Annotated in this window: 836 protein-coding genes, 1 tRNA gene, 26 pseudogenes and 1 riboswitch (2 of these 864 only partly in view); of the genes and pseudogenes, 444 read left to right on the top strand and 419 right to left on the bottom strand. The window is 65.6% G+C overall.

Going from position 1 to position 922,746, the window contains the following annotated elements; genetic code table 11:
* The 12 genes from ACQP0C_RS27905 to ACQP0C_RS27850 all read left to right on the top strand — a co-directional run.
* A protein-coding gene (locus ACQP0C_RS27905) for a copper transporter (RefSeq protein WP_433724639.1) crosses the window boundary here: on the top strand, window positions 1-910 show its 3' portion. Its footprint begins 38 nt before the window's first position; the window shows 910 of its 948 coding nt (coding positions 39-948); the start codon falls outside the window, past its left edge; it ends in the stop codon at window positions 908-910.
* Between the two features lie 267 nt (window positions 911-1,177).
* Window positions 1,178-2,899 carry a CTP synthase gene (locus tag ACQP0C_RS27900; RefSeq protein ID WP_433724637.1) on the top strand — a complete coding sequence of 574 codons (1,722 nt, stop codon included), beginning with the start codon at window positions 1,178-1,180 and terminating at the stop codon, window positions 2,897-2,899.
* Window positions 2,900-3,562 (top strand): NUDIX domain-containing protein, encoded by a 663-nt coding sequence (locus tag ACQP0C_RS27895; RefSeq protein WP_433724635.1) that lies wholly within the window; start codon window positions 2,900-2,902, stop codon window positions 3,560-3,562.
* 6 nt (window positions 3,563-3,568) lie between these two features.
* Window positions 3,569-4,525 (top strand): site-specific tyrosine recombinase XerD, encoded by a 957-nt coding sequence (gene xerD / locus ACQP0C_RS27890; RefSeq protein WP_433724633.1) that lies wholly within the window; start codon window positions 3,569-3,571, stop codon window positions 4,523-4,525.
* 396 nt (window positions 4,526-4,921) lie between these two features.
* Window positions 4,922-5,830 carry a ParA family protein gene (locus tag ACQP0C_RS27885; RefSeq protein WP_354958099.1) on the top strand — a complete coding sequence of 303 codons (909 nt, stop codon included), beginning with the start codon at window positions 4,922-4,924 and terminating at the stop codon, window positions 5,828-5,830.
* 185 nt (window positions 5,831-6,015) lie between these two features.
* On the top strand, window positions 6,016-6,870 hold the full coding sequence (locus ACQP0C_RS27880; RefSeq protein WP_433734677.1) for a segregation and condensation protein A: 855 nt from the start codon (window positions 6,016-6,018) through the stop codon (window positions 6,868-6,870).
* Between the two features lie 472 nt (window positions 6,871-7,342).
* Window positions 7,343-7,990, top strand: coding sequence for an SMC-Scp complex subunit ScpB (gene scpB / locus ACQP0C_RS27875; protein WP_433734676.1), 648 nt, complete (start codon window positions 7,343-7,345; stop codon window positions 7,988-7,990).
* A gap of 9 nt (window positions 7,991-7,999) precedes the next feature.
* A complete protein-coding gene (locus ACQP0C_RS27870) occupies window positions 8,000-9,487 on the top strand; it encodes a pseudouridine synthase (protein WP_433724631.1) in 1,488 nt (495 codons plus the stop codon).
* A gap of 32 nt (window positions 9,488-9,519) precedes the next feature.
* A complete protein-coding gene (gene cmk, locus ACQP0C_RS27865) occupies window positions 9,520-10,230 on the top strand; it encodes a (d)CMP kinase (RefSeq protein ID WP_433724629.1) in 711 nt (236 codons plus the stop codon).
* Complete coding sequence (der, locus tag ACQP0C_RS27860; protein ID WP_433724627.1) at window positions 10,227-11,639, top strand: ribosome biogenesis GTPase Der; 1,413 nt, start codon at window positions 10,227-10,229, stop codon at window positions 11,637-11,639. The genes cmk and der overlap by 4 nt, the downstream gene beginning before the upstream one ends.
* A 321-nt stretch (window positions 11,640-11,960) precedes the next feature.
* Window positions 11,961-12,620, top strand: coding sequence for an ECF RNA polymerase sigma factor SigK (sigK, locus tag ACQP0C_RS27855; protein ID WP_433724625.1), 660 nt, complete (start codon window positions 11,961-11,963; stop codon window positions 12,618-12,620).
* Entirely contained in the window at window positions 12,620-13,345 is a 726-nt protein-coding gene (locus ACQP0C_RS27850; protein WP_433724623.1) for an anti-sigma factor, read from the top strand. Before sigK ends, ACQP0C_RS27850 begins: the two co-directional genes overlap by 1 nt.
* Window positions 13,346-13,376: 31 nt before the next feature.
* Here the strand turns inward: ACQP0C_RS27850 and ACQP0C_RS27845 are convergent, their stop codons facing one another.
* Window positions 13,377-14,207: an NAD(P)H-binding protein gene (locus ACQP0C_RS27845; protein ID WP_433724621.1), complete on the bottom strand. Its 831-nt coding sequence runs from the start codon at window positions 14,205-14,207 to the stop codon at window positions 13,377-13,379.
* 22 nt (window positions 14,208-14,229) lie between these two features.
* On the opposite strand from ACQP0C_RS27845, the pseudogene ACQP0C_RS27840 reads away from it, so the two are divergent.
* From ACQP0C_RS27840 to ACQP0C_RS27825, 4 genes and pseudogenes are all read left to right on the top strand, one after another.
* A pseudogene (locus ACQP0C_RS27840) lies at window positions 14,230-14,403 on the top strand (AsnC family protein); the annotation flags it as partial.
* Between the two features lie 30 nt (window positions 14,404-14,433).
* Window positions 14,434-15,240 (top strand): Lrp/AsnC family transcriptional regulator, encoded by an 807-nt coding sequence (locus ACQP0C_RS27835; RefSeq protein WP_433734675.1) that lies wholly within the window; start codon window positions 14,434-14,436, stop codon window positions 15,238-15,240.
* Window positions 15,241-15,325: 85 nt separating this feature from the next.
* Window positions 15,326-15,619 (top strand): ArsR/SmtB family transcription factor, encoded by a 294-nt coding sequence (locus tag ACQP0C_RS27830; RefSeq protein WP_433724619.1) that lies wholly within the window; start codon window positions 15,326-15,328, stop codon window positions 15,617-15,619.
* Window positions 15,620-15,640: 21 nt separating this feature from the next.
* Entirely contained in the window at window positions 15,641-16,648 is a 1,008-nt protein-coding gene (locus tag ACQP0C_RS27825; protein ID WP_433724617.1) for an LLM class flavin-dependent oxidoreductase, read from the top strand.
* Window positions 16,649-16,655: 7 nt separating this feature from the next.
* Here ACQP0C_RS27825 and ACQP0C_RS27820 read toward each other — a convergent pair whose 3' ends face one another.
* Entirely contained in the window at window positions 16,656-17,174 is a 519-nt protein-coding gene (locus tag ACQP0C_RS27820) for a DUF5666 domain-containing protein (protein WP_433724615.1), read from the bottom strand.
* 137 nt (window positions 17,175-17,311) lie between these two features.
* Between ACQP0C_RS27820 and ACQP0C_RS27815 the strand changes: the two genes are divergently transcribed.
* Window positions 17,312-18,064, top strand: coding sequence for an acyl-[acyl-carrier-protein] thioesterase (locus ACQP0C_RS27815; RefSeq protein ID WP_433724613.1), 753 nt, complete (start codon window positions 17,312-17,314; stop codon window positions 18,062-18,064).
* A 94-nt stretch (window positions 18,065-18,158) separates the two neighbouring features.
* Window positions 18,159-18,232, top strand: a tRNA-Pro gene (locus tag ACQP0C_RS27810).
* A gap of 98 nt (window positions 18,233-18,330) precedes the next feature.
* Here ACQP0C_RS27810 and ACQP0C_RS27805 read toward each other — a convergent pair.
* Both ACQP0C_RS27805 and ACQP0C_RS27800 read right to left on the bottom strand, forming a co-directional pair.
* Window positions 18,331-19,584 (bottom strand): site-specific integrase, encoded by a 1,254-nt coding sequence (locus tag ACQP0C_RS27805; RefSeq protein ID WP_433724611.1) that lies wholly within the window; start codon window positions 19,582-19,584, stop codon window positions 18,331-18,333.
* Window positions 19,585-19,918: 334 nt separating this feature from the next.
* The gene (locus ACQP0C_RS27800; protein WP_329406653.1) at window positions 19,919-20,104 is read right to left on the bottom strand and encodes a helix-turn-helix domain-containing protein; all 186 of its coding nucleotides are present in this window, start codon (window positions 20,102-20,104) and stop codon (window positions 19,919-19,921) included.
* A gap of 795 nt (window positions 20,105-20,899) precedes the next feature.
* On the opposite strand from ACQP0C_RS27800, the gene ACQP0C_RS27795 reads away from it, so the two are divergent.
* Window positions 20,900-21,985: an IS630 family transposase gene (locus ACQP0C_RS27795; protein WP_433724608.1), complete on the top strand. Its 1,086-nt coding sequence runs from the start codon at window positions 20,900-20,902 to the stop codon at window positions 21,983-21,985.
* Here the strand turns inward: ACQP0C_RS27795 and ACQP0C_RS27790 are convergent.
* The 4 genes from ACQP0C_RS27790 to ACQP0C_RS27775 form a co-directional block, all read right to left on the bottom strand.
* Window positions 21,950-22,306: a hypothetical protein gene (locus tag ACQP0C_RS27790; protein ID WP_433724606.1), complete on the bottom strand. Its 357-nt coding sequence runs from the start codon at window positions 22,304-22,306 to the stop codon at window positions 21,950-21,952. The genes ACQP0C_RS27795 and ACQP0C_RS27790 overlap by 36 nt on opposite strands.
* A 188-nt stretch (window positions 22,307-22,494) precedes the next feature.
* Window positions 22,495-22,959: an NUDIX hydrolase gene (locus ACQP0C_RS27785; RefSeq protein ID WP_433724604.1), complete on the bottom strand. Its 465-nt coding sequence runs from the start codon at window positions 22,957-22,959 to the stop codon at window positions 22,495-22,497.
* 21 nt (window positions 22,960-22,980) lie between these two features.
* Window positions 22,981-24,609, bottom strand: a complete 1,629-nt coding sequence (locus tag ACQP0C_RS27780; RefSeq protein WP_433724602.1) for a hypothetical protein — start codon at window positions 24,607-24,609, stop codon at window positions 22,981-22,983.
* 205 nt (window positions 24,610-24,814) lie between these two features.
* Window positions 24,815-25,096: a hypothetical protein gene (locus tag ACQP0C_RS27775; RefSeq protein WP_433724600.1), complete on the bottom strand. Its 282-nt coding sequence runs from the start codon at window positions 25,094-25,096 to the stop codon at window positions 24,815-24,817.
* 366 nt (window positions 25,097-25,462) lie between these two features.
* Between ACQP0C_RS27775 and ACQP0C_RS27770 the strand changes: the two genes are divergently transcribed.
* The 3 genes from ACQP0C_RS27770 to ACQP0C_RS27760 are packed head-to-tail and all read left to right on the top strand — an operon-like array spanning window position 25,463 to window position 27,047.
* Window positions 25,463-25,663 carry a hypothetical protein gene (locus tag ACQP0C_RS27770; RefSeq protein WP_433724598.1) on the top strand — a complete coding sequence of 67 codons (201 nt, stop codon included), beginning with the start codon at window positions 25,463-25,465 and terminating at the stop codon, window positions 25,661-25,663.
* Window positions 25,660-26,199, top strand: coding sequence for a DUF6879 family protein (locus tag ACQP0C_RS27765; protein WP_433724596.1), 540 nt, complete (start codon window positions 25,660-25,662; stop codon window positions 26,197-26,199). The genes ACQP0C_RS27770 and ACQP0C_RS27765 overlap by 4 nt, the downstream gene beginning before the upstream one ends.
* Complete coding sequence (locus ACQP0C_RS27760) at window positions 26,196-27,047, top strand: helix-turn-helix domain-containing protein (protein ID WP_433724594.1); 852 nt, start codon at window positions 26,196-26,198, stop codon at window positions 27,045-27,047. The genes ACQP0C_RS27765 and ACQP0C_RS27760 overlap by 4 nt, the downstream gene beginning before the upstream one ends.
* 24 nt (window positions 27,048-27,071) lie before the next feature.
* Here ACQP0C_RS27760 and ACQP0C_RS27755 read toward each other — a convergent pair whose 3' ends face one another.
* Complete coding sequence (locus ACQP0C_RS27755; RefSeq protein ID WP_433724592.1) at window positions 27,072-28,298, bottom strand: helix-turn-helix domain-containing protein; 1,227 nt, start codon at window positions 28,296-28,298, stop codon at window positions 27,072-27,074.
* 316 nt (window positions 28,299-28,614) lie between these two features.
* Between ACQP0C_RS27755 and ACQP0C_RS27750 the strand changes: the two genes are divergently transcribed.
* From ACQP0C_RS27750 to ACQP0C_RS27735, 4 genes are all read left to right on the top strand, one after another.
* The gene (locus ACQP0C_RS27750; RefSeq protein WP_433724590.1) at window positions 28,615-28,824 is read left to right on the top strand and encodes a hypothetical protein; all 210 of its coding nucleotides are present in this window, start codon (window positions 28,615-28,617) and stop codon (window positions 28,822-28,824) included.
* Window positions 28,825-28,829: 5 nt separating this feature from the next.
* A complete protein-coding gene (locus ACQP0C_RS27745) occupies window positions 28,830-29,432 on the top strand; it encodes a hypothetical protein (protein ID WP_433724588.1) in 603 nt (200 codons plus the stop codon).
* Between the two features lie 6 nt (window positions 29,433-29,438).
* A complete protein-coding gene (locus tag ACQP0C_RS27740) occupies window positions 29,439-29,651 on the top strand; it encodes a hypothetical protein (protein WP_433724586.1) in 213 nt (70 codons plus the stop codon).
* Window positions 29,652-29,857: 206 nt separating this feature from the next.
* On the top strand, window positions 29,858-30,133 hold the full coding sequence (locus ACQP0C_RS27735; protein ID WP_433724584.1) for a hypothetical protein: 276 nt from the start codon (window positions 29,858-29,860) through the stop codon (window positions 30,131-30,133).
* A 785-nt stretch (window positions 30,134-30,918) separates the two neighbouring features.
* On the opposite strand, the gene ACQP0C_RS27730 is transcribed toward ACQP0C_RS27735, so the two are convergent.
* The 6 genes from ACQP0C_RS27730 to ACQP0C_RS27705 all read right to left on the bottom strand — a co-directional run bounded on the left by ACQP0C_RS27730 (window position 30,919) and on the right by ACQP0C_RS27705 (window position 33,965).
* Window positions 30,919-31,371, bottom strand: coding sequence for a hypothetical protein (locus ACQP0C_RS27730; RefSeq protein WP_433724582.1), 453 nt, complete (start codon window positions 31,369-31,371; stop codon window positions 30,919-30,921).
* 35 nt (window positions 31,372-31,406) lie between these two features.
* Window positions 31,407-32,729 (bottom strand): hypothetical protein, encoded by a 1,323-nt coding sequence (locus ACQP0C_RS27725; protein WP_433724580.1) that lies wholly within the window; start codon window positions 32,727-32,729, stop codon window positions 31,407-31,409.
* A gap of 3 nt (window positions 32,730-32,732) precedes the next feature.
* Window positions 32,733-33,035: a WXG100 family type VII secretion target gene (locus ACQP0C_RS27720; protein ID WP_433724578.1), complete on the bottom strand. Its 303-nt coding sequence runs from the start codon at window positions 33,033-33,035 to the stop codon at window positions 32,733-32,735.
* The gene (locus ACQP0C_RS27715; protein WP_433724576.1) at window positions 33,032-33,376 is read right to left on the bottom strand and encodes an ESX-1 secretion-associated protein; all 345 of its coding nucleotides are present in this window, start codon (window positions 33,374-33,376) and stop codon (window positions 33,032-33,034) included. Before ACQP0C_RS27715 ends, ACQP0C_RS27720 begins: the two co-directional genes overlap by 4 nt.
* Before the next feature lie 51 nt (window positions 33,377-33,427).
* Complete coding sequence (locus tag ACQP0C_RS27710) at window positions 33,428-33,592, bottom strand: hypothetical protein (RefSeq protein WP_433724574.1); 165 nt, start codon at window positions 33,590-33,592, stop codon at window positions 33,428-33,430.
* 205 nt (window positions 33,593-33,797) lie between these two features.
* Window positions 33,798-33,965 (bottom strand): hypothetical protein, encoded by a 168-nt coding sequence (locus tag ACQP0C_RS27705; RefSeq protein ID WP_433724572.1) that lies wholly within the window; start codon window positions 33,963-33,965, stop codon window positions 33,798-33,800.
* 403 nt (window positions 33,966-34,368) lie between these two features.
* On the opposite strand from ACQP0C_RS27705, the gene ACQP0C_RS27700 reads away from it, so the two are divergent.
* Both ACQP0C_RS27700 and ACQP0C_RS27695 read left to right on the top strand, forming a co-directional pair.
* Complete coding sequence (locus ACQP0C_RS27700; protein ID WP_433724570.1) at window positions 34,369-34,668, top strand: hypothetical protein; 300 nt, start codon at window positions 34,369-34,371, stop codon at window positions 34,666-34,668.
* Between the two features lie 1,405 nt (window positions 34,669-36,073).
* Window positions 36,074-37,738, top strand: a complete 1,665-nt coding sequence (locus ACQP0C_RS27695) for a hypothetical protein (protein ID WP_433724569.1) — start codon at window positions 36,074-36,076, stop codon at window positions 37,736-37,738.
* A 217-nt stretch (window positions 37,739-37,955) separates the two neighbouring features.
* Here ACQP0C_RS27695 and ACQP0C_RS27690 read toward each other — a convergent pair.
* Window positions 37,956-38,063, bottom strand: a pseudogene (locus ACQP0C_RS27690) (SRPBCC family protein); the annotation flags it as partial.
* 535 nt (window positions 38,064-38,598) lie between these two features.
* Between ACQP0C_RS27690 and ACQP0C_RS27685 the strand changes: the two are divergent.
* Entirely contained in the window at window positions 38,599-39,699 is a 1,101-nt protein-coding gene (locus ACQP0C_RS27685) for a DUF4365 domain-containing protein (RefSeq protein WP_433724567.1), read from the top strand.
* An 884-nt stretch (window positions 39,700-40,583) separates the two neighbouring features.
* Window positions 40,584-41,057 (top strand): DUF4760 domain-containing protein, encoded by a 474-nt coding sequence (locus ACQP0C_RS27680; protein WP_433734674.1) that lies wholly within the window; start codon window positions 40,584-40,586, stop codon window positions 41,055-41,057.
* A gap of 93 nt (window positions 41,058-41,150) precedes the next feature.
* Here the strand turns inward: ACQP0C_RS27680 and ACQP0C_RS27675 are convergent, their stop codons facing one another.
* Complete coding sequence (locus ACQP0C_RS27675) at window positions 41,151-41,630, bottom strand: DUF4760 domain-containing protein (RefSeq protein ID WP_433724565.1); 480 nt, start codon at window positions 41,628-41,630, stop codon at window positions 41,151-41,153.
* A gap of 336 nt (window positions 41,631-41,966) precedes the next feature.
* On the opposite strand from ACQP0C_RS27675, the gene ACQP0C_RS27670 reads away from it, so the two are divergent.
* Window positions 41,967-42,476, top strand: coding sequence for a hypothetical protein (locus ACQP0C_RS27670; RefSeq protein WP_433724563.1), 510 nt, complete (start codon window positions 41,967-41,969; stop codon window positions 42,474-42,476).
* A gap of 14 nt (window positions 42,477-42,490) precedes the next feature.
* Here the strand turns inward: ACQP0C_RS27670 and ACQP0C_RS27665 are convergent, their stop codons facing one another.
* From ACQP0C_RS27665 to ACQP0C_RS27655, 3 genes and pseudogenes are all read right to left on the bottom strand, one after another.
* Window positions 42,491-43,027 carry an N-acetyltransferase family protein gene (locus tag ACQP0C_RS27665; RefSeq protein ID WP_433724561.1) on the bottom strand — a complete coding sequence of 179 codons (537 nt, stop codon included), beginning with the start codon at window positions 43,025-43,027 and terminating at the stop codon, window positions 42,491-42,493.
* Window positions 43,028-43,166: 139 nt separating this feature from the next.
* Window positions 43,167-43,431, bottom strand: a pseudogene (locus ACQP0C_RS27660) (thiamine-binding protein).
* A gap of 578 nt (window positions 43,432-44,009) precedes the next feature.
* Window positions 44,010-44,300: an alpha/beta fold hydrolase gene (locus tag ACQP0C_RS27655; protein WP_433724559.1), complete on the bottom strand. Its 291-nt coding sequence runs from the start codon at window positions 44,298-44,300 to the stop codon at window positions 44,010-44,012.
* A gap of 540 nt (window positions 44,301-44,840) precedes the next feature.
* Between ACQP0C_RS27655 and ACQP0C_RS27650 the strand changes: the two genes are divergently transcribed.
* Complete coding sequence (locus ACQP0C_RS27650) at window positions 44,841-45,383, top strand: HNH endonuclease (RefSeq protein ID WP_433724557.1); 543 nt, start codon at window positions 44,841-44,843, stop codon at window positions 45,381-45,383.
* 982 nt (window positions 45,384-46,365) lie between these two features.
* Here ACQP0C_RS27650 and ACQP0C_RS27645 read toward each other — a convergent pair.
* Both ACQP0C_RS27645 and ACQP0C_RS27640 read right to left on the bottom strand, forming a co-directional pair.
* Window positions 46,366-47,586, bottom strand: a complete 1,221-nt coding sequence (locus ACQP0C_RS27645) for a GTP pyrophosphokinase (protein ID WP_433724555.1) — start codon at window positions 47,584-47,586, stop codon at window positions 46,366-46,368.
* A 113-nt stretch (window positions 47,587-47,699) separates the two neighbouring features.
* Window positions 47,700-49,505: an IS481 family transposase gene (locus ACQP0C_RS27640; RefSeq protein ID WP_433734673.1), complete on the bottom strand. Its 1,806-nt coding sequence runs from the start codon at window positions 49,503-49,505 to the stop codon at window positions 47,700-47,702.
* Between the two features lie 781 nt (window positions 49,506-50,286).
* On the opposite strand from ACQP0C_RS27640, the gene ACQP0C_RS27635 reads away from it, so the two are divergent.
* A complete protein-coding gene (locus ACQP0C_RS27635; protein WP_433724553.1) occupies window positions 50,287-50,463 on the top strand; it encodes a hypothetical protein in 177 nt (58 codons plus the stop codon).
* Between the two features lie 399 nt (window positions 50,464-50,862).
* On the opposite strand, the gene ACQP0C_RS27630 is transcribed toward ACQP0C_RS27635, so the two are convergent.
* Complete coding sequence (locus ACQP0C_RS27630) at window positions 50,863-51,681, bottom strand: hypothetical protein (RefSeq protein ID WP_433724551.1); 819 nt, start codon at window positions 51,679-51,681, stop codon at window positions 50,863-50,865.
* A gap of 376 nt (window positions 51,682-52,057) precedes the next feature.
* On the opposite strand from ACQP0C_RS27630, the gene ACQP0C_RS27625 reads away from it, so the two are divergent.
* The gene (locus ACQP0C_RS27625) at window positions 52,058-52,195 is read left to right on the top strand and encodes a hypothetical protein (RefSeq protein ID WP_433724549.1); all 138 of its coding nucleotides are present in this window, start codon (window positions 52,058-52,060) and stop codon (window positions 52,193-52,195) included.
* A 549-nt stretch (window positions 52,196-52,744) separates the two neighbouring features.
* On the opposite strand, the gene ACQP0C_RS27620 is transcribed toward ACQP0C_RS27625, so the two are convergent.
* The 6 genes from ACQP0C_RS27620 to ACQP0C_RS27595 form a co-directional block, all read right to left on the bottom strand.
* A complete protein-coding gene (locus tag ACQP0C_RS27620) occupies window positions 52,745-55,354 on the bottom strand; it encodes a LuxR C-terminal-related transcriptional regulator (protein ID WP_433724547.1) in 2,610 nt (869 codons plus the stop codon).
* 788 nt (window positions 55,355-56,142) lie between these two features.
* On the bottom strand, window positions 56,143-56,355 hold the full coding sequence (locus ACQP0C_RS27615) for a hypothetical protein (RefSeq protein WP_433724545.1): 213 nt from the start codon (window positions 56,353-56,355) through the stop codon (window positions 56,143-56,145).
* 68 nt (window positions 56,356-56,423) lie between these two features.
* Window positions 56,424-56,948: a hypothetical protein gene (locus ACQP0C_RS27610; protein WP_433724543.1), complete on the bottom strand. Its 525-nt coding sequence runs from the start codon at window positions 56,946-56,948 to the stop codon at window positions 56,424-56,426.
* 565 nt (window positions 56,949-57,513) lie between these two features.
* A complete protein-coding gene (locus ACQP0C_RS27605) occupies window positions 57,514-58,212 on the bottom strand; it encodes a hypothetical protein (RefSeq protein WP_433734672.1) in 699 nt (232 codons plus the stop codon).
* A 259-nt stretch (window positions 58,213-58,471) separates the two neighbouring features.
* Window positions 58,472-58,576, bottom strand: a complete 105-nt coding sequence (locus ACQP0C_RS27600) for a 3-hydroxyacyl-CoA dehydrogenase family protein (RefSeq protein ID WP_433724541.1) — start codon at window positions 58,574-58,576, stop codon at window positions 58,472-58,474.
* A complete protein-coding gene (locus ACQP0C_RS27595) occupies window positions 58,552-59,001 on the bottom strand; it encodes a 3-hydroxyacyl-CoA dehydrogenase NAD-binding domain-containing protein (protein ID WP_433724539.1) in 450 nt (149 codons plus the stop codon). Before ACQP0C_RS27595 ends, ACQP0C_RS27600 begins: the two co-directional genes overlap by 25 nt.
* A gap of 91 nt (window positions 59,002-59,092) precedes the next feature.
* Here ACQP0C_RS27595 and ACQP0C_RS27590 point away from each other — a divergent pair, with 91 nt between their 5' ends.
* Together ACQP0C_RS27590 and ACQP0C_RS27585 are read left to right on the top strand one after the other, a co-directional pair.
* The gene (locus ACQP0C_RS27590; protein ID WP_433724537.1) at window positions 59,093-59,944 is read left to right on the top strand and encodes a 3-hydroxyacyl-CoA dehydrogenase family protein; all 852 of its coding nucleotides are present in this window, start codon (window positions 59,093-59,095) and stop codon (window positions 59,942-59,944) included.
* Window positions 59,941-60,729: a 3-hydroxyacyl-CoA dehydrogenase family protein gene (locus ACQP0C_RS27585; RefSeq protein ID WP_433724535.1), complete on the top strand. Its 789-nt coding sequence runs from the start codon at window positions 59,941-59,943 to the stop codon at window positions 60,727-60,729. Before ACQP0C_RS27590 ends, ACQP0C_RS27585 begins: the two co-directional genes overlap by 4 nt.
* Before the next feature lie 281 nt (window positions 60,730-61,010).
* Here the strand turns inward: ACQP0C_RS27585 and istB are convergent, their stop codons facing one another.
* The 7 genes from istB to ACQP0C_RS27550 all read right to left on the bottom strand — a co-directional run bounded on the left by istB (window position 61,011) and on the right by ACQP0C_RS27550 (window position 69,269).
* Window positions 61,011-61,802 (bottom strand): IS21-like element helper ATPase IstB, encoded by a 792-nt coding sequence (gene istB / locus ACQP0C_RS27580; RefSeq protein ID WP_433722103.1) that lies wholly within the window; start codon window positions 61,800-61,802, stop codon window positions 61,011-61,013.
* The gene (istA, locus tag ACQP0C_RS27575; protein ID WP_433722101.1) at window positions 61,799-63,298 is read right to left on the bottom strand and encodes an IS21 family transposase; all 1,500 of its coding nucleotides are present in this window, start codon (window positions 63,296-63,298) and stop codon (window positions 61,799-61,801) included. Before istA ends, istB begins: the two co-directional genes overlap by 4 nt.
* A 171-nt stretch (window positions 63,299-63,469) precedes the next feature.
* A complete protein-coding gene (locus tag ACQP0C_RS27570; protein WP_433724533.1) occupies window positions 63,470-64,387 on the bottom strand; it encodes an acyl dehydratase in 918 nt (305 codons plus the stop codon).
* 91 nt (window positions 64,388-64,478) lie between these two features.
* The gene (locus ACQP0C_RS27565; protein WP_433734671.1) at window positions 64,479-65,717 is read right to left on the bottom strand and encodes a CoA transferase; all 1,239 of its coding nucleotides are present in this window, start codon (window positions 65,715-65,717) and stop codon (window positions 64,479-64,481) included.
* Window positions 65,710-66,450 (bottom strand): carboxymuconolactone decarboxylase family protein, encoded by a 741-nt coding sequence (locus ACQP0C_RS27560; protein ID WP_433724531.1) that lies wholly within the window; start codon window positions 66,448-66,450, stop codon window positions 65,710-65,712. Before ACQP0C_RS27560 ends, ACQP0C_RS27565 begins: the two co-directional genes overlap by 8 nt.
* Complete coding sequence (locus ACQP0C_RS27555; RefSeq protein ID WP_433724529.1) at window positions 66,443-67,738, bottom strand: MFS transporter; 1,296 nt, start codon at window positions 67,736-67,738, stop codon at window positions 66,443-66,445. Before ACQP0C_RS27555 ends, ACQP0C_RS27560 begins: the two co-directional genes overlap by 8 nt.
* 10 nt (window positions 67,739-67,748) lie before the next feature.
* Window positions 67,749-69,269: a 3-hydroxyacyl-CoA dehydrogenase NAD-binding domain-containing protein gene (locus ACQP0C_RS27550; protein WP_433734670.1), complete on the bottom strand. Its 1,521-nt coding sequence runs from the start codon at window positions 69,267-69,269 to the stop codon at window positions 67,749-67,751.
* A gap of 80 nt (window positions 69,270-69,349) precedes the next feature.
* On the opposite strand from ACQP0C_RS27550, the gene ACQP0C_RS27545 reads away from it, so the two are divergent.
* From ACQP0C_RS27545 to ACQP0C_RS27490, 12 genes are all read left to right on the top strand, one after another.
* A complete protein-coding gene (locus ACQP0C_RS27545) occupies window positions 69,350-70,219 on the top strand; it encodes a 3-hydroxyacyl-CoA dehydrogenase family protein (RefSeq protein WP_433724527.1) in 870 nt (289 codons plus the stop codon).
* Window positions 70,216-70,983, top strand: coding sequence for a 3-hydroxyacyl-CoA dehydrogenase family protein (locus ACQP0C_RS27540; protein ID WP_433724525.1), 768 nt, complete (start codon window positions 70,216-70,218; stop codon window positions 70,981-70,983). Before ACQP0C_RS27545 ends, ACQP0C_RS27540 begins: the two co-directional genes overlap by 4 nt.
* Complete coding sequence (locus ACQP0C_RS27535; protein WP_433724523.1) at window positions 70,980-71,756, top strand: enoyl-CoA hydratase-related protein; 777 nt, start codon at window positions 70,980-70,982, stop codon at window positions 71,754-71,756. Before ACQP0C_RS27540 ends, ACQP0C_RS27535 begins: the two co-directional genes overlap by 4 nt.
* Entirely contained in the window at window positions 71,753-72,754 is a 1,002-nt protein-coding gene (locus ACQP0C_RS27530; RefSeq protein ID WP_433724521.1) for an acyl-CoA dehydrogenase family protein, read from the top strand. Before ACQP0C_RS27535 ends, ACQP0C_RS27530 begins: the two co-directional genes overlap by 4 nt.
* Window positions 72,751-74,424 carry an AMP-binding protein gene (locus ACQP0C_RS27525; protein WP_433724519.1) on the top strand — a complete coding sequence of 558 codons (1,674 nt, stop codon included), beginning with the start codon at window positions 72,751-72,753 and terminating at the stop codon, window positions 74,422-74,424. The genes ACQP0C_RS27530 and ACQP0C_RS27525 overlap by 4 nt, the downstream gene beginning before the upstream one ends.
* The gene (locus ACQP0C_RS27520) at window positions 74,417-75,679 is read left to right on the top strand and encodes a CaiB/BaiF CoA transferase family protein (RefSeq protein ID WP_433724517.1); all 1,263 of its coding nucleotides are present in this window, start codon (window positions 74,417-74,419) and stop codon (window positions 75,677-75,679) included. The genes ACQP0C_RS27525 and ACQP0C_RS27520 overlap by 8 nt, the downstream gene beginning before the upstream one ends.
* Complete coding sequence (locus ACQP0C_RS27515; protein WP_433724515.1) at window positions 75,667-76,449, top strand: enoyl-CoA hydratase/isomerase family protein; 783 nt, start codon at window positions 75,667-75,669, stop codon at window positions 76,447-76,449. The genes ACQP0C_RS27520 and ACQP0C_RS27515 overlap by 13 nt, the downstream gene beginning before the upstream one ends.
* The gene (locus ACQP0C_RS27510) at window positions 76,446-77,594 is read left to right on the top strand and encodes an acyl-CoA dehydrogenase family protein (RefSeq protein ID WP_433724513.1); all 1,149 of its coding nucleotides are present in this window, start codon (window positions 76,446-76,448) and stop codon (window positions 77,592-77,594) included. The genes ACQP0C_RS27515 and ACQP0C_RS27510 overlap by 4 nt, the downstream gene beginning before the upstream one ends.
* A 14-nt stretch (window positions 77,595-77,608) precedes the next feature.
* Window positions 77,609-78,367 carry an SDR family NAD(P)-dependent oxidoreductase gene (locus tag ACQP0C_RS27505; RefSeq protein WP_433724511.1) on the top strand — a complete coding sequence of 253 codons (759 nt, stop codon included), beginning with the start codon at window positions 77,609-77,611 and terminating at the stop codon, window positions 78,365-78,367.
* A 4-nt stretch (window positions 78,368-78,371) separates the two neighbouring features.
* The gene (locus ACQP0C_RS27500; RefSeq protein ID WP_433724509.1) at window positions 78,372-79,301 is read left to right on the top strand and encodes an HpcH/HpaI aldolase/citrate lyase family protein; all 930 of its coding nucleotides are present in this window, start codon (window positions 78,372-78,374) and stop codon (window positions 79,299-79,301) included.
* A complete protein-coding gene (locus ACQP0C_RS27495) occupies window positions 79,298-80,491 on the top strand; it encodes an acyl-CoA dehydrogenase family protein (protein WP_433724507.1) in 1,194 nt (397 codons plus the stop codon). The genes ACQP0C_RS27500 and ACQP0C_RS27495 overlap by 4 nt, the downstream gene beginning before the upstream one ends.
* A gap of 124 nt (window positions 80,492-80,615) precedes the next feature.
* Window positions 80,616-81,353 carry a FadR/GntR family transcriptional regulator gene (locus ACQP0C_RS27490; protein WP_433724505.1) on the top strand — a complete coding sequence of 246 codons (738 nt, stop codon included), beginning with the start codon at window positions 80,616-80,618 and terminating at the stop codon, window positions 81,351-81,353.
* Window positions 81,354-81,525: 172 nt separating this feature from the next.
* Here ACQP0C_RS27490 and ACQP0C_RS27485 read toward each other — a convergent pair whose 3' ends face one another.
* From ACQP0C_RS27485 to ACQP0C_RS27475, 3 genes are read right to left on the bottom strand one after another with little or no spacing between them, the layout of a single operon-like run.
* Window positions 81,526-81,831, bottom strand: coding sequence for a DUF3263 domain-containing protein (locus ACQP0C_RS27485; RefSeq protein ID WP_433724503.1), 306 nt, complete (start codon window positions 81,829-81,831; stop codon window positions 81,526-81,528).
* Window positions 81,832-81,853: 22 nt separating this feature from the next.
* Window positions 81,854-83,065, bottom strand: coding sequence for an acetyl-CoA C-acetyltransferase (locus ACQP0C_RS27480; RefSeq protein ID WP_433724501.1), 1,212 nt, complete (start codon window positions 83,063-83,065; stop codon window positions 81,854-81,856).
* Between the two features lie 10 nt (window positions 83,066-83,075).
* Window positions 83,076-83,819 carry an SDR family NAD(P)-dependent oxidoreductase gene (locus ACQP0C_RS27475; protein WP_433734669.1) on the bottom strand — a complete coding sequence of 248 codons (744 nt, stop codon included), beginning with the start codon at window positions 83,817-83,819 and terminating at the stop codon, window positions 83,076-83,078.
* 376 nt (window positions 83,820-84,195) lie between these two features.
* Here ACQP0C_RS27475 and ACQP0C_RS27470 point away from each other — a divergent pair, with 376 nt between their 5' ends.
* Together ACQP0C_RS27470 and ACQP0C_RS27465 are read left to right on the top strand one after the other, a co-directional pair.
* Window positions 84,196-84,498 (top strand): transposase, encoded by a 303-nt coding sequence (locus ACQP0C_RS27470; protein ID WP_433724499.1) that lies wholly within the window; start codon window positions 84,196-84,198, stop codon window positions 84,496-84,498.
* A 582-nt stretch (window positions 84,499-85,080) separates the two neighbouring features.
* Complete coding sequence (locus ACQP0C_RS27465; protein WP_433724497.1) at window positions 85,081-85,794, top strand: hypothetical protein; 714 nt, start codon at window positions 85,081-85,083, stop codon at window positions 85,792-85,794.
* A 462-nt stretch (window positions 85,795-86,256) separates the two neighbouring features.
* Here the strand turns inward: ACQP0C_RS27465 and ACQP0C_RS27460 are convergent, their stop codons facing one another.
* Window positions 86,257-86,823 (bottom strand): hypothetical protein, encoded by a 567-nt coding sequence (locus ACQP0C_RS27460; RefSeq protein WP_433724495.1) that lies wholly within the window; start codon window positions 86,821-86,823, stop codon window positions 86,257-86,259.
* Between the two features lie 281 nt (window positions 86,824-87,104).
* Between ACQP0C_RS27460 and ACQP0C_RS27455 the strand changes: the two genes are divergently transcribed.
* From ACQP0C_RS27455 to ACQP0C_RS27425, 7 genes are all read left to right on the top strand, one after another.
* A complete protein-coding gene (locus ACQP0C_RS27455) occupies window positions 87,105-87,548 on the top strand; it encodes a hypothetical protein (RefSeq protein WP_433724494.1) in 444 nt (147 codons plus the stop codon).
* A 477-nt stretch (window positions 87,549-88,025) separates the two neighbouring features.
* On the top strand, window positions 88,026-88,424 hold the full coding sequence (locus tag ACQP0C_RS27450) for a VOC family protein (protein WP_433724492.1): 399 nt from the start codon (window positions 88,026-88,028) through the stop codon (window positions 88,422-88,424).
* Window positions 88,425-88,753: 329 nt separating this feature from the next.
* The gene (locus tag ACQP0C_RS27445; RefSeq protein WP_433724490.1) at window positions 88,754-89,428 is read left to right on the top strand and encodes a DUF6461 domain-containing protein; all 675 of its coding nucleotides are present in this window, start codon (window positions 88,754-88,756) and stop codon (window positions 89,426-89,428) included.
* A 503-nt stretch (window positions 89,429-89,931) separates the two neighbouring features.
* Window positions 89,932-90,804, top strand: a complete 873-nt coding sequence (locus tag ACQP0C_RS27440; RefSeq protein ID WP_433724488.1) for a TIGR03621 family F420-dependent LLM class oxidoreductase — start codon at window positions 89,932-89,934, stop codon at window positions 90,802-90,804.
* A gap of 663 nt (window positions 90,805-91,467) precedes the next feature.
* A protein-coding gene (locus tag ACQP0C_RS27435; protein WP_433724486.1) for an IS3 family transposase occupies window positions 91,468-92,731 on the top strand; the annotation gives its coding sequence in 2 pieces (ribosomal slippage) (window positions 91,468-91,763 and window positions 91,762-92,731; 1,266 coding nt in all).
* 236 nt (window positions 92,732-92,967) lie between these two features.
* Window positions 92,968-93,621 carry a hypothetical protein gene (locus ACQP0C_RS27430; RefSeq protein WP_433724484.1) on the top strand — a complete coding sequence of 218 codons (654 nt, stop codon included), beginning with the start codon at window positions 92,968-92,970 and terminating at the stop codon, window positions 93,619-93,621.
* A gap of 162 nt (window positions 93,622-93,783) precedes the next feature.
* Entirely contained in the window at window positions 93,784-94,092 is a 309-nt protein-coding gene (locus ACQP0C_RS27425; RefSeq protein WP_433724482.1) for a transposase, read from the top strand.
* A gap of 310 nt (window positions 94,093-94,402) precedes the next feature.
* Here the strand turns inward: ACQP0C_RS27425 and ACQP0C_RS27420 are convergent.
* Window positions 94,403-94,927, bottom strand: a pseudogene (locus ACQP0C_RS27420) (hypothetical protein); the annotation flags it as partial.
* Between the two features lie 292 nt (window positions 94,928-95,219).
* Between ACQP0C_RS27420 and ACQP0C_RS27415 the strand changes: the two are divergent.
* The 5 genes from ACQP0C_RS27415 to ACQP0C_RS27395 all read left to right on the top strand — a co-directional run bounded on the left by ACQP0C_RS27415 (window position 95,220) and on the right by ACQP0C_RS27395 (window position 99,527).
* Entirely contained in the window at window positions 95,220-96,110 is an 891-nt protein-coding gene (locus ACQP0C_RS27415) for a helix-turn-helix domain-containing protein (protein ID WP_433724480.1), read from the top strand.
* Between the two features lie 59 nt (window positions 96,111-96,169).
* On the top strand, window positions 96,170-96,631 hold the full coding sequence (locus ACQP0C_RS27410) for an SRPBCC family protein (protein ID WP_433724478.1): 462 nt from the start codon (window positions 96,170-96,172) through the stop codon (window positions 96,629-96,631).
* Window positions 96,632-96,726: 95 nt separating this feature from the next.
* The gene (locus ACQP0C_RS27405; RefSeq protein WP_433724476.1) at window positions 96,727-97,140 is read left to right on the top strand and encodes a nuclear transport factor 2 family protein; all 414 of its coding nucleotides are present in this window, start codon (window positions 96,727-96,729) and stop codon (window positions 97,138-97,140) included.
* A gap of 561 nt (window positions 97,141-97,701) precedes the next feature.
* On the top strand, window positions 97,702-98,652 hold the full coding sequence (locus tag ACQP0C_RS27400) for a DUF1152 domain-containing protein (RefSeq protein ID WP_433724474.1): 951 nt from the start codon (window positions 97,702-97,704) through the stop codon (window positions 98,650-98,652).
* Between the two features lie 317 nt (window positions 98,653-98,969).
* The gene (locus ACQP0C_RS27395) at window positions 98,970-99,527 is read left to right on the top strand and encodes a hypothetical protein (protein WP_433724472.1); all 558 of its coding nucleotides are present in this window, start codon (window positions 98,970-98,972) and stop codon (window positions 99,525-99,527) included.
* Window positions 99,528-99,925: 398 nt separating this feature from the next.
* Here ACQP0C_RS27395 and ACQP0C_RS27390 read toward each other — a convergent pair whose 3' ends face one another.
* A complete protein-coding gene (locus ACQP0C_RS27390; RefSeq protein WP_433724470.1) occupies window positions 99,926-100,345 on the bottom strand; it encodes a hypothetical protein in 420 nt (139 codons plus the stop codon).
* A gap of 1,552 nt (window positions 100,346-101,897) precedes the next feature.
* On the opposite strand from ACQP0C_RS27390, the gene ACQP0C_RS27385 reads away from it, so the two are divergent.
* From ACQP0C_RS27385 to ACQP0C_RS27355, 7 genes and pseudogenes are all read left to right on the top strand, one after another.
* Entirely contained in the window at window positions 101,898-102,176 is a 279-nt protein-coding gene (locus tag ACQP0C_RS27385; RefSeq protein ID WP_433724468.1) for a hypothetical protein, read from the top strand.
* Window positions 102,177-102,664: 488 nt separating this feature from the next.
* Window positions 102,665-103,189, top strand: coding sequence for a hypothetical protein (locus tag ACQP0C_RS27380; RefSeq protein WP_433724466.1), 525 nt, complete (start codon window positions 102,665-102,667; stop codon window positions 103,187-103,189).
* A gap of 400 nt (window positions 103,190-103,589) precedes the next feature.
* Window positions 103,590-103,664 (top strand): annotated as a pseudogene (locus tag ACQP0C_RS27375) (hypothetical protein); the annotation flags it as partial.
* A gap of 574 nt (window positions 103,665-104,238) precedes the next feature.
* A complete protein-coding gene (locus tag ACQP0C_RS27370) occupies window positions 104,239-104,886 on the top strand; it encodes a lasso peptide biosynthesis B2 protein (RefSeq protein ID WP_433724464.1) in 648 nt (215 codons plus the stop codon).
* On the top strand, window positions 104,883-106,556 hold the full coding sequence (locus ACQP0C_RS27365) for an asparagine synthase-related protein (RefSeq protein WP_433724462.1): 1,674 nt from the start codon (window positions 104,883-104,885) through the stop codon (window positions 106,554-106,556). The genes ACQP0C_RS27370 and ACQP0C_RS27365 overlap by 4 nt, the downstream gene beginning before the upstream one ends.
* Window positions 106,537-108,225, top strand: coding sequence for an ATP-binding cassette domain-containing protein (locus tag ACQP0C_RS27360; RefSeq protein ID WP_433724460.1), 1,689 nt, complete (start codon window positions 106,537-106,539; stop codon window positions 108,223-108,225). Before ACQP0C_RS27365 ends, ACQP0C_RS27360 begins: the two co-directional genes overlap by 20 nt.
* 112 nt (window positions 108,226-108,337) lie before the next feature.
* Window positions 108,338-108,613, top strand: coding sequence for a hypothetical protein (locus ACQP0C_RS27355; protein WP_433724458.1), 276 nt, complete (start codon window positions 108,338-108,340; stop codon window positions 108,611-108,613).
* A 7-nt stretch (window positions 108,614-108,620) separates the two neighbouring features.
* Here the strand turns inward: ACQP0C_RS27355 and ACQP0C_RS27350 are convergent, their stop codons facing one another.
* Window positions 108,621-108,818: a hypothetical protein gene (locus ACQP0C_RS27350; RefSeq protein ID WP_433724456.1), complete on the bottom strand. Its 198-nt coding sequence runs from the start codon at window positions 108,816-108,818 to the stop codon at window positions 108,621-108,623.
* A gap of 82 nt (window positions 108,819-108,900) precedes the next feature.
* Here ACQP0C_RS27350 and ACQP0C_RS27345 point away from each other — a divergent pair, with 82 nt between their 5' ends.
* Window positions 108,901-109,284 carry a hypothetical protein gene (locus ACQP0C_RS27345; RefSeq protein WP_433724454.1) on the top strand — a complete coding sequence of 128 codons (384 nt, stop codon included), beginning with the start codon at window positions 108,901-108,903 and terminating at the stop codon, window positions 109,282-109,284.
* A 214-nt stretch (window positions 109,285-109,498) separates the two neighbouring features.
* Entirely contained in the window at window positions 109,499-109,852 is a 354-nt protein-coding gene (locus ACQP0C_RS27340) for a DUF4870 domain-containing protein (protein ID WP_433724452.1), read from the top strand.
* 222 nt (window positions 109,853-110,074) lie between these two features.
* Here the strand turns inward: ACQP0C_RS27340 and ACQP0C_RS27335 are convergent, their stop codons facing one another.
* On the bottom strand, window positions 110,075-110,737 hold the full coding sequence (locus ACQP0C_RS27335) for an MBL fold metallo-hydrolase (RefSeq protein ID WP_433724450.1): 663 nt from the start codon (window positions 110,735-110,737) through the stop codon (window positions 110,075-110,077).
* A gap of 89 nt (window positions 110,738-110,826) precedes the next feature.
* On the opposite strand from ACQP0C_RS27335, the gene ACQP0C_RS27330 reads away from it, so the two are divergent.
* Entirely contained in the window at window positions 110,827-111,309 is a 483-nt protein-coding gene (locus ACQP0C_RS27330; RefSeq protein WP_433724448.1) for a MarR family winged helix-turn-helix transcriptional regulator, read from the top strand.
* A 149-nt stretch (window positions 111,310-111,458) separates the two neighbouring features.
* Here the strand turns inward: ACQP0C_RS27330 and ACQP0C_RS27325 are convergent, their stop codons facing one another.
* Window positions 111,459-112,544 carry a protein kinase family protein gene (locus ACQP0C_RS27325; protein ID WP_433724446.1) on the bottom strand — a complete coding sequence of 362 codons (1,086 nt, stop codon included), beginning with the start codon at window positions 112,542-112,544 and terminating at the stop codon, window positions 111,459-111,461.
* 333 nt (window positions 112,545-112,877) lie between these two features.
* Between ACQP0C_RS27325 and ACQP0C_RS27320 the strand changes: the two genes are divergently transcribed.
* From ACQP0C_RS27320 to ACQP0C_RS27305, 4 genes are all read left to right on the top strand, one after another.
* Window positions 112,878-113,084, top strand: a complete 207-nt coding sequence (locus ACQP0C_RS27320; RefSeq protein ID WP_433724444.1) for a hypothetical protein — start codon at window positions 112,878-112,880, stop codon at window positions 113,082-113,084.
* A 184-nt stretch (window positions 113,085-113,268) separates the two neighbouring features.
* The gene (locus ACQP0C_RS27315; RefSeq protein ID WP_433724442.1) at window positions 113,269-114,468 is read left to right on the top strand and encodes a PucR family transcriptional regulator; all 1,200 of its coding nucleotides are present in this window, start codon (window positions 113,269-113,271) and stop codon (window positions 114,466-114,468) included.
* Window positions 114,469-114,581: 113 nt separating this feature from the next.
* Window positions 114,582-114,992 (top strand): hypothetical protein, encoded by a 411-nt coding sequence (locus ACQP0C_RS27310; RefSeq protein ID WP_433724440.1) that lies wholly within the window; start codon window positions 114,582-114,584, stop codon window positions 114,990-114,992.
* A gap of 83 nt (window positions 114,993-115,075) precedes the next feature.
* Window positions 115,076-116,326 (top strand): DUF4118 domain-containing protein, encoded by a 1,251-nt coding sequence (locus tag ACQP0C_RS27305; RefSeq protein ID WP_433724438.1) that lies wholly within the window; start codon window positions 115,076-115,078, stop codon window positions 116,324-116,326.
* A gap of 36 nt (window positions 116,327-116,362) precedes the next feature.
* Here ACQP0C_RS27305 and ACQP0C_RS27300 read toward each other — a convergent pair whose 3' ends face one another.
* The 6 genes from ACQP0C_RS27300 to ACQP0C_RS27275 all read right to left on the bottom strand — a co-directional run bounded on the left by ACQP0C_RS27300 (window position 116,363) and on the right by ACQP0C_RS27275 (window position 121,545).
* Window positions 116,363-117,064 carry an NAD(P)-dependent oxidoreductase gene (locus ACQP0C_RS27300; protein ID WP_433724436.1) on the bottom strand — a complete coding sequence of 234 codons (702 nt, stop codon included), beginning with the start codon at window positions 117,062-117,064 and terminating at the stop codon, window positions 116,363-116,365.
* On the bottom strand, window positions 117,043-117,222 hold the full coding sequence (locus tag ACQP0C_RS27295) for an NAD(P)-binding domain-containing protein (protein ID WP_433724434.1): 180 nt from the start codon (window positions 117,220-117,222) through the stop codon (window positions 117,043-117,045). The genes ACQP0C_RS27300 and ACQP0C_RS27295 overlap by 22 nt, the downstream gene beginning before the upstream one ends.
* A gap of 432 nt (window positions 117,223-117,654) precedes the next feature.
* Window positions 117,655-118,629 (bottom strand): aldo/keto reductase, encoded by a 975-nt coding sequence (locus ACQP0C_RS27290; protein WP_433724432.1) that lies wholly within the window; start codon window positions 118,627-118,629, stop codon window positions 117,655-117,657.
* Between the two features lie 241 nt (window positions 118,630-118,870).
* Complete coding sequence (locus ACQP0C_RS27285; RefSeq protein WP_433724430.1) at window positions 118,871-119,527, bottom strand: response regulator; 657 nt, start codon at window positions 119,525-119,527, stop codon at window positions 118,871-118,873.
* A 127-nt stretch (window positions 119,528-119,654) separates the two neighbouring features.
* Window positions 119,655-120,758, bottom strand: coding sequence for a catalase (locus ACQP0C_RS27280; RefSeq protein WP_433724428.1), 1,104 nt, complete (start codon window positions 120,756-120,758; stop codon window positions 119,655-119,657).
* 76 nt (window positions 120,759-120,834) lie between these two features.
* Complete coding sequence (locus tag ACQP0C_RS27275) at window positions 120,835-121,545, bottom strand: MIP/aquaporin family protein (protein ID WP_433724426.1); 711 nt, start codon at window positions 121,543-121,545, stop codon at window positions 120,835-120,837.
* A 372-nt stretch (window positions 121,546-121,917) separates the two neighbouring features.
* Here ACQP0C_RS27275 and ACQP0C_RS27270 point away from each other — a divergent pair, with 372 nt between their 5' ends.
* Window positions 121,918-122,427: a Dps family protein gene (locus ACQP0C_RS27270; protein WP_433724424.1), complete on the top strand. Its 510-nt coding sequence runs from the start codon at window positions 121,918-121,920 to the stop codon at window positions 122,425-122,427.
* Window positions 122,428-123,574: 1,147 nt separating this feature from the next.
* On the opposite strand, the gene ACQP0C_RS27265 is transcribed toward ACQP0C_RS27270, so the two are convergent.
* Both ACQP0C_RS27265 and ACQP0C_RS27260 read right to left on the bottom strand, forming a co-directional pair.
* Window positions 123,575-123,796, bottom strand: coding sequence for a hypothetical protein (locus ACQP0C_RS27265; RefSeq protein ID WP_433724422.1), 222 nt, complete (start codon window positions 123,794-123,796; stop codon window positions 123,575-123,577).
* A gap of 49 nt (window positions 123,797-123,845) precedes the next feature.
* Window positions 123,846-124,025 carry a hypothetical protein gene (locus ACQP0C_RS27260; RefSeq protein ID WP_433724420.1) on the bottom strand — a complete coding sequence of 60 codons (180 nt, stop codon included), beginning with the start codon at window positions 124,023-124,025 and terminating at the stop codon, window positions 123,846-123,848.
* Window positions 124,026-124,340: 315 nt separating this feature from the next.
* Between ACQP0C_RS27260 and ACQP0C_RS27255 the strand changes: the two genes are divergently transcribed.
* From ACQP0C_RS27255 to ACQP0C_RS27245, 3 genes are all read left to right on the top strand, one after another.
* Window positions 124,341-124,907, top strand: coding sequence for a hypothetical protein (locus tag ACQP0C_RS27255; RefSeq protein WP_433724418.1), 567 nt, complete (start codon window positions 124,341-124,343; stop codon window positions 124,905-124,907).
* 420 nt (window positions 124,908-125,327) lie between these two features.
* Complete coding sequence (locus tag ACQP0C_RS27250; protein WP_433724416.1) at window positions 125,328-125,975, top strand: RDD family protein; 648 nt, start codon at window positions 125,328-125,330, stop codon at window positions 125,973-125,975.
* A 98-nt stretch (window positions 125,976-126,073) separates the two neighbouring features.
* Window positions 126,074-127,189: a BTAD domain-containing putative transcriptional regulator gene (locus ACQP0C_RS27245; protein WP_433724414.1), complete on the top strand. Its 1,116-nt coding sequence runs from the start codon at window positions 126,074-126,076 to the stop codon at window positions 127,187-127,189.
* 222 nt (window positions 127,190-127,411) lie between these two features.
* Here ACQP0C_RS27245 and ACQP0C_RS27240 read toward each other — a convergent pair whose 3' ends face one another.
* Window positions 127,412-129,490 (bottom strand): serine/threonine-protein kinase, encoded by a 2,079-nt coding sequence (locus ACQP0C_RS27240; protein ID WP_433724412.1) that lies wholly within the window; start codon window positions 129,488-129,490, stop codon window positions 127,412-127,414.
* Window positions 129,491-129,824: 334 nt separating this feature from the next.
* On the opposite strand from ACQP0C_RS27240, the gene ACQP0C_RS27235 reads away from it, so the two are divergent.
* Window positions 129,825-130,073, top strand: coding sequence for a hypothetical protein (locus ACQP0C_RS27235; RefSeq protein WP_433724410.1), 249 nt, complete (start codon window positions 129,825-129,827; stop codon window positions 130,071-130,073).
* 318 nt (window positions 130,074-130,391) lie between these two features.
* Here ACQP0C_RS27235 and ACQP0C_RS27230 read toward each other — a convergent pair whose 3' ends face one another.
* Complete coding sequence (locus ACQP0C_RS27230) at window positions 130,392-130,604, bottom strand: hypothetical protein (protein WP_433724408.1); 213 nt, start codon at window positions 130,602-130,604, stop codon at window positions 130,392-130,394.
* A gap of 195 nt (window positions 130,605-130,799) precedes the next feature.
* Between ACQP0C_RS27230 and ACQP0C_RS27225 the strand changes: the two genes are divergently transcribed.
* Window positions 130,800-131,975 carry a hypothetical protein gene (locus ACQP0C_RS27225; RefSeq protein WP_433724406.1) on the top strand — a complete coding sequence of 392 codons (1,176 nt, stop codon included), beginning with the start codon at window positions 130,800-130,802 and terminating at the stop codon, window positions 131,973-131,975.
* Window positions 131,976-132,782: 807 nt separating this feature from the next.
* Here ACQP0C_RS27225 and ACQP0C_RS27220 read toward each other — a convergent pair.
* The 5 genes and pseudogenes from ACQP0C_RS27220 to ACQP0C_RS27200 form a co-directional block, all read right to left on the bottom strand.
* Entirely contained in the window at window positions 132,783-133,706 is a 924-nt protein-coding gene (locus tag ACQP0C_RS27220; RefSeq protein WP_433734668.1) for an esterase/lipase family protein, read from the bottom strand.
* 402 nt (window positions 133,707-134,108) lie between these two features.
* Window positions 134,109-134,354: pseudogene (locus ACQP0C_RS27215) on the bottom strand (NUDIX domain-containing protein); the annotation flags it as partial.
* Window positions 134,355-134,540: 186 nt separating this feature from the next.
* A complete protein-coding gene (locus tag ACQP0C_RS27210) occupies window positions 134,541-135,443 on the bottom strand; it encodes a glycosyltransferase (protein WP_433724404.1) in 903 nt (300 codons plus the stop codon).
* Window positions 135,444-135,494: 51 nt separating this feature from the next.
* Window positions 135,495-135,905, bottom strand: a complete 411-nt coding sequence (locus tag ACQP0C_RS27205; RefSeq protein WP_433724402.1) for a DUF5131 family protein — start codon at window positions 135,903-135,905, stop codon at window positions 135,495-135,497.
* 79 nt (window positions 135,906-135,984) lie between these two features.
* Complete coding sequence (locus ACQP0C_RS27200; RefSeq protein ID WP_433724400.1) at window positions 135,985-136,539, bottom strand: hypothetical protein; 555 nt, start codon at window positions 136,537-136,539, stop codon at window positions 135,985-135,987.
* Between the two features lie 446 nt (window positions 136,540-136,985).
* On the opposite strand from ACQP0C_RS27200, the gene ACQP0C_RS27195 reads away from it, so the two are divergent.
* The 7 genes from ACQP0C_RS27195 to ACQP0C_RS27165 all read left to right on the top strand — a co-directional run bounded on the left by ACQP0C_RS27195 (window position 136,986) and on the right by ACQP0C_RS27165 (window position 145,155).
* On the top strand, window positions 136,986-138,335 hold the full coding sequence (locus tag ACQP0C_RS27195) for a serine hydrolase domain-containing protein (protein WP_433724398.1): 1,350 nt from the start codon (window positions 136,986-136,988) through the stop codon (window positions 138,333-138,335).
* A 218-nt stretch (window positions 138,336-138,553) separates the two neighbouring features.
* The gene (locus tag ACQP0C_RS27190) at window positions 138,554-139,612 is read left to right on the top strand and encodes a hypothetical protein (RefSeq protein WP_433724396.1); all 1,059 of its coding nucleotides are present in this window, start codon (window positions 138,554-138,556) and stop codon (window positions 139,610-139,612) included.
* A 502-nt stretch (window positions 139,613-140,114) separates the two neighbouring features.
* Window positions 140,115-140,651 (top strand): hypothetical protein, encoded by a 537-nt coding sequence (locus ACQP0C_RS27185; RefSeq protein ID WP_433724394.1) that lies wholly within the window; start codon window positions 140,115-140,117, stop codon window positions 140,649-140,651.
* Between the two features lie 299 nt (window positions 140,652-140,950).
* Entirely contained in the window at window positions 140,951-141,418 is a 468-nt protein-coding gene (locus ACQP0C_RS27180; RefSeq protein ID WP_433722254.1) for a hypothetical protein, read from the top strand.
* Window positions 141,419-141,445: 27 nt separating this feature from the next.
* Window positions 141,446-142,318, top strand: a complete 873-nt coding sequence (locus ACQP0C_RS27175) for an alpha/beta fold hydrolase (RefSeq protein WP_433724392.1) — start codon at window positions 141,446-141,448, stop codon at window positions 142,316-142,318.
* A 112-nt stretch (window positions 142,319-142,430) separates the two neighbouring features.
* On the top strand, window positions 142,431-143,309 hold the full coding sequence (locus ACQP0C_RS27170; RefSeq protein WP_433724390.1) for a DUF427 domain-containing protein: 879 nt from the start codon (window positions 142,431-142,433) through the stop codon (window positions 143,307-143,309).
* A gap of 97 nt (window positions 143,310-143,406) precedes the next feature.
* Window positions 143,407-145,155, top strand: a complete 1,749-nt coding sequence (locus ACQP0C_RS27165) for an MOSC domain-containing protein (protein WP_433724388.1) — start codon at window positions 143,407-143,409, stop codon at window positions 145,153-145,155.
* A 265-nt stretch (window positions 145,156-145,420) separates the two neighbouring features.
* Here the strand turns inward: ACQP0C_RS27165 and ACQP0C_RS27160 are convergent, their stop codons facing one another.
* Window positions 145,421-146,161 (bottom strand): SDR family oxidoreductase, encoded by a 741-nt coding sequence (locus ACQP0C_RS27160; protein WP_433724386.1) that lies wholly within the window; start codon window positions 146,159-146,161, stop codon window positions 145,421-145,423.
* Between the two features lie 26 nt (window positions 146,162-146,187).
* Between ACQP0C_RS27160 and ACQP0C_RS27155 the strand changes: the two genes are divergently transcribed.
* Complete coding sequence (locus ACQP0C_RS27155) at window positions 146,188-146,790, top strand: TetR/AcrR family transcriptional regulator (protein WP_433724384.1); 603 nt, start codon at window positions 146,188-146,190, stop codon at window positions 146,788-146,790.
* Window positions 146,791-147,087: 297 nt separating this feature from the next.
* Here ACQP0C_RS27155 and ACQP0C_RS27150 read toward each other — a convergent pair whose 3' ends face one another.
* The 4 genes from ACQP0C_RS27150 to ACQP0C_RS27135 form a co-directional block, all read right to left on the bottom strand.
* Window positions 147,088-148,365: an ATP-binding protein gene (locus ACQP0C_RS27150; RefSeq protein WP_433724383.1), complete on the bottom strand. Its 1,278-nt coding sequence runs from the start codon at window positions 148,363-148,365 to the stop codon at window positions 147,088-147,090.
* Between the two features lie 210 nt (window positions 148,366-148,575).
* A complete protein-coding gene (locus tag ACQP0C_RS27145) occupies window positions 148,576-148,914 on the bottom strand; it encodes a hypothetical protein (protein WP_433724381.1) in 339 nt (112 codons plus the stop codon).
* A gap of 25 nt (window positions 148,915-148,939) precedes the next feature.
* Window positions 148,940-149,887, bottom strand: coding sequence for a TIGR03621 family F420-dependent LLM class oxidoreductase (locus ACQP0C_RS27140; protein WP_433724379.1), 948 nt, complete (start codon window positions 149,885-149,887; stop codon window positions 148,940-148,942).
* Entirely contained in the window at window positions 149,884-151,599 is a 1,716-nt protein-coding gene (locus ACQP0C_RS27135) for a CocE/NonD family hydrolase (RefSeq protein WP_433724377.1), read from the bottom strand. Before ACQP0C_RS27135 ends, ACQP0C_RS27140 begins: the two co-directional genes overlap by 4 nt.
* Window positions 151,600-151,841: 242 nt before the next feature.
* Here ACQP0C_RS27135 and ACQP0C_RS27130 point away from each other — a divergent pair, with 242 nt between their 5' ends.
* The 3 genes from ACQP0C_RS27130 to ACQP0C_RS27120 all read left to right on the top strand — a co-directional run bounded on the left by ACQP0C_RS27130 (window position 151,842) and on the right by ACQP0C_RS27120 (window position 156,646).
* Window positions 151,842-152,513, top strand: a complete 672-nt coding sequence (locus tag ACQP0C_RS27130; RefSeq protein WP_433724375.1) for a TetR/AcrR family transcriptional regulator — start codon at window positions 151,842-151,844, stop codon at window positions 152,511-152,513.
* Window positions 152,514-152,723: 210 nt separating this feature from the next.
* Complete coding sequence (locus ACQP0C_RS27125) at window positions 152,724-155,528, top strand: aminotransferase class I/II-fold pyridoxal phosphate-dependent enzyme (RefSeq protein WP_433724373.1); 2,805 nt, start codon at window positions 152,724-152,726, stop codon at window positions 155,526-155,528.
* Window positions 155,529-155,716: 188 nt separating this feature from the next.
* Window positions 155,717-156,646, top strand: a complete 930-nt coding sequence (locus tag ACQP0C_RS27120; RefSeq protein WP_433724371.1) for a LysR family transcriptional regulator — start codon at window positions 155,717-155,719, stop codon at window positions 156,644-156,646.
* A gap of 224 nt (window positions 156,647-156,870) precedes the next feature.
* On the opposite strand, the gene ACQP0C_RS27115 is transcribed toward ACQP0C_RS27120, so the two are convergent.
* Entirely contained in the window at window positions 156,871-157,608 is a 738-nt protein-coding gene (locus tag ACQP0C_RS27115; RefSeq protein WP_433724369.1) for an SDR family NAD(P)-dependent oxidoreductase, read from the bottom strand.
* Window positions 157,609-157,820: 212 nt separating this feature from the next.
* Here ACQP0C_RS27115 and ACQP0C_RS27110 point away from each other — a divergent pair, with 212 nt between their 5' ends.
* The 3 genes from ACQP0C_RS27110 to ACQP0C_RS27100 all read left to right on the top strand — a co-directional run bounded on the left by ACQP0C_RS27110 (window position 157,821) and on the right by ACQP0C_RS27100 (window position 161,436).
* Window positions 157,821-158,888: a CHAP domain-containing protein gene (locus ACQP0C_RS27110; RefSeq protein WP_433724367.1), complete on the top strand. Its 1,068-nt coding sequence runs from the start codon at window positions 157,821-157,823 to the stop codon at window positions 158,886-158,888.
* 140 nt (window positions 158,889-159,028) lie between these two features.
* On the top strand, window positions 159,029-159,352 hold the full coding sequence (locus tag ACQP0C_RS27105) for a GYD domain-containing protein (protein WP_433724365.1): 324 nt from the start codon (window positions 159,029-159,031) through the stop codon (window positions 159,350-159,352).
* A gap of 629 nt (window positions 159,353-159,981) precedes the next feature.
* Entirely contained in the window at window positions 159,982-161,436 is a 1,455-nt protein-coding gene (locus ACQP0C_RS27100) for an amino acid permease (protein WP_433724363.1), read from the top strand.
* A 44-nt stretch (window positions 161,437-161,480) separates the two neighbouring features.
* On the opposite strand, the gene ACQP0C_RS27095 is transcribed toward ACQP0C_RS27100, so the two are convergent.
* Entirely contained in the window at window positions 161,481-162,707 is a 1,227-nt protein-coding gene (locus ACQP0C_RS27095; RefSeq protein ID WP_433724361.1) for an IS110 family transposase, read from the bottom strand.
* 256 nt (window positions 162,708-162,963) lie between these two features.
* Between ACQP0C_RS27095 and ACQP0C_RS27090 the strand changes: the two genes are divergently transcribed.
* A complete protein-coding gene (locus tag ACQP0C_RS27090; protein ID WP_433724359.1) occupies window positions 162,964-164,388 on the top strand; it encodes an FAD-binding oxidoreductase in 1,425 nt (474 codons plus the stop codon).
* 44 nt (window positions 164,389-164,432) lie between these two features.
* On the opposite strand, the gene ACQP0C_RS27085 is transcribed toward ACQP0C_RS27090, so the two are convergent.
* On the bottom strand, window positions 164,433-164,846 hold the full coding sequence (locus ACQP0C_RS27085; RefSeq protein WP_433724357.1) for a hypothetical protein: 414 nt from the start codon (window positions 164,844-164,846) through the stop codon (window positions 164,433-164,435).
* Window positions 164,847-164,965: 119 nt separating this feature from the next.
* On the opposite strand from ACQP0C_RS27085, the gene ACQP0C_RS27080 reads away from it, so the two are divergent.
* The 3 genes from ACQP0C_RS27080 to ACQP0C_RS27070 all read left to right on the top strand — a co-directional run bounded on the left by ACQP0C_RS27080 (window position 164,966) and on the right by ACQP0C_RS27070 (window position 167,849).
* Window positions 164,966-166,456 (top strand): glyceraldehyde-3-phosphate dehydrogenase, encoded by a 1,491-nt coding sequence (locus ACQP0C_RS27080; RefSeq protein WP_433724355.1) that lies wholly within the window; start codon window positions 164,966-164,968, stop codon window positions 166,454-166,456.
* An 84-nt stretch (window positions 166,457-166,540) separates the two neighbouring features.
* Window positions 166,541-167,203 (top strand): hypothetical protein, encoded by a 663-nt coding sequence (locus ACQP0C_RS27075; RefSeq protein ID WP_433724353.1) that lies wholly within the window; start codon window positions 166,541-166,543, stop codon window positions 167,201-167,203.
* Window positions 167,204-167,525: 322 nt separating this feature from the next.
* On the top strand, window positions 167,526-167,849 hold the full coding sequence (locus ACQP0C_RS27070; RefSeq protein WP_433724351.1) for a putative quinol monooxygenase: 324 nt from the start codon (window positions 167,526-167,528) through the stop codon (window positions 167,847-167,849).
* A gap of 24 nt (window positions 167,850-167,873) precedes the next feature.
* On the opposite strand, the gene ACQP0C_RS27065 is transcribed toward ACQP0C_RS27070, so the two are convergent.
* Window positions 167,874-168,587 (bottom strand): Zn-ribbon domain-containing OB-fold protein, encoded by a 714-nt coding sequence (locus tag ACQP0C_RS27065; protein ID WP_433734667.1) that lies wholly within the window; start codon window positions 168,585-168,587, stop codon window positions 167,874-167,876.
* Between the two features lie 150 nt (window positions 168,588-168,737).
* Complete coding sequence (locus tag ACQP0C_RS27060; RefSeq protein WP_433724349.1) at window positions 168,738-169,346, bottom strand: TetR/AcrR family transcriptional regulator; 609 nt, start codon at window positions 169,344-169,346, stop codon at window positions 168,738-168,740.
* Between the two features lie 61 nt (window positions 169,347-169,407).
* Between ACQP0C_RS27060 and ACQP0C_RS27055 the strand changes: the two genes are divergently transcribed.
* A complete protein-coding gene (locus ACQP0C_RS27055) occupies window positions 169,408-170,784 on the top strand; it encodes a flavin monoamine oxidase family protein (RefSeq protein WP_433724347.1) in 1,377 nt (458 codons plus the stop codon).
* A 67-nt stretch (window positions 170,785-170,851) separates the two neighbouring features.
* Here ACQP0C_RS27055 and ACQP0C_RS27050 read toward each other — a convergent pair whose 3' ends face one another.
* Window positions 170,852-171,673, bottom strand: coding sequence for an LLM class F420-dependent oxidoreductase (locus ACQP0C_RS27050; protein ID WP_433724345.1), 822 nt, complete (start codon window positions 171,671-171,673; stop codon window positions 170,852-170,854).
* A 308-nt stretch (window positions 171,674-171,981) separates the two neighbouring features.
* Here ACQP0C_RS27050 and ACQP0C_RS27045 point away from each other — a divergent pair, with 308 nt between their 5' ends.
* The gene (locus tag ACQP0C_RS27045) at window positions 171,982-175,017 is read left to right on the top strand and encodes an alpha-mannosidase (protein ID WP_433734666.1); all 3,036 of its coding nucleotides are present in this window, start codon (window positions 171,982-171,984) and stop codon (window positions 175,015-175,017) included.
* Between the two features lie 896 nt (window positions 175,018-175,913).
* Here ACQP0C_RS27045 and ACQP0C_RS27040 read toward each other — a convergent pair.
* Window positions 175,914-177,056: an LLM class flavin-dependent oxidoreductase gene (locus ACQP0C_RS27040; protein ID WP_433724343.1), complete on the bottom strand. Its 1,143-nt coding sequence runs from the start codon at window positions 177,054-177,056 to the stop codon at window positions 175,914-175,916.
* A gap of 221 nt (window positions 177,057-177,277) precedes the next feature.
* On the opposite strand from ACQP0C_RS27040, the gene sfnG reads away from it, so the two are divergent.
* From sfnG to ACQP0C_RS27020, 4 genes are read left to right on the top strand one after another with little or no spacing between them, the layout of a single operon-like run.
* Entirely contained in the window at window positions 177,278-178,396 is a 1,119-nt protein-coding gene (gene sfnG / locus ACQP0C_RS27035; RefSeq protein ID WP_433724341.1) for a dimethylsulfone monooxygenase SfnG, read from the top strand.
* On the top strand, window positions 178,393-179,601 hold the full coding sequence (locus ACQP0C_RS27030) for an SfnB family sulfur acquisition oxidoreductase (RefSeq protein WP_433724339.1): 1,209 nt from the start codon (window positions 178,393-178,395) through the stop codon (window positions 179,599-179,601). The genes sfnG and ACQP0C_RS27030 overlap by 4 nt, the downstream gene beginning before the upstream one ends.
* Window positions 179,602-179,625: 24 nt before the next feature.
* Window positions 179,626-180,135: an NADPH-dependent FMN reductase gene (locus ACQP0C_RS27025; protein WP_433724337.1), complete on the top strand. Its 510-nt coding sequence runs from the start codon at window positions 179,626-179,628 to the stop codon at window positions 180,133-180,135.
* A complete protein-coding gene (locus ACQP0C_RS27020) occupies window positions 180,128-180,649 on the top strand; it encodes a flavin reductase family protein (protein WP_433724335.1) in 522 nt (173 codons plus the stop codon). The genes ACQP0C_RS27025 and ACQP0C_RS27020 overlap by 8 nt, the downstream gene beginning before the upstream one ends.
* A 356-nt stretch (window positions 180,650-181,005) precedes the next feature.
* Here the strand turns inward: ACQP0C_RS27020 and ACQP0C_RS27015 are convergent, their stop codons facing one another.
* The gene (locus tag ACQP0C_RS27015) at window positions 181,006-181,902 is read right to left on the bottom strand and encodes an aromatic prenyltransferase (RefSeq protein WP_433724333.1); all 897 of its coding nucleotides are present in this window, start codon (window positions 181,900-181,902) and stop codon (window positions 181,006-181,008) included.
* 77 nt (window positions 181,903-181,979) lie between these two features.
* Here ACQP0C_RS27015 and ACQP0C_RS27010 point away from each other — a divergent pair, with 77 nt between their 5' ends.
* The 4 genes from ACQP0C_RS27010 to ACQP0C_RS26995 all read left to right on the top strand — a co-directional run bounded on the left by ACQP0C_RS27010 (window position 181,980) and on the right by ACQP0C_RS26995 (window position 184,491).
* Window positions 181,980-182,486, top strand: a complete 507-nt coding sequence (locus ACQP0C_RS27010; RefSeq protein ID WP_433724331.1) for a VOC family protein — start codon at window positions 181,980-181,982, stop codon at window positions 182,484-182,486.
* A 41-nt stretch (window positions 182,487-182,527) separates the two neighbouring features.
* Complete coding sequence (locus tag ACQP0C_RS27005; RefSeq protein ID WP_433724329.1) at window positions 182,528-183,328, top strand: MerR family transcriptional regulator; 801 nt, start codon at window positions 182,528-182,530, stop codon at window positions 183,326-183,328.
* A 149-nt stretch (window positions 183,329-183,477) separates the two neighbouring features.
* Window positions 183,478-184,137, top strand: a complete 660-nt coding sequence (locus ACQP0C_RS27000; RefSeq protein ID WP_433724328.1) for a class I SAM-dependent methyltransferase — start codon at window positions 183,478-183,480, stop codon at window positions 184,135-184,137.
* A gap of 150 nt (window positions 184,138-184,287) precedes the next feature.
* Window positions 184,288-184,491: a hypothetical protein gene (locus ACQP0C_RS26995; RefSeq protein WP_433724326.1), complete on the top strand. Its 204-nt coding sequence runs from the start codon at window positions 184,288-184,290 to the stop codon at window positions 184,489-184,491.
* A gap of 154 nt (window positions 184,492-184,645) precedes the next feature.
* On the opposite strand, the gene ACQP0C_RS26990 is transcribed toward ACQP0C_RS26995, so the two are convergent.
* The 3 genes from ACQP0C_RS26990 to ACQP0C_RS26980 form a co-directional block, all read right to left on the bottom strand.
* Complete coding sequence (locus ACQP0C_RS26990; RefSeq protein WP_433724324.1) at window positions 184,646-185,176, bottom strand: DUF779 domain-containing protein; 531 nt, start codon at window positions 185,174-185,176, stop codon at window positions 184,646-184,648.
* A complete protein-coding gene (adh, locus tag ACQP0C_RS26985; RefSeq protein ID WP_433724322.1) occupies window positions 185,176-186,699 on the bottom strand; it encodes an aldehyde dehydrogenase in 1,524 nt (507 codons plus the stop codon). Before adh ends, ACQP0C_RS26990 begins: the two co-directional genes overlap by 1 nt.
* Window positions 186,700-186,780: 81 nt before the next feature.
* Window positions 186,781-188,013: a transcriptional regulator gene (locus tag ACQP0C_RS26980; protein ID WP_433734665.1), complete on the bottom strand. Its 1,233-nt coding sequence runs from the start codon at window positions 188,011-188,013 to the stop codon at window positions 186,781-186,783.
* Window positions 188,014-188,260: 247 nt separating this feature from the next.
* Here ACQP0C_RS26980 and ACQP0C_RS26975 point away from each other — a divergent pair, with 247 nt between their 5' ends.
* Both ACQP0C_RS26975 and ACQP0C_RS26970 read left to right on the top strand, forming a co-directional pair.
* Window positions 188,261-189,517, top strand: coding sequence for a cytochrome P450 (locus tag ACQP0C_RS26975; protein WP_433724320.1), 1,257 nt, complete (start codon window positions 188,261-188,263; stop codon window positions 189,515-189,517).
* A 210-nt stretch (window positions 189,518-189,727) separates the two neighbouring features.
* On the top strand, window positions 189,728-190,183 hold the full coding sequence (locus ACQP0C_RS26970; protein ID WP_433724318.1) for an SRPBCC family protein: 456 nt from the start codon (window positions 189,728-189,730) through the stop codon (window positions 190,181-190,183).
* A 54-nt stretch (window positions 190,184-190,237) separates the two neighbouring features.
* Here the strand turns inward: ACQP0C_RS26970 and ACQP0C_RS26965 are convergent, their stop codons facing one another.
* Complete coding sequence (locus tag ACQP0C_RS26965; protein ID WP_433734664.1) at window positions 190,238-191,704, bottom strand: mannitol dehydrogenase family protein; 1,467 nt, start codon at window positions 191,702-191,704, stop codon at window positions 190,238-190,240.
* 118 nt (window positions 191,705-191,822) lie between these two features.
* On the opposite strand from ACQP0C_RS26965, the gene ACQP0C_RS26960 reads away from it, so the two are divergent.
* The 6 genes from ACQP0C_RS26960 to ACQP0C_RS26935 all read left to right on the top strand — a co-directional run bounded on the left by ACQP0C_RS26960 (window position 191,823) and on the right by ACQP0C_RS26935 (window position 200,739).
* Complete coding sequence (locus tag ACQP0C_RS26960) at window positions 191,823-192,818, top strand: sugar-binding transcriptional regulator (protein ID WP_433724316.1); 996 nt, start codon at window positions 191,823-191,825, stop codon at window positions 192,816-192,818.
* Window positions 192,811-194,184, top strand: coding sequence for an ABC transporter substrate-binding protein (locus ACQP0C_RS26955; RefSeq protein ID WP_433724314.1), 1,374 nt, complete (start codon window positions 192,811-192,813; stop codon window positions 194,182-194,184). The genes ACQP0C_RS26960 and ACQP0C_RS26955 overlap by 8 nt, the downstream gene beginning before the upstream one ends.
* Window positions 194,185-194,186: 2 nt before the next feature.
* Window positions 194,187-195,146, top strand: a complete 960-nt coding sequence (locus ACQP0C_RS26950) for a carbohydrate ABC transporter permease (protein WP_433724312.1) — start codon at window positions 194,187-194,189, stop codon at window positions 195,144-195,146.
* Window positions 195,143-195,961 (top strand): carbohydrate ABC transporter permease, encoded by an 819-nt coding sequence (locus ACQP0C_RS26945; RefSeq protein ID WP_433724310.1) that lies wholly within the window; start codon window positions 195,143-195,145, stop codon window positions 195,959-195,961. The genes ACQP0C_RS26950 and ACQP0C_RS26945 overlap by 4 nt, the downstream gene beginning before the upstream one ends.
* A gap of 10 nt (window positions 195,962-195,971) precedes the next feature.
* Window positions 195,972-197,084 (top strand): ABC transporter ATP-binding protein, encoded by a 1,113-nt coding sequence (locus ACQP0C_RS26940; protein WP_433724308.1) that lies wholly within the window; start codon window positions 195,972-195,974, stop codon window positions 197,082-197,084.
* A 181-nt stretch (window positions 197,085-197,265) separates the two neighbouring features.
* On the top strand, window positions 197,266-200,739 hold the full coding sequence (locus tag ACQP0C_RS26935; protein ID WP_433724306.1) for a protein kinase domain-containing protein: 3,474 nt from the start codon (window positions 197,266-197,268) through the stop codon (window positions 200,737-200,739).
* A 20-nt stretch (window positions 200,740-200,759) separates the two neighbouring features.
* Here the strand turns inward: ACQP0C_RS26935 and ACQP0C_RS26930 are convergent, their stop codons facing one another.
* Entirely contained in the window at window positions 200,760-202,892 is a 2,133-nt protein-coding gene (locus ACQP0C_RS26930) for a putative bifunctional diguanylate cyclase/phosphodiesterase (RefSeq protein ID WP_433724304.1), read from the bottom strand.
* A 124-nt stretch (window positions 202,893-203,016) separates the two neighbouring features.
* Between ACQP0C_RS26930 and ACQP0C_RS26925 the strand changes: the two genes are divergently transcribed.
* Window positions 203,017-203,841, top strand: coding sequence for an SAM-dependent methyltransferase (locus tag ACQP0C_RS26925; RefSeq protein ID WP_433724302.1), 825 nt, complete (start codon window positions 203,017-203,019; stop codon window positions 203,839-203,841).
* 10 nt (window positions 203,842-203,851) lie between these two features.
* Here ACQP0C_RS26925 and ACQP0C_RS26920 read toward each other — a convergent pair.
* Together ACQP0C_RS26920 and ACQP0C_RS26915 are read right to left on the bottom strand one after the other, a co-directional pair.
* Window positions 203,852-204,223: pseudogene (locus ACQP0C_RS26920) on the bottom strand (alpha/beta hydrolase); the annotation flags it as partial.
* A gap of 29 nt (window positions 204,224-204,252) precedes the next feature.
* Window positions 204,253-204,534 (bottom strand): YggT family protein, encoded by a 282-nt coding sequence (locus ACQP0C_RS26915; RefSeq protein ID WP_433724300.1) that lies wholly within the window; start codon window positions 204,532-204,534, stop codon window positions 204,253-204,255.
* 112 nt (window positions 204,535-204,646) lie between these two features.
* Between ACQP0C_RS26915 and ACQP0C_RS26910 the strand changes: the two genes are divergently transcribed.
* Complete coding sequence (locus ACQP0C_RS26910; protein WP_433724298.1) at window positions 204,647-205,438, top strand: transporter substrate-binding domain-containing protein; 792 nt, start codon at window positions 204,647-204,649, stop codon at window positions 205,436-205,438.
* 7 nt (window positions 205,439-205,445) lie between these two features.
* On the opposite strand, the gene ACQP0C_RS26905 is transcribed toward ACQP0C_RS26910, so the two are convergent.
* Window positions 205,446-206,036: a helix-turn-helix domain-containing protein gene (locus ACQP0C_RS26905; protein WP_433724294.1), complete on the bottom strand. Its 591-nt coding sequence runs from the start codon at window positions 206,034-206,036 to the stop codon at window positions 205,446-205,448.
* Between the two features lie 103 nt (window positions 206,037-206,139).
* Here ACQP0C_RS26905 and ACQP0C_RS26900 point away from each other — a divergent pair, with 103 nt between their 5' ends.
* From ACQP0C_RS26900 to ACQP0C_RS26885, 4 genes are all read left to right on the top strand, one after another.
* Window positions 206,140-207,558: an MFS transporter gene (locus ACQP0C_RS26900; RefSeq protein ID WP_433724292.1), complete on the top strand. Its 1,419-nt coding sequence runs from the start codon at window positions 206,140-206,142 to the stop codon at window positions 207,556-207,558.
* A 90-nt stretch (window positions 207,559-207,648) separates the two neighbouring features.
* Window positions 207,649-209,379 carry a DUF3556 domain-containing protein gene (locus ACQP0C_RS26895; protein WP_433724291.1) on the top strand — a complete coding sequence of 577 codons (1,731 nt, stop codon included), beginning with the start codon at window positions 207,649-207,651 and terminating at the stop codon, window positions 209,377-209,379.
* The gene (locus ACQP0C_RS26890) at window positions 209,369-210,151 is read left to right on the top strand and encodes an alpha/beta fold hydrolase (protein ID WP_433724289.1); all 783 of its coding nucleotides are present in this window, start codon (window positions 209,369-209,371) and stop codon (window positions 210,149-210,151) included. Before ACQP0C_RS26895 ends, ACQP0C_RS26890 begins: the two co-directional genes overlap by 11 nt.
* Before the next feature lie 518 nt (window positions 210,152-210,669).
* Window positions 210,670-211,215: a hypothetical protein gene (locus ACQP0C_RS26885; RefSeq protein ID WP_433724287.1), complete on the top strand. Its 546-nt coding sequence runs from the start codon at window positions 210,670-210,672 to the stop codon at window positions 211,213-211,215.
* A 3-nt stretch (window positions 211,216-211,218) separates the two neighbouring features.
* Here the strand turns inward: ACQP0C_RS26885 and ACQP0C_RS26880 are convergent, their stop codons facing one another.
* Window positions 211,219-211,749, bottom strand: a complete 531-nt coding sequence (locus tag ACQP0C_RS26880) for a CGNR zinc finger domain-containing protein (RefSeq protein WP_433724285.1) — start codon at window positions 211,747-211,749, stop codon at window positions 211,219-211,221.
* Window positions 211,750-211,787: 38 nt separating this feature from the next.
* Here ACQP0C_RS26880 and ACQP0C_RS26875 point away from each other — a divergent pair, with 38 nt between their 5' ends.
* Window positions 211,788-212,741 (top strand): EamA family transporter, encoded by a 954-nt coding sequence (locus tag ACQP0C_RS26875; RefSeq protein WP_433724283.1) that lies wholly within the window; start codon window positions 211,788-211,790, stop codon window positions 212,739-212,741.
* A gap of 36 nt (window positions 212,742-212,777) precedes the next feature.
* Here the strand turns inward: ACQP0C_RS26875 and msrA are convergent, their stop codons facing one another.
* Both msrA and msrB read right to left on the bottom strand, forming a co-directional pair.
* Window positions 212,778-213,293, bottom strand: coding sequence for a peptide-methionine (S)-S-oxide reductase MsrA (msrA, locus tag ACQP0C_RS26870; RefSeq protein WP_433724281.1), 516 nt, complete (start codon window positions 213,291-213,293; stop codon window positions 212,778-212,780).
* Window positions 213,290-213,745 (bottom strand): peptide-methionine (R)-S-oxide reductase MsrB, encoded by a 456-nt coding sequence (gene msrB / locus ACQP0C_RS26865; protein ID WP_433679094.1) that lies wholly within the window; start codon window positions 213,743-213,745, stop codon window positions 213,290-213,292. The genes msrA and msrB overlap by 4 nt, the downstream gene beginning before the upstream one ends.
* Before the next feature lie 161 nt (window positions 213,746-213,906).
* Here msrB and ACQP0C_RS26860 point away from each other — a divergent pair, with 161 nt between their 5' ends.
* Window positions 213,907-214,134: a hypothetical protein gene (locus ACQP0C_RS26860; protein WP_433724279.1), complete on the top strand. Its 228-nt coding sequence runs from the start codon at window positions 213,907-213,909 to the stop codon at window positions 214,132-214,134.
* Between the two features lie 93 nt (window positions 214,135-214,227).
* On the opposite strand, the gene ACQP0C_RS26855 is transcribed toward ACQP0C_RS26860, so the two are convergent.
* Both ACQP0C_RS26855 and ACQP0C_RS26850 read right to left on the bottom strand, forming a co-directional pair.
* Complete coding sequence (locus ACQP0C_RS26855; RefSeq protein ID WP_433724277.1) at window positions 214,228-214,554, bottom strand: hypothetical protein; 327 nt, start codon at window positions 214,552-214,554, stop codon at window positions 214,228-214,230.
* 28 nt (window positions 214,555-214,582) lie between these two features.
* Window positions 214,583-216,550: a hypothetical protein gene (locus ACQP0C_RS26850; protein ID WP_433724275.1), complete on the bottom strand. Its 1,968-nt coding sequence runs from the start codon at window positions 216,548-216,550 to the stop codon at window positions 214,583-214,585.
* Window positions 216,551-217,096: 546 nt separating this feature from the next.
* On the opposite strand from ACQP0C_RS26850, the gene ACQP0C_RS26845 reads away from it, so the two are divergent.
* Complete coding sequence (locus tag ACQP0C_RS26845) at window positions 217,097-219,133, top strand: M3 family metallopeptidase (RefSeq protein WP_433724273.1); 2,037 nt, start codon at window positions 217,097-217,099, stop codon at window positions 219,131-219,133.
* A 99-nt stretch (window positions 219,134-219,232) separates the two neighbouring features.
* Here ACQP0C_RS26845 and ACQP0C_RS26840 read toward each other — a convergent pair whose 3' ends face one another.
* The gene (locus tag ACQP0C_RS26840) at window positions 219,233-220,564 is read right to left on the bottom strand and encodes an AIM24 family protein (protein WP_433734663.1); all 1,332 of its coding nucleotides are present in this window, start codon (window positions 220,562-220,564) and stop codon (window positions 219,233-219,235) included.
* Window positions 220,565-220,722: 158 nt separating this feature from the next.
* On the bottom strand, window positions 220,723-221,037 hold the full coding sequence (locus tag ACQP0C_RS26835; protein WP_433724271.1) for a hypothetical protein: 315 nt from the start codon (window positions 221,035-221,037) through the stop codon (window positions 220,723-220,725).
* 173 nt (window positions 221,038-221,210) lie between these two features.
* Here ACQP0C_RS26835 and ACQP0C_RS26830 point away from each other — a divergent pair, with 173 nt between their 5' ends.
* Complete coding sequence (locus ACQP0C_RS26830; protein ID WP_433724269.1) at window positions 221,211-222,701, top strand: alpha/beta fold hydrolase; 1,491 nt, start codon at window positions 221,211-221,213, stop codon at window positions 222,699-222,701.
* 3 nt (window positions 222,702-222,704) lie between these two features.
* Here ACQP0C_RS26830 and ACQP0C_RS26825 read toward each other — a convergent pair whose 3' ends face one another.
* Window positions 222,705-224,219, bottom strand: coding sequence for a putative glycoside hydrolase (locus ACQP0C_RS26825; RefSeq protein WP_433724267.1), 1,515 nt, complete (start codon window positions 224,217-224,219; stop codon window positions 222,705-222,707).
* Between the two features lie 214 nt (window positions 224,220-224,433).
* On the opposite strand from ACQP0C_RS26825, the gene ACQP0C_RS26820 reads away from it, so the two are divergent.
* Both ACQP0C_RS26820 and ACQP0C_RS26815 read left to right on the top strand, forming a co-directional pair.
* Window positions 224,434-225,429, top strand: coding sequence for a polysaccharide deacetylase family protein (locus ACQP0C_RS26820; RefSeq protein WP_433724265.1), 996 nt, complete (start codon window positions 224,434-224,436; stop codon window positions 225,427-225,429).
* 478 nt (window positions 225,430-225,907) lie between these two features.
* Window positions 225,908-228,460: an MFS transporter gene (locus ACQP0C_RS26815; protein ID WP_433724263.1), complete on the top strand. Its 2,553-nt coding sequence runs from the start codon at window positions 225,908-225,910 to the stop codon at window positions 228,458-228,460.
* 58 nt (window positions 228,461-228,518) lie between these two features.
* On the opposite strand, the gene ACQP0C_RS26810 is transcribed toward ACQP0C_RS26815, so the two are convergent.
* The gene (locus ACQP0C_RS26810) at window positions 228,519-229,436 is read right to left on the bottom strand and encodes an LLM class flavin-dependent oxidoreductase (protein ID WP_433724261.1); all 918 of its coding nucleotides are present in this window, start codon (window positions 229,434-229,436) and stop codon (window positions 228,519-228,521) included.
* 156 nt (window positions 229,437-229,592) lie between these two features.
* On the opposite strand from ACQP0C_RS26810, the gene ACQP0C_RS26805 reads away from it, so the two are divergent.
* The gene (locus tag ACQP0C_RS26805) at window positions 229,593-230,093 is read left to right on the top strand and encodes a hypothetical protein (protein ID WP_433724259.1); all 501 of its coding nucleotides are present in this window, start codon (window positions 229,593-229,595) and stop codon (window positions 230,091-230,093) included.
* A 108-nt stretch (window positions 230,094-230,201) separates the two neighbouring features.
* Here ACQP0C_RS26805 and ACQP0C_RS26800 read toward each other — a convergent pair.
* The 10 genes and pseudogenes from ACQP0C_RS26800 to ACQP0C_RS26755 form a co-directional block, all read right to left on the bottom strand.
* Window positions 230,202-230,411, bottom strand: a pseudogene (locus ACQP0C_RS26800) (aminotransferase class V-fold PLP-dependent enzyme); the annotation flags it as partial.
* A gap of 7 nt (window positions 230,412-230,418) precedes the next feature.
* A complete protein-coding gene (locus tag ACQP0C_RS26795) occupies window positions 230,419-231,645 on the bottom strand; it encodes a cytochrome P450 (RefSeq protein ID WP_433724257.1) in 1,227 nt (408 codons plus the stop codon).
* 140 nt (window positions 231,646-231,785) lie between these two features.
* A complete protein-coding gene (locus ACQP0C_RS26790) occupies window positions 231,786-232,205 on the bottom strand; it encodes a MarR family winged helix-turn-helix transcriptional regulator (protein WP_433724255.1) in 420 nt (139 codons plus the stop codon).
* Window positions 232,195-233,571 (bottom strand): MFS transporter, encoded by a 1,377-nt coding sequence (locus ACQP0C_RS26785; RefSeq protein ID WP_433724253.1) that lies wholly within the window; start codon window positions 233,569-233,571, stop codon window positions 232,195-232,197. Before ACQP0C_RS26785 ends, ACQP0C_RS26790 begins: the two co-directional genes overlap by 11 nt.
* A gap of 130 nt (window positions 233,572-233,701) precedes the next feature.
* Window positions 233,702-234,532, bottom strand: a complete 831-nt coding sequence (locus tag ACQP0C_RS26780; protein ID WP_433724251.1) for a hypothetical protein — start codon at window positions 234,530-234,532, stop codon at window positions 233,702-233,704.
* Window positions 234,533-234,606: 74 nt separating this feature from the next.
* Window positions 234,607-234,942, bottom strand: a pseudogene (locus ACQP0C_RS26775) (transglycosylase family protein); the annotation flags it as partial.
* Between the two features lie 471 nt (window positions 234,943-235,413).
* A complete protein-coding gene (locus ACQP0C_RS26770; RefSeq protein ID WP_433724249.1) occupies window positions 235,414-236,154 on the bottom strand; it encodes a MerR family transcriptional regulator in 741 nt (246 codons plus the stop codon).
* Window positions 236,155-236,191: 37 nt separating this feature from the next.
* Window positions 236,192-237,085 carry an alpha/beta fold hydrolase gene (locus tag ACQP0C_RS26765; protein WP_433724247.1) on the bottom strand — a complete coding sequence of 298 codons (894 nt, stop codon included), beginning with the start codon at window positions 237,083-237,085 and terminating at the stop codon, window positions 236,192-236,194.
* Window positions 237,086-237,234: 149 nt separating this feature from the next.
* Window positions 237,235-237,486: a DUF5984 family protein gene (locus ACQP0C_RS26760; RefSeq protein WP_433724246.1), complete on the bottom strand. Its 252-nt coding sequence runs from the start codon at window positions 237,484-237,486 to the stop codon at window positions 237,235-237,237.
* 10 nt (window positions 237,487-237,496) lie between these two features.
* Window positions 237,497-238,063 carry a hypothetical protein gene (locus ACQP0C_RS26755; RefSeq protein WP_433724244.1) on the bottom strand — a complete coding sequence of 189 codons (567 nt, stop codon included), beginning with the start codon at window positions 238,061-238,063 and terminating at the stop codon, window positions 237,497-237,499.
* Between the two features lie 72 nt (window positions 238,064-238,135).
* Between ACQP0C_RS26755 and ACQP0C_RS26750 the strand changes: the two genes are divergently transcribed.
* From ACQP0C_RS26750 to ACQP0C_RS26730, 5 genes are all read left to right on the top strand, one after another.
* Window positions 238,136-238,981 (top strand): helix-turn-helix domain-containing protein, encoded by an 846-nt coding sequence (locus ACQP0C_RS26750; RefSeq protein WP_433724242.1) that lies wholly within the window; start codon window positions 238,136-238,138, stop codon window positions 238,979-238,981.
* Window positions 238,982-239,147: 166 nt separating this feature from the next.
* On the top strand, window positions 239,148-239,324 hold the full coding sequence (locus ACQP0C_RS26745) for a hypothetical protein (protein ID WP_433724240.1): 177 nt from the start codon (window positions 239,148-239,150) through the stop codon (window positions 239,322-239,324).
* Window positions 239,325-239,338: 14 nt separating this feature from the next.
* Window positions 239,339-240,088 carry a class I SAM-dependent methyltransferase gene (locus ACQP0C_RS26740; protein ID WP_433734662.1) on the top strand — a complete coding sequence of 250 codons (750 nt, stop codon included), beginning with the start codon at window positions 239,339-239,341 and terminating at the stop codon, window positions 240,086-240,088.
* 325 nt (window positions 240,089-240,413) lie between these two features.
* Window positions 240,414-241,718 (top strand): IS4 family transposase, encoded by a 1,305-nt coding sequence (locus tag ACQP0C_RS26735; protein ID WP_433724238.1) that lies wholly within the window; start codon window positions 240,414-240,416, stop codon window positions 241,716-241,718.
* A 104-nt stretch (window positions 241,719-241,822) separates the two neighbouring features.
* Entirely contained in the window at window positions 241,823-242,131 is a 309-nt protein-coding gene (locus tag ACQP0C_RS26730) for a hypothetical protein (RefSeq protein WP_433724236.1), read from the top strand.
* A gap of 157 nt (window positions 242,132-242,288) precedes the next feature.
* On the opposite strand, the gene ACQP0C_RS26725 is transcribed toward ACQP0C_RS26730, so the two are convergent.
* Window positions 242,289-242,642: a YybH family protein gene (locus ACQP0C_RS26725; protein ID WP_433724234.1), complete on the bottom strand. Its 354-nt coding sequence runs from the start codon at window positions 242,640-242,642 to the stop codon at window positions 242,289-242,291.
* A 62-nt stretch (window positions 242,643-242,704) separates the two neighbouring features.
* On the opposite strand from ACQP0C_RS26725, the gene ACQP0C_RS26720 reads away from it, so the two are divergent.
* Window positions 242,705-243,679: a helix-turn-helix transcriptional regulator gene (locus tag ACQP0C_RS26720; protein ID WP_433724232.1), complete on the top strand. Its 975-nt coding sequence runs from the start codon at window positions 242,705-242,707 to the stop codon at window positions 243,677-243,679.
* 99 nt (window positions 243,680-243,778) lie between these two features.
* Here the strand turns inward: ACQP0C_RS26720 and ACQP0C_RS26715 are convergent, their stop codons facing one another.
* Complete coding sequence (locus tag ACQP0C_RS26715; RefSeq protein WP_433734661.1) at window positions 243,779-244,177, bottom strand: GtrA family protein; 399 nt, start codon at window positions 244,175-244,177, stop codon at window positions 243,779-243,781.
* Between the two features lie 241 nt (window positions 244,178-244,418).
* Here ACQP0C_RS26715 and ACQP0C_RS26710 point away from each other — a divergent pair, with 241 nt between their 5' ends.
* Window positions 244,419-244,715: a hypothetical protein gene (locus ACQP0C_RS26710; RefSeq protein WP_433724230.1), complete on the top strand. Its 297-nt coding sequence runs from the start codon at window positions 244,419-244,421 to the stop codon at window positions 244,713-244,715.
* A gap of 39 nt (window positions 244,716-244,754) precedes the next feature.
* On the opposite strand, the gene ACQP0C_RS26705 is transcribed toward ACQP0C_RS26710, so the two are convergent.
* The 3 genes from ACQP0C_RS26705 to ACQP0C_RS26695 all read right to left on the bottom strand — a co-directional run bounded on the left by ACQP0C_RS26705 (window position 244,755) and on the right by ACQP0C_RS26695 (window position 247,058).
* A complete protein-coding gene (locus ACQP0C_RS26705; RefSeq protein ID WP_433724228.1) occupies window positions 244,755-245,648 on the bottom strand; it encodes a class I SAM-dependent methyltransferase in 894 nt (297 codons plus the stop codon).
* A gap of 262 nt (window positions 245,649-245,910) precedes the next feature.
* Window positions 245,911-246,354, bottom strand: a complete 444-nt coding sequence (locus ACQP0C_RS26700) for a hypothetical protein (RefSeq protein WP_433724226.1) — start codon at window positions 246,352-246,354, stop codon at window positions 245,911-245,913.
* A 362-nt stretch (window positions 246,355-246,716) separates the two neighbouring features.
* On the bottom strand, window positions 246,717-247,058 hold the full coding sequence (locus ACQP0C_RS26695) for a putative quinol monooxygenase (protein ID WP_433724225.1): 342 nt from the start codon (window positions 247,056-247,058) through the stop codon (window positions 246,717-246,719).
* Window positions 247,059-247,122: 64 nt separating this feature from the next.
* Between ACQP0C_RS26695 and ACQP0C_RS26690 the strand changes: the two genes are divergently transcribed.
* Window positions 247,123-247,476 (top strand): ArsR/SmtB family transcription factor, encoded by a 354-nt coding sequence (locus tag ACQP0C_RS26690; protein WP_433724223.1) that lies wholly within the window; start codon window positions 247,123-247,125, stop codon window positions 247,474-247,476.
* Between the two features lie 49 nt (window positions 247,477-247,525).
* Here the strand turns inward: ACQP0C_RS26690 and ACQP0C_RS26685 are convergent, their stop codons facing one another.
* Entirely contained in the window at window positions 247,526-247,963 is a 438-nt protein-coding gene (locus ACQP0C_RS26685; RefSeq protein ID WP_433724221.1) for a GlcG/HbpS family heme-binding protein, read from the bottom strand.
* Window positions 247,964-248,096: 133 nt separating this feature from the next.
* Window positions 248,097-249,734: a pentapeptide repeat-containing protein gene (locus ACQP0C_RS26680; protein WP_433724219.1), complete on the bottom strand. Its 1,638-nt coding sequence runs from the start codon at window positions 249,732-249,734 to the stop codon at window positions 248,097-248,099.
* Between the two features lie 106 nt (window positions 249,735-249,840).
* On the opposite strand from ACQP0C_RS26680, the gene ACQP0C_RS26675 reads away from it, so the two are divergent.
* From ACQP0C_RS26675 to ACQP0C_RS26655, 5 genes are all read left to right on the top strand, one after another.
* Window positions 249,841-250,746, top strand: coding sequence for an ADP-ribosylglycohydrolase family protein (locus tag ACQP0C_RS26675; RefSeq protein ID WP_433724218.1), 906 nt, complete (start codon window positions 249,841-249,843; stop codon window positions 250,744-250,746).
* 314 nt (window positions 250,747-251,060) lie between these two features.
* Window positions 251,061-251,711 carry a winged helix-turn-helix transcriptional regulator gene (locus ACQP0C_RS26670; protein ID WP_433724216.1) on the top strand — a complete coding sequence of 217 codons (651 nt, stop codon included), beginning with the start codon at window positions 251,061-251,063 and terminating at the stop codon, window positions 251,709-251,711.
* A 41-nt stretch (window positions 251,712-251,752) separates the two neighbouring features.
* Window positions 251,753-252,562, top strand: a complete 810-nt coding sequence (locus ACQP0C_RS26665) for a class I SAM-dependent methyltransferase (protein ID WP_433724214.1) — start codon at window positions 251,753-251,755, stop codon at window positions 252,560-252,562.
* Between the two features lie 107 nt (window positions 252,563-252,669).
* Window positions 252,670-253,176 carry a methyltransferase family protein gene (locus ACQP0C_RS26660; RefSeq protein WP_433724212.1) on the top strand — a complete coding sequence of 169 codons (507 nt, stop codon included), beginning with the start codon at window positions 252,670-252,672 and terminating at the stop codon, window positions 253,174-253,176.
* 130 nt (window positions 253,177-253,306) lie between these two features.
* Complete coding sequence (locus ACQP0C_RS26655) at window positions 253,307-253,705, top strand: hypothetical protein (protein ID WP_433724210.1); 399 nt, start codon at window positions 253,307-253,309, stop codon at window positions 253,703-253,705.
* A 66-nt stretch (window positions 253,706-253,771) separates the two neighbouring features.
* Here the strand turns inward: ACQP0C_RS26655 and ACQP0C_RS26650 are convergent, their stop codons facing one another.
* The 3 genes from ACQP0C_RS26650 to ACQP0C_RS26640 all read right to left on the bottom strand — a co-directional run bounded on the left by ACQP0C_RS26650 (window position 253,772) and on the right by ACQP0C_RS26640 (window position 256,238).
* Window positions 253,772-254,206, bottom strand: a complete 435-nt coding sequence (locus tag ACQP0C_RS26650) for a hypothetical protein (protein ID WP_433724208.1) — start codon at window positions 254,204-254,206, stop codon at window positions 253,772-253,774.
* Between the two features lie 101 nt (window positions 254,207-254,307).
* The gene (locus ACQP0C_RS26645; protein WP_433724206.1) at window positions 254,308-254,823 is read right to left on the bottom strand and encodes a GNAT family N-acetyltransferase; all 516 of its coding nucleotides are present in this window, start codon (window positions 254,821-254,823) and stop codon (window positions 254,308-254,310) included.
* A 65-nt stretch (window positions 254,824-254,888) separates the two neighbouring features.
* Window positions 254,889-256,238: a helix-turn-helix domain-containing protein gene (locus ACQP0C_RS26640; RefSeq protein ID WP_433724204.1), complete on the bottom strand. Its 1,350-nt coding sequence runs from the start codon at window positions 256,236-256,238 to the stop codon at window positions 254,889-254,891.
* Between the two features lie 314 nt (window positions 256,239-256,552).
* Here ACQP0C_RS26640 and ACQP0C_RS26635 point away from each other — a divergent pair, with 314 nt between their 5' ends.
* Window positions 256,553-256,939: a hypothetical protein gene (locus ACQP0C_RS26635; RefSeq protein ID WP_433724202.1), complete on the top strand. Its 387-nt coding sequence runs from the start codon at window positions 256,553-256,555 to the stop codon at window positions 256,937-256,939.
* Between the two features lie 50 nt (window positions 256,940-256,989).
* The gene (locus tag ACQP0C_RS26630) at window positions 256,990-257,205 is read left to right on the top strand and encodes a hypothetical protein (RefSeq protein WP_433724200.1); all 216 of its coding nucleotides are present in this window, start codon (window positions 256,990-256,992) and stop codon (window positions 257,203-257,205) included.
* 25 nt (window positions 257,206-257,230) lie between these two features.
* Here ACQP0C_RS26630 and ACQP0C_RS26625 read toward each other — a convergent pair whose 3' ends face one another.
* Window positions 257,231-257,731, bottom strand: coding sequence for an N-acetyltransferase family protein (locus ACQP0C_RS26625; protein ID WP_433724198.1), 501 nt, complete (start codon window positions 257,729-257,731; stop codon window positions 257,231-257,233).
* 61 nt (window positions 257,732-257,792) lie between these two features.
* Here ACQP0C_RS26625 and ACQP0C_RS26620 point away from each other — a divergent pair, with 61 nt between their 5' ends.
* Window positions 257,793-258,437 (top strand): class I SAM-dependent methyltransferase, encoded by a 645-nt coding sequence (locus ACQP0C_RS26620; RefSeq protein ID WP_433724196.1) that lies wholly within the window; start codon window positions 257,793-257,795, stop codon window positions 258,435-258,437.
* A 90-nt stretch (window positions 258,438-258,527) separates the two neighbouring features.
* Window positions 258,528-258,920: a hemophore-related protein gene (locus ACQP0C_RS26615; RefSeq protein WP_433679047.1), complete on the top strand. Its 393-nt coding sequence runs from the start codon at window positions 258,528-258,530 to the stop codon at window positions 258,918-258,920.
* A gap of 39 nt (window positions 258,921-258,959) precedes the next feature.
* Here ACQP0C_RS26615 and ACQP0C_RS26610 read toward each other — a convergent pair whose 3' ends face one another.
* Entirely contained in the window at window positions 258,960-260,126 is a 1,167-nt protein-coding gene (locus ACQP0C_RS26610) for a sensor histidine kinase (protein ID WP_433724194.1), read from the bottom strand.
* Window positions 260,123-260,779: a response regulator transcription factor gene (locus ACQP0C_RS26605; protein ID WP_433724192.1), complete on the bottom strand. Its 657-nt coding sequence runs from the start codon at window positions 260,777-260,779 to the stop codon at window positions 260,123-260,125. Before ACQP0C_RS26605 ends, ACQP0C_RS26610 begins: the two co-directional genes overlap by 4 nt.
* A gap of 150 nt (window positions 260,780-260,929) precedes the next feature.
* On the opposite strand from ACQP0C_RS26605, the gene cqsA reads away from it, so the two are divergent.
* Window positions 260,930-262,168 (top strand): alpha-hydroxyketone-type quorum-sensing autoinducer synthase, encoded by a 1,239-nt coding sequence (cqsA, locus tag ACQP0C_RS26600; RefSeq protein ID WP_433724190.1) that lies wholly within the window; start codon window positions 260,930-260,932, stop codon window positions 262,166-262,168.
* A gap of 15 nt (window positions 262,169-262,183) precedes the next feature.
* Here the strand turns inward: cqsA and ACQP0C_RS26595 are convergent, their stop codons facing one another.
* The 7 genes and pseudogenes from ACQP0C_RS26595 to ACQP0C_RS26565 all read right to left on the bottom strand — a co-directional run bounded on the left by ACQP0C_RS26595 (window position 262,184) and on the right by ACQP0C_RS26565 (window position 269,816).
* On the bottom strand, window positions 262,184-263,716 hold the full coding sequence (locus ACQP0C_RS26595; protein ID WP_433724188.1) for a sensor histidine kinase: 1,533 nt from the start codon (window positions 263,714-263,716) through the stop codon (window positions 262,184-262,186).
* A 14-nt stretch (window positions 263,717-263,730) separates the two neighbouring features.
* A pseudogene (locus ACQP0C_RS26590) lies at window positions 263,731-263,952 on the bottom strand (DNA-binding response regulator); the annotation flags it as partial.
* A 107-nt stretch (window positions 263,953-264,059) separates the two neighbouring features.
* Window positions 264,060-265,694 carry an NTF2-like N-terminal transpeptidase domain-containing protein gene (locus ACQP0C_RS26585; RefSeq protein WP_433724186.1) on the bottom strand — a complete coding sequence of 545 codons (1,635 nt, stop codon included), beginning with the start codon at window positions 265,692-265,694 and terminating at the stop codon, window positions 264,060-264,062.
* A 266-nt stretch (window positions 265,695-265,960) separates the two neighbouring features.
* Window positions 265,961-266,338 carry a VOC family protein gene (locus ACQP0C_RS26580; protein ID WP_433679040.1) on the bottom strand — a complete coding sequence of 126 codons (378 nt, stop codon included), beginning with the start codon at window positions 266,336-266,338 and terminating at the stop codon, window positions 265,961-265,963.
* A 99-nt stretch (window positions 266,339-266,437) separates the two neighbouring features.
* Window positions 266,438-267,142: a helix-turn-helix transcriptional regulator gene (locus ACQP0C_RS26575; RefSeq protein ID WP_433724184.1), complete on the bottom strand. Its 705-nt coding sequence runs from the start codon at window positions 267,140-267,142 to the stop codon at window positions 266,438-266,440.
* Window positions 267,143-267,528: 386 nt separating this feature from the next.
* On the bottom strand, window positions 267,529-268,134 hold the full coding sequence (locus ACQP0C_RS26570) for a hypothetical protein (RefSeq protein ID WP_433724182.1): 606 nt from the start codon (window positions 268,132-268,134) through the stop codon (window positions 267,529-267,531).
* 176 nt (window positions 268,135-268,310) lie between these two features.
* Window positions 268,311-269,816: a PucR family transcriptional regulator gene (locus tag ACQP0C_RS26565; RefSeq protein ID WP_433724180.1), complete on the bottom strand. Its 1,506-nt coding sequence runs from the start codon at window positions 269,814-269,816 to the stop codon at window positions 268,311-268,313.
* A gap of 169 nt (window positions 269,817-269,985) precedes the next feature.
* Between ACQP0C_RS26565 and uraD the strand changes: the two genes are divergently transcribed.
* The 18 genes from uraD to ACQP0C_RS26475 all read left to right on the top strand — a co-directional run bounded on the left by uraD (window position 269,986) and on the right by ACQP0C_RS26475 (window position 289,213).
* On the top strand, window positions 269,986-270,498 hold the full coding sequence (gene uraD / locus ACQP0C_RS26560; protein ID WP_433724178.1) for a 2-oxo-4-hydroxy-4-carboxy-5-ureidoimidazoline decarboxylase: 513 nt from the start codon (window positions 269,986-269,988) through the stop codon (window positions 270,496-270,498).
* The gene (gene uraH / locus ACQP0C_RS26555) at window positions 270,495-270,794 is read left to right on the top strand and encodes a hydroxyisourate hydrolase (protein ID WP_433724176.1); all 300 of its coding nucleotides are present in this window, start codon (window positions 270,495-270,497) and stop codon (window positions 270,792-270,794) included. The genes uraD and uraH overlap by 4 nt, the downstream gene beginning before the upstream one ends.
* A 3-nt stretch (window positions 270,795-270,797) precedes the next feature.
* A complete protein-coding gene (pucL, locus tag ACQP0C_RS26550) occupies window positions 270,798-271,673 on the top strand; it encodes a factor-independent urate hydroxylase (RefSeq protein WP_433724174.1) in 876 nt (291 codons plus the stop codon).
* A 2-nt stretch (window positions 271,674-271,675) separates the two neighbouring features.
* Window positions 271,676-272,551, top strand: a complete 876-nt coding sequence (locus ACQP0C_RS26545) for an FAD binding domain-containing protein (protein WP_433724172.1) — start codon at window positions 271,676-271,678, stop codon at window positions 272,549-272,551.
* Complete coding sequence (locus ACQP0C_RS26540; RefSeq protein ID WP_433679032.1) at window positions 272,551-273,021, top strand: (2Fe-2S)-binding protein; 471 nt, start codon at window positions 272,551-272,553, stop codon at window positions 273,019-273,021. The genes ACQP0C_RS26545 and ACQP0C_RS26540 overlap by 1 nt, the downstream gene beginning before the upstream one ends.
* On the top strand, window positions 273,018-274,427 hold the full coding sequence (locus ACQP0C_RS26535; protein WP_433724170.1) for an 8-oxoguanine deaminase: 1,410 nt from the start codon (window positions 273,018-273,020) through the stop codon (window positions 274,425-274,427). The genes ACQP0C_RS26540 and ACQP0C_RS26535 overlap by 4 nt, the downstream gene beginning before the upstream one ends.
* On the top strand, window positions 274,427-276,760 hold the full coding sequence (locus ACQP0C_RS26530; RefSeq protein WP_433724168.1) for a xanthine dehydrogenase family protein molybdopterin-binding subunit: 2,334 nt from the start codon (window positions 274,427-274,429) through the stop codon (window positions 276,758-276,760). Before ACQP0C_RS26535 ends, ACQP0C_RS26530 begins: the two co-directional genes overlap by 1 nt.
* A 128-nt stretch (window positions 276,761-276,888) precedes the next feature.
* On the top strand, window positions 276,889-278,331 hold the full coding sequence (locus ACQP0C_RS26525) for an NCS2 family permease (RefSeq protein ID WP_433724166.1): 1,443 nt from the start codon (window positions 276,889-276,891) through the stop codon (window positions 278,329-278,331).
* Between the two features lie 4 nt (window positions 278,332-278,335).
* Complete coding sequence (locus ACQP0C_RS26520; protein ID WP_433724162.1) at window positions 278,336-279,403, top strand: XdhC family protein; 1,068 nt, start codon at window positions 278,336-278,338, stop codon at window positions 279,401-279,403.
* Between the two features lie 188 nt (window positions 279,404-279,591).
* Window positions 279,592-279,972: an allophanate hydrolase-related protein gene (locus tag ACQP0C_RS26515; RefSeq protein WP_433724160.1), complete on the top strand. Its 381-nt coding sequence runs from the start codon at window positions 279,592-279,594 to the stop codon at window positions 279,970-279,972.
* A complete protein-coding gene (locus ACQP0C_RS26510; RefSeq protein WP_433724158.1) occupies window positions 279,969-280,772 on the top strand; it encodes a hydroxypyruvate isomerase family protein in 804 nt (267 codons plus the stop codon). Before ACQP0C_RS26515 ends, ACQP0C_RS26510 begins: the two co-directional genes overlap by 4 nt.
* The gene (locus ACQP0C_RS26505; RefSeq protein ID WP_433724156.1) at window positions 280,769-281,701 is read left to right on the top strand and encodes an NAD(P)-dependent oxidoreductase; all 933 of its coding nucleotides are present in this window, start codon (window positions 280,769-280,771) and stop codon (window positions 281,699-281,701) included. The genes ACQP0C_RS26510 and ACQP0C_RS26505 overlap by 4 nt, the downstream gene beginning before the upstream one ends.
* A gap of 2 nt (window positions 281,702-281,703) precedes the next feature.
* Complete coding sequence (gene gcl, locus ACQP0C_RS26500) at window positions 281,704-283,479, top strand: glyoxylate carboligase (protein WP_433724154.1); 1,776 nt, start codon at window positions 281,704-281,706, stop codon at window positions 283,477-283,479.
* A gap of 7 nt (window positions 283,480-283,486) precedes the next feature.
* Entirely contained in the window at window positions 283,487-284,797 is a 1,311-nt protein-coding gene (locus ACQP0C_RS26495; protein ID WP_433724152.1) for a glycerate kinase, read from the top strand.
* Between the two features lie 19 nt (window positions 284,798-284,816).
* Window positions 284,817-286,196, top strand: a complete 1,380-nt coding sequence (gene allB / locus ACQP0C_RS26490; RefSeq protein ID WP_433724150.1) for an allantoinase AllB — start codon at window positions 284,817-284,819, stop codon at window positions 286,194-286,196.
* Window positions 286,193-287,359, top strand: a complete 1,167-nt coding sequence (gene alc / locus ACQP0C_RS26485) for an allantoicase (protein WP_433724148.1) — start codon at window positions 286,193-286,195, stop codon at window positions 287,357-287,359. The genes allB and alc overlap by 4 nt, the downstream gene beginning before the upstream one ends.
* A 150-nt stretch (window positions 287,360-287,509) precedes the next feature.
* Window positions 287,510-288,433: a DMT family transporter gene (locus ACQP0C_RS26480; protein WP_433724146.1), complete on the top strand. Its 924-nt coding sequence runs from the start codon at window positions 287,510-287,512 to the stop codon at window positions 288,431-288,433.
* A 207-nt stretch (window positions 288,434-288,640) separates the two neighbouring features.
* Window positions 288,641-289,213: a TIGR03086 family metal-binding protein gene (locus ACQP0C_RS26475; RefSeq protein ID WP_433724144.1), complete on the top strand. Its 573-nt coding sequence runs from the start codon at window positions 288,641-288,643 to the stop codon at window positions 289,211-289,213.
* A 30-nt stretch (window positions 289,214-289,243) separates the two neighbouring features.
* On the opposite strand, the gene ACQP0C_RS26470 is transcribed toward ACQP0C_RS26475, so the two are convergent.
* On the bottom strand, window positions 289,244-290,425 hold the full coding sequence (locus ACQP0C_RS26470) for a cytochrome P450 (protein WP_433724142.1): 1,182 nt from the start codon (window positions 290,423-290,425) through the stop codon (window positions 289,244-289,246).
* A gap of 119 nt (window positions 290,426-290,544) precedes the next feature.
* On the opposite strand from ACQP0C_RS26470, the gene ACQP0C_RS26465 reads away from it, so the two are divergent.
* Entirely contained in the window at window positions 290,545-292,080 is a 1,536-nt protein-coding gene (locus tag ACQP0C_RS26465) for a DHA2 family efflux MFS transporter permease subunit (RefSeq protein ID WP_433724140.1), read from the top strand.
* A 42-nt stretch (window positions 292,081-292,122) separates the two neighbouring features.
* Here ACQP0C_RS26465 and ACQP0C_RS26460 read toward each other — a convergent pair whose 3' ends face one another.
* Both ACQP0C_RS26460 and ACQP0C_RS26455 read right to left on the bottom strand, forming a co-directional pair.
* A complete protein-coding gene (locus ACQP0C_RS26460) occupies window positions 292,123-292,908 on the bottom strand; it encodes an alpha/beta fold hydrolase (RefSeq protein ID WP_433724138.1) in 786 nt (261 codons plus the stop codon).
* Between the two features lie 13 nt (window positions 292,909-292,921).
* Window positions 292,922-293,353: a type II toxin-antitoxin system Rv0910 family toxin gene (locus tag ACQP0C_RS26455; protein WP_433724136.1), complete on the bottom strand. Its 432-nt coding sequence runs from the start codon at window positions 293,351-293,353 to the stop codon at window positions 292,922-292,924.
* Window positions 293,354-293,817: 464 nt separating this feature from the next.
* Here ACQP0C_RS26455 and ACQP0C_RS26450 point away from each other — a divergent pair, with 464 nt between their 5' ends.
* From ACQP0C_RS26450 to ACQP0C_RS26425, 6 genes are read left to right on the top strand one after another with little or no spacing between them, the layout of a single operon-like run.
* Window positions 293,818-295,248 (top strand): sensor histidine kinase, encoded by a 1,431-nt coding sequence (locus ACQP0C_RS26450; RefSeq protein ID WP_433724134.1) that lies wholly within the window; start codon window positions 293,818-293,820, stop codon window positions 295,246-295,248.
* Window positions 295,248-295,676: a roadblock/LC7 domain-containing protein gene (locus ACQP0C_RS26445; RefSeq protein WP_354951073.1), complete on the top strand. Its 429-nt coding sequence runs from the start codon at window positions 295,248-295,250 to the stop codon at window positions 295,674-295,676. Before ACQP0C_RS26450 ends, ACQP0C_RS26445 begins: the two co-directional genes overlap by 1 nt.
* Window positions 295,673-296,023, top strand: coding sequence for a DUF742 domain-containing protein (locus ACQP0C_RS26440; RefSeq protein ID WP_354951071.1), 351 nt, complete (start codon window positions 295,673-295,675; stop codon window positions 296,021-296,023). The genes ACQP0C_RS26445 and ACQP0C_RS26440 overlap by 4 nt, the downstream gene beginning before the upstream one ends.
* Window positions 295,998-296,603 carry a GTP-binding protein gene (locus tag ACQP0C_RS26435; RefSeq protein WP_433679013.1) on the top strand — a complete coding sequence of 202 codons (606 nt, stop codon included), beginning with the start codon at window positions 295,998-296,000 and terminating at the stop codon, window positions 296,601-296,603. The genes ACQP0C_RS26440 and ACQP0C_RS26435 overlap by 26 nt, the downstream gene beginning before the upstream one ends.
* Window positions 296,604-296,611: 8 nt before the next feature.
* Window positions 296,612-297,856: a cytochrome P450 gene (locus tag ACQP0C_RS26430; protein WP_433724132.1), complete on the top strand. Its 1,245-nt coding sequence runs from the start codon at window positions 296,612-296,614 to the stop codon at window positions 297,854-297,856.
* 10 nt (window positions 297,857-297,866) lie between these two features.
* Window positions 297,867-299,087 (top strand): cytochrome P450 family protein, encoded by a 1,221-nt coding sequence (locus ACQP0C_RS26425; protein ID WP_433724130.1) that lies wholly within the window; start codon window positions 297,867-297,869, stop codon window positions 299,085-299,087.
* 13 nt (window positions 299,088-299,100) lie between these two features.
* On the opposite strand, the gene ACQP0C_RS26420 is transcribed toward ACQP0C_RS26425, so the two are convergent.
* From ACQP0C_RS26420 to ACQP0C_RS26410, 3 genes are all read right to left on the bottom strand, one after another.
* A complete protein-coding gene (locus ACQP0C_RS26420) occupies window positions 299,101-300,045 on the bottom strand; it encodes a hypothetical protein (RefSeq protein WP_433724128.1) in 945 nt (314 codons plus the stop codon).
* A gap of 59 nt (window positions 300,046-300,104) precedes the next feature.
* Complete coding sequence (locus ACQP0C_RS26415; RefSeq protein ID WP_433724126.1) at window positions 300,105-300,731, bottom strand: LysE family translocator; 627 nt, start codon at window positions 300,729-300,731, stop codon at window positions 300,105-300,107.
* Window positions 300,732-300,950: 219 nt separating this feature from the next.
* Complete coding sequence (locus tag ACQP0C_RS26410; protein WP_433724124.1) at window positions 300,951-301,694, bottom strand: TetR family transcriptional regulator; 744 nt, start codon at window positions 301,692-301,694, stop codon at window positions 300,951-300,953.
* Between the two features lie 90 nt (window positions 301,695-301,784).
* On the opposite strand from ACQP0C_RS26410, the gene ACQP0C_RS26405 reads away from it, so the two are divergent.
* A complete protein-coding gene (locus ACQP0C_RS26405) occupies window positions 301,785-303,011 on the top strand; it encodes an FAD-dependent monooxygenase (RefSeq protein WP_433724122.1) in 1,227 nt (408 codons plus the stop codon).
* Window positions 303,012-303,034: 23 nt separating this feature from the next.
* Window positions 303,035-303,278, top strand: a pseudogene (locus ACQP0C_RS26400) (hypothetical protein).
* Window positions 303,279-303,285: 7 nt separating this feature from the next.
* On the opposite strand, the gene ACQP0C_RS26395 reads toward ACQP0C_RS26400, so the two are convergent.
* Window positions 303,286-304,137, bottom strand: coding sequence for an alpha/beta fold hydrolase (locus tag ACQP0C_RS26395; protein ID WP_433724120.1), 852 nt, complete (start codon window positions 304,135-304,137; stop codon window positions 303,286-303,288).
* A 214-nt stretch (window positions 304,138-304,351) separates the two neighbouring features.
* Here ACQP0C_RS26395 and ACQP0C_RS26390 point away from each other — a divergent pair, with 214 nt between their 5' ends.
* A complete protein-coding gene (locus ACQP0C_RS26390; protein ID WP_433724118.1) occupies window positions 304,352-304,750 on the top strand; it encodes a hypothetical protein in 399 nt (132 codons plus the stop codon).
* A gap of 2 nt (window positions 304,751-304,752) precedes the next feature.
* On the opposite strand, the gene ACQP0C_RS26385 is transcribed toward ACQP0C_RS26390, so the two are convergent.
* The 3 genes from ACQP0C_RS26385 to ACQP0C_RS26375 are packed head-to-tail and all read right to left on the bottom strand — an operon-like array spanning window position 304,753 to window position 307,774.
* Window positions 304,753-305,952 (bottom strand): sugar ABC transporter permease, encoded by a 1,200-nt coding sequence (locus ACQP0C_RS26385; RefSeq protein WP_433724116.1) that lies wholly within the window; start codon window positions 305,950-305,952, stop codon window positions 304,753-304,755.
* Window positions 305,953-305,963: 11 nt separating this feature from the next.
* A complete protein-coding gene (locus ACQP0C_RS26380) occupies window positions 305,964-306,701 on the bottom strand; it encodes an ATP-binding cassette domain-containing protein (RefSeq protein WP_433724114.1) in 738 nt (245 codons plus the stop codon).
* Window positions 306,698-307,774, bottom strand: coding sequence for a sugar ABC transporter substrate-binding protein (locus ACQP0C_RS26375; protein WP_433724112.1), 1,077 nt, complete (start codon window positions 307,772-307,774; stop codon window positions 306,698-306,700). Before ACQP0C_RS26375 ends, ACQP0C_RS26380 begins: the two co-directional genes overlap by 4 nt.
* A gap of 109 nt (window positions 307,775-307,883) precedes the next feature.
* On the opposite strand from ACQP0C_RS26375, the gene ACQP0C_RS26370 reads away from it, so the two are divergent.
* Complete coding sequence (locus ACQP0C_RS26370) at window positions 307,884-309,059, top strand: ROK family protein (protein WP_433724110.1); 1,176 nt, start codon at window positions 307,884-307,886, stop codon at window positions 309,057-309,059.
* 24 nt (window positions 309,060-309,083) lie between these two features.
* On the opposite strand, the gene ACQP0C_RS26365 is transcribed toward ACQP0C_RS26370, so the two are convergent.
* Together ACQP0C_RS26365 and ACQP0C_RS26360 are read right to left on the bottom strand one after the other, a co-directional pair.
* On the bottom strand, window positions 309,084-309,275 hold the full coding sequence (locus ACQP0C_RS26365; protein ID WP_433724108.1) for a hypothetical protein: 192 nt from the start codon (window positions 309,273-309,275) through the stop codon (window positions 309,084-309,086).
* 81 nt (window positions 309,276-309,356) lie between these two features.
* Complete coding sequence (locus ACQP0C_RS26360; RefSeq protein WP_433724106.1) at window positions 309,357-310,181, bottom strand: class I SAM-dependent methyltransferase; 825 nt, start codon at window positions 310,179-310,181, stop codon at window positions 309,357-309,359.
* A 136-nt stretch (window positions 310,182-310,317) separates the two neighbouring features.
* Here ACQP0C_RS26360 and ACQP0C_RS26355 point away from each other — a divergent pair, with 136 nt between their 5' ends.
* The gene (locus ACQP0C_RS26355; RefSeq protein ID WP_433724104.1) at window positions 310,318-311,058 is read left to right on the top strand and encodes a PP2C family protein-serine/threonine phosphatase; all 741 of its coding nucleotides are present in this window, start codon (window positions 310,318-310,320) and stop codon (window positions 311,056-311,058) included.
* Window positions 311,059-311,098: 40 nt separating this feature from the next.
* Entirely contained in the window at window positions 311,099-312,091 is a 993-nt protein-coding gene (locus tag ACQP0C_RS26350; RefSeq protein ID WP_433724102.1) for a quinone oxidoreductase family protein, read from the top strand.
* Between the two features lie 139 nt (window positions 312,092-312,230).
* Here the strand turns inward: ACQP0C_RS26350 and ACQP0C_RS26345 are convergent, their stop codons facing one another.
* The 4 genes from ACQP0C_RS26345 to ACQP0C_RS26330 all read right to left on the bottom strand — a co-directional run bounded on the left by ACQP0C_RS26345 (window position 312,231) and on the right by ACQP0C_RS26330 (window position 315,697).
* The gene (locus tag ACQP0C_RS26345; RefSeq protein WP_433724100.1) at window positions 312,231-313,196 is read right to left on the bottom strand and encodes an alpha/beta hydrolase; all 966 of its coding nucleotides are present in this window, start codon (window positions 313,194-313,196) and stop codon (window positions 312,231-312,233) included.
* A 149-nt stretch (window positions 313,197-313,345) separates the two neighbouring features.
* Window positions 313,346-313,783, bottom strand: coding sequence for a helix-turn-helix domain-containing protein (locus ACQP0C_RS26340; protein WP_433724098.1), 438 nt, complete (start codon window positions 313,781-313,783; stop codon window positions 313,346-313,348).
* Between the two features lie 24 nt (window positions 313,784-313,807).
* Window positions 313,808-315,109: a carotenoid oxygenase family protein gene (locus ACQP0C_RS26335; RefSeq protein WP_433724096.1), complete on the bottom strand. Its 1,302-nt coding sequence runs from the start codon at window positions 315,107-315,109 to the stop codon at window positions 313,808-313,810.
* A gap of 27 nt (window positions 315,110-315,136) precedes the next feature.
* The gene (locus ACQP0C_RS26330) at window positions 315,137-315,697 is read right to left on the bottom strand and encodes a hypothetical protein (protein WP_433724095.1); all 561 of its coding nucleotides are present in this window, start codon (window positions 315,695-315,697) and stop codon (window positions 315,137-315,139) included.
* 94 nt (window positions 315,698-315,791) lie between these two features.
* Between ACQP0C_RS26330 and ACQP0C_RS26325 the strand changes: the two genes are divergently transcribed.
* Together ACQP0C_RS26325 and ald are read left to right on the top strand one after the other, a co-directional pair.
* Window positions 315,792-316,310 (top strand): PadR family transcriptional regulator, encoded by a 519-nt coding sequence (locus ACQP0C_RS26325; RefSeq protein WP_433724093.1) that lies wholly within the window; start codon window positions 315,792-315,794, stop codon window positions 316,308-316,310.
* Between the two features lie 491 nt (window positions 316,311-316,801).
* Entirely contained in the window at window positions 316,802-317,908 is a 1,107-nt protein-coding gene (gene ald, locus ACQP0C_RS26320; RefSeq protein WP_433724091.1) for an alanine dehydrogenase, read from the top strand.
* Here the strand turns inward: ald and ACQP0C_RS26315 are convergent.
* Window positions 317,905-318,417 carry an Lrp/AsnC family transcriptional regulator gene (locus tag ACQP0C_RS26315; protein ID WP_433734660.1) on the bottom strand — a complete coding sequence of 171 codons (513 nt, stop codon included), beginning with the start codon at window positions 318,415-318,417 and terminating at the stop codon, window positions 317,905-317,907. The two genes, ald and ACQP0C_RS26315, sit on opposite strands and share 4 nt — an antisense overlap.
* A 356-nt stretch (window positions 318,418-318,773) precedes the next feature.
* On the opposite strand from ACQP0C_RS26315, the gene ACQP0C_RS26310 reads away from it, so the two are divergent.
* Entirely contained in the window at window positions 318,774-319,631 is an 858-nt protein-coding gene (locus tag ACQP0C_RS26310) for a DMT family transporter (protein ID WP_433724089.1), read from the top strand.
* A 258-nt stretch (window positions 319,632-319,889) separates the two neighbouring features.
* On the opposite strand, the gene ACQP0C_RS26305 is transcribed toward ACQP0C_RS26310, so the two are convergent.
* The 7 genes from ACQP0C_RS26305 to ACQP0C_RS26275 all read right to left on the bottom strand — a co-directional run bounded on the left by ACQP0C_RS26305 (window position 319,890) and on the right by ACQP0C_RS26275 (window position 326,226).
* The gene (locus tag ACQP0C_RS26305) at window positions 319,890-320,459 is read right to left on the bottom strand and encodes a DJ-1/PfpI family protein (RefSeq protein ID WP_433724087.1); all 570 of its coding nucleotides are present in this window, start codon (window positions 320,457-320,459) and stop codon (window positions 319,890-319,892) included.
* Window positions 320,460-320,483: 24 nt separating this feature from the next.
* Window positions 320,484-321,914, bottom strand: a complete 1,431-nt coding sequence (locus tag ACQP0C_RS26300; RefSeq protein ID WP_433724085.1) for an amidase — start codon at window positions 321,912-321,914, stop codon at window positions 320,484-320,486.
* A 207-nt stretch (window positions 321,915-322,121) separates the two neighbouring features.
* Complete coding sequence (gene rbsD / locus ACQP0C_RS26295; RefSeq protein WP_433724083.1) at window positions 322,122-322,511, bottom strand: D-ribose pyranase; 390 nt, start codon at window positions 322,509-322,511, stop codon at window positions 322,122-322,124.
* A 33-nt stretch (window positions 322,512-322,544) separates the two neighbouring features.
* The gene (locus tag ACQP0C_RS26290; RefSeq protein ID WP_433724081.1) at window positions 322,545-323,489 is read right to left on the bottom strand and encodes a ribokinase; all 945 of its coding nucleotides are present in this window, start codon (window positions 323,487-323,489) and stop codon (window positions 322,545-322,547) included.
* Window positions 323,486-324,256, bottom strand: coding sequence for an ATP-binding cassette domain-containing protein (locus tag ACQP0C_RS26285; protein WP_433724079.1), 771 nt, complete (start codon window positions 324,254-324,256; stop codon window positions 323,486-323,488). Before ACQP0C_RS26285 ends, ACQP0C_RS26290 begins: the two co-directional genes overlap by 4 nt.
* A gap of 9 nt (window positions 324,257-324,265) precedes the next feature.
* Window positions 324,266-325,234: an ABC transporter permease gene (locus ACQP0C_RS26280; protein WP_433724077.1), complete on the bottom strand. Its 969-nt coding sequence runs from the start codon at window positions 325,232-325,234 to the stop codon at window positions 324,266-324,268.
* A complete protein-coding gene (locus ACQP0C_RS26275; protein ID WP_433724075.1) occupies window positions 325,231-326,226 on the bottom strand; it encodes a sugar ABC transporter substrate-binding protein in 996 nt (331 codons plus the stop codon). Before ACQP0C_RS26275 ends, ACQP0C_RS26280 begins: the two co-directional genes overlap by 4 nt.
* Window positions 326,227-326,391: 165 nt before the next feature.
* On the opposite strand from ACQP0C_RS26275, the gene ACQP0C_RS26270 reads away from it, so the two are divergent.
* The gene (locus ACQP0C_RS26270) at window positions 326,392-327,396 is read left to right on the top strand and encodes a LacI family DNA-binding transcriptional regulator (RefSeq protein WP_433724073.1); all 1,005 of its coding nucleotides are present in this window, start codon (window positions 326,392-326,394) and stop codon (window positions 327,394-327,396) included.
* 111 nt (window positions 327,397-327,507) lie between these two features.
* Here the strand turns inward: ACQP0C_RS26270 and ACQP0C_RS26265 are convergent, their stop codons facing one another.
* From ACQP0C_RS26265 to pruA, 5 genes are all read right to left on the bottom strand, one after another.
* Entirely contained in the window at window positions 327,508-327,861 is a 354-nt protein-coding gene (locus ACQP0C_RS26265; protein ID WP_433724071.1) for an enolase C-terminal domain-like protein, read from the bottom strand.
* Window positions 327,862-328,093: 232 nt separating this feature from the next.
* A complete protein-coding gene (locus tag ACQP0C_RS26260; protein ID WP_433724069.1) occupies window positions 328,094-328,894 on the bottom strand; it encodes an NAD-dependent epimerase/dehydratase family protein in 801 nt (266 codons plus the stop codon).
* A gap of 257 nt (window positions 328,895-329,151) precedes the next feature.
* The gene (locus ACQP0C_RS26255; RefSeq protein WP_433724067.1) at window positions 329,152-330,585 is read right to left on the bottom strand and encodes an amino acid permease; all 1,434 of its coding nucleotides are present in this window, start codon (window positions 330,583-330,585) and stop codon (window positions 329,152-329,154) included.
* 165 nt (window positions 330,586-330,750) lie between these two features.
* Entirely contained in the window at window positions 330,751-331,707 is a 957-nt protein-coding gene (locus tag ACQP0C_RS26250; RefSeq protein ID WP_433724065.1) for a proline dehydrogenase family protein, read from the bottom strand.
* A complete protein-coding gene (gene pruA, locus ACQP0C_RS26245; protein ID WP_433724064.1) occupies window positions 331,707-333,353 on the bottom strand; it encodes an L-glutamate gamma-semialdehyde dehydrogenase in 1,647 nt (548 codons plus the stop codon). The genes ACQP0C_RS26250 and pruA overlap by 1 nt, the downstream gene beginning before the upstream one ends.
* A 140-nt stretch (window positions 333,354-333,493) precedes the next feature.
* On the opposite strand from pruA, the pseudogene ACQP0C_RS26240 reads away from it, so the two are divergent.
* Window positions 333,494-334,699 (top strand): annotated as a pseudogene (locus ACQP0C_RS26240) (PucR family transcriptional regulator); the annotation flags it as partial.
* Window positions 334,700-334,789: 90 nt separating this feature from the next.
* Entirely contained in the window at window positions 334,790-335,407 is a 618-nt protein-coding gene (locus tag ACQP0C_RS26235) for a dihydrofolate reductase family protein (protein ID WP_433724062.1), read from the top strand.
* Window positions 335,408-335,480: 73 nt separating this feature from the next.
* On the opposite strand, the gene ACQP0C_RS26230 is transcribed toward ACQP0C_RS26235, so the two are convergent.
* Entirely contained in the window at window positions 335,481-336,641 is a 1,161-nt protein-coding gene (locus tag ACQP0C_RS26230; RefSeq protein WP_433724060.1) for a glycoside hydrolase family 19 protein, read from the bottom strand.
* A 74-nt stretch (window positions 336,642-336,715) separates the two neighbouring features.
* Complete coding sequence (locus ACQP0C_RS26225) at window positions 336,716-338,764, bottom strand: alkyl/aryl-sulfatase (protein WP_433724058.1); 2,049 nt, start codon at window positions 338,762-338,764, stop codon at window positions 336,716-336,718.
* 124 nt (window positions 338,765-338,888) lie between these two features.
* On the opposite strand from ACQP0C_RS26225, the gene ACQP0C_RS26220 reads away from it, so the two are divergent.
* Entirely contained in the window at window positions 338,889-339,476 is a 588-nt protein-coding gene (locus ACQP0C_RS26220) for a TetR/AcrR family transcriptional regulator (RefSeq protein WP_433724056.1), read from the top strand.
* Here ACQP0C_RS26220 and ACQP0C_RS26215 read toward each other — a convergent pair.
* Window positions 339,473-341,032 (bottom strand): amino acid permease, encoded by a 1,560-nt coding sequence (locus tag ACQP0C_RS26215; RefSeq protein ID WP_433724054.1) that lies wholly within the window; start codon window positions 341,030-341,032, stop codon window positions 339,473-339,475. The genes ACQP0C_RS26220 and ACQP0C_RS26215 overlap by 4 nt on opposite strands.
* A gap of 171 nt (window positions 341,033-341,203) precedes the next feature.
* Between ACQP0C_RS26215 and ACQP0C_RS26210 the strand changes: the two genes are divergently transcribed.
* Entirely contained in the window at window positions 341,204-342,733 is a 1,530-nt protein-coding gene (locus ACQP0C_RS26210; protein WP_433734659.1) for a phytoene desaturase family protein, read from the top strand.
* Here ACQP0C_RS26210 and ACQP0C_RS26205 read toward each other — a convergent pair whose 3' ends face one another.
* The gene (locus tag ACQP0C_RS26205) at window positions 342,734-342,997 is read right to left on the bottom strand and encodes a glutaredoxin family protein (RefSeq protein WP_433724052.1); all 264 of its coding nucleotides are present in this window, start codon (window positions 342,995-342,997) and stop codon (window positions 342,734-342,736) included.
* 486 nt (window positions 342,998-343,483) lie between these two features.
* Between ACQP0C_RS26205 and ACQP0C_RS26200 the strand changes: the two genes are divergently transcribed.
* The 5 genes from ACQP0C_RS26200 to ACQP0C_RS26180 all read left to right on the top strand — a co-directional run bounded on the left by ACQP0C_RS26200 (window position 343,484) and on the right by ACQP0C_RS26180 (window position 346,853).
* The gene (locus ACQP0C_RS26200) at window positions 343,484-344,188 is read left to right on the top strand and encodes a hypothetical protein (RefSeq protein ID WP_433724050.1); all 705 of its coding nucleotides are present in this window, start codon (window positions 343,484-343,486) and stop codon (window positions 344,186-344,188) included.
* Between the two features lie 245 nt (window positions 344,189-344,433).
* Complete coding sequence (locus ACQP0C_RS26195; RefSeq protein WP_433724048.1) at window positions 344,434-344,823, top strand: hypothetical protein; 390 nt, start codon at window positions 344,434-344,436, stop codon at window positions 344,821-344,823.
* A 44-nt stretch (window positions 344,824-344,867) separates the two neighbouring features.
* Window positions 344,868-345,773: a LysR family transcriptional regulator gene (locus ACQP0C_RS26190; RefSeq protein ID WP_433724046.1), complete on the top strand. Its 906-nt coding sequence runs from the start codon at window positions 344,868-344,870 to the stop codon at window positions 345,771-345,773.
* A gap of 150 nt (window positions 345,774-345,923) precedes the next feature.
* Window positions 345,924-346,109: a 4-oxalocrotonate tautomerase DmpI gene (gene dmpI, locus ACQP0C_RS26185; RefSeq protein ID WP_433724044.1), complete on the top strand. Its 186-nt coding sequence runs from the start codon at window positions 345,924-345,926 to the stop codon at window positions 346,107-346,109.
* Between the two features lie 42 nt (window positions 346,110-346,151).
* Complete coding sequence (locus ACQP0C_RS26180; RefSeq protein ID WP_433724043.1) at window positions 346,152-346,853, top strand: DUF1275 family protein; 702 nt, start codon at window positions 346,152-346,154, stop codon at window positions 346,851-346,853.
* 44 nt (window positions 346,854-346,897) lie between these two features.
* Here the strand turns inward: ACQP0C_RS26180 and ACQP0C_RS26175 are convergent, their stop codons facing one another.
* The 3 genes from ACQP0C_RS26175 to ACQP0C_RS26165 form a co-directional block, all read right to left on the bottom strand.
* Entirely contained in the window at window positions 346,898-349,942 is a 3,045-nt protein-coding gene (locus ACQP0C_RS26175; RefSeq protein ID WP_433724041.1) for a tetratricopeptide repeat protein, read from the bottom strand.
* 46 nt (window positions 349,943-349,988) lie between these two features.
* A complete protein-coding gene (locus tag ACQP0C_RS26170; protein WP_433724039.1) occupies window positions 349,989-351,311 on the bottom strand; it encodes a family 1 glycosylhydrolase in 1,323 nt (440 codons plus the stop codon).
* 210 nt (window positions 351,312-351,521) lie between these two features.
* Window positions 351,522-352,304 (bottom strand): IclR family transcriptional regulator, encoded by a 783-nt coding sequence (locus tag ACQP0C_RS26165; protein ID WP_433724037.1) that lies wholly within the window; start codon window positions 352,302-352,304, stop codon window positions 351,522-351,524.
* An 86-nt stretch (window positions 352,305-352,390) separates the two neighbouring features.
* Here ACQP0C_RS26165 and hutH point away from each other — a divergent pair, with 86 nt between their 5' ends.
* From hutH to hutI, 5 genes are all read left to right on the top strand, one after another.
* On the top strand, window positions 352,391-353,938 hold the full coding sequence (gene hutH, locus ACQP0C_RS26160) for a histidine ammonia-lyase (protein ID WP_433724035.1): 1,548 nt from the start codon (window positions 352,391-352,393) through the stop codon (window positions 353,936-353,938).
* A gap of 30 nt (window positions 353,939-353,968) precedes the next feature.
* On the top strand, window positions 353,969-355,621 hold the full coding sequence (gene hutU, locus ACQP0C_RS26155) for a urocanate hydratase (RefSeq protein WP_433724033.1): 1,653 nt from the start codon (window positions 353,969-353,971) through the stop codon (window positions 355,619-355,621).
* Window positions 355,618-356,829 carry an allantoate amidohydrolase gene (locus tag ACQP0C_RS26150; RefSeq protein ID WP_433724031.1) on the top strand — a complete coding sequence of 404 codons (1,212 nt, stop codon included), beginning with the start codon at window positions 355,618-355,620 and terminating at the stop codon, window positions 356,827-356,829. The genes hutU and ACQP0C_RS26150 overlap by 4 nt, the downstream gene beginning before the upstream one ends.
* A gap of 73 nt (window positions 356,830-356,902) precedes the next feature.
* On the top strand, window positions 356,903-358,207 hold the full coding sequence (locus tag ACQP0C_RS26145; RefSeq protein ID WP_433724030.1) for a formimidoylglutamate deiminase: 1,305 nt from the start codon (window positions 356,903-356,905) through the stop codon (window positions 358,205-358,207).
* A gap of 29 nt (window positions 358,208-358,236) precedes the next feature.
* Entirely contained in the window at window positions 358,237-359,412 is a 1,176-nt protein-coding gene (gene hutI / locus ACQP0C_RS26140; RefSeq protein ID WP_433724028.1) for an imidazolonepropionase, read from the top strand.
* A gap of 25 nt (window positions 359,413-359,437) precedes the next feature.
* Here hutI and ACQP0C_RS26135 read toward each other — a convergent pair whose 3' ends face one another.
* A complete protein-coding gene (locus ACQP0C_RS26135) occupies window positions 359,438-360,145 on the bottom strand; it encodes a TetR/AcrR family transcriptional regulator (protein ID WP_433724026.1) in 708 nt (235 codons plus the stop codon).
* A gap of 205 nt (window positions 360,146-360,350) precedes the next feature.
* Here ACQP0C_RS26135 and ACQP0C_RS26130 point away from each other — a divergent pair, with 205 nt between their 5' ends.
* The gene (locus ACQP0C_RS26130; RefSeq protein WP_433724024.1) at window positions 360,351-361,040 is read left to right on the top strand and encodes a hemerythrin domain-containing protein; all 690 of its coding nucleotides are present in this window, start codon (window positions 360,351-360,353) and stop codon (window positions 361,038-361,040) included.
* A gap of 6 nt (window positions 361,041-361,046) precedes the next feature.
* Here the strand turns inward: ACQP0C_RS26130 and ACQP0C_RS26125 are convergent, their stop codons facing one another.
* Entirely contained in the window at window positions 361,047-362,150 is a 1,104-nt protein-coding gene (locus ACQP0C_RS26125; protein ID WP_433724022.1) for a PQQ-dependent sugar dehydrogenase, read from the bottom strand.
* Between the two features lie 146 nt (window positions 362,151-362,296).
* Here ACQP0C_RS26125 and ACQP0C_RS26120 point away from each other — a divergent pair, with 146 nt between their 5' ends.
* On the top strand, window positions 362,297-363,052 hold the full coding sequence (locus tag ACQP0C_RS26120; protein ID WP_433724020.1) for a DJ-1/PfpI family protein: 756 nt from the start codon (window positions 362,297-362,299) through the stop codon (window positions 363,050-363,052).
* Here ACQP0C_RS26120 and ACQP0C_RS26115 read toward each other — a convergent pair.
* The 3 genes from ACQP0C_RS26115 to ACQP0C_RS26105 form a co-directional block, all read right to left on the bottom strand.
* Window positions 363,049-363,417, bottom strand: a complete 369-nt coding sequence (locus ACQP0C_RS26115; RefSeq protein WP_433724018.1) for a DUF1304 domain-containing protein — start codon at window positions 363,415-363,417, stop codon at window positions 363,049-363,051. The two genes, ACQP0C_RS26120 and ACQP0C_RS26115, sit on opposite strands and share 4 nt — an antisense overlap.
* 93 nt (window positions 363,418-363,510) lie before the next feature.
* Window positions 363,511-365,268, bottom strand: coding sequence for a protein kinase domain-containing protein (locus tag ACQP0C_RS26110; protein ID WP_433724016.1), 1,758 nt, complete (start codon window positions 365,266-365,268; stop codon window positions 363,511-363,513).
* 131 nt (window positions 365,269-365,399) lie between these two features.
* Complete coding sequence (locus ACQP0C_RS26105) at window positions 365,400-366,290, bottom strand: bile acid:sodium symporter family protein (protein WP_433724014.1); 891 nt, start codon at window positions 366,288-366,290, stop codon at window positions 365,400-365,402.
* 169 nt (window positions 366,291-366,459) lie between these two features.
* On the opposite strand from ACQP0C_RS26105, the gene ACQP0C_RS26100 reads away from it, so the two are divergent.
* Entirely contained in the window at window positions 366,460-367,005 is a 546-nt protein-coding gene (locus ACQP0C_RS26100) for an LppP/LprE family lipoprotein (protein ID WP_433724012.1), read from the top strand.
* 16 nt (window positions 367,006-367,021) lie between these two features.
* Here the strand turns inward: ACQP0C_RS26100 and ACQP0C_RS26095 are convergent, their stop codons facing one another.
* Window positions 367,022-368,542 (bottom strand): FAD-dependent monooxygenase, encoded by a 1,521-nt coding sequence (locus tag ACQP0C_RS26095; RefSeq protein WP_433724010.1) that lies wholly within the window; start codon window positions 368,540-368,542, stop codon window positions 367,022-367,024.
* Window positions 368,543-368,587: 45 nt separating this feature from the next.
* On the opposite strand from ACQP0C_RS26095, the gene ACQP0C_RS26090 reads away from it, so the two are divergent.
* From ACQP0C_RS26090 to ACQP0C_RS26080, 3 genes are all read left to right on the top strand, one after another.
* On the top strand, window positions 368,588-369,319 hold the full coding sequence (locus ACQP0C_RS26090; RefSeq protein WP_433724009.1) for a TetR/AcrR family transcriptional regulator: 732 nt from the start codon (window positions 368,588-368,590) through the stop codon (window positions 369,317-369,319).
* Complete coding sequence (locus ACQP0C_RS26085) at window positions 369,262-369,579, top strand: CocE/NonD family hydrolase C-terminal non-catalytic domain-containing protein (RefSeq protein ID WP_433724007.1); 318 nt, start codon at window positions 369,262-369,264, stop codon at window positions 369,577-369,579. Before ACQP0C_RS26090 ends, ACQP0C_RS26085 begins: the two co-directional genes overlap by 58 nt.
* Before the next feature lie 425 nt (window positions 369,580-370,004).
* Window positions 370,005-373,478 (top strand): DNA-directed RNA polymerase subunit beta, encoded by a 3,474-nt coding sequence (locus ACQP0C_RS26080; protein ID WP_433724005.1) that lies wholly within the window; start codon window positions 370,005-370,007, stop codon window positions 373,476-373,478.
* On the opposite strand, the gene ACQP0C_RS26075 is transcribed toward ACQP0C_RS26080, so the two are convergent.
* Entirely contained in the window at window positions 373,473-374,393 is a 921-nt protein-coding gene (locus tag ACQP0C_RS26075; RefSeq protein WP_433724003.1) for an LLM class F420-dependent oxidoreductase, read from the bottom strand. The two genes, ACQP0C_RS26080 and ACQP0C_RS26075, sit on opposite strands and share 6 nt — an antisense overlap.
* Window positions 374,394-374,458: 65 nt before the next feature.
* On the opposite strand from ACQP0C_RS26075, the gene ACQP0C_RS26070 reads away from it, so the two are divergent.
* On the top strand, window positions 374,459-378,403 hold the full coding sequence (locus ACQP0C_RS26070; protein WP_433724001.1) for a hypothetical protein: 3,945 nt from the start codon (window positions 374,459-374,461) through the stop codon (window positions 378,401-378,403).
* Here ACQP0C_RS26070 and ACQP0C_RS26065 read toward each other — a convergent pair whose 3' ends face one another.
* Complete coding sequence (locus ACQP0C_RS26065) at window positions 378,404-379,489, bottom strand: serine hydrolase domain-containing protein (protein ID WP_433723999.1); 1,086 nt, start codon at window positions 379,487-379,489, stop codon at window positions 378,404-378,406.
* A 328-nt stretch (window positions 379,490-379,817) separates the two neighbouring features.
* Between ACQP0C_RS26065 and ACQP0C_RS26060 the strand changes: the two genes are divergently transcribed.
* Complete coding sequence (locus ACQP0C_RS26060) at window positions 379,818-380,330, top strand: RDD family protein (RefSeq protein ID WP_433723998.1); 513 nt, start codon at window positions 379,818-379,820, stop codon at window positions 380,328-380,330.
* 300 nt (window positions 380,331-380,630) lie between these two features.
* Complete coding sequence (locus ACQP0C_RS26055) at window positions 380,631-381,155, top strand: gluconokinase (protein ID WP_433734658.1); 525 nt, start codon at window positions 380,631-380,633, stop codon at window positions 381,153-381,155.
* Between the two features lie 182 nt (window positions 381,156-381,337).
* Here the strand turns inward: ACQP0C_RS26055 and ACQP0C_RS26050 are convergent, their stop codons facing one another.
* From ACQP0C_RS26050 to ACQP0C_RS26040, 3 genes are all read right to left on the bottom strand, one after another.
* A complete protein-coding gene (locus ACQP0C_RS26050) occupies window positions 381,338-382,099 on the bottom strand; it encodes an IclR family transcriptional regulator (protein WP_433723996.1) in 762 nt (253 codons plus the stop codon).
* 102 nt (window positions 382,100-382,201) lie between these two features.
* Window positions 382,202-383,653: an aldehyde dehydrogenase gene (locus ACQP0C_RS26045; RefSeq protein ID WP_433734657.1), complete on the bottom strand. Its 1,452-nt coding sequence runs from the start codon at window positions 383,651-383,653 to the stop codon at window positions 382,202-382,204.
* A gap of 44 nt (window positions 383,654-383,697) precedes the next feature.
* Window positions 383,698-384,591: an isocitrate lyase/PEP mutase family protein gene (locus ACQP0C_RS26040; RefSeq protein WP_433723993.1), complete on the bottom strand. Its 894-nt coding sequence runs from the start codon at window positions 384,589-384,591 to the stop codon at window positions 383,698-383,700.
* A gap of 216 nt (window positions 384,592-384,807) precedes the next feature.
* On the opposite strand from ACQP0C_RS26040, the gene ACQP0C_RS26035 reads away from it, so the two are divergent.
* From ACQP0C_RS26035 to ACQP0C_RS26020, 4 genes and pseudogenes are all read left to right on the top strand, one after another.
* Window positions 384,808-385,974 (top strand): LLM class flavin-dependent oxidoreductase, encoded by a 1,167-nt coding sequence (locus tag ACQP0C_RS26035; protein WP_433723991.1) that lies wholly within the window; start codon window positions 384,808-384,810, stop codon window positions 385,972-385,974.
* An 84-nt stretch (window positions 385,975-386,058) separates the two neighbouring features.
* Window positions 386,059-386,604, top strand: a complete 546-nt coding sequence (locus ACQP0C_RS26030; RefSeq protein WP_433723989.1) for a flavin reductase family protein — start codon at window positions 386,059-386,061, stop codon at window positions 386,602-386,604.
* A gap of 8 nt (window positions 386,605-386,612) precedes the next feature.
* Window positions 386,613-387,842 carry a GTP cyclohydrolase II gene (gene ribA, locus ACQP0C_RS26025; protein ID WP_433723987.1) on the top strand — a complete coding sequence of 410 codons (1,230 nt, stop codon included), beginning with the start codon at window positions 386,613-386,615 and terminating at the stop codon, window positions 387,840-387,842.
* Window positions 387,843-387,867: 25 nt separating this feature from the next.
* Window positions 387,868-388,019, top strand: a pseudogene (locus tag ACQP0C_RS26020) (transposase); the annotation flags it as partial.
* Between the two features lie 21 nt (window positions 388,020-388,040).
* Here the strand turns inward: ACQP0C_RS26020 and ACQP0C_RS26015 are convergent.
* A complete protein-coding gene (locus ACQP0C_RS26015) occupies window positions 388,041-388,274 on the bottom strand; it encodes a hypothetical protein (RefSeq protein ID WP_433734834.1) in 234 nt (77 codons plus the stop codon).
* Between ACQP0C_RS26015 and ACQP0C_RS26010 the strand changes: the two are divergent.
* Window positions 388,161-388,976, top strand: a pseudogene (locus ACQP0C_RS26010) (phosphatase PAP2 family protein); the annotation flags it as partial. The gene ACQP0C_RS26015 and the pseudogene ACQP0C_RS26010 overlap by 114 nt on opposite strands.
* 17 nt (window positions 388,977-388,993) lie before the next feature.
* Here ACQP0C_RS26010 and ACQP0C_RS26005 read toward each other — a convergent pair.
* Window positions 388,994-389,794 carry a M50 family metallopeptidase gene (locus ACQP0C_RS26005; RefSeq protein ID WP_433723985.1) on the bottom strand — a complete coding sequence of 267 codons (801 nt, stop codon included), beginning with the start codon at window positions 389,792-389,794 and terminating at the stop codon, window positions 388,994-388,996.
* 52 nt (window positions 389,795-389,846) lie between these two features.
* Window positions 389,847-390,902: a Gfo/Idh/MocA family protein gene (locus tag ACQP0C_RS26000; RefSeq protein WP_433723984.1), complete on the bottom strand. Its 1,056-nt coding sequence runs from the start codon at window positions 390,900-390,902 to the stop codon at window positions 389,847-389,849.
* A 395-nt stretch (window positions 390,903-391,297) separates the two neighbouring features.
* Between ACQP0C_RS26000 and ACQP0C_RS25995 the strand changes: the two genes are divergently transcribed.
* From ACQP0C_RS25995 to ACQP0C_RS25985, 3 genes are all read left to right on the top strand, one after another.
* Window positions 391,298-391,747: an SRPBCC family protein gene (locus ACQP0C_RS25995; RefSeq protein ID WP_433723982.1), complete on the top strand. Its 450-nt coding sequence runs from the start codon at window positions 391,298-391,300 to the stop codon at window positions 391,745-391,747.
* Window positions 391,740-392,177: a MarR family winged helix-turn-helix transcriptional regulator gene (locus tag ACQP0C_RS25990; RefSeq protein WP_433723980.1), complete on the top strand. Its 438-nt coding sequence runs from the start codon at window positions 391,740-391,742 to the stop codon at window positions 392,175-392,177. The genes ACQP0C_RS25995 and ACQP0C_RS25990 overlap by 8 nt, the downstream gene beginning before the upstream one ends.
* A gap of 93 nt (window positions 392,178-392,270) precedes the next feature.
* Window positions 392,271-392,987: a class I SAM-dependent methyltransferase gene (locus tag ACQP0C_RS25985; RefSeq protein ID WP_433723978.1), complete on the top strand. Its 717-nt coding sequence runs from the start codon at window positions 392,271-392,273 to the stop codon at window positions 392,985-392,987.
* A 10-nt stretch (window positions 392,988-392,997) separates the two neighbouring features.
* Here the strand turns inward: ACQP0C_RS25985 and ACQP0C_RS25980 are convergent, their stop codons facing one another.
* Window positions 392,998-393,939, bottom strand: a complete 942-nt coding sequence (locus ACQP0C_RS25980; protein ID WP_433723976.1) for a tellurite resistance/C4-dicarboxylate transporter family protein — start codon at window positions 393,937-393,939, stop codon at window positions 392,998-393,000.
* 117 nt (window positions 393,940-394,056) lie between these two features.
* Here ACQP0C_RS25980 and ACQP0C_RS25975 point away from each other — a divergent pair.
* Together ACQP0C_RS25975 and ACQP0C_RS25970 are read left to right on the top strand one after the other, a co-directional pair.
* A pseudogene (locus ACQP0C_RS25975) lies at window positions 394,057-394,285 on the top strand (respiratory nitrate reductase subunit gamma); the annotation flags it as partial.
* A 1-nt stretch (window position 394,286) separates the two neighbouring features.
* Window positions 394,287-394,460 (top strand): hypothetical protein, encoded by a 174-nt coding sequence (locus ACQP0C_RS25970; protein WP_433723975.1) that lies wholly within the window; start codon window positions 394,287-394,289, stop codon window positions 394,458-394,460.
* Between the two features lie 120 nt (window positions 394,461-394,580).
* Here ACQP0C_RS25970 and ACQP0C_RS25965 read toward each other — a convergent pair whose 3' ends face one another.
* On the bottom strand, window positions 394,581-394,778 hold the full coding sequence (locus ACQP0C_RS25965) for a DUF397 domain-containing protein (protein ID WP_433723973.1): 198 nt from the start codon (window positions 394,776-394,778) through the stop codon (window positions 394,581-394,583).
* Window positions 394,775-395,665: a helix-turn-helix domain-containing protein gene (locus ACQP0C_RS25960; RefSeq protein WP_433723971.1), complete on the bottom strand. Its 891-nt coding sequence runs from the start codon at window positions 395,663-395,665 to the stop codon at window positions 394,775-394,777. The genes ACQP0C_RS25965 and ACQP0C_RS25960 overlap by 4 nt, the downstream gene beginning before the upstream one ends.
* 112 nt (window positions 395,666-395,777) lie before the next feature.
* On the opposite strand from ACQP0C_RS25960, the gene ACQP0C_RS25955 reads away from it, so the two are divergent.
* The 5 genes from ACQP0C_RS25955 to ACQP0C_RS25935 all read left to right on the top strand — a co-directional run bounded on the left by ACQP0C_RS25955 (window position 395,778) and on the right by ACQP0C_RS25935 (window position 398,542).
* Entirely contained in the window at window positions 395,778-396,050 is a 273-nt protein-coding gene (locus ACQP0C_RS25955; protein WP_433723969.1) for a hypothetical protein, read from the top strand.
* 2 nt (window positions 396,051-396,052) lie between these two features.
* Window positions 396,053-396,349, top strand: a complete 297-nt coding sequence (locus tag ACQP0C_RS25950) for a hypothetical protein (RefSeq protein ID WP_433723967.1) — start codon at window positions 396,053-396,055, stop codon at window positions 396,347-396,349.
* 36 nt (window positions 396,350-396,385) lie between these two features.
* Window positions 396,386-397,021 (top strand): LysE family translocator, encoded by a 636-nt coding sequence (locus ACQP0C_RS25945; RefSeq protein WP_433723965.1) that lies wholly within the window; start codon window positions 396,386-396,388, stop codon window positions 397,019-397,021.
* Window positions 397,022-397,176: 155 nt separating this feature from the next.
* Window positions 397,177-397,512, top strand: a complete 336-nt coding sequence (locus ACQP0C_RS25940; protein WP_433723963.1) for a hypothetical protein — start codon at window positions 397,177-397,179, stop codon at window positions 397,510-397,512.
* Entirely contained in the window at window positions 397,505-398,542 is a 1,038-nt protein-coding gene (locus ACQP0C_RS25935; protein WP_433723961.1) for a pentapeptide repeat-containing protein, read from the top strand. Before ACQP0C_RS25940 ends, ACQP0C_RS25935 begins: the two co-directional genes overlap by 8 nt.
* A 273-nt stretch (window positions 398,543-398,815) precedes the next feature.
* Here ACQP0C_RS25935 and ACQP0C_RS25930 read toward each other — a convergent pair whose 3' ends face one another.
* The 3 genes from ACQP0C_RS25930 to ACQP0C_RS25920 form a co-directional block, all read right to left on the bottom strand.
* Window positions 398,816-399,358, bottom strand: a complete 543-nt coding sequence (locus tag ACQP0C_RS25930) for a hypothetical protein (RefSeq protein ID WP_433723959.1) — start codon at window positions 399,356-399,358, stop codon at window positions 398,816-398,818.
* A 120-nt stretch (window positions 399,359-399,478) separates the two neighbouring features.
* Complete coding sequence (locus tag ACQP0C_RS25925; RefSeq protein WP_433723957.1) at window positions 399,479-400,153, bottom strand: response regulator; 675 nt, start codon at window positions 400,151-400,153, stop codon at window positions 399,479-399,481.
* Window positions 400,135-401,892 carry an ATP-binding protein gene (locus tag ACQP0C_RS25920; RefSeq protein WP_433723956.1) on the bottom strand — a complete coding sequence of 586 codons (1,758 nt, stop codon included), beginning with the start codon at window positions 401,890-401,892 and terminating at the stop codon, window positions 400,135-400,137. The genes ACQP0C_RS25925 and ACQP0C_RS25920 overlap by 19 nt, the downstream gene beginning before the upstream one ends.
* A gap of 146 nt (window positions 401,893-402,038) precedes the next feature.
* Between ACQP0C_RS25920 and ACQP0C_RS25915 the strand changes: the two genes are divergently transcribed.
* The 3 genes from ACQP0C_RS25915 to ACQP0C_RS25905 are packed head-to-tail and all read left to right on the top strand — an operon-like array spanning window position 402,039 to window position 404,774.
* Entirely contained in the window at window positions 402,039-402,845 is an 807-nt protein-coding gene (locus ACQP0C_RS25915) for an ABC transporter ATP-binding protein (protein ID WP_354958707.1), read from the top strand.
* Entirely contained in the window at window positions 402,835-403,719 is an 885-nt protein-coding gene (locus ACQP0C_RS25910; protein ID WP_433723954.1) for an ABC transporter permease, read from the top strand. The genes ACQP0C_RS25915 and ACQP0C_RS25910 overlap by 11 nt, the downstream gene beginning before the upstream one ends.
* A complete protein-coding gene (locus ACQP0C_RS25905; RefSeq protein WP_433723952.1) occupies window positions 403,680-404,774 on the top strand; it encodes an ABC transporter substrate-binding protein in 1,095 nt (364 codons plus the stop codon). The genes ACQP0C_RS25910 and ACQP0C_RS25905 overlap by 40 nt, the downstream gene beginning before the upstream one ends.
* A gap of 60 nt (window positions 404,775-404,834) precedes the next feature.
* Here ACQP0C_RS25905 and ACQP0C_RS25900 read toward each other — a convergent pair whose 3' ends face one another.
* Window positions 404,835-405,593, bottom strand: a complete 759-nt coding sequence (locus ACQP0C_RS25900; RefSeq protein ID WP_433723950.1) for a siderophore-interacting protein — start codon at window positions 405,591-405,593, stop codon at window positions 404,835-404,837.
* A 111-nt stretch (window positions 405,594-405,704) separates the two neighbouring features.
* Between ACQP0C_RS25900 and ACQP0C_RS25895 the strand changes: the two genes are divergently transcribed.
* The 3 genes from ACQP0C_RS25895 (at window position 405,705) to ACQP0C_RS25885 (ending at window position 408,569) form a co-directional block, all read left to right on the top strand.
* Complete coding sequence (locus ACQP0C_RS25895) at window positions 405,705-406,532, top strand: NADPH-dependent oxidoreductase (RefSeq protein ID WP_433723948.1); 828 nt, start codon at window positions 405,705-405,707, stop codon at window positions 406,530-406,532.
* Window positions 406,533-406,685: 153 nt separating this feature from the next.
* Window positions 406,686-408,116, top strand: a complete 1,431-nt coding sequence (locus ACQP0C_RS25890) for an amino acid permease (RefSeq protein ID WP_433723946.1) — start codon at window positions 406,686-406,688, stop codon at window positions 408,114-408,116.
* A gap of 120 nt (window positions 408,117-408,236) precedes the next feature.
* On the top strand, window positions 408,237-408,569 hold the full coding sequence (locus ACQP0C_RS25885; protein ID WP_433723944.1) for a hypothetical protein: 333 nt from the start codon (window positions 408,237-408,239) through the stop codon (window positions 408,567-408,569).
* A 241-nt stretch (window positions 408,570-408,810) separates the two neighbouring features.
* On the opposite strand, the gene ACQP0C_RS25880 is transcribed toward ACQP0C_RS25885, so the two are convergent.
* On the bottom strand, window positions 408,811-409,503 hold the full coding sequence (locus ACQP0C_RS25880; RefSeq protein WP_433723943.1) for a helix-turn-helix transcriptional regulator: 693 nt from the start codon (window positions 409,501-409,503) through the stop codon (window positions 408,811-408,813).
* A 127-nt stretch (window positions 409,504-409,630) separates the two neighbouring features.
* On the opposite strand from ACQP0C_RS25880, the gene ACQP0C_RS25875 reads away from it, so the two are divergent.
* The 3 genes from ACQP0C_RS25875 to ACQP0C_RS25865 all read left to right on the top strand — a co-directional run bounded on the left by ACQP0C_RS25875 (window position 409,631) and on the right by ACQP0C_RS25865 (window position 411,543).
* Window positions 409,631-410,143: a DUF2231 domain-containing protein gene (locus ACQP0C_RS25875; RefSeq protein ID WP_433723941.1), complete on the top strand. Its 513-nt coding sequence runs from the start codon at window positions 409,631-409,633 to the stop codon at window positions 410,141-410,143.
* A 34-nt stretch (window positions 410,144-410,177) separates the two neighbouring features.
* Window positions 410,178-410,594: a hypothetical protein gene (locus ACQP0C_RS25870; protein ID WP_433723939.1), complete on the top strand. Its 417-nt coding sequence runs from the start codon at window positions 410,178-410,180 to the stop codon at window positions 410,592-410,594.
* 295 nt (window positions 410,595-410,889) lie between these two features.
* A complete protein-coding gene (locus ACQP0C_RS25865) occupies window positions 410,890-411,543 on the top strand; it encodes a class I SAM-dependent methyltransferase (protein ID WP_433723937.1) in 654 nt (217 codons plus the stop codon).
* Here the strand turns inward: ACQP0C_RS25865 and ACQP0C_RS25860 are convergent.
* On the bottom strand, window positions 411,482-412,882 hold the full coding sequence (locus ACQP0C_RS25860) for a flavin monoamine oxidase family protein (protein ID WP_433723935.1): 1,401 nt from the start codon (window positions 412,880-412,882) through the stop codon (window positions 411,482-411,484). The genes ACQP0C_RS25865 and ACQP0C_RS25860 overlap by 62 nt on opposite strands.
* Window positions 412,883-413,061: 179 nt before the next feature.
* On the opposite strand from ACQP0C_RS25860, the gene ACQP0C_RS25855 reads away from it, so the two are divergent.
* A complete protein-coding gene (locus tag ACQP0C_RS25855; RefSeq protein ID WP_433723934.1) occupies window positions 413,062-413,271 on the top strand; it encodes a hypothetical protein in 210 nt (69 codons plus the stop codon).
* The gene (locus ACQP0C_RS25850) at window positions 413,268-414,026 is read left to right on the top strand and encodes a hypothetical protein (RefSeq protein ID WP_433723932.1); all 759 of its coding nucleotides are present in this window, start codon (window positions 413,268-413,270) and stop codon (window positions 414,024-414,026) included. Before ACQP0C_RS25855 ends, ACQP0C_RS25850 begins: the two co-directional genes overlap by 4 nt.
* A gap of 76 nt (window positions 414,027-414,102) precedes the next feature.
* On the opposite strand, the gene ACQP0C_RS25845 is transcribed toward ACQP0C_RS25850, so the two are convergent.
* Both ACQP0C_RS25845 and ACQP0C_RS25840 read right to left on the bottom strand, forming a co-directional pair.
* Window positions 414,103-415,515 (bottom strand): MDR family MFS transporter, encoded by a 1,413-nt coding sequence (locus ACQP0C_RS25845; protein WP_433723930.1) that lies wholly within the window; start codon window positions 415,513-415,515, stop codon window positions 414,103-414,105.
* Window positions 415,516-416,030: 515 nt separating this feature from the next.
* Window positions 416,031-416,792: an LGFP repeat-containing protein gene (locus tag ACQP0C_RS25840; RefSeq protein ID WP_433723928.1), complete on the bottom strand. Its 762-nt coding sequence runs from the start codon at window positions 416,790-416,792 to the stop codon at window positions 416,031-416,033.
* Between the two features lie 156 nt (window positions 416,793-416,948).
* Between ACQP0C_RS25840 and ACQP0C_RS25835 the strand changes: the two genes are divergently transcribed.
* Window positions 416,949-417,965: an NADP-dependent oxidoreductase gene (locus tag ACQP0C_RS25835; RefSeq protein WP_433723927.1), complete on the top strand. Its 1,017-nt coding sequence runs from the start codon at window positions 416,949-416,951 to the stop codon at window positions 417,963-417,965.
* Window positions 417,966-417,980: 15 nt separating this feature from the next.
* Here the strand turns inward: ACQP0C_RS25835 and ACQP0C_RS25830 are convergent, their stop codons facing one another.
* From ACQP0C_RS25830 to ACQP0C_RS25810, 5 genes are all read right to left on the bottom strand, one after another.
* Window positions 417,981-418,967, bottom strand: coding sequence for a zinc-binding dehydrogenase (locus tag ACQP0C_RS25830; protein ID WP_433723925.1), 987 nt, complete (start codon window positions 418,965-418,967; stop codon window positions 417,981-417,983).
* Between the two features lie 15 nt (window positions 418,968-418,982).
* Window positions 418,983-419,405: an organic hydroperoxide resistance protein gene (locus ACQP0C_RS25825; protein WP_433723923.1), complete on the bottom strand. Its 423-nt coding sequence runs from the start codon at window positions 419,403-419,405 to the stop codon at window positions 418,983-418,985.
* Window positions 419,402-419,857 carry a MarR family winged helix-turn-helix transcriptional regulator gene (locus ACQP0C_RS25820; protein ID WP_433723922.1) on the bottom strand — a complete coding sequence of 152 codons (456 nt, stop codon included), beginning with the start codon at window positions 419,855-419,857 and terminating at the stop codon, window positions 419,402-419,404. Before ACQP0C_RS25820 ends, ACQP0C_RS25825 begins: the two co-directional genes overlap by 4 nt.
* Before the next feature lie 80 nt (window positions 419,858-419,937).
* Complete coding sequence (locus ACQP0C_RS25815) at window positions 419,938-420,297, bottom strand: hypothetical protein (protein WP_433723920.1); 360 nt, start codon at window positions 420,295-420,297, stop codon at window positions 419,938-419,940.
* 349 nt (window positions 420,298-420,646) lie between these two features.
* Window positions 420,647-420,796: a hypothetical protein gene (locus ACQP0C_RS25810; RefSeq protein WP_433678882.1), complete on the bottom strand. Its 150-nt coding sequence runs from the start codon at window positions 420,794-420,796 to the stop codon at window positions 420,647-420,649.
* Window positions 420,797-421,087: 291 nt separating this feature from the next.
* On the opposite strand from ACQP0C_RS25810, the gene ACQP0C_RS25805 reads away from it, so the two are divergent.
* Window positions 421,088-421,363 carry a hypothetical protein gene (locus ACQP0C_RS25805; RefSeq protein WP_433734656.1) on the top strand — a complete coding sequence of 92 codons (276 nt, stop codon included), beginning with the start codon at window positions 421,088-421,090 and terminating at the stop codon, window positions 421,361-421,363.
* 432 nt (window positions 421,364-421,795) lie between these two features.
* On the opposite strand, the gene ACQP0C_RS25800 is transcribed toward ACQP0C_RS25805, so the two are convergent.
* The 3 genes from ACQP0C_RS25800 to ACQP0C_RS25790 form a co-directional block, all read right to left on the bottom strand.
* Window positions 421,796-422,278, bottom strand: coding sequence for a DUF4383 domain-containing protein (locus ACQP0C_RS25800; RefSeq protein ID WP_433723918.1), 483 nt, complete (start codon window positions 422,276-422,278; stop codon window positions 421,796-421,798).
* Window positions 422,279-422,362: 84 nt separating this feature from the next.
* The gene (locus ACQP0C_RS25795; RefSeq protein WP_433723916.1) at window positions 422,363-422,530 is read right to left on the bottom strand and encodes a hypothetical protein; all 168 of its coding nucleotides are present in this window, start codon (window positions 422,528-422,530) and stop codon (window positions 422,363-422,365) included.
* A 634-nt stretch (window positions 422,531-423,164) separates the two neighbouring features.
* Entirely contained in the window at window positions 423,165-423,767 is a 603-nt protein-coding gene (locus tag ACQP0C_RS25790; RefSeq protein WP_433723914.1) for a TetR/AcrR family transcriptional regulator, read from the bottom strand.
* Window positions 423,768-423,894: 127 nt separating this feature from the next.
* On the opposite strand from ACQP0C_RS25790, the gene ACQP0C_RS25785 reads away from it, so the two are divergent.
* Together ACQP0C_RS25785 and ACQP0C_RS25780 are read left to right on the top strand one after the other, a co-directional pair.
* Window positions 423,895-424,347 (top strand): anti-sigma factor antagonist, encoded by a 453-nt coding sequence (locus ACQP0C_RS25785; protein ID WP_433723912.1) that lies wholly within the window; start codon window positions 423,895-423,897, stop codon window positions 424,345-424,347.
* 10 nt (window positions 424,348-424,357) lie between these two features.
* Window positions 424,358-424,507 carry a hypothetical protein gene (locus tag ACQP0C_RS25780; RefSeq protein ID WP_433723910.1) on the top strand — a complete coding sequence of 50 codons (150 nt, stop codon included), beginning with the start codon at window positions 424,358-424,360 and terminating at the stop codon, window positions 424,505-424,507.
* 56 nt (window positions 424,508-424,563) lie between these two features.
* Here ACQP0C_RS25780 and ACQP0C_RS25775 read toward each other — a convergent pair.
* Window positions 424,564-424,938, bottom strand: a pseudogene (locus tag ACQP0C_RS25775) (phosphoribosyltransferase); the annotation flags it as partial.
* 384 nt (window positions 424,939-425,322) lie between these two features.
* On the opposite strand from ACQP0C_RS25775, the gene ACQP0C_RS25770 reads away from it, so the two are divergent.
* Together ACQP0C_RS25770 and ACQP0C_RS25765 are read left to right on the top strand one after the other, a co-directional pair.
* A complete protein-coding gene (locus ACQP0C_RS25770) occupies window positions 425,323-425,823 on the top strand; it encodes a hypothetical protein (RefSeq protein WP_433723908.1) in 501 nt (166 codons plus the stop codon).
* Window positions 425,824-426,981: 1,158 nt separating this feature from the next.
* Entirely contained in the window at window positions 426,982-427,911 is a 930-nt protein-coding gene (locus ACQP0C_RS25765) for a TetR family transcriptional regulator (RefSeq protein WP_433723906.1), read from the top strand.
* Between the two features lie 97 nt (window positions 427,912-428,008).
* Here ACQP0C_RS25765 and ACQP0C_RS25760 read toward each other — a convergent pair whose 3' ends face one another.
* The gene (locus ACQP0C_RS25760) at window positions 428,009-428,545 is read right to left on the bottom strand and encodes a proline dehydrogenase family protein (RefSeq protein ID WP_433723904.1); all 537 of its coding nucleotides are present in this window, start codon (window positions 428,543-428,545) and stop codon (window positions 428,009-428,011) included.
* A 28-nt stretch (window positions 428,546-428,573) separates the two neighbouring features.
* Between ACQP0C_RS25760 and ACQP0C_RS25755 the strand changes: the two genes are divergently transcribed.
* From ACQP0C_RS25755 to ACQP0C_RS25735, 5 genes are all read left to right on the top strand, one after another.
* The gene (locus ACQP0C_RS25755; protein ID WP_433723902.1) at window positions 428,574-428,912 is read left to right on the top strand and encodes a hypothetical protein; all 339 of its coding nucleotides are present in this window, start codon (window positions 428,574-428,576) and stop codon (window positions 428,910-428,912) included.
* A 291-nt stretch (window positions 428,913-429,203) separates the two neighbouring features.
* Entirely contained in the window at window positions 429,204-429,653 is a 450-nt protein-coding gene (locus tag ACQP0C_RS25750) for an SRPBCC domain-containing protein (protein ID WP_433723900.1), read from the top strand.
* Window positions 429,650-429,988: an ArsR/SmtB family transcription factor gene (locus tag ACQP0C_RS25745; RefSeq protein ID WP_433723899.1), complete on the top strand. Its 339-nt coding sequence runs from the start codon at window positions 429,650-429,652 to the stop codon at window positions 429,986-429,988. The genes ACQP0C_RS25750 and ACQP0C_RS25745 overlap by 4 nt, the downstream gene beginning before the upstream one ends.
* An 89-nt stretch (window positions 429,989-430,077) precedes the next feature.
* The gene (locus ACQP0C_RS25740) at window positions 430,078-430,434 is read left to right on the top strand and encodes a VOC family protein (RefSeq protein ID WP_433723897.1); all 357 of its coding nucleotides are present in this window, start codon (window positions 430,078-430,080) and stop codon (window positions 430,432-430,434) included.
* Between the two features lie 284 nt (window positions 430,435-430,718).
* On the top strand, window positions 430,719-431,258 hold the full coding sequence (locus ACQP0C_RS25735; protein ID WP_433723895.1) for a MarR family winged helix-turn-helix transcriptional regulator: 540 nt from the start codon (window positions 430,719-430,721) through the stop codon (window positions 431,256-431,258).
* Window positions 431,259-431,314: 56 nt separating this feature from the next.
* On the opposite strand, the gene ACQP0C_RS25730 is transcribed toward ACQP0C_RS25735, so the two are convergent.
* Window positions 431,315-431,809: a phosphoribosyltransferase gene (locus tag ACQP0C_RS25730; protein ID WP_433723893.1), complete on the bottom strand. Its 495-nt coding sequence runs from the start codon at window positions 431,807-431,809 to the stop codon at window positions 431,315-431,317.
* Window positions 431,810-431,913: 104 nt separating this feature from the next.
* Here ACQP0C_RS25730 and ACQP0C_RS25725 point away from each other — a divergent pair, with 104 nt between their 5' ends.
* Together ACQP0C_RS25725 and ACQP0C_RS25720 are read left to right on the top strand one after the other, a co-directional pair.
* On the top strand, window positions 431,914-432,498 hold the full coding sequence (locus ACQP0C_RS25725) for an NAD-dependent epimerase/dehydratase family protein (RefSeq protein ID WP_433723891.1): 585 nt from the start codon (window positions 431,914-431,916) through the stop codon (window positions 432,496-432,498).
* 119 nt (window positions 432,499-432,617) lie between these two features.
* On the top strand, window positions 432,618-432,983 hold the full coding sequence (locus tag ACQP0C_RS25720) for a hypothetical protein (protein ID WP_433723889.1): 366 nt from the start codon (window positions 432,618-432,620) through the stop codon (window positions 432,981-432,983).
* Window positions 432,984-433,137: 154 nt separating this feature from the next.
* Here the strand turns inward: ACQP0C_RS25720 and ACQP0C_RS25715 are convergent, their stop codons facing one another.
* From ACQP0C_RS25715 to ACQP0C_RS25685, 7 genes are all read right to left on the bottom strand, one after another.
* Entirely contained in the window at window positions 433,138-435,825 is a 2,688-nt protein-coding gene (locus ACQP0C_RS25715; protein WP_433723887.1) for a fumarate reductase/succinate dehydrogenase flavoprotein subunit, read from the bottom strand.
* Window positions 435,822-436,568 carry an ABC transporter ATP-binding protein gene (locus ACQP0C_RS25710; protein ID WP_433723885.1) on the bottom strand — a complete coding sequence of 249 codons (747 nt, stop codon included), beginning with the start codon at window positions 436,566-436,568 and terminating at the stop codon, window positions 435,822-435,824. The genes ACQP0C_RS25715 and ACQP0C_RS25710 overlap by 4 nt, the downstream gene beginning before the upstream one ends.
* A complete protein-coding gene (locus tag ACQP0C_RS25705) occupies window positions 436,565-437,458 on the bottom strand; it encodes an ABC transporter permease (RefSeq protein ID WP_433723883.1) in 894 nt (297 codons plus the stop codon). Before ACQP0C_RS25705 ends, ACQP0C_RS25710 begins: the two co-directional genes overlap by 4 nt.
* Complete coding sequence (locus ACQP0C_RS25700; protein WP_433723881.1) at window positions 437,455-438,882, bottom strand: ABC transporter substrate-binding protein; 1,428 nt, start codon at window positions 438,880-438,882, stop codon at window positions 437,455-437,457. The genes ACQP0C_RS25705 and ACQP0C_RS25700 overlap by 4 nt, the downstream gene beginning before the upstream one ends.
* A 29-nt stretch (window positions 438,883-438,911) precedes the next feature.
* Window positions 438,912-439,139, bottom strand: a complete 228-nt coding sequence (locus tag ACQP0C_RS25695) for a 4Fe-4S dicluster domain-containing protein (RefSeq protein ID WP_433723879.1) — start codon at window positions 439,137-439,139, stop codon at window positions 438,912-438,914.
* Window positions 439,139-439,924, bottom strand: a complete 786-nt coding sequence (locus ACQP0C_RS25690; protein ID WP_433723877.1) for a GntR family transcriptional regulator — start codon at window positions 439,922-439,924, stop codon at window positions 439,139-439,141. Before ACQP0C_RS25690 ends, ACQP0C_RS25695 begins: the two co-directional genes overlap by 1 nt.
* A gap of 158 nt (window positions 439,925-440,082) precedes the next feature.
* A complete protein-coding gene (locus tag ACQP0C_RS25685) occupies window positions 440,083-440,241 on the bottom strand; it encodes a hypothetical protein (RefSeq protein WP_433723875.1) in 159 nt (52 codons plus the stop codon).
* Window positions 440,242-440,472: 231 nt separating this feature from the next.
* Here ACQP0C_RS25685 and ACQP0C_RS25680 point away from each other — a divergent pair, with 231 nt between their 5' ends.
* The 4 genes from ACQP0C_RS25680 to ACQP0C_RS25665 are packed head-to-tail and all read left to right on the top strand — an operon-like array spanning window position 440,473 to window position 444,208.
* On the top strand, window positions 440,473-441,987 hold the full coding sequence (locus ACQP0C_RS25680; protein ID WP_433734655.1) for a hypothetical protein: 1,515 nt from the start codon (window positions 440,473-440,475) through the stop codon (window positions 441,985-441,987).
* Window positions 441,984-442,424, top strand: a complete 441-nt coding sequence (locus tag ACQP0C_RS25675; protein WP_433723873.1) for a hypothetical protein — start codon at window positions 441,984-441,986, stop codon at window positions 442,422-442,424. The genes ACQP0C_RS25680 and ACQP0C_RS25675 overlap by 4 nt, the downstream gene beginning before the upstream one ends.
* Window positions 442,425-442,478: 54 nt before the next feature.
* Window positions 442,479-443,612 (top strand): hypothetical protein, encoded by a 1,134-nt coding sequence (locus ACQP0C_RS25670; protein WP_433723871.1) that lies wholly within the window; start codon window positions 442,479-442,481, stop codon window positions 443,610-443,612.
* A 26-nt stretch (window positions 443,613-443,638) separates the two neighbouring features.
* Complete coding sequence (locus tag ACQP0C_RS25665; protein ID WP_433734654.1) at window positions 443,639-444,208, top strand: hypothetical protein; 570 nt, start codon at window positions 443,639-443,641, stop codon at window positions 444,206-444,208.
* A 45-nt stretch (window positions 444,209-444,253) separates the two neighbouring features.
* On the opposite strand, the gene ACQP0C_RS25660 is transcribed toward ACQP0C_RS25665, so the two are convergent.
* Entirely contained in the window at window positions 444,254-446,050 is a 1,797-nt protein-coding gene (locus tag ACQP0C_RS25660; protein WP_433723869.1) for an acyl-CoA dehydrogenase, read from the bottom strand.
* Between the two features lie 109 nt (window positions 446,051-446,159).
* Between ACQP0C_RS25660 and ACQP0C_RS25655 the strand changes: the two genes are divergently transcribed.
* The gene (locus ACQP0C_RS25655) at window positions 446,160-446,768 is read left to right on the top strand and encodes a QsdR family transcriptional regulator (RefSeq protein WP_433723867.1); all 609 of its coding nucleotides are present in this window, start codon (window positions 446,160-446,162) and stop codon (window positions 446,766-446,768) included.
* Here ACQP0C_RS25655 and ACQP0C_RS25650 read toward each other — a convergent pair.
* Entirely contained in the window at window positions 446,753-447,745 is a 993-nt protein-coding gene (locus ACQP0C_RS25650) for a 1-aminocyclopropane-1-carboxylate deaminase/D-cysteine desulfhydrase (protein WP_433723865.1), read from the bottom strand. The two genes, ACQP0C_RS25655 and ACQP0C_RS25650, sit on opposite strands and share 16 nt — an antisense overlap.
* A gap of 146 nt (window positions 447,746-447,891) precedes the next feature.
* Between ACQP0C_RS25650 and ACQP0C_RS25645 the strand changes: the two genes are divergently transcribed.
* Window positions 447,892-448,491, top strand: a complete 600-nt coding sequence (locus tag ACQP0C_RS25645; protein ID WP_433723863.1) for a GNAT family N-acetyltransferase — start codon at window positions 447,892-447,894, stop codon at window positions 448,489-448,491.
* Here ACQP0C_RS25645 and ACQP0C_RS25640 read toward each other — a convergent pair.
* Window positions 448,442-449,779 (bottom strand): helix-turn-helix domain-containing protein, encoded by a 1,338-nt coding sequence (locus ACQP0C_RS25640; RefSeq protein ID WP_433723861.1) that lies wholly within the window; start codon window positions 449,777-449,779, stop codon window positions 448,442-448,444. The genes ACQP0C_RS25645 and ACQP0C_RS25640 overlap by 50 nt on opposite strands.
* A 186-nt stretch (window positions 449,780-449,965) precedes the next feature.
* Here ACQP0C_RS25640 and ACQP0C_RS25635 point away from each other — a divergent pair, with 186 nt between their 5' ends.
* Window positions 449,966-450,292 carry a hypothetical protein gene (locus tag ACQP0C_RS25635; RefSeq protein ID WP_433723859.1) on the top strand — a complete coding sequence of 109 codons (327 nt, stop codon included), beginning with the start codon at window positions 449,966-449,968 and terminating at the stop codon, window positions 450,290-450,292.
* Entirely contained in the window at window positions 450,289-450,555 is a 267-nt protein-coding gene (locus ACQP0C_RS25630) for a hypothetical protein (protein WP_433723857.1), read from the top strand. The genes ACQP0C_RS25635 and ACQP0C_RS25630 overlap by 4 nt, the downstream gene beginning before the upstream one ends.
* Window positions 450,556-451,023: 468 nt before the next feature.
* Here ACQP0C_RS25630 and ACQP0C_RS25625 read toward each other — a convergent pair whose 3' ends face one another.
* On the bottom strand, window positions 451,024-453,870 hold the full coding sequence (locus ACQP0C_RS25625) for an ATP-binding protein (RefSeq protein WP_433723856.1): 2,847 nt from the start codon (window positions 453,868-453,870) through the stop codon (window positions 451,024-451,026).
* Between the two features lie 112 nt (window positions 453,871-453,982).
* Between ACQP0C_RS25625 and ACQP0C_RS25620 the strand changes: the two genes are divergently transcribed.
* Both ACQP0C_RS25620 and ACQP0C_RS25615 read left to right on the top strand, forming a co-directional pair.
* On the top strand, window positions 453,983-455,140 hold the full coding sequence (locus ACQP0C_RS25620; protein WP_433723854.1) for an epoxide hydrolase family protein: 1,158 nt from the start codon (window positions 453,983-453,985) through the stop codon (window positions 455,138-455,140).
* Window positions 455,141-455,208: 68 nt separating this feature from the next.
* Entirely contained in the window at window positions 455,209-456,297 is a 1,089-nt protein-coding gene (locus ACQP0C_RS25615; protein ID WP_433723852.1) for a MerR family transcriptional regulator, read from the top strand.
* Here the strand turns inward: ACQP0C_RS25615 and cysC are convergent.
* Genes cysC through ACQP0C_RS25600 form a run of 3 tightly spaced genes read right to left on the bottom strand, consistent with a single transcriptional unit; the run spans window position 456,195 to window position 459,884 of the window.
* Window positions 456,195-458,033, bottom strand: a complete 1,839-nt coding sequence (gene cysC / locus ACQP0C_RS25610; RefSeq protein WP_433723850.1) for an adenylyl-sulfate kinase — start codon at window positions 458,031-458,033, stop codon at window positions 456,195-456,197. The two genes, ACQP0C_RS25615 and cysC, sit on opposite strands and share 103 nt — an antisense overlap.
* Window positions 458,033-458,965 carry a sulfate adenylyltransferase subunit CysD gene (gene cysD / locus ACQP0C_RS25605; RefSeq protein WP_433723848.1) on the bottom strand — a complete coding sequence of 311 codons (933 nt, stop codon included), beginning with the start codon at window positions 458,963-458,965 and terminating at the stop codon, window positions 458,033-458,035. Before cysD ends, cysC begins: the two co-directional genes overlap by 1 nt.
* A gap of 25 nt (window positions 458,966-458,990) precedes the next feature.
* The gene (locus tag ACQP0C_RS25600; protein WP_433723846.1) at window positions 458,991-459,884 is read right to left on the bottom strand and encodes a helix-turn-helix domain-containing protein; all 894 of its coding nucleotides are present in this window, start codon (window positions 459,882-459,884) and stop codon (window positions 458,991-458,993) included.
* A 123-nt stretch (window positions 459,885-460,007) separates the two neighbouring features.
* On the opposite strand from ACQP0C_RS25600, the gene ACQP0C_RS25595 reads away from it, so the two are divergent.
* The 3 genes from ACQP0C_RS25595 to ACQP0C_RS25585 are packed head-to-tail and all read left to right on the top strand — an operon-like array spanning window position 460,008 to window position 463,118.
* A complete protein-coding gene (locus ACQP0C_RS25595) occupies window positions 460,008-461,171 on the top strand; it encodes a hypothetical protein (protein WP_433723844.1) in 1,164 nt (387 codons plus the stop codon).
* Window positions 461,171-461,947: an SDR family oxidoreductase gene (locus ACQP0C_RS25590; protein WP_433723842.1), complete on the top strand. Its 777-nt coding sequence runs from the start codon at window positions 461,171-461,173 to the stop codon at window positions 461,945-461,947. Before ACQP0C_RS25595 ends, ACQP0C_RS25590 begins: the two co-directional genes overlap by 1 nt.
* Window positions 461,948-461,951: 4 nt before the next feature.
* Window positions 461,952-463,118 carry a sulfotransferase family protein gene (locus tag ACQP0C_RS25585; protein WP_433723840.1) on the top strand — a complete coding sequence of 389 codons (1,167 nt, stop codon included), beginning with the start codon at window positions 461,952-461,954 and terminating at the stop codon, window positions 463,116-463,118.
* Window positions 463,119-463,427: 309 nt separating this feature from the next.
* On the opposite strand, the gene ACQP0C_RS25580 is transcribed toward ACQP0C_RS25585, so the two are convergent.
* Window positions 463,428-464,030: a putative immunity protein gene (locus ACQP0C_RS25580; protein ID WP_433723838.1), complete on the bottom strand. Its 603-nt coding sequence runs from the start codon at window positions 464,028-464,030 to the stop codon at window positions 463,428-463,430.
* A gap of 506 nt (window positions 464,031-464,536) precedes the next feature.
* Between ACQP0C_RS25580 and ACQP0C_RS25575 the strand changes: the two genes are divergently transcribed.
* Window positions 464,537-465,997, top strand: a complete 1,461-nt coding sequence (locus ACQP0C_RS25575) for a flavin-containing monooxygenase (RefSeq protein ID WP_433734653.1) — start codon at window positions 464,537-464,539, stop codon at window positions 465,995-465,997.
* On the opposite strand, the gene ACQP0C_RS25570 is transcribed toward ACQP0C_RS25575, so the two are convergent.
* Together ACQP0C_RS25570 and ACQP0C_RS25565 are read right to left on the bottom strand one after the other, a co-directional pair.
* Entirely contained in the window at window positions 465,978-466,649 is a 672-nt protein-coding gene (locus ACQP0C_RS25570) for a PaaI family thioesterase (RefSeq protein ID WP_433723836.1), read from the bottom strand. The two genes, ACQP0C_RS25575 and ACQP0C_RS25570, sit on opposite strands and share 20 nt — an antisense overlap.
* Before the next feature lie 71 nt (window positions 466,650-466,720).
* Complete coding sequence (locus tag ACQP0C_RS25565; RefSeq protein ID WP_433723834.1) at window positions 466,721-468,124, bottom strand: MFS transporter; 1,404 nt, start codon at window positions 468,122-468,124, stop codon at window positions 466,721-466,723.
* Window positions 468,125-468,194: 70 nt separating this feature from the next.
* Between ACQP0C_RS25565 and ACQP0C_RS25560 the strand changes: the two genes are divergently transcribed.
* Together ACQP0C_RS25560 and ACQP0C_RS25555 are read left to right on the top strand one after the other, a co-directional pair.
* A complete protein-coding gene (locus tag ACQP0C_RS25560; protein WP_433723832.1) occupies window positions 468,195-469,205 on the top strand; it encodes a GlxA family transcriptional regulator in 1,011 nt (336 codons plus the stop codon).
* Window positions 469,206-469,371: 166 nt separating this feature from the next.
* Window positions 469,372-470,034, top strand: a complete 663-nt coding sequence (locus ACQP0C_RS25555; RefSeq protein ID WP_433723830.1) for an HAD family hydrolase — start codon at window positions 469,372-469,374, stop codon at window positions 470,032-470,034.
* Window positions 470,035-470,231: 197 nt separating this feature from the next.
* Here the strand turns inward: ACQP0C_RS25555 and ACQP0C_RS25550 are convergent, their stop codons facing one another.
* The gene (locus tag ACQP0C_RS25550) at window positions 470,232-470,825 is read right to left on the bottom strand and encodes a TetR/AcrR family transcriptional regulator (protein WP_433723828.1); all 594 of its coding nucleotides are present in this window, start codon (window positions 470,823-470,825) and stop codon (window positions 470,232-470,234) included.
* 21 nt (window positions 470,826-470,846) lie between these two features.
* Here ACQP0C_RS25550 and ACQP0C_RS25545 point away from each other — a divergent pair, with 21 nt between their 5' ends.
* Entirely contained in the window at window positions 470,847-471,215 is a 369-nt protein-coding gene (locus ACQP0C_RS25545) for a hypothetical protein (protein ID WP_433723826.1), read from the top strand.
* Window positions 471,212-471,718 carry a hypothetical protein gene (locus ACQP0C_RS25540; protein WP_433723824.1) on the top strand — a complete coding sequence of 169 codons (507 nt, stop codon included), beginning with the start codon at window positions 471,212-471,214 and terminating at the stop codon, window positions 471,716-471,718. The genes ACQP0C_RS25545 and ACQP0C_RS25540 overlap by 4 nt, the downstream gene beginning before the upstream one ends.
* Before the next feature lie 3 nt (window positions 471,719-471,721).
* Here the strand turns inward: ACQP0C_RS25540 and ACQP0C_RS25535 are convergent, their stop codons facing one another.
* From ACQP0C_RS25535 to ACQP0C_RS25515, 5 genes are all read right to left on the bottom strand, one after another.
* Window positions 471,722-471,925, bottom strand: a complete 204-nt coding sequence (locus ACQP0C_RS25535; protein ID WP_433723822.1) for a hypothetical protein — start codon at window positions 471,923-471,925, stop codon at window positions 471,722-471,724.
* 81 nt (window positions 471,926-472,006) lie between these two features.
* On the bottom strand, window positions 472,007-473,221 hold the full coding sequence (locus tag ACQP0C_RS25530) for an RNA polymerase sigma factor (RefSeq protein ID WP_433723820.1): 1,215 nt from the start codon (window positions 473,219-473,221) through the stop codon (window positions 472,007-472,009).
* A 58-nt stretch (window positions 473,222-473,279) separates the two neighbouring features.
* Window positions 473,280-473,627, bottom strand: coding sequence for a YciI family protein (locus ACQP0C_RS25525; protein WP_433723819.1), 348 nt, complete (start codon window positions 473,625-473,627; stop codon window positions 473,280-473,282).
* A gap of 402 nt (window positions 473,628-474,029) precedes the next feature.
* Window positions 474,030-474,833 carry an ABC transporter ATP-binding protein gene (locus ACQP0C_RS25520; RefSeq protein ID WP_433723817.1) on the bottom strand — a complete coding sequence of 268 codons (804 nt, stop codon included), beginning with the start codon at window positions 474,831-474,833 and terminating at the stop codon, window positions 474,030-474,032.
* A 73-nt stretch (window positions 474,834-474,906) separates the two neighbouring features.
* A complete protein-coding gene (locus ACQP0C_RS25515) occupies window positions 474,907-475,578 on the bottom strand; it encodes a FadR/GntR family transcriptional regulator (RefSeq protein ID WP_433723815.1) in 672 nt (223 codons plus the stop codon).
* Between the two features lie 251 nt (window positions 475,579-475,829).
* On the opposite strand from ACQP0C_RS25515, the gene ACQP0C_RS25510 reads away from it, so the two are divergent.
* The gene (locus tag ACQP0C_RS25510; protein WP_433734652.1) at window positions 475,830-477,503 is read left to right on the top strand and encodes a 2-isopropylmalate synthase; all 1,674 of its coding nucleotides are present in this window, start codon (window positions 475,830-475,832) and stop codon (window positions 477,501-477,503) included.
* Between the two features lie 72 nt (window positions 477,504-477,575).
* Window positions 477,576-479,879: a LuxR C-terminal-related transcriptional regulator gene (locus ACQP0C_RS25505; RefSeq protein ID WP_433723813.1), complete on the top strand. Its 2,304-nt coding sequence runs from the start codon at window positions 477,576-477,578 to the stop codon at window positions 479,877-479,879.
* 6 nt (window positions 479,880-479,885) lie between these two features.
* On the opposite strand, the gene ACQP0C_RS25500 is transcribed toward ACQP0C_RS25505, so the two are convergent.
* From ACQP0C_RS25500 to ACQP0C_RS25480, 5 genes are all read right to left on the bottom strand, one after another.
* Complete coding sequence (locus tag ACQP0C_RS25500) at window positions 479,886-480,401, bottom strand: DinB family protein (RefSeq protein ID WP_433723811.1); 516 nt, start codon at window positions 480,399-480,401, stop codon at window positions 479,886-479,888.
* A gap of 114 nt (window positions 480,402-480,515) precedes the next feature.
* Window positions 480,516-481,364 (bottom strand): alpha/beta fold hydrolase, encoded by an 849-nt coding sequence (locus tag ACQP0C_RS25495; protein WP_433723809.1) that lies wholly within the window; start codon window positions 481,362-481,364, stop codon window positions 480,516-480,518.
* Window positions 481,364-482,584, bottom strand: coding sequence for a 3-hydroxy-9,10-secoandrosta-1,3,5(10)-triene-9,17-dione monooxygenase oxygenase subunit (hsaA, locus tag ACQP0C_RS25490; RefSeq protein WP_433723807.1), 1,221 nt, complete (start codon window positions 482,582-482,584; stop codon window positions 481,364-481,366). The genes ACQP0C_RS25495 and hsaA overlap by 1 nt, the downstream gene beginning before the upstream one ends.
* Window positions 482,585-482,703: 119 nt before the next feature.
* Complete coding sequence (locus tag ACQP0C_RS25485) at window positions 482,704-483,408, bottom strand: response regulator transcription factor (protein ID WP_433723805.1); 705 nt, start codon at window positions 483,406-483,408, stop codon at window positions 482,704-482,706.
* A 133-nt stretch (window positions 483,409-483,541) separates the two neighbouring features.
* Window positions 483,542-485,032 (bottom strand): FAD-dependent oxidoreductase, encoded by a 1,491-nt coding sequence (locus tag ACQP0C_RS25480; protein WP_433723803.1) that lies wholly within the window; start codon window positions 485,030-485,032, stop codon window positions 483,542-483,544.
* Window positions 485,033-485,201: 169 nt separating this feature from the next.
* On the opposite strand from ACQP0C_RS25480, the gene ACQP0C_RS25475 reads away from it, so the two are divergent.
* Both ACQP0C_RS25475 and ACQP0C_RS25470 read left to right on the top strand, forming a co-directional pair.
* Complete coding sequence (locus ACQP0C_RS25475) at window positions 485,202-487,628, top strand: PEP-utilizing enzyme (RefSeq protein WP_433723801.1); 2,427 nt, start codon at window positions 485,202-485,204, stop codon at window positions 487,626-487,628.
* A gap of 60 nt (window positions 487,629-487,688) precedes the next feature.
* Window positions 487,689-488,627 (top strand): tyrosine-protein phosphatase, encoded by a 939-nt coding sequence (locus ACQP0C_RS25470; RefSeq protein ID WP_433723799.1) that lies wholly within the window; start codon window positions 487,689-487,691, stop codon window positions 488,625-488,627.
* Window positions 488,628-488,705: 78 nt separating this feature from the next.
* Here ACQP0C_RS25470 and ACQP0C_RS25465 read toward each other — a convergent pair whose 3' ends face one another.
* On the bottom strand, window positions 488,706-489,335 hold the full coding sequence (locus tag ACQP0C_RS25465) for a maleylpyruvate isomerase family mycothiol-dependent enzyme (RefSeq protein WP_433723797.1): 630 nt from the start codon (window positions 489,333-489,335) through the stop codon (window positions 488,706-488,708).
* A 513-nt stretch (window positions 489,336-489,848) separates the two neighbouring features.
* On the opposite strand from ACQP0C_RS25465, the gene ACQP0C_RS25460 reads away from it, so the two are divergent.
* Window positions 489,849-492,110 (top strand): hypothetical protein, encoded by a 2,262-nt coding sequence (locus ACQP0C_RS25460; RefSeq protein ID WP_433723795.1) that lies wholly within the window; start codon window positions 489,849-489,851, stop codon window positions 492,108-492,110.
* A 593-nt stretch (window positions 492,111-492,703) separates the two neighbouring features.
* Here ACQP0C_RS25460 and cyaB read toward each other — a convergent pair.
* The 3 genes from cyaB to ACQP0C_RS25445 all read right to left on the bottom strand — a co-directional run bounded on the left by cyaB (window position 492,704) and on the right by ACQP0C_RS25445 (window position 495,562).
* On the bottom strand, window positions 492,704-493,270 hold the full coding sequence (gene cyaB / locus ACQP0C_RS25455) for a class IV adenylate cyclase (protein ID WP_433723793.1): 567 nt from the start codon (window positions 493,268-493,270) through the stop codon (window positions 492,704-492,706).
* An 8-nt stretch (window positions 493,271-493,278) separates the two neighbouring features.
* Window positions 493,279-494,883 carry a hypothetical protein gene (locus ACQP0C_RS25450; RefSeq protein ID WP_433723791.1) on the bottom strand — a complete coding sequence of 535 codons (1,605 nt, stop codon included), beginning with the start codon at window positions 494,881-494,883 and terminating at the stop codon, window positions 493,279-493,281.
* A gap of 235 nt (window positions 494,884-495,118) precedes the next feature.
* Complete coding sequence (locus ACQP0C_RS25445) at window positions 495,119-495,562, bottom strand: hypothetical protein (RefSeq protein WP_433723789.1); 444 nt, start codon at window positions 495,560-495,562, stop codon at window positions 495,119-495,121.
* 131 nt (window positions 495,563-495,693) lie between these two features.
* Between ACQP0C_RS25445 and ACQP0C_RS25440 the strand changes: the two genes are divergently transcribed.
* Together ACQP0C_RS25440 and ACQP0C_RS25435 are read left to right on the top strand one after the other, a co-directional pair.
* Window positions 495,694-497,130 carry a helix-turn-helix domain-containing protein gene (locus tag ACQP0C_RS25440; protein WP_433723788.1) on the top strand — a complete coding sequence of 479 codons (1,437 nt, stop codon included), beginning with the start codon at window positions 495,694-495,696 and terminating at the stop codon, window positions 497,128-497,130.
* 244 nt (window positions 497,131-497,374) lie between these two features.
* On the top strand, window positions 497,375-498,052 hold the full coding sequence (locus ACQP0C_RS25435; protein WP_433723786.1) for a phosphotransferase family protein: 678 nt from the start codon (window positions 497,375-497,377) through the stop codon (window positions 498,050-498,052).
* Between the two features lie 94 nt (window positions 498,053-498,146).
* Here the strand turns inward: ACQP0C_RS25435 and ACQP0C_RS25430 are convergent, their stop codons facing one another.
* The 6 genes from ACQP0C_RS25430 to ACQP0C_RS25405 form a co-directional block, all read right to left on the bottom strand.
* Complete coding sequence (locus tag ACQP0C_RS25430; RefSeq protein WP_433723785.1) at window positions 498,147-498,722, bottom strand: hypothetical protein; 576 nt, start codon at window positions 498,720-498,722, stop codon at window positions 498,147-498,149.
* Between the two features lie 494 nt (window positions 498,723-499,216).
* Window positions 499,217-499,399 (bottom strand): hypothetical protein, encoded by a 183-nt coding sequence (locus tag ACQP0C_RS25425; RefSeq protein ID WP_433723783.1) that lies wholly within the window; start codon window positions 499,397-499,399, stop codon window positions 499,217-499,219.
* Between the two features lie 143 nt (window positions 499,400-499,542).
* Complete coding sequence (locus tag ACQP0C_RS25420; RefSeq protein WP_433723781.1) at window positions 499,543-501,276, bottom strand: N-acyl-D-amino-acid deacylase family protein; 1,734 nt, start codon at window positions 501,274-501,276, stop codon at window positions 499,543-499,545.
* Window positions 501,277-501,363: 87 nt separating this feature from the next.
* A complete protein-coding gene (locus ACQP0C_RS25415) occupies window positions 501,364-502,962 on the bottom strand; it encodes a hypothetical protein (RefSeq protein WP_433723779.1) in 1,599 nt (532 codons plus the stop codon).
* A gap of 127 nt (window positions 502,963-503,089) precedes the next feature.
* Window positions 503,090-504,502, bottom strand: a complete 1,413-nt coding sequence (gene xylB / locus ACQP0C_RS25410; protein ID WP_433723777.1) for a xylulokinase — start codon at window positions 504,500-504,502, stop codon at window positions 503,090-503,092.
* On the bottom strand, window positions 504,502-505,518 hold the full coding sequence (locus ACQP0C_RS25405) for a zinc-dependent alcohol dehydrogenase family protein (protein ID WP_433723775.1): 1,017 nt from the start codon (window positions 505,516-505,518) through the stop codon (window positions 504,502-504,504). The genes xylB and ACQP0C_RS25405 overlap by 1 nt, the downstream gene beginning before the upstream one ends.
* A gap of 67 nt (window positions 505,519-505,585) precedes the next feature.
* On the opposite strand from ACQP0C_RS25405, the gene ACQP0C_RS25400 reads away from it, so the two are divergent.
* Window positions 505,586-506,101: a hypothetical protein gene (locus ACQP0C_RS25400; protein ID WP_433723773.1), complete on the top strand. Its 516-nt coding sequence runs from the start codon at window positions 505,586-505,588 to the stop codon at window positions 506,099-506,101.
* On the opposite strand, the gene ACQP0C_RS25395 is transcribed toward ACQP0C_RS25400, so the two are convergent.
* From ACQP0C_RS25395 to ACQP0C_RS25375, 5 genes are all read right to left on the bottom strand, one after another.
* Complete coding sequence (locus tag ACQP0C_RS25395; RefSeq protein WP_433723771.1) at window positions 506,098-507,126, bottom strand: glycoside hydrolase family 172 protein; 1,029 nt, start codon at window positions 507,124-507,126, stop codon at window positions 506,098-506,100. The genes ACQP0C_RS25400 and ACQP0C_RS25395 overlap by 4 nt on opposite strands.
* Window positions 507,123-507,578, bottom strand: coding sequence for a thioredoxin family protein (locus tag ACQP0C_RS25390; protein ID WP_433723769.1), 456 nt, complete (start codon window positions 507,576-507,578; stop codon window positions 507,123-507,125). Before ACQP0C_RS25390 ends, ACQP0C_RS25395 begins: the two co-directional genes overlap by 4 nt.
* A 68-nt stretch (window positions 507,579-507,646) precedes the next feature.
* Entirely contained in the window at window positions 507,647-509,128 is a 1,482-nt protein-coding gene (locus ACQP0C_RS25385) for an FGGY-family carbohydrate kinase (RefSeq protein ID WP_433723767.1), read from the bottom strand.
* Window positions 509,129-509,155: 27 nt separating this feature from the next.
* Window positions 509,156-510,568: an L-fucose/L-arabinose isomerase family protein gene (locus ACQP0C_RS25380; RefSeq protein WP_433723765.1), complete on the bottom strand. Its 1,413-nt coding sequence runs from the start codon at window positions 510,566-510,568 to the stop codon at window positions 509,156-509,158.
* A gap of 93 nt (window positions 510,569-510,661) precedes the next feature.
* Window positions 510,662-511,153: a hypothetical protein gene (locus ACQP0C_RS25375; RefSeq protein WP_433723763.1), complete on the bottom strand. Its 492-nt coding sequence runs from the start codon at window positions 511,151-511,153 to the stop codon at window positions 510,662-510,664.
* Between the two features lie 9 nt (window positions 511,154-511,162).
* Between ACQP0C_RS25375 and ACQP0C_RS25370 the strand changes: the two genes are divergently transcribed.
* The gene (locus tag ACQP0C_RS25370; RefSeq protein ID WP_433723761.1) at window positions 511,163-511,504 is read left to right on the top strand and encodes a hypothetical protein; all 342 of its coding nucleotides are present in this window, start codon (window positions 511,163-511,165) and stop codon (window positions 511,502-511,504) included.
* Here the strand turns inward: ACQP0C_RS25370 and ACQP0C_RS25365 are convergent.
* The 4 genes and pseudogenes from ACQP0C_RS25365 to ACQP0C_RS25350 all read right to left on the bottom strand — a co-directional run bounded on the left by ACQP0C_RS25365 (window position 511,482) and on the right by ACQP0C_RS25350 (window position 514,619).
* The gene (locus tag ACQP0C_RS25365; RefSeq protein ID WP_433723759.1) at window positions 511,482-512,363 is read right to left on the bottom strand and encodes a glycosyl hydrolase family 32; all 882 of its coding nucleotides are present in this window, start codon (window positions 512,361-512,363) and stop codon (window positions 511,482-511,484) included. The two genes, ACQP0C_RS25370 and ACQP0C_RS25365, sit on opposite strands and share 23 nt — an antisense overlap.
* A gap of 65 nt (window positions 512,364-512,428) precedes the next feature.
* Entirely contained in the window at window positions 512,429-513,697 is a 1,269-nt protein-coding gene (locus tag ACQP0C_RS25360) for a hypothetical protein (protein WP_433723757.1), read from the bottom strand.
* Between the two features lie 277 nt (window positions 513,698-513,974).
* A pseudogene (locus ACQP0C_RS25355) lies at window positions 513,975-514,180 on the bottom strand (IS1380 family transposase); the annotation flags it as partial.
* A gap of 118 nt (window positions 514,181-514,298) precedes the next feature.
* The gene (locus tag ACQP0C_RS25350) at window positions 514,299-514,619 is read right to left on the bottom strand and encodes an EthD family reductase (RefSeq protein WP_433723755.1); all 321 of its coding nucleotides are present in this window, start codon (window positions 514,617-514,619) and stop codon (window positions 514,299-514,301) included.
* Between the two features lie 87 nt (window positions 514,620-514,706).
* Here ACQP0C_RS25350 and ACQP0C_RS25345 point away from each other — a divergent pair, with 87 nt between their 5' ends.
* Entirely contained in the window at window positions 514,707-515,726 is a 1,020-nt protein-coding gene (locus tag ACQP0C_RS25345; protein WP_433723753.1) for a cupin domain-containing protein, read from the top strand.
* Between the two features lie 34 nt (window positions 515,727-515,760).
* On the opposite strand, the gene ACQP0C_RS25340 is transcribed toward ACQP0C_RS25345, so the two are convergent.
* Together ACQP0C_RS25340 and ACQP0C_RS25335 are read right to left on the bottom strand one after the other, a co-directional pair.
* On the bottom strand, window positions 515,761-516,531 hold the full coding sequence (locus tag ACQP0C_RS25340; protein ID WP_433723751.1) for a tyrosine-protein phosphatase: 771 nt from the start codon (window positions 516,529-516,531) through the stop codon (window positions 515,761-515,763).
* A 4-nt stretch (window positions 516,532-516,535) separates the two neighbouring features.
* The gene (locus tag ACQP0C_RS25335) at window positions 516,536-518,770 is read right to left on the bottom strand and encodes a pyruvate, phosphate dikinase (protein WP_433723749.1); all 2,235 of its coding nucleotides are present in this window, start codon (window positions 518,768-518,770) and stop codon (window positions 516,536-516,538) included.
* Window positions 518,771-519,143: 373 nt separating this feature from the next.
* On the opposite strand from ACQP0C_RS25335, the gene ACQP0C_RS25330 reads away from it, so the two are divergent.
* From ACQP0C_RS25330 to coaE, 4 genes are all read left to right on the top strand, one after another.
* Window positions 519,144-519,770, top strand: a complete 627-nt coding sequence (locus ACQP0C_RS25330) for a hypothetical protein (RefSeq protein ID WP_433723747.1) — start codon at window positions 519,144-519,146, stop codon at window positions 519,768-519,770.
* 82 nt (window positions 519,771-519,852) lie between these two features.
* Window positions 519,853-520,740 carry a hypothetical protein gene (locus ACQP0C_RS25325; protein ID WP_433723745.1) on the top strand — a complete coding sequence of 296 codons (888 nt, stop codon included), beginning with the start codon at window positions 519,853-519,855 and terminating at the stop codon, window positions 520,738-520,740.
* On the top strand, window positions 520,733-521,032 hold the full coding sequence (locus ACQP0C_RS25320; RefSeq protein WP_433723743.1) for a nucleoside triphosphate pyrophosphohydrolase family protein: 300 nt from the start codon (window positions 520,733-520,735) through the stop codon (window positions 521,030-521,032). Before ACQP0C_RS25325 ends, ACQP0C_RS25320 begins: the two co-directional genes overlap by 8 nt.
* A 276-nt stretch (window positions 521,033-521,308) precedes the next feature.
* Window positions 521,309-521,995, top strand: coding sequence for a dephospho-CoA kinase (coaE, locus tag ACQP0C_RS25315; protein WP_433734651.1), 687 nt, complete (start codon window positions 521,309-521,311; stop codon window positions 521,993-521,995).
* A gap of 75 nt (window positions 521,996-522,070) precedes the next feature.
* Here coaE and ACQP0C_RS25310 read toward each other — a convergent pair whose 3' ends face one another.
* Window positions 522,071-524,347: an ATP-binding cassette domain-containing protein gene (locus ACQP0C_RS25310; protein ID WP_433723741.1), complete on the bottom strand. Its 2,277-nt coding sequence runs from the start codon at window positions 524,345-524,347 to the stop codon at window positions 522,071-522,073.
* Between the two features lie 63 nt (window positions 524,348-524,410).
* Between ACQP0C_RS25310 and ACQP0C_RS25305 the strand changes: the two genes are divergently transcribed.
* A complete protein-coding gene (locus ACQP0C_RS25305) occupies window positions 524,411-525,379 on the top strand; it encodes a helix-turn-helix transcriptional regulator (RefSeq protein WP_433723739.1) in 969 nt (322 codons plus the stop codon).
* Window positions 525,380-525,382: 3 nt separating this feature from the next.
* On the opposite strand, the gene ACQP0C_RS25300 is transcribed toward ACQP0C_RS25305, so the two are convergent.
* Together ACQP0C_RS25300 and ACQP0C_RS25295 are read right to left on the bottom strand one after the other, a co-directional pair.
* Window positions 525,383-526,291: a hypothetical protein gene (locus tag ACQP0C_RS25300; RefSeq protein WP_433723737.1), complete on the bottom strand. Its 909-nt coding sequence runs from the start codon at window positions 526,289-526,291 to the stop codon at window positions 525,383-525,385.
* Window positions 526,288-526,668 carry a hypothetical protein gene (locus ACQP0C_RS25295; protein WP_433723735.1) on the bottom strand — a complete coding sequence of 127 codons (381 nt, stop codon included), beginning with the start codon at window positions 526,666-526,668 and terminating at the stop codon, window positions 526,288-526,290. The genes ACQP0C_RS25300 and ACQP0C_RS25295 overlap by 4 nt, the downstream gene beginning before the upstream one ends.
* Window positions 526,669-526,734: 66 nt before the next feature.
* Here ACQP0C_RS25295 and ACQP0C_RS25290 point away from each other — a divergent pair, with 66 nt between their 5' ends.
* Window positions 526,735-531,885 (top strand): CHAT domain-containing protein, encoded by a 5,151-nt coding sequence (locus ACQP0C_RS25290; protein ID WP_433723733.1) that lies wholly within the window; start codon window positions 526,735-526,737, stop codon window positions 531,883-531,885.
* 759 nt (window positions 531,886-532,644) lie between these two features.
* Here the strand turns inward: ACQP0C_RS25290 and ACQP0C_RS25285 are convergent.
* Genes ACQP0C_RS25285 through ACQP0C_RS25255 form a run of 7 tightly spaced genes read right to left on the bottom strand, consistent with a single transcriptional unit; the run spans window position 532,645 to window position 538,472 of the window.
* Window positions 532,645-533,232 (bottom strand): Dabb family protein, encoded by a 588-nt coding sequence (locus ACQP0C_RS25285; RefSeq protein ID WP_433723731.1) that lies wholly within the window; start codon window positions 533,230-533,232, stop codon window positions 532,645-532,647.
* Window positions 533,229-533,558, bottom strand: a complete 330-nt coding sequence (locus ACQP0C_RS25280) for a hypothetical protein (protein WP_433723729.1) — start codon at window positions 533,556-533,558, stop codon at window positions 533,229-533,231. The genes ACQP0C_RS25285 and ACQP0C_RS25280 overlap by 4 nt, the downstream gene beginning before the upstream one ends.
* Complete coding sequence (locus ACQP0C_RS25275) at window positions 533,555-534,469, bottom strand: TIGR03619 family F420-dependent LLM class oxidoreductase (RefSeq protein WP_433723727.1); 915 nt, start codon at window positions 534,467-534,469, stop codon at window positions 533,555-533,557. The genes ACQP0C_RS25280 and ACQP0C_RS25275 overlap by 4 nt, the downstream gene beginning before the upstream one ends.
* A gap of 7 nt (window positions 534,470-534,476) precedes the next feature.
* A complete protein-coding gene (locus ACQP0C_RS25270) occupies window positions 534,477-535,292 on the bottom strand; it encodes an SDR family NAD(P)-dependent oxidoreductase (protein ID WP_433723725.1) in 816 nt (271 codons plus the stop codon).
* 15 nt (window positions 535,293-535,307) lie between these two features.
* Window positions 535,308-536,039, bottom strand: a complete 732-nt coding sequence (locus ACQP0C_RS25265; RefSeq protein ID WP_433723723.1) for a glucose 1-dehydrogenase — start codon at window positions 536,037-536,039, stop codon at window positions 535,308-535,310.
* 10 nt (window positions 536,040-536,049) lie between these two features.
* Window positions 536,050-537,720, bottom strand: coding sequence for a 3-oxosteroid 1-dehydrogenase (kstD, locus tag ACQP0C_RS25260; RefSeq protein WP_433723721.1), 1,671 nt, complete (start codon window positions 537,718-537,720; stop codon window positions 536,050-536,052).
* A 14-nt stretch (window positions 537,721-537,734) separates the two neighbouring features.
* Complete coding sequence (locus ACQP0C_RS25255; protein ID WP_433723719.1) at window positions 537,735-538,472, bottom strand: glucose 1-dehydrogenase; 738 nt, start codon at window positions 538,470-538,472, stop codon at window positions 537,735-537,737.
* A gap of 170 nt (window positions 538,473-538,642) precedes the next feature.
* On the opposite strand from ACQP0C_RS25255, the gene ACQP0C_RS25250 reads away from it, so the two are divergent.
* The 8 genes from ACQP0C_RS25250 (at window position 538,643) to ACQP0C_RS25215 (ending at window position 546,237) form a co-directional block, all read left to right on the top strand.
* Complete coding sequence (locus ACQP0C_RS25250) at window positions 538,643-539,770, top strand: LLM class flavin-dependent oxidoreductase (protein ID WP_433678629.1); 1,128 nt, start codon at window positions 538,643-538,645, stop codon at window positions 539,768-539,770.
* 29 nt (window positions 539,771-539,799) lie between these two features.
* Window positions 539,800-540,588, top strand: a complete 789-nt coding sequence (locus tag ACQP0C_RS25245) for a glucose 1-dehydrogenase (protein WP_433723717.1) — start codon at window positions 539,800-539,802, stop codon at window positions 540,586-540,588.
* A gap of 10 nt (window positions 540,589-540,598) precedes the next feature.
* Window positions 540,599-541,540, top strand: coding sequence for an alpha/beta hydrolase (locus ACQP0C_RS25240; protein WP_433723715.1), 942 nt, complete (start codon window positions 540,599-540,601; stop codon window positions 541,538-541,540).
* A complete protein-coding gene (locus ACQP0C_RS25235; RefSeq protein WP_433723713.1) occupies window positions 541,537-541,932 on the top strand; it encodes a VOC family protein in 396 nt (131 codons plus the stop codon). The genes ACQP0C_RS25240 and ACQP0C_RS25235 overlap by 4 nt, the downstream gene beginning before the upstream one ends.
* A 103-nt stretch (window positions 541,933-542,035) precedes the next feature.
* Window positions 542,036-542,551 (top strand): hypothetical protein, encoded by a 516-nt coding sequence (locus tag ACQP0C_RS25230; protein WP_433723711.1) that lies wholly within the window; start codon window positions 542,036-542,038, stop codon window positions 542,549-542,551.
* Window positions 542,552-542,660: 109 nt separating this feature from the next.
* Window positions 542,661-543,077, top strand: coding sequence for a nuclear transport factor 2 family protein (locus ACQP0C_RS25225; protein WP_433723709.1), 417 nt, complete (start codon window positions 542,661-542,663; stop codon window positions 543,075-543,077).
* Between the two features lie 86 nt (window positions 543,078-543,163).
* Window positions 543,164-545,245: a TRAP transporter permease gene (locus ACQP0C_RS25220; protein WP_433723707.1), complete on the top strand. Its 2,082-nt coding sequence runs from the start codon at window positions 543,164-543,166 to the stop codon at window positions 545,243-545,245.
* Entirely contained in the window at window positions 545,242-546,237 is a 996-nt protein-coding gene (locus ACQP0C_RS25215) for a TAXI family TRAP transporter solute-binding subunit (protein ID WP_433723705.1), read from the top strand. The genes ACQP0C_RS25220 and ACQP0C_RS25215 overlap by 4 nt, the downstream gene beginning before the upstream one ends.
* Window positions 546,238-546,243: 6 nt before the next feature.
* Here ACQP0C_RS25215 and ACQP0C_RS25210 read toward each other — a convergent pair whose 3' ends face one another.
* Window positions 546,244-547,110, bottom strand: a complete 867-nt coding sequence (locus tag ACQP0C_RS25210) for a helix-turn-helix domain-containing protein (RefSeq protein ID WP_433723703.1) — start codon at window positions 547,108-547,110, stop codon at window positions 546,244-546,246.
* A 91-nt stretch (window positions 547,111-547,201) separates the two neighbouring features.
* On the opposite strand from ACQP0C_RS25210, the gene ACQP0C_RS25205 reads away from it, so the two are divergent.
* The 3 genes from ACQP0C_RS25205 to ACQP0C_RS25195 all read left to right on the top strand — a co-directional run bounded on the left by ACQP0C_RS25205 (window position 547,202) and on the right by ACQP0C_RS25195 (window position 550,705).
* Window positions 547,202-547,996, top strand: coding sequence for an SDR family oxidoreductase (locus tag ACQP0C_RS25205; RefSeq protein ID WP_433723701.1), 795 nt, complete (start codon window positions 547,202-547,204; stop codon window positions 547,994-547,996).
* Window positions 547,993-549,069 carry an NAD(P)H-dependent amine dehydrogenase family protein gene (locus ACQP0C_RS25200; protein ID WP_433723699.1) on the top strand — a complete coding sequence of 359 codons (1,077 nt, stop codon included), beginning with the start codon at window positions 547,993-547,995 and terminating at the stop codon, window positions 549,067-549,069. The genes ACQP0C_RS25205 and ACQP0C_RS25200 overlap by 4 nt, the downstream gene beginning before the upstream one ends.
* 277 nt (window positions 549,070-549,346) lie before the next feature.
* Window positions 549,347-550,705 carry a cytochrome P450 gene (locus ACQP0C_RS25195; protein ID WP_433723697.1) on the top strand — a complete coding sequence of 453 codons (1,359 nt, stop codon included), beginning with the start codon at window positions 549,347-549,349 and terminating at the stop codon, window positions 550,703-550,705.
* Window positions 550,706-551,230: 525 nt separating this feature from the next.
* Here the strand turns inward: ACQP0C_RS25195 and ACQP0C_RS25190 are convergent.
* Window positions 551,231-552,061 carry an alpha/beta fold hydrolase gene (locus ACQP0C_RS25190; protein WP_433723695.1) on the bottom strand — a complete coding sequence of 277 codons (831 nt, stop codon included), beginning with the start codon at window positions 552,059-552,061 and terminating at the stop codon, window positions 551,231-551,233.
* 63 nt (window positions 552,062-552,124) lie between these two features.
* On the opposite strand from ACQP0C_RS25190, the gene ACQP0C_RS25185 reads away from it, so the two are divergent.
* Both ACQP0C_RS25185 and ACQP0C_RS25180 read left to right on the top strand, forming a co-directional pair.
* Window positions 552,125-552,667: a helix-turn-helix domain-containing protein gene (locus ACQP0C_RS25185; protein ID WP_433723693.1), complete on the top strand. Its 543-nt coding sequence runs from the start codon at window positions 552,125-552,127 to the stop codon at window positions 552,665-552,667.
* A 68-nt stretch (window positions 552,668-552,735) separates the two neighbouring features.
* A complete protein-coding gene (locus ACQP0C_RS25180) occupies window positions 552,736-553,044 on the top strand; it encodes a putative quinol monooxygenase (RefSeq protein WP_433723691.1) in 309 nt (102 codons plus the stop codon).
* Window positions 553,045-553,085: 41 nt separating this feature from the next.
* Here ACQP0C_RS25180 and ACQP0C_RS25175 read toward each other — a convergent pair whose 3' ends face one another.
* From ACQP0C_RS25175 to ACQP0C_RS25165, 3 genes are all read right to left on the bottom strand, one after another.
* Window positions 553,086-554,135 (bottom strand): aminotransferase class V-fold PLP-dependent enzyme, encoded by a 1,050-nt coding sequence (locus ACQP0C_RS25175; RefSeq protein ID WP_433723689.1) that lies wholly within the window; start codon window positions 554,133-554,135, stop codon window positions 553,086-553,088.
* A gap of 66 nt (window positions 554,136-554,201) precedes the next feature.
* Window positions 554,202-554,684, bottom strand: coding sequence for a nuclear transport factor 2 family protein (locus tag ACQP0C_RS25170; protein WP_433723687.1), 483 nt, complete (start codon window positions 554,682-554,684; stop codon window positions 554,202-554,204).
* A gap of 44 nt (window positions 554,685-554,728) precedes the next feature.
* Window positions 554,729-555,094: a hypothetical protein gene (locus ACQP0C_RS25165; RefSeq protein WP_433723685.1), complete on the bottom strand. Its 366-nt coding sequence runs from the start codon at window positions 555,092-555,094 to the stop codon at window positions 554,729-554,731.
* 179 nt (window positions 555,095-555,273) lie between these two features.
* Here ACQP0C_RS25165 and ACQP0C_RS25160 point away from each other — a divergent pair, with 179 nt between their 5' ends.
* The gene (locus ACQP0C_RS25160) at window positions 555,274-555,570 is read left to right on the top strand and encodes a three-helix bundle dimerization domain-containing protein (protein WP_433723683.1); all 297 of its coding nucleotides are present in this window, start codon (window positions 555,274-555,276) and stop codon (window positions 555,568-555,570) included.
* Here ACQP0C_RS25160 and ACQP0C_RS25155 read toward each other — a convergent pair.
* From ACQP0C_RS25155 to ACQP0C_RS25120, 8 genes are all read right to left on the bottom strand, one after another.
* The gene (locus ACQP0C_RS25155; RefSeq protein ID WP_433723681.1) at window positions 555,518-556,480 is read right to left on the bottom strand and encodes an NAD(P)H-dependent flavin oxidoreductase; all 963 of its coding nucleotides are present in this window, start codon (window positions 556,478-556,480) and stop codon (window positions 555,518-555,520) included. The genes ACQP0C_RS25160 and ACQP0C_RS25155 overlap by 53 nt on opposite strands.
* A gap of 55 nt (window positions 556,481-556,535) precedes the next feature.
* Window positions 556,536-557,567: a zinc-binding dehydrogenase gene (locus tag ACQP0C_RS25150; RefSeq protein ID WP_433723679.1), complete on the bottom strand. Its 1,032-nt coding sequence runs from the start codon at window positions 557,565-557,567 to the stop codon at window positions 556,536-556,538.
* Window positions 557,567-558,772, bottom strand: coding sequence for an LLM class flavin-dependent oxidoreductase (locus ACQP0C_RS25145; protein ID WP_433723677.1), 1,206 nt, complete (start codon window positions 558,770-558,772; stop codon window positions 557,567-557,569). Before ACQP0C_RS25145 ends, ACQP0C_RS25150 begins: the two co-directional genes overlap by 1 nt.
* Window positions 558,773-558,797: 25 nt before the next feature.
* Complete coding sequence (locus tag ACQP0C_RS25140) at window positions 558,798-559,685, bottom strand: VOC family protein (protein WP_433723675.1); 888 nt, start codon at window positions 559,683-559,685, stop codon at window positions 558,798-558,800.
* A 13-nt stretch (window positions 559,686-559,698) separates the two neighbouring features.
* Entirely contained in the window at window positions 559,699-560,709 is a 1,011-nt protein-coding gene (locus tag ACQP0C_RS25135; RefSeq protein ID WP_433723673.1) for a 2Fe-2S iron-sulfur cluster-binding protein, read from the bottom strand.
* Complete coding sequence (locus ACQP0C_RS25130; RefSeq protein WP_433723671.1) at window positions 560,706-560,891, bottom strand: hypothetical protein; 186 nt, start codon at window positions 560,889-560,891, stop codon at window positions 560,706-560,708. The genes ACQP0C_RS25135 and ACQP0C_RS25130 overlap by 4 nt, the downstream gene beginning before the upstream one ends.
* Before the next feature lie 53 nt (window positions 560,892-560,944).
* Complete coding sequence (locus ACQP0C_RS25125) at window positions 560,945-562,090, bottom strand: Rieske 2Fe-2S domain-containing protein (protein ID WP_433723669.1); 1,146 nt, start codon at window positions 562,088-562,090, stop codon at window positions 560,945-560,947.
* A 96-nt stretch (window positions 562,091-562,186) separates the two neighbouring features.
* Window positions 562,187-562,663 carry a flavin reductase family protein gene (locus tag ACQP0C_RS25120; RefSeq protein ID WP_433723667.1) on the bottom strand — a complete coding sequence of 159 codons (477 nt, stop codon included), beginning with the start codon at window positions 562,661-562,663 and terminating at the stop codon, window positions 562,187-562,189.
* Window positions 562,664-562,904: 241 nt separating this feature from the next.
* Here ACQP0C_RS25120 and ACQP0C_RS25115 point away from each other — a divergent pair, with 241 nt between their 5' ends.
* Complete coding sequence (locus ACQP0C_RS25115; RefSeq protein ID WP_433723665.1) at window positions 562,905-563,747, top strand: IclR family transcriptional regulator; 843 nt, start codon at window positions 562,905-562,907, stop codon at window positions 563,745-563,747.
* Window positions 563,748-563,878: 131 nt separating this feature from the next.
* Complete coding sequence (locus ACQP0C_RS25110) at window positions 563,879-565,024, top strand: acyl-CoA dehydrogenase family protein (RefSeq protein ID WP_433723663.1); 1,146 nt, start codon at window positions 563,879-563,881, stop codon at window positions 565,022-565,024.
* A 56-nt stretch (window positions 565,025-565,080) separates the two neighbouring features.
* Here ACQP0C_RS25110 and ACQP0C_RS25105 read toward each other — a convergent pair whose 3' ends face one another.
* Together ACQP0C_RS25105 and ACQP0C_RS25100 are read right to left on the bottom strand one after the other, a co-directional pair.
* Window positions 565,081-566,712: an MFS transporter gene (locus ACQP0C_RS25105; RefSeq protein WP_433723661.1), complete on the bottom strand. Its 1,632-nt coding sequence runs from the start codon at window positions 566,710-566,712 to the stop codon at window positions 565,081-565,083.
* Between the two features lie 145 nt (window positions 566,713-566,857).
* A pseudogene (locus tag ACQP0C_RS25100) lies at window positions 566,858-567,081 on the bottom strand (IS1380 family transposase); the annotation flags it as partial.
* A 126-nt stretch (window positions 567,082-567,207) separates the two neighbouring features.
* On the opposite strand from ACQP0C_RS25100, the gene ACQP0C_RS25095 reads away from it, so the two are divergent.
* The 4 genes from ACQP0C_RS25095 (at window position 567,208) to ACQP0C_RS25080 (ending at window position 570,835) form a co-directional block, all read left to right on the top strand.
* Window positions 567,208-567,657 (top strand): hypothetical protein, encoded by a 450-nt coding sequence (locus ACQP0C_RS25095; RefSeq protein WP_433723659.1) that lies wholly within the window; start codon window positions 567,208-567,210, stop codon window positions 567,655-567,657.
* A gap of 90 nt (window positions 567,658-567,747) precedes the next feature.
* Window positions 567,748-568,380 carry a PadR family transcriptional regulator gene (locus ACQP0C_RS25090; protein WP_433723657.1) on the top strand — a complete coding sequence of 211 codons (633 nt, stop codon included), beginning with the start codon at window positions 567,748-567,750 and terminating at the stop codon, window positions 568,378-568,380.
* 74 nt (window positions 568,381-568,454) lie between these two features.
* Window positions 568,455-569,723, top strand: coding sequence for a bifunctional 3,4-dihydroxy-2-butanone-4-phosphate synthase/GTP cyclohydrolase II (locus ACQP0C_RS25085; protein ID WP_433723655.1), 1,269 nt, complete (start codon window positions 568,455-568,457; stop codon window positions 569,721-569,723).
* A 167-nt stretch (window positions 569,724-569,890) separates the two neighbouring features.
* Window positions 569,891-570,835, top strand: coding sequence for an expansin EXLX1 family cellulose-binding protein (locus tag ACQP0C_RS25080; RefSeq protein ID WP_433723653.1), 945 nt, complete (start codon window positions 569,891-569,893; stop codon window positions 570,833-570,835).
* 3 nt (window positions 570,836-570,838) lie between these two features.
* Here ACQP0C_RS25080 and ACQP0C_RS25075 read toward each other — a convergent pair whose 3' ends face one another.
* On the bottom strand, window positions 570,839-572,527 hold the full coding sequence (locus ACQP0C_RS25075; protein ID WP_433723651.1) for an FAD-binding dehydrogenase: 1,689 nt from the start codon (window positions 572,525-572,527) through the stop codon (window positions 570,839-570,841).
* Window positions 572,524-573,165, bottom strand: a complete 642-nt coding sequence (locus ACQP0C_RS25070) for a TetR/AcrR family transcriptional regulator (protein WP_433723649.1) — start codon at window positions 573,163-573,165, stop codon at window positions 572,524-572,526. The genes ACQP0C_RS25075 and ACQP0C_RS25070 overlap by 4 nt, the downstream gene beginning before the upstream one ends.
* Window positions 573,166-573,348: 183 nt before the next feature.
* Here ACQP0C_RS25070 and ACQP0C_RS25065 point away from each other — a divergent pair, with 183 nt between their 5' ends.
* The 6 genes from ACQP0C_RS25065 to ACQP0C_RS25040 all read left to right on the top strand — a co-directional run bounded on the left by ACQP0C_RS25065 (window position 573,349) and on the right by ACQP0C_RS25040 (window position 580,787).
* Complete coding sequence (locus ACQP0C_RS25065) at window positions 573,349-574,347, top strand: zinc-binding alcohol dehydrogenase family protein (protein ID WP_433734650.1); 999 nt, start codon at window positions 573,349-573,351, stop codon at window positions 574,345-574,347.
* Between the two features lie 183 nt (window positions 574,348-574,530).
* Window positions 574,531-575,190 carry a cutinase family protein gene (locus ACQP0C_RS25060; RefSeq protein ID WP_433723647.1) on the top strand — a complete coding sequence of 220 codons (660 nt, stop codon included), beginning with the start codon at window positions 574,531-574,533 and terminating at the stop codon, window positions 575,188-575,190.
* A 100-nt stretch (window positions 575,191-575,290) separates the two neighbouring features.
* On the top strand, window positions 575,291-576,991 hold the full coding sequence (locus ACQP0C_RS25055) for a bifunctional metallophosphatase/5'-nucleotidase (RefSeq protein ID WP_433723645.1): 1,701 nt from the start codon (window positions 575,291-575,293) through the stop codon (window positions 576,989-576,991).
* A 96-nt stretch (window positions 576,992-577,087) separates the two neighbouring features.
* Entirely contained in the window at window positions 577,088-577,546 is a 459-nt protein-coding gene (locus tag ACQP0C_RS25050; protein WP_433723643.1) for a DUF1707 and DUF4190 domain-containing protein, read from the top strand.
* 279 nt (window positions 577,547-577,825) lie between these two features.
* Window positions 577,826-579,859: an SDR family oxidoreductase gene (locus tag ACQP0C_RS25045; RefSeq protein WP_433723641.1), complete on the top strand. Its 2,034-nt coding sequence runs from the start codon at window positions 577,826-577,828 to the stop codon at window positions 579,857-579,859.
* A 223-nt stretch (window positions 579,860-580,082) separates the two neighbouring features.
* Window positions 580,083-580,787: a GAF and ANTAR domain-containing protein gene (locus tag ACQP0C_RS25040; protein ID WP_433723639.1), complete on the top strand. Its 705-nt coding sequence runs from the start codon at window positions 580,083-580,085 to the stop codon at window positions 580,785-580,787.
* A gap of 1 nt (window position 580,788) precedes the next feature.
* Here the strand turns inward: ACQP0C_RS25040 and ACQP0C_RS25035 are convergent, their stop codons facing one another.
* Complete coding sequence (locus tag ACQP0C_RS25035; protein ID WP_433723637.1) at window positions 580,789-581,550, bottom strand: ANTAR domain-containing protein; 762 nt, start codon at window positions 581,548-581,550, stop codon at window positions 580,789-580,791.
* 335 nt (window positions 581,551-581,885) lie between these two features.
* Between ACQP0C_RS25035 and ACQP0C_RS25030 the strand changes: the two genes are divergently transcribed.
* Both ACQP0C_RS25030 and ACQP0C_RS25025 read left to right on the top strand, forming a co-directional pair.
* A complete protein-coding gene (locus tag ACQP0C_RS25030; RefSeq protein WP_433723635.1) occupies window positions 581,886-582,599 on the top strand; it encodes a GAF and ANTAR domain-containing protein in 714 nt (237 codons plus the stop codon).
* A 197-nt stretch (window positions 582,600-582,796) separates the two neighbouring features.
* Window positions 582,797-583,450: a sigma-70 family RNA polymerase sigma factor gene (locus ACQP0C_RS25025; protein WP_433723633.1), complete on the top strand. Its 654-nt coding sequence runs from the start codon at window positions 582,797-582,799 to the stop codon at window positions 583,448-583,450.
* A 232-nt stretch (window positions 583,451-583,682) separates the two neighbouring features.
* On the opposite strand, the gene ACQP0C_RS25020 is transcribed toward ACQP0C_RS25025, so the two are convergent.
* The 11 genes and pseudogenes from ACQP0C_RS25020 to ACQP0C_RS24970 form a co-directional block, all read right to left on the bottom strand.
* A complete protein-coding gene (locus ACQP0C_RS25020; protein ID WP_433723631.1) occupies window positions 583,683-584,819 on the bottom strand; it encodes a glycosyltransferase in 1,137 nt (378 codons plus the stop codon).
* Entirely contained in the window at window positions 584,816-586,189 is a 1,374-nt protein-coding gene (locus ACQP0C_RS25015; protein ID WP_433723629.1) for a glutamate-1-semialdehyde 2,1-aminomutase, read from the bottom strand. The genes ACQP0C_RS25020 and ACQP0C_RS25015 overlap by 4 nt, the downstream gene beginning before the upstream one ends.
* Before the next feature lie 121 nt (window positions 586,190-586,310).
* Window positions 586,311-587,636 (bottom strand): GNAT family N-acetyltransferase, encoded by a 1,326-nt coding sequence (locus tag ACQP0C_RS25010; RefSeq protein ID WP_433723627.1) that lies wholly within the window; start codon window positions 587,634-587,636, stop codon window positions 586,311-586,313.
* Window positions 587,637-587,638: 2 nt separating this feature from the next.
* Window positions 587,639-588,967 carry a glycosyl hydrolase family 28-related protein gene (locus tag ACQP0C_RS25005; RefSeq protein WP_433734649.1) on the bottom strand — a complete coding sequence of 443 codons (1,329 nt, stop codon included), beginning with the start codon at window positions 588,965-588,967 and terminating at the stop codon, window positions 587,639-587,641.
* 134 nt (window positions 588,968-589,101) lie between these two features.
* Complete coding sequence (locus ACQP0C_RS25000; protein ID WP_433723625.1) at window positions 589,102-590,421, bottom strand: Wzz/FepE/Etk N-terminal domain-containing protein; 1,320 nt, start codon at window positions 590,419-590,421, stop codon at window positions 589,102-589,104.
* Complete coding sequence (locus ACQP0C_RS24995; RefSeq protein WP_433723624.1) at window positions 590,412-591,824, bottom strand: hypothetical protein; 1,413 nt, start codon at window positions 591,822-591,824, stop codon at window positions 590,412-590,414. The genes ACQP0C_RS25000 and ACQP0C_RS24995 overlap by 10 nt, the downstream gene beginning before the upstream one ends.
* Window positions 591,821-592,837: a CgeB family protein gene (locus ACQP0C_RS24990; protein ID WP_433723623.1), complete on the bottom strand. Its 1,017-nt coding sequence runs from the start codon at window positions 592,835-592,837 to the stop codon at window positions 591,821-591,823. The genes ACQP0C_RS24995 and ACQP0C_RS24990 overlap by 4 nt, the downstream gene beginning before the upstream one ends.
* Window positions 592,834-594,252, bottom strand: a complete 1,419-nt coding sequence (locus ACQP0C_RS24985) for a lipopolysaccharide biosynthesis protein (protein ID WP_433723621.1) — start codon at window positions 594,250-594,252, stop codon at window positions 592,834-592,836. Before ACQP0C_RS24985 ends, ACQP0C_RS24990 begins: the two co-directional genes overlap by 4 nt.
* A gap of 193 nt (window positions 594,253-594,445) precedes the next feature.
* A pseudogene (locus ACQP0C_RS24980) lies at window positions 594,446-595,624 on the bottom strand (glycosyltransferase family 4 protein); the annotation flags it as partial.
* The gene (locus ACQP0C_RS24975; RefSeq protein WP_433734648.1) at window positions 595,621-596,697 is read right to left on the bottom strand and encodes a glycosyltransferase family 4 protein; all 1,077 of its coding nucleotides are present in this window, start codon (window positions 596,695-596,697) and stop codon (window positions 595,621-595,623) included. The pseudogene ACQP0C_RS24980 and the gene ACQP0C_RS24975, both read right to left, overlap by 4 nt.
* Window positions 596,698-596,901: 204 nt before the next feature.
* Window positions 596,902-598,710 (bottom strand): hydroxysqualene dehydroxylase, encoded by a 1,809-nt coding sequence (locus tag ACQP0C_RS24970; protein WP_433723619.1) that lies wholly within the window; start codon window positions 598,708-598,710, stop codon window positions 596,902-596,904.
* A 77-nt stretch (window positions 598,711-598,787) separates the two neighbouring features.
* Here ACQP0C_RS24970 and ACQP0C_RS24965 point away from each other — a divergent pair, with 77 nt between their 5' ends.
* The 5 genes from ACQP0C_RS24965 to ACQP0C_RS24945 all read left to right on the top strand — a co-directional run bounded on the left by ACQP0C_RS24965 (window position 598,788) and on the right by ACQP0C_RS24945 (window position 604,335).
* Window positions 598,788-599,447, top strand: a complete 660-nt coding sequence (locus tag ACQP0C_RS24965) for a TetR/AcrR family transcriptional regulator (protein ID WP_433723617.1) — start codon at window positions 598,788-598,790, stop codon at window positions 599,445-599,447.
* 114 nt (window positions 599,448-599,561) lie between these two features.
* On the top strand, window positions 599,562-600,911 hold the full coding sequence (locus ACQP0C_RS24960) for a polysaccharide pyruvyl transferase family protein (protein ID WP_433723615.1): 1,350 nt from the start codon (window positions 599,562-599,564) through the stop codon (window positions 600,909-600,911).
* Window positions 600,908-601,750, top strand: a complete 843-nt coding sequence (locus tag ACQP0C_RS24955) for a glycosyltransferase family 2 protein (RefSeq protein ID WP_433723613.1) — start codon at window positions 600,908-600,910, stop codon at window positions 601,748-601,750. Before ACQP0C_RS24960 ends, ACQP0C_RS24955 begins: the two co-directional genes overlap by 4 nt.
* A 143-nt stretch (window positions 601,751-601,893) precedes the next feature.
* The gene (trpB, locus tag ACQP0C_RS24950) at window positions 601,894-603,129 is read left to right on the top strand and encodes a tryptophan synthase subunit beta (RefSeq protein WP_433723612.1); all 1,236 of its coding nucleotides are present in this window, start codon (window positions 601,894-601,896) and stop codon (window positions 603,127-603,129) included.
* Between the two features lie 39 nt (window positions 603,130-603,168).
* The gene (locus tag ACQP0C_RS24945; protein ID WP_433723610.1) at window positions 603,169-604,335 is read left to right on the top strand and encodes a hypothetical protein; all 1,167 of its coding nucleotides are present in this window, start codon (window positions 603,169-603,171) and stop codon (window positions 604,333-604,335) included.
* 54 nt (window positions 604,336-604,389) lie between these two features.
* Here the strand turns inward: ACQP0C_RS24945 and ACQP0C_RS24940 are convergent, their stop codons facing one another.
* Together ACQP0C_RS24940 and ACQP0C_RS24935 are read right to left on the bottom strand one after the other, a co-directional pair.
* Window positions 604,390-605,025 (bottom strand): MspA family porin, encoded by a 636-nt coding sequence (locus ACQP0C_RS24940; protein WP_433723608.1) that lies wholly within the window; start codon window positions 605,023-605,025, stop codon window positions 604,390-604,392.
* A 102-nt stretch (window positions 605,026-605,127) separates the two neighbouring features.
* Window positions 605,128-606,237, bottom strand: a complete 1,110-nt coding sequence (locus ACQP0C_RS24935; protein ID WP_433723606.1) for a class I SAM-dependent methyltransferase — start codon at window positions 606,235-606,237, stop codon at window positions 605,128-605,130.
* A gap of 14 nt (window positions 606,238-606,251) precedes the next feature.
* Here ACQP0C_RS24935 and rfbC point away from each other — a divergent pair, with 14 nt between their 5' ends.
* On the top strand, window positions 606,252-606,827 hold the full coding sequence (gene rfbC, locus ACQP0C_RS24930; protein WP_433723604.1) for a dTDP-4-dehydrorhamnose 3,5-epimerase: 576 nt from the start codon (window positions 606,252-606,254) through the stop codon (window positions 606,825-606,827).
* Here rfbC and ACQP0C_RS24925 read toward each other — a convergent pair.
* The 4 genes from ACQP0C_RS24925 to ACQP0C_RS24910 are packed head-to-tail and all read right to left on the bottom strand — an operon-like array spanning window position 606,790 to window position 610,548.
* On the bottom strand, window positions 606,790-607,839 hold the full coding sequence (locus ACQP0C_RS24925) for an NAD-dependent epimerase/dehydratase family protein (RefSeq protein ID WP_433734647.1): 1,050 nt from the start codon (window positions 607,837-607,839) through the stop codon (window positions 606,790-606,792). The genes rfbC and ACQP0C_RS24925 overlap by 38 nt on opposite strands.
* A 17-nt stretch (window positions 607,840-607,856) precedes the next feature.
* The gene (locus ACQP0C_RS24920; protein WP_433723602.1) at window positions 607,857-608,507 is read right to left on the bottom strand and encodes a PIG-L deacetylase family protein; all 651 of its coding nucleotides are present in this window, start codon (window positions 608,505-608,507) and stop codon (window positions 607,857-607,859) included.
* Complete coding sequence (locus tag ACQP0C_RS24915) at window positions 608,504-609,283, bottom strand: glucose-1-phosphate cytidylyltransferase (protein ID WP_433723600.1); 780 nt, start codon at window positions 609,281-609,283, stop codon at window positions 608,504-608,506. Before ACQP0C_RS24915 ends, ACQP0C_RS24920 begins: the two co-directional genes overlap by 4 nt.
* On the bottom strand, window positions 609,280-610,548 hold the full coding sequence (locus tag ACQP0C_RS24910; protein ID WP_433723599.1) for a methyltransferase domain-containing protein: 1,269 nt from the start codon (window positions 610,546-610,548) through the stop codon (window positions 609,280-609,282). Before ACQP0C_RS24910 ends, ACQP0C_RS24915 begins: the two co-directional genes overlap by 4 nt.
* Before the next feature lie 487 nt (window positions 610,549-611,035).
* Here ACQP0C_RS24910 and ACQP0C_RS24905 point away from each other — a divergent pair, with 487 nt between their 5' ends.
* Window positions 611,036-612,550 (top strand): sugar transferase, encoded by a 1,515-nt coding sequence (locus ACQP0C_RS24905; protein ID WP_433723597.1) that lies wholly within the window; start codon window positions 611,036-611,038, stop codon window positions 612,548-612,550.
* Window positions 612,551-612,593: 43 nt separating this feature from the next.
* On the opposite strand, the gene ACQP0C_RS24900 is transcribed toward ACQP0C_RS24905, so the two are convergent.
* Entirely contained in the window at window positions 612,594-613,256 is a 663-nt protein-coding gene (locus tag ACQP0C_RS24900) for a heme oxygenase (biliverdin-producing) (RefSeq protein ID WP_433723595.1), read from the bottom strand.
* 66 nt (window positions 613,257-613,322) lie between these two features.
* Window positions 613,323-614,885 (bottom strand): threonine/serine ThrE exporter family protein, encoded by a 1,563-nt coding sequence (locus ACQP0C_RS24895; protein WP_433723593.1) that lies wholly within the window; start codon window positions 614,883-614,885, stop codon window positions 613,323-613,325.
* A 178-nt stretch (window positions 614,886-615,063) separates the two neighbouring features.
* Here ACQP0C_RS24895 and ACQP0C_RS24890 point away from each other — a divergent pair, with 178 nt between their 5' ends.
* Window positions 615,064-615,918 carry a TIGR03619 family F420-dependent LLM class oxidoreductase gene (locus tag ACQP0C_RS24890; protein ID WP_433723591.1) on the top strand — a complete coding sequence of 285 codons (855 nt, stop codon included), beginning with the start codon at window positions 615,064-615,066 and terminating at the stop codon, window positions 615,916-615,918.
* Window positions 615,919-615,972: 54 nt separating this feature from the next.
* Here the strand turns inward: ACQP0C_RS24890 and ACQP0C_RS24885 are convergent, their stop codons facing one another.
* The 4 genes from ACQP0C_RS24885 to ACQP0C_RS24870 form a co-directional block, all read right to left on the bottom strand.
* Window positions 615,973-617,895: a vWA domain-containing protein gene (locus tag ACQP0C_RS24885; RefSeq protein WP_433723589.1), complete on the bottom strand. Its 1,923-nt coding sequence runs from the start codon at window positions 617,893-617,895 to the stop codon at window positions 615,973-615,975.
* A gap of 180 nt (window positions 617,896-618,075) precedes the next feature.
* Window positions 618,076-619,713 carry an ABC transporter permease gene (locus tag ACQP0C_RS24880; RefSeq protein WP_433723587.1) on the bottom strand — a complete coding sequence of 546 codons (1,638 nt, stop codon included), beginning with the start codon at window positions 619,711-619,713 and terminating at the stop codon, window positions 618,076-618,078.
* Complete coding sequence (locus tag ACQP0C_RS24875) at window positions 619,710-620,642, bottom strand: ABC transporter ATP-binding protein (RefSeq protein WP_433723585.1); 933 nt, start codon at window positions 620,640-620,642, stop codon at window positions 619,710-619,712. Before ACQP0C_RS24875 ends, ACQP0C_RS24880 begins: the two co-directional genes overlap by 4 nt.
* Window positions 620,642-621,277: a TetR family transcriptional regulator gene (locus ACQP0C_RS24870; protein ID WP_433723583.1), complete on the bottom strand. Its 636-nt coding sequence runs from the start codon at window positions 621,275-621,277 to the stop codon at window positions 620,642-620,644. The genes ACQP0C_RS24875 and ACQP0C_RS24870 overlap by 1 nt, the downstream gene beginning before the upstream one ends.
* A 231-nt stretch (window positions 621,278-621,508) precedes the next feature.
* On the opposite strand from ACQP0C_RS24870, the gene ACQP0C_RS24865 reads away from it, so the two are divergent.
* Entirely contained in the window at window positions 621,509-623,461 is a 1,953-nt protein-coding gene (locus tag ACQP0C_RS24865) for an acyl-CoA dehydrogenase family protein (protein WP_433723581.1), read from the top strand.
* An 18-nt stretch (window positions 623,462-623,479) separates the two neighbouring features.
* Here the strand turns inward: ACQP0C_RS24865 and ACQP0C_RS24860 are convergent, their stop codons facing one another.
* Together ACQP0C_RS24860 and ACQP0C_RS24855 are read right to left on the bottom strand one after the other, a co-directional pair.
* Window positions 623,480-624,166 (bottom strand): phosphatase PAP2 family protein, encoded by a 687-nt coding sequence (locus tag ACQP0C_RS24860; RefSeq protein ID WP_433723579.1) that lies wholly within the window; start codon window positions 624,164-624,166, stop codon window positions 623,480-623,482.
* A 38-nt stretch (window positions 624,167-624,204) separates the two neighbouring features.
* Window positions 624,205-624,585 (bottom strand): hypothetical protein, encoded by a 381-nt coding sequence (locus ACQP0C_RS24855; protein ID WP_433723577.1) that lies wholly within the window; start codon window positions 624,583-624,585, stop codon window positions 624,205-624,207.
* Between the two features lie 266 nt (window positions 624,586-624,851).
* On the opposite strand from ACQP0C_RS24855, the gene ACQP0C_RS24850 reads away from it, so the two are divergent.
* Window positions 624,852-627,224 carry a helix-turn-helix transcriptional regulator gene (locus tag ACQP0C_RS24850; protein WP_433723575.1) on the top strand — a complete coding sequence of 791 codons (2,373 nt, stop codon included), beginning with the start codon at window positions 624,852-624,854 and terminating at the stop codon, window positions 627,222-627,224.
* On the opposite strand, the gene ACQP0C_RS24845 is transcribed toward ACQP0C_RS24850, so the two are convergent.
* The 3 genes and pseudogenes from ACQP0C_RS24845 to ACQP0C_RS24835 all read right to left on the bottom strand — a co-directional run bounded on the left by ACQP0C_RS24845 (window position 627,209) and on the right by ACQP0C_RS24835 (window position 631,444).
* Complete coding sequence (locus ACQP0C_RS24845) at window positions 627,209-628,111, bottom strand: nuclease-related domain-containing protein (RefSeq protein ID WP_433723573.1); 903 nt, start codon at window positions 628,109-628,111, stop codon at window positions 627,209-627,211. The genes ACQP0C_RS24850 and ACQP0C_RS24845 overlap by 16 nt on opposite strands.
* Before the next feature lie 90 nt (window positions 628,112-628,201).
* Window positions 628,202-629,579: pseudogene (locus ACQP0C_RS24840) on the bottom strand (DUF2252 domain-containing protein).
* A 170-nt stretch (window positions 629,580-629,749) separates the two neighbouring features.
* Window positions 629,750-631,444, bottom strand: a complete 1,695-nt coding sequence (locus ACQP0C_RS24835; RefSeq protein WP_433723571.1) for a GMC oxidoreductase — start codon at window positions 631,442-631,444, stop codon at window positions 629,750-629,752.
* 288 nt (window positions 631,445-631,732) lie between these two features.
* Here ACQP0C_RS24835 and ACQP0C_RS24830 point away from each other — a divergent pair, with 288 nt between their 5' ends.
* From ACQP0C_RS24830 to gcvP, 7 genes are all read left to right on the top strand, one after another.
* On the top strand, window positions 631,733-632,317 hold the full coding sequence (locus ACQP0C_RS24830; protein ID WP_433734646.1) for a CDP-alcohol phosphatidyltransferase family protein: 585 nt from the start codon (window positions 631,733-631,735) through the stop codon (window positions 632,315-632,317).
* 116 nt (window positions 632,318-632,433) lie between these two features.
* Window positions 632,434-632,832, top strand: a complete 399-nt coding sequence (gene gcvH / locus ACQP0C_RS24825) for a glycine cleavage system protein GcvH (protein WP_354956476.1) — start codon at window positions 632,434-632,436, stop codon at window positions 632,830-632,832.
* Window positions 632,833-633,002: 170 nt separating this feature from the next.
* A complete protein-coding gene (odhI, locus tag ACQP0C_RS24820) occupies window positions 633,003-633,488 on the top strand; it encodes an oxoglutarate dehydrogenase inhibitor Odhl (RefSeq protein ID WP_354956478.1) in 486 nt (161 codons plus the stop codon).
* A 73-nt stretch (window positions 633,489-633,561) separates the two neighbouring features.
* Window positions 633,562-634,398 (top strand): transcriptional regulator FtsR, encoded by an 837-nt coding sequence (gene ftsR, locus ACQP0C_RS24815; RefSeq protein WP_433723568.1) that lies wholly within the window; start codon window positions 633,562-633,564, stop codon window positions 634,396-634,398.
* Window positions 634,399-634,558: 160 nt separating this feature from the next.
* Window positions 634,559-635,032 carry a bifunctional nuclease family protein gene (locus ACQP0C_RS24810; RefSeq protein ID WP_062985690.1) on the top strand — a complete coding sequence of 158 codons (474 nt, stop codon included), beginning with the start codon at window positions 634,559-634,561 and terminating at the stop codon, window positions 635,030-635,032.
* Between the two features lie 187 nt (window positions 635,033-635,219).
* Window positions 635,220-635,819 (top strand): MerR family transcriptional regulator, encoded by a 600-nt coding sequence (locus ACQP0C_RS24805; protein ID WP_330254661.1) that lies wholly within the window; start codon window positions 635,220-635,222, stop codon window positions 635,817-635,819.
* Between the two features lie 133 nt (window positions 635,820-635,952).
* Window positions 635,953-636,053, top strand: a riboswitch (glycine riboswitch).
* Window positions 636,054-636,226: 173 nt separating this feature from the next.
* The gene (gene gcvP / locus ACQP0C_RS24800) at window positions 636,227-639,031 is read left to right on the top strand and encodes an aminomethyl-transferring glycine dehydrogenase (protein ID WP_433723566.1); all 2,805 of its coding nucleotides are present in this window, start codon (window positions 636,227-636,229) and stop codon (window positions 639,029-639,031) included.
* Window positions 639,032-639,078: 47 nt separating this feature from the next.
* Here the strand turns inward: gcvP and ACQP0C_RS24795 are convergent, their stop codons facing one another.
* The 4 genes from ACQP0C_RS24795 to ACQP0C_RS24780 all read right to left on the bottom strand — a co-directional run bounded on the left by ACQP0C_RS24795 (window position 639,079) and on the right by ACQP0C_RS24780 (window position 641,680).
* Window positions 639,079-639,561 (bottom strand): SRPBCC family protein, encoded by a 483-nt coding sequence (locus tag ACQP0C_RS24795; protein WP_433723564.1) that lies wholly within the window; start codon window positions 639,559-639,561, stop codon window positions 639,079-639,081.
* Window positions 639,558-639,893 carry an ArsR/SmtB family transcription factor gene (locus ACQP0C_RS24790; protein WP_433723562.1) on the bottom strand — a complete coding sequence of 112 codons (336 nt, stop codon included), beginning with the start codon at window positions 639,891-639,893 and terminating at the stop codon, window positions 639,558-639,560. The genes ACQP0C_RS24795 and ACQP0C_RS24790 overlap by 4 nt, the downstream gene beginning before the upstream one ends.
* A gap of 470 nt (window positions 639,894-640,363) precedes the next feature.
* Window positions 640,364-641,044, bottom strand: a complete 681-nt coding sequence (locus tag ACQP0C_RS24785; protein ID WP_433723560.1) for a hypothetical protein — start codon at window positions 641,042-641,044, stop codon at window positions 640,364-640,366.
* Window positions 641,045-641,092: 48 nt separating this feature from the next.
* Window positions 641,093-641,680, bottom strand: a complete 588-nt coding sequence (locus tag ACQP0C_RS24780; RefSeq protein WP_433723558.1) for a TetR/AcrR family transcriptional regulator — start codon at window positions 641,678-641,680, stop codon at window positions 641,093-641,095.
* Window positions 641,681-641,740: 60 nt separating this feature from the next.
* Here ACQP0C_RS24780 and ACQP0C_RS24775 point away from each other — a divergent pair, with 60 nt between their 5' ends.
* The gene (locus ACQP0C_RS24775) at window positions 641,741-643,081 is read left to right on the top strand and encodes an ABC-F family ATP-binding cassette domain-containing protein (protein ID WP_433723556.1); all 1,341 of its coding nucleotides are present in this window, start codon (window positions 641,741-641,743) and stop codon (window positions 643,079-643,081) included.
* A 142-nt stretch (window positions 643,082-643,223) separates the two neighbouring features.
* Window positions 643,224-644,051 (top strand): Vgb family protein, encoded by an 828-nt coding sequence (locus ACQP0C_RS24770; protein WP_433734645.1) that lies wholly within the window; start codon window positions 643,224-643,226, stop codon window positions 644,049-644,051.
* A 102-nt stretch (window positions 644,052-644,153) separates the two neighbouring features.
* Here ACQP0C_RS24770 and ACQP0C_RS24765 read toward each other — a convergent pair whose 3' ends face one another.
* From ACQP0C_RS24765 to ACQP0C_RS24745, 5 genes are all read right to left on the bottom strand, one after another.
* Window positions 644,154-645,818, bottom strand: coding sequence for a VWA domain-containing protein (locus ACQP0C_RS24765; protein WP_433723554.1), 1,665 nt, complete (start codon window positions 645,816-645,818; stop codon window positions 644,154-644,156).
* Between the two features lie 120 nt (window positions 645,819-645,938).
* Window positions 645,939-646,208, bottom strand: coding sequence for a WhiB family transcriptional regulator (locus ACQP0C_RS24760; RefSeq protein WP_433723552.1), 270 nt, complete (start codon window positions 646,206-646,208; stop codon window positions 645,939-645,941).
* Window positions 646,209-646,235: 27 nt separating this feature from the next.
* Complete coding sequence (locus ACQP0C_RS24755; RefSeq protein ID WP_433723550.1) at window positions 646,236-646,781, bottom strand: HNH endonuclease; 546 nt, start codon at window positions 646,779-646,781, stop codon at window positions 646,236-646,238.
* Between the two features lie 239 nt (window positions 646,782-647,020).
* Window positions 647,021-647,923 (bottom strand): cutinase family protein, encoded by a 903-nt coding sequence (locus ACQP0C_RS24750; protein ID WP_433723548.1) that lies wholly within the window; start codon window positions 647,921-647,923, stop codon window positions 647,021-647,023.
* Between the two features lie 390 nt (window positions 647,924-648,313).
* Window positions 648,314-649,453 carry an acyl-CoA dehydrogenase family protein gene (locus ACQP0C_RS24745; RefSeq protein WP_433723546.1) on the bottom strand — a complete coding sequence of 380 codons (1,140 nt, stop codon included), beginning with the start codon at window positions 649,451-649,453 and terminating at the stop codon, window positions 648,314-648,316.
* Window positions 649,454-649,525: 72 nt separating this feature from the next.
* Here ACQP0C_RS24745 and ACQP0C_RS24740 point away from each other — a divergent pair.
* Together ACQP0C_RS24740 and ACQP0C_RS24735 are read left to right on the top strand one after the other, a co-directional pair.
* A pseudogene (locus ACQP0C_RS24740) lies at window positions 649,526-649,603 on the top strand (winged helix-turn-helix transcriptional regulator); the annotation flags it as partial.
* Window positions 649,604-649,714: 111 nt separating this feature from the next.
* Complete coding sequence (locus ACQP0C_RS24735) at window positions 649,715-650,065, top strand: SCP2 sterol-binding domain-containing protein (protein ID WP_433723544.1); 351 nt, start codon at window positions 649,715-649,717, stop codon at window positions 650,063-650,065.
* Between the two features lie 14 nt (window positions 650,066-650,079).
* Here ACQP0C_RS24735 and ACQP0C_RS24730 read toward each other — a convergent pair whose 3' ends face one another.
* Window positions 650,080-650,310 carry a hypothetical protein gene (locus tag ACQP0C_RS24730; RefSeq protein ID WP_433723543.1) on the bottom strand — a complete coding sequence of 77 codons (231 nt, stop codon included), beginning with the start codon at window positions 650,308-650,310 and terminating at the stop codon, window positions 650,080-650,082.
* A gap of 198 nt (window positions 650,311-650,508) precedes the next feature.
* On the opposite strand from ACQP0C_RS24730, the gene ACQP0C_RS24725 reads away from it, so the two are divergent.
* Window positions 650,509-651,120 (top strand): DUF4232 domain-containing protein, encoded by a 612-nt coding sequence (locus ACQP0C_RS24725; RefSeq protein ID WP_433723541.1) that lies wholly within the window; start codon window positions 650,509-650,511, stop codon window positions 651,118-651,120.
* 142 nt (window positions 651,121-651,262) lie between these two features.
* On the opposite strand, the gene ACQP0C_RS24720 is transcribed toward ACQP0C_RS24725, so the two are convergent.
* The 4 genes from ACQP0C_RS24720 to ACQP0C_RS24705 form a co-directional block, all read right to left on the bottom strand.
* The gene (locus ACQP0C_RS24720) at window positions 651,263-652,552 is read right to left on the bottom strand and encodes an acyl-CoA dehydrogenase family protein (protein WP_433723539.1); all 1,290 of its coding nucleotides are present in this window, start codon (window positions 652,550-652,552) and stop codon (window positions 651,263-651,265) included.
* A gap of 2 nt (window positions 652,553-652,554) precedes the next feature.
* Window positions 652,555-653,202: a TetR/AcrR family transcriptional regulator gene (locus ACQP0C_RS24715; RefSeq protein WP_433734644.1), complete on the bottom strand. Its 648-nt coding sequence runs from the start codon at window positions 653,200-653,202 to the stop codon at window positions 652,555-652,557.
* A gap of 71 nt (window positions 653,203-653,273) precedes the next feature.
* Window positions 653,274-654,323, bottom strand: a complete 1,050-nt coding sequence (locus ACQP0C_RS24710; RefSeq protein ID WP_433723537.1) for an alcohol dehydrogenase catalytic domain-containing protein — start codon at window positions 654,321-654,323, stop codon at window positions 653,274-653,276.
* Window positions 654,320-655,075, bottom strand: coding sequence for an SDR family NAD(P)-dependent oxidoreductase (locus ACQP0C_RS24705; protein WP_433723535.1), 756 nt, complete (start codon window positions 655,073-655,075; stop codon window positions 654,320-654,322). Before ACQP0C_RS24705 ends, ACQP0C_RS24710 begins: the two co-directional genes overlap by 4 nt.
* A gap of 256 nt (window positions 655,076-655,331) precedes the next feature.
* On the opposite strand from ACQP0C_RS24705, the gene ACQP0C_RS24700 reads away from it, so the two are divergent.
* Both ACQP0C_RS24700 and ACQP0C_RS24695 read left to right on the top strand, forming a co-directional pair.
* Window positions 655,332-657,557: a malate synthase G gene (locus ACQP0C_RS24700; protein ID WP_433723533.1), complete on the top strand. Its 2,226-nt coding sequence runs from the start codon at window positions 655,332-655,334 to the stop codon at window positions 657,555-657,557.
* 422 nt (window positions 657,558-657,979) lie between these two features.
* A complete protein-coding gene (locus ACQP0C_RS24695; RefSeq protein ID WP_433723532.1) occupies window positions 657,980-658,537 on the top strand; it encodes a hypothetical protein in 558 nt (185 codons plus the stop codon).
* Between the two features lie 28 nt (window positions 658,538-658,565).
* Here ACQP0C_RS24695 and ACQP0C_RS24690 read toward each other — a convergent pair whose 3' ends face one another.
* The 3 genes from ACQP0C_RS24690 to ACQP0C_RS24680 all read right to left on the bottom strand — a co-directional run bounded on the left by ACQP0C_RS24690 (window position 658,566) and on the right by ACQP0C_RS24680 (window position 661,669).
* Window positions 658,566-659,282: a hypothetical protein gene (locus ACQP0C_RS24690; RefSeq protein ID WP_433723530.1), complete on the bottom strand. Its 717-nt coding sequence runs from the start codon at window positions 659,280-659,282 to the stop codon at window positions 658,566-658,568.
* Window positions 659,283-659,444: 162 nt separating this feature from the next.
* A complete protein-coding gene (locus tag ACQP0C_RS24685) occupies window positions 659,445-660,098 on the bottom strand; it encodes a DUF305 domain-containing protein (protein ID WP_433723529.1) in 654 nt (217 codons plus the stop codon).
* Window positions 660,095-661,669 carry an LVIVD repeat-containing protein gene (locus ACQP0C_RS24680; protein WP_433723527.1) on the bottom strand — a complete coding sequence of 525 codons (1,575 nt, stop codon included), beginning with the start codon at window positions 661,667-661,669 and terminating at the stop codon, window positions 660,095-660,097. Before ACQP0C_RS24680 ends, ACQP0C_RS24685 begins: the two co-directional genes overlap by 4 nt.
* A gap of 309 nt (window positions 661,670-661,978) precedes the next feature.
* Here ACQP0C_RS24680 and ACQP0C_RS24675 point away from each other — a divergent pair, with 309 nt between their 5' ends.
* Window positions 661,979-662,440: a MarR family winged helix-turn-helix transcriptional regulator gene (locus ACQP0C_RS24675; protein ID WP_433723525.1), complete on the top strand. Its 462-nt coding sequence runs from the start codon at window positions 661,979-661,981 to the stop codon at window positions 662,438-662,440.
* 160 nt (window positions 662,441-662,600) lie between these two features.
* Here ACQP0C_RS24675 and ACQP0C_RS24670 read toward each other — a convergent pair whose 3' ends face one another.
* The 11 genes and pseudogenes from ACQP0C_RS24670 to ACQP0C_RS24620 all read right to left on the bottom strand — a co-directional run bounded on the left by ACQP0C_RS24670 (window position 662,601) and on the right by ACQP0C_RS24620 (window position 675,506).
* Window positions 662,601-663,515: a 3-methyladenine DNA glycosylase gene (locus ACQP0C_RS24670; protein ID WP_433723523.1), complete on the bottom strand. Its 915-nt coding sequence runs from the start codon at window positions 663,513-663,515 to the stop codon at window positions 662,601-662,603.
* Entirely contained in the window at window positions 663,512-664,576 is a 1,065-nt protein-coding gene (locus ACQP0C_RS24665) for a hemolysin family protein (protein ID WP_433723521.1), read from the bottom strand. The genes ACQP0C_RS24670 and ACQP0C_RS24665 overlap by 4 nt, the downstream gene beginning before the upstream one ends.
* On the bottom strand, window positions 664,569-666,017 hold the full coding sequence (locus ACQP0C_RS24660) for a hemolysin family protein (RefSeq protein ID WP_433723519.1): 1,449 nt from the start codon (window positions 666,015-666,017) through the stop codon (window positions 664,569-664,571). Before ACQP0C_RS24660 ends, ACQP0C_RS24665 begins: the two co-directional genes overlap by 8 nt.
* Before the next feature lie 279 nt (window positions 666,018-666,296).
* Window positions 666,297-667,733, bottom strand: a complete 1,437-nt coding sequence (locus tag ACQP0C_RS24655; RefSeq protein ID WP_433723517.1) for a GuaB1 family IMP dehydrogenase-related protein — start codon at window positions 667,731-667,733, stop codon at window positions 666,297-666,299.
* 167 nt (window positions 667,734-667,900) lie between these two features.
* Entirely contained in the window at window positions 667,901-668,746 is an 846-nt protein-coding gene (locus ACQP0C_RS24650) for a DMT family transporter (protein WP_433723515.1), read from the bottom strand.
* A gap of 595 nt (window positions 668,747-669,341) precedes the next feature.
* A pseudogene (locus ACQP0C_RS24645) lies at window positions 669,342-670,817 on the bottom strand (DEAD/DEAH box helicase); the annotation flags it as partial.
* Between the two features lie 45 nt (window positions 670,818-670,862).
* Window positions 670,863-671,801, bottom strand: a complete 939-nt coding sequence (locus ACQP0C_RS24640; RefSeq protein ID WP_433723513.1) for a M56 family metallopeptidase — start codon at window positions 671,799-671,801, stop codon at window positions 670,863-670,865.
* 64 nt (window positions 671,802-671,865) lie between these two features.
* Window positions 671,866-672,258 carry a BlaI/MecI/CopY family transcriptional regulator gene (locus ACQP0C_RS24635; protein ID WP_433723511.1) on the bottom strand — a complete coding sequence of 131 codons (393 nt, stop codon included), beginning with the start codon at window positions 672,256-672,258 and terminating at the stop codon, window positions 671,866-671,868.
* Window positions 672,259-672,356: 98 nt separating this feature from the next.
* On the bottom strand, window positions 672,357-673,199 hold the full coding sequence (locus ACQP0C_RS24630) for an ABC transporter ATP-binding protein (RefSeq protein WP_433723509.1): 843 nt from the start codon (window positions 673,197-673,199) through the stop codon (window positions 672,357-672,359).
* The gene (locus ACQP0C_RS24625) at window positions 673,196-674,374 is read right to left on the bottom strand and encodes a FecCD family ABC transporter permease (protein ID WP_433723507.1); all 1,179 of its coding nucleotides are present in this window, start codon (window positions 674,372-674,374) and stop codon (window positions 673,196-673,198) included. The genes ACQP0C_RS24630 and ACQP0C_RS24625 overlap by 4 nt, the downstream gene beginning before the upstream one ends.
* Before the next feature lie 58 nt (window positions 674,375-674,432).
* Window positions 674,433-675,506: a FecCD family ABC transporter permease gene (locus tag ACQP0C_RS24620; protein ID WP_433723505.1), complete on the bottom strand. Its 1,074-nt coding sequence runs from the start codon at window positions 675,504-675,506 to the stop codon at window positions 674,433-674,435.
* A gap of 109 nt (window positions 675,507-675,615) precedes the next feature.
* Between ACQP0C_RS24620 and ACQP0C_RS24615 the strand changes: the two genes are divergently transcribed.
* The gene (locus ACQP0C_RS24615) at window positions 675,616-676,329 is read left to right on the top strand and encodes a hypothetical protein (protein WP_433723503.1); all 714 of its coding nucleotides are present in this window, start codon (window positions 675,616-675,618) and stop codon (window positions 676,327-676,329) included.
* A gap of 6 nt (window positions 676,330-676,335) precedes the next feature.
* On the opposite strand, the gene ACQP0C_RS24610 is transcribed toward ACQP0C_RS24615, so the two are convergent.
* The gene (locus ACQP0C_RS24610; protein WP_433723501.1) at window positions 676,336-676,839 is read right to left on the bottom strand and encodes a nitroreductase family protein; all 504 of its coding nucleotides are present in this window, start codon (window positions 676,837-676,839) and stop codon (window positions 676,336-676,338) included.
* Window positions 676,840-677,072: 233 nt separating this feature from the next.
* Between ACQP0C_RS24610 and ACQP0C_RS24605 the strand changes: the two genes are divergently transcribed.
* The 5 genes from ACQP0C_RS24605 (at window position 677,073) to ACQP0C_RS24585 (ending at window position 681,026) form a co-directional block, all read left to right on the top strand.
* Window positions 677,073-677,528 (top strand): PaaI family thioesterase, encoded by a 456-nt coding sequence (locus ACQP0C_RS24605; protein WP_433723500.1) that lies wholly within the window; start codon window positions 677,073-677,075, stop codon window positions 677,526-677,528.
* A gap of 67 nt (window positions 677,529-677,595) precedes the next feature.
* The gene (locus ACQP0C_RS24600) at window positions 677,596-677,898 is read left to right on the top strand and encodes an urease subunit gamma (protein ID WP_063037372.1); all 303 of its coding nucleotides are present in this window, start codon (window positions 677,596-677,598) and stop codon (window positions 677,896-677,898) included.
* Between the two features lie 9 nt (window positions 677,899-677,907).
* The gene (locus tag ACQP0C_RS24595; RefSeq protein ID WP_433723498.1) at window positions 677,908-678,234 is read left to right on the top strand and encodes an urease subunit beta; all 327 of its coding nucleotides are present in this window, start codon (window positions 677,908-677,910) and stop codon (window positions 678,232-678,234) included.
* 95 nt (window positions 678,235-678,329) lie between these two features.
* Window positions 678,330-680,051, top strand: coding sequence for an urease subunit alpha (locus ACQP0C_RS24590; RefSeq protein WP_433723496.1), 1,722 nt, complete (start codon window positions 678,330-678,332; stop codon window positions 680,049-680,051).
* 294 nt (window positions 680,052-680,345) lie between these two features.
* Window positions 680,346-681,026, top strand: a complete 681-nt coding sequence (locus ACQP0C_RS24585) for an O-methyltransferase (protein WP_433723494.1) — start codon at window positions 680,346-680,348, stop codon at window positions 681,024-681,026.
* Here the strand turns inward: ACQP0C_RS24585 and ACQP0C_RS24580 are convergent.
* Window positions 681,023-681,592: an exonuclease domain-containing protein gene (locus ACQP0C_RS24580; RefSeq protein WP_433723492.1), complete on the bottom strand. Its 570-nt coding sequence runs from the start codon at window positions 681,590-681,592 to the stop codon at window positions 681,023-681,025. The two genes, ACQP0C_RS24585 and ACQP0C_RS24580, sit on opposite strands and share 4 nt — an antisense overlap.
* Before the next feature lie 137 nt (window positions 681,593-681,729).
* Between ACQP0C_RS24580 and ACQP0C_RS24575 the strand changes: the two genes are divergently transcribed.
* Genes ACQP0C_RS24575 through ACQP0C_RS24560 form a run of 4 tightly spaced genes read left to right on the top strand, consistent with a single transcriptional unit; the run spans window position 681,730 to window position 684,702 of the window.
* Window positions 681,730-682,284 (top strand): DUF3558 domain-containing protein, encoded by a 555-nt coding sequence (locus ACQP0C_RS24575; RefSeq protein ID WP_433723490.1) that lies wholly within the window; start codon window positions 681,730-681,732, stop codon window positions 682,282-682,284.
* Between the two features lie 14 nt (window positions 682,285-682,298).
* Window positions 682,299-682,664, top strand: a complete 366-nt coding sequence (locus ACQP0C_RS24570; protein ID WP_433723488.1) for a hypothetical protein — start codon at window positions 682,299-682,301, stop codon at window positions 682,662-682,664.
* 20 nt (window positions 682,665-682,684) lie between these two features.
* Complete coding sequence (locus ACQP0C_RS24565) at window positions 682,685-683,932, top strand: hypothetical protein (RefSeq protein ID WP_433723486.1); 1,248 nt, start codon at window positions 682,685-682,687, stop codon at window positions 683,930-683,932.
* The gene (locus ACQP0C_RS24560; RefSeq protein ID WP_433723484.1) at window positions 683,929-684,702 is read left to right on the top strand and encodes an ESX secretion-associated protein EspG; all 774 of its coding nucleotides are present in this window, start codon (window positions 683,929-683,931) and stop codon (window positions 684,700-684,702) included. The genes ACQP0C_RS24565 and ACQP0C_RS24560 overlap by 4 nt, the downstream gene beginning before the upstream one ends.
* On the opposite strand, the gene ACQP0C_RS24555 is transcribed toward ACQP0C_RS24560, so the two are convergent.
* A complete protein-coding gene (locus tag ACQP0C_RS24555) occupies window positions 684,693-685,673 on the bottom strand; it encodes a zinc-binding dehydrogenase (RefSeq protein WP_433723482.1) in 981 nt (326 codons plus the stop codon). The genes ACQP0C_RS24560 and ACQP0C_RS24555 overlap by 10 nt on opposite strands.
* 57 nt (window positions 685,674-685,730) lie before the next feature.
* Complete coding sequence (locus tag ACQP0C_RS24550; RefSeq protein ID WP_433723480.1) at window positions 685,731-686,402, bottom strand: TetR/AcrR family transcriptional regulator; 672 nt, start codon at window positions 686,400-686,402, stop codon at window positions 685,731-685,733.
* Between the two features lie 89 nt (window positions 686,403-686,491).
* On the opposite strand from ACQP0C_RS24550, the gene ACQP0C_RS24545 reads away from it, so the two are divergent.
* Window positions 686,492-687,958 (top strand): MFS transporter, encoded by a 1,467-nt coding sequence (locus ACQP0C_RS24545; protein WP_433723478.1) that lies wholly within the window; start codon window positions 686,492-686,494, stop codon window positions 687,956-687,958.
* 80 nt (window positions 687,959-688,038) lie between these two features.
* On the top strand, window positions 688,039-688,908 hold the full coding sequence (locus ACQP0C_RS24540) for an SDR family NAD(P)-dependent oxidoreductase (protein ID WP_433723476.1): 870 nt from the start codon (window positions 688,039-688,041) through the stop codon (window positions 688,906-688,908).
* A gap of 9 nt (window positions 688,909-688,917) precedes the next feature.
* Here the strand turns inward: ACQP0C_RS24540 and ACQP0C_RS24535 are convergent, their stop codons facing one another.
* On the bottom strand, window positions 688,918-690,024 hold the full coding sequence (locus tag ACQP0C_RS24535; RefSeq protein WP_433723474.1) for a 4Fe-4S binding protein: 1,107 nt from the start codon (window positions 690,022-690,024) through the stop codon (window positions 688,918-688,920).
* Between the two features lie 256 nt (window positions 690,025-690,280).
* On the opposite strand from ACQP0C_RS24535, the gene ACQP0C_RS24530 reads away from it, so the two are divergent.
* The 3 genes from ACQP0C_RS24530 to ACQP0C_RS24520 are packed head-to-tail and all read left to right on the top strand — an operon-like array spanning window position 690,281 to window position 692,328.
* Complete coding sequence (locus tag ACQP0C_RS24530) at window positions 690,281-690,931, top strand: urease accessory protein UreF (protein ID WP_433723472.1); 651 nt, start codon at window positions 690,281-690,283, stop codon at window positions 690,929-690,931.
* Window positions 690,932-690,971: 40 nt separating this feature from the next.
* Entirely contained in the window at window positions 690,972-691,688 is a 717-nt protein-coding gene (ureG, locus tag ACQP0C_RS24525) for an urease accessory protein UreG (RefSeq protein ID WP_433678483.1), read from the top strand.
* Window positions 691,678-692,328 carry an urease accessory protein UreD gene (locus tag ACQP0C_RS24520; RefSeq protein WP_433723470.1) on the top strand — a complete coding sequence of 217 codons (651 nt, stop codon included), beginning with the start codon at window positions 691,678-691,680 and terminating at the stop codon, window positions 692,326-692,328. Before ureG ends, ACQP0C_RS24520 begins: the two co-directional genes overlap by 11 nt.
* A 251-nt stretch (window positions 692,329-692,579) precedes the next feature.
* Here the strand turns inward: ACQP0C_RS24520 and ACQP0C_RS24515 are convergent, their stop codons facing one another.
* Complete coding sequence (locus ACQP0C_RS24515) at window positions 692,580-694,019, bottom strand: NAD(P)/FAD-dependent oxidoreductase (RefSeq protein ID WP_433723468.1); 1,440 nt, start codon at window positions 694,017-694,019, stop codon at window positions 692,580-692,582.
* A gap of 144 nt (window positions 694,020-694,163) precedes the next feature.
* Between ACQP0C_RS24515 and ACQP0C_RS24510 the strand changes: the two genes are divergently transcribed.
* Entirely contained in the window at window positions 694,164-695,624 is a 1,461-nt protein-coding gene (locus ACQP0C_RS24510; RefSeq protein WP_433723466.1) for a cytochrome P450, read from the top strand.
* Here the strand turns inward: ACQP0C_RS24510 and ACQP0C_RS24505 are convergent.
* Window positions 695,611-696,327, bottom strand: coding sequence for a tat pathway signal sequence (locus ACQP0C_RS24505; protein ID WP_433723464.1), 717 nt, complete (start codon window positions 696,325-696,327; stop codon window positions 695,611-695,613). The two genes, ACQP0C_RS24510 and ACQP0C_RS24505, sit on opposite strands and share 14 nt — an antisense overlap.
* A 704-nt stretch (window positions 696,328-697,031) precedes the next feature.
* Between ACQP0C_RS24505 and recC the strand changes: the two genes are divergently transcribed.
* The 9 genes from recC to ACQP0C_RS24460 all read left to right on the top strand — a co-directional run bounded on the left by recC (window position 697,032) and on the right by ACQP0C_RS24460 (window position 709,326).
* On the top strand, window positions 697,032-700,544 hold the full coding sequence (gene recC, locus ACQP0C_RS24500; protein WP_433723462.1) for an exodeoxyribonuclease V subunit gamma: 3,513 nt from the start codon (window positions 697,032-697,034) through the stop codon (window positions 700,542-700,544).
* A 187-nt stretch (window positions 700,545-700,731) separates the two neighbouring features.
* Window positions 700,732-704,079, top strand: a complete 3,348-nt coding sequence (locus ACQP0C_RS24495) for a UvrD-helicase domain-containing protein (RefSeq protein WP_433723460.1) — start codon at window positions 700,732-700,734, stop codon at window positions 704,077-704,079.
* Window positions 704,076-705,977, top strand: coding sequence for an exodeoxyribonuclease V subunit alpha (gene recD, locus ACQP0C_RS24490; protein ID WP_433723458.1), 1,902 nt, complete (start codon window positions 704,076-704,078; stop codon window positions 705,975-705,977). Before ACQP0C_RS24495 ends, recD begins: the two co-directional genes overlap by 4 nt.
* Window positions 705,978-706,107: 130 nt before the next feature.
* Window positions 706,108-706,587 carry an RNA polymerase sigma factor gene (locus ACQP0C_RS24485; RefSeq protein ID WP_433723456.1) on the top strand — a complete coding sequence of 160 codons (480 nt, stop codon included), beginning with the start codon at window positions 706,108-706,110 and terminating at the stop codon, window positions 706,585-706,587.
* The gene (locus ACQP0C_RS24480; protein WP_433734643.1) at window positions 706,587-707,201 is read left to right on the top strand and encodes a methylated-DNA--[protein]-cysteine S-methyltransferase; all 615 of its coding nucleotides are present in this window, start codon (window positions 706,587-706,589) and stop codon (window positions 707,199-707,201) included. The genes ACQP0C_RS24485 and ACQP0C_RS24480 overlap by 1 nt, the downstream gene beginning before the upstream one ends.
* A gap of 10 nt (window positions 707,202-707,211) precedes the next feature.
* Entirely contained in the window at window positions 707,212-707,931 is a 720-nt protein-coding gene (locus ACQP0C_RS24475; protein ID WP_433723454.1) for a 2OG-Fe(II) oxygenase, read from the top strand.
* Window position 707,932: 1 nt separating this feature from the next.
* The gene (locus ACQP0C_RS24470) at window positions 707,933-708,187 is read left to right on the top strand and encodes an Ada metal-binding domain-containing protein (protein WP_433723452.1); all 255 of its coding nucleotides are present in this window, start codon (window positions 707,933-707,935) and stop codon (window positions 708,185-708,187) included.
* 62 nt (window positions 708,188-708,249) lie between these two features.
* Window positions 708,250-708,759, top strand: coding sequence for a methylated-DNA--[protein]-cysteine S-methyltransferase (locus tag ACQP0C_RS24465; RefSeq protein WP_433723450.1), 510 nt, complete (start codon window positions 708,250-708,252; stop codon window positions 708,757-708,759).
* 54 nt (window positions 708,760-708,813) lie between these two features.
* Complete coding sequence (locus tag ACQP0C_RS24460) at window positions 708,814-709,326, top strand: mycothiol transferase (RefSeq protein WP_433723448.1); 513 nt, start codon at window positions 708,814-708,816, stop codon at window positions 709,324-709,326.
* Between the two features lie 2 nt (window positions 709,327-709,328).
* On the opposite strand, the gene ACQP0C_RS24455 is transcribed toward ACQP0C_RS24460, so the two are convergent.
* Complete coding sequence (locus tag ACQP0C_RS24455; protein WP_433723446.1) at window positions 709,329-709,895, bottom strand: TetR/AcrR family transcriptional regulator; 567 nt, start codon at window positions 709,893-709,895, stop codon at window positions 709,329-709,331.
* Window positions 709,896-710,035: 140 nt separating this feature from the next.
* Between ACQP0C_RS24455 and ACQP0C_RS24450 the strand changes: the two genes are divergently transcribed.
* Genes ACQP0C_RS24450 through ACQP0C_RS24440 form a run of 3 tightly spaced genes read left to right on the top strand, consistent with a single transcriptional unit; the run spans window position 710,036 to window position 711,157 of the window.
* Window positions 710,036-710,323, top strand: a complete 288-nt coding sequence (locus tag ACQP0C_RS24450; RefSeq protein WP_433723444.1) for an antibiotic biosynthesis monooxygenase — start codon at window positions 710,036-710,038, stop codon at window positions 710,321-710,323.
* A gap of 33 nt (window positions 710,324-710,356) precedes the next feature.
* Window positions 710,357-710,953, top strand: coding sequence for a DUF2867 domain-containing protein (locus tag ACQP0C_RS24445; RefSeq protein ID WP_433723442.1), 597 nt, complete (start codon window positions 710,357-710,359; stop codon window positions 710,951-710,953).
* Between the two features lie 30 nt (window positions 710,954-710,983).
* Window positions 710,984-711,157, top strand: coding sequence for a hypothetical protein (locus ACQP0C_RS24440; RefSeq protein ID WP_433723440.1), 174 nt, complete (start codon window positions 710,984-710,986; stop codon window positions 711,155-711,157).
* Window positions 711,158-711,302: 145 nt separating this feature from the next.
* Here ACQP0C_RS24440 and ACQP0C_RS24435 read toward each other — a convergent pair whose 3' ends face one another.
* The 9 genes from ACQP0C_RS24435 to ACQP0C_RS24395 form a co-directional block, all read right to left on the bottom strand.
* Complete coding sequence (locus tag ACQP0C_RS24435; protein WP_433723438.1) at window positions 711,303-711,884, bottom strand: DUF3558 domain-containing protein; 582 nt, start codon at window positions 711,882-711,884, stop codon at window positions 711,303-711,305.
* Window positions 711,881-712,288: a hypothetical protein gene (locus ACQP0C_RS24430; RefSeq protein ID WP_433723437.1), complete on the bottom strand. Its 408-nt coding sequence runs from the start codon at window positions 712,286-712,288 to the stop codon at window positions 711,881-711,883. Before ACQP0C_RS24430 ends, ACQP0C_RS24435 begins: the two co-directional genes overlap by 4 nt.
* Before the next feature lie 96 nt (window positions 712,289-712,384).
* The gene (locus ACQP0C_RS24425) at window positions 712,385-714,505 is read right to left on the bottom strand and encodes an MMPL family transporter (RefSeq protein WP_433723435.1); all 2,121 of its coding nucleotides are present in this window, start codon (window positions 714,503-714,505) and stop codon (window positions 712,385-712,387) included.
* Window positions 714,502-715,710, bottom strand: coding sequence for a peptide synthetase (locus tag ACQP0C_RS24420; protein WP_433723433.1), 1,209 nt, complete (start codon window positions 715,708-715,710; stop codon window positions 714,502-714,504). The genes ACQP0C_RS24425 and ACQP0C_RS24420 overlap by 4 nt, the downstream gene beginning before the upstream one ends.
* Entirely contained in the window at window positions 715,707-716,753 is a 1,047-nt protein-coding gene (locus ACQP0C_RS24415; RefSeq protein WP_433723431.1) for an NAD-dependent epimerase/dehydratase family protein, read from the bottom strand. The genes ACQP0C_RS24420 and ACQP0C_RS24415 overlap by 4 nt, the downstream gene beginning before the upstream one ends.
* On the bottom strand, window positions 716,750-717,046 hold the full coding sequence (locus ACQP0C_RS24410; protein ID WP_433723430.1) for a hypothetical protein: 297 nt from the start codon (window positions 717,044-717,046) through the stop codon (window positions 716,750-716,752). Before ACQP0C_RS24410 ends, ACQP0C_RS24415 begins: the two co-directional genes overlap by 4 nt.
* Window positions 717,043-718,710, bottom strand: a complete 1,668-nt coding sequence (locus ACQP0C_RS24405) for a fatty acid CoA ligase family protein (protein WP_433734642.1) — start codon at window positions 718,708-718,710, stop codon at window positions 717,043-717,045. The genes ACQP0C_RS24410 and ACQP0C_RS24405 overlap by 4 nt, the downstream gene beginning before the upstream one ends.
* Window positions 718,711-718,712: 2 nt before the next feature.
* Entirely contained in the window at window positions 718,713-719,627 is a 915-nt protein-coding gene (locus tag ACQP0C_RS24400) for a hypothetical protein (RefSeq protein WP_433723428.1), read from the bottom strand.
* Between the two features lie 8 nt (window positions 719,628-719,635).
* On the bottom strand, window positions 719,636-720,685 hold the full coding sequence (locus tag ACQP0C_RS24395; RefSeq protein WP_433723426.1) for a 3-oxoacyl-ACP synthase III family protein: 1,050 nt from the start codon (window positions 720,683-720,685) through the stop codon (window positions 719,636-719,638).
* Window positions 720,686-721,025: 340 nt separating this feature from the next.
* Here ACQP0C_RS24395 and ACQP0C_RS24390 point away from each other — a divergent pair, with 340 nt between their 5' ends.
* Entirely contained in the window at window positions 721,026-722,519 is a 1,494-nt protein-coding gene (locus tag ACQP0C_RS24390) for a flavin-containing monooxygenase (protein ID WP_433723424.1), read from the top strand.
* 5 nt (window positions 722,520-722,524) lie between these two features.
* Here ACQP0C_RS24390 and ACQP0C_RS24385 read toward each other — a convergent pair whose 3' ends face one another.
* A complete protein-coding gene (locus ACQP0C_RS24385; RefSeq protein WP_433723422.1) occupies window positions 722,525-723,193 on the bottom strand; it encodes a TetR/AcrR family transcriptional regulator in 669 nt (222 codons plus the stop codon).
* 105 nt (window positions 723,194-723,298) lie between these two features.
* Here ACQP0C_RS24385 and ACQP0C_RS24380 point away from each other — a divergent pair, with 105 nt between their 5' ends.
* Both ACQP0C_RS24380 and ACQP0C_RS24375 read left to right on the top strand, forming a co-directional pair.
* On the top strand, window positions 723,299-724,168 hold the full coding sequence (locus ACQP0C_RS24380; RefSeq protein ID WP_433723420.1) for a metal-dependent hydrolase: 870 nt from the start codon (window positions 723,299-723,301) through the stop codon (window positions 724,166-724,168).
* Entirely contained in the window at window positions 724,165-725,232 is a 1,068-nt protein-coding gene (locus ACQP0C_RS24375) for a PDR/VanB family oxidoreductase (protein WP_433723418.1), read from the top strand. The genes ACQP0C_RS24380 and ACQP0C_RS24375 overlap by 4 nt, the downstream gene beginning before the upstream one ends.
* Before the next feature lie 4 nt (window positions 725,233-725,236).
* Here ACQP0C_RS24375 and ACQP0C_RS24370 read toward each other — a convergent pair whose 3' ends face one another.
* The gene (locus ACQP0C_RS24370) at window positions 725,237-725,929 is read right to left on the bottom strand and encodes a TetR/AcrR family transcriptional regulator (protein ID WP_433723416.1); all 693 of its coding nucleotides are present in this window, start codon (window positions 725,927-725,929) and stop codon (window positions 725,237-725,239) included.
* 162 nt (window positions 725,930-726,091) lie between these two features.
* Between ACQP0C_RS24370 and ACQP0C_RS24365 the strand changes: the two genes are divergently transcribed.
* Window positions 726,092-727,663, top strand: coding sequence for a succinic semialdehyde dehydrogenase (locus ACQP0C_RS24365; protein WP_433723414.1), 1,572 nt, complete (start codon window positions 726,092-726,094; stop codon window positions 727,661-727,663).
* A gap of 39 nt (window positions 727,664-727,702) precedes the next feature.
* The gene (locus ACQP0C_RS24360) at window positions 727,703-728,533 is read left to right on the top strand and encodes an SDR family NAD(P)-dependent oxidoreductase (protein ID WP_433723412.1); all 831 of its coding nucleotides are present in this window, start codon (window positions 727,703-727,705) and stop codon (window positions 728,531-728,533) included.
* 69 nt (window positions 728,534-728,602) lie between these two features.
* Here the strand turns inward: ACQP0C_RS24360 and ACQP0C_RS24355 are convergent, their stop codons facing one another.
* Complete coding sequence (locus tag ACQP0C_RS24355) at window positions 728,603-729,409, bottom strand: putative protein N(5)-glutamine methyltransferase (RefSeq protein WP_433723410.1); 807 nt, start codon at window positions 729,407-729,409, stop codon at window positions 728,603-728,605.
* A gap of 133 nt (window positions 729,410-729,542) precedes the next feature.
* Complete coding sequence (locus ACQP0C_RS24350) at window positions 729,543-730,382, bottom strand: YdcF family protein (RefSeq protein WP_433723408.1); 840 nt, start codon at window positions 730,380-730,382, stop codon at window positions 729,543-729,545.
* 249 nt (window positions 730,383-730,631) lie between these two features.
* On the opposite strand from ACQP0C_RS24350, the gene ACQP0C_RS24345 reads away from it, so the two are divergent.
* Window positions 730,632-731,486, top strand: a complete 855-nt coding sequence (locus tag ACQP0C_RS24345; RefSeq protein WP_433723406.1) for a bifunctional 5,10-methylenetetrahydrofolate dehydrogenase/5,10-methenyltetrahydrofolate cyclohydrolase — start codon at window positions 730,632-730,634, stop codon at window positions 731,484-731,486.
* A 106-nt stretch (window positions 731,487-731,592) separates the two neighbouring features.
* Here the strand turns inward: ACQP0C_RS24345 and ACQP0C_RS24340 are convergent, their stop codons facing one another.
* The 3 genes from ACQP0C_RS24340 to ACQP0C_RS24330 all read right to left on the bottom strand — a co-directional run bounded on the left by ACQP0C_RS24340 (window position 731,593) and on the right by ACQP0C_RS24330 (window position 734,093).
* Window positions 731,593-732,012: a hypothetical protein gene (locus ACQP0C_RS24340; protein WP_433723404.1), complete on the bottom strand. Its 420-nt coding sequence runs from the start codon at window positions 732,010-732,012 to the stop codon at window positions 731,593-731,595.
* A 62-nt stretch (window positions 732,013-732,074) separates the two neighbouring features.
* The gene (locus ACQP0C_RS24335; RefSeq protein ID WP_433723402.1) at window positions 732,075-733,472 is read right to left on the bottom strand and encodes an FAD-binding oxidoreductase; all 1,398 of its coding nucleotides are present in this window, start codon (window positions 733,470-733,472) and stop codon (window positions 732,075-732,077) included.
* Window positions 733,473-733,634: 162 nt separating this feature from the next.
* Window positions 733,635-734,093, bottom strand: coding sequence for a MarR family winged helix-turn-helix transcriptional regulator (locus tag ACQP0C_RS24330; protein ID WP_433723400.1), 459 nt, complete (start codon window positions 734,091-734,093; stop codon window positions 733,635-733,637).
* An 81-nt stretch (window positions 734,094-734,174) separates the two neighbouring features.
* Between ACQP0C_RS24330 and ACQP0C_RS24325 the strand changes: the two genes are divergently transcribed.
* Window positions 734,175-735,935, top strand: a complete 1,761-nt coding sequence (locus ACQP0C_RS24325) for an ABC transporter ATP-binding protein (RefSeq protein WP_433723398.1) — start codon at window positions 734,175-734,177, stop codon at window positions 735,933-735,935.
* Between the two features lie 33 nt (window positions 735,936-735,968).
* Here ACQP0C_RS24325 and ACQP0C_RS24320 read toward each other — a convergent pair whose 3' ends face one another.
* Window positions 735,969-736,385, bottom strand: coding sequence for a winged helix-turn-helix transcriptional regulator (locus ACQP0C_RS24320; RefSeq protein WP_433723396.1), 417 nt, complete (start codon window positions 736,383-736,385; stop codon window positions 735,969-735,971).
* 67 nt (window positions 736,386-736,452) lie between these two features.
* Here ACQP0C_RS24320 and ACQP0C_RS24315 point away from each other — a divergent pair, with 67 nt between their 5' ends.
* Window positions 736,453-737,361, top strand: coding sequence for an NADP-dependent oxidoreductase (locus tag ACQP0C_RS24315; protein WP_433723394.1), 909 nt, complete (start codon window positions 736,453-736,455; stop codon window positions 737,359-737,361).
* On the opposite strand, the gene ACQP0C_RS24310 is transcribed toward ACQP0C_RS24315, so the two are convergent.
* Window positions 737,362-738,066 carry a hypothetical protein gene (locus ACQP0C_RS24310; RefSeq protein WP_433723392.1) on the bottom strand — a complete coding sequence of 235 codons (705 nt, stop codon included), beginning with the start codon at window positions 738,064-738,066 and terminating at the stop codon, window positions 737,362-737,364.
* Between the two features lie 577 nt (window positions 738,067-738,643).
* Between ACQP0C_RS24310 and ACQP0C_RS24305 the strand changes: the two genes are divergently transcribed.
* A complete protein-coding gene (locus tag ACQP0C_RS24305; protein WP_433723390.1) occupies window positions 738,644-738,859 on the top strand; it encodes a hypothetical protein in 216 nt (71 codons plus the stop codon).
* 542 nt (window positions 738,860-739,401) lie between these two features.
* On the opposite strand, the gene ACQP0C_RS24300 is transcribed toward ACQP0C_RS24305, so the two are convergent.
* Entirely contained in the window at window positions 739,402-740,154 is a 753-nt protein-coding gene (locus ACQP0C_RS24300) for a L,D-transpeptidase (protein WP_433723389.1), read from the bottom strand.
* A gap of 179 nt (window positions 740,155-740,333) precedes the next feature.
* A complete protein-coding gene (locus ACQP0C_RS24295; RefSeq protein ID WP_433723387.1) occupies window positions 740,334-740,966 on the bottom strand; it encodes a cyclodeaminase/cyclohydrolase family protein in 633 nt (210 codons plus the stop codon).
* Window positions 740,967-741,083: 117 nt separating this feature from the next.
* Between ACQP0C_RS24295 and ACQP0C_RS24290 the strand changes: the two genes are divergently transcribed.
* Window positions 741,084-742,121, top strand: coding sequence for an LLM class F420-dependent oxidoreductase (locus ACQP0C_RS24290; RefSeq protein ID WP_433723385.1), 1,038 nt, complete (start codon window positions 741,084-741,086; stop codon window positions 742,119-742,121).
* A 101-nt stretch (window positions 742,122-742,222) separates the two neighbouring features.
* Here ACQP0C_RS24290 and ACQP0C_RS24285 read toward each other — a convergent pair whose 3' ends face one another.
* The 7 genes from ACQP0C_RS24285 to mftR all read right to left on the bottom strand — a co-directional run bounded on the left by ACQP0C_RS24285 (window position 742,223) and on the right by mftR (window position 748,151).
* Entirely contained in the window at window positions 742,223-742,615 is a 393-nt protein-coding gene (locus ACQP0C_RS24285; RefSeq protein WP_433723383.1) for an STAS domain-containing protein, read from the bottom strand.
* 25 nt (window positions 742,616-742,640) lie between these two features.
* On the bottom strand, window positions 742,641-744,983 hold the full coding sequence (locus ACQP0C_RS24280) for a SpoIIE family protein phosphatase (protein WP_433723381.1): 2,343 nt from the start codon (window positions 744,981-744,983) through the stop codon (window positions 742,641-742,643).
* Between the two features lie 76 nt (window positions 744,984-745,059).
* Complete coding sequence (locus ACQP0C_RS24275; RefSeq protein WP_433723379.1) at window positions 745,060-745,719, bottom strand: SpoIIE family protein phosphatase; 660 nt, start codon at window positions 745,717-745,719, stop codon at window positions 745,060-745,062.
* A complete protein-coding gene (locus ACQP0C_RS24270) occupies window positions 745,712-746,137 on the bottom strand; it encodes an ATP-binding protein (RefSeq protein ID WP_330254750.1) in 426 nt (141 codons plus the stop codon). The genes ACQP0C_RS24275 and ACQP0C_RS24270 overlap by 8 nt, the downstream gene beginning before the upstream one ends.
* On the bottom strand, window positions 746,115-746,504 hold the full coding sequence (locus ACQP0C_RS24265) for an STAS domain-containing protein (RefSeq protein ID WP_159930623.1): 390 nt from the start codon (window positions 746,502-746,504) through the stop codon (window positions 746,115-746,117). Before ACQP0C_RS24265 ends, ACQP0C_RS24270 begins: the two co-directional genes overlap by 23 nt.
* A 12-nt stretch (window positions 746,505-746,516) precedes the next feature.
* On the bottom strand, window positions 746,517-747,425 hold the full coding sequence (locus tag ACQP0C_RS24260; protein WP_357319489.1) for an STAS domain-containing protein: 909 nt from the start codon (window positions 747,423-747,425) through the stop codon (window positions 746,517-746,519).
* 108 nt (window positions 747,426-747,533) lie between these two features.
* The gene (mftR, locus tag ACQP0C_RS24255) at window positions 747,534-748,151 is read right to left on the bottom strand and encodes a mycofactocin system transcriptional regulator (protein WP_433723377.1); all 618 of its coding nucleotides are present in this window, start codon (window positions 748,149-748,151) and stop codon (window positions 747,534-747,536) included.
* A gap of 39 nt (window positions 748,152-748,190) precedes the next feature.
* Between mftR and mftE the strand changes: the two genes are divergently transcribed.
* Both mftE and mftD read left to right on the top strand, forming a co-directional pair.
* Window positions 748,191-748,922, top strand: coding sequence for a mycofactocin biosynthesis peptidyl-dipeptidase MftE (gene mftE, locus ACQP0C_RS24250; protein WP_433723375.1), 732 nt, complete (start codon window positions 748,191-748,193; stop codon window positions 748,920-748,922).
* Window positions 748,919-750,112, top strand: coding sequence for a pre-mycofactocin synthase MftD (gene mftD / locus ACQP0C_RS24245; protein ID WP_433723373.1), 1,194 nt, complete (start codon window positions 748,919-748,921; stop codon window positions 750,110-750,112). The genes mftE and mftD overlap by 4 nt, the downstream gene beginning before the upstream one ends.
* Before the next feature lie 12 nt (window positions 750,113-750,124).
* On the opposite strand, the gene ACQP0C_RS24240 is transcribed toward mftD, so the two are convergent.
* Window positions 750,125-750,595, bottom strand: a complete 471-nt coding sequence (locus tag ACQP0C_RS24240; protein ID WP_433678430.1) for a MarR family winged helix-turn-helix transcriptional regulator — start codon at window positions 750,593-750,595, stop codon at window positions 750,125-750,127.
* A gap of 232 nt (window positions 750,596-750,827) precedes the next feature.
* Here ACQP0C_RS24240 and ACQP0C_RS24235 point away from each other — a divergent pair, with 232 nt between their 5' ends.
* The 7 genes and pseudogenes from ACQP0C_RS24235 to ACQP0C_RS24205 all read left to right on the top strand — a co-directional run bounded on the left by ACQP0C_RS24235 (window position 750,828) and on the right by ACQP0C_RS24205 (window position 784,069).
* The gene (locus ACQP0C_RS24235; protein WP_433723372.1) at window positions 750,828-752,510 is read left to right on the top strand and encodes a fumarate hydratase; all 1,683 of its coding nucleotides are present in this window, start codon (window positions 750,828-750,830) and stop codon (window positions 752,508-752,510) included.
* An 852-nt stretch (window positions 752,511-753,362) separates the two neighbouring features.
* Window positions 753,363-761,498 (top strand): annotated as a pseudogene (locus tag ACQP0C_RS24230) (type I polyketide synthase); the annotation flags it as partial.
* 23 nt (window positions 761,499-761,521) lie between these two features.
* Complete coding sequence (locus ACQP0C_RS24225) at window positions 761,522-767,047, top strand: type I polyketide synthase (RefSeq protein ID WP_433723370.1); 5,526 nt, start codon at window positions 761,522-761,524, stop codon at window positions 767,045-767,047.
* Between the two features lie 158 nt (window positions 767,048-767,205).
* Window positions 767,206-777,147, top strand: a pseudogene (locus tag ACQP0C_RS24220) (SDR family NAD(P)-dependent oxidoreductase); the annotation flags it as partial.
* Between the two features lie 142 nt (window positions 777,148-777,289).
* Window positions 777,290-782,488, top strand: a pseudogene (locus ACQP0C_RS24215) (SDR family NAD(P)-dependent oxidoreductase); the annotation flags it as partial.
* A 72-nt stretch (window positions 782,489-782,560) separates the two neighbouring features.
* Entirely contained in the window at window positions 782,561-783,256 is a 696-nt protein-coding gene (locus tag ACQP0C_RS24210) for a class I SAM-dependent methyltransferase (protein WP_433734641.1), read from the top strand.
* A 3-nt stretch (window positions 783,257-783,259) separates the two neighbouring features.
* Entirely contained in the window at window positions 783,260-784,069 is an 810-nt protein-coding gene (locus ACQP0C_RS24205) for a class I SAM-dependent methyltransferase (RefSeq protein ID WP_433723369.1), read from the top strand.
* 161 nt (window positions 784,070-784,230) lie between these two features.
* On the opposite strand, the gene ACQP0C_RS24200 is transcribed toward ACQP0C_RS24205, so the two are convergent.
* Window positions 784,231-784,647, bottom strand: coding sequence for an acyl-CoA thioesterase (locus ACQP0C_RS24200; protein ID WP_433723367.1), 417 nt, complete (start codon window positions 784,645-784,647; stop codon window positions 784,231-784,233).
* Between the two features lie 305 nt (window positions 784,648-784,952).
* Between ACQP0C_RS24200 and ACQP0C_RS24195 the strand changes: the two genes are divergently transcribed.
* On the top strand, window positions 784,953-785,357 hold the full coding sequence (locus ACQP0C_RS24195; RefSeq protein ID WP_433723365.1) for a hypothetical protein: 405 nt from the start codon (window positions 784,953-784,955) through the stop codon (window positions 785,355-785,357).
* Window positions 785,358-785,878: 521 nt separating this feature from the next.
* On the top strand, window positions 785,879-786,496 hold the full coding sequence (locus ACQP0C_RS24190) for a M15 family metallopeptidase (protein ID WP_433723363.1): 618 nt from the start codon (window positions 785,879-785,881) through the stop codon (window positions 786,494-786,496).
* 166 nt (window positions 786,497-786,662) lie between these two features.
* Here the strand turns inward: ACQP0C_RS24190 and ACQP0C_RS24185 are convergent, their stop codons facing one another.
* The 8 genes from ACQP0C_RS24185 to ACQP0C_RS24150 all read right to left on the bottom strand — a co-directional run bounded on the left by ACQP0C_RS24185 (window position 786,663) and on the right by ACQP0C_RS24150 (window position 804,655).
* A complete protein-coding gene (locus ACQP0C_RS24185; RefSeq protein WP_433723361.1) occupies window positions 786,663-787,982 on the bottom strand; it encodes an MFS transporter in 1,320 nt (439 codons plus the stop codon).
* Window positions 787,983-787,999: 17 nt separating this feature from the next.
* Window positions 788,000-792,211, bottom strand: coding sequence for a TIGR02680 family protein (locus tag ACQP0C_RS24180; protein WP_433723359.1), 4,212 nt, complete (start codon window positions 792,209-792,211; stop codon window positions 788,000-788,002).
* Between the two features lie 3 nt (window positions 792,212-792,214).
* On the bottom strand, window positions 792,215-793,636 hold the full coding sequence (locus ACQP0C_RS24175; RefSeq protein ID WP_433734640.1) for a TIGR02678 family protein: 1,422 nt from the start codon (window positions 793,634-793,636) through the stop codon (window positions 792,215-792,217).
* Window positions 793,636-795,123, bottom strand: coding sequence for a TIGR02677 family protein (locus tag ACQP0C_RS24170; RefSeq protein ID WP_433734639.1), 1,488 nt, complete (start codon window positions 795,121-795,123; stop codon window positions 793,636-793,638). Before ACQP0C_RS24170 ends, ACQP0C_RS24175 begins: the two co-directional genes overlap by 1 nt.
* Window positions 795,124-795,380: 257 nt before the next feature.
* Window positions 795,381-799,316, bottom strand: a complete 3,936-nt coding sequence (locus ACQP0C_RS24165) for a CHAT domain-containing protein (RefSeq protein ID WP_433723357.1) — start codon at window positions 799,314-799,316, stop codon at window positions 795,381-795,383.
* Window positions 799,317-799,384: 68 nt separating this feature from the next.
* Window positions 799,385-800,578, bottom strand: a complete 1,194-nt coding sequence (locus ACQP0C_RS24160) for an XRE family transcriptional regulator (protein ID WP_433723356.1) — start codon at window positions 800,576-800,578, stop codon at window positions 799,385-799,387.
* Window positions 800,579-801,057: 479 nt separating this feature from the next.
* Window positions 801,058-803,661 carry an AMP-binding protein gene (locus tag ACQP0C_RS24155; RefSeq protein ID WP_433723354.1) on the bottom strand — a complete coding sequence of 868 codons (2,604 nt, stop codon included), beginning with the start codon at window positions 803,659-803,661 and terminating at the stop codon, window positions 801,058-801,060.
* 100 nt (window positions 803,662-803,761) lie between these two features.
* A complete protein-coding gene (locus ACQP0C_RS24150) occupies window positions 803,762-804,655 on the bottom strand; it encodes a PAC2 family protein (protein ID WP_433723352.1) in 894 nt (297 codons plus the stop codon).
* Window positions 804,656-804,800: 145 nt separating this feature from the next.
* Here ACQP0C_RS24150 and metH point away from each other — a divergent pair, with 145 nt between their 5' ends.
* The 11 genes from metH (at window position 804,801) to ACQP0C_RS24095 (ending at window position 818,313) form a co-directional block, all read left to right on the top strand.
* Window positions 804,801-808,397 carry a methionine synthase gene (metH, locus tag ACQP0C_RS24145; RefSeq protein WP_433723350.1) on the top strand — a complete coding sequence of 1,199 codons (3,597 nt, stop codon included), beginning with the start codon at window positions 804,801-804,803 and terminating at the stop codon, window positions 808,395-808,397.
* Between the two features lie 621 nt (window positions 808,398-809,018).
* The gene (locus ACQP0C_RS24140; RefSeq protein ID WP_433723348.1) at window positions 809,019-810,755 is read left to right on the top strand and encodes a serine/threonine-protein kinase; all 1,737 of its coding nucleotides are present in this window, start codon (window positions 809,019-809,021) and stop codon (window positions 810,753-810,755) included.
* 19 nt (window positions 810,756-810,774) lie between these two features.
* Window positions 810,775-811,446 (top strand): HAD family hydrolase, encoded by a 672-nt coding sequence (locus tag ACQP0C_RS24135; protein WP_433723346.1) that lies wholly within the window; start codon window positions 810,775-810,777, stop codon window positions 811,444-811,446.
* 206 nt (window positions 811,447-811,652) lie between these two features.
* Window positions 811,653-812,516, top strand: a complete 864-nt coding sequence (locus ACQP0C_RS24130) for a HalD/BesD family halogenase (protein WP_433723344.1) — start codon at window positions 811,653-811,655, stop codon at window positions 812,514-812,516.
* Between the two features lie 10 nt (window positions 812,517-812,526).
* Window positions 812,527-813,363: a class I SAM-dependent methyltransferase gene (locus ACQP0C_RS24125; protein ID WP_433723342.1), complete on the top strand. Its 837-nt coding sequence runs from the start codon at window positions 812,527-812,529 to the stop codon at window positions 813,361-813,363.
* Complete coding sequence (locus ACQP0C_RS24120; RefSeq protein WP_433723340.1) at window positions 813,360-815,171, top strand: choline/carnitine O-acyltransferase; 1,812 nt, start codon at window positions 813,360-813,362, stop codon at window positions 815,169-815,171. The genes ACQP0C_RS24125 and ACQP0C_RS24120 overlap by 4 nt, the downstream gene beginning before the upstream one ends.
* 88 nt (window positions 815,172-815,259) lie before the next feature.
* Complete coding sequence (locus tag ACQP0C_RS24115) at window positions 815,260-815,541, top strand: phosphoribosyl-ATP diphosphatase (protein WP_354960458.1); 282 nt, start codon at window positions 815,260-815,262, stop codon at window positions 815,539-815,541.
* Between the two features lie 43 nt (window positions 815,542-815,584).
* Window positions 815,585-816,436 carry an ATP phosphoribosyltransferase gene (gene hisG / locus ACQP0C_RS24110; RefSeq protein ID WP_433723338.1) on the top strand — a complete coding sequence of 284 codons (852 nt, stop codon included), beginning with the start codon at window positions 815,585-815,587 and terminating at the stop codon, window positions 816,434-816,436.
* Window positions 816,437-816,583: 147 nt separating this feature from the next.
* The gene (locus ACQP0C_RS24105; protein WP_433723336.1) at window positions 816,584-816,718 is read left to right on the top strand and encodes a hypothetical protein; all 135 of its coding nucleotides are present in this window, start codon (window positions 816,584-816,586) and stop codon (window positions 816,716-816,718) included.
* Entirely contained in the window at window positions 816,718-817,953 is a 1,236-nt protein-coding gene (locus ACQP0C_RS24100; RefSeq protein WP_433723334.1) for a YeiH family protein, read from the top strand. The genes ACQP0C_RS24105 and ACQP0C_RS24100 overlap by 1 nt, the downstream gene beginning before the upstream one ends.
* A 210-nt stretch (window positions 817,954-818,163) precedes the next feature.
* The gene (locus ACQP0C_RS24095; RefSeq protein ID WP_433723332.1) at window positions 818,164-818,313 is read left to right on the top strand and encodes a hypothetical protein; all 150 of its coding nucleotides are present in this window, start codon (window positions 818,164-818,166) and stop codon (window positions 818,311-818,313) included.
* Window positions 818,314-818,326: 13 nt separating this feature from the next.
* Here ACQP0C_RS24095 and ACQP0C_RS24090 read toward each other — a convergent pair whose 3' ends face one another.
* Window positions 818,327-819,226 (bottom strand): RecB family exonuclease, encoded by a 900-nt coding sequence (locus ACQP0C_RS24090; protein ID WP_433723330.1) that lies wholly within the window; start codon window positions 819,224-819,226, stop codon window positions 818,327-818,329.
* A gap of 76 nt (window positions 819,227-819,302) precedes the next feature.
* Here ACQP0C_RS24090 and ACQP0C_RS24085 point away from each other — a divergent pair, with 76 nt between their 5' ends.
* Window positions 819,303-820,136 (top strand): tRNA (adenine-N1)-methyltransferase, encoded by an 834-nt coding sequence (locus ACQP0C_RS24085; RefSeq protein WP_433723328.1) that lies wholly within the window; start codon window positions 819,303-819,305, stop codon window positions 820,134-820,136.
* Here the strand turns inward: ACQP0C_RS24085 and ACQP0C_RS24080 are convergent.
* Window positions 820,133-820,621: a hypothetical protein gene (locus tag ACQP0C_RS24080; protein WP_433723326.1), complete on the bottom strand. Its 489-nt coding sequence runs from the start codon at window positions 820,619-820,621 to the stop codon at window positions 820,133-820,135. The genes ACQP0C_RS24085 and ACQP0C_RS24080 overlap by 4 nt on opposite strands.
* Window positions 820,622-820,827: 206 nt before the next feature.
* On the opposite strand from ACQP0C_RS24080, the gene arc reads away from it, so the two are divergent.
* The 4 genes from arc to ACQP0C_RS24060 all read left to right on the top strand — a co-directional run bounded on the left by arc (window position 820,828) and on the right by ACQP0C_RS24060 (window position 825,476).
* Entirely contained in the window at window positions 820,828-822,588 is a 1,761-nt protein-coding gene (gene arc / locus ACQP0C_RS24075) for a proteasome ATPase (RefSeq protein WP_433723325.1), read from the top strand.
* A 189-nt stretch (window positions 822,589-822,777) separates the two neighbouring features.
* Window positions 822,778-823,413: a TetR/AcrR family transcriptional regulator gene (locus ACQP0C_RS24070; RefSeq protein ID WP_433723323.1), complete on the top strand. Its 636-nt coding sequence runs from the start codon at window positions 822,778-822,780 to the stop codon at window positions 823,411-823,413.
* The gene (locus ACQP0C_RS24065) at window positions 823,406-824,923 is read left to right on the top strand and encodes an ArnT family glycosyltransferase (RefSeq protein WP_433723321.1); all 1,518 of its coding nucleotides are present in this window, start codon (window positions 823,406-823,408) and stop codon (window positions 824,921-824,923) included. Before ACQP0C_RS24070 ends, ACQP0C_RS24065 begins: the two co-directional genes overlap by 8 nt.
* A gap of 115 nt (window positions 824,924-825,038) precedes the next feature.
* The gene (locus ACQP0C_RS24060) at window positions 825,039-825,476 is read left to right on the top strand and encodes a VOC family protein (protein WP_433723319.1); all 438 of its coding nucleotides are present in this window, start codon (window positions 825,039-825,041) and stop codon (window positions 825,474-825,476) included.
* Here the strand turns inward: ACQP0C_RS24060 and ACQP0C_RS24055 are convergent.
* From ACQP0C_RS24055 to ACQP0C_RS24040, 4 genes are all read right to left on the bottom strand, one after another.
* Window positions 825,410-825,784, bottom strand: a complete 375-nt coding sequence (locus tag ACQP0C_RS24055; protein WP_433723317.1) for a DUF2332 family protein — start codon at window positions 825,782-825,784, stop codon at window positions 825,410-825,412. The genes ACQP0C_RS24060 and ACQP0C_RS24055 overlap by 67 nt on opposite strands.
* Window positions 825,785-825,835: 51 nt before the next feature.
* Entirely contained in the window at window positions 825,836-826,999 is a 1,164-nt protein-coding gene (locus ACQP0C_RS24050) for a lipase family protein (protein WP_433723315.1), read from the bottom strand.
* A gap of 162 nt (window positions 827,000-827,161) precedes the next feature.
* Complete coding sequence (locus ACQP0C_RS24045; protein ID WP_433723313.1) at window positions 827,162-828,034, bottom strand: LLM class F420-dependent oxidoreductase; 873 nt, start codon at window positions 828,032-828,034, stop codon at window positions 827,162-827,164.
* Window positions 828,035-828,222: 188 nt separating this feature from the next.
* The gene (locus ACQP0C_RS24040; RefSeq protein ID WP_433723311.1) at window positions 828,223-828,951 is read right to left on the bottom strand and encodes a peptidylprolyl isomerase; all 729 of its coding nucleotides are present in this window, start codon (window positions 828,949-828,951) and stop codon (window positions 828,223-828,225) included.
* A gap of 459 nt (window positions 828,952-829,410) precedes the next feature.
* On the opposite strand from ACQP0C_RS24040, the gene ACQP0C_RS24035 reads away from it, so the two are divergent.
* Window positions 829,411-831,156, top strand: a complete 1,746-nt coding sequence (locus tag ACQP0C_RS24035) for a CocE/NonD family hydrolase (protein ID WP_433734638.1) — start codon at window positions 829,411-829,413, stop codon at window positions 831,154-831,156.
* Here ACQP0C_RS24035 and ACQP0C_RS24030 read toward each other — a convergent pair.
* On the bottom strand, window positions 831,153-832,613 hold the full coding sequence (locus ACQP0C_RS24030; protein ID WP_433723309.1) for an aminotransferase class I/II-fold pyridoxal phosphate-dependent enzyme: 1,461 nt from the start codon (window positions 832,611-832,613) through the stop codon (window positions 831,153-831,155). The two genes, ACQP0C_RS24035 and ACQP0C_RS24030, sit on opposite strands and share 4 nt — an antisense overlap.
* Window positions 832,614-832,735: 122 nt before the next feature.
* Between ACQP0C_RS24030 and ACQP0C_RS24025 the strand changes: the two genes are divergently transcribed.
* The 7 genes from ACQP0C_RS24025 to ACQP0C_RS23995 all read left to right on the top strand — a co-directional run bounded on the left by ACQP0C_RS24025 (window position 832,736) and on the right by ACQP0C_RS23995 (window position 839,897).
* Window positions 832,736-833,572: a nitrilase-related carbon-nitrogen hydrolase gene (locus tag ACQP0C_RS24025; RefSeq protein ID WP_433723307.1), complete on the top strand. Its 837-nt coding sequence runs from the start codon at window positions 832,736-832,738 to the stop codon at window positions 833,570-833,572.
* Window positions 833,573-833,588: 16 nt separating this feature from the next.
* Complete coding sequence (gene hydA / locus ACQP0C_RS24020; RefSeq protein ID WP_433723305.1) at window positions 833,589-835,010, top strand: dihydropyrimidinase; 1,422 nt, start codon at window positions 833,589-833,591, stop codon at window positions 835,008-835,010.
* 74 nt (window positions 835,011-835,084) lie between these two features.
* Entirely contained in the window at window positions 835,085-836,122 is a 1,038-nt protein-coding gene (locus ACQP0C_RS24015; protein WP_433723303.1) for a TIGR03842 family LLM class F420-dependent oxidoreductase, read from the top strand.
* 73 nt (window positions 836,123-836,195) lie between these two features.
* Window positions 836,196-837,086: an ABC transporter permease gene (locus tag ACQP0C_RS24010; protein ID WP_433723301.1), complete on the top strand. Its 891-nt coding sequence runs from the start codon at window positions 836,196-836,198 to the stop codon at window positions 837,084-837,086.
* Entirely contained in the window at window positions 837,083-837,985 is a 903-nt protein-coding gene (locus ACQP0C_RS24005) for an ABC transporter ATP-binding protein (RefSeq protein WP_433723299.1), read from the top strand. Before ACQP0C_RS24010 ends, ACQP0C_RS24005 begins: the two co-directional genes overlap by 4 nt.
* A complete protein-coding gene (locus tag ACQP0C_RS24000; RefSeq protein WP_433723297.1) occupies window positions 837,982-838,758 on the top strand; it encodes an ABC transporter permease in 777 nt (258 codons plus the stop codon). The genes ACQP0C_RS24005 and ACQP0C_RS24000 overlap by 4 nt, the downstream gene beginning before the upstream one ends.
* The gene (locus ACQP0C_RS23995) at window positions 838,755-839,897 is read left to right on the top strand and encodes an ABC transporter substrate-binding protein (RefSeq protein ID WP_433723295.1); all 1,143 of its coding nucleotides are present in this window, start codon (window positions 838,755-838,757) and stop codon (window positions 839,895-839,897) included. Before ACQP0C_RS24000 ends, ACQP0C_RS23995 begins: the two co-directional genes overlap by 4 nt.
* 225 nt (window positions 839,898-840,122) lie before the next feature.
* On the opposite strand, the gene ACQP0C_RS23990 is transcribed toward ACQP0C_RS23995, so the two are convergent.
* A complete protein-coding gene (locus ACQP0C_RS23990; RefSeq protein WP_433723294.1) occupies window positions 840,123-840,833 on the bottom strand; it encodes a maleylpyruvate isomerase N-terminal domain-containing protein in 711 nt (236 codons plus the stop codon).
* A gap of 485 nt (window positions 840,834-841,318) precedes the next feature.
* Here ACQP0C_RS23990 and ACQP0C_RS23985 point away from each other — a divergent pair, with 485 nt between their 5' ends.
* Entirely contained in the window at window positions 841,319-841,804 is a 486-nt protein-coding gene (locus ACQP0C_RS23985; protein ID WP_433723292.1) for a DUF1877 family protein, read from the top strand.
* Window positions 841,805-842,076: 272 nt separating this feature from the next.
* Here ACQP0C_RS23985 and ACQP0C_RS23980 read toward each other — a convergent pair whose 3' ends face one another.
* Together ACQP0C_RS23980 and ACQP0C_RS23975 are read right to left on the bottom strand one after the other, a co-directional pair.
* Window positions 842,077-842,688 carry a hypothetical protein gene (locus tag ACQP0C_RS23980; RefSeq protein WP_433723290.1) on the bottom strand — a complete coding sequence of 204 codons (612 nt, stop codon included), beginning with the start codon at window positions 842,686-842,688 and terminating at the stop codon, window positions 842,077-842,079.
* Window positions 842,689-842,781: 93 nt separating this feature from the next.
* Complete coding sequence (locus ACQP0C_RS23975; protein WP_433723288.1) at window positions 842,782-842,961, bottom strand: hypothetical protein; 180 nt, start codon at window positions 842,959-842,961, stop codon at window positions 842,782-842,784.
* Window positions 842,962-843,742: 781 nt separating this feature from the next.
* Between ACQP0C_RS23975 and ACQP0C_RS23970 the strand changes: the two genes are divergently transcribed.
* The 4 genes from ACQP0C_RS23970 (at window position 843,743) to ACQP0C_RS23955 (ending at window position 848,045) form a co-directional block, all read left to right on the top strand.
* On the top strand, window positions 843,743-845,056 hold the full coding sequence (locus ACQP0C_RS23970; RefSeq protein ID WP_433723286.1) for an aspartate aminotransferase family protein: 1,314 nt from the start codon (window positions 843,743-843,745) through the stop codon (window positions 845,054-845,056).
* Window positions 845,057-845,151: 95 nt separating this feature from the next.
* A complete protein-coding gene (locus ACQP0C_RS23965) occupies window positions 845,152-846,687 on the top strand; it encodes a glycosyltransferase family 39 protein (RefSeq protein ID WP_433723284.1) in 1,536 nt (511 codons plus the stop codon).
* Window positions 846,688-846,925: 238 nt separating this feature from the next.
* On the top strand, window positions 846,926-847,294 hold the full coding sequence (locus ACQP0C_RS23960; protein ID WP_433723282.1) for an arsenate reductase family protein: 369 nt from the start codon (window positions 846,926-846,928) through the stop codon (window positions 847,292-847,294).
* A gap of 70 nt (window positions 847,295-847,364) precedes the next feature.
* The gene (locus ACQP0C_RS23955; RefSeq protein WP_433723280.1) at window positions 847,365-848,045 is read left to right on the top strand and encodes a TIGR00266 family protein; all 681 of its coding nucleotides are present in this window, start codon (window positions 847,365-847,367) and stop codon (window positions 848,043-848,045) included.
* Between the two features lie 214 nt (window positions 848,046-848,259).
* Here ACQP0C_RS23955 and ACQP0C_RS23950 read toward each other — a convergent pair whose 3' ends face one another.
* Entirely contained in the window at window positions 848,260-848,769 is a 510-nt protein-coding gene (locus tag ACQP0C_RS23950) for an NUDIX hydrolase (protein WP_433734637.1), read from the bottom strand.
* Window positions 848,770-848,846: 77 nt separating this feature from the next.
* On the opposite strand from ACQP0C_RS23950, the gene ACQP0C_RS23945 reads away from it, so the two are divergent.
* On the top strand, window positions 848,847-849,224 hold the full coding sequence (locus ACQP0C_RS23945) for a nitroreductase family deazaflavin-dependent oxidoreductase (RefSeq protein ID WP_433723278.1): 378 nt from the start codon (window positions 848,847-848,849) through the stop codon (window positions 849,222-849,224).
* A gap of 66 nt (window positions 849,225-849,290) precedes the next feature.
* On the opposite strand, the gene ACQP0C_RS23940 is transcribed toward ACQP0C_RS23945, so the two are convergent.
* From ACQP0C_RS23940 to ACQP0C_RS23930, 3 genes are all read right to left on the bottom strand, one after another.
* Complete coding sequence (locus ACQP0C_RS23940) at window positions 849,291-849,839, bottom strand: hypothetical protein (protein ID WP_433723276.1); 549 nt, start codon at window positions 849,837-849,839, stop codon at window positions 849,291-849,293.
* Between the two features lie 437 nt (window positions 849,840-850,276).
* Window positions 850,277-850,648: an effector-associated constant component EACC1 gene (locus ACQP0C_RS23935; protein ID WP_433723274.1), complete on the bottom strand. Its 372-nt coding sequence runs from the start codon at window positions 850,646-850,648 to the stop codon at window positions 850,277-850,279.
* A 364-nt stretch (window positions 850,649-851,012) separates the two neighbouring features.
* Window positions 851,013-851,663, bottom strand: a complete 651-nt coding sequence (locus ACQP0C_RS23930; RefSeq protein WP_433723272.1) for a caspase, EACC1-associated type — start codon at window positions 851,661-851,663, stop codon at window positions 851,013-851,015.
* Window positions 851,664-851,945: 282 nt separating this feature from the next.
* On the opposite strand from ACQP0C_RS23930, the gene ACQP0C_RS23925 reads away from it, so the two are divergent.
* Window positions 851,946-853,175, top strand: a complete 1,230-nt coding sequence (locus ACQP0C_RS23925) for a caspase family protein (protein WP_433723270.1) — start codon at window positions 851,946-851,948, stop codon at window positions 853,173-853,175.
* Window positions 853,176-853,496: 321 nt separating this feature from the next.
* Here the strand turns inward: ACQP0C_RS23925 and ACQP0C_RS23920 are convergent, their stop codons facing one another.
* Window positions 853,497-854,957 carry an alpha/beta fold hydrolase gene (locus tag ACQP0C_RS23920; RefSeq protein ID WP_433723269.1) on the bottom strand — a complete coding sequence of 487 codons (1,461 nt, stop codon included), beginning with the start codon at window positions 854,955-854,957 and terminating at the stop codon, window positions 853,497-853,499.
* Between the two features lie 521 nt (window positions 854,958-855,478).
* On the opposite strand from ACQP0C_RS23920, the gene ACQP0C_RS23915 reads away from it, so the two are divergent.
* Window positions 855,479-856,804, top strand: coding sequence for a lipase family protein (locus tag ACQP0C_RS23915; protein WP_433723267.1), 1,326 nt, complete (start codon window positions 855,479-855,481; stop codon window positions 856,802-856,804).
* 613 nt (window positions 856,805-857,417) lie between these two features.
* Here the strand turns inward: ACQP0C_RS23915 and ACQP0C_RS23910 are convergent.
* The 3 genes from ACQP0C_RS23910 to ACQP0C_RS23900 form a co-directional block, all read right to left on the bottom strand.
* Window positions 857,418-858,068, bottom strand: coding sequence for a slipin family protein (locus tag ACQP0C_RS23910; RefSeq protein ID WP_433723266.1), 651 nt, complete (start codon window positions 858,066-858,068; stop codon window positions 857,418-857,420).
* Between the two features lie 307 nt (window positions 858,069-858,375).
* Window positions 858,376-859,260 carry a membrane protein insertase YidC gene (yidC, locus tag ACQP0C_RS23905; protein WP_433723264.1) on the bottom strand — a complete coding sequence of 295 codons (885 nt, stop codon included), beginning with the start codon at window positions 859,258-859,260 and terminating at the stop codon, window positions 858,376-858,378.
* Window positions 859,261-859,356: 96 nt separating this feature from the next.
* Window positions 859,357-859,656 (bottom strand): DUF6412 domain-containing protein, encoded by a 300-nt coding sequence (locus ACQP0C_RS23900; RefSeq protein WP_433723262.1) that lies wholly within the window; start codon window positions 859,654-859,656, stop codon window positions 859,357-859,359.
* 95 nt (window positions 859,657-859,751) lie between these two features.
* Here ACQP0C_RS23900 and ACQP0C_RS23895 point away from each other — a divergent pair, with 95 nt between their 5' ends.
* Entirely contained in the window at window positions 859,752-860,204 is a 453-nt protein-coding gene (locus ACQP0C_RS23895; RefSeq protein ID WP_433723260.1) for a hypothetical protein, read from the top strand.
* A gap of 3 nt (window positions 860,205-860,207) precedes the next feature.
* Here the strand turns inward: ACQP0C_RS23895 and ACQP0C_RS23890 are convergent, their stop codons facing one another.
* From ACQP0C_RS23890 to ACQP0C_RS23875, 4 genes are all read right to left on the bottom strand, one after another.
* A complete protein-coding gene (locus ACQP0C_RS23890) occupies window positions 860,208-861,089 on the bottom strand; it encodes a sterol desaturase family protein (protein WP_433723258.1) in 882 nt (293 codons plus the stop codon).
* Between the two features lie 51 nt (window positions 861,090-861,140).
* Window positions 861,141-861,962 (bottom strand): helix-turn-helix domain-containing protein, encoded by an 822-nt coding sequence (locus ACQP0C_RS23885; protein ID WP_433723256.1) that lies wholly within the window; start codon window positions 861,960-861,962, stop codon window positions 861,141-861,143.
* Window positions 861,963-862,216: 254 nt separating this feature from the next.
* Entirely contained in the window at window positions 862,217-863,389 is a 1,173-nt protein-coding gene (locus tag ACQP0C_RS23880; RefSeq protein ID WP_433723255.1) for a PucR family transcriptional regulator, read from the bottom strand.
* A 21-nt stretch (window positions 863,390-863,410) separates the two neighbouring features.
* On the bottom strand, window positions 863,411-865,132 hold the full coding sequence (locus ACQP0C_RS23875; RefSeq protein ID WP_433734636.1) for an AMP-dependent synthetase/ligase: 1,722 nt from the start codon (window positions 865,130-865,132) through the stop codon (window positions 863,411-863,413).
* 656 nt (window positions 865,133-865,788) lie between these two features.
* Between ACQP0C_RS23875 and glnA the strand changes: the two genes are divergently transcribed.
* Window positions 865,789-867,222 (top strand): type I glutamate--ammonia ligase, encoded by a 1,434-nt coding sequence (gene glnA / locus ACQP0C_RS23870; protein ID WP_433734635.1) that lies wholly within the window; start codon window positions 865,789-865,791, stop codon window positions 867,220-867,222.
* A gap of 12 nt (window positions 867,223-867,234) precedes the next feature.
* Here the strand turns inward: glnA and ACQP0C_RS23865 are convergent, their stop codons facing one another.
* Window positions 867,235-868,011 (bottom strand): helix-turn-helix domain-containing protein, encoded by a 777-nt coding sequence (locus tag ACQP0C_RS23865; protein WP_433723253.1) that lies wholly within the window; start codon window positions 868,009-868,011, stop codon window positions 867,235-867,237.
* A 45-nt stretch (window positions 868,012-868,056) separates the two neighbouring features.
* Here ACQP0C_RS23865 and ACQP0C_RS23860 point away from each other — a divergent pair, with 45 nt between their 5' ends.
* Window positions 868,057-868,923, top strand: a complete 867-nt coding sequence (locus ACQP0C_RS23860) for an alpha/beta fold hydrolase (RefSeq protein WP_433723251.1) — start codon at window positions 868,057-868,059, stop codon at window positions 868,921-868,923.
* 37 nt (window positions 868,924-868,960) lie between these two features.
* Here the strand turns inward: ACQP0C_RS23860 and ACQP0C_RS23855 are convergent, their stop codons facing one another.
* Both ACQP0C_RS23855 and ACQP0C_RS23850 read right to left on the bottom strand, forming a co-directional pair.
* A complete protein-coding gene (locus ACQP0C_RS23855) occupies window positions 868,961-869,920 on the bottom strand; it encodes a DUF4873 domain-containing protein (protein WP_433723249.1) in 960 nt (319 codons plus the stop codon).
* Window positions 869,917-870,816, bottom strand: coding sequence for an AurF N-oxygenase family protein (locus tag ACQP0C_RS23850; protein ID WP_433723247.1), 900 nt, complete (start codon window positions 870,814-870,816; stop codon window positions 869,917-869,919). Before ACQP0C_RS23850 ends, ACQP0C_RS23855 begins: the two co-directional genes overlap by 4 nt.
* Before the next feature lie 96 nt (window positions 870,817-870,912).
* Here ACQP0C_RS23850 and ACQP0C_RS23845 point away from each other — a divergent pair, with 96 nt between their 5' ends.
* Together ACQP0C_RS23845 and ACQP0C_RS23840 are read left to right on the top strand one after the other, a co-directional pair.
* The gene (locus ACQP0C_RS23845) at window positions 870,913-871,629 is read left to right on the top strand and encodes a TetR/AcrR family transcriptional regulator (RefSeq protein ID WP_433723245.1); all 717 of its coding nucleotides are present in this window, start codon (window positions 870,913-870,915) and stop codon (window positions 871,627-871,629) included.
* Between the two features lie 139 nt (window positions 871,630-871,768).
* Window positions 871,769-873,121, top strand: a complete 1,353-nt coding sequence (locus tag ACQP0C_RS23840) for an NAD(P)/FAD-dependent oxidoreductase (RefSeq protein ID WP_433723243.1) — start codon at window positions 871,769-871,771, stop codon at window positions 873,119-873,121.
* 22 nt (window positions 873,122-873,143) lie between these two features.
* Here the strand turns inward: ACQP0C_RS23840 and ACQP0C_RS23835 are convergent, their stop codons facing one another.
* Together ACQP0C_RS23835 and ACQP0C_RS23830 are read right to left on the bottom strand one after the other, a co-directional pair.
* Window positions 873,144-873,401, bottom strand: coding sequence for a hypothetical protein (locus ACQP0C_RS23835; protein WP_433723241.1), 258 nt, complete (start codon window positions 873,399-873,401; stop codon window positions 873,144-873,146).
* Window positions 873,398-873,985, bottom strand: coding sequence for an alpha/beta fold hydrolase (locus ACQP0C_RS23830; RefSeq protein ID WP_433723239.1), 588 nt, complete (start codon window positions 873,983-873,985; stop codon window positions 873,398-873,400). The genes ACQP0C_RS23835 and ACQP0C_RS23830 overlap by 4 nt, the downstream gene beginning before the upstream one ends.
* Window positions 873,986-874,047: 62 nt before the next feature.
* Between ACQP0C_RS23830 and ACQP0C_RS23825 the strand changes: the two genes are divergently transcribed.
* Window positions 874,048-874,662: a TetR/AcrR family transcriptional regulator gene (locus ACQP0C_RS23825; RefSeq protein ID WP_433723237.1), complete on the top strand. Its 615-nt coding sequence runs from the start codon at window positions 874,048-874,050 to the stop codon at window positions 874,660-874,662.
* Here ACQP0C_RS23825 and ACQP0C_RS23820 read toward each other — a convergent pair whose 3' ends face one another.
* The 3 genes from ACQP0C_RS23820 to ACQP0C_RS23810 form a co-directional block, all read right to left on the bottom strand.
* On the bottom strand, window positions 874,663-875,190 hold the full coding sequence (locus ACQP0C_RS23820) for an NUDIX hydrolase (RefSeq protein WP_433723235.1): 528 nt from the start codon (window positions 875,188-875,190) through the stop codon (window positions 874,663-874,665).
* A gap of 19 nt (window positions 875,191-875,209) precedes the next feature.
* Window positions 875,210-875,926 (bottom strand): hypothetical protein, encoded by a 717-nt coding sequence (locus ACQP0C_RS23815; protein ID WP_433723233.1) that lies wholly within the window; start codon window positions 875,924-875,926, stop codon window positions 875,210-875,212.
* A gap of 228 nt (window positions 875,927-876,154) precedes the next feature.
* Window positions 876,155-877,366, bottom strand: a complete 1,212-nt coding sequence (locus ACQP0C_RS23810) for a DUF418 domain-containing protein (RefSeq protein WP_433723231.1) — start codon at window positions 877,364-877,366, stop codon at window positions 876,155-876,157.
* Between the two features lie 139 nt (window positions 877,367-877,505).
* Between ACQP0C_RS23810 and dop the strand changes: the two genes are divergently transcribed.
* From dop to pafA, 5 genes are all read left to right on the top strand, one after another.
* Window positions 877,506-879,005, top strand: coding sequence for a depupylase/deamidase Dop (dop, locus tag ACQP0C_RS23805; RefSeq protein WP_433678138.1), 1,500 nt, complete (start codon window positions 877,506-877,508; stop codon window positions 879,003-879,005).
* Window positions 879,006-879,354: 349 nt separating this feature from the next.
* Window positions 879,355-879,549: a ubiquitin-like protein Pup gene (locus ACQP0C_RS23800; RefSeq protein ID WP_014351559.1), complete on the top strand. Its 195-nt coding sequence runs from the start codon at window positions 879,355-879,357 to the stop codon at window positions 879,547-879,549.
* On the top strand, window positions 879,546-880,427 hold the full coding sequence (prcB, locus tag ACQP0C_RS23795; RefSeq protein ID WP_433723229.1) for a proteasome subunit beta: 882 nt from the start codon (window positions 879,546-879,548) through the stop codon (window positions 880,425-880,427). The genes ACQP0C_RS23800 and prcB overlap by 4 nt, the downstream gene beginning before the upstream one ends.
* Window positions 880,424-881,218, top strand: a complete 795-nt coding sequence (prcA, locus tag ACQP0C_RS23790; protein ID WP_433723227.1) for a proteasome subunit alpha — start codon at window positions 880,424-880,426, stop codon at window positions 881,216-881,218. Before prcB ends, prcA begins: the two co-directional genes overlap by 4 nt.
* 175 nt (window positions 881,219-881,393) lie before the next feature.
* Window positions 881,394-882,752, top strand: coding sequence for a Pup--protein ligase (gene pafA, locus ACQP0C_RS23785; protein ID WP_433723225.1), 1,359 nt, complete (start codon window positions 881,394-881,396; stop codon window positions 882,750-882,752).
* A 39-nt stretch (window positions 882,753-882,791) separates the two neighbouring features.
* Here the strand turns inward: pafA and ACQP0C_RS23780 are convergent, their stop codons facing one another.
* Window positions 882,792-883,088, bottom strand: a complete 297-nt coding sequence (locus ACQP0C_RS23780; protein ID WP_433723223.1) for a thiamine-binding protein — start codon at window positions 883,086-883,088, stop codon at window positions 882,792-882,794.
* An 88-nt stretch (window positions 883,089-883,176) separates the two neighbouring features.
* Here ACQP0C_RS23780 and ACQP0C_RS23775 point away from each other — a divergent pair, with 88 nt between their 5' ends.
* From ACQP0C_RS23775 to ACQP0C_RS23765, 3 genes are read left to right on the top strand one after another with little or no spacing between them, the layout of a single operon-like run.
* Window positions 883,177-884,172: a helix-turn-helix transcriptional regulator gene (locus ACQP0C_RS23775; RefSeq protein ID WP_433723221.1), complete on the top strand. Its 996-nt coding sequence runs from the start codon at window positions 883,177-883,179 to the stop codon at window positions 884,170-884,172.
* The gene (locus tag ACQP0C_RS23770; protein ID WP_433723219.1) at window positions 884,169-885,155 is read left to right on the top strand and encodes a helix-turn-helix transcriptional regulator; all 987 of its coding nucleotides are present in this window, start codon (window positions 884,169-884,171) and stop codon (window positions 885,153-885,155) included. The genes ACQP0C_RS23775 and ACQP0C_RS23770 overlap by 4 nt, the downstream gene beginning before the upstream one ends.
* A gap of 30 nt (window positions 885,156-885,185) precedes the next feature.
* The gene (locus ACQP0C_RS23765) at window positions 885,186-886,220 is read left to right on the top strand and encodes a 2-dehydropantoate 2-reductase (protein WP_433734634.1); all 1,035 of its coding nucleotides are present in this window, start codon (window positions 885,186-885,188) and stop codon (window positions 886,218-886,220) included.
* Between the two features lie 513 nt (window positions 886,221-886,733).
* On the opposite strand, the gene ACQP0C_RS23760 is transcribed toward ACQP0C_RS23765, so the two are convergent.
* From ACQP0C_RS23760 to ACQP0C_RS23730, 7 genes and pseudogenes are all read right to left on the bottom strand, one after another.
* A complete protein-coding gene (locus ACQP0C_RS23760; protein WP_433734833.1) occupies window positions 886,734-886,922 on the bottom strand; it encodes a hypothetical protein in 189 nt (62 codons plus the stop codon).
* A gap of 247 nt (window positions 886,923-887,169) precedes the next feature.
* Window positions 887,170-887,424, bottom strand: a pseudogene (locus tag ACQP0C_RS23755) (transposase); the annotation flags it as partial.
* Window positions 887,425-887,441: 17 nt separating this feature from the next.
* The gene (locus ACQP0C_RS23750; RefSeq protein ID WP_433723217.1) at window positions 887,442-887,879 is read right to left on the bottom strand and encodes an IS5 family transposase; all 438 of its coding nucleotides are present in this window, start codon (window positions 887,877-887,879) and stop codon (window positions 887,442-887,444) included.
* 204 nt (window positions 887,880-888,083) lie between these two features.
* Window positions 888,084-888,320, bottom strand: a complete 237-nt coding sequence (locus ACQP0C_RS23745) for a hypothetical protein (RefSeq protein WP_433723215.1) — start codon at window positions 888,318-888,320, stop codon at window positions 888,084-888,086.
* Window positions 888,321-888,530: 210 nt separating this feature from the next.
* Window positions 888,531-888,749: a hypothetical protein gene (locus tag ACQP0C_RS23740; RefSeq protein ID WP_433723213.1), complete on the bottom strand. Its 219-nt coding sequence runs from the start codon at window positions 888,747-888,749 to the stop codon at window positions 888,531-888,533.
* A 483-nt stretch (window positions 888,750-889,232) separates the two neighbouring features.
* A complete protein-coding gene (locus ACQP0C_RS23735) occupies window positions 889,233-889,985 on the bottom strand; it encodes a hypothetical protein (RefSeq protein WP_433723211.1) in 753 nt (250 codons plus the stop codon).
* A gap of 408 nt (window positions 889,986-890,393) precedes the next feature.
* Window positions 890,394-891,323 carry an NADP-dependent oxidoreductase gene (locus tag ACQP0C_RS23730; RefSeq protein ID WP_433723209.1) on the bottom strand — a complete coding sequence of 310 codons (930 nt, stop codon included), beginning with the start codon at window positions 891,321-891,323 and terminating at the stop codon, window positions 890,394-890,396.
* A 239-nt stretch (window positions 891,324-891,562) separates the two neighbouring features.
* On the opposite strand from ACQP0C_RS23730, the gene ACQP0C_RS23725 reads away from it, so the two are divergent.
* The 9 genes from ACQP0C_RS23725 to ACQP0C_RS23685 all read left to right on the top strand — a co-directional run bounded on the left by ACQP0C_RS23725 (window position 891,563) and on the right by ACQP0C_RS23685 (window position 904,255).
* Window positions 891,563-892,333, top strand: a complete 771-nt coding sequence (locus tag ACQP0C_RS23725; protein WP_433723207.1) for an AraC family transcriptional regulator — start codon at window positions 891,563-891,565, stop codon at window positions 892,331-892,333.
* Between the two features lie 94 nt (window positions 892,334-892,427).
* Window positions 892,428-894,011 (top strand): AMP-binding protein, encoded by a 1,584-nt coding sequence (locus tag ACQP0C_RS23720; RefSeq protein WP_433723205.1) that lies wholly within the window; start codon window positions 892,428-892,430, stop codon window positions 894,009-894,011.
* Window positions 894,012-894,057: 46 nt separating this feature from the next.
* Window positions 894,058-894,942 (top strand): amidohydrolase family protein, encoded by an 885-nt coding sequence (locus tag ACQP0C_RS23715; RefSeq protein ID WP_433723203.1) that lies wholly within the window; start codon window positions 894,058-894,060, stop codon window positions 894,940-894,942.
* Window positions 894,942-895,745 (top strand): SDR family oxidoreductase, encoded by an 804-nt coding sequence (locus ACQP0C_RS23710; protein ID WP_433723201.1) that lies wholly within the window; start codon window positions 894,942-894,944, stop codon window positions 895,743-895,745. Before ACQP0C_RS23715 ends, ACQP0C_RS23710 begins: the two co-directional genes overlap by 1 nt.
* An 11-nt stretch (window positions 895,746-895,756) precedes the next feature.
* The gene (locus tag ACQP0C_RS23705) at window positions 895,757-896,788 is read left to right on the top strand and encodes an LLM class F420-dependent oxidoreductase (protein ID WP_433723199.1); all 1,032 of its coding nucleotides are present in this window, start codon (window positions 895,757-895,759) and stop codon (window positions 896,786-896,788) included.
* 443 nt (window positions 896,789-897,231) lie between these two features.
* Window positions 897,232-898,376, top strand: a protein-coding gene (locus tag ACQP0C_RS23700; RefSeq protein ID WP_433723197.1) for an IS3 family transposase whose coding sequence is annotated in 2 segments (ribosomal slippage) — window positions 897,232-897,508 and window positions 897,508-898,376 — 1,146 coding nt in all. Because the reading frame shifts where the segments join, the coding sequence is not laid out codon by codon here.
* A 401-nt stretch (window positions 898,377-898,777) separates the two neighbouring features.
* A complete protein-coding gene (locus ACQP0C_RS23695) occupies window positions 898,778-902,068 on the top strand; it encodes a protein kinase domain-containing protein (protein WP_433723195.1) in 3,291 nt (1,096 codons plus the stop codon).
* 284 nt (window positions 902,069-902,352) lie between these two features.
* Window positions 902,353-903,540: a thiolase family protein gene (locus tag ACQP0C_RS23690; RefSeq protein ID WP_433723193.1), complete on the top strand. Its 1,188-nt coding sequence runs from the start codon at window positions 902,353-902,355 to the stop codon at window positions 903,538-903,540.
* Window positions 903,541-903,544: 4 nt separating this feature from the next.
* Entirely contained in the window at window positions 903,545-904,255 is a 711-nt protein-coding gene (locus ACQP0C_RS23685; protein WP_433723191.1) for a TetR/AcrR family transcriptional regulator, read from the top strand.
* Between the two features lie 60 nt (window positions 904,256-904,315).
* Here ACQP0C_RS23685 and ACQP0C_RS23680 read toward each other — a convergent pair whose 3' ends face one another.
* From ACQP0C_RS23680 to ACQP0C_RS23665, 4 genes are read right to left on the bottom strand one after another with little or no spacing between them, the layout of a single operon-like run.
* A complete protein-coding gene (locus tag ACQP0C_RS23680) occupies window positions 904,316-905,074 on the bottom strand; it encodes an SDR family NAD(P)-dependent oxidoreductase (RefSeq protein ID WP_433723189.1) in 759 nt (252 codons plus the stop codon).
* The gene (locus tag ACQP0C_RS23675; protein WP_433723187.1) at window positions 905,071-906,222 is read right to left on the bottom strand and encodes an acyl-CoA dehydrogenase family protein; all 1,152 of its coding nucleotides are present in this window, start codon (window positions 906,220-906,222) and stop codon (window positions 905,071-905,073) included. The genes ACQP0C_RS23680 and ACQP0C_RS23675 overlap by 4 nt, the downstream gene beginning before the upstream one ends.
* Before the next feature lie 35 nt (window positions 906,223-906,257).
* On the bottom strand, window positions 906,258-907,043 hold the full coding sequence (locus tag ACQP0C_RS23670; RefSeq protein WP_433723185.1) for an enoyl-CoA hydratase/isomerase family protein: 786 nt from the start codon (window positions 907,041-907,043) through the stop codon (window positions 906,258-906,260).
* A complete protein-coding gene (locus ACQP0C_RS23665; RefSeq protein ID WP_433723183.1) occupies window positions 907,040-908,872 on the bottom strand; it encodes a thiamine pyrophosphate-binding protein in 1,833 nt (610 codons plus the stop codon). Before ACQP0C_RS23665 ends, ACQP0C_RS23670 begins: the two co-directional genes overlap by 4 nt.
* Before the next feature lie 217 nt (window positions 908,873-909,089).
* On the opposite strand from ACQP0C_RS23665, the gene ACQP0C_RS23660 reads away from it, so the two are divergent.
* Window positions 909,090-909,875, top strand: a complete 786-nt coding sequence (locus ACQP0C_RS23660) for an SDR family NAD(P)-dependent oxidoreductase (RefSeq protein ID WP_433723181.1) — start codon at window positions 909,090-909,092, stop codon at window positions 909,873-909,875.
* 155 nt (window positions 909,876-910,030) lie between these two features.
* Here the strand turns inward: ACQP0C_RS23660 and ACQP0C_RS23655 are convergent, their stop codons facing one another.
* Complete coding sequence (locus ACQP0C_RS23655) at window positions 910,031-910,660, bottom strand: TetR/AcrR family transcriptional regulator (protein WP_433723179.1); 630 nt, start codon at window positions 910,658-910,660, stop codon at window positions 910,031-910,033.
* 367 nt (window positions 910,661-911,027) lie between these two features.
* On the opposite strand from ACQP0C_RS23655, the gene ACQP0C_RS23650 reads away from it, so the two are divergent.
* From ACQP0C_RS23650 to ACQP0C_RS23635, 4 genes are all read left to right on the top strand, one after another.
* Entirely contained in the window at window positions 911,028-912,668 is a 1,641-nt protein-coding gene (locus tag ACQP0C_RS23650; RefSeq protein WP_433723177.1) for a class I adenylate-forming enzyme family protein, read from the top strand.
* A gap of 428 nt (window positions 912,669-913,096) precedes the next feature.
* On the top strand, window positions 913,097-913,333 hold the full coding sequence (locus ACQP0C_RS23645; RefSeq protein WP_433723175.1) for a hypothetical protein: 237 nt from the start codon (window positions 913,097-913,099) through the stop codon (window positions 913,331-913,333).
* Between the two features lie 439 nt (window positions 913,334-913,772).
* Window positions 913,773-914,477 (top strand): hypothetical protein, encoded by a 705-nt coding sequence (locus ACQP0C_RS23640; protein WP_433723174.1) that lies wholly within the window; start codon window positions 913,773-913,775, stop codon window positions 914,475-914,477.
* Window positions 914,478-915,391: 914 nt separating this feature from the next.
* Window positions 915,392-915,748 carry a Type 1 glutamine amidotransferase-like domain-containing protein gene (locus tag ACQP0C_RS23635; protein WP_433723172.1) on the top strand — a complete coding sequence of 119 codons (357 nt, stop codon included), beginning with the start codon at window positions 915,392-915,394 and terminating at the stop codon, window positions 915,746-915,748.
* Here ACQP0C_RS23635 and ACQP0C_RS23630 read toward each other — a convergent pair.
* Entirely contained in the window at window positions 915,713-916,393 is a 681-nt protein-coding gene (locus tag ACQP0C_RS23630; protein ID WP_433723170.1) for a PAS and ANTAR domain-containing protein, read from the bottom strand. The genes ACQP0C_RS23635 and ACQP0C_RS23630 overlap by 36 nt on opposite strands.
* 973 nt (window positions 916,394-917,366) lie before the next feature.
* Here ACQP0C_RS23630 and ACQP0C_RS23625 point away from each other — a divergent pair.
* Both ACQP0C_RS23625 and ACQP0C_RS23620 read left to right on the top strand, forming a co-directional pair.
* On the top strand, window positions 917,367-917,768 hold the full coding sequence (locus tag ACQP0C_RS23625; protein ID WP_433723168.1) for a hypothetical protein: 402 nt from the start codon (window positions 917,367-917,369) through the stop codon (window positions 917,766-917,768).
* A gap of 202 nt (window positions 917,769-917,970) precedes the next feature.
* Window positions 917,971-918,144, top strand: a complete 174-nt coding sequence (locus ACQP0C_RS23620) for a CsbD family protein (protein ID WP_433723166.1) — start codon at window positions 917,971-917,973, stop codon at window positions 918,142-918,144.
* Between the two features lie 306 nt (window positions 918,145-918,450).
* On the opposite strand, the gene ACQP0C_RS23615 is transcribed toward ACQP0C_RS23620, so the two are convergent.
* The 5 genes from ACQP0C_RS23615 to ACQP0C_RS23595 all read right to left on the bottom strand — a co-directional run.
* Window positions 918,451-919,422, bottom strand: a complete 972-nt coding sequence (locus ACQP0C_RS23615; RefSeq protein ID WP_433723164.1) for an SDR family oxidoreductase — start codon at window positions 919,420-919,422, stop codon at window positions 918,451-918,453.
* Window positions 919,422-921,191 (bottom strand): glycoside hydrolase family 15 protein, encoded by a 1,770-nt coding sequence (locus tag ACQP0C_RS23610; RefSeq protein WP_433723162.1) that lies wholly within the window; start codon window positions 921,189-921,191, stop codon window positions 919,422-919,424. Before ACQP0C_RS23610 ends, ACQP0C_RS23615 begins: the two co-directional genes overlap by 1 nt.
* Window positions 921,188-921,814, bottom strand: a complete 627-nt coding sequence (locus ACQP0C_RS23605) for a UdgX family uracil-DNA binding protein (protein WP_433723160.1) — start codon at window positions 921,812-921,814, stop codon at window positions 921,188-921,190. The genes ACQP0C_RS23610 and ACQP0C_RS23605 overlap by 4 nt, the downstream gene beginning before the upstream one ends.
* Before the next feature lie 7 nt (window positions 921,815-921,821).
* A complete protein-coding gene (locus ACQP0C_RS23600; RefSeq protein WP_433723158.1) occupies window positions 921,822-922,151 on the bottom strand; it encodes a plasmid stabilization protein in 330 nt (109 codons plus the stop codon).
* A 297-nt stretch (window positions 922,152-922,448) separates the two neighbouring features.
* Window positions 922,449-922,746, bottom strand: the 3' end of a protein-coding gene (locus ACQP0C_RS23595; protein ID WP_433723156.1) for an FAD-binding and (Fe-S)-binding domain-containing protein. Its footprint extends 2,555 nt past the window's final position; the window shows 298 of its 2,853 coding nt (coding positions 2,556-2,853); the start codon falls outside the window, past its right edge; it ends in the stop codon at window positions 922,449-922,451.

Below are 922,746 nucleotides of genomic sequence, written 5' to 3'. Positions count from 1 at the left end.
GATCTTCCTGGCCCTCGCCCTGGGCGTGGTGCTCGGCTCGCAGACCGTAGCGGCGGACCTGCTGTCCGGACTGCGCGCGGATAAGTCGGATCTGCGCAAACAACTCGATGTGGCCACCGATCAGAACCGACGGCTCACGGAGGAAATGAACGCTGCGGACCGGTTCATCGCCGATTCGGCGGGCCGCATCCTCGGTGGCACCCTCACCGACCGCAGCGTCATTGTTTTCACGACTCCCGATGCCGAACCCGCCGATGTCGAGGCGGTGGCGAAAGATCTGGAAACCTCCGGCGCGACCGTGACCGGTCGGATCGCACTCACCGACCCGTTCGTCGATGCCGCCGAGGGCGATCGGATGCGCACCGCGATCACCAATGTCATTCCGGCGGGTGCGCAGCTGCGCACCGGACAGGTCGATCAGGGCAGTATGGCGGGTGATCTGCTCGGCTTGGTGCTGCTGCTCGACCCCGTGAACGCGCAACCGCGCAGCACCCCGCAGGAGCTGAGCCTGGTGCTGGAGACATTGCGTGGCGGCGGTTTCCTCGCCTATGGCGACTCCCCGGCGCGCCTCGCCAACCTCGCGGTGGTCGTCACCGGCACCGGCGCGAAGTCCAGCGAAAACGGCCAGGGCAGCAATATCGCCCGGTTCACCGGCGCGCTGCGCGGCCGCGGCGCGGGGGTAGTGCTCGCTGGCCGATCCGGTGCCGCCGATAATCCGGGCCCCATCGCGATCATCCGCTCCGACGCCGCGCTGGCCACCGCCGTCACCACCGTCGACAACCTCGACCGCGAGATCGGGCGCGTCACCACCGTCCTCGGCCTGAGCGAACAGCTCAACGGCGGCGCGGGCCGATACGGAACCGGCACCAAGGCGACCTCCCTCACACTCAACGCCGTGCCGCAGAGCTGATCCGCGCTCTGGTTAGCCCGAAACCGATCCGGATTCGGCCGACTCGACCACCGCGCGCGAGATCGTCGAGCGCCGTTCACAATCCGGCTCATTTCCGAGTGGCCGCAGCGCATCCGAGGTAAGCCGCGCGCCGCGAATGGTCGCAGCGAGGCACCATCGGGCCGCGACACACGGCACCGAATGCTCGGTCGAGCCAATGCAGCGACTCGGTGGCAAACGTGCGTGGCGGGTGATCAGACCAGCATTTTCGTGTTACCGTGAAGACCCGTGGGTCATACACGGAATCAGGCGCGAACGGCCACGAAGCACATCTTCGTCAGCGGTGGTGTCGCCTCCTCATTGGGTAAGGGTCTTACCGCCTCCAGCCTCGGTCAGCTGCTGACCGCGCGCGGACTGCGGGTGACCATGCAGAAACTCGACCCGTACTTGAACGTCGATCCGGGCACCATGAATCCGTTCCAGCACGGAGAAGTGTTCGTCACCGAAGACGGCGCCGAGACCGATCTCGATGTCGGTCACTACGAGCGGTTCCTCGATCGGGACCTGTCCCGGGACGCGAATGTGACCACCGGGCAAATCTATTCGTCGGTGATCGCCAAGGAGCGGCGCGGCGAATATCTCGGTGACACGGTGCAGGTGATCCCGCACATCACCGACGAGATCAAGAGTCGCATACTCGCCATGCAGGGCCCGGATCTGCAGGGGCAGGTGCCCGATGTGGTGATCACCGAAATCGGTGGCACCGTCGGCGATATCGAATCGCAGCCCTTCCTCGAGGCGGCTCGACAGATCCGCCACGATGTGGGCCGGGACAATGTGTTCTTCCTGCACGTATCGCTGGTGCCCTACCTCGCGCCCTCGGGTGAGCTGAAGACCAAGCCGACCCAGCACTCGGTGGCGGCGTTGCGCAATATCGGTATCCAGCCCGACGCGCTGATCCTGCGCTGCGATCGCGACGTGCCCCAAGCGCTCAAGAGCAAGATCGCGCTGATGTGCGACGTCGATGTCGATGCCTGCATCTCCACCCCGGACGCGCCGTCGATCTACGACATTCCCAAGGTGCTGCACCGCGAGGGTCTGGACGCGTATGTGGTGCGCAGGCTCGGGCTGCCGTTCCGGGACGTGGACTGGACGGTATGGGGCGATCTGCTCGACCGGGTGCATCAGCCACGGGAGACAGTCGAGGTCGCATTGGTCGGCAAGTACGTCGATCTGCCCGATGCGTACCTGTCGGTCACCGAGGCATTGCGCGCCGGCGGGTTCGCCTCGCGGGCCAAGGTGAATATCCACTGGGTGCAGTCCGACGAGTGCGAGACCCCGGCCGGCGCACAGGCCGCGTTGCGCGATGTGGACGCGGTGCTCATCCCCGGTGGATTCGGTATTCGCGGCATCGAGGGCAAGGTCGGCGCGATCACCTACGCCCGCACCCGTGGGCTGCCATTGCTGGGGCTCTGCCTCGGTTTGCAGTGTGTGGTCATCGAGGCCGCGCGCTCGGTCGGTCTGGCCGAGGCCAATTCGGCCGAATTCGAGCCGGACACACCACATCCGGTGATCTCCACCATGGCCGACCAGAAGGACATTGTGGCCGGTGAGGCCGATCTCGGTGGCACCATGCGCCTCGGCGCCTATCCGGCGACGTTGCTGAAGGGGTCGGTGGTCGCGCAGGCCTACGGCACCGAGCAGGTCTCCGAGCGCCATCGGCATCGCTACGAGGTGAACAACGCCTACCGCGACAAGATCGCCACCAGCGGGCTGAAGTTCAGCGGGACCTCGCCCGACGGACATCTGGTCGAATTCGTCGAGCTGCCCGCGGACAAGCACCCGTTCTTCGTGGCCACCCAGGCCCATCCCGAGCTCAAGAGCCGCCCGACCCGGCCGCATCCGCTGTTCGCGGCGCTGATCTCGGCGGCGCTGAAATATAAACTGGCCGAGCGGCTTCCGGTCGATATCCCGGACGAAGAGTTCGCGAACGCAGATCAGGCATCGTAGATGAGTGATAACGGGGGAGCCCGGCCGGGCAGTCACGATTTCGAGACAGTGGCGAGCCGGACCGTGTACAGCGGCGCCATCCTCGCGTTGCGGCTCGATGAGGTGGCCATGCCGGGCGGGCGAGTGGTCGAGCGCGAGGTGATCGAGCACCATGCCGCGGTCGCGGTTGCGGCCATCGATGACGCCGACAATGTGGTGTTGATCAGGCAGTATCGGCATCCGATCGGCGGGCGACTGCTCGAGTTGCCCGCGGGTCTGCTCGACGTACCCGATGAGGATCCGCTCGAAGCGGCCAAGCGCGAATTGGCCGAGGAGACCGGATTGGCTGCCCGGGAGTGGGCGGTGCTGGTGGATGTCGCGCTCTCGCCCGGTTTCACCGATGAGGCGCTGCGGGTGTATGCCGCACGCGGCCTGTACGAAACCGACCGGCCCGAACCGGAATTGGAGGAGGCGGATCTCGAATTGGTCCGCATGCCCGTCGAGGAGGCCGTGCGTGCCGCGTTGGCCGGTGAGATCGTCAATGCCACGGCGGTCGCCGGTGTGTTCGCCCTCGCCGCCGCCAGGGCGGGCGGGTCCGAACTGCGTCCTGCCGACGCACCGTGGCCGGGACAGCCGAGCGCATTCCTCCGTCGCAAGGCGGCGCGGCAACAGTCCGAAGACTGACACAGGGTGCTCGCGCGCGAAGTAGACGCCTATCTCGACCATCTCGCGGTCGAGCGCGGCGCCGCGCGCAACACCCTCGGCGCCTATCGCCGCGATCTCGACCGGTATCGGGACTTCCTGACCGGACGCGGTATGACCGCGCTCGAGCAGGTCGGCGAATCCGATGTCGCGGAATTCACCATGGTGCTGCGGGCGGGTGGGGTCGCCCACCCGCCGCTGGCCGCCAGTTCGGTCGCGCGTGCGCTGATCGCGGTGCGCGGGCTGCATCGTTTCGCCGCCGCCGAGGGGATGACGAGCACCGATGTCGCACATGCGGTGAAACCGCCCGCGCCGGGGCGCCGGTTGCCGAAAGCCTTACCGTACGACCAGGTCCTGCGGTTGCTGGAGGCCGCGGGAGGCGGGCCGATCGGCGATGCCGAGGCGAATGGGGCCGGAACCGATGCCGGGCCACGCGGATTGCGCGACCGCGCACTGCTCGAGTTGCTGTACTCGACCGGTGCGCGGATCTCGGAGATGGTCGGACTCGATGTGGACGACCTCGACACCGAGGAGCGTGCGGTGGTCTTGCACGGTAAGGGCGGCAAACAGCGCATGGTCCCGATCGGCAGGCCCGCGCTCGCCGCGGTCGACGCATACCTGGTGCGCGGCAGGCCGGTGCTCGCCGCCAATGGGAAAGGCACTGCGGGTGCGCTGTTTCTGAACGCACGCGGCGGACGGCTGTCGCGCCAGAGCGCCTGGCAGGTGCTGCAGACCGCCGCCGAGCGTGCTGGTATCGGCGCCACGGTATCCCCGCACACCCTGCGCCATTCCTTCGCAACACATCTGCTCGACGGCGGCGCCGATGTGCGTGTGGTCCAAGAACTTCTGGGACACGCCTCGGTGACCACGACGCAGATCTACACCCTCGTCACCGTGAACACGCTGCGCGAGGTCTGGGCCACCGCCCACCCGCGCGCCCGCTGACCGGCATGTTGTCCGGTGCGTTTTTGCCCGATGAATCCGGGAACAACGGACAAGTAAGGTGTGCGGGGCGCATCCGCGCACCGGGTATCGTCCGGGTTGATATCGGTGTCGACGGCAAACCGGATCGGCGTCAGGGGAGTGAACACTCGCGCAGGTAAACGTGGGTGTCGCGTGTCCGAGCGTGGGTCTTGCGCTATCAAGCGGTAGCGTCTATCGAGAGCTGGACCGTACGAAAGCGAGGTCGGGCCTGATCGGCCTCGCTACGCTCGGGCAGATGATGCCGGAGTCGGGCGAAGGCAACGGGCAGGAACGTGTAAGGAGCAGCGGATCGTGACGACAGCCGGTGCGGCAGAGCCGCCGATGGGTGCTGGGGCGCAGCCGCTTACGGGTCCCCGGATGGGTCCGTACTCGGAGGCGGCGGCGGAGACGCTGTGGGGCAACGGTGCCGAACCCGTCCCCGAAGACGCGACGCTCGGTCCCACCGGGCGTCCGCTGCGTATCGTGCCCGAACCGCCGCCGGTCGAGCGGCACGGCGATGCCCTCATCGTGGCCATGTGCAATCAGAAGGGCGGCGTCGGCAAGACCACCTCGACGATCAACCTCGGCGCCGCGCTCGCGGAGTTCGGCCGTCGGGTGCTGCTGGTCGACCTGGATCCGCAGGGCGCGCTGTCGGCGGGATTGGGTGTTGCCCACCACGATCTCGACCTGACCGTGCACAACCTGCTGATCGGATCCAAGGTCTCCATCGACGAGGTCCTCATGGAGACCCGCGTCGAGAATCTGCATCTGCTGCCGAGCAATATCGATCTGTCGGCCGCGGAGATCCAGCTGGTCAACGAGGTCGGTCGGGAGCAGACCCTGGGCCGTGCACTGGAACCGGTGCGCGACCGCTACGACTACATTCTCATCGACTGCCAGCCCTCGCTCGGGCTGCTGACGGTGAATGCGCTGGCCTGTTCCGATGGCGTGATCATTCCGATGGAATGCGAATACTTCTCGCTGCGCGGGCTGGCGCTGCTCAACGACACCGTGGAGAAGGTGCGCGACCGTCTCAACCAGCGGCTGAGCCTGTACGGCATCGTGGTGACCATGTTCGATGCGCGGCTCCTACATTCGCGCCAGGTCATGGCGCGCGTCGTCGAGGTATTCGGCGATCTGGTGTACGACACGGCGATCGCGCGGACCGTGCGGTTTCCCGATGCCAGCGTCGCGGGTGAACCGATCACCACATGGGCACCGAAATCCGGTGGGGCCGAAGCATATCGGGCGATGGCGCGGGAAGTCATCCACCGGTCCGGCCGGTGATCGGCGGTACTGAACCGGCGCCATCGACGAATGCGAATACGCTCGGCACGGAGTCCGGTGAGTTCGCCGATCAGGGCTCCGGTGCCGGGCGTGCCGTGTCGGCCGACCCTGCGGGTGAGCGTGATTCCGCTGCCGCACTAGATGATCTCCCCGGTAGACCTGGAAATGCGGGGGAGTCGGCGGTAGTGCAGGGGGATTCCGAGGCGGCATCGGCGCAGCAGTCGGGGTTTCAGCTGCGGCTGAGCAACTTTCAAGGGCCGTTCGATCTGCTGTTGAATCTGATCAGTTCGCGCAAGCTCGATGTCACCGAGGTCGCGCTGCATCAGGTGACCGACGAATTCATCGCCTACACCAAGGCTTTGACCGCGAGCATCGGGCAGCAGGACACGCTGCGCGCCGACAAGATCCTGGATCAGACCACCGAATTCCTGGTCGTCGCGGCCACATTGCTCGATCTCAAGGCGGCGCGATTGCTGCCATCGGGTGAGGTGACCGACGCCGAGGATCTCGAACTCCTCGAGGCGCGCGATCTGCTGTTCGCGCGGCTGCTGCAATACCGCGCGTTCAAGCAGGTCGCCGAACTGCTCGGTGAATTGGAAGCGGTCGCGCTGCGCCGCTACCCGCGTGCGGTCGGCCTGGAGGAGCGCTTCGTCGACCTGCTGCCCGAGGTTACGCTGGGGGTGGACGCACACGAATTCGCCGCGATCGCCGCTGCGGCCTTCCGGCCCCGACCGGCGCCCAAGGTCGGACTCGACCATCTGCACCAGCACGCCTTCTCGGTTGCCGAGCAGGCCGCGCTCGTGCTCGAACAGCTCAAACTGCGCGGACCGGGCGGCTGGACGACATTCGGCGAACTGGTCGCCGACTGCGAAGTGCCGATCCAGATCGTCGCCCGCTTCCTGGCCCTGCTGGAGCTGTACCGAGGCAAGACCATCGAGTTCGACCAACCCGACCCGCTCGGCCCGCTCTCGGTGAGCTGGACCGGCGACCCGAAGGACGAGACCGCCGACACCGTGACCATCGAGGAGGACTACGGGTGAGCGAGCGCACCATGTCACAGCGCACGACGGAACCGGGCGCTAGCGAGGTGCGGTCGTGAGCGAGGAGTTCGGCGAGCGCACCCGAGACGCCGCGGCATCGGTGGAGCACAACGGTGTCATCGCTGGCGAGGATGCGCGATCAAGTGACGTCGAGGACAGCGCGGCGATCGTGCCGGGCGAGCGCTCCGAGAACGCGGCCCCCTCTGATGACGAGACGACGAGTGCAGAGGAGTTGTCGCCGAGTGGCGTCGGCGGACGAACCGATGGCACCGCACCGTCGAGTGCGTTGGGCGCAGTGCCCTCAGATGTGGAGGGGACGAGCGCGTCCTCGTCGAGCGGCCATGGTGGACGCGCCGATGGCGACGCACCGTCGAGTGCGCCAGGTGATGAGCCGTCCGGTGGGAGCGTCGAAGGCGCGAAACCTGGCGTCGCGGCGCGATCGGGTGAGGATGAGTCGGGTTCGGACGAGACAGTGGCGGAGCTCACGCCAGAGCCGTTGGACGATGACGAATTCCGATCGGCGCTGGAGGCGATGCTGCTCATCGTGGACGCTCCGGCGCCGGTAGAACTGCTGGCCGACGCGTTGCGGGACAGTCCGGCGCGGGTGGAGCGGGCACTGCTCGCGATGTCGGCGGAACTGTCCGCGCGGGCCAGTGGCATCGACCTGCGTTTCGTGGGTGACGGCTGGCGCTTCTATACTCGCAGCGAGTACGCGCCATATGTGGAACGGATGCTGCTCGATGGTGCGCGCTCGAAATTGACGCGGGCGGCATTGGAAACACTGGCGGTGGTGGCATACCGCCAACCGGTGACCCGGACCAGGGTCAGCGCGGTGCGCGGCGTGAACGTCGACGGCGTGATGCGAACCCTGCTGGCTCGCGGACTGATCGCCGAGGCCGGGGTGGACCCGGAGACGAACGGCACGCAGTACCGCACGACCGAACTGTTCCTGGAACGGATCGGGCTCGCATCGCTGACCGACCTGCCGCCACTGGCGCCCCTACTGCCGGGCGTCGACCTGATCGACGAGATCAACGAGAGCCTGGAGACGGACCCCCGTTACACCAGGTTGAAGAAACCCGCCGAGACCGATTTGGATCTCGGTACCGAAGAAGACTGACAGGACAACATGAATACGCCCGCTCGCCGAGATGGCACACCGGATCGTAGGAACAGAAGCGACCAGCCCCGTCGGGGCGGCGCAGGCCGAAGCACACGCGACGCGCGTTCGGCACAACGGGGAGGTACGCAGCGCGGGGCCGAATGGGGCGGCTCCTCGCACGGGGGCAGTGGCTACCGCGGTTCGTCCCAGGACAGCGGCGGCGATCGCGGCTACCGCGGTTCGTCCCGGGACGACGGCGGCTACCGCGGCTCTGCACGCGGCTCGGACTACCGCGGCTCGTCGCAGGGCGATCAGCGCAGCGGCGGTCACCGCGGGACCGCGCAGGGCGGCGGATACGGTGCCGCGCGCGGTAGCGCCGATCGGCGTGGTTCGTCGCAGGGCGGCTACCGCGGCTCCTCCCAAGGCGAAAGCGGTTACCGCGGTTCGTCGCAGGGTGGTTCGGGCTACCGTGGTTCGTCCCACGGCGGCAGCGGCGATCAGCGCGGTTCCCGCGGTGACGCCTATCGCGGTGCCGCACAAGGCGGTTCGGCCTCGCGCGCCACCGGTTCGCGCGGTTACACATCGGGAAGTGCTGCGCAGCAGGGCAATCCGTCACGTCGTCCGGCTTCGGCCGCGATGTCCGCGCCGGTCGGCAAGAAGGCCAAGGCCCCGAAGCCGCAGAAGAAGGTCGTCGCCGCCCCGCTGCTGAGCAATGCCAAGCCCGCCAAGCGCCAGCATGTTGATCAGCCCGCCGAGGGCGGCCACGAGAAGATGCCGTGGGGCGAGGGCGAGCGGCTGCAGAAGGTGCTGGCCAAGGCCGGTGTCGCCTCGCGCCGCGCGGCCGAGGAGATGATCGCTCAGGGCCGGGTCGAGGTCGACGGCGCGATCGTCACCGAACAGGGCCTGCGGATCGATCCGCAGCAGGCGGTGGTTCGTGTCGACGGCACCCGCGTCATGGTGCGCGAGGAGTTGGTGCACCTCGCGCTGAACAAGCCCAAGGGCTGGCAGTCCACCATGTCCGACGATCTGGGCCGCCCGTGTGTCGGCGATATTGTCGCCGAACGCATCGCTGCCGGTCAGCGCCTGTTCCACGTCGGTCGGCTGGACGCCGATACCGAGGGGCTGCTGCTGCTCACCAATGACGGCGATCTCGCGCATCGGCTCATGCACCCGTCGTTCCAGGTGGAGAAGACCTATCTGGCGACGGTCAATGGTGAAGTCCACAAGGGGATCGGCAAGCGCCTCAGGGACGGTGTCGAACTCGAGGATGGTCCGGCCAAGGTGGACAAGTTCCAGGTGCTGGAGATCAATGAGGGACGTTCGCTGGTCAAGATCGTGTTGCACGAAGGGCGCAAGCACATCGTGCGCCGACTGCTGGACGCGGTCGGCCATCCGGTGACCCGGCTGGTGCGCACCAATATCGGTCCGATCGCGCTCGGCGATCAACGGCCCGGCACGCTGCGCGTGATCGGTCGCGATGAAGTCGGCAAACTCTATGAGGCGGTGTCGTTGTGAACGGTGTAGAGATTCCCGTGGAGGTCCCTGCGATGGTTGATGGCACCACGCCGCTGGTCGTTGCCATGGACGGGCCTTCGGGCACCGGTAAATCCAGCGTCTCGCGGCGACTGGCCACCCGGCTCGGTGCCAGCTACCTGGATACCGGTGCGATGTACCGCGTCGCGACCCTGCGTGTGCTACGTGCCGGTGTCGAGCTGAGCGACGCGGCCGAGATCAGCGCCGCGGTCAAGGAGTTGCCGCTGACCATCGGCACCGATCCCAGCCGCGAGGTGATCCTGCTCGATGGTGAGGACGTCTCCTCGGAGATCCGCGGCAATGCCGTCACCAAGGCGGTCTCCGCGGTGTCGGCGGTGGCCGAGGTACGCGATCTGTTGGTCGCGCTGCAGCGTGAAATCGCTTCCGCCGCAGCGCGAATCGTGGTCGAGGGGCGCGATATCGGCACCGTCGTGCTGCCGGAGGCGGACGCCAAGATCTACCTCACCGCCTCCGCCGAGGCCCGCGCCCAGCGCCGCAACCAGCAGAACATTGCCGAAGGCCGCGGCGACGACTACGAGGCCGTGCTCGCCGATGTGCAGCGGCGCGACACCCTCGACTCCACCCGCACGGTGTCCCCACTGCGTCCGGCCGACGACGCGGTGCTGGTCGACACCAGCGAGCTGAATATGGATGAGGTCATCGACGAGCTGTATCGCGTTGTGGTGCGGCAGGTTTCGGTTGGCCGGACGGGAAGTGCACAGTGAGTGAGGACGTGCTCGCGGGCGACGGCGTCTGGAGCGACGAAGCCGATTGGGAGATGGCCGATCTCGACGAGTTCGGTGACGAAGAACACCTTGTCATGCCGACCGTCGCGGTCGTCGGGCGCCCGAACGTCGGTAAGTCGACCCTGGTGAACCGAATTCTCGGCCGCCGCGAGGCTGTCGTCGAGGACATTCCCGGAGTGACCCGCGACCGCATCTCCTACGAGGCGAGTTGGGCGGGTCGGCGGTTCCTGGTGCAGGACACCGGTGGCTGGGAGCCCGATGCCAAGGGCCTGCAGCAGTCGGTGGCCCGCCAGGCCGAACTGGCCATGGAGACCGCCGACGCGATCCTGCTGGTGGTCGACGCCGTTGTCGGAGCGACCGCGACCGACGAGGCCGCGGTGAGGAAGCTGCGCCGCTCCAAGATCCCGGTGATCCTGGTCGCCAATAAGGTCGACGACGAGCGCGTCGAGGCCGAAGCGGCCGCACTGTGGTCGCTGGGCCTCGGCGAACCGCGCATGGTCAGCGCCTCGCACGGCCGCGGCACCGGCGACCTGCTCGATGACGTACTGGAAGTCCTTCCGGAGACGCCGCGCGAGGGCACCGGCGGTACCGGCCCACGCCGGGTCTCGCTCGTCGGCAAGCCGAATGTCGGCAAGTCCAGCCTGCTCAACAAGCTCTCCGGCGATGAACGCTCGGTGGTGCACGATGTCGCGGGTACGACCGTCGACCCGGTCGACTCGCTGGTCGAGTTGGGCGGCAGGATCTGGAAGTTCGTCGACACCGCGGGGCTGCGGCGCAAGGTCTCCCATGCCAGCGGTATGGAGTTCTATGCGTCGCTGCGCACCAAGGCGGCACTGGAGGCCTCCGAGGTCGCGATCATGCTGGTCGATGCCTCCGAGCCGATCACCGAACAGGACCTGCGGGTGATCAGCATGGTCGCCGATTCCGGTCGCGCACTGGTGCTGGCCTTCAATAAGTGGGATCTGGTCGACGAGGACCGCCGCCTGCAGTTGGACCGGGAAGTGGACCGCGACCTGGTCCGGGTGCCATGGGCGCAGCGCGTCAATATTTCCGCGCATACCGGACGCGCCGTGCAAAAGCTGGTGCCCGCCATGGAGACCGCGCTGGAATCCTGGGATAAGCGCATTCCCACCGGCCGGCTGAACAACTGGCTCAAGGAAGTCATCGCGGCGACACCACCGCCGATGCGCGGCGGTCGCCTGCCCCGCGTCCTGTTCGCCACCCAGGCGACCACCCGTCCGCCGACCTTCGTGCTCTTCACGACGGGCTTCCTGGAGGCCGGATACCGCCGCTTCCTGGAACGCCGTCTGCGCGAGGAATTCGGCTTCGATGGATCCCCGGTCCGCATCTCGGTGCGCGTCCGCGAGAAGCGCGACCGCAAGAAATAACCCGCGCACCCCTCCGACAGAACGGACGCCGCTGCGAAGCAACGGCGTCCGTTCTGGTCTCTCGCTCATGCGAAACACCTGACTTCGGCAAACCTCGAGTGAATCTCCGTACCCGGGTTTAGTTTGGTATTCGACCGATCTGCTTCGTGAAGCGATGCGAACTCCGTTGAGTTCGAATGCCGAGGCCTGCCCCGGACCGTTCGACCAGCAGGCCATCTCCGATATGGCCCCGACCTGGTCAGGAGTCGAGTTCAGAGTGTCCCCGCAGTCGATCCATCCGATATCCGCAGTGCCCCGCCAACTACCGGGTAGGAGGTGCCCATGACTCGTGATTCGGAGTTCATCGTCATCCCCCTGCGCACCGATGCCGCCGACGGGGATTCGCCGCGCGGATACTGTCAATTACATCGAGGGTCCGAACATGCCGAGCACAATCGGAAATTGATCGATCTGCTCGGGGCGATATCCGCGGGGGACCGCGACGCCTTCACCGAGTTCTATCGCGAGACCAGTCACCGCGTTTTCGGTATGGCGGTGCGCGTCCTGCGCAGCCACGCCGAGGCCGAAGAGATTGTGCAGGAGGTATATCTGCAGGTGTGGTCGCAGGCCGATCGCTACGACCACACCCTGTCCAGCCCGATGGGCTGGCTGATGACGCTGGCGCATCGGCGCGCGGTCGACCGCGTCCGACGCGAGCGCGCCGCGTCGACCCGCGACATCGTCTACGGACACACGCATTTGGGACGTGATCATGACGTCGTCGCCGAAGCGGTCGATCAGCACCTCGATGCGGAGGCCGTACTCGGCTGCCTGCAGACCTTGACCGAGATGCAGCGGGAGGCACTGGCGTTGGCCTACTACAGCGGACGAACCTATCCCGAGGTGGCCGAACAGCTGGCCGTCCCGCTGCCGACCATCAAGAGTCGGATCAGGGATGGGCTCAAGCGTCTCGCACACTGTCTTTCCGGAGGTGACAATTGATGAGCGACCACGACCGACCGGCCGCGGACTTGCTCGACCTGGCTTACCCGTATGCACTGGATTCGCTCGATACGATCGAGCGCAGACGTATCGAACGCCGTTTGGAGGGTGTGGACGAGGCCATTGCCGCCGAGTTCGCCACCACGGTGTACGACCTGCGAGAAGTGCTGGCCTCACTCACCGTTGTCGACGCCATGGCCCCGCCGCCAGAGCTCGAGACTGCACTGCTGCGGGCGCTCGACGAATCTCTGGGCGCCGATCGCCACCCCGTGCGCCACCGCTGGCGTGGGCGGTTGGGCTGGGTGACGGCGGCCGCCGCGGTGATCATTACCCTCGGTGCGGGCGTCGCGATGGTGATGCTGCACGCCGCATCTGCCCCTGCGCGCGGCATGAGCGCGGAGTTGATGCTCGCGCAGCCCGATTTGCGGACGCGGTTGGTCCCGGTGTCCTCCGGCGGCGCCCTCACGGTGCGGACCTCCGCCGGGATCGCTACCGCGATGGTGAGTTTCGACGGTATTGCGGCGCCACCGGATGGGCGCATCTATCAGGTCTGGCTGGTGTCCGCGGACGGGGTACCGCATTCGGTCGCGGTGGTCGTGTCGGCCGCCGCTCCGTCGGTGCTCACCCGCTTCGATACCGTCGATACCCTGGCCATGACGGTCGAACCCGCAGGCGGTTCGGCCACACCGACCGGCACACCGATCGCGCGCCTCGGACTCGCCTGAACTCGCCGGGGCGGGGTGCCGTGCCGAGCGGTCAGCCGAAGTCGGCGCGGTGGTCGGATACCCATTCGGCCAGCGACCGCGCCGGGCGGCCGGTGAGGTCGGCGACGGTGGAGGTGGTTCGCGGTCGCGGTGCGGCCATCATCGTGTCGTAGCCGTCGAGCAGGACCTCGACGAATGAGTCGGGGAAGGATTTGTCGGCGAGCAGCCGTTGCCGGGCCTGTTCGCGGGTGAGTTCGGCCCAGCGCAACGGTCGCCCGAGCACTTCGCCGATGACCCGCACCTGCTCGGCCTGGGTGAGCACTTCCGGTCCGGTCAACGTGTAAGTAGCTCCGGCATGGCTGTTTTCGGTGAGTGCTCTGGCCGCTACGGCGGCCATATCGGCCTCGTGGATCAGGCTCATCGGCAGCGCGCCATGGCTGCCGTGCACGATATCGCCGGTGCGGATCTGATCGGCCCACCAGAGCGTGTTGACGGCGAAGGTGCTCGGCCGGATCACCACCGATTCGATGCCGCAGCCGTGTACGAGCCCTTGCTGCTCCTCGAAGCTGAGATCCGGAATGCCGCCGGTGCCGAGGAACACGACGCGACGGGTGGACTCGGCGATGATGTCGAGCGCCTTCGGCAGTTGTGCGCCGGTATGCAGTGGCCACAACAGGAAGACCGCATCGATTTCGTCGAGGCAGCCGATCAGGGTTTCGGGTTCGGACAGTTCGGCGCGTACTACCCGCACGTCGGCCGGGAATTCGGCCGTCGCCGGGTTGCGGGTACCTGCGCGCACGTGGTGACCGGCCACCCGGAGTTGGGCGACGAGTTGGCTGCCGACATTTCCGCTGGCGGCGAGGACGAGGATGTTCTTGGCCATGCCACGATCGTGAGGACGGGGAGTGGTTTCTACCAGTGTCAGGGCTGATATCACTGGAAACCGTCAGAAATGGAGATCTGATGATGGATACCGTCGATCGGGCACAATCCACGCGCTGCAGATCGACGGCCGGACGTCCTTTCGGGCCATTGCCGAAGTTCTCGACGTCTCCGAGAACACCATCGCCCGTCGCTACCGTCAGCTCCGAAATGCCTACGCGCTCAGGGTGATCGGACTGGTCGATGGCCGTCGTCTCGGCTACGTCCAATGGACGATCCGATTGCGCTGCACCCCGGACGCCGCCGGGTCGGTCGCGAAAGCCCTTGCGGCCCGCGACGATACGTCCTTCGTCTATCTGCTCTCTGCGGGGACCGAGGTGTCCTGCACGGTCCAGACCCGCAGCACGGAAGAGCAGGAAACCCTACTGCTGCACAAACTTCCACGCACCAGTCGAATCGTTGCCATGTCCGCCCACCTGCTGTTGCGCGGATTCATGCTGCCCGACGGCTGGCAAGGCCTCGCCGCACTGACCCCCGACCAGGTCGACCAGCTGCGTCCCGCCCCGGCCGACTCCGAAGACGGCCCCGTGCACCTCGACGAAGGCGATAAGACCCTCCTGCGCGCCCTCAACCACGATGGCCGCACCCCCTACTCCGACCTCGCCACCGCCACCCGATGGTCCGAAACCAAGGTCCGCCGCCGCATGGACACCCTGCGTCGCAATGGAATCCTGCGCTACCAACTCGATATCCCCGCCGCCGCACTCGGTTTCGGCACCGAAGCCCGCCTGTGGATCGCCACCCGACCGGCCGCCGCTGTCACTGTCGGAGAAGCCATGGCCCGCCACCCCGAGGTTTCCTTCGCCGCACTCACCACCGGTGCCACCAACCTGGTAGCGGCGGTCAACTGCCGCGACCCGCACGACCTCGGCCGCTACCTCACCGAACGCATCGCCGAGCTGCCGGGGATCGCCACTGTCGAATCGGCTCCGGTCATTCGTACCGTCAAACGCGCGGGATCCCTCGTCCTCTGACACCCGGCGTGGTCTGTGTCACGGTGCCGAGTCGTCGTAGGCGGCGTAAGTTCGTTAATTAGCGAAATACCGAAGGGAGGTGGATGTGCTCGACGAGTGCAAGGCGCTGGCGAACGAGACTCGGCTGAACATCTTGGCGTGGCTCAAGGATCCCGATGCGAACTTCCCGGAACGCGGTCCGGACACGACCGAACTCGGCGTGTGCGTCGGCCTCATCCAACAGAAGGCCGGGACCTCGGCGTCGACCATCTCGGCGCATCTGGCGATCCTGCAGCGCGCCGGATTCCTCAGCGCCACCCGTCGCGGCCAGTGGACGTACTACCGCCGCGACGATGCCCGCATCCGGGCCTTCACCGAAGAACTCCACCGCGTTCTCTGACTTTTCGAAAGGCAGCGTCTTATGCCCACCGCACTGTCGATCCTCGACTTGGCGTCGATCGCACCCGGCCGCACCGCGCGCGACAGCTTCGATAACAGCGTCGCGCTGGCTCGGGTCGCCGAACGCAGCGGCTACCGACGCGTCTGGTACGCCGAACACCACAACATGCGCTCGATCGCGTCCAGCGCCACCAGCGTTCTCATCGGTCACGTCGCGGCGCATACCGACACCATTCGGCTCGGGGCGGGCGGCATCATGCTGCCGAACCATTCGCCACTGGTGATCGCGGAGCAGTTCGGCACCCTGGAGACGCTGTATCCCGGACGGATCGACCTCGGACTCGGCCGCGCACCGGGCAGTGACCAGAAGACCATGTTCGCGCTGCGCCGGGACCCGGCATCGGCGGACTCCTTCCCCAAGGACGTACTGGAATTGCAGGGGTACCTGACGGGGAACTCACGAGTGCCCGGAGTGCAGGCCGTGCCGCGGGCGGAAGGCGTAGTGCCGCTTTATATTCTGGGATCGTCACTGTTCGGTGCGCAGCTCGCCGCGCAGCTCGGTCTGCCATACGCCTTCGCATCGCACTTCGCGCCCGACGCGCTGCACCAGGCGGTGGCCGTCTACCGCGACAGTTTCCGGCCGTCGGAGCAGCTGGCCGAGCCGTATGTGATGGCCGGAGTCAATGTGTTCGCCGCCGAGGACCACGACGCGGCGGCGGAGCAGAAGGCGGTCGCCTATCGTGCGCGCGCACGGGCCATGATCAGGCGGGGTGCGGCGGGTGCCGAGTTCACCGACGAGGAGATCGACGCATTCCTCGCCTCGCCCAACGGCAGCCAGCTCAGCGCGATGACCCGCTACACCGCGGTCGGCACGCCCGCCGAAGTTCGGGACTACCTGGCGGATTTCGCGGGATCCATCGGCGCGGACGAACTCATCGTCGCGCACCACGCCACCGAAATCGACGACCGACTCCGGTCCGTCGAACTCACCGGTGCGGCCATCGCCGCGGACGAGGCGGTGATTCGTTAACCGCGTTTCACAGTTCGGCGCCGACGATCAAATTCGCGGTGATGGAGCCATCGGCCTCCTTATCGCCGTGGACGACGACCGCGGCGCCGACCTTCACATCCGACACGCTGGTGCCGCTCAGGATCAGTACCTGGGTTTTGGCGTTGATGTGCACATTGGTTTTCGCCCCGAGTAGCCCGGCCACGGTCACGGTCTTGCCGTCGTTGGCCGTGACCTCGCCGACGGTCAGCCCGCGGTTGACCTGAACCGCGTTCGCTGGCACGGCGGTGCTGGTGGCCACCGCAGACACGCTGGGGGCCGTTGCCGAATCTTCGGATCGGCCCGACAGCAGCAAGCCGACCAGCAACGTCGATGCGACCGCGAGGGTGGTTCCGGTGAGCATGCCGACATCGAGTCGGAGCGGCCGATTCGACGGAATCGTGATGGCAGTGAGTACTACCCGGTCGACTGCCAGCTCGTTGCCGCTGGACTCCTTGGCAGGCAGGCCCTCGGGCTGGTTCGACCACGGGGTGGCCGGTGGACTCATAGCTTCAACGTTAAGCAATCGAGTACGACCGCCTATCACCACTGACGGGAGCATGTGGACGCGCTGATCGCGACGCGGGCGCTCGCGACGGCGGGTCTGCGCGGACTTCGACGACCAGTACCTGGCATTATCCGTTCATGGTCATTCCCAGCGTGTTGCCGGAACGCCCCAGCACCGGAACCCCGTTCGAAACGGGCTGGCCGGTCCGCCTTGCCGACACCGACCGAGACCAACGCCTGCGTCTGGATGCCATCGCCCGCTACCTCCAGGACATCGGCTTCGAACACCTCGGCGCCGTCGAGGACGGTGACAGCCACCGCGGTTGGGTGGTCCGTCGCACCGTCATCGATATCCTCGAGCCCATCGAATTCGGCGAACACGTCACCCTGCGCCGCTGGTGCTCGGCGCTGTCCAACCGCTGGTGCAATATGCGCGTCCAAATCTGCGGCAACAAGGGCGGATTGGTCGAAACCGAGGGATTCCTCATCCATTTCGGCACCGAATCCGGCGTCCCCACCCGAATGAGCGACCGCTTCATGGCGCCCATGCTCGCCAGCACCACCGAACACCGCCTGCGCTGGAAAGCGACGCTCACCGACCCACTACCCGCCGGCCCCGGAATCCAGGAGCTATCCTTCCCGCTCCGCATCGCCGATATCGACTGGTTCGACCACGTCAACAATGCCGTCTATCTCAGCGCACTGGAAGAAATCCTGGCCGCCCACACCGACCTCGTATCCGGCCCGCACCGGACCGTCATCGAATACGCGAAACCATTGCAGTCGGAGGAGCAGGTCCGCGTCGTCGGCCGCCGCGACGACACCGCCCTCCACGTCTGGTTCGCCGTCGGCGACGAACCCCGAGCCGCCGCCCGCGTCACCCCGCGCTGACCCACCAACCCCACCCGCCACACCGATAACCAGGCGATTCGGTGTCTCGCCCACCCCTGAGGTAATCTTTTCGAGCGCCCACCGCCGGGCGCAACGGGCTGTGGCGCAGCTTGGTAGCGCACCTGACTGGGGGTCAGGTGGTCGCAGGTTCAAATCCTGTCAGCCCGACAAAGAAACCCCTTCTGACCTCGGTCGGAAGGGGTTTTCTCATGTCCGGTTCAGGCTCGGATTTGAGCTGATCGCATCAAAATGTCAGATTTTCGAGCTCATCCGCCTCGCGCCCAGCGCTCGAGGACGTCGCGATTGTCCGGCACGGTCTCCGGGATGTCGATGTAGTGGCCCTTGGCCACCGCCGTGGTGTTGCCCAGCTGGCGGGCCGCCCGCTCCGGGTCGCCGTAGGCGTTATCGACCTCGGTAGCGGCGCCCTTGCGGAAGGTGCGTGGAGTGATCCATGCGAAGGTGTCGCCGCGGGCGGCACGCCAGGTCCTGCCGAAGTTGTTCGGATTGCGCACCGTCCCGACCCGGGAAGGGAACAGCAACCCCATCGGATTCGGCTGCCCCGAGGTCTTCAGGTACTCGATGGCCTCGCGGATCGAGTCGACGGTGTGTGGCGGCAACAAGATTCGGCGCCATCCGTTTTCCGTCTTCGGAGCGGGCTTGCGGACCCATCCACCGGTGCCTTTGCCTTTCTGCTCGACCAGGGTTCCCGTGACGTCCAGATACGGGTCGGGGGCATCGAGATCAATATCGTCGAGTAGCAGCGCGAAGACCTCATGCGGGCGCATGCCTGTCCCGGTGATCACGTCGATCACCCACACCACTGCCCAGTCCCGTGCGGGCCCGGTCGTGTAGGCCGGGGTGCCGGGAATCGCCTCACCGCGAGCCCATGCGCGCACTTGTGCACGGAAGGCCGGCAACGCTTGCTGGTCTTGGACCTTGCCGCGCGCTTGCTTCTTGCGCCGGGTGAACGCGCCGACACCGTCGATCGGATTCGTCTCGACGGCACCGTGACGGACGGCGATCTGCAGCATCGCACGCAGGACGATCTTGTGCTGCTTGGCTTTGCGGCGCAGCCCCAGGCTCACGAGCCGTTTGAGGTGCCGGTCCAACTCTCCGGTGGTCGCTTGCCAGACCTGAAGATTACCCAGGGAATTCTCGATCTTGATCGTCTTCGGGTCGGCACGCTTGTCCTTCGAGACGTAGATCTCGCGACGGTAGTCCTCGATATTTCCGTCGGTGTAGGCGTCATCACCTTCCAGTTCGACGAGTAGTTCGGCGGCCAGATCCATCAGCTTGGTAGTGCGGGTGATGCGCTGAGATCCCAGTTGTTCCCGGTGATCGCGCATGGCTTCGGCGAGCCGGTTGCGTGCCTCGTCGGCGCTGGTGCCCATGCGTTGCAGCTGTGTGCGTCCTGCGGCCCCGTAGAAGTAGACGGCGGTGCGCCAGCGTCCGTTCTTCTGCTTCTTCGGCTTCGTCGGTGTGCCGAAGGTTCCTACGGGCTTGGGGAGTCTGCCGCCCAATTGTGGTTTCTCCCTTCAGTAGTCGGTGTGTGGGTTGCTGGGATGCTGCGCTGTGGTGAGCCACGGACCTCGGCGGCCCTGGCAGGTGCTCGGTGGGGTGGGCGAGATGGGTCCGCTGGACTGACCGATCGGCCGAGTCGGGGAAGCGATGCCCAGCGACGACGAGTCTCGAAGATCGGAAACGCGGTTTCAAGATCAGAAAGTTTGCCAACAGTTAGCAGTGAAGCGGAAAGGTCATGTTGGGTTGCTCGGATTCGGTGACGACTCCATCAGCGGCAACGGACATTCGGGCGAGGGCTGCCTTGTGCCGGGGCCGCAGCGGCATGGCAGCCGGTCACGTCTTGTCCAGTTGCTCTTGCTCCCAGGCGAGCAGATCGCTCAGTCGATAGCGCCGGTACCGCCCCATTCGTGCGAATCGAGGACCGCGTCCGGCGCTCGCCCAGGCGGCGAGGGTCTTCTTCGGAATCTTCAGCCGTTCGGCGACATCGTCGGTGCTGAGCCAGACCACTTCACCGGACACGGCGGTCTCCATGCGACATCGCTGCATTGCACCGGCTGTCGATGTGTTCGTCGCCAAGGACGCGGTGGGCTGAACAGGAGTGTGTTACCGGCTGATTCGGTTCTCGTCGGCGCAGAGGCCCGAAAGACTCCACCCGGAGTCGGTGCGCAGCTGTGCGCGCAACGACGAAACTGGCTGGCAGTCCATGGCAAGTGACCGAAGTGATGCAGAACGGTCGACAGGGCCAACTGGCAGCGCTATGCACTCGCTTGGAATCCCGTGCCCCCAACACAGACAGCGCTGTGGTGATTGGTGGCATGGCCGCGCTGGAAGAATCAAGGGGGAGTGGACACATGGGTTACTCATTCCTAACCCGATCCGCGATTCATCCCCAACCTCCATGAAACCCCAAATCCCAAATTTTCGCCACCGATCTTGCATCGGCGGACGGCTTTCATGTGGGCGCCAGCCTTCACGCTCGGTCGACAACTCGGGGAGCATGAGGTTGTCCGTCGACCGGAGCTGCCGCAAAGACGATCGCCGAACGAAGCTGTCGGTTCTCGGAACCGAGATCGTCACGGTGAGCTCGAAGACGCTCTTGCGTCCGGTAGGTGGGGATCCGCAGTGCGCTGAAAGTTCGAGTGCCACAGTCACATCGAGACTAAGGCACTTGTCTATGTCCAGGATTATGTTGAGGGGCAAGGGAAGTGCGCCGAACTGGAGCGAATCGGCACGCTGGCGCTGGACCACGCTCGGTATCCGTTCGGGTGCCCGTGTGGACGGTGGCGACCAATCCGCTTCTGCCTCATCGTCGCGGTGTTTAGCCGCTCGAGGCCCTGTGCCGAGGGATCGGAGGGCCTACCGGCTAGCTGGTCGCGGCGGGCGAAGTCGTCGCAGGCTCTGGCGCTGCGGTGCCGGATCGTGCTGGGCTGTGCCGAGGAAGAAGGGTTGCGGTCGAACAAGGAGGTTGCCGCCGAGCTGGGGATCTGGCCGCAGACGGTGACCAAGTGGCGGAAACGGTTCCTGGACAAGCGAATCGAGGGTTTGGGTGATGAACCACGGCCCGGGGCGCCGCGCACGATCACCGACGAGCGGGTCGAGGCGGTGCTGGTGGCGACGTTGGAGCGGCAGCCGGCCGATGCCACGCACTGGTCGCGGGCGTCGATGGCCGCAGAGAGCGGGCTGAGCCGCTCGACGGTGGGCCGGATCTGGAAGGCGTTCGGGCTGCAACCGCATCGCGCCGACGAGTTCAAGATCAGCAACGACCCGCAGTTCATCGACAAGGTCCGTGACGTGGTCGGGTTGTATCTGGATCCACCGGAGAAGGCCCTCGTCCTGTGTGTTGACGAGAAATCCCAGATCCAGGCTCTGGACCGGTCGGCGCCGGTGCTTCCGATGATGCCGGGCATGCCCGAGCGGCGCACCCACGACTACATCCGCCACGGCATCACCACCCTGTTCGCTGCCCTCGACATCGCCACCGGCGAGGTGATCGGCTCGATCCATCGCCGCCATCGGGCCAGCGAGTTCAAGAAATTTTTGATCAAGCTCGACAAAGAAGTACCGGCCGAGCTGGACGTGCACCTGATCTGCGACAACTACGGCACCCACAAGGCCCCTGTCGTGGCGAAATGGCTTGCGGCACATCCACGTTTCCACATGCACTTCACCCCCACCTACTCCTCCTGGCTCAATCAGGTGGAACGCTGGTTCGGCCTGCTCACCGACAAGAAACTCCGCCGCAGCGCACACCGGTCGATCCAAGCCCTCGAGAAGGACATCCGCGACTGGATCGACCAGTGGAACCAGAACCCGAAACCGTTCACCTGGACCAAGACCGCCGACGAGATACTCGAACGACTCGCCTCATATCTTCAACGAATTCCAGGCGCAGGACACTAGTCGGGTAATGTCGGCGCGTACCCAGCCGTCCCGATCCGCCGAGTTGATCTTCCCCCACTCCCAAATCGCGACCTGTGGAATCACAGGGGGGTGCTCATAGAGCATCTCTGGAGCTGCAAGCACGGGAAGAGTGTCCATATCTTGCGGGTCCGGGGCGGGGAACAAGACCTTCAGAGGCTGACCGCCAATCACAGTCTCGTACACCTTACCCAGGCAGTCCGGCGCTACCGCCAGTCCTTCCCGCTCCATGAACAAGCGGCCTTCAACTACGCGCGTCATCGCCTTGGTCGGCGGAGCTTCATCCCGGCCTGACTCGTTCATGCCTGCCACGATGTCATATCCACTGGCGACACCAGCTGCGAGCGTAACTCCGGCCGCACCTTTGGTACTGAACGCGTCGAGAGCTCAGGGCGCTCGCCACCTATCCATAGTCACGTTCGCGCCCATTTTGAGCGTGACGACCGCACCCGGTGCCGTGCCCGTGATGGTGGCGGTGTGTCCGAGAGCAGCTACAGCCTCGTGAGCTTCTGCCCCTTCTTCACCAGCTCGCCGATCTGCGTCGCCCACCGGACAGCAGTCGGTATGGTGTCGATCTTCGGTTCGAATGAATCCAGCTCGCCTACGGGCACCCAGGCGTAGTCCGAGTATTCCTCATTCAGTTCGATGTCGCCGCTGTCGTACTCGCCGTAGAAGTGCGGCAGAATCATACTGTTGCCGTCCTTCTTCTTGAAAAGGACGTTGTACGAGAGGTCTTCGGCGATCGCGATGATGGCCGCCTTGCCGATTTCTTCTTCCTTCTCGCGGCGTATCGCATCCAGGATGGAGCCGTCGGTGGTTTCCATCTTCCCGCCGATGAGGGAGTAGACGCCGTCGTAGTCGGCTTCTCCCTTGCGTCGGGCCAGCAGGACACTGTCGGTCGCGGGGTCGATGACGACGAGCTTCTGACAGTATTGGAAGTGAGTGGTGTCGCTCATGCGGGATATCCAATTCCATTCTTACCGTAGCTGTTTGGGCTGTGTAGTGCGGCTGCCGTCCACGTATACCGTGATCCCGCTCAAGTTTGCCTGGTAGCCAGCGAGATAGGCATCTCTGACGTCCTCGGCCGTGGAACCGGCCGGGAGGTTGATCGTCTTCGCGATGGCCTCATCGGTGTAGCGCTGCAGCGCGGCGGCCATGGCTACGTGGCCGTCCGTGCCGATGCCCTGCGCTGAGGCGAGGAGCTCCCTGACAGGCGGCGACTGTACCGCGTAGTCGCCATGGATCGACTCGCCGTACTTCGCCCACACGATTTTCTCCAGATGATCCAGGACAGCGTCATTGGCGGCGAAGGTATCGAAGTGCGGCTCCACCCCGGTGGAGGCGTCGATGACCAGGGCGCTGCGGCCAGTGGGCGGAAGCGCGATTGTCGAGACGTTACGCAGCATGCCGGTCGCGGCGATGTGTCGGGATAGGCAGCGCCAGTCGTCGGCCGCCACGGTGCCGGAGGTCAGATGCCCATACAGGTTCTCGATGTGCCCTGGGCGTACGCGGTGACGGTTGCCGACGACCATTGTGCGCATCGCGCCGCATGGCCCGCGGGTCTCGGCCAGGCGGACCGACGCCTGCTTGGAGGCGAAGTTGACGAACGAAAGGATATCTGTCATCAGTTCGCGGGCCGCGTCGGAATCGTACGGCAGACCGACGATGCTCAGCGCGTCGGCGACGCCACACAGCCCGATTCCGATCTTGCGCTTCTGGTGCGAGACATACTGTGCCCGAAGCTCGTTCAGGTTCGCTTCGCTGACCGCCAGGCAGTTGTCCAGCGCGCGGGTCATCAGGGCGGTGACCTGTTCGAGCTTCGCGAAGTCAATCACCGGCCGGTCCGCGCTGTCGGTCGAGACGAACTTGCCGACGTTGAGGTAGCCGAATTGGCAGGTCTCACCAGCGATGAGTCCCACCTCCGCGCACGGTGCCGTCGTTGTGTACGCGCCCATCCCGGGAACGGGGTTGCGTCCGTTCATCCGGTCAAGGAACACCACGCCGGGATCAGCGCATACCGCCGCGGACTGGCAGAGATCATCGAACAGGCAACCCGCGTCGATCTTGCTGCCGTCATCGAGTTCGATGCGGTCGCCCCGATGGACCGCCGCCATGAACACGTCGCCCAGGTTGACCGAGATGTTGAACTTCCAGTCGGTTGGGTCGGAGGCGGCGTCGGCCTTGGCGGTGACGAACTCACGGATCTTCGGGTGCCGGACGCTCAGGATCGCCATATTGCCGACCGGGCGATCCTCCCTACCACTGGTGGCACTCTCGACCGCGACGTGATTGAGGAAACGCAACGTGGCGACGGGATCGTCGGTCGCATCGAGGTTGAATCCGGTCCCCATGCCCTGCTCGTGCAGCACGAGGACTTCTTCGCGTAACCGCCGTGCTCGAGACGGGCCAACGTCCACGGTTGGCACCGTGCACGCTGTGAGCGGCCTGTCCGTGTGTCGGCCCGCATTCGTCATGACCGGCGTACTCATGACGATTTCCTTGTTGTCGAAGTCACATTCGAACTCGGCGGCGAAGGTCTCGGCCTGACGCCAACCGGAGAACGCTGCCTCTTGTTTTGCAAGGCAGCGCGTCATGCGCTCGACCATGGTCGCTGGCGTCTCATCTGGGCCGATGATTCTCCCGGTTCGAAGCACATGCTCGGCCGGTGCGGACGGGTGAAAACGAGACATAACCAGCTCATTTCGATCGCGCGAACGACTTATTCGTTTCTGAGGCAGCACGCGTCGACCCCGACAGCTGTCGGGGTGCACGCTGTGGATGCGTTATTTCGTGGGCTATTTCGGGGTGCTGCTACGCGGCGTCGGGCGGGCCAGTTGTGACCGCCAGGTCCCACTGCGTGGCCTGCCCGGTAGCGATGGCGAATTCCTCGATACTGTTCACTACCCGGCCGTGGGTCAGGTCAAGGCCGAACGAGGTGGGCTCGGTCCCGGTCACCGCAGCGATCATGGCGCGTGTCGTGGTCTCGATCGCCTTCTTCCGCTCGACCAACGTCCATCGGGCCACTGCCGGCACATGGACCACCCACCGGATATCGCAGCAGTGCACCGTGACGAGGTACTGGCGCAACGTCATTCGCTCCCCTCGTTCCCGTGATGAGGGCAGCTCGGCACCAGGGATGAGCAAGCCTGTTGTGCTGTCCCGAGCGGGCTTTCACCTGATGCCGAGCGCCTGATCATCGACGGTAGAAGCCCAGCTCAACGCGCTGCCAGGCTTTTGCTCGGATTTGCTTCGGGCATGCCTGGACCGTTGACCGGCCGTCCCGGGTCGAGCCACGATGACGATGTTCGAGCAAATTCGCGCATCATGAGATCAAGGACGGTCGCCATGCGTTTACGATGCCTCGGTGTTGGTAGTCAGAACGGAACGTGCCCAACGCTTTTCGCGTCTGATCACGGAACGTATGTCATCCAGGGATGGCGCAGCGGTCCTGACGGCTCCGTGATCGAGATCCCGCACATGCTGATGGGCTTTCTGGAGCCGGGCACGTGCTTGGGGGCTTCGCTCACGGATACCGGGCGCGGCACGTTCACGCTCAGCGGTACCCCCGTGACGGACCTGGAAGCCCTGCAACAGATGCAGTTGCCCGGTCACGAAACGGCCATCGAAGTGCCGATTGGAAAGGAAATCCGGCCCGTATGAAGCTGATCCAGGGCGAGGACTTTATCGGCCTGTTCCGCACTGGTGCGTGGAAGCGGGGCTTCCACCTGGAAACTCAGGACGAGTACCTCGTTGCCGATGAGCACGAGCCGTTCCGCAAGTTCCTGGCCGGAGAGCCCGACGACTACGAATGGTGCCGTTCCTGGGATGACTTGATCCGCGACGTGACCAGTCGCGGCAAGCAGGTGCACCGGGTGCGGCTGGTTAGCGTGCCGCACGTGGACTACACCCGGTTCGGCCTCACCATCGCGCCGCTGAACATCGCGGCGGGCGAGGAGATCAAGTGGCTCCCGCGGCCCCTGATCGATCCGGCAGAGTTGACCGGTGATGACTACTGGTTGTTCGATGACCGCCTGGTCGTGTTTGTCACCTTCAAAGACGATGGTGACTTCGGCGGGTTCGCCGTCACGGAAGATCCGGTGATTGCGGCCCACCTCACGGCGGTTCGAGACAAGGTGTGGGGCCTCGGCATCCCGCACGCTGACTACGTGGAGAGCGACTACGCTGCTGCCAAGTGACCAGCTCCAGCGTTCGTGATGCCAGAGAGGCATTAGGCTCCCGCCTTCGGGAGCTACGCAAAGACGCGAGCCTCTCTGGCGTCCAGCTGGCCGAGCTGGCCGGGTGGCACTCCTCGAAAGTATCGAAGATCGAAAGCGGCAAGCAGACGCCAGCCGAAGCTGACATTCGTATCTGGTGCCGTCACTGCAAGGCCCGACAGCAGATACCCGACCTGATCGCCACCCTGCGCAACGTCGAAGCCGCCTACGTCGAGTGGAAACGAATCGCCGGTATCCGGCGCAAGCAGCAACAACTGCACACCTTGGAAGAAGGCACCCGGCTGACCCGTTGGTTCGAGCCGGTCATCATGCCGGGCCTGCTCCAAACCCCGGACTACATGCGCGCGATGCTCACCAAAGTCGCTGCGTTCTACAACCACGACGAACCCGTCGACGACGGCATCGCTGCCCGGCTGGAACGGCAGCAAGTCCTTCGACATGGCAACCATCGCTTCAATTTCGTTCTTGCCGAACAGGTTTTGTACACCACCGTCGGCTCCGACGACGTGATGATCGGCCAACTCGACCACGTTCTGAGCACGATGCGTCTGCCGAACGTAGTAGTGAGCATCATTCCGCACATGTCCGACTACCAGGTGCCGACAACGAACTTCGCCATCTTCGACCGCAAGGTGGCCCACGTCGAAACGATCTCGGCTGAGCTGACTATCACCCAGCCGCGGGAACTGATCCTCTACGAGCAGGTGTTCCAGACACTCCTCGGGCAAGCCGTGGTGGGTGAGGCCGCGCGGGTCTTGATCGGCAAGGCAATGGGACGGCGACAGCCGCAGTCCACGGGTGGACCGTGACCCTCCCTTGATAGCTCTGAGGGGTCAGCGGCTCGCCACCAACCCAAGAAACTCACGAACCTCCGGCACCGCCGCGTGCGGACGAATATCCTGCACGACGCTGTCGATAGTCGACTGCAGCCGCGTCGACGTCACGCTGTTGATCTGGTCGAAGTGGTCGATCAGGATCTGGCAGCCATCCGCGATCCCGCCGCCCTGAATCTGGTTCTCGGCCAACTTGATACGCCAGCCGACATTCTCCCGTGGCCATGACATCGTGCCGTCGACTGCCTCTTGCAGATAGGCCGTCGCGGTGCGGTGGTCACCGATCCGCATGTACGACCAGCCGGTCATGCCGGCCAGGGCCGCTGGTGGCAGATACACCCAATCCGGATCGTGACCACGGCCCGATTCGTAGGCACGGTGCGCCCGGCTGATGGCGTTCGTCATCGCGCTCGCATCGCCCGTCGCACTGTGGGCGCCCGCTTCGTAGATAGCACCCACGGCGCGCAGTCTCGGCCCACCGTCGCGACGCGCGGCGGTTTGCGCGGCATCGGCCAGGTTGACCCCGTCTCTGGGACGTGCCTCCCTAGAAGGCTTCGACGGGCCGAAGCCACCCTGAAAGCTCTGCATGCTGGCGTTGAGTAGGGCGTGTGCCGCAGCGATGCCGTCGCCTGCGGCAGCTGCGGTCTGTGCCGCTTCCGCGTAGTAGCGCCGTGCGTGATCCAACCGGCCCGCGTCGTAGTGAACCCATCCCGCAGCTGTCATCATCTCGGCAGCAGCACTGGTGAGCTGGCGACCGATGGCCTCGCTGTAGCTGGCGGCACCCAGCAGCTGCTCGACGTACCGGACTTCGTTGGCAGCGAGGCGACACAGCCGATCGCCGCCAACGAGCAGGTCAAGCTCATGAATCTGATTCGTGCTGGCGTTGATCTCAGCGATATCGGCGGCACCGACATGGACGGTTCCCGTAGATGCAGCGGCTTGTCCTGCGGCACCGACAGTCACGGCAGTTCCGGCTCCGAATGCGCTGGCTCGTAGGAAATTGCGACGATTCACGTCCGCCTCCTCGTCCGACTCCACTACCAGTATGGCAAGCGGAACGTGAAGCGCCTTGGCAATTCGCCGCAGGACCCGTACGTCGTGTACGGCGGCACCATCGTGTTCGAGCTGCGAAATAACGGGCTGGGCATAGCCGAGGATGGCTCCCAGCTCGGTTTGAGTCATCCCGAGTGATTTCCGAACCCGGCGGATGACCTCGCCGGTTGTCATATGCATCCTGCTGTCTCCGCTCTCGAATGAACGTGCATTTGCAAGATCGGCTAAACGCTCGGGACCAGTTGCCGGTCAAGGGTTTTCGCCCCTAACGGCACCATATACGGTTTTCCGCATATTTTAGAGGTTTCGCCTATTTGCGCCGGTCAACCGCAAAAACCCCACCCTACGGTCGGGACCGCACCTGGCACCGGGACGACGCCTTCCGCCCCTCGGGTAGGCGCACCGGTCGCTGGAGAGGCTGGCAGTCCGGTGGCTACGAGCCCTCGGTGCCGGGTGCATCTTCAATCCCCTTACGAACCGAGGTCCGAACATGCACACCCTGGCCATGCACCAGACAATCGCGATGACCGAGCAGGAAACCCACTCCGCGCCTGAGATTCCGTTCAACGTCGACCAAGCCCATCTCGTCGTGCCGTTCCACATCGCGTGCCGCGCAAAGTGCTGCCCGCGCAAGGCTGCGGCGCTCCAGAGGCTCGCTGAGGCCGGCCGCCTGGTGCTGTCCACGACGCATCCGCGGTGAATGGCATGAACGCACAGCCCGACCACAACACGCCAGAGGATCGCCCGTCCGGCACCAGTGACTCGGAGTCCGGTGTCGAAATCCCAGAGTGGGCACCAATTGAGCCGCTTCCGTCGAGCGAGATGGTCCTGGCTGCCATCGCGGGCATGGTGCCGGTAACGGCGACTGACATCCTCGATCCCGCTGGAGAGTTTGTTGAATGCCAACGCCAGTACCGGTTGGCGCTCTCCGTGCTCAGCCAGACGAGTGCATCTGCCGAGCAGATGAAAGAGGCTGCCGCAGAGCTTGTCTCGGCGAAGTCCGATGTCGACATGCTCATCATGGTCATCGACGAATCGGTGGCGGACCGACTGTTGCAGCGTCGAAAGGACCGGCTGCACATGCGGCCGATGGCTGCTCCTGCCGACAGCGCGCCGAACGTCGTGGTGCACACCGAGTCGGTAGGAATGATTGCCGCCCGAATGGCCGAGTTGTGGGAGAGGTTGGTCGCGAAGGCATCCGACCTGGATGAGCTGCCAGAAGCGCACCAGTTGTGCGAGTTGTGTGCGGCCTACGACGTTTTCGCGGCCGAGATCGAATCCGGCCGGCGCCTGCCGCCAGGATTGTGATCCACGATGCGACCAACAAACCCACCGCGCCGCATCCGGCACATCCACATCGAATCGGGCGCGTTGAAGATGGATTACCGGGCGTCGGCGAAGCAAGCGCAGGACGTGGCCGATGAACTGACTGGCAGCGGCTACTCAGGACTCGAGCTGCGGATCACGGTCGACGACAACGTGACCGATGATCTACCCGCGCTTCCCTGCGCCGAACTCTGGGACTGACGATGTTCGCAGACTCATTTCCGCACAGAACATTTGTTCAGGCGGATGGCAAGCTGGCCGAATTCATGTGCCAGGTATCCCTACTGGAGCTGACTCCCGAACGCGCTCGGGAGCTTCGGCACATCCACCGATTCCACCACCCGGACGAGTGCATCGTGCATCTGGAGGTGGCGTATCTGCTGATTTGCGAGGATGGCCACTGAGCGATGGTGTCATTCGTCTGGTTCCTGTGGCCGGGTTCGGTGATCTTCACGGCGGTGCTGAGCTACCGCATTGGGGCCTACTGGAGTTCGGATGACAGTCCTGGGCGGCACCGGGCGGGCATGATGTCGAGCCAAGATGATCCGTGGGATGACGACTTCGTTGAGGACGAGGTTGATCGCCCCCTTCGGCCGTTGCCGCCCCTGCCGGTGCGCTGGTGGAGCGATGAGGACGATACGGAGGTGTTGCCGCAAATTGGGGACGAGTGGCCAGAGCCGTAATCCACTCGCGTGAGAGGAACGACGGTGAAAAAACTGATCTGCGCCTGCTGCTCGTAGATTTTGATGGGGTGATGAGCGACGGGCGGTTCTACGCGACCGAGGACGCGAGGCAGTCCCAGCTTGCAGCGCTGGCCGTGACTTCTTCAACGCGGATGCCCCGACACTGCTCAATGATTGGATGCGGGGCCGACGCACCTATACGGAGGTACATCGGCTTCTGGAGCCGAAAACAGGCTGTTCGGCTGGGGAGTTGGAGGAGCTACTGGTGAGTAGCGGGAAGTGTATGCCGCTCAATGGGCTCATGCTGGCGTATGTGCGGAAGCTCCGCGCGGTCGGGTGACAGTGAGCTTGCTTACGGACACCATGGTCGCGGGCCGGCCGCCCCGCTAGCAGTGGCGCGGCCGAAACCTGCCTGCGAAATGCCGTGAGGGGTCCGGCCGCCGATATGGTCTATCGCCGAAGGAGTCGGCGCCGACCATTCTCGCCGGTTCGAACGTGCCCGGAAATCATTGAGAGTCTCGGTGACCTCCGGCGATCGCACCACCCTTGAGGTGCCTACGGTGCTGCCTGGAATAGCGGGAATCGTTCCGGCATAGCTGCCGCATTTCGGCGCAAGCCGGGAGCAGATCTCCGGTGAGCCGGATGTCCTCGGTGAGCGAGACGGGATTTGAACCCGTTAGTCCGGCGAATTCGCTGGCGATGTGTGTTCGATCACATCGAATTCATGTCATTCGATGTGGGAAACAAGGGATAATCTGTGTGCGGCGGGGGATTATTTCATCGATCTAATTTCCGCTGACGCCATCAATTGCATTCAGGGCCTCTACCACTTCGCCTTCGTAAAATCCTGTTCGATAGCGTGTTTCAAGCTCTCCCAGAGCTTCAAAAGCGGCTCTCAACAGCTTCGGATACACGGCCGCGATCGACTTGGGTAAGTATCTCACGATATCGCTCGGTGATTCGGGTTCTTCCTCGGCGACAGAGGAGCGGCCCAGCGAGGTCGGATCGTTGATTTCCTCATCGAGGATAACGAGCTTGACCCGGGTGGGAGCTGTGATCTGAGATGGCACCGATCGGGCGAGTTGTTTCAGATAATCGCCGTTCTTCGGATTCCATCCCAACTTGACCATCGGTTCTCGGGGCACATTAGCCAGCTCGAATGTTAGCTGCCGAATAACCTGAAAATTTTCTGCGCTGACGAGATGCTCTCGATAACGTCCGAGGTCCGGTGCTGACATCTTCTCCGGGTCCTTCCTGTCAATCCAAGTCATTGTCACAGGCCGTCGAAGTACTCGCGTCCGTCCTTTGGCGTGAACACGGTTCCTCCATCTCCGTCCTCGATGACTACAGCACCTTTCTCCGGATCCCAATATGCCGTTCGGCCCCTGGGTAGATGCTTTACCTCCGTCGGTACCTCGCCGTCGAGGACTTTGCGAACGTACTCGGGAAGTTCCGCGGCGCCTACGCCGGGTACGTAGTGTGAGCCATCTCCCTGCGCGGCACGTCCATTTGCGTGTTCGGCGATCTTCTTCGCGATCTCTTGTGTGATCGGATCGTTCCCGCCAAGGGCTGGCGTCGCTGTAGGGCTGCTGTCGTCGATGAGGGCCTTCATGGCGATGATGGCGGCCAGTTTGGTGAGTGTGGTGGTGAGGTCGGGGACCTTGCCGAAGGCGTCGATGACGCCGACGGCGACGCTCGCAGCCAGGGTGATCTTGAGGATTTGGAAGAGCCGCTTTGTCGTGTAGAGGCCGCGAATGGTGGCGATCGTGTCCTCAACAGCGAGGGCGACACCACCGCCGGCGACCACGAGACTGCCGCCGAAGCTGAAGATCGCTCCGACGATGGCGCCGGTGACCAGCAGCCCGACGGCCCAGGCGAAGGTGGTCATCGCCGTCTTGATGCCTTCGCCGACTTCGACTGTCGAGCTGTGATAGTCCGCAACAGGGGCGGCGACATTGAGGGACGCGGAGGCCAGGAGATCGGCGCTGGACTTCAGTGTCCCGAAGTGTTCCTGGATCTTGGCGCGATTCTCTGCCGCATCCATATCGTCGAACAACGCGGAGATCCCGCCGATCTTGGCCGCAGCTCCGGTGATGGTCGCGTGGTTGGCGAAGGTTTTCCACGTGTCGGCGGCCTTGGAGAGTTTGTCGACGTCACCGTTGGGAAGTTTCCCGAAGGTACTGACGATCTTCGCAGTGAGTTCGTTGAAGAACTCCTCTACGCCACCATTGTGTTTGACGCCGTCGCCGTTGTCGTGGACGGAGGTCGGGATGGTTACCTTGTACTCGGAGACTTGGCGGAGAGTTGGTCGCTGGGGTGTGGCGTTGTCTGCGATCGCGTATTTGTAGCCATTCGCGTAGAGGACGTTGCCGAAGTTGGTGAGGGCGTCGGCCAGGTGTGTGCAGGTCTGCATAGTGTCGCGTGCGTACTGGTCGTACGCTTCGCCCCATTGCTTGCACCCGGGGGCGTCCCCGGCCATGCCTGCACATTCACCCTTGACGGCGTCGTGTACCGGTTTGTCGGTACGACGCAGCTCGGCGGCGAGATCATGGCATTGTTTACCGGCATCGAAGTACGTCTGCCAATTGACGCGCACCAGTTATGCCCCTCGGAGCATCTTCAGGTTTTCCTCGACCGCACTGGTGTAGCCGGTGTGCGCCTTGCGGGCTGCTTCGCTGATATCGCGGACACCTTCGGCGAATTCCCGCGCCCCGACCGACCACTCGCGGTGAGCTTCGGAATAGGCTTGGGCGGCAACACCTTCCCAGCCAGTACCGGCCAGCGTGGCAACCTTGTCGTCGATCGTGTCGAGGTGCTCGGCGATGACGCTCGCGAGTGCGGACAGGCGGATCACGACCTCATCGAGGTGGTCCAAGTCGACCTGGAACTCCTCGGAACTCATGGCAGGTCCAAACTCGAGCTGCTCGCGTTGTACAGGACGGCGGCGTTGCTCCCGTCGAGGTTTTCGTAGGTCGAGGCTGTGACGCCAAGCTTTTCGGCCATCTCGGACAGAGCCGTGATGATCTGGCGGCCGCCGTCACGGATATCGGTCCAGCCGTCGGCGAACTCGCTCGCCAGATTGCCCTTCCATGTTCCGTTGACCAGTGATTCGACATCCTTGGCAGCAGAGTCGAGTGCCGTCCGCAATGCCGTCGATAGCTCATAGACTTGCTCCCCGACCTCACGAACCTTCTCCGGGACCACCGAGAGATTCTGGGTCGATGGCATCCCCCCGTTGCTCATGACCGGCAGCGTACTGAACGTCCGCCCGACCTGTCGAGGGACCCATTGTGCCTATCGGAGGGTGCCGACGCCGATCTTGTGGTGGGCTACAGCTTTGCGGGAAGCGTTGGGGCTCACCAGCGTCGATTCGCCGACCGTGCCGGCATCGCGAATAGCATGGTGACGAAGTGGCGACACCTGGGCGACGCGATCGAGCTGGGTGACAAGTGCCGACATTATGGAGACGATGCTGAGCCGCGCTACACCCGAGCAGCGTGCTCGGTTCATCGCTGTGGTTGAGGCTGATCTCGCCGTTAATCCTTCAGTGGATTCCGTTCGCGTCCAATGGATTCCAAGCATGTGGACAGCTGAGTCAACCTTAGTCACGGATGATTTGATCAGAGAGGGGCTAATTTTGGACCGCCGCCGAGTCGGCCGAGCTCTAGTCGGCGTTGTTGTGGGCGCTCATCTCCTTGAACCCCTGGAACGGTGGCTGCTCCCCGCCCGCGTCACTGCCGTCGGAATCGGGCTTCAGGAGGCGATTGCCCCCAGTAGCGCAGACCAACCCATCCCAAGGCCAGCCGCGGTGCACGCCGCTGCGCAAGGTCACCTTGTGATGGCCGAGCGGTGCTGGGTACGAATCCGCCTACACCGTTTCGGCCGAATCGCTGTGGTTGTGTCGTCAGATGGCCTTGATCGCATACCTTTGGGATATGCGGAAGACCCTGACCAAACCCGCTTCGGAGACCTGCCCCGGATGTGGACAGTCCTTGTTCAGCGATACACCATTCTCAAGGACGAGCAGTTCGGGAAGAAGATCGATACAGCAGAGGTCGGCGGCCCTCATTGCGAGGAGCCCGGATGCGCTCAGCAAGTCGAATGGAAGGATGTGTAGCAACATTCGGCGCTGGACACTACTCCGGGGCTAACCGCAACTCGCGCCGGACATGGCAACTTCCCAGTCAATGCCTCTTGGCGCAAACATGTCGGCCCCCATCTCTACCCTTTTGTACGTGACCACTCCAGGGCTGCCGCACACTCCACCACCAGCAAACCCCCATTTGATTCAGATCAGCGAAGGTCCGCGCCCTGCACGGGAAGTGCTCGGAGCCGTAGCGAAACGCTTCGTCCAGGCCGCTAAGACCGTCAACAAGGCTGCTGCGGGCACCTTCCTGCTCGGTGCCTTCGTTTCCGGATGGCTCGGGCGACACAGCGGCGTGGCAATCGCCGTCGTAATCGGCATCATCCTCGTCGCGGCCGTCTTTCGTAGCCCTCTACCTGGCCGAGTCGAGCTTCCTAACCGAACGGAATGATTTCACTGCTTACCGCGATCGAGCGAACAGGCGGTTCGGCTATACCGACTACGGCCCCAGTGGTTTTGAGATCGCACCGGGCTATGGGACGCCTTTCCATGGTGGGCAGGGAGGGCATGGCGGATACGCGATGGGTAGCGGCAACGCGACAGGTGGACGCGGAGGAAACGGCGGGTTCCCGGGGGGCGGTGGAGGAAACGGCGGCAGTGCAATAGCGATGGGTGGTGATGCCACCGGCGGCGATGGCGGTCATGGCGGCATAGGCGGATTGCCCACATTCCCTCCTCATTGAGTCTGCCCCGCCCTCTCAGGCCGTCGGCAGGCCGTGGGAGGCCGGGAAACGTTCCGAACGAGTGAGAATCACGAAGAAGGTTCTGCACAGCTCAGCGGAGGTTTTGCAATCTTCGCCCAGTTCACTGGAATCCGGCTACAAGATCCTCGACATCTTCGGATTGGAGCATCCGCTATTTCGACGAACGCTCCATGCCTTCTATACGCATCATTAGATCCATGGAGGTCTCCGACCGGCGCCGTTGAAGAACGCGAGGCAGGCACCGAGTACCAACACCGCTTGGCTCCAATCAGTTAGCCATCCAGCAATGCCAGCGACAGCAACACTGATCCCCATCGCAACCGCGGGGTGAACTCTTGGAGCAGAATCAGGCTCCTCCGGCTGGGGCTGGCTCTGTACGGGAACATTCGAAGAAGGCATGATGGTCCTGTCCGTGGTTTGGAAATTGTCGTGGACGCGCTGCGCCTACCTGTTCGCTTCAGGTAGGCGCAGCACCCTCCTTGGCGGGTCATCAATTGCCAAGCAGGCCAGTGCCATTGGACCACGTCCGAGTCGTCTCGCCAATCTCCTGCCGCCTCGAACAACTCCGTGACGTGATGGGGGGAGATACATTTCTGGCGGGGGGAAACGATTCCGGTGTAGGGGGATACGTTTCCGGAAAAGGGGGAAAGCTCGCGACTTGGGATAACTCAGTTCCACTCTCGGGGGGAGTGGATTTTCGGTATGGACCTCCCCAGTGAACTATTGGGACGCTTTCAGCCGGAAAGTCCGGTCGTATTGATTCCTTCGTGGATTCGCGAAGACAAGCCCATCGACGGTAAACAGAGCACTGGTGGTTTTCCTCGAGAGCGGTACGAGAGGACTCTCTCGCGTATTCGTCCGTACGCGCCAGAGTCGGTCGTTGCTGTCTTGGCGCCCGAAATTGCCTTCTGGGGTTCGAGGACAGGCGAGATGCGAGCGGAGATTGCGGCTCATTGGGACGTGACCGCGGCCATCTATGTCGAAGGGGTCTTGCCGAACATAAGTCACCGGATGATAGTTAGCGCGATAGTTCTGCGGGCGAAGGGTGATCCGGCACCGCCGCTGAGGATGTTCCAGATCCCGAGGAACGCAGTGGCTGAAGCGGTGAGAGCGGACTTTGTACGCTTGCTCAAGCGGAGCGGGGGCCGCGGCGAGTTTGGTTACGTCTTGCGAAATGCGCCTCAGCCGCAGGTGGGGCTCGACTTCGATCGGGACGATCCGGCGATCAAGACACGCAAAGAGGGCCTGTCGGGATTTGGTGGTGTTGTCGCATTGGGTAATCTGTATCAGTTCGGGAATCCGCTGCGGCAGCGTCAGCTGATGACGGAGTGGCGTTGCGAACGCACTGATTCGGGTGCTGTCCGGATTCTCGGTGGTCGCGATGTCGGGCGGGACGGGCACGTCGCTGCTCCGCGTGAGGAGTCGATGTGGGGTCAGCCACCTGAACATTTTCACGTGGCCGTCGGCGATGTTCTGATACGCAGCATGTATGCGCCGGGTTACGACGGAGGGCTGATACTCGCCACAGTCAAGTCGGAGGACCTACCGGCTGCAGCGGTGGACTCAGTGTTGATTCTGCAGCCGCGCGAGGATCTTTCTGCCTTGCAAGCAGACTTTGCGATGAGATTCTTGCGTACCCCACTTGCCCTGACACTGTTAAACCGCAGACGTGTGACTGTCACCCGTCAAGGGCTTGCCCAGCTGGTCGTTCCGCAGCCAGATGAGGATCTGGCAGATGCATTGGACGGGTTGACGGTCGTCAAGGAGCGTCTTGAACATTGGCGTGCACAAGCAGACGACATTCTTGGGTCAGTGTTCCTCGATGAGAATCCCGTCGATGCCCGCGCCCGAGTAATCGAATCAGGTCGAACGTTGCGGATGAGAGTTGAGGCCGGCTCATTGCTGGACGACCTTGGGTATACAGTCCGCACGCGATTTCCATATCCGGTCGCTGCTCGTTGGCGGATGGCAGAGGCGCTGCAGAGCGCGGCGCCGTCGATGGAAGCTTACGGAGCGATTCTCGATACAACGGAAATTCTGCTGTGCTATGGCGCGCTGCTCGCGTTGGCACTGACCCGGGAAGCGGGAGTTGAGCTCGGTTCTGCCAACGACATCCGGACTAAGCTACGCGGGGGCCGGACCGGTCCGGGGATGGGCGAGTGGGTAGCGGTGCTGAACGAGCTCGCCACCAGTAGGAGGCTTCGGTCGTTGACACCTTCGAACCCGCTCGGTGATTTGCGGAGCATGCTCGCTGAGAAGGACGTTGAGGCCGCACGCCAACGCCTAACACAGCGTCGGAACGACGAAGCCCACATGCGTGGTGTCGATCCGATCGATCTTCCTGACGCAGTTCATGAGGCAGGGGAGGACTTGAGGCGGCTTCTCGAGGCTGCCCGCTTCCTGACGGACTGGCCGCTGGTTCATGTGACCGGGGTGCGGTGGGACTCGTTGATACGGACTTCGTATGTTGAGTATCGCGAACTCATGGGTGATCATCCGATCGTCCCAACCAGCAGCGAGCACCAGCCGAACAGCGAACTGGAGGTCGGCAGTCTCTACCTACGCGGCCACGAACGGCGGCTCCACTTGCTGAGGCCTTTCCTGGTTGGACGCCCCTGTCCCGTGTGTCGGACGTGGTCGACATTCCACATCGACCGAGCCCCCAAGGGAACGGTTGTGTTGAAAAGTCTTGAGCATGGCCACATATGTGAGGACCGAACGCTCGTCGACGCTGCACGAATCGGTGGTGTGCTGTAACAGATCAGTAGTTGATGAATTCGCCAAAATCCCTCATCGATCCAAGAGCTGAAATCCCTTGCGTTGCAATATGGTTAGACTCTTCCAGCCTCTCGAAGGGGCGTGACCCACTACACCCGCCGACTTCACCGGCGCAAGTTGCTGATCGTGGGGAGAAGCGACCATGCCTGTTGGTTTGCTATACATTAGCCTCATTGGAAATCGAACGCGAGACGCATCAATGCTCCTGTTCTGCTGGCGATTTGATCGCGGCGAGGTTGGCCTTGATCCCGGATTCGAATTCACGCAGCCGGACGAAAACGATCTTCTGTTCCTTGTCCAGCATCCAGCATCGAGGCGATCGCCATGCCCAGCCTCGACGGAGCCGGTCCGATCTGCGCTGTCGGTGTTTAGTGTCCGTGCGGCAGGCAGACAGACACCACCTCGAAAACTGTTGGTCGGTGGGCAAACCGGCGCGGACGGCCGGGTACGGACTGATGTCCGCCCCGAACTGTCCGGTACTTCCTCCATAACGCCGACGGCACATCAACCCGTCTCGCGCACCCGATTAACTGAGATAGCTAAGGATTTCACCATCTGGATGCCGACGGTCGCGTTGCTCGGCCACCCGCCTGAGTGGCTGGATCGAGATAGTGTTGGAGGCAACACCCAACCCGCCGCTGGACCAATCTATGCCTTTGCGCCCGCCGACGAGCAGCCAGGTAGTTTGGTTGAACAGCCTCGTACAATGGGGGATTCGCGGTAAACAGGAAGAAACCTGTCGGTGTTCTCGGATAAGCTGTAGGTGAGGTTTTGGCGTTAGTCGCTAATACATTCCAAGCCGCAATGCTGAAACATATGTGACGTAGGGAGGGAAGGCGGTGCCGACTCGCCGGCGCGAGCAACGGACCGGGGATGCAGGCGAGACCCTTGTCCGGGGAATTGTCGATAGTCATCGCTCGTGGGTCTGTCGCACTCAGGATCGAGACTTCGGCGTCGACTTGGAGGCAGAGTTCGCCCCGGGCGATGACGATCGCCAGAAACTGACAGGAAAGTTGCTAAAACTGCAGGTGAAGGCCAGTCAGAGCTGGAGAACCAGCTATGGTCGGCTTGCGGTTCAACTCGATCGCGACTACCTCGATTACGTTGCACAATTTCGGCTGCCGGTGATCCTGGTCGCTGTGGACCTGGCAGCAGAAACCGCATGCTGGGTGTGGTTGCAAGCTTGGCTGTTGGACAACGAATTACGGCTCGCCGCAACCCAATCCGACCAGGTCACGGTACATGTGCCCCGGGATCAGACCCTCGATACAGGCCTGCATGGTCAGTGGTGCCGGATTGCAACGGGGAGTGATCCGGTGTCCACCGTGCTGGCGCTGCGGGAAACCGTAACCGCTGCAAGAGCTTCGCGGAACAATCAGCTTCTGGAAGGAACACTCGCGTTGCTGGATCTCGTAGATCCGGCGGCGCGGACTTGGACCGTTGAGAAGGCCATCGACGCGCTGACGGCTCTCGGGTCGAATGCCGCTAGATGGCAGGCATCGGCGCTTGAGCCGCACCTTATGGCCATTGTTGACCGCTTCGGGTACGCGCTGACCGCTGATCAGGTCCTCCGTTTGGTGATGCGCGATGACCTGTACTCGCGGGCAGGCCTGGCCGGTCTCGGTCGGTTGTACGACCAATGGCCCGAGCATGCGCACAGCCTCGGCCTTCGGGACCGGTTCATCGAAGCGGGCGCCGAAGTCATCGCTTGGTACTGCGAGATGCGGCACCGCCATCACGACCGTAGGTCATTTGAGCTGGTCACTGACGCTGCGGCAGGCAGACTGGGGTCAATGCAGTTCCTAGACCTGGTTCTGAACACAGACGACCTTCTGCACACCTTCCTTAATCGCGGCGACTCGGCGTTGCTTGATCATCTAGTCCTCGTCGAACCTCCTGGTGAGTCTGGAGGCCAGGTCGAGACGTCCAGTTCGGCCTGACCTCTCTGCCCGGAGATGCGACGTTGCGGCTCCGCTGATCGCACCTGAATCGCACTGTTAGCCAACAGAAATAGCAACGGTTCGGTATTCTCGATCTATCGGGCCAGGGTGGCATCGTCGGCCCGCAGGGGTGGGGGAGGCCCGCGGCGATCTGCTCCAAGGTCACCTTGGCATCACGGTTGCGAGCGACACGGACGATGTCCCCACGGAACTCACGAGGATCCTGCTTGGGCGCAGTGACATCCTTCCAGCCCGCCCGAAGGGCAAGCCAACTCGGTTGTCACCTATCCGTGCAGCAGTCCCATCTTTGCTCACCAACCGATTTGCGCGACCTACGGTCGAGTGGCCCCGATGAGTGGTGGCCTGCATTGTGATCTCGCGCCCCTCAAGCGCCAAAGGCGCTCCTACGTCGCGTCGGCACGCCGACGGGCAGAGCCCACCCGTCACCTCCACAGCGGCAAGTGGCCTCCAGACTCCTTCTGGAGGCCAGTATCTCGCCTTGCCATCGCTGAGGCTGGTGTCGGTGAGCGGTCCCCGACGACGAGACCACCTTGATCCCGTTATCGGGGACCGGTCAGTGGGGTGGCGTTCGTTTGGGTGCTGGCCAACGAGCTCACGGATGGAAGCAGACAGTAGGCGTGGAAGTGATGACGCCAGCCTGCAGTTATGTTCTGTCGGTATGCCTGTCGTTGCCGATGTCAAATTCGATCAAGGCAAGCCGCGACGTGCGCGTCAGTGACACGGCGATCAGATAAGATCCCTCCTACATACGCGAGCCTGGCTGTGGTACTGCCAGGAGGGGGAACTGCACACTAGGATGTGAATTTAATTTGACTATTATCCTGAGTAGCGCTGCCCTGATCGTATCAATAACCGCAATCGCCGTGTCATCAGTCTTGGCCATCCGGCAACAACGTTTGTCGCGAAGGGCGAATCATATTCCGACCATGGCGAACATCATGGCCGAGTTCAGATCTGCGAAGTTCCATGAGCACCACAGACTTATTGCGACGCTTCCGCCGCCCGTCGACGTGACATCGGGTTTCTCCGACCTTCCGTCCGAAACGCGTGAAGCTTTCTTCAATATCGTCTATTTCTATCAAATGCTCGTCACGCAGATCGCCATCGGAGTTCTCGACGAGGATATAATGCTCGCGCAAGTGCGATCGCGACTAGTATCCATCTGGGATGCGTCCGAGCCGTACATTAGAGCTGAACGGGCAAATAACCCTTACGGCGACAAACATATGTTGAGCCTGCTCGAATACTATGCAAACCGTGCGCGCGAGCTTCCTGAAGCCTCCGCTCAGGCGATCCTCGTCCGAACTCTTAGAACATCTGCGGCACCAAACACATGAACACTGGTTCGTATGCTCTCAGCTGCAAGAAGGTTCGGGTCACGATCGCACCCCAATGTCTCACAAGCCGGTGCATGACCAGTCATCGACTATTCACTCGGCTGGTTTTTGAACGGCGTTTCTCTGGTCTCGCCTTTCACGCAGGTCTGCTACCAAGATATCCAGCTCTTCATAAACTGTGTTGTTGTTGAGTCGTCTCCGCTCGGTCTCCATCCACTCCCTGAAGGTTTCGTAAGCTCGAATGATTCGGCTGCCGATAGTGCGGCTTACCACCTCGCCATCAAAGATCCTCATATTCACGGCCGCTGCAAGATACTCGAGGTAGCCAAAATATGAGGTCAACTGGTGAAACTCGGCGCTGGCTACGACCGACGCCTTGGCCGCGAAGGAGGTGTCTTGGTGCATCGCGCTATACAGCTCATGCTGCCGTTGGATTGTTGACGTTATGTAATTGACGGTTGCGCGTTGCCGCTGGCGTTGGTTCTCTTCCTGGGTTTCTCGTATGAGCCTAGCCAGCCCAGCGACCGCTACCAGAAGCGTTACGGCTGGGACGATTGCAAGCAGCGCGTTCATAGTCCAATGATCGTAGGTGCGGCGCCGAAATCTGACCGGTTCCCGCAAGCCCGCTCTGCCATCTACGCACCCGCCAGGCATGCATGCGAACTCTCGCTATCCGACCGCTGCGAGCCTCGCTTCGCTGACTGGCCTGCTGGCCTTGCGAGGTAGCGGAGTGACAACGGCGAGTGGTCTTGGACCCGCTACCTCCGCAGAATCGAGTTGCACCACAGGGCGATCCGAGTTACCCAGAGGTTATCTAGTCCACCGATAGGGCCTTAGGTCACTAAGTTCGCAATCAGTTGGCAGACGATTCGCACTGCGCACCAAGGCATTTCAGCGCATACTGGTCCGGTGTCAGTTGCACTCGGGGTGGCGGCAATCGTAGTTTCACTCATTACTGTTGCGTATCAAGTCCGGAACAATCGGCGTCATGCACGTGATCGTCATCGCGCGGAACTCATTGCTGCGGCCTTCTTCGATCTTTACGGCGGCTGGGCGTTGAACCGTCGCAGTCAGATCGAACCTGTCAATCTGGATCTACTCCGGACCAGCGCGGCGCAGTTCTACCAGGCTGCGTTCCGGCTCAGCGCCTTGATCGACGGACCCGCTTTGGAACAGCTCAAGAGATTCTTGGCTGGAGGCCTCGGAGACCGCACACCGGGCGATGAGTCGATGGAGGCACTGTGGGCGTTGCACTGCACGGTCACCGAAACGCTTGGCTACCGTAGGGCTTCGGAGCGCGATGAGATCAGGGATATGTTCTGGCGCAGCGGTCGCAACGTGCCTGCTGTCCTCCTGGGCTCGATCGAGCCGACATCGTTCACGGAGCTCTTCGACGCATTGTCAGCGAGACAGCAGTAGGTGTGAGACTGCCGCTACGATCGATAGGCAGACAGCGCCCGACGAATCCGCTCAACAGGTGCAGACATTCGTAGCAGTACCTGTCCGGCATAGCTTTCGCTCATGCGCCGATGCGCGGAATACTCGAAGCCAAGATGTTCGAAGTACTGCCGCCCTTTTGAGTTGCGTTCAAACACTTCGATTTCCACCGTGTCCGCGTCGCCCAACTGTGCAATTGCACTGAGCAACAACGATGTTCCGATACCTCGGCCGGGGACGACACAGTACATGCCGGAGATCTCGGTGCTACTGTTTTCGAGCGACCGCTCGGCGATCATCCCGATGATGGTGCCGACCTGATCTTCGGCAACCAAGACAGGGCCTCTCGCACGCAACTTTCGAATGTAATTCGGCGAGCAGAATTCTTCGAGGCTGATTGAATGCTCTTCTGCCGTCCCATAGTCAGAATAGGTGGCAGTCTCGACAGCCGCCTTAAGTGCTGCAAGCCCCGCGACGTCACTGCCCGTACTGGGCCGGATCACTACGCGATGCTGCAGCTCGTGTGACGTCATACGCCAAGCTTCCCATGCGAGGAGGACTCTGCATCTCGATCGCCGTGTTGATCAGGCTGGACGTAGTCGGTGTGCCGAGTGTCGGCGCCCTTCGAAGATGTTGTTCAATTGCTCAGCGGTCGCTGAATGTATCAAACGGTCATTGGTTAGCCAGGTGTCGTTCAACTGACTCCACTTTGCCGGTCATGGCGTCTGTGACGCCAGGGCGGACGTCGCCTTGAGCACGATGCTGCATCGCGGAGCGACCGCCATGACAGCGTCGATCGCCTGCTTGATCACTGCCAAGACCTCGTCTCGCCTTCGATGGTGGTGAACAAGGTGTTGGTCTCATTCGGCAGTCCGCTGGCACGGATCACCCGGACGGCTTCAGCAACGCCTTCGCCGACGCTTTCTCCGGTGCTCATCGGCGTGACTGAGAAGGCGATGATCACAGGTGGCTCCTTGTCGGTTGGGTTGCGTAGCTATGAAGCGTGGAGCAGGTCGGCGATACCGCGTCGCAGTTCCTGCGCGCCCGCGGCGTGTACGACACGATCTGCACCGGCCGCTTTGGTACACCATCTTCAAGCCATCAAGAACGCGCGCCGAACAGGTACCGGACGCATTTTCGACCGCCTGAAGACAAAGCGCCAATCCCTCGTCGCTGTCACCGTGACGAAGCTGCAAAGCGGCCAGCCGGACCAAACTGAGTTGGCGTGACCGGGCGTGTTCGTCGGACAAGCTCAATGCCGCCCGCAACCGGTCGACTGCGTTGAAGGGGACTGCCCCGGCTTTGGCAGCCAGTCAACCGAACTCGGGGCAGTCCCACACGGCCGTGAACGACATAAGACCGCGAAATCGCCTTGACGATGGGCGCTTTCGCCCGATCGTGAGCTGCTCTCCCCAAGTTTGGCGTGATACACGCGGGTTTCGTCTCGGCCGGGATGTCAGCGCCCTGCCGCACCATCGCCGACGTCTTCGGCCCGTCGGCGAACAACGATCACGATCAGCTCAGGGCAAAGATTGTCGCAGGTGAGCCGGAGCCGTGTTCGGTGATGAATCCGCCTAGATAGCTGAGCGCGATCAGCAGATGGCCGGCACTCTCGACCACTACGATCTCGCTGTTCAGGATGGAGTCGGCCAGGCGCCGTCCGTCGTCGATCGGAACGTTGCCGTCAGCGCCTCTGTGCCAAATACGCACGGGCACACCAATATCGGCCCGATCGAAGCCCCATGGACGCGCGAACAGAGGTAAGCTGCTGCCGGCTATGTCAGCGACGTTGTCGTAAGGATTCACTCGCCACAGCTACGTCCACGGCGCAGGGCCGCTGTTAATGGAGTGGCCGACGCTGTTCGTCAAATCCGTTGGCTCCTGAGGGCCCGGACTGAAAGGCTCGGCATGTCATTGAGTACTTCCATCGGATGCATCACCAAACCCCGAATGCTTGACATTGCCGCGTACGTGGCATGCGCTCCAGGTTTTACCTGTGCAAATACCTTGTCCCAGAGGGTGTCTCGTGAACGAACTTTTCGGATACACCTGAAATATCCAGGCTGTCCAACGCTTTGAGCGATTATTCAACGTGGAGGAGCCCGTTCGGTCCGATCGTGCGGCGTTTGCCGACGATCCGACCGGTCGACTGCCGTGATACTCGGCTGGCAAGCACCAGTTCCGTGGTGCGCCTTCGGATTCGACTGAGGTAACAATGATGCTGCGCGTCATGATCATATCGTTGAGACCTGCCAGGCCAGGCTCAGCCAAACCGCTCGGGACTGCATGACAATCGAAGCAGTCACGAACACCTGACCCGCCGATCTTTGAGAAAAGGGAGCACCGATGCTGCGCCGGGTAGAGAACGTAAGGATGGAACATCGCCCCGGGGCGTTCTTCAAGACCGGGCCGGTCATCCTCCATGTCGGCCGCTCCGCCTACGAGACCATCAGCAAGATTCACGCGAGGGATTTCGCGGCGTTGTTGGCGGAATCCTATCGTCGGCCGGTCCGGTTCGGCATCATCGGCGAGCGTCGGTACTGGCGGTTCGCCGACCGCTGGTTCGTCGACAACGACGGCCTGAGCGTCGACGAAGTACAGGCACTGCTCGTTACGCGCGACCAGCGGCGGCGGGCCACCATCAACCGCGCGCAGACGACTGCGGCGATTCTGAGCCAGGCTGCCCCCGCTGTGCGCGGCGCTATTCCCGACGACCTGAAACTGCTCGTGTGGACGCGTGACCAAGGTAGATGCCGGAAATGCGGGTCCAATGTCGAACTTCAGTTCGACCATGTCATTCCGGTCTCGAAGGGCGGGGCGACCTCGGAGGCGAATCTGCAAGTGCTGTGTGGACCGTGTAACCGCGCCAAAGGCGCTTCGATCATCTAACTCCCACCTCTTGCGCTGCGTGGATGTCGAGCCGAAGCCGTATTTCCGACGGAACTATCCGCAGCGAGCAGGACCACCAGATGCGCGCCAGCCGCAGGATGTCACTGCCGGGAATACTGTTGCTGTATGGGTATTTCGCCTCGGGTGCAGCTTCGCGACTGGGATGCCTGTGATTCATCGACGCACAACACCGTGTTCGGTTGGTGTGATCACCCGGAGGTGCCGGGCGCATGCGTCACGGGGAATGGTGTTCGGGGTCCCTGATCCGGCAACTAACCCTCGCCGTCTGGCGGCCCATACTTGGGTGGCCCACCATGGCGATGAGCCGGTGGCGTTCGTCGGTGGTGACCTCGTCGCCGAATGGGTGACACCCGAACAGTTCTATCCAGCCCAGCCTTCAGCGGAGATGCCGGGACCGTTGTTGACGATATCGACGCTGGTGGCCCCTGAGCTGTGGGGACGCGGTGTTTCCGGCTGCGGCCAAGGCCGCAGTGATGGCTCACTCGGTGACAGCGGCGGTGGAAAGCTTTCATGTCAGTATCCGCGGCGACAACACCCGATCCGGTTGATCTTGACCGCGCTGGCGGCGAGCAGCGTGACATTCAGGTGCTCACCCATAAGCGGGCGGTCAGTTCCGTGAATGCGCCACTTTCATCCGCGGGACCCGGCGATCTCATCTGAATTGTGGTGCCCATCCGACGGGCGGTGACATTTGGCAGGTAAGGCAACGACATCGAGCTGTACCTGCAAGTTACCGATTCCGAAAATGATTGGAGCCCCGTGGCGATGGCCACCATGATGGTTCGATGATCGACACGGAGAACACCGCTGATCGGATCGTCTGGACCGAGTTGCCCGACCCCGTCCGTAACGAAGTCGAGCAACGCCTTCGCGGGCAGGTCCGAGCGGCACTCACCCAACCGGGGGCTTCAGTCTAACCGCAGGTAAGCGGGTCTTCTATGGACGTGCACAACCATGTAGCTTACGTTTCGCCGCGTTCGGTCGGCTCGTTCTCATCAGCGCTCAACTCCCGGACGTGCGATGCCACTCTTGCCCATGTCACCGGAACGTCCGCAATCTCTCGGCTCGACCACGATGAGCGATTTGGCAACTTGGCAACTAGATTGCCAATCTGATCGCCTGCAGATCCCAAAACACTCAACAAAGCGTAGTAGAAGCTGACGCCGCGCGGCGATATTTCCTCTGGGTCATCAACCATAAGATCTGGACGCTGTGCCCATTCGTGAGTAAATGCGACGATCTGATCGTACCTTGTCAGCATTAAGCGTTTCAGGGTACCAATATCGGATATCCCTACTGGCGGAAAAGTAAGGGCTCGATTTGAGATATACTTCAAGTCGATGTCACGTGCGAGGCTTATGTGGTAGGCATCGGCAATCTTACGGTCCAGTGCCACGACAAGCGCGTCATCCGCAAATGCGGCTAGCGTGTACTGGTCGATCGTCAGGGAGTCGTGCATACGCCCCCTCAGTTGAGTGTTCACGTGCTCAGCATATGAGCCGAGCCCATCGCGGATGTTGATGAATTGACTGTCTGCCAACTCTAAGTGTCCAGCAAGTTGAGAAAATTTTCGCCTGAACTCGTCAGGCAATGCTCTATTCGCTTTATAGCCCAGGTCATGTTCTATTTCTGCCCATGCGTGTTGCAGTATAGACCGAATCTGAATCTCGAACTTTCGACCATTGAAGCGACGGTACTCGACTAACTGACTTCGAACCGAATTTAGCCTGGCAATGTAATGCAGAGACAGGTATCCGAAACTGTCCACCCCCAGTGCCGCTCGCTTATCCACAGAATTCTCTTCGTCGATATCAAATTCTGGAACAAGCGCGGCGGCAACATTGTCGACATCGTCCGAGAAGTAGGTGATGATTCTTATGCCAAGCAAGTCGGTCAGATCCAAATATCCGGCATATTTTGCACCGCCACGAGCGAGCTTCCGCCCTGCAGAGTCGCGGCCCTTCACTCGATAGCCAAGGCTATGTACATGCAAATGCGCTTCGCGTAGCAACTCTGAAATTAATCGTATGAGGGAAACGCCAAAATCATCAAGATCTGCTGTCGCCTGTTCAAAATCTATATTCTCGTTAGCGCCCGGCACCAATCGAGCGTACTGCCAACGGGCGCATCCATCACCACGTTCCAGGCCGACTGCTACGGATTCGACCCGTTCGGCGCGCACCTGGTTGTCGCGAGTGTCGGGCGGGTGTCGGGCGGGTGTCGGGCGGGTGTCGGGCTTCAAGTGACGCTTGACGTTTTGGCTTCATCGGAAGCTTGACGTCGGACCTAGACAGGTTAATGGTTGCTTGCTCTGTGGCGGGTGACGGTATCGGTGGTGGTGCGGGGTGTGTGGGTGAGTAGGTGGGTTCCGTGGTGGACGGTGATGGTGTGTTCGTCGAGGGTGACGGAAACGATTGCGCGGGCGTGGTTTCGGCCGATTTGGATGCGTTGGCGGGCGATCATGATGCCGCCGCTGCTGGAGACGATGCGTTCGACGGTGACCGGTCCTGTGGTGGGTGGTGTGGGTGGTGGTCCGGCGGGTCGGGCTCCGCGTAGGAGGGCGGCGCCGCGGGTGGTCAGTGGGTTGGCCAGGGTGCGTAGCAGGGTGCGGTCGGTGGGATCGAGCGCGGCCAGGATTTCGCCGTCGAAGCGGAGGGTGACGCGGCGTCCGGCCAGGTTGTAGCCGATGCTGACGGTCTTGTTGGCCAGGCCGACGTAGCCGATGGCGCTGACGGTGCGTTCGACTTCGACGACTCCGGTCGCGGTCTGATGGGCGGGTTGTTCGTCGTGGTCGAGGATGCGGGCGTGCTGTGTGTGGACGAGGGCGTGTAGGTCGGAGGCGGTGAGTTTGGAGGCCACCGTTTTGATCGGGATACCGGCGAGGAGTACTCGCAGGACGGTGGTGTTGATCCGGAGTGTGATCGGGGTTCCGGCTCGGTCGGGTCCGAGCCAGATTTGCTGGCCTCGGACGAACAGGTTGCCCGAGGCGGGCACTGTCTTGTCGAGTTCGACGGTTATCGGTGCGGCGGCTGGTGCTGGTCCGATTTCCTTGCGCAGCAACAGATTCAGCGGCATGGTCGCGATCTCTGCTTCCGGTTCCGATGTCACGTCGATATTGATCGGATCGTTGGCACTGTCATTGAGTTCGGTGGGTAGCACCAGCGCCAATCCGGTGATGTCGTTGCTGTGTTCGGGTGCGGTGGTGGTGAATCTGTCGATCGGTGCTGCCATGTTCAGGGCTTGGTGGGGCCGGTCGATGTTGTAGCCGGTGACCCAGCCATCGATCACCGTTTGTGCGTGGGCGAGGGTGTCGAACGGGGGATGGTCGTCGAGCAGTTCACGGCGTAGCGAGCCGTGGAAGCGTTCGATTTTGCCGGTGGTGGTCGGTGTCCGCGGTGCGGTCAACCGGTGGGTGATGCCGTTCTCGCGGCAGATCCGGTCGAACATCACTTCACCGGCGCGTGGCCCGCCGAAGCGTCCTGTGAACTGTTTTCCGTTGTCGGTCAACACTTCTGACGGTATCCCGTAGCGTTGCAGAGCGTGGGCGAAGGCGGTGCAGACCGCTCGTCCGGTCGCGCGTGCCACGACCCGGCAGCACACGATGTAGCGGGAATGGTCATCGATGCCGGTGACGATCTTGAGTTCGGTGCCGTCGGACAGGAAGATCCCGCCGACGATGTCCATCTGCCACAGCTGCATCGGTTCGGGGCGTTCCCAGCGCCGGTAGGTATCGCGTTTCCGCTTGCGCGACACCGGTTCCAGCAGCCCGGCCCGGATCAGTACCCGATACACCGTCGACCGTGACGGCATGGGGTCGACTTCTTGGCGCGCCAGCTCGTGGACCAGTCTGCGTGGCCCCCAGCCCGGGTGCGCGCGACGCAATTCGCAGATCAACGCTGCGATCTGCGGATCGACCTGCCTGGGACTGTGTTTCGGCCGATGCGACCGGTCGGCCAATCCCGCGAGCCCCCCTTCCCGATAGCGTTTGACCCAGGTATGCACTGACTGACGCGAGACCCGATAACGGGTCGCGACCTCCACGACCGGAATCCCGGCCAGAACCTCCATCACGGCGTGATACCGCTGCTCGACCACACTCAACTCCACCAGCATCAGGCCCCAGGTCCTTCACCACGAACGATCACGTCCGGGCGATCCAACCCGCAGCCAGCGGTGTCAAGCGTCAGGTGAAGCCAGTGTGTCAAGCATCAGTCGAACCACGACAAGTCGGGCGGGACGTTGCCGAATTTCGCTATATAGGAACAAGAGCGCCCCGGCGGCGCTGCGCGCCGCCGCCGCGCTGCGACGCGCAACGCGGTTCCCTGAACGGCGGTCACCGCGGCGCGTCGGCGCGTCGGCGGCACACCGGCCGCCGGGGCGCATTCGGGTCCTGTTCGCATGTTCTGGCATCCGCTTTGGCGGCGTGGCATCACGCGGAATATTCGACTCTGGCCGCTTTCTCGATCACCGGACCGTGCTGGGCACGCAGTGAGCCGTCCCCGACCTACCTCCCGCAGCCAGGATCGAATCCGCGGGCTCTCTGCCCAGTCCACCGGCTGTGGTCACCACCAGGAACTCATCGGAGCCGAAGTCGTGCATGTCAGGTCACCAGCAGAAGTGGCCGTGGTCGGCGTCGAGAATGCGGGTCTGCCAGCCGAACTCACCTCCGTAGTAGGGGCCGGGTGCCGATCTGGCCGAGAGTCGTCAGGTGTCCTTTCCGGTGGGGCGAACGATCTGCCGAACGCATACCACACTGCCGGGGCACTCCAAAGGGCGCTTCGCGTCACTCCGTGATGGGGCATTCGCCCACCCTTTTCCGCACCCCGACAGCGCGGTACGGGACGAGCCCAGATCGATCGCCCCACTGGAAAGGACACCCATCATGGCTCTCAACTGGATCGGCATCCGCCCCTACTACTCCTGCGACCTCTGCTTCTCCGAGGCCACCGTTCTCGACACCGACCACGGCCACTTCTGCCAGGCGTGCGCCGACAAGCACGACTTCGACTCCGATGAGTTCCTGGAGCTGCTCGACCGCATGGACGCTCGGGGCTTCTGATCCAGCCTGGGGGGCTTCGGCCCCCTCCTCCGGGCACCCAGCAACGGCTCTGGGCAGCGAATCGCCAACGACGCCGATTCCCCGCCCGGACCCGGACAGCCCGCTACCCGGCACCGTCCCCGTCCTTTCCAGCGATACTGGGGTAGCGAGGCCCACCCAGCCGAGCAGCGGCAACAGACAACGAATCTCACGCTCAGAGAACCACATCCCGGCTTGGGTTCCCGCCTCCTCATGGCCCCATGATCCGACTTCAGTCCAGGTGAGTAAAGGGCGCTTCGCGTCGCTACGCGATGACCTTCGGCCACCCTTGACTAACCCTCCTTCAGCACAGGATGGCCAGTATGAGGAAGCGGGAGGTTTAGGAGGTCTCTTCGCGCTGGCGTATCGGACTCGGTGGCGCTAGACGTCGCGGTTGTCCTCTAGGAAGCCAAGCGTTGCTCTCATGTCATCGACCAGACGAGGCAGGGCACTGGGATTCATCACTGTAATGAGGGTTTGCTTCGGAAATCTGGGCCCCAGTTGGTAATTCCAGGCTACAGTCCCGTAATCGATCAGAAGGAGCTGAATTTCTCCAGAAGCGTCCAGCTTGCAATGGAGGAACGGAGCATCGACCAGAAGAACGGGAAAAACGATGGCGCGACGTATCATACGCCCCCGCGAAGAGCGGGCTCGAAGCTGTTCTGAAACCCCCGCAGCAGCTTTGGCAACCGACATCATTGCACCGTACGCAGCATCGTCATTCCCGTGGCCGAGAGCTCGAACCAGCGAGTACCCCACTGGTTCGAATCCGTCCAGAAGTGAAATTGGCCGATAAGATCGGGAAAAGCCTGTCATCTGCTGTAGCCAGCGGTTGTCTGGGGTGGTGATGTGCAGAGATCGCCGAGCATGCAGGCTGGCGACCTCTGCGTCTAAGGGCTTGTCGTCCGAAAACAACACCCACGGCTTGGCGCGGGCCGACTTGCACTCGATCACCACACAGACCTCATCAGCCGCATCGACCATGTTGCCCAGTTCGTCAGAGTGGCGAAGTTCGCGTGTAACCCGGGCGTATAGGTCTGTTTCACGTTGCTGGCCAGTGTCGATGTCCGTGTAGTAGTGACTTACCGTCACCGGGACCCGTCGTTCTCGGAGTGCACGAGCGGTCCGCATCTCCAGTGGATAGCCCTGCTGTTCCAGCCAGCTGGCGACCTTATCTGGCAACGCTCCGGATTCCGCCATCACACCTCACCAACGTTGGGATCGGAGGCAGCAGGCCCCCCAACGTCTTGAGACTCTATCGAGGAGCCGAGTACGCCGCGACTAAATTGCAAGACGTCGGCGGGCAGGAACGGACTTGAAAGCGAGCGCGAACGGATGAGTCCCGCCGCGTTCTTCGAGGTAGAAAGCGGGACCAGAACGGGACCGCACGTCGTGAACGCTCTTCGCCGACCAGCACCTTTGAAACGCGGTAGAACGGCGAAAGTTGTGCCCTCACCTGCACTTTCGCGCCTCGGTCCGACCTGGGGGTCAGGTGGTCGCAGGTTCAAATCCTGTCAGCCCGACCAAGTCAGAGGCGGTTTTTCCGCCTCTGTTCGGCGTTTTGAAACCCTCCAGCTTGCCTAGAGGTATCCACGACCGAGCAGTCCTCGACGCATTCGACTGGCTCCCCGGCACCCGACTCGGGGTCCGCTGCGGCTACGACGGAATCCTGCTCGCCTACCAATCCGACCACGGCACCGCAAACGATGGTTAACCCGGGTGTTCGGGCTGGGAGTGCTCGACTTCTGTGTGGGCCAAGGGTTTACCTCCGGATCGGGGCACTCGACTGCACGGCCCAGGTGCGATCAGCCGCACCGTCGGGTGGGTGAACGATGTCGGGACGCATTCGACCACCACGCTGAGGAGGGTGCCACGTGTATGAGCGTCCGCCGCAGGTTCGCGCCCTCGGCGGTGTTCCATGCAGATGGGCGCCGTGCCGACCAGCATGTTCTGGGTGGCCAGCTGATCGTCGAAGCTGATTTTTCGGCTCTGATCGGTTGCGTGGTCGTTTCGGTGGGCCCCCGGCGGCGTGGCTTGGTCGCCGCCAGGGTGTTGGGGGAGTTAGGTGGTGCGTTGTGTTGTTGGTAGAGCAGGAGGTCGTGGAGGACCTGGGCTTGTTGGTGTCGGAGTCGTTCGGTTTCGATGTTGTCGGCGTATCTGACTTCGAAGACAACGACCTCGAGGTCGTTGTCTTCGGTGGGATGTCGTCTGGGTTCAGGTTGGGCATGCTGCCAGCTTGAACGACGCGCCCTCAGCCGCATCTTCACCGCAGCCGTGGTCGAGGCCGTTTCTCGCCGGTCGCGAGTCGCTGCTTCGCTGCTTCGGCCCGGACCCGATCGGTCTGGTCTTCGGGAACAAGTTTGATGATGTCGCCTCGCGACGTGATCGCCAATTTTCGGAAGATCGCCGCCATCTGTGCGTCGATGGTTTTGCAAGAATTCCCTCTGCGAGTAGCAATCGCGGAGTTCGTCCACCCCGCCGCCGCTAATGTCGCCACCTGCTGCTCGGCGGCCGACAGCTCGTGCCAGTGTGAGAGACTGTCCCGCCTGGCGGGATGATTCATTGGAAGTCTGTCCACGGACAGCGTGCCCAATGCCAGCCGCTGCACCTCACTCAGTTCCGAACGCAGGAGGGAGCCCTGCCGCTGCGCGGTGGCGAATTTATCGCGCCCGAGCACCCCGCGGGCAACATCGATCGCCTTGCTAGTTTCATCGGCATAGGGCCCCAGATCGCCCTTATCGAACCCCAGCGCCGCTCGCAACGTCGCGGCCCCGCCGGCGAGTTGGGCGATTTCGGTGGCCAATGCACCGAGCTCAGTACGGTCGGTGCTTGCGGCCGTATTCGTAGCGCTGACTATTTGCGCCAACGACCACATTCGTATATGCACCGTCCACAATCCACCCCAGTGGTCGTGTGCCTGAAGGTGGTACAACAATGCGCTGCGCCCGAGGGCCAACGCCTCGATCGGATTACCGTGCTTGGTCAACGTGATTGCTCGCGCCATCTCTGCCCAAGCCTGTGCCCACTTGGCGCCGGACGCGGTAGCGCCATCGAGGTGGCGTCGGGTGATCCGCAGAGCCTGCTCCGCCGATCCTACGAACCCTGCAGCCCACGCCTCTACATCCGAGCTCCTGTCCTCACCGCCGTGGTCGCCTAGGACATGGAACTTTTCGCGGGCGCGGGCGAACGCCGTGAGCGCTCTCCGGTCTCGGCGGGCAATCGATAGTTCCGCGGCCCATAGGAATTCGACCGGAGCGGGCAGACCGTGGTCGACTTCCGGAGTCTCCCGCCAGTCGTGTCGGATTTGCGGGTCGGGGATCGAAGCGGTGACGCATTCTTCGAGGATGTGTGCGGCGTCGTTGTTCTTGCCTCTTAGCAGGTCCTGCCACCCGAGCATGGCCATGGCTTTGATCTGCAGGTCGGTGGGTTGTGGGGTCAGCGCGCGGGTCGCCTGGAGTGTGCGTTCGGTCCAGCGGCGCATTTCTCGAAATGAGCCTTTGACTATCGGCATGAAAATCAGGCTCGAGGAAATTTCCAAGCCGACCGTCGGCTCGCCGGAGGTCAGGCTTGTCTCGATCGCCCTGACAAGGTTGTCCCATGATGCGCGAACCCAGTCCAACAGTCCTTGCCCGGCGGGGCTGGACCGATCGAGCTGCGCCGCAACGATTCTCTCCCGATAGTATCGGCGATGACGCCGGGCAAACCTTTTGGATTCGTCCACCTCGCGGGTCGAATGTTCGTGCAGACGTTGCCCGGCGAACACTCGAACACTTTCCAACAGGGAGTACCGCACCGTGGTCGGCGTGATGTGGATGGTCACCAGTGACTGGTCGACCAAGCGCTCGAGCACACCTTCGACATCCTCGGTCGGCAGCCTTGCCGACGAGCTTCTACCGCTTGCCAGATCCTCCTCGTGTGAGGGGGCGTCCGCGCAGACGGCCTCGATAGCTTCTAAGTCGACGCCGACATCCGCAACAGAGTCGTCGTCGGGGTTGGTGTCGTACCCGGCAGCGAAGACCGACATCCGGTCGAGAAGCAATTGTTCTTGATCCAGGCACAGGTTATAGGACCAGGCGATGGCATCACCGACTCCGCGATGCCGCGGCTCTGCGCCGACCCGGGGCCCTTGCCATCGCAGTCGTTTGTCGGTGACCTCGCCACTGAGTTCTTGGATGATCATCGCCAGTGGCTGCCGTGACAACCGCGCCGCCGCCAACCGGATATACAGCGGATGGTTGTGCATATGACGGCAAATCAGGGTTGCCTTGGCGACGTCGTCGCTGTCGACTACAGGTCGACCGGTGAATGCTGCGCGTTGACGGAACAAGGCCAAAGCCTGCTGCTGTGACAGCGCGGGAACCGCCTCCACATGCTCGTCTACCCACCCCACTGCTTCCCGGCTGGTCGCGAGGATGGTCAACCCCGGTACCGCCTCCAGTAACTCCGCGATCACCTGACCAGCGCCTTCGAGCACATGCTCACAGTTGTCCATCACCAGCACCGATTGCAGAATTCGCCCCATCTCGTCGGTCACGGTCAACCTGTCGACCAGGGCTTCCCACCCGGACCGTCCCGAGAAGTCGGTATCGACCACCGCGTTGGCAGCTTCTTCCTCGACAGCGGCCGCGTCGGAGCCCTTGATCAGCCGTGCCAGCCGCACCCAGTAGACCGGTGTCCGCCGCGTCTTGCGGAATCGGCGGATGGCCTCGGTGGCGAGTCGTGTTTTTCCGATACCCCCGGGGCCGATCAAGGTGATCAGCCGCGTTGAGGACAGCAGCAACTCGATAACCCGGTCCAACTCCGGATCCCGGCCAACGAAACGATCCGTTGCCGCAGGTAAATCCCCCGTCCGCGCCCGGCGCTGCGCCGACATACTGCTAAAGCTTAGCCGCCCTATCCGCCATTCGCCGACAAATGCTCCGGCGAAATCCCGAGAGCCCGGAACTGCGCAAACGCCTAGGCTACATGCGGCCCGGCCGAGACCCTCGTTTCGTAGTTGCTGGATGTCAGACTCCTCAATGGCGCCCTGGCTACAGGTGAGTGGCGCCATATTCGGGGTCGCGATTGGTGAGGTCCGGCTCAGACGGAACGCCGCGGCGAAGCTGGCCGACTCCCGCATGCCTGCGTGCCGGGCCCTCACTGTGGCCGATGCGGCACTGGGCCGTACCGACCGTTTGCGGTATCCGCTTATTTTGGAGCGGGCGCATCGATCGTGGTGGGCCTATTCCGCTCCCATTTGCCCCGTGGGGGAGCTCCGGCGCGGATTGAGCCAACCGGACACAGCTTTCCAATCTGCCGAGGTCATTCGTGCGTACGACTTTTCCTTCAACCTGGCGCAGAGCATGTGCAGGCGACGATGGCGATCTATCGCCGAAAACAATACCCGCCCACATCGGAAACAATATACTAGGTTCATATCACCTCTTGATTCCGCCCTCTATCAGGCAGTCGATTTACTCTCGCCGAATGGGCGCCGACTCTTCCCGTGTCGAGGTCCACGTCGTTGTGAACTGCTCCGGCGCCGTTGCCGGCCAGCGAAGGTGGAGAACACCCTCACCTCGAGACGGACGAAAGAGATTCGGTTTCCGCGCGGGCCTAATTTAGGCGCAAACATCAACAGCACCAGCTTGTCTTCGTTGAACAAGCCTCCGGTTTGCGACTCTATTGCACCTTCGACTTGCACGTTTCGTACCAGTTTTCGCGCATTTCGTGCCAGTTTTCGGCAGCAGCAGACGTCCACTTCTCGTCCAGCTCCGCCACTCGCAATGCGGGTTTCTCTCTTTCGACTTCATTTTCGGCATGCGCAGCACGATCCACCAGTTCGATCCAGCGCTGAAAATCGGCGTTCAGCTCACCTTCGACCTTCGAGTCCATTTCCATCCTCGTTTCCCGATACTTTTTCGCTTCTTTGTGTACATCCTCGACCCTCCCGGAACACGCACTCAATCGACATGCCGTTGGACTCGACGTTCCCTGATTCCGCTCATCCCCGAAGGAAACTGGAGGCGCCGTGCTCGCATTTCTATCGCCATTTCTGCATACCCCTCACGCGCCTGACTCAGATGCAACCACGCCTGATGTCGCAGTTCAGCATCCGATGAATGCAAGACCGTCCACCATGCATCAGCGAAGGCCATGGCAAAGCGGCTTATGACATCGCCCAGCGAGTGTGTGTGCATACGCGCCCCTATCATCCGCGGCATATTGCCCGTTGCCCACGCATCTATCTCGCCCACAACTCGATCGATCTCCGCTCGCACTTTCTCGCAATCGCAGATCTTTTGCCTCGATACCGGGTCAACCTGGTGCGATATCAGTTCGGCATGCAAATCGCCGAGCTCTCGTGCCCAGCCGACAAGAGCAAGGCCGCTCTCCAGGCGACCCGAGACCGCCTGAAGCAACTGATCGGGCTCCAATAACGGCACCGTCCAGACCGGTGGCCCGGACGCATATCCGTTCAGATACATCGCACACCTCCTTGCCTCTACAGCTTGAAGCTCTAGGGGGGCGCCACACATCAGGAGGCTTCGAATCTGTTTGTAGCGAGTCTGTCGACCTATCTACCTATGGACGCGCGCAAGACGCGCCTCGAAGTCCTGACAAGTAGTAGCGGCAGAGATCGTGGCGATACTCTGCGAACAATCGGGCAGTCTCAGCCTGAGTCGCAGATCTTGTGCCGAGGTTTGTAGCTATTCAGGAAACCGGAATCACGAACTAATTCACAGACGGACGGCACACGACTCGGTTCCATCGCGATAGCGGGACCGGCGAATACTCACCCGTTCCGTTGTAGCGGGCCGCCACCACCAGCGTCCGCTCATCTGGCACACACGACGAAGTCTCCAGCGGACACCACAGTCGAACCGCGACGATTCACCCTCTCCCGCGCGGAATATCCCGAAGACGGCTGCGTTGGACCATCGTTCGCACTGCCGTCGGTGGGCGGAGTTTCGTCGCGGCGAATTGTGACCCCGCCCGGCCCGAAGGCCGAACGGGGTCTGTGTCCCTGACGAACGCGAGCGTTCCTGCTGCCTACTTCGCGGCGGCCACCGGCGGCTGGTTGATCGTGGCGAAGTACTGGATCGCAGCGCCGATCGCGACCGGCGCGGTCACCAGCAGCTGCCCGGCAACAGTGCCGAGAGCGCCGACAGCGATGGTGCCACCCAGGCAGCCGATCGCCGCGGCAGGGATGAACGCGCCGAACAGACCGACGATCGTCGCCGCCGCGACAGTCGCACCAGCGATACCGCCGAGCACACAACCGACCGCCGCGCCACCGATACCACCGACCAGAGTGCCGAGCGTGGCACCCATTGTGATCGTGGTGGTCATCCGCGACCAAGCGGCCTGCTCACGGTCGTACTCGTTCTTCCATGGCGCCTTGTCCTCGAACGGCAGCGCCACCGGTTTGTATACCGCATGCGCCATATCGAACTTCGGCGTCAACGTCGCCTTGCGATCAGCGACATCAGCGACGATTGGGAACTCGAAGTCATCGACCCGGAACGTCAACGGCAAACCCGCGAGCGCGGCACCGTTCGCGGCCCTGATCTTCAAGACCCCGTCCTCGACGATCATCGAACCAGCATTCGTCGTGACAATCGACTGGGTGTCGGTGGCATAGGCGGTGAAGTCGACCGCGCCTTCTGTATCGGGCTGTGCGCCGGCTGAGCCGGACGCGACCGAGACTGCGGCGGCGAGGCCTGCGGCCACCGTTACGATTTTCCTCATCATTGTTTCTTTCTTCTCCGGTTTTCAGGGGGAAGCGGCGACGACGAGCGCGCCGCACGCCGGCCGCTGACGCGGTCGGCAGGTCAAAAGTTGAGGGTTTCCGGCTCGGCGGCGGCGATGAGCTGGCCATCGCTGATTCGATCTGACGCCAGCAGAGTTCGGGTGAGTACTTACCTATGGCGTTGCGGACCGGCCCTGAAAAGACCGTCGCCATAGACCGATTCGAGATTGTCCAGGATCGCCGAGATCAGACCCGGCCTCACCGAACTCTCCAGTCGAGCGGCCCGAGTGGATAGTTGGTGCCCAATCTCATTGCGGTATCGATATCGGCGCTGCAGGCTATGCTGCGCGCCAGAAGGTCCATCTCATTGTTGACCAGTGCTGCGACCGTACGTGCGATGACGAGGCGCGGAACGTCATCGACGATGCTGACCGAGATTTCCGCTGCGCTACAACGAGTCTGCGTAATTCTTCCGCCTGCGCCGCCGCAGTGTGGGCGGTCGGGGACACAACCGCTGCGCTCGACCGCAATTCGATCATGGCCTCGCCATCCAACGAATCGGCCTCGAGCCACGTTCCCGCTTCCTCGGTCTCCTCGTGGCGCATTCGCCCTTTGGCTGCCTCGCACAGCAATCGTTTCCGCATCGCGTTGACCGACCTTCCCGCGCGGCCCGGTTCGGCGTCGACCAGCACTGCGTTATGTCCGGCGACCATCATTTGCGGGATCCCTGCGCCCGTCGTGCCGGCGCCGATCACGGCAACCGTCGCGCCGGCGTGGATGGCAGCCACTTTTCCCTCCTCTCTTGATCGTCGGGATTACATCTTCGCTAACTGTAAGACTTTTGATAGGATTGTCAATATGGTAAATCGAGGGGCGCGGGTGGCAGTGCTCGGCGCCGGAACCATGGGTGCCGGCATCGCCGTCACCGTCGCGAGGGCGGGGTATTCGGTACTACTCGCCGATGTAAGCCAGGAGAAAGCCGAGGCCGGGGTGCGGGCCGCGGACGTGTTCCTGTCCGAGAGTGTGCGGCGGGGCAAACTCGACTGGCCGCAATGGCAGGCGATATCGGCGCGCATCCAGCCGTGTGTGGAGACTGCCGCGATGCGGGACGCTGCGATAGTTATCGAGGCAATTCCGGAGGATCTCGATCTGAAGGCCCATACGCTGAGGACTGTCGAGGATGTGTGTGCCGATGATGTTCTGTTCCACACGAACACTTCGACATTGCCGGTCACTGCCATCGCTGGGCGGATGCGTAGACCCGGCAACGTCGTCGGCACTCATTACTGTAATCCCGCACCGCTGATGTCTTTAGTCGAGGTTGCACCCGCCCGGCAGACCAGTGCCGTGGCCCTCGAGCGTACGGAAGACTTTCTTCGCAGTCTCGGCAAGGAACCTATTGTTCTGAAGGACACGCCTGGATTGCTGACCAACTTTCTGCTCGTCCCGTTCGAAAACGATTGCGTTCGGGCGCTAGAAGCGGGATGGGGAACCGTTGAGGAAATCGACCTGGCGGTCACTGCCGGCGTCGGCTTTCCGATGGGGGCGTTCCGACTGCTGGACATCGTCGGACTGGACGTACACCGCGCAGTGTCGCTGAGCCTGTATCGGCAGTTGCGCGATCCGCGCTTCGCACCACCACCACTGATCGAACGCATGGTTGCCGCCGGCGAACTCGGGCGAAAGGCAGGGCGCGGCTTCTACCGTTATGGCGTAGGAGTTTCGGAATGACCACTGTGGGCATAATCGGTGCGGGAACGGTCGGCTCGTATTTCGCCGAGGCGTGCACGGCGGCTGGGATCGCTGTGATCGTGGCGGATCTCGATCACGATCGCGCCTCTTCCCTGGTTCGAAGCCTGCCGGCTCCCGAGCGTGCGTCGACCGTCGGATCGATCACGAATCTGGCCAGGTGCGATGTGCTGGTAGAGGCTGTGCCCGAGGTGCGCGCCGTGAAGATCGACGTCCTCACCCAACTCATCGCCTGCGGGGATGCTCTGTTGGTCACCTCCACATCGGCGTTCACTGTGACCGAATTGGGTGCCACGCTCGCCCAACCCGAACGACTGGTGGGAGTTCACGTCATGCCCGCGACGCCGCACGGGCATCTTGCTGAGATCGCGGCGGGCTCATGCAGCGGCGAGGCATATGTCGCGAAGGCGCGCATGTTGGCCACGAGTCTGGGATGGGCTCCGCTGAATGTGCGGGACCGTCCCGGGCGGCTGACCCGGCGGCTCGTCCTTCCGTTCTTCCATCAGGTCGTCCAAGCACTCGATGACGGGCTCGCCTCGGCTGCCGATATCGACCGCGTCGTCGTTCTGGGTTTGGGACATCGGCGCGGACCATTGGCCGTGCTCGACAGCACCGGACTGGACGACCAACTCGCCACTTCTGAGGCAACGTTCGATGCAGTCCACGACCCGGCAATTGCGCCCCCGCCGTTGCTCGCCCACCTGGTCGCGGCCGGCCAGTGTGGTGACAAGACTGGTGCCGGTTTCTATGTAAAGAAGCAACAGTGACCCATTCGGCATCCGCTGCGATGCTGAGCGCGGCGCTTTAGAGAACATTCGACACTCTTTCGCCAGGGTCCTCGCTGAGGCTGTGAGAACCGATGGTTTGAAAAACTCTTGAGGAAGTGGGTCGGCGGATGAGTGCTACCCCGCACACTGACGACCGGAGGTGTTGTCATCGGATCGAGGCCCGTATGTCAGCTGGGCGTGTTGTCAATGGCCATTTGTGGGTCGCCGCTGGTGGCCAGGGGTGAAGTCCCCACCCCCTTGTCGGGGGTGGGGTGGTTAGTTCAGGGGCGTTCACCTCGCTTGTCGCGGTGTTTCATGCGGTAGGAGTCGCCGTCGGTGATGATGACGGTGGCGTGGTGCAGGAGTCGGTCGAGGATGCTGGCGGCGGTGGTGTGTTCGGGTAGGAACCGGCCCCATTGCTCGAATGGCCAGTGTGACGCGATGGCCAGTGAGCGGCGTTCGTAGGCGGCCGCGACGAGCCGGAACAGCAGTTGGGTGCCGGTGTCGTCCAGGGGTGCGAACCCGATTTCGTCGAGTATCACCAGGTCCGCGCGTAGCAGGGTATCGATGATTTTGCCGACGGTGTTGTCAGCCAGTCCGCGGTAGAGGGTGTCGATCAGGTCGGAGGCGGTGAAGTAGCGGACTTTGTGCCCGGCGGCGATGGCGGTGTGGCCGAGTCCGATCAGGGTGTGGCTCTTGCCTGTGCCCGGTGGCCCGATCAGCGCGAGATTGTGTTGTGCGCGAACCCATTCCAGGCTCGACAGGTAGTCGAAGCTGGCCTGTGGGATGGACGAGGCGGCGACGTCGAAGCTGTCGAGGGTCTTGGTGACGGGGAACGCGGCGGCTCTGAGCCGGTTGCGGGCGTTGGAGGCGTCGCGGGCGGCCAACTCGGCCTCGATGAGGGTGCGTAGCACCTCTTCCGGGGTCCACCGCTGAGTCTTGGCGACCTGCAGAACTTCCGGTGCGGTGCGGCGGACCGCGGCCAGTTTCAACCGCCGCAGCCCAGCATCGAGATCGGCTGGCAGTTCCGGGATCGATTTCGGGGCAGCAGTTTTCGATCGAGTCGTGGTCATGAAGCGCTCCCGTCGCGGGTGATTTTGTAGGCGTCGAGGGAGCGGGTCGGTGCGGTGGGCAGGTCCAGCACCAGTGCGTCACCGGCCGGGCGGGGCTGCGGGGTGCCGGTGCCGGCGGCGAGGATGGAGCGGACGTCGGCGGCGCGGAAGCGGCCGAACGCCACCGCCCGCCGCAACGCTGCCACCAATACCGGCTCGCCGTGGGCGGCGCCGAGCGCGAGCAGAATCTCCAACTCCTGCCCCAGGCGGGTGTTGCCGATCGCGGCCGCGCCGACGAGAAACGCTTCGGCGTCTTCACCGAGCGCGCAGAACTGTTGCTCGGCAGTGGTTTTCGGACGCGGCCCGCGGCTGGGCGCCGGGCGGGGCCCGTCGTAGTGGTCATCGAGGATCGATGCTTCACCGGGTGCGACGAGTTCGTGCTCGGCCACGATCACCCCGGTGGCCGGTTCGAGCACCAGCAGGGCACCGACATCGATGATGATCGCGACTTTTTCGCCGATCAGCCGGGTCGGCACCGAGTAGCGGGCCGACCCGTAACGAACACACGAGAGCCGGTCGACGGTGCGGGTCACCGCTGGTGCGCCGATCTCGAGCCGCAGTGACGGCAACGGCCCCAACAACTCCCGCTCGAGGGCCAGGCGTTCGTCCGGGATCGCGCAGATCTCCGAATGCATCAGCGAGTTCACCTCCGCGCACCAGGTTTTCGCCGCTGCGTTGGCCTCGGCCAAGGTCACCGCCCGCCCGGTCATCGCGGCCTCGGTCAGCAGCGGGACCGCCAGATCCCGCTGGGCATAGCCGCATAAGTTCTCCACGATGCCTTTGGACTGCGGATCGTTGGCATGGCACCAATCTGGTGAGAATCCGTAATGTGTTGCGAACCGAACATATTCGGCGGTCGGGACGACCACGTTCGCGACGACCCCGCCCTTCAAGCAGCCCATCCGGTCGGCCAGCACCCTGGCGGGGATCCCGCCGATCGCGGCAAACGCTTCGGCGATCAAGGCCAGCGTCGTGGACTGCTTTTGATCGGCGGCGAACGCGGTGAACCGCCACCGCGAGAACGCCAGCACCGCGCAGAACAACTGCAACCCGGGCGCGACCTGCGCCCAGTCGATCACCAGATACTCACCCGGCGACCACACCGCGGGCCGACGACCCCGATGATTATCCTTGCGCCACAACGCTTTCTGTTCGGCAACCAGCCGACGGAAATTCCGCGGCGACCCCTCGTAACCGGCGGTCCGCGCCGCCGGGAGTAGTCGCTTGGCCGAGATCCGGCCCTTCGACTTCTCGACCCGCTCGGCGACCAGCTCGCGCACTGAATCGTAATTGCGGGGCCGCGGCGCCCGCTCCGGCGGCCGACCGCCGGACTCGACACGCTCGATGACCCGTTTCACAGTCTTGTGCGTAGTGCCGCACAACTCAGCGGCCCCACGATAGGTTCCGACCTCTCGATAGGCGGAAATGATATCCATTCGCTCCCTCGCAGACTTCAATGGAACTCCCTGGGTAGTGACGGATGACAGTTGGCGCTATCACCGTCACTGCCCAGGCCACGAGCTCCGGGCATGACACGACGAGCAAGGGAATGGGGACTTCTACCTGGCCGCCAGCGGCGACCTACCGGCGACCACCAGCGGGGACTCTGTCATGGCCACGGACACGTGTTATCTCGTCGCTGCGGGGAGTAAGGCCGTCCACACCCAGTTCAAGATTTCGGTTGACGTACCGGAGCGCATTGCGAACCCGCGCGAGCGGATGCTTGCCACGAGCCACCCGTCCTGCGGTTGGAGTGAGCGAATCTCGTGGTTGCTTGTGATGGTGTCGCCTTCATATACGGGTGCGACGTGGTCGCAGCGTTCCCAGGAGAGGACTGTCGCAATGTCGGGTAGGACACGCGTCGCCTGAGACAGCACGATCCCCACGGTATGGCCGCCGTACACCAAGCGGCGTCCGCCGCCTGTCCGTTCATCGTGATGAGCAGCGGCGACGTTGAGGGTGAGCCGCGCGAGTTCCGGTGCGCTCGTGACGACATCGCCTGCCTCAACACCGAGGACCGACCCAGGCGCCAATCTGGTTAGCCGCCCGGGTGCGACCATGTCCGATAGTTCGATACGCCATCGTTCGTACGGATGAAGCTGGACGCGGGTGTGCGTGGGCGATACATCCCGCAGGCCTTCGGTTCTGGCGGTTTCACTTCGGCGTGGGAGCATCGCGCACCGGTGGTACGACAAGACGAGGCTGTCTCTTTGGTCGACTGTGTCGATTCGAAGTAGCGCCATCCCGGTTGGTGCGCGATCTGGCTTAGGGGAGTTCGAATGCAGTCCGACCACTGTTGTGGTGGTCTTCAGGGTGTCCCCGATGCGTGGAACCATGTGAAACGACAGACCTCGGTAGAACAGGTTTGCCTTGACCTTCTGGGTGAAAAGCGTCGACTGGCCGATCGAGACATCCCAGACCAGTGCCGGGTGGGCGATTCGTGGGCCGCCTGTCACACGTCGAGCGAGTTCCTCGTCGAGCGCGAGGCGGAGACGGTCGCCAACTATGGCTTGGTGGTGTGCTGCGATTCCGTCGGTGATCGTCATCCCGATTGTCGGGCGCGATGTGTCGCCGATCCGGAGATCGTCGAAGGTCGGGCCGTCTGCGAATGTGAACTTGTCGGAGAGTGCGGAGTTGTCAGCAGGAGGTGTCACCGATTACACCTTTGCGTTCGAGCTCGCCGAGTTCACGATCGCCGAATCCCATGAGAGTGGTGAGTATCTCTCGATTGTGGGCACCGAGCTCCGGCGCCGGTTCGGCCGTCCGGGGCAAGTCGTTGAAGCGTATCGGTGATCCTGGTGCCAAATGTGTCGGGATTCCGGGCTGCGTCAGCATCGACAGCATGGGGTTGTTCCACACATCTGTTGACGCGGGATCGACGACTTCGTCGAATGAGCGGTACCTCGCCCACAACAATGAGGTCTGCTGCAATGCTGCTTCTGCATCGTGGGTGCTGTGGCTCTCGAACCACACCTGGAAGAGTCCGGCCAGTGCCTCACGGTATGCATACCTGTCGTCTTCTCTGGTGAAATCGACACCCAGCGACTTCTCGAGTGCGGTGACAACCTGCTTCTGTCCCGTTACGTCGAGGAGGTCGGCCCAATGGCGTTTGGTTAGTGCGACGACCATCAACTTGTGACCGTCGAGGGTGGTGAAGTCGCGTGCGAATCCACCGTAAAGGTGGTTGCCGATTCTGGGGCGGCCGGACTCGTTGATCTGGGCTTCGCTCAATAGGCCCAGGTTCCCCGCTGTGGCGAGTGCGACGTCTTCGAGCGCAATCCGCACATGTGCTCCCTGTCCTGTTGCTTGTCGGTTCAGGACGGCGGTCGTGATCGCCAGCGATGAGTAGATTCCGCAGGTCACGTCCCAGGCGGGGAGCACGTGGTTGATCGGATCTGAGAACCCATCCGGGCCGGTGACCATGGGGAATCCGACGGCGGCGTTGACTGTGTAGTCGACTGCGGCCTGCCCTTTCCAGTTTCCCTCGACACGAACGACGATGGCGTCCTCTCGGAGCGTGCGGAGCTCTTCGTAGCCGAGCCATGAGCGGCCGACCGCGTTTGTGAGCAGGATCCCAGAGGACGGCCCGTCGGTGCGCAACAGATTTCGGACGATTTCTCGGCCGGGTTCGGACTTCATGTCGATGGTGAGCGACTTCTTGCCTTTGTTGAGCCCGGACCAGTAAAGACTTCGTCCAGCGGCGGTGCGAGGCCAGCGATCTCTGTCCGGGCCCCCACCTATCGGATCGATGCGGATGACTTCGGCTCCGAGTTGAGCGAGGGTCATTCCGCCGAGGGGAGCGGCGACGAAACTCGATAACTCGATGACCCTCAGTCCCGCAAGCGGGCGATGGGTGTTCGCCTGGGTTTCAGACATCGGTGGCCTCCGGTCCCGAGCGGGTGGAGTGGATATCGTCGAGGATCTGTATTGCGATGGATGTTGTGCGTGCACCGAGGGTGCTCAGCAGGGTGAAGACATTCGCCACCTGTTGCGGCGTGGCACCGAGTTTCAGGGCGTTTCGCACATGTATTTCGATTCCGGGCCGGTAGAGGTGCGATGCCGTGGCATCGAATGCGACGTACACGAGTTCCTTCATTGCGGGGCTGAGATGATCTGTTGCCCAGGGATGCGCGGAGAAGTTCAGGTACGCCTCGAAGTAGTCCTCGTCGAGGCGCAGCAGCCCGTCCCACACGGCGTTCCAGTAGCCGCGTTTGTCGACGAAGGTCGCCTGAAGCTGTCGTTGCCTCGGCGACATCGGCGAGGCGTCGAGCGGTTCGATGGCGTCGAGGAGCGCCGGCAATCCCTCGGTGCATGCGTGCACGCCAAGCGCGCTGGTGAGCTCGATGACTTCGACGACTTGTGGTTCGGTGGCGCCGGCTTCCAGCGCCCGTGTGATGTGCAGACGAATACGCTGCGCATCCAAATCGGTCACCGCAGCCGCTGCGGCAAGGCAGATGAGGTGCTTCTCGGCAAGAGTGAGGGACGGGTTGGCCCAGGCGACGGCGTCCAGGGCGCGAAGTGCGGTCAGGTATTGGGGATCGCGCCGAAGAAGGCTCTGCTCGGCGAGTTCGCCGAGCGGAGCCATCGAGGGCGGCTCGGAATCAGGCACCGACCAGATCCTGTGTCGGCGACGGCGCGAGCCGGCGTTCACGGATCAGTGCCGCCGTGACTGCTGACAGCGCGGCCGCGAAGACGACGTACGCAGCGACCGACCACAGCGACCTTGTGCGGGAGAGCAATTCGGTGGCGACGATCGGGGCGAACGCGCTGCCGAGAACCTGGCCGAGGGTGAACCCGATCGACAGGCCGGTGTATCGGATCCGGGTGTCGAAGCAGGCCGCGAGCATGCTGCTCAACGCCGACCACGCTGCGCTGTAGGGAATGAACAGGATGAGGTATCCGACGATGGTCAACGCAATGTTGCCGGTTTGCAGTGTTGCGATGAAGACGGGGGCTGCAGCGATCATCCCCGCGGACCCGTACATAAAGACCTTACGGGAGCCGACCTTGTCGACGAGCTTGCCGAAGAGAAGGACGCCGATAATGACGGCGATCATCGCGAGGATGACGATGGCGAGCATGGTGTTGCGCGAGTAGCCCTGCTGCTTGGTGCCGTAAGTGAGGCTGTACACCGTGCCGACGTAGAACGTCACACCGACCGAGACACTGGTCAACGCCACCAGCAGGACACGCAAGGTGCTCGTGCGGAAGACCTCGACCACCGGCATCTCGGCAACCGCCCCGGAGTCGATTACCTGCTTGAACGACGGCGACTCCTCGATCTTCATCCGAATTGCCACGCCGAAGATTACAAGGACAATGCTGAGAATGAAGGGGACGCGCCACCCCCAGGTTTCGAAGGCATGAGGTGACAGCGCGGCGAGGGCGAAGAAGACTACGTTCGCGAGGATGAGGCCGAGAGGTGCACCGAGCTGGACCAGGCTCGCGCGTGATCCATGCTTGGCTTCCTCAGCGTGCTCGGTAGCCATGAGTACGGCGCCGCCGTACTCGCCGCCGAGTGCGAAACCCTGGATGAAGCGCAGCACGACCAGCAGGATCGGCGCGGCGACGCCGATGGCGGCGTGGGATGGGATGAGACCGATGAGCAGTGTTGTTCCGCCCATCGACATGAGCGTGAACACGAGCATGGATTTGCGCCCGATCCGGTCACCGTAGTGGCCTATCACGATGGCGCCGATCGGTCGCGCGATAAAAGCCACCGCGAAAGTCGACAGGGACAGCAAGGTGCCGGTCAGGGGGTCGACCGACGGGAAGAACACGGCGCTGAACACCAGCGCCGCCGCTGTTCCATAGATGAAGAAATCGTAGTACTCGATCGTGGTCCCTATCAGGCTGGCCAGCGCCACCCGTCGGGATTTGGTGGATGCGTCGGACATGGGTGTCTCCTTAGATTTGTGCTGACAGGTGCCGCGGACGAAGAGAGGGGCAATCCCGGCGTACGGAGGAACGGAGCCGCTGGCTGGCGCGATAGCGGGAGTCCCGGTACTCGTCGTGAAGCGAATCGAGTAGCGAGAGAACGTAACCCGGTGACCACCTGTCCGCCCACGCCAGGGGGCCGAGCGGGTAGTTGGTGCCGAGTTCCATGGCGGTGTTGATGTCAGCGGCCGAGGCGATTCCGAAATGGAGCGCTTCTGCCGCTTCGTTGATGATCATGCTGACCACGCGTGCAACGATCAGGCCAGGGGCGTCGCTCACGCGAATCGGATCGATTCCGGCTTCACGCAAGAGCGCAGTCACTGCGCTGGCGAGGTCGGTGGAATCCTCGGATCCCGAGTAAGCCAGGCAGGGAACGGCGTTCATGTCGAATGGACGGTCGAGCAGGACGACGGGAACCCCATCGATCGATGCCTCCTCCTGTGCGCTGATACCTCGGGTGATGCGGACCTTGCCGAACCCAGGCAGAGACAGGTATGAGTCCGGGCCGGGAAAGTGCTCAACTGTGATTCCGCCACGCAGGAGCAGCTGCTCGAGCTCGGCTGAGTCTCCGTGCAGCTCGATGACATCCGACGTAGCACCGGACGGTTCCGGTTCTGGCGACGAGGCAGTTATGGCGACTCCATCGTCATAGTCGTAGAACCCCGACCCGGTTTTGCGTCCGAGGCGGCCGGCCGCGACCAGTTCGCGCTGCAACAACGACGGCGTGAACCGGGGGTCGAAGTTGAAGGCGGTCCAGACGGTTCGGGTGACGGTCTCGTTCACGTCGTTGCCGACCAGATCCATGAGCTCGAACGGTCCCATGCGGAAGCCCCCGGCACCCCGCAGTAGGCGATCGATGACGTCGAAGGGAGCCGCGTTCTCTTCCGCGAGGCGGAGGGCTTCGCCGTAGAACGGTCTGGCGATGCGGTTGACGATGAAGCCGGGGGTTGATCGTGCCACCGTCGGCGTCTTTCCCCAAGACACCGCCAACTGCCGGATCTCGTCGACGAGCGCGGGATCGGTCTGCACGCCTGGAACAACCTCGACCAGCTGCATGACCGGCACCGGGTTGAAGAAATGCATCCCGATCACGCGGTCCGGCCGGGTCAGCCCTGCCGCGATGTCCGTGATCGAGAGCGAGGACGTGTTCGTCGCGATTCGGCACGACGGCCCGAAGTGATCAAGCGCCTCCTGGAGCACAGCATGTTTGATCGCCGGGTTCTCGACGACGGCTTCGATGACTACGGTGTTCGGCTCGGCGGAAAGGTCGCGGACAGACTGTGCGGTCAGCAGGCGTTCGGTTAGGTGCTGCAGCAGTTCGGGCGCTCGGCGGGTGAGCCGAGAACGAATGTTGGTTACTGCGGTGGCGAGTTGGTCCGGATCGAGGTCGACCAGGTCGACGTAATGCCCGGCCGTCAATGCCACCTGGGCGATCCCCTGCCCCATCGTGCCAGCGCCGATCGCGCAGATCCGCGGCGCGCTACTTGTCATTCGGAATCCTCCGGAGGAGCTTGAACTGTGTTCACGGTCACTTCTTGCGTAAACTGTAAGACATTTGTAGTCTCTGTCAAGTGACTGACAAAGAGAGTGTGGTGGCCGTTCTGGGAGCGGGCACGATGGGTCAGGGGATCGCGGTGACGCTTGCACGTGGAGGCTGCAATGTCCGGCTCGTGGACCGCGACAGCTCGCAGTTGGCGCGCGCCGCCGACATGGTTCGCGACTTCTTCGCCGAGAGCGTGCGGCGCGGAAAGATGACCGAGGCCGACTCGACATCGGCGCTGCGGCGAATCGAGCATGTCGCGAACCTCGCCGATATCGCCGGGGCCGAGTTCGTTGTCGAAGCGCTCCCGGAGAACCTGGCGCTCAAGACCGAAGTGCTGGCCCGCGTCGAGGAGATCTGTGCAGCCGACACGCGAATCCACACGAACACATCGACCCTTCTCATCGGGTCGATCGCTGACGGCCTTGCCCGACCCGAGAACCTCGTCGGCACCCACTACTGCAACCCCGCGCCGCTTATGCCGCTTGTCGAGGTCGCCCGAGGGCCGAAGACCAGCGACGACACCGTCGCCTCCGCGGCCGCTCTACTCGAGTCGGTCGGCAAGACGCCGGTGATACTCCGGGACAGTCCGGGGCTGATCACGAACTTCCTTGTGGTTGCCTTCGAGAACGACAGCATCAGGGCGCTGGAATCCGGGCTGGCCACGGTCGAGGAGATCGACCGCGCTGTCACCGCTGGCATGGGGTTTCCGATCGGGCCCTTCCGGCTGCTCGACCTCGTCGGTCTCGATGTGCACCTCGCTGTGACCAGCAGCTTGCGCAGGCAACTCGGCGACGATCGCTACCGGGCACCGGACACGGTGGTGCGGATGATCAACGAAGGACGTCTCGGTCGTAAGACCGGACGCGGCTTCTACACGTACTCGAAGGAGCAGGCATGACGCGTTATGGGATTGTCGGAGCGGGCAGTGTCGGCTCGACGGTAGCGGTAGGACTCACGCGCGGTGGCCACCGCGTGATCGTGATCGACGCGGCCGCAGACAAAGCCGGGCGTCTCGCTGACAACCAGCCCGCCATCAGCGTCGTCGACCGCGTCTCTGAACTCGGCGACTGCGAGGCAGTACTCGAGGCGATACCGGACGAGCTCGATAGCAAGATCAGCGTCCTGGGCCAGTTAGCGGAAAGTGGTGCCGCGGCAGTACTGACCGCGACGTCGTCGTTCACCGTGGCGCAGCTCGCCCGCGAGTCCGGACTCGGCGAGCGATTGGCGGGATTCCACTTCCTGCCCACTGCGGCCGGCAGCGGGCTCGTCGAGATATCCGGTGCTCCCTCGACCGGTACCGCAGCGATCGACGCGGCGATAGCGTTGAGCGACGCGCTCGGAACTCCGTGGATGCGGGTATCCGACGTTCCAGGACGGGTGACACGGCGGTTGCTCGTTCCGTTCGTCAACCAGGTGCTCGACGCCGCGGCGCGCGGTGTCGCGTCACCGCAGGACATAGACCGTGTCGTCTGTCTAGGACTGGGGCATGCCGTCGGCCCCCTGGCTGCGTTGCAACGCGCCGGCCTCGACGACCACAGACGGGTCGCTGACAACCTCCGTGGCCACTTCGGTGACCCAGCGTTCGAGGTGCCCGTCGACGTGACCGATCTCGAACAGATCATCCAGGCAATTTCGGACCTGACGGAGGAGCGAATCAAGTGAGTTACCAGGACATCACCATGGACGTGGGCGACGGCGTCGCCGTCGTGACGATCAATCGCCCTGATCGCGCCAACAAGCTGCGGTTCCAGACGGCGAGGGAACTGCTCGACGCCCTCCGGCGTGTCCGTGAGGATAGGGCGATCGACGTCGCGATCCTGACTGGAGCCGGAGACAAGTTCTTCTGTATCGGCGGCGAGCACGAACCGTTGGAGTCGCTCGATTACTCCAGTGTCATGCCCGTGATCGACCTGTACGAGTTCATCGACACCATGCCCAAACCTGTAATCGCCGCAGTCAACGGGTACGCCGTCGGCGGGGGCAACGTCCTGCAGGTGGTGTGCGACCTGTCGATCGCGGCGCCCCATGCGGTCTTCCGGCAGGTCGGACCGATGGTCGGAAGCTTCGACGCCGGATACGGGACGTGGTACCTCGAGGAGGCGATCGGGCGCCGTCGGGCCAAGGAGATGTGGTACCTGAACAAGAAGTACTCGGCGGACGAGGCACTGAACATGGGGCTGGTCAACGAGATCAGCTCCGGTGGGTCGGCGCTCGATCGAGCGCTCGAGGTCGCGGGTGATCTGCGTAAGCGCGGGCCGTTCGCCATCTCCGCGGTCAAGACCGCGTTTTCCGGTCGACACTCGGGTGTCGTGGGTCAGGCCAGAATGGCGCACGACCTGTTGCTGACCGCCTACCGCAGTACCGCGGAATGCCACGAGCTGGCCGACGCGTTCGAGGCGCGACGTGAGCCCGACCGGAGCAGGTTCAATCGATGACCGAGAACGACAGCGAACTGACGCACCTACTGCAGATGGTCCGCGAACTCGCGGCGAAGAAACCATATGCGGACGCCGACGCCGCATCGATGCTCGGCCCGCTCGACGACACCGGCCTGCTCGATCTTGCCGCGGACACATTCGAACTCGCGGGGGTCGACTCGCTCGACTGGGCGTCTCGAGTCATCCAGGAAGTGGGTCGAGAATCGGGCTCCGTCGCCTACTTCCTGGCCTCCCGGTATGTATCCCACCGTGCACAACTTCGTCGCGGAGTCGAGGTGTTCAAGCGCGAATCCGTTGCCGCAATTGCTCGCTCGGCCGACGGCGAGCTGCGATCGACGACTGCGCCGCTGGTGGTCACTCCAGCCGCTGGCGTTCTCCTAGAACCCACAGGCGCCGGCGTCCGTGCCGTTTCGACGACAGAGTTCGAAGTGGGCACCGACGCGCCGAAGCGCACCGGACTCGGCGGCGCGGCACTCGGTGGAATTCGTGCGGTCGACCGTCCCGATGACCGACTGTCGGACCCGGATGCGTCGGCAGCGTGCGCCGACTGGGACATCCTGGTTGCGTCGGCTGCTTTGGGAGTGGCCGATGCGGCCCTGTCCGTATCGGTCGACTATGCCCGGACGCGACGCCAGTTCGGCAGCGCCATCGGATCATTCGCCGGTCTCCGGGCCATTGTCGCGGAGATGGCAGACCAAATCGACTGTGCCCGTGGGCTATTGACGACAGCTGTCACTGCCGTTGCTGATCCATATGACCGTCGCGTCGCCGCGGCCGTGGTCGCGGCCCGTGCAGGCCGAGCGGCCGTCGGTGTCGCGCTTTCGGCGGTCCAGGTACACGGCGGGTACGGATACATCGACGAGTTCCCGGTCGCCGGCTACGTACGCGATGCTCTGAGCTTGCGAGCGCGTTGTTCGAGCACCCTGAACGCGCGGCGATTGGTCGCCGCTGAGCGCCTGGGTTCCGGCGACACACAAGCGAAGGAGAATCGATGACGACCGCTGAGATCGCCCGCAGAGCCCTCGAGCTTCCCGGGACGGTCCTCACTGCGAGCCTGATCGCCCAACGGTTCGAATCCGGCGCGTGGGCCGAGCGTTCCCTCGTTGCCTTCCTCGACGACGCGGTCGCCACGTTTCCCGACCGAATAGCGGCGATCACTGTCGACGAACGCGGCAATACTGTCCGCACGCTGACCTACGCGGAACTCGATGCACTGAGTCGGCAGGTGTCGGCCGGCCTGCTCGCGAACGGCGTAGGGCCCGACTCGGTGGTCACCGTGATGATGTCCAACTGCGCCGAGTTTCCGGCGGTGGTGTACGGCATCCTGCGGGTCGGCGCCACCTATTCGGGGATTCCGATCACCTACGGCTCGCACGAAATCGAGTTCATGACCAGGCGAGCCGGTTCCGACATGCTGATCGTGATGGGGTCACACGCCGGCCGCGACCTCGCCGGACTGGCCGCCACGACCCTCGCGGATCGCGATGAGGTAACTGTGGTCGTCGTCGACGGTCCCGATGGCCACCAGGGAATGCGGTTCGACGAGCTGATCGCACACGGACGCTACGACGGGCCCGCACACGTCGATCCCCTCGCGATCGCACAGTTGGCCTTCACATCGGGGACGACCGGCGAACCCAAAGCGGTGATGAACCTCCACGCCACCCTCGATGTGGTGGTACGTGGTTGGTCCGCACACGTGGGCCCGACAAACTACGGCGATCCGATGCGCAACCTCGTGATGTCACCGGTCGGGCATGCGACTGGGTTCCTGTGGGGCGTGCTACTCACCGTTCATCTCGGCGGCACTGCGGTCTACGTCGACCGGTGGTCACCGGCCGTCGGAGCCCGAGTGATCTCCGAACAGCAGATCACCTGCATGGTGGGGTCGCCGACATTCCTCATCGACCTGTTGCGGACCGCGAAGCTCACCGCCGCAGCTGCAGCGGAACTGAACCTTGTTGTCGTTGCGGGGGCGCCGATCCCGCGTCCGCTGATGCGGGAGGCGCGGGAGGCGTTGGACTGCGACGTGATCCCGGCATGGGGGATGACCGAATTCGGTATCGCGGTCTCCGGACGTCCAACTCTCGGCGGACGCAACGACGAGACCGACGGAATTCCCGTCGCGGCCTGTGAGATTCGGGTGTGCGACGACGCCCGATCCCCGCTGCCGGCAGGCGTGGAAGGCGAATTACAGATCAGAGGGGCCGGGCTGTTCGCCGGCTACTACGCTCGGCCGGACTTCACCAGGGATGCCTTCGCAACGGATGGCTGGTTCGTCACTGGTGACAGGGCTGTGGTCGACACAGACGGGTGCGTGACGATCACCGGCCGCACCAAGGACATCATCATTCGTGGTGGGGAGAACATTCCTGTTGCGGCGGTCGAGAGCTTGATCTTCCGCCATCCCTGCGTCACCGACGTCGCCGTCGTCGGCTACAGCGATGAGCGACTGGGCGAGCGCGCATGCGCATTCGTATCCCTCACCGCCGGAGCCCAACTCGACCTTGCGGACCTGTCGGTCTTCCTACTAGACGCCGGACTCTCCAAGCGCTACCTGCCCGAAAGGCTGATCGTCATCACCGACATGCCCAAGACGATGAGCGGAAAGATCCGCAAGGTCGAGCTGCGGGAACGACTTCGAAAGGATGGCGACCTTGCCTGACACATACGGTGCCGGTGTGGCGGGCAGATTCATGCGCAGCGAAGAGGCCACGAGCGCAGGACTGCCGCTGTCAGGGGTGCGAGTGGTCGACATCTCCTCCTCCTACGCCGCGCCGACCACGTCGATGTATTTGGCGGACATGGGCGCCGACGTCGTTAAGGTCGAACCGATCCGTGGTGACGACGCTCGGGGCTGGGGGCCTCCATTCCTCAACGGCGAAGCTGTTTGGTTCTTGTCGGTCAATCGCAACAAGCGAAGCATCTGCCTCGATATCACCACGCCGGCTGGCCACGCCACGCTGATGAAGCTGCTCGAGTCCGCAGATGTGTTCGTGGAGAACATGAGTCCGGCCAAGCTGGCCAAGCACGGTCTGGCGCTGGACACCCTCGCGCAGCGCTTTCCCTCGCTGGTGATCTGCGCGCTGTCCGGCTACGGGCTCGACGGGCCCGATTCGGCGCTTCCCGGTTACGACCTCATCGCGCAGGCACGGTCCGGACTGATGAGCGTGACCGGCCCCGCCGGCGGCGCACCACAGCGAGTCAGTACAGCACTGTCGGACGTCGCCGCCGGAACGATCGCAGCTTTCGCGGTATCCTCCACGTTGGTTCGGCAGCGAAGAACCGGCGTCGGGGAGATCATCGATGTCTCCCTGCTCGAATCGGATCTCGCCTTTTTGTCGCCGAGGATCGCGAGTTACCTTGCGGGCGAACCGGAACCGTACCCTAGTGGCGGAACCGACTCCGTCGTCGCCATCTACCAGTCGTTCGATACGGCTGATCGCCCGATCGTCGTCGCCGTCGGTAACGACCGGCATTGGTTGAATGCCTGCCAAGTTCTCGGTCTCGAGCATCTGTCGATGCAGTCCGACCTCGCTACGAATGCCGGGCGCCGGGACCGCCGGTTGGAGATCGTCGGACTGTTTCAGAATGCCCTCTCGACCGTCACGGCGGATTACGCCCTGACAATGCTGCAGTCCGTAGGTGTTCCGTGCTCCCGGATCCAACACCTTTCCGAGGTCGTAGCGGATCTGCAGGTGGTGGCCCGGCGTGGGATCGTCAAGCAGGACCACCCCATCGCGGGGCCTTTCGAGAGCGTTGCCAGTCCGTGGAAACTCGCCTCCGATCCGCACGCCCGCACGAATGCCACCCCGGCGCCGCTCAGGGGACAACACACCCGAGAGGTACTCGCCGAGCTGAATCTCGAGAACGAGCAGATCGACGAACTGATCAGAAAGGGAGCGGCATGGGCGCCGTGATACGCAGGCACGACGAGGGGCGCGTCAGAGTGCTGACGCTGGACCGGCCGGACAGCCTGAACGCACTCAATAGTCCGATGCTGATCGCGCTCGAGGATCACCTCGCCGGAATCCAGGCAGACGACGGCGTCGGATGCGTCGTCATCCGCGGTGCGGGTGACCGCGCGTTTTGCGCCGGTGCGGATCTCGATGAGATCCGCGGGCTGGACTATGAAGCGGCTCATCGCTTCCTGTCCCGGGGACACCGGGTAATGACCGCGATCGCCAACGCTGAGGTTCCCGTTGTCGCCGCCGTCGACGGGTGGGCACTCGGTGGCGGGTTCGAGCTGATGCTCGCCTGCCACATAGTCGTTGCCTCCGAGTCGAGCCGCTTCGGGCTGCCCGAGGCCAAGATCGGATGCATGCCCGGATTCGGTGGCACACAACGCCTCCTGCATGCGGCGGGTAGGCCGGTCGCGCTGCGGATAATGCTGTCCGGTGAGCCGATCGACGCACCGACAGCGTGGCAGGTCGGGTTGCTGTCCCAGCCGCCGGTGCCGTCAGCGGATCTGGCGGCGACTGTGCGGGCACTGAGTGAATCGATTGCATCCGGTAGCCGAACGGGAACGAAACGCATTCTCGACGCGGCCGGAGCGGCGGCCCGTCCGGCCGCGCTCGACTACGAAGCTGCCCTGGCAGCGACATCGATCGCGTCGGCCGACGGCCAGGAAGGAATCACCGCGTTCGCTGAGCGCAGGCCACCGACTTTCACGAGAGGAAGCTCGTCATGATGCTGCAGGAGTCGGATGAACTTGCGGCCGTCCGTAGTGTGATCGCGCGGATTATCGCTCCCGATGCCGAACGGGTCGATCGGACATCGGCCTTCCCCGATGCGGCCATTCGCGCGCTCGGGGAGGCTGGCGCCGGTGGACTGCTCATGCCCGTCGAGTACGGTGGTCAGGCCCGACCGACCCGCGAATACGCGGAGGCGGTGGAACTCATTTCAGCTGCCTGTGGCGCCACCGCGACGGTGTACATGACACAGATGCACTGCGCCCACCCCATCAATCTCACAGGCACGGCTCAGCAGGCTGAGAAGTGGATTCCGGCGTTGTGTTCGGGGGCGGCGATCGGGGCGATCGCCCTGACGGAATCGGAGGCGGGTTCCGATGTGGCGGCCATGCGCACAGCCGCTGTTCGGCACGGCGATCACTACATCATCAACGGAAGTAAGATTTTCATCTCGAATGGTGATGTGGCCGATGTGATCGTCCTGTTCGCCACGGTCGATCCGGCGCTCGGCAAGGACGGCATCACCGCTTTCCTGGTGGCCACCGAGAACCTCCCAGGGTTCGATGCCGGTCGCCCGATGAAGAAGCTCGGCCAGAAGGGTGCGTCAACCGTCGAGCTCACGTTCACTGACTGCGAAATATCCGCCGAGTGGCGTCTGGGAGAAGAGGGCGCCGGATATCCGCTGCTGCTCCGGTCGGTCCTCAACTCCCGGATCAGCGCCTCCGCCCAGGGCGTCGGTTTTGCGCAAGGCGCCTTCGACGCAACAGTCCGGCATCTCATGGGTGACGGACTGCTCTCGGCTCAGCGCCGGGACGCGCAAGACCTTCAGTTCGACCTTGCGCGCATCCGATCGGAGATCGCCGCGGGTCGCGCGCTCGTGCGTGCTGTGTGCGACCTCGTCGACGCAGGGGCGCCGCCTGCCGCCGTAGAGGTGTCGGTGGCCAAGTTGCACTGCACGGCGCTCGGCGTGCGGGTGGCGGCCGAATGTGTCGCGCTTCTCGGCGATGACGGTGACCGCTGTGACCTCGGTGCGGAGCGACGGCTGCGGGACGCCAAGATCACCGAGATCTACGACGGCACGAATCAGGTTCAGAGCATGCTCATCGCCCGCGAGATCCGCATCGATGCGGCCGCAGTCCAGTGATCAAGGAGAGTTCGATGCAGATTGATGTGCGTGGCAAGGTTGCGCTGGTCACGGGAAGCTCCTCGGGTATCGGCGTTGGATGTGCCCATGTGCTGAGTAGTGCTGGTGCCCGGGTGATCATCACCGGCCGCCGACGTGACCAACTCGAGCAGGTGGCCGCCAGTGTTGCCGAACTGGGGTATGAAACTCCCGCGGTCGTCGCCGCTGACGTGTCGAGCGGACACGGGGTCTCGCGCCTGCTTGATTCGGTCGCGGCGTTGGGCGAGCGCGTCGACATTCTCGTCAACAATGCCGGTGGGTCACGGCCCACTCCGCTGGATGCGGGAGACGAGTTCTGGGACGAAGCCCTCGGATTGAACTTCACGGCGGCGCGGAGGCTGACCGGGGCGCTGCTGCCCGCGATGCAGGACGCCGGCTGGGGGCGTGTGATCAACGTCAGCGGCTCTATGGAGCCCCGCTCGCTCAACGCGGCGTCTGCTGCGAAGGCAGCGCTCCACGTCTGGTCCAAGGGTCTGTCGTGCGATGTCGCCGGCGACGGTATCACCGTCAATTGCATTGCACCGGGCAGGATTACGAGCGAGCAGACGATGAACAGGCTGCATCCGGACCCTGCGGCACGGGATGAGTTCATCCGCCGGAACATTCCGGTGGGCCGCTTCGGAGAGCCCGATGAAATCGGTCATGCGGTGGCCTTTCTCGCCTCACCGCTGGCGGACTACATCACCGGCGCGGTGCTTCCTGTGGACGGCGGCATGCACTACTTCGCCCACTAGCACGATGGCAACCACCCAGCCGGCGACAGGGCTGCGATCGTGCCTGTTCGTCCCCGCGTCGAATGAACGCCTCCTGGCCTCCGCGCGCACGGCCCCGGCCGACATGATCATCATCGACTTGGAGGATTCGGTGATTCCGCAGGAGAAGAAGACTGCCCGACAGTGTGCAGTCGACGCTATCTCCTCGGGCGGTTGGTCGAGCCCGCGCCTGAGTGTGCGCGTGAACGCTTGGGAATCGCCGTGGCTTCTTACCGATGTCGCCGAACTCGTTCGTGGGTGCCGTGCGAACATCGACTCGATCATGCTGCCGAAGACCCGGTCGGCGGTCGACGTGATCTGTCTCGATCGGATCCTCGGCCAACTCGAATGCGAGGGCAGCCTCGTGCCGGGCGGCATTCGCATCGACGCGCTGATCGAGGATGCAGCGGGGTTCGCTCAGCTCGATTCCATCGCCTCCGCTGGGCAGCGCCTGCGCTGCTTGTGTTTTGGTGCGGTCGATCACCGTGCATCGATGGGATTCCGGGCCGGTGCCGCAGGGGATCTTCAGCAATCGGCGCGACTGGCGATCGTCGGCGCTGCGCGGGCGAACGACAAGCTTGCCGTTGACGGACCCTTCACTCAGGTCCGCGATGCGGAGCCGTTTCGCGTGGACATGATGCGGTGTGCCAGTGAGGGATTCGACGGACGCCTGCTCCTGCATCCCGCGCAGATAGAGATCGCCCACGCCGAATTTGTACCTACCGCAGAAGAAACGACACTGGCCACACGCATCGTCTCCGCACTCGATCACTCGGCTTTGATGGGGAGCGGCGTTGCCGTCCTCGACGGGGTGATGGTGGACGAGGCCACACAGAAATGGGCGCAGCGGATCATCGCCAGGATCGAGCCCACCACACGCGTGAATGGTGAGGCTCCCATGAAAGGAACCCCATGAGTCGACTTGTGACCACAGACGGCCTCACCGAGGACCAGCGTCAGGTACTCGAAGTCGTGCGGAAGTTCGTGGACAAGCAGATCCTTCCGGTTGCCACCGAACTCGAACACCGCGACGAATACCCCACGGCCATCGTCGACGGTCTGAAAGAACTCGGCGTATTCGGGCTGATGATCCCAGAGGAGTACGGGGGAGTCGGTGAGTCGCTGCTGACCTATGCGTTGGTGGTTGAGGAGATCGCCCGAGGCTGGATGAGCGTGTCCGGTGTGATCAACACTCACTTCATTGTCGCCTACATGCTGATGCGGCACGGAACCGAGGAGCAGAAGCGCAGGTACCTGCCGCGGATGGCGACGGGAGAGGTACGCGGTGCGTTCAGCATGAGCGAACCTGCGCTCGGCTCGGATGTCGCGGCGATCACGACGAAGGCGACCAGGCACGACGACGGTTCGTACTCGATCACCGGCCAGAAGATGTGGCTGACCAACGGCGCATCCTCGAATCTCGTTGCGGTACTGACCAAGACCGATGAGGGGGCCGAGTCGGTCTACCGGAACATGACGACCTTCCTCGTCGAGAAGGTGCCCGGGTTCGGCGAGACAGCCGAGGGCGTCACGATCCCCGGCAAGATCGACAAGATGGGCTACAGGGGCATCGACACCACGGAGATGGTTTTCGACGAGCATCGTTCGTCGAGCGATCAGATCCTCGGTGGAGTCCCCGGCAAGGGCTTCTACCAGATGATGGACGGGGTCGAGGTCGGCCGGGTCAACGTAGGTGCCCGCGCGGTGGGCATCGCGAATCGAGCGTTCGAACTTGCCATTGCCTACGCCCAGCAGCGGGAGACGTTCGGTAAGCCGATTGCCCAGCACCAGGCGATCCTGTTTCGCTTGGCAGAGATGGCCACCAAGATCGAGGCGGCCCATTCGATGGTCGTTCGCGCGGCTCGCCTGAAGGATTCCGGGAAACGCAACGATGTCGAGGCAGGGATGGCCAAGATGCTGGCATCCGAGTACTGCAACGAGGTCGTCGAGAGTGCGTTCCGGATCCATGGTGGATATGGCTACTCGAAGGAGTACGAGATCGAGCGCCTCTACCGCGAGGCAGCCTTCATGCTCATAGGCGAGGGTACGTCCGACATCCAGAAGCTGATCATCGGTCGGAGTTTGCTGAAGGAATACCAGCTCTGAACGATGAGGTCGGGGGTCATACGCACACCGTGGCCCTCGACCGGTTTCCGAACTGGTAACAGTCAGGCAATTCATCGACTGTTAAGCTTGCATCAAGGGTTACAGCGCGTGAGGGGATGGATCAATGACAGGGCCAGAGGCTGGGCCGTTCGTTGCGCAGCAGGTGCTTCGGCCACGTGAACAGGTACAGAAGCAGATCACGGACGCTATTTTGGACGGACGGTTCGCGCAGGGAGAGAAGTTGCCGTCGGAGAACGCGCTGGCCGACATGTTCGGTGTCAGCCGGCCGACCGTCCGAGAGGCACTCGGATCACTGGTGGCTGCCGGACTGGTTCGCAAGATCCCCGGCGTCAGCGGCGGGTCCTTCGTCCGTGAGGTCGACAGCAAGGCGCTGGGTCGGATGCTCCAGGACTCCATGCTGCACGTGCTGCGGCTCGGATCTCTCAACATCGAGGAAGTGAGCGAGGCCAGAGAGATCGTCGAGGTTCCCTGCGCCCGCCTCGCGGCGCGCAACCGCACCGACGAGCAGGTCGCTGCCGCACGTGCGGTCATCTCGCGGCAGAAAACAATCGACCTGTTCGACCCTCAGGTCTCGGTACTGGACCAGGAGTTCCACCGCATCATCGCAGAGTCGACAGAGAACCGTCTACTTGTGGCCTTCGTGCAGGCACTACATGCGTGCACCGCGCCGGTCAGCTACCTCGAACTGACGCCGGAGGTGGGTCACGAGACGATCCGTCAGCACACGAGGATCATCAAGGCGGTCGAGGCCCGTGACGAACAAGCGGCCGCTGAGGCGATGCACGAACACCTGACGTACGTCCGTCGGCGGAGCCGCGACTACCCCGAGACCAAATCCTGAGGCCCAACAGGGCAACGATTCGGGGAGGTTTCCACTACCGGAGCCCTCCTCGAATCGCCTCTTCATCGAAGCCACCCGTAGCGATGACGTGCCGACGCGACCCGGGTGTGGTCGACGCGTAGGCCGTCCCACCGCTTGGCCGCGAACCAGACCCGCATTTCCGGAGCGCCGGTCAGGAAGGCCGGGACAAGCGATCGATGCACTGGTCGCGGAGTTTGGCGATGGTCGAATTGCCGAGGGCGCGGGCGGCGGGGGAGCCGAGCAGGCGGATCAGGCGGGTGTGGAATTCTCTGGTGGTGAGGCCGAACCGGACGTAAGCCTCTTCGTCGTTGCCGCCGTACGGGGCCCATTCGGTGGCGAATTCCAGGATGTCGATCTCGTGCGGGCTCATCTGAATCCCTGCGGAGTCGGCGATTTCGCGGGCCTTGTGCACCAGGGCGTCGATTCGCGTGACGGTTGGGTTCCTGCGGGTACACATACAATTGCTCTTTGGTCGCCATTCACATCCGCTCGAACACGGCGGCTAGACCCTGGCCGCCGCCGATGCACATCGTCTCGATCCCGTAGCGCGCCTGCCGACGCTGCATCTCCCGCAGCAGATTCGCCATGATGCGTCCTCCTGTCGCACCGATCGGATGCCCGAGCGAGATACCTGAACCGTTCACGTTGACCCTGTCGAGGTCAGCTTCCGTGAACTTCCATTCGCGGAAGCACGCCAACACCTGGGCCGCGAAGGCCTCGTTCAGTTCGATGAGGTCGATATCGGACCACTGCAGCCCTGCGCGCACGAGCGCCGCATGTGTCGCGGGGACGGGGCCGATGCCCATTCGTGACGGCTCCACCCCGGCCAGCGACCAGCTGACCAGCCTGCCGTAGGGGCGCAGGCCGAGGGCATCGGCCCGCTCTGGTGTCGTTACGATCGCCACTGCGGCCGCATCGTTCTGGCCGCTCGAATTGCCCGCTGTGACAGTCGCTTCGGGGTCGACAGACGCGAGCAGGGGAGTCAATGCGGCCAGCTTGTCCATGGAGACGTCCGGCCGTGGATGCTCGTCGCGGACGATCACCCGCTCTGGGGTCTTCCGCGTGGCGGGGAGGATGACCGGGATGATCTCGTCGTTGAACAGCCCCTGGTCTATCGCTCCCACCGCGCGGCGGTGCGAGCGCAGCGCCCACTCATCCTGCTCGGTGCGGCTGATTCCATGGTCACGCCGGAGATTCTCTGCGGTTTCTATCATTCCGCCCGGTACCGGGAATCGCTTACCCCCAGAGTTCGTGCGAGGCTCGGCGAGCCTATCCTTCACGACAGGAGTTCCGCCTTGATTCCACCGAGCGTCCGCCAGATACAGCTCGGTCTGGCTCATACTCTCAGCGCCGCCGGCGAGGACTAAGTCCGACCCGCCGCTCGCGACCTGCATGCAGGCATAGATCACCGCCTGCAGCCCTGATCCGCACCGGCGGTCGACCTGAAGCCCTGGGACCGTGATGTCCAGCCCGGCATCCAACGCGGCAATCCGACCGAGTGCAGCTGCTTCGCCATTCGGGTAGCCCTGCCCGAAGATCAGATCGTCGACATCGGCGGAAGCGATGCCCGTCCGGTTGACGAGGCCTCTGATGACAGTGGATGCAAGCTCAGCCACCGGAACGTCCTTGAAGGCGCCGCCGTAGCGGCCGACCGGTGTCCTGACGGGCTCGCAGATGACTGCGTCGCGCATGAAAGATCTCCTAAACGCTGGATTCGCCGCCATCGACGGCGATGGTCTGGCCGGTGAGGAAGGTCGGGGCGTCCAGCGCCAGATACCGGACTACGTTGGCGACTTCCTCGGGCTCGCCCATTCGATGGGCAGGGATGCGGCGAAGCACCTTCTTCATAGCTTCGGCGTTTCCACGCAACTCGGCATTGATGTCGGTGGCGATGTAGCCAGGTGCGACCGCGTTGATCTGTGCGCCGAACCGTGCCCATTCGGCGGCAGCCGCGCGCGTGAAGTTGATCACCGCCCCTTTAGAAGCGCAGTAGGACGTGTATCCCGGTCGGCCGACGAGGCCGAACACGGAGGCAACATTCACCGCCCGCCCGGAACCGACCGACGCGAAATGTCTTGCCGCAGCACGTGAACAGTGGAACATGCCGCGGACATTGATGTCGAAGATGCGTTGCCAGTCCGCATCGGTCAGATCGACGAGATTCCGCTGCAACGCGACACCGGCGTTGTTGATCAGAATGTCGAGTCGACCGAGTTCGTTCAGGCATGTCGCGAAGAGGCGGTCAACGGAGGACTCGTCCGAGATATCGGTAACGCAGGCAAGAGATTTCACCCCGAGTGCGCTGATCTCTTCCGTCAGGGACCGGAGTTCGTCGGCGCTGCGCGCCGCAAGAACGGTCTGTACCCCCGACTCGGCGAGAGCGAGCGCCATGGCTCTGCCTAATCCGCGGCTGGCACCAGTGACGATGGCGACTGAAGGCGACATGTCCACATGTTGTCTGACAATTACCACAATGTCAATATTGAAGTGTAATGCTTTGAACCTGGCCTGACGCCGAGGCTGAGCGCGATACTGCAGCCGGAACCAACGCCTCGCAGTCCTCGAACACGTCCAGCCGCGGAGCGGGGGCCCAGGATCTACCCAGCGCCAACAGCTTTCGGTCGTGTGCCACGCGCAGCGCCATGATCAGATCAGGAGCCGGGTCGACGAAGTGCCGGTAGGTTCCTGCGCATCTGGAGCAGCGACGGTTGGAATATGACAATGCCGAGAATCAGCGCAACGATTCGGCGGTCCTGACCGGCGCGCCGAGTGAACCGCCCCGACTTTCTTGCCGCTTCCTTCTTTGTGGAGGATGTGGCCCATGCCCAAGCGTTATCCGATCGAGCAGCGTGAGCGTGCGGTGAAGATGGTGATGGACCGACTCGGCGGGTATCCGTCGGCGTATGCCGCCTGCCAGGCCCTCGCACCGAAACTCGGCGTTCACGCCGAGACGCTGCGTGTCTGGGTGAAGCAGGCCCAGATCGACACCGGCAAAGCTCCCGGGGCGACAACGGCGGAGCAGGCACGGATCAAGGAACTCGAACGAGAAGTGCGAGATCTGAAGGAAGCCAACGAGATTCTGAAAGCGGCTTCGATTTTCTTCGCGTCAATGTCAAGATCGTAAGTGCCCGGTGGGGTTCGCTCCTTTCTTCGCTGCCCCGGCTGTGAACACTGGTGGCCTGTCGCGATGTGCGGCCCCACCGGGCCCGACCGGTGGAGTTCGTGGCTTGATAGGAGCGCGCCGCAACCGCCCAATTGACGCGTGCCCTGCTACTTGTTGCCTCTCTGGTTTACGCAGCGTGCTCGACGCCGCAGGTGCCTGCGCGCCGACGGGGGATCTTTTTCCGGTGGTGCTGTCGAGAACACTCGTTACCTGGTGCGGCCGTACAGGCAAATATCAGCTCGCGCCGTGATCAGTTGGGATATTTGCTGCCGTCTGCGCAGCTCGGTGGGTCAATACTGGCCGGAATTGCGTGTAAGCGGAGACAGCGGACGGCTGCGCCCATAGCATTGCCTTCGGGTGCGACTGGTAGTGCCAACGAAGGCTCAAGCCCGGCTGTCCTACGGACAGGCAATATTCAGCCTTTCCAGGAACTATCCAAACCTTACTCTTCGGCCATCCTGGCGAAAGCCTTCAAGGGATGTGTCGGTCTGTGTGACAAAGTGTACGTCGGCGGCAATTTTGGCGATTGTGTACGGTGAAAGTTTGAACAAGAGTCTCGTTAAAAAGAATCATAATGGGCATTGGTCCAACACCGTCGAGAGCTTGAATCTGCGTGGGCTCCTGTTCGCTGGCATGACGGTCTTCATCGCCTACTTCGCAATCCGCCAATCCAGTCAAGGTCTGCCCTGGTTCTTTGTTCTGAACCCATATCTCAGCGCTGCAGCGTTCGCTATCGTCGTATGCAGAGTCCATCTTATGAGTTCAATCGAACCGGATATGGCCGAGTGGTGGGACTATACCATCGAGAACTCTCCTAAGATGCACAGAATCGCGGACTACGCGCTTGAGGGTCCTTGGTTATTCCTGCTAACGGCACTACCCTTCAGTTGTATCTCAATTACAACAATGGGGCTTACTTTTGGGCTCTGGTGTGGCCTTGAGGCGATTTATCTGCATATCGGTAGAGTTGCATTGAGCCTCGGTGATGAACAGGCCCCTGGGTGGATCGAGTCAAAGCGTCATGTTGATCGATGCTATCAAGTGCGGATACAGCACGAAATCGCCGTGGCGATACTTGTTATCATCGCTGGCTCGCTCGCTATTGTTGTGCAGAGATCTCACGGCAATCTGATCGCCGAGGTCCTATGTTGGGTGGTACTGTTGTCGGTGCTCCTTATCGAGACGTTTGTCGAGGCTGCGAGAAATCCTTGGCACAACGATTCGCTACCGCTCCCCGACTTACCGACACATGGTTGATCTAGTTGCCCTTAGCAAAGCCATGCACCAACTGCTGGATGGAGGTGTGCGACAAGGTCGGGCGGGTGCTGAAATCACACAGTTAGTTGTGGAATGCTGCGGACCTCGTCGAGAACATCGGCGAGTTCGTTTGCCGCGCTTGCGGTATCGGTGGGCGCGGCACCGATGTCCCTCATGAACGCGTCCGTGCTGGTTAGAGGTGATATCGAGCTTGCCAATATCTTGCCAAGACGGGCCGATACGACGCGGACCAGGCAATACGAACTGGACGGTGAAAAGCCTTCGACCTGGACGGGAAAGCGGCAGCCGGACACCACAGGATGAAATGCGGTTCCCTGGGGGTCAGGTGGTCGCAGGTTCAAATCCTGTCAGCCCGACAGTGCAGAACCCCTTCCGACCTCGGTCGGAAGGGGTTTTATTGTGAATCCCACTGGTGAGATTCGAGGCTACTCCACAGAAACGTCACACTTTGGCCTCCTTACCGGCCGGTGGCCCATCGTTCGAGCACGTCCCGGTGTCGGGCGCGGTCTGCGGGATGTCGATGTAGTGCTTCTTGGCCACCGCCTCGGTGTTGCCCAGTTGGCGGACCGCCCGCCCGGGGTCGCCGTAAACCCGGTCGACCTCGGTTCCCGCGCCTCGGCGGAAGGTTCGCGGAGTCACCCACGAGAACTCGGTGCCACGGGCCGCTCGCCAGACCCTGCCGAAATTGGTCGGGCTTCGCGGTGTCTCCACGCGCGATGGGAACAGCAGCCCCATCGGATTGGGCCTACCGGATGCCTTCAGCTCGGTGATCGTCTCGTTGACCGCTTCGACGGAGTGCGGGGGCAGCAGGATGCGGCGCCAACTGTTGTCGGTCTTCGGTACCGGCTTGCGCTCCCATCCGCCGCGGCCTTCACCGCGCACTTCGATCAGTGTGCCGGTGACATCGAGGTATGGATCGCCCACCTGCACGTCGATCTCGTCCAGCAGTAGTGCGAATGTTTCGTGCGGACGCATCCCGGTGCCGGTGATGACGTCGATGACCCACACCAGCGTCCAGTCTCGCTTCGGCCCCGACCTGTGGGCAGGGGTGCCTGGGATCGCTTCACCGCGAGCCCAGGTGCGAACCTGCGCCCTGAAGGCGGGCAAGGCCTGCTGGTCCTTGACCTTGCCGCGGGCCTGATTCTTGCGCCTGGTGAAAGAGGCAACCCCATCGCGATGGGGTTCGTGTCGAGTGCGCCGTGCCTGACCGCGATGGCCATCATCGCTTTCAGGATGATCTTGTGCTGCTTGGCTTTTCGGCGTAGCTTCAGCGCGATGAGCCGTTTGAGGTGTCGATCCAGTTCACCCGCTGTGGCTTGCCAGACTTGCAAATGACCAACAGAATTCTCGATCTTGATCGTGTTGGGCTTCGCCCGCTTGTCGGTCGACACATAGATCTCACGGCGATAGTCCTCGATATTCCCTTCGGTGTAGGAGTCGTCACTGCTGAGTTCTGCAAGAAGTTCAGCCGCCAGGTCGATCAGTTTGGTATTGCGCGTAATTCGCGTGCTGCCAAGGACATCTTGGTAATCCCGCATCGCCTCGGCAAGCTTGTTGCGAGCGTCGTCGGCGCTTTCGCCGAACCTGGCTATCTGCTTTGCTCCAACTGTGCCGTAGTAGCGCACCGTGGTGCGCCACGTACCGTTCTTCTGTTTTTTTTGGGGGCGCTGGGTTTGCCGAAGGTGCCAATCGGTTTGGGTAGCCTGTTCATCGAGCTATGGCCTTGGTCTTAGCTTTCCCGGTCGCTTCCACCTTCCGCAGGGCGCCGTCGAGGTCGCGAAGCCTGGTCTTCGCTACGTGTCGGATCGGTTTCCGACTGCATCCCGAACGACAGTGACTGCGATCTTCCCGTGCCGTCCGGGCTTGATTCGTTCGCGTGGCATCAGGCGTCCTTGCCGTCCGCGCGCGCAACAGCGCGATTATTCATTTGTACTCCCGTAGATATCAATTTCGGGTGCTAGCCCGTCTTGTGCATTCCAATTCTACTGGGACACAGGGTTTTATGGAGAATACACCGCAAGGATGCGGGGCACCGTCTGCTTTTCGGCCGGGTCGTTAGCCTCGATTTTCGGCGGGCCCCGCTCGGCACGACCAAGTGCCATGTCACCGGCAATGGCCCCGACCCGGAATAGCTCGCCGAACCGCTCATTCAAACGCCCGCGCGGCGGCAATTGAGGATGTTCGGATGCGGGACGTCTTAGGCTCGCGACGTGCATCTGGAACTGATCACGATTGTTGTCACCGAGTACGACCCAGCGATTGACTTCTTCGTCGGGGCTTTGGGTTTCGATCTGGTCGAGGACTCGCTCGCGCTGACCAACGACGGTCGTCCGAAGCGGTGGGTCGTCGTTCGCCCGCCGGCAGCGTCCACCGGGATCTTGTTGGCTCGGGCCGATGGCGATCGACAGCTTCCGGCGATCGGGAATCAGGTGGCCGGTCGTGTCGGGTTCTTCCTTCGTGTCGACGACTTCGATGCGGCGTATCGGCGAATGACCTCGGCGGGAGTGGAATTCGTCAGTGATCCCCGCAGCGAGCCATACGGGCGGGTTGTTGTCTTCCTGGACATATCCAGGAACCGGTGGGACCTGCTCGGCCCAGCGTCTCCGTAATCCCGACTATCGCCTGCCCGTCGAAGCCATGGACTCGATGGCGGCCAGTGCAAATGGTCGCTTCAATCAGCGCGATCAGCGGCATTTCCGTGCTTTCGGGCGGTCCCGGATGTCGATCCGATGTGCTCGGTGCCGAGGGCCACCTCGCCGCGCGGCAAGGATGGTCGCCAGTGGTAGCAAGTCCGGTGATCTGCTGACCCTGGCGGACCGGCCCGGCGAGCCTGTCGGACGTCAACGGAGCCACGGGAAGTCCGCGCTGAGGACAGTGGGTCGATCAGGCGTTCCAGACGATCGAATAGTTGTCGGTGGGGTCTGCCACCATGACCCATATGGCGACAACTGATCCCCTGGCCCCACTCCAGTGGCTCAACGCATCCGAGAGCCAAGCGGACCCGCTGGGCGAGATCTTCAGCGTCGGCTTCTTCCGAAACCTCGACCCGTCGGAGGTGGTGCGCCGCTTCAGCAAAGGCGACGACTCCGGCCAGGAGTCGGACTTCGAAGAGCTCAACGACAGGATGGTCGAGTTCCTCGGCAAGACTGGCGGCGGGCACGGAGGCGGTCACGTGGGCGTGTTTCGGGCCGGTGCATGGAGCGTGGCCATCGAACCGGTCGGGTGGTGGATGACTGACCGTAAGACGCTGGCGGAACTATCGCGAGACTGTGAGGTCCTGGCGATCACCATCCACGGCTACGCCGAGCACAGCCTCGAGTACGCGATCGACGGGACGATCGTGACCGGCCACCGACTGGAGTACCCGCATATCCGTTGGGGTTGCGACCCCGACCGGCTCAACGACTACATGCGCGAGCTGGGCATGGAGCTGGACATGACCGACGATGACTATGTTTATGACGCCGATGAAGACGAGAGCGACTCGGACGCCTGGGACATCAGCTACAGCGCCGTCGTGCCGAGAGCCTTCGCCCTGGCGGCGAAGGTCACTGGGGTGTCGTTCACGGCAGACATGCTGGACCAGCCCCTGCTCGTCGGACCTATCGCCTGATGGTCACCTCCCGACCACACCACCGCTTGACCCGGTGCGCTTGCTGGTACGGCCGGTGAAGTCGTAGAACGCATCTCGGTCCGCTCTACATCCACCTGCCGGGCGACGTAGTCGACCGCGGCGTCGGAGATCTCGGCCCGGGCACGCGGAAACCGGCCCCGCTTGGTATAGAACCGGTGACATCGTCGTCTGCGTCCTGTGTTCGGGTATTCGAGGAGTGTGTAACGGACATCTCACCCCGGCCAGATGTGTGCAGTACGTACTCCATGTCGCATGAGCAGCGCGAAGAACAGCTCAGAATTCCTCTCTCAGTTCCACCACCAACCGGGTCGGCCGATTCAGTCAGCGCCCAGGAGGCATTTCGAGTGCCAGACAGGCTGTCCGACCGCGCGATAGGCGGCATGGCAGTGCGTCGTGGTGTCCGCCTTGCCGAGTGGTCCGGGTCCGCTGCCGACGAGACGCTGGTGCGGTGTCGACTGCGCGGGTGGTGGTAGAAACGAGACATGGTTGGTTTTCGCTTCGGGGTCAACATCGCGTTCCCGAACTCGCCTTCGAAGTGGGTAAGTCAAGCTCGCCGTGCGGAGATGCTCGGTTACGACGTACTCGCGGTGCCCGATCACCTCGGTGTGCTGGCTCCGTTGCCGACGTTACTGCTGGCGGCGCAGGCTACCGAGCGAATTCGGCTGGGCACCTTTGTGTTGAACACGCCGTTCTACAATCCGGTGCTGCTCGCTCGCGATATCGCCGCACTTGACCAGTTCAGTGGAGGCAGGATCGAGCTGGGGCTGGGCGCGGGATACGTAGAGGGCGAATTCGACACCGCCGCAATACCGTTCGCGGGCGCGGGCGCCCGCATCGACCATGTCGAGCAGACTGTGCTCACCATGCGCAAGCTCTACGCCGACCCCGGCTACCGCCCGGCGCCCGCGCGTCCGGAAGGCCCGGCGGTGCTGATCGCCGGATGGGGAAAACGGTTGCTGCGCATGGCCGCTCAGCACGCCGATGTGGTGAGTCTGTCCGGTGCCGTGCCCGCGAAATCCGGGCTGCCGACCGCCGCCGACCCGGACACGCTCGCCGAACGCGCCGAGTACGTGCGCGGCTTGCTCGGTGAGCGTCGCGATCAGGTGGAAATCAACGTCGCCATCTGGGGCGTGGCCTCCCCGTCCGAACGCGACACCCTTGGCCAACAGGTGCGCGCGTTTCTGCCCGGATTCACCGACGACCAGATCGATGCCACCCCCACGGTCATGGTCGGCACTCCTCGGCAGATCGCCGAAAACGTGCGCGAATTCCGCGAGCGCCACGGAATCACGTATTTCACTGTGCAGGAACCGGCTATGGAGAGATTCGCACCGGTCATCGAACTACTGAAGTAGCCGGCCCGAGCGGTTGCAGCAGCGGGCCGCCAGCAGGACGACATCCAGCCGGATCACGGTCCCACTGGGTCGAATAGCGCGCGTTGGCCGGTTGCGCCCGCCTCGCTCCGACACCAGCGCACGTTGCCGGTCTGACCATGCGCTGGAACTCCGGTCCGGTCGAGGGCCGGGTCAATCACATCAAAATGATCAAGAGGCAGATGTTCGGCAGGGCTGGCCTTCCACTGCTACGCAAACGCGTGCTTCTCACGACCGCGCGACGATGACGCCAGATCTGTGGTTCTGCGGCACAACACCTTTCGTCACGGAAGGTGGGCCAGAACCCAATCCTGACAGCAGTTGTTCGCGAACATCAACAGCGCTGGCGTTCGGCGGTGAGCCGATGTTCACGAATGATGACAGCGACGCGTCGTCCCACCTACCGCACCGGGTTGACGCGCGCCCAGCGGCATTTGCAGTTATGTCGAAGAAGGGCCAGTGCCTCTCCTCACCATGATCTCGGCCTGCACCGATGCCGAACTTGTCGGCGGCTGGTCGTAGCGTTCATGGAATGAACTGGAGACCGTGGTTGGAGCTGTGGAGCGAGGAATGGATCGCCAGCAGAGATCCTGATGAATCGCCCCGGTGAGTCCGGGGACTTCATCTTCTGTGAAGGATGGAGTCGTGTCGTCGAGGAAGAAGTATCCTGCCGAGCTGCGTGAGCGGGCTGTGCGGATGTTCGTGGAAATCCGTGATCAGCACGAGTCGGAGTGGGCCGCGATGAAGGCGGTCGCCGACCTGCTGGGTGTGGGGACGGCGGAGACGGTCCGTAAGTGGATCCGGCAGGGCCAGATCGACACCGGTGCCCGGCCGGGCATCACCAGCGAGGAGTCCGCGGAGCTGAAGCGGTTGCGGCGGGAGAACGCAGAACTTGAGCGCGCCAACGCGATTCTGAAATCGGCTTCGATTTTCTTCGCGTCGAATTGGACCGGCCACAGCGCTGACGGTCAGGTATATCAGCGAACACCGGGGCCATCGTGACAACGGTGGCCTGCGATGTGGTGTCGAGTCGATCTGCGCCGTGCTCGCCGAGCTCGGCGTGAAGATCGCCCCATCGACCTATTACGAACACCGCAACCGAACCCCGACCACACGGGAGAACCGCGACGAGGAACTGACTGCGCAGATCCGGCGTGTGCATGCCGAGAACTTCGGCGTGTATGGCGCGAGAAAGGTGTGGCTGCAACTGAATCGGGAAGGCATCGCAGTGGCCCGCTGCACGGTCGAACGGCTCATGCGGCAGGCCGGGCTGCGTGGTGCGGTGCGCGGACAAATCAAACGCACCACCATCGCCGATCCCGCGGCGGAACGGCCGGAGGATCTGGTGCAACGCAGATTCGCGCCGTCTGCGCCGAATCGTTTGTGGGTGGCGGACATAACCTATGTCCGGACGTGGTCGGGGTGGGTGTATGTCGCCTTCGTCGTCGACGCTTACGCGCGGCGGATCATCGGCTGGCGCACTGCCACGTCGATGACCACCTCACTGGTGCTCGACGCCATCGAGCATGCGATCTGGACCCGTGAGCGGCAAGGATGGGACGTGAAAGATGTTGTCCACCATAATGATCGAGGATCGCAATACACGTCGATAGCGTTCACCGAACGCCTCGCCGAGGCCGGCATCCAGCCCTCGGTCGGGGCGGTCGGCTCGTCGTATGACAACGCCCTCGCCGAGACGATCAACGGCCTGTTCAAGACTGAGCTGATAAAGCCCCGCGCTCCGTGGCGCACGGTCGATCAGGTCGAGTTGGCCACCGCCGAATGGGTGGACTGGTTCAACCAACGGCGGCTCTACCAACACTGCGGCGACATGCCGCCCGCCGAGATGGAGACCGCCTACTACGCTCAACAACCAGCCCGGCAACCCGCCGAGCTGTCACACCAATAAGTCTCCGGACTCACCGGGCGGATTCATGGCGATTCCGAGCACCCTTCTGATTCGGCATCCAGGTCGGCCCGCGGCAGAACGGTGAATATGGCCAAATTTGATGCGCCAGAGCGTACTTGCGGGACCCGGGTTTGGTGACGCCGACCGGCTGGCGTGGCGAAGGTCTGTGGGGGAGTGACGGCGTGTGCGAGACTCGTTGCGCAGCAAGCGAGATCGGATAGAACGCGAGGAGTCAGGTGTCCTTCGAACAGTGGTGCACGCGTTGGGAATCAGTACCGTTGGCCGAGGCGGCAGAGCAGTACGACATCTGCAAAGCCAGCGACAACCATGTGGAGGACCTGGAAGACCTCTTCGGGGAGGAATCTGAGGACTTCTTCGTCCACCGCGGCGATCTCACCATTGACGGGCCGTTGTCGATAGGGAACGACCCTGGTCTGGCGCCCGACACCGTTTACGTCATCGACGGCGACCTGACGGTCAATGGGCCGATGCGCTTTCTGAACGCAGACGTCTACACACCGCTCTATGTCACCGGCTCGGTCACCGCGCGGCACCTGATGTGCCTCATGGACAGCAATCTGTTCATCGGCGGCTCACTCACTGTGGGGGGCCTGCTGATGACGGAACTCTCCGACATGGGAATGCTCGTCGTACACGGTGCTGCATCTGCGAGTGCGTGGCTCGAAACATGGGACAGGGGTGAGGTCATCTTTGTCGATGATCTGAAGGCCCGTCGGCTGCGCATGTCCGAGGGCGAATACCTCGAAGACTCCGACGCGGATGATGCGGCTGACATCCTGTTGCCTGAGTTCCTGGACGGCGACACCAACGATGTCCCGGAAAAGCTCTGGGCCGCCGCGCTCGTAGGACATCCCCTACTGCGCCCCTGATTCCTGTCGGTTCGACCGGCTGAAACCGCCTGGCGGCCATACGAACTCGGGCCGCCGAGCTGTAGCTCAGCGGCCCGAATCGGGTGATCGACTAGGTCGAGTCGCCCGATAAGGTGAATCTATCGGCCCCGTTGGCGGGGCCGGTCGTGCATCATGGCCGCCGTGGTGACCGTGATCGGCGATCGATACCAGGTACTGACCGACAAACAGTGGGAACTGCTCGAGTTGCTGCTGCCGAAATCGCAAGGGCACGTGGGTCGCAACTTCACCAACAATCGACTGATCGTGGAGGGGATGTTGTATCGGCTGCGGACCAGCGTGCCGTGGCGGGACCTGCCCGAACACTTCAGGCCGTGGCAGACGGTGCGGAAACGCTATCGCCGCTATGCCGCCGACGGCACCTGGGATCGAGTGCTGACCGCGTTGTTGGCCCTGGCCGACACGGAAGCGGGGGGAGTAGGTGTCGAATAGTTCAGTCGTACAGGTAGCGAGCCCCTGAAATCCGCAACCCACTACCGACTAGGGCCAGTCCACCGGCGGTTTACGGCTCGTCCAAATCGCTCAAAACCGTCTTGTAGTGAAGCTGCATTCCCATCTCGCCGCACCAACCATCTATAAACGCGATGCTGGTATCGCAGGCCCATTTAGCGCAGCCAGACGCGAGGCCACTGTCAGCCCGACGCACGAAACCCCTTCCGACCAGCATCGGAAGGGATTTTCTCGTTTCCGGAGATCACGCCTGAGTTGCTCGCGGTAATCGCGCATGGCCTCCGCCAGCCGGTTACGGGCGTCGTCGGCACTGACACCCATGCACTCGAGCTGCTGCGCACCGCCCGCACCGTAGTAGCGGACAGTGGTCCGCCAGCGCCCGTTGCGCTGCTTCTTCGGCTTGGTCGGTGTGCCGAAGGTTCCTACGGGCGTCCGACTCGGGACGGTGGGGAGTCGAGTCGTCCGGCGCTGCCGTCACCAGGGTGTCGAGGACGATCGGCCGACCGCTGTCCGCGGGCGGTTCGGTGTCGCCGCACAGCGCGATCGCCGCGGCCTGCGCGATGCGTGCCATTGCCGCCACGTTGGCGCTCCAGGCGGTGCGACGTCGCGGCGGAGGCGGAGGTGGCACCGGGACGGGAACCACTCCGGACCACAGGGCGCCGAGAAAGGCCGGGACGAAGATATGCGGGTCGGTGGCTTCCAGCGCAACCCGGTCACCGGGCCGCAGACCGGCCTCCCGCCATCCCGGTGCGGCCGACCGCACTCCCCGCAGCAGACCGTGTCGGCTGACCGTGATCCAGTCGCCGTCGTCTCGGAGATATTCATGGGCGGGGCATCGTCATTCTCGTAGCTGGCCAGAACTTCGGTTACCCAACCTTCGCGCATGTACCATTGCCCTTCTCACGCAGCCGATTTCGAACAGTCGACCAGTCGGCCCCGAGTTCCAGTACACGTCGAGGCCGGTTCGTCGACCATGCGCGAGATTGCGGAGTGTCCATCAATTCTTGCGGTGCACAGCGGCGAAATAGCGGGCGAAACACGGTGCGCTAGAGCAGCTTTGCGCGCTTCATCCACTGGTACGGCGATATCATGCGGGTAGCCTCGGCAATATGGTGTTCGACTCCGCGCGTCTGGATCTGCAGCCCTATGCCGGTTTCGATATGGATCGCTATGCTCGGCGGGCGTACTGCAGCTGGGAGGACGCCGGCTGGGAGTCGCTGCTCGTGCAGCGGTTCGAACACGTACCCGTCGCGGAGGACATGGCGCTGCCGGCGGCCGCGGATCTGCACCTGGTGCTGCCGGTCGCGGGACAAGGGGTGCTGCAGACGCGAAGCGGCGGGCGATGCACCCGCTTCAATTGGGCGCCGGGACGACTCGACCTGCGACTCCCGGATCAGCCGGTCCTGCGGAGCTATCGATGCGACGGGCCGATGCGCAGTCTGCAGGTCCACATCCCGCGCGGCACAATCGATTCGACCGCGGCGCAGTTGGGTGGCCGTGGTGTGGACTTCGAGGCAGTTGCCGCATCCTTGGCCGCGGGAGATCCGCTGGTCGAAGAGATCATTCGAGCGCTGGGTTCGTCCGGCGCGGAAGACGACCTCTACGCCGAGTCCGCCGCGGCCTTCCTGAGCATGCATCTACTCACTCGCCATGCCCGGTCGGCGGCTCCCCGTGCACCGATACGGGAGGACAAGCGTGTCCACGCTGTGGTGGCGATAATGCATGATCGGATAGCCGATCCGGTCACCCTGGCCGATATCGCGGGCGAGGTGCACTTGAGCGTCTTCCACCTCGTCCGGGTCTTCAAGGACGTCACCGGGATGACGCCCTACCGCTACCTCACCCGGCTGCGAATCGAGGAGGCCAAGCGGCTGCTGCGCGACACCGACCTCCCGATCGCCCAGATCGCGTCGCGCTGCGGTTTCAGCAGTCCGGGCGCGCTGTCCGCCGCCTTCGTGCGGCACGCCGGAACCCGCCCCTCGACCTATCGCAATCGTTGACCGCAGCACAGCAATCTCGAGCATGGAAGCGCTGACGGACCCGGCCATAGGGTCTTGTCATGCAATCGTATGACGTCATCGCGGCCTCGGCGGCACCACCGGCAGCGGTGTGGGGGTTGCTGCTCGATGCGCAGAGCTGGCCCGCATGGTCACGGGTGGATGCGCTGGAATCAGAGCTGTCCCAAGGCCTCTCATCTGAAGGACGAGATGGTGTCGGAGCAACCCGAGCCTTTCGCACCGGGAAGGTGGTCACCAAGGAGCGGATCACCTCCCTCGAGCCGCTACGCCTGTTCGCATACGAGGGCGTAGAAAACCCCCAGATGGCCGACTACCGGGCCGCCGTGGAACTACTGGAGACACCTGATGGCAGAACACAAATCCGCTGGCACGGAACATACTTCGCGCACCGGGGCATGCGCTGGTTCTTCGAGTGGTACCTCCGTCGCTTCATGCAGTCAATGGCGAACGGACTGGCGGAGTACGCCGCTACTCCGGACGTTCTCCGGACCCACCGCGGTTGATCAGGGGCATCGAGCGGGCGGAGATCATCCCAGTGCGGTCACGGATTCCGGCGCTCGTCGGTGATCAGGACGGGAAGAACGAGTAGGAGAACACCATGACCATAGCCACCCATCCGGCGCGTACCGCCAGCCAGGCTTTGCTGGCCGCGGTCCAGGTGCGTGACAAGGACGCCTGGCTGGATCTTTTCGCGGTGGACGCCGTCGTTGAAGACCCGGTCGGCCCTTCGGTTTTCGATCCGGAAGGTAAGGGACATCGGGGCCGTGACGCCATCGCGGCGTTTTGGGACAAGGCGATCGCGCCCAGCGAGTCGATCGAGTTCCTGTTCGAGGACTCCTTCGCCTGCGGGAATGAAATCGCCTTCACCGGCAAGGTCCGCAGCCATAACGGCGGCCAGGTGATCGATGCAGACGGTGTGTTCACCTACCGGGTGGACGAGGCGGGCAAGATCGTCGCTATGCGCGCCTTCTGGGAGACCGAGCGCACTATGCAGACCATGAGACCTGCCTGACTTCAGGCGATTTCACTGGAGAGGCGTCGCATGGATGCCCCGTCCTTCAGGCGCGGATTCCGGTCGGTTCCGTCGGCGAACCGAACGCATTCGGTCAGTCGCGCCCTACTCAGGATTCGTGCCTGATGTGCGAACCCGTCGTCGCCGAGGACCACGATCCGAGGAGTTCTTCGACAGCGCAACGACGGGATCCGCTGTGCCGGTTCGGCCTGTCGAACGCACTGCTGCGCAAGCCGACAGGAACAATCGGCGGAGACCATCGGCAGCCGGAGGCGACGACAACACCCGCGATCGGGACCTCCGAGCTGACAGTCGGAACAAACTATCCGCGTCAGGCAGTGGCAGAAGCCTGCACTTGCGCCTGGACGATGGCAATGTGTCAGGTCAGTTGGCAAAGGACATGTGCGCGAGGCACGCCGGCCATCAGAGCGGCGAGATCTTCGGGGGGAGGAGCCATGAGCGCGCGTCATGCGAGTCCGGGTGCACCGCAGGCCGGGACAACGAAAACTTATGGCGCCATGCTGCCGCCGTGGCCATGATGGCGAGGTGAGTTCGTATCGCTTGGCCGAGCCGCCGCTGTTCGCCCGCCTGCGGAATGCCTCCAGCGTGCTGATCGCTGGGGCGGGCGGCGGATTCGATGTCTACGGTGGCCTGCCGCTCGCCGTGGCACTGGAAGGGCTGGGCAAAAAGGTGCATCTGGCGAACCTGTCGTTCAGCGACCTGCGCCGGACCCCGCTTGAAGATTGGCTGGCGCCAGGGGTCGCCGCCGTTGGTCCCGAGACCGTCGGCAATGACGATTACTTCCCCGAACGCAGTCTGGCACGATGGCTGGCAACCACCGGTCGCGAGCCGGTCGTGTACGCGTTCCCCAAATCCGGTGTCCGGCCCCTGCGTACGGCCTACCGCGCGCTTGTCGAGCAGCTCGACGTGGACGCCCTCGTGTTGGTGGATGGTGGCACAGACATCCTGTTGCGCGGCGACGAGGCCGGCCTGGGCACTCCGCAGGAGGATATGACCAGCCTCGCTGCCGTGGCAGGGCTGGAGGGCATCGCCCGCCTGGTGGTGTCGGTCGGTTTCGGCGTTGACGCCTATCACGGCGTCTGTCACGCACACGTGCTCGAGAACCTCGCCGCGCTGCAACGGCAGAACGCGTTCCTCGGAGCACTGTCCATACCGCCTGACAGCCCGGAAGGCGCCGCATACTTCGCCGCAGTCGTCCACTCATTGGCCGAAACACCTATGCGCCCAAGCATTGTTCACTCCCAGATCGCCAGCGCGTTGCGCGGGGAATTCGGCGATGTCCATGCCACCGACCGCACCTGCGGCACAGAACTGTTCGTGAACCCGCTCATGGCGATGTACCTGGCCGTTGATCTCCCTGCGCTGGCGCGCACGGTCGAATACCTACCACTCCTCGAGTCGACCGATCACGCCTACGAGGTGGCCCAGGTAATCGAAGCCCATCTAACGTCACGGCCCGAGCCCCGCCCCTCCAGCCTCATCCCACACTGACCAGGTCGATGACGACGGATCCAGTCTCAGCGCCGCCCACCGGACACGTCCGGTAATCGGCCCTTCGGACAAGCCGCAACCCGGACTCACCACCATCCAGCCTAACGCTGAATTCCCAACTGCCTCTTGACATAAAGGGGAGCCAGGAGAATATCTTCGTCAAGCGGGCGGCTCGGCATACGGCCCCGTACCATGGAATGCGAACCTGTGCAGTTTCTTTTGGTTTCCGATGGCCTGTGCCGTCTCGATCTGACAGCGCTGCGGTCCCACGGTAGCTTGCTGCTGGTAGTCACACGCTCAATGAGGGGGTTCGCGCGATGCGCTGGGGTTTTATGGCAATTTCCAGCATGGCCACGGTTGCTCTGGCGGCTATGCTGAGTGGGGGAGTAGCGCAGGCGGGGGTGCCATCACTGACATCATCGTATGCCGATCCTGGATGTGCGTGTTTCGCCATGTTTCCGGCACAACCGAAAGTGGAGCAGATACCTGGAGAAGGGCGCGAGGGGCTCACCTCTACTGAAACCAGTGTGCTCGCTCCCACCACGGAAGGCGTAGCGCTCCGATTGGCGTATTGGCGTATGCCTGCAGGTGCTACGTACGATCTGAACCAGGGTATTTCGTCTGTCGCCAACTTCCTTACCTCGGATGGCATGGAGACCAGCAGCATCCAGTACGGAACCTTTCGTGGGCACCCTTCAGTGACTGGCGAGTTTCTCGACAAGGACCAGGTGCCTGGGTACGCCAAAGCTCTTATCTTCACTGTCGACGATCGGGTATTCGCGTTGCGGGTAGCCACAAGGTCAAGTTGGGGAGCGAGTCCGAGTGACGGCGTTGCCGCGTTCAACGCATTCGTCGACGCGTTCCAGGTCTTCTGATCGTCGTTCACGCCAACCGGCTGATCCGTTCTGCCCGACGTGAGTCAGGATTCCGGGGCCGTGCCAGTGGCGTCTTCCGCTAATCGGCTAGTTAGCGATCGCATCTCTCCCGATGACGATCACACTGTTTGCGCCAGAACCCTGCCGAGGGACCACTATCTTGCCAGTCGCGGGACCACCGATGACACGGAAGTGGAACGGATTATCGCACTGTCGATCGGTCGACGCCGCGTTACCGAACGGCCGGTATGCGACATTACCGGGCGTGGGGCGTTCGGGTCATTCTCATCGGCTCAGTTGTGCGCCGTTCGTCCGCATCCATCGACTCGGCAGCCGCATCACGGTACCCGTGGCGCCGGTACAGCCGGATCGTGGACACGCGCGACAGATCAGTGGCTTCATGCCGGTCGTGTCATCAGCTGAGCGAGTCGCTTCGCTTGCGACGTTCTCAGTCTCACTTCGACTCGTTCCGGCTCCCGCGGATCGGTCGTCGCCGGGTCGTAGACGAAGCAGACTCGATTGGGTCGATCGAGTCTGAATTCGATTGCCGCCCATAGTGGATGCGTCATCGACATATCGATATGTTTGAACCGGCCCGCCCACACCAGTACCCGTCCGCTGACAGTGACCGCGATCGCGCCCGAGACCTCCCGCCGCTCCCATTCCACGAGACGACCGGATGGCCGGAAACTGCGACGGATGACCGAACCGCTCAGGCCCTCCTCGAAGAACACGATTCCGCTGGAGGCGTCGAGCGACGCACGCAGGTCCTCTGGTAACCGCCCCGACCCGAACAGGAACCGCCGCAGGGCATTCACTCGTCCAGCTTAGCCGCGCATCCCCTTCGACGGTGGCCGCGGTCGCGAACTGCGCTACGACGCGATCGCCACTGGCAGCCTGAACCGCTGGGCCGACTGCATCGACATTCCCTATGTCGGCATCGGCGCCCGGCTACCGACGGCGGCCTCCGCCGCGGGCAGGCCCGAGTCCTCGGCGGCCGTCCATGACACATCGCACGCACCTCGAAAAGCATCGACTCGGCAGGCGCACCGTGCCGTGAGATCAACAGCCCACCGCATTCCCAGCTCTCTGGAATGACCGGCACGCGGCAGTACAGTGTGTCGCCGCAGACGCTACTGGTGGGCTGCATACAGGGCTTGGTACCCCGCTATAACGCCCTTAACGATCCACGAAAACCCGACAGTGACTGAGTCACTCCCTCACACAGCTGCCCGCTCGCGTTTCGGCAGGAGCGGATGCTCTGCGCCGCATCGAGTCCCGTCGCAGACCCGCCCGTTTGGCCTCGTAGCTTCGTGGATCCCTGTCGAATCAGAGCTCGTTCATTAGCCGCCGCTCGTTTCCCTCCGCCGGCACAGCAACGTCGAACAACTCATACACAGCAGCCACCGCTCCGGGAGTGAGATGTTCGACCGCCGGTCGCTGGACGAAGTAGTACGCGACCGAATCCCGCGACTTGGCGATTACTGCTTGACGACTTCGGGCTGTCGCCCGTCCCAGCCGAGGAGCCCTCGGCAGATTGCTCCGTGTCGGCCCGGCTGCCGTCGCCATGATCGGCCCGCACGGCGAATCTGGAACATGTTCCCTCAGAGCGGTCGGCCACGACAGTTGCGCCAGCTCCACCCCATATATGTTGTCCCCGATGGTCACCCAACAGTCCGGTGGTTCATTGCGGCCTGGCCCCTTGCTGACAACGGCGTGAGCGGCGGGTCCACCGAGCCTAGTCAAGAACAACTCGGCATCGTGAATCTCCAGTAGCGACTTGTCCTTCGACGGGTAGTTTGCGTCGGGCACCTCGCACAACAGGACAACTGCCGGTTCATCGTCCTGGCTCGCCCTACATCCAAAGCTAGAAGGTCGATGCCGCCGCGCTCGTCGTTCGCACGGAGTTGAAGCCGGAAGCGACTCATGTCGATCGCCGACTTGAACGGAAATCGCACGGCGTTTCGAATCAGTCGGTCGTTCACGGGCGTGCAGCGCTGGCGCGCCGACGACGTATGGTTCTCATAGCCGAACAGCAGGCCAGTAGATCCCCTTTGGTACCAGGTATTTTCGGCGCAGCGAGCTGCATCTCGTCCGTGTCTCGCCGTGTTATCCGACTCACTGCCGAATTTCGCCATACAGGAACAAGAGCGGCTGCGGCCTTACGGCCGCCGCCGCCGCGCTACGCCGCGCAACGCGATTTCCTGAACGGCGGTCACCGCGGCGCGTCGGCGCGTCGGCGGCAGCCTCCAGGCTGAAAGCCGCATAGAACCCTGATTGCTCACATTGGGCGCCAGACAGACGTAGCCGTCGGCGGGCAGTCTGCGAATATGGCGGCATGATCGACCGCTCCTCGCAAGGCTGTGCCGCATGATCCGCATCTCTGTCACGAACGAGTCCGGCACGCCACGCAGCTGGTTCGTTGAACCGTACGGCGACGAAGTTCGACTCGAATCCCAAGATGACGTGTTGTCCATCGAGTTCGAGCATCCAGCCGACCTCATCATCGATGTCACCTTGCACACCGACGGCGAGGTGATTTGGACTCACGGCGCAGACAGATACACCGTTCTGCTGCCCGATGACCTCAAACTCAACGGCAAGAGTCTCTGGCCACCGAAGGACCAAGCGCAAAGCGGACAGGCATGAAGGTGTGAGCCGAGGTCGGATCACGCGGGAATCCCCCGCTGTCCTCATGGCCCGATTGTCTCGCTCCAGCCGAACGCGTCAAGGACCACCCTTCGGGCGTCCGCTACGCGGTGCCTGGCGGCGTCCTTGACACGTCCGTCTTCCACTGAGAGATGGCCAGTATGAGGAAGGCGGGGGAGTAGGTAGGTGGCGGACAGACGACCCATCCGCAGGTATCCGGGTGACACAGGAGTGACACAAATGCCTCGGACACACGCGGACAACCGAGTATCACGCCGCCAGGACACCAGACTTCGACGTCCCTCCTGATACCCCCGGAACTGGCCCATTGCTGCCTCCGGAGCAGAAGGCGAGACCAGCAGCCAGCCCGCCTCTGGGTGCACCCCACCACACAGCAGGGCCATCGGCTGGGCGCGCTCTCTAAGTGATCTCGGCCAGATTGCCGAGCGCGCAACTGGATTCATCCCAAGCTACGTATGGTCAGCTATGTGATTACTGCCTTGATCGCCATCGCTGGCACTCTCTTCGGTGCGGCTGTCACCCACTACTTTCAGCGGGTCAACGCCGACAGGACCATGCGTCAGAACTTCGTCGAGAGGCTAAGGCAGGACCGCCTCACCGCCTATCACGACTTCGCGAACGCGGTTGTCGAGTATCGTCACCACCAGATCAAGCGATGGCACCGGCTCAACCAGGATCCCGACGCCGAAGCAAACACGCGATCCGAGGCGTACGACAAGAAGGCGGTCGCCAATTCACAGCTGCTGCGGATCAAGCTCCTGACCAGCGATGAGCGCCTGATCCAGCTGGCGCAGGCAGCAATCGAGGCATCGCTAGCCATCCAGCGAGGGGGAGTCGCCCCATCGACGCCTGAAGAACATCAAGCGCGCTACCACCAGGCAACTGCCGCGATCGACGCATTCGTTCGACATGCCGGGACCGATGTGCAGAATCACTCCCAGGCGAATCTGCCGACGCGAAGGCAAGCAAGGCTCTCTCGATACGTTTCATGAAGCAAGCGGTCCCGTCCGCAGCCCGTCCGCAGTGCATCGCCCTGGAGCCGATGCCTACCAACGCTGTCGATGCTCAAACATGCAGGTCAGACACACCGAGTCGACATCTGTCAACGCTCGCAAACGTCCAGCAGATAGTCGCCATCGGAACTTTTCGGCTTTGTCCTGGTACAGCTCGAACTTTGCGGCCACAACGGTTACCTCGTCTCTTCGAACTCGGATAACGCCTGGTCAGTGCAGAATATCCCCCAAGGATCCCTGCGGAGTCGAACACGCCGCGCCCGCCCATCAATACCATCACCCCCTCAAAGCGTTTCCGTCGGTCGCCGTGTCGATTCCGGTCCGATACTGTCCTGGTGGTTCCAGGAGATCCTTTGACCTCCCCGTAACGAATCATCAGGTGCTCAACGTGGAGGACTGGGCGGAAATCCGGCGACTGCATCGGGCCGAGGCCATGCCGATCCGGGCCATCGCAAGCAATCCCACGTGAACACCGTGTGGATCCGGCGTCCGAACCGCCGAAATCGCAGGCGCTCCCAGCGCTTTCATGCTCGTCAAACCGGGCCGATGACTACCCCTTCCGGAGTGGTCGTATCCTGCCACCGTTCGGGCGTCGGTGTATCTGCCGGGCTGGCCTGCCGAGGGGCGGGTGGACACCTTGCCGCGCGCCAATTCGGCAATGTGCGGCGGGAAGTCGGCTCGGCCGCGTTTCCGCCGCCAAGACCAACGACTAGCCAAAGGCCCGCGCAGCGCACGGCCGCCACACCACTCTCAGGCCGCGCCCCGCAAAGAGGTCACTGGACTCTCGGACTCGGATGCACCGATGCGGAGAAGGTGCTGTGGTCGGGCCAGCGGTGGTGCCGAGCGCACGAAATATTAACTGCGACAACGATGGAACCGATCAGAGCCCGGGCGCGTCAAAGTCTTCAAGAGCACTAAATGGAGAGGGGGTGAATCTGTATGGGGAACACGATCGACCTGGGTGATGCTACCGAGCTGACGCAGGGTTTCGAGTTCGACTTCGTCGTCGACCAGTTGACGTTCGATAAGTGGACCTGATCACCGGGTCCACCGTAAATGATGATCCGGCTCGACCAGGAAGGCCTCAGTCGTTGACTTCAGATGTGCTCGATACTCGCTACCACAGAGCTTGGTCGAACGGGCGTTGTGTGCAGCTTGACCTGCACGTCAATAGGTACAGCCTGGTCGAGCCGGACATCGCCGATGCCCCGCGCCAACGAGGTCCCAGCGTGCGGCGCCACCTTCGCGATGTTCGCCACGCACACGAGTCCCTGATACCGCCGCCGCGCTCGACGACTCTGTTCGCACGGTCCGCGGCTCGCGCTGCACGCATGCGCACCGTGCCGGTCCGCCATCAGCTGGCCGTCTGCCGGGACACCATCGGGCCACGGCCAACAACCAACGCTCCGACCGAAGCCCTCGAACACCACGCCCGCGTGTACAGATATCTCCGCGCATTCCGTGGACGCGACATTCTGTGTCTCGAAGACTCGATCTGCGCATACCTGTACTTCAACAGGCTCTCCGGAGTCTGCGCCGACATCGTCCTGGGTATCACAGTTCAACCGGCTTTTCAGGCCCACGCCTGGGTGGAAGCCGACGGCTATCTGCTCAACGACCTTCGCTGGCGCATCGAGTCCTACCGCGAGATCCTCCGACTATCCCCGCGCCGATGAACATCGACCTGTCCCGCCTTGCTACGCAGCAGGCCTACGCCGCGGTGACCGAATACCGAATCACCGAGTGGACGACGATCACCCAGGTCGGCGCCGCGGTCGATGCGCTGACCGGCCTGCCCGCCTGCCCAAATCCAGCCGTGCTCCGCGACAGACGCCCCCGCGAGATCGCCGAATACCTGATTCACAACCTCGCCGGTGACACCGTTTTCGTCGTACAGACCGGTGGAGTCGCATACGTGGTGAGACCAGCCTTCTCTGAGCTGGAGGTCTACTATCACTTCGACGGCGACACGCTAACGTTGTGGTCGGGAACCGCTCTGCCCGTGGACATTACCTCTCACTCGTGGTCTCTGAACTGGGAATATCTGCATGGCTCGATGATCAACTCGACGTGGGTGACGCCCCAAACGGGGTTCATCGGCGTAGAGGAATTGTTGTCCGGTGCGATCCTCGACTGCCGCGATGGTGAGGTCAACCAAACCGATCACCTGCCGGATCTGTTCGCGGCGACACCTCGGCGCACTGAATCGTCGTTCGACCGGACCCGCGACATGTGCCGCGAGCTGTTGCTGGCCAGCGTTGCGCACAAAACCAGCGGATACGAAGGCAAGGTAGGAATAGCTGCCTCCGGCGGCTTGGACTCCTCGGTGGTCGCGGTCGCGACCGCTCTATGCCATCCCGACAGCGCCCTACCGTTGATCAACACCTATCGCGACGATGACGAGAGCAGCGACGAACGTGAATACTTCGCCGCGCTCGCCCGCGCCATCCCGGGCGCCCAACCCCACTACATCGAAACCAGCGAAGGCGTGTCGCGCACCGACACCTCCGCGGACTTATTCGCCCCCGCGCCGCGACCATCCAAAATAGCCGCCGCGGGCCCACTGAACCAGCGGATCCACGCCAAGCTCGCAGAACTGGGATGCACCCGCCTGCTCAGCGGCGACGGCGGGGATCAACTCTTCCTGCGACTCTCCCGAGCCACGCTCGCCCCCGAACTGGTCGGTGAAGCCGCTACCCGCGCCGCCCGGGTCCGCGTCCTGAGCGCGCTCGCGGCGCACCAGCACAAATCGATATGGACGATGGCGCGGGCAGCTCGACGGCCCGCTGAAGACACCGAGCACTGGCGAAACATGTTCGGCGACCTCGCCTTCCGAGCACCCTCCGTCCTAGCCCGCCCTCCGCGGGAGATGGCCCTGATCCCGAGCACGGAAAAGGTGTCAACCTGGCCGCTGTCCGTGGCATTCCAATACGTCGCGTTGCGCAACGCGGAAATGAACCGAATCGCCTTGGCTGATAGCACAAGCACCGAACGCAAACCGGCGCTGTTCTGGCCATTGATCCGCTCCAGCCTGACAGCACCGAGAACCCACCACTTGCACGATGGCATCGACCGCGCGGTGGAGCGTGCGATGTTCACCCAGCTTCCCAGCGAGATCGTCCACCGCATCGGCAAGGGCGGAGGCCGAGATCTAGATACTCGCTACGATTACCGTCGGCTCGCGCAGGGCTTGCTCGACAGCGAGCTGTGCGACCGGAATCTGCTCGATCGACAGGAACTCACCCAGCTCGCCGACGGACACACACCCGACGGCGACACCAGATTCGCCCTTATCCGCGCCGCCGTCACCAACGAATGGATTGCCCATGCCTTGGCAACGACCTGATCGAATCATCAGCCGCGACCAGGCAGCGATTCTGCGACAGGGACTGCGCAACTCCCGCAAACAGATCGCCGTTTTCGTCGCGATCACACTGCTCGCCTCGATCAGCGCTATCGCGGGCCCGCTGATCTTCGTTCGCGCTGTCTCGAACATCGCCCAGCCCACAGCGGAGTTGTTCGGCTACTTCGTCATGTTCGCCGCTGCCACCGCAGCCGCGCGCTTCCTCCAGGATGCCAAGACCGTTCTGATGAACCGCGTCCAACAGGACGTCGGCAACGTCGCCAGCGACGAGCTGTTGGCCAAGATCATGAACGCTGACGGCTCGGTATTCGCCCAAGCCAACGCCGCAAAGATCTCAGCTCTGGTGCAGAGCTTCAACCTGTCGAACAAGATCTACATCCAAATGTTCATGATGGTGATCCTCGGCGCCGCGTCCGATGTGGCCATATCCATGGCCGTGATCAGCCACAGCATCAACACGGTCGTAGCCGTATTCGTGCTCGTCTACGGCACCGCGACGGTGTGGCTGACCCTGCGCAGCAACAATGTCACCGACAAATATCTGCGCGTGGCACAACGCAAAACAAACGACAACGCCAACCTTCTCGGCAACGTCGTCGCCAACATCATCTCGATCCGGGTCTACCGAGGCCAATCCTGGATCGCCGACATCAACCGCCGCAACTACGACGACGCACGCACCAACTGGAACGCTTTCTACAGCCGCCGCGTCATCTACGGCGGATTCCAAGGACTGCTCGTCATGGTGCAATATTGCGGCGCGTTCGCGGCCCTGCTCCTGCTGCACCACGACGGCTACGACCTGGCACAGATTCTGCTGCTCGTTCTCGTACTCGCCCAACTCAACCGGCCCTTCGAACTCGTCGGCACATCGCTGCGAGACTTCGCACAAGCCAAGGCCATAGCCGAACCCATGCTCGACCTCCTCAAGGACCAGCCAACGAGCCTGGCCTCCGGCCCGACCACGAACAACACGCCAGCCACGCTCACCCGAGCACCCGTCTTCGATATTGAAGCCCTCACCCAGCGATACACTCCGGGCGGCCTCCCAGTCCTGGACAGTCTCAACACCTGTTTCACCCCCGGGGCGCTCAACTTCATCATCGGCCCCTCCGGTGTCGGCAAGTCCACCTTGATGAACATCCTGCTCAGACTCAACACCACCTACACCGGTGACGTCCGGGTCAACGGACAACCACTCGATACCTTCGATGACCACACCTACTGGTCCGCCGTCGGATATGTACCCCAAGAACCGATGATGATGAACCTGCCGATCCGCGAAAACATCCTGCTGGGAAGAGAATTCGCCGACGACGAGATCATCGACACCCTGTCCGAAGTCGGACTGGCCAACAAACTCGACCAGCTGCCCGACGGTATCGACACCTGCATCGGGGAGGGCGGACGCCTACTCAGCGGTGGCGAGAAACAACGGCTCTCGATCGCCCGAGCCCTCATCGCCAAACCGAGCATCCTGTTCCTCGACGAGGCCAGCTCCGCCCTCGACAGCGACACCGAAACCGCCATCCTGAACTTGCTGCGCGCCTTGGCCGCCGACACCACCATCATCGCCATCACCCACCGCACCGACACCATCGCCACCTCCGACAACGTGCTCGATCTGACACCCACTGCGGTGCACGCCTGATATCAGCGCCCGCGGGCCGCCTTGCACGGCTGCTTAGAGCGTGTCTCATGTGGTCGCTTTCGCGAGCTTCTTGTAGCAGGTGTGTGGCCCCGAGGGTGAGGAATGCGCAGAAGTGGTTGGCGTAGCGTTCGTATCGGATGTTCAGGCGGTGGTAGCCGAACAGCCAGGCGATCGACCGCTCGATGACCCAGCGGTGTTTGCCGAGTTTCTGGCTGGATTCGATGCGTCGAACTTCGGGATCAGCGGTTCGGCCAACTCCCACAACTCATCCGGCACCAACCGCCGCGAAAGCTCCTCCACCACAACAGATCAACCAACCCAGATCAGCCAATTACAACCGCGTAAGACACGCTATAACGCGATTGCCGACCGCGTATACACACGGTAGGAAAGTGTCATGTGATGGTCGACCGGATAGGCTGGCGAACCGTGATCAGGATTCGGCATCTGGTTCTGGCCAGCATCGTGGCGACGAGTGTGACCGCGTGCGGCGTGTCGGGCTCGGATTCATCGGATTCGTCGGAGGCGACATCGGCGCCGACGACTCGTACGACGTGCAACGCCAGTGCGGCAACCGGATCCGTCTTTGCCACCGAAGAACGCCCTGATAGGCCGTTCACGATCCAGCTTCCGCAACTGACGGGCTGGCAGGTGACGCAGGCAGAAGGTGACAAATTGGAGTTGCATCGTGTCGATCAGCACGCGGGACGGAAGGACATCGCGACCGTCACCCTCCGCGCAGACCGTCCACTCCCTGCCAACACCTCAATCGCAACCGGGCTCAGTACGGGCGGACACGAATGGCGGCCGTCGCGATCCGAGACCATCGATATGTGCGGTCGGCACGCCACCCGGGTCACCGGAATTTTGCTCGCCGCCGGTATCGATGGAGTCGACCTCTACCACGAGTTCCTCAGTTCCGATTACATTGCAGGCGAAATGCTGTACCCGATCCGAATGTCGGTCGAGACCACGGCCGCCGATCGGGACATGTACCAACCCGATATTGACACCTTCGTCAACGGACTGCAGATCGTGCCGAAACCTCCGACCAGTTGAGCAGTGCTCGATTGTGTAATGAGCCATCACCCAGTCGTTTCGAGGTCGGTGGCAGTCATCTCGTCGAGACAACCACGTCCAGGATCCCGGTCGCCGGCTGGCCCGCGACCTGTGGGTTCGCGCCGAAACCTGTGATCGGTAGGTGACGCGCGCGGCATCTACTTACCCCATGACATCTTCTCAACCTCCCACGAACCAACCGCAGCCCGCCGGCTTGGACAAAAAGACCAGCGCGATCCTGTCCTACGCACTGGGGTGGCTCACCGGAATCATCTTCCTACTGGTGGGAAAGAACGATCCCGATGTGAAATTCCATGCCTCGCAATCGATCGTCTTCTTCGGAGCGGTCTCGATGGTCAATATTGTTCTGAGCATCGTCGGCTCGCTCCTCGGAGTCCTGGGGATCATCTTCAGCCTCGCCGGACTCGCAGTCGCGGTCTTCGCAGTCCTCGTCTGGATCATGGCCATGATCCAGACCAACAACACCGGCGGTGTCCGCGCAGAGCTTCCCATTGTCGGAAAATTCACTGCACCCTATGCCGACCGGGTGGCCAACTCGGTCAAGTAGCGGCATATTCGAAGTCCCCAGCTAGATTTCGTAATCGCGGATGCTGTCGGCACCCCTACCGGCCGCCAGATGCGACAGTCCGAAGATCAACGGCCCGAGGCTATCTCGGGCCGTTGGCGTCCGCGCGGAACGTTCGATAACGCCGATTTGCGAGTGCTCGCTTGCTTCGAGTGTCGGCCGCATCGGACATCGAGTTCGCCTTGGGCACAACAGGTTCGGTTGTCACTCCTCGGTGCGGCCGTCGGTGTCGAGGTCGATCGAAGTGCCCGTGGTCAAGCGTCGGTATGAGGCTCCGATGCCGGGGCCGTTGTCGCCTAGCAGGCCGCCGACCATTGCGGTTCCGATGTCGTTGAGGGCGCCGTCATGGATGGCATATGTCTGTGCGGGGGCCACTTCGCGTACGTAGTCGATCAGTTGTCCGGTGGTGGACCAGGGGCCGTGCACGGGCAGTAGCAGGGTGTCGACCGGGGTATCCGGAACGGTGTACGCGTCTCCGGGATGGAACACGGTGTCGTCGACGAGAAAGCCGATATTGCCTACCCGCGGGATATCGGGGTGGATGACGGCATGCCAGGTGCCGTAAACCTTCACCTCGAAACCGGCCGCGGTGAATGCCTCGCCCGCACCGACGGTGGTCACCCTGTTACCCAGACCGGTCAACTGTGCAGCGACAGCGGTGTTGGTCCAGATCCGCAGGGCACGATTGCGTTCGGCGGCCCGGCGCAATGTCTCCTCGGAGAAATGGTCGAAGTGCTCATGGGTGACCAGAACCGCATCGACATCGGCCAGGGCCTCCGGTTCGGTGAGCCCGCCGGGGTCGACGACCAGGCGGCAGTCGTGCTTGTCGATGCGGACGCAGGCGTGGCCGAACTTGGTGAGTTGCATTGAGGCTCTCCTCGAACATGAAGTCTATACACCTTAGTTGTACAATCTAATTGTACAACTAAGGTGTATGATCCAGGTAGGGTGAAGCCATGGCAGACGACACGCTCGCCGAGGACCTGCGCCAAGCGATCGGGGAACTGGTTCGCACCGTGCGAACCGCCGACACCATGCCGCCCGGCGAAGCGGCCATTCTCGGCCACCTCGACCGCAGCGGCCCCCAAACCACCGCCGATCTCGCGCACCGGCGCAAGGTGACCCATCAGTCGGCGGCCAAGTCCGTCAAGGAACTCCTCGGCGCCGGCCTGATCCGCACCGAGCCCCATCCCGACGACGGCCGAAAGGTTCTGCTGCACATCACCGGTACCGGCCGCGCTCACCTTCGGCAGCTGCGCGCACAGCGCGCCAACTCCCTCGACACCGCCATCCACGACACCCTCGACACCGACGAACGGCGACAACTCCGCGACTGCGTTTCCCTGCTGACGCGCCTGACCGCACACATGACAGGAAGTGAAACCGTCGGTGTCCATCAGCGGCCGGTCGGACGGACTCCCCGAAGAAAGGCACGATAATAGCCGCTGATCGGGCGGCTTGGGCGCGAAATATGCTGTGGCGCAGGATATCCTGGAATGCCGATTACGGGATGTTCAGGCTGGCTGTGATCCGCGGCATTGCGTAGCGGTGTTCTCGCGGCGTCAAGTGGCACCGAGGACGCGGCGGGTCACCTAACGGCAGGGCTCCGAATGGCCCGGCCGTCGAGCAGGCGGCGGATCTCCTCGTCCGGATATGGGGTGCTGCGGCTCTCCTGCTGGAAGGCATGCGTGAATGTGGACATCGCGGCGGCGATCGGTGCGTGCCGGGTGAGGACCGCGGCGGCCTCCTCACCGATGCCCTGCGGCGGTTTGCCCTCGGCGATGGCGCGCACCATCGCCGCGCGTGTCTCGCGGTCCTCCCGCCGGAGCCCGTACAGGGCGGTGAGCAGCCAGTTCACCAGGTAGGTGGCGGTGAAGCCGCGGTCATAGCTCTGGTGCTGGTCGAAGAACGCGGCCTCGGTCGGCGAGAGGTCGAACCCGCACGAGAGCGCGAGTCCGTAGTCGCCGAAGTAGAGGCGTTGACCGTCGGTCAGGATGTTCCCGAAGTGCGCGTCGATGTGCAGCAGCCCACGGCTGTTCATGAACGCGGTGCCGACGGCCAGTTCCCGCTCCACCATGGCGCAGGCCCGGTCGGCGGCCTCCTCGCCCGCCTCGATCTGGACGTTCAGCCACTGGTGCAGGGTCTGTGGGATGTACTCCAGGAACAGCGCGATGCTCGCCGAAGAGTCTCGCAGGGCCTCGATCCGGTGGCGTACCTGGGGTCGGTCGTCCCAGTAAGCGACGGTGCGGTCGATGTCGGCGAGCTCGCTCGGCAGCGGCGTCGTGTCCGGCAGCACCCGCCAGTGGTACATCAGCGGGAAGCCCTCACCTTCGGCGGCGAGCACCCAATTGGTCGTCATGGTGTGCACGGCGAGCTCGCGCCAAGCCCCGAAGCCCGCCCCGCCGATGAGACCGACGCCGTAGTGATAGAACAGCGGCAGGTCGAACACGTTCGCCGTGGACCGGACGTTCTCGGGCTGTCGTTCCAGGTCGGTGAGGGGTACTCGCTTCACGAAGACCGGGGTTCCAGCGATCTCCAGCAACGCTGACTTCCCGCCGATACCGGCGCCGAGCGGTGCGGCCGCGTCCACGAGCTCGCGCAACGCGTGATCGCTGTGCAGCGCCAAGGCTGTGGAGACGGCGCTGTGGACGTGCAGGCGCGCCGGGCGCGACATGTCGCGGGTCGTCGCCACGTCAGATGGCGAGGACGTCACTGCGTCAAGGGAATACGCTGCGGCCTTCATGTGGACGCCGACCTCGATTCAGCCATGGCCACGCGGTCGTGCCGGCGGCCTCCGGAGCAGGGCAGGAGGTCGGTCCGGGGCCGCACCCGACGGCGGTCCCGGCTTGTCCCCCCGAAACCGCACTCTACGTCACGATCTCCGCGCGACGACTCCACGTAGCGAGAGACGAGGAGTCGGCCTGAGACCACGAGGCCGCTGGCTTTTCGGCATGTCGCCGACCCACCGATGCGAAATGGCAGGCCAGCCTTAGTAGCAGGAACTGCGGTGAGCGACTCGCTCGTTAAGGAACAGCTGTTCCAGGTCACCGTGAACGAGGTGCTCGATCGCGGCGGCGCCCTGCTGGACAATCTGACTCAGTCATCGCAGGACCCGGCCGAGACCTTCGCATTCAGCTCGGCCGGGGCTGTGTGGCTGACCCGAACGGCGGTCGTCATGGGTGCCACCACGGGCCCCTGGCCTCGGTGGGGTTGACGCGGTCGGCGCTCTGGGCACTGTCGCAGGACAACTGCTGGTGACCGGACCGCTTGCGATCAGTGCGGCAGTTCATTAATTCACCACTTTCTCCTAGCCGCTGGGTCGAATCGGTGCCTGCGGTTGGCACGATTACGGGGCGCGTTCATTGCGATCGGCGATCACCGCTGGCAGGCTCATGTTTGTGGACCACGCACTGGGTTCGCCGAGTGCAGGCGATTCGCTCGGTCGACCACAGGAGGGCCGAGACGAACTTCTGATATTGGCGTCGAACTACCTCGAGCGCTTGGACGATCAGGTCGACTCACTGGTCGCCCGGCTGCGTGAGCGGATGCCCGAATATGCGGCGGTGCCGACCGCGGAATTGCGCGCCTACACTGCGGCGATCATCCGGTCCGCACTTGAGCAACTACCCGTAACGGATGGCGGCCTCGACGCCGGTGGTATCCGTGCATTGCAGGAACTCGCACGAAGGCGTGTGGAGCAGGGCTTCCCGTTGGAAGCGCTCACCCGCAGCATTCAGATCTCGGCACGGTTCGTGCTGGACGCGCTCGACGAGGAAGCGTCGAAACGGGGACTTTCGGATCGGGTCGTCTTGGCGGCGCACGATCTTGCGTGGAGATTCGCCAACGATGCCGCCGGAGTCATCAATGCAGTTCGGCACGACGTGGCGGTCGAGGCAGCGCGGAGAGACGCCGAACAGCGAGTGGACTTTCTGCGCGCACTGCTGCACGCGCAACTCTCTGCCGCTCGCATCAGTGTGGACGCCCGCACATTCGGGCTGGACCCGACGGCGAAATACCAACCGTTGTGCGCTCGACCCGCCGATCAAAGTGACTGGGCCGCACTGACGGCGGTGCTTCAGCGTACGTGCGCGACCCATGAACTCCTTCCCGTGGTCGCCGTTGTCGACGGTGATCTGGTGGCCGTCGTGCCGAAATGCCCTGTGGTCGGCGACCGATGGCTGGTTGCTACTGCGGAACCGGCAGGGCTCACCGACCTGGCTTATGCCTTCGATGAAGCGGTCTCGACGCTCGAAATCGCCCAGACCTTCGGGCTGACCGGGTTGGTCACAATCGCGGACCTGGGGCCGCTCCCGCTAGCGATGCTCGGTGCCGACACTGCCGCCCACCTCGAACACCGATACCTGCGCGCACTGGACGACGGCCAACCGGGTCGCCAGGACGTGGAGGACACGGTGTGGGATTTCCTCGAATACGATAGAAACCTCGACCAGACCGCGCTGGATCTGCACGTACACCGCAACACCGTGCGATACCGCCTCGCCCGGTTCCAGGAGTTGACCAACCTGGATCTGCGGTGCACCAGGGACGTCGTTCTGGCGTGGTGCTTGCTCGCCCACCGCCGAGTCCAGCGTTCGTAACCAATTTGGCTCAGCGTGCCAAATGCGCAGGTCCAGACACTGTCCGGCCGGACATGGTCTAGCCGCGGCCCGGCCATGAGCATAGAAACATGACTCCCTTCTCCCCACATGGCATGAGAGTCGGTCTATCCCAGCTGAACAGTGCCAGCAGGCCGATCCTCGACTACTACCTCGACGATTTGCACGTTACGCAGTTCAGTGTCACCAGTCCCAATTCCGCCGAGTACGCGGCCACGACTGCCGATGGAACCCGCGAAGACCGGTGGCGCCTGAGCTGGTTGCCGGGACGGGTGCTGACGCTCGAGCAGGCGCTTTGCGCGATGGTGCTGGATGAGATTCTCATTGCCCACGAACTCGACAGTGACACCATGCTGCGCGTAATGCATGACCTCGCCGCCCATCTGGCGATGCCGCTGCACCAGATCCTCACACGCCTGTCCGCCATCAAGAACGACGCACGTTCCGAACCGCGGGGTATGGCCGCATGGCAACGTCGAGGTGGCTACTACCGAGCCACCGCTTGACGGTGCCACCTGCGCGAACTCCGGTGCGAGCACAGTTGTTCGCACTGGTCGTACGCCCGGCATCTCCGACGCTTGCCGTAGGGATGGTGATCGCCGCCCTGTTCATCGGGGTCGAGACCCTCGCAGTTTGTGTACTCGATCGAACAACCGGCGCAGACGATTTCGGGGTGCTCTACCTGCTCGGCGCATTGGTGATCTCGACACGATGGGGGATCGGGCTGGCGGCCGCGACATCGATAGCCAGTGCCACAGCGTTCGACTACTTCCGTAACTGGCCCGTCGAGGAGTTCGCACCGATCGAGAACGGCATCGTGATCGCCGTCTTCTTGACGGTCGCGTTGTCGATGAACTTCGTCGCGGGTGTGGCCAGGGCACGCGTGGTCGAGGCCGATGCGCGCCGCCGCGCCGCCGACCTCACCGCTGAGTTGGCCCGTATCATGTTGCGCTCCAGTGATATCCGGACCGCACTGGATATCGCCGAGCAATGCCTTGCGCAGGCTCTCGGGCTGGGTTTCGCGGAAATCGAGCTCGCGGAAATCCGGAGCGACGACCAGCGCTGGGCGATTCCGTTGCACGACGGCACCACACCGCTCGGTACCTTGTCGGCGCCTGTCGACCTTCCCGAGCCGACCCGGCGGTGTCTGCGAGACCGGGTAGCGCCCGCCCTGGAGATATTGCTTTGTGCCGCACACGATCGCGAGGCCATCAACCATGCGCTGATCGCCTCGCGCGCCCGCATCGTTGCGGCCGCTGATGAGGCTCGGCGCCGTCTGGAGCGCGACCTGCACGACGGGGCGCAACAACGGTTGGTTTCCTTGGGACTCCAACTGCGCAAGACCCAGGCGTCCCTGCCGCCCGAACTGGTATCCTTGCGGGCCGAGCTCGACGGCATCGTGGCTGACTTGACCGGGATTTCGATGGAACTGCAAGAGTTTTCGCGCGGGATTCATCCGGCGATCGTGGCCAAAGGCGGGCTCGGTCCCGCATTGAAGACGCTGGCGCGCCGCTGCAGCGTCCCGGTGGTCCTCGAGTTGGTGATCGAACGTCGGCTGCCCACATCGATCGAGGTTGGGGTGTACTACGTGGTGGCCGAGGCGCTGACCAACACCGCCAAGCATGCCCAGGCGTCAAATGTGAACGTGCGCGCGGAAATAGACAATGAGAAACTCTCGCTGCTCATACGCGACGACGGAAGAGGCGGCGCCGACCCCACCAAAGGATCGGGGCTCGTCGGCCTGATCGACCGCGTCGAGGCGCTCGGTGGCAATATGCGGATCGTCAGCCCGCCCGCCGCCGGGACACGGCTGCATATCGCCATACCGGCGCGAGAATGAGACCGTTGCTGACGGCGGGTTCCAGCGCCTCGCCGCTCAGCCTGCCGCTCGCACCGCCGAACGATAAAGGTCTGCGACCGCTGCGATGTCGGCGTTCAGGCCGGAGGATGCCGCCGCGGCGTACCGGCGCTGGACCACCGCGGCCACCGGCAATTCCATATCGGCCTGGTGTGCGAGGTCGAGCGCCAATCCCGCGTCCTTGACTCCGAGCGCGGTGGCCCACCAGCCGTCATGTGAACCGGTCAGTACACTCTCGAATCGGTTCCGCAGCGCGGGCGCGACCGCTGGGCTGGCGCCGAGGAGATCCCGCAGTTGATCCTCCGAGACGCCTCCCGAACGGCCTACGGCAAACGATTCGGCGAGCGCGACGACTCCCGATAGCAGCAATAGGTTGGCCGTCAGTTTGGCGACGATCGCAAGCGGCGCGGTGTCGTAACGGCGGTTGTCGTCCGATAGCGAGGAAACCATCGCACCAAGGCGGTCGATAACGCTGTCACCGCCGCCGAGCAGGAACACCGCCTGCCCGGCGGTCACTGCCGCGGGGCTACCGACGACGGAAATGGCGACGAAGCGGTCAGGGAAGGACGCCGCGAGCTCGCCGCTGAGTGTCGGTGAGATCGTGGAGCTGTCGATGTAGATGGTCCTCGGATCGATCGATGACCGCAGTTCCCCCAGCGCGACCGCCCGGACCGCCGGATCGTCGGCCAGCATGGTGATCACGGCATCCGCCCCGGCCACGGCGTCGGCGATGGTCGGTTTTCTTCGGCGCCCGCGGAAAGAAGTTCCCTGGCTTTGCCTTTCGTCCGATTCCACACCGTCAACCGGTGCCCGTCCTGGAGCAAACGTTGCGCCAGCGCCCGGCCCATCCGTCCCATACCCAACACCGCGATGTCCATATCGGTCTCCTTGCTCGTGAGAGTTCTTTCGGAGCGACTCGGCGAGCCGCGCATACCAACGTTCTCGCGCGCAGGTGCGCGGGTCATTGCCGCTACCTGGCGATTAGAGGCTGCCGCTAGCTGGAGTAGCCGGCACATGCTGGCGGTCGGCCGTTTTGCTCGTTGTCGGCACAGTGGCCGGTGCTGGGCGGGAATCGGCTTCAGCAATGGAGTTGGCGGGATTGCCGATGTGACCCCCGCTCATCACTGCGCGGGGGTCACATCCGCACTGTTCGTCGTCGCTTACCTCCCGCAGTCGGTGAGGGATTGGCAACGTATACGTGGGTCTGCGGACCGTGGCGCGCCGCCTTCGCCGCCGCTGTTGCAGCGCTATCGGCCGCCGCGGCGTCCAGGCCTGGTCGGGCCGGCGCTACAAGCTCGAATGTTCGGCTGTCACACGCTCTCCGGTGACGGTCCGGAGACCGGCGTTGCCCCCGACATGATCTCGTCGATCTCGTCGAGGTCGGCATCGCTGAGTGAAACGTCCACCGCACCAAGGCTGTCTTCGACGTGGTCGACCCGCCGGGCGCCGACTATCGCGACATGGACGGCCGGGTTCGCCAAAGTCCAGGCAATCGCCAGCTGACTTACGGTGACTCCCCGCTCGGTCGCGAATTCCTGTAGCGCCTGCACCGTCATCAGATTCTGGTGGTATTCGGCACCATGGAAGACCGTGCTCGTGCTGCGCCAGTCGTCATCGGCGAATGTCGTATCCGCAGTTATAGTCCCGGTCAGCAAGCCGTGCGCCAGCGGTCCGTACACGAGAACAGCGATGTCGTTCGCCTGGCAATAAGGAAGCGGGTCTTCCTCGATGTCGCGCCGGAACAGGTCATAGGGCGACTGCAGAGTCTCGACCGGAAAGGTAGCGGCGAACTCCGCCATCTGGGCCGCATCGAAATTGGACACCCCGACGTGGCCGATTTTGCCTTGGGCGACGAGGTCGGCCAGGACACCCGCCGTTTCGGCGATCGGCACCGCCGGATCGGGCCAATGCACCTGGTAGAGGTCGATGTGGTCGACGCCGAGTGCGGCCAGGCTGGAGTCGACGCCCCTGCATTGCCAGTCCCGGCTGGCGTCGCGGACCAAGCCGGTGTCGGTCCGGCGCAAGCCGCCCTTGGTGGCCAGTACGAGTTCGTCGCGATGGCTGACGAGTTCGCTGCCCAATGCTTTGCCGAGGAGCAGTTCGGACGCGCCGAAACCATACGCCTGCGCGGTATCGAAGAAGTTGACGCCCAGATCGCGGGCACGGCGGATCGCGGCGATCGCCGCATCCTCGTCGAAGCGGCCCCAGTCGCCGCCGAGTTGCCATGTACCGAACGCGATCCGGGAGACGTCGAGTCCACTTGTTCCCAAAGTCGTTGTCTTCATATCGCTCTCCAGATCTCTCGATAGGGACGTTGTCACTGTCACTCTTCGGTGGGCGCGTTGTCGCCAACGCCAGCGCCCATCGCCACCTCCCGGCAGCAGGTATCCGAAGTACGGCCGGCAGCCCTCGATCAAGCGAGACGTCGCGGCGCGCGGAGGAAATTTGCAGGTGGCATCAAGGCGGATCTGTCCGCTGACGCTGTGAAGGAGCTTCTGCGCGACCGGGGCTTGGCGCCGGATCGGGTCAGCGCGCCTCGAGGAAGGTGATCACCGCGAGCACACGGCGGTGATCGTCTCCGGTTTCGGGCAGGTTCAGTTTGGTAAGAATGCTTCGCACGTGCTTCTCGACCGTGCCCTCGGTGACCCACAACCGCCGTGCGATACCGGCATTGGAACGACCCTCGGCCATCAACGCCAGGACTTCCCGCTCGCGTGTGCTCAGCGCCGCGAGCGGATCGTTGCGTCGTCGGGCCGACACCAGCTCGGTCACCAATACCGGGTCGACAACCGAGGCACCCTTGGCGATTCGCTGGAGTGTGTCGAGGAAATCCTCGACATCGGTGACCCGGTTCTTGAGGAGGTAGCCGACGCCACCACCGCTGGCCAGCAGCTCCATCGCGTGCTCCACGTCGGAGTGCGCCGACAGGACCAGGATGCCGGTTGCCGGAAGCTCCGCGCGGATCTCCCGTGCCGCGTCGAGACCTTCGGTGGTGTGCGTCGGTGGCATCCGGATGTCGACGATCACCAGGTCGGGCGCGTTCGTCCGAACCAGCGTCAGCAGGCCCGCCGCATCCTCGGCCTGACCGACGACATCGAGCCCCGCCTGCGTGAGCAGACTGGCCAGACCCGCGCGGAGCAGGACATCATCATCGGCCAGGAGCACCCGCAGCGCCGTCGTCACTGGATTCTCGCCTCCTCGATCCGTGGATCCGGGCCGAGCACCTGTTGCTGGGGACGGTACCGGCGTGGTGGCTGAACGCGACTACTTGGAATGAAGCTCGGCGTGGCAAGTACATCGTGCGCGGACATCAGGTCGACTCGCTTCGCACGGCGGTCTCGATCTTCTCGCCGGTCGCCTTGTCGATGTGCTTCCAATACTCGAAGGCGCGTAGCAGAACCGGCTCCGATACTCCGTTGCGCAGATGGCCCGCGACATTGGATACCAGCCGGTCGCGGGCGGCGTCATCGAGCACCTCGCGGACCATGGTGGCCGCCTGGCCGTAGTCGTCGTCCTCCGCGTGCAGCGTGTACGCGGCTCGGACCATATCGCCGTCGCTGTGCCAGCGCGCCTCGGCGGCGCGCAACGGGTCGGCCTGCGGCCCGCCGTAGGAGTTCGGCGCATAAACCGGGTCCGAGACGTTATTGATTCGCATCACGCCGTCTTTGGAATAGCTGTGCACCTCCGCCCTTGGTGAGTTCACCGGAATCTGTTTGTAGTTGACGCCGAGGCGGGCGCGATGTGCGTCGGCGTAGGCGAAGCCGCGCGCGAGCAGCATTTTGTCCGGGCTGAGGCCGGTGCCGGACACCTGATTGTTGGGTTCGAACGCGGCCTGCTCGATTTCAGTGTGATAGTCGGTGACGTTGCGGTCCAGTGTCAGGCTCAGCATGTGCGCCGATTCCGGAACCAATGTCCAGAAGTCCCACTGCATGTCGTTGTCGCGGAGGTTGTTCGCCGCGCGGCGCTTCTGGGAGCGGATGAAGTGCTGGAACTTCAACGGGTCGCGAATGAAGAAAATCGGTGTGTTGTTGCCGACGATGTCGAGATTGCCCTCCGATGTGTAGAACCGCAACGAGAACCCGCGCGGGTCGCGCCAGGTATCGGGTGTACCGCGTTCACCGGCGACGGTGGAGAACCGAATCAGCGTGTCGGTCTTGGTCCCCGGGGCGAACACCGCTGCCCTGGTATACACACCGACGTCGTTGGTCACCTGGAAATGACCGAATGCGCCGCCACCCTTGGCATGCGGTTGCCGCTCCGGGATTCGTTCCCGGTTGAAGTTGGCGATCTGTTCGATCAGGTAATGGTCCTGCAGCAGGATCGGACCGTCGGGCCCGACGGTGAGTGAAAGCCCGTCGCTGGGCACTGGGATACCGGCATCTGTTGTCGTCGGCTCGGGCACTGCGTTGCTCATGTGAATTCCTACTCGTGTTGGTCGAACGTCTCGGCGAAATGGTCGGATATGCAGGTGGAATCGACGCCCGGATCAGCTATTTGTCATCGGGGTCGAGTCCCAAGGAGGCGACCCCGGCCGCGACGCCGCCGATGACCTGCGCGACCAGATAGACCCACAGCGTCGGCCAAGCGAAGACGTTCATCACGCCAGCGCCGACGGTGACCGCTGGGTTGAACGCACCACCGGAAATGGAGCCGACCGCTATCGCGCCCGCCACCACGGTGAAACCGATCGCCAGGCCGTAGAACGAATTGACCGGATGGCTTTTGCTGGTGGCGACATTGAGCACGACGTAGCAGAGCGCAAAGGTGAACAGCAGTTCCACGACAAATGCCGCGGTCAGTCTGTGGCCAGACAGCGTCATTGTTGTGATCGGCTGTATGGGGTCGACGAATGCCCGCACCACCACGGCGGCGAGCAGTCCTGCGCCGAACTGCGATATCCAGTACGCCGTCGCATCACGCGGGCCGATTCGACGGCGCACCAGCGCCGCAAGGGTCACCGCGGGATTGTAATGCCCGCCCGAGAGATGGCCGCCTGCATAGATCATCACCATCAGGGCCGCCCCGATGGCCAGCGGGGTCAGCGGGCTGTGGCTGCCGACCGCGGATCCGACCGTGAAGACCACAAAGAAGGTCCCGATCGCTTCGACCGCGTACTTCACCGCAGACCGAGGAGTGGCGGGCGCCTCGGCGACGTCCTGGACGATAACCGGAATCGATGATTGTGCTTTGACGATATTCATGGCTATCAGAATTGCGCCGCGGGCAACGAGAGTCGCCACCGCTGACGCCCATCGCCAATTCCTGCCAGCGGTAGTCCTCGCCCGCCCGCCAGCTGTAAATCGGGTGGTCGCTCCGGTCCAGAGCAGTTCCCCGAACTGGCGGTAGCGGGTGGGCAATCTTTCCGGGTGGCAGGTGCCGCGAATGGGCGACAGCCATGGCGACATGAGTTCATCGACTGGCGATGCTGTTAGCGGACGGGGAACGAGGCACAGGTCGAAGCCACCTACCTGCGCACCACGGTGGCGGCCAAACATCATGGCCACCGCATTCCTCGGCCGTTCCGCTACCGCTTGCCCCGATCGATCGGGGCCCATCACGAAATGGGAGCAACCATGTCCACCACGTCGATCTTCCACACCTCCGCAGTCAACGGCTCGGGATTCCGCGCTTCGCCGCAGCTGCGCGTCAACCTGCAACAGGTCCTTATCGATCTCGTCGCATTGCATTTGCTGGGCAAGCAAGCGCACTGGAACGTCGTCGGCACCAATTTCCGCGACCTGCACCTGCAGCTCGACGAAATCGTGGACATCGCCCGCGAGGGCAGCGACACCATCGCCGAGCGGATGCGAGCACTGGACGCGGTGCCCGACGGACTGCCCGAGACCGTTGTCACGACGACAAAACTGAAGACATTCCCCCGCGGCGAGCAGAACACCGCTGCGGTGGTCGAGCTGATCAGCGACCGGCTCCGCACCACTGCGAGCACGATGCGCGCCGTACACGATGCCGTCGACGCCGAGGACCCGTCGACGGCGGACCTGCTGCACGCCCTCATCGACGACATCGAGAAGCAGCGATGGATGCTGAGCGCCGAGAACCGCACGGCCCAGCGGACTCGATGAGCACCGGTCCGGCCGTGCGCGTCGCGCGGTAACGCCTGGTGCGAAGCATCCGTTAGCGGGGGAATGTGCCTGTTCGTACCCGCAGTCCGAGGCGATGGTGCTGAGTTCGTCGTCGCCTTCGTATAGGCGTGTGAGGGCATGCTCGAAGCGGATCACGCGACCCCTAACCAAGCCGATGCTCAGCTCAGGCTTGTTCACCGACCGTATCCATCCGATGCCCGTCATGGCTTGGAACAATCTGACGTGCTGTCCTACTAGCTTTCGCAGCTTTGTGACAGTAGAACCGGATAAGCCCACCGCATCCGATGCGACCGCTGAAACCAGCGCCGCACGATCGGAAGAATGGAGGTGAAGTGCCTATGGCGACACCGACGTCGCGAGCGACGAACGCCGCATCGACGCTGTCGAGACTCCGGCTGGCCAGCATCGACCAGCCGCGAAAGACGTTGGCAGACCTGGCACCGTGATCCGGCCGCACCTCCCCGCCGACCGAGCACGCCGAGGATGCCCACCACGTGCCTGCCGATCCGAGTCGGCGGCAGCAGACGGAACGGGTCTCCGACCCGCTCGACACCGTCGGGGCCCGTGCGTCAGCGCCTCCCACGAAGACCGGTGACGACCGAACCCAATAGTTCGGCCGCCGAAAGGGGTATATCGCTAGGGTTGTTCGGCGGGAGCGGCGTGAAATGCATTGAAAGGCAGCTCGATTCCCCTGGTCATGTGCAGCGGATTTCGCAGACATGCCTGTCGCCGGATACGTTGGTATCCGTCAATCAACGAGCGATTTGTTGGTAGGCGCGAATACCCCTGAATGAGCCTCGAACCGTCGCAGACCGGTCCGGGGCTCATTCGGATTCTGAGGTCGGGCGGTGAATCATGAACGATGAAAGTATTGCTCAGAGTGAGATCGGCCGAATTATCGGCCCGGGCGAGAATATGCTGTGGACCGGACGGCCGAGGCGGGGGTTGGCGCCGGTAGGTGGTCGCGAGTCGTAGCGTGTGGCCACCGCCCGCCAGTGCTCGGCCTTGTTGAAGGCGCGTTCGATTACGTTGCGCCGCTTGTAGAGTTGCGCGTCGAAACGCGGTGCCCGACCGCCGGTTCGTCCCTTGCGTTTGCGGTTGGTGAGTTGATCGCGGTGTTCAGGGATCACGGCTTGAATGCGTTTGCGCCGCAACAGGGTTCGGTTCGCCGCCGCGAGTAGGCGTGGTCGGCGATCACCACCTCGGGGTTGCGTCGTGGTGGCCCGCCTTCCAGTCGTGGCACCGCGATCGCCTTCAGCAGCGGCGCCAGCATCGGCGAGTCATGGGCCTGCCCGGGCGTGAGCAGCACGGCCAAGCCGCGGCCGCCGCCGTCGGCGGCCAAGTGCACCTTGATGGTCAGCCCACCAAGGGAGCATCCGATGGCGTGGTCGGCCGGTTCATAGCCCGGTCACCGCATCGTTGCGCGCTCCAGCGGCGTGCTGGTGTGCCCGCACGATCGTCGAGTCGATCGAGGTGATCCAGTCCAAGTCGCCGGTGGTATCGGCGAGGGCGACCAAGGCGGTCAGCACCCGGTCCCAGGTGCCGTCGGCGACGTAGCGGCGGTGGCGCTTCCACACCGTCTGCCACCGCCCGAAATGCTCGGGCAGGCGGCCATGAGGATCTTGAAGTAGAGCGCCCGACCGGGTCGGTGTGGATGGTGATCACGTCGCTGCCGCGCACAGCTCGTTCCGGGTTTCTGTCAGTTGGTGATCAGCGGGCTAGTGGAACGTTGGTTCCGGAAAGTCCTATCCAGTGGAGCCGCGCACAGCTCGTTTCGGGTTGCAAGTTTTCTGTCAGCCGGTGATCAGCGGGCGAGCGGAGCTTTGGTTCCAGAAAGTCCGATCCGGTGGATCCGGAAACCCGCCTCCACCAAACCCGAAGGAGAACCAGTCATGCCGAATGTGTTTGTCGATCAGATGAAGTGCGTGGACGAGACCGGTTCCGGCGCCACCGAGTGGGGGTCGGATGACGTCTACCTGCTGTCGTTCCGGGGCAGCATCCCGGCCGGTGTCAACCTTGCCTCGCAGACGGAGTTCACGGTGACCGGACCCGGGGGCTTCTGGGACGTAATGGACGATGGCGACCGTCGCACCCGCGACGTCGCGGTCGCTGCTTACGACCCCGGGGCCGTGTATGTCGTTCAGTTGATCGAAAAGGACGACGGTCGCGATGTAGATGGCGATGTGACGGCCTTCTACCGGAGCACCCTGAATCTGGTATGGACCGGGGGTCTGGCGCGCACGGTCGGCCAGGCGCCGGACCAGCGGGCTGATGCGCTCGCCGGGAACATCTCCGATGCGCTTCGGGGCCTGAACACCGTCTACATGAATTTCCCGAAGGGCAACGACGACCCTATCGGTCGGCCGCAGCGCCTGTCTCTGCCCACGCGCCATACGACCGCGGTGCACAACTTCAGGGGCGATAGCGGTCATTACCGGGCCACGTTCAAGGTGGCCTGATGTGAATGCGGACGGCGCCGTATCGGCCTCTGAGCGATACGGCGCTGTCTGGGCGGTGCCGTTACCAGGCACTCCGGTGACAGCCGCGCTGCACCCGCGGTGACCCTCACGCCCGAGGGTGCAGCGGTCCGATCCGATCCGTACATCGAACTTCGAGGAGAAAACTATGACGACCCGATGTCGCCGACCAGGGCGCCTGAGCGAAACACGGGCGCAAGGGAGGGACCAAGTAGTGGAAACGAGTAGTCGACCACCCGTGTTCGCGGGAGCGGATTGTCGCACGATGGTCGGGCAAGCGAACGTGGTGAACCGGCCCGCGAAGTCGGTTCTCGTGTCCCTCGTGGTGGTCGCCGTTGAGGCACCCGCCCTGGTCGAAATACATGGCCAGCCGGACGCAGGCGTCGAGGATCGGGAGATGTCATGTCGAATCTGAATTCGGATCCTGGTCGACCCGGCTACTACGGGTACCCGCAGTACGGGCAGCCGCCGATGTCGCCTTCTGTTTGGCCGCAGACCCTCCCGAGGCGGGAGTATCCGTATGCGTCGTGGTGGTCTCGAGTCGGCGCGTACTGCACCGATGTCGTCGTGGCGGTGGTGCCGGCCGTGATCGTCGCCGGTGTTGGGCTCGTCATCGCCACCGAGCCGACGAGGGCCGCGCGGGAGGAGTTCGGTCCGTCCGCGGAGGCCGAACTCAACTGGCTGGGAGTGGTGATCGCGGTGCTCGGGTTGTTCATCTACCTCGCAATCGCGGTATCGAACCAGGTGATTGCGCAAGGCAGGACCGGCCAGTCCCTCGGTAAGAAGTGGCTCAGGATCGCAGTGATCGAGGAGGCCACCGGGCGACCGTTGGGGCCATCTCTCGCCCTCGCCCGATGGGGTGCCCAATTGACGATCAATATCGTCGGGAACTACTGGCTTTTGGGTATCCCGGGCCTGCTGAACAGCCTGTGGCCGCTGTGGGACGTCAAGCATCAGACCTGGCACGACAAGGTCGTTCATTCGGTTGTTGTGAGGATTCGTGCTCGCGAAGGAGGAGCTTTTGTTCGGTCCGGTGATTACAGCGGCTGATCTGGTTGCATCTGGATACATTCAGCGAAACGGCGAAGCTGGTTGCAGCGTCGACCAGTGTGGTACCCGGCACCGACGAGGTCGAGGTGGAGGTAACCATGCCGCAGATTGACGTTCGTGTCCTCGGACCTGTGCAGCTGCTCGTCGATGCGCAGCAGTTGCTGGTAGGCGGTCGCAAACCACGGGCCATGCTTGCGATGCTGACCATCAATCGGCAGCAGGTGGTGTCGACGGAAGCCCTAGCGAACGCGGTATGGGACGGCAACCCGCCCAAGGCGTACACCAATAGTTTGCAAGTGTTCGTCTCCAGACTGCGCAAACACTTGGAGTCGGCCGGGGCCGACCCCACCATCCTGCGCACCGTCGCCCCCGGTTACCGCCTCGACATCTCCGATGCCGAATGCGACGTCGGACGATACGCATCGGCCCGTCAGGCCGGCAGAGCGGCCAGCAAATCCGGCGACCCGGCCGTCGCGGCGGCGCACCTCCAGCGCGCACTCGACCAGTGGAGCGGCACGGCGTTGGCCGATCTGCTCGGTATCCGATACACCGACGATGTCTCGACCGCGATGGAGGAGGAACGCCTCAGCACGGCGTCGGAACGGATCAGTGCGGATCTGCTGTGCGGCAAGGCCTCCGACGTCGTCGGCGAACTGCGGACGCTGACCGACGAACATCGGTTTCGGGAACGGCTGTGGGGGCAGTTGATCACCGCGCTGTACCTGTCGGGCCGACAGGTCGATGCGTTGGAGGCGTGCCGCAGGGTGCGGGCGATCCTGGCCGACGAATTGGGAATCGACCCGTGCGCGGAGCTCGTCCGGTTGGAGCAGCAGGTGCGGCGGCAGGAACCGATACTTAGGTCGGAGCCAGCCGCCACGATGCAGGCCGAGACGCTGCTCACCACGGTGGCCGAGATCCCGCGTACCCACCGCAGTGGGCGGTTGCGGTTCGACGACGGCCGCATCCGCACGGTCCCTCCGAAGGGTTTGAGGATCGGGCGCGGTCCCGACAACGATCTGAAGCTGGACGATCCGAAGGTCAGCCGCCGCCCCCACGCGCAGATCATCCCCGAACGCGAAGGCCTGGCGATCAAGGACCTGCACTCGAGCAACGGTGTCTACGTCGACGGCGCACGCATCGAGCTCACCACCCCGCTGTCGACCGGCACCGTGATCCGGATCGGTTCGACAACAATGACTTTCGAAGAAACATGACCGCTGTGTAGTGCGCTGCACCCACCGCGCAACGTTGGTGCGACGGCCGTGTGCCACACGCCGTGCGGCACGAACAGCGACTCGGCAACGCCGCCGATCGTCGGTCCGAAATCAGCGAGTTCGGCGACAACGAGACCGCAGGATCTGCCCTGGCATACTGCCGGCGCGTCTCAACGCCGGATTCCGGTCCAACGGGTGATAGGAACCGGAAATGCAGGGACTTCATCGGGTATAGAGCCGCACCTGCGACTCGCCGGTCCCGTTCCTTATCGGGTCGGTGTAGTCCGGATCGATGACGAGGGTGTACTCGCCGTCGACCGGCAGGGCCGTGGTGTCGATGGAGGCGCTGCCGTGGATGCATCCGCTCGCGATCTCCTTGCCGACCGGGTCACGCAACGACAACTGGGAACACCCATAGGAGGGCAGGGTCGACAACGCAACCTCGACGGACACCTTCTGCCCCTTGGTGCCGGCGAACCGGAACCGGCTCACGGCGCCGGGGGTGTCGATCCTGCTGGTGACCGGGGTCCCGTCCGGGGAGATCGCCGCGTCCTGGTCGACAACGGTGAACAGCCGCACCTGCGACTCGCCGGTCCCGTTCTTTATCCGGTCGGTGTAGTCCGGAGCGATGACGAGGGTGTACTCGCCGTCGACCGGCAGGGCCGTGGTATCGATGAAGCCGCCGCCGTCACTGTGGATGCATCCTTCCGCAATCTTCTTGCGGACCGGGTCGCGCAACGACAAGGAGCAGCCGGACGGCAGGGTCGACGAGGCAACCTCGACGGACACCTTCTGCCCCTTGGTGCCGGCGAACCGGAACCGGCTCACGGCGCCGGGGGTGTCGATCCTGCTGGTGACCGGGGTCCCGTCCGGGGAGATCGTCACGTCCTGGTCGACGACGGTGATCACGCGCACTGTGGCTTCGCCGGTGGCGTCGTTCGACGGATTCAACACCACGGCGTATTCGCCGCTGGCCGGTAGTGCCGTGGTGTCGATGAAGCCGCTGCCGTCACTGTGGATGCATCCTTCCGCAATCTTCTTGCGGACCGGGTCGCGCAACGACAAGGAGCAGCCGGACGGCAGGGTCGACGAGGCGACCTCGACGAATACCTTCTGCCCCTTGGTGCCGGTGAATGCCAACTCGCCTGTGTCACCGGGTTTGGTAATGCTGAGCGTCTTCTCGACAACCTTGCCGTCGGGCCGCGGCTGCGGCCAGATCGTGTAAACCCCCACCCCGAGAACCAGCAGAACCACCGCGATCGCTGCGGCCGTCGAGCGCCTCCGCCACCAGGGCGTCGCCGGTCTCGAGCGCAGTGCCTGCCGCGCCGCTGCGACGAGTTGTCGACAACGCGTCGAGAAGCCATCGCCACGTTTCGTGGAAGTGTGGTCCGGTTGATCGGCCACCGTGACGGGCAGCGGTGTCGATGGTGTCGCATCAGTGGGGTGGTCGAGTACGGCCGAGTCCAGGGCTTGTCGGGCGGCCGCGGCGAGGGCGCCACAACTCGGTGGACGATCATCGGGGTTCTTCGCCAGGGCCTGCTCGATGACGCAGTCGAAGGCGCTGGACAGGCCGTTGTCGCGGGCCGCTGGCACCCGGCTGGGCTGTGGGATCGGTGCCTCGCGGTGCGCATGCGACTGTTGCTCCTTCGTACCCGGATAGGGCGGGGATCCGGTGAGCAGGTGGTACAACGTGCAGCCGAGGGAGTACACGTCCGCGCGAGCATCGACTGCGGTGAAGTTGAACCGTTCCGGCGCGGTGTAGTCGAAGGTGGCCAGCAGCATCCCTTTGCTGGTCAGCCCCTGGGTGTCCTCGAGCGTCTTCGCGATGCCGAAATCGGCGACGACCACCCGCTCGTCCTGACCGCCAGCGGGTTGGCTGAGCAGGATGTTGGCAGGTTTGACGTCACGGTGCAGGACACCGTGTGCGTGTGCGTAGTCGAGCCCCTTGGCGGCCTCGGAGATGATCCGTACCGCCCGAGCGGCTGGTAGCGCACCGTCTGTCCGCACCGCTGTGGCAGCGTCGCCGCCGTCGATGTATTGCATCGAGATCCATAGCTGGTCGTCTTCGCTGCCGCGGTCATTGACAGCGACGATGTTGGGGTGTTCGAGCTGGGCTATGTGCTCGGCCTCGCTCAGAAACCGCTTACGAGCATCTTCGTCGGCGCTCTCCAGCAGTTTGAGCGCGATGAATTTCGGCAAATTGGGGTGGCGGGCCAGGTATACCGCGCCCATGCCACCAGCGCCGAGCCGGTGTTGGATCTCGTAACCGGCGAACATCTGACCCGGGCTCAGTTCCCGCATGCATACCATTCTCGCCCATGCCGCCACCGTGCACGATGGTTGCTAGAACCAGCGTCGGCAGTGAGTGTGCACTGAACGGATGGCTTGACCAGCAGATACTTCCATATCCGTTGGATACTTCGCAATTGCTGAGGGAATCCGGATCAGCGGGCGATCCCATCCTTGGTTCCAGAAAGTCCGATCCGATGGAGCCACGCGCAGCTCTTTCCGGGGTTGCCAGCGTTCTGCCAGCCGGTGATCAGCGGGCAATCCGATCCTTGGGTCACATTCAAAAGACGGAGACGAACCGCGATCCAGGAGGCCGGTTCCGATCCCCACGAAAGGTGAAAAGAATATGTCTTGGCATCTGTGCAAGGTCGATAGCGTCGGACCTCAAGAGAACGGCGAGGTCCTCATCAAGCTGGACGATGAGGGCACTGACTGGGCGGGACCACGGTGGTTCAAGACCACCGATGCGGTCCGGAAGGACATGCTCTCGGTGGCCTTGGCGGCCATTCAGTCGGGGCTGCCGGTCCGCACCATGTTGGCGGCAACGGCGGAGTACAGCCGGATCGACCGGCTCTACATCCAGCGGCCCGCCTAGGGGCATGGGCCTCTCAGCCTCCTTCGAAGCAAGAGGCTGAGGGGCCTTGCCGGACATCGCGCGCAACTGCATCTACACGGCGGAGTCGACACAGCACCAGTTCCACACCGTCGAGATCCAGACCACCTCGGATTGGTCCGCTTCCATGGAACCGGAACGGTTGCCAACCGAATGCCCGATCCGGCCGAAGCGTCCGCACCCGGAATTGGATGTCTTTGCCCGGCGCATGCGGACCTTCGGACGGCGCCGTCCACACAACAGCCATCACCTACGCCCCCTGGAGAACGATCCGCGATGACCGATACGCACTCCGGCGAACTACCGACGATCCTCGATCACATCGTCGCCCACCTCGACCCGAGCGGATGCGGCCTCCTCCCTGGCGGGGACAACTTGCCAGGAACCGAACCAGCCGACATCAACTGGGCTTCCGGCGCCATCGATGGAATCAAGGCCCAGCATCTGGGTGCCGCGCATCCCGAAGTCACTACCGCGGAACTCATTCCGCTCATTGATGCCGCGATCAGCCATGGGCTAGGTCCCCGAGAGTATGGCCGCCTCTACGACCGCGTCCGACTGCCCAGCGTTGGTTCCTACCTCAACCCGCTGCTCGACGCCATCTACTCCTCGACACTGCTGCCGGAAGATGTCTGCGGGCTCGGTCGCCGACTGGCCACCACAGGCCGACACGCCGAGCCCGTGAAACTGGGGATCGCTCTGCTGAGCATGGTGCCGGGCACCTCGGACCGCGACCTGCTGCTCACACTCGGTCGACACGAAGAGCTGACCGGATATGTCGCCGCTGCCATCCAGCGCATCGACCCCGATCCCGAGTCGACTCTGTTCGGGTTGGCGCGAGGTGTCGACGGGTGGGGCCGTATCGAAATCGTCGAGATGTTGGCAGGAACAACGCGAGTCGACATACAGGACTGGTTGGTGCGCACCGGTTTCCGCAACACGATCATGTACGAGTACTTGGCGGGGATCGCTGCAACGACAGGCCACCTTCTCGACCGCCTCCGTGCGACCGAGCCCGACGACGAACTGATCGACTCAGCCGCAGACATCATCTCCGCGCTCATCCGCGGTGGCCCAACAATTGGCATCCATGGCGTCGCCGACGCACCACAGCTTGTGGAGGTCATGCTCGACATTCTCGAAAGGCGAGGACGCCGCCCGGCCCACTTCGTCGTCGTCGAGGAAATCGACGATTTCCTGCGCTACCTGGATGACGAGACAGGATCCGATCATGACTGGCCCCAGCAAACCTGTGACCGCCTGATGGATACGTGTCGGCGAATCATGGACCAAGGTCATTGGCCCGCCCTGGCAGCCGCCGACCTAGCGGCCCAGGATCGCCAGAAGTTCTGGGCCGCCGAACACACCGCTCGGGCTCTCGGCATGGAAACATTCGATGCCCAAATGCGCCGTCTTCGGACCGGTCTCGACTGGAGCTGGTCCGCAGTGATGGAGTTGGCTGATGACGCACGAATCGACAGCATCCTTGCCCTAGCTGAGCACTCATTCCCGCTGGACACGATGGCAACCGGTGCATTGTCGCGGCTGGACCCTGGTCCCCTCTGGCGCATGCACACCGAGCTGGGTTCCATCGTGGCCTGCCTCGGAAAATTCCACGGCCGGGGCTGGTCGCTCATAGCCGTTGGACTTCGCAGTCCCCTGCCACGGGTACGGCTTGCGACGGTCACAACATTGAATAAGTGGCCAAGTCACGACTGGCCCACCCAGGCAGCAGACCACCTCCGCGCCGCGGCATCCGTAGAACCCGACGACCGGATCCGACGGTACATGGAAGAAGTGCTCGCTCATCCGGGCCCGGCGATACTTCAACTCCGTATTCGCCCGCGTCGGCGGTCGCGTCCCCGGCAGGTCGGTTGGCAGTGAGGGGGCTCGGCGCGCAGGCTCGGGCCGCCCGAATAGATCCGCCGACCACGACAGGGACAAGGGAGAATCACCATGACGGATGAACGCATCGACAAATCCGACCTGATCCGAGGCGCTGCGAAAAGCACTCGCATCCTGACCGACTGGCAGGAGCCGTGGTTGCTGAGCACTGACGCGGTCTGTGGCCGCAAAGGCTGGAGTGTTCGGTGCCGGGTAGGTCGGGAAGCGTAAGCAGCGCAACATGATTCGCTTCGACGTGACTGCCGGACGTGGGACTGCCGCCGCGTGATGGCAACATCGCCAACGACTGTGGCGGTCGACACGGCAAAGACGGCATTGATACCGCGCCGAAACCAGCCATCCCATTGCCAGCGCTGACTCGGGCGCGATGCGCCCGCACAAACTGCTGCAGTTGGAGTTTCAGTCGGCGGACGTGACGACAACTCCGGTGGTCTGAATCTTCAATGGCGGCCGCGGATGTCGGTTAGGGATAGCAACGGGTCCACAATCGCCCACTGCGCTGTCAACAGCACGCGAATCGTGACCACTTCTCGGGGTCAGTGTTCACGTGCTGCCGACATGCACGTCGGTCATCGACGAAAATCGGTACACATTGCGTGGAAGCCCCACCGTCCCCGTGCGAGTCAGGCAAGACGAGCGCACGGCGGTAAGCGATGACGGCAATGGTCCGGGCACGAAGTGAACAACCACCTCAGGCACTCACGGAGTTCGCTTCGGGCAGAAGGTGTGCCGTCTGCCGACCTGTTTCTCGGACGCATCGCGTGCGATATCGGCCTGATCCGTCGGTCAGAACTGCGGACCGCTGCCACACTGCACCGGCACCGGCTGCCCCGGATCCAGCGCGTTGAGGATCATCGAGTCCACGCTCGGGTCGTAGGCCATGCCGCTGTGCCCGACCGGGTCGTCCGGGCACTGGTCCTGGACGACGATGTCGGTGACGCCCGGCTCGTCTATGGCCGCGGTGGAGGGCGGGGACACCATTGAGTCGTGTTCCGACACGATGGTGGTGTAGCGAATGCCGGTTCGGGCGATCGGGCCGTCGTTTAGCCGGGCCATCGCGGCCGAGTCGGGGGAGACGTCCTCGCAGATCCCGCATATGCCCGCGACCAGCGCGCGTAGCCCGAGCTGTGTCGCGTCGGCGACCACTCCGCCGGTGATTCCGTGCGTGGGTGGTGCCAAGGCGATGAGTGCGCCGATCTGGTCAGCGGCTGCGGGTTGGGTCTTGGCGAGGTAGAGCGAGACGAACGCGCCACCGGAATGGCCGACGAGGTCGACCTCGGCGGCACCGGTCTCGGCGCGCACCTTGTCGATGAAGGCGGAGACCTGCGGCACGGACACCGACATCCCGGCGAGGCCGCCGTCGAAAGCGTTGGTCCCGCCGTAATTCAGGGAGTACACGCAGTACCCGGCATTCGCCAGTTTCGGCCCGATGTGGGCGAATCCGTTGTACTGATTGGCGGGGAAGCCGTGCACGAGCACCACCGGCTGCGGATGGGCCGCCGACGGTGTGCACGGCACGTTCACCCCGGGCGGCGATTGCGCGGGGTCCTGCCCGGAGGCCACGAACCAGACTTCGCGGGCGATCATCTCCTCGAAAGTCGCCTCCGGTTGCGGACCGGCGGCTGCGGCAGTGCCGGGCGCAACGGCGTTCGGTCCCACGGCAATCAAGGCGGCGGCCAAGATGGGGCCGACGTATCCGCGTGTTCCCATATCGAGCTCCCAGGAACGAACGAACTTCTCTCTAAGTCTAGTCCTACAAAGTCCCTGGATGCTGGTTCGGGGAGGCCATCTCCGCACCGTTGACCCCGACCGCGGACCACGGTGGAAGAAGGCCAGCGTCGATCCACTGCCATGGGTGGGCCGCCGGGCGGTGGACCAACGATGGCAGGAGGAAATGAAGCGATCCGTGAGACCAACGGAAGTGCCCACGACCATGTATTGATGTGCGCCTCGTGCACGTGACCGGCGATGGCTCGGCGCCACCACAACCTGTTGGCCGGGCGGGTCCGCGACCTTGTCCCCGCCGTATAGCGCTGCGGCAGAAAGCATTCCGACAGCGGTGCCGGTGCCGAGGAGCTGCCCTGCTGACAGCAGGTCCAATGTGCGGTGCAGGGGCACCCACATGCGTTGGCCAGTCTCCTCGGCATCGGTGGGCGCGCCGAGCTGGCGTGGATCGCGGCCGATGTAGATGAAATGCCGAGTTTCGACCAGTCCCGGCATCGGTTCGGGGTCGGCCACGAGCTCGAGTTGTCCGGCCTCGAACCCGGTTTCCTCGAGGAGTTCTCGGCGTGCGCATGCCGCCGGTTCCTCGTGCGGATCCACGATGCCGCCCAGCGACTCGAATCCGACTTGTCTCACGATCCAGCGGTGTCGGCGAAGTTGCGGGCACGCCGACGCTCATCGATGAGCGTCACCGTCGCTACCGAGTTCAGTCGCACCGTGTGGTGTGAGCGATCGACGCCGTCGGGTGTGGCGATCTCGTTCCGCGAGCTCGATATCGACGAAGTGAATTTGGTGTGGTCCGCTACCTACGCCTCGGCTGGATCAGCCTGTGTAGGTTCGGTATTGGATATTCGCCTGCAAGCGGCCGAGGAGGCCGGCTGTATGCAGGATCCAGAGGCCGGTCGGGATCCACTTCCGAGTGAGCGGGTTCAACGGGTTGCACACGATCGCGATGAACAAGGTGATCAGGGTCGCATGAACGGGAATTCGCGGGCAGCCCAGGGGCCGGTGTTTGATACAGACCTGGGCGTAACTGAAGCCGTAGTTCAAGCACTGGCGCCAAGCGCCGGAGAAGTCGCGGCGGAGGCGGTAGGCGATCAGGGCACCAGGAGCGTGGCCGAACCTGAGACCGGCCTGCTGCACACGCCAGGAGATGTCAACATCGTCGGCACCGATCGTGAGGTCTTCGTCGTAGCCGCCGATCTTTTCAAAGGCGGTACGCCAATAGGCCGTATTGTTCCCATTGGCAAAGGGCATCCAATGGGTGGGAAAACCCTGCTCGGGGGGCGGTGCCGGGCGCCAGGTGGCGGAGTTCCGGTCGTTCAGCGTGAGGGTTTCGACAGCACCGCCGACGGCGTCGAAGTGGGCGGCGGCTTCCACGATTGTCCGCAACCACTGGGGGTGAACACGGTCGTCCTGGTCGACGAAGGCGAGGAAGTCGCCATCCGCAACCGCCGCCGCGTTGTTGCGGGCGAAGGGTGCGCCCGGCTTGGCAGAACTGTCGACGTATCGGAGGCGCAGTTTCTCGGTAAGCGGGTGACCCGAAATATGCTCGAAAAGGCCGTCTTTGGATCCGTTATCACTCACCAGTACCTCGAACGGGGCGCTGTAGTCCTGCTCTGCCAGCCCGCTGAGCTGTTCGTCGAGATCGGGAAGCCCGTTGTGGACGGGGATAATGATGGATACAAGCTCGGGAGTCCGAGGCGCTGAGGGGAAGTCACGCATGGGGTGGAGCATTCGCAATCTGGTCGGGCGGCCGTCCCGGTGCCGGGAGCTTTAAGGCCGGATGATGACCAGCAAAGTATCGGCGAAGCCGGTTAGCTGCGCTACCGGAACGCCACATTGAGTTTGTCGGGCGATGAACAATCCGGGCCATTGTGTATCTGCGTAAGCGGTCAGTCGGGCGGCACCCCTTACCAACGGTCCCGTTCGACCGAACGCAGCAGTCCGCGAGGCCACTCGCCGCCTTATTGCCGAACTCAGCCGACCCTGAATCATCGCAGCGCGCCGCAGGCATCTCGTCCCAGGTGCACCAGTCGAGCAGACGGCCACCGGGATTTGATTCCACCGACCTGGTTGAAAAAGAAAGTGGACGCCCAGATCATCGCAGGGATCGCGGATGTCGCGGACCCAATCGAAATTCCGAGGGCGGTATCCCCGGCCGCTTTCACCCCCACGATCTGCCATACCGGACGTGCGCGCGCCCCAAGCGGCCCCTGATCTGGCACTCTCCGATTGCGCCGCGGACGCTATCCGCGGATTCGGCTCAATTCGCGGGAGCCACGCGGAGTTTGGGATCGGCGCCGGGTGAGTGCAGCGGGGTGAGCACGGTATCCGGGTACACGACTTTCGTGCTCGTCCAACGGAAGTCCAGTTCGTCATCGGTGGGGAACCACCAGATCGCAGCCCGCAAGGGGTTCCCGCCACGAAGAAACAGGTAGTAGGCCGTTGTCGGCTTGTCGTCGTTGTATGGACCGGGCAAGTTCTGCCAGCACATTCCGGGGGTATTCGCGAGTTCGTTCAACTTGTCGGCTTTCATGCCCGGCGTAACGACCACCATGGTGTCCCACTCGTCCTGGAGACCGGCGGCTCGGGTGATCTCCACCATCTTGACCGGCACGTCACCGGAAGCCGCATTCCTCGCGGCGGTCAGCAGAGTGAAATCGCCACTTGGCGATGATCCGCCCGACCGCACGTCGAACGAAGCACGACATTCACTGCTCGCGGTCTCCCGGTTATCAGCGGACCGGTCCGGCCCGCATCCGGCAGCGAGCAGCACCGGTACCAAACCGGCGGCGAGGGCCAGGGCTGCGACTCTCATCAGATGATCACTTGCTCCCGGGTAGCGGAATGCCGACGCCAGCTGGCGATCCGGTCATCGCCTCGGTCACCCGATTGCTCCAGGTGATCTGCGGTGCGGGCAGTTGACTGCCATCGGCGTTCGAAGTCTGGATGACTGCTCTCGATGTGAGGGGTTGCGGCGACCGAGTCGTTTTCGGAGGATGTGGTCCCGTTCGGTGACGAGCTGGTCCAGTTGGTCAGCTGTGCGGGAAGCCGCAGCGGTGTTGGGGATTACGCGGCCGCGGTGTTATGCGATCCTGCGGGTGAGGGGCATGGTTCGCAGAATGGACACGACACGTCGTCGATGTCCTGCACGAGGATTCTTAGGAATATTCGACGTCGAGCGGGACGCTCGGCTTGTATCCGGCTGAACCATATTCGGCCTGTTGTCCGCTCTGGCCCTATTGGGCACGATAGCCTTTCGCTATGGGTCGCATCTACAGATTCCTGGCCGGAACTGCGGCGGTATCGCTGGTCGCGGGGAGCGTTGTCGCCGGGGGCGCGCACGCCGCGCTCGCCGAGCAGCTGTCGTGTGGAGTGTCGTCCGGGCGAGAGCCGGAACGGGCGGCCCCCGAACAGGTTGGACTGGATTCGGGAGTACTTGCGGACGCCGTGGCATTCGCGAGCGCGCGTAATCGATTGAATGTGCAGGTGTTCCGGCACAACTGCCTGATCGGTGAGGGACCGAACAACGACGCGACCGGAAATGTCGCCTGGAATATCTGGAGTGCGACGAAGAGCGTTGTGTCGTTGCTCGCCGGAATAGCCTGGGATCAGGGGAAACTCGATATAGCAGCGCCGATCGATCGGTATCTGCCGCCCGGACTCGGTGATGCGCAGCATCGGTCGATCACCGTGGAGAACCTGCTGACCGAATCGTCCGGCCTGGCGGTGGCTATAGTCTCCGAGGGTATCACCGGGGTGATTCCGATCGATCCGAATGGTGCCGTGCAGGCGCTCGGAGTGCCGTTGGAGAATCCGCCGGGCGCGGCATTCGGTTACAGCGAACGCGCTGTCGATCTGCTCGCCTATGTCATCGAGTTGGCCATGGGTGAGCCATTGCAGCAGTTCGCGCAACGTCAGCTTTTCGATCCGCTCGGCATCGAACGCAGTGATTATTATTGGGCGCGCGATCGCGCCGGTCACACCTACGGATACGCCCATCTGCTCATGCCGCCGAACAATTTCGCGAAGCTCGGCCTGCTGGTGAGCAATAACGGACGCTGGGGCACACGGCAACTCATCTCCGAGACCTATCTGCGCATGGCACGCCAGCCGTCACCAGCGAACAAGTGCTTCGGCTACCTGTTCTGGATCGGCCTCGGATGCTCTGAGAACTCCGGCTTCCAGCCCGCCGACATGTACTTCATGGTCGGACTCGGCATGCAGAACGTCTTCATCGTGCCGAGTCTGGATTTGACGGTGGTGTGGACCGGAGTCTTCGGAAGTGTCAGCAACCAGGGCATTGCGGAGTCTCTGCAGAACACCACGGAGCTGCCGCACGAATTCTTCCGCCGACTGTTCGCGGCATTCCAGGACCATCCGGTGCCCGATCCCGGTCCGTATGTCGAACCGCCGCAACGCGAGGATTTGGGCGACTACGTGGATACGAATCTGCTGATCGCCGTCTTCGGTGTCGGGCCCGCGGCATATCCGGGCTGCAATGTCTTCAGCTGCCTGAACTACCCGTTGGCGCCACCATTTGCGGATACCCCGCCGGGCTGCGTCGTTCAAGTCTGCCTCGGGCCGGATCCGCGCACGCCCGGCATCCGCTGAATCGGACGCCGAAGACGGGGCGCCCATCAGCTCGGAAATCCGGCGTCAGCGATCATGTTTCGCCACTTGCTCTTGCGATCCCGTCCTGCCGGCAGCTGCGAAGTTGATGTGTACATCAAGAGGTTTGATAATACGCATGCAGGGAACGGGGCCGCTACCGTAGGACGCGTCCAAGGTGACGAGGCCGGTGTTGGGATGGTGGGAAAGGGGACGCCGACGTGGGTTTCGGGACGCGGGTCAGGGCTGATCTGTTGTGGGCCAAGAACAATGCGGAGAGCGTGGTCGCGGTTGTCCTCGCGGTCACGATGAGTGTGCTCGGAATTGTCGATGTCATTCCCGCCGACTTGGTCGGCAAGGTGATTCCGTTGACCCTTGGTGTGGTTGCCTTCGCAATGCTGCGCGACCGGTGGCGCCAGGAGTTGTTGAACGAGAAGGTCGAACAGACCATCACCGATATCGCTGACACGCTGCACCAGTTGCATGAACGTCTGGATCGTACCGCCACCATCGACGGGCTGCTGACCAGCACGCAACGGACGCTCGATGGTCTGACAGCGATTCGGTTCGCGGTCGGCAGCGAACTGTCGGATGCGCTGGCGCAAGCCCGGTCGGGCACTGATCGCTGGATCTTCAAGGGTGGCACCGGTGCACATACGCGGGTGGTCACTCTCCCGGACTGCGTTCAGCAGGCCCTACACAATCGCCGGGAACTACTGGTGCGCATGGAGATACTCGATCCGATGAATATGGAGGTGTGCGAGCGGTACGCCGCGCTCTACCGTTCGCTGGCCGAGGGTTCCAACGACGACGCACTCACCTGGACCGGGAAGGGAACCCAAATCGAGCTGTTCGCCACGATCCTGTCGGCCTGCTGGTACAAGCAGCGCCTGCCTCACCTGCTCGACATTGAAATCGGTCTCACTTCGAAGGTGTCGATGTTCCGATGGGACCTTTCCTCACGCTATCTCATTGTGACGCAGCGTGGCCCGCGGTTCCCGGCGATGATCATCGAGCGGGGCAGGCCGTATTACGACTCGTGGAGCATCGAGTTGCGGACCAGCTTCGGTGAGACCCGCCGGATTCCCATCGATCGAGCACTGAGGGTCGAGCTGGCCGAACAACCCCGAGCCGAGGAGGTCCGAGGTTTGTTCGACGCGCTGGAGCTGAGCCTGCCCGCCGACTATGACGACGCCGATGTGGCCGATATTGTGACGAAGGCCCTGCGGGACAGCGGTCGTCCGCTACGGGGCGCGGGAGACCAGCTCGGCGTCGGATAACGCGGACCTCTCCCGACCGAGATGCCACTCCGATCGGTCGCACGGCCTACCTGTCCAAGGGTCGACATGCATCGCTGCCCTAGGTTGCGTCCGGACGGGTAGCGGCGGCCGATCTAAACGCAATTTCCTGCTCGACCTTTACTGGACTAACACATCCCACCACCAGGCTGCTGCGGATTCAATATCATCGACACCTGATGCCTGCGCACTCGCGAACCCTCGGTTCGTGGCCGGGAGCAATTGTCAAATTCTGTGGACCGGTGGAGATTCATGCCGCGAGGGTTTGGGAGCGGCCGTGTCAGTGGTGTTCTCTACCCTGCCGTGCATGACCCGGCCCTGGACTCGACTGCACGAACACCTCCACGCTCCTGCCAGCCCCTCGCCCGCGAGCTGGTCGGCACCGATCCCGATGGGGTGAACACTCGCCCCTCGTCTGGCGGCACGCTGCCCGTGGCGTCGCTACGCGACGGTAGGCCCTCGTCGGTGGGGAGGGTGTGAGGGAGTGTTCAGGCTCGATGGCGAGGTGCATGTCAGCTACGGCCAGATCTATGTTGAGAGCGACCCCGAGAGCTTCGGCCCGGACCTCGAGGAGGCGTTCGCCGGGCAGAGCGCAGGACTGTGCGGCGCCGCGATACCCGGTGCACTTTGGCTGACGACCGGGCTGCACTCCGGCGACGTCGGTTTCACCGTCGAAGTGCGCGGCCAGGCTCCACCGCTCGATCCGGCATGGGAAGACGTCGTGGAGGTCTCCTTCCACCCGGTCTCGGCTCACAGCCGGCTGATGCAGTGGGCAGGCGAGGCCTCCTGGGAACTGGACTTGAAAGAGATCGACTACCGGGTGCGGTACTGCGCGCAGGGCATGGACCAGGCACGGCAGAAGGACACCAGACTCGACGATGAGCCACTGCTGGACCGTTACCTGCTGCAGTTCTGGCCTGCCCCGCCCAAGCCGGACCGCATAGTGCGGCAGACCGCGGAGAACGCGGCCTACTGGCACGGCTATGCCCGCCAGCAACCACCGCCTCCTCCATCCGAATAACGCGCGGAAGCCGAGCTCCTGGCCCGCCTCGCCCAGGCGGGCCTATTCGCCTCGTGGCCCCGTTGGGACGATGCGATTCGGGCATCGGCTATTCCCAGCGTCGGGATAATGGGTTCTGTCGATGCTCGGCGCGGTTGGCAGACGGTGGTCGGCATCCGGATAGCTGATGGGCGAAAGGTGTGGTGCCGTCCTGGCGGGGTAGGCAATCGATCGAGAGCCCGGCATCTCGCTTTCGCCTGTCACCGCGGTGACGGCGGTTCATGCTCGAAGGGGATCCTCGCCGTAGCAAAGGAGCTGATATGTCCACCATCCATTTCACGGAGACGACGACCGCGACGCCCGAGCAGTTCGTCTCGGCGCTGACCGATTTCGGGCCGGGGCGCTCGCAGGTGTTCGGCAACAGCACCGATGAATATCTCGAGGTGCACGCCCAGGGCCGCAGCGAGGCCGATGTCACCGAGGGCTCGCGTGGTATCTGGGAACGGCTGCACTACGACTGGTCGGATCCCGATCATGTCGTCATGACGACCACCGACTCCAATGTGTGGGGCGGGCACTCGGGCCACACGTACACCTTCGCTCGTCGGCCCGACGGGAAGACCGATATGGATGTTGTGGTGGTGCGTGAGGGCAAGAACCTCAGGGGCCGGGTGCTCGGGGTGGTGGTCGGCACGGTTGGCAAGCGTGTGCTGAGGCAGGCGCTGGAAAACAGCGTCAAGGCCGTCGAGGCCCGCAACCGCGGCACCGGAACTGCGCAACGCCCATGACCTCGTAGGGAGTAAAGGGAGTCAGCAGTGACCGCTGTTCATCACCGCTTCGCGACAGTGCAGGGCCAGAGTCTGTTCTATCGGGAGGCCGGCCCCGCCGACGCCCCGGCGATCGTGCTGCTGCACGGCTTCCCGACCAGCTCATTCATGTTCCGCAACCTTATCCCCGCGCTGGCCGACCAGTACCGTGTGATCGCACCGGATCACCTCGGGTTCGGGCTGTCAGCCGCTCCCTCCATCGACGAGTTCGACTACACCTTCGACGCCTTGGCCGGCTTGACCGCCGGGCTGCTCGAACAGCTGCGTGTGACGCGCTACGCGATCTACGTTCAGGACTACGGCGCGCCGATCGGTTGGCGCCTTGCGTTGGCTGACCCGCAGGCCATCACCGCGATCATTACGCAGAACGGCAACGGCTACGACGACGGCTTCGTGGACAGCTTCTGGACCACCGTCTGGGACTACCAGCGCGCGCAGACACCGGAGACCGAGGCCAATATCCGCACCGCGCTGACCCTGGAGACCACCAGGTGGCAGTACCTCACCGGCGTCGCCGACGAGAGCCTGGTCAGCCCGGATACCTGGCAGCACGACTTCGCGTTGCTGTCGCGGCCGGGCAACGACGCCATCCAGCTGGCGCTGTTCCGCGACTATGCGACCAACCCGCCGATGTATCCGGCGCTGCACGAGTATCTGCGCCGCTGCCACCCGCCGCTGCTGGCGGTGTGGGGCAAGGGAGATGAGATCTTCGGCCCGGAAGGCGCCCGCGCGTTCGCCGAGGATGTACCAGAGGCTGAAATCCACCTGCTCGATGGCGGGCACTTTCTGCTCGAGAGTGCCGGCGACGATGTCGCCGAACTGATCCGCGACTTCATGAGTCGCGTAACCCTCACTCGCTGACCTACGCAGAATCCCTGGGGCGCTCATCAGGAGACACCGAAGCCCGGTATCGCGCGAATTCGCCTCCAGCGAGCACATCGGCCAACTCTCGACCGGCGGGAAGGAGAAAGCAATGGGTTTGGCATGGCAGCAAGGACCGTTGTCGACCAGGTCGGTAGGGCAGTTCCTGGTGGCCGAGCCGCTGCCGGAACGGCTGTTGTTCGCCGAACCACTCCGCAGACGAATGCGTGTGCAATTCGGTGGGCAGTGGATGGCCGACAGCGAGGACGTCGTCCTGCTGCATGAGCCGGGCCGCTACCCGGTCGCGTTCTTCCCGCGCGCCGAAATTCGCGAGGGTGTCCTGGTGCCGGAGACGCACACGACGACACATCGCGACCTCGGACCGACGACGTGGTTCAGCGTGCACAGCGCGGACAATCAGGCGCAGCGAGCCGCTTGGCAGTACACCGACCTCCCGGTCTACGCCACCGTGCTGCGAGACCGCGTCGCCTTCGCTTGGCGGTTGATGGACGCCTTCTACGAAGAAGACGACCGCATTGTCGGCCACGCGGCCGACCTCTACCACCGCATCGACATGCGCCGGACCTCACGGCACCTGGTCGTCCGCGACGGTGATCGGGTCGTCGCCGAGACCCGACGGCCGGTCGCGCTCTACGAATCGGGCTTCGCGCCTCGCTGGTACGTCCCCCGCGAGGACATCGACGACTCCGCCCTGACCCCGGTGCAGGGCCAGACGTTTTGCCCCTACAAGGGTCTGGCCAGCTATTACGACATCGGGCAGCGCAGGCGTGCGGCATGGTCGTACCGGGAGGCATGGCCCGAGGTTGCCGCGGTGTCGGGGTGGGTATCGTTCGAACCCGACATCGTCGATGTATACCTCGACGGTAGGAAGCTCGTCCTCGAACCGGGCCAAGTCGTCATACCGCATGGCATCGACCGAGGTCTCGACCCCGACGAGCTGCGGCAGCGGAGTCGGGTCCAGCCTCGGTAGCAACCTCGCTGATGGTGGGTCCGAACTGAACGCTGCCGGACGGGCACGGTCGACAACATCGCCGATGCCGCGCTGTGGCAGGAGGGAGGCGAGCGGGATGCCACAGCTGTTATCACTCAACATCGGGCTACCCAAGGACGTGCCGTGGCATGGCCGGACCGTCCACACCGGCATCTTCAAATACCCCGTCGCGGGGCCGCTGATGGTCCGCAAGCTCAATATCGACGGGGACGGCCAAGGCGATCTCGAAGGTCACGGCGGCGAAATACGCGCCGTACTCGTCTACCAACGTCAGTCCTACGACTTCTGGCGGCACTACCTCGGACGCGACGACCTCGAATACGGCCGGTTCGGTGAGAACTTCACCGTCGACGGCCTACCAGACGACGAAGTCAACATCGGCGACCGGTATCGCATCGGTGACGCCGAATTCGAGGTCACCCAACCCCGCGTCACCTGCTTCCGGGTCGGCATGCGCCTGGGCGAACCCGAGATGCCCGCGCTGCTCGTCGCCCATCACCGGCCCGGCTTCTACTTCCGGGTCATCACCGAAGGCCACGTCCGAGCCGGTGACGAGATCGTGCGTACCCGCCTGGGTCGGCACCGAATGAGTGTCGCCACGATCGACGCGCTGCTCTACCTGCCCGATCGCGACATCGACCAACTCCGCACAGCGGTCGACATCCCCGCACTCAGCCCGGGCTGGCAGGCATCGTTTCGCGACCTGCTCGACGCGGCGACCAGATCACCCACCAGCCCAGCACTGCCTGGTACCGAACCCGTCGGTTGGCCCGGCTTCCGGCCACTGCGTGTCTCGCGCGTGGTACCTGAGAACGCAGCCGTGACGTCGATCTACCTGGAGGGCGAGGATCACCGCCCGCTGCCCCGGCCGCAACCCGGCCAGTACCTCACCCTTCGCCTGCCCGGCGCAGCCGAACCAGCACCGGTACGCAACTACTCGCTGTCTGCGGCTCCATCCGACCGTGGGTACCGAATCAGCGTCAAACGTGAGGCGCACGGCGTTGTGAGCACCTACCTTCACACGCGCCTCCGGGCTGGCGCAGTGCTCGAAATCGCCTCCCCGCGAGGCGAGTTCGTTCTACCGGAGGGCAACGACACCAGCCCCGTGGTCCTGCTGTCCGCCGGAATCGGAGTGACCCCGGTCCTGGCGATGCTGCACACACTCGCCGCCGCCCGCAGCACACGCGATATCTGGTGGGTGCACGCTGCGCGCTCAGCTGCCGAGCACACCTTCGCCGACGAGGCCCATCAACTTCTGAGCTCCCTTGTCCACGGCCATGAGCATGTTTTCTATACCCGCGAAAGCTCTGCGGCGAACCTCGCCCCGGCGGTCACATCAGGTCGCCTCAACTACGACGCCTTGGCCGCGCTTCACCTGCCCATGGCCGCGACCGTTTATCTCTGCGGGCCCGATGCGTTCATGACTGCCATGCGTGCGGCGCTCACGGAACTCGGCTTGGACGCCACCAGCATCCGCACCGAGTTGTTCGGGTCACGGCCGGCGATCAATCCCGGCCTCACCGGTGTCACCCGCGCAGCCCCGCATCCACCGCCCGGGCCGCTGGGCACCGGGCCTCGCATCGCCTTTAGCCGCAGCGGACTCACGGTGCCATGGAGCGACGACTATGCCACTGTCCTCGAATTCGCCGAAGCCTGCGACATACCCACCCAATGGTCCTGCCGCACCGGCGTCTGCCACACCTGCCAGACGCCGATTCTCGCCGGTACGGTCCGCTACGACCCCCGGCCGCTGGAACCCCCAGCACAAGGCACCGTGCTCGTCTGTTGCTCACAACCCGAGACGGATCTCATCCTGGATCTCTAGCGGGCAGTGTCCGATCCGGTTTCCGGATCAACCGGGCCAGCCCAGATCACCGGAACCTACCGGCGTCCTCGTTCCACGGACCGGCACCGGCGTTGAGCGTCAGATTCATCAGTGAACATCAGGGCCGCTGTTAGGTGGGCGGCTTGCGACGTCGATGACCACCGCACTGGTGCTCGACGCGATCGAACATGGCAGCAGTGGTACTTCCGCGGTTTCGCGGTAGCCCGTAGGTGGCATGGAAGGCCGCGGCCTATGAACGGGTCGCTCAGCCCTGCCGAGTCGGGCGAATGGTCAGGTCGCCGATTTCGACGTCGTCGGGTTGGTCGATCGCGAATGCGATCGCCCGGGCCACCGCGATGGGGTCGATACCGAGATCGGCCATGTGCTGCTCGGCTTGCTCGCGCACGGCCGGATCGTCGACGGCGTTGTCGATGAGCTCGGTGCGGACGTAGCCGGGCGAGATCGAGGTCGTCCGCAGGACTCCGTCGGTGCTCTCCTGCCGCAGGCCCTCCAGGAGGGTGCGCACCGCGTTCTTGGTGCCGGCGTACACCGCTTGGGTGGGGACGATCTTCAGGCCGGAGGTCGAGACGACGGTGACGAGGTGGCCGCTGCCCTGACGGCGAAATACCGGCAGGGCCGCGGCGATCCCGTGCAGGATCCCTTTGACGTTCACGTCGATCATTGCCGACCAGCCCGCGACGTCCAGGTCGGCGACGGGGCTGATCCTGCTGACCCCGGCATTGCCCACCAAGACGTCCAGACGGCCGAAGCGCTCGACGGTGTAGTTGACGAGTGAGTGGAGGTCTTCAGGACGGGTGACGTCCACGCGCGCGGCGGCCGCCTCGCCGCCGGCGGCTTCGATTTCGGCGACCAGCCGGTCCAGCCGGTCGGTGCGGCGGGCGCCGAGGACGACGGCCGCACCGAGTGCGGCGAGGTGATGGGCTGTAGCTTCGCCGATTCCGCTGCTGGCGCCGGTGATGGCGACGACCTTGCCGTGAATGGTCATGACGATCCTCCGCCTATAGTGGACACATGTCCGGTTACCCCGACGACCTTAGCGGACACGTGTCCGATTCTGTCAAGAGCGGCGGAGCGCGCCGGGCGGACGCGCAGCGCAACCGCGAACGGATCCTTCGCGTGGCACGCGATCTCGTGCGCGAGCCGGGAGAGCTGAAGCTCAACGCGGTCGCGAAGGCCTGCGGCATCGGGCAGGGCACGCTGTATCGGCACTTCCCGACACGTGAGGACCTTCTCGCCGAGGTGTATCGCCATGAAGTGGACGAGCTGGTCGCCGCAGCTGCGCACCTGCTGGCAACACACCAGCCACTGGATGCGTTGGCGGCGTGGTTCGACCGGGTGGCCGCCTACGCCCGCGTCAAGCGCGACGTATTCGCCGCCGTCGAGGCAGCGACGTGGCGTGGCCTCGCCGCCCATAGCCTCGGCCCGATCGGTGAAGCGGTGGAGTTACTGCTGGCGGCCGGTCGCTCGGCCGGCAGCGTCCGCGCCGACGCCGAAGCCCGCGACGTCATCGTGCTCATCAGCTGGCTGTCGCGGCTGGACGACGCCGAACTCGACGCGCGAGGGTCGCGGTTGCTGTCGATCCTCGTCGACGGTCTCCGCGCACACCGCCCCTGAGACGAATACGCCGTGAGCGTGGCAGTTGCGGACATCGTGACCGCCGCTGGTCGCGCGGACCGAACCGGCCAATGCGGAGCACGGTCGTCGTCACGCCGAGGCCGACGAGGGTGAGCGGCTGCGCGCGGTCGTGCACGCCCGCCCTGTTCACCGATGTCGCGTCGTCGTGCTCCAGGGCGATTTTCGGCATGATCGAATCCGACGAGGACGTCGTCGATCGGGCGATCGCACGGCGCGGACTCGACCCGGACCCGGTGCCGGTGAATTTTCTGATTCCGTTCGATGAGGCGGCGGGTCTCAGAGTCTGGTGTAGTTCGCTTGGTCGTGTTCGAACGCCGTCAGGATGTCCGGTGTCAAAGTCAGGCGGGTGTTGGCAATGGCGGTGAGGTAGTCCTCGAGGTTGGCGGGTTCGTTCATTCCGTCGCGCATCGCGCGCTCGAACGCCGATTGTGCACCGGCGCGGGCGGCGTACTCGATGTCGGCGGGGGTGAAGTGGGCTGTGGTGCGCACCAGATGGTCGAGGTCGATGTGCTCGGCGGCGGGGCCGAGGTAGCGCCGCCAGATCGCTTCGCGGGCGGGTTCGTCGGGTGGACCGACCGGTATCACGTAGTCGAAGCGGCCCGGCCGCAGGAACGCCGAGTCCAGTGAACGAACCGAGTTGGTGGCACAGATCAGCAGGCGGCTGTAATCCTCCCGGAAGGCCGGAATCAGCTTGAGCAGCTCGTTCGTTACGCCATGCGCCGCGCTGGTCGCCGTTCCCTCGCGTGCGCCCGCGATCTCCTCCACCTCGTCGATGAACAACAGAAGTTCGTCGAGTTCGGCCAGGTCCGCGAACACCTCACGCAAGGACGCAGCGAGCCCGCCGCTTGCCGCCGCGGCCAACCGGGACGGGAACAACTCGACGAACGGCCACCCCAGTCTCGAGGCGACCGCTTTCGCGAAACTGGTCTTTCCGGTGCCCGGCGGCCCGAACAAGATCACGCTCTTGGGTGGCTTGACCCGATAGAGCTCCGCGACATCCGGGTTCGCCAACGGCAACACGATCCGTCGTTCGATGATTTCTTTTTCCCGATCCATCCCCGCCATCGACTGCCACAACCCGGGTGGCAGCAGCCGACCACCCAGCTCGGTCAGCAAAGAAGACTGCGCGGGTGCCAACGGCTCCAGCAGTTCGTAGTAGACCAAACCCGTCTTGCACAGATATCCGGAATTCTCGAACGCGACCGTCCCGGTGGCATCCTGTGGGAGGAGCGTGCAGATTCGCCGCACTCCATTCGACCGCAGCCGCCGCTCCAGTTCGGTCAGCAGCGCACTACCGATACCGCGCCGCCGCCAGTGGGTACCCAGCGCTACCAGCAGGACCCAGGCACGCTCGCTCTGGACCTGGGCGACCGCCATTCCGACGATTTCCTCGCCGACCTCGGCCACCACCGCCGGCTGCCCTGCTCGCGCGGACGCCAACACCTCCGCCAACGCGAACACCGGGTCCTCCCCGGTCGCCCGGCTCTGCTCCCAGATCTGGATTGCCTGATCCAGATCATCGTCACGAAATTCACGCAGTCGCCATACCGGCATACGCACCTCGAACTGCCATTGGAGGGTGGGCCAACTGAGACGCTCTTTCAGTAAACACCCACAGAGGGCGTGAGCAAGGCGGGGCGCAAACCTCGGGCAAATGCAGTCCGTCGCAGGAACCACGTGCCGCCTGTGGGGCTGGCCGGTCTCGTCCAGACCGCGCTGTCGCTCGATCGACGAAGTAGCGCAGCGGCGAGCAGCAGGTCGAGGCTAGGTCAGCTCGATCCACTCGATGACGGCGCCGTGAGCGTATGCCACCGTGGCTTGGCGGCGACCGTCCGCTTGCTGGATGCCGCGCTCGCTGTCGCCGCCGAGCGCCAGTACGGCATCCAGGTCGTCGACCACGATCGCCGCCTGTGCGCCACGCACCTTGTCGAGCTCTTCGGCGGCGCCTGCGATAACCAGGGCCGACCCCACCACGGCGACTTGCAGGTCGTATATCGGGTGGCGGTACTCGAGTTCGCGACGGCCGTAGACGGCCTCGAACAGCGCCATGGCCGACGGGAGATCGTCGACGTAGAACCGGGTGAGCGTGCGAAATACCTGCATATCTAGTCCTTTTCCGGCGGTCGCGTCAGCGCCCGCTGAGACGCTCGACGACAGGCGCGAACGCCTGCATGACAGATTGATCACTGTCCTGAACGACGATGTACGACAGGCCGTACATCTTCCGACGTTCCTCCAACTGGTCGCAGATCTCGTCGACGGTTCCGGCCAAGGTAACGGGGGCGTCCAGGATGTCCTCGGGGGAGAGACCGACCAGGGGAGCGATCGACTCGGCGAAGCCCATGCGGTCCGGACCCACGTACACGAGGTTCACGAGCACCTGCAGCTCGAGTTCCTCGAAACGTGGCCCGGCCGCGTCGCGGATCCACTCGAGGCGCTCCAGATAGTGGTGGCGCACGGCCGTCGCCGCGGTCTCGGCGCTCACCACGCCGCTCGACAGCTTCGCCGCGACACCGATGATGTCGGCATGCTGAGCGGCCAAGGTCAGCACACGTCGCCCACCTCCTCCGATGATGAGTGGCGGGCCACCGGGTGTGTGCGGCCGGGGCGTGCAGACCGCTTCCTGGAGCCGGTAATGGCTGCCGGTGAAGCTGAAGGAGTCCGCGGACCACAGCCCGCGCAGGATCTCGACCGCCTCGCCCAGCCTGGCAATGCGGACTCCCGGCGGATCCATCGTCAGGCCGGCCCGCTCGTAGTCGGCCGTCATCCAGCCTGCGCCGATCCCGAGTTCGACTCGACCTTCGCTGAGCAGGTCCAAAGCGGCGATCTCTCGGGCGAGCACCAGCGGGTGCCGGAAGTCGTTGTCGATCACCAGCGTCCCGACCTTCAGCGTGGTCGTCGCCTCGGCCGCGACCGTCAGCGGCACCAACGGTGACCAGGCATCGTGGAAGTGGTCGGGCAGGAAGAGGCTCGAGTATCCGAGATCCTGCGCCCGGCGGGCCAGCGACCGCCACGCGGCCGCGTCGGGTGCGTGGCGCTGTTGGGTGCCGAAACGGAATGGGGGCGTGCTGGTCATGACCGCTCCGGGATGACGGGAAGCAGGAGGTGGCTCGGGTACTCGCCCCCGAGGTGCAGGGTGGTTGTCCCGCCGTAAGTCGACGGAGGCCGGTCGGTCGGGTCGTCGTGGTCGAGCGGTCCGGGGCCGTCGGCCCCCGGCGGGCGGTAGTCGGTGCCGGCAACGGTGAGTGCCAGCCGGTATCCCGCAGGCGCGACGAAGCTCGTCGGCTGGATCTCGATGTCGAGGCGGTACACCTCGCCGGGAACGAGCGGTTGCATTTCGTCATGGGCGTGGAACGGTCGATACGGTAGCGAGCGCTCCTCGTCGAGCTTGCGGTGCGATGCTCGCAGCCACCCCAGACCGATCGGCACCTGCATGTGGTGGGCGCCCTCGAAGGTCACCTCGGTCCCATCGCCGTCGAAGGCGCGCAGCGCCACGAACAGGTCAGCGTCCGACGTCGTCGAGCTGACCCAAAGGACCAGGGCGACAGGGCCGGTGATCTCGACGTCGGATCCGAGCGGGCTCGTCATGAACGTCAGCGACTCGGTCAGCGCGTCGAAGCTCACGCGCCTCGGGTGGGCGTCCGCCGAGCCGGACTCGAGGTCGAGCCGGTGGTCGGCGGTGAGGGCCGCGGCCGTCCAGACCGTCCGCGGGATCGGCCAGGCTGCTTCGGCCCGGCGCTCGCTCGATTCAGGCCGTCGGATGAGGAGTTGGACGGGAGCCTCGGCGTCCCAGCCGTTGTCGACGCCGCGGAGGAAGTGGTCGAAGAACCGCCGCTGCAGCTCGACCCCATAGGAGAGGTAGAAGTCGTGAAAATGCACGCCCGAGTGCGTGAAGAGCCACTTGTGGCGCGAGCCGGCTCGAACGAAGCCCTCGATGTTGCCGCGCAGATGCAGCCCGGCACCGCCCCAGTTCGCCGCGGACAACAGCGGCACCTCGATACGGCCGAGGTCGGGTGTCCGCTCCCAGTAATACGGGCCGTCGAGCGGCCGGAACAGGGCGCTCGACGCGATCGGTGCCCGGTTGAGATCCAGCTGCGCCGGGCTGAGCGCAGGCCCCGTCGTGGGCTCGTCGCTGAACCGGTCGTGGTACGGCGTGTCGCCGTTCCCGTGCTGGTTCACCATGATCTGGTTGATCCACCACATCGCCGGATAGCGGTTCGAGAGGATCCCGCCCGGATGACTGGTGTCGCGATAGAGGTCGCAGGAGCCCTCCCACGGGATCATGGCGGCCAGGTGGGGCGGCCGCAACGCGGCGACCTGCCATTGGTTGGCGGCCAGGTATGACACACCGATCAGTCCCACACGGCCGGACGACCACTGCTGCGTCCCCGCCCACTCGATGACATCGACGTAGTCGTTGGTCTCCCTCGGCGAGTAGGGGTCGTAGTAGCCGGGTGACTTGCCCTGGCCTCGGACGTCGACGGTCACGACCACATACCCGTGCGGCACCCAGCGCTCAGGGTCGACAAACTCCCAAGCGATCAGACGACCGGACGATCCGTCCTCGACGACCTCGGGACGGCGTTGAACGAAGTCGGCCCACTCGGCGGCGTAGGCAGCGCCGATCCATGGGTCCTTCCCGTACGGCCCTTGGGCGACGAGGACCGGGTACCGGCCAGGTTCGTCCGGGCGGAAGACATCCGCGCGAACGCTTGCGCCGTCCCGCAGGGGAATCTGGATGTCGTGCTCGAACCGGATCCCGGCCGGCACGCCGTCAACGCTCGGCATTGCCGGAGTTCTCGTTGGTGATCTGGGTCGCGGCGGCGGCCTTCATGGGCCGCGTACGCGAAAACTTTGGTGCCTCGTGACCTTCTTTGGTCATACCTTCGTCCGTTCTAATGCAACTTCATGTTGCCATAAGGTTATCAGTCGCTATCCGGCAATGGCAACACACTGTTGCGTTTACGGCAGACCTTCCGCGCGGTCTGACGATTTCGCCGCAACAATCAGTTGCGTTAACGTTATTGCCCGTGAGCACGGACCAGCCCTACGACGCTGTACGTCAACGGCCGGGAGGCCGCAGCGCTCGAATACGGGCCGCGGCTCTGCACGCCGCGCTCGAGGAACTCGCCGAGGTCGGCTACGCCGCATTCTCGCTGGATGCGGTGGCCCGCCGCGCCGGCGCCCACAAGACCACGCTCTATCGCCGTTGGGGGACGCCGGACGACCTGCTCCTGGAAGCGATGACCGAGGCGGCGCAGGAATCGGTGCCGATCCCTGACTCCGGTGCGCTCCGCAGCGACCTGCTGGCCTACCTCGAGGCGATCGTGGAGAACCTACGGTCACCGTTGGTCGACGCGGTCGCTCGGGTTTACGCGGCGGAGGCGCCGCGCAACCCGCGATTCGCCGAAACGGGACGGCGGTTCTGGGCGATGAGGTTCGCCTCTGCCCGGCCCATCACAGAGCGGGCGATCGAACGAGGCGAACTTCCGGAGTCGACCGATCCGGACCGGATCATCGAACTCCTGCTCGGTCCGGTGTACCTGCGACTCCTGGTCACCAACGACGCCTTCGACCGCCCGTTCGTCGAGAACACCGTCGATTTCGTCGTGGCCGGAGCCACCGCCGGGGGAGGAAGGCGGGCCGCGGGGGTAAAGCCGGTCGACCAGAGCGGCGGCGATACCTCGGCGACGGCTCCCTGAGCGTCTGACGAGCAGCTGACGGCCGCTTCCGTTGCCGCGCCGCGACGGCCCGGTTCATGCCACAGCCCGGCCGCCACAACGAATCCGGAACGTCCGCTGGGAATTTGCTCGACGGCGCGACACAATATTTGCAGGGATGAATGTTCCAGGGTGATCGGTCGTGTTCGACAGATCACCTCGCCTGCACTGATCGGAGGCGGAACTGACGACATGCATCGAGACGGACAGCGCCCGAAAGGGCTCAGTGTTTCCGCGCTGGCGGCGGTAGCGAACCCGTCGTACTCGCGAATCGACACGTGGAATCTGCTCGACGACGCGTGCTGTCGGCTCGCCGATGTCAATCGTGCCGGGCTGGACACCACCCACGAAGCCGCCCGGGTGCGGCGCCTCCTCGATCGTCTCAGCGCCTACGAGCGGTACTGGCTGTACCCAGGTGCGGTGGGACTGGCGGAGTTTCGCGGATTTGTCGCCGATCTCGCGACGGCGCGGCTCACCGAGGAGGTGTCGCTGGCCGTACGCCTGCTCTCCGAATACGGCGACGGTGCGGTCGTGTTCGACACCTCCGTGCCGTTGGCCGATCAGGAACTCGTGGCGCGGGCCAAACAGCAGCAGTTCTTCACCATCTTGCTCGGCGACGATTCCCCGCCCGAGGCCCCTGAGAGTCTGGCGGAGAGCCTGCGGGCGCTTCGCGACCCCTCCGACGATGTGCGGTTCGAGCTGCTCGTCGTGTCGAGCATCGAGGACGCGATCACCGCGGTCGCGTTGAACGGCGAGATCCAGGCCGCGATCATCCGGCATGACCTGCCGCTTCGCTCGAGCGACCGGGTGCCGTTGATGACCACGTTGCTCGGCGCCAACGACGACGTGGTCGTGACCGACCGCACCCAGAACTGGGTCGAATGTGGCGAGTGGATCAGGCAGCTGCGGCCGCATATCGACCTGTATCTGCTCACCGACGAGTCGATCGCTGCCGAGACCGAAGACGAGCCGAACGTCTACGACCGCACGTTCTATCGGCTCAACGATGTCACCGACCTGTACAGCACGGTGCTCGCCGGCTTCCGGAGCCGGTTCGCCACACCGTTTTTCGACGCCCTGCGCGCCTATGCGGCCGCGCCGGTCGGCCAATTCCACGCCCTGCCCGTCGCGCGTGGCGCCAGCATCTTCAACTCCAAGTCGCTCAAGGATATGGGCGAATTCTATGGCCGCAACATCTTCATGGCCGAGACGTCGTCCACCTCCGGCGGGCTGGACTCGCTGCTGGACCCACACGGCACGATCAGGACGGCGATGGACAAAGCCGCGAAGACATGGTGTGCCGATCAGACGTACTTCGTCACCAACGGAACATCCACCGCGAACAAGATTGTCGTGCAGGCCCTGACGCGACCGGGCGACATCGTTCTGATCGACCGCAATTGCCACAAGTCGCACCACTACGGCCTGGTGCTGGCCGGGGCGTACCCGATGTACCTGGATGCCTATCCGCTCGAGCCGTTCGCGATCTACGGAGCCGTGTCCCTGCACACGATCAAGAAGGCGCTGCTCGACCTCGAGGCGGCCGGACAACTGGACCGAGTGCGCATGCTGCTGCTCACCAACTGCACTTTCGACGGCATCGTCTACAACCCCCGGCGCGTGATGGAGGAGGTCCTGGCGATCAAGCCGGACATTTGCTTCCTGTGGGACGAGGCGTGGTACGCGTTCGCGACCGCGGTGCCGTGGGCACGGCAGCGGACCGCGATGGTGGCTGCCGAGCAACTCGAATCGACATTGTCCTCGCCCGGGTACGCCGAGGAATACCGCGCGTGGCGCGCGTCGATGCAGGGGGTCGACCGCCCCGAGTGGAGCAACCGCCGACTGCTTCCCGACCCCGGGCGCGCGCGGGTACGCGTGTATGCGACGCATTCCACTCACAAGTCGCTGTCGGCGCTTCGGCAGGCGTCGATGATCCATGTTCGCGATCAGGATTTCAAGGCTCTCGTTCGAGAAGCGTTCGGTGAGGCGTTTTTGACCCACACCTCCACGTCGCCGAACCAGCAACTGCTGGCGTCGTTGGACCTGGCGCGTCGGCAGGTCGATATCGAGGGCTTCCAGCTGGTCCGCAATGTCTACGACATGGCGCTGGTCTTCCGTCACCGCGTCCGCAAAGACCGGCTGATCGGCAAGTGGTTCCGCATCCTCGACGAGGCCGACCTGGTGCCCGACGAGTTCCGGCCTTCCGAGGTGAGCTCGTACCGGCAGGTCAGGCAGGGTGGTTTGGCAGAGTGGAACGAGGCGTGGCGCTCCGATCAGTTCGTGCTCGACCCGACTCGGGTCACCCTGTTCATCGGCAAGACCGGCATGAACGGGTTCGAGTTCCGCGAGAAGATCCTGATGGACCGGTTCGGTATCCAGATCAACAAGACCTCGATCAACAGTGTGCTCTTGATCTTCACGATCGGCGTCACCTGGTCGAGCGTGCACTACCTGCTCGACGTGCTGCGTCGGGTGGCGACCGACTTCGAGCGCAGCAAGAGCGCGGCCGGTAAGGCCGATCAAGCCCTGCAGCAGCGCCGAGTCGACGAGATCACCAAGGATCTGCCGGCGCTGCCCGACTTCAGTGAGTTCGACAGCGTGTTTCGTCCTTCCGCCGCCAGCTCGTTCGGCGACATGCGTTCGGCGTTCTACGCCGGGTATGAGGAGTCGGACCGCGAACATGTGCTGCTCGGCGACGCCGGGCGACGGCTCGCCAAGGGCAAGACCCTGGTGTCCACCACCTTCGTCGTCCCGTACCCGCCCGGCTTCCCGGTGCTGGTCCCGGGGCAGGTGCTCTCGACGGAGATCCTGTATTTCCTGGCCGAGCTCGACGTCAAGGAAATTCACGGATACAACCCCGACCTCGGGTTGTCGGTCTTCACCGAGGCCGCGCTCGCGCGGCTGGCCGCGGCCCGGCTCGCAATTGCCGCGGCGTCCGACGGTGCGCCGGAGGCAGCTCCGGCGCGGGCACGCCACAACCGGGTAGGGATTTCGTGAGCTGTCCGGCAGCCTGTCCTGGGTAAACCCTGGAGGTTTCTGGGCAGGGGACCGGTGGAGCGGGGCCTTATGACCGGCACAAGGCGCCGTGACCGATGTTGTGGAACGACATGACCGATGTTGTGGAACGGCCAATTTTCTATAGTTGATCCTTCCAGGAATCGGCCATTGGCGTGTTGGAGTGCGGTGTGGAGCTGCGGGACATCGAGATCTTCTTGACGCTGGCCGAGGAGTTGCATTTCCGCCGCACCGCCGAACGTTTGCACATCACCCAGGCTCGGGTCAGCCAATCGATCAAGAAGCAGGAGCGCCGCATCGGCGGGCTGCTGTTCGACCGTTCGACGCGAGTTGTGCGACTCACGCCGCTCGGCGAACAGCTGCACCGGGAGCTCCGTGCCGGGTACCGGCAGATTATGGACGGTGTCGAGACTGTGTCCGCCGTAGCGCGCGGTATGGCGGGTGTGCTGACGCTGGGCAGTATGGGGCCACATCCATCGGTGCTGGTCAACGCCATCGAGCTGTTTCAAGCCCGGCATGTGTCGGTCGAACTGAACCATCGTGAGATCCAGCCACCGGCGCCACTGGAACTGCTGCGGTCCGGTGAGGTCGACGTCGCGCTGGTGTGGCTGCCGGTGCGTGAGCCCGACCTCACGGTCGGGCCGGTCACCCACACCTCGTCGGTGATGTTGATGGTCGACGCCGGGCATCGGTTTGCCGCGCGTGAGTCGATCTGCCTGGAAGACCTCGGCGAGTGCGTCATTGTGGCGGGACGGTCGATTCCGCCCTATATGGAGGAAGCGCTCAACCCTTTCCACACCCCGACGGGTCGACCGATCGCGCGCGGACCCGCGGTCTCTACTTGGCACGAGCTTCTCAATACGGTGGCCGCTGGACGGGTCGTGGCCGCGGTCGCGGCAGAGGCCGAGCGCTTCTACCCGTGGCCCGGCTTGGCATTCGTTCCGATCCGCGACGCACCGACCTGCCGGTGGGCGCTGGTGTGGCGCACAGCCGCCGAAAGCCCGCTGATCCGCGCCTTTTCCCAGGCGGTAGTCGACACCCGTGATGGTGCGCGGCAGGACGTTTCGGCGCGCGCCGGATCGCCGACAACCGTGGAGTAATTAGGCCTCGCTCGCATCGCAATGGCGTGAGTTCGGCTGGCCGACAAGTGGAACCACGATGCGGCGCGTCCGAAACGGGTCAGCAGCCGGGGGAGCGCGGTGTCGATCGAGGCAGGGCCTCGACCGCGAGAGCCTCGCGTCCTTGGTGATGACGGTGCGGAGGAGCCACATCGCTACCGATGCGCACGAGAGTGAGGTCTGCGATGGACGGTGTATCCGACACGTCACCGCAGGTACGAAGCGCCATTCACATCGAGAACGGCGCCCGAACTCCACGTCGCCTCCGGTGCGGCGAGATAGCGCACGGCTGCGGCGATCTCGGCAGGTTCGGCTACTCGCTGAAATGGGCTTTGTGCGCGTACCTCGTCGGTGACCCGATCCGCGACCCGTTCGGTGGCGACGAACCCTGGTGCGACGGAGGCCACCACAATCCCATAAGGCGCCAGCGATATTGCCAGTGATTGCCCCATTGCCTGCACCGCGGACTTCGTCGCACCATAGGCGGGATGGTCGGGCTCGCCGCGAAACGCGCCGCGCGAGCCCACATTGACGATGCGTCCGGATACGCCACGCTCGATCATGTGCCGCGCCACCCCATAGGAGACGTTGGCGGTGCCGAGCAGATTGACGTCCACCGACCGGCGCCAGACCTGCTGCCACTGTTCATAATCGGTCGACGGCAGCGGATGCGGCAGATTGACCGCCGCGTTGTTGACCAAGACGTCTATCCCTCCGAGCCCAGCCACGGACGCGTCGACGATCGCCGCGGCATCCGCCGGATTCGCGATATCTCCGCAGATCAGGACATGCCCGTCGCCGGGCAGCTCGCGCAGCGTCACCTCCGCGTCGGAGCGACGCGACGAATAATGCACCGCAACCCGATCACCGACCTCCGCGAACGCAGCCGCCACGGCTCGTCCGATTCCTCGGGATGCACCAGTTACCAATACACCGCGGCTCACTCACCAACCCCAATCGTTCTTTCGCCGGTCGTGCGCCGATAACGGCGTTCCACGATCCCGGCAGACCCAGTTAGCCTGCAGCAAGCGGGACTGACCTCGGGTTCCCAATTCTGGGGATGGATGATACTCGAATCGCGTATGTCCCTGGCGCGTAGAGGATTACGGATGGCGCTGTTCGTGGGTCGGCAGCTGAGCGACGATCGGGGGCTGCGATGAGTCCTACCGCTGATCACTATCGGATCATCCCGTCGCTGACCGTTCCCGGTTACGCATCGGAGACGCTCCAAGGCATCGTCAGGGCCACTCACGCGGCGGTTCAGGCCAACGTTGACAACCTGGGTGCGGGTACGCCGTCCAGGGCTCCGAAATTCGTGAAACTGCTGCGGGACAACAACCTTATCGACTATAAGAACCAGTCGATCTCGACCACCAACCACAACAAAACTGTGTCCACGCTGAAGGACATCGAAGCCTCGATGGAAGGCAACGACGAAGGCGTCGATAGCTCGACCTATGGGACCTACACCGTGGCGGGCGACGCATACGACGAGATCGAGAAAGCGGTGAAGAAGCTCCAAGTCATCATCGATGACGCGCCCGGACCGACTACTGATACGACAGGCAGACAATACTGGCCGGAATCGGTGGAGGGTCCACTGCGGATCGCATGCGCCTCCACCGCCGCAACGGTGGAGCAGCAGATGCTCGACGCCGTGACCGATATCCAGCGGCATGCCGACCACATCAACAACTCCGCACCCGAAAATCCGACGAGCGGCTTCTATGGCGGGATCACGACGGCCTTGACGACCGCGTGGTCCGGTCACAGCTATGTGCCGCCCGTCGATGCGAGCACCATCGACAAGATCAAAGGATTCGCCGAGAACGAACTCGGCGTCGCCGAAACCGGAACCAACCACGTGAACCGGCCGTACAACATCGACGACGCATGGTGCGCGTCCTTCGCCACCTGGGTCTGGAAACAGTCCGGCATCGACGTGCACTGGAACAACCCGAACTACGTGCCCAGCGTCTGGTCCGACGCCGCGAGCAAAGGCTTGGCCGACAGCAACATGGCGAGTGCCCGCCCCGGTGACCTCATTGTCTTCGCTGGTCAAAACCACATCGGTGTGGTGGTGGCCCGCAGCGGCAACACCATCACCACGATCGAAGGTAACTCCGGCGACGCCGTACGTCAGCACACCTACAACATCTCCAGCGGACGGTTCACCGGCGTCGTGCACCCGCCTGCGGGTTCGAACACCACGGTCGCCGTGTAGCCGGTAGGCCCGTGCGGCATCACCACTGTCACGTTGCTGCATCATTGCTACGACGCTGCTCCGACATTGCCGCCCGGCGGTCGGCGAGACCGTATGGTCGGTCACGCCGAGATCATTCTGCGAGAAGGAGGGCGACTGGAATGCCGAAGTATCTGTGGCGGGTCGGCTATTCACCGGAGGGGGCGCGCGGTGTGCTCGCGCAGGGCGGCAGCGCCCGCCGAGCGGCCATCACCGAAATGGTCGAGAGTGTGGGCGGCCATGTGGACGTTTGCTATTTCGCTTTCGGTGAGGATGATCTGTTCGTAATCGGTGATGTGCCGGACGAGGTTTCGGCGGCGGCGCTCGCCATTCGCACCGCTGCTTCCGGTGCGGCGATATCGCACACCGTGGCGCTGCTGACCCCTGAGCAAATCGACGAAGCCGTCGCTCGGGAGGTCACCTATCAGCCGCCCGCGGAGTCTTAGCGTTGTCGCGTCCGGCGCGTCCTGAGCCGGGGCTGTGGTGGCCAAGACAGCGGGTGAATCTGTTTCGCCGTCCCTCCTGACTCGCTGATCGAGGAACCGGTACGTCCGCTGGCGCACCGGTAGCAAACGTCGAACGCTGATCGTCGAGGTCTCCCGTTGGTTCACGAGCCGGTGGGTGGTATCGGCGCAACTGGTCGTCGCCGATCAATGAGGCGCACAGACACGCGACAAACCAGCCCAGGTTGTCCCGTGTCAGGTCACGCAGCAGTTGGCGAGTTCGATTCCGGCGCAGATGATTCGGTGGAAGGTCGCGTCGGGTTCGGCTGCCGGAGTGTCGGCGTCGGATCGGTCGAGGTCGGTGGGGAGGCGGTGTAGACCGATCGCCAGGTCGGGGTCGGATGTCGTTGTGCGGCAGTACCGCGGGCCATCCTGCCGTCGGGGAAGGCGCTGTGCATGCGGGTGTTTCCCGTTGGGGGCCAGCGATTTCGGTGGGCCAGCGGCGTGGATGATCCAATCTCATTGCGCGGGAAGGGCGTTCACCTGGGCGAATTCTAACCCCTATTGATTGTGCCAATATTCGACGGTACATTGATTGACGATTTATTCCCGTCACCGGAGGAGACCAACCGATGGCGACAGTTCGTCCCGATCCTGAGGTGTCGGCGCCCACGAATGCGCTGCATGCTGAGGATGCGGGCTATCACAAGGCGTTGCGCCCGCGCCAGCTGCAGATGATCGCGATCGGCGGCGCGATCGGAACCGGACTGTTCCTGGGTGCGGGTGGTCGGTTGCACACTGCCGGTCCCGGACTGTTCCTGGTGTACGCGGTCTGTGGCATTTTCGTGTTCTTCATCCTGCGGGCGCTGGGCGAGCTGGTGTTGCATCGTCCGTCCTCCGGATCGTTCGTTTCCTACGCGCGTGAGTTCTATGGCGAGAAGCTGGCTTTCGCAGTCGGGTGGATGTACTTCTTCCACTGGTGCATGAGCGGGATCGTGGACATCACCGCCATCGCCACCTACGTCCATTACTGGGGAACGTTCCACGTAGTTCCCCAGTGGTTCATCGCGTTCATCGCCTTGGCGGTCGTCGTCGCGATCAACTTGGTATCGGTGCGCTGGTTCGGTGAGCTCGAGTTCTGGGCGGCATTGATCAAGGTGGTCGCGTTGGTCGCATTCCTGATCATCGGAACCGTCTTCCTCACCGGTAGATTCACCATCCAAGGTCAGTCCACCGGATTCGGCGTGCTCACCGACCACGGTGGGTTGTTCCCGACCGGTTTGTTGCCGCTGGTCACTGTCACCACTGGCGTCGTATTCGCCTACTCTGCAGTGGAATTGGTCGGTACGGCGGCGGGCGAGGCGGAGAATCCGGAAAAGATCATGCCGCGGGCCATCAACTCGGTCATCGCCCGCATCGCGCTGTTCTACGTCGGATCGCTGGTGCTGCTCGGCCTGCTGCTGCCCTATACCGCCTTCAAGGCCGGTGAGAGCCCGTTCGTCACGTTCTTCGCGAAACTCGGTGTGGGGGGCGCTGACTCGGTCATGAATCTGGTGGTGCTGACCGCGGCTTTCTCCAGCCTGAATGCGGGCCTGTACTCGACCGGGCGCATCCTGCGCTCGATGTCGATGAACGGCAGCGCGCCCGAGGCGGCCGCGCGGATGTCGAGTGGAGGTGTGCCCTATGTCGGCATCCTCGCCACCGGTGCCATCGCGCTGACCGGCGTCGGATTGAACGCGGTGGTGCCCGAGCATGCCTACGAGATCGTGCTCAATATGTCCGCGCTCGGCACCATCACCGCCTGGGCGGCGATCATCCTGTGCCAGTTGAAACTGTGGCATTGGTGGCGTAGGGGCTCGGCCGAGCGTCCGTCGTTCCGGTTGATCGGTGCGCCGTACACGAGTATCGCGACGCTGGTATTCCTCGCCGGAGTGGTCGCTTTGATGGCCTCCAGTGACGACAGCGTGCAACGTGGCGCGGTGATCGCGGCAGGGGCCATCATGGTGCCGGCATTGGTCGGCGGATGGTTCCTGACCCGCGGCCGAGTACTCGCCATCGTGCAGCAACGCAACCACGATTCCCGATAACACTGCGCTCGTCACGGCTGAAAGACATCCCAGGAGCTTGAATGTCAAGCAGCAGTGGTTTTCTCGACATGGTGGGGCCATGCCGTGGCCTCGTTGTAGAGGGTTCCGGTTTTGAGGCAGCCGTGCAGGATGCCCACGAGCCGGTTGGCGAGTTGACGCAGGGCGGCGTTGTGGCCGACACCGCGGGCTCGCTGGCGGTCGTAGTAGGCGCGGGCCCCCGGGGACCACAGCATCGCGGTGAACGCTTGTGTGGTGAGGGCGTCGATGAGCCGGTCGTTGTGCACGAACCGGGCCAGGGCGACTTTCTTCTTGCCGGACGCGCGGGTGATCGGGGAGGTGCCCGCGTAGTTCTTGCGGGCTTTGGCGCTGGCGTAGCGGTTGGGGTCGTCGCCGAACTCTGCGAGCACCCGGGCACCGAGGACCGGTCCCAGACCTGGCTGGGACAAGATGATCTCAGCGGCCGGGTGCTTCCCAAAATGGGCCTCGACCTGCCCTTGCAAGACCTTGATCTGAGTGTTGAGGACGGTCAGAACCGCCAGCAGCGCCTGCACCGACGCGGCGTAGGCGTCGGACACGACCTCGGGCTGGCCGAGCTGGGCGCAGCGCAGTGCGGTCTGGATGGCTGCGGCTTTGTCCGCGATGTCGCGGCGGCGCGCCCGTTTCAACGCGGCGCTGATCTGGGTGATCGTCAGCCGGGCCGCCTGAGCCGGGGTAGGAGCCTTGGCGAGCAGTTCCAGGGTGTCAGCGGCGTCCAAGTCGTCGAAAGCGACCAGCGCGGCGGGGAAGTAGTCACGCAGTGCGTGCCGCAACCGCTGGGTGTGGCGAGTGCGTTCCCAGATCATCGTCTTGTGGGTACGGGCCACGACCTTCACGGCCTCGACACGTGCGGAATCCCCAGCGACAGGCCTCAATTCATGCGAGTGGGTGCGGACCATATCCGCCAGCACGTGAGCGTCGCCGGCGTCGCTCTTGGCGCCGGAGACCCCCAACCGGTCACGGAAGCGGGCCGCCTGCAACGGGTTCACCGCCAGCACCGTGTATCCGGCAGCAACCAGCGCCCCAACCCAGGGACCTCGGTCGGTTTCGATCCCGACCAGTACCTCGGCCTCGCCGGCGTCGTCGCCGACCAAGTCCCCAACGATCGCATGCAACCGCGCCATCTCGGTCACGCCCTCGGACAGGCGTGCCTTGGCCAGCCGCCGACCGGAACCGTCCATAACCTCCACATCGTGATGATCCTCGGCCCAGTCGTCCCCAACGAACAGTCTCAACAATCCTCCCGTTCTCGATGCCGATCACCGTCGAGCAGCCAGCGAGAGAACCGTCAGCGACCTAATCAAGCAGTGCTCACATCACCACGAACGGGCACGACATCCCAGCAGCGATCAACTCTCCCGGCCTACCGGCAGGGGCACGGTCTTTCAGCAGGACTCAACGTCCAGGACCACAGAGTGCTCACCCACCGGTCGGCTACCACCAAGGAGTTTGCCGGATGGCTCACTCCCAGAACTGATTAGGACCCGACGGATGAGTCCCGAGGCGACGGCACGTTTTGTCCTCGCACTGTCCGACATCGTCGGCAAGACCCACGTTTTCACCGATCCCGATATGACCGCTCGCTATGTCATCGACTGGACCGGCCGCTGGCACGGTGGCACCATCGCGGTGGTGCGTCCCGGCCGCACCGAAGAAGTAGCCGGGGTCATGCGGCTGTGCCGCGAGTTCGGAATCGGGGTTGTCGCCCAAGGCGGCAATACCGGACTGGTGGGTGGTTCCATCCCGATGCACGGCGAGATCGTCTTGAGCTCGGAACGTCTCGACGCGATCGAGGCAGTCGATCCGATCGCCCGCACACTCGCGGCCGGGGCGGGCACCACCGTCGCCGAGGCGCATACGGCCGCACAGCAGGTGGGGCTGACTTTCGGTGTCGACCTCGCCTCCCGCGACTCGGCCACGCTGGGCGGAATCGTGGCGACGAATGCGGGCGGCGTCCGCGTGATCAAGTACGGCGACACCCGCGCCCAGTTGCTCGGCATCGAGGCCGTGATGTCGGATGGCAGTGTGCTCAGCCGGTGGAAGAACTTCACCAAGGACAATGTGGGCTATCACCTGCCGGGGCTGCTCGCGGGATCGGAGGGCACGCTGGCGGTCATCACCAAGGTCCTGATGAAGCTGCACGTACCGCCGACACGCACCGAGGTGATGCTGGCCGGAGTCGAAACCGTCGAATCGGCACTGGCTTTGACAGATGCGTTCCGACGGGCGGGGCTCACCATCGAAGCAGCGGAGCTGATGACCGACGACGGGATGACGCTGGTCCTACAGCACCGACAACTCCGACATCCCCTCGGCGACAGCGCGCCTTACTATCTGCTCGTAGAGGCATCCGGATCGCCGGATGTCGCAACGGTGCTGCTCGAAACACTCGAGCAGGCAGGCGATCTCGTCGTGGGCGCAACGCTCGGGCACGGCCAGCGGCTCTGGGAATTCCGGGAAAGCCATACCGAATCCGTCAACGCCGCCTCCGCGACTGCTCCGGTCAAACTGGATGTCGCGACGCCGGTCGCGCAGTTGGAGTCCTTCATAGGTGTTCTCCGTCGTGAGATCGATTCGGTATTTCCGTCCGTCCGGCTGATCGTGTTCGGCCATCTCGCCGACGGCAACGTGCATGTAAATCTGCTCGATGTGGATCCAGAAGTCGCCCAGCGGATTACCGAGTTCGTCTTCGAGTTGGTCGTGGCCCACAACGGAAGTATCAGCGCGGAGCACGGAGTGGGCCGTTCGAAAGCCCCATGGATTCATCTGGGCAGATCCGCGGTCGATATCGATCTGATGAAAGCGATTCGGCACGGCGTGGACCCCGCGCTCATCCTCAACCCCCATATCCTGCCGGCGAACGGTGCGCCGCCGACTGCCGTCGCTCGCTCGTCGGCTCGAATTCCGCCGCGATGACCTCGAGGTTCGGCGACGCGAAAAGTGCCTCGGTACAGACCTGTTCAGAGGGCTCCTCGGTGCGCCGACTGCCACAGATCGATTTCGCCGTCGTTGTCGAGAAGTGTATCGATGTCGGCGAGTTCGGCGGCGTCGAAATCGAGATTGTCCAGCGCGGCGACGTTCTGATCGAGTTGGTCGGTGGTGGACGCGCCGATCGCCAGCGAGGTCAGCGTCGCGCAGCGCCCTTGGCCAGTGGTGCCAGTGTTTGTCCGGGCCGATCCGCGATCGTGTTCAGCTTGCGTAACCGCTCGATCATGTCCGGGGTCAGCAATTCGGTTCTGGAACGACTTACCTTGTGTGGCACGCGATTTCGGGGGGATGCCGTCGAGGTACTTCGAGGTGGGCATCCCCTGTGCAAGCGCGGTGAACCCGATGACGCCGAACCCTGGCCGAGCGAGAGCGGCGGTAGATCGCATTGTTGCGTGATCGGCGTCACTATCAGGCGATCTCACCGGTGGGGATCCGGCCTCGGTGATATTGCGACCCTCATTAGCATGGATGCGGCGAATAGATCGAGGAAATCCGAGGACGTGTGTTGACTACCGAACAACTTGACCGCTGGAACGCTCAGGAAGCCGCCGCGGAGGCGATGATTCCCATCATCGGCACGTTGTATCGGGCGAAGGGCGTGACGATCCTGCTGCACAGTCGGCCGCTGGTGAACAAGTCGGTGATCAGCATCCTGCGGACGCACCGCTTCGCGCGGCAGATCGAGGGCGAAGAGCTGTCGGTGGATGAGACCCTGCCCTTCTTGCAGGTGCTCGGGGAGCTGGATCTGGGGCCCTGCAAGATCGATCTCGGTCAGTTGGTTATGGCCTATCGCGCCGACGATCGCGGACTGTCGATCAGCGAGTTCACCGCAGCGGTCCTGGCCGACGTGACAAACGGCAACAAGGCTCAGTCACCGGGCCCGCGGGATGTCGTCCTCTATGGCTTCGGACGCATCGGTCGTCTGGTCACTCGCCTGCTCATCGAGAAGGCCGGATCCGGCAATGGGCTGAACCTGCGTGCCGTTGTGGTGCGCAAAGGCGGCGAGGACGATCTGACCAAGCGTGCGTCGCTGCTGCGCAGGGATTCGGTGCACGGCCATTTCAACGGCACGATCAAGGTCGATACCGACAATGACACGATCACCGCGAACGGAAACGTGATCAAGTTCATCTACAGCAATGATCCGACGGCGATCGACTACACCGAGTACGGGATCGACGATGCGATCCTGATCGACAACACCGGTAAGTGGCGTGATCGTGACGGTCTGTCGCAGCATCTGCGCCCCGGCATCGCGAAGGTTGTGCTCACCGCACCCGGTAAGGGTGACGTTCCGAATATCGTGCACGGCGTCAACCACCGCAGCCTGGACCTGTCGCAGCAGATCTTCTCGTGCGCCTCGTGCACGACCAATGCGATCGTGCCGCCGCTGAAGGCCATGGATGACGAGTACGGCATCATCCGCGGTCACGTGGAGACGGTGCACTCGTTCACCAACGACCAGAACCTGCTGGACAACTATCATAAGGCGGACCGTCGCGGCCGGTCCGCGCCGTTCAATCTCGTGCTCACCGAAACCGGCGCCGCGTCCGCGGTCGCGAAGGCGATGCCGGAGTTCAAGGCCAAGATCACCGGCAACTCGATTCGTGTTCCCACCCCGGACGTTTCGGTCGCGATTCTGAATTTGCAGCTCGAGCGGGAGACGACGAAGGCCGATGTGCTCGCGTACCTGCGTCAAGTTTCGCTCGCCGGGCCGTTGAGCCGAAACCTCGACTACACCGCCGCCACGGACGTGGTTTCCAGCGATTTCATCGGATCGCGCGCGGCGTCGATCATCGATGCCAATGCCACGATCGTCGAGGGCGACACCGCGATTCTGTACGTCTGGTACGACAACGAATTCGGCTACTCGTGCCAGGTGGTGCGGACGGTGCAGTACATCTCGGGCATCGAGTATCCGACCTACCCGCAGGTCGGTGCACAGCTGGACCGCGCCGACGACGCTCGCGTGCTCACTGCGGCCGACGCGGGGTAACTCGCGCGGCGGCGCGACCGGCCGAGATACCAGTGGGATGCACGGTGATCCGATCGTGTCGGTGGGTGCCGCTAATCTGCTGACATGGTCGGACCGGATTCGGCGGTGCGCCGACTGACGCGCGATGCGGGAAAGCTGCTGCAGCCGTACGGCTTTCATGGCTCGGAGGCTACGTGGGTGCGGGTGGTGCCCGATGGTGTGGCCGCGGTCGCCCGCACCCGGACTCTGCGAACCTGGACCGACGGGCAGCAGGTACTCAGCTTCGGACTGAGTCTGAGCGCGACACCCACCGCCTGGTGGGAATTCCGTAACTGGCGCAATGCGCAGCTGGGGCTTCCACATATCCCGCTCGAGCAGGCGACCGGCCCCGGCCTGATCAACGACCACGGTATGCCGGACGATCTGACCGAGTTGTGGTCTCTGCACCTCGACCCGACACAGCCGGGCCGGGCGTTGCAGGCGGACGTCGATGCCATCCGCGCCGAGTTGCCCCGGCGCGTGCACGCCTATGCGCGCCGGGCGCTGCGCCTGCTGGAGCCGGATCGCTATCTCGACGAACTGTTGGCCGCCCCGGACCCGCAGATCGCGACCTGGGAAGCGATCGTCGTCCTGCTCGCCGACCGCGGACCGGGACCGCAACTCGACGACGCGTTGATCCAACTCCGGACCTGCCTTGCGGAGCAGGGCGAGTCGGCCTATGCAGAGCAGGTCATCGCTTACGCACGGGGTCGCGCTGCCCTGGTCTGAGCAGCTACCGGGCGTGACGACCTTGCTTGTTGTCCACTCGGCTACGCCACGACATATTCGATGTTCGCGTGATCGACCCGCTGACAGACACTCGGTCGGCCCTGTACTAGCGCCGCATCCATCGCGGCATGCTGCTCGATCGTGGAAGAGATCATGGTGGACCCGGGATCGCTCCGGTTTCGGTGCTCTGGGCGAGGGCCTCGCGTTCGGCCCTGCAACACCTACTGACTGTCCGACAATGGGATGCGGCAACGATCACCGCCCGACATCAGGGGGAGTCGCGCTATGTCACAGCAGCCCGACCTACCACAGGAGGCAGGCAATGATCTTCATCGTCGTGAAATTCAAGACCAAGCCCGAATGGACCGATCGCTGGCTCGACCTCGTCGCACCGTTCACCGCGGCGACCCGTGCCGAGGAGGGCAACCTCTGGTTCGACTGGTCCCGCAGCATCGAGGACCCCACCGAATTCGTTCTCGTAGAAGCCTTTCGAGACCAGGCCGCCGGCGCGGCCCATGTCGGCAGCCCCTACTTCAAGACCGCGATGAACGAATTGCCGCAGGCGCTTGCGTCGACTCCCCAGATCATCAGCCAGACCGTCGATGCCACCGGCTGGTCCGAAATGGGGGAGATGACCGTCGAATAGCCGTTGCTCGCGGGGCCTATTCGATCAGGCGCAACGGGTGGGGACTACGGGGTTCATCTGCCATGCCTGTGCCAGGGCATCGCGCAACTGATGCTTCAGCCCGCGCACCTCGACGCTATCGGTCTGTTGTGGGTGCAGCGCCTCGTCCACCATGTGCAAGAACCGCTGACGGGTCACACCAAAGGTCACGAGCAGTTCGGCGGCCGTGGCGCCGCCGGACGGCGCCCATCGGATCGCGAAGCTGATCAGGGAATTCGCGGTCGCGTCGAGGGCCTTCGCGCCCGCCATGAGTTCGCACTGGCGAAGCGATGTGCGCACCCAGCGCGCGTCGCAGCAATGCTCGACACCGTGATGCGCGTTCGAAGCACTTGCGGGCCGTGACGTGGGATGAACGCCACCATCCGAATCGGGCGCCGCGGGGCACACAGCGAACACCGGAAAGCGATCCACCCGAGGACGCGGCTCGAATCGCACCCGGACCGGCAGATCCGACGCCGGCACGGCGTCACCTTCGATCGTCGCGTACACCCACGGACCCTCGTCGAGTTCCACGATGGCGATCATCAATGGCACCACCGGGGCCTTCGGACGGCTCACACGACGGTGTACGAGCCGCGAAGACACGATCGACCCGAGACCTGACGAAGGCGACCACTCGAGATCCCAGGACCGACACGACGAACATTCGGCGGTCAGCGGCGCGAACAACTTATCGCAGCGCCCACAACGTCGGATCATCATGGTCGTTGCGGCCCCCGTGGGGTTGTATTTGTGCTCGGACATGGGAAAACCTCGGTGTGATTGCGATGCATGCGTCCTCACCGAGCGTCCCCTTTTCGACGCCCGACCACGACCGTAGAACTACCAGGGATATACCTATTTTCTGCTTCACCTATCCCTCGGCGACTTGCCGGTGGCCAACCCGCCCATGAGGTCGTGGACGAGGCTGGCTGCCTGGGTGTGTGCCTGCTGCGGATCGTCGGTCTCCGCGATTGTCAGCGACAGTTCGGTCAGGGCGCCGTAGAAGGCGCTGGCGATCAGTTCGGCGGGATGTGGCTGGATGAGCGCGGCGTCCAGTAGATTCCGAACCGCTTCGCGGACCAAGCCGCCGAGGTGCTGCTGGTCCAGTTCGCGCCAGCGCTGCCAGCCGAGGGCGATCGGGCCCTGCTGAAGTACGACATGTCGAAAGTCTTGTTCGGCGCAGACCTCGAGAAACTTCGCGACGCCACGGTCGACACGGTCGAAGGGGTCCGAGACCGATTCGATCGCGGTCCTGATGCGTTGCGCCGCTTGCCTTTCGAGTTCCTCGAATATCGCTTCGAACAGTCCGCGCTTGCCGTCGAAGTGGTGATACAGCGCGCCGCGGGTGAGGCCCGCGCCGCGTACCAGCTCCTCTGCCGAGATACCCGCGTAATCACGGGTCGCGAACAGGCTCAGGGCGGTATCGAGCAGCGTCCGGCGGGTGTTTTCCGCGTACTTATCGCGCAGCGCTTCCATACGTCATGAATATCACATACAGTCTGTATGTCAGATACATGATGTATGAAAGCGGGTTGTGATGGACAGGGCAGTGGATGTCGTTGTCATCGGGGCCGGGATCGCGGGTCTGGTGGCCGCCCGTGACCTGGTGCGGAGCGGGGCCGAGGTGCTGGTGCTGGAGGCGCGCGACCGGGTCGGCGGGCGGCTGCGCAACGATGTGCTGCCCGGCGGTGCCCCCATCGAGGTGGGCGGGCAATGGGTCGGGCCTGGGCAGCATCACGTGCTGGCCCTGATCGAGGAACTGGGCCTGCGCACCTTTCCCACCTACACCGCTGGTCGTCACATCGCCGAAGTCGGTGCGGCCCGTTCGGAGTACAGCGGTCGGATCCCCACATTGAACCCGCTGGCTCTGGCCGATATCGCGCAGATCCAGTGGCGGCTGGACCGCGTGGCACGTCGGGTCGCGGTAGCAGAGCCGTGGCGAGCCGACCGGGCCGAGGATCTGGATGCGCAGACCTTCGCCACCTGGCTACGGCGCACCGCCCGTACCGGCGACGGTCGGTCGTTCTTCCAGCTGATCACCGAGGCCGTGTTCGCCGCCGAGCCGGAGGACATGTCCGCGCTGTGGACCGCCTTCTACGTCGGCGCTGCCGGTGGCGTCGACGCGTTGATCAATGTCACGGGCGGTGCGCAGCAGGACCGCGTCGTCGGCGGTTCGCAACGCATCGCGTTGGCCTTGGCCGAGGAACTCGGTGACCGTGTCGTCCTCGGCGCTGTGGTGACCGAAATCGAATGGGACGCCTCGGGTGTGCGGGTCGTCGCGGGCGGTAGGACAGTGCGCGCGCACCGCGCAGTGGTCGCGGTGCCGCCGCCGCTGGTCGCGCGGATTCGATTCACCCCGGATCTGCCCGGTGATCGCGGCCAGCTCGTGCAGCGGATGCCGATGGGCAGAGTGATCAAGGTCAATGTCGCCTACGACGAGACCTTTTGGCGCGCAGCGGGTTTGAGCGGTCAAGCCAACAGTGATCACCGCCCGCTCGGCACCGTCTTCGATAACACCCCGCCCGAGGGTTCACCCGGCGTGCTCGTCGGCTTTCTCGAAGGACGGCACGCCGATAGCGCAGCGCGCCTGGATCTCGCCGATCGCCGCGCTCAGGTGATCGAGGACCTCGTCGGCTACTTCGGACCACAGGCCCGCAACCCCATCGCCTACATCGAACGTGACTGGGCCGCCGAGGAATTCACCCGCGGCTGTTACGGCGCTTTCACCGCGCCCGGGACTCTGACCCGCTTCGGTCCGGCGTTGCGCACACCCGTCGGCCCGCTGCACTGGGCAGGAGCCGAAACCGCTACCCGGTGGGTCGGATACATGGACGGAGCCGCCGAATCCGGCCACCGGGTCGCCCGCGAAATCGCGCCAGCGCTCGTGCGCGGCAGCGCTCAGCGACTTCGGTGACCGGCCACGACTCCGGCGGTCGGCGGCGAGATCCGAACGATCTCGAGCCGCCGTCACGCGGCGAGCCTCAGCTCAGGTAGCCGTCCGCGGCTTTCGTGATTTCGTCGAGGGCGTGCAGTGTTTCCGGTTCCGGGAGGGTCGGCACGCTGAGGATCAATCGTTGTACCCCGGCCTCGGCGTAACTGTCGAGTAGGGCCGGGTCGGCCGCGGCGAATGCGATTGTGACCGGCAGGTCGTGTCCGTCCAGTTGGGCCAGTTGGGTCGGGATCGCTGCGGCATCGGCCACTGCGGTGGGGATCCAGCCGACACCGTGGCGGATCGCGCGTTCGGCCGCCGACTCGCCGCCGCCGATGAAGATCGGCGGGTGCGGTTGCTGTACGGGTTTCGGCCAGGCGTACATCGGGTCGAAATCGATGAAGCGGCCGTGGTATTCGGCGAGGTCCTCGGTCCAGATCTTGCGGATGGCGTCGAGTTGCTCGTCGAGCAGCGCGCTGCGGGTGCGGGGGTCGGTGCCGTGATCGGCCATTTCCTCGCGATTCCAGCCGATGCCGACGCCGAATACGAAGCGTCCGTCGGAGATTCGGTCGAGCGTGGCGACTTGTTTGGCGGTGTGGATGACGTCGCGCTGGACCAGCAGGGTGACCCCGGTTCCGAGGATCAACCGCTCGGTGACGGCCGCGACGGCGCCGAGGGTGACGAACGGATCCAGCGCGCGGTAGTACTCCCGCGACAACTCGCCTCCGCCCGGTGCGGGGGATTTCCGACTCGCGGGGATATGCGAATGTTCGGGCAGGAACAGTGACTCGAAGCCCCGATCCTCCAGTGCCACACCAAGTTTCGGACCGCTGATCCCCTCGTCGGTAACGAAGGTGGTGATGCCTATCTTCATGAACAATATGCTGAAACCTTCACATGTATGTGAGGGTCAACCAGGATATGTGTGAGGTGGAGCACAGGGGCGCATTCAGAACCGTTCATCGGCTGCTGCGCTACCACGAGGAACAGGCTGATTATCGCGCAGCGCGCTCGGACAGCTACCGCGGCCACGACGAGGCGCCTTCTCCAGATCCGGGAAGACATCAGCGTTGCGCTGGTGTCGCGGCCGAGTCGGCGGAGCGCAATATGGCCGATATGGTCGCACTGTCGGAGAATGGTTGCGGTTCGTTGATCACGCCCGGTCCGATGGGAGCCAGCGTTATGCACGATGACCGTCGGTTGGTCGAGAATCGCCTCGGGCGGGTTCTAGCGGAGCGGATCACTCCGGCGATCTATCCGGAGGCGGTGCCGCTGAAGGCATCCATCTGGGTCGCGCCGGATGAGCCGGTGCCGGTTGCCGAGGGCTTGGCCGCGCCACGGACGCCTATCGAATCCGGCGCCAGATGGGGCGCACCGTGGGGGACCAGTTGGCTCACGGTCGAGGCGACGGTGCCCGACGCGTGGGCGGGTAAGACCGTCGAGGCGATCATCGATCTCGGTTTCGACCAGAATATGACGGGTTTCCAGTGCGAGGGCTTGGTCTACCGGTCGGATGGATCGCCGGTCAAGGGTTTGCACCCGCGCAACCAGTGGGTGCGTGTGGCGTCCCCGGCGGTCGGCGGCGAGCATGTGGTGTTGCACGTCGAGGCGGCTTCGAACCCGATCATTCCCTTCTCACCGACCATGCTCGGCGACAAGTCCACCGCCGGTGATGAGCCGCAGTATCGGCTGGGTCGGATGGACCTGGCGGTCTTCGACGAAGAGGTCTGGTTGCTGGTCCAGGATCTGGAGGTGCTTGGCGAGCTGATGCACGAGATGCCCGAGGATCCCGCCCGCCGCTACGACATCGTGCGGGCGATCGAGCGCGCGCTCGACGCCGTCGATCTGCAGAACGTGAACTCCACGGCTGCTGCGGCGCGCGCGTGTTTGGTCGACGTGCTGGCCGCGCCGGCGGTGGCGTCCGCGCACAAGATCTCCGCGGTCGGGCACGCGCACATCGATACGGCATGGCTGTGGCCGCTGCGCGAGACGGTGCGCAAGGTGGCGCGCACCACCGCGAATATGACCGCATTGCTGGCCGAGGAGCCCGAGTTCATCTTCGCGATGTCCCAAGCCGCGCAATACGACTTCATCAAGCGGCACCGACCCGAGATCTACGCGAAGGTCAAGAGCGCGGTGTCGCAGGGCCGGTTCGTGCCGACCGGCGGCATGTGGGTCGAATCGGATACGAATATGCCGGGCTCGGAAGCGATGGCGCGGCAGTTCGTGCACGGTAAGCGGTTCTTCCTGGAGGAGTTCGGTGTCGAGAGCCAGGAGGCTTGGCTGCCCGATACGTTCGGATTCGCCGCCGGGCTGCCGCAGATCATCAAGGCCGCCGGGTGCAAATGGCTACTGACACAAAAGATCTCATGGAGCCAGATCAACCAGTTTCCGCACCATACCTTCCTGTGGGAGGGCATCGACGGAAGCCGGATCTTCACCCATTTTCCGCCGGTCGACACGTACAACTGCTCGATGCAGGGCCGCGAGATCGCGCACGCCGCAAGGAATTTCAAGGACAAGGGCCGCGCATCAATGTCACTGGCGCCCACCGGCTGGGGCGACGGCGGTGGTGGGACGACGCGGGAGATGGTCGCCAAGGCCGCCAGGATGCGGAACCTGGAGGGCTCGCCGAAAGTGGTGTGGGACAAGCCCGCCGACTTCTTCGCCAAGGCCGAGGCCGAATATCGGAACCCGCCGGTGTGGGTGGGGGAGTTGTACCTGGAGTTGCACCGCGGCACGCTGACCAGTCAGGCCAAGACCAAGCAGGGGAACCGGCGCAGCGAGCACCTGCTGCGGGAGGCCGAGCTGTGGGCCGCGACGGCGGCGGTGCGCAAGGACGGCGAATACCCCTATGCGGCACTGGACCGGATCTGGAAGACGGTGCTGCTGTACCAGTTTCATGACATTCTGCCCGGTTCGTCTATCGCATGGGTGCACCGAGATGCGGAGCGGACGTACGCGGCGGTGGCCCAAGAGTTGACGACGATCATCGAACGGGCCCAATGGGCGCTCGGCGGTGAGCGCACGGGACCGAATATCTTCAACCCGGCGCCGCACACCTGGCGATCTGTCCCGGCCGGAGGGGCGGCCGCGGTGGCGGCGGGGCACCCGTGCTCGGTGGCCGAGCGCGCTGGTGGTGGATTCGTCCTCGACAACGGTCTGTTGCGGGTCGAAGTGGATGCGCACGGCCTCGTCGTATCGGTATTCGACCTCGAGGCGCGGCGCGAGACGCTTGCGCCGGGTTCGGTCGCGAACCTGCTGCAGCTGCACCCGGACTTCCCGAACGCATGGGACGCGTGGGATGTCGATCTCTTCTACCGAAACCAGGCTACCGACCTCACCGAAGCGGATTTCGTTGCGGCAGAAACGGATTCGCAGGGATCGGCAATGGTGCTGGTCGGCCGCTCGTTCGGGTCTTCCAAGGTCGAGCAGTCCCTTGTGGTACGAGCGGGTGCGCGCGGCCTGGACATCAATACCAACGTCGACTGGCATGAGACCGAGAAATTCCTCAAACTGGCTTTTCCCCTGGACATCCACGCCGACCGCTATGCCTGCGAGACCCAGTTCGGGCATCTGTTCCGGCCCACCCACACCAACACCAGCTGGGAGTATGCGAAGTTCGAGGCCGGTAACCACCGGTTCGTCCATTTCGCCGAGCCGGGTTGGGGTGTGGCGCTCGTCAACGACTCCACCTACGGACATGACGTCACCCGCACGGTCCGAGCCGATGGTGCGACGACAACAACATTGCGGGTTTCGCTCCTGCGGGCACCGCGCTTTCCCGATCCGGAAACCGACCACGGCGCACACCACTTCCGACATTCGCTGATCCCGGGCGCCTCGATCGGGGACGCGGTGTGTGCGGGCTACCGGATCAACCTCACGCCGGCGCGGCCGGGTGTCGCCGAAGCCGTCGAACCGCTGTTCACCATCGACAATGACGCCGTGGTGACCAGCGCTGTCAAACTCGCCGACGACGGCAGCGGCGATGTCGTGCTGCGGGTCTATGAGGCGCACGGTGGTCGGGCCTCGGCGCTGGTGGCCGTCGGCTTCGGATTCACCGGGTTCCAGGTCTGCGATCTGCTCGAGCGGCCGCTGCCGGGGGACACCCCAGCGAGCCCGGAGGGCACGGGAGTTCGTTTGCGGCTGCGGCCGTTTCAGCTCGTCACGCTGCGGTTCGCCCGTTCCCACGATCGGACCTCGTCGCAGATCTGAGATGCTGCGGCGGGCATCAGTCCTGTTCGTTCATAGCCAGAGCCGCTGACAAGGCATGGGCCGTAGCGCTTCGCGCATATCGTGATCGATTTGAATTGTCGCCAGTCTCAATGCATACATTGCTTTTGCGAAAGTGTGCGCCGCTATGGAGTCGGCCCAGTAGTGCATCGGCGGCCAACCCGGAAATCGGACCGTGACATGGCATGGCGTTGCATTACCTTGGCCGTCCGGCGCAGTCGACTCAGGACTTCTCTGCACTGCCATTGTCTCAGCGACCGAGCCGCAGCATCTGCTCGAGGGGGCGGTATTCGCCTGTTCGCGTTTCGGGATGCGGTGTGGACCGCGCAATCGCGCTGGTCATCGCGGTTCTCCAGTCGGCCCCGCCTACGGGCCACTTGGCTTCGAAATCGGGCGTAGGGGCCAAGTACATCGTTTTCTAGGACTGTGCAGCTAGGAACAATAAGTCCAAAGATCGACCCAGTTCACGCCGATGTCTTTGTGCCTTCCTCCAATTTGACCTGCGAACCTTCCTGTTCGCCGACTACTCCGGCCCGGGTCCGACCGTGGATTCGCGGATGGTCGAAAAATGGAATAGACGTATTCGCGGGTGCAATGGAATCTCGGTATCGCGCAGCCTGGCTCGCTGCGATTCAAGTTGATTATTGAACTGCTGCTCGACGACGCCATCGTAACTCGGTTTCCGCCGCTACGCCGAGGCGCTCGAGCCCAAACAACTGACGCTGATCCCCGGCCCCCACTTCGCCGTGTATGAGGAGCAGTTCGACCGAGCATCCGGCGTCGCCCGCGACTTCCTGCTGGCCAACCTCGGTCGATGGCGGGGCACAATTCGGCGAGCTCGGATCATCCGGAGCACGGTCGATCGGGCGCCGAGCCGATCAGTTCGTCGCAGTCGCGAAAGGTGTTGCTATGGGCGCTGATTCGCTGCGATGCGGGTGCGCCCACAGATTGCGCCGTTCGAGGATCGGCAGTACACCCTCGCCGAACCAGTAGGCCTCTTCGATATGCGGGTAGCCGGAGAGGATGAAATGGGTGATGCCGAGGTCGGCGTATTCGATCAGGCGGTCGGCGACCTCGTCATGGGAGCCGACCAGTGCCGTGCCCGCGCCGCCGCGCACCAGGCCGACACCGGCCCATAGGTTCGGCGCGATTTCGAGCCGGTCGGTGCGGCCGCCGTGCAGGTCGAGCATTCGGCGCTGGCCTTCGGATTCACTGCGCGCCAGGCTGGTCTGCACGCGTTCGATTTCGGCGGGGTCGAGGCCGGACAGCAGGCGATCGGCCACGGCCCACGCCGCTGCCGAGGTGTCGCGGGTGATCACGTGAATGCGCAAACCGTAGCTGAGCTCTCTGCCCTCGGCGGCGGCGAGACCACGGATCCAATCGAGCTTCTTACCGACTGAGGCCGGTGGCTCACCCCAGGTGAGGTAGGTGTCGGCATAGCGGGCCGCGACCGGTCCGGCGGGCTCGGAGGAGCCGCCGAAGAACACCGGGGGTATCGGGTCCGGATGATTGTTGAGCAGGGCGTTGCGGATCCGAATGTGCTCGCCCTCGAAGGTGAGCGGCTGCCTGCAGCGCCACAGCTCGCGCACCACGTGCAGGAATTCGGCGGTGCGGGCGTAGCGCTGGTGTTTATCGAGGAAGTCGCCGTAGGCCTGTTGTTCGTGCGGTTCGCCGCCGGTCACCACATTCAGCAGCAGGCGGCCCCGGGAGTGGCGCTGATAGGTCCCGGCCATCTGCGCGGCCAGTGTCGGGCTGACCAATCCGGGCCGAAACGCGACCAGGAATTTCAGCGTTTCGGTGGTTTCGACCAGCATGGCGGTGGTGAGCCAGGCGTCCTCGCACCAGGCGCCGGTCGGGGTGAGCACCGCCTCGAAGCCGTTGTCCTCTGCCGCCGCGCCGATCTGGTTGAGGTAGCGCAGTGACGCGGGGCGGTCACCGGACATCGAGGTGCCGTGGCCACCGGCGATCAGGCCGCGGGAATCGCCGTAGGTGGGCAGAAACCAATGGAACGACAGTGACATCGACAGCTGCTCCTCGCGGGTTCGGATGCCGTTTCGGGCACGGATGACCGGCGATGCTGCCAGCGTCGCCGGGGCATGTCACCGGTTGAAATCCGCGTGGTTATTTCCGCCGCTGCCCCCGATCGCTACACCCATCCGATCGCACAGATTCAAACCCTGCTGCCGTTGGGCTTCCGGTGCTGGAGTGGAAGGAGCGCGCGCCGAGACCGAATGGAGCAAGCATGAGCACAGAGCAGATCGCCGATCGGATCCGGTTCGCCTACTGGGTGCCGAATGTCAGCGGTGGACTGGTCACCAGCGAAATCGAGCAGCGCACCGGCTGGGACTTCGAATACAACAAGAAGCTGGCGCGGACCGCGGAGAACAACGGCTTCGACTACGCGCTGTCGCAGGTCCGCTACACCGCGTCCTATGGCGCGGAGTACCAGCACGAGTCCACTTCGTTCAGTCTCGCGCTGCTCGGTGCGACCGAGCGGCTGAAGGTGATCGCCGCGGTGCATCCCGGGCTCTGGCATCCGGCCGTACTGGCCAAATTCGGTGCCACCGCTGACCATCTGTCCAATGGTCGCTTCGCCATCAATGTCGTATCCGGCTGGTTCGCAGGGGAATTCACCGCGCTCGGTGAGCCGTGGCTGGAACACGATGAACGCTACCGACGCAGCGCCGAATTCCTCGAGGTGATCCGCAAGATCTGGACCGAGGACAATGTGAACTACGGCGGTGACTTCTACCGCATCCGCGATTTCACGCTGAAGCCCAAGCCGCTGAACACCCCCGAGCGGCCGAATCCCGAACTGTTCCAAGGCGGTAACTCGACGGCGGCGCGCCGCAATGGTGGCCGCTATGCCGATTGGTACTTCTCCAACGGCAAAGACTTCGACGGTGTCACCGAACAATTGGACGATCTGCGCGGTATCGCGCAGGCGAACCACCGTGCGGTCAAATTCGGGTTGAACGGGTTCATTATCGCCCGCGATACCGAGAAAGAGGCGCACGACACCCTGCGCGAGATCATCGAGAAGGCGAACAAGCCCGCGGTGGAGGGCTTCCGGGACGCGGTGCAACAGGCCGGTGCGTCCACCAGGGACCGCAAGGGGATGTGGGCGGATTCGACAGTCGAAGATCTGGTGCAGTACAACGACGGATTTCGCACCGAGCTCATCGGTACGCCCGAACAGGTCGCCGAACGCATCGTGGCCTACCGGGAACTCGGTGTGGACCTGATCCTCGCCGGGTTCCTGCACTTCCAGGAGGAGGTCGAGTACTTCGGTGCGAAGGTGCTGCCGCTGGTCCGGGAACTGGAGGCCGCGCGTACGCCCGCCGGGGTCGGGCACCGATGACCGCGATCGCCGCCGACCGCATCGAATCCGCGACCCAGGCGTATTCTGTTGCTGCGCAATTGGCGTCGGAGTTCGCCGCCGGGGCCGCGGCACGTGATCTCGGGCGAGAGTTGCCATTCGCCGAGGTGGATCGACTCGCGGCGAGTGGGTTGCTCGCGATCACGGTGCCCGCGGCATTCGGGGGAGCGGATCTGCCGCCGAGCGCGGTCGCGGAGGTGGTGCGCGTGCTGGCGGCCGCCGACCCGAATATCGCGCAGATTCCGCACAGCCACTTCGTTTATCTGAACCTATTGCGGTTGGCGGGTTCCGGGGATCAGCAGCTGCGCTATTTCGGTCAGGTGCTGGCCGGTGCCCGGATCGCCAATGCGCAGTCCGAGCGTGGCGGTGCGACCGTTGCCGATATCGCCACGAAGGTGCGGCCGCTCGACAACCGGTTCCGCATCGATGGCATAAAGTTCTACTGTACGGGTTCACTTTTCGCGGATCTGCTCGCTGTGCTCACCCGGCTCGATGATCCCGAGCAGCGCAGTGGCCTGGCACCGGGGGAGTACATCGCCTATCTACCGGCCGCTACCCCCGGTGTGCGAATCATCGACGACTGGAACGGCATCGGGCAGCGCACGACCGGCAGCGGGACCATCGAATTCGAGAACGTCGTCGTGGAGCGGGATCAGTTGATCGCTCGTTCGGCGGCGGTGCACGCGCCGACCGGATACGGTGCCTACGCGCAATTGCTGCACGCCGCGATCGACACCGGTATCGCCCGTGGTGCGCTCACCGCGGCAACGGAATTCGTGCGGACATCGAGTCGTCCATGGTTCGAGTCGGGAGTTGCCAGGGCCGTGGACGATCCGCTGCTGATCCAGCGCTTCGGTGAGTTGTCCGTCGCGGTGAGTGCCGCCGAGGCCACGCTGACCGCCGCCGGTGTGGCCGTCGACGCCGCGGTTGGTGCGGCCGAATTCGTCGCTTCCGCATCGCTGGCCGTCGCCACCGCGAAGGTGCTCGCCGATCGCGCGGCCAACGAGGTATCGGCCGCGCTGTTCGAGGTGGGCGGAACACGCAGTGCCGCTGCGGATCTGAACCTGCATCACTACTGGCGCAATGCCCGCACGCATACCCTGCACGATCCGGTGCGGTGGAAGTATCAGCACATCGGCAGGGCATTGCTGCACGACACCGCGCCACCGCTGCACGGCGTGATCTGAGCTGAGCGAGAAGAGGATACGGAAGTGACAGTTACCGTCGTTGTCGGCAATCCGAAGCCCGCCTCCCGTACGCTGACCGCGGCAACGCTGGTCGCCGAGGGTTTGCGCCCGGACGTAACACCAGAGGTGATCGATCTGGTCTCCTTCGGCGCTGGCCTGCTGTCCTGGGGTGACCCGGATGTCGCCGGCGCCGTGCGCACGGTGGCCGCTTCGGATCTGGTGGTCTTCGCCAGTCCGACCTTCAAGGCCACCTACACCGGACTTTTGAAGCTGTTCCTCGAACAGTTCGAAGGCGGTACCGGCCTGGCCGATGTCGTGGCGGTGCCGCTCATGCTCGGCGCGGGCCCGACCCACGCCCTCGCGCCGGACCTGCTGCTCAAGCCGGTGCTGGTCGAACTCGGGGCGACGGCCGCATTGCCCGGTCTCTACCTATCGGACCGGACATTTCAGGAAGACGGCGCGATCGAGCGCTACACCACCCGCTGGCGGCCCGTCGCCGCGGCACTGAGTTCGAAGGCGGCCGACCGTGTATGAGCTATTCGAGTTTCCGTCCGATGGCGCCGGACTGCGTCGCGTATTCGCCAGCTTTCCCAGCGGGGTTGTCGCGGTGTGCGCCGAAATCGAAGGCACACCCTACGGTTTGGCGGTGAGTACCTTCGTCCCGGTCTCGCTCGATCCGCCACTGGTGTCGTTCTGTGTGCAGAACAGTTCGGCGACCTGGCCGAAGCTGGATACCGCCACGCACCTCGGTCTGAGTCTGCTCGGCACCGATCAGGAGGATGCGGCTCGGGCACTGAGCAACCGCAACGGCAACCGCTTCCATAATGTGGATGTGCAACGCGGCGCGGCCGACGCGATCTTCATCGAGGGCGCGACGGCGTGGATCGAGGGCGCGGTCGAAGCCCGCATACCGGCGGGCGACCACACGGTGGTCATCCTGCGGATCAACCGCCTCGCGGCCCGGGCCGACGCCGAGCCACTGATCTTCCACGGCAGCAAATTCCGCAGCCTGCACCCGCATCGCGAGATCACCGAGATCGCCAGCTGAAGTTTGGGGTTGGATGCCCGTTTCGGCACTTCGGATTATCTCGCGAACGGTGTCGAAGTGTCTGAGCTGGTCCCACTGCGTGCGCGGATCTTCGTTTCCGAAATCGTCCGCGGATAGTGCCGTAGGACATGCCCGCGGCATAGGAAACACAGAGTCGGCCAGTGTCCAGCGCGGCCTTGTCGACAGTGCTGCCCGTGCCACCGGCAGCTGACCGGGATCCGTGGGTACGTGGCGCGGGCCCGATGGCGGGCCGAGGCTACGGCAACGGCACTGGTCCGAGGTGATCGCTACGCGGTGGCCTTGGTACGTCGAACTCACGGGCAATCGCGGTGTCGGGTCGTTGACTCAGTGCAGCGCTAGGTGCGGCTGGGGGCGGTGCCGCCGGGGAAGGTGGCTTGGCGAGCCGCGGCGTATTCGGCTTGGACCTTGTAGTAGCGGGTGTCCGGGCCGTGGGCGGCGTAGAAGACGAATCCTCGGGTGTCGGGGTCGGCGAATGGTGCGCCGTCGACGAAACGGTTCAGGACCGGGTCGAGGTGGGTCGGGAAGCTCGATGCGTCGCAGCGCACCGGGAAGCAAATCCGTTGCATGCGTGGGGATGTCCAGGAAAACGTGCGGTAGAGGTTGAACGTGCGTCCCAGGAGTTCGAGTTCGGCGTCGTCGGCCGGGGCGAAGTCGAGTTCGGCCAGAATTCCGGCGATATCCGCGGGAGCGAGGGTGCCCGGCGCGAAGACGTTCGAGTAGAGATTCGTCGTGCGTGCGTCGAAATCGACTGCCAGTATGCCGATTTGGCCGCCATATCGGGTCAGGTGCTCGGCGTTGGCGCGTGCCGAGTCGGGGATGCCGGAGAATCCGAGAATCTGTTCCACCTCGAGTAGTTCGGGGAATACCAGCCAGATCTTCTGCACACCGCCGGCGAGTGCGAGATCGACACCCGAGCGCACCGGCACGGCGGCCGATATCTCGGCGAGCAACTGCTCCATCGGATGTCCGGTGTAGGTGAGAAGTCCTGCGTTACGAAGTCTTTCGATCAGATCGGTGGGAGCGCCCGGATGCATCACCCGAGCGTTGACCTCGCGTTCGGGCACCGGATGCGTCGTTGTGCGCACACCGACGACGGAATTGGTCCACAGATCGGCGAGTGTGTCCAGCACCGGGTCCACGACCGCCGGGTCATAGCGGGCCTCGGCTAGGCGCGCATACTCCCGCAGGTCTGTCCGGAGCCGATCGAGTGTGAGTGTGGCGGATGCGGTCATGGCCTTCATCGTCCCGCAAATCGCTGGCTGACGTAGCGGTTTGACCCTGACGCTACGTCAGGCTCGACGATATCGCGGTGAGTGAAACCTACCCCGCATTCGATATCAGTCCGGTTCCCGTGCCCGCCCTCGACGCCGTGGCTCCGGAGCTGTTCCGCGGCCTGTACGGGATGCCGATGTTCGTCACGGTGCCGACGCCCGATCTGGCTGCGTCGGTGGACTTCTGGGTTCGCGGACTCGGCTTCTTCGACCTGTTCACCGTCCCCGGGCGGCTGACGCATCTGCGCCGCTGGGCGTTCCAGGATGTCCTGCTCGTGACGGACGAGCACCTGGCCGGGCCGACGGCGCTGAGCGTGAGCTTCGCGTGTGTGCTCGGTCAGCTCGACGAGATCGCGGCGGTGTGTGAGCGGGTGTTGCCCGGTTGTACGGCGGGGCCGCGGATGATGCCGTGGAACTCGGTGGAACTGGAGGTCCGCACACCGGACAACACCCGGGTGATCATGACGGCGGCGCGGCCGTACGACCCGAACAGCACCGAGGCCGCGTACCTGCGGTCCATCGGAATCGAAGGGCCGGGGAAATGAGGTCGGCGGCATCGCCCGGCGCGAATGTCAGACTGGACGATGTGAATCTCGATGACGCCGCTGGTCTCACCGTCGGTGCCGCCGCATCCCGGGCGGGTGTCACGATCCGGACGCTGCACCATTGGGATGCCATTGGGCTGGTCTGCCCGTCCGAGCGCACCGACGCCGGATACCGGCTCTATACGGACGCGGACCTCTCCCGGATCCAACGCGTGCTCACCTATCGTGAGCTGGGCCTACCTCTCGAGGACATCAAATCGCTGCTGGACGAACCGGCCGTCGACGCGACGGCATCGCTGCGTGCGCAGCGTGATTCGCTGCGCGAGCGCGCTGCCCGCCTGCATCAGATGGCGGACGCCATGGACCGCCTGATCGAGGCCAGGAAGTCCGGGATCCTGCTCTCGGCCGACGAGCAGGTCGAGATCTTCGGCGAGCACTGGCAACCCGGCTGGGCCGCGCAAGCACACGACCGCTGGGGTGACACCGACCAGTGGGCCCAGTACGCCGAACGCGCCGCGGGCAGAACCGCCGAACACTGGCAGCAGATCGCCGTCGACGTCGAGGCATTGAACGCGGATCTGGCCGCGGCCCATCGCACCGGAGTGCGCCCCGGAAGCGAGCGGGCCAACGCCTTGGCCGAGCGGCACCGCGCATCGATCGACACCTACTTCGACTGCACCCACTCGATGCACGTCTGCATAGCCCGGAAATACACCGCCGACCCCGAATTCGCCGCTTTCTACGATGCCATCGAGCCCGGACTGACCAGCTGGCTCCGCGACATCATCGACGCCAATGCCCGCGCCAAGGGGATCATTCCGGAATCAGCGACCTGGGTTTGACATTGGGCGATGCCATCGCCTGCTGCCCCGGCGACCGGACCAGCCCGACTGTGCACTAGAAAGCGGCGTCGAGTTGCCCGGTTTCGCGATAATCGTCGATCGGCGTGCCACGATGAGGTGACCAGACCACTCACAGGGAGGTGATGAAGTTGTCGGAGCATTCGGGAACCCGCGCCGATGATCCGTTCGGTGGTCGGCAGCCGACCAGTCACGAACGGATGACCGGACTGCCGTGGGATGCGTCGTACCACGACGGCCCAGCGCCGTGGGATATCGACCGGCCGCAGCCAGCGATAGTGCGTGTGGCATCCGCAGGTGGATTCACCGGAGCGGTGCTCGATGCGGGTTGCGGGACCGGTGAGAACGCTTTGTACGTCGCCTCGCTCGGCTTGTCGGTGCTGGGGGTTGATGTCGCTGAGACGGCACTGGTGAACGCTAGGCGCAATGCCGAGGACCGTGGGATCGAGGCCGAGTTCGCGGTGGCCGATGCGTTCGAGTTGGCGGGTTTGGGGCGCAGGTTCGACACGGTGCTGGACTGCGGACTGTTCCACACCTTCGACGAGGACGAGCGAGCACGATATGTGGCGAGTCTGATGTCGGTGACCGAGCACGGTGGAACCCTGTATGTGTTGTGCTTCAGCGATATTGGTCCCGATACCGGCCCGCATCCCGTCGGTCGGGAAGAGCTGAGTGCGGCGTTCGATTCCGGCGCAGGATGGCATGTCGCCTCGATCGAATCGGACCGGATTCAGACGCGGTACCACGACAATGGTGCACCGGCCTGGCTCGCGACCGTCGAACGGATCTAGACACGCCGGTGCGCGATTCCGTTGCGTCACTGACTCATTGGTGTCCATGAAGCATGCGACCTCGATTGCGTCAGTGTTGCCGGACCAGTCGCACGGTGATCCAGCAAACCTGAGCGAAATAGTTGGCGGCGGCGGCGCGATCTGCTGAATATGGCCACCGACACCATGAACCTCGCCGAGCGACGTCAAGCGATCCGCAGACTTGTCGCGCTCTGTCACGTAGTGAATCGGCTGGTGGAGCTCGCCGAGACCGAATCGTCCGAACCTTTGATCGCACAGGCTCACACCACGCGCCGGGTCCTACAGGATCTGGTGCTCGATATGGTCGCTGTCGACCGGCGTTCTCAGGTCTGAACCGGAATTATCGGTGCCGCACTGGAATCCAGCTCATCGCGTATCTTTCCCCAGGGGGTGCGCGCTCACCGCACAAGAGGCAGCGAACGGTTTGCTGGATGCGCCGTAATCGCCACCCCCTGTGCGGTGTTCGACACCGATGCGCTGGGAATCGTCAGAGACTACGACCGGGAACCGGGCAGGCATCGGCCGCCTCGGCGACCACCTGTGCTTCGCTGGACGCCGCCGGACGCTCGCCACGCTCCCAGCCCGCACCGGTCACGGGCTCGATCCCGGCCAGCGCAACGAGCTCGGGATTGTCGAAAACTCTTCCGCGACTGAGGAATCGGAACCCTTCGGGCGATTCCAAACTGAATCCGGAGCCGCGGCCCGGCACCACATCGAGGATGAGCTGAGTGTGCTGCCACGCCGCGAACTGTGGACCCGAAATCCACACCGGCGCACAGTCATCCGGCTCGGGCTCGGTCGTCGGCAGTTCATCGGCTCGCAGGCGCAGATCGAGCAGGCCGAGCAGCACATCGCGATCGCCGACCACGAATTCGCCTGCGGGGTAACACATCGGCGCCGAACCGTCGCAGCAGCCGCCGGACTGGTGCAGCATCAGCGGCCCGTGCTGCCCGCGGAGGCGACGGAGCAGATCCATCGCCGCCGCGGTGGCGCGCACGCGCCGGGGGACTGTGGCCATCAGAAGAAGCCTTGCGCCTTCGATGCGTAACCGACCAGCAGGTTCTTCGTCTGCTGGTAGTGGTCGAGCATCATGCGGTGGTTCTCGCGTCCGATGCCGGACTGCTTGTAGCCGCCGAATGCGGCGTGCGCGGGGTACTGGTGGTAGGTGTTGGTCCACACCCGACCGGCCTGGATATCACGCCCGGCCCGGTAGGCGACCGCGCCGTCGCGCGACCATACGCCAGCGCCGAGTCCGTAGAGCGTGTCGTTGGCGATCTTGATGGCATCGTCGTAGTCGGCGAACGAGGTCACCGAGACGACCGGACCGAAGATCTCCTCCTGGAAGATCCGCATCGAATTATTGCCCGCGAAAACCGTCGGCTGCACGTAGTAGCCGCCCGCCAGATCGCCGCCGAGGTCGGCGCGCTCGCCGCCGGTGAGCAGGGTGGCGCCCTCGGCCTTGCCGATCTCGATGTAGGACAGGATCTTTTCGAACTGATCGTTGCTGGCCTGCGCGCCGATCATGGTGTCGGTATCGAGCGGATCGCCCTGCCGCACGGCCTTGGTCCGCACCACGGCCGCGGCCAGGAATTCGTCGTAGATATCGGCCTGGATCAGCGCGCGCGACGGGCAGGTGCAGACCTCGCCCTGGTTGAGCGCGAACATGGTGAAACCTTCCAGGGCCTTATCCTGGTAGTCGTCATTCGCGGCGAGGACGTCGGAGAAGAAGATATTGGGGCTCTTGCCGCCGAGTTCCAGGGTGACCGGAATCAGATTCTGCGAGGCGTACTGCATGATCAGGCGGCCGGTGGTGGTCTCGCCGGTGAACGCGATCTTCTTGATCCGCGGGCTGGAGGCCAGCGGCTTGCCCGCCTCGACGCCGAAACCGTTGACGATATTGACCACGCCGGGCGGCAGCAGATCACCGATGAGGCCGATCAGGAACAGGATCGAGGCCGGAGTCTGCTCGGCGGGCTTGAGAACCACGGCATTACCGGCGGCGAGTGCGGGCGCGAGCTTCCAGGTGGCCATCAGGATCGGGAAGTTCCACGGAATGATCTGGCCGACAACGCCGAGCGGTTCGTGGAAGTGGTAGGCGACGGTATCGGCATCGATCTCCGACAGCGCACCCTCCTGGGCGCGGATCGCACCGGCGAAGTAGCGGAAGTGATCGATGGCCAGGGGGATATCGGCGGCCAGGGTTTCGCGGATCGGCTTGCCGTTGTCCCAGGTCTCCGCCAGGGCGATGGCATCGAGGTTTGCCTCGATCCGGTCGGCGATCTTATTGAGGATGACGGCGCGCTCGGCGACCGAGGTCTTACCCCATGCGGGTGCGGCGGCGTGCGCGGCATCGAGGGCGAGTTCGATGTCCTCGGCGGTGCCGCGCGCGACCTCGCAGAACGTTCGACCCGTGATCGGAGTGGGATTTTCGAAGTACTGCCCCTTGACGGGCGCGACCCATTCGCCGCCGATCCAGTTGTCGTAGCGGGCCTGGAACGACATGGCGGCGGCGGGTGTTCCTGGGCGGGCGAAGACGGTCATCGAATCTCCTCGATCTGCTGATTCAGGTGTGATCCGGAACACTATGAGTGTCCATGTTGCAGCACGGTTGCAACAAACTGGTCAGTTGCCCAATTTGCGATCGAGCAGTCGCAGCTGTGCTTCTACCTGGGCATACATCGAAGACCGGCGGTCGAGCGAGGACAGATAGGCGGTCCATGCCGCCAGGTCGTCGCGTCCGTCGACCGAACCGGTCCAGCGGGCCAGCAGGCGACGATCACCCGCCGTCACCAGGGCGGCGCGCAGGCGGCCGCGCAACTCGGCGCGCAGTTCACCGATGCCGGGTGCGAGTGAGCGGGGCAGGATCGGACCCGGATAGGCGCGCAATGCCGCCGACGTGTCGCCGCGGGCGAGTGCGCGTCGAACCTCGGCGACGTCGGTGTCGAGATCCAGCAGCAGCCGATAGGGACGGGAGCTGAGTCCGTTGGCGCCCAGCAGCTTTCGCACTCGCGACATTTCCGCCCGCACCGTCACCGGATCCAGCTCCGATTCGTCGAGCAGCATGGCGAGGTGGTCGGCGCTGAGGCCCTCGGGATATTCGGCCAGCAGCAATAGGATTTCGGCATGCCGCTGCGAGAGCCGGATCGGCTCGCCGCCGCGGGTCAGCGTCGGTCGGTTCGAGCCGAGCACCCGCAGGCGGGTCGCCGGGGGAGCGAGCGGTTGCGGCGAATCGAGCATGAGCAGCCGCAGTTCGGATTCCGCGGCCAGCACCGTCGCCCGGATCAGCGACAACACCTCCGGCGCTGCGACTCTCGGGCCGCCGGTGATATCGATGGCGCCGATGATCCGGCCGTCGCGCGGATTGTGCACGGGCGCGGCCGAACAACTCCAGTCGTGCACCACCCGGCTGAAATGTTCGGCCCCGAAAATCTGCACATGATGATCGAGGGCCAATGCGGTGCCCGGCGCATTGGTCCCGACCCGCTCCTCACTCCAATCGGCGCCCTCCACGAAATTCATTGCCAGCGCCCGATCTTTGACCTTCGAATCGCCCTCGACCCAGAGCAACCGGCCCCCGGCATCGCTGATCGCGACCAGCAGTCCGGCCTCGGCGGCGTCTTCGACCAGCAACTTCCGCACTATCGGCCGGATCAGCGCGGTGGGGTGGTTGGCCCGATAGCGCTGCAGTTCCAGATCGTCGATGCCCACCGCATCGCCGAGGCCATCCGGGTCCACGCCGCTCGTGCGGCTGCGCCGCCAGGAATCCAGGACCACCGGACGCACCGAATCGCCGTCGGGGCGCACGATCGGCAGACGGTCGACGCCTTCGAGGAAGCAGCGGTGCGCCGACGACATCCGCAGTGCCAACTGCGTGAGGTCGTCATCCGGTCGAACGGCCACCCAGGGATTGCCGTGCGCTGCTGTGCTCAATCGGTTCCCTTCGTATCTGCCCATAACCACTGTAATGCCGGTCACATGCGGTATGGCCAGAGATGGTGACTGCGACGGCACCGCGGTCCACGTACGCTGACTGCTGCTCTGAGCGGGCTGCACCGATGCGCGCCCGCTCACCGTTTCTGCTCATCGACTGGAGTTACGTCACTTGACCACGCCAGAGTCGGCAACGCACACCCGTTCCTACCCGGTCGCACACGGTTCACCGATCGATACCGACGGTCCCCGAATCGCGCTGTACTCAGAGGAATTCGCCGCGGACCCGCACGCCGCGTACCGCGATATGCGCGGTAGATACGGATCTCTGGTGCCGGTGGAACTGTCGCCGGGTGTGCCGGCCACCCTGGTGATCGGTTACTACACGGCGCTGCGCATCCTCAATGATCCCGATCATTTTCCGGCCGATTCACGGACCTGGCAGCAGAGCATTCCCGACGACTGCCCGATTCGGCCGATGCTCGAATGGCGTCCGGCCGCGATTCGCAGCACCGGCCTCGAGCACACCCGCTACCGCGAGGCGACCGTTGCCGGACTCGTCGAAATCGACCTGTTCGCTTTGCATTCCACGGTGGAGCAGATCGCCGTTCCGCTCATCAACGCCTTCTGCGAGGTCGGCACGGCGGATCTGGTCAGCCAGTACGCCTTCCCACTATCCTTCGCGGTGATCAACGCGATGCTGGGTTGCCCACCGGAAATCGGTCAGCGCGCCGCCGCGGGTATGGCCGCGCTGATCGAGGGCGTGGATGCCGCAGCGGGCAATAAGATGGTCGCCGATGCCATGTTCGACCTGGTCTGTCTCAAACGTGCAGAGCCGGGCGACGATATCGTCTCGCGGCTGCTGGCCCATCCGGCGCAGCTCGATGACGGTGAGATGATCCACCAGGTGCTCAGCTTCTATGGCGCGGGCATCGAACCGACTCAGAATCTGATCATCAATACGCTGCGGTTGATGGTGACCGATACTCGATTCGCGGGCGGCATTCTCGGCGGGAGCCTGTCCACCCGCGATGCGTTGGACGAGGTGCTGTTCACCGACCCACCCCTGTCGAATTACTGCGTCACCTTCCCGAAGCAGCCGATCCTGATCGATGGTGCGTGGCTGCCCGCACACCAGCCGGTGGTCATCAGCATGACCGGCTGCAATAACGATCCGGCGATCAATACCGGGGTGTACACCGACAATCGCTCACATTTGGCGTGGAGCGCCGGTCCGCACGCCTGTCCGGCCCGATCGGTCGCATCACTGATCGTCCAGGACGCGATCGATCAACTACTCGACGCACTCCCGGAAATGCGCCTTGCCGTTCCTGCCGAGGACCTGATCTGGCGCCCGGGCCCATTCCAGCGCGCCCTGGCTGCCCTGCCGGTCAGCTTCTCCAAAACCCCTCCGCTGCAAATCCTTTGAATCCGTAACCCGGCGTAGTGGCTTCGGCCGCGACGCCGGGACAGCGCTGCGCCGCACGCAGATACCGCGCAGCACAGAGCTGCTAGCGGAATCGGTCCCGCGGTGAGCCGGCAGCGGCCGCTGATGTCCGTCGGCGAAGGGGCGATTGTCCCGGTTCGATGTCGCCGCATGTGGCTGGCGTGAGTCAGGGTCGCATGGTTCGATCGGAACATGACCGATGACACCGAAGTCCCGCGCATCGTCAGTGCCCGTCGCGATATTGCCGCCGGAGTGGAGCAGATCTTCGAGTTGATCGCCGATCCGTCGCAACAGCCGCGCTGGGATGGCAATGACAACCTGGCGCAGGCAGCGGCGGGGCAGCGCGTGCGCGAGGTGGGCGCGATGTTTCTGATGACGACCACCAAGGGGTCGGTTCGGGAGAACCATGTGGTGGAGTTCGAAGAGGGACGTCGTATCGCCTGGCTGCCCTCGGAACCGGAGCAGCAGCCACCGGGGCACCTGTGGCGCTGGGAGCTCGAACCGCTGGATCCGGCACATACCCGGGTCACGCACACCTACGACTGGTCGCGTTTGACCGACGAGAATCGGTTCCCCCGTGCTCGGGCGACCACCGCTGACAAACTGCAGGTCTCGCTCGACCGGCTCGCCGAGCTCGCTGAGAGCTAGGCCGGTAAAGCCCTGGTGCGGGCGATCATTCGCGAGCCGTGCCGGGACGCTGCGTCAGATCAGCTCGGCCACGGTGGCGTGGGATCCTTTGGTGTGCAGTGAACTCAGGGCCGCGGTATAGGCATCGACGAAGCGTGGCTCATCGATCAGGTCGCCGAATATCGAGCGATCGGTGAGGAATGCGGTGGGATCGTCGCGCTGGCGACGGGCCAGGGGTACCAGGCGTTCGCGCAGCGCGTCGACCACCTCGATCGGCGCACCGTCTTCGTCGACCCCCTCGGCGTAGCGTGCCCAGCTCGCCACCACCGTTGCGGCACAGGTGATCTCGCCGCCCGTGGCGAGCTGCCGACGGACCACCGGCAGCAGCCACTTGGGGATCCGGTCCGAGGATTCGGCGCACAGCCTGGCGATGGTGTCGCCGATCGCGGGGTTGGCGAAGCGCTCGATCAGGGTGTGCTTGTATCGATCCAGGTCGACCCCGGGCACCGGGTGCAGGGTCGGCGTCGCTTCGCGGTCCATGTAGCGCATCAGGAATCGCTGGAAGACCGGATCCTGCGCCGCCTCGTGGACGAGCCGGTAGCCGCTCAGATATCCGAGATAGGCCAGCGCCTGGTGGCTCGCGTTCAGCAGACGCAGTTTCATCAGCTCATAGGGTGCGACGTCGCTGACGAATTGCACGCCGACCTCGTCGAGCGCCGGTCGGCCGAGTGAGAACGAATCCTCGATCACCCACTGGGTGAACGGTTCGGTCACCACCGGCCAGCGATCGGTCACCCCGTGGCGCCGTGCGAGTTCCGCCGATGTCCCCGGCGGGGTGACCGGGGTGATGCGGTCCACCATCGAATTCGGGAATCGCACCGCGCGCTCGACCCAGTCGCCCAGTTCGGGATCGCGCAGCCGTGCGAAGGCGGCGAATGTGCGGCGCGCGACGTGGCCGTTGCCTTCGATATTGTCACAGGACAGCACAGTGAACGGTGCGATGCCGCGAGCGCGACGCCGCCTCAGCCCCTCGGTGATGAGACTGAATGCGGTGGCGGGCAACGTATTCGGGATGAGATCGGCGCGGATCTCCGGATTGTCGGCGATGAATTCGCCGGTGGTCGCGGCGAAGTTGTAGCCGCCCTCGGTAATGGTGAGCGAGACGATACGGGTCGCCGGGGCGGCCAGTTTCTCGATGACGGCCTCGGGGTCGTCCGGGGCATAGAGATATTCGATGATGGAGCCGACCACGCGGGTCGTCCGGCTGCCGTCGGCTGCGACGACCGACAGTGTGTACAGGCCGTCCTGTGCCGCGAGCACATCGCGCATGCGCCGATCTTCCTGCCGCACCCCGACCCCGCAGATTCCCCAGTCGCGCGCTCCGCCGCGCCGCAGCAACTCGTCGAGATAGCTCGCCTGATGCGCCCGATGGAATCCGCCGACGCCGAAATGTATTACGCCGCAGATGATTCGGGAGCGGTCGTAATTCGGTGCCGACAGCTCGGCAGGTAGGTCGCCGACGGTCGCGGCACGCAATGGGATGGATGTGGCCTCGCTCATGACAACCCCTCGACTGTTGTGTACGTCACATTACGATGGTAACCTCTGTGAGCAATAGATCACTTGCTGAGCAGATGATCAGCGTCAATGAGGAGCTCGCGTGTCCACCGAACCATCCCGGCCCGGCACGGCGGACGATGTCCGGCTCGCATTGCGGGCCGCGCAGCTCTATCACCTGGAGGGTGCGACGCAGGCCGAAATCGCGGCCAAGCTTGGTGTTTCGCGGCCGACCGCCGGGCGGCTCATCGCCCGTGCGCGAGCGCAGGGACTGGTGCGCATCGAAATCAGCGTCCCCGACGACCTGCGCTCATCCGTACACACCGATATAGAAAGCGAGATCGAGGCGGCCTTCGGGCTCACCGAGGCGGTGGTGCTCGGGGATATTCCGGACGGCTCGCCCTCGGGTCTGCAGCCCCTGGCCCGCGCCGCGGTCGGCGTGCTGACCCGTCGGCTGCAGCCGACGCATACGCTCGGATTCACCTGGGGTCCGGAGACGATCGCCGTCGCGCACGAATTGCGCACCAAATCCGCGCATTGCGCGCGCGTCGTCCAGCTCGACGGGTCGATGACGTCATTCGACTACCAGACCGGCGTGGACTACACGCTGGGCCGATGTGCGATGCAACTGCAGGCGACGCCGGTTCGCCTGCACGCGCCGCTGTACGCCGATCCGGCGACGGTCACCGCGCTGGAACAGGATTCGGTGCTCGGGCGCGCGATGGCGCTCGGCCGCACCGCCGATGTGATGATGTTCGGCGTCGGCGCGGTCTCCACCGCCACCACCCTGTTCGAGGGCAGCTATCTCGACACCGCGATCCTCGACGAACTGCGCGGGCTCGGCGCGGTCGGCGAGATCGGCGGCCGGTTTTTCCACGCCGATGGCAGCGATATCGCGGGATCGCTTGCGCAGCGGACGGTTTCGGTCGGTCTCGACGCCATCCGGCGATGCCCCGCCACGGTGCTGATCTCCGGTGGACCGGTGAAGCACGAAGCCGTTCTCGGTGCGCTGCGCGGCGGGCTGGCCAAGATCCTCGTCACCGACATCGAGTGCGCGCGGTGGCTGTTGGAAAGGAAGGAGGGCCTGGCCGATGCCTAGACCGAGCCCTGTCAGCAGGCGATTCACGAAATCCGCAGTGGCGCTGGTTGTTACCGCCCTACTCGGGGTGTCCGGTTGTGCGGGGGCCGGTTCGTTCACCTCCGGCGGCCGGGACACCGTCACCATCGCCATGGTCTCCAATTCGCAGATGCGCGATGCCATCGCGCTCTCTGGTGAGTTCGAGCGCGAAAATCCGGGCACCACATTGAAATTCGTCTCCCTGTCGGAGAACGAGGCCCGCGCCAAGATCACCGCATCGGTTGCGACGGGCGGCGGCGAATTCGACGTCGTCATGATCAGCAATTACGAGACGCCGCAGTGGGCCGCGAACGGGTGGTTGATCGATCTGTCGAGCTACGCGCGCCGGACTCCGGGTTACGACGAACAGGATTTCATTCCGTCGCTGCGAAAGTCGCTGTCCTACAACGGCGATATGTACTCGGTGCCATTCTACGGCGAATCGTCGTTCCTGATGTACCGCAAGGATCTGTTCGAGCAGGCCGGGCTGACCATGCCCGCCGAACCGACCTGGGATCAGGTCGCGCAGGCCGCGGCGAAACTCGACGATCCGGCCAACGGTCGCTCCGGCATCTGCTTGCGCGGCAAACCGGGCTGGGGAGAATCGCTCGCCCCGCTGAACACGGTCATCAACACCTTCGGCGGCCGCTGGTTCGACGAGCACTGGCACGCCCAGCTGACCAGCCCGGAGGTGGTCGCGGCCGTCGAGTTCTATATCGGCCTGGTCCGCGCGCACGGCGAACCCGGTGCGGCCACCAGTGGATTCGGTGAATGCGCGACACAGCTGTCCCAGGGCAATACCGCGATGTGGTACGACGCGACCTCGGCCGTCGGTGTGCTCGAGGATCCGGCGTCGAGCAAGGTGGTCGGCAAGATCGGCTACGTGCTCGCGCCGACGGTGCGCAAACCCGATTCCGGTTGGCTCTATACCTGGTCGCTCGGCATTCCGAAATCCAGCGACAAACCCGACGCCGCCTGGAAATTCATCTCCTGGATGACCGGAAAACCCTATATCCAGATGGTCGGCCAGCGGCTCGGCTGGTCACATGTGCCACCCGGCAGTCGACAATCCACCTACGAGATTCCCGAGTACAAGGCGGCTTCGAAGGCCTATGGTCCGCTGACACTGGCCGCGATGTCGGGTGTCGATCCGGAACATCCCACCGTGCAACCGGTTCCGTACACCGGCATCCAGTTCATCACCATTCCGGAGTTCCAGGATCTGGGAACCCGGGTGAGCCAGCAGATCAGCGCCGCGGTCGCGGGCCGGATCAGCGTGCGCGCCGCGCTCGACCAAGCACAGCAGTATGCCGAGACCGTCGGCAGGTCGTATCGAGGGAATCAGTAGTCATGTCCGAAACAATCACTGCCCCTGCGGTATCGCCGCCCGCCGGATCCCCGCCCGTCGCCGAGCTATCGCATCGGTTCTCGCGCGCCGAGGCCTGGCGACGGCGCGGACCGTTACTGCCCGCGCTGATCTTCATGATCGTCGTTACCCAGGTGCCGTTCGTCTTCACGCTGTACTACTCGACGCAGTCCTGGAATCTGGTCCGGCCCGGATCCCGGCACTTCACCGGATTGCAGAACTACGCGGATGTGTTCCGCGACAGTCAGTTTCGCCAAGTCGCGCTCAATACCGTGATCCTGATCGTCGGTACCGTCATCATCTCGGTGGTGCTGGGGTTGCTGCTGGCATTGCTACTGGATCGGGCCTTTTTCGGCCGCGGTGTGGTGCGCACCCTGCTGATCACCCCGTTCCTCGTGACACCCGTTGCGGCGGCGCTGATCTGGAAGACGACGATGCTCGATCCGGTCTTCGGGCTGGTCAATTTCGTATTGAAACCCTTCGGCGCCGATCAGACCGATTGGGTGAGCAAATATCCGCTGCCCGCGGTGATGGCGGATCTGGTCTGGCAGTGGACGCCGTTCATGATGCTGCTGATCCTGGCCGGGCTGCAATCGATGCCCCGCGACATCGTCGAGGCGGCCAGGGTCGACGGCGCCAGTTCCTTCGCGGTGTTCCGGGAACTCACGCTGCCGCATCTGCGCCGGTTCATCGAACTCGGTGCGGTGCTGGGTGCGATCTATCTGGTCAACACCTTCGACTCGGTGTACATGATGACCTCGGGCGGACCCGGCATCGCCAGTTCCAATCTGCCGTTCTATATCTACCAGCGCGCATTCCTCGGCTTCGATATCGGCCAGGCCGCCGCGATGGGTGTGGTCACCGTGATCGCCACCACTGTGATCGCCACCTTCGCGCTGCGACTGCTGTTCAAGACATTCACCGGGAAGGAGGCGGCGGCATGAACGCGCGCAAACGGTCCGGCCTGATCTGGGGTGTGCTCGCCTGGGTGGTCGGTATCGGCATGTTCTTCCCGGTGCTGTGGATGGTGCTGACGGCGTTCAAACAGGAGGGCGACGCCTATACCGACCCGCCGAAGCTGTTGTTCACCCCCACGCTGGACCAGTTCTCCGCCGTACTCGACAGCGGCATCGGCACCAGCCTGTTGAACTCCACCTTCGCGACCGTGGTGTCCACGGCCCTGGTTCTGGCACTGGGCATTCCGGCCGCCTTCGCACTGTCGCTGCGGCCGGTGCGCAAGACCCGCGACGCACTGTTCTTCTTCATCGGCACCAAGATGCTGCCGGTCGTCGCGGCGATCGTGCCGCTGTATGTGATCGTCGGCGATATCGGACTGCTCGATAATATCTGGGCGCTCGTCATCCTCTATACCGCGATGAATCTGCCGATCGCGGTGTGGATGATGCGCTCGTTCTTCCTGGAGGTGCCCGGCGAACTGCTCGAGGCCGCGAGCATGGACGGCGCCAGCCTGGTGACCTCGATGCGCGAGGTGATCTTGCCGCTGGTCGCCCCCGGTATCGCGGCCACCGCGCTGATCTGCGTCATCTTCTCCTGGAACGAATTCTTCTTCGCCGTGAATCTCACCGCGGTGCAGGCCCAGACCATGCCGGTGTTCCTGGTCGGATTCATCACCGGTGAGGGCCTGTACTGGGCGCGGTTGTCCGCGGCCGCCGTACTCGCCGCGCTGCCCGTCGTACTCGCCGGTTGGCTCGCGCAGAACAAGCTGGTGCGCGGGCTGTCCTTCGGCGCCATCAAGTAAGGAAAAGTCAATGGCCACAATCCGTTACGACTCGGCATCCTGCGTGTACCCGGGCGCCGACACGCTTGCGGTCGATGCGCTGGACCTGGCTATCGCCGACGGCGAATTCATTGTCCTGGTCGGACCTTCGGGCTCGGGCAAGTCGACCGCCCTGCGCATGCTCGCCGGACTGGAGGAGATCGACGCCGGATCGATCCGCATCGACGGCGCCGATATGGTGGGTGTGCCGTCGAAGGACCGCGATATCGCCATGGTGTTCCAGAACTATGCGCTCTACCCGAACAAGACCGTCGGGGAGAATATGGGTTTCGCGCTGAAGATGATGAAGGTGCCGTTGGCCGAACGCAAGAAGCGCGTCGCCGATGCCGCCGAATTGCTGGGCCTGACACCATATCTCGATCGCAAGCCCGCCAAACTGTCCGGCGGACAACGTCAGCGGGTCGCGATGGGCCGCGCCATTGTGCGCGAGCCGCGGGTATTCTGCATGGACGAGCCGCTGAGCAACCTCGACGCCAAGCTGCGTGTACAGACCCGCACCCAGATCGCCGCCCTCCAGCGCCGCCTGGGCACCACCACCGTCTACGTCACCCACGACCAGGTCGAGGCCATGACCATGGGCGATCGCGTCGCGGTGCTGCGCGATGGCAAGCTGCAGCAGTTCAGCACTCCGGCCGAACTCTACGATCGGCCCGCCAATGCGTTCGTCGCCGGATTCATCGGCTCGCCATCGATGAATCTGTGCACGGTGCCGGTCGTGGCAGACGGTGTCCGGGTCGCCGACACCACCATCGAATTGCCGCGCACGCGACTGGCCCGTCTCGCCGAGGCCGGGCTCGACACCGTGACCATCGGCATCCGGCCCGAGCAGCTCGAACTGCGCCGTGACGGAACCGGTTTCGGCGTCACCGTCGAGCTGATCGAGGAGCTCGGCAGCGAATCCTATGTCTACGCCCGAGTCCCCGACTCCCCGCTCACCGGTCTCGACAGTGAGCAGCTCACCTTCGTGGCGCGCTCCGCCGAGCGGGCGCCCGCCGCGTTGGGCGCATCGGTGACGATGCGGGTGCGCGACACCGCCTCGGTGCACCTGTTCCACCCCGTGCGCGGAACCCGGATCGCGGATTGAGGCGTTGTTCGCCGACGAGTAGCCCGATCGCGGTGGCCGAATGTTTCGGCGCAATGACATTCGGCGCTCCGGATCGCGTGCGCCGCCGGGAGTTGCGTCACCATCTCCGACGAGCTCGCGCACAATCGTGGCGACGGGAATATCCTCGAAGTAACTGGTTGATTGTTGTATCGAGGTCGTCGTGGCGCACATCGATCCGCTTTTCACGCAACGCGACCTGACCTCAGGGTTCGCTGCGGAATTGGACGCTGCCGGGTTCACCGATGCCGTCGAGATCGGACGCGGCGGTTTCGGGGTGGTGTACCGCTGCGCCCAGCCCGCCCTCGATCGCACGGTGGCCATCAAGGTACTCACCGCCGATCTGGAGTCGGAGAATCTGGAACGATTCGTCCGCGAACAGCTCGCCATGGGCAAACTCTCCGGACATCCCAATATTGTCAGCGTCTTCGAGGTGGGCTCCACCGCGACCGGACGGCCCTACATCGTGATGCCCTATCACTCGCACGGTTCGCTGGACGCCCGCATTCAGGAGCACGGCCCGGTCGGCTGGCAGCAGGCGCTGCATATCGGGGTGAAGATCGCGGGTGCGCTGGAAACCGCGCATCGGCGCGGCTTGCTGCACCGCGATGTGAAGCCCGGAAATATCCTGCTGACCGAATACGGTGAGCCGCAGTTGGCCGATTTCGGCATTGCCCGGCTGGTCGGTGGCTTCGAGACGACCGCGGGCACCATCACCGGTTCACCTGCCTTCACCGCACCCGAGGTGCTGCAGGGGCATGTCCCGGATGTGACCGCCGACATCTACAGCCTGGCCTCGACCCTGTTCTGCGCGAGCACCGGCCACGCGGTCTTCGAACGGCGCAGCGGCGAACAGTTGGTCGCGCAGTTCCTGCGCATCACCAAGCATCCGATTCCGAACCTCGGCGATGCGGGTCTGCCCGCCGATGTGACCGCCGCGATCGAAGCCGCGATGTCCCGCGAACGCGACGAACGGCCCACCAGCGCAGCCGAATTCGGTGAACAACTGCGCGAGATCCAGGAGCGGCACGGTCTGCCGCTCGACGAGATGCCGATCCCGCTGCCCGCCCCCGAACCCGTCGGACACCGCCCGACACCCACACCGCCCGCGACCGGTCGCCGCCGCACTTCCGGAATGCGCACGACCATCACTCCGCCCGTGCCGGCCACGCGATTGCGGCCACCGGTGGCCAACCGCCCGCTGGTCGACCGGCAGCGGCTCATCGCACTGCTGCAGCTGGGACGCAACCGCAGACTCGCGGTCATCCACGGCCCCACCGGATTCGGCAAGACCACCCTCGCCGCGCAATGGTGCCAGGCGCTGAGCGCCGAAGATGTGGCGGTGGCGTGGCTGACCGTCGACAATGACGACAACAACGTGGTCTGGTTCCTGTCCCACCTGATCGAGGCCATTCGCGCCGAACGGCCGTCGCTGGCGCGCGAACTCGGCGAACTGCTCGAAGAGCACGGCGACGAATGCGAGCGCTACGTGCTGACCTCGCTGATCAACGATATCGACCGGCGCGGTGAACAACTCGTCGTCGTCATCGACGACTGGCACCGCGCCACCGATCCCGCGACCGCCCGCGCGCTGCGCTATCTGATCGAGGGCTGCAGTCCGACACTGCATGTGGTGATCACCAGCCGCAGCCAGACCGGGCTGCCGATGAGTTCGATGCGGGCCCGCGACGAGCTGGTCGAAATCGGTCCTGACGCACTGCGTTTCGATGTCGAGGAGGCGTACACGTTCCTGGTGGAGCTGGGCGGGTTGGAGCTGGATCGCGGTGATGTCGAGGATCTCACCGAATCCACCGAGGGCTGGGTGGCGGCACTGCAGTTGGCGGCACTGTCGTTGCGCGGCAGCGATGATCCCGGCGAGCTGATCGGCCATCTGACCGGACGCCACCACGCCATCAGCGAATTCCTGGTCGAGAATGTCCTGGACACCCTGGAACCCGGCATGCTCGACTTCATGGTGGCGACCTCGATCACACCGCGGATCTGCGGCGAACTCGCCTCGGTGCTCACCGGCGTAGCGGATGGGCAGGCCATGCTGGAGCAGATCGAAGTCCAGGATCTGTTTCTGCGCAAGCTCGATGACGGCAATTGGTTCCGGTACCACCACCTGTTCCAGGATTTCCTGCAGCAGCGGCTGGAACGCGATCGGCCCGAACGGATCACCGAACTGCACCGGACGGCCTCGCGGTGGTTGGCCGAGCATCGGCATGTCAGCGAGGCGGTCGATCACGCCTTGCTCGCCGAGGATGAGCAGCGGGCCATCGAGATCGTCGAACGCGATGGTATGTCGCTGCTCGAGTACGGACAGTTCGCCACCCTCATCGGTCTGGTCAACAAACTGCCCGCCAGAATCATCGAAACCCATCCCCGGCTGCAATTGGATCTGGCGTGGGCGAATATTCTGCTGCACCGTGCCGGTCCGGCCGAACGCGCACTGCGGCTGGCCGAATCGAATGTGGACAGCGGTGAACTCGACGAGGAGACAGCGGCGCGACTGCGTGCCGAGGCCGGTGTGGTGCGTGCGGTGGTGCAGGTGCGCGCGGATGTGCTCGCCGGTATCGACGATATGTTGGCCCCCTGCTTCTTCCGTGCCGAAGAACTGTCACCGTATGTGGTGGCGATCGCGGCGAATGTCGCGACCTTCGCCGCTGGCTATCGCTACGACTTCGACGAGGCGTTGCGCATTCAGGAGTGGTCCGCGCCGTATATGCGGCAGAACAAGGGTTTCTACAACAACGTCAACGGATTGTGCTTTCTCGGACTCGCCGCGAGCCTGCAACTCGATATCACCAGGGCGGAGCAGTACTTCCGCAGGGCGATGAAGGTGGCCAAACAATCCGGCGGCAGTCACTCCTACGGCGCGCGGCTGGCCGGCTCCCTGCTGGGCGAATTGCTGTATGAGCGTGGGGAAGTCGCGGAGGCGGAACGGTTACTCGATGAGGGGTACAAACTGGGTCCCGAGGCGGGCGTTGTCGATTTCAAGTTGGCGCGCTACGTCGTCGGGGCCCGCATCAAAGCGTTGCGGGGGGATCGCGCGGCCGCCATTCGCAGGTTGAACGAGGGTGCCCGCGTCGCCCGTGCGATGTCGTTGCCGCGACTGGGTGCCGAGGTGGAGAACGAGCGGCTGCGGCTGGGCCTGCCGCCGCATCCGGAATTCGGCCCGCTACCCGTTGTCGACTATGGCAGTCGCCGCGAGCCGGTGGACCCGATCGACGAATTCACCGTACTGTACGAGGAATTCACCGCGATCCGGCTGCTGCTCACCGCGGCATCGCCGGAAAAGACCGAACTCGCGTGCACCTGGGCGCGGGAATGGGTCGACCTGCTCGAATCGGTCGAGCGTCCGAGGGAACTGCTGAAGGCGCGTCGATTGTTGATCGCCTGCCTGGCCGCCGCGAACCGCACCGATGCGGCCAAGACCCTGCTGGTGACGGTGGCCGCCCAGTGTGCCGAACTCGGATCGGTCCGCTATCTGCTCGACGGGGGCCCAAATGTCGTGGCCACGATCGCCGCGGTGCACGAGGACCAGCTCGCTGGCCGCTGGCGTCCCGAATGGCCGGAGGTACCGAGCGAATTCCTGCTCGCGTTGGTCAATGCCCATGCGGCCCAGACAATCTGACGCGACAATCATCGGCTCGATTACTCGCTCATGGGGACGCGGGTCGCGGCGAGCAGATCGGTGACCCGATGGGCGGGCATCGGGCGGTGGAACAGCCAGCCCTGTGCGGTATCGCAGCCGAGCGCGGTCAGCCGGTCGGCCTGATACCGCGTTTCGACACATTCGGCGGTCAAGGTGTAGCCGAGGGCGTGGGTGAGTTCGATGATCGATTCGAGTACGAGCAGATCGGTGGCGCCGGGGGATTCGGGGGTGCGGATGCAGCGGATGAACGGGCCGGCGAGTTTGACGACATCGAGTGGGAGTTGGCCGAGGTAGGCGAGATTGGAGTAACCGGTGCCGAAATCGTCTATGGCGATATGGATTCCGGCTTCGGCGAGGGTGCGCAGTGCCTGCAGCGGCCGACCGGTGGTGTGCATGAACGCGCGCTCGGTCAGTTCCAGTTGTAGTCGATCCGGCGCTATCCCGGTCTCGGCGATGACCCGCTGCACCCGCTCCAGCCAGGTCGGATCGGCCACCTCGGCGGCGGAGACATTGACGCTGACGATCGGCGTGTGCTCATGAAAGCGGGTGTGCCAGTCGCGGCTGTCGCGACACGCGCGCTCGAGTACCTGCGCGCCGAGCGCGCCGATATGGCCGTTGTCCTCGGCGAGGTCGACGAACTGCGCGGGGGCGAGCACGCCCAGTTCGGGATGTCGCCAGCGCACCAGGGCCTCGACCGCCACCATCCGCTGGTCGGCCAGGGCGACGATGGGCTGGTAATCGAGGAAGAGTTCGTCGCGCACCAGGGCGGCGGGCATGGCGGCCGAGAGTTCGGCGCGGGTGTGCTCGCGGCGGCCGCGGTCGGCGTCGAAGACCGCGTACCGCCCGCGGCCCGCGGCCTTGGCCCAGTACATCGTGGTGTCGGCAGCCTGCAGGAGTTCATCGGCGCTGCGGTGGTCGGCACGTCCGGCCATTACCCCGACGCTCGCGCTGACGTTCAGGTGGTGGCCCTCGATATCGAACGGCTTGGCAAAGGCGTCGAGCATGGTCTGCGCGACCTCGGCCGTCCCGTCGGAGGCGTTGGCCTGGGGGACCAGGATGACGAATTCATCGCCGCCCATGCGGGCGACGAGTTGGCCGGGCAGGGCCCGGGCGCGCAGGCGGGCCGCGGCCTGGATGAGCAGTTCGTCGCCGACCGCGTGTCCGAAGGTGTCGTTGACGAGTTTGAAATGGTCGAGGTCGATGTAGCAGAGGCCGAAGGTGGCGGCGGGATCGGCGAAGGCGGCGGTGAGCGCGTCGATGAACTTCGATCGGTTCGGCAGACCGGTCAGCTGGTCGTGGTGGGCGCGGTAGTGCAGGCGTTCGCGCAGTGCGTGCCATTCGGAGATGTCTTCCACCAGCACGAGCGTGTACTGCGGCCGACCGCGTTCGTCGCGGATGAGCGAGACATTGAGATTGGTCCACACCGTCCTGCCGTCGCGATGCCGGTAGGCCTTCTCGACCTGCACGTTATCGTGTTCGCCGCGCAGCAGTGCCAGATAGAGCTCCCACATATCCGGATCGTCTTCCGGATGCGTCAGATCGGTGACCGCGAGCTCGTACATCTGCTCGGGTTCGTAGCCGAGCATGCTGGCGAACGCGGTATTGACCTCGAGGATCCGGCCGCTCATATCCGAGAGCCCGGTGCCGATCCCGGCCTGGGTGAATACCGCCCGCAGCCGCGCGTCACTGGCGCGCAACTGTTCGGTGACGGCGCGCCGAGCGGCGATCTCGGCGGTGCGCACGCTCTCCTGTTCGGCCAGTAGCCAGGCCCGGAATGCGCGGATATATCCGTTCGCGAAGGCCCCGAGCAACTGCGCCAATCGCTCGGCGGCGATGGTGCCCGCCTCGGTGAAATAGGCGCTCAGCACGGCGAGGCTGCGTCCGAGCACCTCGTCGCCGACGAAATGCGACCGGGCCAGCTCGGCCCCCAGTTCGGCGACCTGATCGGTTGGTTCGTCGGGTTCGGCGGCGTTTTCGAAACCCCGGGCCAGCCGGGTCAACAACATACGCGCCTCGGCCGCACTCATCGGCACCACGTGATCGCGGGCACCATCACTGAGCGCGGCCGTCCAGCGGGCGGTCAGATCGGCGCTCGGGCCGTCTCCTGAACCAGGCCCCGCTTCCCAACCCATGGCGCCCGATCTTACCGGCCGGGGAGCACACGTGAAGCCCGGCGGTGTGCCGATGGCCGGTATACGATGGCGGCGAATCGCTGGTGGGCGGGCGACCGAAATATGGGCGGTACGAGAGGTTTTCATGACCAGACCGAGTTGGGCTCCCGAGGGTATCGATCTGGATCGGCCGAGCGCGTCGCGGGTCTACGACTACTTCGTCGGCGGTATGCACAATTTCGAGATCGATCGGCAGTTGGCGCGCCAGATCGAGGCGTTCACGCCGAATGTCGCCGAGACCATGCGGGCGAATCGGGATCTGCTGCGCCGGTGCGTGCGCTTCCTCGTCGACGCCGGGATCAACCAGTTCCTCGATATCGGATCCGGGATTCCGACGGTCGGCAATGTGCACGAGGTCGCGCAGTGGCGAGACCCGTCGGCGCGGGTGGTCTATGTCGATATCGACCCGGTCGCGGTCGCGCACAGTAGCGCCATTCTCGACGGCGATCCGCGCACCGCGGTCATCCAGGCCGATGTCGGCCAGCCCGATGTCATCCTGGCCGATCCGCAGGTGCGCAAGCTGATCGACTTCGACGAGCCGCTCGCGGTACTGCTGCTCGGTGTCCTGCACTTCGTCGGCGACGATGCCGATCCGCGGGGTTGTGTGGCCGCGCTGCGGGATGCGGTCGCAGCCGGCAGCTATCTGGCGATCACCCATGCCACCTCCGATGGACAACCCACCGAGGTGCTGGAGGCGCAGAAACTCTCCGGCCGCACCTCGACCGAAATCGTGCTGCGCGCCAAGGACGAGATCGCCGCATACTTCGACGGCTGGTCGCTGGTGGAACCCGGTCTGGTGCAGCTGCCGCTGTGGCGGCCCGACAATCCCGACGATATCGATGACGCGCCCGAGCAATCCGGCGCCTACGGTGGTGTCGCCCGCAAGAACTCAGTCCAGGCAGCGCCGTAGCGCCGCAACGCAATGCCGCCCACAGGGCCAGATGGCCGCCCGCCGAATGTCCGATGTACGCGATGCGGTCCTGGTCGATACGGTCCGGACGGGCATCCTCGACCGATCCGGGCAGTTCATCGAGCGCACGCGCGACATCGTCGAATGTGCCCGGCCAGCCGCCGCCATCGCCGACGCGGCGGTATTCGATACTCGCGACCACATATCCGAGCGCGGCGAGCGCCTCCGCCTCCGGGCGGGCATGCTTGCGGTCGATGGCCGCACGCCAGAATCCGCCGTGCAGAACGAATACCAGGGGTGCCGGATTGTTCGTGGTGGGCAGGTACAGGTCGGCCAGCTGGTCGGGGTGGGAGCCATAGGCGATGGTGGCGTCGATGGTCATGGGTCCATCAAACGCCGCGGCGGCCGGGGCTACAGGCCGAAGGCGATGGCGCGCAGCACCAGCGCAACGATGAAGACCACGGTGAAGGCCAGATCGATCGACAGCCCACCCAGGCGGATCGGTTGCAGATACCGGCGGACCGGCGCAATCACCGGTTCGGTCCAGGTGTGGGTCAGGTCGCGGGCACGGTTCACCCAGCTGGGGTGGTTGCCATTGGCCAGTACCCCGATCCAATCGAATACCAGCCGGGCGAGTAGCAGCAGGACGAATAGCGTCAGGGCTAACCCGAGCAAAGTTCCGATAAAGTGCATGTCGAACTCCTTCATGGTTGGCCAGCTATCAGTATCAACGTGTGAGACCGACTGGGAAGTGTCCCAATTCGTCGGGTTCTCAGCCGACTATCAGGTCGGTTAGCCTGTCCCGATGCGCCGATCGCTCCGATATCTGCCGATAGCCGTCTTGTTGATCGTGAGCTGGCTGCTCGCCACCGGGCCCATCGCGACGGCGCAGGACGCGTCCCGGTTGTTCACCGTGCAACAGTCGGGCGTGCTGCGGGTGTGCACCACCGGTGACTACCCGCCTTACACCCTGCGCGAAGACGACGGCACCTATCGCGGCGTCGACATCACACTCGCCACCGACCTCGCCGCCACCCTTCATGTTGTCCCGCAATGGATTCCGACCACCTGGTCCACCCTGACCGACGATTTCCTCGCGCACTGCGATATCGCCGTCGGCGGCATCTCCGATACCGCGGCCCGCCGCCGGGTCGCCGATTTCTCCATTGCCACATCCATCGACGGCAAGACTCCGGTCACCCGGCGCGCCGATGCCGATTCCTACGCGACCATCGAGCAGATCAACCGTCCCGAGGTCCGGGTGATCGTCAATCGCGGCGGCACCAACGAGGCCTTCGCCCGTGCCAATTTCCCCGCGGCCCAACTCACCATCTGGCCCGATAACCTCACCATTTACGACCAGATCGAACAGCGCAACGCCGATGTATTCGTGACCGATTCGGTCGAGGGGCGCTATCGCCAGCGCACCCACACCACCCTCCAGGTCCTGCACCCCGACGCCCCCTTCGACTCGGCCCCGAAGGCGTACCTCCTGCCGCAGGGCGACACCCTCTTCAACGCCGTCGTCAACACCTGGCTCGAGTCCGAAATCCGCAGTGGCAGAAGCAATCAGCTGCTGACCGACTGGATCGGCTGATACCGGGCTAGTCGTGCGCCGGCAGCACCGGCCCTCGAGCACGCACCCGCAGCTTCGCACCCTGCGGTCCGAACAGATGCAGGATCTCGACCGTACGGTCATCGGCGGGACCGAACCAGTGCGGCTCGTTGGTGTCGAACTCGGCGACCTCACCCGGGCGCAGCACAATGTCGCTATCGCCGAGGATCAGCCGTAACTCACCCGCGAGCACATAGAGCCATTCGTATCCGGCATGGGTGACGAGCTTCGGTGGTCGCGGTGCAATGACCTGTTTGAAAACCTGCAGGCGGCCGGGATATTGGGTCAGCGGCACGACAATGCTGCCGCTGCGGCGGTGTCGGCGCGGCACTAGATGGACGCGGGGATCGCCGGTGGCCGGTGCGGCGATGAGCTGGTCGAGTGCGACGCGGTGTGCCTTGGCGAGTGGCAGCAGTAGCTCGAGGGTCGGGCGTCGCTTGCCGGATTCGAGGCGAGACAGCGCGGTCACCGAAATGCCGGTCACGGCGGACAGTGCCTCGAGAGTGATGCCGCGATCGCGGCGCAGCGTGCGCAGCCGCGGGCCAATGGCGTCGAGTAGCTGAGCGAGGTCATCATCCATCCGACTATTTTGCGGTTTCCGCAAATTTACTGCCAGTTCGACGATTGCTGCCGCGATCATCGGGTGCCCGATTCCGAATCGTCCACCGGAGATGACCATGCCTATGAACGCGTTACACCAGCCCATCAGTGCGCGCAGGCGGTGGACCGTGCTGGCCGTATGCTGCCTGAGCCTGTTCCTGGTCGGGCTCGATACGACGATCGTCAATATCGCCCTGCCCTCGATCGGATCCGGATTACGCGTGGGGACACGCGATTTGGAGTGGACGGTGGACGCCTACACCCTCATGCTGGCGGGTCTGCTGATCTCGTCGGGGGCGATCGCCGATCGTTTCGGGCGACGACGAGTGTTCCGGTTCGGACTGGTCGTCTTCGGTGTGGCCTCGGCAGCGTGCGCGGTGGCACCGTCCATCGGTGTGCTCATCGCGGCTCGCGTTGTCCAGGGCATCGGTGGTTCGATGCTCAGCCCGGTGGCCCTGGCGATCGTGATCAATGCGATCACCGAGCCCAAGGAACGGGCGCGGGCGATCGGGGTGTGGGCGGCGATCTTCGGCCTGAGCATGGCCGTCGGGCCCACGCTGGGTGGTGCGCTCATCGCGGCTCTCGGGTGGCGATCCGTATTCTGGATCAATGTGCCGGTCGTCCTGGTGGCCTTGGTACTGACCACGGTATTCGTGCCGGAATCTCGTGCGGTGCAGCCGCGTCGGCTCGACGGTCCCGGCCAGGTGCTGCTGATCACCGTTGTCGGCGGGTCGGTGGCGGTGCTCATCGAGGGGCCGCGGCTCGGGTGGGGATCCGGTGCGGCGTTGGTCGGATACAGCTGCGTGGTGGCGGCGACGGTCGGTTTCGTGTGGTCCGAGTCGCGGCGGCACGAGCCGCTGATGGATCTGCACCTGTTTCGGCGGGTCCAGTTCACTGGGGCCGTCGTCGGCGCGGTGGTGCTGTTCGTCGCGTTCAGCGCGACGTTGCTGCTCAATACCCTCTATCTGCAGCATGCGCGAGGCATGAGCGCGGTCGCGGCCGGTGTGGTCACCTTGCCACTGGCAGTTGCCGCCACCGTCTGCGCGCCATTGTCGGGAGTTCTCGTCGGGCGGGTCGGTCCGCGGCTGCCGCTGCTGTTGGCCGGTGGCTTCATCACCGTCGGTGGTCTCTGCCTGGTACGCCTCGATGACCACACCAGTCTTGCGCTACTCCTGCTGGCCTACTTCCTGATCGGTGTCGGCTTCGGCTTCGCGAACGCGCCGATCACCAATACCGCGGTGAGCGGTCTGCCCGCCGACCGGGCGGGTGTCGCGGGCGGGATCACCTCCTCCGCAAGGCAATTCGGTGCGGCACTCGGTATCGCCATCGCCGGCGGCATCGTCACCGGCGTAGCGGATAGCGCGCTCGCGCACGCGTCTCGACAGGGGTGGATTGTTGTCGCGGTGTGTGGGCTGCTCGTCGTTGGTGTCGGGACAGTGTCTGCTCGGCGCGCCGAGGTGCGAACGCCGCCGAAGGTCTCGGTCGCCGGGACATCCGATTGACAGCACATGGTCGAGCTGCCAACGTATCGATGGACATCGGGGTCCTGATTCGGCTCGGTGCCTCGGTGTCGGCGAATCGGAGAGTGCTCGATGGGGTTTTTCCAACCCGACCTGCCCGTGGTCGATATGGCGGAGTGGAGCAAGGGCACTCGCGCCGAACGGATCCGCCCGATGGCCCGGCACTGGGCCGAGGTGGGGTTCGGGACGCCGGTCGTGCTGCACCTGTTCTATGTCGGCAAGATCTGTCTCTATATCCTCGGTGGCTGGCTGATCGCCCTGTGCACCAAGGGGATCGACGGATTCACCAGTGTCGGCGACTGGTGGTCCGAGCCGATCGTCTTCGAAAAGGTGGTGTTGTACACGCTGCTGTTCGAGGTGATCGGGCTCGGTTGCGGCTTCGGTCCGCTGAACAATAGGTACTTTCCGCCGCTGGGATCGATACTGTATTGGTTGCGGCCCAGGACCATTCGGCTTCCGCCGTGGCCGTCGGTGGTTCCGCTGACCAAGGGGACCGGCCGCACTCCGGTCGATATCGTGCTGTACGCGGCATTGCTGGTGCTGACCGCGGTCGCATTGTTCTCCGATGGCACCGGTCCGGTACCGGAATTGGATACGACTGTCGGGCTGCTGCCGGTGTGGCAGATCGCGGCGATTCTCGCTCTACTGGCAGTGATCGGGCTGCGCGATAAGGTGATTTTTCTGGCGGCGCGCGGCGAGGTCTATGCGACGCTGGCGGTCACCTTTCTCTTCGCCGCCGATATGGTCGTCGCGGCGAAGTTGGTCTTCGTGGTGATCTGGATGGGTGCGGCGACCTCGAAGCTGAACAAACACTTTCCGTTCGTGGTCTCGACGATGATGTCGAACAGTCCGGTCTTCCGGCGAAAGTCGCTCAAGCGCAAGTTCTTCGAGAATTTTCCCGATGACCTGCGGCCGGGACGTCTGTCGCGCATCTTCGCCCACGGCGGCACGGCCGTCGAGATGGGCGTTCCGCTGGTGCTGTTGTTCTCCCATGGTGGCTGGTCGACGGCGGTCGCCGCATTCGTCATGGTGTGCTTCCACCTGACGATCCTGACGGCCATTCCGATGGGTGTGCCGCTGGAGTGGAATGTCTTCATGATCTTCGGTGTGCTCGTGTTGTTCGTCGCGCACGCCGATCTCGGTCTCGGCAGTCTGCAGCACCCGGTGCCGGTGCTGCTGCTGTTCCTCGTGATCGCTGGCATCGTGATCGCCGGAAACCTCTTCCCACACCGGATTTCGTTCCTGCCCGGTATGCGCTACTACGCGGGCAACTGGGACACCACGATGTGGTGCATCAAGCCCTCGGCCGCCGAGAAGATCAACAAGGGCATTGTCGCGATCGCCAGCATGCCCCAGGCCCAATTGGAACGGGTCTACGGCAAGGACCGAGCAGCGATCCCGATATTCATGGGCTACGCCTTCCGCGCCATGAACACCCACGGCCGCGCGCTGTTCACCCTGGTCCACCGCGCCATGCCAGCTGGCCGCGAGGACGAATACACCATCACCGACGGCGAACGCATCTGCAGCACCGCGGTCGGGTGGAACTTCGGCGACGGCCATATGCACAATGAACAACTCATCGCCGCCATGCACGAACGCTGCCGCTTCGCCCCCGGCGAAGTCCGCGTCGTTCTCCTCGACGCCCAACCCATCCACAAACAAACCCAGTCATACCGCCTCGTGGACGCCGCCACCGGCGAATTCGAACGCGGCACAGTGAATGTCGCCGATATGGTGACCCGCCAACCTTGGGCCGACGACGTCCCCGTGCACGTCCTGGAGGGCTCCGATGAGCGGTGACCCGCTGGTCTTGTTGCATGGTGTGACGATGTCGGCGCGGGTGTGGGATCCGTTGCTACCGGCGCTGTCCGCGCGGTATCGAGTGCTCGCGCCGACGGCGTTGGGGCATCGTGGTGGGGCGGCGGTGACGCGGCGACCGGCGCGAATCGGCGACTTCGTCGATGAGGTCGAACGGCTGCTGGATGAAAATGGTTGGGGCACAGCACATCTGGTTGGGAATTCGCTCGGCGGATGGACCGCCGTCGAACTTGCTCGGCGCGGCCGGGCCCGCAGCGTCTGTGCGTTCTCACCGGCCGGATTCTGGGAGGCAGGCGGAGCCGGCCATGCGGATTCCTCGGCCACGATCGCGCGCAACGCCACCTTCGCGCGCCTGACTCGACCGCTCGCACCGCTGGGACTACGTCTGCCGCTGGTACGGCGGATGGTGTTCGGTGTCATCGCCGAGCGCGGTGACCGACTCGACCCGGCCGCGGCGGACGGAATCGTCGCGGACCTGCTCGCCTGCACGGTCACCGATGATCTGCTCAACACCGCCGACCAGATCGCCGACTTCGCCCCACTGCCGTGCCCGATCACCGTGGCCTGGTCCCGATCCGACCGAGTATTCCCGCCGGAGGTCAATGGCGCGATCGCCCAGCAGCGCCTCCCTGATGCCACATTCGAGATCCTCCCCAACGTCGGCCACGTCCCCATGATCGACAACCCAGATCTGGTCCTACAAACAATCCTGACCACCACCACCGCCGACCCGAACCCCCAAACCCCCCTGTAACGCCGCCACAGACCCCGGTACCACCCCCGCCCACAAACATCCGCAGCCTCAATCCCCAGCTCGGTGCGCGATGAAGTGGCCCGGTGGTGTGATGCCATTCCTATGCCGGGCCGTCCGAGCCGAGCGACTGCTACCAGGCATACGGTGACCGCATCGTGCTGTTCCAGGGCGATCCGGCGCGGTTCACCTGCCACGGTGACACCATCCGCGACAGCGGCCTGCCGATTCTCGAATACGGCCGGTCGTTCCGTTAGGGGGAACTGCTCTGTGAGAGCCGGACTACCGGTATGAAGTGCGCGAATACCCGCACCGGCCAGTGGTTCGAACTCGCGCGAGAGGGGTATCGGCTGGGCTGACCACGCGGCCCTGCCGGGCAACTTCGATAGGTGGCGTCGCGCCCTCACATCCGCGACTGCGGTGCCACAGTTGGCGGCTGTCCGCGGTGCGGCGGTAGGCCGCATATATGTTCGTAGGTGCCGGTCGACGAGAGAGGGCGAGGTGCGATGCACTGGGATCAGATGAGTGCCACGCCCGATGAGCTGCTCGAGCGGGCGACGCGGGGGCGGCGCAGTGCCGGGCAGCTCGGGGTGCTCGCGTCGATTGTCGAGGCGGCCGACGGTCCGTGGCTCGGTGCGTTGGATGCCGATGGGCGGGGTGCGGCGGAGCTGAGGATGCATCTGGCCGGGCGGTATCGGCTCACGGCGGTGGTGACCAGTGCCGGGAAGTTCGACATCGTGCAGATGAACTCTGCGCCGGGCGGCGAGCGGGTGCTTTCGTCGAAGCCATCGGTCCGGCGCGGGTGGGATTCCGATGCGCCCATGCCGAAGCAGCCCGAGTGGCTCGACTACGTCGTGGAGTGGGTCGAGTCGGCAAGTTCGGAGGTCGATCGTCGCGCCGTCGTCGAGTGGCGGCTGCAGGGTGCCGACCGGAAGTTGGCGGCCATGCACGACACGGTCGAGAATCTGCGCGCCAGCCTGCGAGAACGCGAACAGCTGCGCGATGAACTGGCCGCCGAGGTCGCGGCGTTGCGCACCGAGCTGGAAACCCTCACCAGCGGTGAATGAGCGTCATTTCTTCCTGGCGCGATAGGCGGCGACGGCATTGCGGTTGCCGCACGCGGTGCTGCAGTAGCGACGGGATCGGTTGCGGGACAGGTCCAGCACGATGCCGTCGCAGTCGGCATCGGCGCAGCGGGACAGGCGGCTGAGCTCGTCGGTGCGGATCAGATCGATCATTGCCATCGCGGTTTCGACGGCGATGCGGACCGGCAGCGCGGCCTGCGGGGGCACCGCATGGATGTGGTAGTCGACATCGCCGTGCCGGACCAGCTGCGGCAGGGCTCGATGCTGCGCCAGGGTTTCGTTGATCAGCCGCACCGTCGTATCGCGATCGCTGGTCAGCATCCGGCGTAGCGGCGCGCGGATGGCCCGTACGGCAGCCAGCTCCGCGGCATCGCCGGAGTGCACGCCGGTGTAGGCATGTTTGACGAAGAACTCGGCGAGCTGGTCGATTTCGGTCAGCGTATCCGGTTCCTCCGCCGAATTCACCAGCTCGACCGCGGCGACCAGCGACGCTTCGGTGTCATGAGCAAAGACCATGTTGACATATTACGCGACCGATCTTAGCGTCATTCGTCATGGCGACGATGACTCATGACAGAGCCGGCCGGCGGCTGAGATCCGGACTGATCCTCGCGGTGCTGTCCGCATCCTCGTTCGGGCTGTCCGGACCGCTGGCCCGTGGCTTGATGAACGCGGGCTGGAGCTCGGCGTCGGTGGTGGCGGTGCGGGTGCTGGTCGCCGCGGCGGTGCTGGTGCCGTTCGCGGTGCTGCGGCTGCGGGGTGACTGGGAGCTGTTGCGCCGCAACGCATCCCTGATCGTCGCCTATGGCATGCTCGCCGTGGCCGGTACCCAGCTGGCCTATTTCAACGCCGTCGCGCATATGCAGGTCGGGGTCGCACTGCTCATCGAATACACCGCGCCGGTCGCCGTGGTGGGCTGGCTGTGGCTGCGCCATCGCCAACGTCCCGGTACCACAACGGTTTTCGGCGCATTACTGGGGATGACGGGCCTGGTGCTCGTCATCGATCTGCGCTCGGGTCCGATTGCGAGCGGGGTGGGCGTCGGGTGGGCGCTGGCCGCGATGGTCGGAGCCGCCGGTTATTTCGTGCTCTCCGCCCATGGTGATGGCACGCTACCGGGCACGGTGCTCGCGGCCGGTGGCCTGCTCGTCGGCGGACTCGCCCTGCTGGCGGCCGGCGCGGTCGGCATCGTCCCCCTGCATGCCAGCACCGATCCTGTTGTCTTCCAACACTTCACCGTCTCCTGGTGGCTTCCGGTGCTGGCGCTGGGCACGGTGACCGCCGCCATCGCCTATGTCACCGGCATCGCCGCCACCCGCCTGCTCGGCTCCCGCCTGGCCTCGTTCGTCGCCCTCTTCGAAGTTCTCGCCGCGCTGGCCTTCGCCTGGTCCCTGCTCGGCGAGGCTCCGCGTCCCGTCCAGTTGCTGGGCGGCGCGCTCATCCTCATCGGAGTCGTCATCGTCCGCCAGGGTGAATCCGACCCCGATACCGCGGTAGTCGACAGGTGAACGCCCCCGGCGGGATCCGCCGAGGGCGATACGGAACTACTGAGCGGCGCTCTCGCGCTTCGGCAGCTTCCAACCCGCCCGCGGGAAGTGGCAGGTGTAGCCGTCCGGGTAGCGCTCCAGGTAGTCCTGGTGCTCGGGCTCGGCCTCCCAGAACACACTCGCCGGGGTTACGTCGGTGACCACCGGGCCCGGCCACAGTCCCGATACATCGACGTCGGCGATAGTGTCCAGCGCGATCCGCTTCTGCTCGTCATCGAGGTAGAAGATCGCCGAACGGTAGCTGCTGCCGATATCGTTGCCCTGGCGGTCCTTCGTCGTCGGATCGTGGATCTGGAAGAAGAACTCCAGCAGCGCCCGGTAGTCGGTCAGCGCCGGGTCGTAGATGATTTCGATGGCCTCGGCATGCCCCGGGTGATTGCGATAGGTGGGGCGGTCGTTGTGCCCGCCGGTGTAGCCGACGCGGGTGGACAGCACTCCCGGCTGCCTACGAATCAGATCCTGCATGCCCCAGAAGCATCCGCCCGCGAGAATCGCCTTCCGCGTGTCGCTCACGCGTCCTCCTTCGTGAAAAGAGTTCGGTACTGCCCATAACCTTCCGCCTCGAGATCGTCGAGGTGGATGAACCGCAGCGCCGCCGAATTGATGCAGTAGCGCAGCCCGCCCGCCGCGCGCGGCCCATCGGTGAACACATGTCCGAGATGGCTGTCACCGTGCGCCGAACGCACCTCGGTGCGGATCATCAGATGACTGAGGTCCCGCTTCTCGACCACATTCTCGGCATCGATCGGCTTGGTGAAACTCGGCCACCCGCTGCCACTGTCGAACTTGTCGACCGAGGCGAACAACGGCTCACCGGACACCACGTCCACGTAGATGCCCGGCTCGTGATTGTCCCAGTATTCGCCGGTGAATGCCCGCTCGGTCCCGTTCGCCTGCGTGACCTGGTACTGCTCAGGCGACAGTGCGGCGATCGCCGCAGGATTCCGGTTGTATTCCCGTGCCACATGACCTCCTCATATCGGCCCCACGTACAACGGGTGTCCAGGCTCGGAAAGTCCCCATCCGGCCGCGCGTCACACTTTGGTCATGAATCCGGCCGGGAGCGGTTCGAACTGTCATTTCCGCAGTGGACGCACACCCCGGCTTCCTGCCAAGGTTCGCGACGATGCGGCGCAGGACGTTCGTCATCATGAACTCGCCGGTGATCCGGAACGGTCCGAGTACACCAGCCGATGTCCGGCGTCCCGATCAGCGCGAATTGGTTCGCGGCTCGGGGCCCACGATGGCGGTCCACCAGGCCGGTTCCCCGGTCGGCTCACCCGCTCATCGCGACCGCGGCGATACCCTGAGCATCACGCTGCGAGCCTGCACCCGTTCGGCGCAGCTGAGCTGACGAGTCGCCCCTTCCCACAAGGAGTTTCGGCGCTTGTGAGACGTTCTTATGCGAGATGGCATCACAACTCGAATCCGCTTCGTCTCGGCTTCGTCATCCGGCAGTCTCTCCTGCCTCCCTGGCCAGGGCGATGCCGAGAGCTCGGATCTGCTGCTTCACCCGGGGGCCCGCCTCTTCGTATGCCTTGGCCGCCGCGAGCCGTTCCTCCTCGCTGTCGTACATCCAGCCGGAGATAACAGCGGTACCGCCATCGCAGTATGCCGACCTACCCAAGACGTGTCGGACCCTCTCACGCACTACCTCATTGGGCGTTCCGCGGACTTCCAGGTCCGGATCCAGTAGCGGCGAAATATTCCTGAGCAACCTCCACAGTACCCCCTGTGGTGCAACCAGAAATGCAACGAGATTGAGATTTATCATCTAATACCTCCTCTGTTGAATGGCGCAGCTATCTAGCTATCAGTGCCATTCGCAGTCGTGACATATAGCGTGAAGTACGGCTGGTATACATACCGATAGCGAGTATCAGATGGGTCGTGCACGAGAAGAGGATCAGCACCCAGGGGGTATCGCTCAATACTATGTCGGGGTGAAATATCCACGGAAAAGCATTTGGTTCACGCAAATTGAAGGTGTGGATCCTGGCGCCACCCTGAATCAATGCGGCATACGCCACGACCGCGATCGAATTGGCGACCGCCCAGGCGATCATTGCGGCAGTGATCAGCGAAGATCGCGCCGCGTTGCCGCCGACGAACCGAGACACGACCCACGCCGAGATGATGGCCGGTGTGCCAAAGATAATGACCGACCAGGGGTTGGGGCCGGTTATCTTGCTGAGGACTGTGTCGTGAATTCGGCTGATCGCCCACGCCATGCCGGCGATGTAAAGAGACAGCAGTGTGACAATTGCGATGTTACCTGGTGGACGTTCTCGAAACTCCAACTTCGCAACTGGGACGATGAACCCATAGCGGACCGTGTCATAGCGGAGTGTGAGGGAGCTGATCTGACGAGCGTAGACATGGACAAAATTCGACCCGAGGCCATTTGATATGAGCATCGGGGACGCGCCTTTGCTGGTAACTCCCAGCTTGACGCTACCGTTGAGGTCGTTCGAACTAATGGCGAGCGCAATGCAGCGGCGCTCGATTCCGCGTTTCCATCCGCCGGTGCCGCCGCGGTGTCGGTCACGTTTTTCGAGGGCAGCTAATGTTCCTCGATAGGTGCGACGTTTGCCCGTCCGTGCAGCTTTCATTTTATCTTTGATGTCCGCCGAGTTGACGAGCGCCAATTTTACATTGTACAAGTACATTCCGGGTGGTGCCGACAGATCCAAGTGATAGCTCTGTGCCTCGAGTGCGAGCGGCATCACCAAGGTGAGGTTGCGATGCTGCAGGCCGAGCCGTGTCCGCAGCCGCTCGTATACGTTGGAGGTTCGGTCATGGGCGATAATTCTGTGCTCGACCGCGAGATGCTGCCATTCCGATCCGCCGTGGTCGGGTGCGATGACCCAAATGACCCAGTCCTCGCAGAGCTCTTCCACCAGACGAATGAATTGATCGATTTCCTGAGAGGTCGCCTTCTTGCTTTGCGCCATCTGTTCTTGCAGTGCGTCGAGATAGTGGTGCAGCTGGAACTTGGACCGGCGATCCGAGTCGCTGCTTCGATACTTCGGATATTCCGAAATCACCGCACTGAGAATGCTGAGCCAAACCGTATCATTCGTATCGATAGCATTGCCCACCAACGCGGTCAACTTTCGGGTGAGCGCATAGGCGACCAGACCCTGCCCGCTGTCGAACGGAAGGGCGGAGGTCCGCTTGTCTCCGAACTTGAAAACCAGATCGTTGACCGGTGCCCCCTTGCGTAATCTCACCGCTGGGATGATTCGTTCACTGCCTGTCAGGCCGGACGGCAACTCGACGCGCTTCAGAATCTTGTGCATATAGTAGTCGCCATTCTCCATCTCGATGGCGTGACCGACGCGACGGTTGAAAGTATGTGGCGATACGAGGTGATCGATCGCCGAGGAAAGCGCTTTATCGGGTAGTTTGGTCGCAGCGGTAAGGTAGGTGTGGATTTTTCGCTTACCTTGGCACTCTGTCGGCAACATGATGCCCCACTGGCCGAAGAAACGAGCTTCGCGGCCATAGAATTTTCGTGCCCACCGCCGAACCGAACGCTCGTCGGCGAGAATGCGAATGATCACACCGATCAATGCTGCGAAAGTCAGCGTCCAAACATATCCGGCATAGGAAGAGTGTGCTTCGAAAAGTGCCGGGAAGAGGAGTAGATAAATGAATATCTGCGGAACGGTAACCGCAAGTATCACCAGGCTCGCCTGTTCGAGCAGATGAGTGATGCGGCGCGGCCAGATGCCGGCCGATATGCCGCCGACGGGATCGGTACCCAATCGAGGCTCGCGTGGCCTATCGAATGATTCGAACGGCAGAGTGCTGCCAACAGGGGGCGTCGCTGCAGTTGGAATCGTTGTTGTTCTATTGCTCATGCATAACCCGGATCGGACACCACGTGATCGCTGTGTCGACAAAGTCCCCCGTAGCGGGGCATATCGCAATGCCACCACGGCGATGCCGCAACCGGGCCTCCTCCCGTATGCCGTTCACGTTGCGCCGTCCCGATCCGGCGGGCCTTGACTTTGCTGCCGCTCGACAGGACCTCCACTGTACTTGCATCGATGGCGACACGCGCAGAACACTATGAAGAATCTACATATCGGTAACGTGTAAAGAATGCCTACCAGTAGGTAATGTTTCACCTCGCAAAATTCGGAATATTCATACTTTCTATAACTAATCTACGAATATCGGGGTTATGTGGTCCGCTGAGAAGCGAACACCCTGGGCCGTACGCGAAGCCGCCGCCTCGTTCGTAGAACGCTCAGTTGCAGTTGACCAGTCGTCTGCAGCCGAACAGGTTCCCGGCATAGGGTTCAGACATGACGAGCAACCCGTTCTTCGAGCGCAGTGCGCTGCCATGTGAACTTCCGTCGTTCGCCGAGATCGGTGAGGAGCACTATCTGCCCGCGTTCGAACGGGGAATGGCGGAGCAATTGGCCGAGGTGGCCGCCGTCACCTCGGTCGATGAGGCGCCGACCTTCGCGAATACGATTGTGGCACTGGAACGTTCGGGGGCCGTGCTGACTCGGGTGTCCAATGTGTTCTTCAATATCGTCGGCTCCGATTCCACGGCGGGAACCGACGCGATCGAGGCCGAGGTGTCGCCGCGCTTGGCGGCGCATTGGGATGCGATCTATCTCGATCCCGCGCTCTTCGGACGCGTCGATGACCTCTATCGGCGCAAGGACGAGCTGGAATTGGATCCCGAGGATACGAGGCTGTTGGAGCGGTACCACATTCGGTTCGTGCGGGCCGGGGCCCGCCTGGATGCGGTGGGACAGGCACGGCTGCGTGAACTGAATGCCGAACTCGCCACGGCGGCAACGGAATTCGGTCAGAACATGCTGGCGGCCACCAACGGTGCGACGGTGCTGGTCGAGCATGCCGAGGAGTTGGCGGGGCTGGGACCGGCGGCGGTGGCGGCGGCCGCCGAGAACGCGCGGTCGCTGGGGCAGGACGGGGCGTGGGCACTGCGTCTGCAGAACGTTTCCAATCAACCCGTTTTGGCAGAGTTGGCCGATCGGGCGGTGCGGCGACGGGTGATGGCGGCCTCGCTGGGGCGTGGGCTGGACGACAACGGCCCGCTCGCGGTGCGGATGGCAGCGCTGCGGGCCGAGCGGGCGGCATTGCTCGGGTATTCCGACCACGCGGCGTATGTGGTTGCGGATCAGACCGCGAAAACCGCTGCGGCGGTGGAGGAAATGCTGGGACGGCTGGTGTCGCCCGCAGTGGCCAATGCCGAGCGGGAGGCGACCGAACTCGCGGAGACGATGCGGACCAGCGGCGACGACGGTGAGCTCGAATCCTGGGATTGGCAGTTCTGGTCGGAGCAGGTTCGGGCCGAGCGGTTTTCGGTGGACGTGGAGGCATTGCGTCCCTATTTCGAGCTCGAGCGGGTCTTGCGCGATGGCGTATTCTTCGCCGCCGAGCAGGTATACGGGATCACCGTCCGTGAGCGCGAGGATCTGGTCGGGTATCACCCGGAGGTCCGGATCTTCGAGGTGTTCGATGCCGACGGCACCGCACTCGGGTTGTTCCTCGGCGACTTCTTCGCGCGGCCGTCGAAGCGCGGCGGTGCGTGGATGAACGAATTGGTCGGTCAGTCACGGCTTTTGGGGACACGACCGGTGGTGGTCAACAACCTCAATATCGTCAAGCCACCCGCGGGCGAACCCGCGCTGCTCACCTGGGACAACGTCCGGACGCTGTTCCATGAGTTCGGGCATGCGCTGCACGGCCTGTTCTCCGATGTGCGGTATCCGTTCTTCGCCGGAACCGCAGTGCCGCGAGATTTCGTCGAATTCCCCTCGCAGGTGAACGAGATGTGGATGTCGCGACCGGACGTGCTGGCCAACTACGCCAGGCATATCGAAACCGGCGAACCGATGCCCGCCGAACTCGTCGAACGCATGGCGGCCGCCGAGCGATTCGGCAAGGGCTTCAAAACCGTCGAATACCTCGGCGCGACGCTGCTGGACTGGGCGTGGCACCGCATACCCGCACCCGAGGCACTGGCCGGGACCGATGCCGAGACCTTCGAGGAGCAGGCACTGCGCAAGGCGGGCCTGGCCATTGATGCGATCCCACCGCGATACCGCACCGGATACTTCGCCCACATCTTCTCCGGCGGCTATGCCGCGGGCTACTACGCCTACATCTGGAGCGAGGTCCTCGACGCCGACACCGTCGAATGGTTCAACGAAGGCGACGCATCGATCCGCGAAAAGGGTGAGCTGTTCCGCCGCGAACTGCTCTCCGGCGGCGGCTCGGTAGACCCCATCGAGGCCTTCGAATCCTTCCGCGGCCGAACCCCCGAAATCGCCCCTCTCCTCATCCGCCGCGGCCTGCTCGACTGACCGGCGTCCTCGAGTGCTATACCTGGCGAATTCCGTCGCGGCGTGCGGATTCAGAGCGCTGGAACCGGCTGTGGTGCGGTCGGTTCCAGCGCCGGTCGGCTATCCGAACAAGCCGCCGAGGACGCCGCCGCTTTGACCGGCCTCCTGGCCGCCGCCGGTGCCGCCGATGAGACCGCCGGGGGGCAGTTCGGAGGGCTGGACGATGACGAAGCCGCGGCCGGAGAAGGACAGGGTCAGGCCCTCGCCGGTGCTGCGGCCGATGAGGCGGCCGAGGCCGAAGGAGTCGTTGCGTTTGATGCCGGTGGACAGGCTCGACGACCAGGCGACGGCGGCCTGCGGGTCGGCGTAGGTGGGCTGGTCGACATTGAGGACGACCGGCGAGCCGTGGGTGGTGATGGCGATGCGGCCGCGCCCGGTGAAGACGCAGTTGAAGAAGCCCGCGTTGCTGGCGAAACCGGCTGCGCCCTGCACCCTTTGGATGTTGTAGGACAGCGATGTATCGAAGGCGAGCACATTCGCGCCATTGATGGTGAGGCCGTCGGTGCCGTCGAGGTCGACGGTGTGCACATCGGCGGCGGCATTGGCCAGGAACAGATCGCCGCGGCCGGAGACCTGCATCAGCGGTACACCCTCACCGGTGAGGCGCTGCTGGATGGCGCGGCCGATGCCGCCCGAACCGAGGGCCTTGAAGTGCAGGTCACCCTGGTAGGCGACCATCGATCCGGCCCGCGCCATTGTCTCCCCATTGACGGCGACCTTGATCATCTTGCCGCCCTGCTTCTGGATGCCGATGCCGTTTACTTCGGCGTGGGTCGGATTGAACAGTTCGCTCTGCATCGGCAGCGCTCCTTGCTGAGGTGAATGCATCGGTGGGGGCGGCGGCACCGCGCCGGGCGGGGGATAGGCGGGCGGCGCGGAATATCCGGCCGCGGGCTGCGCCGGAGCAGGTGGCGGCATGGTGGGCGCGGGCGGCGTCTCGGGTTCATCGTCGATATTCACACCGAACGCGGTCGCGATCCCGGCCAGCCCATTGTCAAAGCCCTGCCCGACGGCGCGCACCTTCCACGCACCGCCGCGCCGGTAGATCTCCACGCACACCACGGCAGTCTCGGTGCTGAGCCCGGTCATCGGGAAGGTCAGTGTCCCGGTATCGGATCCGATCGTCGCGGTGAGCGAACTCGCGCCCGCGAAGGTCGGCGGGCCGTTGCCGTCGAGGCTGGCCGTGACCACGACCTTGTCGACATCGCCGGGCAGCGCGGAGGTCACCACATCCACCATGTCGCCCGCGCCGCGCCCATGCCGGTAGGTGACACCGGGGCCGACCGGCTGATTGAAGAAGACGAAGTCGGCATCGGAGCGGACCCGCCCGTCGGCCCCGAGCAGCAGCGCCGACACATCGACCGGTGCGGCACAGGTGACGGTCACGGTCATCCGATCGCCGGGCGCGGGTCGATTCTCCCCGCGAGCGAGTGCGGTCACGGCGGACCGCCCCGGTCGATATGTCCGAGTGGCATGCGATTCACGGGATCAAGTGTGTCCCGAGTCCGGTCCGCGCGCCACTATCCCCGGCGCGTTCGACGATGTCGTGGTCACCGCCGCTGCGGTCCGTAGCCCTTCAGGTCTGGCCACGGCGGTCTGCGCAGCACCGCGAGTGTGGCGATGACCGCGGCCAGCAGGCCGATCAGCTCACCGAGCAGCGTGATTCGCGTCGCATCGACCGCGGGCGTCCACATGACCTGCCCGTCGTGAACGACGAATAAGCCGACCGGGTGCGTGCCGCGCAGTAAGCCGCCGGTCCGGGTGACGGTGATGACGGTTGCGCCATCGGAAGTCTCGTATGGTTGACCGTAGACGAGCGCATCATCCTCGACCGCCGGACGCCGAATCAGCTGGTTTCGAAGCATTTACTCCACCCCTTTGTTCTGGAACCGGCTGCTGCACAAACCCCTTGGAGTATCGACGGGACGGCGGGAGGTGGCAAGCCGCGCCACGGTGTATGTCCAGCTGTGGGGCTAGGGGATGAGGTCGGATGTGGTACCAAGTTGCGGGATCGAGGGTGAGAGGCGAGTGGGTTCGGGTGGCGAGATTTGTGCGGTGGTTGGTGCTGGTGGCGGTCGGGGCCGCGCTGATCATCGTGCCGGGGGCCCAGGTCGACCCGGCCCTGCGGTTCGCGCACCAGCGGCTGCACTGGAAGTCGTGCGGTATCGAGGATTTGGACAAGGCGGGGGCCGAATGCGCCGATGTGCTCGTACCGCTGGACTATCTGCGGCCCTACGATCGCACACTGACGGTGGCGATCTCCCGGGTCAAGGCCACCGATCCGGGCCAGCGCCAGGGAATCCTGCTCGCCAACCCGGGCGGTCCTGGCGCATCGGGTTTGGACAGTGTGGATCTGCTCGGTGACGTGCTCTCACCGCAGGTGCGGGCGCGTTTCGATCTGATCGGCATGGATCCGCGCGGTGTCGGCGAGTCCGGACGAACTCCGCGCTGCGGGTGGCCCGTCGGCGAAATGATCCATTCGGCCGGTCTGGATCCGGCGGGCTTCGCGCGCGAAACCGCATTGGCGGCGAATATGGCCGCCAGCTGTGTTGCCGACGATCCGGTGAAAGTTCGCCAGCTCACCACCCGCAATACCGCCCGCGATATGGATATCATCCGAGCCTCCTTGGGCGAACCGAAGATCAGCTACTTCGGCGTCTCCTATGGCACCTATCTCGGCGCGGTATTCACCCAGATGTTCCCGGAGCGCAGCGACCGGATCGTGCTGGACAGCGCGATCGATCCGGACCGGTATTGGGAGGGCCTCGTGCAGGACTGGGGCGCCTCGGACGAGCGAGCGATCGATGACTGGTCGAATTGGGTTGCGGGACAGGACGATACCTATCACTTCGGCACTACCCCGGCCGACGTGCGTGCCACGCTGACCGAGCTCATGGCCGCGGCCGCCCGGCAGCCGATCGTGATCGACGATTTCCCGATCGATGATCATTGGCTGCCATTTCTATTGCACAACATGGTGACCGACTCCCGACGCAACCAGGCGCTGGCCGAGACGATTCGGGAGATCGCGGACGCGGTGGGCGGTCCGCCCGTGGCGGCGCGAGCGCCGCGGCTGCACATCGTGCTGCAGGCGTTGCGATCCGAGGAGAACTCCGTACTGGCCCAGATCGCCTGCGGCGATGCCGCGGCGCCAACCGATCCGGCCTGGTACTCGAGGAATATCGAAGCCAGCCGCGCCAGCCAACCGATCTTCGGGGCGCTCGCCAACAATATCCAGCCGTGCGCGTACTGGCCGAGACCCGTCGAACCAGCCACCACCGTTCGGAATTCGGTTCCCGTGCTCGTCCTGCAGGCGACCGGGGACGCCAGGACCCCGTATGACCACGGTGTTCGGCTACATCAGCACCTGACCGGATCGCGCCTGGTCACACTGCACGATGTCCGCATCCACATGACATTCCGGCCCGATCTGAGTGCCTGCGTGAACAATGCGATCAATACCTACTACGTATCGGGTGTTCTGCCCGCCGCAGATATCACCTGCCATGCCGATCGAACAGCCGAATAGGCATCAACCCGGCACCACCGCCCACGAGTGATACGTCGACGCCGCATTCCACAGGAAGAAGCTATTGGTTCCGGCGGCCGCCGCGGCATCGATCTGCGCCTTGACCTCGCCGTCACCATAGTTCACCCCGAGGCTGAAATCCTGCAGCCACGGAATGACCTTGGCCCCGGTGCCTTCGGTCTGCCCGAAGAAGTCGGCCAATGACCGGAACACGATGTCATAGGGCTGCGAGTTGGGATTGCCGACACCGTACTCACCCGGATTCCAGTGCGAGGGATAGAGCATCGGCGCCACGTAGTCCACGTACCGAGCGATCGACGGAATGTCCTGTGCGATCTCATCCGGCCGGGTCGCGGCGATACCGAATACCGCGGCGCCGAGGTTGGCGCCCTTATCGCGCACCGGATCCCGGCTCTCGTGCAGGAACTCCGCGATGGATGCGCTCGGGGTTTCGGTCAACCCGGGGAACTGCATCTGCGACAGCGGACCGTCCGGTCGCCGGACATAGTCGTACATAATGCCGTCGAATCCCAGCTCGGCCGCCTCGCTCGCGAGATCGATATTGTATTTGCGGATTTCGGGATTCGCGAAGTTGGTGAAGGCGATCGCACCGTACTTACTGGCATACGGTTGGCCGGACGGGCTCTGGATGACCCAGTCCGGATGTCCTTCGCGCCAGGCCCATCCGGCCAGGGTCGGGTCACGGAATGCGACGATCCGTCCGACCACGCGCAGATTCATCTCGTGCAGTTGCCGCAGTGCGGCGCGCACATCGTAGATCCCGGCGGCGGCACCGGTTTGCCGTGCCAGCGGCACCTGCGAGTCGTAGCCGATAATCCCGTCCTCGTCCTTGATATCGAGCTGAACGGTGTCGATTCGTCCCGCACGCGCCATATCCAGCACGGGTTCACGCAAGCCCGCATAGGCCCATCCGTACGCGGTCATATGTACGGCTTTGACCCTGGGCACGTCGACCGATGTCGTAATGGCCTGCGTCGCCTTATTTCCCGCGGCATCGACCGCGACCACCTCGCCGCCGACCGGCGCGCGGGGCAGTGTGATCTCGAACGAACCGTCCGCGGCCGGCGTCACCGACTGGGCGCCGACCGACACCCGCACGGCACCGGATTCCTTGCCGCGCACCGTGATCGGCTGACGATACGATGCGGCCCTGCCCGGCTGGGTCAGTTCGAGTTTCGGCGCTTCGGCATCCACGGTGAAGGTCGCGGTGGCCCCCGGACCGGTGCTCAACAGGCCGAGTATGCCCCCGCGCGGGATCTCGGCGATGAACCTGTGATCGCCGTCGGTGAGGTGTCCGGGGCGGTACACCACGGTGTCACCCTCGACGGTGCCGGTTACCGCTTTGCCGTCGAGTTCGAGTCGCATGGCATGGGGGTCGTGGCCGTGCGCGTCCACCCGCAACGCGAGACCGGCCAGTGCGTTCGCGTTCACCACCCCATCCGGTAGTCCGGACAGTGCCAAACCCGCGGGTTCGGCCCGATTGGCGCCGATGATCACGGATGCGATGAGAATTGATAAAGCCGCGGTAACCGCTATTGCCGCCAGCCGCCATCGTCCGGTAATTCGGACCAATTTGTCCAACGCGCACACCAACTTTCATCTGTCGCTATCGCCTAACTATCTACCTCAGATAGCGCTCGTGGGCGCACATATTCCGATTCGCAACCGAGATTCCCTGCCGCCGCGTACCGTTCCAACGGTGGTGCGACGCGTGGCTATCGGAGCTCGGGTTGTCCTGTCCGCCTTGATATTCGCGACCGTCACCGCATGCGGTTCGGCGGCCGGTCCCGTTCCCGCGGCCGTCGACATCGCCCCTGCTCCGGCGGCGACACCGATGCCCGACCCAGCTGCCGTGGGTGCCAACGAGCTGGGCCTTGTGCCGATCCTCATGTACCACCAGGTGACACCGGCACCGGCGGGCGAATACGACCAGACGCCGGAGAAGTTCCGCGCCGAACTCGAACGGCTCTACCGCGAGAACTATCGGCCGGTGACGGTCGCCGACTACATCGCCGGTCGCATCGATATCCCCGCCGGCACCCACCCGGTGGTGCTCACCTTCGACGACTCCACCCGCACGCAGCTCCGCTTCGCCGAGGACGGAAAGCTGGCCCCCGACACGGCCATCGGAATTCTGGAGGAGTTCCGCGCGCGTCATCCGGACTTCGCACCCACCGCGACCTGCTATGTCAACAATGACCCGTTCGCCGATGACGGCCGCGCACTGCCCTGGCTGGCCGCGCACGGCTACGAAATCGGCGCCCACACCGCGGACCATGCCAACCTCGCCGGTCTGGACAGTACCGGCGTCCAACGGGAACTCGCCGCGAACGTGCGCGCGATCGAATCCGCGGTGCCCGGCTATCGCGTGCGCACCATGGCGTTACCGCTCGGCATCTTCCCGCGCGAGCGCGGCCTCGCCACCGCGGGCAGCTGGGACGGTGAGCCCTACACCTTCGAGGCCGTGCTGCTGGTCGGCGCCGAGCCAGCGCCGTCTCCCTTCGGCCGGGTCGATCCCGCCGGTATTCCGCGCATCCGATCCGGTAGGAATGAGGTCGACTTCGCCGCGGCCTACTGGCTCGATCGCCTCGACCAGCATCCGGACCAGCGCTTCACCTCCGACGGCAACCCGAACAAGATCTCGGTCCCCAAACAGCTTGCCGATGAACTGGATCCGCGCTGGCGCGACCGGTCCAATCCCTATTGACAAACAGAGATGCAAGTATGCTGAGAGTTTGCGGGACCGGTCCCGGCGTACTGGACTCTCGGTCAGCTCGGGGGCGCGGTTCGGTCGGGTCGCCGCGAACAAGCGGGTGGGCCTGCTCAGTGTCGAGCAGATCTGGGGATCGGTCCGAATCACGCCGAACCGGTGATGATCTTCGGCTGCGGCCGAGCTGTGGCCGGCGATCCGGTGCAGTGTCGCCGGGATCCGCTGAGCCGCTGAGGGGTTCGAGGATCGACTATCCGATTCGGTGATGGCTCGGTGTCGGTCGTCCGGCAACCGATCACCAGCCCGTTTCGAGCTGGGTGGCCCTATGTATATTAGCCACCGCAACGAGTTACAGGCGATCAGCGAGTGGGGGCAGATCACCTGTGGCGCAGTGTGCCAACTCGCTCGACCGGCTCGACTCAGGTTTCGAGAGAACTTCCATCACGCACAGCCGATCAGAACTAGGGCTCAAAATATGACGAATGCGACCACCCAGGCACCGGCAACGCCGCCGGACCTGGATGCCGGTGAGGGTACGTCACTGTCGCACCGGCAGATCCTGACCATCCTGTCCGGTCTGTTGCTCGGCATGTTCCTCGCCGCGCTCGATCAGAACATCGTGAGCGTCGCCATTGTGCGGATCGCCAACAGCCTGGACGGATTCGATGAACAGGCCTGGGCAACCACGGCGTATCTGATCACCGCGACGATCACCACGCCGCTCTACGGCAAACTGGCCGATATCTACGGCCGAAAGCCGTTCTACCTGACCGCGATCGGGCTGTTCGTCATCGGCTCGGTGGCCTGCACCTTCGCGACCTCGATGTACGAACTCGCCGGATTCCGCGCCTTCCAGGGACTCGGTGCCGGCGGGCTGATGTCGCTGGCCTTCACCATCATCGGTGATATCGTGCCCGCCCGGGAGCGGGTGCGCTACCAGGGCTATTTCATGATGGTCTTCGGTACCGCCACCGTGCTCGGGCCGGTATTGGGCGGCTTCTTCTCCAACTACGACCAGCTCTGGGGTGTCGAGGGCTGGCGCTGGGTGTTCCTGGTCAATGTGCCGATCGGTGTGCTCGCGCTCGGTGTGGTCGCCAAGGTGCTCAATGTGCCGCATCAGCGTCAGCAGCACCGCATCGACTGGTTCGGCGCGGTCGCGTTGACCATCTGCGTGGTGCCGCTGCTGATCGTCGCCGAACAGGGCCGGGATTGGGGATGGGGTTCGCAGCGCGCGCTCATCTGCTACGGGATCGGTGCGGCCGGGTTGCTGCTGTTCGTGCTCGTCGAATTCCTGATGAAGGACGCGGCGCTGATTCCGTTGCGGCTGTTCAAGAATTCGACCTTCAGCGTGACCATCGCGGGCGGGTTCATCGTCGGTGTCGCGATGTTCGGCGCGATCGTGATGGTGCCGCAGTACTTCCAGGTGGTGCGCGGGTATTCACCAACCAAATCGGGTCTGCTGATGCTGCCGCTCGTGGTCGGCATCATGTTCGGCTCGCAACTCGCCGGGCTGATCACCAAATTGACCGGGCGCTACAAGCTCCTGCCGGTGATCGGAACCTTCGTCATCGCGGTCGGGTCGGCCCTGTACGGGCAGGTGCACTACGACAGCCCGCTATGGCAGCCGCTGGTCTACGGCGGTGTCATCGGCTTCGGCCTCGGTGGCTGTATGCAGACGCTGATCATCGCGGCGCAGAATGCGGGCCCGCGTTCGGATATGGGTGTTTCGACCGCATCGGCGACCTTCTTCCGGCAGATGGGCGGCACCCTGGGCGTCGCGGTATTCCTGACCATCCTGTTCAATCTGTTGCCGCACCGGATCATCGATGCGTTCGGCGGAACGCTGCCCGCCGGATTCGATGCCACGCAGCTGAGCACCATGCAGAGCAACACCAGTGGGATCGCGGCGCTGCCGGACGAACTGAGGGTGCCCATCCTGATCGGGTTCACCGATGCCATGCACGGCGTCTTCTATGTCGCATCGGGTGTCGCATTGCTGGCCTGTCTGGTGTTGATATTCATGAAAGAGATTCCACTGCAGGACAATCCGGTGCCCACGCCGGAGCCGATCACCTTGGATGCCGAACTCAGCTGGGCCGAGGCGCAGGTCTGGGAGGGGGCCGCGGAGGTGGTCTCCGAGCCCGAACCGGTGCTTGCGGGTGCGCTCAGCAGACATGTTTCGGTGGAGCACGATGGCAACGGTGTGTATGTGGCCGCGGTTGTGCCGCAGTCGTTTTCGAGCGGCGAATACGAAGGCCGCACGATCGGCGGGCGGATCGGGCGTGCGGACGGCAGACCGGTGCCGGGGGCGGTGCTGACCCTGATCGACCAACGCGGCAAACAGGTTTCGCGGACGACCGGCGATGCCGACGGCGGTTACCTCATCGGTGCGCCCGCGGCGGGCAACTATGTCTTGATCGCCTCGGCGACCGGACATCGACCGGAGGCGGTCAGCGTGGCCGTCGGACAACGATCGCAGCTGCTGGAGCTGACCCTCACCGGTTCCGGTGAATTGTCGGGCGTGGTCCGCTCGGCCGGTCGCGGGATTCCACTATCCGGTGCCACCGTCACACTGACCGATACGCACGGCGAGGTCGTCGGGGCCGCCATTACCGCGGGCGACGGCGCCTACTCCTGTCACGGCGTCGTCTCGGGCACCTACACCCTGGTGGCCGTCGCCGAGCACATGCGCCCGAGCGCGACCACACTCACCGTGCCCGACAGCGGTCTGCTGCACCACGATATCGATATGGCATCGATGGCCGTGCTCGCCGGATCGGCCTGGGCCGAGGGCGACCGAGCCGTTCCGGATATCCAGATCACCGTCCTCGACGCGGCCGGAGATCTGACCGCCACCGCCCGCACCGACGCCAATGGCCGATACCTGGTCACCGACCTGGCCGAGGGCCAGTACACGGTCATCGCCCGCGGCTATCCACCGATCCGCAGCCGAGTCACGGTCTCCGGCGGCGAAGTCACCCACGACGTCCGTCTCGCCTACGAGCCCGACGACGCGGAGAACGTCTAGTCCCGCGCCGCCATCAGCCGCCCGATGCTGCGCATCAGGTCGAGGTTGTCGGCGGCAGTCAGACGTGCGCCAGCACCTCCGCGGCGATCCGCTCCATCTGCGCCGCCTCGTCGAAAAGCAAGTTGATCAGGATCATTTCGGCACCGGCCGCGACCACCTCGCGCAGACCTTGCACGCAGTCCTTCGGCGTTCCGTGCACCGCGACCGGCAGCAGGGTCTTACCGAATTCGCCGTAGAAATCGATCAGGGTGGCGGCCATGCGCTGCTCGGCCCGCAGGGGGTCGTCGTCCACCGCGATGTAGACGCGCTTGGCAATGCGGAAATCCGCTGGGGCGCCGGAGGTTTCGGTTAGCGTTTCGCGCACGAACCGCACCTGCTCGGCGAACTTCGCCGTCGTGGTCGAGCCCGCACCGAAGAATCCGTTGCCGTGCCGGATCGCGCGCCGCAGCGCGGCGGGCGTGCTGCCGCCGAACCACAGTGGGGGATAGGGCTTCTGGAACGGTTTGGGTTCCATGGTGGCACCCGAGAGCTGCCAGAACTCGCCGTCGATATCGATCCGAGGCTGGGTCCAGAGCGCCTTCATGACCCGCAGGTGCTCGTTGAAGCGGGTGACCAGGTTGTCGGCGGGGTCGACGTCGAAGGCGGAGAACATCCGGTTGCGGCCGCCGATGCCGACGCCGATCTCCAGCCGTCCGCGGGTGAGCTGATCCAGGGTGCTGATGCGCTTGGCCAGGTGGACCGGGTTGTGCAGCGGCGTCACGAATACCGCGCAACCGAAGCGCAGGCGCTGGTTGAGGGCGGCGGCGAAGGTCAGCAGTTCGATCGGACTCAGATTGGGTGCCGAGCCGAGCAGTTGCTCGGTCGTCCACACGCTTTCGAAGCCGAGCGCTTCGGCTCGGTCCAGATAAGCCCGCAGGTCGTCCGGTTGGAAGGTGCCGTCGGGAATCAGCTGCGGGACCGAGATGGCGTATCGCATCATCCGAGCCTAGTCCGTGTCCTCACCACCCAGCCGAGCGATCGTGATACAGACTTGAACATGCCGGTAATTCGACTGTAACCGCCCGGCGAGCCGAAATGCCGCCCGTATGGATAATTATCCGAAAGTCGTTATCCCAGAGAGGAAATCACCGCCGTGCGGCAGATCTGCAGAGCCGTCTTCCTGGACGCTGACCACGAGTTGATCGGGTATTTGGAACCCAAGGTCGGGTTCATGAAACAGGCCTGGATCGGCGACGATTTCGTCCAGGGGGTGGAGCGCCTGTTGACGGTGCCGACCCGCGTGGTGTGGGCCGGACCGCAGCCTCATCCGCCGGGCGTACCGACCGATGAGAGCATGTATGACAAGGCCGCCTCCGTCGCCCCGCTCGTGGCGCCGCGGTTCGGCTTCATCGGCCGCTACATCCTCAACCACGACAAACGCATCTACGTGGACAAGGCAGCGGTGCTGGGCGGCGACGACCGTGAGCGCATCCACCCGCTGCCGATGCTGACCGCCGACGGCACCGGTTGCGAGGGCGGCCACACCGGCGCTGATGCCGCGCTGGTCGGTGCGTGGGCGGGGGACCGGATCTCGCTGAGCGCCACCGTGCCCACCGGATTCGAGCCGCTGAAGTACGACCTCGTGCCGAACTAGCCCATGGTCGACCACGGTCGACCATATCCGCTCGACGCGTGATACGGAGCCATCCCATGCAGGTGCGTTACAGCCCTTGGGAACCCACTCCGGTCACGCCGCGCCGACTCATCCTCGCCCGCGCGCCAACCGGGTGAGCTCGATGACCATCCGGTCGATTTCATCGCAGGTGTTATCGAACGCGAAGGACGGCCGCACGGTCGCTTCCACACCGATGCGCTCGACGTACTCGATGGCGCTGCCCGATCCGACCGCGTCCGCGATATTCCCGGTGCCCGCCTCGAATCGACCGGGCGGCGGCTGGAACAGCGAACGCTGGCAGTTCTCAATCGAATTCGACTTCCCAGCGCTTGATTCCATTGAGCCAACCGGAGCGCAGATGTTCGGGCTCGGCGACCTGGCGCAGATTGGGCATGGTGTCGGCGATCGCATTGAACATCAGGTCGATCTCGAGGCGAGCCAGATTCGCGCCGAGACAGTAGTGCGTGCCCGCGCCGCCGAAGCCGACATGCGGGTTGGGATCGCGCAGGATGTCGAAGTCGAAGGGATTCGCGAAGGCGTCCTCGTCGAAATTCGCCGAGCTGTAGAACAATCCGACGCGCTGGCCCTTGCGGATCCACTGTCCGCCGAGTTCGACATCGCGGGTCGCGGTCCGCTGGAATACCGAGACGGGCGTGGCCCAGCGGACGATCTCATCCGGTGCGGTGCGCGGGCGCAGCTGCTTGTAGAGCTCCCATTGGTCCGGATGATCGACAAACGCCTTCATACCGTGCGTGATCGAGTTGCGGGTGGTTTCGTTCCCCGCCACCGACAGCAGAATCACGAAGAACGCGAACTCGTCCGACCCCAGATGTTCGCCGTCGATATCGGCGTTCACCAATTGCGTCACGATATCGTCGGCCGGGCAGGCGCGCCGCTGCTCGGCCATGGTCCAGGCATAGCCCGTCAGTTCGAGCTGTGCGGTCGTCGCGTCGCTCGCGTACTCGGGATCATCGGCTCCGATCATCTGGTTCGACCAGGTGAACAGCTTCTTGCGATCCTGCTGTGGCACCCCGAGGAGTTCGGCGATGGCCTGCAGCGGCAATTCGCACGCGACCTGCTCCACGAAATCACCGCTGCCGGACTTCTTGGCATCGTGCACAATTCGGGTGGCGCGCTCGGTGAGTGCGGCACGCAGGCCCTCTACCGCCCGCGGCGTGAAGCCCTTGGAAACGATGCGCCGGTTCTTGGTGTGCACCGGCGGGTCCATATTGAGCAATATCAGCCGCTGCATATCGATCTGCTCGCGGGTGATGTCGGGCTGGTAGCGGATGATCGCGCTGTTCTCGGTCGAGGAGAAGATCTCCGGATGCTTCGAAATCTCTTTGATATCTTCGAGTTTCGTTACCGCCCAGTAGCCGCCGTCATCGAAACCGCTGGATCGGTCGTGTTGGGCGCACCACCAGACCGGAGCGGTCCTGCGCAGCTCCGCGAATTCCTCGGTTGGCCTGCGTTTCGCCCACAGATCCGGATCGGTGAGATCGAATCCGACGGGAATCGACGGCGTGGCCATGGCCACCTCCCAGAGGTAGAACGCGTTCTACACTCGATTGAAGCACAGTGCGTTGCCGTGCAGAGGTGAAACGCCTGTGCGTCCCCGGTGTGACGCGCGTTCGCGGCGAGGTTGTCGCAGCTCGGAGACGGTTTCGGCGGTCAGTGCTCCAGCTTGCGCAGTAGCGCGTGCAGCGTGCGCAGGTCGTCGGAGGAGAGGGCGGCGACCGCGGGCGGTGCGGGATCGGGGGTGGCCATGGCCTCGGCGAGGATGGCTCGACCGGCGGCGGTGATGGAGACCTGTTTGCGCCTGCGGTTGGTCGGATCGATCTCGCGCACCACCAGTCCGAGTTCGTCGAGGTTATTGACCGCGACCGTGGTCGCTGGCGCATCCATGCCGGCGGCCTGCGCGATCTGATTGAGCGTGAGCGGTCCGGGGCGCAGGCGGCGCAGGATGCGAATCCGGCTGAACGGCAAACCGGTTCGTTCGGTGACCGCGCGCTTCCACGAGTCGCGGGTATCCATCACCAGATGGGTGAGTTGTGCCCACACCACATCGGCGGTGGGTGCGTCATCCGGCATGCGCGGGGACCCTCTCTTCCACTATCGGGGCGACGCGATCACGGGACCGGGCGGCCCATCGGGTATTCGCGACTATGCCGAGTATGGCGATCCCTGCGGTGAACACCGCGATCAGCCACCACAGACCGGCCCCGGTCAATGCGCCGCACAATGCGACACCTACGCTCACGCCCACCTGTCTGCTGGTCGAGGCGACCGCCGCCGCGGCGCCCGCGCGATCCAGCGGCATCCCACTGACCGCCGATGTCGTGATCGGCGCGTTGACCATGCCGAAACCGACGCCGAAGATCGCGAAGACGGTCACCAGCTGCCAGACCGGTGTGGTGGCGTCGAGCCGGGTGAGCAGGACGGCGGCAATGGTCATCGCGGTGCCCGCCGCGAGCAGCGAGGATTTGGTCCCGTAGCGCCCGACCAGACGGCCGGACAGCGGCGAGAAGATCAGCGTCGCGACCGCCATTGCCAGATACAGCAGGCCGGTGTGTACCGCCGAATAACCGCGCACGCCTTGCAGATACAGCGAGCAGGTGAACAGGAATGCGCCGAGTGCCGCGAAGGCGAAGATCGCGGTCACCGTGGCCGAAGCGAACGGCACACTCCGGAAGAATCGCAGATCGATGAATGGATCGGTGCGCCGCGATTCCTGCCACAGGAAGGCCGCGAAGGTCACCGCCGATACCGCGAACACCACCGGCAACTGCTCGATCAACCCGAAGACCAACGTGAACAGGAATGCGATCGCCAGCAGTTGGCCGATCGGATCGAGCCCGCGCACCGTGGCGGACTTCGATTCCGGCACGAATAGAGTCGTCAACACCAGCGCGAGCATGCAGATCGGCAGATTGATCCAGAACACCGACTGCCACCCGAGCGAATCGATCAGCACGCCGCCGACCATCGGACCGAGCGCCATCGAAATGCCGACCACCGCGCCCCAAATGCCCACCGCGCGAGCGCGTTCCACCCGCCCGGTGAATACCTGCGTAATGATCGACATCGCCACCGGATTGAGCATGGATCCGCCGACAGCCTGCAAAAACCTTGCTCCGATAAGGGTTTCGATCGTTGGCGCGAGACTGCACGCCAGCGATCCGAGTGCGAAGACCGTCAGCCCGATCCGGAACACCCGACGCCGCCCGAACCGATCGGCGGTCGCCCCCGCGAGCATCAGCAGGCTGGCGAGCGTGAGCGTGTAGATATCGATGATCCATTGCAACCGAGTCAGTGGCGCGTCCAGATCTGCCCGAATCGCGGGTACCGCCACATTCACGATGGTCGAGTCCATCGACACGATCAGCAGGCTCGAGCAGCACGTCGCCAGGACCAGTGCCTTTCGGCGTGGCGTCAGCTCATCAACAGTTGTGTTCACACAATGATTGTGCGGTTACAACTGTTCCGAATGCAAGGATGTGGCCGGGGGTGTGATCCGTGGAACAGGGTTCGGTTGCGTTATGCCTGGGCTCCGCCCGGATCTCGGCCGTGCGTGGGCCTTGTCCGGTTCAGATCCAGACGAATTCCCAAGATTGTTTGATCCAGCTGACCACCTGGACTGCGAACAGCGCGAGCCCGCCGCACCAGGCGAGCCAGTACCAAGCCGGGTGCAGATATGGGATCGACCAGAGCAGTCCGACTGCGGGGATGAGGGGAACGATGAGGGTGAATGCTGCCCGCATGGGAAGTCGGCTGATCGAATCCTGGTAGAGCCTCGTCCGCAGATGCTGCTCCCAGCCGAAGAGTCGATGGTCCCCGGCTTGCTCGACGATGATCGGCCGGAGGTGATCGTTGATGTAGTCGCCCATGTAACGGGCATGATTGGCGTAGGTCTGGTACAGCATGCCCAGCGCGACCGAAAGGTACGGAATCACCAACAGCAATTGCGGCGCCACTCGCTGCGACAGCACAAACGCGGCAACCGCTGTATTAGCGGAGATGTTCAGACTCATGACAGCGCGCTGACCGCGCCCGATCTCATCGAGCTCACCACGCAGCGCATTGAATTCCGCCAGCGCACAATCGATGACACGTCTCGACTGCTCCGAGTCCGGTGGCTGCCCGCTCATGTTTCCCCCTCCCGCGCCGGACATAACCAGCCCCGCAACGGTGAAACGAGCATACCGGTGTTCCGTCCCTGACACCGTCGCGATTCCCCGAGATGGGGCAGTGCGCCGCCGCGGTGACAACCTCACCGGCGATGGGCGTGGCGAAAACGAGAGCATCGATGGTGCCAGCGGTCCATTTCCGCCGACCGAGAGTTGATCGGGTACGACGAACTGGCTTGCCATGCAACGGAAATACTCCGCGAGGTGCTCACCGCAGCGGGCGGCGTTCATGAGGACCGCGACGATACGTCCGTGTCATCGCTCGGTCGTATCCGCTGGACAGCTCTGCTATTTCACCGGAAAGGGCCGAGCGCTGCCGAACAACCTGCCCAAGGGCCCCAGCCCTGAGCGGCGAGTACCTGCTCGGCGATGGCGATCTGTTGTTCACGGGTGGCTTTGTCGGCAGTCGGCGCATACACGGTACCGCCGTAGGCGACCCAAGTGCCCGGCGAGAACTGTAGGCCGCCCTGAAACCCATTGCCGGTGTTGATATTCCAATTACCGCCCGACTCACATGCGGCCAGGCTGTCCCATTCCTCATCAGAGGCGGCGGAAGCTTGGCCAATGGATGCGATGCCGGCCCCGCCGATTATCACGCCAGTAGCGACGATCTTCTTGAGAGGGGTGCCCAAAGCGCTCATATCGCAGTTCCTTTCGAGTCAGCAAACCTGAAAAGGCGTCCAAGCATGAAAGGTGATCACTGGATCTTCGGCCGTTCGAGTGTGTGCCGAACGCCGTGAGCTGATGTGGCAGTCCTGCGGTATCGTGTCCACTTCGCAATACAACCGATGCCATGTCTCAACCCGCTGGCAGCCTTCGGTTGGTCGATACGGAGCCGCAATTGACCTGAATGGACGGCCCTGTGCACGCGTGGTGATGCCGCATGGCGTGCTGATCGGATCGGCCACTTCCGAGCGCTCTGGGCATCCGCCGAGCAGTTGCGGCGCAGCGGTTTCGTCGGCGCGGATTCGAGCGGCCGTCTCGCTCGATCCCGGGGACTGACTGTGACCCGCGCCATGCCTGATTCTCGGGTCCTCATCCGAGCACGCCGAATACGCTCGGGCAGGGAGGTGTCCGTGGTGGCCGGACGGAATCGGGCTGTCAGCCGGCTTTCAGCTGTCGGGTCCGGCGGTTCGGCGCCGTTCGGCGCGGTGGGTGAGCGCATCGACGATGCGTTGCCATGCCGGTGATGCCTCGGAGATCCGGGAGATGATCAGGTTCAGGTAATCTGGCTGGCCGCTGTCTCGTTCATGTTCGATCTCCCAGGCGTCCAAGTCGTCGATGAGGCGGTCCAGGCGTGGATCGTGCGGATCCCAGTCGACTGATTGATCACAAGCGAGAATCAGGCGCGTCGTCTCGGGGTCGTCGAAGCTGGCGTTCTTTTCCCGTACTCGCTGCGGCAAGGCGCGCGGATCAAGTGCCTGCATCAGGATCCACGAGTCGCGCTCGAGTCGTACCCGCCGTTCGCTGATCCCGAGACTGCGCATCCGGTTCAGGACGGCGACCACCTCAGGGGGCAGGACCAGGCTTTCGCCGCTGGCCAATTCGGCGATCCGGCGGCGGTATTCGGCGAGCTGGTCGATCTTGCGCTGCAATTCGGCGTCGATGTCGGTGATGGCCGAAGCGAACTCGGTCGGCCGTGCATGCAGCAGCGCGTCGATGCGGGCCAGCGGAACACCGGCATCGGCGAGAGTCCTGATCCGGATGAGATCGACCGCCGCCTGCGCGCGGTAGCGGCGGTAGCCGGAGGCATCGCGCTCGGGCTCGGGCAATAGGCCGACGTGGTGATAGTGGCGGACGGTGCGCACGGTCACCCCGGCGGTCGCCGCGAGCTGGCCGATCGTGAGCACCATCCTCCTCGGGTCTTCGTGAAACGTGATCGTGCCGAGTCTAGGGGCGAGCCGTCCGGTCGACGACGTCGCGAATCGCCTGGACCACGGCATCGGGGCGGTCGAAGCAGAGCCGATGGTGGAGGGTGTCGGACAGGATGCGTTGTTCCCCGTGCGAGACCGCGCTCACCAGGGCCGCGTCCATCCTCGTCTTGGCATCGTTCATGTCGTGCGACTGCTGGGCGGGGTCGGTGCCCACCACGGTGAGAGCGACCACCGGGACGTCGGGGATGCTCGGTCCGGCGCGCAGTTCGGTGGCGATATCGGTCAGCATGGTGCGCTCGGCGATGCCGGCGCGCATCCATTCGTCGCTCACCTTCGCCTCGATCAGCGGTTCCCGCACGTGCGCCGGATAGTCCGCGAGCAATGTGGTGCGTATCTCGTGCAGGGCAGAGCGCATCTGTTCGAGCCGATCCGGACCGGGCGCCATCCGCTCGGCCGCGGCCAGACTCGCCGTTGGCGGCATGAAGTCGTCCCAGTCGCGGTGCAAGCCGTCCAACCAGACCAGGCCGGCCACCTCTTGCGGGTACAACTGCGCGAACCGATGCGCGTAGAAGGCGCCGAGGGAGTGGGCCGCCAGAACGTATGGGGCGGTGATGTTCTGGGCGCGCAGCAGCTCGTGCAGTTCCGTGGCGACCGCGGCAGCGGTGCGCGGCAGCGGGAGGGGATCGCTGTAGCCCGTGCCCCCGCGGTCGTACACGACAGCAGTGGTGAATTGCGAAACCCCTTGCTGGACACCGAAATAGTCCAGACCGACCGCGCTGGCACCCGGCAAGAACACGACGGCCGGCCCGCCGCTGCCCGACCGATGCACGAAAATGCGACGGCCGTCGATCTCCTGGAACCCTCCGACCGGCGGTGCGAGCCGAGCCGAGGAAGCGCTGTTGTTCGTCATGCGACAAGGCTCCAACCCTGACGCAGGGTAAAGGTCAACCTCCGCCGCATTCCGGGCTGTCCGAACCGGACAGGCCGCAGCGAGCCGGACGCACGTCTGGCCGGAGCCGCGCTCATCCGGTCGAGGGCGCCAGCCGATCGCTCGCTACCTCATCGAACTCGGGTTTGCATGGCGTCGAGTAGGGAACGATCGAAATCGGTGACTGCTGAGACGAATTCCTCGGTGGGAACTGATGCTCGGCCGCATTCGGGTGCGGTGAAAGAGATTTCACTGTGCGGATCCGCGGCGTATCGCCAGGCGATCACAATGGTGTCGGCTTCGCGCCACCACCGCAGCGAATTGCGCTCACCCCACGGGGTGACCTCGTCGAGTGGCGTCAGCCCGAATCGGAACCGGATCACAGTGAGGTGTCTACTTCATCAGGCTCAGCAGGCCGAGGTTCGGTTCGAGCGCGCCGTCCTGACCGAGCGTCTGGAAGTCCGCCGCTACGGCCGAGCGGGTGAGTCTGCCCGCGCGCACCGCGCGGTAGCGCACGTAGGACCAGAGGAAGACATCGAGGTTGTCGAAGCGGGTGCCGCCTTCGAGGACCTCCTCTTCATGGAACCACACGGCCACTTGGCCGTTGGTGAGCACCACGTAGAGATTGCCGCCGCCGTCGGCGCCGATGGAGTAGACATCGTCGTCGGTGAGCTCGGTCGTGTAATCCGAATCGCGTATGCCGCAGTCGTTTACGGCGAAGTCGAATCCGTAGGACCAGAAGAAGATGTCGAGGAACTGCGGCAGCTGGCCCGAGCGCACCCGTCGGTCGAATGCGGCCAGCGCCGCGGCGTCCGCGGGTGCCAGGCGCGCGAGAAACGGCGCCACTGAACGGGTTTGCTCCGGTACGTGGACGGGCGTCGCATCGGGAAACCAACGCACCAGATCGGCGTCGAGGTCGCGATCGGTGTAGCCGACCAAGTCGGCGAGGGTGAGCGTCACGCGGGGATTGTAGTAGCACCCCATGACAAGTAGCCGCGATCGTGCTGTCCGGGTGGCTCGTACCATGGTGGCGTGCCCGTCGAGCCGGTTCGTGTCGCTGGGGCCGTGGTGGATATCGCGGTCCCGGCACGGTCGGGTCGCGTGCCGGGGGTCAGCATGGCCGGGTTCCGCGGTCGAGCGAACAGCCTCGTCGATCTGCAGTTGGTCCCGTACCCGGCGCTGATGGTGTTCATTGATTTCGGCGACGTGTTGCTCGTCGATGACGCCAGCGGTGCGCAGACGCAGGGCAGCGGCGTTGTCGGCCTCGGCCCCGGCAGCCTTCGAGGGTGTGGGCGAGATGTCGACCTGCTGCAGGTACGGCTGTCGCCGGTGGTTGCGCACGCGGTGCTGGGCACCGCGTCAGAGTTCGGCGGGACGGTAGTCGCCCTCGAGGAGCTCTGGGGGAGCGACACTGTGCGAATCCAAGAGCAACTACACGCCACCCGGTCGTGGGACGACCGATTCGCGATCGCGGAGACCGCACTCGCTCGACGATATGAGGCGGGCCGGGCGGTCCAGCCGGAAGTCGCCTTTGCGTGGCGGCGAATCATGATGAGCCGTGGGCGGATTCGGGTCGAGCGGCTGGCGGCCGAGGTCGGGTGGAGCCGCAAGCGATTGTGGTCCCGGTTCCGGTCCCAGATCGGTCTGACGCCCAAACGGGCCGCGCAGCTGGTCCGTTTCGACTATGCGGCGCACCGGCTCGCCGGGGGACACAGCGCCGCTCTGGTATCGGCGGAAAGCGGTTACGTCGACCAGTCCCACCTCCATCGCGATGCCATGACCTTTGCCGGGCTGACGCCCACGGCGCTGGCGGTCGCGCCCTGGCTCGCGGTCGACCCGGTGGCGTGGGCGGTCTCGGAGTACGCACCCAAGGCGTGACTCGAGCCGATGCGCTCGGCCGACGTCGCTGTCTTCGGCGCCAACGCCATAACGGGAACATTTGTCCAAGACATCCGGTGGCGAGCTGGCGATGCTGACAGTCATGTCTGCAATCGCGCGCAGACATGAGTTGCCATGCGACGCGGGGTGATCGAGGAGGAATGACGTGAACGGAGCAACCGGCATCGAGCGGCCGCCGCTCGGTATCCGACTGCTGCATGCCCTGCGAAAGGAGCCGGACTGGCCGACGATGACGGCCGAGGAGTTGATCGCTTACCGCGATGCGGCGAACCGCGCGGCGGGCTCTCGTGCGGCGGAGCCGACGAAGGCGGGAACACGATGACCACCACAGTGGATCTGCGCCGCCGCCGGGGCGACTACGGCGTCGACGGAGACTTCAGCGTGATTCCAGCGCGTTGGCAGGCCGTGATCGTTGCCGCCATCATCGCTGCGCTCATCGCGCTGACAGTGCGCAATATCGCTACTGGCGCCTTCATCGTTGCCGTGGTGACCGGCTTGCTCACGCTCGGGCTTGCGCTGTTCGTCGGCTCGTACCTGTACACGACGCGAGTCGGCAAGTTCGAGGTATGGGCGCGGATTCTCGGCGACTTCCGGCTGCGCGGTGACGAGCGGGTGCTGGACCTGGGCTGTGGTCGCGGCGCGCTGCTGCTCATGGCTGCCGAACTGCTGCCCGGTGGGCGAGCAGTCGGTGTCGATCTGTGGCACGCCGACCAGACCGGCAACAGCCCCGACGCCACCCGGCGCAATGCCGAGCGCGAAGGCGTCGCCGATCGAGTCGAGGTGCAAACCGGGGACATCACGCAATTGCCGTTCGCCGACAACAGCTTCGACCTGATCATCAGCAATGTGGTACTGCACAACATTCCGTCTGCCGCCGGTCGACGTGCCGCCATCGACGAAGCCGTTCGCGTGCTCCGACCCGGCGGTCGACTGGCCATCGCCGATCTGTTGTCCACGAATCGATACCGCGCACGGTTGCACGAGCTCGGGCTCACCGATGTGCGGCGACGCAACCTCGGCTGGCGCATGTGGTGGGGCGGCCCTTGGTTTCCCACCAGACTCGTCACGGCAACCAAGAACATCTGACCCCGCGTGCCGGATATTGTCGAATTCCGCGACATGTGCGGCGGCCCGAGCAGACACGACGGCATGAGGGGGCGGCGAGACGCCCGACGCGCGGTCGGCGCCGCCGCATGGTGGGCGTCCGCCCGCGCAACCCGTCTAGTCGCAATGCCGCTCACATAGGCCGGTGACCTGGCTGTCAAGTCGTGGTGGTGAGTGAGCAGGGGTTGCGGTGCTGGGTGTCGTGAGATGAAAACAGCGGAACTCTAGTAGAGAAGGTTCGTCGGCCAAGACAATCCTTCAAGCTGGAGTTCCGCTGTCTGCTCAGTGTGTCATCAAACGTGAATCAGTGGTAGCCACAGGGGCTTTCGCACCCGGTCACCTGGGAGAACTGACCCGGATCATCCCGTTCGAGATGGTCGACGCGGTGCTGGAGTCGACCCGGGCGGTGCAGGCCAGGGTCCGGGCACTGCCGTCGCGGGTGGTGGTGTATCTGCTGCTGGCCGCAGTGTTGTTCGCCGAGCTCGGCTACGAGCAGGTGTGGGCGCGGATGACCGCGGGCCTGGCCGGTGTGCCGGTCGCCGATCCAGTGTCCTCGGCGTTGTCCCAAGCCCGCCGCCGGATCGGCATCGCACCGCTGCGTGCGTTGTTCGACCTGATCAAGGGCCCCGCAGCGGGTGCGGCCCGGTGGCGGGGCCTGCTGGTGTGCGCGATCGACGGCACCTCGATGTTCACCCCCGACAGCCCCGCCAACGTGGCCGCCTACGGTCACGCCGGCGGCGGCAACGGCCCGTCCGGGTATCCGATGCTGCGGCTGCTGGCCGTGGTCGCCTGCGGCACCCGCACCGTGATCGACGCCGTGTTCGGGACGCCCAGCGTCGGCGAGATCACCTACACACCACCCCTGCTGGGCTGCCTGGGCAACGACATGCTGCTACTGGCCGACCGCAACTTCGCCGCCGCGGACCTCATCGGCGCCGTCGCGGGCACCGGAGCCGATCTGCTGTTCCGCTGCCGCAACAACCGGAAACTCCCCATGACCGGCCGCTGCGGCGACAACTCGTGGCTCACGCGGATCGGCACCACCACCGTCCGCGTGATCGCGGCGACCATCCTCGTCCACCAATCCGGCGGCCCTGCCCGCACAGAACGCTACCTGCTGATCACCACGTTGACCGACCACAAGCGTTACCCCGCACCCGAATTGGTGTCTTTGTATCACCAGCGATGGGAGATCGAAACCTCCTACCTGGAACTGAAATCCACCATCCTCGGTGGACGAGTACTGCGAGCCCGCACTCCCGACGGCATCGCCCAAGAGATCTACGCCCTGCTCGTCACCTACCAAGCCCTGCGCATCGCCATCACCGATGCCACCGTCACCACCGGCACCACACCCGACCGAGCCAGCTTCAGCATCGCTCTCAACACCGCCCGCGACCAGCTCATACTCGCAGCCGGAATCATCGCAGGCACCACCATCGACCTCATCGGCACGATCGGCCACGCTGTGCTCGACCACCTCCTGCCCGCCCGCCGCCAGCGAACATGCCCCCGCATCGTCAAACGCGCAATCTCCAAACACCGCGCCAAAGGCAACATCGACCGAAACAGCTACAAGATCACGATCAACATCACGATCAACAGCGGTTGACGACAGCCCAACCGGCCTATGTGAGCGGCATTGCGCCTAGTCGTCGTTCTCGCCTTCGTATTCGGCCTGGCAGCCCTGCGACGCTCTTGACCTCCCCCTGCCACATGGTTTTCGCCGCACTCCGGCGGCTTTCCACGAGCCGGTCGGGGTGCGGGCAGGGGCGCATCGAGTGGAAAGAGCGCAGAATGGAAAACAGAAAGGTCGTCATGCGAGCGATACAGGGCCTGCTCAATTTGCTGTTGGGAATCGTGACGGCCGTGCTCGGCACGGTAGTCGGGTTGCTCGCGACCGTGGTGTGGATCCTCGGTGCGGTGTTGTGCGCGACGGTCCTTCTGATTCCGCTGGGGCTTCCTGTCATCAAGCTCGGTAGCCGTCTATTCGGCCTTGCTCGCCAGCTGATGCATCTCCCCTGACGCACCTGGCGGGAGATCCTGCCGGCGAGTTCACCTATCGGAGTTCAGCCTCCGGTGGTCCCCGCATACCTGCCGCCCGTATCTGAGCATCTCTGTCGCTCTTTAGAAGACGAAGCCGCGGCGGTGGGCTCGGTCGCGCCGGCCCACCGCCGCCCCGCTACGGCACGATTGTCGGCTGGTCCGCGGCCCACAGCCACGATCCGTCCGGCTGGCGGCGGGCGATCTCGACGGTCATCTCGCCGGTGGTCAGCGTGGAGGCTGTCAGTGCCAGGTCGCCGCTGACCAGCGCCGGATGCTGCCTACCCGGCGAGAGCACCGGTGCGGCCGCGACGAACTGCTCGTATACCTTGCGGATCTCCGCATGTCCGGTCGCGAGATTGCCCGGCGGAAACGCCAGCACGGCGTCCGGCTCGTACAACGCCACCAGTCCGTCGACGTCGCCGGCGTTGGCGCGCTCGATGAAGTACCTGCCCAGGTCGTTCGGCTCAGTGGCCACTTTCTTGTTCGTCATACTGATAAGGCTCCCAACAAATCACGACATCCTGTGTCGTGTATTTCTGTGAAGGTTTCCGGATGCGCGCCGACCGATTGGTCTCGCTGGTGCTGCTGTTGCGCCGGCACGGTCGGCTGTCCGCAGCCGCGCTGGCCCGCGAGTTGGAGGTGTCCACCCGCACCGTGCTGCGCGACATCGAGGCGTTGTCCGCAGCCGGCGTACCGGTCTACGCCGAACGCGGCCGGCATGGCGGCTTCGCATTGTTGCCCGGTTTCCGGACCGAGCTCACCGGACTGAATCACGACGAGGCGCTCGCCCTGCTGGTCGCCGGATCACGGCGCGGCGCACAGGCATTCGGCCTCGGCTCGGCGCTGGCTTCGGCCATGCGCAAGGTGGTCGACGCGCTGCCCGAAAGCTATCGGGCCACCGCGACCGGCGCGGCCCAGCGATTGCTCATCGACCCGGAGACCGACCTCCTCTCGCGCCGGGTGGTCACCGAGGAGGTGCCCGACACCGTAGTGACCGAGGTCCGGCGCGCGGTGTTCGCCGGACACAAGCTGCGCATCCACTACGCGGCTGCGGACCAGACCCCGACGTGGCGCACGGTGGACCCGATCGGCCTGGTCACCGTCCGGGACCAGGGTTATTTGCTGGCCACGAGGTCCGGCGCGGACCGCACCTACCGGCTGTCCCGGATCTTGGCCGCCGAGGAACTCCCCGAACCCGCACAGCGACCGGACCGGGTCGATCTGGACCGGGCCTGGCAGGAACGCGGTACGCGGTTCCGCACCGGCGGCCACCAAGTCACCGTGCTGGTACGGGTGCACCCGGCCCGGCGGGAGGAACTGGTGGGCACCGCCCTGGCCGTCCGCGCCGAAGACGCCGACGCAGACGGCTGGCTCCGGCTGGAGGTGACCTTCCAAGATCCGACACACGCCGAATGGGCGCTGTGGCAACTCGCCACGAACGCGGAAGCCCTTGCCCCACAATGGCTGCGTACGTCCCTGCGCGACCGCGCCACCGCGATCGCCGCCAGCTACGGAATGCCGTCCTGAGAGTTGTCGCCTTCGGCGGACCGCCGAAGCTGACAAGCACCGGCCCAAGCTCGCCGAAGTTCGCGCCTACCCGTACAGGTGAATGTTGACGGCCGCTTGTCAGAAGACGAAGCCGCGCAGTGCCAGAAAGCGCATACCGCCGACCGCCGCCATGGTGGCGATCACGGCGCTCGCCTGTGCGATCTCACCGAGACCGGGGGCCCAGAACTCGAGACCGGCCAGCGCCGCCGTGCTGATCAGCAGGCCGATCAGCGCCAGCCCGCCGCCTTCCCACTGTGCGGTGAACCAGCCGACCCGTCCGGCCGCGCGGAAGGTGAGTTGCCGGTGCAGTTCGTTCGCGATCACCGTGCTGACGATCGAGCCCGCGATATTGGCGACCAGGGTGCCGATCCCGTTCATGGCCATGAACAGCAGGCCATAGGCAATGTTGCTGGAGCCGCCGACCAGGGCGAAGCGGATCAGCTGGGCGAAGGCGTGATCACTGCGCAGATACCGCATCACTTGGGCGAGTCGGTCGAGCCATTCTGTGCGCAGCACCGGGTAGGGCAGAGCACCGATAGTCAGATCGATGCCATCGAGGATCGTTCTGTCCCCGTATGCCTTTCGCGGCCCGGAAGCGGCAATTGCTGTGCTGTTCACGGGAACACTGTCGCCAGACCGGCTGATACCGACCTGACGTCGACCTGACAGGCAACGGACACGGTGGCGGTGTCCCGATCGGGCATGCCAAGCTGGCGGGGTGAAGTCGGAGGCGGCGCAGATACTCGGCATCCTCGATCAGGTCATCGCGTTGGTGCAGGCAGGGCCGCAGGATCTGAGCTGGCAGTCTCGGTATGCGGATGAGGCGGAGCTGGTGGGCGATCTCACCGATCATTCCGAGCTCATTCGGCGGGGTGACCTGAGTCGGTTGCCCGATCTGAAGTTTCTGTTCGTCGTGACCGGCCCGCTGTGCGAGATCGCTGCCAGCAGTGGGTGGTTGGATACCTACACCGTGCTCGGGAACCGGTTCGATCGGTTGCATGAGCGGTTGGCGTGATGCCAGCCTTGGGCATCATCGTCGCACTGGCCGAGCAGCTCAGGACGGCTTGATGGCTGTCAGGTATTGCGTGCTGTCGAACATTTGCGCCAGCGGCTCGGGGACCGTTGCCAGGGGACGGTCGTAGCGGGTGGCCAGTTCCCGCAGGTGCAGGCTCGAGGTGATCCAGCCGTGGGCGGTGAGCATTTCGGCCGGATCGGTGCGATCGTCGGTGTAGAACAGCGACGCCAGGTCGACCTTGCCGAACGGGGTGTCCTTCAACAGTTCCGACTCCTGATCGGCGATATGGCTGATATCGACGCTGTTGTCGATGGTCTCCACCGCCACTCTGCTACCGGGCGCCGAAAGCCGGCCGATCCTCGCGAACAAGGCATCCTGTGCGGCGCCTGGCAGATATGGCAGCAACCCTTCTGCCGACCATGCGGTGGGCGAGGTCGGATCGAAGCCTGCCGCGACGAGCGCCGCGGGCCAGTCGTCGCGCAGATCGACGGCCACCTCGCGCCGGTCCGACCTCGGCTCGGCGCCGGATTCGATGAGCACCTGACTTTTGAACTCCAGCACTTTGGGCTGGTCGATCTCGAACACGACCTCGCCACTCGGCCAATCCAGCCGGTAGGCCCGAGCATCGAGCCCGGCAGCCAGGATCACCGCCTGGGTCACTCCGGCCGCCGCCGCGGACAGGAAGAAATCGTCAAAGAACTTACTGCGATATCCGATGAACCCAGAGGTGAACGGGATCTGCGACCACAACGTCGGATCGGTGATCAGTCGGTTCATATCCGAATCGCTGGATGCCACCACGAATGGGGCGGCGTAGTAGTCATGGACAAGGGCGTCGGGCCGTTTCGTCTCGATCGCGCGCGCGGCCGCAACGCCGAGCGCGGTCATGCCGACGCTGCTCACAATGTCCCAGGTATCGCCTTCGGTACGCATAATGCCGTCCTCGGAGTGTCCTGAAGGCCATGGCCGACAAGTCGGAATCCGGAGTTGCGCTCGAGCGAGGAAGAGGGAGCCCTCTTGTCGGCGTGGCGAACATGCTGCTGTCGATGGATAGAGCTGGTTATGAACTTGATCATACGACCGAGTGGACTACGGCGTGGATACATGGACGCAGCCGCCGCGCTCTGGATCGACCTCCGAGTACCCGCAGCCGTCCCGAACTGCGGCCCGCGCCCGTTCCCAGTTGGCGGCGCGGCTAGGGCACCAGCAGATACCACTCCGCGAACGGGCCCTGGATCGGCCAGGTGTCGGCCATGATCTTGGCCGGACCCATCCCCATCCACAGGTCCACGGTCACGGTGGCGCCCGGCGCCGCGTCGGTGTGCACATACACCTCCTGCGCCCGCGCGCCCGCTGAGCCCACCCAGCCCAGCATCACGTGATTGCCGCACGGCCCGCGCTGATAGCCCAGTGGTGTTACGTGCGCCAGCACGTGGCCCGGCGCACGCGGCGCGGCCTCCACCGCCACGGCGATCGCCCCGGTGCAGAAATTCGCATCGCCGAAGGTGTAGAGCGTGGTGCCGAACGGCGCCCATTGCGGTAGCGGATCCGCCTGCGCCGGCGTCGCCGTTATTCCGCACATCAACGCACCGATCCCGGCCGACACCACGAACCCCGCCGCCGCTCGCCGCACTGTCATCAGTCGATGTCCTTCCCGCGTAACGACATTCGCGGCCGTACTGCTCGCTCCGGCAATATGGCCCGAACGGACCCCGCGACATCGCAGCGGCGTGCAGCGGAAGTCGTTCCGTCAGTTAGCGTATCGAACAAACTCGGCCGCGTGGGACGTTCAAGCGTTCTCGTAGCCGCCGCAAGTGTGGCGATCATCTCGCCGAGATCCCTTGGCCCGTATCGGTTATGCCCGATATCGGTGGCCCCGACGGGCACGTCACTGCGCAACGTGGTCGGGTGATTGATCTGGGACGCGATCAATCGGGCTGACCGGCGCGACGTCGGCCTTGCCTCGGAGCGCGATACCGAACTCCGAGGCCGACGCCGTTGCTACGGCGCGATCGGCCGGGGGTAGGGGCTGTGCATGGTCAGCCAGCGGATGTCGAGGTCCTGTTCGAGGTAGTCCATTCGATTGTTCCAGAATGCCTGCAGATGGGGCAGCGCCAGATGTCTGTCGAGGTCGGCTTTCGATCGCCATACCTCGTAGAAGACGAACGCGTCCGGGTCGTTCTTGTCCTCGTGGAAGTGGTACTCGAGTGCGCCGTCCTCGGCCCGAGTCGGTGCGACGAACGACAGCAGCAGTTCCCGGAGTTCGGCGGCGCGCTCCGGTTTGGGGCGGGCGAAACCGACCAAGGCATAGGGCGCATCTGCGGAAGGTACGAAATCTGTCATACCTCGGACGGTAACGGCCTCTGAGGTACGATGCAAGCCATACCTTGTGTGAGGAGATTTCACCGTGTCGGACAGTGACGAACCGACCTTGGAGGACATGGATCTAGGCGCCGTGTTCTCCGCATTGGCGGACCGGCACCGTCGCACGGTGGTACTCACCTTGCTGGCCGCGCCCGATGCAACCGAGCGGCATTGCAGCTCGTTCGGTCTGCCGGTGTCGAAAGCTACGCTCACGCACCACTTTCGAGTACTGCGACAGGCCGGTCTGATCCGTCAGGTGAATCGAGGCAACAGCAATATGGCCCAGTTGCGGCGGGCCGAGTTGGAGCAGCGCTTCCCGGCGCTGATCGAACTTCTCCGTACCGAGATGCAGACCTCCACGGTGTCAGGCGATCGCGACAGGAACCTGCCACATTGAGTCTGCGCAGTCGTACAGGCACTGTCCGAGCGGCTGAACGAGGTGCCGTTTAGTCTGTGCGAGAGCGGTATTCGTGCCACCGGTCGGTAGCGGTTTGCACGGCCTCCTCGTCTTCGATCGCGTGCGCCCCCGAAGCACCGGCTGCTCCGAGAACCACCCCGTTATCGGTGATCAGGACGCCACCGGCGAATGGAATGAAGTCGCCGTCGTGGAGGTGTTGGATGCTGTCGACGATCGGGCCGGGCAGATTGATCTGACCCGATGGCTGCAACGACAGCAATGCGGTGCGTGCCTTGGCCACAGCGATCCGGCTGGTCATCGGCATCCCGCCGTCGGCGCGCCGTAGGACGATCACCGCGCCGCTCACATCGATGACGGCCACCGCCAGTGGCGGAAAGCCGCGTTCGGCGCCGACTGCCAGCGCCGACGCCACCAACCAGTCGGCATCGGCCAAGGTCAGTCCGGGAAGTCGGGGAGTCTCCGTCATGGATTCGAACCTAGCCAGAGCGGAACCGAACGCAAATCACAGTGGCACCCTCCGATGTCAGGGTGATCGGATGGGGATGGGGCAGTCGGATCGAAGCCGGTGAGCAGATTCGTGCAGTCTTTATCGCCTCGGTTCACTCTTGCGGCACCGGCTCGGTGGGGCGCCGTGCGGGTGGCCAGTTCTGCGGTTCTACGTTGGGCGGTTTGGCGGCGACATTGTCGTCCCAATCGAACTTCGGCGCAGGTGGGCCCCACTGCCGAGGGGATCGGAAAGAGACATCTGACGTTCCGAAATCGGTGAGTGAGAAGTTGGTGTCGGAGGTGAACGCCGCGTGTTCGAACCAGGTTGGGCCGGAAAACCTCACGCTCCCGAACCAGGTTGGGCCGGAAAACTTCGCGTCCTCGAACTTGGCGCTGCTGGTGAATGTCGCGTCTCGGAATTCGGCGGGGCCGGAGAACGTCGCATCCCGGAACTCTGCGATGCCGGAGAATGTCGCGCCCACGAACCTGGCTGTGCCAGTAAACGCCGCGCCCCTGAACCCGGCCGTGCCAGTAAACGTCACCTCCCTGAACCCGGCCGTGCCGGTGAACGTTGTGTGCTCGAACCCCGCCGTGGCAGTGAATGTCGTGTGCTCGAACCCGGCCGTGCCGGCGAATGTCGTGTGCTCGAATCTTGCGGCGCCGGTGAATGTCGTGCGTTCGAATCTGGCGGTGCCGGTGAATGTTGTGTGCTCGAATCTGGCGGTGCCGCCGAACCTTACGTCCCGGAACCCGGCCGTGCCGGTGAAGGTTGTCTGCTCGAATCCCGCTGTGTCGGTGAACGCAGTGTGGTCGAATCCGGCGGTACCGCTGAACGTCACGCCCCTGAACTGGGCGGAGTCGGTGAACGTTGCGCCGGCGAACCAGGCGGGACCGGTGAACGTCGCGCCGACGAACCAGGCCGGACCGGTGAACGTGGTGTCGGCGAACGAGGTGGAGCCGGTGAATCTCGCGCCCACGAACCTGGTGGTGCCGGAAAATATCGCGCCCTCGAACCCGACGTCGGTAAAGGTGGCATCGGTGAAATCGGCGTTTTCGAGGTGGGCGGTGCGGAAGTCGAAATTGCTTGCCCTCCAGTTGTATTCGACATCGCGTGTGAGATGGTCGGCGATGACGCGAATGATGGTTCGGCGGACTTCGCGATCGTTGTGTCGGTATTCGATGTGTTCTTGGAATTCGCCGCGATCTCGTCCTCGGTCGACACGCGGAATGATCGTCACGAGTTTCGTGCGACCGCTGCTGCCGTGGTCGGGGTCATACGGCAGGCGCAGATAGCCGCACAGGACGTCGATGCACTGCTGGCGGCGCAGGCCGTCGGATTCGTCGGCGACACCGGCCATCGCGTAGGCACCGGCGATACGGACTGCGACATCGGTCGCGCCGAGTTGCGCGGCGGCGGCGCCGAAGCGTTCCACGAAACGGCTCTGCTCGAGGTCACGCTGACGGCGGTAGGCGATCACCAAGGCCACCACACCGCCGACTCCGGCGACGACGGTCAGCGACACGCGGGTGATGTCTATCGGCGCAGCCTTGGTGTCGCTGGTCGGGGTGATCAGTCTCAGGAACCCGTAGGCGACAAGGGCTACGACCAGACCGGCGCCGAGCGCGGAGAGGACCGCGGGTAGCAACCCGATCCGGACCGCGCGGCGGCCGATCGCCGCCCTGTTGGCCTTACCCATTCGCGCGCGCAGTGCAGTCGTCTTCGTATGTGCTTGCGCGCCAATAGCGCTCACCCACCCGAGCATTGCTCGATTCTGGCCGACGCAACCGTGCTCCGCACCACAACGCTCTTGCCGAGTATTGCGGTAGCTGGTTGCGGTTGGCATCATTGGCCGCCGTATGCCGTTGTTTTCCGATTCCGCGTACGACAGCCTCGAGGGGTTGTCGGTTGGTGATGCGCTGGGTGCTCAGTTCTTCGTGCCCGGCCGCTCCGTAGCTGATCTGCTCGCCGGACGACCGCCAGCGGCTCCGTGGCAGTGGACCGACGACACCGAGATGGCCTGTTCGGTGTACTCGGAACTCCGCGGCCGCGGCGGCATCGACCGGGATGCGCTCGCGGCCGCATTCGCCCATCGCTGCGAACCGTACCGTGGCTACGGCGGCGGCACAGTCGTTGTGCTGCACGAGATTCGCGACGGGCGTCCCTGGGATGAAGCGGCCGGGGCTGCTTTCCATGGGCGCGGATCGTGGGGAAACGGAGCCGCGATGCGGGTCGCCCCGCTCGGGGCGTACTTCGCTGGAAATCTGCGTCGAGCGGCAGCGCAGGCCGCGCTGTCCGCCGAGGTCACCCATCGGCACCCGGAAGCGATCGTGGGTGCCATGGTGGTCGCCGCCGCGGCGAGCCACGCCGCGGCGACTCGCGGAAAAGGCTGTTTACCAACTGAATTGCTGCACGCGGTCGAGCCGTATCTGGTCGATGGTCGGACCGCGGACGGCGTCCGGCGAGCTCGGAAGCTACTCGGCCGATCGGTAGCCGAAGCAGCTTACGAACTCGGCAACGGTGCACAGGTCAGCGCCCAGGACACGGTGCCGTTCACGCTGTGGGCAGCGGCTACCTTCCTCGATGACTATCCAGCCGCCGTCACCGCATGTATCGAGGCCGGTGGGGATGTGGACACGACGGCCGCGATCGTTGGTGGAATCGTGGCAGCACACACCGGGGTCGGAAGTCGAGGCACGACGCGCGGAATACCGGAACAGTGGCTGTCGGCGCGTGAGGCACTGCCCACATGGGCGACTGCGTGATGCCGATCATCAGCGAACGCACGGTAGTCCCGCATATCGGTTGTCGGCAGGTCAGGGAATTCTTGTGCGGCACGCAGAACTCGTTGGCCCAGGGATCTCGCAGAACCCAGAAGTCATAGCCGCGCCCCTGTTGGTGGTCTCACCCTGCTGCGCCGAGCACCTCGTGACGACGCACCTGGGCCTGCTCATCGTCGGTCTCAATGTCGATGTGCTGCGGGCCTGTGTGCGACTTGATCGAATGCTGAAACGCGGATAGTAGAAAATTTCAACTTATAAGTTGTTTTTGTCTACCCGCTGTGCGATACGATGGCGGTATGCGGAGCTACGACCAGTACTGTTCGATCGCCAAGGCGCTCGACGTCGTGGGAGACCGGTGGACGCTGCTGATCATTCGCGAGCTGCTGCTGCAGGGTTCGTGCCGCTTCACCGACCTGAAGAACGGGCTGCCCGGTGTCGCCACCAACCTGTTGTCGACCCGACTGCGGGAGCTCGAGCAGGCCGAACTGATCAGCCGCGAGGATGCGCCGCCACCCGTGGCGACCACCCTCTACCGGCTCACCGAGACCGGACTGGCACTGGAGCCCGCGCTGAAGGCCTTGGGGCTGTGGGGTCTTCGCTATATGACCACCATCCGGCCCGAGGATGCCTTCCTGGCGCAATGGCTCGCCTACGCACCGGCGTGGTTCGTCGCCGACGTCGATCCGGCGGCGCCGTCGGCGATCATCCAGCTCAGCTCGGGCGGTACCCATGCCGTCCTCGAGGTCGGCGCGGGGCGGGTCGGCTCGCGCATCGGTGAGGTCACCGATGCCGATCTCGTCCTCGATGGACCCCCGCCCGCGGTGCTCGGAGTACTCACGGGCGTGATCGATATCGAGCAGGCCGCGCAGCTCGGGCTGACCACCCGTGGCAGCCGCGACGTGCTCACCCGTCTCCGCCCCGTCGGCAGGGAAACGGGCCATCCGTGAATTACCCGGCGCAGGCGCCGGAACAACAGGAAAGAACGGATATGACAAATACGCAAATCCCGGCCCAATACGCGACCGGCATGTCCCGGATCAATATCGAGCGGGCCCTCGTCGCGGCCGGAAAAGACCTCGACCGGCTCGAGGCCGCCGATCTCGCGCTGCTCGAGGACTACCACGCCAGCGGACGCATCGCGACCCACCAGCTCGCGGAATTGCTCGACCTGACACCCGCGACCGAGGTGCTCGATGCCGGCACCGGAATCGGCGGCACCGCACGGTATCTCGCGGCTCGCTTCGGCTGCCGGGTCACCGGCGTCGATATGGTCGCCGAATACTGCGACACGGCGCGATGGCTCGATCGTCTCGTTGGCCTGGACGATCGGATCGTCATCCGCCAGGCCGACGTCACCGAACTTCCTTTCGCCGCTTCCGCTTTCGAGGTCGTATTCAGCCAGCACGTCCAGATGAACGTGCCCGACAAGGATCGGCTCTACCGCGAGGCACGCAGGGTCACCACCGACGGCGGCCGACTCGCCGTGTGGGACATCGTCGCCGGTGACGGTGGTGCGCTGGCCTATCCGCTGCCCTGGGCGGAAGGGCCCGAGCACAGTCACCTGGCCACTGCGCAGGAGCTGCGTGCGGCGATCGAGTCGGCTGGCTTCGCCGTCGAGCACTGGGCGGACCTCACCGCGGCAACAGTGACAACGATGCGCACCGTGCTGGCGCTGCCGCCCAGCCCGCTCGGACTCCACGCATTCGTGCCCAACTTCCGCACCAGAGCCGAGCACCTCACCGACGCACTGGCCGATGGACGCCTGCGGGCCCTTCAGGCTGTCGCCAGGGCGAAGTAACGAACACGATCCGCGCGCGAGGCGAGTCTGCCGACCGTCGAGAGACTTTCCGATTTCGGCCGTTTCGACGTCAGAAAGTTCCGATCGTGGGCAGTATCCTCACCCGCATGGGCCGCCTTCGACCGATTCTGGGCAGCACGCTGTTCGTGTTCGTCGTGCCCGGCACGGTCGCGGGTCTGCTGCCCTGGTCGATCACGGGCTGGCACAGTACGCACGCACCTGCTGCGCTCCGTTTGGTCGGCGCGGCTTTGATCGTCCTGGGGCTTGCGGTGCTGCTACCCGCCATCTACCGGTTCGCCCTCGAAGGACTGGGCACGCCAGCGCCGATCGCACCGACCCGACATCTGGTCGTCGGCGGCCCGAACCGTTTCGTCCGCAACCCGATGTACCTCGCGGTCGTGGCGATCGTCTTCGGCCAGGCGCTACTCCTGGGCCAGTGGTCACTGGTCTGGTACGGGCTCATTGTCGCCGTGGGCCAAGCACTGTTCGTTCGGTTCTACGAGGAACCCACGCTGCAACGCGCATTCGGTGCCGAATACGAGCGGTACCGGGCGGCCGTACGCCCGTGGGTACCACGGCTCACACCGTGGCATCCGGATGAGCAGACGGGGTAATCCGTCCGGCCGGAGTGTATTCCGGCGCAGCACCCGAACCGGTCGAAAGCGGTTGTACCGCATCAGGTTCGGTCCGGATGCGCGGCTTCGTTCGCGAGCTGTTCTGGTTAACCGTATGAACCCTGCGTTTGTGACCGGTGAGGCGGATCGGCTGTTCGTTCGGTTCCAGGCGGCTGTTCCGAATCGGCATGGCCGGTATCCGGGGATCTTTGCGCTGGTCAATGGACTTGCGTGGGCGGGGCGCCTAAGTGCGGCGCAAGAGCGGTTCCGTCGTCGTGAAAATGCTTGGTACGAGGCCAATCTGACCGATCCGGGGCGGATCGATCCGGCCGTTTACGACCGGAAATGCCACCCGGATGCGGTGGCCTGGTTCAAATCCTCTGCCGCCCAGATGATCACGCGCGTCGGCGGCTATCTGGCCATCTTGGACAGCCACGGTGTCGGCTGGATCCGTCTGGACTGCGATAGCCCGGGCACAATCGTCTATGAGGATGCCCACCAGGTCATAGCCGAGCCCGTATTCCGTTGACGTGGCGTCACTGGATCAGAATCGGTGACCCGAGTCGTGATTGTCGTCGACGGTTGCCTGAATCTATCAGCGCGCGTCCGACGGCTGGCTGAGCCCGGTCGGCGAAGACGGCTGGATCTCGGACTCCGATGCAGATCTGGATAACGCCGACGCGATTGCGATCACGCCGATCATTGTTCGCGACACCGAAACGTCGTTCTGAAACTCTCCATTCGCTTCGAGCGCATTCAGTCCTCCGGCAATCCGGTGAGCTGTTTGACATAGCGGCGCACCGAGAGGACGGCGGCGCGCTGGGATCTGGGTGCGGGCGATGAACGAGGGCAGCGCGGGCGTGACGATCGACCAACTGTCCACCTGGGTGTTCGGACGCCACCGACACGAGATCAAAAAGGTCGGACTCACTTCGACTCCGCGAATCCCGTTCCGGCTGAAGCGATATGACTCCGCCGAATGGACGGCCACCGTTCGATTGACAGAGCCGTGGGTAGCCAGGAAGGTCAAATGCACCGCATCCGTCAGCCGGTGGCTGACTCAGCGTGGGCAGGTCGTGCAGAGTAGCCGCCCGCTGACCGCTCTGCGCCGATCTGACCGACACGGCGCGGTCAGGCCAAAGGCAACTCACGAATCAGCACATCAAATGTGGGTGCGTCGGGCCAACTCGGTTTAGTGATCCCCACGCGGATCCACCCCCAGTTTCGGTATGCCCGGTAAGCGCGATCGTTGTTCGGCTCGACCAACAGCGTCGACCGCTGTTCGCATCGACTGTTCAGCAATTTGTCGTGCAGCGCCCGAGCCAGGCCATGGCCGGTGTGTTCCGCGCACACCATGATTTCGGATAGTGCGAATGTTCGGGCGCCGTCTTCATCGGTGAACACATCGCGGTCGGTGATTGTGTTGTCTGGCTGAAAGTTCTTCCACCAGGCAGCTTTTGGGCTGAGGGTCCAGCCCCATGTCTGTCCGGCTGGCTTCCCGTCCAGGTACGCGATGACCATAGCGAAGACGCTGGCGCGCGCCGGGCTGGTGTAGCTGTCGAATCGATGCATGAACTCGTCCGGCGAATCGAACGGGTCGCCGGATGCGATCGCATCCACATAGGACCGGCAATAGATGTCCGCCACGGTCGCGCGGAGGTCGCGGGCCAGTGCGGCATCAAGGTGCTGGAATTCGACTCCTTCGGGTAGTTTCATGCGGTGATCGTGGTCTGTGTAAGGGCGTCGAATCGCTGACCGAACTCGGCCCCAGCAGACGAACCGGCGGTGGCGCGCCGGACCGGCTCGAGGACCTTCACAGTACGAGGCGAGGAAACAGTGTTGCCCAAGTGCTCGACTACGGGCATCGCCTCGGCCAGTGCTCCACTGAAGTCTCCGGCCGCAGCCCGCGCGGACGCCAACCACGCCCGCGCGTTTACTGAATTCCGAACCGAAGCTTGGTCGCTTACGGTGGCCTCCAGCAGATCCACCGCCTTCGCGAGGTCGCCGACCCGTCCGTATCCGCGAGCCTCGTGCCCGCGGACTTCGGTATGACCCACGAAACGAAGCCAAGCCGGGCATTCATCGATCGGCTCGTATTCCACAGCCTGGTCTACCTCACGCCATGCCGTGGCAATCGCACGTCCGAAAGCGTTGCGATCCCCGAGTAGCCCCACGGCTTGGGCCTGCCGGATCGCTATGAGTGCGTGGATTCGTCCGGGTGGTCTGCCTCGCATGAGATCTCGTGCTCGCTCGACCAGTTGCAGCGCGTGGTGCGGGCTCGCGTGTCCGATCTGAGTCAGCGCGATCGACTGATTCGCCGCATGCAAGCAGGTATGAGCGGTCAGATCGTTGTCATCTGCCTGACTCGCTAGCGCCATGGCATCGGAGTAGCAGCGGCGCGCGAGCGGATGCATGTTCGCGTCGAACGCCAGCCATCCGGCCAATACCGCGAGTTCGCCTGTCGCACTTGCGAATACGTCGGCCGTTCCCGTAGCGAACGCGCACGTTTCCAGCTGGTTCTTGGCCCTAGCAAGCCCTTCCACGGCGTAGCTCACCAGCTGTGCTCCGCCAACTCGCTGGTCTGCACTCTCCAACTCGTCGATGCGGTCGAGTAGACGTCGCGCATCGGACATGCCGAGCCGCTCTCCGTCTAGATCCCACGAATCCAGAGCCACAGCAGCACCGGTTGCCGCAGCCAATCTACCGAACTCCCGCCGTTTCACGTCACCTTCGACTTCCCATGCATAGGCACCGAGCGAGTTGCGAGACCGATCGGTTATGGCGCCGGCCTCATACCCGCCAGGATGCACCGAAACGACCGAACGTGCTTCGGTGACGGCCGCCCAAAATCGTTCAGCCTGGTCATTGTTCAGCCGCGCCAGTTGGGTGTCGAGGTCGAGTGCGGACTTGCCGCGCACTGGACGTGCATCTTGCGCACGCTCCCACTTCCGAACGGTCACCGGCTGGTAGCCGATTTGCTCGGCGAATGCCTCCTGCGTCAGCCGCAGCGCGACAAGGCGAAGGGCCTTGACTTCAACACCGGTCCAATTGGTAACGATCATCTCCGCCCCTCGTCGCACCCACAACGCTCGGTATCAGAAGCGTATTACTTGCGTGCGGTTCTGTGCCTGGGATCGAGTTCGCTGGTCGGCGACGCTTTATGGGTATCCGACGCCCCGGGCATTTCGGAGCGCTGCGTCTGCTAGTTCCCGCCCGCAGCGCGCGACGGTCGCTGTCGGATGCCTCGACCGCAGTCACGGAGAGGAATCATGACGAATTCGAAACTGCCGCAGCGAGATCCATTGACGAGTCGGCCAACCACATACTGTGGTGCCGCGGCCGATGTGGTCGAGCGGTTTGCCGATGCCATCCGTGAATGGGCAAACCAGTCTGTATCCGCCGAGTCGTATCGCTGCCGGGGCATCGAGCGTACGAACCGCAAGGGGGCGTGATGCGCCGAGATAGGTTGCGTACTACGCAAACCCGGGATGGTCGCAAGGTCGCGGTGTGGCGATTGGCGGGGTGTGCGGCGCGCATCCTGCGCGTGCAGTTCATGTCCGAGTCGTTCACCGCTTATTGCTTGCCGTCGCGCGCGCAGTTCATGGCGGTGCAACCCGGAACGGTCATGTTCGACCCGTATCCCGATCTGGCTGCCGCTCGGGAGTTGCTCCCGAAGCACACGGACCTGTGGGACGCGCTTCGAGACGACTATTGGGCCGCGCTGGTGGATTTGCAGGATCTGCCTAACCCGTTGGAGACGTAGGCCGGATGTTCGAAGTAGCTCCGTCCTCGGCGAATGAGATCGCTCCGACCGTGCTCGCGTTGCTCGCGGCATTCCACGAGGACACACGCCACAAGCTCGACCTAGCCCCTGTCGATAGCGTTCCGGTCTATGAGCGCGCTTCCGACGGCTGGCTGAGCCCGGTCGGTGAAGACGGCTGGATCTCGGACTCCGACGCAGATCTGGACAATGCCGACGCGATTGCGATCACGCCGATCAGTGTTCGCGACATCGAAACGTCCTGCTGAAACTCCCCACTCACTTCGAGCGCATTCAGTCCTCCGGCAATCCGGTGAGCTGTTTGACATAGCGGTGGGCAGGAACGGGGACCGGGCCGTTGGGGCCCGGGGCCTGGTGGGTGAACAGCCCCTCGTCGGTCCAGCCGTTGCGGGTGTAGAAGGCGCGGGCGCGGGCATTGCCCGGGACTACGGCCAGCCAGGCCCGTGCATGGCCGCTGCCGGATATGCGCTGTTCGGCGGCGGTGAGTAGGGCCGGTGCCGTGCCGGTGCCGCGGTGGCGGCGGGAGAGGTAGACCTGATCGATTTCATCGTCGAGGACCATGATGAAACCGGCCACTTCGTTATCGATGATCGCGACGGTGGTCTCGGCGATCCGTTGGGTGGCTCGGGGAGCGAACGACTTCTGCGGGCGGACGGCGATGAGTTCGTCGGGAACATTGCCCAGGTGGGCGTCGCGCCAGCCCTCGTACCAGATCGCTGCGATGGCTTCGGCATCGTCGGGGCGGGCCGGGCGCAGGTGCGGGGAATCGGTCATCTGGGCAATGTAGCGCGGTGGGCATTGACATGAACCCCGGTTGAGGTTGAAGGCTGGGGGCATGATTCGACCTCCTGAGTTCTGGAATTCCGTGTATGAGGATGGATCCGCGCCATGGGTGATCGGGGAGCCGCAGCCCGCGGTGCTCGAGTTGATCGAGCAGGGATGGATCCGGGGTGCGGTGCTCGATATCGGGTGCGGGGCCGGTGAGCACACCATCAGGCTGACCGAACTCGGCTATGACGTGCTCGGGGTGGACCTTTCGCCGAGTGCGATCGCCTATGCCGGGGCCAATGCGCGCGAGCACGGGGTGGTCGCGCGGTTCGAGGTGGCCGATGCGCTGGCACTCGGGGATGAGCCCCGCTACGACACCATTCTCGACAGTGCGCTGTTTCATGTCTTCGCCTTCGACAATGGCGATCCGACCGATTACGTCCGCAGTCTGCACCGGGTTCTGAAGCCCGGCGGTCTGGTCCATATCCTCGCGCTCTCCGATGCCGAACCGGGCTTCGGCCCGCGCATCGCCCGCACCGCGATCTCCGAAGCCTTCGGCGCGGGCTGGGAATTGGAAGAACTGAAGCCCGCCCGATATCGCGGACGTGTCAGCGAGGCGGTCGTCGAGGCCGCGGAACTCGGCCTCACCCCGGGCAGCATTGTCGATGAGGCGGCCTGGCTGGCCCGAGTGCGCCGCCCCGAACTCTCCTAGCGCTGTCCAAACACCCGGCCTGGTGGACTGTCATCGGATCACGCCAATTGCCTGCCGTGATCCGATCGCCAATGGAAAGGGTCACGCGTAATGACATTCACCCGTACCGGAATCATGCGAACCGCCGTCGCGCTCGGCGGTCTGTTGGCGGCGGGCGCGCTACTGGTTCCCGCGACGGCTTCGGCGCAGCCGGGTGTCGGCGGCGGACTGATCGAGACGACATGCACCTTCGCCCAAGTGGACGCGGCCATTCACGCCCAGGCGCCCGAGCTGGCCGAACGCCTGGACAGCCATCCCGAACGCAAGGCGAAGTTGCAGGAGTTCCTCGCCCTGCCGGTCGACCAGCGCAAGCAGCGCGCTCAGCAGTGGCTCGACAATCACCCGAATGCGCGGAACAAGATCGAGGAGAAGCGCAACTCGCCCGAGGGCCAGCAGAAGATCGATAAGCTGCGCGAACTCGCGAACAGCTGCCACAACTACTGACCCGAGCGCGGGCGGCGCTATCCGGCGCCGCCCGCCCGGTCAGTTCGGCAGGGTGACGGTGACGATCAGCCCGCCCTCGGGGCGCGCGGCCGCCCGGACATCGCCGCCGTGCGCATGCGCGACCGATCGCACGATCGACAGACCGAGTCCGGCACCGCGGCTGTTCGGTGCGTGGTCGGATTCGGCGATCCGATCGCCGGTGGCCAGGCGACGGAACGGTTCGAAGAGTCCCTCGACCTCGAAGGCCGGTACCACCGGGCCGGAATTCTCCACCACCAGTCGGCCTTTCCTCTCGATACTCACCGATCTGATTGCCACCCAACCCTTTTCGCTGACGTTATGGCGAATCGCGTTGTCCACCAGATTCTGCGCCAGACGTTCCAGCAGTACCGGATCGCCGGAAACCGGAGCCGCCGCGAGATCGGTGCGGATCTCGATACCGGCCCGCTCAGCGGCATCGCCGGCGACGATGACCACCCGACGGGCCACCTCGGCCAGGTCGACCCGGCTGCGTTCGATCAGCCGTTCCTCGCTGCTCGCGAGCACCAGGAGTCCGTCGATCAGCTGTTCATGCCGATGATTGACCTCCAGGAGCGTGGCTCCGAGGCGACGCGTCGACTCCGGCGCGTCGGGATCATCGAGTGCCACCTCGATCAGTGTGCGATTGATGGTCAATGGGGTGCGCAGTTCGTGCGAGGCATTGGCGACGAAGCGCCGCTGACCGTCGAACGCGCGATCCAACCGCTCCAGCATGGCGTCGAAAGTGTCGGCCAGATCCTTGATTTCGTCATCGGGTCCGGTCAGCGCGATGCGCTCGTGCAGGCTGCGATCGGCCACCCGGCGCGCGGTCGCGGTGATCTGCTGCAGCGGATGCAATGCCCGCCCGGCCAGTAGCCAACCCAGACCACCGGCCGCGATCCCGATCGCGCCGAGCGAGACCAGCGACCAGACCAGCATCGCCTCCAGGGTGTCGCGGCGTTCCTTGGCCGCCTGCGCGGTCAGTGCCTGATACAACTCCTCGGACACGATCGGGCGGTTGCGCTTGGCCAGGTACTCGCGCACAAGTATCTGGGCACCCATCCCGTGGCGCCGCCCCAGCGACCGATCGAGATAGAAGTACATCAGCGCAACCAGGATCGCCCCGGCGATGAAGAACGCACCGGCGTACAGCAGAGTCAGCCGCAGTCGAATGGTGCGGCCTCTCATCGGATGCGGTACCCCACGCCCGCCTCGGTCTCGATCACCGGCGGATCGCCCAACTTCCGGCGCACCATCATGATCGTGTACCGCACCACCCCCGTGAACGGATCGATGTTCTCGTCCCATGCCTTCTCCAATAACTGCTCCGCCGACACCACCCCGCCGTCGGCACGCAACAATTCGGCGAGCACCGCGAACTCCTTGCGCGACAACGAGATCGGCTCGCCCTCGCGGGTGACCGCCAGCCGATGCGGGTCGAGTCGAATGCCGGCGCGTTCGAGGACCAGCGGCGTCGCGGGCCGGGACCGCCGCCCCAAAGCCTGAATCCGGGCGACCAGTTCGGCGAAGGCGAACGGTTTGGTCAGATAGTCGTCGGCGCCGAGTCCGAGCCCGGCGACTCGCTCGGCCACCGCCGTCGCGGCCGTCAGCATCAGAATCCTGGCATCGCTGCCCGCCTCCGTCAGCGAGATGCAGACGGTATCGCCGGATACCGTCGGCAGATCGCGATCCAAAACGATCACGTCATAGTCGTTCACGCCGACCCGCTCCAGCGCATCGGCCCCGTCGTACACCACATCGACCGCCATCGCATGCCGTCGCAGCCCATCGGCTATCGCATCGGCCAGCAACCGCTCGTCCTCGACCACCAGTACCCGCACCCGACAATCGTGCCTGTTGGTGCTGTTAGGTCGCTGTGAGTGCGACATGCACTGATCAACTTGGCGATTTCGGTGCATGCGCCGTTGGGTAATGATTCAATCGGCTCGGTGTGTGCTCTGTAGTAGCTGATAGCAGTGAAAGGAGTTCAAATGACCTTGTCGGTCGCCGACCGCATATTCGTTCGCGTCAGTCGATTCCATACGGAGCGGATCGCTGCCGCTTGGGGCGGACGGCATTTGCTGCATGGTCGCAACCCCGTGCCGGGCGATGTCGTGCTGACCAGCAGCGACTATCTCGCCCTCGCCCACGAACCGCATATCATCGGCGCTATGTGCGCGGCGCTGCAGAACTGCGGCGGTGCGGCGCCACCATCCGGTGTCTTCGTGCACGGCGCCGATCATCCGCAGATCGTGCTGGAAATGGCGCTTGCCGAACATATGCGGGCAGCCGCCGGAATTCTGTGCCAATCCGGCTGGGATGCCACCGCCGGGTTGATGCAGTCGATCGCCGATCCACACACCCCGGTCTATGTCGATCACATCGCGCACATGTCGCTGTGGCACGGTGCGAAAACGGCTGGTGCGCCGGTGTATTCGTTCCGGCACAATTTTCCGGGCCATCTGCGCGACGAGATACGCAAATACGGTCCCGGCATCATCGCGGTGGATTCGATCTACAGCACCAATGGCAGTCGCTGTCCGCTGACCCAGATCTGTGACGTGGCCGACGAGACCGGCAGCGTGCTGGTCGTCGACGAATCGCATTCGCTCGGCACCGACGGGCCCTACGGTGCCGGCACGGTGGTCGCGCTCGGCCTCGCGGACCGGGTGCCGTTCCGAATCGCGAGCCTCGCGACGGCTTTCGCCGGACGCGCGGGATTCATCGCCGCGAACAATATCGATTTCGTCGACTACTTCAAGATGGAGTCCGATCCCTCGGTCTTCTCCGCGACGCTGCTGCCGCACGATATCGCGGGCCTGGCCGCGACGCTCGATGTCGTCCGCGTCGACGATTGGCGGCGGATCCGGCTGCGCGAGATCTCCGCCGTCGTACGCCGTGCCCTGATGGCACTGGAGTTCGATCTGGAGGGTTCGGCCAGCCATATCGTCGCCCTGCGGACCGGTCCGGACCAGCGCACCATCGCCATCCGCGACTTCCTGGAGGCCCGTGGCGTTTTCGGCTCGGTCTTCTGCTGGCCCGCCACCGCGCCCGAACGCAGCCTCATCCGGTTCTCGCTACACGCCGGGCTGACCGATATGCAGGTGGACCGACTCATCCAGGTCTGTGCCGAGGTCCGCAACACCTTCGGTGCCATCGCGCCGTATCGTCCCGAACAGCCGAGGCTCGCAACGGCTCCGACGCCACCGTCGCTGGTGCCGACCCCGTGAGACCGTGCTGCGGTGCTATACCCGAACAGCTTGCGCGGATACTGCCGTCGGCCGGATATCGCGCGGCAGGATCACCGTGAAGGTCGCGCCGCTGCCCGGTTCGCTGTGCACACTCACCCGGCCGCCGTGTGCCACGACGAGGGCCTGCACGATCGATAGGCCCAAACCCGTTCCGCCGCTGGTTCGGGTGCGGGAATCGTCGGTGCGGTAGAACCGTTCGAAAACTCGGGCGGCCGCCTCCGGTGTCAGGCCGGGGCCGGTGTCGATGACGTCGATGCGCACCGTGTCGGCGGATGGGGTGAGCCGCACGGTGATCGCCGCGGTGGCGGGGGTGTGGGCGAGGGCATTGCCGAGCAGATTCGCCAGCACCTGACGCAATCGCGCCTCGTCGCCGGTCACGTCCATGGTGCCGACGCCGGGGCGGATGTCCAGGGTGATCGGGCGTTTCGGGTCGCTGTGCTGCCGCGCCGCCATGGCCTGTGCGTTGTGCACCGCATCGCCCGCGAGCGCGAGCAGATCCACCGGACTGCGGTCGAGTGGGCGTTTGGCATCCAACCGGGCGAGCATCAGCAGATCCTCGACCAGCAGGCCCATCCGCTCGGCCTCACTCTCGATGCGGCCGACGACCATGTGGGCGTCGGTGCTCGCGCCCTGACGGTAGAGCTCGGCGAAACCGCGAATCGTGGTGAGCGGGGTACGCAATTCGTGGCTGGCGTCGGCGATGAACTGACGCATCCGGCGTTCCGAACGCCGGGCGTCCTCCTCGGATGCCTCGGTGGCGGCCACACCGTGCTGGATCTGCGCGAGCATCGCGTTCAACGACCGTGCGAGCCGGTCGACCTCGGTGTCGACATCGCGCACCGGGACGCGCCGGTGCAGGTCGCCGCCCGCGATCGCGGCCGCGGTCTCTTCGACCGTGCGCAGCGGGCGCAGGCTGCGTCGGACCACGAAATAGCCGACGACGCCGAGGGCGAGCAGTGCGGCGGCGCCGATGCCGAGTTCGAAGTAGATCAACCGCGATACCGTCTCCTGGTTATCGGTGAGCGGCAGCGCGATGGTGGTCGAGCCGAATTGGTTACTGGTGGTCAGCACGCGCCACTGCACCGAGGAGTCGTCGGTCGAGCCGATCGTTATCGGGACCGCTGCCGCGTGCCCCGCCACATCCGGCGTCGTATCGGTGCCCGCGATCGTCTCGGGAGTGCCCGAATAGAGCTGTCCCTCAGGGCCTTTGCGCAATTCGTAGAAGCGGCGCGGTTGATCGATGAACGGTCGGGGAACTGGCCGAGTGTCCGCCATATCGGCCGGAATCCATGACATCGCACCGTCATTCGTGACGATCTGGCGCATCAGGCGCGGCTCCGCCCACGACCGAGCCGCATCGTAGAGTTGCTCATCGGTCCGCGCGGTCAGCGATCGGCTCAGCGCGGAGGTCACCGCGAAGCCCGTGGCCAGCAGCACCAGTGCGGCCAGGAAGACCAGGGCGACAACGAGTCCCACCCGCAGCGGAATGGCCGATACCCGCCGGGCCAGCGCCTCGCGCAGCCTCATGTCCGGCTCGGCTGGCGCCGCGGGATCGCCCGCCGCCGGGCCACTTCCTCCAGACTGAGCGGTTTGGTGACGTAGTCGTCGGCGCTCGGCGTCAGTCCGGTGAGCTTGTCGTCGGTCCCGCTGGTCGCCGTCGCCACCTCGAACCCCTGAAATCGCAGACTCACCGCAAGGGGTTCGACAATCATCGGCTCATCGTCGACGACGAGAACGCGCGCTTGCGGATCGACTCTGCTCATTACCCCAGCGTCGCGCGACCAGCGTTGTCGAAGCTCAGGACCAGCTGGGGGTTTCCTGTGAGCTGCCCCGGAGCTCGGTTCGGCCGCGTAGTTCGCCGAGAGTTGTGCTACTGGGGCTCGGGGTGGAGTATGCGTGCGGCCGCCTGGATCAGGGTGGCGCGACTGTCCGGATCCTCGACATGGATCGCGAAGGCCAGCTCACCCGTATTCGCCAGCAGCCAGCCCTGTCCGCCCGTGATGGTGACATATCCGGAGCCGCCGAGCATCGGACGCAGCTGGTCGAGCACCTCGGCCGGTAGCGGTGCCGATTCGATCGAAGCCTTGGCCGGGCGTCCGATTTCGATCATCGGCGGGTTGATGCGCCCGCTGGCGATGGTGGCCGCGACGATCGCCATGCCGTATGGACTGGCCTGGATCTCGGTGGCCTGACTCCCGCGCCGGACCTGCTCGGTGCCCGGTGTCGGGATCCGTGAGGTCACCTTGTCCAAGCCCGGCAGCTCGAAATCGACGCCGATACCGAGCATGCGGGCGGCCTTGGTGACCTCGTCCACGGAAACGTCCTGTGGTGCCTTCCGCGCGATTTTCGCCGCGGCCGTGCGCAGCAATTCGGTAGTGCCGCCGATCGGGGCGAGTCCGGTGAAGGCCGATCCGTTCGCGCTGACCGCGTTGTTCTCCGCGGCGGCGACAATGGCTCCGGTCGCGGAGTTGATGACGACGGCGGTCGTCGGGTTCCCGACATAGTTCACCGCGTCCTGGGCGGCGCTCTGCCAGTGTGGATCCAGCGTCGCGGACACGTCCGGACCCGGTGTGCCCGGCTGTCCGGTGAGGTAGCCGATCGGAAGGCCGTCCCGGCCGGACAGCTGAACCGCCCAGCCCGCGCACCTGTCCCGGTTGTCCTGCCACACCACACGCAATGCGTCGAGCATGGGCGACTGCACCCGGCGGTCGGCGGCGATCAGCCGTGGCTGGGCCTTGGTCACTACTCCGGGTATCGGCGCGATGTCCGGTTCCAGGACCGCGAAATCGGACTCCCGCAGATTGACCGCGGCGACCGGCTTGCCCTGCGCGGCGGCCAGTTGCTCGCGCAAGGACTGCCCGGTGATCAGTGGGGCGATCGGCTCGATGGCCTTGGCCAGGGCGTCGGTGGTGGCGATCGGATTGGTGATGCGGGCCGGATCGAGCTTGACCGCATCGATGACCTGCTCGGTCATCAAGGTCTGCCCGCGGCTGTCCTTCACGATGGGCGGCGGAGGTGCGTACGCGCGGACCAGTTGAACCGTGCGGGTGTTGTCCAGGTGCGGAATAACGATGGTGGGATCCCAGGAGATCCGCCAGCCCGTCGCCAATTTCCGCACCGTGCCCTGGGACTCATAGCTCCAGTTCCGATCCTGCCCGAACGCCCATGCGCCATGCAGGGTGAAGATCGCCTGCCCGGTATCCAAGACGATGAATTGGATCAATTGGAACTCCGGCGTCCCGGGGCTCAATCCCTCGAATATCTGCCGTAAAGACACGACGGCATTGTTGGGCTGGGAGGTCAGGTTCGCGGCATTGTCCGCTTTCCGTTCGTTCAGCAGTTCGGTGAACTCTTCGACCGCGGCCCTGGCATCGTCGGGGTACTTGGCGAACGAATAGGCACACCCGCTGATCCCCACCGCGAGCACCATCGCGGCCAGCGCACTGAGCAGGCGACCGCACCTCATCGGTGGCGGTCCGGTGTTGAGGTTGCCATCGGCCACCATCGCGAACCTCGATTCTCGAGATCAAGCGTGCGATTTCAACGGCCGGATAACGGCCACCCGGATCCGGTAACTCCCCTGGAGGTCAAGTGATTCGACACTAACGGGGTGGCCGTGGGCGTTTCAGCGCTTCGATCCGATAGCTGCCAAAAAGCTATGGAGTCGAAACGCATCGCCGTGGCGGTTCGACGTTCGCGGGCCCGGGTGATGATGCGGGCATGCCGCCAAGGGGCGGAGGATGGCAGCTCCGCCCCTCGGCTATTGCCGGACTACGACTGCGTAGGCGGGCTGAAGACGCCGAAGTCGTTGCCGGAGGTGTCCTGGATGTGGGCGAAGATCAGCCCGTCCTTGCTGGTAACCGGTGCGACCGAGACCTTTCCGCCCAGTCGTTCGGCGGCGGCGACCGTGGCCGCCACGTCCTGCACGAGCACGAAGAAGGTGGCGTGGTTGTCCGAGGCGTCGGCGGTGTGCGCGATGCCGCCGCTCGGGCTCTCGCTTGCGGGATAGCTGACGTGGTCGTAGGCGTCGACATTGGGGTCTGCGTCGAAGGTCCACCCGAACAGGTCGCCGTAGAACTTCTTCACCTCGTCGGGCTTATCGCTGCCGACCTGGAACCAGGCCACCGTGTTGAAGGGGGGAGTGCTCACTTATCGTCTCCTCGGGATCGGTGATCGTTGTCTTGCCCGACCACGATCACCCGGCTGCGCGACAACCCCCTGTCGGTGTTTCCCGCGATATGCCGCTGTTCACAGCGCGACGGTGCGCAGCTGGAGATCGTCGGGGATATCGGATCCGGTGTCGTCGAGGGCGCGCTGCGCGATCGCCAGATCGGTCATTGTCACCGCGCCGATGCGGTCCAGCCGGAAACAGCGGGACTCCTCGCGCAGCCGACACCAGGCGATGAGATACCAGCCATTGGAGCCGCTGAGGAATGCGGTCGGCTCGACCTCGCGTTCACTGTGCTCGCCGAAGCGATCCGCATAGCTGATCCGCAGCACCCGTCCCGCTTCGATCGACTGCGCGATAACCGACGGGATCGCTTGGGCGGGCGGCGCGTCCACCGGCTCCATCAGTCGAATCCGCGCGGCCAGCGCGCGGGCGGCGGCGGCATTGCGATCCGACATCACCGCAAGTATCTTGCGCAAGGCGCTCTGCCCGGCCTGCTCGAACGGCATCGCCTCACTGCGCGCCAACGCGACGGCGAGCGCGACCGCCTCGGCCGGGGTGAAGTTGAGCGGCGGCAGCGACATGCTCTTCTCCAGCGCGTAACCACCGCGCCTGCCGACATCCGCGTAGATCGGAATGCTCGCCTGTTGCAGGGCCGCGATATCGCGTTCGATCGTGCGAACGCTCACCTCGTACCGTTGCGCCAATTCACGCGCGGTCCGCACGCGCGGCGCCACCGCCCGCAACTCCTCGACGATCGCGTAGAGCCGATCCGTTCGGTTCACGCCGCCACCGTAGCGCCCACCACTGACAGCAAGATGTCGCGTTGGTGTGCGGTTGTCGCCTATTGGACACCGCCCCGACTCTTTGCGCGCCCCACCGCGCGATCGGAATTCATGGGTTGGCGGCGGTGGATCGTCATGCTGTCCGCGCCATTTCGCGCGCTCGTTCATCGCTGTCGCCGCGTATGTCGCCCCCGCCCGAGAATTACTCCGACGAGTGTCAGCAGCTGCTGAACTGTTGTCCCCACGACTCGAGTTTGCGCCCGGGGCAACACATTTGGGTATCGGTTCGGGTGATCACGGCGGCTGTCGCATATCTGGTGACCGCCTCGCGCAGTGCGGTGTGTGCGAGGGTGCCACCGGATATGCGACAGCGGCTGATGGATCGGCTATCGCCGGGAGACGAGCATGGGCTCGTGCAGGTCGAAGAATTCGACCTCGCCCATGAGTTCGCTCTCCTCTTCGAACAGCGACCGCAGATCGTCGGGGATCTCCAGCTTTTCGTGCGCGCGGGCTTCGGCTTCGGAGGTGAAGTACACGGCCTCGACATACCCGTCGTTGCCGTAGGTCGCCAGGGTGCCGCCGAGGATCTCCGGGCGCAATTGCTGGATGCGATCGGTGCCCTGCGAGAGGAGTTCGCGCATGCGGCGCTGATCGGAGGTGTGGCCCTCCATGATCTGTACGAAACCGGCCTGGTCGGAGCCGCCGCCCAGCCACTGCGTCACTTCGGGGCAGTCCATGAAGGTGACCGGACCGTCGAAGCACTGTTCGGTTTCGGCCCACCACGCACCCTGCTCCGGACGGGCGCTATTGCGTCGCGCCGCTTCCTCGGATTCGAATCGCGCCAAGGCGATGAAGGTCCCGTCGTTGCACAACCCGCTGGTCGTGCCGAGGTAGCCGGTGGCGCCCGGTTGCAATTCCTCGTTCCACCGATCCATACATCGACGTAGTCGATCGGCATCTGCGACCTTGCCTTGAATGACCTGGATGAACATCGAGTCCTCCTCGTGCGGAGGGATCACTCCGCTGTGTCGCGGGGGTGACGCGTCGTGGTCCACCGAGGGCAATGCGACCGCACGGCCCGCGAACGCGGCCACCGCACAGCTAATGGTTCGCCGCCGCGCAGCCGAACGCAAGAGCGCAGCCGGTACGCAAGCCGACCGGTGGCGGCTCAGCGCAGGGCGAGGGCGAGGAAGAAATCGACGCGGTCTTCGAGGCGGGATAGGTCTCGGCCGGTCAGCTCCTCGATGCGTTGGATTCGATAGCGCAGGGTGTTCACGTGGACGTGTAGTAGCTCAGCGCATTTGGTCCAGGAGCCGGAGACCTGGAGGAAGGTTTCCAGGGTGTGGACCAGGTCGGCGCGGTTCTCCTGGTCGTAGCTGCTGAGCGGGTCCAGCAAACGCAGGCGGAACATGCGGCGGACCTCATCGGGGACGCTGGCCAGCAGCAGCATATGGGTGGCCAGTTCATCGTGGCCGACGACGCTGGTGGGTTGGTGACGGCCTTCGGCGAGGCGGCGGGCATAGCGGGCTTCTTCGACCGCACCGCGCAGGCCTTCGCCGTCGACAATGCCGCTGACGCCGATGGATAGCCGGGCGCGGTGCAGGCCGGGGGCCAAAGAGGTTACGGCGCGATGGATTTCGGTGATGATGGCGCCGTTGGGGTCGGCGGGGATCAATGCGATGGCCTCACCGTCCACCACACCCGCGGCCGGCCTTTTGCCGTAGAGGATTTCGCGGAGCAGGACGCGTAATTCGCCGGGGCGCAAGGCATCCGCCTCGGCTCCGGCGGCCACGGCGATATAGGTCTCGGCGGGGCCGAGGCCGGTCAGCTCGAGGCGGGAAATGATTTCGGCCGGTTTGGCATCGGAGACGATGAGTTCGATGAGTTCCTGAGCCAGGCGGCCTTCGGCGCTCTGCCGGTCGTCGAGGCGGGCGCGTTCGAGCGAGACGACGGCGGCGAGTTCGCCGGTCAGCGTGCGGCGTTCTTCCGGCCAGTCCTTGCAGTCGCCCTCGAAGACCATGAACCAGTCGGCCGCGCGGGAGGTGCTGTGCTCGTCGACCGCGAACAGTGAGTAGCGGGCCTTATCGTGAACCAGCACGTGGGGCAGGCGGCGCGCGTTCAAGAAGGCGGCCGTGACCTCGACCGGCGGCGGCGAGACCGGCCCGGCGACCACGCGTCCGGTCGAGGAGACCACCCAGCACCGCATCCCCAGATCGCGTTCGATCAGCTCCAGCACCGATCCGAGGCCGGTACCCGAGACGAGCTGGCGGTGGCGGTCGAGGATCGCGGTCAGATCGGCGGCCCGCCCGGTGGACAGATTGCGGGTCAGCGTCTCGGTGACCTGGGCGAACGCGACGTCCTCGCGCACACGGAACAGCGGGATCCGGTACCGCCGACAGGCCTCGACGACATCGGGCGGCGCCCCGCCGTAGCGGGCGTCGCCCGCGGCGAGTCCGGCGACGCCGGCCCGGGCCAGCGCGCGCACAAAGGTCTCGCTGTCCTGCGGTTCGAGCCGCCATTGCAGGCCGGTCAGCACCAGCTCACCACCGGAGAGGTAGCGGCTCGGATCCAGCATGTCGGTGGTCACAACCCAGCGCACGAAACGGTCGAGCTCGTCCTCTCCGGTGACGAGCTCGAGACCGAGATCCATGGTGAGAAGTGATCTAAGTCGCACAGCGCCGAGGCTAACAGCCAATTCTGAGGCCGCCCGTAGGCACTTTGGATATTCGCACAAAACGGCCCGTGTGAACTGGCGCACACTTCAGATTTCTGGGTCCTAGCAGCGCTGATGAACGGCGGGTGTACTTACGGCATCGCAAAACAAGCTCGAAATGGGAGATCGGATGTCAGGTGAGATCGGATGGCTCAACGCGCTGCCACCGGATCAGGCCGAGGCGGAATTGCTGAGCTGCTGTGCCTCGCATGTCTGGGCGCAGCAGGTGGCGGCGCACCGGCCCTACGTGGACAGCACGAGCCTGATGGCCGCCGCCGTCGCCGGGGTGCGGGAGCTGAGCTGGCCGGATATCGAGCAGGCGCTGTCGGCGCATCCGCGCATCGGCGACCGCGCGAAGGCGGGCACGCACGAGCGCGAGGCGAAGTGGTCCGCCGGTGAGCAGTCGGGGACCGCCGGTGCCGACCGGCAGGTCCTCGCCGATATCGCCGCGGGCAACCTGGCCTATGAGCAGCGGTTCGGACATGTCTTCCTGATCCGCGCCGCCGGCCGCTCGGCCGAGCAGATCCGCGCCGAACTGCGCAGGCGCCTGGCGAATACCGCCGAGGGTGAACGCATCGCCACCCAACGCGAACTCGCCGATATCACCCGGCTGCGGATTCGAAAGCTGTTGGAGGACAAGTGAGTCTGTCCACCCATGTGCTGGACGCGGCATCCGGCCGCCCGGCCGTGGGGCTGGCGGTGCGGCTGGAAAAGGCCGACGGCACCGTGCTCGCCGAGCGTCGCACCGACGACGACGGGCGCGTCAAGGATCTGCCCGCCCCCGAAATCGGTGCGCACCGGCTGATTTTCGATACCGGTGGCCTCAGCCCGTTCTACCCGTCGGTGACCATCGACTTCCGCGTCGCCGACCCAGCCGAGCACTACCACGTGCCACTGCTGCTCAGTCCCTACTCCTACTCGACCTACCGAGGTAGCTGAACAATGTCGATCAAGCTCGGGCCGAATAGATACGGCAAAGCGGAAAACCGGGTCGTCCGGGTGACGAAAACCGGTGGCATCCACGAGATCCGGGATCTGAACGTCGGTGTGGCGTTATCCGGTGACATGGACGAGGTTCACCTGACCGGTGACAATGCGACGGTCCTGCCGACCGACACCCAGAAGAACACGGTCTTCGCCTTCGCCAAGGAGCACGGCATCACCTCGCCGGAGGCGTTCGGTCTTTTGCTGGCGCGGCATTTCGTCGACTCGCAGCCGCCCATCCACCACGCACGGGTCTCCCTGGAGGAGTACGCCTGGGAGCGCATCGTGGTGGGCCCCGGCGACAAACAGCATTCGTTCGTGCGCTCCGGCCAGGAGACCCGCACCGCACGCGTGCACTACGACGGCGAAAACGCCTGGGTGGTCTCGGGTTTGACGGGTCTGGTGGTGCTCAATTCCACCGGCTCGGAATTCCACGGCTACATCAAGGACAGCTACACCACGCTGCAGGAGGCCTACGACCGGGTGCTGGCCACCGAGGTCAATGCGGAGTGGCGTTTCGCGAGCGAACCGGGTGATTGGGACAAGGCCTACCGCGAGGTCCGCGGCGCGCTGCTCGGCGCATTCGCCGACACCTACAGCTACTCGCTGCAGCAGACCCTCTACGCCATGGGCGACCGAGTGATCAGCGCGGTCCCCGAGGTCTGCGAGGTCCGGCTGTCGCTGCCCAATAAGCACCACTTCGTGGTGGATCTGTCGGGCTTCGGACTGGAGAACGACAACGAGGTGTTCTTCGCCGCCGATCGGCCCTACGGCCTGATCGAAGGCACCGTGCTCAGCGAGGACGCGCCCGCGCCCGGACCGGCCTGGGAGTGACGATGGATTTCCTACGACCCGATACCTGGACCGAGGCGTTGGCGCTGAAGGCCGCGAATCCGGAGGCCAAGCCCATCCAGGGCGGCACCGATGTCATGGTCGAACTCAATTTCGACCACGGCCGTCCGGCGGCACTGCTCGACCTGAACCGCTGTCGCGATCTGTTCGACTATTCGACCGAGGCCAACGGCCAGATCCGGATCGGCGCTGGCGTCCCGTACGTGCGCATCATCAACCGGCTCGGCCGGCAGCTGCCCGGCCTGGCGCAGGCCTCGCGCACGGTCGGTTCGCCGCAGATCCGCAACCGCGGCACGGTCGGCGGCAATCTCGGCGGCGCGTCTCCGGCCGGGGACGCCCATCCCGCGCTACTGGCGGCCAATGCGGTGATCGAGGTGGAATCCGCCGCGCGCGGTACCCGGCTGATCCCGATCGACGACTTCTACGTGTGGGTGAAGAAGAACGCACTGGAGCCCGACGAGCTGATCCGCGCCATCTGGCTCGAGCCCGCCACGGGACCGCAGTACTTCTCCAAGGTCGGCACCCGCAATGCCATGGTGATCGCGGTCTGCGCGTTCTCGATCGCGCTGCACCCCGATACCCGCACGGTCGGCACCGGCATCGGTTCCGCCGGACCGACTCCGCTGCAGGCGGGCCCGGCCGAGGAGTTCCTGGCCGCCACCCTCGACTGGGATGACCCGTCCCCGTTGTCTTTCGAGGTCGTTCGCGAATTCGGCGAACTGGTCTCGGCCGCCGCCAAGCCGATCGATGACGTGCGCGGCACCGCGGAATACCGCAAACATGCCCTGACGGTGCTGGCCCGCCGCACCCTGTCCTGGGCGTGGACGGACTACCTGGCAGAAAGAAGGAGGGCAGCCTGATGCGTGTGACCTTCGACGTCAACGGCTCGAGAGAGAACGTCGACGATGTGTGGGAGGGCGAGAGCCTGCTGTATATGCTCCGCGAGCGGATGGGCCTGCCCGGCTCCAAGAATGCCTGCGAGCAAGGCGAATGCGGTTCGTGCACAGTCTATTTGGACGGCACCCCGGTGTGTTCCTGTCTGGTGGCCGCGGGGCAGGTGCAGGATCGCTCGGTGCGTACGGTCGAGGGGCTCGCCAAGGGGGCGAAACTCGATCCGATGCAGGAGGCGTTCGTCGAGGCCGGTGCGGTCCAGTGTGGTTTCTGCACACCGGGACTCATCGTGCAGGCGCACGACCTCATCGAACGCAATCCGAATCCGTCCGATGTGGAGATCCGCGAGGCGCTCGCCGGAAACCTCTGTCGTTGTACGGGATACGAGAAGATCCTCGACGCGGTGCGACTGGCCGCGGCACGTAAGGCGGGCAAATGAGTTCAGCATCGCGTAGCGATTCCGTGAGGGGTGGCGGTCGGGCGACGGGCGGGCATACGGGGCCTAAGACTGTCATCGAGAACGCGTACATCGCGCCGGTCGTCGGGGAGGAGATCGCGTCCGGATACGTCGTCATCGCCAATGGCCGTATCGAATCCCTCGGCGCTGGTCCCGCGCCGATCGTGCCGGATGCCGAAAGGATCGACGGCACAGGCTGTTTGGTTACCCCCGGTCTGGTCAACACCCACCACCACCTGTACCAGTGGGCGAGTCAGGGCCTGTTCCAGGACTCGACCCTGTTCGAATGGCTGACCGGTCTCTACCGCACTTGGGCGCGCATGGACGCCGACGTCGTTTACGGCGCGGCTTCCGCTGGTCTGGGTTGGCTGGCGCTGACCGGCTGCACCACCAGCAGCGATCACCACTACATCTTCCCGAAGGGTCGCGGCGACCTGTTCGAGGCCGAGGTGCGCGCGGCCAGCGAGATCGGTCTGCGCTTCCACCCGTGCCGCGGTTCGATGGATCGTGGGCAGAAGGACGGCGGTCTGCCGCCGGACGAGGTGGTGGAGAGTCGCGACGAAATCCTCGCCCACACTGCCGAAGTCATCGACAAGTACCACGATCCGTCGTTCGATTCGATGCTGCGCGTCGCGGTCGCGCCCTGTTCGCCGTTCTCGGTGAGTGAGGGTCTGATGGTCGATTCCGCCACCCTCGCGCGCGCCAAAGGTGTTCGGCTGCACACCCATCTCGCCGAGACGCTCGACGAGGAAGAGCACTGCATCGAGCAGATGGGCTGCACCCCGGTCGAATATATGGAAAAGCTCGGCTGGCTCGGTGAGGACGTCTGGTTCGCCCACGCCGTGCACCTGCACGATGCCGATATCAGTCGCTTCGCCGAAACCGGCAGCGGTTCCGCGCACTGCCCGAGCTCCAATGCCCGACTCGGTGCGGGTATCGCCCGGGTCAGCGATCTGGTGGCCGCCGGTGCACCGGTGGGACTCGGCGTCGATGGCGCGGCCTCGAGCGAACTCACCTCGATGGCCGGAGAAATGCGTCAGGCCATGCTGTTCCAGCGCGCGGTCAATGGGCCGACCGCCTTCACCGCACGCCAGGCACTCGAGATCGGCACCCTCGGCGGCGCTCGTAACCTGGGCCGCCACAACGAGATCGGCAGTATCGAACCCGGCAAGCTCGCCGATCTGGCCGTCTGGCGGGTCGATGGTTTCCGTTCGGCGATCGAAGATCCGGTCTGCTCCTTGGTTTTCGGACCGACACCGCCGCTGGCCCGGCTGCTCGTCGGCGGACGCACCGTCGTGGAGAACGACGAATTGCGCACCGTCGCACCGGATGTGGTCGGCCGGGCCGGAGTCGCGGCCCGCAAACGGCTGATGCGACAGGAGGCATGATGACCATCCCACGGACCACCCGCTTCCCAGGCCAGGTCGTCGCGCCGGGCAAGGGCGGCATCGGCGAGAGCCCGCTGCGTCCCGACGGCACGCTGAAGGTCAGAGGCGAGTTCGCCTATTCCTCCGATCTGTGGATCGACGGCATGCTGTGGGGCGCGACCCTGCGCAGCCCGCATCCGCGCGCGATTATCCGCAGTATCGATATCGCGCCCGCACTGGCGATGACCGGTGTGCACGCCGTGCTCACCCATGAGGATGTGCCCGGTCGCAAGGTGTACGGCCTCGACCACACCTGGGATCAGCCGGTCCTGGCCATCGGCGAGGTGCGCCACCACGGTGAACCCATCGCCCTGGTCGCCGCCGACCACCCCGAGATCGCCCGGCGCGCACTGGCCGCCATCGACATCGATTGGGAGGTACTGGAACCCATTACCGATCCGATGGCGGTGATCTCGGCTCCGAAGCGGCTCGCGGTGCAGGAGCGCGGCGGTATCGCCCGCCACCAGCCGGTGCGCGTCGGCGATATCACCGTGGGCCGCGCACTGGCCACCGTAGTGGTCGCCGAGGAATTCGAGGTCGGCATTCAGGACCAGGCCTTCCTCGGCCCCGAATCCGGCCTGGTGATTCCGGCCGAGGACGGCGGGCTCGACTTCTACGTCGCCACCCAGTGGATGCACAATGATCTGTCCCAGATCGGTCCGTGCCTCGGCCTGGCCGACGACCAGATCCGCATGACCATGGCCGGTGTCGGCGGAGCCTTCGGTGGCCGTGAGGACCTGTCCATGCAGATCCACGCGGGCATGCTGGCCATGCGCACGGGCAAGCCCGTCAAGATGGTGTACAACCGCGAGGAGTCGTTCTTCGGGCACGTGCACCGGCACCCGGCGAAGATGCTCTACGAATACGGTGCCAATGCCGCCGGAAAGCTCACCTACGCAAAGGTTGTCATCGTCCTCGACGGTGGCGCGTACACCTCGGCGACGCTGAACGTCACCGGTAACGCATCCTCGCTCGCGGTCGGCCCGTACGAGATCCCGCATATCGAGATCGACGCCTATGGTGTCTACACCAACAATCCGCCGTGTGGTGCGATGCGTGGATTCGGTGCGGTCCAAGCATGTTTCGCACACGAGTCGATGATGGACAAGGTCGCCGAGGCATTGGATCTCGATCCGGTGCGCGTGCGCCAGATCAATGCCGTGTCCCAGGGGTCGAAGTTGGCGACCGGTCAGGTGCTGCATGCGCCGACGCCGATGGCGCAGATGCTGGAGCAACTGCGGAATATGCCGATGCCCGCGGATCTGGATGCTTCGGATATCCGGAATCTGCCCGGTGGTGCGTCGCAGACGACGCATGGTGAGGGTGTGGTGCGTGGCGTCGGCTATGGCGTCGGCATCAAGAACATCTGCTTCTCCGAGGGTTTCGACGACTATTCGACGGCGCGGGTGCGGCTGGAAGTCATTGCCGGAGAACCGGTTGCGCTCGTACACACCGCCGCCGCGGAGGTCGGTCAGGGCTTGGTCACCGTGGAGGCGCAGATCGCGCGCACCGAGCTCGGGATCGAGCGGGTGACCATTCATCCCGCCGATACCGCGGTCGGCGACTCGGGTTCGTCGTCGGCATCGCGGCAGACATATATGACCGGTGGTGCGGTGAAGGCCGCGTGCGAGGCGGTGCGGCAGCGCGTCCTCGCCCTCGCCCAGGCCCGCTTCGGCCCGCATCTCGGGCTGCGGCTGATCGGCGGCAAGGTCGTCGCGCCGACAGGGGAGGTGCTCGCGGCGATCGTCGATGTCCTGGATGAGGGGGCTATCGAAGAGACCCGCGAGTACCACCACCGCCCGACCACCGGTGTGGATCCCGTTACGGGACAGGGCAATAGCCACACCCAGCTGGCGCTGTGCGTACACCGCGCCGTGGTGGATGTGGACACAGACCTCGGCCTGGTGAAGGTCGTCTCCCTGGACGCGGTCCAGGACGTGGGCAAGATCATGAACCGCCTGTCGCTGGAGGGCCAGATCCACGGCGGCTCCGTCCAGGGGCTCGGCCTGGCGGTCATGGAGGAAATTCAGGTCGAAGACGGCAAGGTGCGTAACCCGTCCTTCACCGACTACCTGATCCCGACGATTCTCGATACGCCGTCACAGCGGCTGGAGATTCTCGAAAATGCCGATCCGCACGCCCCCTACGGGCTGCGCGGCGCCGGAGAGCCGCCCACGCTCTCCTCTACCCCCGCGATTGCCGCCGCGATCCGTGACGCGTGCCGATCGCGGGGTGGAAACGTGCACATCAACCGAGTGCCGGTGCGACCGGAAGACATCATCCGGAGCAGTTGATCAACAGGGGCAGCCAGGACCAACCACACGTTGGGCCGGACAGACCCCACAACAGCAGTACCCGAACCGTGCGGTCTGGATGAAAAGTCCCGACCGTAGGTCGGCTACGCCCCGAGGAGGGCACGCCAATGACCCAGATACAGACCAAGCCCAGCACACCAGAGCCGGTAGCAGGAAGGTCTGCGCTCGACCGGTTCTTCCGGCTGAGCGAACGCCGAACCACCGTTTCCCGCGAAATCCGTGGCGGCCTGACCACTTTCGTCGCCATGGCCTACGTCATCCTCTTGGTGCCGCTGATTCTCGGCGGTGTCGCGGATGTCGACGGTGACAAGCTGAGCATCGCTCAACTCACCACGGCCACCGCGTTTTCCGCAGGACTGAGCACCATACTGATGGGTGTCGCGGGCAATGTGCCCCTGGCGCTCGCCGCGGGCCTCGGCGTGGTTCCGGTGGTCGCCTTCCAGGCCGCACCACATATGACCTGGCCGCAGACCATGGGTTTGGTCGTATTGATGGGCGTGATCATCGTGATCCTGGCCGCGACCGGGCTGCGGACCATGATCATCAACGCCATTCCGCTCGGTCTCAAGAACGCCATCGGCGTCGGGATCGGCATGTTCATCGCCATGATCGGCTTGGTCTCGGCCGGGGTGGTCGGACATGGCGCGCAGACCGGTCCGCCGGTCACCCTCGGGGCCGGTGGTCATCTATCCGGTTGGCCCGTAGTGGTTTTCGCGGTCGGCCTGCTGGTCATGCTGGCGCTGTTCATCCGCAAGGTGCCCGGTGCGATTCTGATCAGCATCGCCATCGCGACGGTGCTCGCCATCATTGTCAACGCGGCGGCCGAGATCGACCCGCAGACCTGGGGTCCGGTGGTGCCGGAGAAGCCGAAGGGTTTATTCGCCGCACCCGATTTCGGACTGGCACTGCATATCGACCTGTTCGGCGGATTCGCCGAAGCGGGCGGGCTGGTCGCTGGGGTCGTGCTGTTCACCCTGGTGCTGACCGGGTTCTTCGACGCCATGGGCACGGTTTTCGGCGTCTGCGACGAGGCCGGGCTGCTCGATGAGAAGGGCACCATGCCCGGCATCGGCAAGGTCCTGACCATCGACGGTGTCGCGCAGATCATCGGCGGTGTCAGCGGCGGCGCGGGCAATACCGTGTACGTCGAATCCGCGACGGGTGTCGGTGAGGGCGCCCGTACCGGTCTGACCAGCCTGGTGACCGGTGGATTGTTCTGTCTCGCGGTATTTTTCACCCCGCTCGCGGCGGTGGTGCCGATCCAGGCCGCGGCGCCGGCGCTGGTGATCGTCGGTGCGCTGATGATGACCCAGGCCCGCAAGATCGACTGGAACGATCTGGAGGTGGCGGTACCCGCCTTCCTGACGATCGTGCTCATGCCGTTCACCTACTCGATCACCAACGGTGTCGGCGCCGGCCTCATCGCCTATGTGGTGATCAAAATGGCGCGCGGCAAATTCCGTGAAATCCATTGGCTGATCGGGGTGGTGAGCCTCGTCTTCGCCGGTTACTTCGGCATCTCGGCCATCGAACTACTCCTGGGCGGATAGCACCATGCGCGACCTCACGGCAGAACTTCGGAAATGGCATGCGGCGGATAAGGATTACGCCGTCGCCACCGTCATCGGCGTCACCGGCAGTGCCCCGCGGCCGCCCGGTGCGGCACTGGCGGTCGACGCCGACGGCATTGTCATCGGAAGCATCTCCGGTGGCTGTGTCGAAGGCGCGGTGTACGAGCTCTGCCGTGAGGTCCTGCGCACCGGGCAGCCGGTGCGCGAAACCTTCGGATACAGCGATGATGACGCCTTCGCCGTCGGATTGACCTGCGGCGGTGAACTCGAGGTCTTCGTCCAGCCGATCACCGCGGTCGAGCGGGTCGCCATCGAGGCGATTCTGCGCACCGATGAGCCGGTCGCACTGGTACGGAACCTGAAAACCGGCGCGGCCATGGCGATCGGCTCCTGGTGGACCGTCGGCGCCGCCTTCGACGGGCCGGTCGTGGTCGAGGCCAGGGCGATGCTCGATATCGGCGCCACCGGTAAGCGTGAGATCGGCTGTGGTGCAGATGAAGTCACGGTCTTCGTGGAATCCTACGTACCGCCGCCGCGCATGATCGTCTTCGGCGCCATAGATTTCGCGGCCGCCGTCACTCGGATCGGACGCTTTCTCGGATATCACGTCACCGTCTGCGACGCCCGTCCGGTCTTCGCCACCCATGCGCGTTTTCCGGACGCCGACGAGATCGTCGTGCAGTGGCCGGACCGCTATCTCGCACGCACACAGGTCGATTCGCGCACCGTGCTGTGTGTGCTCACCCATGACGCCAAATTCGATATCCCGCTGCTCGAGGTGGCGCTGCGACTGCCGGTGGCCTATGTGGGTGCTATGGGTTCCCGTCGCACCCACGAGGACCGCATGGCTCGGCTGCGCGCCGCCGGTATGACGGAATCCGAACTGGCCCAATTGCATTCACCCATCGGTCTGGATCTGGGCGCGCGCACCGCGGAGGAGACGGCGGTATCCGTCGCCGCCGAGATCGTCGCGATCCGCCGTGGTGGTTCGGCCCAACCGCTCACCGCCACCGGCGGACCGATCCACCGGGACCTGCTCCCGGTCTGGTGAACCGCGCACCCCGCCGTGCATCCGTACATCCGGTACGCGGGGTGCGCGGTTTCGGCGCCGAGTCCGCGGCTGGAGCATCCTACGAAATCGGCTCAGGGATATTCGATCGGCTTCGTGCTCATTACCGCTGTTCCGACAGTGCGGTCGGCCAACATAATTGACGAAATTGCGAACAAAGGAACCGCTGAATGCCGTTGATATTTCTGAATGGTTCCGCCATGCGTGGCGGACCGCTCAATCATCTGCTGGACGGTGCGCCTTTCGCGGGGGAAGCGAAAACCGCACCGCGCTATCGTTTCTATTCGGTCGGCAACCGATTCCCGGGTCTGGATCCCGCCGCCGATGGCGGCGACTCGATCTCCGGCGAACTCTTCGACGTCCCGATGGAGGTGCTGCGGCAGCGGCTGCTACCAGCCGAACCGCCCGAACTCGAACTCGGCGCGATCGAACTCGACGACGGCCGTTCGGTCCTGTCGATGGTGCTGCGCCGCCCGCCCACCTCATATCCGGAGCTGATCGACATCACCGCCATCGGCAGCTGGCGGAAATACCGTGAAGGAGCTGAATGACCAAGCAGGCCGGGGGCCCAGCGTTCCCGAAATTCGACGTCAATTGTTCGATCCTGTTCACCGATCTCCCGTTGCTCGAACGACCCGCCGCGGCAAAACAAGCCGGATTCGACGCGGTCGAATTCTGGTGGCCGTTCGGGGAGGATCCGACGCCGGGCGATAAGCAGATCGACGCATTCGTCGGCGCGATCCGCGATGCCGGCGTGGAATTGGTCGGGCTGAACTTCATCGATCTGATTCCGGCGGGCGGACGCGGTCTGGTCTCCATTCCGAGCGAGGTCACCAGGTTCCGCGACAATATCGATGTCGCCGTCGGCATCGCCGAGGAGACCGGCTGCCGTGCGCTCAACGCCCTGTACGGCAACCGGGTCGAGGGCGAGAGCCCGGAGAAGCAGGACGAGCTCGCACTGGAGAACCTGCGTCTGGCCGCGCAGGCGGCGGATGCCATCGGTGCCACCGTACTGCTGGAGGCGCTGAATTCCTTTGAGTCGCCGAACTATCCGATCGTCAGCGCCGCGCACGCCGTCCAGATCATCGAGCAGACCGGCGCGCCCAACGTGCGCTTCCTCTGCGACCTCTACCACCTCGCGCGGATGGATGAGGGGCTGCACGCGGTGATCCGCACGCACGCACCGCATATCGGCCACGTGCAGATCGCCGACGATCCGGGCCGCGGCCGGCCCGGCACCGGTGAACTCGACTTCGCCGGGCTGTTCGAAACCCTCGCCGACAGCGGCTACGACGGCTGGATCGGCCTCGAATACAAAGACCCCGAACTGAATTGGGAGTGGATCAAATGACTGCAGCAACGCGTAGCGATTCCGTGCGGGGCGGCGACCGGGCGACGGGTGGGCGCAAGATCGGTTTTATCGGCCTGGGAATCATGGGCAGCCCGATGGCGGGCCACCTGGTCAAGGCCGGACACGAGGTGACCGGCTACGATATCGGCCCCACCGGTCTGGAGAAGCTGAAGGCGGCGGGTGGTTCGACCGCCTCCGGTGTCGCGGAAGCGGTGCGGGACTGCGACATCGTCATCACGATGCTGCCCCAGGACGAGCACGTCGAGGCGGTCTTCGCCGATGTCCTGGTGCACGCCGCACCCGGCACGCTCTACATCGACTTCTCCACCATCACGCCGAAGACCGCGCGCTGGACCGCGGAGCAGGGCGCCAAGAAGAGCCTGCGCGTGCTCGACGCCCCGGTCTCCGGCGGTGAGCCCGGCGCGATCAATGCCGCGCTGTCGATCATGGTCGGCGGTGCCGAGGCCGACTTCGTCGCGGCCACTCCGATTTTCGAGGCGGTCGGCAAGACCTTCGCGCTGGTCGGCCCGAATGGCGCCGGTCAGGTGGTCAAGGCCGCCAACCAGCTCGTCGTCGGCGGCACCTACGCGCTGGTGGCCGAGGCGATCCTGCTGATGGAGAACCTGGGCGCCGATGCGGAGAAGGGGCTGGATGTGCTGGCGGGCGGACTCGCGGGCAGCAAGATCCTCGAACTCAAGCGCGCGTCCATGCTGAAGCGGGACTTCAAGCCCGGCTTCCGTATCGACCTGCACCACAAGGATATGGGCATCATCCTGCAGGCCGCCCGCGACGCCGAGGTGTCGATCCCGATGGGCGCGCTCACCGCACAGCTGATCGCCGCCGCCCGCGCCATGGGCCACGGTTCGCTGGACCACTCCGGTCTGCTGAAGGTCACCGAGGCGCTGTCGGGGCAGAGCGGGGAGAACTGACCATGGCACGCATGCGCACCGTGGACGCCGCGGTTCTGATTCTCGAAAAGGAAGGTGCGACACAGGCATTCGGTCTGCCCGGTGCCGCGATCAACCCCTTCTACAGCGCCATGCGCGCGCACGGCGGTATCAAGCATGTGCTGGCCCGCCACGTCGAGGCGGCCTCGCATATGGCCGAGGGCTACACCCGCGCCGCGCCCGGCAATATCGGTGTCTGCATCGGGACCTCGGGTCCGGCGGGCACCGATATGATCACCGGCCTGTATTCGGCGAGTGCGGACTCCATTCCGATTCTGTGCATCACCGGTCAGGCGCCGGTGGCCAAACTGCACAAGGAGGATTTCCAGGCCGTCGATATCGCCTCGATCGCCGCGCCGGTCAGCAAGTGGGCGGTCACGGTGCTCGAGCCCGCGCAGGTGCCGGGCACCTTCCAGAAGGCGTTCCGGTTGATGCGCGAGGGACGTCCCGGCCCGGTGCTGATCGATCTGCCGGTCGATGTGCAGCTCGCCGAAATCGAATTCGATATCCAGACTTACGAGCCGCTGCAGGTGCACCGTCCGGCCGCGACGCGGGCACAGGCGGTCAAGGCCATCGAGATGTTGAACGCGGCGCAGCGCCCGCTCATCGTCGCGGGCGGCGGCATCGTGAATGCCGACGCCGCGGCATTGCTGGTCGAATTCGCCGAACTGACCGGTGTTCCGGTGGTGCCGACCCTGATGGGCTGGGGCACGATTCCCGATGACCACGCACTGCACGCCGGCATGGTCGGTCTGCAGACCTCGCACCGGTACGGCAATGCCACCCTGCTGGAATCCGATTTCGTCCTCGGCATCGGAAACCGTTGGGCCAACCGGCACACCGGTGGTGTGGACACCTACACCAAAGACCGCACCTTCGTACACGTCGATATCGAGCCGACCCAGATCGGGCGCGTCTTCGCACCGGATTTCGGCATCACCTCCGATGCGGGCGCCGCGCTGCGGATCTTCATCGAGGTCGCGCGGGAACTCGATGCCGCCGGGCGGCTGCCCGATCGCGGTGTGTGGGCCGAGCAGTGCCGCAACCGGAAACACGTGGGGCTGCGCAAGACACACTTCGACGATATGCCGATCAAACCGCAGCGGGTGTACGAGGAGATGAACAAGGCGTTCGGACCCGATGTGCGCTACGTTAGCACCATCGGCCTCTCGCAGATCCAGGCGGCGCAGCTGCTGCACGTCTACCGCCCGCGGCATTGGATCAACGCGGGCCAAGCCGGGCCGCTCGGCTGGACCGTGCCAGCGGCCATCGGTGTCGCCACCGCTGATCCCGAATCCACCGTGGTGGCGCTGTCGGGTGACTACGACTTCCAGTTCCTGATCGAGGAATTGGCGGTCGGCGCGCAGTTCAATATCCCGTACATCCATGTCGTGGTGAACAACTCGTACCTGGGCCTGATCCGTCAGGCACAGCGGGCCTTCGATATGGACTACTACGTGCAGCTGGCCTTCGACAATATCAACAGCCCGGAGCTGGCCGGCTACGGCGTCGATCATGTCAAGGTGGCGGAAGGATTGGGCTGCAAGGCGATTCGGGTATTCGATCCGGCCTGGATCGGTTCCGCGCTGGATGAGGCGAAAAAGCTCGTCGCCGAATTCCGGGTGCCGGTGGTCGTCGAGGTCATTCTCGAACGCGTCACGAATGTGTCGATGGGACTCGAGATCGACAATATCGTCGAATTCGAGGAACTGGCCCGCTCCGCCGCCGACGTGCCCACCGCGACCGCACAGCTGGACTGAGCGCCCCATGACTCGAGTCCTGATCGCATCCGACAAATTCAAGGGATCATTGACCGCCGCGCAGGTCGGTGCCGCGGTCCGCACCGGCATCCACCGCATCCGACCCGATGCCGAGGTGTCGGTGGTGCCGATCGCGGACGGCGGGGACGGCACCGTCGCCGCCGCCTTGGCCGCCGGATACGAGGCGGTGCTGGTGACCGCGCCCGGACCCACCGGCGAACCGGTGTGCACGGCCTATGCTCGCCGCGACGATATCGCTGTCGTGGAGTTGGCGGATGTATCCGGGCTCGTGCGACTGCCGGGCGGTGAGTTCGCGCCGATGACCGCGACCAGCCGGGGCACCGGCGCGGTCATCGCCGCGGCGATCGAGGCCGGATGCCGCCATGTGGTGCTCGGCATCGGCGGGAGTGCGGGCACCGATGGCGGCGCCGGACTGCTGCGGGCGCTCGGTGCGCGGCTGCTCGATGCCGACGGGGCCGAAATCGGTGACGGTGGTGCGGCATTGGCGCGGCTGCACACGATCGACCTTGCGAAGGTGCGGGAACGGCTGGTCGGGGTCGAAATCACCGTCGCCTGCGATGTCGACAATCCGCTCACCGGTCCGCGCGGTGCGGCCGCGGTCTACGGTCCGCAAAAGGGCGCCGATGGTGCCCAAGTGGCGGCGCTGGATGCGGCGCTCACGCGGTGGGCCGACTGTGTCGCGGCCGTGACCGGCACCGATCTGCGTGATCGTGCGGGTGCCGGTGCGGCGGGCGGGGTCGGGTTCGCCGCCGTCACCGTGCTCGGTGCTCGGCTGCGTCCCGGGATCGAATTGGTGCTGGAGCTGGTCGGTTTCGGCGAACGGGTGGCCGGTGCGGATCTGGTGGTGACCGGGGAGGGCATGCTCGACGAGCAGACCCTGTACGGCAAGGCACCGGCTGGTGTCGCTACCGCCGCGCGGTTCTCGGGTGTGCCGGTAGTCGCCGTCTGTGGCCGGAATGTACTGCCCACCAAGCGATTGCGTGCAGCAGGATTCTCCGCCGCATACGCACTTGCCGATATCGAACCGGATATCGCGCGCTGCTTCGCGGAAGGTGAACTGCTGCTCGAGCGGCTGGGTATGCGGATTGCCGCCGAACATCTGCCGCCGGATCCGACGACCGGGCAGCCATCTGCCGGGCACCGGTCGCCGGACCACATGTCTACAGACCATGCCGCCGCGCCGCGGCCCGAGGCGTCCACTGCGCAGCGCACGGTGGCGGACCTGGCCGATGACATTGTCGCGGCCGCCTCCCACAACGGCGGTGGCGCGAGGACATTCGACGGGAGATTCCGATGACCAACGACAGAGTCGCGTGATGCGGAAAAACTCTGAGATCAAGACGATTTCACCGATCCCCGCCCACCTGGACCTGGTGATCCGCGCGGAGCGGATCATCGGGACGGCGGGGCAGACCAGCGGCTCGGTCGGCGTGCGCGACGGCCGGATCGTGGCGATCGAGCCGCTGGACTGCGCCCTGGCCGCCAAATCGGTGGTCGAACTGGCCGCGGACGAGGTGCTGCTGCCCGGTGTCGTGGATGCGCATGTGCACGTCAACGATCCGGGGCGCACCGAATGGGAGGGCTTCCCGAGCGCGACCAAGGCCGCCGCCGCCGGTGGTGTCACCACCATTATCGATATGCCGCTCAACAGCATTCCGCCGACCTGCGATCTCGCCGCACTCGAGGTGAAGCGCAAGACCGCGCGGGATCGGGTGTACGTCGATGTCGGGTTCTGGGGCGGGGCGATCCCGGGGAATGTGGCGGAGCTGCGACCACTGCAGGATGCCGGTGTATTCGGCTTCAAATGCTTTCTGCTGCACTCCGGCGTCGACGAATTCCCGGCACTGGACGCCACCGGGCTGGAGCTGGCGATGCGCGAGATCCGATCGTTCGACGGACTGCTCATCGTGCACGCCGAGGACGCGCACGCGATCGAGCGTGCACCGATTCCGCAGGGGGACAAGTACTCCGGATTCCTGCGTTCGCGTCCACGCGGTGCGGAGAATCTGGCCGTCGCCCAGGTGATCGAACTGGCCCGCTGGACCGGCTGCCGCGTGCACATTCTGCACGTATCGAGTTCGGACGCGCTGCCGATGATCGCCTCGGCCCGCCGCGATGGCGTCCGGATCACCGCCGAAACCTGTCCGCATTACCTGTCCTTCGCCGCCGAGGAGATCCCGGACGGAGCAACACAATTCAAATGCTGCCCACCGATCCGCGAGAGCGGCAATCGCGAGCTGCTCTGGGCAGGGTTGGGCGATGGCACCATCGACATGGTCGTCTCGGACCACTCGCCATCGACCGCGGACCTGAAATGCTTCGACACCGGTGACTTCGCCCGCGCGTGGGGCGGGATCTCCTCACTGCAGCTGGGACTTTCGGCGGTGTGGACCGAGGCGCGACTGCGCGGGTTCACCCTGGTCGATCTCGCCCGCTGGATGAGCCGAGCACCCGCCCGATACGCCGGTCTGCGCCGCAAGGGCGCCATCGAGGTCGGCTACGACGCGGACTTCTGTGTCTTCGCACCCGATGACGCCTTCGTTGTCGACGCACACCGCCTGCACCACAAGAACGCCGTCACGCCGTACGCGGCCCGCCCGCTGGCGGGTGCGGTGCGCGGTACCTGGTTGCGCGGCAACCGAATCGATATCGACGACGAGCCGCAGGGGCGGCTCCTGGCCCGAGGAGAAATATGACCGATCCAACCGCCCCCGCCTTCACCCGACTGCCCGATCTCGCCTCCCGCGCGCTCGCGGGCAGTGTGGTCTACGCCAACGACGAATTGTTCGCCGAGCGGGAGAACCTGATCCGGCCCGGCCGTGCGGTATTCAGCACCGAGGACTTCGGCCACAAGGGCAAGACCTATGACGGCTGGGAGACCCGCCGTCGGCGCGAGACCGGCAACGACTATGCGCTGATTCGGCTCGGTGTGCCCGGCCGGGTGCACGGTGTCGTCATCGATACCGCGTGGTTCATCGGCAATTATCCGCCCTTCGCCTCGGTCGAGGCGACGAGTGTGCAGGGCCAGCCGTCCCCGGCCGAACTGCGGCAGGCCGACTGGGTGAGCTTGGTCGCGAAGTCCGAAATCGAGGGCAATACCGATAACTTCTTCGAAGTGACCGACGAGCGTCGCTTCACCCACGTGCGGCTCTCGATCTATCCGGACGGCGGCGTCGCCCGCTTCCGTGTGCACGGCACCGCGCTGCCCGATCCCCGTTTCCTCAGTGGCACAGTTGATCTCGCCGCGCTCGAGCACGGCGGCCAGGTCGTCGACTGCTCGAATATGTTCTTCTCCGCGCCGACCAATATCCTGTTGCCCGGCCGATCACGGCAGATGGACGAGGGCTGGGAGGGCGCGCGCCGACGCGACTCCGGCAACGATCACGTCACCGTGCGACTCGGCGCGCGAGGGGCGGTGCGGCGCGTAGAGATCGATACCTCGAATTACGTTGGCAATGCCCCGGGTTGGGCGGTGCTGCGCGGTGCGGACGCCGCATCCGGTGCGGATCTCGACGATCCGTCGAGCTGGACCGAATTGCTGCCGCGGACCCGGCTGCAGCCCGACGCCCGCCACTTCTTCCGGATCGGTGCGGGCGAGCCGGTCACCCATGTGCGGCTCGATGTCTACCCCGACGGCGGCGTGGCCCGACTCCGAGTCCACGGTGAGGTCGATCCGGCCACTGTGGTCGCCGATACCGTCGCCTGGCTCGACGCCCTCCCGGAACCGCACGCACTTCAGGTGCTCACCACCGATGCCGGGCTGTCCCACGACGATGCGAGGAAACTGCTCGCACAACGCCCCTTTGCGAGTCCCGACGCAGTTCCGTCGTCCGTGATCGACACGCTCCTCGCACCGTAGTCGCGACCGAGAGTGGCCGCATCGCCCATATTCCTGAGCCGAATCCCGCGAGATCGGCGCAGGAATGGGCGCTGAGCCCGCGTACCCCGGGCCAAGGCGTGGTCGGAAAACCGCTGGCGATCGGGTCCGACCTGTTCTAGCGTTCGGCGCATGGTGCGCGATGACGGGTCGGCTGATCGGCAAGCCATTGTCGCGGCGGCCGTGACGGTGGTGCTGTGGGCTTCGGCCTTCGTCTTCATTCGCGCTGCGGGACACGATTTCTCGCCGGGCGCGCTGGCGCTGGGCCGGTTGCTCGCGGCCTCGGTCACGCTCGTCGCGGTGCTGGTCATCAGACGGGAGGGCGTGCCGGTTCGGGCCGCGTGGCCGGGCATCATCGTCTCCGGGGTGCTCTGGTTCGGCGTCTATATGGTGGCGTTGAACTGGGGCGAGCGCAATGTCGATGCCGGGACCGCGGCGATGGTGGTCGGCATCGGACCGGTATTGATCGCGGTGCTCGGCGGTCTGGTGTTGCGGGAGGGGTTTCCGGCCCGGCTGATGGCGGGTCTGGCGGTATCGTTCGCGGGCACGATCGTGGTCGGACTCTCGACCTCCGACGGCGGTGGCGCCGCGGTGCTCGGTGTCGTGCTGTGTCTGATCGCCGCGATCGTCTGGGCCGCATCGACCATCGCGCAGAAACCCGCGCTGGCCAGCGCATCCGCCCTGCAGGTGACCGCCTTCGGCGCCGTTATCGGAACGGTCGCGTGTCTGCCGTTCTCCTGGCAGCTGATCACCGAGGCCGCCGCAGCACCACTGTCATCGACGCTGAGTCTGGTGTACCTGGGCGTCTTCCCGACGGCATTGGCGTTCACCACTTGGGCCTACGCCCTTGCACGCACTACCGCCGGAAAAATGGGCGTCACCACCTATGTCGTTCCCGCACTCGTTGTTGTGATGTCGTGGATCGCGCTCGACGAAGTACCTGGCCCGGTGACCATCGTCGGTGGTGTCCTGTGCCTGGCCGGTGTGGCGACTACCCGGTCCCGCCCACGCGTCCCCGCACCGGTCGATCCCGAGGCGGCCGAAACTACCGCGTGATCGCAGCCGATGGCCCGAGCGCACGAATGATCTCTGCCCGCTGCTCGGTCCTCCCGAGCGCGTATCGGAAGGTCAGATAGCTGACACCGGTCAGCGTCATCGGTCGGACCGCCCTTGGCGGCCGCGTAAAGCGTGTTCGGTCACGTGGGCGGTGGTCGCGGGGCAGAATCGACAGTCGTGGACACTTCTGATCCCACCGTTGACCTGATGGACCGTGCAGTGACGCAGATGGGCGAGGTCATCGCGGCGATTCGCCCGGAGCAGGCGACACTGCCGACGCCCTGTACGGATTGGGATGTGCGGGCGCTCGTGCGTCACGTCATCGGGCAGGACCTGCCGAATTTCCTGGTCTCCGTGCGCGGCGAGATGGCCGATTGGACGGCCCCGCCCGAGGAACTCGGACCGGACTGGGCGGCGCAGTTCCAAACTGCGGCCGCACCGGTGCTCGATACCTGGCGCTGCGCCGATCTGGACCGCCCGGTCTCGGGACCCGGCGGCCGGGAAGCCCCGCTGCGCAGTCGAGCCGACCAGCAGCTGACCGAATTGGCCATGCATGCCTGGGATCTGGCCCGCGCGACCGGCCAGGACCGGGAACTGGATCCGCACATCGCCGAACACGGCCTGGCCTGGTCGCATACCGTGCTGCGCCCCGAATTCCGCGGTCCCGATAAGGCCTTCGGCCACGAGGTGCCCGTCCCCGCGGACGCGCCCGCCTACGAACGGCTCGCCGGTTGGTTCGGCCGCGATCCCAAGTGGAAGTCGCCCGGCGCGGCCGGTTGAGCGCCGCGACCGGTGCATACCCGCGCGGGGCTATCGGGCCAGCACAACCGGCAGCTCGAACGGGCCACGGTGCCGAAATCCGGAGCGCCACTGGATACTCTGCGCATCGCGTGCGAGGGTCGCGGTGGCGCGGGTGATGAACAGCCGATCGAGTACGGCTGAGGTGATGGTGCGAACCAAGGCGGTGCCGAGGCAGGCGTGCACGCCGTGGCCGAGGCCCAGGTGGGGGTTGTCGGCCCGGGCGAGGTCGAGTTCGGCGGGGTCGTCGAAGATCTCGGGGTCGTGATTGGCCGAGGCCATGCAGAGCAGCACGGTCTGACCGGGACCGATGGTGTGGCCCGCGATATCGAGGTCGGTGGTCGCGAATCGGGGACCCGACACCACCTGCGGTGACAGATAGCGCAGCAGTTCCTCCACTGCGGTGCGGGTATCGGACGCACCGCGCAGCACATCCACCTGGTCGGGATGGGTGAGTAGGGCCAGCGCGGATCCCGCGACCAGATCGACCAGCACTTCGTACCAGACGAACAGCAAATAGAAGATCATCCCGGCGAGTTCGTACGCACTGGGCGAACCGGTTTCGTCGCTCGACGCGACGAGTCGCCCGAGTACGTTGTCGCCCTTCGTCTTTCGTGCCCGATCGATGGTCGCCAGGACGATATCGCGCATGGTGGTCAGTGTGTCGCGGGCACGCGGTGGCGTGGCACTGGGCAGCAATGTCGAATTCGCCCAGCGGAGTAGGGCGTCGCGTTCCGGCGCGGCCAGCCCCAAGAGCTCGCCGAGCACGGCCGCGGGCAGCGGCACCGCGAACCGTTCGACGAGGTCGATCTCCACACCGGTGTCGACAGCACCCAGGCAGGCTTCGACCAATTCCGGCGCCGTCCGCGCCCAGTCCGCGAGCCGCCGCGGCGACAGCTCGGCGGTGACGGACCGGCGCAGCCGCGCGTGGTCATCCGGTTCGCTCTCGAGAAATGCGGCATCCAACGGTGGCGGCACCACGAACCCGCGGTAGTCCGTTCCCGCGGCATAGCGGGGCTGAGTGGAGAGTCGATGGTCGAACAGCCCGGCCCGAACATCGGCGAATCGCGTCACCAACCACGCGGGCGGCCCATCCGGAGTGCGCACCCGATGCACCCCACCATCCGCACGCAGTCGACGCAGCGTCGGCCATGGCTGCGCGGCGAACCGCGCATCGAAGATCTCCAAGGTCACGCCGCCATCATCCGGGTTGCTTCCGCGCGGATACGCCGGTCCAGCGGTGTCGAACCCGGGGTGTGGTGAAGATCTCGGAATCGCTGGTCATTTGGCCGAGGAGGTGCGACGCTTAAGCGGTGACACATCCTCCGGATACAGCGTCGGTGGGGGCGGATCCCGCGACCGACAAGCTCGATCTCGCGGTCTTCAAGGTGGCAGGGGTGGTCGTGCTCGGCGCGATCATGTCCATCCTCGACATCACCGTGGTGACCGTCGCGATCCCGAAGTTCCAGAACGAATTCCATACCACCACCGCCATCGCGGCCTGGTCGATGACCGGCTACACGCTGGCCCTGGCCAGCGTCATTCCGCTCACCGGATGGGCGGCGGACCGATTCGGCACCAAGCGGCTGTACATGCTCGCGCTGACCCTGTTCGTGCTCGGCTCGGTGCTGTGCAGCCAGGCCTGGAGTATGGAATCGCTCATCGCCTTCCGCGTGGTCCAGGGCCTGGGCGGTGGCATGCTGATGCCGCTCGGCATGACGATCATGACCCATGCGGCGGGCCCGCAGCGGATCGGACGGGTGATGGCGGTGCTCGGTGTGCCGATGCTGCTCGGTCCGATCGGCGGCCCGATCCTGGGCGGCTGGCTGATCGATAGCCACGGCTGGAAGTGGATCTTCCTGATCAATGTTCCGGTCGGCGTCCTCGCCCTGATCCTGGCCTTCGTCGTCTTCCCCGCGGACAAGCCGGAACCATCGGAATCCTTCGATTTCCTCGGCATGCTGCTGGCCTCGCCCGGTTTGGCGCTGTTCCTGTTCGGTGTTTCGTCGATTCCGGGTGAGGGCACGGTCATCGCGGCCAAGGTGCTCATACCCGCCGCCATCGGCCTGGTGCTCATGGTGCTGTTCGTGCTGCACGCGCTGCGGATCGAACATCCGCTGATCGATCTGCATCTGTTCCGCAACCGGTCGCTGACCTTCGCGGTGCTCACCATGGTGCTGTTCGCGACCGCGTTCTTCGGCGCCGGTCTGCTGCTGCCGACCTACCTGCAGCAGGTGCGCGGTGAGACGGCCATGGCGGCCGGTCTGCTGATGGCGCCGCAGGGCCTCGGCGCGATGTTGACCATGCCGATCGGGGGCCGACTCGTCGACAAGATCGGTCCCGGCAAGATCGTCATGACCGGCCTCTCGCTGATCTCGCTCGGCGCGGTGTTCTTCGTGCAACTGAAGGCGGATACGTCGTATCCGTTCATGCTCGGCGCATTGTTCGTCATGGGCCTCGGCATGGGCTGCACCATGATGCCGATCATGACCGCGGCGATCCAGACGCTGACCCACCAGCAGGTGGCCCGCGGTTCGACGCTGATGAACATCATCAACCAGTCGGCCGGATCGATCGGCACCGCGACGATGTCGGTGGTCCTGAGCAGCCTGCTGAACCGGCAAACATTCGCCAAACCCGCGATCGCGTCGAATTACGATCCGTCGATCGCGGCCCATCTGCCGCCGGGTGCGGTCGATACGGGATTGAGCCAGGCCGCGTCGGCATTCAGCCACACCTACATCGTGGCGCTGGTAATCATGGTGCTGACGCTGATTCCCGCGGCGTTCCTGCCGCGCACCAAGCCGAAGACGGATGCGGCAGCGGAGGCACCGGCACTGGTCCATTAGCCGTGGGCTCCGAGTTCGCCTGGGCATCAGGCGAACTCGGAGCTACCGCTGGGCCGCGTGCAGAAACTCCAGCACGAGGGGACTTGCGGTGTCGCGGAATTCGTCGAAATAGGCGTGCCGAGCGCCCGGGATCACTGCGAGCCGAGCGCCCGGGATGCGCTCCACCAGCAGCGGCGCGTTCGCCGCGGGATTGAACCGGTCGTCGGTCCCGTGCACGACCAGCGTGGGAACCGCGATATCCGGCAGCACATCCCACGCGTCGTGCTTATTGCTCGCGTAGAGATGCCTGCGTTTGGCGTAGGCGGGCATCTCCGGATCGCCGAGGGTATTGAACGGGCCGGATGCGCTCGCCAGATATCCGGGCGTGTACATCAGTTCCAGCAGCGCCTGCCGTACCGCCGCCGAATCGGCCTCGGCCAGCGACCTTCGGACCTCGGCACCACGTTCCACCGCGTGCCGACCACCCGGCGAAGTACAGCCGAGCACCAGCGTATGGACCCGATCCGGAAATCGCGCGGCCAGCCACTGCGCGACCCGCCCGCCCATCGACGTGCCATATACCGCGACCCTGTCGAGGCCGAGATCGTCGAGCACCGCGATGGCATCCTCGGCGAATCCCATGGTGCTGTACCGGATATCCGGCTTGTCACTGTCACCGGTGCCGCGATAGTCCAGCGAAACGGTGCGATACGCGGTCTCGAAGTCCGTGCGGATCCCGTCCCACCAGTGGTGGTTGTTCGCCTGACCGCCGAGCAAGAGCAGCGGCGAGCCGACACCGGCGGTCTGATACGCGATCCGCGCGCCATCCGCGGCCTTGGCATGGGGCACGTCCGGACTCCCTTCAGCCGTAGAGTGCGACGAACCGCTCCAGCGAGCGCTCGATATCACCCTTGAGCGCACGGGCGACGCCGGAACCGATCGGCCCGAACAGCGGTGCTCCGCCCAGGTCGATATCGACGGTGACCTCCGAGCCCGCGCCCTTCGGGTCGACGAGCAGTTCGAGCTTGAACTTGGTGCCGCCCTTGCCCGCGCCGCTCAATGCCAGTCGCCGCGGCGGTTCGGCGGCCTTGACGGTCCAGGTCACCCGATTGCGCAACCCCTTGACCGAGGCGACGCCGATGAGTTCGGTGCCTACGGTGAGTTCGGCGGGCACCTCGTTGCGCCACGCCTCGTGCATGGTGAGCCACTTGTCGAGCTCGTTCAAATTCGAGGTATGCGACCAGGCCTCCTGTGGGGCGATCGGCACATCGACGGACACCTTCAGCTTTGCCATTCGCGCATGGTATCCGGTACCCACGGTTCGCTATACGCGGGCACGCGCGGCATCGGCGATAGCGTTCGGCTACCACCGCCGCGTTGTGGCGCGCCGCGCGGACGAAATTCGTGCAGGCCAAGTGATCCGCCCGGGCGGCGTGCGAAATGCCTGGGGGCGCTGGCAGTTCGAGGAATCGAAATGTGGTTTTCGGATCGAGAGAGACTTCGCTGCGATGCTGCTACTGTGGGCGGGTCGTCGGGTGCTGGGCAGTCGGCTCGGCTCGATCCGTTCGGTCGGTGATTCCCCGGAATCACTTGCCCTGTGGGCACTCTGGGGCGGTACTGGTGCGCGTGCGGTCGTGACCGCAAAGTGCTCCGGTACGCCGACGTGGCCGCATTCGACGAGTGTTATTCCTGGTCGGCGTCGCGAGAAAGGCGAAACAAACCGCTGTGACACCGGCTGTCGCAACGACGAGAGAGCTGATGAATCAAGATATCGCCGTGGTGCTTTCATGGATCCTCGCCCCCGCTCTCATTATTGCCGTGGCGGCGGCGGTGTATATAGCGCAATACGCGAAACAACAACGGGCCAGAGCCGAGACTCTCAGTAGAGAGAGCCGCGCGCACGAGGAGATCCTCGAGCATTTCGCCGCAAAGACTCTTCCGGCGATGTCGGAGGCGGTGCGCCGGTTCGAGACGCCGGTGTCGGCGATCGAGGTGCCGACCGGGCTGGAGAATTCCCGCTTCGCCCAGTGCCTGCAGTGGATCTCCGAGCGCTTCGCCGATGATCTACGGGTCGTGCAGTCCGAGACGCACGAACAGGTCGTCCGCGAGGCCGATGACAAGGCCCAGCAGGTGGTCCAGACGACCCAGGAAGCCACCCGTGCCGAGGTGGAGTCCGCCTCGCGGGCGGCGACCAGTGCGGCGGTGCGCTCCTTCGGCACCTCGGTGGTCAGCCTCGGCGCCGATGTCAGTCAGGTGGTGAGCGCCGCGCTGCGCGAGCACCGCGATGACGAGGTCTACGCCACCCTCACCCGCATCGACCACACCGTGCAGCAGATGCTGCGGCAGGCCCAGTCGTATGTGATCGTCTGTGGTGGTCTGCCGGGTCGGCGCTGGCCCGCGCAGTCGCTCACCGATGTCGTCGGTGGTGCGATCGGCCGTGTTCGCGACTACCTGCGGGTGCGCCCTGCCCAACTCGACCGCATCGTGATCAGCCGTGCGGTGGAGCCGCTGGTGCACACCCTGGCCACCCTGCTCGACAACGCGCTGCGCTACTCCCCGCCAACGTCTTTCGTCGACGTGAGCTTCCAGGAGGGCCACCACGGCGTCACCGTCATCATCGACGACGCCGGTGTGCGGATGAACGCCGAGCAGATGGAAGAGGCCAGGCAGGTGCTCGCCAACGAGCGCCCGATCGACATCCACCAGCTCGGTCCGTCGCCGCGCGTCGGCTTCCCCGGCATCGCGGCACTGGCGCGGCGCTACGGGTTCACCGTCTATATCGATGGCCCGAACATCTACGGCGGCATGCGGGCGATGGTCTACATCCCCGAGGCGTTGCTCGTCACCGCGCCCAGGACCGTCGCCGAACCGGCCGCGCCCGCTGTCGCGCCCGCGCCCGCCCCGGCTCCGAGCGCCGACGAGAAGCCCTTCGAACTGTCCCCGGTTCCGGTCTTGGCCGGGGTGAGCGAACAACCCGCCGAGAACGAGGAATTCGCTGTGCACGAGATCACCAGTGGCGGCCTACCCAAACGTCGCCGGAGAGCGGTGGCGCCGGTACCGGCCGCCAATACGGGCACCGAATCCGAGGCGGGACAGGCTCGCCCGGAGATCGCTTCCGCATGGCAGACGGGTTCCAAGAGCGGCCGTGAGGCTGCTGCCTCCGATAACAGCGAAGGGATGTCATCCTGATGAGCACACCGGTGACCGACAGCAGCAATAGGCTGGGTTGGCTACTCGAGGATCTCAGCAATGTGCCCGGCGTTCGGTTCGCGGTGCTGCTGTCCGACGACGGACTGCGGATCGCGCACTCCGACGGTGTTACCAAGGACGACGCCGAGCGTTTCGCCGCGGCCGCTTCGGGTCTACGCTCGCTGGGTAAGGCGCTCGGCGAGTTCTGCGGCGGTGTCGATAACGGCGTGCGGCAGAACATGACCGAGTACGACCAGGGCATGATCCTCATTACCGCCGCGGGGGATGGTGCGCTGCTAGGTGTTTCGACGACACCGGAAACCGATATCGGCTTGGTCGCGCACCGCATGAACGAACTCGCCGGGCGGGTCGGGCACGAGTTAGGCGCCCAGCCGCGTGGGAGAGTTGAGGGTGGCTTGTCCTCATGACCAGGTCCCGGCGAGACCCCGACCTGGTCCGGGCCTATGTGCGCACCGGGGGACGAATCCGTCCCAGTCGTGAACTGGACCTGGTCACCCTCGTCGTCGCCGCCAAGGACCCGGCACCTGGCGCGACACCCGACGCGCGCCAAGTGCTGAACCTCTGCAGCCGTCGCAGCGCGCTGTCCATTGCGGAAATCGCCGCATATCTAGACCTGCCGCCGTCCGTGGTGAAGATCGTCGTTGCCGATCTGCTGGACAGCGAACATCTGGCTACTCCTACCCCGGCCGAAACCATGCCGGAGATCACCCTGCTCGAGGAGGTACTCAATGGGCTCCGTGCTCTCCCGGCCTGAGCGCAATGTCGACTATGTGCCGGAGACCGTGACGCGGTCGGTAAAGCTCCTGGTAGCAGGCAATTTCGGCGTTGGCAAAACGACATTCGTGAACAGCGTCTCCGAGATCCGGCCGCTGCGCACCGAGGAGACGATCACCGAGGCCAGTGTCGGCGTCGACGATATGGCCGGACTGCCCGGCAAAACCGAGACCACCGTGGCCATGGATTTCGGGCGCATCACGCTGAATCCGACACTCGCGCTGTACCTGTTCGGTACGCCGGGACAGCGGCGCTTCGTCCCGCTCTGGGAGGAGTTGGCCCGCGGTGCGCTCGGCGCGCTGGTCCTGGTGGACACCCGGCGCATCGAGAAGGCCGATGAGGTGCTCTCGGTCCTGGAGGAGCGCGGTGTGGCGTATTCGGTGGCGGTCAACCAGTTCGAGGGCGCCAAGCGTTATCCGCTCGAGGAGATCCGCGATGCGCTGGATCTCGCACCGGATACCCCGCTGACCTCACTCGACGCTCGCGAGCGCAGTACCTGCCTGCGCTCGCTGATCACTCTTGTCGAATTCCTATTCCATCGGCAGGAATCCCGGAGATAGCCAGAGCAGTGCAGCCTGATCGAACCCACCCCCGCCCGGTCGCCCTCGGGTCGCCGATCGATAGCGATGGCCCCCGGGTCGCGCTCTACACCGAGGAGTTCGCCGCCGATCCGCACCGGGCGTACCGCGAAATGCGCCGCCAGTACGGATCATTGGTGCCGGTGGACCTATCGCCCGGTGTACCGGCCACTTTGGTGATCGGTTATCACACCGCCGTGCGAATACTCAATGATCCAGACCACTTTCCGGCCGATCCGCGCATCTGGCAGCAAAATGTACCCGGCGAATGCCCGGTGCTGCCGATGCTGGAGTGGCGCCCGAATGCGCTGCGCAGTGCGGGATTGGAGCATTTGCGATATCGACAGGCGAATGTCGCGAGCCTCGGCGAGGTCGATCTGCACGCCATGCACGCCATCGTCGAAGAGGCCGCCGTCCCGCTGATCAATGCCTTCTGCGGCGACGGTGCTGCGGATCTGATCAGCCAGTACGCATTTCCGCTCACCTTCCAGGTGCTCAATGTGATGCTCGGCTGCCCGGCCGAGATCGGCCAGCAGGTCGCCAGCGGGATGGCGGCGATCTTCGAGGGCGTGAATGCCGATAAGGGCAATGCGATGCTCACCGACGCGCTGTTCGATCTCGTCACCCTCAAACGCACTACCCCGGGCGACGATGTCACCTCGCGCTTGCTCGCACATTCCGCCGAACTCACGGATGTGGAGATGATCCACCAGCTCGTCACCCTCTACGGCGCGGGCATCGAACCGCAGCAGAATCTGATCACCAATACGCTGCTGCTGATGATGACCGACGACCGGTTCGCGGGCAGCGTGCACGGCGGCAGCATGTCGACCCGCGACGCACTCGACGAAGTGCTGTTCACCGACCCGCCGATGGCGAACTACTGCGTCTCCTACCCCAGACAGCCGATCCTGATCGACGATGTCTGGCTACCCGCGCATCAACCGGTCGTCATCAGCATGTCCGGGTGCAATAACGACCCAGCCGTCGGGGTGGGCGAATTCGGGCCCAACCGTTCGCATCTGGCTTGGAGCGTGGGACCGCACGCCTGCCCGGCGCGGTCGGTCGCCTATCTGATCGTCCAGGACGCCATCGATCAGCTGCTCGACGCACTTCCCGAAATGCGTTTGGCGACAACGCCCGAAGAACTCACCTGGCGGCCGGGGCCTTTCCATCGGGCCCTGGTATCCCTACCTGTCACCTTCCCCAAATCCCCTCCGCTAGCCATGCTTTAAGGAGATTTCTGTGGATCAACACCCTATTACCCTGGATCCGGCGGGAACCGATATCCAGGGCGAATCGGCGCGCCTGCGCGAGCGCGGGCCGGTGGCGCTGGTGGAACTGCCCGGCGGTGTGCGGGCCTGGTCGGTAACGGATGCGGTGCTGCTGAAGAAGCTGCTGGTCGACCCGCGGGTGTCGAAGGACGCGAGCCAACATTGGCCAGCATTCATCAATGGCGAGATTCCGCAGGACTGGCCGCTTTTCCTGTGGGTCGCGGTCAACAATATGTTCACCGCGTACGGTGCCGACCACAAGCGGCTGCGCAAGCTGGTCGCGCCCGCGTTCACCCACCGACGTACCGAGGCGATGCGCGAGCAGATCGAGCGGATCACCGAGCAGCTGCTTGCCGGACTCGCGACGATACCCGCGGGCGAACCGGTCGATCTGCGTGAGGCTTTCGCGTATCCGCTGCCGATTCAGGTCATCTCCGAATTGATGGGCGTGCCCGAAGAACTCAATCCGGGCCTGCGCAAATGCGTCGACGGTATTTTCGACACCTCGCTCGGTCCGGAGCAGTCGCAGGCCAACTACATGGAGATGTATCGCATTCTCGGTGAATTGGTGGCGTATCGGCGCGACAATCCCGGTGACGATATGACCAGTCTGCTGATCTCACATCGCGACGAGGACGACGGATCACAGCTCACCGAGCAGGAGTTGATCGATACGCTGCTGCTCGTCATCAGTGCCGGGCATGAGACCACGGTCAACCTGCTCGACCAGGCCATCTTCGCGCTGTTGACCAATCCGGAGCAGCGTGCCGCCGTGGTCGAGGAGCGGGCGACCTGGGCCGATCTGGTCGAGGAGGCATTGCGGGTGGAGGCGCCGGTAGCGCATCTGCCGCTGCGGTTCGCGGTCGATGACCTCGAGGTCGACGGGGTGCATATCGCCAAGGGGGAGCCGATTCTCGCCTCGTACGCGGCCGCCAACCGTGATCCGAAGGTCCACGGTGACACCGCCGAGCTGTTCGATGTGGCTCGAGACAACAAGGAGCACTTGGCTTTCGGGTACGGTGCGCACCATTGTCTCGGTGCGCCGCTGGCTCGGCTCGAGGCGCTGGTGTCGTTGCCCGCGATCTTTTCACGGTTTCCGAATATGCGGCTGGCGGCGGATCCGTCCGAGTTGGGGAGCGTGGCCAGCTTCATCTCCAATGGGCATGCCAGGCTGCCGGTGACGTTGGCGTAGTCACCGGTACGAGTCACCGCAACGCGTCGAGGCGGCCCTGCTTTCGGGCCTGGGCCAGTCCTCGGCGGGCCATGAAGCCGTTGGCCAGCAACAGCAGTGTCTTGTTCGGTGGTGCGATGAATCCGGATCGGGTGTGCGGGGCGTAGATCGCATCGGTGCTGTCGACTTCGATCCAGCCGGTGTGCTGGCGGCATTCGAGTCCGACGAGTTGTCGGCGATAGGTATGCGCGAGCAGCCCCGCACGGCGACCGCCCTGGGCGACTCCGGTTGGGACCGTGAGGCTTATGCCCGCCGAACTCGAATCGCCGACCTGCACCGGGAGCACGGCCGGATAGCCGTCGGACTGTCGGTAGGCGAGCAGACAATGCGGCAGTTTCGCGGCGCGCGCGGCGGCCTTGGCGCTGTCCACCCGCGGGCCGGTGCCTTTCGCGGGCGGCTTCTGGGCATCCGCGGCATCGGGCAGCGGTTCGCCGTATACCTCCGGTTCGCCGGTCGCGTCCGGGTTCGGCCAGGCGATGATCCGGGTGACCGTGACCGTCACCAGTACGCGGTCGGTGTAGTACGCGCTGAGCCAGCGATCCCAGAATCGTCCGCGTCGCGGTGCGCCCAGATACGGCGTGGCCTGCTCACCGATCCGGTCCAGGGCTGCCTGATCGAGCTCGGCGTCGAAGGTCGCCAGACCCTGTACCACGACAAAGCGTTGGTTGGCCGGATCGCCCAACCCGTGCTCACGCGCGTGATACGCCAACGCGACCTTCGGTTCCCGTTTCATCCGATCCAGCTTGCGGCCGAATCCGACTGAGGTCGTGAACCCGACCGTGCCCAACTCTCGATCTCGCAACCCGATCGGTGACACCGCGGTCACCACCGCCCCGCCCGCCGCAGTGATGTAGGCCAATCCAGCGGTGAGGTCACCACGCAGGACATCGTCGATATCATCCGGCCACGTAACTGCCATGGCCGCAGATTAGTCGCCCGATCCGTGCCTCATGTGGCTTATGCGCAACCAGCCCGGCTTCAGTTGCTCTGCACGGCGATTCGGATGCCGAGGGCCACCATGAACGTGCCCATGGTGGCATCGATCGCGCGGCGGACGGACCGGCGATCGAGCACGTGGCGCAGCGCGCCGACACCGACTGCGAGCAGCGAGAACCACGCCAGGCAGACGGTTGCGGTGACAATGCCCAACTCGAGGGTGTCCAGTGTGCTGGGCTCAGCGGGCAGGAACTGCGGCAGCAAGGCGATGAAGAAGACCGCAACCTTGGGGTTGAGCAGATTGCACAGCAGTCCCTGGCGGAATGCGTGAACCGTGCCATGCGATTTCAACTCCGGCATCTCGACCGGATAGTCCCCCCGCCGCGCGGCCAACAGCGCCCGCAGCCCGAGCACGCCCAGATATCCAGCACCGACAAGCTTGAGCACGGTAAATATCACCGCCGATGCGGCCAACACCCCCGCGACCCCGACCGCGGTCACCATCGACCACACGAACACCCCCGACGCGATCCCGACCGCACTGGCAACCCCGACCCGCCGCCCCGAAACCGCGGCATTGCGCGTCACGATCACAAAATCCGGTCCCGGCGACATCGCCCCCACCAGCATCACCCCACCGAGCGCGAGCACCTGCGCAGTCGACATCATCCCGCCAGTCTAGGAACCCGGCGCCGGATGCGTAGTGTCGTCCGACCGTGCCGGTCGGCTGAGCAGACCGGGGCGGTGCCCGATCGGCTGATCGTTGCGTTCCAGGAGGGCGGACGGATCGTCGTGCCAGGGTCTACTGGAACCGGCGTGTCTTGCCTGATCTGGCGTGGCTTGACCCGCCCCACATCTCGAAGCCTTGTCTCGAAATTATTCTCATAATTAGTTCTGCTTGCCGAGGTGTCGGTAGAGGGTGGCGCGGGAGATGGCGAATTCGGCGGCGATTTCGTCGATGGGGCGGCCGGAATCGCGCATGTGGCGGGCGGATTCGACCATTTCGGTGGTCATTGCGCCTGGGCGGCCGCGGCGGATCGGGTGGGCGGGGGAGTCCGGGATCGGTTGTGGTCGGTGGGCGGGGATGTGATGGGTGGCAGGGGCGCCGAGTAGGCGCCGGGCGCCGTCGAGGACGGCCGCGCGGAGCTCGCCGGTCGGACGGTCGGCGAAGATGACCACGGGGTCGCTGAGTGCCGCGTAGACCTGCGCGGCACGCACTCTGGTGGTGAAATCGGCTTCGGGTCCGGCGATCAGGTCCTGCGCGGACAGCGCGATGGTCCGCAATCGCGCGTAGGTCGCCTCGTCATTGGACAGCGCCTGGTCCTGCATCTGCATTCGCAACAGTTGGCCGTGTGCGAGCCACACGTCGAGCAGTCCTTCCACCACCGCCCAGCATCGCGCCCGCGCATCGCTCTGGTGGCCCGCCGCTTCGAGCACGGCCTCGCTGTCGAGCAGCAGGGGCTCCACGAGTGCGGCGACGATATCGCTCTTACTCGGGAAGTGATACAGCACCGCGGTTTTCGTCAGCCCGACCCGCTCGGCGATTTCGCGCACGGAGACCGCGTGGTATCCGCGCTCGGCGAACAGGTCGAGCGCGGATACCAGGATGCGGGCAGGCGAATCGTCGGCCATGGCGACCGATCCTACCCCTTGACTGACCAACGGTCAGCGCCGTACTGTCACTGACCAACGGTCAGTTGATTTCGAGACAGGGTGTGGACAGTGCGGAACGAGCGGATTTTGATCTCGGGTGCGAGCATCGCCGGGCAGACACTGGCGTATTGGCTTGTACGACACGGTTTCCGGCCGACGGTTGTCGAACGGGCAGCCGGCCTGCGGGTCGGCGGCCAAGGGGTGGATGTGCGTGATCAGGCGATCGAGGTCGCCGAGCGCATGGGCATCATGTCGCGGATCCGGTCGGCCGCCGCCGACGTCACCGGTATGCAGTTCGTGGACGTCACCGGCGGTCCGATCGCCCGCGTCGATATGCAGAAGATCAAGGACAAGTACGACAGCGCCGAGGTGGAGATCATGCGCGGCGATCTCGTCCGGATCCTGCACGACAGCAACACCGGCGTGGAATACCTTTTCGGCGATTCGATCCAAGCCCTCGATCAGGACGACGACGGTGTCACCGTCACCTTCGAGCACGGCGTGCCACGGCGGTTCGATCTGGTGATCGGTGCGGACGGCCTGCATTCGACCGTCCGGCGGCTGGCCTTCGGTCCCGAGCGGGATTTCGTCCGCCATCTGGACCACTACTTCGCCTTCGGCAATGCCGATGCGACCCTCGGACCCGACCGCTGGGTCACCGTGTACAACACACCGGGCGCGATGGCCGGAATCTATCGTTCCGGAAATCACGCACAGGCCAAGGCTTACTTCATGTTTCGCAGCCCACTGCTCGACCTCGATCCCCGTGATGCGGCGGCGGCCCGCGCGGTGCTGGCCGACCGGTTCGGCAACGAATCCGCGTGGAACGTCCCAGCACTGCTGGACGGCGCACTGGCCGATCCCGAGTTGTATTTCGACTCGCTCGGCCAGGTCCATATGACGTCCTGGTCGACCGGACGAATCGCCCTGGTCGGCGACGCTGCCTATTGCGCTTCACCCGCCTCCGGAGCCGGTGCCGAACTGGCCCTCGTCGGCGCATATCGGCTCGCCGGTGCCCTCGCCGCCGCGAACGGCGATCACCGCCAAGGCTTTCACGACTACGAGCAGAGCCATCGCGCCCTGGTCGACCGCAAACAGCACATCGGACCGAACCTTCGGCTCATGGTGCCCAAGACCCGCGCGGGCATGGCGGTTCGCAACGCCCTCACCCGCCTGTCCGTGCTGGAATCCATGGCGGGTATGGAACGCATCATGGCACCGAAGACGAGCGACCCGTTGCCGGATTACCCACGGACACAGCCCCTTTCGCCCAGCACGACAGGCTGCTCGCGATAAGAACCGGCGTAGGGTGTCCGAGTATGGGATTCTCGGTCGAGCGGTTCGATCACATCGTCATCAACTGTGCCGATGTCGAGGCGACCGCGGCGTGGTACGCGAAGGTCCTCGCCGCAGCAGGTGCGAGATCATTTGGCGGACTGCGGAGTTGAGATCACCAGCGGTCCGGTCACCAAAACCGGTACGCTCGGTGCAATGATCTCGCACTACTGCCACGACCTGGACGGCAATCTGGTCGAGATCGCGGTCTACGCGGCCGACGACTGAGGCCGACTCAGCGGCGCAGGAATTCCAGGGTGGCGCGTTCGAAGGCCGCCTTGGCCTCGATCATGACCCAGTGTCCGCTGTGAGGAAAGACGTGCAGTTCTGCATTGGGGATCACCCGCATCGGCACGAGCGCCATATCCGGCGGGCTCACGCGGTCGTCGAGCCCCCAGGTCAGCAGCGTCGGGCACTGCACCTTGTGCAGCATCGACCAATACGGCGGAGTGTTCGAGTTCGCCAGGAATTTCTGCTGCATGGCCCAGGCCGTCGAGCCGTACATCATCGCGGCGGTCTTCTGGGTATCCGGATGCTGTGCGGCCTCCCAGCGTTCCTCGATGATCTCGTCGGTGATCACCGCGGGGTCGTAGACCATGCTCCGCAACCAGCGCAGCAGCTTGTCCCGATCGGGTTTGTCGGCGAATTCCTGCAGCAGCCGAATCCCCTCACTCGGGCTCGAGCTGAAGATATTCGGGCCGATACCGCCGATGGTGACCAGCTTGCTGACCCGCTGCGGATGCTGGATCGCCAGGTTGGCCGCGACCACACCACCCATCGAGTTGCCGACCATGGCCGCCGATTCGATGCCGAGTCCGTCCATGAACCGCAGCACCGCCGCGCCCGCGGTGAGCACGGGATGCCCGTCCACCGCATCGCTCACGCCGAAGCCGGGAAATTCGAGAATGTAGCAGTGGAAGTGCTCGGCGAAGACCGCGAGGTTGCCACGGTAATTGCGCCACCCGTTCACGCCGATGCCGGACCCGTGCAACAACAACAGCGGCGGTCCATCGCCCGCCTCGTGGTAGCGCAGCACCCCCTGATCGGTGCTGAGTTCCCGCTTCGTGCCTTCGTATGTCACGTCCATGAGATCACGTTAGAACACGTTCTAGATTGTGCAAAGCATGGGAACGGGCGGATGAGCGTGAAACCGGCGCGGCGGCACCGCAGTGGAAACCAACCGGCTGGTATGTAATCGCGAAACGCTGGGCGATTCGCGCATATCGGCGGCCGCTATGGGGTAACGATCAGTGCAACCCGCTGGCAACTCGGACCCGGCACCGCACCATGAGGACCGAATCATGAGCTACCGAAAGATCACGATCGCCACGCTGTTCGGCGCCGCCGCCGTCACCCTGACGGGCGTCGCACCGAACGCGAGTGCCGCCGTGACCCGGATGGGCGTCATGCCGGATTCGAACTACGGCATGGCGACCAACTACGGCACCGACTGTGCGGCCACCGCCGAGGCCTATGTCGATAATGCGGCCGAGCCGGTTTCGTTCTACGACAACGGCGTACTGCTCGGTGTGGTCCGCCCGCTCGGCGGCATCGCCCTGTTCACCTGGTATCCCGAGAGCACCGGCCCGCATACGCTGAGCGCCGTCCAGGCCCCCGACGTCACGCCCATCGCCACGGTGGACGTCCGGGTCGGCACCGGCGCGCACGTCGGCTTCGCCTGCTTGGTCTTCGGCAGCTGAACTCAGCGGGTCCCTTCGGCTCCGCGCCGGGCCACCGAATCTATGGCGACCGATACGGCCAGCACCGTGCCGGTGACCATGAAACGCACCGACGAGTCGACGTTCAGCAGCAGCATGCCGTTCGTAATCGATTGGATGACAAGGATTCCCAGTAGCGCCGCATAGGCGCGCCCGCGTCCGCCGAAGAGGCTGGTGCCGCCGATGACCGCTGCCGCGATGGCATTGAGCAGAATGTCGCTGCCGCCCGAACTCTGGTTGACGGCCACCAGGCGGGACGCCGCGAGTATGCCGCCGACCGTCGCGAGCGCGGAACAGCCGATGAATGCGGCAATGCGCACCCACGTCACATTGATTCCGGCGCGCCGCGCGGCCTCGGCATTGCCGCCGACGGCATAGATGCGCCGACCGAATACGGTGCGCCGCAGCACCAGATCGACGGCCAGTACCAGTCCGCCGAAGATCACCAGGGTCAGTGGCACCCCGCGATCGGAATTCAGCACCACCACGGTGGCGGCCAGCAGCAGTGCCAGCGCACCCGAACGCGCCGCGATCCAACCCGGAGCCGATACCGCCAGCTCGGCGCGGGCCCGTTGCCGCCGAGTGAGCACACTCGCGACCAGGTGCCCGCCCGCGAGCAGTGCCACGAGCAGCCATGCCAGCCACGGCGGCAGCCAGGTATCGCTGATCGTCGCGATCCCGCGATCGAACGGCAGATTGACGGTCCCTTCCTTGCCGAGCAGATACAGCATCAGGCCTTGCCAGCCGATCAATCCGGCCAGCGTCACCACGAACGACGGCATGCTCAGCTGGGTCCGCATCATCGCGTGCAGCAGCCCGATCGCCGCGCCGACCGCGAGTGCCGCGAGCACCGCGACCACCGGATTCCAGCCATGGTGCACATATAGTTGCGTCATCACCACGGCCGTCAGCCCGCTGACCGATCCGGCGGACAGGTCGATCTCGCCGAGCAGCAGCACCAGCACGATGCCGAGTGCGATGGTGCCGGTCGCGGCCATCTGCAAGGCGAGGTTGGTGAGATTCTCCGCGGACAGGAAGTGCGCGTTGAGCCGGTTGAAGACCACCGCGATGATGACAAGTCCGACCGCGACCGGGATGGCGCCGACATCACCGCGGCGCAGCCGGTCCGCCGCCGCATCGGCCCATCCGCGCAGCGGATTTCCTTGCAATGCAGGTTGTTTCATGGCGAGCTCACTCATCGGACGGCCCCCGTGATCGCGGCGACGATGGCCTCTTGGCTGGCCTGTGCGGTCTCGAACGCACCGGCATTGCGACCGAGACGCAGGACGACGATGCGATCGCTGACGGTCCGAACATCGACCAGATTGTGCGATATCAGCAGCACCGCGAGGCCGTGCTCGCGCAGGCGGCCGATCAGCGCGAGCACCTGCGCGGTCTGTTCGACGCCGAGCGCCGCGGTCGGTTCGTCGAGGATCACCATCTTGGGCTGCCCGAGCAGCGCTCTGGCGATCGCGACCGACTGCCGCTGCCCGCCCGAGAGCGCGGACACCGGCGCCCGCACATCCTTGATCTTCACATCCAGCGACCGCAGCAGATCCCGCGCGCTGCGCTCCATCGCGATTTCGGAGAGCACACTCAATGTTCTTGTCTCCGTGCCGAGATGGAGATTGGCGACCACATCGAGGTTGTCGCACAGCGCGAGATCCTGGAATACCGTGGTGATCCCGAGTGCCTGCGCATCCTGGGGCCGGGTGATCCGAACCGGGGCCCCGGCGAAGGTGATCTCCCCCTCATCGGCGACGATTGCCCCGGAGATCACCTTCACCAGCGTCGATTTGCCCGCGCCGTTATCGCCGACGAGCGCGACCACTTCACCGGCCCGCACCTCGAGATCGGCACCGGCCAATGCCTGTACCGCACCATAGCGCTTGACGATGCCGCGTGCGGCCAGAACCGTTGTTGCCGTACTCATTTGAGTCCCGCGGCCTGGCATGCCGCCGCGACGTCGGGCGTGCAGATCTCGGCTACGGAGTAGAGGCCGTCCTTGACGATGGTGTCCTTCAGGTTGTCCTTGCTCACCGCGATCGCATCCAACAGGAACGACGGGATCTTCGCGGAGCCGTTATCGGTTGTCGCTGGGGCCGAGGGCTTTGCGCCCTTGCCCAGCGCGACCGCGAGTTCGGCCGCCTGCTCGGCCTGGGCACGGTAGTTGAGATAGATGGTCATCGTCTGCTCGCCGGTCAGGATCCGCTGTACCGCGGTGAGTTCGCCGTCCTGACCGGTCAGCGGCGGCAGCGTGGCATAGCCCGCTCGCTTCAGGGCCGCGATCACACCGCTGGCCATACCGTCATTGGCCGAGTAGACACCGACGATGGCATCCTTGCCGAGTGCGGTGATCGCCTGTTCCATCTCCTGCTGCGCCTTGTCCGGCGACCAGTCGGGAGTGTCGAATTCCCTGGCGACCTTCACCTTTCCATCCAGTGCCTGGTGCGCGCCCTGTTTGTAGTCGCCCGCACTCGGATCGGTCGGCGCACCGTTGATCATCACCACCTGCCCCTTGTCGACGGTGCCGCGCTTGGTCAGCTCGGCCAGCAGGGCCTCACCCTGCACCTTGCCGACCTTCACATTGTCGAAGGAGACGTAGTACTCGTAGCCGATGCCGGAGATCAGCCGGTCGTAGGCGATCACCGGAATCTTCTTGCGCTCGGCCTGATTGACCTGTGGCGCAACGGCATCGGCGTTCACCGCGTCGAGCACGATGACATCGGCGCCCTGGGTGAGCGCGGATTCGAACTGGCCCTGCTGCTTGGCCGCATCCTGATCGGCATTGAAGTAGAGCACCCGGCAACTCGCACACAGCTGTTTGGTCTTGGCTTCGAACAGCGGCCGGTCGAAGGCCTCGTAGCGGGTGGTCTTGGATTCCGGGAGCAGGAGCGCGATCGTCGGGTTGTCGCCGCCCGACTTCGCATCGCCGGTGCCGGAGCTACAGCCTGCCGCCAGGACGAATGCGGCTGCCGCCGCGGTGATGAGCAGAATTCGACGCATGAGAATCACCGTGCCGAGAGGGAATTGAAAGGTGCGCCCGGTTGAGCGTTGATAAGAAAGGTAGTTTACTAACCCACGGGGTGTCCAGTAGTTACGCGGAGGAGGATCAGTGAGTAAGGTCGGCAATCCCCAACTGCTGCGCACAATGAACGAGCGACTGCTGCTCGATCACCTCCGGCTGCACGGACCGTCCTCGCGCGGCGAGCTGGCCAAGGCCAGCGGACTGTCCAAACCCACGGTCTCGGCGGCGCTTTCGGGCCTGGAGGAGGCCGGATTGGTGCGGCTCGTCGGCTCGCTGAGCGGTCGGCCGGGTCCGACCACGGCGATCTACGACATGAATGTGCGCGCCGGTGTGGTGGCCGGGGTCGATATCGGCCGCCACTGGGTCCGGCTCGCGATCGCCGATCTGCGCGGTGAATTCATCGCCCGCCGCGATATCCGCAATTCGGCCCGCTCGGCCGTCGACCTGGTGCGCCGGGTCCGCACGCTGGCGCACAAGGTCGCCGATGACGCCGGAATGGATTGGGCGGCAGTGGATTACGCGGTGATCGGCAGTCCGGGTGTGCTCAACGCCGCCACCGGTCGGCTCGACTACGCCCCCAATCTGCCCGGTTGGGGGCGGTCCGGACTCGTCGGACAGTTGCGCGACGCGCTCCAAGTCGAATCGGCGATCGAGAACGACATCAATCTCGCGGCCGTCGGGGAGCTCACCTACGGCGCGGGCGTGGGCGTGCGCAACTTCGTGCTGGTCTCGATCGGCACCGGCGTCGGCATGGGCATCGTGATCAATGGCGAACTCTATGTCGGCAGTACCGGCGCCGCCGGCGAGGTCTCGTTCCTACCGGCCACCGAGGTCGACGCGGCACCCGATGACGCCCGCCATCGCGGGATGACCGAAACGGTGGCCGCCGCGGGCGGTGTCACCCGCAGCGCGCGGCAGGCCGGGCTGAGTCCGGCCTCGGCGAAGGACATCTTCGCGGCGGCCGCGGCGGGTGAGGCACGGGCGCGCTCGGTGGTCGAGTCCGAGGGCCGCCGCATCGGCGCGCTCATCACCGCGGTCGCGGCGATTCTGGACCCGGAACTCGTCGTGCTCGGCGGCGGTATCGGCCACAATGTCGACCTGCTCGGCGACTCGATCGCCCGGCGCATGGCCGAACTCGGGCCGCTGCGCCCGCGCATTGTCGCCAGCACGCTCGGCGATGACGGTGTGCTCAGCGGTGCGGTCTCGCGCGCGCTCGATATCGCGCGGGACCGGCTCTTCGATCGGCGCGCACAGGGCGGGTGATGTGGGAGGTGGCCTCGGGGACGATCACAGCACCCCGATGGCCTTCAGTAGTAGCAGGGTCAGGCCCGCGGTGCCGGCGAAGGCTACGCCGCCGTCGCGGATCACGATGCCCGCGGGCGACCCGCTGACCTTGGACAGGATTGCGGATATCACCGCGACGATGATGCCGACGAGCACGGCGACGACAACGAACAAAACCCGAACGGTAGTGGACACTCGACGCTCCCTCGATCTGGATCGTCGCAGTGTAAATAGCACGGTGGCTATCGTGTAGCAAAGTGATGAGATGCGGCGTGGCTAGGCCGGTTTGGTGGCCGCCAATGCGTACAGCAACGGGAGAATCGGGTCGGTGGGCGGCAGTCGGAACCAGTCATTGTCGGTCCGGACCATGCGGGACCAGCGCGGCCACGGCAACATCTCGGTTTCGGTGAGATCGGTGATCCGCAGACCGGCGCCGATCAGGGCGTTGATCACCTCGCCTAGACCGTGGCGCCACTCGTAGGCCGTGGTGTCGGTGGTCAGTGCCGGACCGTCGGTGTAGGTGTGGTCGCTGTCGCGACGTTGTGCGCCCCGGCCCGCGAGGTAATCATCGTGCAGGACAAGCGCATCCGGATCGACCCCGGCCGGTGGGGTGGGCCCGAGTGCGTGCAGCAGCGGGTGGAATTCGACGATATAGACCAGCCCGCCCGGGCGAAGTAGCTCGGCGAGTACGCTCGCCCACCCGGCCAGATCGGGCAGGTAGCAGAGCGCGCCCTTGCCGGTGTAGACGATGTCTAATTGCCGGTGGCCCACCGCATTCGGCGCGTCGTACACATCGGCGCAGACGTACTCGACGGTGTTCGCCGCGAGTTCGCGGGCGTGCCGGATGGATGCGGGGGAGAAGTCGAGACCGACCGCGCGCGCCCCACGTTTGGCGAATTCGATCGTTTCGGTGCCGAGATGGCACTGTAGATGCAGTACGTCGCGATCGCGCACGTCACCGAGGATGTCCCATTCGAAGGGGGCGAACCAATACGACGAGTCGTGATCGCGATAGAACCCGCTGGCGGCGTGGATCGGGGCGCGCGCGTCCCAGTTGCCCCGATTCACCAGCAGCGGATCGAGGCCTTCATCGATACTCACCGCGCCATCGTATTGCGATTCACAGGAATCCCTTGGGAAATTTTGGCACGCTACTTGGAGTATCGCGGTTCACTGAATTAACGACAGGTGTGCGGATCGGCAGCATGGGGCAGGTCCAGCCCGAGGAGGACAGACCTTGCAGACAACCGCTTCGATCGCGATCGTCCGGCCCGAGCAGCCACGGCCCGGTGGCATCATCCCTGGTGGAGTGAGCAGGAGGGGGCGGCGTTCACTCAACGCCGACGCCTACGCCACCTATACCGACCCGATCGTCGGCCGGGCCGCCTTCGTCGTGGCCGACGGTATCGGCGACAACCTGCTCGCTGCTCGGGCCGCCCGCACGGCCGCCTCGGTCGCCGCCAGGATGGGGGCGCGCGGCGGTGCAGTGGCTGGCGTGTTCGCGGCCCAGCAGGAATTGCTGCGCCAGTTCCCGGAGCAGCAGGCCGACTGTGTGCTCGTCGTCGCGGTACTGCCCGCCGCCGGCCGACCCGACGGACCGTGCGATATCGCGTGGGTCGGCGACACTCGCGCCTATCGCTGGAACGGCCGGGTGCTGCACCAGATCACCACCGACCACACCGTCGCCGAGTTCATGCGCGCGAAGGGGATCGCCCCGTCGGGGCGGATGGACCATCTCGTGACCACCTCGGCGCGTACCGTACGCCCGGCCGCCATCGGGCGCGCGTGCACCGGATCCAGCCGGGGCCGACTGCTCTTGAGCACCGACGGCGTGCACAAGCGACTCGACATGGTCGAGATCAAGGCAGTGCTCGCCGCCGACGGGAGCGCGGGCAGCGTCGCGGAAGCATTGGTGGACAGCGCATTACAGGCCGGGAGCACCGACAATACGACCGCGCTCGTGGTGGACTGCCGGTAGCCGCCTTTCCTGCTAGAACTGACTCGACACAGTGTGCCGAGTGGAGTTTGGGGTTATGCGGGCGATTCAGATCAGTGAACTGGGCGGACCTGAGGTGTTGCGTGCGGTGGAGCTCGATGCTCCGGATCCGGGTCCTGGTGAGGTCGCGATAGATATCGCGTACGTCGGGGTGAACTTCGCCGATCTGCAGGCGCGTTCGGTGGGATATCGGGTCACGGAGCTGCCGTTCGTGCCGGGACTGGAGCTCTCGGGACGGGTACGCGCGCTCGGCGCGGGTGTGGACGGGCTGGCCGTGGGGCAGTCGGTGGCGGCGATCACCGAGGGCGGCGCATACGCGGAGGTCGCCGTGGTGAACGCCGCGACGGTGTTCCCGGTGCCAGATGGTGTCGACTTGCGCACGGCCGCAACGCTTCCGACGGTATTGCCGACCGCCTATGCGCTGGTGAACACCGTCGGCAAGCTACAGCCGGGGGAGACTGTCCTGGTGCAGGCCGCGGCGGGTGGAGTGGGCACCGTGGTGGGCCAGGTGGCCAAGCTCGCGGGCGCTGGCGCGGTGTACGGCGTGGTCTCCAGCGAGGCCAAGGCCGAGTACGCGCGCAAGCTCGGTTACGACGATGCCTTCCTGGCCGAGACCTTCACCGCGGACGTGCAGGAGGCGACCAATGGTCGCGGTGTCGATATCGTGCTCGATCCGGTCGGTGGCCAGACGTTGCGGCGCGGTCTGGAAGCCCTGGCCATGTTCGGTCGGCTGATCTCCTACGGCAATGCCAGTGGTGAGCCGGGCTGGCAGATCGGCCAGCCCGAGCTCTACCCACGCGGACTGTCGATCTCCGGCTTCTCGATTCTCGGACTCACCGCCGATGCGCCGAAGGTGTTGCGGGAGATCGCCGATCGCGCCTTCCGTCTGGTCACGACGGGGCAGGTGGAGCTGCCGATCACCGCGGAGTTCCCGCTGGCCGAAGCCGCCGAGGCGCACCGCCTGATGGGCGGGCGCACCTCGACCGGCAAGCTGGTCCTCGCGGTGAACGGCTGACCGGTCCGGCCATCAGGCGCGTGGTCGGCGCGGGCACATCGGCGGCGAACTGCTGGTGGAACTCCTCCTGGCGGATGGTCAGTTCGGTGCCCGCGCTGCCGTCGGGCAACGTCGGCCGGGTGATCGGACCCGAGGTGGATCACGCGGTGTAAAGCGCTGCCTTCAGCACGGAGACGGCTTGTGCGACAGCGGCTTTGGCGGCATGGGTGTCGTGCAGGGCGTTGACCATCACGAAATCGTGGATGATCGCCCCGTAGCGCACCTGTGTGACGGGCACATCCGCCGCGCGCAGCTTGCCCGCGAACGCTTCGCCCTCGTCCCGGAGCACATCGGCCTCGCCGGTGATGACCAGTGCCGGAGGCAGCCCCGCCAACTGCTCGGTGCTGGCCCGCAACGGTGAGGCGGTGATCTGCGCGCGGTCCTCTTCGCTGGTGGTGTACTGATCCCAGAACCAGCGCATACCCTCGCGCGTCAGGAAGTAGCCCTCGGCGAACTCCTGATAGGAACCGGTATCGAAATTGGCGTCGGTCACCGGGTAGAACAGCACCTGCTGCCGGAACGAGACATCGCCGCGCTCCTTCGCCATGAGGGTCAGCGCGATGGCCATATTGCCGCCGACCGAATCGCCCGCAATGGCGATCCGCGACGAGTCCAGACCGTGCGCTGTGCCGGAGGTGGTGACCCACTGCGCGACTCGGTAGGACTGCTCGTTCGCGACCGGGTAGCGCACCTGCGGCGAGCGGTCGTATTCGGGAAAGACGACGGCCGCGTCCACCCCGACGGCCAGGTCGCGCACCAGGCGGTCGTGGGTGTGCGCGTCGCCGAATACCCACCCCGCGCCGTGGGTGTAGATGATCACCGGGAGCACGCCGGTCGCACCCTTCGGCTTGACGATGCGCACCCGCACCGAACCGGTGGGTCCGCCCTCGACAGTGATCCACTCCTCATCGATCTCCGGCTTTGCGATGGGGCTGTCCTGCACACCGTCGACGGCCTTGCGACCCTCTTCCGGGCTGAGCTGATAGAGGAACGGCGGCTCGGAGGTCGCGTCGACGAATTCCTGCGCGGCCTGCTCCAGCGAGATGCCGAGGGGGTTTCCTGCCATCATCGTGCCTTTCTGTGTGGGTGCGTTCACATCGTCGGCAGCGGCCGCCCGGTCCGCCCCGCTGGGCGGGCCACAAATCCCCCTGATCAGGACGCGGCCGTGACGTCCTCCAGCAGCGCGGTCGTACCCGTCGAGCGGAGGCGCTGCTGCTACTTGCTCGGCGAAATACCAAGGCGCGCAATGAATGCACGGCGCATGGCTTCGCTGCTGCCGTACCCGGCGGCCATTGCCGCCTCGGTCACACTGTACCCGGCGTGCAGCTTGTCCCGGGCCGGACCGAATCGAATGAAGGCGACGTATTCGGCGGGCGAGCTCTCCGATTCGGCGCGGAACAATTGCGTCAAATGCCGGGGGCTGATCCGAGCGTGCGCGGCGAGGGTCTGGACCTTATGCGGATGGCTGGTATCGGCACAGATCAGATCCGCGACGTGCGCACCAGCGGGCTGCGCGGCGCCGGAGCGCGTAGCGCCGCCGAGAACTGCGACCGACTGGCCCGCCCGTTGCCTGTAGACGACCAGCGACTGGGCGACCGACCGGGCGATATCGGCGCCGTGGTCGGCTTCGACCAGCGCCAGTGCGAGATCCATCCCGCCCGCCTGGGCCATGCGCCACTAGCGGTCGGCAAGCCAGTTTCCGTGGAAGCCGTAGGGCACTCGGCTGGGTAGGTGGATGGTGGCGACCGGTGTGGCGGCCAGCTCGGTCGCGTCCAGGATGACGAGGTCGCTGCGGTCGGTGTCGGCGTTGTAGACGTAGGTCATGAGATAGCCGTCGCCGCCGGGGTGGTCGTTCGCGGGTGCGAAGGCGGCCTCGGCAGGGATGCGGCCGGGGCCGAATTCGTGGGCGGTGCTGGTCCCGGTATGCAGGTCGTAGCGGATCAGTGCGCCGCTGTCGCCGGATACGGTGGCGTGGCCGAAGCGGGTGTCCAGCCCGGCGAGCCGGTCGTCGACGCGCGGGAATTCGGCGTCGCGGTCGTCGAGCTGTTCCTCGGCGACGGTGCCGGTGGTCAGATCGATGGTCCAGCGCCAGAGCGTGGCGCGCTCGTCGTCGGGCGAATCCTGGCGCCACAGAGTGGGATAGCGCATCACGTGCAGCACGATCCGGCCCGGCTCGTCGTGTGCGTTGAGCGTGTGGAAGACATAGCACGGGTCGATCGGGAACCACCGGACCGCGCCGTGCGGGTCATCGCGGCGCAGTACCCCGAGCCGGGCCTGGTAGTCCGCACGCCACCGAAAGGGCATGCCCGCACCGGATTGCGCCGTCTCGAGATCGAAAACCACTGGCAGGTCCATGAATACGACATGGTCGGCAGTGAGGTTGAAGTCGTGGTGCATGGTCGCGGCCGGCACCTCGATCGGGCGGCTGAGCAGCAGATTGCCCGCGGCGTCGGCGCGGTGGTAGGTCAGATAGGGCTCGGCGACGTCGTAGCCGAAGAAGTGCAATTCGCCGGTGGTCGGGCAGGTCTTCGGATGCGCGGTCATGGCGGTGCGCAGTTTGCCGTCGAAATCGTAGGGGCCGACGGTGTCCAGCTCGCGGGTCAATTCGTAGGGATATGAGGATTCGACCAGGGCCAGGGTGCGTCCGGCGTGCCGGATGACGTGGGTATTGGCGAGTCCCGCCGTGCGATCGACAGTGCCGTCGGCATCGCGGACCTGTGCGCCGTCGGTGAAGGTGGAGGTGCGGACCCACCGATTGCGATAGGACACCGCACGTCCGCGCTCGAGCCGTACGCCGTGCACCATGCCGTCGCCGAGGAACCAGTGCGCGGATGCGGCGGCATGCGGATTCGGGCCATTGCGCAGATACCAGCCGGTCAATTCGGCGGGAATCGTTCCGGTGACCGACAATTCGTAGGCGGTGAGCTCTTCGGTGACGGGGGCGTAGTTGCCGGTGAGGTGTGGAACCGAGGTGGTCATGATAAGTGCCGATCTGGTCGGGGGATTTCAGGATGCGGACTCGTTGAGCGAATTCGCCTTCGCCTGGATGTAGGCGACGTAGCGGATGGTGAAGATCACCGGGAGGGCGAAGGCGAGCACTTGCGCGGTGGTGCGCAGACCCGAGGAGGAGTGGGCGAGTGCGGTCAGCGCGACGGCGCCGATGACGAAACTCGCGGTCCATACCGAGGTGATGACATAGCTGGTGCGGATGAAGATGGGGTGATCCCAGATCTCCTGCGGTGTGGTCTGTTTGGCGATGGGCAGCGTGAACGGCACGCGCACGGCCAGCGACGTGCCCGCGACCAGGGCGAGCACGCCCGAGGACAGTGCGGGGGTGTAGGGGTGCAGTGCGCTGTCCGGATCGGCGAAGGCGAGCACGGTCAGCGCCGCGAAGAAGACGACGGAACCGATGTCGATGATCAGGGCTTCGATGCGTTGACCCGCCCGGATCTGCTGGGCGATGCCGAGGACCGAAACGCCGAAGGCCGCAAGCGCGGCCCACTGCCAGTACTGCGACGGGATCACTGCGAAGACGATCCAGGGGGCGAAGGTGCGCAGGTACGACATTTTCGAAGGCTCCTCGGGTGACGTTCCAGTTTTGACATGTCCAAATTAGAGTCTGCTCTATCGACATGTCAATAGTGGAAGGTAAGGTGATGGCATGAGTCTTCGGTATGCGCTGCTCGGACTGTTATCCGATCGCCCGGCCAGCGGCTATGACTTGGTGCAGCGCTTCAAGATGTCGCTGGCCAATGTCTGGCCCGCAACGCAGAGCCAGATCTATACCGAGCTCACCAAGCTCGCCGACGCGGGTGCGATCGTCGTGTCGGATGAGGGTCCGCGCGGCCGCAAGGAGTACACGATCACCGACGCGGGCCTGGCGGATCTGCGCGCGTGGCTCACCGAGACCAAGCCGAAACGGTTGGCCCGCAATGAAACGCTGCTGCGCGTCTTCTTTCTCGGTGTGGTTCCCCCCGCCCACGCCCGCGACTATCTGTCCGATATCGAAACCGCGAGCACGAAGGACGCAGCCGAACTGGCCGCACTCGAGGCATCTATCGACTGGGACGATGACGACCTGTCCGTCTACGGCCGCATCGCGATGGAGTGGGGCAAGCGCTTCCACGCGATGAAGCGGGAGTGGGCCGAGTGGGCGCTGACCCAGATTCCGGAGCGCTAGTGCGTCGACCACGAACGTTCGCCGGTCGGGCTGCTGTCCGCCCGAGCGGGCGTTCGCTGTCCCGTCTCTCGACTCGGTTGCGTCGGAACAGCTTTCAGGAACCGTAGCCGCGCATCAGCGGTAGGTGCACCGTATCCACGATGTCGACCACGACCTCGTCGGGCACGGTGGGCACGCCGCGCGTGACGAATTCATCGCGCAGCGGGTCGATAGGGACTGCGGCGACGCGCGGGTTCGATCAACTCACGCCGCCCCCGCTCTAGGTGTGTCATCGAACCGGGCGAAGGTTCGTGGCCGACGCACCGGCCGAATATGTTTCGGATGGGCCGGTCGGGAAGTTCGGAAATCTGAATATCAGGATGGATGTTCGGTTGGTTTGAGAACTATCTTCACTGATATGGATCTGATCTTGCAGGATCTTCATACTCACACGGAGGTGATCGAACAGGTCACATGTCGCCAATCCGTCGGATCGACGTACAGGAGTGTTGATGAAGATCGGAATTCCCCGCGAGGTCAAAAACCACGAGTACCGGGTCGCGTGTACACCAGCGGGTGCACACGAGCTGGTCGCGCGCGGACACGAGGTGTACATCGAGGCCGGGGCGGGGCAGGGGTCGGCCTTCGAGGATATGGCCTACGCGGCCGTCGGGGCGCGGGTGCTGGACAGCGCCGATGAAGTCTGGACTACCGCGGATATGGTGCTCAAGGTGAAAGAGCCGGTGGCCGAGGAATACTCGCGGATGCGCGCGGGGCAGCTGCTGTTCACCTACCTGCATCTGGCGGCGTCCAAGGAATGCACCGATGCGCTGCTGAACTCCGGCATCACCTCGATCGCCTACGAGACCGTGACCGGCAAGGACGGATCGCTGCCATTGCTCGCGCCGATGAGTGAGGTCGCGGGACGGCTGGCGCCGCAGGCCGGTGCGTATCACCTGATGCGCAGCGGCGGTGGCCGCGGTGTGCTGATGGGCGGCGTGCCCGGTGCGCGTGCGGCCAAAGTGGTCGTGCTCGGCGGTGGTGTTTCGGGCAGCAATGCGATCGCCGTCGCGGTCGGCATGCACGCGGAGGTGACCGTGCTCGACCTGAACATCGCGCGCCTGCGCGCCCTGGACGAGCAGTACCGGGGGCAGGTGCGCACCATCATCTCCAATAGCTTCGAGGTGGAGAGCCTGGTCCGCGAGGCCGATCTGGTGATCGGCGCGGTGTTGGTGCCCGGTGCGAAGGCGCCCACCCTGGTCTCCAATGACCTTGTCGCACAGATGAAGCCGGGTTCGGTACTGGTCGACATCGCCATCGATCAGGGCGGCTGCTTCGAGGACTCGCGCCCGACCACCCATGCCGAGCCGACCTACCGGGTGCACAATTCGGTCTTCTACTGCGTTGCCAATATGCCCGGCGCGGTGCCGTACACCTCGACCGTCGCGCTCACCAATGCCACACTGCCGTATGCGATTTCGCTGGCCGAGCACGGCTGGCGCGATGCGGTCGCCGCGGATCGGGGGCTGGCCGCCGGTCTGAGTACGCACCGCGGCCAGCTGCTGTCCGAATCCGTTGCGGCCGCGCACAATTACGCGGCCGAAACGCTCGCCGCCTAGGGGATCGGACGGGTTCTGGGTCGCACATGCTCGAAGATGAGGATCGTCTCGGTCGAGGCGACGGCGGGATGTGCGCTCAGATGTTCCAATACGAAGACCCGTAGTCCCTCGGAGTCGGCCGTGGCGACATGGATCAGATAGTCGTCGGCGCCCGCGATGAAGTACACGTTGAGCACCTCGTCGAGATCGGCCAGTTGTTCGCCGAATTCGGCGAGGTGCGGACGTGCGTTGGCGTGTACCCGCACCGCGATCATGGCCTGCAGATTGCGGCCGAGTGCGGCCGGGTCGATATCGGCGTGGAATCCGCGGATCACGCCGCGTTCCACCAGTGCCCGCACCCGCCCCAGACATGTCGACGGTGCGATGCCCGCGACATCGGCGAGCGCGCTATTGGTCATCCGACCGTCGCGTGCGAGCTGATCGAGCAGGATCCGGTCGATATCGTCGAGTGCAACGGCGGGTCGAGGCGGATTCCGGACAGCGGCGGCCGGACCTATCGGTGAATCGATCTTCCTCACAGGCCCAACCCTATCGAAGATCCTTCGACGTAGGGCAGCCCCGAAAACATATCTTCGGCGATCCTTCGCCGGTGTGAGCCCGATCCGGCCGTGGCGATAGGATCTGCGCGTGGACATCTACTGGCACGCTGTTACGCCGCCGCCGTGCGCCTGATCGGGCGCACCTGCTGAATCTTTGAACTCGCGGTCCAGGCTGACTCTGTAGCCAGCCTCGGGGGTTGTGTCGTGCGCCCGTTTCGAATCCCTGTCGAATTCGATGACGGAAGTGCATGGCCTTGTCTGATTCCAAATCTGTTGTTGTAGTTGGGCGTTCGGATGTTCGGGCGCGATCGCCGTGGAGTGGGCCGGTGCCCATCCTGGTCGCGGCGATGTTGTGGGGGACCACCGGGACCGCCAGTTCGCTGGCGCCCGCGGGTGCGCCCGCGGCGGCGATCGGGTCGGCCGGGTTGGTGCTCGGCGGGCTGTTGTTGTATTTGTCCGCTGGCGCTACGCGTTTGGTGTGCACGCGCGGCGAGTGGTGGCTGGTTGTCGCCGGTGCGCTGGCGGTGGCAGGATATCCGGTCACCTTCTATCCGGCCGTTGCGCGCACGGGGGTGGCCGTTGCCACGGTGATCGCCCTCGGCAGCGCGCCGGTTTTCGCGGGACTGTTGGCCTGGGTTGCCGGGCAGGGGAGGCCGACCGGACGCTGGGCCGTTGCCACCGGGGCGGCGGTGCTCGGCTGTGCGGTGCTCGTACTCGGTCCCGAACTGATGGGTGCGACCGCGCCCGTGGACCTGCTCGGCATCGTGCTCGCCGCCTTCGGGGGACTCACCTACGCCGTGTACTCGCTCATCGGTGGCAGGCTCATCGCACACGGGCATTCTTCGAATGCGGTGCTGGGCATGATGTTCGGCATCGCCGGGGCGCTGGTGCTGCCGGTGGTGTTGTGCGCCGACACCACGTGGTTGCATTCGGGGCGCGGCATCGCGGTGGCGGCGCATCTCGCGGTGTTCACCACGTTCGTCGCCTACCGCCTGTTCGGATCCGGGCTGCGGCATACGACGGCGCAGGCCGCGACGACATTGACGCTGGCCGAGCCGGCCGTGGCGGCGGTGCTCGGTGTGGTCGTCGTCGGTGAGCGATTGCCGATCGTGTCGTGGTGCGGGCTGGCCGTGCTGGCGCTCGGCCTCGCCTTCCTGACACTCGGCGGGCGCGACCGGGTCTGACGGGGTGCCCGACGCCGCCGCTTCGCGCTACCGATTCGGTTGGGCCAGCGCGGATTCGGCGGCGTCGAGCATGTAGTTCTCGGCGTTGGCCGGCCAGTCGAAGACGTCATCGATCGGCGCCGCAATGACGCGTTCGATTGTCATGGTTTCCATCAGGCCCCGCCCGCCACGGACGCGGCGGGAACGCCGTGTCTACTACACGCGATAGTAGTGTGAGGTTGGGGCTTCGCGCCAGGCCTCGGCGAACCGGCGCGGGCGCTACTGGGCTGGTGCGGGTGCTTTGGCGCGCAGCACCTCTATGAACGCCCGCATCCACAGTGGGTGATCCGGCCAAGCGCGGCCCGTCACGATATTGCCGTCGACATGGGCAGGGCTGTCCGCCCATTGCGCGCCAACGGCATTCAGGTCGGGCGCCAATGCCGGGTAGGCACTCGACGAGCGGCCGTTGAGTGCGCCGACGGCGATGAGGATCAATGGACCGTGGCACAGCGCCGCGATCGGTTTGTCCTCGTCGACGAAATGTTCGACGACTCTGCGGCATTCCGCATCGCCGCGCAGATATTCCGGTGCGCGCCCGCCCGGCAGCACCAGTGCCGCATACCGGCTCGGGTCCACATCGGCCAGCGCGATATCGGCGGGCCAGGTGTGCCCGGCCTTCTCGGTATAGGTATCGAAACCGTCGACGAAATCGTGCACGACGAACTGCAACTTCTTGACGGTGGGGGCGGCCACGTGGACCTCGTACCCCTCCTCGAGCAGCCGCTGGTACGGGTACATGACTTCCAGGTCTTCGGCCGCGTCTCCGGTGATCAGCAACACGCTTGTCACGGCACATCACCTCCGAGCCGAATTTTATCGGCAATCGCCCTGCGCCCAGGGGCCTTTCGCGCAAACCGGGCGCGGATGCGGCCGGGCCTGTTCGAGTTGCGCGGCCACCGACAGGATCGTCGGCTCGCCATTGGCCGGTCCGACCAGCTGCACCGCCAACGGGAGGCCGTCGGTGGCGACGCCCGCTGGCAGGGAGGCGGCCGGATGTCCGGTCACATTCCACAGTCCGGTGTAGGCGACCATGGGAACCGAGGCGAGCTGTGCCCGGACGGAATTCGCGCCGTCGAGGATACCGACCGGGGGCGGGCGGTGCGCGATGGTCGGGGTCAGCAGCAGATCGCACTGGTCGAAGATGCGATCGGCCTTGCGGGCCGCGGTCTCGCCGCGGCGTATGGCCCACTCGACGACCCGCTGCCGCGCCCACGCACCGAGCACCGCGGTCTGGCGGGTGCGGCGTTCGAGCCGCTCCGGATGGTCGACGAACGGGAACTCGGCGCGCACACCGCCGTAGAACTGCGGGTAGAAGGCGAAGGTGAAGTCGGGGTAGCGCGGGTCGACCTCGATGACCGTATGGCCGAGTTGGGCGAGCAGTTCGGCGGTGTCGTGGACCGCGCGCACATGTTCCGGATCCGGTCCGGTCAGCACCGTCGGCGATTTCGTGCTGTAGCCGATGCGCAGGCCGGTCGGGGTGCGCCGCGCCGCCTCCTCGAACGACAGCGCCGGATCGGGGGCGCGGAACCGGTCGACCGGGGTGCTACCGCGGATCACGTCGTAGACGATCGCGGAATCCTGGACGCCACGCGTCAGCGGGCCGAGCACGCCGAGCGCCCACCACAGGTGTGGGTACGGTGCGGTCGGTACCCGTCCGCGCTGGGTTTTGAGGCCGAAGAGCCCACAGCAGGCCGCCGGAATCCGGATCGAGCCGCCGCCGTCGCCGCCGAGTGCGACCGGCACCAGTCCGGCCGCCACCGCGGCGGCGGACCCGCCGCTGGAACCGCCGGCCGAACGGGTCCGATCCCACGGATTGCGGGTCAGTCCGTAGGTGCTGGATTCGGTATAGGGCCATTGACCGAATTCCGGCATGGTGGTCTTGCCGACAATGACCGCGCCCGCCGCCCGCAAGCGCCGCACCACCTCGGCATCGGCGGTCGCCGGGATGGTGTTGGCACGAGTGCCGAAGGTGGTCACGGCCCCCACGACGTCGATTTCGTCCTTCACCGCGATCGGGATGCCGTGTAAGGGCCCGAGGTCTGCGCCCGCGGCGCGCGCTTGGTCCCGTTCGATGGCTTCGGCAATGGCCTGTTCGTGCAGCACCGTGGTGAAGGCGTTGAGGTCGCCCGCCTGTTCGATCCCGTCGAGGGTCGCTTCGATCAGTTCGCGGGCCGATAGCGCACCTTGTTCGAGCAGTTCCCGCTGTTCCCGCACACCCGAGGCGACGACCTCGCGAAGGTCCATCTCTACCGCTCCTCCCGACCCACAGGCCATGTTGTTCCGGGCGAGCTGCGAGCAGCCGCCCGACAGGCGTGACCTGTGGAATCAGTCATTGATTCGAGCACCCGACAGTAGTTAGTCAACCGACCATTCCGCAATCGATACGCGGGTCGCCGCCGCCGGGTTCAATGTCGCCGGTATCAATTTTCCGCCGATGCGCAAGCGGCTGCGCTACAGCCACGGCACCCCGGCCCGGAGCAGCACATTGGCGTAGGGCCGGGCCTCGCCGGTGCGCACCACGAACCGGCAGGCGCCGATGCGCTGTTTGAAGTCGTCGTGGTCGATCAACTCGGCGTTCAGGCGGTGGCTGAGCAGCGTCGCGGCTTCCGGATTCTGCTCCGCGACGTCGCGGCTACCCCAGGCGGCTTCGACGGTGACTTCGTCGAGGATCAGGTCGAGGATGGGCTCGAATCGGGGGAATCCGTAGCTGATGCCCAGGTCGATGACCGGCACGCCGGCAGGTGTCGGCAGACCGGAGTCGCTGACGGCGAAGAGGTCGGTGTGGCGCAATGCCGTGAGCGCCGAGAGCAATTCGGCGTGTATGAGTCCGCTGGTGCGCAAGGTTCGGATCCTTCTCGAAGGGGGATGCCCGGGTCAGACGAGTGGCCGGGCCGCGGGGATGGTCGCGAGCGCGGTGCCGATCTGGTCCGCGGTGGGGTAGGAGGCGTGGGTTCCCGGTGCCTGCACGGCGAGCGCACCGGCCGCGGTGGCATAGGCCACGGCGGCGCCCAGCTGCCTGCCCTCGGCGAGTGCGGTGGCCAGTGCACCGACGAAGGCGTCGCCGGCACCGGTGGAGTCCACCGAACTCACCTGTGGCGCAGGCTGATATCCGCCGGCGACCGGTGCCGGCACATCGCAGCGGTGTGCCCAGACCGAGCCGGCGGCGCCCAGGGTGGCGACGACGGACGCCACCCCGCGCAGGCACAGCGAGCGGGCCAGGTGGAATGCCTGCTCCGGTGTCCGTGCGGTGGACCCGGTCAATGCCGACAGTTCGGACTCGTTGACGACCAGCGGATGGCAGCGCAGCAGCAGTTCATCCGGCAGCGCCGTCGCCGGAGCGGCGTTGAGGACGAACCGGCGGGCGTGCCGCGCCGCCCAGGCGACCACGCGCGGCGGCACCTCCAACTGTGCGACAACGACATCCGCCGACCGCAGTAGTTCGGCCTCGTCCATGGTGTCGAGTTCGGGGTCGGCTTCCCAGCGGAAGTTGGCACCGGAGTCGACCACGATCTGGTTCTCGCCGTCGGCGACGGTGATATAGGCCGTGCCGGTCCGCGCGTCCTCGACCTCGCGCAGGGCGGCGAGCCCAACACCATGGTCGCGCAACGATTTCCGTATCTCGGGATCGGCATCGCGGCCGATCCTGGCAATGAATTCGACGCTGCCACCGGAGCGGGCCGCCGCGACGGCCTGATTGGAACCCTTGCCGCCCAGATTGGTTCGTGAGCGCAGTGCCAGCACGGTTTCGCCCGGGTGCGGCAGCCGTTCCACCTCGCACACGATGTCCTGGTTGACCGATCCGAGGACGACTACCGTCACGACTCGGCTCCGGCCTCGGTGACCTCCAGATTGCCGGGTGCGGCGCCGGTGATCAGCGCGACCAGCCGGTCGCCGTCCACCTCGTCGATCCGATGTGCGGCAACGGATCTGCCGCGCCGCAGCACCACGACGTTATCGCAGATCCGCATGACCTGTGCCAGGTCGTGGCTGATGATCAGGACGGTGATGCCGCGCTCGCGCAGGCCGCGCACCAGCTTCTCGACCGCCGCGGTCTCCCGCACGCCGAGCGCGGCGGTCGGCTCGTCCATGATCACCATGGATTTGCCCCAGGCCACCGCGCGGGCGATGGCGATGCTCTGGCGTTGGCCGCCGCTCATCCTGCGCACGGTGGTACGCACCGAGGGCACATCGACATCCAGATCGCGCAGGATCTCGCCGCTGCGGGCGATCATCGCCCGGCGGTTGACGATGCCGAGCGGATACACCAACTCCCGGTTGAGAAATAGGTTCTGCCACACCGCCAGATCGTCGATGAGGGCGAGATCCTGATACACGGTTTCGATGCCCATCTTGCGCGCGTCCTCGGGCGAACGCAGGCGCACCGGCTCGCCCTTGAACAGAATGTGCCCGGTATCCGGCGTCTGCACGCCGGTGAGGCAACGCACCAAGGTCGACTTGCCCGCGCCGTTATCGCCGACCAGGGCGGTGACCTCACCCTCCGGAATCGTCAGCGAGACCCCGGCGAGCGCGCGGACCGAATCGAACGATTTGGTGAGCTCGCGCGCCTCGAGTAGTGGAATCGTCATGTCCTGGACCTACTTTCGGAAGCGGGCGATCCCGGCGGCCAGCAGCAGCACCGCGCCGACGGCGACCGGCTGGTAGTACTGCGAGATGCCGAGGATGGTGAACCCGTTGATCAGCGAGGTGAACAGCACCGCACCGCAGACGGTACCGAGCACCGACGCCTTGCCGCCCGACAGCGACGAACCGCCGAGCACCACCGCGGCGATCGAGCTCAACAGATAGGTGGTCTGCAGTGACGGATCCGCGCCGCCATTGCGGGCGACCAGCATGACACCGGCTATGCCGCACAGCAATCCGGACATGGCATAGGCGAACAGCCGGATCCGGTTCACCGAGATACCGGTGTCGCGCGCGGCCTCGAGTCGCCCGCCGGTGGCGAGCAGGTGGGTGCCGATCCGGGTGCGGAAGATGATCCCGGCCACCACCAGCGCCGCCACCAGTGCCAGCAGCCAGAACCAGCGCACCGGTCCGATGCCGTCCAGCGCGAGCCGTTGCAGGAAGTGGGAACTCACGGCCTCGGTATTGCCGTGCGTCAGCAGCAGCGTGATGCCGTTGAGCACGCTCAGCATGCCGAGCGTGACCACGAAATCGGTCATATGCAGTCGGCCGATCAGCACACCGTTGACGACGCCGACCGCCAGCCCGCTGAGGATCGCCACCGCGATGGCGACCGCCATCGGGTAGCCGTGGCTGGCGAGGTAGCCGAGAACGGCTGCCGCCCAGGGGAGATTGGCGCCGACCGACAGATCGATACCGCCCACGGTGATCGCGAACTGCTGGCCGAGCGCCAGCACCGTCAGGATCGTCGAGGCGACCAGCAGATCGCCGATATTGTCCGCCGTCAGGAAGTCCGGGGTGGCGATGAAGAACGCCACCCACAGCACGACCAGGGCCAGCGGTGCCGCGAATTCGGCGACCTTGGCGAGGATTTCCGTGCGCCCCTCACGCGCACGGAGTTCGGCGGGTGCCTCGGCTGTCACTTGTTCAGCAGCCCTTCCACTGGGTTGTCGAATGCGACGATCGGACGCGGGAACGCGGAGATCTGCTGGTCGACATTGTCCTTGCCGATGAAGGCGATGGGGGAGACCACGCGTTCGGGCAGCGCCTTGCCCTGGTGCCGCGCCAGGCAGCTCTGGACCGCGAGTTGTCCTTCCGCATACGGGTATTGGGTCACCGTGCCGGTCAGGGTGCCCGCCTTCACCGCGTCGAGTGCGGCCTGGATGCCGTCGACGGAGATCACCTTGATCTGGCCGGTCTTGCCCGCGTTCTTGATCGCCTGCGCGGCTCCGAGGCCCATGGTGTCGTTGGCGGCGAAGATGCCGGTGATCTCCGGGTGCGCCTTCAGGATCGCCTCGGTGACCTGCAGGCCCTTGTCCTGTTCGTAGTCGGCGGGTGCCTTCTGGACGATGTCCAGCTTGCCGGTGACGGCATCGGTGAAGCCCTTATCGCGATTGATGCCGTTCTGCTCGCCCGCGATGCCCTGCAGGATGGCGACCTTCCCGGTGCCGCCGAGCGCGTCGAGCATCCGCTGACCGGCGATCCGGCCCGCATCGAGATTGTCCGAACCGATGAAGCTCGCATACGACACCCCGGCCTGCTCGGAGGCCTTCGCGTCGATCTGGGTGTCGAGGTTGAGAATCGGAATATTCTTGCGCGCCACCGGCGTCAGCGGCGTGATCACATTCGTGGCGTTGACCGGGACCACGCCGAAGCAGTCATAGCCCCGCGCGGCCAGCGTGGAGATCTGGGCGTTCTCACCGTCGGCGTCGGTCTCGGACTGCCCGGCCTGCACCGTGACCTTCACTCCGACCCGCTGTCCCTCCGTGAGGGCGCCGTCGCGCAGGGCCGCCCAGTAGGGGTTGGTGAAGTTCCGGGTGACGATCGCGATCTTGAAATCGCCGTCACCCGCGTCCTGGCCGCCGCGACCGCAGGCAGCGGCGGCAAGCGCGCCGATGAGGACAAGCGGCGCCATTGCACGCCTGAATCGAGCATTCATCGTGAGTTCGACCTATCCGTCTCAGGTATCAACTCGTGTTGATCAACGCGAGTTGATGAGTAGTGTGTGACCCGAGTCACCGGCTGTCAAGTAGTTGTGCGGAGTGCTTGGATGGACGGTCGGAGCGAGGAGAGGTTTCGGATGGCAGTCACACGGGCCGACGTGGCGCGGCTGGCGGGTACGTCACCGGCGCTGGTGAGCTATGTGCTCAATGGGGGGCCGCGGCAGGTCGCGCCCGCGACGAAGGCGCGCATCGAGGCCGCCATCGCCCAACTCGGCTACCGGCCCAATATGTCCGCGCGCAGCCTGCGCATGAACCGCGGGCATGCGCTGGGCATGGTGATCCCCGACGGGGCCAACCCGTTCTTCGCCGAACTGTCCGCGGTCATCGAGGCGGCGGCCTTCGCGCGGGGGTATCCGCTGTTCGTCGGCAATGCCGCCGGGGACCAGGAACGCGAACGCGCCTACGTGCGCACCTTCATCGATCGCAGAGTCGAAGGGCTGCTTGCGATTTCGTCGTCGTGGGAGACCGGTGTCGCCGACGCCTGCGAGGAGGCCGGAATGGTGCTCGTCGCGCTGGACCGTGTCATCGATCCGGCGCGCTGCGCGCATGTGATGTGCGATTCGGTCGCGGGCGCCGAGCAGGCCGTTGCCCATCTCATCGGGCACGGACATCGCGATATCGCCTGCCTCAGCGGCCCACATGTGTCCACCGCCGAGGACCGCGTACAGGGCTACCGCAATGCGCTGGCCGCCGCCGGGCTGGCCGAAGGACGCATCGTGCGAACGGATTTCGGCGGCGCCGCCGGCTACCGCGCCCTGGCCGAACTCATGGCCGACGCGCCCCGCCCCACCGCGGTTTTCGTGACCAGCGACCTACAGGCGATGGGTATGCTGCGCGCGGCCTACGATGCCGGACTGCGGGTACCCGACGACCTCGCGGTCGTCGCCTTCGACGGTATCGAATACTCCCGCTACACCCGACCCGGCCTGACCACCATGGTGCAGCCCACCCGGCGCATGGGTGAGACCGCGGTCGATCTGCTGCTCCAACAGATCGAGGACCACACCGTCCGGCCGGGGGTGGTGAATCTCGAAGCGGTACTGCACACCAGAGGCTCGTGTGGTTGTCCCGACGAGTTCTGAAAGTTCAGATGCGTTGCGCCGCATGAGCACCCTCGTCTTCCACCGGTGTGCGGTCGACCGTCGGTCACGTCTGCGGTGGTTCGGCCGAGATCAGCGCGGCCGCTGCCGGTGTCAGTACTTGGGTGAACTCGGCGTCCGATAGTTCGGGTCCACCAGGCGCATGGCGGCGATGTCATCGCGGTTGTGCCACTGCGGCATGGCATTCCAGCGGTGGTGCAGGCGCGCGAGCGCGTCCGGATCGAGGTCGACGCCGAGACCGGGGGCGTCGGAGACGGTGACCGCGCCGTCGCTGATGACGAGTGGGTCGACGATCACATCCTCGGGCTGCCACGGGCAGTGGGTATCGCAGGCGTAGTCGAGGTCGGTGACGGTGGCGGCCACCTGGGTCATGGCGGCCAGGCAGCCACCGATCACACCCTGTGTCACCGAGGACAGATGCCAGGACTTCTTGATGAACAACAACACCCCAGAGATGACTCCGATGTCGTAGCCGAACAGGATGCCGCCGAGGGCGCCGAAGAATTAGAGAAATTTGACATTGTCGGCGAGCGCCGATTTCGGTGCGGTCGTCGTTGACTTGAATTGCATTGTGCTGCGCTTCTTTCGCGGTGGAGCAAAGTGCCATCAGCGTCACATGCCGCTGATGTGAAATTCGCCAGAAGTGCGATTCCGTCCGGGTATCGCGTGATTGTCGCATTCAGGGCGGATTCGGTTTTCCCAGTGGGGTTTCCACGAAAGGTCCGCCGATCAGCCAGGGGTCCGGATCGGCGACGGCGGAAATATCGGCGGCGAACTGTTCGGCGTCGTCTGCGCTGCGGTAACCGAGTTCCTCGGCCGCGCGCAGGGAAACGACCGCGCGGGTATTGGCGGATACGCCCCAGATCACCCGGTAGCCGGGTCGTTCGGCGGCCAGGCAGGCCTCGAACAGTCGCGCACAGTCGTTGGGGGACAACCACATCGACAGGCCGCGGGTATCATGCGGGCGCTCGAAACACGAACCGATCCGAATGCAGATCACGTCCATGCCGAAGCGGGAGTGATAGAGACTTCCCAGCGCCTCCACCGCCGCCTTGCTGAGGCCGTAATAAGTATCGGGCCGGGGCGCGGCGTCGCCGGGAATGGGATCGGGGCCGACGGCGTGGAAACCGACGGCATGATTGCTCGACGCGAGGACGACCCGGGGCACTCCGGCCTGCCGCGCCGCTTCGAGTACGGTGTGCGTGCCGTCGATATTGACGGCAAGTATGTTGTCCCAGCTGTCTTCTCGGCTGATTCCACCGAGATGGATGATCGCGTCCACGTCCCGGCACGCCGCGGCCATGGTGGCGGGATCGGTGAGCGATCCGGTGACGATCTCGACGCGTTCGCCGGACGTGTGCGCGGGGAGTTCGGTCAGGTCCAGCAGCCGCAGTACGCGATCAGGGCGTCGCAGGCGCGGGCGCATCAGCGTGCCGATGCCGCCGCCCGCGCCGGTAATGAGAATCCGGTGATCGTTCATGCGGCGTCGATCTCGCCCGCGTAGTCGAAAATGCCAGCAGAGCCATTGTTTTCGCACATGGTGTCCTCCTGTGGAGCGAGCGGAGTGTGGGATGGGTCACTCGCGGCTCGAACGTGTCAGAAGGTTATGGCGCTGAAATGATGCCTGTCCAACACCGTTTCTGTATCGACCGATGCTGTCAGGGCATCGGTTGCGGGCTGCGCGAACGCGAGTTGGGCGAGTGGACCAATTATCCACTCGCCCAACCTGATTCGTTCCTACTTCGCCAGCGTGACGTCCGCCTCGCCGCGCTCCAGCTTGGAGTGCATCCGCGAGTATCCGAAGTACACCGCGAGTCCGATCACCAACCACACCGCGAACCGCAGCCAGGTCTCCCACGGCAGCGACCAGATCAGGTAGATCGAGAAGCCGATGCCGATCAGCGGCACCGCCGGCATGAGCGGCAGCTTGAACGCGCGCGGCTCGTCGGGGCGGGTCCGGCGCAGCACCATCACCGCGACCGAGACCACGATGAAGGCCATCAGAATGCCGATATTGGTCAGCTCGGCGACCACGGTGATATCGAGCAGACCGGCCATCGCCGCGGATCCGATGCCCACGATCCAGGTCACCCGGGTCGGCACCTTGCGGACCGGATGGGTCTTGGCGAACCACTCGGGCAGCAGTCCGTCGCGGCTCATGGCGAACCAGACGCGGGTCACGCCGAGCATGAAGGTGAGCACCACGGTGACGATGCCGACAATGGCGCCGATCGCGATGATATTCGCGACGCCGGGCATGCCCACCGATTCGAAGGCCGTGGAGAAGCCGCTCGTCGGGCTGATCTCGGTGTATTTCTGCATACCGGTCAGCACCAGGGTGGCCAGTACGTACAGCACCATCGCGATGGCCAGCGAGTAGATGATCGCCTTGGGTAGATGCTTCTTGCCGTCGGTCGATTCCTCGGCGGCGGTGCTCATCGCGTCATAGCCGAATACGGCGAAGAAGACGGTGGCCGCACCGGTCCAGACCGCGCCGGCGCCGAAGGGGAAATACGGGGTGTAGTTGGAGCTGTCGATATGGAAGACACCGAGCACGATGATCAGCACGACCAGTGCGACCTTGATACCCACCGCGACGGTTTCGAAGCGGCCGACGCTCTTGATACCGCGCGATAGCAGCCAGGCCGTGCCCAGACAGAACAGCACCGCGAATACGTCGATGACATGGCCGTGACCGGTGCCGTGCGCACCCATCATCCAATCGGGCAGCGTGATATCGATCTGCCCGAGCAGGAATTTGAAGTATCCGGAGACACCGATCGCGACGACCGCTGCCACCGCGACATATTCGAGCAGCAGATCCCAGCCGATGAACCAGCCCGCGATCTCGCCGAGGGAGACATAGCCGTAGGTGTAGGCGGACCCGGCCTTCGGGATCATCCCGGCGAATTCGGCGTAGCACAGCGCCGCGCAGGCGCTGGCGACACCGGCGATCAGGAATGAGATGAGCACCGACGGACCCGTGACGGAGTGCGCGACCGAACCGGCGAGGGCGAAGATGCCCGCGCCGATGATGCCGCCGACGCCGATCGCCGTGAGCTGCCAGAGGCCGAGTGATCGCTTCAGCTGCTCGTCGGCGGGTGTCTCCTCCTCGACCTGCCCGAGGGGTTTGCGGCGCAACATCTGGCTGCGCAACTCCGCGAGGGACATGGATCTTCCTTTCGTCCTCTGCGATACGCGACGGTGCAGTAACGCAGATCACATTCTGAGCAGCACTCAGCTAATCCGACCACGAATGCGCTGTGATCGGCGAATTGGATAAATAAAGTTCGGCGGTCTTGTCCGACTGCACAGACAAGACCGCCGAGCGCAGCGTCAGCGCTGGCTGCCGGGGCGCAGCGAGCGCAGGAAGAACGCCATATTGGCGGGGCGTTCGGCGAGGCGACGCATGAAGTAGCCGTACCACTGATCGCCGTAGGGCACGTAGACCCGGACATGATGGTCGGCCTCGACCAGGCGGCGCTGTTCGGCGTCGCGGATGCCGTAGAGCATCTGGAATTCGAAATCGTCGGACTTGCGCGCGGTGGCCGTCGCGAAGACGCCGGCGGCCTCGATGAGCGCCGGATCATGGGTGGCGACCATCGGATAGCCGTCACCGTTCATCAGGATCCGCAGACAGTCCAGATAGGACTGGTCGACCTCGGCCCTGCTCTGGTAGGCCACCGACGCGGGCTCGCGATATGCGCCCTTGCACAGGCGAATTCGTGAGCCCGGACCGGCGAACTCCCGGCAGTCGGCCTCGGTACGGCGCAGATAGGCCTGCAGCACGGTGCCGAGCGAGGGGAACTCGGCACGCAGTTCTCGCACGATCGACAGCGTCGAATCGGTGGTGGTGTGGTCCTCGGCGTCGATGGTCACCAGCACGCCCGCATCCGCCGCGGCCGTGCAGATCTGGTGGGCGTGCGCGCGGGCGATTGCGTGACCGTCCTTGGGCAGGGATTGCCCGAGCGCCGAGAGCTTGAGCGAAACCTCCAGCGGCCCAACGGATCCGGTGTCCGAAGCGCGCAGCAGCGAGAGCAGCGCCAGATAGTGCGACACCGTATTGCGCGCCTGCTCGATATCGGTGGTGTCCTCGCCGAGGTAGTCGACGGTGATGTAGCGACCGGAATTCAGCAGAGTTTCGACGGCCGCCACCGCATTCGGCTCGGCCGCTCCCGCGACGAAGCGGTCCACCAGCTTCTTGGTGGTCGACATCCGCGTGACGGCGCGCTCGAGCCGCGGCGACCGCGAGGCCGCGAGCATGGCGGGGCGTAGCAGAGCGGAGATGGCCATCAGTTCTCCTCGGGTGCCTGGTGCGGATAGGTGTGTTCGGTCGGCGGGACGAAGGTCTCCTTAATGGTGCGCGCGGATGTCCAGCGCAGCAGGTTCTGCGGCGAGCCCGCCTTGTCATTGGTGCCCGATGCGCGGGATCCGCCGAAGGGCTGCTGACCGACGACGGCGCCGGTGGGTTTGTCATTGATGTAGAAGTTGCCCGCGGCGAACCGCAGCCGTTCGGTCGCCGCGGCAACGGCGGTGCGGTCATCGGCGATGATCGCACCGGTCAGGCCGTAGGCCGAACCGCCGTCGACCAGTTCGAGCACCGATTCGAACGATCCGGCGGCGGCATCGTCGTAGACGTGGATCGCCAGTATCGGGCCGAAGTATTCGGTGCTGAACGCCTCGTCGGTGGGGTCGTCGCCGAGCAGGATGGTTGGATCGACGAAGTAGCCGACGGTGTCGTCGGTATGTCCGCCCGTCGCGATGGTCAGGCCCGAGGTGGCCTTGGCCCTGGCGATGGCCTCGGCATTGCGGTCGAAGGCACGCTGATCGATGACTGCGCCGCCGAAGTGCGCGAAGTCGGTGATATCGCCGTAGCTCAGCGTGTCGACCCTATCGATGAGGTCGCGGCCCATCTTGGCCCATACCGACTTCGGGATAAAGGCGCGCGAGGCGGCCGAGCACTTCTGGCCCTGGTAGTCGAAGGCACCGCGGATCAGCGCCGTGGTCAGCACATCCGGATCCGCCGAACTGTGCGCGAGTACGAAATCCTTGCCGCCGGTCTCACCGACCAGCCGCGGATAACTGTGGTAGTCGCCGATATTCGCCGCGACCGCACGCCACAGATGCTGGAAGGTCCCCGTGGAGCCGGTGAAGTGGATGCCGGCCAGCCGCCGGTCGGCCAGCGCGACATCGGAGATCTTCGGTCCCGCGCCGTGCACCATATTGATGACACCGGGCGGCAGCCCCGCGGCCTCCAGCAGTTTCATCGTCCAATAGGCCGCCACCGCCTGGGTGGGCGACGGCTTCCACAGCACCGTATTGCCCATCAGAGCGGGCGCGGTCGGCAGATTGCCCGCGATCGCGGTGAAATTGAACGGAGTGATCGCATAGATGAAGCCCTCGAGCGGGCGGTATTCGACCCGGTTCCACACACCCGGAGTCGAGATCGGCTGCTCGGCCAGGATCTGCCGGGCGAAGTGCACATTGAAGCGCCAGAAGTCGACCAGTTCGCACGGCGCGTCGATTTCGGCCTGGTAGGCGGTCTTGGACTGTCCCAACATGGTCGCGGCGGCAATGGTTTCGCGCCACGGGCCGGACAGCAGATCCGCGGCCCGCAGGAAGATCGCGGCGCGATCCTCGAACGACAGCGCCCGCCAGCCGGGCGCCGCGGCGGTGGCGGCCGCGATCGCGTCCTGCACATCGCGGGCCTCAGCTGTGGTGAGGGTGCCGAGTACGGCGCCGTGGTTGTGCGGCTGCACGACGTCGATGGTCTTGCCCGAGGTGCGCCGATGTTCGCCGCCGATGACGTGGTGGATCTCGGTCGGCGTGGCGGCGAGTTCGGTCAGTTTCGCCCGCAGGCGGGCGCGTTCGGCGCTGCCCGGGGCAAAGGTGCCGACCGGCTCGTTGACCGGCCCGGGCGTGGACACGATGGCATCCATGAGTCCTCCTTGCTGGTATATGAGGGTGAGCCGAAGTCAACACGGCAAAACTGCCCGCAGAATCGGTCAAGCGGACAAAGATGGGATGACCGTATTGGCGAGTCGAATGAAAGTGGGCAGTGGTCGTGGCTAGGGAAGGTGAGCTGGTGGCCGCGGACCTCGACCTGTTCGGACTGGCGCATATGGTGGCCCAGAATGCGGGCGGGATGGTCTCCATCGAGGACCCGCAATCGCATGTGCTGGCGTATTCGGCATCGGATCAGACGGCCGACCAGCTGCGGGTGCTCTCGATCCTCGGCCGCGAGGGGCCACGCGACTATCTGCGGGTGCTGCGCGAGTGGGGTGTGTTCGATCGGCTGCGCGGGACCGACGAGGTCATCGATATCCCCGCGCACGAAGAGCTCAATATCAAGCGCCGCCTAGTGGTGAGCATCCGCGCACATGTCGAGGGGAGTGCGCCGCGGGTGCTCGGCTCGATCTGGCTGCAACAGGGTGACCGGCCGTTCAAACCTGATGCCGCGGAAATCCTGCGGGGCGCGTCGGCCATCGCCGCCCGACTCATATCGCGCAGTCTGGATGCGCCGACCGGCGAGGCACTGCTGATCCAGCGGCTGTTCGGCACCGGCGGCGGCACCGCCGATGTGCCGACCGTCGCGAATGCGCTGAACTTGCCGCTGAGCGGTCCGGCCGCGGTGGTCGGATTCGCGTCGACACCCGGTGCGAACGCGCCGTCGCCCGCGACGCTCGGCAATATGCTTCGCTTGCGCGCCAGCTCATTTCGCGGCGATTCGGTGACCACCGTGCTCGACGAGCGGGTCTATGTGCTGCTGCCGCAGTACCGATCCGCGGAAGCTGTGACCGCGTGGACGCGCCAGCTGGTCGATCAGCTCGAAGCCAAGCGCGCGCTCGAATTGCGCGCCGCCATCGCCTGTCCAGTTCCGGATCTGGCTCATGTCGCCGGCGCGCGCGCCGAGGTGGACCGGGTGCTCGACAGCACCGCCGAGACCTACCCGAAAGACCGGGTGACCACGCTGGCGCAATCGCGCACCGCGGTGCTGCTCGGCGAAATCCTCGATCTCGTCGGCGACCGGCCGCATCTGCACGATCCGCGCCTGTACAAGCTGCTCGACTACGACCGGAAGCATTCGGCGAATCTGCGCGAGAGCGTCGAGACCTATCTGCGCGAACACGGCGACGTGCGCAATGCCGCGACGGCCCTGCAGGTGCATCCGAATACGCTGCGCTACCGGATCCGCCGCGTCGAGGAGATCATCGGGATGGACCTCAGCGATCCCGCCGACCGCCTGTTGCTCGAACTCCAGCTCGCACTGCACCGCCGTCGATAGCCCGACCAGGTGGTGCGCGGCGAGCGATGATTATCCGAACTCCGGTCCGTCTGATCTGGTGACGCAGTAATTACCGACCAAGGAGATCCGATGCGGAAAATCACCGCGGGACTGTTCATCGCACTCGACGGCGTCGTCGAGAACCCGCAGGACTGGCACTTCCCGTACTTCAACGACGAGATGGCCACGGCGGTCGACCGTCAGCTCGGCACGGCGGACACACTGCTGTTGGGGCGCAAGACCTATGACGGCTTCGCCGCGGCGTGGCCGGAGCGGGAGCTCGCGGGCGATGTGGACGCCGAGATGGCCAAGAAGCTCGGCGACGCGCGCAAGATCGTGGTCTCGCATCAGGATCTCACCTTCACCTGGCGCAATTCCGAGGTGCTGCAGGGGGATCTGGCGACGGCCGTCGCGGCGCTGAAGAACGAGCCCGGCGAGGCGCCCATCGGTATCAGCGGTTCGGTGTCCGTTGTCCGCCAGCTGCTCGAGGTCGGCCTACTCGACGAACTGCATTTGCTGGTGCACCCGATCGCGGTGCGCAAGGGTCTGCGACTGTTCGATGAGACGTATGCCGCGCTTCCGCTGCAACTGCTTTCCTCCGACACCTTCAAAACCGGTGTCGTCCATCTGGTCTACGCCAAGGCGGCGGCCGAGGGCACCGAAGGGTATGAAGACGCGAAACAGTTCCTGGGCCAAGAGGATAACTAAGACGTCGAATGGCACATGGTCTCGGGACCATGTGCCATTCGGGCGTCGATGACCACGGTACTATCGTCCGCGATCATTCCGCATCGAGGACTTTGCTTGCGCGGCGGTAGTTCTCATCGCGTTCCGCGCTTGCGTTGCTACCGCCGTTGATCGTATGGGTGATCGCATCGATATCGGATTTATCCGCGTCGTCGTTCAAATCCTTGGAATCCCAATACCATCCCGCGGTGGCGAAGGCGTACTTCGGGTCTTTGGCCAGGTCGGGGTCTCCGACGAAATCGACCTCGAGGGCATCGCTCGCCTTCCGATAGTTGGTGCGGCCGGTCAGCTGCAGGGCGCCTCGACCGTGGAAGCGGGCGCCGTCGCTGGACCGCTCGTTGCCGAGGTCCTTACGCGACCCGTAGTTCTGCTCGAAATAGGCCTTGCCACCGTATTCTTCGAGGGTTTTCAGATTGTCGGTCTCCACCCCGACCTGTGCGAGGAATGCGGCCGCCCGCTTCGGCGTGTCTATCCCGTAGTCACGCATCGCCTGGTCGAGGTAGGGGAGGTACTTCTCCAGGGTGGCCTTGGGTGTGCCGGGGAAGATCTTCTCGAGTTGGTCCAAGCTCACTGGGCTCATGTGCCCGGCCCGCTCCGAGTTGCTTCCGAGGATGTCGACAAAGTCGTTCTCCACATGCACAACTCTCGTGACGATATCGGTCAGCAGCGACTTTTCCTCACTCGCCATCAGCTTGCCCAATCCCGCGAAGACAGCCAACGAAGCCGCCTGCAGTACCAACCCCAGCGTTTGCGCTTCGTCCCGGATCTCTTTGGCCATCTTGGCGCTATCGCCTGCGACATCCCCGACTTTGCCGGAGAGCTTGGTATCCCGCTCTTTCAAACCTGCGGTCAGCTCCGATAGCTCTGCCGATTTCGTATTGTAGTGCGCGGTCACCACGGACTTATTGGCCACATCGTAGAGGTTCGCCGCATCGAGCAGGGCCGTCAGATCGGGCATATCGGATGGGTTTCCGCTGCCGAGTTGGTCGACCATCAGTCGAAATGCGGTTCGAGCGAATTCGACCGCGCGCTGCACAGTTTTCGAAGCACCTAGCGGTGCGGCGAGCTTGTCGATCTGCTCGCGGGCGTCCACCACAACCGGCGATACGGTCGGCCCCGGCGCTGGCGGCGGTAGGAGTCCATATTGTGCTGCCCCCCAAGGACCATCGATGACCGGGTCGTACTGGGAGCCCATTTGTGGGATTCTCGCACAACCCGCTCAATCCTTTCGGCCCTCGACTCCCCAGCCGTGGGCGGCGCACTCGCTGCTCACGGCGTGACGATCGCGAAGTTCGGATCGGGGCGGTCGAACAGGCCGTTGAGTTTCTGTAGGGCGGCGATATTGCCGTCGACCTTGATCTCGCCCTTGATGATCGCGTCCGCGACGCTGCCGCCCGCGAGCATCGCGCTGGCGAATGTGGCGCGGGTCAGTGTGAGGGTGGCGTCGGGGGCGGGCAGAGCGTCGTTGGGGGTGCGGGCGTAGTGGATCAGCACGCCATTGCGCAATTCGACACGCTGCGTGCGGTTTTCGGCATCGGTGAAGCGCCAGTCGGTGGTGGCCTTGATGTCCCAGGCCTTGGGGCCGTTGACGAACAGTGAGATGGCGTCGAAGGCCTGGTCGATGGTCAGTGCCGCCAGCATGCCCTGTGCGTTGGCCTTGGTGGGGGTGCCGAACGGTCCGTTGCGCAGTTCGTAGGCGCCGCTGAGGTAGAAGTTGCGCCAGGTGGCGTTTTCCGCCCCGTACGCGAGTTGTTCGAAGACGCTGGCCTGCAGATGTTTTGCCTTGGTGTCATCCGGATCGGCGAAGATCACGTAGTTCACCAGCTGCGTGGCCCACCGGTAGTCGCCACCGTCATAAGCCTTTTGCGCCTTCTTCAGCACCTCCTTCGCACCACCCATGGCATCGACGTGTCGCTTGGCCGATTCGACCGGCGGATGTTCCCACAGATGTGCCGGATTGCCGTCGAACCAGCCCATATAGCGCTGGTAGATGGCCTTGACGTTATGGCTGACCGACCCGTAATAGCCATGGGTCGACCACTCCTTCGTGATCGCGGGCGGCAGCTGCAGCATTTCGGCGATCTCGCTGCCGACATAGCCCTGGTTCAGCAGGCGTAGCGTCTGATCGTTGAGGTAGGCGTACAGATCCCGTTGTACCGCAAGGAATTCCACGATCCGGTCGGTGCCCCAGACCGGCCAGTGGTGCGAGGAGAAGACCAGATCGGCATTGCGGCCGTACAGGTTGATCGACTCGGTGAGATAGCGCGACCACACATGCGGGTCGCGCACCAGCGCGCCGCGCAGCGTGACGATATTGTGCAGCGTGTGGGTGGCGTTCTCGGCCATACACAGCATGCGGCGGTCCGGAAAATAGAAGTTCATCTCCGACGGCGCCTCGGTGCCCGGCGTCAGCTGGAACACCATGCGCACACCGTCGATGATCTCCTCTTGGCCGGAGTGCGTGATATCGACGGTCGGGTCGATGAGTGTCGTGGTGCCGATCGAGGTGGTCTGGCCCAGGCCCGCACCGACCTGCCCCTTGGGGCCGCGGGGCAGGGCCGCGCCGTACATATAGGCCGCGCGCCGGGACATCGCGGTGCCCGCATAGATATTCTCGGCAACCGCGTGTTCGAGGAAGCCGGACGGCGCGAGCACCGGACAGCGGCCCGCCGCGACATCCTCTCGGGTGGTGACGCCGAGCGCCCCGCCGAAGTGGTCGACATGCGAATGCGAGTAGATGAGACCGGTGACCGGGCGATTGCCGCGATGGGCGCGGTAGAGCGCGAGTCCGGCCGCCGCGGTCTCGGTCGAGATCAGCGGATCGATGACCACTACGCCGCTATTGCCTTCGATCAGCGTCATATTCGACAGGTCGAGACCGCGGATCTGATAGCAGCCCGGTGCGATTTCGTACAGGCCCTGTTTGACCGTCAGCTGGGACTGCCGCCACAAGCTCGGATTCACCGACAGCGGACAGGGGTCGCGCAGGAAGGCGTAGGAGTCGGTGTCCCACACCACCTTTCCCCCGGCGTCCTTGACCGCGCCGGGCTCGAGCGAGGCGATCCAGCCGCGATCGGCATCGGCGAAATCGGTGGTGTCGGAGAAGGGCAGCGTCGCGGCGACCCGCCTATTGGCATCGGCGATGTGATCGCTCGGATCTGTGGGTGCGCTGGCGGGGTTCACCTCATCGGAGTCGCCGCACGCGGTCAGACCGACGCCGACGCCAGCCACCGCCAGTGCCGCCGCTCCGACTCCGAATACCCCGCGGCGCGACACCCGCGGTGTCCGGTTGCCGTCGTTGTCCTGGTGCTCGACCATCGTTTGCTCCTGTCCGTCCTCGGCGACCCACCGTAGCCGCTATTGCAGTGCGACTGCAATAGAGTGCTAGTCTGGGTGCCGTACCAGCGGATGCCCCGTGCGGTCGCTGTGATCGGATGCGGATATGAGTGAGAGCAGTGCGGGCGCCCGACGCAGGCGCAATCCGGAACAAACACGCGCCGCGATCATCGCCGCCCTGCTCGCGGCGATTCAGGACGGCGAACTCGATCCGACCGGTAAGCGCATAGCGGCCAGGGCCGGGGTCTCCGAGCGCAGCGTCTTCGTGCACTTTCCCGGACGCGACGACCTGCGGGTCGCGGTGGTCGAGGTGCAATCGGAACGGGTCGAGGCGTTGATCGCGACGCCGGATCCGCGACTGCCGCTGGCCGAGCGCATCGATGCGGTGGTGCGCCAGAGCGAGGCGATCTTCGCGCTGCAGCGCAATCCCCGGCTGCTCGGGTTGCTCGAATCCCATACCGTGCCCGGTGTGGACGCGCGAATGCGATTGACCGACAGACGAATTCGCGATGCACTGGCCCGTACGTTCGCATCGGAGCTGACCGGCGACGGCGGCGTCGACGAGCAACTGCTCGATCTCGTCGACGCCGCCGTCGGCTGGCCCACCCGGCACCACCTCGTCGAACGCCGCGGCCGGTCCCAGGCCGAGGCGTCCGCGGCCATTCGCCGGACCTTGTTCGCGCTACTCGGTTAAGCGTTGGCGGGGGCCTCGGCCTCCGGTTCCGGCGGGGCCTGCTCGACCGTGCGCTTGGGACCGGTGAACCAGTGCTTGGCCGATACCGCCCACCAGATGCCGATCGCGCCGACCACACCGACCAGGGTGATCGGTGCGTAATTGACGGTGTTCCAGGTGAATTCGCCGTTCCACGGGTAGCCGCGGTCATCGGTCGGCAGGATGAACAGCACACTGATCAACACGATCCAGACCAGGGCGATCACACCAACCGGTCGATACCAGGGGCCGAGTTGCCAAGGGCCGGTACGGAATCGGCTGCCGTGGAGCTGGCGCAGCAGAATCGGGATGCCATAGGCGATATAGAGGCCGATGGTGGCGACCGAGGTCGCCGCCGCGTAGGCCGTCGGCGCATTGGCCGCGGGTACCAGCATCGACGGAATCAACAGCACGAACGAGAAGAACGAGATGAACAGCACGGCGTGCACCGGTACCTTGCGGGCCGAAAGTCGTGACCAGTAGGCCGATCCCGGTACCGCGCCGTCGCGGGAGAACGCGAACAGCATGCGCGAGGCCGAGGTGACCGAGGCGTAACCACAGAACAGCTGGGCGATCGCGGCGATGATCAGCAGCAGACCCGACCAGAACGAATTCAGCGAGTTCTCCAGGATATAGATCACCGGGTAGCCGCTGTTCTTGTCCGGATCCAGTGCGTCATCGAGATTCGGAATGGCGAAGGTCACCGCCATGATGAGCAGATATCCGGCAACGGCGGAGACGACGATGGTATTGATGATGCCTTTCGCCGCGGTGCGCGCCGCGTCGTGGGTCTCCTCGGACATATGCGCCGACGCGTCATATCCGGTGAAAGTGTATTGCGCGTGCAGCAATCCGAGCAGGAAGCTGAACGCCACGCCGCCGAAGCCGACCGCGCTGTTGTCGACGGTCTCGGTGAAGACGAACCCGACGCTCTGATGCTGGCTCGCGCCGAAACCGAGCACGATGACGAAGATCGCCACACCGCCGACATGCCACCAGGCCGAGATGTTGTTGATGACCGCGGACAGATGCGGGCCGATCGCATTGAGCACGGCGTGCAGGATCAGGATCGCGGTGAAGACGAGAAAGATTGCGGTGCGGTCGGTTCCGATATCGATGCCGATGACGTTCAGCACCGCGGTGGTGAAGATCGCCGCGCCGTAGTCGATGGCGGCGGTCACCGCGATCTGGCCGATCAGGTTGAACCATCCGGTGAACCAGCCCCAGACCGGACCGCCCAACTCCGAGGCCCACCAGTAGAGACCGCCGGAAGTCGGGTAGGCGGAGGCCAATTCGGCCATTGCCAGCCCGACGAACAACACCATCACCGACACCAGCGGCCAGCCCCATGCCATGGTGATCGGACCGCCATTGGCCAGCCCGATGCCATAGCTGGCCAGACCGCCGGTCAGGATCGAGACGATGGTGAAACTGATGGCGAAGTTGGAGAATCCCGACCAGGACCTGGCCAGTTCCTGTTTGTAGCCGAGTTCGGCGAGGCGACGTTCGTCGTCGGATGGTGCGTTGGCTTCGGTCATGATCGCTCCCGGGTGAAAACGCCGCCCTCATACAGCGTTTGCCAGAAGCTAAGTCTGAAGTGAGTGCTGGTCAATCGTGGGGAAATATGGAAACCCGACTGTAATTTCCCCGCAATCGCCCGCCGTCGCCGCAATCTCCGGAATCCGTGATAGGCAGGACAGATGAAACCGATGCGCTCCTCCTATGACGTGGTGGTGGTCGGCGGTGGCCATAACGGGTTGGTGGCCGCCGCGTATCTGGCGCGGGCCGGGCGGTCGGTACTGGTGCTGGAGCGGCAGGATCACACCGGTGGGGCCGCGGTCTCGGAGCGGGTGTTCGCGGGTGTCGATGCGCGATTGTCGCGGTATTCGTATCTGGTGAGCCTGCTGCCGCGCCAGATCGTCGAGGAGTTGGGTCTGCGATTCGCGACGCGGCGCCGGCGGATCTCGTCGTATACGCCGGTCGGGGACGGCGGGTTATTGGTCGACACCGCTTCCGAGGCTCGGACCAGGGACAGTTTCGTGCGGCTCACCGGATCCGATCGTGATTTCCGGGCGTGGCAGCAGTTCTACGGCGCGACCGGTCGGCTCGCCCGACGCGTGTTCCCGACGCTGACCCAACCTTTGCCGTCGCGCTCGTCGCTCGAGCGGTTGGTCGACGATGCCGACACCTGGGCGGCGCTGTTCGAGCGGCCGCTGGGGGAGACGGTCGAGTCGACCTTCACCGATGACACCGTGCGCGGTGTCGTGCTCACCGACGCGCTCATCGGGACCTTCACCCACGCGCACGACCCGAGCCTGCGGCAGAACCGCTGCTTCCTCTACCACGTGATCGGCGGCGGCACCGGCGACTGGGATGTGCCGATCGGCGGTATGGGCGCGCTCACCGACGCGCTCGCCGATGCGGCCCGTGCCGCCGGGGCGGAACTGGTCACGGGCAGCGAGGTGACCGAGGTCGAATCCGACGATGTCACGGCGGAAGTGCGCTATCGGGACGGCGTGGTCGGCGCGCGGCAGGTGCTGGTCAGTGCGGCACCACACGAGCTCACGCGGTTGCTGGGCATCCCGGGGGAGCCGAAACCCGAAGGCTCGCAACTGAAGGTGAATATGGTGCTGCGGCGGCTACCCCGGCTGCGCGACATCGCGACCGATCCGCGCGAGGCCTTCGCCGGAACATTCCATATCGCCGAATCGTATTCGCAACTGGAACAGGCCTATCGCGAGGCCGATGCCGGACGGATCCCGTCCGCCCTGCCGTCGGAGATCTACTGCCACACCCTGACCGATCCGTCGATCCTCGCACCCGAGTCCCGCATGCATACCCTCACACTGTTCGGATTGCACACTCCGGCAAGGCTTTTCGAATCCGACCCGGAGGCGGCGAAGGCAATGGCGGTGAAAGCCGCACTCGCTCAACTGGATGCGGTACTCGCCGAACCTCTCGCCGACTGCCTCGCCGTGGACGAGTACGGCGCGCCCTGTATCGAAGCGAAATCGCCACTCGACCTGGAGCATGAGGTCGGCCTGCCCGGTGGCCACATCTTCCACCGAGACCTGGCCTTCCCGTACCGCAGCGACGAGACCGATACCCCTGCCGCTCGCTGGGGCGTGGCGACCGATGTGCCGAATGTCTTCCTCTGCGGTGCGGGCGCGGTACGCGGCGGCGGAGTCAGCGGTATCCCCGGGCACAACGCCGCCATGGCGGTCCTCGAGACGCGCTGACTACGGCGCCGTCAAGACCGCCCGGATCTCGTCCACGCTCGGATTCACCAGCGACTGCCCTCGTACGATGACCGTCGGCGTCACCTCGTCCCCGCCGGTGATCGCCCGAACCGCGGCGGCCGCTTCCGGGTCCTTGATGGGGATGGTCCGGAACGGAATGCCGGCCCGGCGCAGCCCGATGCCGAGTCGAATGCAGTACGGGCAGAACGTGCGCCAGTAAATGGTGATCGGTTCGGTGGTTTCGGATCGATCGGATCCGGGCACGGGTTCCCTCCCCTGAGCGATATCGGATGGACGTCATCGACCTTACGGCTCTGGACCTGCTCTACGGGTGAACTCGCCGCAGGTCACGCCGATGTCGGCCGAATTGTCGGCCGGAGAGAGCGCTGTCCGCATCCTCTGTGTGTGTAGCACCACTAAGAAGTCCAATGATGTTGATTCTGTATAACTGTCCAATCGGAGGCGCCCGAAATCGGATGTTCTGTGGCGGCTTTCGTCGGAGGATTCGTGTTCGTCCATGATGGATCCCGGTAGCGGCGTTCGGGATTCCCGCGTTCGGTGCCCATTACTCGGTGGCGGCTCGTGTCGCGCGGTGGCGGCCCGAATTATAATGCGGGTCACATCAAGATCGATGTCGAATAAGTCAACGGCAATTGGTGAGCAAACGTTAACGATTGGGTCACGTTCAGTTTTCATGCAGCGGTTTCGATGGGCTCGCTTCCCGAAGTCGACCCTGTGAGGAACCAAAATATGTTGATGAGGAAATTCGCCGCGACCTCGGCGCTACTGATCGCGGCGCTCGGTGCTACGGCCGGAACCGTTTATGCCGCACCGGACTCCGACAGCGGTGCCGTGAACTACTCGGCCACCGCCACCCCGACCTCGACCATCATCAAGACCGAGGCCGGTTCGCTCGTCGACGAGAACGGCGTCTTCAAGATCAAGGCCGCAGACGGCACCACTGTTGCGGGCACCGAATTGTCCTTCCGGGTGGACGACTTCGTCTTTCCGATCGCCGCGGATATCCGGGATCGGACTGCGACGCTGACCCCGCAGTTCGATATGGCGCACGCGGCCTACAAGCCGGTCGCGCTGCCCTTCGAGGACAAGGCCCCCTGGAAGTCCGAATACGACCGTGAGCAGGCCGCCTTCAACCGCATGAAGGACACCATCGCCATGGGCGCCACCATCGGCACCCTGGTCGGCGGTCTCGGCGGCGGCGCCATCGGCTGCGTCCTCGGCGGTATCGCCGGTGCGACCGTTGCCTCGGCCACCATCGTCGGTCTGTTCGGTGCGTTCATCCCGGCCGCGGCCATCGGCTGCATCGGCGGCATCGTCGCCATCGGCGCCCTCGGCACCGTAGCCGGACAGCTGTTCGTCACCGCCCCGGTCGCCATCGCCGCCGCAGTCCAGTACTTCACCACCATCAACCAGCCGTTCAACGCGCCGAAGTAATTTCGGCACAGCACTGGCGGCGCCCGGATAGCCACCGGGCACCCGACTCCAGAGCGGGCACCCCGTACCCGGGGTGCCCGCTCTGCTGATTCCCCGGCCGAGCGCTCGCGGGAATCCGGGAACAGCGGTCGAGGAAATGGGCGGTCATCGACCTGGCGCGATGCTCGGCTGATCACCGGTTGGACTGCGGGCGGGCTAGCATGCTCAGGCTGTTCCAGAGAGTCTGGAAGCAGAAGAGGATAGCGATGAACTTCGAAACCAAGCGTGTTCCGCGGATCGCCCTACTCTCCGCAATGGCCGGTGCCGCAATGCTTATCGGTGCTGGTGCCGCCGCGGCCGATGACTGGCCCTCGGACGGCGGCGGCGCATTCGAGGTATACGAGACCAAGAATTTCGCGGTCCAATCCGACCCCGACTACTGGAACCCGCTCTCCGACCGAAACCGCCTGACCTCCCCCTACGGCACCGGCACCCGCATCGTCTGCACCAGCTTCCATGGCGTACAACAGGATTGCTGGCAAGCCGACTCCAACGGCAACCCCCACAAACTCACCATCGCCCCGCTCGACGTCCCCTACGCCGGCTCCAGCCAAACCGGCCACTTCGCCCCCAAACACTACGTCTACCCCAACTAACCCCCAGCCTTGGTCGCGAGAACGTTAGTTGAGGAGTCCGTGCCATGGAGTTGCGCCAGCTGCGTTATTTCGTCACCGTGGCCGAGGAATTGCACTTCGGGCGGGCGGCTGAGCGGCTGCATATTGCCCAGCCTGCGGTGAGTCAGCAGGTGCGGCGGCTGGAGCGGGAGTTGAAGGTCCAGTTGCTGGATCGGTCGCCGCGACGGGTGCGGCTGACGGAGGCCGGGGTGCGGTTTCTGCCCGCGGCGCGCAGTGTGCTGAGCGCGGCCGATCAGGCGCGGGCATCGGTGGCCGATCTGGCCGGTGCGCGGGCGGAGGTGTTCCGGCTGGGCACGGTCACCGGGCTGGGGGCGCGGCTGGACACCATCCTGGATGCCTTTGCCGAGCGCCTTGCGCAGGTGCGAATCGAGTTGGTCACCCTGCCGGTGCGTGAGCGATTGGCGCAGGTGGCCGACGGTCGACTCGATGCCGCCTTCGTGCGCTCGCCCGCTGTCGAGGACACTGCCGACCTGGAGTATCTGCACGCCTGGGACGACCGACTCGTCGCGGCTCTGCCCGCCCGGCACCCGCTGGCCGCACAGGAGTCGGTGCGATTGGCCGATTTGGCGTCGGTGCCACTGCGGCTGACCGAACGGCGCAATCATCCGGCGCTGGTGGATCTGGTGTTGATGTCTTGTCAGCGTGCGGGTTTCGAGCCGGTGCCCGCGCCGACCGCGACCACCCTGCAGGACAATTTGGCCGCGATCGGCACCGCCGCGGCCATGTGGACGGTGATCTACGCCGCCAATGCCGACCAGGTGCACAACCCCCGGGTGGTCTTCCGGCCGTTCGCGGACGGTGGCATGAGCCTGCCGACCGCCGTGGCCCTGCGCGCCGGCGCCGACGCACCGGGTTCGGAGCTGCTGCGTGCGCTCCTACCGGCCGAAAGCACATACGACCTCGGACAATAAGGACTCGTTATCGCTGTGTGAAGGAACTGACCCTTGGTCGATGATCTTTGTTCGGGTGAACTGATGACAGGCCGCCGAACCGGGCGAAAGACCACAGTGGAAAGCCCGGATACGGTCTGTCCCAACCCCTTTCAGTGAGGAGATGCAGTCATGCCCATCGTCACCGTGCAGCAGGGCCCGCGCACCATCGAACTCAAGCGGGATCTGGTCCGCCGGATCACCGACGCCTTCGTCGACGCCTACCAGGTTCCCGCCGAGACCGTGCAGGTCTGGATCCACGAGACGCCCGCCGATAGCTGGGGTGCGGCCGGGCAGTTGACCGCCGATAAGAAATAGCCGGTCGAGGGACATCGACGCCCGGCCGATACCGTCGCGGCTATGCCGATGAAGCATGAACGTCCGCGGTGGTTGCCGGTCGGGCCGACGGTGCTGGTCTTGTTGTCGGCCGGAGCGGGCGCGACGGATGGGTTGGTATTCACCGAACTGGGCAAGGTGTTCGCCAGCGTCCTGACCGGCAACTTGGTGTTGCTCGGTGCGGCCGTCGGCATCCCCGGCATCGAACTGACGCCGCCGCTGGTGGTTCTCGCCAGCTATTTCGTCGGTGTCGCGGCGGCGGCGCGCTGGTGTCGCGGCAGGCCTGCGGGGCCGCTGCGCATCGCACGTCTGCGGCACTGCCTCGCGGGCGAGGCGGCATTGGTGGTCGTGGTGGCCGCTGTCGCCGTATTCGCCGGTGCGGTCGGTGTGGCTCGCCTGCTGCTGCTCGGTGCGGCCGCGCTCGCAATGGGGGTCCAGTCGGCCGCTGTCCTCATCATCGATCGCCGATCACCCACGACCTACATGACCAGCACCTTCACCGGTCTCGTCAGCGATCTCGTCGCCGACCGCCGCATCGAACCGCTCGCCGTCGCCCGTATCGCCGCCGTGGTATTCGGCGCCGCCGCCGCGGTCGCACTCTATTCCGCAAGTGCCCATTGGGGTTTCGTCATTCCCGCCGCGCTGATCGCATCGGCGGCCGGTCTCGCAGGTACCCGCTGGTGGCTTGATGGCGCGCTACCGGTTTCATCGACGTCGGACGAATAGGTGACGTCGTGTCGATGCCGGGATTCGGTGACGGCAGGGCTGAATCAGTGGCTCGAATTCGATTCGGACGAATCCGGACCGAAGTGCTGTTGCAGGAATAGGATCCGGTTCCTGGTAGTACGGGTGTCCGGATGATCCGAGCCGAGGATGCGCTCTTGGTCGGCGAGCAGTTGCTCGTTCTCGGTGAGGGTCCGGCTCATGTTCTGGCCGCCGCGATTAGCCGCGATATTACTTCGGGTGGTGAGCGTATCGACATGGTCGGCGCCCAGTATGCGCTCACGGTCGATAGCCACCTGCTCGAACTCGGCGATGGACCGGTCGAAGTCGCCGGACTCGCCATGCCAGTAGGCGATGCTGTGGCGGGTCGCGAGAGTGTTGGGATCGTCGGGGCCGAGGATGCGCAACTGGTCGACCAAGAGGCGTTCGAGTTCGGCTATTGCTCGGGGGATTTCACCGTTTTCGCCGTGCCAGTAGGCGATGCTGTGGCGGGTGTTCAGGGTGTCGGGGTGGTCCGGGCCCAGCACGGAAGTCTGATCGTGCAGAATCCGTTCGTATTCGGCTGCGGCTCTGGCGGGTTCGTCGCTTTCGCTGGACCAGTAGGTGAGGCTATAGCGGGTGTTGAGGGTATCCGGGTGGTCGGCGCCGAGGATGCGGACTTGATCGGTGAGAAGCTGCTCCAGCTCGGCGACGGCTCGCGCGATGGCGCGTGCGGCGGTGTCGTCGAGACCGAGCAGGCTCCTCGGGTTGTGCGCTGCCTCGGCGACGTCGTACAGGCCGCGCACGTTGGTGAGGTTGAGGCGAGTGGTCAATGTGCGCGGATCATCGAGGCCGAGTACGCGCAGTTCGTCGGTCAGCACCGCTTCGAGTTCCGCGACGGCTCTCCGCATATCGCCGCTTCGGCCACGCCAGAAGGCGAGTTGGTGCCGGACGAACAGCGTGCCGGGATGATCGGGACCACACACCTCGGTAAAGGAAGGGAGCCACGCGGCGTACATATCGCGGTTGGCCGCTGGGCGCACCGTTTCCAGGCCGAGGAGCAATTCTTTCGCAGAATCAGCATCGCCGTATTCGAGATAGTGCCGGGCGCCGGACCCACGGATGTACTCGGTCACCTGCTGGGAGACCCGGGTTCCGCTCGTGACCGCCGACTCGATCGCGATCCCGATCGCCGCCGCAATCGCGCCGTGTGTCGCGGTGCTCTCCCAGCCGAGACGCTCGGTCTCGGCCGCTAGTGTCGGAAGCAACGCAGCGTGCGCAATTCCGAGAGATTCCCGCGCGGTACCGGCTCGACTTCGCGTGACCAGCACGCCCAGTTCGACGACGAGGTCACGGAGCACGGCGGTATGCAATCCGGACACGACGAACTGCGCCAGAGCGGATTCGAGCAACTCGATCGGCAGCACCGGACCCGCCCCGCCCGCGACCAGAATGGCGAGCAAGGCCGCGAGCACCTCGGCGGTATCGGGATCCGCGGCGTGCAGTGCGCCGTGAACTCGATGCAGTACAACGGTTTCGAGCCCGATGCCAGCGGCGATGTCCGCATCGGTAATGCTGGAGTGGACCTCGATGAGCAGCCGGGCCAGCAGCCACCCGCCCGTGACGGCACGCGTATGACCGATGGTTGGTGTTTGCGCGGAAAAGCTGGTGGGGGTTTCCGCGAGCAAGGCATCGATCCAGCGCACCCACAACTGTGGATCGGTCGGTTCGAGCTGGTGCCGGGTGGATTCGAGCACCATGGCGGCGATGTCCTCGGCACTCGGCGGCAGGAGTTCGATGCGGTGCAGATGCGCGAGCTCCGGCAACTCCGCGACGCCCGTACCGGCACGCACGCCGAGAATCACACGCACATGGGTGAATTCGTCGACGCGGGTCAGCTCGGCCACATGCCGGACGAGGTGTTCCCGGGTTCCGGCCTCGAGTTGGTCCATGCCGTCGAAGACGATGGTGATCCGGCGACCGGGTGCCCGGAGCCGGGCCAGCGGCCGCTGTACCTCGATATCGAACACGTCGAGTTCGGGGTCGTCGGATTCGTCGACGACGTGGGCGGCATCGCGAAATCCGGGTACTCGGTGCGACAGCTGCGCGGACAGTTCACCGGTCACCGACTCGAGTGAGCTGCCGACGGTGAGAAATACTGCCGCGGTGACATATTCGGGCGCGATCGCCAGCCCGTCGACCAGACTCGGTCGAATGAGCATCGCCATCAGCGTGGACTTCCCGGACCCGGCCGGGCCGACGACCGTACGCAGACGGTGGCCACCGGTCTCGACGATCTCGGCGAGACGCTCACGGATGACATCGGTGAGCAACAGCCGACGGGTGAGCTGATCGACGAATCCGGCTGCGGGACGGCCGGTTATCGCATCGCGCCGCCGAGCGGCATTGGGCACCAGCCACAGTCCGGGATCACCGCCCGGGGTGGTCGACAATGCGCCGGAGGTGAACGAAAGATGTTGCGGTTGTTGGCGTTTGCAGGTGCTGCCGATGGGCTCGACCAGATCGGATGGCAGCAGATTCTCACCGCGCAGCGGCAGGCCGCCGGTGAAGGTCTCGACCATGGTCCGGGTGAAGCAGCCCGCGTAGGCGGGGCCTTCGCCGGAGGCGACGAGCAGTTCCATCCGTCCGGACGAGCGGGTCAGCAGATCGGTCCAGCGGCGGGCCGCACCCTGCACACCCTCCCCGCTCTCGCAGGCATCGATGAGCACGATCAGACCGTCGAGCGTGGATCCGTTGAGTAGTTCTCGAATGCCCTGGGTCAGGTGGAATGCGGTGCGCGAGTTGGGCAACACCGGCGGTGAGTCACACGCGAGCAGGAAGAAGTCCTCACCGGCGGTCGCCACGCCGTGCCCGACGAAGCCGATCAACAGGGTCGCCCGCTGCTCCGAGGCGGCAGCGAAGGCATCGTTCACTGCCTCGGTCAACTCGTCCGCAGTCGGGTCCAGCACCGGCCCCCGGTGTGCGGTGGCAGGTTGCCAGCCGCCCGCGGCACTGAGATTCGCGTAGAGCTCGGTGGCCAGCTCACCCGGAAAGCCGAGTCCGGGCAGCGCGGCGCACTCGGACCCCACCACCAGCGCCAATCTGCCACCCATAGACGAAACATAGCGGAGTCGGGCGAAACCGTCGGCGAGTCTGCGGCTAGGGAACGCTGACGGTCTCGTCGCAGCTCTCGGGCGGGTCGACCAGTCCGCATTCAACGGGTGCCCGGGTCGGGCGGTAATCGGCGGGCACACCGCCGGACCGGATGATGCCGCGATAGGTGTCGACCGCGTCGGTGGGTTGGCGGGTCAGGGTGGGGTCGGTACGCACATCGACGGTGTAGAGGCCGAAACGTGGTGTGTAGCTTCCCCATTCGTAATTATCGGTGAGGCTCCAATAGTTGTAGCCGACGACATTGATGCCATCGGCCTTGGCGCGCTGGAGCCAGTAGATCGTGTCGCGGAGGTGGTCGGAGCGGGTGTAGCCGTCGGTGCGCGGCTTACCGTCCTCGGTGGGCATGCCGCTCTCCACGACATACAGGGGGCGATCGGGAAATAGCCTCGCGTAGTGGCGCAATGCGTAGTAGATGCCCTCGGTGTGAATGGGGAGTTCCCAGATCGGCGGACCCTCGTTCGAACCGCCCTGCACCGCTTTGCTCGTCTCGGGCACCGGCGCGAAATAGTAGTCGACGCCGATGAAATCGAGCTTGTCCGCGATCCGATCCACGATCGGCTGATTCACCTCGGTCTCGGCACCCGCGACATAGCCGAGATTGCTGGTGACCTGCGCGTCGGGCATCTTGTGGTGGATGGTGTCGTAGATCGCGTTGTGCGCCTGGGCGATTCGGTCCAACATCGCGGGCGCATCATCGGGGGTGATCGCGCCGATGCGCAACTCCGTGCCGATATAGGCGGCTGGCTCGTTGAAGGTGATCCACAGCGGATTGCGAGAAGCGTAGCGGTTCACCACTTTTCGCATATTGACCAGCCAATCCTCGACCATGCCGGGATTGCGCCAGCCGCCGCGGTCGGCGGCCCAGCCGGGATACACCCAGTGGTCCAGGGTGAGCATCGGTCGCATACCGGCGGCGAGAATGCGCGCGATCACATTGTCGTAGAAGCCGAATGCCGCCTCGTCCCAGGTATCGGGTTGCGGCTGCACGCGCGCCCATTCGATGCCGATCCGGTACACCCGCACGCCCAGGCGGGCGGCCAGGTTGATATCGGAGATGTAGCGCCGGTAGAAGTCGACCGAGTTCTCGTAGTCGTCCCCGGCCTTGCCGGAATCGATGTAGCGGGTCCAATTGCTGTCGGGCGCGTGGCCCTCGGATTGGAAGCCGGATGATGCTACGCCCCAGAGGAATTCACGGCCGAACGGCGCGATGGAGGCCTGCGCGCTCGGCATGGCGACACCGGATAGCAGCAGTGCGGTCGCGATCATGGCGAGCGCGACGAGGGCGCGTCGGCGCATCGGTGTTCGCATCGAACTCCTGTCCCCATTCGGCACTGGTCGGTCGTGCGTCACCGGCGCAGCGCCGCCCCGGCCGATGATCTGCCAGCGTAACCATCGGATAGCTGAATCTCGGGCTGCGCGCCGGTGTGTCGCGAATGCGGCCGGAAGTGCATGGAAAAGGCGGGTGAGATGTCGAATCACAACGATTGCTCCCTGTTCGCGCGCGGACAGGGCTGATCCTCAGCTCACCCGTCCACCGATGCGCCGAGTGAGATCGTCTGCGGTGGAGCGCACCTGGGCGGCGAGATCGGCCCAGTCGGCGGCGCAGGGAATTCGCTCGCAGTGGTGTCGCAATGTCACGCTGATGGCCGCGATCGGCCGATGGTCGTGATCGAAGGCCGGATAGGCGACCGAGGCGAATCCGGTGGTGACATGTCCGTCCTCGCTCGCCCAGCCGCGACGGCGCTCGGCGGCCAGAATGCCGCGCAGCGCGGCGAGGCTGGTCGGCCCGCGGTCGGTGCGGCGCACGAAGGCCGCCGCCGACGGGAACAGCGCCCGCACATGGGCGGCGGGCAGATGCGCCAGGATCGCCCGGCCCGATGCGGTGAGCTGCGCGGGCAACCGCACGCCGACATCGGTCACCAGCGTCTCCGGGCGCGGCGGGCGTTCCTTGATCAGATACAGCAATTCGTTGCCGTGCAGGACACCGAGGTGCGCATTGTGCCCGACCCGCACGGCCAGCTCGCGCAGCAACGGCCCGGCCACCCGCTCCAGCGGGTCGTGGCGCAGGTAGGCCGAGCCCAGTTCGAAGGCGGCGATGCCGAGACCGTAGCGACGCTCGGCGGGCAGCCGGGTGACGAAGCGAGCCTGCTCCAGCTCCGCGAGCAGGTGATATGTGGTGGAGCGGGGGATACCCAGCTCGCGCGCGATGGTGGACGCGGCGATCGGCCCCGCCCTGGTCGCCATCAGCTGCAGCACGGCGAGGCCGCGCCGAAGTGCCGGTATATCGCTGCTCGTACCCATGCCTCTTCCTGCGATTGTCTCGGATACCAGACAGAACCTGGCCCAGCCTCATTCTCCACCCGCCTTCGTGGCGGTGGAATGGGCCTATGCCGGAAACCACGCAGTTACCGCCCGTGGAGTTGGACGGGCCGCTGACCGTCGAACGAATCGTGGCCGTCGCCCGCCACGGCGCCGGGGTGCGCTTCAGCGCGGCCGCCGAGAAGCGGCTGACCGCCGCGCGTGAGCATGTCGACGCGCTGGCCGCGGGGACGGTCCCGACCTACGGCGTGTCCACCGGCTTCGGCGCGCTGGCGACCCGGCACATTCCGCCGGAGAGCCGGGCCGCGCTCCAGCGGTCGCTGATCCGCTCGCATGCCGCTGGTGCCGGTGCTGCGGTCGAGACCGAGGTGGTGCGCGCCATGATGGTGTTGCGGCTGCGCACGCTGGCCACCGGACACACCGGAGTCCGGCCCGAGACGGCGATCGCATTGGCCGCGTTGATCAATGCGGGCATTACGCCGGTGGTGCACGAATTCGGCTCGCTCGGCTGCTCCGGTGATCTCGCGCCATTGGCCGCGGTCGCGCTGGCGCTGATGGGGGAGGGAGCGGTCACCGACGCGTCCGGCGAGCTGATACCGGCGGCAGATGCCTTGCGCGCCAAGGGTATCGAGCCGTTGACGCTCGCCGAGAAGGAGGGCCTCGCGCTCACCAACGGCACCGACGGCATGCTCGGCATGCTGGCGCTCGCGATCAACGATCTGGGCGAACTGCTCGATGTCGCCGATATCACCGCCGCCATGAGCGTGGAGGCGCTGCTCGGTACCGACCGGGTGTTCGCCGACGATCTGCAGGCGCTGCGTCCACATCCGGGCCAGGCGCTCTCGGCGCGGCGCATGGCGGCCGCGTTGGCGGGCTCGGATATCGTCGCCAGCCACCGCGGTCCGGACTGCAACCGGGTGCAGGACGCGTATTCGTTGCGCTGTGCACCACAGGTGCACGGTGCCGCCCGCGACACCCTCGCCCACGCCCGAACCGTCGCCGATCGGGAAATGGCCTCGGCGATCGACAATCCCGTGGTACTCGCCGACGGCAGGCTCGAGTCCAATGGCAACTTCCACGGTGCGCCGGTGGCGTATGTTCTCGATTTCCTGGCCATTCCGGTCGCCGATGTCGCGAGCATGGCCGAGCGCCGCACCGATCGAATGCTGGATGTCGCACGCTCACACGGCCTTCCGGCCTTCCTGGCCGCCGATCCGGGGGTCGATTCGGGCCATATGATCGCCCAGTACACGCAGGCGGGCATTGTCAGCGAGCTCAAGCGCCTCGCCATGCCCGCCTCGGTGGATTCGATCCCGAGCAGCGCGATGCAGGAAGACCATGTGTCGATGGGCTGGTCGGCCGCCCGCAAACTGCGCAGGGCCATCGACGGGCTCAGCACCGTGCTCGCCGTCGAATACCTCACGGCCGCACGGGCCTTGGACTTGCGGGCCCCACTGCGGCCCGGGCCCGCCACTGCGGCGGCCCGCGCGCTGCTGCGCACCAAGGTCGACGGTCCGGGACCGGACCGGCACTTGGCACCGGAGATCGCCGCCGCGGCCGAACTCATCCGCTCCGGCGAGCTGCTGGCCGCAGTCGCGCCACACCTCGGCTCCTGACGGGCCTTTCGCTGATATGGAGGGAATTTGATGACACGAACGATTCGGGCGGCACATGGGTCGCGGCTGACGGCCAAGAATTGGCAGGCCGAGGCCGCCATGCGGATGCTGCACAACAACCTCGATCCGGAAGTGGCCGAGCGGCCACAGGACCTGGTGGTGTACGGCGGCACCGGTAAGGCCGCGCGCGATTGGGCCAGCTTCGACGCGATCACGCGCACGCTCACCACGCTCGAGGCCGATGAGACCCTGTTGGTGCAGTCGGGTAAGCCGGTCGGCGTCTTCCGGACACACGAGTGGGCGCCGCGCGTACTGATCGCCAATTCGAATCTCGTTGGTGACTGGGCGAATTGGCCGGAGTTCCGCAGGCTGGAATCGCTGGGGCTCACCATGTACGGGCAGATGACCGCCGGGTCGTGGATCTACATCGGTACCCAGGGCATCCTGCAGGGCACCTACGAGACGTTCGCGGCGGTGGCGGACAAGCGTTTCGGCGGCACCCTCGCCGGAACCCTCACCCTGACAGCGGGATTGGGTGGTATGGGCGGTGCGCAGCCGTTGGCCGTCACCATGAACGGCGGGGTGGCGCTGGTCGTCGAATGTGATCCGGCGCGCGCCGAGCGCCGGGTGCACGACCGCTACCTCGATGAGATCGCCACCGATTTCGACGATGCGCTGCGCCGGGTCTCGAAGGCGCGCAGGGAACGACAGGCGTTGTCGGTCGGGCTGATCGGCAATGCGTCCGAGGTCCTGCCGCGACTGCTCGCGGCCGGTGTCGAGGTCGATATCGTCACCGACCAGACCTCCGCGCACGATCCGCTGGCGTATCTGCCGCGCGGGGTCGCGCTCGAGGACTGGGCCGACTACGCGGCCAAGAAGCCCGACGAATTCACCGACCGTGCCCGCGAATCCATGGCCGATCACGTCGATGCCATGCTCGGCTTCCTCGACGGCGGCGCCGAAGTCTTCGACTACGGCAATTCGCTGCGGGGGGAGGCCCGACTCGGTGGCTGCGAACGGGCCTTCGACTTCCCCGGATTCGTTCCGGCCTACATTCGCCCGCTGTTCTGCGAAGGCAAGGGACCATTCCGCTGGGCGGCGCTGTCCGGCGATCCGGCCGATATCGCCGCGACCGACCGCGCGATGCTGGAACTGTTCCCCGAGAACGAATCCCTGCGCCGCTGGATCAGAATGGCCGGGGAACGCGTTGCCTTCCAAGGTCTTCCGGCCCGCATCTGCTGGCTCGGCTACGGCGAGCGGCATCTGGCCGGTCTGCGCTTCAACGAGATGGTCGCCAGCGGTGAACTGAAGGCGCCGGTGGTCATCGGCCGCGACCACCTCGACTCCGGCAGCGTCGCCTCGCCGTATCGCGAAACCGAGGCAATGGCCGATGGCTCGGACGCGATCGCCGACTGGCCGCTGCTCAACGCGATGGTCAATACCGCCTCCGGCGCCAGTTGGGTCTCGATCCATCACGGCGGCGGCGTCGGCATGGGCCGCTCCATCCACGCCGGACAGGTCTGCGTCGCCGATGGAACGGTGCTGGCCGGACAGAAGATCGAGCGGGTACTCACCAATGACCCCGGTATGGGCGTGATTCGGCACGTGGACGCCGGTTACGACCGCGCCAGCGCGGTCGCCGAGGAGCGTGGCGTGCGAATCCCCATGCGGGAGAACCAGTGACGGCCGTGCGCGGCGCGAACGGCCTGCTCGCCGAAATCGCCGATGTGGGCCGGGATTCGCGACGCGGCGGATACTCCCGGCATGTCTACGACCGCGCCGAACTGCAATTGCGGGACTGGTTCACCGAACAGGCCGCCCGGCGCGGCCTGGATGTGACCACCGACCGCAACGGGAACATCTGGGCATGGTGGGGGACGCCGGGTGCCGGTGCGGTGGTCACCGGAAGCCATGTGGACTCGGTGCCCGGCGGCGGCGCGTTCGACGGCCCGCTCGGCGTGACGAGCGCCCTCGCCGCCGTGGATATCCTGCGCGCCAAGGGTTTCGTGCCCGCGAAACCGCTCGCGCTATTGGTCTTCGCGGAGGAGGAGGGCGGGCGTTTCGGGGTGCCGTGCCTGGGCTCCCGGCTGCTCACCGGTGCCATCGACGCCGACCGCGCCCGGGGACTGCGCGACGCGGCCGGGATCACCTTCGCCGAGGCCGCGGCCGAGGCGGGGCACGACCCGCGGCGATTCGGCGCGGATCCCGATGCGCTGGCGAATATCGGCTGCTTCGTCGAATTGCATGTCGAACAGGGGCGCGGGCTGATCGATCTGGACAGCCCGGTCGCCACCGGCAGCAGCATCATCGCGCACGGGCGCTACCGGTTCTCCTTCACCGGACAGGGCAATCACGCGGGTGCGACCCGCATGCCCGATCGGCACGATCCGATGCTCCCCGCGGCCGCGGTGATCGCGGCCGCCCGCCGCGTTGCCGCCGCCACCGACGATGCCAGGGCCACCGTGGGCAAGCTGATACCGACACCGGGTGGCACCAATGTCATTGCCTCGACGGTGGATCTCTGGCTGGATGCGCGCGTTGCCGGAGACGGACGCACGGCCGCGCTGGTCGAGGATATCGCCGGATTCGCCCGGGAGGCCGCGGCCGCCGAGGGCTGCGCGGTCACCGTGACCGAGGAATCGTATTCCGACGACGTCGTTTTCGACGACGCGCTGCGCGGCCGCATGGACGGCGTGCTGGGCGGTGTCCCTGCGCTGCCCACCGGTGCCGGGCACGATGCGGGCATTCTGGCGGCATATGTGCCCTCGGGCATGCTCTACGTGCGCAATCCGACCGGGATCAGCCATGCGCCGCAGGAGCACTCCGAACCCGCGGATGTGGATTTCGGCGCGGCGAGCCTGGCTCGCGTGCTCGAGGACTTGGCGACATGAGCGTGGTCTGCGAGGCGCGTATGCGCGGGCATTCTGACGGTCACCTGAATCCGATACCCGGGGGTTCGATCCGATGAGCAGCTATTGGGCCGAATTCGCCTGGCTGCCGGACGGATTGGCGGAAAGGGTGACCATCGATGTCACCGGATCGTCGATCCGCTCAGTGGTAGCTGGGACCGAGCCGAGCGGAAAGGTGTTGCGCGGGTTGACCGTTCCCGGTTTCGCGAATGCGCATTCGCACGCCTTCCATCGCGCCCTGCGCGGCCGTACCCACCACGGCCGCGGCTCATTCTGGACCTGGCGGGAACGGATGTACGCCATCGCGGACCGGCTCGATCCGGATTCCTATTACCGGCTCGCGCGCGGGGTGTACGCGGAGATGGTGCTCGCCGGATATACCAGCGTCGGTGAGTTCCACTACCTGCATCACGCGCCGGGCGGGGTGTCGTACCGCGATCCGAATGCCATGAGTACCGCTTTGGCCGCGGCCGCTGCGGACGCCGGAATTCGGCTCACCCTGCTCGACACCTGTTACCTCACCGGTGGATTCGACCGTATGCCGGACGAACACCAGCGCCGCTTCAGTGATGGTGATGCGATGGCATGGGCCGAGCGTGCCGCCGCGTTCAAGCCGGAATCGGAGCTGGTGCGCACCGGTGTGGCCGCGCACTCGGTGCGCGCGGTGCCGCCGCGGGCGCTGGCGGTGGTCGCCGAACAGGCCGACGGCCGGCCGGTGCACGTCCACCTGTCCGAACAGCCCGCGGAGAACAGCGATTGCCTCGCCGCACATGGGCGGACGCCGACCGCATTGCTGGCCGAGGCCGGGTTGCTCGGGCCGGACGCGGTGGCCGTGCACGCCACGCACGTCAGCACCGCCGATATCGGTCTACTCGCCGAAGCGCGGGCGCGGGCCTGTTTCTGCCCGACCACCGAACGCGATCTCGGCGACGGCATCGGACCCGCCCGCGAACTCCTCGATGCCGGAGTTCGCCTGTGCCTCGGCAGCGACAGCCATGCCGTCGTCGACGGCTTCGAGGAATGGCGTGCGCTGGAATTGAACGAACGCCTCGCGGCACGCGCTCGCGGACGCTTCGATATGACGCAGTTGTTCACCGCGGCAACCGATCACGCGTCGATCGGCTGGCCGGAGGTCGGACGCATCGAGGCCGGTGCCGCGGCGGATCTGGTCACCGTCGAGCTCGACTCCATCCGAACCGCGGGCGCCGAACCCGCCGCCGCGCTCTTCGCGGCCACGGCAAGCGATATCCGCGAGGTGCTGGTGGCCGGGCGGGAGGTGGTCTCGGACGGCCGCCATCTGCTGATGGCGCACCCCGAAATCACACTGCGCGACGAGATCCGGGCCCTGTATGCGCCGTGAGGTCATTGTCCACCGACGGAAAGGAAACCGTGTCCACCCTCATCACGGGAATCGGTGAGCTCACCACCAACGCACCGGACGGCCCGTTGCACAATGCCGCCGTGGTGATCGACAGTGAGCACTTCGGCTGGATCGGTGCGGCAGCCGCCGCGCCCGCCGCCGATCGCAAGGTCGATATCGGCGGCCGTGCGGCGCTACCGGGCTGGGTGGACAGTCACACCCACCTGGTCTTCGCCGGTGACCGCACCGCCGAATTCGAGGCCAGAATGGCCGGTCGGCCGTATCGGGCCGGTGGCATCGCGACCACCGTCGCCGCCACCAGAAGTGCCTCGGACGAACAGCTTTCGGCCAATCTGCGGCGCCATGTCACCGAGGCCTACCGGCAGGGCACGACGTGCCTGGAGACCAAGACCGGATACGGCCTGAGCGTGCTCGATGAGGAGCGCGCGGCCCGCATCGCCGCCGCCACCGTCGATGAGGTGACCTATCTCGGCGCACATCTGGTCCCGCCCGATGCCGATGCGCGATCCTATGTCGAGCTGGTCTGCGGTCCGATGCTCGATGCGGTCGCACCACATGTGCGCTGGGCCGACGTCTTCTGCGAGACAGGCGCTTTCGATGAGGATCAGTCCGATCGCGTGCTGCGCGCCGCCGCCGCGCGCGGTCTCGGCCTGCGCGTCCACGGCAACCAGCTGGGCACCGGCCCCGGCGTGCAGTTGGCGGTTCGCCATGGTGCCGCCAGCGTCGACCACTGCACCCACCTCACCGATGCCGATATCGAGGCACTCGCCGCCTCGGACACCGTCGCCACCGTGCTGCCCGCCTGCGATCTGTCCACCCGCCAGCCGCTCGCCCCCGCCCGCGCACTGCTCGACGCGGGCGCGACCGTCGCCCTTGCCACCAATGCCAATCCGGGCAGCTCCTACACCACCTCGATGGCCTACTGCGTGGCCACCGCCGTACTCCAAATGGGTCTGTCGGTGGCCGAAGCGGTGTACGCGGCGACAGCGGCGGGCGCGAAGGCCCTGCGCCGCAATGACGTCGGTGTCATTCGGGTCGGTGCGCGCGCCGATCTCCAGGTGCTCGATGCGCCCTCGGCCACGCACCTGGCCTACCGGCCCGGCGTCCCGCTCACTCGCGCGGTATGGCGACTCGGCGCGCGGGTCCCGGCTGCCGTTGCCGAACTGCCGGATATCGCAGGGTGATTCGCATCGAGCCGAGGGTTCGTACCTACCTTGTTTCGGCCGGCGACCGCAGCGCCGAATCCACGAGCGTGCTGGCGGTGCGGGCACAGACATCCACGGCCGCATCGGGCGCGAGTCCGCGCACATCGATCAGCACGATGAACGCCTCCCAGCCGACCACCACGGCAATGCTCGAAACCAGATCGTCGAACTGCCGCTGGGAGATTCGCTCACACAGGGGTTCGAGCGCCCACTCGATCCAGCGCACCCGGTGCATCCCAGGGCGCGGGGCGTGCGCTGCCGGCGGGTCGGCGGACAGCTTCACCAGCCGCCGACCCATCGGTAGTAGTTCGGTGATCTCGGCTCCCATCGCCCGTACCAGTTCGGCGATGCGCACGCGCGGGTCCGCCGAGTGGATATGTGCCAGCGCCGCATCGGTATTCGCGCTGAGCAGCGCGATGGTCGCATCGAGCATCAGCTGGTCGAGGGTGGGGAAGTGCAGGTAGACAGTGCGCCGGGAGACCTCGGCCGCGGCGGCGATGTCATTGACCGACGGTTCGATGCCGCGGTGCAACAGGGTCATGGAGGCGTCGACGATGGCCTTGCGGGTGCGTCGGCGTTGGGCGACGCGGCCCGGGGTGAGTTGGGCGGTTTCGTCGACCTGAGCGGTATCGCGGAGCCGAGTGGTATCGCTGAGCTGGGTGGTATCGCTGAGCTGGGTGGTATCGCTGACACGGGCTCGGTGCTCGGTCATTCGCTGCTGGTCCTCCATTGTCATCTCGACAGGGCGCACTGTCGGCTTGACGGGGCGCGCTCGGCCAAACCTATACTAGGTTGCACTTATTGCACTGGAGTGCATTTAGGTTCGGGAGGAACTAAATGACTATCGGGGATCTTGGATTTGCGCTGCCCGCGTTCGTCGTGGGCACGGGTTCGGTATCGGTACGGGAGCAGGTGTTATGAGCCGCCGGGCGGCGCGGGCACCGGGCTGCGATACCCACGATATGGTGCTGGTGCACCGGGTCTTCCGTCGCGAATTCGGTTTGCTGGCAGACATTGTCGAGGTCACCTCGCCCAATGATGTCGAGCAGGTGGCGCGGATCAGTGAACATGCTCGCGAGATGCTCACCGCCCTGCATCACCACCATGGTTGCGAGGATGAGCTGGTGTGGCCGAGATTGCTTTCGGCACAGGTGGATTCGGTGCTGGTCGAATGCATGGCGGCCCAGCACGACGAGATCGACACGGTAGCGCGGCGCATCGATGCCGAACTGGCCGAATGGGAACACCAGGGCGGAACCGAGACAGTGGATCTGCTCGTCGACGACCTGCGCCGACTCCATGCGGTGCTGATCGAACATCTTCGCCTGGAAGAGGATTCGGTACTGCCGATCGTGGCCGAGACACTGACCGAGTCGCAATGGGCCGAATTCGGCAAGCGCGCTCTGGCCTCCCTGCCGAAGGGGCGGGCGCTGATCTTTCTCGGTCATATCGCCGAGGAGGCCGACGGGCGCGAATGGGCGGAATTCCTGAGCCGCGTCCCGGTTCCGATCCGGTTGCGGTACCGCCTGTTCGGCCGTCGCAACCATGCCAGGGAGACCGCATTGCTGCGCCGGGATCTGGCCTCGATCGGCAAGGTCGTGAAATAGCGCGGCTCACCGGGCCGGGAAGCGGATGATGCGATCATCACCGGCACGGACGTCACCGCGGCCGTCCGTGTTGGAGGTGGTCAACCACAGGGCGCCATCGGGGGCGATCGCCACCGTGCGCAGGCGACCGAGGTCGGGTATGCGCGCCTGCGGCGTGCCGAGTGTGCCGTCGTGCAAGGGGACCGTCCACAGTCGTTCGCCGCGCAGCGCCGCGACGTAGAGGGTGTCGCCGGAGATGGCGATGCCCGACGGTGAAGCTTCGGCGGGCTTCCACACGATCTGCGGGTCGGTGAATCCGCGATCCGCGCCGCCCATCCCCTCGACGGCGGGCCAGCCGTAGTTGCGGCCCGGTTCGATGAGATTGATTTCATCGAAGGCGTCCTGGCCGAATTCGGCGGCAAAGAGTCGGCCCGCGGAATCCCAGGCCAGACCCTGCACATTGCGGTGGCCCAGGCTGTAGACCGGTGAGCCGGGTGTCGGATTACCCGGTGCCGCAGCGCCATCGGGTGTCAGGCGCAGGATCTTGCCATTGGGGCTGGCCGGATCCTGCGATCTACCGCCGTCGCCCGCATCACCGGTTCCGACGTAGAGCATGCCGTCGGGTCCGAATGCGATCCGGCCGCCATCATGCTTATCGGCCTTCGCGATACCGTCGAAGATGACCTCCGGTTGTCCGTCGAGCCGCAACCGCACGATCCGGTTGTCGTCGGCGGCGGTGAAATAGGCATAGACATAGCGTGTTTCGGCATAGTCACGGGCAACCGCCAGCCCGAGCAGACCACCCTCGCCGCGCGCGACGACACCGGGCACCTCGTACACCTGCTCCGGCGCGCGCCCGGGACGCACGCGCAGAATCCGCCCGCTATCCCGCTCCGCGACCAGCGCGTCACCATCGGGCAGGAATGCCAGCCCCCACGGCACGTCGATATCGCCGACGATCTCCTCTCCCGCATCCAGATCCGGTACACCCGATGGCGTACTAGGCGCGGTACTGGTGACCGCCGCCGTCGCCCGATCGGGCTGGGCTTCGGAACCGTCGGCGCAGCCCGCGACGACGCCCACCACGAACAATGCGGCGGCGACGGCCCGTCGAGCACCTGTGATCCCCATGTTTGTGCCTCCGATCTGCGCTTGCGGTCGGTCACCAGCGGGGGTGCACATCGATCTTGCCCGGTCCCCGCTCACTGATGTCGAGATGGGGCTCCGATGCGGCGCGCTAGGCTCGACAGCGGGCCGGCCGTGGGAGGGAAAGATCAATGCAGATCGCCATCGTCGTCTATCCGGGCATGACCGCGCTCGACGTGATCGGGCCCTATGAGGTGCTTCGACTACTGCCCGGCGCAAGGCTGCGATTCGTCTGGCACGAGCCGGGTCCGATCACCACCGACAGCGGCGTCCTGGTGCTCGGGGCTACGCACTCCTTCGCTGAGACACCATCTCCCGATATCGTTCTCATCGGCGGTTCGGGCCCGGCGACGGCGACCACGGCCGCCGACGAACGACTGCTCGCCTGGCTACGGCAGGTGCACGAGACCTCGACCTGGACCACATCGGTGTGCACCGGCTCGGTGATCCTCGCCGCCGCCGGGATCCTGAAAGACAAGCCGGCGACATCGCACTGGCTCGGGCTATCGGCGTTGAAAGCGCTCGGCGCGCAGCCACGCGGCGCGGAGCGGATCGTGCGCGACGGCAAGATCGTGACCGCCGCGGGCGTCTCGGCCGGTATCGATCTCGGCCTGTGGCTGGCGGGGGAGATCGCGGGCAAGGAGGCGGCCGAAGCGATCCAGTTGATGATCGAATACGATCCGCAGCCGCCCTTCGACAGCGGGCATATGAGCAAGGCGAGTTCGGCCGTGCGGCGCAAGGTCACCGCGATGTTCGGTCGCGAGGGCGCCGATCTGCTCACCGCCGATCCGCGCGCCGTCGTCCGGGAGGTGAGCGCCATCGCCAAACTGTCGTGGACAACGGCGATCGACCGCGCCCGCGCCCGTCGTCGACTGGGCAAGCGTTAGTTACTGCCCGCCACCAGCACAGCCACCAGGGCGATCGCGCCGGGCAGAGCCTGTACGAACAGGATTCGACGGCTCGCGGTCGCCGCACCGTAGATCCCGGCGATGACAACGCATGCGGTGAAGAAGATCATCGCGGCGAATCCGACCGGGTCCGACGCGATAATGCCCCAGATCAGCCCGGCCGCCAGGAAACCGTTGTAGAGGCCCTGATTAGCGGCCAATACCTTGGTCTGCTCGGCGAATTCGGCGGTGCTGCCGAAGGCCGCGCGCACCCGCGGCGTCGTCCACAGGAACATCTCCATGACCAGGATGTAGATGTGCACCAATGCCACCAGGCCGACGAGTACCTCGGCTACCACGCGCATGAGCTGATCCCTTCACGCAGAATTTGTCGTCCACAGGATGATCGATCGCGGACCGGTGCGTCGGAAGGCGCGCCAAGGCGATCCCGTCGGTCACTAGCTCTTGTGCAGGGTCCCGGTGACATTTCCGAGGATCCCGCTGAAGCCGCCGCTGAAGCTGTAGCTCACCGAACCGTCCGATTGCAAGACGACCTTCGAGATCGACCCTTCATCCATACAGCCGCTCGCACCGCCGGACAGCCGCGCCACGAAAGAGATCTCGCTATCGGAGGCATTGGTCAGTCGTTCGGCGCGCTCACAGCGACTACCCGAGGCCTGGCCGGTATTCGACGAGCTCGCGATCTCTTCGCCGACCTTCCCGTCACGGATGGTCAACTCGATATCGAAGGTGGCGAGCGCATCCCTGGCCGTCCCGGTCCATTTGCCGACGAACGCTTTCGGCACCGATGTGCCCGCAGTTGGTGTGCTCGAGACCTCCGTGGTCGAGGGGGTCGCGCTGGTGGTCGTATCGGAGGTGGTGCTGACCGTCGCGGAACGATTCGCGGTAGCGGAGTCGGAGGAGTTGCCTTTGAACTGCGTGCCGATGACGAAGGCACCGACCGCGGCCACGACACCGACCACAACGGCGGCGACGATCAGCGCGGTACGGCGAGCATGACGCTTCGGTTGTGCAGCAGGGTGATTCGGATGCTGGCCGGGCGGCTGCGGCCCGACGGCGTAGGCGGGTCGCGGCCCGGACCGGTCGTAGGCCGGAGGGTACGGCGCGTACACATTCGATCCACCCGTCGGGCCGGCATGCCAAGCCACCGTTTCGGCGGCCGCGCCCTGCCCCGCCCGCACGGGTCCGGAATTCGTCGGCGGTGCCGGTGTGTGCGGCCCCGAATTCGATTGCGGCACAGGTCGGGACAGCATCGGCGCCGACCGTGACGGATCCGGCGCGGGTTGTGCGAATCCGACCTGCGGCATCTCGACCGACTCCAGATCGAGCAGCGCCACCGCCCGCCTGCTCACCTCCTCGAGCACCGGCGCGGGCAGCCAGCCGCCGCGTTCCGGCACACCGAGTTCGGCCAGCTGATCCAATAGCTGCTGCGGTGTCGGACGCGCGGCGACGTCCTTGTTCAGACATGCCGCGACGAGCGGGCGCAATCGCTGCGGCACCGCCGCCAAGCGCGGCTCCTCGTACACCACCCGATACAGCATCTGCACCGTCTCGCCGGAGCCGAATGGCCCCTGCCCGGTCGCCGCGTAGACGAGGACGCCGCCGAGTGCGAATACATCGCCTTCGGGTCCCATCGCCGGGCCCACCACCTGTTCCGGACACATGAATCCCGGTGAGCCGATGACATTCCCGGTGGTCGTGAGCGCGCTGTCCTCGGCGGCCCTGGCGATGCCGAAGTCGATCACCTTGGGCCCGTCCACCGCCAACAGCACATTCGACGGTTTCAGATCGCGATGCACGATTCCGGCACCGTGCACGGCGATCAATGCCTCGGCCAGTCCGTGTGCGAGCACCAGCAGCGTCTTCTCGCTGAATGTGCCGAACTGCTCGACCGCGTCGGTCAACGAGAACCCGGCGACATATCCGGTCGCCAGCCACGGCGGCGTCGCGTCCACATCCGCGTCGAGCACCTGTGCGGTGAATTTGCCGCCGACCCGCCGCGCCGCGGTGACCTCGCGCCGGAATCGCTCCCGGTACTCGTCGCCGATCAGATCCGGCCGGATCACCTTCACCGCGACCGTGCGGCCACCCGCGCTGCGCCCGAGGTACACCCGCCCCATCCCGCCCGCGCCGAGTAGGCCGAGCAGTCGATAGTCCCCGATCCGCGGTGGATCGTCTGTGCCGAGCGGTCGCATCGCGAAATGGGGTCCTCTCACATGACGTCGAACAGGCACAGGCTACCCATGGCCGTGCTCGGTGTCCGCATGCACCGAGCCTCGACCAAGTTATCGAGCGGCGGCAGCCCCCACGTTCCCCGGCACGCGATCTAGCCGTGCGCGGCCGGAACCGGCGCCGGAGCGTCCCGCCGCACCTGCCGTGCCAGCAGATACGCGGCGATGACGGCCGGAATGTTCATCAGCACCCCGTACACCGCGGGCGGCACCGCCATCTGCGAATTGTGCAGCACGCTCGAGGCGACCGCGATGGCCAAGGCGCCGTTGTGGATGCCGATCTCCATCGCCGAGGCGATCGCCTGATCGGCCTGCACCTGGAATACCCGCGGCACGGTGTAGCCGATGATGAAGCTCAGCGTCGAGAGCAGCAGGCTGAGGGTGGCGAGTTTGCCGATGTTCTGGGTCAGCGTGTGGAATTCGCGCCCGACCGCCGCCACCACGACCAGAGCGAGCACCACCGCCGAGACGATCTTGACGTTCTTGCGCATCCGGTCCGCCCATGCGGTGAACCGGCGATGCACCCACATCCCGAGCGCGACCGGGACCAGCACGATCGCGAAGACCTGGATGAACTTGTCCGGCCGCAGCCCGATCGTGGCATCGTCGGCCATGAACAGGGTGAAGGCCAGCGTGACCACCAGCGGCAGGGTGAAGACCGCGAGAATCGAATTGATCGCGGTCAGCGTGATATTCAATGCCACATTGCCGCCGGCGATATGGCTGAACAGATTCGCCGACGGACCGCCGGGGGATGCGACGAGCAACATCACTCCCACGGCCAGCGCACCCTCGAGCCGGAACAGGTAGACCAGGCCGAGGCAGATGGCGGGCAGCACCACCATCTGACACACCAGCGCGATCACCGCCGCCTTGGGATAGCGCAGCACCCGCGCGAAGTCGTCGACGGTCAAGGTCAACCCGAGTCCGAACATCACCAGCGCCAGGGCCAGCGGTAGGAACACGGCGAAAATCGTTGAACCCATTCAGATCTCCTCATCAGGACTCGGTCGGGTACCGACGTTATCGACTCACCGGCGGCGCGGCGACCCCAGCAATGGGAGCCCGGCCTGGGCGGGCCGCCGGATTCGACGATGCGATGATGGGTGCGCTGCGCGATCGAGACACCCGTCGGACCTGAAGGGCTTTCCCTGGATGCAGACCTATCGGCTCGTATTGCTCACCCTCGGTACCGGACTCGCCGGTGTGACCGCCTGCGGATCGGGCGATAGCGGCCCCGCGACCGTCTCCGGCGCGACCACTGCGGTCGCCACCGCATCGACTGCCGCGCCGACGGCGAAATGCGGGCTGGACCTGGCCGCACCGGTGATCCAGTCCGCGATCGCGACCCTGCCCGCGGAGCCGATCACGAAGGCGCCGTGGTCCACCGATCCGGCGAGTTTCGTCGGCACATTCGATCCCTGCGTCACATTGTCGGCCGTGATCATCACCGTGCGGGGTGCGACGGGCAGCTCACCGGAGCAGGTGCTGCTGTTCCACAAGGGTGACTTCGTCGGGACGGCGACGCGAGACAGTCACGGGTTCACCGCATTGGATCCCGGCCGGACGACCGATGACACCGTCGGCATGACCTACAAGACGCCCGGCAGCTGCAATGCCTGTCCGGACGCCACCATTACGCCGGTCCAATTCCATTGGGATGGAAAGCAAGTCCAGACGATCGGGACGCCACCGAAATAGCCGTTCCGGCCGCCGGTCACCCTCGGCGGAATATCCGGTCCACGGCGGTAGTCAGCTCGGCGGCCGGATCGTCGGGCAGGGTCGGCCTGCGCCAGGCGATGATCTGATCGGGACGCACGAGGAGCGCGCCGCCAGCGGAGAGGCCAACGGTGTCGGTCCAATCCTGGTCCAGCTCATGGACTTCCAGCGGCAGTTGCTCGGCGGCGGCCTTCCAGGCGGTGCCATCGGGTCCGATGAGCAGGACGCAGGCCATTTCGACGAGGTCGAGCGTGGAGCGACCGTCGGACAGCCAGTGATGGGGTACGCGGGTGCCGGGTTGGCCGGTCAGATCGAGGTGGGTCATGGTGTTCGCGCTGCCGTCATCGATGATCGCGCCCGCGTGATAGCGATTGCCGAGGATCATCGCGATCGGGTCGGCGAGCGGTGTGGCGTCCCTGGATTCACGATTCATGGTGCGCAAGTTGGCGGTTCGGATGCTCGACTGGTCGGCGATATACCAGCCGACCGGGCGGCGTTCCTCGTGATAGGTATCCAGCAAGGCCGGGTCTTCGCCACGCAGCACGGCCGCCAGCTTCCAGGCGAGGTTGTGTGCGTCCTCGATGCCGGTATTGGCACCGGCGGCGGCGAAGGGTGGCATGACATGGGCGGCGTCACCGGCCAGGAAGATTCGGTCCGCCCGGTAGCGCTCGGCAACGAACATCCCCGGCTCCCAAGGCAATACGCTCAGCACATCGATGGCGATATCGGGAACGCCGATGGCTGTCCGCAATACGCTCGGCCATTGGTCGACGGGACGGTCGATGCCATCAGTGGTGGTGAAGATCCACCGGTGTGACCCATCGATCGAGGCGAAAGCCCCGGGTGCGTCGGTGTTCTCGATCTGACAGAGGTTGAATTCGCGTCCGCGCACCAGCTCCGACAGATCGGCGCGAAAGTAGACATTGACGGCCCGTCCGAGCGTGCCGCGACCGTCACGCGGGATGCCGAGCCGTTCGCGGATCGGGCTCGACGCGCCGTCGGCCGCGATCAGATAGTCCGCGCGCAGCCGTTCTGCCGTGCCGTCGGCGGCGCGGATCGTGGCCACGATGGCGTCGGATTCGGTTGCGAAGTCGCAGAGTTCGACGCCGAACCGCACGTCGCAGCCGCGGGCGACGGCGATGCGGCGCAGCACCGGCTCCAGCAGATCCTGGGCGCACAGGCAGGCGGTGGCCGGGGTGATGGTCGACCAGTCGGGGACACCGCCGGGCAGGGTGAAGGGGATGCGGGTGGCCTGCGCGAGCGTCGGCCCGGCCGCGAAGTGCTGGTACTCCGCGAGGTCGCGGGCGGCGTCCAGGACTTCGTCGGCAATGCCGAGCTGGCGGAACAGCTCCATGGTGCGGATATTGATGCGCCGGGCCTTGGGCTGCGGTGAGGTGGTCGGCCTGCGCTCGACCAGCACTGTTGCCACGCCCTGCTGGCGCAGGAACAGTGCGGCCGAGAGCCCGACCAGCCCACCGCCGACAATCAGAACACGAGGTGCGTGTACGTTGTACATCATGTGTACGTTGTACACGAATGGTTGAATGCCCGGCAAGGAGGTGGCATGAACGAAGAGTCGTCACCGCCCGGACCGTTGATCTGGTCGCTGCCGGAACCGCCGGGGCGACCGACCACGACATTGAGCCGGGCGAACATCCTGCGCGCGGCGCTGACGGTGGCCGATGCCGAGGGCGCCCGCGCGCTGACCATGCGCCGGATCGCCACGGCGGTCGGTGCGTCGACGCCGATGTCGCTGTATCGCTACGTCGGCAGCAAGGATGGCCTGGTCGACCTGATGATCGATGCCGTCTACGGTGAGATTCCACTGCCCGCAAAGCCGACGGGGCCGTGGCGCACGGCGCTCGAAGAGCTCGCGCTGGCCACCTGGTCGGTGATCCAGCGTCACCTCTGGTTCGGCGAACTCGTGCACACTCGCCCGCCGCTCGGGCCGAATGCGCTGCGCTACTTCGACTTCCGCTTCGCTCTACTCGAGCCGCTGCCCATCTCGGCCGACGATATGACTCTGATCACCGCCGCCGTCGACGGCCACCTCATCGGCGCCGCACTGCAACTCGCCGAAGAGAACCGCATGCGCACCCGTTCCGGCCTGCACACCGACGATGAACTGGCCGCCGCCGCGCAACCCATCCTGGCGCCGATCCTCGCCGAGGGCCGCCACCCCGCCTTCGCCCGCTGGTTCGCCGCCCGCACCACCACCGGCGGCACCGATCCCGTCCAATGGACCCTGACCTGCCTGCTCGACGGCATCGCGGACCGCATGGGCTTGCGGAAATAGCCGTCAATCCGATCACCCCGGACAGCCTGCTGACCGTCGAGCCGGGAAAGCCGGTCACGCTGGATATCGCGGTCATCCCGACCCAGGCCGTGCTGGCACCCGAGCACCGGCTGCGCGTGGACATCTTCGCCGCGAACGCGCCGAAGGCCGTGGCTTTTCGGCCGATGCTCAACGCCACCGAATTCGAAACGCAATACCTGCGACTCGATCCGGACACCCGGGGCTTCATCAACCTGCCGACGAACCGGCCCATCGGCTGACCCGCGATCCGGACCGTCATCGGAACACACCATGGGGCGGTCGCGCCCTGCGTCCGGCCAGCAGAACTCGAAACCCGGCCCGGCAGTGGGGCTTTCGAATTGGTGGAAATGTGTGGCGAGACTTGACTCGAACGGGATGGCGGAGTTATTCTATAAACGGGAAGCAATTCGGCGGGGTTTTGTCATGGGCTGAGAAATCTTGATTTCACACTCGACATTCAGTGGGTACGAGTGTAATTTTGGACGTTGCGCTGGTTGCCTCCCGTCCACCTCATGAACCAATCGTTGTAAACATCATCCGTTGCGGGTGGTGTTTCCTCGTGTGGTGCGCGAGTTTCGTTCGGGTACGCATCCGGGGCGAAATTCGTCAGTGGACAAGCGATGGCCGCGGGTTGCCGCGATCCGCGTGAGGGGAAGGACGCACCTTGTCAGTATCGAGCCGGACGGTCGCCGACAAAGACCAGGTAGTTGCCGGTGTGCCCGGCGCTCCGAAGCGGATTTCCTTCGCCAAGATCCGGGAACCGCTCGAAGTGCCCGGCCTGCTGGATGTGCAAATCGATTCGTTCGCATGGTTGATCGGTAACCCCGAATGGAAGGCCAGCGCCGCCGCTCGTGGCGAGCAGATCCCGACCGGCGGACTGGAGGAAATTCTCGAGGAGCTCTCGCCGATCGAGGACTTCTCCGGGTCGATGTCCCTGTCTTTCTCGGATCCTCGTTTCGAGGAGGTCAAGGCCTCCATCGACGAGTGCAAAGACAAGGATATGACCTACGCGGCGCCGTTGTTCGTGACCGCTGAGTTCATCAACAACAACACCGGTGAGATCAAGAGTCAGACGGTCTTCATGGGTGATTTCCCGATGATGACCGAAAAGGGCACGTTCATCATCAACGGCACCGAGCGCGTCGTGGTGTCGCAGCTGGTGCGTTCGCCGGGTGTGTACTTCGACCACTCCGTCGACAAGGGCACCGAGAAGGACCTGCACAGTGTCCGGGTCATCCCGTCGCGTGGTGCTTGGCTGGAGTTCGATGTCGACAAGCGCGACACCGTCGGTGTGCGCATCGACCGCAAGCGCCGCCAGCCCGTGACGGTCTTCCTCAAGGCGCTCGGCTGGAGCACCGAACAGATCACCCAGCGTTTCGGCTTCTCCGAGATCATGATGTCGACCCTGGAGAAGGACAATACGGTCGGCACCGATGACGCACTGCTCGATATCTTCCGCAAGCTGCGTCCGGGCGAGCCGCCGACCAAGGAGTCGGCACAGGCGCTATTGGAGAACCTGTTCTTCAAGGACAAGCGCTACGACCTGGCGCGCGTCGGTCGCTACAAGATGAACAAGAAGCTCGGCATCGACTCCGGCACGGCGCTGGTGCTGTCCGAGGAAGATCTGGTCGCGATCATCGAGTACCTGGTTCGCCTGCACGCGGGCGATAAGACCATGACGGCGCCCGGCGGCGTTGAGGTTCCGGTCGAGGTCGACGATATCGACCATTTCGGCAACCGGCGCACGCGAGCCGTCGGCGAGCTGATCCAGAACCAGATCCGGGTCGGCTTCTCGCGCATGGAGCGGGTGGTTCGCGAGCGGATGACCACCCAGGACGTCGAGGCGATCACACCGCAGACCCTGATCAATATCCGCCCGGTCACCGCGGCGATCCGGGAGTTCTTCGGAACCTCGCAGCTGTCGCAGTTCATGGACCAGAACAACCCGCTGTCGGGCTTGACGCACAAGCGTCGTCTCTCGGCGCTGGGGCCGGGTGGTCTGTCCCGTGAGCGCGCCAGCCTCGAACTGCGCGATGTGCACCACAGCCACTACGGCCGGATGTGCCCGATCGAGACCCCGGAAGGCCCGAATATCGGCCTGATCGGCTATCTCTCGGTATACGCGCGGGTCAACCCGTTCGGTTTCATCGAGACGCCGTACCGCAAGGTGGTCGACGGCGTGGTCACCGATGAGGTCGAGTACCTGACCGCCGATGAGGAGGAACGGTATGTGCGTGCACAGGCCAACTCGCAACTCGACGCGGACGGGAATTTCCTGGAGGACAAGATCCTGGCACGACGCCATGGCGAAGATATCGAATTCGTCCCCCCGGACGAGGTCGACTACATGGATGTCTCACCGCGCCAGATGGTTTCGGTCGCGACCGCGATGATTCCGTTCCTCGAGCACGACGACGCCAACCGCGCCCTCATGGGTGCGAACATGCAGCGTCAGGCCGTTCCGCTGATCCGTTCGGAGTCCCCGATCGTGGGTACCGGGATGGAGCTGCGTGCGGCCGTCGATGCGGGCGATGTGGTCGTCAGCGCGAAAGCCGGTGTGGTCGAGGAGGTTTCGGCCGATTACATCACCGTGATGGCCGATGACGGCAGCCGCAAGAGCTACCGGTTGCGTAAATTCGCCCGCTCGAATCAGGGCAACTGTGTCAATCAGCGCCCGATCGTCGATGAGGGGCAAGCCGTGGCGGCCGGTCAGGTCCTTGCCGACGGGCCCTGTACCGATAACGGTGAGATGGCCCTCGGCAAGAACCTGCTCGTGGCGATCATGCCGTGGGAAGGCCACAACTACGAGGACGCGATCATCCTGTCGCAGCGCCTCGTCGAGGAAGATGTGCTCACCTCGATCCACATCGAGGAGCACGAAACCGACGCCCGCGATACCAAACTCGGTGCGGAGGAGATCACCCGAGACATCCCCAATATCTCCGACGAGGTGCTCGCCGATCTCGACGAGCGCGGCATTGTCAGGGTCGGTGCCGAGGTCCGCCATGGCGATATCCTGGTCGGCAAGGTCACCCCGAAGGGTGAGACCGAGCTGACGCCGGAGGAGCGGCTGCTGCGCGCGATCTTCGGTGAGAAGGCGCGCGAGGTGCGCGACACCTCGCTGAAAGTGCCGCACGGCCAATCGGGCAAAGTCATCGGCATTCGGGTGTTCTCGCGCGAGGACGACGACGATCTGCCTCCCGGCGTCAACGAGCTGGTGCGCGTGTACGTGGCCCAACAGCGCAAGATCCAGGACGGCGATAAGCTCGCCGGTCGCCACGGCAACAAGGGTGTTATCGGCAAGATCCTCCCGACCGAGGACATGCCGTTCATGCCGGATGGCACCCCGGTGGACATCATCCTGAACACCCACGGTGTGCCGCGCCGGATGAACATCGGCCAGATCTTGGAGACCCACCTCGGATGGATCGGCAAGGCGGGCTGGGAAATTCAGGGCACACCGGAGTGGGCGGCGTCACTGCCCGACGAGATGTGGGCGGCCCCGGCGAACAGCAATATCGCGACACCGGTATTCGACGGTGCCCGTGAAGAGGAACTGACCGGTCTGCTCGGTTGCACGCTGCCCAACCGCGACGGCGAGGTCATGGTCGGTGCGGACGGGAAGGCGACGCTGTTCGACGGCCGTTCCGGTGAGCCGTTCCCGTACCCGGTTGCGGTGGGCTACATGTACATCCTGAAGCTGCACCACCTGGTCGACGACAAGATCCACGCCCGTTCGACCGGTCCGTACTCGATGATCACCCAGCAACCGCTCGGTGGTAAGGCACAGTTCGGTGGTCAGCGCTTCGGTGAAATGGAGTGCTGGGCCATGCAGGCCTACGGCGCGGCCTACACGCTGCAGGAACTGCTCACCATCAAATCCGACGACATCGCTGGCCGCGTCAAGGTGTACGAGGCGATCGTCAAGGGCGAGAACATTCCGGAGCCGGGCATCCCGGAATCGTTCAAGGTGCTCCTCAAGGAACTCCAGTCACTGTGCCTCAATGTCGAGGTGCTCTCCGCCGAAGGCGCCGCGATCGAAATGCGCGACGCCGAAGACGATGAGATCGATCGGGCGGCCGCGAATCTGGGAATCAACCTGTCCCGCACCGAATCTGCCACGGTGGACGATCTATAGCTGCGACATCACCTCGGCCGCAATGAGTTCCAGGTGGGCCAGGTCGTCGAGGTCGAGGATCTGGAGGTAGATGCGGGAGGCGCCGATCTCGGCGTAGCGGGCGATCTTGTCGACCACTTCGGCAGGAGAGCCCGCGAGCCCGTTGGTCTTCAGTTCGTCGACCTCGCGGCCGATGGCGGCGGCGCGGCGGGCCACCTCGGCGTCGGAGGCGCCGACACAGGCCACCAGGGCATTGGAGTAGATCAGATCGTCGGGGCGGCGGCCGCGGGCCGCGACGGCGGCGCGGACGCGGTCGAATTGGCGGGCGCTGTCCTCGACGGAGCCGAAGGGCATATTGAATTCGGTCGCGTAGGTGGCCGCCAGGCGCGGGGTACGGGTGCCGCCGTGCCCACCGATCAGGATCGGCACCGGATCCTGCACCGGCTTCGGCAGCGCGGGGGAGTCGGTGAGCCGGTAATGCTGACCGTCGAAGGTGAATTTATCGCCGACCTTGCTCGCCCACAGTCCGGTGATGATCGCGAGCTGTTCTTCGAACCTGGCGAATTTATCGTCGGGGAACGGGATGCCATAGGCGGTGTGTTCATCGGCGAACCAGCCGCTGCCGAGGCCGAGTTCGACTCGGCCGCCCGACATTTGATCGACCTGGGCGACCTGGATGGCCAACGGTCCGGGCAGCCGGAAGGTCGCGGCGGTGACCAGGGTGCCGAGCCGGATGCGCTCGGTCTCCCTGGCCAGTCCGGCCAGCGTGATCCAGGCGTCGGTCGGGCCGGGCAGGCCGTCGGCGCCGCCCATGGCCAGATAGTGGTCTGAGCGGAAGAACGCGTCGAATCCCAGATCCTCGGTGGCCCTGGCGACGGTGAGCAGCGTGTCGTAACTGGCACCCTGCTGTGGTTCGGTGAAGATGCGTAGCTCCATGCCCACCATGGTGCCCGAAATTGATCTTGTAGATGGTCCGTGCGTGCGCCACCTATCATTGGCCCGTGGTTGGCGCGGTCGAATCGGAATCCGATCTACGGAAGACATCGCCGAGGACGGTATTCGCCCAGCGCCTGATGAGCCTGTTCGAGGCCGCGGGCAATCCGAAGTTGCGGCAGGTGGCCAGCGCGGCCGAGGCGCGGATGAAGGCAACGCGCGGACCGGCCAAGGGAAGTGCGGCATCGCTGCAACGGATCAGTGACTGGCGCTCGGGCCGCAATGTGCCCGCGCAGTTCGAGACGCTGCTGCCGATTCTGCTGACGCTGATCGATCTGAGCAAGAAGTCGGCCACGCCGGTGGACCGTGTGCTGGTGGATCTGCCGCAGTGGCGGCGGCTGTGGCATGCGGCCGTCACCTGGAAACCGGAGACCGATCCGGCCAGTGCGGTCTGCCCCTATCGGGGCCTGACCGCCTATCAATCCGATGACGCCGCCTGGTTTTTCGGCCGCGGCCGGGCCACCACCGAATTCACCGAGTTGATGCTGAGCACGCTCGACGCGGCGACCGGTGGCGGCATTGTCGCCCTCGTCGGCGCATCGGGCGCGGGCAAATCCTCGTTGCTGCACGCGGGCTTGATCCCGGCGGTCCGTAAGCTCGAAAAGGATTGGCAGATCACGACTCTTACCCCCGGCGCGCGACCACGGGCCGCGCTGGCGCAAGCAGTGGGGGATACCTGGGCGATCGGCACATACGGTGTGCTGATCGTGGACCAGTTCGAAGAGCTGTTCACCGCCTGCCAGGACGAGCAGGAACGCGAGGATTTCCTGACCGAGCTGGCGGCACTCGCGGGTCCCCATGAAAAGCGCTGGGTGACAGTAGTTTTGGCGGTTCGCGCCGACTTCTACGCACCATGCCTGGACTACCCGATCCTCGAGGACGTGCTGAACAATCGCGGCTACGTACTCGGTCCGATGCGCCTGAGCGAACTGTCCGAGGCCATTACCGGCCCGGCCGCCGCGGCGGGCCTCGAACTCGAACCCGGATCGGTCGAGTTGGTGGTCACCGAACTGTGCGGTCTCGGCGATCATCAGAACCGGCGCAGCTACGATCCCGGTGCGCTGCCACTGCTCTCCCATGTCATGGCTGCGACCTGGGAACATCGGGAACGACTTCGCCTGACCGTGGCCGGATACCGCAAGGCGGGCGGCGTCACGGGGTCGGTCGCCGCGACCGCCGAACAGGCCTGGGCCGAACTCACCGTCGCCCAGCAGATCGAGGCGAAGCCGCTGCTGCTGAGCCTGATCAGCGTCGGCCCCGATGGCCACGACACCCGACGTCGCGCGGCCCGCGCCGAATTGCTCACCCGGGCAGTTGATTCCGAGGCCGCCGACGCGGTGCTGGAGACGCTGGTCCGCGCCAGGCTGGTCACCTCCGATGCCGACAGCGCCTACTTCACCCACGAAATCGTGCTGCGGGCCTGGCCCCGCCTGCGGGCCTGGATCGAAGAGGACCGCGTCGGCTATCTGGTGCGCCAACGGCTGGAAGCCGATGCAGCGGACTGGGTTTCCTCGAGTCGGGATCCGGCGTTGCTGTATCGCGGCACCCGGCTGGCGACGGCACAGGAAGCCGCGGACCGGCATCCGGCCACCGAGACCGTAACCGAATTCCTCACCGCCGCACAGACTTCCCGCACCACATCGCGACGCTGGGCGGCCGCGACCCGCACGGTGCTGGCACTGCTCGGCGTCGGCGTGCTGGTGCTGGGTATCGCCGCCTACGGCCAGGTGAGGTTGAAGGACGAACAGCAGGACAATGCCCTGCTGTCGGCGCTGCTGACCGAGTCCGAGAGTCTGCGCAGCACCGATCCCACGTTATCGGCGCAGCTCGCCCTTGTCGCCCATCGTCTCAAACCCGATGACCCGGAGGTGAATTCGCGGCTGCTGAGCACGCAGAACCTGCCGTTGGCAACGCCGCTGCCTGGTCATGTGGGCGCGGTCGACCAAGTCGCGTATCAGCCGAGCGGCGCGCTGCTGGCCTCGGCGGGCGCGGACGGTACCGTCCGACTCTGGGATCTCGCCGACCGCGCGCGGCCGCAGCCGATGGGGGCGCCGCTGACTTGCGACGGCGCGGCGACCTCGGTGACATTCAGCCCGGATGGAAAGCTCCTCGCGGCGGCCTGCGGCAACGCATTACAGCTGTGGGTTCTCGAAGACCCGCGGCATCCGGTCCAGGCGCCGGGGCGGATCGGCGACGGCGTCACCCAGGCGGCTTTCGCCCCGGTGGGGCGGATCCTGGCGGCGGCCGATAGCAATCACACCGTGACGCTGTGGAACCTGCAGAATCCGGCGGCTCCGACGAAAATCGGTGCGCCACTGTCTATTCCACAGCCGATTCGATCGATGGCATTCCATCCCAAGGGGTCCTGGCTCGCCATCGCCGACGACGACGCCATCCAACTGGTGACCATTGGGGACGCGCCGACACCGCTCGGTGCGCCGATTCCGATTCCGGCGCGGCCGGTGCGAGCGGTGGCGGTCGGCCCGGACGGCGCCACCCTCGCGGTCGGTAGCGGTGGCGATTCGCCGTATGCGGAGAACGTCGGCGACGCCACGGTCGGACTGTGGGATATCGCCGATCCGGTCCGGCCGGTCTTTCGCAGTTCGCTGCTCGCGGCCACCAAATCGGCGGTGCGCTCGCTCGCATTCAGCCCGGACGGCGACACCCTGGCGACAGGCAATCGCAACGGCGTGACGGTCTGGAATATCGCCGACCGCGCTGTTGCGAGGCCGCTGGGTGAACCGCTGCTGGCGTCGTCGTCGCCGTGCCCCGAGGTCAGTTCCATGGTGGTCTGTCAGGACGCGCAGAATTCGCTGGCCTTCAGTGCGGACGGGCACACCATCGCGGCCGCGGGTGCGCTGGGCCTGGTCCGGCTCTGGTCGCTGGCACCGGCTGTCCTCGGCGGTCGGCTCGGGTGGTTGCCGCTGCCGCCCGTGTTCAGCGCCGAGGGCACCATGGTGACCGGCGCGATCAACGGCCGGGTCGTGCTGTGGGATGCGCGTGATCGCACCAAGCTGAGCACACTCGCCGACCTCGGGCCCGGGCCCTCCGAGCTGTACGCGGCCGGAGCCGCTATGAGCCGCGACGGGCGCACAGTCGCCTCGACGGTCGGAACTCCGCCCCGGGTCCTGCTGCACGACGTCACCGATGCCGCGCACCCGCGGACTGTCGCGGAACTTCCCGGCGTCTTCGCCGGGATGGTCAGTCCGGGGGGCCGCTACCTTTGGACCATTGCCGACGACGCCACCTGGTCGTTCCAGGTGTGGGACCTGGCCGACCGTGCCCATCCGGTCCCACTCGGGCGCCGCATGCCGCTGGCCGCCGGCAGTGGGGGCGCATTCGCCATGTACGGCGCTCGTGACGAGCTGATGGCCTCCATGTCGTCGGATCGGACGGATTCCGGCCGGGACCGCTACGTCATCCGGCTCTGGGATCTGTCGAATCCGGCCGAACCGCGGGTGGTCAGCGAGATTCCGAGCGAATCGGCCAAACCATTCGGCTGGATCGGCATCACACCGGACGGTCGGACCCTGGTCAGCCTCGCGGCCGACACCCTGCAGGTCTGGGATATCTCCGAGCCCGCCGAGGTGCGCAAACTCGGCGAGCCCATCGCCACGCACGGTTTGAACGTGCTATCGGTCGACTTCAGTCCGGACGGCAGGACAATGGCGACCTCGAGCGCGGATTCGACGGTGCGCCTGTGGGATTTCACCGACCGCGGACATCCGAAACCGCTCGGCCACTCCATCACCGTGCCGAGCACGACGACTTGGCAGCTGGCCTTCGATCTGTCGGGCCGCTATCTGGTCGGCACCGGCAATGGCGTGATGAGCATGTGGGACCTGGATCCACAGCACGCGATCGCGCGCATCTGCGATGTCGGCCGCGCGGTGCTGACCCGTGCGGTGTGGCAGGTACATGTGCCGCGGATCGCCTATCGACCACCCTGCTGATCAGAGTGCGCAGAAGGCTCGCACGGCGGCGCCGCCGAGTATTTCGTCGCGTGCGTCGTCGGCGAGCAGGTGGAATTCGTTTCTGGTGAGCAGCACGATGCGGCTGCCGTCCTCGCTGGCGATGATCAGGTTGTCGTAGCCGAGTACCCGGCCGGTATAGGCCCAGGCCGGACCGCAGGGTGCCTGCGCGTGCATGATGCCGAGTCCGTAGTCGTTGCCGCTGTGCTCTGTCGGCACGGTCGTGGTGAGTTCGGCCTGCTGTGCAGGTGGCAGCAGGCGGCCGGAGAACAGGGCGCGGGCGAAGGTGGCGAAATCGTCGAGGGTGGAGACCATCGCGGCCGCCGCACCGTAGATCTGTGGGTCGGCGACCGAGATATCGCGTTGCCAGGCGTAGCCGTGCAGATAGTTGCCGTGCAGATTCGGGTCGGTGACGGGAAAGGTGGTGTCGCGCAACTGAAGTGGTTCGATAATGCGTTCGCGCACTTCATCGGCCGGGTGTCTGCCGGTGACGGCGGTGATGACCATGCCAGCGACGACATAGTTGGTATTGGCGTAGGAGTACCGCTCGCCCGGTGCTGCGGCCCGGCCCCGCTGCATTGCGATATCGACAAGTGACTGCGGCGAGTGAGCCTGTGGCGGATCGAACCCGGCGAAGTAGGGCAGCGAGATCCGGGGATCGTCGGCGTACTCCGGCAGCCCCGAGGTGTGGTTGAGCAGTTGGCGGACGGTGATGCCCGCGCTGTCGGGCACCGCGCCGGGAATCCATCGGTCGATGGGGTCGTCGAGGGAGAGTCGATGTTCGGCTTCCAGCTGCAGCAGCACCACTGCCACAAATGCTTTCGTGAAGCTGCCGATGCGCAACTGCGCGGCCGGGTCGGCGGGGGTTCGGGTGGACAGCTCGCCGTAGCCGGCGTGCACGTAGTGCGTTTCGGAACCACTGCGGACCAATCCGATGACGCCCGGCAATCCGGTCGCGACGGCGGCGTCGGCGCCCGCCTGCAAGATGTCGACCGGGTCCTCGGCCCGCGCGGTGCCGGGCACGGCCAAAACGATGAGCCCAGCCGCGACCAGCGCCCTGACCGTCACCGAATTCCCCTCCCCGCCTGTTCCGAGGCATCAAGTTACCGCAACCGGGCTGGTCTGACATACCGGCATTCCGGTCCGGAATTCCGCTGTGAGCCCGTGAACTGCGCATATGCGCCACTCGGCGAGCTGATCGGTAGCTGCGTGCCCGGGTTGACGCATAGCGTTCGGTCGTCGGTTCGCTCCGGCGAACCATTCGGAAATCGAGGTCCGGAATGGCGAGCGGGAATGGGAATCATGTCGGCCGGGCCATGTGGAGGGGAGTTCGGCGGGCAGACTCCCGTTCCCGCCGTAGGCCCGGATCGCCACCAATCACACCGAAGGGGAATCTTTGAGCACGCCCGGCACCGCTTACCTCACCATTCCCTCCGGTCGATATCGGCTCGCGGGCATGGGGTCCCGGCTGGGCGCCCGGCTCATCGACACCGTCATCGTCGGCATTCCGATCGCCATCGTCGCCGCGGTCGTCATCGTGAGCGCGGACTCATCGAGCGAATTCGCCGCCGAGACCGAATCCGGACTCGGCGTTGGCACCGCTTTGCTCGTCGTGCTGCTCGGTTTGATCGCCAACATTGCCTACGAGGTCGGTCTGACCGCGACCCAGGGCGCGACCTTCGGCAAGAAGGCGCTCGGCATCCGTGTCGTGCGTGCCGATACCGCTGCCGCGCCGGGGGAGGGCATCGGCGGTGCTGCCGCATGCGCCCGCTGGGCCGCCCTCGTGCTGCCGAGTGTGGTGTGCGGCGTCTGGGGCGTGCTGTGTGCGTTATCGCCCTACTTCGACAAGCTCGCCCGTCAGGGCTGGCACGACAAGGCCGCGAAAACCTTTGTCCTCGTGGCGTCTTAGCGCCCCGTCCAGATCGGTTGCCGCGCTATCGGGTCCGGCTCACTCGCCGAGCGCAGTCGAAACGCGGCACGACACGCCCCGCCGCACCCCATACGACTGCGCTCGACGGATCTCAGTTACCTCGGAAGCTGTATGGACGCGGCACTATCGTGCGTGCCGCGCGTTTGCTGCCTACCGCTAGGGTCGAAAGCCCGAGGAGTCGGCGGCGGGTGCTCGGCCGAATGAGTGCGGAGGTCCAATGAGGGCAGCATCGCCTAGCGATTCGATGAGGGTGGTGGCCGGGTGACGGGTGGGCCGGAACTGTCGGCAGCGCCGGTCATCGTCGTGATGGGTGTCTCCGGATGTGGAAAGTCCACGGTCGGTGCGCTGTTGGCCGAGACGCTGCACATCGAATACGCCGAGGGTGACGACTTCCATCCGGCCGCCAATATCGCGAAGATGGCGGCCGGGGTGCCGCTGACGAATTCCGATCGCGCGCCGTGGCTCGATATCGTGGCGGCCTGGCTGGGGGAGCGGCAGCAGTGCGGCGGCGTGGTGAGCTGCTCGGCGCTCGAGCGCAGTTACCGCGATCGGCTGCGCGCGGCTGCGCCGGGGGCGTTCTTCGTCCATCTGGCCGCATCGCGTGCGGAACTGGCCCGGCGGATGGATGAGCGCCGCGGCCATTTCATGCCATCGACGCTGCTCGATTCGCAACTGGCGGCATTGCAGCCATTGGCTTGTGACGAACTCGGCGTCATTGTCGATGCGACGAAGGATCCCGCCGAACTGGTCCGCGAAGCGGTCACGGCATGGGAGTCGCCAGGTGGTCGCACCGATTCGGCATAGTCGGGGTCGATCCCGCTGGCCAGCAGCGATGGTCCCACCGGCAACAGGACCGATCCGGCTGTTGAGACGACCGGACTACGCCTTGTCCTACCAGGGCGCTGTCCCGGACGGCATCGCTGCGCCGCCGCGCGTCGAGCACTGCTCAGGGGTCACCTGCCTGAGCTGATGCGTGTCGACTCGGCTCAGGCGGACGTGGGCAGGTACCCGAGCGAGTGGGACAGCGAGCGGGCGGCGTCCATGACCAGCTCGGCATATTGAGCCTGTTGGTAGGAGTGGTATCGCAGCGTGGGAATGGTGATGCTGATGCTGCCCACGACCGTGTTGGCGTTGAACACGGGCGCGGCGAAACCGACCGAGTTCGCGATCTTCTCCGCGTTCGTGGTGTCCCAGCCCTCGGCCCGGATGCGGCGCAGCTCGGTCAAGTACTGATCCGGATCGGGCGGCGGCGCTCCGCTGGCCGGCGCCGGTCCTGCCTGCTCGAGCAGCTCCCGCACGACCGGATCCGCGAGGTGCGCCACGATCACCCGTCCCGAGCAGCCCCACAGCAGCGGCTGCGGGCTATACATCGGGATGGAGAAGGACAGATGGTGTGTGGAGCGGGCCTGCTCCACGAACATCATGCACCGTTCGTCGGGACGGTAGATCCCCAGCTGGCTGTTCTCGTTGCACTTCGCCGTGAGCTCCGCCAGTACCGGCCGCGCCATTTCGTTCAACGGCTGGCGTGCGGCCACCAGCGCGCCGACCCGGAAGAATTCCCAGCCGACGCGGTAACGCCTGCTCTCCGGATCGGCTTCCACGAATCCTCGCTCCCGCAGGAGCTTCAGCAGGCGGTGGACTGTGCTCGAGGGCAGGTCGAGCTGTGTCGCCAGCTGCGTGAGCGAGAGCGGTTCCGCGGCTTCGGCCAGCGCCTGGAGCAGCTGCAGGGTTCGCGCGACCGGGCCCAACGTGTCACTTTTCATGGCGTCGCCCGCATTGGTGTTGCCACGCTCCACGCCGTGCAGTGTATCCGCCGACGGCGCGGGGCGTGAACATGGTGGCGGCTGGTGTCATCCGATGATGAACGGATCCCGTGTCGCGCCGGTCAGTTCGACCCAGACGGCCTTGGTCTCGGTGTACTGGCGAACCGTATCGATGCCGTTTTCCCTGCCCAGGCCGCTGGCCTTGAAGCCGCCGAACGGCACGTTCGGTGCGACGACGCGGTAGGCGTTGATCCAGATCGTGCCGGCCCGCAGCTGGTGAGCCACCCGATGCGCGCGGTGTACGTCTTTCGTCCATATCGCACCCGCCAGGCCGTACTTCGAGTCGTTGGCCAGCGCGACGGCTTGCTCCTCCGTGTCGAACGGAAGCACTGACAGGACCGGGCCGAAGATCTCTTCGCAGACCACGGACATGTCCGGTGTGACGTTCGTGACGACGGTCGGCTGAACAAAATAGCCGCCGAGCGACTCTTCTCGGCCGCCGCCGGTCGCGATGGTAGCGCCGGACTGCTTGGCCTCGTTCAAATAACCCAGAACCTTCTCGAGTTGCGCCGCATTGGCCAGGGGACCCATCTCCGTGGCGTCCGCAGTGGGGTCGCCGAGCTTGATGGTCTTCGCCCGGGCAGTGATGCGGTCGACCAGCGCCTCGTGCACGGACCGTTCGACCAGCAACCGCGAACCGGCCATGCAAGTCTGTCCGGTCGCGGCGAACACGCCCGCGATCACACCGTTGGCGGCGGCGTCGAGATCGGTGTCGGCGAACACAACCTGAGCGGACTTCCCGCCCAGTTCGAGGGAGACGCGGGTGAGCTGGTCGGCCGCGGAGTGCGCGACATCGATTCCGGTCGCGGTCGACCCGGTGAAGGCCACCTTGTCCACGTCTGGGTGGGCGGCCAGCGCCTTGCCAACGGTGGGGCCGTAACCGGTTACGACGTTGAACACCCCGGGCGGGAATCCCGCTTCTTCGACGCGCTCGGCGAGTTCGAGCGCGGAGACCGGGGTGTAGTCGCTGGGTTTGACCACGAATGTGCAACCCGCGGCCAGCGCTGGTGCCAGCTTCCATGCCAGCAGCAGCAATGGTGAGTTCCACGGCACGATGGCGGCGACCACGCCGATGGGCTCGTGGCGCGTGTATGCGAAGAAGTTGGGCCGGTCCGACGGAATCGCGCTGCCCTCGATCTTGTCCGCCAGTCCTGCGAAGAAGTAGAACCATTCTGGCATGTAGGCCATCTGCCCGCGCATTTCACGTAGCAGCTTGCCCGAATCGCGGGTTTCGAACTCGGCGAGCACGTCCGCGTCCCGGGCGAGGATGTCGCCGAGCCTGCGCAGCAGGGCGGCGCGCTGAAAACCGGTCAGCTTGCCCCAGGGCCCGGACAGTGCGGCGCGCGCGGCGGCCACGGCCTTGTCGACGTCGGCGGCGTCACCGTCCGGCGCGGTGGCCCACGGCCGGCCGGTGAAGGGGTTCAGGCTGTCGAACGTCCGGCCTGAAGCCGCTGGGGTGTGCTCCCCATTGATCACCATCCGGTACTGGGCGAGCCGACCGGTCTCGGTGGGTTGTGCGAGTGTCACGACGCTTCCTCTCTGTAGCTGCCGATTGTGATGTTTTGCTCGTCTGCCATGGCCTTTTCCCGGGCCACTAGATCGGTGAGGCCGAGCGAGGAGTTGAGGGCGGTGAAGCTGGTGCGTGCCACACCGTCGAGCTGCCCGTGCTCGGCCAGGTTGTCCAACGCTGCGTGCACGGCAGCGTCGGACGCGGCGAGCAACTCGATGGGGAAAAAAGTCATGGCGTAGCCGAACTCGCTCAACTGCGCCGTGGACAGCCGGGGCGCGAGGCCGGTGTCGGCTGCGTTGTAGACGGCGGGACCCTGCAGTGCGCGCGGTACCGCCGCGATCTCTTCGACCGTGTGTGGGGCATCGATGAACGCGGCCGTCGCGCCGAGTTCCAGGAACCGGTTGGCGCGATCCAGCGCGGCGGAAAGCCCGTGCCGTTCGAGCGCATCGGTGCGGGCGATGATCGCCACGCCGTGCTCGGCGCCGACTTCGACCGCGACACGCACCCGTTGCTCGGCCTCGGTCATCGGAGCGACCTCCTTGTCCGCAATGTGCCCGCAGCGTTTGGGGTTGAGCTGATCCTCGATCTGCACCGCGGAAACGCCCAGGGCGGCCAGCGTGCGCACCGTGCGCGCGACGTTGAGCAGCCCGCCGTATCCGGTGTCGGCGTCGACGATCATCGGCAACGAGCAGCACGCACGCAGCCGCTCGTAGATGCCGCGCATCTCGCCGAGGCCGAGCAGACCGAGATCGGGCAGCCCCCACGCGCTGGCGATGCCGGCGTAGCCGCCGCAGTAGAACGCCTCGAATCCGTGATCTGCGATCGCCCGGGCCGACATGGCGTCGAAGGCCCCGGGAGCCACCAGCATCTCGCCACGACCGTGCAGCCGGTCCGCCAACCAGGTCACTACAGCTCCATCCCGTGACTATTTCAACTAGATGGAATCTAGATCCGCTCAATGGAATGTGTCAAGAGGCGACTCGTCGGCAATGAAGGCTTGACGCAGGTGAACAGGCTATCTAGTCTCCGATGAACGGATTTGAAATTCGTTGAGTGGAATCTCAAATATCACGACGGTGTGGTACTCGAGGGCGCCGTCGGCCGTCTCGAGCGGAGGAATGTCATGAGCGATGGTCGTATGCAGCGCGACGAAACCCCGATCCTGGGGAGCCCGAACGCGTTCAAGCTGGCTGTGTTCGGTCCCAACTGCAGCGGAGGTTGCTCGATGACCTCCGGCGGCGGCGAGATCGCCGTCAGCTGGGCGGAGAGCAAGAAGATCGCCGTCGCCGCGGACGAAGCAGGCATCGAAGCGATCATCCCCGTTGCCCGGTGGCGAGGGTTCGGCGGTGCGACCGATTTCAACGGCCGGTCCTTCGAAACGTTCGCCTGGGCGGCCGGGCTTGCCGCGATCACCGAGCGCATCCAGGTCTTCTCGACCTGGCACGTGCCGACCGCGCATCCGGTGCGAGTGGCCAAGGAGGTCGCCACTATCGACCACATCTCCGGCGGCCGGTTCGGGCTGAATCTCGTGGCAGGGTGGGTCGCGAAAGAGATCGAGATGTTCGGCCTGACGCAGCGCGAACACGACGTCCGCTACGACTACGCGGCCGAGGTCTTCGAGGTGCTCGAGCGCTTGTGGACCGAAACCGAACCCTTCGACCACGAGGGCAAGTTTCTGCGGATACCCAAGGGGTTCAGTGAGCCGAAACCGATCCAGGTTCCCTACCCGGCGATCATGAGCGCGGGGGTGAGCCCGCGTGGCCGAGACTTCGCCGCCAAGTACGCCGACGTCAGCTTCATCCTCGTCGACAACTTGGACACCGCGGCGAAGATGGTCGCCGACACCCAGAACAATGCACGCACCAAATACGGCCGCGAGCTTTCGGTGTTCGGGATGGGGCACATCGTGTGTGCCGACACCGAGGCCGAGGCCAAGCGGCTCTACCGGCACTACGTGCACGACCACGGCGACTGGTCCGGAGTGGACAACCTGCTGGCTGCGCTGATCCCCAACCAGGACGTCGGTAGGTACGAACGCCAGGCACTCGCCGAGAACCTCATCGCGGGATGGGGAGCGCTGCCGCTGGTGGGCACGCCGGAACAAGTGGTCGCGGGCATGCAGGAAATGGCCGCCAGCGGCCTAGCGGGCATCACGCTGTCCTGGTTCGACTACCAGGCCGGACTCGGGCAGTTTCGCGAGCAGATTCTCCCGCTGATGGAGGAGGCGGGCCTGCGCGCGCCCGCGGGCACCGCCGCTGTCCGTGCTGGAACCGTCCCCGCGAACGCCTGAGGAGCACCCGATGTCCGAACGCTTCCGCGCTCACCTTCGCCCGGGCACGCGGCCACGCGGCACTCAGGGACAACTGGTGAGTCGATGAGCATGAACAATCCCGGGCGCGACACCGCGCAGCCGCTGCTGGAACCGATCACCGACGACGAGGGAGCGCTGCGCGCAATCTACGGCGAGTTCCCGACCGGGGTCACCGCCGTGTGCGCCCTCGTCGGCGGCGTACCGGCTGGTATCGCGGCGAGCTCGTTCGTCCCGGTGTCTCTGGCCCCACCGCTGGTGTCGGTCTGTGCGCAGCACACCTCCGCGACTTGGCCGCTGCTGCGCGCCGCGCCGCGGCTGGGAATCAGTGTGCTGGCGGAGGGGCAGCGGGTCCAGTGCCAGTCCCTCGGCACCAAGACCGGGAATCGTTTCGGCCAGGTGCGCTGGGTGGCGAGCGACGGTGGCGCCGTGTTCGTGCACGGCGCCACCGCCTGGTTCGACTGCGTGATCACCGCGGAGGTACCGGCGGGCGACCACAGCATCGTGCTGCTGGAAGTGGCTGCTGTGCGTGCCGTGGGCGAGAGCTCGCCGCTGGTGTTCCACCGGAGCCGGTTTTGTCGGCTGAATGCCGCCGTTGACAGGGAAGGATGAAATCGGCGATGAACACCACACGGGTCGAGGCGGCGACACAACAGCTGGCAGCGGGCGGAATGGCCGTCGTCTCCGATGATGCCGACCGGGAGAACGAGGCCGATCTGGTGCTAGCGGCCGAACACGCGACACCCGAGGTCCTCGCCTTCTTGCTGCGTCACGGCAGTGGCATCGTCTGCGCCCCGATGCCCGCCGAACACGCCGACCGCCTCCACTTGGACCCGATGGTGGACCACAACACCGACCAGCATCGGACCGCGTTCACCGTCAGCGTCGATCACGTCAGCACCGGCACGGGCATCTCGGCGCCGGACCGGGCGGCGACGATCCGTGCGCTCGCCTCCCCTGACACCCGGCATACGGATCTGCGCCGGCCGGGACATGTGTTCCCGCTGCGCGCCCGGTGGGCAGGCGTGCTGAAACGCGCCGGCCACACCGAGGCCGCCGTGGACCTGACGCAAATGGCAGGGGGCACGGGTGTCGCCGTGATCACCGAACTGATGGACCCGGTCGGCATGCCGATGACCGGAGAACGGCTTCGCGCCTTCATCGCCGAGCATCGTTTGCCCTGGCTTGCCATCGCCGATCTCGTCCAGTACCGGCTGCACACCCATCGGCTCGTCGAGCCGAGCGGCCCGGCCAGGCTGCCCACGCGCTACGGCGAGTTCACCGCGTGGTCCTTCGATTCGGTGCTGGACGGCACGGAACATCTGGCCTTGACAATGGGAGACGTCGGGGCCGCGGGGACCAGCCCGGAGGGGGTGCTGGTGCGGGTGCACAGCGAGTGCATCACCGGCGATCTGCTCGGTTCGCTGCGCTGCGACTGTGGCAGCCAATTCGACGCCGCCCTATGGCAGATCGCGCGGGAAGGGGTCGGAGTTCTGGTCTACCTCCGCGGGCACGAGGGGCGTGGCATCGGGCTCGGCCGTAAGCTCCGGGCGTACGCCCTGCAGGAATCCGGCTGCGACACCGTGGACGCGAACCTTGCCCTCGGACTGCCCGTGGACAGCCGGGAATACGGCGTTGGGGCCGCGATCCTCGCTCAGTTGGGGGCGCGCCGGATTCGAGTGATCACGAACAATCTCCACAAGTACGGCGGTCTCGGCGGCTTCGGCATCGAGGTGGTGGGCCGCGTGCCCAGCCCGCCGATCGTCACTCCAGACAACCTCGCCTACCTGCGGACCAAACGAGACCGGCTGGGACACCTGATCGACGTCCCGCTCGTCCTCGCGGAGTGACGGCCGCGCTCGCAGTCTCTAGTAGCCGATAGCGCAGCAGCTACGGACCGATCACGAGCGGTTGCAGCAGTTCGTCACCACCTCGCCACGGGAGGTGGTGACGGTGCGGAAAGTATTGTCCCGCAAGGCATGTGAGGAAGTCGACCACAGGCTTGGATGGTCGAGGACACTGGTTTCGAGGACAAGCTCGGCCCTGGCTCAGGTCCGGTCGGAGTGCGTGCGGGTGCGCCCGATGCGCGTTGCCGCCAGCCGGGCGATGCCGATGATGATCAGCGGGGTGATCAGCAGCAGCGGTACCGTCGCCGCACCCGCGATCGGATGCAGCCAGCCCGCGACGGTGTCGCATATGGCGTCGATCAGCGCACGAGCCAACTCCGCCACTGGAGAGTGCTCGTCCGGCCCGGTGCTGGCATGGTCCGGCCATCGATTCACGGCCAACACCCTACGACATCGGATCGGCGTGTCCAGCATTTCCGCAGGAGAACACTCAGCAACTTCTCAGCGTCGATCTGCAATCGTATTGGTATGACGAACCGCCACGCGCCACCGCTCCCCGTTCCGGTCTGGGGTATCGCAGTGCTGGCCGCGGTGGTCGTCGGCATCACCGTCAGCGTCCTCGGCCACGACGGTGTCACCGCGATCGACCGGCCGGGAACCGATTGGATCGTCGAGCACCGGGCCGCGGTGGTGACGCCCGTCGCGATCGGGATCAGCGATCTGGGCGGCACGCTGTCGATGACGGCGTTGGCGGTGGTGCTGTGTCTCGGGCTGGCCTGGCGTCGGCGGTGGGCGGAGGCGGTGCTGGTCGGTGTCGCCACCGGGGGCGCCGGAGTGCTCGTCGTGGTCGGCAAGCACCTGATCGGCCGCAGCCGCCCGCCCGCGGCCGACCATCTCGTCACCGAGACCAATCAGGCCTTTCCGTCCGGACACAGTCTCGGTTCGATCGTGGTGATCGGAGTCCTTGTCGCGGTGGTGCTTTCGCGACCGCATCGCCCGGCCACCCGCCGGATCACGGTCGCTGTCGCGGCGGTATTCGTTGGGGCCGTCGGCCTTTCTCGATGGTATCTGGGCGTGCACTGGCCCACCGATATTCTCGGCGGCTGGTGTGCGGGCGCGCTGTGGCTCGCGCTCTGCCTTGCGGCGTACCGGATCTATCGGCCCGGCAAGGCCGGTGTCGTGCAGGTGGCGTCGGAGACATTGGGAATGCACACACCCGCGGCTTCGGACAGCAGCAGCGCACCGCCGACCAGTGCGGCGACGGCGACCGCGCCGAAGACGAACACCCAGAGCAATGCGGGCAGATGAGTGAGCCGGGCGAGCTGATCGGCGTCGGAATCCGCGCCCTGCGGCATATTCCAGCGCCGGACCCGGCCGCGTTGCAGTTCGATGACCGGCCGGGTGCCCGCGAGCAGCAGGAACCACGCGCCGAGGTAGGCGAAACCCGCTTGCACCGTATCGGTTCCGAACCAGGACACGGCGAAGACGATGGCGCCCAGGCCGAATACCGTCAGCAGTCCGTAGATGTTGCGCACCTTGATCAGCACGGCGGCGAGCAGGGCGATGGCGGTCCACAGCATCAGTGTGATGCGGTTGGCGCCCAGTAGTGCGGCGAAGCCGAGACCGAGCAGCGGTGGCGATGGATAGCCCGCCATCGCGGTGAGAATCATGCCGAGGCCATAGGGTTTTCCGCTCGATACGGTCAGGCCGGAGGTATCGGAATGCAGGGTGATGCTGTTGAGTCGGCGACCGGTCAGCAGCGCGGTGAGCGCGTGCCCACCCTCGTGCGCGATGGTGACCACATTGCGGGTGACCCGCCACAGCGGGCTGTATCCGACCAGAATCAACGCCGCTGCCGCTGTCGCGAGAACCAACCACCACGGTGGTGCTGCCTGGGTTGTGGTGAGCCGGTCCGCGATGGAGGCGCCGTGCTCGACGAATTCCGCTGTTTGCACCGCCGCACCTTATCCGGCCATAGCGGGCTTCGCTGAGTGGTCGTTGAGCGGATCAGTTGGTGACAGTTTCGCCGCGGCTCGCCGATAGCCGGGCGGCGTCGAGCACTCGCAGGGTGGTGACGGCATCGCGCGGGTCGACCGGGACGGGTGCGCCGTCGAGCATCGCGGCGGCCATGCCGGAGTAGAACGCCGGGTAGTCGCCCGCGAGCGTCGGGACGGGTTCGACTGCCGGTTCGGCGCCGAGCACGCCCCATCGTTCGGGTTCGACAGTGCCCCAAGGTCGGTCACCGTCATCGGGTCGGCGGCCCGAACGCAGCGCCTCCTCTTGCGGATCCAATCCATAAGTGACGTAACCGGATTCGGAACCGAGCACCCGAAAACGCGGCCCCAACTGCGGTGTTACCGCGCTCATCCATAAGTGTGACCGCACGCCGCAGGTGTGGGTGAGTGCGACGAAGGCATCGTCGTCGGTCTGGATGCCGGGCCGTCGCCGATCCAACTCGCCGTATACCGAGCGCACCGGACCGAAGAGCGTCACCGCCTGGTCGATCAGATGACTGCCGAGGTCGAACAGCAGTCCGGCGCCCTCATCGGCGGAACCGACCTCACGCCAGCCGCCCTTGGGCACCGGCCGCCACCGCTCGAACCGGGATTCGAACCGACGCACATCGCCGAGCCGTCCGTCCGCGATCAGCCGCCGCACCGTCAGGAAGTCGCCGTCCCAGCGCCGATTCTGGAATACCGATAGCGCGACACCGGCACGCTCGGCCCGCGCGATCAGATCCTCGCCCTCGGCCACGCTCACCGCGAACGGCTTGTCGACGACCACCGGCAACCCGGCGTCCAACGCCTGCCGCGTCAGCGGCGCATGCGTCCGATTGGGCGTCGCGACGACCACCAGATCGATATCGGCGATATCGGCGAACAATGCCTTCGCGCTCGACACCACTTGCACCCCGTGATGTTCGCGCCGCGCCTGCTCGGCCCGTTCCGGCGATGCCGTGACCACCGCCGCCACCCGCATGCGTGGCTGCGCGGCGATCAGCGGCGCATGGAAGACCGATCCGGCCAATCCGTAGCCGACGATGGCGACCTGCAGGCTGCTCATCGCTGCGACGCTACCGGCGAACCGCAGCGGGATGTACGTCGGGCACGGCGCGCCGGTAGCGGCCAGGATGCCGTGAACGCGCCGCGCCACACCGTCGTCCTGTCGTCGAACTGAACCTCGTTGGCGAGATGGAGATGGCGTGCGCGGGAGTGAACGACGCGCCACCTCGACGACCGGCCACGTCCGCGCTGCCGTCCTCGCTGCGGCACTGCTGAAGCGGGCGTGGCAGCCGCTGTCGACCGGTGACGGCGCCACAGGTTCTCGTGTCTACGACTCGGCCTGGATGGAGATCGGTTCCGATGGGGATTCGAATCTGTTGACTTGTTGTTGCGACAACAGATACTGTTGTCGCAACAACAAGTAACCGCCGCTGGCGGAATCCAGGGAGTGTTCCGATGTATGTGATTCACGAAGAAGCCGTTATCGCCGGAGGGGTCGAGGAGATCTGGCGGGCGGCCACCGATGTCGCCAACTGGCCGTCCTGGGATCCGCACGAGGAGAAGGCTCGGATCGACGGGCCGTTCGCGCCGGGCGCGACCGGCTGGGTGAAACCCAAGGGCGCGCCAGCTGGTCCGTTCACTATCACCGCGGTCGAGCCGGGGCGTTCATGGACCAGTGAGGCCGGAATTCCGTTCGGCAAGATTCGCGGCCATTACACCTATGAACCGCTCGACGACGGGAGGGTGCGGGTCGGGAAGCGGATGGAGGTGCACGGTCCGTTCCGGCCGATCTTCCGGTTGATCTGGGAGCGTGGCATTCGCGCCGATATGCATCTGACCATCGCGGCACTGGAAGTCGAGGCGCGACGGCTGGCGGGTGCGGCGCAGGAGCCCGAGCGTGGCTGAACCGCGCGGCCCGCTGATGAGCCCCGGGTTCTGGCTGCACCACGCCGCGCTGGAGTGGCGCGCCACCGTGGAGCGCAACCTGCGCCCGCTCGGCCTCACACTGACGCAGTTCAATTTGCTCGCCTCCGCGGGTTGGCTCGGCAGGCAGGGCGAGGTGCCGACTCAGCAGCAGGTCGTGGATATGGCGGGCGCGGATCGGATGATGGGCTCGCGGGTCATCCGCGTCCTGGAAGATCGCGTCCTGCTCGTCCGTCGCCCGGATCCCGATGACGCAAGAATCCTGCGCATCGAGGTAACCGCCGAGGGGCGCGATCTCGCCAGTCGAGCCATCCGCATCGTCGTCGACACCGACCTACAGGTGTTCGGGCCCGATAGTGACACCCTGCGCGACCAGCTCAAATCGATTGCCGACCGGCGCGGCGGGAGATGACGTGACATGTAAACGGAGACTCCGCCTCCGCTTTCGGCTAGCATTACCTGTGTCGAGTTCCCCGTAGTTCTCATCGAGGTAAGGGGCGAGTTCATGACCGAAAGTGATGCATTATCGCAGTTCGACCCGACAAAAATTGATTTCGAACAGGCCTATCGGGATAAGACGGTCGTCGAAGGCGTGCCGATGGACCGGTTGCCGTGGGACATCGGCAGACCGCAACCGCTGCTGGTGGAATTCGAGCATGCGGGCCGCATTGCCGGGCAGGTCCTCGATATCGGCTGCGGGCCGGGGGATAACGCCATCTATCTGGCGAGCCTGGGCTATCGGGTGGCCGGCCTGGATTCCTCGACCACCGCGATCGAGGACGCCCGCGCCCGCGCCGCGTCCCGGGATGTGGCGGTGACCTTCTCCGTCGCCGATGCGACCCGGCTCGACGGGTATGACGCTCGGTTCGACACGGTGGTCAGCAGTGCGCTGTTCCATTGCCTCACACCCGAACAGCGCCGAGACCATGTCGTCGCGCTGCATCGCGTCATGCGCCCTGGTGCTCGGCTCATCCAATTCTGTTTCGCCGACCAGGGACACAGCGAGGTGTACGCACCGCACCAGATCACCGAGGCAGATCTGCGCACCAGTTTCGCACCACCGGGTTGGTCGCTGAATACGCTGCGCACCGATCGGATGGTCGCGATCATGCCACCTGCTCCGGTGCGAGATATGTTGACCGAGCGCGGAGTTGAGCTCGGGACCGACGAGACGGGCGCGCTATTGCTGCCGGTCTGGGTACTGGAGGCCGAGCGAATCTGATCGGGATCGATTACGCGGACCGATGGAATTCGAATGTCCTTCGGTCCGCGAGCAATACGCTCAATGTCAGCACCCACGCCCCAACCGCCACCACCATCAGCAGTTGGCCGAGCGTGCGCAGCGCGGACATATCGGCGGCCGTACCGACGGCGAGCGAGGCGACAGCGGTCATGCCCAGCGGGAAGACGGTGGCCCAGCGCCGGATGTCGTATTCGGGTCGCGGGCGGATCACCTCGGCGACCATCAGGATCGCATAGCCGAACAGGTTGAGGCCCAATACGATCAGCGCCACCACCCGCAGCACCTGATGCGGGAGGCCGGTCCACTGGTGTGCGGCAACGAGTTCGGCGGCGGCCAGCGCCGAGATCGCCAGTGCGCCGGTGGCCACCCATTGATCGCCCGCGCCGATCCACACCTGCCGAATTTCGAAGTGAGCGAGCGCCGCGGCGTACAGCAGCAGGCCCACCCCGAAGAGCACTAGAGCAGCCCAAGCGAGCCAATCGCCGACATCGGCCAACGCCAGCCTTCCGGCCAGAACGGCCAGTCCCTGTGTCGAAACGCAGACCAGGAATGCCGCGCCGGGCATCCGCCGATTCCAATGCCGCACCACTGCGAACAACAGTCCGGGCCACAGCACCGCCGCCACCGCGAGCAGCGCGCAGGCCGCAACCTGCCAGCCCACCAGCGACAACCGGGTGCCGAGCACCGTCGTCGCCGCGACGGCGGTCAGTGCGGGCGGCGTATCGGCCTCGGCCTCCCATTGCTGCCGATGCCACAGCAGCCGCGTGCCGAAGTCGACCGCGAGCAGCACCCAGACCGCCGCCGCGAGCGCGAACACCAGCCACGAGACCGCCTCGAATCCGGTGAGATGCAGCCCCACCGACACGATTCCGGTCGCCATGACGAATGAGCCCGCCACCGGCGGTAGCTCCTGCCACCATCGCTGTGCCACCCGGATATCACAACTCGAGAGTCGATCTTGGTCAAGCAACTCGATAGCAACGCGATTTCGGCGAGGCGATTCCGCGATTCGGTGCCGGTGAGTTCTGATGGAGTCCGATAGTCGTGCCCCGAGTACGAGCCGTGCGGTGGCGCATTCTCCTGGTACACCTATTCGCCGACCTGGGTGCGTCATCTCTATTTCGCGATATTCGCCGCATTTTGCTGCAGACGTATCGGGAAGCCAAGCAGCGCACCAGTGGTCCGGTCACTGCGTGGGCGAAATCCAGGCTGATCCGGTCCTACGCCGGGAAGATCAGCAAGCCAGGGGCAAAGGCGGTCTGGTGCGGGCGAATTGGGATGGGAGAGTTGCCCGACTCCCTGCCCGTGGTCCTCGACTTCATCGCCGCCACCGGCAATCGCAGTCTGCTGCTCGACCATCGGACCGGTTCGGAATTGCTACGGCTGGTTCTTGCGAAATCGGATACGCCGTATTCCCTTGTCCTGGAGGCACTCTGCGCGCCGCTGCGCTGACCCCTTTCACCCGCCTCCTCAGCGCCCTGATCCAGCACCTATTCCGTCCCCGCATCGTCTACCGCTCCCACGACCTCGAGCAGCTCGGTTGGGAAACGCATAGACATCGGATGATGCGGGTCAGAACTTTCCGGCTCGGATACCGGCTGTGAAGGCCTCCCACTCAGCGGGGGTGAACACCAGTGCTGGTCCGCTCGGGTTCTTGGAGTCCCGTACGCCGATCATGCCCCCATCGAGGTGTGCCGCCTCCACACAATCTCCGCTGGGTTGGCTCGCGGTGCTCTTGAACCACTTCGCGCCCGACAAATCGCTGGTCACGCGGCATACTCCTCTGCAATCTCCCGCACCAGTCTCCTGGTGTCGGCTGCACTCAACGCTACCTGGCGGAGGTCGGCGACCACCGCTCGATGGCGGTCGATCACATCGTCTTCTTCCAGGAACAACGACCCCGTGAACCCTTCCACGAACACCACGGGTGGTTCGGTCATGCGGCTGGCGCTCAGCGGCGGAAACTCGAACAGTGTGAACGACTGGACCACAAGCCCTGGGTGTCCTCCGACACCGAACGGGATCACCCGGATCGACACGTTCGGCAAGCTCCCGACTTCGATAAGGTGCTGTAATTGCTCGGCCATCACCGCACGCCCGCCGACCTGATGCCGAAGTGCTGATTCCGACAGCATCACATCCAGCGAGAATCCGGTGTCCTCGGTCAGCCGGTGTTGCCGACGGGCAGTCAGTTCCAGGCGTCGTTCCACATCGACGGCTGACATGGCCGGATCGTTTGTTTCGACAAGCCACCGACGGTATGTCGGAGCTTGCAGCAGACCGGGCAGCAATGTCAGTTGGAATGACACCAGGCGGTTGCACGCCTGTTCCAGATTCATGAAGTGATCGAAATGGCTGTTCACGACGTCCGCATACGCGCGCCACCAGCCGCCGGAGGGATCACCCTTGGCCGCTTTGACCTCCTGGAGCAGACCTATCACTTCGGTACGAGAGTCCTCGTCGGCACCGTAGAAGTCCAAGAGCGCGTTCATATTCGGGGTACTGAGCCTGACAGATTGACCATCCTCCAACCGGCCGATGGTCTGCTTGGACGTGTCGATGGACAAACCCGCTGCCAGTTGGCTTTTTCCGGCCCTGGATCGAAGATCACGGAGCTTTCGCCCGAGCGCGCGACGCGGGAGCGTGGACCCTGCCATGTGCTTAGCCTCGCTATCTGGTTCGGCCCGTACTGGACCGCTCCGTAGTGGACCGTGCTGTGTCGCGCCGCGCTGTAGTGGCTCGGCCCGTAATGGACGTCCAGTGTATTTGATGGAATGGCCGAATTGGACCGTCCAGCTGAACATTTCAGAGGTCTACTGGTGGCACGAAAGTCCACGACCAGGGGAGGTGAGGAAGGTGTACTTCCTTCCGCCGACGAACCACGAACGCGTACCGATCATGACCATCGCCTACGCGCATGCCACCATGCAGATTCACCTGGACTGTCCGCTATCCGCATGTCCGGTCAAGGCTCAGGCCAAGGCACGGCTGGTCGAGGGTGGAAAGATGGTGCCCGCCAACGTTCCGCACTTCGGGATATGACTATGACCGACAATGAGATTCGCGATATCGAGATTCGTGTCCTGCGAGATGTCATCGATGCCGTGGACGCGCGATTGAGTGAGCTGCAGTCCAGCGGATGCGAAATCACGGCATCGCGCAGCACCGTCCACGCGCGTGTCCTCTACGCCGTGATCGCCAGCGCTCGCCAAACCGGCCACTACGGTGCCGGAATGCTCGCCAAGGCCCCACTGCTGGACGTGATCCTGACCGGTGCCGAGGGAACCGACTGGGACAAAGCGGTTTTCGCTGTCCTGATGGACCTTCCGACCCACAATTGACGATCTCTGCGCGCGGGTAGAGGTAGGCTCCGATGAATGGTGCCCACCTCTCACCTGGCCGCCTTCGTCCTCGCGGCGCTGATCATTATCGTGATTCCCGGTCCGAATGTGCTTTTCGCGATCGGGCGGGCCTTGGCGCACGGCCGCCGCACGGCATTGCTGTCGGTGCTGGGGGCCACGGCGGGGTCGGCGGTGCCGTTGGTCGCGGTGGCAATGGGGCTGGGTGTGGTGCTCGCGGCATCGGCTGCACTGTTGACGATCGTCAAGATCATCGGCGCGGGCTATCTGATCTATCTGGGCGTCATGGCGATTCGTGAACGGAAGAGTCTCCGGGACGCACTGCATTCGGAGACCCCGGACGCCGATCCACGCCGAATGTTCCGCCAAGGCGTGTTCGTTGGTGCGACGAATCCGAAGACGATCGTCTTCTTCGCCGCCGTCCTGCCCCAGTTCGCCGAACCGTCAGCGGGACCATTGCCATTGCAGTTACTGATCCTCGGCGCACTCGCCCTCGGCATCCAAATCCTCTCGGACGGAACCTGGGCCATGATCGCGGGCACCGCACGAGCCTGGTTCGTCCGCTCGCCCCGCCGCCTCGAATCCGTCGGCACCACCGGCGGTCTGATGATCATCGGCGTCGGCGCAACCGTGGCTCTGAGCGGCACCAACTGAATCGATCGGCACCGCGAATCCGCACCGGCCGCACTGGTCGGCCGCCGACAGAACGCAGCGCTTACGCATTCGCCTTCGTGAAAAATAAGCGCCATCGCGACGGACGATCAATAGAAATCTGCGCTGAAATGTGCTGTGGCGGTTACGGTGTGCGCATGTGGCAATACGCCCTGTGGGGGGTCGCGGGCGCGGCGGCCAACTGTGGCATCGCCTACCTGGAGGAGAGCAGGCAGATAAAGGGCGTGCCGTGGCTGAAGAGCAACCGCGGACCTGGCGGTGGCGTGTACCTGAGCTGGGTGCTCATCCATCTGTCGGTTGCGGGCCTGACCACATGGGCCGTCGCCTCGGCCGCCATCATCACCACGAGCGCCGCCGCATTCGGCGCCGGGGTCGCGGCGCCCGCCCTGGTGAAAAAGCTGGCCTTCTACGGCGAATCACTCGCACCGCCGCCCGACACCAGAACCGAGCCCCGCGAGGGCGGGCATGCCTGAGCAGTCATTCGGGCGGCGACTGCTGTCGACCGTTGCTGGCACGTGGCCCGCATTCCAGCCGCAACCGACGGTGATGGAAGAGCCGCCCGAGCCCGCTGAGTGGCGTGGGTTCCAGGCACCACGGAGGACAACAGCGATAGCGCCGACCTGGCGGCGACTGCTGTCGATGCTGGCCGGTACCTGGCCGACGTTCGATCAACAGGCCAACCGATACCGAACGCAGGAAGAAGTGATCGCACGCTGGGGCGCGGACCTGCGCCGAGCGATCCAGCGCCGCGCGGACCTGGAGGGCGCGGACTTGAAGCACACGGACCTGATGGGCGCGCACCTGGAAGGCGTGAACCTGCGCTCCGCGAACCTGGTGGGCGCGATTTTGCTCCTCGCAAAACTGACCCGCGCGGACCTGAGCTTCGCGGACCTGCGCCGCGCGGACCTGGAGCGCGCGGATCTGCGCCTCGCGAATCTGCTCAGCGCGAATCTGATCGGCGCGAACCTGCGCTTCGCGAACCTCGAGGGCGCGAACCTGTTCGGCGCAGATCTGGAGGGTGTCGACCTGGCCAGATCGAATCTGGAGCGCGCAAACCTGTCCGGCGCGCTGTTGATCGCAGCCGACCTGGAGCACGCGGATCTGCGCCGTGCGAATATGACCAATTCGCGCCTGATCACCGCTACGTTGACTCGCGCATACCTGATGAGTACGGACCTGGAGCGCGCCAACCTGCTCTCTGCGAAACTGATCAGCTCGAACTTGGAGCGCGCGAACCTGACGAGGGCGAACCTGACCGACGCGAACTTGGTCGGCGCGAACCTTGCCTACGCCAACCTCACCGGCGCGAACCTGCGCGCGGCAGACCTGCATAAAGCGAATCTCCACGCGGCAGACCTGCACAACGCGAACCTGAGCTCGGCCGACCTGGTCGGCGCGAATCTCACCGATGCCAACCTCACCGGGGCAGATCTGATGAGCGTGACGTATGACGAGTACACACAATGGCCGGACGATTTCACGCCACCGCCGTCGGCCAGGTGACCAGGTTCTCGTTGGAGGTATCGACCGCGAACCGAATCAGACCAGCGTCCGATTCGCTGCGTCTATCAATGGTGGCGACGAGGCACAGCGCATGCATTCTGCGCCGACCTACGGTATGCGCGAACCGCGTTGGTCGGGTACGGACGGCAGCCGCCGCATGGATCGGCGCAGTGCATCAATTACGAGCTCGACCGATCCGTACCCGCCGAATTGCGCCGGTGTTGTGACGAAAGGGGATGTGCGGTAGCCCATTACAGCACGGAGCGGGCGCAACTATGCGCGGTTGGTGGTGTTCCAGAAGCCGATCCAGAGTGCGCCCCACCAGCAGGCCTGGGAGATCAGCAGGGTGAGTGCGCCTCGGGTGATCAGAGCGCGGTCGAGGATGCCGCCTCGGGCCGCGACGCGGTCGGTGAAGGCGGATGCCTGAAGGCCGTTCAGTGTCAGGACAACGACCAAGGCCATTTTGGTTTGCGTGGTGTGGTTGGCGATATTCGGCTCCAGCAGGACGCCGCTGGCGACCAGACCGATGACGCCGAGCCAGATCGGCAGCTGCAGGCGATCGGCGACGGTGAGCATCTCGCGCAGCGACGTGCGCCGCAGCACCCAGGCGATCGCGAAGTAGTCCACGGCGAGCACCGCCCCGAATCCGAGGACCAGCGACGCGAGATGGATGAGCAATGCCGCGTGGTGCAGCGCCGGCGCGCAAAGCAATTGGGTCGACAACCAGATCGCCGTGCCGAGCGCGGCACAGGTCGCCATTGTCCGGACCGCCACACCGCGCCGGGTCTGCCCGCCTACATCTGCCACAGCCGTCATCGGCGCTGCCTGAACTCACGGCCCCGCATTTGTCGATCCCTCACTCGCACCCGTCGCCTACCAGATTAAGGTTAGGCAGACCTAATTATAGTGGGTCCGATTTCGGGCGAGAGCGGCAGGTTATCGGCGCGGCGCGGCGGTGTACTCCTGTTCCGGGCGGCCGGTGGTGCCGTAGCGCAGGCGCATCTGGACGCTGCCCGCCGCGACGAGGGTGGCCAGATAGCGCTGGGCGGTGGCGCGCGAAATGCCGATGGCGCTGGCCACCTCGGCGGCCGAGAGGGGCGCCGTCGCTTCGAGAATGGTGTTCAGGACAAGGTCTTTGGTCGGCGACGCGATAGCAGTAGCGGCGGCGGTGGGTGCCGAGGTCGGCCGCAGTGCCTGCAGCGCGGCTTCGATGCCCGCGTTATCGACCTGCGGTGCGGCCAGCGTGCGACGGTAGCGCGCGTATCCGGCCAGGCGGGCGGCGAGCATCGTATGGGGAAAGGGTTTGACGAGGTAGGCGAGCGCGCCAGCGGCGAATGCCGCTCGGACAGTGCTGCTTTCGGTAGCCGCGGACAGCACCATCGCATCGCAGTGCAGTTCGCGCACGAAGTCGACGCCGGAGCCGTCGGGCAGGTAGACATCGACCAGCGCCAGGTCGACCGCGGTGGCGGCATGTATCTCCCGTGCGGCGGCGAGCGTATTGGCGGTGCCTCCGACCGTGAAACCCGCGATGGATTCGACGATTCCGGCATGCAGGTTGGCCACCCGGAAGTCGTCGTCGACCACCAGTACGGTCAGATCTGTTGCGGCCATGGCATCTCGCTGTCTACCAGTACTCCGGGGATTCGGGCGACGAATTCGGCGCCGGTCAGCGGCGGCGATCCGCCGCGCGCACTGGCGAGGCGCACATCGCCGCCGTGCGCGCGAGCGATCTGGCGGATCAGCGCGAGACCGACACCGCGTCCGCCGGGCACACCGTGGTCCTCGCGGGTCGAGGTGCCCTCGGTGAACAGCGTGTCGATCAGCTCCGGTGCGACACCGTCGCCGCTGTCCGCGACCGCGATGTGCAGCGTCGAATCCTCCTGCACCAGTTCGACTTCCACCTGTTTGACGGGATTGTCGGCGACCCGCGCGGCCTCGATGGCATTGTCGAGCAGATTGCCGAGCACCGTGGTGACATCGACGGGTTCGGCGAGATTGCCGTCCACCCAGGTGTTGGGGCCGAGTACGAGTTCGACGCCGCTCTCGCGCGAATGCGCCGCCTTCGCCGCGAGGAATGCCTGCAGATACGCATCGTGGATCGCATCGATACCGGGTGTCGCCGCGCCGAGCGGTCCGGCGCCGATCAGCTCATCGATGACGTGCGACGCCTCCTCGGTGCGTCCGCTGTGCAGCAGGCCGCTGAGCAGGTGCATCTTATTGGAGAACTCATGGCGCTGGGCGCGCAGCACGGTACTCATCGACTGCACCGCGTCGAGCTGGCGGGTCAGCGCCTCGACATCGGTGCGATCGCGCACGGTGAGCACCGCGCCGAGATCGCGGCCTTCGCGGGTGACCGGGCGGGCCGCGACGACCACGACATGCGAGCCGATGGTGGCTGGCGTGGGTTGCTCGTCGAGCGCGCGGAAGACCTCCAGCACCCGTGGCGTCAAACCGATCTCGTCGACCGGCCTGCCGATATCCGCACTGATCCCGAGCAGCCGCCGCGCCTCGTCATTGACAAACGTTGTGCGCCAAGCGGAATCGACGGCGAGCACACCACGGCCGATGCCGTGCAGCACCGCCGCCTGACCTTGGACGAGCCCGGCCAGTTCGGCGGGTTCGAGCCCGAGCGTCAACCCACCCCAGCGTCGGGCCAGCAGCGCCGACCCGGCGATGCCGACCACCAGCGCCGCGGCGATCAAGAACGCAGCGGTGCGCAGATCGGCGAGCAACTGCCCGCGAATCGCGGTGGTGGAGATGCCGACACTCACCGCGCCGACAATGAGATTCGAATCGGCCCGCACGACAGGAACTTTCGCGCGGACCGAGGGCCCGAGGGTGCCGCGCTCCTTGCTGATCACCTCTCGGCCCGCGAGCGCCTCCGACGGATCGGTGCTCACATGCTCGGTCAGCCGTGCCGGGTCCGGATGCGCGAGCCGGATTCCGGCATCATCGGTGATCACCACGAACAGCGCGCCCGTCCGCTCCGTCGTATCGATCGCGATCCGCTCCAACGGCCCGGCGGCGAGCTGATCGTGCTGCTCGGGCGTCACCGTGCCGGGTGCGTATCGGGCGACCTCCGTGCGCACCACCGGATCGGCCGCGATGGTCCGCGCGACGGCCAGCGCACGCTGCCCGTACTGATCATTGAGCCGCCGATCGCTGACATAGCCGAAGATCGCGAACGCGACGCCGAGGGTCAGCGTGACGATCACGATCTGGAGCAATAGCACCTGGGTGCGCAACCGGAAGGGCCTGCCCGCGCGTCGCTGGCGCTCGGCTCCGGCATCGGCGCGGCGCTGCTGCGCGCGCTGCGTTCCCTCCGGCCGCCCGGTGCCTGCTCTGGCCATTTCCGCAGCATAAACCACTCGGATACCAGTGAGCAGAATGCGCACAACCTTCGAATCGGCGCTTTGCCCCTCTTGTGCGCACAACCCTCGGACTGTGACCCGGCCCACGTAGGTTCGCTCTACCTGATCCGCTAGGAGCAAGAACAATGACCGAACCACTCATCGAGCTGCGGAGCGCGACGAAGCGCTTCCCCGGCACGGGCGGCGGCATTCACACCGCCGTGCGCAACCTCGACCTCGCGGTCCAGCCAGGCGAATTCGTCGCCGTAGTCGGCCCGACCGGCTGCGGAAAGTCGACGACGCTATCGCTGGTCTCCGGGCTGGAACCGGCCTCGGCCGGGCGGACGCTGGTGCGCGGCAAGGATGTCCACGGCATTCCGGACGGCATCGGCTACATGTTCCAGCAGGACGCGGTGCTGCCGTGGAAGAGCGTGATCGATAATGTCGCCCTCGGCCCGCGCCTGCGCGGCAAGTCCAAGGCCGAATCACGGGAGCAGGCCCGCGGTTGGGTGCGCAAGGTCGGTCTCGCCGGTTTCGAGAGCTACTACCCGCATCAGCTCTCCGGCGGTATGCGCAAGCGCGTCGCGCTGGCACAGACGCTGGTCAACGATCCGGAGATCCTGCTCATGGATGAGCCGTTCAGCGCGCTGGACGTGCAGACCAGGCAGCTGATGCAGGACGAACTGCTGCGCGTCTGGGCGGGTACCGGCGCGGCCGTCATCTTCGTGACCCACGATCTGGAAGAGGCGATTGTGCTCGCCGACCGGGTCATCGTCATGACCGCGAGCCCGGCCACGGTCTGCGGCAACTTCCCGGTCTCGCTGGAACGTCCGCGCAATGTCGAGGAGGTCCGGCTCACCAACGAATTCCGGGACATCTACAAGGAAATCTGGGAAACGCTGCGCGATCAGGTCGAGGCAGCCCGAGGCAAGGGAGCCTCCCGTGTCGCATGATGTGCTCGACGTGGCCAAGTCCGCGCCCGAGGTCGAAATCGAATCCGAGGAACAGATTCTCGCGCGCGTGCGGACCAAGGCCCGGCGCAACCGGCTGCGCACCTGGGGCCTGCGGGCCGCACTGGTCGCGCTGTGGTTGGGCGCCTGGGAGCTGACCGCGACGGTGTGGATCGACCCGTTCTTCTACTCCAAGCCCTCGCTGATCTGGGACCGCCTGGTCGAATGGTTCACCGAGGGAACACAATTCGGCTCGATCTGGCTGCAGATGTACACCACCGTGCAGGAGGCGGTGCTCGGCTTCGTCATCGGCGCGGTGGCCGGTGTCGTGCTCGGCACGCTGCTCGGCCGCAGCAGGTACTGGGCCGAGGTGCTCGCGCCGTTCATCAAGGCGCTCAATGCCGTTCCGCGCATCGTGCTGGCGTCGCTGTTCATCATCTGGTTCGGTCTCGGGCTCAGCTCGAAGGTCGCGACGGTCGTCGTGCTGGTGTTCTTCGCGGTCTTCTTCAACGCCTTCACCGGTGCGCGCGAGGTCGACGGCAATGTCATCAACAACGCCCGCATACTCGGTGCGAGCAAGCGTCAGGTGTTGAGCTCGATCGTGCTGCCCAGCGCGACCACCTGGATCCTGTCCAGCCTGCACACCGCCTTCGGCTTCGCGCTGATCGGTGCGGTGGTCGGTGAATATGCCGGTGCCAGTAAGGGTTTGGGCCTGCTCATCAGCAATGCCCAGGGCACCTTCGATTCGGCGGGCATCTACGCGGGCATGATCATCATCACCGTTATCGCGCTGCTCGCCGAATGGGCGATCGGTGTCGCGGAGGGCCGATTGCTGAAATGGCGTCCGTCGCAGGCGACCTCGAACCACGGGATCTGATCATGCGCTACGTCAAACATCTGGCGGTCATTGTCGGGGTGATCGCGGCACTGCTGCTGGCGACCGGTTGCCGGGATTCTCGGACCATTCCGATGGCGAACGGGCGGCCCCAGATCACCATCATGGTCGGTGGTCTGGAGAAGGTGATCTACCTGCCCGCCATGCTCACCCAGCGCCTCGGCTTCTTCGAGCAGAACGATATCGACGTCAAACTGCTCGGTGAACAGTCCGGAGCCAGTGCCGAAACCGCGCTGCTGACCGGCGATGTGCAGGCTGTGGTCGGGTTCTACGACCACACCATCGACCTGCAGGCCAAGGAGCAGTGCCTGACCTCGGTGGTCCAGTTCGCCGATGTGCCCGGCGAGGTCGAGCTGGTCTCCAAGGCGGACTCCGACAGCATCAAGTCGGTGGCGGATCTGCGCGGGAAGAACTTGGGCGTGACGTCGCTGGGTTCCTCGACCGACTTCCTCACCCAGGCGCTCACCGGGCAGGAGGGGATGTCCACCGCCGACTACACGCGCGTGAAAGTCGGTGCGGGCCAGACCTTTATCGCGGGAATGAACCACAACGGCATCGATGCCGGGATGACCACCGACCCGACGGTCGCCACCATGGTGAACTCCGGGGAGGCGAAGATCCTGGTCGATATGCGCACCGAAGAGGGCACGCGCGCCGCATTGGGCGGGCTGTACCCGGCGTCATCGCTGTACATGCGGTGCGACACCGTCGACGCGCATCCGGATATCGTGCAGAAGATCGCGACCGCGTTCGTGCAGACGCTGCGGTGGATCAAGACGCACTCGCCGCAGGAGATCGCCGATAAGATGCCACCGCAGTACGCGAGCGGAGGCAAGGATCTCTACGTCCAATCCATCCGCGATTCGATCGGCATGTTCAATGGCACCGGGTTGATGAAACCCGAAGGCGCCCAGAATGTGCTGAACGTCCTCGGCGAGTACTCGAAGAATGTGCGGCCGGTCAAGGACCGCATCGATCTGTCGAAGACCTACACGACGAAGTTCGTGGAGGAGGCGCTACGCGCGAATCAGCAGTAGCAACACCACGGAATCCCATGGCGATCGGCGAACATCCGGTCGGCCATGGGATTTCGGTCGCTATGGGGTTTCCGCGGTTTCGCGGGCCTTGAATTCGGCCTTCCACTCGCGGAAGCCCTCCTCGGTCCGGCCGCGCCGCCAGTAGCCGGAGATCGAGGCCGCCCACTCCGCCGATATGCCGCGATCGCGCCGGATATAGCGGCGCAGATTCTGCATGACGGCGCTGGCCTCGCCGTGGATGAAGACCTGCACCTGCCCGTCGCGCCACGGCGCGGCCTGCACGGCCTCGGCCAGCACCGCACCGGGCTCCCGTTCGCCGCGATGCAGCCAGGTCAGCTCGATGCCGGTCGGCTTGTCAAGTTTCAGCTCGTCCTCGGGTCCGGCTACCTCGACGAACGCCTGCCCGACCGCATCCGCGCGCATGCCCTCCAGTGCGGTCGCGATGGCGGGCAGCGCCGCCTCGTCGCCCGCCAGCAGATGCCAGTCCGCATCAGCGCGCGGCGCATAGGCTCCGCCGGGTCCGAAGCAATCGATGGTCGCACCCGGTTGCACCGAAGCGGCCCACGGTCCGGCAATGCCCTCATCGCCGTGGTAGACGAAGTCCACGGTCAGTTCGCCAGCGTCCGCATCGACCGAGCGCACGGTGTAGGTGCGCAGTACGTCGATCCCATCGCGCGGGAATATGAACTTCACATACGAATCGGTGAATTCGCTCGGCCGGAAGGCCGCGAATCCCGGTCCGCCTAAATACACCCGGATCAGATGCGGTGTCAGTCGCTCCGTGCGCTGCACCGTCAGGGTGGTGCGGGGTCGTGCCAAGGTAACCTCCACTAATTGCAAATTAGGCTTGCCTTACCAACCGTACCTGGTTCGGTTCACGCTGAGGGTTACCGCAGACGCGCGAGCCGTGGATATCACAGGATTACCGGCATGACCCAGACCGTGCCGAGCGCCGTCCACACCATCGGGCAGCGCTATCGGGATCCGAATCCGACCGAGCCCGCGCAGTGGAATCCGGTGCTGCAGGTCCTGCACGAGCACCGCTCGGTGCGCCGCTACCTCGCCGACGACGTTTCCGACGACACCCTGCGCCTGCTGATCTCGGCCGCCCAATCCGCGCCGACCTCCTCCAATCTGCAGGTATGGAGCGTGATCGCGGTGCGCGATCCGGCGCGCAAGGCACGCCTGGCCGCGCTGGCCGGTGGGCAGGCGCATATCGAACAGGCCCCGGTACTGCTGGTGTGGACCGCCGACTTCGCCAGGCTCCGCCAACTCGCCGACGATCACGAGGCGCCGCTGGTCGGTGCCGACTATCTGGAATCGAGCTATGTCGGTTTCATCGACGCCGCCCTGGCCGCGCAGAACGCCGTTGTCGCCGCGGAATCCCTGGGCCTCGGCACCGTCTACATCGGCACCATCCGCAACAATCCGGAAGCGGTCGCCGCGGAACTGAAACTGCCCGAGCAGGTCTTCGCCGTCTTCGGTCTCGTTGTCGGACATCCCGATCCGACCGAGGACACGCGCATCAAGCCGCGCCTGCCGCAACCGGCGGTCCTGCACCGGGAAACCTACGATCTGCCGACTCAGCGCGACCACGTCGCCGCATACGAAACTCGAATCGCGGCCTTCTACGCCGAACAAGAGCTGTCCCATTCCTGGACCGAACGTGTGCTGGCTCGGCTGGCCTCCGCGGCCAGCCTCAACGGCCGCCACCGGCTGCGGGAATCGCTGGCGAATCACGACTTCCACCTGCACTGAAGCTCGATTCGATAGGCCGGCCGCCGCACGGTATCGCCATGGATGCGAACGCCGTGCGCGGCAGATTTCGGGGCGCGCGCGGGGCCGGTGCGGCGGCCGGTACCGTGGCGGGTTGATCGATCTCGAGCACCACCGGGAAGGACTGCACCATAGATGACAGCCTCGGACCGTCAGCTACGAGCTGATGCGGCGCCCACCGACTCCGCCGGATCCGGCGAGGAGGGTTACTCCCGGGGGCTGAGCCCACGGACCATCCAGATGATCGCGATCGGCGGTGCCATCGGCACCGGCCTGTTCTACGGTGCGGGCGGGGCGATCGAACAGGCCGGGCCCGCGCTGATCCTGGCCTACCTGGTCGCGGGGCTGGCCATCTTCGTGATCATGCGTGCGCTGGGGGAGTTGCTGAGCTACCGGCCGATCTCGGGCAGTTTCGCCGAGTACGCGCACGAATTCCTCGGGCGTTTTGCGGGATTCGTCACCGGCTGGTCCTACTGGGCGGTGTGGGTGGCCACCTGCATGGCCGAGATCACCGTCGCCGGGAAGTATGTGCAGTACTGGTTCGATATCGAACCGTGGATCACCGCGCTGGTGGTGCTGGCGGTGATGTTCGGCGCCAACCTGATCTCGGTGCGACTGTTCGGTGAGGGCGAGTTCTGGTTCTCCACCATCAAGGTCACCGCGATCGTCGCGATGATCCTGATCGGCATCGGGGTGCTGACGATCGGCTTCGGCCATGCCGCCAACCCGACGGTCACCAATCTGTGGGCCGACGGCGGCGTATTCCCGAACGGGTTCGGACAATCGCTGCTGGTGCTGCAGATCGTGCTGTTCGCCTATGTCGGTGTCGAATTGGTCGGCGTGACGGCGGGGGAGGCGCGCGAGCCGCGCAAGACCCTGCGCAAGGCGATCAATACGCTGCCGTTTCGTATCGGCCTGTTCTACGTCGGCGCGCTACTGGTGATCATGTCGGTCGCCAGCTGGCGCAACTTCCACGCGGGCAAGAGCCCGTTCGTGGAGGTGTTCCAGCAGATCGGCATTCCGGGCGCTGCGGGCATCATCAACTTCGTGCTGCTCACCGCCGCGCTGTCATCGTGCAATTCGGGTATCTACTCCACCGGACGGATGCTGCGCACCCTGTCACTGCACGGGGAGGCGCCCGCGCGGCTCAACAAGCTCAGTTCGCGTGCCGTGCCGTATGTCGGCATTACCGCCTCGGCGGCCGCGATGGTCATCGGCGTGATCGTCAATGTGATCTCGCCGGACAAGGCGTTCAACTACATCACCTCGGTCTCCACCATCGGCATCATCTTCGTCTGGGGCGTGATCCTGGTGTGCCACTTGATCTATCGCGCCAAGGTCGGCCGCGGCGAACTGCCCGCCAGCGATTACCGCCTGCCCGGCGCGCCGATCACCACATGGGTGGCGCTGGCTTTCCTGGGATTGGTTGTCGTCCTGTTGTTTTGGACCGAGAGTGGGCGTACCGCGATTATTGTCGGTGTGGTCTGGGGTGTGCTGGTCTGCGGCGGCTATGTGCTGATGACCAAACTGGGCAAAGGACGGGATATCACCGCACCTGTGGCCTAGCACCCGGCTCGAGGAGGGCATGGTCACCATCCCACTGAACCGTCGGTATTGCACTTCCATCGCGCCGGCGATGCGCGGCCGACCGATGCGTTCGGACATCAGTGGAACGATGAGACGGCGGTGTGGTTCGCCCGAATCCGGCGTCCGCCGATTCCGGTGGCGGACATCGGCTTTCACCCCGTCGATACTTGGTCCGACCAGATCCACGCGGCGCTTGCGGGCATTCCCGGACTGATCGACGCCCTGCTCGCGGTCACCGAGACTGTGCACGTCACGAACGCGCGCAATGTGCCGCTCACCCATCCCCGCCCGCCCCGCGACGACGTAATCCTGTGTGGCGACGCCGATCACGCCATCACACCCGCCGCGGGTGTCGGTGCCCGGATGCCATCGAAGACGCCACAGCCCTCTACCGCGCACTCGTCGCGGGGACCTCGATTGCGGAGGCCATGACCACTCGCCGCCGCGATATTCTCACCGAGCGTGCGGAAGTCGCCGAAGCCTTCCGGCGCGGACGTTTCTGAATTCGCCTGCGAGAGCGCATGTTGACGAACTGACTTCGCTGTCTGTGCAGTTCCGGGCTGGTTTCTGTGAGTTCGGGCAGTGGGCGACTCCAGCACTGCGCTGCGCCCCGGCAGCTGCGCGTCAGCAGCATGCGCGGCGGCTGGTCGCGACTGCGCATCGCCGGTGGGGTTCAGGTTGTCGCGCGCACCTCGACGCAGCATTCCCCAACCTGTGGTGCGAGTACCGCTTGCACGCTGTCGGCGCCGAGACCGGTGAGTATGCCGGAGCAGAAGGCGTGGTTGAGACCGCACACCAGATCGGGCGCCGCGCTCGCCAGCGGGTGGAAAGGACAGTTGCGCAACCGCACGCGGGTCGGCGCTTCGCGACTGGGTTCGAAGCCGTGCTCGGTGAGCATGCCGTGCACCAGGGTCAGAGCGCGCTCGGCGCCCAGCCGACCGGGCCTGACCCGTTCCCGCTCGGCGCCACCGAGTTCCTCGCCGCGCTGCTGTGCGACGCGCACCGCCGCCTCGCGCGCGGTTTCGCCGTCGCGCTCGCCCAGCACAGCGCCCATCAGGATCTCGGCCAGCACCTCGTGCCGGCGTTCGGGAATGCTCACCCAGACCTCGGCATCGGTGGGCTCGTACACCTTCGGGGTGCGCCCGACCCGGCGAATGCCGCCGGGCGCCTCGTACCGAGCACGCAACAGTCCGGCGTCGACCAGCTTGTCCAGATGGAACGCGGCCAGCTTGCGGGAGATCCCCACCTCGGCGGCCGCCTCGTCACGGGTGACGGGCTGACGCGCTCGCCGGATGAACCAGTACATCCCGCGCCGCGTCTCGTCATCGAGAACCGCGACGGCACTGATCGCCGCTTCGTTGGTCATTCGACCACAATAACGTCTATCGGATCAGGTGAAAATACACCTGACCTTCGCTGAACTGGGGAGGGTTGACCTCCGTGGTAATTACGCCAATAATTTTTGGCATTACTCGACCGGTCTGGAGAGTGCGATGAGCAGCGAGCGACAACAGGCCAAGCAGCCGGTGAGCGCGGTACTGGCCGGGCCGTACGGGCACCCGTTCCACCCGATCCTGGTAACGGTCCCGATCGGGGCGTGGATCGCGAGCCTGGTGTTCGACCTCGCCTCCCAGGTGGTCGAGGACCCGGCGTTTCTGGTCGAGGGCGCGCAGTGGCTGATCGCTATCGGAGTGCTGGGCGCGTTGGCCGCCGCGTCGGTCGGCTTCCTGGACCTGTTGGGGATCGCGACCGGCACCCCCGCTTTCCGCACCGGACTGGTCCACATGAGCCTGAATTTGGCCGTGACCGCTGCCTTCGCCGCCGGTTTCCTGTGGCGGCGAGCCATCGACGACCGCCACAGCCCAGTGTCGGCCGGGCCATTGGCGCTGTCGGTGGTGAGTGTGGCCGTGCTGGCGGTCGCCGGCTATCTCGGCGGAAAACTGGCCTTCCACTACGGCGTCCGCGTGGCCGACGAAACCACCCAGGCCGCCGGATTCCGGCACTGAACATCCTTCGATCCGTACTTCTGAGGAGCGCACGATGGGCATCGCGGCACTGATCACCTGGTTACTGACCGCCGTCGGCGGGTTCGTCCTGCTCGGCACGTGGATCGCCAAAGGCGGAGTCCGGCAGCCGAGCACCACGCATTTGCCGCCACCGGTGGTGTTCGGTCATTTCCTGCTCGCCGTCGCCGGGCTCGTCGTTTGGATCGTGTATCTGGTCGTCGACTCCACCGCGCTGGCCTGGATCGCATTCGCGCTGCTGGTGCCGGTCGCCCTGCTCGGATTCACCATGCTGGCACGATGGCTTCCGGTCTACCGCGCCCGCACCAGTGCGGCACCGGATCCTCCGGCCGAACGGCACTTTCCCGTCGCGGTCGTCGGCGGGCACGGTGTGTTCGCCGTGACCACCGTCGTGCTGGTGTTTCTGACCGCGCTCGGTGTCGGCGGGAGCTAGCCCGAACCGCGCTGATGCCGATGTTCACCTCGCGGCCACGAGCACCACCGAACCGGGCACAGTCCCCGCGCCTGGTGGGGGCACGCAATGACCAGTATTCGGTCAGGAGGTGATGAAAGTGATGATGTCACCGATGATGATGCAAATCGTGGACATGCTGCGGAACCTATGGAACATGGCGTTCCCGGGCATGCCCATGTAGTGACATCAATCGGAGCGACTGGGCAGACAACACCATGCCGATTGCGCGGAAGCTCTGTCCAGTCGGGTCGAGAGTCCGTGCGAGACTGGGCCGATGGCCTTGAATCGAGATGCGGATGCCAGCAGGCTGGCCGCGGAATCGCTCGCCGAGGACGACCCGACCGGGTGGTTCGAGCGGCTCTATGTGGAAGCGGCCAGCGGGGCCGCCATTGTGCCGTGGGATCGGGATCAGCCGAATCCGGTATTGGTCGAGTGGGCCGAGCGGCGCGAATTGAACGGTGCCGGAAGGGCATTGGTGATCGGTTGCGGGTACGGCCAGGATGCGGAGTACATCGCGGGGCTCGGATTCGCGACCACCGCCTTCGACATCTCGCCGACCGCGATCGGCGAAGTGCGCCAGAGGTTTCCGGACTCGCTGGTGCGGTATGTGGTCGCCGATCTGCTGGATCCGCCTGCAGTCTGGCGGGGTGCGTTCGATCTGGTGGTCGAGGCGATTACGGTGCAGTCGATGCCGGTGTCGGTGCGTGCCACCGCGATTGCCAATATCCGGCGGACCGTGGCACCGGGTGGACAGCTGATCGTGATCTCCGGATTCCGGTCGGAGGGTGAGGAAGTGAGCGGGCCACCGTGGCCGCTCACACCGTCGGAGATCGATTCCTTTGGCGCCGATGGACTTCGGGCGGCGGCTATCGAGTTCGACCCGCAGACGCAACGGTGGCGGGCCGAGTTTCGCCGAGCAGAGCGGTGATCTCGGCGGCGGCGCGCTCGCCCGAACGGATGGCTCCGTCCATATATCCCATCCAGATCGTCGCGGTTTCGGCTCCGGCCCAATGGATTCGGCCGACCGGCGCACGCAGGGCCGGGCCGTATTCGGTCCAGGTGTTGGGTGGTGTGAAGGCTCCGTAGCAGCCGCGGGTCCACTCGTCGGCGGACCAGTCCTTCTCGATGTAGTCGATGGGCGTGGCCGCGTCGGGGCCGAAAAACCTTGTCAGGCTCGAGATCACGATATCGCGCCGCTCGGCGAGCGGGTAGCGGCCGAGCCGCCGGGCATCGCCACCTTCCAAGAAGGCGAGCAGCACACCGGGATTCCCGTCCGGCGGCGAATTGTCGAAGGTGACCTTCACCGGTCCGGTGGCGGCAGTGACCTGACCGGACAATCCATTCGCGCGCCAGAAGGGTGTGTTGTAGACGGCCATCGTCTTGATGACCGAACCGTTCGGCATGCGCTGGGTGAGCTGGTCGCGGTCGGCGGGCAAGGCGGGGCAGTAGACGAGCCGACCCGCCAGTGCCGGACTCATCGCCACAATGACCCGGCGGGCCAGGATCCGAGTGTCGTCGCCGTGCACGATGACCGAGCCATTGGTCTGCTCGATCGTGCGGACCGGCGTATGCAGCAGCACGCGCTCATCCAACTGCTCGGCCAGTGCCAGCGCGATCCGCTGGGAGCCGCCGACGATCCGGGTTTGCTGTGCGCCGCCGTCGGTTTCGATCAGTGCATCCACACCGCCACCGGCATTGAGGTAGGCCAGCAGATGCAGCAGCGACACATCGGCCGGATCGGCCGCCCACACCGCCTTGCAGACCATCGTGATGGCCTGTCGTGCGATATCGGAACGCAGGTTGTGGCGCATCCACGATTCGACGGTCTCGGCATCCCACTGTCCGGCCCGCGCCGCCGACCACGGTGCCTCGGCGGGCACCGCCCGTGACATCCGATCCAATCGCCGCAGCCCGATGAACGCCTCGAGCAGGGCCGCGGAGGCGATCAGCGGTATCCGACCGCGGTAGCGCCGCAGCTTGCCGCGATGCTCGAACAAATGCCGACCGGCGGTATAGGTGGGAAAGGTGTGCAGCCCCAATTCGTCGATCAGCGCGAGCACCCGGTCCTGTCCGGGACCGACCCACTGCCCACCGACCTCGACGATCTTGCCATCGCCGATCGGATGGTTCAGCGTGCGGCCACCGACCCGGTCACGGGCCTCGACCACCACCACCTCGAGGCCATCTCGATGCAACTGCCCGGCCGCCGCCAACCCGGCCAGGCCAGCGCCGATCACCGCGACATCGACCGTGCGTTCGAGACCCATGGCGACCACCCGATCCACCCGTGACCGAGGACTCGGTCGTGTGATCCGACGTTATGACCGGCAAACCACGCCGTCAATGGCCCCGAACGCGACGCTCCGATGACTGGCTTCTTGCATTGCGGCGCGAATCGTCCCACTGTGATCATGACCGCGAATGCGATACCCCTACGGAGGTAACGATGACAGAGCAGACGCTTGCGGAACTGATACCCGATGACCTACCCCCGGGGATCGCTGCCCTCGCCCCGCAGGTCCAGGCCGAACTCGCCCAGGCGATCGAGGCCGCGCGCTGGCGCCAAGCCGGTGAACTCAGGGACGGGGCCCGCGGAATGCTGGACGTTCTGCCGCGCCTGCTGCGCGGCGTGGTGAAGAAGGCGGCCGGACTGTGACGGATCCGAGGCCTTCCGCGCAATTGCTGAAACTCGCACGGACACTGGGTGTTCCGGTCGAACAACTCGCCGATCTCGCCGAGGTGCCCGATCAGGACCTGCGCGAATTCCGCCACCAGGTCACCGATCTGTTCGTCGAGGACCAGGAGGACGGATTGCATCGGGTTGCCCAGGCAGCCAAGGTGATTCCGACCCCGATCACCGCGAAGATGGTGGCACGCAGCCGCGGAGCGCTGCTCGCGGCCCGGATGTCGGTCGTGCTCGATCCCGCGCACGCGGCCGATGTCGCCAAGCGGCTGCCGGTCGACTTCCTCGCCGATATCTCCGCACAGCTCGATCCACGCCATTCGGCGGCCATTATCGGTGGCCTACCCGAGAAGACCACGGTCGCGGTCGGCAAAGAGCTTGCCGCACGCCAGGATTGGATCACCCTCGGCGATCTCATGGCCTCGATCTCCGATACGGCGGTCCGGGCCACCGAGGCGGCCCTCGACGGCAACGCGCTGGTCCGCGCGGCCTTTCTCGTCGATGACGTCGGGCAGCTCGAGCGCGTGGTCAACCTGACCTCCCGGGACAAACTCACCGAAATGCTACGGGCGGCAGCCGACCATGATCTGTGGTCGGAATACCGCAGCACGTTGGGGGTTCTCTCCGATACCTCGGTCGAGGCCATCCGCGCCGCCGCCGAAGAACTCCCCGCCGAACAGCGCGAGCGCGCACTGGCCGAAATCGCTGATCGCCATTCCGCTTCGTAGTGCCGCTGCTCACGCACCGGATGTCGAGCGCGGTAACCGCGCCCGACATCACGGGGATCGAGTTCCTGGCGGCAGACTAAGCGGTACTCGCGCCCCGACGCGGCATCATCGCGGACGCGATCACCATCACCAACGCCATCGCGGCCACCGCGAGGAAAACCAGATGCACCGCAGACGACAGTGCCGCCGGAGCCGGATGGTCGGTGTCGCCGACGCGCGAGTTCACGATCGCGCCGAATACCGCGACACCGACCGCACTGCCCAATGACCGGGCGAACATATTCGCCGAGGTGACCACGCCGCGCTCGGACCACTCCGCCGTGGTCTGCGCCGCGATCAGCGTGGGGGTGGCGACCAGACCCATGCCGGTGCCGATCACGAAACAGGATGCGGCGATCTGGATCAGCGTGGAATTCTCATCGATCAGCAGCGTGGTCGCGGCGCCGAAGGTGGCGAGCGTGCTGCCGATCAGTGCGGTCGCGCGAAAGCCGACGCGCAGGTACACCTTTCCGGCCTGCGAGGCGGCCAGCGGCCACCCGAGGGTGAGCGCGCCGACGGTCAGACCGGCGATCAGGGCCCCGGTGCCGAGCACGCCCTGGGTGAAAGTCGGTACATACGAGGTCAATCCGAGCAGAATCGCACCCACGAGCACCGAGACCAGACTGCTGGCGATAATGACCCGCCGCGTGAATACCCACAGCGGCAGAATCGGATTCGCGGCACGTCGCTCTACCAGCGCGAACAGCATCAGCACCAGCGCGCCGCCGCCGAAAATGGCGATACTGGTCGGCGACGCCCACGCCCACGCCTGCCCGCCCTCGAGCAAGCCGAGTATCAGCGCCCCCGCGCCGACGGTGAGCAGTGCCGCACCGAGATAGTCGATGCGCTGTTCGCGCCGTGACGTGGTTTCGGCGAAGCTGCGCACCAGCATCCAACCGGCCAGCGCGGCCAACGGAATATTGATCAGGAAGATCCACCGCCAGCTGACGTATTCGGCGAACACCCCGCCGAGCAGCGGGCCGACCACCGCCGAAATCGCCCATACGCTGGCCAGATAGCCCTGCACCCTGGCCCGCTCGGTCAGCGTGTACAGATCACCGGCGATGGTCATCGTCATCGGCATGATGGCGCCCGCGCCGATACCCTGCACGGCGCGGAAGATGATGAGCCCCAACATGCTCGTCGCCACACCACACAGCAGTGAACCGAGCGCGAAGACCGCGATCCCGAACAGGATCACCGGCTTACGTCCGACGGTATCGGCAATCTTGCCGTACACCGGAACCGTAACCGCTTGCGTCAGTAGATAAATCGAGAACAGCCAGGGGAATTGCGAGAAGCCTCCGAGATTGTCGGTGATGGTCAGCACCGCCGTGGCGATGATGGTGGAATCCAGCGCGACCAGCCCCGTCGCCAGCATCAGCGAACCAAGAATGGCGCCCCGATCCGATCGCAAACCGATAGCCGATTCCACTGCCTCGGTTGCCACCGACGGACCCCTCTCGTTCGCTCCACTAACCACCTCGAAGCAACGTATCCCGGCCGCAGCTATTCCCGCACGGAAATATTTTCGGCTGCGCTCGGCCGGATGGTCGTGCGGGCGGGGCGAACCCGCTGCTACCGGGGTGGCGGGATGGCTGTTCGTGGTGAGGTCTCGTCTCGTAGCCAGGCATTTCCAGGGGGCCCGGGGCAGCCGGGACCGGTGCCGCTTGCTCCCGGAACCGTGTGTGAGGTCGATGAGCCGACGGCCGCCGGGAACCGGCCCGCGGGCGCTACGACGTGGACCCGGGTACCACGCGCCGACGGCGATGGCTGGACGGTATGCCGCGCTCATGCGAAGACGTGCTGACGATATCGACGGTGAACCTGCGATCCCGATTCACCACGTCCGGGACCGTCGACGCGCTCCGCGAGCCTGTGTTACGAGGGAAATCTGCCCTGATCTGCCCGAGTCGATGAAATGCGGTGTGACGCAATGTCGGCGCCACACCGCATTGCGTATCCCTAAGGCTCCCAGGTGATCCGACCGCCCTGGAAGTCCTGCGCCTTGCCGCCTTCGTAGTCGTACTCCTCGCCCGTCGGGAGACCGTAGCGTCCGGCTTCACCGCCATTGGAGACCCACAGGTCGCGGAGGGCGCCCCAGACGACGTGCGCTCCGGTACGCGCGGACCAGTAGATCGCGCCACCGGGGAACAAGTTGTAGCGCCCATTGTTCTTCTGGGTGGCCGCCTCATCGGTGAGCGGGAACCCGAGCGCGCCGCTCTCCCAGCCATAGGCCCCCCACTTATCGCGGATCGCGCCGCCGATCTGGTGCGCGGCGGTGCCGACGGACCAGTAGATGGACCCGCCCTGGAAAACGTTGTAGGTGCCGGATCCCGTGGGCGTGGATTGTTGCCGGGTGACCGGGTAGCGCAGCACCCCGGTTTCCCAGCCGAGGTCGCGCCATTTATCGCGGATCGCGCCAGCGACCTCATTGGCGCCGGTATCGGGATGCCAGTAGATCGAGGCATTGCGCTCGAACGTCTGATATCGACCGCCATTGGCGGCATCGAGTTCGGGGGCGGTCGGATCGCCGAGCGCTCCCGGACCGCCCACCTGGTCGTATTCGACCTCGATGGCGCCGCCGACGTCGAACGGACCGACGGGCCGCGCGGTCGCGGTGCCGAGCCCGACGCTCAGCGCCAAGGCCAGCGCGGCGGTGGTCGATGTCAATGCCGCCCGCGCATGCGATCCGGCGGGTCTGTGGATGCGAAATTGCCGTGCCAAAGGAACTCCTGAGCAGGTCGTAGTCGAACACGAACTTCGGTGATGCCGCGGTCTGTCGTCAGGTTGTCGACAGCTATATCGGCGGCCGAGCAATATCCGTTAGCCAACCTAGCTATTCCGTGCTTTCGGCGAGGGGCCAGCGCTAGGGTAAGGCATATGGTCGACTCGACGAGAATTGTGCTGGCATCGCGGCCGGAGGGTGCTCCGACTCCGGCGAATTTCCGGATCGAGACCGTGGGGTTGCCGGAGCCCGGCGCGGGGGAGGTGCTGCTGCGCACACTGTATTTGTCGCTGGATCCGTATATGCGAGGGCGGATGAGCGCTGCGGAATCATATGCGGCGTCGGTCGAGATCGGGGGTGTGATGGTTGGTGGCACGGTCGCCGAGGTGCTCGAATCCCGTGCTCCGTCGCTGGCGAAAGGCGATGTGGTGCTGGCCTATTCGGGCTGGCAGACGCATCAGGTCGCGTCCGCGTCGGGCGTGCGCAAGCTGGATCCGGACAAAGCGCCTATATCGACCGCGCTCGGTGTGCTCGGCATGCCGGGGTTCACGGCCTATTCCGGACTGTTGAAGATCGGGCAGCCGAAAGCGGGGGAGACCCTGGTGGTGGCCGCGGCCAGCGGTCCGGTCGGTTCCGCGGTCGGCCAGATCGCCCGCATCAAGGGCGTGCGGGCGGTCGGCATCGCGGGTGGGCCGGAGAAATGCGCCTATGTGCGTGGAGAATTGGGCTTCGATATCGCAATCGACCACCGCGCACCGGATTTCGCGGACCAATTGCGCGCGGCTGTCCCCGACGGCATCGATATCTATTTCGAAAATGTCGGCGGTGCGGTGGCGGATGCGGTGTATCCGTTGCTGAATACCTATGCGCGCGTGCCGGTTTGCGGACTCATCGCGAACTACAATGCGACCGGAGCGCCCGCGGGGCCCGATCGCCTGCCCGGTTTCTTCGGTCGCATTCTGACCAAGAGCCTGACGGTGCGCGGATTCATCCAGAGCGAATTCGTCCGCGAGATGTACACGGACTTCTTGCGGGAGATGTCGGGTTGGATCGCCGAGGGCCGGGTCCGCTACCGCGAAGATCTTGTCGAAGGCCTCGAGCATGCGCCGGAGGCGTTCATCGGCATGCTCGAGGGCCGCAATTTCGGCAAGGTCGTCGTGCGGGTCGGGTAGCGGACCCGGGCCGGATCAGACCGGCTGCGGCGACAGCGCGATCTTTGCCGACCGCCCCGGCGTTTCGCTCGCGGCGGCGGCATCGGCCGCGGCTTCCAGCGGGTAGGTGGCCTCGATGTCGAGTCGCAGCGCACCCGTGGCCGCCATGCCCACCAACTCGCCGATCAGTCGCCGCATCTCCTCGCTGCTGGTCTGCTCGCCCCGCTTGGTACCCCAAAAGCCCTTGACGACAGCCTGTTTGAAGATCAGCGGACCCGGATTGATGGATAGCGGCTGACCGGAGAGCGCGCCGAACGAGATCAGCTCACCGCCGGGGCCGAGCAGTGAGAGCAGCGCATCGGCCGCTCGCCCGCCGACCTGGTCCACGGCGCGCACGACCGGCGCGCCCGCCGTCGCTGCGGTGGCCCGGTCGAGCCAGCCCTCGGATTCGGTATCGAAGACCGGCTCGAAGCCCAACTCACGCAGGGCATTTTCCGACGCCGAACCGCGCACCAGGTTGAGCACATTGATACCGCGTTGCCGCGCAAGCACATTCACCAGGCGGCCGACCGCACCATTGGCGGCATTGATCGCGATCCAGTCGCCGGACGCTACCCGCAGATCCTCCAGCAGCATCAAGGAGCTGAGCGGCATTGCCAGCAGCTGCGCCGCCGTCTGATCGGAGATGCTGTCGGGCAGCGGAACCACCTGCGTCGCCTTGGCCAGGAAGTACTCGGCCCACACCTGGTGGATGCCGGAAACGCTCACGCGCTGACCGACTTCCAGCCCGGTCACATCCGCGCCCACCGCGTCGATCCGGCCGACGGCCTCGGTGCCCGGAATCGCGGGCAACTCCGGTTTATAGCCGTATACGCCGCGGATGGTCGCCAGATCGTGGTTGTGAATGGGCGCGAGAATGAGCTCGATCCGCACCTGACCCGCGCCCGGTTCGGGCGTAGGCCGCTGCGCGATGGTGAGCACATCCTTCGGTTCGCCGAAACTTTCGATGACTACGGCACGCATGGTGGATTCCTTTCGTCAGTCGTCAGCGAGGGTGACCTGGACGTCGATATTGCCGCGGGTCGCGTTGGAGTACGGGCACACCTGGTGCGCCTTGTCGGCGATGGTCTGCGCCTCGGCGGGGGACAGGTGCGGCAACGAAACCTCGAGGGTGACGGTCAGCTCGAACCCGCCCGCCTCGTTCGGGCCGATGCCGACCTTGGCGCCGACCGCCGAATCGTCGACATTCGCGCCTTCGTTCTTGCCGACCAGGCGCAGCGCGCTGTGGAAGCAGGCCGCGTAGCCCGCTGCGAAGAGCTGCTCCGGGTTGGTGCCAACGCCGCTGCCACCCAGTTCCTTGGGGGTGTTGAGCACGACGTCGATCTTGCCGTCGGAGGTGCGGGCGTGGCCGTTGCGTCCGTCGCCGGTCGCCAGGGCTTCGGCGGTGTACAGGACGGTCATGTCTGACTCTCTTTCGATCGGGGGTGCAGCATCAGCGCATCGGTGAGTTGCCGAAGGGTTTCGCGCAGTGCGGTGAATTCGTCGACGGACAGGCCGCTGGCCTCGCCCATTTCCATTGGTAGACACCGTGCTTCGGTCCGCAGCTGGCGGCCGTGCTCGGTGAGCTGGACATCGACGCGACGTTCATCGGTCGCTGCCCGGTGTCGCTCGACCAGCCCCGCCGCCTCCAGCCGCTTGAGCAGTGGGGACAGGGTGCCGGAATCGAGCAGGAGTGCCTCGCACAGGTCGCCGACGCTACGACCGTCGCGTTCCCACAGCGCCAACATGACGAGGTACTGCGGGTAGGTCAGCCCTAGGCGTTCGAGCTTCGGGCGATAGACCGCCGTCATCGCCCGCGACGCGGCATACAGCCGGAAGCACAGCTGCTCGTCGAGAGTGAGGTGATCGGTCATGTCCCTAACAGTAGCGGGCAATTATATTGTGCACAACCAATTGGCGTGTGGTCCATGTCACTACAGCCGTGCGTTGGCCGCTATCCCGCGACGCTGCCACCGCCGATGCCGAGGTAGACGATCATCATGGTGAACAGGAACCAGCCCGCACCCTGCCAGATCGGCCAGCTCCTGCCGCGCCGCCACTCCCGGTAGGTCTGCACGAACGCGCCGATGCCGCCGAGCATCAGCACCACGGTCGGCCCGGCCACTACCGCGGTCTTCGCGGGCGTATCACAGAGCATCATCTCCGCATTCGCACAGGCCGCGCGCTCGGCCGCCCAGATCGCGGTGATCACGAAGACGACGGCGGCCACCGCGAGGACCGTCGCCACATAGATCGCCACCCGGCGGAGGGTCCGGTTATCCGCCGTCCATCGCTTCTCCAGATCGTTGACCATGATCGATCACCTCACCGGTGGAATTGCCGAGCGGTGCCGACCCAAACACCAGTCGGTGCCACGCCCGGACACGGTGGTCATGGATTTTCGGTCGACACCCGCCCGGTACCACGCGGATGCAGGGTCGGCCTGGATGGTTCGAAGGCCACCCGATCGCTCGCCGACCAGGTCCGGATGCCAGGTGACCACGAGAACGACGCCCGGTCCGACCAATTCGGTTCCGGCGAAAAGGCTTTCGGTGCGGTTGCGCGTTTTGCTCGCTCAGGATAGGTCCGGCGGACATCCGGCCCGCCGGGATTCAGGCGGCATCAGGAACGATTCGGGGGGCGGATTCGGCTGCGGGGGCGGGCTAGTGCACCGCGGGCAGATCGGGCGGATTGTGTCGGGCGCTGTGCCGGATCTCGACCCAATAGGTCGCGATGACGGTCGTGTAGACGGCCGCGATCACCGCGACCGGGATGACCAGCAGTAGAACGAGCAGTGGTAGCAGGAAAGTCATATGCGCTCCCCGATTTCCGGGTGATGTCGGTGGGTGGCGCCGCGCCGCGCCGATTCGCTATCGATCCCCTGCAATCAGCGACCCCCTCACCAAGATCGTAAGGCCGGGAAAGCTCACCGGCACGAGCCGAGCGGTGTGAGTTGGGTCATGTACCGACCGGTGTGTCGCCCTCGCCAGATGATCTTGATGAGGTTGAATCGATGAACTCAACGTGTCATGGCGATCTATCGCGAAAGCTCTTCCGAACATCCGCTGCAGCACCGGCATGCGACAAGGAGCATGAAAGTGAGCATGATTCTCGCCGCGCTACACGACACCGTGCTAGCCGAGGTCAGTAATCCGACACCGGAGGCGCCGCCGATGTCGGACAAACTGATGCAAATGGGTCGGTACTTCACCTGGCTGATTCAGCTCTCCGGCGTCACCGCCATTACCTACGGCGGCGGTCGGTTCGCCTGGGAGAAATGGTCCGGTGGCCAGCTCCAGTCGCCGAAGATGATCGCCAGCGCAATGGCCGGAGGTGCGGTCGCGACCAGTGCAGGCACGATCATGAACGCGGTGCTCTAGCAATTCGCAGCAGTCTGCGCGAACCGGGCGCCCGCACACATCGCGTGTGCGGGCGCTGGTGCTTCTGGTCGAAATCGACCGTCTTCGTGCGACTTCGCGCGGCGGCACCGGATATCGACCATTGCGGCAGGGGGATCGGAATCACCGGGATCAATGTGGTCCGAGGTCACCCCGGCCGGGGCCTTTCGGCTCCTGACGGCGATGCGGTCGCGAATCATAGTGACAGTCGCAAAGATTCGACCTCATCGTGCAAAGGAGGCAGCTGCGGGCCCGTCGCGTTTCGGAATCGTGCATCCGATCACCGTCGACACCTCATCCCGATCCACGAAGTGCATGCCGCGGGAGGCGATCGAAAACTGCCGAACCGCTGCACCCCAACGCCGTGAGTGTGCCGAGACCAACCGCGCTGCCGGTTCCAAGCGGCGCGATGTGTTATTCGATGATTCCCGGCTGGCGGCCGGACAAGTGCCTGTTGGTATTCGTGAGAGTAGAGGGAAATGCGCTGAGGGCGATCATGGCTATGCCCAGCCCAAAATGGAGCCAGTTGTCGGCGGTGTCGAGGGGGACGAAGTTCGCCGCACTGGTCTGGTCGATGAGGAGCCCGTACAACCACAGCACGAGGTAGATACCGCCGCCGCCGATCAGGTATGCACGGGCCGTGGCCGCACGGACTCCGGCGAGGAGACCGGCGATGCCGAAGGCCAAATGCACGACGTTGTGCAGGACCGATACGGTGAACAACCCCAGCAATTGTGCGTGCGAGTGGTGTTCCGCCCACCGCATGCTGTCGAAGTCCGTGGTGACCCCTGGGATGAACCCGAGGATGCCGACCGAAAGGAAGACGGCGCCGACCGTCATGGCGGCCAGTTGTATCGGTGTGCGCGCGCTGACCGCGTGCCTGGTTGGTGTCGACATGGCGTCTCCTCTCGCCCGATTCCTGTCGCCCTGTGTATAGGCCGGGTGCCCCGGGGTGGCATCGGCAAACCGGTGACCAGCGCATCAACTGGTTCGCTCGCCCGCATTCGGGTATGCGCCCGGCGAGAGCGTGACATCGTGGCCATCGCTCACGACGACGCGGAAGGGGGCGCGGCTTTGGCCGAACAGGCCGGTCGCCGGTGTGTGCTCGTCGGCGGAGATGTCCGAGCCAACGTAGTGCCGCTCCGTCATCGAGCGTGCCGTGGCCGATTTCGGCAAGATCGACGTGCTGGAATGTTGCCTACCAGATGACCCACCAGACGCTCGCCGAAATCAGCGACGAGGAATGGGATTACACGTTCCGGCTCAATGTCGGGGCGTTTTTGCGGCCATCGCGAACTTTTCCGCGAGCCTGGCGCAACTATCGTCCAGGGACGAGTGGCTGGCTGCAATCGGGGTAAGACCTCACCAGGAGGTGAGTAAACATGATTGCTCTTCTGTTGGTTCTGCTACTTGCCCTGATTCTGTTCGGAATCGGTTTCGCGCTCAAGGCTCTGTGGTGGGTGGCCATAGCGGTACTTGTGATCTGGGCGTTCGGGTTCATATTCCGCGGCGCTGGCGCCGACGGAACTCGCGGGCGCTGGTATCGGTGGAAGGGCAATTCGTGGCCTGCGCTAGCGGACCCACTGCATCCCGAACAGCTCACTGTCGCCGAACTTGCCTCGAGAAAATGCATACTCGACTCGTCCAGAAGGCGCGCCAGAGGGCTCGGTGGGAGAAGATTACAGCGCCAAGGATATTCGGACCTGAACACCACGCGGATGCAAACCGGGCCCGGGGCTGTCAGCGACGACGGCACGGATGGAGATCGGGCCAGGGTGTGAGGCTATGGCGATGTCGGCCGATAGTGTTCGATCAATGTGCGGGCCATGGCCTGGGCTCGGCGGGCGGCCTGCAGATCACCTTCGGCCGCGGAGATGATGGAGCCCTTCATGAGGATGTGCCAGGAACGAGCGAAATCGTCGGGTTCGCGGAGTCCGGCCGCTTCCGCACGCTCGCGCACGATCGCGCGGACGTTGTCGAGGTACTGGATGCTGGCCGCGCCGGCCGGGTGAGCGGCTCCCAGCTCGAGTAGGACATTGATGAACGAGCAGCCGTCGAAGTCCTCGCGCGTATGGAACCAGTCGTCGAATACGTCGAAGATCGCCAGCAGTTGCTCCTCGGGTGTGCTGCCTCGCAGCCGGGATTGCTGTTCCACGAGCCCGATCGTCCACACTTGCTCCCGGCGCTGCAACACCGCCAACACCAGATCGTCCTTGCTCGGAAAGTGGCGGTACAGGGTCGCTTTCGCAACGCCGGCCACGTCGATCACTTCGTCGGTGCCGACCGCGCGGATGCCACGGCGGGTGAACAGATCGTAGGCCGTGCTCAGTATTCGCTCGCGAGCCGGCACCGCAGCTGTAGTCCGCTGTACCGGGGGTGTTTCCATAGCGAGACCCAGCATACCTCTGTACAGACAGCCCTGTCTCTGCTATACAAGAAAGACAAGTCTGTCTTCAGATCAGCAGGGCGGGCCGATCATTGAGCGCTGAGGCGCCGAATATCGGAAGTCCGCTATGAGCACTATCGTGACACAGGCATCCAATAGCCAAACCGCCAGCAGCCCACTGGTTTTCGAGCCTGTCGATGCCGCCACTCGGCTCCAGAGCAGCACTGAACAATGGGGCCACGGGGTCGTTGTGCATGCGAGTGGAGAGGTGGACGCCTACACGCTGACGACCTGGCAACGCCTGCTGCGTGAGGCAGCCGCGACCGCGACTGCGCCTGGGTACCTCGTCATCAATCTCGAACCTCTCGGTTTCATCGGATGCCGAGCATTCGCGGTCCTCGCCGACCAGGCCCAGCGGTGCCGGCGACGGGGCATACAGCTTCGCTTGGTCAGCACCGCCTCGATCGTCACACGGATCATCGCCGCCGCTGACCTCACAGAACTGTTGCCCGTCTACACCAGTATCGACACCGGAGTGGACGGCAAGAACGCTCGGCACTGGACGGGTCCTGGAACATGAACCTTTTGCGGTGACAGGGACCGATGGCGCGCACCCGCCAGCACCGGCTCCAGCATCCGAAGTCGGCTATCCGGTCGCGCGCCTGATCGAATTGCGCGATCAGGTCAATGCGCTCGGGGCACGCCTCGATGCGGCCACGGCCGGGCGGTCCGACAGGTAGTTCGACCGGCGTCGGTGCTTGCTCGAAGGAGCGGACGCGCGGCTGTGTGTGTTGGGTCAGGCGTCCAGGGCGCGGGCGTGATGATCGACGACCGGTGGTTCGGTGGACCAGGGGAAGTTGATCCAGCGGTCGGTGCGGCGCCAGAGGTATTCGCAGTCGACCTCCGAGTGGGGCTTCTGGTAGATGACTGCGCAGCGGACCTCGGCGACGTGATCGATGCAGAAGTCGCGCACGAGCTTCAGTGTCGCGCCGGTGTCGGCCACGTCGTCGGCGATCAGGACCGTGGCACCGGCCAGATCGACCGCCTGCGGGACCGGCGGCAGCATGACGGGCAGGTCGAGGCGCTGGTCGATGCCGGTGTAGAACTCCACGTTCATCACGTGCAGGTTCTTCACGTCCAGTGCGTAGCCGAGGGCACCGGCGACGAACAGCAGAACGCGATTATCCGCGTGTCGCCCGGTACGCCAAGGGCATACTTGGCGAGCCAGTGCTGCACAGAGGAGAGGCAAAGACCCGAAGGGCCCTGTCGTGACCAGTGCGATCGTCGCTCGTATTGCCGAAATCGCTGTACTCGCTCCACAACTGGTCGTGCGTGCTGAGCAGCTGCGTCGTAGGCGCAGCGAGCTCGACCGCCGATACAGCTACCTACGCAACGGCGGCGAACCGTTTCCGCCGCAACTGCTCGTCGAACAACGCCTGACGCGCGCAGCGGTAGACGCGTCGAAAACCCGACGCGCGCAGCTATTGGCGGAGCCCGCCGAGTCAGCGGTGACGAATTCCAACCACACTCGATCTTTCTCGCGTCGGAGGAACGGATGAATCAATGGAGTGAGCGGCTTTCCGTCCACAGGATCGCTCTCGCGTTCGCCTCGGTGCTGATTGCGTTGGCAGCAGTTGCCTCCTTCGCGTTCGCGCACCATTTGGCGCGGTTGGCGGGAACGCCATCGACTATCGCGTGGCTGTGGCCGATTGTTGTGGCCTTCACGGTCTTTCAGATCGCGTACTACTACGTGATGGTCGCAACGTTGCCCTACCGGACTCGAATCATCCGACTGTACTTCGGGCTTCTCCTACTGGGCGGTGTCGCCGTCGGCGTCCTCGGAAACGCGTTCAATGCCACGGACCCCGGTGAGCTTTCGCTGTCCGCCAAAGCAATCGTGAGTGCGGTTCCACCGCTGTGCCTGCTGCTGATTGTCCTCAACACCTCGATCTTCTTCAGTGCAACCAAACTGAGGGTGCACGGGGAGGACTATGCATCCCGACCGACAGCAGCCGAAACGCCCGTCGTCGACGTAGCCGGACGTCTTCTGTCGTAGTTCCAACCGGCACTGATGGATCGCGTCGCGACCAGGCTGTGGCGCGGACCGGAGAGCCGCGCGGGCCAGTCCACTCACCCCACTGGAACCTCTCCAGGTCCACACCGTTGTGAACCACCCGACGCCGTCGTCGGGACGATGAGAGTGTCACACGCTCTCACCTGGAGGCGATTCCAACCGGGATCGGTCCGGCTACCACTCGACATCCGCTGCGGCCACCGGGCTCACTCACTTCCTCACCGTGGCCGAAGTCCTGAGCAACTCCACGCAGTCATCGCGGTGTCGGCCTTTCTTGCAGTCTGGACTCGAGAAGTAGGACCGCTTCACGGGCTTCGCCTGGTCGTGGCAGTTCCTGGTCGAGCCGGAAACCAAGATCCTGAACAAGGTAGGTTCGCTTTGCCCATTCATATGCGTAGAGCGCTCTCTGCAGCCATCGTGAGGGACAATCCCGAAAGTAATCGCTCGAGCAATCACTGGGGTGGGGATCATCCATCATCAGGGCTTCCATAGCCGCATGAAAACCGGCTCTGTTGATATCTATGTCGTGAGAATTCATGATCAATCCTTGGTTCGAATCAGTGTGAGACACCTCCGGCGGAGGCAGTAATAGCAAGAGGCAGCAACATACGGATCGCATTTACCTGTCTGCTAGGAAAGACGCCGAGCAACCCGCGGCCCAGTTGCCGCAAGCCGGAGGACTCGACCGATGCGTTCGCCGTTCAGCGTCCGGTGGTGCGCGAACCGGCGAATGGCAGCGAAGGTCTCGTCGTGGCAGTCCTGTTCGCAGAGGATCGGATCGCCAGTTGTACGTACCAAGAGACGCGGCGGAAATGAATTCCGCGGCGGGCTGGGCCGACGTGGCCGGCGACCGGGTCGGCCACACTTCCCGCAAGACCTCCTCAGCCGTCGGATAATTCAATGCCCCTGCTTCGTCAGAGCCACACTTGGTCCGGTGCGTCGGCGAATGCCGCAGCGAGTCGATGAGGGCTGGCTCGGCCATCGCGCATCCTTCCGTTCACCTGCAATGTGAACACTAACCGTACGTTCGATAGGTAGCTGTTCAGATGGAGACCATCGTCACGATACTTTGGACATATGTCAAGGCATCAGCTGGCACTTCTGTAATCTGGGCGGCAAGGGCCGTGTATGATGTTCAGCATGCCTGAACGTGAGATCGTGCGTGAAGGCGCTGGCGACACCGGTTCGGGTCATTTGGTGCGGCGGGCTCGGACGGCGGCTGGAGTCTCGCTGCGCGAACTGGCGCGCAGCATCGGCGTCAGCGCCGGGACCCTCAGTGCCATCGAGAACGACAAAACGCCACTGACCGTCGGCCGGCTCGACCGGATCGCCGCCGAACTCGGCATCTCCACCGTCGACATTCTCGCCCCCCGGCTACCATCAGCCGCCGACGCTACCGGCACACCAACCGCCCGGTCGGCCGGTGACGGGCAAACATGGCGCACTTTCGAGCCCCTGCCACTTGATCCTGTTCTCGACGCGGCGATCTCAGCATTCCTGCAAACCGGTTACCACGGCGCGACGATGCGGAGTATCGCGGCCAACGCCGGTATGAGTGTCGCCGGTGTCTACCACTACTACCCGAGCAAACAAGACTTGCTCGTCGCCCTATTCGACCTCGGGATGTCCGAACTGCTGTGGCGAATCCCAGCGGCCCGCGACGACGGCGTCACCGTGGTCGAACGATTCGCCAACATGGTCGAGGCCCTCGCGTTGTTCCACGCGTACCGTGGTGACCTCGCGTTCATCGGCGCCAGCGAAATGCGCAGCTTCGACGAACCCAACCGCTCCCGAGTCGCTAGTCAACGCACAGACATTCAGCGAATGTTCGACGAGGAAGTCGCCGCCGCCGTCCGGGCAGGCGAGTTCGCCACCCGCTGCCCCCACCAAGCCGCCCGTGCTGTCGCCACTATGTGCACGTCCCTGCCGCAGTGGTTCCGCCCTGGCGGACCCATCTCTCAACAACAAATCGCGGTCGAATACGCGCAATTCGCCGTCGACATCATGCGCGGACATACAACCCGAGCCGTCGTGGCCCAGGCTTCTTCAGGGGAGTGCCGGCTCCAGTAGGAGTTTCGTTGCTGGTCGGTCCGGGCAAGCGAGCCGATCGATGTACACCGCAGTCACTTCCGGGTAGTGGGTTGCCGCGGGTAGCGGGGGGCGATGGTCAAGCGCCACGTGATTCGGCAAGTCGGCGCATCCAGTAGCGAAACCAGTTGTGCCCGAAGGGGATGTACACGCGGACCGGTACCCCGCGAGCGACGAGATCGTGCACCGTATCCGGTCGCACCCCGAGCAGTTGTTCCACCGGTACCGGCCCGAGTGCGGTCAGCAGCGCCTCGCGAAGGACGCCGTCATGGGTCGCCAGCGCGAACGGCGCGTGTGCTGCCGCCAGCCGATGCGCCAAGCGGATGTAGGCGACGTCGGTGGGTTCGCCGTACGGCAAGGCTCGATCGGGCGGTTCGAGGTAGGCGCCCTTGACCAGCCGGATGTGGACGCCGGCCTCGAGTAGGCGCGCAATGTCGTCAGGCGTTCGGTGCAGATTGGCCTGTGCGGTGGCACCGAGGCGATCGGCCATGCCTCGGTCGGCTACGTCGAGTACGCACTTCAGCACCGCCTCCGCGCGCGCGTCGTCCTCGGCGCCGACCTGGGATACGTCGACCCTCCGGCAGCGCCTGCGCGATCGCCGCGAGATGGTCGGCACAGCCGGTCGGGTCGACGTCGAGGCCGAGATGGGACAGATCGACGGACAGCCATACGTCCTGCGGGAGGTCGGCGAGGTCGTCGGCCATCCGCAGATAGTCATCGGCAACCCGCTGCGCGACGCGGGTATCGTCGACCAGTTCACCGAACTGATCGATACTGGTGGCCACGCCGAGCTCATGGAGTTCCCCGGCCACCCGGACCGCGTCGGCCGTCGTAGTCCCCGCGACATACCGCGATGCCGCTCGCCAAGCCAGGTCCTCACCTCGCGGCACGGCCCGAACAACCTGCTCCACAACAACATTCGTGGCCAGCCGAAACAAGATCGCGCGATCAATCGACATGACCACATCCTTCCAGTCCCTTGACGGCCACTCGCGGTCGTTGACGAAATGGATTGTGTGAGGGACTGATCAGGTGCGGTGCTGTCCCGCCGCGCCTCGGCACCACGGCCCGCTGACGGTCCGCAAAGTCGTCGTGGTGCTTCCTCGCCCTGGGCGCGGTACCGCCCATGCAACGCAACGAACCGTGTCGGTCTCCGGTTGTACGTCACAGTGCCCGCGATGCACCTCGGCAGTGTTGCGCAACAAGAGGTTGCGCGTTTCCGATGCTCGTGGCAGAGTAATGCGCAATGGATGGTTGCTCATTGGAGGTCTGGAGTGGAGTTCGGAAAGCTGGAGCGTGAGATCCGCATCGACGCGGCACCGGAGATCGTGTTCGAGGTGGTGAGTCGTCCCGAGCACATCAAGATGTGGTGGTCCGATGATGCGTCGTTCGAGCCAGTGCCGGGCGAAGTCGGCGAGCTGGTGTTCGGCGACCGCGCCAAGGTTGCCCCGATCGCGGTGGTCGACGTGGATCCGCCCCGCAAGTTCGCGTTCCGATGGGTCGCTCCTGATGGTCAGTTGCCCGATGCGGACAACTCTCTGCTGGTCACCTTCGAGCTCGAGCCCTCCGGTGACGGCACGATTCTGCGCCTGACCGAGAGCGGCTGGCGGGAGAAGGGGTGGGAAGCCGCAGTGCTCGAGGAGACCTTTCACGATCACGAGCGCGGCTGGGACTTGTTCCTGCCCAGGCTGCGGAGGTACGCCCCTTCGGTGGTGGCGCGATGACCGTCGCTATCGACGACGAGCTCTGGTCGGCGATCGGCGACCCGATCCGGCGCCGTCTACTCGACCTGCTGCTCGCGGAAGGTGTCGGTACGCCGACCAGCCTGAGCGAACGTCTCCCGATTTCGCGCCAGGCGGTCACCAAGCACCTGGGCGTCCTCGATCGCGCCGGCCTCGTGCATGCGACGCCGATGGGCCGCGAGCGGCGCTACGAAGTTGACGAGGCGCAGCTGTCGCGCGCGGTCCGGCAGCTGAATGAAGTTGGCAAGACCTGGGATTCGCGCCTGAACCGTATCAAGCGCATCGCAGAACAGATCCAGCGTCAGCACCGCGACTGACAGGTTGTTGGAAGAGATCTCTGGCGACCTTCTCGACCGATGTCGGCGCCCTGTCGACGTCGCACTATAAGAAATGGAGTTTGATCGGAATGCCCACAATGCCCGCTGGGAGCATCCTGCTCGGGAGCACACGAGCGACGGAGTTGCGTGAGTGGTACCGCAAGGTGCTCGCGCCCGACCACACCGGAGATGGCCCGATCGTTCTCGGGCAGTTCATGCTCGTCATCGATCAGCGTGACGACGTCGGCGACGCCAACCCCGAACCGGGCCGATCGATCCTCAACTTCCACGTCGACGACTTCGCTGTGTTCGAAACACAGCTGGACGCCGCGGGCGTGGAATGGGTCGCGCGCGCTACGGACCGACCGGCCGGAAGGTTCGGCACATTCAAAGACCCGGAGGGCAACTACCTGCAGATCATTCAGTTTGTGCAGGCCCCGCACTAACTGGTTGCCGCGGCGGGCCGGAGCTCTGATACCGGGTGGTCTCATTCGCTAGGCGGGCCGCCCGGACCATCCGCTCTTACCGATGACCGGAGGTCGTGGGTCGATCGTCGGGAGGTTGGTTCGACGTTTCGTCCGAGCATGGCGAGAAAGTCCCGTGGGCGTTGTCCAGTCAGCCGGGTGAAGGCAGCGCCGGACGTCTCCAGGGGGCCGACCTCGACGGCGATGCCCGCGGTCCCGTCTGTGGTTTCAAACGGATGTTTCGCCTAGTTGGATACAGTGTGCTCATGCCCGAACAAGCGCATCCCACACCAGTGGTGCGTGTCGAAGCGGCCGCGACTTCCGATGGTGCTGCCGCAACTGTCGGGGGAACCGACACCGACCTGCTCTCGCTCGCGTCACAGCTGTGTTTTGCCCTGTACTCCACGTCCCGATCGATGACCGCGGCCTATCGGCCGTTCCTCGAGGCGATGGGGGTGACCTATCCGCAGTATCTGGCCCTGCTGGCGTTGTGGGAACGACCTGTGATGACCATGAAGGAACTCGGCGAAGAGCTGCGCCTGGACTACGGTACGGTCTCCCCGCTCATCCAGCGCTTACAGGCCCACGGTCTGGTCGAGAGCGTGCGCAGCAGCCACGACCGACGTGCCGTCGAACTGCGCGCTACCGAGGCCGGGCGTGCGCTGCGGCCACAGGCCAGACAGATGATCGAAGCGGTTGTCGCCGAAGTCGGCTATCCGGTCGCGCGCCTGATCGAATTGCGCGATCAGGTCAATGCGCTCGGGGCACGCCTCGATGCGGCCACGGCCGGGCGGTCCGACAGGTAGTTCGACCGGCGTCGGTGCTTGCTCGAAGGAGCGGACGCGCGGCTGTGTGTGTTGGGTCAGGCATCCAGGGCGCGGGCGTGATGATCGACGACCGGTGGTTCGGTGGACCAGGGGAAGTTGATCCAGCGGTCGGTGCGGCGCCAGAGGTATTCGCAGTCGACCTCCGAGTGGGGCTTCTGGTAGATGACTGCGCAGCGGACCTCGGCGACGTGATCGATGCAGAAGTCGCGCACGAGCTTCAGTGTCGCGCCGGTGTCGGCCACGTCGTCGGCGATCAGGACCGTGGCACCGGCCAGATCGACCGCCTGCGGGACCGGCGGCAGCATGACGGGCAGGTCGAGGCGCTGGTCGATGCCGGTGTAGAACTCCACGTTCATCACGTGCAGGTTCTTCACGTCCAGTGCGTAGCCGAGGGCACCGGCGACGAACAGGCCGCCGCGCGCGATCGAGAGGATCAGATCCGGTTCGAACCCGTCCTTGGCGATTTCGGTCGCGAGCTCGCGGCTCGCGGTCCCGAACAATTCCCAGGTCAGCACTTCCCGATCCGCCATGGACCCTCCATCTCCCTCGCTACCGCTGGCCCTAGAGCATAGGACCAGCTACACGGTGTTCCCCAGCACATGGAACGCATTGGTCCGGGAATTAGGGTGGACGGGTGCGGATCTTTCTGGCCGGTGCGACCGGCGTCATCGGAACCCGATTGCTGCCCTTGCTGATCGAGGCCGGACACGAGGTGGCGGGGATGACCCGGTCGGCGGCCAAGGCCGACCAGGTGCGCGCCGCCGGTGCGGAACCGGTCGTCTGCGATGTGTACGACCTCGACGCGCTCACCACGGCGGTCGTCGCCTTCGGTCCCGACCTGGTGATGCACCAGCTCACCGACCTGCCCGACGATGCGGCGCTGCTGCCGGAACTCGCCGGTGCGAATGCGCGCATCCGGGGCGAAGGCACCCGCAATCTGATCGCCGCCGCCGCGGCCGCGGGCGCGAAACGCTTTCTCGCTCAGAGCATCGCGTGGGAGCCGCCCGCCGGTCGCGGCGCGGTGATCGAGGCGCACGAGGCCGCGGTGCTCGATATCGGCGGTGTAGTCGTGAAGTACGGCCAATTCTATGGTCCGGGCACGTATTACGAAGCCGAGCCGCCCGGCCATCCGCGCGTGCACGTGGATGATGCCGCCGCGCGGACGGTTTCGCTGGTGGATGCGCCGACCGGCATTGTGGTTATCGCGGATCCCGCCTGAGCCGTGGCGCGACCGGCCACGACAGGCGGCCGCGGGTCGTGGCCGTGCCGGTCGGTTTGGAATACGGTGGCACAGGGCCGATCGCCCGGATCCGCTCACACCCACCGAAGGAGACCCGCTTGCGCAACACGCTGCTCGTCACGTCCGTACTCGGTGCCGCCCTGGTGGCGATGCTGCCCGCTGGCGCCGCGGGTGCTCAGGCACCCGGCGACGGTTCGCTGAAGGTGCAGGCGAGCACCGGTACCGATCAGATACCGGTCACGGGCGTCGCGGTCGGCATCACCACGTGCTCCGCCGGACCGGTGCTGGCCACCGTGACGACCGGCCGCGACGGAACGGTGACGCAGAACTTCCCGAACGGCTGTTACCAGGCGCAGGTCACCTCCGTTCCCTCCGGCTGCGAGCTGGCGAGTATCGCCTACGTTCAGGTCGACGTGGCACCCGGCACGACACCGGTCGCAAGCTTCCAATTCCGCTGCGCGTAAACCGATTTCGACTCAGGCTCCAGGGCGCGGTCGACGGCCGCGGCAACTCCGTCGCGATACGGCCCGGGGAGGCTGCGGCCAGCGCTGCCGAGAGGCTGGCGGCGCAGTGCCGCGCCCCGGTAGCGGCGACACAGCCCGCATGAGCGGTGTGCGGCTATGACACAGGGTGCGCACTGTCCAAGGCACGGCGAGCGTAGGCGCGCACGTCCGCGTCGGTGTCGTCGATTGCCAGCTTCAGTGCGTCGTGCGCCGACCCGTGCTGTGGCCAGGTGGCCAGTGACAATACCGCCGCCTTGCGCACGTCGAGGTGTGGATCGCGCAGGGCGTCCGACAGTGGGGTGATCGCGAAATCTGGGTTCGTGCCCGCGAGGCCACGGGCCGCGCCGACCCGGACCTGCCATGCGGAGTGTCCGAGCGCATCGGCGAGAAGTTTCGCATCATCCGGTACGACAATGAGATTCGCGAAGGCTGCCAGGGCGGCGGCGCGCACGAGCGGATCCGGATCCTCGGCGAGTTCGCGTGCGGTGCTCGCGCCGTGGCCGCCGATCGTCGACAATCCGTGCGCGACGGCGATGCGGACCTCACGGTTCTCATCGCTGGCCGCCGCGGAGACGGCGTGGCGGTCATCGAGGGATACCAGCGCTCGCACCGCTTCGATGCGCACCCGGTGATCCGAATCGGTCAGTGCCGCGACGAATTGGCTGGTCGATCCGGATCGCCGGGCGCGCAGCAGATCGACGACGGTCGCGCGGACCACCGGATCGGGGGAGTCGAGTCGGTCGGCGAGGCCGTGCCAATCGGGCAGTACCTCCACGAGTTCGCGCAGACTCGCCGCGGCGGCGGCGCGCACGGATGCCGCGGTGTCATCGAGTGCGCCGATGAGAATCGGTGCGAATCCTTCGGGTGTGTTCTCGGTCAGCACCGAAAGCGCCGCCACTCGAACACCCGCGTCCGGATCGGTGAGATAGGTCGAAAGGTCGTGCACCGTAGGAGAATCCAGGGCGAGCAGGGTGACCAGGCGGGGTGAGGGCGGTGTCGTCGATGCGCGCACGGTGCGTGGTGCGGCGGCCGGTGCGCGGCCACCGATGAGGTCGGGTTGCCGGACCGGGACCACGGTCGAATCGGCCGAGGGCAGGTCGTCGAGACCGGGCACCGGAACCAGATACGGTGCCACCGGTCGCTTGAGGAATTCCATCGCGCCGTCGGAGCCCTTGCGCAGGTTCAGGTGATAGCGCCACTCGACGTCATCGCGTTGCGGCAGATCGGCGCGTTCGTGGTAGAGCCCCCAGCGCGATTCGGTGCGGGTCAGCGAGCTGCGAGCCGCCATTTCGGCGCAGTCGCGGATGAAGGAGACCTCGACCGCGCGCATCAGCTCATGCGGTGTGCGGGCGCCGATTTCGGCGATCTCACCGCGCATCCGCTCGAAGGTCTCGACCGCGATGGACAGTTTCGCGGCGGTTTTCGGCGGTGCCACATAGTCGTTGACGAATCGGCGCAACTTGTACTCGACCTGCGGCTGTGGCGGACCGTCCGGCTGTCGCAGCGGGCGGTAAATGAGTTCGTGCGCTTCGGCCAGCTGGGATTGCGGAAGTTCATCCGGGGCATCGACTTCGGCCAGGGTGGCGGCGGCATGCCCGCCCGCCAGGTCGCCGAAGACGAACGCCCCGATCATGTAGTTGTGCGGTACGCAGGCCAGATCGCCCGCCGCGTAGAGCCCGGGCACGGTGGTTCGCGCGTGCTCGTCGACCCAGACGCCGGATGCGGAATGTCCACCGCACAAACCGATTTCGGAGATATGCATTTCGATATCGTGGGTGCGGTAGTCGTGGCCGCGATTGGCGTGGAAGGTGCCTCGGGTCGGACGTTCGGTGGTGTGCAGGATGCCTTCGAGCGTGGACAGGGTCTCATCGGGCAAATGCGACACCTTGAGATAGATCGGCCCGCGCGCCGATTCGATCTCGCGCTTGACCTCCGACATCATCTGCCCCGACCAGTAATCGGAATCGACGAAGCGTTCACCGTGCGCGTTGACCTGGTACCCGCCAAAGGGATTGGCGACGTAGGCGCAGGCCGGACCGTTGTAGTCCTTGATGAGCGGATTGATCTGGAAGCATTCGATGCCACTGAGCTCGGCACCCGCGTGATAGGCCATCGAATATCCGTCGCCCGCATTGGTCGGGTTCTCATAGGTGCCGTACAGATAACCCGATGCGGGCAGCCCCAAGCGGCCCGACGGGCCGGTCGCCAGAATCACCGCCTTCGCGCCGACCGTCACGAATTCGCCGGTGCGCGTATGCAATGCGGCGGCGCCGACCGCGCGCCCGGCGTCGGTGAGCACCCGCACCGGCATGAGCCGGTTCTCGATGCGGATCTTCTCGCGCATCTTGCGTTGGCGCAGTACGCGATACAGTGCCTTCTTCACATCCTTGCCCTCGGGCATCGGCAGCACATAGGACCCGGACCGGTGCACCCGGCGCACCGCGTACTCCCCGTACTCGTCCTTCTCGAATTTCACGCCGTAGCGTTCGAGTCGCTGCACCATCGCGAAGCCGCGGGTGGCGGTCTGATAGATGGTGCGCTGGTTGACGATTCCGTCGTTGGCCCTGGTGATCTCGGCAACGTAGTCCTGGGGTTCGGCCTTGCCCGGAATCACCGCATTGTTCACCCCGTCCATGCCCATGGCGAGGGCGCCGGAGTGCCGCACATGCGCCTTCTCCAGCAGCAGCACATCGGCGCCCGCCTCGGCGGCGGTCAGTGCGGCCATGGTGCCCGCGGTGCCGCCGCCGATGACGAGCACATCGCAGTCGAGCCGGATCCGGTCGGATAGCTCGGGAATATTCACAGCTTCTCCAAGATTTCGGCCTGTACGGACCGGCGGTCCACCGGCGTACGCGGCTGCGGTACGTCGATCAGCCCGTGCAGCGCACCGTTACCCAGCACCGCGATGCGGTCGCCGAGTAGCAGCGCCTCGTCCAGGTCGTGGGTGACGAATACGATGGTGGTCGGATGGGCGCGCCAGGTGTCGATCAGCAAGCGCTGCATGCTCGCCCTGGTCTGGGTGTCGAGTGCGCCGAACGGCTCGTCCATCAGCACCGCGCGCGGTGACCCGGCGAGGCTGCGCGCCAACTGCACTCGCTGCCGCATACCGCCGGAGAGATCGCGCGGGAGATAGTCGCCGTAGCCGGTGAGCCCGACCTCGTCCACCCAGTGCTGGGCGCTCGCCTTGCGTTCGGCGCGCGGCACCTTGCGCAATTGCAATGCGAGCTCGATGTTCTGGCGCACGGTGCGCCAGGGCAGCAGCGCATCGTCCTGGAAGACCAGGGCGCGATCGGCGGACGGTCCGATCACCGGAGTTCCGTCGGCGCGGATGACGCCGCGGTCCGGCTTGCGCAGTCCGGCGATCGCGCGCAGCAGCGTCGACTTGCCGCAGCCGGATTTGCCGACCACTACCAGGATTTCGCCCGGCGTGACGGCCAAGTCGAGGTTTTCCAGCACCGTCTTGCCGCCGTAGGCGATGCGAATTCCGTCCAGGCTCAGCCGCATTCCGGTTGCGGGCGCGGCGGCTGGTGCGGTTGTCGTGGTCATTCGGCGACCTCCCTCGGCAGCCAGCGGGTGATCCGGCGTCCGGCCAGTTCCACGATTCCGGAGGTGCCGAAGCCGAGGATGCCGATGGTGATCATGCCGACGAATACCGCCGGATAGTCGACGATGGTGTAGGCCTGCCAGGTTCGGTAGCCGATGCCGAGCCGCCCGGAGATCATCTCCGCCGAGATGAGGCAGATCCATGCCACGCCCATGCCCACCGAAAGACCGCTGAACACGCCGGGCAGGATGCCGGGAAATACCACTCGCACCAGCACATCGGTGCGCGAGGCGCCCAGCGTGCGCAGGGCGTCCTCCCAAATGGTCGGCAGCGCGCGCACCGCGTGTCTGGTACTGACCAGCACCGGGAACAGCGATGCCATGAACGTGATGAAGACGATGCCCGATTCGTCGCTGGGGAACAGCAGGATCGCCACCGGCACCAGCGCGATGGCCGGGATCGGCCGCGCCAATTCGGTGAGCGGCCCGAGCACGGCGGCGAAGAGTCCGGAGCGGCCCAGGCCGATGCCCGCGACCACACCGACCACGGCCGCGAGTCCGAATCCGGTGAGAATCCGGATCAGCGATTGCGCGACGTCGACATAGAACTGGTCCGACTGCAGCTGCTTGCCGAATTCGCGAATGATCTCGGTGACCGTCGGCAGCGTGTCGAAGCGCAGCCACCACCGCACATTATTGGCGGTGAGCAGCTGCCACAGTCCGATCGCGGCCGCGACCGACGCCACCTGGAGAAACCGAGTGCGCCATGCGAAACCACCACGCGCCTCGGTGGTTTCCTCGCCGTCGGCCACGCTCGAGCCGACCAGGGTCGCCGTGCGCCCGCCAGTCGCCCGGCCACCTCGCCTCAACGAATCGGTGCGCGATGCCGTCATCGTCGGACTTCCGTGACGGCCTGGTCGTAGGAGATCGCCACGGCGGCCGGATGCGCCTGCCGATAGCGCTGCGCGGCTGCGGGTGTGGTGAACGGCAGGAAACTATCGCCATCGCGCAGCCACACCGCCTTATCGGCGAACCAGCGTGTACCGAGTTCGGCATCGGGCACATAGGCGGCGCGTATCGCCTTGCCCTGTGCCTTGGCCGCCTGGGCCGCGCGCAGCAGGCAGGTCGGATCCGCGGCGGGCTGCGGGCGCTCGGCGCCGTCGAGCCACAGTTCACCGGCCTGCGCGGCATTGCTCACCGGACGCGCGCAGACCGGGTCGGTACCGGTGACGCGGCTCGGGTTGACGGTTGATGCCACCGCCTGGTCGTAATCGCCCACGCCGTTGTCGGCGAAGGCTTTGCGCAGCGGCGCGGGATCGACGAACTTATCGATATCGAGTTCGGCGAAGTCACCGATCGACTTCAGGTACTGCACATCGCCTTTGAACGCGTCGATCAAACCGGGCTTGAGCGTGGTGTCGAAAGACGTTCCGCCGGGCCCGTTGTAGAGGTACACGACCTCCTGCGGCAATCCGGAACCGTCGGCGACGATCTTGGCGGCTTCGAACGGCTTCTCGTTCAGGAACTTCGTGGCATCGAGCTGGGCGGCGAGAAATGCCTGCAGCACCTCGGGATGATCGGCGGTGTAGGAGCGTCGCGCGACCACGCCGTGGAAGGTGGGCACACCCAATTCCGCGCCGTCGTAGAGCAATTTCGCCTTGTTCTGGAAGACCAGCAGACCGGGCCAGGCCACGAACTGCGCGAGCGCGCCGACCTGGTGCGATTCCAGGGCGGTGGCACCGACCTGCGGCTGCTGGTTGAGTACCTCGACGCCCTTGGCCGGATCGACACCCGCCCGCGAGAGCGCCTGCACCAGAGTGCCGTGTCCGGCCGAGCCGACGCTGGCCGAAATCTTCTGCCCCGCCAGTTCGCCGATGGTGTTCGCGGTCGAATCCTGGGGCACCACAACCATATTGAGCGCGCCCTTCGGGTTGTATCCGGTCACCGATACCAGCGCGGTCTTGGCCCGATCATTGGCCTGGGTGCGAGATCCGTTGATCAGCAACGGATAATCGCCCATCGAGCCGATATCGATCTTCTCGGCGAGCATCTGCGCGGTGATCGGCGCGCCGGTGTCGTAGTCCTGCCACTCCACCTGGTATTTCGCGCCGCCGCTTTCGGTGATCTTCTGTAGCCGCTGCTCCAGATAGCCCTGCGCCTTCAGCAGGGTGCCCGCGGTGACGGTATTGATGGTCTTGGACTGGTAGCCGACGACGACCTTGACGGTTCCGGCCGGGGTGCTGTCCGAACTCTGCAGCGAGCAGCCCGCCGCGGCCAGTGCGACGGCGAGGAGCAGGGGAGCGAGGCGTTTGTTCATGGGGGACTTCCGGATTCGGTGCAGATATTTCAGCGGATCAGATGGGGCATATTGACGGTGACGGCGCCGGTGGGACATCTGGCCGCGCACGGGCCGCAGTACCAGCACTCGTCCACATGCATGAAGGCCTTGCCGTTGTCCGGGTTGATGGCCAGCGAGTCGAGTGGGCAGATCTCCACGCACAGGGTGCAGCCCTGAATGCACAGGGATTCGTCGATGGTCACCGGGATATCGGTGCGTTGGTTCGCCAGTGCCATCAGATGACCTTCCATTCGGATGTGCTGCGGATCAGACTGCCGCGCATGGTGATTCGGTCTCCGCGCATCCGGATGTACTCCAGATCCACCGGTCTGCCGTCATCGAGACGGGTCAGTCGTTCGAGCATCAGCAGTGCGGCGCCCTCGGGCGCCTCCAGGGTGGCGGCGGTGTGCGGGTCCGCGGTAATCGCTTCCAGCGCGAGATCGGCCGAGCCGAGTGGCCCGCCGCTGATCTGTTCGATGAGCACGAAGATGTCATTGGTCTCGAGATCGTGACCGAGGACCTCGGTGCCGATATCGGGTGCGAGATAGGTGAGATCCAGGCTCAGCGGCAGATCCGCGAGATAACGCAACCGCTCGATATAGACCACGCGCTCACCGGGATTCAGCCCCAGCTTGCGTGCGACGGCGGGCGGCGCGGTGATGTGCATCGCCGCGCGCACCTCGTTGCGTACCGTGCCGTGGCCCTTCAGCGTTTCCTGTAGCCCGAGCAGCGCGTCGAGCCCATGGTCGTATTTGCGTCTGGCGACCCGGGTGCCCACCTTCGGCACCCGATCGATCAACCCTTCGTCCTTGAGCAGTGCGAGCGCGTCCCGCACGGTGTTGCGGGACGCGTCGTATTCCGTGAGGAGCTGTTGTTCACTCGGCAGTGCCTCGTCGAACGCGCCCGCATGGATCTGATGACGCAGCACGTCGGCTATCCGGCGCGCCTGGTCGGCCCGCAACCGTCGCACGGGCGTCGCCTCGGCTCCCACCTCCGCCACCTTTCTCTCGCTGACCTGCATGGACAGCGACGATAGTTGGCGCGTCAGCCCGCCAGATCCATGCTGCGGGCCGGGCAAATCAGGGGATGTTATTCCGCCGCCCACCACCCGCCCTGACCTGGGCGAATGCGTGCCGGAGTGGCGATTGCGCCACCCCGTTCACGGTTGGTGAGTTTTGATCACGCAGATTCGAATGACGCGTCGAGCGCGGTACGGAACAACGTCTCTGCCTCGATGATCGCCTCCGCGAGGGCCGCGGGCTCCGGGCGCAGTGCGGTCACGATGGTGTCGATGCCACGCAGCCCCGCCGCAGCAGGCGCTTCTCGTCGGTGGTTCATTCGCCGCCAGCACCGCGTGCGCCGTCTGCATCGCCGCGGATGAGCTCGGGGATTATCCGGATGGTCGCCCAGGGCGGCATCACTCCGGCGGGGGAGTCGAAATCCCCACTGGGGGTGACGTTCTTGTGGACGTGCATCCCTACCATTGCGGGCGTGGCTGTTGTTGCCGGTGTTGTCCGCGGTCGCGCTGTGCTGGTCGCGGGGGTGGGTGCGCTGTTGGTGTCGGTTGGGATGGGTTCGGCGTTCGCGGATGCGCCTGCCTCGGGCGCGGACGTCTCGGTCGCGCAGTCGCTCGGTGATCGGGAGCTGACGATCGTCTTGCGCCGGGTCACCAGTGTGCCGGGGCCATTGCGCGTCGATGTGGTCACCCATGCCGGTACCGCCGCCGGGCGCCTCTCTCTCGCGGTGACGCCGACCGGCGCCACGACACGATCGACACTGCCCGCGCCCGGTGCGTCCACCGCCGAGGCCGTTGTGGATCTCGGCGACACACCCGGAATGTATTCGGCCACTGTGCCGATGGATCGGGCCGGGCCGTGGGAATTGGCCGTCGGCGACGGTGTGCGGGTGGCGCGGATTCCCTTCGTCGTGCCCGCGCAAGTGACCTCGCCACCGGAGCGGCTGGTCTATGGCGGATTTCTGGTGGCGGGTGTGCTGCTGCCGGTCGCAGGGGTGCTCGCGCTACGCGCCCGGCGCAGCGGGTGGGCACTGCTCCCTGCTGCCGGGATGGTGGCCGGGATCGCGGTATCGGTGACCGCCGCGGTGCTGTCGTCATCGCTGCCGCTGCCTGCGCAACCCGGTGGACAGCTCGATCCCACGGTGGACAATGTCACCGATCCCTATGCCCTGAATCAGCCATTGCTATCGGATTTCTCGCGGCCGCCGGTCCTGCTCACCATTGCGGGCGGGCCGGTAAATGCCGGGCGCCCAGGCGATCTCGACCTGGTTCTGATCGATGCGGCCACCGGAGCGCCGGTCGATGATCTGCTCGTCCATGACAGTGCGCTGATGCATCTGCTGATGGTCGGACCATCCGGTGGTCTGGCGCATCTGCATCCGATTCGGATCGGACCCGGTCGCTACCAGGTTCATCTGAGGTCGCCGGAGGCCGGGCGATATGCGGTGTCCGCGGAGTTGGCGCGGCGCGGCGGTGGTGTTCAGATGGTCCGCGCGGCAGGCGGTTTCACCGTTGTGCCGGGTGCTGCCGCAGCGCAATCGGTCAGCGCCCCGGTGCATCTCGGTAGCGGTGACAAGAACACCGCGACCATCATCGACGGAAATCCGGTCGAAATCAGGACGACCATGCCGGTGGCCGGAGCGCCGACCACCATTACCGCCGAATTCGGCGACAGTGCCGACCTGCAACCCTGGCTCGGCATGGTCGGGCACATGATCATGGCGGGTCCACTGCCAGCCGATACGGATATCGCCGCCGCCGTGCAGAACTCGCCCATCTGGGGGCACGCGCACTCGATGGGCGCGGCATCGATGGAGAGCATGCCCGGCATGAATATGCCGGGCATGGATATGACCGCGCCCGCCGCGAGCCGGGGAACCATGCTCATGCCACCCGTCAATGGCGACAGCGCACCCGACGAGACGGTCGCCGCATACGGACCCGACGTTCCCTTCACCTACACCTTCCCGATCGCGGGCCGGTATCGACTCTGGATCCAGGTCGAACGGCGCTACACGGTGCTGACAGTGCCGATCGTCCTCGATGTCGCGACGGGAGCGCGGCCATGACCGGGTCCGAATCCGTCTTCCGGACAACCGATCGCCATCTGCTCCTGGTCGGGGGAGCGGCGATCGTCATTGTGTTCGCCACCGTCGCCTGGTTGGTCTGGCCCAGCCCCTCGGGCCCGTTCGTGCTGAAATCCGGAACCACGCACCATCTTGTCACGGTCGCCATCGACAACCCGCGAATCGGCAGCACCGATATCGACATCACTGTCACCGACCGTTCCGGCGCCACGAAAGACCATGCCGCAGTGTGGATTCAGGCGAACCAGCCGCTGATGGGATACGCGGGACAACCCATCGCGACGGTGGCCGCCGGGTCCGGTCGTTTCCACGCCGCCGCGGTGCCGTTGATGATGACCGGTCCGTGGGAGCTTCGCGTATCGATCGACGAACACGACAGTGTCGACGACCTCGCGGTACCGCTGTGGATCGGTGGCTGAAAACACTTGCAGATCAAGACAACCCGTCGGAGCACGAGAGAGATGAGGACCGCCATGAGCACGCCGGCGCCCCCCGATGCGACCGCGGCCGCATCGGCAGCGAATATCACCGCCTCCGACAGCGGCGGCGCGGCCCGCATCGGCGCCTGGGGCGTATTACTCGGCACCGCGGTCACTTTGGTCGGTCTCAGCTGGGATATCCAGTGGCACAACGAAGTCGGCCCCGACACCTTCTTCACGCTGCCGCACCTGTTCCTGTACTCCGGCAGCGCCATATCCGGATTCGCCAGCCTCGCCATGGTGCTCATCGCCACCGCCGCCCAACGTGCCGGTCGGCCGGTACCCCGGCTCGGCGGCACCCCCATCCGGGTCTTCGGCAGTAACCTCACCGCCCCGCTCGGCTATATGATCGCCGGTGCCGGCGCCGCATTGTTCCTGCTCTACGGCCTGCTCGATCTGGAATGGCATTCGATCTACGGCTTCGACGCGGTACTCAACACGCCGTCGCACGTCGCGCTGTTCCTCTCGATCTCGCTGACCATGATCGGCAGCATCATCGTCTTCGCGGCCCACCGTGACCACCGCTGGGGACAGATCGGCATCGTCGTGGCGATTCCCATTCTGATCACCTTCGCGCCGATTCCCACCAACGCACTGAACAACCTGCACCTGCCCGCCGATCCGACAATCCTCGGCATCGTGCTGTTCGGACCGATGCTGCTCATCCTCGGCGCGGCACTGCTGGCGCGCGCGGGCGCCGCCATCGCCATCGCCGCAGCGCTCGGCGCCATGCAGGCGCTGCTGTGGTGGTTCTCGCCCTGGGCCGCGCGGACCTACGCCTCGGCCATCGGTCTGCCGCTGCGCGACGGTCTTACGGGACGACCACCGGAGCTGCCGGTGATGATGCCGATGTTCCTGATCGTCGCGGCCGTCGCCGTCGAGGCGCTGTTCTGGCTGGCCCGCAACCGTGGTTTCGACGCCAGGAAGATCGTATTGGTGGCCGGTGCGGTGACCGGCGTGATCATCGGTGTGACGTTTCCGCTTCAGCTGGCTTTGACCCATGCCACATCGCACATCGCCGTCGGCGACATCGTGACGATCACGCTCCTCGGCATTCCGCTCGGGCTGCTGGCCGGATTCCTGGGCGGCCGGTTCACCACCATGCTGCCCGCGGTGCGGGAGGCATGATGAGCACTGCATCGCGTAGCGATTCGATGAGGGGTGGTGGCCGGGCGGGTGGGCCCGCACTGCGCAGACTCGTCGTCACGGTGCTGACCACGATCACCCTGTCCCTGATCGCGATCGCCCCCGCCTCTGCCTACGCGCCGGTCGATATCGTGCACACCGAGCGCGTCCAGGTCGGGCCGTACGGTGTGACCGTCGGGTTCTCGACCTGGCCGATTCGCGCGATGAAATCGCTGGACTTCACCTTCATGCCCGACGGTGGTATCGCCGATAAGTCCGGGACGCTGCGGTTGACCGGACCCGCCGTCAGGCCGGGCCGCCGCGCCGCGCCGCTGGTCCGCCATCCCCGCAAACGCGATTCCTGGGGTCTGGACGTGAAGGCCTTCGATGCCCCGGGCACCTACACCTTCACCTTCGCGATCGACGGTCCGCTCGGACACGGCGAAGGCACCCTCGGCAATGTGACGGTCCTCGACCAACCCGGACCGCCGCTGCCGCTGAGCTGGACGATCGGCACCCTGCCACTGCTCGGCCTGCTCATATTCCTCGCGGTGGCCTGGCGTCGCACCCGGCCCGGCCACCGACCATTGGTCGTCTGAGGCGCGAACGCACCGCGATGGGGTTCCCGGTCGCGGTGCGTGAGGTCAGAACCAGGCGTCGCGCATATCCAGAGTGGTTCGGTCCATCAGTTCCAGCAGGTCCAATTGTGGTGCGGTCTTGGGTAATTCGTAGCGGAAGAAGTAGCGTGCGGCGGCGCGTTTGCCGTCGTAGAAGTCGCCCTGTCGGCCGTGGGCGGCCAGTGCCTGCTCGAGCCAGATCCAGGCGAGGACCACGTGGCCGAATGCCTCGAGGTAGATGGTCGAATTCGCCATTGCCGCGGCGATGTCGCCGGAGGCGAACATCCAGCCGGTCACGGTGAGCAGGCGCTGCCAGACCGCGTCGAGCTGACCGCCGAATTCGGTCCACTCGCCGCCCGCTTCGGTGGCCGCGAGTACGGTCCGTTCGATCTGTGCGGCCAGTAGCCGCAGGCTCGCCCCGTCGTGCTGGATCACCTTGCGGCCCAACAGATCCAGACCCTGGATGCCGTGGGTGCCCTCGTGGATGGGGTTGAGGCGGTTGTCGCGGTAGTGCTGTTCGACATCGTATTCGCGGGTGTAGCCGTAGCCGCCGTGCACCTGGATGGCGAGGCTGTTGGCCTCCAGACACCATTGCGACGGCCAGCTCTTGGCCACGCCGGTGAGGATTTCCAGCAGCAGGGTGTGCTCGCGTTTCGCCGCCGGATCCACGGCGGTGCGTTCCAGGTCGACGAGCCGGTTGCAGTAGAGCAGCAGACCGAGTGCGCCCTCGACATAGGCCTTCTGCGCCAGCAGCATGCGCCGCACGTCCGGGTGCTCGATGATCGGCACCTGCGGCGCGGACGGGTCCTTGGCGGTGACGCCGCGGCCCTGGCGGCGCTCGCGGGCGTAGTCCAGCGACTTCAGATATCCGGTGTAGCCCAAGGCCGTCGCGCCGAGTCCGACACCGAGCCGGGCCTCGTTCATCATGTGGAACATGTAGGACAGGCCGCGATGCGGTTCGCCGACCAGATAGCCCACCGCTCCGGCCGCGCCGTCGGGAGTGTGCTTGCCCTCACCGAAGTTCAGCACCGTATTGGTGGTGCCGCGATATCCCATCTTGTGGTTCAGCCCGGCCAGCACCACGTCGTTGCGCGCGCCGAGCGAACCGTCCTCGGCCACCAGGAATTTCGGCACGACGAACAGGGAGATGCCCTTGGTTCCGGCCGGTCCGCCCGGAATCTTGGCCAGTACCAGGTGCACGATATTGTCGGTCAGCTCGTGATCGCCGCCGGAGATCCACATTTTCGAGCCGAACAGCCGGTAGGTGCCGTCGGCCTGCGGTTCGGCGCGGGTGACGATATCGGCCAGCGAGGAACCGGCCTGCGGTTCGGACAGGCACATCGTCCCGGTGAATCTGCCCTCCACCATGGGTTTGACGAAGCGGTCGATCTGTTCCGCAGTGCCGTGTGCGGCAAGGAGATTGGCATTGCCGACGGTCAGGAACAGATACCCCGTGGTGCCGACATTGGCCGCCTGGAACCAGCAGAACCCGGCCGCCTCCAGGGTGGCGGGCAGTTGCAGCCCGCCGATCTCCTCGTCCATGGCGGCACCGATGAGATTCGCCTTGCCGAAGGCCTCGACCGCAGCCTTGACCTCCGGAATGATGGTGACCCGCTCACCGTCGAAGGTCGGCTCATTGCTGTCATTGCGCTTGTTGTGCGGCGCGAACTGCTGGGTGGCGAGATCCTCGCAGAGGTCGAGGAAACCATCGAAGGTTTCCTTGGAGTGTTCGCGGAACCGCGGCAGCGCCGTCAGCTCCTCGACCCGCAGCCATTCGTAGAGCAGGAAATCGAGGTCCCTACGGGAGATCAATGTCGAGCGCACGGGCACATCCTCTCGCGGTGGCACAGACTGGCCCAGACGGGCGTGCCGCTCGCCTGGGTCGATTTGGTACGTTACTACGCATGTGTCGCGAATCGATCCCAGGGCTGGGATGACCACAACCTCGAGTACCGCCCGTCCCGTCGGCCGCCCCGCCGCCGCCTCCCAGGAGCAGGTGCTGGCCGCGGCGAGCGCCCAGTTCCTGGCCTCCGAGCGAGTCGACGTGCAGGCGATCGCGGCCGAGCTAGGGCTGTCACGGGCGACCATCTACCGCTGGTTCGGATCCCGGGACGGTCTGCTCGGCGCGGTCATAGTGTCGGAATTCGAGCGGATGGTCGGGGCGGCGCGCATGCGCGCCGAAGGATCGGGCGCGCCGCGCGTGCTCGCCATGCTCGACCGGGTGGCGCGCTGGATGACCCGCAGCGAGGCGTACCGGTATTTCATCGCGACCGAACAGGCCACCGCGGGCCGCATCATCACCACCAGCGACGGACCGGTGCAGCCGAAGGTGGTCGGGGTGGTCGCCGAGATACTCGATATCGCGATCGAGGAGGGCTACCAGAACCGGGTCGACACCGAGACGTTCGCGTATGCCATTGTCCGGCTCATCGAGGCGTTCCTGTACCAGGATGCGGTGACCGGTATTCGGGGCGATGTGGAGCGGCTGCGCGCGGTGCTCGCGGTGATTCTGGGGCTGGATCCGGATCAGCGCGGCCCGTAGGTATCGAGGAACAGCACGGGGCCATCGCCGAAGTCGCCGCGGGTATCCATATCCAGCAGTCCGGCCAAAGCCTTTGCGGTGTAGACGGTTTCCAATTCCAGTCCGTTGGTCGCGGCGAGCTTTTTCGCGGCTATTGCGCCGGGGGTTTCGTGGCCGTAGCCGGGACCGAGCCAGTCGCGCACCATCGTCACGTCGTCCGGACGCAGCTCGGGCACGGTGAGTTCCGCGCCGCGTGCGCGCAGCACCGCCGCGGAACGGTTCGCCAGCTCGACAATGTGCAGCGCGTCGAGCGGGAGCGAATCGTTGACGATGACACCGACGACGCGGGTGGGTAGTCCGGCCAGCCGTAGGCCGAGAGCCAAACCCGCTGCCGTGCCACCGGATCCGACAGCGGTCACCAGATGTGTCGGTTCAGGTAGTTCGCCCGCGGCGATCTGCGCCGCCAGTTCCCATGCGACCTCGACGTAGCCGAGCGCGCCGATCGGCGACGAACCGCCGACGGGCAGCACATACGGCAGGGCGCGGCCGTGCATATGTCGCAGCAGCAGCCATGGTGCGGCCAAGACGGTGCGCATCTTGCTGTGTGTGAAATGTAAAGTGGCGCCGGAGTTTTCCAGTCGCCGCAGTTGCGCGCGGACGTGGTCGTCCACCGGTTGGTCGACCAGCGCCAGCGCGGTATCGATGCCGAATTCCCGGGCGTAGAGCGCCGTGGCCAGACCCCAGTTGGTCCCGGTGCCGCCGAAGGTCAGGATGGTGCGGGCACCGCGCCGTCGGGCCTCGGGTAACAGCCACTCCAGTTTGCGGATCTTATTGCCACCCCAGCCGCCGGAGCCGTACCCGCTCTCGTCTTTGCACCACACAGTGGCAGCGGTGCCGAGATCGAGCGGGCGGACCGGCGTCGGCGCGACACCGAGCCGGGCGAACGGCAGTGTGCTGGCCAGTTCGGGGAAGCGCTGGTGGAGTAGGGATTCGGTCATCCGACCATTATTGGGGTTCAGCTCCCTTCGGTGAGCAGTTGGTCGAGGCGGGCCGCGCAGACCTGGGAGAGATCGCCCGTGGCGATATAGCTGGACACGCGCACCAAGCGTGACGGAAAGTAGGGGTCGGGCGAGCGAGGGAGGACATGTTGGTGGACCTGCCGGAAGTGAATCGCTGCGATACCCCGCGCGCGATGATGTTGGCGGACTCGGTATGTGTGCTGTTCGACCGAGCATTTGCCCTTCCGCCGCACCGATGGTCGACGGCGGATTCAGCGCGACACCGCGATGTGCTCGCATCGCTACTCACCAGGCCAGGCTTCGTCCTGGTGACCGCCGATTTGGACGATGTCGTGGTCGGCGCGGCTTATGGGTATCCGCTCGAGTCGGCGGACGGTTGGTGGGACAAAGTAGAGGCGCTGCCCCCCGAGTTCACGGCGGAGTCGGGCGGTCGTACCTTCGTAATAAGTGGTCTGGCAGTCGATCCGGATCGGCAGCGGAAAGGCATTGGGCGGAAGGTGATCCAGCGCCTTCTCGCCGATCGACCTGAGCAGCGAGTTGCGTATTCGGTGCTGCCCGGGGCGACCGGTGTTCACGCACTGATCGGGCAACCGGAGACAGACCCCGTTGGCTACCGATACTTCCCGCCCGACGCGCCGATCGAATTGCTCGAGTTCTATACGCTGAGGCTACCGATCAGAGGAAACCGTGAGTTGCGAGTTCCTGGTCCAACTCCCGAACCTTGATCGAATCCTGCCATGGAGCCAAGTCGGATCGGGCATTGCGCAGCGCTTCGACCAGACGGCCGCTCTGGTTCGTCTTGGCCAGGTTGGCGGCGTCTGCGATCGCAGCCGATGCCGCTTCGATTTCCCGCTGGACAATGTAGGCATTGCCGAGGTCGAGCACCGAGAATGCGTGGTCCCGCACAAACGTCGGATCGATCAATTTCAGCGACTCCTGAGCTGCTGCTTCAGCTTTCGTGGAATCGCCCAGTCGGCGCATGCAGTGACTGCGGGCTGCTGCGCCGAGACCGGGACCGTAGAAATAAGCGAGCGAAGATACGGGCTGATGCGGTCCGACCGAATCGGCCATTGCCGCCGAGTTCTCGTCCAAAATCGCAAGGCAGGCGGTTTTCTCGCCGATTTCGGCATAGGCACGAGCGGCCATCTCCGCCGCGTCTGCTACCAGCAGTCGGTCATCGGTCTGTCGCGCCCAGTTCAATGCGGCAGTGGCGTGATCGACCGCAAGTCGTGGGTGTCCCCACCACAGGGCAAGATGGCTTAGGTGCGAGAGCGTGAACGCCGCCAGCTTCACGTCCCGGGCTTCGTGGGCAGCGGTACGCGCCTCCTCGTAAAACTTGCAGGCGGAAGCCAAATCGCCCATGTCGAAGTAAAGCCAGCCAGCGAAACGCGTCAGGTTCGCGAATACTGACAGCAGTCTCGGACGCAACTGCGACGGACAATCTGGCAGCAGCGACGCGACCAGGCTCCGCTGAGTCAACACCGAGCGGAGCACAAGCCCGGGGCCGAACTGATCGTCAGTATCCATAGCCTTTGCCAGTATCGCCTCTATGCCGTCTATGACCTCTTCATCAACCCGGAGGTTCGCTCGGCTCAGGATCGGCCTGCCCATGACCATGTTCTCGGTCGCGGCAGGTGCGGATATCTGAGCGGCGACGATCCCCATCAGCCGAACAAATTCTCGTCGCTCCACAATGTCGAACGGTAGACCTTCCACAACGGCTGCGCGAGTATCTGATTCGACCTCCTTCGCGTCGAACTCGCGCCCGATCGTTGCATGGTGACCGACGGAAAGTGCCGCATCGAATCGCTCCCGCTGATCGATCGCGAGTTCGGACAGCACCCCGTAGAGCAACCGTCGGCTGGCCGCTCGCAGGGTCGTGGTCCGTTCGGTCTCCCAGCAGACCAGTGTCCGACGAGTGACCCCCAGCTTACGGGCGAATTCGATCCGGCTCAGGCGCAACGCCTCTCGCAACGCAACGACCTCCCCAGCCGTCCACTCAATCTCCGGCACCGAACTCCCCGCTTCCACCGCAGCTAGTGACTACACGGGCAAAAGTACCGCCTTCTGCACAGTTGGTGCACTTTTTCGACCTGCCCAACGGCGGACACGCTAGAGCTGGCATCCGGTGCTGGGTGTATCCCGTCCCAGCACCGCGTGCACACCAATACGGAACTACGTACCCGGGGGTATCGCTCAATGCCCGCTGACCTCGTCACCGCCATGGTTGTCGCCGCCGCAGTGATGTTCCTCCTGTGGCTCATCTTCTACGCCCTGCCCTACCTGCTCGGCTCCGATGCCGTCCCGGACGACGCTATCCCGGCAACCGACATCCTCGAGCGAGTCACCAGTGAAACCTCGCGTATCCACCCCGCACCGCCGGGCGGGTACACCGTCGAACAAGCTGGCTACGTCCTGCAAGAACACCTCGAGTGCAGTCGCGAGAGCTGCGACGCCAAGAACACCGCCTACTGGGTCCGCGCTGAGGCGGGCAAACTCCAGCCCACCCGGGAAGCCGCCCGGTGAGCGGGGTGATCGAGTTCAGCGACGGCACGTTCGGATTCCTCGGTGATGATGGATGGGTCGACGAATTCGACGCCATCGAGACCCCTGAGTTGGAAACCAGTCCCGGGTTGAGGGCGGGGTTCATCGACATCGTCACCGGGTCTGTCGTCGATACCGAACTGCCGCAGCGGATCCCGTTCGTTGGGCCGCCAGCTCCCGCGGATCTGCCGGTCGAACTACTCGAACGCATCGCAGACGCGGTCCGCGAGTGGGCCGATCAATGAAGATCCCCGCCAACCAGATGCCGACGGCCGCCGCATACCGGCCGGGCTCACGCGACGCCGGGATCCGTTGCTACTTCGGTCTGGTCCGGTTTGCGTTGATCATTGGCGTACCCGTGTCGCGGCTGTCGGCCTGGCGATACAGCACCCACACCTGGGTGCCCTCACCTGACATTCAAGTCGGCGACCATCCCGGTTGGTCGATGGCATGCATCGACGCGTGGAGCCCCCAGGGCGACCCGTTCCTGCGGCCGCCGGTTGTGCAATTCGCAGATACCGCCGCTATCAGAGCCCGCTATCACGGGATGCCCACCTCCACCCTGTGGGTGTGCATCGGCGACGGCACCATCCCCCGGCCTGTCGTGTGGGTCGACAACCGACCGGGCTGGCTGTTGTGACGTGTGCCCGTCACAACTCCCGTCTCCGGCTGTGCGTGGCGGGGGACGGTTCTGATCTCTCCCGTGGGGTGCTTCAGTCGGGCTCGATGAGGCCGTGTTTGCGGGCGACGGCGGCGGCCTCCGTTCGCGTCGCGGCACCGAGCTTGGTGAGGATTCGCGAGACGTGTACACCAGCGGTGTTGCCGCTGATGAAGAGTTCGGCCGCGATCTGCCGATTGCTCAAACCCTGTGCGACCAAGCGCAATACGTCGGTCTCACGTGGTGTCAGGCCGAATGTTCGCGGCGCGGCCGCGGCCGGTTCCGGGCGACTCACCTCGAGTCCGACCCTGGCGCGCTCGGCCAGTTGCCCGGCCGCCTCGGTCAATGGCGTCGCGCCCAATTCCGCCGCCAGTTGGGCGGCTTCGCGTAGGGGTTCTCGGGCGGCGCTGCGATTGCCCACCGCCAGTTCGGCTTCGGCGCGCCCTAGGAGGCTGCGGGCCAGGTCGTAGCGCTGACCGATGGTGCGCCAAGCGGATGCCGCTGCGTCCCACGCGGCGGGATCGCTGCTCCGGGTGGCAGTGAAGACGGCGCGGTGGGCCGTGTCCACCACGGTGGTGACCGGCAATTGGTCGGCGATCGACGCGAGATCCGTTGGCGCGTGTTCGATCCGAGCGGCGGTCGCGAGCAGCGGCCACACCTCGTGGTGATGGGTGGCCAGGTCATCAGCCGCCAGCGCCTCGACAACAACCTCACCCGCACGAAGGGATTCTCCGTCCGCGATCGCGATATCGGTTCGCAGAGTGCGCAATTGGAGCTGGTACTGGCGTGCCCACCGGCCATCGCTCAGCAGCGCCGCGGCGGCGTCGGCACTGCTCGCCGCCGCCGCCGACGAGCCCTGTGCCAGGACGATTCTGGCATGGCAGAGCAGTAGCGCGGCCTTGCTCAGCGGTGGCAGCTGCCCAGTGAGCGATTCATCGATGAGACCGAGCGCCTCCGGCCAACGGCCGAGAGCGGTGAGCGCCTGGGCCCACTTCACCATCAGGATGGGCCCGGCCTCAGCGAAACGGAAGGTTTCGTGAGCCGCTCGTAATCCCTGTTGGATCGCTTCGATGGCCGCATGGTGCTGTCCCGCCGTGACGAGGGCCGCCGACTCCCACAGCACCACGGTCAACAGCGTCTGCGGATCGGCTGCCGCTGCATGGGCCTTTTCGAAATACGTAATGGCGGAGCCGGTCCGGGTGACCGCCGCCAACCCCTGATAGGCGTAGCCGCGCGCCGCCAGCGCTGGCGTCCCGGTCTGTTCGGCCACCTCGACCGCGGCCCGGGCGGCCCGGGCGGCCCCGGCGGCGTCACCGCTGAAGACGCGGAATGCGGCGAGTTCGGCGAGTGCCTCACCACGCAGCACGGTCGGCGGCTGCTCGGGCAGCAACTCGAGTGCCCGGTCGAGATCGCCGACGGATCCGCCGCCGCTCTGATTCTTCAGCACCGCGCGGTAGTAGTAGAGCCGGGCGGCGCGCTCCGGTGCGGCCGTCGCATCCAGCAGTGCCAGCGCCTCATCGGCCGCCGCGACACCGTGCTCGACGATGCCACCGTGGTGGCAGGCCTCGACAACGCGTTCCAGTACGTCGAGGCGATCGACCCCGACCGACATCGCCGCATCGGGCACTCGATCCCACAGTGCCAGCACCCGGTCCAAATGCCGCAGGCATTCGCCATGTGCCGCTTCGGATTCCGCGGCCGCGGCGGCCGCCCAGGATGCGGTGAGCGCGCGCGGCAGATCGCCCGCGGCGTACGCGTGATGCGCCAGCTCGCCCATCCGCCAGTCGTCGGCGCGCAGCGTATCGTCGGCGATCAGTGCATGAGAAAGTCTGGTGTGCAATCGCTTTCGTTCGATCGGCAGCAGATCGTCATAGACGGCATCGCGAATCAGGCTGTGGCGGAACTCGTAGCCGGTATCGGTGGCGAGCAGCAGCCGCTGCTCGGTCAGCTGGCGCAGCGCGAGGTCCAGCGCACCGTCGGTCAGGTCCGTGGCGGACTCCAGTAATCGGCCGCGCGCCGGCGACCCCGCGACGGCGGCGAGCCGCAACAGCGCCTTGGCATCGTCGGGCAGACCGGATTGATAGTCGAGCAACAGTTCGGATAGGTCCGCGGGAACGTCCTCGGGTGCGCGATCGGGATTCGCTCGCAGCGCACGGCCCAGCGCCTCGACGAACAGCGGAATGCCCTTGCTGCGCTGGAAGACTCGGGTGCCAATGCCGGGATCCGGTTCGCGGCCGAGCGTTGCGGCGAGCTGACGACCGACCTCGTGCTTGGTCAGCGGCCCCGGATTCAGTACGCGCACACCGGGATTGCGTCGCAGTCCGGTGACGAGCCGACGCAGCGGCTCCGCATCGCTGGGCCGAAAGGTGGCGATCAGCAGTAGATCGCGCTGGGCGAGATCGGCGACCAGGAAGGCCAGCAACTCCCGGCTCGAATCGTCGGCCCAGTGCAGGTCCTCCAGGACGAGCACCACCGGACGCGCGAGTGCCAGCTGTTCCAGCACGGTCACGATCTCGCCGAACAATCGGATCCGATCCGACTCGGGCTCCGCCGATCCGGCCCGCACCGCCAGTTCCGGCAGCCAGCGCGATAGCGCGGGGCGGGTGACCGGAAGCAGTGTGGTCAGCTCTTCGATGCCGATCCGGCGTACCAGAGCACGCATGATCGAGACGAACGGCGCGAACGGCACCCCGTTGTCTCCCGACTCCGGGCACTGGCCGACCAGCACCACCACATCCGCACCGAGCCGCGAGGTGAACTCGCTGACCAGCCGCGATTTACCGAGGCCGGGCTCACCGGCGATCAGCACCGTATGCACCCACTCGTCCCGATACGCCTGCTGTAGCGCGGCGACCTCTGCTGCTCGCCCGACAAAGGCGCCGCGATCGGGAAGGCTCAACACCACGCGATCATGCCCGGATCATGGGCCCGGTGCCAATGTAAAGAGCGCGCGGCCCGAAGATAACGAATTCTCGTGATTCGCCAGCACCCCCGCTACCAGCAGAGTCGATGCCATGACGAACAACGACATCCGCCCTTTCCGCATCGAAATCCCACAGGCCGGCATCGACGATCTGCGCGAGCGCTTGGCCCGCACCCGCTGGATCGATTACCTGCCCGGCACCGGCTGGGAGCGCGGCGTGCCCACCGCCTACCTGCGCGAACTCGCCGGTTACTGGGCCGAGAAATTCGACTGGCGCGCGGTCGAGGCGGAACTCAACGAATACCCGCAGTTCAGCACCACCATCGACGGCCAGGATGTGCATTTTCTGCACGTGCGCTCCGCCGAAGCCGACGCCACCCCGCTGCTGTTGCTGCACGGCTGGCCCAGCTCGGTGCTCGACTTCCTGGACATGATCGGCCCGCTGACCGATCCGAAGGCGCACGGCCAAGCCGACCTGCCCGCCTTCCACCTGGTCATTCCGTCGCTGCCGGGCCACGGCTTCTCCGGACCCATTACCGAGGCGGGCTGGCACGACGGCCGGGTCGCGGCGGCGCTGGCGGAGCTGATGGCTCGCCTCGGCTACGACCGATACGGGGTGCAGGGTGGTGACCACGGTGCGTTTCTCGCGCCACGGCTGGCCCGGCTCGATGGCGAGCATGTGCTCGGCGTGCACGTCAATGCGCTGGTCACCTTCCCGACCGGCGATCCGGCCGATATGGCAGCGCTCACCGACGCCGAGCGGCAGCGAATGGCGCGCATGCAGAACTTCCAGGACGACGGCTCGGCCTATATGAAACTCAACGGTTCGCGTCCGAACACCATCGCGCAACTGATGGCCGATTCCCCGGTCGGGCAGCTCGGCTGGATCATCGAGAAGTACAAGGAGTGGATCGACCAGTCGCACGAACTGCCGGAACAAGGCATCGACAAGGACCGGATCCTGGCGAATGTGAGCATTTACTGGTTCACCGACACCGCCCGCAGCGTGGCCAACTTCTACTACGAACGCTTCCACGATGCCGCGATGTTCGCACCCGCGCCGAAAGGCACCGTGCCCACCGGGGTGGCGGTCTTCAAGGACGGCGACTACGCGATCCGCCGCTTCGCCGAGAAGGCGCACAACATCACACACTGGTCGGAGTTCTACTCCGGCGGCCACTTCCCGGCCCTCGAGGTGCCCGACCTGCTCGTCGGCGATATCGGCGAGTTCTTCGGCACCATCGGCTGATCGCATCGCGCCCGTAGCATCGCGCTGGGATTTGCGTCTCCACCAAGGGGAGACAGGAGGCTAGGGGCATGGACGGCGACACGCTTTATCCGATCGGCACCATGGCCGAACGGACCGGCCTCTCGGTCAAGACCATCCGGTTCTACGCCGACACCGGTGTCGTGTCGCCGACCGCCCACAGCCCCGCCGGTTACCGGCTCTACGACGAGGACGCACTCGCCCGCCTGCAACTGGTGCGAACCCTGCGCGAACTCGGCATCGACCTGCCCGCCATCCGACAGGTGCTCGAACGCAAGCTGTCGGTGCCCGAGGTGGCCTCCGCACATGCCGAAGCGCTGGAATTCCAGATCAGCGCACTTCGGGTGCGGCGCACGGTACTACGAGCCATCGCCGAGCGGGGCCCGACTCCCGAGGAAATGGAACTCATGCACAGGCTCGTCGAACTCTCCGATGCCGAAAAGCGCCGCCTCATCACCGATTTCGTGGAAGACACTTTCGGCGGCACCGATGCCAACCCCGAATTCGTCGATCTCATCCGTTCGGCGATGCCGGAACTGCCGGACGATCCGGAACCCGCTCAGGTGCAGGCCTGGGTGGACCTCGCCGAACTCACCCGGGACCCGGACTTTCGCGCATCGGTGCGCCGGATGGCGGGATACCAGGCCACCCAGCGTTCCGAAGGCGATACCACCGGTCTGCACCACGAGCTGACCGAACTCGTGCGCGATCGAGTCGGCCAGGCGCTCACCTCCGCGATAGCGCCGGATTCCATTGCGGCCGAACCCATTGTCGATGAGTTGACGGCCGCGTACGCGACAACCTTCGATCGCCCCGACGACGCCGAACTGCGAGGTTGGCTGCTGACCAGGCTCGAGGTCGCAGGCGACCCACGCGCCGAACGCTATTGGCAACTGCTCGCGGTCATCAATGGCTGGCCGGTCCCCCGACACTGGTGCCGGTGTTCGACTGGCTCGGTGCCGCATTGCGTGCACATCCCTGAACCGATGCCGGGCCCCGCGGTGGTGGGCCCGGCTTCGCGCGGCGACCAGGCCGGTCAGTCCAGGTCTGCCAGCTTGGCGAGGATGGCCGCGGCCATGGCGGCCGGGTCGCCGTCCTCGGGACGCAGCACGAGTTCGGCTCCGGTTGGGGCCTCGTAGGGATCGTCGATCCCGGTGAAGCCACGGATTTCACCGGCCCGCGCCTTGGCGTACATGCCCTTGGGATCGCGGGATTCGCAGATCTCGAGGGGTGTGTCCACGAAGACCTCGATGAACGGGATTCCGGCTGCCTCGTGGACGGCGCGGACCTTGTTGCGGTCGGCGGCGTAGGGACTGATGAGGGAAACCACCGCCACGACACCGGCCTCGGCGAACAGTCGGGCCACTTCGCCTACGCGGCGGATGTTTTCGACGCGGTCCGCGGCGCCGAAGCCGAGGTCGGCATTGAGGCCATGGCGTAGATTGTCGCCGTCTAGAAGGAAGGCGGGCCGTCCGGCTGCGACCAGGTGGCGCTCCAATTCGACTGCGACAGAGGACTTTCCGGAGCCGGACAGACCGGTCAACCAGACCGTCAGTCCGGTGGTCGGGCGCTCCTCGCGACCGACGGCGGTGGCATGCCAGACGACGCGGGACGAGGGCAGGGTGGGGCCGGTGATCATGCCGGCAGCGACGGTGTTGTTGGTGGTGTCGTCGACCAGGATGAAGCTGCCGGTGGTGCGGTTGCGCCGGTAGGGATCGAACAGCAGCGGCTGGCGGGTGCGTAGCTGGATGCGCCCGATCTCGTTGAGCGACAACGAATCCGCGTTCTCATCGCGGTGCAGGGTATTGACGTCGAGCCGGTAGTCCAGGCTGCGCACCTCGGCGGTGGCGGTGCGGGTGGTGTGCCGGATCGTGTAGGTCGCGCCCGGGGTGAGTTCGCCGTCCTCGGCGAACCAGCACACCATGGCGTCCAGATCGCGTCCGACGTGTGGCCGGTTCGCCGGGCGGCAGATGAGATCGCCACGGGAAACGTCGAGATGATCGGCCAGCTGAATGGTAACCGCCTGCGGCGGAAAGGCTTCCGCGATGGGCGTCCCGCCCGGACCCCAGATCGCCTGGACCGTCGTGGTGAATCCCGAAGGCAGCACCGCGACCTCATCGCCGGGCTTGAATACGCCACCGCATACGGTGCCCGCGTAACCACGGAAATCCTCGGCGTGCCTGCGGGTTACGTACTGCACGGGGAAGCGCGCGTCGATGAGATTGCGGTCCGAGGCGATGTGCACCTCCTCCAGATGGTGCAGCAGCGGCGAGCCCTCGTACCAGGGCATGCTCGCGCCGCGATGCACGATATTGTCCCCGTGCAGCGCCGACATCGGGATGAAGGTCAGGTCGGCGACGTCGAGTTTCGTTGCGAAGCCGACGAATTCCTCCTTGATCTCCTCGAACCGGTCCTGTGACCATCCGGCCAGATCCATCTTGTTCACGCACAGCACCAGGTGCGGGATGCCGAGCAGACTGGCCAGGAAGGCATGGCGGCGGGTCTGTTCCACGATGCCCTTGCGCGCGTCCACCAGGATCAGCGCGAGATCGGCGGTGGAGGCGCCGGTGACCATATTGCGCGTGTACTGGATGTGGCCGGGGGTGTCGGCGATGATGAACTTGCGCCGGGGCGTGGCGAAGTAGCGATGGGCCACATCGATGGTGATGCCCTGTTCACGCTCGGCGCGCAGGCCATCGGTCAGCAGCGCCAGATCCGGATAGTCGTCGCCGCGCGCCCGGCTGGTCCGCTCCACGGCGGCGAGCTGGTCGGTGAAGATCGTTTTGGAGTCGAACAGCAGACGGCCGATCAGGGTCGATTTACCATCGTCGACACTGCCCGCGGTGGCCAGACGCAACAGGGTGGTGGTCGTCATCAGAAGTAGCCTTCCCGCTTACGGTCTTCCATGCCAGCCTCAGAAATGCGGTCATCGGCGCGGGTCGCACCGCGTTCGGTGACGCGGGTGGCTGCGACCTCGGCGACCACCTCCGCGGGAGTGGTCGCGCTCGACTCGACACATCCGGTGCAGGTCGCATCGCCGACCGTGCGGAAGCGCACCGTGCTCTCATAGGGTTGCTCGCCGTCGAGCAATTCGAGGAATCTGGTGTGCGCCAACAGCATTCCGTCGCGCTGGACCACGGCCCTGCGGTGCGCGTAGTACAGCGGCGGCAGTTCGATGTCCTCGGCGGCAATGTAATGCCAGATATCGAGTTCGGTCCAGTTGGACAGCGGGAACACCCGGATATGCTCGCCCTTGTGGTGCCGCCCGTTGTAGAGGCTCCACAGTTCCGGTCGCTGATTGCGCGGATCCCACTGCCCGTATTCGTCGCGGAAGCTGAATACTCGCTCCTTGGCGCGCGCCTTCTCCTCGTCCCGGCGCGCGCCGCCGAAGACCGCGTCATAGCCGCCCTCGCGGATCGATCGCAGCAAAGTGGCTGTCTGCAAACGATTTCGGGAGGCGCGCGGCCCGGTCTCCTCGCTCACCCGACCCGCGTCGATATCCTCCTGCACACTGCCGACCACGAGTCGCAGACCGAGCCGTTCCACCGTGCGGTCGCGGTATTCGATGACCTCGTCGAAATTGTGCCCGGTGTCGATGTGCAGTACCGGGAACGGCAGCGGGGCGGGCCAGAAGGCCTTGGCCGCGAGGTGCAGCATGACCACCGAATCCTTGCCGCCGGAAAACAGCAGCACCGGCCGTTCGAAGGTGGCGGCGACTTCGCGGAATATATGTGCCGACTCGGCCTCGAGCGCGTCCAGATGAGGCAGCTCGTAGGTGCTCGCCGTCGACTTTGCGTACTGGCTCACGTCACAAAACTAGAACACGTTTCGGTCATTGGTCAATGGTGGCACCGGGCTTGCGGCCGCCCGATCGCGCGGTCACCCGATCCGCCGCGGCCACGAGTGCCGTTCCGCGACGGTCGATTTCGGCGCCGGTGATGGACGCGCCGACGTACATCGTGAGCACCATGTTCTGCCTGCCGTCCCCGCCGTAGGTCGGCGCCGCGAGCAGGCTGACCGGGTGCTCCTTGCGTGGCCGCAGATCGGTGCCGACATAGACCCGCTCCCCGAGGCTGGTCACCAGCTCGCCCACGAGTTCGCGCACCTGTTTGGGCAGCTCATGGGCGGCGACCCCGGCCAGCAAAGAGTACAGCCGCCGACCGGCCGCGGTCAGGCTTTCGACCAGGTAGCCGCGCTCGCGACACTCCGCGACGACCTGGCGCAGCCGGACCTCGTCCTGCTGCAGCGGCACCGTCGGCGGCTTGTTCAGCCAGGCGTCGAAGGCCGCATCGGTATCCCACAGCACGTACATCAGCCCGACCGGCGGCGCGAAGTGGTAGGCCGCACCCACCTTGACCAGGCCGGGACCCGTGCTCTCCAGCACCATGATCTGCTCGCCGACGACCGCGGAGGCCGTGCAGGTGGTGCGGTAGAGCGCGGTGAGTTTCTCGAGTTCGGCGCGGGCGATGGCGGAGCTGGCGAAACTGTCCTGCGCGATCCGGCCCGCGGCGATAAGTGCAGGTCCGAGGCCATAGGTGCGGGTGTCGGCAGCGCGCACCAGATAGCCGCCCGCGGTCAATTCGGTGAGGATGCCGAGGCAGGTCGGCTTGGCCAGGTCGAGTTCGCGGGCCAGTTCGGACAGGCCGAAGCGTTTGCCGCGCTGTTCGACGAAGAAATCCAGCACTTGGACCACCCGGGCGGTCGGGGCGGATCTGCGGGCAACCATGGACAACTCCTAGAACACGTTCTAATCTTGCTTCTATCGAAATGTACCAGAGCGGTACATATTTGGAACAGTGATCAACGGTAGCGACCGCCTGTCGGTCGCTCGAAAGGATCGGAAAGCCTCTTGCTGACACAGCCGTTCGCGGAAGCCATCGCCGCCGCCGAGCAGATCATCACCGGCGCACCGCATATTCGAACCGAACAGGATCTCGTCGAGGGCTATGACTACCTCGCGGGCAGTATTCGCGCCTCCATCCAGATGGCCTGGGCCTATGAGCGGGACTTTCCGTTCTTCGTCATGTCCACCGGGCCCTATACGAAGATGGGTCTGGACAATCCGGACACCCTCTACTTCCACTCGTATCTGCGTCCGGACGCCGAATATGTGGTGACCGGAACCCGCGGCACCACCCGCGACCTCAGCTTCCAGGTGCTCAATGGCAACTACTCGCCGGTGGACGTCCCCGACAGCGAGACCGCCTTCGATGCCCGCGCCCTCGATATCGCGGCCGACGGCTCCTACGAGCTACGTCTGGGCCCCGGTGCGGCGCGCCCCGGCTATGTCCATCTCGCGCCGGACTCCGCGATGCTCGTAGTCCGTGAGGTCTACAGCGACTGGGCCACCGAGAAGCCGGGCACGATTCGCATTCAGCGGGTGGACACGATCGGTGACGCACCGCCGCCGATCACCAAGGACCTGATGAGCAAGCGTTATGACATCGCGGGGAAGATGCTGGTCTCGCGGCTGAATACCTTCCTGGCGTTCCCGAAGTGGTTCTATCTCAACCTGCCGGTCAATACGATGACCGAGCCGCGCTCCACTCCGGGCGGACTCACCACCCAGTTCTCCTCCGTCGGCCACTACGAACTCGATGACGATCAGGCGATGATCCTCACCGTGCCGAAATCGGATGCGCCGTATCAGGGGTTCCAACTCGGCAGCATGTGGTACCTGTCGCTGGACTACATCAACCACCAGACCAGCCTCACCGCCGACCAGGCGCGGGTGGATCCTGACGGAATGATCCGGCTCGTGATCAGCGAGCGCGACCCCGGACTGACCAACTGGATCGAGCGCACCGGGCACGCGCGCGGGTATCTGCAGTTCCGCTGGCAACAGCTGTCACGGGATCTCAAACCCGAGGACGGGCCGACGGTGGAGGTGGTCTCGGTCGCCGAATTGCCCGAGCGGCTGCCGTACTACCAGCAGGCTCGGGTCACACCCGAGGAATGGCGGGCGCGGATCACGGCACGTCAGGTTGCCGTGGCGGAAAGGATGCTGGGCTGATGTTGTTGCAGGACAAGGTCGTTGTCGTCTCCGGGGTCGGTCCGGGGCTGGGCCGGGCCATCGCGGTGCAGAGTGCGCGCGCCGGAGCGGATGTGGTGCTGGCTTCGCGTACCGAATCGCGGCTGACCGAGGTGGCCAAGGAGATCACCGAACTCGGCCGGCGCGCGGTGGTCGTGCCGACCGATATCAATGACGAAGCCGCGGTGGTGAATCTGGTCGAGACGGCGCACAGTGCGTTCGGGCGGGTGGACACACTGGTGAACAATGCCTTCGCGATTCCCCCGATCACCGATCTGGCCGATGTCGACCTCGATGACGTGCGCGCCGGATTCGAGACCAATGTGCTTGCCGCACTGCGGTTGACGCGATTGTTCGTGCCCGCGCTGGCCGAGTCGAAGGGTTCGGTCGTGATGATCAATTCGGCGGTGCTGCGGCATTCGCGGCGCACCTTCGGGCCCTACAAGATGGCCAAGGCGAGTCTGCTCGCGCTGGCGCAGAGTCTGGCCACCGAACTCGGGCCGAAGGGGATTCGGGTGAATACCATTGCGCCCGGCTATATCTGGGCCGACAACTTGAAGTGGTACTTCAACTATTTGGCCGAACAGCGCGGGATCACCGCCGAAGAGGTGTACGCCGAGACCGCCAGGACCATCGACCTGCGCAAGCTGCCCGAACCCGATGAGATCGCCGACGCCGTCGTCTTTTTCGCCTCGCATCTGGCCCGGGCGATCACCGGCGCGTGCCTGGATGTCAACGGCGGCGAATACCACCACTAGGAGAATGACTGTGATCGGCAGAGACGACGTCGGGACCATCGACGATCTGCACGCCTCGGCGACCAAGGTCGTCGGGTTGAGCGATTTCGGCGACGACGGTTACCGCGAGGGTCTGCAAGTGCTGCTCGAGTCCTATGCCAAGGACGCCGAGTTGACGCCCTTCGGCAATAAGGTCAATCGCGCATTCTTGCGCGGGGCCCTGATCGCGCGATTGCTCAGTGAGTCGGCGTGGCAACGCTTTCCCGAGCACGCCGAGGTGGCGATCGAGCGCCCGATCTTCGTGACCGGACTGCCGCGCTCGGGCACCACGGCGGTGCATCGACTGCTCAACGCGGATCCGGCGCATCAGGGCCTGGAGATGTGGTTGACCGAGATGCCGCAGCCGCGACCGCCGCGCGAGACGTGGGCGACGAATCCGGTATATCAGCGGATCGAGGCGGCATTCGAAAAGCATCATGTGGAACATCCGGAATTCATGGGCGTGCACCACATTTCGGCGGACCAGGTGGAGGAGTGCTGGCAGCTGCTGCGGCAGTCGGCGATGTCGGTGTCCTACGAGTGCCTCGGCTATCTGCCCGGGTACTCCGAGTGGCTGCGCGAACAGGATTGGGCCGATGCCTACCGCAGGCATCGGCGGAATCTGCAATTGATCGGGCTGCCGGATGCCGAACGGCGGTGGGTGTTGAAGAACCCGAGCCATCTGTTCGCACTCGACGCGATCTTCGAGGTGTACCCGGATGCGTTGGTGATCCAGATGCACCGGGATCCGAGCACGATCATCGCCTCGGTCTGCAGTCTCAATGAGCAGGCCTCGGCGGGGTGGTCGGAGAAGTTCCGCGGTCCGGTCGTGGGTGCCGCCCAGTTGGATCTGTGGGCCAGGGGAGCGGATAAGTTCCTCGCCGATCGCAAGCGGCACAACGCCGCCCAGTTCTGCGATGTGTACTACGACGACTTCGTCGCGGATCCGATCGGCACCGTGGCGTCGATCTACCGCCACTTCGATCTGTCATTGAGCTCGGAGGCCGAAGCCGCGATGACACAGTTGCATTCGGAAAGCACCTCCGGCGCGGCCCGCCCCAAGCACCGCTACACCCTGGAGGACTTCGGCCTCACCGCGGACCGGGTCGACGCCCGCTTCGCCGAGTACCGCAACAAGCACTTCCCGGGCTGAGGCCCGTACCGGGCCTCGATCGGATCCGTCCAGAACCCGGTGGTCGGCACGGAACCCGTCGCCGGGGATATGCGGCGGATAGGCCGGTAGCCAGGGTCCACCCCGGCTACCGGCACACCGCTGTCACCTCCCGGTGGGGCGGCTCCGCATCTCTCACTCCCGCTACCGGTTTCATCCAGCCGCGATCTGCCGTGACAACCGTGACCGATCCGATGCCGCCCGCCTCGACCACAGTTCTCACCACGTCGAGGATCGCTTCGTCACCCGAGCCCGCTGCCGCCAGGTCGAAGCCTGCGCAAGGTGGGGTGTCTAGCTCGGCGGAGTGTTTTGGTCAGCGGCGCCGATCGGTTGACGCCCGACTGCGAGTTGCCGCAGCGAGGCGTCCAGTTCGCGCCAGAGGTCTCCTACGCGGCCGCGCCCGCTCGGGGCGTTCGGATATCGCGTCAGGACCTGCACCACGATCGGGCCGGCCAGATCTGTCGCCTTTTTGATGTAGTCGCCTCCCACATTGGGGGTGCCGCCGGCGTCGAGTTCGAATGCTCGCGCCGCATGGGCGGCCGACATGAGAATGTGCCCACCCTGGGTCGCCTTTGCCAGCGGATGCAGATACGCAGCCCCTCCCGCGTGACCAGCGGCACGCGCCGCTTCGGCTGCGGCCTCGAGTCCTAGCTCGCGAGCTGCCCGCGCCGCTCGGTGCGTGTCGAATGCGGTCACACGGATCGCTTTCGTGCGCTTGCCTCCGGCGGCGAACCGGCGCACCTCGTCGAGCACTGCCCGTGCGCGCGGATCATCCGGACAGTCGCGCTCGAAGATCGTCAGAGCGGGCTCCGCACAGGCCACGGCGTAGCCCGCAATCTCGCGCAGCTCGGCCAGGCTGAGTTCGATCATCAGCTTCTCGTTGGCAACATTCATGAAGTTGAACAGTATCGTTGAAGAATCGGTTGGGACTTTCTAGTGATATTGGCAGGACAGTGAAGCAAAACCTTCAAACGGATGGTGGCTCACGCCGGTTGACCTGGTCCGTGGAAACGTGCCGCCTGTAGGGATGCCGACCGCCTCGTAGTTGCCGACCGGCTGCGTGGACACACCGCACAGGCCATCTACCTCGGCATCACGAACACGGAGGGGAGAGGTCGGAAAGACCGACCACGAACCCGCACCACCGCCGCCTGACCGGCGCAAGTTCGTGGTCAACGTACTACGGGGGCGATCGAGATCAGGTGAAAGCTGCACCGGTTCCACCTGATCTCGGTCCGTCAGTGGGTCCGGCGGTAGCGGCCGGGTGCGATGCCGTGCCAGCGCATGAAGGCGTGGGCGAAGATCGCGGGCTCGGCGTAGCCAATGAATAGGTCAGGAAAATGTCGGGGTGAGGCATTCTGTCGGCGGGGTTCGAGTCATAGCCTCGAAGTATGGTCGGAATGCGACGGCGCAACCCACGGGTCGCCATTATCGGGGCCGGGATGTCGGGCATCTGCATGGCCGTGTCGCTGCAGCGCGCCGGCATCGACGACTTCACGCTCTTCGAGAAGGCCGATCGGTTCGGCGGCACCTGGCGCGACAACACCTATCCGGGGTTGAGCTGCGATGTGCCCTCGCGCTTCTATCAGTTCACCTTCGCCAAGAACCCGCGGTGGTCGCATTTCTTCTCTCCGGGCGCGGAGATCCGCGACTACTTCGCGAAGGTCGCGCACGAGCGCGGGCTGGCGAGCCGCACGCGGTTCGGTACCGAAGTGGTCGGGGCCGAATTCGACGGTGTGCGGTGGGAAGTGACGACCGCGGACGGCGCATCGGAGCGGTTCGATTTCGTGCTCTGTGCGACCGGCATCCTGCACCACCCGCGCCTGCCGGATATCAGCGGTCTCGGCGATTTCACGGGGGCGATGTTCCATTCGGCGCGGTGGGATCACGATGTCGACCTGGCGGGCAAGCGGGTCGGCGTCCTCGGCACCGGGTCCACCGGTGTGCAGATCGTGACGGCGCTCGCCGGAAATGTCGCGCACCTGAGCATGTTCCAGCGCACAGCGCAGTGGATCCTGCCGCTGCGCAATCGCCGATACTCGCGGCTCACCATAGCCGCGCACCGCAGATTCCCGGCGCTCGACGAGTTGAGCTACGCGGTGACGCGGCACATTTTCGAATTCTTCCTCGACGCCGTCACCAAGCCCGGACGCAAGCGTGACCTGGTCGGTCGGATGTGCCGGGCGAATCTGCGCACGGTGCGCGATCCGGCGCTGCGTGCCGCGCTGACACCGGACTACCAGCCGATGTGCAAGCGACTTGTGGTGTCGGGCGACTTCTATCGCGCCGTGCAGCGCGACGGTGTCGAGATCGTCACCGACGCGATCGACCATATCGAGCCGCGCGGCATCGTCACCGCGGACGGGCGGCTGCACGAACTCGATGTGCTGGTGCTGGCGACGGGATTCGACGCGCACGCGTTCATGCGGCCCATGGGGATCACCGGAACCGACGGCCGCACACTGGATCAGGTATGGGCGGACGGGCCACGGGCGTTCGAAACCGTTGCGATGCCGGGCTTTCCGAATATGTTCCTGCTGATCGGCCCGCACAGTCCGGTTGGCAACTATCCGCTGACGCTGATCGCGGAGACCCAGGCCGAGCACATCCTGGGCTGGATCCGGCGTTGGCGCAATGGTGAATTCGATACGGTTGAGCCGACCGCCGAGGCCACCAGCAGCTACTACGCGGAACTGCGCGCCGCGATGCCGAATACGGTGTGGGCGACCGGCTGTCAGAGCTGGTATCTCGGCAAGGACGGCGTTCCGGAACTGTGGCCGTGGACTCCGGCCCGGCATCGCGCATTGATGGCGCGCCGACCGGACCCGGCGAACTACCGGATCACTGCTGCCCGGGTTTGAGCACGATGAACAGGCCGTTGGCCTCGGCGCAGAGCCGATCGCCGTCGTGCAGGGTGGCCCGCACGTAGACCTTGCGGCCCTCCTGCCGCTCGGCCCAGGCGTGCACCCGCAGTTCGGTGTTCAGCGGGGTGATGGACCGGTAGTCGACGGTGAGCGATGCGGTGCGGGTGACCGCACCCGCGTGCACCGCCGCGGCCATGCCGAGCAGATCATCGAACCCGACCGCCACCTGTCCGCCGTGGGCGGCGTTATTGCCGCCCAGGTGGAAGGTGCGGAAGGTGATGCGGGCCTCGACGCCGTCCTTGCCCGCCTTGTCGACGACGAACGGCGGCAGCGTGATATTGCCGCGGGAGGGCAGGTCGACCCTGGTCCAGGTCGGCGCGGACCATTCGTCGACGACCGCCGCGTCCAGCTTGTCGTTGAGCTGTTTGAGGACGGCGATCGTTTCCAGCGCCAGCTCATCGGACGGGCAGGCCAGCCGGGCCCGATCCATCAGGCCACGCACCTGCTCGACGAATGCGCCATAGTGCGGTCCGCCGCGGGAAATATCGAGCTCGTCCAGCTGCGCGTTGATCAGCTCCGACATCGGCCGGAACCCGCCCTCATGGTGCTCCTCGCTCGGCAGCGAGTTGCCGACCTGCTGTTCGCTCATATGGAACACGTTATCGGTTGCCCGTCGAATGCTCGCGGTGGGCTCGGGCGAAGCGCCCGGCGAGCGGGTCGTCATGCCGGTTGATCGTGCTGATCGCCGGGGCGGTAGGCGATGCCAGCGGCGGTGGCCAGCGCCCCGACCGCCACCATGTACAGCCACCCGGCGCGGAACTCGGACAGGTCCGGATGGACGGTGCGGCCGATGATCGCGGTGAGGATGGCGACGCCGAGGGCGGAACTGGTCTGGCGGGCCATCATGAGGGTGCCCGAGGCCAGGGAGATCTGGTCGGCGGGCAGCAGGGCCGAGGCGCCGAACAGCGGCGGCTGCAGTAGGGCGGTGCTCGCGCCGGCGAGGATGGCGCCGGGCAGGAACATCACGAAGTAGTCGGTCGTCGCGCCCGCGGTCAGCGCCCACCATCCCGAACCGGCCGCGATGGTGGCGCCGCCGAGTGCGGCCGAGACGCGCGCGCCGAAGCGGTTGACGAAACGGCCCGAAAAAGGCGACAGCACCAGGCAACTGAGCGGGACGGGCGCGACCGCCAGGCTGGCCCGCAGGATCGAGTAGTGCCAGTGTTCGGTGAGGAACATGGTGGCTTCGAGGATCATGGCCGCAAACGCCAGGTAGTAGCAGAAGACGCCGAGGGTGGCGATGCGGAACATCCTGTGCCGCAGGACGACCGGGCTCACCACGGGATCAGGATGGCGGCGCACGTGCGCGGCGAACAGTGCGGTCAGCAGTAGTGCGGCGGCCAGACAGGCCACGGTGGCGGCACCGGTGTATCCCCAGTCCGATGCCTGCACGAACGCGGTGGTGAAAGCCGCGGTGGCGCCGAGAATCAGTGCGGCACCGAGCATATCGAGTCGGCGGCTGGCGTGCTGGCGGATATCGGGGAGCACGCGCAGTCCGAACAGGAATGCCGCCACGGTGAACGGCACATTCAGGAAGAAGATCCAGCGCCACCCGGCCTGTAGCAGCAGGCCGCCGAGCACCGGGCCGCTGCCCGCGCCCGCCGAAGCGATGGCGGTCCAGATGCCCATGACCGTCGGATGTTCGCGTTTGGCGAAGGACGGCAACACCAGTCCGAGTCCGGTCGGGATCAGCAGCGCCGCGGCAATGGCCTGGACCACCCTGGCGCCGATGAGCGCGGCCAGATTCGGCGCCAGACCGCAGGCGATGGAGGCGCCTCCGAATAGGGCTATGCCCACGAGGAAGCCGCGCTTGCGGCCGGTGTCGTCGGCGAGGCGTCCGGCCGGGACGAGCAGCGCGGCCATGACGATCGTGTAGGCGTTGAGCACCCAGGACACCGCGCTCACCGAGGCGTGACCGAAGGCGGATTGCAGAGTCGGAAAGGCGACGGTGACCGCGAAGAGATCGAGGATGGCCAAATATTGGGCGATGGCCGCGACGGCGAGCACGCGCCAGCGGCGAGGGTTCGGCGGGGCTGCGACCGGAGTATTCGCGGTGATCGTCTGCATGAATCGACTATGTGCGGCGGCGATTCATCGGACGAGTGTCAGGAATGCCATCATGCGCTAGATTACTGCCATGGAGTCGAATGCGTCCGGTCCGGGAACCTTGGCCGTTGCCGTCGCGCCAGGTCAGCCACTGCTGGAGGTGGCGATCCCGTATCAGGTGTTCTTCGAGGCGCCGCCGGGCGTCGATCGGGCGCGGTGGTACGAGTTTAAGCTGTGCGGTCCGCGTGATACGGGACACGCCACACTGCGGGACCCATTCGTGGCGCTGACCGACTACGACTACGACGATCTGATCGCCGCCGATACCGTGATCGTGCCCGCCACCCCCGATGTCCGTGCCGACCCGCCCGCCGATCTGGTCGAGGCCGTGCGCGCCGCCTACGACCGGGGCGCGCGGATCGCATCGCTGTGTTCGGGCGCGTTCGTCCTCGCCGCCGCCGGTCTACTCGACGGCCGTCGCACCGCCACCCACTGGAAGCACGTGGCCGCATTCATCGAGCGATATCCGCAGGTCGAGGTCGACCCTGCGGTTCTCTACATCGACGGCGGCCAGATCTGCACCAGCGCGGGCAACATGGCGGGCCTGGATCTGTGCATCCACCTCATCCGCAAGGATCTCGGCTCGCAGGCCGCCAATGCGGCGGCGCGAAATATGGTGGTGCCGCCACACCGAGCGGGCGGCCAGGCGCAGTACCTCGAATCCCCGGTACCCGCCTACACGAGCGATTCCGGGCTCGCGGCGACACTTCAGTGGGCACTGCAACGACTCGACGAACCGCTGACGGTCGCCGATCTTGCCGAACACGCCAGCATGAGCGAGCGCACCCTGGCCCGCCGCTTCCACGCCGAACTCGGTGGCACACCCCTGCAGTGGTTACTGACCCAACGGCTCATCCGCGCGAGGGAATTCCTCGAGGGCACCGATCTACCGGTCGATGTGGTCGCGGCGCGCTGTGGGTTGGGGAGTGCGGCCAATTTGCGTGCGCATTTCGGTCGGGAGGTGGGCATATCGCCCAGTGAGTACCGGCGATCGCATCGGGCCGACCGGCATGAGGTGGTGATCGGGACGGTCGAGGGGTGAGTGACGCGCACCCGACGTGGATGGGTAAGGCGGGTGCGCGGTCGGGGTGGGCTGGCTTAAGGTGGGTACTCGTTGCTCATCAGGTCTAGGCGAAAACCCCACCGCGGGGCGGGTCGATGGGTTGGCCATCGGGTCGTCACCTGTTCGGTGTTGCAGGCGAAAGGCTATGTCCCGGATGCACATTGCGGCAGTTGTCTTCGATATGGACGGTGTTCTGATCGATTCGGAGCCGGTATGGGAGCAGGTGCGCCGCGGCTATGTCGCGGAGCGGGGCGGGCGGTGGCTACCGGATACCCAGCAGCGGTTGATGGGGATGAGCACGGGGGAGTGGTCGGACTATCTCAGTACCGAACTCGGGGTCGGTGTGCCACCGGATACCGTGGCCAATGATGTGATCGAGCGGATGGCCGAACGTTACGAGCAGGACGTGCCGCTGCTGCCGGGCGCGGTCGAGGCGGTGCAGCGCCTCAGCGAGCACTGGCCGCTGGCCGTCGCGAGTTCGTCACCGCGAACCTTGATCAATACCGTGCTCGGCCGCACCGGGCTGATCGAATTCTTCGGCGTCACCTTCTCGACCGAGGAGGTGGATCGAGGCAAACCCGCACCCGATGTCTACGTGGCGGCGGCCGCATTCCTTCGACACAAGTCCACCGAGTGCGCGGCGGTGGAGGATTCCAGCAACGGGCTGCGCGCGGCACACGCCGCCGGCATGCGCGTCATCGCCGCCCCGCGCCCGGAGTACCCACCCGCCCCCGACGCCCTCGCCTTGGCCGCCGCGGTCATCGATACCCTCGACAAACTGACCCCCGAACTCGTCGCCGGGACCTAGCGCCCAGCCAGTTCGGCCACCGCCTGCTTCGCAGAGACGATGTCGGTGATCCGCAGTGCGGATGCACCCGCGTGCAGCTGTCCGATCCACCCACGATCCCGGCATGCCCGCCAGTGGCGCCACCGGGTGTCCAGAAGATCCATGCAACGACCCGTCGCAAGCTGAAGATCTCTGATTCGAGGGCCTGCGGGCGAGGGTCAGGGGCGGTAGGACTCGAGGAGGGCGCGGGCGGCGGCGGTCAGGTCGGTTTCGAGCCAGTCGGGGAGGGTGGGAGCGTGGGCGTGGCGGCGCAGCGCGGCGTAGGGGAGGTCGACAACGGCGCGGCTGATGGCGTCGATTTCGCGGTCGCCGTCGCGGCCGAAGAGGTCGGCGGCGATGCGGCGCAGATGTTCGATGAGCGGTGCGTTCATGCGGTCGAGGTGGGCGCGGAATTCCGCGTCCGGTCCGCCGTCCAGTAGGTCACTGGGGCGCAGGTTCAGCAAAAGCTTTGCGTCCTCCGGTAATTCGCGTCCGAACTGGACGCTCGCCACGGCCATCGCGACTCCGGCCCCGACCGGGTCCGGATCGGCGGCGGCGGCCTTGATCCGATCCTGGAAGCGTTCGAGTGCGCGCAGCCAGGCCGCGGTCAGCACGCCGTTGCGATTGCCGAAGCGGTGGTAGAGCGTGCCGACCGGGGCACCGCTCGCCGCCGCGATCGCCGCAACGCTGGCGGCGCGGGGACCGTCGGTGAGCACCAGGGCGCGCGCTGCGTCGAGGATCACGTCGGTGTCGTGCTTGCGGGGTGGCGCCATGTACTAGTACGTTCCTTCTATATGGAGCGATTGCCCTACATTGATGAGCATGCCAGATCGGTGGACGCGAATCGCGATCGGGCGTGGAAAGCCTTGCTGAAAGTTGTCTGCAAGGATCCACACGATCCGTCGCAGGCTCCGACCGGTTTCGTACTCGACGCGGCCGAGGAGCCGAGTCGGCTGGCGCTGCGCGGGCGGCACTGGTTCTCGCGCTATGCACTGGTCTTCGAACTCGACGAGCAGGGGCCGAGCCGGACGCTGGTGCGGGCACGCAGCTGGGCCGAATTTCCGGGCATGCACGGCAAGATCTACCGAGCATTGGTGATCGGCAGCGGCGGTCACAAGATCGTGGTGCGCGATATGCTCCGGCGAATCGCGGCCGCGGCATGATTTCGGGATTGGTCTGGGGTGCGACCGAGGCCGAACGCGAGCATCCGCTGCCCTGTGACGATCTGCAACCCGGAGGGGTGCAGGCGGACCGGGCCATCAGCATCGATGCGCCGCCGAGTGTGGTCTACGCCTGGCTGTGTCAATTGCGGGTCGCGCCATACAGTTACGACCTGCTCGATCGTTTCGGCAGGCGCAGCCCGCGGCAGCGCGATCCGGCGCTCACCGAACTCGCAGTGGGACAGCGGTTCATGTCCGCATTCACGCTCGTCTCGTTCGTATTGTGCCGCCATATCACCCTGGTGTCCGGCAAGATCTGCGTCACCTACGCCGTGCGGCCGGAGGGGACCGGCACCCGCTTGACGGTCCGAATGCATTGCGGCGCACCATGGATCATCGCCCGCGCGTTGGCTCTCGGCGACGTGGTGATGATGCGCAAGCAACTGCTGACGCTGAAGGAGCTCGCGGAGGCCGAGGCGCGCGTCGGCGGCCGACCTGCCAGCTGAGCGCTAGGCTTCCGCGATCGCCGCGCGCACGAGAGCGCGTGCGGCCCAACGCATTACCTCGGTCGCGGCCTCCGGATCCAGCTCGCAGGTATCCCGGGTGGTGATCATCGCCTCGACACCGAAAACCGTGACGACCGAGTGCAACAGGCGGTCGAACCGGCTGGGGGAGAGGGTTTTGCGCAGCGGTTCCAGGGCGATGCGCGCCATGTCCAGGCGATTCTGCCGCGCGCGGTGATGGGCACTACGCGGTTTGTGTTGTCGGCGTGCGGAGTTGGCCTCCGCGCGCCCCTACTCACATCCGGCGATGCGGTCGAGTAGCAGCGCCTGTTCGGCGTTGTTGCCGGTCAGCTCCGCTGCGCGGGCGAATTCGGCGCGCGCCTCGTCCAGGCGGCCGAGCCGTTCGAGCAGGTCGCCACGAACGGCGGGCAGCAGATGATAGCTGTTCAACGCGCCGGTGGCGGCCAGTGCGTCGACCAGCTCGAGTCCGGCGGCCGGGCCGTGTATCCTGCTGACCGCGACGGCGCGGTTCAGATCCACGATCGGCGACGGAAAGCGTTCGGCGAGAACGGCATACAGTCCGGCGATGCGCCGCCAATCGGTCTCCTCGGTGCTGGGCGCCATGGCGTGCACCGCGGCGATCGCGGCCTGCAGCGCATAGCGGCCCGGCGGCAGCCCATGATTGCGGTTGACCGCATGCGCGCGCCCGAGTGCGGCGAAGCCGCGGCGGATCAAGAGCCGATCCCAGTGTGAACGCTCCTGATCCGCCAGCAGGACAACGGTTTTCGCGGGACCGATGCGCGCCGCGGAGCGCGAGGCCTGCAACTCCAGCAGCGCGGCGAGGCCGTGCGTCTCGGCTTCATCGGGCATCAGCTGCGCCAGCATCCGCGCCAATCGCAGTGCGTCCTGGCACAGTTCGACGCGAATCCAATCATCACCGACGGTCGCCGAATAGCCTTCATTGAAGATCAGGTAGACGACCTCCAGCACCGAGTCCAGTCGCTCGGCCAGCTCATCCCCGTGCGGTACCGCATAGGGCACCCGCCGAGCGGCGATGGTGCGCTTGGCCCGCACAATGCGCTGGGCGACAGTCGATTCCGGTACGACGAAGGCGTGTGCGATCTCCTCGGTGGTCAACCCGCCGAGCAACCGCAGCGTCAATGCCACCCTGGCGGGTGCGGACAGCACCGGATGACATGCCGTGAAGATCAACCGCAGCAGATCGTCCTCGATGTCCTCATCCGCCGATTCGGGCTCGTGACCTTGGTCGGTTCGAAGTTCATGACCGACCAAGGTCAGCTTCCGCGTCAGGTTCTGGTTGCGCCGGACCAGATCGATCGCCCGGTGCTTCGCGGTGAGCATGAGCCAGCCGCCCGGATTCGGCGGGACACCGTCGCGCGGCCACTGCTCCAGGGCCGCGACCAGCGCGTCCTGGGCGAGTTCCTCGGCGGCGTCGATATCACCGACGATCCGGATGAGCCCGGCGACCAGGCGCGGCCATTGCATCCGCCAGACTGTTGCGACGGATTCTCGGATCTGTTCGGGCGACCGGCTCATCGGCACATCAGCCCTCGTGCAGCCGGCGAATTTCCACCTCGATATCCCATTCCGGCCCGTGCACGGCGAGGAAGCGCGAGGTCCATTCCACCGCTTCCTCCTTCGACTTCGTCTGCAGGATGCAGTACCCGCCGACGACCTCCTTGGATTCGGTGAACGGGCCGTCGAGCACGGTCTGCTTCCCGCCGGACTGTGCGATCTTGGTGGCTTCGGTGATCGAGTGCAGACCGGCGGTATCGAGCAGCACCCCGGCCTTCGTCATCTCCTCGATCACCTTGTTGACCTGTTCGATCAGTGCCTCGTCCGGCTCCGGCGCATTCGTCGGGTCGACTCGGATCAGCATCATGTGTCGCATCTGGCCATCCTTCGGTCGGTGGTCGGCATTGTCCGACCCTCACCTCAACGCATCGAACGGCGCGGGCTCGAATCGACATGCTCGGCGAAAATTCTTCCGGAACTATCCGGTAGTTGCACCGCAGGGGCTGCAACGGACCAGCCTCGCCGCGGCCTATCGGCCCAGGTCAGTGGTGCGTGGCGCGCGGTGGCCGAGCATGAGCGGCGGCATGCGCGGCGTGCTGCCCGCCAGATGTGAACGTGTGTCGTGTGCGGCGTGCTTCCGCAGGTCAGGTTTGGGCGGTGTGCGGGTCTGGTGTGACTGGCGGTGGGTCGTGGGCGGTGGGCCGCGCGGGCCAGGCGTGATCGGCGGCGGGTGTGACCTGCTGCGCGGGGCCTCGGGTGAATGGCCGCTATCGCATGCTTATGCGGGCCAGGCGCGGACCGCGGCGCGCGCCGTCCAGCGGCCGTCGTCGTAGCGCACGGCTACCGGGTGGTCGAAAGCGGTCGATACGGTCTCCGTCGTGACCGTATCGATGGCGGCTCCCGAGGCGACCGTCCGCCCGTCGGCGATCAACAGCGCGTGCGTTGTGGTGCTCGGCAGCTCCTCCAAATGATGCGTGACGAGGATCGATGCGACCTCGGGATGGGTTTCGTCGAGTGCGTCGATGGTTTCGAGCAGTTGTTCGCGCGCCGCCACATCGAGTCCGGTGGAGGGTTCGTCGAACAGCAGTAGGCGCGGTTCGGCGATGAGGGCGCGGGCGATCAGGGTTCGGCCGCGTTCGCCCTGGGACAGGGTCGGCCAGATCTCCTCGGCCTTGCCCTTCAGGCCGACGGTATCGATCATGGCGTCGGCGCGGCGCTGGTCATCGGGTGTCGGCGTCCAGCGCATCGGGGTGTCGATGGTGGCGGTGATACCGGTGAGCACGACCTCGCGGACGGTCAGCGGATAGCGCAGTGGGTGGCGGGGATTGACGTGTCCGATCGAATGGCGCAGCGGCGCGAGGTCTACGCGCCCCATGCGCTGGCCGAGGATATCGACCGTGCCCGAGGTCGGGAAGGTGACCGCGGCGCAGAAGCCGAGCAGGGTGCTCTTACCCGCGCCATTGGGTCCGAGCAGTGCCCAGTGTTCGCCCGCGCGCACGGTCAGCGAGATGCCGTCGATGATCTGCTTGCCTTCGCGGCGGAAGGTGACATCGGTGAGTCGGAGCACGGGGGTTTCGGTCACGGGAGATCTCCATTCGGGTCGGACGCCGTCGTTTCGGTGGCGCGCGTCGTCGCGCGGTGCGACCGCCGAGTGGTCACGAGAACGCGTCCTTGAGGGTCATCAGGTGCGAGCGGCTGAATTCGGCTGCGGCACTGGGCTTTCGGTGTGCGATCGCATCAGTGAGCCGGATGTGTGCGTCGTGGTCGGCGGGTTCGGAGGGGACCGGGCGGATTTTGAGCATGTCGATCATGGCCACCCGTAGCCGGGGGAGGAAGGTGTCGAAGAGCTGGGTGAGCACATCGTTGTGCGCGGCCACGATGACGGCGCGATGGAAGGCCATATCGGCATCCACATGGTCGGCGATCGATTCGCCGTGTGCCTCCCGCGCGGCCAGTGCTCGGCGGATGGCGCGCAGGTCGGCGGGGGTGCGGCGCTGTGCGGCCAAGGCGGCGGCCTCGGCCTCGATGGCGATGCGAGCCTCGATGACCGCGGCGATCGTGGCGCGGCGCAGTACGACGTCCCAGTCCTCGGTGACATCGAGGGCGGTGACGAAAACCCCGGCGCCCTGGCGACTGTCGAGCACGCCCTTGCCGGCCAATTCGCGTATTGCCTCGCGCAGTGTGGATCTGCCGACACCGAGCTGTGCGGCCAACGTCGTCTCGCCCGGAAGGCGGTGTCCCAGTGGCCATTCCCCGTCCCGGATGCGGGCGAGCAGCAGTTCGGCCGCCTGTGCCGCCAGGGGATGGCGCCGTACCTGCGAAACCATCGCAACCTCTCTACTTGTCTGAGGAGTTGTGTATAGTCTAGCAATCATGCGCACCACGCTTCTGCTCAGCCGCCACGGCGGGGCCTAACGACCGGCCGCCCGCCGTGGGGCTGCGTCGTGGCCGGTCACCTCTCCGTGACGGCCACGAAGGCCAGGAAGCAGTAATCATGAGCACTTTCCCCACCATTGCCACGCCTTCCGGTGCGCTGGCGGCCAATGCCCCTGCGTGGAACAGACAGCGACATTCGCGGATGCCCTCGCACCGCTACCGCGATGTCTACGATCGCGTGGACGTGCCACTGACCCAGCGTGATTGGCCCGCTGCCCGGCTCACCGATGCCCCGCTGTGGGTGCCGGTCGATCTGCGTGACGGAAACCAGGCATTGGCCGAACCAATGGATCCGGTGCGCAAGCGACGGTTCTTCGAACTGTTGGTCGCCATGGGCTATAAGGAGATCGAGGTCGGCTACCCCTCCGCATCGCAGACCGATTTCGACTTCGTCCGACTGCTCGCGCGCACCGATATCGCGCCGGAGGATGTCGCGATCGTCGTATTCACCCCGGCTCGCCGCGATCTGATCGAGCGCACAGTGGCGTCGGTGCGCGGCATTCGCAACGAGGTCGTCATCCACATGTACACGGCGACCGCACCGATGTGGCGAAATGTGGTGCTGGACAAGGATACTGCCGAATTGCGCGAGCTGATCCTGTCCGGTGGCCGCGATGTGCTCGAATTCGCCGGTGAGCTGCCGAATGTGCGATTCGAATTCTCGCCCGAGGTCTTCAACCTCACCGAACCGGATTTCGTACTCGATATCTGTGACCGCATGACGGCGCTGTGGGATGCCACCCCGCAGCGCCCGGTGATCCTGAATCTGCCTGCCACCGTGGAGGTCGCGACGCCGAATGTTTACGCCGACCAAATCGAATACATGCACAAGAATCTGGCCAGGCGCGCGAGCGTGATCCTGTCGGTGCATCCGCACAACGACCGTGGCACCGGTATCGCCTGTGCCGAACTGGCCGTACTCGCGGGCGCCCAGCGTGTGGAGGGCTGTGTTTTCGGCAACGGTGAACGCACCGGCAATGTCGATATCGCCACCCTGGCGCTGAATCTGCATGCTCAGGGCGTGGATCCGATGATCGACTTCTCCGATATCGACGAAATCCGCCGCATCGTCGAGTACTGCACGCGCATGCCCATCCACGAAAGGCATCCGTACGTAGGCGATCTCGTGCACACCGCGTTCTCCGGCACCCATCAGGACGCGATCAAGAAGGGGATGGCCGAACACCGCGACCGGGCCGGCGCCACCGGGATCGCCGAACGCGAACTCGACTGGCGGGTTCCGTATCTGCCGATCGATCCGGCCGATATCGGGCGCAGCTATGACGCGGTCATCCGGGTGAATTCCCAGTCCGGCAAGGGCGGTATCGCGTATCTGCTGGATACCGAATACGGTCTGGATCTGCCGCGCCGCCTGCAGATCGATTTCGCGCGACACGTCCAGGCGCGCACCGACGACACCGGTCTGGAGATCACCGCCGCCGAACTGTACGAATTGTTCGAGGCGAGGTATCTGGACACCCCGACGGAGTCGGTCGGTTTGCGGGCATGGCGGACCACCGGCGCGGGGGACGACGCGGTCACCGAGATCACGCTCACCATCGGCGGTGCGGCCGAATATCGCGGTGTCGGTCCGATCGAGGCACTCACCACGGCATTGGCTCGGGTCGGCTACCCGGTCGAGGTGCTCGGCCTGACCCAGCAGTCGATCGGCGCGGGGAATGGCGGCACTGCGATCACCTACCTGGAATACCGCGGCGGCGAGCGCACCGGATGGGCCTGCGGACGCAGCGATTCCGTACTCGCGGCCTCGATGGCCGCGGTCATGCGAGCGGCGAATACGCTGGTGGTCGACTAGCGAGCCGGTCGCGAATCCGACATCTCGGTCAAAATGCCCGAGACGGCGGCCGCACGTGAAAAGGTATGCAGCGTGGTGCGGCACGAGACAGGGAACCTCCCCGCTGAGGTGACGAGCTTCGTCGGTCGTGGCGCCGAGGTCGCCATGGCGCGCAAGCTGCTGGCCAGCACCCGCCTGCTCACGCTGACCGGGCCGGGTGGCGTCGGCAAGACCCGGCTCAGTCGGCGGGTCGGGGAGGCGGTGCGGCGCGCCTTTCCCGATGGGGTGTGGTTCGTCGAGGTCGCGCATGTGCACGACGGGGAACTGGTGGCACTGAGCGTCGCGCAGACCTTGGGTCTGCGCGATGACACCCGTTCGCCGGTTGTCAGCCTGACCGACTATCTGGCGGACAAGAGCCTGCTGTTGATCCTGGACAACTGCGAGCACCTGATCGACGCGTGCGCGGCCCTGGTCGACCGGGTGATTCCGGCGACGAAGGACGTTCGGATCCTCGCGACCAGCCGTGAACCGCTCGGGGTATCGGGGGAGCAGGTTATGCCGGTGGCGCCGCTCGCGGTACCGGAGGTGGACGAGGATGCCCAGGCACGTCGCCCGGCTCAGGTCGATAGCGATGCATTGCGGCTGCTGATCGATCGGGCGGCCGCGGCGAATCCGGACTTCCGGGTCACCGATGCCAATCGCGGGGCACTCGCCGCGATCTGCCGTCGCCTCGAAGGAATTCCGCTGGCATTGGAACTGGCGGCCTTGCGATTGCGGATGTTCACCCCGGATCAGGTGCTCGCGCGCCTGGACGATGCGATCCGGCTGCTCACCACCGGGTTGCGGACCGCGCCGGAGCGCCAGCAGACCCTCGAGGCGGCCATCCGGTGGAGTTATGACCTGTGCACACCGGATGAACAGCATCTCTGGGAGCAGCTATCGGTCTTCGCCGGCGGCTTCGATCTCGAGGCCGCGGAGGCGGTCTGCGTCGTCGATCCGGCCGATGAGCTGCTGGACGCGCTGACCGGGTTGGTCGACAAATCCGTCCTCGGCTATCGACAGGACGCCGACGGCACCGGCCGGTACACCATGCTCGAACCACTGCGCCAGTTCGCCTTGGCGCGGCTGGTCGCGCACGGCGGTGAGCGGGCGGTGCGACTGCGCCACCGCGACCATTACCACCGGGTCGCGCAGCGGGGGCGCACCGCGTACTGGGGCAGTGAGGATGTCACCTGGTTCCGCGATGTCACCCGGGAACATCCGAATATGCGTGCGGCACTGCAGTTCTCGCTCGCCGATCCGGAAAGCGCCCATCGCGCACTGGAAATCGCGACGGAACTGCGACCGTTCTGGGAGCACTACCGATTCCTGTTGGAGGGCTATCGCTGGCTCCTGGAGGCCTTGGACAAGGATCTCGACCATACGAAGGATCGGGCGCGGGCACTGGCCGCCGCCTCGGTGATCGCCGCGATGCTCTCCGATCCCGAGACGGCGACCCGATTCGCCGGTGAATGTCTGGAAATCGCCAACGAACTCGATACCGAGGACGTACTCGTCGAATATGCCCTGCTGTCGGCGCTGCTGGCATTCGCAAACGGCGATTCGATGCGGGCACTCGATATGGCCGAGGCCGCCTCGGACCGCGCGCGAGCCTGCGCGCACCACGGAGTCGAGATGGAGAGCCTGGCATTCGCCTACGTGTGCGCACTGGTGCTCGACGACGAACGCGCTGGTGCCATCGCGGATCGGTTCCTCGCCAAGACGCAGGAGTACGGCTCGCATCTGCTCGGCGGGTTGGGCTATTGGGCGGTGGGGACCTACCACTGGCGAAAAGGTGAGCAGGACAAGGCCATCGAGGATCTGCGCAAGGCGGTCGAGCTGTTCAGTCTGTTCGATCGGTGTGTGTGGACGGCATCCGGATTCGACGGGCTGGCGTGGGCCGCGACCGCCGATGGCGATCTGCCGCGGGCGGCGCGGTTGATGGGTGCCGCCTCGACGGTGCGGCGTGGCAGCACCCAGCGGCTCGCCCACGAGATGACCGAGTTCGTCGGCGATAAGGTGCGCCTTCAGGTGCGCGATGCGATGGGCGAGAAGGAGTTTCGCACCGCCTTCGACGCTGGTGCGGCCCTGGGGCTGGAGGAGGCGGTCGGCTATGCCCTCGGCGCCGAGCCGCGTCCGGCCGCGAAACCGGTGAAATCCGTTGCGGCAGATGTTCTCACCCGTCGTGAGCGGGATGTGGCGCGGTTGGTCGCGGCGGGCTACAGCAATAAGAATATCGCGAGCGAACTGGTGATTTCGATCCGGACCGCGGAGAGCCACGTCGACCACATACTCACCAAACTCGGCTTCACCTCGCGCACTCAGATCGCCGGGTGGGTCAGCCACAATCAGCTCTGAGGCGGTTCAGTCGCCGGTCGCGCCGTCGATACGTTCGCGCAGGAAATCCGCGTGACCATTGTGTCGCGCGTATTCCTCGATCATGTGCACATAGACCCAGCGCAGGCTGTATTCGGTGGCGCGATAGCTGAAAACGTGGTCGAGCGCCAGATCGGCGACGGCGGCGTCGGCCAGCTCGATCTCGGCACGCAGGGCCGTGAGGTCCGCGGCGGCATCGGCATCGGCGATATCGTCGAAATCGCCGTTCGGGTTGTCCGCGCTGCAGTAGAGATAGTCCAGCGATGCACCGCGAGCGGCGATGCGGAACCAGCCGCGTTCGCATTCGGTGAGATGGCGGACCAGGCCGAGCAGCGAGAGCGTCGATGGTGCGACGCAGCGACGCTTCAACTGCTCGGCCGCTAGGCCGGCGCATTTCCACTGTAGGGTCCGACGGTGCAGGTCGAGCCAGGATTGCAGCATGGTCCGCTCGTCGGCGACCAGCGGCGGCTTGGTTCGGGAGAGTTCGGGTGCGGTCCATGTCACCGGGCGACTCTAACTCCGAACCCGCGACCGAAGCTCCCGAATTCCCGCGACATCGGCCGCAGGTCATGATGCCGCCGCGGTGGCAGGGGCGATGCCGCCGCGGTGGCAGGGGCGCTACAGACCTGAGGTCAGGAAATCGATGACCGCACGCTCGAACGCGTCCTTGCGTTCGATCTGCACCCAGTGTCCGCACCGCCCGAACAGCCGCAGATCGGCACGGGGCAGCTGACGCGACGGCAGCAGCGCACCCTCGACCGGGGTGACCCGATCATCGCGCCCCCACAGCATCAACACCTCGTGGCGCAGCGCGCGCAACCGCGCCCACAGCGGAACCGCCTCCGCGAAAGCGGGATTCGCGAAGGTCGCATAGGCGTCGCGGATGGCCGCGATGGCGGCCGGGTCCGCGGCCGTGGCCAATCGATCGTCGACGAGCTCGTCGGTGAGCACCGCCTCGTCGAACACCATGGTCCGCAGCCAGGCCAGCACCCGCTCCCTGGTGGGTTCGGCGGTGAAGTCGAGCAGCCGCCGAATCCCCTCGGACGGTTCGGGTCCCAGCACATTGACCCCGACGCCGCCGGGCGCCATGAGCACCAGCCGGTCGACCCGCTGACCGTGTTCGAGCGCCACCAGCGTCGCCACCGCGCCGCCCATGGAGTTGCCGAGCAGGTGCACGCTGGGCAGTGCGAGCTGATCGAGCAGACCGACCACCGCATCGGCGGAGATGCGCAGGTAGTTGCGCTCGTACACCTCGGGACGCTCGCTCGCGCCGAAACCCGGCTGATCCAGGATCAGGCAGCGGAAATGCTGGGCGAGCACGGGCAGGTTCGCACCGAAGTTGGCCCATCCCGACACCCCGGGACCGGATCCGTGCAGCAGTACCAGCGGTGGGCCCGAACCCGCCTCGTGGTAGCGAAGTTTCAGCCCGTCGACAATGATATGGCGACTGGTATCCGCCGCGTCCATCAGACCATCCGATCTTCGACCGGCAGTCCGAATTCACCGCGGCCGAACATGGCCAGGGCCCGCTCCACATCGTTGATCACGTGCACACTGCCCGCGTGCGCGTCGCGCCAGTGTCGTTCGATCGGATTGGGTTTGCGGATCGAGTGCCCACCGGAGTTGTCGAAGAGCAATTCGATGGCCTGGATCGCGCGCTCGGTGCCGCGCACCTGATCGCGCCGGGTGCGCAGCCGGACCTCGTACGGAATCTCCTCGCCCGCTTCGGCATAGCGCAATTGCTCGGAGATATTGTGCTCCATCTGCAGGATGGCCGCGTCGATCTCCGAACCCGCGCGCGCGACCCGCACATGCGCGAATGCGTCCTCGGCGACCTTCTGCCCGCCGTAGGACAGCCGCACCCGTTCGCGCATCCGCTCGATATGCGCCTCGTAGGCGCCCTGTGCGGCGCCGATAATGGGCGCGGTAATGGTATTGGAGAAGACCCCGGCGAACGGAATCTTGTACAGCGCAGCGGGATTGGCCTGCTGGCCCGGTCCGCGCAGCTGCGATTGTTCGGTGGCGCTATAGGCGCGGTGATGTGGTACGAAGGCCTTCTCGATGACGATATCGTTGCTGCCGGTGCCGGACAGGCCGACCACATGCCAGACATCATCGATCTGATAATCGTTGCGCGGCACCAGGATTGTCAGATAGTCCTTGGGATTGCCGTGCTCATCCGGTGCGAGTGCGCCGAGGAACGCCCATTGGGCATGGTCGCAGCCGGAGGAGAAACTCCATCGCCCAGTGACCTCGTAACCGCCTTCGACGGGGGTGAGGCGGCCGGTAGGCGCGTACGACGAGGAGATGAGCGTATCGGAGTCCGCACCCCACACCTCCTCCTGCGCCGCCAGCGGGAACAGCGCTAGCTGCCAGGGGTGCACGCCGAGCACCGACGACACCCAACCGGTGGACGGGCATGCCGACGCGATCGCGCGAATGACCTCGTAGAACGCCACCGGCGAGGCTTCCTCGCCGCCGAAGCGGGACGGCTGCAGCATGCGGAACACCCCCGCCTCGGTCAGTTCCCGGATGCTCGCCACCGGAACCCGCCGCGCCAGATCGGTCTCCGCGGCCCGCTCCCGAATCGCCGGGAGTAGATCCCGGACCAGATCGAGCACCTTATCGGGCCCACCCGTCTCCCGGCCACCACCCCTCATCGAATCGCTGCGCGATGCTGAGCTCATGCGGGACTCCTCCTATGTTCCTGGTTCGCCGAACGGCGCCGTGGTTTCGACGCTATGGCGGCCGTGGCGACACCGCGGGGAGCAGTCCCGGTGATCGGAATACCAGCAGGAGTGCTGCGCTATACCGCTTTCAGGAGCTTCGCTGCTTCGGTGGTCTCATAGGGGTCCGGACCCCACCGGTAGCCGTAGCCGCGGATATTCGTGATCAATTCGGGGCGGTCCAGTTTGGCGCGCAATGCGGCCATATGCACGTAGAGCTTGCGCGATACGGCGAGCAGCGAATCGCCCCAGACACAATCCATCAACTGCTCCCGGCTGACCGCGATGCCGGGTCGCTCGACCAGCACCCGCAACAGCTCGAACTCCAGCCGGGTGAGTGGCACCAGCTGCCCGGCCACCTCGACCCGCCGTGCCGCCAGATCCACCCGGACGTCATCGCTGACGACGGTCTCACCGCGCGCGACGGTAGCGACGCCGACCCGGCGCGTCACCGCTTCCAGCCGGGCCGCCAATTCCGCGACGCGCGCCGGTTTGACGATGTAATCGTCTGCGCCGCTGTGCAATCCGAGCACGATCGAACGCTCGTCGGCCTGCTCGGCGAGGATCAGTACCGGGACCGAGCTGACCTCGCGCAGTTTGCGCAGCACCTGTAGGCCGTCCATGTCCGGCAGGTCGAGGCCGAGGATGACGGCGTGATAGCCATGGTGGGCCAGCAGCAGGTCGGACCCGCGGTGTTTGCGATCGACCTGATGGCCATGGAGTTCGAGCGCTTCCGCTAGGGCGTCACCGCCTTCGGCGTCATTGTCGATCATGATAAGCCGCATCCGTCTCACCTTCCCGCACCGTCCCGCCGAAGAGCAGCGATTCTGCATGGTCGCCGCAGACGACGCCGTGTGCAAAGTGCTTACCTTGCCATTCTTGGGAAGGAAGCGCGGGCGAACTCACCTGGACAGATGATCAGGTGTGAGCTTTGTTGCGCGCCGCGGCGGCTCCGGCTTTGCGGCCGAAGAGGGTGCCATCGCCCAGTGAGGTGCCACTGATGTAGCCCTCGCCGTGCAGGCCGGAGCTGGCGCGGCCTGCGGCGAACAGGCCGGGGATGGGGCTGCCGTCGAGGTCGAGGACCTGGCCGTCGATGCTGGTGTGCAGCCCGCCGAGGGTGAATACGGAGGCCCCGGTGCCGCGCCGGTCACCGGATTCCGACGGTGGGCGCACACCCGCCCTGATATCGATGGCGGCCAGCGGCGGTGTCAGCGGGCGCAGCCAGCGCCCTGCCTTGTGGAAGTCGGGATCGGTTCCGCGCGAGGCGAATTCGTTGTAGCGGGTGATGGTGGCGGCGAGTGCGCCCGGCGGCAGGGCCACCAGTTGGTCAAGTTCGTCCATCGACTCGGCGACATGGGTCGGGCGCACACCCCAGCGCTCGCGCTCGGGCACCTCCTCGTAGCCCTGCTCGTCGAGCACCACCCAGACGTTCATATCCTGGCGGAACAGCGCGGCCTGGCCGATGCGGCCGGGATAGGTGTCCTCGTTGACGAAGCGCTGGCCGCGATTGTTGACGATGATGCCGCGCGCGGCCAAGCCGGGGATCAGAGAGGCGCCGACCTGACCGGCCGACATATGCCGGACGGCGGCGCCAGCGGCCTGCGCGATCCGGATACCGCTGCCGTCATCGGTGCCAGCGCTGACCTTGGTGTGGCCGAGCAGCCGGGGTGCGTGGGCGGCGAGCATATCGTCGTTATCGATGAAACCGCCGGTGCTGAGCACACAGCCGCGGCGCGCGCGGATGGTGAGTTCGCGGCCGTACCGGCGGGCCACGACACCGACCACCGAACCGTCGGTATCCAGGATCAGATTCGTCACATAGGTGTCGTATTGTGCTGTCACACCGACGGATTCGGCGGCGGATACCAGGCAGTCCAGCAATAGCTTGCCGCCGAAATCATTGGCGGTCGGCCGGTGCCCACGCGGGGCCGGGGTGGCGAGTTCGGTAAAGGGCCAACTGTTCTCGCCGAGCCACATCAGCCCGTCATCGGTGGGCGGCACCCAGGCGGGTGCGTCCCACAGACTCGGTTTGAACGGCACACCCCGATCGACGAGCCAGTGGAAATGTCCGACGCTGTGCTCGCTGTAGTGCACGATCTTCTGCTGGTCCGCGCCCGGTCCGAGCGCGGCCACCAGGAATGCCGCCATCTGCTCGGGACTGTCGTCGAATCCACACGCCCGCTGAATCGGCGTACCGCCACCGAGGTAGAGCTCCCCACCCGACAGCGCTGACGCGCCGCCCGGCCCACCGGCCCGATCGACCACCAGCACCTCGGCTCCCGCGGTGGCCGCCTCGTACGCGGCGCAGGCCCCCGCACAGCCGTATCCGACGACAAGCACGTCGGTCTCGATGTCGTAGGACTTCACCTCGGACACCGCGCGCGGCGCGACCGGATTGCGGACCGTCATGGCCTCGAGGTTGCGCTGGCCGACCAGGTGGCGGAATCGATGATCTCGGTGGCCGAGTCGGATACTCCCGGTCAGTGGGACTGGAACCGATCGCCGCCCCCCGCACTCGCGATGGTGTGTGAACGGCGTCACGTTTGCCTGTTCCGGCGCCACTGAGGAGAGGAAATCGATGCGGGTCCTGGTCACCGGAATCACCGAGCCGAGCGGTCGCGCGGTGGCGCGCATGCTGTTGGCCGCCGGGCACGAAGTGGCCGGGCTGGACCAGCGGTGGCATCGCTGCATCGATCCGCGGGTGCAGTTCACGGCCGGAGATCCCACCGACCCCGCAACCTGTGCGAAAGCAGTCGACGGTTGTGCGAGCGTCGTGCACCTGGCCGGGCGTGGGATCGCCCAGGTCGCGGCCGCGGCGCGCAATGCAGGTGCACGCGTGGTGGTTGCGGTGATCGCCGGTGCGCGTTCGGCGCGGCAGTCCGAGGCCGAGGCCGCGCTCCAGGGTGCGGACGGCGTGTTGGTCCGCACCGCGCCGATTGCGGGCCGCCGGATCGATCACGAAACCCGCCGCGCACTCGAGCCGATCCTCGGTTCGAAAACCGAGGACGGGTTCCAGGTGCTGCACAGCGACGATCTGGACCGCTTCCTCGTACTGGCCGCCACCGCACTGCCGCCGGGGACGGACGGGCTGGAGATCGTCGACCTCGCGGCCTCCGGAGTGGTCACCAGCGCGCAAGTGCGCCGCATGCTGCGTGCAGCGGGCGTGCGGTACTCCTCCTGGGTGCCCGGTTGGTCCGGCCGTCCGCAGCTGCTGGATCCGACTGTCGCGCAGGAGAAATGGGGCTTCCGCTGCGGTTGGACGGCCCGGGAGGTGATCGCCGATCTGGTGCGCGGCATGATCGGCCGCAAGCCCGACGGCGGCGGGTTCCGGACCCGTCGCGGCGCTATTGCGTTGCCGTCGCATGTGATTCCCGCCCGTGCCGCCACCTCCGACAACCACCCGCTGGCCGATATAGCGCCCGACGGGCTCGAGGGTGAGTTCGACGATCGGGTCGACGCGCGCTACCCGGTGCACACCGCGACCAACACCTCCGAGGCGCTGCCCGGCCCGCTGACCCCGCTGACCATCGACCTGCAGGCCGGTGCGATCCGCCTCAGCAACGAGGCCATGGGCGAGATGATCGCGCTCGACGGAATCGCCTTGGAGCACTGGACGAGCCGGGTCACCACCGTCCTCGGCCACCACATCTACATCAATGCCTCGATCGGTGTGCTGGCCGCGGAGAATATGCCGGGCTGGGACGAGGAGAGCATCCGCCGCGACGCCTACGGCAATATTCCGGCCGAGATCGCCCTGCAGCCGCACGGTAAGCCGCCGATGCCGACCGGGCTCGCCAGCTCCCTGGCGACGGCGCGCGCGACCTCCCGTGTCATCGCCACCGCGCGCCGCTTCGCCAAGACGGCCGAGCTGATCAATGCCGCCTCGCATGCGGAAGCGCTGAGCGCCAGCGATATTCGCGCGCTCACCGATGAGCAGCTGCACGTGCGCGCCCTGCTCTGGCGCGACCGTCTGCACCAGGCCTGGCAGGCCGCGGCGATCGGTGTCATGATGACCGGCGCCGCCACCGCCATCCAGGCGCGCGGCAAGGATGCGGGTGAGGTCCCCATCGACCTGAACCGCCTGGAATCGGCCAAACCCATGCTCGCGGTGGAGCGGCTGGCCGAATTGTGCCGTGCCGACGCCGATCTCGCCGAGCTGGCGCGCGCCGGAGATATCGACGCGGCACGCGCGATCTCGCCCGCCTTCTCGGCGGCACTCGATGAGGAGCTGGCACGTATCGGCCACCGCGGTCCCGGCGAATGCGAGCTGATCAACCCGACATTCGGTGACCGGCCCGCACTGCTGGTGAGCGCCGCCGCCCGCGCCGCGCACATGCCAGCGCCCAAGCGCGAACCCGTGGATCCGTCGCCGAGCCGCACGGCGCGAATGGCCGCTGGCGCCACCGTCGCCAGGGAACGAGCGCGCGATGGTGTCGTCCGGATCACCCACTGCCTGCGACTCGCCGTGCGCGAGCGCGCGGATCGGCTGGTTCGCGCCGGTCGGCTGGGTGAGGTCGATGACGCCTGCTACCTGACGTTGGACGAAATCTTCTGCCTCCCGGCCGATGCGGCCGACAAGGTGGCCCGCAGGCGCGCCGAACGGCTTCGGCTGCAGGCCATCCGGATGCCGGATGTCATTGCCGGACAATGGGAACCGGTCGCCGAGGCGGCCGCGCTCACCGCTGACGAGAGCCTGACCGGCATCGGTGTCTGCGCCGGTGTGGTGGAGGGCCGGGTGAAGCTGGTGCTGTCGCTGGACGACGATATCGAGCCCGGCGACATTCTGGTGGCCGCGGTGACCGATACCGGGCACACCGCCATGTTCGCCTACGCCGCCGCCGTGATCACCGATATCGGCGGCTCCGCTTCCCATGCCGCGATCGTGGCTCGCGAGTTCGGCATTCCCTGTGTCGTCGACACCAAGACCGCCACCACCCGCCTCGCCGACGGTCAGCGTGTGCGCGTGGACGGTGCGGCCGGGACGGTCACCCTGCTCGCCGACTGAGTCCGGCTCGAAGCTTGGGCCGCGGACCACTTGCGGCCCATGATGAAAGGAACACCCCTCGTGAAGAATTCGCGCGCTTTCCGCGGCGCTGTCGCGGCCGCGGCCGCAGTGCTCGTCGGCGTTCTCCCGGCGCTGGCCGGTCCGGCATCGGCGGGTCCGGCGCTATCGGGTCCGGCCGCACCGGTACTGCTTTCCCCGGGCCGAGCCGATCGGCCGATGGGTCTGGCGCATGCGCCGAATGCCCGCGATATCGGCGGCTATCCGGCCAAGGGCGGGGGCAAGCTCGCGACCGGCGTGGTCTACCGCTCCGACGCGCTGGCCAAACTCGATGCGAGCGATCAGCAGAAGCTGGTGTCGTTCAATATCACTCAGGTCATCGACTTCCGCAGCCCGACCGAAACCGGTCGTGATCCGGATAAGCTCCCGGCCTCCATCCGCCGCACCGAGCAGCCGGTCTACGATCCCGCCAATGACTTCTACCTCATGGTGGCGCGACTGATCCAGGCCGGACCGGCCGCGCAGCAGGAGGCGCTCGGCGGCGGCAAGGCCGCCCAGATCATGCGCGATTACTACGGCTGGTTCGTCTCGAATCCGTCCGCGCGCGCCCAATTCGCGCAGGCGTTCAAGGATATTGCGTCGGCGCAGGGTGCGGTGCTCTACCACTGCACGGCGGGCAAGGACCGCACCGGCTGGATGACCGCGATCCTGATGAGCGCGCTGGAGGTGCCGAAGGGGCAGATCTACAACGACTTCTTGGATTCCAATGACAATCTGGCGGCCGGGAACAAGGCATTGCTCGATGGGCTCGTCGCCCAGGGCTTGGTGACCGATCGCGCACTGTGGGAACCCATTCTCGGTGTGCAGCGCGACTTCCTGGACGCGGCCTTCGATCAGGTCCAGACGTCGTACGGGTCGTTCGACCGATTCCTCAGTGACGGTCTCGGGGTCGACGCCGCGACGCTCGACGCGCTGCGGGCAAAGTTGCTAACCTCGCACTGAGCCACCGATACCGTTGCCGGACACCGTGATCCAGCACGTGCCGGTGTCGCCTCGGCGGCGACACCGGCACGTCGCGGACTATCCGGACTCGGTGAATCGCGCGGCCGCGTCGCCGCGCACCCTCCCCGCGGGCAGCGTACGCCCGCACAACACCAGCAGCAGATCCTGCGCCGAGCCCGCGAGCACCGACCCCGAGCCATAACAGAAGTCGAGATCATCGGCCCGCAATTCGATCCCGTCCAGATCGACGCCGAAAAAGTTGACGCTCCTCGGCGACAGTGCACCGAGCACCAAACGCATCCGATCCGCCGGGACCACCCGGTCCAGCCCCAATGCCACGGTGATATCCAAGCCGTGAATGACGTCATGGCTCAGCGCACCCGCGAATCCGCCGCCCGGCGGCTTCCATGGATGAGTCACGTTGTCCCGCACCGCGGCTACCAGTTCCTCGGCCGTCAGCGCCGCCGCATCCGCCCGCGCCGTCCTATCCGCCATCTTGTTGAAATTTCCACGCGCCTTGAGCATTTCGAGCGCGAACCGCGGCGTGGACAGGCGAAACGGCATGGTGGTGTGCGCGACGACCTCCCGCACCCGCCACCCCGCGCACAATGTCGGCTCATCCCACTGCTCGGCATCCAGCCAACCGAGCAGATCCGCCAACTCACTCCGCTCGGCCTCGATCGCCGCACGTACCTCAGTCTCCGTCATCAAGCCTCCTTCAACCGTCCGACATACAGTCCTTCCCATGACCTGAGACGAATCTCCACCCCGAAACTCATCGGTGGCGAAGTGGACCGCTACGACGGACCACTATGGACTGTCAAGTACGACAAAGAGATGGCCCGTGACCAGTGAGGATGACAACCTCGACCAACTGCGTGCGATCGAAAATCCATTCGAATCATAGGGACGTCGAGGGATTTTGTTGGGATTTAGTCGGATGCCAACTTCGGCTGCCTCGGCGCGTCGACGACGCGACACTCCGACGATATATGCTGGATAGCAACTTTCTAGCTATCACGCGAGTGATGAGCGGGGCGCAGCCCGGCAGGGAAGGGCAAGGTTGCAAATCGTAAGGAATACGCGACATGGGTTTGAAGTGAGAACAAACTGCTCGGTTCGCGAATCCCTGGGTTCGCGCAAATGGTGCACGGGGACTGACTGGTCGTTCTACGATCGTTCCGATCGGGACAGTTATCCGTGTATCGCAGTGGAGGTGCCTTGACAATCGAGCGAGTTCACCCCGACCACATTCGAATCGCATTGGAGCGTGCCGAAGGAAAACCGTTTGAGCAATTCGCCAATGCTTTTTACTCGTCCATCGTGGGATCCAAGTTCGTGCCACTCGGCGGGATTAAGGATGGCGGCGCAGATGCCCGAGATGGGCAGATATTTGGAGACGCAGACGATCCAGGATCCTTTTACCAGGCTAGCGTTACAGAAGATCCGGAAGGGAAAATACGACGCACAGTAGCGCGAATAAAAGAGTTCGGGCGGCGACCGACTGTGCTTATTTACCTTACATCGCAGACGGTTAGATATTCCGACCGAATTGAACGATCGCTAACAAAAGAACTGAACGTCACGATCGCCATCCGAGATGGCGGATATATTGCGCTGCATATAAACGACGATAGTGCAATGAAATCCGCATATTATGATTATTTGCGACATTACACCGATCATCTTCGGCAGATCGGCGTTTCTAGTTTAGTTGGACCATCTAAACATGTTAAGACACCCGCCGTTTATGTATTTCTGGCCAACGAAGTCCAACGCCGAGGCGGCGATCAGACTCTCGTCAATTCAGTAACCGATGCGTTGGCGTTGTGGGCGCTAGAAGGAACGGATCCTGACAAAGGTATTCTGCGGACCGCAGACGAAGTGCTCACGCGGATATCGAAGGACCTTCCGTCAGTTAAAGAGCTGGTCGGTCCACGCCTTGAAGCTCGACTTCAGGCAATGGGTAAGAAGGATTATCCTGGCGGTCGCGCCGTTAAATGGCATCGACAAGAAGGCGGCTACTGTCTACCGTATGAAGTCCGTCAGCGGATCGAAGAAGAGAATACCGCTGACGAAGTATTGCGAATGCGGATTCTTGAACAGCTGGAAGACCGGATCAAAGACAATCCAACGCCCGGAATGGGTTCGGTTAGAATCCGCCAAGCCGCGGAAACAGCCATGCGCGCACTCCAGCTTGCATTCGAACGTCAAGGTCTTGAGTTTGCCGTGTATATCCGCGATGGCGAAGGCGAATATTCTACGATCACCGAAGCCCTTAAGGAAGCCCTGATCGAACGCGGACACAATGGCGCATTAGGGCAGTCGATAGGAGATGCAGCGTTTATAGCACTGAGAGGTGTGCTATACGATTCAACGGCAGATGAACGCCGATATCTACAAACGCTGTCTAGAACATATGCACTGCTCTTTACCCTAAATACCGAACCAAGACTGCTTCAGTTCTTCCAAGACATGTCTTCTGATTTCAGGCTATATGTCGGCGCGGACCAGATCGTCCGAGCGCTTAGCGAGCATTTTGTCCCGGAGCCGGATCAAATGACACGTAATACTCTATTGATAGCCGCACGAGCAGGTGCCAAGTTGATACTCACGGAGCCAGTCCTCGGCGAGGTAGTCAACCATCTAAGGACTGCAGATCACGAATATTTCAATCACATCGAGCCAATAGAGGACCGGCTGAATTATGATATCGCCCGGGAAGCCCCTCAGATTATGCTTCGCGCATACTTGTACGCTAGGATAAATCCCGATCTGGGGCGTCAGCGACCAACCAGCTGGCCGGGGTTTGTGCAAAGGTTCTGCACACACTCCACGCTGCACAGAACCGATGCGTTCGATGACCTTCGCCAGTACCTACAGTCACTATTTGGGTTTCAATATGAGTCTACGTCTGATCTTGAGGGTCTTGTAGATCTTGAGCAGGTTAGTCGTATAGCCGACGATCTTGCAACTATCCGGAAGGGCAGACCAGAACTTGCTCGAAACGACGCATTGCTCGCTTTAGCTGTTTACGGGAAGCGGCATAGACGCGGCGAGACATCGCGAGTAACCGAGTTCGGATGGGGTACCTGGTGGTTGACTGGCGAAACGAGGATTCTTAGGCTGACGACGAAGATTGTTCAGGAGAATCGAGCTCGCTACATTATGCGGCCCGAATTTCTGCTGAACTTCCTAGGTATGGCGCCGAGTGCAGAGAAAGCAAGACGCGCGTTCGCATCAGTATTCCCATCTATGCTCGGTATTCAACTTGCCCGTAGGATGCCATCCGATACATTCAATCAGATTATCGACAAGGCTGTTGAGGCGGAGGGGCTCGATGACTCTCGTCGAACTGTGGAGATTGCAAAATTGACCAATAGACTTAAGAGCGACGTATCCCGTCAGTATCTTGTGACGCAAGATGACATTGCGGTTGTCGATCTCGTTGCTCAGAAGCGAGACGAGTCAGCCATTGAATAGACCGTGAGCTAAATAGACGCATAACGTCCGGCGTCGCTAGGAGATCAGTGGCAAGTCATCCCGTTGAGGGATGGCGCGGCAGTACTTCGAACATGGGCTGCGCCGGTGGTGATGGCTGGGCTGATTCGGTCCCCATCCTGGTCTCTGCGCCGGGGCGTCTGCCCGGGAGCGGAGCGGGAGGGCGGGCGCACCGGGCGGCGCGCGCATGCGCGCCGCTCTTGATTCTGTAGAGGGAAATTCGGCAGGTTCTCTTACTTGGGTCTTACTTGGGTTTCCGGTTTCTTTCTTCTGTTTCTTTCTCTTCCGGGGCCTCCCAACTCTTCTCACTCTTCTACATGGAGTCATCAAGCCTGCGGCACAACAGATTTCGCGGGAATGATCGGATTCCCTGCACAGCACGCGACGCGACCTGGCAGGCCCTCACCTGTGGGGCAGGGTTCCAGGATTGGGGAAACCGATTCCGGCACGGTGAAGGACTGCCACATGCAAGAACCCCCGGTGTCCGAGAGGCTGATGGTTTGACATCCGGGGGTTCTGCCGTCCCGCATTCGCGGCGACGCGCGTGCGCGGGAAGATCCTCTTCAGGTTTGTGATCAGTGGACGGCGGCCATGACCAGATCGCGGTAGGGCAGGCCGACGACGGGGTGATCGGCTATGCCGAGTTTGGTTTCGACCTCTTCGAGGTGGATGGTTGCTGCGTCGGTGTCTGCTGCGGTGACCTCGGTTTCGACGAAGATTCCGGCGTGGGTGACGGCGTCGATAGCGACGACGATGTCGTCGTGTTCGGGGTGCTGGTAGATGGTGCGAGCCTTCTTGACTCGAACGAGTTCGATCATGCCGATTGCGGCGAGCAGTTGGTTGGCCGCTGAGGCTTGGTCGGGACCACTGAGAGATACGTTGGTTTCGCGTTTGGCGATCACGTCGGCGTCGCTGTGAGTGCTGGCATTCGACGGCGGCTTGTAAGTGATTTCGGCGAACCCGTCTCGATGTCGAATGCGAAGGCACTCAACGGTTTTCATGTAGTCAACATCGGGACGGCTGTAGTAGGTGTCGACCTCTGTGAGGTGTCCGGCTTCGCGGTAGCCGAGTTCGGTGAGCCGTTGCAGGAGGGTACTGGGCTCGGGGAGTTCGCGTTTACGCTCGACCTCGATCAAGTGCATGGGTTGGATCATCCTCTCGTGTGGATGGCGGTGTGGACGCGGGCGAGGCTGGGTTTGGAGCAATGTTGGCGGATCGTTCCGAGTGCCTGCCGTAGCGCCTCGGAGTCGGTGACGGGGATGTTCTGGAACAACACCATCTGCTTGGCGTCGCTGAGTGGGTTGGCGAGGTTCTTGCCCAGGAACCGGTTGTAGTAGTGGCGTTCTCGCACGAAGACATCTGTCGGATGCACGGGCATAAGGACCGACGGCATCCCCGTGTCGGTCTCGGCGGAGTGGACGGCGAAGGCTGTCAGCAGCTCATCGACGGTGAGGTAGGCGTAGGTCTCCCGGCCTTCGCGTTCGAGCCAGGTTCCCCAGATCTGGCCGCACTCGTTGTTGCCGCGTTCGACGGCTGTGAGAAACAGGTTTAATGCGACATCGGTGACCGCGTCGAAAATGTCGCCGTCGATCACGTGGTGGTCGCCGTAGGATTCGCTGACCGCGTGAATGCTGGCACGATCGTTGGTCGACATCCACGTGCTATCGGTGAAGGTGAAGTGCACGCGCTTGTGACCGGTGCGGAAATCGATCCAGTCCCCCGAGAGCTGACCGTCGAGTACCGGCGTGAATCCCAAGATGCCCGAACGCCATACATGATCGCGCAGCGTGATGTAGTGGCGTTGCGTCTCGCGGAACAGTCCGATCGGGGCGTGGACGACGGCGCAGACGCGGGGGTCGAGTTCCGGGGCGGCGACGATGCGGGAGTTCTGGCGGACGATGATCTCGTCGTCGTGGTGATGATAGGGGTGGGTGCCATGGTGCAGGTAGTGCGGCAGGAACAAGCGCAGGAACTGCAACCACGACGGTGCGCTGTAGGACTGGACCGCGGGCTCATGCAGCGAAGGTGCGTTGACGGCGTACACGTCGCGGTAGACAAAGAACCCGTAGTGTTTCAGCACGGTTGGGAAGGTCCGGATCATCGTGTGCAGGCCGCTGTAGGCACCGCCGTAGGAGTAGACCTCGTGCAGCAGCGCTGACGCGCTGATGACATCGACTGGCTTGCTGACCAGCGTCGCGATGTCCTGTGCCCAGCCGCGTACCAGCACGCACGTGCCGACCGTATTGAAGCGGTCGATGGCCTGGGTGAGCGAGCGGGACGTTATGCCCGGTGCCTCGATGAGGGTGAGGCGAACATTGCGGGTCTCGGATTCGAGTTGGGATGCCAGGAACGCGACGGCCGCGCCGCCACCGGGGCCGATCTCGACGACGTGCGGGGCGGCATCGGCAACCCGAGCAAGGGCACGGTGAACGAGTAGACCTTTCTCGTGGCCGTGGTCATTGGCGGCCACGTCGAGATAGGTAGAGTCCGATTTCTGTTGTTGGGCAAAAGAATTCGATGTACCAATCATCGCGCACCGGTGGGTTCTGGTCTGGGAGTGTGGCCGGTCGACACGAGAGCGGCCAGGGCATGAGAGCGAGGCGTTCGTGGGGCGATCGGGTAGTTCGGCAGTGCCATCGCTCGTGGCTACGAATGCGCTTCCGGCTACGAACCTCATTGGGGCTCCCGCGAGGTGTCCGGCTTCATTCGCCCGGCATCGATCAGCACTTGTCGAGCTGCTGCCTTGCGCGGGCACTGATCGGGGCGGCACTGCCTGTGTCGCTGCATGGCCTGGTGCGCTTCGGGAACGCTCAACGAGTAGTCGGGAGCCTCGTGCGGCCACCCGGTAGGCCACAGCCTGGCATCGGGCTGCTCGGCTGTTATCCGCTCGCGTCGGCGTTCGGCACGCCACTCAGCCTGTACACGATCGATGATCGCTTGCGGTGACACTTCGTCCGCGTCGGCTTCTCGCCACCAGTTGAACCCCATCGTTATCCCCTGCCGTGGTCGAACACATCAATCCCGACTTCCCGGACCTCGTGGATAAGTCCAGCGTCGGTGAGGGATTCGATAACGTCGCCGATGTGCTCGCCACGGGCGGCCATCATCTGAGTCCAGGTGAACCGATGGCCCGTCGTACCGTCTGGATAGACCGGCGTCCAGGTGGCGTCGTCGTAGCGCAACCATTGACACGGATGCTCTTCCGACTGCTGGTCGGCATCCGGCATGGCCTCCAATGCGGAAGCCAGCCGGGCCAACTCCTCGACTGTGACGTCCGCTTCGCCCCGTAGGGCTTTGCCCCTTCGCCTTGGCTGTTCAGTTGTAATCTCGCTTTTTAGCCCTGTTGCAACGCTTTCCAGCCCTCGGCGAACCTCGGAAAGGCCCATATGGAGCGGCGTCGCGTTCGCAGCGCATTTCTCGTCGTCCCGAGTCATTAGCGTTGCCTCCCTGCGATTTTCGGATCGCGCCCGACGCCGGGGGCTTGCGCCACCCACCAGCGGCACTGCCGGTCGATGTGCCGAGACAGGATTCGGCATCGGCCCGGCATCGGACGCAGGTTCAGTCTGTGACCCAGCGCACGGAGGTCGGTATATGTTTGGTGCGGACAGAAAATCTGTCCACATCCGAGGCTGTAGCGGAACCGGTCCGAAACGACCAGGTCACAGAGGATGAAGCAATGGCCCAACAACCGCGTGAGCTGGCTGCTCTGGAGTCGGCACAGCAGTTCTTCGGCGCGGAACTGCGGCACTGGCGGCTGTTACGGAAGTTGTCGCTGAATCAGCTCGGCGCTATCAGTCACGACAGTGGTTCGCTCATCGGGAAAGTGGAGAAGGCTCAACGGCGTCCGGGACGAGATTTCGCAGAGCGAATGGACGAAGCGCTGGAGACCGGTGGCGTTCTCGAACGCATGTGGGTAAACATGAATTCGCCAGCGCTACAAGATGATTCCACCGTTCCTCTGGTCGCGGACGAGCCTAACGCGCCGTGGGTCGGATGCGAAGTGTTCGATCCCGTGCGCGAATGGTTGGACGAGACGGTTCCGGTCTTCGCCACAGGCGAGAACCATCGGCGTGTTGGCACCGCCGATATCGAGGTCATGTGGTCGATGTGCGACGTGTTCTCTAATGCAGACCACCATCTCGGCGGCGGCTACGCGCGGGCAACTCTGGCGCGGTTTCTTGATGACGTAGTCGCCCCTGCGCTGCGTGGCTCTTGCGACAGTCGCACCGCGCCGGAGCTGTTTGCAGTCGCTGCGCGACTGTGCGACCTGAGCGGCTTCATGTGCTTCGATTCAGCTCGGCAAGGATTGGGACAGAAGTACTTTCGGCAGGCCCTGCGGCTCGCGAAGGCAAGCGGCAATGCCGCGTTGGGGGCGCATATCCTCACGGACATGTCGATGCAAGCGCACTACCTGAACCGCAAGAAGGAGGCGCTGTGGTTCGGCACCGCTGCCGTACGCGCGGCTGAGCAGTCGGGTTCACCGAGCAGCAGCGCGAGGTGCAATGCACTGCTGGCGCGTGCGCACGCGCTGAACGGAGATGCGACCGCTGGCACACAAGCGATGCTGGAGGCGGAGCGGCGGTTGAACCGTGCGCGACCGGATGACGAGCCGGACTGGATTCGGTTCTTCACCGAGCGGCAATTGTCGGCAGAGTTCATGTATGTCGCGCACGATGGGCGGCGTGGTGTCGATGTTCAACAACGCGGGCCGCTAGTTCTGGCGGACTCCGTTGGCATGGAGCGGCGGCAGGTGTTGGTAGCGGCGACGCTAGCGGCGTCCTACGTGCCCGAACCCTGCGAGGCCGCAGCGGGCCACGGTGTCGAGATCGAGCAAGCCTGTCAGGTGCTCCAGGACACGATGCAGGCCGCTCGGGGATTGACCAGCGCGCGCGGAATTGAGTCGATCAACCTCGTTCGTCGTCGCCTGGCACCGTATGGTGACCTACCCGTCGTTCAACACATCGAGAACGAATTTCAAACAACGCTCGCACTGGTCGGGTAGGGCTGGCATGTCATCAGAAGAGTTCGCGGCACTATGCCACGCATGCGAAGTCTGCGGGCTCGATCCCACTGGCGCGGAACTCATTCACCATTCGAGCAACGCTGTTTACGTCCTGCCGCGTCACGCAGCCGTTGGACGGGTGAGTACTAACGAGGCGGACCCGGACAGGCCGAGACGGACGTACACGGTTACTCAGTGGCTGACCACACGGCACAAATTCGGTGCTACAGCTCCCTTGCCTGGCGTGGAACCGGTGCGGGTCAACGGGTACACGGTCGGCTTCTGGCAGTACTACCCGCAACTGTCCGACATCCCCGGGCCAAACTCGAAAGAGCTGGGATACCTGCTGCGTTCGCTGCATGACCTACCTCCGCCGGAGATTGAACTCCAGCGATGGACGCCCCTTGAGTCTCTGCACGGGGCGCTGCTCGCGGACAGCACGGCTGGCGCAATAGGCGGCGAAGAACGGTCATGGTTGCTACGGCGCATCGACGAGATTCGCAAGGAACTGAGCGAACTCGACTGGCCGTTGGGAGTCGGGCTTATCCATGGCGATGCCTGGGCGGGAAATCTGCTGTGGGACAGCAGAACAAATCCAGTGCGACCGCTACTCGGAGACTGGGACTGGGTCAGCATCGGGCCGCGAGAAGTTGACCTGATACCGACATGGCACGCCGCGGTGCGCTACGGCCGCGACGAGGAGTGGGTTCGGAACTTCATCGAGGAGTATGGCTACGACTTGTCGCAGTGGTCCGGATACCAAGTGCTCCTGGACATGCGGGATCTTGTACAGGTAACCGGCCCGCTTCGACGAGCGACGGCGTCGGTAGAGCACGCCGATCGGTTACGGCAACGAATCGATGATATCCGCGCAGGCAACCGGACAACCTCATGGAGCCAATACGTTCCGCACGGACATTAAGGCATTTGTGAATTGCGATTGCCCGAGTCCAAGTTCATGCGCCTCGGTCACCATGGGTTCGGTTCGGGCCGCCGCGATGACAGGTGTTGCCGGGCTAGGGTTCGACGGTGATGGACAGCGATGCCGTGGGAGTGTGGCCGATCGCGGTGTGGGTGGCGGGGTCGGTGATTGTCACGTCGATGGAGGAGTTGCCGCTGCCGATGGACACTGCCTGGTTGGTGTCGAGTTGCACTTCCAGTTGGTAGGTGATGGTCTGTCCGGGCGCGAGGGCGAACGGTGCGACGAGGGTTCGGGTGAGGAAGTCGGTGCCGCCTCCTTCGGCGATGTAGGGCACCGTCTGCCAGGTGTTGGTGCCAGGGTCGAGCATGTGCATCGACCCGGCGGGCATCATCTTGACGGGGGTCGGATTACACGAACAGTGCCCCAACGACACCACCAAGCCCACCTCGGGATTGTCGGTAGTTGTGGTGTTGGCCAGTGAGACCGTGAAGCGCATCGGCGTTGCGCCTGGCCGGATGGTGGTCGGGTCCTGCGGTGAAATGGTGACGTCGATGCCATTGGCTATGCCTTGTTCGGCGGACGCAGGCAAGGCGGTGATGACCGAGAAACCGACCGCCGCAGCGGCAATCGCGGACCCTGCCAGTATTCTGGGCGTCTTTTCCTTGCGCATCGACACTCCTGATGATCGTTCGTAGTCGGTCGGATCTGACGTGGAATGCACTTCGCAGACCATGTCAGCTTGTATCTTGTGCCGCCGCCGTTTCCGGCTATCCCGGCAACCGGCAGCAAACCGGAAGGATGACACCCGACCGGGCGACATCCTTCGCGCAATCATGGTGCACGCGCTTGGTCGATATCGATCCCGTGGGCCATCTGACCGGGGCACACGGCCCATAAGGCCGACTGGGCCTGCCGAGACCGAGACTGCCGCCGCGAATCGTTCGTGTTCCACACGAGCTCGAGTTGATCACGCAGTGGCCGCGTCGTACCTCGGCGACACACCGAAATCGCCAGCACCCCACCACATCCAGCTTGCCAGATCACGTCCGCGCGCGCCGAGGAAGGGGCGGCCGCTGAAACGTTGTCAGAGGATGATCTCCCGGCCAACGATGTTCGGGCGTGCACGATGCGCGGTCAGGCTGATCGTCGAGAAGCGCATCCACGTCAAAGCCCCCTCCGGTCCGTCCTGCGCGCGCTGACGATGTCGATCACCCCGACCACTACGAGCACGGCCCCGAGTGGCCCACCCCGGAACCAGAAGAATTCGGTGTCCCGCGCGAAAAGCCACAATGCTGCCCCGCCGACAACGAGCAGTACCCCGAAGATGGTCGCGAGTCGTATCTGCATGCTGTAATCCTGCCGCCACACCGGGTGCCATTCGTCGGCCGAAAGGCGGTGTGTACGTCATCATTTCGGAGGACACGTCGGGTGACCCGTTTGTGACGCGATGGAGTGATCCAGTCTCCACCACCGACCCGCAGGCGAATAGGTCAGCTCCCTCGGGCAGCCAGGAAGGTGCCCGCGTGGATGGTCGTGCCGAAACCGGGTGCGAATTCGCCGTATTCGTAGAGCAGATGACCGCCGACGATGGTGGCGGCGACGGCGCGGTCATTGCGGTTGACCATGCGGTTCAAGCCGACGATACCGGGGACGGCAGCTTCGGCGTAGCTGCTGCTGGAGCCGTCGAAACCGGTGGGGTCGATGATCGCGATATCGGCGCGGGCGCCTTCGGTGAGGCGGCCGGTGTCGAGGCCGTACCAGTCGGCGAGTTCGCCGGTCAGGCGGTGCACGGCGGTTTCGACCGGCATGAATCCGCGCTGATGTACGCGCTCGAGCATGCGCAGGCCGAAGTTGTAGAAGGCCATATTGCGCAGGTGGGCGCCGGAATCGGCGAAGCCGACCTGCACGAAGGGGGACAGTTGCAGTCGGTCCATCACCTCGTCGCGGTCGTTGGCGATGACCGTGCGCCAACGCAATCGCGCGCCGTGCTCGACGGTGAGGTCGAGCAGGGCGTCGGCTGGATGGATGCCGCGCTCGTCGGCCACCTCGCCGAAGGATTTACCGATGACCTCGGGATCCGGACAGGAGACGATCTGGGCGTCGTAGAGGTCGCGATGCCATACCCGGGGGCCGTATTTCTTGCTGAGATCCTTGCGGAACTGTCGGCGGTAGGACTCGTCGGCGAGCAGTTCCCCGCGCTTCATCACATCGCGGATATTGAGTGCCGCGACCCCGGAGCCGAATTCCTCGAACACCACGAGATCGACACCATCGGCATACACCTCGAACGGCACCGGTAGATGCTGCCACCGGAACTGTGCTCCGCCAACGGTATTCGCGATCCAGGCGACGGTGGTCGCGGCGCGCGCGGTAGTGCGATCGGCCTTGACATCCATCCCCGCGATCAGCGTGGTCTTGAGCGGCTTACGGAACGGTCGGCCCGCACTCTCGGCGAGATAGCGCGCTATCTCGACACGGGCCGTCAGGTTCGGCGTGCTCTGATGGATCCGATCACGTTGCCGCAGAATGTCGTTCAGCGCTCGATATTCGTGCCAGGTGGCATAGGTCGATGGCAGCTGTCTGGTCGGGAAGCGCACGCCCGCCAATTTGGAGAACGAACTGCGGATGGTGGACAGCCCGAGGAATCCGGCGTCGAGTGCCTCGGACAGCATCTCGCGCAGACGATTCAGTTCCACCTCGGTCGGCCGCGCCGTAGCGTCCACGGCCCGAGCCAGCCCCATGACCGCGACCCGCATATCCGAATGTCCCAGCAGCGCGGCCACATTCGCCCCGAGCGGGCGTGCGGCGAGTGCGCGGGCGTAGGCGCCCGGACCGTCCCAGTCCTTGTGCTCTTTGACCGCGGAATGTACTGCCTCCCAAGGCAATGCCTCCACCCGGGCGAACATATCGGCGCAGTCCTCGGCCTCGGAGTACACCGTCGAGAGCGAACAATTGCCGAGCACCACGGAGGTGACTCCGTGCCGTACCGATTCGCCCAAACCCGGATTGCCGAGCACTTCGGCGTCGTAGTGGGTGTGCACATCCAGCATGCCGGGCATCACCCACTTGCCCGCCGCGGCAATCGTGCGTTCCCCGTCGGGCAGCGTCGAGGTGCTGATCACCGTGACCTTGCCGCCGGTGATCCCGACATCGGCGACGCGCGGCGCGGATCCGAGGCCGTCGAATACCGATCCGCCGCGAATCACCACGTCGCACCGAGTCATCTCAGCACCTCACGTCCACTCGGTATCCGGTACTACCGGTATCTCCTTCATGGTCGCACGGGCCGCGGGGCTCTCGCGAAAGAAATATCAGGCGACCTTGAGTCCGGTATAGGTGGCGGCGAGCAGTCCGCCGATAACGCCGAGTCCGACCAGCGGGCCGAGCGTGGCGACGGCGAGGCAGCCCAGGCCGATCAGCGCTCCACCCGCCAGCCAGGTCGCAATGGGTGCGGACCGGGACATCAGCTCGAAGAATTCGGTGGGCTGGGTGTGCTCGGGTTCGCAGGGCGGTTCGCCGTCGTGGACGAAACCGACGACACCGGGCAGCCGCTTGTCCTCCAGGGCCGCACCGTGACCGCCCTTGATGTAGCGCACCTGCAGCGTGCCGGGCGGAACGGAGTCGAATCCGGTGAATCCGCCGACCCCGACATCGCGCATACCGAGCCCACGCAGGGCGCTGCACAGCCAGGCGACCGGTTTATCGGCGCTCGCGCACACATTGACCAGCGTGCGGATCTGTCCGCTGTCGGCGCATTTCACCCAGTCGAATTCGCGGGGCAGCACACTGCCCGCCAGGAAGACATTGTGGAATTCCAGCGCCGGAATCTGCTTCAGCGATTGTCCGAACAGGTAGGTGCCGTTGCTGTGACCGACGAAGTGGAACGGAACGCCGGGATGCCGGGCCAGATGGTAGCTGTACTGATCGGCGAACCAGCGCAGATTGCGGCGCCGGGTGAACGGCAACGCGAAGTCGTAGGCCGACAGCCGCCCGTACGACGGCGTCACCACGAGCACATCCTTCTCGAATTCGTGCAGTTCGGTCTCGAGTTGGGTCGGCCAGGCGCCATTGCCGGACCGAATTCCGTGCAGTGCGAACACAACCGACTTGATGGTCGCCTCGTGCTCGGGCAGTGGGCTCGGATCGGTCGCGGCGACATCCTCGGTAATGGCCCAGCGCAGAATGTCGTAGCGCTGTCCGGTGTAGTCCTCGCGGACCTTGCGTCCGGTGCACGCGATATCGCCGTGCGTCGAGTTGGGCATCAGCTTCTGCGCGCCGGTGGGCAGCGATTCCAGATCGCGGCTGTCCTCGCGGTCCACCGCCCAATCGTTCCTTGCGAGCACCTGCACGACGGTCGGCGCCTTCTTGCCGAGATCGGCTATTTCGCGCAGCCATTGGATGCGCAGGTTGGTGATGAACGGGGTGCCGCAGAGCAGGTCGAGCACGGTGAACGTCCGCAGCAGCGGGACCAGCAGCTTCGCCGCCACCCGGCACGGCCACGGCGCGCGGTCGAGATCTACGCCGCGGTTCGGCGCGGCCAGCAGCACGATGCGGGTGACCGCATCGGCCCAGGCCAACTGCGGACCGTCGAGACCGCGCAGTGCCTGCAGGAAGGCGTAGCGGAGCATGACGCCGCCGATGCTGTGTCCGATGAGGACGATCTCCGCGGTCTGGCGCGGTCCGGTCCAGTACGCGTCGATGCGATCGGCGAGATCGCGGCAGCGCGCGGTCAGACTGCCCCGGCTCAGCCGGGTGACCGGCTGCGGGAATTGCCAATATATGGCTTCGTCGGGCCCGTATCCCGGCTCGTGCTTCAGCTTGCTGAACAGGTCCTTTGCCGCGTGCGGCGGTTCGGAAAGACCGGCGACGTAGACGATGAGCCGACGGCGCGGTGGGTGCTCGGATTCCATGATGATCCCCCGGGTGCGGTGCCGCCGATCCTCACTCGACGGCAGGCGTAGTGCTTGTACTACAACATCGTGAATTCGGCCACCGGCGTTTCGCGCGATCGTGCGTCTGCGCTGCTGGGCGGAGTTCTCATCGAGCGTAGACGGCCCGTTGTACGCGTAGGTACTCGGCGCGGATCCGCCGACCGATCGCCCCGCCGTCGCCAGGTGCGCGAACCTCGGCGGCGGTGCGTGCGCTCCATTGCGGCGGCCGCGCCGTGCCACCGAGTGCCCAGGCCGCCTGCCGGGCGGCACCGAGCGCGACGTACTCGTTCGGCTCGGGCACGACCACCGTGACCCCGATGATCTGGGCGGCGAGTTCGGCGACCAGACGGGAGCGGGCCGCGCCGCCGATGAGCACGACGCGGTGGATCGGTATTCCGATGGTGCGCAGGCGGTCGAGCGCGTCGGCCATATTGCAGAGCATGCCCTCGAACGCCGCGCGGGCAATATGACCGGGGCGCAGGGTTTCCGGTCGTAGACCGTGCAGACTGCCGGTGGCGTGCGGCAGATTCGGGGTGCGTTCCCCGGACAGGTAGGGCAGGAGTACGACCCCTTCCGCACCCGGCGGTGCCTGGCGGGCAAGGGTTTCCAACTCGGCCAGGCCGACGCCGAGTAGGGCGGCGGTGGAGTCCAGTATCCGGGCGGCATTGAGCGTGCAGACCAGCGGCAGGAACGCGCCGGTCGCGTCGGCGAATCCCGCGATCGCTCCGGCGGCGTCGGCGCTGGGCGCGGCGGCCCGGGTGTAGACCGTGCCGCTGGTGCCCAGTGACATCACGACGTCGCCGTCCTCGATACCCAAACCGAGTGCGGCTCCGGCATTGTCACCGGTGCCCGCCGCGACCAGCGCGCCAGCGGGGGTGCGGCCGACCGCTTCGGCCGGTCCGGCGACGCGGGGGAGTTCCGGTGTGCGCCCACGGAAGGCCAGCGCCACCAGGTCTTTGCGATAGGTCCCGGTCGCGGGCGACCAGTAGCCGGTGCCCGAAGCCTCGCCGCGGTCGGTGGTCGGTTCGACCGTACGATCGGACGGCCCATCCCGCAGCCGCCAGGTCAGGTAGTCGTGCGGCAGCAGCACCCGGTGTGTCCGGTCGGCGTGTGCGGGTTCGTGATCGGCCAGCCAACGCAGTTTGGCGACGATGAACGCGGCCAGCGGCACACTGCCGACGGCATCGGCCCACACCTGCGGCCCGCCGAGTTCGGCGATCAACTCCTCGGCCGCGTCCGCGGAGCGAATATCGTTCCACAGCAACGCATCCCGCACCGGCCGACCGTCGGCGTCGAGTGCAACGAGCCCCTGTTGCTGACCGGCCACCGCCACCGCATCGGCGCGATCGAGCAATCCGTCGCCCGCCGCACACAGTGCCTGCCACCAGGATTCCGCGCAAACCTCGGTGCCATCCGGGTGCGGGGCGGATGCCTGCGCCAAGATCTCGCCGGTATCGGCATCACAGCGGATCACCTTGCACGATTGGGTGGAGCTGTCGACTCCGACGACGGTGGCCATCAGGCGGACACCCCGCGGGACTCCCGACCCGGTCGAATCTGGATCTTGCGACCGGTGCCGTCACGGAAAGTCTGTAGCGCATCGGCGAATTCGGGCAATCCGAAGCCATGGGTGATCATGGTGTCGGCATCGATCACACCCTTGCCCATGAGTTCGACCGCGCGCCCGAAACTGTGCAGCACCGCCATCGAACCCACGATGGTGATCTCGTCGTTGTAGATCCGAAACGGCGAAATCGATGCGGTCGCCGCACCCGGCGCGACCCCGAACTGCTGGAACACCCCGCCCCTGCGCACCCGGCCGAGCCCATCCTCGATGGCGGCGATCGCGCCGGTGCAGTCGATGACCACCTCCCAGCCCCGCGGGCGGTCGAATTCGTCGGCGGTGGTCGCGGTGGCATCCGCGCCGAGTTCGCGCGCCACCTCGAGTCGCGCGGTATTGATATCGACGACCGAAACCGACGCGGCCCCGGCGACCCGTGCGAGCTGCAGCATCAGCAATCCCATGGTGCCCGCGCCGTAGAGCAGGTAGTGCGAGCCGAGGGCGCGCGGCAGCACGTCGAACGCGTGCACCGCACACGACAACGGCTCGACGAGCGCGCCGTGCGTGGTCGATACGGTCTCGGGTAGCCGATGGCAGTTGGCGGCGGGCACCGCGACGTACTCGGCCATCGCGCCGTCGACGGTATCGCCGATCGCACCCCACCGCTCGCACAGATTGCCGCGCCCGATCGCGCAGTAATGACACGCGCCGCAGAACAAGGACGGATCGACCGCGACGGTATCGCCGATCCGAAGGTCGGCGCCGGAACCCAGCGCCACCACCGAACCGGCGAACTCGTGACCCGGCACGATCGGATAGGGCGTCGGCGGGAACTCGCCGCCGACAATGTGCACATCGGTACCGCAGATCCCGACCGCGTCCACCCGCACCACGACCTGGCCGGGAGCCGGTGTCGGATCCGGCACCGTCCGCACCGAGAAATTCCCTGGCGTCTCGATCACGACCGCGCGCATAGCACTACCTTGCACCCGGACACCGGCATCGCGTCGCATTTCGCCCCGCCGCACCGCGGATTTCCGGATGAGGCAGACTGTCGCGGTGAACGACGACCCGGACCGGCACGCCGACGTGCACGTCCGCACGGGCGACGGAACCACATTGCCCGCCCTGACGGATCCGCTGCTGGACGATCTGCTGCACGAACCACCCGACCCCGATTGCCCCGCGATCGTGGTCAGCCGCGGCGAGCACGCCTACATCCAGGCTCGCCTGCTGCCCGACGACGTCTACGAACTCGAGCACCGCGCGGACGGAGCGGATGCGTGCTTCCAGATGTACACCCCCGACGCCCGGCTGGTGCGTGACGTGATGTGGGCATGGATCGATGAGAAGCCCTGGTGGCGTGACGGTGTCGGGTGGTATCGCGTCGACCCGGCGGTCGCGGAATTGGAGGCCACCCGACGCGAGCTGTCCGGCCTGCTGGACGGGCTGTCGGTGATGGACGGCATCGAGTCGGCGATGGATGCTGCCCTGTCCCGCGCCGATGAGCTACTCGCCATGGAACTGCCGGATGACGAGGACCTGAATCCGCATTAGCCGCTGATATCCGCTGGGCTCTGATACCACAGCGCCGTCGTCGCGATATCCGCGTTTTCCAGCGGCAGGTACGTGCCGTCGTCATGCCAGCCGAGCGCCTGCATCGTCACGCGCAACTCCCGCTGGTAGCAGATGGGATCGCGAATATGCCAGCGGTACATGCCGAATCGCTGCTGTGGCCGGTAGATCTCATCGGACGGCAGCACCTGGTGCAGTCCGAGATAGGGCGTGGAATAGGTGCGGTACGCGCCGTCGAGGTCGAAGTTCCAGGCACCGCCGAAGTAGTCCTCGGTGCCGGTGCCGCACAGTGTCGGATGGGTGGTGTCGCCGTCGAGGTAGAACTTCAGCTCGCCCTCACCCCACCAGCCCGGTGCGCCCGGCCGGATCGCCAGATAGGTGCCGACATACCGGCCGGGTCCGGGCACCGTGTCGAGGATGGTGTGCACGGCGGGCGCGCCCAGCGGTGTGCTGGTGCGGCGCAGCGCGTGCAGATATCCGGCCTCCTCGGATACGTCCTGTTCGGTGTAGGTGAATTGGTAGTAGACCGGAACCGCACGGCCACCGGCGTTGTGCAGGGTGATCCGGGCGTGCGCGCGAAAAGGCATGGGCCAGTAGCTGTTCAGGCCGCCGGCCGGGGCGACGACCACCATCTCCGACCGCACCAACGCCAATTCCTCCCAGCCATTGCAGAAGAAATCGCCGAGCGGCAGCTCGATCGCGGGCTCCGGCCGATCGTCCCAGTACATGCGCAGGGTGATCAGGCCGAGCGCGGTGCGGTCGGTGGTGAGCCAGCAGTGCCGGAGTACGCCGGGGCCGGAAATATCTGCCAGCGTTGCGGTTTCGCCCGCCCCGAGATGAATCGACGGTGAGACCTTCCAGCCGGGGCCGAGCAGCCGCGCCGCGTGCGCGCCGGTGCCATCGGTCGCGCGGGCGCCCGCACCGGGGGCGCCCGTCGGATTCTCCGCACTGATCGAGCGGGTGCGTGCGGCATCGAGATGCCAGAGTTCCGATCCCGGCGTGCTCACAGCCCCGGCCAGCCATATCGGTCGGTCACCGCGGCATGGCCCGCGCGCTTCTGGTAGGTGAAGGCGGTCTGCGGCTGTTCGGGTTCACCGACCGACACGCTGGCCGAGAGTTCGGCCAGCTCGCGGCGGAACTGGTCCATATCCAGCCAGAGGATCTGCTGCACCAGTTCCTCCATCGATTCGGCGGCCATCGCTCCGGCCTCCGAATACACCAGCAGGCCCTCGCGGAAGGCCATGAGGGTCGGATACGCCTCGATCTTGGCCATGTGGGTCAGTTGCTGTTCGGCGTCGATATCGACCGTGCCGTAGACGATCTCGGGGTGCAGGTCCGAGGATGCCGCGAAGACCTCGGCGAAGCGGCGCGATGGCTCACACCATTGCGCACCCCAGTCGATCAGCACGATATGACTGTTCGCGACGGTCGCGTCGAAGTTGTTCCGGGTCAGGGTCATGGTCGGCATCGAGATCCCTCGCGATCACTGTCCTATCTGCAACCTTGCATCCTCGCACAGGCACGGGCCTATGGGGGAGGCGCGGATCGGTGTTGTTCCGCCGCAAGGAAATGCGCGATATGCCTGGTGGATTCGTACATCTCGCGGTAGCGCTGATAGTACGCAGCGTAAATTGCTCCGCGCTCCGGATCGGGCTCCACCACGCCGATGACGGGATTCCAGCCCGTGGTATCGACGCCGACGGCCGCCGCCGCGAGCATGGCATCGCCGAGGCAGGCCCCGACGGTATCGGCCGGGAGCTGCTGCGGCAGGCCGGTCACATCCGTGACGATCTGGGTCCAGAGTCCACCCTTGGTGCCGCCGCCGACCGCGACCAGCCGTTGCGCCTGCCCGCCCGCCGCGGTCATCGCCTCGAGGTTGTGCCGCACGCCGTAGGCAATGCCCTCCAGTACCGCCCGATACAGCTCCGCACGTCCGTGTCCGAGGGTGAGACCGGCGATGATGCCTCTAGCGTCCGGATCGAACAGCGGTGTGCGCTCGCCCGCGAAATAGGGCAGCGCGAGCAGGCCGCGACTGCCCGGGGGGACCTCGGCGGCCTCGGCCACCAGTTCGGCGAAGTCGCCGCCGACGAGTCTGCGCAGCCAATCCGTGACCGCGCCCGAGGTCGCCATGCCCGCCGCCGATGTGTAGGTGCCCGGCCAGGCCCCGCAGGTGAGCCACAGTCCGGGATGCGGTCGCGGATGGGTGAGCACTTGCACGAGGAACATGGTGGTGCCGTACATGATCATCGCGTCGCCGGGCGCACGGACGCCGACGCTGGCGGCCTCGGCCCAGGCGTCGACGGTTCCGGTGGTGACCGGAAGTCCCACCGGTAGTCCGGTCACCGCCGCGGCGGCCGTGCTCACCCGTCCGACAACGTCTGTGGGCCAGGCCAATTCGGGCAGTCTGAGGCCCGGCGCGGCGGCGGCGGCCCAATCCCACGCCCAATCTCGTTGGCGCAGGTCATACATCGGCACGCACTGGCTGGCCGATTGATGGTCGAGCACATAGCGACCGGTAAGGCGATGCACCAGAGATGAACTCGCCATCAACAGCATGTGGGTGCGGGCCGCGACCTGCGGCTCATGGCGGGCCAGCCAGCGCAATTTGGGGCCGACGGCCTGGCTGGTCAGGGGGGAACCACCGCGTTCGAGCACCGCGGCCGCACCGAATTCCTGGTTCAGTTCGGCGATCTCGGCGGTAGCCCTGGTGTCGACGCCGTACAGGATGGCAGGGCGCAGGGGCGTTCCGTCGGCGTCGGCGGGCAGCAGACACGGGCCGATTCCGGATACACCGAGTGCGTCGAGCTTCGCGCCGTCGGCCGCGTCGAGGAGTTCGCGGATGATCGCGCAGAATTCCGCCCACCAAACCGCTTCGGCATCGTGTTCGACCCAACCCGGTCGCGGCGTCGAAACGCCGTGCATACGTTCGGATCTGGCGATGACGGTGCCGTCCGGCCGAACCAGCACGCCCTTGGAACCGGAGGTTCCGATATCAACTCCGAGGAACATATCCGGCCCTCCTGTTCGCCGAGCTCGTCATCGGGTGAATTCGTCGACGGTGATATCGAGGAGATCGCAGGCGGCCCGGACCGGGGCCCGATGATCGCCGGGGACGGCGTGAATATGGTTGGCGCCGAAGCGGGACAGGAAATCTCCGGCATGTGCGTCCAAGCGGGCGAAGGCGTGTGGCCATTCCCAGGTGGACTGCTTCATCAGCGCTTCGTTGGTCGCCTGGTCGTAGGTTTCGAAATCACCCAGCATCAACTGCATTCGATAGTTGCCGTCCTTGCGGGTGAGGCGGGCCAGGGTCATCCGGCCGGGGGCGGCCAGGTGGTGCACGGAGGCACCGCCCGCCGGGAAGAAGAACACCTCCGGATACAGATGCACAGTGGCCAGGTTTTCGTGCGGATCCTCGCTGCGGGCCGCGAACCAGGTGGCATGTTGGCCGGAGTTGCACAGATCCCAGATATCGCGGTCCGCGTGATAGTGCCGGACATCGGCGAAGAGCACCGGGGTGTGCGCGATTCGGTGCAGCAGCTGCATGGTGAGCGCGCCGTCCATATCCGCTTCGGTCGCGCAGACATGGGGTTGTTTGGGGCCGTTCCAATCGTAGGGATCATTGAGGAACGCCTCGGTGATATCCATGGTCGCGAAGTACTGGGTGAGTTCGGGCTGACCCTTGATACCGGAGAAGTCCAGGCGCCATTCGGCGATCAGTTCGCGCACCGCGAGATATGAGCGGATCTGCCGTTCCAGCAATTCCGGGGTGAGTTTCACGCCGTCATAGTGCACGCCAGCGGTATTGCGCTCCAACCACTCTCGCGCCCCCTTCGCCTCCCCGGCATCGGCCGATTCGGCGCGGCGCACGATCTCCCACTGGTCGATCTCCTCGACATCGATGCCGAATACGCGCTGCCACTGATCGGTATTGGCCACGGCCGTATTCATTCCCATGGGCCGACCGCCGAAGCGTCCGAAGGTACTGCCGCGCAAACTCGATACGGCCGCCGCCGCGGTGGCCTGGACGCCGATCGCCTCGATCAGCTCGGTATCGGCCGGATCGCCCCATAACCGGGTATGCGCGCGGCCGATCTGATCGAGTGCACCGCCCGCGGCCAGCATGCCGACCATGCCGGGCTGCACCGGATCGATATTGGACAGCAGCAGCAGCGGACCCGGCGTGGCCCCCGCGGCCAGCATGGTGAAGTGCGGGAATGCCCAGACCGCGTAGTGCAGCACGGTGAGATCCACACCGGCGGCGGCCACTGCACGAGCGACCGACCCGGCCGATGCGTTCGTACTGATCGGCGCCGCGCCGCGGACCACCTCGTGTCCGGCCGCCCGCAATCCGGCGACCAGCCGATCCTCCGTCGATTCGATGAAATCCGCGATGCCGGCGTGCACGTAGTCACGCCCATCGGACATGCTCATAACCCCGATCCGCGCCATCCCGACCGCCTCCCAACGCGCAGGCCCCCTCCAGGATTATCCATCCGGAGGGGGTGGCGGGTGGTCGGCTTCGGGTCAGCGGGTCAGCGGTCGTTATCCACCGGTGACCGTTCGGCTGTCGACCAGCTCGGCGGTGATCGCATCCAGGCGCCGGGCTCGGGCCGGGTCGAAGTCCGCGCCGACAAGGGGCAGTCGCGTGCGACGCCGGAAGGCCGCGAGCGGTTCGGTCGGCGGCTGGTCGATCAGCTCCGCGATGGGGACGATGGCCTTGCCGACCGGTTGTCCGGCGACCAGCAGCCACGCCTTGGTGAGCAAACGGTGCGCCATCGGCAGCGGATCGGCCATGGCGGTGCGCACCATCAGTGGGTTGTAGAGCACATATCGGGTGCGTGCCCCGGGATGGCGTTGCGGAAACGCCACACCGAGCAGGTCGATGCAGCGCGAGGACTGCATGGCCGCACGCATGCCGCGATAGCCGTCACGCAGTTGCAGGTCATCCCATTCGATAGTGCCGGGGAGTCCGCCGGGGCCCGCGATATTCATGATGACCTCGAGATCCCGAAAGGGGTTGCCGCCGAAGCGCATCGGCCGGTGGTGTCCATCGTCGATGCGCTGCTGCGCGATGTTGTCTTCGAGGATTGGCCCGCTTTCGGTGGTGAGCATCCGCTGCTGGCGATGTTGCGGTCCTCGGGCCATGCCGCCGTGCGCGACCACTTGCGCGCCCAACTCTGCGATGGCTACCTGCGGGAGATGACCGCGCGCCTGGACGATCCCGATGCCGCCCTGCGCGCCGAATTGATCGGTGCGGTGCTGCTGGGTCTGGGGGTGATGCGTTCGGTGGTCGGCGCGCCAGCGGTCTCCGGGGCGACCTTCGAGCAGACCAGAGCGCTGGTGGCGGATATGGTCCGGGCGGTCAACGGGGGACGGACGCGCTGACGGAGGGGGGATTCGGAAAGGTCAGCGGTGCCAGATGCACACCGCCCTGGGCCCAGCCCGCACTGGTGATCCACCAGCGGTCATCGTCGCGGACGAGTTCGGCGGCGTGGGCGGCGATATGGCCCGCCTTGTCGCCGATGCGGAACTGGTAGGGGTTGTCGCTGCGGAATACATCGGTTCCGAGGTAATGCGGGCGCGGACCGATGAACAGATACCACCACCCGCCGTGCTGTGCGACGAACGGCGATTCGGTATTGCCCGCCTCGGTGCCGATAGTCGGGTCCGTATAGGCGATATGCCGATCGCCCCAGTGCACCAGGTCCCCGCTGGTGCGATAGGCGACCACATGGTGACCGCCGTGCGGGGCGCTGGTGGCGCAGTAGTACATGACCCACTGCTCGCCGATGCGTAAGACCATCGGATCCCTGGCGTCGTAGCCGTCGCGGAACAGTGGCCCGGACCGGCTGCGAGTCCAGTGGTACAGGTCGCGCGAGGTGGCCAGATTCATCGCGGCGGCGGTCCGATCGACGCCGCCGCCCGCGTAGAACATGTAGTACCGGCCGTCGACGCCGATGACATGTGGTGCCCACAGATGTGTCTCGCCGTAGTCGCGATCCACGGTCAGGGCCGGCGCCTGCTTGGTCCATGGTCCGCGCAGCCGGTGTGCGGTGGCATGCGCGAATTCGATTTCGTGGAACGGGTCGGCCGGTTCCGGATGGGTGATGCCGAACAGGTGCCAGCGACCGGATGCGTCGCGAACCACGGTGTGGTCGTTGATGTACCACGACTGCGACTCACCGGCACTGGGGTCGTACACCCTCGCGAACGCGCCCGCCCGCACCACCTCGCGCGTTGCCATACGCTCATGATGCCGGGGGCAGGCCCCGCCGAGGCGGGGTCGGACACATTGAGATGTGGTGGGTATCAGGGGGTGGACGGCTGCTTCGGTGTTTTTTCGGGGGAGTCCGATGATGCTGCCGCCGGCTGCTCGACGATTGTTTCCGGCTGGTCGGTGCTTGCCTCGGGAGTGGTGGACTGGTCCGCTGTCGACTCGTCGGCAGTTGGCTCGGGAGCGGTGGACTGGGGTGCGGTGGACTCGTCGGCAGCTGGCTCGGGCGTCGTGGACTGAGGCGCGGTCGTCTGATCGGCTGTCGGCTCGGGCGCGGTCGACCGGTCCGTTGTCGGCTCGGGAGTGGCGGACTCAGGCGCTGTCGGCTGGTCAGCCGATGGTTCTGGAGCTGTCGACTGTGGCGGGTCGGGTTGGTCCGCTGACGTCTGGGCAGACGTGGATTCGGGCGTGGTGGACTGGTCAGCGGTTGGCTGGGGCGTCGTGGACTGAGGTGGGGTCGGCTGGTCGGCTGCTGCCTCGGGCGAGGCCGACTGGTCTGCCGTCGGCTCGGAAGTCGTGGACTCGGGTGCCGTCGGCTGGTCAGCCGTTGGCGCTGGAGCTGTCGACTCCGAGGTCGTCGGTTGGTCGGCGGTTGGTCGGGGAGTTGTGGATTCGGGCGTGGTCGGTTGGTCCGCTATCGGTTGCGCGGGAGTCGTGGACTCGGGCGCGGTCGGCCCGTCGGCGGATGGCTCGAGAGTTGTCGACTCTGGCGAGTTCGGTTGGTCGGCGGTCGATTCGGGAGTCGTGGACTGGGACGAGGTCGGCTGAGGCGCTTGTGGCTGAGAGGCTGTGGGTTGGGGAGCCGTCGGTTGCGTCCATGTCGGTGCGGGTGCGTGGGCCGCTGCGGCCCGCTGATCCTCGCGCTGCTGTTTGCGCCGCGCCACCGCCTGGCTGAAGCTCGTACTGCTGAAATGGGTGCCGTAGACGCCGAGCGCGACCACTGCGGCCGCGATCACCGCGACGCCCGCGCTCCAGTCGATGTGCCAGAACGCCGCGATCACGCCGACCAGGGAGCTGAGCAGGGCGATCGCCCTGGCCGCCTCGTCGGTCATGCTGGGGCTCGGCGTCTGTTCGCCCGACTGCCATTCGTCGAGCAACAGCAGCACCGCGAGCAGCGGTAGCGAAATGGCGAAGGCGATCATGGAGATTCGGCCGGAAGCGCCTAGTGGTGCGGCCGTGAGGAAACCCTGGAGGATGACGACGCCGATGGCGATCAGCCCGCCGTACATCAGGCTGTTCTGTCTGGCGAACTTCTTCTTCTCGGCGGGGGTGGTGAACTTTTCGAAGTCGACATCGTCGTGCACGCCGGTGACCCTACTGGAGCTTCGGCGGCAATTCCGGGTGAACAGTTTCCACTGCCGGGACTAGGCTTCGAGTCGGGCCAAGGCGTCGAGGGCCAGTGCAGTGCTTGGAGCGTTGCGGGGTAGGTGCAGCCGTTCTCGGCGTGACGGGCGATCCGGTCGCAGTGAGAACAGGTGCAGCCGTGAGGTTTTCGCTTCCATCGGGCGTCGTCGCCGGTCAGTGCCAGCATTTGCATCCACGCGGTGAGTTCGAGCGCAAGCGCGGCAGCGCGGGCTTTGTGATGGCGGACAATGCTTTCGGTGCATCCGCCGCCAACGCGACCACCAGCCGGGACCCGGTCGGGTCCGATGCGACCGGCCGTACATGCCCGGCTGGGTGCGCAACAGCGCCACATCCGCGGCGCAGTCACCCTCGGCCGCGACCGCCAGATCCAGCACGATCTTGCCTGGATTGTGGGTGGCGAGGGCTTTGTGCCACGGCGCCAACGGAAAAGGTGCTTCCTCGATCTGCTCATTCGGCTATGGACAAGCCGAATTGTTGCAGGTAGACGCACCTTTCGCGCATCCGAGGTGGCACGCCCCCAATTGCCGTGCACGGCGCAGGCTAGGCGTCCTCGAGGACCTCTGCGAATGCGATCACTACACCTCCGGTGGCGTGCTCGCGGGTAGCGGCGACAAGCGGACCTGCCTCTGCGGCGGCGGCGCTGGCCGCCGCGTAGTCGGCGAAGTACAGGTCCAGCAGTCGGTACGCCGGGGTCGGGCTGCCATCTTCCTTGGGCCAGACCTTCGACGTCTGCAGCCGAGTCAGGCCGGGGAGCTTGCGCGCCAGCGTCAGCTGCTCGGGGTAAGCCGCCTCGAAGGCGTCCGGGTCGGTGGGGTTGGAGTAGACAAAGCTGATCTTGGTGGTCTTACCATGCTCGGTCATAGATGACCTCTCCGTTAGTCTCCGTTGATGCCAGCGAGCGCTCCCGCTCACGGTTGTCGACACTAATCAGAGGAATGGGTAGCGACCATGACCGTTCCGCCGGGATATTTTGCTGATCGTCCAGCGGCACAAGCCAATTCGCTCCGATCGCCGCAAGAGTCCGCCGGTCTGCCAGCTCTCGAGGACGCCGCGATCAGCCTCTCCGCAGACAGTCAGCCGGACGACTTGCTCTCGGAGCTGCTCCAGAGCGTGCGTCTGAGCGGAGAACGGATCGCTGCGTACGGTCCGCTGCGGACTTTCTCGATCGGCTTCGCCGATGTCGGCAGCCTGTACATCATCGAAGAGGGCGAGCTCGAGCTTCGTATCGACGGGGACTCGCATGTCGAGCACATAAGCAGCGGCGATGTCGTCCTGCTCCCGCGCGGCGACCCCCACCACCTCAGCAACGCAAGCAAGCGCACGCAAGCGATCGTGCGTGCAAGCGCGGCAGAGAACGACGCAACCGAACCCGCGCGCTGGCTCTGCGGAACATTCACGATCGGCGACCCGCAGGCCAGCCATCTGCTCGGGAGCCTGCCGGCCGTGATCATCCTCGGCGGCGCCCGCGCCCCAGCGCCCGAAGGGCTCGAAGTCGCCCGCAGGATGCTCGTCATCGAGATGCAATCGCCCTCTCAAGGATCAGCGGTCATGATCGCCCGCATCCTCGATCTGATCTTCATCCAGATTCTGCGCGCCTGGGCCGCCGGCAAGGACGCCGAACCGAACTGGCTGGCCGGTGCATTCGACCCGCAGATCGGTCTGACCTTGAGCGCAATCCACCGAGACCCCGGCCACGACTGGACAGTCGAGGAGCTGGCCCGAGCATGCAACCTTTCCCGGTCGGCGTTCGCCGCGCGGTTCGCCGCTCGCGTTGGGAAGCCACCAGCCACCTATCTCGCGCACGTACGCCTGGATGCCGCCACCGGCCTGCTCCGCGACACCTCCCTTTCGGTCACGCTCATCGCGGAGAGAGTCGGCTACACGTCGGAGGCGGCATTCAGCCGCGCGTTCAAGAACCGCTACGGCACGCCACCGGCTCGCTGGCGACGAGACATACGAGATCGCTGATCACCGCTGCCGGCACTACCGTGAACGGCCGGGACTAGTCGGCGTCCACGAGCACCTTGCGGAGCTGGGCCAGTTCGGCACCGGAAAGGCCATGTGCGCACAGCCATTCGCCCGCGCCACCCTGGGTGGTGTGCAATTCGTCGAGGAAGCGCATGATCACATCGGGATCGACCGCGAGTATGCCGGTACGCACCGGTGGCAGTCCGTGATACGACGGCAGGGCGTCGAGGCGTTGCCGAATGCGTTCCAGCCGTTCGCCGGTGAGCGCGTAATCGGCGGCGATCACCTCGGCGGGCACACCCACCGCGTCCAGCACCATGGCCGCCAGCACGCCGGTGCGATCTTTACCTGCGGCGCAATGGAAGACGACCGAATGGCGCTCGGAATCGGCGATGATGCGTGCTGCCGTAACGATGGATTCGCCACTGCCGGAGAGGAGTTCGCGGTATAGGGCGACGAGATCGTAGTGTCTGCCGTCCGGAACGAGTTCGGCGGGCGTCGCGGCGACCGCGCTCGCCTTGTGCACCGGGAGATTGACCATGCGCACGGCCGCATTGCCGGTCAGCCTGCCGTAGCCCTCGCGCAGCACCTCGTCCGGGTTGCGTAGGTCGATCAGGGTGCGCAGGCCGACCGGGCCGATGAGTCTGCCGAGGTCGTCCTCGGTGAGATGCTGGGGTGTGCTCGCGCGGTAGACGACGCCGAATCGGGTTGTGCCGCCGCCGATTACCGGAAGGCCGCCGAGGTCGCGGACATTGTCGATTTCGGCGAAATCCACCCAGCGCTGCTGGACATTATCGGTGAACATGGCGCTAGTGGGCCCGGCCCGCGGCGGCTTCATCGGCGCGGCTCAGGCCGCACAGCCCGATGAGGTCTTCGTGCAGTTCGAACCACACCGTGTGATAACTGTCCATGATCGGCCGGGCGACCCAGCTGTGGTCGCCACCGTTCATGCGCTCGACGGCGCGGTTCAGCCGATCGGTGTAGGGCCTCAGGCGGGGCGCGATGGTGCCGATGCGTTCGACCAGCGGTGCGACGCGGTGGTGCAGCGTGGTGAGCCGCGCCAGAATTGCTGTGTCATAGGCGTTGTCGGAGTGATCGTTCACCGTACTCGGGTCCGTCATCTGCCACGCCGTGATAACTTCCTTCAGCTCGGCATTGAACTCGCAGAATTCATCGTAGGCCGCGGCGATGACGCTTCGGTCGATATTGGCGCGCTCGTGTTCCAAGAGTAAAGTCAGTTGTTCGCGGCCGTGCGGGGTCAGGCGCACGCCGACCGGTGTGCTGGCACATAGCCCCCGCGTTACGAAATCGCTACTGCGGGAGTCGACTTCGGCCTCAGCGATATCGAGGCTCGTCGCGACGGCGTTCGGTTGCACGCGACCCTTGATGCCGATCAAACGGAGGATCGCGAGCTCGGACAACTCGGGCTTCGCCTGGATAGCACTGTGGGCATTGGTATCCGAAGCGGTCGTCGATACTTCGGTATCGGAATGCCCTGCTGTCGCCGGGGATTCGATCCGATCGCGGTCGGCCAGGAAATCGGGTAGGTCGGCGGAATCGACCCGCGCCCACTGTGCGAGGCGATCGACGTCCTCGAGCACCGAGGCCTCCACCGCCTTTCCGGCCACCTGCCCCGGCCAGACCGTGCCCGCTCCGCCGTCGACGGTGACGAGGCGACCGGCCAGCGCCTCGACAACCCCTGGGCCGCAACCCACGACACACGGGCGGCCGAGTTCCCGGCTCACCAGTGCGGCATGCGAAGTGGCGCCGCCGAGTTCGGTGACGATGGCCTGTGCTGCGATCATGCCGTGCAGATCGTCGGGGCTGGTTGTCGGGCGCGCCAAGATCACGTGCTCGCCTGCGGCGGAACGTGTTTCGGCTTCATCCGGATCGGTGACCACCACACCGGCGGCGAGGCCGGGGCAGGCGGATTCACCGTGGGCGAGCGGGGTCAGTCCGGTGTTGTCGCCGGATGCGGGGCGCAGGACCGTCCGCAGTTGGCCGGCGCTGACCCGGCGCAATGCCTCGTTCGCATCGATGAGGCCCTCGTCCACCATCCCGACGGCGGCGCGAACCGCCGCGCGCGCGGAACGTTTCGCCGGCCGCGACTGCAACAACCACAACCGGCCGGACTCGACCGTGAATTCGATGTCCTGAATATCGCGGCCGTCGCGCTCGAGGAGTTCGGCGGCGGCGAGCAATTCCCGGTGCACCTCGGGCAGCGTCGCCGCGAGGTCGTCCAGCGGACGCGGGGTGGTGCGTCCGGACACGACATCCTCGCCCTGGCCGCCTATCAGCCATTCGCCAAAGACCGGGCGTTCACCGGTATTCGGGTTCCGACTGAACAGCACGCCGGTCCCCGAGTTCGCGTCCAGATTGCCGAACACCATGGCCTGCACCGTGACCGCCGTGCCGAGCGTGTCGGAAACACCCTGGGTGCGCCGATAGGTCTTGGCGCGCGCGGAATCCCACGACCGGAACACCGCGGTAACGGCACCGCGCAACTGCTCCCACGGATCCTCGGGCACAATGCCATTCGCGTCGCCGAGCACGATTTCCCGGTACTGGGTGCTAAACCTGCGCCGAGTATCGCTGGCATACACCGGATTTCGGGTCTCATCGGTCAGTGCCCGCTCGACCGCGTCGGTCATCCCCAGATTCAGGACGGTATCCATCATTCCGGGCATGCTCACCGCGGCCCCGGAACGCACCGAGACCAGCAGGGGCCACTGCTCGGAACCGAACCGCCGCCCCGTCCCACGTTCCAGCGCGGCGATGCCCTCCCGCACCCCGGCCCAGATCTGCGCACTGAGCACCCCGCCGTTGGCTCCGAATTCCGCCCAGGCCTCGGTGGTCAGCACGAATGCCGGCGGCACCGGCAGTCCCAGCCCCCGCATGTGATCGACGCTCCACGCCTTCCCGCCGATCCGCTCCCGCGACAGTCCACACGTCCCATCGAGCTCGACAACGGATGCGTGGCGATCGGAATCGAGCCCTCCGAAGACCGCCTCCGGTCGCTGCACCGACTCCACTCCGATCGTCATGTCACTCCTCACGTTGTCGACAGCCACCACCCAGCAGGTGACAAGGGCAGATCACCGGTTCGCCAGACCGAAATCCGGCCGTCCGATCGCCCCGAGCGAATACCGCCCCGTTCTCACACGCCGCAGGGCAGCGCAATCCCAGCCTGCCGCCGTGCAACGCTCCGGCGTACCGGACGTCCCGGTCAGCAGGATGTGCCGCGGCGATCGCGGCTCCAGTACCGCGCAGACATACCACCCGCCGGAATGGACGCCGCCCCCGGAATGGGAACGCCGTGACCGGAAACGCGCGGTCGAGATTCGCGAATGCTTACTCGATATCGCCGCAGACTCCGCGCTCCTCATGGCGAGTAGGTGTGGACGATAGGATATCGAGGTGACGGGAAGATTTATCGCCTTTATCGGGCTGCCCGGTGCGGGTAAGAGTACAGTGTGCGCTTCGCTCGCGACCCTGGTCGGTGGCGTGGCACTGCAAGAACCGCAGGATTGGCCGCCTGCGGTGACCGATCCGAGCACCGTGAATGGCTTCACGGCGTTGAACTGGTTCCGAGCCATGCGAGTTCCGATGTATTACCGGGCGATGCGCGAGCGCGAGCAGGGTCGGATCGCTGTGCTCGATACCTACTACGACAAGATCGGTCACCAGCTTCTCGGCGCAGCAGGGATGGATTGGTTTCTCGCACCGAGTGACCCTTACTTCGATATATATCAAGAAATAGCCAGACGCGACTGGGAAATGCTGCCGAACCCTGATGTGATCATTCTGTTCGAGTTGCGTGAACCGGTCTGGCGACATTTTCTGGCTAGTCGGGGAAGGTCATTCGACGACGAGTGGGGCGTGTCGGATAGATTTCTCATACAGCACCATTTCGTTGATGCTGCGGAGTTGCTGAGCGACACGTTCGACATTCCTCTGCTTCGCTTCACTCAGGAAATCTCCAGTCCCGATATCGCCGCTGCCAGGCTGCTTTCCGAATTGCGTGCAACCGGTCTCTTGGATTGAATCCATTCCATTGACACTCGGTCGCTCGGCTGTTACCGTATTTCGGATTGCTCAGATTTGGTTTCGAGTGGAGGGGTCGACGATGGCGATTCATGAGAGCGCGATCGACGCGTCGGTTAATTTCATCTCACCGGGCCGCCCGTCCGGAATGATCGAGGCGCGATATGTCCGGCGCCAATCGGATTATTTTATCGTTTACGTCTCCTCGCAAACGGGATGTCGGAAAGCGTGCCGGATGTGCCACTTGACCCAGACCGGGCAGGTTCGTGCCGATGAGTTGAGCGTCGACGAAATCGTCGGCCAGGCAACGGAAGTGCTCTCCTGGTATGACGATCACGCCGCTCCGGCCGAGACGGTGCACTTCAATTTCATGGCTCGGGGCGAGCCGTTCGCCAATCCTCATATTTTGCAGAACGGCGCGGAACTCGTCGGTCGCCTCAGTATGGAAGCGGTTCGTCGAGAACTTGTTCCCCGAGTGAAATTCTCGTCGATCTTTCCGGATGAACTCGCCTCGGTACGGAGCTTGGCCAGACTCTTCGGTGGCTACGCGCCAGATGTCTACTACTCGATCTATTCGGTCGATCCACGTTTCCGGCGCCGTTGGCTACCCAAAGCGATGGATCCCGAGCGTGCTCTCGATATGTTGCGAGATTATCAGCTCGAGACCCGCAAGATACCTGTTCTACATTTCGCTTTCATCGCCGGTGAGAACGATTCCGAAGAGAGCGTGCACAATATTTGCGCAATGGTCAACAGCAAGCAGCTGCGCGTCGATGTCAATATCGTTCGATACAATCCGCACTCGTCGCGGGTCGGTCGGGAACCCGCCGAGGAAATACTGCGACGCAACGGTGCCATCATGGAAAAGGCGCTGCCCGGCAGTCGAGTGAAGATAATCCCGCGCGTCGGCTTCGACGTGAAGGCATCCTGCGGAATGTTCGTCACGAAGTCCGATATCGACAATGTTTGACGCCTACCAGCTCGAAGTGCGGCGGACGGCAATCGGCGGTCTCTCGACGCGAGATGACATGTTGCTCGGTGCCATCGGACTCTGCGGAGAAGCGGGTGAGGTTGCCGAGCTGGTCAAGAAGCATGTATTCCATGGTGGCCAGCTCGACCGAACGTCGCTGATCTCGGAAATGGGAGACGTTCTTTGGTACCTGGCACACCTGGCCAATGCTCTCGACATCTCCCTCGACGATGTCGCGGCCGGAAACGTGGAGAAGCTGCGACGCAGGTACCCGGAAGGGTTCCCGCGGTAAGTGTGAATCTGCTGCCATTAGCATGAGTGCGTGCTGCGGATTTGTGTCATAGGAAAAATTGGTGCCGATAGAAGCGCGGTTATACGTCGGCTTGTCGAGCACGGCGCCATCGAAGTCGGCGAGGACGAAATCCGCAACCCGGCGGTGCCCGCCGACACCGTCCTCGTCCATGACGCGTCACGAATCGCGGAGGACGCGGCCTGCGCATATCACCTGGTGGTTTACGTCGCTGCCGCCAGCGGCGGGCACATGGACAACGACTGCGCTCATAGCGTGATGGCCGACGTCGTGTTGACCAATGCGGGGCACCGCGAAAAGCTGCTGACCGAGGTCGATGCACTGTGGGCCGAGCGGATTGCCCACTACGCGTGGAACATTCGCTCGCGCCGGATGGCTCTCTACGGCCCGCCGCGTCTCGTCGCACCCGACCCGACCTGGCCCGAGCAGGCCGAAAGGTTGGCCGCGCGAATCCGATACGCCACGGGTGCGCGGGTCGACCACATCGGCTCCACATCGATTCCCGGCCTCCCCGCCAAGGATGTCATCGACCTCCAGGTGAGTGTTGCCAGCCTGGACGACGCCGAGTCCATGGCACCGGTCCTCATCGACGTCGGCCTCGTCTTCCACCCCGGGATCGACAGCAACCATCCACACGGAGCAGTCAGCGATCCCGAACAGTGGCGAAAGCACTACTACAAGTCCGCCGACCCGGGGCGACCGGCCAACGTGCACATCCGGCCGTACGGCACCGCCGGGTGGCGATTCGCGCTGCTGTTCCGCGACTGGCTGCGAGCCGACGCGCAGATTCGCGCGGAGTATCTGACGGTCAAACGGGACCTCGCACACCGGTTCGGTGCGGATGCCGATACGGCTCGATACGGCCTGGCCAAAGACCCATGGTTTGCCACGGCCTTCGCGCGCATGGAGGAATGGGCCCGAGCCACCGGATGGCGTGAGCTCTGATCAAACCCGCGAGCATGTGCTGACAGGATCATCACGGCAAACCTGGACGCATCGGCGCGCCGATCGGGTCCACGATCAATGCGGGACGCTTCGCCGCAGGTAGTCGGCGGTGATGGAGCGGTGCTCGAGCAGTGCCGTGGGAGTTCCGGTGAAGACGATTTCGCCGCCGTGCTTACCGCCGTCGGGCCCCAGATCGATGACCCAGTCGGCCCGTTTGACCACCTCCAGATCGTGTTCGATGACGATCACCGTATTGCCCGCGTCGACAAGTCGGTCCAGCAGCGCGAGCAGCGTGTCGACATCGGCCATATGCAAACCGGTCGTCGGCTCGTCGAGTACGTAGATGCCGCCCCTGCGGTGCAGGTGGTCGGCGAGTTTGATGCGCTGGCGCTCACCGCCGGACAGTGAACTCAGCGAGCGTCCCAGCGTCAGGTAGCCGAGGCCGACCTCGTTCAGTGCGCGCAGCGGCGTGCGAATCCTGCTGCCCGCGTTGCCGTTCCAGAAGTCGAGCGCCTGCTCGGCCGTCATATTCAAGATATCGGCGATGGATGCGCCGCCAATCGTGTAGCCGAGCACTTCATGGCGGTAGCGACGGCCATGGCAACTCTGGCAGACGCTGGTGATCGGATCCATATACGCCAGATCCGTGAAAATAATCCCAGCGCCGCCGCATTCGCCGCACGCGCCCTCGGAGTTGAAGCTGAACAAGCCGGGCTTGACGCCGTATTCCTTGGCGAACAGTTGCCGTATCGGGTCCATGATGCCGATGTAGGTGGCCGGACTCGAGCGCCGCGAGGCGGCAATGGCCGACTGGTCGATCGCGATGGACTGCGGATAGGCGGTGACGAATGCGCCGGATACCAAGGTGCTCTTGCCCGAACCCGCCACCCCGGTGACCGCGGTGAGCACGCCGGTGGGGAATCGCGCGGTGAGGTTCTTGAGGTTGTGGAAGTCGGCGTCGGTGACGGTGAGCCAGCCGGTCGGGGTTCGGTTGGCGCGCTTGATCGGCCGGACGAGACGCAGCCGCTCACCCGTCAGTGTGCCCGAGGTGCGCAGCTTTTCGACCGTGCCCTCGAAGACGATCTGACCGCCGTGTCCGCCCGCGCCCGGCCCCATATCCACGATATGGTCCGCGATGGCGATGACATCGGGGGAGTGCTCGACCACCAGTACCGTATTCCCCTTGTCCCGCAATTGGATCAGCAGCTGGTTCAGCCGACCGATATCGCGCGGGTGCATGCCTACGCTGGGTTCGTCGAAGATGTAGGTCATTCCGGTGAGACTGGACCCGAGATGCCGAACGACCTTGAGTCGCTGCGCTTCACCGCCCGATAGCGTGGACGTCTCGCGGTCGAGCGAGAGATAGCCGAGGCCCACCTCCTCGATCCGCCGCAACCGGGCAATGGCGGCCTCGGCGATCGGTGCGGCGGGCGTCTGTGCGAGTGCGCCCAGCACCTCGATCAGGTCGGACACCTCGAGGCGGCCGTACTCGGCAATGCCGAGACCGTTGATCCGGCTCGCCGATGCGGCGGAGTTCAGTCGTGCGCCACCGCATTCCGGGCAGATCTCCTCGCTGACCACCGCGGTCGCCGCTGCGCGATTCTTCTCGCTCAACGCGCCGAGGTCGCGTTTGATATAGAGCCGGTCGAAACGTTCCAGCAGTCCCTCGTAGGCATTGCTGCCCATCGAACCGGTCCTATTGAGCCGCGGCACCCGGAACCCGGTGCCGTGCAGGAACAGCTGCCACTGCTCGGTGCTGAAATCACGTAACGGCATGTCCGGATCGAAGAGTCCGGATTCCGCATAGAGCTGCCACTGAAAAGTGCCCACCGCGAACGGCGCGAAGGTGATGGCGCCCGCATTGAGCGACTTGTCGGTATCGATCAGCTTGTCCAGCGCCGGCCGCACGACATGTCCGAGCCCGCCGCACTCCGGGCACATGCCCAATGGGTCATTGAACGAATAGTGGGTCGCCGCACCGGCACTCGGCTCGCTGTAGCGCGAGAACAGCACCCGGATGATCGACTGGATATCGGTCATCGTGCCGACGGTGGAGCGGGAGTTGCCGCCGATCGGCTTCTGGTCGACCACCACGGCGGGCGCGAGATTGTCGATCATATCGGCCTCGGGCCGCTCGTATTTGGGCAGCCGGTTGCGGATGAACCAGGTGAAGGTCTCATTGAGCTGGCGCTGCGATTCGACGGCGACGGTGCCGAAGACCACCGACGATTTGCCCGATCCGGATACGCCGGTGAAGACGACGATCTTGCCTTTGGGGATGGCCAGGGAGACGTTGCGCAGGTTGTTGGCACGGGCCCCGATGATCTGGATGGTGTCTCGGTCTGCGTTCACGATCGCCACGGTAGAGCGGAATGAGGTCAGTATCGGTCCTCATTTCGGGTGATACTGAGAGCTGTGACCGAAACCGCCGCCCGCCTGCTGCAACTGCTGTCCTTACTGCAGACTCGTCGCGAATGGACCGGGCCGGAACTGGCCGAACGCCTCGGCGTGACCGTGCGGACGGTGCGCCGCGATATCGAGCGGCTACGCGAGCTGGAGTATCCGGTGCATGCGAGCCTCGGTTCGATCGGCGGCTACCGCCTGGGGGCGGGGACCGCGCTGCCGCCGCTGCTGCTCGACGACGACGAGGCGGTCGCGATCACGCTCGGACTGCGCAATGCCGCACTCGGCGCGGTCGAGGGCATCGACGAGTCATCGGCACGCGCGCTGGTCAAACTCCAGCAGGTGCTGCCCGCCCGGCTGCGCCGCCGCGTCGAGGCGGTGCGATTCGCGACACTGTCGCTCGGTGGAGCTGCTGCCGGACCGCTCGTCGACCCCGAAACCCTGGTCGTGCTGGCCGCCGCCTGTCGCGACGGCGAACGCGTTCGCTTCCACTACCGCGATAAGGGCGATACCGAAACCCGCCGACTGGCCGAACCGCACAACCTCGTCTCGGCGGGCCGCCGCTGGTACCTCGTCGCCTGGGATATCGACCGCGCCGACTGGCGCACCTTCCGAGTCGACCGCATCGAATCCGCGCAACCGATCGGAATCCGCAGTACGCCAAGGAAATTACCTACCGAGGACGCCGCCGCCTTCGTCACCGAATCGCTCGCGAAATCCCGCCCGATACGCCGAGTCGTCTTTGTCGTGCGCGCCCCGGCCCCGGAACTGATCGAAAGCTTCCGCGTCCGCCCCGAGGAAATCGAGCCGATCGACGCCGACACCTGCCTACTGCGCACCACCGCCGACTCATTGGCATGGACCGCCCTCCGAATCGCGCATCTGGGCCTGGAATTCGAGGTCAGGGAACCACCGGAGATGGCGGATATGCTCCGCGACCTCGGCCGCAAACTCCTGCGCGCGGCGGGTGCACAAGGGTAGGAATCACGCTGGCGGATTGAGTGTTTCGTCTTTGCGGAGCAGTTTCGTCATTTCCTCGCCGAGCGCGGGTGTCAATCTGTCCGGGCAGTTGAGGCCGAGTTTGCGGGCGAGTTCGGCACCGTACAGATCGACGGCCGCCTCCGCGAGGTCGGCCAGTGTCGCGGTGGCCGAACGGGCCTGCAACCAGGCCGCGGTCGCGGCGGCGGTGGCGATGACAACGGCGGGCCACCACCACACGCCGACCACGAGATAGAGGGTGGCCCAGCCGAATAGGCGAGCGGCACCGGTATAGGAGTCGTGCGCGGCGCTCAGTTCGGTTCTGGCGTCATCGGGCAGGGTGAACCACAGTCGCGCCCAGACCGCCGACAGGTCGATTCGGTATCGGGCCGAGACCCGAATATCCAAGCCGCGCAGCCGATCTCCGATCCACGTCGGCCGATCCGCCGGAACCGGACTGATCTTGCGGCAGGCATTCGTGGCCGCGGCCAGATCGGGTGCGTGCGCCGACACCGCGCCGTCCGACAACGCGGCCCGAGCCGCAGCAGCGACCTTCTCATGGGCCGTGTTCCAGCGCTTACGGCGCGCGTTGGTCAGCCATCGCGCGGGCAGCCGCTGACCAGGAATGATCCACAGCCGCTCGACGAGTCGTCCGATCCAGCTCGCCGCGAGGCCCGTCGCGGCCGCGAATCCGAGTATGCCCGCCGTGACGGCGACGATACGTGTGGTTTGACTGCCCGTGGACTTGACGAATTCGTCGACCCAGGTGCTCAGCCGATACGGATCCAGAGCATGACGGTGGCCCAGCCGCGCGGCGATGGCGACGGTCGCCACCCACAGCAGACCCGGCAATACCAGCAGCGTGACCGAGCGTTCGGCGAGTTTCTTGCCCAACTCGCCGAGAAACGCGGTCACGAGTGCACTTCGGCGTCGCCCAGGGCAGTGCCGACCAGCGCGCAGGTCGACGCATTGGCCGTGCCGGATACCAGGACCACTCGCGCGCAGCGCTGCGGGGCGGGACACACCTTGGCCCGCATCGACGGATGCCCGCTGACGCCGGGCATGGCGGAATAGTGACGCGAGCCGGTGGTCACGTGGTCGATGCCGTGCTGGGCAAAGAGTTGGTCCAGCGCGTTCAGCTCGGATTCCAGTGCGGTATGGGCGATTCCGGTGCGTACCGCCTGCGCGATCCGGTCCAGTAGTGGGGTCGCGGCGATCGTGGCCGCGGTCGCCACGAAGCTTGCATCCGCGAGCAGTTCGCACACCCGGTCGATCCGTTGGGCCATACGCATTTCCGGCCTCCGCTCAATTTTCCACACGGGTCGAGCTGATTGTGCGATGGTAACCGGAACGCGACAATGGGTGGGCAGCTCGAGCATATGGGGGCGCGGATGGCCGCGAGCGACGATCTCGACGATGCCGTGGTGCGGCTGAATCTTTCCCGCGAAATCTATGGTCGGTTCGTCGACACCGGAGATCTGTTCCTACTGCGGGTTTCGGTACAGGCGGGTGCGGACGCCGTCGCCGCCACGCCGCCCGACCACTTCGCGCGGGCGGCGATCCTGGCCAACCATGCCAAGCAATTGCTCCAATTACACGCGCACACCGATGATTTCGACCTTCTCGAAGCGGCCATCGCCCGATTGCGCGAGGCGCTGGCGGCCACCGAAGCCGATGATCCGGACCGATCCCAATTGCGTTCGGGGCTCGCACAGGGACTGCGGTGGTGGTTCGACGAGAAGCGGGATCCGGCGGCGCTGTGGGAGGCGACGGAGCTGTTCCGCGACCAGGTCGCCGATACACCGGTCGGAAGTCGGTATCGGCTGACGCGGCTGAACGACCTCGCCAACGCGCTGTACGAGACCTACGCGCTCACCGATGAACTCGGTCCGCTCCTGGAATCCATTGCGGTGCGCCGCTCGGCCGTGGACGCGACCGAGCGCACCGACGATGCGCACGCGGCGCTGCACACCCGCGGCGATCTGGGCGGTCAGCTGACCATGCTGTACGAAAGAACCAGGGACCCAGAGGTATTGCGTGAGGCGGTGGCTATCGGGCGCGCGGTGGTCGCCGACGCGCCGAAGGACCATCCGGATATCGATGCGCTGCGGTCCAATCTGGCCTACGCGCTGCGGTTGCTGTTCGAGTTGACCAGGGAATACGAATTCGTCGAGGAGGCGACGAATCTGTTTCGAGACGAGGCCGACGCCATCGAGCGGTCCGGCGGCGGCACGACCCGAGCCGATATCGAAAGGCAGGTGCGTGCCTTCTTCGATGCGTCCGATGACCTGTCCGAAGGTGCCAAAATTGTTGCGGCACTGCGTGATACCCTCGCCGCGCTGCCGCCGTACGGACCCCCGAAGTACGAGTATCGGATTCCGCTCGCCATCGCGCTGCAGTGCTGGTACGAGCGGACCGGTGAGGTGTCGGCGCTGCGTGAAGCGGTCGAGATATTTCGAGACGAACTCGCGGAATCCGATCGCGCCGATCCGGCCTGGGCTACCTGTCTCGCCGATCTGGGCTCCGCGCTGACCTCCCTCTACGAGCACACCGGCGATGTGGAGGCGCTCGACGAGGCGGTCGCGCGGCATCGGGAAGCGGTTGAGGTCACCGCGCCCGGACATCGCGGCCGACCCGGTCTGGAGACGGTGCTCGCGATCGCCTTGCGTTATCAGTTCGACTGTCGCGGGGATATCGGTCTGCTGGAGGAGGCGATCGCGCTGATGCGCGGCGTGGTCGCCGCACAGCCTTCGGGTGATCCGGGTCGGGCAGCCGGTCTGAACAATCTCGCATTGACGCTGCGGGCCTTGTTCGGTCGGTCAGCAGAGACTGCAGTCCTAGCGGAAGTCGTGGCCCTCCTTCGCGATGCAGTCGCGCTCGCCACGCCGGACAACCACGGCGATTACGACTGGCACCTCGGGAACGCGCTGGTTGACTGGTATGGCCGTACCGGTGACATCTCGGCCTTGCACGAGGGTGTCACGATGCTGCGCGCCGCGATGCTTCGGATTCCGGCGCACTATCCGCGCCGGGCCGAGCGATGGAACGATCTCGGAAGTGCGCTGCGCGCCTACTACGAGCACACCCAGGACATCGGTGTGCTCGACGAGGCGCTCGCGGCAGGCCGCGCGTCCGTAGCCGCCACCCGGGGCGAGCACCCCAACTGGGCCACCCACCAGATCAACCTCGGCAACACGCTGCACACCGTGTACGAGCGAACCAGGGACACCGTCGTCCTGGACGAGGCGATCCAACGGCAGCGGGCAGCGATCGAGGCGGTATCGGACGATCATCTGCTGCGTGCGCGATTCCTGACCAATCTCGCCGGGGTCCTGCTCGAATCGTTTCGGCGGACCGACGATATCGGGGTCCTCGATGAGGTTGTGGCAGTGCACCGCACCGCGGCCGCCGCGACGGTGCGTGATCCGCAGTCGCACACCGCCGCTCTGGCCGGTCTCGTGACCGCGCTGCACGCGCGCTTCGAAAGGACCGGTGCGGTTTCCGCACTGCAGGAAGCGGTGGAGGTCGGCCGCTCTGTGGTCGCCGCGACGCCGCCGGACCATCGGTACCGGGCGCCGCGGGTATCGGGTCTCGCGAGTGCGCTGTGTGCGTTGTTCGAGCGCACCGGAGATCGACCCGCGCTCGATTCGGCGATCGCTTTGCATCGGGACGCGCTCGAGGTCTGGCCGACCGGCGACCGCCGTCGGATCCATGCCCTGAACAGTCTCGCCATCGCCCTGCAGACGCAGTGCGAGTGGTTCGGTGACGACGCCGCGCTCGATGCGGCGATCGGTCTGTATCGCGAAGCGGTCGAGGTGAATTCACCCGATCCCGAATTCGCGCTCATCGCGCGCGCGAACCTCGGGTCGGCGCTGCGGTTCCAGTTCGAGCGGACCGGAAATGTAGTGGCCCTGCGCGAAGCAGTCGAGCTGAGTCGGTCCGTGGTGGCGGCGACGCCGCCGGACGATCCGAGCCGCCCGCGCTGGCAGACCAGTCTCGCGAGCGCGTTGCTGTCGGTCTTCGAGCGCACCGGTGCGGTCGAGGCGCTGCACGAGTCGATTCGAGTCGGTCGGGAGGCGGTCGATGGCTTCTCGGCCGACCATCCCGATCGGGTCCGCGCGTGGACGTACTTGGCGAACGCGTTGCGCTGGGTGTTCCAGCGCTTCGGCGACCTCACGGCCCTCGACGAGGCGATCGCGTTGCAGCGCGCCGCACTGGCCGCCACCCCCGCCGACCATCCGGCCCGGGCGACCTATTCGGCGAATATCGCGCTGGCACTGCGATTGCAGTCCGTGCGTACGGGAGATTCCACGCTGCTGGGCGAGGCAGTGCAGGCGGCTCGTGCCGCGCTCGATGCAACACCGCCGGGACATCACGACCGTACGCTGCGCACAGCGGGTCTCGCCAATGCGCTGTACCTGGTGTTCGACCGCACCGGGGAGCCAGCGGTGTTGCGCGAGGTGATCACATTGCGGCGCGCCGTCCTTGCCGCGACCCCGGATGGCCACCCGGATCGGGCGTTGTTCCTGATGAATCTGGGGTACACATTGCACGCACTGTTCGAACGGATCGGTGATGTGGGGGTGCTCGACGATGCGGTCGCCGCCCATCGCGATGCGGTCGCCGCGACGCCGCCCGACGATCCCGACCTGGCGGCGCGCAAGGCCAATCTCGGTGCGGTGTTGAGTACTCGGTACCGGCGGACCAAGGAGCGGCAGACGCTCGAGGAGATCGTCGAACTGTGCCGCGCAGCGGTCGATGGAACACCGTCGGATGAGTCGGCGCGCGGCACCTACCTCAACAACCTTGGTAACGCGCTGTATTGGATGTTCGAGCAGACCGGCGAACCGGAGTTCCGCGCTGAGGCGCGCACCGCACTCGAATCGGCCCTCGTGTGGCCGACGGCCCAGGTCCGGCATCGGATCGCCGCAGGTCGCTATCTGGCGAATATCGAGATGGCGGCCGAGGCGCCGACCGCGGCTCTGGCGGCGCTGGAGGCCGTAGTGGAGTTGTTGCCGCAGTTGGCATCTCGGGGGCTGGTCCGTGCAGATCGAGAGCACGGCCTCGGTGAGGTGGCGGGTCTCGCGGCGCAGATCGCCGTCACCGCCGTTGCGGCCGGGCGTCCGGAGCGCGCGGTCGAACTGCTCGAGCAGGCCCGCGGCGTGCTCATCGGCGAGACCATCGACGATCGCACCGCAACCGCCGAATTGCGCACGGTGGCACCGGATCTGGCCGACGAACTGGCGCAGCTGCACGAACGCATCGCGGCATTGGACGCGACCGAGGCGACGCCGAACGAGCGTGCGACGCCGACGGGTGAACAAACCCTGGGCACAGCGGTCGGCAGCCAGCGTCGGGCCTATACCGAGCAGTGGTCGGCGCTGGTCGATCGCATTCGGGCGCGAGCAGGGCTAGCGGAGTTCCTGCGGCCGCCGATCATCGATCGGCTCCGACGACAAGCGGTCGAGGGTCCCGTCGTCATCGTGTACGCCGACGTGGCGCGCGGCGGTGCGCTCATCGTCACCGAGGTCGGCGTGGACCATCTGCTGCTGCCGGGTCTGAGCTCGGACGCTGTCTTCGAACAGGTCATCGCCCTGTCGCACGCATTGCATGCGGTGGAGGGTGATTTCCTCGGTCGCGCTGCGGCGCAGTCCGCCATCCTCACGGTGCTCGACTGGCTGTGGCGCCGAGTCGCCGAGCCGATCCTCGAGCGGCTGGGCATTGCGGACGATTCCGACGACCGCGCCCGCGTATTCTGGTGTCCGGTAGGTGCTTTGGCGTTGCTGCCGATCTTCGCGGCCGGCCTGCACGCCGAGCCCGGACGTAGCGTGCCCGATCGCACGGTGTCCTCCGTCATCACCACCGTGCGGGCCTTGGAACATGCCAGGAACCGCCCATCGGGGGATGGAGCGTCGACCGTCATTATCGCGATGCCCATGACGGATGGCGAGGAGCAGGACGGCGTCGACCGGGAGATCGAGGCGCTGGCCGTGCTCCTGCCGAATCCGCTGATCCTGTACGGCGCCGCCGCGACCCACACCACCGTCGCCGATGCGCTCGCCGACCATTCGATCGCGCATTTCGCCTGTCACGGAGTGTCCGATCTGGCGAACCCGGCCGCGAGCGCGCTGATGCTGTCCGATTTCGGCGAAAAGCCCTTCACCGTCGTCGACTTGGCACGCATGAACCTCGGCGCGGCGGATCTGGCATATCTGTCCGCGTGCAGTACCACCCAGGGCAGCCCGTTCCTGGCCGACGAAGGAGTGCATCTGACGGCCGCGATTCATCTGGCCGGGTACCGGCACGTCATCGGCACACTGTGGCCGATCAATGATGCGGCCGCCGCGGAATTCGCCGCGGATTTCTACACCCGGCTCACCGAGAACGGCACCCGCACACCGAAGGTCGACGACAGCGCGCGAATCCTCACCGAGGCGATTTGTGCGATGCGCAACTGCTATCCAGCGCTACCCACTCGCTGGGCCGGATACCTCCACCAGGGCGCGTGAAGTGCACCGGTGGAGTGCGAAATATGGCAGCGGATAAGCAATTTAGCCGGGTGCGTGCTGTGCCGAAACTTGTACCCGCGTAGCGTTCTTCAGAAGCCACCAGCATCCTGCATGAAGCCTGGCTTGTGCGAAGAGCCTGCCGATATTGACCGATTTGTGGCACACGACCACTACCACGAAATCATCACGGCCATCGGCTCGGATGAAAATGTGGGTCATGCATTGGACGGTGTGCGTCCATCGACGGGAATTATCCGAATGCGGTGATGACGCTGAGTGCGATCAGCGATGTAGTGTGGGAAAGCCCTGCGCGGCAGGGGGATTCGTGGTGACAACCGTGACGGCGCGCGGCGTTTCGACCAGCGGGCTCGGCGTACCATATAGCGCGGCGACAATGGCGGCCAGCACGAATAAGCCGCCGAGAGCGAGCGCGATCTGCACCCATGAGGGAAAGATTCCCCGCATGGACCTGGGCCGGAACTGCGATGGCTGCCCGAATCGAGCCGGGCGAGGTTGCTGCCGATATTTCACAAGGTGGTTCCTTGAACTAGTTGAAATACAACCTGATTCGCGGTGGAACGGCGACTCGCTCCGAGCTGGAGTCCTCGCGTGGGAGATATCCTGACAGTCCAGCAGTTTTAGAGCAACCACTTCCGGCAAATTGCCTGGGTCGGTCCGTCAAGCCTGGTTCACCGGAGACAAAATTCCGACCGGTCCTTAAAGTCCTTGTGCGGCAGGAGATCCGCGCAAGGTATGGCGTCAGCGCAGTATCGGTTCGTCGGCCCAGCGGAACAGATGAGCGATCGCGGGTTCGACTATGGCGCTGGGGATTTCGGAGTCGAACCAGCGGTCGACATGGGTCCAGTGGTAGGGGTGCAGCAGGTATTCGCCGTTGAGGCCGTCGGGGTCGGTGAATTCTTGTTCCCACACATGCGTCCACGGCGTCGCGGGTTGCCGCGCGGTGTCGACGCGGCTGAGCGCCCAGGAGCGGATGGCGGTGATATGTGCGGGCATGGCGGTCAGATCCGCCTCGAATCGCGCGCGGATATCGTCGGGCGTGCCGGGGCGAACGCGCAGCAAGAGGGTTCGCTTGATGCGCCTTCCGGCAAGCGGGACCTGCTGTGCGGCAACCGGAATCAACGGCACCGCATCGGCCGAGGCCGAAAGGTCGGGCAGGACCGCCGACGGCGGGGCGGTGGTGGTCAGATCCCACGTCATGCCGAGGCCGCCGACGGTGCCGGGGAGATCGGGGCCCGCCGAGCAGGCCACGACCTCACGGCCAGCACGGGCGGCGGCAACGGCGGGCGCGAAGTCGGTGGTCGGTGTGCGAATCACCCAGCGGGTCATGGTGTCGCGTCCTCCGCATGTGCTTCGGCCTGCAGTGCGCGCCGGTCCCTGCTGATGGCGATGGCGTCGGTGTCGGCCCAGAAGCGGGCGACATCGGGGTCGGCGGCGGCCGCCCCGCGCATGCCGTAAAAGGCGTAGGGGTCGCGTAGTTCCCACAGGATATCGATGGTCACCGCATCCGGCGCCGGATGTGATCGCCACAGGTGCACCGAACGCATCCCGCGTTCGCGCGCACCGGGTAGATATTCGGTGCGCCAACGCCGAATCCAGGAATTCACCTCGGTGGTCGGCAGCACCACATGGTCGAGGATGTGCACGAGGTTCACAGCTTGGCCACGACCTCTTCGCGATACCGGTCCACGGTGTCGTGCAGACCGTCGAGTCCGCGCGGACCGAGTAGCGAATCCGGGCCGAACACTGGCGGATTGAGTACTAGCCGAGTAGCTCCGGCGCGAACATAGGGACGCACGAAGTCCGGATCGAATTCCCGAGTGGGATCGCAGGAACCCGGCCACACCGTGAGTTCTACTGCATCCTCGCCCCGCCCTGCAGTCACCGCCGTGTCTCGCAACCGGTCCGCCGCGGCGGCGAAATCAGCGGGCCCGATGGTGTACGGGAACCAGCCGTCGGCCAGCAGTCCGGCGCGCCGCACGGCCGGAGCGCTATGCCCGCCCAGCACGATCGGGACGGCGCCACTGTCCGGTCGCGGCACACAGCTCAGCCGATCGAATGCGGTGTGGCTGCCGTGGAAGCTCGCCGGTGCGTCCGCCCAGAGCGCCCGCATCGCGCCGATGCAGTCCTCCAGTCGCGCGCCGCGCGCCTGGAACGGCGCGCCGACCGCCGCGTATTCCTCCTTCTGCCAACCGATTCCGAGGCCGAGCAGCAGGCGGCCGCCGGAATGGCGGTCGATGGTGGCGGCGCGCTTGGCCAGTACCACCGGGCTGTGCAGCGGAGCGACCACCATGGCGGTGCCGAAGCGGAGGGTGCTCGACGCCCCGGCCATGAAGGCGATCGTCTCCAGCGGATCGGTCATCGGGACGGCCGATTCCGGACCCGGCATGCGGCCGTCCTCGGAGTACGGATACAGCGGCTCGTAGTCCTCGGCCACCACAACGTGTTCGACGGTCCAGACCGATTCGACGCCGCACTCTTCGAGTGCCGCGGCGAACTCGCGCAGGAAGGTGCCGGAGGTGGCGAGACCGTCGACGTAGGGCACCAGCATTCCGATTCGGGTCATGGCCTCACTAGACTTCCTTCTTCATCTGCGCGGTCAGGATGCGCTGGTAGCCGGAGCCGAAAATCCGTGGCAGCAAATCGATGATGCGGGCGTCGGCGCCGATGAGGATCTTGGCCTTGTCCTTTCGGATGCCGCGCACGATGGTCTTGGCCGCGGATTCGGGTGTCGTTTTGGCCAGTTTGTCGAAGTTGGCGGCCAGGGCGTCGCGGTCGCGGTCGCCGCCCGCGCGGGCCTTCCAGGCGATGTCGGTCTTGATCATGCCGGGATGGACGCTGCTGACGCCGACGGGGTAGCCCGCGATCTTCATCTCCTGGCGCAGTGCATCGGTGAAGCCGCGGATGCCGAATTTGGTCGCGTTATAAGCACCCTGGCTCGGACAGGCAGCGAGTCCGAACATGCTGGAGACATTGGCGATATGGCCGTCACCGGACGCGATGACCTGCGGCAGAAAGGCTTTCGTGCCGTACATGACGCCCCAGAAATTGATGCCGACGATCCACTCGAAGTCTTCCCAGCTCAACTCCTCGACATTGGCGGTCAGCGAGACGCCCGCATTGTTGACTACCAGATTGGCCGGGCCGAAATCGGATCCGACCTCGTCGGCGTGTGCGTAGACGGCGGCGCGGTCGGTGACATCGAGCCGGTAGGCGCGCGCCTTGGCTCCAGCCTGTTCACACAGCGCGGCGGTTTCGCTGACATTGGCCAGGTTTCGCCCGGATAACGCCAATCTGGCGCCTTGGCTGGCCAGCTCCAGTGCGAGCGCGCGGCCGATGCCAGCACCCGCGCCGGTAATGACGACGACCTTGTCCTCAAAGTTCTTCACAGCAGGTGTCCTTGGTTATTTGGTGGTGTAGCCGCCGTCGGCGACGAATTCGGAGCCGGTGCAGAAGCTGGACTCGTCGGAAATGAGGAACAGCACGAGGTTGGCGAGCTCACCCGGCGCCGCGGCACGGGGGAGCGGCTGGTCGTGCACCATCGAGTTGGAGCGGTCGGAGTCGGCGGTCATCTCGGTGGCAACGACACCGGGATGGACCGAATTGACCCGGATTCCGTCGGCGCCGAACTCCTGGGCGGCGGCCTTGGTCATACCGCGCACCGCCCACTTGGACGCGACATAGCCGAGGATATTGCTGAAGGCGATGATGCCGCCGATCGAGGAGATATTGACGATCGAGCCGCCACCGGCCCGGCGCATCGACGCCACCACGGCCTTCATGCCGAGGAAGACCCCGACCTGGTTCACATCGATGACGCGGCGGTAGTCCGCCTCGGCCAACCGCTCGATCGGATCGACGTGCACGATGCCCGCATTGTTGACCAGCCCCCAGACCGGTCCGAAGGTGCGTTCGGCCTCGGCAACCACTGCCGCCCACGCGGATTCGTCGGTGACGTCGAGCGGAACGAACAGCGCGTTGTCCCCGAGTTCGGCGGCCACCGCCTTGCCCTCGTCGGCGAGGACATCCGCGATAACGACCGAGGCACCCTCGGCGGCCAGTCGACGGGCGAATGCGGCGCCCATGCCGCGCGCGCCTCCGGTAATGATGACGGTCTTGCCTGCGACTCTGTCCACGTCATACTCCTCAGGGATGTTCGAGATCGGCGATGTGCTGGGCGGCGATATAGCCGAACACCATGGCGGGACCGATGGTCGCGCCCGCGCCCGCGTAGCTATTGCCCATGACGGCGGCCGAATTATTGCCCGCCGCATAGAGTCCGGGGATCGGCGCACCGTCCGCGCGCAGCACCCGGGAGTGTTCGTCGGTGACCAGACCGCCCTTGGTGCCCAGATCACCGGGCACCATCTCGACCGCGTAGAACGGGCCCTGATCGATCGGCGCGAGGCAGGGGTTCGGAGTGACGGTGGGGTCGCCGTAGTAGCGGTCGTAGGCGGATTCGCCGCGATGGTAGTCCTCGTCGCGCCCGGCGCGCGCGAAGCCGTTGAAGCGCTCGACCGTCGCGGTCAGGGCATCGGCCGGCACGCCGATCTTGGTGGCGAGTTCGGCCAGCGTATCGGCCTTCTTGATGATTCCGGCGTCGAAATACTTCTGCGGGATGGCCTGTTTCGGGAAGGTGCCCAGGAACAGATACCGATCGCGGAAGCGCTGGTCCATGATGAAATGCGCGGGTACATGGCCGACACCGGTGGCGTGCCGCTCGTACATGGTGTGCACCACATCGACGTAGCTGGCCGATTCGTTGGTGAACCGCGCACCCGCGTCATTGACCATGATCGCGCCGGGCTGGGAGCGTTCGGCCAAGCAGAAGAACGGCGGCCCGTCCGGATTACGCACCGAGGGGCCCCACCAGGCGTCATCCATCAGATCCAGTGCGGCGCCCAGCTTTTCACCGGCCAGAATGCCCTCGCCGACATTCTCGGTCGCGCCGACGGTCCAGTCGGTACTGACCGGCTCGGCGAAGAATCGCTCGCGCATCTCCAGGTTGTGCTCGAAACCACCAGCGGCGAGTACAACACCGCGGCGCGCGCGGATAACGATGGGGGTACCGTCGCGCTCGGCACGCACACCGACCACCACGTCGTCATCGGCAATGAGGTCCGTCAGTGGCGTGTTCAGCCAGACCGGCACGCCCGCGTCGCGCAGTGCCAGCCACAGCCGCGCCACCAGGGCCTTGCCGAGACTCAGCGGCTGCCGGCCGCGAATGCGGTTCAGCACGGCCTTCGCGCCCACCTTCAGCGCGGTGCGCTTACCCTTCCAGGTCCGCGCGATCATATTCAGATCGTGGAAGTCGCTGACGGTGAACGCGATGCCCTTCGGGCCCGACATGGTCGGCCGGTTGATCAGCTCCATGTCCTTGCCGAGCAGACGACCGTCGACGATCGCGGGTTCGATGCTGCGGCCCTGCGCGAGTCCGCCGGGCAGTTCCGGGTGGTAATCGGAATAGCCACGGTCGTAGACGAATTGGAGATGGTTCGTGCGCGCGGTGAGATAGGCGAACATCCGTGGCCCGTTGTCCAGGAAGGCATCCTGCTTCTCCTGCGGAACCCGGTCTCCGACAACGGATTTCAGGTAGACCCGGGCCAGGTCGGGACTATCGGGTACGCCCTCGCGCACCAGCACCGGATTGTTCGGAATCCAGACACCGCCGCCGGAGCGGGCGGTGGAACCGCCGAAGCTGCCGCTCTTTTCGATCAGCACCACCGAAAGCCCACGGTAGGCGGCGGTGAGCGCGGCGGTCATACCCGCCGCGCCGGAGCCGACGACCACAACGTCGTAGATGTATTCCTGGGACATCTGGCTCTCCTTCACTAGTAGCCGGCGCCGGTGAGCATGCCGCCGTCGATGACGACCTCGGTTCCGGTGCAATAGCTCGCGGCATCGGAGGCCAAGAAGACCACTGCCTCGGAAACCTCGCCGGACTGTCCCCAGCGCGGAATCGGCAGGCCGGCGAAGAAGCTGTTGCCGTCGACGCCCGAGCCGGCCGCCGCCGTCATCGGGGTTGCGATGCCGCCGGGATGGACGGAGTTGACCCGGATCCCGTCCTTGCCCAGTTCGCGGGCGGCCGATTTGGTGAGTCCGCGAATCGCGAACTTGCTCGCGCTGTAGGCGGACAAGCCCGCCGCGCCGATGAAGCCCTCGACCGAGGAGATATTCACGATGGCGCCGCCGCCGGTCATGGCGGGTGCGGCGGTTTTGATGCCGAGCCAGGTGCCGGTGACGTTCACCGTCATGATGGTGGTGAAGTCGGCCAGGCTCATTTCGGCGATGCGCTGGAAGCGCAGCATGCCCGCATTGTTGACGAGCACATCGAGTCCGCCGAACTCGTCCACCGCGGTCCGCACCGCGGCCGCCCAGTCCGCCGCGCTGGTCACATCGTGGTGCACATAGCGCGCGCCGGTCTCGGCCGCGAGCTGTTCGCCCTGCTCGTCGAGGACATCGCCGAACACCACCCGCGCGCCCTCGGCGACGAAGCGGCGGACGTGTTCGGCGCCCATTCCGCGCGCTCCGCCGGTGATCAGCGCGACCTTGTCATCGAGTCGACCCACTGCAGGTCCGTCCTTTCTGCGGCGTCGGTTCGAACGCCGTGTCGAATTCGACGCTATGGGCGCGAGGGCGAGCCGACCGGAGCCAGTCCCATCTAGCGAGACATGCACCTGACCTCAACGAGAGCATCGGAAATATTTCTACTAGGCATATTGAGAAATGGAGGCCATGCATGAAGTTCTCGATGATCTTCGAGGCGCAGATGACCAACCCGTCGGCCGATCACGAACGGCAGGTCCTGCGCGACTGTGTCGAGCAGGCGGTGTTGGCCGAGGAGATGGGTTTCGACACCGTCTGGGCGGTCGAACACCACGGCCTGAAGTGGTACGCGCATATGAGCGCGCCGGAGATCTTCCTGACCTGGGTGGCCGCGCGCACCGAACGGATCCGCATCGGCCACGGCGTGGTGTGCATGCCCTTCAACTTCAACCACCCGGTGCGCGCGGCTGAGCGCGCGGCCATGCTCGATGTGCTCTCCAACGGGCGGGTGAACCTCGGCGCGGGCCGCGGCGCCACCCCGCAGGAGACCTCCATGTGCGGTGTCGATCCCGACCGTACCTACCAGGAGGTGGAGGAGTCGCTGCGCATCATCGGCAAGGCCTGGCAGGATCCGGAGGGCGAATTCGAATGGCACGGTGAGCTGCTCGATATCGATCCGCATCCGATGCTGCCGCGTCCGGTGCAGCTGCCGCATCCGCCGCTGTTCATGGCGTGCACCAAGAAGGACACCCTGAAGCTGGCCGCCGACTACGGAATCGGTGCGCTGGTATTGGGCTTCGCGGGCGTGGAGGAGATCGCCGAACTGCGCCGCACCTACGATGCGGCCATTGCCGAGCGGACCGGGGAGAGGTTCGTCTCCACCGTGGTCAACGACCACTTCGCGGCGTTGTGCCCGACGATCGTGCTCGACGACCGGGAGAAGGCGCAGCAGATCGGTGCCCGCGGCCAGCGGTTCTTCGCTCAGTCCATCAAGCACTGGTACGGCGCGGGCCCGGTGCCGGACGAGGCCATCGATCCGACCGTGGACGAGCTGGCGCGCATCCGCGAGGCCGCCGATGAGCATGTGGCGTATCTGCACGAGGCGAAGATTCCGGTGAAGGCCGGGGCCACGTCGGTTTTCAATGCCGAACACGCCTACGGCAGTCCCGAGGACGCCATCGCCTACGTCGAGCGGCTGCAGGAAGCCGGTGCCGACGAGATCCTGTGCCTGATCCAGATGGGCACCGTGCCGCAGGAAGCCTGCCTGGAGACGATCCGGCACTGGGGCGAGAAGGTCATCCCGCATTTCCGCAAGAGCTAGTCACAACTGAATTGGCTGAGGAGCAGACAATGATCGATCTGACCGACAAGGTAGCGCTGATCACCGGCGCCGCGCGGGGACAGGGTGCCGAGGAGGCTCGGCGGTTCGCCGCGGCGGGTGCCAGCGTGGTACTGACCGACGTGCTCGAAACCGACGGCAAGGCCGTTGCCGAATCCATCGGTGCCGCCGCGCGTTTCGTGCGCCATGACGTGAGCAGTGCCGACGACTGGGCGGCCGCGGTGCGGACCGCGGTGTCCGATTTCGGCAAGCTCGATGTGCTGGTGAACAATGCGGCGATCTACACGACGAAGGCTCTCACCGAGACCACGGTCGAGGAGCTGGAACGCATTCTGCGGATCAACCTGGTCGGCGCGTTCATCGGCATGCAGTCGGTCGTAGGTCCGATGGTGGCGGCGGGCGGCGGTTCGATCGTCAACATCTCATCGCAAGCCGGATTGCAAGGATTGATGGGGCATTCCGCCTACGGTGCGTCGAAATGGGCGCTGCGTGGGCTGACGAAGACGGCGGCGCTGGAGCTCGGCCCGGTGGGGATCCGGGTCAATTCGGTGCATCCCGGCCCCATCGCCACCCCGATGATCGGCCATCTCGGCCTCGGCACCGGGCCGGGTAGCTTCCCCGCGCTGCCGCTGGGACGGGTCGGCCTGCCATCCGAGGTGGCGGATCTGGTGGCTTTCCTGGCCTCCGATGCCGCGGCGTTCATCACCGGTGCGGAGTTGGCCATCGACGGCGGATTGTCCGCGGGACAGTTCATTCCGCCCGGCTCGATGCCGCCGGTCGGCGCCACGGGCGAGCAGTGAGGTACCGGCGATGCCGCTGAAACCCGAGGCGCGAGTGATCGTCGAGGCCGCTTCGGCATCGTTCCCGGCATTGGGTACCGAGGTGCTCGATGCGGCACAGGCGCGCCGGATCCTCGCCGCTCGCGCGGCGGCTCCGGTACAGCCTGTGCCGGTCGACCATGTCGACGAGCGGATGGTGCCGGGGCCCGCCGGGGCGTCGCCGGTGCGGGTTCGCCTGTATCGGCCCGCGGGCACCTCGTTGCCAGTTGTGGTCTTCTTTCACGGCGGCGGGTTCGTGATCTGCGGTCTGGACAGTCACGATCAGCTGTGCCGGGCCATGAGCAACGGTGTCGGCGCGATCGTGGTGTCGGTGGATTATCGGCAGGCGCCGGAACATCGATTCCCGGCCGCGGCCGAGGATGCCTACGCGGTGCTGGAATGGGTTGCCGCCCAGGCGAGTACGTTCGGTGGGGATCCGGACCGGATCGCGGTCGCCGGGGACAGCTCGGGCGGGAACCTGGCCGCGGTGACGGCGCTCATGGCCCGCGATCGCAACGGGCCCGATATCGTCCACCAGTTGCTGGTCTATCCGATGTTGGATCCGGCGCGTGACACCGCGTCCTACCGGGACAATGCCAACGGGTACTTCGTCACCGATGACCATCTGCGGTGGTACTGGGAGCAATATCTCGGATCCGACGGCGATGCGGCCGACCCCTACGCGGCACCGCCGCGCGCCACCGACCTCGCCGGGCTGCCGCCCGCCTATGTCATTACCGCCGAATTCGATCCGCTGCGGGACGAGGGCGAGGAGTACGGAGCCCGACTTCGTGCGGCCGGGGTCGAGACCATGGTGATCCGCTACGACGGCCAGTTCCACGGCTTCTTCACCATGGCCGACAACCTGCCCGATGCGAAAGAAGCCACCGCCCAAGCGTTTTCCGCACTCCGCCGGGCATTGGAGGTCCGATGAGCGCACCATCGCGCAGCGATTCGACGAAAGGTGGGACCGTCGAACGACTCGGCACGATTTTCCCCGCCGACAATCTCACCGCCGCCATCGATCTGCTCACCGCCGTATTGGGTACCACCGCGACATTCGTCGACGGTGACCGGTGGGCGCAGTTCGATATCGGTCCGACCCGAGTCATGCTCGCGGGTGCCGATGAGCGTGATATCCCATCCCTTGCGGTCAAAGTAGGCGATCTGGACGCCACCCTCGCTCGCCTGCGGGCCGTCGGATTTCCGGCCGACGAGCCGGTGACCGGGCCGCACGAACGTCGCACCTCGGTCCGCCCGTCGCCCGAATCACCGTGGGCGATAGTCCTTTACGAACCGGCGCCCGCGAATCGTCCGGCTGGATAGCCGCGTATCGCCCGGGCCGTGTGGCTCAGCTAACTTCGCACCCCACCCTCCATACGCTACCGTATGGGAAGCGTTCCATACGGGACCGAATGGAGGTTGGATCGTGGTTCGAAACATCCATCAGCGGGAGTACCCGGTGCCCGCGGAGCAGGTCGGCGCACTGCTCGCCAAGGCCGCCGAACCGGACAGTCCGGTGTGGCCGCCCGGCTGGCCCGCGCTGGTGCTCGACCGGCCACTCGGTGTCGGGGCCGACGGCGGCCACGGGCTCATTCGGTATCGGTGTACCGAGTGGGTGCCGGGTCGCCGCGTGCAGTTCACCCTCGCGCCCGGGTCGTTCCTCACCGGCACACACACCTTCGACGTGCTGGATGGCAAGTGGCCGGATAGCAGCATCCTGCGCCACGAGATCGACGGCCGCCTGCACGGAATCGGCTACATCCTCTGGCCGGTCGCGATCCGCTGGATACACGACGCGATGATCGAGGCAATCCTCGATAGAACCGCCGTCTCGCTGGGGCACCCGCCGGTCACCCCGGCCCGTCCGTCGCGGTGGGTCACCTTCCTGCGCAAGGTCATGTCCCGCCGCGCGACCGCCGCGCTCGCTGATTCGGCCGCGTAAGCGCGCGCAATCCGTTCAGCAGCAGGGGCGGCAGCCGGTCCGCCTGGGCGCCCGGGGCAGTGTGTCCTGGGCGGCCCAGGCGATGGCGCCCACGCAGTACAGTCGTCACATGGCACTGTCGGCGCAGGACCGCATCGAGATCGGCGACCTGATCGCACTGCACGGTCACCTCATGGACGCGGGTGAGCTGGACCGGATGGACGAGCTGTTCACCGCCGGAATCACCTACGACCTCACGGATTTCGGATCGGGGGAGCTGCGCGGGATTCCGGCGCTGCGGGAGGCGGCGGTCGCACTCGGTGACGGGAATCCGGTCGGACACCACATTACGAATGTGGTCATCACCGAGACCGACGGCGCGGTTCGGGTGCGGTCGAAGGGGATCGGGATCTACGCCGACGGGAGCAGCCGCAGCGTGGAATACGACGATACGGTCGTGCGCGAGGCGGCTGGCTGGCGCATCTCCTATCGCCGGGTGATCCTGCACGGGACACCGCTCGGTGGTCGCGTGACCAAGTCTGCCTAGGTCGAAAAACCTACGCCAGCTGTGTTTTATCGGCGACATATTTGTTAGCCGTATGCGGACGGTCGCGCGTTGATATCGTCGCGCCCATGTCGGACACACGGGACGCTCATCTCGAAGCCGAGCCTCCCGCCGACCATCAGGTGGGGGCGGCTGATGCCGGGGTGCCCGGACCGGATCCCGAGCACCGGGCACTGCCGGACAAGATCGAGGTCGACGACGAGGAACGGCCCGCGCGGGTATTGCGTGGGTGGGCCGAGCGGGTCGTGGCGACGGCCGCCTTCGCGGTCGCGCTGCTGGTGCTGTGGCAGGTGTTCCGGCCGTTGGCACAGGGCAGCCAGTACTACCTGGTGATCTTCCTGTCCGGGACGCTGCCGGTGGTGTTCCTGGCCTATCGGTCCGGGCTGCGCTGGCTCGAGCGCGGTGCCGGTCCGGGGCCGGTCGATTGGCTGCTGGCCCTGGTCGCGCTGCTGGTATGCCTGTATCCGGTGCTGCCGATGGCGATAGGGTCCGGTGGCGGCGGTTATAACGCGTTCCTGGATCGGCAGGGCCTGTTCGATCCGGTCGATATCGGCATGGGCACGGTGCTGTTGGTGTTGGTACTGGAGGCCTGTCGGCGCACCACCGGCTGGGTATTGCCCGCGGTGTGCCTGGTCTTCATCGCCTACGGCTACTACGGGGGCTACCTGCCACAGCAGTGGACCGTCGCGCACGCCGGACTCGATTTCGGGCAGATCGTCGATGCGCTGTACAACTCGGGCAGCGGGTTCTACGGCACACCACTGGATGTTGCGGCCAGCTATATCGTGCTGTTCACCCTCTACGGTGCGGTACTCGAATTCTCCGGCGCGGCACAGTTCTTCGTCGATCTGTCGGTCGCGGCATTCCGGCGCTCGCGCGGTGCCGCCGGACGCACCACGGTCGCCTCGGGATTCCTGCTCGGCACCGTCTCCGGATCGGGCACCGCGACCGCGGTGACGGTCGGCGCCGTCACCTGGCCGATCCTGCGCCGCGCCGGATATCCACCGGAACAGGCGGCGGGGGTACTCGCCGCGGCGGGTGTCGGCGCGATCCTGTCGCCGCCGACACTGGGCGTCGCCGCGTTCATCGTCGCCGAATACCTCGACGTCTCCTATGTCACGGTGCTGGGCTGGGCGATGATCCCAACGCTGCTGTACTACCTCGGGATTCTGCTCGCGGTCGAGATCGATGCGCGGCGGCTCGGCACCGAGCAGATCGAGATCAGTGTCGGCTCGGTATGGCGGCTGCTGGCCCGATTCGGTTACCACTTCCTGTCTTTGATCGCGATCGTGGTGCTGCTGCTGATCGGCGTGAGCGCCGCAAAGGCCGTCATATACGCCACCGCACTGGCATTCGTGCTCGCCTTCCTCGATTCGCGCGTTCGTGCCCGGGCGCGCTCACCGCGCCAGATCTTCCACATGCTCGGCAGCGGTGTGCGTTCGGCGCTGCCGGTCGTCGCGGTGTGCACTTCGGCGGGGGTGATCACCGCGATCGCCACCAAGACCGGACTCGGCGCGCAGTTGGCCTCGGTGCTGGTGAGTGCGGGAAAGGCGGTGTCGGACAACCACACCGTGGTGCTGGCGTGCACCGTGGTGCTCGCCGCGATCGCACTCGCGCTGCTCGGGCTGGCGGTGCCAGTGACCGCGTCGTTCATTATCGGCTGGGCGATCATCGGTCCGGCACTGCTCGCGCTGGATGTGTCGGCGCCCGCCGCGGCGATGTTCGTCTTCTACTACTCGGTGCTGTCGGAGGTGACGCCCCCGACCGCGCTGGCCGCGGTGGGCGCGGCGGCGATCACCGGGGCGCGTGCGGTGCCGACGATGTGGCAGGCGCTGAAGTACGCGCTGCCCGCCTTCCTGGTGCCGATCGTCTTCGTGCTCAGCGGACCCGGTGCATATCTGCTCGGGCACGGGCCGGTGCTCGGTGTGCTGTGGACGACGATCGTGGCCGGTATCGGCGTGGCGGCGCTGGCCGTGGCGACCGGCGGCTGGATGCTCGGCATCGGCCCGGCCGGGGTGGCGGCCCGGCTGCTCGCCGGTCTGGCCGGTCTGGCCCTGTTGTACCTGGAGCCCGGCGCACTCGTCGTCGGTCTGGTCGCGCTGACCGCGGCCGTCGGGGTCACTCTGCTCTCCCGAAGGAGGACGACTTGAGAAGAGCTGCCATAGGATTCGCCGTTGCCGTGGTGGCGGCCGGATTGCTGGCCGGATGTGGGGGACGCCGCGACACGCCGCAGTCCGATAGCGGTGGCGCGGTCACCTGTGAGGTGAAGGACGACACCCGCGTCGGCATCGCGACGGGCAATTCCACCGGCGTGTACTTCGCGCTCGGCAACGCGTACGCCGAACAGATCTCGCAGGCCACCGGCGGCAAGGTCAAGGCGACCGCCGCCGAAACCGGTGCGTCGGTGCAGAACATCCAGCAGTTGGTCGCGGGCACCTATCAGGTCGCGTTCGCACTCGCCGATACCGCCGCCGACGCGGTCATGGGCAACGCCGGTTTCGACGGCAAAAAGCAACCGGTGCAGGCGCTTTCGCGGCTCTACCCGAATTACACCCAGGTGATCGTGCGCACCGGCGCCGAGATCGAATCGGTCGCCGATCTGCGTGGCAAACGGGTCTCCACCGGCTCGCCGAAGTCCGGTACCGAGGTGATCGCCCAGCGCGTACTGCAGGCGGCGGGGCTGAATCCGGACACCGATATCTCGGCCCAGCGTTTGGATCTCACCAAAACGGTGGACGGTATGAAGGACGGCTCCATCGACGCCATGTTCTTCTCCGGCGGCCTGCCCACGCCCGGCATTACCGACCTGTTGACCTCGACCAAGGGCAAGGTGCGCTTCCTCGATATCGCCGATCTCACCGGCAGTATGCACGCGGTGAATCCGGTCTACGAGGAGGGCGCGATTCCGGCCACCGTCTACGGCCTGACCGCCGATGTGAAGACCATTGTCGTGCCGAATCTGCTGCTGGTGCGTGAGGATCTCGACGCGAATCTGGCCTGTGTGCTCACCAAGACCCTCTTCGATCGCAAATCCCAACTGGAACAGGCTAATTCGGCCGCGAAAGGGATCAGCCGCGATACCGCGACGATCACCGCGCCGGTCGTGTTGCACCGTGGGGCGGCACATGCGCTGACGAAGTGACCGTGCTCAGGTCGCCAGCGCTCCCGTCAGTGCGCGGGCGGTGTCGACGGTGGCGGCGATGAATGCATCGCGTTCGGGCTTGGTCGTCGATGCGCGCAACGGCCCCAACTGGACCTCGTAGGCCGCCACCCCTGCGGCGTCGAAAACCGGTGCCGCGAGATAGCTCAGCGGCAGCGCGGCCTCGGAATCGAGTTCGGCTCTGGTGAACGGTCGCGAGGTGAGAAATGCGAGGCGGCGCAGGGCCCTGGTGCGCAGGTGCGGCTGCACGAGTTCGGTGCCCATGGCGCCGAGGAGGTCGGCGAGGAGTTCGACCGTGCCCGCATCGTCGGTGCGCGGGCGGAACAGGGCAACGCCGCGGTCGCGAACGAGGGTGAGCAGGCCGCTCGCGATGCGGCGGTCCGCGTCGGGCGCGGTGGCCAGCCAGGTGTTCTGTTCGGTGGCCGAACGCCACGGCATCACACTGGCCCCGGCCGGAAACTGCAGTGGGATGCGATGGCCGACCGGGATTCCGGGGACGACGCGTTCGGGCCCGTGCCGCACATCGAGGACCGTGAGGTGCTCGGGCTCGATCCGGCTGAGGGTCGCGCCGTAGCCGGTGCGGACGGTGAGTTCGGTGAGGATATCGCCGAGCGCGCGCGGTAGCGCCGGGCCGTGCAGATTCGCCAGCGCCGGGCCCAGGCCGTAGCCGCGGTTCGGATCGCGCAGCACCCAGCCCGCCGAATCCAGTTCGGCGAGAATCGCGGTCGCGGTGGCGCGGGCGATATCGAGGCGGTCCGCGATGCCCGCGACGCTGATCGGCTCCGGGGTCGCGGCGAGCAGCGACACGATATCGATGACGCGGCGGGTCGGCGGGGACGGGGACCGGTCGGACATGGACAACCTCTTGTGCGGTTCGGTGGAGCGGTTCTACGATGACGAATATTACGACAAGCAGTGTCGAATATTCGACAGTTGTGGAGTGCGCATGATTCTGGACAGATTCCGAATCGACGGACAGGTCGCCGTCGTCACCGGCGCGGGGCGCGGGCTCGGCGCGGCGATCGCGGTGGCCTTCGCGGAAGCGGGCGCGGATGTCGTCATCGCCTCCCGCACCAAGAGTCAGCTGGACGAGGTCGCCGAACAGGTGGCGGCCGCGGGCCGGCAGGCCCATGTGGTGCCCGCGGATCTGAGTGATATCGAGGCGACCGCCGGGCTGGCCGACGCGGCCGTCGAACGCTTCGGACGGCTCGATATCGTGGTCAACAATGTCGGCGGCGCGTTGCCGTGCCCATTGCTCGACACCACGCCGGACGCGCTGGTGCAGGCGTTCAACTTCAATGTGACCAATGCGCACGCACTGGTGCGTGCCGCCGTGCCGAAGATTCTCGAAACCGCCGGTGGCGGTTCGATTCTCAATATCACCTCGACCATGGGCCGCCTGCCCGGCCGCGCGTTCGTCTCCTATGGAACGGCGAAAGCGGCGTTGGCCCACTACACCCGCCTGGCGGCAATGGATCTGAATCCGCGCATCCGGGTCAATGCCATCGCACCGGGCTCGATTCTGACCTCCGCGCTGGAGATCGTGGCGAGCAACGATGCCATGCGCACGGAGCTGGAGGCGAAGACGCCGCTGCACAGCATCGGCGAACCCGAGGATATCGCCGCTGCCGCACTGTATTTGGTGTCGCCGGCCGGAAAGTACGTCACCGGCAAGGTGCTCGAACCCGACGGCGGTCTGATCGCGCCCAATCTCGACCTGCCACTTCCGGATCTGTCATGACCTACCGCGTAGTCCAATGGGGCACCGGCAATGTCGGCGGCCACGCACTGGCCGGTGTGATCGCGAATCCGGACCTGGAATTGACCGGGGTCTGGGTATCGGGTCCGAAGAAGGACGGGCTGGACGCGGGAACCATCGCCGGACTGGATCATCCGGTCGGTGTGACGGCGACGACCGATACCGAGGCGATCCTGGCGTCGAAACCCGATTGCGTCGTGTATTGCTCGATGACCGACAACCGTCTGCTGGAGGCGGTCGAGGATCTGCGCAGGCTGCTCAGTGCCGGAATCAATGTCGTCGCGTGCGCGCCGGTGTTCTTCCAGTACCCCTACGGCGTGCTGCCGGATGAGCTGCTGAAGCCGATCCAAGAGGCTGCGGCGCAAGGGAATTCGTCGCTGTGGGTCAATGGCATCGATCCGGGCTTCGCCAATGATCTGCTACCGCTGGCGCTGGCTGGCACCTGTCTGCGCATCGACCAGCTGCGGTGTCTGGAGATCGTCGACTATGCCAGCTACGACAACCGTGAGGTCATGTTCGACATCATGGGTTTCGGCAGACCGCTCGACGAGATCCCGATGTTGTTGCAGCCCGGGGTGTTATCGCTGGCCTGGGGCGGCACCGTGCGCCAACTCGCCGCGGGCATCGGCGTCACCCTCGACGCCGTCACCCAGACCTACGAACGTATTCCCGCGCCGGATTCCTTCGATATCGCCACCGGCCATATCGCCGAAGGAACCGCGGCCGCACTGCGTTTCGAGGTGCGCGGCATGGTCGGAGATCAGGTCGTGACGGTACTCGAACACGTCACGCGCCTGCGCCCCGACCTGTGCCCGGACTGGCCGCAACCCGCCCACCACGAGGGCTCCTACCGCGTCGAGATCACCGGCGAACCCAGCTACGCCATGGACCTGGTCACCTCCAGCCGCAATGGCGACCACAACCACGCGACGCTGTTGGCCACAGCCATGCGCATCGTCAACGCGGTCCCAGCGGTCGTCCAGGCCCCGGCGGGCATCCTCACCGCACTGGACCTGCCCTTGATCACCGCCCCCGCAACCCGCCCACCCGCATAGCCCGGTGCTCCACCTCCCAGACGGGGCCCCATAGGGGCGCGGACCAACCCGAACCCGACGTCAACAGATTCTTCGAATCCGCTGCATTTCGAACTGTTTCGGCGCTGCTGACGGCAACCACGTCAGGCCCAGGTGTTGACGCGGTCGACAAGGTAGTGCTGGCCTCGGGGCGCAGGGATCCCGAGCTGGCAAATGTGGTTCGGCCGAATCGTAGACAGTCGTTTCGGGCGGATTTGCCAACCGTGGCGAGTTCTGCGCGCTCGGCTTTACTTGGTGCGTGACGTCTATCGCTACCAGTGTCCGTGCGTTGCCGCCGATGGTCTCTGGCCGCCTCCGCAACACCAAACGCTTTCTCACCGACCCTATTACGTTCCTCTCCGACGCCAGGTCCCAGCACGGTGACGTGTTTCGGTTCCAGCTGATGAACGGGGTCATGGTCGGCGTTACGCATCCCCACCACATCAAGTACATCCTGCAGGAACGCATGGTGAACTTCACCCGCGAGACCGAGATGTACGACATCCTGGAGCTTTTCGCGGGCCGCGGGCTGGCGACCATCGCCGACCACGACAAGTGGCGATATAACCGGCGCCTCGTGCAACCCGCCTTTCACCACAAGAAGATCAACGCGCTCAGCGAGATCATGGTGGCCGAGATCGACGCCATGTGCGACGAATGGGTCGAACACGCCCGAGCCGGCCGAACGATCGATGTCGGCGAACAGATGAGCCACCTCACATTGCGGGTCGTGGTGCGGGCTCTGTTCGGGATGGATCCGCAGGGACCAGAGGTGACCGGTTTCTCCAACGCGACACAGCGGGTGAACGATGAGCTGGGAAGGTTCATCCGGATGCCGTTGGTCCCCTTGCGGTTTCCGACTCCGAGCCACCGCCGCTTCTGGCGGGCGATCGGCGAGATGGATGCCATCGTCTACGCGGTGATCGACCAGCTCCGCGACAACGACAACGACGGATTGCTGGCCATGCTCATGAACGCCACCGACGCTGATACCGGCAAGAACTTCACCGACAAAGAGCTGCGCGACGAAGTCGTCACCATGCTCTTCGCCGGTCACGAAACCAGCGCCTCGGCTCTGACATCGGCCATTCTGCTCCTGCAACTGCATCCGGAGGTACATGAGCGGCTGCGCGACGAAGTCGACACAGCGCTGCCCGGCGATCACGCCACCATGACCGACCTGCCCGCGTTGGCCTACAACAAGCAGGTGATAGAGGAGGTATTGCGGCTGATGCCACCGGCGTGGATGGGACAACGCCGCGCCCGCGAGGACGATGAGATCGGGGGTCGCCTCATCCCGGCAGGCACTCCGGTGATGTTCAGTTACTATCACGCACACCGCAATCCCGAGGTTTGGGAGCTGCCGGACACCTTCGACCCGGACCGCTTCGCAGCCAACGCGGTCGCCGGTCGTGACCGCAACATCTACCTGCCCTTCGGTGCGGGTGGACACCTCTGCATCGGCAACGCGTTCGCGATGATGGAAATGCAACTCGCGTTGTCGACCATCATGCGGCGGTTCGAGTTGACCATCGAGAAACCGAACCCCACTCCGGCCACGGCAATCACCCTCAACGCCAAGTTCCCGCTGATCGCCTCCCTGACCGAACGCAGATAGCGCCGCTCCCGCGTGCCCCTACTGAGTTCTGTCTCGAAGTGGTGCGGGCGGGCCCTCGGCCCGCCTACCCGGCGACCTCACCCACACACCAACGCGGGCAACAACTTCCAACGAACACATCAAGGGGTGGCACCGAAAACGGTGCCGCCCCTCACTTCACATCGGAACACTCCCTAGGAGACTGGTGTTGTTCGTGCGAAGGGCCTTCGGTACCTGCGCACAAGAGCTCAGCAGTGCTCTTCGATGAACAGTATCCGCCGATCATGGTGAGTACGGAACTCGTGCGCCAGGAAACGGCTGGTTGACCAGTCTCCGCCAGGACCCATGTAGTTGTTTTTGACCTTGCTCCAAAACGCGGATCTTTCGGAGTCCGCGAGGCGGCGCGGGTGTGTGCCACCGCATTCGCCGAGTATGACGGCGGCACTGGGATCCCAGCTTCCTATCGCTGGGAATCCGCGGAGTACTCGGCCTTCGGGCATGACATCTCGGGCTTGGTCGGGTTGCGTCATGACTGTTCCTGCAATGCTAGGCGTTCACGAGTCGGCGAATCGCGTCGGCGACTTGTTCGGGTTGTTCGGCGGGGATGATGTGCTCGGAGACGGCGTCCTCGTACTGCGCGCCGACCTGTTCGGCGTATCGGCGTTGGTATTCGCGCATGAGGTCGAGATTGCGGGCCTGGTAGCGGGCGGCGTGCATCGCCGAGATGACGATCACGCCGGATTTCGGCGGTTCCGGTGGGCGGCGGCGGAATTCGTCGATCGCCGCCGCGACGGCCGCTATTTCGTGCCGGGTGGTAGTGAGCCCGGCGGGGGTGAAGTCCTCGGCCAGCATGGTCGCGTAGCTGTCGGCGGGGAACTTGCGCCCGTAGGAGCTGGTCAGTATCCGCATGAGCGGCGGGACGTGGCTCAATGCCTGCTGCGCGGCGAGGATGCGGTCGGTCTTCTTGGCGGTCGGCTCCCAATTGTCGTAATTCGGTGCGGCTTCCGGTGTCGGGTCGATGAGGACGAGCCCGGCGGGCGACAGCGTTTCCGCGGCGCGGCGCACGATCAGCCCACCCATGCTGTGCCCCACCAGGATCACTTGCCCGGTCGCGACCGCCTGGACCAGCGCCACCAGGGTGGCAGCCATGTCGTCGATGGTCTGCGGCTCGGCGGGGCGGCCGCTGCGGCCGCGCCCGGCCCGGTCGTAGGCGACGGTATGCGCGATGTCCCCCAGTAACGGTACGACCCGATCCCAGAGGGTCCGGCTGGCGCCTCCACCGGATTCGAACACCACCCAGGTTTCCCCGGTGCCGGACTCTTCGACGTAGATCTCGGTGCCGTTCAGCATCATTCGACGCCCAGCAACATTCCGCATCGCGGTCATCCTCCCAACTAGTACCAACTTTGGGAACGATACCAAATGTGGGATAGTTGCGATATGGATCCGATCGAGTTGCTGCTCCACCCGGTGCGATTGCGCATCATCCACGTACTGTCCGGCGGCCGGTTGCGCACCGCTGGCGAGTTGTGCGACCGCATGCCCGATGTGCCCCGGACCAGCGTCTACCGGCAGCTCGGCCTGCTCACCGAGGGCGGAATGCTCGAGGTCGGAGATGAGCGGCGCGTGCGCGGCGCGGTGGAACGCTCCTACCGATTGCGACCCGACCGCCCGACCATCTCCCCCGAGGCGAGCAGCGCGATGACCCCCGACGATCACCGACAAGGGTTCGCGGCGGCCATGGCCGTCCTGATCGCCGAGTTCAATGCCTACCTCGATCGAGCCGACGCCGACCCCGTCGCCGACGCGGTCGGCTACCGCCAAGCAACGCTCTGGCTCAGCCCCGAGGAGCTCGACGCCATGCGCACCGGCTTCCTCGACCTCGTCGCGCCCCTCGCGGCGAATCAGCCAGGGCCAGGCCGCAGACCGTACCTGATCAGCCCGATCCTTTTCCCTGGCGAGAAACCAGAATCGCCGAGCTGACCGCACGTTCGCCGCATCCGGGACGCCGACAGCTTCAGGAGTCTCGGGCCCCGGCATACGGTGGGCCAATGTTTGCACTCGTTGTGAAGTTCGACTTGTTCGACGTCGACAAGGCGGCAGCCTTCGACCAGCTCGTCGCCGAGACCGTCGAGAGCATCACCGAAAACGAACCCGGCACGCTGGTCTACGCAACCAACACCGTTGACGGTGAACCGCTCTCGCGGATCTTCTATGAGGTGTACCGCGACCGCGATGCGTTCGAGGAGCATGAGCGGCAGCCGCACACCCGGCAGTTCCTGGACAAGCGCAGCGAGTACGTCGCGTCATTCCGCGTCGAGTTCCTGGCCCCGGCCGTCGCAAAGGGCCTGCCCGCCTAGAGTCATGCGCGCTTCGTTGACGCTCAATGGACGTGCGGCTTTCAGCGCTCGGCGAGGGCGGTCAGTGCTCGGTCGACATCGTCGATGCTGTTGTAGAGGTGGAAGGAGAAGCGTAGGCCGCCGCCGCGGGCGGATGCGATGATCCCCGCTTCCTCGAGGCGGGCTGCCGCGTCGCCCGCGCCGGGCACCGAGACGATCGCCGAATCGGCGGGTACCGACTGGAAACCCAACTCTGCCAACCCGGTTCGGAATCGGGCGGCGAGTTCGCGGTTGTGGGCGCCGATCTTGTCGATGGTCAGCTCCTCGATCAAGGACAGACCGGACAGCGCTGCGATGACGCCGAGCCAGTCCGGAGTGGAGTCGAATCGCTGGGCGGTGCTGGACAGTGCGATCGGGTCGTACAGTTCGGCCCAGCGGTCGGCCGCCGCGTACCATCCGGGGCTGATCGGGCGCAGCTCGGCGGCGGCTTCCGGTGCGGCGGCGAAGAATGTGATGCTGCGGGCGCCGATCAGCCATTTGAATGTCGCGCACACCCAGTAGTCGGCATCGTCGAAACGCAGCGGCACCCATCCGGCGGCCTGGGTGGCATCGGCCAGCAGTCGGGCATCGTGCGCCCGGGTGGCTGCGCGCAGCACCGCCATATCCGTGGTCCGGCCGTCCTTGGACTGCACGACGCTGACCGCGACCAATGCCGTTTCGGGACGCACCTCTTCGGCAATGCGCTCCAATGGCACGAACCGCACGGCGAGATCGCCGCGATGCACGAAAGGCATGGAGACGGAGGAGAATTCACCTTCCGCGAGCAATACTTCCGCACCCGGCGGCAATGCGGCGACCACCGGCGCGATCAGCCCCGCCACGGTCGCGCCCAGCGCGATATCGTCGACCGAAGCGCCCGTCAGCAGTCGCGCGAACCCCGCCCGCAATTCGGGTACCAGGTCATCCCGCGTCGCCGGTGCGCCACGACCCGCCGCCCAGAACGCGTTGATCTCCTGCAGCGCCGCCAATGAGCGCGCGGACGGCAATCCGTGCGAAGCGGTGTTCAGATAGGCGGTCTCGGTCGTGAACTCATCGGGCGCAAGCGAAGACATACCTGACACACTCCGCCCACGACCCACCCGAGTCGAGTGCCACCCGCAAAATACTGGCCCCAAATCCTATTTCGGGGTCTCGGCCGCCCACATGTTGGACAGGAGTTGGTAGCTGGGGGTGTCGGCGAGGGATTGCATCGACTCGTAGATCCGCTGGTACCTCGTCGCGGTGATGCGCCACTGGCCGTCACTGTCGAGGCGGTAGCTGTCGGTGTAGTAGCCCGCACCGCGGATCAGTACGCCGTATTCGGTGGCGATCACGGTGTCCTCGAAAGCCCAAGAGCCCGTTGCGGTGTCGCCGTCCACGGTGATCTCCGGATGGTTGGCGATATGGGTCGTGACGATGGCGGGGCCGAGGTTCTCGCGCATGAACGCGGTGACGGCGTCACGGCCGTCCAGGGTCAGCGGTGCGCCCATGGCGTGGGTGCCGTAGCGACCGGCGACGTCGACGGCGAGGGTGTCCGCGAAGTCGTCCCATTGTTTGAGATCCAGTGTCCGGAAATAGCGGTACTTGAGCTGGCGGACGGCTTCGATGGCGTCGAGATCCATCCGTTCAGCTTGGCACTCACCGACCGGCGAAACAAGAACTTGTTCTAGCCCTCCGATGGGGCCGTCGGCTGTGCGGCCGCGGCTTGTGCGGCGAGGCCGTCCAGGACCGCGATGTGGTCGGGTGGCACTTGGATATCCATGAATACCGCGCCCGGCTCGGCGGGGGTGAACGTGAAGCTGAAGGCGCAGCAGCTCGATTCGCGGGCCGCGAGATCCTGTGCGCTCGCCGTGGCCGCGGCGTCGAGTTCGAGCCGGAGCAGGGTCGGCGCCGAGCGCTCGATCTTGCGCAGCGCCGTGGCGAACAGGAGTGCGAACTCGCCGACGCGCAATGGCTGTTGTTCGGTGGGCAACGTGCACGCCTCCGGTGCCACCCACATCAGATTCTCGCCGAGCATTCCGACCACCTCCACGAGGCTATTGATATATGCCGAAAGGGTAGCGCGGGATCCGCGCTGGGAACAGCATCGGATCCGCCTCGTAATTGTTGGTGTTCGCGCGGGTGTAGCGGGTATCCAATTGGTGGACGCAGTAGTCGGCGCGCCCCGCTGCGTCCATCGCATCGCAAGTTCATCTTGGCCAGGAGTCCGCCATGACTGAAGGTCGCACCCCACACGAACACCATGATCCGTCCATCGATCAGAAGCTGGCACTGCGTACCGCCGCGCGCCGATTGGAGCGCGAATTCGACGAAGTTCCCGATGAAACCGTCGACCAGTGCTTGCTGTCCGCCTACGACCACGTCGCGGGCCACGCCACCATCGACAACTTCCTACCGTTGCTGGCCGAGCGGTACACCCGCGAATGGCTACACGCCATGACCGAGGATGCGCCGACTAACGGCAGCGTCCCGCGGCACGCCGTATCACCTGCTCGGCGTCGCCGCTGATGCGGCCCACGAGATCGGCGGCCGACTCCAGGCCGCCGATCAGGCCGACCGCTTCGCCCGCCCAGGTCGGCAGGTAGTCGCGGTCGCCCCGCTCGGTCGCATCTCGATACTGTTGTCGCGCAACCGAATCGGCCGCGAGTTCGGCTTCGCGGCCGTGCCACTCATCGAGGAAGCTGTTGCGCAGCGTGCGGGCGGTGTATTCAGCGGGCCACGGGGATTCGCGCGCGATATCGATGATCCGGTTGCGTTCGGTGTCACCGGCATCGGCCTCGACGATGGCCGTTGCCTGTTCGGCGGATATCAGGGCTTCGTGTGTGGCCTCGAAGCGCGTCCCGATCAGCGCACCAGCCGCACCGAGCACGAGTGCGGCGGCCAGCCCGCGACCATCGGCGATGCCCCCCGCGGCGAGCACCGGCACCGTTGCGGCCAGATCCACGACGGCGGGTACGAAGGGCAGCGTGCCGCGCTCGCCGCCGTGTCCGCCCGCCTCGCCGCCCTGTGCGACCAGGACGTGCGCGCCCGCGTCGAGGGCGCGGGCCGCCTCATCGGTGGTGGTCACCTGAACGAGCAGGCGAATATCGGCCGCCAGTACGGCATCCGCGTACGGTGTGGGATCGCCGAAGGACAGCATGATCGCCGGCGGGCGGCGCTCGACAACTCGCAATACCGCGTCGAGATCGGTGGCCCAGCTCAAGAGTCCGATGCCCCAGGGCTTTTCGGTGCGGGCCGCGAGCAGCCCACATTCCCGATCGAGCAGATCCGGATCGCCGCCCCCGGCGCCGATCAGGCCGAATCCGCCGCCCTCGGAAACCGCGGCGGCCAACTCGCCGCCCGCCACGCCACCCATCGGGGCCAGCATGACGGGGTGCTCGATGCCGAACATCTCGGTGAGATCGGTACGCAATGCCATGACCAGCCCCTTCGTCGCCTTCGACTGCCGTCCTCGACGATACGGCCCGGGTCGGTCAGAGATCCGGACGGACCAGGATCTGGATGTGGTCGTCCGGATTGCGCAGTGCGTCGATGGCCCCGGCGACGCCGCTCAGCCCGACCTGATCGGTAATGAGCGAGGCGGCATCGATGGTGCCGTCGGCGATACGGTGCAGGGTCTTCGCATACTCCTCGTGCGGATAGACCATGCACATCTGCAGTGAGATGTCCTTGTAGATGCCGACGATCGGGCGGATGACATCGTCGGTCATCACCGCGCCGACCTGCAGAATCGTGGTCTGGCGCGGCACCTTGTACATCAGCTCGTTGATCATGCCGGGCACCGCGGCACAGACCCAGACGTGCAGGAGTTGGCCGGGGGAGGCGGCCTCCCGCCAGACCTCGATCGGATCCGCGACGGCGGGGTCGGCAATGCGGTGCGCGCCGAGCCGCAATGCCGTATCGCGCCGCAGCTTCGACGGATCCGAGGCCACAATCGGGGCGACCCCGCGCTCGGCCAGCGCGGCGACCGCACCCAAACCCACCGGGCCGCAACCGATCACGATGCCGGAGCCGCCGGGACCGATCCCGGTGCGCGCGACATTGCCGAAGCCGACCGCGAGCGGTTCGGTGAGCGCCGCGACGTGCGGTGCGACCGAATCCGGAATCGGTTCCAAGGCCATGGCCTGCAACACCATGCGCTCGCCGTAGCCGCCCGGGAATTCATTGGAGAACCCGACACCGTGGATCTGGCCCGCGTGATCGATGGCCCAGGGCAGGGCCACCACCAGCTGTCCCTCGGTATGCGGGGTATCCGGTCCGGCCGAGACCACCCGTGCCGCGATTTCGTGGCCCATGACGACATCGCGATCGGGATCGAATTGGAACGTGGGGACGCCACTGTCGCGGGAGGCCTGCAGGAATTCGTCGGTGTAGTCCAGGGCCTGTTTATCGGATCCGCAGATACCGCAGGCGATCGTCTCGACCAGGACCTGGCCGGGCCCCGGTACCGGCTCCGACACCTCGTCGACGACCAGTGCGCCGGCCCGCATCACCACCGCGCGCATCAGTTGGCCTCCTCGGTGCCCAGTGCGGAAGCCAAGCTCTGGCCGTACTTTTCGAAGGCACTCTGAATACCCGCGGTCAGGCCACCTATCATGCGTTCGCTATTGGCATGCGCCCATTCCAGCGAGGCGGTGCGATTGCGGTTGGCGCGGGTGAAATGCGGGATCACCTGTTCGGCGAAGAGCCGGGCCGAGCGCTGGGTGGCGTCCCAGTCCGCGATATTCAGTCCGAGCAGCAAGAAGGTGCCGAAGCCGCCGGATTGTTCGGCGAGTTTCTCGATGGTCGCGATGGCATCCTCGGGGGTGCCGATGGTGGCGCGGCCGAAGGCCGGGAACCCTTCACCGGTCCACTGTTCGACGGCGGCGCGGGCCGAGGTATTCCACGGAGCGTTACGGCCGCTGAGCTTCTCGATGTAGTCGACGAGATGTCCGACGCCCCATTCGGCTTCGCGCATCGCCTGTTCGCGGGTCTCGGCGATATGCATGGGCGCGACCAGCCGCCATCTGGCGCGATCGACGGTATGGCCGTGTTCGGCCATGGTCTTCTCATAGACCTGCCAATTCGGCAGCAGCGCATCGTATCCGCTGGGATCGGAGGCCGCCAGGGACAGCAGACCGGCGCCGTGCCGTCCCGCCAGCACCGCGCCGGACGGCGAAATCGTCGAGGCCACCGCCATTTCCAGGCCGTCGACCTGGTACGGCAGCAGTTGCAGGCGGGCCTCGCTCAGGTGATACCAGTCGCTTTCGGCGGTCACCGTCTCACCGCGCAGCAGGCGTACCAGCACGTCCATGGATTCGTGCATCATGTCGCGCTGGCGGACCGGGTCGATGCCCATCATGGCGGCATCGGTGGCCAGCTGACCGGGGCCGACGCCCATCATGGTCCGGCCCATGGTCAGGTGATCCAGCAGGCAGATGCGGTCGGCGAGCATCATCGGCTGGTGGTAAGGCAGGGAGTTCACACCGGTGCCCAGGCGGATGCGGCTGGTCCGCTGGGCCGCGGCGGCGAGGAAAACCTCGGGTGCGGCGATGATCTCCAGTCCGGCCGAATGATGTTCGCCGACCCAGGCCTCGGCGAAGCCGAGTCGGTCGGCCAGCTCCACCAGTGCGAGGTCACGCTGGAGTTGCAGGGTCGGGTTGCCGGTGAGCGGATGGTAGGGGGCGATGAAGAATCCGAACCTGGTGGGGCCGAACTGGTTGTCGCTCAATTCAATTGTCCTTATCTACGGTGATTCAGCCGCGATCCCAGTCGTGACCCCAATAGCTATCGGCGGTCATTTCCTCTGCGGTGTAGGTGGTTTCGTCCACCAGCACGCCCTCGGTGCCGAATTCCAGATCCCAGCCGCCCGGCGTGCGGACGTAGAAGGAGATCATCTTGTCGTTGGTGTGGCGGCCCAGTGTCGAGGACAGGTGGTATCCGGCCTTGTTCACCCGATCCAGTGCGCGGCCGACATCATCGAGACGGTCGACCTCGACCATGATGTGCACCAGGCCCGAACCCTCCTTACCGCCGGAGGGGATCAGCGCCAGGCTGTGGTGGCGCTGATTCACACCGAGGAAGCGGATGCGCACCGGACCGTATTCCGGCGGCGTCGGCAGCCGGAACGCGCCGCGCGGCAGGAAGCCGAGGACGTCGGTGTAGAAGCGGAAGGCGCCGTCGAGGTCGGGCACCGGCAGCACCACGTGGCCGAGACCGAGCCCCTCGGTGACGAAACGGTTTCCGTACTTGCCGACGACGGGGCTGTGGTCGAGGACCGGGCCGTGGAAGATCTCGATGGTGGTGCCGGAGGGATCGCGGAAGGTGATCGCCTCCTCCACACTGCGGGCATCCGCCTCGGCCACGGTGAGTGCGGTTACCTCGATTCCGGCCTTCTCCACCGCTTCTCGTGCCGCGGCGAGTGCGCGGTGGTCGCGCACCTCCCAGCCGATGGCGAGCACCTTGTCGGTTTCGCCCGGCACCAGGACCAGGCGCGCGACGTGCTCGTCCATGCGCAGGTAGATGGCGTCCGGATCCGGGCCGGTGCCCTCGGCGAAGCCGATCACATCGAAGGCGAAGGTGCGCCAGGCCGCCGGATCGCTCACCGCGACCTTCACATAGCCGAGCGAGCTGATAATGCCCATAGGGGTGTTCTCCTCATTCATAGGTGATCCGGACCGTGTCGGTGACCGGCACCGCCTGGCAGGCCAGCACATAGCCGTCGGCCAGGTCTTCGCGTTCGAGTACTTCATTGCGCAGCAGCTTCACTTCGCCGTCGACGACCCGGCAGACGCAGGCACTGCAGGCGCCTTCACGGCAGGAGTACGGTGCTTCGACGCCGCGGGCCAGCAGTAGATCGAGCAGCACTGTAGTACGCGGCCAGGGGAATTCGTTGGTGGCGCCGTCGAGTTCGACCTCGACGAGCGCGGCGTCGCCGGTGTCGTCGTCGACCTCGGCGAAGGGGTCGCCCGATAGCGAAACGAACTTCTCGACATGCACGCGCGCGGGGTCCATGCCGAGATTGCCGGACGCCTCGACCACGGCCTCCATGAAAGGCACCGGGCCGCAGACGAATACCTCGCGGTCCGACCACGGGGCGACGAGGGTGGTCAGCGTGCGCACCGACGGCAAGTCCTGCACGGACTCGAGCCAATGCAGCACGACCAGGCGATCCGGGTGGGCGGCGGTCAGCGACCGCAGTTCGTCGGCGAAGATCACCGAGTTCTCGTCGCGGTTGGCATAGATCAGGGTGCAGTGGCCGCACCCCTGCGCCAGCGCCGACTTCAGGATGGACAGCACCGGCGTGATCCCGCTGCCCGCCGCGAGCAGCAGCAGATCGGTGTCGAGCGAGGCGGGCGTGAAGACTCCCGCGGGCGCCAGAGTATCGATGGTCATGCCCGTGACCGCGTTATCGCACAACCAGTTCGAACCGTAGCCGCCTTCGGTCCGTTTGACGGTGACCTTGAGCGGTCCGTCCTCGTGCGGTGCGCTGGACAGCGAGTACGAGCGCGCCACCGAACCGGTTCGCGCACTGGGTATCCGCAGTGTCAGGAACTGGCCGGGCCGATAGGACAGTGGCCGACCCGATTCGGTGACCAGTTCCAGCGACACCGCGTCGTGGGTTTCGGCGATCACGCCAACCACCCGCAGCGTTTCCGCCGCGCTCACAGCAGGTCCCCATCACGCGTGCTCAACCCGACTTCGCCTGCGGTGACCGCCTTTTCGATACTGTCGCGCAATGCCGCGCATCCGCGCAGCGGCCCGCCGCGATCGCGGGCGAACTCGGCACAGTGCGCGCGAGCGGCCGAACTCCACTGCACACTCGTATGCGCGGGGCTGAATTTGACCACGGACACCTGGTTTCGGCAGGCGTGGCAGGTGACGCAATCCATCACAGGTCCGTTCAGGCGTCCGCGCGTTGGGCGGCCAGATTCTCGGCGACCTCGGCCTCCCACGCGGTGACCGCGCGGGTGGTGTCGACCTCGAATTCGAAGCGGTCGGTCATCTTCGGTCCCACCTCGGCGATATCGGTGTAGAACTGCTCGTACCAGCGCCGCAGCTGATAGACCGGTCCGTCCTCCTCACACAGCAGCGGATTGTCGATGCGGGTCTTGCGCTCCCAGATCGCCACATCCTGTTCGAAACCGCGGCCGAGTCCATTGGCGAAACGGACCGCCATCGCCTCGGCCTCATCGGCGGATAGCCCGGGCAGCTTCTTCACGATCGCGCCGTACTGCAGCACGAACTTGGTGGGCGAGACCGGGTAGTGGCAGTTGATCAGCACGGATTCGACTGTCTGCCCGTTGGATTCGTTGACCAGGTAATCGATCATGTAGGAGGGGCCGTAGTAATGCGCCTCAGAATGCAGCGTGTTCTGTCCGCCCGCTTCCTTGGCCAGTTCACCCTGCATATCCTCGCGGCCGATCGAGGTCATGTACTGACTGGCGACGTGCCCCTCGAAGACGTTCTTGAAGTAGGTCGGGAAGGCGTAGTGCACATAGAAGAAATGCGCCATATCGACGACATTGTCGATGACCTCGCGACAGTTCGCGCCCTCGATGGTGATCTGATTCCAGGTCCAATCGCTCCACTCGTCGCTGAACGCGCCCTCGATCCGCGGGATCGCGACATCCGCGGGCGGCGGATTGCCCTCCGGATCGTTCCAGACGAACAGCTGCTTGTTCTGCTCCATCGTGACCCAGGACTTGGTGCGGGCCAGCGGGGGCACCCGGCGGGCATAGGGGATTGCGGCGCACCGGCCATTGCCCTTCCAGCGCCAGTCGTGGAACGGGCAGGCGATGGTGTCGCCCTTGATGGTGCCGTCGCCGAGGTTGCCACCCATATGCCTGCAATAGGCGTCGAGCACATGCAGTGCGCCGTCCGCGCCCGCGAACACCACCAATTCGGTGCCGAAGATTTCGATGGTGTGCGGTTTATCGTCGCGGAAGCTGTCGGCAAGGCCGATGCAGTGCCAGCCGCGGGCGTATCGGGTCGGCGGGGCGCCGGTGTCGATCACGCGCACTTGGTCGTCGGTGTTCGCCGGGCTCATTGGTCCTCCACGTTCGTCGTCCGTGTCGTTGTGCTTCGATGGTTCGGCGGTGTCCGCCGTTGCCGAAAGGCGGCGTCCCACTGGTCGGGAGCCCGCTCAAACGCTGGTAAGGCGCTCGAATCCGGAGCGGTAGAACAGCAGCGGGTCGGCATCGCGGTCCGCGCCGAGCGCGGTGACATTGCCGATGACAATGGTGTGATCGCCGCCGTCGAGTTCGCCGCCGAGTTCGCAATCGATCCACGCGATCGATCCGGCCAGTAGTGGTGAGCCATTGGGGGACGGCTGCCAGTCGAGGCCGTCGAATTTATCGGCACCGCTGCGGCCGAGCTGTCGGCACACATCCTCCTGATCCGCGGCGAGCACGTTTACGCAGAACTTGCTGGCGGTCCGGATGCGCGGCCAGGTGGTGGAGGTCCTGGCCGGGAACAGGGCCACCGCGGGCGGATCGAGGGACAGTGCGGAGAAGGACTGGCAGGCGAACCCGACGGGTTCGGCGCCGTCCAGGGCGGTGATCGCGGTGACTCCGGTGGCGAATCGGCCGAGGACGGCCTTGAAGTCGATCACGACGGCCATGGCGCTCCTAGTTTCTACTAGAAATATTCCGTTTCGCCATGAAGGTAAGCGGCGCGCTCGGGGGGCTGTCAACAACGGATTCCGGCTACCGAGAAGATCCGTAGCGATCTCCGTAGTTTTCGGGATTCCGGGTTGTCCGCGCGACGGCACTGTGATGGGGGACACGAAAAGGTATGCCGAAAACGGACATGCCTAATCGAAATACTTCTAAGCTAGATGCGCTACACAATGGAGGTGCGCCATGACGGTCGAGGTGCTGACCGGCCCGCAGTCCGAACAGCTGTTGTCGGGTTCGGGTCGACCGACCACCCGGCCCGCGCAGACGCCGGTATCCATGATCGAGCGGATGACGCTGATCCTAGACGCTTTCGACGGTTCGACACCGACCCTGACGCTGCTCGGCCTCGCCGAACGCACCGGCCTGCCGCGGTCCACCGTGCACCGGATTCTGGACCAGATGATCCGGCTGCGCTGGTTGGCGCACGCGCCCGGCGGTTACCGCCTCGGCCTGCGTCCGCTCGAACTGGGCGGACTCGCCGCCGACCACAACGAGATTCGCGATGTGGTGAGTCCACTGCTGCACGACCTGTGTCAGCGGACCGGCATGGTCGGCCATCTCGGCGTGCTCGATGGGCGCGAGGTGCTGTACCTGGACAAGGCCGGCGGCCGGGTTACCGCCAGCGTCCCAACCCGCCTCGGCGGACGGATGCCCGCGCACAGCACGGCGCTCGGCAAGGCGCTGCTGGCCTCGCTGGAGCCGAGCATTGTCGAGACATCGTTTCGGGACCGGTTGCCGCAGTTGACGCCGCGCACCATCTGCGACAAGGCGGAACTGCACCGTGAGCTGACCAGAATCCGGCACCGGCAAGGGGTTGCCATGGACAACGAGGAGTCGGTCACCGGGATCGCCTGCGTGGCCGTGCCGATTCGGGGCCGGGGGGCCGCCGTGGGGGCGCTGTCGCTGTCCGGCCAAATCGGCGGGGAGCGAACGGCTCTGGATACCGCCCGGTTGGCGCGAGTGTTGGTCGAGGTGGCGCACGAGGCCGGGCGGGCGTTGTTTCCTCGGCACGCGCGCTGGCGGTGACCCGACCGGTTCGAGGTCGCGTCGGGATATCCCGGGGCGGTAGCGCGGACGGGTGCGCGGGACCGAATCGGCCGCCTTCGAAGCCGGGGCTCGGCTAGCGTCGGAGTGGGGGCCTCGGTGAGGAGGGCGACGTGATCTACAGCGATGAGCACCAGGAATTCCGTGCGCTGGTTCGGCGGTATATCGAGCAGAAGATCAATCCGCAGGTCGATGAGTGGGAACGCGCCGAGTGGATGCCGTTGCACGAGATCTTCGCGGATATGGCGAAACTCGGGATGCTCGGGCTGGAATACGATCCGGCCTACGGTGGCCAGGGCGCGGACCACCTGTTCACGGTGGTGTTGTGTCAGGAACTGGGCCGGGTAGCGCATGGATCGTTCCCGATGGCGCTCGGTGTGCACGTCGCGATGGCGACGCCGTCATTGCACGCGCACGGCAGTGCGGAACTCAAACAGGAGTTCCTCGCGCCCGCCATGCGCGGCGAAGTGGTCTGCGGTGTCGCGGTCACCGAGCCGGAGGCCGGTTCGGATGTGGCGGGCATCCGGACGCACGCCCGTCGCGATGGTGACGACTGGGTGATCAACGGCTCGAAGATGTTCATTACCAACGCCCTTCAGGCCGACTGGCTCTGCACCTTGGTGCGCACCTCCGACGAGGGTGGCTACCGCGGCATCAGCCAGATCATCATCCCCACCAGAACCCCCGGATTCCGGGTCGACCGCAAACTCGACAAGCTCGGCATGCGCGCCTCCGACACCGGTCTGCTCACCCTCGACAATGTCCGAGTTCCCGTGCGCAACACCATCGGTGAGATCGGACGCGGTTTCCAGCAGCAGATGTCGCAGTTCGTGATGGAGCGAATGTTCGCCTCCTACAGCGTGCCCATCACCTGCGCGCACGAACTGGAACTCACCCGCGACTATGCCCGGCAGCGAAAGGTGTTCGGTCACCCACTGACCGCGAACCAGTACCTGCAGTACACCTACGCCGAACTCGCCGCCCGCGTCGATATGCTCCGCGTCTATACCGAGTCCACCGCCCAGTCCTATATGGCGGGCACTGATGTCACCCGCATGGCCACGATCTGCAAACTGGAGGCCGCCCGCCTCGGCCGTCAGGTGGCGGACTGGTGCCTGCAAATCCATGGTGGCATGGGGTACATGGAGGAAACCTGGACCTCGCGCGCCTTCCGCGACAGCCGCCTGCTCAGCATCGGCGGCGGCGCCGACGAGGTCATGCTCCGCGTGCTGTCCATGATGGACGGCTTCACCGACTGACTGTGCACGAAAGCGGGCCGGAACCCGATGGCCCCGGCCCGCGCTATCTCGTGGTGTCAGTGGGCGGTGCCGCCGGTGGCGGGGGTGCGGCCGTGGCGCATGACGAGGGCGATCAGCAGGGCGATCACCGACGCGCCCGCGGCGAACCAGAAGCCCATCTCGTAGCCGTGGTCGGCGAAGACCTGCGGGATGACAGATCCCTGCGCGGGCTGACCGGCGACGCTCACCTGCGCGGTGATCGGACTGGCGTTGAGGTAGGCGGTGACAATGGCCAAGCCGACGGCGACGCCCATGGATTGCATGACGCCGAGCATGCCGAGGCTGATGCCCTGCTGTTCCTGCGGAACGGCCTCGACCATCAGGATGGGCATGGACGCGTAGTAGAAACCGAACCCGATGCCGAATGCGGCACTCACCCACAGGAATACGACCCAGGTATGGGGCAGGACGGCGTAGCCGACGCCCGCGCCGACGAACAGCATGAGCGCGAAGACCAATGGCAGCCGGGCCCCGATCTTCCGGGCCAGCGCACCGGCCAGGGCGCCGCAGATCATGGCGAGTACCGCCTGCAACAGTGCGACCCGGACGGCGAATTGCAGAAGGGTGAAACCGTTTCCGTAGCTGTACCCGGGATCCAGCAGCACCTGGACCATCGCGGGCGGCATCGGCTGACCGGTCTGCTGCTGGATCTGCGCGAGGGTAGCCTGCTGGACACCGGCGGCGACGGTATCGGAATCCGGGGTCTGGGTCATATAACCCAGTGCGTAGGACTGGACGCCGATGAGGAACGACGCGAACAGCGCACCGCCCAGGACCAGCGCCACCCGCGGATGGAACAGCAGTTTCATATCCATGATCGGCCGGCTGACCCGCAACTCGACCACGACGAACAACACCAGCAGGGCGATGCCGCCGAACAGCCAGGCCAGCGTGAGCGGTTCGCGCCAACCCCAATCCTGGCCCTTGTCCAGGTAGATCAGCGTCAACGCGGCCCCGGCCGACAGCAGTACCGCACCGAACACATCGATGCGCTCGCTGACCCGCAACTTCGATTCGGGCACCACGATCCACACCAGCGGCAGCATCAGCAGGGTGAATCCGGCCAGCACCCAGAAGATCGCGCGCCAGCTGTAGTTGTCGACGAGGTATCCGCCGAGCAGCGGCCCGCCCACCGCGGACAGCCCGAGGCCGGTCGCGGTGACACCGAGGCCGAGCGGAACATATTTGCGCGGCAGGAGATCTCGGATCAATCCGTAGGCGATGACCGCGGTGGCGATGGCGGTCGCCTGCAACCCGCGCCCGATCAGGAACAGCCCCCAGGAGCTGGTGACCGCGTCGAGCGCGCATCCGATCATGAAGAGCACGCCGCAGACCAGGAACATCCGCTTCTTGCCCCAGACATCGCTCATCTTGCCGATGAGCGGCGACGCGGCGGCGCCGATGAGGCCGAAGACGATAATGGCCCAGTTGATATTCGCGCCGACGCTGGGGAAGGTCGGTGCGATCTTCTGCAATGCGGCGGCGACGATCGTGTACTGCATCGGGGCGACCTCGGTGAACGCCACGATGACCGCGAGAACGGCGAATATCCTGGCGGGCGATGCGCCGTCGAGTCGGCCGGTGTCAGCGGATTCGATTGCGCCGCTGGGTCTTTCGGCAGCGGCGGCATCTTTGGGAATGGTGGACATGAATCGGGCTCCGCAGTTCGGGAACGACCTGGTGGTGTTCGACGGTGATGGTTTGTGAAACCTGTCACAAAGCGGTGCCGGTCGTATGTTTCGAATCCCACTGAACGAGATGTTCCTCCGTTAGGACACCTGGTGCGCAGCAGGTCGATGCTGCCCGCGCACATTCCCGCGCGATCAGCGTGGCCAGCTTCGGCGCCGGGGTGGCCGACCCGGACTTGATCCGCGGCGAGCCGATCGCGATCTTCTCGTCGAACATGCTGGGCCGGTCTGCTCGGCCGGTGTTGTCACCGGGACCAGTGCGGCCACCGACACGATGTCGTCGTCGTCGAACCTCGCCGAGTCTGCGGCGGACCTGTGGAACAATCGCACGGAAAGTGTCTGCCTGTCCTGGTCTTGATTATTGCGTGAGAATCCCAGTTCAGAAGGCACTTTTTCCATTTCGCCACACCTCGACAGCCAGATACCTCCACGAATCGAGGCTAAGGAGACGCAAACATGGCCGCTGTGGCTGACCTTGCCGTGGGGATCGCGCCCATCGCCGGGGGAGTGGCTCTCGGTGCCGCGGCGGGATATCTGAGGGGTCCGGATGTCCGCAAGGCGATCAAGCAGGATATGGAACTGCTGGACCACCTGCCTCCGGAGGAGGTGGAGCGGCGAGCCGAACTCCAACGGAGCATCGATAGTCGCGTCGACGACCTGGTCGCGGCCGTCGACCGATACCGGCCGCTGCGCAGAGCGGCCGCCTCCTATCGCGGCGGCTTGCGCGACATCCTGCTGTTCATCGGCGCGATTCTATTTACGGTGGTCTGGTGGAGCGTCGATCATGATAAGAGCAGCTGGCTACCGATGTTCGTTGTTCTCATTGTGATGTCAGTGTGGGCGGCCGGCTATGCGCTCAGCGGTCTGCGCACATCCCTACTCATTTTCCGGCGAAGGAAGGACTGATCCACAGCACCGTGCCAGCCGACACCGCACATAGCGTGACTCGGATAGTGTCCTAACACCCGAAATATGCCTAAGCGATATAGTCCTACCGTGACCGAAGCGAAGTCCCCGGTGGACGCCCGGGTCCCCGATCTGCCGACGACCAGTTGGGCCGTGCTCGGCATGCTCTCGCACGCCGATGAACTCTCCGGCTACGACCTGAAGAAATGGGCCGACTGGAGCCTGCAATTCTTCTACTGGAGCCCATCGTTCAGCCAGATCTACGCCGAGCTCAAACGCCTCGAGAAATACGGCTACGCCACCTCGCGCACCGTGCTGCAGGACGACGGCGTGCGCGGCAAGCGGATGTACGCGATCACCGAGAGCGGCCGTGCCGCCGCGGCGCACTGGGTGAACCACGCGCCGGTGGAAGCGCCGGTGCTCAAGCACAGCGTCATGCTGCGCGCGTGGCTCGGTCATCTGGCCGAACCGGACCGGCTGCGCGAAATCCTGACCGAGCACATCGGATACGCGGAGAAGATGCGCAAACTGGCCGAGGTCGATGCCGAGGGCGCCGATGAGAACCCGGACTGGGCCTATCCGGGGGCGGTATTGCGCTGGTGTGTGCGCCATTACGAGGCCGAGCGCGATTTCGCCAGGGAGTTGCTCGCCGACGTGGACAAACTCGCCGACCGGATCCCGCAGAAGAAGACGGCGAAGGGTAAGGGGCGCCGCGCTTCCTGAGTTCGTCCACTCACCGGGACGCACGCTTCCTATGACTAGTCGAAATACTTCTACTAGTCATATAGGAGGTGGTCATGCGTATCGAGTTCGCAGATCAGCGTCGCACGATCGGGTCGGCGCTGGATCCCATTGAGACCGCGCTGGCCGCGCTCGCGGGAGGCGGCATGGTCGTCGTGGTGGACGATGAGAATCGGGAGAACGAGGGCGATCTGGTGTTGGCCGCCGCGTTGGCGACGCCGGAATCGATCGCGTTCATGGTCCGACACACCAGTGGCGTGCTGTGCGCGCCGCTCGCCGGTGCGGATCTGGACCGGCTCCGGCTGCCACCGATGACGCCGGTCAACGAGGACCCCAAGGGGACGGCATACACGGTGTCGGTGGACGCGGCGTCCGGTGTGACGACCGGGATCTCGGCCGCCGACCGCGCACAGACCGTGCGCTCGCTGGCCGATCCGCGCACCGGACCGGACGATCTGACCAGACCGGGCCACGTCTTCCCGCTGCGCGCGCATCCCAGCGGTGTGCTCGGCCGTGCGGGGCACACCGAGGCCGCCGTGGACCTGACCCGGCTGGCCGGACTCCGACCGGCCGGTGTGATCGCCGAAATCGTGAACGACGACGGATCGATGGCGCGTCTTCCACAGCTGCTCGAGTTCGCCGAAACTCATGCACTGCCGATTATTTCGATCGCTGATCTGATCGAGTACCGCCGGCGCGTCGAGTACACCCTGACCCGGGTGGTCGAGACTCGCCTGCCGACCCGATTCGGCGAATTCCGCGTTCTCGGATATCGCGACGAGATGTCCGGAACCGAAACGCTCGCACTGGTCTTCGGCGATCCGGGCCGCGAATCGGTATTGACCCGGCTGCATTCGGAATGCCTCACCGGTGATGCCCTCGGCTCGCTGCGCTGCGATTGCGGCGATCAGCTCGACGCCGCCCTGCGGGCGGTGGCCGAAGAGGGCAGTGGAGTGGTGATCTACCTGCGCGGCCAGGAGGGCCGCGGCATCGGGTTGTTGAACAAATTGCGCGCGTATGAATTACAGGACCGCGGGGCCGATACCGTCGAAGCGAATCTGGCACTCGGGTTGCCGGTCGATGCCCGCAGGTATGCGGCGGGTGCGCAGGTGCTCGCCGATCTCGGTATTCGTTCGGTGCGGCTGCTCAGCAACAACCCGGCCAAGCAGTTGGGGCTGGAAGATTATGGGGTCACGGTGGTGCGGCGGCTGTCGCTGCAGGCGACGCCGACCGAACACAACATCCGCTACCTGCGCGCCAAGCGCGATCGGATGGATCATCAACTCTCCGGCGTCGACGCCGAACCGGCAAGAGTTACCTCGTAGGTACGGATCTTTTCCGATCTTGGGCGACGGCACCGAGCCGAATGCTGGCTGTTTGCCGTGAGATTGCCGACATGTGAGTGTTTCACTGCGTAGATTTTTCGTTCGAGTCATGCGTCGCGGGTCGGTTTGCTTTCCTGATCGGGTCAGGATCGAAAGTCCGTGAGTTGGTGAGCCGGAAGTCGGGGACGGCGGTGCACCGAATACCGATCAGACAGCAGCACTTCCACTCAGGGTGGCTGTGGACGGCCGTTGGCGTGATGCTCGGCGTGGTGGTACTGGCGCTGTGGCTCGCCAGACCCCAGCCGCAGCCGTCCTGCGCTGCCACGCGGTCGGTCCCCGATATCGGGACCACGTCGCGAATGCTGGTGGCCACCAGCAGTGCCGGCGTCGTGAACCGGCACACCGTGGAGGCGTCGATACCCGCGCGGCGCGGGGAGGCGCGGTACTACGCCTTCGGTCCCGGTGTTGCCTGTTCGTTCACCGGGCTGCCGACCGATGGCTTCTATGTGGGGATCTCCACCGCGGAATACGCTCACGCCGATCTGTGTGGCGCCTATCTCGATGTGCACGGCCCACGCGGTGACGTCCGGGTGCTCATCGCCGATCGCTGCCCGGGATGTGCGCCGGGACAACTGGATTTGACCACCGCCGCCTTCGAACAGATCGCGGACCGGTCCGCCGGCGTCGCGCAGGTCCGCTATGCCGTGGTCCGCGATCCCTTCCCCGCACCCGAACTGAACTATGAGCTGAAGCCGGACTCGTCAGCCCATTGGCTGGCCATGCTGGTCACCGGATCGGGAAATCCCATCCAGCGGGTGGCATTACGGTCCGTACCGGACAACGGCCCGTGGCTCGAGCTCAACCGCGGCATGGACAACTACTGGACGATCAGCAATGCCGGACCCGGACCGTTTTCGGCGCGGGTGGCCGATGTCCGGGGGCATCAGGTGGAGATATCCGGGATCGTCCTGGAACAGGGTCCGCGCGACACCGGCCTGAGCCTCTACACCGAGCCGATCCCGGAACCGCCGCCCGCACCGATAACGGCGGTTCCCGCCACCACCGCGCCGCAGGCGCCATCGAGCGTCGCCGCGACCGGCTGTCAGGGCTAGCGGTCAGCGGAGTTTCGCGGTGGCTCGACCGGCGGCACGGCCGGAGAAGATGCAGCCACCGAGGAAGGTGCCCTCCAGCGCGTTGTATCCGTGCACACCGCCGCCGCCGAATCCGGCCACCTCACCCGCGGCGTACAGTCCGGGCAGCGGAGTCCCGTCCGGACGCATGACCTGGGAGTCCAAATTGGTCTGCAGTCCGCCGAGGGTTTTGCGGGTCAGGATATTGAGCCGCACCGCGATCAGCGGACCGTGCGCCGGATCCAGGATGCGGTGCGGTTTGGCCACCCGGCCCGCCTTATCGCCGAAGTATTGGCGCGCGTTGTTGATCGCCATCAACTGGGCGTCTTTGGAGTACTTATTGGCGACCTCACGGTCGCGGGCGATGATCTGGCGCTCCAGATCGTCGTAGTCCAACTGCGGACCACGCGCGATCTTGTTCATGCCATCGACCAACTCGCGCAGCGTATCCGCGACCACGAAGTCGACCCCGTGCTGTTTGAAAGCCTCGACGGGGCCGGGAGCGCCCTTGGCCAACCGGCTCGTGAGCGTCAGCTTGAGATCCTTGCCGGTGATATCCGGATTCTGCTCGGAGCCCGAGAGCGCGAACTCCTTCTCGATGATCGACTGGGTGAGCACGAACCAGGAGTAGTCGTAGCCGGTGGCCAGAATCTCCTTCATCGTCGAGTTGGTGTCGAACCCGGGGAAACACGGTGCGGGCAACCGCTTTCCCTTGGCGTCGAACCACAGCGAGGACGGGCCCGGGATGATCCGGATGGCGTGATCGGGCCAGATCGGATTCCAATTGATGATGCCCTCGGTGTAGTGCCACATGCGATCCCGGTTGACGATCGCGCCGCCCGCGGCCTCGGAGATGCCGAGCATCCGTCCGTCCACATGCGCGGGAACACCGGAAATCATGGTCTCCGGCGCGGGGCCGAGCCGTTCGGTGGGCCAGTTGCGGCGGATGAGTTCGTGGTTGTGGCCGATGCCGCCGGAGGTCACGATGACGGCCTTGGCACGGAATTCGAAGTCGCCGACCACATTTCGGGAGGAGGCCCGGCCACGTTCCAGATCGGTCGGCTCCAGCACACTGCCGCGCACACCGACCACCGCGCCGTCCTCGACGATCAGCTCGTCGACCCGATGCCGGAAGCTGAAGCCGACCAGGCCGCGCCGCTCGCCCTCGAGCACCGGCTCCTGGAAGACCCGCACCACCTCGGGGCCGGTGCCCCAGGTCAGGTGGAAGCGCGGTACGGAATTGCCGTGCCCGTCGGCGAACGCACCGCCGCGCTCGGCCCAGCCGACCAAGGGGGTCACCCGCAAACCCAATTCGCGCAGATAGTCCCGCTTCTCGGTGGCCGCGAAGCGCACATAGGCCTGCGCCCACTGGCGGGCCCACTGGTCCTGGTCCTCGCGATCGAAACCCGCCGAGCCGAGCCAATCCTGCATGGCCAGTTCATAGGAATCCTTGATCCCGAGGCGGCGCTGCTCCGGACTGTCGACGAAGAACAGCCCACCGAGCGACCAGAACGCCTGGCCGCCGAGGTTATTGCGATTCTCCTGATCCAGCACATGCACCTTGCGGCCCGCCTTGACCAGTTCGTGGGTCGCCACGAGACCGGCCAGGCCAGCGCCGACAACGATGACATCCGCCTCTTGCGCGAATTCGGGACTGGGATCGGACATGGTCATCCTTCGGTTTCGGTGCTGTAGGCCAGCACGATGTGGCAGAACAGATCGGTGCGCCGCGTGCGCACCTTGCGGCTGCGGGGTTCCATCAGCACCTGAACGGTGGTGCCGTCGTGCACCGCGACCAGGGCCTGACCGAGCGCGACGGGATCGGGAACGGTCCGACCGATGCGCGAGAGTGCGGTGACGATGGTCGGCATCAGTGCCGCGACGATCGCCTCCTCGCGTTCGGCCATGACCTGTCGCAGCCCGGGCGTGCGCAGTGCGTGCGTGGTGAACTCCGCGGTGATGCGGTACCAGTCCTCGTCGATCGGCACGGCGCGGTCCAGGCGCTCGACCGCGGTACGGACATCGACGACACCGGGGACCGAGAAACCGTCCAGCGTCGCCCGGACACCGGCGATCATGTCGGCCGAACGCTGCTCCCACATGGCCAGGAACAACTCGTCGAGAGAGGTGAAGTTGGAGTAGAACGCACCGCGGGTGAAACCGGCCCGCTCGCATACGCGCTCCACCGAAGCACGGCCGAAACCCTCTTCGGCGAAGACCTCATAGGCGGCGGTGAGCAGGCGTTTGCGGGTCTCGGTGCGGCGACGGGTCACCCGGCGCGCCGGGGCGTCCGCATCGGTTGTCGATGCCACTGCGCACCTCCTGAGGCGTCGGTACTGTTCGATACACAAATGTATTCGATACAGAAATGTATCAGAAGGTCGACTCGCCGTCGGCGAAACGGATGGACCGGTGCGATCGGGATGGATAATCCGAAAGGACCGTTCCCCTGTCGGTGAGGAGTGATCGGTATGAGTGCGAGTGCGGGCGCGCGGATGACCGGCTGGCGGGTGCGGCGGCCGGGGCCGATCGATGCCGGACCACTGGACGCCGTCCGGGAAGCGGTGCCCGAACCCGCGCCCGGCGAACTTCTGGTCCGGGTGCTGGCGTGCGGGGTCTGTCGGACCGACCTGCATGTGGCCGAGGGTGATCTGCCGGTGCATCGGCCCGGTGTGGTGCCGGGGCACGAGGTCGTCGGGGAGGTGGTGGCGCTCGGGCCTGCGGTGTCGGAGTTCGCCGTCGGTGATCGCGTCGGCATCGCCTGGCTGCGCCACACCTGCGGCAGCTGCCGGTACTGTCTGCGCGGTGCGGAGAATCTCTGCCCGAATTCGGCGTACACCGGCTGGGACTCCGATGGCGGATACGCCGAATACGCCACTGCCCCAGCGGCTTACGCCCATCGGCTGCCCGCCGGTTACACCGATCTGGAGACCGCGCCCCTGCTGTGCGCCGGCATCATCGGCTACCGGGCGCTGCAGCGCGCGGATCTGCCCCAGGGGGGACGACTCGGGATCTACGGCTTCGGTGGCAGTGCGCATATCGCCGCGCAGGTCGCGCTGGCACGCGGCGCCGAGGTGCACGTGATGACCAGGGATGCGGCCGCGCGCGAATTGGCCAGCGACCTCGGCGCCGCCTCGGTGCAGGGCGCGGCGGATCCGCCTCCGGTGCAACTGGATTCGGCGATCTTGTTCGCACCGGTCGGCGAGCTGGTGCTGCCCGCACTCGAAGCGCTCGATCGCGGCGGCGTGCTCGCCATCGCGGGCATCCATCTCAGCGATATCCCGTCGCTGAACTATCAGCGGCACCTGTTCCAGGAGCGCGAGATTCGCTCGGTGACTGCCAACACCCGCGTCGACGCGCGTGAATTCCTCACGCTGGCGGGCGAACACCGGATACATGTGACGACAACTGGGTACTCCCTCGGTACAGCAGATCGAGCCCTCGCGGATCTCGCACACGGACGTTTCACTGGCGCAGCGGTTCTCATTCCCTGAGCGCTGAAACACCCCTGGGCGGAGGGGATTACCGAGACACGATTCAGCGTTGATTAGATCTCGCTTCAGCTGAGTTGCTTGAAGCAACTCTCCATCGTCCTTACCTTGGCGGATATAGCCGGTTGACGCTTGTCACTGACAAGCGTCAACCGGCTTCTCACAACGGCGTGAGAGGTGATCACGATGGAAATCCGGAAGGTAAAAGTCTTCGACAAGCGGCGGTTGGCGCGGGTATTGGCTGTGCTGTTGCTCGTGGCCGGGGCCGGGGCGGTGACCAGTACGGGCGCGCAGGCACGGGCGGACTGTGCCGACGTCGATGTGGTCGTGGCCAGGGGCACCGGGGAACCCGGGTGGCTCGGCTCCGTCGTCGGCGATCCGCTGTACGACACACTGCTGCAGGCACTTCCGGTCAGTAGCAGCGCCTACCGGGTGGACTATCCGGCGGATCTGCTCGACCCCGCCTCGCTCAGCCGGGGCACCCAGGATATGACCGACCATGTCATCCGGCAGTCGCAGATGTGCCCGGATCAGCAGTTCATCCTGGTCGGCTACTCACAGGGTGCGGCCGTCGTACACGGCGTGGTCGGCACCGGCATCGTGACCGCATTGCCCGGGATCTACGTGCTCCCCGGCGATCTCGAATGGAAGGTGTCCGCGGTCCTGCTGTTCGGCGACCCCCTGCGCCTGATCGGGTGGGGCGTTCCCGGCAACTATGCCTGGAAGACCGCCGACTACTGCACCGCCGGTGATCCGGTCTGCGGTGGCGGCTTGGACCCGAGCCAGCACGGGAACTACGGCTGGGCATTCTGGCCGGCCGCGGACTTCGCGGCGAGCCGGGTGTAGGCCGGGAAATCCGCGCGGCGGGGTCGCAGATCGGCCCCGCCGCCGGTGTGTTCGCACGGGATTCATGCCGATGGCACCCGGGCGTGGGAAAGTCGGAAGCATGACAGCGCACCATCGCATCGGCACGATCATCGCGGGACTCGTGAGCATCGCCCTGGTGGCGGGGTGCGGTACCGCATCGGAGGGTGGCTCGGCCCCCTCGTCGGTGCCCGGGGTGATCCCCCTGATCTCGACCAACGATCTGCGCGGGGCGCAGTCGAACGAGGTACATCTGTTCGGGCTCAACGATTTACACGGCAATCTCCAGCCGCCCGCCGGTTCCACCGGCAAGATCGCCGGACACGACGCGGGCGGCGCCGCGTACCTGGCCACCCATCTGGCACGGTTGAAGCAGGCCTATCCGGCCAGTGCCGTGGTCGCGGCGGGCGACAATATCGGCGCGAGCCCACTGGTTTCCGGACTGTTCCACGACGAGCCGACCATCACCTTTCTGAACTCCATCGGCTTGGCCGCATCCGCGGTGGGCAATCACGAATTCGACAGCGGCGTCATCGAATTGGCGCGGCTGCGACAGGGTGGTTGCGCGCTCGCGGGATGCTCGCCGGGTGCGCCGTTCACCGGTGCGAAGTTCCCGTATCTGGCCGCCAATGTCACCGACGCCGACGGCAAGCTGCCGCCGACGCTGCGCCCCTGGACGGTGCTCGAGGTCGGCGGACACAAGATCGGTGTCATCGGCACGGTGACTCCGGAGACCGCGAGTATCGTTGTCCCCGAAGGCATTCGGGGCTACGCCTTCGGCGATGAGGTCGCCGCCATCAATCGGTACGTCCCCGAGGTGAAGGCGGCTGGCGCGGAAACCGTGGTCGCGCTGCTGCACGACGGCGGAGTGCAGAAACCGGCTCAGAATGTCGCGGTCGACTACAACGGTTGCGCCAATATCTCCGGCGAGGTCACCGCCTTGGCCACCGGCGTGGATCCGGCGGTGCGGGTGCTGCTCACGGGGCATTCGCATCAGCCGTATGTCTGCACCATCGACGGCAAGGTGGTCACCCAGGCCGCCTCCTATGGTCGGCTGATCACCGATATCACCCTGCGCTTCGGTGCCGACGGCGTTCAGGCCTCGGCGGTCAACCGGGTGGTGACCCGCGATGTCACCCCGGACGCCGCCACCACCGCCCTGATCGACTTCTATGCCGATCAGGCCAAGCCGCGCGCGGATCGGCCGGTCGGCATCGCGGCCGCGTCGCTGCCGCACGAACCGGCGGGCTCCGGCGAATCACCGCTGGGTGATGTGATCGCCGACTCGATGCTCTCGGTCACCGCGGCCGCGCCCGCCGCGGCGGTGGCCGCGTTCATGAATCCGGGCGGGGTGCGCACGGACCTGAAGTCCGGTGAGATCACCTACGGCGATATCTATACCGTCCAGCCGTTCGGCAATCAGGTGGTCACCGTCACACTGACCGGCAGTCAGATCCTGCGCCTGCTCGAACAGCAATGGAATATCGCGGGCAAGCCGACCGTCCTGTCACCTGCCGGGCTCACCTACACCTATGTCGAATCCGGCCCGAAGGGCGGCAAGGTGGTGGCGGCCAGCGTGCGCGTCGGCGGCCAGCCGCTCAATCCGGTCGCCACCTACCGCGTCACCACCAACAGTTTCCTGGCCTCCGGCGGCGACGGCTTCACCGTCTTCACCGAGGGCGCCGATAAGACCGTCGGCCCCATCGATCTCGACGCCTTCGAGTCCTATCTGCGGGGCCGCCCGCCGCTGGAATCGCCGCCTGCCCGCGCCGAGAAACGCTGAGCCGGTGGCGGTGGTCTCGAGTTGGTAACGGCCATCGCGCACGGGGATACGATCGGAGACAACGACGACGTTCCTCCGATCATCAGGGGGCACCAGATGGATCCCTTCATTGCCACCCCTAATCTGCGCGCGGCCGACGCCGATCGGGAAGAGGTCGTCGACGCGCTCAAACACAACTTTCAACTAGGTCGTCTCGATGCCGACGAACTGAGCGATCGAATCGGACAGGCCCTGTGCGCCAGGACCTTCGGTGATCTTGCCGTGGCGATGGAGGGGCTGCCGCCGATCCAACGCGCGGTGGGACAGCCGGTCTACCGGCCCTACCCGCGTGCGGTCAATCGGTCCAATCCGCTGGCCATCGCATCGCTGGTACTCGGTCTGCTCGGGGTGTGCTGCGGACTCTCGGCGCCGCTCGCGCTCATTCTCGGCATCGTCGGGCTGACCGAGGAGCGGAAGAACCCGGATCCGCGTCCGGCGACCGCGATCGCCGGTATCACGATCGCCGTGACCTTTGGCATCGTGTGGTTGATCGTGTGGGCAAACGCGCTGTCCTGATTGGGGATTCGCGCCCGGGCATTATCTGAAAACTGTTGTAACACACAATATTCGCGACTCCCGTTGGTGACCAGTCACACATCGCATTCGGCCGCAATTCGCTTGCCGGAGGCTAGCTGTGCCGATTAAAGTTACCGATCAGTAGGCGTGAAGGCGTTCCTGCTCCGGCCCGACCATTGTTGTCCGGCGGCCGAATCAAATGATGTCCGCATTCACTGCTGCATGCCGGGCGCGCATGTGTGACAACTCAATTCGAGTGCGACAGCAGGAGGATGTGCGATGACGACTTTCATCGTGACGGGCGGAACCGGGTTTTTGGGCCGGCGGGTCGTGCAGGGACTCCTGGAGGCCGATTCCGAGGCCATTGTGCATGTGCTGGTTCGTACCGCGTCGGTGGCGAAATTCAGTGAACTCGCCGCCGGCTGGACCGGCGGCGAACGCGCCTTTCCGATGCTCGGTGATCTGACCGCCGATGGCCTCGGACTGATCGAGGAGGCGCCGAAGGCCGATCATGTGATCCACCTCGGCGCGGTCTACGACATGACCGCCGATGAGGAGACCGCGCATGCGGCCAATGTCGCCGGCACCCGCTCGGTGCTCGAACTCGCCCGCGAACTGGGCGCGGTACTGCACCACGTCTCGTCGGTGGCCGTGGCCGGTGACCACAAGGGCAAATTCTTCGAGGAGGACTTCGACCTCGGCCAGCGGCTGACCTCGCCGTACCACCGCACCAAATTCGCGGCGGAGAAGATGGTCCGCGAATCCGAGGGCGTGCGCTGGCGGGTGTACCGGCCGGCGATCGTGGTCGGCGATTCCCGCACCGGCGAGATGGACAAGATCGACGGCCCGTACTACTTCTTCCCGGCCATTTCGCGCCTGGGCGCACTCCCGGCCGAACTGCCGATGCTGCTGCCGGAACTGGGCGCGACCAATATCGTGCCGGTCGACTATGTGGCGGGCGCCATGGTCGAACTGGTGCGCCGCACCGGACTCGACGGGCGCACCTTCCACCTGGTCAACCCGCAGCCGCAGCCGTTCGGCGACATCTACGGCGCACTCGCCGCCGCGGCGGGCGCGCCGAGCGGCATCGGCACGGTCCCCGGCAGCGGGCTCGCGCTGAGCGGGCTCTCGCATATCCCGGGCGTCGCGACGGTTCGCGACTTCCTGTTGGAGCAGATGGGAATTCCCGCCGAAGTCGCACCGCACGCCTCGTTCTCCGCGGAATTCGTGGCCGACTCCACCCGAGCGCAGTTGCGCGGGACGGGTTTGGCGGTGCCGTCCTTCGACAGCTACGCCGAGCGGCTGTGGCGATACTGGGCCGAGAACCTCGATCCGAACCGGGATCGGCCCGGCGACAGCGGTGACCCACTGGACGGGCGCGTCGTGCTGATCACCGGTGCCTCCTCTGGCATCGGCCTGGCCACCGCGCATGCCGTGGCGCAGCGCGGTGCGACCGTCATCATGGTGGCGCGCGGCGTCGATGACCTGGTGGCCGCCGCGGAGTCGGTGCGCGCCGAAGGCGGTGTCGCACACGTCTATCCGTGCGATATCACCGATCCCGACGGTGTCGAGGATTTGGTCGCGGCGGTGCTCGCCGATCACGGTCATGTCGATTATCTGGTGAACAATGCGGGCCGCTCGATCCGCCGTTCGGTGGTGAATTCCACCGATCGTATGCACGATTTCGAGCGGACCATGGCGGTGAATTACTTCGGCGCGGTGCGGCTCATTCTCGCGCTGCTGCCGTCGATGCGGGCGCGGCGTTTCGGGCATATCGTCAATATCTCCTCGATTGCCGTGCAGACGAAGGTGCCGCGATTTGCCGCATATGTGGCGAGCAAGTCGGCGCTGGACAACTTCAGCGAAATCGCTGCCGTCGAAAATCGCGATGCGGGAATCACTTTCACCTCGGTCCGCATGCCGCTGGTGCGCACCCCGATGATCGCGCCCACCGACCTCTACCGCTCACTGCCGGTTCCGGATCCCGACCGCGCCGCGGAAATCGTGGTGCGTGCCATCGAGGATCGCCCGCACCGCATCGACACCCCGGTCGGCACCTTCGCCCAGGCGGTCGAACTGCTGATGCCCTCGGTCAAGCGGACGATCATGCACCAGGGATTCCGGTGGTTCGGCGAATCGCATGCGGCACAGGGCAAGCCGACCGAAGTGCCCGCCGCCACCGAAGAAGCGGAGCAGGAATCGGAATCGGGGCGCGGCGCCCTGTCCTACCTCGCACCGGTGGTGCTGCCCCTGATGGCGTTGCCGAGTCCGGCCGCCCGGGTCACCCGCGTGATCCCCGGCCTGCATTGGTGATGACGCTCTAGGGCTGACGACCGAGGAGACAGCCGTTCGACACCAGGGTGTGGGACGTTCGGCCCTGGTGTGGACGAGGGGTGTTTCGTATTCTGGCGGTGCCGACCCACCGTATTCCCGTGGCGTAGTGGCGGTCCGGTGCCGCAACGGTGACGAATCCTGGGACAGGGGGACCGTCGAACTCGTGGCAGGGGTAGCGGTCGTGAGAGTTCCTAGGATTAGCGTGGGGCAGTTCGATCAGTTGACCGATGAGTTCTACTCGGCCCTCGAGTTTCTGACGAAGCTGTCGGCCGATGGCGGCGGGATGGCCGCCCTGTGCGGCGCCTGTGTCCGGGTGCTGCCGGTGCAGCGTGCGGCCATCCTGATCCAGGAGCGCGATGCCGGACTCCAGCCGTGGTGTGCCAGTGATCCGGTCGCGGCGCGGGTGGAGGCGGTGCAGGCCACCGCGGGGCAGGGTCCGGCCGTGGACGCGGTCGCCACGGGGGTGCCGGTGCTGGTCGCCGATCTGGGCGCGACCGCCGAGCGGTGGCCGGGCTTCGCCGATGAGTTGAACCGGGTGGCGGCGGCCGGATCGATGGTCGCGGTGCCATTGCAGATGGGGGTGGTGCGCTTCGGTGTGCTGGATCTGTATCAGGCGCGGCCGGGGCGGCCGGAACCGGCGGTGATCTCGGCGGGACTGCATATCGCCGATCTCGTCATTGCCCAGCTGATCGCCGGATCGACGCGATCCGCCCTCGCCGTGCAGTGGTGGGATCGACCGCTGACCAGCCGTGTCATCCACCAGGCCGCCGGAATCGTGATCGCGCAGTTGGGTATCGGCGCGCCCGATGCCTATGCGCGGCTGCGCGCGTGTGCGTTCGCGCGCGGGTTGTCGTTGGCCGAGGTCGCGCAGCTGGTGGTGGACAACCGGATTCGCTTCGATACCTGAATCAGTCCGTCGCCTCGGCGCGCAGATCGACGCGGCCCTCGACGATGTCGGCGGCGATATCGGTGAGACGGCGGCCGGTGGCGCGGGCATGCGCGCGCATGAGCTGGAATGCGAGATCCACATCCCGGCTGCCGTGCTCGGCGAGCACGCCCTTGGCCTGCTCGATGGCGATGCGGGTATGCAGTGCGGTGGGCAGCTGCGCGTGGATGGTCGCGCCTTGGGCGAGCAGGACATGATGCGCGATACCGATCGCCGCGATATCGGCGAGGATCTGTCCGATGCGCAGACCCAGATGGCCGAGCACAGCGGTGGGGGCGGCAAGGATCGTGAGCGCGCCGATGCTGTCGCGGTGCAGCCGCAGCGGCACGGCGTAGGCGCAGCGGTATCCGGCAGCCAGCGCCGCAGGGGCGAAATCCGGCCAAAGGTCCTGGGCGTCACGCAGATCGGGCACGGTTGCCGGACTCTTGCTCCGATAGGCGCGCAGGCCGGGGCCCTCGAAGTGCAACAGCTCCAGCAGTTGCGGCGCTTCGGTGGTCGAGGCCAGCACGTGCAGCTCACCGCGCTGGTCGGCCAGCAGTATTCCGGCATCGGCCGCATCCGTGACCTCGATGCAGGTCTCCAATAACTGTTGGCACAGTTCGATCACGTCGAAATCGCCTGCGAGGGCGTCGACCGCGCGCACAAGTAGCCGTAATAGCTGTGTCGACTGCGGTAGTGGCTCAGTGGATCGGTCTTGCTGCCGCTCGTCGAATGCGCGCCCCATTGCAGTCTCCCCGAGTCGGTTGCGGTGCATGCTGCTCGCCGCAGTCGACACATTTACGCGGAGAGAATTCAGCGAAAATAAGCCCTATCGTGCACCTCGATGTGCTCGATAAGGTCGAGCCTGTCGTCCATGGTGGCATCCGGATAGTGGTCATGTCGACCAGTGTGTGCCGCTCCCGTCCGCGGAATCCACAGGGTAGCTGGACATTTCATGACCGGGCCGCCGCGCCGAATTCCTGGTGTGCGAGTTCGCATAGCCATACCATGGAAATGTCAGCAAGTGCGGCGTGGGACTTGACGGGGACGATCGGCTTTCGCGTGTGCGGGGTGATTCGGGTGGCTGACAATGAGATGCTGGTTGCGGCGCGACTCGCCGAACTGCTCCCCGCGATCGGTGATACGGCGGAGATGGTGCGCCAGCTGATGCACAGTGCCACCGCCGCATTGGATCTGGCGGGCTGCACCGTCATGCTGATGCCGGACGAGACGCTGACCTCCGATGAACAAGCCCGCTTCGCGGCCGCCGCGCCGGAAGATTTCGTGGAAATCGAACTCTGCCAGCACAGCAGCGAACGCGGCCCGAGTGTGGACGCGTTCCGAACCGGTGATCCGATCGCGGTCGACGATATCGGTCGGCGCCGGGCGCGCTGGCCGGAGTTCTCCGCCGAGGCGATCCGGCACGGGGTGGCGTCGCTGGCCGAGATTCCGATGCGGGTCGGCGGGACCACCGTCGGCACGCTCGGCCTGTACGGTCCGACGCCGCGGGTCTGGACCGATCGCGACCTCTCGGTGGGCGGCCTGCTGGCCAGCATGGCGACCGGGCACATCCTGAACGCGAATGTCCTGCGCCGCCAACAGCGTTTGACCGCCCAGCTACAGCAGGCACTGGATTCACGGATCGTCATCGAACAGGCCAAGGGTGTGATCGCCAATGCCAGGCGGACCACCCCGGAGGCCGCCTTCGAGCTGATCCGGACCCATGCCCGCAAGAATCGGGTCGCGGTGCAGGCGGTGGCGAAGGGCATCGTCGAACTCGGACTGCGCATTTGATCCGATCGATGGCGAAAGGGTATCGGCGCATGCGCGCGACACGGTATCCTGGCTGACGGCGGATTCCCGGCCCGAGCCCCCGGCCGAATCCCCTTCTCCGACAGGTCCGTCCATGCCCTCGACGGTCTGCTTCGACGCATCACGCAACCGTCGAATCACTATCACTTGTCGCATCATCTGTCAGTCTGGGGGCAATCGTGATCTTGCTCGTATCGCAACGGTCCGAACGAATTCCGAGCGCTGCGCGACCCATCGCCCGCCCGGTTCGCGATCCGGTCGACACCGGATCCGACGAGGTCGATCCCGAGTTGGTGCACCGCATCGGTGGCGGCGACCGGGAGGCGTTCGGGCAGCTGTACCGCCGTACCCACGGTCTGGTCTACCGGCGCGTGCTGTCGATCGTCCGTGATCGCGGGTACGCCGAGGAGACCTGTCACGACGTCTATCTGGAGGTGTGGCGCTGTGCAGTCGGCTTCGACGAGCACCGCGGCTCGGTGCTGACCTGGTTGCGCATGCTCGCCCACCACCAGGCCGTGGACCGGGTCCGCCATGAGCGCGCCACCCTCGACCACAACCACTCCTGGGGCAGCCGGGACTATCAGCCGCCCAGCGATGTGGTCGCCGAGGAGGCGCTGCGTCGCGACGAAAGGGCGGCGCTGCGCAAAAGTCTCACCAACCTGACCGCACTGCAACACGAATCCATCTCCCTCGCTTACTATTCCGGTCTGACTTATCCACAGGTGGCCGCCCGCCTCGGCGTCGGCCTGCCGACGGTCAAATCTCGGATCCGCGCCGGGCTCGAACATCTGAAGACCGATCTGGTGGAACCGCAGGACCCGGGCACGCCATAGGTCAGGACTTCGCACGCCGCCGGTCCTTCGAGGCTTGCGATATCGAACTGCGCCAGCGTCGTAGGTCCGGTGTTGCTGCTGTTGCTGTCGAAGACACGCCATATCCCCCGGTGACACAGGCGGTTCGGCCGGAGTCATCGATGAATTCGACGACCTACTCATCTGCGAAGTCGTCCCGGGGTATCAGGCCTTCGACATGCTGAGTCGAGGTCGATCCTTCGTGCGAATTCGGTCAGGCGTTGTCCAGTGTTGTGGCGACGGTGTCGGCGATGTTCGCACGAAAGGCCTTGGGGGAGAAGGTCATGGCGTGGCTGCGGATGGCAGCCGGGTCGTAGGCCGTAGGATCGAAGCGGCGCATTGTCTCGGCGAGTCCGTCGATGATGTGTTCATCGCTGCCGTGCGCGACGTACTCGCCGGTTGTGCCCGCCCGCACGGTATCCAGGGCGCCGCCCTGGTCGACCGCGAGAACCGGTGTGCCGCAGGCCATTGCCTCGACGGGGACGATGCCGAAGTCCTCGATGCCCGGCATCAGCAGGGCTCGGCAGCGGCGGTACATATCGAGCAGGACGTCGAACGGGGTCGCGCCGAGGAAGGTGGTCTCGGCGCCCGCGATCGCGTCGAGTTGGGCGCGGAAGCGACCGTCGCCGAGGACGACCAGGCGCACGCCGGCGCGCTGGGCGGCGCGAATGGCCAGGTCCGGGCGTTTGTAGGGGACCAGGCGGCCCGCGACCAGGAAGAAGTCCTCGCGGGCGAGGGCCGGGTCCGGGGTGAAGTCGTCGACCTGGACGGGAGGATTGATGACCGTCGAGGGGAGCCCCCACCAGTCGCGGATGCGGGTGGCGACCGCGTGGGAGTTGGCGACGATATGGGTGAGCCTCGGTGCGGCACGCAATTCGGCACGACGGGCCAGGCGGCCGAGGGCGGTGAGTGCGAGTTGTCCCGCGCGCCCGCCCGCCTCCTGGGCGCGGAACTCGGGATCCCAGGCCCACCGCGCCGGACTGTGCACGTACACGATTGTCGGTGCGTCCGTGGCGAATACGGCCTGGGTGGCGAATGCGTGATGGCTGATCAGCACCGCGTCGAACCGCCCGCGCAGCGGGAGTCGGCGCAGTGCGCGGGGCGCGAAGGGCAGCAGCGGGGCATGTGATCGACGACCGGTCGCGGCGTGCGCGCGGCTCAGCCACGTGTCGTGCACCGTGGTCAACGGTGGCCGAATGCCCGCCGGATCGACAATGGGCGCGAATACCGTTGCGTCCGGCCAGGTTTCGAAGAATTCACCGACCACCGCCTCGGAGCCGCCGAATTCGGTGAACCGCTCGTGCACGATCGCGATGCGCGGCGATCCGGGACCGTTGTGCGACAGGCTCATTCGGGCACCGAGTCGACGCGGCGCGGTGCGGCCGTGCGTCGGATGGCCGGTGCCACCGGACGGCCCTCCAGCAGCCCGTCCACCGTGCCCTGCTCGATCGCCTTGCGGTACACGCTCGCCGCCTCGCGACAGGCGGTAATGGTCTGCGCGATATCGGATTCGGTATGCGCGGCCGAGGTGACAAAGGACTGACCGAGGACGCCGCGGTCCAGCAGTTCCTGCAGGAACAGGGTGCGGAACTCCTGGGACGGCTGGCCGTTCGGATCGCGGGTCACGAAGATCAGGCAGGAGGGGCGGCCGAGGACCTCGAGGTAGTCGGCGATGCCGAGATCGGCGGCGACCGCGTTCACTCCATCGGCGAGCAGGCGACCGGCCTGCTCCATCCGCGCGATCGGATCGCCGGTGGTGTATTCGTGCGCGACGGCGCGAAATGCGGCCAGCGAGGCCGACTCCGGGCCGTGCGTGGTGGAGAGCAGGAAGACGCGATCGCGGTCGGTGCGCAACCCGCCGAGTTCCATGAACTCGCGCTTGCCCGCCAGTGCCGAGATCGGAAAGCCATTGCCCATGGCCTTGCCCCAGCACGACAGGTCCGGGGTGACCTCGTAGATGGCCTGCGCCCCGCCGACCGACCAGCGGAATCCGGTGATCATCTCATCGAAGATGAGCAGGGCGCGGTGCCGATCGCAGAGTTCGCGCACACCCTCCAGAAAGTCGGGTTCGGGTTCGTGCAGTGCGGTGGCCGCCTCCATGACGACGGCGGCGACCGCGCCGGTGTTCAGCACGGCGGCCAGTGAGGGCAGATCGTTGTAGCGGAACTTCATGGTGCCCGCGGTGGCCTCGGTGGGGATGCCACTGGCCATCGCCGTGGTGCCGATGAACCAGTCGTCCACCGAGAAGAACGGTTGGTCGCAGACCGCGATGACGGTGCGCCCGGTGGCGGCCCTGGCCAGCCGCACCGCGGCGGTGGTCGCATCGGAGCCGTTCTTGGCGAATTTGACCATATCGGCGCCCGGTACCAGCGACAGGAAATCCTGTGCGGCGAGCAGTTCGAGTTCGGTCGGCCGACTGAAGCTGACACCGTCGGCAATGGCCCTGGTCACCGCCTCCAAGACCGGGCGGTACCCGTGGCCGAGGGTAACCGAACGCAGGCCCATGCCGTACTCGATATAACAATTGCCGTCAGCGTCCCAGACCCGGCAACCCTCCCCGCGCACCAGGATCGGGGCCATGAACTCCGGATATTGGTCGGGGCCACGGGCATAGGTATGCGCGCCACCAGGTACCAGATCGTGCAGCCGCGCTTGCAGTTCATTACTGCGCGCGAAACGTTTGCGGCGGGCCGCCGGGCCGTCGTGATCGACGTGGTCCATCCTGAGCTCCTGGGCAGTGATGAGGCACGCGCACACAGCGCCCCGGCGCGAATCTGCTTGCGCGCGACGGGTTCTCCGGTTCACTGTACGTCGGGTGGGCCGTCGTGTCCGCGCAACTCCGTCACCCCCGGTCGATAGGGGCAGTAACCGCCCACAGGTCGTGATCGGCCCTACGTCCGGTGGCGCCGACGAAGCAGCGCATCCGCCCCTCGCGCACCATGCCGACGCGCGCGGCGACATCGGCGGAATCGATATCGCCGGGTTCGATGGCGGTCGCCACCCGGCACAGGCCGAGCGTGCTGAACGCGTGGTCGAGCAGCAGTCGGGTGGCCGTGATCCGGACGCGGTCGCCGCCGACGGCCGGATCGGTCCACACGAACATCCGGGCATTGCGATCGAACATGTCCAGATCGAATAGTCGGCATTCACCGGCGTAGTCGCCGTCCACCTCGATGGCCAGCGTCAGCCCGTACGCCGAGCGCAAGCCCGGACGGGCGCGCAGGAATTCGCGCAACCAGGGTAGTCGGCCGTGCTTGCGCTGCCATGTCGCGGCGGGTGCGTTCGGATCCGGATCCAGCGCGTCGCGCGTATGGACCCGGGCCGCGCGCCACCGCGCCCAGTCCAGCAGTCGCCGACTGCGCAGCACCACCGCCGGATCGTCCGGATCGGTGAGCCGGACGGTGGGCGGCGAGCGCAGCGGATCGATCAGATGCAGTGCCCGGCCCGCGTGGTACCTGGCCGTGGCGACCAGTACCGTGGCCCGGCTCAGCGCGGTGTCGGTGCAGGCGTCGGCCTCGGCGGGCCGGGTGGTATCCGGATGCTGGGTCGAGTGGTCGTCGATCCAGGTCCGCGCGAAACCATTTGGCGGAATCGCCGCCTTGGTGATCGCCCACAGTTCGTGGTCGCGCCGGGCCCCGCCGACGTCGAAATACCGTGTCATCATTGCTTCGCGCTGGAAGCCGATCAGGGCGGCGCCCCGGGCGGTGGCGATATTGGCCGGTGAGATCGGGGCGGTGATGCGCTGCAATCCGGCCGGTCCGAATCCGAAGTCCAGCACCAGCGAGGAGGCCAGGCCGCCGATCCCGTGGCGCGCCACCTCCGCGTCCACCCAGATTCCCATTTCGGCGGAACCGGTTTCGGCCTCGATGGAGACGAGTTCGATCTGTCCGGCGAATCGCCCATCGACCTCGATAACCAATGACAGCATGTGGCCCGTCCGCGCCTCGGCGCGGACGCCGAGACATTCCCGGACCCACAGTTTCCCGGTGTGCCGCGCCTTCCAGTCCAGCGGCGAACTGGACCAGAAAGGTTCGATACAGCGCTGATCGCGCAGGCGGATCCGCCGCCATTGGGCGTAATCGTTGACCCGCGGCGGGCGCAATAGGACCGTCGTGGCGTGCAATGTCATCGGCCCGAGCCGGATACCGGATAGCGAACTGCTCGACATGTTCACTCCCGGGGTCGCTGGCGACCGAGCGAGGCCGTTTTGACCGCGCCGTCCGTGCCGACGGACAGGCGCCAGTAGCCGCCCGCCGCGTCCTTCAGCACGATTCCGCTCTCCGGACGATCGGAAAGCCATGCGCCGCTGGACAATATGGCCGATCGCACGGTGCCGTCGACGGCCTGGGCTTGGAAGATATCGGCATCGCTGTGCCCGGCACGTCCGACCATGGTGCCGCTGTACTGCGGCGCGTGCATGCCCTCGCGGCCCATCACCTGCCATTTTTCCGGGAACATGCCGGGCGGGAGATCGTCTGCGGCACTGGAGATCAGGTTGATCGCGGTGCCCTCCGGACAGCCCTTCGCATCGATGCGCAGTTCGATCGGCGGCTGCTCGGAATCCTTGTCGAACTGCACATTGGCCAGATAGGGCTGACGACAGTAGATGAGGTCGAGGCCGACGGTGCGGGCGGCGACCTTGCAGTTGATCATCCCGAACTGGGCGGGCCCGCCGCGATCGCGCTGACCCACCGACAGTGCGGTATCGGCGCCTTCGAACCAGACATTGGTCAGCCACCAGTCATTGGCCGCGCCGTCGATGGTGATGTGCCGATCGGTGGTGCGCGGATTCTCATCGGAGACGAATTCGACATTGGTCAGCGACAGTCCGGCATTGTGGTCGTTGCCGGTGCCGAGCACTCCGATGTAGTTGCTGGTGAGTTTGGAGGAGGTGACGTAGTTCTGGATGCAGGAGGTGATGATGCCGTAGCCGAAGTTATTGATATCGCAGTTGACGAAGGCCGTTCCGCCGGTGTTGTTATCGAGTACGACGCCGCGCTGCTGCAGATAACGCGGATGGTTCTCACTGAGGTGATTGCCGCGGATCACCACCCCGTCGAAGGAGCAGCGGAACGACTCCGACAGCTGCACGGCCGTCGAGCGTGGACCGGTCAGGAAGAAGCCGATGCGGGAGAACCGCACGCGGTTGCGCTTGCGCAGGGTGATGAGCGTGACGTCGGCATCGCAGGTGACCAGCGTGACATCGCCGCCATCGCCGAGAACCGTTGCGTAGTCCGGCAAATCGGGCCAGGAACTCACCTTGTACCGGCCCGCGGGCAGATACAGCACGAGTGGTGCGCCTCCGACGGCGGCCGCCGAGCGGATCGCCGCGGTGTCATCGGCGACACCGTCACCGACAGCACCGAAGTCACGGACATTGCGCGCCGCGGGCGCGTCGGTGACATGCGGTGACCGGAATTCGATACCGGGGGAGTCGTCGGAGGTACAGGCCGCCGCCAGCGGCAGCGCGGCCGCGGCACCGAGGGACGCGGCCAGCAGTCGTCGTCGACCCACGGCCTCGTGACGCCCACTCGCTGCTCGATCGTCACCGTCCGCCGAATCGCTTCGCGATGCGGAACGCCCGCCCGTCTCCCGACCGCCACCCCCCATCGAATTGCTTCGCGATGCAGAATTCATATGTGCAGCCTCCCCACCAGCCGCTGTAATCCCGTACCCAGCTTGCTGTACGCCACCGCGCCGGTGAGCGGGTTGTCCCCGAATGTGGCCAGCGCGCCACGTATTTGCGGTGCGGTGGTCGCACCGAGTTCGACCACCGCTACGGTGTGCTCGCACAACGGGGCCAGTGCGATCGCGTCGGCGGCATGTGCGACCGGCGCGGCCTGGATCACCACATGGTCGTAATCGGTTCGCAGCTTGGCGACCACGGCCGCGAAGCGGTCGGAGGCCAGTAGATCCACGGTGTGAAGATCGACCTCGCCCAGCGGCAGCACCGTCATTCCGGCCTCTGGCCAGCCGGTCAGCGCGTCGGTGACCGGTATCGACCCGCGCAGCACGCCAGCCAGTCCGGGCACCGCCGCGCCGACGACCTGTTGCGATCCGCCGTGGCCGGAGGTGTCGGCGTCGATGTAGACGACGTGGTGGCCGGTATCGGCGAACGATTTCGCCAGTGCCATCGCGATCTCCGGTTCCGATCGCGCCGACAGACTGGACAGCAGCACCGTGGTTGCCTCGCTGTTGCGCTGCAAACGCATTCGCAGCCTTCGAGTTTCGTTGAGGGCACCGGGGCGGCCGATATCGATGATGCCGAGGATCGGCACCGGCGCACCGGAACGCGACGAACCCGGAATCGGGGTGGCCAGTACCGCTTCCAGATCGTTGGACGTGCGCAACTTGCGGTCGGTGCGATCGCGGACGAAGGCGGCGAGTCCGCCGAGTGCGAGTCCGGATAGCAGGCCGAGTGCGAGCAGCCGGGTCGACTGCGGGCCGGTCGGACCCGATGGCAGCTCGGCGCGGTCGACGACCTCGGCCCTGGCCGCGGGTGCCGCATCCTTCTCGATGGATTCGAGTTCGGCGATCAGCTGCCGGAATTGCGCGACAACGGTATTGGCGATATCACGAGCGCGTTCGGCGGTGCTGTCCTTGACCGAGAAGACGATCAGCGTGGTGGCGGGCGGCGAGGCCGCGGTGATCTTGCCGCGCAATTGGTCCACCGACATCTTCAGACTGAGATCATCGATGGTGCGCTTGGCCACATTGGCGCTGGTGGCCAGATCGAGATAGGAACGCACGCGCTGCTGGGCGGCCAGTCCGCCCTGATACGAATCGTTCACCGAGGTTCCGGTCGCCATCGAAACGTACACAGTGCTCGTCGCCACATAGTTTTTCGGCTGACTGCGGGCATAGCCGACCGCCGCGACCAGGCACAGCACCAGCACAGCGAGGATCAGCAGCCAGCGGCGGCGGGCGATATGCCAGTAATCGATCAGTCCCATGATTCGGATCCTCTTTTCCCGATGACGACCAATGGCTGTTGCGGCGGCTGCGCCGGTGCCCGTGGATTCGGCGCCGGAGCCTGCGGCGCACGCGGTTTCGCGCGACGCCGGTACTCCTTGACCGCCAGATAGATCAGCATCGCGAGCACGGCTGCCTGCAAGAATTTCCCGAGTGCCTCCATGCTGCCCAGAATTCCGCGCTCGAAAAGCGAGGAGGCTCCGGTCAGCGCGAGTGCCAGCACCACCATCGGGAAGTACCGGGAATACAGGGCTTTGGCCCAGGCGAGCAACAGCACGAAGGTGAACCCGACGCTGATGACGATGCCGGTGTAGCCGCCGATGACGTAGCCCTCGTTGACATTTCCCTCGGCCAGCGACACCTGGACCCGAGTCATATCCACCGATGCGCCGCGAATGTCGTCGGCCCAGGCGGTGCCGGATTGGAATTTCGGAGCGCCCAGCAACTGTGTGGGGATCAGACTCAGCGCGGCGTGCCGGAACTCCTCGGCGGGTGTGAGCCAGTACCCGGTGCCGTGGTAATAGGCATCGGTCGCGGCCTCGAGCAGATCGAAGCGCCGCAGAATGCTCAGGAACGGTCGCACCGTCGGCGGATAGGCCGAGCTGATCATGACCGCCTCGGCCTTCCCGGATTCGGTGGTCTTGAACGACTGCAACCAGCCGAACCCGCCGATGCCGAGCACCGCGATCGCCAGCACACCGACGACCTTGGCCTTGGTCCAGCCCAGAATCGCGAAGCGGACCGCCACTGCCAGCGCGGCACCGAGGATCGGGGTCTTCGATTCGACGACCACCGTCCACATCAATTCACCGATCAGCAGTGCGCCGATCAGCAGTGCGGTGGTCCGCGGCCGGGTCGGTCGGATGAAGATGATCAGCCCCAGCGCGGCGACGGTCGCGAGGATGCCGACGAAGTTGAGTATCGGATTGGCGCTGTCGACATCACCGGCGTGGCCGATGGATCCGGTGGCATAGGATGCGCCGCGCCCGAGCAGGCCGATGACATAGATGGTGGCGAGCGCGGGCACGAAATCCGGGTTCGCGCTCATCGCGGGCGCGGCCGGGATCGGATGGTGTCGCGACCAGATCGCATATCCCACAATGAGTATCGCGTACACCCACAGGCCGAAGACGACATGGTGCAGGACCAGTGCGATGCCCCGGTCGTAGCCGAGTTCGGCCAGTCGCGGATCGGGCACATTGTCGCCATAGTGCGGTTCGGGTTGCACCGCCAGCAGTACCAGGGGGCGCGCGAGGTAGGACAGCGACCAGAACGCCGCCTGCGCGATGATGAAAACCCGTGCGACACTGGGCACCCACGCCGCGGCCACCGCCACGGTGAGCAACGCGCATGCGATGGCGACGATTTCGGTGTAGGCGGTCATGGCCGCGTCGCCCCCAACGCGTCCATGATCTCGCGCGCACGATCGACATAGCGGTGCCCGCCGTCGGCGATCCGCCGGTATCCCGCCTCGGCCATCGCATCCGCCTGCTCCGGATGCCGGGCGCACCAGTCCAGGATCTCGCGCAATTCGGTCTGTTCGGTGAACAGGAAGCATTCGACGGTATCGCGCAGCAGTTCGGCGTGCTCTTCGGTGCGCTCGCCGACGAAAAGCCCACCGGCGGCGGGCACTTCGAAGCTGCGGCAAGTGTGGGTGTCGCGATTATCGGAGTTGAGCAGCACCAGATTCGCGGTGATATCGGCGACCACCGCCGAATATCGCGAGCCGTACACCGGACCGCCCACCGCCGCCCGGGTGGTGCGCAGCTCCGGAACCCGCCGCCAGCCCGGACCGCGCACCAGCGCTCGGTCACCGTAATCGCGGGCCAGCGCGACCATTTCGGCGCGGCGATCGGGGCGACAGACGCCGATGAAGCCGACCAGGTATCGCGGTGTGCGTCCGCGTGCCGCCGGATAGTGCCACGCCGGATCGTAGGCACTGCGGACGAAACTGACCGCCTTGGCGCCGCGTTCCAGCAGTTCGGGCACATTGTGCCGTTTGGTGGTGACGATCAGATCCCAATCTGGTTCGTGTGCAAGGTATTGCGGGCTGAGGTTGTCCGGATTGGCGACATCGTCCGGGCTGTAGTGCACGTGCAGCCGTGCCGGAATATCCAAGAGCCTGCGCTGGTCGAGATGGACCGCCTTGAAGGCGAAGACCATATCCGGCCGCAATTGCGCTGCGGCCCGGTCGATCTCGCCGTGCAGCTCGGCGACGGTCCAGGGGGCGCGCCGCCGCGCGAACTTGGTGTAGATCCATGGTGGCGAGAGTCGCGTCGGCAGGGTGATCGGGGTGGAGTCGATCACGACCACCTCGTGTCCCGCCTGCCGGAAGCCATCGGCGAGCGAGCGCGCATTGCTGCCGACCCAGTCGTCCCCGATGAACAGGATCCTCACGAGGCACCCTCCTCGCGCATCAGCACCACCGCCGGTTCCACGGACACCGATGCCGTGCGTTCGCGCACGATGAGCGTGCGGACCCGCGCGAGATACCAGATCGCCGTGCTGAATTCGACCAGCACACTGCCGTAGACCAGCGTCCACACCGAATGCGTGCGAAACGCGATGAACAGCGCGGTGCCCGCGACGAAGGTGCCGAGGACCGCGCCGATCAGCACCCCGGTGGTGTCCTGGCGAACCGGCAGCAGTGCGGTGGTGACGAACGAGGTGATCGTGGTCGCGGGCAGCATGAAGATCTCGACCCGCAACAACCCGACGGCCCCGCTGAATTCGTCGCCGAAGACCAGCCGGATCAGCAGCGGCGCGGCCAGCCACACCGCCACGGCCGCGACCGTCGCGACACAGACGCACGCGGCCAACGCCATGAGCGCATGCCGCCAGAACCGGTGATCGGTACTGCGCCGCGCCATTCGGGGCAGCAGTGCGAAACCGATGGGGTCCAAGGTGGATTGGATGGCGCGCACGAGCCGGTCACCCGCCGAGTAGAGGCCGAGTGAAACGGTGTCCAGCACAGCGGAGTACACCGCCGCGGCGCCCTGACCATAGGTCGTCACCAGCACGCGCGAGGCGAGAACCGGTGCGCCCGTGCGGAATACGCTCTTGTAATGGCGCGGCCGGGCCGGTGGCCCGAAGGTGCGCAGTGAATCCCACCACGTCAGCGCCACGGTCGGCACCGAAGAGATGAGCAGGCACAGCAGCGCGAGCTGAGCGCTCGGCATACGGGGGAGCAGCCCGACGAGCAGGATCAGATAACCGACCCGCCCGACCGCTTGGTACGCGGTGCTGGCCCCGAATCGGCCCTGCCCGATCAGCAGCCAATCCTCCGACACGGACCAGAATCCGCCCGCGAACAGGCCCAACAGGATCATGTCCACCTGCACCGGCGCGCTCGCGACCAGACTCAGCAGCAGCGCGATCCCGATGACGCCGAGGGTGGTCGTGCGGATGGCCAGATAGTCGCCGCGCAGCTGATTGATGCCGCGCAGTCGTGCGCTGTCGCCCTCGCGTTCTCGCGAATCGTGCACGCGCGCGGCCAGAAACGAGGTGATGCCGAGATCCACCAGCAGCGAGCCGATGAAGTACGAGGACATGCCGATCGCCAGCAGGCCGAGTCCGTGGGCGCCGAGCACCCGCGCGATCAGCGGAACGGTGACGATGGTGATGACGTACTGCCCGTACTTGCCGAAGGTGACATAGCCGATATCGCGCAGTACCGCGGCGAAGCCGTGCGATCGGTGCAGGCCGCCGCCGGGCGCGCCGCGGTCTGCTCTGCGGTGGGCGCCGCCGGTGGTGGTCGGTCTCGGTGGGGTGGTGGGCGGCGGCTGGCCCGCGGCGTGTTTGCGTTCAGACATGCGGAGTCCGTTCCTGCGGATTCTGCTGGTCGCCCCGCGAGCGCCGCCGATTCAACACAGCGGCGGGAGCGACGGGCCCGAAGGAGGTAGCGGAGCGTAACCACGTAGGGCCCCGCGAGCGCCGCCGATTCAGCACAGCGGCGGGAGCGACGGGCCCGAAGGAGGTAGCGGAGCGTAACCACGTAGGGCCCCGCGAGCGCCGCCGATTCAGCACAGCGGCGTCGCGTTGGGTGGTTATGCAGTCGAGGAATGTGGCGACGGTGCGCGCCGATTTCTCGATGTCGAAGTCCCCGGCTCGGGTGCGGCCCGCCGTGGCGAGGCGGGTGCGCAGCGCCGGGTCGCCGATGAGGGTGTCGAGTGCGGTGGTGAGCTGGTGCTGGTCGCCGCCGTCGACGAGCAATCCGTTGACGCCGGATTCGACGATTTCGGCGGGTCCGCCCGGACCGGAGGCGATGACCGCGCAGCCCGCGTGCATGCCCTCGACCACGACCTGTCCGAACGGTTCGGCGAGCACCGAGGAGTGCACCAGGATATCGGCGTCGCGCAGATAGCGGCCGGGATCCTCGACGTGTCCGGTGAAGGTCACCGGCAGCCCGAGTTCGGTCGCCATCCGTTCGAGTTCGGCGCGGTAGGGCTCCTCATCGAAGAAGGTGCCGCCGATGACGAAGACCTGCCGCGGTGGCACTTTCGCCGCCGCGATCGCGCGCAGCAGCACGTCCTGACCCTTCCACGGCGTCAGCCGGCCGACGGCGGCGAGCACCGTTTCGGTCGGTGCGCGTTGTGGCGCGCGCTCGGTGTCGTCGCCGAATTCCACACCCGGGTAGGCCACTACGGCGGGGCGGCGGCCGATCCACAAGGTGTGCAATGTGGTTCGACTATTGGCGATATAGCCGCGCGCTATCAGTCTGCCGAGTAGCTGAATAGCCATGGTCGGCAGTCGCCCGAAGTAGTCCACCGCGATCCGGTCGTGTACCTGCCATACCAGCGGTATGCCCGCGCGCCGCGCCGCCACCGACCCCATGACCAACGCCTTGGTGCTCTCGGCGACGAGCACATCGGCGCCGAGTTCGCGGGCGGTCGCGCCGAGTGCCCAGCCCAGCCGCAGCAGTGCCGCGAATCCGGCGAGCAGGCGCAGCGGTCCGGACCCGATGGTCATGGCGCGGCTGTCGAAAGCGCCACGCAGCACGCGGGTCTCGATCCCGCGCGCCCGCATGCGTTCGACCATCGGGCCGTCCTCCGTATAGATCTGTGCCACGTCGATGAGCCGCATCGCGCGCAGCGCGGCCAGCAACCGCAGCGTCGCCAGTTCGGCACCGGAGGGCGCCGCGGTATGCGCTAGGAAGAGGGCCTTGGTCGTCCTCGATGGGGTCATCGCCTTAATTCCTGATACATCGTGAGATGGCGCTCCGCTGTGACATCCCACGAGAAAGTTTCTGCGTGCGAGCGACATTGCTCGGGTGTGGGCAGCGTGCCGTTGAGTGCGGCCACAATTCGCGCGCCGAGTGCGTCGGCATCGCGAGCGGGCACGATCAGTGAAGGATCCAGTCCGCGTACCGAATCCGGTAGTCCGCCGCAATCGGTGACGATCGGGGCCCGCCCCGCGGCCAGGGATTCCAGGGCGATGAGCCCGAATCCTTCCAGGGCGGTGGTCGGGACAACGGTGAATTCGGCCTGTTCATAGTGCTCGGTGAGCTGTTGGTCATCGACATTGCCCGCGAAGGCGACCGAATCGCCGAGTCCCGCGCCGGCGGCCTGGGCACGCAATTCGGCTTCGGCGCCACCGGTTCCGACCAGGACCAGGCGGGCATCCGGATGTTCGGCGACCACGCCCGGCCAGCAGCGCAAGAGGGTATCGATGCCCATGCGGCGTTCGAGCCTGCGCACGCACAGGACGGTCCGGTGGGCACCGGCCGGTATCGGCGAGGCGCGGAAACGCGTCAGATCGACTCCGGGCGGGATGACCCGGATCCGGTCGGCGGGCACCCGATAGTCGAGGCTGAGTACGTCGCGAAAATGGCTGGACAGCACCACGAATCGGTCCGCGCCCGCGTAGCGGATCCGCTCGATCAGGTACTTCGCCCGCGCGCCGAGTTCACGCTGTCCGGTGAGTCTGCTCTCGGCGGCCCATGGTCCGTGGAAGTGCACGACCAGCGGTACCCGGCCGCCGCGGGAGCGGGCCGCCGGACCGTAGAGCGCGAAGTGTCGATCCAGCACATCCGCGCGGTGCAACTCGGCCCGCTCCATAAATGCGGTGCGGGCCCGGGCAATGGTCGAACCGCCGGTTCGCCCCCATGATCGCGCGCCTGGCGGATCGTCTGCAGCGACCGCGCCGAACGCGGCCGCCGATACCGCGACTCCCGGTTGCCGCGCGAGTGCGTGGAACAGTTCGGTGAAGTACCGATTGAGTCCGCCGGGGGCCGCGGAGAACCATTCGGATCCCGTCATATGCACACGCAGTGCCCCGGTTGCTGCCGTCATCGCGGCCCCCTACTTCTGGCGATGATGAGGCGAGTCCGCCACCTGAACTCGCTTCCCGCGCAACAGTGTAGGGGAGATCGGTGCTCCCGGTCGGGCGTAGAGATCATCTGCGATCAGGGCGAATGACCAGTTGCTGCCGGTCGGCCGGCTGCGACCGACCGGCAGCGGTCGTTAGCCGAGATCGAACAGATTCGGTTGCCCGGCCCGGTAGCGCGCGGCATCCAGTTGCCGGAACGGTTCGAAGGCCGGAATCGAATCGCGGGTGAATAGCTGGGCGCGGGTAGCGCCGGAGCCGGATGCGTCCAGCAGTGCGTTCACCGCGGTCCGGCCCGCCTCGTTCGCGCCCTCCATGGTGGCCAGATCGAAGTCGGTCCGAACGTAGTCGGCGGCGAGGAAGAGGTTCGGAATCCGCGTCTGCGCGGTCGGCCGATCGGCCCAGGACCCGATCGTATTCACCAGCAGCGGTTCATCATTGGTATTCCGGCCATCCGCCCAGGTGATGCCGGGATCGAGCATCCACTCGCGAACGATTCCCTCCGGCAGCTGAATTCTGCCGTCATCGTTGAGTGCCGCGGTCATCTGGGCCCAGGTCTCCTGGTAGATCTCCGCCTTGGTGCACTCTTTGGCGGTCTTGCCGAACAGGATGCCCGGGGTGTCCCAGTCGGCGATATCGATGGTGAGACCGTCGACGATCGATCCGTCGCCGTATTTCGCGGCATAGTCGACATTCCAGAACGCGCGCTGGGTATAGGAGGTCAGCCGCCACGGTGCGTCGAGGTAGATGTTGTAGCCCTTGCCGAGGTCCAGCTTTTCGGTGACGAACATCTGCATGCCGTTCATCCAGTCGACAGTGAGCGCGTCCATACGGCCGAGTCCCGGATCCAACGCGCGGATCTCCGGTGACCAGAGCCGTCGCGCCCGATCGGTGGGCACCGCGCACACATACCAATCCGCGTCGAACAGCTCCGTCGTACCATTCGGGCGGCGGATGCGCACGCCGCCGATGCGACCGTCGGTCACCACGAATTCCTCGAGTGCGTGTCCGGGCCGGAATCGCACGCCGAGGCTTTCCAATAGCGCGATCCACGGATCGAGCCAGGCCTCATTGGTCGGGCCGTTGAGCACCTCGTAGACCTTCGGGCCGCCGGTCAGTTCCTGCAGCAGTGCGATGAAGAAGCCCTCCATCATGTTGCCCATGGTCCTGGTGCTGGCCACGTACTCCTTGGCGGCGACCAGCGCGCGCGTCAGGCCGGTGGCGGCCAACGCTTGGAACTGCGCGGATCTCTGTGCCGCGCCCACATAGTCCCACCAGCTGACGTGCTCCCACTGGCCGAAGCGGCGCTCCTCACTCGAGGTCAGATAGGTGACGACGCGTCCGGCCATATATATAGCCTCCGGCAGCGGAACGAGGTTGTTCTTCATGAACACCTCGACCAGGATGCGCTGCAATCCCTCCGGCGTGAGCGCCTGCGCGGGATCGAAGTAGAACCCGAACATGAGCGGGAAACCATCGGGCAGATGCCCCGAGCGCGGATAGCGGGGATCGCTCACCGAGAACGGAATCAGGTTGTCGTACACCGACTTCCGGGTTCCCGGCAGCGGAATGCGGCGCATCGTATCGTGCACGTGGTGATAGAACGAGGTGAACCCGCGCGCACCGTGTTCGCCCGGTAGCGGCGCCCGGCCGCCGACGCCGGTGCCGGGCAGCGGGATCGTGCGGGATTTGCCGCCGAGTTCCTTGCGATCGAAGACGGTCACCGCGAATCCGCGCTCGGCCAGTTCGTGGGCCGCGGTCAGACCGCCGATGCCAGCGCCGAGCACCGCGACGGCATTGCGCGCCGGGCCGTTTCGGCGGCGTGGTGCGGACTGTGCCGTGGCGTTCGCGGCCGATGCCGCCCATCCCGCGGTGCTCGTCACCATGGCCGCGCCGCGCAACAGTGTGCGCCTGCTGACTTGGTTGTCCCGATCTCGAGTTGTCACTGCGCATCCCCTAAATCTGACGATTCTGATCGTCATATTTATCAGATCGCCGGTTCCGCATGGGAGACAATGCGAAGATGACGATGCAGCGACGCCCGGTGCGGACCTACGGCGGTGTGGGTGCGGAGGATCGAGTCGCGGCGCGGCGCGGCAAACTCCTCGCAGCGGGATTGGAGTTGTTCGGCACCCGCGGGTACGTGGCGACGGGCGTCAAGGATCTGTGCCGCGCGGCCGGGTTGACCGACCGGTACTTCTACGAATCGTTCGCGGGAAATAGGGAACTGTTCGCTGCGGTCTTCGACCAGGTCATCGACGAGTTGTTCGCGGCGGTAGCCGCCGCGGTCGAGGCCACGCAGGCCCGCGGCACCCGCAAGCTGCGCGCCGGTATCGGCACGTATCTCCGTGCGCTGGCCCAGGATCCACGCAAGCTGCGCATCGTCTTCGTCGAACCGGCCGCGGCCGGGGCCGAGCCTCGGATGCGAGAAGCGCTGTGGCGCTTCGCCCGTTTGGTCGCGGCCACCGCCGCCCAGGCGCGTCCGGATGATCGGCCGCCCGCGGAACTCATCGATATCTTCGCGCTGTCGGTGGTCGGCATGCTGGAGCGGGTGATCGTCGAGAAGCAGGGCGGTCGTCTCGACGTGCCGATCGACGATCTCATCGACTATTGCGCCGACTTCGCCGCGGCATCTCTGCGTGCGGTCTATAACGGCCAGATATCCAAGCGCCCAACGGATTAGCGAGGTGGCCGACATCCCTCGGGTGCGGTAGATTTCACATCGAGTTCGTGCCCGGCACGGACCGACCCGCGGGGGACCAGCGGGAGGGACTAGACAGTGGGGACCACGGGGTCAGTGGCTGAGCGCGTTGATATCGCCGAGCGAGAGATACGGGTGCTGGTCGAGAACGGCGAGTACTGGCTACGCAATCGCGGCGATATCGCGATGATGGTCGTCACCGTCGAGCGCATCCGCGAGCGTTGGCCGCGGGCGCGCATCGGCGTGCTGACCCATCAGCCGGGCGTATTGCGGGCTTTGGTGCCGGAGGCCGAGCCGATCTGCGGGCCCGGGTGGAGCTGGGGCTCCGAGGGCTGGCAGGGATTGCTGAACCGCACGGCCGGAACGAAATTGGTCGGCCCCGCGGCGCTGTGGTGGCGGGCGACCACCGACGGCCCCAAGGACCGACTGCGGGCGATTCGCACCCGTGGTCGCGGCGAGAGCGCGGCACCGCAGGAGCACGCGGTGGCACCGGAGCTCGAATTTCCGGTGGAGATTCCGGCGGCGGTCGAACAGGCATCGCTGGTACTCGCGAACGGCGGCGGCTATATGACCGATGTCGACCGCTACCAGGCCCATCGCACCCTGAATCTGCTCGAATACGCATCCGCGCTCGACATTCCGACGGCGCTGATCGGGCAGGGCATGGGACCCATGCGTGACCCATATTTGGTACAGAGAGCTGCCGAGGTACTGCCGAAGGTCGACGTCGTGGCCTTGCGCGAGGGGCGGCGCGGCCCGGAACTGCTCGGCGAATTCGGTGTCGCACCGGACCGGGTGCTGGTCACCGGCGATGACGCGGTCGAATTCGCCTATCGCAGCCGTGATGCCAGGATCGGCGCCGATATCGGAGTTTGTCTGCGCGTCGCGGACTACGCGCAGGTCAGCCTGGAGGCACAGGGGATTGTCGGGCAGGTGGTGCGCACCCGGGCCACGGAATTGGATGCCGGACTGGTGCCGCTGATCATCTCCGAATACGCCTCCGAGGATCGCCTCTCGACGCTGCCGCTGCTGGTGGGCGCGGCCAAGCCGCTGCCACCGGTTGGTCGCGGCGGCACCCCCGCCGATGTCGCCCGGCAGGTCGGGCAGTGCCGGGTGCTGGTGACCAGCGCCTATCATCTGGCGGTCTTCGCGCTGTCGCAGGGCATTCCGGCCGTCGGCATCACGGCCTCGGAGTACTACGACGATAAATTCCACGGGCTGGCGCAGATGTTCGGGACCGGTCTGCGGGTAGTGCACCTGAATGATCCCAAACTGGAACAAGAACTGACCATGGCGCTGGACGAGCTGTGGGACGATGCACCTGCGCTCCGGGATCCGCTGCAACAGCGGGCCGTCGACCAGATCGACGCGGGCCGCAGCGGACTGGAACGAGTCTTCGGATTGGTGGAAAACGGGCCGGTTCGGCCGGTGCAACGAGGGGGATGACTGTGACGACGCTGTCGGTGTGTGTGCCCGCCTACAACTCCGGCCGGACGCTCGCCACTACCCTGCGTTCGATCCTCGACCAGGACGCGGAATTCGAACTGGTCGTCCTGGACAATGCGAGCACCGATGACACCGCGGAGGTCGCGAAGTCCTTCGACGATCCACGAATCCGGTTATTGCGCAATGACACCGTGCTGAATATCGGCGACAACTGGGATAAGGCGATCCGCGCCGGCACCGGCGAACTGGTCAAGGTCGTCTGCGCCGATGATGTGCTGCGACCGGATGCGCTTACCACACAGCTCGCAGTGATGGCGGATGCGTCGATCGCCATCTCCTCCAGTCGCTTCGAGGTGATCGATGAGGACGGGGCGGTGCTGGAGACCGGGCTCGGCTTGGCCGGGCTGCTCGGCAGACAAACCCCACGGGCCCTGGCGCGCACCATCGTCCGGCGCGGACCGGCCGACTTCGGCCCGACCGCTGCCGCCATGTTCTACCGCGAGCACTACGACCGTGTCGGCGGCTTGCGCGGTGATCTGGTGTTCCCCATGGACGTCGACCTGTTCGCGCGGGTCTCGTCCTTCGGCGTCTTCTTCGGCATGACCGAAGTCCTGGCCGCTTGGCGCAATTCGTCCTTCAACCTGTGCAGCCAGACCTCCACGGTCAGCAAGCTGACCGATATGTACCGCTTCCATCACCGCATCGCCAACGACTACCCGGATCTGGTCCACCGCGGCGACGTGCTGGCCGGTGACGCCCGGCTGGCGAAGGCGGCGCTGCACCGCCTGCGGGTCCGCACGGTGGCCACCGTCCGCAAGCGCCCGGATCTGCTGGTCTGACATCGAACTTCGCGTTGCGGCGCGGTGTATGACGTATCCATTACCTAAAGAAACCATTAACTAATCCGTTGCGGGTGCGCGCGATCCGGCGAGACGAAGTAGAACAGGGAGGCGGGGTCTCGCGGCAGGAAGCGTTGGTGTGGATGGTTATTGATCATGTATCGCATGGCACCCTGCTATCGGGCCGACTTCCCGACGAGCGGGGGCGTTTCGGTGAATTCGGCGGCAGATATGTTCCCGAAGGCCTGATGGTCGCGTTGTTGGAGCTGGAAGAGGCGTATGCGCTCGCGCGCGCCGATTCCGGATTCCGCACTGAGCTCGGCGAATTGCTGCGCACCCGGGTGGGTCGTCCGACGCTGTTGCACCAGGTACCGCGTTTCGCACGAGCGCTGGCGGTGCCCGGGGTGCGGGTGTATCTGAAGCGTGAGGATATGACGCATACCGGTGCGCACAAGATCAATAACGCGCTGGGACAGGGTTTGCTGGCCAAGCGGATGGGTAAGACGCGGATCATCGCCGAGACCGGTGCCGGTCAGCACGGTGTGGCGGTCGCTACCGTGTGCGCGATGCTCGACCTGACGTGCGTCATCTATATGGGTGCCCACGATATGCGGCGGCAGGCCTCCAATGTCATGCGAATGACCCTGCTCGGCGCCGAAGTACGTCCGGTGGAGACCGGCAGTCGCAGGCTCAAGGAAGCGATCAGCGAATCGGTGCGCGACTGGGTTTCGAACCTCGGCACCACCCACTACCTGTTCGGCACCTCGGCCGGACCCGCGCCCTACCCGATGATCGTGCGCGATCTGCAAACGGTGATCGGCAAGGAGACCAGGAACCAGATCCTGAAATCCGAAGGCCGACTACCGGACTACCTGGTGGCCTGTGTCGGCGGCGGCAGCAATGCCATCGGCCTGTTCCACCCCTTCGTCGAGGATCCGGCGGTCCGCTTGATCGGTGTCGAGGCCGCGGGCCTCGGTGTCGAAACGGGTCAGCATGCCGCCACGCTCAGTATGGGCAGTCCGGGCGAAATGGACGGCGCCTACAGCTATCTCCTCCAGGACGACGACGGCCAGGTCACGCCGACGCACAGCATCGCGGCGGGTCTGGACTATCCCGGCGTCGGCCCCGAACTCAGCTACCTCAAGCACACCGGTCGCGTCGCCTACCGCGCGGCCACCGATGCCGTGGCCCTGCGCGGCCTGCACGTCCTTACCCGGACCGAAGGCATCATTCCCGCTCTCGAATCCGCCCACGCCGTCGGCTATCTGCTCGAGCTGGCCGAACACGGCGAGCTCCCCGCCGACTCGATCGTTGTGCTCGGCCTGTCCGGGCGTGGCGATAAGGATCTCGCCATCGCGGCGGAACGGTTGGCCGGGTAGGCGGTTCGCGGCTCGGGCGCCGCATGCCAGGATGGCCGCATGACCAATGGGGTGAGCCGGATTGCCGAGCATACGGTCGAGCTGATGATGGATTACGGCCAGTTCTGCCTGGACGGTGGCTTCGGTGATCCGGATTCCGAACTGACCCTGCTCGAACAGGCGCAAGCCGCGCAACCGTGCGCGGGGGACGGCGCCATGCTGGTGGTACTGAGCCCGCATCAGAACAATTTCGAGATGTCCATCGCGGTGCAGGTGTGGACCGGCAGGCCGCCGGATGATCGCGAGCAGTGGCAGCAGGTATGTGAAGACCGGTTGCGGGTGGATTCCGATGGTGCACTGAATATCTCGTCCCCGCTCGATGGTTGGGCCGACCCGTGTCCGGTTCCGCCGGGGAACTATCTGATCGAGGTCAGTGGTCGCGGATTCGTGAATTACGGATGGCCGGGTTCGACCACGCCCGGCGATGTCTGGCGGATTCGGTTGTGGCCCGATGATGGTGGCGAGCTCCTGCCGCACCAACAGTGGGATATGCCCGGATACGGCATTCCCGAAAATGTGCCGATACCCGAGCGGACCGATACCGAGGAGGACCCGGAGTCGCAGTGGATCGCCGTCATGGATTCCGAAGGCACCCGGTATCTGACCGTCGGCGAGCTGGCGGCGCAGCGGGTGGCGGCCGAGCGTGCGCAATGGGGTGGTGATCCGATACCGGCACTGCGCGAGTACTTTTCGGCTCCAGAGCTGGCCGGTTTCGATCGCCCGCTGGTCGAGGCGATCGCCGCGATGGACGAGCCGACCTTGCGGCGGCTGGCTCATCGGTGCGCGGTCAGGGCCTGCGAACTGGCCGAGATCGCCGAAAGATCCTGGGTTGCACCGGCATTGGTGGCACTGCGGGAAGGATGGCCGCTACCCGCGCCGTTCGATGACATGCCGACCGCATTCGACCGACTGCACGAGGAGGAGTTCGGCGCGGCCGAGGACGGATCGCGCCAGCTCGTCGCGACGATCGGCCCGCAGGCACGGTCGGAGTCGAATCCTTTCGACATCGGGCCCATACATCGACCCTTCTTCGCGCTCGGCGCCATTGAGCACGCGAACGATCCCGACCCCCTGGCCGCGGCGATAGAAACACTGCACACCGCCGCCGTCACCTTCGGTGCCGATGCCCGCGTCCTGTTCGCCGAGATCGGCCAGGAGTTCGGCTGATCGAAGCGTTGTGGTACCCGAAGTTCGGGCACCACAACGCTGTTCGCCGCTCGATCAGATCGTCCAGAGTCTGCCGTAGGTGTAGACCGCATCACCGTTGGCGCTGACCACCCGTACGAACGGGCGAATCGTGGTCTGCCCGACGACACCGGTGACGGTGCCGTGGAAGCCCGACATCCGAATGAAGCCTTCTGCGCCGAAGACGTCGCCGCCCGTGCACTCGATGGTCTGGATGCCCGGACCGAAGCCGACCTCGAGTTCGACCCCCGCGCGCGGAATCAGCCCGCCGAGCTTGAGCACCGCGCCGTCGGCGCCACCGAGATCGACACCGAGATCCGGTGTGTACCACTGGAATCTGAGCCGCCCGTTCAGCGTGGCCGGGTACCCGACCTGATAGCCGATGGTGATGTGGCCGGACCAGTCCTGGGCGTTCGGCCCGGTGACGTGGTAGGCGGCCTCGCCGTTGTGGAACCACTCGCGGGTCAGCGGGTTGCCGTCCAGCGGTGGCACGAAATCGATCCGGGTATCGGATTGGATCGCCTCGACGGTGCGATCCTGCCGATCAACTATCTGACTGCTGCTGTCGATCGCCGCGGATGCGGCGCCAGTGGTAAAAGTCAGCCCCGAGGCCATTACCGAGGCCAAAACGATCGCGCGCAGACTCCGACTACGGAGTGTGTTCTCCCTCATCAGGTATTTCCCCTTGTGTTCCCCAATAACAGATGTCTTGACAGCAAAACGCGCGGCGCCGACGACGAAGCCCACTGCGGCGCAGCGAACTCACGGCATATGTCACCGCCCTTCCGAGGGGCCGGCCGGATCATCGACGACCCAGCGGCCGTCGAGTTCGGGAAATCTGGCACGGACCTCCGGGAGCAGATCGCGCAAGGTCAGCAGCACGAAATCCGGTTGGGCGGAGACGAGTTCGGTGGGGGAGATGATCGGTATATCGGTGCCGGGCATCCGGCGGCCCTGTTTGGCGGGTGCGGCATCGGCGACCGCGGCGATGAGCCCACGGTGCACCCCGGCGAGGCTGAACAGCGCGACCGCACGAGAGGCCGCGCCATAGGCGTAGACCCGCCTGCGGCGCGCCGCCATCGCGTCGAGCCAGCGTCGCAATAGCCGAGCGTGCCGGTCGGTCGTCTGCTGCAGGCCCTGCAGTGCAACGAGATCGGTGTGCTCGGACTCCGCGGCGCGGATGGCGCGCACAGCTGCATCCGGTTCCACCGCACCGTGCACCGCGCCGATGAGCACGGTGCCGCCGTACAGATCGAACCGCCACGCCGTCGCCACGCTCATCCCCGCCGCCTCGAGCAGCCGCTGCGACGCCTGCAGCGAGTAGTACGCGAAGTGCCCGTGCCGCAGCGCATTCCACTGACCGGCCGCGACAATGGTGGCCAGCGAGTGGTACTGGAGCAGCAGCACACCGCTCGGTGCGGTGGCGGCGGCCCGTTGCGCGAAGGCGGCTCGCTGATCGGGTTCGTGCATGATGCCGAAGCAGTCCAGCACCACATCGGCGACCCCGTCGACGCCTGCGAACCCGCGCTCGGCGAGTAAAGGCAGCCAGGTCCCACCGTGCGGACTGCCGAATTCGCGCACGGTGCGACCGCGCAACAATCCGGCCCGCGCGACCCGCGCGACGGCGTCGACGGCCTGATCGCGCAGCGCCTGCGGTTCGATACCGCGCGGCTCCTCGGTGCGGGTGTCGTCCTCGGCCAATTGCGCGAGCCCGCAGTCACGGCACATATCCATGCGCAGCGGATGCGCGGTTTCCGCGACATCGATCGCAGTACCGCCGAGCGGAAAGTGGTCGGCCGCGGGGACCTTGCCGAGATCGAGCACCGGGGCCAGTTCGGTACCGCGGCAGCCGCGACAACCGCGACCCATGACGGTGTCGTTCATGTCACGATGGCCTGGTGCGCATCGAACAGACCGATCTCGCCGATGTCCTGGTGCTGGTGCCCGAACCCTTCCGGGACGAGCGCGGCCTGTTCACCCGCACCTTCGACGCCACCGAATTCGACGCCCACCTCGGCGCACCCGGAACTGCCGCCGCGTTCGTACAGGATTCGCAATCCCGTTCGGCGCGCGGGGTGATCCGCGGCATGCACGGGCGGTCCGGACGGGGTGAGGCGAAGCTGGTGCGCTGCGCGCACGGCGCGGTGCACGACGTCCTCGTCGATATCCGGCCGGGCTCGCCGACCTTCGGACGCCAGCAGGCATTTCGGCTCGACGACACCGAGTTCCGGCACCTGTACGTGCCGCCGGGCTTCCTGCACGGCTTCCAGGCGCTGACCGCCACCGCCGACGTCTGCTACCGCATCGATCGCCCGCACGATCCGGCCGAGGATATCGGCGTCGCCTACGACGATCCGGATCTGGCCATCGAATGGCCGCTGTCGGTTACCGTCGTCTCCGCCCGCGACCGGGCCGCGGGCAGCTGGCGGCAGCTGCTCACGAAGGTGCGGGCAGTTCGGCAGCAGGGGCGCTGATCCGGCGCATCGACGCGTCGAGTACGCCGGTCTGTCGCAATTTCTCCAGATGCGGCAACCGGGTGTACCGGTGGAAGAAGTCGTCACTGGTCAGTCCCCTGGCGGTGTATTCGCGATACAACTGCTCGGCCCCGGCGGCCACCGTCCACGTCGCGTGGTAGCCGAGAGCCGAACGGGCAGCGGAGAAATCGACGCGGTAGGACCTCGGGTCCGCGCCGCTCTCGCCGGTGATGGACAGCCGGGAGCCCGGCACCGCGTCCACGACGGCCTTGGCGATATCGGCGACGGTGAGGTTGTTCACCTCGGTGCCGATATTGAACGCTCGACAGTTGATCGCGGCCACCGGCGCGGTCAGGCAGGCCACGAAGGCGTCGGCGATATCGGCGGCATGCACCAGCGGCCGCCACGGTGTCCCGTCGGAGAGCACCTTGACCTCGCCGGTGAGCACCGCGTACCCGACCAGATTATTGAGCACGATATCCGCGCGCAGCCGCGGCGAGAAGCCGAATGCCGTTGCGTTGCGCAGGAATACCGGTGTGAAGTCGTCATCCGCGAGTGCCGCGACATCGTCCTCGACGCGCACCTTGCTCTCGGCATAGGGCGTGATCGGGCGCAGCGGGGCGTCCTCGGTGACGAGTTCGTCACCCGCCGCGCCGTACACCGAACAGGTCGAGGCGTACAGAAACCGCCGCACCCCGGCGTCCTTCGCGAGCCGAGCCAGTCGGACCGACGCGTGATGATTGATGGCATAGGTGATTTCGGGATCGAGTGCGCCGAGCGGATCATTGGACAGCGCCGCGAGGTGGATCACCGCGTCGAATCCGGTGAGTTGCTCGACGGTCACATCGCGGAGGTCGACCGCGAGCCCGGGCGGATCACCCGGCAGTCGACCGAGTACGCAGTCGGCGAAGAATCCCGCATCGAGTCCGGCCACCTCATGCCCCGCGGTGCGTAGCACCGGAGCCATGACCGTGCCGAGATAACCCTGATGTCCGGTGAGCAGAACGCGCATGCCCGTGTCTCCAGTTTTCATGACAGCTCGAAACCGACGACAACTTTGTCGACAATGAATGCTTCGGCATGCTGAGCCCGGCATTGCACCCCACGCAGCCGGGACAGACCGGTGAACGACTGCCCGTCGAACCAGTCCCGTCCCACTTGTGAAGGGTAGTGCTTCTGTAGCAGCCGCGCCTTTTCCTCGGCGAATTCCGTTGATATCGGAACGAATACGGTCGGGTGTGGCGTATCGGTCTCCCATTTGAGGATCTCGTAGCCGAGCGTCAGGTGGTCGCGGAATTCGGTGGGCACGAGTTCGGCGAGGAGCCGATGATCCTGATGCGCGTCACCGCGCTGCGGTGCGAAGACCAGATCCGGCTCGGTGCCGGCGCGAAAGGTGGCCAGCGCTTGCTTGATCCGATCCCAGTGCGCCGGTGCGCGACCATCGGGCAGGTCGAGCACCGTCACCTCGAGGTCGGCGCCCGGACAGAAGGCGGCCAGTGCGGCGCGTTCCTCGTCCTCGCGCACCGTGCCCGCGCCGGAGAGCACCAGCGCGCGCACTCGAAGTCCGCGGTGCCGGTGTGCCAGCGTGAGCAGTGTCGCGCCCATTCCGATCGCGATATCGTCGCAGTGCGCGCCGAGCACCGCGATCTCGTGTACTGGCCCGGTGGTCAGGGCGATCATGCGAACTGCTGCTCCCAGACCATCCACGGCCTGATGCCGGACCGATACGCGGCGTCGAGTTCGGCGCGTTCCTTGAAGGTGTCGGCGGGCTTCCAGAATCCGAGATGCTGATAGCCGTAGAGCCGTCCCTGCCCGGCGAGCCTGCCGCAGGCGTCGGCCACCAGATCACCGCCGGGCGGCAGCAGATCGAGCACCTCGTGGCCGAGCACGAAGTATCCGCCGTTCTCCCACAGCGGCATCGACGACACCGGGCGGATCTCCTTGACCTCGCCATTGGGCTTGATATCGACGCAGTGGAAGGACTGCTGCGGCGGCACCACCATCATCGAGGCGGCCGCGCCGGAGGCGGTGAAGCGCTCGATCATCTCGTCCAGCGGTGCGTCGGTGAGCACGTCGGCGTAGTTGGCCAGGAAGGTCTGCTCGCCCTCGAGATACGGGCGCACCCGGCGCAGCCGCTCGCCGATGGCCGAGTCCAGGCCGGTGTCGACAAAGGTGATCGACCAGTCGCTGATATCGGTGCGCAGCAGCTCCACCGAGCCCTCACGGATGACGAAGTCGTTGGAGACCGACTCCTGGTAGGTCAGGAAGAAGTTTTTGATGTGCTCGGCGCCGTAGCCGAGGCACAGGATGAAATCCTTGTGGCCGAAGTGCGCGTAGTAGCGCATCACATGCCAGAGCAGCGGCCGCGGACCGACCAGCTGCATGGGTTTCGGGAGCATGTCGGAGCCGTCGCGCATGCGCATCCCATAGCCGCCGCAGAACAGCACAACCTTCATCGTGCGTGCCTTCCCCTCGTATCAGCGTTATTCGATTCCCCGAGCACCGCGCTGTGCAGAGTTGGTAGTGGATAGACCAGTTCGCCGCCCCATTCGGCGATATGGCCCAGTTGTGCGGAGATCTCGGCTTCGAGGTTCCACGGCAGGACCAGCACCACATCGGGTCGATCGAGATCGATGCGTGCGGTCGGGTAGATCGGGATCCGGGTGCCCGGGGTGAATCGCCCGTGCTTGTAGGGATTTCGGTCGACCGTATAGCTCAGCAGGTCAGGACGGATCCCGCAATAGTTGAGCAGTGTGTTGCCCTTGCCGGGCGCGCCGTAGCCGACCACCCGCTTGCCCTGCGCCTGCGCGTCGAGCAGGAAGCGCAGCAGCTCCTGACGCACCTGCCGCGCGCTGGACTCCAGCTGCCGGTAGCCCTCGACCCGGTGCAGGCCCGCGACCTGCTCGCGCCGCAGCACCTCGTGCACCCGGGTGCTCGGTGCGTCCGCGACCGCCTCGGGACGGGCCCACAGGCGGATCGAACCGCCATGCGTGGCAAGCAGTTCGACATCCACCACGGCCAATCCGGCCATTGCCAGGGCGCGCTGGGCCGAGAGCACCGTGTAGTACTGGAAGTGTTCGTGGTAGATGGTGTCGAACTGGGCCAGTTCCATCAGGTTCAGCGCGTGGTGCACCTCGATCGAGAGCCAGCCGTCATCGGCCATCAGCTCACGCAGTGCGCGGCTGAATCCGCGCAGGTCGGGGACGTGCGCGTAGACATTGTTGGCGACCACCAGATTCGCGGGCCCGTGCTGGGCGCGGATCCGCTTGGCGAATTCCTCGTCGAGAAACGCCGTTTCGGTCGGCACGCCGATCTTTCGCGCGGCCGCGCCGACATTCACCGAGGGCTCGATGCCGAGGCACGGTATGCCCGCGGCGACGACGTGGCGCAGCAGGTAGCCGTCATTGCTCGCGACCTCGACCACGAACGAGTCCGGTTGCAGGCTCAACCTTTCGACGGCATCGGAAACGAAAATTTCCGCGTGTCTCACCCAGCTATCGGAATATGATGCGAAATATGCGTATTCGGTAAAGGTTTCCTCTGGTGTGATCAATGCTGGGATCTGCAACAGTAGGCAGTCATCGCAAAGCCTCAGATGGAGGGGATACGTCGGCTCCGGAAGATCGAGCTCGTCCGCCGCGAGAAACTTCTCGCACGGCGGTGTGGCCCCGAGGTCGAGCACGCTCGAAAGACGCTCGGATTCACAAAGTCGACAACGCATCCTGGCCCCTGCCTCCTGCCGCGTGGGTCGTCCGGCGAATTACCGGCATGCCCAGCACGTCGCTGCGATCAAGTGAGACGTTACAACGAATCGCTTGCGTATCGCCCCCCAAATCGATTGGGTGGTAGCGGTTTCCGGACGATTCTGCGACCATTCCGAGGGGTAGCATTCAAGTGGCAAACAATTCGGTGGGGGGTTGAGCCCCCACTGTCACTTCCGGATGGTCGGGCTGCGGGTGCGCCACCTGCCGACTTTCCGCATGTTGCCTTTCGATTACGTGCCCAAAAAACCGACCGTCCGAATGTTGGCTACTGCGTGGAATACTTTGCGGCCCTTTCTGTTCGGTAGATGAGTGGGATTGTGTTCTGTAACAATCGCGTTCTGACCGCCGACTGAAGGAACACCCCGGGCGGTCAGATTGCATCGAGGGGACCGGTCGACGGGGATCGGGGGCAACAAAATACTCCCAGGGGGAGGTGCGTGTTCAATGAGCTTCGAGCTCACCGATGATGACGACCTTGACGTCACGGGTCCGTCCCGAACACTGCCGCGCTCGGAGCGCGAACGCTGGCAGGCAGAGTATGTACGGCGCTTGGCCACAACGGATTTCGCGGTGATCGCCGCATCGGTCGGCCTGGCGCAGCTGATCCGATTCGGCGGGCCCGTCGCGCCCCCGCTGGCATGGCCGATGCCGTACGAGGTCGGCTATACCGTGGTTTCGGTAGTGCTCGCGCTCACCTGGCTCGGCTTCCTGGCCGCGTGCAATACCCGATCGCCCCAAGTGGTCGGGAGTGGGACAGAAGAATACCGCCGGTTGGTTTCGGCCACCCTGCGGCTGTTCGGGGCATTGGCGATCATGTCGCTGATATTGCAGATCGAGTTCGCGCGTGGATATCTCGCGATCGCGCTGCCGCTCGGTCTACTCGGATTGATGTCGAGCCGATTGCTGTGGCGGCTGCACACCCGGCAGCGCCGGCTCCGCGACGGTGAATGCCGGACCTCGGTGCTGGTGGTCGGCTGTGCGGAGGCGGCGCAGGCGATGGCGGCCGCGTTCTCCCGCGATCCGGCCTCCGGATATCAGGTTGTCGGGGTGTGTATTCCGGATGGCGGCACCGATACCACCGAATATGCGATCCGGGCGTCGGGAAAATCGTTCTCGGTGGTCGGCGACGACCGCTCGGTACTCGACGCGGTGCGCCGCAGCGGTGCCGACACCGTCGCGGTGACGGCGACCGATCACCTCGGGCCGGTCGAATTGCGGCGAATGGCTTGGGATCTGGACCCGCTCGGTGTCGAGCTGATCGTCGCGCCCGGTGTCGTCGATATCGCGGGCACCCGATTGACGAACCGCCAGGTTGCGGGCATGCCGATGCAGCACATCGCCAAACCGCAATACGACCGCGCGAAGTCGACCGGTAAGGCGGTATTCGATGTGTGCTTCGCCGGTGGGGTGCTGATCGCCATCCTGCCCGCGTTGCTCGCCATCGCGATCCTGGTCAAGCTGACCAGTCCCGGGCCGGTGTTCTACCGTTCGGAACGAATCGGCCGCGGCGGCAAGCCGTTCCAGATGATCAAATTCCGCAGCATGTACCTCGACGCGGACCGTCAGGTCACCGCACTCATCGAATCCCATGGCGGCAATCCGGTGTTCTTCAAGATGAAGGACGATCCGCGAATCACCCCGATCGGCAAGATCATTCGCAAGTTCAGCCTGGACGAGCTGCCGCAGTTCCTGAATGTGCTGCGCGGTGAGATGAGCGTGGTCGGGCCGCGCCCGCAGGTGCAGCGCGAGGTCGATACCTATGACGGCGATATGCGGCGCAGGCTGCTGGTGAAGCCGGGAGTTACCGGTCTGTGGCAGGTGAGCGGACGATCCAATCTTTCGCTGGAGGATTCGGTGCGCCTGGATCTGTCCTATGTCGAAAACTGGTCCATGATCCTGGATCTGCTGTTGATCGCCAAGACCATCGGCGCCGTCGCGCGCGGCGAGGGGGCTTACTGATCACGCCCGGGATGAATCCGCCCGGGGCGAGCGCGGTATCCGCTCAGGAGGGGCGGCGGGCCGGGAATTCGGCGGCGAGTTCGGCGAAGACCGCGGTATTGAGTGCGAAGGCCTGCTGTCCCTCGTCGAGTACGCGACGGCGCTCGAGATCGTCGAGCGGCAGTTGGTCGAGCAGTGCGCGGTATTCGCGTTTGAAGGCGGCCGGATTGCCGACGCCGTCGAAGACATAGAAGCGGACTCCGTCGCCGCGGTGCGGCAGGTTCCAGAGCTTTTCGGCGGTGCCGCGGATGACCTGGCCGCCGGAGAGATCGCCCAGGTACCGGGTGTAGTGATGGGCGATATATCCCGCGGGCCAATCGCGGGCGCATTCATCGATGCGCTCGGCGTAGGCGGCGGTCGCGGGCAGTGCTGCGAGCGCGTCGCGCCAGTGCGGGCCGATGAGGTGGGCGAGGTCGCGCTCGAGCTCCGCGGTCCTGGCCAGTTCCGGCCGAATGAACGGACCCGCGACCGGATCATCGGCGAGGGTTTCCCAGCGGCCCTCGAGCGCGCGGTAGATGAACCAGAGCTGGCTGGTGTAGCGATGGTAGGAGTCGATGCCGAGCGCGCCGCCGAGCATGTCACTGATGAACGAGGAGTTCTCGGCCTGTTCATGCTGTTGTGCGGTGGCGGTGCGGATCGCCGTGGAGAACGGGACGGTGTCCGACATTCCTGAACCACCTCACTATCGCCACGTGCTTTGGGCACCCTTACCGGCCGGTACAACCATACCGGCTCACCACTTGTCCGGCGCTCGAGATCGACTGGTGTCCCGACGTGCGGGATGGCGCGGTGGGCGACGTCGGCGCACGATGACCGGCCTGCGGATCGAGCCGAAGCGGCTGAGGATCGGCGGCCTGCGCACGGACCGGTCGATCCATTCGCCGAGGGTCACTCCCGCGGCCAGCGCACAGCCGACGCCGACCGCGGCGAGCACCTGATTGGCTCCGATCAGCAATTCGTCATTGAGCAGTGCATAGAGCCCGCGATACACCTTCAGACCCGGTAGCAGCGGAGTAATGCCCGCGACCGCGACGACCAGCGGGGGCGTCAGTGACCGGCGTGCCATCAGACCACCGGCCAGGCCGACCAGTGTGGCGGCGACCGCCGACGAGATCACCGGGCCGAAGCCGAGATGCTGCACCAGCAGAAAACAGATCGTGCCCGCCGCGCCACCGAGCGCGGCGGCGGCCAGTGCCCGGCGCTCGGCATAGCAGGCGAGTGCGAAGGCCAGCGCGGCCACCGCACCGGCGACGATCTTGATCGGCAGATCGGTGATATCGCGGCCGGAGGTGAGATAGACCGGCGGCACCGTGGCACCGGCGAACTCGCCGACCCGCAGTGCCAGCGCGATGCCCGCGATGATGCCGCCGGTCATCATCAGCACCTCGAGCATGCGCGCGGTCGCGGTGATCGGTGCGCCGGTTATCGCGTCCTGCACCGCACCGACCAGTTGCAAACCACTGAGCAGCACGGTGATTCCGGCGGCGATGATCAGCGTCGGGTCGACATCGATATCGGTGGTCGCCGCGAGTGTCGCCAAGAGCAGCGCCGGCGTCGCCGCGATCGCGCCGCCCACCACATGCTGGAAGAAGAACGGCAGACCGTAGCGGTTCAGGACGCGATTGGCGCGATCGATCGCCAGCGTGGTGCCGAAGCTCACCGCGGCGACGAGCCAGCCGCCGCCGAGCAGCGCCGCGATCGATGCGGCCAGCAGTGACCAGCCGAAGGTGGCGATCCACCGGTGGTAGGGATGCGGCGCCGAGGTGATCGCGTCGAGCTGTGCCCGGGCGTCATCCGGTGCTACGACCTCATTGCGGATGCGGCGGGTGAGCCGGTCGACCGCGGCGAGGCGGGTGAAGTCCAGGGACCGATACTTCACCACGCGCATGGTGCTGGCCGGTGGCAGCTGCGGACCGCGGTCGGCCCAGATCCTGATCGCGTCGTAGGTGACATCGATATCGCAGCGGGACAGGCCGTAGGTGGCGGCGATGAAGCGCACCTGGGTGGTCGTATCGATGACACCGGTACCCGAGGCGAGCACGACCTCACCGACGCGCACCGCCAGGTCGAGGACCTCCGCGACCCGGGCGTCGTCGGTGAGATCGATCGGCTGCAGCGGCGTCGGCGCGGCCACGATGGTGTCCGCGGTGGCCGGCCGGTCGGCGACCAGCAGGTCGACCGCCTGTTTGACGACCGGGATGCGGGGTGCGCGGAAGAAACGTAGTCGGGGCCGCTTGCCCAGGGGGTCTTCCGGGGTTGCGGCGTCGTCTCCTCCTGAGAATGTTTCCGGACCCATGTGCGCGACCGTAGTCATCCGGTGCCGGTGTCGCATCTGCGGTGGTCGCGGAGCACATCGATGGCCGGACGGTTGTCCGGACACTTGGTCGGATCGAGTAAAAGTGGTAGAACTTGTTCTAATTTGCTGATACTTCGAGCGGCCGGGCAGCAGTCGCGAGCGAATGGGAGCGGGTACGGTGCGGTACGGAATTGTGTTGTTCACCAGCGACCGGGGCATCACGCCCGCCGATGCGGCCGCGGCCGCCGAGCAGGCCGGATTCGATGCGTTCTACGTGCCCGAACACACCCACATCCCGGTGATCAGGGCGGCCGCGCATCCGCGCACCGGGGATGCGAGCCTGCCCGACGACCGTTATCTGCGCACGCTGGACCCCTGGGTCGCGTTGGCCACCGCCGCGGCCGTCACCAGTCGGATCACGCTGTCCACCGCGGTCGCACTGCCCGCCGAACACCATCCGATCACCCTCGCCAAAACCCTCGCCTCCCTGGACCATCTGTCCGGCGGCCGGGTCAGCCTCGGCGTCGGATTCGGTTGGAACACCGACGAAATGGCGCATCACGGGGTCCCCGCGAACAAGCGCAGGACGGTGCTGCGGGAACATCTCGATGCCATGCGCGCCCTCTGGTCCGATGAGGAGGCCAGCTTCGCGGGTCAGTTCGTGAACTTCGGACCGAGCTGGTCCTGGCCCAAGCCGGTGCAGAAACGGATTCCGGTGATCCTCGGCGCGGCCGGGACCGAGCAGTCGTTCACCTGGCTGGCCAAGCATGCCGACGGCTGGCTCACCACCCCCACCGAGGACGGGCTCGGCGCGAAGATCGAACTGCTGCACCGGGTTTGGCGCGAGCACGAACGCGAGGGCAGTCCCGAGATCATCGCACTGGCCGGCCGCCACGATGCCGCCCAGCTCGCGCAATGGGCCGAATTGGGGGTTACCGAGGCGGTTTTCGGGCTGCCGGATCGTGACGCGGATGACGTGCGGGCGTACCTGGCTCGCCTGGCCGGAAAGCTCGGTATCGAAGCGGCGGCCTGAGCGCGGAGCCGAAAGCCCGCTGATACCACGGTGTCAGCGGGCTTTCGCACAGCACTAGCCGCGTCGCCACCGCGCGCCGATGAGTCCGATGAGCACACCGGCCGCGCCGATGACCGCGACGTAGACAAGGGCGATCACGATCGTGCCCGTCGACGAATTCGATTCGGACGCCGTCGATTCCGCTACCGCGGTGGCGGGGCCAGGTATGCTGCTGGTCGGCGACATCGCGCCGGTGGCGTTCTCGCCGAAAACGCCATCGCCGACGGTGGTCGCGTACGTCGGGCCGCTTTCCGGTGCGCCGGTCACGGTGAGATCCAACTGCACTGAAACCGGCTTGTTGTCGCCCTTGTCAGTGGAGTTCGAGCCCAGCTTCACCGCGATGTAGTACCAGCCCGCCACCGCCTCTGTGCGGGTATCGAGTACATCGGATTTGCGGTTGTTGTACCGAATCGGCACGGTGGCCATCGGCTTGTTCGTCGGCAGCACGGTGTCGGTGCCGGTGTAGGAGGAGAAGTCCGAGTCGATCGCCTCGCGGATCGGGTTGAAGAGGGTGGTGCGGACATTCGAGATGTTGTCGACGCCGTGTCGGCCGTTGCCGCCGTAGTGGACTCGATACGCCAACCCTTGGCCCCAATCCAGCTTCACTCGATAGAACACGAACTCACCCTGCCGGATGGTGTCGGTGTAGCGGCCGCTGCCGGGCAGGGTGCTGGCCGCTGTGAAGGACGGGCCGCCGGAGACGGGGGTGCCCGTGCCGCTCGGCTCGGTGAAAGCCGTTAACGGCGCGACCGCGACCGGACCGGCATCGGTCACCGCAGGTTCGATACCGACCAGCAGTTCGATCGGAAGTCGTTCCGGCACACCGGCCGATACTCTGTCCCAGGTCAGTTGGAAGTAGTAGCGGCCGCCGCCCTTGCACTTTTCGGAGCTGCCGCCGGTGGGTTGCTTGGTCGCGCCGTCGAACGCCTTGGCCACCGTGAGCGCGACGCCGTCGCTGGAGCTGGTCGCCTGCCCGGATTCGAAGACATTGCAATCCTGACCGTCGGCGCCGTAGATCCGCAGCTGCAGCGTGTTCATATCCTCGGTCGAGGAAATATTGGGCAGGCGCGGGAAGGACAGGGTGCCGCTGAAGTACGCGCTCGCTCCGGTCGGGACATCGACTGCCCAGTAACGCTTTTCCTTCTGACCGAGGGTGTCCAAATACTGACCAGGGGAGGCCACCGGAGCGGTGTGGTATTTTCCGGTGCCCGTGATCGGCGTGCCGACCGCGTTGTAGTTGCGCAGTGCGGCGGAGCTCACGCGGGGCAGGATCCGCTCGAGTGCGGGGCCGTCGGCGGCGTCGTTGTACGTGCCGCCGGTTGCCTGGGCCATGCACGTGAGTTGGGCGCGGGCCTTGGCGTCCACGGCGAACCCGATCGCGTGCACGACCAGATCGAGACCCTGCTGTTTCAATTCTTGTGCCACCTCGCACGGATCCGGTGGGGAGCAGGTGTCGTCGCCATCGGAAACCAAAACGATGGAGCGCGGACCGGACTTCGGGAGGGTGTCGGCGGCTCGGCGCAGTGCGGTACCCATGGGGGTCCAGCCGCTGGCCTTGATCCCGTCGACCGCGCTGGTCAATGCGGTCCGGTCGAGAGTCTCGGGTTTGTGCAGGACTCGCACGTCACGACAGCCTGATGTCTTCTCCGCCTCACTGTTTCCGGTACTCGTGCCATAAACGGTCAGTCCCACTTCGGCTTCGGCGGGTGCGGTGCCGACGAACGAACGGACGGCATTCTTGGCGGCGTCCATCATGGTGCCCGCCGGATCCGGTCGCTGCATGGAGCCGGAGGCATCCAGGATCAGCATCGTCGGCGCATATTGCGGTGATTGCGGACTCTGCTGTGCCTGCGCGGGCAACGCGGCCACGGAGAGTCCCAGCAACGCTGCGGCGGTCGCTGCGGTCAGTCGGATAACGCGTTGAGAAAGTCTCGACATTGCCTCATCTGCTTGTTTCGCTTCGATAAGCAGCAGAGGTTACCCATCGAATGCCGGTTTTCCCATTGCTGAAACGCTCATCGACGTAACCGATCGTGCGAACCGGCGGGGCACGCGGCAGTGCGAAGAACAGCCCCGCCACGAGCTGAAACTCGTGACGGGGCCATGGTCCATCGATGGTCAGCGCAGGTCGCGGCGGCGGAAGGCCGCGATCCCGACCCCGAGCAGCACGACCGCGATGCCGAGTAGCCACAGGATCGGCGTGGCTTCGAAGGACGATCCGGGGAGCTTCGGCGGATGCACGAAGGGGACCAGGTCGCGGACCCACTGCGGCAGTCCGTCGAGGGAGCCGATGACGAAGATGGTGATCATCGCGCTGAGTACGCCCCAGGCGACCGGGGTGTAGCGGGGCGCGACACCGTAGATCGTCACCGCAATGCCCGTGAGCACCCATACGGCGGGCACCTGCACCGCTGCCGCGCCCAGGCAGTCACCGAGCTTGCCCGCGAGATCGTCGTCGGATATCCCGTAGATGATGCCGACCGCGGCGCCCGCGATGAGCAGCAAAACCACAGGGCCGAGCAGTGCGATGCCGATGTGGCTGAGCGCGTAGCGCACTCGGCTCACCGATCCGGCCAGGGTGGCCTCGGCGCGCTGGCTGGATTCCTCCTCGTGCAGCCGCAGCACGGCCGAGATGGAGTAGGCCGACGCCGCGATGGCCAACATGCTGAGGGCGAAGGTGATGAAGGAATTCTGCAGCACATCCGTGCCGCCCATCCGGTTGATCACATCGCGGATCTGCTTGCTGTTCTCGAGCATGTCGCCGACGCTGTTGAGGGCGCCGCCCATCAGCGATCCGTACAGCAGGAAGCCGATGGACCAGGCCAGCAGCGAGCCGCGTTGCAGCCGCCACGCCAGCCCCGATGCACCGGAGAGCGTGGTTGCCGCGACCGGCGCGCCGGGCCGCTCGGCGAGCAGGCCCGAGCCCGTATCACGTTGCCGCAGAAGCATATACGCGGCCACGGTGGTCACAATGGCGACGGCGAGCAGCGGGATCAGTATCCACCAGCGCTCATCCGCATACGGCCGCATATTGATGCACCAGCCGAGCGGCGAAAACCACGACAGCACACCGTTTCCCGCATCACCGACCGCGCGCACCGCGAAGGCCGTGCCGAGCGCGCCGAACGCCACTCCGCGCGCGACCCGCGCACCCACGCTCACCTGTGCCGCGATGGCCGCGACCCCGGCCCAGGCCAGACCGGAACCGCCGAGCGTCGCGCCGTAGGCCAGCGACCCCGCGGCGGGCAGGTCACTGCCGTAGAGCGCGAGGGCGCTCAGAATGGCGACGATCAGACAGCCGGTCGCCGTCATGATCATGGCGGCGGTCAACCCCGCGTAGCGGCCGATGCTGGTGGCGCCGACCAATTCCGCGCGACCGGTCTCCTCCTCGACCCGGGTGTGCCGGATGACAGTGAGGATCGTCGCGATTGCGATCATCGCGTAGAACGGCCCGGCCTTCCACAGTCCTACCGAGCCGAGGTCGGTGCTGAAGATCGGCCCGTACATGGCAACGAGCGCCGGACTTTCCATGATCGACTTCGCCGCATGATCGAGGTCGGCCTGCGTGGTGTAGACGGCCTTGGCGCTGCCGACATAGAAGGCGGGCAGCAGTCCGAAGGCGAATACCCACAGCGGCAAGACGATTCGGTCGCGCCGCAGGAACAGCCGCAGCATTTGGGCGGTACCGGCGAAGTCGGCCGACCCGCGCGCGGCGGGCGCGGCGTAATGCCTGCCGCCCACGGTTGCGGTTGTCATGATCCCACCTTCTGCATGGTCGCGCTCGCCTGCTCGGACGTCGCGCCGTCGACGTGGTAGTGCCGCAGGAACAGCTCCTCCAGCGTCGGCGGCGCACTGGTGAGGCTGCGCACTCCGACATCGCCGAGGATCCGGATCAGCGCACCGAGATGTTCCCCGTCCACCTGGCAGCGCAGCGTAGAACCGTCGCGTTCGATGTCCTCGACCCCCGGGACGCGGCTGAGATCGCCTGGGTCGCCGAGCAATTCGGCGGTAATGGAGGTGCGCGACAGATGCCGCATATCCGATAGCGATCCGCTTTCGACCGTGCGCCCGGCCCGGATGATGGTCACCCGGTCGCAGAGCACCTCCACCTCGGAGAGGATATGGCTGGAGAGCAGGACCGTGGTGCCGCGCTGCTCGGCCTCTTCGACGCATTCGCGAAAGACCTGCTCCATCAAGGGATCCAGGCCCGAGGTCGGTTCGTCGAGCAGCAGCAGGCGCACATCGGAGGCGAGGGCGGAGATCAATGCGACCTTCTGCCGGTTGCCCTTCGAGTAGGTGCGCGCCTTCTTGCGTGGATCCAGGTCGAAGCGCTCGATGAGTTCGGTGCGACGCTGCGGGTTGATCTCCCCGCGCATCCTGGCGAGCAGGTCGATGGTCTCGCCGCCGGACAGCGACGGCCACAGTGTGACATCACCCGGTACATAAGCGATTTCGCGATGCAATTCGACCGCATCGGTCCACGGGTCGCGCCCGAGCAGCCGGACCTCGCCGGAGCTGGCGCGCAGTATTCCGAGCAGGATACGAATGGTGGTCGACTTTCCCGCGCCGTTCGGGCCGAGGAAGCCATGGATTTCGCCCTCTCGGACCGTGAGATTCAGCCCGTTCAGGGCGGCGAAGTGGCCGAAGTTCTTGTGCAGATCGCGAACTTCGATGATGTCGGACATCAGGTCTCCTTGGTAAGGGTGTCCAAGATCGTTGGGTCGGTCAGGAAGCCCTGGGTATAGAGCTCCGCGGCGGGCATCATGAACTCTTCGGTCATGGTGCGAACGAGCTTGCGGTAGTCGATCTTTTCGCCGCGTTGTTGCAGCAGGGTGAAGTACAGGACGGTCGCGCCGACGTTGACCGTCGTCAGATATCTGGCGCGTGCGGCCGGATCGCGGCTCGGCTTGATGGTGCCCGCGTCGACGCCTGCCTGGATGTACTCCTCGGCATCCGAGATCATGTGCTCGAGCAGGGATTCGGCCAGCGGCCCCCCCGCCTGCAGGCTGCGCACCATATAGGCGACCAGCGGGCCGTATGCCTCGATTTCGGACATCGCGGTGAGCATGCTTTTCGCGACGTTCGTCTCGGTGGCGGTCTTCCACTTCTGGTCCCGGATCAACTCCAGCACCCGCTCGTCGCAGGCGGCCCGCAGGCCGTCCTTGGAGCCGAAGTGATGGTTGACCAGTCCAGGGGAGACACCGGCCGCTGTGGCGATCGCGCGCACTCCGACCTGGAATCCGTTGTCACCGAACACCTCGATCGCGATATCGCGAATGCGGGCGGCGGTGGTGAGATCCGAATTCGGGGTCGGCGTCACGCTGCGCCTCCTAGCTCGGCGGGTCCTTGCGGTACGGCTCTCTGGTTGAACACATGTTTAGTATATTAAACACGTGTTCAATCGCAAGGCAAGAGTTCGGCGAAGATGTTGTGTCACGATATTTGTGACGGACGAATACGCAGGTCAGCGCTTTGCGGGCGGTCGCTGAGGGTGGTGTGCCATCGGTGCTGGCCGGTCGCCGGACGTCGGCGAAACGCTAGTGTCGGTGCCATGGCTGACACCGAGACTCCCTCGACATCGGACCACCTGCGCGATGCGCTCGACGGCCCATGGCGCGCGGTGCGCGCCGACGCCCGGATGCAACTGGCCGACGACCGGTTTTCCGGCGACCCCTATCTCGACTACCACGCGGCCAGGGCCCGGGTGCTGGAGCAGATGCGGGTCATCGCGACGATGGGCTACGCGCAGAGCGGTTTCCGGCGCGAGCACGGCGGCACGGGGGAGCCGGGCGCGGCGGTGGTCGGGTTGGAGATGCTGGCCTATGCGGACCTGTCGCTGTGGGTGAAATCCGGTGTGCAGTGGGGTCTGTTCGGCGGTGCCGTGGAGAACCTGGGGACCGAGCGGCATCGGGATGTGGTCGAGCGGCTGATCTCGCTGGATCTGCTCGGCTGCTTCGCGATGACGGAATCCGGGCACGGCAGCGATGTCGCGAATCTGGAGACCACGGCGACCTACGATCCCGCGACCCAGGAGTTCGTCGTGCATACGCCGACGCCGTCGGCGCGCAAGGACTATATCGGCGGTGCGGCCGAACATGCCAGGATGGCAGCGGTTTTCGCGCAGCTGATCACCCAGGGGGAGAGCCAGGGCGTGCACTGTTTCCTGGTGCCGATCCGCGATGAGCACGGCACCGACCTGCCCGGCGTGACCACCTACGACGACGGCCTCAAGGGCGGTCTGCCCGGCGTCGACAATGGACGCATCGTCTTCGATCAGGTCCGCATTCCGCGCGAGAACCTGCTCAACCGGTATGCCGATGTCGCACCCGACGGCGCCTACAGCTCCGATATCGAGAATCCGAGCCGCCGATTCTTCACCACGCTCGGCACTTTGGTGCGCGGGCGGGTCAGTGTCGGTGGTGCGGCGGCGGCCGGTGCGCGGGTCGCGTTGAGCATTGCCACGCGGTATGCGCTGAAGCGTCGCCAGTTCTCCGACCCGGACAGCGGTCAGGAGACCCTGCTGCTGGACTACCGCAGTCATCAGCGGCGGCTGCTGCCATTGATCGCCCGGTCGTACGCACTCGCATTCGCCCAGAACGATCTGGTCCGCCGGATGCATCTGGTGCAAACCGGTCAGGATCTCGAGCCCGGCGCGCAGCGCGCCCTGGAGAAGCGGGCCGCCGGACTCAAGGTGGCACAGACCAGATTCGCGACCCGCGCGATCCAGGAATGCCGCGAAGCCTGCGGCGGGGCCGGCTATCTCACCGAGAACCGCCTGGTCACGCTCAAGGCCGATACCGATGTGTTCACCACCTTCGAGGGCGACAACGTGGTGCTGACCCAGCTGGTGGCCAAGGAACTGCTCACCGCCTATTCCGATGAGATCCGCGATCTGGACGCGCTCGGCTGGGTGCGCTTCGCCGCGACAATGGCCGGTGACGTGGTGCGCAAGCGTTCCGGTGTGCGCCAACTGATCCAGACGCTGCGCGACCGCGGCGACGATACCGTCGACGACGGCGACCTGTCCCGCCGCTCGGTGCAACTGCAGCTGTTCGCCGACCGCGAGGACTATCTGGTTCGCACCGCAGGGCACCGGCTGCGCGCCCGCGCCAAGGACACCACCCCGTTCGAGGCATTCAATAACGCGCAGGACCACATCCTGGCCGCGGGCACCGCGCATATCGACCGGCTGATTCTCGAGGAGTTCATCGAGGGCATCGCCGGCATCGAGGATCCGGCGACGCGCGAACTCGCCGAAACCGTCTGCGACCTCTACGTCTACTCGATGCTCGAGGAGAATCAGGCCTGGTTCATCATGCACCGGTTCATGTCGGTCGAACGCGCGAAGGCGGTGCGCCGCGGCGTCAATGAACTCGTCGACCGGCTGCGCCCGGACGCGCTCACCCTGGTCGAGGGCATGGGTGTGCCGGAGAGCATGCTGCGGGCGGCGCTGCTCGACGATGCCAGCGTCTTCGATCGGACAACCGTCCGGACGACCGTATAGCGGTACGGCACACCGCGATCAGCGCGGGGAGCGGCTGCGAGCGGCCGGGTGAACTCGTCCGTTCGGCTCGAGCAGCCGGTCGGCTGGTCGCCAGCATGCGGTGACCAGCGCGATCGCCGCGGCCGTCCCGCCGAGGATATCGGTGGGCAGATGGTAGCCGAGTCCGATCATGCCGACCGCGGCGCAGAGCAGCGCGACGGTGGCGATCACGACGGTGCTCACCCGGGCTCGCACCGAGTCGGTCAGCAGCACGAATGTGGACGCTATCGCGACCAGATGCACCGTATGGCCGCTCGGATACGCGAGATAGTCGTGCAGCGGTCGATCCCAGAGCGGTTTGAGCACCCAACTGTTGAGCCCGACCACGACCTCCGGAAGCACCACCATCGCCGCGGCGCGGCGCCACTGCCCCCGATAGCCGAACCAGGCGGCGGCCGCGAGCAGCAGCGGGATCAGGATGTAGCCATTGCTCGGGATCACCAGCGCCTGGTAGATGCCGCGACGGTCGTCCATCGCCGAATGGATCGGCTCGGCGAGCGCGCGATCGAGATCGGTGGAACCGCCATCGCGGGGAAAGGTCAGCGGCAGCGTAACCGCGATGCCGATGCCGATGAGGACCACGCACAGCGCGACGAGGTTCGCTCGAACCCGGCCGAGCCACCCGGCCACGTTCCACTCCACGATCACCGCTCGACGATAGGACACCTCCACACCGCCGCCACCGGTCGCGGGGGCACCCGCGATCAGTTCTGTAGGGATCGAACGCGATCAGCATCCACCGGACTCCAGCAGTGCCTGGCCCGGTCCGATCCGGCGACCTCCGCGTCCATGGTCCGCTGCACCGCCGCCATGAGCAGCTTCTGCAGACCCAACAGCGACGCGGCCAGCGAAAATGTCACCCGGGTTCCGCCATCGATAACGACGAAGGTGTACTCGACGATCGGTCGCAGCGGTCCCGAGATGCCTTCCAGGACGATCTTTCGCTCGGGCTCGAATTCGGTGATCCGCACATCGGCCGATACGGTCCGGCCACCCGGCTGTCGATAGACGGTGCCCACGGCGGGCGGGGCAGCGGCGGTGATCTCCGTGACCCCTGCTCGCGAGTTGGGCGCTATTGATGGCATCGGCGAAGAAGGCGAATACCTCGCCGACGGGACGGGCGATCGTGACGGTATGCGTGGCAGCAGGCAAAGCGGAACCTCCTCACGCTATCTCGACGCACCCGGCCGATGCGCCGTCGAGTCCTCACTAAACGGACCCGGGTCGGATGCCGGATCCGACGCGCACGACGCACATGAACTGCACCTGCCGCCGCCGCGGTGAATTTCCCACGGTGTCAGCCGAAGTCGTCGGATACTGTGGGATCGCGACAACCTGCGAGGGGGCCACCATGGTTGACCACAGCTCCGCGCTACCGCGATCGCGCGCGCTGTCGGGGAGCTACCGGCTGCCGAGCCTGGTCGGCAGGGATGCCGAGCACCTCGAGATCGGACGACTGCTGACCGATCCGCGGGTCCGCCTGCTCACCCTCACCGGCACCGCGGGCGTCGGCAAGAGCAGGCTGGCCCGAGAAGTGCTGGCGGACAGCGAGTTCCGTACCTGTCTGGACGCGGTCGCGGACCTCGGCGAGGCCGTTGATCGCGCGGGCGCGTGGCACGCGGTGCTGGACGCATCGGGGCAGCGGCCGCTGGGCGTGGTCGAACGCCCGCGCACCGATGCGCGAACCGCACTCACGGTACTGGCGGCCAGGATCGACTCCTGCCGGGCAATTCTGCTGCTGGACAACTGCGATTGCGTCGCCGCCCAACTGGCGACCGATATTGCCTGGCTGCTCGAACGCTGTCCGCATCTGGTGATCATCGCGACGAGTCGGGTCCCGCTGCACCTGTATCACGAATGCGTGCTGTGCATTTCGCCGCTGCCGACCGGTAACGGCACCGGCGACTACTATCCGGCCGCATCGCCCGGCGCGCAACTGCTGCTGGCCAGCATCGATAGCCACTACCTCGAGGCCGCCGCGCTCGCCGACCGGTTGGTGCTCGACGAGATCGCCCGCGCACTCGACGGTGTCCCGCTGGCACTGGAACTGGCCGCCGCCACCATCTCCCGGCTCGGACCCGTCGGCACGCTCCAGCGCGTCTCGGCGGGCCAGGATCTGCTCGAGTCGCCCTTTGTCGATGTGCCCGCGCGGCATCGAACGATGCATGCCGCGGTTGCGTGGAGTCTGGCCGACCTCGATCCCGACGAACTCGATCTGCTGCTGCGACTGTCGCTGTGCGAGTCGACGATCGATACCGAAATCGCCTGCCTGCTCGGCGCCGCCGATGCGGAGCGAACCGGCGTCGCACTGGCCGAACTCGTCGATCGCAGCCTGCTGCACCATACGGCGCTGGAAACCGGTGGCGTCGGCTATCGGTTCGTGAGTACGGTCCGCGCCTACTGCCGCACCGCGCTGCGCATGGATTCGCAACGCGCCGAGGGGATTCGACGTGCGCACGTCGATCGGATCTGCGAACTGGCCCAGGTGCTCGGCGCCCGCTTGCACCAGCGCGAGTACCGCGCCGACGCACTGGCGCTCGCGGGTGATCGGCTGCGCGATGTGCTCTCGGTGGTGCGGCATCTGATCGCCACCGGCGACGCCGAACGTGCCATCGGCACCGCGTCCGCGCTGCAATGCGCGTGGATTCAGCACGGCTATCTGATCGAACTCGAGACCGTGCTCGCCAACGCGCTGACATCGGGGGACCGGGGCCCGGGTACGCCCGGCGAGACGGCCCCCCGATGTCTGGAGTTGCTGGGCAATTTGGCCCTGCGATCGGGGCGGATCGCGCGGGCGGTCGAAATTCTCACCAATGCCGTTGCGGCATATCAGCGATTCGACAATCCGCTGGGCGCGGGGCGGTGCGCGGTACTGCTGGCACCGGCCCTGCGACTGCGCGGCGAGCACGCCGCCGCGGCGCACGCACTGGCGACCGCACGGGCCGCGGATCTGGCGTCGCCGTGGTCCCGGTGGCTCGACGTCAGCGCCGCTCTGCTCGAGCTCCCGGACCCGCCGCGACCCGACGACACAACCTGGTCGACACTGCGAGATCGGCTGCGGCAGTTCGATACTCCGATCCAGCTGGAGGCGCTGCTGATGCTGGCACGGACCCAACTCGGGTCCGAGACCGCCGCCCGCGCCCAAAGGCTGTATCGCGAGGTGCTCGCACACGATGAGCTGGCCGCTCAGGTGCTCTGCGCGATCACGGCGCTGGAGGGCTGTGCTCGTGCCTACTACCGCGCCGGTGTCGGCGGTGAGCACGCTGCGATCCTCGCGGTCGCCGCCCGGCAGCTGCGTGCGGCACACGGCATTCCGCAACTGGACCGCGACCAGCGCCTCACCGAGCACCGAAATACGCCGGGCGAGTCCGGGTTTCGCGATGCGACGACCGTCGGCGCACGGATGAGCCTGTCGGATGCGGCGGCCTACGCACGCACCGCGCCCACGCTGACCGAACCCGTCGAATCGCCACTGGACGCCCTCACCAACCGGCAGCGCGAAATCGCGGTGCTGGTCGCGACCGGCATGACGAATCGGATGATCGCGACGCAGCTGCGGATCTCGGAATGGACCGTGGTCAACCATGTCCGCCAGGTGATGCTCAAACTGGACTGTCCCTCGCGACTACATGTCGCGCTGCTCGTCGAACGCGGACCCGGCGCACAGCCGATCGAGGAGCAGCCGACCGCCATCGGACCCGCGCGACATCACCCCGGCCCGTAGGTCAATACCGCGCTGATCACGAACCAGATCACCCATGCGAAGGCGATGAGCATGCCCGCCGCCAGGGCGATGCGCATGAACGCCCGCCCGAGATCCATATCGCCCGCCTGCCGCGGATACAGCTTCCACGGGCTGTACCAGGGCGCTTCGATGACGATGGCCGGTGCGTCGGCATTCTTCTCGGCCTCCGCGAGCTCCACGGCATAGGCCTCCGCCTGCGCCTGCTGCGGGCCGCCGTGCCAGAGGGAGATATCGATCGGGCCGAGGAAACCCTCGTTGATCAGATCCTGTGGGGCGGGCAGATAGGGCAGGATGCCGAGGCTCCGGAAGGCCACCGCGACATCGTTGGCGGTCCACAGGTGGATGTTCTTCTCGGATTCGGCCAGCGTCTCGAAATAGTGTCGCAGCCGGTCGGGTTCGGTGCCGAGGATCACATCGAAACTCGGATCGCTCCACTCCTGCTTCACCGAAAGCTCGGCGCCGCGCAGCGGAACGATCAGCGCGACCCCGTGCACCGCGCGCTGGCCGAGACCGCGCGCGGCCAGCCAGTTCTGCAGCGCGAGGGTGTGTTCTCGCGATTTGTCCAGCGGGGTGCGGCGATCGCGGGCCTCGATGGCGATGGGCTGGCCGGAGATCGTCCACGGGCCGCTGAGCGGCACCTCCAGCACGCCGTCCTGGCGCGCCACCAGTGCCTCGGCCTCGATCACCACACAACTGGTCGGGGTCCAGACCACGGCATCGAACTGATGCAGCCGATCATTGTGGAACAGACTGCAATTGACCGTGGCCACCCCGTGCGGGCTGGCCGGATCCTTCCAGGTGCGCAGCCAGTCGATCAGCGCCCGCTCGGCATTGGTGCCTGCCGGGTTCTGTACTCGCACGAGCATTCGCGACCGCCCTTCACGTCAACACTCGATGGTGGCAAGGATACGGACAACACGGCCCGGTTCGCCGCGCCTGCGACCAGACGCGGCGTGTCACTGCGGATGTTCCACTGCGATCTTTCCAGCCCGCACCGCCTCGACCAATACGGCGTGGTCGGACTCGGTCCGATCGGCATAGCGGACCGCGTAGCGCGCGATGGCGTCCTCGAAAGCCGCATCGCCGTCGAGGTACCCGGCGAGTAGCCGCGGATCGAGGGAGCGTGAATGCGCGCGGGCCAGCAGCGCACCGGCCAGCCTGCCGTAGTCGTCGAGATCCTCCGATGACAGCTCCGTCGGATCGATACTGCCCTTCATATTGCGGAATTGCCGCACCGTGAACGGTAGTTCACCGGTTTCCAAGCGCAGTGTGGTCCACCCGAGCAGGATATCGGTCTCGGACTGAACCAGCCTGGCGCCCTGCACAATTCGTTCCCCCTCGTGCCGCGGCCGCGGCACCGGCAGGAACGGGCGCAAGGCGGAGGGACCGGCCTGCTTGAGCTGCAGCACCAGCGCCTCGCCGTCGTTGCCGTGCAGCAGCGCGACATAGCTGTGCAGGCCGACGCTGCCGGTGCCGACAATGCGAAAGGCGATATCGGACACCGCGAATCGAGCCAGCAGGTTGCGCCGGGACTCGCGCAGGGTGTCGCCGTAGCGTTCGAGTCCGTCGATGATCTGCTCGGCGACCTTATCGTCGACGGGGGTGAGAATCGGTGGGTCGCTGACGAATCGGTGCTTGCTGATCCCGGTCTGGTGATCCTCGAGATGTTCGGTCCACTTCTCGACCACTTTCGCGCTGGTGTTCTTGCGCGCCTTCTTCGCGGCCTTCTTGAAGTCGTCGAGCAGATCGTCGGCCTTGGCCCGACTCAGGATCGACTCATCCGGCAGCGCGCTCCAGGACTCCATGAACGGTTGGTCGGCCAGATGATCGATGGTGAGCCGATACGACCGCGCGGCATCACGGGCGGCTCGCACGCAATCGTCCTCGGCCGCACCGCCTTCGCGGCCCGCCAACACCAGGCTGGCGGCCAGCCGCTCCAGATCCCACTCCCACGGGCCGACAATGGTTTCGTCGAAATCATTTGATGTCCATGACGATTTCGCCGCGCGGCGTGCCGTACAGGCCGAAATTCGCGGCGTGCGCGTCACCACAGAGCTGGGCGGACAGGCCGCTGTCCGGACTGCCCGCCAGATCGGCGGCCATCAGACCGGCCGCGCCGCGATAAAAGGTGAACGGCGAGGCGATCATCCGGCCCACCCGCAGCGGCACCAGATGCGGCAACCGTCCAGCATTGCTGGCCGCCAGGAATTCCAGCACATCCGGCCGCTCGGACCCGGTGGCCGCCCGGTCCCGCGCGGTGACCGGAACCCGCTGCCGCAGTGCGCGACCGCGGGCGCGCACCTCCTCGGCGGGGATGTACGACCGAAGATTGATACCACCGTCCAACACTGTGACATTTTGCCGCACCTGCGGCGCGGCGTGTTCGCGGCCCCGAATATTCAGCATCGCGTAGCGATTCGACGATGGGTGGTGGTCGGGCGACGAGTGGGCCTCGCGTGCGTGAACGGTCGCTCGTACCACTCGCTCCGTGCGCGTTAGCTTGGTCAGGTCGCGGGGACGACCGGATCAGCTGGCGTGATCGGCAACCGCAACGCACCGGATGCTGCCGCTGGCACCGTGGGATGTTTCGGCGCGACCGGGGAGATCCGCCGGTACCGCGTACCGAGTTCCGGGCGCGGATCGGCCTCGTCCTTATTGGGCCAGAACGCCATTGCGCGCTCGGCCTGTGCGGTGATGGTCAGCGACGGATTGACCCCGAGGTTCGCCGTGACCGCGGAACCATCGGCGATATGCAGCCCGGGATGCCCGAATACCCGCTGATACGGGTCGACCACACCGGCCTGCGGACCCTCGCCGATCACGCAGCCCCCGATGTAGTGCGCGGTGGCCGGGATGTTCAGCACATCCATGATCAGGCCGTGGGTATCGCCGTTGACCTTGGCGCCGAATCGGCGGCCGATATCGTGGGCCAGCGGAATCCAGGTCGGATTCGGTTCGCCGGTGCCCTGTTTGGTCTTCAACTGTCCGCGCCTGCGGTAGGAGGTCAGCGAATTGTCCAGCGACTGCATGACCAGCAGGATCACCGACTTCTCCGAGGCGTGGCGGGCATTGAGGCTGCGCAGGAACACGAGCGGGTGCAACACGATTGCCAGCAGGAAGCGCAGGAATCGGAATGCGCCGCCGTCGACGATCGGCACCGACATCGGGAACAGCGCGTTCTGCCCCTTGCCGTAATGGCATACCTCGATATGGGTATCGGCCTCCGGATGGATGGAGGAGGTGATCGCGATGCCCTCAGCGAAATCGCGGCGTGCGCGGCTCACCACATTGAGGATGGCCTCGGAGTTGCTGCGGGTCAGTTCACCCAGGCGCGGCGACAGGTTGGGCAGTACGGCCTCATCGCGCATCTTGTGCAGCAGCTTCTGGGTGCCGAGCGCCGCACCGGCGAATACCACCTGCTCGGCGGTAAAGGTCTTGCGCTGCTTGCGGATCCAGCGATCCGAACGTTCGGTCTCGACCGCATAGCCGCCACCGGAGAGTGGCCGCACCGCGGTCGCGGTGGTGAGCGGATGCACTTCGGCCCCGGCCTTTTCGGCCAGGTAGAGATAATTCGTCGTGGTGGTGTTCTTGGCATTGTTCGGGCAGCCGGTGAAACATTGCGCGCAATGCACACAGCCGCGTCGTCGCGGGCCCGCGCCGCCGAAGTACGGGTCATCGACCTCGGTGCCGGGATCGGTCTCGTTGAAGAACACACCGACATTGGTGGGGTGGAAGGTACTGCCGACACCCAGATCGTCGGCGATCTCCTTGATCACCTCATCGGCCGGTGTCATCCGCGGATTGGGCGCCACCCCGAGCATGCGCTGAGCCTGGTCGTAGTACGGCGCCAGTTCGGCCTTCCAGTCGGTGATATGGGCCCACTGCTTATCGGTGTAGAAGTTCGGCAGCGGCTCGTAGAGGGTGTTGCCGTAGATGAGCGAACCACCGCCGACGCCAGCGCCGGAGAAGACCGCGCATTTGCCGAGGATGCTGATCCGCTGTGGTCCGGTCAAACCGAGCCGAGGAGCCCAGATCGATTTGCGCACATTCCAATTCGTCTTCGGAATGTCCTCGGCGGGCCAGCGGCGACCCGCTTCCAGTACGCCGACCCGGTAGCCCTTCTCGGTGAGGCGCAGCGCGCTCACGCTGCCGCCGAATCCGGAGCCGATCACTACCACGTCGTAGTCGAATGCGGGCATGGTTTCCCTCTCTGAACCGTGCGGCGGCCTGTACGCAACCAGATGAGATGGTTTCATACTCATTCTGTCACCGGCTGGGATGTGGCGTAATGCGCTGCCGGCGCGTGCTTGCAAGTCGCTCGGAAACAGCCTGCCGGTGCGCGAAACTGTCCGCAACCGGCGTGCCCGGATGGCGTGAACCGGGGTCGGTGCGGTATGCACGGGGCTGTGGCAACCGAATCGGGGAAGACGGAACCGGGCGAACGCGCCGACTCCGGCACGGGCGATGACGACCCGGCCGTCGGCGGCATCTTCGCCGACCGCATCCTCACCGTCCCGAATATCTTGAGCGTGCTGCGACTGGTCGGCGTTCCACTGTTCCTGTGGCTGCTGCTGGTGGTGCGGGCCGACGGCTGGGCGTTCGCGCTGCTGGTGGCCAGCGGCGTCACCGACTTCCTGGACGGCAAGCTGGCCCGGCTGCTCGACCAGTCCTCGCGGCTCGGCGCGCTGCTCGACCCGTTCGTGGATCGGCTGTACCTGGTGACCACGCTGGCCGCCTTCGTGATCCGCGGGCTGCTGCCCTGGTGGGTCGCGGTGATCCTGATCGGTCGTGACGCGATCCTCGCTCTGACTCTTTCGGTGTACAAACGCCGCGAACTCGACCCGCCGGAGGTCATCTACCTGGGCAAAGCGGCCACCTTCGGTTTGATGTCCGCGCTGCCGTGGCTGCTGGCCGGTCAGATGGACTGGGCGCTGGCAGGTTTCGGTCGCGCCTTCGGTGGGGCATTCCTGGTCTGGGGCACGACGGTGTACGTGTGGACCGGCGTGCTCTACCTATGGAAGGCTTTCGCCGTCGCGCGAGCGATACCGGCTGTGCCACACCGCAGTGAGTAGCGATTAGAGTTGCCTTGTACACCCGTAGCGACCTGTTGCGGGTCGCTCGGAACGATCAGTGGTGACTGCCCGCAGGTCGCTCGACAACGATCTGCCGATCGAGGAAAGGACGGCCTGTGACCCAGACCCCCGAGGATCTGCGCTACACCGAGGAACACGAATGGGTGCAGCGGATCGGCCCGACCCGGGTTCGGGTGGGTATCACCGACTACGCCCAGTCTCAACTCGGTGACGTTGTGTTCGTGCAGCTGCCCGATGTGGACAAGGACGTGGCCGCGGCGGACAGCATCGCCGAGGTGGAGTCGACCAAGAGCGTCTCCGACATCTACGCCCCGCTCGCCGCGAAAGTCGTTGCGGTGAACGAGGATCTGACGTCGACGCCGGAAACGTTGAACAGCGATCCCTACGGTGACGGGTGGATCTTCGAGCTCGAATTGAGCGACGAGGCCAGCACGGATGCGGCACTCGGTGCACTGCTGGATGCCGCGGGTTATCAAGGAGTTATCGGGGGCTGACCAAGCCTTCCCGGTTCTACCTGCACGGGTACGCCCTGGCAGGGTACGGTCAATGCCAACAGATGTGCCGGCGCTTGGCAGCCGGTGTTCTAGCGTCAGGATCCCCAGGTCGTGGCGGTGAAGGCAGCACCTGCTTGCATGGATAATCAGGTTCGAGGAGGAGAGAAACGGTGAGCGAGAACAAAGACCCGGGTTACGGGGAGACCGCGGCCGAGACGACGTCGGTCTTCCGCGCGGATTTCCTGAACGAGGTCGACGCGTCGCGCTCCGCTGAGGTGACCGGCGAACAGCCGGTCCAAGGGGTCGAGGGTCTGCCCGTTGGTGCAGCCCTCTTGGTCGTCAAGCGAGGCCCGAACGCGGGCTCGCGGTTCCTGCTCGATCAGCCGACCACGTCGGCGGGGCGCCATCCCGACAGTGACATCTTCCTGGACGACGTCACCGTCAGCCGTCGGCACGCCGAGTTCCGGCAGGACGACGATTCCTTCCAGGTGGTCGATGTGGGCAGCCTCAACGGCACCTACGTCAACCGGGAGCCGGTGGACTCCTCGGAGCTGCAGAACGGTGACGAGGTACAGATCGGCAAATTCCGCCTCGTGTTCCTCACCGGACCACGGGCCCAGGTTAACGAGCCATCGGCGGGTGCGGGCAGCCTGTGACTCCTGCGGCACGGATTATGCGTGTCGGTGGTGTTGACAGGGAAGAACGCTGTGTCATGAAAGACTCGGTGCTATGACGGGCGCGGCGCAGTGGGCTCGCGGAGGCATGTCGATCGGCTCCGTGCTGGACCTGCTGCGACCGGACTTTCCGGACATCACCATTTCCAAGATTCGGTTCCTCGAGGCCGAGGGGCTGATCAGACCCGAGCGCACACCGTCGGGTTATCGCAGGTTCTCGATCGCGGACTGTGAACGGCTCAGATTCGTTCTGACCGCACAGCGCGATCAGTACCTGCCCTTGAAGGTGATCAAGGAACAGCTCGAAGCGATCGACAGCGGTGCGGCGACGCTCGGTGTGCGGGAAGCCCGCGCCCGGGCGCACTCCGGCCGCAGCGGTGCGCCGGAGGCCGGGCATTCATCGCCCGACTCCGCGCCCACCGCAACACCTTCGGCGCATACCGCGGCGCGCACCGCGGCGCCGCGCAAACTCGGCGTCGTACCCGGTGAGATCTCGCCCGACGAGCTGCGATTCGATCACGAAATCCGCCTCACCCGCGCGGATCTGCTCGCCCAGGCCGAGATCGACGAGAAATTCCTGAGCGATCTGATCCGGGCCAATCTGATCACGCCGGGTGCGGCGGGATTTTTCGACGCGGACGCGGTGACACTGGCCAAGACCGCCAAAGCGATGGCCGAATTCGGGCTCGAGGCACGGCATTTGCGCGCCTTCAAGCTGGCCGCGGATCGCGAGGCCGCGCTGGTGGCGCAGATCGCGGCCCCGATCGCCAAGAGCCGCGACGCCGGTGCGCGGGCCCGCGCGGAGGAGACGGTGCGCGAACTTGCGGCGCTGTCACTGACGCTGCACACCTGTCTGGTGAAGGCTTCGGTGCGGTCTTCACTCGGCGGCTGAGATTTCCGACGGGTTTCGCTTTGCGTCCCAGAGGGGCAACACGCCGATTTCGGCTGTGCACACGGAATGCTTGACGCCTCGCGGTTCGCTTAGACTCGTGGTACGGCGAGCTCTGCAGCGGTCATGCCGGGCGGCCGGCGAGTCATTGGGAGGCAGTGCGATGAGTGAGATGCGCGTTATCGGCATTCGTGTCGAGCAGCCACAGAACCAGCCCGTGCTGTTGCTCCGCGAGGTGTCCGGAGACCGGTATCTGCCGATCTGGATCGGGCAGGCCGAGGCGACCGCGATCGTGCTCGAACAAGAGGGGGTGACCCCGATCCGTCCACTGACTCACGATCTGATCAAGATCCTGATCGCCGACCTCGGGCACACCCTCAAGGAAGTGCGAATCGTCGATCTGCAGGAGGGCACCTTCTACGCGGATCTGGTCTTCGACAACGATCTGCGGATCTCGGCCCGGCCGTCGGATTCGGTAGCGATCGCCTTGCGGGTGGGTTGCCCGATCTATGCCGAGGAACCGGTGCTCGAAGAGGCCGGGCTGGTCATGCCGGACGAGCGCGAAGACGAGGTGGAGAAGTTCAAGGAGTTCCTCGAATCCGTTTCGCCGGACGACTTCAAGGCCACCGACAGCTGAGCCGCCGCGCGAGGGCGGCGCGTTGGCGAAACCCTTTCTTCTAGAGGTGAAGTAGAGGTCGAGACTCCTACCGCGCGTCGCGTTTGGTCCGACGATGCCGCTCCCGGGAGAATCACAGGGAGTAATCTCGATAGTTGGGCCACGTCCGTTACGGCCGGTCGTTGGTCGTGACGGAGCCGGGTCATCGATGAGGCTAGGCGTCGGCGAAGCAAGGGAGTGGTCAGTGGCAGAGCAATCGCAGGATGTGGTACAGCCAGGCCTGTTCCCGGATGATTCGGTGCCCGACGATTTGGTCGGCTATCGCGTCCCCAGCGCATGTCAGGTGGCCGGGATCACCTACCGGCAGCTCGATTACTGGGCGCGCACCGGATTGGTCGTTCCCTCCATCCGTGGGGCCGCGGGTTCGGGTAGCCAGCGCCTGTATTCGTTCAAGGACATTCTGGTCCTGAAGATCGTGAAGCGACTATTGGACGCGGGTATCTCGCTGCAGAACATTCGCATCGCCGTCGACCATCTGCGCAGCCGCGGTGTGCAGGACCTCGCGGGCATCACCTTGTTCTCCGATGGCACCTCGGTGTACGAGTGCACCTCGCCCGAGGAGGTAGTCGATTTACTGCAGGGTGGGCAGGGCGTCTTCGGAATCGCGGTCAGCGGCGCCATGCGGGAACTGACCGGAGCCATCGCCAACTTCCCGGCCGAGCGGGCCGTGAGCGGCAGCGCGAGCGAACGGCCGGAGGACGAACTGTCCTTCCGTCGCAAGGCTCGGATGAACCGGAAGACCGGCTAGGAACCGATGCGTCGAGTGCCCGTCGCTACAGCGGCGGGCACTCGTCCGTTCCGCCGAAGTGATGAGCGCTACACGCCCATCCGGGGTCCAGTGGCGTCATTCGTTGCGCGCGCGGCATAAACTGGCGGTGCGTCGCCGCCGTGCGGGAGAGTTCCGGACTTCACAAGAGTTCGGGCGCCGAAGGAGCAGCACCTCCCCGTCAATCTCTCAGGCAAAAGGGACCGTACGGGCTTCGACGTCTCTGGAAAGTGGCGACTCCGCACAACGCGGCGGTTGCCCGCCCATGGGGAAAGGGGTCTCGGCACCTGCGTCGTGGCACCCGAATCTCTCAGGCTCCACGACAGAGGGGGAGGGCCGGTATCCGTCGACCGCAGTTGGTCGACCCCGCCCGACCTTGGGAGCTTGTCGTGACTCGATCATTCGCCGACCGTCATATCGGACCCGACCGGGATGAACTCGCCCGGATCCTGGACGTCGTCGGCGTCGGCTCGCTGGATGAGCTCGCCACCGCGGCGCTGCCCGCGAGCATTCTGGACGGCTCCGGACTCGAGGTGCTGCCGCCCGCCGCGACCGAGCACGAGGTGCTCGACGAACTGGCCGCGCTCGCGCATTCCAATACCGTCGCCACCTCGATGATCGGGCTCGGCTACTACGACACGTTGACCCCGCCGGTGCTGGTGCGCAGCCTGCTGGAGAATCCGGCCTGGTACACCGCGTACACGCCGTACCAGCCCGAGATCAGCCAGGGGCGGCTCGAGGCACTGCTCAACTTCCAGACCATGGTGTCGGACCTGACCGGGATGGAGGTGGCCAATGCGTCCATGCTGGACGAGGCCACCGCCGCCGCCGAGGCCATGACGTTGCTGCGCCGGGCGGGCAAATCCACCTCCGCGCGCCTGCTGATCTCCGATGATCTGTTCCCGCAGACCAAGACCGTGCTGCAGACCCGCGCCGAGCCGCTGGGAATCGAGATCGTCGAGGCGGATCTGTCCGGCGGTGAACTGCCCGATGGCGAGTACTTCGGCGTGCTGGTTCAACTTCCGGGTGCTTCGGGTCGGATCGTGGACTGGCGGCCGGTGATCGAGGCGGCGCACGAGCGGGGCGCGTTGGTCGCGGTCGGCGCGGATCTGCTTGCGCTGACGCTGATCACGCCGCCGGGGGAGCAGGGTGCGGACGTATGTTTCGGCACCACACAGCGTTTCGGTGTGCCGATGGGCTTCGGTGGTCCGCACGCCGGATATCTGTCGGTGCATGCCAAGCACGCGCGTCAGCTGCCGGGACGACTCGTCGGGGTATCCGTGGACGCCGACGGCCATCAGGCGTATCGACTCGCACTACAGACCCGCGAGCAGCATATTCGCCGGGAGAAGGCGACCTCGAATATCTGTACCGCGCAGGTGCTGCTGGCGATTGTGGCCGCGATGTACGCGAGCTATCACGGACCCGACGGACTGCGCGAGATCGCCCGGAGCGTGCATCGGCGGGCGGCGGCCATCGCGGCCGGACTCGATGGTGCCGTGGTGCACGACAATTACTTCGATACGCTGCTGGTGCGGGTGCCCGGCGGCGCGGAAGCCGTGGTGGCGAAGGCGAAGTCGAGCGGTATCAACCTGCGGCTTGTCGACGCGGATCACGTCGGTGTCGCCTGTGATGAGGCGACCACCGAGACCCATGTCGCCGCCGTGCTCGAATCCTTCGGCACCGCACTGACTTCCGAGACGAGCGGGCCCACGACGGCGGTCTCCGTCGAGACCCGCACCTCGGAGTTCCTCACCCATCCGGCATTCACCAGCTACCACACCGAAACCGCGATGCTGCGCTACCTGCGGCGGCTGTCCGACAAGGATATCGCCCTGGACCGCAGCATGATTCCGCTCGGCTCCTGCACCATGAAGCTCAACGCGACCGCGGAGATGGAGGCCATCACCTGGCCCGGCTTCGCCCGCGTGCATCCGTATGCGCCGGTAGAGGATGCGCCCGGCCTGCTGAAGGTGATCACCGATCTGGAGAACTGGCTGTCCGCGATCACCGGCTACGACTCGGTGAGCCTGCAGCCGAATGCGGGCAGCCAGGGCGAATACGCCGGACTGCTGGCGATCCGCCGCTACCACCTGGATCGTGGTGACGCGCACCGCGATACCTGCCTGATTCCCTCCAGCGCGCACGGCACCAACGCGGCCTCGGCGACCATGGTCGGCATGCGGGTGGAGGTCGTGAAGTGCCGCGCGAACGGTGATGTGGATCTGGACGATCTGCGCGCCAAGATCGCCGATCACGCGGAGCGGCTGGCCTGCATCATGATCACCTACCCGTCGACGCACGGTGTGTACGAGCACGAGGTCGCCGAGCTGTGCGCGCTGGTACACGATGCCGGTGGCCAGGTGTATGTCGACGGGGCGAATCTGAACGCGCTTGTCGGCCTGGCCCGTCCCGGTCGCTTCGGTGGTGATGTCAGCCATCTCAATCTGCACAAGACCTTCTGCATTCCGCACGGCGGCGGCGGTCCCGGTGTCGGCCCGGTCGCGGTGCGTGCGCATCTGGCGAAGTACCTGCCGGGTGATCCGCTGGAGACGGATTCGCACGCGGTGTCGGCGGCCCGCTACGGTTCGGCCTCGATTCTGCCGATCACCTGGGCCTACATCCGGATGATGGGTGCCGATGGTCTGCGTACGGCGACGTTGACCGCCATTGCGTCGGCCAACTACATCGCGCGCCGTTTGAACGAGTACTTCCCGGTGCTCTACACCGGCGAGAACTCGATGGTCGCGCACGAGTGCATTCTCGACCTGCGTGATATCACCAAGCGGACCGGTGTCACCGTGGATGATGTGGCGAAGCGCTTGGCGGACTATGGATTCCACGCGCCGACCATGAGCTTCCCGGTCGCTGGCACGCTGATGGTGGAGCCCACCGAGAGTGAAAACCTCGCGGAGCTGGACGAATTCATTCGCGCGATGATCGCGATCCGGGCCGAGATCGATCAGGTTGCCGCGGGGGTGTGGCCGGTCGACGACAATCCGCTGCGCGGTGCGCCGCATACCGCGGCCTGCCTGGTCGGGGAGTGGGACCATCCCTACAGCCGGGAGATCGCGGTGTACCCGCACGGTATCGATCCGTCGCGGGGCAAGGTGTGGCCTGCCGTGCGTCGCATCGATGGCGCCTACGGTGACCGGAACCTGGTCTGCTCCTGCCCGCCGCTGGACGCGTACTGACCGCTGCCGAGCCGCACCCTGTGATAGGTGCGGCTCGGTAGCCGCTTTTATTGTGCGGCAACCACTTTGCCGTAAGTGTTGACCAGATCGGGCCAGCCGCCCTCGCTTTGGACGCTGTCGCGCATGGATTCCCAACCCGTGCCGTGGTTCTCGAAGCCGGAGTGCACCAGGGTGACCGCGGTGCGCTCGGGCGTCACCGCATCGAAGGTGACATCGACGCGGCTGGCGCGGTCCGGATTCGTCTCGTGCTGCCAGTCCAGGCCGATCTCCCAGGAGAACGCGAAATGCCGCGGCGGTTCCCAGGCGAGTACGGTGCCCCAGGGGCATTCGGCGCCGTCGGTCTCTCTGCCGAAGCAGCGCCCGCCCTCCCGCGGTTCGATAACCTCCTGCGCCAGTTCACCTTTGCCGATGTGATGCGCACGCGGCCACCAGGTATCGATCCCATTGGTGAACACGTCGTAGGCCTTGTCGATCGGCGCATCGACGACGAGTTCGACCCGAACTTCCCTATCGCTCAACTGCTGTGTCATGGCTTCTCCTTTCTCGAGGCGTCGGCCGCCTGCCTGTTCACCTCGTCCTGGAAGGCCGACATCGCCGTCGACCAGAACTGCGTGAAGTACACACGAAGCCCGTCGATCCCCTGTGGGTTCAGCCGATACACCCGCTTGGTCCCCACCGCCTGGTCGACCACCAGCCCCGCCTCCTTCAGCACTTTCAGGTGCTGGGAAACCGCAGGCCGACTGACCGGCAACTCATCGGCCAACTCACCAACCGCACGCGGCCCCTTCCCGAGCCGCTCGAAGATCGCCCGCCGCGTCGGGTCCCCCAGCGCGTCCAACGCGGCATCTCGGTAAGCCTTCACGAACCGTAAGTCTATACTTACTGATAGCAGCTGTCCATAGGCTGGTCGCTTCCGCACCGCTCGAGTACGCTGTCGGACCACGTAGGACATTCGCGATGTGAGGACCTTCGCGACACGTTGATGGAATCCCTTGATCGCGCAGAGCGAGGACTCGACCCAGTGATATTCGGGGCCGAGAGGGTTGATGGCGGGTTCGGGTTCGGATCACGCTCTCGAGCGGCGTAGCGCATGCGGCCGCGCTGACGCCGAGGCGACCCAGCTCGGTCAAGATCAGATCGCTGCGGCGCTGAGCTGGGCGTGGCCATGTGGCGGTCATCTCCGCGAAGAGGGCATCCTCGTTTTCGACCCCGCGGCTGAGGATGGTCGAGCGGAGGGTTTGGGTGCGTGATCTTGCTGTGGGGCAGCGGGTTTGCCGGATGTAGGCGGCTGTCGCCGTAGTTGCGACCGAAATTGGGTCGCCCCACGCGGGATTACGCCGGGTCCGGCGCGGCCTCGGGTTCGAGTTCCGAGATCTCGCTGAGGGCTTCGATGCCCAGTTCCGCGCGGGTTGCATCGATGACGGCGCGTTCGTCTTGGACGGTGTTGGCAATTGCCTTGTGCCACAGTGCGCGGATGGCGTTGACATCGTCCATGGTTGCTTCCTCGTCGAGTTCGACCTTGAGGCGTTGCACGGTGATGCTCTGGGCTGCGGTGAGGGTGCGGAGGAGATCTTCGCAGCGGTGCGGGATCTTGGGGTTCGACAGGACGCGGAGTCGGGTGATGTAGCCGTTGCATGCGGAGATGCTCTGCTGTACTTCCTTGCCGAAAGTGTCCACGTCGTCGACGGATTCGGCCTTCCAATCGAGGGTGTCCCACAGGGTTTGGCGGACGTCGGCGGCGGCGAGCAGTACCGAGGAGATCGCGGTCAGGATCGATTCGCGTCGCCACTTGTCCTGTTCGCGGCGTTCTGCCGCGGCATTGGCAGTGTCGATGTTGCGTTGTGCGGTGGCGTGGGTTGTCTCGATATTGCGCTGTGCGGCATCGAGTGTGGTCCGGTTGCGCTCGTCGGCCGCGGTGATCGCGTCGCGGTTCGTCCGGTTGTTGATCAGGACGCCGATGAGCGCCGCGGCGGCGACGATGAGCGAGCTGAGAAGCGGAAGCCAGGAAGTCACCGGGTCATCATTGCACTGCGGGGGGCTCGGCTGTGCCCCGATCGGCCGTCAGAGCGCTCCCACGCGTGCTGCGGCCAGTGCGGCATCGGCCGCGCGGAGGGTGTCTTGCGTGGTCACCGGTTCGTGAGTGATGAACAGACGGTAGTAGATCGGCGCCACGGCGAAGCGGATTACCTCCTCGGCATCGACGGTGTCGGGGAGGTCGCCGCGAGCGATCGCGCGGCGGATGACCTCGGCGGACTGCGTGTGCCGGGCCGCGTAGAAGCGCCGGAGGGCTGCGGCCGCCGCGGAATTCTGCACTGCCGCAGCGATAAACGCACTCGCCACCGGTCCGGCATCGGGGTCGGCGAACCCGGTGCGCACCAGATCGGTGATGCCGCGCAGGTCATCGCCGAGTGAGCCGGTATCGGGAATCGGCCACGGCTCGTTCTCGGCGAGTTCGAGGGCGTCGGCGATGAGTCCCTCCGGGCTGCCCCAGCGGCGGTACACGGTGGTCTTGTGCACGCCGGAGCGTTGCGCGACGTTATCGACGGTCAGGCCCTGATAGCCGTGCAGGGTGAGTTCGGCCAGGGTGGCCTGGCGCACTGCGTCGCGGACGCGGGCGCTCCGGCCGCCTGGGCGCTTCTGCGTCTCCAAAGACAACTCCTGTTGCATTAGTTGGGCCGGCTTGTTAGCTTAAAGCTACACAAGTAGCGATTGGAGATCCATCTGACCACCCAACTGACTCTGCGGGGCGTATCGAAGTCCTATGGACAACGAGTCGTCCTCGAGCGCGTCACGGTGTCCATCCGGCCCGGTGAGCGCGCGGGCATCGTCGGCGAAAACGGTTCCGGCAAGTCGACTTTGCTGCGGATCATGGCAGGCATCGAGAGTTTCGATGACGGCGAGCGCACCGTGCGTGCGGCGGGCGGCATCGGACATCTGGCGCAGACTGTGCCCGGCCGCACCGTTGGCGAGGCCATCGATCTGGCGCTGGCCGAGTTGCGCGAGCTCGAGCAGCGGATGTGCGAGGCCGCCGAAGCCGAGGATATGGCCGCCTACGGTGAGTTGCTCACGGCGTTCGAGGCGCGTGGCGGATATGAGGCCGACGCTCGGGTCGACAAGTCGATGCACGGACTCGGCCTGGCGCATATCGAACGCGAGCGACCGATGCCGAGCCTATCCGGTGGCGAGCAGGCCCGGCTCGGGCTGGCGTGTCTGCTCGCCGCCTCACCCGAGGTGCTATTGCTGGACGAGCCGACCAATCACCTCGATGCGGCGGCCCTGGTCTGGCTGGAGGAGCGGCTGCGGACGCATGCGGGGACGGTGGTCGTGGTTTCGCACGACCGGACGTTCCTGGACCGGGTGGCGACCGCGATCGTGGAGGTCGAGGACCGCGATATCACCCGATTCGGTGGTGGCTACAGCGGCTTCCTCGCCGAGAAGGCCGCGGCGCGGGCGCGCTGGGAGCAGGCGTATGCCCTATGGCAGGACGAGATCGCGCGCCTCGAGGAGTTCGCGAATACGACGGCGCATCAGGTCGCGGTGGGTCGGGCGATGAAGGACAACAACAAGATGGCCTACGACCGCAATGCCGGTCGGGTGCAGAGTTCGGTGGCTTCGCGGGTTCGCCAGACGGCGGAGCGGTTGCGCAGGCTCCGGGATGATCCGGTGCGGCGGCCGCCCGAGCCATTGCGTTTTCGCGGGAGGTTCGGGACGGGGCGGACCACATCGTTCGAGATCGGTGCGCTGAGGCTCGGACCGCGAGATCGGGTGCTGATCCATGGGCCGAATGGTGCTGGCAAGTCGACACTGTTGGACAAGATCTACAACAGTGCGCGTGGCCGCGTCGGATATCTGCGCCAGCATGTGGTTTTCGATCCGGAGCCAACGGTGGCCGAGACCTATGGGCACGGTCGAGAGGCGCTGATGTCGACCGGACTGTTCCACCCGGACGCGCTCGATATTGCGGTGGGCGCACTGTCGGAGGGGCAGCGGCGCAGACTTGCACTGGCCGATCTGCTGGCGGGGGACTACGACCTGCTGCTGCTCGACTAGCCCACCAACCACTTGTCGCTGACGTTGGTCGAAGAGTTGGAAGGCGCGCTGCGCGACTACGCCGGTGCGCTCGTGATCGTGACGCACGACCGAGCGCTGCGAGCCCGGTTCACGGGAATGCAGATGGGAGTGGAACAGATTGATTGAGCTTTCCGGCGCGCCCTACGGGTTGGCGACCGGCCCGGATGGTGCGCTGTGGTTCACATTGGTATCGCAGGGCGCGATCGGGCGTTGTGCCGCAGGCGAAGTCGAGACCATCCAGCTCGATCCGGCAGACGGACAGCCGACCGTCATTGTCGCTGGACCGGATGGCGCCCTGTGGTTCACCGAGTTTCGCGGCAATCGGATCGGACGGGTCACGCCGAGCGGTGAAATCGGTATGTTCCCGGCGGATTCGCCGTACGGCATCACCACCGGCCCCGATGGCGCGATGTGGTACACCGAACTGCAGTCGAACCGGATCGCCCGCCGCGCCCTGAGCGGCGAGGTGACGACGTTTCCGGTCGAAGGCATGCCCTCCATGATCACGACCGGCCCGGACGCGGCCCTGTGGTTCACCCTGAACCAGGGCAACGGTATCGGCCGGATCACCACCGCGGGCACGCTCAGCGTCCACCCGCTGCCCACCGAAGCCGCCATGCCCGTTGGTATTACGGCTGGCCCCGACGGCGCCCTCTGGTTCGTGGAGATCGCCGCGGGCCAGATCGGCCGCATCACCACCGATGGCAAGATCGACGAATACCCTCTTCCGGACCGCACCGCCCGGCCGCACGCCATCACCACCGGACCCGATGGCGCCCTGTGGTTCACGGAATGGGTGGCCAACCGCCTCGGGCGGATTACCACGTCCGGCGAGATCACCGAATACGAGCTCCCCGGTGCCGAGCCGCACGGACTCACGACCGGCCCCGATGGCGCGATCTGGGTGGCAATGGAATCGGGCGCACTGGTGCGAGTGCCGACTCATTGAGTCGGCCTGCCTCGGCTCACCGTCTGTGCGGCAAGGGAATCCGTGTGTGCCGAGGGTCGTGCCGGAGAAGTCCGTGCGGGACAGCAGGACTCATCTCAGCCCCTATGGTGTCGTCAGCGCGTGGACTACCGCGGTTCCGAAGCTGATGTCGTCGGAGGTCGAGAGGCGGGTGTAGGTGCCTCCGGTGCGCTGGGCGGTGGTTTGCAGGGTTTCGGTGCCATTACCGCTGATGACGATCACATCGATACGGACCGGATGGGCGGGGTCGATGGCGGCGGTCAGTTCGGTGAGTAGTTTGGCTCCGGTCATGGTGGAGTCGTCGTCGGGGCCGTCGGTGATCAGCAGGATCGAATTGGTACGTCCTGCGGTGTATCCCTGGACCGCGGCGCGGTAGGCGGCCAGCAGTGCCGGGTAGGCCTGGTCGGGGCGAGAATCGGTGGGCTGCACCGTATCCAGCGCCGTATCGAGTGCGGTGCGCTGCTGGTCGCTCAACGCCGCGGTGGGAGTTTGGGTCTGGTACGGCTTGGTTCCATCGAGGTTCTTGCCGAAGGTCCATACGCCGAGGCCGAAGTCCGGCGGCATCACATTCATCGTAGAGCGAAGGGCGCCAAGGACATTCGAGAGCCGGGTAGTGGATCCATCGGTAGTGCCCATCGAGGACGAGACATCGAGCAGCACCGTAGCCTGCACTCCGAGAACAGGATTGGCGAGCGTGGCGCGGACCTTGTCCAGTGCGGTCCGCGGCGGCGCGGGTGCGGCAGCCGCCGGTGCCGCGGCGAATCCGGCGGCGGTGAAGGCCGCGGACTGTTGGGGCGCACGGAGGTAGTCGGCGAATATCGACGCGATCAGATTCTGCGTCTTGTCCACCCAGGCTCCCGACATCAGCGCGGCCGGATGATCGGCGACCGGTGCGGTTCCCACGGGTCGGAATGTGGCCGTACCGCCGAGCGACTTCAGTTGCTGCTCCGTAGCGGCCACCGCATGGATGGTCGAACTCGCACCACCGAGACCGGCCAGCGCGGCCGCGGTATCGGCCGCCTGCGGAGCCTTGACGGCGAGCCCGGATACCGCGGCGATGACCTGACCGGATTGTGCGGCCTTGTCACTGAGCGGATCGGTACCCGACATCGCCGAGCCGACCGCGGCCGCCGCGGCGAGGGTCGCGTCGCCGACAGGCAGTGCCATCCGCAGTCCACCCCAGCCCGACAGACCGAGATCGTCGAGCGAACCCTGTTGCAACCGTGGCAGATCCGCCCAAGTGATCTTGGCCTGTTCGAGCGCGTGCTGCAGCTCATCGGGTACCGCGAGCACGATGGGACTCAGTGCGACGGGTGCCGGATTGCCCTCGATGAGGCCGGGTACGCGCATGGATTCGATGGAGCGCATCGAATCGGCGATCCACAGTCCGGGCTGCGGTCCGAGCGCGCTGTTCCACGGCTTGCCGTTGGTGAATCCGGCGACGATCGCGGCGGACGGCTGGGCGGTAACCGCCACCTTCGCGCAGTGATCGCGCACCTTCGGATCGGTGGCGTTGTATCGGTCGGCGGCGGCGCGCACCGGGTCGACGAGTTCCGGATCGACCGTGACGAACAGCGTCGACGCCCCTTCCTTGCACTCGGCCGCGGCCGACTTGTCGCGATTCGCCGCGCGATCGCTGAGTTGTAAGAACGCGAAGACCGCCGCGACCAGCAGCAGAACGGCGATCACTGCGATAACCGGACCTTTGCTGACGCCCCGGGACCTGGTTCCGCTGCGATGTGTGCCCACGGGCATCAGTGTATGGTCACGCGAGATTTGCCGTGCCGGTGCTCCCGGGTACGAATGCATCGGCACGACGTGGCGGGCTGTCGGGACCGATCGCGGGTCGGTCGAACGAATCGGCCCCGATCAGGGGCGGATCATCCGTCCGCGATCGAACTCGTGTCCGCCCCAAACCCCGGACTGTCCGGTGCGCGCGGCAAATTCACCGCAGGCATCGCGGATCGGGCAGCCAGCGCAAACCTCACGCGCGTAGGTGAAGTCCTGCGACGGGTACGGGAACCACGCCTCGTGATTCGGGTCGCCACGGCAGGCCGCCCGATGCCACTCCCGGGAATCCGAGAGCGGGAGCAGGTCGGTCAGATCGACAACTGCGTTGATCTCCAATTCGACGGTCATTTCGAGCCTTCCCCTTTCTCTCTCGGCTCAGGTGGCGGCCAGCTGCTTCCAGATCCGCTGCTGTCGCTTGGCCATATCGTTGGGCGCCTTCGGCTCCCACAGCAACCGCATGCCCGCCTCCTCCGGCGTGCGGTCGGCCTTGGTCGAATTACACGGTGCGCAGGCGGCGATCAGGTTGTTCCAGGTGTTCGGACCACCGCGGCTGCGCGGCCGGATGTGGTCGACGGTGCGCGCCCAGGACGCGCAGTAACCGCATCGGTGGTTGTCCCGGCGCAGCACACCGGCCACTGTCGCGCGGCTGCCGTCGTGTACCCGTGTCACGTGGTCGAGGTAGACGTAGCGCAGCAAGCGGATCGTCTCCGGCAGCGCCAGCTCGACGTGTTCGGCCCGAATCGGGAAGTGCGGATCGCGATCCGCGATCGACTCCGCGGCGCGGTGCACGAGCAATACCACGGCCCGTTCGGCGTTGATCTCGGTGAGTGCCTCGTAGCTGGCATTGAGCACCAGTACTCGGGTGTGTATCCAGTTGTCGACAGTCAACACCACCGGATCGGTGGCACGGTGGAACGTCATGGGAATCACCATGTTTCGGGGGAGAGCGAGCGAATCGGGAGGAGGCGGCGGTCGGTCAGTTACCGGCCGGGAGGCGGCGGGTTACCCGCTCTACGCGCGCGTCATGCCGACGCTGGCTCGATACGACAATAGTCACGGCCGCCTCCTCCTTTCCGACGCTCTTCGATCACCGGCGGTATCGGGTGATCGTCATCGAAATCCATGGTGGCACAGCGTGCCCACCGCTGGCGACGGGTTTTTCAGGACAGGCCGACCAGCCACTGCCGCAGCCACGTGGTGGCGGTCGCGCCATCGGAGTCCACGACGTAGGCGGGGTAGCTCTGGTGCACGAACGAGTTGTAGAACCGCTCGAATTCCTGTTTGCGCTCGTGCATTTCCGGATCGGCGAGTTGGTTTTGGATCAGCGGGACCACCCCGGTCGCCGTCAGGTCGTCGATGATCACATCCGCCTCCTGCTGATAGCGCCACAGCTGCGCCGGATCGGGATCGGAGGCCTGGGCCAGGAATCCGGCCACGCGGGTGGCGAAATCGGTGGGTGGAGCTGCGCAGTAGAGGTCGCCGACGGCGCAGATGGTCCTGGTCTTCGGGGTGAGGAAGCCGAAGCCGCCGATGCGCGGGCCGCCCGCACCGGCGCCGTCCACCGCCGGTCCGACGAGCGCGTCGGTGGGGGAGCGGCGCGGATCGGAGATGAGGCCGACCGCGACGATGCGCTCGGGCCGGATGGGGCTCGTGCCGGTGCCGATTTCGGCGGCGAGATCGCCCGCCGCGTCGGCGCCCTGGCTGTAGCCGATCAGTGCGATCTTCGTCGCGCCGCACTGCCGGACCATCGCGGTGACCAGGCCGCGGGCAATATCGATGGCCTGCCGCTTCGAGCGCCCATAAACATCGGTTTCCCACGGGAATGCGGTCGCCGCATAGGTCACATAGTCGGTGCGGGTATTGGGCGGCAGGTTATCGGTGACGCTCGCGAGCATGCCCTCGCCGGGGTTGGCGTCGGAGGTCTCCCAGGTGCCGGGTATCGCCACGACGTACAGGTCGGGGCATTCTGGTGCGGCCGTGGCCGCACCCGCACAGGCGAGCGCGCTCGCCGCACCCACCATGACTGTTCCCACCACTGCTCCGATCAACTTGCGCATGAACATGGTCCACACCTCGGGTTGCTGGTTCCGAAGCGGCCGAGGGGCCGTACGCGACTGCTGCCGTCGCGTCGAACACAACCGTACGGTCTGACCAGGAGAAAATGTGGGACCACCGCACGGTGAAGGTCGGACAATCTCGCCGAATGTGGCAATGCTGGCTATTAGCTCGGCGTGGCGGCGGCTTGCCGGTGCGGACCGGGAGATGAAGGAGCCGCGGGCGAGGGTGCGCGGCTCCTTCATCGCGGACTAGGCAGCGTCGGTCGCCTGGTCCACGATTGTGGTGGTGACAGCCACCAATGGTTTCCCCTCCCACGCATCATCGTGTGAGCATCCATTCAACCCCCTCGACAAGCTTTCGTCCCGCGTTCGGGGATTCCGGGCGATCGGGTCGGGTCAACCGATCGGTGTGTGACCCAGCAGCACGCGCCCGGTGAACCGGGTCTGCCTGGCCCGCGGCAGCGGGTGGAACAGGCAGCCGTGGATGTCGCGGTACCACATCTCCAGTTCGCAGGTGCGCGAAAAGCCCGCGCCGCCAACGGTTTCAACGGCCAAGCGAACGGTCTCGACGAGTGCGTCGGCGGCGACGGTCTTGCGGCTGAGGATGCGCGCGGCGTAGGCATCGGTGTTGTCGAACCGCAGATTGTCCGAATCGGCGAGCATCGCGGCGATCAGATCCGCGGCGGTGGTGTGCGCGTTCATCATTTCGCCCGCGAGTTGGAAGGTGTGCGGCTCGGTGCGCTCGGCCACGAGTGCGGCGGTCAACTCGATCGCGGCGTCGGCGACGCCGAGATAGGCCGCCAGCACCAGTGGCAGGGCCGCGCCGATCACTACGTTCAGCACCGGGGGCCACACGTCGGCGGGGCGGGTCAGCGAGATCGCGGCATCGGGAACGAAGACATCCTCGAAGACCACCGTATGCGATCCGCTGGCGCGCAAACCAATGGTGTCCCAAGTCTTTTCGATGCGCATGCCGGCGGCGTCCAGCGGTACTGCGAAGTGCAGCACCTGCGGTCCCTGCGGCGCGTCGCCGCGACGGACGCTGGTCACCACCACATCGCCGACCTGGCAATCGCTGGCGGGCGCCTTGCGCGCGCTCATCAGGAAGCCGCCCTCGACCCGCTCGGCCCGGCCGTTGGATTCGACCCAGTCCGAGGCGCCGGTGCTGACCAGGATCGCGCCCGCGGCCACCTTGCCGAGTACCGCCGACGCGTCGATGCCGTGGTTGTGCCGCCAGAGTTGCGCGGCCACCAGATGGGTGTGCATCGCGAAGGCGACCGCGGTGGACGGGTCGTGGCGGCCGAGTTCGCGCAGGATCTCGCCCATATCGTGGTGCGAAACGCCGCCACCGCCGAATTCGATCGGTATGAGCGCGGCGGAGAGTCCGGTGGCGCGCAGCAGGTCGAAGGCCTCGACGGAGATGTCCCCGGTGCGGTCGCGCCGGGCCACATCGGCGCGCAGGGTTTCCCCCACCCGGCGCGTCAGGGTGATCCAGTCGGTGGTGGTGTCGGTGATGTCATTGGCGATAGTCGTCATGTTTCGAAGTTAGAAACGGTCGCGATAACCGAATAGTCCAGAAAGTGGACTCTCCCGGGGCTATCGCGCAGCCTGCTCGCCAAACGGCTGCGCCAATTCGAGCGGGCCGGACTGATCGAGAAGGTCGGCACCGAATACCTGCTCACCGCCGCCGGCCAGGAACTGGAGCCGATCCTGTTCGGCCTCGGCGAATGGGGTGCGCGCTGGACCTTCGGCGAACCGCGGCCCGATGAGTTGGATGCGGGTCTGCTGGTGTGGTGGATGCATTCGCGGCTGGATACGTCCTCGCTTCCGGGTAAGCGGCAGGTGCTGTGTGTGCGGTTCACCGATGATTTCCATCGCTACTGGATCGTCATCGAATCCGGCGTCGCCTCGGTCTGCGATTCCGATCCCGGTTATCCGATCGACGTCACCATCAGCTCCGATGTCGATTCGCTGTACCAGGTTTGGCTGGGCCGCATCCCGCTTCCGCACGCAATGCGAACGGGCCGAGTGGTGTTCAGCGGGCCGTCCGCGCTCACCCGGCGGATGCCGTCGGTGCTGCGATTGAGTCCTGTTGCGGGATATTCCGATCCCAGCAATGCGCTGGACCCGGCGACGCGCGCCTCGTAGTACCGCGACTGCCGTCAGGCCGTGGCCTCCCGCGCGTAGATGTAGTAGCGATAGACGCCGTCCCCGGGGTCGGCGCACAGCGGCCACTCGCGGTCGGGGGTGGACCACTCCCAGTCCAGTGCGAGACCGGCGTCTTGTTCGGCGGTCGACTTTGCCAGGTCCACCGAATTGTGGGTGGCCAGGGTCTGGTCGTCGGTGCCGCAGAACTCGCAGCTGTGCACCCGCCGTATCTCGTATGCGATCACTCGGTTACCTCCGGGGCATTCAGCCTAGACCGCTGGTTCGGGTGTGCACGATAACGTTCGGTGTGGTTGCGGCCGATAACAGCTCGACAGGCTCGTCCGGCCGGGGGGATCGTGCGTGTTGATCGGAGATATCCATCGCGGTGCCGCGCCGAATACTGTTGCGGCGCTGCGTCGACCGACAGCGCAAGGAAGTGTTCTATGTCGAAGATGAAGTGCGTGCCGTGGCTCGCGTGCGCGGCGGTGGTCGCCGTCGCGGGGTGCTCGAGTGGGACAACGGACACCGGGGCTCCGGCCTCGGTCGCGCCGCCGACGAGCGCACCGGCCGGGGCGTCGGGCACGCCGTCGGCTGGCTCGCCGAGTGCACCGTCCAGTGGCCGCACGACCGATGCCGTGCCAGCGTGTGCCGACGGTCAGGTCATTGTGGGGGCGGGCGAACAGTCGGCCGGTCTCGGGCACCGCAGCGTCACTTTGCACTTCTCGCTGGTCCAGGCCAGCGGTCCGTGCACCCTCACCGGATATCCCGGCGTGGATTCCGGTGCGGGCGGCCCGCTGGTGCACGCCGCCCGTTCGCTGCGCGGATACCTCGGCGGACTTCCGGAGGGTGTCGATGCGCCGCCGACCATCGTGCTCGATCGTGATCACGGCGTGGTGGCGATGGTCGAGGGCGTCGCCGTCGACGCGGCCGGGAACAACTGCCCCAGCTACACCAGCTTGCAGGTGACCCCGCCGAATACGACCGAAACCGTGCCGGTGGCGACCACGATCGACGTGTGTCAGCCGGAGGTCCATCCGGTGACTCAGCCCAGCTGAATCGAGCGATAACCCGATGACGAAGAACGGCTGCACGGTGAACTGGTGACACGACGGCCCAACCGGAGCGAGCCCGATGTGGCGAGCGGCTGTGGTGCCCACACGAACGACCGCCGATCGCCCGGCGGTCGCATCGTAGCGACTACAGGTTCCCGACGATGTGCTCGAGGCGGCGGGCGACGAGTTCGCGCGCCTGTTCGCGCAGTGCGGGGCGGTAGCCGCTGGGGTATACCGGGTCACCCGGCGTGTAGTCCTTCAGGACCTCCTTGGCCAGGGTGATCTTGTGTACCTCGGTCGGACCGTCGGCGATGGCCATGACCTCGGCGTAGTTCATCATGTCGACGAAGGGCAGGTCCTGGCTGACGCCGATGGCGCCGTGCAGATGCAGTGCGCGCTGGGCGATATCGTGCATGACCTTCGGCATGGCGACCTTGATGGCGGCAATATCCTTGCGCACCTTCAGATAATCCTGTTCCTTATCGATGCGCCAAGCGGTGCGCAGTACGAGCAGGCGGAACTGTTCCATCTCGATCCAGCTGTCCGCGATGCGTTCCTGGGTCATCTGCAGTCCCGCGAGCGGTCCCTTGCGCATGGGCCGCGAGACGGCGCGTTCGGCCATCATGTCGAAGGCCTTGCGGACCAACGCGACTGTGCGCATGGCGTGGTGTACGCGACCGCCACCGAGCCGGGTCTGCGCCACGATGAAGCCCATCCCCTCCTGGCCGAGCAGATGGTCGGCGGGCACCCGGACATCGGTGAAGCGCAGGTGGCCTTCGTGCTCGCTGAAGCCGTGTACGTGGAAGTTCTTGACGATCTCGAGGCCGGGGGTGTCGGCGGGCACGATGAACATCGACATGCCCTGATACGGGCTGACATCCGGATTCGTGACCACCATGACGATGTGGAAGCTGGCGAACTGCGCGTTCGAGTTGAACCACTTCTCGCCGTTGATGACCCAGGAGTCGCCGTCGCGCACCGCGTGGGTCTTGAACAGCGTCGGATCCGAGCCGCCGGTCGGTTCGGTCATCACATAGCAGGAACCGATCTCACCGGCCAGCAATGGCTCCAGGTACTTGGCCTTCTGCTCCGGCGTGCCGTAATGCGCGAGGATCTCCGCATTACCGGAATCCGGTGCCTGGCAACCGAATACCGACGGCGCCCAGACCGAGGTGCCGAGCACCTCGTTGAGCAGTGCGAGTTTCAGCTGCCCATATCCGGGGCCGCCGAGTTCGGGTCCCAGATGGCACGCCCACAGCCCCTGCTCCTTGACCTTCTCCTTCAGCGGCCGCATCAGCGCCATCGCCTCGGTATCGGTGCGGTCATAGGGATTCGGGTAGAGCAGGTCGAGGGGCTCCACCTCGGTGCGGACGAACTCCGCCACCCAGTCGAGTTTGCGCTGATATTCCGGATCGGTTTCGAAATCCCAAGCCATGGTCAGCCTTTCGTTGTCGTTGTCACGATGCCGTCGAGGACGGTGGATGCGAGGATGTCGGCGATCTCGCTGGGGGAGCGGCCGCCGTGCGGGCGGTACCAGAAGGTCACCATGTTGAGCATGCCGAGCACGCTATTGGTGACCACGTGGTCGTTCGTGCGCAGCAGGCCCGTCGCGTGGCCCGCGTCGATGACGCGCTGCCAGCACTCCTGCACCCCGTCGCGCATCTCCTGCAACTCCTCGCCGCGGTCGCCGGTCAGCGCGGTCACATCGCGCAATTGGATGGCGACCTCGCGGCGGTGCTCGATGATCAAGCCGACGTGACTGTGGATCAGCTTGCGCAGCTTGCTGATCGGGTCGTCGGTGCCGCGGGCGATCCGCTGCGCGTCGGTGAGCATCAGGTGGATGTAATCGCGCAGGATCTGCCAGAGCAGTTCTTCCTTGGATCCGATGTGGTAGTACAGCGCACCCCGCTGCACCCCCGCCCGATCACCGATTTCGGCGACGCCGGTGCCGTGGAAACCCTGCTCCGCGAACAGTTCCACCGCGGCCGCCACGATGCGCCCTCGGGTCGCCTCGGCCGTGGTCTCCGCAGCTGGTGGGCGGCCGCGGCGCCGGGCTGAAACCGTCTCCCGGCCACCACCGCTCATCGAATCGCTGCGCGATGCAGGCCCGCCCGTCTCCCGGCCACCACCCCCCATCGAATCGCTGCGCGATGCGGTCATTGTCGGGGATCCAGGATGACTTTGGACACCCCGTCGGCCCGATCGGCGAACATGCGGTAGGCGTGTGCGCCGTCCGACATCGGGAATCGGTGTGTGACAACGGCTTCGGGTCGCAGCCGGCCAGCGGCGGTGAGCCGCAGCAGTGCGGGCAACTCGTATTGGATCGAGCACAGTCCGATATGGAATTCGAGTTCCTTGACCTGCGCCAGCTGCATATGGAACGGGAAGGCGCGATTTTGGCTGACGCCGATCACGCTCACCCGCCCCCGATGTCCGACCGCGCTGATGGCCAGCTTGATGGTCGCATCCGCACCGACCGCCTCGATCGCGACATCCGCACCGCCGCTGAGCAATTCGCGAATCACGGCCTTGGGTTCGTCGGATTCGACCACCTCCGCACCCAATTCGGCGGCGCGCTTGCGGCGCTCGGCCACCAGATCCACCCCCAGCACCCGCGACGCACCCATGGCGAATGCCGACTGCACGGCCATCAGCCCGACCGGTCCGAGCCCGATCACCACCACCGTCTCACCGGGTGCGATGCGGGCGCGGCGCGCGCCGTACCAGGCGGTCGGCGCATTGTCGGTGAGTACGATCGCGGCCTCGTCGCTGACCGTGTCGGGTAGTCGCACGAGATTTCCCTCGGCGTGCGGGACCGCGAGATATTCGGCCTGTGCGCCCGCGAGCGATCCACCGAGGCCGTAGCAGGCGTCGGACGGCAGCGGATGCCGTTCGCAGGCCGCCACGATGCCGATCTTGCACTTCGCACAGCGATTGCAGCCGACCGAAGCGGATATCAGTACGCGGTCGCCGAGTGCGAATCCCTTGATATCCGAACCCAATTCGACGATCTCGCCGACCGCCTCGTGCCCGACGCCGTACCCGGTGCCATCGGTGAAGCCGTGTCCGGCGTAGATGTGCAGATCGCTGCCGCAGATCCCGGCCGCGGTTACCCGGACGATTGCCGCGTCCGGGCCGGGTAGCACCGGATCGGGTACGTCGATATACGAGATCTGTTGCGGGCCGGCATAAGTCAGTGCCTTCATCGCCATCCTCCGTCCAGGGCCAGGGTGGCGCCGGTGCAATAGGCCGAGGCGTCCGTCGCGAAGAACAGTGCCGCACCGACGATGTCCTCCGGCTGTCCGACCCGCCCCAGCGCCATATGCCGGGTCAGCTCCGCCCGCAACTCATCGGGCCATGCCTTGGAGATATCCGTGGCGAACGGACCGCATTGGATCGTATTGACCCGCACCGTCGGCCCGAAGCTCTGCGCGAGACCGCCGGTGAGATTGGACAATCCGGCCTTGGCTGCCGCATAGGGCACCGCGAGCGGTTCCGGTCGCACCGCCTCGATCGAGGAGATATTGATGATCGAGCCACCACCGGCGGCGGCCATCCGGGTGCCGATCGAGGTCGACAGTCGGAACGGGCCCTTGAGATTGACCGCGATCACCTTGTCGAACATCGCCTCACTCACCTGGTCCAGGCTCGGATACAGCAGCGACATCCCGGCATTGTTGACCAGCACGTCGACCCGGCCGAATTCCGCGTAGGCGGCCTCGGTCAGCGCGTCGCACTGGGCCCACTCGCTGACATTGCACGCCACCGGCAATGCGCGCTGCCCGTATGTGTTCTTCACCTCATCGGCGAGTTCGACGCAGCCGTCGAGTTTGCGGCTGGCGATCACCACATCGGCTCCGGCCGCCGCGAAGGCGCGCACCATCTCCCGGCCCAGGCCCCGGCTACCGCCGGTGACCAGCACGACCTTGTCCGCTAACGACTGTTCCGGCAATGCCACGTTGCACTCCATTGATTCCGGTGCGGGAAATGTTCCAGTCAGTACATTAATTCTGCCGACCGATACAATCAAGGGGTCCGGGCGATCCCCATACGACATTCATCGCGACTCGCCGACGAACCGGCATCCAAGGTTCGGCGCGGCGGCAGACAAAAGAGCCGCGCGGCGATCGACCCGACGCACCGTCACATCACTACCGACGGGTAACATTGGTTGCGATTTTTCCCACCCGGCTTTCTCAAAAGTGAGGCAGTAGATGACAGAGCGGATTCAAGTCGGCGGGCTCCAGGTGGCCAGCGTTCTCCACGGGTTCATCGAGAACGAGGCGCTCCCCGGAACCGGCGTAGATTCCGCCGCGTTCTGGGCCGGAGCCGAGCAGGTCATCAATGACCTCGCTCCGCGCAACCGCGCCCTGCTGGCCGAGCGCGACCAGATCCAGGGCAAGCTCGATGCCTGGCACGCCGAGCACCCCGGCGCGAACTACGACAAGGCCGTCTACAAGAGCTTCCTGGGCGATATCGGCTACCTGCGCGCGGAACCGGCCGACTTCAAGATCGCCACCCAGAACGTGGACGCCGAAATCGCCACCACTGCGGGCCCGCAGCTGGTGGTGCCGGTGATGAACGCGCGCTTCGCGATCAATGCCGCGAATGCGCGCTGGGGCTCGCTCTACGACGCGCTCTACGGCACCGACGCCATTTCCGAGGCCGATGGCGGCGAGAAGGGCACCGGCTACAACCCGGTCCGCGGCGGTCGCGTGATCGAATTCGCGCGCAAGTTCCTCGATACCGCCGCCCCGCTGGCCAATGGCTCGCACCTGGCCTCGACGCGCTACGCGATCGATGGCGGCGAGCTGGCCGTCACGCTGAGCAACGACGAGGTCACCACCCTGGCCGCCGATGGCGCGGAACTGGTCGGCTACCTGGGCGATCCGGCCTCGCCGACCTCGATCCTGTTGAAGCACAACGGTTTGCACGTCGACATCCAGATCGACCCCGCATCGCCGATCGGCAAGACCGATCCGGCGGGTGTCAAGGATGTGGTGCTGGAGTCCGCGGTCACCACGATCATGGACTTCGAGGATTCGGTCGCGGCGGTGGACGCCGAGGACAAGGTGCTCTGCTACCACAACTGGCTCGGCCTGATGAAGGGTGAGCTGGCGGAGAAGGTCACCAAGGGCGATAAGACCTTCACCCGCACCATGAACCCGGACCGCGTCTACACCGCGGTCGGCGGCGGCGAACTGGTGCTGCACGGCCGCTCGCTGCTGTTCGTGCGCAATGTCGGTCATCTGATGACCTCCGACGCGATCATCGACGCCGAGGGCAACGAGGTGCCAGAGGGCATCATGGACGGCCTGATCACCTCGCTGATCGCCAAGCACAGCCTGCTAGGCGACACTGAGCTCACCCGCCCCGTCGGCTCCGCCTCCGACCATTCCCCTCGGCTGAAGAACAGCCGCACCGGTTCGGTCTACATCGTGAAGCCGAAGATGCACGGCCCCGACGAGGTGGCCTTCACCAACGAGCTGTTCGGCCGGATCGAAGATGTCCTCGGCCTGACCCGCAACACCCTCAAGGTCGGCATCATGGACGAGGAGCGTCGCACCACGGTCAACCTCGAGGCCTGTATCCAGGCCGCGTCCGAGCGCGTGGTGTTCATCAACACCGGCTTCCTGGACCGCACCGGCGACGAGATCCACACCTCCATGGAGGCCGGGCCGATGGTCCGCAAGGCCGAGATGAAGGCCCAGCAGTGGATCCTGTCCTACGAGGATTGGAATGTCGATACGGGTCTGGCCACCGGCCTGCCCGGCAAGGCGCAGATCGGTAAGGGCATGTGGGCCATGCCGGATCTGATGCACGACATGCTCGAGCAGAAGATCGGCCACCCGCGCGCCGGCGCCAACACCGCGTGGGTGCCCTCGCCGACCGCGGCCACCCTGCACGCGACGCACTACCACCAGGTCGACGTGTTCGAGCGGCAGCAGGAGATCGCCGCCGGTGGCCGCCGCGCCACCGTCGACCAGATCCTGGAGATCCCGCTCGCGGCGAATCCGAACTGGAGCGCCGAGGAGAAGCAGCAGGAGCTCGACAACAACTCCCAGGGCATTCTCGGCTATGTGGTGCGCTGGATCGACCAGGGCGTCGGCTGCTCCAAGGTGCCCGACATCCGCGATATCGGTCTCATGGAAGACCGTGCGACCCTGCGCATTTCGAGCCAGCTGATGGCGAACTGGCTGCGCCACGGCGTGGTCACCGCCGATGAGGTGGTGGCCAGCCTGGAGCGGATGGCCCCGGTGGTCGACAAGCAGAATGCGGGCGATGCGAACTACCGGCCGATGGCGCCGGACTTCGCGGGCAGCATTGCCTTCCAGGCCGCCAAGGAGCTGGTGCTCGAAGGCACCAAGCAGCCCAACGGCTACACCGAGCCGATCCTGCATCGGCGTCGGCGCGAGGCCAAGGCGCTGGCCTGCGTGTAGCGCATTGCGCAACTGAACAACTCGTGAATCCCCTGCTCCGGCGCTGGCCGGGCAGGGGATTCCCTTACCACATGGCAGCTCCCTGACGAGGCGGCTGACCGGTTTCGGCCCAGATAACGATCCGTTACCCTGGGCGCTGCATGGGATAGTCGGATGTGAGGAAGTTTTATGGGAAGCGTTGTCCTTGATGTGTTCGCTCTGGTTGCCAATCGTGCGGCGCAGTTCTGGAACTGGATGGCCACCGGCTCGGCCGGTTTCCCGCCGCTGTAATCGCCGAGCTGAACATCTTGTGCGACAAAACCCCCGGTCCTGGCTCCGCATTGGATGCCGCGGCCGGGGGTTTTCCTTCGCCCCGGCGATAACCTCTGCGCCGCCGCGCCGATTCCCTTCGGGGACAGGGGTCGCCGACGTATCTTCTTGACATGAGCAGCGGCGGCCCCGGACGGATACCGCTCTGGTTCGAGCTCTGGATGGGCGTGATCACCGTCGTTATCGCGCTACTCTGCGCGGCACTGTGCTGGGAGCTGGCGGCGCAGGGCAGCTTCCCGACCAAAGTGCTGCTGTGGGTGGGGCTCTCGGTCGTCGGCGCGGTCGCCGTCTGCTTCGGGATCCTGGGCCTGATCCGCTACCACGCCATCCTCATCAGCCTGGCCGCCCCGATCCTCATCGCCACCCTCGCCGCCCTGGTCTGGTACGGGGTCCCCGAATCCGCCGGTTGGCGCCTTTCCCGCCCCATCCTCGAGGACCAGGCCACAGCCTGCGCCAACCCCGGGCACCGTACCCGCCTCGGCGTCTACACCGTCACCTACATCACCCGCCGCGACGGCGGCTGCCTGTTCTATCTCGATGGCGCGGCGACGAATTCCGAAGGCCTCGCCTACTTCCCGGACAGCGCCCCAACCATCGCCCCAGCCGCACCGGGTGCGATCGGCTATGAACCCTTCCACGGCCCGTGGTACCGCTTCGTCGAAAGCACCTGACGGCTCGGCTGCGAAAACCGATGCCGGTTCAGGGTTTCGGTGCGATCCAGAGGGCTTCGGCCAGGGCGCAGAGGTCGCCGGAGGGGGTGGCGAGGGCGATGCCGACGGTGTGTTTGCGCCCCTGGTGGGTGATGGGCCAGGCGTAGGAAATGTAGGGCGAGTCGGGGTATATGGGGTGGAGTTGGGTTGCGGTGAGGGCGGCGGTTACCCCGCCCATGCGCATGCCTTGTTTGCGGATCGCGGCCCAGCCGCCGGGGCAGTCGAGGGCGGCCCAGACGACTTCCGGGGGGAGCTGGCCGGATTCATCTGCGAGTCCGGGGTCTGGGGTCCAGGCCGCAATAACGAGGTCGTGATCCGGTGTGTCCCAGGTGAGTAGGCGCAGGCCGCGGCCGGGTGCGCAGGCGGCGCCGCAGCCGTAGCAGTCGGTGACGCGGCGCGAGACCATGGCCGCGTCGGTGACGGCCTTGGCCTCGGCCCAGGTCGGGGCGGGCGGGGGAGCAATGGTGAGTGCCGCTGGCGTGGATTCGGCGAGCAGTACGCCGTCGGCGTCGGTCAGCGCGTGCCCACCGGATCTGGTGGGGTGCAACGACATCGGGGCCTCGAGCGGCACCTTTGCGCGGAAGTCGACGCGCACCTCGGCGGCCTCGGAGCGTCCGGCGAGCAGACCCGCCACATATCCGCCGAAGGCAACATCGGGATACCCGTGCACGTGTTCGGGGACGGTGACTGCCTCGGTGCGGATCACGTGTCGCTCAGTCCTTCCTGTGCGGTCGATCTAGATCGACCATACCTCCGGGTCCGGACTCGGAGAAATACGCCCGCTCTCCGGGAAAGCTCTGAGGTAGCGGCGCGCAGGCCGACCGCATCCGATGCGGGGCGTGGGTCGGCTTCCTGCCAGTGTTGTCGGCTATTGCAGTGGCTGTCCGCCGAGTTGGGAGAGCAGCACACTCATGACACCCGCCTCCTGGCTCTGGCTCTGGAACATCGACCGCGCCGCTTCCTTGACCGGACCGGAGGGCAGTAGCTGATCCGCGGCGCGGGCCATGGCGATTCCGCCCTGATGGTGGCGGAACATCAGTTGCAGGAACAGGATTTCGGCCTCATGGCCGCGGGCGACCGCGAGCGCGTCGAGTTCGGCGGCGCTCGCCATGCCGGGCATGGTGTGCCCGCTCGACCGATCGGCCACTGCGGTCGAATGATGGTGCGACGCAGCCGCATCGGCGTGCATCCAGACCATCGGGTGTGGTGATAACGGTGGCGCGTCGGCCAACCGCAGCCACCCCAGCATTGTGCCGATCTCGATGCGCTGGGCGTCCGAGAGCTGCTGTGCCAGACGCAGTACTGTCGGCGCGACGCCACGATCCAAGCGCTGCACCATGATCAGCGCCTGCTGATGGTGTGCGGTCATATCCTGCGCGAACCCGATCTCGACCGCATTGAGAACCGGTGTGGCCGTGTGGTCTTCGGGTAGCACGACCGGCCGCAGCGCCGCACCGATCACCAGCAGGGCGAAGGCGAGGGCGGCGAACGCGGCGGCTCGGATCCACCGGGACACGGTCACGACCCGACGGTCGATCGCTGATCCGCGGGGGCGGTGTATACGTCGTTCTCGAGCTGCAGCACCATGAATCCGTTATCGGAACAGGCGACATACAGCTGGTTGCCGCGCCATTCCGGTGGCGAGAGGCACCAGTCGGTGGACAGATCACCGAAGGCGAGGTTGCCGGTGCGCGGACTGAGCGCGTCCGACGGATCGAATCGCCCCTCGAGCGCCGCGCGTGCCGCCGACGGTGCGCTCATGAACGGCACGCCGATGATCGAGACGAGGGCGTGCGACGAGTTCCACAGACTCAGGTTCTGCCCGGTGCGGGCGGGCGGGTTGAAATAGGCGATCTCGTGGATACTGTGCGGGTCGCGAATATCGAAGACCCTGATGCCGGAGGAGATCCAGCCGCAGGCGAGCGCGGTGGGATCGTCCGGGCGGTCGGCGGCGCAGTAATGCGATTCGTAGGCAAAGGCCGAACCGCCCATGGAGCTGGCGATATTGCTGTCGATATGGTCCAGCAGATTGATTTCCAGCTTGACCTTCTCGGCGACCTTGGGAGCGGTGTCATTGGAGATATCGATGAGTTTCACACCGCCCGAACCACCTTCGTCGATGGTGTAGAGGTACGGCTTGCCGTCATAGGTCACCGGGACGCTGTGCTGGGTGGCCCACCCGTCGGTCCAGAAGATGCGGCCGATATGGGTGACCTGTGGGTTGGGGTCGCGGCGCTGCACGGAACTGATGTCGAGCACGGTGAATCCGCCCACTACGGACAGATACATCCGGTTGCCGTCCGGACTGATGCCGAAACCGTGTGCCTCGATACCGGTCAGGCCCTGCCAGATGACGTGCGGATTCGCCGGATCGGTGAGATCGACAGCGCTGACGAAGCCGGGTGCGAGACCCGAGGCCCAGTAGGTGCGCCCATCGGGTGACCAGCCGCCCTCGTGCGTGGTGATCGGCAGCGGCATCAGCAGATTCGAGCCGGGCCCTGGATTCAGCAGCTTCGGATACGCGCAATCGGAGATATCGTAGACCGACAGGTAGCCGGCGCCTTCGGCGATCGGCACACCCGTACCGACCAGCAGTTTGCGCTCGGTATTGACCTTGAGGCTTTCCCACGTGCCGGCCAGCATCGCGGGCTCGGTCAGGGTGACCGTCGGCCGTGGATTCGCCGGATCGGAGACATCGAGTACCTGGACGCCGCGGCCCTCGCTGATCAGATCGCCGGGGAAGAACGAACCCATATAGGCGCAGTGGTCGAAGCTGGTGGAGGTGATGCCGGCCCCGCGCCCGGCGTAGTTGCCCACCATCGACATATTGCAGGTGTAGCCCTGAGTGCTGCGCCGACTGTCGCGGTCGGCGGCCGGAACATCGCCTTGCAGGCCGGTTTCCGGCATCGATCCCGGTCCGCAGTCCGCCCGCGGCACCGAGGTGCGGCCGATATCGAGGAATTCCTGAACCGCGGTGGCGATATCGGACTGTAGATCGGCCGATGCGCTGCTCGGCAGCATCATCGCAGCGACGACCGCCGTGGCGAACAGAGCCAATGGCCGGGTACGGCGCAGTGTCAGCTTCGGGTGCATCGATGCATCCCAACTTCCTCATGATGGGCACAGGCAGCGCCGACTCAGACGGAGGGTGACCTGACTGAATGGTAGTAACAGGCCGCAACTTGATGGAGTAATTTGGCGGAAATCGCAGGTAGTCGGCGTTTACGTGGTAAGGCTCAGTCGGCGGCGAGTCCGGCGGTCGCGTGCGTCAGCAGTGCTGTGCAGACCTCGAAGCGAGACTGTCTGAGTTTCGTGGATCGTTCCGCCAGTGCCGACTGCGCACGGACGTGACGTACGTGGGCGACATTCTGCACGAAGCGCAGCACACTGCGAGCGCGGTCAATGACGACCGCGGTCAAGGACGCCCTGCGCGACCTGAACATTCAGCTGTCGCTGCTCAATCGGAGATTCGGCGGGCGGGTCGAGCTCCGCGACGTCGACTGGACCTGCCTGGACCTCGTCAATCGGCACGGACCGCTGTCCCCGACGATGCTGGCCCGCCGCGCCGGGGTGCATCCGGCCACGCTCACCGGGATCCTGGATCGATTGCAGAGAGGCGGCTGGATCGTGCGCGAGCGCGATCCGGAGTCGGCGGACCGGCGCGCGGTCACGCTGCGCGGGGTGCGCGAGCGCAATTCCGAACTGTTCCACCTGTTCTCGGGCATGAACGGGCGCATGGACGAGCTGTGTGCGCACTACTCGGAGGCCGAACTCGAGGTCGTCGCCGACTTCCTGCGCCGAACCGGTACCGCCGGGCACGAATCCGCCGAGGAACTGATCGAACCCAAACTGATCGAACCCTGACCGTCTCGGCGCGTAGCGTCACCATCGGATATGCCTTGTGGATCAGGGGTTTCGCATTCTGGGTGCGGGCAGGGTTGGTGTCGGTTGCCGGTCTTGTTGATTTCCGGGGCGGCATAGCGTCGGTGGGTCTGATCGGAGCGGAGCAGTCTCGATGGGCTGGCTATGGCGCGTCGGGTGCGAGTGTGAGGAGGTCTTGGCACGTGGTGAGGAGTCGAGCACGCAGTACGCGGGCTTGCTGGGCGATATCCGACTGGTGGCGGACGTATTCGGCGCGTCCGGCCGGGGTTTCGATGCGGACCGGCTCGTAGCCGTATGCGGTGAGGTCGTACGGACTCGCGCGCATATCGAGTTCGCGTGCGGCGCAGGCGAACTCGAAGTAGTCCAAGAGCAAGTCGGAGGAGATGAGAGGGGTCAGTTTGAAACCCCATTTGTAGAGGTCCATATTCGCGTGCAGGCAGCCGGGTTGTTCGCGGGCGACCTGGTCGGCACGGGCGAGGGGCTCCGCATTGCGGCCGACGGCATCCGGGGTGAAGAAGCGGAAGGCGTCGAAGTGGGTGCAACGCAATGACATTGATTCGACAACCGCATCGGTGCCGGTACCGCCGAGGCGGAGCGGGACCTGTTGGTGGCGGACCTCGTCGGTCTTGTACACCATGGCCCATTCGTGCAGTCCGAAGCAGGACAGCTGGGCCGGGCGGGATGCCGTGGCGCGCAACAGATCCGCGATGAACGCGATGGTGTCGCGGCGTCGCGCCAGGTAGGCCGGGTCCGCGGTGTACGCGAGCGTCCACTCGCCCGTGGCCCCTTCTTCGACTCCGCGCGCCTCGGTTACCTCGATGCGGTGATATCCGCGGCCCCCGTCATACTCTCGCGCCCCGGCCAATACGACGCCGAATCCCGGGTGCCACCGCCGCAATTGCGCGGGCTTGTGCCCGTAGTAGGTGAACAGGAAATCGATCACCGGATGCGATGAACCCGCCGCGCGCCGTTCGAGATACGGCCCGACGAGTTCGTCCAGCCGAGCCCGGTGCGCGGCCGCCCTCGCCCGCCACTCGGACTCGGCCAGCACGATCATTCGATCACCCGGTGCGTCCCGTCACGCACGGTGCCGACGAACTCTTCCACCAGATCCTCCAGCGCCACAATGCCGACCGTATTGCCGCGACCGTCGACGACCCGGCCCAGATGCGAGTTGGTACGGCGCATCCGAGCCAGCGCCTCGTACAGTGCGGTGCCGGAGCCAACGGTCGGCAACGGGCGGATGTCGGTGCGCGGGATGGGCGTATTCGGCCCGGCGCTCTCATCGGCGACCTTGTCGAGCACATCCTTGACATGCAGATATCCGACGAGCGACCCGTCGCTCGCGCGCACCGGGTACCGGGAGAAACCGGTCTCCGCGACGGCGGTCTCGATATCGCCGAGTTCGGTGCCGTTGCCGCGCAGTGGCACCGAGCGGGTCGTCGCCAGCGGCACCATCACATCGCCGACGACGCGATCGGAGGTGCCGAGCGCCTGGGTGAGGCGTCGGTGCTCCTCCTCGTCCAGCAGTCCCTCCGAACGGGATTCACCGATCATCTCGGCGAGCTCCACACTGGAAACCGTGGCCTCCAGTTCGTCCTTGGGTTCGACCCGCAGCATGCGCAGCGATAGGTTCGCGGCCAGGTTGTAGAGCGCGATCACCGGACGCGCCAACCGCAACCACTGCAGATGCACCGGAACCAGCAGCAGCGCACTGCGTTCCGGTCCGGCCAGCGCGATGTTCTTCGGAATCATCTCGCCGAACAAGATGTGCAGGATCACCACGATCGCCAGGGCGACGGCGAATGCGATCGGATGTAATAGCTGTTCGGGCAGGCCGACCAGATCGAACGGCCCCTCCAGCAGATGCGCGACCGCGGGTTCGCCGATCCGGCCGAGCAGGATCGAGCAGATGGTGATGCCGAGTTGCGCGGCGGCCAGCATCATGGACAGGTTCTCACCCGCCCGGATCACCGTGTCGGCCTGGCGCTTTCCCTGTGCGGCCAGCGCCTCGAGACGGTCGCGGCGGGCCGAGATCAGCGCGAATTCGGCGGCGACGAAGAAGGCGTTGCACGCCAGCAGCACCACCGTGAGCAGGACACCGAGGAGATCACCCATGGCTGTTCTCCTTCGCATTGTGCACGGCGGCATTCTGCACGGCGGCGTCGTGTGCGGTGGCATCGTGCACGGCGGCATTGTGTGCGGTGAGCGCTGCGGCGGCGACCGGGACCAGCCGGATCCGGTCGATGCGCCGACCGTCCATCCGCTCGACCTTGGCGATCCAGCCGCCGTCCTCGTCGTCCGGATGGCGGTGCGAGGAACGCGGATTCGGCAGGATCACCTCATCGCCGGTGACCGGGATGCGGCCCAGCCGGGTCAGCACCAGACCGCCGAGTGTTTCGTATTCGCCCTCCGGCGCGTCGTATCCGGTGGCGCGGGAGACCTCGTCGATGCGGAGCAGACCCGAACAGTCCCAGCCGTCGGCGACGCGGCGGACATCGCGTTCTTCCTCGTCGTGCTCGTCGCGGACATCGCCGAGGATCTCCTCGATGAGGTCTTCCATGGTGACGATGCCCGCGGTGCCGCCGTATTCGTCGACCACCAGCGCGACCTGCATACCGTGTGCGCGCACCCGTTCGAGTACCTCGTCGCCGTCGAGGCTGGCGGGCACGATCGGCACCGGGCGTGCGAGCTGATACAGCGGGATGGTTTTGCGGACATTCGCCGGATGGGTGAAGGCCTGTTTGACGTGCACCACGCCGAGGGTGTTGTCCAGATCGCCGTCGATGACCGGGAAGCGGGAGTAGCCGGTGCGGCTGGCGGCGGTGAGGAGGTCGGCGATGGTGTCGGACTTGTCCAGGGATTCGATCTTGACCCGGGGTGTCATCAGTTCTTCTGCGCTGCGCTCGCCGAATTGCAGCGAGCGGTCCACCAGCTGCGCCGTGCGCTGGTCAAGGGCACCGCGGAGCGCGGAGGTGCGCACCAGCGAGCCGAGTTCCTGGGGGGAGCGCGCCGAGCGCAATTCCTCGGCAGGTTCCACACCGAGGCGGCGGACCACCCAGTTCGCCGTGCCGTTGAGGAAGTGGATCATCCACTTGAACACCACCGAGAAGGCGATCATCGGCCCCGCGGTCACCCGCGCGGTGCCGAGCGGCTTGGAGATCGCGATGTTCTTCGGGACGAGTTCGCCATAGATCATCGATAGCGAGGTGGCCAGCACCAGTGCCAAGGTGAGCGAGATGCCCTGCGCCGCACCCGCGCCCAGGCCGAGTCCGGTGAACAGCGGCGATAGCAGCCGGGCCAGCACCGGTTCGGCGATATAGCCGGTGATCAGGGTGGTGATGGTGATACCGAGCTGGGCTCCGGAAAGTTGGAACGACAGGGTGGTGTGGGCCTGCCGGACCATGCGCGAGCGGGCGTCGCCGACGGTGCGCACATGCGATTCGACGGTGCTGCGTTCCAGCGCGGTGAGAGAGAATTCGGCGGCGACGAACAGTGCCGTGCCAACGGTGAGGGCGATGAACCCGACCAGGCTGAGCACGGTGAGCACGACGGACATCGTCAGCACCACCTGCGAGACACACGACGATGAGCTGAATCGGATCGGGCTGCTGTGAGAAGGAGAGCGCCGGGTTTGTCACCCGGCTCGGTAGAGGAGCCCTCCTGTGCGGCGCCCTCGGACGCGGGTGACAACTTGTTCCTCTCGGCAAATGGGGTTTGTCATGCCGGAAACCGGCAACCCCCATGCTACCGGCCCACGCGCGTGCCCGCGTGGGCCGGTGGCTGTGTTGATTTTGCAGCGCCTGCGGCGCTGCGTGTTCGCGGCCCCGGTGCGGACTTACCAGCCGCTGGGCAGGGGGCGGCCTTCGGCGAATCCGGCTGCCGACTGCACGCCGAGCACCGCCCTGTCGTGGAACTCGGGCAGGGTGCGCGCTCCGGCGTAGGTGCAGGCGCTGCGGACGCCGGAGCAGATGTGGTCGAGCAGATCCTCGACACCGGGGCGTTCCGGATCCAGGCGCATCCGCGAGCTGGAGATGCCCTCCTCGAACAGCGCCTTGCGGGCGCGGTCGAAACCGCTGTCGGTCGCGGTGCGGGCGGCGACGGCACGCTTGGAGGCCATGCCGAAACTCTCCTTGTACGCATTGCCGTCACGATCGACACGCAGGTCGCCGGGGGATTCGTAGGTGCCGGCGAACCAGGAGCCGATCATCACATTGGACGCGCCAGCGGCCAGGGCCAGCGCAACATCGCGCGGGTGCCGGACGCCACCGTCGGCCCAGATGTGCACGCCGAGTTCCTTTGCGGCGGCGGCGCATTCGGTCACCGCGGAGAACTGCGGACGACCGACACCGGTCATCATCCTGGTGGTGCACATCGCACCGGGGCCGACACCGACCTTGATGATGTCCGCGCCAGCCGCGGCCAGATCCCGGGTGCCCTGGGCGGAGACCACATTGCCCGCGACCAGCGGCACACCGAGGCCGAGATCGCGGATGGTGCTGAGGGTTTCGAGCATCTTGGCTTGGTGGCCGTGCGCGGTGTCGATGACGAGCAGGTCCGCACCCGAGTCGACCAGAGCCTTGGCCTTGGCGGCCACATCGCGATTGATGCCGACCGCGGCGGCCACCCGCAGCTTATTGTCGGCATCGACATTGGGCTGGTAGATGCCGGTGCGAATGGCGCCGGTGCGGGTCATCACGCCCGCGAGGCCGCCGTCGTCGGCAATGAGCACGGCGAGTTGCGCGTGTTCGGCCTCGAGCAGGTCGAAGATATCGCGCGGCGAGGTGCTGGCCGGTGCCTTGACGAAATCGGTGACCGCGACATCGCGCAGCCGGGCGAAGCGGTCGACATCGGCGCAGGAGGCCTCGGTGACCACGCCGACCGGCTTACCGCCGTCGACGACAACGACCGCGCCGTGGGCGCGCTTGTGCATCAGAGCGACGGCCTCGGATACCGAACGCTCCGGATCCAGGGTGACCGGGGTGTCGGCGGTGAGCGAACGGCTCTTCACGAAGGCGATGGTGTCGGCGGCCGCGGCGATCGGGAGATCCTGTGGCAGCACGACGATGCCGCCGCGGCGGGCGACCGTTTCGGCCATCCGGCGACCGGCGACCGCGGTCATATTCGCGACGACAATGGGAATGGTGGTGCCGGACCCGTCTGCGGTCGATAGATCCACGTCGAACCGTGACGCGACATCCGTCCGATTCGGGACGAGGAACAGGTCGTCGTAGGTCAGGTCGTACGGCGGCTGATGACCAGGGAGAAACTGCACTTAACCGATTCTAACCGGTGCGCCGTTATCGCGTGCAATCGCCCAGCATTCGGTCCGCGCCATGCGCGAGTCGGTGGTCGCGTCGCCGGAATCAAGATCAGATAGGACTGGTGGCTGGGCTTTTCGGTAGAAGTCGCCATAGCTTCGACCCGATCTCGGTTTCGAGGTCAGGCCTCGGCTTCGACGCGGGAGAGTTGGATTGTGGTCGCGCACATGGTGATTACCGCGATGGCGATGACAAGTAGGCCCACATCGTCGGTGCGGAGGCGTTCGTCGAGGACGGTGATGCCGATGAAGGCGGCGGCCAGGGGCTCGGCGATGGTGACGGCCGGGAGGGAGGCGACGAGGGGGCCCGCTTGGTAGGCGCGTTGCTGGAGATAGAGGCCGATCACGCCAGATGCGATCAGTGCCCAGGTCTGCCAACTGCTGAGCACATGGCCGAGGCCATCGTCGAACAATCCCGTCACGTAGGAGGTGAGTGCGGCGGCGAGGCCGAAGAGGGCACCGCCGACGACGCCGAAAAGTAGGGCGCGACGGGTCGGGTCGGCGGACTTGACACCAACGATGAGCGCAACCGCGAGCGCGGCCAGTAGCGCGGTCAGCGGCGCAATCCAATCACGCAGGGGCGCAGTGGTATTGCCCTTGGTGGGATCGCCGACTATCAAGAAAACGGCCAGCGCCACCGCGAGGGCGATGGCGGTCGCCCAGGTGCGCGGGGCGATTCGGCGGTTGTTGAGCCGGGCGGAGAGGGGAAGGGCAAAGATCAGCATGCTGACCAGCATCGGTTGCACGAGCAGGACCGCGCCCAAGGCCAGCGCCGCGACCTGCATCGCGTAACCGCCCGCGTCCCCGACGATTCCGGCCCACCAGCGCGGACTGCGCACCAGCGAACCCATCAGTGACCGGCCTTCCGGGACCGCTGCGGCGGCATGCTGCTGCGCCACCGCGGCCAGCGCGAAGAGCAGCGCCGCGATCAAGGCGCAGGCAACCGCGCCCACCTCGTGATTCGACACCCGATCAGTTTGCCCCGCGATTGCGGCTCCCCGGCACCCCCTGCGGCCGTCCGGCGCGTCGACGTGTACGCCCGGGTGTGTCGCCGCTGGTCGCGGCGGTGCGGTCCGCTCCGGCTGCGGCGGCACCGCGACCGGAACTCGCCCCGCCACCATGGTTGGTCGATATGCCGCGCGCTGCCGAGCCCGATCCGGAGGCACGTGCGGTGCCCGTCTTCGCTGCCCCGACGGCACGACCTGGCGCGGCAGATGCCGAGTTCGCGGCCCGTCCCGGGGCCGTCTTCGCCGACCCCGCGCCACGGCCCGGCGCAGCCGTCGCCGTACCACCACTGCGCCCCGAGGTCGGTGCGGCCGCCGACCCACCCGCAGCCCGACCCGAAGATCCGGCACCGTGCCTACTCGACTTCGCGGTGGAGCTCGGCGAATGGCCCGAAGACTTTTTCGCACCATCCGAACCAGCACCACGACCGTCGGCACCGCCGGAACCAGCATTGCGACCGAGGTTCCCCGCGCCACGACCGGTACCGCCGGACGCCGCACGGCGACTGCCACCACCGGCGCCCGCAGCGCGTCCAGTGCCATCCGTTCCCGCATCACGACCGGCATTGCCGGAACCTGCACTGCGACCGGCGCCACCGGAACCTGCGCCGCGACCGGTGCGACCCGATCTCGTACCACGACCAGCACCACCCGACCCCGCCGCGCGACCCGCACCGCCCGACCTGCGGTTCGACCCACCGCGCCGATCAGCGCCGACCTTCAGCTCACCTTCCTCGCCCACCGTCACCGCCGAGTTCGCCGCGACGATCGGCACGCCCGACGGTTGCTTCGCGCCGGTGATCTGGATCAGGCGGCGATCACCCGGACGAACCTGTACTCCGTCGACGTCGACGCCCGCCTTGCGGGTCATCTTCTCGACCTCGGTGCGTTCCTCCTCGGTGACCAGTGTGACGACGACGCCGTCCTCCCCCGCGCGGGCGGTGCGGCCGGCGCGGTGCAGGTACGCCTTCGATTCGGCGGGCGGATCGACATGTACGACAAGGGAAATACCGTCGACGTGGATGCCGCGCGCGGCCACATCGGTGGTCACCAGTACCGGTGTCGTGCCGTCCGCGAATGCGGCGAGGGTTCGCACGCGATTGTTCTGCGCCTTGCCGCCGTGCAGTGCGCCCGCCGCGATTCCGGCCGCGCGCAGCTGCTTCGCCAGCCGATCCGCACCGTGCTTGGTGCGCACGAACATGATGGTCAGCCCGTCGCGCGCGGCGATCTGCGCGGTGATCTCGCGCTTATCGGCCTTGCGCAGGAACAGCAGGTGGTGCGACATGGTGGCGACCGAGGCCGACGGCGGTGCGGTCGAATGCGTGACGGGGGCGCGCAGGTAGCGCTTGACCAGCTTGTCGACCTCACCGTCGAGGGTGGCCGAGAACAGCAGTCGCTGACCGTCTTTCGGTGTCCGGTCGAGCAGCTTGGTGACCTGGGGCAAAAAGCCCATATCGGCCATATGGTCGGCCTCGTCGAGTGCGGTGATCCGCACCTCGGACAGATCGGCCGAGCGCTGGTTGATCAGATCTTCCAGACGCCCCGGCGTGGCGATGAGCAGATCGACACCGCGCGCGAGCCGATCGGCCTGGCGCTTGATCGGCGCGCCGCCGACTACCGAGGCGACCCGCAACCCCAGCGATAACGCGGCATTGTCCAGCGCCTTCTCGATCTGGGCCGCCAGTTCTCTGGTCGGCACCAGCACCAGACCACGCGGCTTACCCGGCTTGGCCTGGGCGCCGGTGAGCAGCGCGAGCATCGGCAGCCCGAAGGCCAGGGTCTTGCCGGATCCGGTCGGTCCGCGCCCGAGCACATCCTTGCCCGCCAGTGCATCGGTCGCGGTCGCGGCCTGGATCGGGAACGGGGTCTCGATGCCGTCGCGGCGCAATGCCTGGACGAGCACGGCGGGCAGGCCCAGATCCGCGAAGGTGGTGGCAGGGGTCGAGGAGGTCAAAGGGGGTGTGTGCCTTTCATGTCTCGGCGCGGGCGGATCCGGGCACGCGGGGGTGCCGCCGAGATGGTTGGGCCCGGTCATCGCCGGATGCGGTAGGACCGGGTGTATCAGGTGGAACCGGATGAATCAGTTACGGAGCAGTCGATCCAGTTCGACCAGCCAGGGTACCGCGACGGCCATGGTCGGGACCACCAGGATGGCCGCTGACCCCAGATAGGCCGCCGCAGCGACCCGAATATCGCCGATCCGCCCACCGAGTCGCTGGATGCGGATCAAGGTGGTCGGACCGCCGGCGGCGAGCGCGCCCTGCGGTGCGGTGGACTTCGCGCACGCGACCAGGGCGCGGGCCAGCGGTTTCGCGCCGGTGACTTTCACGGCGGAGTCGTCGGCGAGCAGTTCGATCAGCAGTTTGACCGAGCCGAGCGCGGCCTTGCTGCGCACCACCCTGGGGAAGGCCTCGTGCACCGCGGTAAAGGCCTCGAGCACCAGGTCGTGGCGGGCTCGCAGATGGGAGCGCTCATGGCTGACGATGGCCGTGACCTCGGCGTCCTGCAGGCTGGTCAGGGTGCCCTCGCTCAACACGACCCGTTGGCGCAGGCCGGGCAGGCAGTAGGCGATCGGCTCGGTCGAGCCGAGCACCCGGATATCGGCGGCGCGGCGCTGCGGTCCGCTCTGGTCGAGCAGATCGACGAGCATGCGATGGCGCGCCCGGCGTCTGCGGGTGTGCACGCCGACGCGCACGATCGCGTACATCAGTCGCGCGCCGACCAGCAGCGTCAATGCGAAGACGAATACGTAGGCCAGCCACAGCGGCAGGCCGAGTGCGTCGATCTCGCGCGCCGGGGAGGTGGTCGGGCGACCGTCCGGTCCGGGCACGAGTAGTTGGGCGGCGATGGCCAGCCCCGAGCCGAATGCGCTGAGCACAGCGGCGAGCGCGATGGCCTGCCACAACACGAGCGCGGCGCGCGGTGTCCGGTACGGCCAGGTCGCGCGGCTCAACAGCGCTGGGGCGGGCCCCGCGAGAAGCAAAGCGAGACCGGCAAAGACCGGCGCGGTTGCGTTCATCGACTCAGCTCACTGCGTTGTGGGGCCAGGGCACTCACCTCATTGTGAGGCCAGGATCCCAAGACTACTGCTTCGGCGGCGCAGTATCTTCGGATGCTTCGAGCTTAGCGAGTGCTTCGCGCAACGCGTCCGTGTCGTCCCTACCGACCTGTTCAACGAAGTGCACGAGCGCCGCCGCGCGGCTGCCCGCCGCATCGGCCTGTTGCAGTGCGTCGACCATCAAGCTGGCCACCAGTTCGTCGCGGGTGTGCACCGGTGCGTAGCGGTGGGCGCGGTCGTCGCGTCGCTGCACCACAAGGTTCTTCTTCGCCAGCCGTTGCAGCACCGTCATCACCGTGGTGTACGCGAGCTCACGGCGGGCGGCCAAAGCCTCGTGTACCTGCCGTACGGTCTGCGGTTCGTCAGTGGACCACAGCTGGTCCATGACCGCTCTCTCGAGTTCACCAAGTCCTGCCATTCCACAAGTTTACGGACTCAACGACACAATTGCGTACTACAGGTCGTCGTAACTGCCTGATAGCTGGTGTGGTATTTGTCATAGGTTGTGCGGCAGCCCTAGCACTGGGACCGGTCCCGCACCGCGTCCGATTCGTAGGCCGCCCGGACGTGTCGCGTTCCGATGGGCACGATCATCGGTCGGCCGGACACCGGATCCTCCAAGACGGACGCGTCGAGATCGAAGACCTCGCGCAGCAGCGCGACGTTGATGATGTCGGCGGGTGCGCCCTGGGCGACGATGCGTCCGTCGCGCATGACGATGAGCCGGTCGCTGTAGCGGATGGCCAGGTTGAGATCGTGCAGCACCATCACCACGGTGCGGCCGTGCTCGTCGTGCAGGCGGTCGATGAGGTCGAGGACCTCGACCGAATGTGCGAGGTCGAGGTAGGTGGTCGGCTCGTCGAGCAGCAGGATATCGGTGCCCTGGGCCAGTGCCATCGAGATCCAGGCGCGCTGGCGCTGCCCGCCGGACAATTCGTCGAGGGCGCGATCGGCCAGTTCGGCAATGCCCGTCGCGGCGAGCGCGGCCATGACCTCGTCCTCGTCGGTGGCCGACCACTGCCGGATCCAGGACTGGTGTGGATGACGTCCGCGCGCAACGAGATCCGCGACGGTCAGCCCCTCGGGCGCGACCGGCGACTGCGGCAGCATGCCGACGATGCAGGCGACATCCTTGGTCTTCATCGACGAGATCGCCTTGCCGTCCAACAGGATTCGGCCCTGTCGCGGACGCAGCAGGCGACCCAGCGCGCGCAACATGGTCGACTTGCCGCAGCCATTGGGGCCGATGACGGTGGTGACCACACCGGGGGCGATATCGATGCTGAGTCCGTCGACGATGACGCGGTCGCCGTAGCCGAGGGTGACTTCCTGTGCGGAGAGCCGGGTGTCGGTGGTCATGACAGGGTCGCCTTCCGATTCATACGCACGAGCAGGTAGAGCAGGAACGGTCCGCCGAAGGCGGCGGTCACGACACCAACCGGCAGGTCGACCGGAAATAGCGTGCGCGCGGCCACATCCGCGCCGACCACCAGGATGGCACCGATGAATGCCGAGCCGATGAGCGGTTCGCCGGGAGTTCGCAGCAGTCGGCGCGCGATCTGCGGTGCGGCGAGCGCCACAAATCCGACCGGACCGACCGCGGCGGTGGCGACCGATGCGGCCACCACGCCCGCGCCGATCAGCAGCGCCTGCTGGGTTTGGATCCGCACCCCGAGCACCCGGGTGGTATCGGAGCCGAGACGCAGTGCGGCAAGGGTTCTCGCCGAACCCACGGCCACCAGCGTGACCACGGCAAGTGCGAGCGCGGCCGGAATCAGTGTGGTCCGATCCGCACTGTTGAGTGAGCCGTTGAGCCACAGTTGCGCACGCGCGGCGTCCTGCAGGCTGGCGCGGGTGAGCAGAAAGCTGATGCCGGACAACAGGAATGCGTTCACCCCGATGCCGATCAACACCAGTCGCATCGGAGTGACGCCGCGGTCGCCGGTCACGCCACGGCCCCATGCGAGTAGGTAGATGGCGGTTGCGGTCAGCAGCCCGCCGGCAAGCGCGGCCAGTGGAGCACCGACGCTCGCGGCGAATCCCGCTGTCATGCCGCCGGTTCCGACGAGGACGGCGACGGCGCCGAGGCTGGAGCCGGTGGTGATGCCGAGGACATCCGGCGCGGCCAGCGGATTGTGCAGGATGGACTGGGTGATCGCACCCGCGATGCCCAGCGCCGCACCGACGACCAGCGCGGTGAGCGCGCGCGGCAAGCGGGATTCCAACACGATGAACCGCTGGGATCGGGTGCCGCCGCCGGTGAGCACATCCAGGACGCGGCCGAGCGGAATGTGGGTGTCGCCGAAGGCGATATCGAGGCAGAAGAGTGCGAGCACGGTTGCGGCCAACGCAACAACGACGAGCGCCATGGTGGGACGCAGCACCACTGAAATCGGGCCGAGGCGCAGCGCGGAGCGGACGCGATGCAGGGGTGCGGCGGCCGCACCTGACTGTGGGGTCCGGTCTGAGGCCGTTGCGCTCTGCGGGACTTCCGCGTGATCCGGGGACGCCTTGTCCATCGTTCGCTCGCTCATAACTGCCCCTCGGCGACCCGCAGCTCGGCCGACGGGCACTGTGACATGTGGCACGCGCTCACAGGCTCACCACCTTCTTGCGACGCACGAGCAGGACGAAGAACGGCGCACCGAGGGCCGCGATCATCACACCGACCGGTAACTCACCGGGCCGCGCCACAATTCGCCCGGCCACATCGGCGACGAGCAGTAGCAACGCGCCGAGCAGCCCGGAATACGGGATCAGCCAGCGGTAGTCAGGACCGGTGAAAACCCGTGCGATATGCGGCACGACCAACCCGATGAATGCGATCGGGCCGACCGCCGCCGTCGCCGCACCGCTCAGCAAGACGATCGCAACCAATCCGAGTGCCCGACTGCGCCCGATATTCACCCCGAGCCCGCGCGCGACCTCGTCACCGAGGCTGAGCAGATTCAACCCGGGCGAAGCGAGCACGGCGAGTACCACACCGATCGCCAAGAACGGCGCTACCTGCCAGAACACCTCGGCGTCGCGTCCGTTCACGGTGCCCACCACCCAGAATCGGTAGGTGTCCAGCGCCGCATTGTCCAGCAGCACAATGGCATTCGTCATAGCCTGCAGGAATGCGGTGACCGCCGCACCGGCCAGCACCAAGCTGAGCGGGCTCGCCTTACCACCGCCGATCGCCGACACCCCGAACACCACCAGCCCCGCGATCAGCGCTCCCGCGAAGGCGAACCAGATGTACTGTTCGGGTGCGCTCAGCGCGAACAGGTAAATGCTCAGCGCCGCAAGGAATGCCGCGCCCGCGTTCAAGCCGAGCAGTCCCGCGTCGGCGAGCGGATTGCGCGTATAGCCCTGGATCAGCGCACCGGCCATACCGAGTGCGAGGCCGGTGACCAGCGCAAGTGCGGTGCGCGGCAGGCGAAGTCCGCGCACGATCTCCTCCGCCGTGGATCCGGCCTGGCAGTGGAACGGTCCGCCCGGGCAGGTCAAGGCGTTATGTACGGCGTCGTAGACGGTGCCGGGTGACAGCGATCGGGTGCCGATCGCGATGCTGGCCACGGTGGCGAGCAGCAGGAGCGCGCTCAGCAGGACGAGCCCGAGCCGACGATGACGCGCTGGATTCGTTCGTCGCGCCCCGGGCGCGATGGTGCCTGATGCCGTCACGGCGACGAACTTCTCCTGACTCGATATGTGGTGTCCGGTTGCTAGGTCTGGTAAGCCTAACCTATCTTTCCAAGCCGATCCCATTACGGAGCCGACCCGAGGAGGTTCGATGCCCGAGCCAGTGGCGACCCGCATGCCTGGCCAGCCCCATGTGGCGTTCGGGAGAGCGTGTGCCCGGCTGCGCTCGCTGCAACCCGAACATCCGCGGGTCTACGCGGTGGCGGCCATGTCCGAGCAGGGCAGACGGCGCTGGTGGCGGCTCGCTGACGGATTGCGCGAGGGCCGGATCGAGCTGATGTACCGGCGCAACGCCGCGGAGATGATCAGCGCCGATACCGCCGCCGAAGTTGTTGCGACCGCGCTGATCCACGCGGTGATCGGGCGGGTGGTCGCCCTGCTGGTGGCCGAGGGGCGCGTGTGGGATCCGGGTATCGAGAACCTATGGATCCACGCCGACAATGACGGCGGCATCGACTGGGCCGGCTTGAACGACACCACGATTCGCGTACTCGACGGCGATCGACCGGCGGGGGAGCCGGGTGTGGTGACGTTGCCGTGCGAGCAGGCGATGTACGTCTGGCTGGCGCATCGGTGCGAGCCGTCGCTGCGATTGATCCAGCGGACCTTGACGGCCTGCGCAGGGCTCGGTGAGCGCCGGTTCTGGTCGCTCGTCGGCGAATCCATTGTCGGCGCGGCCACCTATGTGCCGGATCTGGCGCGGACGGATTCCATGGTCGGTGCGCGGCGTGGTGAGGGATTGCTGCTCGCGCTGGAAGAGCGCGGTCTGCCGGTGCGACGGGTGGTGGGGTGCCCGGTTCGGTAGACGCCGCTAGGCCCAGGTGAGCAGGGTCGATCCGGGCAGCCGGCCGGTGGGGATGGCCGATGGACTCCGGTGTCGGTGTGGATCTCGGCGGCCGATGGCAATTGCGTGCTGCGGGAGCCAGCCGGGTTGGATATCGAGCAGGGCGCTCACCCGGGTGACGTTGTCGCTGGGGTGAAATGTGGTGACGCAGGTGCCGAGGCCGTGGTCGTGGGCCGCCAGGCACAGTGACTGGCAGATGCGGCCCAGATCGAACTCGGTATCGGTGAATCCGTTGTCCGCGGAGAGCAATACGAGGATCACTGGCGCCTCGGCGAGATGGCCCGCATAGTGGCCGAACTTGCTCAACTCGACACGCAGCGCGTCGGTGGTCACCGCGATGAACCGCCATGGTTGGCGGTTGCGTGCCGAACCGGTCCACCGGGCCGTGTCGATGATGTCCTCGATGGTCGAGCGCGGGATGGGTTCTGGCAGAAAGTGTCTGGTAGAGCGCAGGACCTTGATCGAATGCATCGCCGCAAGTCTAGTGCGGCACAGCAAGAGGTTGCCCAGTTAGGTAAGCCTGACCTATACTGTCCTCGGCGTTGGGATCGGCCGAGTGTTCCGGAGGGCTGCCGTGAACCCCTGATCCATTGCCGCGGCGGGCTCCACGGGTGTGTGGAGCCCGCCGCTCTGTACCGGGCGAACGAAAGTGCCATCGGGGAGCATCGTGCGAGGCCCGAGAGGCGCTGTGCCAAGGTGAACGCATGACACAGCAGGAAGTTGCCCAGATCCAGTCGCTGGCCGAGGTCACGCCCGAGCTGCTGACCGAGCTCAGCAAGAACACCTTCACCGATCTGATCGGCCTCGAATTCACCGAGGTCACGCCGGACCGGGTGCGTGGTGAGCTGAGCGCGGGGCCGCAGCTGCAGCAGCTGGCCGGCATCGTCAACGGCGGCGTGTACTGCACCGTCATCGAATCGCTGGCCAGCATCGGCGGCGGGGTCTGGTACACCGCACAGGGCAATAAAGGCACCGTGGTCGGCGTGAACAACAACACCGACTTCCTGCGCTCGGTGCGCGAGGGCAAGGTCTTCGGTGAGGCGACGCCGCTGCACCGCGGCCGGTTGCAGCAGCTGTGGCAGGTCGTGCTCACCGACGGCGAGGGCCGCACGGTGGCCCGCGGCCAGGTGCGGCTGCAGAATCTGCCCGCCAGGGATTGACCGGCACCCTCGACACGGGCGTGCCAGAATTACCGTCACCCTGATCCACGACCGCCGAGGAGCCCGAATGCGACTGTCGCCGCATGAGCAGGAACGGCTGCTACTGAGCTATGCGGCCGAACTGGCCCGGCGCAGGCAGGCACGCGGACTCGAGCTGAACCATCCCGAGGCGGTCGCCCTGATCACCGACCACGTGCTCGAGGGCGCCCGCGACGGGCGCACCGTCGCGGAGCTGATGTCTTCGGGGCGAACGGTTCTCACGCGTGCCGATGTGATGGAGGGCGTGCCGGAGATGATCCACGATGTGCAGGTCGAGGCCACCTTCCCGGATGGCACCAAGCTGGTCACCGTCCATCATCCGATCGGTTAGGGGCCGGTGATGGCTGATTCTCCGCTCGTCCCGGGGGAGTACTTCTGTGCGGATGGCGCTATCGAGTTGAACGCGGGCGCGGATCGGATCGAACTCGATGTCGTCAACACCGGCGATCGGCCGGTCCAGGTCGGCAGTCACGTGCATTTCCCGCAGGCCAATGCCGCGTTGCGCTTCGACCGGGCGGCCGCGCACGGGCGTCGGCTCGATATCCCCGCCGGAACCGCGGTGCGCTTCGAACCCGGCCTCGGACAACGAGTTTCGCTGGTCCTGTTCGGTGGCGCCCGCGAGGTCCACGGCATCAGCCTGACGCCTCCCGGACGTCTCGATGACTAGCGCGAGACCGCCTGCCCGAATTCGTATGCCGCGCGGGCTTTCACGGACGATTCGGTGTGGGGCGCATCATTCCGTGCGCCGGGAGGTAGGACGCGATGAGTGAGCTGAGCCGCGCGCGGTATGCCGAGCTCTTCGGACCAACTACCGGCGACCGAATTCGCTTGGCGGATACCGATCTGCTCATCGAGATAACCGAAGACCGCAGCGGCGGGCCGGGTCTCGCGGGTGATGAGGCCGTCTTCGGCGGCGGCAAGGTGCTGCGCGAATCCATGGGCCAAGCCCGCGCGACCCGCGCCGAGGGCACCCCGGACACCGTGATCACCGGCGTGGTCGTCATCGACCATTGGGGAATCATCAAGGCCGATGTCGGCATTCGCGACGGCCGCATCTGCGCGCTCGGCAAGGCGGGCAATCCGGACACCATGAACGGGGTGCATCCGGATCTGGTGGTCGGCCCGAATACCGAGATCATCGCGGGCAATGGCCGCATCCTGACCGCGGGCGCGATCGACTGTCACGTGCACTTCATCTGTCCGCAGCTGATGGACGAGGCGCTCGGCGGCGGCATCACCACACTGATCGGCGGCGGCACCGGTCCCGCCGAGGGCAGTAAGGCGACCACGGTGACGCCCGGATCCTGGCATCTGGCACGGATGTTGGCGGCCACCGACGGCTGGCCGATGAATATCGTGCTGCTCGGCAAGGGCAATACGGTCAGTGCCGAATCCATGTGGGAGCAATTGCGCGGCGGCGCAGCGGGTTTCAAGCTGCACGAAGACTGGGGCTCCACGCCGGCCGCGATCGACGCGTGCCTCACCGTCGCCGATGCGGCCGGCGTGCAGGTGGCGCTGCACTCGGACACGCTGAACGAGGCCGGATTCGTCGAGGACACCCTCGCCGCCATCGCGGGCCGCGGCATCCACGCATATCACACCGAGGGGGCGGGTGGCGGGCACGCGCCCGACATCATCACCGTCGCCGCACATCTCAATGTGCTGCCCAGCTCGACCAACCCGACCCGTCCACACACCGTCAATACCTTGGACGAGCACCTGGACATGCTCATGGTGTGCCACCACCTCAGCGCGTCCATCCCGGAGGACCTCGCCTTCGCGGAGAGCCGGATCCGGCCCTCGACGATCGCGGCCGAGGATCTGCTGCACGATCTCGGCGCGATCTCGATGATCGGCAGCGACTCACAGGCCATGGGCCGCATCGGCGAGGTCGTCATGCGCACCTGGCAGACCGCACACGTCATGAAGCGCCGCCGGGGCTCACTGCCCGGTGACGGTGCAGCCGACAATGCCAGGGTGCGGCGCTACATCGCGAAGTACACGATCTGCCCGGCCATCGCGCATGGCCTCGACGATGAAATAGGTTCGGTGGAAGTGGGCAAGCTCGCCGATCTGGTCCTCTGGGACCCGGCGTTCTTCGGTGTCCGCCCGCACGCCGTTCTCAAGGGCGGTGCGATCGCCTGGGCCGCCATGGGCGACGCCAACGCCTCCATCCCGACCCCACAGCCGGTATTGCCGCGCCCAATGTTCGGTGCCGCCCCACTGGTCGCCGCGGATACGTCCGTGCATTTCGTTTCCGAACAGGCCATCGAGGACGGTCTCGCCGAACGCCTCGGCCTGCGCCGAAAACTGGCTCCCGTCAAGAACGTTCGTCGCGTCACCAAGACGGATATGACCAACAACGACGCGATGCCGCGGATCGAGGTCGACCCGGACACCTTCACCGTCCGCATCGACGGCGAGGTGTGGACCGAACAGCCCGCAGCCGAGTTACCCATGGCCCAGCGGTACTTCCTGTTCTGAGGACGTCGCATGACGGCCGCATGTGGCCGCCCGCGGCATGGACCCCTTCCGTGATCGCCCCCCAGATCATGTCCTGCATGCGCCGTGCCCAAGCCGAACTCCGCCACCAGTGGCTGGAGTAACGCCTCGCCATGGCAGGGCCGCTATCGCAGACCTTGTGAGTGCCGCGCATAGGCTGTGCAGCCTGTGCGCGGTCGCCGATGGATGTGCGCGAACCCGCCAGGATTGGCCGGATTGCGTGGTTGCTGGTGGCATTGCGGCGGGGATCGGTGTGGGCGGTGGCAGACTGCGGGTATGACGACCTTTGGATGGGCCGATGTGGACAGCTACCTGGTGGACACTCTGGTGGGAGAGGGGGATTCGACTGGGGCGGCATTGGCTGCGAACTCGGCGGCGGGGTTGCCCGCGATCGATGTATCTCCCGCGCAGGGGAAGTTCTTGCATCTGATCGCGCGGTCGGTCCAGGCGCGTCGGGTGCTCGAGATCGGGACGCTCGGCGGGTACAGCACGATCTGGCTGGCCCGCGCGGTGGGCAAGGAGGGGCAGGTGGTCACCCTGGAGTTCGAGCCGCGGCATGCGGCGGTGGCGCGGGAGAATCTGGATCGGGCCGGAGTCGGCGAACGGGTCGATATCCGGGTCGGCGCGGCCCTGGACAGCCTGCCAGTGCTGGCCGATGAGGATCCGGACCCGTTCGACCTGGTGTTCATCGATGCCGACAAGGTCAACAATTCGAACTATGTGCTCTGGGCGCTGCGCCTGACTCGTCCCGGATCGGTGATCATCGTCGACAATGTGGTGCGCAATGGCGCTGTCGCCGATGAGCATTCCGACGATCCGACGGTGCAGGCGAGCCGCGATCTGATCGATCTGCTGGCTGCCGAGCCGAGCCTCGATGCGACGGTGTTGCAGACGGTGGGCAGCAAGGGCTGGGACGGCTTCGCGTATGCGGTGGTCAATGGCGAGTCGGTCGACTAGCAGCTCGTTGGATGCCAGGCAGCGCGCTGCTCCAGGTCGAGGACCAAGGCGGCGATATTCCAGGCGTCGTCCTCGCCGCGATGATGCCGTCCCTCCAATGGGAGTCCTGCGATGCGCAGCGCGCCCGCCATGCCTTCGCGTCTGCGCAGGCCATAAGCTTCCGCGAAGACCAGTTTGGCGTTGGTGTGCACATGGCTGAACGGGTGTTCGACGCCGGTCGCCCGGCATTGGCCGAGGAACTGTTTACGGTCGTAATCGCCCCAGCTCGCCCAGGGGCGAACGCCCGCTTCATGTTCGGTGGCCAGTAGGCGGCAGGCTTCGGCGAAGGTGATGCCGGAATCGACCTCGGCCTGGGTGAGTCCGGTGAGCTCCGTGCAGAACGGGCTCACGGCGGAGCGCTCGGGACGAACGAGGATGCGGTGCTTGGCGATTCGCTCGCGCGCCGAAAGATCGACGACGGTCAGCCCGATCTCGATGATCTCGCTGACCGCGCCGGGCGGCGTGCTACCTGCCCAACAGGTCGCTTCGACATCGACGACGTTGAGCAGCGTGGTGGTGCTGTTCATTTGGGCGAGGGTACGGAGGTCCGTCCGCCGGGCTCAATCGAATTTCCCACGGTGGGGCGTGATTTGATGGAACCGAGCAGCGGCGGGGTGCGTCATAGACTTCGAGCGACGTGTGATGGCTGAAAAGGGAGGCCTTGGTGGGACGACGGGCAACGATGACCGTGGCGGCGTTGGCGGGGGTGCTGTTGATGGCATCGGGCTGTGAGTCGACCAAAGGGGGGACGGCGACGCCGAGTACCGGCGCGGCTGATACTTCGGCCGCGACCGCGGCGCTGTGGAATCCGTGCACGCAAATCCCGGATCAGACGCTTCAGAAGGCCGGGGTTGTCCCGTCGACGAAGAAGTCTGGGGTAGCGGGCGTCGAGGAACCGGGTTGGAAGATCTGCGCGTGGAACAGTGCGCCATCGCTGTGGGATTACACCGTCACCGTGTATTCCACCATCCACAACGTTGATGACTACAAAATGAAGAAAGAGAACATCGACTTCGTCGGGATCAAGGTGCAGGGGCGCGATGGCTTCCGCTTCCATACGACCAACGACAAGGACGATGAGGACTGCGACCTGATTTTCCCGGCCGCGCAAGGTGCGCTGCAGATCTCCGTATTCAAAGCGTCGGCGAACAAGCCGGTCGTGGCGTGCGACCGAGCAATGGCGGCGGCCGATACGCTCGTTCCGCTTTTCCCGCGCTGAATCAGGGGGTAACCATGTCCATTCAGGAAGAAAAATCGCGCTGGCAGTTCCTCTCCGGGGAGGCGGAAGCTGGTCGGCTATATCTGGACCCGTCCGTCGCCCAAAGCTGCCGAGACGCATGTAACCGCCAGATCGATCTCTACACCACGCTGCGCGACAATCTCAAGATTATGAGTCGTGTGACAGGTCTCGGCCGTTTCGATTGCTCCGACGCATTAGCCGGGATGCTGGGGCAGAAGGCGATGGGCGGCGACGGCGATGTCGACGCCGCGCTCAAAGAGCACATCGAAGTAGTGACCCTCATCCGCGACACCATCCAGAAATCCGTGGAAAAGCTCGAGGCGCACGACGAGTCCTACGCCAAGCTCTTCGAAAACTGAATGAAACCGGGGGAACAGTCATGGTATTTCCGATCGTGCCCGCGGCGATCGCGCTGTATGAATGGAGCAAATCCGGTCCGCCCAGTTCGTCCTCTCGGGACGAGAGTGCCGATGCCACGCAGGCGCGGAATCGTATCGCTGAAATTCAGAACGCCGGACTCGGTCTGGAGTCACAGTCATCGAAGGTTCCCGAGTCCGCCTACGTCAACCCGGACCAGCTGAAAAGCGATCTGTACGAGCGGGTTTCGGCGATGTCGGTCTCCGACGTCAAGGGTCTCGAGCAGCGCTGGAATGCCCTGAAGAACGCACTGGATGACGGGTTGAAGAACTTCAAGCCGGAGATCCTGAAGGCGATGGACGGCAAGTGGAATGGTGCGGCGGCGAAGTCGGCGTCGGACGGCATCAAAGAGTACGTCGACAAGTCGGCTGGTCTGGTCGGGTCGGTGCAGCTGGTCGCCGAGAAGGTGAAGATCGTCCGCTCCGGGATCGAGCTCACCACGGCCAACGTGCACAAAGCGCCCGGCCACACCATCACGAGCAATATCGCGGACTGGATCCCCGGTCCGACCTGGAACATCAATCAGCACCGGGACGAGCAATACCTGTCGGCCGCCGAGAACACCATCAAGAACGTCTTCTATCCTGCCGTGCGCGAGGCCGACACGGGCGTCCCACTGGTGCCCAAGCCGTACAACCCGGTCTACAAATCCGACGACGACACGAAGAAGCCGGGCACCGATCCGAGCGGTAAACAGCCGAGTACCAAGACGACGAATACTCCAACCAACACCCCGACGAACAACCCCACCAGCGATCCGACAACCGACCCGACGTCGACCAACCCGACCACCACTGACACGTCGAGCACCAACCCGACCTCGACCACCCCGACCACGCCCACCACCACCACCGACACCCCAACGGTTCCGACCTCGACGACTCCCACCGGCACGAGCCCGAGTCTCAGCACGGGCAGCGGCGGTACCTCCACGGGCACTCCGACGAGCACCCCGTCACCGGGCAAAACCCTCAACCTTCCGCTGGTCGTCACCACCTCCGGCACCACCGCGACGTCCAATTCCAGTGGCAGTACGGGTCGTTCGGGCATGTCCGGCATGGGTATGCCGGGCAGCCGTGGCGGCGGCAAGGACGACGAAAAAGAGTCGAAGTCAAAGGAATACCTGGTAAATCAGCAGAACGGTGAGGAGCTCACCGGTCTCGACGAGGCCCATCGGGTGAAGACGGTCCCGCCGGTGATCGGCGCATGACCGGGCGGGACTGGACATTCTCATCGCTCGGCTTCAAGGTGCTGTGGCGGGCCATGGAACGTGACGTGCTGCCGTATCCGCTGCAGTACCGCTCCACCGAGCGGACCCTCGCCGAATACGACCAGGCGTGGAAGGACGAGTCGGGCGCGCTGCACCGGCAGCTCGATAACTGGTTGCAGGCCGCCCTCGGTGTGCTCGCACAGCCCGAGGCGCGCATTCAGGTCGCCGGATTCCTGGGCAAGGTCAAGCTCCGGGTGCATGTGGCGGTGCAGGACCAGTACGCGGTATGGCTGCAGCAGGAGCCCACCGATGATCCGGATCGTGGTGGGCGGGTGCGTATGTCGATGATCGATGCTCTCACTGTCTCGCGTCGGGTCGCCGACCTGCTGCCGCCAGCGCGGCGGGGCAGCGGACCCGGATTGGAGGTTTCGCGCCGCGATCTCGAGGACGGCGTGGATGACGACCGCCCGTACTACGTCGGTTCGCGCTCACCGCGTCAGGAGGCCGCGCAGTTCTTCGAGCGGCCACGTCCCAATGTCGTGCATGTGGCGGTCTATGCGGGGCCCGCCTGGGACAACCGGCCCGCACCCTCGCGTGGCTTCCATGTCATGGACTATCCGGACGGCCGCTATCTGGTCCGCAGCGGCGGCACCGTCAGCGCGGTCCCAGCGGACGCACTGGTCATCACGGACAATCTCGACCGTGCCGTGCGCGCGACGATCGCGGGCTTCCGTGAGGAGAACGATCCGGGCTATCGCTCCTACGCCTGAAGTACCACCTTGCCGACGGTGCCGCGCGTCTCCAGCGCGCGGTGCGCGCCGACCGCATCGGACAGCTCGAAACGTTGGACGACGGGTCGCAGTCGACCGGCCGCGGCCTCGGCCATGGCCGTGTGCTCGAGCGGGCGCAGATCGCCGCCGACCCGCTGGAGCAGGCGCGGCCCGACGACCAGTTCGGAAGTGATGCCGCGCGCCGCCAACTCCTCCTTGGACAGCGATAGCGGCGCACCATTGGCCGCGCCGTAGACGAGGTGCTGTCCGCCCTTGCCGATTAGATCGATTGCGGCACGGCTGATTTCGCCGCCGACACCGTCGAACAGCACCGTGGCGCGCCGGTCGCCGAGTCGCGCGAGCACCTGAGCGGGCCAGTCGGGGAGTAGATAGTCGATCGCGACATCCGCGCCATTGCGTTGCACCAGTTCGACTTTCGCGGGACCACCGGCCAGGCCGACCACGGTGGCGCCGACGTTCTTCGCATGCTGAACCAGCAGGGTCCCGATGCCACCTGCTGCCGCGGTTACCACCACCACACTGTCGGGACCGAGTTCGGTGAACAACACGATCCCCATGGTCGTTCGCCCGGTGCCGATGATCGCGACCGCCTCGGCCGCATCGAGATCGGCCGGAATCTCGTGCAGCCGAGCGGTTTCCGTCACGGCCAACTCGGCATAGCCACCGGGGACCGCCCCGAGATGTGCGACCACCCGCTTGCCCAGCCAGGACGCATCGACATCCGGTCCGATCCGGTCGACGATTCCGGCGACCTCACGGCCCGGAATGGTCGGCAGCTGCGGCAGCGGGTACGGGCCGGGCTCGCCTCTGCGCAACGCGGTATCGATGACGTGCACGCCCGCCGCCGCGACCCGGATGAGCACCTGCCCCGGCGCGGGCACTGGATCGGGCACCGTCTCGTAGCGCAGATTCTCGGCGGGTCCGAAGGCGTGAAGACGGATGGCGTGCACGGTGACTCCTGTTCGTCGGCGATCGAGTCAACCGTGCAACCTGAAGTGCCGTTCAGGTCAAGAGGTCCGAACGCAGCGGGCCTCGAATCCGTCGCAGAGCGCGGACAATCCGAGATACAGCAGATCCTCCGAGGTCAGATTGCTCACACCGCTACCGTTCAGATCGGCGAGCGCGGGCGGAATCGGCAACTGTGATTTTCCTTCCAGCAATGCCCGCAGTCCGTTGTCCCCTTCCGGATTCATGCCCTTGCGTGCGACCAGCGCGCCACTGACATGCGGGAGCGTGGCCCCGGAGATGTAGTTCCACACCGCGAAGGCCATGGTGGCCGCCTCGCGGGTCGAGACATTCAACTCGCGCAGTCCCTCGACCAGCCACGCGAAGCAGGCCAGGCCCTGTGGACCGAAGCTGTAGCGGGGCATGGCGAAGGTGAGCAGCACCCACGGATGCTGTTGGTAGAGCGCCCAATCGATCTCGGCGGCAATGCGGACCCGGTCGCGCCAGGTCCAGTTCTTCCCCTCCGGCGAAGGGTACGGGTTGCGGGCCGATATCTCGTCGGTCATCAGGGCGAGCAGTTCGTCCTTGTTCGCGACGTGCCGGTACAGCGACATGGCGCCGACGCCCATCCGCTCGGCGATATGTCGCATGGACAACCCGTCGAGACCTTCCTCGTCGGCGAGGGTGATCGCGGTGTCGACAATGGCGGCTCGGGTGAGCTTCGGCTCGGTCATCCCATGACTCGCTTCCAGTTTTGGGGCCGCATGCGTACACTGTACCCGGACTGATGCGTACACCGTACGCGACACGGAGAGGATTCGGAATGACTCAGGTGGAGGCCGCGCGGGTGGCGACGGCGCCGACGGGTTCGCGGCGCGCTCGGCTGGGCCTCGCGGTGCTGCTGCTGCCGGTGCTGCTGGTATCGATGGATATCTCGGTGCTTTTCCTGGCCATGCCCACGCTCACCCTGGATCTCGATCCGTCGGCCGCGCAGCAGCTGTGGATTCTCGATATCTACGGCTTCCTCATCGCGGGCCTGCTCATCACCATGGGCAATCTCGGGGATCGGATCGGGCGGCGCAATATTCTGCTGGTCGGTGCCTCGGTATTCGGCATCGCCTCGGTCATCGCGGCCTTCGCGCCGAGTGCGGCGGTGCTGATCATCGCCAGGGCGCTGATGGGTATGGGCGGTGCGACCCTGCTGCCGTCGAGTCTCGCGCTGATCTCCAGCCTGTTTCCGAATGCCCGCGAACGCGCCGCCGCGATCGGGGTGTGGACCGCGTTCTTCGCGGGCGGATCCGCGGTGGGGCCGATACTCGGCGGGATGCTGCTGCACCACTTCTGGTGGGGCTCGGTATTTCTCATCAATATTCCGGTGCTGCTGATCCTGCTCGTCTTCGGTCCGTTCGTACTGCCCGAACATCGCGCGGGTGTGGTCGGACCGCTCGATATTCCGAGTGTGCTGCTGTCGATCGGCGGTATCCTTCCGGCGGTGTACGCGGTCAAACAGATCGCGGCCGAGGGATTCGATATCGCATCGATCGCTATCGGACTCATCGGTGTCGTAGTGCTCGCCGTCTTCGTGCGACGGCAGCGACAGCTGGCCCAACCGCTGCTGGATCTGCGGTTGTTCCGGCGGGTGCAGTTCACGGTCGCTATCGGATCGAGCCTGGTCGGCATGATGTCGCTGGCGGCGATGAGCTATCTCACCAGCGTCTATCTGCAATCGGTGACCGGACGCGAGCCGCTGGCGGCCGCGCTGCTCGGGATTCCGATGGCGATCGCGGTATTCGTCTGCTCCATGGGTGGTGCGCGGATCGGGCACGGGCTCGGGGTACGCCCCACCTTCGTGCTGGCGCTGCTGGCCGCCGCGGTGGGCAATGTGATGCTGATCGGTGTCGGCGTGGACGGCGGAATTGCCTGGTACCTGGCCGGATCCACGATCGCGGGAATCGGTTACGGCCTGGCGTTCACCCTGGTGTCGGATGTGGCGGTCTCCTCGGTGCCGCCGGAACGGGCCGGTTCCGCGGTCGGGATCTCCGAGACCAGTTTCGAACTGGGCAATGCGCTCGGCCTCGCGCTACTGGGTTCGATTGCGGCGCTGGTCTTCCGATCGGGCGGTGACTATGCGGACACCCTCGGCGAAACCATCCAGCACGCGGGCGGGAATACCGCGCTGATCGATTCCGCGCGCGAATCCTTCGTCTCCGGAATGCATATCGCGACCTCGGTCGGCGCCGTACTGTTGGTGGCGATGGCAGCGGTCGCGGCATTCGCGCCCCGGCGCTGAACGGCGCGCCTAACCGGGATCGGGCTCGATTCGCGATATACGGGAGGTGTCTGGGCCGGGTGGCGCATACAGTCGATAGCGTGAACGACACTCCCGCATCGAGCAACGGCCGCCCGCTCGCCGAGCGGGTGGCGGCGTGGCTGCTGTATCCGACCTCACGGCCGCGTCAGAAATCCCTGCGTGCGGCGGTCGCGGGCCGGATCGTGCTGGTGACCGGCGCCTCGCACGGCATCGGCAAGGCCAGTGCGCGCAAACTGGCCGCGGCCGGTGGGGTCGTGCTGCTGGTGGCGCGCTCGGTCGACGACCTCGAGCAGGTGGCGGCCGACATCACCGCCGAGGGCGGCACCGCATACGCGTACCCGACGGATATGACCGATATGGATGCCGTCGAAAAGCTCGGCCGTGACCTATTGGCCGAACACGGTCACATCGATGTGCTGATCAATAACGCGGGCAAGTCGATTCGCCGCTCGATCGACGATTCGTACGACCGATTCCACGATTTCACCCGCACCATCGACGTGAACTACCTCGGCCCGGTCCGCTTACTGCTCACCGTGCTGCCGAGCATGCGCGAACGCAAACAGGGACATATCGTCAACATCTCCACCTGGGGCGTGCTCATGCCGCCCGCCCCGCGGTGGGCCGCCTACGGTGCGTCGAAATCCGCCTTCGATGTCTGGTTGCGCAGCACCGCGGCCGAAATCGCCGCCGATAAGGTCACCACCACCTCCATCTACATGCCGCTCGTCCACACCAGGATGAGCGCACCGACCGACTTCAGTCGCGTTCCTGGACTGACCGTCGATGAAGCCTCCGATCTGGTCTGTCACGCGGTAACCGCGAAACCGCGCGAGATCGCCCCCTGGTGGTCGCATCGCATCCAAGCCTGGTCGGATCTGACCCGCGAAGGGGCGCAGCGCTTCATGGAGCGTTCCTTCCGACGGTAGCCATGCCGGTCAGTCGGCTCGGTTGCGCGGCCGGGGGCGCGGGCCGATCTGATCGAGCAGGTCGTTGACCTCGTCCGGGAAGCCGTTGGTCACGGCCTTCGGTGTCTTATTCGGGAACCGGCGCGCGACGTGCTCCTGTGCGGCCGATCCCGGCAGGACGTAGACCGGTTCGGGCTTGTTCTGCAGTGGGCGCACGACATCGTCGAGGTGGCCCTTGCGGTCGTCGAGGTAGGCGCCGATCACATCCTCACCCGCCGGACAGACGGCCATGCAGTAACCGGCCTTGTAATTGGGTTTGAACGACAGGCTCTGCCACATCGAGAACGATTCGCCGGTGCTGACGCGCTCGCGGTATTCGGCGGCGTTATCGCTGTCGGCGACGGTTTCGGCCCAGTCGGTGAAGCCGCCCATGAACTCGCGGTAGTTGTGGGTATAGCAGGCCTGGAAATCGAAGCCGCCGTCATTGGTGATCGCGCCCACCGGACATGCGGAAACGCAGAGCTTGCATTCCAGGCACGGGCTGAAATCCAGCGATGCGCTCGGTTCGTCGATCACCGCGTCGGTGACCACCGTGCCGAGCAGGATGAAGTTGCCGAACTTCGGGTGAATGACATTGCGGTGGATACCCATAACGCCCAATCCGGCCGCCTCGGCCACCACCTTGTGCGCGATCACCCAGATGCGCCCCGGAAACTTATCGACCTCCATCGGATATCCGGGGGCCGGATAGACGGCACGGTATCCGGCGTCCTGCAGCGCCCTGGTGATACGGCGCGACACCTCATTGGTTTCGTCGTCGGCGTGGTTGAACTCGGTATTGGCGAGGCTGCGCATGGTGCTGCGCAGGTTGTCCCGGTTCATCCGGACGCAGAAGGCCACAAAGGTCCGTGCGGAGGGCAGGATTTCGCGCGCATGCTCGAGCTCGACGGCCACGCGCGGGTCCTCGACCGGCACGAAGCCCACATCGTCGGCCCCGGCGTCCAGACAGAGTTCGCGCAGCCGCGAAACGCTCAGCACCGGATCAGGTTTCGTGTGCGCCCGTTCGGCCATTCGCTGGACGGTCGGGTGCTCCGCCAGCCGACGCTGCCCTGTTGGTTCCTGATTTACTTCCGACATCGGCCCTCCTCGTTGGCGCGAGACCGGCACGGCCTCAGGAAGATAGACCCCGCCGAAGGCCGAAACTCATCGCACACCGGGCGTGTCGTGGGAGATCGACGCTCGATTCGCGGTCGTTGTCCCTCGGGAGTGACGTGGCGCAGGCCGACATATCCGATACCGCACCGTGTCGATCTACACCCTGCCCCGATCCGAAGATCATGTGTGGCCCGGTCGGGGTGAGGGAGCCCGACCGTGTCACGCATAGGATCGACGGATGGACAGATCGGCAAGCAGTGGGTTGGCGACATTGTTCGCGCTGGCCGATTCGCGGCTGCCGATCGGGGGACATGTGCATTCCGGGGGTGTGGAGGAGGCGGTGGCGTCCGGGGTCGTGCGCGATGTCACGACGGTCGAATTGTATTTGCGGCGGCGGATCCGGACATCGGGGCTGGTCGCGGCGTCATTGGCGGCGGCGGTGTGCGCGGGGAAGTTGGATGCGGTGCGGGCGGAGGCGGAGGCGGATGCGCGGACTCCGGCTCCGGCCGCGCGGGCGGCGTCGCGGGCGCAGGGCCGTGGATTGCTGCGGTTGGCCAAACAGGTTTGGCCAGGACAAGATTGGGCGGTTCTCGGCATGCGGCCGCATCTGTCCACGGCGTTCGGCGTCGTCGGGCACATCTGCGGGGCGACTCCGGAGGACACCGCGGCCGTCGTCGTCTACACGACCATGACCGGAGCCGCGACGGCGGCGCAGCGGTTGCTCGCGCTGGATCCCGCGGCGGTGGCCGCATGCACGATCCGGCTCGGCGAACTCTGTGATCGCACCGCGGCCGAGGCGGCGACCGGAGTCGCCGCGCTGTCGGACCCGCTGCAGGACGTGCTCGCCCAGCGACACCTGGTGCGCGATATGCCCCTGTTCGCGTCCTAGGTGCGCGATCGGTAAGGATGAAGGCGGAAAGGAGCACGATATGCCACCCCACCTGATCGACGGCGAGCCGCATGATCACTCCCACGACCGCCCCAAGCGTGCCCGCACGCCCGGCGAGGCGCTGCGCATCGGCATCGGCGGACCGGTCGGTTCGGGCAAGACCGCCCTGGTGGCCGCTCTGTGCAGACAGCTGCGCGACGAACTCTCCCTCGCGGTGCTGACCAATGACATCTACACCACCGAGGACGCCGACTTCCTGCGCCGCAATGCGGTGCTGCCGGACGAGCGCATCACCGCCGTCCAGACCGGCGGCTGCCCGCACACCGCCATCCGCGACGACATCACCGCCAACCTCGACGCCATCGACGATCTGATCGCGGCCAATCCGCCGCTGGATCTGATCCTGGTGGAATCCGGCGGCGACAACCTCACCGCCACCTTCTCCTCCGGTCTGATCGATGTGCAGATCTTCGTCATCGATGTGGCGGGCGGCGATAAGGTGCCGCGCAAAGGCGGCCCCGGCGTGACCTTCTCGGATCTGCTGGTGATCAACAAGACCGATCTCGCCCCACTGGTCGGCGCCGACCTCGGTGTGATGGAGCGCGACGCCGCGCAGGTCCGCGAGGGTCGCCGGACCGCGATGATCTCGCTGACCGAGGATCCGGCCGCCACCGACGTGCTCGCCTGGGTGCGCGAGCAGCTGCGCGCGATCGCCGAGCAGGATGGTTCGGCCACCGAATCCGCTGTTGCGCACTGAGGTTCGCATTGTCGCGGCCGTCGGCACGCTGCCCGAGATCCACGCGAGCGGCGGGCTGGCGGTTCGGCGCACCGGTCCGGATACCGTCCATCTGATCGGTACCGCCGCGACCCCACTCGGTGGTGACGAGCTCGATATCGAGATCGTGGTCGCGGCGGGCGCGCGGTTGGTCGTGCGCTCGGTCGCGGCCACCATCGCACTGCCCAGCGCGGCAACGCCGCTGTCCTTGGCGCACTGGCGTTTCGACGTGGCGGGCGAACTGGATTTCGATCCGGAGCCGACGATTGTCGCGGGCGGTGCACACCATCACGCCGTTACCGAGGTGCGGTTGACTCCCGAGGCCCGGCTGCGGTTGCGCGAACGGGTGCAGATCGGCCGCACCGGTGAGCACGGCGGCGGCTGGCGTGGTGATCTCATCGCCGACGTCGGCGACCTGCCGCTGCTGCGGCACCGGCTGGAACTCGGCGCGGACGGCGCGACCGACGATAGCCTCAGCGCGCCAAGGGCATTGGACAGTGAACTCGTCTACCCCGACGACCGCCCCGCGGATACCACCGGTTTGGTTGCATCCCGCCTCCCGCTGGCCATCGGCGGGACCCTGTCCACCCGAACCGGCACGCTGCTCGGCCCGAACGGCTGACTTCCGATTTGCCGACCCGAAGATGTGTAGTCGGTCACAGCTTCGGGGCCGCTCGCAGCCCTACGGGTGTAGCGGCGGTTGGGGCGGGGGAATGAAAGGGTGGGAACCCGACAGCGTCGTCAGGTTCCCACCCCCAGTCCGGTGTTCGGTCAGCCGCCAACGGCCCGCGCGGGTGCGTTGAACGCGCCGACGGCCGCCCCGGTAACAGCCGCGGGGACCGTGATCACGCTCGCGCCGAGCGCGGGCGCGAATCAGCCGACCTTGCGGTTGGCCGCCTTATCGGTGAGCGCGGCCTTGCCGTTCTCCGCGGGCGGCGCACCGAGCGCGGCCGCGAGTTCGTCGGCCTCTTCTTGATCGGCCTGCACGGCCTCCACCGCGAGTCGGGCGAACACCCACTGCTCGGTGGCGGCCATCTGCCCGCGGCTGCGGCCGAGGAAGGTCACGAACCACTGGATGACGGTGATGATCCGGCTGCGGTAGCCGACCAGGTAGTACAGGTGCAGTGCCAGCCAGGCCAGCCAGGCGATGAACCCGCCGAACTCCAGCTTGCCGATCTGGCAGACGGCGCTGAATCGCGACACTGTCGCCATACTGCCCTTGTTGAAGTACTTGAACGGCTTACGATCCTGCGGCGCTTGGCCATTCAGCCCGGCCTTGATCTGCTTGGCCGCATAGGTCGCGCCCTGGATCGCGCCCTGCGCCTGACCGGGCACATTCGGTACCGACATCAGGTCGCCGACCACGAAGACATTCGGATGGCCCTTGACGGTGAGATCGGGTTCGACGATGACCCGACCGGCGCGGTCGACCTCGGTGCCGTCGGACTGCTCGGCGAGCATTTTGCCCAGCGGGCTGGCCTGCACACCGGCCGACCACACCTTGCACGAGGATTCGATGCGGCGGGTGGTGCCGTCGGCGTCCTTCACCGTGACACCGTGCGCGTCGACATTGGTGACCATGGCGTTGAGCTGGATCTCCACGCCCATCTTCTCTAGCCGCCGCTTCGCCTTACCGCCCAGCTTCGGGCCCATCGGGCCGAGTACCGCGCCCGCGCCCTCGACCAGGATCACCCGGGCATCGCGGGGATCGATGTTGTGGAAGGTGCCTTCCAGGGTGCGATCGGCGAGTTCGGCAATCTGGCCCGCCAATTCGACACCGGTGGGTCCGGCGCCGATCACCACGAAGGTGAGCAGCCGGTCCCGCAGTTCCTGTGTGACGGCCAGTTCGGCCCCTTCGAACGCGCCCAGGATGCGTGCGCGTAGCTCCAGCGCGTCATCGATGGTCTTCATGCCAGGGGCATAGGTGGCGAACTGGTCGTTACCGAAGTAGGACTGCTGCGCGCCGGTCGCCACGATCAGGCTGTCGAAATGGGTGACGGTGTTCTGGTTGAGCAGCTGCGAGGTGACGGTCTGCTGCGCGAGGTCGATATCGATGACATCGCCGAGCAAGACCTGCGCGTTCTTCTGCTTGCGCAGCACCAGCCGGGTCGCGGGCGCGATCTCGCCGACGGAGAGGATGCCGGTGGCCACCTGGTAGAGCAGGGGCTGGAACAGGTGGGTCGAGGTCTTCGAGATCAGGGTGATGTCGACGTCGGCCCGCCTGAGGTGCTTGGTTCCGAACAAGCCGCCGAAGCCCGACCCGATCACCACCACCCGGTGGCGATGGTTCTCCTCGACAGACTGAGTGCTCATCGTCGGTGCTCCTCAAACCTGGGGTGGCGGCCCCTCGAACGTTACTGACCCGACTTACGGTAGTCGGCGCTCTGCTGGCCGTCACGGCGAGATCCCGGTTGCTGATGTGCTGCGATGCTCCACTGCTGTCGAATACGATAGATCATGTCCGAGAATGTGTCGTTGATCGACGTTCCTGACGACCATGTGCTCGATCGACTATTGCGCCGGGTTCCCGAGCGTCGTCGTGTGCTGGCCACACCGCCACGGGGCAGTACCGCGACCGCTGTGAGCGGCGATGCCGGACTGCCGTATTTCGGGCGAGGTTTGCATTATCTGCGCTGGGGCCCGGCCGAAATGATGGATCGGTATCGCCGATACGGCCCGGTGTCACTCAATTCCTCGCTGGGAGTGGATCGGGTGCTGGTCTGTGGGCCGGAGGCGATAGATGAGGTGCTCGGCAAGCGCCGCCGTGACTTCGGTCAGGGGTGGGACTACTTCATCGGCTCGTTCTTCCGGCGCGGACTACTGCTGCTCGAATTCGACGAGCACATGTTCCATCGCCGGATCATGCAACAGGCCTTCACAAGGGAGCGGCTGGAGGCGCATCTGGCGACGTTGACGCCTGTCGCGCGGGCCGTCATCGGTCGGTGGGCGTCGGATCAGGGCCGAGCGGTCCGGCTCTATCCGACGATCAAGGAATTGACCCTGGAAATTGCGGGTGAGACCTTCATGGCCGTCGATGTCGGTGCGCAGCGGCGCAAACTGATCGACGCGTTCATCGATTGCACCCATGCCGGGCTCGCGATCATTCGACATCCCGTGCCCGGGGGCAATTGGCGCGCCGGGCTGCGGGGGCGGCAGGTGCTCGAGCAGTACTTCACCGAAATGCTGCCGCAGAAGCGCCGAACCGAGTCGGCGGATTTCTTCTCCGCACTCTGTCATGCGCGCACCGAGGACGGCGCCGAATTCAGCGACGCGGATGTGGTGAACCACATGATCTTCCTGATCATGGCCGCGCACGACACCACGACGACCACCGCCACCGCCGTCGCCTACTACCTGGGCAAACATCCCGAATGGCAGCGGCAGGTGCGGGCCGAGGTGCTGCGTGTCGATGCGGAAATCGGTAGTGCCGCGCCGACGATCGCCGATTTGGACCGCATGCACGACCTGGATCTGGTCATCAAGGAGAGTCTGCGGTTGATGCCGCCGGTCCCCGGACTGGTGCGGCGCGCGGTGCGCGACACCGAAATTCTCGGGCACTACATTCCGGCTGGCACGGCCGTCGATTGCGCATATCACATCAATCACTTCCTGCCGGAGCTGTGGACCCGGCCGGAAGTGTTCGATCCGGAACGCTTCGGCGAAGCGCGGCGCGAGGACAAATCGCATCGACTCGCCTGGGTGCCGTTCGGGGCGGGTGCGCACAAGTGCATCGGCATGCACTTCGGAACCTTGGAGGTAAAGACGATTATCGCGGCGCTGGTGCGCGATTATGAGTGGGAACTCCCGGAGGATTACCGAATGCCGTGGGGGTTCACGACAATTCCGTTCCCCCGGGATGGTGCGCCCGTGTTATTGCGTCCGCGAGCGGGTCGCTCGAATCAGCTCAGCGTCCGCTGAAAAGCAGTTCGGCGACCTTGGTATCGGTGGCGGCGCCCTCGGTGTAGCCGCCATCGCTGCCGAGCGAACTCATGATAGCCAGGGTGTAGCGCTCGCCGGGACCGGCGAAGCCGACCGAATTGACCACCCAGCCGCCCTGCTCCTCGGACCAGCCGTTCTTGAGGCCGGGCCGCATTGCCGCGCCCGCACCCCACAGGCCCCAGTGCTGATTGCTGTCTACCGCGCGCATGCGGTCGAGCAGGTAGTTCCGGTCATCGGGATGCATATGGTTGAAGACCGAATCCATCAGCCGATCCAGATCGGCGGGCGTGCACTTCTGGAACGACCAGTCCGGGAACAATGCGGTATTGGTCGGCTGCGGAACCAGCGTCACCATGCCATTGGCGCGAAAGGCATTGTTATAGGCCATCCGATCGATGCCCGCGTACTTGTTCCAGAGGATATCGGCGGCCTGGTCATTGGACGTGGCGAGCATTGATTCCATCAGCGCGCGATCGTCGGGACCGAGGCCGATCACGCCCGCCCGCGCGCGGTTGAGCAGGTCAACGGCGATGGCCAGTTTGATGGTGGAGGCGGTCCAGACCGAATTCTCCGCATTCTCGTTCGCGTACACCCCGCCGCTGACCCGATCACGGACGACATAACCCGTCACACCGGGCCGATTCTTCAAATACGCGTCGACAGCGGCGATTCGGCTGCTCATATCGCAATCGAAACCGGCTGTGCAGCCCTGCATATGCGCCGGAGGCGCGGCAAAGGCCGAGGGAATCAGCGCGGGGGTAGTGGGGACCAGGATCGCCGCAGCGGCGAGAACAGAGACGGAGGCGTGACGCACGAGGCAACACGATCGCACATCAGCGGGTTGTACGCACGTCTTGAGCTCTGCGCGACGCTGTGGTAGCACGCGTTGCGTGCTTGTACCGCAGCGTCTTTCGCCGGAGCGCCTCAGTGAAAGGCTGCGTGTAGTTCCTCGACGGTGCGGCCGTTGAGACGGTAGCAATGCGCGAAGGCCTCGCCATGTTGGTCGCGGGGCCAGGTGTGTAGCACAACGGCCCGGCCATATGAGCGCGAGTTGACCAGCTCCCATCTGTCACCGACGCGGCGGACCGTGAACCCGCCTCTCGGAACCAGGGGAATCACCATCGCCATCATTGAACGCGAACCAGCCTTTCGTGCAGCTATCCCGTTCCTCCCCGGTTGAGCACTGTTGCACATCGAGCGCATCGATCCGAGGTGACACGGCGAAGTAAATCGTTCGCGTGTGGCTTATTTCACTCTCGCGGGAGTGGGGCCGGAAGGTTGCGTGCTGGTCGCTGGGCGTATAAACGTGCGGGAGCGCCGAGGCGTACGGATAGGCGACTTGACGCGCAGCGCGGACATACCGGACCGACCGACGAGAGGGCGCACATGCCGCTGCACATTCATCGTGCCGAGCGCGCCGACGCGTTGGCGCAGGCACTGGCCGAGTTGCTTGCCGAACCGTTGCCGGACGCCTTCGCGCCCGAGGTGGTCGCGGTGCCCGCAAAGGGTGTCGAACGCTGGCTGACGCAACGGCTGTCGACCGTGCTCGGTGTGTCGGGGCGTTCGGATGGTGTCGCCGCGAATATCGAATTCCCCTCTCCCGGTGCATTGGTCGCCGAGGTGCTGGCGGTGGTGAGTGAGGTGGCGCCCGAGGCGGATCCATGGGCGTCGGAGCAGGTCGTGTGGACATTGCTGCAGGTGATCGACGCGTCGCTGGCCGAACCGTGGAGTGCGGTGCTCGCGCGGCATCTGGGGGCAGGGGAGCCGGGTGGCCATCGCGTCGGGCGTCGATACGCGACCGCCGCGCATCTGGCGACGCTGTTCGACAGCTATGCGGCGCAGCGGCCTGAACTGATCAAGGAGTGGGCGAGCGGTACGGACACCGATGGGGCCGGGCGGGCGGTACCGGATGATCTGCTGTGGCAACCCGAATTGTGGCGGCGGTTGCGGGCCGAGGTGGGGGTGCCGAGTCCGGCCGAGCGGTTGGACGCAGCCTGTGCGCGGTTGCGGAGCGAGCCGGATCTGGTGGATCTGCCCGGGCGTTTGTCGTTGTTCGGGGTGACGCGGTTGCCGACCGATCAGCTCGCGGTGCTCTCGGCACTGGGGGAGTCGCGGGATGTGCATCTGTGGCTCGCGCATCCGAGTCCGGTGATGTGGACGCAGTTGTCCGCCCGGCCCCCTGTGGTCGCGCGGGCCGATGACGCCAGTGCGACGGCGGTGCGACATCCGCTGCTCGCGGGGCTCGGCCGGGATGTGCGGGAGTTGCAGCAGCGGTTGGTCGGCCCCGGAATCGCGGACCGGCATCACCTGGGCGCCGGTTCGGTTGCCGCCGAACCGGATGATGCTGCGGTGGGCCAGCTTTCGATCGGCCTGGAGATCGGCGAATCGGAGCGACCCGGGGCCGGTCGGTCGATCGAGGGCGGCCCCGAGGGCGCCGTGTCCAGCGGGGCTTCGACGGGGGATCGTCAGTCAAGTGGAACACTGTTGCACGCCCTGCAATCCGGGATTCGCGACGACGCGTGGCCGCCGACACCTGCGACCTTCGACGACGCGACCGTCCAGGTGCACTCGTGCCATGGACCGGCGCGGCAGGTGGAGGTATTGCGCGAGTGCCTGCTCGGGCTGTTCGCGGCCGATCACACGCTGGAACCGCGGGATGTGTTGATCATGTGTCCGGAGGTCGAGGCGTACGCGCCACTGGTGCGGGCGGCGTTCGGGCAGAAGCCGGTGGGATCGGTTGAGTCGGTGGGAGATTCGGCGCATCCGGCGCATCCGGCGCATCCGGCGCATCCGGCGCATCCGGCGCATTTGCTGCGGGTGCGGCTCGCCGATCGGGGGCGCGGGGTGACCAATCCGATGCTCGCGGTGATCGCGGTGCTGCTCGAGCTCGCCGACGGGCGGGTGACGGTGACCCAGGTGCTGGATCTGGCGGCGTCGGAAACCGTACGGCGCCGTTGCGGTTTCGATGATGACGATATCGAGCGGCTGCGTGAATGGGCCGCCGAATCCGGTGCGCGCTGGGGGATCGGGCAGCGGCAGCGGCAGGCGTTCGGGCTGGCCGACTTCGCGCAGAACACGCTGAACAGTGCGGTGGATCGGATCCTGCTCGGGGTGACCGCCGACGAATCCTCCGACGACTGGCTGGATCTCGCGCTGCCGCTGGACGATGTGGACAGCAATGACGTCGATCTCGCCGGTCGGTTCGCGGAATTCATCGATCGGCTCGCGGTGTGCCTGCGGGACCTGCGTGGGCCGCGTCCGGCCGACGAATGGGCGCAGGTCCTCGGCCGCTGTCTCGCTCTGCTCACCGATGTGCCCGACAGTCAGGCGTGGGTGCGCACCGAGGCCCGCCGTGAACTGGCCGCGGCCACCGACCATGCGGGCGATGTGGCGCTGCGGCTGGCCGATATCGGTGTGCTGCTGTCGAGCCGACTCGCGGCGCGGCCGACCAGAGCCAATTTCCGTACCGGTGAGCTGACCGTGTGCACGATGGTGCCGATGCGTTCGGTGCCACATCGGGTGGTGGTGCTGCTCGGGCTCGACGACGAGGTCTTCCCGCGCACCAGCGGCGTCGACGGTGATGACGTGCTCGCCCGCAATCCGCTACTCGGCGAACGGGATGCGCGCAGCGAGGACCGTCAGCTGCTGCTGGACGCCGTGCTCGCGGCCACCGAGCAGTTGCTGATCTTCCACACCGGTGCCGACCCGGTGACCGGCGCGCACCGCCCGCCCGCGATCCCGGTCGCCGAACTGCTCGACGCGCTGCGTGCGCATGTCGGCGCGGACGGAATGGACGCGGTGCTAACCCGACATCCATTGCAGGGCTTCGACCGTCGCAATTTCCGCGCCGAGCGCCCGTTCAGCTTCGACACCGTCGCACTCGCCGGAGCCGAGGCGGCCGGGCAGCCCGCGCAGCCGCGGCCCGCATTCCTGCCCGAGCCGCTGCCCGCACCCGAACTCACCGATGTCGCACTGGCCGATCTGATTTCGTTCGTCGAGCATCCGGTGCGCGCGTTCCTGTGGCAGCGCCTGGGGCTGCGCGTGCCCGAACACGAAGAGGACATCGCCGAGCGGCTGCCCATCGAACTCGACGGCCTCGCGAAATGGGAACTCGGCGAACGACTGCTGGCCGCGCGGCTCACCGGTGCGGACCCATCGACCCTGCGTGCCGCGGAATGGCGGCGCGGAACATTGCCGCCGTTCGGATTCGGCGGCGCGGTCCTCGACGAGGTGGAATCCACCGTCGACAAGTTGGTCCGCGCGGCCCTGCCGGAGTACGAGGGCGCACCGCGTGCGGTGGATGTCGCGGTGGATCTGGGCAACGGCCGCCGACTCACCGGCACGGTGCCCGAGGTGCGCGGAGAATCGCTGGTGCGCACCACATTCTCCCGGCTGGCTCCGAAACACCGCATCGCCGCGTGGGTTTCGCTGCTCGCCCTGGCCGTCACCGAGGACCGCAGTTGGCGCGCCGTCACCACCGGCCGTGGTCAATTCGGTCGTCCCGCTTGGCGTTGCGAGCTGACCGCACCGGAACCGCCTGCCGCACTGGCGATCCTGCGTGAGCTGGTCCGATTGCGCGATACCGGCCTGACCGAACCGCTGCCGATCGCGCCCTCCGCGACCGCCGTCTACGCCGAACGCCGCTTCCGCGGCTCGACCGCCGAGGAGGCGATTGCCGCAGCCGAGCGCGAGTTCAACGGCGGTCCCAATGGCCCCGGTTCCTTCGGCGATCACACCGACCGCCACCTTCGCTACATCTGGGGCCGAGCCCCGCGCCTCGAACACCTCATGGCAACCCCCGCTGCCGCGGGTGAACCCGGCGAGACCACCCGCTTCGGCTCGTTGGCCCGCCGGATGTGGGCACCGCTGCTCGCGGCCGAGAGCCAGGGACAGCCGTGAGTGGTATCGCATGGATTCGCCGTACGCCTCGTCCGCAATCACGGCTTCGTTGTCCGGCGCGCCTACCGCATGATGGCCGGTTTCGGGTGGACGGTGGAGCAGTAAACCGGCGTCGGAAGTGGATGGTGTGCATGAGCATTGCGAGCGCCGCATGCCCCGCTTCGCGATCGGTGAAAGCCGGTGGGGCATGACCATCGAGGACACCGCGTTCGCCGCGCCGCCATTGGCTACCGATCGATTCGATCCGAACGGGCCGTTGCCGACGGGGACGACCGTACTCGAGGCGAGTGCGGGGACAGGTAAGACACATGCGATCGTCGGATTGGCGGTGCGGTATGTGGCCGAGATCGGGATCGATATTTCGCAGCTGTTGCTGGTGACGTTCAGTCGGGCGGCGACGCAGGAGTTGCGGGAGCGGACGCGGGATCGGTTCGTCGCGGTGGCGGCGGCATTGGCCGATCCGGAGGCCGCTCGGGCGCATGGCGATGAGTTGATTCGGCTTGTCGCACAGGTGGATTCGGATGAGGTGCGGCGGCGCAGGCGGCGATTGCTCACGGCGCTTTCGGATTTCGATGCGGGGACCATCGCGACCACGCACAGTTTCTGCCAGCGCATGCTCGACGAGCTCGGGTTGGCGGGGGAGCACGATCCCGGTTCCCGGCTGGTCGAGACGATCGATGAGCTGATCGGGACGGTCGCCGATGACCTCTACCTGAACCGGTATGCCCGCGCCGAGCCGCCGTTTTCGTTGAAGGAGGCGCATACGCTGGCGCTGGCGGCGGTGCAGGATCGGCATGCGGTGCTGGTGCCGAAGGGCGAGGGACCGGCGGGGGAGCGCGTCGCCTTCGCCGCCGCTGTGCGCGCGGAGACCGAGCGCCGCAAGCGCCTGGCCGGATTGCGCGATTTCGACGATCTGCTGGTGCTGTTGCACGATGTGCTCGCCGATCCGGTACACGGCCCGCGGGCCTGCCGTCGCATCCGTGACCGGTATCGGGTCGCCCTGGTCGACGAATTCCAGGACACCGATCCGCTGCAGTGGGACATCCTGCGGCTGGCCTTCCACCGACATTCGACCCTGGTCCTCGTCGGCGACCCGAAGCAGGCCATCTACGCCTTCCGCGGCGCGGAGGTGCTGAGCTATCTCGACGCCGTCGCGCACGCCGACACCCGCAAGGAGCTCACCGACAACTGGCGCAGCGATGCGGGACTGCTCGCCGCACTGGATCACCTGCAGGGCGGTGCGGCATTGGGGCACAAGGAGATCACCGTCTACCCGGTCGCGGCCACCCGTGGCTGGTCGCGACTGTCCGGCCCGGCGGAACTGACGACGCCGCTGCGGATGCGGTGTCTGTCGCGCACCGGGGCCGGACCCCTGAACAAATCGGGATTCCCGGCGGTCGGGCGCATGCGCGCGAAGGTCGCCGACGACCTCGCCGCGGATATCGTGCGGCTGCTGGAATCCGGTGCGCTGTTCGAGGCGAAGGCCGGACCCAGACCGATCGGGCCCGGTGATATCGCGGTGCTGGTGCGGACGCGATCCCAAATCGATGTGGTGCGTACGGCTTTGGACCGGGTCGGCGTCGCCTCCGTCCTCGCCGGTGGCACCAGCGTTTTCGGCACCGGCAGCGCGACGGACTGGCTGTGGCTCTTACGAGCCCTGGAACAGCCGCATCGCTCCGACCGCGTGCGATTGGCCGCCTGCACGCCGCTGCTCGGCTGCACGGCCGCCGACATCGATAGCGGCGGTGCCGATCTGGTCGGCCGCATCAGCGCCCAACTGCGCGAGGCGGCCCGGCTGTTCGCCCGCGCGGGATTCGCCGCCGTCTTCGAAAAGATCTCCGCCGAAGCGAATCTGGCGCAGCGGCTGCTCTCGATCGAGAACGGCGAACGGGAGCTGACCGATCTTCGGCATATCGCCCAACTGCTGGACCAGGTCGCGCTGACCGAGGGGCTCGGCCTCACCGCGCTGACCCGCTGGCTCGCCGACCGGGTGCGCGATCCGGCCTCGGGATCGGTCGCCGACCGCAGCCGTCGCCTCGACCGCGATGCCGCGGCCGTGCAGATCGCCACTGTACACGCCAGCAAGGGCCTCGAATTCCCCATCGTCTACCTGCCTTTCGCCTGGGACAACGCGAAGAATCCGTATCCGCAGACCCTGCTGTTCCACACCGACGACGGCGCCCGCGTCCTCGATGTCGGCGGCCAGGACGCCTCCGGCTACGGCGAGCGCAAGCTGCGCAGCGAAACCGAGGAGGCGGGTGAGGAACTGCGTTTGCTCTACGTCGCGCTCACTCGCGCGATGTGTCAGATCGTCGCCTGGTGGGCACCGGCGATCACCACCGCCAACGCACCCCTGCACCGGATGGTCCTCGGCCGCCCGGACGGCGGCGATCTGGTGCCGAGTAAGGCGGCGGTGCCCGCGGATTCCGTTGCGGTATCCATGCTTTCGGCGTGGGCCGCGGGTGCGCCGGAAGCGATTTCCGTGGCGGGCGTCGAGGGCGACGATGCAATCGAGATCCGCCGGGTGCGCACCGAACTGCCGACCGGTGCCCTCGCCGCGGCCGAGTTCGCCCGCACCATGGACCTGCAGTGGCGTCGCACCTCCTATTCGGCCTTGACCGCGGGCGCTCATGACATGGCGATCCCGGAGGCCGAACCCGAGGATGAACGTGGCCCGTCCGATGAGCCCGGCACACCGGTGCCGGTCGACGCCGAACTCGCGATCACGGATGCGGCCCCGTCACTGATGAACGCCCTGCCCTACGGCGCCGAATTCGGCACCCTGGTACACGGCGTGCTCGAGCGAATCGACACGGACGCACCGGATCTCGCCACCGAAGTGCACACCCGCTGCCGGGAGGCGACCGAGGAGCTGATGGCCGAGGCCGATCCGATGGTCCTCGGCAATGCCCTGCTCGCTGTTCTGCACACGCCACTCGGATTCGGTTGTCTCGCCGACATTTCCGGCCGGAACAAGCTCAATGAACTCGACTTCGAACTCCCGCTGGCGGGGGGCGACGTTCCGGGCGCGCACGCGGTCACCCTGCGCCGCATCGCCGAACTCCTGCGCGCCCATCTCCCCGCCGACGATTCCCTGTCCGGCTACGCCGACCAACTCGCGGCACTGGACGACGCCCCACTGCGCGGCTATCTGACCGGCAGCATCGATGCCGTCCTGCGTGTCACCGAAAAGCCCGGCGCCGAACCACGATTCGTCATCGTCGACTACAAGACCAACCGTCTCGGCACTGGCGACCTCACCGTCGAGCACTACACCCACGACCGCATGGCCGCCGAAATGCTGCGCTCCCACTACCCCCTCCAAGCACTCCTCTACGCGGTGGCCCTGCACCGCTACCTGCGCTGGCGGCTGCCCACTTACGAACCCGCGCGGCACCTCGGCGGCGCCCGCTACCTCTTCGTTCGCGGCATGATCGGTCTCGAAACCCCGTCGGGGCGTGGTGTTTTCGAATGGAACCCGCCCGCCGCGCTGATCGTGGCATTGTCCGACCTGCTCGCCGGGGAGGCGCGATGACCTCGATTCAGTTGGCCCAGCGGGGGACCGGTCTGTTGCGCATGTTCAACGAGGCCGGTGTGTTGTCCGCGGCCGACGTACACGTCGCACTGCGATTGGGGCGCATGGGGCGGGAAGCCTCGGAACAGGTGCTGTTCGCGGCGGCACTCGCGGTGCGGGCGGTGCGCTCCGGTTCGGTGTGCCTGGAACTGCACCGCATGCGCGAGATCGGCGTCGATGCCGATGAAACCTGGGACGCCGGTACGGGTATCGACCCGGCGACGCTGCCATGGCCCGATATCGACGCCGTCGTCGCGGCACTGCAAGTGAGTCCACTGGTCTGTGGCGGCCCGGCCGGTCCCTTGCAGCCATTACGTCTGGTCGATGCGCAGGCCGGCCGGGACGCGGGTCCATTGCTCTATCTGGACCGGTACTACCAGCAGGAACAGATGATCCGCAGGGTGCTCACCGCACGTTCCGGACACCACCCGAAGGTAGCTCCCGCCATCGTGCGCCGCGAACTCGATCGCCTTTTCGACACCCCGGTCGGCGCGGCCCCGGACCGCCAGCGCATCGCCGCGGCACTCGCCGCCACGCATTGGACCACCGTGGTGGCGGGCGGCCCCGGTACCGGCAAAACCCACACCATCGCCCGCATCCTGGCCCTGCTCGACGCGCACCAAAAGGCGCATCCGAAGCTGCCCGCCCTGCGCATCGCCATGGCCGCGCCCACCGGTAAAGCGGCCGCCCGGCTGCAGGAGGCGGTGCGCGAACAGGCCGAAGCCCTCGGGCTGCCCGAGCTGACCGCGGCTACCCTGCACCGGCTCCTCGGCTGGCAGCGCGGTCGCGCGACCCGGTTCCGGTATCACGAATTCAACCGGCTGCCCTATGACGTGATCGTCGTCGACGAAACCTCCATGGTGTCGCTGACCATGATGAGCAGCCTGCTGGCCGCGCTGCGCCCGGACACCCGGCTGGTCCTGGTCGGTGACCCGGATCAGCTCGCCTCGGTCGATGCGGGCGCGGTGCTCGCCGACCTGGTCGCGGGTCCCGTTGTCGGTGCGGCGAATCCGATCCTCGAACAGGTCCTCGGTACGGAATCGATTGCGGCCGAGGATAATCCGGAAGCACTCACCAGACTCGAACGGGCGCGTCTGGGCGGCGGTATCGTCCGATTGACCCGCGGTCGCCGCTTCGGCGGCAAGATCGCCGAACTCGCCGTGGCGGTTCGTGCGGGCGACGCCGATACCGCGCTGGAGCTGCTGCGCGCGGGCGGCGAAGAACTGTCGCTGTGTACCCCGGACGACGTCGCGCCGGTCCGTGCCGATGTCGTGCGCGCCGCCCGTGAGGTAACCGCGGCCGCCCTCGACGGCGACGCCGCGGCCGCGCTGACCGCCCTGGAATCCCATCGCCTCCTGTGCGCCCACCGCCAGGGCCCTTTCGGTGTCGAACGCTGGGACCGCATGGCCGCCGAATGGGCGGCCGCCGGTGGTGCGGGACCGGACTCGCACCAGGCCGCGTGGTATCCGGGCCAACCCCTGTTGGTCACCGCCAATGACCACGAGGCCCGCATCTACAACGGTGACACCGGCGTGATCGTGCGCATGCCCGACGGCTCCCTGCGTGCGGCGCTGCAGCGCGGCAGCGAACCATATCTGGTGCACCCCACCCAATTTCCGGCCGTGGTCACGGTCTTCGCCATGACCATTCACCGCAGTCAGGGCAGCCAGTACGACACCGTGTCCGTCGTGCTGCCCGAACCCGAGTCCACCCTGCTCACCAGGGAACTGCTGTACACGGCCATCACCCGTGCCCGCCGCCACGTGCGCATCATCGGTACCGATGACTCGATCCGCGCCGCTATCGACCGCCGTGTCCTGCGCGCCAGCGGTCTATCGCGAATCGCGGAGCAGCAGTGATCTCCCGCGCGCGGATGGTCGCGCCGTGTAGGTGTTTGCGCGGTGAACGAGCATCCGGCTGTCGTAGGGGCACTGGCGGCGCCATGACCTGGGGATCTCACGTTTCGCCGGTCCCTGACGTCTACTCGGCGTGAGATTGCCTCCGTTCGGGGAAGTGGTGGCCGAATACGGCCCGATGGTGCTGCGCGTCTGCCGGGCCGTGCTCGGTCCGACGGATGCGGCCGACGCGTGGTCGGAGACCTTTCTGTCCGCCCTGCGGGCCTATCCCGACCTCGACCCGAACACGAACATCGAGGCATGGCTGGTCACCATCGCGCACCGGCGCGCGATCGATGTGGGACGCGCACTGACCCGCGCGCCCGTCCCCGCCGAAACCCTGCCCGAACGCGCCGCCCCGAACGCCGATCCGGCCGGTTACGACCCCGATCTGTGGGATGCGCTCGCGGCCCTGCCGCCCAAACAGCGGCAAGCGGTGGCCTACCACTACCTGGCCGGACTGCCGCACGCCGAAATCGCGGAGCTACTGGGAAATTCCACCGACGCCGCCCGCCGCGCCGCCGCGGACGGGCTCAAAACCTTACGCAAGCTCTACCCGAAGGATCGAACATGATGGCCACTATCGACCGGGATCCGGACGGCCTCTTCGACGGCCTGAATGCGAACTCCGCCGAGATCCTGACCCACCTGCGACAGCGGCTCGCCGCCGACGCGCAGGCCGCCGGTCTGCTCGACATCGCCTACCGCACGATGGACACCCCCGTTGGCAGCCTGCTGCTCGCGGCCACCCCCGCGGGCCTGGTGCGGGTCGCCTACCCCAATGAGAACCACGACACCGTGCTCGCCACACTCGCCGAGCGGATCAGTCCCCGGCTCCTCGCCGCCCCCGCGCGCCTGGATGCCGTGGCCCGCGAGATCGACGAGTATTTCGCCGGTGCCAGAACACAGTTCGACCTGCCACTGGATCTGCGGTTGACCGTCGGTTTCCGCCGCCAGGTGATCGAGCAGCTGAGCGATATCGGCTACGGCCATCGGGCGAGCTACGCCGATGTCGCCGCGGCCGTTGGCAATCCGCGCGCGGTCCGCGCCGTCGGCTCGGCCTGTGCGCACAATCCGCTGCCGGTGGTGATCCCCTGCCATCGGGTGGTGCGCAGCGACGGTTCGATCGGCCAATACGTCGGTGGTATCGCCGCCAAGAACACCCTGCTGACCCTCGAAGCGGCGTGACGGAGAGCCGATGGAAATCCTTGCCGCACTGGCAGAACGAGTCGACGCCCAACCGTGGCGCGAGCTGCTCGAGGAGATCGACGCCTACGGCTGCGCCCAGACCGGCCCGCTGCTGACCCCGGACGAATGCGCCGAATTCAGCGCGATGTGGGACGATCCGGCCCGTTTCCGATCGACGATCGATATGGCCCGCTACCGATTCGGCCAGGGCACCTACCGCTACTTCGCCGATCCGGTCCCCGAACCGATCATGCGCCTGCGTGCGGCTTTCTACCGCCGCCTGCTACCCATCGCCCGCACCTGGGCCCTCCGGCTCGGCGACCCGACCCCATGGCCCGACGATTTCGAGGACTGGCTCGACGCCTGCCACGCCGCGGGCCAGACCAAGCCGACGCCAATTCTGTTGCGCTACATCGAAGGTGACTGGAACGCCCTGCACCGCGACCTCTATGGCGAACTCGTCTTCCCGCTACAGGTCGTCATCGGCCTGGACCGCCCCGGTATCGACCATACCGGCGGTGAATTCGTCCTGGTCGAACAACGCCCCCGCGCACAATCGAAACCCACCGTCACCATCCTGGAACAGGGCCACGCCCTCATCTTCACCACGCGGGACCGCCCGACTCCGTCCGCCCGCGGCTGGTCGCGCGCACCGATCCGCCACGGCGTCAGCCGAATTCGCAGCGGCTACCGCCACACCCTGGGCCTGGTGCTGCACGACGCCCAATGAGATGTACATCCTGACCGACGCCGATGACCGCCCGTATCCGAGCCCCACCCCGGGCCGATACGGCGGCCATCGGCGTGGCAAACTCTACGGCCGCCTCGACTGCCCCTCCGCCCTGCGCGCCCTCGCCCGCGGCCACTACCGCGCCCATCGCGTCTTCTTCGCAGACGAAGCAACCGCCATCGCCGCCGGCTACCGTCCCTGTGCGGTCTGCCTCCCCGCCGCGTACGCGGCGTGGAAAGCCGACTCCGGCCGGTGATCTCACGTTTCGCCGTCGTGGTGCGTCTACCCGGTGAAAGTTCGACAGCGAGGAGCAACATCATGTCCGAGAACTCCACCGCACGCCTGGTGCACGGCTGGCCCCTTGGCAATCTGCTGATCGAGGCGAACCCGACCGGGGTGTCGCGGGTCGCGTTCACCGATATGCCACCCGCCGAGCCGACCGGTGAAAACTCCACGGCGCGTGAACATCTCGAAGCCGCCGCAGAGCAGATCGACGAATACCTCACCGGTGAACGCCGACAGTTCAGCGTCGCAATGGATTGGCAACCGATGAGCCAATTCGACCGCGAGGTGCTACTGACGCTCGGGGCCACCACGGGTTACGGCCGGACGACCACCTACGGAGCCCTGACCCGGCAACTCGGCCGCACCGCCGCCGACGCCCGAAAAGTCGGTGGTGCGCTCGCGCGCAATCACCTGCTGATCCTGCTCCCGTGCCACCGTGTCCTCGGTGCCGACGGCGCGCTGACCGGCTATGCGGGCGGCCTGCCCGCCAAACGGGCCCTGCTCGACCTCGAATCGGCCGACCTGCTGCTGCCGCTGGGCTGACACGCCCGGACGAATGCGGGAATATCCGCGACCGCGGTGTGATTGCATGGGGTCATGACGAGCGCGGAGTTGTTGGTCGATGCATTCGGGCGGGTCCAGGAGAATGTGCACGGTGCGGTCGCCGGGCTGCGGCAGGACGAGTTGGCGGCGCGGATCGATCCGGACGCCAACTCCATCGCCTGGCTGATCTGGCATCTGACGCGAGTCCAGGATGATCACATCGCCGATGTCGCGGGACTCGAACAGGTATGGACGGCGGCGGGCTGGGCCAAGCGGTTCGAACTGCCCTTCGGTGACGCGGCGACCGGATACGGTCACGGTGAAGTGGAAGTCGCCGAACTCGGCCGGATCTCGGCCGAGCTGCTATTGGGCTATTACGACGCTGTGCACGAGCAGACGATCGACTACGTCTCCGGGCTCACCGATGCCGAACTGCCCCGCATCGTCGACACCCGCTGGAATCCGCCGGTCACGCTGGGCGTTCGGCTGATCAGCGTCGTCGACGACGATATCCAGCATTCCGGCCAGGCGGCGTTCATTCGCGGAGTTCTGCTGCGCCGCAGGTAGTTTCAGTGCTCGTCCAGCGTCCGCCCGAACAGCAGGTCGGCGGCGCGGACGACCACGTCCAGGCGGGTGCGGCCATGGTGATCGGCGGCGAGGAAGTGTTTGCCGACCGCCAGGCAGAAGGCGAGCAGGGCGCGGGCCTCGACTTCGTCCGGATCCGAGCAGATCGCGCCGAACAGCTCGCGCGCGTACTCCATCCGATGGTTGTCCACCCGGCGTAGCCGTTCGGCGACCGCCGTGTCGCGGCGCGCCCAGTCGCGCACGGCGAGGTCGATCGGGAGGCGCTCGTCGGAGAAGGCGAGCAGGCCCGCCCGCCGGATCTTGGTCTGCGGATCGCCGCCCGCACCCTCGACCTGCGCGCGGACCTCATCGGTGCTTTCGCGTTCCCAGGTATCGAGCATTTCCTCGAGCAGGGCGTTGCGGTCGGCGAAGTGTCCGTAGAAGCCGCCCTTGGTGACGCCGAGCGCCTGCGCCAGGCTCTCGACGCGGACAGCGTCCGGACCACCGCTCGACAGCGCCAGTAGACCCTGCTCGATCCAACTGCTTCGTGGGGTGCGGGTGACGGCAACCATATCGTCAGTATCGCCGACGGTGTTGACACCGGCGCAGCGCCGGCTACGATCGAAGTATACGGCACCGTATATTTGAAAGCCGTTGACACATCAGGCAATTGCGAGGGCAATGGCGTCCTCGCCAACGAGAGGGGACCGTGATGACGGTCGGATTCGTCGCCTTCCACTACCCACGACCCGAACATTTCGACGACTTCGTCACGCGCGTGCACGAGGTTGCCGCGGTTCTGCGATCGGTGCCCGGATGCCTGTCCGCGGACTGCTGGGAGAGCACCGACGGTGCGGACGCGGTGGTTTCGACGGGGCAGTGGGAATCCGAGGAAGCCTTCGCGGCATCGTTCGCCGCGGTCGCCGCGGCGGAAGTAGACGTCGCCGTCGACGATCGCGAACACCGTCCACGTCAGATCTTCAAACTCGCCGCCCGGTAGCGCGCGATGGACCAGAGAGATGGAGGCGGAGCAATGCGGCTCCCGGAATCCGCGCACACCTCCCGGCCGTGGCGAATCCACGACATCGCACCCGACTTCCGGGTCGAGGATGTGTGGGCACTGCCGACGCCGGGCGGTCCCGACGATTTCCCGCGACTGGTGCGGCAGATGACCTCGGGCAACGATTCGAGTGAATTCTCTGTCATGTACCGCGCACTCTTCGCGATCCGCTGGAAGCTCGGCGCGCTACTCGGCTGGGATAGAGCCGATGGCGGGATCGGCGCGCGGGTGCCGTCGCTGCATGATCGGCTCCCCGCGGACCTGCGCGACGCGCCACCCGGACCGGTCGTCGAAGGTGCGCCGTTCCGCTCGGTTTATCGCACCGACACCGAATGGGCGGCCGAGATCGCCAACCGGACCATGCACGGGGTGATGCATATCGGCTGGGTACCGGACGAAACCGGCGGTTACCACGGCCAGATGGCCGTGCTGGTGAAACCCAATGGCGTCTTCGGGAAGCTCTATATGGCAGGGATCCTGCCGTTCCGGCACCTGCTGGTGTACCCGGCGCTGATGCGTGGCATCGCACGCCGATGGCAGGCGCAGACCGGCGATTCGGTTGCGGGATAGCCGGATTCGACCGGATTGGACGCTCTCCGGGTGCGGACTGGTCGAGAACTGGATCCGGCTGTGCCGCAGGCGATCTCGGTACTGGGTGGATGCCCGGGCTGCGTATTGCGCATCAGAACCCAGGGTTCGGCCGCGCGCCGCATCGAGGACGGTGTACTCGCCGGGTGTGGCCATGCGGCACCCCAATGGGGACCGTTCTTCTGACTCGCGACAAGATTCCGAAAAGACTACAGCGGCAGCGGGATTCGACTTCCTTCGCCGCCCGCGAACGCGAATATCTCGCCGGACAGGGCGACGTGGCCTGGCCGGACAGGGCGACGCGGCGCGATAGCCGGGCACTCGCACATCGTCAGCTGCCTTGCGGGATAAGGGGTGCGACGGCTTCCGCGATTTCGGTGACGCTGTCGCAGGGAGACAGCTTGCGGGGGTGCAGACCACGGGGGTCGTCCACCAGGATGTAGAGGGAGCCGGATTTCATATCGATATTGACGGTGCAGCCGCCGGGCACGTCCGGGCGTGCTTCGTAGCGTAAGGCTCTGCGGCCGCCGATGGTGAGTTCGGTTGCGGTGGGGAACTTTTCGCGAACTTGGTCGAGGGTTCCATTGGTTGTTTGGACACCGAACGTATAGCGCGCCTGCGCCAGGTAGGTGCAACCCTTCCAAGTGAACGCCCCAGTGGTGGTCTGCTTGTGTTCGGGAGCTCGGGCGTCCCATTGGTGTTCAGTCAGGAATTGCGGAGTCAACGCGGTACAGGGATCGAACGCGGTAGTGGCGGTACCGGAGGTAGCGGCGGCCGACGTCGAGGCGGCCGGGGTGATGCTCTGTGGGGTGGGTGATCCTTTGTCGCTGGTGCATCCGGTGAGCAGAGCTAGCGCGGCGGCCGCCACCGTCGCACCGACCAGCCTCCGCTTGTCCGGCGATGGGTTGTTCATACGCGGATCTCGCGCAGCTGACGGGCGAACTCGGCGTCGGTCTGCTCATAGACATCGCGAATGGTCTTGAACAGGCTCTGGATCTGCGTGGCGACCGAAATGTAGTTGCCGATTGTGTCGTAGGCATTGTTCGGGCCGCCGAAGGCCTTCTCCCGGAACAACTTCACCAGCTCGATGGCGGAGGTGAGCCGGGGGTTGTTCTCGCCGAGACCCCAGGTTTCCTTTTCGCCGAGCGACCGGGCGTCATATTGAGCGACCGTCAGCTCGTCGATCAAATGCTGACAAGCCGTATCAATATCAACGAACGCCTGCGGTTCCATCCGCACCTTCAGCGCCCCGGTCTTCGCATCCTCGACATACCCGCCGAACGGACTGTCAACAGCCATAGCGGTCGCCCCTTCCACTGGTCCCGTCTGATCATAGAGACGCACCCGGCGACGAGACGGTTCCATCGAAACATAGATCCGCCGCCCCGGGCGTGTTGCCCGATCGACCGATGCTCACGAAGCCGATGGCGCGCGCTGCTTCTCGACCACCGTGACAACCGCCCGGGCCCGCCGACCGGCACCGGGCAGCCACCAATTCGCCCGCCCCATCAGCTTGACCAATGCGGGTACCAACAGCATTCGCACGAGCGTCGCGTCGATGATGAGGGCGATGATCATGCCGATGCCGAGGAATCGCATCGGCGTCAGCGGTGACAGCGTGAACGCGCCCGTCACGAGTACGAGGAGGGTGGCGGCGGCGGTGATCACCCGTGCGGTCCGCACCGTGCCGATGCGCACCGACCATGCGGTGTCGGCCCCGGCATTGTGGGCCTCGACCATGCGCGAGAGCAGGAAAACCTCATAGTCGGTGGACAGTCCGAAGACCACCGACACGATAAGCACCACCATGCCAGCGGCCAGTGGCCCCGAGCTGATGCCGAGCGGCCCGGCGAGGTGACCGTCGTAGAAGATCCAGGTCAGAATGCCGAAGGTGGCGGCAAGACTGAGGAATGCCATCGCGACGGCCTTGAGCGGCAATACGATCGAGCGGAATGCCGCCAGCAGCAGCGCCACGGTCGCGGTCACCATGACCAGCACCATCCACGGCATCCGCGACACGATCGAATCAACACTGTCCAGGGTCGCGGCGGTATCGCCGCCGACCTGAAGTGTCGTCGCCGCGGGGGGAACGAGTCCGCGAATCGCCTCGACCGCCGCGGTGGCGGTCGCGCTGCGATCCGGTGCCGTCAGGAACGCGTGCAGCACAACGAAATCTTGGTCGCGCCCGACCTGCAGCACCTGGCGTACTCCGGCCACCGAGCTGATTTCGTGAGTGGCGGATTCGACCGCCGCCACATTGGGCACGGTTGCGTCGATACCGCGCAGTACTGCGGTGATGCCGCTGCTGGCGGCGGGAAACTGCGCGGTGAGTTCCTCGACTGTCGTGCGCATCTCATTGCCAGCGGGCAGCGCCCGATGGTCGACATCGCCGAGTTTCAGCCCGAAAAGCGGTGTGGCGAGGGCAAGTAGCAAGGTGGCGACCACCACGGTCACGATCCCAGGCCGTCGCAGCACCGCGTCCACCACACGGCCCCAAAAGCGTTCGGTCCGTTCTTGTATCCCGGCCTGCCCGATGCGGGCACCGAACAGCGCCAGCATCGCGGGCAGCACCGTGAGCGAGAGCGCGGCAGCCAGCGCCACCGCCGCTATCGCGCCGAACCCCAACGACCGCAGCACCGCTTGCGGATAGACGAACGTCCCCGCGAACGCGCAGATCAGCAGCAGTGCGGAGAATGCGACGGTGCGACCGGCGGTGGCGTAGGTCCGTTCGATCGCCGTCGCGATATCGTGCCCGTCGGCGACCTCCTCGCGGAATCGCGTGACCAGGAACAGGCCGTAGTCGATGGCCATTCCGAGGCCGAGCAGTGAGGCGATATTCACTGCGAACGTACTCACCTCGGTGAATTCGGTGCATGCCCGGATCGTGCCCATCGCACCGAGTACCGCAAGCAGCCCGACGGCCACCGGCATTGCGGCGGCGATCGCTCCACCGAACAGCAACACCAGGACGAGCAGCGTGATCGGCAGCGAAATCGATTCCGCCACAATGAGATCGTGCTCGGATTGATGGTTGATCGCATCGGCCAGCGCGCTGTATCCGGACAACTGCGTGCGAATACCCGGAACCCGCAGTCCCGCTTCGATGTCCGGGTAGGCGCGCATGCGGGCGTTATCGTCGCCGGCGGTGAACACCACGGCGAGGGCCTGCCGGTTATCGGCGGAGTGCAGCAAGCCCTTGCGCGGCGGCACACTGTTCCAGTACGTCTCGATCGGGCGAGCCAGCAGCGTCGCATCGATCCGGCCGAGCGCCTGCCGCACGCGCGGCCCGATATCGTCGAGTGTCTGCCCGTCCGGCACGGTGTAGAGCGCGACCACATCCGGGTTCTGCGGCCCGAAGTGCTGGCGGACGAGTTGGTCGACCATTGTCGATTCGCTGTGTGGATCGCTGTACCCACCGACGCTGACCCGGTCAGCGGTGCCCGTGCCGAGCAGGCCGAGCAGCAGGACCGCACCGACGACAACGGCCAGCACCGCGCGCGGGTGTGCGCTCACGAAACGTGCGAAGGCCGTCATAGCGTCGCATTCGACAAGTCGCGCTCGAGCGTGGTGGCGATGTAGTCCAGCAGCGCCTCCAAGCGCGCCTCGACGCCTTCACCATTGCGGCACGACACCGTGATATCGGTGGTCCCGCCGTACTCCACGATGCCGAACAGCATCGGCATGATCCCGGTGTGCTGCGGCAGTACCCGCGCCGCGGTTGCGGTGAAACCCGGCCCGCTGAGCTCGTCGAGTTCGAATCTGCCCGTATGCGAGAGGGTGGCCGAGACGATATTCCGGTTCAGCCGCGATCCAACCCAGTTGGCCATCCGCAGCACTGCCCGCACGACGAATGGCGGACAGTGCGAAAGTCCACCGTTGTCCAGCTGATTCAGCTCGCGGTTCTCCTGCAGCCCAATGCGTTTCTCCGCGTTGATGGCCCGCCAATCCTCCCCCGGCTCCACGTCGAGGAACAGCGGCAGCGCGAGGTTGGCGGTGGAGCGGAGGCCCGGTGCGTGCCGCCGCATATCGACCGGAATCAGGAAGCGGGACTTGGCGCCTGCCGCGGTCGCCAAGATGGCGGCCACCCGGGCGACGGTGCCCTTGCCGGTCACGGCGATGGACCGATTGCGGAGCAACCAGGGTGATGCCGCGGGGTCCTGGCGGCCGCATCCGGCCGGGGACGGGAATACCGGAAGGACGAGGGTCGATCGCCCCGGCGCGCCGAGGCGCGCGACGAGGTCGGCATCCGTGGTGGGATCGGTAGCGCCGAGTGGTTGCTCACCGCGCAATGCCCGGAACACATCCATGACCCACATGCGCACGCCCATACCGTCCATCGCGCCGTGGAATACCCGGAATACGATGGTGACCGGATCGCCGGTCAGCAAGAGCACCTCGCAGGTGCGGTCCGGGGTCGGCCCGATCGGGCTGTTGAGGATCGGATCGTTCTCCAGCGCAGGGTAATTCAAGGTGCCGCCAGGCACGATCCGCACCACTGCGGGGGCACCGCTGTCGATCCAGTACTCGCCATCGCGTACCAGCCGGGAACCCGGATCGGCCGCCGACGCGATATTTACGGCTCGTTGCAATTCGGCCGCTCGGATGGGGCCCGTGCCGGTGATGGCGAGTTGCATCAGGAACGGCGGATTCAGCTCGCGCGTCGAGAAGTACAGGCGCTCGGTGGGCGAGATCGGACGACGAAAGACGTTGTCGGTGTGCACTATTGCCTCCGGAGTCATCGCAATGCCTTGGTGAGTTCGACAATGCCGCCCTGTGTTTCGAGCCAGTCCTTGAAGGTCGCGATGCCGGCATCGCGACCGATGACGGGCCGGTAGCCGAAATCGCGTGCCGCCGCGCCGGTGTCATAGGTGGCACTGCGTGTCATCAGCGCCACGACATAACGCGACAGCGGGGGCGACCAGCGCGTCGCGATGGCCGGGATCTGCCAGACCGTTTCGATGACGCGCACCAATGCGTTGACCACGCGCGGATTCGGCTTCCTGGTCGGCGGCCGATAGCCGAGATCCATTGCCACCGCGCCGAGGAACTGCCACACATTGGTCTGCTCGGCATCGGCGATGAAATACGCCTTGCCGCCCACCGCGTCCGAGCCGATCACCTTGACACAGGCGTCGACGATATTGTCGACGTGACACAGCGAGGCGAAAACATCGCGTCCGAACGACAGATCCGGCAGCTTGCCCGCGGCCGTCCGGCCGAGCAGTCGCACGATCGGGCCGGACCGATCGCCCGCACCCCAGATCGCCCGCGGCCGCAGTGCGCAGGTGGTGAATCCCGGTGCGTCCATGGCGAGTACGGCGCGCTCGGCGGCCGCCTTGGTCTCGGAATACAGGTTCAGATAGCGCCGCGGATACGGCACCGATTCGTCGATATCGAGCTGATCGCCGTCGTCGTAGCCCATCAGCGCACTGGGACTGGAGATGAACACGAAACGCGAAGCGCCACCGCGCCGCGCCGATTCCAGCAGTCGCTCGGTGGCCCGAACGTTCTCCTCCCAGAACTGTTCTCGGGTGCCACGCTCGTCGACCCGCGCGGCACTGTGGAATACCACATCGACACCATTGGTGGCCCGTGCCAGCGATAGTCCGTCGGCGAGATCGCCGTAGACCACCTGGACCCGGTCGACGGCCGCGCCGAGGTCGGTCAGATCGCTACTGCGCCGCACCAGGATCGCGACATCGTGTTGGCCATCGCGGACGAGTCGGCGTACGAGCGCACCGCCGAGAAATCCGGAGGCGCCGGTTACCAGCACCTTGCTCATAGCGTGTCCTCCGCTCCGATGTGCTCCCGACCGGTCTGGGTTCGCCACCAGGTCATGCCGAAGATCTGGGTCAGCACGACCGTCTCGACCCTGGACCGCCCCGAACCCTCGGCCGCCCGCAGTGCCGCCGGAATCTGCGCCGCGTGCACCACGACGCTCAGGAATGCGTCGATCCACCAAATGGCGTGCAGGACAGGGCTTTCCGGGATTCGATCCGTTGAGGTCGCGGCGAGGCCACCGGCCAGATAGAGCCAACCCAGGACGGGAATCGCCCGCAGCGCAGTCGACTTCATCGCTTCACTCCGAGTTCTTGGGTTGCCCACACCGACAACTGCTCGCGCCCGATCTTGGCGTTGTGCCGGATATCCACCGGGAATTTCGGGTGCACGAGGAAGTCGGCGATCATGCGGGTGAGCTCCGATTCGGCCGCACGGGCCCGCAGCGCGGCCTCGACGGTCGTCGCATCGGCAACCGAGCGCAACTCCACACATAGGACCGGCCGCTGAGCACCTCGCTCGCCGACTCCGACCAGGGCCGTCCGGGCAACGCCCACAACGGTATTGAAGATCTGCTCGACCTGAACAGTGAACATCGGCCCCTGCGGGGTGAGCACCCGCTGACTCTTGCGCCCGCAGAACCAGATCCGCCCCTGCTCATCGATCCAGGCCAGATCTCCGGTGCGATGCCAGATCACCGCGCCGTCGACAATCTTGCCCTGTGCGTTCGCCTGCTTCGGCCAGTAATAACGTGTGCTGACATTCGGCCCGGCGACGACGAGTTCGCCGATGCCACGCGAGTTCTCGAGTTGGCCAGCGATCGCTTCGGCCCGCTGCCAGGTCGGAATCGGGTCTTCGGTAATGGCGACGATCCTGGCCCGCACCCGGTCGGCAGGCCGCCCGATACAGGTACCGGCCCCGCGATGGGTGCGCTCGATCAAACCATCGAACAATTCCCGTGATTCGATGGTGGACATCGGCAATGCCTCGGTGGAGCCATATCCCGCGTACACCCGGGCATCCTCGGGTAGTACCGCGCGCAGTCCGGCGATACACCAGTCGGGGACCGGAGCGCCGCCGGAATAGATGCTGCTCAACGACTTCAGCTCCGTCGGCTGCTGTTCGAGACGGCGCAACAGCGGGATCAGCACGGCGGGCGAGGCGAACATGGTGCGCACGCCGAACCGCTCGACCGCATCCACGATATCCCCGGGATCGGTCGAACCGACCTGGCTCGGGATCAGCGGCGGCAGCACACACCGCGCACCGAGCAGCAGATCGAGAATGCCGACCAGCGGCAGCGTGATCAGCGAGGTGTCCGGTTCGATATGCCCGCGTGCCGCATGGACCTGTTCGATCATGGCCGCGAGGTTCCCGTGCGTCATCTCGACGGCCTTGGCGGGCCCGGTGCTACCCGTGGTGAATCCGATCACCAGCAGATCGCTGTCCGCGGCGGGTTTGCGAAGGGGTGCGACCCCGGTGGGTGTGGTGCCCCAATCCCGCAGTGCCGCACCGCCCCAGAACCAGCGCCTACCGACGGTGACGGCGGTGTGGACCCGGCGGAAGCTGCGCCGGAACAGCACTCGCAACGCATGCGCCTGCGGTATCCCGATAAATGCCTCGGCATCCACGGCCCGCAAGCACCGCAACATCTTTCGCACGCCCATGCCGGGATCGATGACCACCGGCACCGCGCCGATCTTCAGCAGCCCGAACATCACCGCGTACAGCTCCGGGCCCGGTAGCACCAGCACAATGGTGCGCGTACCGGTCCCGACACCGGATGTGGTCAACCGCTCGGCGATGGTGTCGGACCAGCGGTCGAGCTCCCGGTAGGTGATCGTGCGATAGTCGGGCAGGCCCTCGGGATTGCGCCCGTGCGGGAAGATCACCGCCGCGCGATTCGGTTCCGCGCGCGCGAACGCGCGGAACCGGTCGATGGGCTGCCAGTAGGTCGGCATCGTCACGCGGGCGTCCCCGCCAGCACCGGCAACCGGTAGAGCACGGCCGCGGCCGATGGCCCCGCACCCGCCGCCACGAACAGCACATGGGTGTGCGCCGCGAACGATTCCTCGGTGACCGCCCGGTGATAGGCCAGTGGCAGTGCCGCGGTATGCGGATCGCCTTCGGACAGATCGGCGGTTCGCACCGAATCCGCCTCGATACCAAGGGTTTCCGCGAGCCGAATCGGGAATTCGGTGCTCGGGGTCGAGGCGATGAGCGCGGTGCTCGACAGGTCGGAATGTCCGGCCTCGGCGAGTGCGGCTTGTGCGGCGTCGACGGCGACGTTCAACAGTCGGTCCTCGAAACCCGGTTCGCGGACCACTGTCATCAGGCCGCGTCCGACCGTGCCCATGGTCGCGGTGTCCACGAACGACTCCACGGCGGGCGTACCAGCGCCCCGGGCGATATGTACCCGGCCGAACCCGACGGGTTCCTCGGTGTGCTCCAGCAGCAGCGCGGCACCCGAAGTGGCATAGGGGAATTCGGCATCGGCGGCCGAGCGGGTGAGTGAGGGATGGGTATCGCCGGAGACGATCAGCACGTGCTCGGCGCTGCCGGTCTCCAGGATCGACGTGGCCACCTGGACGGCGTTGAGCACGCCGACCGCGCCGTTCATGAGATCGAAGGAGAAGGTCCGCGGATCGTCCTCGCCGTACTCGAGCCCGATGCCGGCCGCCTTCTGGATCAATGCGGACACGGCCGGTTCGACGGTATTGGAGTCACGGAATATCCCGGCGTTGATGAATACCCCGACCTGGTCGGGACGCACACCAACGCGCTCCAGACTTTCCCGCGCCGCGCGAGCGCTGTGCTCGATGATGCTGTTGGTGTCCTTGGCCCGGCTGGTTCCGGTGGACTTGATGCGCACACCCATGGCTGACCTCAGACCTTCAGGGAGGAGATGGTGGTGGACAGGAAGCCGGTCACGACGCCGGAAGCCGCGGGGATCATCAGCAGTTTGGATCCGGAGGGCAGCTTCTGATCGCTGAGCTGATCGTGCAGCACGATGAAATGCGAAGTGGTCGAGGTGTTTCCGTACTTCTGGAGCACCCGCAGATCCGGCGGCATCGGCACACCGAACTCGCGCTCGCCGATCGCGGCCAGCCAGGGGAGCGCGGCGGCGCCGAACTGGTGGTGAATGATGTAGTCGAACTTCTCGTCGGCGAAGGTCCTGCCGCGCGCCTGCAAGTAGTTGCGCTGGGTGTCGGTCCACAGCACGAACCGATCCTCGTTGTGCATCTTGCGGTTGTCGGTATACAGCGCGACGCCCTGGGTCTTATCGCTCGGCATGCCGAGGCACAGATGCGAATGTTCGGAGGCGGTCATCAATTCGATGTAGTGGATCTTGTCGGCATCGTCGACCGCCCGGTCGAGCACGATCGCGCAACCGGAATCACCGACCGACAGCGAGGCGAATTGCAGATCATATTTCTCGGAAATCTCGTTCACCGCGGTATCGGCAATAGGAGTAATGGCCTCACCGCTCACCACCATGCCATTTCGTACCACGCCCGAACGGATCATCCGATCGAGAATGTAGGTACCGGTCAGCATTCCGGCGCAGGCATTGGAAATATCGAAGGTAATGGCTTTGTCGGCACCGAGTTGGGTGCCGATCGAGGAGGCGAACGACGGCTCCATGTACATCCGGGTGCCGTTCCTGCTGCGCGTGATGGAGGTCGAGATGATCACGTCGAGATCTGCCGCAGCATACTGTGACCTGGAAAGACAGTCCTGCGCCGCCTTGATGGCGAGAGCGAACGAATCCTCGTAGCTGTCCGGTCGGGTGTCGTGGACGCGGCGCTCCCGCACTCCCGTGATCCGTTCGAGATCGAACGACGGGGGTTCGGCGAGCCTGGAGATCAGCTCCTCGGTAGAGACGATATTCGAGGGGAGATACGCGCCGATGGATTCGAACCGAGAATGCGACACTTGCGCTCCTGGAAAACGTTGATGAATACGGTTCCGGATCGTCTCTGATCGTCGGTGCGACCGAACGCTACCGGACGGTAACCAGCAATGGGTATGGACAGTTCGAGTGAATCCTTCTGGGACAGGCGAACTTTCGTGGCTACGCTGGGGTGATGGCACGATCGATGTGAGTGACCTCACTGTGCTTCACGCACTTGAGAACCGGTCGGTTTTGGTCGCCTGTCCAAGGCGTGGGTCAGGGGGCTTGTTCTCGAAGACAAGAGGTCACCGATAGGCTGGAGACGACGTCGGTGCGCATCGACGTCACGCCGCAACCGCCGAATACCGGAGGGTGAGTGCTATGACGACCGCTGGCGAGCACGTCGATGTGCTCATCGTCGGTGCCGGACTGTCCGGGATAGGTGCGGCGTATCACCTGGGGCGGGCATTCCCGCGGCGGACCTACGCGATTCTGGAAAGCCGCGATGCGATCGGCGGAACCTGGGATCTGTTCCGCTATCCGGGAATTCGCTCCGATTCGGATATGTACACCCTGGGCTACCGCTTCCGGCCGTGGCTGGGGGAGATGTCGATCGCCGACGGTGACGACATCCTCGACTATGTGCGTGCCACCGCCGTCGAGAGCGGTATCGAGCGGCATATCCGGTTCCGGCATCGGGTGGTCGGCGCCGAATGGTCAGCGCGGGACAACCGGTGGACGGTGCGCGCCGAACGGACCGATACCGGCGAAACCGTCACGCTCACTGCCGGATTCCTGTTCTGCTGTTCCGGCTACTACCGCTACGACGAGGGCTACACCCCGGAATTCGCGGGCACCGAGCGGTTCGCCGGGCCGATCATCCATCCGCAACACTGGCCGCGCGATCTCGATGTCGCGGGCAAGCGGGTGGTGCTGATCGGCAGCGGCGCAACCGCGGTCACCCTCGGGCCCGCGCTGACCGAGCAGGGTGCGCACGTGACGATGCTGCAACGCTCGCCGAGCTACATCATCTCCGCACCCGCCCGCGACGGTCTCGCCATCAAGGTGCGCAAATTCCTGCCGGCCCGCGTCGCCTACGCGCTGGCGAGAGCCAAGAACGTGGCACTGGCCACCGCGATATACCAACTGAGCCAACGGTATCCGGAATCCATGCGCAAGCGGATCAAGGGCTGGCAGCGGCGCTGGCTGCCCGCGGGCTTCGATATCGACACCCACTTCACTCCGACCTACAACCCTTGGGATCAGCGACTGTGCCTGGCGCCCAACGGAGATTTCTTCCGCGCCATTCGCAAGGGGCGGTTGGATATCGTGACCGATAAGGTGGAGACGTTCACCGAGACCGGTCTGGCTCTCGCCTCCGGCGCCACCCTCGACGCCGATATCGTCATCACCGCAACGGGTTTGAACCTACTCGCCTTCGGCGGCATCGAACTCGCGGTCGACGGCCGGCCGGTGCAGCTTCCGGAGCACATGGCCTATAAGGCGATGATGCTATCCGACGTGCCGAACTTCGCCTACGTCATCGGCTACACCAACGCCTCGTGGACCCTGAAGGCGGATCTGGTGTGCGAGTATGTCGTTCGGCTACTACGCCATATGGACGACAACGGCTACGACCGCTGTACGCCGGTGCGCGATCCGTCCGTCGGCGCGACATCGCTGTTCCTGAATTTCAACCCGGGGTATGTGCAGCGCGCCGCGAGCCAATTCCCGATCCAGGGCACCAAGGCGCCGTGGCGCCTACGGATGAACTACCTACGCGATGTGGTGACGCTGCGCCACGGGCGGATCACCGACAGCGCGATGGTGTTCGAGCGGGCGCGGGATCGGGATCCGGTGTCGACGCAGACGTAGCCGGATCACCGCGTCTGCGGCGCCGTTGACGATCGTGCGGTCGCGATATTGCGCAGCACGCTGGTCGCGTGGTCGTCGAAGCGTTCCCGCGGGATAGCGATGGTGCCATCGAGCCACGGGCGATACATGTACGCCATCGCCCCGAAGATGGCGTTCGAGTTGAGGCTGTTCTCGAACTCGTCCGGCATGGATTGCGCTCCGTCGGCCAATGTGATCGTCAATGCGATGGGGGCGGTGAACAGTTCGATGAGTTCGTTGCCCCGGTCGCCGAGTACCCGCGTGGCCTGCGATTCCACGAACATGATCTGGCCGCGCCGACGGTCCTCCAGCAAATAATCGGTGAACGCCGAAATGGCGTGCCGGAACAGCTGCCGGGGTTCGGTCGGCGCGGTGGCCAGCGCCGCGAGCAGTTGTTCCTGCGCACCGAGGACGACCGTCTCCAGCGCCGCGGTCAACAGTTTGTCGAGATTCGGAAAGCTCTCATAGAAGTACCGCTCGGTTAGTCCGGCTTGTCGGCAAACCCCGCGCATGGAGATATCGGACGCTCCGATCGTGGCCATCAGTTCGATGGCGGCCTCGATGAGCTGTTCGCGGCGCGCGGCGATCCGGTCGGCCGGAGGCGTGCCGCGCCAGCGGCGCATGCCCGGTATCGATCCATCGGAGGCGTCGTTCATGGCTCGATCCTCCCATAGCCGGGAAGTTGACATCATGTGATGTTGACAGCATTTGATGTCGGCAATACATTGACGATCTACGGGACCAGACGTAAGGACCATCAGATGGGCACTACGTACGCCGATCAGGCTCATGCGATCACTGCGCGGGACGTCAGCTTCGACTTCGACTCGGTGCCGATGCATTACATCCCCGGTGAAGTCATGGCCACCCACATCATCAACGTCATGCATCTGGTGCTACCCGAAGGGGAGCGGGCCATGGCGCAGGCGCTGGCCGAGGCGCTGCCCCTGATCGATGATGAGCGTCTGCGGGAAGAGGTCCGCGGCTTCATCGGCCAGGAGACCATGCACGCCGGTTCGCACGAAAAGGCCCGTCACCAATTGGAGCGGCTCGGTCTCGAGGTCGCTCCGATGGTGGATCGCATCGCCTGGTTGATCGACCGGGTGCTCGGCGACCACGGACTCTCGGGCCGGGCGAAGCACGAATGGCTCTGTGAGCGCCTTGCCCTGTTCGCCGGTATGGAGCATTACACCGCCGTCATCGGCGAATGGCTGCTGACCAATGACAAACTGGCGGCGAAGGGGATGCATCCGGCGATGCTGGATCTCATCCGCTGGCACGGTGCGGAGGAGGTCGAACATCGCAGCGTGGTCTACGACGCGTACATGTATCTCGACGGCGGTTACGCCCGCAAGGCCCGCCAGGCGCTGATCGCGAGTTCGGGACTGCTCGCGCTGTTCCTGATGTCGGCCGCCTATCTGTTCCATCGGGACCCGTCGCCGAACAAGGGCAGGTGGTGGCCGCTCCAGGTGGCCAGTGCGTCACTGCGTGGCGTGATACCGAGTTTCACCACCTTCTTCACCGAGATTCCGCGCTATCTGCGGCCGGGATTCCATCCCTCGCAACTCGGTCCGATGGACAACGCACTGCGCTACCTCGCGCAGTCACCGGCAGCACGGGCGAACGCATGACCGCCGTGGAGCAGTTCCGGCCGGGGGCCGGGCTGCGGATGATCGCGTCGGCGGTGGACACCTACAAGCGCGTCTTCACGGAAGGTAAAGCGGCGCAGCTGCTTTCGCGGGCACAGCCGGTGCGCCACACCGGCTATGACTTCGAGCTGGCGGTCATGGGGATCGAGGCCGAGGCCGAGGACGTGGTCAGCCTGACGCTGTGTGATCCGGACGGCGCGGATCTGCCCGCCTGGACGCCGGGTGCCCATATCGATGTGTTCCTGCCCTCGGGTCGGCAGCGGCAGTACTCGCTCAACAGCGATCCCGATGATCGCAGCTGCTACCGAATCGCGGTGCGGTACATAGCCGGTGGCGACGGCGGCTCCCGGGAGATCCACGAGAGTCTGCGGGTCGGTAACCGGCTGCGGGTGCGCGGGCCGCGCAATGCCTTCCCGCTCATCGCCGCGCCGCAATATCTGTTCGTGGCCGGTGGCATCGGGATCACGCCGATCCTGCCGATGGTCACCGCGGCCGAGCGGGCCGGAATACCGTGGCGGCTCATGTATTTCGGGCGCTCGCGGACGCGGATGCCGTTTTTGTACGAGCTGGCCCGTTTCACCGGCGGTGATGTGGTGGTGCGTCCGGACGACGAATTCGGGGCCCCGGATCCGCGCATGATCTTCGAGCAGACACCGACCGGCGCCGCGGTGTACGTCTGTGGGCCACCGGCCTTGGCGGAGGCCGCGCGCAAGGTGCTGCTGCTGCACGATCCGACCGCTTCGCTGCATACCGAGCGGTTCTCGGCGATGCCGGTGCGTGATGGTGCCCCGTTCCGTATTCGGTTGCGCCGCAGTGGGACCGAGGTGGATGTCGCGGCCGACGAGTCCGCGCTGACCGCGATTCGGCGCGCGGTGCCGGGCGTTGCGTATTCCTGCCAGCAGGGCTTCTGTGGGACGTGTCGGGCGAGTGTGCTCTCCGGTGACGTCGAGCACCGGGACCGGGCGCTGCTGCCGAGCGAGCGGGACCGCGCGATGATGACCTGCGTATCGCGTTCTCGCGGTGGCGAACTCGAATTGGATATGTAGGGGCCTACTGCGCCGGGAAGATGGCGGGCAGTGTCATGGCGTATTCGAGGTCGGCGCGGGTGCCGAGCGTGGTCAGCAGCACACGGATCATGGTAAGTCGTGCGGCGGCAACGGTTTCCGCGTCCGGCTCGGTGCCCGGTGCGGTGCCCGCCGAGATGCGATAGACCACGTACTCGCAAACATGTAGCGCCGCATCGAGATCGAGCGGTGAGGGTACCGTGCGGCCGAGTTCGGTGAACGTTTCGCGCACCAGCGCGCGGATATCGTCGAGTGCCCGTTCGCGATAGGCCGATACCGGTGAGGCCGGGTCGTGCAGTTCGGCGAAGAGCGGTCGCAGCATCGCGCCGTGCCCGCGGGCCCAGCCGAGGTAGGCGTCGATGAGCCGGATACCGAGTTCGACCGGCTCGTCGGGGCCGGTCAGTGCCGTGCGGATGCCGTTGACGAGCCCGTCGTTGGAGGCGTCCAGCACGACGTGCAGCGGTTCGGTGGCATTGCCGAAATAGCGGTAGAAGGTCGGCCGGGCCAGTCCGGCCTGTTCGATGATCTGGGCGACGCTGAGCCCGCGCGAGCCGCCGCGGGTGAATACCGCCGCGGTCGCGAGCACGATCCGGGCGCGGACCTCCTCGGCCTGCTCCTGGGTCTGCGGCGGTCGGCCGCGCCGGGCCGCGCCATGGGTTTGGGACGTGTCAGCGGACATGGTGATGCCTCACAACTCGAAGCCTGACCTGTCTGTGTTCCACACCCGACAGCTTGACATGAGGTGTGGCCCGATGATTAATCTAACACCAGTGTTCAGGAAATGGTCGCGCCGTGCGTCCGCGCTCCTGCCGCGTCCACCAGACCCATGAGAGGGCCGACAATGACGACCGCCCGCCAACTGGCCGAACCGACCGCCTTGCCCGCGGCCCTAGTGCAACCCCTGCTCGACCACGCGATTGCGGGCGGTGCGCCCTCGGTCGAGATATTCGCGCCCGCGACCGGACGCAAGATCGCGGATCTGCCGCAGTCCTCGACCGGCGATATCGATGCCGCCTTCGCCACCGCGCGCAGCGCGCAGCGGGAATGGGCTCGGCGCTCGGTTCGCGAGCGGATCGCGGTACTGCGCAAATTCCATGACATCGTGCTCGCCGAACAGGACACGATTCTCGATATCGTGCAGACCGAGACCGGTAAGTCGCGGGCGCACGCCTTCGACGAGGTCGGGGATGTGGCGGTCAATGCCAGGTACTACGCGTCGGTCGCGGAGAAGTTGCTGGCCACCCGCAAGCCGCGGGGTGTGCTGCCGGTGCTGACCCAGGTCGATGTGCGGCATCGGCCCAAGGGTGTGGTCGCGGTGATCTCGCCGTGGAACTATCCGCTCGCCCTGGCCGCTTCCGATGCGTTGCCCGCCTTGGCGGCCGGAAATGCCGTGGTCGCGCGGCCGGATAATCAGACGGCGCTGACCGCGCTGTGGGCGATCGATGCCGCCGAGCGGGCCGGATTGCCGCGCGGACTGTGGCAGGCGGTGCTCGGTCGCGGGTCGGTGATCGGCGGCGAGGTGATCGCGCGGGCCGACTATGTCGACTACACCGGATCCAGCGCGACCGGCCGGACCATCGCGCAGCAGGCCGGGGAGCGGCTGATCGGCTATTCGCTCGAACTCGGTGGCAAGAATCCACTGCTGGTGCTCGCCGATGCGGATGTGTCCAGGGCGGCCAGGATCGCGATCCGGGCCTGCTTCGCCTCGGCGGGGCAGCTGTGTGAGTCGATGGAGCGAATCTATGTGCACGACAAGGTCTATGACCGGTTCGTCAGCGAGTTCGTCGAACATGTGCGGGCGATCGAATTGGGCGGTGGGCTCGATTTCGCCAGTGATATGGGGTCTTTGACATTCCAGCGCCAGTTGGACACGGTCCGTGCGCATGTCGATGATGCGGTGGCCAAGGGGGCGCAGGTGCTGGCGGGCGGCAAGGCCCGCCCCGACCTCGGGCCGTACTTCTACGAGCCGACCGTGCTGGCCGGGGTGCGGCCCGGGATGACGGTGTACCGCGAGGAGACCTTCGGGCCGGTGGTCTCGATCTATCGCGTCGGCAGCGACGATGAGGCGGTCGAGCAGGCCAATGACACCGCCTATGGACTCAATGCGAGCGTCTGGACCAAGGATCTCGATCGAGGTCGCAAGGTGGCCGCGCGCATCAATGCGGGCTCGGTGAATGTGAACGAGGGCTTCATCGCGGCGTGGGGGAGTGTGGACGCGCCCTCGGGCGGGCTCGGCATTTCGGGCACCGGGCGTCGGCACGGTCCCGAGGGCTTGCTGAAGTACATCGACACCCAGACGATCGCCGTGCAGCGGCTACTGCCCATCGCGCCGCCGCCCGGAATGTCGGAGGAACTGTGGGCGAAAACGATGACGCTCTACTTCGGGGTCATGAAGGCGCTTCGCCAGAAGTAATTGCGCCAGTCGCTTTTTCGAGATAGATGAGGATTACGAATGAAACTGGACACGGTAGCGGATAAGAAGGTGCTGGTCACGGGTGCCGCGATGGGACTGGGCAAGCTGTTCGCCGAACGCGCGGTGCGCGAGGGCGCCGCCGCGGTGGTGCTGTGGGACATCAACGAATCCGCGCTCGAGGAGACCGTGGCCGAATTGTCCGGACGCGGTGCGGCCGTTCACCACTACGTGGTCGACGTCGCCTCGCAGGAGTCCATCGCCGAGGCCGCCGCGGCGGTGCGCGGTGCGGTCGGCGATATCGATATCCTCGTCAATAACGCGGGCATCGTGCGCGGCAACAGCTACTTCTGGGAGACCGCCGATCGCGCTGATATCGATAAGACGGTCGCGATCAATTCACTTGCGCCGATGTACATTACGCTTGAGTTCCTGCCCGCGATGGTGCGCGGCACCGGCGAGGCGCGGGTCATGACCATCGCGTCCTCGGCGGGTCTGGTCTCCAATCCGCGCATGAGTGTGTACGCGGCGTCGAAGTGGGCGGCGCTGGGGTGGTCGGATTCGGTGCGCATCGAGCTCGAGCAGGCGGGCCACGACCACGTGAAGGTCACCACGGTCTGTCCGACCTACATCAATACCGGAATGTTCGATGGCGCAAAGGGCTTTCTGTTCACGCCGATCCTGGAGCAGGACGATGTCGTCGATACCTCGTGGCGGGAAATGAAGGCGGGCAATCCGCTGGTGATCCTGCCGTGGACGTCGCGGCTCAACAAGGCGATCTCGGGCCTGCTGCCGATCAAGTTGCGCGATCTGTTTCTGAGTTCGGTTGGCGTGTACCACTCGATGGAGGAATTCACCGGCCGCAAGAAGTAGAACGCGATACTGATCCGGACCGGCTGCACGCGTGTCGAGGGGACCCGGCACAAGGCGGGCCGACTTTGCCTATGGCACGGCGGGCTTGGTGCCGATGACGACGGTGGCGTAGAGCTCGTCCGATTCGGCGATGCGGCCGGTGAAGCCGCATTCGGCGAGGGCGGTGATCGCGTGCGGGGCTTGGGCTTGGCTGGCTTCGACCAGCAAATGACCGCCCGGGGCGAGCCAGGTGCGGGCGGCGTCGATGACGCGACGGAAGGTGTCCAGGCCGTCGGGTCCGCCATCGAGGGCGGTGCGCGGCTCGTAATCGCGTGCCTCGGGCGGCATCTGGGCGATCATTTCCGATGGCACGTACGGGGTGTTCGCGAGCAGGATGTCGATGTGTCCGCGCAGTTCGCGGGGGAGCGGGTCGAACAGGTCGCCCTGGTAGACGGCCGCGCCGATCGGAGTGAGATTGCCGCGAGCGCATTCGACCGCGGCGGGTTCGATATCGGCGGCGGCCAGGCTTATCTGTCGACCCTCGGCCGCGAGGATTTTCGCCAAGGCGAGACCCAATGCACCTGAACCGCAGCACATATCGACCACGACGGGGTGCTCGGCGGGGAGCGTGCGGGCGAGTTCGGCGGCCTCGTCGACGAGGAAGGCGGTGCGTTGGCGCGGTACGAAAACACCCGGGGCGACCGCGACGCGCAAACCGTGGAATTCGGTCCAGCCGAGCAGATATTCCAGCGGTGTTCCGGAAACCCGTTGCGCGACCAGATCCGCCAGATCGGCGCCGGTCTCCGCCGCGGCGGCGGTGAGCAGCCGCGCCTCGTCCTCGGCGAATACACAGCCCGCCGCGCGCAGTTGCGCGACTACGTCTCCGGTCGGTATCACCGGAACATCCTGCCGCGCGGATATTCGATCGGGCGAATCGATTTTCCGCGGAACCGGTCTGAGCTGCACTTTCGTGCCCAGTTCTACTGCGCCGAAAGTGCGAGCTCACACCGGTTGCGCGCGTGCCGGGGTCTCAGCGAGCGGTCGCGAGCTGGAAGGTGCGCGTCGCATCGAGATAGATGCCGCGCTGCGCCTGCCTGGCGGGCGGTGGCAATTGCGATACGAGCTGCTCGAGTGAGGTGGTCGCCCCGATGACGCGCGTGCCCGCGACAATGAAGTCGGCGACCGCGCGCCGGATGTGATTCGGCGAGGTGACCACGACCGCGCTGTCCGCGCCGACCTCACGCAGCATCCTGGTGCTGAACAGCGCGTTTTGCACCGTTGATCCGGCCCGGTTCTCGACATTGATCCGGGAGGTCGCCAAACCCTTGCTGACCAGCCAGGTGCGCATGGCCTCGGCCTCGGTGATCCCGTTCTGCGGGTTGCCGCCGGTGACGATAATGGGTGAGAACGGCGAGGCGACCGCCTGCAGCCAGGCCGCGGTCAGCCGGTTCACCAGCTCGGGGCGCAGCGTGCCATCCGGGAGCAGGCCGTATCCCAGCACCACGATTCCGGTCTGCGGCCCGACGAGCGCGGGCAGCGGGTTCGGCAGGGTGCCCACGGCGGCGCCGATCGCGCCGAGCACATTGGTGGTGCCCTGGGCCATTTCCGGGCTTACGGCGGTGAGGCGTGCCATCGAATCGGCCAGGGCGGGCAGGTCATTGGCGTAGTTCGACCAGATCGCCTGCAGCGCCAGGGCCTCGGCGTCGGTCGGGTCCGCGGCGATCAGTTCCCGGAGCACGGCGCGTCCGGAGGCGTCGTCACCGTCGGTGAAGGCGCGCTGGGCGGAGTTGTAGAGGGCGTCGGTATTCGGCGCCGCGATGGCGGGCGCGCCGGTCAGTGCGGTGATGGTCGCGGCCGCGAACGCGGTCACGACCGACAGTTTCCAATGCCTCGAGATCTTCACTACAGTCGACACCTTTCCACGCGTGAAACGGGGTTTGCGGTAGGTCAGCTGACAGTTAGCTGCGGGCAAGCATGCATCACGATACGGCTGGTACAGGTCATAGTCGGGTAATTGCCGGAGGCGATCCGCGCGGTATTTCCAGACTCCGGGCAAATCGGGCGGGACGGGGTGACCGCTCGAACCGACCACGAGGCGCACCGGATAAGGTGTGACAACGTGGATACCGTTTCGCTGTCCGGCAAGGAACTCGCTGCCGCCATCAACGCCGACACCAAGGAGCGCGCCGCCGCGCTCACCGCGAGCGGAACCGCGCCGCGCCTGGCCCTGATCGTGGCCAATGACGATCCGGCCAGCGCCTGGTACGTGAACTCGCTGCGCAAGGCCGCCGAGCGTCTCGGAATCGCCTGCGACACCATCGATCTCGGCGCGGACGCGAGCATTCAGCAGATCCGTGACGAACTGAGCGCCCGCAGCGCGGACACCGGCGTCGACGCGATCATGCTGCAGACTCCGCTGCCCTCCGGTGTCACCCTCGACGACGTCAGCTCGGCTATCGCCGCCACCAAGGATGTCGACGGCGTCAGCCCGCTGTCCCTCGGCCTGCTCGCCTCCAACCTGGACGGCTTCGTCCCGGCCACCTCCGAGGCCGTCGTCGAACTACTGAAGCATCACGAAATCCCGCTCGCCGGTCGGCATGTCGCCGTGGTCGGCCGCTCCAATATCGTCGGCAAGCCGCTGGCCCAACTCTTGCTCGCCGAAAACGCCACCGTCACCATCTGCCATTCCCGCACCACGGACCTCCCCGCCGTCACCTCCGCTGCCGATATCGTCGTCGCCGCCGCAGGCCGCATCGGCCTGGTCACCGGCAAACATATCCACGAAGGCGCCACCGTCATCGATGTCGGCACCAACGAAGCGCCCGATGGAAAGATCGTCGGCGATGTAGACGCGGACTCCGTACGCGGCAAGGCCTCCGCCCTCAGCCCCGTCCCCGGCGGCATAGGCCCGGTAACCACCGCCCTCCTGATGCGCCACGTAGTCACCGCCGCCGAAAAGACCCACACGGCCTGATCGTTCACCTCTCGCCCGGTCGCGTCGGACCGGGGCCGGGCGGCTGCGATCGTGAGTGCCGCACGGTTGTCGAGTTCCCCAGCCACAGTGAGGTTTCGGCGAGCTGCTATCGGTCGTTTGTGCGGATTCGGTGGTAGCGCAGGGCGAACCAGGTGAACAGGATCGCGGCGGTGCTGGAGTAGATCAGATTGATGGTTACGCCGGTGGTGGGGGTGACGCCCAGGTCGTGTAGTTGACGGGATTTGATCGGGTCGATGCCGTGGATCAATTCCCAGGTGGTCGCGGCGACCGCGATCCACTGACCGCCCAGAGCCACGGTCGTGATGGCGATGATCCATCGGTAGCCGCGCAGCACCAGCGCCGCGGCGCTTACCAGTGCGACAGCGACGATCAGGAAGCTCGCTGCGCGGGCGGGGCTGTGGTGGCTGAGCGAGGCCGCGCTGCCGAACGCGGCCAGCGCGACTCCGGCCAGCAGGAGCAGGGCGGTGGCGATTCGGAGCGGGCGGTGGAATGCGCTCAGCAGCACATTCTCATGCTATGGCGCGGCGGGTCTTGCGGGTGGCGTGGTGCATCGCAAACCGCGATCTGTCAGGCGGGTTTGATGTTGGCGTTGCGGTGGAAGACGTTGTCGGGGTCGTACCGGGTTTTGATGGACGCCAGTCTGGCGTATTTGGTGGCGCCGTAGGACGTGCGGACCCGGTTCTCGTCGGCGTCGGACATGAAGTTGACGTAGCCGCCGGGGTTGGAGGCCAAGGGGCGCAGTGCATCCCAGATCGTTCGGGCCCAGGTTCGGTCGGTGGCGAGGCTTTCGGGGTCGAGGGCGGCGGCTTGGATATTGCACACATAGTGCGCGGTGCGGGCGCCGCCGAATGCGGTGTCGCTCTCGCCAACGGCGGTGAAGGCGCCATTGAGCGTGAAAATGGGCATGAAGGAGAGGGGTGATGCCTTGTTGCCCGCGTGCTCGGTGATCACCGCGATCACCTCATCGGAGAAATCGTCGAGGTCCAGGCTCTTCTCGTAGCCGTAGGCGCCCCAAGGCGCGGATCCATCGAGCATGCTCTGCAATTCGACATAGGGCATCGGGGTGATGAATTCGAAGAGCGGCGGTAGCGCGGCGCGCAGTGGGGCCACCGCCTGAGCGTGCTCCGCGGCTGTGCCGAAACCAGCGACTATGAGGACATGGCCCGGCACCCAGTGGAATTGCTCCGGCACGAAAGGCGCTGGTGGCGCCGACAGTCCGGCGCCGACCAATACTCCCGAACGCAGTGGCAGCGTCGGGATGAACTCGCGGAACAGCCGTAGCGCGGCACCTCCGTCCGCGAGCCCCCAGAAGAAGAAGCCGAGCTGCACCTCGGGTCCGACCGGATGCAGCCGAAACTCGAATTCGGTGACGACGCCGAAGTTGCCGCCGCCACCACGCAGCGCCCAGAACAGGTCGGGGTGTTCGGCTTCGCAGGCCCGCACGATCCGGCCGTCCGCGAGCACGACCTGCGCCGACACCAGGTTGTCGATCGTCAGCCCGAACATGCGCGTCAGCCAGCCCATGCCGCCACCGAGCGTGAGCCCGCCGACACCGGTATCGCTGATCACCCCGCCGGTCACGGCCAGCCCGTGCACCTGCGTCGCGGCATCCACATCCGCCATGGTCGCGCCGCCGCCGACCCGGGCATGCGCGCCTTCTGGATCCACCAGGACGCTGTTCATCAAGCCGAGGTTGATCATCAGCCCGTCGTCGCCGACACCGGTGCCGCTGTACGCGTGGCCACCGCCGCGGACCGATAGCTCGAGCGCGTGTTCCCTGGCGAAGGTGAGTGCCGCGGCCACGTCTTCGGGGGACAGGCATTCGGCGATCACCGCCGGTCGCCTGTCGATATCGCCGTTCCAGACCGCGCGGGCCGTGTCGTAGCCCGCATCGTCGGGAGCGAATACCGGCCCGGCCATCCTGGACCGCAACGCTCTGATATCGGAGCTCGCTGTTCGGGTCATCGCATATCTCCAGCTACCAGGCCCCGACCATTTGTGTGCGGAGTTGGTCACGCGATCCGCGTCGCCGACTCCGCTGCGGCACCGGCACGCACCGGCGGTGCTGTCCAAGAGCGCGTCAAGTTTCGAATATGGCGCGCGTCACAGTCTATTGGCGTGCTCGGCTCATCGCTGAGAAATAGCGGACGGTAACGCCTGCATCGCGGCTGCGTCTAGTGTCGCGAGCAGGTCGCGCAGGGTCTCGCGCTGCTCGGACCCGAGGGTGGCGAAGACTTCCTCGGCGGCCTGACGGCGGGCTGCGGCCATCTGCGAGAGGGCGGCGCGACCGGAATCGGTCAGGGTCACCAGGGTGGAGCGGCGGTTGGTGGGGTCGGGGGCCCGCGAGACCAGGAGCGCGGATTCGAGGGCGTCGACCACGGTGGTGGCGGAGCGGGGGACGATGCCGAGGTGATCGGCCAGGGCGGCCATGCGCAGCGGCTCGTCGTGGTGGCCGAGAATGCGCAGCGCGCGCGCCTGGCCTGGGGTGATGCCGAGCGGTGCGAGCCGGGCGACCTGGTTACGGCGGATGCGCTTGGCGGTGCGCAGGAATAGTTCGGGGAGGTCGGGATCGGGAGCGGTGTCCACGATGTTGAGCATAACTCATTGTTTTGGGAACAATTATGAGTCATGCTCAGTTTGAGGATGTAGCTTCGGAAGGAGGCGCCTGTGCAGCCCCCACATCAACTTCGCCGGATCGTCCGGCTGTTTGGTCCCTATCGAGCGCGCCTGGCTCTGGTCGCCGCGCTCGTCGGTTTGTCCTCCCTGGTCGCGCTGGCATCACCGTTCATGCTGCGCGGCATCCTCGACGACGCCCTCCCGCACGGCCGCACCGGTCTGCTGACCGCGCTCGCCGCGGGCATGGTCGCGGTCGCCGCGCTGACCGCCGTCTTCGGCGTGCTGCAGACCTACATCTCCACCGCGGTCGGTCAAGAGGTCATGCACGATCTGCGCTCCGCGGTGTATGCGCAGCTGCAGCGAATGCCGTTGTCGTTCTTCACGACTACGCGGACCGGCGAGGTGCAGTCGCGGATCGCCAATGATATCGGCGGCATGCAGTCGACGGTCACTTCCACCGCGACCTCGCTGGTCTCCAACTTCACCACGGTGATCGCGTCGGTGATCGCGATGATCGCATTGGACTGGCGGCTCACCGCGGTATCGCTGATCATGCTGCCGTTCTTCGTCTGGATCAGTCGGCGCGTCGGTGACGAGCGCAGGAAGATCACCGCCGAGCGCCAGCAGAAGCTGGCGGGCATGTCGGCGATCGTGGAGGAGTCGCTATCGGTGAGCGGCATACTGCTCGGGCGCACGATGGGGCGCTCACCCACCCTGGTCGACGATTTCGCGAAGGAGTCGCGCGGGCTGGTCGATCTGGAGATCCGCTCCGGCATGGCGGGGCGGTGGCGGCAGTCGACGATTCAGATCGTCATGGCCGCCATGCCCGCGGTCGTCTACTGGGCGGCGGGATTGACTGTCGCGGCGGGACATCCGCTGGTATCGATCGGCACGCTGGTGGCGTTCACGACCTTGCAGACGAGTCTGCTGCGGCCGATGGTGCAGTTGCTGTACACCGGTGTGCAGGTGCAGAGTTCGATGTCGCTGTTCGGCAGGATCTTCGAATACCTGGATCTCGAGCCCGATATCCAGGAGCCGATAAAGCCTGTGCCGGTGCCGAATTCGGGAGTGCAGGGCGCGGTGCGCTTCGATCACGTCGGCTTCGGCTACGGCTCGGGCACGCGGGATGTGTTGCGGGATATCGATATCACCGTGCCCGCCGGATCCAGTCTGGCCATTGTCGGCGCGACCGGCTCCGGTAAGACGACACTCGGATACCTGGTGGCGCGGCTCTACGACGTGACATCGGGATCGGTGCACATCGACGGAATCGATGTGCGGGACATGTCCTTTGCCGATCTCGCCGCCGCCGTCGGTGTGGTGTCCCAGGAGACCTACCTGTTCCACGCCTCGGTCGCGGACAATCTGCGCTTCGCCGAACCCGATGCGACAGATGAGCAGTTGTACGCCGCCGCGCGGGCCGCGCAGATCCACGATCACATCGCGAGCCTGCCCGATGGCTACGACACGCTGGTCGGCGAGCGCGGATACCGCTTCTCCGGCGGCGAGCAGCAGCGCTTGGCGGTGGCGCGGGTGATCCTGCGCAACCCACCGATTCTGGTGCTCGACGAGGCCACCAGCGCGCTGGACAACCGGACCGAGCAGGAGGTGCAGGCGGCCATCGACGCACTGTCGGAAGGTCGAACCACCATCACCATCGCGCACCGGCTCTCCACCATCCGCGACGCCGATCAGATCGTGGTCCTCGACCAGGGCCACATCATCGAACGCGGTACCCATCGCGAACTGATGGACGCCGACGGCCGGTATGCCGCCCTCGCCTCCGGCGGCGACCTGGTCCGGGCCGCCTGACGCGACACTGAGCGTCGCGAAGATTTGTCGGGCTCAGACGGGTTCGGGTTCCGCTGCCGCGCGCGTGTCGAAATCATCTCGGGCGGCCAGGATCTCGTTATGGTGCCGGACCGACCAGATACCCATCGCGTGGCTCAGTTCGCCCAGGCTGGCACCCAGATCGGTGAGCGAATACTCGACGCGCGGCGGGACGGTCGGGTAGACGGCGCGGCGGACCAGGCCGTCGCGCTCGAGGTTGCGCAGGGTGCGGGTGAGCATCTTCTGGGTAATGCCATCGAGTCGGCGGCGCAGATCATTGAAGCGCACCGGAGCGCCCGCCATGCGCAGCACACCGAGGACCAGCAGCACCCATTTGTCCGCGAGCACGGTGAGCACTTCGCGTGCCGGACAGTTGGTCAGATAGGCCTTGACCAGGTTATCGGAGTCGGACCAGTCGACGATGGTATCCATCGGGTACCCCGGGATCATTGAAGTGCCTTCTTTCCCCTGGATACTAGGTGAACGCAGAATCTCTGGCATGCTGACAATCACGCAACGAACATTCGGTGCTCCCGAGGTCCTGGAAATCGTCGAGGTCGATCGGCCGAGTGCTGGGCCGGGCGAGGTGGTGGTGCGGGTCGCCGCCACCGGTATGAATGCGGCGGACTGGAAGCTGCGGTCCGGGCTGGTGCGCAAACTCGGAGATCCACCGTTCACACTGGGTTTCGACGTGTCCGGGATAGTGGCCGAGGTCGGCCCCGGCGTCGAGCAGTTCGCGGTCGACGACGAGGTCTACGGCATGGTGCTCAGCCGGCACGGTGCCTACGCGGAATACGTCGTGGCGCAGGCCGATTTCCTCGCACCGAAATCCGCAGGCCTGGACCACATCCACGCGGCGGCAGTGCCGACTGCGGTGCTGACCGCCTGGCAGGGACTTGCCGAAGTCGATGCCGGGCAACGCGTGCTGGTGCATGCGGCGGCGGGCGGTGTCGGGCATCTCGCGGTGCAGATCGCGAAGAACCGCGGCGCGCACGTGATCGGTACGGCCCGGACCGCCAATCACGAGTTCCTGCGCGATGTGGGAGCGGACGAGGTGATCGACTACACGACAACCGATTTCGCGGATGCGGTGCGCGATATCGATGTGGTCTTCGATCTCGTCGGTGGCGCGTACGGGTCACGATCGTTGCCGGTACTCGCGGACGGCGGACGCCTGATCGACGCGCAGGGCAATGATGCCGAGGACGATCCGCGATATGAGCGACTGTATGTGACACCGTCCGGCAGCGACCTGCGGGAGCTGTCCGCCTGGTTCGACGATGGGCGGTTACGGGTCGAGATCGATCAGGTGCTGCCGATGGCCGAGGTGGTCAAGGCACACCACCTGAGTGAATCCGGGCGTGTTCGCGGGAAGATCGTACTGGTGCCGTGGAATTCGCCCGTCTGACTATTTGGCGGCGCTGATCGCGGTGATCAGGGTCTGGCTGCCGATACGCGCGGTCGTGACGGCCTGAGGCTTGTAGGTGATCGACTTCGAATCCGGTCGAAATTCGGTCACCTGCACCAGATACTGGCCGACGAAGGCACCCGGCGTGACGGTGATGCAGTGCGTGGTGCCCGCCGGAATCCCGTCGATGCCCTGTTGGATCGTCGCGGCGGGGGAGACGGATGCGTTGGGAGCCACGAACTCTCGGGTCGCCTCGCCGGATCGGGTGACGTAGTACGCGTACTGGAAGGCGAAGATGACGGCCGGTCCGGAATCCATACCGCCGGCCCCATTGCCCTGAATTTTGTTGCCGACCTGCTCGGCCGGACATTGCGCGGTGGGCGTCGGATCGGTAACCGCGATCTGGCTCGGGCTGGACGAGGCCACCGTCGCCGGTTGCGGATTCGGGTCGAGCTGAACGAAGGCCACCACCAATAGCCCGGCGGCGGCGACCGATCCGACGAGGACAGGCAGCCATCGTCGCGTCGACCGTTTCCGTCCCGACCGATCGATCAAGGCCGCCAGCGCTTCCTCGTGCCGGAAGTAATCCGGCGCGGGCGGCTTCTCCTCCGGAAGCTCCTCGACCCACTCGGACCTGTCGTCCTGATGGTCGCGCCCGCGCTCGTTGAGTTCTCCGTTGCCAGCATGAATCATGTTCTGCCGCATCGGATCTTGCACTTGATGGGCGGAATCCGGCGTGGCGAGCGAGTGCAGCCGCGGTGGCTGCGAGGGCGCGCCGTGGTTCGGGCCTTGCCGGGGGCGGTGCCAAGCGGCGTCCGAGTTGATCGGGTTCTGGCGCAGGGGATCTCGCTGAACCGCGGGCTGCCGCATTGGGGGCTGTATAGCGGGCGCTTGCCCTGTCGGATCCTGCTGCGCGAACGACCTGTTGCTGCCGTCGGAATGAATAGGATTCTGCCGCCCCGGATTTCGCTGCATCGGTACTTGTCGTCCCGGGCCGTGCGCCGCAGGGGCGTGCTGAATCGGATCTTGCGATGCCGGAGCGTGGCGGTCCTGCACGGTCGGCTCGTATGGCTGCTCGGCAGCTGCGTGATGGTGTGGGTGCTGCGATGTCGATCCGTGCTGGTTCGGCACCGAAGCGGTCGGGTGCTGCGGGACGGTCTCGCGTGTCGGCACCGGGGTTCGGCGGGTAGGTGGCTCCTGGATCGGATCCCGCTGAATCGGGCCAGTCTGGCCGGGGCCCTGCGGATTTGGGGTGTGCGTTCCCGGACCTCGGTGACCGGTTATGCGACGGAACGGGTCCGTTGTCATCGGTGTCGGCGCGTCGGGCACTTGGCGCAGCGGCCCGGAGGGTGTTGCGCTCTGGTCGCTCGGCACCCGGCGCGGCGGTCCGGAGTCGGTGGGTACCCGCTCGATGGGTGCTCGCCGCAGTGCTCCGGAGTTCATCGGTGCCGGCTCGATCGGAACCTGGTGGTGCGGACCGGTATTGGTCGATGATTGATCGCCCACGATTCGGCGGAACGGGCCGGTGTCGGCCGGGGTTCGGTCGATCGGTAGCCGGGGGATAGGCCCGGTTTGCTCCGCGTCGATCGGCTCGTGGCGCAGCGGGCCCGTGTGCATCGCGGCTTGGTCGGCGGAGTTCTGGATCGGGCCGCGACGGTTCGCTGGAGCCGGGCGCATCGAGCCCGGCCTGATCGGGCTTTGTCCGATTGGGCCGGTGCGGTGCGGGCCCGGATCTTGCTGGAACGGCGCCTGATCGGGCCCTGCTGGAACCTGCGGAATCGGCATTCGGCGGTGCGGCACGGGGTCGTTCGGATCCTGATATGCCCTCGGGTCACCGAGCGGGTGTTGCGGCGTAATGCTCGGTTGCGGGCCAGTATTGGGCCGCGAGGTCATATCCGGTCGATCCATGGCCCACCTTCATCAGGTCATACCGTCAAGTGTGTCCCGCAGTTGTATCAACCCCGGCAGGATACTGCCAGGTTTGCTGCGGTCGACGAAAATGCGGGCCGGTGTCGCGAAGGAAAACGGATTGTTTACGGCTCACCAGTGCACGGTCACCGGGTCACCGACGCCGACGGTTTCGTAGTACCAGGCGGCGTCATCGGGGGCCAGGTTGATGCAGCCGTGGCTGACATTGGCATAGCCCTGCGAGTCCACCGACCAGGGTGCGGAGTGTACGAAAACACCACCCCACGTGAGGCGTTCGGCGTACTCGCCATTGATGACGTACCCCTCGGGCGAGCTCAGCGGAATGCCGATGGTGCGCGAGTCGAACACGACCGAACGGAACTTTTCCAGCACGGGGAAGGTGCCGGTCGGCGTCTCCCAGCCGGGCTTGCCCATCGAGGCGGGCATCTGTCGGGCCACCGCTCCGCCGACGCTCACGGTAAAGGTGTGCGCCGACATATCGGCGTCGCCGACCACGCCCGCATTGGTGCGGAACTCGGTGCGCGCGTTACCGGCCGCTACGGTGATCGGAGCCCGAGCGGGCAGGAAACTCGTTGGCGCCCAAGTCAGTTCGCGATCGCTCGACCAGACGAAACGGCCGGGCAGGATGGCGGTGGCCCGGATCTCGACCGACCGTTCGGCCCGTTCGCGATTGGCGACCGGTGTGGCGAATCGAATCGTCACCGGAGTCGCGATGCCCACTTCCTGGCCTGTCGACGGCGAAATCGCCGATACGGAGTCGACCCCGGGTTTGAGGATGGTGGTGGCGATCGCCGCTCCGGACCCGAACGCGGCCAAGGCCACGACGACGGTCGCGAGGAAGAAATATCTGAGTGCGCTCCGCATGGTTCCACCCCTTCACGCTGGTGTGGGACGCAGAAATCCATTCTAGGACTTCATGATCAACTCGACGTACCGGTTCTGTAACGGCCGCCCAGATCCACAGTTTTCGCTTATAGGGGTCGCGTACCCGGCGCCGAGTCGGACAAACGACCAAGCGCGAGTACGACCGTTCGGTTGCCGACTCAGCCGCGCACGGCGTGCAATACGTCGGCGTGCAATGCGTCCGCGCGGGCGGTGATCTCGTCGATGCGGATCAGCACCGTCGCGAACTTATCGCCTTGTTCGGCGCTCAGCGAGCCGACATTGATTTCGATATTGAGCTGCGAGCTGGTGGCCGCGGCGCGGGCGGCGTCGGCGGCGGCACCGATATCGGTGACCACATTCGGATTGCCGATCGGCAGCAGTTCCGCGGCCAGCGAAAGCACCTCGTCGGCCTCGTCGACGACGGCGGCGGGCACCCGGGCGGCCTCGATCAACGCGGCCGCGATCGCATCGGCTCGCGCGGCGGTCTGCTCCGGGGTGTCCTTCGGCAATTTGTACGCGTTGCCGACGGCGGTGAACGCGGCCGCATCGGCGTCGGCAAGTGCGAGTGCGCGCTCGCGGGCCGCGTCGGCTGCCTCGATGATGCGGTCGACGACCGGCCGGTGCTCGGCATCCTTGGCCCGGGTGGTGTAGCGCGCGACCATCGCCACCAGTGCGGCGCCCTGTGCGGCGTGCAGTGCGGCGACGGCGCCGCCACCGGGTGCGGGCACCTTCGCGGCCAGGTCGGTCAGGTACTGCGCGAGGTTGGCCTCAGCGAAGGAGGTCTGCGACACGGCGGGTGGCCTTTCGTTTTCCTGCGACGACAGTGAAGAACTACCGCGAATACGCTACCGCCCGCGCGGGGGTGGCCGGTGCAGGCCCGGTGCGTAGCTGCGGTTATGTTGAGTGCTATGCGGATCGGATTGAGCATCAACTACTCGGGTGGCTTCAAAGAGGCGGCCGCCGAGGTGGCCGACCTCGAGCAGGCCGGACTCGATATTGTTTTCGTGCCGGAGGCCTACTCGTTCGATGCGGTGAGCGCGCTCGGGTATCTGGCGGCCAAGACCACGCGGCTGCAACTGGCCTCGGGCATTCTGCAGATCTACACCCGCACGCCGAGCCTGACCGCGATGACCGCCGCTGGCCTGGACTTCGTCTCCGATGGCCGATACGTACTCGGCCTCGGCGCCTCCGGCCCGCAGGTGATCGAGGGCTTCCATGGCGTGCCCTACGACGCCCCCATCGGACGCACCAGGGAACTGGTGGAGATCTGCCGCAAGGTGTGGCGCCGGGAGCGGCTGGAGTACCAGGGCAAGTACTACCAGATCCCGCTGCCCGCCGATCGCGGCACCGGTCTGGGCAAACCGCTCAAGCTGATCAACCATCCGGTGCGCGAACGCATTCCGGTGCTGCTCGCCGCGCTCGGCCCCAAGAATGTGGAGTTGGCCGCGGAGATCGCCGAGGGCTGGCAGCCGATCTTCTTCGTCCCGGAGAAGGCCAAGGAGATCTGGGGCGAATCGCTGGATGCCGGTCTGGCCAAACGCGATCCGATCCTCGGCGAGCTGGACGTTTACGCCGGTCCCGCGCTGGCCATCGGCGAGGATGTCACGCCGCTACTGGAATTCGTGAAGCCGCATCTGGCGCTCTACATCGGCGGCATGGGCGCCAAGGGCAAGAACTTCTATCACACCCTGGCCACCAAATACGGCTATGGCGCCGAGGCGGACCGGATCCAGGAGCTGTACCTGGCGGGCAAGAAGGAAGAGGCCGCCAAGGTCGTCCCGGACGATCTGGTGCGCGACATCTCCCTGGTCGGCCCGGCCGGATTCGTGAAGGAGCGGGTCGCCGCGTTCCGCGAGGCGGGTGTCACGGTGCTCAATGTCGTGCCGATGGCGGCGACTGCGGCCGAGCGGGTCAAGTTGATCGAGCAATTGCGAGAACTGTGCTGAGCTGAAAACGACCGATCCCGGCCCCGCCGGCACGGCGGAGGCCGGGATCGCGGTCTATCCGGGGCCGGGAGTCCGTCGCGACGACGGCATCCGGCCCGCTCTCAACGCAGGCTGGCCAGCGCCTCGGCCAGGGTGGTGTGCAGCGCGAACACCTGATCCAAACTCGTCATCTTCAGCTGACGACTGGTAGCCGGACCGTCGGCGACGATCACGATGGTCGTCGTGTCTCCGGCCCGCTGATGCGCTGCGACCAGCGTCGCCATCCCCGCCGAGGCGAGGAAGCTGACCGCGGTCAGGTCGATGATCAGCACCGCTGGTCTGCCATTGAGGATGGCCTCGATGGTGTTCTCCAGCGCTGGTGCGGTCGCCAGATCGACTTCGCCGGACACCGTCAGCACGGTCGCGGCTTCTTGTGCCTCGACCGTGGTGGTCATCGTGTCCGCGAGGGGGTACGCATCTCCGGAGTTGGTGGTCACATCATCACAATCTGCCATGAACCCGCCTTTCGCGCTGCATTCGTCATCCAGAAACCTGGCGGTTCGTGCCGCGAAGGGGGTTCGCCACTGGGGATTTGATCGCGGGCAAGGTTACCGACATGCGGACGCGGGTGCCCAATCCGCTGTGATCTATCTCCAATTCTTCCGTCAGCGCGCGCATCATATCGATGCCGCGCCCGCGCGGACCTGGATCGGCCGAGCGTGGTTTCCATGTTCCGGTGTCGGTGACCAGAATGACGACCCGTTCGGTATCGCATTCGGCGGTCAGTTCGACGAGTCCGGTGTCGGTGGTGGCCGCCGTGGCGGAACTCGTGGCCCGGCCGAGCAGTTCGGCCCTTGAGCTCATCGCGTGGGTGGCCCGCCCGCCGCCATTGCGGTAGGCGTGTTCGATGCTGTTGCTACATGCCTCGTTGGCCGCCGCAATGAGGTCGGAGGCGAGATCGTGCGGTACCGCGGCGGCGGCGAGCCACGCCTTGAGCCGCTTGCGCATGGCCGAGAGCTGATCCGGATCGGCCGGAATCTCCAGCCGCAGCGCGGCGGGCGGTTGCCGGTACACCACCATGGCGACGTCATCGTCGTAGCCAGCGGCCGGACGTAGTCGCGACAGCACCGCGTCGGCGACCTCGCGCGGCAATTTGCCCGCGGTATCGGCGAGTACCGCCGAGATCTTGGCGAAGCTGTCATCGATATCGACGCCGCGCTGTTCGACCAGGCCGTCGGTGAACAGCACCAGTGTCGAACCCGGTGTCAGCGCCGTCGTGGCCTCGGGCCGTCGTGGCGTGTCGAAGGTGGCCAGCGGTACCGCCCGGCCGCCCTCGAGCAGTCGGCCGGGCTGGCCGACATCGGCGAGAATCGGCGGCATATGTCCCGCGCTGCTGTAGCGGACCAGTCCGCGCACCGGATCGAGTACGGCGGCGCATACGGTCGTGCACATCGCGCCGGGAATCCGGCCGGCGACGGTATCGAGTTCCGCGAGCAGCTGCGCCGGACCGGCGCCGCGCAGCAGCAAAGCCCTTGCGGCCGTCCGCAATTGGCCCATCACGACGGCGGCGGACAGACCACGCCCGACACAGTCGCCGACCACGACCCCAATGGTGCCGTCGCGCAGCGGAACCACGTCGTACCAGTCGCCGCCGATCTCCAGTGGCGGCAGCGCAGGCTCGTAGTGCACCGAGAACCGCGGCGGCAGTTCGATCGGACCGAGCATGGCCCGCTGCAGTGTCAGCGAGGTCGAACGCGCCTGATCGAAGTTGCGCGCCCGCTGCACTGCCAGGCTGAGATGGCCGATGAGCAGCGAGAACAGCGTCCAGTCCGCGGCGCTGATGGCGCGCGGCGCGGCGAAGCGCAGCCATAGTGCCGCATCGCCGGTCTCACCGAGCGGTGCGACGATGCCCTCGGAGCTCTCGGTGCCCTCCGGAATCGCGAACAGGCTGCGCGCCGGTCTGCGCCGGGCCCGGTCCAGCAGTGCCCGCGCACGGGCATCGAGCACGGTGCCCTCCGGAATGCCTTCGGCACCGGAGACATACACTTCCGGCCCGGTATTCCGGTTGGGCCACACCATGACCACCGCGGTCTCCGCGCCGACGGTGCGCCGCAACTCGTCGAGTCCGACCGCGAGCACCTCCACCACGCTGGTCGCCGCACCGACGGCGGTGGCCAGCCGGGAGGCCGCCTGATCGCGGGCCTGCGCATCGTGTTCGGCGGTGACATCGCGGATGGTGCCGACGAAGATCTGCTCGTACTTCTCCGGTTCGACCATCGCGCTGGTGCTCACCGCGAGCCAGACGGTGCGGCCGTCGCGATGTTTGACCGGCATCACGAAACGCTGTGCCTCGGCGCCGAGATCGGGATATCGCGGACCGTCGGGCGTCGACCACGGGTGCGGCAGTGGGAACGGGAGTTCGGCGGCGCCGTATCCGGTCAGCGCGCCGAAGGCCGAGTTGACCTCGATGATGGTGCCGCGCGCGTCGGCCACGAAGAAACCGTCCTGCAGCGATTCCACCAGCGCGGTGCGGAAGGCGTCGCGACCCGCGAGATCGTCGATGCGCGAACGCTGTTGCTCGGCACGCCGGGTGCCATCGATATAGCCGCGGGTGGCGATGTCCAGGGCGGCGAGGGTCTGCAGCAGGAATTCCAGCGCGGTCTCGGCGCGTTTGGTGGTGTCGGCGTCGTTCGCGGTGCCGGATTCGGCGGATTGGACTACGCGGTAATGGTTTTCGGTGAGGTCGAGCAGGCTGATGCCCTCGACCAGGGCGCGGCGGCCGAGTTCATAGCCCTCGGCCAGACCGGCCTGGGTCGGTGAGTCGAGGTGTCGCCGTAGCGCTTGCGCGTACGCGTCGAGGAATGCGGCCAATGCCGCGCTCATGTCTGCGCCTCGCTAGCGCTCGGCTGAGCCATGACCGCGATTGCGGCTGCGCTGGTTGTTCGCTCGCTCCGCTCGCTCATGTCATCCCGCCGTTCACGCTGGTTCCTCCATCCAGTACGTCGCCCCGGTGACGTGCCGCGAGCACCAAGGCGTCGTCGGTGTCCTTGGCATGCCTGGCCAGGATTTCGGCGGTGATCTCGGCGGTGGATTTGGACAGATCGATGCCGCTGTCGGCGGATTCGGTGACGATGCCGTCGGTCGACATCAGCAGCAGATCGCCGGGGCGCACCGGAACGGTCTGCGCCTGGAGGTTCTGGGGTAGCCGATAGCCGACGATGCCGCCGGTCAGCAGGACCGTCGCGCGCATGGTGAGTCCCACCGGTCCCGCGGTCAGAATCCGGGATTCGACATTGCCGACGCCGAGCCAGTGCACCGTATCGGCCGCCCCGAACAGCGCCAAGGACACTGCCGCACCGCGGGTGTCGGCCATGGCGCGATGACATAGCACCATCAGGACATCCAGCGGTTCGGCGCGGTTCTCCGAGAGCACCTGCGCCGCACGATCGGCGGCGTCCGCGGCCGCCGCACCGTGGCCGAGTCCGTCGAGGACAGCGAAAAGTACCGCGCCACCGCCCGCGTCGAGTACGACGCCGCGATCACCGGAGACCCGCTGGCCGGGCAGGGCGCGACCGGCCACCGCCCATTCGATCCGGCCGATGATCCCGTCCTCATGCACCGTTGGGTACCCACTTCCACATCTCAACCAACGTGCCGCGTCCGGGTGCGGATTCGACGGTGAGACGGTCCATCAGACGGCGCGCGCCGGGCAGGCCGAGTCCGAGACCGCGGCCGGTGGAGTATCCGTCGTCGAGCGCGCGGGCGATATCGCGAATGCCGGGTCCCTGGTCCTCGGCCTGGACGACCAGCGCCTGGCGACCCTCCCGGTCGTCGACCAGCAAACGTATTTCACCACTGCCCGCGTAGCTGGTGATGTTGCGGGCGATCTCCGAGATCGCCGTCGAGATCATGGTCATATCCGTCAGAGAAAATCCGAGCTTGGCCGCCAGCTCTCGACCGGCTTGACGTGCGATCACGATGTCACCCGACACCTTGACCGCGATCACCAAGTTCTCAGCGGCCACTGTCACGACCATCTCGCTGGCGGCGGGCCGGGGTTTTGCGGTTCAGCCACGCCAAGCCCTCTTCCAGGTCGAGGGCGGTGTGCATGTCCTCGAAGGTGAGACCCAGTTGCACCATGGCGAACGCGACTTCGGGTTGCAACCCGACGATGACCGTTTCGGCACCGCGGAGCTGCGTCATGTGCGCGATGGTACGCAGCGATCTCGCCGCGAACGAATCCATTACGTCGATCGCGGTGACATCGACGATGATGCCGTGCGCACGATATTTGGAGACCTGCTTCATCAGGTCGTCCTGCAGGCGTTCGGTATCGGCATCTGTCAAGGCTGATTGAACCGACGCGATGAGATAGGTGCCCTGTTTGAGTATGGGTACCGGCATGAGCCCGCCCGATTACCGTCCGTCGCGTTCGGTCAGAAGTCGATCGGTCACACGCGTGACTTCGTAGCCCAACAGACGCTCCGCCTCTTCGATACCGCCCTGGAGATCGCCGACCGCGTTCATCTTCGACAAGTCCAGTCCGATGGTGACCAGGGTCAGCGCGATCTCCGAGGACAGGCCGGTGATGATGACGTTCGCGCCCATCAGGCCGGATGCGTCGACGGTCTGCACCAGGTGGTTGGCCACAGTGGAGTCGATCTGCGGGACACCGGTGATGTCGATCACGACCACCTTGGCGCGGTTGGCGCGAATAGCGCGCAGCAGCTGCTCGGTGAGCTGGCGGGCGCGCTGGCTGTCCAGCACGCCGATGATGGGGAGGATGAGCAGCTGCTCGCGCACCTGCAGCACCGGGGTGGACAGTTCGCGGATGGCTTCCTGCTGTTGCCGGATGACACGCTCGCGTTCCTGCACGAACGATACGGTCACGGTGTTGGCGATGCGGTTGGCGGCCGGTTCGTATGCGTCGAGCACATGGTTGAGCAGCTCGAAGTTGGACTGATACTTCTCGAAAAGGCTGCGCGCCAGCACGTCACGCAGCAGCAGGACGATGCCGATGACCTCATCGGTCTCGACGCCTCGCGGAATGATGCGTTCGGACAGGTCGCGCGCGTAGGCCTGCAGCGCCTCGGCGCTACCGGTTTCGAGCACCTCGACGTAGTTGTCGTAGACGGAGGTGGCCTCGGAGAAGATTTCCTCCGGGGTCATGGCGGAAAGCAGCTGGGCGTCACCGATGCGGCGGGCCCATTCTTCGCGCAGCGCGGTGCGGTTCTGGCGCAGATGCTCAACGAGCTGCGGCAGCAGGTTGTCGATCGTCCCAGCGGGCAGCGAGTCCGCCGAAAGGCTCATGGACACCTCGGACATGGAAATTCCAGCCCCTTTCGACGGGTTTGTCGGGATAGTCGTGCATTCGGCTGCTCGCCGATACCGAGCCTAGTCTTACCCCATCGAGGTTGCCGGTGAAACCTGACGCTAGCCCGCCGGTAGATCCGTATTCCGTTTGTCCGCCGCGAATCCACGTGCCAGTGCCGCGAGCGCCTCGTCGAGATAAACGGTGAGGTCGGCGTCGGCCCTGGTGAGCCAGGCGTCGAACGCGGCGCGTGCGGCGGCCAGGGTGGTGCGGCCGACGGCAAGGGGGAGCAGACCGTTCTCGGGTTCGCCGAGCCTGCGCGCGGCGAAGGCGCTCACCGCCCGTTCCCATGCGTCGTAGTGCGCGCCGGCGGTGGCGGCGAGTGCGGGGATGCTGCCGACCAACTGCATGCGAACGCGCAGTTCGGGGACGTCCTCGGCGCGGTATCGGTTGGCGTTCACCACGACTCGGCGCACGGCGGTCATCATCGGCAGGTCGTCGGGCACGGTGGCGAAGGCCGCGCGCAGGGCCGCGACCTCGTCGTCGAACTGGTACCAGAGCACCTCGGCCTTGGTGGGGAAGTAACGGAAGAAGGTACGCCCGCTGATGCCCGCGGCCGCGGCGATCTGTTCGACGGTGGTTTCGTCGAAGCCCTGTTCGGTGAACAACCGCAGTGCGATCAGTTCGAGTTCGCGCTTGCTGGTCCCGCGTGGACGGCCGCGCACCCTGGCATCTGTCACGGTATTGATTATGTCAGTGACTGACGATAATCTCGCGGCATGTCGGAAAGTGTCGCGGACCACAGTGTGGATGTGGCGCGGCTCACGTCGCCGGAGGCGGGTGAGCGCGCCGCCGCGGGCGTGATCCTGGTCGTGCCGGTGGGAGCCACCGAACAGCATGGACCGCATCTGCCGCTGTCCACCGATACCGATATCGCGGTGGCATTGTGTGCCCGATTGTCCGCAGCGCGGCCGGATGTGCTTGTGGCACCGGCGATTCCGTACGGGTCCAGTGGTGAGCACGCGGGATTCGCCGGCACGTTGTCCATCGGGCAGGCCGCGCTGGAGTCGCTGATCGTGGAGTTGTGCCGTTCGGCCACCGATAGTTTCGACCGCATCGTGCTCGTCAGCGGGCACGGCGGCAATCTCGAACCGCTGCGCAAGGCCGAGGCGCTGCTGCGCGGCGAATCGCGGGATGTGCGGGTGTACCTGCCGCGCTATCGGGGCGATCCGCACGCTGGTCGCGCCGAGACCTCGATGCAACTGGCATTGCGGCCGGATTCGGTGCGAACCGATCTGGCCGTCGCGGGCGATACCAGGCCGCTGCCCGAGATCCTGCCCCTCCTGCGCACCGGCGGCGTGCGCGCGGTGAGCGCCAATGGCGTACTCGGCGATCCGGCGGGTGCCAGCGCCAAGGAGGGCACCGCTCTGCTCGACCAACTCACCGCTGACCTGAACGAACAGATCCGGCTCTGGTGGCCGGTGGCTTCTGCGAAAGGACCCCTCCCGTGAACCCCTGGTTCGAAACCGTTGCCGAAGCGCAGCGGCGGGCAAAGAAACGACTACCGAAGTCGGTATACGGCGCGCTGATCGCCGGATCCGAGCGAGGCCAAACTATCGATGAGAATGAGCGGGCCTTCACCGAACTCGGCTTCGCGCCGCACTGCGCGGGCCCGATCGGCGACCGCGACCAGTCGACAACCGTACTGGGACAGCAGCTCTCGATGCCGGTGCTGATCTCGCCCACCGGTGTGCAGGCGGTGCATCCGGACGGTGAGGTGGCCGTGGCACGTGCAGCCGCGGCCCGCGGCATCGCCATGGGACTCAGCTCCTTCGCGAGCAAGCCCATCGAGGAGGTCATCGCGGCGAATCCGGCGACCTTCTTCCAGCTGTACTGGTGTGGTTCGAAAGATGAGATCCTGCAGCGGATGTCGCGTGCCAAGGCGGCGGGTGCGGTCGGTCTGATCCTGACCCTGGACTGGTCCTTCTCACACGGGCGCGACTGGGGCAGTCCGGTGATCCCGGAAAAGCTCGACCTGAAGACCATGCTGACATTCGCGCCGCAGACGCTGATGCGGCCGCGCTGGCTGGCGACTTACATTCGGTCCGGGCACATTCCGGATCTCACCGCGCCGAATATGGCCGTCGGCGATGGGCCGGCACCGGGCTTTTTCGGTGCGTACGGCGAGTGGATGGGCACGCCGGCGCCGGATTGGGCGGATGTGGCGTGGATCTGCGAGCAGTGGGGCGGTCCGGTCATGCTCAAGGGCGTGATGCGCGTCGACGATGCGCGGCGGGCGGTCGATGCCGGGGTCGCGGCGATCTCGGTATCCAACCACGGCGGCAATAATCTCGACGGCACGCCGGCGGCGATCCGGGCCCTGCCCGTGGTGGCCGATGCGGTCGGGTCGCAGATCGAGGTGGTGCTCGATGGCGGTATCCGGCGCGGCAGCGATGTGGTGAAGGCGGTGGCGCTGGGGGCACGCGCGGTGATGATCGGACGGGCCTATCTGTGGGGCCTGGCCGCGAACGGGCAGGCGGGCGTCGAGAATGTGCTCGACATCCTGCGTGGCGGTATTGATTCGGCACTATTGGGACTGCGCAAGACCAGTGTCGGCGAGCTCGATCGCGGCGATCTGGTGGTGCCGGACGGGTTCGAACGGGCGCTCGGCGTACCGGCGGGAGTCGTTCAGTCGGCTTGACCGGCGGGCGGGTTATTCGGGGGCGGCGGCTCTTCGATGATGGGTGAGCAGCGTGTCGTAGATATCGGCGAGGGCGGCCAATTGCTGGCGGTCGAGTACGTCGACCATATGTCTGCGCACGCTGCGCACATGCGCGGGTGCGGCGGTGGCCAGCACCTCCGCGCCGCGCGGGGTGAGCCGCGCCGCGGTGCGGCGGGCATCGTCGGGAATCGGTTCCCTGGCCACCAGCGCGCGCTTCTCCATGCGGGTGATCTGATGGGAGAGCCTGCTCTGCGACCATTCGAGTTTGGTGGCCAGATCGGCGAAGGTGAGTCGGTGATCGGGCGCGTCGGCCAGATAGGCGAGCACCGAATATTCGACGTAGGTGAGGTTCGACTCGCGGGATGAGTCGCGCCCGACCGCGGCGGCGATGAGGTCGCGGGTGCGCACATACCCCACCCACGCACGCATTTCGACATCATCGAGCCAGTGGGGATCGGTCACGAGTGCGCTCCAAACTCTGACATGCCGGGTGGATTGTCGCGCCGCGTTTGTCGCGCGACAACTGCCAGATCTGAGAGGTAGCACTGCTGGGGTTGAACGTGCAACCTTTTGGACCGATGCTTCGAGTGAGGCTTGCCTAAGCAATGGTCGGCCGGTGATCGGCCGATACGCTCGTTGTGCTCGTGACCAGCCTGCGTAGACCGATCCCAGGCCCGCCCGAAGGAGTGCGTCCGTGACCGCGCCGGATTTCCGCTATTCAGATCTGCTGCCGATCGGCGCCGACGACACCCCGTATCGGTTGATCACCACCGAGGGCGTCAACACCTTCGAACACAACGGCCGTACCTTCCTGCAGGTCGAGCCCGAGGCGCTGCGCCTGCTCACCGCCGAGGCGATGCACGACATCAGCCACTACCTGCGCCCCGCGCACCTGTCCCAGCTGCGCCGGATCATCGATGATCCCGAGGCCAGCGGCAATGACCGCTTCGTCGCGCTGGACCTGCTCAAGAATGTGAACATCTCCGCGGGCGGCATCCTGCCGATGTGCCAGGACACCGGTACCGCGATCGTCATGGGCAAGAAGTCCGAGGGCGTGCTGACCGGTGTAGACGACGCCGAATGGATCAGCCGCGGTGTATTCGACGCGTACACCAAGCTGAACCTGCGCTACTCGCAGCTCGCGCCGATCACCATGTGGGACGAGAAGAACACCGGCACCAATCTGCCCGCGCAGATCGAGTTGTACTCCACTGCGGGCGATCCCGCGCATCCGTCCTACAAGTTCCTCTTCATGGCCAAAGGTGGCGGTTCGGCCAATAAGTCGTTCCTGTACCAGGAAACCAAGGCCGTGCTGAATCCCACGCGCATGCTGGAGTTCCTGGACGAGAAGATCCGTTCGCTCGGCACCGCGGCCTGTCCGCCCTATCACCTGGCCGTGGTGATCGGCGGCACCAGCGCCGAATTCGCTTTGAAGACCGCCAAATACGCCTCCGCGCACTACCTGGACAATCTGCCCACCGAGGGTTCCATGGCGGCGCACGCGTTCCGCGATCTCGAGCTGGAAGAGGAAGTCTTCAAGCTCACCCAGGAGTTCGGTATCGGCGCGCAATTCGGCGGTAAGTACTTCTGCCACGATGTGCGCGTGGTGCGCCTGCCTCGCCACGGCGCCAGCTGCCCGGTGGCGATCGCGGTCTCGTGTTCGGCGGACCGCCAGGCGCTGGCCAAGATCACCCCGGAGGGTGTGTTCCTGGAGCAGCTCGAGCGCGAGCCCGCGCAGTACCTGCCGGAGCAGACCGACGCCATTCTCGGCGGCGATGTGGTCAAGATCGACCTGAACCGGCCGATGGACGAAATCCGCGCCGAACTCTCGAAATACCCGGTGAAGACCCGGCTTTCGCTGACCGGGCCGCTGGTGGTGGCGCGCGATATCGCGCACGCCAAGATCAAGGAGCGGCTCGACGCGGGCGAGCCGATGCCGCAGTACCTGCGCGATATGGCCGTCTACTACGCCGGCCCGGCCAAGACGCCCGAGGGCTACGCCTCCGGTTCGTTCGGCCCGACCACCGCCGGGCGCATGGACTCCTATGTCGACCAATTCCAAGCCGCCGGTGGATCTTTCGTCATGCTGGCCAAGGGCAACCGCTCCGCGCAGGTGACCAAGGCGTGCAAGGAGCACGGCGGCTTCTACCTCGGCTCCATCGGCGGGCCCGCCGCGCGGCTGGCGCTGGACTGCATCAAGTCCGTCGAGGTGCTCGAATATCCCGAGCTCGGCATGGAAGCGGTCTGGAAGATAGAGGTCGAAGACTTTCCGGCGTTCATCGTTGTGGACGACAAGGGCAACGATTTCTTCGCCGAAACCCAGAAGCCGATCGCGTTGCGGGTGCGGACACGCTCCAAAGAACGCGCCACCCAGTAACTCGATGGCGGGTCTGGTCGGCGGAATCCGGCCAGACCCGTTGGGGCGGTGCGAGACCCGGGCGTGCGCGCCGCTCCTCAATCCGCAGGGGCGCCCTGCTGATACGCCCGAAGTCGTCATCGAATACCTCTGTTCCAACTCCTCCGGTCCGAGGTCTTCGACCAGGTCGAGGTGGTGGCCGGAGAGCGCCGTGGGCAGCGCCCCCTCGGGTCGATACCGGATCGGAGCGGCTCCCCGATTCGCTCGACTCGCTTCACAGGGTGATATGCGCCGCAGGATCGGTAGTCACCCTGTGATCGTCGAACTCGAAGACCTGAGTATCGCCCAGTTCGGAAGCGAAACGGTGCGCGCGTGTCGAAGTCCGCGCCCAGCACGACCACATCGTGGCAGGTCCAGCTGTTGATCATTCGGCGCGCGAGCTGAGAACCTGCCGCGCCGGTTGGCGGATGTCTCGACCATGACCTAGCATCGGGTACGGGTAACCGGAATCATCCTGGGGAACAGGCCTTTTGGCTTCTTCCGCCGGGTCGACGGCGTTATGGGAGTTGCGCCGTCCACTTTTCTTTGGGGGGTGCAATGTGCCTGTGTGTTCCGTCTGTGACGGGTCGAGAGTCGGGTAACCAGCCTGCGAGCAAGCGCTCGATCTCGCTCATCCGTCAGCGATCGACTGCGAACGCCGATGCGCCATCAGCGTCATCATAACTGCGGCCCTGCCATGCCGTACCCGGATCTTGTCGTACCCGGATCTTGTTGTGCCCGGATCCCGTTGTTGCCGAACTGTTTTGGTGAAACTCGAAGGATGACATGAGCCAGTACGGAAGTGACGCCTACCGCAGTGGTGATATCGCAATAGTCGGCATGTCCTGCCGGTTTCCCGGGGCCAGCTCCCCGGAAGAGTTCTGGCACCTGTTGCGCAGCGGCGCGGAAATGATCGCAACGCCATCGGATATCCGAGCCGAGGGTGAGTTGAAGGATGTCGCCGGCGGCTATATCGACGACGTCGACGCGTTCGACGGACGCTTCTTCGGTCTGTCCGCGCGGGAGTGCGCGGCGATGGATCCACAGCAGCGGATCATGCTGGAATTGAGCTGGGAGGCGCTCGAACGAGCTGGCAGCGACCGTGCAGAACTCGACCGGCGCCGGGTCGGTGTGTTCACCGGAGTCTCCGGCAGTGACTACGCCGTACTCCTTTCGCGCGCGGCTGAATCCGCATCGACCGCCTACTCGTTCGCTGGGACGAATGCCGGGATTGTAGCCAATCGGATTTCCTATGCCTTCGGGTTCGGCGGGCCGAGTATGTCGGTCGACGCGTGTCAATCCTCGGCACTGGCCGCGGTGCATCTTGCGTGTCGCAGCATCATCTCGGGCGAATCGGATCTCGCACTGGTCGGCGGAATTCAGCTGAACCTCGCGATCGAGAGCCACGAGGCGATGTCTCGGCTCGGGGTAATTTCCCCGGACAATCGCTGCTTTGCTTTTGACAGCCGAGCGAACGGCACCGTCCGCGGCGAAGGGGGCGCCATGATCGTGCTCGAGCGGATCGAAGACGCGATCGAGCACGATCATCACATCCATGCCGTGATCCGCGCGAGCGTCGTCAACAACAATGGCACGGGTCCTGCATTGGCCACGCCCAGTGTCACCGCGCAGGCAGCGTTGCTGCAGCAGGCCATGGCCGCGGCCCAGGTCACGCCGGACGACATCGGATACCTCGAACTCCACGGCACGGGCACACCGGTGGGCGATGCGGCGGAAGCAGCGGCGCTGCGGACTGTCTTCGGTGCGCGTGCGGCGCGGAGTCCGCTCCGCATGGGCTCGGTGAAAGCGAATATCGGTCACCTGGGCGCCGCAGCGGGTATGGCCGGTTTGATCAAGGCGGCATTGGCCTTGGAGCACAAGCAGTTTCCGCCGCAGATCAACTTCGACGCTCCGGCCGCGAGTGAGTGGTTCACGGACCGGCGCTTCGAGATGCCCACCACACCGACAGCGTGGGACGCGCCGCATCACCCGAGGGTGGCCGGGGTGTCATCGTTCGGGATCGGCGGCACGAATGCGCACGTGATACTCGGACAGGCGCCGGAACCGAGCACGCGAGGCGCCGAAGGCGATACCGGCTCTGATTCCGATGCAGGCCAATTGATGTCGAAGGTTATCCCTTGGGTGATCTCGGCGCGGTCGCCAATGGCACTGCAGGGGCAGGCGCGACGGTTGTCGGGGTTCGTATCGGCGCATAGCGGCCTGCCTGAGGCCGATGTGGCGGCCGCCTTGGCGCGGCGGTCGAGGTTCGAGTATCGGTCGGTGGTATTCGGAAGTGATCGTGGCGAACTGCTCGAGGGCCTCGGATCGGTGGTGCGCGGGGATGAGCTGGACAGCGGTGTCGTGCACGGTCGAGTCCGGACATCGGGCAAAACGGTGTTCGTGTGTCCGGGGTCGGGCTCGCAGTGGGTGGCCATGGGTCGGGAGCTGTTCGATTCGTCGGAGGTGTTCGCGGGTCGGATGCGGGCGTGCGCGGCGGTGATCGACCCGCTGGTGGATTGGTCGTTGCTCGCCGTGGTGCGGGGTTCGGCGGGGGCTGCGTCGCTGGAACGTATCGATGTGGTTGAGCCGGTGTTGTTCGCGATGACGGTTTCGCTGGCCGAGATGTGGCGCTGTGCCGGAGTCCAACCGGATGCCGTGGCGGGGAGCTCGCAGGGCGAAGTCGCCGCAGCTCATCTTGCAGGCATGTTGACCCTGGAGGATGCCGCGCGCATTGTGGTGGCGCGGTCGCGGTTGTTCGCCGAGGAGACGATGGGGCAGGGGCACACCGCTTCGGCGTCGGCCTCGGTGGCGAGCCGCGAAAGATTCCTGGAACTGCTCGCCGGGCTGCGGCCGACGGCGGGATCGGCGACGTTCTACTCGACGGTGTGGGGTCAGCCGATAGCAGGGGCGGCACTCGGTGCCGAGTACTGGTATGAAAACTATCGGCGTCCCGTCCTTTTCGAGCGCGCGGTGCACCGGCTTCTCGACGATGACTTCGACCGCTTCATCGAAATGAGTCCGCAACCGGTGCTGGTGGCCGCAGTCGACGAGATCGCCACCGAGCGGGCTGCCTCGGTGCTGTCCATCGGGTCGATCCGGCGCGCGGACGGCGGCTGGAAACGATTTGCTACCTCGCTGGCCGAAGCGTTCACCGCGGGTGTGGATGTGGATTGGTCGGCACTCGCTGTCGGTGTCGGTCGGCGGGTGGATCTGCCGACGTATGCGTTCGATCGGCAACGCTACTGGCTCAGCGTGGATCCGGACGAGGTGCCTGTGCCTACGGGTGGCGGTTCGGCTGGCGGCGATGCCCCGCTCGGCTTCGAGGCCCTATTGGAGCTGGTACGCAGACAGACTGCCCTCGTGTCCGGACACTCCCGGGCGGAGGACATTGATCCGGACACAGCGTTCGAAGATGCGGGATTCGGCTCCCTCGACGTCGTCGAGTTACGGAATCGGCTGGTCGCGGCGACCGACGTGCCGCTGCCTCGAACCGCGGTGTTCGATTACCCGACCCCGAGGCGCCTCGCCCAGTTCATCGTCACCGGGGCCACCGGCAACACCGGGTCTCGGGAAACCGAGACTGTGACAGCCGTTTCCGACGATCCCATCGTGATCGTCGGTGTGGGGTGCCGTTTTCCGGGCGGGGTGGATTCGGCGGCAGGTTTGTGGGAGGTCGTGGCCAGTGGCCGCGATGTTATCGGCGACTTCCCGGTCGATCGGGGGTGGCCCGAGGATCTCTACGATCCGGATCCGGATGCGGCGGGCAAGTCGACGGCGAGATCGGGTGGGTTCGTCTACGACGCTGCCGATTTCGACGCGGCATTCTTCGGGATCAGCCCGCGCGAGGCGGCGGCGGTGGATCCCCAGCAGCGGCTGATGCTGGAAACGTCGTGGGAGGCGCTGGAGAACGCCGGGATCGATCCGGAAAGCCTGCGTGGCACGTCGACCGGAGTATTCGCCGGAGTGATGTACGAAAACTACGGGCTGCCCGAGTCCGCACCGGCGAACGTGGAGGGCGCGGTGCTGATCGGCAGCGCGGGCAGCGTGATGTCGGGGCGCGTGTCGTACTCCCTGGGCCTGGAAGGTCCCGCGGTGTCGGTGAATACCGCGTGTTCGTCATCGTTGGTCGCGATGCATTTGGCAGCGCAGTCGCTGCGCTCGGGTGAGTGCGCGCTCGCGCTGGCCGGCGGTTCGACCGTGCTTGCGGTCCCGGCCGTTTTCACGGAGTTCAGCAGGCGGCGCGGGATGGCTCCGGATGGCCGGTGTAAGTCGTTCGCGGAGTCGGCGGATGGCACGGGCTGGTCTGAGGGCGCGGGCGTGCTGGTCTTGGAGCGGTTGTCGGATGCGCGGCGCAATGGTCGGCGGGTGCTGGCGGTGGTGCGTGGTTCGGCGGTGAATCAGGACGGTGCCAGTAATGGTTTGACCGCGCCGAATGGTCCGTCCCAGCAACGCGTTATCGGTGCGGCGCTGGCGAGTGCGGGGTTGTCGGCTGCCCAGGTGGATGCGGTCGAAGCTCACGGCACGGGTACCACACTGGGCGATCCGATCGAGGCGAACGCCTTGCTGGCAACCTATGGGCAGGGGCGGCCGAGCGACGATCCGGTATGGCTGGGGTCGATCAAATCGAATATGGGTCATACCCAGGCCGCTGCCGGTGTCGCCGGGGTGATCAAAATGATCATGGCGATGCGGCACGGCATGCTGCCGCGCACCTTGCATGTGGATGCGCCATCGTCACATGTGGATTGGTCGGCGGGTGCGGTGCGGTTGCTGACCGAGGCCCGGCCGTGGGATACCCCGGCGGGTCGGCCACGTCGGGCGGGTGTGTCGTCGTTCGGTATCAGCGGCACCAACGCGCACGTCATCATCGAGCAGGCACCCGAGTCGGATCTGCAACCCGAACAGCTTGGGAAACAGAGTGTTTCACCGGTTGTGCCGTGGGTGTTGTCGGCGAAGTCGGCTACGGCATTGCGTGCTCAGGCCGAGCGGCTGCTGGAATTCGTTTCGGCGGACCCCGCCCTTGCGGCCGTCGACGTCGGCACCACGCTGATCGGACGCTCGAGGTTCGGCCATCGAGCGGTGGTCGTCGGGCGCGATCGCGACGAGTTGCTGGCGGGCCTCGCGACGGTGGCCCGCGCGGCGGCGCCGGTTGCGGCGGGACCCGCAGCCGCACAGGGAAAGACAGCGTTCGTCTTCCCCGGGCAGGGTTCGCAATGGGTCGGCATGGGTCGAGACCTATATGCCGAGTTCCCGGTATTCGCAACCGCTTTCGACGACGTTGTGGCCGAATTGGATCGCTTCATGGAACGATCCGTTCGCGATATCGTATGGCGCGACGATCTGGAATCCGCCGAAGAACTGTTGGCCGCCACGGAGTTCGCGCAGGCGGGGCTGTTCGCGATCGAGGTGGCGCTGTTTGCGTTATTGCGCGCGTGGGGGATTCGCCCGGACATTCTGATCGGGCATTCCGTCGGAGAGATCGCCGCTGCGCATGTCGCGGGTGTTCTGTCGCTGTCGGACGCGGCCGAAGTTGTCGCTGTGCGTGGCCGCCTGATGCAGGCGCTGCCAACGGGTGGGGCCATGCTCGCGGTCGACGCCTCGGTGGACGAGGTCTCGGCGGTGCTGCCACAGGGTGCGGATATCGCCGCGATAAATGGACCGCGTGCGGTCGTGGTGTCGGGCGCCGAGGCTGCCGTCGCCGCGGTGGAAGCGCATTTCGCCGGTTCGGGCCGCAGGTTGCGCCGGTTGAAGGTGTCGCACGCGTTCCACTCGGCGCTGATGGAGCCGATGCTCGGCGAGTTCGCGGCCGCCATCGCCGGAATCGAGGTCCACCCGCCGCGCATTCCGATCGCGGCCAACCTCACGGTTCGAATCGTCGACCCGAACCATGCGGAAGCCGGAATCGTCTACGGCACACCGGAGTATTGGGTATCGCACGTGCGCGGCACGGTGCGTTTCGGCGACGGTGTTGCGCTATCCAGCGCGGCCGGAGTGACCCGGTTCTTGGAAGTCGGACCGGGCACGGCCTTGACGAGCATGATTACCGCGGCGCAGCCGCACGCGGTGGCGGTGGCGTTGGTGCGGGCCGGTCAACCTGAGCCGGTTTCGCTGGCGTCGGGTGTTGGGCAGCTGTACACCGCGGGCGTGGATGTGGATTGGCCGGCGTTACTCGGCGGTCGCGGCCGGTGGGTGGAGTTGCCGGCGTACGCGTTCGAGCGGCAGCGGTATTGGCTGGAATCTGTTCGGGGTGGTGGTGATCCGGCGGCGTTGGGTTTGGCCGGTGCGGGGCATCCGTTGCTTGGCGCGGTGCTCGACAGCGCTGCCGACGGTGGTGTGGTGCTGACCGGATGGCTTTCCCGGGTGGCGCATCCGTGGCTGGTCGATCATTCCATAGGGGGAGCAGTGGTTTTCCCGGGCGCGGGGTTGGTGGAGCTTGCTGCCGCGGCGGGTGATCGGGTCGGTTGCCCGGTGGTGGGTGAGTTGTTGTTGCAGGCGCCGTTGGTATTGCCCGAGGTCGGCGGCGTGCGGGTGCAGGTGGTGGTTGGGGGTGCGCAGGATTCTGGTGAGCGGACCGTGCAGGTGTTCTCCCGTTCCGATGATGGTGCCTCGCAGGCGGATTCGTGGACGTTGCATGCGCAGGGGTCTCTGCACAGTGAACAGCCGATAGCCGTTGGGCCGGCCTCGGCGCGTTCGTGGCCGCCGCGGGATGCGGTGCCGGTGGATCTCGACGGTTTGTATGCGCGTCTGGCCGAGCGTGGCTATGAATATGGTCCGGCGTTTCAGGGTTTGTCGGCGGTGTGGCGCGTCGGTGATGAGGTCTATGCCGAGGTGAATCTGCCGGAGCCCGTTGCGCGGCAAGCAGATTCTTTCCTAGTTCATCCAGCGCTGCTGGATGCGGTACTGCATGCGATATTGCTTTCCGATGCCGGCACTGGAGGGGAACTGGGCCTGGTGCTGCCCTTCGCCTGGACCGGTGTCGCTGTCCATGCCCACGGCGCCACCGGCGTGCGGGTACATGTCACGACAACAATCGGCGACGCTGGTACGAGCGTGTCGTTGCTGGTGGCCGACGGCGTCGGACGGCCGGTCGTCACCGTCGATCAACTGGTGATGCGGCCGATTTCACGGGAACAACTACGGTCGGCAATGCCTGGACACGGTGCGGGACTGCATCAGGTGGAGTGGGTGGGGCTGTCCGGGGAAGCGCGAAGGGCACCGAGCCTCGGCACGGAGGTGCGGGTAGATCTCGACGGGTTCGATGCTGTCCTGAACGAAGCAGCCGCCCCGGATACATGCATCGTGGAGTGCCGCGTCGTCGGTGATGTGGGTGTGGTGTCGGCGGTGCATGCGGTGGTCGGCCGGGTGTTGTTGGTGGTGCAGCGTTGGTTGGCTGGTGTCGGTGGGGGTCGGTTGGTGGTGGTGACGCGGGGTGCGGTTGCGGGTGGTGTTGGGGAGTCGGTGTCGGATGTGGTGGGTGCGGCGGTGTGGGGTTTGTTGCGGTCGGCGCAGTCGGAGTATCCGGGTCGGATCGTGTTGGTGGATGTGGAGGATTGGGATTCCGATTTGCCCACCGATGAGTTGTTCGGTGTGGAACCGCAGTTGGCGGTTCGTGGGGGACGAGTTCGTGTGCCGAGGCTTTCTCGGGTGGCGGCCGCGGCCTCGTCGGTAGTGGTGGGTGATTTTGGGGCGGGGACTGTGTTGGTGACCGGTGGTACCGGTGGTTTGGGTGCGGTGCTGGCTCGGCATCTGGTGGCCGAGTACGGAGTGCGGCATCTGGTGTTGGTGAGTCGTCGCGGGTTGGTGGCGCCAGGTGCGGTGGAACTGGTGGACGAGCTCACCGGGCTTGGTGCGCGGGTTGAGGTAGCTGCCTGCGATGTCGCGGATCGGTCGGCGTTGGAGCGGGTGTTGGCCGGGATTTCTGCGGAGTATCCGCTGACCGGTGTGGTGCATGCGGCGGGTGTGCTCGATGACGGTGTGCTGTCGTCGTTGACGGTGGATCGGGTCGATGCGGTATTGGCGGCGAAGGCTGATGCGGCGTGGTATTTGCACGAGTTGACGGCGGATCTGGGTTTGGCGGGGTTCGTGTTGTTTTCGTCGGTGGCGGCGACGTTGGGTACTGCGGGTCAGGCTGGTTATGCCTCGGCGAATGCGTTTTTGGATGGTTTGGCTTCGTATCGGCGTGGTTTGGGTTCGGCGGCTACATCGATCGCCTGGGGACTCTGGGAGTCCACCGGCATGGGGTCCGAGCTCACCGATGCCGACCTGGCGCGGATGCGGCGCGCCGGAATCGCCGCGCTCACCGAATCCGACGGATTGGCGCTGTTCGACGCCGCTCTCACCTCGCAACGTCCCGAGGTGGTCGCTGGGCGCTGGGACACAGGGGAATTGGCCGCGCGGGCAAAAGCGGGACACCTGCCCGCCTTCCTCGCGGCGCTGACACCCGCACGGCGAACAGCGGCCAACCAGGCGCAGGCACAGACTTTGCTCCAGCGGCTCGGTACCGGGTCGGCGACACAGACCCGCCAGTTGCTGCACGAACTGGTTGCCACCGAGGTCGCGGCGGTACTCGGCCACTCCGATACGACCGGTATCGATGCCGGACAATCGTTCCAGGAACTCGGCTTCGATTCGTTGACCACGCTCGATCTACGCAATCGCCTGGCGGGTGCTACCGGCATCAACCTGCCGCCCACGCTGGCCTTCGATCACACCACCACAACCGCGATCACGCAGTATCTGCTCGACCGGATCGGCGATTCCGAAGCGGAGCCGGACGAGACAGCGGAGATAAAACGACTCGTGGATTCGATCCCGGCGGAAACACTCCGGCAGTCGGGCATAGTGCGGCTGCTCGAAAGACTTTCGGCAACCAATGAATCCGGATTCCCGCAGGTCGAGGGGAGTGAGATGGATGAGTTCGACGAGATGTCGGTCGACGATCTGATCGGCTACGTGTCCGGTAGGGAATAGCTGCGAAATCTATTGAGGCGACTATGAATACTTCCACGCAGGATCTCGTCGAAGCACTACGCAAATCGGTCCGGGAAAACAAGCTGCTCCGGAAAATGAACGAGGAGGCGCTGTTCGCGCAGCGGGAACCGATAGCAATTGTCGGTCTCGGGTGTCGTTTCCCCGGTGGGGTGGCGTCGGCGGAAGAGTTGTGGGAGCTGGTGGCGGGCGGCCGGGAGGCCACCGGAGAGTTCCCGCTGGATCGGGGATGGGACCCGGACCTCTACGACCCCGATCCCGATGTGGCCGGTAAGTCCTATACGCGGTCGGGCGGGTTCGTCTATGACGCAGGAGATTTCGACGCGGCATTCTTCGGGATCAGTCCACGCGAGGCCGTGGCGATGGACCCCCATCAGCGGCTGCTGCTCGAAACATCCTGGACCGCATTGGAAGACGCGGGTATCGACCCGATGTCGCTGCGCGGCAGCAGTACCGGGGTCTTCGCCGGGTTGATCGATCAGGGGTATGGCGCCGGGCCCGAGCGCAGCGTGGACGTCGAGGGACTCCGGCTCACGGGGTCCACCGCGAGCGTGGTGTCGGGTCGGGTGGCGTACGTGCTCGGCCTGCAGGGGCCTGCCGTGACCATCGATACGGCGTGCTCCTCGGCCTTGGTGACCATGCATCTGGCCTGTCAGTCGTTGCGTTGCGGGGAAAGCGACCTGGCTCTGGCGAGCGGGGTGACCGTGGTGTCCTCGTCGGAAGTCTTCGTGGAGCTGAGTCGGCAACGCGCGATTTCGCCGGATGGACGAAGCAAGTCGTTCGCGGCGTCGGCCGATGGCACCGGCTGGTCGGAAGGGGTGGGAGTGCTCGTCCTGGAACGGCTGTCGGATGCCAGGCGTAACGGCCACCGGGTGCTGGCGGTGGTGCGTGGCAGTGCCGTGAACCAGGATGGCGCGAGCAACGGCCTGACCGCTCCGAACGGCCCCGCACAGCAACGGGTCATCGGTGCCGCCCTGGGGAATGCTGGGCTGTCGGCCGCCGACGTGGATGTGGTCGAAGCACACGGCACCGGAACCACATTGGGCGATCCGATCGAGGCGCAGGCGATTATCGCAACCTACGGGCAGGGGCGGCCGGTGGATCGGCCGCTGTGGCTGGGGTCGGTGAAATCCAACTTGGGCCACACCCAGGCCGCGGCAGGCGCTGCCGGGGTGATCAAGATGATCATGGCCATGCGGCACGGTGTGCTGCCGCGGACGCTGCACGTGGATGCGCCTACCCCGCATGTGGATTGGTCGGCCGGCGCGGTGCGGCTGGTGACCGAGGCTCGGCCGTGGGACACATCCCCGGAGCGGCCGCGGCGGGCGGGTGTCTCCTCGTTCGGGATCAGTGGCACCAACGCACACATAATTCTCGAGCAGGTGCCCGAGTTCGATCCGCAGTACCCAGGTGACGCCGAGCCATCGGGTGTCGTGGAGATTTCGGCTCGAACGCCGTGGGTGGTATCGGGCCGGACCCCCGCCGCGCTGGCGGCCCAGGCCGAGCGACTACAACAGTTCGTATCGGCGAATGCGGACGCGGAAATCTCCGACATCGCGGTGGCGCTGCTGCGGCGGTCGAGGTTCGAGCATCGCGCCGTGGTGCTCGGCGCCGGTCGCGACGACATGCTGAGCGGATTGTCGGCATTGGCGCGGGGGATACCCGCAGTTGATGTGGTGACCGGTCGAGTGCGTACCTCTGGCGGGACGGTTTTCGTATTTCCCGGGCAGGGCTCGCAGTGGGTGGGCATGGGCCGTGAGCTGCTGGATTCGTCGCCGGTGTTCGCGCGGCGAATGGGCGAGTGCGCGGCGGTGATTCAGCCATTGGTGGATTGGCCGTTCACGGCTGCGGTGCGGGGATCGGAGCAGGCGCCGTCGCTGGAGCGTATCGAGGTCCTGCAGCCGGTGTTGTTCGCGATGATGGTTTCGCTCGCCGAAGTGTGGCGTTCGGTCGGAATCGAACCGGATGCGGTGGTGGGGAGTTCGCAGGGGGAGATCGCGGCGGCGTGTGTTGCCGGATGCCTGCCCCTGGCGGAAGCTGCGCGCATCGTGGTGGCCCGGTCGCGGTTGTTCGCCGAGGAGATGGTGGGGCGTGGGCACATCGTTTCGGTGGCGGCGCCGGAGTCGGTGGTGGCCGAGCGGTTGGCCGGTGTGCCGGATGTCTGGCTGGCCGGAGTCAACGGTCCGGCCTCGGTGACCGTCGCGGGTGCCACCGAGGCGGTCGAGGGTTTGGCAAAGACTCTGCAAGACAGCGGGATTCGAGTTCGGACGGTGGCGTCGTCGGTAGCTTCGCATTCACCGATGGTGGAGCCGGTGCGGACGAATGTGCTCGATCTGCTGTCTTTCGTCCACCCGGTGCCCGGTTCGGTGGCCTTCTATTCGACCGTATCGGCACAAAGCACGGATGGACGCGAACTCGATGCCGAGTACTGGTACGGGAACTGCCGATATCCAGTGCTCTTCGAGCGCACGGTGCACCAGCTCCTCCACGACGGTTTCGACCGCTTCATCGAAGTGAGTCCGCATCCGGTGCTGGTCATGGCGATCGACGAGATCGCCGCCGACCGGGGAGTCGCGGTGTCGGCGACGGCCTCCCTCCGACGGGACGAGGGCGGTTGGACGCGCTTGTCGACCTCCATGGCCGAAGCCTTCACCGCGGGCGTGGATGTGGATTGGTCGGCGTTACTCGGCGGTCGTGGTCGGTGGGTGGAGTTGCCGGCGTACGCGTTCGAGCGGCAGCGGTATTGGCTGGAATCTGTTCGGGGTGGTGGTGATCCGGCGGCGTTGGGTTTGGCCGGTGCGGGGCATCCGTTGCTTGGCGCGGTGCTCGACAGCGCTGCCGACGGTGGTGTGGTGCTGACCGGATCGTTGTCCCTGGCGACGCAACCCTGGCTCGCCGAGCACGGTGTGCGTAACACCGTGATCTTTCCCGGGGCCGGGCTCGTCGAACTGGTCGCCGTGGCGGGTGATCGGGTCGGTTGCCCGGTGGTGGGTGAGTTGCTGTTGCAGGCGCCGTTGGTATTGCCCGAGGTCGGCGGTGTGCGGGTCCAGGTGGTCGTCGAGGGCCCCCAGGATTCCGGCGAGCGCGCCGTGCGGGTCTTCTCCCGCCCCGAGGACGGTGTCGTGCAGGGGGATTCATGGACGCTGCATGCGCAGGGGTCGCTGCGTCGCGAACGAATCGTGACCGTGGAACCGGAGGCGCACCAGTGGCCCCCGCGGGGCGCGGTTCCGGTGGATGTCGCTGGTTTGTACCAGCGTCTTGCCGAGCGCGGTTACGACTATGGTCCCGCGTTCCAGGGCTTGTCGGCGGCCTGGCGAGCCGGTGATGCTGTGTATGCGGAGGTGATTCTGCCGGAATCGGTTGCGGGCCGATCAGATTCGTTCGTCGTTCATCCCGCCTTGCTGGACGCGGCCCTGCACGCCGCCTTCCTGGTCGAACCGGCAGCCTCCTCGGAACTGCTGCTGCCCTTCGCCTGGACCGGTGTCACCGTGCACAGCCACGGTGCCAGGAGGGTGTGGGTACGCGCCACGACCAACACCGATGCGGCCGAACGGAGAATATCGCTGTTGGTAGCCGACGGCGCCGGAAATCTGGTTGTCACCGTCGACGACCTGGCGCTGCGGCCGGTATCGCAGGAGCAACTGAGCGCGGCGGCGCACGGCCCGACCCAGGCACTGCACCGGGTGGATTGGGTTGCGCTGGATGCCGCCGGCACCGCCGCGGCAGGCGGCCCGAGACATCGGGTCGACCTGGATGGGGCCGAGGTCCTGCTGGACGAAGTGGAGGCACCGGGCAGCGACGGACCTGTGCGAGTGCCGACAACGTTGGTGGTGCAGTGTCGTGGTTCCGAGGACACCGAGGTCGATGTGGTGTCGGCCGTGCACGCGACGGTCGGCCGGGTGCTGTCGTTGGTGCAGCGTTGGCTGGCCGCGGCCGGGACCGTGAGTGCGCGGCTGGTGCTGGTGACGCGCGGTGCGGTCGCGTGTGGTGCGGCGGAGTCGGTATCGGATCCGGTGGCTGCGGCGGTGTGGGGTTTGGTGCGGTCGGCGCAATCGGAGAATCCGGGGCGGATCATGCTGGTGGACGTCGAGGACTGGGACACCGAATCGCCGCTTACGGACGAATTGCTCGGTGCGGAACCGCAATTGGCGATCCGCGGCGACCGGTTGCGCGTGCCCAGGCTGGCCCGCGCCTTGGTATCGACGGCAGGGCCGCGTGCTCTTCTATCCGGGACCGTGCTGGTGACAGGCGGTACCGGCGGCTTGGGTGCGGTGTTGGTGCGGCATCTGGTGGCCGAGTACGGGGTCCGGCGACTGGTGTTGGTCTCCCGACGTGGTCCTGCCGCGCCGGGCGCCGCCGAACTGGTGGCGGACTTGGCGGAGTCGGGTGCTGTGGCCGAGGTGGTCGCCTGTGATGTGAGCGATCGGGCGCAGTTGGCCGCGGTGCTCGCCGCGATTCCCGCGGCGCATCCGTTGGCGTTGGTGGTGCATGCGGCTGGGGTGCTCGATGACGGTGTGATCTCGTCGTTGACCGCATCGCGGTTGGCGGCGGTGTTGGCGGCGAAGGCGGATGCGGCATGGTATCTGCACGAGTTAACGGTGGATCTGGATTTGGCCGGGTTTGTGCTGTTTTCCTCTGTCGCCGGGACTTTGGGTACTGCGGGCCAAGCGGGTTATGCCTCGGCGAACGCTTTTCTGGATGGCTTGGCTTCTTACCGGCGTGGTCGGGGCTCGGTGGCTACCTCCATCGCCTGGGGACTGTGGCAGCGGACCACCGAAATGGGAGCTCATCTCACCGACACCGACCTGACCCGGCTGCAGCGCGCAGGAGTGCTGCCGATCTCGGACGAGCAGGGCGCCGAACTGTTCGATCTCGCTATCGCACAGGCGAATAACCCGCTGGCGATCGCTGTTCGGCTGAACCGGCACGCACTGCGCGATCCGATGACCACCGGTGACAGTCCACTGCTGCGGGATCTGGTTCCGGTGCGTCGGCACGCCGCGAACGAACCGCGCGAACGATCCTTCGCCACACGCCTGGTCGATCTCGACCATGAGCAGCAGCACGAGGCGATCCTCGAACTGGTCCGCCGCCAGGCTGCGGCGGTGCTGGGTTTCTCGACCGAGGATGGCGTCGAGTCGGATCATTCCTTCAAGTCGCTCGGATTCGATTCGTTGCGGGTCCTGGAGTTCCGGAATCGACTCGAGCCGACGATCGGCGTCAGCTTGCCGGTGGCCGCTGTCTTCGACCATCCCACTCCGCGTGCATTCGCCGCTTTCCTGCACCGGACCGTGCTCGGAATCGATTCCACTGCCGCGGGATCCAGTTATGACGAGGAATCGGAGCTGAGGCGGATTCTGCTCGACATCCCGATATCGAGACTGCGGGAAACCGGACTGCTGGGGCGCCTGCTCGAACTGGCCAGTGGGGCCGAGCCCGATGGCGAATTGGGCGGCGGCGACATCGACGCGATGGATGTCGACGCCCTGCTGTCGCTGGCTCGCGACTTGACCGAGTCCGAGGGTTTCTGACCCGCCCCGCACTGGACTTGTTGAACTTCATAGACAGAGGAATGCTCGAAATGGCAGAGAACGAAGCCGAAATCCTCGACATGCTGCGTGCATCGGTCAAACAGGTGTCCGCGCTGCGCCGGGAAAATCGAAAGCTGCTGGCGGCCAGGGTGCCCGAGCCGATCGCGGTGGTCGGGATAGGGTGCCGCTTTCCCGGTGGCGTGGTTTCGGCAGAGCAGCTGTGGGAGCTGGTGGCGGGTGGCCGGGATGTAGTCGGTGGCTTCCCCAGCGATCGAGGCTGGGATGTGGCGGGATTGTTCGATCCCGATCCCGGTGCGGTGGGCAAGTCGTCTGTGCGTGACGGTGGATTCTTATATGACGCAGGGAAATTCGATGCGGCATTCTTCGATATCAGCCCTCGGGAGGCGGCTGCGATGGACCCCCAGCAGCGGGTGCTGCTGGAAACAACCTGGGAAGCACTCGAAGATTCCGGCATCGATCCGGTGTCGTTGCGCGGCAGCAGCACCGGCGTATTCGCGGGGGTGATCGACCAGGGCTACGCGGCAGGTCCGGACGTGACCCCGGAAGCCGAAGGCTTTCGGATGACGGGGTCCACCGCGAGCGTCGTATCCGGTCGGGTGTCGTATGCGCTCGGTCTGGAAGGGCCCGCGGTGAGCGTGGATACGGCGTGTTCGTCGTCGTTGGTGGCGCTGCATCTGGCGTGTCAGTCGCTGCGGTCGGGGGAGTCGGCGCTGGCGTTGGCGGGCGGCGTTACCGTGATGGCCACGCCGATCGTGTTCACCGAGTTCTCGCGGCAGTCCGGCCTGTCCTGGGACGGGAGATGCCGGGCGTTCGCGGGTGCGGCGGACGGGACAGCGCTTTCCGAAGGGGCGGGGGTGCTCGTCCTGGAGCGGTTGTCGGATGCACGACGCAATGGTCGACGGGTGTTGGCGGTGATCCGTGGCTCGGCGGTCAATCAAGACGGTGCCAGCAATGGGCTGACCGCCCCGAATGGTTCATCGCAGCAACGAGTTATCGGCGCCGCCCTGGCGAATGCAGGGTTGGCGGCCGCTGACGTGGACGCCGTCGAAGCCCATGGGACCGGAACCAAGCTCGGCGATCCGATCGAGGCCCAGGCGATCATGGCCACGTACGGGCAGGGGCGTGCGCACGATGATCCGTTGTGGCTGGGTTCGGTGAAGTCCAACCTGGGCCATACCCAGGCAGCGGCCGGTGTCGCGGGCATCATCAAGATGATCATGGCCCTGCGGCACGAAGTACTGCCGCAGACCCTGCACGTGGATACGCCTACCCCCCATGTGGATTGGTCGGCTGGAACGGTGCGGTTGCTGACCGAGGCCCGGGCATGGAACACGGTGGGACGGCCACGCCGGGCCGGTGTGTCGGCGTTCGGAATCAGCGGCACCAATGCCCATGTCATCCTCGAGCAAGCGTCCGATCCAGACCCGGCCGAGGGGCCCGATACCGTTGCGGACCCGGTGGTTTCGCCGGTAATTCCGTGGGTGGTATCGGCCAGGTCTCCTGCGGCTCTACGTGATCAAGCCGAGCGGCTGTTGGAGTTGGTGTCGGGGGACGCGGATCTGGATGCCGCCGATCTGGGGGCATCGCTCCTGCGGCGGACGGTGTTCGAACATCGGATGGTGGTGCTCGGCCGTGACCGCGGCGAGTTGATCGCGGGCCTGCGCGGGGCGTCGCACACGGCGTCCGGACCGGCTGCCGGTGTGGTCCACGGGAGGGTGCGGGCACCCGGCAAGACGGTGTTCGTGTTCCCCGGACAAGGCTCGCAGCGCACCGGCATGGGGCGGCAGCTTCATGCCGAGTTCCCGGTATTCGCTGCGGCTTTCGACGAGATCGTCACCGCATTGGATCGGTATCTGCCCCGCCCGCTACGCGAGGTGCTCTGGGGTGATGACGAAAAGCTCCTTGCTCGAACAGATTTCGCTCAGGCCGGGCTGTTCGCGGTTGAGGTCGCGCTGTTCCGGCTGCTCGAGAGTTGGGGTGTGCACCCGGACTACCTGCTGGGGCACTCGATCGGTGAGATCGTTGCCGCACACGTGGGTGGGGTGTTGTCGCTGCCGGATGCGTGCCGGTTGGTCGGCACACGCGGGCGGTTGATGCAGTCGTTGCGCGCCGACGGTGCGATGGTGGCCGTCGAGGCCGGTGTCGACGAGGTGGCAGCCCTACTGACCGAGGGTGTCGATATCGCGGCCGTGAACGGCCCGCGGGCAGTGGTGATCTCGGGCATCGAGGACGCGGTCGCCGCCACCGAACAGGTGCTGATCGAGCAGGGGCGCCGGACACATGGGTTGCCGGTGTCACACGCCTTCCATTCGGCACTGATGGCGCCGATGCTGGGGCAGTTCGCACAAGAGCTGGTCGGAATCACGGTGTCGCCCAGTCGCATCCCGATCGTTTCCAACCTGACCGGTGCGCTGGCCGAGCCCGGGTACGGATCGGTGGACTATTGGGTCGAGCATGTCCGCCGGCCAGTGCTTTTCGCCGACAGTATCCGGGTGCTGCGGGACTTTCAGGTCGAACGGTCCGTCGAGATCGGGCCCGGCACAACGCTGACGGCACTGCTCACCGGCCAATTGCTGCCCGAGGACCGATCGTCCGCGGCCGAGCAGACGGTGGTTTCGACGCTGCGTCGAAACCACGGCGAGTCCGTCGCGGTCCTCACCGCCGTGTCCAAGATCTTCGTTTCGGGCACACCGGTGGCCTGGCCTGCGTTGCTGGGGCACCCGCGCGGTTGGATTCCGCTGCCCACCTATGCCTTTCAGCACGAGCAGTACTGGCTGGACCGGCCGCGACCCGGCGCGCCCGAGGACAATGCCGCTGCGGAGGTCGATACCGCCAGACATCCGCTGCTCGCGGCTGTCACCGGAAATCCCTTCGGCGACAACGACACAGTGCCGGAGTTCGGCGATGCGCTCGCGCAACTGCTCGGTGGCCTCGGACCGCTCGCTTTCCTCGAGTGGGACGGGCTGCACGGCCTGGACTGGATTCCCGTCGGTAGCGCGGCGAGCGATGCGGAGCGAACCTCGGACGTTCAGGTGCTGCGGTGCCGGCCGACGCCGTTGCTGGACCAGCATGGGAGCGTTCCGAACGAGGTCGACGGCGTGCCGACAGCCGTGCACCAGAGCGTGCACGATGTGCTGCGCGCGGTGCAGACCTACCTTGACGACCGACGGTTCCCCGATATCCCCTTGGTGGTGGCGACGCGGTTCGCGGTCGCCTGTGGCCAGCACGGCGTGCGTGATCTGGGCGGGGCGGCTGTCTGGGGGTTGGTCAGGTCGGCCCAAACCGAGCATCCGGGCCGGATCGTGCTCGTCGACGTGGACGACTGGGAGACACCCGAATCGGCACTCGCAGCCGCCGCTTCCCGTGGTGAGCCGCAGGTGGCGATACGGTCCGGGCAGCTGCTCGCACCTCGCATGGAGGTTGTCGCGGTGCGGGCACCTCTGCAGCTGCCCGCCGACGACGCACCGTGGCAGCTGAGCGTCGCCGAGCCGGGCGGACCGGAGCATGTCTCGGTCATCGAAGACAATGAGCACGGCGAACTCGCACAGCGGGAAGTCGCCGTTGCCGTGCGAGCCATCGGATTGGGCGCGCGAGATATCGCGACGGCCATGGCGACCGGACGTGCCGCGGCCGCGGCGCTGGGATACGAAGCGGCTGGCGTCGTGGTCGGCGTCGGTGCGGGAGTCACCGAACTGAGCATCGGTGAGCGCGTTGCGGGCGTCTTCGACAATGGAGTCGGTTCGGTCGCCGTCACCGAGGTGGATCGGCTTGCCCGTATCCCCACCGGGCTTTCCTTCGACCAGGCCGCGGCGATTACCGATCAGCTCAGCACCGCCGACACCGCGGATGCGCGGATTCGATTGCCCGAGATACGAGTATCGGATCTTCGGCGGGCCCCCGAGATCGTCGAGCGACTGTGCCGCGAACAGCTCGGCGGCAAGGATGTTCTGTCGGTTCCGACGGATCTCGCCGCGGGCACGGTGTTGGTGACCGGTGGTACGGGTGGTTTGGGTGCGCTGGTGGCTCGGCATCTGGTGGTCGGCCATGGGGTGCGGCAGCTGATGTTGCTGAGTCGTCGTGGGTTGGCGGCGCCGGGCGCATCGGAGCTGGTGGATGATCTCGTCGGGCTCGGTGCGCAGGTTCGGGTCGTTGCGTGTGATGTGGCGGATCGGTCGGCGTTGCAGCAGGTGTTGGCCGGGATTCCTGCGGAACACCCGTTGACCGGTGTGGTGCATGCGGCCGGGGTGATCGATGACGGTGTGATCGGGTCGTTGTCGGTGGACCGGGTGGATGCGGTGCTGGCGGCGAAGGCGGATGCGGCGTGGCATCTGCATGAGTTGACCGTCGGTTCGGATTTGGCGTTGTTCGTGTTGTTCTCGTCGGCTGCCGGTGTTCTGGGTGGGCCGGGGCAGGGCAATTACGCGGCGGCGAATGCGTTTTTGGACGGGTTGGCGTCGTGGCGTCGCGGGCAGGGTTTGCCTGCGGTATCGATGGCGTGGGGACTGTGGGACATCGCCAGCGGGATGACCGGAAGCCTGGAGGCCGCGGATGCGGCCCGGTTGCAGGCCGCGGGGCTGGATGCGATGTCGGTCGAGCAAGGTCTCGGCTTGTTCGATGCGGCACTCGAGTCCGATCGGGATCTGCTCGTCCCCGTGCGATGGGACAAGGCCGAATTGCGCGCTGCAGGCGAATCGCTGCCACCGATGCTGCGCGAGCTGGCGCCCGCACACCGATCCGGCCCGGTCCAGGACACCCCGGCGACCGGACTCCAGCACCACTTGGCCGAGCTCGATCCGGAGGAACAACTGCGGGCGGTGTCGGCTGAGGTGCGGGCGAATGCTGCGGCGGTACTGGGACATGCCTCGGCAGCGGCGATCGATCTCGACAAAGAATTCGGCGCACTGGGATTCGACTCGCTGACCGCGGTGCAATACCGGAATCGTCTGGAAGCGGCTACCGGCTTGCGATTGTCGCCGGCCATGATCTTCGACCACCCGACACCGCGCACGCTGGCGCGATTCGTTCTCGGAGAACTCACCGGCACAGCGCCTCGGCCCGTGCAATCACTCCAGGCCGCGGCCCTCGATGAGCCGATAGCGGTCGTGGGTGTTGGCTGCCGCTTTCCGGGAGGAGTGGTTTCTGCGCAGGATCTGTGGGAGGTCGTGGCCGGCGGCCGCGATGTCATCGGCGACTTCCCGGCCGACCGCGGGTGGGACGTGGCGGACCTGTTCGATCCCGATCCCGATGCGTCGGGCAAGTCCTATACGCGCTCGGGCGGATTCGTCTACGACGCAGCAGATTTCGATGCCGAGTTCTTCGACATCAGTGCACGTGAGGCGATGGCCATGGATCCCCAGCAGCGGATGCTGCTGGAAACCTCGTGGGAGGCGTTGGAAGACGCCGGGATCGATCCGGTGTCGTTGCGTGGCAGCAGCACCGGTGTCTTCGCGGGGCTGTATGTGGCGGGCTTGGCCACCGAGGGGTACGCCGGAACCGGCTGGATGGCGAGTGCCGCCTCGGGTCGCCTGTCGTATGTGCTCGGTCTGGAAGGGCCTGCGGTGAGCGTGGATACGGCGTGTTCGTCGTCGTTGGTGGCGCTGCATCTGGCGTGTCAGTCGCTGCGGTCGGGGGAGTCGGCGCTGGCGTTGGCGGGCGGAGTGACGGTGATGTCACCACCCGATGTGTTCGTCGAGATGAGCCGCCAACGCGCGCTTTCTCCTGATGGCCGGTGCAAGTCTTTCGCGGAGTCGGCGGACGGGACCGGGCTTTCCGAGGGCTCGGGTGTGCTTGTGCTGGAGCGCTTGTCGGATGCGCTGCGTAATGGCCGCCGGGTGCTGGCGGTGGTGCGCGGTTCGGCGGTGAATCAGGACGGCGCCAGCAACGGATTGACCGCTCCGAATGGTCCGTCGCAGCAAAGGGTCATCGGTGCGGCGTTGGCGAGTGCGGGTTTGTCGGCTGGCGAAGTAGATGCGGTCGAAGCTCACGGCACGGGAACCACACTGGGCGATCCCATCGAGGCGCACGCTCTGCTGGCAACCTATGGGCAGGGGCGGGCGACCGATGATCCGGTGTGGCTGGGTTCGGTGAAATCCAATCTCGGCCACACCCAGGCGGCGGCCGGGGTCGCGGGGGTCATCAAGATGATCATGGCGATGCGACACGGTGTGCTGCCGCGCACCCTGCACGCGGATACGCCCACCCCGCATGTGGATTGGTCGGCGGGTGCGGTGCGGTTGCTGACCGAGGCTCGGACGTGGGATGCCCCGGCGGGTCGGCCACGTCGGGCGGGTGTGTCGTCGTTCGGCATCAGTGGCACCAACGCACACGTGATCCTCGAACAGGCACCCGAACCGGATCCGGAATCGGAAGACCTGGGGGTGCAGGGTGTTTCAACGGTCGTGCCGTGGGTGCTGTCGGCGAAGTCGGCGGCTGCGTTGCGTGCTCAGGCCGAGCGGCTGCTGGGGTTCATCTCCGCGGACCCCGCCCTGGATACCGCCGATATCGGGACGTCGCTGCTGCGCCGGTCGGTATTCGAGCACCGAGCGGTAGTCCTCGGTCACGATCGCGATGAACTCGTCCACGGCTTGGCTTCGGTCGCGCGGGCCGACGCGACAGCCGCCGACGCCGTACTGGGCGTGCGGACACCGGGCAAGACGGTGTTCATCTTCCCCGGGCAGGGTTCGCAGTGGATCGGTATGGGACGCGACTTGCATACCGAATTCCCGGTGTTCGCAAAGAAATTCGACGCAGTCGTGGCGGAACTGGATCGGTATCTACCGCAGCCGTTGCCAGAGGTGATCTGGGGCGATGACGATACGGTGTTGGCCCGAACGGATTTCGCCCAGGCGGGATTGTTCGCGGTCGAGGTGGCGCTGTTCGAGCTGCTCTGCGATTGGGGTGTGCGACCGGACTACCTGATCGGGCATTCCATCGGTGAGGTCGCCGCCGCGCATGTGGGCGGGGTGTTGTCGCTGTCGGACGCATGTCGGCTGGTGGGTACGCGCGGGCGGTTGATGCAGGCGCTGCCCGCTGGCGGGGTGATGGTCGCCGTCGAAGCCGAGCTCGACGAGGTAGCGGCGCTTCTGACCGACGGCGTCGATATCGCCGCCGTGAACGGACCTCGAGCCGTGGTGCTGTCCGGGACCGAGGAGGCGGTCACGGCAATGGGCCGCACTCTGGCCGATCGCGGCCGAAGAACCCGCCGGTTGCAGGTCTCGCACGCATTCCATTCCGCGCTGATGGACCCGATACTCGGCGACTTCGCCGCCGAACTGGCCGGGATCGGTGCGGCACGGGCCGAGATTCCGATCGTCTCGAACCTGACCGGCGAATTGGCCGGCGACGGTTACGGATCAGCGGACTACTGGGTGCGGCACGTGCGCATGCAGGTGCGGTTCGGCGACAGCATCGAGCTATTGCCGGGCTTGGGTGTCGATCGCGCGGTCGAGGTCGGGCCCGGCGCCGCACTGATGGCAATCCTCGCCCGAGCACACGGACGGGATGCCGTATCGGCGATATCGCTACTGCGCGCTCATCTTCCGGAGATCCCATCGTTGCTGACCGGCGTAAGCGAGTTGTTCGTGGCCGGCGCCGCGGTGGACTGGACCGCGGTGTCAGGCGTGCGCGGCCGCCGAGTGTCCTTGCCGCCGTACGCATTTCAGCGACGCAGGTATTGGCCCTACGCCGCGCCCAAACCAGGTGACGCGGCGGCGCTGGGGTTGGGCGCGGTCGAGCACCCCGTGCTGGGCGCCGTGGTGCCGACCCCGGCCGACGGCGGGATACTGCTGACCGGACAGTTGTCGCTGGCCACCCACCCTTGGCTGGCCGATCACGTGGTGCGCGGCGTTGTGCTGTTCCCTGGCGCCGGCTTCGTCGAACTGGCCATGCGCGCCGGCCTGGAGGCGGGATGCGCGACCGTGCGGGAATTGGTACTGCGCGCGCCGCTGCTGATTCCGGAGCGGGGACGGGTGCAGTTGCAGGTCGTGGTCGCCGGGCAACAGGAATCCGGTGACCGGCGGTTGGCGGTCTACGCCCGAATCGAGGGCGGAGACAGCGAGGACAGCCCTTGGACACTGCACGCGGAGGGTGCACTCGGTACCGCGGACACCACGGCCGCACCGGTTATGAGACAGTGGCCGCCGCAAGACGCGACGGCAGTGGATCTTTCCCACGCCTACGATCGGCTCGCCGATCGCGGGTACGGGTATGGTCCGATGTTCCAAGGGCTGCGAGCGGTCTGGCGGCGCGGCACCGAGATATTCGCCGAAGCCGAGCTGCCGGAAGGGTTGCCGGACAGCCGGACCGGATTTCAGATCCACCCGGCGATCTTGGACGCCGTGCTGCACCCCCTCGTGGTGGCGGCGGAGCAACCCGATACCGGTGCAGCGGTCTTCCTGCCGTTCGCGTGGACCGACATCACCCGACACCGCACCGCGGACTCGACCGTGCGTGCGCGCATCGTTCGCGCGGGAGACGGCTTTTCGGTGACGGTGACCGATCGTTACGGCGACCCGGTGCTGTCGGTGGGTGGTCTGTCGTCGCGGCCGGTCAGTAGCGAACAACTCGGCGCGACGCGGCACGGCGACGCACTGTTCGAGATCGCGTGGGACGAGGTGCGCGTCGCGGGATCCGATGCGACGGTGCGGGATTGGGCCACCGTGGCGGATTCCGATGAGTCGGCCGATGTGGTGGTTCTGCGAGTCCCGGCCGATGCGCCGGTACGTGAAAGCGTCGGTGTGGTCTTCGCGGTGCTACAGCGTTGGCTGGCCGCGGAGCGGTTCGCCCAGGCACGGCTGTTGGTGGTCACCACGGGGGCGGTCGCGGTGCCCGGCCGAGCGGTTTCGGATCCGTCCGCCGCGGCGGTGTGGGGTCTGGTGCGGTCGGCCCAGTCGGAGAATCCCGGACGGTTCGCGCTGGTCGATACCGATGATTCGGTGGATACGGCGCTGGTGGCCGGGTCGGACTCACCGGAGCTGGTCGTGCGGGAGAAGCGAGTGCTGGCGCCGCGGCTGGCCCGGATTCCGATGGGCGCCCGGGCACACCGGCGGTTGGACCCCGCGGGCACCGTGGTGGTGACCGGGGGCACGGGTGCGTTGGGTGCGCTGGTGGCGCGGCATCTCGTGGTCGACCATGGCGTGCGGCGTTTGGTGCTGGTGAGCCGTCGCGGGCCGGCGGCGCCGGGTGCGCCGGAGTTGGTGGACGAACTCACCGAGTTGGGTGCGCTGGTGCGGGTTGCGGCGTGTGATGTGGCGGATCGGTCGGCGTTGGCGCGGGTGTTGGCCGAGATTCCTGCCGAGCACCCGCTGACCGGTGTCGTGCACACGGCCGGGGTGGTCGACGACGGTGTGATCGGTTCGCTGACGGCGGATCGGGTTGACGCGGTGTTGGCAGCGAAAGCTGAAGCAGCATGGCACTTACACGAATTGACTGCCGGTTCGGATCTGGCGTGGTTCGTGTTGTTCTCTTCTGCGGCCGGGATATTGGGTGGTCCAGGTCAGGGCAACTACGCGGCGGCGAATGCGTTCCTGGACGGATTGGCGTCGTTGCGTGGCGCTCAGGGATTGCCCGCGGTGTCGATGGCCTGGGGCCTGTGGGATGTGGCCGGCGACATCACGCGACATCTGACCGCCGCGAACACGGCCCGAATGCGGGCCATCGGAATCAGCGCGATACCGGTCGAAGCTGGCCTCGCGTTGTTCGACGCGGCCCTGGATTCCGGCCTCGAACTGGTCGTTCCGATGCCGTTGGAGATGGCGGGATTGCGTGCGGCCGGGGATGGGCTGCCCCCGTTGCTGCATGCGCTGGCGCCCCGTCGTCGCGCACAGCGCGCGCCCGAGACCGGGCTCGGCCAACGACTGCGCAATCGCACCGCGGACCAGCAGCGCGAACTCCTGCGCGAGCTGGTCGTCGAGGAAGTCACGAAAGCATTGGGCCAGAGCCGAGTTGTAAGGATCGATCAGAGCTTCGACGAACTCGGATTCGACTCCCTGGCCGCGCTCGAACTGCGTAACAGCCTCGCGAACATTGTCGGGGTCGGATTGCCCGCGACGCTGCTGTTCGACTATCCGACTCCGGATGCGGTGGCGGCGCAACTGCAGTCGGTCATTACCGGATCAGATCCACAATTCTCGGGCACCGAAAAGCCCGTCGCCGATATCGATGCCTTCGACGGTATGAGCGAAGACGAACTATTCGAGCACGTCATGCGGAACAGGTGAGCAGATGGCCATTTCCAGAGAGAACCTAGTCGAAGCCTTGCGCGCCGCCGCGAAGGAAAATGAGCTGCTACGCCGGGAGCCGATCGCCGTCGTGGGTATCGGCTGTCGCTACCCAGGCGGGGTGTGGTCGGCGGACGGTCTGTGGGACGTGGTCGCGCAAGGCCGGGACGTCGTAGGTGAATTTCCCCCGGATCGCGGTTGGGATCTGGCTGGGCTGTACGACCCGGATCCGGAAGCCGCGGGGAAAAGCTACGTGCGGGAAGGTGGATTCCTGTATGACGCGGGGAAATTCGATGCCGGATTCTTCGGCATCGGCCCGCGCGAGGCGGTCGCGATGGATCCTCAGCATCGGCTGCTGCTGGAAACATCCTGGGAGGCATTGGAAGACGCCGGTATTGATCCGGTTTCGCTGCGTGGCAGCGCGACCGGAGTTTTCGCAGGGGTAATGCACCACGAATACGGACTGCAATGGGGTCCGGGTCCTTCGGAGCTGGAAGGGTATCTCGGCAGCGGTAGTGCGGGCAGTATCGCGACGGGCCGGGTGTCCTACACCTTGGGCCTGCAGGGGCCGGCGGTGACGATCGACACCGCCTGCTCCTCGTCATTGGTGGCGCTGCACCTGGCGTGCCAGTCACTGCGGTCGGGAGAGTCGACGCTGGCGCTGGCAGGCGGCGTGACCGTCATGGCAACGCCGGGTGTCTTCATCGATATGAGCCGGCAGCGGGCGTTGTCGCCGGATGGCCGGTGCCGGTCGTTCGCGGACCGGGCGGATGGCACGGGGTGGTCGGAGGGTTCGGGAGTTCTTGTGTTGGAACGACTCTCGGACGCGCGGCGCAATGGTCGCCGGGTGCTGGCAGTGGTGCGTGGTTCGGCGGTGAATCAGGACGGTGCGAGCAATGGTTTGACCGCGCCGAATGGTCCGTCCCAGCAACGCGTTATCGGTGCCGCGCTGGCGAGTGCGGGGTTGTCGGCCGCCGAGGTGGACGCTGTGGAAGCCCACGGAACCGCGACAGTGCTGGGCGATCCGATCGAGGCGCAGGCGTTGCTGGCGACGTATGGGCAGGGGCGGGCGGCCGATGATCCGGTGTGGTTGGGGTCGATCAAGTCGAATATGGGTCATACCCAGGCTGCCGCTGGTGTCGCCGGGGTGATCAAGATGGTGATGGCGATGCGGCACGGCGTGCTGCCGCGGACGTTGCATGTGGATGCGCCGTCGTCGCATGTGGATTGGTCGGCGGGTGCGGTGCGGTTGCTGACCGAGGCCCGGGCGTGGGATGTCCCAGTGGGTCGGCCGCGGCGGGCGGGTGTGTCGTCGTTCGGTATCAGCGGCACCAATGCGCATGTGATCTTGGAGCAGGCACCCGACACCGACCCGGCACCGACCACTTCCATAGCAGGAGAGTCGGATTCGCCGGTGCTCGCATGGATTGTCTCGGCGAAGAGCACACCGGCGCTCGCGGGTCAGGCGCAGCGGTTGCGGCAGTTCGTGGCGGCGAACGAGGGGGTCGATGTCGCTGATGTGGCGGCTGCGCTACTGCAGCGGTCGGCGTTCGAGCACCGTGCGGTCGTACTCGGTAGCGGACGCGACGAGCTATCGGCGGGATTGTCCGCATTGGCACAGGGATCGCCGGCCGCCGGTGTCGTGCAAGGGCAGGCGCCGGCGGCGGGCAAGACCGTGTTCGTCTTTCCCGGCCAGGGCGCACAGTGGATCGGCATGGGGCGTGACCTGCATGCCGAGTTCCCGGTATTCACCAAGGCATTCGACGAGGTCGTCGCGGAACTCGATAGGCACCTGCCGCAGCCGCTGCGGGAGGTGATCTGGGGTGGCGATCGAACATTGCTGGCACGAACGGATTTCACGCAGGCTGGGTTGTTCGCGGTCGAGGTCGCCCTGTTCGCTCTGCTCGAGAGCTGGGGCGTGCGACCGGATTACCTGATCGGCCATTCGATCGGTGAGATCGTGGCCGCCTACGTGGGCGGGGTGCTGTCACTGCCGGATGTCTGCCGATTGGTTGGCGCGCGCGGGCGATTGATGCAGGCACTTCCGGCCGGCGGGGCCATGCTGGCGGTGGACGCCTCGGTGGACGAGGTGTCGGCGGTGCTGCCGGAGGGTGCGGATATCGCCGCGGTGAATGGTCCGCGCGCCGTCGTAGTGTCCGGGACCGAGGCCGCGATTGCCGTGGTGGAGGCGCATTTCGGGGCCGTCGATCGCCGGTTGCGCCGGCTGCGGGTGTCGCATGCCTTCCATTCCGGGCTGATGGAACCGATGCTCGACGAGTTCGCTGCACAACTGGCGGGAATCACGAACTCTCCCACACGGATTCCGATCCTCTCGAACCTCACTGGCGAACTGGCCGGCGATGACTACGGAACCGCGGACTACTGGGTGCGGCATGTGCGGCGGCCGGTCCGATTCGGCGACAGTGTCGGTCTGCTGAGGCAGTTGCGGGTGAACAGGTCCGTGGAGGTCGGACCAGGCACGACGCTGACGGCCATGCTCAGCGGACACCTGGACGGGGCGGGGGCGACAGCGGTGCCGACGCTGCGGCGCAACCTCGGCGAGCGGGTCACGGTGCTGACAGCCCTGTCGACCCTGTTCGTCACCGGCGTGCCCGTTGAGTGGTCCGCTGTGGTCGGTGGCCCTCGGCGGCGGATCGCGCTACCGACCTATGCCTTCCAGCACCAGAACTACTGGCTCGAGGCGCCCGAACACCCGGCGGCGCGACCGAATACCGGGCCCGCCCGGACCGCACGCGCGCTCACGGTGGTCACTCCCGGCGCCACCGGCCGCGACGAGACCATGCCTGCGCAAGGCTGGTTGTTCGAGGTGGTCTGGGATGAAGTGCGGCCTACCGCCGGTACCGATGCGGTGGTTCAGGATTGGGAATCCGTTACGACGTCGGCCGCGCCGGCTGATGTGGTGGTCTTCCGAGTGCCCACGCGTGTGCCGGTGCGCGCACAGGTGAGTGTGGTGCTGGGGGTGGTGCAGCGGTGGCTGACCGAGGATCGGTTCGACGGTTCGCGGTTGATGGTGGTCACCGAGGGGGCGGTGGCGCTGGCGGGTTCGGGGGCATCGGATCCGGTTGCGGCGGCAGCGTGGGGCTTGGTGCGCTCGGCGGAGGCGGAGAATCCGGGCCGGTTCGTGTTGGTGGACACCGATGGTTCGGTGGATCCGGAGGTGCTGGCGGGGTCGGGTCTGCCGGAGCTGCTGGTGCGGGACGGTCGCGTATCGAAGCCACGGCTGGCTCGGATTGTGTTGGGGGACAGTGGCTCCGGACAGCTCGCCGCCGATGGCACGGTGCTGGTGACCGGTGGTACAGGTGGGCTGGGCGCGTTGGTGGCGCGGCATCTGGTTGCCGAGCACGGGGTGCGGCATATGGTGCTGGTGAGTCGTCTCGGTCCGACGGCGCCAGGTGCGTCGGCGTTGGTGGATGAACTCACCGAATCCGGTGCGCTGGTCCGGGTTGTGGCGTGTGATGTGGCGGATCGGCCGGCCTTGGCGCGGGTGCTGGCCGAGATTCCGGCCGAGCATCCGGTGACCGGTGTCATCCACACGGCGGACGGGGCCGACGCGGCTCTGATCACCGGGACCGACGCCGAAACCGTTGCCGCGAGCCTGGTTCCGAATATCGAGGCAGCGATCAACCTGCACGAACTGATCCGGGATCGTGCCGAGACGCTGTTCGTGACGTTGTCGTCGGCGAGTGGGCTCGTCTACTCTGCGGCGCAGGCGCCCGTGGCCGCCGCTGGAGCCGTTCTGAACGCGCTGGCGCAGCAGCGCCGAGCCATGGGACTGTCCGCTGTCACGCTGTCCGTCGGTCCCGTCGAGGGTGTCGGATTCGGTGCGCTGGTCGAAGAATTGCAGCTGGAGCGCCTTCGGCGGCAAGGGGTCGAGCAGTTCCTGGCATCGGAGATCGGTGAGGTGTTCGATGCGGCTCTCGGCGAGGCATCGCCGGTGTTGCTGGTCCCGATCAAGATCGGCCCAGCGCCGCACACGCACCTGGCGAGCGGGCACGTGCCACCGTTGCTGGAGAACATCGCGACCGAAGCCGGGCGCGGGGCACGCCTCGAGGGCGAGCGGGGGCTCGGCGGCGATCGGTCCGTACGTCCGGACGAGCTACCGGAGGTGATCCGGAAGATCGTCGCCACGGTGCTCGGCTATGGCAGTCCCGAAGCGCTCGATCCCATGCGGTCACTGGTCGAGATGGGAATGGATTCGCTGAGCATGCTCGAAATCCAGAGCATGCTCACCCGATACACCGGCGTGAAGGTGGCGCCCACCGTCATCGCGCAGTCGGAGAATCTGCACGAGCTGAGCGAGCACGTGCTGGACGCGATCGGCAGCGACGGTGTCGGCACCAGCGAGTCGCCGAGGCAACGTGACGGGGTGTGGACGTGGTTGATCGGCGCATTCGAGTCGGGGCGATACGAGGCAGGGTTCCACTTCCTGAATGCCGCTGCCGCCCTGCGCCCTACGTTCGATAGTTTGGCAGCGCTCGGCAAGGCGCCGGCACCGGAGGCGCTTTCGACCAGCGCGTCAGGCCCGCGCCTCATCGCACTGACCATCCCGGCGCTGACCGGTGGCATCCGGCAATACGGCAAGATCGCGCCACATTTGCAGGACCGGCTCGAGGTCGTCGAGGTGCCACTGCCAGGCTTCGCCGCGGGCGAGCGGTTGCCGCAGAACCTGGAGATCGCAGTGGAGTTCCTGGTGCAGGCGGTTCTCGAGGTGGCGCAGGGCGATCCGTTCATGTTGAGCGGTTACAGCTCCGCCGGTGTCATCGCCTATGCGGTCGCCCGGCGGATCGAGGCGCTCGGCGCATCGAATCTGCACGGAGTGATCATGCTCGACAGCTATCTGCCGACTACAGATGGGTGGGGCGCGCCAATAGAATTCATCATGGACGGCTCATTGGCACAGCGGCTGCCGCTGATCTCGGACATGTTTGCCGAGCAACCCGACGAGGCCGAGGCATGGCTGACCGCACGAGCGGTCTGGGGCTATTACCTGAAATCGATCGACGGCCAGCAGATCGGCGCACCGGTGCTGCAGATTCAGTGTGCGGTGCCGCGTTCCAGGACATCTGACGAAGGAACCATCGAACTGCCGCTGACGACGCGATGGCACGACGACCACGATCTGCGGCCCGTGCCGTTCGATCACTTCAACATTGTGATCGACGGCGCCGCCGAGGTAGCCGAGGAAATCGCGGGCTGGACACAGGCCACGGTGGCTCCGCGAAGCGCGCAATGAGCAGCCGCCGGATCCAGTGCGATACAGCAGATCACTTGGGAGAACACTATGGGACTTGCCAGAGATATCACCACGCGTTATACGAGCATCGAATCGAGCTTCTACGACCGCACAATGGCACGCGCGGTGCGATCGAATCAGGCCGGGTTGGTCGAGAGCCTGCTGGCCGATGTGCCGATCGGGGGCTCGGTACTCGATGTCGGCTCCGGCGGTGGGCAATTGGCGATCGCGATCGCCCGGCGTAGCCCGGATGTTCGGGTCATCGGCGTGGACTTGTCGCCCGATCAGGTGGCACGTGCCGGTGAACGTGTGGACGGGGTGGCGCAGCGTGTCCGCTTTCAGGTCGGCTCGGCCGAAAACCTCGAATTCCCGGACAACCACTTCTCGACCGTCGTCAGCGTCGGTTCGATAAAACACTGGGGGGACCGTGCCCGCGGGCTTGCCGAGATGGTTCGCGTGCTGCGGCCGGGCGGCCGGCTGACGGTGCTCGAGATCGATCGCGGCTGTACCTTTCCGAGTGCCTCGAATTACATTGCGCGGGCAAACCTGCCGCGCCTGGCCCGGCTTCCGGTGCTGTTGCACTTCAGGACGTTCATCGCGGGACAAAGTCTGGATCTGGAAGAGGCGCGCCTGCTGGCCGATGAGCTGGAACTATCGAATGTCAGCGTCAGCCGCATATCGGATGACCCGACCCTGCTCATCGTCGGGAGGAAGTGAAAGATGCCCGCGTTCACCCCGCACAGCGACTCCGACGGTTCGAATACCAAGATCAAGAGCAAATACCAGGAGCTGTACGACGGCATTTCGAAGTACCTGAATTCTGCGCCGGGCGGCAACTCGACACACTTTCTGAACTACGGATACCGCAGTCTCGGCGGGCCCGACGAGGCGCGGCTGGATGTGCCCGGCGGCGTTCCCGGTGCGGATTCCATGCGGCTGGTGTTCGAACTCGTCGGCCCGGTCGAATTGGCGAATCGATCGGTGATCGACATCGGATGTGGCCGTGGCGGACCGGCGAGCCTGATGGCCGGAAAGCTCGGAGCCGTCGTCACCGGAGTGGATCTTTCCCCCGAGGCGATTGCATACTGCCGTCGAACACACCGGGCTGTGGGAATGCGATTCGAAACCGGAGATGCGGAAGCGGTGCCGCTCGATGCGGGATCGGCCGATGTGATCACCAATATCGAATCTTCACATACCTATCCGAGCATGCGGTCGTTTCTGTCGGAGGTTCGCCGGCTGGTCCGCCCAGGCGGGTGGTTCCTGCACACCGACATGTTGTTCGGTGGTCGGTGGCGGGAAGTGCGCAGCACTCTGGAGACGCTCGGTTTCGCAATCGAGTCCGACCGCGACATCACCCAGAACGTGCTCGCATCGCGAAATGCGATGGCGCGGCACCGGAGTGGCGCCGATACGCGGAATCCGATCCTCGACAATATCCTCGGGCTGCCCGGCTCCGATGTATACAACCTGCTGGAGAGTTCCGCGTGCGAGTACCGGATCGTGCGGTCGAGACTCGGAGGTAGTTGAAACAGTTGCTGTAATCACCGGCCTGAGTAATCACAATTATGACGGTGGCCGCCCGCATAGCGGGCGGCCGAGCCGGGGCGATCCCGGCGGCCCGACATTCACCGACCCCCTGAAGCCGATCATCCAGCGGCCCAGGGAATTTCGGAGTGGCGGGTAGGTAGCTAAAGGCCGAGCACTTCCGGTGATTCGGCGAGCTTGCGCAGCTGCCCGGCTGGATCGGCCACGAGCTTGCGGGCCGCCAGATCCAGGACGCCGCCGACGACGTCGAATTGTGCGGAATCGGTGCCGTCCAGCTTTCGGATCTTCTGGTGCATCCGGTAGATCTTGCCGCCGCTCCATTGGCATTCGCAGCTTACGGTGACTTCGTCGCCGAGGTGCAGTTCCCGGAGGTGCTTGATATTCGATTCCAACACCACCAGCCCGATCCCGGCGGTGGCCATCTTCTCTCGCTCGATGCCGGCCACGCGCAGCTGCTCCCAGCGCGCATGGTCGGCATATTGGTGGTAGACGGCCTGATTCAGGTGGCCATTGATATCGATTTCATAAGCGCGGACGGTAATGGGCACGAAGAAAGCCATAACCGGACATTACGGGTTCGGCGGGGTCGAATATTCGGGCGCCAGCCGTGATATATCGCACATTCTGCGATTGCCGGTCTGCGACAGGTGTTTTCCCTCCGGTCGGGCCGGTTTCGGCGGCGAGCGCATTCGCGTTCGGCCGAACGGGTCTGATCACCGCGGGACTCGGCGCTCGACCGCCCTCAGGGCATCGGTGCGGACACGGAAATGTCACCCCGGTTGCCGGGGTGGCATTGCCCTCGAAGCAAGGCACTCTTGAACCGGGTACATCGCCGCACTGGTGTCGATGGAGGTCGAGGAGGGCTATGAGTACGTTGGTTCGTATCTCGGAATCGGCCAGCCGCAGGTTGTCCGAACGCGCCGCTCGTGAGGGGACCAGTTCGACCGCACTGCTCAACCGTCTCATCCAGGAGGGTTTCGATCAGCTCGACCATCCCGGAATCGTCTTTCGAGGTCCCATCTCCGACCGCCGGGCGGCGCTGGCCGCCGGCCCGGATGTGTGGGAAGTCGTTGCACGCCTACAAGAACTCGACGGACCGGTGGAACGCCGGATCGCCGTACTGAGTCAGCAATCGGATCTGCAGTCGCGCAAGATCGAAATCGCCGTTGCCTATGCCCGGGCGCACGGGTCGGAGATCGTCGAGCGCATTGATCGCAATCGTGAAGCGGCGGAGACGATTCGCAGCTCGGAGTGGGCGCGTTTCGGCTGAGCTTTCCGCACGGGCATGGTGGCCCGGCTCGAGCACCCAGTTGAAATCTGCACCCTTTGTCAGGATTCGCACCCTTTGTGCCTGCGGATCCGGACAAAGGGTGCTTTTGTGTGTTCGGGGGTAGTCGGCGTGCGGGCAAAACCCCTGGGGCACAGGCGCAGTCGGTCTGCTCATGGGAGCTGTTGTCTGGGACGGCGGATGCGTTGTCGGTTTCTCGACGGTAGCTGGGAGTTGGTGATCGTGATCCACAGCACTGGAATACATTGTGGACAGCAGGATTTCCGCTGCGACAAATCGGACGCGGCACAGGATGTTTCGGACATTGGTGACTTATTGTGCTGTGTATATGTGGAAAGCTATGTGAATCGTGTCTGTTCGGACGCCGCAGTGTCCGTGCATTCGCCGGTGTGTTGCTATCCGGCAATCACCGGTCGGATGGGGGCGCCGGAGGCTGAGTGCCCGCTGTGGAGGCCGGGCGGAGATACGGAGTGGTTCGCGGCAGGGCCGTTACTATCGCTGGCATGTTGCTGACGCGTCGTGCCCGGCTGGGCATACCTGCCGCACTGTTTCCGGTGATCGTCGCCGCTGGGTTGGCCATGCCCGTCGCGGCCGCCGCACCGGTCGAACAGCGCGAGGTGGCCGGCAACGCGAGCGGGACCGAGGGACTGGAGCCGGGGCTTGCCACGGCGTACACGTTGGCGGAGAACCAGGCGCATGCCGAAGGTGTCCCGCTGTACATCAATTCCGGATATCGCACGCCCGCCGAGCAGCAGGCGCTGTGGGACGACGGAGTGCGAACCTACGGCAGTCCCGAAGAGGCGCGCCGCTGGGTGCTGCCGCCCGAGGAGTCGACGCACGTCCAGGGCCGCGCGATCGATGTCGGGCCGCCGGGCGGTGCGCAGTGGCTGGAGACGAACGGAAACCGCTGGGGCCTGTGCCGGATCTATCAGAATGAATGGTGGCACTTCGAACTCGCCACCACACCGGGCGGAGCGTGCCCGGCACTGCGCGCGGACGCGAGTGACGGCGGCGGCCGAACGCCAGTGCCGTCGTTGCCGAATCCGCCGGTCGTGCCGGTCCTGCCGATGCTGCCATCGATTCCGCTTCCGCCGTGGCTTAGCAGTTTGCTCGGGTTGTAGCCCCGCATCCCGCCGAACGGTCATCCGATCGCCGCCGATTCGGTGCTGGCCATGCGCCTCAGCCGACCTGCGTTGATCGGATGCCCTGCCCGGCAGAACCCGAACCCGCACAGTCCAAGACGATGCGCCGATCCCGAACGGCGGAGCGGCCGTGTCGGGCTGCGGTTCACCGGACGGGCACCGGCACCGCGATCTCATCCTGGGTGTGCGATGCCCGATTCGGCAGCGCCCGGCACAATACGGCCGTGCTGATCGTGCTCACCGCACAGACGGCGACGATGTAGCAGCTGACCGCCGTGGAGGTCGAGCCGGCGGTCCACAGCGCGGTCGCGATGAGCGGTGCCAGCGCTCCGCCGAGGATCACCGAGGTTTGCACGATGAGCGAGGTGCCCGAATAGCGCACCGACGCCGGGAACATCTCGGCGACAATGATTCCGCCGACGCTGTGGCTGATCGGTAGCGTGACGCCCATGCCGAGCAGCGCGAGCAGAACCACGGCCTTGTTTCCGGTGTTCAGCAGCGGGAAGTAGACCGCGCACCACACGGTCAGCGTGGCCGTGCCCGCCAGGAATACCCGACGCGTGGTGCTGCGGTCGGCGAGCGCGCCCCACAGCGGCATGGTCGCGGCCCAGACGAGCGAGGCGATGATGACGCCGAGTAGCAGGAAGTTCCGGCTGAATCCGAGTGCTTTGGTGCCGTAGCTCAGGGTGAATGCCATGAAGATGTAGACGACCGCCGAGGTGGCGATCGCGGCGAACAGGATCAGCAACAGTCGAACGGGCCCCACCCGCAGAGCGTCGCGCAGTGGGAACGCCGCGACCTCGCCGCGCCGGACGAGGGCGGCATAATCCGCGGATTCGGTGATGCCCAGCCGCACCCAGAGCCCGACCGCGACGAGAATCGCGCTGAGCAGGAAGGGAATTCGCCAACCCCAGGACAGGAATGCCGACTCCGGCAGCAGCGCGCTGATGCCGAGGAAGATCGCATTGGCCAGCACCAGTCCGGCCGGTGTGCCCATCTGCGGAAAGCTGGCGTACCGGTTGAGCCGCCCGCGCGGCGCGTGCTCCATCGACAGCACGACCGCACCGGCGCCCTCGCCGCCGAGTCCGACGCCCTGCACCAGTCGCAGAGCGACAAGCAGTGCGGGAGCCCAGAATCCGATGCTGTCGTAGGTGGGGATCGCGCCGATCAGCGTGGTGCTCACACCCATGAGGATCATCGAGACCACGAGGGTGGTCTTGCGGCCGATCCGGTCGCCGTAGTGGCCGAACAGCAGCCCGCCGATCGGGCGCGCGCCGAAGCCGACGGCGAAGGTGCTGAATGCCGCCAGCGTCGCGGCGGCGGGGCTCAGTGTTGGGAAGAACTGCTTATTGAAGATCAGCGCGGACGCCGTGCCGTAGAGCATGAAGTCGTACCACTCGAGGGTGGTGCCGACCAGGGTGGCGATGGCGACCTTGCGGTGGGGCGGGGTGGAGCTCGAAGACACTACTATCCATTCGGGTTTCAGCCAACGGGGGCGGGGGCGCCCGGCATATTGTCGAGAGTGAGGCCGCCTTCGATCCCGTTCGGGACGCGGCGACGGTCGGGGGAGCCGAGGGCCGCGGTGAGGTCGGTGCCGTCGTGTTCGGCGAGCAGATCACCGCTGTCCCATACCAATAGCGTCGCGCTGACGGTGTTCTCGGCCGCCGAGTGCGCGAGATCGTAGTGCGCGCAGCCCGGGACGTGCGGATAGGTGATCCACAGGTCATAGCCGGTCATGAACAGGTCGAGGTCGAATTGCACACTCAGGCCCAGCAGTTCGCTGCGGCCGTTGTCATCGACGCCCGCGAAGGCCTCGTCGAGTGCGAGCAGGCGCGGGGCCTGCGGATCGGCCGAATCGAGCATGACATGCGCAGCCGCGAACAGCGGCAGATGCAGTGAGACCGACTGCTCACCACCCGACAGCGCGCTGTGCCGGGCCACGGTCAGCTTGTCCTCACTGCCGTCGGCGGAGATGAGGGTGAACGAGAACACCCGCCAGGTCCGGTAATCCAGTGTCGCGGCGAGGATTTCGGGATAGGAACGCTCCGGATGTGCGGCGCGGGCGGCGCGGATCTCGGCGGCGAAATGGGCGCGGATCGCCGCCAGATCGTCGGCCACGAGCGAGGAGGCGTCGCGATCGAGCAGCTTGCACATGGCGCGGGCGGCATCGGAGAGACTGTCGGACAGGACCCAGTGCACGCCGATCGTATTGCCCGAGGACATGCGGCGCTGTTTCATCTCCGCGCCCATGCGGGCGATGAGATCGCGCGCGTCGCTGGTGCGTTCGTAGATCTGCTGGGCCAGACCGGTGAGCAGCGCGTCTTCGAGAATGCGGCGTTCGGCGTCGGTGAGCAGCAGTTCCTGATCGCGGCGGGCGGCTTCGATGCGGGTGGCGAAATCCGCGAGCGCCGACAGGCCGTTGTCGTCCTGGACCTGGACCACCGTCAGTCCGTCCGCGGCATCCCATTGCAGCCGGTAGTCGCGGCCGGAACCGGCGAGCGCGGCGTCGAATTCCTGTAGCGCCGAGGTGACCGCGCTGCGCGTGGATTTGCGGGCGGCCTCGCCCGCGCGCACGGATGACGTCGCCGCGGTGAGATTGTCGAACAGTTCGGCGACCTCGTCGGGCAGCACCTGGGGTTCGGCCTCCGGTCCGGCCGCCGAAATGCGGTAGAGCAGCTGTTCGGGAGTCGACCAGGCGGCGCCGCTGCTGGGCCAGCGGCTGTCGGCGGGAGCGCCGAGCAAGGTGAGCAGATCCGGTTGTGCATAGGGCGCGAGGGCCTTGACATCGGCGAGCACCTCGGTGAGCGCGGTGCCCAGCGATTCGTGCGCGGTGCGGAAGGCCGCCTCGGCGTCACCGATCGCCTCGATCGCCGCATTCGCGGCCTTGCGTGCGGCCTTCTGCTCCGCCCTGGTCGCCTCGATCTCGGCGCGGGCCTGCTCGAGTTCGCGATCGATATCGGCGGCGCCCGCACCCAGTGCCTCACGCAGCGTTTCGAGCTTGCGCAGCTGTTCCTGGTAACCCGCATCGGCGGCTTCGGCCTCCTCGGCGAAGGCCTCGGCCAGATCGCGGGCCTCATCGAAGCGGTCCGAACCCTCGCGTTCGCGTTCGCGTTCGCGTTCATGGTCGGCGCGCAGCCGCAGCAGGCCGGTTCCGGTGTTCTCGAAATGGCGGATGGCGGCGGCGAGGGCATCGATGTCGCGGGCATCGCGCGGGGTGCGGTGTGCCTGGGCGACGGAACGCAACTTCTTCTCGACCGCGGACGCCTCGGCCACCGCTTGGTCGAGGTCGCGCTCGGCCTGTGCCACCACCTCGGAGCGCGAGCGCATCATGCCCGCCGATTCCGATACCGCGCGCAGGGCGGCGGTCACCGCGGACGGGCGCGGTAATGCCTTGGCGGCAGCCGAGATTCGCGCGAGTTCGGCCGCGGCGGCGGCTTCATCGGCCTGCGCCCGGTGCTGGGCTTGCTCGGCTGCCTCGATCGCGGCGGTGAGTTCGGTGAGCCGGATTTCGCGGCGTTTGGCGCGGGCGGTGGCGCCGATGAATTCGGCCTCGGGCTTGTGATGGCGGCCCACCTGCACCCCTTGGCGGAAACCGCCGGTGGTACTCACCGCGACCTCGCCGCCGAGATCGGCGTCGTCGTCGTACAGGGCGATGGAGGCGAGAACATCGGCGACGACCTGCGCGGGCACCGTGAGGTCGGCCGAATCATTCTCGACGACAAGGACATCGGCGAGCGTGCGCCCGGATGGCCTGGCTTCGGGCGGTAGCGGAACCAGGAACTGATCGGAGGTGTAGTCCGGATGTTCGGATTCCGCGCAGACCCAGCTGTCGAGCAGATCGGCGGCATGCAGGGCGGCCTCGATGCCCGCGGCCTGCTGCGCAGTCACCGAATCAGCGAAGCGGACCAGCCGCCACAGCGGAGCACCGACACGACCCTCGGCATTGCGCGCGCGAGCGGCGAAAACCGGTGGGGCCTCATCGCGTTGGGCCGCGACGGCGTCGCGTTCGGTGCGCAGCGCGATGACACGGTCACCGGCGAGCGCGGCGTTGGCCCGCGATTCCTGACGGCGGGTGCGAATGTCGTCGAGGAGCGGTTCGGCGCGTTCGGCCAGCACCTCGGCGACACCGGCGGCCTCATCGGAGCCCGCGGTCGCCAATGCCGCGTCCAGCGCCTCGAACAGGCCTTTCCGGATGGGGGAGTAGACCTCCCGATGCGCATCCCACCAAGTGCGCAGTGCGCCAGCGGCTTCGGTGCGAGCCAGCACGACGGCGGCCTCGGCGGCGGAGACTTCGGCGGCGGCCGATTCGCGCAATGCCCGTGCGCGTTCGGCGAGTTGCTCGGCCCGGGTCCGTTCGGCCGTAGCGGAATCCATCAGCCCCAGGGCCTTGCGGACCGCGCGCACGTCGGCGTCGCGCTCCTCGGCATGTCCGCGGACCGCCGCGGTGAGCTGGTCGCCACGCGCCTGGTCGGCCGATCCGGCCCAGGTGATACCCGCCTCCTCGGCGGCGGCACGCAACTCGTCCTCACCGCGTGCCAATGCGGCGGCCGCGTGCTGTACCGCCGCCTTGGCGCGCTCGGCCTCCTGGCCACGCTGATCGAGGGTCTGGCGCGCCTTGAGCGCCTTATCCCGGTGCGCGCCCGCCGAGGTCTCCAGGCGGCGCACCGCGTCGGCGAGATCGTCGAGCTGCTGTTTGCCCTCGTAGGCGCTGGAGCGCTGCAGGGTTTCCCGGTCGGCGAGGGCCTGTTCGTAGGCGCGGTCGGCGTCGTCGGCGCGCGCCTCGGCCGCGGTGCGTTCGGCCTCGCGACGTTCGCGCAGTGCGGTGGCGGCGAACAGCGCGGTGCTCGCATGGGTCACCGCGTCGAGTCGGGTGCGCACCTGGTCGACATCGGTCTTCGCCTGTACCGCGAGGTATTTCCGGTACACCCCAACAAAGGATCTGGTCGCCGTATCGGCGTGGACCAGCCCCTCCAGCGTGCGCCCGACCTCCTCCATATCGCTGAACGAGCGGGCCGCGTCCAGGATCAGCTGCTCGTCGAGTGGGCGCAGACCGTCGGTGAGCGCCTGCGAAAGTCCGCGCGGATCGAGGTTTTTCGCGAGCTGCGGGCGGCGCAGCGTGAGAATGAGGTTGATCAGCTGGTCGTAGCGCTGGGTACCGAGGCCGAACATGCGCGCGTCGATCGCATTGCGGTATTCGACCGGACGGTCGACGATGGCGTCGGTACCGATCTGCTCGGCCAGCTGCTTGCGGGTGAGTGGCCGGTCGTCGGGGCCGATGAGCGAAAAGTCCACGCCCGCACGCCCGTCGGCGACGAAATACCAGCGGGTGACCTTATCGGAGGAGCGGGTGGCGCGCATGCCGATGCCGATGGTGACGACCTCCGGATCGTCCCATTTACCGCGCGCGAACTCCATCCACACATATGAGTACGCGGATTCCTGCTTGCGGTACAGCAGATTCGACTTCATGGTGCGCTCTTCACCGGCGAACGGGTTCAGTCTGCGCGGTTCGATCCGTCCGTCGAGTACGAACGGGAACAGCACCTCCAGGGCCTTGGTCTTACCGGAACCGTTGGGCCCGCGCAGCACCAGCCTGCCGTCGGCGAAGCAGTACTCCTGGTCGCGGTAGTCCCACAGGTTGATGATCCCGGCGCGGGTCGGGACGAACCGCACTCCGCCGTGGATGAGCGACATGTTTCAGATCCCTTCCGTACCAACGCTGTCGGCCCCGATGGTGTCGGAGGCGGTGACGAATAATTCGGCGGCGCGCTTCGTGCGGACGGTGACCACCGCGCCGCGGTAGCGCGCCAGGGCGGGCAGGATGATCAGGCCGTCCTCGACCACCTGGACCAGGCGCAGTCGTTCGAGCAGGGCGCTCACCTGCCTGGTCAGTCCCGGCACATCGGCCTGCCATTGCGCGGCGAAAGTGACACCATAGCGGTCGGTGAGCGCCTGCACGGTTTCGCCGACCCAGCTCGCTTCGACGAACGGGTAGTTCGCGCGCACCGTGGCCGACGCCGGCGCATCCGGATCCGGATCCGAATCCTGTTCCACCACTTCGGGATCGGTCGACGGGAGATCGGCGAGCGGGACGAATACGGTGGATTCCGGAATGGCGCCATCGAGCTGCTCGGCCAGTGCGAGCGCCGGATCGGGTGCACCGGGTCGGACCGGTACCGGGTTATCGATATCGAGTACGCGATCGGCGATCTCACCGACCAGCAGCAGCGCTACCTGCGCCAGCGTGCCGGTGCCCGGAAAGCGGACATCGGAGAGGCGTCCGGAGACATCGATCAGCGCGACGCCCTCGGCCCGGCGTTCGGCGCGCAGTCCGGTGAACAGTTCGACATCGGCGACGACCCGGTCCTGCATCAGCAGCGGACGTTCGTCGTAGGCCAAATCCTCGGCATAGACGACGGGACGCTCGACGAGGCCGCGGCGCACCCGGCGCGCGGCATCGGCGGCCGCCGCATTGGCGGCCGGGCCGTGCGCCATGGCGTCCTCGGTGAGCAGACCGTTGACGCTGTGCAGATGTTGTAGTGCGCGCGGCGGGCGGAACAGCGCGAAGACCACCGGTCGGTCGATGTCGTAGAGCGCCTCGCCCGCCTCCGGATCGGCGGCCCAGCCGCCCGCGTCACCGTCGGCGAGGGTGAGTGCGCCGCGGTGCGCGAGCCAGCCGACGGCGTCGACGAAGGCATCGCGGTCGGCGGCGCGGTCGGGGGACAGTTCGAGACCGTCGACGCGGCCGGTATAGGCCGCGACTTGATCGGCCAACTCCGACAATGTGATCTGATCACCCGCGCGGCCGAGGGCGGCCAGAGCCAGGGCCAGGTAGGCGTAGCGGCGGCGGTCGAAGATGCGTTCGGTGACGGCGCGGGCCGGTTTGCCGGAGTCCAGGCGATCGACGACCGGGAAGAGCCGGGCCGTCGTTTCGGTGACCTCGAGTCGGTAGCCGAACAGTTCGGCCAGGTCCTCGCGCAGTTCGGTGGCCCAGCGCCGGATCAGCGGCAGCGCGATCCGATCCGGAAAGGTTCTGGTGACCAGGTGGTTGGCGAGGATGACCCGGGCGGCGCGCTGGTAGTTGTCCAGCGCGAGGGAGTCGACGCGACGGGCGTGGATCATGCGCGCCGTCCCCGGGTCGTCTGCTCGACTTCCAAGCGGCGGTTGTTCAAATGCAGGAGGCCGCGGGCGGTGCGGACCACGGTCGAGCCGGGATGTTCGGAGACGGTAAGGGTGACGCCGCTGTCGGAGCCGGTGGTGCCCTCGATGCGGCCGCTGACCGGAACCCATGCGGTGGAGGCGGCGTCGAGCAGGCGCAATAGCACCTCGGTCTCGCGTTCGTCGAGAATGCGATCGTGCACATCGGCGGCGGCGAGGGATTTGGCGGCCTCCGCGCGGGCGCGCTGTGCCTCGAGTTGGGCCTCGCGCAGTCGGCGAATTCCGGCGTCGTTGCGCTGAATTCGAGCCGGGGCGCCGGCCTGCGGTGGTCTGCCGGTTTCGGCGAGGGTGCGCGAGATCTCCAATGGCGGCGCCTCCCACCAGGACCGGATCGCGGGGATCAGCTCCGCGTCCGGATGTTCCAGCGATAGGTGCCGTGGCCTGCCGAGACCGAAGACGGCGTCGAAGAGTGCGTGGGCGCTGTCGGCGGTGGGCGCGGCGGTGAACCAGCCAGCGAGATGGCGCAGTGCCGATTCCCGACTCACCCCGCCCTTGCGGGTCTCGGTGACCCGCCGCAGCAGCGACAGTACGGCGGCAATGGCGCTCATGGTCGCCTCGCGCAGGCGATCGGCCTCGGTCGAGGACGATTCGCCGGGAATATCGGAGGCCGTGGCGACGAACCAGGTCCGCAGCCCCTGCCAGCGCGCCCGCCAATCCGCTTGCCGCTCGGCCACACTCAGCAGCACCCGTTCGTCGCAGCCGGCCGCCCGCTCGATCAGTTCGCCGACTCCGGTCTCCTCGATCTCGCCGATCGCGGCGGCCAGCCGCGGCGCGAAACGGGCCAGATCCATGCTGAACTCACGCATATGCGCGAGCAGTGCGTCCTTGTGCGCAAGGAACGATTCGGGCGTGATCTCGGTGGTGCGGACCATATCGCCGAGCGAGAGGTAGAAATGCGCGGCCCGCGCCGCCATATCGGTGAGCGCGGCATCGAGACGGCGCAGTGTCCGGTAGACGCGCTCGGCATCACCGACCCTATTCGCCTCGGCGAGCGTATTCAGATCCGCCAGCAACTCCGGCAACACCAGTCGCGATAGTGCGGCCTCATCCAGTCGAGCCTCGAGGACCCCCGCGACCGCTCGGTACGCCTTGAATCCGGCCTGGGTGAGCTGATAGACGTAGTGCCGATTCCGATACTCCGCCAGTGTCGCCGCCCGCGTTCCGTCGTAACTGCGCTCGACCACACCCCATTGATGCAGCTGATCCAGCAGCGGCCCGATCTCCGCTCCCATCAGCCGCGGCGCATCGTCTCCGCTGCGCTCGATCCAGGTAGCCACATCGTCGGCGTGCAACAACACCACATACGCCGCGCGCGCACTGTCGAATGCCCGCAGCACCCACAGATACTCCGCCCGCTTCTCAGCGGTAGCGAAGGAAAACAGCCGCAACCGCTCATCCCACAGTGCGGGTGCGGCATACGGCAGGCCGTCAACGGAGTCGGTCACCGGGAACAGGGTAGTAGCGGGTCGGTCGCGGCCGTTACGTCCGACCCCCATTCGGCGTGGCTGTGTCCGGTTTGCTGCGGTTCGCCACTGGGCCGCTCACAGGTCGAATCGAGTCCGCAGCCCGATGCTGGCCTGCTCCAGCACTTCCGGTGCGGCGGATGCGGCACATGGTGCAATGCAGACGGGCGCTACCTGCGCAATCATGGCTGCTGAGGCGGAGGCAGGAGTCGCCGGAGCAAGGCCTTGCCCTGTTCGACCAGGGCGTCGATGCCGGCGGCCCGGTTCGGCTCGACCGTGTCGAGGACTCGATCCAGGTTGGTCATCGCGAATTCCATATCGCGCAGGGCGCGTGGGCTGGCGGGGTCGGTTTCGAGGACGTCCTTGGCGATCGAGAGGGCTTCGCGGTAGACCGCGACGGCGGTGTCGTGGTCGTTCTCGCGTTCGGCGGCGTCGCCGATGGCGGACAGGATCAGGCCGACATCGCGGTGCAACTGCAGATTTTCCGGGTCGGCCGTGGCGAGGCGGCGGGCGATGGTCAGGGCCGCGGTGTTGTGCCGGAAGGCGAGGGTGTAGGCGCCGGTGGCGGCGGCGACCTTGGCGAGCTGGTGATGGGAGATGCTCAGATCGCGTCGCTTTTCGGTATTGGTCGGGTCGGCCGCCGCGAGTTGCTGTGCCAGAGTGAGGGATTGGGTGTAGTGGTGGTCGGCCGACAGGTAGTCGGCGGTGCGCATGGCCAGATCGCCGAGTTTGTCGTGCGAAATGCTGAGGTCGCGCTGATTTCGGGCGTTAGCGGGATCGTCATCGGCGAATTTGCGGTGGATGGCCAAGGATCGGGTGTAGTGGGTGCGGGCGTTGTGCAGTTCGCCGAGTTGGAGGGCGACATCGCCGCAGCGGTTGAGGGCGATGGCGAGGTCGCGCTGATATTCGGCATTGCCCGGATCCTTTGCGGCGAGTTCGCGATGGATCGCCAGGGATTCGGTGAAGAAGGTCACCGCTTCCTCGGGGGTTTCGAACAGCAGCGCGGTGTCACCGATCTGCTGCATGGCGATGGCGACATCGCGGGCGATTTCGGTGTCGCCGGGATCGGCCCGGGAGAGTTCGGTGCTGATGAGGAGCTTTTCCAGATAGTGGCGGCTTGCGGTATCGCCGTGACCCGCGCGCATGGCCAGATCGCCGAGTTTGCCGTGTGCGATGGCCAGGCCGCGCCGGGATTCGGCGGCATCGGGACCCGAGTCGGTGAGATCGCCGTGCAAGGTGAGGGATTCGGTGTAGAGGTGCTGTGCGCCGTCGAGATCGGCGGTCAGTACCGCGAGATCGCCGAGTCGGAGGCAGGCATTGGCGAGATCGCGGCGCAGTTCGGTGCGGGCGGGGTCGTCATCGGCGAGGGTGCGTCGGATGGCCAGTGCTTCGGTGTGGTGGGCCAGGGCGGCGGTGAGATCACCACTGCGCACGGCGATATCGCCGAGGCTCTCCAAGGCGCGGCTGAGGACCTGTTGCATCTCGACGTTGTGTGGGTCGGTGCTGGTGAGATGCCGTGCGGTGCGCAGGGATCGGCTGTAGTGCTCGCGGGCCGTGCCGAGATCGCCGGCCAGCATGGCGAGTTCGCCGAGGGTGTCCAGGCCGAGCACGAGTGCGCATCGGGCTTGCGCACTGCCCCAGGAGGATTGCACTCGGGCCCGCAGCACGCTGACCAGAACAGTCTGGCGATTGGTTGCGGCACCGAGATTTCCGGTTCGGCGCAATGCCCGTACCTCACGCTCGCCGAGCTCGAGATAGCCGGGAGTGTCATCGGGCAGGGTGGGCATGATCTCGCCGAGCAGCGCGGCGACCTGCAGTTGATCCAATTCCCGGCAGCAGGGGATGGCAAGTTCGGTGAGTTCCGCGTACCGGCCTGCGGCGAGCAGATGTCGGCATGCCTCGCTGTAATCGTCGAAATCCCGGAAACCGGCGGAGATCCGGGCCAGCCGCATCGCATAGGCCCGGCTGTGGCGGCCGATGCGATCGGGGCCCTGATGGGCGTCGAGCGCCTGGGCGACCCACGGGTGCACGACATATCGGTCGTCGTCGGTGGTCAGCAATGTCAACCTGAGCAGGGTTTCGATGGCCGCCAGCACGGTACGGCGCTGCGTGCGCGTCGCGTCGGGACCGAAGCGGGCGTGACAGATATCCAGATCCCGCAGTGGCGTCCGCGATAGCGAAATCTGCAGCAGTAGTTCACGTTCGGCCGCATCGAGCAGGTCCACCAGCGCGTCCACCAGGATATCGCGGGAGCCGAGCACCACCGCGGTATCCAGACTTTCGGCCAGCGACCGGTCCTGACCGAGATCGACCGCATGCTCATCGGCCAAGCGGCGCAACTTTTCACCGACCGGTCGCAAGGTGCCGTCTCCACCGCGCAAAAGCGCGTCGACGAATTCGATGAGCCGGGGATGACCGCCGATGGTGCGCGCGACGAGCTGACGCTCAGTCGGTCCGAGACCGCTGATCTGGGGGAGCCGCAGAAACATTCGCTGCAACTCGGCCGGACTCAACGGCGTCAATCCGACCTCGGTGAGACCACCGGGTATCGGATACCGGCAGGTGACCAACAGCCGTCCCGTCGCCGCGACGCGGCACAACTGCGAAAACTGTTCAGCGAAACCAGGATCGAGGAATGCCGCGCCGCCCGGCCGGGTCAGGTTCTGCTCGAAATCATCGAACAGCAATAGCAATCGGCTGCCGGCCAAAAGCCGACGAATGTGTTCGAGCACCTGCCCGTCGCCATCGCGGCCCAGCTCATCGGCCACCGGGCGCAATGCGGGATCGTCCTGGATGGCCGCGCGCACGGCGGCGCACAGTGCCGTCGGATTCCATTGCCCAACATGTTCGGCGATATGCCAGCCACGTTCGCGCATGCGCGCGGCAACTCGTCCGGCCACCGCAGTCTTCCCGAGTCCGCCCATCCCGGTGATCACCGCGCCGGGGCCGCCGCCAGGGGTGTCGAGCAACCGCACGATATCGCGCACCGGCCCCCGGCGGCCGATGAGATATCCGACCGGCAACTCACGCACCGTCGCACCGCTCGGCGCCTGGGTGCGCCGAGCGAGTGGTCGCGGCGGCGCGTTCCGATTCCACAGCGGCCGGTCCGCCACCCCGGTCAGCAGCGTCGGCACGAACCACTCGGGCGGAATCACCGCCGCGTCGGCGAGCCGCTCCTGTTCGAGGGCATAGCGCGCCTGACTCAGCGCGGCGGCGACCGATCCGGCGGAAAGCATGGCGTAGAACGACTTCGCCAATTGTGTGGCATACCGATCGGATACCCGCGTCTGCATGACGAGCACCCGCTCGACACCCCCACCGATCAAGGTGCGCGCCAACCCGGCGGGCCCACCATCGATGCCACCGCAACTCGACAACACCACCAACGGCAGTGCCCGCCCTGACGCCCGCAGTGCGGCAATGAGATCAGCGGCCTCGATAACATCCGGATCGCCATCCTCATCCTCCAACTCCAGCAATGTCGCCGACCCGTGCGCACTCAGATGCAGCACATGGAATTCCTCGGCCCGCAGCGCCGCGGTGATCTGCTGCAGCGAAGCCACTTCCAGAATGCGCACACCGCCGCCACCCTCGGTCGGCACCTGCGATACCGCATCGAGGATCGCCTGCATCTCCGCCTCGACATCCAATGCGACATTCGCCGTGCGAGTTTCGGTCGGCGCGGCCACCGCGGCCAGGATCTTCATCGGCCCCGGCGCGAGTACCGGGGCGGGCTGCCCGGCACCGGAATACCGACGCGAGACGGCCACAGTGGGCCGCATGGCCAGCGGCAGGTCGTCGGCGAGTATCAGCATCTCGTACGGCAACAGCATTGTGTCGTCGTCGACATCGAAGACCACCTCGGTATCGGATCCGTCGACGAGCCGGGTGAGATGCCAGGTCGTGTGCGGTTCGAACAGCGCGTCACGCAGCGCCGTGCCGATCTGGATGACCGTCCTGCGCACGGTTTCGGGCTGACCGCCCACCACATCCCACGCGAACGCCACCTGTTCGGGCAGCGGCGCGACCCGTTCCGCGATCGGCGCACCCGCCTCCAGCACCGTGGTCCGCAGGGATTGGTCCGCATCGCGACGCACAATGACGCGAACTCGATTCATCGCCCTCCCTAACCACAAGCGATGAGCCAAAACTACCGCGAATCAGCAGATGCCGACGAGCAAAATGATCACTCGGGCGAGAGCGCCCGCAATTGATCCAGATACACCATGGCGCGCGGATCGCCGGGAAAACGTTCGATGATTTCGCGCGCGGCCTCACCCGCGATCCACATCAGCGACGGCAGCGACCGGCGCTTCCCGGAGAAGGCTCGCATGCCCTCGTGCACCGCCATCTCCAGATCGCGGGCGCGCACGGCGACTACCGCGAGGGTCAGATGCGCCTCGGACACCCGCATCGGATTGCGCACCGTCCCGTCGGCTCTGGTCGAGTTCCGGATGACTTCGCGCGCATAGGATTCGGCGAGCGTATCCTCGCCCGCGACCCGGCAGCAGTCCATGGCGTAGAAGTCGAACTTCTGTGGATCGACCACGAAATGGTTGTCCAGATTGGTCGGATGGTCGAGTCGCTCGAGAATAGCTCGGCCCTGCTTCAGCGATGCCTCCACCTCGCGCCGATTCCCCAGTCGGGCCCAGGCCTTCGCACGTTGTGCGGCCAATTGGACACCGACACCGAGTGTGCCACAGGTCGGCAGCGCCAGGTCGACGGCCTCGATCGCGCCGCGGTAGTTGCCCTGGGTGAGGGCGAACCAGGCGGCCATTTCCGCACTCCAGCCGGTGATTTCGGTGTGCTCGGCCTCTTGGCCGAGTGAGTGGGCCGCGCGGCGGGTGGCCTCCGCGGTGGTGCGGCGGCCGAGATCGTAGTCCACGCAACCGACCAGCAGTGCTACCCAACCGGCCAGTACGAGAATTTCCCGATGCTGGGACAAGGTCAGGCGGCCGTCGAGCAGGGAGGTGATGCGGCGCAGCCACGATGTGCCCTCGGCGTGCAGATCGTGCGGATCGGCGAAGGGGTACTCACAACACAGCCGTTCGGCGGTGATTCGAATGGCGTCCAGTGTGGCGCAGGAGACGTCGGACATCCGCAGTCGGCCGATGAATTCGAGAGTGTCCATGCCGGTGGCCGAGAGCAGTTCGTCATCGCGGTTCGGGCGGTTCTTCGGGAAGAACGCGGCCGTCACCGTATCGAATGCGGCCGCGATGATCGGAGCATAGAAGTCATCCGGTCTCGACTCACCCGACTCCCAACGTCGCCAATTCCGAAGCAGGGTACTGTCTGTCGGCAGGTTGTGCGAAGACTTCGCGCGCATCACACGGACGGCGTCGGCTTGTGACCACCCCCGCGCATCGCGTTCGGAACGCATTCGCACAGCCCAGACGGGTCGATCGTCTCCAGCGGCCACATCTGTAGTATCGCACCAGTTAACGCTCGGTGGCCCGGATAGGGCATACAGATGTCACTGGGTTGACACCTGCACTCGCAGTTTTGCGTCCTACATGCTGGATATGGGCGCGGAGGGTTTGCCAAGTCCCGTATGTAAGAACATCTGCTCTTGCACGTGCGCAGTACCCCTCGGCGACGGGGGTGATCCACAGAACAGAACAGCGAGAGATCCCCAATCCAACGGAGGTTCGGGTGGAAGCGTTGATCTATGGATACTTGCGTGACGATCTGGCCGATGGCCACGGTGCAGAACTCGAGGATGCGATGAGCAGCCTCGCTCGCGAAGAAGGGCTGTGCTTCGCCGCAACATTCCATGAATCGACTTCCGGTGACGGCACGGCATTCGCCGAGCTGACCCAGGAGCTCAAGCGGGCTGACGCGCACCACGTCGTGGTTCCATCACTCGATCACTTTGCCGGCCAGACGATTCCGCGAGACATTCTGCTCGCGAAGCTGGCCCAGGACGCGGCGGCCCAGGTGTGGACCATCGAGAGCTGCGCTCTTCGAGAACAGGCCCTTCCCGAACAAGCTCTGCACGAGGACTGACCTGCGGCGCAGATTCGTCACCAACCACGTCGCGACCACACCGGCCCCGAGTGATGCGAGCAGCGCCGCGACATGGTGTTGCCCGAACGGCGGATATACCTGCCAGTGCAGCAGATAGACGAATAACGAGCTGTCGGCGAGCAGCGCGGCCACCCCGGCCACCAGCGCGGGCACCCGCACCGCGGGCAGCCAGATCAGCAGCAGCAGTCCGGCCATGACGAGCCGCTCTCGATCGAGAACGCCGAAATAGCCGGGCACCGAGGCCAGTAGCACCGTGCTCACCAGTAGCCGCTGCCAGATCGAGGTAGCCTTCGCGGCCGCCCAGCCAAGGGCGAAGAACCAGCAGGCCAGCGGCGAGAACGGCACATCCCTGGCCGGGTAGAGCCCGAACGACCAGATCCGGAACACCATGGTCAGCGCCACCAGTCCCATGGCGAACCAGAACGGGTCGCGGCGTGCGAGGCCATCGATGAACGGCACGCGCACCAGCAGCGCGGCCACCGTCATGAACAGCACCAGCACCTCGATGAACCACAGGTGCCCCGCGGTAGGGCTGTCGCGCGGGCCGAGAATCTTATTGAGCAGCAATACGTTCTGCCAGCCGTAATAGTCGGTGAACAGGAGCGTGAGCGCCACCCAGCCGGCGGTCGGAACCGCGATGAGCGCCACCGTGTGCAGCGCGTTGCGCAGTCGTTCGGCGCGCGGGGTCATGGTGACGGCGAAGCGGGCGAAGTTGAATCCCGCGACGCCGAGCAGGATATGCGCCGCGCCCCAGAGCACGAACATCCCGATATGCGAACCCGCGATGAGGACGATCCCGGCGGCGCGCAGCAGCGTCGGTGTGTCGACCGAGCGGCCGAATGCGGTGCGGCCATGCGGAACCCGCTCGAGTTCGGCGATGGTGCGATCCGGCCAGTTCGCGGGCAGCCGGCCGAGTGCCCGCTCGAGGCGGGTCGCGGTGGTGATGTAGGTCAGTGAGTTGCCGCCGAGGTCTACGAAGGTACTGTCGGGGCGGATCAGGGCGGGGTCGATGCCGAGGGCAATGGCGTAGAGCGCGCGGATATCGCGAATCGGCAGATCGGGTTCGGATGCGCGCAGCTGCGCGATCGCCGAATAGTCGGGCTTTCCATTGGGCAGGCGCGGCATTTCCGCGACGGCGCAGGTGCGGATGGCCGCGGCGGGCAGACCGGACAGTCGAGAGACGGTCGCCGCGAGCGATTCCGGCGGATTCTCGGCGGCGACTACCAACTGGTCGCCACTATCGGTGCAGCAGGCGGTGAAACCGGCGGCGGCCAAACCGGATTCGAGCCGCTGCAAATCGATGCGCAGTCCGAAGATCTTGGCGAAACGGCTGCGCCTGCCGACCACCTGATACATACCCTCGGGTGTGCGCCGCGCGAGATCACCGGTGCGCAGTGATTCGACCAGGTGGCCCAGGGCGAGATCGCGCGGGCAGCGGGCGTAGCCCATCATCACATTGGGGCCGTGATAGACCAACTCGTCATGATCGCTGTCCGGCACCGGCTCCAGAGTGAACCGGCCGCCGGGTATCGGCACACCGATGCAGTCCGGGTGTTTCCCGGCCAATTCCGGTGGCAGATACGCCATCCGCGCGGTGGCCTCGGTCTGGCCGTACATCACCACGAAGTTCCATCCGGCGCGCTCGCCGAGCCGCGCGTAGGCGCGCACCCGCTCGGGTGCGAGGCGGCCACCGGCCTGGGTGATATAGCGCAGATCGGGCAGCCGCATGCGGTCGAAGCCGATGCGGTCGAGCAGATCAATGGTGTAGGGCACGGCCGCGAACGAGGTCACCCGGTGATCGCGGACCTCGTCCCAGAACTCGTCGTCGAGCACCGATCGGCCGGTGAGCAGCAGGCTCGCGCCGCGCAACAGATGGCTGTGCACGACCGACAGTCCGTAGCAATAGAACATCGGAAGTGTGGTGGCAGCGCGATCATCCGGGTCGATGCCCAGGTATTCGGCGATGGCCTGCGCATTCGACCGCAGGTTGGCGGCGGACAGGCGCACCAGCTTGGGCGAGCCGGTCGAGCCCGAAGTGCTCAGCAGCAGCGCGAGATCCGGATGCAGGCGGTGCGCCGAGGTCTCGCGTCGGACCTCGACGTCGCCATCGATCACGACATCGGGATCGTAGGTGGCCAGCAATTCACCGGTGACCTCCGCGGTGAGCAGGACGACGCAGCCCGCGCTCAGCGCGCCCAGATACGCGACGAGGGAATCGATATCGTTGCGTGCCGCGAGCGCGACGAGGCGCCGGTTCGCACCCAGCTGCCGCGCGTACTCCTCGACACGTGCCGCCAGCTGCGCATAGGTGATCCGCTCCAAACCATCCGGCACCGATTCCGCAGCTGTGACGGACGCCGATGGAGATCGAGAGCAGAGGACGGCGATCCGGTCGTCGAAAGTGCGAAGGTGCGCGACGATCCGGTGAATAGTCACCGGGGGAGTCTAGATGGCAAGCCTTTCCATACCTACGAGTGGCCCCCTGGCGAACTTTCGGTGAATTGTCCGAAAATCGAATCGCTACGGCCCGAGCCGATTACAGCCCGAAGCTGCCCGGACCCCGCCTGCGCAGGTACTTTTCGAACTCGGCCGCGATCGCGTCGCCGTCGATCTTGGCCATCGCGTCGTGCAGATCCACGGCCGCGTCGCCACGTTCCTCCAGCGAGCGCACGTACTCGCTGATCTCGTCATCGCCCACCGTCATCTCGTTGACGGCGGTCTCCCAGTCCTCGGCCTGCTTGGGCAGCTCGCCGAGCGGCACCTCGATATCGAGCACGTCCTCGACGCGATGCAGCAGCGCGATGGTCGCCTTCGGATTCGGCGGCTGTGAGACGTAGTGCGGTACGGCCGCCCAGAACGATACGGCGGGCACGCCCGCCTTCACACACTGATCCTGCAGCACACCGGTGATTCCGGTCGGTCCCTCGTAGCGGGTCTGCTCCAGGCTGAACCGCTCGGCGGCCTCCTTGCTATAGGCCGATCCGGTCACCGGGACGGGGCGGGTATGCGGGGTATCGGCGAGCAGCGCGCCGAGGATGACGACGGTCTGCACACCCAGCTGTTCGATGAACTCGAGCAAATCCCCGCAGAAGCTGCGCCAGCGCATATTGGGTTCGATACCACGCAGCAGCACCACGTCGCGGTCGCTGCCGGGCGGGGAGCAGACCGAGAGCATGGTGGAGGGCCACTGGATTTCCCTGGTGACACCGTCGACCTGACGTACCGTCGGCCGGTTGACCTGGTAGTCGTAGTAGTCCTCGGAGTCGAGTTCGGCCAGCGGCTCGGCATCCCAGATCAATTCCAGATGCTCGACAGCGCCGCTTGCCGCATCACCCGCGTCGTTCCAGCCTTCGAAGGCGGCGACCAGCACAGGATCCCGCAATGTGGGCAGTTCCGGCTCGGGTGACACCGGAGGTTCACTGGAGTTCACCTCGGTCAGCCTACGGCGTGTGAGCACGTGGCGTTGAATTTGCGCGGTCGGCGCGGCACCGGGTGTTCACCTGTCTGGGCAGGTGTGGCCCCCGACACCGCCACAGTGGTTCGGCATGTCTTACCGGCCCATTACGCTTGATCACATGTCTGCGTCCAGCTCCGCCGCGTTCGATACCACGCTTCTCGACACGCTCCGTCGGCGTGTCGTCATCGGCGACGGTGCGATGGGCACAATGTTGCAGGCAGCCGAGCTGACGTTGGACGACTTCCGCGGCCTGGAAGGCTGCAACGAAATCCTCAACGACACCCGCCCGGACGTGCTGCGCAGCATTCATCGCGCCTACTTCGAGGCCGGTGCGGACGCCGTCGAGACCAATACCTTCGGCTGCAATCTGCCGAACCTCGCGGACTACGACATCGCCGACCGGATCCGCGATCTGTCCGAACGCGGCACCCGGCTGGCCCGTGAGGTAGCCGACGAGATGGGTCCCAGTGCCGACGGCACCCCGCGCTACGTGCTCGGCTCGATGGGCCCGGGCACCAAATTGCCGACGCTGGGTCATGCCCCCTATACCGCCCTGCGCGATGCCTACACCGAGGCGGCGCTCGGCATGCTCGATGCGGGCGCGGATGCCATTCTCATCGAAACCTGCCAGGACCTGCTCCAGGTCAAGGCCGCGGTTACCGGCAGTCAGCGCGCGATGGCCAGGCTGGGTCGGCGGATTCCGATCATCACCCACGTCACCGTGGAGACCACCGGAACCATGCTGGTCGGTAGTGAGATCGGTGCGGCGCTCACGGCGCTCGAGCCGCTCGGCATCGATATGATCGGACTGAACTGCGCCACCGGCCCGGATGAGATGAGCGAGCATCTGCGCCATCTGTCCCGGCATGCGACGGTTCCGGTTTCGGTCATGCCGAATGCCGGTCTGCCGGTGCTCGGCGCGAACGGTGCGGAATATCCGCTGAGCCCCGAAGAGCTCGCGATCGCGTTGCGCGGCTTCGTCTCCGAATTCGGACTGGCCCTGGTCGGCGGCTGCTGTGGTACGACGCCGGAGCACATTCGCCAGGTGACCGCGGCGGTGCGCGAGGTGGAGCCGACGCTGCCGCCGCTGGACGCACGCCGCGAACCGGTGCACGAGCCGAGCGTATCGAGCATGTATTCCGCGGTGCCGTTCGAACAGGACGCCTCGATCCTGATGATCGGTGAGCGCACGAATGCCAATGGCTCCAAGGCGTTCCGCGAGGCCATGCTCGCCGAGGACTGGCAGAAGTGCCTCGATATCGCCAAGGACCAGACCCGCGACGGCGCGCACATGCTCGACCTGTGCGTCGACTACGTCGGACGCGACGGAACCAAGGACATGTCGGCGCTGGCGGCGCGACTGGCGACGGCCTCGACCCTGCCGATCATGCTCGACTCCACCGAAACCCCCGTGCTGCAGGCCGGTTTGGAGCATTTGGGCGGTCGCTGCGCGGTCAACTCGGTGAACTACGAGGACGGCGACGGCCCCGAATCCCGGTTCCAGCAGACGATGAAGCTGGTCGCCGAACACGGCGCCGCGGTGGTCGCGCTGACCATCGATGAGGAGGGTCAGGCCCGTACCGCCGAGAAGAAGGTGGAGATCGCCGAACGGCTGATCGCCGATATCACCGGCAACTGGGGTCTGCGGGAAAGCGACATCATCATCGATACGCTGACCTTCACCCTCGGCACCGGTCAGGAGGAGTCGCGGCGCGACGGCGTCGAGACCATCGAGGCCATTCGACTGCTCAAGCAGAAGCATCCGGACGTGCAGACCACCCTCGGCCTGTCCAATATCTCCTTCGGCCTCAATCCGGCCGCGCGCCAGGTGCTGAACTCGGTGTTCATGCACGAATGCGTCCAGGCCGGACTGGATTCCGCGATCGTGCACGCCTCCAAGATCCTGCCGATCGCGCGCATTCCGGAGGAGCAGCGCGAGACGGCGCTGGATCTGGTCTATGACCGCCGCAGCGCGGACTACGACCCGCTGCAGAAGCTCATGTTCCTGTTCGAAGGGGTGTCGGCCTCATCGTCGCGGGCCTCGCGTGCGGAGGAGTTGGCCGCGCTGCCGCTGTTCGAGCGGCTGGAGCGGCGGATCGTCGACGGTGAGAAGGCCGGTATGGAGGCCGATCTCGATGCCGCCATGACCGATGTGCCGCCGCTGCAGATCATCAACGAGACGCTGCTGTCGGGTATGAAGACGGTCGGCGAACTGTTCGGATCCGGCCAGATGCAGCTGCCGTTCGTACTGCAGTCCGCCGAGGTGATGAAGGCCGCGGTCGCCTACCTGGAGCCGCATATGGAGGTCACCGACGACAGCGGTAAGGGTCGCATCGTGCTGGCCACCGTCAAGGGCGATGTGCACGATATCGGCAAGAACCTGGTCGACATCATCCTGTCGAACAATGGCTATGAGGTCGTCAACCTCGGCATCAAGCAGCCGATCGCGACCATTCTCGACGCCGCCGTCGACAAGAAGGCCGATGTGATCGGCATGTCCGGTCTGCTGGTGAAGTCGACCGTGGTGATGAAGGAGAACCTGGAGGAGCTCAACGCCAAGGGTGTCGCCGACCAGTTCCCGGTGCTGCTCGGCGGTGCCGCACTGACCCGCGCCTATGTCGAGAACGACCTCACCGAGGTCTACCAGGGCGATGTGCACTACGCCCGCGACGCCTTCGAGGGCCTGCGGCTGATGGACGACATCATGACGCGCAAGCGCGGCGGCGGAATCGATCCGGACGGTCCGGAGGCGATCGCCGAACGCGAGAAGGCGGCCGAGCGCAAGGCGCGCCACGAGCGCTCAAAGCGGATTGCCGAACAGCGCAAGGCGGTCGAGGTGCCGGTCGAGGTGCCCGCGCGCTCCGATGTGGCCGCCGATCTGCCGGTCGCGGTGCCGCCGTTCTGGGGCACCCGGGTGGTGAAAGGCGTTTCGCTGCACGAGTATTCGGGGCTGCTCGATGAGCGCGCGCTGTTCCTCGGCCAATGGGGTCTGCGCGGCCAGCGTGGCGGTGAGGGGCCGAGCTATGAGGAACTGGTGGAGACCGAGGGGCGGCCCCGCCTGCGCCACTGGCTGGACCGGCTGTCCACCGAGAACGTGCTGCAGCACGCGGCGCTGGTATACGGATATTTCCCCGCGGTCTCCGAGGGCGACGATGTGATCGTCCTGACGGAGCCGCATCCGGACGCGCCGCAGCGATACCGGTTCACCTTCCCGCGTCAGCAGCGCGACCGCTTCCTGTGCATCGCCGACTTCATCCGCTCGCGCGAACACGCCCGCGAAACCGGTCAGGTCGATGTGCTGCCGTTCCAGCTGGTCACCATGGGTCAGCCGATCGCCGACTTCGCCAATGAGCTGTTCGCGGCCGACAATTACCGCGACTACCTCGAGGTGCACGGCATCGGTGTCCAGCTCACCGAGGCGCTCGCCGAATACTGGCACCGCCGCATCCGCGAGGAACTGGTGCTGGAAGGACATTCGGTCGCCGACTCCGATCCGTCGGATGTGCTCGAGTACTTCAAGCTCGGCTACCGCGGCGCCCGCTACTCCTTCGGCTACGGCGCCTGCCCGGACCTGGAAGACCGTGCGAAGCTGGTGGACCTGCTGGAGGCCAACCGCATCGGCGTGGTGCTCTCCGAAGAGCTGCAGCTGCACCCGGAACAGTCGACGGACGCCTTCGTCCTACTGCACCCGGAGGCGAAGTACTTCAACGCCTGACGGATTCGGTCGGACCGGGTGGACGATAAACCGTTGCCGCGGTAACCATCCGGTCGCCGAAACGGTGGTCGGCCCGCCGCGCCCGGCGGAAGTATGCGCTCCCGAGGACGGTCGTCCGAGCGGTGATGCGCCGATGGTCGCCGAATATGCGTCGGTGGATCCCATCGCGCTCGGCCTGGATAGCCGGGTCCGCGGGCGCCGGTTGATCGACGTCGACGCCGCGGGGCGCGGTTGGGCGACACCGATCGGTCCGTTTCCGATCCGAATCGGTTATCCGACCGGTCGCGAGGATGTGATCCTCACCGCAGGGAACTGCGCTCGCTCGATGGCTTCAGGGCCTTGATTACCTGGTGATATGTGAGATCAATGGCGGTGGAAAAGGCGGCGCGCCGCGACACGACGGCCCGCGACGCGCGGGCGTGCCCCAACGGCCGCACCCGCCTGACCTGGGGTATCGGCTTCGGGTGCGCGTGGCGGTGGATGGATGTCGGTTGGGTATGACAAAGTCGGAACTGTTGGTACTGCATCCGGGGCAGTCGGCGGATGCGAGCGTCCTGCTGCAATTCGGGTGCAATGTACTTCGGCGCGTAGCATTTTCGACGATTTCCGCTTACGCGCGGAGTGCGAGATGGCTCGGCGGGCAAGCAGGAGGGGCTCAACACCATGACGGCGGACCGGTTGATCGCTGGACGGTATCGGCTGACGGATCCGATCGGCACGGGTGCCATGGGTGTCGTGTGGCGGGCCACCGACGTTCGGCTGCGCCGCACGGTCGCGGTGAAGCAGTTGCTGCTCGGGCCGGGGCTGTCCCGGACGCAGGCGATGGAGGCCAAACTGCGCGCCATGCGCGAGGGGCGCATCGCCGCGCGACTACACCACCCCAATGCGATCACCGTCTTCGATGTCGCCGAGGAGGACGGCCAGCCCTGGCTGGTCATGGAGTACATGGACGCGCCGAGTCTGGCCGCGAAGCTGTCGGGCAAGCGCACACTCGCGCCGACCGAGGTGGCACGCATCGGCGCCCAGGCCGCTGGCGCGCTGGCCGCAGCACACGCCGCGGGCATCATGCACCGGGACGTGAAACCGGCGAACCTGCTCGTCGGCGACGACGGCACGGTGAAGATCACCGACTTCGGCATCTCCCGCGCCGTCGGCGACGTGACGGTCACCGCGACCGGATTTCTGGCCGGCACCCCGGCCTACCTCGCGCCGGAGGTGGCGCGCGGCGAGAATCCGGAACCGGCCTCCGATGTTTTCGCGCTCGGCTGCACGCTGTACGCGGCGGTCGAGGGCAGCCCACCCTTCGGCGATGGGGACAACGCGCTCGCCGTGCTGCACGCGGCGGCGCGGGCGCAGGTGCCGCCGCCGCAGCACGCCGGAGACCTCGGTCCGGTGCTGATGCGATTGCTGTCCGCCTCGATCGACGCCAGGCCCAATATGCGCGAGGCGAAGGAGGCGCTGGAAGCCGTCGCGGCGGGCCGCGCCCCGGCGCTGGTGAGCACGCCGGCGACGACGAAGGTCATGCCAGCGCCGGGTGCGGCGACCGACGTCGACGCGGGCGCGACAACGGTACTGAACAAGCCGGGCACCGGCCCGGCGGCCGCGGCCAGGGAGGCGGTCGCCGCCGCACCGTCCGGCCCCGCCGCACCGGCGGTCACCGTCGCACCGCCGCCCGCGCCGCCGAGGTCCGGTAGCACCGTGCCCGGCGGTGGCGGCGGCGCGGAACAGAGTCGCGGCAGACTGATCGCGGTGGCGGCGGCCGCGGCCGTCGCGGTGCTGGTACTGGTCGCGGTGCTCGTGTCGTCGCTGAAGAACGACGACCAGGGCGGGACCGCGGCCAGCTCCTCGACGTCGGCGCCCGCGGTGAACAATCCGGAGACCGGCCCACAGTCACCGATCGCGAACCAACCGGGTCAGCCCGAGCAGCAGGCCCCGGCGACCACCGCGGCGCCGAGCACGCAGCCGAGCGCCACGGCCCAGCCGACGCCGACCTCGTCGGCCAAGCCGTCGACCACCGTGCCACCGACGACCGTCACCACCCCGTCCGGCCCCGCAACCCCGGATCGGATCTCCCAGTTCATCTACGGCTATTACGGGAGCCTGCCCGGCAATGTGCAGGGCGCGTGGTCCGAGCTCACGCCCGCCTATCAGGCCCAGACCGGCGGCTTCGGGTCCTATTCGCAGTTCTGGTCCACCGTCCGCTCGGTGAGCGTGGGCGCGGTCACACCGAACGGCGAGAACCGTGCGGTCGTCTCGCTTACCTATAGCCTGAAGAACGGCTCGACCACATCGGAGAACCGGTGGATCCAGGTCTCGTCGGATAACGGGCGATTGCTGATCGCCGCTTCGGGTTTGTAGAGGTAAGGAGACGAATCGGGTGACGGCGCGACTTGCCGGTGTGCTGTGGGATATGGACGGCACACTGCTCGATTCGGAGAAGCTGTGGGATATCGCGGTGCGGGAGCTGGCGCGTGCGCATGGCCATGAGATGAGCGATGAACTCCGGCATGCGCTGATCGGCGCATCGGGGCCGAACGCACTGCGGCTGATCTTCGACGGCCTCGGCATCGATGCGACACCGGAGGCGGTGCGCGCCGCGGGCGAATTCATCGAGCGGCGGGTGACCGAGTTGATGGCGGGCCCGATCCCATGGCGTCCCGGTGCGAAGGATGCGCTGTCGATGGTGCGCACCGCGCGGCTGGCGACCGCCTTGGTCACCAACACCAAGCGCTCGCTTACTGAATTCGGGCTGGATACCCTCGGTCGTGACTTCTTCGACGTATCGGTCTGCGGTGACGAGGTCGAGCACGGCAAGCCCGCGCCCGAGATCTATCTGCGCGCCGCCGAACTCCTCGGCGTGCACCCGCGAGACTGTGTGGCACTGGAGGATTCGCCGACCGGCGCGGCTGCGGCCACCGCGGCGGGCTGTGCGGTGATCGTGATCCCGTGTGAGATAGCGGTTTCGGATGCGCCGGGTCGGGTATTCCGTGATTCGTTGGTGGGGTTGACCATCGACGATCTGGAAGACGCTCTGCGCGTTCGAGGTTGAGCCGCGCATCTGGCCGAACGGGGCCGCATCGGGACCGATCATGATCGCTCGGACCCACTGTTGTGCACCGACACTCCCGACCTCGGCATAGCGAGAGTTACTGTGCCGCAACGCAAGTGCGCGCTGATAGTAGATGTGATGGTAGTCACCGGCAACTTTATCGAATCCCCGGGCGTGTCGTCGGCCGCTGCACCAAAATTTACGCCATGGCAGCGACGAGTGTCCTGGACGAGATCGTCGATACGGCACGGTATCCGCTGGCGGATCCGAACGGCGAAGCTTGGCGAGCGGCCGTGGCGCACGCCCGCGCCGAACTCGCCGACGGCGGCTGCACGGTGCTGCGCGGGTTCATCCGCCCGGAGCTGATCGAGACCCTGCGCGCCGAGGGCGAGGCGATGGCCCCGGATGCGCACTATCGGGTCGAGCGGGTCAACGCCTACAACATTCCGCTGGATACCGAACTGTCGGAAGACCATCCGGGGCGCATCGTGCTCGAACGCGGCAATGCGTTCGTCCCGCGCGACCGCATTCCGCTCGACGCGCTGATCCACCGGCTCTACACCAATGAGCTGTTCCAACGCTTCGTCGCGGACTGTTTCGGGCTGGCCGAACTGCACGAATTCGCCGATCCGCTGGCCGGACTGTGTCTGAATGTGGTGGCGCCGGGCATGTCGCATCCCTGGCATTTCGACACCAACGAATTCACCGTCAGCATGTTGACCCAGCCCGCCGAGACCGGCGGCGGCTTCGAATACTGTCCGAATATCCGTTCACCCCACGCCGAGCAGTTCGACGATGTGCGTGACGTGCTCACCGGATCCGGTGCGCGACTCGTCCGGCGCCTCGAGCTGCGACCCGGCGACCTGCAATTGTTCCAGGGCCGCTTCTCACTGCACCGCGTTTCACCGGTCGAGGGCGGCACGGCACGGCATTCGGCGATCTTCGCCTATACCGATCGGCCCGGTGTCATCGGCACCGTGGAACGCACCCGCCAGCTGTTCGGGCGGGTGCTGCCCGATCATCTAGCCGCCGCGGCCGACGCCGTCCGTGGCGATCGGTTGCTCGACTGAGAGGGACGACATGCCAGTGCCGTTGCACACGACCGGGAAAGCTTCCTTCGACGACATCTACGACCGTCCTGATCCGCGCGAGTACTACGCCCGGATGTCCGAATTGGATTACCGCATACCGGAACTGGCGAAACCGTTCTTCCAGCAACAGATTCGGGAGTACCGCGCATCCGCGCGCGTGGACGCCCCGACCGTGCTCGACATCGGTTGCTCCTATGGCGTCAACGCGGCCCTGCTGCGCTTCGACACGACCATCAGCGATCTGGCCGAGCATTACCGCACGGCCGAGGATGTCGACCAGACCGCGCTCATCGCCCGCGACCGCGCCCGCCTCGACGACCGCGACCAACTCCCCGGCGTCCGCTTCATCGGCATGGATGCCGCCCGCCCCGCGCTGTCCTATGCACACGCCGCCGGATTCCTGCACGACATGGTGCACGCCGATCTGGAGGCCGCCGACCCGACCGATGAGCAACGCCGTACGCTGGCGGCCGCGGATATCGTCATCTCGACCGGTTGTGTCGGATATGTCACCGAGAAGACGCTGGCGCGTGTCGCACTCGCGCACCCGCGTCGACGGCCATGGATGGCACACTTCGTATTACGCATGTTCAGTTTCGAGCCGATCGCCGCGGAACTGGCCGCGCTCGGTTACCGCACCGAGCAAGCCCCCGGGGTGTTCGAACAACGTAGATTTGCCTCCGACAGTGAACGCACCCAGGTGCTGAATACCTTGGCCACCAACGGTGTCGACACCGATGGCCAGGAAAGCACAGGCTGGCTGCTGGCCAACCTGTACATCTCGCGACCACTCCCGAAATACGCCGACCCCGAGGACTCGCATTGACCGAACGCACCTTCGCCGCCGAGGACCACCTGCCCCGGGTGCCCCTGCCGACGCTGGAGGACAGCTGCGAGCGGTTGCTGCAGTGGTGTGCTCCACTGCTGACCGCCGACGAATTCACCACCACCGAGGCCGCGGTAGCCGACCTGCTGCGCGCCGACGGACCCGGCCGGAAGCTGCATGCGGCGCTGGCCGAATACGATGCCACCCCGGGCGTCGGCAGCTGGCTGGATCTATTCTGGCCATCCCGCTACCTGGGCCGTCGCGATCGCATCGCGCTCAACGCCAACTTCTTCTTCCTCTTCCGCGATGACACCCCACTGGCCGGCTCCACCGGCGCGTCGCAGGTGGAGCGCGCGGCCGGGATCATCGCGGCCGCGGTCGATTACAAGTTGGCCCTCGATGTCGAGGCGATCGCGCCGGTCACCCAGCGCGGTCAGCAGCTGTCGATGTGGCAGAACAAATACCTGTTCTCCGAGACCCGGATTCCGGGGGAGACGCAGGATTCCGTGCGGGTGCCCTACAGCGACGAATGGCCCGGTCCCTCGGATGCCCGGCATATCGTGGTGTTCTTCCGCGGCAGCATGTTCCGGATGGATGTGATCGGCCCGGATGGTGTCCCGTATGCGTTCGACGATCTCGCAGACGGGCTGCGCGCGGTGCTCAAGGCCGGTGCGCGCTCGGCCCGCACCGATACCGCCGTCGGGCATCTGACCACCAAGGCGCGGGCCGAATGGGCCGCCAGTAGACAGGTCTTGCGCGCCGAACCGGCCAATCTAGCCGCGCTGGACAGCATCGAGACGGCGCTGTTCTGCCTGTGTCTGGAGGACTTCACCCCGCGCGACGAACTGCAGGCCTGTGACCAGCTGCTGCACGGCGACAGTGCCAACCGCTGGTTCGACAAGGCGGTATCGTTCATCGTCTTCGGGGACGGACAGGCGGGCATCAATGTCGAGCACTGCGGGCTCGACGGCACCACCATCCTGTCCTTCGTGGACACCCTGTTGCAGACCCCCGCCGCCGAACACGCCACCCGGTCCGGGGCACAGCCGCAGGGATTGCCCGCGGTCGAACAGATCGAATTCGTCCTCGATGCGTCCCAGCGTGCCGATATCGCCGCGGCGGGCGCGGCATTCGCCCACTACGCGGCCGAGAATGCCACCGCGACAGTATCTTTCGATTTCGGCACGACGTGGGTCAAGCAGCTCGGCATCTCACCGGACGCCTTTGCCCAGCTGAGTTATCAACTGGCGCACCGGCGCAGCAAGGGGCTGACCGGAGCCACCTACGAATCCATCGCCACCAGGCAGTACCGCAATGGCCGCACCGAGGCCATGCGCGTGGTGACACCGGAGATGGTGGCCTTCGTCGACACGATGCAGGATCCGTCGGCCGCCGATGCCGACCGGCTCCGCGCCGCGCTCAGCGCCGCGGGCGCGCACGTCGACCGCGCCAAACAGTGCCAGGCCGGTGACGCGCCCGAACAGCATCTGTGGGAGCTGGAGTGGATCCAGCGTCGCCGCGGTGCCGAACTCGGCGTCACCGAACCGATCCCGCTGTACACCAGTCCCGGCTGGACGATCATGCGCGACGACTACCTGAGCACCAGTTCGGCACCGTCGGTCAATATCCGCTACTTCGGTTTCGGCTCGACCAGCCCGAAATGCATCGGCATCGCCTATGTGCTGCTTCCGGACCGGTGGAACCTCTACCTGGCCACGCCGAGGGCGGTCGCCAACGAGATGTACACCTTCGCCGACCACCTGCGCACCGCCGTCGCCGACCTGCAGGCCCTGCTCGCCGGAGCCTGACTCGCCGTACCGCATCCCCGTCGCCCGACATCGTGGGCGACGGGGATGTCCTGCGTTATGGGCCGGAGCAACAGCCCCGCACACGGGTCTGAAACAATGGCTCATCGTGAAGAACTTCGAAACCCTGTTCGCCGAGCTGCAAGATCGTGCGGTCACCCGCCCCGAGGGATCCGGGACCGTGGCGGCATTGGACGCGGGCGTGCATTTCCAGGGCAAGAAGGTGCTCGAGGAGGCCGGGGAGATCTGGCTGGCCGCCGAGCACGAGGGCGACGAAGCGCTCGCCGAGGAGATCTCGCAACTGCTCTACTGGGTCCAGGTGCTGATGGTGGGCCGCGGGCTGAAGCTGGAAGACGTGTACCGACATCTGTGACGGCGCGTCGATCCGTAGTTTTTCTTCCCGAAAGGACTCAACCATGCTGCGCGTCGCAGTCCCCAATAAAGGCGCACTCTCGGAATCGGCCACATCGATCCTGGCCGAGGCCGGTTACCGCAAGCGCACCGATGCCCGCGATCTGACCGTTCTCGATCCGGCCAACCAGGTCGAATTCTTCTTCCTGCGGCCCAAGGACATCGCCATCTACGTCGGCTCCGGTGAGCTCGATCTCGGCATCACCGGCCGTGATCTGGCGCTGGATTCCGGTGCACCGGTGCAGGAACGGCTCGCGCTCGGCTTCGGCCGCTCCACCTTCCGCTACGCCGCGCCGGCCGGGCGCGAATGGAAGGTCGAGGATCTCTACGACAAGCGCATCGCCACCTCCTATCCGAACCTGGTGCTCGGCGACCTGCAGCGGCGGGGCATCGAGGCCGAGGTGATCCGCCTCGACGGTGCCGTCGAGATCTCCATCCAGCTCGGGGTCGCCGACGCCATTGCCGATGTGGTCGGTTCGGGCCGCACCCTGCGCCAGCACAACCTGGTCGCCTTCGGCGAGACGCTGTGCGATTCGGAGGGTGTTCTCATCGAGCGCACCGGCTCGGACCAGCAGGAACGGGTCCGCAACCAGCTCATCGCGCGCATCCAGGGCGTCGTCTTCGGCCAGCAGTACATCATGCTGGACTACGACTGCCCGAAGGAATTGCTGGAGGAGGCGGTCAAGATCACGCCCGGCCTCGAATCGCCGACGGTCTCCCCGCTGGCCGATCCGGGTTGGGTCGCCATTCGCGCGATGGTGCCGCGCAAACAGGGCAATGAGGTGATGGACCGGCTCGCCGAACTCGGCGCGAAGGCGATCCTGGCCTTCGATATTCGGTCCTGCCGCGCCTTCTGACACGCTTCGAGCTGACTCGGCCCCGTCGGTCGGCGGGGCCGAGTCTTTATGTGCGAGTGATCGATTCACTGCGATCGCAACCGATGTGCTGACCTGCGGTCGATTGGTACGTTGCGGCCTCGATGAGGAAATGCAAGGAGTACCACCGTGCCACAGATACCGCCCGCCGAACGTTCGGGCAGCACATTCGCGTGGAATGAGGACTGGCTGGCGGCAATCGTCGGCCTGGTCCTCATTGCCCTGGTCCTGATCGGCGCGATCCCCGATTGGCTGGTGCCGTGATGTCGGAGACCGAAGCCGAGACCGAGAGCGTTGCGGCCGAGCCCGAGAACACGGCACCGGAGACGGACCCCACCGCGTCGAGCGCGGAGGCCGCCGCGTCCAGCTCGGTGGCCGCTGCGCCCGTCCGGTCCGAAACCTCTGCCCTGCAAGCGATTTCGCGCCCAACCGTGGCGGAGATCGCGGCCGGGGTCGCGGTCGTCATCCTGCTCGGCGCACTGACCCGCTACTTCGACACCCACGTGCCGCGCTGGGCGGTCGACACCCCTTTCAAACGGGTGGCCAAGTCGATCGAATTCCCGGTCTACGCCATCGCCATCGGTCTGATCGGCAATGTCGTACTCACGAAACTCGATCTGCGGGAACGCCTTTCCGCCGGTTTCCGCACCGAGTTCTTCATCAAGACCGGTGTCGTGCTGCTCGGCGCATCGATCAACCTGAAGATTCTGGTCACCGCCGCCGGACCGTCGATCGTGCAGGCACTGCTACTGATCACCGCGGTATTCGGCTTCACCTGGTGGTTGGGCGGCCGCCTCGGCCTGGACGATAAGCTGCGCGCCCTGCTGGCCTCGGCCGTGTCTATCTGCGGTGTCAGCGCCGCGATCGCGGCCGCGGGTGCGGTGCAGGCCAAGCGTGAGCAGATCGCGTACGCGGCATCGCTGGTGATCATCTTCGCGCTGCCGTCGATCTTCGTATTGCCCTGGCTCGCAGATGTTTTCGGCCTCTCCGACGCGGTCGCCGGCGCCTGGATCGGCGGCAATATCGACACCACCGCGGCCGTCGCGGCCTCGGGGGCGATCGCGGGGGAGAAGGCGCTGCAGATCGCCACCATCGTCAAGACCACGCAGAACGCCCTGATCGGCATTGTCGCGATCGCGCTGACCGCCTACTTCACGCTCCGGGTCGAACGCACTCCCGGCGCGGCCCGGCCCTCGGCGCGCCAGTTCTGGGAGCGGTTTCCGAAGTTCGTGCTCGGCTTCGTCGCGGCGTCTGTGCTCGGCACCCTCTACCTGCAGTCGGCGGATAAGAAGTCCGGTGCGGCGCATATCGCGATCGTCAACGATCTGCGCACCTGGTTTCTGATCTTCGCCTTCGTCTCGATCGGCCTGGAATTCTCCGTGCGCGGGCTGCGGGAGGCGGGCTGGCGCCCGGTGGTGGTCTTCGGCTCCGCGGCCGTGGTGAATCTGGCCGTCGGATTGGGTCTGTCGGTGCTGCTGTTCCACAACTTCACCGCGTAGATCCGCCGCGGTAACCCGTCGTTCCGATGCTCGCCGGTCGCCCCGGCGAGCATCACTGCGGCGTGCCCTGGTGCGCGGTGTGCATTTAGTTCGGGCCGATCTCACGAAAACTTAATGATTCGCCGTCAACACTGGGGGCGTGTTGGGCGAAAACAATAATGGAACACCTCGGACGGCCCGATCCGGGGACGAAACACAGGGGAGGACGCTGTGAAACCGAGTATCCAGCCGGTCGGCTCGTGGTGGCGGATTCGCAATGCGCTCATTGTGATCGGTGATGTGGTCGGGGTACTCGTCCTGATCGCCGTGATCGCCGCACTCGGTTCGCACGGCTTCGATCTGGGTCGGTTCACCGGCTGAGCGCGGATTCCGCTCAGTCGGAGACCGCGTCGGCGAAGGTTTCATCCGGCGATTCCCCGGTGCCGCCATCGGGCCAGCCCGGATAGGCCGGTGGGGTGCCGCCGAATGCGGGGCACAGATTCCGGTAGCTGCAAAAGCCGCACAGCCAGCTGGTGCTCGGCTGGAAGTCACCGGTGCGGCCCGCCGCCAGAATGGCCTGCCACAGCGCCGAGAGCGTGCGTTCGAAGCGCAGTAGTTCATCCTCGTCGGGGGCGTAGGTGAGGATCTGCTCGTCGGCCAGGTAGATCAGCCGCAGTTGGGTGGGCAGGATGGCGCGGGTGCGCAGCACCACCAGTGCGTAGAACTTCAGCTGGAACAGCGCCTTGGTCTCCTGGGCGACTCCGGGCGCGCGGCCGGTCTTGTAGTCCACGACGCGCAGCTCACCGGTCGGCGCGACATCGATCCGATCGACGAACCCCCGCAACAGCACACCGTCGCCGAGTTCGACCTCCACCCGCGACTCACACGACTCCGGATCGAACCGGGTCGGATCCTCCAACCGGTAGTACGTCTGCACGAGGGTGCGCACCTCGTCGAGAAATTCGGCCGGACCGTCCTGCGCGACCAACTCGGCGATCTCGGGCCGATCGGCCAGCACCCGCGCCCAGGCGGGTTCGACGAGGGCGGCCGCGCGTGCTGGTAACCGGTCCGCGGCGGGCAGTCCGTAAAGATCTTCCAGTACCGCGTGCACCACCGTGCCCCGCACCGCGATCCGCGTCGGCGGTTCCGGAATCCGATCGATCGCACGGAACCGGTACTTCAACGGGCACTGCTTGAAATCCATTGCCCGAGAAGGAGACAGCGCCGGGCGTTGGCGGTCGGGTGCTGGCTCCCGCGCGGTGTCGGCAGGGGGCGTGGATACCGGCGATTGCATACCTGGCAGGCTATCCGGCGGCACCGACACGCCGGTGCTGTACGGCTAGACCGCACCGACCAGCGAACGGAGATACATGACGGCCAGACGGACCGGGCCATTCACCATCGGGGACCGGGTACAGCTGACCGATGCCAAGGGGCGCCTCTACACCGTGGTGCTGGAACCCGGTAAGGAGTTCCACACGCATCGCGGCGGTATCAAACACGACAATCTCATCGGCGCCGATGAGGGCAGCGTCGTGCAGTCCACCAACGGCACACCGTATTTGGCCTTGCGCCCGTTGCTGATCGATTACGTGCTGTCGATGCCGCGCGGTGCGGCGGTCATCTACCCCAAGGATGCGGCCCAGATCGTGCACGAGGGAGATATGTTCCCCGGCGCACGGGTGCTCGAGGCCGGTGCGGGTTCCGGTGCGCTGACGTGCTCGCTATTGCGCGCGGTCGGCCCGCAGGGGCAGGTGGTCTCCTACGAGATCCGCGAGGATCACGCCGAGCACGCGATCCGCAATGTCGAGACCTTCTTCGGCGAGCGTCCGGACAACTGGTCGATCACCGTCGCCGATGTCGCCGACTACGACGGCCCGCCGGTCGATCGGGTGGTCCTGGACATGCTCGCGCCCTGGGATGCGCTGCCCGCGGTGTCCAAGGCACTGGTCCCGGGCGGAGTTCTGGTGGTCTATGTGGCGACCGTCACACAATTGTCGAAGGTGGTCGAGGCGCTGCGCGAGCAGGAGTGCTGGACCGAGCCGCGATCCTGGGAGTCGATGGTGCGCGGCTGGCATGTGGTCGGCCTTGCGGTGCGGCCCGAACACCGGATGCAGGGCCACACCGCCTTCCTGGTCAGCGCGCGACGGTTGGCCGAGGGTACGGTCACCCCGAAGCCGCAGCGCCGCCCGTCGAAGGGTTAGGCCGGAACGCAGGGTGCCTGCGCGAAGCCGAGCATCAGGCACCCGCTGGCATCCGACAGCTTCCAGGTGCCCTCGACATATTCCCAGGTCATCGGCATGGCCGGGGCGGTGCCGTGCGGTGAGGTGATGGTCACCTGGGCGGTCGCGGTATTGCCGCTGGCGGTGATATCGGCAACCGCGTAGGTGAGCTTGCCGTAGCTGCCGAGCGCCTGGTTCATCTGGTCGATATTGGCGGTGCGCTTCTCGCCGCCGACGATGAGCTTGGTCTTCTCGGCGGTGGATTTGCCCGGGTCGGACAGGGCATCCAGGACGGCGGTGAGCGCTGCGGCAGTAGGCGCGGCGGCACTGCCGTGATCGCCGTGACCTGCGGCGCTGGTCGGCGCGGCGACCGTAGCGGTGGCCTTGACATCGGACTTATCGTCGGAGCCGCAGGCGGTGAGACCGACGGTAGCGGCCATTGCCGCCGCGGCCATAACCATGGACATGCGAAGTGTCCTGGCGGGAAGGAGCATCGTCAGCAACCTTTCGGTTCGGTCGGCGAAGCAGGTCGCCGTGGCCTGGTTAGGGCAGGCTAACATGGTGGTTCCGCCGCCGATCGCGGCCCAGATGTGATCACGACGAAACCATGTCGGAAAGCGAGAACGGTTCGCGCCCGGTAGCGTTAATAGACCGGGACTGGGAGGAGCAGCACATGAGCCCCATCGAGAATTCGGATTCGGCGGCCTGGAGAGAGCTCGAGGCGGTACGCGCCGAAGCGGCTGCACTCCGAAGGCAACTTGCCGATTCGCCGGATCGCGCACGGGAATTGGAAGCCCGCATCGATTCGCTGACCATTCGCAACACCAAGCTGATGGACACCCTCAAGGAAGCGCGGCAGCAGTTGGTCGCGCTGCGTGAGGAGGTCGATCGGCTGGGTCAGCCACCGAGCGGGTACGGAATTCTCATCGGTGTGTACGAGGATCAGACGGTCGACGTGTTCACTTCGGGACGCAAGATGCGCCTGACGTGTTCACCCAATATCGACACCTCGACCCTGGAGTACGGCCAGACCGTCCGCCTCAACGAGGCGCTCACGGTCGTGGAGGCCGGAATCTTCGACGCGGTCGGTGAGATCGGCACGTTGCGCGAGATCCTCGACGACGGACGCCGGGCACTGGTCGTCGGACATGCCGACGAGGAGCGCGTGGTGTGGCTGGCGGGTCCGCTGGCCAAGGTCGCCGAGGTCGACGATCTCGACGATCCCGATTCGCCCATCCGCAAACTGCGCCCCGGCGATTCGCTGCTGGTCGATACCAAGGCGGGCTTCGCCTTCGAGCGCATCCCCAAGGCCGAGGTCGAGGACCTCGTACTCGAGGAAGTGCCCGATGTCGACTACAGCGATATCGGTGGTCTCGGTCGCCAGATCGAGCAGATCCGCGATGCGGTGGAATTGCCGTTCCTGCACAAGGATCTGTTCCGCGAATACGCGCTGCGCCCGCCCAAGGGTGTGCTGCTCTACGGTCCACCCGGTTGCGGTAAGACGTTGATCGCCAAGGCCGTTGCCAACTCGCTGGCGAAGAAGATCGCCGAGGCGCGCGGTGAGGATGCCAAGGAAGCCAAGTCGTTCTTCCTGAACATCAAGGGCCCCGAGCTGTTGAACAAGTTCGTGGGTGAGACCGAGCGGCACATTCGGATCATTTTCCAGCGGGCCCGCGAGAAGGCCTCCGAAGGTACGCCGGTGATCGTGTTCTTCGACGAGATGGATTCGATCTTCCGCACCCGCGGATCGGGCGTGTCCTCCGATGTGGAGACCACGGTCGTGCCGCAGCTGCTCTCGGAGATCGACGGTGTCGAGGGGCTCGAGAATGTCATCGTGATCGGTGCGTCCAACCGCGAGGACATGATCGACCCCGCGATCCTGCGGCCCGGACGTCTCGATGTGAAGATCAAGATCGAGCGGCCGGACGCGGAATCGGCACAGGACATCTTCTCGAAGTACCTGACCGAGCAACTGCCGCTGCACGCCGACGATCTCGAAGAGTTCGGCGGCGACAAGGGGTTGTGCATTCGCGCGATGATCGAACGGGTCGTCGACCGGATGTACGCCGAGAGCGAGGACAACCGCTTCTTGGAGGTCACCTACGCCAACGGTGACAAGGAGGTCCTGTACTTCAAGGACTTCAACTCCGGTGCCATGATCCAGAACATCGTGGACCGCTCCAAGAAGTACGCCATCAAGGCGGTACTCGACACCGGCAATCCTGGCCTGCGCATCCAGCATCTCTACGATTCGATCGTGGACGAGTTCTCCGAGAACGAGGACCTGCCCAACACCACGAATCCCGATGACTGGGCTCGCATCTCGGGTAAGAAGGGTGAGCGGATCGTCTACATCCGTACGCTGGTCACCGGCAAGAACGCCAGCGCCAGCCGCGCCATCGACACCGAGTCGAATACGGGTCAGTACCTGTAAGTTTCGAACCGAAGGGCCGCGCTTCCGCTGGGGGCGCGGCCCTTCGGCGTTTCGGCAGCGATCCCACAACGGGGTGATCGCGGATCGCAGGAGCCGCTTCAGGTGATCTCTCGATCATCCTCGCGAGGTAGGTGGGAGTCATTCTTGGGGTTGATGTGGCCTTTCATCCGGGCCGTCTAAAATTTGGCCATGCGGCCAGAAAATGAGACGGTTGGTCAGCAGCGGTCTTTCATCGAGGAGGCGCGGCGGCGGCAGATCATTGCTTCGGCGGTGGAGGTGATCTCCGAGGTGGGGTACGGCAGTGCTTCGCTGGCGCGGATCGCCAAGCATGCCGGGATCTCCAAGGGAGTCATCTCGTATCACTTCGCCGGGAAGGACGAGCTGATGGAGCAGCTGGTCATCCAGCTGTATGTATCCGGCGGCGAGCACATCGCGCCCGCGGTCATGGCCGCGGAGGGGGCGCGCAATCAGTTGCTCGCCTATATCGGGTCGAATCTGCAGTTCATTGATGCGAACAAGAAGTACGTCGCGGCGCTGACCGATGTGGTGCTGAATCTGCGCGATGCGGACGGCAAGCCGCGCTTCGCCTCGGCGGAGGGCGAGCACGAGATCGTCCAGCCGCTCGTCGACATCATGCGGGAGGGGCAGCGGCGCGGTGAATTCGGCGAATTCGATCCGCTGGTGATGGCCAAATCGATTCGCGACGCCATCGACGGCGCGGCCGGGCGGGCCATTCGGGAGAAGGACTTCGATATGACAACCTATTCGGCCCATGTGTGCCGGTTATTCGATGTGGCGACCCGTAAGGGGGCAAGCGATGACTGATCTGATGGAAAGCGAAGTGCGACAGCGGGACAGTGCCGAGACACCGCCGTTCGCGTGGCTCGGCGTCGGGGCGATCGCGGTGCTGGCGGCGATCATGCTGTTCGCCTCGCTCGGGCGGTACGGGTTCTTCGGCGACGAATTGTATTTCCTATCGGCCGGGCGCAGACTCGGGTTCGGATATGCCGATCAGGGGCCGCTGCTGCCCGCGATCGCCAGGCTGATGGATCTGATCGCGCCGGGATCGCTGGTGGCACTGCGGATTCCGGGCGCGCTGGTGACGGTTGCCGCAGTGCTGATCAGTGCGCAGATCGCCCGCGAGTTCGGCGGAGCGCGCAGGGCGCAGGTATTGAGCGCGACGGCATATGCGACCGGGCCGTTCTTGCTCGTGCAGGGCACCCAATTGGCCACCAATACGATCGACACCGCGCTGTGGGTATTGATCAGCTGGCTGCTGATCAGGTGGGTGCGCACGCGCCGCGACAGTCTGTTGCTCTGGGCCGCGCTGGTCACCGCGCTGGATATCCAGGTGAAATGGCTGATTCCGTTCTTCTGGATCGCGGTCGCCATTGGGGTGGCGAGCTACGGTCCGCGGGAGCTGTTGCGGCGGCCGGTGCTGTGGGTGGGCGCCGGGCTGGTCGTGCTGTTGACGGTTCCGACGCTGATCTGGCAGATCGAGCACGATTGGCCGCAGCTGCGTTTGGGTGCGGTGGTCGCGGCTGAACAGTCGACGATCGGCGGTCGGTACACCTGGCTGCCGTTGGCGCTGGTCGCGGCCGGACTATTCGGCGGGGTGCTGCTGATCACGGGGATCTGGGCGCTGTTTCGCTGGGAACCGCTGCGGCCATATAGATTCCTAGCGGTGGTCCCGCTGCTGCTGACGGTGGCATTCATCGCCACCAACGGTCGCCCCTACTATGCGGCCGGATGCTATGCGGCTGTCATGGCGGCGGGCGCGGTTCGCTGGACCGCGAATACGGCACGGTGGCGAAGGTACGTGACCGTCGCGCTCATCGCGGCTTCGGTGGCGATGGCGGTGTTCTCGATGCCGTGGCGGCCCGAGTCGTCTATCGATCCGGTCGACAGCCAGGCCGAGGCCGGTATCGAAATCGGCCTGTACGGCAAGTTCGGCTGGCCGGAACTGCGCGCGGCGACCGCCGACGCGTATCGGGCGCTGCCGGAGCCGCAACGGTCCGATACCGTTATCATCACCGATTCCTATTGGCAGGCAAGCGCTTTGGATGTAGATCGGCAGCGCTATGGACTACCCGCCGTCTACAGCCCCAACCGCGGCTTCGGATACTTCGGTACCCCACCGGATTCCGCGACCACAGTGCTGTGGGTCGGCAATGCGGAGGACGAAATGCGCACTGCCTGTAGCGAATTGATTCCGGTTGGGCTCGTCGACGCGCGCCTGGGCTATCCGGACGTCACTCGCAACGTCACCATCTGGCGCTGTACCCCGCGTCAGCCCTGGTCACGGGTCTGGCCGGATATGCTTCGCCTCGACTGAAGCGCTGGGCCGAGTGCCGTCCGATTCGTTCAAGACTTCCGGATGTCGCTCGGCTTGACTGAACAGTGGCCGGGGCCATCGCCCCGGCCACTGTTCGAGCATCGGGAGGATCGGTATGAAGGCGAATATCAACGCGATCACCTTGGCCGTGAGCGACCTGGAACGGTCCCTGCACTTCTACCGGGACGGCCTCGGCCTGTCCTCGCCGGGCATCATCGGCGCGGAATTCGTCCGCGACGATCAGCACCCAGGCGGCTCGGTAGCCATGTTCACCCTGGACAACGGCCTCATCCTGTCCCTCTACGCCCGCACCGACCTGGCGCTGGACGCCGGTATCCCACCCGAACGCGTCACGGGTTCCCCCATGAGCCTCGGTCTCTTCCTCGACAGCCGTGAAGACGTGGACCAGATCCTGCACCGCGCCGAACAAGCGGGCGGCACCATCATCCGCCCACCCCTGACCCGCCCCTGGGGCATCTACGCCGGCTACTTCGCCGACCCGGACGACCACCTATGGGAAGCAGTCCATTTCCTGAGCAACACACCTGCCTGATCTACGCCCGGAGATCGTCGCCGAACCAGTCCAGCGTCTGCCCGTGGGGCCCGGCGTAAGCCACCGGCCTCCCATCGAGGGCCACAACGAACTGTCCACGAGTGGCCGGCGGTTGCCGGAGTCGGTCCGGAGCACGTGAGCGCGCCGCCGAGTACGAGATTCGGCTGCCGCTTCGGTTCCGGTAGCTGCTCGATCAACGCGAGCAGTTCGGGTGCCTCGGCGATTCCGAGGCACCACTGTTCGTATCGGTGCGAGTTGCCTCGTGCTTCGACCTCGGCGAAGTGGCAATAGCGTTGCGAGGTGTCCATCGCGACTCATCGTGTTCGATTGAAGGTGTTGCGGTGGAGGGGGATTCGTGGCTAGGGGAACAGGGTGGTGAGGTAGGGGATCAGTTGGGGCCAGGAGGCTTCGACGATGCCCTGGTGGCCGGTGGGGTAGGTGTGGAATTCGTAGCGGGTTGCGGATGCGGTCAATTCGGTGAGTAGGGCGGCGGTCAAGGGGTAGGGGACGGTGGTGTCGTCGAGGCCCTGGGTGATGAGTAGGGGTTGGTGGTATCCGGAGGTGGGGACGGATAGGTAGCGGGACAGGCGATCCGGGAAGTCGCCGGTGAGCAGCGGTTTGGCGAGTATGGAGCCGAGGGGGAGGCCGGTGACCTCGGCGGGCCAATCGGATCCGCACAGGGTGGCCAGGCGGTCCATGAGGGCGAGGCCCGCCGGGGTGAAGTAGCTGTCGATATCGGCGGTGGGGTAGGCCAGGCGCATGCCATCGAGTGCGGCGGCGATATTGGCGGTGACGCGTTCCAGGACGGGTACTTGGGGTATGTATGGGCCCGCCAAGGGGATGGCGTGCTCCAGGTTGGCGGGTGGTGCGAAGGCCGCGGTGCCGCGGAAGTCGAGTTCGGGTGCGTAGGCCGGGGCGAGGGCGCCGGTATTCAATGCGGCGTGTCCGCCCTGTGAGACGCCGACGACCGCCCACCTCGTCGACAGGTCACTATCGGCGGTGCGCGCGGCGCGGACCAGGTCGATGGTCGCGGTGGCTTCGGTGCGCGACTGCAGGTATGGATGTGGGGTCGCGGCACCGGGATGCAAGCCGACGTAGTCGGGCGCGACCACCGCATAGCCTTGATCGAGTAAGTGGTGCAGATGCGAGGCGTCGGACTTGGCCTGCCTAGTGGTGAGTCCACATTGCGGGCCCATGCCGCTGGTGCCGTGGTCCCAGGCGATGACCGGCCAACCGCCTGGCGGGGGTGCGCCATTCGGAGTCAGCAGCAGACCGGTCGCCGTCGTGGTGGCGCCGGTCGGGCCTTCGGTGACGTATTCGAGCACCGAGGCCCGATCGAAACCACCCCACCCCGGGGTTTGCGCGGTCGAGGACACCAGCTCGCCCACCGCGCCGTCCGCATGTGCTGCACCTGCGGTCGCCCCGCCCGCTATGCCCAGCGCGACGGCGGCGATGCCCGCGAGACCGGCGCGAACGCGCACTCGATACGAGATGTCCGGAATGCTCCGACGGTCCGCGCGCATACCCGCTCCTCTGTTCGGTACAGATGCCTGCACCTTATCCACAACCCGCCGCCGTTACCCCCGGCACATCACATCCTCGGCAGCGCAGGCCTTTCCGTCACCCTATCGAGGCGATCGCCCAGGTGCGGTGTCGAAAAGGCTTGTGCTGTACCGAGACCGGTGTCACAGGTCGGCGAGCTGGGGCACGGCGGGAGCGATGGCATCGATCCAGGCGGCCGGTGAACCGGCGGTCGGCATGATGATGGCGGTGTGAACGCCGAGTTTGGCGTAATCGGCCATCTGCCGGACGAATTCGTCGCGAGTGTCCGGATTCGGGCGCGGATTATTGGCCAGCACGGTGATGCGGATTTCGTTGTAGTCGCGCCCGACTTCATCGCAATGCCGTCGCAGCACGTCGAGTTTGTGGCCGACCTCCTCGGGGGAGGAGCCGAACAGGTTGCAGGCGTCGCCGTACTGCGCGACCAACCGGAGCGTTTTGCGTTCGCCGCTACCGCCGATGAGCACCTTGGGCCGGTTGATCGGCTGCGGTGAGCACAGCGTCTCGGCCAGCTGGTAGTACTTGCCGTCGAAGGGGCCATTGTTCTGCGGGTCCCACATCTGCTGACAGATCCGCAGTGTCTCCTCCAGTCGGTCGAACCGTTCGGCGATCGGCGGGTACGGCACGCCGAGCCCGCGGTGCTCGCGCTCGAACCAGGCGGCGCCCAACCCCAGTGCCGCGCGACCGCCGGACAGGACGTCGAGTGTGGTGACGATCTTGGCGAGCAGACCGGGATGCCGATAGGTCACGCCGGTGACCAGCAGGCCGAGTTCGATGCGTGAGGTGTGCGCGGCCAGGTAGCCGAGCGTGGTGTAGCCCTCCAGCATGTTCGACTCCGCCGGTAGACCCGTCGGCTCGATCTGGAAGTAGTGGTCCATGAACGACAGCCAGGTCGCACCGGACGCCTCCGCCGCGGCGCCCACCCTGGCCAGCTCACCGGCGATGGCCGTCGTACCGCCATCGATATCGAATATCGGTAGATGAAAACCGAGTTCCATGAAGTGATCCTCTGGTTCTAGACGACTGTGCGCCGCCAACGCTATGACCTGGAGTGCACTCCAAGTCAAGTGTGCAACCGCAAACCCGTCCGGCCCCATCGCCGCTCGCAACTACGCCTTGTACGAGGTCGCAAGAACCAGCAGTGGCGGTGCCGCACGCAACGGCACCGCCACCAAAAGTGAATCGATCAGCTCTGGGTCGTGGTGACCGAGTTCAGAATGACATCGGCGTTCGGACGGCCGTCCTCACTGCCGAGCACGACACCCGCGTTGGCGACCTTCTCCAGGACGTCCATTCCGCCGGTGATCTTGCCGAAGGGGGTGTAGTTCGGCGGCAGCGGCGAGTCCTTGTACACCAGGAAGAACTGGCTGCCGTTGGTGTCGGGTCCGGCATTGGCCATGGCGACGGTGCCGGCGGGGTAGGTGGCGCCGTCGAGGTTCTCGTTCGGGAACTGGTAGCCCGGGCCACCCATACCGGTGGCGCTGGGATCACCGCATTGCAGGATGAAGATGCCGCTGGTGGTCATGCGGTGGCACTGGGTGTGATCGAAGTACCTCTGCCCGGACAGGAATACGAACGAGTTCACGGTGCGCGGTGCGCGGGCGGCATCCAGGGCGATCGTCACCGTGCCGCAGGTGGACTCGAGCTTCGCGGTGTAGGTCGCGCCGGTGTTGATCGACAGCGCGGGTTCGGCTTCCCACTGCTTGATCTCCGGCTTGACCATATCCGGGGCCACACATCCGGCGACCGGCGCGCTGCCCGGATTCGCCGAGACGCCGCCCGCGGCGAAGACCGCGAGAGCGGTGCCGACGGCGAATACGCCGAGGCCCCGTAGCAGGGCGGACCCGACTCGGCGAGGCTGGCGCCTGATGGGCTGATGGTGGTCGAATTGCCGCGCCTGCACGTCGCTGCTCACCGGTCGAGGTCTCCTTCTGTTGGGTATCGCATCGGGTGATGCTCAGCGGATCATTCCATCCCGAGGCCGCGCGCGGTACGAGATGGCGGATTACGACTGTGTGGCAACAGGAATGCGGCCGCATTCGGCCGGGTGAGCGCACTTGGGACGGGCGGAAAATCAGCGGAAGCGGCTGGAGGTGTCGGTTAGCATGACTGCGATGGAGGCGCATCTGATCGACCCATGGCTCGGCACGCACTGAATCTCCGGTGATGCCGCCTCCGCGGGAGGTGTATCGACTTGTCCGGATACGCATTTGGCATCGCCCGTCTGCTCACCGCCGTGGTGTGCGTCGGTGCGCTGGTCGGCGGGTGCACCGCGAGCACGGATACGAAATCGACGTCGTATACGGGAGCTTGGCCGCCCGACGACGACCGAGGGTCGTGTGTGGTCGACAAGCAGACCGATGTCGCGGCGACGATGCGCGACGGCACGGTGCTGCGCGCCGATGTGTACCGTCCGCAAACCGGCGATCCGGTGCCGGTGGTGCTGATGCGCACCCAGTACGGCAAATCCGCCGCTCAGATCCAGCCCTCGCGCTATCGAACACCCGACTGGTTCGCCTCGCACTGCTACCTGGTGGTCATCCAGGACGTCCGCGGCATCGGGAAATCCGAGGGCACCTTCACCGAATTCGGCAATGACACCCACGACGGTTACGACACGGTGGAATGGGCCGCGGGACTGCCCGGTTCGAACGGCAAGGTGGGTATGTACGGTTCGTCGTATGTCGGTGCCACGCAATGGCTCGCCGCCATCGAGACGCCACCGCATCTGTCCACGATCGTGCCCGCGAATACCGCCTCCGACTATTACGACGGCTGGACCTACGAGGGCGGCGCGTACCGGCTCGGCTTCGTCGAACCGTGGGCCATGGGCACCATCGGACTCGAATCCGCCGAGCAGCGTGCCGACAGGGCCACCGCCGACCAGCTGCGCACGGATCTGCAGAACATCACCTCATGGCTGAATTACCGCCCGTACAAAGACTTTCCACCGCTGCAACCGGGCAATCCGGCCGTCGCGCCGTGGTACTTCGACTGGATCCGCAACTCGGTGCGCAACGACTACTGGAAGCAGTGGAGCATTCGCGACCGCTACCCGAATGTACGGGTGCCGGTGCTCGATATCGAGGGGTGGTACGACGCATTCCTCGCGGGCGGCGTGGAGAACTTCACCGGCATGGTCGAGCGCGGCGGCGACCCGCAGGCGCGGCAGAACCAGCGATTGGTGATCGGCCCGTGGGACCACCTCGGTTGGGGGCGGCCCACCTCGACGATCGCGCCTCGACTCGAGCAGTTGGGAGCGGTCGGTGACAGCCCCGTCAACGAGTTGATGCTCGCGTGGTTCGACCACTTCCTGAAGGGACAGGACAACGGCGTATCGGGTAAACCGCGCGTCGACTACTACCTCATGGGGGCGAATCGCTGGAAGTCGGCGCAGAATTGGCCACTGCCGCAAACACAGTGGAAGGAATACTACTTCGCCGACAGTGGCGCCAACGGCCTGGCCGGACGGGTTGGCAAACTGGTCGATCGGGCGCCGAACGGACCCGCCGCGCTCGACCGGTACGTCTACGATCCGGCCTCCCCGGCGCCGAGCATCGGCGGACATTCGTGCTGTTCGGTGGGATCGGGCCCGCAGGGACCGTTCGACCAGTCGGCGGTCGAGCAGCGTTCGGATGTGCTCACCTATACGACCGATCCGCTCGGTGCGGATACCGAGGTCACCGGCCCGATCACCGTCAAGTTGTGGGCATCGTCCACGGCTGCGGATACCGATTTCGTCGCGCGATTGGAAGTGGTCGCACCCGACGGATCGGCCGTCAACCTCAACAATGGCATCATCCGTGCCGCATTCCGGGATTCGCTGTCCGAACCCAGCGCCCTGGTGCCGGGTCAGCCGTATGCGTTCACCATCAAGATCTGGCCGACGAGCTATCAGTTCAAGGCGGGCGACCGGATCCGGGTGGCCATCAGCAGCAGCGACTATCCGCAGTACGCGCCGAACCCGAATACCGGCGAACCCTTCGGTGACAGCGCCCGGACGCAGCCCGCGACGCAGACCATCTATAAGGATGCCGAGCATCCGTCGTCGGTGGTGCTGCCGATCATTCCCGCCGGAGACAGCGGCTCGACCAGCTTCGACCTTCGGCCGGGATCTTAGGCGCGCCGGACGCGGCGGTAGGTGGGCGCGGCGGCGGTCGCGGCGGCGAGTTCGCCGGTGAGCCAGTCCAACTCGCCATCGGCGATCGCGGCGACGGTAATGCGCAGGTGGTCGCCGTGCGGGTGGTCCTCGACCTCGAAGGGGCGCCCGGGTGCGGCCTTGATCCCCGCGGCGGCCAGGGAGATCATCGCCGCGTTCTCATCGGCGACCGGCAACCAGAGATTGATGCCGTCACCACGGGCGACGGTAATGCCCCTGCGGACCAGGGCGCGGCGGAGTTCGGTTGCGCGCCTGCGGTATTCGGTGCGGGCGGCGGCGACGGTGCGTCGGGCGGTGTCGTCGTCGAGCATCGTGAGCAGCAGACGTTGCAGCAAGCGGCTGGTCCAACCGGGCCCGAGCATCCGGCGTTCGATCATCGGGTCGAGCAGATCGGCGGGACCGCCGACCACCGCGAGACGCAGGTCCGCGCCATGGGATTTGGAGTACGAGCGGATGTGTACGGTCCGGTTCGGTAGTCGCGATCCGAGGGAACGCAGTGCGGTGTAGGCGATTCCGGCGGAGTGGTCGTCCTCGATGACGAGGGTGCCGGTGCCCGCGAGAATATCGGTCAGTTCGCGCGTGCGGGCGGTGGTGAGCGAGGCGCCCGTCGGATTTTGCGCACGGGGCTGCAGTATCACAGCGGTGACACCGTGATCGGTCACGGCGCGGTCGAGATCGTCCGGGAGTAAGCCGGATTCGTCCATGCGGACCGGAATCGCCCGCGCACCGAGACGGGCGAGCAGGTCGAGAAACGGTGGGAAGCAGGGATCTTCGACCGCGACCGCATCGCCGAGACGGATGTGGCTGGCGAGCACTCGATCGATGGCGTCGAGCGCCCCGTCGAGCACCGCGAGACGTTCGGCGCGGAAGGGCCAATCGGCGCGCACCTTGGCGGCCAGTTCCGGCAGCACGGTCGCATCGAGGTAGTCGGCCGCCAGGTCGCCGCCGTGACCGTGCTCGGTAATCGTGTGCAATGCGGCGACCAGGTCCGGCAGTAGCTCGGGATCGGGGGTGCCGCGGGACAGATCGATGCGGAAGGCGCTGTCCGAGGGTGGGTGCAGGCGCTGGTAGCGGCCCGTCGGCGGTGCCGGACGGGTGGCGGGGCGTTCGCCGACGAATGTGCCCGCGCGGCCCCGCGCGACGATCGCGCCGGCGGCCGCCAGCGCCCGCCAAGCCTGGTTGACGGTGGCGGGGGAGACCCGCAACTCGCGGGCGACCTCGCGCACCGTCGGCAGGCGCGAGCCGGGTGCGATGGCGCCGGACCGAATCCGGCGGCTCACCGCGGCCGCGATACCGGCCGGGGTTCGATCGTCGAGATCGGTGTTGAACAGGCCCGACCCGGCTACGGCAGGTGCTGGCGCGGTGTCTCGCACATCATCTGCGGGCACCTGTGGCGCGGTAGCGGGGTCGAAGTTCACAGCGTCATTCTGCGTCGGGCACAGCGCCGGAACGATGACCGGCCCCAAGGTTTACGGCTACGAAACTGTTTCCGCATTCTTGTAACACAACCGAATTGGTTCGCAGTGAAGTATAACAAAGCATGGGAATCGTTCGAGCCGCGCTCGTCCAGACCAACTGGACGGGCGATAAAGAGTCCATGATCAAGGCGCACGAGGACTACGCCCGTCAGGCCGCCGCGCAGGGCGCGAAGGTGATCTGCTTCCAGGAGTTGTTCTACGGCCCGTACTTCTGCCAGTTGCAGGACGCGAAGTTCTACGACTATGCGGAGTCGGTGCCCGGGCCGACCACCGAGCGATTCGCCGCCCTGGCAAAGGAGCTCGGCATGGTGATGATCCTGCCGGTGTACGAGCAGGAACAGTCGGGTCTGCTCTACAACACTGCGGCGGTCATCGACGCGGACGGCAGCTACCTCGGCAAATACCGCAAACACCACATTCCGCAGGTCAAGGGGTTCTGGGAGAAGTTCTACTTCCGACCGGGCAACCTGGGCTGGCCGGTCTTCGATACCGCGGTCGGCAAGGTCGGTGTCTATATCTGCTACGACCGGCACTTCCCGGAGGGCTGGCGCGCACTCGGCCTGGCGGGCGCGGAGATCGTCTTCAACCCCTCGGCCACCTCGCGCGGCCTGTCCGGTTACCTCTGGAAGCTGGAGCAACCGGCCTCGGCGGTCGCCAATGAATATTTCGTCGGCGCCATCAACCGGGTCGGCATCGAGGAATACGGTGATGACGATTTCTACGGAACCAGCTATTTCGTGGATCCGGAAGGTAAATTCGTCGGAGACGTCGCCTCGGACACCGATCCCGAACTGGTGATTCGTGACCTCGATATGGATCTGATCAAGGTGGTGCGCGACCGCTGGGCGTTCTATCGCGATCGCCGCCCCGACGCCTACGGACCGATGGTGGCTCCCTGAGGCTGGTGATATCGATATGACGAAGACATTCGTTCACGGCGGCACGGTGGTCTCGGCTACCGGATCGCAATTGCTCGATGTGCTGATCGACGGCGAAACCATTGTGGCGGTCCTGCAGCCCGGCTCCACCGCGCTCGGCGCCGACCTCACCGAATCCGCGGACGTGGTCATCGATGCGACCGGCAAGTATGTGATCCCCGGCGGCGTCGACGGCCACACGCATATGCAACTGCCCTTCGGCGGTACCGAGGCCTCCGACACCTTCGAGACCGGCACCCGCGCCGCCGCCTGGGGCGGTACCACGACCATTGTCGACTTCGCCGTGCAGAAGCCGGGGGAGCGGATGCAGGACACCCTCGGTCTGTGGCACGAGAAGGCCGCGGGCAACTGCGCGATCGATTACGGGTTCCATCAGATCATCGGTGAGGTGAACGACGAATCCCTCAAGGGCATGAGCGAATTGGTGGCCGAGGGCGTCACCAGCTTCAAATTGTTCATGGCCTATCCCGGCGTCTTCTACTCCACCGACGGCCAGATCCTGCGGGCCATGCAGGCGGCGGGCGACCTCGGCGCACTGCTGATGATGCACGCGGAGAACGGCATTGCCATCGATGTGCTGGTCGAACAGGCGCTGGCGCGCGGGGAGACCTCGCCGTACTACCACGGCGTGACCCGACCGTGGCAGATGGAGGAGGAGGCCACCCACCGCGCGATCATGTTGGCGCAGTTGACCGATGCGCCGCTGTATATCGTGCACGTCTCGGCCAAGCAGGCGATGGAACAGATCGTCACCGCACGGGCTAACGGGCAGAACGTCTTCGGTGAGACCTGTCCGCAGTATCTGTACCTCTCACTCGAAGAGCAGTTGGGCGCACCGGGTTTCGAGGGGGCCAAATGGGTGTGCTCGACGCCGCTGCGGTCGCGGGCCGAAGGGCATCAGGACGAGCTGTGGCGCTATATCCGCACCGGTGCGGTCACCTCGGTCAGCACCGATCACTGTCCGTTCTGCATGAAGGATCAGAAAGAGCTGGGCGTCGGCGATTTCAGCAAGATCCCCAATGGGATCGGCGGTGTGGAACACCGGATGGATTTGATGTTCCAGGGCGTGCAGAACGGCTGGATCTCGCTCGAACGCTGGGTCGAGGTGTGTTGCACCACGCCCGCGCGGATGTTCGGGATGTACCCGCGCAAGGGTGTCATCAGCCCGGGTGCGGATGCCGACATCGTGATCTACGACCCGAACGGGCACACCAGCATCGGATTCGGCAAGACCCACCACATGAATATGGACCATTCGGCCTGGGAGGGCTTCGAGATCGACGGGCACGTCGACACCGTGCTCTCGCGCGGCCGCGTGATCGTCGATGACGGTGCGTATCTGGGCACTGCCGGGCACGGACGGTTCATCGCCCGCGACCTGTCGCAGAACTTGATCTGACTCGCGCCGATTCGAGCGGCAGACGGTCTACTCGAAAACGGCCGACGTTCTTGACCCGAAATGGAGAGTGCCGCATGGATATCGGTGTGGTGCTGCAATGCACACCTCCCGCCTCGCGGGTGGTCGAACTGGCCAGACAGGCGGAGACACACGGCTTTTCGCATGTGTGGACCTTCGATTCGCACCTGCTGTGGCAGGAGCCCTATGTCATCTACAGCCAAATACTGGCCGCCACCCGCAAGGTCGTTGTCGGCCCGATGGTCACCAATCCGGCCACCAGGGACTGGACGGTCACCGCGTCGACCTTCGCGACGCTCAACGATATGTTCGGCAACCGCACCATCTGCGGTATCGGCCGCGGTGACTCCGCGGTCCGCACCCTCGGCGGCAAACCGGCCACCTTGGCGACATTGCGCGAAGCGATCGAGGTGATCAGGGAACTCGGCAATGGCCGCAGCGCCCGCGTCGACGACACCGTCGTGCGCTTCCCGTGGGCCAGCGCCTCGCGACTGGAAGTGTGGGTGGCCGGATACGGGCCGCGTGCGCTCGAGCTGACCGGCGAGGTCGCGGACGGATTCATCCTGCAGCTGGCCGATCCGGATATCACCGCGTGGACCATCGCGCGGGTCCGGGCGGCTGCCGAGCAGGCGGGCCGCGATCCCGGATCAGTGAAGATCTGTGTTGCGGCACCGGCCTACGTCACCGACGGATCCGCCGACGCCATGGCGCACGCCCGCGAACAGTGCCGCTGGTTCGGTGGCATGGTCGGCAATCACGTCGCCGATATCGTCGCGAAATACGGTACCGACGGCGATATTCCGCACGCGCTCACCGACTACATCGCGGGCCGCCGTGGCTACGACTACAACGAGCACGGCCGGGCGGGCAATACCCACGCCGAATTCGTGCCGGATGCGATCGTCGACCGCTTCTGCCTGCTCGGCACGCCCGACGAGCAACTGGCCCGGCTGCACGAACTGGAGAAGCTCGGCGTCGACCAGTTCGCGGTCTACCTCCAGCACGATGCCAAGACGGCCACGCTGGAGGCGTACGGCGAGTCGGTGCTGCCACGGTTGGCGCATCCGGTCACCGCGACGGAGGGTGCCGAGTGATCGCCGCGATGGTGGTGACACTCGCGCTCGCGGAGTCCGAGGCGGAGCCGGGTGCGGCGTCGGCGGGTGATCAATGAGAGCGGGAGCAGTGCGGGCACGGCAGGTCGGCTCCGCGGTCGGCGTTGCGGTGCTGGTCATCGCGGTCTGGGAGCTCGTCAAGTATTTCGTGCCCGAGCGTGGGGTAAGTATCGGAGATACCCGAGTCCTGCCGCGTACGAGTGATGCCGCGCTGCCGCATGTTTGGTCGGTCATCACCGTGCTCGGTGATAAGGACGGCACCGGCACCGTCGGTGCGACACTGCTGCGCACGGCCGGATTCACCTTCGGGCTCGCGATGCTGGCACTGGCGATCGGCACCGTGGTCGGCATTGCCCTCGCGGTGGTGATGCAGCGCTTCGCCTTCGTCGAGCGCGGATTGCTGCCCTACATCGTTGTCTCGCAGACGGTTCCGCTGATCGCCCTGGCGCCGCTGGTGGCCGGATGGGGCGGCAAGATCGTCATCGCCGGGCAGCCGTGGCGGCCGTGGATGAGTATCGCGGTCATCGCGTCGTATCTGGCCTTCTTCCCGGTCGCGGTCGGCATGCTGCGCGGCTTGCAGGCACCGTCGAAGGCGTCGGTGGAACTGCTGCACAGCTACTCGGCCAATTGGTGGGAGACCTTGGTGCACTTGCGGTTTCCCGCCGCGGTGCCGCACTTCCTGCCCGCGCTGCGCTTGGCCGCGGCGGCATCTGTGATCGGTGCGGTGGTCGCGGAGATCTCGACCGGAACGGCGGGCGGTATCGGCCGCCAGATCATCGTCTTCGCGCAGCAGGCCACCGGCGATGCGGCCCGGCTGTACGCGGCCGTGCTCGCCGCGGCACTGCTCGGTGTCGCCGTCACCGCCGTCGTCGGCCTGGCCGAACTGGCACTACGTCGTTACAGCCGTCCCGCCGGGGCGCGCGGCTCTTCAGGAGGTACCCGTTGACCGGGAAAGTGGAATCGGCCGCCACGGACACTGCGGCGACCGATGAGCCGATCGAGGCATCGGATCCGGTCGGCGTCGAGGCCGAGGACGTCGCGGCGGTCGATCTCACCAATGTCGGCAAGATCTTCGACGCGGGTTCGGTGACCGCGCTGGCCGATGTTTCGCTGAAAGTGCTTGCGGGGGAGTTCGTCTCGCTGATCGGGCCGTCGGGCTGCGGTAAATCCACGCTGCTGCGCATCATCGCCGACCTGGAACAGCCGACCAGCGGCGGGGTGACCGTGCACGGCAAATCCGCCCGGCAGGCCAGAATCGACCAGGACTACGGCATCGCCTTCCAACAGGCGGGCCTGCTCGACTGGCGCACCGTACAGGCCAATGTCGAACTGCCCCTCGAACTGCACAAGGTCCCCAAGGCCGAAAGACGCTCGCGCAGTGCGGAACTGCTGGAAATGGCGGGTCTCACCGATTTCGCGCACCGCTATCCGGCGGAACTGTCCGGCGGCATGCAACAGCGGGTGGCGATCGCCAGAGCATTGGCCCGCAAGCCTTCGCTGCTGCTGATGGACGAACCGTTCGGCGCGCTGGACGAGATGACCCGCGAACGCATGCAGGGCGAGCTATTGCGCATCGCCGCAGAGACCGGTGCGGCGGTGGTTTTCGTGACGCACTCGATTCCCGAGGCGGTCTTCCTCTCCGATCGCGTGGTGGTCATGTCACCGCGGCCGGGCCGCATCACCGAGATCGTGCCGACCGGCGGCTGGGGCCGTGAGGCGGGCGTCAGCGGCGACGACATCCGTTCCAGCGAAGCCTTTTTCGAGGCCGTCGCCGCGGTTCGCACCGCACTGCGCGGCGGACACGAGGCCACCGACATCATCGTGGCGGGACGGGATATGCGATGAAAACCTGGCTGCCACCGGTGGTTTTCGGCGTCGGCGGGTTGGCGCTGTGGCAGGTGCTGACCGTAGTGGCCGGTGTGCCCTCGTTCCTGCTGCCCGCACCGACCGCGATCGCGAAACAGTTCACCGAGAACTTCGACCGCATTGTCGATGCCGCCACCGCCACCGGCACCAATGCCCTCATCGGCCTGCTGGTCGGCGCCGTCCTCGGCATTGTCGCGGCCATGCTCGCGGTGCGGTTCCGGCTGGTCGAGGGCCTGTTGACGCCGCTGGCCGCCGCGGCGGCCGCGGTGCCGATCGTGGCGCTCGCCCCGCTGCTGAATTCGATGTACTCGACCACCACCGACACTCCGCGCCGCATGGTGGTGGCGATCGTGGTGTTCTTCCCGATGTTCGTCAGCACCGCGCGCGGTCTGCGGCAGGTTCCGCAGGTACACGCCGATCTGATGACCTCCTATGCGGCGGGCGGCTGGCAGATCACTCGCATGGTGCGCTTGCCCGCCGCGCTGCCGTACCTGTTCACCGGTTTGCGCATTGCGGCACCCGGGGCGGTGATCGCGGCCATCATCGCCGAATACTTCGGCGGCCTGCAGAACGGGCTCGGCAGTCGGATCACCTCGGCCGCGGCGAATACCGCCTATCCACGGGCGTGGGCCTATGTGGTCGGCGCCATGATCGTCGGCCTGATCTTCCTCGCTGTCGTCCTGATCCTCGAACAACTGACCCGCCGACCCCGGACCATCCTGATTCGTAATATCTTTGGGAGATCGAAATGAGAAGTAACACAGGGCGTTTGCGTGCTTGTCTCGCGCTGGCGGCGTTGGTGGCGGCCGCGCTGACCGGCTGCAGCACCACCGACAGCGGCTCGGGAACCACCGCCGAAGGGCTGACCAAGGTCCGGTTGCAGCTGCAGTGGTTCAAGCAGGGCCAGTTCGCCGGCTATCTGGCCGCCGTGGACCAGGGCTTCTACAAGGAGCAGGGCCTATCCGTGGAAATCCTGGACGGCGGTACCGATATCGTGCCGCAGACGGTGCTGGCGCAGGGGCAGGCCGATTACGCGATCGCCTGGGTGCCCAAGGCGCTCGCCTCCCGTGAGGCCGGGGCGGGCATTACCGATGTGGCCCAGGTCTTCCAGCGTTCGGGCACCAAGCAGGTCTCGTTCAAGTCCGACAATATCTCGGGCCCGGCCGCACTGCGCGGCAAGACCGTCGGAAACTGGGGTTACGGCAATGAATACGAGCTGTTCGCCGGAATGACGAAGGCGGGCATCGATCCGGCCAAGGACGTGAAGCTGGTCCAGCAGCAGTTCGATATGAACGCCTTCCTCGCCAAGGACATCAATGCCGCCCAGGCCATGTCCTACAACGAATACGCCCAGCTGCTGGAGACGAAGAATCCGGCCACCGGAAAGCTTTACACCGCAGACGATTTCGCCACCATCGACTGGAACGACGAGGGCGTGGCCATGCTGCAGGACGCGATCTGGGCGAATTCGGAGAAGCTGAAGGATTCGAAATACCAGGACCAGACCGTGAAATTCATCGCGGCGTCGCTGAAGGGCTGGGCGTTCTGCCGCGACAATGTCGATAAGTGCCGCGATATCACGGTGGCCGCGGGCAGCACGCTCGGCGCGACCCATCAGCAGTGGCAGATCAATGAGGTCAACAAGCTGATCTGGCCCTCGCCCAACGGTATCGGCATGATCGACAAGACCGCGTGGGACCGCACCGTGAAAATCGCCAAGGAGACCAAGAATCAGGAGGGTGTCACGGTGCTGAAGAAGGATCCCGATGCGGGCGCCTTCACCAATGAATACGTCACCAAGGCATTGGATCTGCTGAAATCCGGTGGCACCGACGTCACCGGATCGGGATTCACGCCGCAGCAGGTGACCCTGACCGAAGGCGGCAAATAGGTGGGTGCAGCGCTCGCCTTGAAGATCTCCGCTCCGGACCCGACGACTGCCTGATCGGGCTGCACGAGAAAGGCGACCGCGTCCGATGGCACCCGATCTCACCTGGTGCATCGAGGCGTCGGTCGCCCCACGCGACTTCGACTCTGCGCCAGCATGATTCATAGCACCTGACGGTGGGGTGCGGCGGTCCTGAGCTCGGCGATGAACTCGCACAACCTCATGCAACTAGCCGAACCGTCTCCAGGTGATGTTCAGGCGCGCGAGTTCGGCTGACTCTCTGGTGGACAGCGCGGCGCGGCCGCTGGCTTTGGCCAACGCGGTCCGGTGGTCCCAACCCAGGTGGGTCGCGGCGGGATCGATCTGCAAGAAATCGCCCACGACGGCTGCGGCTTCGGGGGTAGTCCATGCCGATGCACCGAGTGCGATGGCGATGTCGAGGCCGTGCAGAGCCAGTTCGACCACACGGGTGATCATGAACTCGCTCAACAGGATCCCGTCGCCCCATCGGGTGGTGATCAGGCGATCGGCGGGTTGCCCCGATATTGCTCTGTCGGTTCGCCGCCAAGTGTCGTCGAATGCCGCGGTGATCGCGGTCGCGTTCTGATAAGTGGCGGCGTCGCGTTGGGCCATGCGCACGCGGTCGGCATTGGCAGCGTCGTCGAAGATTGTCGGTCGGTAGTAGTCGGCGGCGGCGATGTCGGCTCGAGGTGGTGCGGGCGCGGCGAGTCCCGCGAGGACACGGGCGACAGCGGAGGTGATGTGCACCGCCATTTCGGCGATATTCCATGGCGGGCACGGAGTCGCTAGGGCGAATTGCGCCTCGGTCAGCTCCCCGAGCACCTCGGACAATCGTGAACTCTCCGCGCGGAAGGCCTGCAGCACAACGTCTTCACTGGACGCGTCGGACATGGCAGCGCGAGGCCGTTCAGCGTTCATGATCAACATTGCTCCTGGTCATTGCACAACTATCAACTGGCTGGTTCATACTCCTCATCTTCGCCCACGAACCCTTCATCGTCGTCGCGTCGAGTCGGTGTACTGTCGGCCGCGTGGACCTGTGGCCCGTCGTCGATTCGTCCGAGCGGCTCACACGCCGGGGCGAGTGGTTCATTTCGACGCAGTGTGTTCGCTGCGAATGCCCCCCGTTAGAGGAGTATCGGGATCGGTGGCTCGAAATCGGCATTCCCGCAACGCAGATCGACCGTGTCATCGAGTTTCAGCGGCGGTGGGGCGGACTGGTCCTGCCGCCGTCTCTGGACTATGAGGGCGGGCCCAAGATGCTGTGTGCCGATATGTCGAGCGATGCCCTGGAGCGGGGGGCGAGGCGGGGGAGCCGCGGATGACGGTAATCGTGCCGCGCGACCACCACCGCAAATGCGTCCTTGTGCACCTGTCGACAAGAGAAGGAACAGGAGGGCCCCGTGGCGCAGGCGACCTGGCTGCAAGCGGTGAGTGGTGAGGAGATCCACGCACTTCGGCAGGATCCGACCAGCATCAACAGACTCGACAAGTCCGTCCATTACCGCACCCACTACTTCGCCGCGCTCAATTACTTCCTTACCGGGCAGGCTTGGCCCGGCCCTGAGGACCACGAGCTGTGGCCGGTGGTCAGCGGTGCCGACAGCATCGCCTGCTCGACCCTGGAGAACGGGGCTTTCTCGGTGGTGTCGCCCGATCAGGCGACCGAACTCGCCGCACGTCTCGCCAGGGTCGACGTGATGGCCGTCGAAACCGCTGTCGGGCAAGCCGATTTCGAGGAGCTGGTTGACGAGCACGAAATCTATGAACTGGAGCTGATCACACCCGATGAAGGTCCGGAGATCATCGTCGCCGAACTCGAAAGACTCATTGCCTTCTATGCCAAGACCGCGGATTCCAAGCTCGGTGTCGTGATGTATACCACCTGATCAACGAGTCACCAGACCACATCAATTGAGCCGAGACCAGATCGGCTGAGCAAGGACACACGCCACGGCCGTTGGGCGACACGCGATTTCGCCGAATGCACGCACATGCCGACGAGCGGAGGAAACCGTTGTGCCGTGGGCTGGGCTCAGGCGCGCTGTCGGTCTTGCCCGATCCCGTGCCAGTCGTCGGCCAACGCGCATTCGGCGTGTTGGTAGATCTCGTTATCGGAACCGAGTCCGGAGGTGGGTACCGAATCGGCGTCCAGGAAGGACTACCTCGGCGGCCACGAGGAGTGCGGTGGGTATTGGTACTGCGGGTATTGGCCGGGTGGTTGTTGGGCGATTGGTTGCTGCCACTGCGGTGGATGCGGTGGGGTCGGCGTGCGGGGCGCGGACGACCGGGCCGACGCGATGATAGCCGCCACCGACGCGCCCAGAGCGAAGAGCGCGGCCGGAACGCCGAGGCCGAAATCTTTGGCCTCTACATATTCCGAGTGCTGCGCCATGCTGACCACGAACGAGAGAGCGGGGGCGAAAAGCGCACCCGCGGCGACGGCGGCGAGTGCACGGAAAGCGCCGTTCTTGGCACCGGCGCCGGTCACCAGGATAATGGCCGCCACCACGGCGATCGCGGCGGTGAGCAGGAAGGGGATGTGGTCACCGAAATCGAGGTAGTCGTTGGTGAATCGCCAGATTCCCGCCAGAATCGCGGACAACACGAGCAGCCCCGCGGTTATCCAATCCAGCGGTGAGGCGCCCGCCCGCGGTGGTGCACCGAACCCGGGCGGCGGATACTCCGGACGCTGCTGCGGATATGGGTACCCCTGCGGGACAGGGTAATTCCCTTGCGGTGGAAACGATTCGGGTTGATGTGGCGTAACCACGGCAAACTCCTTGCTGACCCCCGGGGCCGACGTGCCATCGATCAGGTCGGTCCGGCCAACCATACCCAACAGGAGCTCGCGGGCCACCAAGTTCTACGGCCCGACATATAACTCCTCGTTGGGGAGCCGCGGGAGGCCGCGCCCGTCGCCCGGGATCACCGAAACAGCGTCGACATAGTGGTGGGTCCTGTGGTCCTCGATGAACTGCTCGGCGGCGCTGGCCAGTGCTATGAAGTCCAGGATCACTCCACGCAGGTTGACTCGGAGATGCACGTCCGGCTCATGGGACGCTCCGGCGCTTGTTGCCCCTCCCGGGGATGTGCGGGCATTTGTGAGCACGGTCGCCCCTGGTACGGGATGCCAGATCATCGGTTCACGCAAATTCCGAGCAGCTAGTTTCTTGGTGAGGCGTTATTCCAATACTCGTCCAGGACCATCGCCCGACGCTTCCCACCGATGGTGAACGCGATCCGGACACCGAATTCGGCGTCCTCTATGCAGAACCGCTGCGATCGCCGATGAGGTCGCGGCCGATGTGACGGACGAGCGGATCCGGTTCCGCGGTCAGGCCGACGAGGGGTTGTGCGACTTCGACGATCGTTGCCCGGGTGTACGCGTCTGTCACTGATCGCGAGCTCGGGGCGTGGCCGGCGAACTGGCGAGCCCACCGCGGCTTGCGTCGCCGCGCCGGAGCCGTCCGCGCGAGGGGACAGGACGGCTATTCCGCCGCTGATACGCCAGCCGAGGCGATCACCCGGCTCTCAGCCCGCGAGCCGACCAGCTCACGGTCCACGATCCGTCCATGCGTATCGACCGGACGCAATGAGTACCGGGCCGCGGTCCGGCGATGGCGACGCATCGAGGCGAGCGCAGCTCGACCATGTCGTGCCGTGGCTCCGGGATGCGCGACGGCCTGGCCGAGGCCTTCGGACCTGTGTGGAATCACAGGCGGACAGTTCTTGCCGTAGACCGTGTCTCCAGCCGCGCAGCCGCCGCAATCGGGCTATGGTGCCAATGTGCTGTTCTATCCAGGTTCGAAGGGGGAATTCGCCCCATGAGCGGGTCAGATCATGTCTTCTATCCCTGGAGCGCCCAGGCCACACTGAATCCGGTTCCGATCGTCGGCGCGTCGGGCTCGTGGTTCTGGGAGGAGAGCGGTAAACGCTACCTCGACTTCTCCTCCCAACTGGTGAATGTCAATATCGGCCACCAACATCCGGATATCGTCGCCGCGATCATCGAACAGGCACAGAAACTCACCACTATCTCGCCGACCGTCGGCAACGAGGCGCGCAGCGAACTGGCCAGGCTGATCGTGGAACGCGCACCCGGCGACCTGAATCGCATCCTGTTCACCACCGGTGGTGCCGAGGCCGTCGAACATGCGGTGCGACTGGCACGCAGCTACACCGGCCGCACCAAAATGCTCGCCGCCTACCGGTCCTATCACGGCGGCACCGGCGTCGCCATCGGCCTGACCGGTGAGCCGCGGCGTTGGGGTGCGGAGCCGACCAATGTCGACGTGGTCCGCTTCTTCGGGCCGTATCCCTACCGATCCCCTTGGGAAACAACAACTCCCGAGGAAGAGACGGCCGCGGCGCTGCGCCATCTGCGCCAGGTCATCGAGTTGGAGGGGCCGCAGCACATCGCGGGGCTGATCATGGAAACGGTCGTCGGCACCAACGGCGTTCTGGTGCCGCCGCCCGGTTATCTCGCCGGGGTGCGGGCGCTCTGCGACGAATTCGGCATCGTCTATATCGCCGACGAGGTGATGGTCGGATTCGGCCGGGTCGGCGAGTGGTTCGCGGTGCAGGCCTTCGGCGTGGCGCCCGACATCATCACCTTCGCCAAGGGCGTGAACTCCGGATACGTCCCACTCGGCGGTGTGCTGATGGCTGAGCGGATCGCCCAGCGCTACGACAATACGGTCTATCCCGGCGGGCTGACCTACGCCGGCCATCCCCTGGCCTGCGCCGCGGCCGTCGCTTCGATCGGGGTCTTCGAACGCGACGGCATTCTCGACCATGTCCGCTCGGTCGGTGCCGATGTGCTCGGAAAAGGGCTGGCGGACTTGGCATCTCGCCATCCCAGTGTCGGTGAGGCACGCGGTCTCGGATTCTTCTGGGCGCTGGAGCTGGTGCGCGACCCGCAGACCAGGGAACCCCTGATCCCGTTCGCCGCCGCGGGTTCGGCCGCCGAACCGATGAACCGGGTCACCGCCGCCGCCAAGGAACGCGGGCTGTGGCCGTTCAACGCGGGCAACCGCTTTCAGATCGCACCGCCGCTCACCACGACGGCGGACGAACTGCGCATCGGATTGGATATCGTCGACGAGGTGCTCGATATCGCAGACGAATATCTGCGGTAACGGCACGCCGCGCGGACCGACCACGCGGGTGGTCCGCGACGGCCATTTCCCGCTAGATTCGATACGTCCACCTCGGAACTCCTCCAGGAGCTGGCGTGACCGATATCGAAGATCGTCAGAAGCTGGCCGCCTCGCCCGAGGAGCGTCCGGCGCTGGCGTTCGCGGGCGTCGGCGCGGTCGCGGCGGTGGCGCTCGCGGTCCTGCTGTTCTCCGCGAGCCGGTACGACTACTTCGGCGATGAGCTGTATTTCCTCGCGGCGGGGCGGCGGCCCTCGTTCGGTTATGCCGATCAGGGGCCGGTGCTGCCGATGCTGGCACGCCTGATGGACACGATCGCGCCGGGCAATTTCTTCGTGCTACGGCTGCCGGTGGTGGCGCTGACCGTGCTCGGTGTCGTGCTGTGCGCGGCGATAGCGCGCGAACTCGGCGGCGGCCGCGGCGCGCAGATCTTCGCCGCGATCGGCTACGCGACCTCGCCGTTCCTGCTGCTCCAGGGCAAGATACTGACGACCAATGCGGTCGACACCGTGCTCTGGGTGATCATCACCTGGCTGGTCGTCCGCTGGGTGCGCACCCGCCGCGATCGCCTGCTGCTGTGCGCGGCCCTGGTGACCGCGGTCGATATGCAGGTGAAATGGTTGATTCCGTTCTTCTGGATCGCCCTTGCGGTGGCCTCGCTGATCTCCGGCCCGCGCGAACTGGTCCGGCGGCCGCTGCTGTGGCTCGGCGGGGCGATCGTGGTGGCGGCGACGGTGCCGTCGCTGATCTGGCAGGCGCGCCAGGATTGGCCGCAGCTGTCGATGGGTGGGGTGATCAGCAGTGAGCAGGGCATTCTCGGCGGTCGGGTGATGTTCGTGCCGCTCGCGGTGCTGCTGGCCGGATACTTCGGCGCGGTGCTGCTGATGTACGGCGTGTGGGCGTTGCTGTTCCATATCTCGCTGCGGCCTTACCGGTTCCTCGGGGTGACCCTGGTGATATTGGTCGTCATCTTTCTGGTGGTCGGCGGGCGGATCTACTACGTGGCCGGGATGTACGGCGTGGTGCTCGCCGCGGGTGCGGTCGGTCTCGCCGAATTGGCGGGTCGACTGGATCCGGCCCCGCGCCGCTGGGTCACTGGAGCCGGTGCGGCGCTCGCCGCGGTGGCCACGGGCTATCTGCTGTGGTCGACTCCATGGCGCGGCGCCACCCAGGTCGAGCCGCCCGCCAATGCCGCCGAGGCCGCTATCAACATCGGCGTCTACGGCGAATTCGGCTGGCCGGAACTGACTTCCGCCGTCACCAAGGCCTACGACTCGCTCACCCCGGCCGAACGCACCGACGCCATCATCATCACCGACACCTACTGGCAAGCCAGCGCCCTCGACCAATTCGAGCGCGCCGACCTGCCCCCGATCTACAGCCCCAGCCGCGGCTTCGGATATTTCGGCACACCGCCCGACACCGCGTCGGCGGTCATCGCCGTCGGCGTCAACGATGGCCTCCTGCACTGGGATTTCGACAACTGCGCACCGGTCGCCAAAGTGGACAGCCGAATCGGCTACCCGGGCAATACCCAGGACGTCACGGTATGGACCTGCACCGGCCTGCGCCATTCGTGGTCGGAGGTGTGGTCGACCTGGATGCACCTGTAAGCGGTTCAGCCGAGCGCGGATTGGCAGCGCAGCATGATCCGGGGCAGATTCGCTGCCAGTTCCTCGCCGTCGTCGATCCGGAAATCGGCATCGAGCGCGGCGGTCACTTCGCCGCACTGGAGGGCCCGGATCTGTTCGTCGGTGACGTGCGGTCGCGCTTACCGGGGGTGAGCCGCGGCACCCGGTTTCGGTCGGCCGGTGCAGACCGAAACCCGGCGGCCATGGTTAATTGGAAGCTATGACATCTGGGCAGACCGAGATCTGGCACAACCCGCGGTGCACCAAGAGCCGCAACGCGACCGCGCACCTGGACGAGGCGGGCGTCGAGTACACGGTGCGGCGCTACCTCGACGATCCGCCGACCGTGGCGGAACTGCGCGCCGTACTGAAGCGGCTGGGGGCCGAACCGTGGGACATCACCAGGACAGGTGAGGAGATCGCCAAGGATCTGGGCATGTCCGGATGGGGGCGTACCCCGACCGATCGGGATAAGTGGCTCGAGGCGCTGGCAACGCATCCCAAACTGATCCAGCGTCCGATCGTGCTCACTGCGGACGGTGGCGCGGTGGTTGCGCGGGACGAGGAGACGCTGCGTTCGTTGGACTGATCCGAAACCCCTGATACCGGCCTCGATTCGGCCCGACTGTCGATGCGAATCAGCCGGTAGGGTCGGCGATATGAAGGTACAACTGCGTCATAGTCCGGCCTCCGCGGTCGCTCGGTGCTTCCTCGCGGGCGGCGAGCCGATGCGGGTCGAGAGCGGCGCCATGGTCGCGCATTCGGCGGGAGTTTCGTTGCAGGCCAAGGCCGAAGGCGGCATCCTTGCCGGGCTGAAGCGCTCGGTGCTCGCGGGCGAATCGTTTTTCGTCTCGACCTTCACCGCACCGCCGCAGGGCGGCTGGGTGGACGTGGCGCCCGCGCTACCCGGTGACATGCTGAACCTGCAGATCACGCCCGATCGGCCGTTCTTCATCAGCCGCGGCGGCTGGATCGCCAATTCGCACGGCGTGCAGGTGGAGGGCAAGTGGGGTGGTTTCGCGAACCTGTTCGGCGGTGAGGGCGGATTCGGTCTGCGCGCGCACGGCGACGGTGAGGTGGTCGTCGGTGTGTTCGGCGCGATCGATGTGATCGATCTGCAGCCGGGTGAGCCGATCACCATCGATACCGGGCATGTGGTGGCCTATGACCTGGCCATGAACTTCACCATCCGGCGCGCGGTCTCCGGGCGATCCATCCAGTCGCTGAAGTCGGGCGAGGGTTTCGTCTTCGACTTCACCGGACATGGCCGGGTGCTGCTGCAGACCCGTAATCCGGGCGCCTTCGCAGCCTGGGCCGGATCGGTGGCGTCCTCGGGTTAGTCGCTCGACTTCACGGCCGCCTTACCTGCTGGACATCTCGATCATGCAGAATGCAAATTTCATATCGGGTCCAGCAAGGGAATGTACATGGAGCTCCTCGAAGTTGTCGCAAACCTGTTTACCCAGGTCATGGGTGCTATGAGCGGCAGCGCCGCCTGACGGATTTGCGGCTCATCGGCCCATCAGGTCTACGACCTGGTGGGCCGATGCCATCTCAGGCGAGGAGTTGGCCGGTGAGGATGCGGGTGTCGGGTACGAACGCCCACGTCGGATCGGCCAGATGCGCGCGGAGTTCGGCATCGGTCCACCACCAGCCGTCCGCGATCTCCTCGGGCTGGTGACGAATGGGTCCGTCGTAGCGCAGTTCATAGGCGAACAGGTGGCAGCGCATCGGTGCGCCCTGCCAGATGCCGTCCCAGGACGCGCGGGCGCGCAGCGGTAGCGGGGGCGCGTCGGCGGGGCGGACGATGCCCAGTTCCTCAGCGAGTTCGCGCAGCGCGGTCTGCGCCGGGGTCTCGCCCGGATCGACGACACCACCGGCCAGGCAGTCGTGCATGCCAGCGAACACCATCTTCGTCTCGGTACGGCGGTGCACATAAATCCGTTCCCCGTCGCCGGAGCGCACCAGGACGCCCGCGCTGGCGTGCCACATCCCGTCGCGATAGACGGTGGCCCGGTCGGCCGCGCCGATCTCGTGGCCTGCGGCGTCATAGACCGCGATCATCTCCGAGTGAGGGTGCACAGACACCGGTCGAGGGTAACCTCATCACCGCACTCCACCCTGAGAGAGGACCGCTCCCGATGGTGCTTCCGCGAGCACTGGCGAAATTGAACCGCCAGGTCACCAATCCGATCCTGGGCCGATTGGCCGGTCGGGTTCCGCCGATGAGCATGGTCGTCCACAAAGGACGAAAATCCGGGCGCCCCTACAGAACTCCGGTGATGGCGTTCGACGGCGACGGTGTCTACCGCATCGCGCTGACCTACGGCCGCGATGTCGACTGGGTCAAGAACATCACGGCCGCAGGTGGTTTCGAGCTCGAGACCAAGCGTACGGTGGTGCTGCTCATCGATCCGGTGGTGCAGAACGACCCCTCGGCGCGGTGGGCGCCACCGGTTGTCCGGCAGGCGCTGAAGGCGATGTCGGCCACCTACTACTTGCAGGCTCGTCAGGCGTAGCAGCCTCGGCTGAAGCGCCGAAACCCCCTGTCCCAGTGGGCAGGGGGTTTCGGTATCGTTAGTGCCTCAGTCGCGCTCGCGCGGGTCGAGGACGATCTGCGCGCCCGGCGTGGCCGCGACCTGCAGGCGGGTCGCCCACGGCAAGTGATCATGGTTCCGCCCGGTCAGGTAGTCATAGCACCGTGATGTGATCGGCCGCCCGTTCCGGTAACGCGAGACCTGAGGCGTAGCCTCCTCACCCCCACGGGTACTCACGTGCTCGACCAGCTTGCGCACCAGAAAAGGCGAGATCGGTTGCCAGCGAACGATTTCCCCGTTCTCACGCAATCGTATGAGGCAGTCCTGCGGATCCAGGTCAGCAACTTCCAACTTGAGAACACCGGCTCTTCGACACGCTGCCTCGATGTGAATACGGACAATCAGCGAATCCAACTCGGTGTCATTTCCGGTCGTGGCTGCTACCTGGCCGATCTCGATCACCTGTTTTCTGGTGAGTGCGTGACGCGAGCCGTCCAAGCGACGAGGTTTTGCCACTTTCTGCGCCGGGTTGTGCAAAGGGCTGATCAGTCCGTCGGTCTCGGCATGCTTGTAGATGCATCGAAACGCCGCCACCATGTGCGTGGCGGCGCCACGCCCACCTCGAGAATTGGACCGCACAGCCGCGCGGCTGCCGGTGCTGCTGGACGAACTCGCTGATCTCGGTCGAGCTGGGTTCATCGAGGCACCTTGTGCCCCAAGCTATTTCGATCATGCGCCAGTAGGACGCGTAGTTCTTGACCGTAGTCCTCGGTAACGAGGTGCGCAGCTTGGCGATGTATTCGGTGAATGTCGGCATCGGCTCTGCCGTGCCAGCGCCGCTGGCGATCTGCTGAGCGTCTGTTCCCAGTCGCGCTGCGATGAGTCGCAGCGCATTATCGACATCGTCGCTCACAACACACGCCGCCAGAGGTCGGGCAGGGCGCTGACCTGCAGATTCCTTAACACTGGTGGTGCTAATAGCGGCGTAAAGCTGGTTTGGCCGCTGAGAATTTCGGAGCAGACGGTCGAAAGGCTCAGGGGATCGGGTTGGATGGGTTGATAAGTTTGGTGATCTTGTCGATGAGTTCGTCGGGGTCGGCTCGTTGGGCATCGACCTCGACTGTGACGCCGTCGCTGTCGCGGGTGAGGCTGATTTTGATGTTGGAGCGCCGGTTGATCAGCCAGGTCCTTAGCGACACCGCCAACGCCGTCGCGAGGCCGCCGCTACCGAGGGCTACTTGCAGTACCTCGTAGATCTCGCCGAGTTGTCCTTCGTGGATCTGAGGTGCGCGGGGGACAACGCGTCCGCGAAGGGCGTCGTCGTGGCGAAACCAGTCCAGTAGCTGCAGCAGATCATCCGGGCTGCCACTGGTGCGGATCGACAACTGTCCCTGCGGATTCGACATACCTCCATCCTTGCGCACCCGCTGCCGACCGTCCATGCCAGTCACGACACGCTGGTTGCCTTAGCGCGGGTACCTAGCGCGGCTGGCCGGATAGCGGCGCCAACCACGCCTGTAGGTTCCGTGGCTGTATTGCTCTATGGCGCAGTGCAACTCTCCGGAGCAGGCGGAATTGTGCTACCACAAGCGATGACAGTGGCCATGTGCCGCAGCCGCGCAGGCCGAAGTGCCCGAAACACCATCAGCGGGTGCTAGGCCCCAGTAATCCCGACGCTCTGCCCTCCCAAAACGAACTGTATCGGTCGATTGTGTCTGCGGGCTGGGGTCGGTGGTCGGCTCTCGCGATGATTGGCCGGAGGTCGTTGGCTCAGTTGGCGGGAAGCGCTGCTCGGTCACGACCGGAGATTGCGATTCCGACGTGTTCAGCTGGACGGCGGTGCTGGCGGTGGGCAGTGCTGGTGTGGGCGTGGGATTCGTTTGGGGTATAGGTGATTTGAAGATGGCTAGTTGTCCGGCTTTGTTGACCGCGCGGCGCTGTGGTCGTGGATGACCGTGTGTGCAGGATCCGGTCGACATTGGTGAAGAGGTCGTCGAGGGTGAGGTCGTGCTCGGTCTCGGCGGCCGTGAGCAGGGCGGCGGTGAAGGCGGTGTAGGGCTGGCCTGGTGGGGCGTTTGGGGTTCGGTTGGCTGCGGTGGGGGTGATGATGTAGGTGCCGTCGATATCGATCTGTCCGGCGACCGCAGAGGCGGCTGAGGCCATGGCGTCGATGGCGCGTCCGGAGAAGCAGCAGTCCAGGAGCACGATCCGGGTGGCGGCGTGGCTGTTGCCGAGTTCTTCGCGCAGGGTTTCGTAGGGTAGGGCGGTCCAGCGGATCCGGGATGGATCGGTGTCGGGTAGCGCCAGGTGGAGGCGTCCGCGTTGGTCGAGCAGGCCGTGCCCGGCGTAGTAGACGAGAAGGACGTCGGACGCTCGACGCCGCGCTGGTCGCGATTTTGAACTTTTTTGAACGTTCGCCACCGCGAGATGCGGTTGACTTGTCCTTCGTTGAGCCGCGGGCGCTAACCCGCCCGTGAGCTGGGAGTTGAGGGTGGGATTTCTGCCCACTCCCCGCCCACACCAGTTCGACAGAGTTGGCCGATGGGCCGCTACAATTCTCGATCACCAGGTGGAGCAGGCCGGGGGGAGGAGCCGATATGCCGATTGCGGGCGAACGGTCGGTCTACACCGGGGTGGACATGGATGTCGTTGCGCGGGTGCGTGTTCGACGCTACCTATCGGTCTGCGGTGAGGAGCGCTAGATTGCCGCCGCGCTACCCTCATCGGGCGACCTCGCGTGCGGTGCTGATCGGCACTGGTACCTACGACCATTACGATCAGCTGCCGCACATTCCCGCCGTATTCAACAACCTCTCCGACCTGCACGCACTGCTGACCGGGACAGGTGGAGCGTTCGAGCCCGCCCACTGCTCGACCGTTCCCGACCCCGGCAGCAGTTCTCGCGTCGGAGAGATCCTCGGGCAAGCCACTGGCGAGGCCACCGATACTCTGCTGCTGTACTACACCGGTCATGGGGTTCTCGATCGTCAGGGTCGACTGCATCTGAGCCTGACCGGCACCCACCCCGACCGCCCAGGGTTCTCAGCGCTGCCGTATTCCACTGTGCGCGAAGCCATCCTCGACAGCCGCGCTGCGGTGCGCATCGTCATCCTGGACTGCTGCTTCTCCGGACGCGCGTTCGACGCACTCGCCAGCGGACCTACGGCGGTGATCGGGCACACCGAAATCGCTGGCACCTACGTCATCACCTCCTCAGCCCGCAACGAAACGTCATGGGCACCGAAAGGCGATCGCAACACCGCATTCACCGCCGCCTTGCTCGCCACCGCCTCGACCTATCCAGGACTGGACCTCGATGACCTGTATTCTCACGTCGAACGCGAACTGCATCGTCGCGGCCAGCCGCAACCCCAGCGCAGTGCCGTCAACACCGCAGGCCGACTTGCCCTCTTCACCATCGGGACCGGCTCCGGATCAACCACCTCCGCTCCGCCGAAAGCTGCTCAACCATCGAACAACTCGGGTCAATCATCGAACAACTCGGGAGATACCTTTGTTGGAGTACTAATGATGGTGGCGGTCATATTCGGGATTGTGTGGTACGCCAATCGAGATGATTCGGGCGGCGGCGCCAGTCAGCAAAGTGTCACCTCGACCACCAGATTAGTTGTCGCCGATCCTTCCTTTACCCTGCAAGGGGCCAACCCCACCGGCCGTTGCAACCCCGGATGTCCACTGCACGCGACATTCAAGAACGATGGCGGCCCCGGCCCTGGCACCGCCACTCTCTGGGTCACAGGCGACAAGGGGGACGACGGCCGCCGGGCGCTCGCGTCCTGCACCATAGCCATTCCCCACACCTCGGCAGGCGGCACGGTTTCCGTGGACTGTATCGCCGCCTCCTCGGAGCTTGACACGTGGTATCAAAATTATCCAGGACTGCCTACATGGGTAGGCGCGAGTGCGCGATGACCGAGCGCCAGAAGGATGTTGGTGGGTTTGCCGTCGCGTGTAGCAGCGCGCCCGGCAGTACTCCCCGACAGCGCACTGTCGCACAGGATGCGGAGAGTACCCGGAAGGAACTTGGCCCGGGCGCGTGCTCGAAAGCCGCGCAAGGCGAGACCGCCCACGCTCCCTCATCAAGGAGATGTTTCCAACGAGCTATCCATTCCATTGACGAATGGCGTGAACCTCATCTGGCAGCCGTTGCAGGCTTCGGTAGACGCCGCCAGTCACGGTTCGGGGCTCGGTTGGTTTTGCGATTCGTCGATGAATGCCGCTGCGCGCTGCTGGCTATTGGTCGGGGAGATTGTTCGGGTCGCGTTGGCAGGTGAGGTCGGTATCGGGGAGGGTGCCGTCACGGAAGTAGGTGTTGACGGCGTCGGTGGCGCAGTGGCTTATGTTGGAGCCGAGTACGCCGTGAACGCGGGTGTCTGCCAGTGTGATCATTCGTGACGCTGTCAGGTCTTGGTGCAGCCCAAGGCCTTGCTGGTAGGCGGTGCGGGTGTCGCGGGTTGCCTGCAGGATCAGGGCTGGTGTCGGGTTGTGCACGGCGGTGGGTGGCTCGATCGGGTCCGGCCAGAACGCGCAGGCGGTGATGTTGTTGGCGAACGCGCCGAACACGGGTTGGGTCGCTCGGACGCTTTCGATGTTGCGGTGATACCAGGCCAGATCTCGGGGCGCGGCCTTGTCGCCACACATGACCGCGGCCATGCCCGAGGTATCCAGCGGAACGGGACCGCTGATCTTCGCTTTCAGCTGCTCCATGTCGATGGGCAGCCCGGACACTGCGTCGGCGAGGGTCCGCACGAGCTCGGCGAGGTTGGTGTTCTTCTTCGGATTGGACAACAGCGACAGCAGCATCATCGGTACGGTGTGTTCGTCGATGAGATAGCCGTTGCCGATGACCGGATGCCGGGCGGCACGTCGGATCATGTCCTCGACAAAGGCTCGGACCTGCGGTCCGCTGCTACCGAAGTGGTAGTCGGCGTCGTGGCGGGCCGCCCAGTTCGCCCAGTCGTCGAGCCCGGCCTCGTTGACGGCGCCCATGTCCTGGTACGTGCCGATCCAGTAGCGGTCCGGGTCGATGGCGCTGTCCAGCACGATCCGGTCACTGTGCTGCGGAAACATCTGCGTGTACACCGCGCCCAGGTAGGTGCCGTAGGAGTCGCCGTAGTAGTTGAGCTCGCGTTCACCGAATGCGCCACGGATGACGTCCATGTCTCGGGCGGTATTGCGGGTGGTGATGAACCGGGCCTTCTCGGGATCGGGTGCTACGCAGGAAGCCGCGAGCGCGGCGGCCAGGGTGGCGTCGCGTGCGTAGCCGAAGGCGTCGAAGCCGGCCGAGAACAGCATGGTGGGCAGCGGCAGCGCGCAGTTCATTCGGTCCGATCGGCCGATACCACGCGGGTCCATGCCGATCAGGTCGTACCGGGCACGGACATCCGGTGTGAGCCGATCCCGCAGGTCGGCGATCATGCTCAGGCCCGGACCGCCGGGACCGCCGGGGTTGGACAGCATGATCCCGCGTCTGCGGGCTGGGTCGGTGGCCGGGATACGCGAGATCGCTACGGTCAGCGTGCGTGAGTCCGGTCGGGTGTAGTCGAGCGGTACGACAACGCCCGCGCACTGAGCACCGGCACCGTCGAGCACCGCGTCGTTACACGGCTTCCAGTCCAGCTGCTGAGTATAGAACGACTCCAACCCGCCCGGGATGTCATCGACCGGATCGGCGGTTGCCGATCCCACGGGCACGGTGGCGAATGCAGCTGCCGATATGACCCCTAGTACGAGCCACCGAATCCAAGTTGTTATCGGCATCGCATCTCCTGCCGAGACCTCCGTGTACGCATCCCTAATTCCGCTGCACAGCCGTTTCCGGGGTCTCGAACGAGCACCATACTGCCATTTGCTGAAACCTTCTCGGCGAGGCAGGGATTTCCAGGCGCCTCACCTATGCTGGCCCCGGTCACGTCGTGGTTGAGCCTCCGACATCCGGTTTTGCGGAGTGCACCACCCGTGCACGGATCACAGGCCGACGCGATAGCGGCGTAAGCCGAGCAATTGCCCGCCATCTCGAGGCCGGGCACCCACGCCGGTATCAGCTCGGTCCAGCGAGCCTTTTTCTCCTTATTGGGCGGCCTCAACATTTGTTGGAAACTCTCAGCTGCGAATGCGAAATCGTTATGCTACCGTGATCTAAACCTCGAGTGGTGTAACCGGTTGGTGCGGGCCCAGAGTGCCTGCGCGTCGGATAGTTGGACGCGGGAGGCGTAATGGAATCCCGGCATATGTTGTCGACGTATCAGAAGAATGCTTGCCGCACAGCGTGTTCGGCTACCGATGCGCCTGGTCTGGCGGTCGACGGCGCGCCCCGGCAACCAGTGATCTGGTGGCGAATCGGTCGGCAGTGGCTGGCACCCCTCACGCTCGCCGTGATCATGCTGGCGGCGGCATTGTCGATGCCGGTTGCGCGAGCCGCGGTGCTGTCCCCTGGTGATGATCCCTTCTATGCCGCACCCGCCGATCTGGCGTCACATCCGAACGGCGCGGTGCTCGGGGCCCGGACGATCCCACTGCTGGGTCTGCCGATACCTGTGGCGGCGTGGCAATTGCGTTATCGCACAACCGATTCCGAAGAGCATCCGCAGCTGGACGTGACCACGGTGCTGGTGCCACCGGTGCCCTGGAACGGGCCGCGGCCGGTGTTGGCGTACCAGGTACCCGAGAACAGTCTCGATACCCGGTGCGCGCCGTCGTCCACGCTGCGCGGCGGACGCGACAGCGACATGGCCAGCACCATGCAGGATGCGCCGTTCATCGCGGAGGCACTGCTGCGGGGATGGGCCGTCGTGGTCAGCGATTACGAAGGGCCGCAGTCCCGACTCTTCGACGGCGTGACATCCGGGCGTGGAGTCCTGGACGGAATTCGGGCCGCACGGTCCTTCCTACCAGCCGGCATCGATGCCTCGAGTCCGATCGGTGCCTGGGGATACTCGAGCGGAGCCTTCGCCACGCTGTGGGCCACCGAGTTGCGTCGGGAATACGCACCGGACGTGCGATTCGTGGGCACCAGCGCCGGCGGAATCCCCACCGATATCCCGGCCGTGGCACAACGCGCCGACAGCGCCGCAGGGGCGATACTGATCCTGCTCGGGCTGGCCCGCAATGAACCCGACTCCCGGTTAGCCGACTTGCTGAACGACCGGGGCCGCCGCGCGCTGCTCGCCGCGGACACCTCCGGCTGCGGTGCGGATCTGGCTCAGGAATACTCCGACATCCACGTCGACGACTTCGCCGCTGTCCCGAACCTGCTGGCGCAGCCCGCTTTCCGCGACGCCGCCATGCCCAATGAACTCGGTCGCACCACCCCGGACACCCCGCTGTACCTGTACCACAGCGTCGCCGACGAGAAGATCCCCGTCGCCGGCTACACCGCCCTCGTCGATGCCTACTGCGCGCAGGGCGCCACCCTCACCGCGATCCACTCGCTGGTCCCGACCCACATCGGAGCCGCCGCGGGCGAAGCCTTGGGCGGCATGAACTTCCTCGCCGACCGCTTCGCCGGTACCCCACAAACCCCCGGGTGTGTGGTGCAGTAAGCGCCGGGTACTGCTTTGCCGACGTCCGAAAAGCCATCACGGCGATCCGGGACCTCCACGACCTGAGTCACTCACTCGAGGCACTCGGCGACCGCCTGAAAACCATCGCTCAACGCGAACTAGCCCTGCTGCGCGCGGCAGCGACACTATCCGAAATCATCCAACCAACCTCGCGAGAAGACGCCACACAGATGACCGGCACGCAGCCGCGGCCAGGACAAACGCTCACGGTCAGAAATGGCTTCCGGTGTGTGCGGGCTGGCTAGTCCGGAATCGAACAACCCGACCCTTGCGCCAGCCCGCTGACACTACCTCCGGAACTTTCCCCATGACCACGCTATCGTTGGACCTCGCTGAACGTGTCGGTGCCGCGTGTGTTCGGATTGCGTTGGAGCACAGCGTTCTCCGCTTCTTGCCATATCAGATCGCCGGATTCTGCGAGTGGGTGTGGTTCTCCTGTGAGCAGGACCAGTGCGCGGGCGACTTCTTCGATGCTGCCGGTGGTGTAGATGTCGTTGGCGCTGCTGAAGCGATCGGAGTGTCCGCCATAGGCTTCCCCGAAGCCCGAAACCCCCTGTCCCAGTGGGCAGGAGGTTTCGGTATCGATAGTGCCTCAGGCGCGCTCGCGCGGATCCAGCACAATCTGCGCGCCCGGCGTGGCCGCGACCTGTAGGGTGCGCAGCCGCAGCAGCGCCGGGTGTTCCTCCAGTAGACGTGCGGTATTGGCGAGCGAGCGCAGCGCGGCCGCCTCCGCACGGGCCCGTTCGAGGTCGGCGCGGCCGCGCTCCTTGGCGAGCACGGTTTCCAGTGCCGCCCTGCGCAATTCACCGGGCAACATCAGGTCACGGGCAGTGACTCCGTCGATGCGCACACCGAGTCCGGTCACCGCCGTGGCGACTTCGACGAGATCGCCGACGAGCAGCCCGCGGTCGGCAACGAGTTCGTCGAGGGTGTGGCCCGCGACGGCCCGGCGTGCGGCATCCTGCACCGCGGCATAGAGCACCTGCTCGGGGTACTGTGCGCCGGTGGTGAATTGCTCCGGATCGGTGACCTGCCAGTTCACCGCGTAGCTGACCCGCAGCGCGAGTCCATCGCGGGTGAGTAGTTCCTGGCCGCTGACGGTCAGCAGCCGGGGGCGCATGTCCACGACGATCAGCGTGCAGCGCTTGTCGTCGTAGCGGTGGCGTCCCGGCTCGAGCACTCGCTCGAGTGTGCCGTCGCGGTACAGCAGCGTCCGCTGCCATGCCATGACCGTCGTGTACATATTTCTCACTCCTCCCGTGGTGTGTGTCGTTGTCCGCCTTGTTATTTCGAATGCCACCCGATCCCGGTCACGGGGCCGCGGCGGGGGCGTCCCGCGGCCGTGGCCGCCGAGCCCGCAGAGCCGCTTGCCGTATCCGACCGGAACCGGGTGGCATCGCCGAGGAATCGAACCCCATCCAGGCTTTGTGCCCTTCGCCAGGTGCGAGACCGAGCCCGACACGGGGAACGCGAGCCGGAGATTCCGGTGCGCCCCTTGACTCGATCTTCGACAACGATAGGCATCGCGACCGCGGCGCGCGAGTGATTTATCACCGCCGCTGCCGCTGGGGTTTCACACCGGGTTTCGGGGCCACGGCAATGCGGCGCGCGGCGATCTGTGTTGCCTCGGTGGCTGTTTCGGCATCGAGGCGCCGGTAGACGACATGCTGTTGTGCCAGCGTCCATGCATTGTTGGTGACGAAGTACAGCAGGATCGCCACCGGCAGCATCGAGCCGCCGACAATGGCAGCTGCGGGGAATACCCACAGGCTGAGGGTGCGCATGAACGGAACCGCCGTGGTCCCGGTCTGGCGTCCCATTGCCGCGCGTGCGGTGAAATGCGTTGCGACCGCGGCGATGAGCATCAGCGGTAGCGCCACGATCGCCACGGTCGAGAGCAATTCGCCCGCACCGGCGAGCGTTGCCGATAGCGGCGCGCCGAACAGATCGGCGTGCAGAAACGACTGCACATCGGTCGGGCCGAAGAGATAGTTCGCGGTGGCGGCGTTCTGTTCGGCCGTCATGGTCGCGGTGCGGCCGACCGGTAGGTAGTCGAAAGTGCCGGTGCGGTCGAATGAGCGCAGTACATGGAACAGTCCGATGAAGACGAATATCTGAGCGACCACCGGAATCAGACTGGTGAGGGGATTGACGCCGTTGTCGGTGAAAAGCTGTTGGATTTCGGTGTTCTTGCGACGTGGATCGTCTTTGTATTTCTGCTGAATGGCTTTGACGCGCGGCTGCAGTCGCTGCATGATCGCCTGGCTGCGTGCCTGTTTCAGGAACGGCAGGAATAGCGCGGCGCGCAGCGTGATGACGAGGAATATCACCGCGAGCACCCAGGCGATGCCACTGGCGGGGCCGAGGACGGCGGCAAAGGCGGTATGCCACACCCAGAGAATGGCGGACACCGGATAGTAGATGAAGTCGAGCATGGGAGCACCTGACTGTGCGAATGTGTGCACGTCGATGGGAATGGTCGGCCGAATCGCCAGAAGACCAGGCGATACGCAGCGACCGGCGAGCAGTCGCTACGCGGCGGCCGATCCGGGTGCTCGGGGGCGCGGCCGTCCCGCGGTGTCGGGATTGCTCTGGCGCAGGAAGGAACCCCGGCGGCGGCGCTGCGCCGACGGCGGCGGACCCGAATGGGCCAGCGCCAACCCCAGACGCCGCGGGCTCTGCAAGGCGGCCAGTGTCAGGGCCAGCGATGCGGCAATGACACCGAAGACGGCCAGTGCCGCCGGTTCATTCGCCGGAGCCGCGGAAAGGGCGAATGCGGGGACGACGAGTGCGACCACCGCAAACGCCATCAGGTGTACCCGCGAGAACATGCCAAGAGCCTACCGGCCGCCGACCCATCCCGGCGATATAGTGACCGGGCGCTCACCGAATTGATGATGTCCTCATCTATCGAAGGAGCAGTGCCGTGAATTCGTACGACTCTTTCTCCGATGACCCGGCGAGTTCCGAATATGCCGATTACGACCCGCGCCACTACGGTTTCGCGGGATCACCGGAGATCATGCCGCCATCGGTCCGCCTGGCCCGAGCCCTGTCCTGGTTCCTTGCCGGACTCGGTGGGGCACTCATCGGCGTCTCGATCATCACCGGGAATCCGGATCTCGGGGGTGCGATCGCCTTCGGATATCTGTCCGCCTGGCTGCTCGGCGGTGTCGCCTGCGCCTTCGGCATGGAAGGCCGGACCGTGCAGGTGGTCGGTGTTGCGCTCGCGGCCGTTTCCGGATTCCTGTGCCTCGGTCTGATGGCCGTCGGCCCGCTGCCGGGTTTGACGGGTCTGTGCTTGTCCTTCGCCATAATCGTGCTGCTGTGCAAGCGCGAATCCACGGCCTGGTTCCTGCGGCATCGATCGGCCACGTAGTGACTACATTTCGCAGCCGCCGTCCGCTGTGAACGGGTACACGAGTTGGTCGACGTAGGCGGTCGGGTAATCGGGTTTCGTGGCCATGCCGAGGTCGTCGGTGTCGAAGCGCCGCGCCGGGTCATAGGAGTAGGTGCGCAAGAGGTGATCCCAGATCAGTGTGAACAGGCCGAAATTGACATCGCCGATACCGGCGAACTTCAGGTGATGGAAGCGATGGCCCTCGTTCAGCGCCAGCAGGTATTTGGCCGGGCCGACGCGGTAGTCGGCATTGGAGTGCTGCAGCAGCAGCTGGATCGCCACCGAAAGGGCAAGGGCGGCAGCCACATTGGACGGCAGCCCGATCAGGATGAGTGGTGCGACACCGGCGGTCATCTCCACGGTCTGGTGCAGTGGATGTTTCATCAGACCATTGAGGCCGTAGAAGCGCTCAACGCTGTGGTGCACGGCGTGGAAGCGCCACAGGAACCCGATCTTGTGACTGGCCAGATGTACCAGGGTGATGCCGAGGTCCGCGACCAGAATGGCGATCAGGACCTGGCACAGGAACGGCCACGATGTCGGCCAGATACCGGGAGCGGGCACGACAGCCGCGAGCAACGGGATCGCGGCGACGCTGAGCAGGATGAGCATTTCATTGACGAAGGCGTGGATGCGATCGCGCAGGGTGTCGTTCAGGTCGTCATTCCACTCGGCCCGGTACGGGATCACCCGCTCCACCAGAAATGATGCGACGATCGCGACAGCGAGCACGAGCAACAGCCAAAACTTCGGCGCACCGATCGAACTCAGTGCGATGCCGATGCCATTGAGTCCGATCAGCAGGAAGGGCACGTACCCGTAGCGCGCGAGACGCTGTACGGGCGTGCGGGTAACGGTGGTCATGGGCCAAGCCTGGTCGGCGACGCCCGCGATGACTTGAACGATTCGGTCGAACTAGGGTGCGTCGCCGAGATCCCACTGGACGCGGTGGCTCAGGGCCGACGGGGGCAGACCGAAGGTGCGGCGGCAGGTGCGGGTCAGATGGGAGCTGTCGGCGAATCCGGCGGCGTGGGCGGCGGCGGTGAGGTCGTCGCCGGAGCGGACGCGGGAGATCGCCACATGTAGTCGGAGCCAGAGTATGTACGGGCGCAATGGAATTCCGACCTGCTCGGTGAACAGGTGGGTGAGCCGGGTCGCGGAGATGCCGACCCGACGGGCGACCTCCGCGCCGCGGATCGGTCCGTCGCCGACCAGCGACGGCAGCAGCTCGAGCACCTCGGTGACCGCCGCGTGGCGGCCCTGCTCGATATTCTGCGAATCATCGCGCTCGAGATCGTCGACGACCTCGGCGACCAGTTCCGCCAGGGTCTCGCGCTCCGGATCGATCGGCAGCGAATGTGCGCTGTCGGCCCAACCGTAGTTGTGGGCCCTGCGGTCGGCTGCCGCACCCGCGACGGATTCGGGGTCGAGATAGATCGCGGTGCCGCGTTCGGCGCCGGAGGCAATGCGATGCGGTGCGTCGGCGGGCACGATGACATGGGTGCCGTGATGCCGATTGCCGCTGGCGTCCACCACGACCACCGGCGTGCACGAGGCGACCACCTGTACGGCGTGGTGGGCGTGCAGTGCAGTGGGGCCGATGCTGCCGCCGAAGGCCAGCACGCCAGCGCGCAGCAGTGCGGTACCCTCCCAACGCAATTCACCGGAAGTCCCGGAGGCATAGTGCACGGATCGGGCAGAGGTGGTTGCCTCGTTGGTAACCAGAGCCTTCATCATCGGATGCTCCCGGGTGACTGCGAATCCCGAATCGGATCCCTCACGGAGACTATCCCGGCCACACGGCCGCTGTCAGGGTAACGGTGACGTGATCGAAGAACTCGGTGACCAAGACAGCGGTACGGGCAGCCGGTCCGGGTGCGTCCGGTCCGGCTCCCAAGGCGCTGGCCGGGGCCAAGGGGAGGTTCACACTCCACGGTGGGTTCACATCGCGATGGATCTGCTGCGGTGAGCCGAGCAGGCGCGGCAAGGGGTCAGGGGGCGAAGTCGGCCGACTCTAGACGCCGGGCCAGCCGAGCCGCCGACAGGGTCATGGCATCGGCGGGGCGGTGCGGGTCCAGGCCGGTGAGTTCGTGTACCCGGGACAGCCGGTAGGTCACGGTGTTGCGGTGCACGCTGAGTTGTCGCGCCGTCGCCAACTGGTTGAATCCGCTGTCGACGAACACCTCCAGGGTCTCTGCGAGCATCGGCTGGGTGTCCAGGGGTGCGAGCACCGAGGCCAGCCCCGGGCGCGCCGCATCGCTGACCGCGACCGTGTACTCGAACTGCAAATTCGTTCGGCGGCACAGGATTTCGCGACGTTCGAGGCAGCGGCCCAATTCGGCGAGCACCCGCGCCTCGGCGAAGATCGCCGGAATCTCCGCCCTGCTCGCCGCCGCGCCGACACCGACCCAGTACGGCGGCGACTGATCGGGCTGATGAGCGGGTAGTCGCGCAGTGAGGCCGGTGAGCGCCGCCGTGCCGTCGTCGCCCGATTGCAGTGGGATCAGTGCGGTCCATCCGCCCGCGTCCAGCCGCAGGAAGACCCCGGGAATCGCCTCCACCCGGTGCCGCAGCGCCGAGGCGTGCCCGCCACGGGTGCCGCACAGACGGAAGACCGCGACGAGAAAGGCATCGGCGACCGCAATGACGGGATCATTGGCCCACTCCACCGGGTCGCGCCCGGTGAGCAGGGCGTCGGCAATGCCGCGGCGACGTTCCAGCAGTTCCCAGCGCGGATTGTGCGAGCGCTGGGTGGCCGCGGTGGCGATGCGCGTGGTCACCAGCGTGATGTACTTCAGCAGCGCCAGTGCGGCATCGAGCATCAGGTCCAGCTCGGCGGCGGTAGCCGATTCGCGCAGCCGCTCCCAGATGAAGGCCGCGCCGAGCCGATAGCGTTCCAGCACTTCCGCCAGGGGTGTGCCATCGCGGAGCCGGTCCATGGCCAACTCGACGAGTTCCCTGGTGTCCTCCTCCGCGGGTTCGGTGCCCCGGCGCAGATACTCGAAGAACAGCTCGACATTGAGCTTGGTGCCGCGCGCGAAATCGGTCTCCACCAGTGACTGCGGTAGCCGCGGATACGGCGGCACGGTCGTGTAGAACCCGTCGACCAGCGCTGCGGCTCTACGGTGCAGATCATCGAAGGCTCGAGTCCGCGTTGGCATCATGTGAACTTCTCCGTCCCGGACTTACGAGTACAAGCTCTCGATCGTATCCGTGTAGCGGGTGGCGATCGGGGTGCGTTTGAGTTTGCCGGTCGCCGTCAGGACATCGCCGCCCGGCTCCCACACCTCGGGTAGCACGACGTAGTTCTTGATCTGCTCCACCCGGGAGAGTTTGCCATTGGCGGCGGCCACACCTTGCTCGATTGCCGCCAAGACCTTTGGATTGCTCGCCAATTCGGCGACTGTGGTCGCGGTGAGCCGGTGGCGCTGCGCGAAGGCCCGGGACAGGTCGGGATCGAGGCAGATCAGGGCCGTGTTGTAGGGGCGCTGTTCGCCGATCACCACGACGGTGCCCGCGAGCGGGCAGTTCTCGGTGACGGTGTTCTCGATATTGGCCGGGGACATATTCTTTCCGGCCGCGTTGATGATGAGTTCCTTCTTGCGGTCGACGATCGAGAGGTAGCCATCGGCATCGATCGAGCCGATATCGCCGGTATGTAGCCAGCCGTCGGCATCGATGGTCTGCGCGGTCTGCTCCGGATCGTTGCGGTAGCCGCGCATGACCATCTTGCCGCGGATCAGCACCTCGCCGTCGTCGCCGAGCTTCACCTCGGCGCCGGGCAGCGGGGTGCCGACCGTGCCGATCTTGACGCGGTTCGGACCGTTGAGTGTCGCGCCCGCGGTGCATTCGGTCATGCCGTACCCCTCACATAGCGGCAGCCCCAGCCCGAGGAAGAACTCGTGGACATCGGGCGGAATGGCCACCGAACCGGTGACCGCCGCGCGGACCTGATCCAGGCCCAGCCGGGTGCGAATCGATGCCAGCACAAGGCGATCGGCCAAGGCATACCGGAGTTTCCGCGTTGGGCCGAGTGGGCGGCCGTCCGAGGCGGCCCTGGCACGAGCGCGCCCGGTGCGCAGTGCCCATTGCACAAGGGCGCGCTCGACCGGATTCGGTTCGGCGGCGAAACGCCCCTCGAGCGCGCCCTTGACCTTCACCCAGATCCGGGGGACGCCGAGGAAGACGGTCGGATGTACCTCGGCCAGCGCCTGGGCGACCTGCTTCAGATCGGCGACGGTGGTGATCTCACCGCCTTCCAGCATGGTGAGATAGTGCGCGAACCAGCGGTTGGCGGCGTGCGCGTCCGGCAGATATGAGATGACCCTGTCGTGGCCACTGCCACCGCCGAATATCTCGATGACACGGGCGTTTTCGATGAAGTTGGTGTGGGTGAGTTCGACGCCCTTGGGTGGGCCGGTGGTGCCGGAGGTGTAGACAATGGTCAGTAGATCTTCGGGTTTCACACTGCGCCAAGTGGTTTCGAAGTCGAAGTCTTCAGCTGCGGCCGCCTCGACGGTGGCCAGCGCGATCGTGCCCGCCGGTGCCTCGTCGACGCAGATCACCTGTTCGACGTGATGCCCTTGGGCCGCCGCTTTTTTCGCGCCTTCGAGGATCTGTGGTGTGAATTGGCGCTCACAGATGACGACCCGATTGCCCGCATTGCCGAACTGATACGCGAGCAGGTCGACGGGATTGGTGTTGTACAGCGAGAACGGGGTGCCGCCCGCATGCAGGACGGCGGTATCGCAGAGGTGGAACTCGGGACGGTTGGTCATCATCAGCGCCACCGTGTCCCCGGGCCGCACACCGAGCGCGGCCAGCCCAGAGGCGATGGCGCGCACCCGCTCGGCGTACTCCCGCCAGGTGATCGTCACCGCGTCGTCCATGGTCCGCAGCGCGACCATATCCGGATACTTCGCGGCATTCGCCTGGAAAGCCGCACACAGCGTGTCCGGACGGGCGCGGCCCGCCGGATCTATCGGTGAAATCACGACCCAACCTTTTGCTCGATGGTGTCGAGGCCACACCGTCACGCAGCTGACCTCAGCGTCATCTATGAGCACAACGCATGGACGAGCCGAGCCGCTAGCGGCAAACGCGCAGACTGTCGCACTCCACTTTGTGCACGTGACCAAATCCGTCTGATCGGTGGCGCCAACATCAGGTGGCATTTGATGGGCTGTCGGGCGGTGCCGCCAAGGGCTGATCTCGATCGCTTGTCAGGCGCAGCCCTATGGGGTGTCAGGGGAAGGGCGGCATTGGGGGACAGGCAATTTCGCGCACGCTACCCAGACCGTTGACGTTCTCGGCGAGATCGTCGGTCGATACGGCGGTGACCTGGGCCGTGCCGGGGTGTGGACACGCCGGATCGGTCCGTTTCTCGCCGGGATTCGGGTCCGCCGCTGATGCCGAAGTCGTATCGTGAGACTCGGCGAGCAGGACCTGCCGAGACCCATGAACGGGTCCGGTTGTGATGGGACGGTCGCCTCGCCATCCGCGGATAGAAAAAAACCTGTGCCGCGAGAGCGAGGAGCGAGCCGTGCCGCAAGAGCGAGCAGCCCTGACTGCAACCACCGAGGGAGTGCTGGAATACATCTGCGCCGAAGAAGTCGAATACGTCGATATTCGATTCTGCGACGTTCCCGGTGTACAGCAACATTTTTCGATTCCGGCCGTAGCGTTCGGCGCGGATCTGGTCGATAACGGGATCGCCTTCGACGGTTCGTCGGTGCGCGGCTTCCAGTCGATCCACGAATCGGATATGTTGCTGCTGCCGGACCTGCGCACCGCGCAATTGGATCCGTTCCGTGCCGCGAAGACATTGAATCTGAACTGCTTCGTCCACGATCCGCATACCCTCGAGGCCTATAGCCGTGATCCACGCAATATCGCGCGCAAGGCCGAGGAGTATCTGAAGAGTACCGGCATCGCCGATACCGCCTATTTCGGCCCGGAAGCGGAGTTCTACATCTTCGACGCCGTGCGCTACGAGACAAAGATGAACAGCGCCTTCTATGAGGTGGATTCTGCCTCCGCCGACTGGAACACCGGCGCCAAATACAACCCGGACGGCTCGATCAACCGCGGCTACAAGGTGCGCGCCAAGGGTGGCTATTTCCCGGTGGCCCCCTACGACGCCGACGTCGATGTGCGCGACCGGATGTGTACCACCCTGCAGAACGCGGGCTTCGAATTGGAGAAGGGCCACCACGAGGTCGGTACCGCGGGCCAAGCCGAGATCAACTACAAATTCAATACCCTGCTGGCCGCCGCCGATGATCTGCAGCTCTACAAGTACATCATCAAGAACACCGCGTGGGCCGAGGGCAAGACCGTCACGTTCATGCCCAAACCGCTGTTCGGCGACAACGGTTCCGGCATGCACGTGCACCAGTCCCTGTGGCTGGACGGAACACCGCTGTTCTACGACGAATCGGGTTATGCGGGTCTGTCCGATCTGGCCCGGCATTATATCGGCGGTCTGCTACGCCACGCATCGTCATTGCTCGCCTTCACCAACCCGACCGTGAACTCCTATAAGCGTCTGGTTCCCGGCTTCGAGGCACCGGTGAATCTCGTCTACAGCCAGCGCAATCGTTCGGCGGCCGTCCGCATTCCCGTCACCGGCGCCAACCCGAAGGCCAAGCGCCTCGAATTCCGCTGCCCCGATTCTTCCGGGAATCCCTACCTGTCCTTCGCGGCCATGATGATGGCCGGTCTGGACGGTATTCGTCGCAAGATCGAACCCGCCGCGCCGATCGATAAGGATCTTTACGAACTCACCCCCGAGGAATCCGCCGAGGTCACCCAAACCCCACCCAGCCTCGACAGCGTCATCGACCGCCTGGAAGCCGATAACGACTACCTCACCGAGGGTGATGTCTTCACCGACGACCTCATCGAAACCTGGATCCGGCTCAAGCGCGACAACGAGATCGCCGAAATCAATGTCCGTCCGCATCCCTACGAATTCGAACTCTATTTCGACGTATAGGCCCGTACCGGATCACTCGATATGCAGTTCGCCATTGATGGTGGTGAAGGCGGTGGGGGTGAGGCCGAACATCGCGCGAAAGGTGTCGCTGAAATGTGAAGGGGAGGCGAAGCCCGCATCGACGGCGGCTCGGGTGAGGTCGTGGCCCGCGGCATAGGCCTTGGCGACTCGCAGCATGCGCGCCCATTGCACGTAGCGGCGGAAGCTGGTGCCGGTCTGTTCGGCAAAGGTGCGCAGGAAGTAGGAGGTGGATAGTCCTGCGGCACTTGCCTTTTCGGCGGCGCGCTGCTGCTGGGTCGGATCGGCGCGGATGGCCTCGGCGACGGCGGCGATGCGGGGATCGCGGATGGTGGGGACCGGGATGCTGGCCAGGTCGAGCAGACGGTCGATATCCGGTGCCGGATCGGCGCACAGTTCGATCAGCTCGGCCTCGTACCGGTGGTCGGCGCTGTATCCGTTGACCGTGCGCCGCATGCCGCCGAGGCAGCGGGCCATGCTGGTCGAGGTCGGGTCGAAGAAGCAGAAGAGCTTGGGGACGTCGGTATCCAGGACGTGGTGGGTGACCCGGGCGCGGAACAGGAAGCTGCGGGCGGTGATATCCGCAGCGTCGCCGACGCGGACGCGGAACGGTCCGTCGAGTCCCACCCCGAGACTGGCGATCGCGGTGGAGTGTGCGCCAAGGGCCATCCCGGGCCCGATGTAGATCGCGTGCCCGAGCCGTAGCCACAGCCGCGCCGGGGTGACCGCTGTGTCGAGAGCGCACGTTTGTGGAAGTGCCGACCGCGTCATGTCCGCGACGATACCCAAAGACGCAGGACAGACGGGAGATCAAGGATGAAGCTGCACAGGGAAGCGGAGTCGACCTTCGAACTGCGCGAGGTGACGGTCGACGGTGCGCGGCTGCGTTATGTCGATATCGGTCAGGGTGATCCGCTGGTGCTGCTGCACGGCTGGCCGGAGAGCCACGCCGCGTGGCGGCACCAGATCGAGCCGCTCGCCTTATCGCGCCGGGTCCTCGCGCCGGACTGGCTCGGATGGGGTGCCTCCGACCGGGATGAGGCGTTGAGTTGTGACTACGACAGCGAGGTCGAGCGGATCGGCCGCATGCTCGATGCCCTCGGCTTGGACCGCGTCGACCTGGCCTGTCACGACTACGGCGGCTTTCTCGGATTGGGCTTTGTGCAGCGTTATCCGGAACGGGTGCGCCGCTTCGCGATTCTGAATTCGCGGGCCCACCGCGTCTTCACCTGGCCGTACTACGTGCTGTTCGGGCTACTGACGGTGCTGCCACGCAGTGCACTGCTGCGTCCGCTGCTCACCGCGCGACCGATCCGCCGGGTGCACCGCATCGGTCTCGCACCCTACCGGCGCAACGGGTCCTTCGACACCGCCCAACTCGACCGATACCTCGCCTTCCTGGAGACTACGGCGGGCCGCCGGTGGTACGCCCACTTCTGGTCCGGCTACCGCGTCCGGATCCGGCCGGAATTGGCCGCCGGACTCGAGGCCATCGACTGCCCGACGACCGTGATCTGGGGCGACCGCGATCCGGCCATCCCCATGCGTACCGCCGAGGAACTCGCCGACCGCATCCCGTACGCCACGCTCGTCCGCATCGACGGCAGCCACTTCATCATGGAAGAACGCCCCGATGAGGTCATCGCGGCACTGCGGGCCTGGCTCCTCCGCCCGGCCGCCTAGCACAGACAATTGGCGGCGCGTGCTACCTGATCTTGATTCATCCGACGGTTTCGAGTGGATACGGCGGGGTGCCGATACCGACGATGCGCAGGTTGCCCCACGGGTCGCGTTCTTGCAGGCGGCCCGCGGTGGGTAACCCGCCGGGCAGGGTGAGCAGTACTTCGGCGCGGCCCGGGTCGGGTAGCTCGCCGCCGTCGCCCGGGGCGACGCGTCCGTACCAGTGGTAGCGGCCGTCGATCGGATCGAAATGCCCGCTGAGTGTGGCTTCTACCGCAACCTCCGCGCCAGGGGCATCCAGTAATGCCGGGCCCGAATACTCGTGTGCCGGTTCACGATCCGCTGCCACGGTGAGGTCGTAGTGTCTCGGATCCGGTCTGCGCAGGGCGCGCCGGACGGCCGAATATCGCACGATCCCGGTGTGTTTCGACGGCAGACGGCGATCGAACTCGCGCTGCGCCGCGGCGCGGACCTCGATCCGCGTATTCGAGGTCCTGCGCATCAGGTCGAGGCATCGGCGGATGTAGCGAGCCCGCGCCTCGATCATGACGACGGACTGTTTTCCACCACCGGAATTCGGACCCATGATCAGGAACAGGTTCGGGAAGCCGTGTACGGCGACACCGAGGAATCCTGCCATCCCGTCGCGCCAGGCGTACTGGAGTGTGCACCCGCTCGCGCCGACGATGTGCCGGTCGGCCAACTGGCCCAACGGTCCTGGAGCCATCACCACGGCGCGCGGTCGGAAGCGCCGCCCGTCCGCCGTGCGCACCTGCCACCGGTCGGTGTCGTCATCGAAGTCGAGCGCGACCACCTCCGAGCCCAGCCGGATATGCCTGCGGATATCGAACTTGTCCACGGTTCGGCGCAGGTAGCCCGGTATCTCCGGCTCGTCGGCCTGCTCCAACACGACGAAGTCGAAACCGGCCTTTCGCAATTCGATGGCCATGCCGATACCGCCGAAACCGGCACCGACAATGACGATTTCGGATTCGGTCACGAGTACAGACCTCGCCAGCGCCAGATCCGCTTACCGATCGGACCGATCAAGCCCTGCTTGTCGAGGAACGCACCGAGATCGGCGGCGCCGGTGCCGAGCGTCTGTTCGGCGTACGGATTGTTGGTCGCGATGCGCCGGGCCGCGCGTCCGTCCAGTCCGGCCCGCTCGTACATGTGCCGGTTGGTCATCAGATAGACGAACAGCGGTGCGGCCACCGCGACACATAAACGGGTGTAGGCCAATTCGGCCCGCGACATGGTCGGTACCCGTCGGGCGAGTGCGTCGCGCGCGAAGCCGATATGACGCGCCTCCTCGGTGACGTGGATGCGCATGGCCCGAGATACCAGGGGCTGCAACTGCGGATCGTCGAGGGTGCGCCGCTGTAGCGCGTCGAAGATCTCCTCGCCGACCAGCGCGCCCACCCAGGTCATCGATCCGCGCAGGAACAGCGGCAGTGCCCCGATGGCCAGCCGACCCGGCAGTCGCGGCCAATACGGGCGCGCCTCGATCCGGTCGATCAGCTTGCCGAACATCATCATGTGCCTGCATTCGTCGCCCATTTCGGTGAGCGTGTAATGCGAATGCCGGGTGGTCGGATCGTCGCGCAGCAGTTCCCGCAGCAGCAGGCGGTTGAGCAGGTTCTCGAACCAAATGCCCACGGACAGTACGTTGGCCAGTTCCTGACGCGAGAGTTCCCGGCGCTCGGTCCGGCTCATCGATTCCCACAGCTCGGTGCCGTACAGCGAGATGATCTCGGGTGGCAGGAACAGTTTGTCCGGATCCAGCGGCGCGTCCCAGTCCATATCGACGGCAGGTTCATAGGACTTCTTCACCGAACCGGCCAGCAACCGCTGCGCGAAGGATTCCTGCGGGATGACTGCGGCCTCGTTGCCCATGTCAGCTCCACCTCTCGAATACCTGATACAAGCTGTTACATTCAGATTAGTGAGACGGTCTGTCACAGTCAATGGCCCGACGGGTATCGTGATCTTGTGACCACGACCGGCGGACAGCGCGATCCCGCGGGGGCGGACGGCCGCGCCACCCGCTGGAACGGCCACAAGGCGCGACGCCGTGCCGATGTCATCGATGCGGCGATCACGGTCATCGAGGAGCAGGGCGTCGAGGTCTCGGTGCAGGCGATCGCGGATCGGCTGCGACTGCCGCGGCCGGTGGTGTACCGGCATTTCGACGGGCGCGCCGACCTCGATGAGCAGATCCGTCAGCAGATCCTGAATTCGCTACTGACCGCGCTGATGCCGACCCTGCAACCCGACGGCACACTGCGCGATGCGGTACGCGGTGCGATCGGTACCTACGTCGGCTGGGTGGAGCGTCATCCGAACCTGCACCGATTCCTGGGTGACGCCGCACCGCAAGGGGATTCGTCGCAGGCGCTGACCGGCGCGCGCGATCGCATCGGCGCCAGACTCGCCGATATGTTCGCGATTTCGTTGGCGCGCTTCGGCATCGATCCGAACCGCGCCCGTCCGATGGCCTTCGGCATCATCGGCTTCGTCGACGGCTTCGTGAACAACTGGCGTGCCGACGCCGCGACCACGCTGACCTCCGATCAGGTCGAGGGCATTCTGACCGAATCGGTACTCGCGCTTTTCGAAGGCAATGCGCGCAGTCTCGGGGTTCCGCTCGCGCGGGACACCATCGTGAGCGATCTGCTGAACCGGGCCGAGCCCGTGCGGTCGCAATAGCGGCCGATTGTCAGCACCGCCGTGCCCGGGTTTCTACAAAATGCACGACAACGCCCACCGGGGTAGGGTCGCGTGCTCTGCCCGCGATCGACCGATCGCGGACCGCGACTGCGCCGTCGCGCTGACGAGGAGGACAGCCATGCCTCAGACGGGTAACCGCCGTGCCGGGGACCATGCGGTGGTTCTCGGTGGCGGGATGGCTGGTTTGTTCGCGGCGCGGATCCTCGCCGATCATTATGCGGCGGTAACCATCATCGAACGAGATCGGTTGGCCGCCAACGGAACCAAACGTCGGGGAACACCTCAAGCGCGACATTCTCATGGCCTGCTGATGCGCGCCGCGGACATCGCTGAGGCACGCTTTCCCGGCCTGACCAACGAGTTGATCGCCGATGGCGCGAAAACCGTCAGCGCATTCGACGACTTCCGGGCGATCTTCTTCGGAAACGTCCTCCATCGCGCTGCCCTGGGCAGAAGTTCGGTCGTCGCCAGTCGAACCTTTCTGGAGTCGCACGTGCGCGCCCGCGTATCCGCACTGCCGAATGTGACGGTATGCGATGACGCTGTCGTCGCGGGCCTGGTCGCATCCGATACCGGCGTCGGCGGCATTCGGGTGCTGCGCCGGGACAGCGACGGAGCACCGGAGCCGATCCGTGCCGATCTGGTGGTCGACGCAATGGGCCGGGGCACACGAGTCGGTGCCTGGCTCGAATCGCTCGGGTACCCGCGGCCACCCGAAGACCAGGTTCCCGTCGATATCGGCTATGCCACTTGCCATTTCCGTCTGCCGCTGGATGCCGTCGGCGGCGACCGGATCGTCCTGGTCGGACCGATGCCGAGCCGACCGCGCGGGTTCGGGTTCGCGGCACAGGAAGGGGACACGTGGGTGCTGTCGACATTCGGCGTCGGCAAGGACGACCATCCGCCGTCGAGCCCCGGCGAGCTATTGGAATTCGCCGCGGCGTTCGCACCCGACGATGTCGCCACCGTGCTGCGCTGCGCGACTCCCGTCGACGAGGTAGCGACCTATCGGTTCAAGACGGCGGTATGGCGTCGATATGAACTGTTGGATCGTATTCCCCACGGAATACTGTCGATCGGCGATGCGGTGTGCTGTTTCAATCCCATCTACGGCAGCGGAATGACCGTGGCGGCCATCGCCGCGGACCTACTCGACGAGGTACTCCACAAGGGAACCAAGGATCTGCCACGCCGTTACTATCGACGCGTCGGCCGCATGCTGCGCACGCCGTGGTGGCTGACAAAGGTCAGCGACCTCACGATGCCACCGGTCGCGATCGGTACCCCGGGCGTGAAATCCCTCGCCCATTCGGGCTTGAACATGATGTTTCGGGCTGCCGCGGCCGACCCGGTGGCCGCGGCAGCGTTCCTGGATGTGCTGAACATGACCAAATCCCCGGTGCGCATGTTGGAGCCACGTGTTGCTGCCGCGACGGTCGGCCTGGGGCGCATTCGCGGGCGACGTTCGTAGCCGAATCCAGTGCGCCATCTCGTCATCGCATCAGCCACCCCGCGCAGCGACGGGTGAGAAACGGCATGACGACCCACACCATGGCCGCGACGGCGATCGGCACGATGATCGCCAACCGTAGCGGCGGTGCCAGCGGTTCGAGCAGTGGGCCGGTAGCCGTCACCAGAATGGTGAGCAGTGGGTAGATCCCGACTACCGTCAGCAGCCACAATTTCCATTTGACCGGACCCGCGGAATGCGTAGCAGGACCGGGGTTTTCGTCGGTCTGGTGCTGAGTCATCGGGTGGCCGCCAGGATGTCGTCGACCAACCGAACGGCCTCGGGCAATTCGATGTGATCGTCGGGATCGTTGCCCAGGTGGCTACCGGTGGCGGTGAGCACCGCGGTGGCTTCCAATCCGCGGACCAGCAGTCCGACATGTGCGACGGGATCGGGGACGTTGACCGGATCGTCGGCGGCCGCCAGCACTCGGAACTCGCGCGCCGCGCCGCGGATGCGCGCCCAGTCGAACGGTCCGTCGAAGAATTCGGCCAGCAAGTCGTAGCCGACCTCGTGCGCGGCGGTGGAGACCAGGAGTACCCCGGCGAACTGCCCGGCCGCGGCGACATCGTGCTGTTCGAGCATCCGCAGCACATTGACGCCGCCGATGCTGTGGCCGACCAGCACGGTATCGGCCGCCGGGCCCGCCGCTGCCGCCGCCTCAGCGAAGTTCTTGCGCCACGAATCCAGCCGGGGCGCTTCGGGTTCGGGCAGATTCGGGATCGTTACCGCATGCCCCTGTGCGGCCAACTCCGCCACGAAGTAGGGGAACCACACACTGTCACCGCGAGCTCCAAGGCCGTGGCTGACGACGATCGCACTCATTGATCACTCAACTCCTAAATCGAAACGCTCCGTAGCGTTTTCTAAACGATACACTGACCGGCATGGCCAAGGGAAGTGACGTGGACGACAGCGTGGCGCCGCGCACCGGCGGGCGGATTCGCAGCCGGTCCGCACGCGATGCGGTGCTGCGGGCGGCGGCCGAGTTGCTGGAGGAACAGGGCTTCGGCAAGGTGACGATCGAAGGTGTCGCGGCTCGATCGGGCGTCGCGAAGAGCACGATCTATCGCTGGTGGAAGTCGAAGGCGACCCTGGTGATGGATGCGCAAGGCGCCGCGGTCACCGCGCGCATGCCGGATCCGGACACCGGATCGGCCGAGCGGGATCTGACCGTCTTCCTCGAGGCGCTGTACGGAGTCGTCAACTATCCGTTGCGCGTCGAGGCTTTGCGCGGGTTGATGGCCCAGGCCCAGCTGGACCCGGACTTCGCCGAGCCGTTCCGGGCCTGGGTGCAGACTCGGCGAGATGTCGTGGTGCGCATACTGAACCGTGGTGTCATGCGCGGTGAGCTCGCCGCCGACCTGGATGTGGAGTATGCGACCGATCTGATCTTCGGGCCGTTCTGGTACCGCTTGCTCGTGGCGCACGCACCGCTGCAGCCGGAGCACGCGTCGGCCGATATCGCCAGGCTGCTCAGTGGATTTCGCGCGCCCGGGTGATCACCTCCGATGGAATTCCATTGCGAGGGCGATCAATTCGGCCATATGGTCGCCGTCGGTTCGGGACCGGCGCATTGCTTCATCGGGCGCGAACGTGCCGACCTCGAGAATGTTCTCCGCATCATCGGGATTGGTCGGCGCGGAATCGAGCACCACATCCGCGGTACACCACAGCCATGCTTTGTGCGGATGCGGTTGCCAAGGATGGTGCGGCGCAGGGCGATCGGTGGTGGCGTGGTGGGCTCCGAACGGGCGCACGGGCCCGATCGGGCGGGCACCGGCCTCCTCCATGAGTTCGCGGCGCACACAGCCGTCGATCGATTCACCCGCTTCCCGGGTGCCGCCGGGCACGATCCAGATATCGCGATCGTCGCGGCACAGCACGATATCGGTGCCGACGAAGCAGATGACATGGATATTGGTGACGAGTTCGTCGGGCGGCAGATCGGTGGAGAATCGGACGTCCAGACCGCCCCATTCCCAGCGAGTCGGTTTGTGCAGCAACGGATATCGGTCGGCTGGCGTCACAGCGTCGACGTTAGCCCACTCACTCGGTTCCCGACTTGCCGATCTGGAAGTGGATGTGGTCGACGGACCGGGTGTCGGGATGGTCGGGATGCAGGATGAAACTCGGATCGCCGATGGTGGATATGGCGCATGCGGGATCGGGGCTGTCGGAGTGGTCCTGCCACTCGCTGGCCGCGAAATCGTAGACGCTGCGGAAGAAATCGGCGACGAACAGATCGCCGTCCGGGTCGCCGAGCGGACTCGCATCGGGTTCGTCGAGTCGGTAGCGCACCCGGGCGCCGCCCGGCCAGCTGCCGCCGGGTGTCACGGCGGTCTCGACCGTGCCCCAATGCGACGCCACGGTGATCCGGCGCGATACGTCGCCGACCGGCATGGTGACCCCGGCGAAATCCATGGCGCGGCCCTGGCCGTGACAGTCGATGCGCGCGATGCCGTCCGGATGCGTTCCGCCGCCGTCCATCTCCAGCGCCGACAGCTCGGTGACGCCGAAGTTGGCGGCGAGGAATCGGCAGAATCGCACCAGCGCCAACGCATTTCGCGGGTCCAGGTGCTTGGGTGTCGCCGGGGTGTTGCCGCGGCGGATGATCACCCCGGCGAGACCGCCGGGTTGGAGTCGCCCACGGTGTGGGTCGAATCCGGCGAATCCGACCATGGCCGGTGATCCCGGCCCATCGAAGCGGATCAGGTCCTCGCTCGCGAGTCGTTCGAGCTCGGCGAAGGCGTGATCCCTACTCATTGCTCGGGCAGGTTCCGACACGACGCACCTCCAATACAACTGAAATCGATACGCCGACCCAGTTCTGGTGACGCTGCGTAAGAATCCGGCACCCGCGCGAAAAGAACACGAGTAGTCCTGTACTCGTGTTCTTCCGGCTCGCACTCGGCCACATGCTGCTGCCATTTCCGGATTTCCGGTACCAGAGCTGCGGTGATACATAGCAGCGCGGCCACATCCGTGGTCGATTCAGCGTTCGCGGGCCAGCGCCCGATAGCTGAGATTCCACATCCACTCGACCGGACCGCGTTCGAACCGGCGCAGCCACAGGTGTGCGGCGGTGCTGATGATCAGCGCGACCGTCAGGTAGATGCCCACCGTGAACGGCACCCTGGCATCGGGGGACACGTGCGCGGCCAGCCCGAAACCCCATCCGTAGCACAGGATCGAAGCGACGAGATTCTGCAGGATGTAGCAGCTCAACGCGGTGCGGCCGACCTCGGTGAGCCGCCTGCCGACGAACCCGACGCGCGGTCGGCGCAGGTAGAACTGCGCGACCGACGCGAGCAGGCCGAAGGCGACGAACGGGGCGCTACCGTACCTGGTCAGCAAGACCAGATCACCGCCGCCGAGCACGCCGACCGCCAGATCGATCGGCGCGGCGACCGCGAAACCGATGATCATGAGTCGGCGGCGCAGGCGTGCGCCCTCCGGCCCGAACACTCCGGCCCGGAACAACCGCGCACCGGCGAGGAACAGCGCGATCGACATCGGGAAGATGAAGATCGGCTCGAAACGGAACATGCCCGCATGTTCCAGCCGGAACAGCACCAGATCCCAGAACGACCCGTCCGCATAGGGATTCGGGTCCAGCGCTTCGCGTCGCGTCGAATCCTGCTGATCGGCGAAGGCCATCGCGATCCCGATGAGGGTGAGCATCGCGATATGGAGGCCCGCCGCGATGACCAGCCAACGACGTTGCGCGCGTTCACTTGTCGCGAGGATGAAGGCGACGACAAGTCCGGTGACCGCATACCCCATCAGCACGTCGAATTCCGCGATGAAGACGAAATTCAGCACACCATCCAGGAACAGCAGTCCGGCCCGCCACGGATAACTCCCGGGCCAGCGCCGCCCACCACGCACCGCGGAACCCTGCTGGATGGCCAGGCCGATGCCGAACATGATGGTGAGCAGCCCGAGGAATTTGCCCTGCGTCACTTGCTGCAGCACCCGCTCGGCCCACATCCAGCCGGTTGCCGACCCGCCCAGTTCGTCGAGGTACCCGACCAGGCCTTCGGCATTGGTGAGAATCCAGATATTGGTGCCGAGCGTGCCCAGGATCGCGATGCCGCGCAGCACGTCCAGGGCGACCAGCCGCGCGGAGGCCGTCGGTGCGGTGGTGCTCGGCTCGTCCGGCTTGTGATAACGCCCGGTGATTTCGACGATCGAATCGGTCATACTCCGAATATCCGGGCCGCCGCGGCCTGCACGTATCCTCCGGAAGTACCACCCTCGGTATGACATTGCGGTCCACCGTCGATCGCCGATGCCGCCGGTCGCCACAGGCGGCAAGCTCGCGTCGCCTAGGCTCGACGGTATGCAGCGCATCATCGGCATCGAGGTCGAATACGGCATATCCACCCCCACCGAGCCGTCCGCCAACCCGATCCTCACCTCCACCCAAGCGGTTCTCGCCTATGCGGCCGCCGAGGGTGTGCCGCGCGCGAAGCGCACGCGCTGGGATTACGAGGTGGAGTCGCCGCTACGCGACGCCCGCGGCTTCGACCTGAGCCGGATGAACGGTCCGGCCCCGGTGATCGACGCCGACGAGGTCGGCGCGGCGAATATGATCCTCACCAACGGCGCCCGGCTCTATGTCGACCACGCACACCCGGAGTACTCCGCCCCCGAGGTCACCGACCCGCTGGAGGCGGTCATCTGGGACAAAGCGGGCGAACGCGTCATGGAGGCGGCCGCGCGGCACGCCTCCAGCGTGCCCGGCGCGCCGCGGCTACAGCTGTACAAGAACAATGTCGACGGCAAGGGCGCCTCCTACGGCACCCACGAGAACTACCTGATGAGCCGCGACACCCCGTTCAACCAGATCATCGTCGGGCTCACCCCGTTCTTCGTCTCACGTCAGGTGATCTGCGGCTCCGGCCGGGTCGGCATCGGCCAGTCCGGTGACCACGCCGGCTTCCAGCTGTCCCAGCGCGCCGACTACATCGAGGTCGAGGTCGGCCTGGAGACCACCCTCAAGCGCGGCATCATCAATACCCGCGACGAACCGCACGCCGACGCGGACAAATATCGCCGCCTGCACGTCATCATCGGCGACGCCAACCTCGCCGAGATGTCGACCTATCTCAAGGTCGGCACCACCGCGCTGGTGCTCGACCTGATCGAGGCCGGCGAGGATCTGTCGGATCTGCAGCTGGCCCGCCCGGTCACCGCGGTACACCAGATCAGCCACGATCCGACCCTGCGCGCGACGGTGGCGCTCACCGACGGCCGTGAACTCACCGGACTGGCGTTGCAGCGCATCTACCTGGACCGGGTGGAGAAGTTCGTGGCCCGCAGCGGTAACGACGACGAGCGCGTCAAGGACATCCTGGAGAACTGGGCAATGGTCCTCGACCTGCTCGAACGCGATCCGATGGAATGTGCAAACCTGCTCGACTGGCCCGCCAAACTGCGTCTGCTCGAGGGTATGCGCAAGCGTGAGGGCCTGAGCTGGGCCGCACCCAAGCTGCACCTGATGGACCTGCAGTACTCCGATGTGCGCCTGGACAAGGGGCTCTACAACCGCCTGGTCGCGCGCGGTTCGATGAAGCGCCTGATCAACGAACAGCAGGTCCTCGACGCGATGACCAAGCCGCCGACCGACACCCGTGCCTACTTCCGCGGCGAATGTCTGCGTCGATTCGGTGCCGATATCGCCGCCGCCAGCTGGGATTCTGTGATCTTCGACCTTGGTGGCGACTCTTTGGTGCGCATCCCGACGCTGGAACCGCGCCGCGGCACCAAGGCACACGTCGGCAAGCTGCTCGACGGGGTGAACACCGCCGCCGAGTTGGTCGAACAGCTGACCACGTAGCGCCGATCGGTGAATACGCCCAGGTAGCAACGACTATCGCGATCGTAGCCACGGCGGAGCGAGTCTTACGAGCGACCCGTTCGCGGCCCGTCTCGCGTCCGAGTCATCGAAGCGCATGCGACGCAGTCGCGAGTCTCGACGGCTCGAACGCGAGACACCGGGAGGCCTCGAACACGCCGCGGCCACGCGGCCAAAGACACAGAACACGCCGCGCCCGCGCGGCCAATAACAGAGCACAGTGTCGGTATGGCTGGGTAGTGTTGAGATACGGGCACGGACATTGCTCATGATCAGGGTCGTGCTCAGAATGGAGCCCTGGTCATGATGAGGACAGAGGAGGTCGGCTGCCATGGCACAAGAGCAGACCAAGCGCGCCGGGGGCGGCGACGAGGACGAGGGTCCGGAGGGCGTAGACGCCGCCGGTCAGGAGCGCCGCGAGAAACTGGCGGAGGACACCGACGACCTGCTCGACGAGATCGATGATGTGCTCGAGGAGAACGCGGAAGACTTCGTTCGCGCGTATGTGCAGAAGGGCGGCCAGTGACAGCAGGTGACCCCTTGCGTCTCCACCCGGGGCACGCCCTCTCGTCGTTCACCGAGCACCTGCGCATGCACGCACCGGAACTGTTGCCGGGCAACCGATTCGGCGCGATCGAGGGTGCCACCCCGATCTCGGGGGGCACAGCTTCCGCTGGCACCGCCGCGAAGGAGCTGGCTCCCCATGGCACCACCATCGTGGCGGTTTCCTTTCGCGGCGGTGTGTTGATCGCCGGTGACCGGCGGGCCACCCAGGGAAACCTGTTGGCCAGCAGGGATATCGAGAAGGTGTACATCACCGACACCTATTCGGCGGCCGGTATCGCGGGCACCGCGGGTATGGCCATCGAGATGGTGCGGTTGTTCGCGGTGGAGTTGGAGTACTACGAGAAGATCGAGGGAGTCTCGCTGACCTTCGACGGCAAGGCCAACAAGCTGTCGAAGATGGTGCGCGACAACCTCCCTGCCGCACTCCAGGGTCTCGCGGTGGTTCCGGTGCTGGTCGGCTACGACCAGCACGCCACCGATCCGGATAAGGCGGGTCGCATCGTGTCCTACGACGTGGTCGGCGGGCGCAGCGAGGAGCGGTTCGGCTATACCGCGGTCGGCTCGGGTTCGATGTTCGCGAAATCGTCGTTGAAGAAGCTGTACGCCAAGGGAATCGATGAGGACCGCGCGTTGCGGATCGCCGTCGAATCGCTGTTCGACGCGGCCGATGACGATACCGCCACCGGCGGACCGGATCTGGTGCGCGGCATCTACCCGACGGCGATCGTGATCAACGATGAGGGCGCCGATGAGGTGACCGAATCGCGGTTGGAGGAGATCACGCGGGCGATCGTCGCCGATCGCGAGGCCGCGGAAGAGGGGAGTGCCTCAGCATGACACTGCCGTATTACGCGTCGGCCGAACAGATCATGCGCGATAAGACCGAACTCGCGCGCAAGGGTATCGCCCGCGGTCGCAGTGTGATCGTGCTGACCTACGACAAGGGTGTGCTGTTCGTCGCGGAGAATCCGTCGGCGACGCTGCACAAGGTGAGTGAGCTGTACGACCGCGTCGGGTTCGCGGCCGTCGGCAAGTACAACGAGTTCGAGGCACTGCGCCGCGGCGGCATCCTGCAGGCCGACCTGAAGGGCTACCAGTACGACCGGCGCGATGTCACCGGTCGCGGACTGGCCAACGCCTACGCGCAGACCCTCGGCACGATCTTCACCGATCAGCTCAAGCCCTACGAGGTCGAGATCTGCGTGGCCGAGGTGGGCTATCCGGAGCAGTCACCGGAATCGGTGCTGTACCGGATCACCTTCGACGGTTCGATCGTGGACGAGCGCGAATACGTGGTGATGGGCGGCACGACCGAGCCGATCATGACCGCGTTGAAGGCGTCCTACAAGACCGGCCTCGACCTGGCCAGCGCCGTCGCCGTGGCGGTGAAGGCCCTGCAGGCCGGAGTGCCCGAGGGGGCCGCGGACAAGGACAAGCGCGTCCTGGGCGTGAGCTCGCTCGAGGTCGCCACCCTGGAGCAGGCTCGGCCGCGACGTGCCTTCCGCCGGGTCGCCGGTCCGACCTTGGAGCAGTTGCTGACCGGCGGTAAGTCGGGCAGCAAGGCCAAGGCGGCGGCAGCGACGGCCGCGGCCGAGGAGCAGTCGAAGGACGCTCCGAAGTCGGAGTAGTCCACCTGGTTCGTGCCACTGCGAAGGCCCTCCCGATTTGTCGGGAGGGCCTTTGTTGTGGGCGATGGTTTTCCGTTGAACGTTTCGCTCACGTGCGAAATTGTTGTGAAGACGTATGCATCGGGGTTGTCCGCAGCCCCACGCGAGTGCATGACATGGCTGTAATGTCGATAGTGTGCAGCGACGAATCATGGGGATCGAGACCGAATTCGGTGTGACGTGCACCTTCCACGGACACCGTCGGCTCAGCCCTGACGAGGTGGCCCGGTATTTGTTCCGCCGGGTAGTTTCCTGGGGCCGTAGCTCTAACGTGTTCCTCCGCAACGGTGCTCGGCTCTACCTCGATGTCGGGTCGCATCCGGAGTACGCCACCGCAGAGTGCGACAACTTGGCGCAGCTGGTCACCCACGACCGGGCCGGCGAGCGCGTGCTGGAGGAATTGCTGATCGACGCCGAACAGCGCCTCGCGGAGGAAGGCATCGGCGGCGATATCTACCTGTTCAAAAACAACACGGACTCTGCGGGCAACTCCTACGGCTGCCACGAGAACTTCCTTGTCGTGCGTGCGGGGGAGTTCTCCCGCATTTCGGACGTATTGCTGCCGTTCCTGGTCACCCGCCAGCTGATCTGCGGCGCGGGCAAGGTGCTGCAGACGCCGAAGGCGGCCACGTTCTGCCTCTCGCAGCGCGCCGAGCACATCTGGGAGGGCGTCTCCTCGGCGACCACCCGCTCGCGGCCCATCATCAATACCCGCGATGAGCCGCACGCGGATGCGGAGAAATACCGCCGCCTGCACGTCATCGTCGGCGATTCGAATATGTCCGAGACCACCACCATGCTCAAGGTCGGCACGGCGGCGCTGGTGCTGGAGATGATCGAGGCGGGCGTCTCGTTCCGCGATTTCGCCCTGGACAACCCGATCCGCGCCATCCGCGAGGTCAGCCACGACCTGACCGGTCGTCGTCCGGTCCGGCTCGCCGGTGGACGCCAGGCCAGCGCGCTCGATATCCAGCGCGAGTACTACGCCCGCGCCGTGGAGCACCTGCGCAATCGGGACCGGGACCCGAACATCGACCAGGTCGTCGACCTGTGGGGCCGCACCCTGGACGCGGTCGAGGCACAGGATTTCGCCAAGGTCGATACCGAGGTGGACTGGGTGATCAAGCGCAAGCTCTTCCAGCGCTACCAGGACCGCTACGGCATGGAGCTGTCCGACCCCAAGATCGCCCAGCTGGATCTGGCCTACCACGACATCAAGCGCGGCCGCGGCGTCTTCGACCTGCTGCAGCGCAAGGGCCTGGCCAAGCGGGTCACCGAGGACGATTCCGTCGACGCCGCCGTGGACACGCCGCCGCAGACCACCCGCGCCAAACTCCGCGGTGACTTCATCACCGCGGCGCAGGAGGCGGGCCGCGACTTCACGGTGGACTGGGTGCATCTGAAGCTCAACGACCAAGCGCAGCGAACGGTGTTGTGCAAGGACCCGTTCCGCTCGGTCGACGAGCGGGTGGATCGCTTGATCGCCTCGATGTAGGCGGTTCGGCCGTAGCCGGACGGGCTGGTACGGGCGCGGCTAGCCCTGCGCCAGATAGCGCTCGACGGTCTCCACCTTCGAGGTGATCGCGCCCGTGACACCCGGGCGGATATCGGCCTTGAGCACGAGACTGCAGCGCGGTGCCACGGCGAGGATGGCGTCGGTGGCGGACTTGACCACCGCCATCACCTCGTCCCATTCGCCCTCGATGGTGGTGAACATGGCGTCGGTGCGGTTCGGCAGGCCGCTGGCTCGCACCACTCGGACCGCTTCGGCGACGGCTCGGCCGACATCCACACCGTCACCCAGTGGTGTCACGGAGAACGCGATGATCATGGGTCCATGATGGCGGCGCGGCAACCGGAATGGGGGGAATCGCGCGCCGACGCGCGGTCGTGGCGGCGGGCCGATTACCCTGTGTCGAGTGGCGATATCCAAGGTCGAGCGGCTGATGAATCTGGTCATCGCGCTGCTGTCGACCCGGCAATTCCTGACCGCGGAGCGGATTCGGGACAGCGTCGCGGGGTACGAGGATTCGGCCAGCGACGAGGCGTTCAGTCGAATGTTCGAGCGGGATAAGAACGAACTGCGTGACCTGGGCATTCCCCTGGAGGTCGGGCAGGTGAGCCGATTTTCGACAGTGGAGGGCTACCGGATCAACCGGGACGCCTATGAGCTGCCCGAGATCGATCTGACCAGTGAGGAAGCGGCGGCGGTCGCGGTGGCGGTGCAAATGTGGGAGTCGCCGGAACTGGCGGCCGCGGCCGAGGGCGCGCTGTTGAAATTGCGCGCGGCGGGGATTCATGTGGAGACCGATGCCGCGGTGGCGTCGGTGCCCGCGGTTCCGGCGCGCACCCGCGGATCGGATGCGGTGCTCGGCAAGCTGCTCGCAGCCATCGACGCCGGTCAGGCGGTGCGCTTCGAGCATCGGGGTGCGATCAACGAGCCCTACGTCATGCGCGATGTCGAGCCCTGGGGTGTGGTGACCCATAACGGCCGCTGGTATCTGGTCGGCCACGACCGGAACCGGGAGGCGGTCCGCAGCTTCCGGCTATCGCGCATCGGCGACGATGTGTCCGCCTATGGCCCGCCGAATGCGGTCGGCAAGCCCGAGGGGGTCGACCTACGGGAGATCGTCGGCACGGTGACCGGCCACGCCCCCGTCACCGGCACCGCGACGGTGTGGGTGGCCGATGGCCACGGACGCGAAATCCGCAGGCTCGGACCGGTACTGGAGCAGCGGTCCATCGGGGGACGCACCGGTGTGGTCGTCGAACTTCCGATCCGGTCCCGAGATTGGTTGGCGCGCTTGATCACCGGGCTCGGACCCGATGCCGTGGTGCTGGCACCGGAGGAACTGCGCGCGGATGTGGTCGAGCGCCTGCGTTCGGTGTTCGACCATACGGAGGTCACGGCATGAGTGAGCGCAGTCGGCTCTCGGTTCGGCTATCGCGGCTGCTGAACATGATTCCGTACTTCATCGCCAATCCGGGCATCAGCGCCGCCGAGGCCGCGGCCGATCTGGGGGTGACGACCAAGCAGTTGATGAGCGATCTCAACCAGCTGTGGATGTGCGGTCTGCCCGGCTATGGTCCCGGCGATCTGATCGACCTGTCGTTCTCCGAGGAGAGCATCGAGGTCACCTTCTCGGCGGGCATCGACCGCCCGCTGCGCCTGACCTCTACCGAGGCGACCGCGCTGTTGGTGGCGCTGCGTTCGATCGTGGATATGCCGGGCATGGTCGATCCGACCGCGGCGCATGCCGCGATCGCCAAACTCGAATCGGCCATTGTCGGCGGCAAGACCGGCGATGACGCCGAATCCCGCTGGCCGGTGCCGCCGTCCCAGGCGCCGGCCGTTGCGACGGTGCGTTCCGCGCTGGCCCGCCAGCGCGCGCTGCGGCTGGTCTACTACTCGGCGAGTCGCGATGTCGTCTCCGAACGTGTCGTCGATCCCATTCGTATTGTCCTCGTGGACGACAACAGCTATCTGCAGGCCTGGTGCAGGCAGGCCGAGGGAGTGCGGCTGTTCCGTTTCGACCGGATCGAGGCGGCCACCGAACTCGACGAGCCAGCCCGTCCGCCGATCCATGCGACCGAGGAGGCCGCGGCCCTGGACCTGTTCCAGGACGATCCCGCGGTTCCATTGGCGCGCTTGCGTATTCGCGGCGACTACGGCTGGGTACTCGACCAGTACCCGATGCATCGGATGGCGGTGCATCCGGACGGCAGCATCGAGTCGACCATGCGTTTCGCGACCCTGGACTGGATGGCGCGGCTGCTGCTCGGCTTCGGTTCCGGTGTCATCGTGCTGGGCCCGCCGGAATTGGTCGCCGCGGTGCGTGAGCGCTCGAATGCCGCCCTTGCCGCCTACGAGGCGGCCGGTTTCCTGGAGACCAGATGAAGGCACGGAAGCTGGATCGGCGTGAGTGACATGATGGTGCCCGCTCGGGTGCTGGTCCTCGGCGCCGGGAGCATCGGTTCGTTCGTCGGCGGGAAGCTCGCGGCGGCCGGGGCCGATGTGACCTTCGTCGGTCGGCAGCGGGCAGTGGACGAGATCAGCGCCTCCGGGCTGCGGCTCACCGATCTCGACGGCGGCGATGTCTCGGTGGCCGGGGATGCGGTCCGGGTCGCGACCACCCCCGAGGATGTCGGATCCGCGGACTTGGTGCTGGTCACGGTGAAGTCGGCGGCGACAGCGGCGGCCGTGCGCGACCTCGATGGCAAGATCCGTCCCGGCACCGTGGTGCTGAGCCTGCAGAACGGGGTCGGCAACGATGCGGTGATCCGCGAGATCCTGCCCACCTGTGTGGTGCTGGCGGGCATGGTGATGTTCAACGTCGTGCACCAGTCCGAGGGCCGATTCCATCGCGGCACCGAGGGCGGGCTCGCGGTGCAGGACGATCCGGCGCTCGACGCGTTCACCGACGTCTTCGCGCGAGCCGGCCTGGCGTTGCGGCGCCATCCGGACCTGCTGCCGGTGCAGTGGGCGAAGCTGCTGCTCAACCTCAACAACCCCATCAACGCGCTGTCGGGCCGACCCTTGCGCGAGGAGTTGGCCGACCGCAATTACCGCCGCTGCCTCGCGCTGACCCAGGGCGAGGCGCTTGCCGCGATGAAGCGGGCGCGAATTCGCCCGGCCCGGCTCACGCCGCTGCCGCCGGAGTTGATGGCCCGGATGCTCACCGTTCCGGACGCGATCTTCCGCCGGATCGCCGCCAAGGTCCTCGCCGTCGACCCGGAAGCCCGCTCGTCCATGGCCGATGACCTCGCGCTCGGGCGCAAGACCGAAGTCTCCTGGTTGTGCGGGGAGATCGTGAGCCTCGGGGCGATGGTCGGACTGCCGACACCGGTGAACCAGCGACTCATCGAACTGATCGTGGCCGCCGAACAGGGCGACCGGCGCACCTGGACCGGACCAGAACTGCTGGACCAGCTGCGCGCGGCGGCTGACACAAGAAGCGACTGATTTCGTGAGCACATGGGTAGCTCCATGTACTCGCATCGAACTAGCTTGCGATTGGTGTGGTTGTCAAGAGCAGATAGCGTTGGATGTAGCTGACCTCATTGGCCTCTGAGCTGCGAATATATTGAAAATCCACGTCATTTCGACTGTGGTATCGATTGCTAGCGTTGAGGTGTGCGGGCGTCGTTGGTTGACGTCAGCCATTAAATGGCGGGATTGATGACAAGTAGCGTCGGCTGTGCAGCAACCGCCGGGGATGTACGAGTGATCGGCTGATTCCGGTGCGCCTGCTCGGCGGCGAAGCTTCCGGACCCGAGCCCCGAGACGGGGTGTTGCCGATACGGGGCCAATAGGGGGCGGATATCAGCGCCGCTTGAGATCGGCCTTCGTTCGTCATAGGGACCCGACGCCGCTGGTGCGCTGTCCGGGTGCACGCGATAGGTGTGTGTGCGAATCAGGTTCGGCGGTAGGTGACGGCCAGTGTGGATGGACGAAGTGTCAGGTTTTCCTCCACATCTAGGCCGTGTTTAAGAAGTGGCCGGTACCAAGCCAGATGTTGATGGCCGCGATGTGGACAGTGGCCAGGTAGCGGACGGCGAGTTTGTCGTATCGGGTTGCCACGGCGCGGTTTTGCTTGAGCTCGTTGATGCCGCATTCGACAGCGTGGCGTTGCTTGTAGAGGCTGTTGCCGAATACGCCGAACATGCGATTGTGCCGTCACACCGCCGTCACAGCGACAGACCAAATCACCTAGCGGCAGGCATGATTGCGCCTCAGCCGTCCACATAGGCACGTGATCTGCGTCACGGCCAAAAACCGCGCCAATTCGGCAACAGCCTCTGTAGGTTTCGGTATCGAACGCTGGCGGGCGGCCACCGTGGGTTCCTCGTCGACGGCGGTGGGCATCCTGGTCGCCGGGGATGGCGATGGTGGCCTTGATGCCCCGCCTGCGCAGGTAGGCGCGGTTGGCGCGGGAGCTGTATGCCTTGTCGGCCAGGACCCGGTCCGGTCGCGTACGGGTCGCCCCGGTCCCGAAGCAGGGAACTGCGATCGCGTCGAGGACGGCCGTGAACTGCGGACTGTCGCCCCACTGTCCCGCAGTGATCAACAGCGACAACGGTTTACGACCCTGCTCACAGGCCAAGTGCAGTTTCGTGGTCCAACCGCCGCGGGAGCGACCCAGGCCGTGGTCGACGGGCTCGACCACAAGCCCGCCCGGCGGTTCTACCTGCAAATCCCCCTTTTACGCGCACCAGCGGCGTGCTGGTGCGCGCGAGCGATCGTGGAGTCCACACTGACCTGCCAAACAATCTCGCCTCCGGCCTCGGCACAGATCTGCAACGCCGACAGGATCGCCGCCCATACCCCGCCTCGCTGCCACGACCGGAACAACCCATACACCGACTGCCAGGGCCCATACCGCTCAGGCACGTCACGCCATGGCGCCCCGACCCTTGTCCGCCACCGGATCCCGTCGATCAGCTGCCGTTTGGCCCACTTCGGCGGGCGCCCGGACTTCCTACCGACGGGAAGCAGCGACTCGATCGCCGCCCACTGCTCATCGGTGAGGTCCGCACGCCTCGCTGCCACTACTCTGGTCACGAGGTCTCCGGTATTCGGTTCGTCTTGGTAAACAAACCATCTACCGGAGACCTCACCCATCTCCCGGCAGCGACACGCCAACACCTAACGCCTACAAGCGATTTCGTGGCAGCGACACCGGCATCAACTCACTTCTTAAACACTCCCTAGCCCGCCCAGCGCCGGTACCCTGACTCACCTCCACCTCCACCGCTACCGCCGTGCACCGGTCGGTGGTGGCCTCGCGGATACGCGGGCGAGACCGGTGGGCATTCGCCCTTGCTGCTACCCGGCCTCGATGGACCTGGCCATGCCGAGGTGGTCGACGATTTCGGTGGCTGTCAAGCGGCGTTGCGTGGTGTGGGTGATCTCGGCGACGCGGCCAGCCGGGCAGGTGGTTTCCGGGCCGGACACGGTGGCGCAGACCGCGCAGTCGGCGACAGTGCCGGTGAGGTGGGCTTGGATGTTGCGGTCGTCGAGTGCGGCGACCAAACCGAACATGCTGAACGGATTAGTGGACATCAAAGTGGGGTTTCTGGTTCGTGGCGTTATGGAGTCTGCCTGCACTGCCGGTTCCCTCGGCGGCCTACTGACGCCGTTGTCCAGCGGGAGCGGGTGACGGCGTTGCCACCGCAGTTGAGCTTGCTGCACGGCAACCATGCTCATCGGATAGGTACCGGGCCCGCAACGGTCATTCGTACGGGCATATGCCTGTTCTCGGTGCGCGGCTACCTACCTGTTGGCGTTCGGGGCAGTGGTGCCGGTGAGGCCGTTGGCGATGAACCAGATCCCGTCGCCGATTTCGGGCGCGCTCGATAGCAGCCAGTGCTGCCAGCCGTCTTCGACGCCCGGTTCTCCCACCACGGTGACCTGGTCGGTGCTGTCGAGTGCCAGCACGTGACCGGTGCCGACGTTGACGATGCGATACACGCCCTCGCTCAATTCAGTCATGCTCCTCGTCCTCACCGTGTGCGCCGCCACATGAGTCATCGCCGAGACGGTCGTGTTGGCCGGTGAGTCAACCCGGCATAATCCGATCCGGGTGGCTGCGCTGGAGTCTGCGGTCTTGACGTTTCGCCACCCCTGAACTGCTTGGCCGCAACTTCATGAATCAGGTTGATCCCGCCGAACCTGGCTGGAGTGTTTCAGCAGTACAGCGGCCTGTCATGCCTTCTCGGAAGGCGTGTTCTCGAATGGGACAGGCCGCCGTCGAATCGGGCTCTGGTGCGCGTTCTACAACCCGGGGCCGAAGCTGCGTGTCCTCAGCGGCGGATGCCGTCGGGCGCATGCCCTTCGGCGAGAGGGTCCGGGGAACGGATTGGGTAATCCCGACACCGTGCCCCCGGCCCGCTCGACTGTGTTTCAGCACATTTCTACGGTTCCCTCGAGGATTCGACGCGCACCGGTCCGTGTCTGAGTGTTTGGCGTTTGGGGCTATGGGTGGGTTACCTCGGTGGCGTGGAGGTTGCGCAGGGTGCCGTCACCGGCCTCGTGTTGGGATGGGTAGAGCAGTTGCACGGCCACGGTCAGGGGTGTGCCGGGCTCGATGGTGTGGGTGTCATCGGGTGTGGTGATGACGACCGATCCGTCGGTGCCGTCCTTGATCACGTTGTACCACTGGCTCTGCTGGGGATTGATGCGGGTTCGTGGCGCGACGTCGAAGCCGATCTCCCACCACACCACCCGCTGGGCGTGGGCGGCCAGGGTGAGTTCGTAGCTGATGACCCACCCTTTCGCGTCCTCGGGCCAGGTCTGGGGCCACTGCCCGACGATCACGGGGGAGACGGTGACAGGAGGCCGATCGATCTCGGTGGTGACCGATCCGGAGTGTCGTTCGGCGGTGTTGGCGCGAGAGGGTGATGTGATGAGGCTGGTGCAGGTGAGCCGGCCCTCGTACTGCGGGTCGATGGTGCCGGTCAGGTTGATGACCGCCTTGCCGCCCTTGGGTAGGTCGATCGGCAGGTGTAGGCCGTCGCGGACCGAACCGGTGCCGCAGACGGCTCCGTTCTCGGCCTGACAGGTCAGTTCCAGGTCGGTCAGCTCTGTTGGGATGGTGGCCTCGAGCACGGCGTCAGGGGCGTCGTTGGGGCCGAGGTTCTGCACGCTGATGGTGTAGGTGATCCGATGTCCCGACTGTGCTGTCTGCGGGCCGCTGATCTCCACGGGCATTTCCGCGGGCAGGGTCACCTTGAGGTTCCTGATCCGGTGGTAGGCGGTCGCGGCGCCACGACCGATGGCCGATCCGCACCGACTCTCCCGGCGACCCGGCCGCCGCCCTGATCAACGCCGCCAAGGGAATGGACCCCGGCACCACTGCCTGCGTGCAAGTCCTCGCCCGCCCGGTCACCATCCGCCCCACCCGGCGCACCAGCAGCCCCGGCGCGGCAGCAGGCGTCGCCCGGTTCCTGCTGGAACTCGCGGGGGAGTTCTTCGGCCTGTTCACGCCGGGCCCGGTACACACCACCGGCACACCGGCGCGGACCAGCCCGAGGTATGGGTCTCGCGATCGGCAGGTGAGCTTGGAACAATCCGCGCAAGACCACGCCGCCGCGAGCGAGACAGTGGGGCCTCGCTCGCGGGGGCCCCACTTCGGAATCAGATGGTGAGGACGACCTTGCCCTGGAGGTGACCGCTCTCGAGCAGCCGGTGTGCGTCGGCGATGCGTTCGAATGGGAAGGTCTCCTGCACGTGGACGCGGAGCTTGCCCTGTTCGACGAGTTCGATGAGGCGTCGCAAGGCGACCGGATCGGGGTCGACAGCGATGCCACTGAAGTGCATGTTGGCCGCCTCGAACCTGGCGATGAGCTCCTTATCTCCCTCGGCAACGGCCGTTACGAGGTGCCCTCCAGGGCGGAGCACTTTGAGCGACCGCTCGGCGGTGTCGCCTCCGAGCGTGTCGAGCACCACGTCGATGTCGCTGACTACCTCGGTAAAGTCGACTGCCGTGTAGTCGATGACCTTGTCGGCGCCGAGCCCCTCGACGAACTCACGTTTGCTCGCACTGGCTGTTGTGGTCACGTGCGCGCCGAGAGATTTCGCGATCTGGATCGCGATGTGGCCGACCCCGCCGCCACCACCATGGACCAGGACGCGGTCGCCCTCGGCCACGCCAGCGAGGTCGACGAGACCCTGCCACGCCGTGAGCCCGACGACCGGCAACGCCGACGCCTCGACGTGTGAGAGCGATGTCGGCTTGTGCGCCAGGTGCAATGCTGGCGCTGCCACGATCTCGGCGTACGCGTTGGCGGCCCGTGGGAACAGCGGCATCCCGAACACCTCATCGCCGGGTCTGAACCGCCACGTCATCGGCGCCTCCTCGACTACGCCGCTGATGTCCCAACCGAGGATGAACGGCGGCTGCCCGAGCAGCGGGAATTCCCCTGCCCGAAGGCGTGGTTCCAGTGGGTTCAGCCCGATCGCCTTGACCCGGACGAGGACCTCGGTCGGAAGGGGTTGAGGCTCGGGCACGTCCACGATGGTGAGGACCTCTGGGCCGCCGATTGTGTGCTGGGTGATGGCTCGCATGACCTCAACAATGAACGTTACGACGCAGGCGTACCACCGGTGTCACGCCAGAATATTCCGATAACCCGCCAACGCTGTCGGTGGCGACCTGTGGAATTCTCGGGTCGTGACGGGCCCGAGCCCGCATCGCTGGCTACGCCCGTGTAACGACCTCAACCTCGGCCGACCCTAGATGGTCCATGCCCAGAGACGTGTGGAAGCGGACTAGGGCGTGGGCTGGCGGACTAGGGTGAGTGCAAATGACCGAACTCATCCCCGAGCCAGTGTTCTGGACCGACGATTCGCCGGTCTGCGAGCCGCTGGCCCATGGCGAGGCCATCGCTGCGCACTTCCATGACTTCGGCCAGCTCAGGTATGCCGCCTCCGGAGCGCTGGTCACTACGACCCAGGCCGGCACATGGGTGGCGCCAGCGAACCGCATTACCTGGGTGCCACCTTTCCATGTACACAGCAGTCGCTCATATGGAGAGACGGATGTTCGAGTGCTCCGGGTTCCGGCGGCACTGGCCGAGCAACTGCCGGCTGAACCGTCAGTGTTCGTGGCCAGTGCGCTGATGCGCGAGGCCTACCTGGCGATGATCAGCGACCACGACCCAGTCGACAGCCACCGCTCCCATCTGCTGCTCGAGGTCGTCATCACGGAACTCGCTCGCGCCCCACAGGAATCAATGCGCCTCCCGGAGCCGAACGACTCTCGCCTCAAGGCCGTTACCGACCTGCTGCACGCCGATCCGGCCAGCCCGGCGACACTGGCGGAGCTGGGGCACAGAACCGGCTCGAGTGAACGAACCCTAAGCCGTCTGTTCAGCAGCGAACTGTCGATGAGCTTTCACCAGTGGCGCACGCTGCTGCGTGTCCAGCGGGCACTGCTCGAACTCTGCGATGGCTCCTCGGTGACCGATACCGCAATACGACTGGGCTGGGCGAACCCAACCAGCTTCATCGAAGCCTTCACCGATCTCGTCGGCCAGACACCCGGCCGCTACCGCTCGGCAGCGCGCAGTTCGTGACTGAGGCCACCTTGGCGGGTTAGCGGTAATTTCTGGCGGAATGGCGGTGGTACGTCCTTCGTGAAACTCCGATTGTGGAGTGATGTCTCATCCCGTGACCGCGCAGAGCGCCTCAGCTACGGCAATTGCTTCACCTGTCTCGGCCGGCGTGACGCTGGGCGACCTGATCGTGCAGGCACTGACTCGGCACAGCGCGTCTGAAGCCTTCGTCGCCGGTGACCGGCGTCTGACGTATGCACAGGTCAAAGATCTCGTCTCGCAGTACATGAGTGCGCTGGCCCGTCGAGGGGTAGGGCTCGGAGTGGGCGTCACGATGCTCAGTCCGAACATGCCCGAGTCATGGATTGTCCAGGCTGCGACCTACCTCTTGGGTGGGCGCTTCACCGGCCTTCAAGCCTTGTCGTCGGTCGAGGATCACATCCTCGTCTGCGAGGATGCGGAGGCCACGGTGTTGGTCGTTACCGCTGCTCTCGAGGAGCACGGGCGCCAGGTCCTCGCCGAGGCCGACTCGCTGAGACACCTGATGGTGATCCCGGCTGCAGGTGGTCTGCCTGGGGGCGAGTCTTACGCAACTCGACCTCTTGATGCTGGTCCAGCAACAGAGACGGACGTCGCATGGCTGCAGTACACCGGGGGGACGACCGGGCGACCCAAGGGGGTGATGCAGCCTCATCGGTCGATGGTGCAGATGGTCTACACGCAGATGGCCGACTTCGAACAGCCGCACTTGCCGCGGTACTTGGCCTCGGCTCCGCTGACCCATGCCACGGGGCTCGGTGTCATCCCAACGCTACTTCGTGGCGGCACCGTCGTGATCGAGCAGGGCTTCGAGCCCAGCCGATTCCTCGACATCATCGAGGCGGAGCGCATCAACTGCATCAGCGGCCTTCCGACGATGATCTACACGCTGCTGGACCATGAGCGCCCTGAGACCAGAGACCTGTCCAGCCTCGAGGTGATTTGGTATGCGACCGGGCCGATGTCTCCGGTGCGCCTGGCAGAGGCTCGTGAGCGGATCGGTCCGGTCTTTTCCCAGATATACGGGCAGACGGAGTCCACCGGCATCGGGACGGTCCTGCCCAAGGCTGCGCATGAGACCACGAGCCTGGAGCGGCTTGCCTCCTGTGGCCGTGCTGTGGTCGGGAACCGCATCAGACTGATCGACGACGACGGTCATGACGTTCCCTTGGGCGAGGTTGGCGAGATCGCGATGCGGAACCGCGGAGTGATGCTCGGCTATAGGAACCTTCCCGAGGAGACCGCGGCAGCGCTCGGGGGCGGCTGGTTGCACACGGGAGACTTGGCCCGTCAGGACGCCGACGGCCTGCTATACATCGTCGACCGCAAGAAGGACATGATCATCTCCGGCGGCTTCAACATCTACGCGAGCGAAGTCGAGGCCGCCCTGACAGGGCACCCTTCGGTCGGCTCGGCGGCGGTGATCGGGGTGCCCGACAACAAGTGGGGCGAGATCGTCGCCGCGTTCGTGGTCGCGCGCCCCGGACAGAACGTCGATGTCCTGGCTCTCCAGTCATTCGTGAAGCAGGTCAAGGGCTCGATGTATTCGCCCAAGAAGGTCGTGGTCGTGGACTCGCTTCCCCAGACAGCGGTCGGAAAGGTGGACAAGAAGGCGCTACGCGCACCCTATTGGGGCGACTCGACGCGCAATGTCCACTGATCGTCCCTACCTCGTTCCAGCAACCATTCACGAAAGGTATTCAGCGTTGAACGCACCGCCACCCCGACTAATCGACTTTCACTCCCACTGGGGCACCGAGCAAGGCTGGAAAGGGAGCCCGTACGCGACCGCCGAGGACCGAGAGGCCCTGCAGGGCTACTTCAAGTGGGGCATGAGCTTCGTCAGTGATGAAGAGCAGGCGGCGCAGTTCCGCCGGGCCAACGCCAGGGTGATGCTCGACTTCGCGTTCACCTACAAGATGGATGCCGGTGCGCTACGAGACCAGCATGACTACGCGTTCGACTTCGCTCGCAAACATCCCGATGTCGTACTCGGCAACTGGATTGGCATCGATCCCACGCGACCAGATCATGTCAAAGAACTTGAGCGCTGCCTGAGTGAGGGGCCGGGGCTGACCGGGCTGACGGTTCACTCGTTCACTCCGGCTGGCACGCCGGACCAGCCGGGGTGGGAGAAGTGCCTGAATCTATGCATCGAGGCCAACCGCCCGGTTTTGGTCCATGTCGGCATGTCGGCCACTGGCGCTGGCACCCGTGGAGGCATGGGCATCACACTCGAGGGCTGCCACCCCCGGTACGTCGACCGCGTCGCAGCCAGGTATCCCGATCTCAACGTGATCGCGGCTCGGGTGGCGTGGCCATGGCAGTCGGAGATGATCGCCGTCGCACTCCACAAGGCGAACGTCTGGATGGAGCTCCACGGTTGGTCTCCGCGTTACTTCTCCGACGAACTCAAGCGCGAGATCGGGAAGCGGCTCCGCAAACGGGTGTTCTTCGGAGCCGACTACCCGATGCTCAGCCACGAGCGACTGGTGCAGGAGTGGCGTGAGCAAGGCTTCTCCTCGGACGTCCTGGACGACGTTTTCTCGGGTAACGCCGAATCATTCCTTACATCGATTGGAGTTGAGTGATGGATCTGGGACTGACCGGAAAGGTAGCCATTGTCGGCGGTGGCAGCGATGGCTTGGGCTTCGCGATCGCTGATCGGCTTTTGAGTGAAGGTGCTTGTGTCACGATCTTCGCGCGTCGCGCAGAGAAGATCGCAGCCGCCGCAAAAGAACTTGCCAGCAAACACGGAGAGGAGCATGTCCTCGGGCTCGCCGCCGATTGCTCGGTCGACGCCGACATCGAGCGTGTCACGACCTCGACGCTGGAGCGGTTCGGCCCAGCTGTCCACGTCCTGGTCACCAACGACGGTGGACCGCCGATCCGCCGAATCTCGGAGCTCACCGACGACGTTTGGCTGAAGGCCTTCGAGCGCCACTTCTTCTACGTGGTCAGATCCGTGCGAGCGACACTGCCGCACATGACAACTGAAGGTGGCAGCATCCTCAACGTGGTCTCCGGGGTCGCTCAGCGTCCGGCCATCGGTATGGCAGCCCCAGCCACAGTGTGGTCGGCCGTGATCGGCTACGCCCAGACCCTCGCCCTGGAAATCGGGCAGCACAACATCAACGTCAACACGCTGCTGACTGGGTACTTCGACACGCCGCTTATCGCCAAGACAATCGAGCGACAGCCGGAACTCTCCAAGGCTCGTCTGGGAAGCGGGCTACCGATGGGACGCATCGGGGATCCCCGTGAGTTCGCCGACCTGGTCAGTGCGCTCGTGTCACCACATCTGAGATTTGTGACCGGTGCGGTGGTCCCGGTCGACGGCGGGGCCAGTATCGGGATGGGCGCAAGCTTCGATTCCGCGTCCGCCTCGAAGTGATTGGCCTGGTCATGAAGCTCTCCACGATGCTCATGTACGGCGGTGACCCGCGCTCGGCCGCCGACCAGGTTGCTGGACTCGAGGCCGCCGGCCTCGACACGGTCTGGGTTGCCGAGGGATACGGCTTCGACTCACCGACCCTGATGGGCTACCTCGCGGCCCGCACCTCGACCGTGGAGATCGGCTCGGCGATCCTCAACGTCTACTCCCGCACCCCGGCCCTCCTCGCGCAAACCGCGGCTGGTCTGGACAACGTCTCCGGCGGTCGGGCCATCATCGGTCTCGGCGCCTCTGGCCCGCAGGTGGTCGAAGGCTGGCACGGCCTGCCCTATGCAAAGCCGGTCGGCCGTACGAAGGAGACCGTAGAGATCATCCGTGCGGCCCTGCGCCGCGAGGTGATCCACTACCACGGCCGCTCCTTCCAGCTTCCCCTCCCTGCCGACCAGGGCACCGGTCTGGGCAAGCCGCTGAAGATGCTGACCAAGCCGGAGCGCTCCTCGGTCCCGCTCTACATCGCTGCGCTAGGACCCAAGTCGGTCGAGGGTGCGTCGGCCTACGCTGACGGCTGGCTGCCGTTCCTCTACTCCCCCGAGGGTGCCGCCAAGGTTTGGGGCGACTCACTCGCCGCTGGGGCTGCCAAGCGCTCCAAGGCTCTGGCCCCGCTGGAGGTTGTGGCCGGCGGCATCGTCGCGGTCGGTGAGGATGTGAAGGGGCTGCTCGACTTCGCACGGCCGATGTTCGCCCTCTACATCGGCGGCATGGGCGCCCGTGGAAAGAACTTCTACAACGAACTCGCCTGCGAGTACGGCTATGAGGCGGAAGCCAAGGAAATTCAGGACCTCTATCTCGACGGCAAGAAGAAGGAGGCCGAAGCCAGGGTCCCGCTCGAGTTGCTGGAGCAGGTTAATCTCGTCGGCCCGGCATCGTATGTCAAGGAGCGAATCGAGGCGTTCCGCGAGGCTGGCGTGACCAACCTCCAAGTGACCCCAGCTGGCGACGACCCGGCGGCGCTCGTGCGCCAGCTCAAGGAGTGGGTGGCCTGACTTTCCCCGATGCCAACAGAGGCGTTGCGCCCCTCAGGCGTCAACTCGAACGTGACCCTCACGAGGTGAGACGCAAGCCGGTCGCGCCGGTACCGACGCCAAACCCGGTGGTTGCCGCATGGCGCCAAGGCGATCGTGACCAAGCACTGCTGCTTCTTTCTGGTTTGCGGTCGAGGCGCTGCATCAGCAGGGAGTCAGCCGGGACCGGTTGAACCACACCACCCAGTCTGTAGTGACCAGCTCGGAACCGGTACAGCGGACCGCGGCAAAACGGTGAGTCGTCACGAAAGTCCTCGCGTTACCTGAACGAACGGCCCGGAACCGAACGGTTCCGGGCCGTTGTCATTGCCGCAGAGCGGTTGGGCCGATCCCAATGAATGAGACCGATCGGTATTAGAGTCCTTGTTTGGCCTGGTGAGGGCCGAGAAGGGACACTGATCGACATGGCAGGACGCAAGCGGCACTCCGCGGAAGACATTGTGCGGAAGCTGCGCCGTGCCGACGAGTTGACCGCTGCTGGCAAGACCGGTGAGGAGGTAGCCGCCGAGATTGGGGTATCGACGGCGACGTTGTATAACTGGCGCCGCCAGTACGGCGGCGTGGACACCGACGCGGCCAAGGAGCTCAAGGAGTTGCGCGAGCAGAACGCCCGGCTCAAGCGGCTGCTGGCCGATGCCGAGTTGGAGAAGGACGCGCTGCGGGAGATCGCTCGGGGAAAATTCTGAGCCCGGCGGCCAAGCGCCGTGCTGTGGACATGCTTCGCCAGGTGAAGAGCATGTCGGAGCGGTTCGCGTGCAAGGTTGTTGGGCTTCATCGGTCGACCTACCGGCGCCTGCCGGTCAAGGACACCCCGGTCGACCCGGACGCAGGTTTACGGGCCTGGCTGCGTTCGTATGCGGTCAAGCATCAGGGCCACGGGTTCCGGCGTGCCTGGGCGCGGCTGCGGTTCGACGAGGGCGCCGCCGTCAACATCAAGAAGGTCCACCGGCTCTGGCGCGAGGAGGGCCTGCAGGTCCGTGAACACCACCCGCGCAAACGAGCTGGGGTTTCCTCGGTGCCACCAGTGGAAGCCGATGCCCCGAAAGTGGTGTGGGCGTTGGATTTCCAGTTCGACTCCACCGTGGATGGTCGAGCGGTGAAGATCGCGTCGATGATCGATGAACACACTCGAGAATCCCTGCTGCACATCGTGGAACGCTCGATTGCCGCCGACCGACTGGTCGCCGAACTGGAGAAAGTGTTCACCGCGGCCGGTGGCCCGCCGCGGGTGCTGCGGATGGACAACGGGCCGGAGATGATTTCCCATGCCCTGCAACAGTTCTGCGCCGACAGGGTCGGGATCTCCTACATTCCGCCGGGCACACCGTGGAACAACGGCTTTGTCGAATCGTTCAACCGGCGGTTGCGGACCGAGTGCTTGAACCGCAACCACTGGACGAGCCTGCTGGAGGCGCGGGTGGTGATCGGCGATTTCAAGGTCGACCATAACCGGCGTCATCGGCATTCGGCACTGGGCTACCTGACACCGGCCGAGTACGCTGCGGCCTGCACCTGCACCCACCACCCGGTGGCCTGCGGGACCAACTGAACACGCAACGAAATCACCTGGGCTCAATTCCGGGTGGTCTCGTCATCGGGGACCGCTCACGGTTTCCGGGTCAGGCATAGATTCGGTCTTGTAGAGCTCAATTATTGTCTCCGCCAATGCATTATCGAACGCCGCGGTGACCATCGACCCGCTCATGCTGTGATAAGTCAAGGAACGATGAACTTCCGCCTTAAAAATTCCAGACCCGCCGTCGGTACGCAAAATTCATCCAGCCACGTCACCGCGGCGAGAGCGCGTACGGCGAGTGTGGATTTCATCCGAAAGTCGACGGAGTAGCCAACGATCCGAATGCAGTAGACGTCCTTGATCGCGCAGATGAGGCGACCGCACAAATCTACGCGATATCCTGGGCTATGTAATTAACGCAGCAGGACCGGCGCATGTGCGACATCGACCCGTTGAAAACTCAACGCGACGTGATCCCCGAGGTCACGGCGGAGCTGGCGGCGGCAGGATTCACCAACGCTGAGGAGATCGGGCGTGGCGGATTCGGGGTGGTGTACCGATGCATCCAGGCAGGCCTGGATCGCGCGGTAGCGGTCAAGGTACTCACCGCCGACCTCGACGAGGAGAACCGGGAACGGTTCGTTCGTGAGCAGCGGGCGTTGGGTCGGCTTACCGGGCAGCCCAACATCATGGAGGTGCTTCAAGTCGGCACCACCACGTCTGGGATGCCTTATCTGGTCATGTCCTACTACCCGCAGGGTTCCCTCGATTCCCGGATCCGCCGTCACGGTCCGTTGTCGTCGGCAGAGGCGCTACGGGTGGGAGTGAAGCTGTCCGGGGCCCTCGAGACCGTGCATCGGCTCGGTATCCTGCACCGCGACGTCAAACCTAGCAACATCCTGATCACCGACTATGGTGAGCCGGTCCTGACCGACTTCGGGATCGCACGGATCCCCGACGCGTTCCACACCGCGACCGGCACGATCATGGGGTCGCCGGCGTTCACTGCGCCGGAGATACTGGACGGGCAGGCACCCACGCCAGCTGCAGACGTCTACGGGCTCGGCGCGACATTGTTCGCAGTGTTGACCGGGCATGCGGCGTTCGAGCGGCGCAGCGGCGAGCAGGTCGTAGCCCAGTTTGTACGGATCACCGCAGAGCCGACGCCGAACCTGCGCGAGCACGGCATCGACGAGGACCTCTCGCACGTGATCGAGCGGGCTATGGACCGCAGCCCCGAGCAGCGGCCCTCCGCGGCGGCGCTGGGCAGGGAACTGCAGCGTTTGCAGGCCGGGCGCGGGCTCGCGGTCGACGAGATGGCTGTGCGGGCCGAAGCGGGTGCCGAGCAGCACGCAGCGGTCCTGGTTCCTCATATCCCGCTTTCGGCCGACCCCTCGCTGGCGCACCAGGCCCAGGCGTCGGTCGGGCGCGAGGGAGCTCTTCCGTTCGAGCTGACCAGTTTCGTCGGCCGTCGCACCGAATCGGGCGAGGCCAAGCGGCTGCTGGCGCGCTCCCGGCTGGTGACGTTGACCGGGATCGGCGGGGTGGGCAAGACTCGTCTGGCCCTGCGCGTGGCGGACACCGTAGAACGGGACTTCCATGACGGGATCCGGCTGGTCGAGCTCGGGCAACTGCACGACGGTGACCTGCTGGCGGGGGTGATCGCCGCCTCGCTCGGATTGCGCCCGCAAGGCCAGCCTGTGCTCGAGGCGCTGATCGACTATCTCGCAGCGCGTCAGCTGCTGTTGGTACTCGACAACTGCGAACAAATCGTCGATGCGGCAGCCAAGGTCGTCGACGCTTTGCTGCGGGCATGCCCGAAACTGAGGATCCTCGCCACCAGCCGCGAGACCTTGAGCGTCGGCGGAGAGACGGTGCTACAAGTGCGGCCTCTGACCGTTCCCGACCGGGATCAGCCGCCGTCGCTGCGGAGTGCGCCCCGCTACGACGCGGTCACCCTGTTCGCCGAACGGGCCACCACCGCCGTGCCCGGTTTTGCGCTCACCGACGACAATGTTGCCACAGTCACCGAGATCTGCCGCCACCTCGACGGTCTTCCGTTGGCCATCGAGCTGGCGGCCGCCCGATTGCGGGCCCTGACACCCGACCAAATCCTGCACCGCCTCACCGACCGATACGCCCTGCTGATCCACGGCAACCGCACCGCCCCAGACCGCCAGCAGACCCTGCGCTGGTGCATCGACTGGAGCTACTCGCTGTGCAGCCGCGCCGAACAGCAAGTGTGGGCCCGACTGTCAGTGTTCGCCGGCAGCGTCGAACTCGACGCCGCTGAATACGTATGCTCGAGCGACCTCGCCGCGGAGGACTTTCTCGAGGTGCTCACCGCACTGGTCGACAAGTCCATCCTGATCCGCGAGGAGTCCGGCTCGGCGCTGCGTTTCCGGCTGCTCGAGACGGTCCGCGACTACGGCCGCGACAAACTCGAACAGGCCGGCGAATACACCGAAATGCGGCACCGGCACGCGGATTGGTACCAGCAGCTCGCCGAGCTCGCCGACGCCGAATGGATCAGCCCCGACCAGCCCGGTTGGATCGCTCGAATCGACCGTGAACAACCCAACCTGCGCGAGGCATTGGACTTCTGCCTGACCGACACCGAATCCGACGCGGCTTTGTCGTTCGCGTCTGCCCTGCAACCGTTCTGGTATTCGCGAGGCCAGCTCGGCGAGGCGCGATACTGGCTCGACCGTGCCCTCAGCGGCGGGCTCGCTACCGCTACCGCAGCCCGTGCCAAGGCATTGTGGCGCGCCAGCCTGGTCGCCGAAACCCAGGAAGATCCCTGTGCGGCGTCCGCACTGGTTACGCAGGCGCAGGTCCTCGCCGCACAGACCAGGCATCCAATCGTGCAGGCGTTCGCGGATCTCGCTCGAGGCGTCCAAGCGATATTCGACGGCGACCCGTCGTGCGCCCGAGCTCCCCTGGAAGCTGCCCTCGAGTCTTTCGCTGTGCAGGACAACGTCGATGGGCAGGTCTTTACCCTCATCTCGCTCGGATGGGTGCACGCAATGCAGGAGAACAGCGCATCCGCTCTCTCCTACTATGAACAGGCCATCGCTATCACGGGATTTCACGGCGATTCCGTGTATAGGCCATGGGCATTATGGGGGGCGGCGGTTGTCGCGTGGGACCAAGGCGATCGCGACCGAGCGCTAATGCTGCTGCAGCAGCAGCTGCCGCTGACCAGACAGCAGAAAGACCCGCTCGCGGCCACCACAGCTCTGGAAACACTGGCGTGGATTGAGGGAGCCCAGGGCAGCGCGCGGCGCACCGCTGTATTGCTGGGTGCGGCGCACGCATTGTCTCAGTCGGCGCGGACCTCCGCGGTGGTGTTTCCACACCTGACGGTCCATCACCAGGATTGCGAGCGAGAGGCACGGCATACGCTCGGCCGGCGGTCATTCGATGCGGCCTACCGCGAAGGCGCCGGGCTGTCTCTCGACGCCGCAATCGGCTACGCCCTGGGCGAGCAACCGCGGGCCGCGGCTGCTGGTCCGGCAGAGCTGACCGCCCGGGAGCGGGAGGTGGCCGGCCTCGTCGCCGACGGCCTCACCAACCGCGCCATCGCCGCCCGTCTTTGCATCTCCCAGCGCACCGCGCAGGGACACGTCGAACATATCCTGACCAAACTCGGATTCACCTCGCGCGCTCAGATCGCAGCGTGGGTCGCCAGCGGAGGCGACCCACACCCAGTTGAGGATTGTTGAGCCAGTCGGTGATACCGCCGCCTGGTATTCATGCTCGGCCAGCATCGCAGCCGCCCCAGCGCATAATCCCTCTGGGCCGCCGAACCGCCCGACGCCGTGGTCAGCAAGCTGCTCAGACTGCGCATCTGAACCACGACGCTCTGGACAATCATCGCCGGCGGCATCCACCTCGGCTAGGCCCCAACCCTCGCACGCCAGAAGACCTGGTGCCCCCTCGCGTGGTTGAGGCTCTTTGGCTATTCTCAAATACTGACACAGTTATCAGTATTTAGAGAGGTGCACCCATGGCCAAGCCCGTGATCGCCGGAGCCGGCACGACAACCTTTGGCAGGGCCCCGAGTTCCACCGTGCGTTCGCTGGCGAGCGACGCCGCTCGGCGCGCCCTTCTCGACGCCGAGGTGACGGCGGACCAGGTCGACCGAGTCTTCTTCAGCAACGCGACCGCCGGCCTGTTGACCGGACAGGAGATGATCCGTGGGCAAGTTGCGCTGAGGGATCTCGGACTGTTGGGGGTGCCGGTCGTCAACGTGGAGAACGCGTGCGCCTCGGGATCGACCGCTGTTCATCTTGCTGCAACGTCAATTGCTGCCGGCGAGGCGGAGATCGTTCTCGTCGTTGGTTCGGAAAAGCTCACGCATGAGGACAAGGCGCGAACGTTTGCGGCACTCGGGAGTGCAGTCGACCTTGAACGTCTGGATCAGGTGAAGGCCAGCCTGTACGGGGAGAACTGCTCCACTGCTGATAACCGTTCGTTCTTCATGGACGTCTACGCCAACATGGCGACGGCATATATGAAGCAGTCGGGTGCAACCGAGGGCGACTTCGCAGCGGTGGCCGCCAAGAGTCATCAGAATGCCGCCCTCAATCCCTATGCCTCGGCCCATCGAAGTGTGTCGGCCGAAGCTGTTGCCGGCAGCCGCCATATCAGTGGGCCATTGACGCTTCTGATGTGCTCACCCGTCAGTGACGGGGCTGCTGCAATCGTCATGATGTCCGAGGCCAAGGCCGCACAGTTGGGTCGAGATTACGTTGTTGTCCGCGCGTCGGCCATGGCTTCAGGCCTCGGCCCAGAGGACCCGGTTGCTGTGGCGGCTTCGAAGGCGTACGAACTGGCTAGCATCGGACCAGAGGATCTCGACGTTGTCGAGGTGCACGACGCGGCGTCGCCTGCCGAGTTGATCATGTACGAGACGCTCGGTCTTTGCTCGCCGGGGGACGGACCACGCCTTCTCACATCAGGTGACACCGCCATCGGAGGCCGGATCCCAGTGAATCCTAGTGGCGGCTTGGTCGGTAAGGGGCACCCGGTGGGGGCGACTGGAGTCGCTCAGATCGTCGAGCTCGTGGACCAGCTCCGTGAGCGGGCTGGAGATCGCCAGGTGCCGTCGGCTCGTGTTGCTTTGGCGGAGAACGGCGGCGGCTACCTGGGCCCGAACCCGGCAGCGGCCACCATCACCATTCTGTCCGTCTAGCTGGATGAATGAATCACCCTATTCGCCGCCGGTGCCCCGGCACCGGCGGCGAATAGGCGGTCAGCGAGAGTCCGGCCGGGCGCTGGGTGACAGTAGCCTGACAGTCGTGCCCACGCAAAAAGAACGCAACGCCGAGACGCGGCGACGATTGCTGTCCGCGGCCAGAGAGGCGTTCGCTGAGAACGGCTACGCCAATGCCACCGTAGCTGACATCGTCAAACGTGCCGGTCGCTCACACGGTTCGTTCTACCTGCACTTCACCAACAAGGAGGCAGCGCTGCAGGCTTTGCTCGAGGACGCGATGGCCCAGTTGTCGCTCCAGTCGAAGACGATGTGGCGGTGGGACGAACCCGGGACGAGCGTGCACAAGACCGTCCGCAGGTTCATCGAGGAGTTCGGCGAAAACCGGGATCTGTGGTTGCTCCTCGATCAGCGCAGCAGCCTGGAGCCAACCTTCAAGAAATTGAGCGACCAGTGGTTTCAGCAACTCGCCGGCAGCATCATGCGTGGCATGGTCTCCACCGAGACCCCTGGGTTGATGCGCGGTCTAGATCCGGGAATTCTTGCGCAGGTCTTCGCTGCCATGCTCTCCGATAGCACCCGTGCGGCCTACCAGGAAAACCATAGCTGGACGACCGACGAGCTGGCGGATGAGATCTCGGCCATCTGGTCCCGCACCCTCGGATACACCGACATGCCTCCGCAGGCGACGTGATCACGTCGCCTGCGGGTATGGGTGAGACACGACTCCGGACGTCGTGGACGTCGGTGGCCGCTACGAAGCTTGCAGTCCGCCGTCGACGGCGAAGACCTGGCCTGTGATGTAAGAGGCGGCTTCGGAGGCCAGGAAGGTAATGAGCGGCGCAACCTCTTCGGGCTTGCCGAACCGTCCAGCGGGTATTTTACGGATATACTCTCGCCACAGGTCTTGATTGTTGCGCAAGCTCTCGGTGAGATCGGTGTCGATGTAGCCGGGGGCCACTGCGTTCACACGCACTCCACGATCGGCCCATTCCACCGCAAGTGTCCGAGTCATCGCCTCCAATGCGCCCTTGGTTGCGGTGTAGGGAAGCCCGCGCTTCGTCCCCACCGACGCTGTTACGGAGGAGACGACGACGATGCTGCCGCCGCCAGCGGACAACATGCGGCGCGCTGCGGCCTTCACCGCGAAGAACACGCCGCGGCTGTTGACCGCGTTGATCGCGTCCCAAACTTCGGTTTCGAGGTGCTCCGGCCGTCCGAGATAGGTGTTGACACCCGCGTTCGCTACGAGGATGTCCACCGAGCCATGCTGTTGCTCGACGCGTTCCATCGCGTCCTCGCTCGCCGCAGGATCGGCGATGTCGAAAGCCAATGGCGTCGCATCGCCTCCAACCTCGGCGATCAACGTTGCGGCGCGGGCTACGGATTCCTCCGTGCGCCCGGTTGGTACGACGATCGCCCCTGCCTCAGCCAGCGCGAGCGCCGTTTGCAGCCCGATCCCTCTGGTGCCGCCGAGAACGACGGCAACCTTCCCCTCACACGATTTGGTCACCAGCCATCCTCGATCGTGTATCCACCGACCAGGGCCCGCGCAACCACCATGTTCTGGATCGTCGGTGTTCCTTCCTCGAGCCAGTTGAGGCGCGCGTCCCGGTATAGACGCTCGATACTGTGCGCTCGGGTATAGCCGATCCCTCCGAAGGTCAGCAGGGCGCGGTCTGTCACCCGCCCCACGGCTTCGAGTCCGAAGTTCTTCGTCATGGAGGCCTCCGCTGGAATGCGGCGGCCGGCATCCCATTTACGGGCGCAGTCACTGAGCATTAGTTTGAGCGCATACACGTCTTGGGCCATCTCGGCGATGTAGCGCTGGACCGCTTGACGGTGAGCCAACGGTTTGCCGAATGTTACTCGGGTGCGGGAGTGCTCCACCGCCAGCTCGAGGGCTCGTTCGGCGGTACCGAGCGACGACGCGGCCACCAAAACGCGGCTCAGCTCGAGCGTCTCCTCCAACTGGGCCACTCCCTGCCCTTCCTGGCCAAGGAGGTTCTGCACGGGAACTCTGACGTCGGTGGCGGTAATCCGTCCGTGCTCGCCTCCCTTGCATCCCATCGTCTCGGGCAGCGGCTCGATGGCGAGCCCACTTGCTCCACGTTCGACCAAGAACGCGCTGACACCCAACTCGCCAGCGTCTGGATCGGTCTTGGCGAAGTAGATGAAGTGAGTTGCGAAGTCAGAGTTCGAGATGAGGTGCTTTCGCCCGTTCAGGATGTATTCGTCTCTGTCACGTACGGCGATGCTGCCGAGATCTGCTCCGGTGCCGAAGTCCGGCTCGGTCAACGCGAAGCCAATGGACATCGTGCCGCCTGCGACCCCGGGCAGGACAGCGCGTCGCTGTTCCTCTGAGCCGAGGACGCTGAGCGCGTGGGCGTTGGAGTTGTGCACGTGGACGACGACCCTGATCCCGCCGTGGACCTTCGCCAGTTCCGAGAGGATAGGCAGATACTGGCTGACCGTGAGACCGAGTCCCCCGTACTCCTCTGGGACCATCAGTCCCCAGAGCCCAAGATCCGTGATGACCGGATTGATTTCAGCGTAGGGAATCTGTTCCTCGCTTTCGATCCGTTCCTCGAACGGAGCGAGGTCGGTCCACACTCGCTCGAGGACTTTCTTGCGGAAGCCCTCGTACTCGGTGTCATTCATTGTGTTCTAACTCCTTCTGGCTTTGCCTGGTCTGTTCATCGTCCGAGAAACTTCGGTGGCCTGCCTTCGCTGAACGCGGTGAGGCCTTCAACGAAGTCATGAGAATGGGCATGCGCCTCGGACATGAGCAGTTCCAGACGCACTCCTGTGGGAACCTCCTGTGCGAGTCCGTCTCGGGCCAGTTGCTTGAGACGAGCGAGGCCCAGAGGGCTCTTGGTCGCGATCACCTCGACGAGTTCCGCCACGCGGGTTTCAAGTTCCTCCGGCGGGACCACCTCGTTGACGAGCCCGCACGCGACGAGTTTGGACGCTGGAAGGAAATCGCCGGTGAAGAAGAGGTAGTTTGCCATCGTGGGCCCGACAGTGCGTGGCAGTCTCACCGACGCACCACCTCCGGGAAGAATTCCGTAGTTAGCGTGTGCGTCGCCGAGTTTGGCGGCTTCCGATGCGATGACCAGGTCGCCGCAGAGGATGAGTTCGAGCCCGCCGGCCAAGGCCAGTCCGTTCACTGCCGAGATGACAGGTTTGGGGAACATCTCGATTGCTTCGAAGACGGCGCCGGCATCGGACAGGAACTGCCGATGACGCCGTACCAGGTCGTCGCCGCGAAGCGACAGAATCTCTTTGAGATCGGCGCCCGCGCAGAACGCCTTGCCGGTGCCCGTTAGTACGAGTACGCGTACATCATCGTCCTCACGTGCTTTCCGCAGGCCGTCCATGATGCCGTCGAGTACCTCGACGCTCAGTGAGTTCATCGCCTCCGGGCGATTGATGCGGATCCATGCTCCGCTCGCTCGCGTTTCGTAGATCACCTCGGTCATGAGTCGGAACCCTCCTTCGGGTCTAACGCTTCGGACAGTGTCATTCCCCCGTGGTACCGGGGGAACAGAGTCTCGTGGTGTCGGCGGCGCGCAGGCTCCATCACCTCATCGGCAGGAAGATGCCAGAACATCTCCCGTGCGTGGACGGTCTCGTACAGAGCCGGCTGCGCGTTGCGGTCGACGACGACATTGACCACCGAGGGGAGCCCTGATCGGAAAGATCGATCGAGAGCGCCTTGGAGTTCGTCCAGCCTCGTCACGAACTCCGTGTGACATCCGAGTGGCGCGAACATCTGGTCGTAACGGACGCCGGGAGTCAGGTTCCAGCCTCCACGGGACTTGGCTCCGAGAATCGAGTAGTCGGGGCCGTAGGCGTAGTCCTCCATTCCGCTGCCGAGAGCGCTGTTGTTGAGGACGAGGAAGACGACAGGCAACTTGTAGCGGACAGCGGTCTCGATGTCGCCACCGCCGAGTCCGACGCCCCCGTCCCCCAGCACCGATACCACCGGGCCGCCGTCCGACGCCATCGAGGCGCCCAGCGCCATCCCGACTCCGTGCCCGAACGCCGCGGACAGACCGGCATCCATGACTCGGCCGGACGCCTTCGGCTGCAAGAACTCGGCCAGGAACCCGGAACCCGTGAACGAGTCCAAGATGATCGGTACATCGTGAGGGAGTAGTAGGGACAGTTCGCTCGCGAAGGCGATGGGGTGGATGACCTCTCGGCCGAGGAGGTCGCGCACGTCGGCATCGCGTCGGGCGCGCCACTGCTCCACGTCGGTTCGGCAGGCATCCGACCACGGCAGGGACGGACGGGGCTGGTCGGTGGGCAGGTCGGCGGCCAGGGCGTTCATCTGGTGCAGGAATGTGTCCTGGTCGGCTGTGATCTCGACGAGGGTTGGGAGGTTCACTGCGACCTCGGACGGGTGGCGACTGACTTGGATGAACTTGGCAGAGGTCTTCCAGTCGCCGAAGCCTTCGAGGTAGCTCAGGTGTATCCCGAGCAGCATGACGACATCGGCGTTTTCGAGCGCACGCTTGCGAGCGGGTGCAGGGATCACCAGTGGATGGTCCTCGGGAACGGCACCGCGGCCGTGCCGTCGCATGGAGAGCGGCACCGAGAGCTTCTCGATGAGTTCACGCAGGCTGGCCCCCGCGTCGTCCCAGTGAACCCCGTCCCCCGCGATGATCAGGGGGCGCTGCGCCCTGGACAGGGCTTCGAATGCTGACGCCACTCCTCGGGGATCGCCCGCGACCGCCGGCGGTCGTCCCAAGTGCACACCAGCGCCAGGCCAGCCGATTCTGGATTCGGGCGGGATCGGATGATCATTGAACAGGTCGTTGGGGAACTCGATCGCCACGGGACCATAAGGGAAGGTCATCGCTTCTCTGAACGCCATGCGCACGTAGAGGTCAGCCTGTTCTGGAACAGTGACGCGACGGAACGACTTGGTGACGGAACTGAGGACGGAACGGGCGTCGGCCTCCTGGATCGTGGCCCGGCCTTCCTCGCGAACCTTGTGACCACCGAGCAGGAGTACGACGGGCGTGCGGTTGACGTACGCCATATGCATGCCCGTCACGGTGTTCGTCATTCCAGGCCCGGCTGTCGCGAAGCACACTCCGGGGCCGCGTGTCGCGCGCGCATAGCCGTCGGCGGCGTGCACGGCCGCCTGCTCGTGACGCACCTGTAGGACGTCGATCCCAGCTCGGTAGGCGTAGTCCTGGATGGACGCGATGTGTCCGCCGAAGATCCCGAACATCGCGCGGACACCCTCGCGTTGCAGGGCTTTCACGACCAGTTCCGCGGGCCACTGGTTTCTCGACATGGTCATCGTCCTTTCGCTGCTTTGCGGTGTTCGACAGCCCGCCTCGAGGGCTGTCACCGTGCGGGAAGTCTGCCGATCATCAACTGGAGACTCGAAGACCTCTCAGCGCTGTAACCAGGCGAGGACTTGCCAGCACCTCGTCCTACCGACATACTGACACGGCTATCAGTAAGTGTCCAGACTGTGATGGATGGACGAGGCGGCCCTAGGAGTCCCAATGTCTGATCTTCTGAACCTCGACGGAAAGGTGGCCCTCGTGACGGGCGCCGGCCAAGGTGTCGGGGCGCAGATCGCACGGAACTTGGCGAGCTGCGGGGCTGCGGTCGTGGCCAACGACTTCTACGCCGACCGCGCGGAGACGATCGCGGGGGAACTGATTTCGGAGGGCGGTACTGCTGTCGACGTTGCCGCGGACGTGTCCAATTACGACGACGTCCAGCGAATGTTCAAGATCGCCGAGGAACGCTTCGGGCACGTCGACATCCTGGTGAACAACGCCGGAAACGCCGGACCGTCAGGCAGCATTGTGGAGTCTGCCCCGTTCTGGGAGACACCGCCGGACGACTGGGACCGATGGATGAAGGTGAACTACTACGGGGTTCTCAACACCACTCGCCTCGCGCTGCCGGGGATGGTTGAGCGCCGCTTCGGCCGAATCATCACCGTTGTCTCGGATGCCGGACGGGTAGGTGAACCGAACTTGGTCGTCTATTCCGGAGCGAAGGCCGGAGCGACCGGACTCATGCGTTCGGTGGCCAAGGCTGTCGGCCGGTATCAGATCACAGCCAACTCGATCGCACTGGCTTCGATCGAGACCCCGACCACCGCGCCCCTGCTTGAGGATGAAGCGGCTCGCAAGGCGATGCTGAGGCAGTACATCATCAGGCGACTGGGGCAGCCCGCCGACGCCGCCGGCCTCGCGCTGTTCCTGGCAAGCGACGCCGCTTCCTGGATAACCGGGCAGACCTACCCCGTCAACGGCGGCTACTCACTATCACTTTGACGGGATCCCGGACGGGTGCGCTCAGTGCTGCGCGCCGCCCGGGCGGCCTCCACCGGACCCCGGGGCGCACCGAAGGCGGGCAGCGGCCCCTATCCGGTGGCTCCCATGACAGCCCGATCCATTTGGAAACAGTCCGAACGCTGGCCGCCGCGCGGCTAGTCTGCCTCGAACATGTCGCGCAGATTGGCAAGATCTGTTTCCGTGATCGGCTGTCCGACGGCATTGCACCAGACGACCGTCATGTGGAGCGCCGTGACGTCAGGCGAGGCAGGGAGAGTTCCGGTTCGAGCGAAATACAGACCCATCGATGTCAAGACCTCTGCCAGTAACTCGAGGTTCGATGACGGAGGGACGAGCTCGTCGCGGCGCTCCGTGAGACCCCGTAAGACCGGCTCGACATAGAGGTGTCTGAGTCTGGACCTCAAGGGCGCCGCGTCCTCCTCGAGCGCCACCACCTCCTCGAGCAGCAACCACAAGCTGCGCTCGGGTGTGATCCGTGCGAGAAAGTCTCGAAGCCCTAGCCAGATCGCCTCGAAGGTCGGCGTAGTCCGCCAGATCTCTCGCGCATGCTGTCGGGCCTCGTGGGCCATGTCGTCAAGCAGGACCGACACAAGATCTCGCTTGTTCTCAAAGTGAAGATAGAACGTCCCGTGTGCTCGGCTCGCTCGTTGGGTGATCTGAGCTACAGAAGTACGCGCGTAGCCCACTTCGCGCAGCAGTGATCCTCCCGACTCGAGGAGCGCCTGGCGGGTTTGTTCATTTCGCTCCCTCTGCGTGCGCGCCACCGTTCTGTCTCCCACGTTTGCATGTGTTCATGCTGTTGCCTAGACCGTAAAACATGGCCGGAGCGGAACAATACGTCAACATCGCTATCGGTTCGCACTGGTTGCTCGCGCCAACCGGGCGTGCTCACCTATCGGGCCGGCGCATCATTCGGGCGCCAGGTCTTGGCGTGTGCACTCTCCGACGGTCACGACGTACCGATGAGGCGTGGCGATTTTCCGCACTGTGCGATCGCGTGGCGGCCGAGACGGATGGACGATCCGGCTACTTCTTGACAGGCCTCCTCTCGGTGGGCATAGTCACATCATCATCATTTAATGATGACGATGTCAGTAAATCTTCGGGCAAATCAGTGCCAAAGGGGTCAAGTTGCAGCTCAATCTCAACGACTACCTGAACCAGTCAGGCGCCAAGTACGAAGCTGAACCAGCGTGGAAGTTCGGCTCGAGACAGGCCACGTACGGGGAACTGGTCGCGACTGCAGGCAACGTAGCCGGCGCCTTGACCTCGGCAGGAATCGCAATCGGCGACCGCGCAGCCTTTCTCCTCAAAAACTGCCCCGAAATCATCGAACTCCATGCGGGGATGTCCCGTGCGGGGGTCGTCTCAGTCCCGCTGAACTTCCGATCGGTTGCTCGAGAGCTGACCCACGTCGTCAAGGATTCCGGATCGAGAGTCGTGGTGTTCGGCGAGGAATTCGTCGACGCGATGGACGAGGTGCGGGGCATCGTCAATCCCGATGTCCGCTACGTCATGGTCGGTTCCTCAGACGCGCCACGGTGGTCCACGTCGTATGGAGAGTGGCTCGATCGGGGGGCTCAGCGGGCTGACATCAGAGTCGATATCGCCCCTGACCATCCCTACTTCATCGGCTACACATCTGGGACCACAGGCGCACCGAAAGGCGCGGTGATCAGTCACCGGGCCCTGATTCGGCACGTTCTTGCCCTGATGCTCGAGTACGGGGCACCCAGTCAAGCGCGAGATCGGTTCCTGAGCCTCATGCCGATGTTTCATTCCAACGGTACGTGGTTCGCTACTGCCGCGATGATGGCTGGTGCGTTGAACGTGATCCATCCATCGGGCGGATTCGATCCGCGAGAGGTGATGCAGGTGGTTGCTGCAGAGCGAATCACTCACACCTCCGTCGTGCCCACGATGCTCAGAATGATGGTGAGCATCGACCCAGACGAACTGGCGCTGCTCGACACCTCGTCCCTGACGACTATCCTCGTCGGATCAGCCCCGGTCACGCTCAGCCTCAAACGAGAGGCCGAGCGAGTGCTCGACGTCAGGGTCAACGAAGGGTATGGCGCCACCGAGACTGGCGTCGTCACGTCGCTGAGACAGGGTGATCCCGACGAGAAGTATGCTTCGGTCGGGAGACCGACCATGGGACGCGAGGTCTCCATTCGCGACGACCAGAGCCGTGAATGTCCGGTCGGAACGCCGGGCGAAATCTGGACCCGCGGCGAAGGAGTTTTGCTCGACCACTATTGGAACAATCCCGAGGCAACTCGCGCCGCATTCGACGCTTCAGGCTGGTGCACCGTCGGAGACATGGGATATCTCGACGGCGATGGCTACCTCTTTCTGACCGACCGTAAGCACGACATGATCATCAGCGGCGGAGAGAACGTCTATCCAACCGAGGTGGAGTCCGTCCTGCTGGACCACCCAGCGGTCGCAGAGGCCGCTGTCATCGGGCTAGCGCACGAGCACTGGGGCGAGACCGTCCAGGCGGTTGTAGCCCTCAAGCCTGGGCAAGTCGTCGCTCCCGAGGACCTCATCGAGTTCAGCAGGGCTGGTCTAGCCGACTACAAAGTCCCCCGTTCGGTGCGATTCGTCGATGCGCTGCCGAAGAGTTCGACGGGCAAGATCTTGCGCCGCCTCGTCCGTGAAGAAGTCAACGCAAAACACCATGCGCCTCCTGGCGTCACGTCCCCCAATGGCCCTGACCCGAGCAAGTCAGCCCATTGGGCAACCGCTCCGTCAACCCATACTGGGTGATCAAATCAAGAAGTACGAAAAGTCTCATGTCGATTAGGTTCTCGTTCACGGCGGGCTGGTGCGACCATCTCGGCATTCTCTCCGAAGCCGGCCCGCAGACGCCGGTCTCGCATCCGCGCCTGATCGCCGACATCGACTGCCGTGGCCGCGGCCAACACGGCAGTGTCGAAGGCCGAGCAGATCAAGAAGTGCCGCATCCTCGACGTCAAATGGTCCCAAGCGACAGGAGAACTCATACCCAACTGTTCGTTGAAGCGAGCAGCCTTGCTCGAACGCGGCAAAGCGGGCATTCATGTCCTGTACCAGCATCCGGTACCCCACCACGCCAATCCTCGGCGGCCGCATGCTGATCGACCTGCTTACCCGCCCGAGGGTTGGCCCGGCTGGTGGCGCGCCAATCCTTCGCTGACGGAAACGTTCCCACTCTCATGAATCATGACGAACAGGCTCTCATCGATTTCGCGCTGCTCTGGCAGCCCTTCGGCGGCCCACCCAGCGAAGACATTCTCACTGCCTTCGGAATCACCGAGTCCCAGTTCCGCGCTCGGGTCCGCCACATCCTCATCACCCGCGGCACGCGCACCGATGAACCGTTCCGCCAGCACGCACGAGCGGTGCTGCGCACCTACACACAACCGCACACGCACACGCCTAGACCCCACTGATCAGCGACCACTCGTTCACAACTGAAACCGAAACCGGTCCCAGAACTGTGACAATTCGCCGCATCGGGCTCACCGACTGCGATGGTGAGAATCCGCCTGGCGATGCTGTTCTCGCCGCGGCCGCAAGAGTCCGCTTCGATGCAGATTCAGATGCCGCAGCGGCCTTTCCGGACCGGTCATGAGCAGGGCCGTAGGCACGGGCAGCGACCGACAGTACCGGGTCGAGGTCGACACCGGCCGCGGAGGACCTGGCAACCTGCCCTCGTCCCGCGAACTGCGCATGAAATTCGACGACTGCGTCGCGCCCCGGCTCAGGGCGAGCACATGTGCTCTGGAATGCCCTGCAGGACATGACCAGTGCCGGCGACGCCACCACCCGCGCCGCCGCCCCGTCCCCCTCGCCGAGCATCTCGGCTGACGAAAGATAAAGGAACACCTGATGAAGAAAACAACCGCGGCATCAACGTTGCTCGTCGCGGCCACGGTCACGGCCCTGGGCGCCGGTCCCGTGACCGCCGCACCACCCGATCCCGACACGATCACCTACACCGCCACCACGACCGAACATTCGACCGTGCTCACCACCACCGCGGGATCGATGGTCGCCGAAAATGGAGTCTTCACGATCCGAGCAGACAACGGCACCATCCTGGCGGGAACCGAATTGTCCTTCCGCATAGACGATTTCGTCTTCCCCATCGCCGCCGACATCACCGGCCGCACAGCCACCCTCACGCCGCAGCTCGACGCACGCCATGCCCGATACGCACCCGTCGCCCTGCCGTTCGAGGACCAAGCACCCTGGAAAAACTCCTACGACCGCGAACAAGCCGCCTGGGCACGCATGACAACAACCATCACCACGGGCGCGACCATCGGCACCCTGATCGGCGGCATCGGCGGAGCCGCCGTCGGCTGCCTGATCGGCGGAATCGCAGGCGCCACAGTCGCATCGGCAGCCATCGTGGGCCTGTTCGGCGCCTTCCTCCCCGCCGCCGCAATCGGCTGCCTCGGCGGCATCGTGGCCATCGGCGCACTCGGCACGATCGCGGGCCAACTCCTGATCACCGCACCAGTGGCCATCCTCGCCGCAGCCCAATACTTCACCACCATCAACCAACCCCCACCCACCCCGACGAAATGAGTCCTGCGGCAGGCTACTTCGGGACCATCGGGCGTTTCATCCCCGTCGGGCTCGTGCGGGGGTAACCGCTCGGGGTAGAAGCCGAATATTGGGAATTGTGGCAGCGGACGGGCGCCCGGTACCGGAGTAATCGGGCGCCCGACGTGTCGGTTGAAAGTCAGTGGGTGACTATCATTCGGCCTCCGGGTGAATGTGCTGGTGCCGGCACCGGGTGTCCTTTTGCCAGCGTTGCGACGGTGTGAAAGGCCGTTAGTGAGGGTATTTCGGGATTCGATCGTATCGCGCCAACCTCGCCCGTCACCCGGCCATGGTCGACGATGTTGTCGATTCAGGGGTGGTGGTCGGGACGTCGATCACGTCCGGGAGCTGGCCGCTGCCGAGGGCGGGTGCCGAGGTCTGCGGAGAAGGCGGAGTCAGGCTGCTGCGGTGGCCGCTGCGGCCGGTGACCGCAGCCGAGGCACCGCCATAGTTGCCAGCGTGTTCAAGTGCTTGGGCAGGGCGTGTCGAACATGGGAACGGTGATGACCTGCGGTTTTCGGGTGGGTCGCTGGTTATCGAAGCGGATTACCAGCTGTAGTGACGGGTTGTGTCTCTGTTCTGCCGGGTCTCGGCTGGTATCACCCCGACGGCATTGGCTACTATCCGCTCGTTCTGCCCGGCTTCCTGCGCGGAAGGGGGATGCGGATGGTGATGAATGCGTAGTCGCCGTGATGGTCGAGTCGGGATACGTCTTGGGCGTCACGGAGTGATGCCAACAGCGACAATTGATTTCGTGAGTACATGGGGGAACTCCATGTACTCGCATCGAACCAGCGTGTGATGGGTGTCGTTGTCAAGAGTTGGCAGGGTTGGGTGTCGTTGGTTCATGAGCCTCTGAGCTGTTCTCGCGACCTCGATGGGCTTCAACCGGGCGCATGACCCGTGGCTGCCCTCGCCGATCTTCCACTACGCGTTCGACCTTGCCCGGCAACCGGGCCAGCCCAAGCTGTGCTTCATCTCAACAGGTACCGGAGGAAGCCAGCATCACGGCATTTCATGCTGCGTTCGCCGGTCGCGGCGTCATCGCGAGTCATCTGAGCTTGTTCGACAAGCCCAATGTTTCGGATGTCGCCGACCATCTGCTGAGTCAGGACGTGATCTGGGTCGATCGTGGCAGCGTGGTGAATCTGCTGGCGGTGTGGCGCTCGCACCGTCTGGACCAGATCATGCGTCGGTGCTGGGAACAGGGGTCGTCCTCAGGCCGGTGGGATCCGTTGGTGCACGGTGAGTAGTAGGTGGTCAAGTTGGGTCCGTCGGTGTGGCGGGGCTGCGCCGAGGTCGGGGAGGTCGGCGATCAGTTGTGCGGCGAGGTCGCGCAGTTTGGTGTTGGTCTCCTGGGATCGCCAGCGCAGTACTCCGAAGGCTTGTTCGGCGTTGATGTCGTAGGCGAACATCAACACGCCCTTGGCCTGTTCGATGACCGCGCGCGATTCGAGCAGGTCGGGCAGGGTTTCATCGAGGGTGGTCTGTCGCTGTTGGGCCAGGATTTCGGTGAGGTCGATGTAATAGCCTTCAGTGCCAACGGCAGTGCCAAAGTCGTCGAGCAGGCGATCGCCGACGACGATGACCTCGTGGATTCGGCCCGAGGTGTCGATGATGCGGTGTCTGCTCGAGAACGGCTCGCCGGTCTGTACGGCCAGGGTGATCGACTCGGCCACGTGGGCGCGGTCGTCGGGGTGTTTGTGCGCCAGCAGTGTTCGTGTCGTTGGCCTGATGGTGCCTGGAGCGTATCCGTGCATCGCGGCGACCTCGTCGGACCATTCCCAGCGTTGGTCGGCGAACCAGAATCGGAAACTGCCGATGGTTTGGGTAACACCACCGATGGCTTGGTCGACGGCGTCGGCCGCGTCTGTTCGACCGGCTGCGATCTCGTTCACCTTCTAATTATCGGCTCGATCCGCCCCATTCGACAGCGACACCGAGCCGAAGGCTCCCAGCGCCGCACGTCGCGATTCCCTCCGCCAGCAGCATGTCCAGCGGCTGCGGCCACCGCGCGCCCCGATCGTAGGAAGTGCCCGGGTTCCACGGCCGCGCGACACGATCTTCACCAATGCCGGTCATCGAGGGTGATCGTCACGAGCCATCCGTCCTCGCCGCGCGCTCGAATGCCTCGTAGACGTCGATCATCGAGTTCCGCGTGCTGGGTGATGAACCGTGTCGCGCGACCCGGTTCAGCAGTCCGGGCACGTAGCGATGGTGGTTGCAGTTGCCCTGGCATCCATCGGTATCGCGCTTACACCGGCAGTGCGCCGGTGAAACCGGAGGACAGTGGCAAACGCCCTGATGTCGAGCGGGTGGCCGGCGAAGTCTCGAGCGGGCGGACCGATGCGGTGCGGTGATACCGGATTGGGTCCGGGTACCTCGGGTAGGGCAACAATGAACGCTTGGCCGAGGAAGCGCCCGACGTGGAGCCCGTGCCGCGACCCACCGCGCGTCCCGCGGAAGAAGATGCGGTGCAGACGGACGAGCCGTCGGAACGATCGCTCGACTATGACCGCGATCTGGGCATCTCAGCAGACGGAGTCCTTCCCGAGTAACCCCGGCGCTTTCCGTGGGTGCCGGATCAACCGATGGCCGAAGCATCCCGAGATGCGACGTCATGCCGGGCGGGGATTGAGCAGCGAATTCGCGGCTAACTCGTCTGCGTGATGTTGATCTGCCCGCCCGGCGAGGAACTGGGGGCATCCGTGCCGATCGACCCCGGCAATGGCCGGCGCACGATCACTTAGGTCTGCCCTGCTGGGCGGTAGCAACGTGGCGGATCGGCCCGCGGACCACATATTTACGCAGTTCCGGGGTAGTCGAGTGGCGTTGGGAAAAGAAAGGGGGGTGAGTGCGAGGAGTCGAAAGATGAGCACCACCGTTGCGATCGTGATCATTGTTGTCGTCGTCTTGGTTGTTCTACTTGTGGCGGGGGCATGGGTGTCGATGCGCAAACGGCGCGAACATCAGCGCGCCGAAGCCAAGGGCATCCGTGACCGCGCGGCGGAACGGGAATTCGAGGTCGGTCGAAGGGAAGCGCGGGCGGAGGAGACCGCCGCCAAGAGCCGGGCCGCAAAGGCAGAAGGCGAGATCAAGGCTGCGCAGGCCGAGCAACTTTCCCAGCAGGCGCATGTGCATCGCAGCGAGGCGGCGGATTCGCGAACCGAGTTGGACAAGGAGTGGGAGCGCGCGGATAAGGTCGATCCGGACTCGAAGCCACGTGAGAAGCAGCAGGGCGCTGAGCCCGGGCAGCCGTCCCGCAATCCCTGATTTCGATCCCGGACAGCTGGGTGCCGGTTGCCGCTGGCGCCGTCGACAACAACCGTGCACAACGGGCGAATCCAGCACAGCCAATTCTCGACCAACGACAAGTCTCGCCGCCGGCGTTGTTTGGCTGTCCGAATGCGGGTTATCGCCAGAAGACCGGCTGGAGCAAGGAGGCCGGGCACCTTCGAGCAATAGGGCCGTAATCATGGGCACTGCAGACAAGGCAAGGAATAAGGCCGAGCAACTTTCAGGCAAGGCCAAGGAGAAGTTCGGCGCGGCGACCGGCGACGAGCAGAAGAAGCAAGAGGGCAAGTCCGATCAGACCAAGTCCCACCTCAAGGATGCGGGCGAGAAGGTCAAGGACGCCTTTCGCCACTGACTCGAGGCTCGCCGACGTCGATGACGGGCGGGTGGCCAGCGAGGCCATCCGCCCGGCGAATCGGTCCGAATTCACCTCGCGTGTGCCGTCCCGCAACGCCACACACATGGCGCGCCTGCTGAACTACGATCGCTACCCGGCCCTGAATCAGGGCGCGGTCCCGGTACTCCTTATTCTTTTGTTTCCGGCGTCAGCTCATAGGCGAAGTCCAGCGACTTGTGTACGAAAAGCCTGGTCACGCAACTGGTTATCCTGTCGGCCAATGCCCGAATCACTTCGGATACGGCCGCGCTGAGCCGAGTGTCGCTAGTGCCTGCGCAACCCACTGGCCAATGTCTCGAGCTGTCGGCTCAACCACGCCTGCGTACTGTGCCGATGCGCACGGTCGTCGAACTCGCCGTGTGCGCCGAAATCGTATCCACCGGACCGATCGACCGGTTCCCAGAGATTGTCGGCCCGCGGTTCGGCGTCGGCATCGGTCTGCTGCGAGTCGTAGCCGGTGCGAGCCAGATAGCGGTCCAGCAGACTCGGCGCGACTCGTTGTGCGAGCAGCGTCCCCGTCGTGCTCGCGCCGACCCAATACTCCTTGCGCTCAGGATGTTTCGCGGCGAAGACGATCGAACGTGCGATGATCTCGGGTTGGTAGATCGGCGGCACCGGCTGTGGCCGCTTCGGCAATCGCGATAGTACCCAGGAGAATTGCGGCGTATTCACCGCTGGTGCCTGTACCAGTGTGATGTGCACATTGCTGCCCTCGTGCATCAGCTCGACCCGGACCGATTCGGTGAACCCGTTGATCGCGTGTTTGGCGGCGCAATACGCCGACTGCAGTGGAATCGACCGGGCGCCGAGCGCCGAGCCGACCTGTACGACAGCGCCGCGATCCCGTGCCCGCATCCGCGACAGCGCGGCCATGGTGCCGTGCACGGTGCCGAGATAGGTGACCTCGGTGACCCGCTGGAACTCCGCGGCCGCGATCTGCTCGAACGGCGCGAATACCGAGGTGAAGGCCGAGTTCACCCAGACGTCGATGGGTCCGAACGCCTCCTCGGCCCGCGCCGCCGCGGTCTCGACAGCCGCGTAGTCCGCGACATCGACCGGAATCGTCAGCGGCTGACCACCCGCCGCGCGCACGTCCTCGGCGGCGGCCGCGAGTCCGGCATCACCGCGGGCGAGCAGCGCGACTTTGCAGCCGCTCGAAGCGAATTCGCGCGCGGTCGCGCGACCGATACCCGCACTCGCCCCGGTGATCACCACTACGCGCGGTTGGAAAGTCATCACAACTCCTTATCCTGGTCGTCGCCGAATCGGGTGAGCCGGACCGAGGATTCGAACAGCATCGCGTGTACAAACGCCTGCGGCATATTGCCGCGCAGCTGACGCTGCCGGACATCGAATTCCTCGGCGAACAATCCGGGCGTACCGCACGCCGCGCGATTGCGCTCGAAGTAGCGTGCCGCCGAAACCCGATGTCCGAGTTGGGCGGCCGCGATCGCCATGATGAATCCGCAGAACAGGAATGCGCCCTCGTTCGTCTCCAGCGGCTGCTCGTCGTGGCGGAAGCGATAAACGTAGTAGTCCGTGCACAATTCGCGTTCGACGGCCCGGTAGGTGGCGAGGCTGCGCGGATCGTCGACGGGTATGCCGCCACGGATGGCAGGCAGCAGCAGGGCCGCGTCGACACCCGCCGCATCCGGCGCCTGCTGCCACGCGCCACCGGGATGCACACTGGTGCGGGCGGTTTCGGCCATGATGGTATCGGCCAGCGCCGTACAGAACACCGGGTCGGCTCCGGTCGGCGCGACGGCGGCAACCGCGCGCAGACCACTGACGCAGGTCAGCCGGGAATGCGTCCAATGCCGGTCTTCGATCTCCCAGATGCCCGCATCCGGTCGACGCCAGCGTTCGGCGATCGCGCCGACCGCCACCGAAACCGCCTTGCGGCTGTCCTCGGTGAGCCGGTCGTGCCGCGCGCCTGCGGCGAACAACAGCAGTGCCTCGCCGAATACGTCGAGCTGGGACTGTCGGCGCACCCGATTGCCGACCACGGTACGTCCACCGGGATAGCCGGGTAGGTCCAGGCTGCTCGGCTCCGGGATGGATCGGCCGGTGACCGTGCACGCGGGCAGCACTTCCGGCCCATCGGTCAACAGTCGATCGCCTACGAACTGTATCGCATTGTCCAACAACGGATGTGGGCCATCGGCCGCCACCGCCTGACCGGCGAAGCATTGGTCGCGGATCCATACGTAGCGGTAGTCGTAGTTCTCACCGCGGTCCGCGCGTTCGGGCAGGCTGGTGGTGGCCGCGGCGACCATACCGTTGGTGGAACTGGTCATACCGCGCATAACCGCGTAGGCCTGAGCGGTATCGCGGGATGCGGCACAGGGGCCGAGTTTCGGAACCCCACGCTGCCAAGCGGATTCGGTCTGAGCCCATGCGGTATTCGGATCGGGAGGTTCGTCCGGCAGTGCGATATCGGACAACTCGAGCACGAGATCATGAATCTCGCCCTGTCGCAGTGTTATCCGAGCGATCCAGCCGCAGCCATCGCAGACCGACGCGGACGCGCCACCCGTCCAACGCAGTGCGAGGTCGCCGACCCGTGCGAGCCACCACCCGTCGGCGGTGCGGTGCAGGTCTCGTGCCCTCGCCTCGCCGAACTGCCCGGCGGGCCGCAGCACCACATCGACCTCGGCATCGCCGTGCACCGCGACGATCCGGCGTAGCACAACGGCCCGATGCGGATCACCGGGAAAGGCCAGCGCCTCCCGGCATTCGACCACCGACGAGCCGACCAGCCAGTGCGAATTCCAGATCAACGTGCCCGTCTGGTAATACCCGCCCCACACGTATCGCCCGGACGGTGTCACCGAATACCCGCCGTCCCCGCCGACCAGTGCGGCGAAAACCGCGTCGCTGTGCCACCGCGGTGCGCACATCCAGGCGAAATCTCCGTGTGGACCGACCAGCACACCGCGCTCGCCGTCCGCGAGGAATGCGTATTCGCGCAGAACATGCGGCCGGGTGATCTTTTCGGCCGTCACATCGGTCGTATACCACCGCACACCGTTCGCAATCTTTTCAAATCCCTGACGAATCCGGCGTACGCCTCGTCACGATCGGGAGCGCGCAGTACCGACGACGGGTGCACGGTCGCGATCACCGCATAATCCGGCATCGACACGAGTTCCCCGCGCCGTTCGGAGACCTTGAACGATGGACCAAGCACGGCCTTGGCGGCGATGGCGCCGAGACAGACCACCAGTTGTGGCTCGATGACCCGCAACTCGGCGTCGAGCCAGGCCGAACAGGCGACGATTTCGGTGCGTCCAGGTTGTTTGTGGATGCGGCGTTTACCGCGCTCCTCGAATTTGAAGTGCTTGACCGCATTGGTCACATAGATCCGGTCGCGATCGATCCCGACTTCGGCGATCGCCCGGTCGAGCAGGCGACCGGCGGGGCCGACGAATGGATGCCCGCGCACGTCCTCCTGGTCGCCGGGCTGTTCACCGATCATCACGACATCGGCGTTTTCCGGGCCCTCCCCGAAAACCGTCTGGGTGGCGTGCCGGTAGAGGTCACATCCGTGACAGCCACAGGAGGCCTGCCGCAACTCGGCCAAATCCGCGTGTGGCGGTACATACTCCGCGGCGCCCGGCACGGCCATATCCGCCTCAGCCCCTACCCAGCGCTCGTTCGAGCTGCCCCTTGGTCATCTTGGAGCGGCCCTTGATATTGCGCTTCTTGGCTTCGTTGTACAGCTGGTCGCGGGTCTGTCCCTTCGGACCGCTGCGGCCCGACCGCTGCCCGCCGCGCTGCTGTGGCGACTTGTCCTTTATCGAGGAACAGCTCGCGGTCTTCGACTGCCCGGCTTGGGCGCGATTCTTGTTGACCGTGCGCGCGGCGATTTCCTTCGCCCGCTTCTGGCTCTCGCCCCGGTCCTCTGCCGAATCCTTGATGTGCTCGTACTGCCGTTCCTGTTTATCGCTCCATTCCTTGGGCATGTCACACCTCCTGCTCGTCGAGTACCCCGGCTCGAGTCTCGAAACCAAGCCCGCAGCGTGCGGTCGATCGGGGGGACCAGCGTGGATACGCTGGCCAGGTGAGGGTGATACCTGGCACGTTGGTGACCGTCGCCGATGATCCGGACGCGGTGACGACGGTCGGGCGGCCTCTCCGGCGCGATCCTTACCAGTGGTAAGGCAGCACCGATACCGAACGCCCCTGGGCCCTGGTCGCCCAGATCTCCGACACCATAGGCCAGCTCGTGCCCGCCGATCGGTTGTTCGTCACCGACTGATTCAGTCGCCGCGGCGGATCGCCTCGGCGAGGACTTGTGCCGCATGCCGGGCTCGGGTCCGCGGATCCAGGTGTTCGATTTGCGTGCGACAGCTGAAACCGTCTGCGAGAACGAGGGTTTCGGGCTCTCGATTGCGGATGGCCGGCATCAGTTTGTCTTCCGCGCAGGCCACCGAGACATCGTAGTGACCCTGTTCGAAGCCGAAATTTCCTGCCAGGCCACAGCATCCGGCGTCGAGTACCTCGACATCGAGCCCGGTCGCACCCAAGAGCCTTTGGTCGGCCTCGTAGTGCAGGATG

Origin of the sequence: Nocardia sp. CA-129566, from assembly GCF_050956075.1 — a bacterium.
GTDB lineage: Bacteria > Actinomycetota > Actinomycetes > Mycobacteriales > Mycobacteriaceae > Nocardia.
This window is presented reverse-complemented; position numbering and strand designations above follow the sequence as displayed.

Coding starts and splice junctions, on each gene's coding strand:
- ACQP0C_RS27235 (WP_433724410.1), top strand. CDS start 129,825: ATGTCTTGGCATCTGTGCAAGGTCGATAGCGTCGGACCTCAAGAGAAC.
- ACQP0C_RS24435 (WP_433723438.1), bottom strand. CDS start 711,884: ATGAACAACCCATCGCCGGACAAGCGGAGGCTGGTCGGTGCGACGGTG.
- ACQP0C_RS27720 (WP_433724578.1), bottom strand. CDS start 33,035: ATGAGTTCCGAGGAGTTCCAGGTCGACTTGGACCACCTCGATGAGGTC.
- ACQP0C_RS24035 (WP_433734638.1), top strand. CDS start 829,411: ATGCGCGACGGCACGGTGCTGCGCGCCGATGTGTACCGTCCGCAAACC.
- ACQP0C_RS26835 (WP_433724271.1), bottom strand. CDS start 221,037: ATGCTTCGAAACCAGCTGATTCGGCGTCCGGCGGTCGAGGATGATGCG.
- ACQP0C_RS23780 (WP_433723223.1), bottom strand. CDS start 883,088: ATGATCATCGCGTTCTCCGTGACACCACTGGGTGACGGTGTGGATGTC.
- ACQP0C_RS26715 (WP_433734661.1), bottom strand. CDS start 244,177: ATGCGGTATCTGCGCAGTGATCACGCCTTCGCCCAGCTGATCCGCTTC.
- ACQP0C_RS23915 (WP_433723267.1), top strand. CDS start 855,479: ATGGAATCCCGGCATATGTTGTCGACGTATCAGAAGAATGCTTGCCGC.
- ACQP0C_RS25790 (WP_433723914.1), bottom strand. CDS start 423,767: ATGGAAACACCCCCGGTACAGCGGACTACAGCTGCGGTGCCGGCTCGC.
- ACQP0C_RS26620 (WP_433724196.1), top strand. CDS start 257,793: ATGATTCGACCTCCTGAGTTCTGGAATTCCGTGTATGAGGATGGATCC.
- ACQP0C_RS26840 (WP_433734663.1), bottom strand. CDS start 220,564: ATGACCGTGACCGTCACCTGTGCCGCACCGGTCGATGTGTCGGCGCTG.
- ftsR (WP_433723568.1), top strand. CDS start 633,562: ATGACGGGCGCGGCGCAGTGGGCTCGCGGAGGCATGTCGATCGGCTCC.
- ACQP0C_RS27710 (WP_433724574.1), bottom strand. CDS start 33,592: ATGTCGGCACTTGTCACCCAGCTCGATCGCGTCGCCCAGGTGTCGCCA.
- ACQP0C_RS25735 (WP_433723895.1), top strand. CDS start 430,719: ATGCCCGAACAAGCGCATCCCACACCAGTGGTGCGTGTCGAAGCGGCC.
- ACQP0C_RS27075 (WP_433724353.1), top strand. CDS start 166,541: ATGGTCGGACCGGATTCGGCGGTGCGCCGACTGACGCGCGATGCGGGA.
- ACQP0C_RS23890 (WP_433723258.1), bottom strand. CDS start 861,089: ATGACCACCGTTACCCGCACGCCCGTACAGCGTCTCGCGCGCTACGGG.
- ACQP0C_RS24855 (WP_433723577.1), bottom strand. CDS start 624,585: ATGCCATCAATAGCGCCCAACTCGCGAGCAGGGGTCACGGAGATCACC.
- ACQP0C_RS23945 (WP_433723278.1), top strand. CDS start 848,847: ATGGTGCTTCCGCGAGCACTGGCGAAATTGAACCGCCAGGTCACCAAT.
- ACQP0C_RS26980 (WP_433734665.1), bottom strand. CDS start 188,013: ATGTCGTCGGCGCACCGCTGCTTCCTCGAAGGCGTCGACCGTCTGCCG.
- ACQP0C_RS27330 (WP_433724448.1), top strand. CDS start 110,827: ATGGCAGACGACACGCTCGCCGAGGACCTGCGCCAAGCGATCGGGGAA.
- ACQP0C_RS26570 (WP_433724182.1), bottom strand. CDS start 268,134: ATGTTCATCCAGGTCATTCAAGGCAAGGTCGCAGATGCCGATCGACTA.
- ACQP0C_RS24965 (WP_433723617.1), top strand. CDS start 598,788: ATGACGATGCAGCGACGCCCGGTGCGGACCTACGGCGGTGTGGGTGCG.
- ACQP0C_RS24180 (WP_433723359.1), bottom strand. CDS start 792,211: ATGTCGCTCATCCACGGCGGAGTGCGGTTCGTCCCGACCCGCGCCGGG.
- ACQP0C_RS24880 (WP_433723587.1), bottom strand. CDS start 619,713: ATGACAACCGCAACCGTGGGCGGCAGGCATTACGCCGCGCCCGCCGCG.
- ACQP0C_RS25935 (WP_433723961.1), top strand. CDS start 397,505: ATGCCTGAGCAGTCATTCGGGCGGCGACTGCTGTCGACCGTTGCTGGC.
- ACQP0C_RS24285 (WP_433723383.1), bottom strand. CDS start 742,615: ATGGCAGATTGTGATGATGTGACCACCAACTCCGGAGATGCGTACCCC.
- ACQP0C_RS25685 (WP_433723875.1), bottom strand. CDS start 440,241: ATGAACCACCGACGAGAAGCGCCTGCTGCGGCGGGGCTGCGTGGCATC.
- ACQP0C_RS26260 (WP_433724069.1), bottom strand. CDS start 328,894: ATGAACGATCACCGGATTCTCATTACCGGCGCGGGCGGCGGCATCGGC.
- ACQP0C_RS27730 (WP_433724582.1), bottom strand. CDS start 31,371: ATGTCAGCACCGGACCTCGGACGTTATCGAGAGCATCTCGTCAGCGCA.
- ACQP0C_RS23900 (WP_433723262.1), bottom strand. CDS start 859,656: ATGTTCTCGCGGGTACACCTGATGGCGTTTGCGGTGGTCGCACTCGTC.
- ACQP0C_RS26950 (WP_433724312.1), top strand. CDS start 194,187: ATGTCCGAAACAATCACTGCCCCTGCGGTATCGCCGCCCGCCGGATCC.
- ACQP0C_RS23705 (WP_433723199.1), top strand. CDS start 895,757: ATGAAGCTCTCCACGATGCTCATGTACGGCGGTGACCCGCGCTCGGCC.
- ACQP0C_RS24925 (WP_433734647.1), bottom strand. CDS start 607,839: ATGCGCGTTCTGCTCACCGGACATCAGGGTTATCTCGGCACGGTCATG.
- ACQP0C_RS23670 (WP_433723185.1), bottom strand. CDS start 907,043: ATGACCGAGGTGATCTACGAAACGCGAGCGAGCGGAGCATGGATCCGC.
- ACQP0C_RS26250 (WP_433724065.1), bottom strand. CDS start 331,707: ATGGCCATCTCCGCTCTGCTACGCCCCGCCATGCTCGCGGCCTCGCGG.
- ACQP0C_RS26410 (WP_433724124.1), bottom strand. CDS start 301,694: ATGGCCGACGATTCGCCTGCCCGCATCCTGGTATCCGCGCTCGACCTG.
- ACQP0C_RS24055 (WP_433723317.1), bottom strand. CDS start 825,784: ATGGACACCTCGCAACGCTATTGCCACTTCGCCGAGGTCGAAGCACGA.
- ACQP0C_RS24905 (WP_433723597.1), top strand. CDS start 611,036: ATGAGCTTCGAGCTCACCGATGATGACGACCTTGACGTCACGGGTCCG.
- ACQP0C_RS26175 (WP_433724041.1), bottom strand. CDS start 349,942: ATGGGTGGCAGATTGGCGCTGGTGGTGGGGTCCGAGTGCGCCGCGCTG.
- ACQP0C_RS25530 (WP_433723820.1), bottom strand. CDS start 473,221: ATGCAATGGCCGCGCCTGGTCGCCGGGCTCATCCGGATCGTCGGTGAT.
- ACQP0C_RS27650 (WP_433724557.1), top strand. CDS start 44,841: ATGCTGCGCCGGGTAGAGAACGTAAGGATGGAACATCGCCCCGGGGCG.
- ACQP0C_RS25085 (WP_433723655.1), top strand. CDS start 568,455: ATGCGTATCGAGTTCGCAGATCAGCGTCGCACGATCGGGTCGGCGCTG.
- ACQP0C_RS25710 (WP_433723885.1), bottom strand. CDS start 436,568: ATGACCACGACAACCGCACCAGCCGCCGCGCCCGCAACCGGAATGCGG.
- gcl (WP_433724154.1), top strand. CDS start 281,704: ATGGCACGCATGCGCACCGTGGACGCCGCGGTTCTGATTCTCGAAAAG.
- ACQP0C_RS24510 (WP_433723466.1), top strand. CDS start 694,164: ATGTCCGAGAATGTGTCGTTGATCGACGTTCCTGACGACCATGTGCTC.
- ACQP0C_RS26475 (WP_433724144.1), top strand. CDS start 288,641: ATGGACCGTGCAGTGACGCAGATGGGCGAGGTCATCGCGGCGATTCGC.
- ACQP0C_RS24545 (WP_433723478.1), top strand. CDS start 686,492: ATGACTCAGGTGGAGGCCGCGCGGGTGGCGACGGCGCCGACGGGTTCG.
- ACQP0C_RS26495 (WP_433724152.1), top strand. CDS start 283,487: ATGACTCGAGTCCTGATCGCATCCGACAAATTCAAGGGATCATTGACC.
- ACQP0C_RS26540 (WP_433679032.1), top strand. CDS start 272,551: ATGCGTGTGACCTTCGACGTCAACGGCTCGAGAGAGAACGTCGACGAT.
- ACQP0C_RS24310 (WP_433723392.1), bottom strand. CDS start 738,066: ATGCGGCAGAACATGATTCATGCTGGCAACGGAGAACTCAACGAGCGC.
- ACQP0C_RS25225 (WP_433723709.1), top strand. CDS start 542,661: ATGGCACTGTCGGCGCAGGACCGCATCGAGATCGGCGACCTGATCGCA.
- ACQP0C_RS26105 (WP_433724014.1), bottom strand. CDS start 366,290: ATGGGTTCAACGATTTTCGCCGTGTTCCTACCGCTGGCCCTGGCGCTG.
- ACQP0C_RS25925 (WP_433723957.1), bottom strand. CDS start 400,153: ATGGCCGCAACAGATCTGACCGTACTGGTGGTCGACGACGACTTCCGG.
- ACQP0C_RS26455 (WP_433724136.1), bottom strand. CDS start 293,353: ATGGCAAAGCTGAAGGTGTCCGTCGATGTGCCGATCGCCCCACAGGAG.
- ACQP0C_RS23810 (WP_433723231.1), bottom strand. CDS start 877,366: ATGACCGATTCGATCGTCGAAATCACCGGGCGTTATCACAAGCCGGAC.
- ACQP0C_RS26585 (WP_433724186.1), bottom strand. CDS start 265,694: ATGGTGGCCGATGGCAACCTCAACACCGGACCGCCACCGATGAGGTGC.
- ACQP0C_RS24195 (WP_433723365.1), top strand. CDS start 784,953: ATGAGTACGTTGGTTCGTATCTCGGAATCGGCCAGCCGCAGGTTGTCC.
- ACQP0C_RS27250 (WP_433724416.1), top strand. CDS start 125,328: ATGTCGAATCTGAATTCGGATCCTGGTCGACCCGGCTACTACGGGTAC.
- ACQP0C_RS26665 (WP_433724214.1), top strand. CDS start 251,753: ATGACAAATACGCAAATCCCGGCCCAATACGCGACCGGCATGTCCCGG.
- ACQP0C_RS25220 (WP_433723707.1), top strand. CDS start 543,164: ATGTCGGACACACGGGACGCTCATCTCGAAGCCGAGCCTCCCGCCGAC.
- recC (WP_433723462.1), top strand. CDS start 697,032: ATGCCGCTGCACATTCATCGTGCCGAGCGCGCCGACGCGTTGGCGCAG.
- ACQP0C_RS23605 (WP_433723160.1), bottom strand. CDS start 921,814: ATGGCCGTGCCGGGCGCCGCGGAGTATGTACCGCCACACGCGGATTTG.
- ACQP0C_RS26180 (WP_433724043.1), top strand. CDS start 346,152: ATGCCGATGAAGCATGAACGTCCGCGGTGGTTGCCGGTCGGGCCGACG.
- ACQP0C_RS24735 (WP_433723544.1), top strand. CDS start 649,715: ATGCATTCGCGGCTGGATACGTCCTCGCTTCCGGGTAAGCGGCAGGTG.
- ACQP0C_RS24475 (WP_433723454.1), top strand. CDS start 707,212: ATGGAAATCCTTGCCGCACTGGCAGAACGAGTCGACGCCCAACCGTGG.
- ACQP0C_RS25445 (WP_433723789.1), bottom strand. CDS start 495,562: ATGACTCGGGACGACGAGAAATGCGCTGCGAACGCGACGCCGCTCCAT.
- ACQP0C_RS27495 (WP_433724507.1), top strand. CDS start 79,298: ATGAGTCGACTTGTGACCACAGACGGCCTCACCGAGGACCAGCGTCAG.
- ACQP0C_RS26220 (WP_433724056.1), top strand. CDS start 338,889: ATGAGTGAGAGCAGTGCGGGCGCCCGACGCAGGCGCAATCCGGAACAA.
- ACQP0C_RS23830 (WP_433723239.1), bottom strand. CDS start 873,985: ATGAGTGCGATCGTCGTCAGCCACGGCCTTGGAGCTCGCGGTGACAGT.
- ACQP0C_RS26270 (WP_433724073.1), top strand. CDS start 326,392: ATGGCAGTCACACGGGCCGACGTGGCGCGGCTGGCGGGTACGTCACCG.
- ACQP0C_RS27505 (WP_433724511.1), top strand. CDS start 77,609: ATGCAGATTGATGTGCGTGGCAAGGTTGCGCTGGTCACGGGAAGCTCC.
- ACQP0C_RS26880 (WP_433724285.1), bottom strand. CDS start 211,749: ATGGTCTTTGCTCATGACACCGAAGCGTCGCTGGTCGCCGCGGTCGAG.
- ACQP0C_RS26190 (WP_433724046.1), top strand. CDS start 344,868: ATGGAGTTGCGCCAGCTGCGTTATTTCGTCACCGTGGCCGAGGAATTG.
- ACQP0C_RS27715 (WP_433724576.1), bottom strand. CDS start 33,376: ATGAGCAACGGGGGGATGCCATCGACCCAGAATCTCTCGGTGGTCCCG.
- ACQP0C_RS23635 (WP_433723172.1), top strand. CDS start 915,392: ATGACCCGTGGCTGCCCTCGCCGATCTTCCACTACGCGTTCGACCTTG.
- ACQP0C_RS24455 (WP_433723446.1), bottom strand. CDS start 709,895: ATGGTTGCCGTCACCCGCACCCCACGAAGCAGTTGGATCGAGCAGGGT.
- ACQP0C_RS23880 (WP_433723255.1), bottom strand. CDS start 863,389: ATGATGCCAACGCGGACTCGAGCCTTCGATGATCTGCACCGTAGAGCC.
- ACQP0C_RS25495 (WP_433723809.1), bottom strand. CDS start 481,364: ATGGACGCGGCGGATACCAGTCGCCATATCATTGTCGACGGGCTGAAA.
- ACQP0C_RS25045 (WP_433723641.1), top strand. CDS start 577,826: ATGACGACTTTCATCGTGACGGGCGGAACCGGGTTTTTGGGCCGGCGG.
- ACQP0C_RS25600 (WP_433723846.1), bottom strand. CDS start 459,884: ATGGTTGCCCGCAGATCCGCCCCGACCGCCCGGGTGGTCCAAGTGCTG.
- ACQP0C_RS24090 (WP_433723330.1), bottom strand. CDS start 819,226: ATGCAATCGCCGGTATCCACGCCCCCTGCCGACACCGCGCGGGAGCCA.
- ACQP0C_RS27385 (WP_433724468.1), top strand. CDS start 101,898: ATGATCCGCATCTCTGTCACGAACGAGTCCGGCACGCCACGCAGCTGG.
- ACQP0C_RS26200 (WP_433724050.1), top strand. CDS start 343,484: ATGTTGATGAGGAAATTCGCCGCGACCTCGGCGCTACTGATCGCGGCG.
- ACQP0C_RS27525 (WP_433724519.1), top strand. CDS start 72,751: ATGACGACCGCTGAGATCGCCCGCAGAGCCCTCGAGCTTCCCGGGACG.
- ACQP0C_RS24165 (WP_433723357.1), bottom strand. CDS start 799,316: ATGAATCGAGTTCGCGTCATTGTGCGTCGCGATGCGGACCAATCCCTG.
- ACQP0C_RS27110 (WP_433724367.1), top strand. CDS start 157,821: ATGAGTCCTACCGCTGATCACTATCGGATCATCCCGTCGCTGACCGTT.
- ACQP0C_RS25400 (WP_433723773.1), top strand. CDS start 505,586: ATGAGGCAGACTGTCGCGGTGAACGACGACCCGGACCGGCACGCCGAC.
- ACQP0C_RS26210 (WP_433734659.1), top strand. CDS start 341,204: ATGCGCTCCTCCTATGACGTGGTGGTGGTCGGCGGTGGCCATAACGGG.
- ACQP0C_RS26130 (WP_433724024.1), top strand. CDS start 360,351: ATGAGCCGCCGGGCGGCGCGGGCACCGGGCTGCGATACCCACGATATG.
- ACQP0C_RS27305 (WP_433724438.1), top strand. CDS start 115,076: ATGGTGATCGCCGCCCTGTTCATCGGGGTCGAGACCCTCGCAGTTTGT.
- cmk (WP_433724629.1), top strand. CDS start 9,520: ATGGTTGATGGCACCACGCCGCTGGTCGTTGCCATGGACGGGCCTTCG.
- ACQP0C_RS25405 (WP_433723775.1), bottom strand. CDS start 505,518: ATGCGCGCGGTCGTGATCGAGACGCCAGGGAATTTCTCGGTGCGGACG.
- ACQP0C_RS25035 (WP_433723637.1), bottom strand. CDS start 581,550: ATGGGGCGCGCATTCGACGAGCGGCAGCAAGACCGATCCACTGAGCCA.
- ACQP0C_RS24585 (WP_433723494.1), top strand. CDS start 680,346: ATGACGACCTTTGGATGGGCCGATGTGGACAGCTACCTGGTGGACACT.
- ACQP0C_RS26225 (WP_433724058.1), bottom strand. CDS start 338,764: ATGGTCGAGCACCAGGACAACGACGGCAACCGGACACCGCGGGTGTCG.
- ACQP0C_RS25390 (WP_433723769.1), bottom strand. CDS start 507,578: ATGACCCTGACCCGGAACAACTTCGACGCGACCGTCGCGAACAGTCAT.
- ACQP0C_RS25380 (WP_433723765.1), bottom strand. CDS start 510,568: ATGGCGCGGATCGGGGTTATGAGCATGTCCGATGGGCGTGACTACGTG.
- ACQP0C_RS26170 (WP_433724039.1), bottom strand. CDS start 351,311: ATGCGAACACCGATGCGCCGACGCGCCCTCGTCGCGCTCGCCATGATC.
- ACQP0C_RS27230 (WP_433724408.1), bottom strand. CDS start 130,604: ATGGCTGATCGCGGCATCAATGAGCGGAATGAGTTCCGCGGTAGTGAC.
- ACQP0C_RS26530 (WP_433724168.1), top strand. CDS start 274,427: ATGACCATCCCACGGACCACCCGCTTCCCAGGCCAGGTCGTCGCGCCG.
- ACQP0C_RS27510 (WP_433724513.1), top strand. CDS start 76,446: ATGATGCTGCAGGAGTCGGATGAACTTGCGGCCGTCCGTAGTGTGATC.
- ACQP0C_RS23885 (WP_433723256.1), bottom strand. CDS start 861,962: ATGATGAAGGCTCTGGTTACCAACGAGGCAACCACCTCTGCCCGATCC.
- ACQP0C_RS24985 (WP_433723621.1), bottom strand. CDS start 594,252: ATGTCTGAACGCAAACACGCCGCGGGCCAGCCGCCGCCCACCACCCCA.
- ACQP0C_RS25175 (WP_433723689.1), bottom strand. CDS start 554,135: ATGTCTTCGCTTGCGCCCGATGAGTTCACGACCGAGACCGCCTATCTG.
- ACQP0C_RS27295 (WP_433724434.1), bottom strand. CDS start 117,222: ATGGACATCGCGGTGTTGGGTATGGGACGGATGGGCCGGGCGCTGGCG.
- ACQP0C_RS27745 (WP_433724588.1), top strand. CDS start 28,830: ATGAACGCACAGCCCGACCACAACACGCCAGAGGATCGCCCGTCCGGC.
- ACQP0C_RS24335 (WP_433723402.1), bottom strand. CDS start 733,472: ATGACCCGAACAGCGAGCTCCGATATCAGAGCGTTGCGGTCCAGGATG.
- ACQP0C_RS26325 (WP_433724093.1), top strand. CDS start 315,792: ATGAGTCTTCGGTATGCGCTGCTCGGACTGTTATCCGATCGCCCGGCC.
- ACQP0C_RS24125 (WP_433723342.1), top strand. CDS start 812,527: ATGCCAGTGCCGTTGCACACGACCGGGAAAGCTTCCTTCGACGACATC.
- ACQP0C_RS25940 (WP_433723963.1), top strand. CDS start 397,177: ATGTGGCAATACGCCCTGTGGGGGGTCGCGGGCGCGGCGGCCAACTGT.
- ACQP0C_RS27410 (WP_433724478.1), top strand. CDS start 96,170: ATGCAATCGTATGACGTCATCGCGGCCTCGGCGGCACCACCGGCAGCG.
- ACQP0C_RS26275 (WP_433724075.1), bottom strand. CDS start 326,226: ATGGCGCCGCTTGTCCTCATCGGCGCGCTTGCCGCCGCTGCCTGCGGT.
- ACQP0C_RS27085 (WP_433724357.1), bottom strand. CDS start 164,846: ATGCGATCTACCGCCGCTCTCGCTCGGCCAGGGTTCGGCGTCATCGGG.
- ACQP0C_RS27255 (WP_433724418.1), top strand. CDS start 124,341: ATGCCGAATGTGTTTGTCGATCAGATGAAGTGCGTGGACGAGACCGGT.
- ACQP0C_RS25830 (WP_433723925.1), bottom strand. CDS start 418,967: ATGCGTGCCGTAGTCATCGAAAGTTTCGGCGAACCGAAGGATGTGCTC.
- ACQP0C_RS24400 (WP_433723428.1), bottom strand. CDS start 719,627: ATGGGTGTGCGCATCAAGTCCACCGGAACCAGCCGGGCCAAGGACACC.
- sfnG (WP_433724341.1), top strand. CDS start 177,278: ATGAGCACAGAGCAGATCGCCGATCGGATCCGGTTCGCCTACTGGGTG.
- ACQP0C_RS25375 (WP_433723763.1), bottom strand. CDS start 511,153: ATGCGCTTCGGCGGCAACCCCTTTCGGGATCTCGAGGTCATCATGAAT.
- ACQP0C_RS26440 (WP_354951071.1), top strand. CDS start 295,673: ATGACCAGGTCCCGGCGAGACCCCGACCTGGTCCGGGCCTATGTGCGC.
- ACQP0C_RS27270 (WP_433724424.1), top strand. CDS start 121,918: ATGTCCACCACGTCGATCTTCCACACCTCCGCAGTCAACGGCTCGGGA.
- ACQP0C_RS26770 (WP_433724249.1), bottom strand. CDS start 236,154: ATGGTGCTCACGATCGGCCAGCTCGCGGCGACCGCCGGGGTGACCGTG.
- ACQP0C_RS25155 (WP_433723681.1), bottom strand. CDS start 556,480: ATGGCATTGCGTACCGATCTCACCGAGATGTTCGGCATCGAGCACCCC.
- ACQP0C_RS27515 (WP_433724515.1), top strand. CDS start 75,667: ATGGGCGCCGTGATACGCAGGCACGACGAGGGGCGCGTCAGAGTGCTG.
- ACQP0C_RS24530 (WP_433723472.1), top strand. CDS start 690,281: ATGGACAGATCGGCAAGCAGTGGGTTGGCGACATTGTTCGCGCTGGCC.
- ACQP0C_RS26810 (WP_433724261.1), bottom strand. CDS start 229,436: ATGCGATACGCCATCTCGGTCCCGCAGCTGATTCCCGACGGCACCTTC.
- ACQP0C_RS26670 (WP_433724216.1), top strand. CDS start 251,061: ATGCGGAGCTACGACCAGTACTGTTCGATCGCCAAGGCGCTCGACGTC.
- ACQP0C_RS26165 (WP_433724037.1), bottom strand. CDS start 352,304: ATGGGTACGAGCAGCGATATACCGGCACTTCGGCGCGGCCTCGCCGTG.
- ACQP0C_RS27050 (WP_433724345.1), bottom strand. CDS start 171,673: ATGAAGATAGGCATCACCACCTTCGTTACCGACGAGGGGATCAGCGGT.
- ACQP0C_RS26905 (WP_433724294.1), bottom strand. CDS start 206,036: ATGGATGATGACCTCGCTCAGCTACTCGACGCCATTGGCCCGCGGCTG.
- ACQP0C_RS23750 (WP_433723217.1), bottom strand. CDS start 887,879: ATGGGTGAGGTCTCCGGTAGATGGTTTGTTTACCAAGACGAACCGAAT.
- ACQP0C_RS27360 (WP_433724460.1), top strand. CDS start 106,537: ATGCCTTGGCAACGACCTGATCGAATCATCAGCCGCGACCAGGCAGCG.
- ACQP0C_RS26090 (WP_433724009.1), top strand. CDS start 368,588: ATGAACGAAGAGTCGTCACCGCCCGGACCGTTGATCTGGTCGCTGCCG.
- ACQP0C_RS25180 (WP_433723691.1), top strand. CDS start 552,736: ATGTTTGCACTCGTTGTGAAGTTCGACTTGTTCGACGTCGACAAGGCG.
- ACQP0C_RS26525 (WP_433724166.1), top strand. CDS start 276,889: ATGACCCAGATACAGACCAAGCCCAGCACACCAGAGCCGGTAGCAGGA.
- ACQP0C_RS24900 (WP_433723595.1), bottom strand. CDS start 613,256: ATGTCGGACACCGTCCCGTTCTCCACGGCGATCCGCACCGCCACCGCA.
- ACQP0C_RS27755 (WP_433724592.1), bottom strand. CDS start 28,298: ATGACAACCGGCGAGGTCATCCGCCGGGTTCGGAAATCACTCGGGATG.
- ACQP0C_RS23955 (WP_433723280.1), top strand. CDS start 847,365: ATGAAGGTACAACTGCGTCATAGTCCGGCCTCCGCGGTCGCTCGGTGC.
- ACQP0C_RS27775 (WP_433724600.1), bottom strand. CDS start 25,096: ATGACGTTGCGCCAGTACCTCGTCACGGTGCACTGCTGCGATATCCGG.
- ACQP0C_RS25050 (WP_433723643.1), top strand. CDS start 577,088: ATGGATCCCTTCATTGCCACCCCTAATCTGCGCGCGGCCGACGCCGAT.
- ACQP0C_RS24550 (WP_433723480.1), bottom strand. CDS start 686,402: ATGACCGAGCCGAAGCTCACCCGAGCCGCCATTGTCGACACCGCGATC.
- ACQP0C_RS27200 (WP_433724400.1), bottom strand. CDS start 136,539: ATGAGAGTCGCAGCCCTGGCCCTCGCCGCCGGTTTGGTACCGGTGCTG.
- ACQP0C_RS24595 (WP_433723498.1), top strand. CDS start 677,908: ATGGCTGATTCTCCGCTCGTCCCGGGGGAGTACTTCTGTGCGGATGGC.
- ACQP0C_RS27280 (WP_433724428.1), bottom strand. CDS start 120,758: ATGAGCAACGCAGTGCCCGAGCCGACGACAACAGATGCCGGTATCCCA.
- ACQP0C_RS25895 (WP_433723948.1), top strand. CDS start 405,705: ATGACCCAGACCGTGCCGAGCGCCGTCCACACCATCGGGCAGCGCTAT.
- ACQP0C_RS24085 (WP_433723328.1), top strand. CDS start 819,303: ATGACGGCCAGACGGACCGGGCCATTCACCATCGGGGACCGGGTACAG.
- ACQP0C_RS25240 (WP_433723715.1), top strand. CDS start 540,599: ATGCCGCTGAAACCCGAGGCGCGAGTGATCGTCGAGGCCGCTTCGGCA.
- ACQP0C_RS25345 (WP_433723753.1), top strand. CDS start 514,707: ATGACCGTTCCGCCGGGATATTTTGCTGATCGTCCAGCGGCACAAGCC.
- ACQP0C_RS24710 (WP_433723537.1), bottom strand. CDS start 654,323: ATGAAGGCACTGACTTATGCCGGCCCGCAACAGATCTCGTATATCGAC.
- ACQP0C_RS26640 (WP_433724204.1), bottom strand. CDS start 256,238: ATGATCGTTACCAATTGGACCGGTGTTGAAGTCAAGGCCCTTCGCCTT.
- ACQP0C_RS24060 (WP_433723319.1), top strand. CDS start 825,039: ATGAAGGCGAATATCAACGCGATCACCTTGGCCGTGAGCGACCTGGAA.
- ACQP0C_RS24590 (WP_433723496.1), top strand. CDS start 678,330: ATGAGTGAGCTGAGCCGCGCGCGGTATGCCGAGCTCTTCGGACCAACT.
- ACQP0C_RS25000 (WP_433723625.1), bottom strand. CDS start 590,421: ATGGGACTGATCGATTACTGGCATATCGCCCGCCGCCGCTGGCTGCTG.
- ribA (WP_433723987.1), top strand. CDS start 386,613: ATGAACACCACACGGGTCGAGGCGGCGACACAACAGCTGGCAGCGGGC.
- ACQP0C_RS26035 (WP_433723991.1), top strand. CDS start 384,808: ATGAGCGATGGTCGTATGCAGCGCGACGAAACCCCGATCCTGGGGAGC.
- ACQP0C_RS26255 (WP_433724067.1), bottom strand. CDS start 330,585: ATGTCCCTCGCGGAGTTGCGCAGCCAGATGTTGCGCCGCAAACCCCTC.
- ACQP0C_RS26945 (WP_433724310.1), top strand. CDS start 195,143: ATGAACGCGCGCAAACGGTCCGGCCTGATCTGGGGTGTGCTCGCCTGG.
- ACQP0C_RS25430 (WP_433723785.1), bottom strand. CDS start 498,722: ATGCGCAAGGAAAAGACGCCCAGAATACTGGCAGGGTCCGCGATTGCC.
- ACQP0C_RS25960 (WP_433723971.1), bottom strand. CDS start 395,665: ATGGCAGGGTCCACGCTCCCGCGTCGCGCGCTCGGGCGAAAGCTCCGT.
- ACQP0C_RS23970 (WP_433723286.1), top strand. CDS start 843,743: ATGAGCGGGTCAGATCATGTCTTCTATCCCTGGAGCGCCCAGGCCACA.
- ACQP0C_RS27070 (WP_433724351.1), top strand. CDS start 167,526: ATGATCTTCATCGTCGTGAAATTCAAGACCAAGCCCGAATGGACCGAT.
- ACQP0C_RS27145 (WP_433724381.1), bottom strand. CDS start 148,914: ATGCAGGTATTTCGCACGCTCACCCGGTTCTACGTCGACGATCTCCCG.
- ACQP0C_RS25170 (WP_433723687.1), bottom strand. CDS start 554,684: ATGGATCTCGACGCCATCGAAGCCGTCCGCCAGCTCAAGTACCGCTAT.
- istB (WP_433722103.1), bottom strand. CDS start 61,802: ATGACCACGACTCGATCGAAAACTGCTGCCCCGAAATCGATCCCGGAA.
- ACQP0C_RS25675 (WP_433723873.1), top strand. CDS start 441,984: ATGACCGGGTCCGAATCCGTCTTCCGGACAACCGATCGCCATCTGCTC.
- ACQP0C_RS27610 (WP_433724543.1), bottom strand. CDS start 56,948: ATGTATCTGAACGGATATGCGTCCGGGCCACCGGTCTGGACGGTGCCG.
- ACQP0C_RS25210 (WP_433723703.1), bottom strand. CDS start 547,110: ATGTCCGACCGGTCCCCGTCCCCGCCGACCCGCCGCGTCATCGATATC.
- ACQP0C_RS25695 (WP_433723879.1), bottom strand. CDS start 439,139: ATGGCACTGGCGAACCAACGCACCGATATCCCGGTGACCATCGACGAA.
- ACQP0C_RS24945 (WP_433723610.1), top strand. CDS start 603,169: ATGACCAATGGGGTGAGCCGGATTGCCGAGCATACGGTCGAGCTGATG.
- ACQP0C_RS23690 (WP_433723193.1), top strand. CDS start 902,353: ATGGCCAAGCCCGTGATCGCCGGAGCCGGCACGACAACCTTTGGCAGG.
- ACQP0C_RS27170 (WP_433724390.1), top strand. CDS start 142,431: ATGGGTTTGGCATGGCAGCAAGGACCGTTGTCGACCAGGTCGGTAGGG.
- ACQP0C_RS25480 (WP_433723803.1), bottom strand. CDS start 485,032: ATGACGGTCCGCAATCCGGTCGCGCCGCGCGCGGTGTCCGAGGTGAAG.
- hisG (WP_433723338.1), top strand. CDS start 815,585: ATGCTGCGCGTCGCAGTCCCCAATAAAGGCGCACTCTCGGAATCGGCC.
- ACQP0C_RS25795 (WP_433723916.1), bottom strand. CDS start 422,530: ATGACGGAGCGGCACTACGTTGGCTCGGACATCTCCGCCGACGAGCAC.
- ACQP0C_RS27335 (WP_433724450.1), bottom strand. CDS start 110,737: ATGCAACTCACCAAGTTCGGCCACGCCTGCGTCCGCATCGACAAGCAC.
- ACQP0C_RS27325 (WP_433724446.1), bottom strand. CDS start 112,544: ATGTCGCGCCCGGCGCGCCTGCACGTCCACAGCGCCGTCTCCACAGCC.
- ACQP0C_RS23840 (WP_433723243.1), top strand. CDS start 871,769: ATGCCTCAGACGGGTAACCGCCGTGCCGGGGACCATGCGGTGGTTCTC.
- ACQP0C_RS26885 (WP_433724287.1), top strand. CDS start 210,670: ATGAGTGCCACGCCCGATGAGCTGCTCGAGCGGGCGACGCGGGGGCGG.
- adh (WP_433724322.1), bottom strand. CDS start 186,699: ATGACCGTCTTCGCCCGCCCAGGAACACCCGCCGCCGCCATGTCGTTC.
- ACQP0C_RS25690 (WP_433723877.1), bottom strand. CDS start 439,924: ATGCAGGTCAGCGAGAGAAAGGTGGCGGAGGTGGGAGCCGAGGCGACG.
- ACQP0C_RS23990 (WP_433723294.1), bottom strand. CDS start 840,833: ATGAACGCTGAACGGCCTCGCGCTGCCATGTCCGACGCGTCCAGTGAA.
- ACQP0C_RS27785 (WP_433724604.1), bottom strand. CDS start 22,959: ATGAGCGACACCACTCACTTCCAATACTGTCAGAAGCTCGTCGTCATC.
- ACQP0C_RS23600 (WP_433723158.1), bottom strand. CDS start 922,151: ATGCCCAAGGAATGGAGCGATAAACAGGAACGGCAGTACGAGCACATC.
- ACQP0C_RS25875 (WP_433723941.1), top strand. CDS start 409,631: ATGAGCAGCGAGCGACAACAGGCCAAGCAGCCGGTGAGCGCGGTACTG.
- ACQP0C_RS26030 (WP_433723989.1), top strand. CDS start 386,059: ATGAGCATGAACAATCCCGGGCGCGACACCGCGCAGCCGCTGCTGGAA.
- ACQP0C_RS27850 (WP_433724623.1), top strand. CDS start 12,620: ATGAGCGACCACGACCGACCGGCCGCGGACTTGCTCGACCTGGCTTAC.
- ACQP0C_RS27895 (WP_433724635.1), top strand. CDS start 2,900: ATGAGTGATAACGGGGGAGCCCGGCCGGGCAGTCACGATTTCGAGACA.
- ACQP0C_RS26230 (WP_433724060.1), bottom strand. CDS start 336,641: ATGGGCTCCCAGTACGACCCGGTCATCGATGGTCCTTGGGGGGCAGCA.
- ACQP0C_RS26395 (WP_433724120.1), bottom strand. CDS start 304,137: ATGGACGTGACATACGAAGGCACGAAGCGGGAACTCAGCACCGATCAG.
- ACQP0C_RS23865 (WP_433723253.1), bottom strand. CDS start 868,011: ATGACGCGGTCGGCACTTCCACAAACGTGCGCTCTCGACACAGCGGTC.
- ACQP0C_RS24940 (WP_433723608.1), bottom strand. CDS start 605,025: ATGAGGGAGAACACACTCCGTAGTCGGAGTCTGCGCGCGATCGTTTTG.
- ACQP0C_RS25365 (WP_433723759.1), bottom strand. CDS start 512,363: ATGGCAACGCGCGAGGTGGTGCGGGCGGGCGCGTTCGCGAGGGTGTAC.
- pucL (WP_433724174.1), top strand. CDS start 270,798: ATGTCGATCAAGCTCGGGCCGAATAGATACGGCAAAGCGGAAAACCGG.
- ACQP0C_RS24570 (WP_433723488.1), top strand. CDS start 682,299: ATGTCCATTCAGGAAGAAAAATCGCGCTGGCAGTTCCTCTCCGGGGAG.
- ACQP0C_RS24955 (WP_433723613.1), top strand. CDS start 600,908: ATGACTGTGACGACGCTGTCGGTGTGTGTGCCCGCCTACAACTCCGGC.
- ACQP0C_RS26125 (WP_433724022.1), bottom strand. CDS start 362,150: ATGGGGATCACAGGTGCTCGACGGGCCGTCGCCGCCGCATTGTTCGTG.
- metH (WP_433723350.1), top strand. CDS start 804,801: ATGTCTGCGTCCAGCTCCGCCGCGTTCGATACCACGCTTCTCGACACG.
- ACQP0C_RS24610 (WP_433723501.1), bottom strand. CDS start 676,839: ATGCATTCGATCAAGGTCCTGCGCTCTACCAGACACTTTCTGCCAGAA.
- dop (WP_433678138.1), top strand. CDS start 877,506: ATGCAGCGCATCATCGGCATCGAGGTCGAATACGGCATATCCACCCCC.
- dmpI (WP_433724044.1), top strand. CDS start 345,924: ATGCCCATCGTCACCGTGCAGCAGGGCCCGCGCACCATCGAACTCAAG.
- ACQP0C_RS25970 (WP_433723975.1), top strand. CDS start 394,287: ATGGGAGAGTTGCCCGACTCCCTGCCCGTGGTCCTCGACTTCATCGCC.
- ACQP0C_RS26815 (WP_433724263.1), top strand. CDS start 225,908: ATGACGAATGCGACCACCCAGGCACCGGCAACGCCGCCGGACCTGGAT.
- ACQP0C_RS27485 (WP_433724503.1), bottom strand. CDS start 81,831: ATGTGTACCCGCAGGAACCCAACCGTCACGCGAATCGACGCCCTGGTG.
- ACQP0C_RS25335 (WP_433723749.1), bottom strand. CDS start 518,770: ATGACGATCGGAGTGGAGTCGGTGCAGCGACCGGAGGCGGTCTTCGGA.
- ACQP0C_RS25075 (WP_433723651.1), bottom strand. CDS start 572,527: ATGACCATGTCCGATCCCAGTCCCGAATTCGCGCAAGAGGCGGATGTC.
- ACQP0C_RS26435 (WP_433679013.1), top strand. CDS start 295,998: ATGGGCTCCGTGCTCTCCCGGCCTGAGCGCAATGTCGACTATGTGCCG.
- ACQP0C_RS27395 (WP_433724472.1), top strand. CDS start 98,970: ATGCGCTGGGGTTTTATGGCAATTTCCAGCATGGCCACGGTTGCTCTG.
- ACQP0C_RS24065 (WP_433723321.1), top strand. CDS start 823,406: ATGACTGATCTGATGGAAAGCGAAGTGCGACAGCGGGACAGTGCCGAG.
- xylB (WP_433723777.1), bottom strand. CDS start 504,502: ATGGCCACCGTCGTCGGAGTCGACAGCTCCACCCAATCGTGCAAGGTG.
- ACQP0C_RS25540 (WP_433723824.1), top strand. CDS start 471,212: ATGATTTCGGGATTGGTCTGGGGTGCGACCGAGGCCGAACGCGAGCAT.
- ACQP0C_RS27225 (WP_433724406.1), top strand. CDS start 130,800: ATGGTGCCGGGCACCTCGGACCGCGACCTGCTGCTCACACTCGGTCGA.
- ACQP0C_RS24270 (WP_330254750.1), bottom strand. CDS start 746,137: ATGGTCGTGACAGTGGCCGCTGAGAACTTGGTGATCGCGGTCAAGGTG.
- ACQP0C_RS27205 (WP_433724402.1), bottom strand. CDS start 135,905: ATGGCAGATCGTGGGGGTGAAAGCGGCCGGGGATACCGCCCTCGGAAT.
- ACQP0C_RS27275 (WP_433724426.1), bottom strand. CDS start 121,545: ATGAATATCGTCAAAGCACAATCATCGATTCCGGTTATCGTCCAGGAC.
- ACQP0C_RS25865 (WP_433723937.1), top strand. CDS start 410,890: ATGGCCTTGAATCGAGATGCGGATGCCAGCAGGCTGGCCGCGGAATCG.
- ACQP0C_RS26420 (WP_433724128.1), bottom strand. CDS start 300,045: ATGGCAGTTACGTGGCCGGATGATATCGACGATGTCCTGCGTGGTGAC.
- ACQP0C_RS27365 (WP_433724462.1), top strand. CDS start 104,883: ATGAACATCGACCTGTCCCGCCTTGCTACGCAGCAGGCCTACGCCGCG.
- ACQP0C_RS25055 (WP_433723645.1), top strand. CDS start 575,291: ATGACAGCGCACCATCGCATCGGCACGATCATCGCGGGACTCGTGAGC.
- ACQP0C_RS25620 (WP_433723854.1), top strand. CDS start 453,983: ATGACGAACAACGACATCCGCCCTTTCCGCATCGAAATCCCACAGGCC.
- ACQP0C_RS27065 (WP_433734667.1), bottom strand. CDS start 168,587: ATGATCCGACGTTGTGGGCGCTGCGATAAGTTGTTCGCGCCGCTGACC.
- ACQP0C_RS27815 (WP_433724613.1), top strand. CDS start 17,312: ATGGTCATTCCCAGCGTGTTGCCGGAACGCCCCAGCACCGGAACCCCG.
- ACQP0C_RS25745 (WP_433723899.1), top strand. CDS start 429,650: ATGACCGTCGCTATCGACGACGAGCTCTGGTCGGCGATCGGCGACCCG.
- ACQP0C_RS25820 (WP_433723922.1), bottom strand. CDS start 419,857: ATGACCGATCACCTCACTCTCGACGAGCAGCTGTGCTTCCGGCTGTAT.
- ACQP0C_RS24200 (WP_433723367.1), bottom strand. CDS start 784,647: ATGGCTTTCTTCGTGCCCATTACCGTCCGCGCTTATGAAATCGATATC.
- ACQP0C_RS27240 (WP_433724412.1), bottom strand. CDS start 129,490: ATGCGGGAACTGAGCCCGGGTCAGATGTTCGCCGGTTACGAGATCCAA.
- ACQP0C_RS23960 (WP_433723282.1), top strand. CDS start 846,926: ATGACATCTGGGCAGACCGAGATCTGGCACAACCCGCGGTGCACCAAG.
- ACQP0C_RS25995 (WP_433723982.1), top strand. CDS start 391,298: ATGTATGTGATTCACGAAGAAGCCGTTATCGCCGGAGGGGTCGAGGAG.
- ACQP0C_RS26995 (WP_433724326.1), top strand. CDS start 184,288: ATGGCCACCGACACCATGAACCTCGCCGAGCGACGTCAAGCGATCCGC.
- ACQP0C_RS27220 (WP_433734668.1), bottom strand. CDS start 133,706: ATGGGAACACGCGGATACGTCGGCCCCATCTTGGCCGCCGCCTTGATT.
- ACQP0C_RS24695 (WP_433723532.1), top strand. CDS start 657,980: ATGAGCAGCGGCGGCCCCGGACGGATACCGCTCTGGTTCGAGCTCTGG.
- ACQP0C_RS26610 (WP_433724194.1), bottom strand. CDS start 260,126: ATGAGAGGCCGCACCATTCGACTGCGGCTGACTCTGCTGTACGCCGGT.
- ACQP0C_RS25915 (WP_354958707.1), top strand. CDS start 402,039: ATGACCGAACCACTCATCGAGCTGCGGAGCGCGACGAAGCGCTTCCCC.
- ACQP0C_RS23850 (WP_433723247.1), bottom strand. CDS start 870,816: ATGGGCAACGAGGCCGCAGTCATCCCGCAGGAATCCTTCGCGCAGCGG.
- ACQP0C_RS24995 (WP_433723624.1), bottom strand. CDS start 591,824: ATGACCGCCTACACCGAAATCGTCGCCATCGCATGCGCGTTGCTCACC.
- ACQP0C_RS25785 (WP_433723912.1), top strand. CDS start 423,895: ATGAGCACTATCGTGACACAGGCATCCAATAGCCAAACCGCCAGCAGC.
- ACQP0C_RS24365 (WP_433723414.1), top strand. CDS start 726,092: ATGACGACCGCCCGCCAACTGGCCGAACCGACCGCCTTGCCCGCGGCC.
- ACQP0C_RS25550 (WP_433723828.1), bottom strand. CDS start 470,825: ATGGCGCCACCCCGCAAGCACGACACCGACGTGATCCTCGACGCAGCG.
- yidC (WP_433723264.1), bottom strand. CDS start 859,260: ATGCTCGACTTCATCTACTATCCGGTGTCCGCCATTCTCTGGGTGTGG.
- ACQP0C_RS26120 (WP_433724020.1), top strand. CDS start 362,297: ATGCAGATCGCCATCGTCGTCTATCCGGGCATGACCGCGCTCGACGTG.
- ACQP0C_RS23665 (WP_433723183.1), bottom strand. CDS start 908,872: ATGTCGAGAAACCAGTGGCCCGCGGAACTGGTCGTGAAAGCCCTGCAA.
- ACQP0C_RS27195 (WP_433724398.1), top strand. CDS start 136,986: ATGGGTCGCATCTACAGATTCCTGGCCGGAACTGCGGCGGTATCGCTG.
- ACQP0C_RS23730 (WP_433723209.1), bottom strand. CDS start 891,323: ATGCGAGCCATCACCCAGCACACAATCGGCGGCCCAGAGGTCCTCACC.
- ACQP0C_RS24015 (WP_433723303.1), top strand. CDS start 835,085: ATGGATATCGGTGTGGTGCTGCAATGCACACCTCCCGCCTCGCGGGTG.
- ACQP0C_RS26335 (WP_433724096.1), bottom strand. CDS start 315,109: ATGACCACCTCGGTTCCACACCTCACCGGCAACTACGCCCCCGTCACC.
- ACQP0C_RS27125 (WP_433724373.1), top strand. CDS start 152,724: ATGCATCGAGACGGACAGCGCCCGAAAGGGCTCAGTGTTTCCGCGCTG.
- ACQP0C_RS27310 (WP_433724440.1), top strand. CDS start 114,582: ATGAGAGTCGGTCTATCCCAGCTGAACAGTGCCAGCAGGCCGATCCTC.
- ACQP0C_RS27750 (WP_433724590.1), top strand. CDS start 28,615: ATGCACACCCTGGCCATGCACCAGACAATCGCGATGACCGAGCAGGAA.
- ACQP0C_RS25545 (WP_433723826.1), top strand. CDS start 470,847: ATGGAGCGATTGCCCTACATTGATGAGCATGCCAGATCGGTGGACGCG.
- ACQP0C_RS24535 (WP_433723474.1), bottom strand. CDS start 690,024: ATGTCGGAAGTAAATCAGGAACCAACAGGGCAGCGTCGGCTGGCGGAG.
- ACQP0C_RS26940 (WP_433724308.1), top strand. CDS start 195,972: ATGGCCACAATCCGTTACGACTCGGCATCCTGCGTGTACCCGGGCGCC.
- ACQP0C_RS24625 (WP_433723507.1), bottom strand. CDS start 674,374: ATGAGCGAGCGAACGATGGACAAGGCGTCCCCGGATCACGCGGAAGTC.
- ACQP0C_RS25515 (WP_433723815.1), bottom strand. CDS start 475,578: ATGGTTTCGCAGGTACGGCGCCATCCCCTGGCGGCACAGGCGGCCGAA.
- ACQP0C_RS24565 (WP_433723486.1), top strand. CDS start 682,685: ATGGTATTTCCGATCGTGCCCGCGGCGATCGCGCTGTATGAATGGAGC.
- ACQP0C_RS26510 (WP_433724158.1), top strand. CDS start 279,969: ATGACCAAGCAGGCCGGGGGCCCAGCGTTCCCGAAATTCGACGTCAAT.
- ACQP0C_RS27820 (WP_433724615.1), bottom strand. CDS start 17,174: ATGAGTCCACCGGCCACCCCGTGGTCGAACCAGCCCGAGGGCCTGCCT.
- ACQP0C_RS24845 (WP_433723573.1), bottom strand. CDS start 628,111: ATGCTCGTGCGAGTACAGAACCCGGCAGGCACCAATGCCGAGCGGGCG.
- ACQP0C_RS27180 (WP_433722254.1), top strand. CDS start 140,951: ATGTCCACCATCCATTTCACGGAGACGACGACCGCGACGCCCGAGCAG.
- ACQP0C_RS24895 (WP_433723593.1), bottom strand. CDS start 614,885: ATGGGTCCGGAAACATTCTCAGGAGGAGACGACGCCGCAACCCCGGAA.
- ACQP0C_RS23765 (WP_433734634.1), top strand. CDS start 885,186: ATGATGGTGCCCGCTCGGGTGCTGGTCCTCGGCGCCGGGAGCATCGGT.
- ACQP0C_RS24080 (WP_433723326.1), bottom strand. CDS start 820,621: ATGTCCATGGTTATGGCCGCGGCGGCAATGGCCGCTACCGTCGGTCTC.
- ACQP0C_RS24100 (WP_433723334.1), top strand. CDS start 816,718: ATGTCGGAGACCGAAGCCGAGACCGAGAGCGTTGCGGCCGAGCCCGAG.
- ACQP0C_RS25475 (WP_433723801.1), top strand. CDS start 485,202: ATGCGGGTCCTGGTCACCGGAATCACCGAGCCGAGCGGTCGCGCGGTG.
- ACQP0C_RS25020 (WP_433723631.1), bottom strand. CDS start 584,819: ATGAGCCTGTCGCACAACGGTCCCGGATCGCCGCGCATCGCGATCGTG.
- ACQP0C_RS25010 (WP_433723627.1), bottom strand. CDS start 587,636: ATGTCGAGCAGTTCGCTATCCGGTATCCGGCTCGGGCCGATGACATTG.
- ACQP0C_RS27615 (WP_433724545.1), bottom strand. CDS start 56,355: ATGGACTCGAAGGTCGAAGGTGAGCTGAACGCCGATTTTCAGCGCTGG.
- ACQP0C_RS25700 (WP_433723881.1), bottom strand. CDS start 438,882: ATGAACAAACGCCTCGCTCCCCTGCTCCTCGCCGTCGCACTGGCCGCG.
- ACQP0C_RS26990 (WP_433724324.1), bottom strand. CDS start 185,176: ATGGCCACAGTCCCCCGGCGCGTGCGCGCCACCGCGGCGGCGATGGAT.
- ACQP0C_RS24280 (WP_433723381.1), bottom strand. CDS start 744,983: ATGAGCGCGGCATTGGCCGCATTCCTCGACGCGTACGCGCAAGCGCTA.
- ACQP0C_RS24070 (WP_433723323.1), top strand. CDS start 822,778: ATGCGGCCAGAAAATGAGACGGTTGGTCAGCAGCGGTCTTTCATCGAG.
- ACQP0C_RS24160 (WP_433723356.1), bottom strand. CDS start 800,578: ATGCGTTCCGAACGCGATGCGCGGGGGTGGTCACAAGCCGACGCCGTC.
- ACQP0C_RS24810 (WP_062985690.1), top strand. CDS start 634,559: ATGAGTGAGATGCGCGTTATCGGCATTCGTGTCGAGCAGCCACAGAAC.
- ACQP0C_RS25955 (WP_433723969.1), top strand. CDS start 395,778: ATGGAATGGCCGAATTGGACCGTCCAGCTGAACATTTCAGAGGTCTAC.
- ACQP0C_RS23725 (WP_433723207.1), top strand. CDS start 891,563: ATGACCGAACTCATCCCCGAGCCAGTGTTCTGGACCGACGATTCGCCG.
- ACQP0C_RS25945 (WP_433723965.1), top strand. CDS start 396,386: ATGGTGCCCACCTCTCACCTGGCCGCCTTCGTCCTCGCGGCGCTGATC.
- ACQP0C_RS25205 (WP_433723701.1), top strand. CDS start 547,202: ATGATTCTGGACAGATTCCGAATCGACGGACAGGTCGCCGTCGTCACC.
- ureG (WP_433678483.1), top strand. CDS start 690,972: ATGCCACCCCACCTGATCGACGGCGAGCCGCATGATCACTCCCACGAC.
- ACQP0C_RS26720 (WP_433724232.1), top strand. CDS start 242,705: ATGCGCGCCGACCGATTGGTCTCGCTGGTGCTGCTGTTGCGCCGGCAC.
- hydA (WP_433723305.1), top strand. CDS start 833,589: ATGACGAAGACATTCGTTCACGGCGGCACGGTGGTCTCGGCTACCGGA.
- ACQP0C_RS27540 (WP_433724525.1), top strand. CDS start 70,216: ATGACGCGTTATGGGATTGTCGGAGCGGGCAGTGTCGGCTCGACGGTA.
- ACQP0C_RS25880 (WP_433723943.1), bottom strand. CDS start 409,503: ATGACCAACGAAGCGGCGATCAGTGCCGTCGCGGTTCTCGATGACGAG.
- ACQP0C_RS25325 (WP_433723745.1), top strand. CDS start 519,853: ATGGCGATTCATGAGAGCGCGATCGACGCGTCGGTTAATTTCATCTCA.
- ACQP0C_RS26765 (WP_433724247.1), bottom strand. CDS start 237,085: ATGACGAACAACAGCGCTTCCTCGGCTCGGCTCGCACCGCCGGTCGGA.
- ACQP0C_RS24130 (WP_433723344.1), top strand. CDS start 811,653: ATGGCAGCGACGAGTGTCCTGGACGAGATCGTCGATACGGCACGGTAT.
- ACQP0C_RS25125 (WP_433723669.1), bottom strand. CDS start 562,090: ATGAGCCCGGCGAACACCGACGACCAAGTGCGCGTGATCGACACCGGC.
- ACQP0C_RS24615 (WP_433723503.1), top strand. CDS start 675,616: ATGCCCGAGCCAGTGGCGACCCGCATGCCTGGCCAGCCCCATGTGGCG.
- arc (WP_433723325.1), top strand. CDS start 820,828: ATGAGCCCCATCGAGAATTCGGATTCGGCGGCCTGGAGAGAGCTCGAG.
- ACQP0C_RS26855 (WP_433724277.1), bottom strand. CDS start 214,554: ATGATAAATCTCAATCTCGTTGCATTTCTGGTTGCACCACAGGGGGTA.
- ACQP0C_RS26660 (WP_433724212.1), top strand. CDS start 252,670: ATGGGCCGCCTTCGACCGATTCTGGGCAGCACGCTGTTCGTGTTCGTC.
- ACQP0C_RS24445 (WP_433723442.1), top strand. CDS start 710,357: ATGCGGCTCCCGGAATCCGCGCACACCTCCCGGCCGTGGCGAATCCAC.
- ACQP0C_RS26135 (WP_433724026.1), bottom strand. CDS start 360,145: ATGACCGAGCACCGAGCCCGTGTCAGCGATACCACCCAGCTCAGCGAT.
- ACQP0C_RS24380 (WP_433723420.1), top strand. CDS start 723,299: ATGGGCACTACGTACGCCGATCAGGCTCATGCGATCACTGCGCGGGAC.
- ACQP0C_RS25815 (WP_433723920.1), bottom strand. CDS start 420,297: ATGGTCAACGATCTGGAGAAGCGATGGACGGCGGATAACCGGACCCTC.
- ACQP0C_RS25930 (WP_433723959.1), bottom strand. CDS start 399,358: ATGACGGCTGTGGCAGATGTAGGCGGGCAGACCCGGCGCGGTGTGGCG.
- ACQP0C_RS23625 (WP_433723168.1), top strand. CDS start 917,367: ATGAGCACCACCGTTGCGATCGTGATCATTGTTGTCGTCGTCTTGGTT.
- ACQP0C_RS24760 (WP_433723552.1), bottom strand. CDS start 646,208: ATGACCGTCGAATTGGAGATCAACGCAGTTGTCGATCTGACCGACCTG.
- ACQP0C_RS26685 (WP_433724221.1), bottom strand. CDS start 247,963: ATGACGGAGACTCCCCGACTTCCCGGACTGACCTTGGCCGATGCCGAC.
- ACQP0C_RS24640 (WP_433723513.1), bottom strand. CDS start 671,801: ATGAACGCAACCGCGCCGGTCTTTGCCGGTCTCGCTTTGCTTCTCGCG.
- ACQP0C_RS26895 (WP_433724291.1), top strand. CDS start 207,649: ATGGGGTTTTTCCAACCCGACCTGCCCGTGGTCGATATGGCGGAGTGG.
- ACQP0C_RS25235 (WP_433723713.1), top strand. CDS start 541,537: ATGAGCGCACCATCGCGCAGCGATTCGACGAAAGGTGGGACCGTCGAA.
- ACQP0C_RS26450 (WP_433724134.1), top strand. CDS start 293,818: ATGAATCAAGATATCGCCGTGGTGCTTTCATGGATCCTCGCCCCCGCT.
- ACQP0C_RS25985 (WP_433723978.1), top strand. CDS start 392,271: ATGACCGAAAGTGATGCATTATCGCAGTTCGACCCGACAAAAATTGAT.
- ACQP0C_RS25510 (WP_433734652.1), top strand. CDS start 475,830: ATGCCCTCGCACCGCTACCGCGATGTCTACGATCGCGTGGACGTGCCA.
- ACQP0C_RS24680 (WP_433723527.1), bottom strand. CDS start 661,669: ATGCACCCGAAGCTGACACTGCGCCGTACCCGGCCATTGGCTCTGTTC.
- ACQP0C_RS25650 (WP_433723865.1), bottom strand. CDS start 447,745: ATGACCGAATCCCTACTCCACCAGCGCTTCCCCGAACTGGCCAGCACA.
- hsaA (WP_433723807.1), bottom strand. CDS start 482,584: ATGAGCTCAGCATCGCGCAGCGATTCGATGAGGGGTGGTGGCCGGGAG.
- ACQP0C_RS24450 (WP_433723444.1), top strand. CDS start 710,036: ATGACGGTCGGATTCGTCGCCTTCCACTACCCACGACCCGAACATTTC.
- ACQP0C_RS27605 (WP_433734672.1), bottom strand. CDS start 58,212: ATGAGGAAAATCGTAACGGTGGCCGCAGGCCTCGCCGCCGCAGTCTCG.
- ACQP0C_RS26970 (WP_433724318.1), top strand. CDS start 189,728: ATGACCGATGACACCGAAGTCCCGCGCATCGTCAGTGCCCGTCGCGAT.
- ACQP0C_RS26215 (WP_433724054.1), bottom strand. CDS start 341,032: ATGACCGAAGCCAACGCACCATCCGACGACGAACGTCGCCTCGCCGAA.
- coaE (WP_433734651.1), top strand. CDS start 521,309: ATGGCCGACGTCGTGTTGACCAATGCGGGGCACCGCGAAAAGCTGCTG.
- ACQP0C_RS27555 (WP_433724529.1), bottom strand. CDS start 67,738: ATGTCCGACGCATCCACCAAATCCCGACGGGTGGCGCTGGCCAGCCTG.
- mftE (WP_433723375.1), top strand. CDS start 748,191: ATGTCGGAAAGTGTCGCGGACCACAGTGTGGATGTGGCGCGGCTCACG.
- ACQP0C_RS24420 (WP_433723433.1), bottom strand. CDS start 715,710: ATGACTCCGGAGGCAATAGTGCACACCGACAACGTCTTTCGTCGTCCG.
- ACQP0C_RS27825 (WP_433724617.1), top strand. CDS start 15,641: ATGCCCACCGCACTGTCGATCCTCGACTTGGCGTCGATCGCACCCGGC.
- ACQP0C_RS25920 (WP_433723956.1), bottom strand. CDS start 401,892: ATGGCCAGAGCAGGCACCGGGCGGCCGGAGGGAACGCAGCGCGCGCAG.
- ACQP0C_RS27060 (WP_433724349.1), bottom strand. CDS start 169,346: ATGGAAGCGCTGCGCGATAAGTACGCGGAAAACACCCGCCGGACGCTG.
- ACQP0C_RS27600 (WP_433724541.1), bottom strand. CDS start 58,576: ATGGACCTTCTGGCGCGCAGCATAGCCTGCAGCGCCGATATCGATACC.
- ACQP0C_RS25670 (WP_433723871.1), top strand. CDS start 442,479: ATGAGCACGCCGGCGCCCCCCGATGCGACCGCGGCCGCATCGGCAGCG.
- kstD (WP_433723721.1), bottom strand. CDS start 537,720: ATGTCCCAGGAATACATCTACGACGTTGTGGTCGTCGGCTCCGGCGCG.
- ACQP0C_RS26095 (WP_433724010.1), bottom strand. CDS start 368,542: ATGATGTACAACGTACACGCACCTCGTGTTCTGATTGTCGGCGGTGGG.
- ACQP0C_RS24470 (WP_433723452.1), top strand. CDS start 707,933: ATGTACATCCTGACCGACGCCGATGACCGCCCGTATCCGAGCCCCACC.
- ACQP0C_RS24465 (WP_433723450.1), top strand. CDS start 708,250: ATGTCCGAGAACTCCACCGCACGCCTGGTGCACGGCTGGCCCCTTGGC.
- ACQP0C_RS25340 (WP_433723751.1), bottom strand. CDS start 516,531: ATGTTCACCGATAATGTCCAGCAGCGCTGGGTGGATTTCGCCGAAATC.
- sigK (WP_433724625.1), top strand. CDS start 11,961: ATGACTCGTGATTCGGAGTTCATCGTCATCCCCCTGCGCACCGATGCC.
- ACQP0C_RS24635 (WP_433723511.1), bottom strand. CDS start 672,258: ATGGCAGGACTTGGTGAACTCGAGAGAGCGGTCATGGACCAGCTGTGG.
- ACQP0C_RS27675 (WP_433724565.1), bottom strand. CDS start 41,630: ATGAACGCGCTGCTTGCAATCGTCCCAGCCGTAACGCTTCTGGTAGCG.
- ACQP0C_RS25805 (WP_433734656.1), top strand. CDS start 421,088: ATGATTCTCGCCGCGCTACACGACACCGTGCTAGCCGAGGTCAGTAAT.
- ACQP0C_RS25415 (WP_433723779.1), bottom strand. CDS start 502,962: ATGGAATCCGAGCACCCACCGCGCCGTCGGCTCATCGTCTACGTCGCC.
- ACQP0C_RS27100 (WP_433724363.1), top strand. CDS start 159,982: ATGGCGACAGTTCGTCCCGATCCTGAGGTGTCGGCGCCCACGAATGCG.
- ACQP0C_RS25565 (WP_433723834.1), bottom strand. CDS start 468,124: ATGCAGACGATCACCGCGAATACTCCGGTCGCAGCCCCGCCGAACCCT.
- ACQP0C_RS24835 (WP_433723571.1), bottom strand. CDS start 631,444: ATGCCCGCATTCGACTACGACGTGGTAGTGATCGGCTCCGGATTCGGC.
- ACQP0C_RS27040 (WP_433724343.1), bottom strand. CDS start 177,056: ATGTCACTGTCGTTCCATTGGTTTCTGCCCACCTACGGCGATTCCCGC.
- ACQP0C_RS26085 (WP_433724007.1), top strand. CDS start 369,262: ATGGACCCTGACCTGCCTGCTCGACGGCATCGCGGACCGCATGGGCTT.
- ACQP0C_RS27090 (WP_433724359.1), top strand. CDS start 162,964: ATGAGTCCCGAGGCGACGGCACGTTTTGTCCTCGCACTGTCCGACATC.
- cyaB (WP_433723793.1), bottom strand. CDS start 493,270: ATGCACTTGATCGAGGTCGAGCGTAAACGCGAACTCCCCGAGCCCAGT.
- ACQP0C_RS27635 (WP_433724553.1), top strand. CDS start 50,287: ATGGCTCTCAACTGGATCGGCATCCGCCCCTACTACTCCTGCGACCTC.
- alc (WP_433724148.1), top strand. CDS start 286,193: ATGACCGATCCAACCGCCCCCGCCTTCACCCGACTGCCCGATCTCGCC.
- ACQP0C_RS23995 (WP_433723295.1), top strand. CDS start 838,755: ATGAGAAGTAACACAGGGCGTTTGCGTGCTTGTCTCGCGCTGGCGGCG.
- ACQP0C_RS26845 (WP_433724273.1), top strand. CDS start 217,097: ATGACGAGCAACCCGTTCTTCGAGCGCAGTGCGCTGCCATGTGAACTT.
- ACQP0C_RS25585 (WP_433723840.1), top strand. CDS start 461,952: ATGACTGTGATCGGCAGAGACGACGTCGGGACCATCGACGATCTGCAC.
- ACQP0C_RS24425 (WP_433723435.1), bottom strand. CDS start 714,505: ATGACGGCCTTCGCACGTTTCGTGAGCGCACACCCGCGCGCGGTGCTG.
- ACQP0C_RS26635 (WP_433724202.1), top strand. CDS start 256,553: ATGGGCAAACCAGTCTGTATCCGCCGAGTCGTATCGCTGCCGGGGCAT.
- ACQP0C_RS27210 (WP_433724404.1), bottom strand. CDS start 135,443: ATGCGTGACTTCCCCTCAGCGCCTCGGACTCCCGAGCTTGTATCCATC.
- ACQP0C_RS25185 (WP_433723693.1), top strand. CDS start 552,125: ATGGATCCGATCGAGTTGCTGCTCCACCCGGTGCGATTGCGCATCATC.
- ACQP0C_RS24850 (WP_433723575.1), top strand. CDS start 624,852: ATGGTTGACCACAGCTCCGCGCTACCGCGATCGCGCGCGCTGTCGGGG.
- uraD (WP_433724178.1), top strand. CDS start 269,986: ATGTCAGGTGAGATCGGATGGCTCAACGCGCTGCCACCGGATCAGGCC.
- ACQP0C_RS23710 (WP_433723201.1), top strand. CDS start 894,942: ATGGATCTGGGACTGACCGGAAAGGTAGCCATTGTCGGCGGTGGCAGC.
- ACQP0C_RS23875 (WP_433734636.1), bottom strand. CDS start 865,132: ATGGTCGCGCTGCGGACCATGGACGACGCGGTGACGATCACCTGGCGG.
- ACQP0C_RS24260 (WP_357319489.1), bottom strand. CDS start 747,425: ATGTCCGAGGTGTCCATGAGCCTTTCGGCGGACTCGCTGCCCGCTGGG.
- ACQP0C_RS25705 (WP_433723883.1), bottom strand. CDS start 437,458: ATGACGGCATCGCGCACCGATTCGTTGAGGCGAGGTGGCCGGGCGACT.
- ACQP0C_RS23740 (WP_433723213.1), bottom strand. CDS start 888,749: ATGACTGAATTGAGCGAGGGCGTGTATCGCATCGTCAACGTCGGCACC.
- ACQP0C_RS24875 (WP_433723585.1), bottom strand. CDS start 620,642: ATGTCCGACATCATCGAAGTTCGCGATCTGCACAAGAACTTCGGCCAC.
- ACQP0C_RS27470 (WP_433724499.1), top strand. CDS start 84,196: ATGCCCAAGCGTTATCCGATCGAGCAGCGTGAGCGTGCGGTGAAGATG.
- ACQP0C_RS27165 (WP_433724388.1), top strand. CDS start 143,407: ATGCCACAGCTGTTATCACTCAACATCGGGCTACCCAAGGACGTGCCG.
- ACQP0C_RS26075 (WP_433724003.1), bottom strand. CDS start 374,393: ATGGAGCTACGCATCTTCACCGAACCACAGCAGGGTGCCAGTTACGAC.
- ald (WP_433724091.1), top strand. CDS start 316,802: ATGAAGATCGGAATTCCCCGCGAGGTCAAAAACCACGAGTACCGGGTC.
- ACQP0C_RS27030 (WP_433724339.1), top strand. CDS start 178,393: ATGACCGCGATCGCCGCCGACCGCATCGAATCCGCGACCCAGGCGTAT.
- ACQP0C_RS27290 (WP_433724432.1), bottom strand. CDS start 118,629: ATGAAGACAACGACTTTGGGAACAAGTGGACTCGACGTCTCCCGGATC.
- allB (WP_433724150.1), top strand. CDS start 284,817: ATGCGGAAAAACTCTGAGATCAAGACGATTTCACCGATCCCCGCCCAC.
- ACQP0C_RS24385 (WP_433723422.1), bottom strand. CDS start 723,193: ATGAACGACGCCTCCGATGGATCGATACCGGGCATGCGCCGCTGGCGC.
- ACQP0C_RS23620 (WP_433723166.1), top strand. CDS start 917,971: ATGGGCACTGCAGACAAGGCAAGGAATAAGGCCGAGCAACTTTCAGGC.
- ACQP0C_RS26330 (WP_433724095.1), bottom strand. CDS start 315,697: ATGTCGTACCTGCGCACCTTCGCCCCCTGGATCGTCTTCGCAGTGATC.
- ACQP0C_RS25870 (WP_433723939.1), top strand. CDS start 410,178: ATGGGCATCGCGGCACTGATCACCTGGTTACTGACCGCCGTCGGCGGG.
- ACQP0C_RS26340 (WP_433724098.1), bottom strand. CDS start 313,783: ATGGATCTCGCACTGGCGCTGGTCGAAGCCGACCACGGCGCCGATATC.
- ACQP0C_RS27155 (WP_433724384.1), top strand. CDS start 146,188: ATGTCCGGTTACCCCGACGACCTTAGCGGACACGTGTCCGATTCTGTC.
- ACQP0C_RS27620 (WP_433724547.1), bottom strand. CDS start 55,354: ATGTCGGCGCAGCGCCGGGCGCGGACGGGGGATTTACCTGCGGCAACG.
- ACQP0C_RS27780 (WP_433724602.1), bottom strand. CDS start 24,609: ATGGTCGAGCGCATGACGCGCTGCCTTGCAAAACAAGAGGCAGCGTTC.
- ACQP0C_RS23760 (WP_433734833.1), bottom strand. CDS start 886,922: ATGTTCGGCGTATTCGGCAACAGCCTCTACAAGCAACGCCACGCTGTC.
- ACQP0C_RS27105 (WP_433724365.1), top strand. CDS start 159,029: ATGCCGAAGTATCTGTGGCGGGTCGGCTATTCACCGGAGGGGGCGCGC.
- ACQP0C_RS24315 (WP_433723394.1), top strand. CDS start 736,453: ATGCTGACAATCACGCAACGAACATTCGGTGCTCCCGAGGTCCTGGAA.
- ACQP0C_RS27765 (WP_433724596.1), top strand. CDS start 25,660: ATGAAGCTGATCCAGGGCGAGGACTTTATCGGCCTGTTCCGCACTGGT.
- ACQP0C_RS24265 (WP_159930623.1), bottom strand. CDS start 746,504: ATGCCGGTACCCATACTCAAACAGGGCACCTATCTCATCGCGTCGGTT.
- ACQP0C_RS25120 (WP_433723667.1), bottom strand. CDS start 562,663: ATGGCCGTCGTGATCGACTTCAAGGCCGTCCTCGGCCGATTCGCCACC.
- cqsA (WP_433724190.1), top strand. CDS start 260,930: ATGACCTTGTCGGTCGCCGACCGCATATTCGTTCGCGTCAGTCGATTC.
- ACQP0C_RS25425 (WP_433723783.1), bottom strand. CDS start 499,399: ATGCAGATACGACTCGCGACCATCTTCGGGGTACTGCTCGTTGTCGGC.
- ACQP0C_RS25890 (WP_433723946.1), top strand. CDS start 406,686: ATGACAGCCTCGGACCGTCAGCTACGAGCTGATGCGGCGCCCACCGAC.
- ACQP0C_RS26285 (WP_433724079.1), bottom strand. CDS start 324,256: ATGACGATTCCACTACTCGAGGCGCGCGAGCTCACCAAATCGTTCGAT.
- ACQP0C_RS24290 (WP_433723385.1), top strand. CDS start 741,084: ATGCGGATCGGATTGAGCATCAACTACTCGGGTGGCTTCAAAGAGGCG.
- ACQP0C_RS24605 (WP_433723500.1), top strand. CDS start 677,073: ATGACACAGCAGGAAGTTGCCCAGATCCAGTCGCTGGCCGAGGTCACG.
- ACQP0C_RS24515 (WP_433723468.1), bottom strand. CDS start 694,019: ATGAGCACTCAGTCTGTCGAGGAGAACCATCGCCACCGGGTGGTGGTG.
- ACQP0C_RS27405 (WP_433724476.1), top strand. CDS start 96,727: ATGACCATAGCCACCCATCCGGCGCGTACCGCCAGCCAGGCTTTGCTG.
- ACQP0C_RS25680 (WP_433734655.1), top strand. CDS start 440,473: ATGGGTTCGGCGTTCGCGGATGCGCCTGCCTCGGGCGCGGACGTCTCG.
- ACQP0C_RS26545 (WP_433724172.1), top strand. CDS start 271,676: ATGGATTTCCTACGACCCGATACCTGGACCGAGGCGTTGGCGCTGAAG.
- ACQP0C_RS25060 (WP_433723647.1), top strand. CDS start 574,531: ATGGAAATCCGGAAGGTAAAAGTCTTCGACAAGCGGCGGTTGGCGCGG.
- ACQP0C_RS27135 (WP_433724377.1), bottom strand. CDS start 151,599: ATGCCGAGCGTTGACGGCGTGCCGGCCGGGATCCGGTTCGAGCACGAC.
- ACQP0C_RS26875 (WP_433724283.1), top strand. CDS start 211,788: ATGGCGACGATGACTCATGACAGAGCCGGCCGGCGGCTGAGATCCGGA.
- ACQP0C_RS26535 (WP_433724170.1), top strand. CDS start 273,018: ATGAGTTCAGCATCGCGTAGCGATTCCGTGAGGGGTGGCGGTCGGGCG.
- ACQP0C_RS27415 (WP_433724480.1), top strand. CDS start 95,220: ATGGTGTTCGACTCCGCGCGTCTGGATCTGCAGCCCTATGCCGGTTTC.
- pruA (WP_433724064.1), bottom strand. CDS start 333,353: ATGGATGCCATCGTGTCCACGCCCGGGCCGGTCAACGAGCCGGTCGGC.
- ACQP0C_RS27440 (WP_433724488.1), top strand. CDS start 89,932: ATGGTTGGTTTTCGCTTCGGGGTCAACATCGCGTTCCCGAACTCGCCT.
- ACQP0C_RS26695 (WP_433724225.1), bottom strand. CDS start 247,058: ATGACAGATTTCGTACCTTCCGCAGATGCGCCCTATGCCTTGGTCGGT.
- ACQP0C_RS24865 (WP_433723581.1), top strand. CDS start 621,509: ATGGCTGACACCGAGACTCCCTCGACATCGGACCACCTGCGCGATGCG.
- ACQP0C_RS24675 (WP_433723525.1), top strand. CDS start 661,979: ATGACGACCGCGGTCAAGGACGCCCTGCGCGACCTGAACATTCAGCTG.
- ACQP0C_RS24205 (WP_433723369.1), top strand. CDS start 783,260: ATGCCCGCGTTCACCCCGCACAGCGACTCCGACGGTTCGAATACCAAG.
- ACQP0C_RS27565 (WP_433734671.1), bottom strand. CDS start 65,717: ATGTCTGAAACCCAGGCGAACACCCATCGCCCGCTTGCGGGACTGAGG.
- ACQP0C_RS23745 (WP_433723215.1), bottom strand. CDS start 888,320: ATGTCCACTAATCCGTTCAGCATGTTCGGTTTGGTCGCCGCACTCGAC.
- ACQP0C_RS24300 (WP_433723389.1), bottom strand. CDS start 740,154: ATGCGGAGCGCACTCAGATATTTCTTCCTCGCGACCGTCGTCGTGGCC.
- ACQP0C_RS27150 (WP_433724383.1), bottom strand. CDS start 148,365: ATGCCGGTATGGCGACTGCGTGAATTTCGTGACGATGATCTGGATCAG.
- ACQP0C_RS27570 (WP_433724533.1), bottom strand. CDS start 64,387: ATGACGATCACCGACGGAATCGCAGCACACCACCAAGCCATAGTTGGC.
- ACQP0C_RS25485 (WP_433723805.1), bottom strand. CDS start 483,408: ATGCGGCTTATCATGATCGACAATGACGCCGAAGGCGGTGACGCCCTA.
- ACQP0C_RS24025 (WP_433723307.1), top strand. CDS start 832,736: ATGGGAATCGTTCGAGCCGCGCTCGTCCAGACCAACTGGACGGGCGAT.
- ACQP0C_RS24795 (WP_433723564.1), bottom strand. CDS start 639,561: ATGACACAGCAGTTGAGCGATAGGGAAGTTCGGGTCGAACTCGTCGTC.
- ACQP0C_RS23645 (WP_433723175.1), top strand. CDS start 913,097: ATGAATCATGACGAACAGGCTCTCATCGATTTCGCGCTGCTCTGGCAG.
- ACQP0C_RS23675 (WP_433723187.1), bottom strand. CDS start 906,222: ATGAATGACACCGAGTACGAGGGCTTCCGCAAGAAAGTCCTCGAGCGA.
- ACQP0C_RS25465 (WP_433723797.1), bottom strand. CDS start 489,335: ATGACGGAGACTGAGGTACGTGCGGCGATCGAGGCCGAGCGGAGTGAG.
- prcA (WP_433723227.1), top strand. CDS start 880,424: ATGACACTGCCGTATTACGCGTCGGCCGAACAGATCATGCGCGATAAG.
- ACQP0C_RS24320 (WP_433723396.1), bottom strand. CDS start 736,385: ATGGATACCATCGTCGACTGGTCCGACTCCGATAACCTGGTCAAGGCC.
- ACQP0C_RS26415 (WP_433724126.1), bottom strand. CDS start 300,731: ATGATGTCGACTGCGCAGGTGCTCGCGCTCGGTGGGGTGATGCTGGTG.
- ACQP0C_RS23860 (WP_433723251.1), top strand. CDS start 868,057: ATGAAGCTGCACAGGGAAGCGGAGTCGACCTTCGAACTGCGCGAGGTG.
- ACQP0C_RS25765 (WP_433723906.1), top strand. CDS start 426,982: ATGCCTGAACGTGAGATCGTGCGTGAAGGCGCTGGCGACACCGGTTCG.
- ACQP0C_RS24720 (WP_433723539.1), bottom strand. CDS start 652,552: ATGGCTTGGGATTTCGAAACCGATCCGGAATATCAGCGCAAACTCGAC.
- ACQP0C_RS26300 (WP_433724085.1), bottom strand. CDS start 321,914: ATGGACCTTCGCGAGGTCGTCGCCTCGGGTGTGCGGGAACAGCGGGAA.
- ACQP0C_RS27445 (WP_433724490.1), top strand. CDS start 88,754: ATGGCGACAACTGATCCCCTGGCCCCACTCCAGTGGCTCAACGCATCC.
- ACQP0C_RS26375 (WP_433724112.1), bottom strand. CDS start 307,774: ATGCGTCGAATTCTGCTCATCACCGCGGCGGCAGCCGCATTCGTCCTG.
- ACQP0C_RS24415 (WP_433723431.1), bottom strand. CDS start 716,753: ATGAGCAAGGTGCTGGTAACCGGCGCCTCCGGATTTCTCGGCGGTGCG.
- ACQP0C_RS25770 (WP_433723908.1), top strand. CDS start 425,323: ATGAATCAATGGAGTGAGCGGCTTTCCGTCCACAGGATCGCTCTCGCG.
- ACQP0C_RS24225 (WP_433723370.1), top strand. CDS start 761,522: ATGAATACTTCCACGCAGGATCTCGTCGAAGCACTACGCAAATCGGTC.
- ACQP0C_RS25065 (WP_433734650.1), top strand. CDS start 573,349: ATGACCGGCTGGCGGGTGCGGCGGCCGGGGCCGATCGATGCCGGACCA.
- ACQP0C_RS27475 (WP_433734669.1), bottom strand. CDS start 83,819: ATGTCGCCTTCAGTCGCCATCGTCACTGGTGCCAGCCGCGGATTAGGC.
- ACQP0C_RS23910 (WP_433723266.1), bottom strand. CDS start 858,068: ATGTACACGACGGTCATGGCATGGCAGCGGACGCTGCTGTACCGCGAC.
- ACQP0C_RS23940 (WP_433723276.1), bottom strand. CDS start 849,839: ATGGTGGCGGCGTTTCGATGCATCTACAAGCATGCCGAGACCGACGGA.
- ACQP0C_RS27550 (WP_433734670.1), bottom strand. CDS start 69,269: ATGACAAGTAGCGCGCCGCGGATCTGCGCGATCGGCGCTGGCACGATG.
- ACQP0C_RS24725 (WP_433723541.1), top strand. CDS start 650,509: ATGTCGAAGATGAAGTGCGTGCCGTGGCTCGCGTGCGCGGCGGTGGTC.
- ACQP0C_RS25115 (WP_433723665.1), top strand. CDS start 562,905: ATGACGGTCGAGGTGCTGACCGGCCCGCAGTCCGAACAGCTGTTGTCG.
- ACQP0C_RS27015 (WP_433724333.1), bottom strand. CDS start 181,902: ATGACCGCATCCGCCACACTCACACTCGATCGGCTCCGGACAGACCTG.
- ACQP0C_RS26900 (WP_433724292.1), top strand. CDS start 206,140: ATGAACGCGTTACACCAGCCCATCAGTGCGCGCAGGCGGTGGACCGTG.
- ACQP0C_RS23660 (WP_433723181.1), top strand. CDS start 909,090: ATGTCTGATCTTCTGAACCTCGACGGAAAGGTGGCCCTCGTGACGGGC.
- ACQP0C_RS26890 (WP_433724289.1), top strand. CDS start 209,369: ATGAGCGGTGACCCGCTGGTCTTGTTGCATGGTGTGACGATGTCGGCG.
- ACQP0C_RS24360 (WP_433723412.1), top strand. CDS start 727,703: ATGAAACTGGACACGGTAGCGGATAAGAAGGTGCTGGTCACGGGTGCC.
- ACQP0C_RS25105 (WP_433723661.1), bottom strand. CDS start 566,712: ATGTCCACCATTCCCAAAGATGCCGCCGCTGCCGAAAGACCCAGCGGC.
- ACQP0C_RS26780 (WP_433724251.1), bottom strand. CDS start 234,532: ATGAACGCCGCCCGCTGCGGTGAGCACCTCGCGGAGTATTTCCGTTGC.
- ACQP0C_RS26515 (WP_433724160.1), top strand. CDS start 279,592: ATGCCGTTGATATTTCTGAATGGTTCCGCCATGCGTGGCGGACCGCTC.
- ACQP0C_RS26520 (WP_433724162.1), top strand. CDS start 278,336: ATGCGCGACCTCACGGCAGAACTTCGGAAATGGCATGCGGCGGATAAG.
- ACQP0C_RS26790 (WP_433724255.1), bottom strand. CDS start 232,205: ATGCCGGATGACGCACCCACCGCCGATGTGGTGTGGGCACAACTCACC.
- ACQP0C_RS25295 (WP_433723735.1), bottom strand. CDS start 526,668: ATGCGTATGGCCCAACGGATCGACCGGGTGTGCGAACTGCTCGCGGAT.
- ACQP0C_RS24390 (WP_433723424.1), top strand. CDS start 721,026: ATGACGACCGCTGGCGAGCACGTCGATGTGCTCATCGTCGGTGCCGGA.
- ACQP0C_RS26380 (WP_433724114.1), bottom strand. CDS start 306,701: ATGAGTACGGCAACAACGGTTCTGGCCGCACGCGGCATCGTCAAGCGC.
- ACQP0C_RS25285 (WP_433723731.1), bottom strand. CDS start 533,232: ATGACCCGCTGGGTGATTCGCACACCGACCACCGACTTCGCGCCCGCC.
- ACQP0C_RS27790 (WP_433724606.1), bottom strand. CDS start 22,306: ATGAACGAGTCAGGCCGGGATGAAGCTCCGCCGACCAAGGCGATGACG.
- ACQP0C_RS26480 (WP_433724146.1), top strand. CDS start 287,510: ATGGTGCGCGATGACGGGTCGGCTGATCGGCAAGCCATTGTCGCGGCG.
- ACQP0C_RS25160 (WP_433723683.1), top strand. CDS start 555,274: ATGACTGAAGGTCGCACCCCACACGAACACCATGATCCGTCCATCGAT.
- ACQP0C_RS23685 (WP_433723191.1), top strand. CDS start 903,545: ATGAATGAATCACCCTATTCGCCGCCGGTGCCCCGGCACCGGCGGCGA.
- ACQP0C_RS25385 (WP_433723767.1), bottom strand. CDS start 509,128: ATGTTCCTCGGAGTTGATATCGGAACCTCCGGTTCCAAGGGCGTGCTG.
- ACQP0C_RS25905 (WP_433723952.1), top strand. CDS start 403,680: ATGGCGTCCGTCGCAGGCGACCTCGAACCACGGGATCTGATCATGCGC.
- cysC (WP_433723850.1), bottom strand. CDS start 458,033: ATGACGACCACCACCCTGTTGCGTCTGGCCACCGCGGGCAGTGTCGAC.
- ACQP0C_RS25800 (WP_433723918.1), bottom strand. CDS start 422,278: ATGTCGACACCAACCAGGCACGCGGTCAGCGCGCGCACACCGATACAA.
- ACQP0C_RS26705 (WP_433724228.1), bottom strand. CDS start 245,648: ATGCGTACCGAAGGCGATACCTGGGACATTGTGAGCAGCGTCGGCATG.
- ACQP0C_RS25320 (WP_433723743.1), top strand. CDS start 520,733: ATGTTTGACGCCTACCAGCTCGAAGTGCGGCGGACGGCAATCGGCGGT.
- ACQP0C_RS25580 (WP_433723838.1), bottom strand. CDS start 464,030: ATGAATGTTGCCAACGAGAAGCTGATGATCGAACTCAGCCTGGCCGAG.
- ACQP0C_RS24660 (WP_433723519.1), bottom strand. CDS start 666,017: ATGTCCGTCGTGCTCACCGTGCTCAGCCTGGTCGGGTTCATCGCCCTC.
- ACQP0C_RS24630 (WP_433723509.1), bottom strand. CDS start 673,199: ATGACCACCGACACCCGGCTCTCCGCACAGGAAGTCACCCTCGGCTAC.
- ACQP0C_RS26195 (WP_433724048.1), top strand. CDS start 344,434: ATGAACTTCGAAACCAAGCGTGTTCCGCGGATCGCCCTACTCTCCGCA.
- ACQP0C_RS25825 (WP_433723923.1), bottom strand. CDS start 419,405: ATGACCGTCCTGTACACCGCCGAAGCCCTGGCGACCGGCGACGGACGC.
- recD (WP_433723458.1), top strand. CDS start 704,076: ATGACCTCGATTCAGTTGGCCCAGCGGGGGACCGGTCTGTTGCGCATG.
- ACQP0C_RS24935 (WP_433723606.1), bottom strand. CDS start 606,237: ATGAACGACACCGTCATGGGTCGCGGTTGTCGCGGCTGCCGCGGTACC.
- ACQP0C_RS23800 (WP_014351559.1), top strand. CDS start 879,355: ATGGCACAAGAGCAGACCAAGCGCGCCGGGGGCGGCGACGAGGACGAG.
- ACQP0C_RS24750 (WP_433723548.1), bottom strand. CDS start 647,923: ATGTTCATGCGCAAGTTGATCGGAGCAGTGGTGGGAACAGTCATGGTG.
- ACQP0C_RS25570 (WP_433723836.1), bottom strand. CDS start 466,649: ATGAGCGAACAGCAGGTCGGCAACTCGCTGCCGAGCGAGGAGCACCAT.
- ACQP0C_RS25860 (WP_433723935.1), bottom strand. CDS start 412,882: ATGGGTCTCGAACGCACGGTCGATGTCGCGGTGATCGGCGCTGGCCTG.
- ACQP0C_RS24460 (WP_433723448.1), top strand. CDS start 708,814: ATGACGAGCGCGGAGTTGTTGGTCGATGCATTCGGGCGGGTCCAGGAG.
- ACQP0C_RS24410 (WP_433723430.1), bottom strand. CDS start 717,046: ATGAAGTCGACTGCGCTGCGGGCGATTCCCGTCCTGGGTTGGCTCTAT.
- ACQP0C_RS24600 (WP_063037372.1), top strand. CDS start 677,596: ATGCGACTGTCGCCGCATGAGCAGGAACGGCTGCTACTGAGCTATGCG.
- ACQP0C_RS27045 (WP_433734666.1), top strand. CDS start 171,982: ATGCACGATGACCGTCGGTTGGTCGAGAATCGCCTCGGGCGGGTTCTA.
- ACQP0C_RS27740 (WP_433724586.1), top strand. CDS start 29,439: ATGCGACCAACAAACCCACCGCGCCGCATCCGGCACATCCACATCGAA.
- ACQP0C_RS26795 (WP_433724257.1), bottom strand. CDS start 231,645: ATGGCCACGCCGTCGATTCCCGTCGGATTCGATCTCACCGATCCGGAT.
- ACQP0C_RS27140 (WP_433724379.1), bottom strand. CDS start 149,887: ATGACCAGCACGCCCCCATTCCGTTTCGGCACCCAACAGCGCCACGCA.
- ACQP0C_RS25655 (WP_433723867.1), top strand. CDS start 446,160: ATGACCACAACCTCGAGTACCGCCCGTCCCGTCGGCCGCCCCGCCGCC.
- ACQP0C_RS26115 (WP_433724018.1), bottom strand. CDS start 363,417: ATGCGCGTGGTAGCCGAGGTACTCGTCGGCCTGGTGGCATTGGTGCAC.
- ACQP0C_RS24305 (WP_433723390.1), top strand. CDS start 738,644: ATGCGACGGAACGGGTCCGTTGTCATCGGTGTCGGCGCGTCGGGCACT.
- ACQP0C_RS24700 (WP_433723533.1), top strand. CDS start 655,332: ATGACAGAGCGGATTCAAGTCGGCGGGCTCCAGGTGGCCAGCGTTCTC.
- ACQP0C_RS27500 (WP_433724509.1), top strand. CDS start 78,372: ATGGCAACCACCCAGCCGGCGACAGGGCTGCGATCGTGCCTGTTCGTC.
- ACQP0C_RS24050 (WP_433723315.1), bottom strand. CDS start 826,999: ATGCGCGCGGACCGTCGGAGCATTCCGGACATCTCGTATCGAGTGCGC.
- ACQP0C_RS24010 (WP_433723301.1), top strand. CDS start 836,196: ATGAGAGCGGGAGCAGTGCGGGCACGGCAGGTCGGCTCCGCGGTCGGC.
- ACQP0C_RS23825 (WP_433723237.1), top strand. CDS start 874,048: ATGGCCAAGGGAAGTGACGTGGACGACAGCGTGGCGCCGCGCACCGGC.
- ACQP0C_RS27630 (WP_433724551.1), bottom strand. CDS start 51,681: ATGGCGGAATCCGGAGCGTTGCCAGATAAGGTCGCCAGCTGGCTGGAA.
- ACQP0C_RS25250 (WP_433678629.1), top strand. CDS start 538,643: ATGAAGTTCTCGATGATCTTCGAGGCGCAGATGACCAACCCGTCGGCC.
- ACQP0C_RS23835 (WP_433723241.1), bottom strand. CDS start 873,401: ATGACTCAGCACCAGACCGACGAAAACCCCGGTCCTGCTACGCATTCC.
- ACQP0C_RS26955 (WP_433724314.1), top strand. CDS start 192,811: ATGCCTAGACCGAGCCCTGTCAGCAGGCGATTCACGAAATCCGCAGTG.
- ACQP0C_RS25755 (WP_433723902.1), top strand. CDS start 428,574: ATGGGACAGATCGACGGACAGCCATACGTCCTGCGGGAGGTCGGCGAG.
- ACQP0C_RS24480 (WP_433734643.1), top strand. CDS start 706,587: ATGGCCACTATCGACCGGGATCCGGACGGCCTCTTCGACGGCCTGAAT.
- ACQP0C_RS26615 (WP_433679047.1), top strand. CDS start 258,528: ATGACATTCACCCGTACCGGAATCATGCGAACCGCCGTCGCGCTCGGC.
- ACQP0C_RS26675 (WP_433724218.1), top strand. CDS start 249,841: ATGCCGTTGTTTTCCGATTCCGCGTACGACAGCCTCGAGGGGTTGTCG.
- hutU (WP_433724033.1), top strand. CDS start 353,969: ATGACACGAACGATTCGGGCGGCACATGGGTCGCGGCTGACGGCCAAG.
- ACQP0C_RS26910 (WP_433724298.1), top strand. CDS start 204,647: ATGCGCCGATCGCTCCGATATCTGCCGATAGCCGTCTTGTTGATCGTG.
- ACQP0C_RS27585 (WP_433724535.1), top strand. CDS start 59,941: ATGACCACTGTGGGCATAATCGGTGCGGGAACGGTCGGCTCGTATTTC.
- ACQP0C_RS25560 (WP_433723832.1), top strand. CDS start 468,195: ATGGAGTCGAATGCGTCCGGTCCGGGAACCTTGGCCGTTGCCGTCGCG.
- ACQP0C_RS26045 (WP_433734657.1), bottom strand. CDS start 383,653: ATGGTGATCAATGGGGAGCACACCCCAGCGGCTTCAGGCCGGACGTTC.
- ACQP0C_RS26445 (WP_354951073.1), top strand. CDS start 295,248: ATGAGCACACCGGTGACCGACAGCAGCAATAGGCTGGGTTGGCTACTC.
- ACQP0C_RS23950 (WP_433734637.1), bottom strand. CDS start 848,769: ATGATCGCGGTCTATGACGCCGCAGGCCACGAGATCGGCGCGGCCGAC.
- ACQP0C_RS25535 (WP_433723822.1), bottom strand. CDS start 471,925: ATGGCGCGCATCGCCCTGGAACCGCTGCGCAAAACCCTCTCCCCCAGC.
- ACQP0C_RS25575 (WP_433734653.1), top strand. CDS start 464,537: ATGCGACGGCGCAACCCACGGGTCGCCATTATCGGGGCCGGGATGTCG.
- ACQP0C_RS24715 (WP_433734644.1), bottom strand. CDS start 653,202: ATGAGCGGTGGTGGCCGGGAGACGGTTTCAGCCCGGCGCCGCGGCCGC.
- ACQP0C_RS26925 (WP_433724302.1), top strand. CDS start 203,017: ATGACCAGACCGAGTTGGGCTCCCGAGGGTATCGATCTGGATCGGCCG.
- ACQP0C_RS24665 (WP_433723521.1), bottom strand. CDS start 664,576: ATGGGTGATCTCCTCGGTGTCCTGCTCACGGTGGTGCTGCTGGCGTGC.
- ACQP0C_RS24190 (WP_433723363.1), top strand. CDS start 785,879: ATGTTGCTGACGCGTCGTGCCCGGCTGGGCATACCTGCCGCACTGTTT.
- ACQP0C_RS24495 (WP_433723460.1), top strand. CDS start 700,732: ATGACCATCGAGGACACCGCGTTCGCCGCGCCGCCATTGGCTACCGAT.
- ACQP0C_RS25525 (WP_433723819.1), bottom strand. CDS start 473,627: ATGCGACACATGATGCTGATCCGAGTCGACCCGACGAATGCGCCGGAG.
- ACQP0C_RS24560 (WP_433723484.1), top strand. CDS start 683,929: ATGACCGGGCGGGACTGGACATTCTCATCGCTCGGCTTCAAGGTGCTG.
- ACQP0C_RS24045 (WP_433723313.1), bottom strand. CDS start 828,034: ATGGAACTCGGTTTTCATCTACCGATATTCGATATCGATGGCGGTACG.
- ACQP0C_RS26930 (WP_433724304.1), bottom strand. CDS start 202,892: ATGGGTTGGGAAGCGGGGCCTGGTTCAGGAGACGGCCCGAGCGCCGAT.
- ACQP0C_RS25835 (WP_433723927.1), top strand. CDS start 416,949: ATGGTCGACTCGACGAGAATTGTGCTGGCATCGCGGCCGGAGGGTGCT.
- ACQP0C_RS25290 (WP_433723733.1), top strand. CDS start 526,735: ATGGGTGGGCAGCTCGAGCATATGGGGGCGCGGATGGCCGCGAGCGAC.
- ACQP0C_RS25810 (WP_433678882.1), bottom strand. CDS start 420,796: ATGACTTTCCTGCTACCACTGCTCGTTCTACTGCTGGTCATCCCGGTC.
- ACQP0C_RS25635 (WP_433723859.1), top strand. CDS start 449,966: ATGCCCGCTGACCTCGTCACCGCCATGGTTGTCGCCGCCGCAGTGATG.
- ACQP0C_RS26860 (WP_433724279.1), top strand. CDS start 213,907: ATGCGGCGCAGGACGTTCGTCATCATGAACTCGCCGGTGATCCGGAAC.
- ACQP0C_RS25200 (WP_433723699.1), top strand. CDS start 547,993: ATGACCTACCGCGTAGTCCAATGGGGCACCGGCAATGTCGGCGGCCAC.
- ACQP0C_RS25645 (WP_433723863.1), top strand. CDS start 447,892: ATGTTGGTGGACCTGCCGGAAGTGAATCGCTGCGATACCCCGCGCGCG.
- ACQP0C_RS26100 (WP_433724012.1), top strand. CDS start 366,460: ATGCAGACCTATCGGCTCGTATTGCTCACCCTCGGTACCGGACTCGCC.
- ACQP0C_RS27735 (WP_433724584.1), top strand. CDS start 29,858: ATGGTGTCATTCGTCTGGTTCCTGTGGCCGGGTTCGGTGATCTTCACG.
- ACQP0C_RS27480 (WP_433724501.1), bottom strand. CDS start 83,065: ATGCGCGACGCAGTCATCTGCGAGCCCGTCAGGACACCGGTCGGCCGC.
- ACQP0C_RS27870 (WP_433724631.1), top strand. CDS start 8,000: ATGAATACGCCCGCTCGCCGAGATGGCACACCGGATCGTAGGAACAGA.
- ACQP0C_RS27665 (WP_433724561.1), bottom strand. CDS start 43,027: ATGACGTCACACGAGCTGCAGCATCGCGTAGTGATCCGGCCCAGTACG.
- ACQP0C_RS26110 (WP_433724016.1), bottom strand. CDS start 365,268: ATGCGACCGCTCGGCACAGACGATCCACCGCGGATCGGGGACTATCGA.
- ACQP0C_RS26345 (WP_433724100.1), bottom strand. CDS start 313,196: ATGGCAGGAAACCCCCTCGGCATCTCGCTGGAGCAGGCCGCGCAGGAA.
- ACQP0C_RS24755 (WP_433723550.1), bottom strand. CDS start 646,781: ATGACGTTCCACCGTGCCACCGATCCGGTGGTGTTGACTGTCGACAAC.
- ACQP0C_RS27055 (WP_433724347.1), top strand. CDS start 169,408: ATGGACAGGGCAGTGGATGTCGTTGTCATCGGGGCCGGGATCGCGGGT.
- ACQP0C_RS24670 (WP_433723523.1), bottom strand. CDS start 663,515: ATGATCGTGCTGGCCGAGTCCGAGTGGCGGGCGAGGGCGGCCGCGCAC.
- ACQP0C_RS25855 (WP_433723934.1), top strand. CDS start 413,062: ATGACAGAGCAGACGCTTGCGGAACTGATACCCGATGACCTACCCCCG.
- ACQP0C_RS24915 (WP_433723600.1), bottom strand. CDS start 609,283: ATGAAGGTTGTGCTGTTCTGCGGCGGCTATGGGATGCGCATGCGCGAC.
- ACQP0C_RS23640 (WP_433723174.1), top strand. CDS start 913,773: ATGAAGAAAACAACCGCGGCATCAACGTTGCTCGTCGCGGCCACGGTC.
- ACQP0C_RS25350 (WP_433723755.1), bottom strand. CDS start 514,619: ATGACCGAGCATGGTAAGACCACCAAGATCAGCTTTGTCTACTCCAAC.
- ACQP0C_RS24885 (WP_433723589.1), bottom strand. CDS start 617,895: ATGTCGAGACTTTCTCAACGCGTTATCCGACTGACCGCAGCGACCGCC.
- ACQP0C_RS27530 (WP_433724521.1), top strand. CDS start 71,753: ATGACCGAGAACGACAGCGAACTGACGCACCTACTGCAGATGGTCCGC.
- ACQP0C_RS26505 (WP_433724156.1), top strand. CDS start 280,769: ATGACTGCAGCAACGCGTAGCGATTCCGTGCGGGGCGGCGACCGGGCG.
- ACQP0C_RS26235 (WP_433724062.1), top strand. CDS start 334,790: ATGCGGAAAATCACCGCGGGACTGTTCATCGCACTCGACGGCGTCGTC.
- ACQP0C_RS26385 (WP_433724116.1), bottom strand. CDS start 305,952: ATGAAACAACCTGCATTGCAAGGAAATCCGCTGCGCGGATGGGCCGAT.
- ACQP0C_RS27845 (WP_433724621.1), bottom strand. CDS start 14,207: ATGGCCAAGAACATCCTCGTCCTCGCCGCCAGCGGAAATGTCGGCAGC.
- ACQP0C_RS24000 (WP_433723297.1), top strand. CDS start 837,982: ATGAAAACCTGGCTGCCACCGGTGGTTTTCGGCGTCGGCGGGTTGGCG.
- trpB (WP_433723612.1), top strand. CDS start 601,894: ATGGTTATTGATCATGTATCGCATGGCACCCTGCTATCGGGCCGACTT.
- hutH (WP_433724035.1), top strand. CDS start 352,391: ATGCCGGAAACCACGCAGTTACCGCCCGTGGAGTTGGACGGGCCGCTG.
- ACQP0C_RS25950 (WP_433723967.1), top strand. CDS start 396,053: ATGACCGACAATGAGATTCGCGATATCGAGATTCGTGTCCTGCGAGAT.
- ACQP0C_RS25150 (WP_433723679.1), bottom strand. CDS start 557,567: ATGCGCGCGGTGGTGATGCGGGCCGGCGCACTGGTCGTCGACGAGGTG.
- ACQP0C_RS23935 (WP_433723274.1), bottom strand. CDS start 850,648: ATGTCGAATCCGCAGGGACAGTTGTCGATCCGCACCAGTGGCAGCCCG.
- ACQP0C_RS24805 (WP_330254661.1), top strand. CDS start 635,220: ATGAGGCTAGGCGTCGGCGAAGCAAGGGAGTGGTCAGTGGCAGAGCAA.
- ACQP0C_RS26390 (WP_433724118.1), top strand. CDS start 304,352: ATGAGCTACCGAAAGATCACGATCGCCACGCTGTTCGGCGCCGCCGCC.
- ACQP0C_RS27160 (WP_433724386.1), bottom strand. CDS start 146,161: ATGACCATTCACGGCAAGGTCGTCGCCATCACCGGCGCCAGCAGCGGA.
- ACQP0C_RS26000 (WP_433723984.1), bottom strand. CDS start 390,902: ATGAGCAGCCTGCAGGTCGCCATCGTCGGCTACGGATTGGCCGGATCG.
- ACQP0C_RS25730 (WP_433723893.1), bottom strand. CDS start 431,809: ATGGCGGATCGGGAAGTGCTGACCTGGGAATTGTTCGGGACCGCGAGC.
- ACQP0C_RS26915 (WP_433724300.1), bottom strand. CDS start 204,534: ATGCACTTTATCGGAACTTTGCTCGGGTTAGCCCTGACGCTATTCGTC.
- ACQP0C_RS24405 (WP_433734642.1), bottom strand. CDS start 718,710: ATGCCGACCTACTGGCAGCCCATCGACCGGTTCCGCGCGTTCGCGCGC.
- ACQP0C_RS24375 (WP_433723418.1), top strand. CDS start 724,165: ATGACCGCCGTGGAGCAGTTCCGGCCGGGGGCCGGGCTGCGGATGATC.
- ACQP0C_RS24920 (WP_433723602.1), bottom strand. CDS start 608,507: ATGATCGCCCTGACCACCGGGCCAGTACACGAGATCGCGGTGCTCGGC.
- ACQP0C_RS26145 (WP_433724030.1), top strand. CDS start 356,903: ATGAGCAGCTATTGGGCCGAATTCGCCTGGCTGCCGGACGGATTGGCG.
- ACQP0C_RS25665 (WP_433734654.1), top strand. CDS start 443,639: ATGAGGGGTGGTGGCCGGGCGGGTGGGCCCGCACTGCGCAGACTCGTC.
- ACQP0C_RS23770 (WP_433723219.1), top strand. CDS start 884,169: ATGAGTGAGCGCAGTCGGCTCTCGGTTCGGCTATCGCGGCTGCTGAAC.
- ACQP0C_RS27490 (WP_433724505.1), top strand. CDS start 80,616: ATGACAGGGCCAGAGGCTGGGCCGTTCGTTGCGCAGCAGGTGCTTCGG.
- ACQP0C_RS25555 (WP_433723830.1), top strand. CDS start 469,372: ATGTCCCGGATGCACATTGCGGCAGTTGTCTTCGATATGGACGGTGTT.
- ACQP0C_RS24505 (WP_433723464.1), bottom strand. CDS start 696,327: ATGAGCAGCCGAATCGCCGCTGTCGACGCGTATTTGAAGAATCGGCCC.
- ACQP0C_RS26725 (WP_433724234.1), bottom strand. CDS start 242,642: ATGACGAACAAGAAAGTGGCCACTGAGCCGAACGACCTGGGCAGGTAC.
- ACQP0C_RS25615 (WP_433723852.1), top strand. CDS start 455,209: ATGGACGGCGACACGCTTTATCCGATCGGCACCATGGCCGAACGGACC.
- ACQP0C_RS24370 (WP_433723416.1), bottom strand. CDS start 725,929: ATGTCCGCTGACACGTCCCAAACCCATGGCGCGGCCCGGCGCGGCCGA.
- ACQP0C_RS27245 (WP_433724414.1), top strand. CDS start 126,074: ATGCCGCAGATTGACGTTCGTGTCCTCGGACCTGTGCAGCTGCTCGTC.
- ACQP0C_RS24580 (WP_433723492.1), bottom strand. CDS start 681,592: ATGAACAGCACCACCACGCTGCTCAACGTCGTCGATGTCGAAGCGACC.
- ACQP0C_RS25590 (WP_433723842.1), top strand. CDS start 461,171: ATGTTGTTGCAGGACAAGGTCGTTGTCGTCTCCGGGGTCGGTCCGGGG.
- ACQP0C_RS25245 (WP_433723717.1), top strand. CDS start 539,800: ATGATCGATCTGACCGACAAGGTAGCGCTGATCACCGGCGCCGCGCGG.
- ACQP0C_RS26595 (WP_433724188.1), bottom strand. CDS start 263,716: ATGAGGCTGCGCGAGGCGCTGGCCCGGCGGGTATCGGCCATTCCGCTG.
- ACQP0C_RS26700 (WP_433724226.1), bottom strand. CDS start 246,354: ATGACAGTGCGGCGAGCGGCGGCGGGGTTCGTGGTGTCGGCCGGGATC.
- ACQP0C_RS24910 (WP_433723599.1), bottom strand. CDS start 610,548: ATGCGTTGTCGACTTTGTGAATCCGAGCGTCTTTCGAGCGTGCTCGAC.
- ACQP0C_RS24745 (WP_433723546.1), bottom strand. CDS start 649,453: ATGACGACTATCGCCAATGACATCACCGACACCACCACCGACTGGATC.
- ACQP0C_RS25275 (WP_433723727.1), bottom strand. CDS start 534,469: ATGACCCGAATCGGAATGCTGGTGCCCTACGTCGACGGTCTCGCCACC.
- ACQP0C_RS23615 (WP_433723164.1), bottom strand. CDS start 919,422: ATGACTTTCCAACCGCGCGTAGTGGTGATCACCGGGGCGAGTGCGGGT.
- ACQP0C_RS23695 (WP_433723195.1), top strand. CDS start 898,778: ATGTGCGACATCGACCCGTTGAAAACTCAACGCGACGTGATCCCCGAG.
- ACQP0C_RS25015 (WP_433723629.1), bottom strand. CDS start 586,189: ATGGACCACGTCGATCACGACGGCCCGGCGGCCCGCCGCAAACGTTTC.
- ACQP0C_RS25095 (WP_433723659.1), top strand. CDS start 567,208: ATGGCCGCTGTGGCTGACCTTGCCGTGGGGATCGCGCCCATCGCCGGG.
- ACQP0C_RS26730 (WP_433724236.1), top strand. CDS start 241,823: ATGGTTTTCGCCGCACTCCGGCGGCTTTCCACGAGCCGGTCGGGGTGC.
- ACQP0C_RS27885 (WP_354958099.1), top strand. CDS start 4,922: ATGGGTCCGTACTCGGAGGCGGCGGCGGAGACGCTGTGGGGCAACGGT.
- ACQP0C_RS24975 (WP_433734648.1), bottom strand. CDS start 596,697: ATGACGGGATCCGAATGGTTCTCCGCGGCCCCCGGCGGACTCAATCGG.
- ACQP0C_RS25420 (WP_433723781.1), bottom strand. CDS start 501,276: ATGACTCGGTGCGACGTGGTGATTCGCGGCGGATCGGTATTCGACGGC.
- ACQP0C_RS25190 (WP_433723695.1), bottom strand. CDS start 552,061: ATGCGGAATGTTGCTGGGCGTCGAATGATGCTGAACGGCACCGAGATC.
- ACQP0C_RS25740 (WP_433723897.1), top strand. CDS start 430,078: ATGCCCACAATGCCCGCTGGGAGCATCCTGCTCGGGAGCACACGAGCG.
- ACQP0C_RS25140 (WP_433723675.1), bottom strand. CDS start 559,685: ATGGGCATTATCAGCTCGCTCGGCTATGTGAAGGTCGCGGTGAGCGAT.
- ACQP0C_RS23815 (WP_433723233.1), bottom strand. CDS start 875,926: ATGAGTAGGGATCACGCCTTCGCCGAGCTCGAACGACTCGCGAGCGAG.
- ACQP0C_RS26625 (WP_433724198.1), bottom strand. CDS start 257,731: ATGACCGATTCCCCGCACCTGCGCCCGGCCCGCCCCGACGATGCCGAA.